Raw genomic sequence first — 919,376 nt, 5'->3', positions numbered from 1 at the left:
GCTGCGCGCGGATTTCCACCAGCACCACCGAGCCGTCGGGCATCACCACCGGGCCTTCGGGAAACGCCAGGTCGGTGGCGAGCACGCGGATGTCGGACATGGTTCCTCCCGATGGTTGTTATTATCGCAGGGCGGACGAGGTCGCGCACGCGCTGCTGATTGACGGGGATGTTAGGTCATGTCGGCGCGCATTGCCAACCCGCGCGGCACTTCGTAATTCCGCAGAATGGAAACGCGCGCACGTTGCGCACTACTTCGCATCGGGCTTCGGCGCGGCGTTCTTGGCCGGGGCCGAGTCCTTGGCCGCCGCGGCTGCGGGCTCGGGCTGCTTCGGCGCGGCCCGTAACGCGGTCAGCGTCGTCTGCATCTCGGCCAGCGCCGATTTTAGCGCCTCGATCTGACGATTGGCGGCGTCGAGCCTCTGCTGCTGATCGCGCCGCGTCTTGTCGAGGGATCTGTGCAGGAACTCGACGTTGCTCTGCAGACAACTGGTGCGGCGCTCCATGGTCTTCTCGGCGGTGCAGATCTCGATGCCGGGCACGTCCTGCGCCGCCGCCACGCCGCCGCAACCGAGCGTCATCAGCATCGCCATCGTCATCGTTCGGCGGGTCATCCTGATCTCCATCCTTGATCGAACCAGCAAGCGGGTTCGGCACGCGGCTGTCAACGCGCCGAGGCCGCGGCGGATTGCCGGACTCACCGCTGCGTGCAAGTTTCGCCCGATGCAGGACCCAGGCGTCGAAGAGTGCTTCGTCTATGTGCTCGGCTGTGCCGGCCCGAACCGCTATCTGACCTATGTCGGCTGGACGCTCGATCTCGACCGCCGATTGTCGCAGCACAACGCCGGCACAGGCGCGCGATCGACCCGCGGCCGACGTTGGGTGCTGATCCACAGCGAGCGCTTCACCAGCCGCCGCGAGGCGATGAGCCGCGAATGGCATCTGAAGCGCGACCGCGCCTTCCGCCGCAGCCTGGCCGCCAAGGCGCGAGGCCTGAAAGGCTGAAGCCCAGGCGCCGGACGGACGCGCTGTGCCGGTTTGCGACAGGATTACTGACCCGTCTTAACGTTTGGAACGCGGCCGGAACGGATCATGGCCGAATCACTGCGAGTCGCCCGTTCCGACCGTTCACGCCCCAGATCTGGGCACGCTTCGCTCGTCGGCCCACAACATCCCACGGCCGACGCGCGCGCCCGACGCGGCCGGCTCTCCAAATCGTTAACAGCAGTGCGGCCATGGGAACTCTTCGCTGCGTTTCGCAGCCGCCGCGGTCTCCGACGGCCGCGCAGGATAATTGTCCCGTGTTGAGACAGTTTCCCTGACTGATCTTAAGATCTGGAACAGTGACGGAACGAAACGCCGACGAATCACTGCGAATCGGGGGATCAGCGCGTTCACGCCCCAGATCTCGGCGAGGCTGCGTGCAGGGGCACGACATCTATGGCGACCTCCCTACCTTACCACCGCTGCAAGCGCCCAAACGTTAACATTTGCCGGACCACGTTCACTGTGAAACCGCGAGTTCTTCGATCTCGGCCGGCTCCTGCTGCGCGGCCGCGATCCATTCGCGCATCTCCGGCATCTCCATGATCGTCCCCGCGTAAGCCCCAAGCGCCGGCTCGAGTGCGACGTCGTAGGTGACGAACCGCGTCACCACCGGCGCGTACATCGCGTCCGCCATTGTCCGCGCGCCGAACAGGAACGGTCCACCGGATCGGCTCAGGCAGCCGCGCCAGATGGTGCAGACCCGGTCGATATCGGCCTGCGCGCGCGGCCAAATCTTGAAACCGGGAAAATGTCCCTTCAGATTGACCGGCAGCGAGGCGCGCAGCGTGGTGAAGCCGGAATGAATCTCGCCGCAGATCGAGCGGCAATGCGCCCGCGCGATCCGCTCCGCCGGCAGCAATCCGGCATCGGGCCTGACCTCATTGAGATACTCCGCAATCGCCAGCGTATCCCAGATCTCCGCGCCGTCGTGGCGCAGGCAAGGCACCAGCATCGAGGACGACAACAGCAGGATCTCGGCCCGCGCCGCGGCGTCATCCGGCGGAACGACGATCTCGTCGAAATCGAGCCCTGCGAATTTGGTGAGAAGCCAGCCTCGCAGTGACCAGGATGAGTAGTTCCTGCTGCTGATCGTCAGCGTGGCGTTCGCCATCATTTGCTCCAGAATACCCGTCGCAGCTCGGGCCGCAGGCATCAGGCCGAGCCGAAACGAGCCCGTGCTTAACGATCGATTGTTTCAGGGTGATTTCGTCGCACAGGGGGACGTGGCAGATCAGCGCGCGTTCTGGACATGGCCGGGAATGCGCTGCGCCGCTCGCCGCCGTCGCACCGCGATCGTGAATTAGGGCCAGACGCTTGGCTGCGGGCGCAGCCCACGGTCCGCGCTACGCCGCGCCGCGGGTCAGGCTCAGCACCTTGTTCCGGTGCGCCACCGCCTGTTTTGCAGCGGTGGTTTGGGTGAACATCTCGAGTTCGGTCTCGTCGTCGTCCGATACCGGCGTCAGCGCCGCATCGGTGTAGTCATGACGCATCGGGTCGCGCGCCACCCGGTAGGCGACCTTGCTCAGCCCGAACGCGGTCGACAGGACCACGCCGCTCTTGCGCGCCAGTTCGAGCGCGAGCCGCGGCCAGAACAATAGCCCATGTTCGGCCGGCAGGCCGGGCCGCCGTTCCGACGGATGCCGCAGTCGGAAGATACCGCTCTGCAACGGATGAACATTCTCCAGCGACACCGCCAGCGAGAAGATCAGCAGCAGCTTGACCATGCTGCCGAGCTTGATCCCGCTCTTTGCGGCGCGGCGCAGCAGCGTCTCGATATGTGCAGGTTCGTAATAGTGCCGCCAGGCCTGCTGATAGATATCTTCCCACGCCTGCCGCGACATCTTCGGATGGGCGGTGCAGACGTGTTCGATATCGTATTTGTTGAGGTCGGCATCCATCGCGATCCCGGCCTTCCACAGCGTCTGATGATCTTCCGAGCCCGGCAGCGGCGTCAGGCAGAAGAACTCCAGAATGTCGATCGGCAATTCGCGCTTGATGATATCGAGATCGGCGAGGATGCTCTGCGGCGTGTCGGCCGGAAAGCCGAGGATGTAGCCCGCCAGCGTGATCACGCCCTGGGCCCGCCAGGCCAGCAGCATCGCGCGATATTCGGTGATCTTGTTCTGCCGCTTCTTGGCCTGCAGCAGATTCTCCGGGTTGATGCTTTCGAGGCCGAGAAAGACGCGGGTGACGCCGGCGCGCTTGGATTTCTCGACGAAGTTCGGGATCTTGTGGCACAGCGTGTCGACCTGGATCATCAGGCCGAGCGGGATGCCTTGCTCTTCCTTCAGCCAGATCAGCCGGTCGAGGATCGCCTCCCAATCCTTGTTGCGGGCGAAATTGTCGTCGGTGATGAAGAACTTGGAGACGCCCTGCTGCCAGTTGGCGCGCACCAGCGCCTCGACATCGTCGGCCGATCGGTAGCGCGACTTGCGTCCCTGCACATTGATGATCGTACAGAACGAACATTGATACGGGCAGCCGCGGCCGGCATCGAACGAGGTCGACAGGCCGAGCGTACGCTTGACGTTGGCGATCGGCAGAAACGGCACCGGCGTGCCTTCGATGCCGGGCAGATCGTCGAGGTAGTTGTACAGCGGCTGCAATCGGCCCTTCGCCGCATCCTGCAGCAGCAGATCGATCCGGCCCTCCGCCTCCCCGGCGAAGATCGACACGCCGAGGTCGCGGCAGGCGTCGAGATCGACCGCCTTGCCGTCCAGCATCGACAAACAACCCGAGACGTGAAAACCGCCGATCGCGACCGGAATGCCGGCGTCCCGGAACGGCTTCGCGATGTCGAGCGCGCGTGGATACTGGTTCGACTGCACGCCGATCAGGCCGACCATGCCGAAATTGCCGTGCGCGGCGAGCCGTTTCAACAGCTTCGGAATATCGATCCTGGTGTTGAACTCGTCCATTGCCTCGATGTCGATCTCGACATCAGGGCCGAGCACCTGGCGCGCAGCGCTTTCCTGGGCGATGCCGTAGACGCTGGCCAGCGAATTCGAGGGGATCGTGGCGCGCCACCAGCGGATCACGTAGCCGTCCTCGCCATAGTGCGACGGCTTGATCAGCAGCAGTTGAAAACGCCGCTTCGGCCGGCTCTCGGCGATCGACACCAGCTATCCTCCTGCAAATGCAGTCGTGACACGAAGTCTGACGGGCGGAGAACAAACGAATTCGGCCGGATGCTGCCGGGAACGACGCGCGGCCGCAAGCCCAATCGGCAGGCTCCGGCCCGAACCTTCAATTGACCATCGCAAAGTTGCGCAAATGCCGCAGCTTTGCGGCCAAAACAGCACAAGATTGTCGCAGCACAGTCATCAAGACGCGATCAGTAACAAATCTCACCGGCGCGTCACGCGTTCAGTGCGTCAGCTACGCGGACGGATATAGGGCTCGACCGGGCCGTGCACCTTGATCGCGAGCTGATTGCCGAAGCGGTCCTTCGCCGTTCCGGCCGCGACGCGGACCCAACCCTCGCTGATGCAATATTCGATGACGTTGGTCTTTTCCTGCCCCTTGAAGCGGATACCAACGTCGAGTTCGAGGATCGCTTCATTGTAGTACGGGCTGTTCGGCTCGATCGAGAGACGGTCCGGGAATTCGATAGCAGGCGCAGCGGTCGTGGTTTTATCGGTCATAGCAAGGTCTCGATATCCTTTGCGAGCGACTCCGGCGTGGTCGTCGGCGCGTGCCGCGATATCACATGGCCGGACCGATCGACCAGAAATTTGGTGAAATTCCATTTGATCGCCGAGCCGAGCAACCCGCCCTTCTCGTCCTTGAGAAATGTGTACAGCGGATGCGCCTGCGCGCCATTGACGTCGATCTTGGCGAACATCGGGAAACTGACGCCGTAATGGGTCGAGCAGAATTGCGCGATCTGCGCCTCGCTGCCGGATTCCTGCGCGCCGAACTGGTTGCAGGGGAAGCCGAGCACCGAAAATCCGCGCGCGCCGTATTTCTGCTGTAGTGCTTCGAGGCCCTTGTATTGCGGCGTGAATCCGCAGGCACTGGCGGTGTTGACGATCAGCAGCACCTGCCCCTCGAACCGCTTCAGCGGCAGCTCTTCGCCCGCAAGCGTCCTGGCCGAAAAATCATAAATCGACGCCATCGTCGCCGCCCTACCGCACCGGATCGATCGGCGACGCCGGCGTGCCGCCGGCCTCGATCGCCTCGCCGGCGAGCAGGCACAGATCTTCGCGATAGCGGCCGGCGACCAGTTGCACGCCGACCGGTACCCGGCCGACCAGCCCGGTCGCAACCGTCAGTCCGGGCAGACCCATGAACGGGATGCCGACCTGGGGCATCTGCGCCGCCCACACCCGCTTGAACGAGGCTTCGTCCTTCAGATCCAGCCGCTGCGGAAACGGCAATTCGCCCGACACCGGCATCAGCAGCACCGCGTAGCGCTCGAAGAAAAGCTGCCAGTCGCGCGTCAGCGTCGCCCTGCGCACCAGGAGTTTGGAGAATGCCGCAGCATCGGGAATTTCCCGGTCGCGATTGCCGTTGAGGCAGGCCAGCGCGCCCTCGTCGCCCTCGCGCTCGGCGGCCGCGAGCATCGCCTGATAGCCGTCGCCGAGCCACAGCCGCGCCTGCAGATCGGCAGCCTCACGCAGCGGCGGCGTGTTCGGCAATTCCTCGACGCTCCAGCCGGCCTGCTCCAGCCGGCGCGCGGCGTCGACCACCGCGTCGCGCACCTCGGGGACGACCTCGAGTCCATCGGGCGCGATGCACAGCGCGGCGCGCTTCGGCATCGGCGGGCCGTCCAGCGGCGCCGGCACCCACCACGGATCGCGCGCGTCCGGCTGCGACATCACCGCGAGCGCGATCCGCAGATCGCCGATCGTCCGCGCCAAGGGGCCCGACACCGCGCTGATCTGCGGACAGATCGGACGCTCCGGCGACGAGGCATTGTAGGCGGCGATCCGCCCGAGCGTCGGCCGCAGGCCGTGAACGCCGCAGGCATAGGCGGGATAGCGGACCGAGCCCGCGATATCGGTGCCGTGCGCGATATGGCCGATGCCGGCCGCGACCGCCGCGCCGGCGCCGCCCGACGAGCCGCCCGGCGTGATCGAGGAATCGCGCGGGTTCAGCGTTTCGCCGTGGAGTTTGTTCGACGTGAACCAGCGATAGGAGAACGCCGGCGTATTGGTGCGACCGACGATCACGGCGCCGGCCTTGCGCAGATTGTCGACCACCGGATTGTTGGACGCAGCGATCAGGTCGCGTTGCTGCGTCAGACCGTTGGTCGTGGCGAAGCCTTGCTGATCGACATTGACCTTGACCGTGACCGGCACGCCGGCCAGCAGACCAGCGTCGTCGCCGCGCTGAAGCGCGGCGTCGACCGCGTCGGCTTGCGCCAGCGTCACGTCGGGGCGATGGTCGATCACCGCATTGATCGCCGGATTGACGGAATCGAGCCGATCCAGCGCCGCCTGTGCTGCTTCGCGCGCAGACACCTTGCGGGCACGGATCAATGCGGCCAGGTCGGCCGCGGACAATCGCCAGATTTCCTGCATGTTCCCCTCGGTTGACAATGACGTGATAGCGCGGCCCCCGATGCGGCGCTACCGTGAATCCACCCGCATCAATGCCTGTTCCGCGGCAAGGGCGGCATATCGATCAGCGCTTCGCTGAACGGAAAATCCAGCACGACGTCGCCGTCCTCGTCGGTGACTTCGAGGCTGGCGCGGATCAGATCGACCTGAGCGGCCTCGGTCTTGACGATTTCCTTGATCGTCGCGCGCGCGACTTGCCAGGCGTGATCCGCATCGCGCAGATCCTCGCCTTCCGGGTCTGGGATCAGTTCCTCACCGATCCGTGTATTGAAGAAATATCTCGGCATCCATGGCTTCCGTCTTGTCCTCCGCAAAGGTGAGGGCAAGTTGCGCGATGCGCAACCCTGTCTCCCGCATGACGCTTCATCGGCTGCTCGCATCGGTGAAGGTTTCCCTGTAACGAAACGTGATGGCACCCGACGCAAAATCCGAGATCCGGTCCGACGACAGCACCAAGGCCGCAGCGCCGCTCAGCTCTCGAATGCTCGCGGTCGGCGACGGCCATGAAATCTATGTCGAAACCAACGGTAACGCCGACGGTCTTCCCGCGGTCTATCTGCATGGCGGCCCGGGAAGCGGTTGTCAGCCGGACCACCGGAGGCTGTTCGATCCGCGGCGGTTTCACGCCGTGCTGTTCGATCAGCGCGGCGCCGGCCGCAGCCGGCCGAAAGGCGGGCGTGAGGCGAACACACTGCCGCATCTGATCGCCGATATGGAGTCGATCCGCACCACGCTCGGGATCGAACGTTGGCTTGTGGTCGGCGGCTCGTGGGGGGCGACGCTGGCGCTGGCCTATACGCAGGCACATCCGCAACGCGTCAGCGGCATCGTGCTGCGCGCGACCTTCCTCGGTACCCGCGCCGAGCTCGAGGAGGCGTTTCTGTCCACCCTGCCGCGTTTCTATCCGGAACTGTCTGCTGATTTTCTGGGCATGCTGCCGGAGGCCGAGCGCGCGGCGCCGCTCGACGCCTATTGGCGCCGAATCCTCGATCCAGACCCGGCGGTGCATGGCCCCGCGGCGCGGGCCTGGGGCGAAACCGAATCGATCATGTCGCAGATCGCACCGAAGCGACATCGCCTCGAGGTCTTCGACAAGAACAACAGCCGGCCGATGCCGTCGACACCGTTCATGGAAGCGCACTACTTCGCGCATGACTGCTTCATGCGCCCCGATCAGTTGCTGCAGGGAGCGCGCGCGCTCGCCGGCATTCCCGGCATCATTGTGCAGGGTCGTTACGATCTGCTGTGCCCGCCCGCCACCGCGCATCGGCTGATCGCGGCGTGGCCGGACGCCGAGCTCCGCATCGTCGATGCCGCCGGGCATCTTCTGTACGACCCGGGGATTCGCGACGCGGTGATCGCCGCGATCGACGACGTCGCAGGCAGGATAACAACGTAAAGGACATTGGCGGATGCCGCTCGCCGGACAGGGAATGCTGCTGACCTCAATGGACGTCGATCCGGCCGACGAGGCCGACTTCAATCGCTGGTACGACCGCGAACACATCGCCGAGCGCGTCGCGATCGACGGCTTTCTCGAAGCCCGGCGCTACGTCGCGCACGACGCCTCGCCGAAATATCTCGGCCTGTATTCGACCCGGACGTTCGACGTGCTGAGCAGCCCGGCCTATCGCGCGGCGCTCGCCAATCAGACCGAATGGTCGAACCGCAATATCGCCAAATTCCAGAACATGATCCGCGGCGTGGCGCGGATCACCGCGAGCCGCGGCCAGGGTCGCGGCGCCGTGCTCGGCCTGGTCCGGATCAGGCCCGCTCTCGGCAGCGAGGCGACGTTGCGCGCGGCCATCGCCGAGCGACTCGATCCGCTGCCGTTCGACGGCCTCATTTCGATGCATCTTCTGGAAAACGATCCGGCCTTGTCGAGGCCGCTGACCGACCCGCCCGGCGTGGTCAGTCCCGGGGCGTTGGACTGGTTCGTCCTGATCGACGGCACCGGCGTCGACGCCGTGCGAACTGCAACGGCCGGTTTCGAGCGGAGCATCGTGGAAAACGGATCGGCGGTGGTCAGCGCCGGAATCTACAAACTGCTGTGGGACCTGTCGAAAAGCGATCTCGGCGACTGACCCGGACGGTGCTGTAATTCCAGCATCACATGATTGCGATAGACATCGGCCCGGAACCGTTTGGCATTTCAAACGTATTTTACCCTCAGCGGGATCGGCTGACACACTGGCAGGCGCACGCAAGCCGGCACCGAGCAAGCTGACACTGAGGATGAGTTGACAAGCCTCCGCTCCCGGACGGAAATGCCCGCGAGGCCTCATCCGCACAGAATGAACAGACCAGGCACATGAACCCCGTCAAAGCGCTCGAACAACACGGCCAGGCAATCTGGCTGGATTTCTTGGCCCGCGGCTTTATCGCCAAGGGCGACCTGACGAAGCTGATCGACGCCGACGGCGTGAAGGGTGTCACCTCCAACCCATCGATCTTCGAAAAGGCGATCGGCTCCTCGGACGAATATGACGGCGCGATCGGCGCCGCTCTCGCGCAGGGCGACCGTTCGGTCGGCGAATTGTACGAGGCGGTCGCGGTCGAGGACATTCAGCACGCAGCCGATGTGCTGCGCCCGACCTACGACAAGCTCGAAGGCCGCGACGGCTTCGTCAGCCTCGAGGTCTCGCCCTATCTGGCGCTCGACACCAAGGCGACGATCGTCGAAGCCGAGCGACTGTGGGCCGCGGTGAAGCGCGAGAATTTGATGGTCAAGGTCCCTGCCACACGGCAGGGCCTGCCCGCGATCAAGCAGCTGATTTCCAAGGGCATCAGCGTCAACGTCACGCTGCTGTTCTCGCAGAAGGTCTATGTCGAGGTCGCGGAGGCCTATCTCTCCGGGCTCGAAGCGCTGATCGCGAACGGCGGCGACCCGTCACACGTCGCCAGCGTCGCCAGCTTCTTCGTCAGCCGGATCGACAGCGCGGTCGACAAGGAACTCGACGACAAGATCGCCACCGCCAACGATCCGGCCGAGAAGGCCCGGCTGGAGAAGCTGAAGGGCAAGATCGCGATCGCCAACGCCAAGATCGCTTATCAGGACTACAAGCGGCTGTTCTCCGGCGACCGCTGGAAGAAGCTGCAGGTTTGTGGCGCCAAGCCGCAGCGACTGCTGTGGGCATCGACCGGCACCAAGAACAAAGCCTACAGCGACGTCGTCTATATCGAGGAGCTGATCGGCCCCGACACCGTCAATACCGTGCCGCCGGCGACGCTCGACGCCTTCCGCGATCACGGCAAGCCGCGCGCCAGCCTGGAAGAACACGTCGACGACGCCCGCGCGGCGCTGAAGGATCTCGCCAATGTCGGCGTCTCGCTCGATGCGATCACCGACAGGCTGGTCACCGAAGCAGTGCAGTTGTTCGCGGATTCGTTCGACAAGCTGCTCGGCGCGGTGGCGTTCAAGCGCGAAACCGTGCTTGCCGGCGGCATCGACACCCAGAAGCTCGCACTCGCCGACGATCTCGCCAAATCCGTCAAGGAGCATGGCGAGGACTGGCGCAACACCGGCAAGATCCGTCGGCTGTGGGATCGTGATAAATCGGTGTGGACCGGCACCGACGAAGACAAATGGCTCGGCTGGCTGACTTCGGCCGCGGCGGAGAAGGCGAAGCTCGCCGACTACACCGAATTCGCCAAATGGGTGAAGGCGCGCGGCTTCACCGACGCCGTCGTGCTCGGCATGGGCGGATCGAGCCTCGGTCCCGAAGTGCTCGCCCACACCTTCGCGCAGCAGCCGGGCTTCCCGAAGCTGCATGTGCTCGACTCCACCGATCCGGCGCAGGTGCGCACGCTGGAGCACAGCGTCACGCTCGGAACGACGCTGTTCATCGTGTCGTCGAAATCCGGCGGCACCACCGAGCCCAACGTGATGAAGGATTACTTCTTCGCCCGCGTCGGCGAGACCGTCGGCGCCGACAAGGCCGGACAGCATTTCGTCGCCGTCACCGATCCCGGCTCGTCGATGGAAAAGGTCGCGACCGAAGCGAAGTTCGCCCGCATCTTCCATGGCGATCCGACCATCGGCGGTCGCTATTCGGTGCTGTCACCGTTCGGCATGGTGCCGGCCGCCGCGGCCGGCATCGATCTCGGCCAACTGCTCGACCTGACAATGGCGATGGTCCGCTCCTGCGGGCCTGACGTGCCGCCGCAGGAAAACCCGGGCGTGCAGCTCGGCCTCGCGATGGGCTGCGCCGGGCTGGAAGGCCGCGACAAGGTGACCATCACGTCGTCGAAGGCGATCGCCGATTTCGGCGCCTGGGCCGAGCAACTGATCGCGGAATCGACCGGCAAGGACGGCAAGGGCCTGATTCCGATCGACGGCGAGCCGCTGGCCGCGCCGTCGACTTACGGCAACGACCGGCTGTTCATCGATCTGCGCACCGACGGCGAGAGCGACGCCGCGCACGACGCCAAGCTCGCAGCACTGGAGGACGCCGGCCATCCGGTGGTGCGGATCGTGCTGAAATCAGCCGACGCGATCGGCCAGGAGTTCTTCCGCTTCGAACTCGCCACCGCGGTGGCCGGTGCGATCCTCGGCATCAATCCGTTCAACCAGCCGGACGTCGAATCCGCCAAGATCAAGACCCGCGAACTGACCGCGGCGTTCGAGACCTCCGGCGTCCTTCCGCCCGAGAAGCCGGCTCTGACGACGGCGGACGCCGATCTCTACACCGACGAGTCCAACGTCGCGGCGCTACGCAAGGCCGGGGCCGACGGCACGCTGGATTCGTGGATCAAGGCGCATCTCGCCCGCACGCAGAGCGGCGACTATGTGGCGCTGCTGGCCTATATCGAACGCAATGCGGCGCATATCGACACGCTGCAGTCGATGCGCCTCGCGGTGCGCGACGCCAGGCATCTGGCGACCTGCGCCGAATTCGGCCCGCGCTTCCTGCACTCCACCGGCCAGGCCTACAAGGGCGGGCCGGACAGCGGCGTGTTCCTGCAGATCACCGCCGACGATGCGAACGATCTCGCCGTCCCGGGCCAGAGCGCGAGCTTCGGCGTGATCAAGGCTGCGCAGGCCCGCGGCGATTTCGACGTGCTCACGGAACGTGGCCGTCGCGCGCTCCGCGTCCATCTCAAGGGCGACCTCGGGGCCGGACTGAAGTCGCTGGATAAGGCGATCCGCGACGCACTGAACTAACGACTGAACGACGACAACGAGGCTCCGCATTCAAGCGGAGCCCGGACACATAGGAGATCCTTCATGCAGCTCGGCATGGTCGGCCTCGGACGAATGGGCGGCAACATCGTTCGCCGCCTGATGAAAGATGGCCACCACGCCGTGGTGTATGATCGGGACCCCCAAGCGGTCGACGCCCTGACGCGCGAAGGCGCGACGGGCGCCCAGGGCCTGGAAGATCTGGTCCGCAAGCTCGACGCGCCGCGCGCGGTGTGGGTGATGCTGCCGGCCGGCCACATCACCGAGACCACCATCGAAGCGCTGGGCAAGCTGCTGGCGCCGGGTGATGTGATCATCGATGGCGGCAACACCTTCTGGCAGGACGACATCCGCCGCGCCAAAACGCTCGAGGAAAACAGCATCAGCTACGTCGACGTCGGCACCTCCGGCGGCATCTGGGGCTATGAGCGCGGCTATTGCATGATGATCGGCGGCGACAAACCGGTCTTCGACCGGCTCGATCCGATCTTCGCCACGCTCGCCCCGGGGATCGGCGACATCCCGCGCACGCCGGGCCGCGACGACCGCGACCCGCGCGTCGAGCAGGGCTACATCCATGCCGGCCCGGTCGGCGCCGGGCACTTCGTCAAAATGGTGCACAACGGCATCGAATACGGCCTGATGCAGGCCTATGCCGAAGGCTTCGACATTCTCAAGAACGCCAATATCGACGCGCTGCCGAGCGAGCACCGGTTCGATCTCGACATCGCCGACATCGCCGAAGTGTGGCGGCGCGGCAGCGTGATCCCGTCCTGGCTGCTCGACCTCACCGCCTCCGCGCTCGCGCGCAACGGCGAGCTCGACACTTACTCCGGCTTCGTCGAGGATTCCGGCGAGGGCCGCTGGACCATCAACGCGGCAATCGAGGAAGCCGTGCCCGCCGAAGTGCTGACCTCGGCGCTGTATGCGCGCTTCCGCTCGCGCAAGCAGCACACCTTCGCGGAGAAGATCCTGTCGGCGATGCGCGCGGGATTCGGCGGGCACAAGGAGCCGCAACAGCACCCGGACGCCGCGCATCAGGCCGCGCCGGAAATCCTCAAGCCGAAAGCGGAGCGCGCGTGACCACTCAGGCGAATCCACAGGTTCCGGACGGCTGCGCCTTCGTCATCTTCGGCGTCACCGGCGACCTCACTCACCGCCTGGTGGTTCCGGCGTTGTACAATCTCGCCGAAGCCGATCTGCTGCCGGAGAAATTCTGCGTGGTCGGCATCACTCGCTCGGAGATGTCGAGCGAGGACCTGCGCGCCAGCCTGATGCACGGCCTGCGTAAATTCGCGACGCGGCCGGTGAACGAGGATGTCGCCGACAAGCTGCTGTACTGCGTGACGGCGGTCAGCGCCGATCCGTCCGACCCGCCCTCGTTCGACCGGCTGCGCGAGCGGCTGGAAAAGCTCGAGGCCAATCGCAACACCGGCGGCAACCGGCTGTTCTATCTGGCGACACCGCCCGATGCCTTCGCGCCGATCGCGACCGAACTCGGTCGTGCCGGCCTGCTGCAGGGCAATGATCAGGCGTGGCGCCGGTTGATCGTCGAGAAGCCGTTCGGCACCGACCTCGCCTCCGCCAAAGCGCTGAACGACCATCTGCTCGGCATCGTCGCCGAACACGATCTGTACCGGATCGATCATTATCTCGGCAAAGAGACGGTGCAGAACATCCTGGTGCTACGTTTTTCCAACGGCATGTTCGAGCCGATCTGGAACAGGGATCATATCGACCACATCCAGATCACCGTCGACGAAAAGCTTGGCGTCGGCCATCGCGGCAGCTTCTACGACAAGACCGGCGCGCTACGCGACATGGTGCCGAACCATCTGTTCCAGTTGCTGTCGCTGGTGGCGATGGAGCCGCCGGCGCATTTCAACGCGCATTCGGTGCGCTCGGCCAAGGCCGAAGTGCTCACCGCGATTCAGGTGCAGAACGAAGAGGAAGCGCTGCGCAATTCGGTCCGCGCACAATACATCGCCGGCAAGGTCGGCGACACCGAGATCCCTGATTATCGCAGCGTCAAGGATGTCGCGCCAGGCAGCACCACCGAAACCTATGCGGCGCTGAAGCTGACGATCGACAACTGGCGCTGGGCCGGCGTGCCGTTCTATCTGCGCACCGGCAAGGCGCTCGGCGCCAAGCGTACCGAGGTCGCGATCAAGTTCAAGCAGGCGCCGTTCGCGATGTTCCGCTGCACGCCGGTGGAGCAATTGTCGCAGAACTATCTGGTGATCGGGATCGAGCCGGTCGAAGGCATTTCACTGCAGTTCAACACCAAGATTCCCGGCCCGACGATCGCGATCGACGGCGTCGAGATGAGCTTCCGCTACAAGGATTACTTCAAGGTCGCGCCGAGCAACGGCTACGAGACGCTGCTGCACGACTGCATGATCGGCGACAACATCCTGTTCCAGCGCGCCGACGGCGTCGAGGCCGGCTGGCGCGCGGTGCAGCCGTTCCTCGATGCCTGGGAGAGGGCGGGCGCCAACGGGCTTCAGACCTACGAAGCCGGCAGCGAAGGCCCGCAGGACGCCGAAACCCTGCTCGCCCGCGACGGCCGCAACTGGCGCGGCTCGGCCAGATGAAGGTCGGCGATCATCGCCAGATCGTCACCGCTGCCGATGCCGAAGCGCTGGCGCGGGTCGCGGCGCAGCGGCTGATCGCCCGCATCGCGCTGCATCACGAGCGCCCGGCGATCTGCCTGACCGGCGGCTCCGGGCCGCAGCGGATGTTCGAACTGCTCGCGGGCGAATTCGCCGATCGGATTCCATGGCCGCGCGTGCACTGGTTCATCAGCGACGAACGCTTCGTGCCGTTCGATAGCCCGCTAAGCAACATGGGCGCGATCAAGCGCGTGCTGCTCGACGGCCGCGCGCCGCCGCAGAACATCCACGCCATTCCGGCGCACGACAGCGCCACCCCGGACGAGGCCGCGCAGCGCTACGCGCGCGACTTGCAGGCGTTCTACGGCGCGGCAACGCTGGATCCCAAGCGGCCGCTGTTCGATCTGGTGCTCGGCGGCGTCGGCCCGGACGGCCACACCGCGTCGCTGTTTCCCGGCTGGCCGCAGCTCGAGGTGACCGATCGCTGGGCCGCTGGGGTCGACACGGCGCATGTCGCGCCGTTCGTGCCGCGCGTCACCCTCACCTTTCCGGCGCTGGCGTCGTGTAGCGAGATGCTGTTCCTCGTCCACGGCGCGGCCAAGCGGGAGATCGTCGGCCGCATCTTCGCGGGCGCCGATCTGCCGGCCAGCCGCGCCCGATCCAACGGCGAGACGGTGTGGCTGATCACCGAGGACGCGCTGCCGGAGACCGTTCGTGAGCGCTGACGATCCCCGAGCCCGCGTCCTGATCGTGATGGGCGTGTCCGGCTCCGGCAAGAGCACCATCGGCGAACGGCTCGCCGAGCGGCTCGGCTGGGCCTATCAGGACGGCGACGACTTCCATCCTCCGGGCAATGTCGCGAAGATGAGCGCCGGCCAGCCGCTGACCGACGACGATCGATGGCCGTGGCTGCGCGCGATCGCGGCGGACATCGATCGGATCGCCGACAGCGGCGACCATGCCGTGTTCGGCTGCTCGGCGCTGAAGCGGGCGTATCGCGATATCCTCGTGCACGGCCGCAACGACGTCCGCATCGTCTATCTCGACGGCAGCCGCGAGCTAATCGCGCAGCGGATGGCGGCACGCAAGGATCATTTCATGCCGGCGGGGCTGCTCGACAGCCAGTTCGCGACGCTCGAGAAGCCCACCCCCGACGAGCGCGCCATCACGGTGACCATCGACGCGTCGGTCGCGCAAATCGTCGACGCCATCGTCGTCCAACTCCCTCAGCAACAGGCCTTGAACCGATGAGCCGCATCGCACTGGTGATCTCCGATGTCGACGGCACGCTGCTGACATCCGACAAGCGCCTCACCGACCAGACCCGCGCCGCGGTGGCGAAGCTGCGGCAGGCCGGCCTCGGCTTCACGCTGACGTCGAGCCGGCCGCCGGTCGGGATGCGGATGTTCAGCGATCCGCTCGGCATCACGCTGCCGCTCGGGCCGTTCAACGGCAGTTCGATCGTTGAGCCGTCGCTCGCGGTGATCGAGCAGCACCTCATTCCCGCGGCGGCGGTGAAGACCAGCCTCGATCTGCTCGAGCGCTACGGCATCGACGCCTGGCTCTTCACCAACGACAATTGGTACATCCGCCGCGACGACGGCAAATACGTGCCGCACGAGCAGCGCACCATCCGGTTCGATCCGACCCGGCTCGACGACTTCGCGCCGCTGGCCGACAAGGCCTGCAAGATCGTCGGCGCCAGTCCGGATTTCGCGCTGGTGGCGCGCTGCGAACAGGAATTGCAGGCGGCGCTCGGCGACGCCGCGCTGGCGATCCGCTCGCAGGACTACTACCTCGACGTCACCCCACCCGGTCAGAGCAAGGGCACCTTCGTGCAGGCGATGGCGAGGCGGCTCGGGATCGCGACGGACGCGATCGCCACGCTCGGCGACATGCAGAACGATCTGGCGATGTTTCGCGTGTCGGGCCTTCCGATCGCGATGGGCAACGCCACCGACGACGTCAAGCGGCTCGCGTCGCACGTCACCGCCACGAACGACGACGCCGGCTTCGCGGCGGCGATCGACTTCATCCTCGCCCGCAACGCGCAGATGTGAGGGCGGGCGCCTATTTCGAGCGCTGCACCGCCGGCTTGCCGGTTGCGGCCTTCGCCGCGCTGAGATTATTGGCGGTGATGATCAGCGCGATGTGAGTGAGCGCCTGCGGGAAATTGCCCGTCTGCCGGCCGGCAACGGAATCATATTCCTCGGCGAGAAGGCCGACGTCGTTGGCGATGCCGACGACGCGATCGAACAGCACCTTGGCTTGGTCGATCCTGCCGTCGAACACATAGGCGTCGGCCAGCCACAGGCTGCAGGCGAGGAACGCGCCTTCGACCGGAAGCGGTTCGTCGGGGGTTTCGCGCGGATCGTGGCGCAGCACGAATCCATCATGAATCATGTGGGCCTCGATCGCCGCGACCGTGCCGCGCACGCGCGGGTCGTCCGGCGGCAGGAAGCCGACCGCGGGGATCAACAGCACGCTGGCGTCCAGCACGTCGGCGCCGTAGTGATCGACGAAGGCATTCTGTTTCGCATCGAAGCCCTTGGCGCAGACGTCGCGATGAATCTCGTCGCGCAGCGCGCGCCATGCCGCCAGCGGCGCCTTGAGGCCGAATTTTTCCGCGCTTTTGATGCCGCGATCGAAAGCGACCCAGGTCATCACCTTCGAGAAGACGTAATGTTTGGCCGGGCCGCGGCGCTCCCAGATGCCGCTGTCCGGCTGACTCCAGATCGTCGACAGATGCTTGAGTACGGCGCATTCCATCGCCCAGGAATCGCCGTCGAGTTCGATCCCAGCCATCCGCCATTGGTGGAAGGCGTCGATCAGCTCGCCGTAGACGTCGAGCTGCAGTTGCGCGTGGGCCGCATTGCCGATCCGCACCGGCTGCGCCCCCTCGTAGCCGGGGAGCCAGTCGGCCTGCCATTCCAGCAGCCGGCGATGGCCGTCGATCGAGTACATGATCTGCAATTTGGCCGGCGCGCCGGCGGCTGCGCGCAGCAGCCAGCCGTGCCAGGCCGCAGCCTCCGCGGTGTAGCCGTTGTTCATCAGCGCGAACAGCGTGAAGGTCGCATCGCGCAGCCAGCAGAACCGATAGTCCCAATTGCGCGCGCCGCCCAGTTGCTCCGGCAGCGACGTCGTCGGCGCCGCGACGATGCCGCCGGTGGGCGCGAAGGTCAGCGCCTTCAGCGTGATCAGCGACCGCATCACCAAATCGCGATACTCGCCGGTGTACGTGCATTGGCCGGTCCAGTCCGACCAGAACTCCTCGGTGTCGCGCAGTGCGGCGATCGGATCGATCGTGCCGGGCAACGGCAGGTGCGACGCGCCGTAGGTCATCACGAACGGCACCGTGTCGCCTTCGCTCACCACGAATTCAGCGACCGTCGTCAGGCCTTCGCCGTGGGTGCGCACGGGCGAGCGCAGCACCGTCATGTCCGGACCGCAGATCGCCAGCAATTCACCCGGCTTCTCGCCGCGCTTGACCCACGGAATGTTGACGCCGAAGCCGAAGCGCAGCACCAGATGCATGCGCATCTCGACTTTTCCGGCGTCGCCGCGGACCAGGCGCACGATGTCCGACGCCTTGCCGCGGATCGGCATGAAATCGATCAGCGTGACGGTTCCGGTGTCGGTCTCGAATTGCGTCTCGAGGATCAGACTGTCGCCGCGATAGCGCCGCGTCGTCGTCCTGAGCTCCTGCGACGGGCCGATCTGCCAGTGGCCGTGATTTTCATCGCCCAATAAAGCTGCGAAGCAGGCGTCGGAATCGAACGACGGCCAGCACAGCCAGTCGATCGATCCATTGCGACCGACCAGTGCCGAGGTTTCGCAATCGCCGATCAGCGCATAGTCTTCGATCCTACCCGGCAACGGATGTCACCGCGGACCGGCGCTCCCGCGTCGCGGCGGACAGCGCCTGCTGATTGATCGCCGACGCGATCTCGTCCAGCGCGCGCGGCAGGCGACGGCGCCAGTTCGGATGCTGGAACACGGTGCCGGGCACGTTGGGCTGATCGATCACGCCGAGCAGATCTTCGAGCGAGATCGCCAGCAGTCGCGACCGGGTTCGCGCCAGGAAGGTGAGCACCGCATAGATATCCTCCTGTTCGATGCCCTGCTGCCGCAGCACGTCGCCGAGCATCGCGAAGGCGTATCGCCTGGCATCGTCGCTCTCGCCGGGATCGATCCCCACCGAATGCTTGAACTGCAGGTCTGTCGAGGCGCGCCAGCCCGAATAGGTCGCGAGGTCGTGGGTGTTGAAGGTCACCAGCGCCTCCGGCAGATAATGATCGACGCCGAAGAACCACCCCTGATGGAAGTCGCGCTCGAACATCATCACGCGATACGACCACACGCCCCACGCCGCCAGGCGCTCGCGGAAGCCTTCCGGCACCGTGCCGAGATCCTCGCCGATCACCACGCAGCGATTGGCGACACTCTCCTGCGCGGTGACCGCCAGCAGCGCTTCGAACGGCATCTGCACATACACGCCGCTGTCGGCGGCGTAGCCGTGCGGCACCAGATACAGCCGGTTCAAGCCGAGAACATGATCGAGCCGGATCGCGCCGGCATAGCGCATCGAGGCGCGCAGCATCTCGCGGAACGACGCAAAGCCGGTGAGTTCGAGCCCCGCGGCGTTGAAGCCCGCGAGGCCCCAGTTTTGCCCGGCCGAGTTCAACTGGTCCGGCGGCGCGCCGACCGACAGATGCCGGGAGATCGCGACCTGCTCGTTCCAGGCGTCGAAGCCGTCGCTCTGCACGCCGACCGCAACGTCGAGATAAAGCCCGACATCCATGCCGCGCGCGGCAGCGAGGTCGTGGCAGGCGCGCAACTGATCGTCGGCGCACCATTGGACGTATTCGATGAATTCGATCTCGGCGCCGTCGGCACCGTCACGCAAGCGGGCGCAACGGACATCGTCGGGATGCTGCCATTCATCCGGCCATTCCCACCACGGCTTGGCGAACCGATGCCTCAGCGCCTCGAAGCAGGCGAACCGGGTCAGCAGCGGAGCGCGCTCGCGGCGAAAGGCCTCGAACGCGGCGCGTCGATCCGGCGCCGGCGCGGCGCGAAACGCCGCGTGAGCCATCCGTAGCGCACGCCATTTGAGATCGGCCGATTTCGGATAGTCGATCAGTTCCGCGTCGCGCAGCGGCGCGAGCGCGTCCGCGGCGCCCGGCAGATCGGCGAGTTTGAATTCGGGCAGTCGCTCGACATCGATATACAGCGGGTTGAGAAACATGCGGCTGTTGGGCGAATACGGACTGCAGTCGCCCGGCCGATCGTCGAACAGCGCATGCAACGGATTGAGGCCGATGCCGCCTGCGCCCCATCCGGCCGCAATCTCGATCAATCGCGCCAGATCGGTGAAGTCGCCGATGCCCCAATTGCGCGCGGAGCGCAGTCCGTAGAGTTGCACCGCGATGATCCAGGAGCGATCGAACTCGCCGCGAAAGGCGGTGGGCGGCGTCACCAGGAGCGGCGCCTCCTCAGTGTGACCGCCCGCGTCTGAAAGATGCAGACGATAGCTGCCGACCGGCAAATGCGACGGCCAGGTGACGCGGCGCTGCTGGGTCGTCCCTTCCGCCACGCAGGCGTCGCCTGCGACAATTTTCCACGCCACCGGCAAGACCGCTGCATCGCTCAGATCTGCAGCAGCCTCTTCCCCGGCCCGAACAACGGCGATCCGGTCGAGCAATCGATGCGTCGACCGCACCGGCATCGCATCGAGAACGATCTTGAGGGCGTCGGGCGGAGTGACGTGGCGCTGCCCCTGCCCATCGAAGAATTCGGTTTGAATTCCGAGTTCTGCAGCTTTGGTCAATAAATCCATCAGGCACGCTGTCTGCGTCGCCGCGCGGGGTGCGCGGCGAATCCGCCAATTCCGAAGAGGATAGTCGTCTGCAACGCGATTGCGTAGAGTGAGTTCCGGGAACTTTGCCGTTCCTGAGGCTTTGTTACGAGACGACCGGGCGTTGTTCGACTTCCAGGGAAATAGGGCTACGGTCCTATCGCATCACGTGAACAGATCGACTCAAGCATTCCAGACCGTCTCGGCTGGCGGCGCTTTCCAAATTGAAGATATCTTCCCGATCATCGACAGCGGCCGATTTCCCGTCAAGCGGGTTGTCGGCGAGCCCATCGAGATCTGGGCGGACGTGTATCGCGACGGTCACGAGGTGATCGCTGCGGCGCTGGTCTGGCGGCGCGAGCAGGATCAGGATTGGCAGCGCGTCCCGATGCGTCACGTCGTCAACGATCGCTGGACCGCCTCCTTCGTGCCCGATCATATTGGACGATATGTCTATGCGATCGAAGCGTGGACCGACGAATTCGCGACCTGGCGGCACGGCATCGAGCTGAAGCAGAAGGCGGGGCAAGACGTCGCACTCGACGCGCTGGAAGGCGCCGGGATGCTGACCAAAGCTCTGAACGGCGGGCACGAAGCGCTGACCGTTATTCAGCGGCAATGCGAGGACTATCTGCAGACCGGCGACGTGGCGCCTTTGCTCACCCCCGAATTGCGCGACGCGATGGCCGAAAGCCAGGCGCGGCCGGACGTCACCCGCTCCGCGCTGCTGCCGCTGATGATCGACCGCGAACGCGCCCGCTGCGGAGCGTGGTACGAGATGGTGCCGCGCAGCCAGAGCACGGTGCCCGGCCAGCACGGCACCTTCCGCGACTGCATCGCAAGGTTGCCGGACATCGCGGCGATGGGCTTCGATGTGCTGTATTTCACGCCGATCCACCCGATCGGCCGCGTCAATCGCAAAGGCCGCAACAACTCGCTGAAGGCCGACCCCGGCGATCCGGGCAGCCCCTATGCGATCGGTGCTGAGGAAGGCGGCCACGACGCGGTGCATCCCGAGCTCGGCACGCTCGACGATTTCCACGCGCTGGTCGAAGCCTGCAAGCTGGTGAACGTCGAGATCGCGCTCGACATCGCGGTGCAATGCTCGCCGGATCACCCGTGGCTGAAGCAGCATCCGGACTGGTTCAAGCGCCGTCCCGACGGCTCGATGAAATACGCCGAGAACCCGCCGAAGAAATACGAGGACATCGTCAATCCGGATTTCACCTGCGAGGACGCCGGCTCGCTGTGGAATGCGCTGCGCGACGTGATCCTGTTCTGGGTCGACCACGGCGTGAAGATCTTTCGGGTGGACAACCCGCACACCAAGCCGCTGCGGTTCTGGGAATGGCTGATCCACGAGGTTCAGCTCGCTCACCCCGACGTGCTGTTTCTCGCCGAGGCCTTCACCCGGCCGAAGCTGATGAAGGGGCTCGCCAAACTCGGCTTCAGCCAGTCCTACACCTACTTCACCTGGCGGACGCAGAAGTGGGAGATCGAGGAATACTTGCGCGAACTGACAGGCTATCCGGAGCGTGATTTCTACCGCCCGAATTTCTTCGTCAATACCCCGGACATCCTCCCCTACCATCTGCAGGGCGGCGAGCCGTGGATGTTCAAATCCCGCCTTGCGCTCGCCGCGATGCTGTCATCGACCTATGGCATCTATAACGGCTTCGAGCTGATCGAACACGCGCCGATCCCCGGCAAGGAGGAGTATCTCGATTCCGAAAAATACGAGATCAAGGTCCGCGACTGGGACAGACCGGGCAATATCAAGCCTTATATCCGCGAGATCAATCAGGCCCGCCGCAACAATCCGGCGCTTCAGCAGACGAGCAATCTTCGCTTCGTGGATATCCAGGATCCCAACGTGACCGGCTTCGTCAAATACTCAACGGACCTGACCAACGTCGTGGCCGTCGCGATCGCGCTGTCGCGCGATTTCCATGAATTCTGGTTTCCGCTCGGCGACACCCAGGTCGAGGTCGGCGGCGAGCGCCGCCCGGTCGTGGCGGTCGAGAATCTGCTCACCGGCGAGCGGCACGCCGTGGAATGGGGCGGCCTCACGCTACGGATCGATCCGCAACGCGATCCTGCGCTGCTTTTCCGCTGCCTGGCGTGAGGAGCGCAACCATGAACGTGATGTCGCCGATCGACTCGACCGATTCCCGCGCCCAAGCCGACGCCACCAACGAGCTTTGGTACAAGGACGCGATCATCTACCAGCTCCACGTCAAGGCCTTCGCCGACAGCAACAATGACGGCATCGGCGACTTCGCCGGCCTCACCGAGAAGCTGGATTACCTCCAGGACCTCGGCGTCACCGCGCTGTGGCTGCTGCCGTTCTACCCCTCGCCGCAGCGCGACGACGGCTACGACATCGCCGACTACGGCTCGATCAATCCGGACTTCGGCACGATGAAGGACTTCCGCCGCTTCATCGTCGAGGCCAAGAAGCGCAATCTGCGCGTCATCACCGAACTCGTCATCAATCACACCTCCGACCAGCACGACTGGTTCAAGCGGGCGCGACGCAGCGGCAAGGGCTCCAGCGCACGCGACTGGTACGTCTGGAGCGACAGCGACCAGAAATATCAGGGCACCCGGATCATCTTCACCGACACCGAGAAGTCGAACTGGACCTGGGATCCGGAAGCCGGCCAGTACTACTGGCACCGCTTTTTCTCGCACCAGCCCGACCTCAACTTCGACAATCCGCACGTCGTCGGCGCGGTCGTCAAGGTGATGAAGCGCTGGCTCGATACCGGCGTCGACGGCTTCCGACTCGATGCGATTCCCTATCTGTGCGAGCGCGACGGCACCAACAACGAAAATCTCCCCGAGACCCACGCCGTCATCAAGACGCTGCGCGCGGAGCTCGACGCCTACGCCAAGGGCAAGGTGCTGCTGGCCGAGGCCAATCAGTGGCCGGAGGACGTGCAGGAATATTTCGGCGACAGTGACGAGTGCCACATGGCCTATCACTTCCCGCTGATGCCGCGGATCTACATGGCGATCGCCCAGGAGGATCGCTTCCCGATCACCGACATCATGCGGCAGACCCCGGAAATTCCCGCGAACTGCCAGTGGGCGATGTTCCTGCGCAACCACGACGAGCTGACGCTTGAAATGGTCACCGACGTCGAGCGCGACTATCTGTGGACCACCTACGCGGCCGATCCGCGCGCGCGCATCAACGTCGGCATTCGCCGCAGGCTCGCGCCGCTGATGGACAACGACCGCCGCAAGATCGAGCTGATGAATTCGCTGCTGCTGTCGTTTCCCGGCACGCCGATCATCTACTACGGCGACGAAATCGGGATGGGCGACAACATCTATCTCGGCGACCGCAACGGCGTGCGCACGCCGATGCAATGGTCGTCGGATCGCAACGGCGGCTTCTCGCGAGCCGATCCGGCGCGGCTCTACGCCCCGCCGATCATGGACCCGGTCTACGGCTATGCTTCGGTCAACGTCGAGGCCCAGGCGCGCAGCCTGTCGTCGCTGTTGAGCGCCACCAAGCGGCTGATCTCGGTCCGCAAATCCACCCTCGCCTTCGGGCGTGGCACGATGACCTTCATCAGGCCGGTGAACCGTTCGGTGCTGTCCTATGTCCGGCAGTACGAGGACGAGGTGATCCTCTGCGTCGCCAATCTGTCGCGCTCGGCGCAGGCCACCGAGCTCGACCTGTCGCCGTGGAAGGATCGCGTGCCGCAGGAGATGCTCGGCCGCACCAAATTTCCGGCGATCGGCGAACTGCCCTATATGATCACGCTCGCGCCCTACGGCTTCTATTGGTTCAAGCTCGAGGAGCGCGACACATCTGAGCACGTCGCGCCCGCCGCGACGGTGCCTGAGTTCGAGACCCTGGTGGTGCCGCTGGGCTCGACCTGGATGACACTGGCGCGGACCCGCGGCGTGTTCGAGCGCGACGTGCTGCCGGCCTATCTGTCGCGAACCCGATGGTTTCCGGAACGTTCGCCGCGCGCGATCCAGCCGCATTTGACCTCGGCGATCCCCTTCTCGATCACGCATGACAACCGGCCCTGGCTGACGTTCTTCGAAGCCACCGTGCGCGGCGTAAACACCCGCTACGTGCTGCCGATGCAGATCGACTGGGTCCGCTTCGATCGCGAGCGCTACAATCCGCGCGCCTTCGCGGCGGTCCGCCAGGGCGCGCGCGAAGGAACGCTGCTCGACGTCGCCGCCGACACCGAATTCACCACGCTGCTGCTCGACAATCTGCGTGAATCGCTCGTCGTCGAGAACGACGGCGACCGGCTGGAATTCAGGCCCGGCTCCCGACTCGCCGACAAGCCGGCCGGTCCCTACAACCACATTCGCGCGGTGGACACCGAGCAGTCGAACTCGACGGCGCTGGTCGACGAGAGTTACGTCGTCAAGCTGTATCGCCGGCTCGAGAGCGGCATCAATCCCGAGATCGAGATGGGCCGCTTCCTCTCCGAGGTCGCCGGCTATTCCAACACCCCGTCGTTGCTCGGCAGTGTCGAACTGGTCGAGGGCGACAAGGTCAGCGCGATCGCGGTGGTGCACGATTTCGTCGCCAATCAGGGCGACGGCTGGACCGTGACGTCCGGCTATCTCGACCGCTATGTCGACGACCAGCGACTGCTGATCAATACCGAGGAAGATAGCGCCAGCGACGAACTCGCGCCGTATCTGCGCTACATGCAGCAGACCGGCAAGCGCGTCGCCGAGATGCACATCGCCCTCGCCGGCCATCCCGAGGTCGACGATTTCGCGCCGGTCCCGATTGCGGACGACGATGCGCGGAGTTGGACCGAGGCCGTGACGGCCAACGCCGGACGCGTGCTCGACGAACTGGCGCGGAAGCGCGACGGTCTCAGGGACGCCGACAGGGCCCTGATCGACGATCTGCTGGCGCAGCGCAACGGCCTGTCGGAGGGGCTCCGTGGCCTTTTCGGCAGTGCCGGCGGCCTGAAGATCCGGCATCATGGCGACTTCCACCTCGGCCAGATGCTGATCGTCAAGGACGACATCTTCATCATCGACTTCGAAGGAGAACCGCGGCGGTCCCAGGCCGAGCGGCGGGCCAAGGCGCCGGCTGCGCGCGATGTCGCCGGACTGATCCGCTCGATCGACTATTCCACGACCGCGGCGCTGGAGCGCGCGCAGAAGGCGCTGGTGGACGAGTCCGGCAAGATCGCGGCCGCGCTCGATGTCTGGCGGACGCGCTCGACGGAGGCGTTCCTGGCTGCCTATCGCGAGACGATGGCCGACAGCCCGGTGTGGCCCGTGGATCGTGCGGCAGCCGATCAGATCCTGGACTTCTTCCTGATCGAAAAGGCGCTATACGAGATCGAATACGAACTCGCCTATCGTCCCGATTGGCTCCGCGTGCCGCTGGCTGGCATTCTTCGCATCCTGACTCGGCAGCCCGAGGAGAATTCATGACCGTCCAATTGACCGATGACGCCTATGCGGTGCTCGAAGGCCGCCACGCGGACCCGTTTCGCTATCTCGGCCCGCATCCCGAGGACGACCGCGTCGTCGTCCGGGCGCTGTTGCCGGATGCGACCGCGGTCGAGGCGGTCGGCGAGCATGGCGAGACGGCCATCCTCGAGCGGGTTCACGATGCCGGTCTGTTCGCCGGGCCGCTGCCGAACGGCTCACATCGCTATCAGCTCCGCGCCCGGTTCGGCGACACTACCGTGGATCTCGAAGATCCGTATCGCTTTCCCCCGATCCTGACCGAGTTCGATCTGTATCTGCTGGGCGAAGGCACCGATCAGCGGCTGTACGACAAGCTCGGCGCGCACCCGATGGTGCTGGAAGGCGTCAGAGGCGTCGGCTTCGTGGTGCTGGCGCCCAATGCCCGCCGCGTCAGCGTGGTCGGCGACTTCAACTTCTGGAATCCGCGCCGGCACCAGATGCGGGTGCGCGGCAACGGCTATTGGGAGCTGTTCATCCCCGGCGCCACCGCCGGCGATCACTACAAATTCGACATGACCGGGCCGAACGGCGAGACGCTGCCGCAAAAGTCCGATCCGATGGCGTTCGCCGCCGAGATGCGGCCGAAGACGGCCTCGATCGTGGTGGATCAGACCCGGCTGCCGCTGCCACGCCCGGCGCCGGACAACATCAACGCGCTCGGCGCGCCGATGTCGATCTACGAGGTGCATCTGGGCTCGTGGCGCCGCAAGGACGGCGAGCAGTGGCTGACCTATCGCGAGCTCGCCGAGCAATTGCCGGCCTATGTCCGCGACATGGGCTTCACCCATGTCGAATTTTTGCCGGTCAGCGAGCATCCGTTCGACGGCTCCTGGGGCTATCAGCCGACCGGGCTGTTTGCGCCGACCAGCCGGTTCGGCACGCCGGAGGATTTCTGCGCGCTGATCGACGCCTGCCATGAGCACGGCATCGGCGTGCTGCTCGACTGGGTCCCCGGCCACTTCCCCGACGATCCGCACGGGCTCGGCAATTTCGACGGCACCGCGCTGTACGAGCACGCCAACCCGCTGCAGGGCCGGCATCTGGACTGGGGCACGCTGATCTACAATTACGGCCGCACCGAAGTGGTGAACTTCCTGGTGTCGAACGCGCTGTTCTGGCTGGAACGCTACCGCATCGACGGGTTGCGGGTCGATGCGGTGGCCTCGATGCTGTATCTCGACTACAGCCGGCCGGCGGGCGGCTGGATCCCGAACAAGTTCGGCGGCCGCGAGAACATCGAGGCGATCGACTTCCTGCGCCGCTTCAACGCCGAGGTCTACGCCAAATTCCCGCAGGCCACCACGGCAGCCGAGGAATCCACCGCCTGGCCGCAGGTGTCGCGCCCGGTCGAGTTCGGCGGGCTCGGCTTCGGCTACAAGTGGAACATGGGCTGGATGCACGACACGCTGAACTACATCAGCAAGGATCCGATCCACCGCAAATATCACCACGGCCAGATCCTGTTCGGGCTGCACTACGCATTCTCGGAGAACTTCATCCTGCCGCTGTCGCACGACGAGGTCGTGCACGGCAAACGCTCGATCCTCGGCCGGATGCCGGGCGACGAATGGCAGCGCTTCGCCAATCTGCGCGCCTACTACGCCTTCATGTTCGCGCATCCGGGCAAGAAGCTGATGTTCATGGGCAGCGAATTCGGCCAGGAGCGGGAGTGGAATCACGATCGCTCACTCGACTGGCACCTGCTCGACACCCCGAAATACGCCGGCATCCAGGCGCTGGTCCGCGACCTCAACAGACTGTACCGGGACTTGCCGGCGCTGCATCAGCTCGATTGCGATCCGTTCGGCTTCGAATGGATCATCACCGAAGACGCCGCGCGCAACGTGTTCGCCTGGATGCGGAAGGGCAACGACACCCGGGCGCGCTGCCTGGTGATCGTGAATTTCTCCCCGAACGTCTATCAGGACTACCGCGTCCGTGTGCCCTTCCCCGGCCGCTGGCGCGAGGTGCTGAATTCCGACGCCGCGATTTACGGCGGCAGCAATGTCGGCAACGCCGGCGAGGTTCGGACTCTCGAGGGATTGGTGCCCGAGCTCAGTCTGAACATTCCGCCGCTGGCCGCGATCTTTCTGAAGCCGGAAGATTGAGCATGCGCCTTACCGCCGGAAGCTGCTCCCGTCTCGGCGCCACCTGGGACGGCCGCGGCACCAATTTCGCGCTGTTCTCGGCCAATGCCCACAAGGTCGAATTGTGCCTGTTCGACAGCCAGGGCCGCCGCGAGCTGGAGCGGATCGAGCTGCCGGAGCGCACCGAGGACGTTTGGCACGGCTATCTCAACGACGTGTCGCCCGGCCAGCTCTACGGCTACCGGGTGCACGGCCCCTACGATCCCGAGCGAGGCCATCGCTTCAACGCCCACAAGCTGCTGCTCGATCCCTATGCCAAGCGGCTGTCCGGCCGGCTGGTGTGGAGCGATGCGCACTTCGCCTATCGCGCCGGCAGCCCTCGCGAGGATCTGTCGTTCGATCGCCGCGACAACGCCCGCGGCATGCCGAAGGCGGTGGTGGTCGACGAGACCGGCGGCTTCTCGCGCCACGAGAGCCGGCCGAACATTCCCTGGGAAGACACCATCATCTACGAAGCCCACGTCAAGGGCCTGACGCAGCTGCGCGAAGACGTGCCGCCCGGCCTGCGCGGCACCTTCGGCGGGCTCGCCGCGCCGGCGATGATCGATCATTTCAAGCGTCTCGGCGTCACCGCGATCGAACTTCTTCCCGTCCACGCGCTTATCGATGATCGCGTGCTGGTCGAGAAGAAGCTGGTGAACTACTGGGGCTACAATACGATTTCGTTTTTCGCGCCGGAACCGCGCTACGCGCCGGACAATCCGCTCGACGCATTCCGCACAACCGTGGCGCGGCTGCACGACGCCGGCATCGAGGTGATCCTCGATGTCGTCTACAACCACACCGCCGAGGGCAATCATCTCGGCCCGACGCTGTCCTTCCGCGGCATCGACAACGCCTCGTATTACTGGCTGATGCCGGACAATCCGCGGTTCTACGATGATTTCACCGGCTGCGGCAGCTCGGTCAATCTCAATCATCCGCGTGTCCTGCAGATGGTGATGGACAGTCTGCGCTACTGGGTCGAGGTCTGCCACGTCGACGGCTTCCGCTTCGACCTCGCCACCACGCTGGCGCGTGGACCGAACGGTTACGAGCGCAATTCCGGGTTCTTCACCGCGCTGCGTCAGGACCCGGTGCTGGCCTCGGTGAAGCTGATCGCCGAGCCGTGGGACCTCGGCATGGGCGGCTATCAGGTCGGCGCGTTCCCGTCGCAATGGTCGGAATGGAACGACCGCTATCGCAGCGCGATGCGACGCTACTGGAGCGGCGAAGGCAGCCTGATCGGCGAAGTGTCGCGACGGATGACCGGCTCGTCCGACATCTTCAACCACGACAGCCGGATGCCGCGCGCCAGCATCAACCACGTCACCGTGCACGACGGTTTCACGCTCGCGGATCTGTTCAGCTACAACGACAAGCACAACCTCGCCAACGGCGAGGACAACCGCGACGGCTCCAACGACAATCACAGCAACAATTGCGGCCACGAGGGCCCGACCGACGATCCGACGATCGTCGCGCTGCGCCGCCAGCTCCGCAAGAACCAGTTGGCCTGTCTGTTTCTGGCCCAGGGCGTTCCGCTGATGCTCGCCGGCGACGAAGTCGGCAACTCGCAGAACGGCAACAACAACGCCTATTGCCAGGACAACGACATCGGGTGGGTCAATTGGGACGGCCTCAATCGCGAAGACGACATGGTCGATTTCGTCGGCCTGATGAGCGAGATCCGCCGCCGCTTTCCGCAGATCCGCTCGCGTCGATGGCTCGACGGCCGGCGCGCCGACGGGTCCTATGGGGTACTGTGGCTGACGCCATCGGCCACCGAGATGACGGAGCAGGATTGGGCGTTTCCGGACGGACGGTTTCTCGCCTACGTGCTGAGCCCCTCCGAGCCGGGTGCCGAAGCGATCTTCATCGTGCTCAATTCGGGCGCCGAGAAGATCCGGTTTCAGCTGCCGAAATTGCCTGAATATCAGGACTGGCACCAATTGTTCGATACGACCAAGGACAGCGTCCAGGTCGCGCCGCTACCGGCAGGCAGCGAAACGTCGGCACCGCCGCGCTCGGTGCTGGCGTTTTCCGGAGCGGGCGCATGAAGGGGCGGAGCTTCGGCCCGCGGCTGACCGAGAACGGCGCCGAATTCCGGCTGTGGGCTCCCAACGCAACGCGCGTCGACGTCGTGCTCGATCGTCCGCATGCGATGCAACGCGACAAGGACGGCTGGTTCAAGGTCGAGATCGACGGGGCGCGCGGCGGCACGCGCTATCGCTTCCGCATCGACGATACGACCGACGTTCCTGATCCCGCATCCGGCTTCCAGCCCGAGGATATTCAGGGCCCGAGCGAAGTGATCGATCATGCGGCCTATCCGTGGCGCGCCGGCGAATGGCGTGGTCGGCCGTGGCACGAGACGGTGCTGCTGGAAGCGCATGTCGGCAGCTTCACGCCGCAGGGGACGTTCCGCGCGATGATCGACCGGCTCGATCATCTGGTCGACACCGGCGTGACCGCGCTGGAGCTGATGCCGCTGGCGGATTTTCCCGGGCGCCGCAATTGGGGTTATGACGGCGTGCTGTGGTACGCACCCGACAGCGCCTATGGGCGGCCGGAGGATCTCAAGGCGCTGATCGACGCGGCGCACGAGCGCGGCCTGATGATGTTCCTCGACGTCGTCTACAATCATTTCGGCCCCGAAGGAAACTACATCGGCCAATACGCGCCGCCGTTCTTCTCGGATTCGCACACGCCGTGGGGCAACGGGATCAATTACGACGTCGAACAGGTCCGGGCCTTCGCGATCGAGAATGCCGTGTACTGGCTACGCGAATATCATTTCGACGGGTTGCGCCTCGATGCCGTGCACGCCATCCCGGATCAGGGCGAAATCCCGATGCTGCACGAACTGAGCCGGGAAGTCGGCAAGCTCGCCGCAGAGACCGGCCGCCACATCCACCTGGTGCTCGAAAACGACGACAACATCGCCGCCGTCCTCGATCCTGTCGTCGATCCCCCGCGCGGACAGTATCGCGCGCAATGGAACGACGACTATCACCACGCCTGGCACGTCGCCCTGACCGGCGAGAAGCAGGGGTACTATTCCGACTATGCAGACGCGCCGCTGAACGCCATCGCCCGCGCGCTGGGCTCGGGCTTCGTCTATCAGGGCGAGCCGTCCGGGCATCGCGGCGGTCAGCCGCGCGGCGAGCCCAGCGGCAAGCTGCCGCCGCTCGCTTTCGTCAATTTCCTGCAGAACCACGATCAGATCGGCAATCGCGCGCTCGGCGACAGGCTGGAAAGCCTGGCGAAGCCGAAGGCGGTCGAAGCCGCGCTCGCGATCACGCTGCTGGCGCCGACGATCCCGATGTTGTTCATGGGCGAGGAATGGGGATCGCAGGCGCCGTTTCCGTTCTTCTGCGATTTCCACGGCGAACTCGCCGATGCCGTCCGCCGGGGTCGACGCAAGGAATTCGCCGGCGCCTACGAGACATACGGCGACGAGGTCCCCGACCCGCTCGACGAATCGACCTTCAAGAGCGCGGTCATCGACTGGAGCGAGCGCGACGACGGCCGCGGCGCAGCGCGGCTGGCGCTCGTGAAGCGGCTGCTCGACATCCGGCGCAACACTCTCGTGCCGCGCCTGCCAGGCGCCCGCTTCGGCAATGCCGAGATCGCCGAGGACGGCCTGCTCCGCGCCCGCTGGCGGCTCGGAGACGGCGCCACGCTCAAGCTCGTCGCCAATCTGTCGGACCACGACGTCGCCTTCAAGGCACCGCCCGATGGAACTAATGTGTGGGGCGACGATTGGAACGGGATGATTCCGCCGTGGGCGGTGACCTGGCGCCTCGAAGAGTCCTGATGCCTCCCGCGATCCCGACTGCGACTTACCGTATCCAGCTCACCGCCGCTTTCGGCTTCGACGATGCGGCCGCGATCGTGCCGTATCTCAAGGCGCTCGGGATTTCGCATCTCTACGCGTCGCCCTTCACCAAGGCGCGCCGCGGATCGACCCACGGCTACGACATCGTCGATCACACCACGCTCAACCCCGAACTCGGCGGCGAAGAGGCGTTCGCGCGACTGTCCGCGGCGCTGAAGAGCCACGATATCGGCCTGATCCTCGACTTCGTCCCCAACCATGTCGGCGTTCACTTCGCCGACAATCCATGGTGGCTGGACGTTCTGGAATGGGGCCCGGCATCGCCGCATGCCGCCTCGTTCGACATCGACTGGGAGATGCTGCCGTTCCGCAACCGCGGCGGGGTGTTGCTGCCGATCATCGGAACCTCCTACGGCAAGGCGCTGGAGAGCGGCGAGATCGGGCTACGCTACGACGCCGGCGACGGCAGTTTCTCGGCTTGGTACTTCGAACACCGGTTGCCGATCGCGCCGCAGCGCTACAGCGAGATCCTGCGTACGATCGTACGCGAGGCCGATGCCACCGATCATCCCGCCGGCAAGGCGATCCTCGCGCTCGCCGCGCGCTATCGCGGATTGCGCCACCCGGATCGCAAGGAAGCGCCGGACTTCAAGGCGGCGCTGAAGGCTGTTCCGGGCAGCGCCGACCTGATCGACAAGGGCCTCGCCGCCTATCGGGCCGGCGAAGGCCGCAATACGCAGATTCAGGCGCTGCACAATCTGCTCGAACGCCAGCACTACAAGCTCGGCCATTGGCAACTCGCCGCGAGCGAGATCAACTATCGCCGCTTCTTCGACGTCAACACCCTCGCCGGCTTGCGCGTCGAGGACGCCGGCACGTTCGAGGGGATCCACACGCTGGTGAAGCGGCTGATCGCCAACGGTCAGCTACAGGGCCTGCGGCTCGACCACATCGACGGCCTGCGCGACCCTGCGCAATATTTCCAGCGCCTGCGCCGGCTCACCCGCGAGGCGCAGGGGCCTGCCGCGCCGCCGCTCTACATGGTGATCGAGAAGATCCTCGGCGACGGCGAGCCGTTGCGGCGCTTCGCCGGTGTCCACGGCACCACCGGCTACGAATGGCTGAATGTCATCACCCAGGCGCTGGTCGACGGCGCAGGCCTGCAGCCGCTCGACGAGGTCTGGCGGCAGGTGAGCAACACCTCGCCGGATTTTCCGCCGGTGCTGATGCGCGCCAAGCGCCGCGTGCTGGAGACGCTGCTGCTCAGCGAATTCACCGTGCTGACGCGGCTGCTGGCCCGGATCGCCAGCGGGCACTATTCGACGCGCGATTTCTCCGCCGACAATCTGCGGCAGGTGTTCGAACTCTACGTGCTGCACTTCCCGGTGTATCGCACCTATATCAGCGGGTCCGGCCCGAACGGACCCGATCGCGAACTGATCGCCCAGACCATCGAGAAGGCGCGCGCCGACTGGTTCGGCGCGGACGACGGCATTTTCGACTTCCTGCAGGACGCGCTGACGATGGACCTGCTGAAGGGCCGGGCCGCGCACAGCAAGCCGCGGGTGCGCCGCTTCGCGCTCAAGGTCCAGCAATTCACCGGGCCGACCATGGCGAAGTCGCTAGAGGACACCGCCTTCTATCGCTACCATCGCCTGCTCGCGCTCAACGAGGTCGGCGGCGAACCCGCCGCGCACGCGCTGGCGCCGGATGCCTTCCATCAGCTGATGACGCAGCGGGCGCAGGACTGGCCGCACGGCATGACCGCGACCATGACCCACGACGCCAAGCGCGGCGAAGACGCGCGGACGCGGCTGCTGGCGCTGGCGGAGATGCCGGGCGAATGGGCCAGCCTGGTCGCCAAATGGAAGCTGCTGAACGCGGCCCATCTGGTGACGGACGGCGCGATGCGGGCCCCGTCGGCGACGTTCGAATACATGCTGTATCAGGGCCTGCTCGGCGCCTGGCCGCTCGAACCCGACGCCGACTTCACCGACCGGATTCAGGGCTACGCGCTGAAGGCCGCGCGCGAAGGCAAAGAAGAGACCAACTGGATCAACCCGAACCTCGCTTATGAGGAAGGCATCCGCATCTTCGTCGACCGCATTCTCGACCCCGCCCAGTCCGGCGCGTTCCTCGACTCGCTGCAGCGCGCGTCCGAGCGCGTCTCCGTGATCGGCGCGCTGAATTCGCTGAGCCAGGTCACGCTGAAGACGATGATGCCCGGCGTCCCTGATTTGTATCAGGGCACGGAGTTCTGGGACTTCTCTCTGGTCGATCCCGACAATCGCCGCCCGGTCGATTTTGCCGCCCGCGAAAAGGCGCTCGCAGCGCTTGCCGAGCCGGACTGGGACGCGCTGCTGCGCAACTGGAGCGACGGCCGCGTCAAGCTGGCCTGGACCCGGCAGTTGCTCGCGATCCGCAACGAACTCCGCAGCGTGTTCACCGACGGGGATTATCGGCCGCTCGCGATCTCGGGTCCGCATCGCGACCATGCGATCGCTTTCGCCCGCACCCGCGGCGCTCAGGCCGTGATCGTGGTAGTTGGAAAGAACTTCGCACCGCTGTCGGACAACGGCCGGCGATGGCCGCGCGGCGACGCGTTCGACGCCACAGTGGATGTTTCCGGATTCACCGTCGAAGGCACGACCGGAAGCGACGTGAAGCTCTCCGAGCTGTTTCGCAATCTGCCGGTCGCGGTCCGTCAGGCGCGCCTGAGCAATCTCGCCGGCCCGGCTCGGCCACGCCGAAAGACAAGCGCCTGAATCGCGGTCGCGGGGAGACTACAGAGCAAAGCCGTCCGGGATCTCGCGCCGGACGGCTTGGCGGATCTCGTGCCGATTGGTCATCGGTTCCCTCCTCCGCTTCGCGATGATTTCAGCCAGCGGTTACGCGAGCCTTAAGACGCAGATGCAAAAGATTCGATGACTTGCTTGTTGCGTAGCAACACGCATCCCTGTCGCGATGCGGCGATACGCGTTACTTCTTCTCAAGCAGCAAGTGTCCGCGCTTGCGGATCGTCTGCTGGGCGACGTCGGCGAATTTCTGCAGCAGCCATGGTAATCGCACTTCCAGCAGAACGTGATCGTCGGCGATATCGACGTGGCCGGCCGCGACCTGGCCCAGCGCGCGCACTCTGAAAATCATACGGTCGCCCTGCCAGATCTCCTCGTCGAGCTTCAGCATAGGCACGCTGACCGCCGCCTGGCCCAACCCGCTCTTCAGACGGCGCGCGGCTTCGTCACGTCCCAGCCGATGAGGTATCGATACGACAAGCGGAGCTGACATCCGTACTTCCTTCCGTCATCGGGGTGTTGCGTCGATCGGTATTTAGGGCGCTCCACCGGAAATAACAGGGCATGCGGCCGGTTCAATCTATGGAACCTTCACTCTCGCCGCGTGTTTCCGCTCTGACAGAGGCGGAGCATTCGGGCGACCCGTCGCGACAAGGAGAGCGAGATGTCTATCGGCACAATCATACTGATTATTCTGATCATTGCCCTGCTGGGCGGTTTCAGCGGCATCGGCGGCGGACCGTTCTACGGCACCGGCTATTATGGCGGCGGCGGCCTCGGCCTGATCATCATCATTCTGGTGATCCTGCTCCTGCTCGGCAAGATCTGATCCCTCTGCGACGCCTTCAAGCCCCGCTGGATGCGAGCGCCTCGAGCGCCGCCCTCAGCGGGGCCGCTGATTCGTCGTAGTCCGCCCACGCCTTGGTCTTGCGAAGCAGGGCCGGCACCGTACCCAGCGTGAACCGCTTCGGATCGAGGCCCGCTTTGACCTGACTCCAGGTCACCGGCATCGATACAGTGGCTCCCTCGCGCGCCCGGGGGGACAGCGCCGCGACCGCCGTCGACATCCGGTCGTTGCGCAGGTAGTCGAGGAAGATCTTTCCCTTGCGCTGCTGCTTCGACATGTTGAGCAGATAACGCTCAGGACTGTCGTCGGCCATCTGCGCGCACACCGTCTGCGCGAATATCTTGGCCTGCTTCCAGTCGACGTCGTCCTTCGGCTGCAGCGGCACCACGACGTGCAGTCCCTTACCGCCGGTGGTCTTGCAGAACGTCGACAGTCCGATCGTCTCCAGTCGGTCTTTCATTTCGCGTGCCGCGGCGACCACGTCGTCGAAGCCGACATCCGGGGCGGGATCGAGATCGAACACGAGCCGCCCTGGTACGTCGTAGGCGCCGGGCGCGCAGTTCCACGGATGCAGTTCGAGGCCGCCGATCTGCGCCACCGCGATCAGCCCTTCGACACGATCGATCTGGACATAGGGCTTGCGGTCACCGGAGACCTTCGCGAGGTCGATCAGGTTCGACATCCCGGGCATCGCATGGCGCTGGAAGAAATGCTCGCCGTCGATGCCGTCGGGCGCCCGCACGATCGAGCACGGCCGCCCTTTGATGTGCGCGATCAGCCAGTCGCCGACCGCTTCGTAGTAATGTGCGAGGTCGAGCTTGGTGATCGCCTCGCTGATCTCGCTCGCCGGCCACAGCACCTTGTCCGGCTTGGAGATCGAGATTCCCATCACCTCGGCGCGGCTGGCGGCGGACGCGACTTTCCGCACAGCCGGGGCTGCTTTCGTCCCGCGCTTCGGCTTCGGCCGCGCGATCCCGACCTGGGCAGGCTTCTCCGCCACGACTTCGTCCGCCGGCTTGTCGGCGCGCAGCCCCTTGAACGCCGCCTGCCGCACCATGCCGGCGCCGGTGAAGCCGGCGAATTCGATCTCGGCGACCAGGTCCGGTGTCACCCAATTCACGTCGCTGGTCTTGCGCGGCGCGTTTTCGCCCGCGAACGGATTGTCCTTTGATGCGCGCGCCTTCAACTCGGGCAGGATGCGCTTCACCACGTCCTGGCCGAATCCGGTGCCGACCAGGCCGACGTAAGCCAAATGATGATTCCCCGCGCGATCGTCGCTCTGCACGCCGACCATCAGCGACCGGAATTTGCCGGCCGTCGTTTTCCAGCCGCCGATCACCACCTCGTGCCCGGCACGGCACTTCGCCTTGGTCCAGTTGTCGCTGCGGCCGGAGCGATACGGCGCGTCCAGCTTCTTGGAGACGATGCCTTCGAGCGACAGCTTGCAGGCCGATTGCAGGATGGCATCGCCGCCGGTCTCGAAGTGCTCGACATAGCGGATCAGGCCTTCCTTGCGACGTCCGCGCGCGGCTTTGAGCAGATCTTGCAGGCGCTGCTTGCGCTCGGACAGCGGCAAAGACCGTAGATCCTCACCGTCGGCATAGAGCAGATCGAACGCAAAGCAGATCAGCTTGTCGCTGTCGCCGTCCGACAGCGCCGCCTGCAACGCCGCGAAGTCGGGATGGCCGTGATGATCGAGCGCGACGATCTCGGTGTCGATGATCGCATCCGGCAGGCCCGCAGCCTCGTCGGCGATCGCCCGAAATTTCGCGGTCCAGTCGAGCCCCTTGCGGGTCCTGAGCGCAGCCTCGCCGTGCGCGATGCGCAACTGCATCCGATAGCCGTCGAACTTGATCTCGTGGCGCCAGCCGTCGCTGCCGGGCGGACGCTCGACCGAAGTGCAGAGCTGCGGCGGGATGAAGTCCGGCATTGCGGCGACCTTCACCGGCTTGCGCGTGGCCCTCGACGTCGTCTTCGTTGTGCGGGACTTCGCTGCGGCCTTCTTCGGCGCCTTCTTCGCCGCGGCGCGCTTGGGTCTCGCCGCCTTTCCGGCGTCGTCGGCCGCGCGCGCGTCCGCGGCCAGCCCCTTGTTCGAGTCCCACACCGCGTCGGCCTTCACCCGCGCCACCTTGCCTGTCATGAACGGCTTCGGCGCCCGCCCCTTGCCTTCGGCGATCTGCTTCATGGTCCGGCCCGACGCCACCGAGCGATCCTCGTCGAGAATGTCGTTGGCCTTGCCCTCGCGGGCGTCGTCGTCGCGATGCTTGATCAGCAGCCAGTTGGTCCGCTTGCCGCCGTTGCGGTCGTGGCGCATCCGCACCAGCACCCAGCTGCCGTGCACCTTCTCGCCGTCGAGCGTGAATTTCAGATCGCCGGTCTTGAACCCCCGCTCGGGATCATCGCAGTCCCAATAGCCGCGGTCCCAGAGTTGCACCGTGCCGCCGCCGTACTGGCCCTTGGGAATGGTGCCTTCGAAGTCGCCGTAGTCGAGCGGGTGGTCCTCGACCTCGACCGCGAGCCGCTTGTCGCGTGGATCGAGCGATGGGCCGCGCGTCACCGCCCAGGACTTGAACACGCCGTCATATTCGAGCCGCAGGTCGTAGTGCAGCCGCGTCGCGTCGTGCTTCTGAATTACGAAGCGCCGCCGCTTCGACGGCACGACCTCGGCATCGCCGCGCGGCTCGGCGGTCTGTTCGAAGTCGCGCTTGTTGCGATACAGGGTGAGGGTCTTGCTGGCCGCCATGGTCGTCTCCGCCTCGCAGCGCTCGTGCGCATGTCGCCGAGCACCGGAACCAAAACCCCACCGCTGGGTTGAAGTTCCCGATCGGACGCCGCCGTCCGGTCGCCCCGCATCCCCCGTCATCGGAGAGCATCATGGCCCCGCGCCGCGCCTACTGGAAGGGCTCGCTGAAACTGTCCTTGGTCAGTTGTCCCGTGGCGCTGTATCCGGCCTCGACCAGCGTCGAGAAGACCCGCTTTCACATGATCAACACCGAGACCGGCAACCGGCTGAAGCAGCAGATGATCGACGAGGAAACCGGCGACGTGGTCGAAAAGCAGCAGAAGGGCCGCGGCTACGAAGTCCGCAAGGGCAAGTATGTCGCGATCGAGAAGGACGAGCTCGAAGCGGTGCAGATCGAGAGTACCCACACCATCGAGATCGACAGCTTCGTGCCCGCCGACGAGATCGACAAGCGCTACCTCGACCATCCGTACTACATCGCACCGGAGGGCAAGGCCGGGGTAGACGCCTTCGCCGTGATCCGCGACGCGATGAAGGACAAGGGCCGCGTCGCGCTGGGGCGGATCGTGCTGACCAACCGCGAGCATGTGATCGCGATCGAGCCGCTCGGCAAGGGCCTGCTCGGCACCACGTTGCGTTATCCCTACGAACTGCGCGACGCCGAGGATTATTTCGACGGCATCAAGAGCCCGAAAATCTCCAAGGACATGGTCGAACTCGCCGGGCACATCCTCGACACCAAGGCGGCGCATTTCGATCCGTCGACCTTCAAGGACGACTACGAGACCGCGCTGAAGGCGCTGGTCAAGCGCAAGGCCGCCGGCAAGTCGATCAAGATCCCCGAGCCGCGCGAGACGTCCGACAACGTCGTCAGCCTGATGGATGCGCTCAAGCAGAGCCTCGGCGGCAAGAAGGGCAGCAAGCCTGCGCCGCGGCGCGCGGCGTCACGCGGCGGTAGCCGCGCGGCGAAGAAGGCCCACCGCTCGGCGGCGCGTTCACGCAAGGCGAGCTGAGGCGCCTTTACCAATCGATCCATCGTTCGTCATTCCGGGGCGCGCGTAGCGCGAGCCCGGAATCCATAACCCCGGTGCTCGGATTTGAGCGAGGAAGGCGATCGAGTACGTCTTGCCAGTTGGCGTAGGTGTTATGGATTCCGGGTTCGCTCGCTTGCGCGAGCGCCCCGGAATGACGAACGCTAGAGCAGCTCTGGTTTTGATGGAATCACCGCCGTCATCCTGAGGTGCCCGCTGGGCCGCGCCATGCGCGGCGCTGCGGGCCTCGAAGGATGAGCCGCAAACGCCTTGGCCGCATCCTTCGAGGCTCGCTGCGCTCGCACCTCAGGATGACGACACCGCACGCGAGAATGCCGCGTTGCTTCAATCATTCGATGAAGGGCTCTAGGACGTTTGTAGCGAGGGCGTTTGTCGACGGAGCTCAACCCTTCTTCGACGGCGTGCGCTTGCGGCCCGTCGCCGACTTGCGGGCCGCCGTCTTCTTCGTCTTCTCTTTCGACGACTTCTTGGTCGCCTTCTTCGCCGCCGTCTTCTTTGTGGTCGTCTTCGCCGACTTCTTGGTCGTCTTCTTCGTGGCCTTGGTGCCGGTCTTCTTCGCGCCCTTCTTGCTCGGCACTTTCTTGCCTTCGGCGCGCGCTTCCGACAGGCCGATCGCGATCGCCTGCTTGCGGCTCTTCACCGTCTTGCCGGAGCCGCCGCTCTTCAGCGTGCCGGACTTGCGCTTCTTCATCGCGCGCGCGACCTTGGCCGACGCTTTCTTCGCATATTTTCTGGCCATCAATTCCTCCCATGGAAACAAAGATCAATCGTCCGAGATGATCATTGGTTCCCGACCGCGCCGCTTCAGTCGTCGGCGCGATCGGCGGTAGCGGCCTTGGTGATGACGAACACGATCGCCGCTTCGGATCGTGTCGCGCTGTCGACCTGATCCCCGGTCTGCCGGATCAGCACCGGAATATCGATCAGCGACATCGGATCGGTGCAATGCACTTCCAGCCGGTCACCGCCGCGCAGCGCGGTCAGCGCCTTGCGCGTCTTCAGCACCGGCAGCGGACATTTCAGTCCGGTCAGGTCGAGCTTGATCGTTGTCATCGCCGCGGACGATGGCGAAGCGCGTGGCCTGCGTCAATCACTCCGCCGTTCGCCTTATTGCGGACGAGCGCCTCCGCCTGTACCACCATGAGGTGCCCCGAAATGTTCGGAAGACGCTCGATGGCCGACCCCCCCGCCCCACCTGCAATCATCCTCGCCGGAGGCCTGGCGCAGCGCATGGGCGGCGGCGACAAAGCGCTGCGCATGGTCGGCGGCCGAACTCTGCTGGCGCTGGTGATCGACCGCCTGGCATCGCAATGCGACATCCTGGCGCTGAGCGCCAACGGCGACCCGGCGCGGTTCGCGGACTACGACCTGCCGGTCATCGCCGATCCGGTCGATGGTTTTCGCGGTCCGCTCGCCGGCGTGCTCGCCGGGCTGGACTGGGTCGCCGAGCACCGGCCCGCCGCCCGATGGATGCTGAGCACGCCGGCGGATTGTCCGTTTCTGCCGCGCGATCTGGTCGCGCGGCTGCATCAGGCGCGGATCGATCAGCAGGCCGACATCGCCGTCGCCGCATCGGCCGGCCGCTCGCATCCGGTGATCGCGCTGTGGCCCGTCGGCCTGCGCATCGACCTGCGCCGCGCCTTGCTCGCCGACGACATCCGCAAGGTCGACCGCTTCACCGCGCGCTATCCGCGCGCGATGGCCGAATGGCCGGTCGAGCCGGCCGATCCGTTCTTCAACGCCAACACGCCGCAGGACCTCGCCGAGGCGGAGGGGCTCGCCATGCGCGAGCCGGACTGACGACGGCGATCACGGCGTCAGCACCGCGCGGCCGACCAACCGCCCCTTCTGCAGATCCATCAGCGCCTCGTTGGCCTTGGGCAGCGGCAGCGGCGTCACCGGAATCGGCGCGATCTTGTTGGCGCGCACCAGATCGAGCAGTTCCTGGGTCTCGCGCAGATTGCCGACATACGAGCCCTGAATCGTGATCGCGCGCATCGGGATGAACGGCAGCGCCCATGGCGCGCCGCCGCCGAACAGGCCGACGATCACCAGCTTGCCGCCTTTGGTGAGACAGTCGAAGCCGAGTTGCGCGGTCTGCGAATTGCCGACGAGGTCGAGCGCGCCACGCACCGGCGCGCCGGCCTTCTTGGCGATTTGCTCCAGCGCGTCGGGCGCCGCGCCGTCGACCGTCGCCATCGCGCCGGCCTGCTCCGCCGCCTCGCGCTTCCTGGCGTCGATATCGACCATGATCGCGCCCTTGCCGCCCATCGCCTTCAGCAGCGACAGCGCCATCAGCCCGAGCCCGCCGGCGCCGAACATCACGATCGGACCGTCGAAGGCGAATTCCAGCTTCTTCAGCGCGCTGTAGGTGGTGACGCCCGAACACGCATACGGCGCCGCGGTCACCGGATCGAGCCCGTCGAGGCTGAGCAGATAGCGCGGATGCGGCACGATCAGTTCGTCGGAATAGCCGCCGTCGCAATACACGCCGAGGAACCGCGGCTTGAGGCACATGTTCTCGTCGCCTTCGCGACACACCGCGCATTGGCCGCAGCCGATCCACGGATACACCAGCGCGACATCGCCGATCTTCGCATCCTTGGCGTCGGGTCCTGCGGCGACGATCTCGCCGACGGTCTCGTGCCCCATCGTCAGCGGCAATGCCACGCCGCGATCGGCCAGCGACAGCTTCTTGCGGCCGTGGCCGAGTTCGTAGCCGCCCTCCCAGATGTGCAGATCGCTGTGGCAGATGCCGGCGGCCTTGACGCGCAGCAGCACCTGCGTGCCGGTCAATTCCGGCGTCGGCCGGTTGTCTTCGCTAAGCGGCTGGCCGAAGCCCGAGACGCGAAAGCTCTTCATGGCGTGGTCTCCCCGATTTTTCTTATCGTCTAGATATGACATGGCGCAGCACAGCCGTCGACTGGCGCGACAATGCGCTCATCCTGCAGTGCGGAATTCCTGCGCGGTTTGCGAGACCAGCTCCGCGACCGGCACGATGCCGCCGACGCCCGAGGTCGAATGTCCCGCGCTCCAGATATCGCGCCAGCGTTGCGGCCGGTTCTCGCGCGCGCCGACGTCGATGTCCTTGCCGATGTCGATCGCGCCGCGTACCGGCAGATCGTCCGGGTCGAGTCCGGCAGCCACGATCGACGGCCGCAGCATGTTGGTCTGCAGGCCGGTGAACGCCGTCGTCAGCAGGATATCGTCGGCAGAGGACTCGACCAGCATCGCCTTGTTGCGTGGGTCGGCGGCGCTCTCTTGCGTCGCAATAAACTTGGTGCCCATGTAGCCGAGATCGCAGCCGAGCGTCATCGCCGCACGCAGCGCGACGCCGTCGCCGATTCCGCCGGCCAGCACGATCACGCCGTCGAAGAACCGACGCACGGCACGGACGAACGCGAACGGATTGAGCCAGCCGGTCTGCCCGCCGGCGCCGGCGGTCAGCAGCACCAGCCCGTCGGCGCCCGCCGCCGCCGCGCGTTCCGCGTGGCGAATGCTGGCGACGTCCGCCAGCACCATCGCGCCGACATCGTGCAGCGGCTGGATCACGGCCTCCGGCGAGCCGACGCTGGTGATCACCATCTCGGGCCTGTGCATCAGCAGCACCGCGAGGTCGTCGGCGAGCCGCGCATTGGAGCGATGCACGATCAGGTTCGGGCACCACGGCGCCGCGCGACGGCCGCTCCGTTGCTCGTGGTCCGCCAACCGCTGCGCGATCGTGCCGATCCAGCTTTCGAGTTGTTCCGTATTACGGCAATTCACCGTCGGAAATGATCCGATCACGCCGTTGCTACATGCGGAGGCGACCAGATCGACGCCGGATACCAGAAACATCGGCGCCGCGATCAACGGAAGCTCGAGCCGGCCGCGAAACCGGGCGAGACGATCGGACATTTCCACGGCAGTTCCTCCTGCTCTGTTTGCATCTTCCGCGCAGCGGCGTGCTAGGTTCGTCGCCTAACATTGGCACGCGCAATGGCCGATGACAAAGATCCGGGAGAACGCCCATGACCGACGCCCTCTACGCCTTCCCCACCGCCTGCACGCAGACGCTGCGTGCGCTGTCGCGCTATCCGTCGCGCAATGCCTTCGCGTGGCCGGGCGGCAGCATGAGCTATCGCGGCGCGATCGACATGATCGGCAGCATCCAGAAGGTGTTCATGGGGCTCGGCATGGAGCCCGGCACGCGCGTCGCGCTGCTCACCGCCAATCGCGCCGAGAGCTGGTGCGCGGGCGTCGCGGCGCAGCTGTCGCGGTTTGCGATCACCTGGCTGCATCCGCTCGGCTCGCTGCAGGACCAGCTCGACCAGATCGACGATTCCGAGGCGGCGATCCTGCTGATCGACGCCGCGGCGTTCCTGCAGCGCGGCGGCGAGCTTGCCGGGCAAGCGAGCAAGCTGCGGCACGTCTTCACGCTCGGGCGCGCCGACTACGGCGTCGACCTGCTGGTCGCGATCGACAAGGCGGGCTCCGCAACGCCGCGCGACTTCGCCCGGATCGACGACGTCGCGGTGCTGAACTACACCGGCGGCACCACCGGAAAATCCAAGGGCGCACTGCGTCGGCATCGCGAGAACGCCGGCTTCGCGGCAGCGATCCTCGCCGATTTCGAGATCCCAATGGACCCGCGCTATCTGACGGTGGCGCCGATCAGCCATGTCGCCGGGACCAAGGTGCTGCCGGCGCTGATGCGCGGCGGCACCGTGCACATGCTGAAGGGCTTCGATCCGGAGGCGGTCCTCGCCACGATCGAACGCGAGCGCATCAACTTCACGCTGTTCGTGCCGACCATGGTCTATGTGCTGCTCGATCATCCGAAGCTGGCGAGCACCGATCTCTCCTCGCTTGAGCTGGTGCTGTACGGCGCCTCGCCGATGTCGCCGACGCGCCTCGTCGAAGGCATCGAACGAATCGGCCCGGTGTTCTCGCAGCTCTACGGCCAGACCGAGTGTTACCCGGTGTCGGTGCTGCGCAAGGCCGATCACGATCCGAAGCAGCCCGAGCTGTTCCTGTCCTGCGGCTTTCCGATCGCCGCCTGCGACGCGCGGATCCTCGACGAGAACGATCAGGAGGTCGCGACCGGCGAGTCCGGCGAAATCTGCGTGCGCGCGCCGCATGTGATGGCGGAATACTGGAAGCGTCCCGAGCAGACCGCCGAGACGCTGAAGAACGGCTGGCTGCACACCGGCGACATCGCGCGGCGCGACGATCGCGGCTACATGTACATTCTCGACCGCAAGAAGGACATGATCGTGTCCGGCGGCTTCAACATCTTCCCGCGCGAGGTCGAGGACGTGCTGTCGACGCATCGCGACGTCGCGATGGTCGCCGTCGTCGGCGTTCCCGACGACAAATGGGGCGAAGCCGTCACCGCGATCGTCGTCGCCCGCGCAGGTAGCAAGCCGGACGAGCAGGAATTGATCGAACTGGTGAAGAGCCGCAAGGGCTCCGCGCACGCGCCGAAGCAGATCAAATTCGTCAGCGAACTGCCGATGACCGGCGTCGGCAAGATCGACAAGAAGGTGCTGCGCGCCGATTTCTGGAAGGGCCGCGACCGGATGGTGGGTTAGGCCACGATCCCCTCATTCGTCATTCCGGGGCGCGCCGTAAGGCGCGAACCCGGAATCGGACACGCAAACAATTCGAGATTCCGGGTTCGCTTGCTTCGCAAGCGCCCCGGAATGACGGGCGTAAGGCACATCGAAGCCGCTACGACCTGAACAGCCGCGTGTACTGCGTCTCGTGGCGCAGACTGGCGAGGTCGGCGCGGAAGGTGGCGCCACCGAGATCGTCGAGCGAGGCGCGCAACGCGCGGTCGCCGGTGGCGATCACGGCGGGTTCGAGCGCGGCCAGCAGGCGCTGGCTGTCGGTCTGGCCGAGCGGCACCAGCCGCGCGCCGGCGGAAATCCAGTTCGAGACCACCGCATGCAGAAACGCGTGCAGCGTCGCGGCCAACGGCACGCGATGCGTCGCGCTGACGAGGCCGACCGCGACCGGATAGGCCAGCGCGCCGTTGCAGGCGCCCACCGCGCGGGCGAGGCCGTCGCTGGCCCAGGCGTGACGCACGATCTCGATGAAAGCCTTGCCCTGCGCCGTGGTTTCGAGATGGCGCTCGGCCGAGGGCACCATCGCGGCCGCAAGTTCGGCGACGTCGCGCAGCGCCGCGTCGTCGCCGGCCTCGACCGCACGATAGGCCTGCGCGAGGAAGACACCGTCGCAAAAGCCGGCGCCGTGTTCGAGCATCGCGCCGAGCCAGTCGCGCAAGGACGCCGCGTCGGCGACGTCGCCGGCCTCGACCGCCCATTCGAGGCCGCTGGAATAGGAAAACGCACCGACCGGAAACGCCGGCGACAGCCAGGTCATCAGCCGATACAGCGACGCGCCCTGCTCCGCCGACAGCGGCCCGGCGGTCGCCTCCGGCATGTTACTTGTGGTCATGCTTGTGGGAATGGCCGTGCCCGTGATCGTGGCCGCAATGCTCGTCATGGACGTGGTGATCGTGGGCGTGATCATGCCCGGCATGATCGTGTTTGCCGTGATCGTGCTTGTGATCGTGCTCATGATCGGCGTGGTCATGATGACCATGGTCATGGTGCCGATGCTCATGGCCGCCATGATCATGATGCGCGGCGCCCTCGTGCGCCGGCGCATAGGCGCCGCCTTCGGGATCGAACGGCGCCTCGATCTCGACCGCCTTGCCGCCGAGCCCCCTGACCATGTCGGCGATGACGTGATCGCGGCGGATGCGCAGCGCCTTGGCCATGATCTGGGTCGGCAGATGGCGGTTGCCGAGGTGCCAGGCGAGCCGCACCAGGTGTTGCGGATCGCGGCCGCGGATTTCCAGCAACGGCTCCGGCGCCGCGACCACTTCGATCAGCCGGCCGTCGTCGAGCACCAGCGCGTCGCCGCCGCGCAACGCCGTGGCGTGTTCGAGATCGAGCAGGAACGACAATCCGCGGGTGCCGGTCATCGCCATGCGGCGGCGATGCCGGTCGTCGAAATCGAGCACCACGGTGTCGGCCGCCGGCTCCTTCCAGTGATATTGCCCGTGGACCTTGCTCGCTCGGATCATGACGATACTCTTCGGCTTTCGGCGCGGGACGACGCGCCTAGAATGTCTCGACCTTGCCGTCGCTGATGATCTCGATCACCGTCGGCGCGGCCTTCAGCGGATTGGACAGTTCGCGCCACGCTTTCATATGCGGGGCGCGGGCGTGGGCGTTGAGGTCGTCGCGGCTCTCCCAGCGCTCGACCACGACGAAAATGTTCGGATCGTTGATGCTGGTGTGGCTGTCATAGGCGATGCAGCCCTTCTCCTTGCGGGTCTCGGCAATGCAGGCCTTGGCGCCTTCGATGAAGGCCTCGCGGGATTCCGGTTTCACCTGCGTGGTGGCGACGACGTAGATCATGGCGTTTCCCTTTTCTTGTTGTTGTTACTTCACGTCGACCTTCTCGGGCGTGATGATCTCGATCTTCGGTGGCGCCGACAGGCACTTCGCGGCGATCCGGCCGAACGCCTTGAAATGCTCGGCCTTGCCGTGCGGTCCCAGCGCCTCGGCGTTCTCCCACTGCTCGACGAACACCATCTTGGTCGGATCGCTGACGCTCTCGTGCATGTCGTAGGCGATGTTGCCCGGTTCCTTGCGGGTCTCGGCGATGCAGTCTTTCGCTCCGGCAATCAGTTCGGCACGCATTTCAGGCTTCACGGTCAAAGTGGCGACGACATAGATCACGAATATTCCTCCCGGTGGTTTTTATCGGCGACAACGCCGGGCGGACATTAGGCGTTGGGCGGGCGCGTGCAAAGCCCGTCGCGAGACGCCGCTCGATGCGCCTAGCCTGCCGTGAAGAAATCGAGCAGCGCCTGCGCCGTCTGCTCCGGCGCCTCCTCGGTGAGGAAATGGCCGGAATCGACTGGGCCGCCTTGCACGTCCTTCGCCCAGTTCCGCCAGGTGTCGAGCGGCGTCGCCGCGGACTGGGCGATGCCGGCATCGCCCCACAGCGCCAGCATCGGCACCGGGATTTTCTTGCCGGCATCATGGTCGGCCTTGTCGTGCGCGAAGTCGGCGTTGGCACCGGCGCGATAATCCTCGCACATCGCGTGCAGCCGCATCGGATCGCGGAACGGCGCGAGATAGTGCTCCATCGCGCGCGGATCGAAGCAGGACAGATCCTTCTTCTTGGCCCAGCTCGCGAGCTTGTTCTTCAGATAGAAATCCGAACTGGCGCCGATCAGCGTTTCCGGCAGCGGTGCGGGCTGCGCGAGGAAGCTCCAGTGATAGATCTTCAGCGCATAGGCGCGGTCCATCCGCATCCAGTACTCGTAGGTCGGCAGGATATCGAGCACCGCCAGCTTCGACAGCCGGCCGGGATGATCGAGCGCCAGCCGATAGCTGACGCGGCCGCCGCGGTCGTGGCCGGCGAGCGCGAAGTGCACATGGCCGAGTTGCTCCATCGCCTCGATCAGTTGCGCGGCCATCGCCCGCTTGGTGTAGGGCGTGTGCTCGGCATCGCTCTCCGGCATGTCGGACCAGCCATAGCCGGGCAGATCGGCGATGATCAGCTTGAAGCGCTCGGCGAGAAGCGGCGCGACGCGGTGCCACATCACATGGGTTTCGGAAAAGCCGTGCAGCAGCAGCAGCGGCGGCCCGTCACCGCCGGTGCGCGCGAAGATGCGGCCGGACGAGGTGTTGATCCATTCCGAGCCGAAGCCCGGAAACAAGTCGGCGAGATCGGGCATCGGGAGCTCCTCCAATTCTTACTCGTGCATCCCAAATACTTTTCGCATGCCAGGGCCGGCTGGCACGGCGCAACCTCTCCCGCTTGCGGGGGAGGTCGGATCGCGCCAGCGATCCGGGTGGGGGAAGCTGAGTCTCCGAACTACGCGGGCTCGGTGCTCGGCTCGCCCTCACCCCAACCCTCTCCCGCAAGCGGGAGAGGGAGCAGTCCAGCGCCTGGGCGAATGTCGAACAACTGAACTACTTCTTTCGGCGTTCCCGCGCCACCGCCTGCCAGCCGATGTCGCGGCGGCAGAAGCCTTCGGGCCAGTTGATGACGCCGATCGCCTCGTAGGCGCGGCGCTGCGCCTCGGCCACCGTCTTGGCCGAGGCGGTGACGGCCAGCACGCGGCCGCCATTGGCGAGCACCCAGTCGCCCGACGCGACCGTGCCGGCGTGGAAGATCTGCACGCCGGGGATCTGCTCGGCGCGGTCGAGGCCGGCGATCCGCGTGCCTTTTTCGTAACCGCCCGGATAGCCCTTCGCCGCCATCACCACGGTCAGCGCCGGCTCGTCGAACCAGCGCAGCGTGAGGTGGGCGAGTTGGCCATCGACGCAGGCGAGCAGCGCCGGCACGATGTCGGACATCATCCGCATCATCAGCACCTGGCATTCCGGATCGCCGAAGCGGACATTGTATTCGATCAGTTGCGGACCGTCCTCGGTGATCATCAGCCCGGCGAACAGCACGCCCTTGAACGGCGCGCCCATCGCCTTCATCGCCTTCAGCGTCGGGCCGATGATACGCTCCATCGCCTGCTTGCAGATCGCGTCCGTCATCACCGGCGCCGGCGAATACGCCCCCATGCCGCCGGTGTTCGGCCCCTTGTCGCCGTCGAAGGCGCGCTTGTGGTCCTGCGCGGTGGCGAGCGGCAGCGCGTGCTCGCCGTCGCACAGCACGAAGAACGAGGCCTCCTCGCCGATCATGAAATCCTCGACCACGACCTCGATGCCGGCGTCGCCGAGCGCGCCGCCGAACATCATGTCGACCGCGTCTTCGGCCTCGGCCAGCGTCATCGCCACCACGACGCCCTTGCCGGCCGCGAGCCCATCGGCCTTGACCACGATCGGTGCGCCCTGCACGCGGATATAGGCCTTGGCGTCGGCGGGATCGCTGAAGCGCTCATAGGCGGCGGTGGGAATGTCGTGCGCCTTGCACAGATCCTTGGTGAAGCCCTTGGAGCCTTCGAGCTGCGCGGCCTTCTGCGTCGGGCCGAACGCCTTGATGCCGGCGCCGGCGAGATCGTCGACGATGCCGGCGGCGAGCGGCGCCTCCGGCCCGACCACCACCAGTTCGATGGCATTCGCCTTGCAGAAATCGATCACCGCGGCATGGTCGGTGACGTCGAGCGCAACGCAGGTCGCCTCGCGCGCGATCCCGGCATTGCCCGGCGCGCAAAACAGCTTGGTCACCAGCGGGGAGGCGGCGATCTTCCAGGCCAGCGCGTGTTCGCGCCCGCCGGAGCCGAGCAACAGAATATTCATCGCAAGCCTGACCGTACCCCGAGGATGGTGCGCGAGGTGTAACACGGCCGGGGCTCCGGGCAACGCGGGCGTCGCCGCGGATGTGGATATGTCGTCAGCCGCCGCCCGGCACGGCCCCGGCGATAATTTCCCGCAGCGTGGCCACATGACGGGCGAAGGCAGCGCGCCCCGCGGCGGACGCGGTCACGGTGGTCTGGGGCTTCTTGCCGACGAAGGTCTTGTCGACCGCGACATAGCCCGCCTTGGACAGGGTTTCGATATGCGCCCCGAGATTGCCGTCGGTGGCGCCGGTGAGCTTCTTCAACCGGGCGAATTCCATGCCCTGCGCATCCGGCAGCGCATTCAGCGCCGCCATGATCTTCAGCCGCAGCGGCTGGTGGATGATGTCGTCGAACGCGGCCATCGTCAGTCCCGACGCATCCAGAGGCCGCCCAGGATCAAACCGCCGCCATTGACCACCGCCATCCACGGCTCGAACCACACGCCGACAAAGAAGTAGCCGAGCAGCGTCAACGCCGCGATGCCGAGCCCGATCGCCACGAAGGCGCGGCCGACCCACAAGCCGGCGATGGTGTAGACCAGCATGAAATACAGCGCCCAGAACGCGCCCAGTTCACGCGGGCCGAAATGGCCGAGCACGCAAGTGAAATAGCCGAAGGCGAAGAACAGCAACAGCGCCAGCAGCACCCGCAGATCGAAGCCGCCGGCGCCGGTTCGCCGCCGGACGAAGGCGCCGATCGAAAACGAGCCGGCAATGCCGACGACATTGACCGCGACCCACAACCAGCCGGCCGCACGCGGCCAGACATAGGAGCCGAGATAGCCGGCAACCACCAGCGCGCCCCATTGCATCAGCATCAGGCTGGCGATGTCGTAGATCCGCGATTGGCGGACCCGGCGCACCACGCCGTCGATCTCCGACAGCGCCTGCGCGGCCTGCCTGGCGTCGATACCGGTCATGTGCCGGCGCCCACGCCGGCGACATCGTCCGCAATCGTCGACACGGCGGCCGGATTGCCGACGATGCCCATGTGGTTGATGCCGGGCAGGATCTTGACCCGGACGCGGTCGCCCATCGTCGCCTGATACTTGTCCGACGCCATCAGTTCGTCGGTCTCGCCGCTGAACACGGTGACCGGGCTGGTCGCGGCAGCAAGGTCGGTGCGGAAGTCGCGGCTGGCCGCGAAGTCCATCAGCAGCCGGAACGAATAGGTCGCGACGACGTATTTTTCGGAGTGCGGCTGCACCGCGAAGCCGATCACCGGCAGATGGTCGCAGCAGGCCACGCCGAGCGCCTGCAAGGCCGACAGGCCGATGATGCGCGGGATGTCCGGCGACGCCCAGCCGCCCCCCTTGTCGCGGTTGGTCGGCTCGCGATAGCCGAGGAACGGCGCCAGCAGAATGGTGCGGCTGAACTCCTTGCCGGTCGCCGATCCCGCCATCCGCAGCGCGAAGCCGCCACCGGCGGAATGGCCGATCAGCACCAACGGCGCTGCCGGGCGCGCGGCTTTCACCATCGCGACCATATCGGCAAAGTCATCGCCGAGCTGGCCACGATAGCCGATATCGCCGCGGGTGCCCGAGCCGCCATGGCCGCGGATATCCGGCGCGAACGTCTCCACGCCGCGGGCGGCGAGCGCCTGCGCCAGTGCATGGACCGCGATGCTGGAGCCCGACGAGCCGTGGACCAGGATAGCGACCTGCCGGACGCCGCCCTGCTGCGCCGGGTAGCGCCGGTAGGCCAGCTCGGTGCCGTCGCGCCCGTGGAACCGCGCCAGCGCCGGCATGGTGCTGCGATCGACCGCGCTGGCCGTCTCGGCGATAGAGGCCAGCGCCGGCGGTTTGCTCACCGGCACCGCGATCAGGGCCGCGAAGACCAGGACGACGACCCCGGCGACACTCACGGCCCAGCCCACCAAGCGCGCCGCTCTTCGCATCAATGCCATGCCAGCCTCCTGCTGATGAATTCACAGAGAACTCTGTAATACAGAGTATTTCGCTCAGCAAGGGTTGATTGGCGAGCGGGACGCAAATCCCTAATTTGCCGGCGAACCAGGATACCGAATCGCATGGCCCGACTGCTCGCCCCCGAAACCCTCGCCAATGTCGGTGAATTCACCGTCTCCGAGCTGTCGCAGGCGCTGAAGCGGACGGTGGAGGACAGCTATGGGCACGTCCGGGTGCGCGGCGAGATTTCCGGATTCCGCGGCGCGCATTCATCCGGGCACTGCTATTTCGCCCTGAAGGACGAGAGCGCCAAGATCGAGGCGGTGATCTGGAAGGGCGTCGCGGGGCGGATGCGGTTCAAGCCGCAGGAAGGCCTCGAGGTCATCGCCACCGGCAAGCTCACCACCTATCCCGGTTCGTCGAAATATCAGATCGTGATCGAGGCGCTGGAGCCCGCCGGCGTCGGCGCGCTGATGGCGCTGATGGAAGAGCGCAAGCGCAAGCTCGGCGCCGAAGGGCTGTTCGACGAAGCGCGCAAGCAATTGTTGCCGTATCTGCCCGAGGTGATCGGCGTCGTCACCTCCCCCACCGGCGCGGTGATCCGCGACATCCTGCATCGGCTCGAAGACCGCTTCCCGCGCCGCGTGCTGGTGTGGCCGGTGAAGGTGCAGGGCGAAGGCTCGGCCGAACAGGTCGCCGCCGCGATCCACGGCTTCAACGCGCTGCCCGAAGGCGGCCCGATCCCGCGCCCCGACCTGCTGATCGTCGCGCGCGGCGGCGGTTCGCTGGAGGATCTGTGGTCGTTCAACGAGGAGATCGTTGTCCGCGCCGCGGCCGAAAGCATGATCCCGCTGATCTCTGCGGTCGGCCACGAAACCGACGTGACGCTGATCGATTTCGCCGCAGACAAGCGCGCGCCGACGCCGACCGCCGCTGCCGAAATGGCGGTGCCGGTCCGCGCCGAATTGTTCGTCGAGGTGCAGAGCTACGCGCGGCGGATGATGCTGTGCTGGTCGCGTGGCCAGGATTCACGCCGCAACGAACTACGCGCTGCCGCCCGCGCGCTGCCCGCTGCGGGCGAACTGCTCGCGATCCCGCGGCAGCGGCTCGACGGCGCGGCGTCGTCCCTGCCCCGCGCGCTGCGCGCCAACACCCACGCCCATCACCGCCGCTACGCCAAGGCCGCGTCGGGCATCACGCTGAATGTGCTGCGCGCCCAGGTCAGCCACAGCGCGCAGCGGCTCGGCAGCACCGGCGAGCGGCTGAAGCATTGCACCCGCGCCACGCTGCGCCATCGTCGCGACCGCTTCGAGAGTCTGGCGATCCGGCTGCAGGCCTCGAAGCTCGCCAACGAGCAGGCGCAGCGGATGCGGATCGCGCGCGAGCGCGAGCGGATGCTGCGGCTCGCCGAGCGCGCCCGGCGGGCGTGGGCGACGCTGCGCGATCGCCAGCAGGCGCGCCTTGTTCAATCCGGCAAGCTGCTCACCGCCCTGTCGTATCGCGGCGTGCTGGCACGCGGCTTCGCGCTGGTGCGCGACGCCGACGGCCATGCGCTCCATGCGGCGGCGGCGGTCAGTGCGGGGGCGCGGCTCAGCGTCGAATTCGCCGACGGCCGCGTCGGCGTCACCGCCGATGGCGGCGGCGCGACGCGACCGGACATTGCCAAGCCCGCCACGCCAGCAGCGAAGCCGGCGCCGAAGCGGGTGTCGAAGCCGATCGATCAGGGCTCGCTGTTTTAGAACTCCGGCCGGCCTGCGCTCTACCGTCCCAGCCAGTGCATCACCCGCCGCTCGGCGTCATTGCGTGCGCCCGCATCGAAGCCGAGATGGCCTTGCGCCGGCTCCTCAGGGTCGTCGCCTCTGGTGAGATGCAGCGCCACGCCGGCGGCGTCGAAATCGTGCACCGCGCCCGGATAGACCACGATCCGGGCCAGCGCGCTGCGGCCGCGCGCGCCGTCGATCATCGCGCGGCAGGCCGAGGCCGAACTGATGTCGTCGTCGCCGCCGATCAACACCAGCGTCGGTACCCGCGCGCTCCATCCGAGCCGCGCCGAAACCCGGCAATCCGGATAGAACGCAATCGCCGAGCGGAACTCGGGATCGCCTTTGGCGAGCGCGGTTTGCGGGCGCACCGCCCACAGCAGCGCGCTCGCGCCACTGTCCCAGCCGATCAGGCCAATGCGATGGCGCGCGACGAACGGTTGCTCCGCCAGCCAGTGCCGCGCGGCGCCGATGTCGGCCAGGCGTTCGCGCCGCGCCAATGCGCGGCGGTTCCGGGCGTGGCACTGCGGTCCGAGATCGCGCGAGCCGAAACTGTCCGGCAGCAGCACGGCGTGGCCCGATGCCAGCAACCTGTCCACCCAATCGGCATAGCGGGGCCTGATCGTCCCGGCCGCGCCGACCAGCCCGCCGCAGCCGTGCAGGCCGATCACGACCGGAAACGGACCATCGCCGCGCGGTCTGAACAGGAGCGCGCTGAGCCTGCTCCCCGCCCCCGATAGATCGACCATTTCGGGCGCGGGCGCCGCGGTGGCCGCCCGTCCCGCGGCGAGCAGAATGGCAATCGACAGAAACAAAGGCAGGCGCATTGCTAAGGTCCAGGCGATGATCCCGGTCGGCCGGCCAGCGCCTCCCACTATTCAGGATATCATGCGCCGGAACGGCGATTTCATCACAAGTCGGTGGTTTGCAACGTGGCTCATCCGTTCTATCTGTGGGAGATATCGACCGCATGCGGCCGGGGCAACAGCCATCGCATACGGGTATTTCAGGAGATCAGCCGTGCTGAACAAATTTGGCCCCTCGGGCTCGGGCGAGGCGCAGGTGCAGTATCTGGATGGAGATTTCCGTGTGATCTCTCCGGGCACCTATGTGCGCTGCGCGGTCACCGGGGTGCAGATTCCGCTCGACGAGCTGAAATATTGGAGCGTCGATCTCAAGGAAGCCTACGCCACGCCGATCGCGGTGCTGCAGCGGCATTTTCCAGCGGCGGCAAAGCCGCTGGGCTGATACGCGCGCTATCCGGCGCGCGGCTTGGTGCGCGCGCGATTGATCTGCTCCAGCAGAAACAACCGCAAGCTGGGTTCGTCCTCGACCGCCAATGTCACCGCGAACGGAACGATGGCGCTGCCGAGCGTTGCCGCGGCGGCCCCGATGCGCGCCAGATCCTTCTCGGTCGTCACCAGCGTCAGGCCTTCGCGGCGCGCGGTTTCGGCGAGACTCTCGAGCTCGGCCACCGTGAACGGATGATGATCGGCGAACGCGCGCTGATCCGCGACGTCGATGCCGCTGGCGCGCAGCGTCGCGAAGTACCGCGCCGGGTCGCCGATGCCGGCGAAGGCCAGCACGCGCTGGCCTTTCAGCCGCTCCACCGACGCCGCGTCGGGCCGCAGCCGCGCCCGCAGAACGACGCCGCCTCGCGTGGCGATCGCAGCGGCGACTTCATCGGCCGCGGTGCCGTCGCCGATGATGATCAGCGCGTCGGTGCGTTCGATCTGCAGCGGCAGCGGCGCGCGCAACGGGCCGGCCGGGAACACGCAGCCATTGCCGACGCCGCGCCGGCTGTCGATCACGATCAGCGAGAGGTGTTTGACCAGCGCCGGATTCTGGAAACCGTCGTCCATCACGAGGAGGCTCGCGCCCTGCGATCGCGCCAGCGCGGCGCCGTCGACGCGGTCGCGCGCCACCACCACCGGCACGCGGCGCGCCATCATCAGCGGCTCGTCACCGACATCCGCCGCGTCGTGACGTTGCGGATCGACCAGGATTGGCCCTTTCAGCCGGCCGCCATAGCCGCGGCTGAGCACGATCGGCTGTTCATCGAGGTCACGAAGCAGCCGGACCAGCGCCAGCGTCGTCGGCGTCTTGCCGGCGCCGCCGAGATGATAATTGCCGACGCAGATCACCGGCGCGCCGGCCTCGACGCCGGTCTTGCGCATTCGCCAGGAGGTGATTTCGCCATACACGGCGCCGAGCGGCAGCAGCAGACGCGACAGCCAAGAAGGCGGCCTGTGCCAGAAGCCCGGCTCACGCACCGGCGGCGCCCTGCTCGATGCGCAATTGCAGCAGATAGGGTTCCAGCGCCGCGACGGTGCGGTCCAGCGCGCCGCCGAGCCGATCGACCACGCGGGTGGCGGCATCGATCGAGGTCTGGCGCGCATTGCTGTCGGACAGCAACTGGCCGAACCGCCGCACCAGCGCGTCGGCGTCGGCCGCCGTGAAGGCACCGCCCTCGTCGTCGAGCGCGCGATAGACGTCGGTGAAATTGGAGACGTGCGGTCCGTGCACGATCGAGGCGCCGAGCTTGACCGCCTCGATCGGATTCTGGCCGCCGTGCTCGATCAGCGAGCCGCCCATGAACACGATCGGCGCCAGCCGGTAGAATAGGCCGAGCTCGCCCATGGTGTCGGCGACGTAGATCGCCGTCGCCGCGGTCGGCAGTTGCTCGCGCGAGCGCAACGCCGCGTGCAGGCCGGAGGCCTCAATCAGGCCAGCGATCTGCTCGCCGCGATGCGGATGCCGCGGCACGATCACGGTGAGCAGCGCCGGGAACGCCCCGGCAAGCCTGCGGTGGACGTCGAGCAGGATCTCCTCTTCGCCCGGATGGGTCGAGGCGGCGACGATCACCTGCCGGCCGCGCGTCACCGCCATCAGCCGTTCCAGCCGCGCCGGATCGCCCGGCGGGGGGTCGACGTCCATCTTGAGATTGCCGGTGGTGATGACGTTGCGGCTGCCCAGCGCCGCGAACCGCTCGGCGTCCATCCGCGATTGCGCGAGGCAGATGTCGAACTTGCCGAGCAGCGTGCCGATCGTCGCTGCGGCGCGCCGCCAGCGCGGGAACGAGCGCTGCGACATCCGGCCGTTGATCAGCACCATCGGCAACCGCCGCGCCGCGGAGGCGAGGATCAGATTCGGCCACAGGTCGGATTCGACGAACAGCGCCAATGACGGCTGCCAGTGATCGAGGAAGCGCGCGACGAAGCGCGGCGCGTCATAGGGGATGAACTGATGGATGATGTCGGGCGGAAACCGTTTCGCCACCACGGCTGCCGAGGTCACGGTGCCGGACGTCAGCAGGATGCGCAGGTTGAGCGCGCGCAGCCGCTCGATCAGTCCGGCCGCGGCCAGCACCTCGCCGACGCTGGCGCCGTGGATCCACACCAGCGGTCCGTGTGGCCGCACATGCGCGGCGACACCGCGGCGCTCGTCGACCCGCGCCGGCTCTTCCTTGCCCTGCTTGAGCCGCCGCTGGATCAGCAGCGGGGCGAGCGGGGAGATACCAGCGGTGAGCTGCTGATAGACGCGCAGCGTCATCGGCAACGGTTCGGCCAGCAAAGGCCCCGTCTGCCACCGCGGAGGTGACGCGCTCGTCATCGCACTGCAAGCCTGGTCAACTTACCAGCTTTGCGTCCTGGCCGGGATCCAGCAGGCGATGGAGATGAACGATGAAGTAGCGCATATGGGCGTTGTCGACGGTCTGGTGCGCCTTGGCCTTCCACGCCGCGAAGGCCGACGCGTAGCTCGGATACACCCCGACGATGTCCACCTTGTCGAGGTCGCGGAAGGTGACGTTCTCGAGATCTTCGAGCTCGCCGCCGATGACGAGATGAAGCAATTGCTGCGCAGTGTCGGGCATCAAGGTTCCTCAGCGGCAAACGGGCGGACGCAGGCTCAATTCACAGGACGATTGCGAAAATGCTCGACGATGCGAGCATGACGATCGCGCCCCGCGGCCAACAGCACGCCGTGCGTGACCTCGGGACGGTTGTAGACGATGGGCTCGCCCGCGAGGGTTGTTAGTGTACCATCCGCTTCGTGCACGATCAAATCGGCCGCTGCAAGGTCCCAGTCGCGGCTTTGCCCACCTGCGAACGCAATGTCGATCCGGCGATCGGCGACGCCACATAATCGCAATGCCAGCGAGCCGATCCGCGGAAGAATGTGAGCGCCTGCCGGCAGCGACAGCCGCTCGATCAGCGGCTTGGGTCCCGCGACTTTGACGCAATCCAGTTCCACGCCGCGGCTCGCGCGAATCGGCACGCCGTTCAGGGTTGCGCCGCCGCCGCGGGCCGCGAAGAAGAATTCGTTGCTGACCGGCGCGAAAACCGCCGCGAGAATCGGCTGGGCATCCTCGACCAATGCGGCGGAGACGCACCAGTCCTCGCGTCCGGCCAGATAGGCGCGGGTGCCGTCGATCGGGTCGATGATCCACACCCGCCGCCTGTCCAGCCGTGCGGGATCGTCGGCGCTCTCCTCCGACAGCCAGCCGTAATCGGGAACGGCGGTTTGCAGTCGATCCCGGATCAGATCGTTGACGGCGATATCGGCCTCGGACACCGGCGACGAAGCGCCCTTGGTCCACTCGCGCAGCTCGGTGCGGAACATCGACAGCGCCAAGCCACCGGCGTCCCGGACCGTCTCGGCCAGCAGCATCGCGTCGCGCGACCCGGCCCCGCTGTGTCGCGTATCGGGACTAGCGTCCGGCAATCGTCAGCCCCTCGATCCGCAGCGTCGGCGCGTTGACGCCATACCGGAAGGTCAGATCATTGGCCGGCGTCAGCGTCTTGTACATCTCGATCAGATGGCCGGCGATGGTGACCTCGCTGACCGCGTAGGTGCACTCGCCGTTCTCGATCCAGAACCCGGCGGCGCCGCGGCTGTAGTCGCCGGTGACGCCGTTGACGCCGGAGCCGATCAGGTCGGTGACGTAGAAACCCTGCTTGATGTCGCTCATCAGCTCGGCCCGGCTCATCGTGCCGCCTTCGAGATGCAGATTGTAGGGCCCGGGCGACGGCGACGACGACACGCCGCGATGCGCGTGGCCGGTGGTGGTGAGCCCGAGTTCGCGCGCGGTGGCGCAGTCGAGCAGCCAGCTGGTCAGCACGCCGTCATCGACGATCGCAAGCTCTTTCACCGCGACGCCCTCGGCGTCGAACGCCTGCGAGCGCAGCCCGCGCTTGCGCAGCGGATCGTCGACGATGCGGATGCCGTCGCGAAACAGCTTGTCGCCGAGCCGATCCTTCAGGAACGAGGTCTTGCGCGCGATCGCGGCGCCATTGACCGCGCCGACCAGATGCCCGACCAGCGAGCCGGCGACGCGCGGATCGAAGATCACCGGCACCTTGCAGGTCTCGACCTTGCGCGGGCCGACGCGCGCCGCGGTGCGCTCGCCGGCGACGCGGCCGACGGTCTCCGGCGACATCAGATCCGCGGCGTGCGGCGCCGTGGTGTATTCGTAGTCGCGCTCCATGCCGGTGCCGTCGCCGGCGATCGCGGTCATCGAGACGCTCTGGCTGGAGCGCAAGAAGGCGCCGTGGAAGCCGGTCGAGGTCACCAGCACCATGCCGCCGATGCCCGCCGATGCCGAGGCGCCGCCCGATTTGGTGACACCCTTCACCACCAGCGCCGCGGCTTCGGCTTCGCGCGCGCGACGCTCCAGCTCGGCGGTCGAGGGCGTCTGCGGATCGAGCATGTCGAGATCGGGAAAATCGCGGGCGAGCAGCGCGGGATCGGCGAGGCCGACATATTTGTCGTCGGGCGCGACCCGGGCCATCGCCACCGCGCGCTCGGCCAGTTTCGAGACGCCGTCGCCGGTGATATCGTTGGTCGAGACCACCGCCTGGCGGCGGCCGACCAGCACGCGCAGGCCGACATCGTCGCCCTCGGAGCGCTCGGATTCCTGCATCCGTCCATCGCGTAGTTCGACGCCGTGCGAGACGCCGCGCACCGCGACCGCGTCGGCCTGATCGGCGCCGGCGCGCAACGCCGCCTCGACCAGCCGCTGCGCCAGTTCGCTCAACGCCGACTGATCGAACAGGTCCTGATCCTTGGAAGGCGACGACGGCGATCGAATGCTTGGTGAAGAGTTCACAAACAAAAATCCTGAGGCTGAAAGCAATGACGGCGAGCCCGGAAACGCATCCCGAGATTTCACAGATGTGCCTGCTCGGCGCGGACTGCAAGCACTTTGCGCGGCGCGGGAACAAATCATTGTCGGCTTTGCCGCAAGCTTCCGTCAATCATGCCGGCCAAGCTTCTGTCAATCATGCGGATCGAAGCAAGCCGCGCAAGCTTCGATTAACCAGCCTTTTTAAGCGATTCCGGACGCCGCTCTGGCAAGCTTCACCCATCGACCGGACAGATAAATCCGGCGGGGAGAACAAAGCCGTGAGGCGTCAAACAGCAACAGGCGGGAGCAATCCCGTCGGGTCGAGCCGCGCTCTGCGGCTCGACCCCCTCTCACTGCCGATCCGCTTCGACGCGCACGACGTGCGTGCCGACGGCGGCATCCGGCAAATCGAATTGCATCGCGAACGCGTGATCCTGCACCGCGCCGTGGCCGGCATGCGGATGGCGATCAAGGTGCGCGTCAGCGACTTCCGCGGCATCGCCTGCCGCGGTCTCGACGACGGCCGGATGCTGATGCTGGTGCATCGCGATCCGTCGCTGTCGGTGCCGCTGTGTATCAGCGACGACAACGACGAGATCGAACGCGCCCGCGCGCTGTGGAGCGAGATCTTCGCGCTGCCGCAACTACCCGACGACACGCCGCGCGACCCCGCGCAGCGTCGCCGCCGCCACAGCGTGATCAGCCGTCGCCGGCCGCGCTTCCTGATGCGCCGGCGCACCGGGGCGCTGCTCGACGCGCCGCGCAACTACGCCGGCGAGCGCGAAATCATCGCCCGCAACTGAACAGCCCTTCCGCTGCCGCGAGCGATGGCTGGCCGGTCAGTGGTGATGAACGTTCCCGGCGATTCCGCCACCGAGCACGGCGGGGTCCATCATGCCGAAGATCATCGCGATGTGGCCGACGATCAGGAAGATCGCGACGAAGCTCGCATGGATCCCCATCTTGCCGTGGGCGTCGCGGTTCTTGCCGATGATGTTGAGATCGACCAGCGCCAGCCCGACCAGCGGCACGACGCCGAGCAGGTAGAACCCGACCGCGACGATGTCGGCGATGCCGCGCCAGGCGTTGTCCGCGGTGATCGGCACCACGGCGGTGGTCAGCAGATAGACGAACACGCCGGCGAAATAGAACCCGACCAGGATGCTGCAGACCCGGTTCAAGGCCCGCGCCGGACCGTGATAGTTACGGGTGTAGAGCAGATACAGCTCGGTGACCGCGATCGTCTCGGCGAGCACGATCGGGATCGCCATGAACAGCAGCAGGTTCCACGGCTGGTTGTTCGCCAGCAATTCCATGTAGTGCGTCATGTTCATGTTGGTCGGCCCTTGCTGCGCGAGCATCGAGGCCCGATCTGGCCGGTGCCCGACTGGTCGGAATTGATCAAAATCAAACCGCTGGCGCAGGCTTGCGCCAGCCGGCCGTCAGGTCATCGTCCGGGCGACGGCATCGCATGCCAGGCCGATGAACAGCAACAGGCCGGCGTCGCGATTGGACTTGAACAGCTTCAGGCACAGCGGGCTGTCGTGGATGTCGAGCCGGACGATCTGCGACACCAGATGCACCGTGAAGGCGGCGAGCCCGATCCAGCCGAACCAGCCGGAGTCCGCCAGCAGCAAGGCGGTGCCGAGCAGCGTCACCGCGAGGCCGTAGAGAACCAGCAGCGCGGCGTGGGTCCGGTCGCCGAACAGCAGCGCGGTGGACTTGATGCCGATCATCAGATCGTCCTCGGCGTCCTGATGCGCGTAGATCGTGTCGTAGCCGACCACCCAGGCGATCGAGCCGGCATAGAGCACGAACGCCACCAGATCGAGCCGCGCGAACGTGCCGGCGAAGCCCATCAGCGCGCCCCACGAGAACGCGAGCCCGAGCACGATCTGCGGCCAGTAGGTGATCCGCTTCATGAACGGATAGGCGGCGACGATGATCAACGAGGCGATGCCGGTCGCGATGGTGAAATTGTTGAACTGCAGAAGAACCGCAAGGCCGATGAAGGACAGCGTCACCATGAAGGCGGCGGCCTGCTTGGCGGTGACCTGGCCGGCCGGGATCGGCCGCGACCGGGTGCGCTCGACCTTGCCGTCGAGATCGCGGTCGGTGATGTCGTTCCAGGTGCAGCCGGCGCCGCGCATCACGAAGGCGCCGACGAAGAACAGCGCGCAGAACAGCGGCAGTTGGCCGAGCTCCTTGGCCATGCCGGCCGCCAGCGCCGCCGACCACCAGCATGGCATCAGCAGCAGCCAGGAACCGATCGGACGATCGAACCGGGCGAGGCGGAGATAAGGCCGCGACCATTCCGGCGCGTGGCGGTCGACCCAGTTGCCGGTCGAGTCGGCAACCGGCGCCGTCGCGCCGCTGATCGGGACGCCGGTCATCTCTGCAGCACGTTGCCGTTCAGCGTGTCGAAGGTGGTGCCACCGTATTTCTTGGCCGACGTATTCACCTCGGGCGCCGCTGTGGACGAGCCGAGCACGTCGGCGAGGCTCGGGCCGGCCGGGCCACGCTGTTGCTGCTGGGATGCGATATCACAGACCTTCTTCTGCATGCCCGTGGTGTTCTGGTGGCCCTTCCTGAGCTGGTCGGCGATCTCGCCCGGAATGCCGCATTTCTTCGAGTTGGTGACCACATAGTTGATCATCTTGGTTTCGGATGCCGCGAAAGCCATGATCAGCTTGCAGGCCTCCGATGCCGGAGCCTTGCGCTTGCCGGCGGCCTGAATCGCGGCGCCGCGCTTCTCGGCCTCCTCGCGCAGCTTGAGGAAATCGTTCATGCAGGCCTCTCCGCCGGCCTGCTGTCCCACCGGCGCGGCCTGGGGGGGCGGAGCGAAGCCGCCGCCACCACCGGCCAGCGGTGCTGCGCCGGCGCCGAATGCGCCGCCGCTCACGGGCGGGAACGGTGACGGCTGAGCCGCGGCCGCGCCCGACTGGTTCGGCAGCGGCGCCGGAAAGGCCGACGTCGAGGACGTCGACTGGGCGGGCGTGGACGCCTGGTTCGGCAATGGCGCGGGAAACGCGCTTTGCGCATTCGCCTGCATGGCGTGCAAAGTGAAGACGGCGGCGACCGTCGGCACAATCAAACGTCGGATGATCAAGGCTGCTCCTCCGGCAAAGGTTCGATGGTCCCAAGAATCCCCAAACGCCCTTCAACTGCGACGATGCTGTCGTCGCCTCGGCCTTTTACGATTCCCGAATGCCCTTAACAACCCGTGGAATAGGGCGGCAGCGCGGCGGTTCGCCACGTTTACCTGCTGATTTTGCTGGACCTTTGGACTAAAAGCCGGTCACTGGAAGCGATCCCATGTCCCGATACGAATTCCGAAGTCCCCGCCTCTTTCTCGACGCTGCGCTCGTCGCCGGTGCGCGGGTACCGCTGAACCGCGACCAGAGCAATTATCTCGGCAATGTGCTGCGGCTCAGTTCCGGTGCGCCGGTGCTGGCCTTCAACGGCCGCGACGGCGAGTGGCGCGCCGTGCTCGCCGGCCGTAAGCGGCCGGAGGAACTCGAGGTCGCCGAACAAACCCGGCCGCAGGACCGCCTGCCCGACCTGACCTATGCGTTTGCGCCGCTGAAACACGCCCGGCTGGATTATATGGCCCAGAAAGCCGTCGAAATGGGCGCCGGGCGGCTGCAGCCGGTGCTGACGCGGCACACCCAGGTGCACCGGCTGAATACCGAGCGGATGCGCGCCAATGTGATCGAGGCGGCCGAGCAGTGCGGCATCCTCAGCCTCGCCGGTGTCGAGGAACCGGTCGCGCTGGAGCGCTGGCTCGAGACCCGGGCCGAAAGCGGTCGCCTGCTGGTGTTCTGCGACGAGGACGCCGAGGTCGCCGATCCGGTGGCCGCGCTGCAGGGCGCCCGCCCCGCGGCGGCGCAGGGAATCGACCTTCTGGTCGGCCCGGAAGGCGGCTTTGCCGCCGACGAGCGCGACGTTTTGCTGCGCCAGCCGAACATCCTGCGGCTGGCGCTCGGCCCCCGCATCATGCGCGCCGACACCGCCGCGGTCGCGGCCCTGGCGCTGGTGCAGGCGGTGGCGGGGGACTGGACCGGCCAATAGGCCGTTCGCGGATCGGCCGGATGGCCTTGACGCATCTCTTGAATGACGGTCGAAACTGTCATTCGGCCGTGTTAAGGGCTGCGCCGACAACCCTTTGCCCCTTCCCTGCCCGGGACTGCTGGAAATTCGACCATGACCAAGACCGCCGCCGCTCGCGCGACCGGATCCGCCGAGTGGGCGGAGGCGCTGCTGCAATCCTTCGGCCAGGCCGGCTATGTCCGGGCCGAGCCGGCGATCCTGCAGCCGGCCGACCCGTTCCTCGACCTCTCCGGCGAGGACATCCGCAAGAGCCTCTATCTCACCACCGATTCCAGCGGCGAAGAGCTGTGCCTGCGCCCCGACCTGACGATTCCCGTCGCGCGCGACTATCTCGCCTCGGCTATCGCCGGCGAGCCGGCCGGGTTCTGCTATCTCGGCCCGGTGTTCCGCCAGCGCGGCGGCAAGCCGAGCGAATTCCTGCAGGCCGGCATCGAATCCTTCGGCCGCCAGGACCGCGCCGCCGCGGATGCCGAAATGTTGGCGCTCGGGCTGGAAGCCACCAGCGCGTTCGGCCTCGGTGAGGTCGACATCCGCACCGGCGACGTCGCGCTGTTCTCGGCGCTGATCGATGCGCTCGGGCTGTATCCGGTGTGGCGGCGGCGGCTGATGAAGGATTTCAACCGCCAGGCCAGCCTGGCGCAGGACATCGAACGGCTGACGCTCGCGACCTCCAGCGCCAACGAATACGAAGGCGTGCTGGCGGCGCTGGCCGGCTCCGACCGCAAGGCGGCGCTGGCGCTGGTCACCGACCTGATGTCGATCGCCGGCGCCACGACGCTCGGCGGTCGCGCGGTCTCCGAGATCGCCGACCGCTTCCTCGAACAGTCGACGCTGAAGAGCGGCGCCCTGCCGCGCGACGCGCTGCAGAAGATCAAGCGCTTTCTCGCCATCAGTGGCGCTCCGCAGGACGCGCTGACGCAGCTTCGCGCGCTCGCCGCCGACGCTCAGCTCGCGATCGATGCGGCGATCGATCAGTTCGAGAGCCGGATCGGCTTCATGGCGGCGCGCGGCATCGACCTGACGAAGACCCGGTTCTCGACCTCGTTCGGCCGCGGCGTCGATTACTACACCGGCTTCGAATTCGAGCTGCACCGCGCCGGCAATGGCGACGATCCGCTGGTCGCCGGCGGCCGCTATGACGGGCTGATGAGCCAGCTCGGCGCGAGCGCCCCGATCCCCGCGGTCGGGTTCTCGATCTGGATCGAGGCGATGACGCAGTCCGGCCCCGCCAACATTGGGAGCGCGTCATGACCGCACCGTTCGTTCTTGCGGTCCCCTCCAAGGGCCGCCTGCAGGAAAACGCCGAAGCCTTCTTCGCCCGCGCCGGCCTGGCGCTGTCGAAGCCCGGCGGCGCCCGCGACTATCGCGGCACCATCGCGGGCCTCGACAATGTCGAGGTCGCCTATCTGTCGGCCAGCGAGATCGCCGCCAATCTGGCGCGCGGCTCGGTGCATTTCGGCGTCACCGGCGAGGATCTGCTGCGCGAGAGCATTGCCGACGCCGACCGCCGCGTGCTGCTGATCGACGGGCTCGGCTTCGGCTACGCCAATGTGGTGGTCGCGGTGCCGCAGGCCTGGATCGACGTCCGCACCATGGCGGATCTCGACGACGTCACCACCGGCTTTCGCGCCCAGCACAATCGAAGGATGCGGGTCGCGACCAAATACATCAACCTGACGCGCGGCTTCTTCGCCCAGCACAATGTCGTCGACTACCGCATCGTCGAGAGCGCCGGCGCCACCGAGGGCGCGCCCGCAGTCGGCACCGCCGAGATGATCGTCGACATCACCACCACCGGCGCGACGCTCGCCGCCAACGGCCTCAAGGTGCTCGACGACGGAATCATGCTGCGCAGCCAGGCCAATCTGGTCGCCTCGCGCGACGCCGATTGGTCGGACGAGGTGCGGGAGACAGCGCGCGTCATCCTCGACCAGATTGCCTCGCGTGCCCGCGCCAGCAAGTACAAGGAAGTCCGCACCCGCTTCGCGGGCTGCAACGAGGCGCTGCTCGCCGAGGCGCACAAGCGGTTCGGCGTGGTGTCGCCGTTCGGCGGCCCGACCTCCTCGGGGATGCTGACGCTGCACTGCCCGCCAGCGCAGATCTACGGGCTCGGCAGCTTCCTGCGCGAGCACGGCGCCGACACGGTGTCGGTCGCCTCGCTCGACTACGTGTTCGACAAGGACAATCCGCTGTTCAGCAAACTTGCAGCATTCCTGCGGCAATAATACTTGGTTATGGTTCCGCCCGGCATCGCGACAGTGCCGACGCCGCATCTGATCGCGGGCACGGTGCGGAACTAACAACGCAGCAAGCGAAGCCGGGACCGACCGATGAGACTGGGGAACGACCTGTCAGGCCTGAATGCCGGTGCGAGTTCCGTCGCGCTGGGACTGTCGATCGTCGTTCCGGCGTTCAACGAGGCCGCCGGATTGCCGGCGCTGCACGACCGGCTCACGACGCTCGCGGCCACGCTGCGGCAGCGCTATGGGCTCGCCTGCGAGGTCGTCTATGTCGACGACGGCAGCGCCGATGCGACGTTGAGCATCGCCCGCGATCTTCCCGCCGTCGGCATCGACGTGCAGGTGGTGTCGCTGTCGCGCAATTTCGGCAAGGAAGCCGCCCTGCTCGCCGGCCTCGATCATGCCCGCCGCGGCGCCGTGCTGTTCATGGACGGCGACGGCCAGCACGCGCCGGAGCTGGTCGAGACGCTGGTGTCGCACTGGATCGACGACGGCTACGACGTCGTCTACACCGCCAAGGCGCATCGCGACAACGAGCCGGCGCTGCGCCGCGCCGCGGTACGCGGCTTCTACGCGATGATCAATTGGGGCGCGCGGCAGAAGATCCCGGAAGACGCCGGCGATTTCCGCCTGCTGTCGCCGCGCGCGGCGACCGCATTGAAGCTGCTCCCCGAGCGCAACCGCTTCTTCAAGGGGCTGGCGAGCTGGATCGGCTTCAAGCAGTTCCGGGTCGACTACGAGCCGGCGCCGCGCACCCACGGCTTCACCAGCTTCAGCGCCGGCCGGCTGATCGGCCTGTCGATCGAAGGCCTGACCTCGTTCTCGGTGGCGCCGCTGCGGATCGCCAGTCTGCTCGGCGCGGCATTGGCGTTCGGCGCCTTCCTGTTCGGACTGTCGATCCTGTGGGAGACCTGGGTCGGCGGCAAGTCGGTGCCCGGCTATCCATCGCTGATGGTCGGCATGATGACGATCGGCGGCGTGCAATTACTGATGATCGGCATCGTCGGCGAATACATCGGCAAGATCCTGTCCGAGCTGAAGGCGCGGCCGATCTACTTCGTCGCCGAGCACAGCGTCCGGCAATCCGACCCGAGCGCCGACGCCGGCCCGGCCAAGCAGACCGCCGCCGAATGAGCGCCGTGGCGCCGCGGCGGATCTGGCTGTGCGCCGACGATTACGGCCTCAGCCCCGGCGTCAACCGCGCCATCCTCGACCTGATCGAGCGCCGCCGCATCAACGCCACCTCGGTGATGATGGTGGGGCCCGCGATCGGCCGCGCCGACGTCCGCGCGCTGCTGGATGCGACCACGGCCAATCCCGATTGCGCCATCGGCCTGCATGCGACGCTGACCGCGCCGTTCTCGCCGCTGACGATGCACTACCACCCGCTGCATGGCGGCATCTTCCTGCCGCTCGGCCGCAAGCTGCGCGGCACCTTGTTGCGCCGGCACGACCGGCACGTCATCGCCGCCGAATTGACGGCGCAGCTCGAAGCCTTCGCCGAACGCTTCGGGCGGATGCCGGACTACGTCGACGGCCACCAGCACGTGCAGCTGTTTCCGCAGGTCCGCGACGCCTTCGTCGGCGTGGTTCAGGCGCTGGCGCCGCACGCCTGGGTCCGGCAATGCGGCCGGGCGCAGCCGCTGGCGCAGCGGCTCGGCGCGCCGAAACCATTGCTGCTCGATGTGCTGAGCGCCCCGTTCCGCAAACGCGCGGCGCAAGCCGGCCTCGCCTTCAATCCGGGTTTTGCCGGCGCCTATGATTTCTCCCGCGAGACCGACTTCGAGAAACTCCTGACCTCGTTTCTCGACGGCCTGCCGGACGGCGGGCTGGTGATGTGTCACCCCGGCTTCGTCGATGATGTGCTGATCAGCCTCGATCCGTTCACCGATCAGCGCGAGCGCGAACACGCCTTTCTCGCCGGCGACCGCTTCCTGCCGCTGCTGGCGGAGCACAATGTGACGCTGGCGCGACCGGCCGCCTCGCCCTCTCCTACCGAAAATTAATCCGCCCGGGACTTATTGCGGCCCGGCCCGCTCCCTACATTTTTCAGCACTCGCGCGCGTCGCGCCGCATCCGGCGGGCTGCGTCGCGCGGAGCAACGATGATCCTGAGGGAGACCATCATGACACCGCAAGAGCGCCAGCTTGTGGACGATCTGTTCGAAAGGCTCGCCCGCCTCGAATCCGCGCCGCGCGATCCGGACGCAGCCGCGGCGATCGCCCAGGGCCAGCGGATTGCGCCCAACGCGATCTATGGGCTGGTGCAGACCGTGCTGGTGCAGGACGAGGCGCTGAAGCGCGCTCACGACCGCATCCAGGAACTGGAAGGCCAGAACGAAACCGAGGCCCATCGCGGCGGCGGCTTCCTCGACACGATGCGGGATACGATCTTCGGCCAAAGCCAGCCGCAGCAGCGCAGTTCGGTCCCGAACGTGCCGCCTCCCGGCACTGGCGGCGGCCGGCCGGCCTGGAATACCGGGCAGGTGCTGGGTCAGCAGCAGATGGGGCAACCTTCCCCCGGCCAATACGCGCCGCAGCAGGGCGGCGGATTCGGTGGTCCGTTCGGTGGCGGCGCGCCTTCTCCGGCCGGCGGTGGCGGTGGATCGTTCCTCGGCACCGCGGCGGCGGCGGCAGCGGGCGTGGTCGGCGGCTCGCTGCTGCTGTCGAGCATCCGCGGCATGATGGGCGGCGGCAGCGGCCAGCAGAGCATGGCCGATCAGTCCGGCCTCGGCGGCGGCACCCAGAGCCCGTGGGGCGGCGAGTCCTCGGGCGGCAACCTCGCGCAACAGGCCGGCCTGGGCGACATCGGCTCACAGCGCGGCGGCGTCGACGACGGCGGTTCGTCGCGCCAGAGCGCGATGGATCCGGGATCGAACGGCGATCGCGATCAGGTCGCGGACGCCGGCTACGACCAGGACGACATGGATCTGGATTCGGATTTCGACGGCGGCGGCGACAGCGACTTCGCCTGAGCCGCCCGGGTTCGCCACAGCCCGACCTGAAACGGCCGCCCACGGGCGGCCGTTGTCGTGAGTGGCGCAGCGGCTCAGATCACCACCACCCGCGCGCCGACATTGACGCGACCGTAGAGGTCGATGACGTCCTCGTTGCGCATCCGGATGCAGCCGGACGAGACGTTGGTGCCGATCGTCCACGGCTCGTTGGAGCCGTGGATGCGATACAGCGACGAGCCAAGATACATCGCGCGGGCGCCGAGCGGATTCTCGGGGCCGCCCTCCATGAAGCGCGGCAGGTCGGGGCGCCGTGCCAGCATTTCCTTCGGCGGCGTCCAGGACGGCCACTCGCGCTTGGCGGAGATGGTCTTGACGCCCGACCAGGTGAAGCCCGGCCGGCCGACGCCGATGCCGTAGCGCAGCGCGCGGCCGTCGCCCTGCACCAGATAGAGAAACTTGTTCGGCGTATCGACCACGATGGTACCCGGCTTCTCGTTGCCCTGGTAATCGACGATCTGCTTTTCGTAACGCGGATCGAACGCCGGCCGCGCCGGATCGATCGCCTCCTGCTGGCGCATCTGCATCGGCGCCTGCGGATCCATCGGCGGCAGATAGCGCCGCTGCTGATCGTCGGACGGCTGCTCGTAGTAACCCGAGTTGGGCCGCTCGCCGCCGTCGCTGAACAGGAACTCGATGAAGCCGCCGCCCATGTTGGAGCGCTGGGCCGAAACGGTGCGGACCGGCACGGGCTGCGGCGCCTGGCGGGCTCCGTAGATCACCGCGGGCTCGGGGGCGGGCGGGGTCTCGTAGGCCGCCGCCTGCGGCAGTCCGGCGGCAACACAGGACACACTTGTCAGCAAAGCGAGGGTGGTTTTCCTGAACATCGACGTACTCTGAACTGTTTCGTCGGGGACGCGCCCGAAGGCGCCGGTGAACGCAACGGATCAGAAACCAAAACCGGATCGGTTTGGTAAACGCCGACGCGTTTTGGATTCACCACGTCGACAATCGCGGCGCTTCTTGCGCACAGCGTTTATTTTGGATGAATCCGCGACGCGATGGTTAATCGGAAGTATCCGCGCCGAGCAGACTAATCGTCTGCAGGTTCCGCACTGGCAACGCACCGTTAAACAGATGGTACTACAAAGACGCAATGGCCTGTAAACAGGATGAGCCGATGTCACTTCCACGCAAGCGCTTCCGGATCGAAGAACTCACGCTCGGCAGCGCGCCCCCGCTCGCACCGATCGACTGTGAAGCGGGGCCGACTCACCACGACATCATGGCGGAGCTGCGCGCGATCCGCTCGCAGATCGTCGGCGGCGGAGGCGGAGCCGTCGCCACCGGCAGCGGCACGCAGCAGATCAACGCGGCCGCGGCCGCAGAGGCCGCGGAAGCCAAGGCACTGCTCGCGACCTACCGCGCTCAGATCGAACAGTTCGAGAAGCTCAGGGTCGAACTCGACCTGATCCACAACGCGATCGACCAGACCAAGCGCGAGATCGCGGTGCTGCACACCAAGAGCTTCAACGGCGAGGAGATGGCCAAGGTCAACGGCGAACTCGGCGCCGTCGTCGGCGGCACCGAGGAAGCCACCCAGCAGATCCTCGAGGCCGCCGAAGCGATCGATCAGGCGGCCACCGCGCTCGGCAAGGTCACCTCTGTCGATCAGCAGAAGGCGCTGAGCGAAGAGATCCAGGAACGCGTCATCGCGATCTTCGAGGCTTGCAACTTCCAGGACCTCACCGGCCAGCGCATCAGCAAGGTGATGACCACGATGAAGTTCATCGAACATCACATCATCACGATGATGGACATCTGGGGCGGCGTCGACGCGATCAAGGCGCACGCGCCGCCGATCGTCGACACCCGCGAAGGCGACGACCGGCTGCTCAACGGGCCGAAGCTCGACGACGAGGGACACGCCTCGCAGGACGACATCGACGCGATGTTCAACTGATCGCACGCTTCGCTCGCCACGGCTTTCAAGCGCCCCGGTTCAGATCAGGACCGGGGCGTTTTGTTTCGGCCGCCGCGGTGAGCCTCAGCGCCGCGACGCCGGCTGCGGCGGCCGGATCAGCAGGAAGCAGCCGAGCCCGGCCAGCGCCGCCAGCATCCCGACCTCGATCACCGCGGCGTCTGAGAACCGCTCCACCGCGGCCGCGACCACGAACGGCGCCGACGCCTGGATGAACAGCGCCGGTCGCGCGATCCGCCCGATCACCCGGCCATAGCCGGCGTGCCCGAACATCAGCAGCGGCAGGCTGCCTCGCGCGATCGTCATCACCCCGTTGGCGGCGCCGAAAGCGATGCAGAACAGCCCCGCCACCGGGACGGACACGCCGACGAAGGCCAGCACCGCGAACGACAGCGCCATCAGGGCAATCGCGCCGCGCGCGATCCACAAGGGATGGGTGCGGCCCGCCAGCAGAAAATCGATCAGCCGTGCCGCCACCTGAGCCGGGCCGAACAGCGCGCCCAGCGTCACCACCGTGGCGGCGCTGAGTCCGCCGCGCTCGAACATCGACAGCAGGTTCGAGGTGACGCCCGACAGGATCAGCGCATGCAGCGCGAACGCCATCGCCAGCAACAGGAACGGCCGCCCTTCCGGCCGCAGCGGCTCCTCCGGCACCGGATGCGGTCCGGACACCACCGCGCCGTGAGAGGGCGACGGCGTCCTCGGCAACGCGAAGCCGTGCAGCGGCGCGACGACGAACGCCATCACGGCGGCGAACACCAGATAGGTGCCGCGCCAGCCGACATGCTCGAGCAACAGATGAGTCGCGGGCCAGCCCACGGTCGAGGCGAAGCCGCCGGCGAAGGTGACGAAGGTGATCTGCCGCCGCGCCGAGCTGCCGAACAGCCGGGCCAGCGTCGCGAAGGCGGGATCGTACAGGCTCGACGACATCGATAGGCCGATCAGCGCCCAGCTGACGAAGTACATCGGCCGCGCATCGGTGGTGGCGAGCAGCGCCAGCCCGAGCGCGCCGGCGAGTGCGCCCGGCGCCATCACCACATTGCCGCCGTGCCGGTCGATCAGGCCGCCGACGATCGGCGACATGATCCCGGAGATCACCAGCGCCAGCGAGAATCCCGCCATGCCGAAGGTCAGCGACCAGCCGCGATCCGCGGTCAGATGCGGCATCGTCAGCACGGGGGGATAGATCAGGATTCCCCAGCACAGGATCTGGGTGAACGCCAGAACGACGACCGCGCGTCCGGGGCCGAACCCGAGATTACGCAGCGCGGTCATGAAGGCATGGCGTCAGCTCGACTCGATGGTCTCAAACGTCAGGCGCGCGGGGAACAGCGCACATAGACCATATTTCCATACCGATTGGCGGCATCCTTGTCGAGGAACCGGGTCACCAGCGTGCGTCCGTCGAACGACAGAATTTCGCGATCCTGCTCGCCGATCGGGCCGGCCGGGCCGATATAGTTCTTGCCGCCCGGCGATCCCTTCAGCCGCAGTTCCTGCGGCGTGGCCTGATCGGCCAGATGCATGATGACGCCGCCGCTCGCGCCGGCGCCGATCACGTAGGGATTCTTGCACTGCGACAACGCCGCCTTTTCGGTGCGGGCGCGGTCCGCCGGATTCTGGAACGACGCCAGCCCCCAGCGGCCGACGATCTCGTCGGCGCGAATCGTCGCCGGAACTTCCGGCGGCGGCGCAGGCTCTGCGACCTGGGCCGGCTGCGAGCCGCCGAACCCACCGAAGCTGCCGCACGCACCCAGGCCCAGCGCCATCACGGACGCCATCACCAGGTTCATCGGCGCGCGTGCGTTGCTTGTACTGATCATAACGTCTCCCCGAGAGAACATCCCCATGCGCCCCTTGAGGTCACACAAGCGCAAAACGCCGCCGCAGGCAATGCAGCGGGCGAAGATGCCGGTGCCCCGATCTGTTTGCCGAGAATCCTACAACAGCTTCACCAAGCTATTAAGCCCTCAACTTGACAGGACCAGCGTCAAGCCATATTCCGGAACCAACAATTAGCACTCTCGCAGCGCGATTGCCAGCAGCGCGGGCGACAACCGCATCCGCGAACAGCGCCCGGCATTCGACGCCGATCTCCTCCAGCAACAGCACAGGACCAGCCATGGCTAAGCTCAATTTTCGTCCACTCCATGACCGGGTCGTGGTGAAGCGCATCGACGCGGAAACCAAGACCAAAGGCGGCATCATCATTCCGGACTCCGCCAAGGAGAAGCCGCAGGAAGGCGAAGTGGTCGCCGTCGGTCCGGGTGGCCGCGACGAAGCCGGCAAGCTGATCCCGATCGACGTCAAGGCCGGCGACCGCGTGCTGTTCGGCAAATGGTCGGGCACCGAGATCAAGCTCGACGGCCAGGAGCTCCTGATCATGAAGGAGTCGGACATCATGGGCGTGGTCGGCTGATCACCTCGCAACAGACATCAGGAGCAAATTGAATGTCAGCCAAGGACGTCAAATTCGGTGGAGACGCGCGCGATCGGATGCTGCGCGGCGTCGACATCCTCGCCAATGCGGTCAAGGTCACGCTCGGCCCGAAGGGCCGGAACGTGCTGATCGAGAAGAGCTTCGGCGCTCCCCGCATCACCAAGGACGGCGTCACCGTCGCCAAGGAGATCGAGCTCGACGACAAGTTCGAGAACATGGGCGCGCAGATGCTGCGCGAAGTCGCCTCCAAGACCAACGACCTCGCCGGTGACGGCACCACCACAGCGACCGTGCTGGCCCAGGCGATCGTCCGCGAAGGCGCCAAGTCGGTGGCCGCCGGCATGAACCCGATGGATCTGCGCCGCGGCATCGAGATCGCGGTCCAGGCCGTGGTCAAGGACATCCAGAAGCGCGCCCGTCCGGTCGCCTCCTCGGCCGAGATCGCCCAGGTCGGTACCATCTCGGCCAATGGCGACGCGCCGATCGGCAAGATGATCGCCCAGGCGATGCAGAAGGTCGGCAACGAGGGCGTCATCACCGTCGAAGAGAACAAGTCGCTCGAGACCGAAGTCGACATCGTCGAGGGCATGAAGTTCGATCGCGGCTACCTGTCGCCCTATTTCGTCACCAACGCCGAGAAGATGACCGTCGAGCTCGACGACGTCTACATCCTGCTGCACGAGAAGAAGGTGTCGGGCCTGCAGTCGATGCTGCCGGTGCTCGAAGCCGTGGTGCAGTCTGGCAAGCCGCTGCTGATCATCGCCGAGGATGTCGAAGGCGAAGCGCTGGCGACGCTGGTGGTCAACCGGCTGCGCGGCGGCCTCAAGGTCTCGGCCGTCAAGGCGCCGGGCTTCGGCGATCGCCGCAAGGCGATGCTGGAAGACATCGCGATCCTGACCGGCGGTCAGCTGATCTCGGAAGAAATCGGCATCAAGCTCGAGAGCGTCACGCTGAAGATGCTCGGCCGCGCCAAGAAGGTGGTGATCGACAAGGAGAACACCACCATCGTCGGCGGCGCCGGCAAGAAGCCGGACATCGAGGCCCGCGTCCAGCAGATCAAGGCGCAGATCGAGGAGACCTCCTCGGACTACGACCGTGAGAAGCTGCAGGAGCGTCTGGCCAAGCTCGCCGGCGGCGTCGCGGTGATCCGCGTCGGCGGCGCCACCGAGGTCGAGGTCAAGGAGAAGAAGGACCGTGTCGAGGACGCGCTGAACGCGACCCGCGCCGCGGTGCAGGAAGGCATCGTCCCGGGCGGCGGCGTCGCGCTGCTGCGCGCCAAGAAGGCGGTCGGCCGCATCCACAACGACAATGCCGACGTCCAGGCCGGCATCAACATCGTGCTGAAGGCGCTGGAAGCTCCGATCCGCCAGATCGCCGAGAACGCCGGCGTCGAAGGCTCGATCGTGGTCGGCAAGATCCTCGAGAACAAGTCGGAGACGTTCGGCTTCGACGCCCAGACCGAGGACTATGTCGACATGCTCGCCAAGGGCATCGTCGATCCGGCCAAGGTGGTCCGCACCGCGCTGCAGGACGCCTCGTCGGTCGCGGCGCTGCTGGTGACCACCGAAGCCATGGTCGCCGAACTGCCGAAGGAAGCCGCGCCGGCGATGCCGGGTGGCGGCGGCATGGGCGGAATGGGGGGCATGGGCGGCATGGGCTTCTGAGCCCTCGCGCCTCGCCTCTCCCACCGATATCGATCACGCAAGGCCGCCTCCGGGCGGCCTTGTTTTTTGGCGCCCGCCCGGCGGATTTGCTAGTCAGGCCTTGGTTCGGATTCAATTCGAATCGACAAGGCTGCGAAAATTGCAAATCCTGCGAGGAAATCCCCGATGCGCCCGCTCCTGTTCAGCCTGCTGATGCTGCTGCCCGCGATCGAACCGGCATGGGCCCAGAGCAAGCTCGCGCCGAAGGCGGCCTCGCCGACGAGCGAGACGCGCTACTTCACCGCCGTCGACGGCTTCCTCGACGGTGCCGACGTCATCCTGAAGGAAACCCGGCAGGGCAAGACCGTGACCGGCGCCGTGCTCGACGTCTGCTACTCGCCGGCCAAGGGGTCCGACCACAAGGAGCGGTTCGTCGCCAATCTGCAGGTCAGCGGCCAGAATCTGACCGGAACCACGCAGACGACCGGCGACAAGGCGCCGGTGACGGTGAAGCTGACGCGCAAGCCGAACGGCGAAACCGTCGACTTCAAGGGCGAAATCAGCGTCGGCACCACGATGTACGAGATCACCTCGAGCGACAATTCGGACCTCAGCGAGAAGGAATATCTGGAGAACCAGAGCGCCGACGACAGCATCGCGACGGCGCCGAAGGATTTCACCGAAGTGTCGCCCGAAGCGATCGGCGTGCGGGTCAATCTCGAAGCCGCGGCGGACTTTCTGAAGACGTTGAAGGGGCAGAATCTGCAAGTGTCGCTGTCGAGCCTGAGCGTCGGCTGCGATGCGCTGCGCGCCGGCACGCTGCTGATCAACCTCACCACCGACCCGGCGCGGGCCGCTGCGGTGATCGCCCGTGCGAAGACGTTTCCGGGCGTGCTCGCAGCGGGCTGGACCAACGGCATCATCGAGATGGACCGCACCATCCTGTTCCCCGCCGCCGGCTGGCGCGACGGCGACAGGCTGAACCGCGACAAGCTCGCCTCCACCGTCGCCGGCGTGCTGTCGCAGACGCTCGGCGCGACGCTGGCCGCGTCGGCCTGGAACGACGACACCGGCAAGCTGAAGCTCAGCTTCAAGCGGCCGAGCGATCTGGTGCCTTCGCTGCAGCTCACCCAAACCATCGACATCGAGGCGATGGTCAGCGCCGACAAACCGGGCGCAACCGACAGACTGATGCTGTGGCTCGGCAATCCCTCGGATACCACCTCCGACGACAGCGCCGGCCCGAAGCTGAACATCAACGACGACGCCACCGGCGAAGAGGGCGCCGAGCCGCGCAGCGACGGCGGCGCGGTCGCGGCGCTGGCGAAGGAACTCAAGGGCCAGCGCTGGGATTCCGAGAGCGCGACCTGGCAGTAATACCGTCCCGCTCCTCACGCCAAGAATACAGTCACAGCAAGGCCACGGCCAAGTCTGGCGCTTCGTGACCACCTCTCGACGGCCGCAGCCTGCTCCCTCGCCCCGCTCTTCGCGGGGAGAGGGCTGGGGTGAGGGGCTGCGGCCTCCCCGCAGATACCGACGCTGCTGGATCGGCACTGCCTCGCCCCTCACCCGACCGGCTTCGCCGGTCGACCTCTCCCCGCGCGGTGCGGGGAGAGGTGAGAGGCCACCGTTGCCGCAGGAGCGCGATTTGACATGCCGCTGCATTGCGGCAATGAAGCGCTTCCCTCCGGCGGCAGGATGTTCGGTTGAATGACGCGCTTTGACGTAGTGGTGATCGGCGCCGGCCTCGGCGGCCTGACCGCGGGCGCGATCCTCGCGCACGAGGGCCGCAAGGTGCTGGTGCTGGAGCGCGGCAATTCGGTCGGCGGCGCGGCGTCGAGCTACAAGGTCGGCGATCTGTTCGTCGAGGGCTCGCTGCATATCACCGGCGATCCGCTGCATCCGCGCGATCCCAAGCACGCCGCGCTCGGCCGCGCCGGCGTGCGCGACGCGGTGGCATTCGTTCCCGCCGGCGCGCTGTACGAGATCCGCGGCGGGCCGCTGGCGCAGCCCTTCGTGCTGCCGGATGATTTCGCCGGCGCCCGCATGGCGCTGCTGGCGCGGTTTCCCGACGCTCGCCGCGGCATCGAACAATTCCTCGGCGAGATGCAGCGGCTGGCTTCGGCCGCCGGCGACGGCGGGCTCGACGCCGTGTTCGCGCTGGCGCCGGAATTTCCCGACTGGTCGTCGTCGCTGGCCGACAAGCTGCAGGCGCTGTTCGGCGACGACGAAGCGCTGAAATGCGCGATCGCCGGCAACCTCTCCTACTTCCACGACGACCCCGCCACGCTGTGGTGGGTTCCGTTCGCGCTGATGCAGGGCAGCTTCCTGTTGACCGGCGCGCGCTACGTCCAGGGCGGCTCGCAGCGGCTGTCGAGCGCCCTCGCCCGCGCGATACGCAAGGGCGGCGGCGATGTGATGCTGCGCCGCGCCGTCAGCGGCATCGCGATGGGTGAGCCCGGCGCGATCCATCGCATCGCCCACACCGCGCGCGACGGCAGCGATCCGCAATCGGTCGAAGCGCTGACGGTGATCGGCAACGCCGCGCCGGGCGCGCTCGCGGCACTGATGCCCGATGCGCAGGGCCAGCGGCTCACCGAGAGCTATGCCGGCCGGACGCTGTCGCTGTCGCTGTTCGCGCTGACGCTGGGCCTGTCCCAGCCGCCGCGCGACTTCGGCGTCACCAGCTACTCGACGCAGTTGCTGCCGGACTGGATGGAGACGCTCGCCTGCTACGCCGACGGCAAGGCGCTGATGGCCGGCGAGCCCGCCGAGCGGATGCCGCCGCTGGCGATCGCCGACTACGCCGCGATCGACTCCGGCGTGCCGTCGCCGCCTTTTGTGCTGTCGGTGGTCGGGCCCGACCAGATCGCGAACTGGAGCGGCCTCGATCAGGACGACTACCGCGCCAAGCGCGGCCGCTGGCAGCAGGCGATCGTCGCCCATCTCGACCGAAACTATCCGGGATTGGCCGGCGCGGTGACCGCGGCCTCGTTCAACGTCGCGCTGTCGGTGCAGCAATATCTCAACGTGCCGCAGGGCTCGGTCTACGGCTTCGCGCCGCTGCCGCCGAACGACAGCGGCGCGCCGTATCGGTCGCCGCGCACGGTTCTGCCGGGGCTGTATCTGTCGTCCGCCTATGCGGGCCTCGGCGGCTACAGCGGCGTGGTGCAGGCGGCGGCGGCATGTGCCGACGCCATCCTGCGCGACGGCCCGACGAGTTAGTTGCTGTTGAGCCGGAACCGCAGCGTCTCGCCGCCCGAGAACGTCACATAGTCGCCCTGCCGGCTCCAGCCGGTGGCCGCCGTCAGCGCTGCGACCAGCGCGTCGTCGGCCTGGGCGCGATCCGGCGGGCAGTTGCGATCCTCCAGCGCGCCGGGCACGAAGATCACGGTGTTGCCCGCGACCGAGAACTGGCCGCTGCCGCCCTTGCACCACAATTCGAGGCGGACCTCGCCCTTGTCGCCGATCTCGAGATTCGGAATCCGCTTCGAGCCCGGCTTCGGCGCAGCTTCCAGCGTCATCTCGAGACCGAACGGAAATTCGCCGGTCGCTTGCGCCTTGGCCGGTCCAATCGTGGCGGCGACGACGGCTACCGCCAGCGCGGCGCCTGTCAGCAGAGAAGAGCGCATCTTGCCTCGTCTGTTGTTGGAGATGATGGCGCTGTCTATCGCGGATGCGGCCGGCTTGGCCAGCGATCGCCCGACCGAACGCGCCGCCGGTCTCACCGGTTCCCCCGCGAGCAATTGAACCAAAGCCTGCGGATGCTCACAAACTCGCGAAACGGCTCGGATGCGGTTCCGCGCCGTGGCCGTCATGCTAGGGTGCGACACGTGGGCGCGCGCCGTAGGTCGTACACCTACAATTCTGTCGAACGGCCCTCGCCCGAGGGCTTCGCACCCGGAGACGTTCATCCGTGACCAACATCCGATCCACCCTGGCGACCGTCTGGCGCATCGCGGTGCCGTATTTCAAATCCGAAGACCGCCGGATGGGCCGCATCCTGCTGGCGACGGTGGTCGTCATCGAACTCGCCGTGGTCGGCCTCGCGGTGCTGTTCAATCGCTGGAACAACGTTTTCTACAACGCGCTGCAGGAGCGCGACTACAACGTGTTCGCCTATCAGCTCGGCTATTTCTGCGTGCTCGCGGCGATCTTCATCGCGCTCAAGGTCTATCAGCTCTATCTCAACCAGTGGCTGCAGATCCGCTGGCGGCGCTGGATGACCGAGCGTTATCTCGGCGAATGGCTGCACGATTCCAACCACTACCAGATGCAGCTCCAGGGCGACGCCGCCGACAACCCGGATCAGCGCATCGCCGAAGACACCCAGATGTTCGTCGAGCGCACGCTGCTGCTGGGTATCGGCCTGCTGAATTCGGTGGTGACGCTGGCCTCGTTCGTCGTCATCCTCTGGGGCCTTTCCAATGAAGCGCCGCTGCACGTGTTCGGCCAGGATGTTCCGATCCCGGGCTATCTGGTGTGGGGGGCGCTGATCTACGCGACCATCGGCACCGCGCTGACGCACTGGATCGGCTCGCCGCTGGCGGATTTGAACTTCCGCCAACAGCGCTTCGAGGCCGATTTCCGCTTCAACCTGGTGCGGGCGCGCGAAAACTCCGAGCAGATCGCACTGCTGCGCGGCGAGACCGCCGAGCGCGGCAAGCTGTCGTCGCGGTTCGGGCTGGTCGCCGATAATTTCATGCGGATCATGTCCCGGACCAAGAAGTTGACCGCGTTCACGGCGAGCTACTCGCAGGCCTCGATCATCTTTCCCTACATCCTGGTGGCCCCGGCTTATTTCGCCCAGAGGGTTCAGCTCGGCGGCCTGATGCAGACCGCATCGGCCTTCAACAGCGTCCAGGATTCGCTGTCGTTCTTCGTCACCGCCTACCGCACCCTGGCGGAGTGGCAATCGGTGGTCGCCCGGCTCGACGGCTTCGAGGCCTCGATCCGGAACGCAACCGCGCAGCGCGCCAATCCCGGCATCAGCCGCGTGGTCGCGCAGTCCGGTGATGCGATCGGTCTCGACGATCTCGAGCTGACTTTGCCCGCCGGGCAGCCGCTGATGCGTGCGGACGATTTCCGGATCAGCGGCAAACAGCGCACGCTGATCGCCGGGCCGTCCGGCTCCGGCAAGTCGACGCTGTTCCGCGCCATCGCGGGGATCTGGCCGTTCGGCTCGGGCGCGATCGCGATCCCCGCCGGGGCGACGATCATGATGCTGCCGCAGCGGCCCTACTTTCCGGTCGGCGAACTCCATGCCGCGATCGTCTATCCGTCGGAGACCGCGGCGTTCAGCGCCGCGCAGGTGGCCGAGGTGGTGAAAGACGTCGGGCTGCCGGCGCTGGCGGACCGGCTCGGCGAGCACGGCCATTGGAACCGGACGCTGTCGCTCGGCGAACAGCAGCGGCTCGGCGTCGCGCGCGCACTGCTGCACGCGCCGAACTACCTGTTTCTGGACGAGGCCACCGCCTCGCTGGACGAGCCATCGGAAGCGGCGCTGTACCGCCTGCTCGATCAGAAGCTGCCCGACACCACCATCGTCTCGATCGGCCACCGCTCGACGCTCAACGCCTTCCACGACCGCGACGCCGTGCTGGGCCGCTCCGGCGACAGTTTCACGTTGCAGGACAAGGTGCGCACCGTCGCGCCGGCACAGAGCTGACGGGAAGTTCGGCGCGAAACGCGCTCAGTCTCGACCCTCATGGAGAGGAACATCGCGCAGCGTAGCGAAGCCGGGCGCTCCGCCTCTTCAGGCCCGTGTCCCGCACGCGGTGCAGCGCGCAGCGCTGCGCCGCTGATGCGGGACCCCGATTCTTCTCGAGAGCCAGCAAGTGTTGTGAGCCCGCGAACCGGGGTCCCGGCTCTGCGCAGCGGCACTCCGTGCAGCAGCGCGTCCGGGACGCGAGACATAACACTTCTTGATAATAATCCTATTATGATTATAGTCCGCCCTGTCCTGTCCGTGAGGGGCGCTTCGCGAGGCGTCGTACAAGCGGGACAGATCGGCGGGCTGGGCAACCAGCCTGGAACGATGGTTCGGCCGAGCTGACGCTGGTCAGCAAAGCCGGATGGACGCGGCGTCCTGCGCGTCGTGCCTCGCAAGCACGCGTCCGGGAGGCTTCGGGGACCCGTCCGGGCCTACTACGAGGCTCTGCGACTTGTTAGTTCGCTGCACGGGGGCAGGCGAAGGCGGCGAAATCCGCCGGACCGTGGGGTTTCATTACCCTTGCCTGTCAACGGAAGCACGGGCCCGAAGACAGAAAGCGCCGCGGTGGGCGCGCCGGAAGGCGTTACGCGATCCTTCGCAAGAAGTGATCGCGAGAACCACCACCAACCCGCGCCGACCGGCGCGCCCCCACCCCTCGCTGTGACAGCGACGGGTGCAAACCTCGGGCTCAGCGGAGCCGCGAGGTCAATTCGTCGTGGCTGTTTGACATCGCAATCAACGCGCACAGCGTCATCCTGAGGTGCGAGCGCAGCGAGCCTCGAAGGATGGGCCGCACGCACGGCCCACGTCTCCGCATCCTTCGAGGCTCGCCCTGCGGGCGAGCACCTCAGGATGACGGCGCCGAGATGGTCCCAGCGCTCGTCTCATTGTCAGCCGTCATCGTCCGGCTCGACCGGACGACCCAGTATTCCAGAGCATTCGTTGCTGTGCAGTGGGCTCACCACGCACGCTCTGCAATACCGGATCCTCCGCTTTCGCGGAGGATGACGTCGGTGCGGGTTGCGCCTGCAGCGCAAGGAGGCTCGGCGGACGAGAGGCGTGTCGGCAGACAATCGACCCTTCCGCAAAACAAAACGGGCGGCAGATCGCTCTGCCGCCCGTCGTATCCCAGAAGGGATCGCTTACTTGATGTTGCTCATCAGCGTCAGGTCAGCCGACAGCTTGGCGATGAAGGTGGCACCGCACCACTTCGAACCGACGCCCGACGGATTGATCGGGGAGAAGTCGCCGCTCGGAGTGGCGGTGTAGTCGCTGGTGAAGGCGTTGCAGTTCGCCTTGGACAGGTCGGTGTCCGAGTAGCGCAGGTCGAGCGTGAACACCTTGTAGTTGAAGCCGATGCCGACGTTCCAGGTGTTGTAGTCGGCGTACTTGATGCCGAACGGCGAAGCCGGAACGCCGTAGAACGAGTCGGACGTGCCGAACCACTGATGGCCGTATTCACCCGAGATGTACATGCCGACGCCACCGCCGAAATACGTGGCCGGCGCGGTGTACTTGGCGGTCACCGATGCGTAGTTGCCCCAGGCGCCGGTGTTCAAGAAGTTCGGCGAGTAGTATTCGTTGGCGCCGAACGAGAACATCTCGTTCGCGGTCCACATCACCTTGGCGTAGCCCTCGAAGAAGCTCGCGTCCTTCTTCATCACGTTGCCGTTGAAGATCGCGTTGGTCGCGCAGTCGGAGCCCCAGAAGCGGCCGGTGTTGTCCGTGCCGGTGCCGCCGAACTGGCAGGTTCCGCCCGGATACAGATAGCCGAACACACCGAAGTCGAAGGCGAAGGCGCCGAAGGTCGGCCGGATACCGCCGTAGATATCGACTTCAGCAGCGGCGCGGTTCGGGAAAGAGATGCTGGAGAACGAGGTGCCGACGTAGAGCTGCAGGTCCTTGGTGACGTTGTAGCGCGGCTCGAAATAGGCGTTCACCGACGGCTTGTGGTTCGACTGGGTGATGCCGCGGAACACGTAGTCGCTCATGATCGCGCTGCCGAACGCGATGTCCCAGGGGTCGAACGCCACGATCGGCGGAGCCTTGGTGTAGACCTTGGCGGGCAGGTCGGCGGCGGAGGCGGAGGTAACGCCGACAGCGAGCACAGCCGCGACCGACAGAATTGTTTTCTTCATGATGATCCCCATCGATTTGAAACCAGCCCGACCCGAAGTCCAGAGACGCGATATCGACCTGTGAAGTAACTCCCGCACAATCTGCGGCTGAGACGAGGAACCGTGAAGCAAAAAACACATGCACCTGCCGCTTTTTTGAGCAATTACGACCATCCTGCGTTGAGTAGTTCGCGAGTGTTGCAGTTCGACCACTATTTTGGGACTCACTCCGAATACCAGTCGCTGAATCTGGCTCCGCCAGCAACACTTTCGACCAATACGACAGAACCGTGACGAGGCAGGGCGCCCGATCGGATGGCGCGATTCGGCTGCGCTGCGGCCGGACCGACAGGCGCGATCGGCGCGCGACCCTCGCCAAAAGGCGAAGGCCGCGGCGGTTGCCGCGGCCTTCGGATGATCTCGCGCCGCAATCCGGGCGACCGTAGTCACATCGAATCGGGCGTCCGGTGATGGGGATGATCGCGATCGCCTTCGATATCGGCGTCGTCCTCCGCGGAAGGCGGCGGGGATTCGACCGGGACATTCTCCTCGGGGCTGGACTCGGCCGCTGCGGGAAACGGCTCGGCCGGGGCGTCGGCGTCCTCGAAGGACGGCTCCGGAGCCGGCGATCGGGACAGATCCGCTTCCGGCGTTTCAGCCTCGACGGATTCAGGCTCGGAGAATTCGGCCTCGGCGGGGACAGACTCGCCTTCGGAAGATAGCGACGCGGAACTCGGCTCGTCCATCTCGGGTGCAGCAACGGCTGCGGGCTTCGGGGCGCGCGGCTTGCGCGGTTTGACGGGCTTCGGCGGCGGAGCGGCTTCGACAGCAGCAGGCGCTTCGGCGGGCGCGGCCGCATCGACCTGCGCGAGAAGCTCGGCCGGCGGGCTCGCCTTCGGCGTGGCCCGGCGCGGAGAAGCCTTCTTGGGCGACGATCTCCCGGGCGACGGCTTGGCCGACGAAACCTTGGTCGACGCCTTCGGCGCCGCCTTTTTCGGCGCGGCGGCCTTGCCGGCTGTCCTGGCCGGCGTCTTGGCAGCACGCGGCTTGCTGGCAACCGCCTTGTTCGAAGTCTTGGCTTTGGAAGTCTTGGCTTTGGAAGTCTTGGCTTTGGAAGTTTTGGGCTTTGAAGCCTTGGCCTTGGAGGCCTTGGCCTTGGAGGCCTTGGCCTTGGAGGTCTTGGCTGAGGACGTCTTGGCTGAGGACGTCTTGGCGGCCTTCCCGGCCTTCTTGGGAGCCTTCTTGGCGGAAGTCTTCTTCGCGCCGGCCTTCACCGTCTTCTTGGCAGCCGCCTTTGCGGATTTTGTCGAAGCCGACTTGGCGCCCTTCTTGGACGTCTTCGCCGTCACCGGAAGCTTGGCCTTTTTCGACTTGTCGCTCTTTGATTTGGCCTTCTTGTCTGCCTTGTTCTTTTTGGACTTCTTGTCCTTCGCCATCGTCGTCCTCCTGTTGTGCGGATCGCCTGTGGGCAATCACGCTCTCCGCCAGCAGGCCTGCAGCGCAGTCAGGTACTCGCAGGCCGGGGACCGCCTGTCGCCCAATCGAGAAGTTCAATCGTGTGCACCACAGGGACTTCCGTTCCGCTGGCGATCTGCACCATGCAGCCGATGTTCCCAGCGGCGATCATGTCCGGCTTGACGGCAGCGATGTTGGCGACCTTGCGGTCGCGCAATCGGGTCGCGATGTCAGGCTGGAGAATGTTGTACGTGCCCGCCGAACCACAACACAAATGACTCTCCGGGATATCTTTCACCACGAATCCGGTCTTGGAAAGCAATTCTTTGGGCAGCCGCGTGACTTTTTGACCGTGCTGCAGCGAACAGGCGGAGTGATAAGCGACCACGACATCGCGCTGCGGCCGCGGCACCGACAGCTCCAGATCGCCGACATATTCGCTGATATCCTTGGCGAGCGCCGAGACCCTCGCGGCCGATGCGGCGAACGCCGGGTCTTCGCGCAGCATGTAGCCGTAGTCCTTGATCACCGTGCCGCAGCCCGACGTCGTCACCAGAATCGCGTCGAGGCCGCCGCGCTCGATCTCGGCGAGCCACGCCTTGATGTTGGTGCGGGCATATTCGAGCGTGCGGGTATCGCGGCCGAGGTGATGGATCAGGGCACCGCAACAGGCCTCGTCGGCCGCGAGGACGACCTCGATGCCGTGGCGGGTCAGCAGATTGATCGCGGCCCGGTTGATTCGCGGCGCCAGCACCTGCTGGGCGCAGCCGTGCAGCAGCGCGACGCGCCCGCGCTTTGTCCCGATCGCCGGGAACGTGGTTCCGGAGTCCGGTCCGCGCTCCGGCAGATGCTTCGGCGCCAGCGCCAACATCGCCTTGACCCGGCTCAGGAACGTCGGATGGGCGAGATCGTGCGAGCCGGGCAGCAGCCCCGCAATCGGGCGCACGATCCGCGCCGCCCACATGCCGAGCCGGAACATGCCGGGATGCGGCATCATCCACGACAGCGCTTCGCGGATGAGCCGATCCCAGAACGGCCGCGTGTAGTCCTTCTCGATCCGCGCCCTCGCCTGATCGACCAGATGCATGTAGTTCACGCCGGAGGGACACGTGGTCATGCAGGCGAGGCACGACAGGCAGCGGTCGATGTGCTTGACCACGTCCGCGGTCGGCGGCTTGTTGCTCTCCAGCATCTCCTTGATCAGGTAGATTCGACCGCGCGGTGAGTCGAGTTCGTCGCCGAGCAGCACATAGGTCGGGCACGTCGCCGTGCAGAATCCGCAGTGCACGCAGGCCCGCAGGATCTTGTCGGCCTCGGCGATGTCCGGATCGGCGAGCTGGGCGAGGCTGAATTCGGTTTTCATGCTGGCTGTCCTCGCGACAACCGGCCGCGATTGAGAACGTTCCTCGGATCGAAGCTGTTCTTGACCCGCTGCCCGAGCGCGGCGAGGCCGCGCGGTTGCGGATGGAACACGTCGATGCCCGCGCGAACCTCGTCGCTGCCTCGGATCAGCGAGGCGTGGCCGTCGATCGCGGCGACGCGCTGGCGCAGCGCCTTGGCCTGTGCATCTGCCGCCGGCGGCAGCGCGGCCCAGATCAAGCCGCCGCCCCAATCGTAGATCACCTCGCCGCCGCTCTCGCGTTGCAGCGCCTGCCCGAACGCGCCGCCCGACGCCGGCGGACAGACGATCCGCCAAACCGGCCACAACGCACGCGGACCCGACGCCGCGAACGGCTCGACGTCGCGCACAGCGCGCCACAGCGCGGCCGAGGCTTCGTCCTCGATCAACTCGGTCGCGCCAAAACTCTTCAGCGCCTCGCGCAGCGACTGGGCGCGATGACTCGCCGACGAGGTGATGCCCTCCAGCCGCAGCAGCGTCAGCGCCTGATCCGGCTGCGCAAGTTCGGCCAGCGCACCGCCGGTGGTGCGCAGCGCCGAGCCGGGCAGATGCGCCGCGCCGCTGACGTCATAGGGCGAGCCGACCGCCTGCGTCATCGCCTTGTTGGCGGTGACGTCGTCGAGCCCGCGCAGCAGCAGCGTGCGCTCGCTCTCCGGCCGCGGCGTCACCTTCAGCGTCACTTCGGTCATCACCGCCAACGTGCCCCAGGAGCCCGCCAGCAACTTGCAGAGATCGTAGCCGGTGACGTTCTTCACCACCTTGCCGCCGGCCTTGAAGCTCTCGCCGAAACCCGACACTGCATGCGCGCCGAGCAGATGGTCGCGCGCGCCGCCGGACTTGATCCGGCGCGGGCCTGCGAGCCCGGCGGCGATCATGCCGCCGATCGTGCCTTCGGTCTCGACCGTGCCGAGCAGCAGCGATGTGTTCATCGGCTCGAAGGCGAACTGCTGATTCTTGGAGTCGATCAGCGACAGCACGTCGGCGACCGGCGCGCCGGCCTGCACGGTGATGATCAGTTCGTTCGGCTCGTAGGCCGTGACCGCGTTGAGCGCCGACAACTCCAGCACCGCATTGGTCGCCATCGGCTGGCCGACCCGCCGCTTGGTGCCGTGCCCGATGATCTCGAGCGGCTGCTCACCCGCGATCGCGGCGCGCACCGCGTCCTCGACCTCCTGCGCGTCGCGTACTTTCAACGTATCCACGGTCGACATGCGTCCTTCATTGGATTTCAGATAGCCAACGCCACGTCATTGCGAGGAGCGAAGCGACGAAGCAATCCAGCCGGTGCACGACGCTGGATTGCTTCGCTTCGCTCGCAATGACGTTGAAAGGTTGTGCTTCGTCCATCGACCATCAAACTACCAGGTTCAAAACCGCGGAATATCCGGGAATGGCAATTTGCCGCCGTGGACGTGCATGCGGCCGAGCTCGGCACAGCGGTGCAGCGTCGGAAACACCTTGCCGGGATTGAGCAGGCCCTCGGAATCGAACGCGCATTTCAATCGCTGCTGCTGATTGAGATCGATATCGGAGAACATCTCCGGCATCAGGTCGCGTTTCTCGATGCCGACCCCATGCTCGCCGGTCAGCACGCCGCCGACCTCGACGCACAGCCGCAGGATGTCGGCGCCGAACGCCTCCGCCCTGTCCTGCTCGCCGGGCTTGTTGGCGTCGTACAGGATGAGAGGGTGAAGATTGCCGTCACCGGCGTGAAACACATTGGCGACGCGCAGCCCGTATTTTTCCGACATCTGCGTCATCCGCCGCAGCACCAGCGGCAGTTGCGCGCGCGGAATGGTGCCGTCCATGCACAGATAGTCCGGCGAGATCCGGCCGACTGCCGGAAACGCGGCCTTGCGGCCGGACCAGAACAGCAGCCGCTCCTGTTCCGACGTCGAGATCTGGCAGGTGGTCGAGCCGCAGCCGAGCGCGATCGCCTCTACGCGGGTGATCAGTTCGTCGACCTCGACTTGCGGGCCGTCGAGCTCGATGATCAGCAGCGCCTCGACGTCGAGCGGATAGCCGGCGTGGACGAAGGCTTCGGCGGCGTGGATCGCGGGGCGGTCCATCATCTCCATGCCGCCGGGAATGATGCCGGCGCTGATCACGTCGGCGACGCATCGGCCGGCGGCCTCGACGTCGGTGAAGCCGACCATCAGCGCCCGCGCCGTCTCCGGCTTGCGCAGGATGCGGACGGTGACTTCGGTGATGACGCCGAGCAGGCCTTCGGAGCCGGTGATCACGCCCATCAGGTCGTAACCCGCGCATTCGGCGGCCTTGCCGCCGATGCGCAGGATCTCGCCGGTCATCAGCACGATCTCGCAGCCGAGCACGTTGTTGGTGGTCATGCCGTATTTCAGGCAATGCACGCCGCCGGAATTCTCGGCGATGTTGCCGCCGATCGAGCAGGCGATCTGCGACGACGGGTCGGGCGCGTAGTAAAAGCCGGCATGATCGACCGCCTGACTGATCGCCAGATTGGTGACGCCGGGCTCGACCACGACGGCGCGGTTGTCGAAGTCGATCTCGCGGATCCGCTTGAACTTGCCGAGGCCGAGCAGCACGCCGTCGGCGAGCGGCAGCGCGCCGCCGGACAGCGACGTGCCGGAGCCGCGCGGCACCACCTTGATGCCGTTCTTGTGGCAATAGCGCAGTACTTCGGAAACCTGCTTGGTGGTGTCGGGCAGCACGACCACCATCGGCGGCTGCCGATACGCCATCAGCCCGTCGGACTCATAGGGCTTCATTTCGGCGGCGCTGGAGATCACGCCCTCGCCCGGCACGATCTTGCGCAGGCTCGCGACGATCTCGTCGCGGCGCGCCAGCACGGCCTGGTCCGGCTCGGGCATCAGAATCGTCATGCGAGATACTCCTGCGCGGCCCGCTGATTCGTCGAGCGTGGCTGGCGCGTCTGCCGCAACAGCGCAACAGGCCGGGATCGGGGTACGCCCTCAACCCTTACTGAGAGCAATTCCATTCGGCAAACGGATTCGGCCGTCAGAAAGTCTCAGGCGCCGACCAGAATGCGGGACGGCACCACGGCCTGCACCACAAGCCCGCGGGCCCGCGCGTCCATCACGCCGACGGCGCGCAGCGCCAGCAGCGTCACGGTTTGCACCGCATCGCGCAATTTGGCCGGGTCGTCGAGATTGTCGGGGGCCAGCGGCCCGACCAGGGATTCATGCACCGCACCAAGCAACGCGGTCGCTGCGAGCGCCGTGTCCTGCGCGGGCAAATGGCCGGCGCGCACCGCGGCGTCGATCCGCGATTCCATCTCGCCGGCGATATCCCGGCGGCTGGCGAGCCGCGACGCTGAGACGTCGACATCGACCGGCTCGGCGAGAATGCCCCAGGCGAGCTTGCGATGCGACAGCACATGCACCGCGACCGTGGTCACCGCAGCGGCGAGCGCGGAGGACGGGCCCGGCGCAGCATCTGCGGCGCGGCGAATCGCGGCGAGTTCGTCGCGCGACACGTCTGCGATCAGTTCGGAAATCAGGTCGGCCTTGGACGGGAAGTAACGGTACACGGTTCCCGCAGCGACGTTCGCGCGGCTCGCCACGGGGGCAATCTGCACCGCAGCCATGCCACCTTCGACCGCGGTCTCGCGCGCCGCAGCAAGGATGGCGCTGCGGCGTGCAGCCAGCCGCTTTACGACCTGATTGGTCCGCCGATACACCATGATGCACTCGTCTCGGGATCGAGCGTTCCGACTCCGGACGGGATCGGAAAGTGGCCGCTCATCAAGATCTTGGGACATCGGCGTAGCGAAACGCCGTGCCCAAATCAGTGAAAAAAGTGAACACCTATTCAGAGACGAAGGCAAGCCCTTACAGCCTGGCACTTACCGCAATGAAGTGAACAGCAAACTGCAACTAGCCGCCCAACCCGAGCGCCCGCGCTAAAGCCGCTACGGTCATACCGGTGATCACCGCGATGAAGTCGTTGCGGCGGACAATGCTGACCGCCATCGCAGCGGCGAGCGCGAACATCACGATCGGCCCACCATTGACCGCGACCGGCAGCGCGGCCGCGACGATGATCGAACCGGGCAGCGCGTCGAGCATCCGCCGCACCCGCGGCGTGACGTCGACATAGCGCATCAGCCAGAAGCCACCGAGCCGGGAAGCGACCGTGACCGCCGTCATCACGGCGAACGCCATCATCACGTCGCTGCGCAAGACCTCGCTCATGCCGCGCGCTCGGGCCGTGGCGGCGGCTCGTCCATTAGCGCGGCGCTCAGCGCGCCGCAAAGTGCGCCGGCGATGATAAACCAGTAGCCTGGAACCAGCCAATGCACGGTCAGCGCGACCGCGCCGGAGACCGCCCACGGGATCGCGCGGCGCGGTCCCTTCCAGGCCGGCACCAGCATCGCGGCGAAGAACGCCGGCATCGCCAGATCGACGCCGAACTTCCTCGGATCGGACAATTGCTCGGCGAGCAGATAGCCGGGTATCGCGGACAGCAGCCAGACGAAATACAGCACGATGCCCCCGGCGACATAGAACCAGGCATTGGCGCCGCCGTGCTCGCGATAGCGCATCGCGGCGAGCCAGCCGCCGTCGGTGACCAGCAGCATCGCCGGATAGGCCTGCCAAGGCGGCAGCGTGCCGAACCACGGCCGCATCGACGCGGTCATCAGGAAGAAGCGGATGTTGACCGTCGTCGTCAGCAGCGCCAGCGTCGCGATCGTCGACGGCGTCAGCGTCGCCGGCCACGACTGCACGGCGACGAATTGCGACAGCCCGCCATACACCGTGGCCATCATCACTTCGACTTCCGCCAGCGTGAAACCCTTCTGCGCACACAGTGCGCCGAACGCCATGCCGAACGCCAGCGTGCCCGGCAGCATCGGCCCGATCGCGATAATGCCGGGGAAGATCGCATCACGCGACCAATAGGCCGGGGCCTTGGGGATGTGAGTGGTCATGGCAGGGTCCGGATTACGGACCCTGCGTGCAAGTTGCGCGCGGTTACGTCAAGCAAGTGAAAACTCCGCATTCTCTTCTCTTCGTCTCGCATTTGGGAGCCCCACGTCGCGATTTACAGCCCTTGCGTGCGCGCGCTAAGGTTGTGGTCGGACGGGGGATGGAATGCGAGCGTCATCGGTCGGGGCGGTTTCAGAGTTGCTCAAGACGTTACTGCCGAAAGATGGAACTCCGGTGCTGAACCGGGTGTTGCGGGTGATGTTGGCTCGCGAACTCGGCCGATCGATCGACGATGAAATCTACGAGCAGGCGCGCGACCAACTGTTCGCGGCCGGGCAGATCGGGCGGGTTCGCGGCCAAGGCGGACAGATATTTCTCGCCAAGAGCGAACTCGGTCGCCCCCAGGAAAAGCCCGACACCCGTTCCGCCCGCACCGAGGCCGAGTTGATGGCGCCGCTCGGGCGCTATCTTAGGGGAGCGTTCGTGCGGGAACTCGACATCCCCGACCATGGCGCATCACTGATCAAGGATACGTCTCGACTCGGCCCGCCGCTGGCGCGCTGGGCCCGCCCGGATTTCATCCTGGTGACGGCGATGCGTTTCCGGTTCATGCCGGGCGCGCAGCTCGATGTCTATTCGTTCGAATTGAAGGCCGAGCACGGCGCCACCGATCTGGCGGTCTACGAGGCCCTCGCGCAAACCCGCTTTACCCATTTCGGTTATCTGGTCTGGCACTTGCCTGAGACATCGAAGGCCGAAGCCAGGCTGCCGGAGATCACCGCGCAATGCAGCCAGCATGGCGTTGGCCTGATCCGCATCCACGACCCGGACAGCGACGAGGCATTTGAGACGCTGCTCGATCCGGTGCGCAAAGCGACGCCTCCAGCAGAAGTCGACGGCTTCCTGGAGCAACGGCTCGATGAGCACGAACGCATGACCTTGCTGAGAGCGCTCGACGGAGATCGGCCATGAGCGCGAAAATCATCGCGGTCGCCAACATGAAGGGCGGCGTGGGGAAAACCACGACGGTGGTATCGCTCGGTGAAGCGCTGGCGGCGAGCGGTCATCGCGTGCTGGTCATCGACCTCGATGCTCAGGCGAATGCATCGATTTGCATCGCGGGCGACTCGATGCTCGCGACGCTGATGTCGCGCGGCGCAACGATCGAGGGATTTCTCGCCGACAACCTGCTCGGCAAACAGTCGATGGCTTTCACGGATGCGATCCGCAACAACATCAGCAACGTTACCCATCTAGGTGAGCAGCTGAACATCTCGCTGCTGCCTTCAAGCCCTGAGTTGCGCAATTTCGAGCAACGGATCATCTACGAACTTACCGGCAAAAAATGGAGCTGGGAGCAGATTGTCGATGGCCTGTTCGCCGTGATGAAGAGACAACTCGACCGAACGCGGAAGGATTTCGATTACATCCTGATCGATTGCGCGCCAGGAATTTCGGTGCTGACCGAAGTGAGCATTCGGTTGGCCGATTTAGTGATGGTGCCTACGATCGCCGACTTCCTATCGACGTTCGGCCTGCAGAACTTTTGTATCACGCTGTCGGATCGCGGACTTTCGTCCGGCGCCAAGAAAGCGGCGAAGTACAAGCAGCCTCATGTGCTGATCACGCGGCGCCGCAAGGTCAAAGTCCACGACGAAACCGCGAATAAACTTCGCAACGAGGAGACCGCGGCGAAACCCGCGTTCCGGATGTTCGAGACCGAGATTCCAGAGGCGGTGGCGGTTTCTGAAGCGCTCGGCAAGATCACGCAGTTCCCGAGTTTTTCGCAGAAATGGGGTCAGGTCGTTACCCCGCTTCTCGCCGATCTCGTCAAAGAAGTAGAAGAGGTGCTGCATGGCCATCGCCGCTGACGGCTTCCAGGTTCTCAAGCGCATCGGCAAGAATGCCGAGATCTTCCGGCCGATTCGCGCCGAGGTCGACAAGGTCGCGCTGAGCCTCGTAATCAAGGCGCTCAAGACAAAGTCGCTCGATGTGACGGCGTTGCGCGACATTTCCGGATCGCTCGGCGAGGATTTCTCGCTGATCGTCGAGGGACTGAAAGACGCCGACGTCAAGTCGATCGTCACCAAGCTCGACAAGCACCATCCGGACGCGAAATCCGGGACTGCGGCTTGGCGGCGTCAGCATCTGGCGGCGCTCGCCGATGGGTCCGCCGAGCCGTCTTCGCCTCCGGCGAAGCCTGCCAAGAAGGCCAAAGCCGCCAAGGCTTCTTCGAAGACCAAGAAAGCCGAGCCGGAGCGTCTGTCGAGCGAAGTGATGGATCTGTTCCGCGCGGGCGGCAAATCGAAATCGTGACCCACACGCGATGCGAAGGCCGGGACCTTTCGGCCCCGGTCCAACCGACCTAGTCGCGTCACACCGCTCCAACGTAAACGCCGGGCCGTCGCTGCTTCCAGGGCATTGATTGCTCGAGCTGCGCCGCGAGCCGGATCAGCAGGTCCTCAGCGCCGAAACGCGCGACGAACTGCATGCCGAGCGGACGCCCTTCGCGATCGGAACAGAGTGGCAGGCTGATCGCGGGCTGGCCAGTCATGTTGTAGAGCGCGGTGAACGGCGCGTGGCGGAACAGACGATCGTACCAGCCCTGTGCGCCCAGCGAGGCGTCGTCGCCATTGGCGAAGCCGAGCGGGAGCGCCGCAGCCGCCATCGTCGGCGTCAGCAGGACGTCGTATTGGCGGAAGAACGGAGCGACGCTGCGGCACACCATGTTGGTGAAGGCGTCGGCGATTTCGCCGTCGACCAACGTCAGAGCGAGGCCGCGCTCGTAGCAAGCCAGCGTCGTCGCTTCGAGCAGCTCCGACGACGGCGTCCGGCCGTTGAACTGACCCACGCCAAGGATGCCAGCGGCAAGGAAGCCGCACCAATAGGTCAGGTTGGCGGTGTGGAACTGCGCCTCGTCGAACACCGGCGAAGCTTCTTCGACGTGATGGCCGAGCTGCTCGAGATGCTTGGCCACCTGAAGCAACGCGTCGCGCATCTCCGGGTCGATCTTGGCCTGCATCACGCCGGCGAGCGAGAAGGCGATCCGCAGCCGGCCCGGCTCGACGCCGACCTCCTGCAGATAGGGACGCGCCGGCGGCGGAATTTCGAACGGATCGCCGACGCCGGGCCCCTGCACCGCATCGAGCAGCGCGGCGCAATCGCGCACCGTGCGGGTGACCACATGCTCGATGCCCATGCCTTTCAGCGGTTGGCCGAATTCGGGCCCGGTGGGCGTCCGGCCGCGCGTCGGCTTGAGGCCGACCACGCCGCAACAGGCTGCCGGGATACGGATCGACCCGCCGCCGTCATTGGCATGCGCCACTGGGACGAGACCGGCGGCCACTGCTGCGGCCGATCCTCCGCTGGAGCCTCCGGCCGAGCGGGTCAGGTCCCACGGATTGCGGGTCGGGCCATACAGCACCGGCTCAGTCGAAATGCTGAAGCCCATCTCGGGCGTGTTGGTGCGGCCGAGCGTCATCAGCCCGGCGGCCTTGAAGCGCCGCATCAGTTCGGTGTCGTGCGGGGAGACGAAACTGCCGTGCACGAAGCGGCTCCCCATATCGCAGGCGACGCCTTCGGCGTGCATCACCAGATCCTTGATCAGGAACGGAACGCCGTGAAAAGAAGCGGCCTCGGTTTCGGCAGCCGGCGCATGCAACGCTGCGGGCACCTCGCCGATGACGGCATTGATGGTGGGATTGAGCGCCGCGATCGCCCGCTGCGCCGTGGCGGCCAATTCGGCGGCGCTGACGTCGCCGCTGCGAACCAGCGCGGCGAGCCCGAGGCCGTCCTGCGCCGCATATTCGTCCAATGTCAGAGCCATTCCCTCGCCTCCGCAAATCGCCGCCGCCTTGGCAGCTTCTTGCGAATGCTAGGCAGAAGGACCCGCGGGACTATCGGTCAGATGTTCCACCCGCCGAGGGCTGCGCCGCGATCTGCCCGGCGAGGCGGGCGAGCGCCGCCTTGTTGGAGACGCCGAGCTTGTCGTAGATGCCGCGCAGATGATGACGCACAGTATAGGGCGAGCACGCCAGGCGGGCGGCGATTTCCTTGTAGGATAGTCCGAGCCCGTAGCACGCCGCGATCTCGGCCTCTCGCGTGGACAGGAGGTCGAGTGGCGTCCGCGGCCGGGCGTGGAACACGATCAGATCACCCTCACGCGAACTGCCGACGCGGAGCCCGCGCCCTTGATACGCAGCCTCGCCTCCGGCACTGGCGAGCACGGCTGGCGGCAATGCGGGCCCGTTCCAGCCCGCCCATTCGCAGCGCATCAGTTCGGCGAAGCTGGCGTCGGCGATATGCAGAATGCCGCGACGATCAGCCAGCGCCAAGCCGGCACCGCGATGCTCGTCGATGCTTCGCAGCCCGTCGAAATGCTGTAGCCAATTGGCGTGCCACGCCGCGGTCAGATGCGGCATCAGCAACTCCTTGAAGTCGCGCTCGGCCTCGCCGAAGCCAGGCGCCGTCACCCGCCGATACAGCGACAGAAAAGTAGCGACGCCGAGCCGGCGATCAAAGATGACCGTCGAGAGAATGCTGCCGATATCGTACCGCTCCGACATCTGCGCCAAACCGCGGGTGCGGCCGAGATCATCCCGCGAAAATCGCCCTGTCGCGCCTGGCCTCGCCGCGACCGTGCGCGCCACGTCGTCGTCCAGCGCAACCTTCTCCCAACTCGCAACGAAATGTTCCGGGAGCGCGTAGCGAAACGAACTGTGCAGGGCAAAACCGCCACCGGGCTGGGCCTGCGCCATGCCCCACCATGCAGAATGGAAAGGAAGGTCTTCGGCCACGCGCTGCAAAGCGGCCTGCTGAAACCGGCCGACTTCGGTGCCGCGCGAGAGCGCATAGATGTTCAGCAATGCCGACCCCAGCAGCGGGGCCAAGCTCGGGTCACAACGATCGCGGGGCATGGCGGTCTCCGGAGCGCGGCCAGAAATCCTCGCACAAGCTCAGGCAAAATTCAGGCCGCCAGGCGATCGATGCTTCCGGCGCAGACCTGTCCACACACGACAAAACGCGGCGTCTCCGCCGCGTTTTGCAGTTTCTCGGATCGGCCGGCGGTTACGCCTGGGGCTGCGGCTCCAGGCCAGTATCGGGACGCGGCCGCGGCTTGCCGGCCGGCGGGACAGCCGAGGTGCGCGGGCCCGAGGGCTCCAGCACCGACTCGCGGTTCGGCTTCTTGCCGTTCATGAGATCGGTGATCTCGTCGCCGGTCAGCGTCTCGAACTCGAGCAGACCCTTGGCGAGGGCTTCGAGGTCCGCGCGCTTCTCGGTGAGAATACGCTCGGCTTCCTTGTAGCCCTCTTCGACCAACCGCTTGATCTCGGCGTCGATCTTCTGAACCGTCGCTTCCGACGCGTTCTGGGTGCGCGACACCGACATGCCGAGGAATACTTCGTCCTGGTTCTCGCCATACGACACGGTGCCGAGCTCTTCCGACAGACCCCAGCGCGTGACCATCATGCGGGCCAATCGGGTCGCCTGCTCGATGTCGGACGAAGCGCCCGACGTCACCTTCTGGCGGCCGAAGATCATTTCTTCGGCGACGCGGCCGCCCATCATGATGGCGAGGCGCGAGGTCATCTGCTCCAGCGACATCGACAGCTTGTCGCGCTCGGGAAGCTGCATCACCATGCCGAGCGCGCGGCCGCGCGGGATGATGGTGGCCTTGTGGATCGGGTCGGTGGCCGGAACATTGAGGCCGACGATCGCGTGGCCGCCCTCGTGATAGGCGGTGAGAAGCTTCTCCTCCTCCGTCATCACCAGCGACTTGCGCTCGGCGCCCATCATCACCTTGTCCTTGGCGTCTTCGAATTCGGCCTGGGTGACCATGCGCTTGTTACGCCGGGCCGCCATCAGCGCCGCTTCGTTGACGAGGTTCATCAGGTCGGCGCCGGAGAATCCCGGCGTGCCGCGCGCGATGGTCTTGAGGTTGATATCCGGCGCCAGCGGCACCTTGCGGACATGCACCTTGAGGATCTGCTCGCGGCCGACGACGTCCGGGTTCGGCACCACGACCTGACGGTCGAAACGGCCGGGACGCAGCAGCGCGGGATCGAGCACGTCGGGCCGGTTGGTGGCCGCGATCAGGATCACGCCCTCATTGGCCTCGAACCCGTCCATCTCGACCAGCAACTGGTTGAGGGTCTGCTCGCGCTCGTCATTGCCGCCGCCGAGACCGGCGCCACGATGACGACCGACCGCGTCGATTTCGTCGATGAAGATGATGCAGGGGGCATTCTTCTTGGCCTGCTCGAACATGTCGCGCACCCGAGAGGCGCCGACGCCGACGAACATTTCGACGAAGTCCGAACCGGAGATGGTGAAGAACGGCACGTTGGCTTCGCCGGCGACCGCACGCGCGATCAGCGTCTTACCCGTGCCAGGCGGACCGACCAGCAGCACGCCGCGCGGAATCCGTCCGCCGAGCCGCTGGAACTTGCCCGGGTCGCGCAGGAACTCGACGATCTCCTGCAGGTCCTGCTTGGCCTCGTCGACGCCGGCGACGTCCTCGAAGGTGACGCGGCCGTGCGCCTCGGTCAGCATCTTGGCGCGCGATTTGCCGAAGCCCATCGCCTTGCCGGCGCCGCCCTGCATCTGCCGCGACAGGAAGATCCAGACGCCAATCAGCGCGATGAACGGCAGCCACGACACCAGCAGCGACACGAACCACGGCACATTGTCGCCCGGCGGCTTCGCGGTGATCGCGACCTTACCGTTGTACAGGCGGGTAACGAGCGACGGATCGTTCGGCGCGTAGGTCTGGAAGCTCGAGCCGTTGGTGAAGGTGCCGTGAATTTCCTGGCCCTGGATCACCACGTCGCGAACGTGATTCTGATCGACCTCGCTGAGCAGCTGCGAGAACGAGATGTCCTGCGATGCGGCGCGCTGGCCGGGATTCTGGAAGAGCGTAAACAGCGCCAAAAGCAGCAAGACGATAATGACCCAGAGGGCGAAATTCCGCAGATTGGCGTTCATCGATCTTCCTTATCGGTCGCGCGGATCGCGATCCTTTGGCCCGGGTGCCGCGAGACTGTCCTCGGACCGGCCAATGCACAATCTAGGTGTCACACGGTCGCCTGCCAAGAGAACCGTTCAGGACTATTTAGCGCATTTCGGCGCTCCCGCGGCTCAAATCACAGAGAGTTCGGCCGATGAGACAGCCGCCGGAACGCAAATGCGATCGGGATCAGCCCGTCTTCCGCCGCCGCATCGGCGCTGCGGCAAACTTCAGGCAAACTGGTGTCAAAGTGATGATGGCCCCGGCAAGCGTTTGTTTCAGCTTGATTTGCCCCGGTTTGGCGGCCGGCTTGGCGGCGGCCGATTGAAGCGCGGCGGCCAATGCCTCGACCTTGCCGAGTTCAGGCCGGCCTTCCCGGCCGACGCGGCCGATCGCACGTAGCAACAACCGAATCCGGATTTCCGCGTTTAACGCGTAGAATACCGAGGCATCGAAGCTCTGTGGCGGATGGCCCGCGCTGCGCACCGCCAGAAATCGCTCCGCGCCATCGACCAGCAGCTCCAGCGCGGCTTCGGCGCGGGCGGCGCGGGCGGCGAGCCGCGCCAAATTGCGCGAATCGCATCCCTCGGCGGCCAGCAGCGGCATCAATTCGCGCAGACGGGGGCGGGTGAACCGGGGATCGGCATTGCTCGGGTCGACCGCGAATCCGATCTTCGCCCTGTCGAGCGTCGCCACCAGGCGCTGTTTCGACACGTCGAGCAACGGACGGACCAGCACGGCGCCGTCGCGTGCCGTCTCGCGCGGCATCGCGGCCAGGCCGGCGATGCCGCTGCCGCGGGACAGCCGCATCAGCACGGTCTCGGCCTGATCGTCGCGGGTGTGCGCGGTCATGATATGCGCCGCGCCGACCGCTTTCGCCGCCTTGGCCAGCAGCCGATAGCGCGCCGCGCGCGCCGCCGCCGGCAGGCCCGTCGCGGGCTTGTCGCCGGTCCAGCGCAGCGTCCGGTGCGGCAGACCGAGCGTGCGCGCGAACTGCTTGACCGACCGCGCCTCGCGGGCCGCTTCCGGCCGCAGGCCGTGGTCGATGGTGACGACGAACAGCGCGGGCCCGCGCTTGCGCGCCTTGCGCCAGCGCGCGGCGAGCCACATCAGCGCCAGCGAGTCCGGCCCGCCGGAGACCGCGAGCACGATCGCAGGCACCGCCTTCCAATCGGCGAACAGGCTCGAAGCCTCGCGCGCCGAAATCGGCGCTTCGTCAGTCCCGGACATCGGCAGCGCAAGCCTCGAATCGAGCCCGGCGCGGCCGGGGCTCTCGTCAGCCTAGCACTTAAGCTTCTTCTGCTCGGTGTCGACCGCCTTCTTCACGCCGGCCGATGCCTTCGGATATTTGCGGCCGATCTCGCCCAGCGCGGCGCAGGCGGCTTCCTTTTCCTTCAGCGCCGACAGCGACTGGCCGAGCCGCAGCAGCGCATCGGGCGCCTTCGCCGACTTGTCGTATTTGCTGGTGACCGCGAGGAAGGCTTCCGCCGCGTCGCGATACATCTGGCGCTGGAAGAAGCTCTCGCCGAGCCAGTATTGCGAGTCCGGCGTCAGGGCGTCGTTGGGATATTTGCTGGCGAAGTTGCGCATCGTCTCCTCGGCGAGCGCGTAGTCGCGGCGCTGCATGTAGCCGATGCCGAGATCGAACTCGTCGCGCGGGCTGGCCGATGGCGGCAGCGTCGTCAGCCCGCCCCCGGCCGCAGCGCTCGGCGCCGGTTGCGGCGGCGCGCCGGCGTCGGGATAGCGACCGCCCGAATTGTTCGACAGGTCGAGCGGCGCGCCCGCCACCCCGCTTTGCTCGGCCGGGACCGGCAATTGTCCGCCGCCGAGCGCCCGCGGCACGCCGGGCGCGTTCGGGTTCTGGCTCGGATCGAACGCATCGCCCCGGCGGCGGCCGGTCGCCGGCGGCGCCACCGGCTGATCCTGCACGATCGGTGCCTGCGGCGGCTGGCCGTAGACAGAAGGTTGCTGCGCAGCGGCAGCCGGCGGCGGCGCGGCGTTGCCGGGTGCGGCCGGCTGAACCCCTGCACCGCTTTGCAATTGCCGGACCTGATCTTCCAGCCGGCGGTTGCGATACTGCAGCTCCTCGTTCTGCCCGGTCAGCGTGCGCAACCGCTCTTCGAGCTGCTGGATGCGGATTTCGGGATCGACCTCGCCGCCATATTGCTGGGCCAGCGCGGGAGCGGCGAAAGCGAGCATCGCGAACACCGCGAGGCTGCGCGCAGAAAGGGCATGAATGGGTGACATCGGGGCCCGACGGTTGGGGATGGCGCGCCAGATTAGTAGCGCCGGATTGACCGCTGGACTACGCCAAAAATGTGACTGGCGGAACGGCGGACGGTCGCAGGCATCTCGCAATCACAAGCAAAAACGGCGCCCGAAGGCGCCGTTGCATCTGTTCGAACGCGGTCGCGCTCAGGCGCCGGCGTTGAGGACCGTCACCGCGCGGCGGTTCTGCGACCAGCACGAGATGTCGTTGCAGACCGCGACCGGACGTTCCTTGCCGTAGGAAATCGTCCGCATCCGCGACGGGTCGATCCCGCGCGAGGCGAGATAGTTGCGGACCGACTGCGCACGACGCGCGCCCAGCGCGATGTTGTACTCGCGGGTGCCGCGCTCGTCGGCATGGCCCTCGATCGTGAACGAGTACCGGTTGTAGCTCTGCAGCCACTGGGCCTGCTTGTCGAGCGTCGCGATCGCCTGCGGCGACAGATCGGTCTGATCGCTTTCGAAGAACACGCGATCGCCGACATTGACCACGAAATCCTGCTGGCTTCCCGGGCTCGCCGCGCTGGCCATCGCGCCGTCGGCACCGAGACCCGTCTTGTTATTGGCGCAAGCCCCCATCGACAGGGCCACCGCGAGCACCGCGGCCAGCTTCAATCCCTGGAGGATTCGCTTCTGATGTGTCATTCCGGAGCCTCCACGCTCGCGATATTCGGACTGTCATCCGGTCTACAGGGCGATGGTTAAGCGAACGTTCCGTCAACCTTGACGAGACCTTGCCGGCTCCGATCAAAAGCCCCCGATCGGCGAAAAGCAATCGCAATGGTTAATGGGGTGTAAATGTGGCGCGACGGTGAAGGCCGGGCGCGCGGTCCGATGACACTTCGGGGATCGGGTACGCCCGAATGACCATTGGGCGGCCTTCCGCCCCGCCTGGCAATGGCCGCAGCCATCGTCGAGTCGCACCTGCGCAAGCGACGATGCACCGGCCGCCACAGCTCCGAAGCTGCGCGGCGCGGGATCAACGTTCGCAAGACAGGCCGTCTAGAGCACTTCATCGCTTGATTGAAGCAACGCGGCATTCTCGCGTGCGGAGTCGTCATCCTGAGGTGCGAGCGCAGCGAGCCTCGAAGGATGCGGCCAAGGCACCTGCGGCTCATCCTTCGAGGCCGCTGGACCGCGCATGGCGCGGCCCAGCGGGCACCTCAGGATGACGGCGGTGATTCCATCAAAAGCAGAACTGCTCTAGATGTGCTGGTGGTCGATCGTGGCGAAGGGAACCTCGGCGAGCCGGGGCGACGCGGATCGCGCCGTCGTCCGCGTGAACAGCTTGTGTCGTTCGAAGGCCGTCGAGCGCAAGAACGGATAGCGCGCAAACACCTTCATATGCGTGACGGGGAAATCGATCTCCATCAGCCCGATCGGCTTCTTCAGGCCAGGATACACCCGCGGCGGGCAGACCGCGCTCATGAACACGCGGCGATAGAAAGCCTGGTGCTCGGCGCGCACCGAGGCCAGCCCGATGTCGGCACGAAAGTGCTCGCAAGCCACATAGGCCAGCCGCAAGGTCAGATAAGCGAGCTCGGGCACCCGATTGGTGCGATCGGGATCGGAGACGAACCGGGTCGGATCGACGATCACCTTGCCGTCCGAAAGCCAAGGCTCGAGCAGATCGGGAAACACGTCCATCGACGGACAAGCCTGATTGTCCGGCGACGCCACCGTGATTCTGAGCGAGCTGGTCAGCTCCCCCTCGAAGAAGATCCCGAAGATCCAGGAGTTCGGCAGGTTGTCATAGCGATCGGACACGATGCCCTGGGGGTTCGGATCGATCGCGCCCTCTTTCAGATAGGCGCGGTACCGCAGTCGGTAGATCGCGGCGCGCTCGGCGTCCGTCTCGGCCAGCCGATACTCGACCTTGTCGAGCAACTCACGTCGGCGGACGGCAACGCGGCCCTCCTGCTGTCCCTGCCGGGCGGCATCCATGTCGATTCCCCTAACCCAAAACCGTACCTGAAATCGTATTAACGAACGTTAACGGCCCCTTAATGACGAAGCAAAGCATTTGAAACGTTAGGGTTAATCAGACCTGCGAAATCTCCGCGCGGCTCAGGCGATCGATGGTCGGATCAGGCGATGGAGCGGAGCGGAATCGACAGCACCTTGCCGTCCTTCTGACGCTCGCCGTGCGAGGCGGTCAGCAGCTTCCGGACGCGGGCAGCGGGAACCGGGCGGCTGAACAAATAGCCCTGCGCTTCGGTGACGGTGCCGTCGGCACTGATCAGCTCGAGCTGCTCGTTGGTCTCGATGCCCTCGACCACCACGGACATGCCGAGATCGGCGCTCAACCGCGCCACGCCACGCAGCAGCGTGAGCGGCCGGTCGCTGTCGATGCCCTCGAGGAAGGAGCGATCGATCTTGACCTTCTGCAGCGGGAACGTGTGCAGATAGCTCAGGCTCGAATAGCCGGTGCCGAAATCATCGAGCGCGATCCGCACGCCCTCGCCATGCAATTGCGCGAGCGCGTCGTGGGTGAACTGGGTGTTGCGCAGCAGCGAGGACTCGGTGATCTCGATTTCGAGCCGGCTGGCCGGCAGGCCCGACACCTCGAGCGCGTAGCGCACCTCGTTGAGGATATCGCGCTGATGGAATTGCTGCGAGGAGAAGTTGACCGCAACGCTGACCTGCTTCGGCCACATCATACATTCCATGCACGCCTTGCGCAGGATCCAGCGACCGAGATCGACGATCAGGCCCATTTCTTCGGCGACCGGGATGATGTCGACCGGCGACACGGTGCCGCGCACCGGATGATTCCAGCGCAGCAGCGCCTCGCAGGTCGTGATCCGTCCGGTCTTGAGATTGACCAGCGGCTGGTAGTAGAGCTCGAACTCCTCGTTGGCGAGCGCCTTGCGCAGATCGAGTTCGAGAATGCGGCGCGCCTCGACGGTGTGCGCCATCTCCTCGCGGAAAAAGCAGAAGGTGCCGCGGCCGTCGGCCTTGGCGCGATACAGCGCCATGTCGGCGTTTTTCAGCAGGATGTCGGCGCGAATGCCGGGCGAGGTCATCGCGATGCCGATCGAGGCGCCGATCTCGACGACGTGATGCTCGATCAGATAGCGGTCGCTGAGCCGCTCGACGATCCGCCGCGCCAGCACGGCCGCGTCCTCGTCGGAGCGGACGTTCTGCTGGAAAACGACGAACTCGTCGCCGCCGAACCGCGCCACGAAGTCCTCCGGCCGCAGCATGTCGCGCAACCGGTCCGCGACCGCGCACAGCAGCCGGTCGCCCAAGGGATGGCCGAGCGTGTCGTTGACCTGTTTGAACTGATCGAGATCGATGAACAGCAGTGCCGACAGCCGCGTCTTGCCGTGGCCGTGCTCGAGCGAGAGGATCCGTTCGATTTCGTCACGGAACTGCACCCGGTTCGGCAACGTGGTGAGTTCGTCGTAACGCGCCAGATGCACGATGCGCGCTTCGGCGTTGCGGCGTTCGGTGATGTCCTCGACCAGCACCACCGTGCCGCCGCCGGGCATCGGCTGGAATGTCCAGGACAAAGAGCGCGGCGCCGGCTCGTCGCCGACGGTGACGATCTCACCGGCCAGGGAATTGTCGATCTCGGACAGAATCAGGCGGCCGCTCGACGCCGAAATGGCGCCCACCGTCACGCAGGTCGCGACGATCTCGGTCGCGCTCGGGGAGCCTTCGGCCAGCGCACCGCCGAGCTTCATCATTTCAGCGAAGCGATTGTTCATCACCGCCAGCCGCCCGTCGGCGCGAAACATGCACAGGCCGTGCGGCATGTTGTTCAGCGCCGTATCGAACTGGTGTGCCAGCGCCGCCTCCCGCTCCCGACCGATCCAGGCGTCGAGATAGATCCGCTGCAAGCTCGACGTCACCTGCCGGATGGCGATGAAGAACACCGTGCTGAGCAGAGCCAGCGCCAGATAGTAGATGCCACCGACCATGATCAACGCGATGATCAAAGGTCCGCAGCTCAACAGCACCTGGAGATGAAAGATCTTGGGCCGTCCGAAGGTGCGGCCGACGCCCGCCGATGTGTAGGCCACGACGGTGGTGATGCAGAGCATGTGCGCGCCGGTGTCCTGCGTATCCAGCAGGACCACCAACGACCAGATGCCGAGCGAAATGCCGTGCGTGATCGCGCCAAGCCGGTAGCGCTTTTCCCAGACATCGGCATCGTGCTGCGAAAGCGGCGCGTTCCGCTCGCGGTAGCGGCGCATCTGCATCGCGCGCGCGATACCGACCAGGACAAACAGGGGAACGCAGAGCCAATTCCAGACATTGCCGGTGACGAACCCGATCACCGATCCGGCGATCGCGGGCCCGAACGCGCCGACGATCATCGGCGCCGGATTCATGAATAGCGACTCGACCAGCCCGGCGTGGATAGCCGGCGACATCTCAGGATCGGCGTCGTGTTTTTGGCTGGCAAGCTGCATCAGGCGCAAGCGGTCCTTTCAGCCCCGTTATATCCCGAGCAGATGAACTCTTTCTGAGTGAAGATGATTAGCGAGACGTTACGCGACTCCGCGAAACCCCAAAATACTTCGGCTTTTTAGGGCGTTACGATCGCGCTCCCGAACACCGAAACGGCCGGCGTGAAGACGTCAAGAAAACCTTAACGTTTACGACAGCAGCGGCGACCAGGCCGGGTCCGAGGCGTAGCCGGGCGTCGGAACGCGCAGTTCGTTGCGCCCGGAGACGTCGACGGTGAACAGCGACGGGCCGGCATTGCCGCCGGGATCGCGGAAGAACATCAGCACCCGACCGTTGGGGGCGAAGGTCGGCCCTTCGTTGTGGAAGCCCGAGGTCAGGATGCGCTCGCCGGAGCCGTCCGGCTTCATGATGCCGATCGCGAACTGACCGCCGCCCTGCTTGGTGAAGGCGATGTAGTCGCCGCGCGGCGACCACACCGGGGTCGAGTAGCTGCCGTCGCCGAACGAGATGCGCTGCGCCTGCCCGCCGCTGGCCGGCATCACATAGATCTGCGGCTTGCCGCCGCGATCGGACTCGAAGCAGATCCGCGCGGCGTCGGGCGAGTAGGACGGCGAGGTGTCGATCGCCGGCGTGTCGGTCAGCCGCGTCGTCGATTTGGAGCGGAGATCCATCACGAACAGGTTCGAATTGCCGCCCTGCTGCAGGCTCATGATGATGCGCTGGCCGTCCGGCGAGAAGCGCGGCGCAAACGACATGCCGGGGAAATTGCCGACGATCTCGCGCTGCCCGGTCTCGATGTTGAACAGATAGACCTTCGGGTCGCCCTGGCCGAACTCCATATAGGTGATTTCCTGGGTCGACGGCGAGAACCGCGGCGTCAGCACCAGGTCGCTGCCGCGCGTGAGGTAGCGGACATTGGCGCCGTCCTGATCCATCAGCGCCAGCCGCTTGACGCGGCGGTCCGCCGGGCCGCTCTCGTCGATGAACACCACGCGGCTGTCGAAGTAACCCTTCTCGCCGGTCAGCCGCTCGTAGATCTGATCGGAAATGATGTGGGCGATGCGGCGCCAATATTCCGGCGAGGTGAAGTATTGCTGGCCGGCGAGCTGCTGGCCGGTGGCGACGTCCCACAGCCGGAATTCGGCCTTCAGCCGCCCGTCCGACTGCCGCGTCATCCGGCCGGTCACCAGCGCCTGGGCGTTGATGCTGGTCCAGCTCTTGAATTGCGGCGGCACGTCGATGTTGGTGATCTTCTCGACATAGGCGGCCTGGTCGATCGGCGCGAACAGGCCGCTGCGCTTGAGATTGTTGGTGATGACCTGGGCGACGCCGCCGCCGACTTCATTGTCCGACGGCGTGCCGGCGACGAAATTCGGGATCGCGATCGGCAGCGGCGCGACGTTGCCCTCGGTGATCTGCACGCGGGCCTGGCCGAACGCGTCGCGCGCCGGTCCGAGCGCCAGCGCGCCCGCGGCAGTCGCGGCGGAGAGGAGCATTTGTCTACGATTGATGTGGAGCGGCATGTTCGGGCAATCCATCGGTCAGTCGGATGTCGCACGCGGCGGAGCGCCGGCGATCGTCAGCAAGCTTCGCATCAGGTCCGCCGGTCGGTGAACACGGGCGCGAAGTATTTCCATTCCTCGAAGAACGCCGGCGGCAGCTTGTAGGGCTGGCACTCGATGATCGCCCGCAGCGCGCTCTCCTGATACACGCGCAAATAGGGCGTCGCCGGATGGCCCTCGGGCTGCGGCATCGACTCCAGCGTGCCGTCGCGCTTCAGCCGGATCACGAAGGCGGCTTCGGCGCGCTGCGCCTCGATGCCGCCATACGGCTTTTTCCAGCAGCGCTCGACCTGCGACTGGAACATCGCGCCCCAGGTTGCGGCATTGTTCGCCGCGCTGCCCTTCGATAGCCCCAGCGCCGCGTTCGAATTCAGCGCGTCGCCGGCGACCGCCTGCCGCGTCGGATCGCGCTTGTCGAGCAAGGCAGCGATCTTCGACTGGTCGAACACCCGCTCGGCCTTCGGCTTGACCGGCTCCGGTGGCTTGGCGGCGGCCTCGGCCGGCTTCGGCGGCGGTTTTTTCTTCTCTTCCTTCTTCAGCGCTTCGGCGATCGGATCGACCTTGGGCTCCGGCTTCTTCTCGGCTTCCTTGGCTTCTTCCTTCGCCGGCTCCGGCTTCTTCTCGGCCTTCTTCGGCTCTTCTTTCTTCGGCTCTTCCTTGACCACCGGCTTCGGCGGATCGGGCTTTTTCTCGACCGGCTTTTCTTCGGTCTTGGGCTGCGGCGGCGGCGAGGTATCGGTGACCACCGGCGGCTTTTTGTCGTTGATCTTGCCGACGGTGTCCTCGACCGGCTTGGCCTCGGCGACCTTCTCGACCAGCGGCTTGGGGTTTTCCTTCTTGCCGGAGCGCATCCCGGCCATCACCTTGGCGAGCTGATCCTCCGAGATGGTATCGACCGCGACGGAATCCTGCGGCTCGAGCTCGAAGGCCTTCGACGAGAAAGACAGCATGGCCCAGCCGAGCACGAGAACGTGCAACGCCACGGACGCCGCCAATGTCTTGTCGATCTTCAGCTTCAGGATACCTGCTCCATCCTCACCGGCGGCGGATGCCTCGCCTCATCCTCGGGTTACGAGCCCTGCTCCGGCACGATCACGATATTCGCCTTGAAGCCCGCGGTGCGGATCTGGCCCAGCAGCTTCATCATGTCGGTATAGCAGACGTCCTTGTCGCCCCGAAGATAGACCACGTTGTCGGTCTCCGACCGCGTCGTCCGGATCGCCTTGATCTTCGCCTCGATCTCCGCCGGCGCGACCGGGCTGTCGCCGACATAGAGTTCGACCTGCGAATTGCAGCCGCCGCCGGTGCGCTTCACCGACAGCGTCAGCGGCGGCGTGTTCGACTGGATCTGCGCGCCGCCGCGCGCGACCGGCAGGTCGATGTCGATCGACGTGGTGAGCAGCGGCGCCGCGACCATGAAGATGATCAGCAGCACCAGCATCACGTCGACCATCGGCGTGACGTTGATCTCCGCCATCACCGGGCGCTTGCCCCGGCGACGTCTGCCGCCGCCTCCGCCGCCTGCCGCTAGGTTCATCGACATGGTCTGGGACTCACCTTGCGCTCACCTTCATCCGGCTCATGCGCGCTCGTCGATCTGCCGCGACAGGATGGCCGAGAACTCGTCCGCGAAACCCTCCAGCCGCTGGGTCTGGCGGTTCACCTCGGACGTGAACTTGTTATAGAAAATTGTCGCCGGAATTGCGGCGATCAGGCCGATGGCAGTGGCGAACAGCGCCTCGGCGATGCCGGGGGCGACCACCGCCAGGGAGGTGTTCTTGGACGCGGCGATCGACTGGAAGCTCGACATGATGCCCCAGACGGTGCCGAACAGGCCGACGAACGGACCGGCGGAGCCGACCGTCGCCAGCACCAGCAGCCGTCGCTCCAGCCGTTCGACTTCGCGCGCGATCGAGACGTTCATCACCTTCTCGATCCGCATCTGCAGGCCGGCGAAGGAGCGCGAATGGCTTTCGAACGACCGCTTCCACTCGCGCATCGCCGCGACGAAGCAGGCCGCCATCGAATGCGTCGGCTTGGCCGACAGGGTGCGGTACAAATCGTCGATCGACTCGCCGGACCAGAACGCCTGCTCGAAGCGGTCCATCGCGCGCTTGGTGCGGGAATAGAGGATCAGCTTGTCGATCGCGATCGCCCAGACCCAGACCGAGCAGCCGATCAGTCCCAGCATCACCGATTTGACGATCCAGTGGGCCTGCCAGAACAGTCCGATCAGCGACATGTCGGCGGACACCAGCGGCATGGCTGACTGAGTCACGTCGGCCGGGTTCATGTCGATTATCCTCTCACGCAAGGGGTGCGGCGGGAGCCGATCTGGCGCCGGCCCCGGTTCCCCGCAGCCATGCGCCGTTCTGGCAAGAAGCGCTGCCGCCAGAGTTTCGCGTTGTCAGTTGGGATGGCCCGTCCAAAGCCGGGCCCTCAATCCCCTGCCAACGTGTCAAAACGAGGGCTGACAGCGCATCTTGACGCCCCTAACCAAACGCTAATCAGGGTTAAGAAGCGGTTACGATCGGCGGGAAAATACCCGTGATCACCCGAGCAGGGCGGCGCTGCGGGGTCGCCCGCTCACCGCTCAGGGCCGCGCGGGGACGGCCGAGAGCGCCAGCAGATGGCGCAGCTTGTCCGGATTGCGCACCACATAGATCGCGACGATGCGGTCGTGTTCGATGGCGAGCGCGGTGGTCTGGATCAGCCCGTCGGGCTCGGTGGTGACGAAGCCGGGCAGCCCGTCGATGCGCCCGGTCGAGACCACGACCGACGCACCGGGGGCATGCTTGCGCGCGAGGCCTTCGAACAGCCGGGCCACTTTGGCGAGGCCGAAGATCGGGTTCAGCGTCGCCGGGCGCTTGCCGCCGCCGTCGCCGTAGAACACCACGTCGTCGGCGAGCAGCGCGGTCAGCGCCTTCAGATCGCCGCTGCGCGACGCCTCGAAGAACGCCCCGGCGATCGCCTGGCCGCGCTCCTCCGACACCGGAAAGCGCGGCCGCTCGGCCCGGACATGGCCGCGGGCGCGCGCGGCGAGCTGGCGGCAGGCGGCGGCGTCGCGGTCGAGGGTGCGGGCGATCTCGTCGAAGCCGAGGCCGAACACGTCGTGCAGCAGGAACGCCGCGCGCTCGAGCGGCGACAGCCGCTCCAGCGCCAGCATCAAGGTGAGCGTGATGTCGTCGCCCTCGTCCTCGCACGGATCGGCGATCAGCGGCTCGGGCAGCCATGGTCCGATATAGGTCTCGCGCCTGAGCCGCGCCGATTTCAGCACGTCGAGGCACAGCCGGGTCACGGTCCGGGTCAGAAACCCCGCGGGATCGCGCACCTCGGCGCGATCGGTCCGGTGCCAGCGCAAGTAAGCGTCCTGCACCACGTCTTCGGCCTCGGCGACCGAGCCGAGCATGCGATAGGCGACGCGGACCAGCCGCGCGCGCAGCGTTGCGAAGCTCGCTGCGGCGTCGTCGCTGATCGTGGGCTCAGGAGGCTTTGGCATGGAGGGCGGGTGCGACCGGATGGATCAGGCGGAAGCCGATCGCGATCCGATTCCAGGTGTTGATCGCGCCGATCAGGATGGTGAGATTGGCCTGCTCGGCCGCGCTGAAATGCTGCGTGAGCAGTTCGTAGTCCGCATCCGGCGCGTGGGTCTGCGCGACCAGCGTCAGCGCTTCGGCCCAGGCCAGCGCGGCGCGCTCGCGATCCGTATACGCCGGCGACTCGCGCCAGGCGTTCAGCAGATACAGCCGCTGCTCGGTCTCGCCATGGGCGCGGGCGTCCTTGCTGTGCATATCGAGGCAGAACGCGCAGCCGTTGATCTGCGAGGCGCGCATCTTCACCAGTTCGATCAGGCTCGGTTCGAGGCCGCTGGCCTTGATGGTGGTCTCGAGCGCGATCATCGCCTTGTAGGCGTCGGGCGCGGCGGCGGCGGGGTTCAGGCGGGGCTTCATCGGTCTCTCCTGCGGTTCACTGAGGACAGGACGAGACGGCACCGGGCGCTGTGACATGGCCGCGAGACTATTTCGGAAACGCCGCAAAACAAAGCCGCCCGCCTGGGTCACAGGCGGGCGGCGATGGCGATGGAAGTCACTGCTTCGACGAGACGATCAGCCCTGCTGCGGCGCGTCGGGCGACGCCGCCGGCTTGGTGCGGTGCTGCGCCATGAAGGCGTCGAACTCTTCCTTGTCCTTGGCGTGGCGCAGGCGCTCGAGGAAGTCCTTGAACTGGACCTGCTCTTCCTCGAGCCGGCGCAGCGTCTCGCTGCGATATTCGTCGAAGGCGCGGTTGCCGCTCGACGGCGGGCCGAAGCCGAAGCCGCCGCGGTCCATGCGCTCGCGCATCCGCTCCATCTTGTACTGCATCCGCTCCATCTTGTTGGAGAAGCGATCACCGCGATCCCAGCAACCCATGTTTCTGCTCCAGAGTGTGTAGAAGAGAAGTGCCAATCCGATCGGCCACCAGACGATGAAGCCGGCCACCGTCAGCAGGATCCAACCCGGGCTCCAGGACGACCGCGGCGCGGGCTGATAGCGCTGTTGGGTCGGGCCCCATCGATTGTAGTCAGCGGCGTTCGCCATTTGCCTCTCCATGACCGGCAACCGCCGGTGTGAATGTAAATAACATTTACATAGCTAAGCCAATCTACGGTTTTGTCAAGCCAGAGCGGGTTCCGGTCGGGGCGACAATTTCGCGCGGCGCTCACATCGTGGTGAGCGCGACTATTGCGGGGCCGCGCCCCACGGTCCGGAACGCTTTGGTTCTGCAGGCTTTTCCGGCTGTGACCGAAGGTCGGCCGGGAATCCCAGGCCGCGCAGATAGATCAGCACGCCGGCTTCCAGCAGCTCTTCCGCGGCCATCGGCAGCTTGCGCCGCGCGGCATCGCCACGGGCAAACAGCGAGGCGATGCCGTGCGACATCGACCAGATGTGCAGCGCCATCATCAGCGCCGGCGGCCTCGCGACTCCCGGCGGCGTGAGCGCGGCGAGCCGTTCGGCGGCGGCGCGAATCACATTGAAGGCGCGTTCCGACGCCGTCATCAGCAGCGGATTGGCGTCGACCGGAACGCCGGATTCGAACATCGCCGAGTAGTAGGCCGGCTCGCTGCGGGCGAAGGCGAGATAGGCCGAGCCGACCCGCTTGAACGCCGTGAGCGTGTCGGGACGGCCGTCGTCCCAGGCCTTGGCGAGCACCTGCTCGAACAGTTCGAAGCCGCGGTAGGCGATGTTCGAGAGCAATTCCTCGCGATCGCGGAAGTGCCTATACGGCGCGGCCGGGCTGACGCCGGCCATCCGCGCGGCATCGGCGAAGGTGAAGCCGGCAGGCCCCTTCTCCGCGATCAGCCCGAGCGCCGCCTGCAGCAGCGCCTCCTTCAGATTGCCGTGATGATAGCCGCGCTCGGCGCGGCGCTCTTCCTTGCGCCAGCTCATGTGAAGGGCTTTTACATCAGCGGGATGCAAAGGTCACGGCTTTCGACGGCGGGCCGGCGCCGGCGTCGACGCGCAACGAGCACCGGAACTGCTTGCGGCGAAATTCCGGCGCGGTGCGGCACGCAGTGCCCCGCTCCGCTGCAAGGCCCCCGGTCGAGCGCCGACGTCACCGGGCCCCCGGATCAGACGCGCACCACGCCGCAAAGAGGCGGCGCGCTGCGCGGCATCCGGGGCACGGCGCCATCGAAATTTCGACCGAGAGATGCTCAGGCGCGGCCCTGCATGGTCTCGAATCCTCTCGCCGCCGCCTGCACATCGGCCGGGAAATCCTCCATCTCCTGGACCTGACGGATCTCGATGATCTCGTTCGGACCGGCCGGGCAGCGGCTGGCCCAGGCGATCGCCTCGTCGCGCGAGGCGACGTCGATCATCCAGTAGCCGCCGAGCACTTCCTTGACCTCGGCGAACGGCCCGTCGGTGACCAGCGGCTTGCCGCCGGCGAAGCTGACGCGCGCGCCCATCGACGGCGGATGCAGGCCATCGCAGGTGATCAGCACGCCGGCCTGCTGCAGCGCCTCGTTGTATTTCATCATCGCCGCGACCGCATCGGCCTCGGGCATCTCGCCCGGCGCCGCGGTCTCGTAGCCCTTCGGAATCATCAGCATCATAAATCGCATGGTCGGTTCTCCTTGAACACTTCATCGAATGATTGAAGCAGCGCGGCATTCTCGAGTGCGGAGTCGTCATCCTGAGAGCTTGCCCCGGACTTGATCCGGGGTGCGCGCTCTTGCGCGCCTCGAAGGATGCGACCAAGGTGCTTGCGGCTCATCCTTCGAGGCCCGCTGGGCCGCGCATGCGCGGTCCAGCGGGCACCTCAGGATGACGGCGGGGATTCCCTCAAAACCAGAGCTGCTCCAGCGGTTCGTCTGCTTCAATGACGAAGCGTGGACCGCCGGGCCGACAACTGCTTTCCGGATTTTTTCGCCGGGCCGCCCGCGCGGGCGGCGCTGCGGCAGTTCGGACGCCGCCGTCAGTACATGAAGTAGCGCTGCGCCATCGGCAGCACTTCGGCGGGGGCGCAGGTCAGGAGTTCGCCGTCGGCGCGGACTTCGTAGGTTTCGGGATCGACCTCGATGGTCGGCGTGGCGTCGTTGTGGATCATGCTCTTCTTCGAGATGCCGCCACGGACATTGCTGACCGGATACAGCGCCTTGGCGATGCCGAGGTCGCGCGCGAGAGGGCCGGCCGCGGCGGCCTGCGAGGTGAACACCACCGACGACGCGGTGAGCGCGCGGCCATAGGCGCCGAACATCGGCTGGTAGTGCACCGGCTGCGGCGTCGGGATCGAGGCGTTGGGATCGCCCATCGGCGCCGCCACGATCATGCCCGCCTTGATGATGCAATCCGGCTTGACGCCGAAGAACGCCGGCGACCACAGCACCAGATCCGCCATCTTGCCGGTCTCGACCGAACCGATCAGCTTCGACACGCCATGCGCGATCGACGGATTGATGGTGTACTTGGCGATGTAGCGCTTGACCCGGAAATTATCATTGCGCGACGAGTCCTGCGGCAGGCTTCCGCGCTGCTTCTTCATCTTGTCGGCGGTCTGCCAGGTGCGGATGATGACTTCGCCGAGCCGGCCCATCGCCTGACTGTCCGACGACATCATCGACAGCGCGCCGAGGTCGTGAAGAATATCCTCCGCCGCGATCGTCTCCTTGCGGATGCGACTCTCGGCGAAGGCCAGATCTTCGGCGATCGACGGATCGAGATGGTGGCACACCATCAGCATGTCGAGATGCTCGTCGATGGTGTTGCGGGTGAACGGCCGGGTCGGATTGGTCGACGACGGCAGCACGTTCGCCAGGCCGGCGACCTTGATGATGTCCGGCGCGTGACCGCCGCCGGCGCCTTCGGTGTGGAAGGCGTGGATGGTGCGGCCCTTGAACGCCTTGATGGTGTCCTCGACGAAGCCCGACTCGTTCAGCGTGTCGGAATGGATCATCACCTGCACGTCGTGATCGTCGGCGACGGTGAGGCAGTTGTCGATCGCCGCCGGCGTCGTGCCCCAGTCCTCGTGCAGCTTCAGCGCGCAGGCGCCGCCCTCGACCATCTCGATCAGCGCGCCGGGCAGCGCCGCGTTGCCCTTGCCGGAAATGCCGAGATTGACCGGAAAGGCATCGAACGACTGAATCATCCGGCCGATGTGCCACGGCCCCGGCGTGCACGTCGTCGCGAAGGTGCCGTGCGACGGGCCGGTGCCGCCGCCGAGCATCGTGGTGACGCCGCTCATCAGCGCGTGCTCGATCTGCTGCGGGCAGATGAAATGGATGTGGCTGTCGAAGCCGCCGGCGGTGAGGATCTTGCCCTCGCCGGCGATGATATCGGTGCCCGGCCCGATGATGATATCGACATTGGGCTGGATGTCCGGATTGCCGGCCTTGCCGATCGCATGAATCATGCCGGCCTTGATCGCGACGTCGGCCTTGACGATGCCCCAGTGATCGACGACCACCGCGTTGGTGATGACCGTGTCGGCGGCGCCGTCCTTGTTGGTGACCTGGCTCTGCCCCATGCCGTCGCGGATCACCTTGCCGCCGCCGAACTTCACCTCCTCGCCATAGGTCGTGTAGTCCTTCTCGACCTCGATGATCAGATCGGTGTCGGCGAGCCGGACGCGGTCGCCGGTGGTCGGACCGAACATGTCGGCATAGACGGAACGCGAGATTCTGGTGCTCACAACACGGCCCTCCCGGACGAGGCGGTTTCGTCGTAGATGCGTTCGAGATAACCGTTGACGCCGCGGCAGCCGGCGACGACCCGGTCGGCCCAATCGAGATAGTCGATCAGCCGCTCGCGCTCCCAATCGTCGGGCGGCGAGAAGATCAGCGAACGCAGATTGCTGATCTTGTCGGCGAGCTTGACCATCCGCGCCCGGCCGCTCAGATGCGGCGCGTGCTCGATCTGCAGCCGCTTGCGCTCGGCCTTCGGCAACGTCTTGTCGTCGGTGCATTCGATCACCAGCGCGGCGACGTCGTCGCCGAACTGCTCGATCAATTCGTCGCGGGTCGTGCCGGAATCCTCGACGGTGTCGTGCAGCCAGCCGGCCGCGACCAGCGCTGCGTCGGAGCCGTCGGTCGCCACCGCCAGCAGCTCGGCGACTTCGGCGAGATGATTGACGTAGGGCTCCTTCGCCGCGCCCTTGCGGCGCTGCCCGGCATGGCACCGCGCGGCGAAATCGGCGGCGCGGGAGACGAGAACGAGGTCGGTCATCTACAGCTTGCCCATCACGTCGCCGCGGAAGCCGTAGACGACGCGCTTGCCCGCGAGCGCCACGAGTTGCACGTCGCGGGTCTGGCCGGGCTCGAAGCGGACCGCGGTGCCGGCGGCGATGTCGAGCCGCATGCCGCGGGCTTTGTCGCGGTCGAAGCGGAGCGCCGGGTTGGTTTCGAAGAAATGATAATGCGAGCCGACCTGGATCGGCCGGTCGCCGGTGTTGGCGACGCTCAGCGTCACCGTGGCGCGGCCGGCATTGAGTTCGATCTCGCCGTCTTCGATCAACAGTTCACCGGGGATCATCGCGACCTCATTGATTTGCTATTCGTCATGGCCGGGCTTGTCCCGCCCATCCACGTCTTCAGTGCCAGGCGGCGCGTGGATGCCCGGGTCGAGCCCGGGCATGACGAGTTGATATGTCGTACCCGACTCACCTGATCGGCTGGTGCACGGTGACGAGCTTGGTGCCGTCCGGGAACGTCGCCTCGACCTGGATGTCGTGGATCATCTCGGCGATGCCGTCCATGCACTGCTCGCGGGTGATGACTTCCGCGCCGGCCTGCATCAATTCGGCGACGGTGCGGCCGTCGCGGGCGCCCTCGACGATGAAATCGGAGATCAGCGCGATCGCCTCGGGATGGTTGAGCTTGACGCCGCGCTCCAGCCTGCGGCGCGCCACCATCGCCGCCATCGACACCAGCAGCTTGTCCTTTTCGCGGGGGGAGAGATTCATGCAGGCACTCGATCGATTGCAGAGGTCGTTGGGCGGAGCGAACTAACCGAGCCACAGCCGCGGCAGCGCGCGGCCGGCGGCGCGGCGCAGCACCGCCATCATGTCGGCGCGCAGCTTGGCCGCATCTTGAGCGCAGAACCGCGCCATTGCAATTCCATTCCAGGCGGTGATGCCGACCTCTGCACCGAAGCCGTCCGCATCCTCGCGCAGCCGCGCGACCAGCGCGGCATCGCCGGGCGCGATCAGCGCGGTGCCGATGGCGACGCCGCCCTTCGCCACCGCCGGCCGGCCCAGCAATGCGCCGATGTCGCCGTCGAGCCGAACGGTTTCGGCGAACACCAGTTTGCCGCCGATCCGCAGCCGCCAGCGATCGGTGAAACGGCCGCTGCGCATCGTCTCGCCCATCGCCGAGCGGCCGAAGATCACGGATTCGCACAGCAGCAGCGAGGCGCCGGCGGCGAGATCGATGTCGATGCGGCGCTCGACCCGGGCCTGGTCGAACAGGATGGTTTCCTGCGGCAGCCACGCCAGATGACCGCCCTCGGCGACCTGCAACGCGATGTCGAGCTGCGCCGCCGGGCCGTGCGAGCGGTAGATCTTCTCGGCGGCGGCGGTGGTCAACGTCAGCCGCGCGCTTTCGCCGACCGCGATGTCGACGCCGAAGCGATCACCGCCGGCGATGCCGCCCGCGGTATTGACCAGCACGGCCGAGAGGCCCTGCTGCTCGGGTGACGGAAAGCGGACGCGCAGCGAGCCGGATTCGTGCAACTGCCCGCGCCGCGTGACGCCGTCGACGGCGCGGACGTCGAACCGCACCGCGCCCTGCGCGCGGTTGCCGGCGAACACCGCGGAGTCGGCCGCACTGGTTTCGGCCTGGATCATGCGTTGTCGCCGCAGAATAGCGCCAACGGCAGCGCGCTCCCTTTCCCGCTCTTGCGGGGGAGGGTTGGGGTGGGGGCGACGCGCGTCGCTGACTCTCGGCTCGATCGCATCCGGGCGGCGCAGATCTTCGAGGCTCGGCCGCGGGGAGACGCCCCCTCACCCGGATCGTCGCTGCGCGACGATCCGACCTCTCCCCGCGCGCGGGGAGAGGTGAACGCGGCGCTTCCGATCGATCGATGAGTTCGCCACACGCACAGCGCGCTCCCTCGCCCCGCTCTTGCGGGGAGAGGGGTGGGGTGAGGGGCGACGCGCGTCACGGACTCTCGGCTATGCGGAGACGCCCCCTCACCCGATCGGCATCGCTGCGCGACGCCGATCGACCTCTCCCCGCGCGCGGGGAGAGGTGAAGAGGGGCGCGCGTGGTTATGCCGGAGCTGATGAGTCAAAGTCGTCCTACAACGCCATCTGCCGGCTGATCTCGGCGGGGTCGAGGGTGGCGCGGTCGCAGGTGTATTTCACTGCGCCGCGATCCATCACCGCAAAGCTGTCGCCGAGTTCGCAGGCGAAATCGAGATATTGCTCGACCAGCACAATGGCGATGTTGCCGAGGCTGCGCAAATAGGAAATCGCCCGACCGATGTCCTTGATGATCGAGGGCTGGATGCCCTCGGTCGGCTCGTCGAGCAACAGCAGCTTCGGCCGCATCACCAGCGCGCGGCCGATCGCCAATTGCTGTTGTTGCCCGCCGGAGAGGTCGCCGCCGCGCCGGCCCAGCATCGAATTCAGCACGGGAAACAGCGAGAACACGTCGTCGGGGATCGACTTGTCGGCGCGCTTCAGCGGCGCGTATCCGGTCTTGAGATTTTCCTCGACGGTGAGCAGCGGAAAGATCTCGCGCCCCTGCGGCACCAGCGAGATGCCGCGCCGCGCCCGCTCATAAGGCTTCAGCTGCGAGATGTCGGCGCCGTCGAAGGTGATCGACCCGGACGCGATCGGCTGCTGGCCGACCATCGCGCGCAACAGGCTGGTCTTGCCGACACCGTTGCGGCCGAGCACGCAGGTGACCTTGCCGGGTTCGGCGGCGATCGACACCCCGCGGAGTGCCTGCGCCGCGCCGTAATACAGGCTGATGTTGTCCACGTTCAGCATCGGGCTGCCTCAGACTGTGTTCGGCGGACGGCGGCAATCCCATCACCGTTGTCATCCCCCGCGAAAGCGGGGGATCCAGTACGCCGCAGCGTCTCGGTGAGCATGGAACGCTCTGGAATACTGGGTCGCCCGCCTGCGCGGGCGATGACGGGGAGCGCGTGTGGCAGCGTCGCGTAAAACATCCTAGGAATACTCATCCTTCACCGCCCCAGATACACTTCGACGACACGCTCGTTCGCCGAGACGTCGTCGATGCTTCCTTCCGCCAGCACGGTGCCTTCGTGCAGGCACGTCACCTTGACGCCGAGTTCGCGCACGAAGGTCATGTCGTGCTCGACCACCACGACGGTCTTGTCGTGGCTGTTGATCTCTTTCAGGAGTTCGGCGGTCTGATGGGTCTCGACGTCGGTCATGCCGGCCACCGGCTCGTCGACCAGTAACAGTTTCGGGTCCTGCGCCAGCAGCATGCCGATTTCGAGCCATTGCTTCTGGCCGTGCGACAGCGAGCCGGCGAGCCGGTCGCGCGCGTCGCCGAGCTTGATGATCTCCAGCACGCGGTCGATCCGCTTGCTCTCGGGCTCGCTGCGCCGCCAGAACAGCGTGCCGCGGACGCGGTGATCGACATTGAGCGCCAGCAGCAGATTGTCCTCGATGGTCTGGCTTTCGAACACCGTCGGCTTCTGGAATTTGCGGCCGATGCCGAGCGTGGCGATCCGGGTCTCGTCGAGCTTGGTCAGATCCACCGTGCCGTCGAACACCACCTCGCCTTTGTCCGGCTTGGTCTTGCCGGTGATGATGTCCATCATCGTGGTCTTGCCGGCGCCGTTCGGGCCGATGATGGCGCGCATCTCGCCGGGCTCGAGCGTCAGCGACAGATTGTTGATGGCGTGGAAGCCGTCGAACGAGACGTGGACGCCGTCGAGATACAGCATCGCCGAGGTGGTGCGGGTTTCCAGCAGGCTCATCGCTTCACCATGGTCGGTTCGATCACGCCGTCCTCGCGCGCAGCACTGTCGGCTGCGGCGGCGATCCCGCTGTCGCGCTGCGCCTTGTCTCTCTCCGCGCCCTCCTCCTTGCGGCCTTCCCACCAGGCGTTGAAGGTGCCGATGATCCCCTTGGGCAGCAGCAGCGTCACCAGCACGAACAGCGCGCCGAGCATGAACAGCCAGTACGGCGCCAAGGGGCCGGAGGTGAACACCGTCTTGGCGTAGTTGACCACGATGGCGCCGAGCGCCGCGCCGACCAGCGTGCCGCGGCCGCCGACCGCGACCCAGATCACCGCCTCGATCGAGTTCGCCGGAGCGAATTCACCCGGATTGATGATCCCCACTTGAGGCACATACAGCGCGCCGGCGACGCCGGCCATGCAGGCCGACAGCGTGAACACGAACAACTTGTAGGATTCGACGCGGTAGCCGAGGAACCGCGTGCGCGATTCCGCGTCGCGGATCGCGATCAGCACCTTGCCGAGCTTGGAGGTCACCACCGCGCGGCAGATCAGGAAGCCGATGCCGAGCGCGAGACAACTCAGCACGAACAGCGCGGCGCGGGTGCCGTCGGCCTGAACGTTGAAGCCGAGGATGTCCTTGAAGTCGGTCAGGCCGTTGTTGCCGCCGAAACCGAAATCGTTGCGGAAGAACGCGAGCAGCAGCGCGTAGGTCATCGCCTGGGTGATGATCGACAGATACACGCCGGTGACGCGCGAGCGGAACGCCAGCCAGCCGAAGCAGAACGCCAAGAGGCCCGGCACCACCAGCACCATCAGCGCGGCGAACCAGAACATGTCGAAGCCGTGCCAGTACCACGGCAGTTCCTTGTAGTTCAGGAACACCATGAAGTCCGGCAGCACCGGATTGGCATAGACGCCGCGATCGCCGATCTGGCGCATCAGATACATCCCCATGGCGTAGCCGCCGAGCGCGAAGAACGCGCCGTGGCCGAGCGAGAGGATGCCGCAATAGCCCCAGATCAGGTCGATCGATAGCGCTAGCAGCGCGTAGCAGACATATTTGCCGAACAGCGAGATCAGATAGGTCGGCACGTGCAGCAGCGAGCCTTCCGGCAGCAGCAGATTCGACAGCGGCAGCAGCACGCCGACCACGGCGAGCACCAGCAGGAAAATCGTCGCGCTGCGATTGAGCGAGCGGGTGAGGATGTGCGGGGTCATGACAGGCCCCCGCGGCTGTCATCCTTCGAGGCCCGCGCGCCGCGCGGGCACCTCAGGATGACGGCTGTGCCGTGAAGCAACGTGGAGTCCCGCCGAGCACGGCGCGCTCCCCTCCCCCTTGCGGGGAGGGGTCGGGGGTGGGGGTCCGCGGGCACGGAGCTCGTGGCAAGTGCCCTCACCCCAGCCCTCTCCCGCAAGCGGGAGAGGGAGTTCGGCTGCGACTCGCAGATTCTCAATGGCACCGAACTAACCATCCTCATGCCTCCACCGCCCTGCCCTTGAGCGCGAACAGGCCGCGGGGGCGTTTCTGGATGAACAGGATGATCAGCACCAGGATCGCGATCTTGGCCAGCACCGCGCCGGCGACCGGCTCCAGGAATTTATTGGCGATGCCGAGCGTGAAGGCACCGACCAGCGTGCCCCACAGATTGCCGACGCCGCCGAACACCACGACCATGAAAGAGTCGATGATGTAGCTCTGGCCGAGATTGGGGCTGACGTTATCGATCTGCGACAGCGCCACCCCGGCGATGCCGGCGATGCCGGAACCCAATCCGAAGGTCAGCGCATCGACCCGTGAGGTGGCGATGCCCATCGACGCCGCCATCCGGCGGTTCTGTGTCACCGCGCGCATTTCGAGGCCAAGCGCGGTGTAGCGCAGCATCGCCAAGAGAATGACGAACACGGCGAGCGTGAAGCACAGAATCCACAGCCGGTTATAGGTGATGGTAATCTGGCCGAGCTCGAACGCGCCGCTCATCCAGGACGGATTGCCGACCTCGCGATTGGTCGGGCCGAACAGCGTGCGCACCGCCTGCTGCAGAATCAGCGACAGGCCCCAGGTCGCCAGCAGCGTCTCCAGCGGGCGACCGTAGAGGAAGCGGATCACGCTGCGCTCGATCAGCACGCCGATCGCGCCCGCAACCAGGAAGGCCAGCGGCACCGCGATCAGCAGCGAATAGTCGAACAGCGCCGGATAGGAGGTGCGGATGGTCTCCTGCACCACGAAGGTGGTGTAGGCGCCGAGCATCACCATCTCGCCATGCGCCATATTGATCACGCCCATCACCCCGAAGGTGATGGCGAGGCCGATCGCGGCCAGCAGCAGCACCGAGCCGAGCGACAGCCCGTACCAGGCGTTCTGCACCATCGACCACAGCGCCAGATTGCGCTCGATCGCGGCCTTGGCGGATGCGATGCCGCTCGCCACCGCCGCGCTCTGCCCGCCCGGCACACCGGTCAGGAGCGCCATCGCCTCCTGATCGCCGCGCGCCTTGAGGGTGGCGATGGCGTCGAGCTTGTCGACGTCGGAGGCGTCCGTTTTGAACAGCAGGATCGACGCGCGCGCCTCGGCGAAGGCCTGTCGGGCGGCGGCGTTTTTCTCGGCCTGCAGCGCGGTCTCGACCGTCGGCAGCATGGTCTCGTCGTGGGTCTTGAACACCGACTGCGCCGCCTGGATGCGCTTGGTCAGATCCGGCGACAGCAGCGTCAGCCCGGCCATCGCGCCGGACACCGCGCGACGCAGCTTGTTGTTGAGGCGAACCGCCTCGGCCTTCGCCGGCAGCGCGGCAACGGCCTCGCCGGTCACCGCATTGCTGATCGCGCCGTCCCCGGCCTTGATGAACACGGTCTTGGCGTCGGGGTCGGCGAACAATCGACCGTCCTGCAGCGCGACGATGATGGTGGCGGCGCGCGGATGTGCCGACGCGACCAGTCTGCCGATCGCTTCCTCGGTGTCGGAGAACGAACCCGCGGCGAACTGCGCGACGGCATCCTCATAGGGACCGGCCAGCGCCGGCTGGGTCGCGACATGAAGCACAACGAGCGCGACGGCGGCGAATAACAGGCGCGACAGCAAGGGGCGCAGCAAATGGATCAACGGCACTGAAATGTCCCGGCAAGGATGAAGGTGCGGTGCGTCGGAGAAACGAGGCGTAGCGTCGAAGGGCGAGAGGGCGGCGCGGAACCGGCGTCGCCGCCCTCTCCTCTTGGTGAGTCTGTCAGCGGACGATCAGGTGCCTGATCAGGTCCCCTGGCCGCCGCACTTCTTGGTCACGGTGTTGTAGTTGCCGCACTTCAGCGTCACCCAGTCGCCGATCAGGTCCTTGGAGCCGTCGAGCTCCTTCGACCAGGCGTCGCCGGGGACCAGGCCCGGGGTCTTCCAGACCACGTCGAACTGGCCGTCACCCTTGATCTCGCCGATGAACACCGGCTTGGTGATGTGGTGGTTCGGCAGCATTTCCGAGGTGCCGCCGGTCAGGTTCGGCGCCTTGGTGCCCGGCAGCGTGTCGATCACCTTGTCGGCGTCGACGGTGCCGGCCTTCTCGACCGCCTTCACCCACATGTTGAAGCCGATCACGGTGGCTTCCATCGGGTCGTTGGTCACGCGCTTCGGGTTCTTGGTGTAGGCCTGCCAGGCCTTGATGAACTTCTCGTTCTCGGGGTCCTTGATCGACTGGAAGTAGTTCCAGGCGGCGAGATGGCCGAGCAGCGGCTTGGTGTCGATGCCGGCGAGTTCTTCTTCGCCGACCGAGAACGCCACCACCGGAATGTCGGTGGCCTTGATGCCCTGGTTGCCGAGTTCCTTGTAGAACGGCACGTTGGCGTCGCCGTTGATGGTCGAGACCACGGCGGTCTTCTTGCCGGCCGAGCCGAACTTCTTGATGTCGGCGACGATGGTCTGCCAGTCGGAATGACCGAACGGCGTGTAATTGATCATGATGTCTTCCTGCTTGACGCCTTTCGACTTCAAGTAGGCTTCCAGAATCTTATTCGTGGTGCGCGGATAGACGTAGTCGGTGCCGGCCAGCACCCAGCGCTGCACCTTTTCTTCCTTGGCGAGATAATCGACCGCCGGGATCGCCTGCTGGTTCGGCGCGGCGCCGGTGTAGAACACGTTGCGCTCGCTCTCCTCGCCTTCGTACTGCACCGGATAGAACAGGATCGAATTCAGCTCCTTGAACACCGGCAGCACCGATTTGCGCGACACCGAGGTCCAGCAGCCGAACACCACCGAGACCTTGTCCTTGGTGATCAGCTCGCGGGCCTTCTCGGCGAACAGCGGCCAGTTCGACGCCGGATCGACCACGACCGCCTCGAGCTTCTTGCCGAGCACGCCGCCCTTCTTGTTCTGCTCGTCGATCAGGAACAGCACCGTGTCCTTCAGCGTGGTTTCGCTGATCGCCATGGTGCCGGACAGAGAGTGCAGCACGCCGACCTTGATGGTGTCGTCGGCAGCCTTGGCGGGCGCGAAGGTCGACAGGCCGATGGCCAGACCGGCGGCGGCCGCCAGCCATTTGCGCCGGCTGACCGGCGTCGCCTGATGATGCTTTGATCCAATACGCATGCGGTATTATCTCCCTGACGCAGAATGTTTTGCCCCGGCCCCACGGCCGTCTGCATCAGAAGGAATCGCAAGAAGCGTGCCATGCCCGGAGTGGCAGTTAACTAGTTGATAATCATCCGGAAAACGACGTGATGAAAAAGCCGCATGAGTCAGAATGATCAAAAAATGAGCATAATTTTTGCCGCGCCATTAAACAATCCGCCCATCTTGCGTGCACGAAATGGAACCTGACTAAATTCTGCTCGGCAGCGAACGCCACCTTTGTGCGATTTGACCTTGAAAGCGCCGCTTTGATGTTCCATATGTGTTCCAAGACCTTGAGAATCATCAGGTCGCCGCGAGCCGCGTGTTCTGATCCCCGTGTTTTCGATATCGATGATCTCGATATCGAAGTTCGGCTTCTGGCTCGTCTTTCAGCCGATTAGAGCCGACGCTCCAAACACGCGAGCGTCCCGGTTTGCGCAGCACCCGACCAAAGCCGTCGGGCGGCTGCTTTCACCATGGAAAGAACCAATCTTTTGACCTCGTTTCAGGATTTCGGCCTCGCCGATCCCATCTCCCGTGCGCTTCAGGAAGAAAATTACACCGTCCCGACGCCGATCCAGGCGCAGACCATTCCCCTCGCCCTCGCCGGTCGCGACGTCGTCGGCATCGCCCAGACCGGCACCGGCAAGACCGCGTCCTTCGCGCTGCCGATCCTGCACCGCATCCTTGAAAACCGCATCAAGCCGCAGCCGAAGACCTGCCGCGTCCTGGTGCTGAGCCCGACCCGCGAACTCTCCGGGCAGATCCTCGACAGCTTCAACGCCTATGGCCGCCACATCCGCCTCAGCGCGACGCTGGCGATCGGCGGCGTGCCGATGGGCCGCCAGGTCCGCTCGCTGATGCAGGGCGTGGAAGTGCTGGTCGCCACCCCGGGCCGCCTGCTCGACCTCGTGCAGAGCAACGCGCTGCGCCTCGGCCAGGTCGAGTTCCTGGTGCTCGACGAAGCCGACCGCATGCTCGACATGGGCTTCATCAACGACATCCGGAAGATCGTCGCGAAACTCCCGATCAAGCGCCAGACGCTGTTCTTCTCGGCCACCATGCCGAAGGACATCGCCGACCTCGCCGAGCAGATGCTGCGCGATCCGGCCCGCGTCGCGGTGACGCCGGTGGCCTCCACCGTCGAGCGCATCAACCAGCGCGTGATCCATCTCGATCACTCCGCCAAGCCGGCGATGCTCGCCACCATCCTGCAGCAGGACGGCGTCAACCAGGCGCTGGTGTTCACGCGCACCAAGCACGGCGCCGACAAGGTGGTGAAGGGCCTGCAGCGCGCCGGCATCACCGCCGACGCCATCCACGGCAACAAATCGCAGAACTATCGCGAGCGCGTGCTCGCGGCGTTCCGTACCGGCGAACTGCGCACGCTGGTCGCCACCGATATCGCCGCCCGCGGCATCGATGTCGACGGCGTCTCCCACGTCGTCAATTTCGACCTGCCGAACATTCCCGAGACCTACGTCCACCGGATCGGCCGCACCGCGCGCGCCGGCGCCGAGGGCACCGCGATCTCGCTGTGCGCCGGCGGCGAAGAGACCGGCTATCTGCGCGACATCGAGAAGCTGATCCGGATCGCGCTGCCGAAGGAAGACCATCGCACCCCGGGCGCGAAGCCCGCGCCGTCCACCGCGCCGCAGCGTGGCGGCCAGCGCAACGGCCAGCAGCGCAATGGCCAGCAGCGCAGCGGCGGCCAGCGCAACGGCGCCGCACCGCACGCGGCCCGCGGCGACGCTGCTCCCGGATCGAACGACCCGCGCCGCCCGCGACGCGCCGGCGGCCCGAATGCCGGACGCAACCCGGACGCGGCCCGGCACGAACCGGCGGTACGGCCCCAGCACGGCGGACAGGCCGAAGGCCTGCAGGGCGTCGCATTTTTGCAGCGCAAGAATGATCGCCCCGCAAAGACCACCAATCAACGCCCGCAACGCTGATCAAGACCGATCTGGAGATCACGATGGCTAAAGAAGAGCTGATCCAGTTCGAAGGACTGGTGACCGAAATCCTTCCCGACGCGCGGTATCGTGTCCAGCTGGACGCCGGACACGAGATCGTTGCCTATACCGCAGGCAAAATGAAGAAGAACCGCATCAAGACGCTGGCCGGCGACCGGGTCACGATCGAGATGTCGCCCTACGATCTGGAGAAGGGCCGGCTTATCTTCCGCCACAAGGACGAGCGTCCGGGCGGGACCGGCGCACCGCGCAGCGGCCCGCCGCGGGGTCAGTTCCGGCGCCGATAGGCCGCCGGTCGATTCCTCATCAATGCGCGCTTTGCCGACCCCGGCAAAGCGCTTCACGTCCACCGATGCGAAACGCCGCACCAAAAAATCGCGCATGTCAGGATTGTTTTGAGCGCAGGGTTCGCATAATATCGGTTAATCGATTTTCGGCCGGACGACATTAGCTACTACCGGTACAGCCGGTTCAGAACGCTGACGACCCTTCCAAAATTCGATCTCACCAGCCCGCCTGGTCATCAGATGGGCTCCGACTGTCTATATTGAGAAGGGACTACCCCCGTGAGCATGGGAACCGTGAAGTGGTTCAACGCGACCAAGGGCTACGGCTTCATCCAGCCGGATGATGGCGGCAACGACGTGTTCGTTCACATCAGCGCCGTCGAGCGCGCGGGCCTCGGCACGCTGCGTGAAGGCCAGAAGATCAGCTACGAAATCGTCGCCGATCGCCGCTCTGGCAAGTCGTCTGCCGATAATCTGCGCGCTGCCAGCTAAGCAGACCGTCTGGACGAAGACCCCGAGGCCGCGCCACAGCGCGGCCTTTTTAATTTGAACAGAGCCGCACCCTTTGCGGCCTTTCCAATTTCAGCAGCACCGCAGCCCTGCGGCCTTTCAGTTTCACCGGGTTCGGTTTCGGCGACGCAACTCCGACGGCGCGGTCGTATCGGCGCGTCAGTAGGTCGGGCAGCTCGCGGTGCCGTACAGCACGCAGGTCGATTGCCGCGGCCGGGTGTAGGTCTGGTCGGTGAGGTTGATGCCGGCCTTCGCGACGAAGTAACCGACGGCCGGCTCGTATTTGTATTTCACTTCGCTGAAGATCAGATAGGTCTTGGCGACCTTGAGACCGTCGGGGATGGTGATCGTGTCGCCCTGCTTGCGGCTCGACGTGGCGAGCGTCGCGGTGGCGGTGCTGCCGCTCTGCGCCACGGTCGCGGCCTTGCTCCACTGCACCTTGGCGACGCCGGCATCGTTGACGTAGATCTCGGAAATCGTCGCATCCGCGGTGCTGGTCGGGTACGGCGCCAGCACGCCGTAGCTCGCGGCGAACACGTTCTTCAGGTCGCTGTCGGTCACCGTCGTCGCCTGCGACACCAGATCCGACAGCGTGCGCGACACCAGCGTCACCTTGCGGTCGACTGCGATGCCCGCCGACAATTCGACGGTGGCGAAGAACATCAGCAGCATCAGCGGAACGATGAAGGCGAATTCCGTCGCCGCGAGCCCGCTGCGGTCCTTCGCCAGCCGCATGCTGCAACGGCGCGCATCGACCCAGATCTGCACCAGCGCTTTCATCGGTCGATCCTAGTTGCTGTAAGGCTCGTTGCGGAACGCCGCGGTCGCGCTCAACAGCCGCTTGCTGTCGGCGAGATTAGCGATGTTCCAGCCGAGCCCGGTGACGAACAGCGGCCATTGATAGAACGCCCGCACCACCACGATGTCGCCGGCGGCGCCGGGGCTGTATTTCATGGTGTTGACGAAATTCTTGCTGGAGTCGATCGGCGTGGTGATGCTCACCGTCGAGAAATCGCTGCCGTAGCTCTGCACGTCGACATAGACGCCGTCGCAGCTGAACAGCGCCTTGAGCCGGTTGCACAGATCGGTCTTGAACTGGGATTGCGTATAGGACGCCGCCTGCGCCTGTCCGGTGAGGATCAACCGCGCCGAATCCTGCACCGCGGTCTCGAGCACCTGACTGGCGAGAAACACGAAGGCGGTCTCGATGATCGCGAACAGCAATGCGATGAAGATCGGCGCGATCATCGCGAATTCGATCGCAGCCGACCCGCGGCGATTGCGACTGAACCGCCGCGCCAAGAGCACAGCGCGCGAAAGCAACAACGACATCATCGACGGACTCTCGACATCAACCGAACCGGACTGCGACGAAGGCTAGTCGAAACTGATTGTGGAAGTGTTTCGCCCGATCTGAACAAAATCGACCGCGGCGTTAGGGCGTGATTAACCACGACGCACGCGACGCTGCCCGACCGCCCTTCGCGGCCGCCGCCGGCTGGTCACTCTCTATATAATAGCGGCCTACTCGATCGGATCACGAATAGCGCTGCGACCGGACCCGATTGCCCGGCCCGCCTCAGTTGCCTCTGGGGCCCATCGCGGCGCCGGTCGCCTGGGTGTTGAGATTGCCGGCCTGATCGATGGTGGATTTGAAATAGCCCTCGGCGTCGCCGAGCGTGATCCGGCGCTGGCACAGCGGCGTGCAGCTGTAGGATTCGCGATCGACCCCGCGATACACCGTCACCACCTTGTCCATCGGGCCCTCGACCTGGATCAGGCGGTCGGCGATCACCGCGCCCTTGCGATCCATCGCGATCACGTTGGTGGCGCCGTAGCCCTTGCCGGTGACCACGACCATGCCGCCGGGCTGCATCGCGACGTCGGCGATCAGCGGATTGCCGACCACCAGCGTCGAGATGTTCTGCGGAAGCCTGATCAGCTTGGCCTGATCGACGCTGACGGAAATGGTGTCTTCGGTGCCCGCCGATGCGACCGACAGGGACGTCAGACCGAACACGAATGAAGACATCACGAGCGCTGCGCGCATCCGGCGCGGGAAGCTGGTCGACATATTTTACTCCGGGGCATCAACAAGCCGGCAAAAGCAGATACGCAGCGGAGCCGGCGCCCGACATGGCGAAGGTGCCGTTAATTGATGAACGAACCGCAAACGCCATCCGTCGAATTTGCGACAGTCTGTCCGAATACGAGGCAACGGCTGCGCGAATGCAATCAGGATGGGTAGTCCGTTGCCGTGATCGATCGACTTTTCATCAGTTTAATCCGGCATTTACTGTACCCAAGAAGTGGCCGAGAACCGCATGTTTCAGCAATCGAATTAACTGCGCTGCAATTTCCCGATCCTAGGGTGACGCCATGGTCGCGGTGCCGAGAACGCCGGAAAGACCACAGTTAGTTCGACAGCCACGTGTACATGGAGCACTCCGATGAAGACCATTTTCGCTCGTTTCGTTAAGGACGAATCCGGCGCCACCGCCATCGAATACGGCCTGATCGCCGCCGGCATCGCGCTGGCCATCATCGCCGTCATCAACGGCATGGGCACCAAGCTGAACACCGCCTTCACGAGCATCAACACCGCGCTCAAGTAAGCGGTCGCGGCCTCTTCAAGAAAGGCTCCGGCATGCCGGGGCCTTTTTTATTTCCCGACGTTTCCGCCGCTCGCCGGCGATCGAGTTTGCGTGACATGAACCGGTTCGATCCTGCAGCGGCCGACCAGGCCCGCCACGCGATCCGCGACATCGCGGCCCGTCAAGCCGTCTGCGCGGCGCTCGCGCTCGGCATCCTCGCGATCGCGGTGCGGATCGCCGCGATCTGGTGAGCCGCCTTCGGCGTTGTCCGATCGTTCACTTCTGCGGGCTAACCTGCCCCGCCGGTGCCGCGGCGGTCGCGGTCGCCTCTTCCTCGCGCTTCGGCGAGACCCGATCATGATCGCTGACATCCTCCGCCTGCTGCTGTTTCCCGCGCTGATGGCGTTCGCCGCGGCGAGCGACCTGTTCACGATGACGATTTCCAACCGCGTGTCGCTGCTGCTGGTGGCGGGCTTCCTGGCGCTCGCGCCGATGTCGGGAATGAGCCTCGCCGATTTCGGCCTGCATCTCGGCGCCGGAATGACGGTGCTGGCGATCGCGTTCGGATGTTTCGCGATGGGCTGGATCGGCGGCGGCGACGCCAAGGTCGCGGCGGCGGCGGCGCTGTGGTTCGGCTTCGCCCATCTGATGGATTTTCTGCTCTACGCCTCGCTGTTCGGCGGCGCGCTGACGCTGCTGCTGCTCGGCTTCCGGCAATGGCCGCTGCCTTATCCGCTCGCCGGCCAGAGCTGGCTGCTGCGGCTCCACGCCAAGGAGACCGGCATCCCCTACGGCATCGCGCTCGCGATCGGCGCACTCGCGGTGTATCCGCAAACGGAGTGGATCAAAGCGGTGGACCTCGGCCGGTTCGCGCTGTGACGGTACGGGAAGTTCTCGTTAACGCGATTTAGATACGCCTCATTAACCATGCTTTGACGATTAGCTGGTCAACTCCCGGTACTGCGACGCGGCTCGTCGCGAGTGACCCGGAAAGTAAAGCGTATGAATACCGCGCGCATCGTCGTTCTTGTGATTGCCGTCGGCGCCGGCGCCGTCGCCGCCTATCTGGCGAGCGGCATCGGCGGACAGGAGACGGCCGGCCCGACCGCGCCCGTCGCCCAACTGGCGACGGTCGAAGTGCTGGTCGCGAAGTCCGACATCCCGCTCGGCCAGCCGGTCGGGCCCTCGGACGTGCAGTGGCAGACCTGGCCGGCCGCCACCGCCAGCTCGAATTTCATCCTTCGCAGCGAGCGCCCCGACGCCAGCGTCCAGCTCGCCGGCTCGATCGCGCGGTCGCCCTTCATCGCCGGCGAACCGATCCGCGAACAGAAACTGGTGAAGTCCAACGGCTCCGGCTTCATGGCCGCGATCCTGCCGACCGGGATGCGCGCGATCTCGACCGAGATCTCGCCGGAAACCGGCGCCGGCGGCTTCATCCTGCCGAACGATCGCGTCGACGTCATCCTGTCGAAGCGCGACCAGAATCCCGATCGCGTCAAGGGCGGCGACGTCGTCAACTCCGAGATCATCCTCAGCAATATCCGCATTCTGGCGATCGACCAGACCGTCGAGGAGAAGAACGGCCAGAAGGTCGTGGTCGGCAAGACCGCGACGCTCGAACTGAAACCCGATCAGGCGGAATTCCTGGCGCGTGCGCGGCAGAGCGGCACCCTGTCGCTGGCGCTGCGCAGCCTCGCGGACGCCAACGCACCGGCCCGCACCGAGGAGATCGGCGGCAAGCGCGACAGCATCAACGTGATTCGCTTCGGCGTTTCCACGCAAACGACGACGCCGAAGTGATCAGGGGATCGATATGAGCTGCGGCACCAACCACCGATTCATCCGGACGCTGACGGGCACGGCGATGGCGGTCTCCGCCGTCGTCGCGCTGACGATGCTGCCGCCCTGGACGCCGGTGAAGGCCAGCGACTATCGCGCCACCACGACGCAGACCGGCGGCGGGATGAACGCGCGGCCGCTCGCGCTCGGCATCGGCAAATCGGTGGTGATCGACCTGCCGCGCGACATCAAGGACGTCCTCGTCGCCGATCCGAAGATCGCCAACGCCGTGGTGCGTTCGTCACAGCGCGCCTACATCATCGGCGCCGCCGTCGGCCAGACCAACATCGTGTTCTTCGACTCCACCGGCCAGCAGATCGCCGCCTACGACATCGCGGTGACCCGCGATCTCAACGGCATCCGCGCCGCGCTGCAGCAGTCGATCCCGAATGCCGACATTCGCGTCGAGGGCCTCGGCGACGGCGTGATCCTGATGGGTTCGGTGGCGACGCCGATCGAGGCGCAGCAGGCGGCCGATCTCGCCGCGCGGCTGGCCGGCGATGCCAGCAAGGTGGTCAACAACATCGCGATCCGCGGCCGCGACCAGGTGATGCTGAAGATCACCGTCGCCGAAGTGCAACGCGACATCGTCAAGCAGCTCGGCGTCGATCTCACCGCCAATCTGAGCTACGGCACCTCGGTGGTGAGTTTCACCAACACCAATCCGTTCACGCAATCCGGCCAGGCGCTGGTCTCGGGCAACGCCCTGACGACCTCGTTCGGCAACGGGCCGTCGATCACCGCGACGCTGAAGGCGATGGAAAGCGCCGGCGTGGTGCGGACGCTGGCCGAACCGAACCTCACGGCGATTTCCGGCGAACCGGCGAGCTTCCTCGCCGGCGGCGAATTTCCGGTGCCGAGCGGCGTGACCTGTACCAACGCCGTCTGCACGCCGTCGGTGAGCTACAAGAAATTCGGCGTCCTGCTCAACTTCACACCGGTGGTGCTGTCCGAAGGCCGCATCAGCCTGAAAGTCGCGACCGAAGTGTCCGAGGTCTCGAGCGACAATTCGGTCACTATCAGCGGGACGACGGTGCCGTCGATCAAGACCCGCCGCGTCGACAGCACGGTGGAAATCCCCTCCGGCGGCTCGCTGGCGATGGCCGGCCTGATCCAGGAACAGACCAAGCAGGCGATCAACGGCATGCCGGGCATGACGCAGATTCCCATTCTCGGCACGCTGTTCCGCAGCCGCGACTACATCAACCGCCAGAGCGAGCTGATGGTGCTGGTGACGCCCTATGTGGTGCGCGCCGTGGCGCCGAAGGATCTGTCGCGGCCCGACGACGGCTTCGCCGACGCCTCCGATCCGCAATCGGATCTGCTCGGCAGCATCAACCGAATCTATGGCGTCCCCGGCCGCACCGGCCAGAGCCAGACCTACCGGGGCCGGTTCGGCTTCATCACCGACTGAGCGGGACGAGGACAGGACGATGACATCCAGCACACCCGCCCGCGCCATTCGCGGCCTCACCTGTGGGGCCGCTTTGGTCGCCGTCTCGCTGTCGATGGGCGCATGCACCCACACCAGCGCCAATGACGAGGTCACCGCGAGCGTTCCCAACGACTACCGTCAGCGCCACCCGATCGCGATCCAGGAAGCGGATCGCAGCGTCGTGGTGTTCGTCGGCAACGGCCGCGGCGGCCTGACCGCGACGCAACGCGCCGACGTCGCCGCTTTCGGCAAGGAGTGGCTGCGCGAAGGCACCGGCTCGATCATCGCCGAAGTGCCGTCCGGCACGCCGAACGCCCGCGCCGCGAGCGACACGATGCGCGAGATCCAGTCGCTGCTGACCTCCGGCGGTGTGCCGGCGCGCGGCGTCATCGTGAAGCCCTATCAGCCCGCCGATCCGCGCAGCTTCGCCGCGATCCGCCTGCTCTATCCGAAGGTCGCCGCGGTCGCCGGTCCGTGCGGGTTGTGGCCCGAGGACATCGGGCCGTCGATCAAGAACAAGGGCTATCTGGACAACAAGCCCTATTGGAATTTCGGCTGCGCCAATCAGCGCAACCTCGCCGCCATGGTGGAGAATCCGTCGGATCTGGTGCAACCGCGGCCGGAGACGCCGGCCTATACGGCGCGCCGCGGCGTCACCTTCGAGACCTATCGGACCACCAAGCCCGAAGCCACCGCCAAGGCCCAAGTGAGCAACGTCGGACCATGATCAGCTACGGACGCCAGAACCAGGACGAGCCCGCGGACGGCGCGCCGATCGGCGCCGCCACGCCGGACGAGCACATCGCGCCGGCGCCCCGGGTCTCGGTCCAGGCCTTCTGCGAGTCGGTCGACACCGCCGCGGCGGTGCAGTCCGCCGGCGAGGACCGCCGCCTCGCCAAGGCGCATCTGAAGATCCAGATGGGCGGCATGGTCGCGGCGATCGAGGCGTATCGCTCGGCCCCGACCCCCAACGTCATCATCCTGGAGACCGACCCGCGCAGCGACATTCTCGCCGGCCTCGACCAACTCGCCACCGTGTGCGATCCCGGCACCCGCGTCATCGTGATCGGCAAGGTCAACGACGTCACGCTGTATCGCGAACTGGTGCGCCGCGGCGTCAGCGACTACGCGATCGCGCCGGTGTCGCCGATCGACATCGTGCGCTCGATCTGCAACCTGTTTTCCGCGCCGGAAGCCAAGGCGGTCGGCCGCATCATCGCGGTGGTCGGCGCCAAGGGCGGCGTCGGCGCCTCGACCATCGCGCACAACATCGCCTGGGCGATCGCGCGCGATCTGGCGCTGGATTCGGTGGTGGCCGATCTCGATCTCGCGTTCGGCACCGCCGGCCTCGACTACAACCAGGACCCGCCGCAGGGCATCGCCGAGGCGGTGTTCTCGCCGGACCGCGTCGACACCGCCTTCGTCGACCGCCTGCTGTCGAAATGCACCGACCATCTCAGCCTGCTGGCGGCGCCGGCGACGCTCGACCGGGTCTATGATTTCGGCACCGAAGCGTTCGATACGATCTTCGATACGCTGCGCTCGACGATGCCCTGCATCGTGCTCGACGTGCCGCATCAATGGACCGGCTGGACCAAGCGGGCGCTGATCAACGCCGACGACATCCTGATCGTCGCGACGCCGGACCTCGCCAACCTGCGCAACACCAAGAACCTGTACGATCTGCTGAAGGCGGCGCGCCCGAACGACCGGCCGCCGCTGTACTGCCTGAACCAGGTCGGCGTGCCGAAGCGGCCGGAGATCAATTCCGGCGAATTCGCCAAGGCGATCGAGAGCCCGCCGATCGTCAGCATCCCGTTCGACCCGCAGATGTTCGGCGCCGCCGCCAACAACGGCCAGATGATCGCCGAGATCGCGGCGAGCCACAAGACCACGGAGATGTTCCTGCAGATCGCCCAGCGGCTGACGGGACGCGGCGAAGCCAAGAAGCCGAAAGGCGGATTCCTGTCGCCGATCCTGGAGAAGCTGCGGGCGAAATAAGTCGCCCATCGGAGTATCGTCGTGTTCGGTAAGCGTAGCGGTTCAGATCAAGAGGTGCGTTCGAAGCCGGTGAGCCCGGCTCCGGAGCCGATGTCACGCGCGCCCGAGGCGCCGTCCGCGGTCGCCTCGCCGCCGCTCGCACCGAACCGCGCGCCGCCGCCGCCGCCCCAGGCCGAAGCCCGCCGCTCCGACAATTACTACCAGGTCAAGGCGACGATCTTCGGCGCGCTGATCGAGGCGATCGACCTGGCGCAGCTCGCCAAGCTCGACGCCGAATCCGCGCGCGAAGAAATCCGCGACATCGTCAACGAGATCATCGCGATCAAGAACATCGTGATGTCGATCTCCGAGCAGGAGGAACTGCTCGACGACATCTGCAACGACGTGCTCGGCTACGGCCCGCTGGAGCCGCTGCTGTCGCGCGACGACATCTCCGACATCATGGTCAACGGCGCCGGCACGGTGTTCATCGAAGTCGCCGGCCGGATCCAGCGCACCGGCATCCGCTTCCGCGACAATCAGCAGCTCCTCAACATCTGCCAGCGCATCGTCAGCCAGGTCGGCCGGCGCGTCGACGAATCCTCGCCGATCTGCGACGCCCGCCTCGCCGACGGCAGCCGCGTCAACGCCATCGTGCCGCCGCTGGCGATCGACGGCCCCGCGCTCACCATCCGCAAATTCAAGAAGGACAAGCTGACGCTCGACCAGCTCGTCAAATTCGGCGCGATCACGCCGGAGGGCGCGCAGATCCTGCAGATCATCGGCCGCACCCGCTGCAACGTGCTGATCTCCGGCGGCACCGGCTCCGGCAAGACCACGCTGCTGAACTGCCTGACCAACTACATCGACGACGACGAGCGCATCATCACCTGCGAAGACGCCGCCGAACTGCAGCTGCAGCAGCCGCACGTGGTGCGCCTCGAAACCCGGCCGCCGAACATCGAGGGCGAAGGCCAGGTGACGATGCGCGAACTGGTGCGCAACTGCCTGCGTATGCGGCCGGAACGGATCATCGTCGGCGAAGTCCGCGGACCGGAGGCGTTCGACCTGTTGCAGGCGATGAACACCGGCCACGACGGTTCGATGGGCACGCTGCACGCCAACAACCCGCGCGAGGCGCTGTCGCGCTGCGAGTCCATGATCACCATGGGCGGCTTCTCGCTGCCCTCGCGCACCATCCGCGAGATGATCTGCGCCTCGATCGACGTCATCATCCAGGCCGCACGGCTGCGCGACGGCTCGCGCCGGATCACCCACATCACCGAGGTGATGGGGATGGAAGGCGACACCATCATCACCCAGGATCTGTTCATCTACGACATCATCGGCGAGGACGCCAACGGCCACATCGTCGGCCGGCATCGCTCGACCGGGATCGGCAGGCCGCGGTTCTGGGAACGCGCGCGCTATTACGGCGAGGAAAAGCGGCTCGCCGCGGCGCTCGACGCCGCCGAAGTCGCAGCCGTCACCTGAGGGAGCGATCCATGGAGATGCAATCGCTAGCCCTCGGTTTCCTCGCCGCCGTCTCCGTCGGCGGGCTGGCCTGGGTCTTCATCTATCCGCTGCTGTCCGGCGAGAAGCAGGCCGAACAACGCCGCACCTCGGTCGCGCGGACGACGCCGGCGGTGCGACAGATCGAGAAATCGCAACGGTCGCGCCGCGAGCAGGTCGAAGGATCGCTGCGCGAGATCGAGGCGCGCAGCCAGAAGCAGAAGAACGTCTCGCTCGGCACCAAACTGACCCAGGCCGGGCTCGACTGGACGCCGAACAAGTTCATCGGCGTGTCGGCGGGGCTCGGCACCGTCGCGTTCGCCACCACCATGATCCTCGGCGGCGGATTGCTCGCGGCGGTCGGACTGGCCTTCGCGGCCGGCTTCGGCTTGCCGCGCTGGGTGCTGGGCTTTTTGAAGAAGCGCCGTGAAAAGAAATTCATCAATGCGCTGCCGGACGCCGTCGACGTCATCGTGCGCGGCATCAAGGCCGGCCTGCCGCTGTTCGACTCGCTCAAGGTGGTCGCGGCGGATTCGCCGGAGCCGCTGAAGAGCGAATTCAACGCCATCATCGAAACCCAGGCGATCGGCATGCCGCTCGGCGAGGCCTGCGCCCGGCTGTACGACCGGATGCCGCTGCCGGAAGCCAACTTCTTCGGCATCGTGATCTCGATTCAGCAGAAGTCCGGCGGCAATCTGTCGGAAGCGCTCGGCAACCTCTCCAAGGTGCTGCGCGACCGCAAGAAGATGGCCGAGAAGATCCAGGCGATGTCGATGGAGGCTAAGGCCTCGGCCGCGATCATCGGCTCGCTGCCGCCGATCGTGATGCTGCTCGTCTACCTGTCGACGCCGGACTACATCGCGCTGCTGTGGACCCACCCGACCGGCCGGCTGATGCTGGCCGGCTGCGTGGTGTGGATGTCGGCGGGCATCCTGGTGATGAAGAAGATGATCAATTTCGACTTCTGAAGGCGGCTGCGATGATCGACCTGCTGATCGAAAAATTTCACGACGCCCGCTTCATGACGATGCTGCTGGCGGCGATCGCCGTCAGCGCCACAGTGTATACGCTGGTGATGCCGCTGCTCGTCGGCGAGACCTTGGCCAAGCGGATGAAAGCGGTCGGCAGCGAGCGCGAGCGGCTTCGCCAGCGCGAGCGCGACCGGCTCGCCAAGGCCGAACGGGTGTCGCTGCGGCAGGCACCCAAGCAGTTTGTCGCCAAGATCGTCGACGACCTCAACCTCGGCAAGTGGGTGGCGCAGGAAAGCGCGCGCGACAAGCTGGTGATGGCCGGCTATCGCGGCCAGGCGCCCTACATCACCTTCCTGTTCTTCCGCATGGTGATGCCGATCGCGTTCGGCCTCGCGGCGGCGCTCTACGTGTTCGTGCTGTCGAACATGGATCAGTCGACGCCGATCAAGGTCGCTATCTGCATCGGCTGCGTGTTCCTCGGCATGCAGGCGCCGATGCTGTTCCTGAAGAACGCCATCACCAAGCGCCAGCTCTCGATCCGGCGTGCGTTTCCGGACGCGCTCGACCTGCTGCTGATCTGCATCGAATCCGGCATGTCGATCGAGGCGGCGTTCCGCAAGGTCGCGGTCGAGATCGGCACCCAGTCGATCCCGCTGGCGGAGGAATTCACGCTGACGACGGCGGAGCTGTCCTATCTGCCCGACCGCAAACAGGCCTATGAGAACCTGGCGAAGCGCACCGGGCTGGACGGCGTCAAATCGGTCTGCCTGGCGCTGCAGCAGTCGGAACGCTACGGCACGCCGCTCAGCCAGAGCATCCGGGTGATGGCGCAGGAAAACCGCGACATGCGGATGAACGAGGCCGAGAAGAAGGCCGCGGCCTTGCCGCCGAAGCTGACGGTGCCGATGATCCTGTTCTTCCTGCCGGTGCTGTTCGTGGTGATCCTCGGGCCGACCGGGATCAGGGTCGCAGCGATGCAGTGAACGCTGCGTCGCACGACGACACGAGCGTGATGGTCGTGCTGGCGGTGGGGAATGATCAGTCGCCGGAGGCCAGCACGCCGCGGCCGCGGCCGCGCGGGTCGCCCTTGCCGTCCAGCATCTGCTTCAGATAAGCGACGTTGGCGGCGGCCTCGTCGGGCGGCAGATCGGATCGCACGATTCCTTCGGCTTCGGCGAAGCGGCCCTGCAACCCGACGACGAGCGCCAGATTCTGTCGCACCCGCGCATCGGCCCGGCCGCTGGCATAGGCCTGGCGCAGCGTCGCCTCCGCTTTCGGCAGGTCCTTGGTCAACATGTAGGACAGGCCGAGATTGGACAGCACCGACGGCTCGCCGGGCGCGAGCCGGAGCGCGCTGGCGTAATAGCGCCGCGCCTCGTCGCTGCGGCCCATCTGATCGAGCACGGCGCCCTGCACCGACAGGATCCGCCAATCCGGATTGTCCGGGCTGTGCGCGTTCGACAGCGCCTCGAACGCTGCGCTGAAATTGCCGTTGTCGGCGAGCGCGCGGCCATAGCCGGCGAGCACCGCCTTGTTGCCGGGATTGGCGAGCGTCGCCTTCTCCAGCATCGCCACCGCCTGGGCGCGCTGACCGATCGCGCGCAAGGCCTGGCCATAGGCAAGCGCCGCGCCGGGATCCTTCGGATTGGACCGGTAGCGCTCGCCCGCGATCTCGGCGGCGCGGCCGGGATCGGCCGGTGCCTCGGCGCGGGCGCCGAGCGAGCCGGTGATGCCGGACATGCCGGCGGTCTGGCAGCCGGCGAGCGCCGTCGCCATCGCCACGGTCACGGCCGCGGAGGCGAGAAACCGGGCGAGACAAGACAGCTGGCGCATGGCAACTTTACTCACGAAGCCGACCGGACAAATTCCAACAGGAGCCCAGCAATAGAGCGTTAACCCTAATGTCCGGTTAATCACCGCGATCCCTCCCCTCGCCTCGAATCGACTCGAAAGACCCCGCATGTCCTCCTTGTTCGCCACCGCCCCGGAACCGACCGCCATTCCGATTTCCTTCGTCACCCGCGCCGGCTGGGAGGTGCTGTGCGCGACGCTGCCGGAGGCCGCGCAGCGATTCGCGCGCGCGCACGGCTACAGCGGCAAGCCGGGGCAGTTCCTCGCTCTGCCGACGCCGGAGGGCGACATCGGTCATGTCCTGTTCGGCCTCGACGAGCCCGACGCGCGCGGGCACGATCCGTTTCGCGCCGGGCAATTGCCGGGCCTGCTGCCGCCCGGCGTGTATCGCCTCGCCAACGCGCCGCACGACACACGGCTCGCAGTGCTGGCGTTCGCGCTCGGCGTCTACAAATTCGGCCGCTATCGCACCGCCGAGCCGCCGGCCGTCAAACTGGTGCCGCCGGACGGCATCGACGTCGCCGCGATCGCGCGCGCGGTCGAGGCTGCGACGCTGGCGCGCGACCTGATCAACACGCCGTCGAACGACATGGGGCCGGCCGAACTCGCCGACGCCGCGCAGGCGCTGGCGCAACGCTTCGGCGCGGATTTCACCTGCGTCGTCGGCGAACAGCTGACGACACGCAACTTCCCGCTGATCCACGCCGTCGGCATGGCGGCGACGCGCGCGCCGCGGCTGATCGATTTCACCTGGGGCGATCCGGCACATCCGAAGGTGACGCTGGTCGGCAAGGGCGTCTGCTTCGACACCGGCGGCCTCGACCTCAAGCCGTCGAGCGCGATGCTGATCATGAAGAAGGACATGGGCGGCGCGGCCAATGTGCTGGCGCTGGCCGCGATGATCATGGACGCGAAGTTGAAACTGCGGCTGCGCGTGCTGATCCCCGCGGTCGAGAACGCGGTCGCCGGCAACGCGATGCGGCCGCTCGATATCTTCCCGTCGCGCAAGGGCCCGACGGTGGAGATCGGCAACACCGACGCCGAGGGCCGGCTGGTGCTGGCCGACGCGCTCGCTTACGCCGACGAGGAGGCGCCCGATCTGCTGATCGATCTCGGCACGCTGACCGGCGCCGCGCGCGTCGCGCTCGGTCCGGATCTGCCGCCCTACTACACGGATGACGAGACGCTGGCGCTCGACCTGGCGCGCTGCGCCAAGGCCGAGAACGATCCGCTGTGGCGGCTGCCGCTGTGGGGAGCCTACGATTCCTGGCTGGACTCGAAGGTCGCCAACATCAACAACGCGCCCTCCGGCGGCTTTGCCGGCTCGATCACCTGTGCGCTGTTCCTGCAGCGCTTCGTCGAGTCCGCCAAGAGCTGGCTGCATGTCGACATCTACGGCTGGACGCCGAAGGCCAAGCCGGCGCGGCCCGAAGGCGGCGAGTGCCAGGCCGCGCGCGCGATCTTCGCATTGCTGAGCGAACGCTATGGCTGATCTGAAGCTCGATCCGCGGCTGACGCCGGCGCGGCCGGATCTCGCGGCGAAACATCTCGAAGGCCGGGTGAGCGCGGACCGTTTCGTCGACGGCGAAATCTTCGAGATCAGCTACGGCGTGGCGCCGGTGCGGTGCGAGCCGTTTTCCGGGGCGATGCTGCAGACCGAAGCGCTTAAGGGCGAGCGCGTCACCGTCTACGACCGCGACGAGGAAGGCTGGGCCTGGGGCCAGCTCATGACCGACGGCTATGTCGGCTGGCTGCCTGACCTCGCGCTGTACCGGCCCGGCGCGGAGCCGACCCACAGAGTGACGGCGCTGCGCAGCTTTGCCTTTCCAGGCCCGTCGATCAAACTGCCGCCGGCGGAGACGCTGCCGCTCGGCGCGCGGCTGGCGGTGGTGCGCGACGACGCGAGCTTCGCGGTGACGCAAGAGGGCTGGTACGTGCCGCGCCGACATGTCGAGCCGATCGATCGGTTCGAGAGCGATTTCGTCGCGGTCGCCGAGCGCTTCGTCGGCACGCCGTATCTGTGGGGCGGCCGCTCGAGCCTCGGCATCGACTGCTCCGGCCTGGTGCAGACCGCCCTCGCTGCCTGCAGCATCCAAGCGCCGCGCGACAGCGACATGCAGGAGGCGGCGCTGGGCGAACCGCTGGTGCTGTCGGAGCAGACCAGGCTGCAGCGCGGCGATCTGCTGTTCTGGAAGGGCCACGTCGCGATCGTGCGCGACCAGGGCAGCATTGTCCACGCCAATGCGTATGCGATGGCGACCGCAATCGAGCCTGTGCACGCGGCGATCGCGCGGATCGCAGCAAGCGGCAGCGAGCTCACCGCGATCAGGCGGCTCGGTCGAACAGCTCCCGCAGCCGGGATCGGTTGAGCGCCAGCCATTGCAGCGCGCCGACCAGCAGCGCATTGGCGACCTGCCCGCGCTCGAGCGCAGCCAGCGCCTCGTCGATCGACACCACGAAGGGCTGGGTGTCCTCGTCCTCGTCGGCGAGGCCGCCGCGCTGCAGCGCCGCGCTGGAATCCACGAACCCGGCGAAATACACGATCTGCTCGTCGGTGAAGCCCGGCGTCGCCAGCACGCTGTAGAGTTCGACGAGCCGTTCCGGCGCCACGCCGATCTCTTCGATGCACTCACGCCGCGCCGCGGCGGCCGGCGCCTCGCCGGACTCGACGCGGCCGGCGACGATCTCCACCATGTCGCCGCGGCCGGTGGCGAAATGCGCGGGCAACCTGAACTGCCGGATCAGCACCAGCGCGTCGCGCGCCAGATCGATCGGCACCACCGCCGCGACGCGGGCGGCGCGCAGCACGTCGCGCCGCTGCAGCAGCGGCGGCTCGCCGTCGCGCCGCAGCGAGACCTCGTAGCGCTCGTAGCTCATGAAGCCGCGGCCGATCAGCTCGGCCTCGGACACGGTGACATCGGCCTCGCGATCCGCGAGCAGCCCGGTCCCGTCGATCAAACCCATCCAACACCTATGGCGCGGCGCCGCCGCCCGGAGCGGTCTCGAGCCGGAACGCGGCGGCAAACAGCGCACGCGTATAGTCGGTCTTCGGGTGTTTGAACAGCTCCGCCGCAGGACCTTCCTCGACCACCTTGCCCTGCTTCATGACGATCAGATGACTGGCGAGTGACGCCACCACGCGCAGATCGTGCGAGATGAACATGTAGGTCAGATCGCGCTTGCGCTGCAGCTCGCGCAACAGATCGACCATCTGCGCCTGGAACAGCATGTCGAGCGCGCTGGTCGGCTCGTCGAGCACCACGAAATTCGGCTCCAGTACCACCGCACGCGCGATGCTGATGCGCTGGCGCTGGCCGCCGGAGAATTCGTGCGGATAGCGGAAGCGCGTCGCCGGATCCAGGCCGACGTCGGTCAGCGCCTTGATCACCCGCGCCTCGCGCTCGTCTTCCGACAGATGCGGCTGATGCACGCTGAGGCCCTCGGCGACGATATCACCGATCGCCATGCGCGGGCTGAGCGCGCCGAACGGATCCTGAAACACGATTTGCATGTCGCGGCGGAACGGCAGCATCTCCTTGAACTTCAGGCCCTGGATATCGCTGCTGAGAAAAACGATTGGACCTTCGGACGAGATCAGCCGCAGCAGCGCCAGACCGAGGGTGGTCTTGCCGGAGCCGGACTCGCCGACCACGCCGAGCGTCTCGCCCTTGCGCACTTCGAGCGTGACGCCGTCGACCGCCTTGATGTGGCCGACGGTCTTGCGCATCAGCCCGCGCTTGATCGGAAACCAGACCTTGAGATTGTCGGTCGAGATCACCACCGGCTGCTCGGGCCGCGGCGGCGCGGGATCGGGCTTCGGCTCGGCGGCGAGCAGCGCGCGGGTGTAGGCGTGCTGTGGTGCGGTGAACACCTGCTCGACCGGGCCCTGTTCGACGATCTTGCCGTTGTTCATCACGCAGACGACGTCGGCGATGCGCCGCACGATGCCGAGATCATGGGTAATGAACAACAGGCTCATGCCGAGCCGGGCACGGATGTCGGCGAGCAGCGCCAGGATCTGTGCCTGCACGGTGACGTCGAGCGCGGTGGTCGGCTCGTCGGCGATCAGGAGGTCCGGCTCGTTGGCGAGCGCCATCGCGATCATCACGCGCTGGCGCTGGCCGCCCGAGAGTTGATGCGGGTAGCTGGCGAGCCGCGTTTCCGGCTCGGGGATGCCGACCTGCGTCAGCAATTCCAGAATGCGCGCCCGCGCCTTGGCGCCGCGCGGGCCGCCGTGCAGTTGCAGGATCTCGCCGATCTGCGCCTCGATCGTGTGCAGCGGATTGAGCGAGGTCATCGGCTCCTGGAAGATGATCGAAATCTCGTTGCCGCGGATGGCGCGGATGTCGTTCTCCGACATGCCGAGCAGCTCGCGGCCCTTGAACCGGATCTGCCCGGTCGGATGCGACGCCGTCGGATATGGCAGCAGCTTCAGGATCGACAGCGCGCTGACCGATTTGCCCGACCCGGACTCGCCGACCAATGCCACGCACTCGCCGCGCCTGATCTGATACGAGATGCGATCGACCGCGGTGGTGGTGCCGCTCTGCTGATGGAACGCCACCGAGAGATCGTCGACGGAGAGCAGAGGCTGGTTGAGGGCGTCCATTCAATCTTTGTCCGCGTTGTCGTATTCGAACCAGTCGGGAAGCTCTTCTTCGTGCTCGATAACTACCGTCACGGTAGCGGTCGGATCGAGACCTTCCCGTAGATCAGGCGGTAACCGGGAAACTGGATAGTTCGTCGTCGTGATCCTGATGAGTTTCGTTCTCATGGCACGTCTCCAGCGCGACTTGGAACCCTACCACATCCTCACCTGAACGTCTTGCGCGGGTCGAACGCGTCTCTCACGGCTTCGCCGATGAAGATCAGCAGCGACAGCATGATCGCCACCGCGAAGAAGCCGGTGAAGCCGAGCCACGGCGCCTGGACGTTGGCTTTGCCCTGCGCCAACAATTCGCCGAGCGAGGGCGAGCCGGGCGGCAGGCCGAAGCCGAGGAAGTCGAGCGCCGTCAGCGTCATCACCGAGGACGACACGATGAACGGCAGGAACGTCATGGTCGCGACCATCGCGTTCGGCAGCAGATGCCGCACCATGATTTTGGCATTCGAGACGCCGAGCGCGCGCGCCGCCATGATGTACTCGAAATTGCGCCCGCGCAGAAATTCGGCGCGCACCAGCCCGACCAGCGACACCCAAGAGAACAGCAACAGGATCCCGAGCAGCACGAAGAAGCCCGGCACCAGCACCGACGACAGGATCAAGAGCAGATACAGCGACGGGATCGCGGTCCAGACCTCGATGAAGCGCTGGAAGCCGAGATCGACCCAGCCGCCGAAATAGCCCTGGATGCCGCCGGCGGCGACGCCGATCACCGACGAGATGATCGTCAGGCTGAGGCCGAACAGCACCGAGATGCGGAAGCCGTAGATCAGCCTTGCTACGACGTCGCGGCCCTGATCGTCGGTGCCGAGCCAGTTGTATTCGAGATCGCTGCAGCTCTTCAGGCCCTTCTTCTCGACCACCGTCCTGCATTCCGCCTCGGTCAGCAGCCAGGTCGGTTTCGACGGCGCCGGCGTCGGCAGATCGAGATTGTGGGTGCCGTAGGAATAGCGGATCGGCGCCCAGATCACGGTGCCGCCCTTGTCGGCGATCAGCTTCTGCAAGTAAGGATCGCGATAATCGGCGGCGGTTTCGAAATCGCCGCCGAAGGTGGTCTCGGCATAGCTCACCACCGCCGGGACGTAATAATGGCCGTCGAACTTGATCAGCAGCGGCCGGTCGTTGGCGATGAATTCGGCGAACAGCGACACGCCGAACAGCACCAGGAAGATCCACAACGACCAGTAGCCGCGGCGGTTGGCCTTGAAATTCTGCCAGCGCCGCTTGTTCAGCGGCGAGATCGAGAGACGATGGCGGGTCGGCGGCACCGCCTCGCCGAGCGGGGCCTGCGTCGTGCTTTCGATCGGCTCGCGTGCGATCAACGTCATCAGACTTCCCGCGCCTCGAAGTCGATCCGCGGATCGATCCACATATAGGCCAGATCCGAGATCAGGTTCACCACCAGCCCGACCAGCGAAAAGATGAACAGCGTGCCGAACACCACCGGATAGTCGCGGTTCAGCACGCTCTCGAAGCCGAGCAGGCCGAGCCCGTCCAGCGAGAAGATGGTCTCGATCAGGAGCGAGCCGGAGAAGAACGCGCCGATGAAGGCGCCAGGGAAGCCGGCAATCACGATCAGCATGGCGTTACGGAAGATGTGGCCGTAAAGCACCTGGGTTTCGCTGCAACCCTTGGCGCGCGCCGTCATGACGTATTGCTTGCGGATCTCGTCGAGGAACGAGTTCTTGGTCAGCAGCGTCATGGTGGCGAAGGCGCCGAGCACCATCGAGATCAGCGGCAGCGTCAGGTGCCAGAAATAATCCAGGATCTTCCAGTACCAGGGAAACGCGCTCCAGCCGTCGGAGGTCAGGCCGCGCAGCGGAAACCAGCTGAAGAACGAGCCGCCGGCGAACACGATGATCAGCAGGATCGCGAACAGGAAACCCGGGATCGCGAAGCCGATGATGATCACCGCCGAGGTCCAGGTGTCGAATTTCGATCCGTCCTTCACCGCCTTGCGGATGCCGAGCGGAATCGAGATCAGATAGGTGAGGAGCGTCATCCAGATGCCGAGCGACATCGAGACCGGCAGCTTCTCCTTGATCAGTTGCAGCACGCTGACGTCGCGGAAATAACTCTTGCCGAAATCGAACCGCGCGAAATTCCACAGCATGATGGCGAAGCGCTCGGGCGCCGGCTTGTCGAAGCCGAACTGTTTCTCCAGGCTCTTGACGAAATCCGGATCGAGCCCCTGCGCGCCGCGATATTTCGAATTGACCGCGTCGGCCGAGGCGCCCGCCTGCGGCCGCCCGCCGAAATCGCCGCCGGACGAGCCGGAGACGCGCGAGGCGGCGCCGGTGTCCGCGCCGGACAGCTGCGCGATCACCCGTTCGACCGGCCCGCCGGGCGCGAACTGCACCACGACGAAGGACACGAACAGGATGCCGAGCAGCGTCGGAATCATCAGCAGGACGCGGCGGAGAATATAGGAGGACATCTACTTCCCCTCGCCCTTCGGGTCGCTTCGCTCGGCGGCGGGATTGCTTTTCGCCCACCACAGGTCCGGGGCGCTGACGCCGGTGTATTTCGGCAGGTTCGGCGGATGGCCGAACACGTCCCAATAGGCCAGCCGATGCGACGACGAAAACCACTGCGGCACCCAATAGCGGCCGGCGCGCACGAGCCGGTCGAGCGCGCGCGCGGCGACGACGAGGTCGGCACGGCTGTCGGCGGCGATCACCCGATCGATCATCGCGTCGATCGCCGGATCGGCGATGCCGGCGAGATTGTTCGAGCCCTTGATGGCGGCCGATTGCGACGAGAAGAAATTGCGCAGTGCCTCGCCCGGCACGGTCGAAAAGCTGAAACGCTCGATCGCCATGTCGAAGTCGAAATCGTCGCGGCGCGCCCGCGACTGAACCGGGTCGACCAGCCGCACCGTCGCCTCGATGCCGAGCGTGGCGAGGTTCTTGACGAACGGCATGTGGTGGGCCTGGAACGCCGGCTCGTCGAGCAGAAACTCGACGCGCATCGGCTCGCCGTTCGGCATCAGGCGCTTGCGGTCCTTGACGACGAATCCGGCCTCTGTCAGCAACTGACCGCCGCGGCGCAGCAGCGCGCGGTCCTGCCCCGAGCCGTCGGAGGCCGGCGGCACGAACGGCGCGCCGAACACCTCGTCGGGCACCTTGCCGCGGAACGGCTCGAGCAGCGCCAGTTCGTCGGCCGACGGCGGCCCGACCGCCATCATGTCGGAATTCTGGAACGGCGACACCGTGCGCGCATAGGCGCCGTACATGATGGTCTTGTTGGTCCATTCGAAGTCGAACGCGCAGCCCAGCGCCTCGCGCACCCGCGGATCCTTGAACTTGTCGCGCCGCGTGTTGATGAACCAGCCCTGCGCGCCGGACGGCGTCTCGTCGGGCAGCGTCTCGCGCTTGACCCGGCCCTCATGGATCGCCGGAAAGTCGTAGCGCGTGTTCCAGATCCGCGAGGTGAATTCCTCGCGATACAGATAGTTGCGGCCGGTGAAGCCCTCGAAGGCGACGTCGCGATCGCGATAGAACTCGAACCGGACGGTGTCGAAATTAAACGCCCCGACATTGACCGGCAGCGCCGCGCCCCACCAGTCCTTGACGCGCTCGAAAGCGATGAAGCGGCCGGATTCGAAAGGGCCGACCTTGTAGGGCCCGCTGCCGAGCGGGATCTCCATGGTCGATTCGTCGAACGGCCGCTTGGCGTAGTACGCCTCGGAGAACAACGGCAGCGCGGCCACGAACAGCGGCACGTCGCGGCCGCGCTTCGGCTTGAACGTCACCAACAGCGTCGAATCGTCGACTGCCTTCGCCTCGATGAAATCGCGCATCTGCTGGGTGATAAGCGGATGCCCCTTGGCCTTGAGGATGTTCAGCGAGAACGCCGCGTCGCGCGCGGTGAGCTTGCTGCCGTCGTGGAAGCGCGCCTCTGGACGCATGGTGAAGCGATAGCTCAACCCGTCGGCGGAGATCGCGACCCTCGCGGCCGCGAGGCCGTACATCGCGTCGGGCTCGTCGCCGGCCCGGGCCATCAAGGACGCGAAGGTGAGACCCATGCCCTGCGCGCCGTCGCCCTTGAGGATGTAGGCGTTGAGCGAGTTGAAGGTCTGGAACGATTGATTGAAGGCGCGGCTGGACGGGATGGTCGAGAACAGCCCGCCTTTGGGGGCCTGCGGATCGACGTAGTCGAAATGCGGAAAGTCCGCCTTGTATTTCAGGTCGCCGAACGCCGACATGCCGTGGGCTGTGGTCTCGCCGTCGGCCGCGGATGCGGGGCTGATCCGGGCCGCCGCCAGGGCGCCGACGCCGAGGACGAGAACTTCGCGGCGGTTGAGCTGCGCCATACGCGAGCCTGTCCTCAAGAGCGTCGGCCGATCTTGGCGGCCTTGGCTTCGTCGTACCACCACAGCGCCGGCAGGCCGGAGCGGGCGTATTTCGGCAACTCGGCGCGGCTGAAACGGTCCCAGCGCGCGTAGCGCGAGAAGCCGTAGGTGAATTGCGGCACGACGTAGAAATTCCACAGCAGCACGCGGTCGAGCGCGCGTGTCGCCGCCACCAGCGTGGCGCGGTCCTTGGCGAAGATCACCTTGTCGATCAGCGCGTCGACCGCGGGATTCTTGATGCCGATGGTGTTGCGCGAGCCTTGCTGATCGGCCGCCGCCGAGCCCCAATAATCGCGCTGCTCGTTGCCGGGCGACAGCGACTGGCCCCACAGATCGGTGATGACGTCGAAGTCGAAGGCGCGGATGCGGTTCTGATACTGCGCATCGTCGACGACGCGGATCGACACGGTGACGCCGAGCCGCTCCAGCGACGGCCTGTAGAACAGCGAGATCCGCTCCGACGAGGGGTCCTGCACCAATATCTCGACCGTCACCGGCTTGCCGGAGGGATCGACCAGCTTGCGGTCCTTGAAGTCGAAGCCGGCTTCCTTCACCAGCTTCATCGCCTCGCGCAGATTGGCGCGAACCGCTTCCGGATTGCCGCCGACCGGATTGGTGTAGGCCTTCGTGAACAATTCGGCAGGCACCTTGTCGCGCACGGTGTCGAGGATCGCGAGTTCGTCGCCCTGCGGCAGCCCGCTGGAGGCGAGCTCGGTGCCTTCGAAGTAGCTGTTGATCCGCTTGTACTGACCGTAGAACAGCTGCTTGTTCATTTCCTCGAAGTCGAACGCGTAGTTGAAGGCGCGCCGGATCCGGGCGTCCTTGAACATGTCGCGGCGCAGATTGAGCACGAAGGCCTGCATCCGGCCGGAATCGTTGATCGGAAACTCCTCCCGGACCACCCGCTTGTCGGTGACCGCGGGGAAATCGTAGGCCGTCGCCCATTGCTTGGCGGAGTTCTCGGCGATCCAGTCGGCCTGATCGGCCTTGAACGCTTCGAGGGCCACGGTGTTGTCGCGGAAGAATTCGAAACGCAGTTCGTCGAAATTGTACTGGCCGACGCGCACCGGCAGCTTCGCGCCCCAGTAATCCTTGACGCGCTCCAGCACGATCGAGCGGCCGGCGACGAAGTCCTTGATCCGGTAGGGGCCGGAGCCGAGCGGCTTCTCCAGCGTGGTGGCGGAGATGTCGCGCTTGCGGCCCTGCTCGTCGGTGCCTTCCCACCAGTGTTTCGGCAGGATCATCAGTTCGCCGACGATGGTCGGCAATTCGCGGTTGCCGGGCCCATCGAACGTGAAGCGGATCTCGCGCTCGCCGGCCTTCTCGGCCTTGGTGACGTGGCTGTAATACGAGGCGTAGCGCGGGCTGAACTTCTTCAGGGAGTCGAACGAGAACACCACGTCGTCGGCGGTCACCGGTCTGCCGTCGTGCCAGCGCGAATCGGCGCGCAGCCGATACACCACCCAGGAATAGTCCTCGGGATGCGCCGCGCTCTCGGCGAGCAGGCCGTAGGAGGTGCCGACCTCGTCCTGCGACTGGGTCATCAGCGTCTCGTACAGATAGCCCACCGCCGGAGCGATGTTGCCCTTCACGCCGGCGACCGCGAGATTGAAACTGTCGAAGGTGCCGAGCGAGATCTGCCGCGCCGCGCCGCCCTTCGGCGCATCCGGGTTGACGTAGTCGAACCGCTTGAAGCCGGCCGGGTATTTGACCTCGCCGAACAGCGACAGGCCGTGCCGCCAAGTCAGTCCGGATGTCGGCTTGTCGACCGCGCCCTCGGCCAACGCCGGCGCGCCGGTCAGGAGGCCGGAGCCTAAACCGAAAGCCGGGGTGGCCGCGGCCGCTACGCCGGCTTGCAGAAGGTGTCGTCGGGTCAGCTTCACGGTCTGGAATTCCTGTTGGCGTCGGACTGGGACGATGGTGCTGGTCTCAGGGCCTGATTTCAGCACATGTTTTCAGGACTTGGTTCTTAAGATTTGGACATCAAGTCTGGCACTCAAACCGCAATATGAGGCGAGGATTCGACCGATTATGCCGGATTTCCGGCAGGATAGCATCAAGCGGCCGGGACCGTTGCGGCGAAACGTCCCGATCAGCACAGCGTGATGGCGAATGATCGGCGCACGCAAAAACGGCCGGGAAGACCCGGCCGTTCGAGATCGTCGATGGCGCTGGCGCCGGACCGCTATTTGGCGGCGGTCGGGATCGCCTCGGGCGTGTCGGAATTCTTGTTGAGATAGGCGATCAGATCCGCCCGTTCCTTGTCGTTCGAAATCCCGGCAAAGCCCATCGCGGTGCCCGGGATGTAGCCCTTCGGGCTGGCGAGGAACTTGTTGAGGTCGTCGAACGTCCATTCGCCGCCCTTGGCCTTCATCGCCGCCGAGAAATTGAAGCCGCGCCCCTCGCCCTTCTTCTCGCCGACGATGCCGTAAAGATTGGGGCCGACGCGGTTCGGACCGTCCTTCTCGAAGGTATGGCAGGCGGCGCATTTCTTGGCGGCGGAGACGCCCTTCTCGACCGAGGCGGTCTGCAGCAGATTTTCGATCGGCTCGGGGGCGGCGGCGGGCGCGGCATCCTTGCCAGGGGCCGGCTCGGCTTCCTTCACGGCGATGGCCCAGCCCTGCTTTTCCACCTTGTCCGGCGCAAAGATCGCCTGCGCGGCGAAATTCGACAGCAGCAGCACGAGACAGGTCGCAAGGACCGCGCCGAGAATCTTGTTGAGCTCGAAAGAATCCATGGTTCGCTCGCGTTTCCTGTCAGACCGAGTCTGGATTGTTTATTGTTGTCATTCTCAAATAGACTTTAGTTGTGATGAGATAACGGTTTGCCCATGCTCTGGCAACCCGTATAAGTGCTTTACACCCCGACGTACCAACAGCCTGATACCGTCCCGATCGAGGCGCGATGGGCCCATTTTCCACCGCACGGGCCCGACCCCGCATCCCGATGACCGCACCCCGCACACTCGTCCTGATCCCCGCGCGCATGGCCGCGACCAGGCTGCCCGGCAAGCCGCTGCTGGACATCGGCGGCGTGCCGATGGTCGTGCATGTGCTGCGACGCGCGCTGGCCGCGAACATCGGCCGGGTCGCAGTGGCGACCGATACGCCGGCGATCGCCGACGCCGTCAGAGCCCATGGCGGCGAGGTGGTGATGACAAGGGCGGATCATCCGTCCGGCTCCGACCGCATTCACGAGGCGCTGCAGACGCTCGATCCGCAGCGCACGATCGAGACGGTGATCAATCTGCAGGGCGACTTCCCGACCATCCGGCCGGAGCAGATCGGCGCGGTGCTGGCGCCACTCGACGATCCGGCGGTCGATATCGCGACGCTGGCCGCCGAGATCCATACCGAGGAAGAAAGCACCAACCCCAACGTGGTGAAGGTGGTCGGCTCGCACATCGGCACCACCCGGCTGCGCGCGCTGTATTTCACCCGCGCGACCGCGCCGTGGGGCGACGGGCCGCGCTATCATCATATCGGTCTCTACGCCTATCGCCGCGCCGCGCTGGAGCGCTTCGTGGCGCTGCCGCCCTCGCCGCTCGAACAGCGCGAGAAACTGGAACAGCTCCGCGCGCTGGAAGCCGGGATGCGGATCGACGTCGGCATCGTCGACAGCGTACCGCGCGGCGTCGACACCCCGGCCGATCTGGAGACCGCACGCCGGGTGCTGGCCGGGTGAGCCTGCCCACTGGCGAAAAATGCTGCGGCTGCTAGAACGCGCGGCAACACGCAGGAACCCATGACCAAGACCATGAAAATCGCATTCCAGGGCGAGCCGGGCGCGAATTCGCATATCGCGATCGGCGACGCCTATCCCACCGCCGAGGCGCTGCCCTGCGCCACCTTCGAGGACGCGCTCGCCGCGATCACCTCGGGCGAGGCCGATCTCGGCATGATCCCGATCGAGAATTCGGTCGCCGGCCGCGTCGCCGACATCCATCATCTGCTGCCGCAATCCGGCCTGTTCATCGTCGGCGAATGGTTTCTGCCGATCCGGCATCAGCTCGTCGCGGTGCCCGGCGCCAAGCTCGAAGACATCAAGACGGTCGAGAGCCACGTCCATGCGCTCGGCCAGTGCCGGCGCATCATCCGCAAATTCGGCATCCGGCCGATCGTCGCCGGCGACACCGCGGGCTCGGCGCGGATCGTCGCCGAGCGCGGCGACAAGAGCTGTGCGGCGATCTCGTCGCGGCTGGCAGCGAAGATCTACGGCCTCGACATCCTCGCCGAGGACATCGAGGACGAAACCCACAACACCACCCGCTTCGTGATGCTGGCGCGCGAGCCGCGCTGGGCAGCGCAGGGCTCGGGACCGCTGGTGACGACGTTCGTGTTCCGGGTGCGCAATCTGCCGGCCGCTTTGTACAAGGCGATGGGCGGCTTCGCCACCAACGGCGTCAACATGACCAAGCTGGAAAGCTACATGGTCGACGGCAATTTCTTCGCGACGCAGTTCTACGCCGACGTCGACGGCCACCCCGAAGACCGCAACCTCGCCTTCGCGCTCGACGAGCTGAAGTTCTTCTCCCGCGAATTCAGGATCGTGGGCGTCTATCCGGGCCACCCGTTCCGGGCGACGTTTACGGAGCGGTAGTCGGTCCTAAACGATCCGAAGCCGAGTTCATGACCGAGTTGGCGCAAGACCCCGTCGCAGCGCGACGCGAAGAGAGCTTGCGGATTTCACAACTTTAGATTTAGTATCGACGATTGCTCAATTAATGATTTCAGGAGACGATGATGCGGAAAGCACTCGGCTTATCAGCCGCGATCACCGCCACTTTGATTGTGGCATTCCAGCCGGCCAAAGCCGACCAATTGGTCACGGCAACGGTAGAAGCCAGCGGCCTGCCCACCGGCATCACGGCGCGGGGAATGGTAGCCGTGACACGCACCTCTGATCTGGGAGCGGAATATATCTACTGCGAAATCCAAGGTAGCAACTCGTCGTGCACCGCGTCTAACAGTAACACGACCACTCCCAAGAATATCGGCAACGTCGTCTGCATTCCCAAGAACTTCAATCCACCTGTGCTGACAACGACGTGTTCTGACATGATCAACGATGGTCAAGGCGAGTGCCAGACAAACTCCGCGGCGGGCATCTGCAACTCGAACATCGAGCACGAGATCAAGCCGGTCTGCAATTATCGGACGGAAAATAACTCGGGCACGTCGGCGAGCTGGACTTGGCAGCTAACCGCTCCGGCGAGTCAGAGCACCGCTTTCACCCTCGATTGCAAGAAAAGCGGCTATCAGGGATACACGCAAAACTAGAGCATGGTCCCGAAAAGCGGATACCGGCTTTCGGACAAGATCATGCCCAAACAAGCAATGAGTCGCGCTTCGGCGTCCGGGGAAGGCGGCTTCTACGCCGCTGCCTTGTGTCGCTCGAACGCATCCGCGAGCAGCGTGTAGCTGCGCTTGCGCGCGTCGTGATCGTAGGTGGCGGTGATCACCATCAGTTCGTCGGCCTGACTGGCGCGGATCAGCGGCTGCAGCGCCTGCAGCACCGTCGACGGGCTGCCGACGAACAGCCGCGAGCGATTGCGCGCGATCGAGGCGCGGTCGGCGTCGGTCAAGGGATAGGCCTGCGCCTCCTCGACGCTCGGCAGCGGCACGTATTGGCCGCGGTCGCGGCGCAGCCGGTTGATGTCCATCGAGATCGCCAGACGCTCGGCTTCCTCGTCGGTCTCGGCGATCACCGCCGCCACCGCGAGGATGCCGTGCGGCGTGCTGCGCCAGCGTGTCGGCCGAAAAGCGGCGCGATAATGCGTCAGCGCCTCGGCCGCGTCGTAGGACGCGAAATGATGCGCGAACGCGAAGCCCATGCCGACCTGGGCCGACAGTTCCGAACTGTAGTCGCTGGAGCCGAGCAGCCAGACCGGCGGCAGCGGCGCGTCGTTCGGCATCGCCATGACGTTGTTGTAGGGATGGCCGGGCGGAAAGCCGCGGGTCTCCCACAGCATCAGTTCCTGCAGCCGCTCGAGGAAATCGTCGCCCTCGCGGACATCGAGCCTGCGGCGCAGCGCATGCATCGTCGCCTGATCGGTGCCGGGCGCGCGGCCGATGCCGAGATCGATGCGGCCGGGGAACAGCGCCTCCAGCATCTTGAAGCGCTCGGCGACCATCAGCGGCGCGTGGTTCGGCAGCATCACGCCGCCGGAGCCGACACGGATGCGCTCGGTCACCGCCGCGATCTGGCCGATCATGATTTCGGGCGCGGGACTGGCGACGGACGGCAGATTGTGATGTTCGGCCAGCCAGTAGCGGACATAGCCGAGCTTGTCGGCATGCCGGGCGAGGTCGATCGAATTGCGCAACGCCGCCGCCGGCGGGGTGCCGGTGGTGACAACGGACAGGTCGAGGATCGAGAGCGGTAACATCCGGTTAAGGTAATGCTCAACCACGAGTGGCGCAAAGGTAAGCGGCTAGGAAATTCGCCTTAGACGACGATCGTAAAGCCGAGTGGGCAGAACGTGAAAGGCACCACAGCCACTTTCCAGCAACGTGGCGCCGATTCGCGCCGCCCCCGGCCGAAGCAGCTGAAATTTGCGAATTTTCACGAGTTTTTCCGTTCTCCTCTGAGGCTGGCTTCCCACTTGCAGATTCTGCTCGTCCAAAATTCCGACGTTCAGACGATATAGTGGGCAATTTCCCATATACGCATTGCGGAAAGTGGGCTGGTTGAGCGCGGCCGATCAGCCTAATTTAAGCGGATGGGCGCAGCCTTTCAGCGAATGGCACAGCCTTGCGCGCGGCCGACGATCCGCGGCGCGCCCGTGCGCGAGACCCTCAGTCTGGATGACCCGACATGACCGACGTGCTGCAGCACATTCCGGCGATCTCCTTCGAGTTCTTCCCGCCGAAGACCGACGAGATGGAGCGCAATCTGTGGCAGGCGATCAGCCGGCTGGCGCCGCTGCATCCGCGCTTCGTCTCGGTGACTTACGGCGCCGGCGGCTCGACCCGCGAGCGCACCCATTCGACCATCGCCCGCATCCTGCGCGAGACCAGCCTGACGCCGGCCGCCCACCTCACCTGCGTCGATGCGCCCTGCGCCGATGTCGACGACGTGGTCGAGCGCTATCACGAGATCGGCGTCCGCCATATCGTGGCGCTGCGCGGCGATCCCACCAGCGGCCTCGGCGGCGCCTACACCCCGCATCCGCAGGGTTATCGCAGTTCGGCCGATCTGGTCGCATCGATCAAGCGCAAGCATCCGGACATCGACGTCACCGTGTCGGCCTATCCGGAGAAACATCCGGAGAGCGCGAGCTTCGACGCCGATCTCGACATGCTGCAGGCCAAGGTCGATGCCGGGGCGACCCGCGCCATCACCCAGTTCTTCTTCGACAATGATCTGTACTTCCGCTACCTCGACCGCGTCCGCGCCCGCGGCATCGACATTCCGATCGTGCCCGGCATCCTGCCGGTGCAGAACTTCAAGCAGGCGTCGAGCTTCGCCACGCGCGCCGGCGCCACCGTGCCGGACTGGCTGGCGAAGCAGTTCGAAGGCCTCGACGACGATCCCGACACCCGCAAGCTGGTGGCGGCGACGATGGCGGCAGGCCAGGTGCACAAGCTCGCCAAGCACGGCGTCGACACCTTCCACTTCTACACCATGAACCGCGCGGACCTGGTGTTCGCGATCAGCCACCTGCTCGGCCTTCGGCCGCAGGCGGCGCAGAAAGCCGCATGAACTCCATGACCAAGCCGACATCCCCGAAGCGGACCGAACTGCTGGCGCTGACCCGCGAGCGCATCCTCGTGCTCGACGGCGCGATGGGCACGATGATCCAGGCGCTGCAGTTCGACGAGGCTGCGTTCCGCGGCGAGCGCTTCAAGGATTTCCATCGCGACCTGCGCGGCAACAACGACCTGTTGATCCTGACCCAGCCGCAGGCGATCGAGGACATCCACGCGCAATATCTGCGCGCCGGCGCCGACATCGTCGCCACCAACACCTTCTCCTCGACCTCGATCGCGCAGGCGGACTACGACCTGTCCGAGATCGCCTATGAAATGAGCCGTGACGGCGCCCGCCTCGCCCGCAACGCCGCCGACACGGTGCAGGCCGAGGACGGCAAGCCGCGCTTCGTCGCCGGCGCGATCGGCCCGACCAACCGCACCGCCTCGATCTCGCCCGATGTCGCCAATCCGGGCTATCGCGCGGTGACCTTCGACGATCTGCGCATCGCCTATGGCGAGCAGATCAACGGGCTGCTCGACGGCGGCGCCGACCTGCTGCTGGTCGAGACTATTTTCGACACGCTCAATGCCAAGGCGGCGCTCTACGCGATCGCCGAGATCAGCGAGGCGCGCGGCATCGACGTGCCGGTGATGATCTCCGGCACCATCACCGACAAATCCGGACGGCTCTTGTCCGGGCAATTGCCGGAAGCGTTCTGGAATTCGGTGCGACATGCCAAGCCGATCACCATCGGCTTCAACTGCGCGCTCGGCGCCAAGGATCTGCGCGCGCACATCGCCGATATCGGCCGCGTCGCCGATACGCTGGTCTGCGCCTATCCCAACGCCGGCCTGCCCAACGAATTCGGCCAGTACGACGAGAGCCCGGACTACATGGCATCGCTGGTCGGCGAATTCGCAGAGGCCGGCCTCGTCAACATCGTCGGCGGCTGCTGCGGCACCACGCCGGCGCATATCGCGGCGATCGCCAAGGCCGTGGCGCCGCACAAGCCGCGCGTCGTGCCCGTGATCGAACCGCGGCTGCGATTGAGCGGGCTCGAGCCGTTCGAACTCACCCAAGCTATTCCGTTCGTCAATGTCGGCGAGCGCACCAACGTCACGGGCTCTGCGAAATTCCGCAAGCTGATCACCGCCGGCGACTACGCCGCGGCGCTACAGGTGGCGCGCGACCAGGTCGAGAACGGCGCGCAGATCATCGACGTCAACATGGACGAAGGGCTTCTGGATTCCGAAGCCGCGATGGTGACCTTCCTCAACCTGGTCGCCGCCGAGCCGGACATCGCCAAGGTGCCGGTGATGGTCGATAGTTCGAAGTTCGCCGTGATCGAGGCCGGCCTGAAATGCGTTCAGGGCAAGCCGGTGGTGAACTCGATCTCGCTGAAGGAAGGCGAGGACAAGTTCCTGCACGAGGCCAGGATCGCGCGCCGCCACGGCGCCGCGGTCGTCGTCATGGCGTTCGACGAACAGGGCCAAGCCGACACTTACGCGCGCAAGACCGAGATCTGCAAACGCGCCTACGACATTCTGGTCGAGCGGATCGGCTTCCCGCCGGAAGACATCATCTTCGATCCGAATATCTTCGCGATCGCGACCGGGCTGGAAGAACACAACAATTACGGCGTCGACTTCATCGAGGCGACGCGCTGGATCCGCCAGAACCTGCCGCACGCGCATATCTCCGGCGGCGTCTCGAATCTCTCGTTCTCGTTCCGCGGCAACGAGCCGGTGCGCGAGGCGATGCACTCGGTGTTCCTGTATCACGCCATCAAGGCCGGCATGGACATGGGCATCGTCAATGCCGGGCAGATGATCGTGTATGACGACATCGATCCCGAACTGCGCCAAACTTGCGAGGACGTCATCCTCAATCGCGACCCGGGCGCCTCCGAGCGGCTGCTGGCGCTCGCCGAAAAGTATCGCGGCCAGGGCAAGGCGGTGAAGGAGCAGGACCTCGCCTGGCGTTCGTGGCCGGTCGAGCAGCGGCTCAGCCACGCGCTGGTGCACGGCATCACCGAATATATCGAGACCGATACCGAGGAAGCCCGCGCCAAAGCAGAACGACCGCTGCACGTGATCGAAGGCCCGCTGATGGCCGGCATGAACGTCGTCGGCGATCTGTTCGGCGACGGCAAGATGTTCCTGCCGCAGGTGGTGAAATCCGCTCGCGTGATGAAGCAGGCGGTCGCCTATCTGATGCCGTTCATGGAAGCCGAGAAGGCCGCCCAGCTTGCCGCCGGCACCCACACCGGCGAGCGCGCCACCGCCGGCAAGATCGTGCTCGCCACCGTCAAGGGCGACGTCCACGACATCGGCAAGAACATCGTCGGCATCGTGCTCCAGTGCAACAATTTCGAGGTGATCGACCTCGGCGTGATGGTGCCCGCCGCGAAGATCATCGAGACCGCGATCGCCGAGCAGGCGGACATCATCGGCCTGTCCGGCCTGATCACGCCGTCGCTCGATGAAATGAGCTTCCTCGCCTCCGAGATGCAGCGCAACGGCCTCGACATGCCGCTGCTGATCGGCGGCGCCACCACCAGCCGGGTCCACACCGCGGTGAAGATCGACCCGTCCTATCCGGCCGGCAGCGTCGTGCACGTCAATGACGCCAGCCGCGCGGTCGGCGTCGCATCGTCGCTGCTGTCGCGCGAGCGCGGCCCGGCCTACGCCGCCGAGATCCGCGCCGACTACGCCCGGATCACCGCGGCGCATCTGCGCGCGCAGGCCGACAAGAAGCGCGTCGCGCTGAAAGACGCCCGCGCCAATGCGACGAAGATCGACTGGTCGGCGGCGAAGCCGGTGAAGCCGTCGTTCCTCGGCGTCCGCAGCTTCATCAACTATCCACTCGCCGAACTGGCCGAGACCATCGACTGGACGCCGTTCTTCCAGAGCTGGGAGCTCGCCGGGCGCTTCCCCGCGATCCTCGACGACAAGGTGGTCGGCGAGGCCGCGCGCTCGCTCTATGCCGACGCCCGCAAGATGCTTGAGCGGATCGTCGCCGAGAACTGGTTCACCGCCAAGGCGGTGATCGGATTCTGGCCGGCGAATGCGGTCGGCGACGACATCATCCTGTATGCCGACGACGACCGCGACGCCTCGATCGGCGCGCTGCACACGCTGCGCCAGCAGTTGGTCAAGCGCGAGGGCCGCGCCAATGCGGCGCTGTCGGATTTCATCGCGCCGCGCGGCGTGCAGGACTATATCGGCGCCTTCGTCGTCACCGCCGGGATCGGCGAGGACGTGATCGCCGACAAATTCAAGGCCGACAATGACGACTATTCGTCGATCATGGTCAAGGCGCTGGCCGATCGTCTGGCGGAGGCCTTCGCCGAGCGGATGCACGCCCGCGTTCGCCGCGAATTCTGGGGCTACGCGCCGGACGAGAGCCTGTCGGTGGATGAGCTGATCCTCGAGAAGTATCAGGGCATCCGCCCGGCGCCGGGCTATCCGGCGCAGCCCGACCACACCGAGAAGGCGACGCTGTTCAAGCTGCTCGAAGCCGAGGTCAATGCCGGCGTGACGCTGACCGAGTCATATGCGATGTGGCCCGGCTCGTCGGTGTCGGGGCTGTATTTCAGCCATCCGCAGAGCGCCTATTTCGGCGTCGGCAAGATCGAGCGCGACCAGGTCGAGGACTACGCGCTGCGCAAGGGCTGGAGCGTCACCGAGGCCGAGCGCTGGCTCGCCCCGGTGCTGAACTACATCCCCGAGCCGCAGCCCGCCGGTGCCCGCGCCCAGGAGCCGATGCCGCCGCTGGCGCCGTCCGGCGACCTGCTGCCGACCGAGCCGCCCGCCGATGCGGCGTTCACCGCGAACGACGCCGCCCTCGCCGCCCACCCCGCCGGCTGCAACTGCGCGGTGCATCTGATGTGGCGGAAGACGGCGGTCGGGGCGAAGTAGGCGCTGTCGCTTTCGCCGGCGTTCTGAACAAGCTCGTGGGCAAAGCGAAGCGTGCCCACGGCGTCTGCCGCCACGCAACAGCCTGCCGCAACACGTACAGCCGTCATCCTGAGGCGCGCGCCTTGGCGCGCCTCGAAGGATGACAGCGACGGGTGCCCGCGGCCCATCCTTCGAGGCCACCGCTGCGCGGCGGCACCTCAGGATGACGGAGCACGCGTTGCTGGTTCGACACGGCCTCCATCCCTCTCGTCATTCCGGGGCGCGGAGCGGAGCTACGCGAACCCGGAATCCATACTCCCTGAACCCGGTGGTCGTATCACGGCCTGGCAGCGCTATGCCTCAACGCGAGGCCAGGGGATATGGATTCCGGGTTCGCGCTTTCGCGCGCCCCGGAATGACGAACGACGGGAGGGTATCGGGGCGCGACTCATAAGGCGGTCTCTCTCCAGAGAGAGAGCGATCGTTGCCTACCCCTCCCCCTCATCACTCGCCAGCAGCCCCTTCACCGCCCTGCCCCATCCCGCCAGCTTCCTCTCGCGCGTCGCCTGGCTCATCGCCGGCCTGAAGCGGTGGTCGAGGCGCCAGTTGTCGGCGAATTTCTGCGGCTCGGGGAAGACGCCGGCTGAGAGGCCGGCGAGATACGCGGCGCCGAGCGCGGTGGTTTCCTGGATCACGGGGCGGTCTACCGGGGCGTCGAGGAGATCGGCGAGGCGCTGCATGGTCCAGTCCGACGCCGCCATGCCGCCGTCGACGCGCAGCACCGGCGGCGCGGCGTCGGCGCCCGACCAGTCGGCGCGCATCGCCGCCCATAGATCGTAGGTCTGATAGCAGACGCTCTCCAGCGCGGCGTGCGCCAGCTCGGCCGGGCCGGTGTTGCGCGTCATGCCGAACAGCGCGCCGCGCACTCGCGGATTCCAGTACGGCGCGCCGAGGCCGACGAAGGCCGGCACCAGATAAACGCTCTGCATCGAATCGGATTTGTCGGCGAGGGGGCCGGTCTCGCTGGCGTGCTTGATGATGCCGAGGCCGTCGCGCAGCCATTGCACCGCCGAGCCCGCGACGAAGATCGAGCCCTCCAGCGCGTAGGTACGCTTACCGCCGAGCTGATAGGCGATGGTGGTGAGCAGCTTGTTGTGCGACTTCACCGGCGTCGCGCCGGTGATGAGCAGGGCGAAGCAGCCGGTGCCGTAAGTCGATTTGATCATGCCCGGCGAGAAACAGGCCTGCCCGATGGTGGCGGCCTGCTGGTCGCCGGCGATGCCGCGAATGGCGATCGGGGCACCGAACAGTTCGTAGGCGCTGTCGCCGAAATGCGCGGAGGAATCCTTGACCTCCGGCAACATCGAGCGCGGCACGCGCAGCAGCTGCAGCAGCTCGTCGTCCCAATCGCCGGTGTGGATGTTGAACAGCAGCGTGCGCGAGGCGTTGGTGGCGTCGGTGGCGTGGACGCGGCCGCCGGTCAGCCGCCACAGCAGCCAGCAATCGATGGTGCCGAATTTGAGTTCGCCGCGCTCGGCGCGGGCGCGCGCGCCGGGCACGTTGTCGAGTAGCCAGGCGACCTTGGTGCCGGAGAAATACGGATCGATGATCAGCCCGGTCTTGTCGGTGATCATCGGCTCATAGCCGTCCGCCTTCATGCGGGTGCAGACCTCCGCGGTGCGGCGATCCTGCCAGACGATGGCGCGGTGGATCGCCTTGCCGGACGCCGCGTCCCACACCACCACGGTCTCCCGCTGGTTGGTGATGCCGATCGCGGCGATATCGGCGGCGGTGGCCCCTGCCTTCTCCATCGCGGCCCGGCAGGTCGCCAGCGTCGAGGCCCAGATGTCCTCGGGCTCGTGCTCGACCCAGCCGGAGGCGGGGAAATGCTGCGGGAATTCCTGCTGCGCCGAGGCCGCGATCGAAATATCGCCACGGAACAGGATCGCGCGCGACGAAGTGGTGCCCTGATCGATGGCCATCACGAAAGGCATGAGCGTTCATCCCGGCTTGCAGAGTGTGAAAGGGTTTCGCCGCACACCACCCGATCACGCCTGCGGCGTCAATATCGGCAGCCCGGCTTGCGCGCCGCCCACCGAATCTCCTTCAATTGGCCGCCGGACTGTGGTTTGTCGACCAGGTGCGACCGACCGAGACACCGCTGCCCCGAATGGACCCGCTGCTGAAAATCGTGATCGTCGACGAGAACCCGGTGCGTGCCGGGATTCTCACCGAGGGGCTGCGCGAGGCCGGGATGTCGCAGATCACCTATCTGGCCGCGACCACCAACCTGCTGGCGCGGATCTACGAGATCGACCCCGACGTCATCCTGATCGATCTGGAGAACCCAAGCCGCGACATGCTGGAGCAGATGTTCCAGGTCAGCCGCATCGTGAAGCGGCCGATCGCGATGTTCGTCGACCAGAGCGACACCGCCTCGATCCAGGCCTCGGTCGACGCCGGCGTCTCGGCCTATATCGTCGACGGGCTGAAAAAGGAGCGAATGAAGCACATCCTCGACCTGTGCATCTCGCGCTTCAACGCCTTCGCCCATCTCGAGACTGAACTGCACCGCGCCCGCAGCGCGCTGGACGATCGCAAGGTGATCGACCGCGCCAAGGGCATTCTGATGAAGGCCAAGGGCCTGACCGAAGAGCAGGCCTATGTGCTGCTGCGGACGACGGCCATGAACGAGAAGAAGAAAATCGCCGAGATCGCCCAGTCGGTGGTCACCGCGTCGGAGATGCTGAAATGAGCGAGCGCCTGCGCATCGGATTCATCCCGCTGGCCGACGCCGCGGCGCTGATCGTCGCCGTCGACAAGGGGTTCTGCGCCACCGAGGGGCTCGACGTCGAGCTGGTGCGCGAAATCTCCTGGGCCAATGTCCGCGACAAATTCAACATCGGCCTATTCGACGCCGCGCATCTGTTGGCGCCGATGGCGGTCGCCTCCAGCCTCGGCATCGGCCACATCAAGGTGCCGGTGATTTCCGGCTTCGGCCTCGGCGTCAACGGCAACGCCATCACGGTGTCGCCGGATCTGCAGGCTGCGATCGCGGCGATGGCCGAGGGCGACGTCGCCGATCCGCTGGTGTCGGCGCGGGCGCTGGCGCGCGTCGTCGCCGAGCGCAAGGCGCTGGGGCTGGAGCCGCTGATCTTCGGCATGACCTTCCCGTTCTCCAGCCACAATTACGATCTGCGGTTCTGGATGGGCGCTGGCGGGGTCGATCCCGACGAAGACGTCCGCCTCGTGGTGCTGCCGCCGCCCTACATGGTCGAGAGCCTCGCCAACAAACATCTCGACGGCTTCTGCGTCGGCGCGCCGTGGAATTCGGTGGCGATCGATCTCGGCATCGGCCACATCCTGCATTTCTCCTGCGAGCTGTTCCAGCGCGCCGCGGAGAAGATGCTGGCGGTGCGCGCCTCATGGGCCGAAGGACATCCGGAGACGCTGGCGCGGCTGATCCGGGCGCACGATCGCGCCGCGCAATTCATCGAGCACGAACCCAATCGCGACGAGGTCTGCGCGATTCTCACCGCGCCGGGCCGGATCGAAGTGACGCCGGAGCTGATCCGCCGCACCCTGGACGGCCGCCTCAAAGTCTCGCCCGAAGGCCGCATCCGCGAGACCGGCCGCTATCTGCTGGTCGGCCGCGAAGCCGCGGCACGGCCCGATCCGGTGCAGGGCGCGTGGAACTACGCGCAGATGGTGCGCTGGGGCCAGGCGCCGCTGTCGGCCGAACTGCTCGCCGCCGCCAAGGCTGTGTTCCGGCCCGACCTCTACGACGCCGCCGTCGGCACGCCGCCGATCCTGCCGATCGCGCCCGCCGACGGCATCGGCGAATGCACCGGCACGCATTTCGATCCGGACGACATCGCCGGCTATCTGTCGGCGCTGACGATCCGGCGCTGAGGCGTGGTCACCTCTCTGTTCACCCTCCCCTGGAGGGGGAGGGTCGGCGCGCAGCCCGCATCGCGGGATGCGGGACGGGGTGGGGTGAGCCGCAGGCACGGCGGATGAACTCTTCGCCACCCCACCCCGCTCGCTACGCGAGCGACCCTCCCCCTCCAGGGGCGGGTGACTTGAGGCGCCCCCTCATTCCAGCCTTCTCCCCGCGCGCGGGGAGAAGGAGCTGGTCGTGCTCGCGGCACCTGCGGTGCCCTGCTGCGCTGCACATTTCCTCGCCAATGTGCACAAGCCCGCTGCGCTGCCGGCGGCCGCGCGCCGCCTCGGACACTCCCCGGCGCAAACGTCAACTAATTGCAAAGACTGACGTAACGCCCACCGCGATCAGTTGGCACGGTTTTCGCAATGCTTAGTACGGGTCACCGATGGGTGCCCCGGCGTCCATCGAAAACTCCGACAGCAATGCCGCTGTCCTGGCTCGTGCAAGCGAGGCCAGGCGGCGGCTTTTTTTTGCCGATTTTTCGAAGGCGTCCGCATCACCGACAAACAGGGTCGCGCGACCCCAGCAGGGAACATGGCAACGATGATCAGCAAGGACCGCACCGGAAGCAGAGTGAGCCGCCGCCAACTCCTGAAGGCCGGTGGCAGCGCAGCCGCATTGCTCGCTGCAGCGAAGCTGAACTTGCCCGGCGGCGCCTTCGCGCAGGAGGGCGGCCCCGAGGTGAAGGGCGCCAAGCTCGGCTTCATCGCGCTGACCGACGCCTCGCCGCTGTTCGTCGCCAAGGAGAAGGGCATCTTCGCCAAATACGGCATGCCCGACGTCGAAGTGCTGAAGCAGGCGTCGTGGGGCACCACGCGCGACAACCTCGTGCTCGGCTCCGAAGGCAACGGCATCGACGGCGCGCACATCCTCACGCCGATGCCCTATCTGATCAGCGCCGGCAAGGTGACGCAGAACAACGTGCCGACGCCGATGTACATACTGGCGCGGCTCAATCTGAACGGCCAGTGCATCTCGGTCGCCAAGGAATATGCCGACATCAAGGTCGGTCTCGACACCGCGCCGTTCAAAGTCGCGCTGGAGAAGAAGAAGGCCTCCGGCAAGGCGATCAAGGCGGCGATGACCTTCCCCGGCGGCACCCACGATCTGTGGATCCGCTACTGGCTCGCGGCCGGCGGCATCGATCCCGACAAGGACATCGAAACCATCGTGGTGCCGCCGCCGCAGATGGTGGCCAACATGAAGGTCGGCACGATGGACTGCTTCTGCGTCTGCGAGCCGTGGAATCTGCAGCTGATCCACCAGAACATCGGCTACACCGCGATCACCACCGGCGAACTCTGGAACAAGCATCCGGAAAAATCCTTCGGCATGCGCGCCGCCTGGGTCGACAAGTACCCGAAGGCCGCCAAGGCGCTGCTGATGGCGGTGCTGGAAGCGCAGCAATGGTGCGACAGGCCGGAGAACCGCGACGAGGTCGCGGCGATCTGCGCCAAGCGGCAGTGGATCAACTGCCCGGTCGACGATGTCACCGACCGGGTCAAGGGCAAGTTCGACTACGGCACCGGCAAGGTGGTCGAGAACTCGCCGCACATCATGAAGTTCTGGGACGACTTCGCCTCCTACCCGTATCAGAGCCACGATCTGTGGTTCATGACCGAGGACATCCGCTGGGGCAAGTACGAACCGGGCTTCGACAGCAAGGCGCTGATCGCCAAGGTCAACCGCGAGGATTTGTGGAAGGACGCCGCCAAGGCGCTGGGCGTCAGCGCGCTGCCGGCCTCGACCTCGCGCGGCCAGGAGACGTTCTTCGACGGCAAGGTGTTCGACCCGGCAGATCCCGCCGCGTACCTGAAGTCGCTGTCGATCAAGCGCGTCGATGCGTAACCGCCACCATGGGCCGCGCGCAGGCGCGGCCCTCCCCTTCTGACGACGGAGAGCCACGCCGATGTCGATGACCGCCATCAAATCCGAGACCGAGACCATCACCGTGCTCGCGCCGCCACCTTCCGCGGTGGTGGCGATGCGACCGAAGCTGCAGCCGCGCGCGGACAAATACATCAAGGCGGCGCGCGAGACCGCGGCCCGGGTGATCCCGCCGCTGATCGTGTTCACGCTGCTGATGGTGTTCTGGGAGCTGGTCTGCCGCCAGGCGGGTTCGGCGTTGCCGCCGCCGTCCAAGGTCTACAGCGACACCAAGGAGTTGATCTTCGATCCGTTCTTCGATCGCGGCGGCCTCGACAAGGGGCTGTTCTGGCATCTGAGCGCCAGCCTGCAGCGTGTCGCGCTGGGCTACTCGCTGGCGGCGATCGTCGGCATCGCGCTCGGCGTGCTGGTCGGCCAGTCGGTGTGGGCGATGCGCGGACTCGATCCGATCTTCCAGGTGTTGCGCACGATTCCGCCGCTGGCCTGGCTGCCGCTGGCGCTCGCCGCCTTCCGCGACGGCCAGCCCTCGGCGATCTTCGTGATCTTCATCACCTCGATCTGGCCGATCATCATCAACACCGCTGTCGGCATCCGCAACATTCCGCAGGACTATCGCAACGTCGCCGCCGTGGTGCAGCTCAATCCGTTGGAGTTTTTCACCAAGGTGATGCTGCCCTCGGCGGCGCCCTACATCTTCACCGGCCTGCGTATCGGCATCGGCCTGTCGTGGCTGGCGATCATTGCCGCCGAGATGCTGATCGGCGGCGTCGGCATCGGCTTCTTCATCTGGGACGCCTGGAATTCTTCGCATATCAGCGAGATCATTCTGGCGCTGTTCTATGTCGGCATCATCGGCTTCGTGCTCGACCGCATGATCGCGGGGCTCGGCCGGATCGTCACCCACGGCACCTCTGCAGGTTAAGGGAGCGCGCGACATGACCGCTTATCTCAAGCTCGATCACATCGACAAGACCTTCACCCGCGGCGCCGCCACCACCGAAGTGTTGAAGGATATCAGCCTGACGATCGACCGCGGCGAATACGTCTCGATCATCGGCCACTCCGGCTGCGGCAAGTCCACGCTGCTCAACATCGTCGCCGGGCTGACGCGGGCGACGATCGGCGGCGTGCTGCTGGAGGACCGCGAGGTGAATTCGCCGGGGCCGGACCGCGCCGTCGTGTTTCAGAACCACAGCCTGCTGCCCTGGCTGACCGTGTATCAGAACGTCCGGCTCGGCGTCGACAAGGTGTTCGCCAAGAGCAAGTCGCGAACCGAGCGCCACGACTGGACGCTGCACAATCTCAATCTGGTGCAGATGGCGCACGCCGCCGACAAGCGGCCGTCGGAAATCTCCGGCGGCATGAAGCAGCGCGTCGGCATCGCCCGCGCGCTGGCGATGGAGCCGAAAGTGCTGCTGCTCGACGAGCCGTTCGGCGCGCTCGACGCGCTGACCCGCGCGCATCTGCAGGACTCGGTGATGGCGCTGCACCAGAAGCTGAACAACACCATCCTGATGATCACCCACGACGTCGACGAGGCGGTGCTGCTCAGCGACCGCATCGTGATGATGACCAACGGGCCGTCGGCGCGGATCGGCGAAGTGCTCGACGTGCCGCTGCCGCACCCGCGCAAGCGGCTCGAGCTCGCCACCAACGCGACCTATCTCAAGTGCCGTCAGCGCGTGCTCGAATTCCTCTACGAGCGTCATCGCTACATCGAGGCCGCTTAGCACGCTCGATGACAAATCGATGACACTTGACATTCGAGGGCAAATCGCATGAATGCGTCCCCGCATTTCCGGATTACTGCGCGCCATGTCTCGCTCACACGGTCTTTCGCCGGCGGAAGTCGCCGAGATTCAGAACTCGTTCGACCGGATGTGGCCGCGGTCGAACGTGATGGTCGACCTGTTCTACGACCGGTTGTTCGAACTGGTGCCGGACTCGCGGCCGCTGTTTCGCGACGACATGGCGAACCTCAAGCGCAAGTTCATCTCGACCCTCGCGGTGATCGTCGGCAGTCTCGACAATCTCTCCGGGCTGTTGTCGGTCGCCGACAAGCTCGCCAGGGATCACGTGCACTACGGCGTGACAGCGTCGCATTATGCGCCGGTCGGCGAGGCGCTGCTGTGGAGCATGCGCGAAGGTCTCGGCACGCACTGGACGCCGGCCGTCGAGGACGCCTGGACCAAGCTGTACGTGTTTCTGTCCGGCCGGATGATCGCTGCCGCCTACGCCTGACGTGCCTCGCGCACGTCGCGGGACGTGAACCGATCGCGGCCCGCAAAGACATACGACCTCCCCTCACGCAGCAAGGAGAGGTCCGATGACCCCCGCACAGATCGCCCTGGTTCAGCAGAGCTTCGCCAAGGTCGCACCGATTTCCGAACAGGCGGCGAGCCTGTTCTATGGCCGGCTGTTCGAGATCGCGCCCGAGGTGCAGCCGCTGTTCGCCAAGGCGGACATCCGCGACCAGGGTAAGAAGCTGATGGGCACGCTCGCGGTGGTGGTCGGCGGGCTGACCGATCTGCCGGCGATCCTGCCGGCGGCGAGCCGGCTCGCCAAACTGCATGTCAGTTACGGCGTGCAGCCCACGCACTACGCGCCGGTCGGCGCCGCGCTGCTGTGGACGCTCGAACAGGGGCTGGGCGGAGCCTGGACGCCCGACCTCGCCGAGGCGTGGACCGCGGCCTACGCAACGCTGTCGAACTACATGATCGCGGAAGCCTATGGCGTGGCGGCGTGATGAGGAAGTCAGCGCGCGATACGGCACGCACCCCTTCCCTCTCCCCTTGTGGGAGAGGGTGCCTGAGACGCGCAGCGTCGAAGGCGGGTGAGGGGTCGCGCGGACGCCGGCGCCTTGCGCGTGGCACCCCTCATCCGGCGCGGACGGTGTCCGCGCCACCTTCTCCCACAAGGGGAGAAGGAAGGATTGGCGAGGCCCGCCGATGAGCGAGCCGCTCGTCATCATCGGCAACGGCATGGCGGCGGTGCGGCTGGTCGAGGAACTCGCCAAGACCGCGCTCGGCCGCTACGCCATCGCGGTGATCGGCGACGAGCCGCGGCTCGCCTACAACCGCGTGCTGTTGTCGTCGGTGCTGGCGCGCGAAATCCCGGCCACCGAGATCGAGCTGCGGCCGGCGCAATGGTGGCGCGACCGCGGCGTCACGCTGCTGTACGGCGAGAGCGCCGCAGCGAAGGCGATCGATCCCGCGATCCGCCGGGTGCGGCTCGCCACCGGCGCGACGCTACCGTTCTCCCGACTGGTGATCGCCACCGGCTCGAAGCCGATCCGGCTGAACGTGCCCGGCATGGAGCTGCCGGGCGTGCTCACCTTCCGCGATCTCGCCGACGTCGCGGCGATCGAACAGGCCGCCTCCGGTGGCCGCAGCGCCGTGGTGATCGGCGGCGGATTGCTCGGGCTCGAGGCCGCCTACGGCCTCGCCAAATCCGGCACAAAGGTCACCGTGGTACACCTGATGGACCGGCTGATGGAGCGCCAGCTCGATCCGACCGCCGCCGCGATGCTCAAGCGCGCGGTCGAGCGCAAGGGCATCACTGTCGAACTCTCCGCCGACACCGCGGCGATCATCGGCGACGGCCGCGTCGAGGCGGTGCAGCTCGCCGACGGCCGCACCCTCGCCGCCGATCTCGTCGTGGTCGCCGCCGGCATCCGCCCCAATGTCGAACTGGCGCGCGCCGCCGGCCTCGACATCGGCCGCGGCATTCTGGTCGACGATCATCTGCAAACCAGCAAGCGCGACATCTACGCGATCGGCGAATGCGCCGAACATCGCGGCGCTTGCTACGGCCTGGTCGAGCCGGCTTACGAGCAGGCGCGCGCACTGGCCTCGCATCTCGCGGGCCGCGACGGCGCCTATCGCGGCAGCGTGCTGGCGACCAATCTCAAAGTGTCGGGCGTCGATCTGTTCTCGGCCGGCGATTTCCTCGGCAGCCCGGGCACCGAGGAGATCGTGCTCACCGACCCGGGCCTCGGCAGCTACAAGAAGCTGGTGATCAAGGGAGACAGGCTGACCGGCTGCGTGCTGTTCGGCGATACGGCCGACGGGCTCTGGTATCTCGACCTGATCCGCTCCGGCCAATCGATCGACGCCATTCGCCACGACATGATGTTCGGCCGTGCGCTCGCTGCGCGCGCCGGCAAATCCGTTGCCGCTTGAGGACCTGATGGGAAGCGAATTCACGATCGACCAGAAGCGATACCTGGAAGGCTTCGCCACCGGCATCAACGCCGCGCGGGTGCAGCGCGGCGCCCTGCCCGCCGCCGGCAGCGCGCAGCCCTCCGGCCCCGACGCGATCCACATCGCCGCGCAGGATCGCTACACTGCCGCGGGCAAGAAACTCGCCGAAGCGGAGAAGTGGAAGCGCGAGGAGCATCCGTTCGACGCCTATGCGCGGCTGAAGCAGCAGGCCAAGACAAATACGCCGCCGAAGCCGGCCGACAATTTCCGCTGGCGCTTTTACGGGCTGTTCTACGTCGCCCCGACCCAGAGCTCCTATATGTGCCGGTTGCGGATTCCCAATGGCGTGCTGACGTCGTGGCAGATGCAGGGCCTCGCCGACATCGCCGACAATTGTGCCGGCGGCTATTCCCACGTGACGACGCGCGCCAATCTGCAGATGCGCGAGATCGCGCCGAAGAACGCCGTGACTCTGATCGAAGGCATCGAGTCGCTCGGCCTGTGGGCGCGCGGCGCCGGCGCCGACAACATCCGCAACGTCACCGGTTCGGCCACCGCCGGCATCGATCCGCAGGAATTGCTCGACACCCGCGCTTACGCGCGCGAGTGGCACTTCCACATCCTCAACGAGCGCGCGCTGTACGGCCTGCCGCGCAAATTCAACGTCGCCTTCGACGGTGGCGGGCTGATCCCGACGCTGGAGGACACCAACGACATCGCGTTCCAGGCGGTGACGATCGGCGACGGCCACGGCGTCGAACCGGGCGTGTGGTTCCGGCTCTCGCTCGGCGGCATCACCGGCCACAAGGATTTTGCCCGCGACACCGGCGTGATCGTGCCGCCGGATGAAGCGACCGAAGTCTCGGACGCGATCGTGCGGGTGTTCATCGAGCACGGCGACCGCACCGACCGGGCCAGGTCGCGGCTGAAATACGTGCTCGACCGTTTCGGCTTCGATGAGTTTCTCAGGCGGGTCGAGGGGCGGCTCGGACGCAAGCTGGTGCGCGTGCCCGCGGAGGCCGCGCAGCCACGGCCGGCGCAGGATCGCGCCGCGCATATCGGCGTCCATCGCCAGAAGCAGGCCGGGCTGAACTGGATCGGCGTGCGGCTGCCGCTCGGCAAGCTGACGAGCGCGCAGATGCGCGGCCTCGCCGAGATTGCGCACAATTTCGGCGACGGCGATATCCGGCTGACCGTGTGGCAGAACCTGTTGATCTCCGGCGTTCCGGACGCGCGTGTCGCGGACGCAAGTGCGGCGATCGTCGCGCTCGGCCTCGCGATCGACGCCAGTCCGATCCGCGCCGGACTGATCGCCTGCACTGGCGCCACCGGCTGCCGGTTCGGCGCCGCCAAGACCAAGGAAACCGCCGAAGCCATCGCGGGCTATTGCGAGCCGCGGGTGCCACTCGACACGCCGGTGAACATCCACCTCACCGGCTGCCATCATTCCTGCGCGCAACATTACATCAGCGACATCGGCCTGATCGGCGCCAAGGTGGCGATCTCCGACGAAGACACCGTCGAGGGCTTCCACATCCATGTCGGCGGTGCGTTCGGCGAAGGCGCCGCGATCGGCGCCGAAGTGCTGCGCGACGTCAGACAGGACGACGCGCCGCGTGTCATCGCGCAAATGCTGAGCACGTATCTCGCGCAACGCGCTTCGCCGGACGAAACCTTCCTCGCCTTCGCGCGCCGCCACGACACCCCGACGCTGCAACGTCTGTTCGCTCTGGAGACCGGTGCATGAGCCAGAATATGCCGCCGCCGATCCCCATGCTGGTCCCGGAGACCGCGCCGTTCTCCGACGAGCAGCGCGCCTGGCTGAACGGTTTCTTCGCCGGCCTCGTCTCGCTCGATGACGCGGGCGTCACCGCGCTATCGAGCGAACAGGCCGCCGCATTGCTGGCCGGCGGCCCGGCGCCCACCGCGGAGGACGACGATGGCGGCGCGCCGTGGCACGACCAGACGCTGCCGATCGGGGAGCGGATGCAGCTCGCCGACGGCAAGCCGTTACGCTGGAAGCTGATGGCCGCGATGGCGCAGCAGGATTGCGGCCAATGCGGCTACGATTGCCGCAACTACTCGGCGGCGATCTTCGAAGGGAAAGAGACGCGGCTGAATCTATGCGCCCCTGGCGGCAAGGACACCGCCCGCATGGTCAAGACGCTGGCCGAGCAGATCGGCAGCGCACCGAAGGCCGACAACGCGCGATCGCTCGCGACCGATGCGGCGCCCGCCGTGGCGCTGCCGCCGCGCGGCACCTCGCGCGACAATCCGGCCACGGCCAAAGTGCTGTCGCGCCGCAAGCTGAACAAGGACGGCTCCGAGAAGGAAACCTGGCACATCGAGTTCGACCTCGAAGACGGCCTCGCCTACGAGGTCGGCGATTCCTTCGGGCTGTTTCCGGGCAACGATCCCAGGCTGGTCGAGCTGGTACTGAAGGCGCTCGGCGCCCCCGCGACGTTCCCGATCGGCGACCGCACGCTGCGCGAGGCGCTGATCGACAGCGTGTCGCTGGCGCCCGCGCCCGACATGCTGTTCCAGCTGATCAGCTACATCACCGGTGGCGACAAGCGGAAGAGAGCCCGCGCGCTCGCCAATGGCGAGGATCCGGACGGCGACGCCGCGACGCTCGACGTGCTGGCGGCGCTGGAGAAGTTTCCCGGCATCCGCCCCGATCCGGAAGCCTTCGTCGAGGCGCTCGATCCGCTGCAGCCGCGGCTGTATTCGATCTCGTCGTCGCCGAAGACGACTCCCGGCCGCTTGTCGCTGACGGTGGATTGCGTGCGCTACACCATCGGCAAGCGGCAACGGCTCGGCGTCTGCTCGACCGGCCTCGCCGAACGCGTGACGCCCGGCGACACCGTGCGCGTCTATGTGCAGAAGGCGCACAATTTCGCGCTGCCGGCCGATCCGAACCAGCCGATCATCATGATCGGCCCCGGCACCGGCGTCGCACCCTTCCGCGCCTTCCTGCACGAGCGGCAGGCGGTGGCCGCGCCCGGCAAGAACTGGTTGTTCTTCGGCCATCAGCGCTCGGCCTGTGATTTCTTCTACGACGACGAACTCAACGCGATGAAGCGCAGCGGTCTCCTCACGCGACTGTCGTTGGCATGGTCGCGCGACAGCGGCGAAAAGATCTACGTGCAGGACCGGATGCGCGAGGTCGGCCGCGATCTGTGGAGCTGGCTCACCGAAGGCGCGAACATCTATGTCTGCGGCGACGCCAAGCGGATGGCCAAGGACGTCGAGCTAGCGCTGGTCGACATCGTCGCGCAGCACGGCGCGCGCACGCCGGCGGAGGCCACCGCCTTCGTCTCCGAGCTGAAGAAGCAGGGCCGCTACCAGCAGGACGTGTATTGATGAACGCACCGACGCAACACCCGCCCGCGGTGCGCACCACCTGCGCCTATTGCGGCGTCGGCTGCGGCGTGCTCGCCAAGCCCGATGGACGAGGCGGCGCAGCAATCACCGGCGATCCGGAGCATCCGGCGAATTTCGGCCGGCTGTGCTCGAAGGGCTCGGCGCTCGGCGAAACGCTGGCGCTCGACACAAGGCTGCTGCATCCGATGCGACGCGGCGCCGACAGCGCAATGGCACGCACGTCCTGGGATGATGCGCTGGACACGGTTGCGAACGGCTTTGCGGATGTCATCGCCAAGCACGGCCCGGACTCGGTCGCGTTCTATCTGTCGGGCCAATTGCTCACCGAGGATTACTACGTCGCAAACAAGCTGATGAAGGGTTTTGTCGGCTCGGCCAATGTCGACACCAATTCGCGACTGTGCATGGCCTCCTCGGTCGCCGGCCATCGCCGCGCTTTCGGCAGCGACACCGTGCCGGGGACCTACGCCGATCTCGATCAGGCCGACCTGATCGTGCTGGTCGGCTCCAACGCCGCCTGGTGCCATCCGGTGCTGTATCAGCGCATCATCGCCAACAAGCGCGCGCGCGGTGCGACAATCGTGGTGATTGATCCGCGCCGCACCGCGAGCGTCGAGGACGACGATTTGCACCTGCCGGTCGCGCCCGGCATGGACACCGTGCTGTTCAGCGGCTTGCTCGTACATCTCGCCGATACGCTGGCGCTCGACGACGCCTATCTCGAGGCCCACACCACCGGCCTCACCGAGGCGCTGGTGCGCGCTCGGGAGATCGCGCCGGACATCGCCGCGACGGCGGCTATGACGGGCGTCGACGCGGCCGACATCGCGCGCTTCTTCGCGCTGTTCCGCGCCACAGAGCGCGTCGTGACCTGTTATTCGCAAGGCGTCAATCAGTCGGCGCAAGGCACCGACAAGGTCAACGCCATCATCAACTGCCATCTCTCCACCGGGCGGATCGGCCGGCCCGGCATGGGGCCGTTCTCGCTCACCGGGCAGCCCAACGCGATGGGCGGTCGCGAGGTCGGCGGCCTCGCCAATCAGCTCGCCGCGCATATGGGCTTCGACGCCGAGGCGATCGATCGCGTCGGCCGGTTCTGGCGCGCGCCGAACATGGCGCGGCGCGAAGGGCTGAAGGCGGTGCAATTGTTCGAGGCGATCGACCGCGGCGAGATCAAGGCGCTGTGGATCATGGCCACCAACCCGGCAGTGTCGCTGCCCCGCGCCGACGTCGTGCAGGAGGCGCTGCGGAAGCTAGACCTCTTGGTGATCTCCGAGAACGTGATCAGCAACGACACCGTCGCCGCCGGCGCGCATGTGCTGCTGCCGGCGGCCGCTTGGGGCGAGAAGGACGGCACCGTCACCAATTCGGAACGCCGGATCTCGCGGCAACGGGCGTTCCTGCCGCTGCCGGGCGAGGCGAAGCCGGATTGGTGGAGCGTCGCGCAGGTCGCGCAGCGCATGGGATTCGGCGACGCTTTCGCTTATCACTCGGCCGCGCAGGTGTTTCGCGAGCACGCCGCACTCTCGGCTTTCGAGAACGACGGCCGCCGCGATTTCGACATCGGCGCGTTGGCCGACCTCAGTGACGAGGCCTTCAACGCGCTCGATCCGGTGCAATGGCCGGCGCGCGCGGGCAAGCCTGCGACCGACACGCGATTCTTCGCCGACGGGCATTTCTTCACGCCCGATGGTCGCGCGCGGCTGATCGCGCCGGCGATGCCAGCCTTGCACGAAGCGCCCTCGCCCGCGTTCCCGCTGCTGCTCAACACCGGCCGCGTTCGCGACCAGTGGCACACCATGACTCGCAGCGGCCTCAGCCCGCGGCTCGGCGCGCATCTGCCGGAGCCGTTCGTCGAGCTGCATCCGGACGATGCGGCAGCGGCCGGCTTGAAGGACGGCGGCTTCGCGCGCATCACGACGACGCACGGCGCTTGCATCCTCAAGGTGATCGTCAGTGCCGGTCAACGCCGCGGCTCGCTGTTCGCGCCGATCCATTGGAGCGGCGAGACCGCGGCGACGGCGCGCGTCGGCGCGCTGGTGGCGCCGGTCACCGATCCGTTCTCGGGTCAGCCGGAAGCCAAGGCGACGCCGGCCGCGATCGCGCGAGTCGACTACGCGCTGCGCGGCTTCGTGCTGTCGCGGCAACCGCTGACGCTGTCCGGGGACGATTGGTGGGCACGCGTCGCGGTGCGCAACGGCGCGGGCCTGCTGATCGCGAGCGACGAACCCGCCTCCGCGTGGCGCGGTCGCGCCGCGACGCTGTTCGGCGACGGCGTCGAGCTCGCCGAGTATCTCGACGCACCGCGCCAGAGTTTTCGCGCGGCGGCGTTCGAGAACGGTCGGCTGATCGGCTGCCTGTTCGTCGGCCCGGCCGAGGCGACGCCGACATGGGACGCGGTGAAGACGCTGTTCGAGGCTGACGCGCTGCCCGATCGGCAGCGCCGCGCCGTGCTGTCCGGCCGCTCCACCGACGGCGTCGCCGACACCGGACCGATCGTCTGCGCCTGCTTCGGCGTCGGCCTCACCAGCATCCGCGACGCGATCGAGAGCGCCGCCGCGATCAGCGTCGACGACATCGGCAGGCACCTGCGCGCCGGCACCAATTGCGGCTCGTGCCTGCCGGAGCTGCGCAAGATCGTGGCGGGGGCGAAGGTGGGCGAGACGGTCTGATGAACTAACAACTTGCGCCGGCCTGCTCCCTCGCCCCGCTCTTCGCGGGGAGAGGGGTGGGGTGAGGGGCGACGCGCACACGGAGGCTCGGCTGCGCGGAGGCGCCCCCTCACCCGGATTGCTGCGCAATCCGACCTCTCCCCGCGCGCGGGGAGAGGTCCGCATGGGGCGACCGCCTCGACCTTCTCGTGCGTTGCGTATCGCGAAAGCGGACTACACCGACGCCGTCGTCACGCCGCCGTCGATGACGATGGTCTGGCCGGTCATGAAGGTCGCGGCGTCCGACCCCAGATAAGCGACCGCGCCGGCGATCTCGTGCGGTTCGCCGATCCGGCGCAGTGGGGTCGAGGCGGTGCGGCGCTTCAGATTGGCTTCGTCTTCCCACAGCGCGCGGGCGAAGTCGGTCTTGACCAGGCCCGGCGCGATGCAATTGACGCGCACGCCTCTCGGCCCCCACTCGCCGGCGAGGCTGCGGCACAGCGCGAAGTCGGCGGCCTTCGAAATCCCGTAGGCGCCGATCACGGTCGAGCCGCGCAGGCCGCCGATCGAGGAGACGATCACCACCGAGCCGCCGCCGCGCTCGGCCATCTGCGGAATCGCGCGGGCGCACAGCCAGATGTTACTCTTGACGTTGGACGCCATGATCTTGTCGAACGCCTCGTCGGCGATGTCGAGCAGCGGGCCGTAATACGGATTCACCGCGGCGTTGCAGACCAGGATGTCGATCTTGCCGTACTTCGCATTGGCGCCGTCGATCAGCGCCTCGACCTCGGCCTTGCGCGAGATGTTGCAGGCGATCACATGCGAGTCGCCGCCGTCCTTGCGGATCGATTGCGCCACCTCTTCACAGGCGTCGGCCTTGCGGCTCGACACCACCACCTTGGCGCCGAGCTTCGCCAGCAGCTCCGCCGACGCCCGCCCGATGCCGCGCGACGATCCGGTGATGACGGCGACCTTGCCGGTGAGATCGAACGGGTTGGCGGTCATGGTAGCGCGCTCCCTAAGGTTGTTGTTTGCGGTTATTCCGCATTCTGGCCGTCATGCGCGGGCTTGACCCGCGCATCCATCTCTTCCGAAGAAGATGGATTGCCGGGTCAAGCCCGGCAATGACGTTTATACAAGTCATTCCGGGATGCGCGCCGCAGGCGCGCTCCCCGGAATCTCGCGGTTCTTGGAAACAGAGATTCCGGGTTCGCTCACTGCGTGAGCGCCCCGGAATGACTCGTTGAGAGGCTCAGATCAGCCCGCCGGCTTCGCTGACGCGCGCCAAGTGGTGGTCGGTGTCGCCGAAGGTCTGTTCGATCATGGTCAGCCGCTTGAAGTAGTGGCCGATCTTGGCTTCCATCGTCATGCCGATGCCGCCGTGCAGCTGGATCGACTGCTGGCCGACGAACTTGGCCGACTTGCCGATCTGCACCTTGGCCGCCGCGATGGCGTTGGCACGCTCTTTCGCGTCGTCGAAATCCGCCGCCATGGTGGCGAACATCGCCATCGAGCGGGCCTGTTCGGCGGCGACGAACATGTCGGCGGCGCGATGCTGCAGCACCTGGAAGCTGCCGATCGGCACGCCGAACTGCTTGCGGGTCTTGATGTACTCGACCGTGGTGGTGAGCGATTCATCCATCGCGCCGACCGCCTCCGCGCACAGCGCCGAGCGGGCGTCGTCGACCACCTGCTCGATCAGCGGCAGGCCGTTGGCCGGATCGCCGATCACTGCATCCGCGCCGATCTCGACGCCGGTGAAGGTGATGTCGGCGGCGCGCTGGCCGTCCTGGGTCGGGTAGCCCTTGCGCGACACGCCCTTGGCGTCGGCCGGCACCAGAAACACGCCGACGCCGTTGCGGTCACGCTGGCCGCCCGCGGTGCGCGCGGTGACCACCAGCGTGTCGGCGGCCTCGCCGTTCAGCACCACGAACTTCTCGCCGTCGAGGATCCAGCCGTCGCCCTTCTTCTTGGCAGTGGTGGAGACGTCGCCGAGATCCCAGCGCGAATTCTTCTCGAGCTGGGCGAACGCGAAGGTCTTGCTGCCGTCGATGATGCCCGGCAGATGCGCGGCCTTCTGCGCGGCCGAGCCGGCGCGGCGCAGGAAGCCGCCGGCGATGATCACGGTCGGCAGATACGGCTCGAGCACCAGCGAATGGCCGAGCGCTTCCATCACGATCATGGTCTCGACCGCGCCGGCGCCGAAGCCGCCGTCTTCTTCCGAGAACGGCAGGCCGAGCAGGCCCTGCTCGGCAAACTTGCCCCAGACGTCGCGGCTCCAGCCGTCTTTTTCCTTGGCGTATTTCTTGCGGCTGTCGAAATCGTACGAGGATTTCAACAGACCCTCGACGCTTTCCTTGAGCAGCCGCTGCTCTTCCGACAAATCAAAATCCATGGTGATGGCTTTCCTTCAGAAATTCGGTTGGCGTGCTCCCTCGCCCCGCTCTTGCGGGGAGAGGGTTGGGGTGAGGGGCGACACGCGTCGCTGACTCTCGGCTGCGCTGATACGCCCCCTCACCCGCCCGGCTTCGCCGGGCGACCTCTCCCCGCACACGGGGAGAGGTGAAGGAGCGCGCGTCGCGCTTACAGCCCGAGCACCGCCTTGGTGATGATGTTGCGCTGGATCTCGTTCGAGCCGCCGTAGATCGACACCTTGCGGTTGTTGAAGTAGCTCGGCGCGATCTGCGCGGTCCAGTCCATCGTCTCGTTGCTGTCGTCGTCGCCGTGCACATCGTAGGGCGCGGCGAACGGGCCGATCACTTCCATCAACAGCTCGGTGGTCGCCTGCTGGATCTCGGAGCCCTTGATCTTCAGCACCGACGACGCCGGGTTCGGCTTGCCCTTGCCGTGCTTGCCTTCATCGGCGACGACGCGGAGCTGCGTCAGTTCGAGCGCCTTCAGCTCGATCTCGACCGCGGCGAGCTTGTCGCGGAACTTGGGGTTCTCGATCACCGGCTTGCCGCCGGATTCGACCGAGGCGGCCAGTTCCTTGATGCGGCGGATGCGCTCCTTCGACATGCCGACCCGGGCAATGCCGGTGCGCTCGTTGCCGAGCAGGAATTTGGCGTAGTCCCAGCCCTTGTTCTCCTCGCCGACCAGATTTTCGAGCGGCACCTCGACGTCGTCGAAGAACACTTCGTTGACTTCCTTGCCGCCGTCGATGGTCTGGATCGGGCGCACCGTGATGCCCTTGGTCTTCATGTCGACCAGGATGAAGGAAATGCCCGACTGCTTCTTGGCGGCGGGGTCGGTGCGGCACAGGCAGAAGATCCAGTCGGCGTATTGCGCCAGCGTGGTCCAGGTCTTCTGGCCGTTGATGATCCACTTGTCGCCGCGCTTCTCGGCCTTGGTCTTGAGCGAGGCGAGATCGGAGCCGGAGCCGGGCTCGGAGAAGCCCTGGCACCACCAATCCTCGACGCTGGCGATGCGCGGCAGGAAGCGCTTCTTCTGCTCTTCACTGCCGAAAGTGTAGATCACAGGTCCCACCATCGACACGCCGAAAGCGAGCGGCTGCGGCGCGGGGGCGGCCTGCAGCTCCTCGTTGAAGATGTAGTGCTGCACGCTGCTCCAACCGGTGCCGCCATATTCCTTCGGCCAGTGGGTGACGCCCCAGCCCTTCTTGTGGAGGATGCGATACCACTCCACCATGTCGTCCTTCGACGGATGCCGGCCCTCGACCAGCTTCTGCCGCGTCTTCGCCGGCACGTTGTCCTTGAAGAACTGCCGCACCTCGTCGCGAAACGCGATTTCTTCCTTGCTGAAGTTCAGATCCATCGGATCCTCCTTGGGTCAATCAAATCAGTTTCAACTCGTCGCCCGCGACACCGGCAGCATCCTCCCTCGCCCCGCTCTTGCGGGGAGAGGGTTGGGGTGAGGGGCGAGCCGAGCACGGTCGCTCGGCCTTGTTGAAACGCCCCCTCACCCGACCGGCTTCGCCGGTCGACCTCTCCCCGCACGCGGGGAGAGGTTTAGTCGGTGCCCGTTGTTACTTCCTCAGTGCACGATCTCGAACAGGCCGGCCGAGCCCATGCCGCCGCCGACGCACATCGTCACCACCGCGTACTTCGCCTTGCGGCGACGGCCTTCGATCAGGGCGTGGCCGGCGAGGCGGGCGCCCGACATGCCGTAGGGGTGGCCGACCGAGATCGCGCCGCCATTGACGTTGAGCTTCTCCGGATCGATGCCGAGCTTGTCGCGGCAGTACAGCACCTGCACGGCGAAGGCTTCGTTGAGCTCCCAGACGCCGATGTCGTCGACGGTCAGGCCGTGGCGCTTCAACAGACGCGGCACCGCGAACACCGGGCCGATGCCCATCTCGTCCGGCTCGCAGCCGTGCGAGACCATGCCGCGGAAGATGCCGAGCGGCTTCAGGCCCTTCGCCGCCGCGGTCTTGTCGCTCATGATCACCGTGGCGGAGGCGCCGTCGGAGAGCTGGCTGGCGTTGCCGGCGGTGATGGTGAAGCCCTCGCCGCGCACCGCCTTCAGGCTGGCGAGACCTTCAGCGGAGGTCTCGGGCCGCGGGCCCTCGTCTTGCGACAGCGTGATGTCCTTGAACGATACCTCGCCGGTGGCCTTGTCGACGACGCCCATCTTGGTCGCGATCGGCGCGATCTCGTCGGCGAACTTGCCGCCCTGCTGCGCCGCAGCGGTGCGGCGCTGGCTCTCCAGCGAATACTCGTCCTGGCGCTCGCGCGAGATGCCGTAGCGCTTCGCCACCGTTTCGGCGGTGTCGAGCATCGCCATGTAGACGTCGCCCTTGATCGCCTGCAGCGCCGGATCGACGGCGTGGAAGCCGTTCATCTTGTCGTTCTGCACCAAGCTGATCGACTCGCCGCCGCCGCCGACCGCGATCTCGACGCCATCGAACAGCACCGAGCGCGCGGCGAGCGCGATCGCCTGCAGGCCGGAGGCGCATTGCCGGTCGATCGTGGTACCGGCGGTGGAGACCGGCAGGCCGGCGCGCAGCAGCGCCTTGCGGGCGATGTTGCCGCCGGTGGCGCCCTGCTGCATCGCGGCGCCCATCACCACGTCCTCGACCTCCTTCGGGTCGATGCCGGCACGCTTGACGGCGTGCTCGATCGCATGGCCCAGCAAGGTCGCGCCCTCGGTGGCGTTGAGGGCGCCGCGATAGGCCTTGCCGATCGGCGTGCGCGCGGTGGAAACGATTACGGCGTCGGTCATGGGCGGACTCCCTGTGCGGTTTGCTGTTGGCTCTGGTTGGTGGATTTGGGTAGCTGATTGCGCAGTTCGTGGCGCGAGAGTTTGCCGACCGGGGTGCGCGGCAATTCGTCGACGAACTCGACCGCGGCGGGCAGCTCGTGCTTGCCGAGTTTGCCCTTGAGGAAATCGCGCAGCTCCTCGACGCTGAAAGGCTTCGCGCCGTCGCGCAGCTTGACGAACGCCTTCGCCGCCTCGCCGCGATAATCGTCGGGGATGCCAATCACGATCACTTCCTGCACCGCCGGATGTTCATAGATCGCTTGTTCGATCATCTGCGGGTAGACGTTGAATCCTCCCGAAATGATCATGTCCTTCTTGCGGTCGACCAGGAAGAAATAGCCGTCGGAGTCCATATAGCCGATATCGCCGGTGAGAAAACGGTCACCGACGAACGACTCCGCGGTTTCCTGCGCCCGGTTCCAGTAGCCCTGGGTGACATTGGGACCGCGGACCCGGATCTCGCCGACTTCGCCGGGCGGCAGAACCTTCTTCGGATCGTCGAGCGCGACGACGTCGAGTTCGATCCCCGGCAGCATCAGCCCGATCGAGCCCGGCTTGTCGGGCCCGTCCGGCGGATGGCCGGTGCCGGGCGAGCAGGTCTCGGTCATGCCCCAGCCGCTCTTGAGTTTGAGATTGGTCTTGCGCTCGAACAATCGCGCGACCTCGACCGGCAGCGGCGCGCCGCCGGAGCCGGCCATCGTCAGCGACGACAGATCGCGGCTCTCCAGCGACGGATCGTTGGCGAGCGCGATCCACATCGTCGGCACGCCGGGGAACACCGTGGCGCGCTTCTCCTCGATGTCGCGGAACACCGCGGCGACGTCGAAGCGCTGATGCAGCGAGATCAGGTCGCCCTGCTTCAGACAGCGCAGCAGGATCACGGTCAGCGCGTAGATGTGAAACAGCGGCAGCACGCAGATCACGCGATGCGCGCCGCCCTCGCCCGCGCGCACCAGGCCCCAGACGTCGTAGATCGACACCGCCGAGGTGAGATTGGCGTGAGTCAGCATCGCGCCCTTGGGCAGGCCGGTGGTGCCGCCGGTGTATTGCAGGAGCGCGATGTCGTCGGGCGAGATCTGCGGCCATGCGGCGGGCTTCGCAGGGCCTTCGATGAAGTCGGCGTAGCGGATCACGCGCGGATCGTCCGGCAATGGGGCGAGCGGCGTGGCCGATGCGCCCCAATCTGAGTCGGCGCAGACGATCAGGCGATCGAGCAGACCCTTGTCGAGGAACCTCAGCGCCATCGGCAGCAATGCTGCGGAATCGGTGGTGATCAGCACGCGCGCGCCGGAATCGCTGAGCTTGTGCGACAGCGCCCGCTCGCCGTCGAGCGGCGACAGATGCACAACGCGGGCGCCGGCCTTCAGCGCGCCGAAGAAGTTGATCGGGTGATCCGGCGTGTTGCCGAGAAACAGAGCGACCGAAGCGCCGGGGCCGTAGCCGGCGCGCAGCAGGGCTGCGGCGGCGATGTCGGCGCGTTCCTGCAGCCCGGCGTAATTTATCTGGCCGTCGCGGAATTCCAGCGCCGGCCGCGCCGCGTAGTCGGTCGCCGCCTTCGCCAGGAGATCGGGCAACGTGCCCTTCGCGATCTCCGCATCCCAGCGAACGCCGGGCGGATAGTACTGCTCACCGGGGTGGGTCATGGGTTCACAATCGTAATGACAGCAGAACTAACAGCTCGTCATTCCGGGGCGTGCGCAGCACGAACCCGGATTCCATAGCCCCTGGCTTTGCGCCTCACAAAGAACGCTGCAGCGCAGTGCCCAATATAGAGCTCAGGGGTTATGGATTCCGGGTCTGCGCCAAGAGGCGCATCCCGGAATGACTCGTGGAGAGGTCTGGGGTGGCGGCTCACGCCGCCGCCTTGTTGGGCTGGCCGAGCGAGGCGAAGGTCTTGCCTTCGGCGGCGAGCTTCTTCAGCAGCGGCGAGGGCTCCAGCGACGGGTCGTTGGTGGCCTTGGCGTAGTAGCTGAGCCGCTCGGCGATGTGCTTGAGGCCGACGCCGTCGGCGTAGTGCATCGGGCCGCCGCGATAGATCGGCCAGCCGTAGCCGTACAGCCAGACCACGTCGATGTCGCTCGGCCGCGCCGCGATGTTCTCCTCGAGGATACGCGCGCCCTCGTTGATCATCGGATACATCATCCGCTCGAGGATCTCCTCGTCGCTGACCTCGCGGCGCTTGAGGCCGAGCTTGGTCAGCGTGTCGTTGATCAGCGTTTCGACTTCGGGATCAGGCAGCGGCGAACGCGAACCGGCTTCGTACTTGTAGTAGCCCTTGCCGGTCTTCTGGCCGAAGCGGCCGGCCTCGCACAGCGCGTCGGCGATCTCCGACTTGATGCCGCGGTCCTTGCGGGAGCGCCAGCCGATGTCCAGGCCGGCGAGATCGCCCATCGCGAACGGGCCCATCGGCATGCCGAATTTGGTGACGACGGCGTCGACCTGCTGCGGTGGCGCGCCTTCGAACAGCAGCTTCTCGGACTGCTTGGAGCGGGCCGCGAGCATGCGGTTGCCGACGAAGCCGTCGCAGACACCGACGACGACCGGCACCTTGGCGATCTTCTTGGCGATCGACACCGCGGTGAGCAGCGCGTCCGGCGCGGTCTTGGCGCCGCGCACGATCTCGCACAGCTTCATCACGTTCGCCGGCGAGAAGAAGTGCATGCCGAGCACGTCCTGCGGCCGCTTGGTGGTCGCCGCGATGTCGTCGACGTTGAGATACGACGTATTCGACGCCAGCACCGCGCCGGGCTTGGCGTAGGCGTCGAGTGCGGTGAAGACTTCCTTCTTCACCGCCATGGTCTCGAACACCGCCTCGATGATCAGATCGGCGTCCTTGACGTTGTCGAGGCCGACCATGCCGGTGATCAGGCCCATCCGCTTGGCCGGCGCATCCGCCGGGATGCCGCCGCGCGCCGCGGTGGCTTCGTAGTTCTTCTGCATGATGCCCATGCCGCGATCGAGCTGCTCCTTGCCGGTCTCGATCAGCGTCACCGGAATGCCGGCGTTCGCAAACGACATCGCGATGCCGCCGCCCATGGTGCCGGCGCCGATGATCGCGACGCGCGACACCGGGCGCGGCTTGGTGCCGTCCGGCACGCCGTCGACCTTGGCGGCCTCGCGCTCGGCGAAGAAGGCGTAGCGCTGCGCTTTGGACTGGTCGCTGACCACGAGCTTCATGAAGCCCTCGCGCTCCTTCTTCAGACCTTCCTCGAACGGCAGGTCGATCGCGGCGCCGATCGCGTCGGCGCAGGCGAACGGCGCCTCGAGGCCGCGCGCCTTCTTGGTCATCGCCGCCACCGCGTTGGTGAAGATCGAGCGATCGGCGCGGGCGGCGGCGAGCTTGGAGTCGTCGTCGCGCAGCCGGCGCGCGGGCAACTTCTCGGCCAGCACCTTGCGGGCGAACGCCTCGCCGCCGGAGGCCGGACCTTCGACGATCTCGGAGATCAGACCGTGCTTCAGCGCTTCCGCGGCACCAATCGGATTGCCGCCGACGATCATCTGCACCGCGAGTTCGGGGCCGACCGCGCGCGGCAGCCGCTGCGTGCCGCCGGCGCCCGGCAGCAGACCGAGCTTGACTTCGGGCAGGCCGAGCTTGGCCTCCTTCACCGCGACGCGGAAATGGCAGCCGAGCGCGACTTCGAGGCCGCCGCCGAGCGCGGTGCCGTGAATCGCCGCGATGGTCGGCTTCGGCGAGTTCTCCAGCGCGGCGATGACGTCGTTGAGCGCCGGCGGCTGCGGCGGCTTGCCGAACTCGGTGATGTCGGCGCCGGCGATGAAGGTGCGCCCCGCACAGGTCAACACGATCGCCTGCACTTCGGGATCGGCGACCGCCGCGTTGACGTTTTCCAGAATGCCGCGGCGAACAGCCGCACTGAGCGCGTTGACCGGCGGGCTGTCGACGGTGACGATCGCGATACCATCGTGCCGTTCGCGCGTGACGACTTCGCTCATTGCATTCTCCTCGGGCTACGTTTCTTGATTGATCTAAATCTATTTCGCAGTGCGAAATTTAGTTTCACATCTTGACAGCGAGGGATATTTTGAAGAGCGTCGCTTGTCAACGACGACCATAATCAATCAAACGTGCCGGGAATGAAACGTCCGCCGAAAAAAGCCGCGACCGATCGCAGTTTCGTCGTCGCGCTGTCGCGCGGCCTCGAAGTCCTGCGTGCGTTCGGCCCTAATGACGGCCTGCTCGGCAATCAGGAAATCGCGGCGCGGACCAAACTGCCGAAGCCGACGATCTCGCGGCTGACCTACACGCTGACCAAGCTCGGCTATCTCACCCAGGTGCCGCGATTCGAGAAGTATCAGCTCGCGCCGGCAGCGATGTCGCTGGGTTATGCGGCGCTCGCCAATCTCGGCGTCCGTCACCTGTCGCAGCCGTTCCGCGACGAATTGATGCAGCAGACCGGCGGCGCGGTCGCGGTCGGCGCGCGCGACCGGATCAGCATGATCTATGTCGGCCAGGCGCGCTCCAGCCTCACCGTGGGCGTGCAACTCGACGTCGGCTCGCGGATTCCGATCGCGACCACCGCGATGGGCCGCGCTTACTTGTGTGCACTGCAAGGCGACGAACGTGCGTCCTTGCTGCGCGACATGCGCGAGCACTACGGCAGCCGCTGGCCGCGCATCAAGGAAGGAATCGAACGCTCCGAAGAGATGGTCGCCAAGCACGGCTTTGCTATTTCGGTCGGCGAATGGCAGGACGACGTGCACGCTGCGGGAGTCGCGCTGACGTTGAACGATGGCACCGGCCCCTACGCATTCAACTGCGGCGCGCCCGCATTCCGCTTCACGGAAGATCGTCTTCTCAACGACATTGGACCTCGTCTCGTGGCGATGGTAAGGAAAATCGAAGCGGCGCTCGGTGGGACAGCGGCGCCGCAATCAAGAAGACCAGACAAATCCGACAACAAGAAAACTAAGTCAGGAGGGAAAGTTGCGCGTGTCGTCGAGGGGATCAGGTAGCATCCATCGTCGCGAAGCGTCGCCGATGATCATGCTCAGCAGCCCGGTTCAGGGCAGCAGCAAATGATGCAGGCACATTCGGGACAAACCGCGTCACCGCTGCTCGCGGTGCGCGACGTCAGCGTCGTGTTCGGCGGCATCGTCGCCTTGAACGGCATTTCATTCGACATGAAGAAGGGCCAGATCCTCGGACTGATCGGCCCGAACGGCGCCGGCAAGACCACGCTGTTCAACTGCCTGTCGCGGCTGTATCAGCCGAGCAAGGGTGACATCCTGCTCGAAGGCGACAGCATCCTCACCCGTCCGCCGCACCGCATCGCGGAAGTCGGCATCGGCCGCACGTTCCAGAACGTCGCGCTGTTCCCGAATCTGACTGTGCTGGACAACGTCCGCGTCGGCACGCATTCGCGTACCAACAGCGACATCGTCTCGGACTCGCTGCGCCTGCCCTGGATCCGCAACGGTGAAAAGGCGATGAACAAGCGCGTCCACGCCATCCTCGACTATCTCGAGCTGGGCAGCGTCGCGCACACCGTGGTGTCGGGCCTGCCGTTCGGCACGCAGAAGCGCGTCGAGTTGGCGCGCGCGCTCGCCGCCGAGCCGAAGATCCTGCTGCTCGACGAGCCGGCCGGTGGCCTCAATCACGAGGAGGTCTACATCCTCGGCGACCTGATCCGGAAGATCCGCGACGACCGCGGCATCACCGTGCTGCTGGTCGAACACCACATGGGTCTGGTGATGTCGATCGCCGACCACGTCGTCGCGCTGAATTTCGGCCGCAAGCTCGCAGAGGGAACGCCCACGCAGGTGCAGAACGACCCGGATGTGATCAAGGCCTATCTGGGGAGCAAGGACCAATGACGGCGATGCTCAACGTTCGCGACCTGCGCGCTTATTACGGCCAGGTCCAGGCGCTGCACGGTCTCGAATTCGACCTGCAGGAAGGCAGCCTCACCACCCTGCTCGGCGCCAACGGCGCCGGCAAAACCACGACGCTGCGCGCGATCTGCAACATGGTGCGTTCGACCGGCTCGATCGAATTCCAGGGCACCAAGCTGTCCAGCCGCTCGACCGAATCGATCGTCCGGCTCGGCATCGCCCACGTGCCGCAGGGCCGCGGCACCTTCACGACGCTCACCGTGCACGAGAACCTCGAGCTCGGTGCGATCAGCCGCAAGGACCGCAAGGCGATCCCCGGCGACATCGAGCGGATGTATGCGCACTTCCCGGTGCTGAAGCAGCGTCACACCCAGCAGGCCGGCACGCTGTCCGGCGGCGAACAGCAGATGCTCGCGGTCGCCCGCGCGCTGATGCTTCGGCCGCGGCTGATGCTGCTCGACGAGCCGTCGTTCGGTCTCGCGCCGCTGGTGGTGCGCGATCTGTTCAAGATCCTCGGCAAGATCAATCGCGAGGACAAGGTCACCATCCTGGTGGTCGAGCAGAACGCGCAGCTCGCGCTGGAGCTCGCCGACAAGGCTTACGTGATCGAAACAGGACGCATCGTGATGTCGGGCAAGGCCGACGACATCGCCAACAATGAAGACGTCCGCAAATCGTATCTCGGATACTGAGGAGACTTGCCATGGAACTTCTGCTGAATCAGGTCCTGGCAGGTATCGCCACCGGCGCCATCTACGCATGTATGGCGCTGGCCGTGGTGATGATCTATCAGGCGATCGACCACCTCAACTTCGCCCAGGGCGAAATGGCGATGTTCTCCACGTTCATCGCCTGGCAGATGCTGCAATGGGGCGTGCCGTATTGGGGCGCTTTCGTGCTGACGCTGGCGCTCTCCTTCGCGGGCGGCATCGTCATCGAGCGGGCGTTGTTCAAGCCGCTCGGCAACGCGCCGGTGCTGACCCACGTCGCGGGTTTCATCGCGCTGTTCGCGATCGTCAACTCGGTCGCGGGCCTGACCTGGGACTTCACCATCAAGCAGTTCCCGTCGCCGTTCGGCTCGTCGCCCTTCCTCGGCAGCCAGCTGATCTCGACGCACCAGGCCGGCATGATCGGCGTCACGCTGGTGCTGCTGCTGCTGCTGTACTTCTTCTTCCAGTTCACCCGCATCGGCTTGGCGATGCGCGCGGCCGCGGCTCAGCCGGAGTCCGCGCGTCTCGTCGGCATCAACACCTCGTGGATGGTGGCGCTGGGCTGGGGCATGGCGGCGGCGATCGGCTCGATTGCCGGCATGCTGATCGCCCCGGTGGTGTTCCTCGAACCCAACATGATGGGCGGCGTGCTGATCTACGGGTTCGCCGCGGCGGTTCTCGGCGGGCTGTCCAGCCCGCTCGGCGCGGTGATCGGCGGGTTCCTGGTCGGCGTGTTCGAGAACCTGGCCGGGACCTACATCCCCGGCGTCGGGAACGAATTGAAACTCCCGATCGCGCTGGCGCTGATCGTCACCGTCCTGGTCGTCAAACCCACCGGCCTGTTCGGCCGTGCCATCGTCAAGCGAGTCTGATCATGAGCGCCTTGCAGGAAATCGTCGAAACCCCGCCGATCGAGACCACGCCGAAGAAGTACATGGCGCTGGGCACCTACGCCTCGGTCGTGGTGGTGGTCTTGCTGTGCGCGGCACCGCTGATCGCCAAGAACTTCGTCATCTTCCAGATGACGATGGTCCTGATCTACGCCATCGCCGTTCTGGCGCTGAACATCCTGACCGGTGGCAGCGGCCAGTTCTCGCTCGGCCAGAGCGCGTTCTATGCGCTCGGCGCCTACACCTCCGCGATCCTGATGGAGGTCTTCGGCGTCAACTACGCCCTGACGCTGCCGGTCGCCGGCGGGATCTGCTTCATCGCGGGCTATCTGTTCGGCCTGCCGGCGTTGCGGCTCTCCGGCATCTATCTGGCGCTCGCGACCTTCGCGCTCGCCACCGCGATGCCGCAACTGCTGAAGCTGCACTACTTCGAGGCATGGACTGGCGGTGTGCAGGGCCTGGTGATCACCAAGCCGGACGCGCCGTTCGGACTGCCGCTCTCGCAGGACATGTGGCTTTACTACTTCGTGCTCGTGGTCTCGATGGCGATCTACGTCGCCTCGGTCAACCTGCTGAAGTCGCGCTCCGGCCGCGCCATGATGGCGATCCGCGACAACGAGATCGCGGCGTCGGCGATGGGCGTGGACGTGGCGCTGTACAAGACGCTGGCGTTCGGCGTCTCGGCCGGCATCACCGGCGTCGCCGGCGGTCTCGGCGCCATCGCGGTGCAGTTCGTGGCGCCGGACAGCTACACCATCCAGCTCGCCATCGCGCTGTTCCTCGGCATGGTGGTCGGCGGTGTCGGCTGGCTGCCGGGCTCGATCGTCGGCGCGGCCTTCATCGTGTTCGTGCCGAACATCGCCGAGCACTTCTCCAAGGGCCTGTCCGGCGCGGTGTTCGGCCTCATCCTGGTGCTGATCATCTTCGTGCTGCCGCACGGCTCGCGCCAGATCGCCTACACGGTTCAGGGCTGGTTCCACAAACTGAGAAAATGATCCGTCCCGCTTGACGGACGCGACAGCCTGGCCCCCTGCGAGACCTTCGCAGGGGGCTTTTTCTTGCGACCGCATCATCTGTCTCGGCGTTCGCGTCGGCAGCTGCCGGCCCACGCCGACCACGCGGCCCCACGATCGGAAGATGGGCCTCGGCGCGCGATCCGGCATATACAGGGCGGATTCCGCCGCGCCACGCGGCCCGATGCGAGACCCGATCATGCTTTCCGATGCCTTCCGGTGCACGCGATGGACCGCGTTGCTCACCGTTCTCTTCGCCGTCGTCGCTGCGTCGCCGGCGCTTTCCCAGAAGCGCTACGATCCCGGCGCCAGCGACACCGCGATCCGGATCGGCAATCTGATGCCCTATTCCGGCCCGGCCTCGGCCTATGCCATCGTCGGCCGCATCGAGCAGGCCTATTTCCGGATGATCAACGACCAGGGCGGCATCAACGGCCGCCGGATCGAGTTCATTTCCTATGACGACGCCTACAGCCCGGCCAAGGCGGTGGAGCAGACGCGCAGACTGGTCGAAAGCGACGAGGTGCTGCTGGTGTTCAGCGCGATGGGCACGCCCTCGAACACCGCGATCCAGAAATATCTCAACGCCAAGGGCGTCCCGCAACTGTTCGCCGCGAGCGGCGCGACGCGGTTCGGCGACCCGAAGGGCTTTCCCTGGACGATGGGCTGGCAGCCGCCCTACCAGGTCGAGGGCCGCGTCTACGCCAAATACATCCTCGCCAGCAGGCCCGAGGCCCGGATCGCGGTGCTGTATCAGAACGACGACCTCGGACGCGACCTGCTGAAGGGGCTGAAGGACGGGCTCGGCGACCACGCGACGCAGATCGTCGCCGAGGAGAGCTACGAAGTCGCCGAGCCTTCCGCCGATAACCACATCGCCCGGCTGAAGGCGTCGGGCGCCGACGCGTTCGTCAGCATCACCACGCCGAAATTCGCGGCGCAGAGCATCCGCACGGCCGCCGAGATGCAATGGCGTCCGCTGTATCTGCAGGCGCTGGTGTCGGCCTCGATCGGCGCGGTGCTGCGGCCGGCCGGGCTCGACCACGCGCAGGGACTCATTTCCGCGGCCTACAACAAGGACGCCGCCGATCCGCAATGGACCGACGACCCCGGCATGAAGCGGTTCCATGCCTTCCTCGATACCTACGCGCCGGACGTCAACCGCGGCGACAATTCGGTGATCTACGGCTACGGTGCGGCGCAATGCCTCGTCGAGGTCCTGCGCCGTGCCGGCGACACGCTGACGCGCGCCAATGTGATGCGCGAAGCGGCCAGTCTCGAAGGCTACGCGCCCGACACGCTGCTGCCGGGCATCACCATCACCACCGCGGCGAACGACTTTCATCCGATCGAACAGCTGCGCTTGATGCGTTTCGAGGGCGACCACTGGCGCTTGTTCAGACCGGTGATCGACGCCGACCTGCGCAACTGATCGACCGCATAATCCGCGACGCGGGATATCGACCAGCGAACCCCGGCGCCGATGTCGTCGGGCGACTCTTGCTGCACGCGCGAGAAACGTGTTCAATTCGTTTCGAACTCAACGAAGTTCGAACAAGAAAAAACCCACGACCAAGGAGCCTTCTGCAATGCCAACTTCGCCTTCGCGCGCGCTCGTCTTTTCAGCAGCCGTCGCGGTCAGCCTCGCAGCGTTCAACGGCGCTGCCTTCGCTCAAAAAAAATACGACACCGGCGCCTCCGATACCGAGATCAAGATCGGCAACATCATGCCCTATTCGGGCCCGGCCTCGGCCTACGGCACGATCGGCAAGACCGAAGAAGCCTACTTCCGGATGGTGAACGAGAACGGCGGCATCAACGGCCGCAAGGTCAACTTCATCAGCTATGACGACGCCTATTCGCCGCCGAAGGCGGTCGAACAGGTCCGCAAGCTGGTCGAGAGCGACGAAGTGCTGGCGGTGTTCAACCCGCTCGGCACGCCGTCCAACACCGCGGTCCAGAAATATCTCAACGCCAAGAAAGTGCCGCAACTGTTCGTCGCCACCGGCGCCACCAAGTGGAACGATTCGAAGAACTTCCCCTGGACGATCGGCTGGCAGCCGTCCTACCAGAGCGAAGCGCAGATCTACGCCAAGTACCTGCTGAAAGAGAAGCCGGACGCCAAAATCGGCATCCTCTATCAGAACGACGATTTCGGCAAAGACTATCTGAAGGGCACCAAGGACGGCCTCGGCGCCAAGGCCGCCTCGATGATCATCGCCGAAGAGAGCTACGAGATCTCGGCGCCGACCATCGACAGCAACGTCGTCAAGCTGAAGTCGGCCAATCCCGACGTCGTGCTGGTCTACACCACGCCGAAATTCGCCGCGCAGACCATCAAGAAGATCGCCGAACTGAGCTGGAAGCCGCTGGTGATCCTCACCAACGTCTCGGCCTCGGTCGGCAGCGTGATGCAGCCCGCCGGCTTCGAAAACGCCCAGGGCGTGCTGTCGGCGAACTACGCGAAGGACCCGACCGACCAGCAGTGGGACAGCGATCCGAAGTTCAAAAAGTGGCACGCCTTCGTCGAGAAATACATGCCGGGCTCCAACAAGAACGACAGCAACATGGTCTACGGCTACGGCGCCGCCCAGACGCTGCACAAGGTGCTGGAGATGTGCGGCGACGACCTGACCCGCGCCAATTTGATGAAGCAGGCCGCCAGCCTCAAGGACTTCGAGCCGGACACCCTGTTGCCCGGCGTCAAGATCAATACCTCGGCGACCGACTTCGCGCCGATCAGCCAACTCCAGATGATGCGCTTCAAGGGCGACAGGTGGGAGCTGTTCGGCGAGATCATCTCCGGCGACATCACCCAGTAAGGCATCGGCGTCCGGCCCCGATCCGGACGCCTTCCGATCCGAACGATCACCCCGGCAACCTGGTTGCCGGGGTTTTTGTTTGCCGGTTTGCGCCAGGCCGCCCCAATCCGGGCTGCGGCCTCGCCTCACAGGCCGCCCCGGCCGGCTGGCGAACGCGGCACTCCGGAAACCGCACTTCGCACCGCAGCACACACGAACAGCAATTACTTCGCACCGCAGCAAGCGCCTGCGGCTTTCACGCATGGGCTTTTCCTTGCTGCTAACCGCCGAAAGGTGTTGAATATCCACAGGGGCCACCAAGAGTCCCGCGATCAAACACAACAATCACACATCAAGAAAAGGGAGTCCGAAATGCCTTCACTCCGTTCGCACGCGGCTGCCATCTCGGCTGCGCTCGCGGTGACACTCGCAGCCTCGAGCGGCGCGCTCGCGCAGAAGAAATACGATTCCGGCGCAAGCGACACCGAGATCAAGATCGGCAACATCATGCCCTACAGCGGACCCGCCTCCGCTTACGGCGTGATCGGCAGAACCGAAGCCGCGTACTTCAAGATGATCAACGACAAGGGCGGCATCAACGGCCGCAAGATCAACTTCATCACCTACGACGACGCCTATTCGCCGCCGAAGACCGTGGAGCAGGCACGCAAGCTGGTCGAGAGCGACGAGGTGCTGCTGATCTTCAACTCGCTCGGCACGCCGCCGAACTCGGCGATCCACAAATACATGAACAGCAAGAAGGTGCCGCAGCTGTTCGTCGCCACCGGCGCGACCAAGTGGAACGATCCCAAGGACTTCCCCTGGACGATGGGCTGGCAGCCCAACTACCAGAGCGAGACCCAGATCTACGCCAAGTACATCATGAAGGAGATGCCGACCGCCAAGATCGCGGTGCTGTATCAGAACGACGATTACGGCAAGGACTATCTGAAGGGCCTGGAGGACGGGCTCGGCGCCAAGGGCGCGTCGATGATCGTCATGAAGGAGAGCTACGAGATCTCCTCGCCGACGATCGACAACCAGATCGTCAAGCTGAAGTCGAGCGGCGCCGACGTCTTCATCAACATCACCACGCCGAAATTCGCCGCCCAGGCGATCAAGAAGTTGAATGAAGTCGGTTGGAAGCCGACCCACTTCCTGAACAACGTCTCGGCCTCGGTCGGCAGCGTGATCAAGCCCGCCGGCTACGAGAACGCGCAGGGCATCATCTCCGCCGCCTACATGAAGGACGTCTCCGACACGCAGTGGAAGGACGACCCGGGCATGAAGGAGTTCCTGGCCTTCATGGACAAGGAATTTCCGGAAGGCAACAAGCTCGATGGCGGCACCATCGTCGGCTACGGCGTGGCGCAGACGCTCGTCGAAGTGCTGAAGAAGAGCGGCGACGATCTGACCCGCGCCAACGTGATGAAGCAGGCCGCGAGCCTGAAGGACTTCCGCACCGAGGTGCTGCTTCCCGGGATCAAGATCAACACCTCGGCGACCGACTTCGCGCCGATCAGCCAGTTGCAGCTGATGCGCTTCAAGGGCGAGAAGTGGGAGCTGTTCGGCGACGTGATCAGCGCCGACGTCGGCGGCTGAGCCCGCCTCGCCGAGCGTCGACAAAACGAAGCCCCGGACGCGCCGCGCCCGGGGCTTTTGTTCGTCCGTCTCTTCGTCCGTCGATGGACGGGGCAAGCCCGGCCACGACGGAGAATGTGGGGAGCCGCGACGATCAGGCCGCCGCGGCGAGGTTGACGGCGCTCTCGGCGAGCTTGGTCAGGGTCACGTCGGTGGTCTTTTCCTGCTGCAGCGTCTGGTCGAGCAGCTTGGCGGCGTCCTTCATGCCGAGCTGGGTCGCCCACTGCTTCAGCGTGCCGTAGCGTGAGATCTCGTAGTGCTCGACGGCCTGCGCCGCGGCAAGCAGCCCGGCGTCGAGCGCCTCGGTGCCCTTGTAGTCGTCCATGATCTCCTTGCCCTCGTCGAGGATGCCCATGATCGCGTCGCAGGTCTTGCCGCGCGCGGGCTTGTCCAGCAGTTCGAAGATCTGCTCCAGCCGTTCGATCTGGCCTTCGGTTTCGCCCTGATGCTTCTCGAACGCGGCGCGCAGCTTGTCCGAGGTGGCGGCCTTCGCCATCTTCGGCAGCGCCTTCAGGATCTGCTTTTCGGCGTAGTAGATGTCCTTGAGGGTGTCGAGGAAGAGATCGTTGAGATTCTTGTCTTTGGCAACAGCCATGGCGGTCTCCGGTTGGTGTGCGTGGTCTCGGACCTGCGCCCAACGCGGCCTTCGAACGATTGTTCCTGACGATCGCCTGGTGTCATCCAGTTTTCAAATCGATCCGGCAGGGTCGTCATTGATCACTCGAATGCCGGGATGACCGCCCTGACACAGCGAACGACGATACGAAGTGCACCCAGGCGCGCGCCCACGAGCGCGATCGGCGTCGCGCAAACGCCAGTGTCGGCCGTCGGGTCGGGGCCGGCCGGTGCGTGCTGACGAGCGCGCGATCCGGCGCCGATTTCCATGACCGATGCCCCTCGCTGCGATCCCGCGATCCCCGGACTGGTCTGGGGATTCAGCTTCGGTCCTGACGGAACCCCGCAATCGCTGCCGGACGACGCACCGCTCGGCTTCGAGCGCCACGGTCGTTACTGGCTGCATTTCAACCTCGCCGATTCCCGTGCGCACCAATCGCTCGCCGAAATCGAGCTGCCCGCGCCGGTGCGGACGCTGCTGCAATCCAGGGACACCTATCAGCAGATGCACAGCCTCGACGGCTGCGTCTACGGCGTGATCGCCGATCTGATGCGCGACATCGCCGACGTCACCGAGGACACCGGCTTCCTGCGCTTCGTGATGACCGAGCAGCTGCTGATTACGGCCCGCTATCAGGCTCTGTGCGCGGTCGACACCGCCCGGCGTGCGCTCGAACGCGGGCATCGGGTCGAAAGCTGTGCGGCGCTGTTCGAAATGATCGTCCACAACGTCGCCGACGCGATGGAGAAGATCGCCGACGACGTCTTCGAGACCCTCGACAAGATCGAGGAGAAGCTGCTGTCGGACGACACCGACGATTTGCGCCAGGGGCTCGGGCGGGTGCGGCGGACCTGCGTCCGGCTGCACCGCCACCTGTCCGGCCTGCGCATCGTGCTGCACCGATTCGACCGCAACGACAGCGCCGACCTCGCGCCGGCGCTGCGGCCGCGCGCCGGCAAGCTGGCGCAACGGCTCGACGGGCTCGACCATTCGGTGGTCGAGATGCGCGAGCGCAGCCGGCTGCTGCAGGAGGAGCTGCATCTGAAGATCGAGGAACAGGGCAATGGCAACCTGCGGGTGCTGTCGATGCTCACCGCGCTGCTGATGCCGCCGACGCTGGTCAGCGGCATGTTCGGCATGAACCTGCGCGGGCTGCCGTTCGCCGAAGGCGACGGCGGGTTCGTCCTGGCGTTGCTGGCGATGGCGATGTCGTCGTTCGGGGCCTGGCTGTTGATGAAGCGTATCGGCCTGATCAGGTAGCCAGGGCATGCTTCCGATCATCACGAAAACGCCGCGGATAGCGGCCTGCGTGATCGCATTGCTGGGGCTGGGGCTGCACGCCACCAGCAGCGTGGCGGAACCGGCCGGCGCGCCGGCCGCGGATCCACCCCGGGCGCTGGCCGATTGGGGTGTCCAGTTCAGCGCCACCTACATCGGCGAAACGCTGGCCGACGTGTCCGGTGGCATGAGACGCGGGACGATCTATGCGGGTCGTCTCGATCTCGGCACCACCGTCGATCTCGACCGGCTGTTCGGCTGGCACGGCGCGACCTTTCACGCCAACCTGTTTCAGATCCACGGCAACAATTTGTCGCGCAACTATGTCGGCAATCTGCTGCTGGTGAGCGGCATCGAATCGCTGCCGGCGACCCGGCTCTACGAGGCCTGGATCGAACAATCGATGCTCGGCGGCGCGCTGTCCATCAAGGTCGGGCAGCAATCCGCCGACACCGAATTCGTCGACAGCCGCTATCTCGACATGTTCGTCAACGCCGCCCTGGGCTGGCCCGGTCTCACCGGCGTCGTGCTGCCGAGCGGAGGGCCGTCGCCGCCACTGGCGGTGCCGGGTGTCCGCATCAAGGCGCGGTTCGGCGACAAGCTCACCGCCTCGGTCGCGGTGTTCGACGGCGATGCCGCGCCGCCCGGTCCCGGCGATCCGCAGAGCAGGAATCCGAACGGGTTGCTGTTTCGCGTGCACGACCCGGCCTGGCTGATCGGACAAGTGAAATACGGTTTCGGCAATGGCAACGGAATGCCTTCCGGCATCACCGCCGGTGCCTGGTATCATTTCGGCACGTTCGACAGCCAGCGCTTCACCGCGCAGGGCTCCTCGGTCGCAGATCCCGCGGGCTCCGGGCTGCCGGCCAGGCTGCGCGGCGATCAGGGCGTGTTCGCAGTCTACGAGCAGCCGCTGTCCCACAGCGCCGCCGATCCGGCCAAAGGCACCGGCTTGGTCGCGCGCGTGCTGGCGAGCCCGTCGGACCGCAACCTGATCAGCTTCTATGTCGATGCGGCATTGCTGTTCACCGGCTTCAGCCCGTCGCGCCCGGACGACAAGTTCGGCGTGGCGATCAGTTACGCCCGGATCTCGGATGCGGCACGCGCGCTCGATCGCGACGTGCGGCGCTGGAGCGGCATCGCGTCGCCGGTCCGCGACTTCGAGGCCGTGATCGAGCTGACCTATCTGGCGCAAATCACCGGCAATTTCGCTGTCCAGCCGGTGATCGAATACGTGATGCATCCAGCCGGCGGCGCGACCGATCCGTTCGATCCCGCCGGGACCAGGCGGATCAGGGACGCGGTGGTGCTCGGCATCCGCACCACGCTGAGCTACTGACCGGCCGCAGCCGATCCGGGCGACGGCGTCACGCCGCGAGTTGGTTCTCGACCAGTTTGATCCAGTACGAGGTGCCGTAGACGATGGCGTCGTCGTTGAAGTTGTAGGCCGGGTGATGCAGCCCGGCGCTGTCGCCATTGCCGAGGAAGATGAACGCGCCCGGCCGCGCTTCCAGCATATAGGCGAAATCCTCGGCGCCCATCAGCGGCGGCATCGACGTCACGTTGGACTCGCCGGCGATGTCGCGGGCGATCCGCTGCGCCACCTCGGTCTGCTCGGCATGGTTGACCACCACCGGGTAGCCGCGCTCGTAGACGATGTCGATCCTGGCGCCGGTCGACTGCGCAACGCCGGCCGCGACCTCGTGGATGCGCTTCTCGACCAGGTCGCGAACTTCGGCCTTCAGGGTGCGGACCGTGCCTTTCAGTTCGGCGATCTGCGGGATGACGTTGCGGGCGTTGCCGGCGTGGAATTCGCAGATCGAGATCACCGCCGATTCCAGCGGATCGACCGTGCGCGACACGATCGACTGCAGCGCGGTGACGAGCTGGGCGCCCACCAGCACCGAGTCGACGCACATATGCGGCCGCGCGGCGTGGCCGCCGACGCCCTCGATGCGGATGTCGACCGAATCGGTCGAGGCCATGATCGCGCCCGGGCTGATGGCGAAGGAGCCGACCGGGATGCCGGGGCCGTTGTGCATGCCGTAGACCTGCTCGATGCCGAAGCGGTCCATCAGCCCGTCCTTGATCATCGCCGCGGCCCCCGCGCCGCCCTCCTCGGCCGGCTGGAAGATCACCACTACACTGCCTGCGAAATTGCGGGTCTCGGCGAGATAGCGCGCGGCGCCGAGCAGCATCGCGGTGTGGCCGTCATGGCCGCAGGCGTGCATCTTGCCGGGCACCTTGGAGGCATAGGGTAGACCGGTCGCCTCCTCGATCGGCAGCGCGTCCATGTCGGCGCGCAGCCCGATCACCTTGAGGTCGCCGCTCGCCGGCTTGCGGCCGCGGATCACACCGACCACGCCGGTGCGGCCGAGTCCCGTCACCACCTCGTCGCAGCCGAATTCGCGCAGGCGCTGGGCGACGAAATCGGCGGTGCGGTCGACGTCGTACATCAGTTCGGGGTGCTGATGGAGGTCGTGACGCCAGGCCATGATATCGGGTTGCAGGTCGGCGACGCGGTTGATCAAGGGCATGTGGCTGACGAGGCTCCGGAAGTTGGTTTCGTATTCTGATCGGGCAGGCTAGCCGGCCTGCCGCCCGGCGGCAACTGTACACCGCCCCGCCGCGGGGCTAAGCGTCTGCGCAACCGCGATGTCGTGGCAAACCACACGTGGAACGGGACGGATGACGCAGATCGAGGGCGAATTCGACTATATCGTGGTGGGCGCCGGCACTGCCGGCTGCATCGTCGCCAACCGGCTGTCGGCCGATCCGAATTGTCGGGTGCTGCTGCTGGAAGCCGGCGGCCGCGACAACTGGATCTGGTTTCACATCCCGGTCGGCTATCTGTTCGCGATCGGCAATCCGCGCTCGGACTGGATGTTCAGGACCGAGCCGGAGCCCGGCCTCAATGGTCGGTCATTGGCCTATCCGCGCGGCAAGGTGATCGGCGGCTCCTCGGCCATCAACGCGATGATCTCGATGCGCGGCCAGGCCGCCGATTACGACCACTGGCGCCAGCTCGGCCTGTCCGGTTGGGGCTGGGACGACGTTCGCCAGGTGTTCCGGCGGCTGGAGGATCACTTCCTCGGCGACAGCGAGCATCACGGTAAAGGCGGCGGCTGGCGGATCGAGGCGGCGCGGCTGTCCTGGCCGATCCTCGACGCGGTGGCCGACGCCGCCGGCGAGATGGGCATCCCGCGCAGCGCCGATTTCAACACCGGCGACAACGAGGGCGTCGGCTATTTCCACGTCAACCAGAAGCGCGGCCGGCGCTGGTCGTCGGCGCGCGGTTTCCTCAAGCCGGCGCTGCACCGGCCGAATCTGAGGCTGGAAACCGGTGTCGTCACCGACCGCGTGATAGTCGAGAACGGCCGAGCCGTCGGCGTGCGGTTCCAGCAAGGCGGCGGCGTGGTCGAGGCGCGGGCGCGGCGCGAGGTGGTGCTGTGCGCGGGATCGATCGGCTCGGTGCAAGTGCTGCAGCGTTCAGGCATCGGGCCGGCGGAATGGCTCACCCCGCTCGGCATCGATCCGGTGCTCGATCGCCCGGGCGTCGGCCGCAATCTGCAGGACCATCTGCAGCAGCGCGCGATCTATCGCGTCAGCGGCGGCCGCACCCTGAACGAGATCTATCACTCGCTGCCGCGGCGCGCCTGGATGGGCATGGACTACGCGCTGCGTCGGCGCGGCCCGCTGACGATGGCGCCATCGCAGCTCGGCATCTTCACCCGCTCCGATCCGCATCAGGAGCGCGCCAACATCCAGTTTCACGTCCAGCCATTGTCTCTGGATAAATTCGGCGACCCGCTGCACCGCTTCCCGGCGATCACCGTCAGCGCCTGCAACCTGCGGCCGACCTCGCGCGGCGAGATCAAGCTGAAATCCACCGCGCTCGACGCCGCCCCCTCGATTGCGCCGCATTATCTGACGACCGCCGACGACCGCCGCGTCGCCGCCGACGCGATCCGCTGTACGCGCCGGCTGATGCAACAGCAGGCGCTGGCGAAGTATCAACCCGAGGAGTATCTGCCCGGCCGCGCGGTGGGCGACGACGACGCCTCGTTGGCGAAAGCCGCCGGCGACATCGGCACCACGATCTTCCATCCGGTCGGCACCGCCAAGATGGGCCTCGCCAGCGATCCGATGGCGGTGGTCGACGAACGCTTGCGCCTGCACGGCCTCGACGGCCTGCGCGTCGTCGACGCCTCGGTGATGCCGACGATCACCTCCGGCAACACCAATACGCCGACCGCGATGATCGCCGAGAAAGGCGCGACGATGATGCTGGAGGATGGGAAGTAAGCGGTGAATTCGATATGCGAATAGCGCCGAGGCAGGTGCACTCGCCGCAATGACGCCGTCATCCTGAGGTGCGCGCTGTTGCGCGCCTCGAAGGATCGCCGCTTTCACCCGTGCCCGCATCCTTCGAGGCCCGCCGAAGACGGCGGGCACCTCAGGATGACGATACCGGTTAGTCTCTCACATCAATGCGCGATCAGCGTCGGGATCGTCACCGCACTCAGCAGCGAGCGCGTTACGCCGCCGAACAACAACTCGCGTTTCGGGGAGTGGCTGTAGGCGCCGAGCACCATCAGATCGGACTGATCTTCGGCGGCGAAGCGGCGGATCACGTCGGCGACCGGCGCGCCCTTGGATTGCAACTGTTCGACGCGAACCTTCACGCCGTGGCGGCTGAGGAAATGCGCAATGCCGGCGCCGGGTTCGTGGCCATGCAGCGGGTTCTTCTCGGCATCGACGACGACGACCGCCACCGAAGCCGCCGCCGACAGGATCGGCAGCGCGTCGGTGATCGCGCGCCGCGCTTCGCGGCTGGCATTCCAGGCCAGCAGCACGTTGTTCGCGACCGGTCCATCGCGCCAGCCCTGCGGGATGATGAGATGCGGAACGCCGGACGACAGCAGCATCCGCTCCGGCGACCATGCCGAAGGCAGTCCTCCCGGCGCGGGGTGGCCGACCACGACGAGATCGGTGTGCAGACAATGCAGCTGCGCGAGATCGGCGACTTCGTCGTCGCGAATGACGCGAAACTCGAATGACGAATGGTCGCGTCCGGCCAGCGTCTCGAAGCGCTGGCTCGCGTCGGACAGCGCCTTGCGTTCGGCGAGGCCGTGACGTTCCAGCATCTCGCGAATTGCGCCGCCACCCTGGATGAACGAACTCGAACGGTCGTTCTGCCACGCGTTCGGCATGACGAACGCGCCGATCAGATGCGCGCCGTGCTGCACGGCCAGGCGCGCGGCATAGCGAATCCGCGCTTCGCAGACATCCGTCGGATCGACGAAGACGACCAATGATCTGAGTGACATTCCGCTCGCCATTGTTGGAGCCCGGCCGTCGCGCGACGCCCGAGCGAAGATAGGCAGAACAGATCGCGACAGACTTGCTTCAGGTCAAGCTGCGCAGGCCGCATGCGGCGCCCTGACGCGCCCGCGTGGGCGGGTTTCAGATCACGCCGACTTGCGCACCGCGTTGTCGACCAAGGTCTTGCCGAGCGACCAGATCGCGCCGGGGACCTTGTGGCTGGCGGCGATCGCTTCGTCGAAGCCGCGCACGATCCACTTGCAGTCGTCCTCGGTGATCGTCAGCGGCGGCAGCAGCTTGATGGTGTGCAAACCGTGGCCCGCGACCTGCGTCAGGATCTTGTGATCCTTGAACAGCGGCACGGTGATCAGCTGAACGAACAGACCCTTGTTGGCGGTCTCCAGCATGGCCCACGACGCCTTCAGCCGCATTGATTTCGGCGGGCCGAATTCGACGCCGATCATCAGCCCCTTGCCGCGGACGTCTTTGAGAAGTTCGTAGCCCGGGATCATGCCGCTGAGCGCCAGCCGCAGCTCGGCGCCGCGCTTGGCGGCGGCCTCGATCAGCTTCTCGTGCTTCATCACGTCGAGCGTAGCGATGCCGGCGGCCATCGCCAGATCGTTCTTGGCGAAGGTCGAGCCGTGCACCACGGCGCGATCCATCCGGTTGAAGATCTTGTCGAAGATCGCCCTGCGCGTCAGCACCGCGCCGACCGGGACATGGCCGCCGCTCAGTGCCTTCGACAACAGCACCATGTCGGGCTCAACGTTCCAGTGCTCGACCGCGAGGAAGCGGCCGGTGCGGCCCATGCCGGTCTGGATCTCGTCGGCGACGAACAGCGTGCCGTAGCGCTTGCACAGCGCCGCCGCACCCGGCAGGAACTCGTCGCTGGGCATGTTGACGCCCTTGCCCTGGATCGGCTCGACGATGAAGGCCGCGACCTCGCGGGTCGACAGCGCCTTCTCCAGTGCTTCGAGATCGTTGAACGGGATCGTGGTAACGCCGGGCAACAGCGGCCCGAAGCCGCCCTGAAAATTCTGGTCGTCGGTCAGCGACAGCGCGCCATAGGTCAGGCCGTGATAGCTGTGGTCGCAGTTGACGATGCCCTGGCGCCCGGTGGCGTTGCGGGCGAATTTGATCGCAGCCTCGACGCTCTCGGCTCCGGAATTGGCGAAGAAGACCTTGTCGAGATAGGGCACGAGCTCCAACAGGCGCTCGGCGAGCACGCCGGCCAAGGTCGAGACGTCGAGCTGCACCAGGTTCGGCAGTTCGCCGTCGAGCACGCTCTTCAGCGCGTCGCGCAGCGCCGGATGATTGCGGCCGAGCGCGAAAACGCCGAAGCCACTGAGCAGATCGAGATAACGGGCACCGTCCCGATCGTAAAGATACTGCCCGCTTCCCTTCTGGAACCCGACATCGTAGCCGATCGTCTTGAGCACGCGCACGAGCTGCTCGTTGAGGTTGCGCGTATGCATTGCGCTCCGCTCGGACTCGCGGTCGGCGAAGAGCGCGGCGACGTCGATATGGGGATATGGCATTGGCTACTTACGTCGGTTGTTGGGCGCGTCGTCAACCCAAAACGCGGGTTGCGGCGCTTTGACCCGTGCGTCGAGACGGAGGCTACGGCCGCCGCGCGAAACCTGTGGCAGTGCCGAGATGAACGCCGGCGCAACGCCCTGCCCGCAGGCGGTATAAGCCGATCTGCCGCTTCGGCGCCAGTGCTGCCCGCGTGAGGCAGCCAGAACTGACGCGGTGTGGCCTCCGCGTCGAGCGCGGCCGCACGCCAGCCTCGGGTGGCAGGCGGCCTCGCTGGTCTCAGAGGTCGGTATCGCCGGTCTCGTCGATATGGCGCGGCTTGCCCATCAGCGCCGGCTGGAACAGCAGCACCGCGCCCAGCGTGGTCAGCAGCGACAGCGCCAGCAGCTTGCCCATGCTGGCGGTGCCGGGGTGGCTCGACAGCCAAAGGCTGCCGAACGCCGTCGCGGTCGTCAGCGCGCTGAAGAAGATCGCCCGCGTCAGCGCCGATTGCAGCAGATTGGTGCGTCCCGCGCGCCACGCCACCACATAGTAGATCTTGAATGCGACGCCGATGCCGAGCAGCAGCGGCAGCGCGACGATATTGGCGAAATTGAGCGGCAAGCCGATCAGCACGCAGATTTCCAGGGTCACGGCGCCGGCGACCAGCAGCGGAACCAGCGTCAGCAGCACGTCCGAGATCCGCCGCAGCGTGAGCCACAGCAGCAACGAGATCGACAGCAGCGCCCACAGGCCGGCCTGGATGAAGGAGGCAACGATGGTGTCGCCGGACTTCAGGATCGACACCGGCCCGCCGAGGGCATTCGGCTCGGCCTGCAGCACCGACGCTGCGAATTTGCGCAGCGTCTCGTTGTCGTTCGGATCGCCGTTCGGCAGCACTTCGATGCGGATCTGACCGTCCTTGGCCTTCCAGGAGGACACGATGTCCTGGGGCAGGTTGTCCAGCGTCACCGGCTCCGCCTGCAACATGCTGCGGAGCTGATTGAAGGCGAGCTTCAGCGGCGTCACGAATACCGCCTGAGCCTGGTCGCGGGTCGCCTGGTCGACCTTGGCGAGCGCCCCCAGCGCCGTGGCGAGGCGGCGAGCAGCCTCGGCGCCGGGACCGGTGGCGTCGCCGGCGGTCTTGCGCAGCGCCGCCACCGAGCTGTTCAGCGCCTCGATGTTTTCCTGATCGGTCGGCGGAGGGTCGATCTGCTCCGGGTTCAGCGCCGGCTCCAGCACCTTGGCGCCGGCCTGGATCAGCTTCAGCTTCGCTGGCTGATCCGCCGGCACGAAGGTGTCGAGCGACAGCGTCCGCGACACTTCGGGCACCTTCGCCAGCTTGGCCTGGATGTCCTTGGCGGCCTGTTCGGATGGCGCCAGCACGTTGATGGCGTTGGCGCCGGTGTTCGGATCCTTGCGCAGGTCGAGGAAGGTCGCGATCGACTCCACCTTCGGGCTGCGCAGATTGATCGGGTTGAAGTCGAAATGCATGTAGTAGAGCAGCGGCAGACCAGCCAATGCGACACCGATCGTGCCGGCGATCACGCCGACGCGATGAACCTCCAGGAAGCGATCGAGCGGCGCCAGAAACGCGTAGCCCAGCGGCTCTTTCTCGCCGGCCGGGTTCAGCAGTTTGATCAGCGCCGGCAGCACCGTGATGCTGGAGATGAACGCGATCGCCATGCCGGCGCCGGCGATCTCGCCGAGTTCGGAAATGCCTTTGTAGGAGGTCGGCAGAAACGACAGGAAACCGGCGGTGGTCGACATCGCCGCCAGCGACAGCGGCACCGCGGAATACTCCGCCGCCTGGATCAGCGCCTTGTTGAGGTCGTTGGTCTTGTGGCGTTCGGATCTGTAGCGAACGCTGAACTGGATGCCGAAATCGACGCCGAGACCGACGAACAGAACCGCGAAGGCGATCGACAGCAGATTGAGCGTGTCGACCAGCATCAGCCCGACCGCCGTGGTGATCGCCAGACCGATGAACAGGTTGGCGGCGACGGCGAAGATGATCTTCGAGGAGTGCAGCGCCATCCACAGGATGATCAGCACCACCACCACGGTGCCGATGCCGTTGACGATGGCGCCTTCCTTGACCGTGGAGAATTCCTCGTTGGCAATCGGCACCGGGCCCGTCAGCCGGACCCGGGCGCCGAATTGCTGCTCCAGATTGAGCTCGGTCGCCGCTGCACGGATCGCGTCGGTAGCGGCCCGGCCCGGCTCGAGTTCGGTGAAATCGAGGATCGGCTTGACCTCGATGAACGCCCGCTTGTCACCGTCGGTCAGCGGCTCGGGGCTGCTCAGACCGCGCCAGGAGAAGAACGCCGCGCGCTTGGCGAGGACGTCCTCGACGGTCTGACTGATGGTGTTGAACGGTGCCGCGGCACCGTCGAGCGTAATCTGCCCGCGGGTCACGCCGAGCAGGCCGGTCTCCAGCGCGGCCGTGAGGCCCCGAATGCTGGGGTCGCCGGCCATAATCTCGATCAGCGGAACTGCCGACTGGAACTGGCCGGTCACCTTGGCGACCTCGTCGGTCGGCAGGAACAGCAACCCGTGCCGGTCGAAAAATTCGCCCCCGCCGAGTCGTTTAACCGAGTCGAAGTTCTTGTGATTGCTTGATAATTTCTCTGTCAGCGCGGCCGTCGCAGCGTTGGCAAATTCCGGCGTCGGAGCCTCGACCACCGCCAGGATCAATCTTTCCTGATCGAACGCCTTCTCGAAGGCGATATCGCGCTTGCGCCAATCCAGGTCGGACGAGATCAAATGATTGATATCGGTGTTGATCCCGAAGTTCTGGTAAGTATAGAAGCCGCTGGCGATCGCGAGCAATACCCCGATCAGCACAGTAAAAGACGCAAAACGGGTGCTGGCTTTCACAATGGAAACGATGGCACTTTTCAGCACATTTGCTCTTTCTATTGCTATCGGCTTGCCTAGAATGCGTCGGCTCCGACGGGTATCGAGTCGATCGAACTGGTTTCTACCTTCCAGCGACCAAAGACTGCGAAATAACCCATGAGGCCCGCGGGGTGTCGTGGCCGGAAGTAATCTCACTAGGCTGGATTGCCAAGGGCGTTTTGCACGCCGCCCATGGGAACCCTGCGACCCTTGCTCTTGCGGGTGTCCTCATACCAGCTAGATCATGGTACGGGAATTGCCCATAATACGTCAGGAGACGGAACAATCATGAGTGTGGTGCCCTTTGTCTGACGTTCGCCCTCTCGAAGTCTTTCTTGCCCAGCCCCGTGGTTTCTGTGCCGGCGTCGTCCGCGCGATCGAGATCGTCGAGCGCGCGCTGGAGAAATACGGCCCGCCGGTCTATGTGCGGCACGAAATCGTGCACAACAAATATGTGGTCGAGAGCCTGAAGGCGAAGGGCGCGATCTTCGTCGAGGAGCTTTCCGAGGTGCCGCCGAAGGCGGTGACCGTGTTCAGCGCCCACGGCGTCGCCCGCAGCATCGAGGAAGAGGCCGCTTCTCGCGGCCTGCCGGTGCTCAACGCCACCTGCCCGCTGGTCACCAAGGTGCACAACCAGGGCAAGCGCTACACCGCCAAGGGCCGCACCCTGATCCTGATCGGCCATGCCGGCCACCCCGAGGTCGAGGGAACGATGGGACAGGTTCCCGGCCCGGTGCTGCTGGTGCAAAATCTCGACGATGTCGCCGCGCTGACGCTGCCGTCGGATACCCCGGTCGCCTACATCACCCAGACCACGCTCAGCGTCGACGACACGCGGGACATCATCGCGGCGCTTTCAAAGCGATTCTCGGATATCCAGGGCCCCGACACCCGCGATATCTGCTATGCAACGCAGAACAGACAGTCTGCAGTTCGGGCCATGAGCAAGCTGGTCGATCTGATCCTGGTGGTCGGCGCCAACAACAGTTCCAACTCCAACCGGCTCCGGGAAATCGGCACCGAAGCCGGCATTCCGAGTTATCTGATCTCGGACGGCAGCGAGCTCAACCCGGATTGGCTCGAAGGCAAGAAGGCCGTCGGCATCACCGCCGGCGCGTCCGCCCCGGAAGTCCTGGTCGACGACGTCATCGAGGCGCTGCGCCGGATCGTTCCGGTCAGCGTGTCGGTGCTGCCGGGCCGCGAGGAGAACATCGAATTCGTCCTGCCCGCGGAGCTGGTCACCGCCTGATCGCCGACGTCCGATCCGCATCGTGATGATTTGTACGAAAGAGAAGAACCCGTAATGGCAATACCGTTTCACAAAGAGCTGGTGATCGGCGGCTATCTGCTCAAGCAGAAGCTGCTGGGCCGCAAGCGCTACCCGCTGGTGCTGATGCTCGAGCCGCTGTTCCGCTGCAACCTCGCCTGCGTCGGCTGCGGTAAGATCGACTATCCCGACGCGATCCTGGATCGCCGCATGAGCGCACAGGAGTGCTGGGACGCGGCCGAGGAATGCGGCGCACCGATGGTGGCGATCCCGGGCGGCGAGCCGCTGATCCATCGCGAGATCGGTGAGATCGTGCGTGGCCTGGTGGCGCGCAAGAAGTTCGTGTCGCTGTGCACCAACGCATTGCTGCTCGAAAAGAAGCTGCATCTGTTCGAGCCGTCGCCCTATCTGTTTTTCTCGGTGCATCTCGACGGCCTCAAGGAGCACCACGACAAGGCGGTGTCGCAGCCGGGCACGTTCGACCGCGCGCTGAAGGCGATCAAGGCGGCCAAGGCCAAGGGCTTCACCGTCAACGTCAATGCCACGATCTTCGACAACCATCCGGCCGAAGAGATCGCCAAGTTCCTCGACCTCACCGCGGAGCTGGGCGTCGGCGTCTCGATGTCACCGGGCTACGCCTATGAGCGGGCGCCGGATCAGGAGCACTTCCTGAACCGCACCAACACCAAGAACCTGTTCCGCAAGGTGTTCGAACTCGGCAAGGGCAAGAAGTGGAACTTCATGCATTCCGGCCTGTTCCTGGACTTCCTGGCCGGCAACCAGTCGTTCGAATGCACGCCGTGGGGAATGCCCGCGCGCAACATCTTCGGCTGGCAGAAGCCCTGCTATCTGCTCGGCGAAGGTTATACCAAGACCTTCAAGGAGCTGATGGAGACCACCGACTGGGATTCCTACGGCACCGGCAAATACGAGAAGTGCGCCGACTGCATGGCGCATTGCGGCTATGAGCCGACCGCGGCGACGGCGTCGCTGAACAATCCGCTGAAGGCGGCCTGGGTCGCGCTGCGCGGCATCCGGACCTCGGGGCCGATGGCGCCCGAGATCGATCTGTCGAACCAACGTCCGGCTCAGTACATCTTCACCGAGCAGGTTCAGAAGACGCTGTCAGAGATCCGCCGCGACGAGGCCGCTGCTGCTGCCGCCAAACGTCAGCCGCAACCGCAGGCCTCCACCGCGGCCTAAGCTGCGGGCTCACCGCGTCACCAACGAAAAAGCGCGGCCGATGAGCCGCGCTTTTTGTTTTGGAATGGTGACCGAATAATCGACAGGTAGACGCTCAGCTCAGATCCGCCGCCAAAGCGGGGATCCAGTATCGCAGAGCCTTGCGGATGATCGCCAACGATCTGGAATACTGGGTCGCCCGGTCGGGCCGGGCGATCACGAGTTGTGTCTGAGGGCGACGTCGGTTGCGGCCGTTCAGCCGCGACACATGTCCCTCAGATCGCCCTCAAGCCTCGGCGACCACACCACCACCGCCGCCAATCACGGCGTCAAGCACGAAGCTTCGACAGCCGCGTAGGCTGCGGAGCGCCCGATTGAAATCGATTCCGGTCGAGACCAGCGACCGGATCGACGTCGGGTGACGCGCCAGTCCACGCAGAACTCTGCGCAGATCGACATCGCCGTTCGGCTTGATCGCGGTCGACACCATCTGCGGAAGGCTGCGGCTGGCCGGATCGCTGATCACGCGCAGCGCCGCGAACGGCAGCCTGGCTGCCGCGGCGTAATCGGCGGCGATGTGGCTTTCCATGTCGACGGCCGCCGCGCCGGTCTGCGAATGCAGCGCCGCCTTCGCGGCACGGGCCGCGACCACTTGCTCGACGCCGACCAGGCCGCCACGCACCACGCGCTGCCGGAGCAGACCCGCGCTGCGCAGCAATTCGTCGCTGAGGGCGGTTTCGGACTGCCAACGGCGATCGCCCGCCGTCACGTTGGTCGCGATCACGATGTCGCCGGATCGCAGCGACGGGTCGAGCCCGCCGGCGACGCCGAAGCTGATCACGCCGCGAATCGACGACGCATCGAAGCTCGCCATCATCCGGCGCAACTGCTTCGGATCGCTACTGCTGCAGATGACCGTAAGACCCGGCCCTTCGGCGATTTTCGCTTCCTGGATCAGCCCCGTTACAATCAGAACCGGTCGCGGATCTCGCTCCGCGGCCGCGTCGCCCCTAGCCCCCAGAATCACATTCCGACCCCTACGACCTTGCTGTTCGTGGCTCTCAAATTTCGATACCGCGCCAGCGCCCAGAGCGGAAAGAACTTTGAATAGCCATGGTACCGCAGATAAAACACCCGCGGAAAGCCTGTAGCGGTGTAGCGCTGCTCGTCCCACACGCCTTTTTCGGTCTGTGTGCCTTTTAGGTACTCAACCCCGCGCGCCACCGCCGGATGATCGACTTCCCCGGCAGCCATCAAGGCAAGCAAGGCCCATGCCGTTTGGGACGCCGTGGACGGTGCACTTTCGTAGCCCCGATAGTCCAGGCGATAGCTGACCGCATCCTCGCCCCAGCCGCCATCGGCATTCTGGATCGATGCCAGCCAGGCCACCGCCTTGCGCATCGCCGGATCCTGATGGGCGACCCCGGCCGCATTCAGCGCGCACAGCACCGACCAGGTTCCGTAGATGTAATTCAGGCCCCAGCGGCCGTACCACGAGCCTTCGGCGAGTTGGGTCTTGCGCAGATAGGCGACGCCGCGGGCCAGCGCCGAGCTGGTCTCCGCGGTCTCGCCGAGCTGCGCCAGCATCGAGACGCAGCGCGCAGTGACGTCCTCGGTCGGCGGGTCGAGCAGCGCGCCGTGATCCGAGAACGGGATGTTGTTCAAATAATACTCGGTGTTGTTCACGTCGAAGGCAGCCCAGCCGCCATCGTCGCTCTGCATCCCCTCGATCCACTCGCGCCCGCGCGCGATCGCATTGTCGTAGGCCGCACTCGGCTGATCGCGGCGGGCGCGGTCGAGCGCCATAACCACCACGGCGGTGTCGTCCAGATCGGGGTAATGGGCATTGTTGTACTGGAACGCCCAGCCCCCGGGGCGGACGTTGGGCGCCTTCACCGCCCAGTCGCCCTTGAGGTCGAGCACCTGCTTCGGAATCAGCCAGTCCAGCCCCTTGCGCACCGGCAGCGCGGCCTCGGCGCCGCCCGCCTCCAGCAGCGCGTGGCAGGTCAGCGAGGTGTCCCAGATCGGCGAGACGCAGGGCTGGCAGTAGGCCTCCTCCTCGCCGACCACCAGCAGCAGGTCGATGCCGCGTCGGGTGATGGCGCGCGGCGGATGGTCCTCACCATAGCCCAGCACCTTGTACATCATCACCGTGTTGGCCATCGGCGGATAGATCGCACCGAGCCCGTCCTCGCCGTTCAGCCGCTCCTCGATGAAGGCGACCGCGCGGCCGATCGCATAACTGCGCAGCTTTTTCGGGATCAGCGGCTCGATCACCCGCAGCACCGCGTCGATCGAACCGAACAGCGTGAACAGGCCCCAGCTCTGATGCGGCGCCTTGGCCGGCATGCCGATCGATTGCGGGTCCTGCAGGAACAATTCATCGAGGCCGATGTCGAGCTTGTTGACCGCGCGCGGCTTCAGCGCCGCCAGCACCATCAGCGGCACGATCGTGGTGCGCGCCCAATAGGAGATCTTGTTGAGGTGGAACGGCGCCCACATCGGCAGCAGCATGATCTCGACCGGCAGCACCGGCACGCTGCGCCAGGTCAGAATGCCGAACATCGACAGAAGGAAGCGGGTGAACACGTTGACGTGGATCGCGCCGCCGCGCGCCAGGATCGCCTCGCGGGCCTTGGCCATATGCGGCGCGTCGATGCTGTCGCCGATCATCTTGAGGGCGAAGTAGGCCTTTACCGTCGCGCTGACATCGAACTCGCCGTCGTGCACCAGCGGCCAGCCGCCATGCGCGCCCTGGGTCCGGCGCAGGTAGACCGCGATCTTGGCCTCCAGCGCGGCATCGACCGGCTCGCCGAGATAGTGCCGCAGCAGCACGTATTCGGCCGGAATGGTACAATCGGCCTCAAGCTCGAACACCCAATGGCCGTCGTCGCGGCGATAACCGAGCAGCGCGGCACGCGCCGCATCGATCGAGGCGTCGAGCGTCCTGCCGCGCTCTGCGCCCAGAATGGTCGTACCGGAAGTCATTGAATTGCTAGTCTCCGTGCTTGTCGGCCGGCGCTCGCGCTCAGGCCTGACCCAGCGCCAGCACCAGGTCGGCGGCCCGGTTCCCGGACCGCACCGACCCCTCGATGGTGGCCGGCAACCCCGTATCAGTCCAATCGCCTGCGAGGAACAGGTTTTTCCACAGAGTGACCGGCCCCGGACGCAGGGCATGTTGTGCCGGCGTAGCCTCGAAGGTCGCCCGGCGCTCGCGGACAATTTGCCACGGCGGTAAATTCGCCGAAATACCGGCCACCTGACAGATCTCGCCCCAGATCGCGGCCGCGAGCTGGTCGCGCGGGGCGTCGACCAGCCGGTCGGCATTGCTGATGGTCACCGACAGCCGGTTCGGGAAGGCGAACAGCCACTCCACCACCCCGCCGATCACCCCAGTCAGCGCCGGCATCCCCGCCGGCGGCGCGTAATTGAAATGGGCGTTGACGATCGCCCGATAATTCTGCGGCGTCTTCAGCCCCGGCAGCAGCGAAGCCGCCGGCCGTGGCGGCACCGCCAGCACCACCGCGTCCTCCGGCCCGACCGTGACGACGTCTTCGCCGCCGAAGTTCAGACCAGCGACCCGGTCGCCGGATGGCGTCAGCGTCCGCAATTCGTGACCGAACCGCACCCCCGGACCGCTGCGCGCCAGCAATTCGACGGCCGGCTCGACCAGCACCGCGCTGAGACCGTCGCGGGCGATCAGCGGACGGCAGGCCTTGCCACCGGCGAGCAGCGTCTCGCGCACGATCGCGCCGGCGAGACCGGCCGATCCTTCGGGCGGGTCGACATTGAGCGCCGCCAGCAGCAGCGGCTGCACCAAACGGTCATACAGCGGGCCGCGGCAGGGGATGGTATCGCCGATCAGCTTGCTGGTCGGCGCCCACAGCAGCGGCGCCAGCGCCAGATAATCCCGGATCGCGGTGTCGGGCACCCGGCGACCGGCATCGAACAGCCAGAACGGCAGCCGGCCGCTGCCAAGGTCGAGCTTCCAGCGCGCGTTGGATCTCACATCCATGAAGTCGAACTCGGCGCGTTCTGGCCCGACCAGCCCGGCCTCGGTGCCGATCGACCGCGCATAGTCGCGCGCGGCGTGGTTGCCCGACAGCAGCAGATGATTGCCGTTGTCGATGACCAGATCGGTCTGGGCGTCGAAATACGAGCGGCAACGGCCGCCGGCCTGCTGCATCGCTTCGTGGACGTGGACGGTCAGCCCGGCGCGCGCGAGCTTCGTCGCGGCCGCGAGACCGGAGATTCCAGCACCGATGATGTGAACGGTTTTCGGCATCAGACGATCGCGTATTGTAGCAGGATGGCGATCTTCGCCGCCTTGCCGAGCTTGACCGGCGTCCGCGGCGGCGCGAAGCCGCGCGCGATCAGCAGTTGAAGGATCGAATAGTAATACTTGCCCATGATCCGCGGCGCCTTGACCACGCGGCGCGGATTGCGGCTCATCACCTCGTCGGCGGCGTCGAAGTGCTTCAGCGCGCGCGCCACCAGCGGCGCGCAGACATTTGGAACCGCCGGATCGGCGGCGACAGTCGCCGGATCGACGCTGGTGATGCCGGCGGCGAGCAGGCCTTCGCGCGGCAGATACAGCCGGCCGAGGCCGGCGTCCTCGTCGATGTCGCGCAGGATGTTGGTGAGCTGCAGCGCGCGGCCGAGATGGTGCGCGAGCAGGATGCCATCCTGCTCGGGCAGGCCGAAGATCCGCACCGACAGCCGCCCGACCGCGCTGGCGACGCGATCGCAGTAAAGATCGAGGGTGGCGTCTTCCGGCGCGCGGATGTCGGCGGTGACGTCCATCTCCATGCCGTCGATGATCGCGAGGAAATCCTCGCGCTTCAGACCGAAGGCTTGCACAGAGCCCTGATAATCCGCGAGCCGCGGCGGCGGCGCGCCGCGATACAGCGCGTCGATGTCGTCGCGCCAGCGCTGCAGACCGGCAGCCCGCAGGTCGCGTGGCTCGTCGGAATCGGCGATATCGTCGACGTAGCGGCAGAAGCTGTAGACCTGAAACATCGCCTCGCGCTGCGGACGCGGCAGGATGCGCATCGCGGCGTAGAACGAGCTGCCGACCGCGGCGCCCTGATGCTCGGCGGGTTCGGAGGTGGATTGCAGGGTCATGCGCGCGGCGCCGGCTTCGAGACCGGCCCCTTTCCAAAGGTGCGACGGGCGATTTCCGATCCGACCGCGCCGATCGTGGACAGCAGGAATTCGATCGGCTTCGGGTGCACCCGCTCGCTCAGCGGGTCGCGCACCTTGAGCATCGCCACGATTCGATCGGCGAAGGCCTGGATCACCGAGACTTCGAGGCCGAGCCGGAAATCCTTGATCTCGGCGGCGAGCGGGCGGCCCTCGCCGAGCAGCACATCGGTGCGCACGGCGAGCCCCTGCAGGCAGCGCAGCAGCGCCGGCGAGGACGTCAGATGGCCGAGGTCCTCGACCTTGGCGCCAGCCGCATCCAGCGCGTCGCGCGGCAGGTAGACCCGGTTGAGGTTGCGATAATCCTTGCCGCAATCCTGCAGGTGATTGTTGATCTGCAGCCCGGCGCAGAGCGCGTCCGACGCCGGCCAGGTCGAGGTGCTCTCGCCGTGGACGTCGAGCATGAAACGGCCGACCGGCATTGCCGAATAGCGGCAATAATGGATTACCTCGTCCCAATCCTCGTAGCGCAGCTTGGTGACGTCCATTCGAAACGCAATCAGCACATCCAGCGCGTGGCGCGGCGGCATGCCCCGCTCGGCCAGCGCGCGCCGCAGTTCGACCGCCTCCGGCTGGGTCGCCCCGTGGCCGAGCAGTTCGGCCTCGAGCAGATCGAGGTAGTCGAGCTTGGTCGCGGCGTCGAGCATCGCGTGGTCGGCGATGTCGTCGGCGGTGCGGACGAAATTGTAGAACGCCAGAATCAGCTCGCGATGCCGCGGATGGATGATCCACGACGCGACCGGAAAATTCTCGTCCCGGTGGGTCTTGCCGGATCGCAGTTCACTCGCAGACGTCATCGGCACCGGCCAACGCTTGTTTCGGACATGGACATTTCCGATCGGGATTTCAGGCATGGAAACGTCGCGAACGGACCCGCCCGGCATCCCGGGCAGGTCCGTTCGCGACGCCATATAAGGGAAAATCGCCGGTTAAACCAACGATATTGACGCCGATCGTCCAGAGCCGCGACGGCCCCGGATCACGGCATCACCGGCGCGGCGGATGGCGGAACACCCTCCCCCGGCCGGCGCGGTCGATCACTGACCGTGGCTGAGCAGCACCTGGTTGCAGGCACGGCTGATCTTCGGCCGATTCTCCTTCAGGCAGGCCAGGATCGCGAAGTCGCCCTGATCCATCAACGCGCGGCAGTGACGCGACACGTCGCGCGAGCAGGCGGCCTGCTCCTCGGGCGTCCCGCTGCGCTGCTGCTGCTGGGCAAAGGCGCCGGTCGACATCGGGACGAGCAGCAGCGTGAGCGCAACCAAAGTCTTCTGCATTTTCTTCCTTCGAGATGTTGGGGAATTCGGTCTCCGTCCGATCAACGTCAAAGCGACGCCTGGACAGGCCGTCAAGCCTCGATCGACACGGATGTGCAAGCCGCCATCTGGCCGCTCAAATGCGGCCAAATTCGCGCCGATACTGCGACGGTTGCGACGATGTTTCAAATATGGCCGAAACCGTGACACATTTCTTCGCGAAGCGTTGCGAATTTGAGACAATTGGGCAAGGGTTTCGTCGTTGCGAAAGTGTCCATCGGGGCACAACCGACGGCTCTCCGCGCGCGTCCGGGTTTGCGGAGAACAAACCGAGATACTATTTGATTTGAACCTGTCGTTGCTCGACGACACTAACAGGCTGATGCGGCGGAGCGTCGTTTCGGCACGAATTTTCAGGGGTCAACAAGAATGAAACTGCTTCGGTCATCATCTTCGCTTCATGCCTTGAAGGCCGCCGGCGTCGCGGCGGCGATGCTGCTGTCGGCCTCGGCCAGCTACGCAGAAGGACCGTTCGCCGGATTTGAAGGTGCATGGTCGGGCACTGGCACGGTCGCCTTGTCCGACGGCTCCAAGGAGCGCATCCGTTGCAAGGCGACCTACAAGGTCGGCGGCGGCGGCAACCAGCTCGCGCAGACGCTGCGCTGCGCAAGCGACAGCTACAAATTCGACCTGACCGCCGACGTCGCCAGCAACGGCGACCGGATCTCCGGCAACTGGAGCGAGGCCAGCCGCAACATCAACGGCAATCTGCAGGGCAAGGCCGGCGGCGGCAATATCGAAGTCTTCGTCGAGGCCGCCGGTTTCGCCGCCAGCATCTCGCTGACGACGCGCGGCAACAAGCAGTCGGTCGCGATCAGCTCCAAGGGCGACATCCGCGGCGTCAACATCAGCATGACCAAGGGCTGATCCTCGATCGTCGATCAAAAACCCCTCGGACCGGCCGGTCCGAGGGGTTTTTTCATTTGAACCGCGTCGCGACGAACGATCTGCAGACGCGTCCCTTCCAACTTCCACTCCGCCCGTAATGCTCTACACCACCGGCCCCGGCTTGCGGTTGCGGCGCAGCCGCTCGGCCATGCTGATCAACCACATCGCAGTCGGCCGCAGGATGAACAGGTCGGCGATCAAGGCTGCGACCATCGCGAACGCGCTGAGCCAGCCGAACAGCCGCAGCGACGGCAGGTCGGAGAACACCGTGACGCCGAGCCCGCAGGCCAGCACCACGGTGGTGAGAATCAGCGCCGGACCGACCAGCACAGTGGCGCGCTCGACCGCGGCCGCGGCGCTGGTCCCCGGCGAGCTCTCCAGCCGCAGCCGGTTGAGAAAGTGGATCGTCGCACTGAGGCCGAGGCCGAACGACACGATCAGCGCGACCGCGCTGGCGAACTGCAGCCCCTCGCCGAGCCCCCACAGCAACGTGCCCGACAGCACCACCGGGAAGATTCCCGGCAGGATGCAAGCGAGCATCACCACCACCGAACGGAACGCCAGCCCGATGAACATCGCCACCAAGGCGAATTCGATGGTCAGGGCGTGGTTGAGTTTCGAGATCATGTCCGCGCTGTTGCGCGCCGCAATCGCCGACAGGCCGGTGACCGCGACTTCGTAGCCCGGGTGCTTCGCGCGTACCGCATCGAGCGCGTGGTCGAGCTTCTGCACCACCGGCAGAATCTCGCTGGAATCGAGATCCGGCACGCGGCCGGACACCACCACCGCGGTCTGGTCCGCGGAGATGAACCGGCGCACCAGATGCTCGGGGATGACGTCGACATATTCCTTCAGCGTTGCGACGTCGTCGGTATGCGCCTTCTCGGCGAGCCAGCGACGCAGCGTCTCCAGCGACCAGACGTTGCCGACGCCGGCCTGCTTCTCGACCATGGCGTGGACATCGGCGATGGTCTGCAGCGTCTGTGGCGAATACAGCGTCTGCCCTTTGGGGAATTCGACCAGCACGTCGATCGGATTGGCGCCGGTGAGCTTGGCGTCGAGCCGATCGCTGGCCTGCACCGCCTGCTGCTTGTCGGGCACCTGATCGGCGAGTCGGTAGCGGGGCTCGAGATTGGCGTAGATCACGCCGAGCCCGCCGACCAGCAGCAGCGCGAGCAGGCTGAACAGCCCGGGGCGGCCGACCATCCGCACCGCGATGAAGGCGCAGAACCGGCGCAGCGCATTGACCCCGAGATCGGCGCTCTGGAACTTGGCGGCGAACGCCTGCTCGTTGCGCACCAGCAGCACGCCGAACACCGGCACCAGCGACAGCACCGCGATCAGCGCGATCACCGTGGCGACGAGGCCCGCCTCACCGAACGCGCGGATCAAGTCGGAGTCGGAAAACTGCAGCGCGATGAAGGAAATGCCGGCGGTCGCGTGGGTCAGCACGCAGGCCGGGCCGACCACCAGCACGGCGTTCCTGAAGGCGGTGTATTTGTCCTCGCCGGCGATCAACCGATCGCGCGCCGCAAAAGTGAGCTGCATCGAGTCGGCGAAGCTGATCACCATGATCAGCGGCGTCATCACGTTGAGGAACATGTTGAGGCTGAAGCCGGTCCAGCCGAGCACGCCGAGCGACAGCAGGATCGCCAGCAGCGGCGGAAACGCCGCCACGATCATGAACGAGATCTTGCGGAAGAACAGGATCGCGATGATGCAGCCGGCGAGGATGCCGGCGATGTTGTAGATCAGGCCGTCGCGCTCGACCGCGTTGCGGATCTCGAGCTGCATCACCGGAACGCCGGACAATTGCCGCGACAGGCCGGTGCCTTCGAGGTCCTCGGCCATCACCTTGCGGATTTCGGCGATCGTCTCCGACAGCTTGTTGTTGCCGACGATCTCCGGCTCCAGCGACAGCACGATCAGCGCCAGCGTGCCGTCCTCCGAGATCAGCTTGCCGCGGATGATCTCGTTGCTCTTCACAGTCTCGATGAACTTGTCGTAGGCCTCGCCTTCCGGCAGTTCGTTGGGAAACAAGGCCGCCGGCAGCTTTCCGGGCTCAGGCGCCTGCCGCGCCGAAAACAGCGAGATCAGACCGCGGGTGCCGTCGACGAGTTGCAAATCTGTGACCAGATCGCGCAGTTTCTCGAGATTGTCGCGCGCGAGCAGGTTCTTGCCTTCGACCACCACCAGCACGTCGAATTCGGACGAGGGAAAGCGCTTGGTGACCTGCTCGTATTGGTGGAATTCCTTGGTGTCGGACCGGAACAGCTGGCTCAGCGAATCGTCGATCTTGATGCGCTGGATGCCGAAGATCGCCGCCACGATCAGCACGGCCAGGACGATGCAGGACAGGATCGGTGCGCGGATCGCGATCAGCCCCATCCGCTCCAGCCCGAAGGCGATGCTGACCCGGCGCCGATTCAGTTCGTCGACTTCGGCATCTTTGACGTTCTTATCCAGCATGCGCTGTTCCGTTCTGGCGGTCACGCGATGAACCGAGATATCCGGCACGATTGCGACACCGCCGCGCCCGGGAAAGGTTCATCCGTGCCGAAATGTGATGGAGTTCATCGTTTGCTTGATTTACCGGCCCGGTGGCTCCGCAGCTGGAGCGCCGGGGGCACAGTTCACCAGATTCGCAGCACCGACGCGAACCGCGCCAGCGTGATCATCCTGGCCCGGGCAGCTCCGCCGGTGTGGAGCCACCCTCGCCGCTTTCATCCTTCAAGGCAACGCCGGAGGCACCGCGCGCCATCGATTCACGTACCAGCCACGCAATCTTGAACGCCGCCTCGTCGGGGCTGATGCCGGCAGCATGGATGTTGGACACGCAATTCCGGTCGGCATCGGTGCGGCCGGGTCTCGGACCGAGAGTGACATAAGCGCCGAGGCTGGCCGGCGCCGACAAGCCCGGCCGCTCCCCGATCAGCACCAGCACGATCCGCGCGCCGAGCAGCGCACCGATCTCGTCGCCGAGCGCCACCCGGGCGCCGGTGACGACGGCGGCCGGCCCGACGCCGATCCCCGACGCTGCAAGCCGAGGTAGCAGCCGGCGCACCACCTCGCCCGCCTGGGCCGCCACCGCCACCGGCGACAGCCCGTCGCCGATCACCAGAGCGAGATCAGCGGTGGACGGATGAGCTTCGAGCATTGCCCGCGACGCCGGGTCGAGCTGGCGACCGAGATCGGGCCGCGCGAGATAATCCCGGCGCGACTGTGCCCGGCTCGACACCTGCAACGGCGTCAGGCCGAGCGCGCCGAGTTCTGCGGCGACCGCGGCGGCGTCGAACGCGGCATGCACCGCGTCCCGGGCACGGGCATGAGCCAGCGTGAAATCCAGCAGCGCATCGGTGGTCAGGCTGACGCCGGCCCGGCCGAGCGCGACCCTGGCCGGGGTCAGGCGGCGCAGATCGCTGAGCGCGGGCGGAGCAGTCGGAGACGAAGTCATAGTTCACCCTTTTGGGCCGCACAGGGGACGCGAGGGACGTCGAGCGACAAATCCTATTCCGCAGGCACCGAGGCCTCACGCAGCCGGATCGAATAGTTCGACGCATTGGCCTGACCGCGCGACGCCTCGCGTGCATAGACGATCAGATGGTGTGCGACCACCATCACCAGAAGCAGATTCTCGATGTCGCCGCGAATCAGCCGGGGCAGCGCAAACTTCCAGAACGCCAACCTATAGTCGCCGCGAATGCCGATACGCCAGATGATGTTGCGCAGCATGATCAGGCCGCGCTTGACGTTGGCTTTCGAAGCCCGCTGCGGCGTATTCGGATGGAGTCGCGTCGCGTAAGCGTGGCGGACCTGATATTCGTAGCGGCTCAGCAGCGCTTCAGGCTCATAGGCGCGCGCCATGCAGTCCTTCCACATCGCCACCACTTGATCGTGCGGCAACAGGAAGTCGACATTGGATTCGCGGCCGTCGTCGTGAATCAACCGACCTTCACGCTCCAGTCGATCCCACAGCGGGGTCTTCGGCAGCGCCTGCAGGAGATTGATCGTCAGCAGCGGAATCTGCGACTGCTCGATGAACTGCATCAGGAATTCACCGGTCTCCGGCGTATCGGTGTCGAGGCCGAGGATGATGCCGGACACCACTTCGATACCGTAACTCGAGATCGTCTGCACCCCCTCGAGAATCGGGACCATCATGTTGTGGTCCTTTTGCATCGCTTTCAGCGCCGTCGGATCCGGCGTCTCGATGCCGCAGAAGATCGTGGTGAAGTATGCGTCCCGCATCAGCGTCAGGATTTCCGGACGCTTGGCGATGTTCAGCGTCGCCTCGCAGGCGAGTTGCAGCGCGAAGCCGGTACGCTTCTGCCACTCGACGAGATGCGGCAGCAGATCGAGCGCGGCCTTGCGGTTGCCGATGAAATTGTCGTCGACGAAATACACCGAGCCGCGAATGCCGCATTCGACCATGCGGTCGAGTTCGATGATGATCTGCTCCGGGGTCTTCAGCCGCGGATTGCGGCCGTAGAGCGCGGGGATATCGCAGAACTCGCACTGGTACGGGCAGCCGCTGGAATACTGGATGCTCCCCAGCATGTATTTGCTGCATTCCGCCAGCTCGTAGGCCGGAATCGGAAACAGCGTCATGTCGAGGCGATCTTCGGTGGTGAAGACGATCTGTCGATCTGGCCGCGCCACGTCGTGCGCAAGCCGGGCGATCAGCTGATCGGTGGCATCGCCGAGTTCGCCGACGTGCAGATAGTCGAAGCTCGGGTAGTGGTCCGGGCAGGCGCTGACCGACGGACCGCCGATCGCGGCCGGCAGATCGTAAGCGTGCGCGCGCCGGCAGATGTCGATCATCTGCTGCCGCTGGATGTGCATGCCGCTGACGAATACCGCATCGGCCCAATCGAAATCGTCATCGGTGGCAGGCCGGATATTCTCGTCGATGAAACGCACCGACCAGTCTTCCGGCAGATAGGCGGCGATCACGAGCAGGCCCTGCGGCGGCATGAAGGCCGCGACCCCGTCCATCAGCGGATAGGAGTTCTGGAAGGTGCCGAAGGACTTCGTGTAGCGCGGAAAAACGCACAGAATGCGACGGCTGCTCTGGCCGGATTCAGCTCTCATCAGACTCCCTCGGGGAACTATTCTTGGAAACCGTCTTTGGTTATGTGAACCGGATGCCCGGAACGGTTCGAACGACGGGCATGATTCAAGCCGTCTGGCATAACTTCCAAACCGCAGACCTGGTTCCAAATTGGCGCGAGCAATCCCGTTTGCGAGGCGTCAAGGCGATCTAATCACGGCAAAATCCGCCCGGCCACCGAATTCTTCGGTGGTGATCTGGGCATGCGAGCGGCGGCTCAGGCGATCAGCCGGGCGGCGAAGTCCGGCAGCCGCCCATCGGCGGCCGTCAGACGGAGGTCGGCCTGGGAGAGCCCGGTGCGAACGAGCCAGTCGTCGAACTCCGGGGCTCGCTTCAGACCGAGAAGTTCGCGGACGTAGAGCGCGTCGTGAAACGAGGTCGACTGGTAGTTCAGCATGACGTCGTCGGCGCCGGGCACGCCCATGATGAAGCTGACGCCGGCGGTGGCCAGCAGCGTCAGCAGCGTGTCCATGTCGTCCTGGTCGGCTTCGGCGTGGTTGGTATAGCAGATGTCGACGCCGAGCGGCAGGCCTAGCAGCTTGCCGCAAAAATGGTCCTCCAGCCCGGCGCGGATGATCTCCTTGCCGTCGTAGAGATATTCGGGGCCGATGAATCCGACGACGCTGTTGACCAGCAGCGGCGCATAGGCCCGCGCCACCGCATAGGCTCGCGCCTCGCAGGTCTGCTGATCGACGCCGTGATGGGCGTCGGCCGACAGCGCGGAGCCCTGCCCGGTCTCGAAATACATCACATTTTCGCCGACGGTGCCCCGCTTCAACGAGAGCCCGGCGTCGTGCGCCTCCTTCAGGATCGACAGGTCGATGCCGAAGCTGCGGTTGGCGGCTTCGGTGCCGGCAATCGACTGGAACACCAGATCGACGGGCACTCCCTCCTCCATCAATCGCAGCGAGGTGGTGACGTGGGTCAGCACGCAACTCTGGGTGGGGATCGCCAGCCGCGTGATGACGTCGTCGAGCAGCCGCACCAATTGCCCAAGCACCGCCGGATCGTCGCTCGCCGGGTTGATGCCGATACAGGCATCGCCGGCGCCGAGCAGCAGGCCGTCCAGCGTCGAGGCGGTGATGCCGCGAACATCGTCGAACGGGTGATTGGGCTGCAACCGCACGCTCATCCGGCCCGGCAGGCCGATCGTGTTGCGGAAACGGGTGACGACGCTGCACTTCTTGGCGACCAGGATCAGATCCTGGTTGCGCATCAGCTTGCTGACCGCGGCGGCCATTTCGGGAGTGACGCCGCGCGCGATCGCGGCGAGCGTCGCGGGCGTCGCCGCATCCGACAGCAGCCAGTCGCGGAAACCTCCGACGGTGAGCGCGGCAATCGGAGCAAAGCTTTGCGCGTCGTGGCTGTCGACGATCAGCCTTGTGACCTCGTCGTCTTCATAGGGGATGACGGTCTCATTGAGAAATTGCCGCAGCGGCACCTCGGCGAGCGCCATCCGCGCCGCGACCATCTGCTCGGCACTGTCGGCGGCGACGCCGGCGAGCCGGTCACCGGATCGAGGGGGCGTGGCTCTGGCGAGCAGGTCGCGCAGATTGTCGAAGACGTAAGCGACGTTACCGATAGCGTGACGATAGAGCATGGCATTCCCGTCGAGGCCCGCAGGATTTGCGGGCACCCACGAGATGCAAGCTAGCATCGACCAGGACGCTAAGCGACCCGGACGGTTGCGAGAAATTTTTGCACTTCGACGCGCAATCGGCCGTTTTCGTTGGACAATAATTGCGCAGACGTGAGGACGCGCGACGACGCCGCCCCGGCGTCCGCAGCACCGCGATTGACGTCGGCGATGCTGGACGCGACCTGGTTGGTTCCGACCGCGGCCTGGCTGACGCTGCGCGAAATCTCCTGCGTGGCAGTGCCCTGCTCGTCGACCGAGGCGGCGACGGCCGAAGCGATATGGGCGACCCGCCCGATGGTGCCGCCGATCTCCTTGATCGCGACCACCGACTCCCGCGTCGCGGACTGGATCTCGGCGATCTGTGCGCTGATTTCGCCGGTGGCCTTCGAGGTCTGTTCGGCCAGTGCCTTGACCTCCTGCGCGACCACGGCGAAGCCGCGGCCCGCCTCGCCCGCGCGCGCGGCCTCGATGGTCGCGTTGAGCGCCAGCAGATTGGTCTGCGCCGCAATGGTGGTGATGAGCTGGGTGACGTCGCCGATCCGGGTGGCCGCCTGTGCCAGCTTGGCGATCCGCGCATCGGTCTGCTCGGCCTGCGTCACCGCTTCGGCGGCGATGCTGCGCGATTCGCGGACCTGGCGTCCGACTTCTCCGACCGACGCGTTCATCTGTTCGGCAGCCGAGGCCACCGACTGCACGTTGTTGGACGTCTCCGTGGACGCCGTCGCGACGACATTGGAGAGCTGCAGCGTCACGGCGCTGCCCTTGGCCAAGGCGTCGGCCGATTCCTCCAGCTCGCGCGAAGCGGCACCGACCGCTTCAATGATCTGGCCGACCGCGGTCTCGAAACCGTCGGCGAGCTGATGCAGTTCGGCGCGGCGGGCGGCCGCCGCCGTGCGTTCCAGCGCCTCGCGCTCGGCGTGTTCGCGCTCCGCCTTGCTGGCCGCCTGAACCTTGAAGGCTTCGACGGCCCGCGCCATCCGGCCGACCTCGTCGCCACGTTCCAGCCCGGGCAGTCGCACGTCGAAATTGCCGCTCGCCAGTTCATGCATTGCGCCCGACATCGCCACCACCGGACGAGCGATGCCTCTGCCGATCAGGAACGACACGGCGATGCCGATCAGCGAAATCACCGCCAGGACGGCGCCGAGCATCCACTGCTGGCGATCCAGCGCGATTCCGGCCTGCGCGATCTGCCGGTCACGCGCGTCGTTGCTGGACACGATCAGGTCGCTGATGAGGGCATCGATTTCGGTGAAGCTCTTCTCCGCGCTCTTGATGAACAGCAGCGCCGAGCCGGCGTCGCCGTCGGCCATCTCGATCGCGTTCTTCGCCTGCTTCTGGTAGCCCGCGACCGCCGCTTTCAGCTTTTGGATCGCCGAGTCGCCGCCGAGCGATTTTTCGACGTCTGCCAGGGCTTGCGGAATTCGGGCGATAGCCGCGATCGCCTCTTTGGAGACCTGGGCGAGCTTGGCTTCGTCGGTCTCGTTGGCGGCGGTGGCGGCGAGCCGATAGAGCTTCGCGTGGGCGGTCCACGCGGCGTTGTTGAGGTCGGCGGCGAGTTCCGACGACCGAACGGGACCCGATACCAGCGCGTCGACGCTTTGCTGATTGGTGCGCAACGCCTGCAACGCGTAGACCCCGATACCTATCAGCGCAATCGCGAGCAGTGCCGGAGCGAGCTGGACCTTCCATGAAAGGCCGATATTAGCGATCCCACGTCCCATCAGGAAAGTCCCCGAGTGTCGGATCGTCGCCGGTTCTCGCCGGCGACGACGCAATGCCGCGCTCTAGAGTTTGTAGACGCCCGCGCAGACCGCGGTGTTGTCGACCCGTTCGCAATACATTTCCTTGGGTTCGACTTTCTTGCTGACCGGATTGACGAACTTGTAGTCCTGCCAGAACGACGGCTGCTTGCCGGCGAGTTCGACGCGCTCCTTGACGTAGAGCTTGCCGTCGACGTCCTGCGCGTCGATCATGTCCTTGCCGACGAACTTGGCATTGGCGCCATGGGCGAGCACCTTGCCGTCGAGCTGATAGACCACGACGTAGAGATCGTCCTTCACGAACGGTCCCGCCTTGTCGCTGATCAGCGGATAGGTCTTGTCGGCGCCGTCGGACTTGATCGCACTGACGGCTTTCTTCACCATCGCGATCGCATCGTCCTTGCTGGCGCCGGCGGCGGCCGGAACGATAGTGAGCGCCGTCGCTGCGGCGGCGACGGCCAATATGAATTTTGTGCGCACGTGCGGATCTCCTCCTGGATGATCAGAAGCCCGAGGTGGGCGGCGGCACCACCCTCTCAGCCAATCGCGAACGTGTCGTTAAAGAACGACCCTGGGACAAATCCGAGGTCGCAACAGGTACGACGATACTAATTAGTTGGCCGTCGATGGATGCAGTCCTCGGGAACCTACCGGACTACTCGATCGGAATGACGTCGACCGCGACCGACAATTTCTGCTTGCGCGAGCCGACGATCACGCCGTCGACCGGCGAGACGTCGGAGAAATCGCGGCCGACCGCGAGCACGATATGGTCGTTGCCGATCAGCAGATCATTGGTCGGATCGAACCCGACCCAGCCGGTCTCGTTGCCGCACCACACTGTGACCCAGGCGTGGGTGGCGTCGGCGCCTTGCAGCCGCGGCTGGCCTTCCGGCGGATAGGTCCGCAGATAACCACTGACATAGGCGGCCGGCACGCCGAGCCCGCGCAGGCCAGCGATCATCACGTGTGCGAAATCCTGGCAGACGCCGTGGCGCTTCTCGAAAACTTCCGCGAGCGGCGTCGAGATCACCGTCGCCTTCGGGTCGTATTTGAAGTCGCTGTGAATGCGGCGCATCAGATCGGCAGTTGCGGCCAGAATGCCGCGCGCCGGCGCAAAACTCTTCGCCGCGTAGCGGGTGACGGCGTGCTGGATCGGAACCAGCGAGCTCGGAAACACGTAGCCGACCGGCGCGTCCGCATCGAGGCTGGCGCAATCCAGCGCCGCCTCGCGCACGCTTTCCCACGCCGCGCTGCCGCTGTCGCGTGCCGGGGGCTTGCGATCGACTTCGACGCGGGAGCGGCTGTCGATCCGCAACACCTTGTGCGGCGTCTCGATCACGATGCTGTCGGTCGGAATGCCGAAGAAATCGACCCGTGTCGTGCGCGTCGCCGGCTTCGGCTTGATCTCGATACTGTGCGAGATCAGTTTCTGGCTGGCGTCGCTCATCGGCTTCAGCCGCAGGGAACAGCGCGCGTAGCTGACCGGACTGCCGTAGCTGTAGGACGTGACGTGGCGGATGTCGTAGATCAAGCCAACCCCGTCAGCTTTTCCGGGCGCGTCGCGCTGGCGCCGTGCGGGAAGTAGTGCGCCCCGATCGCATCGGCCAGCGACAGCAGATCCTGCTCCACCGCGAACAGCCACCGCGCGTCGAGCGCGGACGCCTCGGCCGTGGTCAGCGTCGCCTGCAGCGCCACCGCGAGACGCTGCGGCCGCTCGATCAGCCCGCCCTCCTTCAGCGACGGCAGGCTGGCGATGTGCTCGTTCAGTTCCTCGACCTGAAACGCCACCGAGCGCGGATTGTACGGATCCAATACCGCGAGATCGCGCACCGGTGCCAGCAACGGCGCCAGCAGATAGCGCGAGCGGTAGGTGATCTGGCAATCGACCAACGTCAGCAACACGTCGAGGTCTTCGGCGCTGGCGTCGTCGGGGGCGAACTGCCGCGCGAACCGTGCCGTATTGACGGCCCGCTCGATCCGGCGACCCATCCGAAGGAACCGCCAGCCGGCGGCGCGGTTCATGTTTTCCTGCGACAGGCCGGAGAAGCTCGCCAGTTCCTGCAAGGTGATTTCCGCCAGCCCCGTCACCGCATCCTCGTCCTCGGCCGGCTTCGCCAGCCGCGCCTCGGTCTGCGTGATCACCTGCCAGGCATCGGGCGACAGCCGCTCGCGCAACGACGATGCGTTGCGTTGCGCGGCGCGGATCAGGGACAGCGCCGAACCGAACTGCTCCTCGCTCTGCAGCGCGTCGGCGGCGATCTTCGCGGTCTGCGCGCGCGCACCGAGCGAGGTCGCGCCCCAACTGATCAGCAGCCGCTGAATGCGTTCGATGGCGTGATGCAGCGGCCCCTTGCCGGGGTCGCGCTGCGGCGCGCTGAGCGCGCGCACCAACCGCAGCGTCGCTTCCGCGCGCTCGAGATAGCGACCGAGCCAGAACAGATTGTCGGCGGCGCGGCTCGGCAGCAGGCCGGTGATCCGCCGGATCCGGACGTTGTCGACAGCGGGCAGCAGCGACGCCGTCGACACCGCATGATCGGACACCACCCACACGTCGGCGGCCCGGGCGCCCTCGCCCATCGACACCGCACGCGAGTCGAGCCGCTCGGCAATCCGGCAGAAGCCGCCGGGCATGACCGTCCAGCCGTGTTCGGTCGCCGCGGCGAACACCCGCAGCACGAACGGCCGCGGCGCCAGCTTGCCGTCGTCCCATACCGGCGTGGTCGACAGCCGCACCTGTTCCTGCGCCACGTAGTCGATGCCGCGGGTGGCGATCGCATCGCGGAGCCGGTCGCGCACCGCCGGCGGCAATTCCGCGGGCAGCACGGCGCCGCTGTGGGAGAAGCCCGGCACGGTCGGACCATAGGCCCCTTCGATGACGAAGTCGTCGAGCCGCGACAGCACCTCGTCCCGGGCCCGCGCCTGACCGCACCACCAGGTGGCGATGTGCGGCATCGCCAGATCTTGGTCGAGCAGGCGGCGGCTCAGACTCGGCAGAAATCCGAGCAGCGACCGCGCCTCGATCACGCCGGCGCCGGGCATGTTGGCGACGACGACGCCGCTCTTGCGCAGCACGTCGATCAGTCCCGGCACGCCGAGTTGCGACGAGGCGTCGAGTTCGAGCGGATCGAGCGAATTGGAATCGACCCGGCGCAGCAGCACGTCGAGCCGCTTCAACCCGGCCACGGTGCGGATGTGGACACGATCGCCGGAGACCGCGAGGTCGTCGCCTTCGACCAGCAGGAAGCCGAGATAGCGCGCCAGCGTGGCGTGCTCGAAATAGGTCTCGCTGAACGGCCCCGGCGTCAGCACGCCGATCCGCGGCTCGTCGCGGTCCGCACTGGCGCGCAGGCTGTCGCGGAACGCCTCGAAGAACGGCGCGACGCGTTCGACATTCATCGACTTGTAGAGATCGGTGAAGGCGCGCGACAGCACCAGCCGGTTTTCCAGCGCGTAACCGGTGCCCGACGGCGCTTGCGTGCGATCGCCGAGCACCCACCAGCGGCCGTCCGGACCGCGGCCGATATCGGCCGCGTAGAGATTCAGATAGCGGCCGCCCGGCGGCTTCACACCGCAGATCGCGCGCACATATTCCGGGCTGCCGGCAATCGCCGCAGCCGGCACCGCCCCCTCCGCGATCAATCGCCCGTCGCCGTAGAGATCCTGCAACACGTGTTCGAGCAGCGTCGCACGCTGCGCGATCCCGGCCGCGATCTGCTGCCATTCGGCATCGTCGATCAGCAGCGGAACGTGACTCAGCGGCCAGGCGCGCTCGGTGGCGTCGCCCGGCGCGCGATAGGTGACGCCGGCGTCGCGCAGATGGCGGTCTGCAGCGCGGAATCGACGCTCGATCTCGTCGGGCGCAAGGCCCGCGAAGGCGTCGAAGTAACGGCTCCACACCGCGCGGGGCGCGCCGTCGTCGCCGATGAATTCGTCGGGAATGCCGGGCAGTCGCGCATAGTCGCGAGTCCATTGCGCGACCTTCCGGTCACGCGGACGGACGCGTTTCGACTGACTGCTCTGCTCCGCCAATATCTCGACTCCCCTGCACGCTCATCAATGCAGCAGCGGCGTGCGCAAGTCGAGGGTCAGGGGGAATTCAAATGAACGTTCTTCCTGCGGCGGATCGATCCGCCCGGGGGTGTGACCGTGATCCTGGAAGCGCGCGAGCCGCCGCGCCTCGGCCTCGTAGGAGTTGACCGGCTTGGTCTCGTAGGACCGCCCGCCGGGGTGAGCGACGTGATAGACGCAGCCGCCGAGCGAGCGGCCGTTCCAGGTATCGACGATGTCGAACACCAGCGGGGAATGCACCGGTATCGTGGGGTGCAGCCCCGACGCCGGCTGCCAGGCCTTGAACCGCACCGCCGCCACCGCCTCGCCGGAGCGCGCGGTCGGCGTCATCGGCAGCCGACGGCCGTTGCAGGTGATGACGTGGCGGCCCTCGACGAAGCCCTCGGCCTTGACCTGCAGCCGCTCCACCGAACTGTCGACATATCGCACGGTGCCGCCGGCGCTGCCTTCTTCGCCGAGCACGTGCCACGGCTCCAGCGCCTGGCGCAGCTCCAGCGTGACGCCGCCGTGATAGACGCTGCCGAAGACGGGAAAGCGGAATTCGAGCTGCGCGGTGAACCATTCCGGCTCGAAGGCGTAGCCGGCACGGCCGAGCTCGGCCAGCACGTCGCGAAAATCCTCCCACAGGAAATGCGGCAGCATGAAGCGGTCGTGCAACGTGGTGCCCCAGCGCACGAATTTTCCGTCGAGCGGCTGCTTCCACAGCATCGCGATCAGGGCGCGGATCAAAAGCTGCTGCGCCAGGCTCATTCGCGGATCGGGCGGCATCTCCAGCGCGCGAAACTCGACCAGACCGAGGCGCCCGGTCGGGCTGTCGGGCGAATACAGCTTGTCGATGCACAATTCGGCGCGATGGGTGTTGCCGGTGATGTCGACCAGAATGTGCCGGAACAGCCGGTCGACCAGCCACAGCGGGCCTTTGACGCCGGGCGGCGGCACATGCGCCAACGCGATCTCCAGCTCGTAGAGCGAATCGTGCCGCGCCTCGTCGATCCGCGGCGCCTGGCTGGTCGGGCCGATGAACATGCCGGAGAATAGATAGGACAACGACGGATGCCGCTGCCAGAACAGCACCAGGCTCTTCAGCAGATCCGGCCGTCGCAGGAACGGCGAGTCCGCGGGCTTGGCGCCGCCGATCACGACATGATTGCCGCCGCCGGTGCCGGTGTGGCGGCCGTCGATCAGGAAGCGGTTGGCGCCGAGACGCACCCGGGCCGCCTCTTCATACAGGCCGAATGTGGTCTGCACCGCCTCGCGCCAGTTCCGGGCGGGGTGGATGTTGACTTCGATCACGCCGGGATCGGGCGTCACCTTGATGACCTCGATACGCGGATCGAACGGCGGCGGATAGCCTTCGACGTGGACCTGGAGCTGCATCTCCTCGGCGGTCGCTTCCACCGCCGCGACCAATTCGAGATAGTCCTCGATGGTCTCGGTGGGCGGCATGAAGGCGCACAGCACGCCCTCGCGGATTTCGATCGACATCGCGGTGCGGACGCCGCCCTTGCGCAGCTTCTGCTCCTCGACATTTTGATGTGGGGCCGTGGGCGATGCGGCCGCCTGCTCGTAGACCGGAAGCTGGTCGAGTTCCGCGGCGGGCGGCGGCGCATAGGCCGGCGCCACATAGCTCGGCAGCGCGTCGCGTTCGTCCAGCGGATCGCGCTCGACGACGAACGGATAGTCCTCCTCGGGGATGTGCGGCAGCGACGCGATCGGCAGCCGCAGGCCCATCGGTGAATCGCCGGGGACCAAAAACAGATTGCCGCGACGCAGCTTCCAGCGCTCGCTGCGCCAGCGCTTCTTCGGCGTCGGCACTTCGGCGTTCCAGGCCTGAATCGGCAGCACGAATCCCTTCGGCGTGGTCAGGCCGGAATCGAAGATCCGCGCCATCCGCGCGCGCTCTTCGGGGTCCGCGAGCTTGTTGTCGAGCGGATCGACGTTGGGCGGCAGGGTCGCTTCCTTCTGCAGCCAATGGCTCGGGTCCTCGAACGCAGGCAACACGTAATCGGTGTCGATGCCGAGCCGCTTGGCGGTGCCGAGCGCGAATTGCTCCGCTTCTTCCACGCGCGCCGGACGCTGGCCGAACACCGGCGCGATCAGATCGGCGTTCTTCCAGATCGGCAATCCGTCCTTGCGCCAGTACAGGCCGAACGCCCAGCGCGGCAGGCTTTCGCCCGGATACCATTTGCCCTGGCCGAAATGCAGCAGGCCGCCCGGCGCGAACCGCGTCCGCAGCCGGCGGATCAGATCGTCGGCGAGCATGCGCTTGGCGCCGCCGACCGCGGCGACGTTCCACTCCGGCGATTCCATGTCGTCAATGGAGACGAAGGTCGGCTCGCCGCCCATTGTCAGCCGGACGTCGCCGGCGACGAGATCGGCGTCGACCTTGTCGCCCAGCGCATCGAGCCGCGCCCAGGATTCGTCCGAGAACGGCCTGGTGATCCGCGGCGCCTCGCGGATGCGTTTGACGCTCATCTCGAAATTGAAATCGACATTGGCGAAGCCGACCACGCCCGAGATCGGCGCCGCGGTCCGGTAATGCGGCGTGGCGGCGACCGGGATGTGGCCCTCGCCGGCGAGCATTCCCGAGGTGACGTCGAAGCCGATCCAGCCGGCGCCCGGCAGATACACCTCGCACCAGGCGTGCAGATCGGTGAAGTCGGTCTCGACCTCGCGCGGCCCTTCGACCGGATCGATGTCGGGGCGCAACTGCACGAGATAGCCGGAGACGAAGCGTGCGGCGAGACCGATATGACGTAGCGTCTGGATCAGCAGCCACGCCGAATCGCGGCACGAGCCCGCGCCCGCGGCGAGCGTTTCCTCCGGCGTCTGCACGCCGGGCTCCATCCGGATGATGTAGCGGATGCGCTCGCGCAGCTTCGCGTTCAGATCGACCAGGAAATTGACCGTGCTCTCCGCCTCGCGCGGGATGCTCGCGAGATAGTCCTTGAACAGCGGCCCCGGCTCCGTCGTCGCCAGATACGGCGCGAGTTCGGTCATGAGGTCATTGCTGTAGTCGAACGGAAAGGTCTCGGCGTAGCTTTCGACGAAAAAATCGAACGGATTGATCACCGTCATCGCCGCGGTGAAATCGACCTCGATCTTGAGCTCGTTGGCCTTCTCCGGAAACACGAATCGCGCCAGCCAATTGCCCTGCGGGTCCTGTTGCCAATTGATGAAGTGGTTCGCCGGCGTCACCTTCAGCGAATACGACAGAATCGGCGTTCGGGTGTGCGGCGCAGGCCGGAGCCGAATGGTCTGGGGGCCGATGTCGACCGGGCGATCATATTTATAGTGGGTGACGTGATGTAGGGCGACGAAGATCGACACAGGGCAACTCCAGCATTCATTTTGAGCAGAACACCGGAATCGAGGGGGATCAAGCGCTAACAAAGGGCAAGGGATGCCCAGCGATGGGGCGATGTAAGGGCTGATTTGGCGCGGAAGCGCGACCTTCGGCAAACCGTTGTCGGGCAAAGCCGCGCCCCTGCCCCATCCGTCATCGTCCGGCTCGACCGGACGACCCAGTATCCACAGCGCCGGTGTTCGGGCTATCCGGTCGCGCTGTGGATACTGGAACCTCCGCTTTCGCGGAGGATGACCACTGTTGCGAAGCAGCTACGCCTTGCCGCCCGAATTCTGCCGCGTCTCGCCGACCCATTGCTTCGCGGCGGTCGCCATGATGCCGCTGTCGTTGAGCAGCGTGACCAGCTTGAAGCCCATCGCGATGTTCTTGGCGGCGCCGGCCGGGCCCGAACAATGGATGCCCGGGTAGATGCCGCGCTTGTCGCATTCCTTCAGCAATTTGTCGTAGATCTTCAGGATCTCCGGCTCCTCGCGGTCGAGCTTCGGCACCAGCCCGTAGGAATAGCCGAGGTCGCTCGGCCCGACATAGACGCCGGCGATGCCTTCGACGTCGAGGATCGCCTCCATGTTCTCGACCGCAGTGCGGGTCTCGATCATCGGGATGCACAGCGTCTCGACGTTGGCCGTGTCCTGATAGCTGCCACCGGCGCCATACATCCCGGCGCGGATCGGCCCGTTACTACGGGTGCCGCGCGGCGGATATTTGCAAGATTGCACGAATGCCTCGGCCTCCTCCTTGGTATTCACCATCGGGCAGATGACCCCATAGGCGCCGCCGTCCAGCACCTTGCCGATGATGCCCGGCTCGTTCCAAGGCACCCGCACCATCGGCGTCACCGGATGGCCGTTCATCGCCTGAAAACAGGCCACCATCGATTGATAGTCCTGCACGCCGTGCTGGATGTCGACGGTCACGCTGTCGAAGCCGCATTGCGCCATCACCTCGGCCGAGAAGCCGGACGGGATCGCCAGCCACGCATTCACCACCGCCTTGCCGGAGGCCCAGAGCTGTTTCACCTTGTTTGCCATTGCCAGTTCTTTCCTGCCGCAGTCAGTTATGAGTTATCGAGATCCTCTCTCCGTCATTGCGAGAAGCACCCGGATCGGCGCTTTGCGCCGTCCGGGCACTTCTCGCAATGACGGAAAATCACGCCACGGCCGCCTGAATCGCAGCCTCGGCGACGCCGACTTCGCGCGCGGTGGCGACGATGGCGGCCCAGGTGTCGTCGGACAAGGGCACGCCGTTGGCGGTGCGCTCGGCACGGGTGCGCAATTCCGGATCGCCGGGGATCAACACCGCTTCGGTGCCGGCTGTGGTCTTCGCACTCCTGAAGTAATCGATGTAGCGCGTGACCTCGGCGTCGAACACGTGCTCGGGATCGATCCGCTGCGGATCGACATAGATCGAGAACATGCCGTTGGCGAACGGCCGGTCCGGCCCTGTGGCGCCGTTGCCGCTCAAAGCGCCGCCGAGCAATTCGCAGATCAGCGCCAGCCCCGAGCCCTTGTGCTCGCCGAACGCACGGATCGCTCCGGCGCCGTTGACGTGATTGATTGGACCGTCCTTCTCGAACGGGCCATACAGCGTCGCGGGGTCTTCGCTGAAGGTGCCGTCGGGATTGATCAGCGCGCCCTTCGGCAGTTGCTTGCCGCCGCGCGCCGCGACCAGCACCTTGCCCTCGGCGACGATCGAGGTCGCAAAATCGAGCACCACCGGCGGAGCGCCCGGCCGCGGCACGCCGACGCAATAAGGCGCGGTCGACAGTCGTCGCTCGACGCCGCCATAGGGCGCGACCAGGATCGAACCAGCCGCAGTGACGAAATGGATCGACACCAGCCCCTCGGCCGCCGCCATCTCCGCCCAGTCGCCGATCCGGCCGATATGGCCGGCGTTCTTCAGGCCGACCGCCGAAAGCCCCTGCGCCTTGCACTTGTCGATGCCGATCCGCACCGCCTGCGGCCCGACGGTCTGGCCGTAGCCGTACTTGCCGTCGACCACGGCCAGCGAGGGCAGGTCGACCGGCACGCCGACGACCTGATCCGGATGCACAGCGCCGGCATTGCGCCAGCGGATATAGACAGGCACGCGGATCACGCCGTGGCTGTCGTGGCCGGTGAGATTGGCGGTGGTGAGATAGCTGCCGATCCGGCGCGCCTCCTCTTTCGAGGAGCCGGCGCGCTCGAACACTTCGGCGACGAAACCGATCAGTCGGTCGACCTTGATTGTCACCATGTTGGTGCACGCTCGCGGAGAGTGACCTTGCGGCCGCGGCCCTGCCGCGCTGCCCGGCGCTGCCCGATCATCGTCGCCCTCCCTTTGCGGCCGTGCTTTTCGCCGGCCGTCGTTTGCTCCGTACAGTTGACCGAAAATCCGGTCCGCTGTCCACCGCATCGGCCGCATGCCGCACCGGCATCCTCGTCAAATCGGCTTCCAGCGCGCCCAACATGTCCTGCAGCGCAGCGAGCTTCGCATCACCGAAATGACGAGCGATGTCCGCATAGATCTGCTCGGAAAACGGTGCGACGGTCTCGATCAGTTTCAGCCCCTTGGGCGTGATCGACACCCGGCTGCGCCGCTGATCGTCCTTTGCCGGCTTCCGCGCGATCCACTTGCGCGCCTCCAAATCGCGCAGCATCCGCGACAGACTTGGCCCGAGCAGGAAAGCGCGGTCGGCCAATTCGGTGACCTCGATCGCCTCGACCTCGGTGAGCGCCCGCAGGATCCGCCATTGTTGCTCGCTGAGGCCATGAGCCCGCAGTAGCGGCCGGAAATGCCGCATCACCGCCTCGCGTCCGCGCAGCAGCGCCATCGGCAGGGAGCGCGAGAACCTGCGCATCGGCGCCTTGTTTTCAGCCGATTTCTCCTCGCCATTGCGAGGCGGTTCGCGCCCAAGCAATCCAGCCTCGGGTCGCGGCGCTGGATCGCTTCGCTTCGCTCGCAATGACGAGGGACGAGATTTTTGCATCGCAACAAGCACGGTTTCGGTTTGAGCCCGATCATTTAACATGTTAATCAATTCTCGCGCGAGCGTTTTCGTGGACGCCGGCTCAGGGACGGAAATCGAGGCGGAAGCCGAACATGGCGTTGTCGACGAACGAGATTCGCGCCGCAGCCGAACGGCTGCACCAGGCCGAAAAGACCAGAATTCAGATCCGGCAGCTCTCGCTCGACCATCCGGCGATCGACATCGGCGACGCCTACGCCATCCAGCACGCCTGGATTGATCTCAAGCGCGCCGAGGGTCGCACAATTCGCGGCCACAAGATCGGGCTGACCTCGAAAGCGATGCAGAGCCAGCTTTCGATCGACGAGCCGGATTCCGGCGTGCTGCTCGACGACATGTTCTTCGCCGACGGCGGCACCGTACCCACCGACCATTTCATCGCCACGCGGATCGAGGCCGAGCTCGCCTTCGTCATCAGGCATCGCCTCGAAGGCCCGAATTGCACGATCTTCGACGTCCTCAACGCCACCGACTTCGTCGTTCCCGCACTGGAAATTCTCGATACCCGCGTGCAGCGCGTCGATCCGGACACCAAGGCGACGCGCAAGATCTACGACACCATCGCCGACAATGCGGCGAATGCCGGCATCGTGCTCGGTGGCCGGCCGATCCGACCGCTCGACACGGATCTGCGTTGGATCGGCGCGCTGGTGAGCAGGAACGGCCAACTCGAAGAGACCGGGCTCGCCGCCGGCGTGCTCAACCATCCGGCCACCGCGGTGGCATGGCTCGCCAACAAGATCGCAGCCTCGGGGCTGGCGCTGGAACCGGGGCAGACCGTGCTGGCAGGATCGTTCATCCGCGCTATCGAATGCCGCAAGGGCGACACGATTCAGGCCGACTACGGTCCCTACGGCACCGTGAGTTGCTACTTCGGCTGACCATCTGAGCGAGAGCGACCATGCCGCATTTCACCATCGAATATTCCGCCAATCTGGAGGACCGCGTCGAGATGGCGGCCGTCGTCGAACTGGTCCGCGGCACCGCGATCGAGACCGGGATCTTTCCGGTCGGCGGCGTGCGTGTCCGCGCGATCCGCTGCGAGCACTACGCCATCGCCGATGGCCGCGCCGGCTTCGCCTTCCTCGCGATGCTGCTGCGGCTCGGCGAAGGCCGCGACCTCGCCGCACGCAAGCGCGCCGGCGAGCACATCTTTTCCGAGCTGTCGCGCTATCTCGACCCGCTGTTCGCCGATGAAGGTTTCGCGCTGTCGTTCGACATGCAGATCAACGACAAAGAGACCTCCTGGAAGCGAAACTCGATCCACGATCTTCTGATTGCCGAGGCGCGCCATGGCTGATGCCGCTCCACCGAAGACCAAAGCCGATCCGGCCGCGGCATTTCAGGCCAATCTCGACCGCACCGCGCCGCTGCTGAAGACGCTGAAAGCCGACGGCATCGGCCACCTGATCGACGGCGCGATCGTGCCATCGTCGTCCGGCGAGGTTTTCGAGACGACCTCGCCGATCGACAATTGCGTGCTGGCGCAAGTGGCGCGCGGCACCTCTGACGACATCGACCGCGCGGCGCAGGCAGCCAAGCGCGCGTTTCCGGCGTGGCGCGACATGGCGGCATCGGCGCGGCGCAAATTGCTGCACAAGGTGGCGGACGCGATAGAAGCACGCGCCGACGACATCGCCGTGCTGGAATGCATCGACACCGGGCAAGCACATCGCTTCATGGCCAAGGCCGCGATCCGCGCCGCCGAGAATTTCCGGTTCTTCGCCGACAAATGCGCCGAGGCGCGCGACGGGCTGAACACGCCGAGCGACGAGCACTGGAACGTTTCGACCCGGGTGCCGATCGGCCCGGTCGGCGTGATCACGCCGTGGAATACGCCGTTCATGCTGTCGACCTGGAAGATCGCGCCGGCGCTGGCCGCCGGCTGCACCGTCGTGCACAAGCCCGCCGAGTGGTCGCCGGTGACCGCGGATCTGCTGTCGCGAATCTGCAAGGACGCCGGCCTGCCCGACGGCGTGCTCAACACCGTGCAGGGCTTCGGCGAAGAAGCAGGCAAGGCGCTGACCGAACATCCGGCGATCAAGGCGATCGCCTTCGTCGGCGAGACCGCCACGGGTGCGGCGATCATGGCGCAGGGCGCGCCGACGCTGAAGCGGGTGCATTTCGAACTCGGCGGCAAGAACCCGGTGATCGTGTTCGACGACGCCGATCTCGACCGCGCGCTCGACGCCGTGGTGTTCATGATCTACTCGCTCAACGGCGAGCGCTGCACCTCGTCCAGCCGGCTGCTGATCCAGCAATCGATCGCCGACGCCTTCATCGACAAGCTCGCGGCCCGCGTCCGGGCGCTCAAGGTCGGCCATCCGCTCGATCCGGCCACCGAAGTCGGCCCGCTGATCCATCAGCGCCATCTCGACAAGGTGTGCTCCTATTTCGACATTGCGAAGAACGAAGGTGCGACCGTCGCCGTCGGTGGCGCGCGCCACGATGGCCCCGGCGGCGGCAACTACGTTCAGCCAACGCTGGTGACCGGCGCGCGCAGTAACATGCGGGTCGCGCAAGACGAAGTGTTCGGCCCGTTTCTCACGGTGATCCCGTTCAAGGACGAGGCCGACGCGATCGCGATCGCCAACGACATCCGCTACGGCCTCACCGGCTATATCTGGACCGGCGATATGGGCCGCGCGCTGCGCGTCGCCGACGCGCTCGAGGCCGGCATGATCTGGCTGAACTCCGAAAACGTTCGGCATCTGCCGACCCCGTTCGGCGGCATGAAGCAATCCGGCATCGGCCGCGACGGCGGCGACTATTCGTTCGAGTTCTACATGGAAACCAAGCACGTCTCGCTGGCCCGCGGCACGCACAAGATTCAGAGACTGGGGGTTATGTAGTGCCAAGCCTTCCCACGAGTCATTCCGGGGCGCTCGCGCCAGCGAGCGAACCCGGAATCTGGCCGCGCGCACCGCTCGTGTCCATCATCTCGGGATTCCGGGTTCGGGCCGCTCGCGCCCCGGAATGACGTTGCTGAATTTACACCAAGATCACTGGGGACCTCGCCAATGCCTGTGCCGCAGCACGTATTCGACCCGCCGTTCAACATCATCCGTTGCAGTCACGTCGTGCTCGACGTCACCGACCTTTCCGCCAGCGTCGATTTCTATGCCGACATCATCGGCCTGCATGTCGAGGATCGCGACGACGCCACCGCCTATCTACGCGGCAGCGAGGAGCATCAGCATCACTCGGTGGTACTGCGCCAGGCGGACAAGCCGGCCGCGGCGCGGCTCGGCTTTCGCGTCGGCACCGAAGCCGATCTCGACAAGGCCGGCAGCTTCTTCGCCGAGAATGGGCTGATCTACAGCTTCGTCGATCGCCCATTCCAGGGCCGCACGCTGCACGTCACCGACCCGTTCGGCTTCCGGCTCGAGTTCTGCGCCAGCATGGAGAAGCGGCCGCATCTTCTGCGCCGCTACGAATTGTACAAAGGCTGTCACCCGCAGCGGCTCGACCATTTCAACGTCTTCGCGGCCGAGACTCAGGAGACCATCGACTTCTACGCCCGGCTCGGCTTTCGCCTCACCGAATACGCCGAAGAGGACGGCGACAACGGCCGCATCGCCGCGGCCTGGATGCATCGCAAAGGCAACGTCCACGACTTCGCCGTCACCAACGGCCGCGGCCCGCGGCTGCATCATTTCGCCTATTGGGTGCCCGGTCCGCTCAACATCATCCATCTCTGCGACGTGATGGCGTCGCGGGGGCTCGGCCTCGAGCGCGGCCCGGGCCGCCACGGCATCTCGAACGCCTTCTTTCTCTACGTCCGCGATCCCGACGGCCATCGTATCGAGCTGTATTGCAGCGACTATCAGACCATGGACCACGACCACGCCCCGCTGCGCTGGTCGCTACGCGACCCGCGCCGGCAGACGCTGTGGGGCGCGCCGGCGCCGCGCTCCTGGTTCGAGCAGGGCTCGGATTTCCTCGGCGAGACGGTTCGCGAGCCGGCATTCGTGGCCGATGTGATGATTGCGGATTGACCGCCGTCATCGCCCGGCCTGTCCGGGCGAGCCAGTATGGCAGAGCGCTGGTTCGAACCATGACCGCTCTGGAATACTGGGTCACCCGCTGTCGCGGGTGATGACGCCTCGATCAAAAGGAAAGCCGCTATGACCACTCCTCGCCTCGCCACCTTCACCGTCAACGGCCTCACCCGCTATGGCGCGGTGTGCGATCATGGGGTGGTCGATCTGTCGGCCCGCCATGCCAACGATTATCCGACGCTGCGCGAGGTGATCGCCGCCGGTGCGCTCCAGCGGATCGTCGACGAGGCCGACCACACCGCGCCCGATTTCGCCCGCGACAAGGTCGTGTTTCAGCCGCCGATTCCGCAGCCCGAAAAGATCATCTGCGTCGGCGTCAACTATCCCGAGCGCAACGCCGAATACAAAGACAACACCGAGGCGCCGAAATTCCCGAGCATGTTCATGCGCACGGCCCGCTCTTTCGTCGGCCACGGCGCCTCGCTGGTGCGGCCGAAAGCGTCGAAGCTGCTCGACTATGAGGGCGAGCTGACGCTGGTGATCGGCAAGCCCGGCCGCCACATCGCGGAAGCCGATGCGCTCGACCATGTCGCCGCGATCACGCTGTGCAACGAAGGCACGATCCGCGACTGGGTGCGTCATGCCAAGTTCAACGTCACGCAGGGCAAGAATTTCGATCACACCGGCGGCCTCGGCCCGTGGATCCTGCCGTTCACGGACGAAGCGCAAATCGCCGACATCCGTCTCACCACCCGCGTCAACGGCGATATCCGGCAGGACGACCGCACCTCCCGGATGATCTTCGGCTTCCGCTATCTGATTCACTACATCTCGACCTTCACCACGCTGGTGCCGGGCGATCTGATCATCACCGGCACGCCGGCCGGCGCCGGCGCACGCTCCGACCCGCCGGTGTACTTGAAGCCCGGCGATATCATCGAGGTCGAGGCCGACGGCATCGGCGTGCTCCGCAATGGCGTCGTCGACGAAGCCGACTAGCTCCAATCCAACAACGAGACCCAAAATGAGCATCATGACCGGCGGCGAAGCGATCGTGCAGACCCTCGTCGCGCACGGCGTCGACACCGTGTTCGGCCTGCCCGGCGCGCAGATCTACGGGTTGTTCGACGGCTTCGCAAAGGCGCAACTCCGCGTCGTCGGTGCGCGCCATGAGCAGGCCTGCGGCTACATGGCGTTCGGCTATGCCCGCGCCTCGGGCCGCCCCGGCGTGTTCAGCGTCGTGCCCGGCCCCGGCGTGCTGAATGCCGGCGCGGCGCTGCTCACCGCCTTCGGCTGCAACGAGCCGGTGCTGTGCCTCACCGGTCAGGTGCCGAGCGCCTATCTCGGCAAGGGCCGTGGTCACCTGCATGAGATGCCGGATCAGCTCGCGACGTTGCGCAGCTTCATCAAATGGGCCGAGCGCATGGAGTATCCCGGCAACGCGCCGGCGCTGGTCGCGCGCGCGTTCCAGGAGATGATGAGCGGCCGGCGCGGCCCGGTGGCGCTGGAAATGCCCTGGGAGGTGTTCACCCAGCGCGCCGAGACCGCAGCGGCGATCAAGCTCGATCCGGTCGTACCGCCGCAGCCCGACCCGGACCGCGTCGCCGCCGCCGCGAAGCTGATCGCCGCGAGCAAGACGCCGATGATCTTCGTCGGCTCCGGTGCGCTCGACGCTGGCGACGAGATCCTCGAACTGGCCGAAGCGATCGACGCGCCGGTCGTCGCATTTCGCAGCGGCCGCGGCATTGTCAGTAACCGGCACGACCTCGGCCTGACCTTCGCCGCCGCCTATCGGCTGTGGCCGCAGACCGATCTGATCATCGGCATCGGCTCGCGGATGGAACTGCCGACGACGTTCCGCTGGCCGTTCCGGCCGGACGGCCAGAAGTCGGTGCGGATCGACATCGATCCCGCCGAGATGCGCCGCTTTTCGCCGGACGCTTCGATCGTCGCCGATGCCAAGGCCGGCACTCGTGCGCTGGTCGACGCGGTGAGCAAGCGTGGCTACAACAAGACCCAAGGGCGGCGCGCGACCATTCGCGAGGCGACCGCGCTCACGCTGGAAGCGATCCAGTCGGTGCAGCCGCAGATGGCCTATTTGAAGATCCTGCGCGAGGTGCTGCCGGACGACGCCATCGTCACCGACGAGCTGTCGCAGGTTGGATTCGCCTCGTGGTACGGCTTCCCGATCTACCAGCCCCGCACCTTTCTCACATCGGGCTATCAGGGCACGCTCGGCTCCGGCTTCCCGACCGCGCTCGGCGCCAAGGTCGCCTGCCCCGACAAGCCGGTCGTCGCCATCACCGGCGACGGCGGTTTCATGTTCGCTGTGCAGGAGCTCGCCACCGCGGTGCAGTTCAACATCGGCGTGGTGACGCTGGTGTTCGACAATTCGGCCTATGGCAACGTCCGGCGCGACCAGGTCACCCAGTTCGAAGGCCGCGTGGTGGCGTCCGATCTGGTCAATCCGGATTTCGTCAAGCTCGCGGAATCCTTCGGCGTCGCGGCGTCGCGGGTCGGCTCGCCCGATCACTTCCGCGCCGCGCTGGAGAAGGCGCTGGCGCATGGCGGGCCGTATCTGATCGCGATCGACGTTCCGCGCGACAGCGAAGCCAGCCCCTGGCCGTTCATCCATCCGGCGAAGCCGTGAGCACGGCCCATCATGGTGTGAGGCCCCGGGAGAATTCCGAGGTCGCCGCTGCGCGGCGCTCCGGAATGACGAGCTCTCCAATCAGCTCGTCGCTGTGACTGTTTCCGCTCTGCGCAGCCGCGATGCGGCCAGCGCCAGCAATCCGGCGCCCGCGACCGACCAGCACGCGACCGGTGCCCAGTACAGCAGCGGCGCGTAGTCCGGCAGCTTCTGCAGCCCGCCGGCCACCGCCGCCATCCGGGCAAAGGTGGCGAGCGCCAGCGCCGAGAACACCAGCCCGGTGAGCCGGCCCTCGGCGCCGGTCTGTCCGATCGCCAGCGCCGCCGAGACAGCGCTCATGAGCATGCAGCCCCACGCTGCGCCCGCGAGGAATTGCGCCGCGATCAGCATGTTCAAGTTTCCGGCGTATTCCGCACCGGCCACCGCCAGCGCCCCGAGCAGGCCGGCGGCGCCCATCACGATCAGTCCGCCGCGATGCTTGACCACGACGCTCGCCGGAAACAACGCGATGTTGAAGCCGATCCAGAACACCGGCATCAGCCATTGCAGATCGTCGGGCTTGGCGAAGCGCAAGAACATCGGCGCGCTGTTCAGGGCAAAATGCATCTGATAGCCGAGCGCGAGCAGCACCATCGCCGCGATGAACAGGGCCGGCAGGGGTCCAAGCGCCTTGCCGGGGTCGCGTGGCTTCGGCTTGGGCTGCGCTCCCGACAGTCCGCGCTCGACCCGCGACAGCGCCAGCGTGGTGATCAGCAACACGACGCTGGAGATCACGAACGGCAGCCGCGCGTCGATGTTCTTCATCACCACGCCCAGATAGGGCGATGCCGCGCCGGCGAGTCCGTAGCCGAGCATGGTGAGCGCCGACAGCCACGGCAGCGACGGCCGCGCGCCGTATTTGCCGAACAGCGTCAGCGGCGGCGCGCGCAGCGCCGACGACGTCGCCGCCCACACCACGATCAGGCCGATGAACGCCACCTGCGCGGACGGCCCACCGGACGTCACAAAGGGCAGCGCAACGAACGCCGCGCAGGACACGGCGGTGGCGATGCCGACGAACAGGCCGATCCGGCTGGTGAGCGCCCCGACTTTGTCGGCGGCGATGCCCATTGCGGTGTCGGCGATGGTGAAGATCGCCTGGTCGAGCATCAGGATCAGGATCACCGCGCCCGGCGCGATGCCCACCTCGGCGGCAAGCTTCGGCAGGAAGACGACATAGATGGTCCAGCACAGCGCAAACAGCAATTGCAGCAGCGCGACGTAAACGCCGGCGCGATTGATGCGGGCGCCGCTGGCGGAATTGTCATCGTCGATTGCAAGCTCGGTCATCAGCCCTCTCCCGCCGTCAGGATAGAGGAGATTGCGGTGCGGTCAAAGTGATCTGCCGCACTTACAGCGCCTTGCGAAACGTCAGGTTGATGCGCTGTCGGCCGAGCAGCGGGTGCTCGCCGTCCTTCAGCGCCAGCACGCCGTGATACACCAGCCGGGTCTCGCCGCCCCACACCAGCACGTCGCCGTGGCGCAATTCGAAACGGCGAGGCTTGTCGCTGCGCGCCATCCCGCCGAATTGGAAGACCGCCGGCAGGCCGAGCGACACCGAGACGATCGGGGCGGCGAAATCCTGCTCGTCCTTGTCCTGATGCAGCGCCATCTTGGCACCCGGCGCATAGCGATTGATCAGGCAGGCATCGGGCGTGAAGGCCGCGAACCCCGCTTCCGCCGCCGCGCTGACCGCCAGTTCGCGCAACACGTCCGGCATCTCCGGCCATGGCAGCTCGCTCGCCGGATCGTGGGTGGCATAGCGATATCCGCGACGATCGGTGACCCAGCCGGCACGGCCGCAACTGGTCATCGCCACGCTCATCGTATGGCCACCCGGCGTCATCATGTGGCGGAACGGGGCGCGCGCGACGACGGCCTCGATCACCGCCATCAATTCGAGCTCCTGCGCCCGCGCGAAGCCGTGCAGCAGCGCTGCGCCCGGAGCGATGTCCTCGCGCCTCGGGCCATCGAACAGATTCTCGAATAGATCGGCCGCCAAAGGCGCACTCCCTTTCCTCACGATGCTATCCCGCGCCGAACCGCCAGTCGCAAATCTCCGCCGCGAGATCGACGAACGTGCGGACCTTGGCCGACAATAATCGCGATGTCGGATACACGATCGTGATCGGCAATGGCGGCGCTTCGTAGTCTGCCAACACGACCTGAAGCCGCCCGGTGCGGATCGCCTCGGCGGCCTGGTAGGCGAGCACGCGCGTGAGACCACCGCCGCGCTCGGCATACAGGATCGCTGCGTCGGCAGCATTGGTGGCGAAACGAGGTGTGCAGGCCACCCGGACGTCGCGTCCATCCACGACGAAACGCCACGTCACCGTGGACGTAATGGCGCCGAAATGGACGGTGTCGTGCGCAGCAACCTCGGCAGGAACCATCGGCACGCCGCGTGCGCCGAGATAGTCCGGCGATGCCACGACGATCCGTCGCATCGTCCCGAGCTGTCGCGCCACCAGGCTCGAATCGGCGAGCGGCCCGATGCGGACGGCGCAATCGACTCCATCCTCGACCAGATTGATGATCCGGTCCGACAGCCGCAGCTCCCCGGCGACATCGGGATATCGCAGCAGATAGTCCGACATCAGAGGGGCGACATGCAGCCGGCCGAACCCGACCGGGGCAGACACGACCAGGCGTCCCGAAGGATCGATACGTTCGGCGGAGGCCGAAGCTTCCGCCTCCTCGACGTCGGACAGGATCCGCTTCACGCGCTCGAGATAGCGCGCGCCGATATCGGTCAGCGCGACGGAGCGCGTCGTCCGCTGCAGCAGACGCGCGCCGACACGCTGCTCCAGCGCAGCGACCAGCCGCGTCACCGCCGAAGGCGATAGCCCCAGCTTGCGTGCGGCAGGCGCAAAGCCATTGAGGTCTGCGACCGCAACAAAGGCGGCCATGGCATCGAGACGGTCCATGGCATTATTTCACCATACGCAACAATATAGTGTCAATTCATATCATTGTCGCAAAACAGGAAGCAGCGCATCTTTGCCTGGCATTCAGACAATGGGAGGCCAAAGCGATGACCGACACCCTGCAGTTTTCGAGCGACATCGCCTTCACCCCGCAGGTCAAGGCTATCCAGGCCCGCAAGGGCTCACGCGTCGCGTATGCCCGGGTTGAACAGGGCGGCGGATGGCGCAGCAGAATCGACGAGAACCTGGCGGAGTTTCTCGGCGCGCAGACGAGCGTCCTGCTCGCCACTGCCAGCGCCGACGGCCAGCCCTACATCCAGCATCGCGGCGGGCCAGCGGGCTTTTTGCACGTCCTCGACGACCAGACGATCGGATTCGCCGACTTCACCGGCAACAAGCAGTACATCACTCAGGGTAATCTCGCCGAGAACCCGAAGGCGTATATCTTCGTGATCGACTACGCGCATCGCCGCCGGATCAAGATTTGGGGCCGCGCCCAGGTGATCGAAGACGACCCGGCGCTGATCGCATCGCTGATGCCGAAGGGCTACAAGGCGCGGCCGGAGCAGGCGATCCTGTTCAAGGTCGAGGCATGGGACACCAACTGTCCGCAGCATATTCCGCAGAAATTCGACGCCGCCGATGTCGCCGAGGCGCTCGCCAAGCGTGACGCGCGGATCGCGGAACTCGAAGCCGAACTGGCGGCGGTCCGCGCGCCGGGCTGAGGCTGCATGGATCGCCGGAAGGTGGTTTCGCGAACGACCACATCGCGGTAAAGGGGGGACCATGCCCCTCCCCTCTCCGATGGAACCGGAAAGTCCGTGCCAGGGTTGCGGCGCGTGCTGTGCCTATTCGGCGAACTGGCCGCGCTTCACCGTGGAGGACGACGCCGCTCTGGACGCGATTCCGGCGGAACTCGTCAATGCGCGGCTGAGCGGGATGCGCTGTGAGGGCGAGCGCTGCTGCGCGCTGAGCGGGGCGATCGGGCAAGCCACCGCCTGCACGATCTATGAACTGCGCCCGGAGGTCTGCCGCGAGTGCCAGCCGGGTGATCCGGAATGCATCATGGCGCGGCGGAGGCACCGGCTTCCGCCGCTGTTAGACGGCGGCCACCGACAAGTCGGATTGGTCGCGAGTCCGACGGGCTCGAAGTCCGACTAGACTACTAGTTGGACACCGGCACGGTCTCATCGTCATCGATATCGCCCTGATCGAGCGGCGCGATGCTCGATAGCGGCTTGGTCGACAGCGTGATCGCCTTGCGATGACTGCAGTTGACCGCCGCAGGCCGGTGGCGAGGTCCCGCCGTTTCGCGCGACAGCGCGACTAGCACGGAACCGACCCGCCCGCCGTGCCGGACCAGATCGCGCTCGTCACAGCTCGCGGCAATCGTCAGCGCAAGCGCGTGAAGATGGGCGCGGCGGTAACAGAACAGCGCGAGCTGAGCACGAACGTCGGACGATACACTTTCCACCAGGGCCGGCAGACCGTTCTCGTTGGCACGATACATCGCACCGAGGAGATCGTCCCGGACCGGGCAGAGGTCATTTTCGAAGGCTTCACGGCTCGACAACATCGGCGTTACTCCGAGGCGATTTCGATGATGAGGATGCGGCCGAACTCATTAATGAGCACTTAACTATGCCTTCTGATACCTCTCCGACGCATTGCACGATTCGCATGGAACGAAAACGCGAGCACAAATTTTTCGTTCATCGGGTTGTGATCACTCCCGTGCCGCAATCGGCGTTTATTGCTCCAAGTGCGACTTAGCGATTTGATTTCACCGGTCACCACGGAGATTTCAGATGAGCGATCCTGTGACGTTATTCCCCAACCTGTTGCCCGCAGCTCGAACTTACGGCCCCGTCGGAGTGAAGTTCTGGGAGGGCGAGGAAGCCATTCTGGCGGGCATGAAGGAGTTCGCGGACGGCTGGTTCGAGCGTCGGCGGATTGGAACCCACGCCGCACTGGAAACCGCGCGTCGGATGAGCGAAGCGGCAACGCCACTCGATGCGGTGCGCGAGTATCAGGACTGGCTGAGCGGCGCGGCCGCACGGGTGCTCGAAGACGGCATCGCCTGTCAGCAACAATTCCTCAAAGCCAATGCCCGGCTGGCGCCGCATCTGCCGCACACCTCAAAGGCCGAGGCGCCGCCTCCGGAAGCGGATGATCGCCTGAGCGCCTGACTGCCGCGCATCGTAAATAACAGCGCCCATGACCAGTCATGCGCGCGTCGGCTTTTTATGGTCGGAGCGTTGCTGTGGCTCGTCGCCCGACTCCGCTGGTGAAAGCGCGACAGTCTCCTCGATGACCGGCGCATCGATTTCCACCCGATTGCGGCCGTTGGATTTGGCGCGGTACAGCGCGGCGTCGGCACGTTCCAGCAGACTATCGGCGGACTCATCCGGGCGGCATTCGGCGACGCCGAAACTCGCCGTGACGGAGCCGATCTGATCGAACGGGGTTCGGGCGACCAGCCGCCGCAGGTTTTCTGCGACTTCGACGGCCGCGTGGAGGTCGGCGTCGACCAGCAGGATCGCGAATTCCTCGCCGCCCCAGCGGGCCAACAGGTCGGTCTGGCGCAGCTGGGCGGCCGCCGTCTGGGATAGCCGGATCAGCACCTGATCTCCGGTCGGATGACCGTAGCGATCATTGACCTCCTTGAAGTGATCCACATCGAACATGACCAGCGAAAGCGGCTGGCCGGTGCGGCGCACGCGTGCCAGTTCCTGAGCCAGACCTTCGTTGAATCGGAGCCGGTTGTGGAGGCCGGTCAGCGGATCCGTGGTCGCCTGACGCGCTAACGCCGCAGCGCGTTCCTGCAACTCGGACCGAAGCAATTGCTGCACGCGGTCGCGCACGCCGCGCTCACGGCCGAAGAAATAGAACAACGCCGTGAGGGCCAGTTGCAATGTGATGATGATCCCGAGCAGGCGGCTGGCCGTGATCCCGGCGACCGGCAGTGTCAGCACCACCGACCACGGCGTTCCCTCCACGACGCTGCGCAGAACATAAGAGCGGCGGCCGCCGAAGCGGGTCCATTCGCCGCCGGTGACGGCATGACGGAGCGGTTCGGAGTGAGGTGTCGAAGACGGCTGCTCCGGCGCCGCCGGCACCATGTCAGGCCGAGGCCACAGAGTACGCGAAAGCTGGGCGGGACGACTGGTCAGGACCACGACGTCACGCGCATCGAGCAGAAAGAACGCCTGCTCGAAACCGCGCAGCCTGGCATCCAGCTTCTCGAGCAAGACCTCGAGTGCGACTACGCCGATGATTGATCCGGCCGGGTCGTGAAGCGGAAGACTGCTCACATAGGATTGCCTGCCGCTGAACGGATCGATCTGGAGATTGCGCCCCGTCCGACCGCCGATCGAGCTTTGGAACCAGACCGTGGTCTTGTGGGAGGCAGCACCCAGCACGTCGAAATCGTGCCGGTCGGTGGTCTCGACGATGTGGCCATTGCGATCGAGGATGAAACCACGTGACGCACCGGCGGTCTCGACATGGAGATCGATGACGGCGCGGGCGAGGTCGCGGTTGGCTCGCTCCGGGCTCACCAACAGTGGCGCGATCACGGGCGAGGCGGCCAGCACCCTGACCACTGCGTCGGCCGTACCGACCGCGTCGGCAATGCTGTTGACGAGCAAGCTGGCAGTGCTCGCCGCCTCCCGCTCGACTTCGGTGCGAAAAATGCCGCCGAGGATATTCGTCAAGACCCAGCCGAAGATCAGGATCGCGGCCATCGCGGCGAGGACGCTGTAGAACTGTCGCTGCAGATAGGCGGTGTAGCGCGGGCAATCGAAGGCATGGATCAACCGCCGACCCCAGGCCCCCCAGATCAGAGCCGCCAGCACCAGAGCTATCAGACCGCGGACGAGTTGGATCGGGACGCCTGTCGCTCCCACGAACCACGCCTGGTTGACGATCGTGGCCGGCCAGAACGGGGCGGGCTCGACGACGACGCCGGCAGCCAAACCATACAGCGAGAACGCAATTGCGAGCCCAACCGCAATCGACCAGCCCGCCTCGCGCACTTTGTGCCGCCGCGCCAGCATCACGAGACCCGTGCCGAGCGCGCCCGGCGCACACAGAGCGTAGCGCGCCAGAGCCCTGGCGGCGTCGAGTCCGTCGACATGGCCGACGACTCCGAGCACCCCCAGGACGGGCAGATAGATCCAGGCCCCAGGCATCCAGACGCCGAGTTTCACCGCGCCCCTGCGCGCGAATTCGGCGAGCGGAATGAAAGACAGAGTCATCATCGCTGAACGGAAGATCGCGAACTCGTTCGAATCCCCGAAGATCAGCGTGGTCATGTCCATCCATTCGGTCACTCCGTGCGAGCAACCAAACAGACCGATCAGGCGGGCGTCGCGAAGATTGGGCCGCACCCGGGCGATGACGAAACTCATCGCGCCCAGCAGGATGAATGCCAGACCGTAGAAGAAATAGATGAAATCGAGCTGGGTTTCGAGATAGCTGGCCATCGGTCCCTGAGCTCGGCCTGACGCTCGGACACCTATGAGCATTGACGGCCGCCGTCGGTAACAAGCTACGCGTGGCAGCTCATCCGACGGTTAATTTTGCTCCTGGTACAGTTACCTGGGCGTCGATTGCGGCACTCTGCCGCAAGGCCTCCGACCGCTGCCCATTACGCATTGGCAGCCAGCAACACCGACAGGCCGAAGCCGGTGAGGTGATGCAACGCCTGATCGGTTCCGATCAGCCACCAGAACCATCGACTTTCCGGTGTGATCTCGAACGTCGCAACGGTGAAGCCCTTGGCGCGGTCGATCGCGAGGTGGATGACGAAATCGATCAGCCCGATGAACCAGTAGCGCGGGGCGAGGATCAGCATCACCGCGGTGGTGAGGACCAGATGCACGGCGCAATGCGCGAGCAGCGGGAGCGCCCATCCCGTCTTCTTGTCCTTGCCGAGCGCCATCCAGGCGTTCTGCAGATAGAAATCCGCGAAGACATGCTTGACGGTGAGTATCAGCATCCATCCGGTGAGCGCACCAACGGCGACCGTCGACGACAATTGGGGAAGGATCAAGCTCACGCCCTTTGCCTGGGCCCGACGGGGGCATCACGACATCGACCGGCGGCGCGCCGGTCGATGTCGTGGATTTCCCGTGCGAGCGCTGAGCATCGCAACCGGCCAGGACCGGCCAGTGTTCCATTATGACATTCCTGACTTCGGAATGCACGTGGCCGGACTACCGGCGGGAATGACCGATCAATTGCGCGGTAACCGAGTAGCCTGAAATCCCTCAGGGCATCGCCGACGCCGGCACCGTGCCGGCACTGGCCTGGGTGCGGATCGCGGTTATGGTGCGTTTCAACGCCGTCTGTCGGCGGTCAGGCAACGCCGCCGCGCGGGCTTCCGCGATCGCAGCCGAAAGATCGTCCAGCACCAGCGTGCCGGCGAACACCGGCTTGACCAGGCTGTCGATGATCAAGGTCCAGTTCGCCATGCCGTAGCGATAGGTGTCGCCGTAGCCGCGGATCATGGTGGCGCTCTCCACGATCGTCCACACCGCCTCGGGCCGCTTGGCGAGGCAGCGATCGATCATATGCAGCCAGCGCTCGACCCAGATCCGCTCTCCCGGGTAGCGGATCGATAGCATCCGCCAGCGCCGCAGCCACGCCTCCATCTTCAGCCGGCGAATGCCGAGCCACCATGTGGCGTTGAAGCGCATTTTCACGTGCATATGCTGCCAGCCGAAGGCGCCCAGCACCCTGAGCATCGGATTGGCCACCACGATCGGCAGCGCCGACACCATCTCGTCGACTCGAAACCGGCACTTGCGGTCGACGCGGACGGTAGCGACGCCGCTCGGATCGATCGCCGCTTCGATCAGCGCGAGTTGCGCAATCCGGATCGGATCCTCATAGGCCATCCGCTCAGCCATCAATTGCGCGATCCGGATCGACAGATCGTCGCCGACGTCGCGGCGCCCGGCGAAGCGGCGGACGCGATCGAGATACAGCCGCGCATAGCGACGGCCCTGATACACGATCAACCGTTCGACCGCATCGCTCACCACAGCCGAGAGCGTTGGTGACAGCCCGTCCGGCAGATCGAGCGGGACCACGCGATCACGCTCGCCGATGATTTCGGCGAGCGTCGAGCGCATCGCATCGATATAGCCTGCCACCGCCCCGTCCTCGCCGCTAGGCCGTATCGCTGACGACCTGGGCCGGCACCGGCAGATGAGCCTGCGCCAGCCGCGCTTCCAGCGTCTCGATGTTCTGAAACAGCCGCGCGCTCGCGAGACGCAGGAAGTAGAAGCCGAATTCCGGATTCTGCACGTAGAGTTCCTCGACCTGGCGATAACTGACGCCCAGCACGACGCCGGCTTCGATGCATTCCAGCGTCTGCGTCCTGGTATTCGACGGCGACAGCATGCCGAGCTCGCCGACGATCGCACCGACCGGCAGTTCGATGCCGGACTCGACCAGGCGGAAGCGGCCGCTGACGATGTAGTACATGTGCTCGGCCTTCTCGTCCTTGTAGAACAGCTCCTCGCCGGCCGCGCATTTTCGCTCGGTCATGAACGGCTTCAGCCACTCCATCGACAGATCGCCGTTGACCGACTTCTTCACGTCACGGACGAGTTGCAGCATCTGGTGCAGACGCCAGACGTTGAGCGGCAGCAGCACCGCATGCAGCGCCATGGTCGGATAGTTGTGGGTCGGGATCGACACCGCGATCAGCAGGACATTGGCCAGGATGCCGAACACGCGCAGCGGGATCATCGTCCGCATCGTGGCGGTCGCGACCACGAAGATCGTCGCGAACAGGCTGCCCGCAGTGCCGGCGTGCTGAGCGATGTGGGACATGTCCATGAGGATCAACCTGCCTTCGAGATGCGAACGTCGACACCGACAAGATGCGGCAACGGCGATCGGTGATCGCCGTCACGGACTGCACGCCATACACGTTTAAGCCGACGGGATTATAAACAATCCGAGGCCCGGAACACCACCGGCCTGGGCCGGCCGGCCCGAACGGTCTCCGGTGTGGTTGGCGGCCACATTGACGGCCGCAACCGACACGGGCAGTTTGCAGGGGTCGTCATGCCCGACGACACACCCCTCAGCCGGACTGTTTCCGGGAGCTTCCGTGTTCCCGACGCCGTCACCACGCGAGCCCCTCGGAGACCACCCATGTCGGACACGGAGAGCGCCACCACGCCGGTGCTCGGCATCGACGGCCCGCGCGCCACCATCCGGCTGAACCGGCCGAACCATCTCAACCGGCTGCAGCCGGACGACCTGGCGACGCTACTGGCACAATTCGCGCTGATCGACAGCGACCTCTCCATCCGCGTGCTGGTCCTGACCGGCACCGGCCGGGCATTCTCGGCGGGATTCGACCTCGGCAAGGTCGCTGAACGCGCCGCAAGCGAGGTTGAAAGCGAGTCGTCCGGTTCCGCGTTCGAAGTCGTCGCCAACCGGCTGGAGGATCTGCGGGTGCCGACGATCTGCCGGCTCAACGGCGGCGTCTATGGCGGCTCGACCGACCTGGCGCTGGCCTGCGATTTCCGCATCGGCGTCGACACTGCCGAGATGTTCATGCCGGCGGCCCGGCTCGGGCTGCACTACTACCCATCCGGGATCAAACGCTATGTCACCCGACTCGGCGTCGACAATGCCAAGCGGCTGTTTCTCACCGCCCAGCGGATCGATGCCGCCGAAATGCTGCGGATCGGCTATCTGACGCAGATGGTGGCGATGGACCGGCTCGACCGCGAGGTCGACGCCCTCGCGGCAACCCTGGCCGGCAATGCGCCGAATGCGGTCGCCGGCATGAAGCGCGCGCTCAACGAATTCGCGCGACAGGCGCTCGACGAGCAAGCGGCCGACGCCCGCGCCCGCGCCTCGATGCGCGGCGACGAGATCAAAGAAGGCATCGCCGCGTACAAGGAGAAACGCGCAGCGCGGTTCTGAGGGGGGTGCGGATCACAATCTCTCAATTTGTCATTCCGGGTTCGCGCGGAGCCCATGATCGGGCCGGCCAAAGGCCGAGCCGATGGCGCGCAACCGAATGACGGGCAGAGGTCGAGCCACGCCCCTCGCCGGAACACGTCGCGGCTCCCTTCACTCCACGAACGTCGCCACGTCGCCGATCGGCGCGCGGTTGGTGCGGTAGCTGTTCGCCTTGTGCTCGCGATCGGCGAAGCCGAACGAGATGCCGCACACCACGCGACGGCCGTCGCCGAGACCGAAATGCTCGCGCACCACGCCGGAGTGAAACGCCAGCGCCGCCTGCGGCACGGTGGCGAGGCCGAGCGCCTGCGCCGCAAGCATGAACGAGGTGACGTAACCGCCGCAGTCGATCGCGCCGTAGACGCCGAGCGCCTCGTCGGTGGTGATGATCGCGACATGCGGCGCGCCGAAGAAATTGAAGTTCTCCAGCGCCTGCTTGGCGTAAGCCGTCTTGTCGCCCTTGGCGATGCCGAGCGTGTTGTAGAGCTGGAAACCGCTCTCGCGCCGGCGGTCGAGATACACGCCGCGGTACTCCCGCGGAAATTCGAAATCGCCGCTCGACGGCGCGCCGCTGGCCGCAACGCCGTAGATGACGTCGCGAAATCTCTTCGTCGCCTCGCCCGACGTGATCAGCACCTGCCAGGGCTGGCTGTTGCACCATGACGCGGTCTTCTGCGCCGCGGCCAATACCCGCTCGATGGTGTCGCGCGGGACCGGATCTGGCTTGAATGCCCGGCACGAATAGCGCGCCGCCATCAACTCTTCGAGCACATTGATCGGGGCGGATTGATTACTTTCGGTCATCGGCAACGCCATCTTTCTGGAGAAGGTCGGACTGATTGTGTCCCGGATGCGGTGCAGCGGCCAGCTTTGCGGCGTAGTGCGCTGCCGATCCGGGGCCCGGTGATGTTGCCGGCGCCCCAACCGGGGTCCCGGATCTGCGGAGCGGCATGAAGAATGCCGCGCCGCGTCCGGGACGCAGGGTCCTTAACCGCGCCCCCGTGTCGGGATCTGGTTGAACGGCACGTCCTTGTCGACGCGGATGTCGCCGGGCAAGCCAAGCACGCGCTCGGCGATGATGTTGCGCAGGATTTCGTCGGTGCCGCCGGCGATCCGCATCGACGGCGACGACAGCAGCATCGCCTGGAAGCTGCCGCCGGCCTCGGCCTCCTGGGGATCGGTGAACATTCCGGCCGCGCCTTCGAGGTCCATCGCGAACGCGGCGATGTCCTGCAGCATCGGCCCCGCGACCAGCTTGCCGATCGAGTTCTCGGGGCCCGGCCGTTCGCCCTTCGACAGCGCCGAGATCGAGCGATACGACGTGTACTTCAGCCCGCTCGCCTTGACCGCCCAGTTCGCGAGTTTGCTCCGCACGGCGGAATCGTCGATCGCAAGGCCGTCGGCGGTGACGAGGTTCGAGCAGAGATCGAAGATCTCCGGAAAGCCGGTGGCGAGCCGCGCGCCGATCGACATCCGCTCGTTCATCAGCGTGGTCAGCGACACGTTCCAGCCGTCGCCGACGGCGCCGAGCCGCTGGCTGTCCGGAATCCGCACATTGGTGAAGAACACCTCGTTGAATTCCTGCATGCCATTGGCCTGCTTGATCGGCTTGACCTCGACGCCTTCGCTCTTCATGTCGAGGAAGAACATGGTGAGGCCCTTGTGTTTGGGCACATTGGGGTCGGTGCGGGTAATCAGCAGGCCGTAGTCGGAGTAGTGCGCGCCCGAGGTCCAGATCTTCTGGCCGTTGATCACCCAGTCGTCACCATCCTTCTCGGCGCGGGTGCGCAGCCCGGCGACGTCCGAGCCACCGGCCGGCTCGGAAAACAACTGGCACCAGATGTTCTCGCCCGAGGCGAGCTTCGGCAGATAGTTGCGCTTGTCGTCCTCGCTGGCATAGGCCATCACCGTCGGGCCGCACATGCCCTCGCCGATCTGGAACGGCTGCGTCAGCTTGCCGTACACGCCCTCTTCCTGCTGCCAGATCACCTTCTCGATCGGCGTGGCGCCGCGACCGCCATACTCCTTCGGCCAGGTCAGGCAGGCCCAGCCGCCCTCGGCCTTCTTCTTCTGCCACGCCTTGCCGACCTCGACGATGTCGGCGTTCTTCAGGCTGATGCGGCCGAGGCCGGACTTGGTCAGTTCCGCTTCGTACTGCTTCGGCGCGTTGGCGTCGATCCACGCGCGAGCCTTGGCGCGGAATTCGGCTTCCTGCGGGGTATCGTCGAAATTCATGGTGGCTCACTCCTGTTCTGTATTCGGCGGCGCTTCCACGGAAGGCCGCCACCTATTCCCACGTCATCCTGAGGCGCTCGCCCGGCAGCGCCCGGCGCGGGCCGGCGAGCCTCGAAGGATGCTGTTCAGCGACACTCTGCCTGCGACGCCGTCGCCCTTCGAGGCTCGCCGAAGACGGCGAGCACCTCAGGGTGACGGTCCGCGACGGCGAAACTCGTAGGATGTGTTGAGTTCCGGCGATACCCATCAACTACTCAGACTGTTCCTACGTTGTTAGGCCCGCCCCCGCGTCGGGATCTGGTTGAACGGCACGTCCTTGTCGACGCGGATGTCGCCGGGCAGACCGAGCACGCGCTCGGCGATGATGTTGCGCAGGATCTCGTCGGTGCCGCCTTCCACACGCGTCGCCGGCGAACGCAGCAGCATCGCCTGGAACTTGCCGGCGGCTTCCGCATCCTCGGGGCCGCTCAGCACGCCGCCGGCGCCCTGCAGGTCGAGCGCATACATTGCGACGTCCTGAATCATCGAACCCGCGACGAGCTTGCCGATCGAATTCTCCGGCCCCGGGCGTTCGCCCTTCGACAGCGCCGAGATCGCGCGGAAGCTGGTGTATTTCAACCCGCTGGCGCGCACCGCCCAGTTGGCGAGCTTACTGCGCACCGCTCGGTCCTCGATCGCGGGGCCGCCGTCGAGCATCAGCGAATTGCAGTACTCGAACAACTCCGGAAACCCAGTCGCCACATTGGCGCCGATCGACATCCGCTCGTTCATCAGCGTCGTCAGCGACACGTTCCAGCCGTCGCCGACGGCGCCCAACCGCTGACTGTCCGGAATCCGCACGTCGGTGAAGTACACTTCATTGAAGTCGGAATTGCCGTTGGCCTGCTTGATCGGCTTGATCTCGACGCCCTTGCTCCTCATGTCGAGGAAGAACATCGTCAGGCCCTTGTGCTTGGGCACGGTCGGGTCGGTGCGGGTGATCAGGATGCCGTAGTCCGAATAATGCGCGCCGGAGGTCCAGATCTTCTGGCCGTTGATGATCCAGTCGTCGCCGTCCTTCTCCGCGCGCGTGCGCAGGCCGGCGACGTCCGAACCGCCGGCGGGCTCCGAGAACAACTGACACCAGATGTTCTCGCCCGACGCCAGCGGCGGCAAATAGTATCGCTTCTGGTCCTCCGAGGCGAACGCCATCATGGTCGGCCCGCACATGCCCTGGCCGATGATGAACAGCGCGCCGAGCTTGCCGTAGACGCCCTCTTCCTGCTGCCAGATCACCCGCTCGATCGGCGTCGCGCCGCGGCCGCCGTAATCCTTCGGCCAATGCGGCACGGCCCAGCCGGCGTCGGCCTTCTTCTTCTGCCAAGCCTTGGCGACCTCGAGAATGTTGGCGCCCTTGAGCTGAACGCGGCCGAGCGAGGCCTTGCGCAGTTCCTCTTCATATTGCTTCGGCGCGTTGGCGTCGATCCAGGCACGCGCCTTGGCGCGGAATTCGGCTTCCTGCGGGGTGTCGTCGAAATTCATCTGTTCGAGCCTTTCTAAGCGAGGCAAATTCAGAACCGCATGGTGAGGAGCGCGCCCTTGCGCGCGTCTCGAACCATGAGGATGGACAGCCTCATCCTTCGAGACGTCCGGCTTCGCTCTGCGAGCTACGCTGGGCTCCTGAGGATGAGGGGCTTCCTCACGCCGCGTTCTTCTTCCGCATGCGGTCGATCAGTTGGTCTTCCCAGTACGACTGGCTGCCCAGCGCCAGCGCCAGCGCGTTGGAGCGGCGATAGTACAGGTGGCAGTCGAACTCCCAGGTGAAGCCCATGCCGCCGTGGACCTGGATGTTCTGCTTCGAACAATGCTGGAACGCCTGCGTCGCGCTGATCCGCGCGGCTGCGGCTGCCTCCGGCAGTTCACCGGCATCAGTCGAGAGCGCCCAGGCGCCGTAGTAGCAATTCGAGCGCGCCAGCGTCGCCGAGACGTACATGTCGGCGAGGATGTGCTTGACCGCCTGGAACGAGCCGATCGGCCGGCCGAAGGCGATGCGATCGAGAGCGTAGTCGCGGCCCATCTCGAGCGCGCGGTCGGCGCCGCCGACCTGCTCGAAGGCGATCAGCACCGCGGCGCGGTCCATCACGCGCGACAGGATGCTCCAGCCTTCGTTCGCCGCGCCGAGCGGCTCGGCCTTGGCGCCGGCGAAGGTCAGTTCGGCCTGCTGCCGCGACGGATCGACATTCTGCAGCGGCTTGGCGTCGACGCCGCCGGCCTTGAGATCGACCAGGAACAGCGAGATATCGGTCTCACGCCCGCTGTTGCCGCTACGCGCCGCGACGATCGCGAAGTCGGCGATCGCGCCGTCGGCGACCGGCTTCTTGGTGCCGGTGAGGGTGCCGTTCGCAGCCGCAACCTTGATCGCCTGCGGCGACGGATTGCCGGTGCCTTCGAACAGCGCCAGCGTGCCGATCGCCTCGCCCGACGAGATCTTCGGCAGCCATTTCTGCTTCTGCTCTTCCGAGCCGGCCAGCAGCAGCACCTCGGCGGCGAGGTACACGGTCGACGAGAACGGCACCGGCGCCAGCGCGCGGCCGAGCTCCTCGGCGATCACGCAGAGCTCGAGATGGCCCGCGCCGGTCCCGCCGTATTCCTCCGGAATCGCGACGCCGAGGAAGCCCATCTCGGCGAGTCCCTTCCAAAGGTCGCGGTCGTAATCCGCCTTGCCTTCGAGCACGGCACGCACCGCCTTCGGCGGGCACTTCTCGGCAAGAAACCGCCGCGCCTGATCGCGCAGTTGCTTCTGGTCGTCGGAGAAATCGAAATTCATGGGCGTGTCTCGTTGGTTGTTAGGTGTTGGTCTTCGGCACCGTCATTCCGGGGCTCGCCGACAGGCGAGAGCCCGGAATCTCGAGATTCCGGGTTCGCGCTGCGCGTGCCCCGGAATGACGGAAGGTGATGGAAACGCCGCCGAGCGCGGCGCGCTCCCTCGCCCCGCTCTTGCGGGGAGAGGGTCGGGGTGAGGGGCTGGGGCGCGCCCGCGCATGCCGAGTTAGTGACGGAGTCCGTGCCAGGCCCCTCACCCGACCGGCGCGATGCGCCGGTCGACCTCTCCCCGCGCAGGGCGGGGAGAGGTTGCGCTGTGCAGATTGGGCCGTCAGTTGATTCACTGCAGCACCATCACGTCCGGGTCGGGATGCTCGGCGTACAGCCGCTCGACCAGCGCGGCGCGGCGCTCGAGGCCTGCGCGCTGGTTGATGTAGCCCTTGTCGGTGAGTTCGTTGCCGTCGATCGACGGCGGCTCGACCATCAGCATCGCGCGCGCGATCCGCATCGAGCTGGCGCCTTCAACCTCGCGGTTTTGCTTCTCCAGGCCGGCTTTCAGCGCGGCGAGCACCGCCGGATGCCTGACCACGTCCTCGAAGGTCGCGCCCGGATCGCCGATCATCACCCGGCAGGCATTGAGGTTGGGCCACGCCAGCAGGCCGATATAAGCGCGGTCCTGCCCCGCCACCAGCGCGTCCTGGATCACCGGGCTCGCCGCGGCGATCGCGTCGGTGCGCACCGTGCTGACGTGGACGAAGGTGCCGGTCATCAGCTTGAAGTCCTCGGCGACCCGGCCGGCGAAGATGATACCCTTCACCGGATCGTTCGGATCGACGAACACGCCGGCATCGCCGATCTTGTAGAAGCCCTCTTCGTCGAACGCCTTCTCGGTGAGATCCGGCTGGCCGTGATAGCCCGGCATCACGTTGACGCCGCGCAGCCGCAATTCGTATTTGTCGCCGACCGGCAGCATCTTCAGTTCGACGCCGGGGAACGGCAGCCCGATCAGGCCGACGCGCTCGGTGTCCCAATAAGTGCCGGTCGAAGTCGGCGAAGTCTCGGTCGAGCCCCAGCCGGTGTAGAACACCAGCCGATGCCCGGTGGCGCGCACCGCCAGCGCCTGCATCCGTTCGTACAGATCGTCGGGCAGCCGGGCGCCGCCATAGGCCATCAGCTGCATGTCCTTGAAGAACGACCGGCACAGCGCGTCGTCCTTCTCCATCGCGCTCGCCAGCGCGGCGTAGCCGGCCGGTACGTTGGCGTAGTAGGTCGGCGAGATTTCGCGCAAGTTGCGCAGCGTCTCTTCGATCTGGCCGGGCACCGGGCGGCCGTCGTCGATGTACAGCGTGCCGCCTTCGATCAGCAGCGGATTGAACGCGGCGTTGCCCCCCATGGTGTGATTCCACGGCATCCAGTCGAGCTGCACCGGCGGCGGACCGTTCGGATCGCGCGGCCGCACCTGCATCATCATCGCCGCGTTGGCGCACATCATGCGCTGGGTATTGATCACCGCCTTCGGCATCCCGGTCGAGCCGGAGGTGAACAGGAACTTGGCGACGGTGTCGGGCGTGATCTTCGCGATCGAGGCCTCGACGTCGGCGGTCACCTTGGTGGCCGCCATGTCGGCGAACGACAGGCTGGGGATGCCGTCGGCCGTCCCGTCGACATGAATCACGGACACGCCGGTCAGATCCAGCGCGTGCAGCGCCTTGGTGAACGGCGCACCGTTCTGCACCATCACCACCGACGGCTTCACCAGGTCGAACAGGTACTTCAGCTTGACGTGGTCGTGGCTCATCAGCGAATAGGCCGGCGACACCGGCGCGGTCGGAATCCGCGCCTGCATCGCCGCCATCATCATCAGCGCGAATTCGATCGAGTTGCCGGACAGCACGGTGAGCGGCCGGCCTTCCGGCAGCCTCAGGTCGAGCAGCGCCTGGGTGAGCGAATCAACGATGCGCTTGGCCTCGGCGTAGCTGACCTTGTGCCACTGCCGCGCCTCGCCCTTGCGCTGCGCCAGCCAGATGTCGTCGGGGCGCTGCTTGGCCCATTTCGCCAGCGCCATTGGCAGATGCGGATCGTGGTCCATCAGCGGAAAGCGCGATTTCATCACCACGACGCCGTCGGCACGGCGCTCGACCTCGATCTCGCGGGGCAGCCAGTTGACCTTGCGGAAGGCCGGCTTGGTCATCACGGCGGCGGCGCTTGAAGTCATCGTTGATTCTCCCGTTTTCCTGGCCTCTTCCCGGGCCGTGATGTTCTTGCCGCGCTAGCGTCGACGATAAACCGGCTTGCGCTTCTGCAGAAAGGCGCTGATGCCTTCGCCGAAATCCTCCGAACGCGAGCACAGCACCTGATTGCGATCTTCCATCGCGATCACCTGCTCGATCGAACCGGCATCGACCGCCATGTTGAGGCATTCCTTCGACAGCCGCAGACCGATCGGCGACGCCGCCAGCATGGCGTCGACATAAGGCTGCGCCGCCGTTGCGAGCTGGTCGTCCTCGACCAGTTCGGACACCAGTCCGGTCATCAGCGCGCGCTCGGATTCGATGAAGCGGCCGGTGAGAATCAGTTCGGATGCGACCGAGACGCCGACCAGGCGCGGCAAGAAGTAGCTGGTGCCGATGTCGCAGCCGCCGAGCCCGAGCTTGATGAAGGCGCAGTTCATCCGCGCGCTGCGGCCGGCGATGCGGATATCGCTCGCCAGCGCCAGCGCGAAGCCGCCACCGGCAGCGGCGCCGTGGACCAGCGCGATGATCGGCTGCGGACAACGCCGCATCAGCATGACGATGTCGGCGATGCGGCGCTGCGAGTCGAGAGATTCGGTTACCCCCGGCGGCTCCTGTTGGGTGCCCCGGCGCTCCATCGCGTCTTTGAGATCGAGCCCGGCGCAAAACGCGCGGCCGGCGCCCTTCAACACCACCACGCGCGTGTCGCGGTTGCGCTGAAGCTGGCCGAAATAGACGTTCAATGCGTCGATCAGTTCGGGGTTGAGCGCGTTCAGGCTGTCCGGGCGATTGAGCGTCACCCAATCAACGCCGTCCGTGTGCTCGATCAGCAGCGCCTGGGGCACGCAATCACTCCCGTATCTTGTTTTGTCCGCGGATCGCAGCGGTCGTTATTGTGCCCTCTCCCCTTGTGGGAGAGGGCATGCCTTGCGTCGACGTCGCGTGCTGCAGGGAGAGGGGGCGGAACTCGCCGCGCGCCTCACCCGGCAGCCTTCGGCCGCCACCCTCCCCCACGAGGGGAGAGGGTTGAAGTGACTACCGCGGCGCCATGCGGATCGCGCCGTCGAGACGGATGGTCTCGCCGTTCAGCATCGGGTTCTCGACGATCTGCACCGCGAGCGACGCGTACTCCGACGGATCGCCGAGGCGGGCCGGATGCGGCACCTGCGAGCCGAGGCTCTTGCGGGCTTCTTCCGACAGGCCCATCAGCAGCGGCGTCAGGAACAGGCCGGGCGCGATCGTCATGACGCGGATGTTCATCGAGGCGAGGTCGCGCGCCACCGGCAAGGTCATGCCGACGATGCCGCCCTTCGACGCCGAATAAGCCGCCTGGCCGATCTGGCCGTCGAACGCCGCCACAGAGGCGGTGTTGATGCAGACGCCGCGCTCTTCGCCGATGGTCGGCGCGTTCTGCATCCGCTCGGCGACGAGCCGGATGCAGTTGAAGCTGCCGATCAGATTGACGTTGATGATGCGCGAGAAATGATCGAGCGGATAGGCGCCGTTCTTGCCGACGGTCTTCACTGCGCCGCCGATGCCGGCGCAGTTCACCAGCACGCGGACGATGCCGTGCGCGGCTTCGGCCTTGGCGATCGCTTCCTTGACCGGCGCTTCCTGCGACACGTCACCGACACAGGCGACGCCGCCGATCTCGGCCGCGACCTTCTCGGCATTGTCCTTGTTCATGTCGAGCACCGCGACCTTGGCGCCCTTGGCGGCCATCGCTTGCGCCGTCGCGGCGCCGAGCCCCGACCCTCCGCCGGTGATGAGAACGGAGACGTCTTTCAACTGCATCGTAAATCCTTTCCTTGGGCGCTTCTTGAAGCTTGTCTTTGGGCCCGTCCCTGGGCGTTTCCTGAACTGTTCAACGAACCTCGGACGGGTCCTTCGGCGTGATCTTCTTGCGCTTTCGAGCCGGAATGTTCAACGGCCCTCGGGCCGTTTCCCTGTCGCTTTTCTCCAGCGACTTTCTCCAGCGACCGCAACCGACGACGGCCTGGCGATCCGGCCGAAGCGTCTCGTTCGGCAATGGCAGCGCACTCAGTCCTTCGTCCGCTGCCGCATCGCAATCCCGAAAACAGGAGCTTGGGCGTTTCCTGATGATTTTCTTGTTTTGGTCGAATTCTTCAAACGATGTCCCGGGGTGCCTGATGTTCCGTTCCGCCTGCCTCTTCCGGGCAGATTCCGTGAACTGATCCTTGGGCGTTGTTTTTGTTGTTCGGATTCTCTTTGGCGTGTCCCGGGCTTGTTTGAAGGTCTCTCAGTTGCTTGGGGGTCGTTTCTTCTTGTTGTTAGCTCGTTGTCCGGCTCTTCTTGTTGTTGTCCGGCTATCCGGCGGCGGTCTGCTTGGGCTTCGCTCCGCCCTTGGGTAACAGCAGCCCGCCGAGGATGATCAGTTCGATATGGCCGACATAGGCGCGGCACACCTCGTCGGTGACAGGGCCGACACCGGCCGCGCGCATCATTGTCTGCCGTCCGAAAAACAGGTGATCGCAGGCGCCGATCAGCGTGGTGTAGAACAGCACCGGATCGACATTGCGGAATTCGCCCGCGGCGACGCCTTCGGCGATCAGCCGGCGATGGAAATCGAGCAGAGGTCCGACGAAGAACTTGGTGACCTCGTCGGCGGCTTCGCGATTGCTGCCGTGCAGCAAATAGTGGATCAGCCGGTTCAAATACGGAAACTGGTGATACGCCTTGATGATGCCTGCGATGTGCAGCTTCATCTTGGTGGTCGCCGACAGCGGCTGTTCCAGCAAATAATCGAGATTGGTCATCTCGGTGGCGGCATCGCGCTCCAGCAGCGCCAGCAGCAAGCCGTCCTTGTTGCCGAAATGATATTTCACCAGCGCGGCGTTGACCCCGGACTTCTGCGCGATGTCCGACAGCGAGATCTCGACCGAGTTGCGCTCGATCATCAATTCGCCGGCGGCGACCAACAGCTTGTCGGCGGTGGAATTCTTCACCGCCGGGAGTCGGGTCGCCAGAACTGGGTTCGGTTGCGCTGCCATCGCCGTCGCAATTAGCCCATCCCGAAGCCGGGCTCAAGCGTTAATTGATTGATTGACTAAATCGCTCCCCACCCCTTAAATCCGCGCCCATCAGCCCCGCCAAACAAACACGAAACAGGGAGAAAACGCATGGCCGAGGCCTATATCGTCGCCGCCGCACGCACCGCCGGTGGCCGCAAGGGAGGCCGTCTCGCCGGCTGGCATCCGGCCGATCTGGCCGCGTCCGTGCTGAACGCGCTGGTCGATCGCTCCGGCGCTGCGCCGGACCAGATCGAGGACGTGATCATGGGCTGCGTCGGCCAGGGCGGCGAGCAGGCCGTCAATATCGGCCGCAACGCGGTGCTGGCCTCGAAACTGCCGGAAAGCGTGCCCGGCACCTCGATCGACCGGCAGTGCGGCTCGTCGCAGCAGGCGCTGCATTTTGCCGCACAGGCGGTGATGGCCGGCTCGATGGACATCGTGATCGCGGCTGGCGTCGAGAGCATGACGCGGGTGCCGATGGGCTCGCCGAGCATCCTCGCCGCCAAGGCCGGGATGGGCACCTACAAGAGCCCGCAGATGGAACAGCGCTACCCGAACATCCAGTTCAACCAGTTTACCGGCGCCGAAATGGTTGCCCACAAATACGATCTGTCGAAGGACCAGCTCGACGAATACGCCTACCAGAGCCACCAGCGGGCGATCGCCGCGACCCAGGCCGGCAAGTTCAAGGACGAGATCATCCCGCTGCCGATCACCCGCGCCGACGGCTCGACCGATACGCACGCGATCGACGAGGGCATCCGCTTCGACGTCACGCTCGACGGCATCAAGGGCGTCAAGCTGATCAACGAAAAAGGAGGCCGGCTGACCGCCGCGACCGCGAGCCAGATCTGCGACGGCGCCTCCGGCGTGATGGTGGTGAACGAAAAAGGCTTGCGGCAACTCGGTGTCAAACCGATGGCACGCATTCACCACATGACGATGATCGGCGGCGACCCGGTGATCATGCTGGAAGCGCCGCTGCCGGCGACCGAGCGGGCGCTGAAGAAGGCCGGCATGACCATCGACGACATCGACCTGTTCGAGGTCAACGAAGCCTTCGCCTCGATCCCGACCGCGTGGCTGAAGGCGACCGGCGCCGATCCGGAACGGCTCAACGTCAACGGCGGCGCGATCGCGCTCGGGCATCCGTTGGGAGGCTCCGGCACCAAGCTGATGACCACGCTGGTGCACGCCTTGCAGCAGTCCGGCAAGCGCTACGGCCTGCAGACGATGTGCGAAGGCGGCGGCATGGCCAACGTCACCATCGTCGAGCGGCTGTAAGCGACAAGCGTCGGCCCTCATCCTGAGGAGCGGTGCTTTCGCCGCGTCTCGAAGGATGAGTTGATCATCCTCATGGTTCGAGACGCGCGCCAACAGGCGCGCTCCTCACCATGAGGCGTCGCACCAAGTCAAAATGAGCGGAAAAATCCGCCGCATCACCACCGAGGACACGCCATGACCCATCCGTCGATTCACGCCCGCACCCAGCCCGACAAGATCGCCTATCAGATGGCCTCGACCGGCAAGGCGATTACGTATCGCGAGCTCGACGAGCTCTCGAACCAGGGCGCGCAACTGTTCCGCACGCTCGGCCTGAAGGCCGGCGATCACGTCGCGCTGCTGATGGAGAATCGCCTCGCCTTCATGGAGATCTGCTGGGCGGCGCAGCGCGCGGGCCTCTACTACACGGCGATCAGCCGCTACCTGAAGCAGGACGAGATCGCCTATATCGTGCAGGATTGCGGCGCCCGTGTCGTGATTACCTCGCCGCAGGGCGCGGACGCGATCGCGCCGCTGGTGAGCACCCTGCCCGGCGTCGCCTTCTTCATGGTCGATGAACCCGCTCCGGGTTTCCGCTCCTGGGACAAGGAGGCCGGCGCGCAGCCGACGACGCCGATCGCCGACGAAGTCGCCGGCTACGACATGCTGTATTCGTCCGGCACCACCGGCCGCCCCAAGGGCATCAAGCGCGAATTCGAAGGCAACGCCATCGACGTGCCGAGCCCGTTTCTGCGTCTGCTGTGCGAGCGGATGTGCGGCATGAACCAGGACAGCATCTATCTGTCGCCGGCGCCGCTGTATCACGCCGCTCCGCTGCGCTTCAACATGATGGCGACCACGCTCGGCGGCACCTCGGTGATCATGGAGCATTTCGACGCCGAGCAGTTCCTGGCGCTGGTCGAGAAGTACAAGGTGACCCAGTCGCAACTCGTTCCGACGATGTTCGTGCGGATGCTGAAGCTGCCGGACGAGGTCCGCACCCGCTACGACGTCTCGTCGTTGAAGGGCGCGATCCATGCGGCCGCTCCCTGCCCGGTCGACGTCAAGGCGAAGATGATCGAGTGGTGGGGACCGATCCTGATCGAGTACTACGCCGGCTCCGAGGGCAACGGCGTCACGGTGTCGACCTCGCAGCAATGGCTCAGCCATCGCGGCACGGTCGGCAAGGCCGTGGTCGGAGTGATCAAGATCCTCGACGAGGCCGGCGAGGAGCTGCCGACCGGCGAGATCGGCACCGTGTATTTCGCCGACGCGCCGGCGTTCAGCTATCACAACGATCCCGACAAGACAAAGAACGCTTACAACGACAAGGGCTGGTCCACGCTCGGCGACGTCGGCTATCTCGACGCCGAGGGCTTCCTCTATCTCACCGACCGCAAGAGCTACATGATCATCTCCGGCGGCGTGAACATCTATCCGCAGGAGACCGAGGACGTGCTGTTGACGCATCCCGACGTCGCCGACGTCGCGGTGTTCGGCGTGCCGAACGAGGAGATGGGCGAGGAGGTCAAGGCCGTAGTGCAGACCCGCGACGGCGTCACGCCGAGCAAGGAGCTCGAGGCCAAACTGATCGGCTTCTGCCGCGACCGGCTCTCCGCGATCAAATGTCCGCGCTCCATCGACTTCGAAGCAGAGCTGCCGCGCACGCCGACCGGCAAGCTGGTCAAGCGCCATCTGAAGGATCGCTACTGGCCGAAGAAGCAGGCCGCGATGGCCTAATCGGCGCGCTCCCTCGATGAATCGTCGCGGGAACGGCGCTGCCGCACCGGACCGCGCAAGGTCGGGGCTGCGACCAAGATAACGAGTCCCGCGGGCGCGCGGGGCGCGCTATGCTGCGGCTCCCTTGGTCGCTCCGGTTCCCATGACGTTGCGTTTTCCGATCCGTGCCGGCGTCGCCGCGTCCGTTCTGGCTCATCTCGGGCTGGTCGGTGCGGTGCTGTTGTTCGCGGAGGTTCGGCCGTTCGCGGAGGTGCCTGAGCAGCGCATCGAAGTCGACGTCGTCACCGCCGACGAGGCGCCCCCGGCTCCGGAGCCGGTGGCAAAGACCAAGCCGGCGCTGGAACTGCCCGAATTCAAACCGACCGCGGAATCCGAACCGGCTGCGCAACAACCGCCGGCGAAGTCCGAACCCGCGCAGAAGCAGGAACCCGCCAAACCAGAACCCGCAAAGCCGGAGCCTGTCCAGAAGCAGGCCACCGCACCCAAGCCGGAGCCGCCAAAAGCCGAGCCGCCGCCGCCGCCAGCGCCGACACCGCAAGCGCAGCAGCAGGCCCAACCGCCCACGCCTGCGCCGTTCCCCCCCGCGATCGCTCAGGAGCCGGACCTCACGGTGAAATACTCCGTGGCGCTTGGCCTGCCGACCGATCCCGCCTTCGACGGGCCGGCGGAGATCGCCGCCGATATCAGCGCTGACGCGGTTGCGGCGTTGCGGCAGCGCATCAAATCCTGCGCGGCATTGCCGGCCTCGGTCGGGCCGTCCGACAATGTGCGGATCGTGCTGCGGGTCGCGCTGTTGCCGGACGGACGATTGGCCCAGGAGCCGATCCTGATCGAGGCCAGCGCCTCGACGAAGGGCCCGGCGCTGATGCAGGGCGCGATCGACGCGCTGGTCAAATGCCAGCCCTACGCCATGCTGCCCAACGACAAGTACAAGGACTGGAAATTGCTCGACATCGGCTTCACGCCGCAGGATTTCCGCGGCGGCTAGGACATCGCGTCTGGAAATCACGACCGCATCGGCTGACGCACCGGCGGCAACGCCGGGCGCGCAGGCCCTCATACAGCCCCTCATAAAGAAAGCTCCGGAACCGCCGGAGCTTTAAGTCAAGGGAGACACGAACCGACCGATCCATCCGGTCGGAATCCGAAACTCGCGCAATCAGAGCATCCGGCGCGGAATGCATCCTTGATGCACGTCAACAATATCCCGTCTCGCGGGATTCGCTATCAAAATGTCGCCGGCCGCTTCTCGCTTTGCACCGCTCGTGCCCCGCCGAATTGCAATTCGTACCGCCGTCGTCATGATGCGCCGCCGCAACAAAGGGAGTCCGGCTTTGACCGCATCACAATGGAGCTTCGCGACCGCCACCGAACTCAGCGCCGCGCTGAAGGCGAAGAAGGTCTCTTCCGTCGAACTGACGCAGGACGCCATCGCCCGCATCGAGCGGCACGACGGTCAGATCAACGCGATCTGCGTGCGCGACTTCGACCGGGCCCTGCAGACCGCCCGCGCCGCCGACCTCGCGCTGTCGCGCGGCGGCCGCGGATCGCTGCTCGGGATTCCGATGACGGTGAAGGAGAGCTTCAATGTCGCGGGCCTGCCGACGACGTGGGGCTTCGTCCCGCACAAGGATTTCGTGGCGCAGGACGACGCACTGGCGATCGAGCGCGTCAAGGCCGCCGGCGGCGTGATCCTCGGCAAGACCAACGTGCCGGTCGCGCTCGGCGACTGGCAGAGCACCAACGAGATCTACGGCACGACCAACAATCCGTTCGACCTCGGCCGCACCCCGGGCGGATCTTCCGGTGGATCGTCGGCCGCGCTCGCGGCCGGCTACGGCGCGCTGTCGCTCGGCTCCGACATCGGCGGCTCGCTGCGGGTGCCGGCGCATTATTGCGGCGTCTACGCGCACAAGCCGACCTTCGGGCTGTGCCCGGCGCGCGGCCACACGCCGCCGCCGCTGCCGCCGCTGCCCTCCAACCGCGACCTGTCGGTGATCGGGCCGATGGCACGCTCGGCCACCGACCTCGCGCTGCTGCTCGAGGTGATGGCGGGACCCGATCCGCTCTTCGACGGCATCGGCTACAAGCTCGATTTGCCCGCGCCGCGCCATGCCGCGCTGAAGGATTTTCGCGTGCTGCTGCTCGACAGCCATCCGCTGCTGCCGACCGGCGCGAGCGTGCGCGGCGCGATCGCGGCGCTCGAATCCGGACTCACCAAGGCCGGCGTCCGCGTCACGCGCACAACGCCGCTGCTGCCCGATCTCGCCGAGACTTCGCGCGTCTATATGCGGATGCTGCTGTCGTTCCTCGCGGCGGGCTTCCCGCCTGAGATTCTCGCCGAAGTCCAGGGCGCCGTGACCGGGCTCGATGCCGCAGACGACAGCCTCCCCGCCGAGCGGCTGCGCGGCATGGTGCTGAGCCATCGCGACTGGGTGATCGCAGATGGCCGCCGCACCGGCCTGCGCGCGCAATGGCACGAGCTGTTCAAGCAGTTCGACGCGGTGATCTGTCCGCTGATGCCGACGCCGGCCTATCCGCACGACCATCACGAGCCGCAGGAAGAGCGCCGGATCCAGATCGACGGCAAGCCCTACCCTTACGTCGATCAGCTGGTCTGGCCAGGCATCGCCACGCTGCCCGGCCTGCCGGCGACGGCGCTGCCGATCGCCATGTCCGCTGAAGGTCTGCCGATCGGCGTGCAGATCGTCGGCCCGTGGCTGGAAGATCGCACGCCGCTGAAACTCGCCGAACTGATCGAGCGCGAATTCGGCGGCTTCAAAGCCCCACCGGCGTTCGTGAGTTAGATCGCGCTCGCAGCACGCGCCGCCATGGTCATCATGGCGGCGCGGCGATCGACCAACACCCGCGGCTGCTGTGGCGAGGGCACAGCTGGAGACAAACGATGATGCAGGATCTCGTTCCCCTCGCCGAGAAGGTCGCGCTGCGACTGATCGCGCAGAAGCAGACCATCGCGGTGGCGGAATCGTCGACCGGCGGGCTGATCGCCGCGGCGCTGCTCGCAGTGCCGGGGGCGTCGGCCTATTTCCTCGGCTCCGCGGTGGTCTATACCCGCGAGGCCCGGCGCATCCTGATGGACATTCCCGATCCGCAGATGAAGGGGCTGCGCTCGTCGTCGGAGCCCTATGCTGAGCTGCTGGCGCGGCAGATGCGCGCGCGCCTGTCCTCCGACTGGGCGCTGTCGGAGACCGGCGCGGCCGGCCCCGGCGGCAACCGCTACGGCGACGCCGCCGGCCACACCTGCATCGCGGTCGCAGGCCCCACGCAGGCGGTGATGACGCTGGAGACGGCGAGCAGCAACCGGCTCGACAACATGCACGTGTTCGCAAACACCGCGCTGACGTTCCTGCTGCACACGATGGCGCAGCGGGATTGAGCCGGGTCAGGCGCGCGGATCGGCGCGGGGCCGGCGAACAGCGCTGCGATCGCCATCGCAGACGAAAAAGGCGGCCGCTGGCCGGCCGCCCTTCGATTTCCGGATCGTGAACCCGAGAGCCTGATCAGCCCCCGATCAGACCGCCTTGGAATACAACTCCTCGACGTATTCCCAGTTGATGAGATTGTCGACGAAGGCCTTGAGATAGTCGGGCCGGCGGTTGCGGTAGTCGATGTAGTAGGAGTGCTCCCAGACGTCGACGCCGAGGATCGGCGTGGCGCCGTGCACCAGCGGATTCTCGCCGTTGGCGGTCTTGGAGATTTCGAGCTTGCCGTCCTTGACCGACAGCCAAGCCCAGCCCGAGCCGAACTGGCCGGCGCCGGCGGCGGCGAAATCGGCCTTGAACTTGTCGAGCCCGCCGAGGTCCTCGTTGATCTTCTTTTCCAGCGCGCCCGGCAGCTTGGTGCCGCCGCCATTCGGCTTCATCCACTTCCAGAAATGGATGTGGTTGAAGTGCTGGCCGGCATTGTTGAACAGCGGAGCGTTCTTGCCGAACGAGCCCTTGACGATCTCCTCGAGCGACTTGCCCTCGAATTCGGTGCCCTTCAGCAGGTTGTTGCCGTTGGTGACATAGGCCTGATGATGCTTGTCGTGGTGATATTCGAGCGTCTCCTTCGACATGTACGGCTGGAGCGCGTCGTAGGCATAGGGCAATTCAGGAAGCGTGAAGGTCATGGGTCATCATTTCCACAATGGTGGGGGACTTCGACTTAACGAGCCCCCTTATAGAAGGTTCCGACTACGGACCCAATATCTATTCTGAATTGCAACAGTGTGTCACGGCCGCGCCCCGTGTGCCGATACCGTCGACGCCTGAACGGCTTAGCGGCTGCCGGCTCACGCCGTGGCCGGCACCGCGAGGCCCTCCCGCCGCTGCGGCGGGCGAACGTTCATCAGCATCTGCGCGGTGCCTGCGATCAGCCCGATCAGAACCGCCGCCTGCCAGGCGCGATCATAATTGCCGAGATGATCGTAGATCACGCCGCCGCCCCAGGCGCCGATGAACGAGCCGACCTGATGGCTGAGGAAGGCGATGCCGGTCAGCGTCGCCATGTAGCGCAGCCCGAACAGTTGCGCGACCAGGCCGTTGACCAGCGGAATCACCCCGAGCCACAGCGTGCCCATCACCGCGGCGAACACCAGCGTGGTGGTCGCCGACGCCGGGAAGTAGAAATACGCCGCGATCGCCAGCGAGCGCACGATGTAGATGCCGCCGAGCAGATATTGTTTGGGATAGCGCCCGCCGAGCCAGCCGAAGGCGTAGGAGCCGATCACGTTGAACAATCCGATCACCGCCAGCGCGCTGGCGCCGAGCGACGGATCGAGGCCGCAGATCGCCAGATAGTTCGGCAGATGCGTGGTGATGAAGACGAGCTGCAGCCCGCAGACGAAGAACGCGATCGCCATCACCATGAAGCCGGAATGGCCGAGGGCGCTCTGCACCACTTCGCCGGCCGACTGCTGCAGATCGTCGGCCTTCTCGATCTCGATCTTGTCGGCGCGGCCGGCGAACAGCGCCGACGGCAGCATCACCGCGACGAGGCCGAGAAAGCCGATCAGCGCCATCTGCCAGCCCGCGGTGGTGATCAGCGTCTGCGCCAGCGGCGAGGCGATCACCAGGCCGAGCGATCCGGCCGCCGACACCGCGCCCATCGCGACGCTGCGCTTGGCCGCCGACACCGTGCGCGACGTGACGGTCATGGTCATGCTGGAGGCGGTGCAGGACAGCGCGATGCCGACGCAGACGCCGGCGCCGAGCGTGAACACCAGCGCCGATTCGGCAACCATCATCAGCACCAGACCGGCGGCATAGACCACGACGCCGCCGAGCATCACCCAGCGGGTGCCGTAGCGGTCGGCGAGCAGCCCGACCATCGGCTGCGTCACGCCCCAGATGATGTTCTGCAGGGCCGTCGCCAGCGAGAAGTCGGCGCTGGTGATGCCGATATCGCGAATCACGGACGGCTGAAACAGCCCGAAGCTCTGCCGCATGCCCATTGCGAGGCTGAGCAGCACGGACGCGCCGATCAGAATCGACCAGCGCTGAAACGAGCTGAGCTGGGCTGCCTTCATGGGATCGTTTCCTCTCGCATCGCGATTTTGAGAATACTCATGCCCTGAAATGCGGCGTTTGACCATCCTTGCGGCCGGTATCGGGGTTCTGCACGGAACGCAGGGGTGGGGTCGACCGCGACGGTCTGTGATCGCGCATCCGGGCACGCGCCGGCCCGACCGGGACCTCTGCGGTTTGCCGCGGTGACGGCTGCGCGAGACGCAGACCCTCCGCCTTGCGCACTGATCATATGTTGATCATAATTCAATCATCGACCGCCGCCCGTGAGCGGTCCGCACGGGCAGGAAATCGCATGACCATCGACGCGCCGGCGGACCGGCCGCTCCCCGCCGCTTCCGCCGAGCGACTGCTCGCCGCGCCGATCCTGCCGACTCTGATCCGGCTGGCGATTCCGAACGTGATCGCGATGGTCGGCACCGCGGTGGTGGCGATCGCCGAAACCTCCTATATCGGCCGTCTCGGCACCGAGCCGCTGGCGGCGATCGCGCTGGTGTTCCCGTTCGCGATGCTGACGCAGATGATGTCGGCGGGCGCGATGGGCGGCGGGGTGTCCTCCGCCGTCAGCCGCGCACTCGGCGCCGGAGACCGCACACGCGCCGAAGTGCTGGCGCTGCACGCGATCATCATCGGCATCGCCGCCGGGCTGGTCTTCACGCTGCTGATGCTGCTGTTCGGGCGGTCGCTCTACGCGCTGCTCGGCGGGCGCGGCGAAGTCCTCGAACAGGCCTGCAGCTATTCGGTGGTGCTGTTCTCGGGCGCGGTGTCGATCTGGCTGGTCAACACGCTGGCGTCGGTGCTGCGCGGCACCGGCGACATGGTGCTGCCGTCGGCGACGCTGCTCGGCGTCGCGGCGCTGCAGATCGTGATCGGCGGCGGACTCGGGCTCGGCCTGTTCGGCCTGCCGCGGCTCGGCATGGCGGGCGTCGCGTCGGGCCAGTTGATCGCGTTTTCGCTCGGCGCGCTGTTCCTGCTGGTCTACATGGCGAGCGGCCACGGACGGTTGACGCTGCGGGTCAAGTCGTTCGTGTTTCAGCGGCCGATGTTCGTCGACATTCTCAAGTTCGGCGCGATGGCCTGCCTCTCGCCGCTGCAATCGGTGCTGACGATCCTGATCTTCACCAAAATCATCGCGAGCTACGGGGTCGCGACGCTCGCCGGCTACGGCATCGGCTCGCGTCTGGAATTCCTGCTGATCCCGATCGCCTTCGCCTTCGGCGTCGCCTCGATCCCGATGGTCGGCATGGCGATCGGCGCCGGTCAGGTGGCGCGGGCGCGACGCGTGGCCTGGATCGCCGGGGCGGTCTCGGCGCTGATCCTCGGGCTGGTCGGGCTCGTGCTGGCGATCTGGCCGTCGCTGTGGGTCGCGCTGTTCACCAGCGATCCCGCGGTGGCCGCGGCGGCGAGTTCCTATTTCAACTGGGCCGGTCCCGGCTTCGCTTTCTTCGGCCTCGGCGTGACGCTGTATTTCGCCTCGCAGGGCGCGGCGAAGGTCGGCGGCCCGGTGCTCGCGGCGACGGCGCGACTGCTGCTGGTCGCGATCGGCGGCACCGCGCTGATCACGTCCGGCGCCCCGGCCTCGGCGCTGTTCGCACTGGTGCTGGTGGCGATGGTGGTCTACGGACTCGGAACCGCCGCCGCGATCCACCTGACACGCTGGGTCAAGTGAATCGCAATCCCGCCGCACCGCCGCGGCGGCCATACCTTTGGCGCGAATCTCGTGCTCTGCTATTCAACGCGTTGCGACGCAGCAGATTTGGCGCGGCGCCGAACGATCTTTCTGGAGGACGTATGACGACCCGAACCGCTCTCGTTGCCGCTGTGCTGTTCGCTGCGCTGGCGCCCGCCGCAGCCAATGCGCAATCGGCATCCGGTCCACAAGGTACCTGGCTGACGCAGGCCGGCGACGCCAGGGTGCGGATCAAGAGCTGCGGCGCGGCGCTGTGCGGCAGCATCGTCTGGCTGAAGCAGCCGATCGATCCGAACACCGGCAATCCGCAAGTCGACGACAAGAACCCCGACCCCGCCCGCGCCGCGCGGCCGGTGCTCGGGCTGCAGATCTTCGGCGACATGCGACCGGTGTCCCAGGGCAAATGGTCGGGCCACATCTACAACGCCGACGACGGCAAGACCTATCAGAGCAGCATCTCGCACACCGGGCCGACGACGCTGTACGTCGAGGGCTGCGTCGGCACGCTGTGCGGCGGCGAGACCTGGACGCTCGCCGGCCGCTGAGCGGCCCCCCTGCCGTCAGGCCTGCATGGCTTTCAGCGTGATCGCCGCGGAGGCATAGCCGCCGCCGGCGCCGTCGATGAAATGCACATGATCGCTGCGCGTCAGCGACGGCGTGAAGCAGGTCATCATCGCGGCCTCCTGCCGGAACAAGCCGTAGCGCGCCACGCCGGCGGACGCTGCGGCGGCGAGGAGCTGCTCCAACGCATCGGCGAGTTCGGGCGTGCAATCCAGGATCATGCGCAGGCCGTCATCGTATTTGCGGAAATCGGAATTCTCCACGACCTCCGCGATATAGGTTCGCGGCACGAAGCCGCCGACGCTGATGCGCAAGCGCATGACCACATACACGAACAGCGTGTACAGCAACACGACGATGCGGCGCTTGATCAGCGGACCGCCGCGCGCCGCGCGCGCCTCGAGGTCGAACCCCGCGGGCGGCCATCGCAAGGCGGGGCCGTGCGATGGCACCGGCCGGCCCGCATCGGGGCTACGCTCGGTGCGCGCGACCGCTTCCTCGATCAGGCGGCGAAACGCGGCCGGATCGGCACCGGCGGCGGGCACGATCAGCACCGACAGGATCACGCCCTGCACCGAGGGAATCTCCTCGAACCGGCAGGACAGGCCGGTGAGGTCCGGCGTCGTTCCGGGCGGCGCCGGGGGGACGGCGAATTCGCCGCGCTTCATCGCCGCCTCCGCCCAGGCGAGCCCGCCGCCCGAGAACATCGCGTAGGACACGTTCGCCGACGGCGCGAACCGGGCGACGCGGACATCGAGCCCCTTCTCCCGGACAGCGGCGACCGGCACCAGCGCGATGCGCATCGTCAATTCGAGTTCGTCCCTGACCCAGGCAGCGGAGGCCGCCATCGCTTCGCGCACACCGGCAAGATCGCCGGGCGCGACCGCGAAGCTCGCGCCGTCGCCGCCGAACACGAACGGAAAGTCGCGGCCCCCGAGCGCGTTGGTGACCGCGGCGATCACCGACGCGCCGGCCATGTTGACGGCCTTGTAGCGCTGCGCCGCGATCGCCTTGGTCGACTCGACGATGTCGGCGGTGCCGATGAACCAGTCGTCGGGCAGCGCCGAATACAGCGCCGGGTCCATCACGCTGCGAAAACCGCGGAAAACCGTCACGCCGTCATAGAACGCGCCGCTGTCGCTTCCGTCCATCGTCGCAGACCTCTCCCGGTCGATCGCCAGAGCAGATACGGCGGTCATCGCCCGAGGTTGCAGGCGCGGCAGTATCAGTCGCCCTTGGCGCACAGGCCCAGCATCGCCGTGACCGTGCCGCGGACGCAGCGCGTCATCGTGATGTCCGTGTACAAGCCATAGGCGAACACGGCCAGCGCAAACAGAACGATGATGCCGAGCGATTTCAAGCGATGCACTCCAACGACGTTCGGTCCCGCGCCCCGGTCAGCAGGCCTGCCACGGCCCGGCCGGTCTCGGCCACCGGCCCGGACTTAGAGCAGAAACACCGCCGAACGATCAACTCCGCCCGCCGTCGCGCCGCGGCGATGCGGAAGCGGCGCGTCAGGCCTTGACGATGCTCGGCAGTCGCGTCGCCGGCGGGGTGTTGCGGGAGCGTTCGCTGCGCACGATGCCGTCGATGATGGTCATGCCGATGCCCGGCAGATCGCCGAGGCGGACGCTTTCCAGCAGCGACGAACTGGCCGAGTGCTGGGCCGCGTCCATGATCACGAAATCGGCGACGCGGCCGACCTCGATCAGGCCGCAGTCGAGATCGCGCATCCGCGCGGTGTTGCCGGTGGCGAGGCAGAACGCCTGTTCGGCGGGAAGATCGCCGAGCGACGACAACAGCGAAATCATCCGCAGGATGCCGAGCGGCTGGACACCGGAGCCGGCCGGGCCGTCGGTGCCGAGAATGACGCGATGGAGATCGCCCATCTCGCGCGCGATCCGCAGCGTGTACAGCGCCGAGCGCTCGTTGCCGTTATGGACCAGCTCGAGCCCGGCCTTGCAGCCCTCGCAGATGCAGCGGATCTGCCCGTCGGGCAGCGCGGTGTGGCCGCCGTTGATGTGGCCGATCACGTCGGTGCCGGCTTCCAGCACCACGTCCTTGTCGATCAGCCCGGAGCCCGCGATGGACGGGCCGCCGGTGTGGATGGTGGACTGGATGCCGTATTTGCGCGCCCACGCCACCATCTTCTTCGCGGTCGGTCCGTCCTTGACGCCGCCGAGCCCAATCTCGCCGAGCAGCTTGACGCCGGCCGCGGCGAGTTCCTTGAAGTCGTTCTCTTCCATCTCGTGCTCGATCACCGGAGCGCCGGCATGGACCTTCACGCCGCTGGCGCGGAAGGCGGAGAAGCTGCGCTGCGCGGTGATCGCCAGCGCCTTGATGCCGATGACGTCGCGCGGCCGGCCGGGATAGTGCACCTCGCCGGCCGAGATCATGGTGGTGACGCCGCCGTGCAGCGAGGAGTCGATCCAGTTGAGTTGGCTCTGCCGCGGCGTCCAGTCGCCCGCCACCGGATGGACGTGGCTGTCGATCAGGCCCGGGGTGACCGCAGCGCCACCCGCATCGACGGTGGTGGTCGCGCCTTCGGTGTCGACGTCCTTCAGCCGACCGATCGCGGAGATCTTGCCGTTCTCCGCAACGATGGTGTCGGCATCGAGGATCGGCTTGTCGAGGTCACCGCTGATCAAGAGGCCGATGTTGCGAATGACGAGCTTGGTCGGTCCCGTGGGCGCGGCGGCGTCGTGAGCCATGTCTGACTTCTCCGAATAAGGTGGGCTCGTTCGTTTGCAAGCTAACGAATTGTAGGCGGCTGCACGGCGCTTGAAAACAGCTTTGACGTCGTGTCGCCGAAATCACTCAGCGTTCGGCGAAGGATTTCTCGAGCACGAAGTCGCCGGCCTCGCCGTGGTTGCCTTCCTCGAAGCCGAGCTCGGCCAGACGGCTCTTCAAATCCCCCATCATCAGCGTGGAGCCGCACAGCATCACGCGATCGCGCGACTTGTCGAGCGGCGGCAGGCCGATGTCGCTGTAGAGCTGACCGCTGTCCATCAGTTTCGAGATCCGTCCCTGATGACGGAACGGCTCGCGGGTGACGGTCGGGTAGTAGATCAGCTTGGCCTTGACGTCGTCGCCGAGGAACTCGTGGTCCTGCAGCGCAGCCACCATCGACTCGCCGTAGGCCAGCTCGGCCACCTGCCGGCAGCCGTGCACCAGCACGATCTTCTCGAACCGCTCGTAGGTCTCGGGATCGCGGATGATCGACAGGAACGGAGCGAGCCCGGTGCCGGTCGCGAGCAGATACAGCGTCGCGCCCGGACGCAGATTGTCGATCACCAGGGTCCCGGTCGCCTTGCGTCCGACGATGATGGTGTCGCCTTCCTTGAGATGCTGCAGGCGCGAGGTCAGCGGCCCGTTCGGCACCTTGATCGAATAGAACTCCAGCGTCTCTTCGTAGTTCGGGCTCGCCACCGAATAGGCGCGCAGCAGCGGGCGGCCGTCGACCCTGATGCCGGCCATGGTGAATTCACCGTTCCTGAACCGGAAGCCGGCCTCGCGGGTGGTGGTGAAGCTGAACAGACGATCGGTCCAGTGGCGAACGGAGAGAACGCGCTCTTCCATCAGATTGCTCACGGGAGAACTCCGGAGTTGGTGTTTGATCGGCCGAACGCGGACGCGCGAGAAACGAGACGGGGCGCCAGCGGGCGGCAGATTGTTTGTACACGAATGAAAATAGGATCGCAGCCCGCCCCCTGTCAACGCGGCGAGCGCCCGTGCCGCGCGGACATTTCAGGCACATCGCGCCGATTTATCGGGCAACCTGAAGGGAAAGACGACGATCAGTGGGAGCCTCGGTGGGCGCGCAGGCGCGCCACCGTTTGTTCCACGCCGCCCCAGGCGGGCGCCTGGGGGGCGAAGGAGGCGCGGAGATAAGTCACCAGCGCCGCGATCTGGTTATCGTCGAAACTGTGGCGGAACCCGGGCATATCCCCCAGTTCGGCCGCCGCCGGACTAGGTATTCCGTCTAGAATGACCCTAATCAGATTGTCGGGGTCCGCGGCGTGAACGTTGGTGTTGAGCGCCAGCGCCGGGCGCACGCCGAACAGGGTCGGCCCGTCGTCGCTGTGGCAGGAGGCGCAGGCGCCCTCGTAGAGCCTGCCGCCGAGCGAATCCAGCGGCCGCAGCGTCGCCGTCGCCGCGGCCTGCAGCGCGGCGGCGCGGGCGGCGGGCGCCTCGTCGGCCGGCGGCGCGAACGACGCCAGATAGGTCGCCATGGCGCGGATGTCGGCATCCGGCAGCGCGGCGAGTTGCTCCACCACCGGCGCCATCGGCCCGGCCGCCGTGCCGTGGAACTGCGAGAACCCGGTGCGCAGATAAGAGAACAGCTCGGCCTCCGTCCACGGAATCGGCGCACTGGAGAGCGCGTTCAGCGCCGGGGCGTGCCAGCCGTCGACGACGCCGCCACTGAGATACGCGGTCCGCGCCTGTTCGGCACCGAGTGCATTGCGCGGCGTGTGGCAGGCGCCGCAATGGCCGAGGCTCTCGACCAGATACGCGCCGCGATTCCATTGCGGCGCTTTGACGGGGTCGGCCTGCATCTGGCCGGTGCGCAGAAACAGCGCATTCCAGCCGGCCATCAGCGGCCGGAGATTGAACGGAAACGCCATCCGCGCCTCGGGCGTCGGCGCCTTCACCGGCGTCTGCGTCATCAGATAGGCGTACAGCGCCTGCAGATCGATATCGCTCGTGCGTGTGAACGAGGCGTAGGGAAACGCCGGATAGAGATGGCGCCCGTCGCGGGCGATGCCCTCGCGCATCGCGCGCTCGAACGCCGCGTAGGACCAGCGGCCGATGCCGGTTTCCGGATCTGGCGTGAGGTTGGTGGAGTACACCGTGCCGAACGGAGTCTCGACCGGGCGGCCGCCCGCATTGGTCGCGCCGCCGATCTCGGTGTGGCACACCGCGCAGCCGCCGAGCGCGGCGAGCTGCCGTCCGCGCGAGATCATCTCGGCGGAGAAGCTCGCCGGATCGGGCGGCGCGATCGGCGCAATGGCACCGCGGATCGGCAGCGCCACCGTCGCCATGCCGAGCGCGCCGACCAGCGCCGCGCCGGCCAGCGCCAACCACGACCGCTTCTTCGGCGCAGGCGCGGGCGGCGGCGGCAGCATCGGATGGCCCAGCGCGGCCCGCACCCGCTCCGGCGTGAATGGCGGCTCGCGCAGCCGCACCCCGGTGGCATCGAAGATCGCATTGGCGATCGCCGCCGCCGACGGTACCGAGGCGGATTCGCCGCTGCCGAGCGGCGGATCGTTCGGGCGCGGCATCAGCACGACGTTGATGACCGGCACGTCCGGGAAGGTGAGGATCGGGTACGCGCCCCATTCCTTGTCGGCCACCGCGGTGCCGGTGAAGCTCACCTGTTCCTTCAGCACGCGGCTGGTCGATTGAATGACGTTGCCGTGGATCTGATGCTCGATCCCGGCGGGATTGATCATCAGCCCGGAATCCTGACCGACCACGACGCGCTTCACCGCGACGTCGCCGGTCGCCTTGTTGACCTCGACATCGGCGACCCACGCCGACCACGCCGCGCCGTAGCCGGGGAATTTGGAGTGGACGTACAGCGCATAGGCGATGCCCTGCCCGCGCACGACGTCGCCATCGACGACTTCCTGGCGCGGGCCGGTGCGATGCGCCCAGCCGGCGCGCGCGGCGACTTCCTTGACCAGATCGACCGCGCGCGGGTCGTGCAGATAGCGCAGCCGATACTCAACCGGATCGACCCCGGCCGCGGCGGCGAGTTCGTCGATATAGCTCTCATGCGCGAACGAATTCGGCAGCGCCGAGACGCCACGCAGCCACGCCGCGCGCACGATCGGCGCCATGTCGTGCACCTTAACGCGGATGTTGTCGTAGGCGTAAGGCGGGATCGCGGTGCGATCGCCCATCTCGAACACCGGATTGTTCGCCGGCACGCGCCCGGTCAGCAGCAGCGCCAGCGTCGTCGCCGCATTCGACGGATAGCGCGTGGCGAAATCATACGCGGCCGGGCTGCCGTCGGCGTTCAGCCCGCCGGAAATCTCCATCAGTTGCGCCGCGCCCTTCGGCTCCCAGGCGTGCTCCTGCTCGCGGGTCAGTTGGACGCGGACAGGCCGCCCCACCGCGCGCGACAGCAGCGCCGCATCCGCAGAAACGTCGTCGGCGCAGTTGCGGCCGTAGCAGCCGGCAGCTTCAAACCGCAGCACCTCGATATCGGACTCGGGGATGCCGAGCAGCACCGAGAGATCGAGCCGCAGCGGATAGGGATTCTGCGTGCCGGACCAGATCGTGGCGGCGCCGTCGCGGACGTCCGCCACCGCGCAGGACGGGCCGATCGAGCCGTGCATCTGATACGGCCAGACATAGCTGCGGTCCATCGGCACCGCGGCGTCGGCGCGGGCGCGATCGACGTCGCCTTTGTCGTGCAGCGTCCGCGTGGTCGCCGGGTTGGCGCGCAGCGCCGTGGCAAGATCATCGAGATCCGGCAGCGGCGGCGGCGGCTTCCATTCCACCTTCAACACGCGCGCGGCTTCGGCCGCCTGCTCCTCGCGCTCGGCGACGACGCCGACGAAGTCGCCCATGCTGATGACCGCGACCACACCCGGAATATGCGCGACGGAGGTTTCGTCGACGCCGATCAGGCTGGCGCCGATGAAGTCGCCGGCATCGATTCCGGCATAAGGCGGCCGCACCACGCGGCCGTGCAACATGCCGGGGACGCGCACGTCGTGCACATAGACGAAGTCGCCGGTCGCCTTGGCCGGAATATCCGAGCGCGCGATGCGCTGACCGACGATGCGATGCTCGGCCACCGGCTTCACCGCCACACCCTCGGCGAGCAACAGCCGGTCGGTGCGGCCCTGCAGCAACGACGCATAGGACACGCCGATATTGGCGCCGCCGCGCGGATGCACGACGCCGTCGGTGACGGCCAGATCGTTCGGCGGCAGTTCGAGTTCTGCCGCGGCCAGGGCGATCAGATGATGCCGCGCCTGCGCCGCAGCGTTGCGCAGCGGCAGCGCCGAGACCTGGATGCTGTCGCTGGCGATGGTTGCGCCCTGGTTCGGCGTGCCGGAGGTGTGGCCGAGCACCATGGTGACGGCGGCGAACGACACGTCGAGTTCTTCCGCCACGATCTGCGCCAGCGCGGTGCGGATGCCGGTGCCGAGATCGACATGGCCGTTGAAGGCGAGCACCCGACCCGAATCGTCGAGAAACAGGAACAGGTCGAGCGCGCCTTCCGGCGGCGGCGCCGTCGGCACCAGGCCCTTGACGTGCTGCGACGGCCGCAACACGGCAAGCGTGCCCGTGCGAGCAAGCAGGTCCTTCGGCGCCGGCGTCGGTTCACTCATCGCGGAGCGCTCATCGCGACATCATCTGCGCCGACGCCGTCCTCGATCGCGCGCACGCCGGCGGCGGCCATGACGGCGCGCATGATTTCCACATGGGTGCCGCAGCGGCACAGATTGTAGCGCAACGCCTCGCGCACCTGCTCGAGCGTCGGCGCCGGGTTGCGCGCGAGAAACGCCACCGTGGTCATGATCATGCCGTTGAGGCAGTAACCGCACTGCGCCGCCTGCGCGGCGATGAACGCGGCCTGCACCGGGTGCAATGCAGTGAGTTCGCCCAAGCCCTCCAGCGTCGTGACGGAGCGCCCCTCGACGGTTCTGAGCGTCACCACGCAGGAGCGCGCCGCAACGCCGTCGATCAGCACCGTGCACGCACCACATTCGCCGAGCCCGCAGCCGAACTTCGGACCGTTGAGACCGAGATCATTGCGCAGCACATAAATCAGCTTGGTGTCGCGGGGCAGATCGACACTGCACGTCGTGCCGTTGACGGTCAGCACCACGGGTTCGCCGGTAAGAGCCGAAGACGCCATGTCAATTGTGCCTTGCAGCAAACGGCACGTGACCGGTTCGGACAGTGTGCACTGCAAACTCAGTTCGTCCCGGCACGTCCGATACCTGCATTCGTGGCAACCTCGCTGTCGTGATTGTTTCTACACCAATAAAATACGTCAAGCGCCGTTTTGCAGTGCGATGATGGTTTGGGCAGACGCTGCCCATTCCTTATGCTTGACTTGGATCGGGTCCCGCTTTTCATTAGTATACATACAAACTGCGACGGTCGACGCAATGTCGGACCGGCGAGCGGAGCGAAGAGCAGAGCCACATGGCCGACGAAACCATTCCCGGGACGGACAAAGCGAGCGACGCCAAGATTCGCTGCGATGCCTGTCCGGTGATGTGCTACATCAAGCCCGGCATGAGCGGCGCCTGCGATCGCTACGCCAATCACGACGGCGACCTGGTTCGCGTCGATCCGCACATCGTGCTCGATCGCGCGCTGGCGCACGGCGGTACCGTCGTTCCGTTTCACCGCGACGGCTCCTGGGACGGCCAACTGATCGCGCCGCCCGAGACCTTCGTCACCGCGATCGGCGCCGGCACGACCTATCCGGACTACAAGCCCGCGCCGTTCATCGTCTCCTCTGAAGTCGACGGCGTCGACATGGTCACGGTCGTCACCGAGGGCATCTTCAGTTATTGCGGCGTCAAGGTGAAGATCGACACCGACCGCTTCCTCGGCCCCGAGCAATCCACGGTGCGCGCGTCGGGCGAAGCGGTAGGCCACGTCACCACCTCCGAATACGGCTCGCAGATGCTGTCGCTCGGCGGCGTGCATCACCTCACCGGCGGCAGCAAGAAGGAAGGCCGCGTCACCTGCGAGGCCCTGCTCGATCTGTGCAACGGCAAGCCGGTCGAACTCACCATCGACGGCGGCTCGACCGTCGTCGTGCAGGCCGGGCAGCCTCCGATCGTCAACGGCGTCAAGGAAGAGCGGATGCGGGTCGGCTGCGGCTCCGCCACGATCGGCATGTTCGCCAAGCAATGGCTCGGCCTCGTCGACGACGTGGTGGTGGTCGACGATCACATCACCGGCGTGCTGTCGGAACACCAGGCCGGCAAGGTGCTCGGCGTGCCCGACACCGGCATCAAGATCAAGGGCCGGCGTTCGACGCCCGGCCGCTACTTCCAGGTCGCCGAGCCCGGCACCGGCTGGGGCGGCACCAACATTTCCGATCCACTGTCGATCCTCGGCCCGTTCGACCGCAAGGTCGCCTGGCCCGGGCTGCGGCTGTACTTCATCTCGACCACCGGCGAACACGCGGCCTACTACGAACTCGACGAAACGCTCTCTCCCCGCCAGAAGGAGATGCCTGCGGAGCTCGCGGCCCTGTCGCAGCGCGTGAAGGACAATTGCGAGCCGGCGCTCTCCACCGTGCTGTTCATGGCCGGCGCCGGCGGCTCGCTGCGCGCGGGCGTCACGGAAAATCCGGTGCGACTGACGCATTCGGTGAAGGACGCGCTGACCTATGTCACCTGCGGCGGCGCGCCGGTCTATGTCTATCCCGGCGGCGGCATCACCCTGATGGTCGACGTCACCAAGATGCCGGAGAACGCCTTCGGCTATGTGCCGACGCCCGCTCTCGTGGCGCCGATCGAGTTCACGCTGCGGCTGTCGGACTACGAAGAGCTCGGCGGTCACATGGCCGAGGTTCGGCCGGTGTCGTCGATCGCTCTGAACGACGGCCTGCAGACCGTGGGGCCTCATTCCGACAACCCGTGGCCGCTCGCTCCGAATGCGGCCAAGCGTTTCTTCGGCTGATCGATGGCCGCCCCGCACCTCCTCACCCCGACCCGAGGACGCGCAGCGCAGGCGGCGATGCTGGCGGACGGCCGGCGCTTGCACTTACAGGACGGCCCGATCGACCTGATCATCGAGGCGACCGGCGACCCGCGCGCCGTCCGGCACGCTTATGCCGCCGCCGCGCAGCGCTTCGCCGGCCTGCTGGATGCGCTGTGCGCCGAACTGCCTGCGCTGCGAAAGCCCGCCGGACGCGACGCGCTGCCACTGGCCCACCCGGTCGCACAGCGCATGGCCGATGCGGTGGCACCGTTCGCCGATGAAGTTTTCATCACGCCGATGGCGGCGGTGGCGGGCGCGGTCGCGGACGAGATCCTGAAAGCGCTGGTCTGCCCCGGCATCACCCGCGCCTATGTCAACAATGGCGGCGATATCGCGGTGCATCTGGCGCAGGATGCAAGCTTCACCGTCGGGTTGATCGACCGCCCGGACCAGCCGCGCCTGATCGGCCGCGCCGAGATCGATGCCAGCAGCCCGGTGCGCGGCGTGGCGACCAGCGGCTGGCACGGGCGCAGCTTCTCGCTCGGCATCGCCGACGCGGTGACCATCCTCGCGCCCACCGCCGCGATGGCTGACGCTGCCGCGACCGTGGTCGCCAACGCGGTCGACCTGCCCGGCCATCGCGGTATTGTTCGTGAAGCCGCCAACGAGCTTCAACCGGACAGCGATCTGGGTACACTGCAGGTCACCCGGCATGTGCCACGCCTCGGCCCGGCCGAGCGCGACGCAGCGCTGGTTGCAGGCGTGACGGTGGCACGCGCGCTGCTGTCGCGCGGACTGATCTGTGCCGCGGCCCTGCATTTGCAGGGCGAGACCGCCAGCGTCGGCGACACAGCGGCGTTCCTTTCCTTCGAACCACAACAAGAGCAACCCGATGCCTGAGGTCAAAATCCGCAAGAAGCTCCTGATCACCGAGGAGATCTTCCACGAGGGCGGCCCGGTGGCGGCCACCCCGCGCAAGCGCGGCGCGATCATCGCGGTGATCGAGAACCCGTTCGCCGGCCGCTATGTGCAGGACATCGCCGGGTTCATGGATGATCTGACCCCGCTCGGCGTGGCGCTCGCAGGCGAGTTGCTGCAGGCGCTCGGCGGCGACGCGAAATCCATCGACGGCTACGGCAAAGGCGCCATCGTCGGCGCCGCCGGCGAACTGGAGCACGGCGCGCTCTGGCACGTCCCGGGCGGCTACGCGATGCGCGAGATCCTCGGCGACGCCAAGGCGATCGTGCCATCGACCAAGAAGGTCGGCGGACCGGGCACACGGCTCGACGTGCCGGTGACCCATGTCAACGCCTCCTACGTGCGCAGCCATTTCGACGCGATGGAAGTCGGCGTGCCGGACGGCCCCAAGGCCGACGAGATCGCGCTGGTGCTGGTGATGAGCTCCGGTCCGCGGGTCCACGCCCGCGTCGGCGGACTCGCCGCGGCGGAGATCAAGGGCGAGGACGGGCTGCGATGAGCGCGAAAATCCGCAAGATCGTCGTCGTCGTGGAAGAGACGCTGACGGAGATGGGACGTTCCGTGACGCCGCCGACGCGGCGCGCGGCGGCGGTCGCGGTGATCGAAAATCCGTTCGCCGGCCGTTATGTCGAGGACCTCTCGGAGCTGATCGCGATCGGGGAAGAACTCGGCGAGTTGCTCGCGCAGAAGGCGGTGGACGCGCTCGGCATCGACGGCGGCAAGGCCGAAAGCTACGGCAAGGCCGCGCTGGTCGGCGAGAACGGCGAGCTCGAACACGCCGCAGCCTTGCTGCACCCGAAAATGGGCGCGCCGGTCCGCAAGGTGCTGGGCAAGGGCGCGGCGCTGATCCCCTCGTCGAAGCGACGCGGCGGCCTCGGCGCCGAGCTGGACATTCCGCTCGGGCACAAGGACGCGGCCTTCGTCCGCAGCCATTTCGACGGCATGCAGGTGAGCGTGGCGGATGCGCCGCGCGCCAACGAGATCGTGGTGGCGGTGGCCATCACGGATTCCGGCCGACCGCTGCCGCGCGTCGGCGGACTGACGACCGCCGAGATCAAGGGCGAAGACGGATTGCGCTGAAAGAAACTGCGTTTTCGAGCGAAGTGGCGACCGCTTCGCGTGAAGACGACGGATCTAGACGACGAGTGGCTGAGGTTGGTTCAAACAGAGGGCATGAGCGTATGAAACACGTCGCACGACTGGCTTTGACGGCACTGCTTTTCGCCTCCGGCGCTGCCTATGCGCAGCAAGGCGAGATCAAGGTGGGAGAGATCAACTCCTATTCGGCACTCCCCGGCTTCACCGAGCCATACCGCAAGGGCATGGAACTGGCGCTGAAGCAGATCAACGATGCCGGCGGCATCAAGGGCAAGAAGCTCGTCGTCATCACCAAGGACGACGGCGGCAAGCCGGGCGACGCGCTGACCGCCGCCAACGAGCTGGTGTCGCGCGACGGCGTGGTGATGATCGCCGGCGGCTTCCTGTCGAATATCGGCCTGGCGCTGTCCGACTTCGCCAAGCAGAAGAAGGTGCTCTACGTCGCCGCCGAGCCGCTGACCGACGCCATCGTCTGGTCGAAGGGCAACGACTATACTTTCCGGCTGCGCACATCGAACTATATGCAGGCCTCGATGCTGGCGGAGGAAGCCGCCAAGCTGCCGGCCAAGAAGTGGGCGACGATTGCGCCCAACTACGAATTCGGCCAGTCGTTCGTCGCCGCGTTCAAGGAGATTCTCAGCAAGAAGCGTCCCGACGTCGAGTTCGTCGCCGAGCAATGGCCGCCGCTGAACAAGATCGACGCCGGCCCGGTGCTGCAGGCGATCGACGCCGCCAAGCCCGACGCCATCCTCAACGCCACCTTCGCCGGCGACCTGGTCAAGCTGGTGCGCGAGGGCAATACCCGCGGCGTGTTCAAGGATCGCGCGGTGGTGAGCTATCTCACCGGCGAGCCGGAATATCTCGACCCGCTGAAGACCGAAACGCCGGAGGGCTGGATCGTCACCGGCTATCCCTGGTACGCGATCAGCACGCCGGAGCATCAGGCTTTCCTCGACGCTTACCAACAGCTCAACAAGGACTATCCGCGGCTCGGCTCGGTGGTCGGCTACGCCACCGTGAAGACCATCGCCGCCGTGCTGACCGCCACCGACGATCACTCCACCGACGGCCTGGTCAAGGCGATGAAGAACCTGAAGGTCGACACCCCGTTCGGCGCGGTCGTCTACCGCGCCGGCGATCATCAGTCGACGATGGGCGCCTATGTCGGCAAGACCACGCAGAAGGACGGCAAGGGCATCATGACCGACATCAAGTTCAAGAAGGGCGCCGACTATCTACCGCCCGAGGCCGAGGCCGCCAAGCTGCGTCCGGCGAACTGAGGCCCGGGGCGGCATGAGGCCGCCCGCACGGCTGCTTCCTCTCTTGCGAACGTCCGCCGCTGACATCAGCGGCGGACACCAGACCCAACCCGCTCCTCCTCCAGCACGAAAGGCGTCGCCGTGGAACTGATATTGGTCCAGGCCCTCAGCGGTCTCGCCAGCGCCGCGTCGCTGTTCCTGGTCGCATCCGGGCTCTCGATCATCTTCGGCGTCACGCGCATCGTGAACTTCGCGCACGGCGCGTTCTACATGCTCGGCGCCTATGTCGCCTTCACGCTGACCGACCGCTTTTCCGGCCCGCTCGGCTTCTGGGGCGGACTGCTCGCCGCCAGCCTGATCGTGGCGGTGCTCGGCGCGCTGATGGAGATGGTGCTGCTGCGCCGCATCTATCACGCGCCCGAGCTGTTCCAATTGCTCGCCACCTTCGGCGTGACGCTGATGGTACAGGACATCGTGGTGCTGATCTGGGGCGCCGACGATCTGATGGGGCCGCGCGCGCCCGGCTTCGCCGGCGCCTTCAGCCTGTTCGGACGCCTGGTGCCGACCTACGACATCCTGCTGATCGTGCTCGGTCCGGTCGTACTCGGCGCATTGTGGCTGTTGTTCCACCGCACCCGCTGGGGCGTGCTGGTGCGCGCCGCGACACAGGACCGCGACATGGTCGCCTGCCTCGGCGTCAATCAGAAGTGGCTGTTCACCAGCGTGTTCGCACTCGGCTGCTTCCTCGCCGCGCTCGGCGGCGCGCTGCAGATCCCGCGCACCACCGTGACCCACTACATGGACCTGTCGATCATCGTCGAGGTGTTCGTGGTGGTGGTGATCGGCGGGCTCGGCTCGGTCACCGGCGCCTTCATCGCCGCGGTTCTGGTGTCGGAATTGAACGCGCTCGGCATTCTGGTGCTGCCGAAGATCTCGCTGATCGCCGTGTTCCTGGTGATGGCGGTGGTGCTGGTGGTGCGGCCCTACGGACTGCTCGGCAAGGCCGAACGCGGCGCCCGCGCCAGCGCCGGGATCTCGTTCCGGCCCTGGAAGCCGCTGTCGCAATGGGAGCGCATCGGCGCCGCGGTCGTCGTCGTCATCGCGGCCTGCCTGCCCTTGGTCGCCGGCAACTATCTGTTGAGCGTCGGCGCGGAGATCCTGGTGTTCGTGCTGTTCGCCGCCAGCCTGCACTTCATGATGACAGTGGGCGGGTTGGCATCGTTCGGCCACGCGGCGTTTTTCGGCCTCGGCGCCTATGGCGCGGCGTTCGCCGTCAAGTTTCTCGGCGCCCCGATGGAGGTCGCGCTGCTCGTCGGCCCGTTGTTCGGCCTGCTCGGCGCGGTGGTGTCGGGCTGGTTCTGCGTGCGGCTGTCGGGTGTGTATTTCGCCATGCTGACGCTGGCCTTCGCCCAGATCATCTGGTCGATCGCGTTCCAGTGGGTCGAGGTGACCGGCGGCGACAACGGCATTCTCGGGATCTGGCCCTCGGCCTGGGCGTCGACCCCGCAAGGCTTCTTCTGGCTCACGCTCGGCGTGGTCGTCGCGGGCGTCGCACTGCTGCGGATGCTGGTGTTCTCGCCGTTCGGCTTCGGTCTGCGGGCGACGCGCGACAATACGCTGCGCTCGGAGGCGATCGGCATCGACCGCAAGTCGGTGCAGTGGGCCGCGCTGATCGTCGCCGGCACCTTCGCCGGCGTCGCCGGCGCGCTGTTCGCCTTCCTCAAGGGCTCGGTGTTTCCGGAATCGCTGGCGATCCCGATCTCGGTCGACGGATTGGTGATGGTGCTGCTCGGCGGCATCGAAACGGTGTCGGGCGCGGTGGTCGGCGCGATCGTCTACAAGGCGCTGGCGATCTGGCTGATGAGCCAGACCGACCTCTCCAAGCTCGTGCTCGGCGCGATCATCGTGCTGCTGGTGGTGGCTGCGCCCAAGGGCATCGTCGGTTTCATCGAGGATTGGCGGCATCGCCGGCCGCCGGCGCCGAACGGCGCCGGGCCGAAGCCGGCCGGCAAATCCGACGCGCTCGGGATCGCCAAGATGGAGGCCGCCGAATGACCGCGTTGCTCGAAGTCAAAGGACTGGTGAAGTCCTACGCCGGAGTTCATGCCGTGCGCGACGTCAGCTTCGCCGTGCGCCCCGGCGAAATCCTGGCGCTGATCGGCCCCAACGGCGCCGGCAAGAGCACCTGCTTCAACATGCTCAACGGCCAGATCCGGCCCGATGTGGGCTCGATCAAGCTCGCCGGCGAGGAGATCGTCGGCCTGCCGCCCCGCACGGTGTGGCGGCGCGGCGTCGGCCGCACCTTCCAGATCACTGCGACCTTCTCGTCGATGACGGTGCGCGAGAATATTCAGGTCGCGCTGCTGTCGTTTCACCGCCGGCTGTGGTCGATGGTCGGCTATGCGGGTGCGAGCCATCGCGACGAAGCGAACGAACTCCTCGCCCTCGTCGGAATGCAGGAGCAGGCCGAGCGGCCGTGCGGCGAACTCGCATACGGCGATCTGAAGCGGCTCGAGCTGGCCGTGGCGCTCGCCAACCAGCCGCGGCTGCTGCTGATGGACGAACCGACCGCCGGCATGGCGCCGAAAGAGCGCGTCGAGCTGATGCGCCTCACCGCCGGCATCGCCCGCGACAAGGACATCGGCGTGTTGTTCACCGAGCACGACATGGATGTGGTGTTCGAGCACGCCGACGAGGTGATGGTGCTGAACCGTGGGCAATTGGTCGCGCGCGGCACGCCGCAGCAGGTCCGCAACGATCCGCACGTGCAGGCGATCTATCTCGGCGACGGCCTGCTCTACGATCCCAAGCATCGCAAGGAGGCCGTGCAATGAAGCTCGAAGTCTCTGAGCTGAACAGTTTCTACGGGCCCGCCCACATCCTGTTCGACGTCGGCTTCGCGGTCGGCGAGGGCGAGGTCGTCGCCATGCTCGGGCGCAACGGCGCCGGCAAGAGCACGACCTTCCGATCAGTGGTGGGGCTGGTGTCCCGTCGTGAGGGAAAAGTGACGTTCGAAGGTGAGGACGTCTCGCGGCTGCCGTCCTACGAGATCGTGCGGCGCGGGCTCGGCTATGTGCCGGAAGACCGGCGGATCTTCACCGAACTGAGCGTCGAGGAGAATTTCGAAGTCGGCCGCCAGAAAGCCCGCCCCGGCGTCGCCGCCTGGACGCCGGAGCGGATCTACACGCTGTTTCCCAATCTCGGCGAAATGCGCAAGCGGCTCGGCGGCGACATGAGCGGCGGCGAACAGCAGATGCTCAGTATCGGCCGCACGCTGATGGGAAACCCCTCGCTCGTGCTGCTGGACGAACCCTCCGAAGGGCTCGCGCCCAAGATCGTCGAGCAGATGGCCGACGCCATTCTGGCGATGAAGCGCGAAGGGCTCAGCATCGTCATTTCCGAGCAGAATCTGCATTTTGCCAAGCTGATCTGCGATCGCGCCTATATTATCGAGAAGGGACGAATTCGATTCTCCGGCACCATCGACGAACTCGAGGCGCACCCCGAAATCCGGGATGCTTATCTCGCGGTGTGACCAGGACGGGCAGCGGGGCCATGAGTTGAGTAAGAAGAAAGTAACGGACAAGCGGCGCGGCAAGAGCAAGTCCACATCGCACTATCTGCTCGACGCCCAGGTCGGTTTCGTGCTGCGTCAGGTGCTGCAGCGTCATGCCACCATCTTCGTGGGGCGCATGGGCGAGGATCTGACGATGACTCAGTGGGCCGCCTTGTCGAAGCTGCTCGAACTCGGGCCGTGCTCGCAGAACCTGCTCGGCCGGCACACGGCGATGGATGCCGCCACCATCAAGGGCGTGGTCGAGCGCCTGGTGAAGCGCGGATTGCTGGAGACCAGCCCGGATCCGGAAGACGGACGCCGCCTGCTCGTGGCGTTGACGCCCGAAGGTGCGGCCCTGGCCGAGCGATCGATTCCAGTGGCGCACGAGATCACCAAGGCCACGCTGTCACCATTGGCGAAGGAGGAGCGCACGCTGTTCCTCAGCCTGCTCGAACGATTGAAATAGCCATGGCTCACCCAAACGCACCTTCGGCGAACCGACCTGCCGATCCGAGAGATGACTGGGCACGGCTCTCCCGGAGCGAGCGCGACGCCGCCTACGACAACAACACCGCGGTCGCCGACAGCCCGGCCTTGATCGCCGAACGGAACGTGGCCTCTGCGCAGGCGCGCGCGACGCTGCGGTCAGTGCTCGACCTGCCTTATGGTCCTCGCACGAACAACAAGATCGACCTCTATCCGGCGGCCGACCCGGATGCGCCCTGCCTGCTGTTCCTGCACGGCGGCTACTGGCAGAAGAATTCGCGCGAACTGTTCGCCATGATGGTCGAAGGCGTCGCGGCGCATGGCTGGTCGATGGCGATCCCCGGCTATTCGCTGGCGCCCGAAGTATCGCTCACCGAAATCGTCGACGAGGTGCGGCAGGCGCTGGACTGGCTCGCCGCGCATGCGCCGGACCATGGCGTCGCCGGTCCGATGATCACCTCGGGCTGGTCGGCCGGCGGCCATCTCGTGGCGATGACGCTCGACCATCCGCTGGTCGCGGCCGGGCTTTCGATCTCCGGCGTGTTCGATCTGGCGCCGCTCCGCGACACCGGCCTGAACGATGCGCTCAAACTGACCGATGCCGAGATCGAAACGCTGTCGCCGCTGCGACTGCCGGTGATCGACAAGCGTCTCGACCTCGCCTATGGCGATCATGAACTGCCGACGCTGGTGCTGGATTCCATCAACTTCTACGAGCGTCGCTGCGCCGCGGGCGCGCCGGGGCGGCTGCTGCCGATCGCGGGGCACAATCACTTCTCGATTTTGGCAGAGCTGCGCCGAGCCGACGGCGCGCTGGTACGCGCCGCGCGCGATCTGGCAGGCGAGACCGGAGATGATCGCACTTCAGCATTGCGATCGGGCGCGGCCTTTCCCGAGTAGTGCTCCGGCGGCCGAAAACCGGATCATGCCGATGTATCCGAAGCGTGGGCGCAGCATCGCGGCGTCAGCTTCCACGGCTTCAGGCCCGCCAGCGTCACCGCACGGATACCGACCCGCGAGGTCGACCTCAGCGGCTGAACCGGATCGGGACCGACAGTGAAATCGACGAGCCGCCGACATTGGCTGGCGGCGGCGGAACCGGACTGGCGCGGCGAACCAGGCTGACGGCTTCGGCATCGAGCGCGGCGTCGCCGGACGATCCGACCAGTCGCGCCGAGCGCACCTGGCCTGACCGATCGATGGAGAACGCAACCGACGCGGTGCCCATGCCGCCGCCGGGTGGAAACCGCTTGTGACGGTTGAGATGCGCCATCAGGCTGCCGCGCCACGAGGCGACCGAAGCCGCCGACGGCATCGCAGCGCCCGCCCGCGGCGCAGCCATCTGATCGGATCGTTCCAGCTGTGCACTCGGCGGCGCCGAAGTCTGCGTCATTTTCGGCTGGTCCGGGTTGATCGGCTTGGTCCGATCGGCGGCCCGCTTCTTCTTCGGTTGCGGCTTCTTCTCCGGTTTCGGTTTCGGCGGCGGCGGCAGCACGGCGGCGGAGGGCATCACGGGCGCCGGCGGCGGTTCGATCGAGGTTTCTTCCGGCTTCGGCTCGATCTCCTGCACCTTCTCCTCGACCGGGGTTTCAGGCTCCGGTTCGGCTTCGGGTTGCGCCTCGGCGAGGAGCGGACCCGGCGGCAGATCCTGCTGCGGCACGTCGGGCGCGACGGCGAGCGGCGCAAGCTCCAGCATCAGCGCCGCCGGCGGCTCGCCCGCCGCCTCGGCGGGCTTCCGGTTCAGCCCAATCACGATCGCGGCCGCATGAAGTCCGGTGACCGTCGCCGCCGCAAGCAGCCAGCGCGCACGGGACCCTCGCGGCGAACCGGCAGGCCGCGCGTCCGGATCGTGCCAGCCGAATCTCATGGCCGCGGCGTCGCCGCGATCGCACTGCCCTGCCCGGTGTCCTCGAGGCCGACCAGCGCCACTTTGAGATAGCCCGCCCCGCGCAGCAGATTCATCACCGCCATCAGGTCACGATACGGCACCACGCCGTCGGCGCGCAGGAACACCCGCTGCTCGCGATCGCCGGAGGTCTGTCCATCCAGCGCGGCCTGCAACGCCTCACGCGCCACATCCTCATTGCCGAGCGCCAGTGACAGGTCCGGCTTGACGGTGAGATAGAGCGGCTTGTCGGGCCTGGGCTGCGGCTGCGCATTGGAGGTCGGCAGATCGACGCCGACATCCACCGTCGACAGCGGCGCCGCCACCATGAAGATGATCAGCAGCACCAGCATCACGTCGATGAACGGCGTCACGTTGATTTCGGACAGTTCGGCGAGGTCGCCGTCGTGCGGATCCTTCAGCGTCACCGCCATGGTCGGCTACTCCGCCATCCAGCGCGAGCGCGCAGGCGCGGCGCGGCTGACGACAGGCTTCTGCTGCCGTTCCAGATCGCGCGACAGGTGCTGCAGCACTTCGCCGGACGCATCCGACAACAGCGCGCGATAGCCGGCGATGGCACGCGCGAACACGTTGTAGATGATCACCGCCGGAATCGCCGCGACCAGGCCGATCGCGGTGGCGAGCAGCGCTTCGGCGATGCCCGGGGCCACGACCGCCAGATTGGTGGTCTTCGACTGCGCGATGCCGATGAACGAATTCATGATACCCCACACCGTGCCGAACAGGCCGATGAACGGCGCGGTCGCCCCGATGGTCGCGAGCAGCCCGGTCGATCGTGCCATGTCGCGGCCGGCCCTGGCCTCGATCCGCGACAGCGCGATGGCGAGCCGCTCCTTCACGCCGTCGGCCGCGAGATCGACCGACCGCTCGGTCTCGCGCAGTGCTGCCTGAACCAGATCGGCGACGGGACCGTCCTTGGTCCACTCGGCCTCGATCTCGCGCGTTGCGTCGGCCAGATTGTCTGCGCGCTGCAGCTTGCGCAGCGCGCTACGCGCCTTGCGCAGCGCGCTCGTCAGTTCGATGACCTTGACCAGCCACACCGTCCAGGTTGCCAGCGAGGCGAGCGCCAGCCCGATGATCACCGCCTTGACGATATTGTCGGCGGCAACAAACATCGCCCAGGGTGACAGATCGTGCGGCAAGTTGGTGGGCACCGCGATCGCCGGCGGAGACAGCGGCACCGGCGCCTCGACGGCCGGGGTCGCCTCCTGCGCTGCGGCCGGCAGATGGACCAGCACGAATATCGCCCCCAAAGCGAACCGCCGCATCACAACATTCATTCCGAAACGCCTCTTTCGTTCGACCCGCCCCGTCAAAAAGCGCGGCCGATCATGGCAAAAATTGATGCGCAGTCACTGGCATTCCTGCATCGCAAGCTCCGCCGAGCCGCCACGCCCCCACAATCTTTGTCGCGACGGCCGATCGGCTCGAGTCGCAGACATGTGTAGTTCACCGCCGGCACGACATGCAGACGACGCAAGACCTGGCCTCTGCCGCGCCACGCGGCATCGGCGAGCCGCCAGGACGAGCGGTCCCCGGCTGATGTATCAAGATACGATTAGAGTTCTTCGCGCGGCTCTGCAATCTGACGGAGTTACAATCCATCTAAGCTATCGGCTCCGCAGTTTGCGCGAAGTTGCCGACGTTCGCGTGGCGCGACGACGCCGCCATCGCAGCGTGCCTTCGGCGCAGGACTGCGGGTCCGCACCACCGCGGCGATCGATCCGCCCGATAGCAAAAAACCCCGGTCGCGGACCGGGGTTCTCGAGGTCACGTCGATGTCGGAAGCCCGCTACCTAGCGAACCTGCTCGAAGCCGGCGAGCGCCGACGTCAGGTTGGGTCCGAGAATCTCCGACAGATATCCGCCTTCCTGAACGAACACGGTGGGCAGCCCCAACCGCGCGATGGCGCCACCGATGCGATGGAATCCATCGGTCGTGACGGCCAGCCCCGCAAGCGGGTCATGCTCGGATGCATCGAGGCCGAGCGCGACGACCAGAGCGCCGGGCGCAAAAGCGCGAATCGTCTTTTCCGCGACACCGAGCGCCTCGATATAGCCGTCATCGTCGGTGCCCTTCGCCAGCGGGATGTTCAGATTGGCGCCGAGCCCCGGACCCGCGCCGCGTTCGTGCGCGTAGCCCCAGACAAAGGGGTTGAAGAAGGTCGGGTCGGCGTGAATCGAAACGGTGAGCACGTCGGGCCGCTCGTAGAAGATGCCCTGCGTGCCGTTGCCATGATGAACGTCGACGTCGAGGATCGCGACGCGCTCGTGCTTCAGCCGCAGATGGGCGGCCGCGATCGCGCTGTTGTTGAGAAAGCAGAAGCCGCTGGCGAGATCGCGATAGGCGTGGTGCCCCGGCGGACGACACAGCGCGTAGGCGGCGTCTTCCCCGTCCATCACGAGTTGGGCTGCCGAGGTCGCGACATCGGTCGCGGCGCAGACCGCGGCCCAGGTGCCGGGTCCGATCGGGCAGGACGTATCGATCGTGTGCCAGCCGAGGCGGCCGACGATGTGCGTCGGATACGTCGCCTCGTTGCGGACGGGATGGATGTTGGCGATCATCTCGGGGCCGGAATTGCCCAGCGCCGCCCAGGCGTCCCAGGCCTCGGCGAGAAAGCCGAGATACTCCGGACTATGCACCCTGGCGCGCGGGCCCTGTCCGAACGCCGTCGGCTCGACGAGCGAATGACCGCCGGCCTTCAGTCCCGCCAGCAGCCGGTCGGCACGTTCGGGTTGTTCGGTAGTGCGCTGGACGATCCCGCGAACCAGAAAGAATTGCGGGTCGTGGCTTCGATGCAGTTCGCTGTAGACGGCCTTCACGCAGAGACTCCCATGGCTTGATGATCAATCGTCGGGCGTTCGTCGGCATCACACGGATCGTATTTTGCCGCCGGCAGTCGCGGGAGGAATCTCCCGCACCAGTTTCGCGACCTCGCGCCAGGCATGACCGATGTGATAATCGATATGCGCCACGATCCTTTCGGGGTGGCCTTGCTCGATCGCAGCGAGAACCGGTTCGTGCGTCCGCGCGATTTCGTGCGGGTCGTCGTACAGTCGGCCGATCAGACCGATGACCATGCGTAGTTCGGACGCCAGATCGTCGAACAGGCGCAACAGCCGTCGGTTGCCGGCGATCTCGCAGATCAGCCGATGAAACCGGTAGTCCTCTTCGACCTGCCGGGCCGGGTCGTCGAGATTTGCGGTCTGGTGAAGGACGTCGATCTGCCGCCGCAACGCATCGCGTGTCGCAGGGGTGAGTTTGCGCGCGGCGAGCACGCCGGCGTGCCGCTCCACGCACAGGCGCAGATCGAAGATGTCGTCGATGTCATCGGCCGCAAATTGCCGCACGAAGAAGCCGCGACGCGGGCTCGCCACCAGCAGGCCCTGACTTTCCAGCAGCCGCGCGGCTTCGCGCACCGGCGCCCTGCTGACACCCAGCTCCCGGGCGATCCCGGCCTCGACAACTTTGGAGCCGGGCGGCAGCCGCCCCTGCAGAATGGCGAGCGTCAGCGCACGCGCGACCTGGCCGACGAGGTCCGTCGCAGCGAGAGCGGGCAATCCGACCGGAGGGGACATTGTGCGCATGAAACGGTCCGTTTCGGCGTGGTGGACAATATTTAAGCGCCGATTGTCGACAGTTTAGCCTTGCGGTTGCGTCTTTGTCGCATCAAAAATTGATCCAGATCAAAATTGGAACTGCAACGATGACAGCTCACGTACCGCCGGCGGCCATACTCGATCAGACCCGCCAGGCCCGGATCGATCTCGCGGCTGCCTACCGGCTGATCCACCGGCTCGGGCTCGACGACAGCATCTACACCCACATCTCGGTCAGGCTGCCCGGCCGGCACGACCGTTTCCTGATCAACCCCTACGGGATGCGGTTCGAAGAGGTGACGGCGTCGAACCTGGTGGAAGTCGATATCGACGGCAACATCGTCGACGATCCGCTCGGCCTCGGCATCAATCCCGCCGGCTTCACCATTCACAGCGCGGTTCACGCCGCGCGGACGGATGCGATGTGCGTGCTGCACACCCACACCGTCGCCGGCGTCGCGGTGTCCTGCCAACGCCAGGGGCTGCTGCCTCTCAACCAATGGGCGCTGCAGTTCACCGATCGCCTCGCCTATCACGACTACGAGGGGATCGCGCTCGATCTCGACGAGCGCGCGCGTCTCGTCGCCGATCTCGGCGACAAGTTCGTCATGGTTCTGCGCAATCACGGCATGCTGACTTGCGGACGATCCGTCGCCGAGGCTTTCAAGCTGATGCACAATCTGGAGCGGTCCTGCCGCGCCCAGCTCGCGGTGCAGGCGTCCGGCGCCGAGATCAGCCCGCTGTCCGCCGCCGTCGCCCGCAAGACCGCGGGCCAATACGCGAATTTCTACGACAGCATCGAACTCAGGGGACAGCCCGACAGCGAATGGGCCGCCTTCAAGCGGATGCTGGGCCGCACCGATCCCGACTTCATCAACTAGACCGCGCCCATGTCCATTCCAACGCGCGGATCAGGACATCGAGAAAGAGAGATGCCATGCTGAAGCGCACTTTGATTGGGCTTGCCCTGGTCTGCGGTCTGAACGCCGTGGCCGTGGCGGAGGAGCCGAAAGTAGGCGGCGTCGTGAATGCCGTGATTCAGCCCGAGCCTCCGGGCCTGATGCTGGGTCTGGTCCAGAACGGCCCGACCCAGATGATCTCCGGCAACATCTATGATGGCCTGCTACGCTATGGTCCGAAACTCGAGCCGCAGCCCGGCCTCGCCGAGAGCTGGACGGTGAGCGAGGACGGCAAGGTCTACACCTTCAAGCTCAGGAGCGGCGTGACCTGGCACGACGGCAAACCGTTCACGTCCGCCGACGTGCTGTTCTCGATCGAATTCCTCAAGCAGACCCACGCCCGCGCCCGTGGCAACCTCGCCACGCTCGACAAGGTGGAGGCGCCCGACGCCTCGACCGTCGTGTTCACGCTGAAGGAGCCGTTCGGGCCGTTCCTCGGCATCTTCGAAGTCGGCTCGATGCCGATGATTCCGAAGCACATCTACGAGGGAACGGATTTCAAGGCCAATCCCGCCAACAACACGCCGATCGGCACCGGCCCCTACATGTTCAAGGAATGGCAGAAGGGCTCGTTCATCCGGCTGGTGAAGAATCCGAACTACTACATCAAGGGCAAGCCCCACATCGACGAGATCTACTGGCACGTCATTCCCGACGCGGCGGCGCGGTCGGTGGCGTTCGAGACCGGCAAGATCGACGTGCTGCCCGGCGGCTCGGTGGAAAACTTCGACGTACCGCGCCTGAGCAAACTGAAGAACGTCTGCGTCACCGGCGCCGGCTGGGAATTCTTCAGCCCGCATTCCTGGCTGTGGCTCAACAACCGCTCCGGGCCGACGGCGAACACGAAATTCCGTCAGGCGCTGATGTTCGCCATCGACCGCAATTTTGCGCGGGACGTGATCTGGAACGGCCTCGGCAAGGTCGCGACGGGCCCCTCCGGCTCCGCGATCAAATACTATACCAGCGCCGTGCCGAAATACGATCTCGCCCCCGCGAAGGCCAAGGCCCTGCTCAAGGAAGCCGGCTACAAAGGCGAGAAAGTCCGGATGCTGCCGCTGCCCTACGGCGAAACCTGGCAGCGCTGGGCCGAAGCGGTGAAGCAGAATCTGCAGGACGTCGGCATCAATGTCGAAATGATCGCCACCGACGTCCCCGGTTGGAACCAGAAAGTCTCCGACTGGGACTACGACATCGCCTTCACCTATCTGTATCAGTACGGCGACCCCGCGCTCGGCGTCGGCCGCAATTACGTCAGCAGCCAGATCGCCAAGGGCTCGCCGTTCAACAACGTCGAAGGTTACTCGAATCCGGAGGTCGACAAGCTGTTCGCCGAGGGCGCGGTCGCCTTCCCGGATACCAAGCGCGACGAGATCTATGCCAAAGCGCAAAAGATCCTGGTCGAAGACGTGCCGGTCGCATGGCTGCTCGAGCTGCAATTTCCGACCATCACCCGCTGCAATGTCAAGAACCTCGTCACCACCGCGATCGGCGTCAACGACGGTTTCCGCGACGCCTGGCTCGACAAGTAACTTCCCCGACAAGCCGGCGGCGGCGCTCCGTGCCGCCGCCGGTTGACTTCCGAAGCCTAATCTCGAACGCAATGGAAACCGACGATGCTTGCATTCATTGCCCAGAGAATCGGCAAGGCCGTGGTCGTCTTGCTCGCGATCGTCGTGCTCAACTTCTTCCTGATCCGCCTTGCGCCCGGCGATCCGGCATTGGTGATGGCCGGCGAAGCCGGCGCGGGCGATCAGCTCTTCATCTCCCAGCTCCGCGAGAAATTCGGCCTCGACAAGCCGATGCCGGTGCAGCTCTTTCTATACGTCAAGGGAATCCTCAGTTTCGATCTCGGCTATTCCTTCCGCCAGCAGATGCCGGTGTCAAAGCTGATCCTCGACCGGCTGCCGGCGACGATGCTGCTGACCGGCACGGCTTTTGCGATCTCGCTGGCGTTCGGCATCATGTTCGGCGCGCTGGCGGCGCGGCGGGCCGGCACCTGGGCGGACACGGCGATCACCGTGCTGGCGCTGATCTTCTACGCCACGCCGCTGTTCTGGATCGCGCTGATGGCGATCCTGCTGTTTTCGGTCACGATGGAATGGCTGCCGAGCTTCGGCTACAAGACGGTCGGCGCCAACTACACCGGTCTCGCCCACGTCCTCGACGTCGGAGCCCACCTGATCTTGCCGGCGACGACGATCGGCCTGTTCTTCATGGCCACTTATGCCCGCATGACGCGCGCCTCGATGCTCGAGGTCAAGCGGCTCGATTTCGTCAAGACGGCGCGCGCCAAGGGCCTGCGCGACGCCGTGATCCAGCGTCGCCACGTGCTGCGCAACGCGCTGCTGCCGGTGGTGACGCTCGCCGGCCTGCAGGCCGGCACATTGGTCGGCGGCGCCGTGCTCACCGAAACCGTGTTCGCCTGGCCGGGCATCGGCCGGCTGATGTACGAGGCTCTGTTGCAACGCGACTACAACCTGTTGCTCGGCGTCTTCGTGGTGTGTTCGGCGATGGTGCTGGTGTTCAACCTGATCACCGACCTGATCTACCGCTCGGTCGATCCCCGTATCGAGTACGCGGCATGAAACAATTCTGGCGATTGCTGGTACGCAACCCCGGCGGGCTGATCGGGCTGATCATCCTGCTGGTCGTGATCACGGTCGCCGTGATCGGCCCGCTGCTGTTCCCGACCTCGCCCTGGCGCATGGTGCAGCGGCCGTTTCTGCCGCCCTTCACGATGGCCGGCCTGCCGCTGGGGACCGACGCGCTCGGTCGCGACGTGATGGCCGGGATCATCTACGGCACCCGCGTGTCGCTGCTGGTCGGACTCGTCTCCACGCTGGTGGCGCTTGCGGTCGGCATTCCGGTCGGCGCAATGGCCGGGTATTTCGGCGGCCGTATCGGCGATGCCCTGATGCGCTTCACCGAATTCTTCCAGACCGTTCCGAGCTTCGCGCTTGCGATCGTGCTGGTGGCCGTGCTGCAGCCCTCGATCGTGTCGATCATCATCGCGATCGCGATCGTCAGTTGGCCGCCGGTGGCGCGGTTGGTGCGCGGCGAGGTGCTGTCGCTGCGGACCCGTGAATACGTTCAGGCAGCGGTCGTGACCGGGCAGACCAACAGCTGGATCATCTGGCGCGAGATTCTCCCCAACGCGCTGTCCCCGGTCATCGTGCTGGCGTCGCTGATGGTCGCGACCGCCATCCTGCTCGAATCGTCATTGTCGTTTCTCGGCCTCGGCGATCCCAACCTGATGTCGTGGGGCTACATGGTCGGCGCCGGCCGCACCGTGATCCGTCAGGCCTGGTGGATCACGGTGTTTCCGGGCATCGCCATTCTGGTCTCGGTGCTGGCGCTGAACCTGATCGGCGAAGGTCTCAACGATGCGCTCAATCCGCGCCTCAGCAAGGATGGACGCTGAGCATGTCCGCAGCCGCCGTATCGATCAGGAACCTGAAGCTGGCGCTGCCAGCAGGCGGCGATCGCGCGCACGCCGTCGATGGCGTGTCGTTCGATCTCACCGCCGGCAAGATCCTCTGCGTCGTCGGTGAATCCGGCTCCGGCAAGTCGATGTGCGCGCACGCGCTGATGGGGCTGCTACCCGACAGCGTGATCGCCGAGGCCGGCGAGATCGTGTTCGAGGGACAGAACCTCCTGACGCTCGGCGACAGCGCCTGGCTCGCTTTGCGCGGCCGTCACATCGCCATGGTGTTCCAGGAGCCGATGACGGCGCTCAATCCCCTGATGCGGATCGGCGACCAGATCGCCGAGATGTTCGAGGCGCACAATCTGCTGACGCCGAAACAGCGACGGCAGAAGGCCGTCGAGCTGCTGCGCGAAGTCGGCCTGCCTAACCCCGAGCAGGCGACGCGCGCCTATCCTCACCAACTGTCCGGCGGCCAGCGCCAGCGCGCGATGATCGCGATGGCGCTCGCGCTTGAGCCGGCCGTGCTGGTCGCCGACGAGCCGACGACGGCGCTCGACGTCACCACGCAAGCGCAGATCCTCAAGCTGATCCGCGACCTGCAGCGCCGCCGCAACATGGCGGTGATGTTCATCACCCACGATTTCGGCGTCGTCGCCGACATCGCCGATCGCGTCGTCGTGCTTCAGCACGGCAAGGTGGTCGAGCAAGGCGCGGCGGACGACGTGCTGCTGCGCCCGCAGCATCCCTATACGCAGGCCCTGCTCGCCGCGGTGCCGACGATGCATCCGCCGCCGCGGGCCGCCCTGCTTGACCGTCGCAAGGCGGTCGAGGTCGTCGGCCTCGACAAGACGTATATCAGCGGAGGAGGCTGGTTCCGCCCGGTGCGCAGCGTTCAGGCCGCGAACGGGGTGAGTTTCGATATCCTTCAGGGCGAGACACTCGGTCTCGTCGGCGAATCCGGCTCGGGCAAGTCGTCGATCGCGCGTCTCGTCATGCGCCTGATCGAGCCTGACCGCGGCACGGTCCGTCTCGGCGACACCGATCTCACGCTGGCCGGCGGAAAGGAGCTGCGCGAGCAGCGCCGGCGAATCCAGATGATCTTTCAGGACCCGTTCGCCTCGCTCAATCCGCGCCGCAAGGTCGGCCATATCATCACCGACGGGCCGATTGCGCACGGCGCGGATCCGGCCGCCGCGCGGCTGCGCGCCGGCGAACTGCTCGGCCTGGTCGGCCTCAACGCGAGCGCGATGGAGCGGTTTCCGCACGAATTCTCCGGCGGCCAGCGCCAACGCATCGGAATCGCCAGGGCACTGGCGCTCGATCCCGAAGTTCTGGTCGCAGACGAGGCGGTGTCCGCGCTCGACGTGTCGGTGCAAGCGCAGGTGCTGGATTTGCTCGAGGATCTCAAGACACGGCTCGGCCTTTCGATGCTGTTCATCACCCACGACCTCCGGGTCGCCGCGCAGATCTGCGATCGCATCGCAGTGATGCAGCGCGGCAGCATCGTTGAAATGCGGCCGACCGCCGCGCTGTTTTCCGCTCCGGAGCATCCCTATACGCGCGAGCTGCTCGCCGCGGTGCCCGGCCAGACAGCCGCTTCCAAGGCCGCCTGACCGATGCGTTGCGCCCTCGTCAGCGACCGTCTCGATCTGCGCGGCTTTCTCGGGACGGATTTCGCGCGCATCGCCGATCGCATCGAATTCGTCGATCATCGCACCGACGGCGCGAACGCGGATATCCGCCTGGCAGTCGCCTGGTATCCGCCGGACGACGCCTTCGCGCACTATCCCAACCTCCGGGCTGTCTGCTCGATCGGCGCCGGCGTGGATAATATCACCGCCTGCCCGAGCCTGCGGGCGGACATCGACGTCGTTCGAATCGTCGATTCGGCGCAGGCCCAGATGATGTCGGGATTCGTGCTCTGGCATGTGATCTGGCATCAGCGGCGGTTCGCCACCTATCTGGCGCAGCAGCGCGATGCGGTCTGGCAACGCATTCGTCAACGCAATCCGCGCGAGGTGCCGGTCGCCATTCTCGGCTACGGCGAGATCGGCCAGAAGGTCGCCGCGGATCTCGCTGCGCTCGGTTTCCCGGTGATGGTGTGGAGCCGGTCGCCAAAGTCGACGCCGGCCGCGATCAGGGGATTCCATGGGCGCGAGGGCCTCGCCGCCATGCTCGGCGAAACCGAGGTGCTGGTGAATCTGCTGCCGCTGACGCAGGAGACCCAGGGCATTCTCGACGGTGAGCTATTCGACCGGATGCGCCGCGGCGGCTACCTCATTCATGTCGGACGCGGCGAACATCTGGTGGACCAAGACCTGCTGGCGGCGCTGGACAGCGGCCAGCTCGCAGGCGCCGCACTCGACGTGTTCGCCGCGGAGCCGCTGCCGCCCACGCATCCGTTCTGGCGTCATCCGAACATCGTCGTCACGCCGCACGACGCCAGCGACGTCAGCGTCGACTCCGTTGCGGCGACGCTGGTCGCAACCGCCAACGCGATCCGAGCCGGGCGAAGGCCACCGCACGCGATCGACCGCGCACGCGGCTACTGATCTGACGCCCCGGATTGGCGGCGCCGCACGTTCACGCCAGCCAATGCGCGATGTCTTCGGCTTTCGGCAGCCCGCCGGCGTGGACGACCTTGCCGTCGATCACGATCCCCGGCGTCGACACGATGCCGTAACCGGCGATCGCCGCGTAGTCGGTGACCTTCTCGATCGTGACCGCGACGCCGAGCCTGTCGGCCTCCCCCTGCACCATCTCGGCGGTCGTGACGCAACGTTTGCAGCCGGGACCGAGTACCTTGACGTCCTTCATGACGACGCGCTCCTACGTGAACAATGCGTTGAACAGGAACCCCACCGCCAGGATGCCGGCCGCCACGACAGCGACGAACACGGCGATCAGTCGGGGGGTCAGCACCTTGTGCAGGATGATCAGTTCCGGCGCCGACAGCGCGATGACGCTAATCATGAAGGCCAGCACGGTGCCGAGTGCGGCGCCCTTGCCGATCAGCGCCTCGACCACCGGAATGATACCCGCGGCATTGGAATACATCGGAATGCCGAGCAAGACCGCCGCGGGCACGGACCACCACGCGTCGCGCCCCATGATCGAGGCCAGCAGGTCGGCGGGCACATAGCCATGAATGAAGGCGCCGACAGCGATGCCGGCGATGACCCAGATCCAGACCCTGCCGACGATGTCGACCACGGCCTCGATCCCCGCCCGGAGACGATCGACCAACGTCACGGTCGACGACGGGATCTCGGCGGCACTTGAACGGACGTTGCGGACCCAGTCCTGCAGCCAGCCTTCGAGGTGGAAGCGCCCGATCACCCAGCCCGCGACGATCGCAATGCCGAGCCCGAAGCCCAGATAGGCGAGCGCCACTTTCCAGCCCAGCAGAACGAACAGCAATCCGAGCGCGACTTCGTTAATCATCGGCGCGGCGATCAGGAACGAGAAGGTCACCCCGAGCGGCACGCCGGCACTGACAAAGCCGATGAACAGCGGCACCGCCGAGCAGGAGCAGAACGGCGTGAGGATGCCCAGCCCGGCGGCGGCGACGTTGCCGACACCTTCACGCCGGCCGGCGAGCAGCGCGCGGGTCCGCTCCGGCGAAAACCAGCTCCGCAGCACGCCCATACCGAACACCACGAGGGTCAGCAGCATCAACACCTTCGGAGTGTCGTAGACGAAGAATTCGATAGCCTCCGCCGCATGACTGCCGGATTCGAGCGGAAGCAGGCCGACCGCCCATTTGGAGAACGGCTGCAGTTGCGCGTAGATCAGGCCCCAGGCCACCAGAAATGCCGCCGTTCCGGCCAGCCAGACGGCGGTCCGTGGCTCCTGCCCGACTTTGCTCTCTAAAGTCGTCATGCGGCCGCCCTCCTGTCGCGCGCCGGAAGCGCCAGCACGGCCTCGACCACGGCGATAATTTTCGGATCCAGATTTGGATTGCGCCGGTAGCGAACCCACTGCGCGTCGCGGCGATCGATCACCAGACCGGCGACCTTCAGCACCCCCATATGCCGCGACATCCGCGATTGGGAGGCACCGAGCCTCTTCATCAGTTCACAGACACAGTGTTCCTGCCCGTCCCACAGGAGCCGCAAGGCCTCGAGCCGCGTTTCCTCGGCCAGCGCCGACAAGATATCGATCGGATCCATCCTCGCCCCGCTGCGCGCCGTTCAAGACTCCGCCGAAAAAATGCGTATATGCGCATATACGCATAATGTATTGATCCATCTCAATCTCATACGGCTTTCTGAGACGGCCGCTCGGGCCGGATGTGTTTGGACAACGGTCGAGGGGATTCAGATCGGCTGCTGTCGGATCGGAGTTGGACTAGCCGTCACCGGCAACACCAGCGTGATCAGCCAGCACAGCAGCAGCATGACCGCAGATCCCATGAGACAGCCGGTGATGCCCGCGAGCTGGTACAGCGCGCCCGACAGAATGATCCCGAGCAGCCGCCCAGCCGCATTCGCCGCGTAGTAGAAGCCGACATCCTCGGCGGCCTTTTCCGATCCGGCATAGGCCAGGATCAGATAGGAATGCAGCGACGAATTCACCGCGAACGGCACGCCGAACAGCGCCAGACCGATCACCAGCACCAGATCCGGGCGCACCATCGGGACTGCGACCATCGCCACGGCCAACACGATCGGCACCGCGGCGAGGAGCAAGGCCCATAGTCGCGCCGCTGGGATTTCGCGGCTGAGGCCGTCGTCGCTCCGCGTCACCAGGCTCGGCGCGATTGCCTGGATGCCGCCATAAGCGATCGTCCACGCCGCCAGAAATCCGCCGACCTCGAGAAAGCGCCAACCGTTGGCATACAGGAACACAGGAAGGCCGACGACGAACCAGACGTCCCTCGCCCCGAACATGAAGATGCGGGCGGCGGCCAGCAGGTTCACGCCGCGCGACTTGCCGAACAGTTCGCGTATCGTTTTCGACGACTTGGCCTTGCCGAGCTGGCGCGGCAGCAGAGCCAGACCAGCGACAAAGATCACCCCGAGCAGCGCAGCCATCAGCCAGAGCGCGGGCCGAAAGCCGACGAGGTCGAGCAACAGGCCACCGAGGAAGAAGCCGATGCCCTTCATCGCGTTCTTCGATCCGGTGAACCAGGCCACCCAGCGGAACAACTGCCCGCTGCCCTCCGCCGAGGTCGCCTTGATGGCGGATTTCGAAGCGGTCTTGGTCAGGTCCTTGGCGACGCCGGCGATGCCCTGCGCCGCCACCACCCAGGCCACCGAGGCCGCCACGGTCCATGCCGGATCGAGCGCCGACAGCATCAACAGGCCGGCGATCTGCAGCGCCTGACCAATGGCCAGCATCCGCGGAATGCCGAATCGAGAGGCGAAGTAGCCACCCGCCAGATTCGCCGCGATGCCGGCTGCCTCATACAGCAGAAACAGAAACGCCAGCGTGAACGGGGTGTAGCCCAGTCGGAAGAAGTGAAATAGCACCAGCATCCGCAACGCGCCGTCGACCAGCGTGAAGCCCCAATAGGAGGCCGTGACGATGACGTAGTTGCGGACCATGGTCAGACGCCCGCGCGTTGCACGATGGCGGCGAGGTCGACCATCCGGCAGGCATAGCCGACCTCGTTGTCGTACCAGGCATAGACCTTCAGCAACGTCTCGTCGGTCACCATGGTGCTCAGCGCATCGACGATCGAACTGCGGGAATCATTGGTGTAGTCGGCCGACACCAGCGGTCGTGTCTCATAGCCGAGAATGCCCGCCAGCACGCCCTCCGACGCCGATTTGAACAGGGCGTTGACCTCCTCGACCGAGGTCGGCCGGTTCAGTTCGAACACACAATCGGTCAGGCTGGCATTCAGAACGGGCGCGCGGACCGCGTGGCCGTTCAGCTTCCCTTTCAACTCGGGATAGATCAATGCGATCGCGGTGGCACTGCCCGTCGTGGTCGGCTGCAGCGACAGCATCGCAGAGCGTGCGCGACGCAGATCCTTGTGCGGCGCATCGACCACCACGTTGGTGTTGGTCGGGTCATGAATGGTCGTGATCTGGCCGTGCCGGATTCCGATCGATTCGTGGATCACCTTCACCACCGGCGCGAGGCAATTGGTGGTGCAGGAGGCCGCTGTCAGCAGCCGGTGCCGCTGCGGCTCGTAGAGCTTGTCGTTGACGCCGACCACGATGTTGAGGGCGGCCTCGTCCTTGACCGGTGCGGCGACGATCACCCGTTTCACACCGCGGTCGAAATAGCCTTGCAACTGAGCGGGCGTGAGGAACTTCCCGGTGCATTCCAACACCACATCGCATCCGAGATCGCCCCATGCGACGTCAGCGGGCGCAGCGTGCTCGCTGAAACCGATCCGCTGGGTGCCGAGCGCTATCACGCGGTCGGATTCCACCGCGATCGGCTGGTGCCAGCGCCCGTGCACGCTATCGAATTCGAGCAGATGAGCGGTGGCGGCGATGCCACCCTTGAGTTCGTTGACATGGACGACGTCCAGGCGGTTGTCCCCGCGCGGATCGTTGTCAGGTCGCCGAATTCCGCCGAGTGCCGCGCGCAGCGCCAATCGTCCGATCCGGCCCATGCCGTTGATGCCGACCTTCATGGGAGTTCCTTCAGGGCTTGACGAGGTTGGTGTCGCCGATTTCATCGAGGCGGGCCTTCACCGCCATTCGGTCGAGCGACTCGAACGGCAGGCTGGTGAAGATTTCGAGACGCCTGCGGATCATCGCGTAAAGCTCGTTGAGCAGCGTTGTGCGTTCGACCTCCGAGCCCGAAAACTGCGCCGGATCGGGCAGCGGCCACGCGGCGGTGACATATTGTCCACCGAAATCCGGGCAGATCTGACCGCTCGGCGTATCGCAAAGCGCGATGATGAAATCCATCCGCGGCGCATCCGGCCGCTTGAATTCGTCCCAGGATTTCGAATGGAGCCGCGTCACATCGTGACCCAGCGCCTGCAGGCGCTCGATCACTTGCGGCAGCGGTTGCTGCGCCGGCGCGGAGCCTGCCGAGTAACCGCGGAAGCGGCCTTGCCCGACTTTCTCCAGCAGGGCTTCGGCGATGATCGAGCGCGCGGAATTCTGCGTGCAAAGGAACAGGACGTTGAAGGCGGGAGTCATGAACGTCTCCATCGGCAGGGGAGGTGCGGGCTTGGTAACATCGAAGATGTCGGCGCAGATGTCGGGGCGGCCGCTGCAGCAGTCGCGGGCCAGGAACGCGATCAGGCTGCGGAAGCCGGCGGGGTCGGCGCGGTAGTTCATCGAGCGGCCGGTCTTTTCGACGCCGATCAACCCGGCGCGCTGCAGGATGCCGAGATGCGTCGACATCGTGTTGTGCGGCACGTCGCATCGCCGGGCGATCTCTCCAGCCGACAACGATGCTGGATACGCCGACAACAGGAGCCGGACCGCGGCGAGCCGGGTCGGCTGCGCCAGAGATCCGAAGCCTTCGACGGCGTCCGTTTCGCGTGTTGTGTTGCTCGACGCCAGCATGACCCCATCCAATCTGTCGATTATTCTCGACGAATTAGATGACGACGTCATGACAATCAAATGAATATTGGCCTCAGTAGGCCGTCATATGGAATAAATGCCCGTTTATTCGTCCATGATTATCGACATAATGCCTTACAGGAGCGCCGGGACGGCGGGCAGGCCATCGGAACGAGGCAATGCGCACCGTCGCGCTATGGCGCTGGGGGCATCGTCACGGCCAGTCGAACCAACTCATGAGGAACTCAATTGTAGTCCTCGCGGAATGCCCTTCGGAACGACGTGAGGATCGGCGCAGTCAGGTATTCGAACAAAGTCCGCGTTCCGGTCATGATGAACGCTTCCGCGGGCATGCCGGGCACCAGCGTGATGTGCTTGTACTGATCGATCTGCTTCCGGTCGATTTGCACCTTTACCTGGTAGTAGCGCTGCTGCAGCGCGTTCGCTGCCGCCTGATCGACGATGGCGTCCGAGCTCACGTGATTGACGACACCTTCGAACATCGGCGTCCGACGCGAGACATAGGCATCAAAGTGAACCTGAGCCGGCATGCCCACCCGCACCACATCGATGTCCGTGGGTGAGAGTTTCGCATCGATCACCAGCACATCGTCATCGGGCACGATGTCGAGAATCTGGTCGCCGGCCTTGACGACACCGCCTACGGTCTTGAAGCGCAACTGCAAGACCGTTCCGGACACCGGCGCTATCAGGTCGGTCCGGCTGAGAATGTCGCCGGTATTCGTCAGCGATCCTTCTATCTGGGCAATGTCGCGGGTCACCTTCATCAACTGTTCCGAATTCTCGTCGCGGAACTTGGTTTGAACGGCGCGCATGGCGAGCAGCACCTCTTTGATCTTCTGCTCCGCACGCCCGATGTCGGACAGATTGACCCCGATCTTGGAGGTCAGTTCCGCCTCGGTGCGTTGCAGCGCCAAGACCTCTGGCTTGCGCACCAGGTTCTGCAACAGCAGCCCGCTCTTGTCGCCGATCTCCTCATTGATGAAGCCTCGCATCTTGTCGAGGCCTTCCCGCTCGAGATGCTTCCCGTTGATTTCGGCTTCGATCTGCTTGATCTGCTGATTGTAGATGTCCTCTCGCGCGATCACTTCCAGCCGGCGGCCTTCGAACAGCTTCTTTTCGTTCTCGATGAAGGCCGTGAATTCTTCGCTCTTGTCGTCGAGAAGCACCTGCGGGATTCGCATCTCTTCGAGATTGAGCCCGTGCGATTCGTAGCGGGCCCTGATCGCCTGCAGCCGGAGCCATTCGTCGCGCTTTGCGGTGAAATTCGCCCTCGCCTGCGTCAGGTCCAGACGCATCAGGACTTGCCCGGCCTGAACGTGATCGCCCTCGCGCACCAGCAATTCGCGGACAATGCCGCCTTCGAGATGCTGGAGCGTCTTGCGGCTACCATCGGGGCTCACGACCCCCGACGCGATCGCGGCGCTCGACATCGGCGCGCCGACGCTCCAGGCGGTCATCGCGAACAGAAACACCCCGATCACGACGGTCGCGCCCCACACCACAGGCCGCAACTGAGACTTCAATTGGACGGCGAGATCTTCCGATTGAGCGGATTGCATGGCAGTCGTTCCCGTCACTGGTGAGCCGGCGCGGCACCCGACGCGCGGGCCGGCACCGGCATGGTTTGATCGTTTCCGCTGCGCGCGGCGCGGCTGGAGAGTTCGCGCAACACCTCTTCCCGCTCGCCGGCCATTTCGATGGTGCCGTCCCGCATCACCGCGATGAAATCGACCGGTGACAGGATCGACAGGCGATGACTGACGAGGATGACCGTCGCTCCCTGCTTCTTCAGCGCGACGACCGCGGCGACCAGAGCCGCCTCGCCCTCGGAATCGAGATTTGAATTCGGCTCGTCGAGGACCACGAGTTTGGGATTGCCGAACACCGCGCGCGCCAGCGCGATCCGCTGCTTCTGCCCCCCGCTCAGATTGCCGGCGCTCTCGCCGAGCTCGCTGGCGTAGCCGTCGGGAAGCCGCAGGATCAGTTCATGGCAGCCGGCGAGGTTGGCGGCAGCGACCACGGCGTCATCGCCGGCCTCCTTGAACCGGGCGATGTTGTCGTGCACCGAGCCGTTGAACAGTTCGATCGATTGCGGGAGATAGCCGATCCATTCCGAAACCTGGTTGCGATCGATGTGCTGAATCTGCGCACCATCGAGCCGCACCGAACCGCCACCCGGCAACCACGACCCCACGATCATCTTGCACAGGGTGCTCTTGCCGCTGGCGGAAGGACCGACCAGCGCCAGCACCGATCCCGCCGGCACGGTCAGATTGACGTTCTTCAGCACCGGACGGTCGGTGCCGCCGAACTTGAACGATAGGTTCTCGATGCTCACGACGCCCTTCGGCTCCGGCAATCTTGCGGTCGCAACCGAGCGCGCCTCGGCCTTGGTGATCAGGTCGTTGATCCGCCGATAGGATTCTCGCGCGGCGATGAACGAGCGCCACGACGCCATCGACTGCTCCACAGGCGCCAGCGCCCGCCCCAAGATGATCGAGGCTGCGATCATCGCGCCGCTGGTCATCTCGCTGTTGATGACGAGCAACGCGCCGACGCACAGCACCGCGACCTGCACGGTGATCCGCACGAACTTCGACAGACCGCCGAGTTTGGCGCCGAAATCGTTCGCCGCCTGGGATTTCTCCGCGATCTCGACCGCGTCGGTCTTGTAGCGCTTCATCACGGCGTCGAACATGCCCATGCCGTGGATCACGTCGGCGCTGCGCAAAGCGGTCGACGAAAATGCCGACAATTTGGCCTGCGCGGCGGACAGACCGGCCAGCCGATGCCGCATGCCGATATCATTCCACACCGCCAGCCCGAACAGCAGCACCGCGGAAAACAAACCGATCACCCCCAGCCAGGGATGCAGGACGAACATCAGCAACAGGAACATCGGCATCCACACCGCGTCGAAGAACGGCACGATCTGCTGGCCGCCGGCAAACCCCCTCAGCGTAGCGAGATCGCCGATCACCTGGCTGTTGAGGCGGCCCTCGGTGCGGGCGTGGTGGAGCGCCGTGTACATCACCTCGGACCGCAGCGAGTCGTCGATCCAGCGGCCGAGCCGCGACAGCCCGATGCCGCGCAGCGCATCCAGCGCCCCCATCACCGCCAGCGCGAAAACCGAAATCAGCGTCAGATAGACCAGTGTGGCGTAGTGCTGGGTCTGCACCACGCGGTCGAACACCTGCTGCATGTAGAGCGGCGAGGTCAGCACCAGCACGTTGATGAACAGGCTGGTGATGAAAACATACTTTGCGCCATATCCGCACTGGCGGAGCAATGTTCGCGCGGTCACAACGGCCGGGGATTGCATACTCAAATACTCCACGCGTAACGATTTATTAACCTATCGTTTTATACCGCATTCACCAACGCACCGCGACCATTTCGATAGGATTGCGTTAATGGCGGCCGGGCGAATGCAGGCTCGAAACGGGCGATTTGAGGGCTAACGGCAATTTGAGGGCTCAAGCTGCGCGAACGGCTCGCAACTCGCGTGTGATTGTTATCCACTTGCCGGCTCGGCTTAACGGCCACAACGTGAAGAAGGCGGGCTACGGGGAGCCCGCCTTCTGTTATTGCCTCCGCTGCTGGACGATCAGACCAACAGAATGTCGCTGTGGGTCAACGCTGCATGATTGGTCAGCGTGGCGACCTTGGCGATGTCGGTCACGCCAACATTGGTATCACCGTCACGATCGTACCAGAGCTCGCCACTATCCTGGAAGTACTTGAGCTGCGCGCCGTCGGCTTGAGAACCGGCGATCACGTTGTTCGCCAACACGTCGTCCGCGGTACCCGCTAAGCCATCGCCGCCCTTGCCGGCGTAGATCACCAGTTTGCTCGCCGACAGCTGGCCCACCCCGCCGAGGCCGAATGAGTGTTCGCTGGTGCCGGCCGTGAAGGCGATCTTGTCCGACCCGTCCGTGAAGTCGATGATCGTGTCCGCGTAGTTGGTGACATTGGCTCCGGCGATCCCCGATGTCGGAGCGGTTTGCGTGAAGACGTCGTTCCTCAGCAGGCCGCTGGACGAGGTCCAATTGTACTGGATCACGTCGTGGTCGTGTTCGACCTCCGGCGACGATGCATCGACGATATCGACAGCGTCGCCCGTGGTGATCGTATCATTGCCAGTCCCGCCGACGAACCAGTCGTCGCCGGTGCCAGCGGTGAGAACGTCATTGCCGATGCCACCGTCGAGCTGATTGACGCCGTTGCCGGCATTGAGTGTGTCGTCACCGCTGCCGCCGACCAGCACGTCGTTGCCGCTGCCCGTCGTCAATATGTCGTTGCGCGCACCGCCATCGACGAAATTGTCGGCCGCGGCAAACGCACCGCCAGCGAACGAAGTCGGTCCACTGGTCGCCGTCAGATCGAACTCGTTGTCCAACCCGTTGAGTTGGGCCAGCACGGTCGAGCCGTCGAACTTGGTCTGTTCGGCGACGGTGACGTATTGCTCCACCACCACGCTCGCCCCGACGCTGTCCGTGACCTTGACGAAGAACGAGTAGCCGAGCACGCCCGGGAACACTTCGGTGATCGGGCTGTCCGGATCGTAGCCGGATGCGGCGACGCTGAGCTTCGTCGGATCCAGAAGCTTGACCAGGCCGGCGCTGTCGACCGTGATCACGCCATCCGTATTTGCCGTGAGGCCGGTGGCGTCGCCCACCAATTGGAACGACACTGTCTGCGACGGCTCGGCAAGGTCTTCCGCCCGCAATTGGCCGATCGCATAGCCGACGCGGGAGAATTCGGCGACCACGGGTGCGCCCACGTTGGGGTTCACGCCGCCCATCGTTTCCGACCACACGATATCGTTCGGCACGTCGTTGACGCCGTTGATGGTGATCGTCAACGGCTTCATCGTCGTCGCAATCCCGTCACTCACCGTGACGTCGAACGTCTCCGACGCGGGTCCCGTCAGGGCATTGATCGCGATTGCATTGGGCGCGTACGAATACGTGCCGTTCGCATTGACGGTCAGGGTTCCATAGGTGCCCATGAGCGAGTTGACGGTCCCGCTGCCGGTGTTGATGCCGTAGCTCAGAGTCGAATTGGCATCGGCGTCCGTCGCGACGATCGCTCCCTCGATTGCGTCGAAGTAGTCGTAGTCCGCCGTTTCGTTGATCGAAATGGGCGTCAGATCCGCCATGGTGGGGGCGTCGTTGGTGCCGGTCACCTTGATGGTCAGAGTCGCGTGCGATTCCGCATTGAACTGGTCTTTCACAGTGTAGTTCGCGACCACATTGATCTGGGCGCCGGCCGCGAGAGACTGATACGTCGCGTGCGTGGGATCGAAGCTGTAGCTGCCATCGGCGTTCAGCGTCAGTCCGTCGACCGGCTCATTGAGCGTGTAGGTCAAAACGTGACCCTGGTCGGCGTCGGTGTCGTTGCTGGCGACGGTCGCCATGACCACCGCGCCGTCTTCCGTTGCAGTCGCCGTATCGGCGGCCGCGACCGGCGCGTCGTTGACGCCCGTGACCGTGAAGGTCGCGGTCGTCGGCGTGGTGGTGATGCCGTCGGAGACACCATAGTTGACAGTGACGATCTGCGTCTGGTCCTGGGCGAGATGCTGATAGTCCGCATGGGTCGGGTCGAGCTGGAAGCCCGCCGTGCTGCTCGCCGCCTGCGTCGAGATATCGTCGATGTAGAAGCCCTGGCGGTTGCCGCCAGAACCGTCGGCAGCGAACGGGTTGCCTGCCGGCTCTCCCGCCCGGAACAACACCTTGTTAACGGCGTACACGGACGCATCGTGGCTGTTGCCACGCGCGTATTCGAAGTAGTTCTCGAACGAACCACCCGAGCCGATATAGACACCATCGAGGTAGTATTGCAGCACATCGTTGTTGCTGCCGTCGTTGAACTTCGCGACAACCTTCACAGTGTGCCAAGCGTTGGGATCGATATTCGCGGCCAGCGTCACGTTGCCTGTCGCGAAATCGAACGAGTTGTTGCTCCATTCATTAGCGTTCGCGAGCGGCGAGTTGATCGCCAGCCGCAAGCCGACACCGGGTTCGCCGGTGTATTCCAGCACCATGAAGTTGTTGCGGTCGTTGCTCGCGGTGTTCGCCAGACCGATCTCGATCCGCGAGCCGTCCGCCATGTTCTGCACTGCCTTGAAGTTGAACGACAGCACGAACTGGTCGACCGCAGCACCCGAGGCCGACTCGCCCGCCGCAACAGCGAGCGCGGGTGTGTACGGTCCGCCGAAATCGCCCGACGACGGGTCGTTGGCCAACCGGAGCACTTGGTTGTGGGTGCCGCCGACATCGACGATCGCGTTGGCCGGCGAGTTCGGCGAGGCGTCGGTCCAGCCGTTCTGGCCGACCACCGATCCGAGCGCATAGCTCTCGAAATCGATCGTCTGCGCCGCGCCCGGAGCGATGAAGGTGACGCCGGCCGGCAGGACTGCCGGTGGCACCACCAGCAGCGCCGAACCCGCGTCCGCGTCGCTGGCATTCGCCAGCGCGTTGACCGTGACGGGCAACCCATCCTCGGTCGCGCTGGTGGTGACACCGCCCGTCACCACCGGCGCGTCGTTGGTGCCGGTGATGGTGACGATGATCAGCTGATTCGTGCCGTCGTCCGTGGCCACCGTGATGCTGTCGGTGTAGGTCTGGCCGGCGACGAACGCGTCGTTCGCCGAGTTTGTCGTGTAGGTCCAGGCGCCCGAGGCGTCGATCGAGAACAAGCCGTAGCCGTTCGAGCCGGCGACGTCGCTCTGCTCCGTGAAGCTCCCCGCGCCGTCGACGTCGGTAGCGTCGAGGTTTCCGGCCGCGGTCAGCACCGCGTTGGTCTCGGTCAGGCTCGCCGTCGAGGTACCGGTAATCGCCGCGGCGTCGTTGGCACCCTTCACCGTGATGGTCACGGTCTCGGTGTCGAAGCCGCCATGGTTGTCCGACACCTTGACGATGAACGTCTCGGTCGCGGTGTCGTCTTCGGAAAGCGCCTGCGTCACGGTCCGGCTGTCGTCGAGTGTGTAGGACCACTTGCCCGTGCCATCGAGCGTGAGCGTGCCGTAGGTGCCGTTGGCGCCTGTGACGCCGTTGGCGCTGTCGATCGTCCAGGTCAGCGTGTCGCCGTTGTCGACGTCGGTCGCCGTGAACTGGCCGGACGCCACCGGCAGCAGGCCGTGGGCCTGGTCGAAGGCGACGGCCAGGGGCTTGTTCGCGGCATTGCTCTCTCTGCCGCTGTGCACTTCCGAGACCTGTCGCGTCAGCAGATCGAGATTTGGATCAATCGTCTTGATCAGGTTTTCCAGGTCGATCTTCAACTGACCACTGAACCGGCTGTCGAAGTCGGTGTGATTGAGATTGCCCAGCAGATTGTCGTGCATCGACTGAACACGATCCGGGACGCCGTTTCCACTGACGTCCGGCTCGTATTTGGCGACGACGTCGACCAGCGGATGACCGCCGGCCTCGAGATACTTCACGTACTCGACACCGAGCCGGATGAACTGCTCGTTGACACTGGTGTTGTAGTAGTTCGTCGCCGTGTAGTGGTCGTCGAGATTGTCCCAGACCTGAGCGATCGCGTCAGCCAGCGTCGCGGACGGATTGGTCACCTGAAGCGCCGTCAAGACGCCCTGCAGCACCACATTCATCGCGGTCGGGTGAGTGTTGATCAGGGTCTGGATCGTGTCGTCGAGCACCACGACGGGCTCGAACTTGTGATCCGCCGCCACATCGGCTTCGATCATGTTGTGGAGGTCGCCCGCCTCGAATGCCTTGCCGCTCTGCGGGCCGCCCGCGATCACCGGCGCATCGTTGGTGCCGGTGATGGTCACAGTCGCCGTCTGCGCCACCGTTCCGCCGTGGCCGTCGGTGACGTCGTAGGTGACGGTGATCACCTTCGATTGGCCGACCGCCAGGCTATTGAACACCGCATCGCTCGGATCGACCGACAAGGTCGCGTCCGTCAGGACGAGGCCCGTCGGCACCGTGGTCGAGGCCGTACCGTTGTCCACCGCATACTGCACGTTGGTCACGCTCAGCGTGTCGCCGCTGTCCGGATCGCTGGCACCCTGCAGCAGGTTCAGGGTGAAGGCCGAGGTACCCTCAGCCCTTTCACCCGAGATCGTGCCGGCGACCTCCGGCGCGTCGTTCGACCCGGTGATGGTGATGGTCAGCGTGGACGTCGAGGTCGCGCCGTCGAGGTCGGTCATCGTGTAGGTGAAGACCTCGGTCGCGGTCGCGCCGTCGACCAGGGCCTGGGTGTCGGACTTGTTCGGGTCGAGAGTATAGGTCCAGCCGCCGTCTCGATTGAGCACTACGTTGCCGTAAGTGCCGTACGCGACGGTGCCGGTTGCTCCCACAGCCACGCCGTTCAGCAGCGTCGCCGTCTTGGTGTCGCCGATGTCGGGCTCGACGTCGTTGGTGAGCACGTTGCCGGTGGCAGTGATATCGCTGGCCTGGCTGACGCCGCCTTCGATCACCTGATCATGCGCGTTGCTGTCCGCCACCGCGACCGGCGTCGTATTCGACTCGATCACGTCGACCGCGATGTGGTTGGTGGCCAGCAGCGTCGCGCCCGAATAGGCCTGCAACTGGATGTCGAACCGCGCATCGCCGTCGAAGTTGTTGGCCGGGCCATAGACATTGGCCAGGTAGGCTTGCGCAAGCGAGAACGCGTAGTTCTCGGAGTTTTGCGCCACATTGGCGTTGCCGCCGTCATCCGAAATGATGGAGTGGCCTTGCTCGTCCAGCCATTCGTAACCGCCGCCGACCTTTGAGACCATCGTCAAGGTCTTGTAGTTGGCACTCTCGGTCGGGTCGACGTCGTACAGCAGCTTGAAGGTGAAGGCGCCGAGATTGCTGCTTTCGCCATTCAGCCCGGTCGCGATCGAGTAGTTGAAGCTCCAGGCCGCGCGGGCGGCGTTGTCGCTGCCCGAACCGTTGGCGGTCTCCTGCGCGCCGTCATTGACGGTGAAGTGCAGGACGCCGTCGCCGTAGCCATCGACGTCGGTGGGCGCGACGGTCGGACCCTGCCGGTAGATCACCTGCAAACCAAGCTCGATGCCGAAATCGGTCTGGTTGACCAGCCCAAACCCGCTGGCCGGGATGCCCGTACCGACGATCAGTTCGTTTCCACTACCGCCCTTGGTCGCCGTGTTATCGACACTGCCGCTCACCGTGCTGGTGATGTCGTTGGCGCCGTTGATGGTGATCGTCACGGTCTGCAGCGTGCCGTCGATCGTCCTGGCCGTGAAGCTGTCGGTGAGGCTTTCGCCGGCCGCCAGGCTCTGCACGGCCGCGTGGCCGTTGGCGAGCGTATAGACCCACTCACCATTGGCGGCGAGCGTGTACGAGCCGTAGGCGGTGTTCGCCGCCGCTTCCTGGTAGAAGCTCTCGCCGGCATCCTTGTCGTCGACGGTGAGAGTGCCGCCGGTGGTCTGGAACGCGGCGAGACCGTCGCCGTCTTCGGTGACGCTGCCGACCACGGTGCCGCCGACCACGGCGCCGTCATTGGCGCCGGTCAGGGTCACCGAGACCACCTGCGAGGCGGTGCCACCGTTGCCGTCGTCCACGGTGACGGTGTAGGACTGCGTCCTCACCTCGCCGGCCTTGAGCGCGTCGAGCGCGCTGTCGGCAACCTGGAAGGTCCAGGTCACCTTGCCCTCGCCGTCGAAGGTGCTGTCGGCGGTCGCCAGCGAGAAGCTGCCGAGATAGCCGTCCGCCTGCGACAGGAACGTCACGGTATGGCTGTCGCCGAGATCGACGTCGCGCAGCGGGATGATGCCGCTGTCTCTGTGGATGGTGGCGGAGTCGTCCTTGGTGCCCGCCAGCTCGCTCACCTTGCCGGTGAAATCGCCCAGCGTGAAGCTGTCGACCGCGATGCCCTCGGTCACGTCGATATTGGTGAACCAGCCGTAGCGGTTGCCGCCAACGTCCGTGATGAGATCGGACGGGCTCGAGAGCGTTTGCGTGAACACGACCGCACCGGCGCTGTCGAGCACGGAGAGTTCGACCGCCAGCACGCCGCCATTGTCGCGGAACACGTACTGCAGCGTGTACCAGCCCGAACTGGTGATCGTGCCGTGGTTGGCCAGCGTGTCGAGGTCTTCACGCGGGTTGAAGTTGGTGTTGTTGGAGGCGCCGACCAGCAATTGGCCGGTCGAGCTGTCCTTGGTGACATGGAAGATGTAGTCGCGAAGGTGATTTCCATTGGTGCGGTTGGCCGCGACGGAATAGTCGAAGCCCTCGCCCGACGCCAGGTTGGTGTCCAGATAGACCTTCACGCTGGTGGTGAGACCGTCGACGAACTCCGAGCGGTAGCCGTCGAACCGGGTGAACGGGCCGGACTCGTCATTGAGCGGTCCTGCCTGGGTGAACACGGCGAAGTCGCCGCCGTCGGCCGCGGAGACCGTTCCGCTTGCGGATTGGAAAGTGTTGACGATCGCCAGATGTCCGTAAGTCGTGCCGTTGCTGGCGAGACCGTCGATGATGCCCGCGCTATCGTCCTCGAAGCCCTGACGGAATCCGAGCGTGGGGGCGTCGTTGACCGGCGTGATGTCGAGGGTGGCCGAGCCGGCAACCGAGCCGGTGTGGCCGTCCACGATGGTGTAGCTGAACGACACCACGGTGTCGTCGTTGGCGGCCGGGGTATAGCTCCAGGTGCCGTCGGTGTTGTTGACCAGCGTCCCCTTGCCGGACGCGATGGTGAGGCCGGTCGCGGTCAGGATGTCGCCGTCGATGTCGACGGCATTGTCCAGCAGCTCGGCCTGCGTGATTAGACGCGCGCCGCTGTCTTCGGCGACCGACGTCAGCGTCACCGCCGAAGTGGTCGGCGCGTCGTTGGTGCCGGTGACGGTGAAGCTCACCGAGCCGGCATTGCTGACGGCGCTGCCGTCGGTGGCGGTGAACGACACCACCACCTCCGCGCTATCGCCGACCCCAAGCGACTGATAGGCCGCGACGGCGCCGTTGAAGTGGAACACACCGCTGCCCGGCGTGTAGTCGATGCCGGCGGCGGCGAGGTCGCTGACGTTGATGACCGTTGCTCCGATCGTGATCGTCGCACCGGTGAAGGTCAGCGAAGACGGATTCAGGGCGTTGTCGACGTCGGAGGCGAACAGCGCCACCGGCAAGTTCAGGCCGACCGTGCCCGAGAACGAAGCGTCCTCGGCGATCGACGGGAACGCCGGCACGACATACGCCACCGGCGCGTCGTTGCTGCCGTCGATCGACAGCGTCAGGGTCGCGGTGTCGGTGACGCCGAAGCGATCGGCGACGGTGTAGGTGAAGGTCTCGGTGCCATTGAGGCCCACCTGCAGCGCCTGGGTGGTCGGGAGCGCGTCGTCGAGCGCGTAGCTCCAGGCGCCGTTGGCCGCGATGGTCAGGGTGCCGTAGGTGCCGTCGATCGTGGTGCCGGTCGAGGCCACCGCCGTGACGCCGACCTGGGTGACGACCAGCAGGGGCTTGTCCGGCGTCGGCAGCGTGTCCGGATCGGCGTCGTTGGTCAGCACATTGCCGGTCGCCGCCGCATCGCCGGCAGCGACGCCCGCCTCCTTCAGCGTTTCGAGTCCATTGACGTCATCTTGCGCATCAGGAGCGGAATTGACGCGGACCTTGATGTAGTCGCTGACCAGCGTCGAGCCGTCCTTCGAGGCCACCAGGTCGATCTGGTAGTAGCCGGGCAGGTTCGGATCGAACGGATGGTTTGGATCCGAGCCGAGAATGTGCGCCCATTCAAGGTTGATCGTGTCCTGATAGATGCTTTGGTTCAGGAAGGCCGCCCCTGCTCCTGGTCCATACAGCAAGTCATATGCTTCCGCGATCTGGGCAACGGTGTAGGACAGGAGCTCGGTGAGCGCTCCGCTTTCACCGATGCTGCTGATCGTGAAGCGATAGTCGAGGTCGCCGATGGTTTCGTTGCCGCTCATATCGGCATCGGCGCCGATCGAGAAGCTGAAGTTCCAGCGCGCCCAGTTGTCGTCGGCGGACCCCGCACCGTCCTGCGGCGTACCGCCGGCCGTGCCGGCCGGGACCACATAGGTGTGGCCGGTCGGGTCGAGCGTCAGGTCGATCGGAGCGGTGCCGCTGTAGCGCAGCACCGCGCTGAGGCCGAGTTCGACGCCGGGTGCGTCGACGGCGTCGGTCGCCACGGCGAAGCCGGTGCCGGCATTGCCGCTGCCGAAGTGCAGATTGCCGTTGGCGTCGAGCACGTCGGGATCGAGCGCCGCATTGGTCAGGACCGTGTCGAGGTCGGGGGCCGCAGCCAGCGCAAAGGTCTGCGTCGCCGCGGTCACACCGGTCTGGCCGTCGACGACATTGTAGCTCAGGGTCACCGGACCATTGTAGTTCGACGTCGGCGCGATCGTGTAAGTGCCGTCGCCGTTGTCGGTCACGACGCCATGGTTCGCCGACAGATCCGCAACGCTCAGCGTATCGCCATCGACGTCCGTGAAGCCCGCCAGCAAGTCCGCGGCGGACACCGTGTAAGTGGTGTCCTCGACACCCGCAGCCAGCGTCGCCGCCGAACCGGTCAGAACCGGCGCGTCGTTGACCGGGGTCACCACCAGGTCGAAGCCGGCGTGGGTGGTGGCCGTTCCGTCGAACGCCGCTAGGTCGACCTGGATCGTGCCGTTGAAGTTCGTCGGCGGAGTCCAGGTGAAGTCGACCGCCGGATTGACGAGGATCTGCTGCGAAGCAATGCCGCTGCCCGCCGGATAGGTCAGCGTCAGCGTCAGCGTCACGGCTTCGCCGTCGACGTCGCTGATGCCGCCGGCGATCAGCTGCTGCACGCGCGCGGCCAGCGCCGCCACGGTGCCGTCCTCGGCCACGGTCTGGGTCGGAATCGGCTGCACGCCGGTCACATCCGGATCACCGTCGATCACCGGCGCGTCGTTGGTGCCGGTGATGGTGATGCTCACCACCTGTGACGTGCCGTCCGCCGACAGGACCGTGAAGCTGTCGCTCAGCGTGCCGAGATCGTTCAGCGCATTGACCGCCGGGTCGGTGTTGTCGAGCGTGTAGGTCCAGGTGCCCGTCCCATCGACCACGTAGCTGCCATGGGTCGTCGATCCAGCATTCGCCTGGAAGGCGTTCGTCGCGTTGTCGACGTCCGACGCCAGCAGCGTCCCGGTCGCCGTCGCAACCGTATCCTCGTCAACCGCGCCCGCCACGTCGCCGCTGATGATCGCAGCGTCGTTGGTGCCGGTGATGGTGATGCTCACCACCTGCGACGTGCCGTCCGCCGACAGGACCGTGAAGCTGTCGCTCAGCGTGTCCAGATTGTTCAGCGCATCGACCGCCGTGTCGGCGTTGTTGAGCGTGTACGTCCACACGCCCGTCCCATCGACCACGTAGCTGCCATGGGTCGTCGATCCAGCATTCGCCTGGAAGGCGTTCGCCGCGTTGTCGACGTCCGACGCCGTCAACGTACCGGTCGCCGTCGCAACCGTATCCTCGTCAACCGCGCCCGTCGCAGTGCCGCTGATGATCGCAGCGTCGTTGGTGCCGGTGATGGTGATGCTCACCACCTGCGACGTGCCGTCCGCCGACAGGACCGTGAAGCTGTCGCTCAGCGTGCCGAGATCGTTCAGCGCATTGACCGCCGGGTCGGTGTTGTCGAGCGTGTAGGTCCAGGTGCCCGTCCCATCGACCACGTAGCTGCCATGGGTCGTCGATCCAGCATTCGCCTGGAAGGCGTTCGCCGCGTTGTCGACGTCCGACGCCAGCAGCGTCCCGGTCGCCGTCGCAACCGTATCCTCGTCAACCGCGCCCGTCGCAGTGCCGCTGATGATCGCAGCATCGTTGGTGCCGGTGATGGTGATGCTCACCACCTGCGACGTGCCGTCCGCCGACAGGACCGTGAAGCTGTCGCTCAGCGTGCCGAGATCGTTCAGCGCATTGACCGCCGGGTCGGTGTTGTCGAGCGTGTAGGTCCACACGCCAGCCGCGGTGACGGCGTAGCTGCCATGGGTCGTCGATCCGGCATTCGCCTGGAAGACGTTCGCCGCGTTGTCGACGTCAGACGCCGTCAACGTACCGGTCGCCGTCGCAACCGTATCCTCGTCAACCGCGCCCGTCGCAGTGCCGCTGATGATCGCAGCGTCGTTGGTGCCGGTGATGGTGATGCTCACCACCTGCGACGTGCCGTCCGCCGACAGGACCGTGAAGCTGTCGCTCAGCGTGCCGAGATCGTTCAGCGCATTGACCGCCGGGTCGGTGTTGTCGAGCGTGTAGGTCCACACGCCAGCCGCGTTGACCACGTAGCTGCCATGGGTCGTCGATCCAGCATTCGCCTGGAAGGCGTTCGCCGCGTTGTCGACGTCCGACGCCAGCAGCGTCCCGGTCGCCGTCGCAACCGTATCCTCGTCAACCGCGCCCGTCGCAGTGCCGCTGATGATCGCAGCGTCGTTGGTGCCGGTGATGGTGATGCTCACCACCTGCGACGTGCCGTCCGCCGACAGGACCGTGAAGCTGTCGCTCAGCGTGCCGAGATCGTTCAGCGCATTGACCGCCGGGTCGGCGTTGTTGAGCGTGTAGGTCCAGGTGCCCGTCCCATCGACCACGTAGCTGCCATGGGTCGTCGATCCAGCATTCGCCTGGAAGGCGTTCGTCGCGTTGTCGACGTCCGACGCCAGCAGCGTCCCGGTCGCCGTCGCAACCGTATCCTCGTCAACCGCGCCCGCCACGTCGCCGCTGATGATCGCAGCGTCGTTGGTGCCGGTGATGGTGATGCTCACCACCTGCGACGTGCCGTCCGCCGACAGGACCGTGAAGCTGTCGCTCAGCGTGTCCAGATTGTTCAGCGCATCGACCGCCGTGTCGGCGTTGTTGAGCGTGTATGTCCACACGCCAGCCGCGTTGACCACGTAGCTGCCATGGGTCGTCGATCCAGCATTCGCCTGGAAGGCGTTCGCCGCGTTGTCGACGTCCGACGCCAGCAGCGTCCCGGTCGCCGTCGCAACCGTATCCTCGTCAACCGCGCCCGTCGCAGTGCCGCTGATGATCGCAGCGTCGTTGGTGCCGGTGATGGTGATGCTCACCACCTGCGACGTGCCGTCCGCCGACAGGACCGTGAAGCTGTCGCTCAGCGTGTCCAGATTGTTCAGCGCATCGACCGCCGTGTCGGCGTTGTCGAGCGTGTATGTCCACACGCCAGCCGCGTTGACCACGTAGCTGCCATGGGTCGTCGATCCAGCATTCGCCTGGAAGGCGTTCGCCGCGTTGTCGACGTCCGACGCCAGCAGCGTCCCGGTCGCCGTCGCAACCGTATCCTCGTCAACCGCGCCCGTCGCAGTGCCGCTGATGATCGCAGCGTCGTTGGTGCCGGTGATGGTGATGCTCACCACCTGCGACGTGCCGTCCGCCGACAGGACCGTGAAGCTGTCGCTCAGCGTGTCCAGATTGTTCAGCGCATCGACCGCCGTGTCGGCGTTGTCGAGCGTGTATGTCCACACGCCAGCCGCGTTGACCACGTAGCTGCCATGGGTCGTCGATCCAGCATTCGCCTGGAAGGCGTTCGCCGCGTTGTCGACGTCCGACGCCAGCAGCGTCCCGGTCGCCGTCGCAACCGTATCCTCGTCAACCGCGCCCGTCGCAGTGCCGCTGATGATCGCAGCGTCGTTGGTGCCGGTGATGGTGATGCTCACCACCTGCGACGTGCCGTCCGCCGACAGGACCGTGAAGCTGTCGCTCAGCGTGTCCAGATTGTTCAGCGCATCGACCGCCGTATCGGCGTTGTCGAGCGTGTAGGTCCACACGCCAGCCGCGTTGACCACGTAGCTGCCATGGGTCGTCGATCCAGCATTCGCCTGGAAGGCGTTCGTCGCGTTGTCGACGTCCGACGCCAGCAGCGTCCCGGTCGCCGTCGCAACCGTATCCTCGTCAACCGCGCCCGCCACGTCGCCGCTGATGATCGCAGCGTCGTTGGTGCCGGTGATGGTGATGCTCACCACCTGCGACGTGCCGTCCGCCGACAGGACCGTGAAGCTGTCGCTCAGCGTGTCCAGATTGTTCAGCGCATTGACCGCCGGGTCGGTGTTGTCGAGCGTGTAGGTCCACACGCCAGCCGCGTTGACCACGTAGCTGCCATGGGTCGTCGATCCAGCATTCGCCTGGAAGGCGTTCGCCGCGTTGTCGACGTCCGACGCCAGCAGCGTCCCGGTCGCCGTCGCAACCGTATCCTCGTCAACCGCGCCCGTCGCAGTGCCGCTGATGATCGCAGCGTCGTTGGTGCCGGTGATGGTGATGCTCACCACCTGCGACGTGCCGTCCGCCGACAGGACCGTGAAGCTGTCGCTCAGCGTGTCCAGATTGTTCAGCGCATTGACCGCCGGGTCGGTGTTGTCGAGCGTGTAGGTCCACACGCCAGCCGCGTTGACCACGTAGCTGCCATGGGTCGTCGATCCAGCATTCGCCTGGAAGGCGTTCGTCGCGTTGTCGACGTCCGACGCCAGCAGCGTCCCGGTCGCCGTCGCAACCGTATCCTCGTCAACCGCGCCCGCCACGTCGCCGCTGATGATCGCAGCGTCGTTGGTGCCGGTGATGGTGATGCTCACCACCTGCGACGTGCCGTCCGCCGACAGGACCGTGAAGCTGTCGCTCAGCGTGTCCAGATTGTTCAGCGCATCGACCGCCGTGTCGGCGTTGTTGAGCGTGTATGTCCACACGCCAGCCGCGTTGACCACGTAGCTGCCATGGGTCGTCGATCCAGCATTCGCCTGGAAGGCGTTCGCCGCGTTGTCGACGTCCGACGCCAGCAGCGTCCCGGTCGCCGTCGCAACCGTATCCTCGTCAACCGCGCCCGTCGCAGTGCCGCTGATGATCGCGGCGTCGTTGGTGCCGGTGATGGTGATGCTCACCACCTGCGACGTGCCGTCCGCCGACAGGACCGTGAAGCTGTCGCTCAGCGTGTCCAGATTGTTCAGCGCATCGACCGCCGTGTCGGCGTTGTTGAGCGTGTACGTCCACACGCCAGCCGCGTTGACCACGTAGCTGCCATGGGTCGTCGATCCAGCATTCGCCTGGAAGGCGTTCGTCGCGTTGTCGACGTCCGACGCCAGCAGCGTCCCGGTCGCCGTCGCAACCGTATCCTCGTCAACCGCGCCCGCCACGTCGCCGCTGATGATCGCAGCGTCGTTCATAGGCGTGATCGTCAACTCGAATATGTCCGACACCGACAACGTCCCATCCGACGCCGTCACCTTCAGCGAGAACGTGCCGTTGTAATCCTGGGGCGGGGAGCCCGAGAACGTCCGCGTCGAGGCATCGAAAACGAGTGTCCCAGGCAATGGGTCGCCATTGCCCAGCGTCGCCGAATAATTCAGCGACGGACTGTCGATATCGCTAAAGGCATCGGCCGGAACCTGGAAGGTCCACTGCTGGTCCTCGGGCGAGGACTGGTTTGCGATCGGGTTCGCGGCCACCGGTCCGTCGTTCACCGGCGTGACGTTGAAGGTGAAACTGTTAGCCGTCGTATCCGTGTCGACGCCGCCATTGGCGGTGCCGCCGCTGTCGCGGACCTGGAAGGTGAACGAGGCGTAGCCGGCGCCATTGGCATCGGGCGCCGGGGTAAACACCAGACCCGGGATGCTGGTGGCCGCGATCACCTGGCCGGCCGTCACGGGCGTGCCGTTCAGCGTCAGGCTGCCGGCGGCCGGCAACGACGTGATGATCACGGCGTTCAAGGTTTGGGCCGGCAGGTCGGCATCACTGAAGGCGAAATCGGAGACCTGGAAGGTGTGCGCGCCATCTTCCGAAATGGTGACCACGGCGTCCTCACCCTGCGGGGCGTGGTTCGGCGAAGTCACCGAGAACGACACGTGGCCGGTGCTGGTCAGCGGATTCGGGACGCCGTTGGTCGTGCCATTGTCGGTGATGGTGTAGTCGAACGAGGCGGTGCCGTTGAAGCCGGCGTCGGGCGTGAACTGGATGAAATCGTCGCTGGTGTCGCCGGCGGTGCCGTTGTTATTGATCGTGACGGTGCCGCCCGAGGCGTTGCTCACGCCGGTGACCGTAAAGGTCTGATCCGCCTCGTTGGCCGGGCCGGCGGAATCGTTCGCCGTCAATTCGCTGAACGCGATGGTGCGCGCCGCGCCGTTGGTGACGAAGCTCGACAGCGTATCCGCCTGCGCCACCGGCGCGTCGTTGGTGCCGGTGATGGTGATGGTCAGCGTCGCGGTCTGGGTGAGGCCGCCGGCATCGCTCAGTGTGTAGGTGAACTGGTCGGTCAGGGTGGTGCCCGGCGCGGGCGCGTCGGCCGCGTCGACCGCCGCTTCGTTCACCACATAGGTGTAGCTGCCGTCGGCATTGAGGGTGATCTTGCCGAAGCTGCCGGCGAATTCCGAGCCGATGGTGCCGCCCGCGATCGCCGACACCGAGAGCACGTCATAGGGCGCGTTCGGATCGCTGTCGTTGCCGAGCACGTTGCCCAAGACGCTGTTGCCGCTCGTTGGCGTTCCGGCGCTCTCGGCGACGGTGCCGACGTCGGCCCCCGCGACCGGCGGCGCGTTCAGAAGATCAGCCAGCAGAAAGTCGACGGTGCCGTTGCCGTCCGGCGCGGCAAAGCGGAACGCTTCGACGCCGCTGACCGTATCCGTGCCGTCCGGACTGCCCGCGCGCCTGTCAACGACCGTGTAGTTGCCGGCTGCGTTGACGGTGATCGTATAGTCGGACCATTTGCCCGAATAGGCCGCAATGTCCAGCCCGCCCAGATTGCTTCCGCCCAGCAGAGCGTCGTTGCCGGCGCCTCCGGTCAAGACATCGAAGCCGGTGCCGCCGTCGAGGATATCGTCACCGGCATCACCGAACACGGTATCGTTGCCGTTGCCGGCTCGGATGAGATCATCGCCATCCAGACCATGAATGGTATCCGCCCCGGTCGAGCCGACCAGGGGATTGTCGTTGCCGTTGGTTCCGTTGATGATGGCCATGACTAAGCACTCCTACGCATTAAAATGAAAAATGGTTGAATGATCGATGCTAGACGGTGATTGTTTCGACGTGCTGCCACACCAGCTGCATCATGTCCTGATTGATGGTACTACCCACCATATTGAACTCTGCGACGACGACGTTGCTGCCGCCGCTGGCGTCGAGCACCTGGACGGTGCCGGACAAATTGGTCGTACTGCCTCCCAGTAGATCGCCGAGACTGATCTCGTTACTTCCGTCGTCGAAGATGATGTCGTCAGCATCGACGCCCGCGGCGCGGAGCTGTGAAAGATCGAGCAGATCGTTGGGCGTTGCGCCGACGCCGAAATCGGTGATCTTGATCAACGGATTCGCCGAACCGAGGATGAATTCGTCCCTGCCGTCACCGCCGGTCAGCTCGACCGAGGTGAGCCCCGACGCCGCCGTCAGCTTGGACAGATCGAACATGTCGTCGCCACCGCGACCGTCCATCACCAGGTAATCGTAGTCACTTCCCTGCACCTGCTCGAGACTCTCGGCGAACCCGATGGTGAAGCGGCTCAGGCCGTCGTCAGCGACCTCGATTCGTTCGTCGCCTGGCTGTCCTGGATCGGGATCGAAATCGTCGGCCAGGACCGTCAGGGTCGATCCCGCGCCGGTGCCGGAGATCTCGATACGCTCGATCTCCGTCGCGGTGATCTGGCGCGAACCGCCCCAGCTGACGTCGAATGCATTGTAGTTGCCGCTCAGCATGCCGGTCTTGTCGACGATGGCGTCGCCGACATGTTGAGCGACGACGGTGTCGCCACCGAACCGCAGCAGATCGGTTTCGACGCCGCCGATCACCGTCGCGGCGACGCTGTCGACGCCGAACACGAACCGATCCTCGCCCTCACCGCCGCGCAATTCGACGGCGTCGATGCTGTCGTTGAGGCGATTGAGGCCGCCGGCTTTCAGCCCGGTGAGATCGATGCTGTCGTCACCACGGCGTCCGTCGATCACCAGCCGGCCGTAGCCGCTGCCCTGCACCTGCTCCAGGCTCTCGGCGAACTCCACGGTGAAGCCGTTGACGCTCTGGTCGGTGACCTCGATTCGTTCGTCCTGCGGCTGTGCGGGATCGGGATCGAAATCATCGGCCAGCACCGTCAGGGTCGAGCCCGCGCCGGTGCCGGAGATTTCGACACGCTCGATCTCCGTTGCGGTCACATGACGCGAGCCGTTCCAACTGACGTCGAACGCGTTGTAGTTGCCGCTCAATGTGCCGGTCTTGTCGACGACGGCGTCGCCGACCTGCTTGGCGATCACCGTATCGCCACCGAACCGCAACAGATCCGATTCGAGACCGCCGACCACCGTCGCGGCGACGCTGTCGACGCCGAACACGAACTGGTCCTCGCCCTCCCCGCCGCGCACTTCGAGGGCGCTGATGTCGTCATTGAGACCATTGGTGCCGCCGGCTTTCAGCCCGGTGAAATCAATGCTGTCGTCGCCACGGCGGCCGTCGATCAGCAGCCGGCCGTAACCGCTGCCCCGCACCTGTTCCAGGCTCTCGGCGAACTCCACGGTAAAGCCGTCGACGCTCTGGTCGGTGACCGCGATTCGTTCGTCATGCGGCTGTACGGGATCGGGATCGAAATCATCGGCCAACACCGTCAGGGTCGAACCCGCGCCGGTGCCGGAGATTTCGATATGCTCGATCTCCGTCGCGACCACATGACGCGAACCGTTCCAACCGACATCGAATGCATTGTAGTTGCCGCTCAGTGTGCCGGTCTTGTCGACGATCGCGTCGGCAATCGCGTCGACTTGCAAGACATCGGTCGATTCGTCGCCCCCGCCCGCAAAGGCAAGATCGGTGGTCTCGGCCGAAGCGATCGTACGATCCGCACCGTCGCCGCCGAGAATGGTCATGCCGATGGTCGCGCTCGCGTCTGCGGTATCGTCGCCTGCCCCCAAATGGAACGTCTGGTTTTGGTACACGGGAGCGAGCGGATCTGGACCCGGCGGACCCGCCATGCGCGGCAGCACGATGTTATCGTCACCCTCCCCTGCATCGAAGAAGTTCTGGTCTTCGAACCAGACAGCGTCGACCGCCGGATCATTCGACAGACCCGTCAGGTCGACCGTATCGTCTCCGTTCGTGAAGACACGATCCAGCGTTCCGGTGACAACCAGCGATGCCGTCTCGGCCGTGGCGCTATAGGCCGAGGTCCCGCCGAAGCCCACAACCAGCGCGGTGATTCCTGCGGCGATACCATTGGACATATCCCAGGCACGGAAGGTGAGGCCGGGGGGCTCGGCAACAAAAGAGGGGTTGGTCGACCCCAGGACCGGGTTGCCCGACGCATCGAACAGCGTGGCATCGGTTGTCTGGACGTTCCGCGAAGGGATAAAGCGAAGAGCATCAGTCTGCGCCAGATGAAGCCCCTCGCCCGGGGCGAGATCAACATCGGTCCACGTGCCGCCGCCGGATTGAAACTGCCAGACTCCGTGGGAGTCATCGACCGCCGTGATGACGATGCCGAGAGACGCGGCATCGACATCGATGGCATGGTCGTTCGCCGGATTGACGTCGTCGAGGCCGAGAAGGTGCGCCACCGTCGTGGCAGCACCAGCAGCGCCGCTGTCTTCTGCAATCGCGCTCGGATTTTCGTGACCCGACAGCACCGGCGCATCGTTGACCGGTGTGACGTTGATGGTCAGCGTATTGGCTAACGGATCGAGGTCAACGCCGCCATTGGCGGTTCCGCCATCGTCCTGCACCTGGAACGTGAAGCTCGCATAGTTGCTGCCGTTGGCATTCGCCGCCGGCACGAATTGCAGCTTACCGGCCAAGATATCCGCAGCCGACGCCGTTGCTCCCGCCGTCACCGGATGGCCGTCGAGCGCCAGCGTTCCGGCGCCCGGCAGCGTGGTGATCTTCACGCCCAGCAGAGTATTCGCCGGATCGTCGTTCGCGTCGGTGTACCCGAAATCCGCAAGCGTGAGGGTGTAGGCGATGTCTTCCAGCGTCGTCACCGCACCGTTGGTGCCCGCCGGCGCATCGTTAACCGGCGTGATATTCAGCGTGAAGTACGCCTCGGCCGAAAACTCGCCGTCCCACGCCACAACCTTCAGATCTGGCGAATGGGTCTCGTTCAGCGGAGGCGTGCCGGTGAACGTCAAAGTCGCCGGATCGAAATGCATGCCATCGGGCAGCGGATCACCATTCGCGAGGAACGCCGAATATTCCAGCGGCGGACCGTCGACGTCGGCAAAAGTGTCTGCCGGAACCTGGAACGTCCAGGCGTGATCCTCCAGCAGCGTCTGATTGGTGATGGCATGCGCGACTATCGGCGCGTCGTTATTGCCGGTGACCGTGATGGTCACGGTCTCCGTGTCAATCGCGCCGTGCTCGTCCATCACCTTGAAGGTGAAGGTCTCTGTCTGAACCTCGCCTTCCTTCAGGGCCTGCGTCGCACTCCGCGTATTGTCGAGCGTGTAGACCCAGCCGTCCTGGGTGTCACCATTGCCGTCCACCCAGGTGTCCCGGGCGAGCGTGCCGTAAGTGCCGTTCGGATTATCGATGACGGCAGTCAGACCATGGCCGTTATCGGCATCGAAAACATTGACGATGCCGCGGACCTGATTGGCCGCCGCATCTTCGGTGACCGCCCCGGTCATTTGCGAAGCCGGTTCGCTGTAGCCAGGACCCGTGATCAAAACCGGCGTGTCATTAGTGCCCGCAACGGTTACGGTCACAGTCTGCGTGTCGGAGCCGCCAGCGCCGTCCTGCACTCCGACCGTATAGGTCAGGCTCAGGGTCTCACCCTGCGCAAGGAAGTCAAACGCCTGCGGCGCCGAGTTGAACGTCCAGGCCAGATTATGCGCGTCGGTCGGGTCCGCCGCGATCGCGGCGCCCGGCACTGCCAGCATCGCCAGCAGAGCCGCACTGCTAAGGCCACCGCTTGGGCCGGCCACCACGACGCTCTGCACCGAGGCGGTGACGGTGTTGCTGACGTCGACGTCCGTCACTGTCAGTGTGCCTGAGGCAGTTAATGCAGCGTCGCTTTCCGTCAGCGATGCGGACGAGCTGTCGGGACTCGCAACCGTGATCACCGGCGCGTCGTTGGTCCCGGTGATCGTCACCTGCACCGACGTCAGCGTGCCGTCCGCTGCCGACACCGAGAAGGTGTCGCTCACGCTCTGCCCGACACTCAGGCTCTCGAACGCGTCGTTCGCCACGTAGGTCCAGGCGCCATTCGTCCCGATCGAGAAAATGCCGTGCACTCCGGGCGTGCCGGACTGTTCCACGAAGGTCGCCGCGCTGTCGACGTCACTGATCGTCAGCGTGCCACCGGTCGAAATCGGAGCATTGTCCTCCGCAACCGACACATCGGCTGACGACACGAACGCCAGGTCGTTGGTCCCGGTGATCGTCACCTGCACCGACGTCAGCGTGCCGTCCGCTGCCGACACCGAGAAGGTGTCACTCACGCTCTGCCCAACATTCAGGCCGTCGAACGCGTCGTTCGCCACGTAGGTCCAGGCGCCATTCGTCCCGATCGAGAAAATGCCGTGCGCTCCGGGCGTGCCGGGCTGCGCCACGAAGGTCACCGCGCTGTCGACGTCGCTGATCGTGAGCGTGCCGCCGGTCGAAATCGGCGCATTGCCCTCAGCAACCGACACATCGGCCGACGACACGACCGTCGCGTCGTCGGTACCGGTGATGGTCACCGTGACGAGCTGCGTGGTCCCGTCGACCGTCGTAACCGTGATGCTGTCGGTGTAGTCGACGCCCTCCACAAACTCGTCGTGGGCGGTGGTCATGCTGTAGGTCCACGCGCCCGAAGCGTCGATGCTGAAGGTGCCGTAGCCATTGCTGCCGGCCACCCCGGTCTGCACCACGAATGCGTTCAAGTTGTCGATATCGCTCGCGACCAGGGTGCCGCCAGTAGTCAGCACGGCGTCGGCCTCGACCAGCGAAGCCGTGCTGGTCCCCGTGATCACCGCCGCGTCGTTGGTGCCGGTGATGGTCACCGTGACGAGCTGCGTGGTGCCATCCACCGTCGCAACCGTCATGCTGTCGGTGTAGTCGAAGCCGCCCACGAACTCGTCATGGGCGGTGGTCAGGCTGTAGGTCCACACCCCGGCGGCGTCGATGCTGAAGCTGCCGTAACCGTTGCTACCGGCGACCCCGGCCTGCGGCACGAAGGCGTTCGAACTGTCGGGATCGCTGGCGACCAGCGTGCCACCGGTGCTCAGCACCACGTCGGCCTCGGTCAGCGTCGCCGTGCTGAACCCCGCGATCACCGTCGCGTCGTCGGTGCCGGTGATGGTCACGGTGAGGAGCTGGGTGGTGCCGTCGACGGTCGCCACCGTCACGCTGTCGGTGTAGTCGACGCCACCCACAAATTCATTGTGAGGGGTGGTCATGGCGTAGGTCCACACCCCCGCAGCGTCGATACTGAAGTTGCCGTAACCGTTGCTGCCGGCCACCGCGGCCTGCGGCACGAAGGCGTTCGAACTGTCGGGATCGCTGGCCACCAGCGTGCCGCCGGTGCTCAGCACCACGTCGGCCTCGATCAGCGTCGCCGTGCTCGCTCCCGTGATCACCGTCGCGTCGTCGGTGCCGGTGATGGTCACCGTGACGACCTGGGTGGTGCCGTCGACTGTCGCCACCGTCACGCTGTCGGTGTAATCGACGCCGCCTACGAACTCGTTGTGAGGGGTGGTCATGGCGTAGGTCCACACCCCCGCAGCGTCGATACTGAAGTTGCCGTAACCGTTGCTACCGGCCACCGCGGCCTGCGGCACGAAGGCGTTCGAACTGTCGGGATCGCTCGCCACCAGCGTGCCGCCGGTGCCCAGCACCACGTCGGCCTCGAGCAGCGACGCCGTGCTGGTTCCGGTGATGACAGCTGCGTCGTTGGTATCACCTAACGGAGATCCACTGCCTGGCTCAAAGACGTCACGGATCGTGGTTGTCACCACTCCGGTCTCGACCGGAGCGCGCGAACCAATTCCATTTCCTGACGGGTTGAGCTGATCGATAGTGATGTCAGAGAAGCTTGCACTCGACGCCACCGGCGCGGGACCACCAGCTCCCGCGGCCGGCAGAATGGACTGGTCCGTCGAGATCGGGAACGAAGCCACAAATTCGGCGCCGCTGATCGGCTGCCCCTGCGACACCTGAAGCGAGACATCAGCGATCGGTCGGCCGAGCGCGTCATAAAATGGATTGATCGTGACGGTCGACTGGTTGTCGAACAGGATGACCAGCCGATTGCCCAGCCGCACAAGCGTGATCTTCTCGTCGGCGAAGCTCGTCAGATCGACGACGGATTTTCCATCGAGTTGAATCGCGAGAGCTTGCCCCGTTTCGGGCTTGGAGACCTTGAACGTCTTCAGACCAACCGCGCTGGTCGTCGCTTCCGACAATTGCAGTTGGGCCATCTTGATCAGCGCGTTCATCGGCCTCGCCCCCGTTAGAAAATGTGTTAATTTCTGATTGATTTGATATTTTGGCGATAACCTATTGTAAAGGATTTGAGGGGTCAATCTCAAAGCCGGGCGTTAAAAAATGTCGCATCGTTATGGTATATGTTAATAATTCGACGGCGCTTCTGTCATAAACACTGCGGTTGCGCCGTCGATACGACTGCACAACATTGATTCGATCGCTGAATCGGCAATCGTCTGCGCCGGCTCGATTCGCAGAGCAGCGCTCAGAGATGACGAGGGAGACATCGAAGCGCGTCAGGCCATCGACGAAAGTCGATGCATGGGAGCGGCGGTGGCGCCAAGGCGAAAGGGGAGAGCTTTGGGACTCGCAATCGTCGCGCGACGGAAGCCCGCACAATTGCGGGGCGCGGCAATGATCACGCGTGCAGGATGAAATCCAAACCCGCCACGCGGTTAACTCTGTCGGAAGGTTCGAGGCCGCTACGTCGGCGTCAGTTGCGCTTGCGACCGAGGGATTGGGCTTCGATCAATTCCTCGAGCTTCATCTTGTCCAGCAACAGGTCAGTGATGATCCGCTTGAGGCGACGATTTTCATCCAAGAGCTCATCCTCGGTCTTGGTACTGCTGCGCTCGGAGGCATCCAGCACAGGCGCCGTCGGCGTCTCGGGAGTCGCAGCGGACGGCTCGGGCACCATCTTCCTCCACCGGTGAAATGTCATCACGCTGATGCCCAATTCTTTGCAAATCTCAGCCTGAGTCTTGCCCCGCGCGGCGAGCTCGCGCGCAAGACGCAGCTTCGACGCAATCTGGATGGTTCCGTGCCGCTTCATTCTCTCGACTGACCTACCTCGTGCAAATACTAGTATAGGCACCCATTCCAAGTCACACAACATGCATGGAGTATATGCACATACCGGCAGCATTTGTGAATGTCACTTGAATTCGATAATTGCTCGCAATACGCTCATCAATCGTGTTTTTAGCCATGAAATTGAAATCGTATTTATGTCTAATTGTTAGCAAGATCGCGCCAACCCATTTTAGCAGCCGCATTCGTTGACTTAACATTTGGCGAGAAATTCACACAACAACCGCGCCAACGATCCGACGGGGACTCGGTCCATGCCAGATCTTTTCAAACGCGCGCCGCCTGAATTGGCATCGCCTTCTCGCGACAGCAAACAGGCGTTACTCACGGAGAATGATCGGCTGCGAGAAACGGTTGCAGAGATCGTTCTGCAACTCGATGCGCTATGGGAAAAATTGGATCCCGCAGACCTTCAATGCCGGCAGGAATTCGAGTTCCGCATCACGACGTTTCACCGCGACAACTAGGCTAGTCGCAGCTAGCGGGCGCGCATCACTCGCTTCGCCGACAGGGGTCACCCTTGTCGGCGGTATCATGATGGCGACGCCCGACAAAATTCACACGGCGAAGGTGAAGGTAATGCGTGGCCTCCCAGTGCCGCGCGGCGCATGCAACATCCGGATAGTCCCGTCGACCGTTTGAAACCCGTCGACCTCTTCTCGACCGCTGGTCGTCGCCTGCGCCAATCGCAGGCGGACATTGCGGGAGTGGAGAAATGCTAGATCCGCCCCACCAGGCAAGCGGTCGGATTGTACTTGTTCAAGTACAACAACGCATGGTCTCGAATGCCGTCGAGCCACACGCCGCGGCCCGCATAGCGATAGCCGTCGCCCATCGGGATCAGGCGAACTGGAACAACGTGTCGGGGGCTGAGATGCAAACTCGCGACGACGATCTGACCGGGTGCAAGAACCGGGCCCGACCGTAGAGTGTAATTGCCGCCATTTTCGCAAGAGATTGAAAAGTCGGCACCCGGAACAACGGTCTGAGCGTCAGCGCGTCCGCCTGCCGCAACAAAGCCCGCGAGAATCAGAAGCCCGCCAAGTATTGCTTTCTTGATGTTCACCGTAGCCCCCAGTGCCAATCCGTTTCCTGCACTATTAAGACCCCAAAAACACGGCCCACACAAGTATTTGAACGGCCGGGAAGACGCTTTCTCTCGTCCCTGCAGCGTGCCAGCGTCAGGGTCAAAGTCTGACTGTCAGTCGCAGAATCGCGTCGGCAGCGGCCGACAGCGCTGGATCACGGTCGCCCTCATGGGCGTGCGCCCGGTTTGGCGACCAGTTTGCTTTCCGAAGGGCGCGGCAACCGTCGTCGCGCCGAACCACGTCGAACGTCAGGAGGAACTGGACGTCCCAATTCGCCGTTGAACGGTGCCAAGGTGAAATATTGCCGGGCAACGCGAATGGCAGCATCCGCGCAGCCTTCGGCCTCCGCGGTTCGATCGCTGCGCGTAACTCCTTGGAGACTGCGAAATAGGAGAACGCCCTGGCCCAGCACTATCTTCGCGCCGCGGACGACGACGGTGGACGCAACTTGGTCAAGATCTGCTGGGTCGGACCGTCGGCGATCAATTTGCCGGAGTCGAACACCAGGATCCGATCGACCAGCAACAGCAACGAGGGACGATGGGTGGACACGATGATGGTCATCTCCTCCTTGGCCAGCGCCTTCAGCCGGTCCAGGAACTCGCCCTCGCTACGGACATCGAAATGCGCGGTCGGTTCGTCGAGAAACAGCACGCGAGGCTTACGGATCAGCACCCGCGCGAGCCCAATCGCCTGCTTCTGGCCACCGGACAGGCTGCGGCCGCCCTCGGCGATCATCATCTCGTAGCCTTGCGGATGGCCGGCGATGAAGCTCTCGACGCCGGCAAGCCTCGCGGCCTCCAGCACCTCTTCGTCGGTCGCGGCCGGACGGCCGAGCGCGATGTTGTCGCGCAATTTGCCGTAGAACAGATCCGTGTCCTGCAGCACGAAGCCGATCCCGGCCCGCAGATCGGCAGGGTCGTATTGTCGGATGTCGATGCCGTCGATCAGGATGGTGCCTTCGCTCGGCGGATAGAATGCGGTCGCCAGCCGTCCGACAGTGGTTTTGCCCGATCCCACCCTGCCGATGATGCCGACCTTCTCTCCCGGCTTGATCTCGAACGAGACGTTGTCGAGTGCCTTGGCCTGGCTGCCTGGATACGAGAAACTGACGTCCTTGAACTGGATGCGGCCGTCCTTGATTTCGCGCGCCACATAGATCTTTTCCGGCGGTCGCTCGCGCTCCAATCCCATCAGGCGATCGATCGACCGCAAAGCCGAGGTGGTCTGGGTCGCCCGGGTCATCACCGCAGCGATTCCTGCGATCGGTCCGAGGATCCGCGCCGACAGCATGTTGGCGGCGATGAGAGCGCCGACCGACAGCTTGCCGTCGAGGATCAAGAACACGCCCGCGACCACCAACAGCAAGCTACACAGCTGGCTGGCCGCGCTTGCGGTCGTGAGCGCCAGCGAGGCCCAGAACTGCACCTCCTCGCTCGAGCGCGCCGTCGCCGCAACAGAGCGCTCCCACACCGTCTGCACGCGCCCCTCACCTCCCACGGCACGCACGGTTTCGATGCCGTTCAACGCCTCCACCAGAATGCCGTGCCGGGCCGCGGATTCCGCCTGCATGCGCCGCATCGCGCGGTCGAGCGGCCGCTGAATGAGAAGCCCGACACCGATCATGATCGGCAGCATCAGAAGCGGAATCCAGGCTATCGGTCCCGCGATGATGAACAGCACCGCGATGAACAGGATCGCGAACAGCATGTCGGTGGCCGAGACCACGGTGCCCGAGGTGAAAAACTCCCGGACGGAGTCGAAGTCGCGCATCTGGTTGGCCAGGATGCCGACCGAAGGCGGACGCTTGTCCATCTTCAGCGCCATAATGTGCTCGAAGATGTCGGCGGCCAGCACCACGTCGATCTGCTTGCCGGTCATATCGATGATGCGACTGCGCACCACCTTGAGCAAGAAATCGAAGCCGATCGCGAGCGCAAGCCCGCCCCCCAGCGCGACCAGGGACGGGATCGCACCGTTCGGAATGACGCGATCGTACACGCTCATAATGAACAGCGGCGCCGCAAGGGCGAGGATATTGACGATGAAGGCCGCAATCGCAACGAGGCCGTAATTGGCGCCGAACCGGCTCACCACCGACCAGAACCAGTGCGTCTTCGGAAGATCGCCAGCGGCCCCCGTCCGGGCATCCGCCATCCCGGCCGGTCGAATGAGATAGGCGAAGCCGACATACCGCGCGGCAACGGCTTCGATCGGCGCAGTCGCGGGTCCGTTGCCGCGGGAGGGGTCGACGATGCTGACGCGACCGGCCGCCTCATCCATGGCGAGCATGACGCGCGTGGAGCCGTCGTGGAACAGCAACACGCAGGGCAGCACCAGCGATGGGATTTCGTGCAACGGCCGCTCGACCAATTGCGCTTCGAGCCCTGCCCGCTGCGCCGCCCGCTCGTACAGGCTGAGGCCGAGGCCGTAGCGCTCGAGCGGCAGTCCCGACAGCAGGGCGCTGCGGCTCAATGCGCGACCATGATGTGCTGCGAGGTACAGCAGACTGTCGCTGAGCGAATCGGCCGGCGGCACATCGGCGCTGACTTGCTCGACGGGCAACGCCTCTTCCGGGCCAACCTTGACGGAACGAACGTTCAACTACGCCTCGGACTGCAGTCGGCTGCTATGGACCGACACCAGAGCCGCTCACGAGCGTCCATCAACTCGTCAATCCAGTCGCACTTGAACTCGGTCGATGGCGCCCGGCGTATGCCCTTAGCAGATCCAAATCCGCGCCTTGACGTCGTTCGGGCGGCGCTGTCGCACCGATCGAGCTTCAATACCTCGCTCCTGCGGCCGCATAGGGTCCGGGGAATATCGCAGAAGCGTTGGCATTGGTGGCATGCCCCGATGCCCAGCGGTCATCGAATGAGATCACCCGAGGCAGCTTGGCGGTTTCAAAGGGTGATTCGAAATATCTCACCGGTCCCGCCGCATTCACGGGCTCCGGACCAGGGCCGGGCGGACGAAGACGCACCGGCGCCAGAGCGAAACCGATAAATCCGCTCGGGTGAACGTCGACCAGTTGGATCTCCGGCGGATGACCAGTCTTGAGATATTCAAGCAGCTGCCCCATCGTCGCCAGCAATTGATAGTCCGCAAAAACCGCAACGCCGCGCGCGGAGACCAGCGAAACACTGGCGTTGAAGTACTGGTTCTGCGAATTCAGCAGATCGACCAGCGTGCGCTGACCGAGTTCATACTCCTTGGTATAGGCCGCGAAGGTCCGGCGGGCGGCCTCGACATCGCGGACCAGGGCCGCAGCTCGGTCGTTCGTGATGGTTCGCGCCGCCCAGGCCTTATCCAGCGATTCGAGAGCGTCGCGCTGTAACCTCGCGAGCTTCTGCTGTTCCTGGATCATCCGCTCGGCGGCTTCGTTGCGCCTCCAGCTGCTCTGGCCACCGTTGAAGATGTCCCAGGACATCACCAGCTTGCCGCTGACTTCGTCGTACTGGTTGTTGTACAGGATCGTTTCCTTGCCACGCGTGGCGCGACCTTCCAGCGCGAGCGTCGGAAGGAATGCGCCCGTGGTGGCGTCAAAAGCGCGGTTGGCGGCTACCACGTCGGCACCAGCGGCTCGAATGGTCGGATTGAACTTGTAGGCGACCTCGAGCGATTCCTCTTTGGTCTGCGGCAGATCCGACAGTCGGCCCGGGAAGCGCAGATTGTAGGGCTCGAGCCCGACGACCTTGCGATACTTCGCGCGTGCAGAGTCCAGGCTGAGGCGAAACTCCGCAGCGACGGCTTCCGCAGCTGCAACCCGCTCTTCTGCCTGCTGGGTGTCACCCTCCCCGGCTCGACCGCCTTGGAAGCGGGCAAGGACGTTCTTACGCAATTCGAGATGTACTTTGAGGTTCTGCTGAGCGAGCGCCACCAATTTGGTGTAGCGCACCATATCGATGTAGGCCTCTGCGGCGTCGAGACCGATCAGCTCGGTGCGCTCCAGCACCCGGAAAGCCGCTGCGTCGACGCGGGCCGCCTGCCGCCAAACCTCGTTGATCGATGCGAAGCCATCGAACAGCAACTGACGAACCACGACGGATCCTTGGCGCCCGCGTAGGTACTCGTCGTTGTTCGGAGTTGCCACATCGTATTGCCGCAGCTTCTCAGGTCCCGCGCTGGCCTGCAGGCGAACCTGGGGGAGCAACGTGCCTTGCGTCTGGCGCAGTTCGGCCTCGGTCGCGCGCCGGTTGGCAGCGGCTTCCCCCACCCCGGGATTGGTCTTAACCGCCTGATTGATCGCATCTAAAATCGTGAATGGCTCGGCAGCCCCGGCAGGGTCGGCTCCGAGGGCGATCAATGCTACGGCAGCAAAAGTGCGAACATTCCAAGGCATATCTAACAATTAACAAACCAACAGTTGACTCGCAATGAAGTTACTACCGCCGGCGATGAAAGTTATCCTGTGTGGCAAAACCGCGACTGAATCCGACAAGCCACTGAAAAGATGCGCTTTTCTATATAACATAGAATATCATTCAAGGCGAGTGACGCGCAGCCCCCGCTCATTGGGACTTGTCGCCGGTAAAATATGAAGGAGTACCAGTACTTTGCCGCCGGATGACGGCTATCTATCCGAATCGCCGTCTGAATTTCGTGAGACAGGATAATTTGCAGGCTCCGCGATGGACAAAGGCGACGATTCAGCGCGCGAACAGCCGCGACTGTAGAGTGAGACGAATGTTATATTCGCGGCAACGTTATCGTTCCGATCGCCGGCGCGCAGTCGAGCGGACCTCGGCGTCCTTCAGCGACCTTCACATTGCACGCGGTGAGCCGAGATCGGGCGACGCCGAGACCCACAATTCCTAGATCCGTAGCCTTCGATCGCACAATCAGAGCGTCCCGGCTTCGTCGTGCGGCTCCGTCCTGGCGCGATTAACTGTGCGGAACGTTTGCCGAACTGGCGCCTTCTGGCTGCGGCGAGAGACTGATAGGTTTCATCAGTTACGTATTGTTAACCACGACACCGACTTCGCGGAGTGATCATGTTCCAGCGTGTCCTGAACTCCATTGCGGGCGTCGATCACGAGACACTGGCGAGTTGTCCGCCGACGGATCGGATCTGGGCCGCGCATCTCGGCGCAATGCTGTGCATCTCGTTCATCGTGGTGTTCGGCATCAGCTTCCACGCGATGGGATACATGATCGCCGATGTCGGGTTGCAGGTCGCGACCTCGCTGGTGATCGCCACAGTCGTGTTCATGTTCGACCGCGCGCTGTACCAGTCGGATTGGTTCTATCAAGGTCTGCTGCGAAGGAGTGAAGACGGCATCGAGACCGAGCGCAGTTGGGGGCAGACGCTGTGGCGGTTGCTGCGCGTCTCGGCGCGGTTGACGATTTCCTTCGGCCTCGCCTGGGTCATTGCAACGTTCTTGGAACTGGCGATCTTCTCCGATTCGATCAGCGAACGGATCGAACAAAATCGCGTCGCCGCCAATGTACCGATTGTGCAGAAGGTCGAACTGTTCGAGGCCCAGCTCGCCGCTGAAATCGAGCGCCGCAGGACCAGTATCGAAGCGATGGAAACGGCGCTGCGCAACGACTTTGTGACGGCTCCTGCGGTCGACCAGTCCGTCAGCGTCCGCTCGGACGAGTTCGAGCAGCGCATCAAAGCCTTGGATGCCGAAGAACAGGGATTGCGCGCCGAATTGAAAGAAATCGACAAGGGCATCCTGAGATACGCGGCAGAAGAGAACGCGGAAGAGACCGGTCAAAAGATCAGCGAGACCAACAGCGGGAAATCAGGAATCGGTCCGCGGTACCAGTTCGCTCGGCGTCAGCGTGAAAGTCTCGAACGACAGCGCGATTCGCGGCTGAGCGAGGTCGCGCAGTTGAACGCCAAGCGCGACGAATTGCGATCCGCGCAAGCGCGCATCACGTCGGAAGCTGCCGTCATTCGCGAACAGCAAATCGCCGGAGCCAAATCAAAACGCGAATCGCTGCAGCGGCAGATCGACGAAGCGCGGGCGGATCTGCGGCAGGTCGAGGCCCGCAAGGAGGCGAGGATCGATGCGTTCCGGCGAGAGGTGATGACGAATTCTCACTTTCAGGCACGAACAAAGAACGATCCGCTGTCGCGCATGACCGCGTATCAGGAGATGAAGAAGGATGCCGACGACGGCTCCACAATCGTACTGTTTTCATGGATGACGAAGCTGTTCGTGATTTTTCTCGAGGTGGTCCCGGTGCTTGCGAAGATGTTCTTTGCACCGCCCAGCGGCTACGCGGCGCGGGTTCAGGCCCGGGTGAGCAGCGATCGTCTGAGTTCTCAGCTTCCGAAGGCGCCTCCCGTTGAGGCGCGCCGGCCGCCGGTCGCGCCGCGCCTGACCGTCACTCCTGCGGTGGCGGCACGGCCGGTGGGCACCGTCGGCGTGGCCCGGGCACAATCTGGTCCAACCGCAGCGGGTGCTGCCGTTCAACCCTTGCGGTCGCCCCCGCCGCCACGGCCGGCGCAGCCGGCAGAGACCACCATTCCCCCGATCGCAGCGGCCAAACCGGCCCCCAGCGCCGCGCCGGCCCGGCAACTCAGCGTGCCCGTACAATCGATCGCCGCGCAAGAGGAGGCCTTGGGTGCGGACATGGAGCGGTTGGTTCGCGAAGCGCAGGAACGACAGGCCGGAGCAATCGGAAGCCGTGTCGCGGTGACATGAAGCGACGCACGCCCGGCAAGGTCGTCCGTCCAATCGGCCGGGACTTGGCTTCGCGCGGAACATGCTGGCGGTGGGCCGAGGCCTAGAATCGGCCGTCCAGACGATCTTTCGCCGTTTCCGACGATGGAGCGGGAGAACCACGAGCGCCGGCAGGCCAAGGAGATCCTGCGCAAGGCCAGCGCCTATTTTGCGACGGCGGAGCTCGACCGCCGCTCCAAGCCATGATCGCTTTCATTGGTCCCGGACTTGATCCGGGATCATCGTGGGGCGCATGGGGTCGAGCCGCTGCCGATCGCCCCCTCGACCTACCATGCTCACGTCGCCAAACGGCGCATTCCCGCCAAGCTGTCGGCGCGCACCAGACAGGATGCCGCGCCGACGAGCGAAGTTCGGCGCATGTTCGAGGAGAACTTCCAAGTCTACGGCTTGCGCAAGGTGTAGCGGCAGCTGAAGCGCGAAGGCTTCGATGTCGCGCGTTGCACGGTGTCGCGATTGATATAGATCCCGTCATCGCGTCTTGCGCTGCGCAGCGTCCGGGGCACGTGAGGCGGCTGCGTTCGACGCCTACTGCGTCCGTCGCCGCGGCGGGCGCGGCGGTTCGGCGGGCGGTGGCGGCGGCGCCTGCTGCGCGGTGTTGCTCGGGCCGAACAGCACGCGGGTCGGATTGCGGTCGAAATTGTTGATCGCCCGGCTGATGTCGGCCAGCGTGCGGCGGCCGTCGATGATCAGCGCGCTGGAGCGCTTGTCGAGATTGTCGGCGAGTTCGCGGAACGACTTGACCGCCTGGAACAGTTCGCCGCCGTCCTTGCCGCCGGCGAGCGCGTCGATGCCCTGCATCACGCTGTCGGTCTTGCCGATTACGCCGTCGACCTTGGCCATGATGCTGTCGATCTTGTCCGAGCTGCGCGCCAGGCTCGAGGTGAACACCTGCAGATTGGACAGCGATTCCTTCACCGTCTCGGCGTTCTCGGCCACCACCTTGTTGACGTTGCGCAGCGTCGCCTTCACCGACTCGGAGATGTCCATCAGCAGGTCGGGATCGGCGGTCAGCACCGGCACGCCGTCCTCGTCGAGCGGCACCGGCGGCGCCGTCTCCATGCCGCCCTTCAGCGAGATCGCGGCGACGCCGGTGAGGCCCTGGAATTCCAGGCCGACCAGCGTGTCCTTGCGGATCGGCGCGGTGTTCTCGACCATCGCCAGCGCCACCACGCGCTTCGGATTGTCGAGCTTGACCGAAATCACCTCGCCGACCCGGACGCCGTTGAAATTGACGCTGCCGCCGTTGCGCAGGCCGGTCGCGGAGCCCTCGAACACCACCCGCAGCGGGCTGCGCGCCTTGGTGGAGTGCAGGCTCTGGAACCAGAGCACGAACCCGAACGCCGCCGCGATCACCGCGAGGGTGAACACGCCGATCAGGAAGTAATTCGCCCGCGTTTCCATTCAACCAACTCCAACCCAGTCCGGCGCCGTCCGCCCGCACGCTTTGCGCGCGAATTGCGGACTCAAAGCGGCGCACACCCCTGAAATACTCCGAAACAGATCCGGACTGATCATTTAACCGACCACCGCACGGGCGCGCTTGCCGTGGAAATAGGACCGCAGCCACGGATGCTGCGACGCCTGCATCTCGGCCATCGAGCCGGCCGCGATCACCTTGCCGTCGCCGAGCACGGCGATCCGGTCGCACGCGGTGTGCAGGCTGTCGAGGTCGTGAGTTACCATGAAAACGGTGAGACCCAAAGTGCGCTGCAGGGTGCGGACCAGCTCGTCGAACTCGCCGGCGCCGATCGGGTCGAGGCCGGAGGTCGGCTCGTCGAGGAACACCAGTTCCGGATCGAGCGCCAGCGCCCGGGCCAGCGCCACGCGCTTGATCATGCCGCCCGACAGCTCTGACGGGTAGCGGTCGGCCACCTCCGGCTTGAGACCGACCATCACCAGCTTGGCGATGGCGATCTCGTCGAGCAGCCGCTGCGACAGCTTGAGATATTCCCGCACCGGAAACTGGATGTTCTGCCGCACCGTCAGCGACGAGAACAGCGCGCCCTGCTGGAACAGCACGCCCCAGCGCCGTTCGATGCCGCGTCGCTCGGCCTTGCCGGCGGCGTCGAGGTCGATGCCGAACACCTCGATCCGCCCGCTCAGCTTCGGCACCAGCCCGATGATGGTCCGAGTCAGCACCGATTTGCCGGCGCCGGACGGGCCGACGAAGCCGAGGATCTCGCCGCGGCGGACGTCGAGATCGAGATTGTCCAGCACCTTGGTGGCACCGAACTGCACCGAGACGTCGCGGACCCGGATGATCGGATCGCTGCCTTGCTCCGCCATCGTCAGATTCCGATCGAGGCGAAGAAGATCGCGAACACGCCGTCCATCACGATCACGAAGAAGATCCCCTTCACCACCGAGGCCGTGGTGTGCTGGCCGAGCGACTCGGCGCTGCCGCGCACCGCCAGCCCCTCGACGCAGGCGACGATGCCGATCACCAGCGCCATCACCGGCGCCTTGATCATGCCGACGGTGAAATGATTGATCGAGATCGCGTCGCGCAGCCGCAGCAGGAACGCCTCCGGATCGACGCCGCCGTACAGCCACGCCACCAGCCCGCCGCCATACAGCGCGGCCATCGCGCCGAGAAACGTCAGGATCGGCATCGCCAGCAGCAGCGCGAGCAGCCGCGGCACGATCAGCACGTCGATCGGATCGAACCCCATGGTGCGCAGAGCGTCGATCTCCTCGCGCATCTTCATCGAGCCGAGTTCCGCGGTGTAGGCGCTGCCGGAGCGGCCCGCGACCATGATCGCCACCAGCAGCACGCCGATCTCGCGCAGCACCAGCACGCCGAGCATGTCGACCACGAACACGTCGGCGCCGAACCTTCGGAAATGGAAGATGCCCTGCTGCGCGATGATGCAGCCGATCAGGAAGGTGATCAGCACCACGATCGGCACCGCACGCCAGCACACCTGCTCGAGATGATGCACCGTCGACGCCAGCCGGAAGGTCGAGGGATGCAGGATCGCCCGCAGCACCCCGGCCAGCACCGCGCCGAGCATGCTGATCAGCGCCACGATATCGTCGCCGAACGCGAACATGGTGCGGCCGAGCTTCTCGATCGGCGCCCGCAGCCCGCCTCCCCGCGACGTATCCGCTGGGACCGGCTCGACCTGGCGGACCTCGTCGACCAGGCTCGCATAGTTCGCCGACAGACCGGCGATCTTCGCCTCGATGCCGTCCTGGGCGAGGTTGCGGCGCAGCCGCTCGATCAGCCAGGCGCCGAACGTGTCCAGCCGGACAACTTCGGAAACATCGATGAAGATGTTCGGCCGCGTGCCGGTCAGTTGCTCGGCGTCTGCGACGATGCGCTCCAGCACGGGGGCGAACTTCGCCGTCCAGGAACCGGCGGCGCACAGCGCCAGCCCGTCACCCCGCGCGATCCGTTCGAGCGTCGGACCACCGTCCAATGCCAGTTGCTGTGCCATTTTGAGCCAATCCGGAGTTCAATACGACTTGTGAGGAAGGTGCACTACCAGCCATACTTAGTTGCGCCGGGCAACCCTCGGTTTGAGTTTGCCAGAAATCCCAATGACGTCCATCAATCCGACCCAATTGACTGCACGCATCGAGCATTGGCCGATCGCCGGAGCCTTCACCATCAGCCGCGGCGCCAAGACCGAAGCGGTGGTCGTGACGGCCGAGATCAGGCGTAACGGACAAGCCGGCCGCGGCGAATGCGTTCCTTACGCCCGCTACGGCGAGACGCCGGAGACCACCGTCGCCGCGATCGAGGCGATGCGCGCGCCGCTGCGTCAGGGGCTCGACCGCGCCGGCCTGCAATCGGCGATGCCGCCGGGCGCGGCGCGCAATGCGCTGGATTGCGCGCTGCTCGACCTCGAGGCCGGGCTGAGCGGACGCCGCGCCTGGGAGCTGCTCGGCAGCGCCGCGCCGCAACCGGCGACCACCGCCTACACCATTTCGCTGGGCACGCCGGAGGCGATGGCGGAGGCGACCGCGAAAGCCGCCGCCCGCCCGCTGCTGAAGATCAAGCTCGGCGGCGACGGCGACGATGCCCGGATCGCCGCGGTCCGCCGCGCCGCGCCGCGAGCCGAACTGATCGTCGACGCCAACGAGGCCTGGACGCCGGACAATCTCGCCCGCAACCTCGCCGCCTGCGCCGGCGCCGGCGTGACGCTGGTGGAGCAGCCGCTGCCGGCCGGGCGCGACGAGGCGCTGGCGCAAATCCGCCGGCCGATCGCGGTCTGCGCCGACGAGAGCGTCCACGCCCGCGCCTCGCTGGATGCCCTGCGCGGCCGCTACGACGCCGTCAACATCAAGCTCGACAAGACCGGCGGCGTCACCGAGGCGATGGCGATGGCGGAGGCGGCGCGCGCGCTCGGCCTCGACATCATGGTCGGCTGCATGGTCGCGACCTCGCTGTCGATGGCGCCGGCGATGCTGCTGACGCCGCACGCCCGCTTCGTCGATCTCGACGGCCCGCTGCTGCTGGCGAAGGATCGCGACGACGGCCTGCGCTACGACGGCAGCATCGTCTATCCGCCGGAGCCCTCGTTGTGGGGCTGATCGTGCGTGTCGAGGCGGCGACGCATCGCAACGACCACCACCGCGCCGATCAGCGCCACCGCCGCCATCAGATCGTAGACGGCGAGGCCCCAGCGCGCGAACAGCAGGCCGGAGAGCATCGCGGCGCTGCTCATCGCCAGACCTGAACAGGCCGCGTAGTAGCCCTGCGCCCGGGCGATGAGATGACCCGGGGCGTGGCGCACCAGCAGCCCCATGGTGCCGAGTTGCGTCAGCCCGAAGCTCAACCCGTGCAGCAACTGCACCGGGAGGAGAACGGCGAGCGGCGGATCCTGCGCGGTGATCAGCCAGCGCAGCACGGCACCGAGCGCGCCGCCCAGCATCATCAGCGCCGGCGACAGCGTGATGCGCGGCGACAGCGCGAACACCACGATCTCGGCGAGCACGCCGAGGATCCACAGGCTCGCGATCGTCATGCCGCTGTAGCCCGCCCCCTGCCAGACGATCGAGCCGAACGCGTAGTACGCCGCATGGCTGCCCTGGATCAGCCCGCCGGCAATGATGATCGCCAGAAAGGCCGGGTTGCGCAGCAACGCCACCCGGCGCGCGGGCGGCGCCGGGTGCGCGCCCGGGGCGTCGAGCGGCTGCAATCCGAAGGCGGCGATCACGCCGAGTCCGGCGGAGGCCGCGATCACCCAGATCAGATGCTCGGGTGCGATGATGTCGGCCAGCACGCCGCTCACCACCGCCCCGACGACGAAGGCGGCGGAGCCCCACAATCGCAGCGGCCCGTAGTTCAGGCCGAACCGCCTCACCGCCTTCAGCGCGTAGCCGTCGGTCAGCGGCACCATCGGCGTCCAGGCACAGGCGGTGACCACGAACACCGCGAGAATCGCCAGCGGGCCTCGTAGCACCCCGAGGCAGACAAAGCCGAGCGTGGTGACGATGGCTGTGATAACAAGTGCCGGTCGCAGCGCGTGGCGCCGCTCCGCCTCCGCGGTGATGAACGGCAGCACCGTGAAGCGGGTGATCGCCGGCATCGCCACGATCACGCCGATCCAGAAGGGCTCGATCCCGATCGCTTTCAGCCATACGGTGAAGAAGGGCAGATAGGTCCCGACGACGCCGAACACCGTCGCATAGAATACCGCGAGCCCGATCGCGAATCGCTTCGGAGCCCTTGTTCTGGTGGGGATTTGTGATTCGGGAGACATCAATTCAATTGCGATTCAGCACGGTTCGTGGTGATCGTTATCGTGACGCGCAGCGATTTGCGCAATGAGTCCCTGATGGCCGAAGAAGCATTCGCACTGTCGCCGATCTCCGCACGCCCGGCGATGCCGAACGACGCGGACTACGATGCGATCCGCGAAGCCTTCATGGAAACCTCGCGGGGACGCTGGTTTCTCAGCGAATACGCCAAGCGCAACCGCAACGCCGACACCCGCATGGTGCTGGATGCGGTGGCGCGGATCGAGCAGAATCTCGCCGCGCAGAAGCAGGCCGGCGGCCCGTCCTTCGGCGAATCACTCGTCGCGATCCGGGCGATCGTCGGCGAGGCGCGCGCCGGCGTCGCCCGGGCGATCGCCGGACTGGAGAACGAGGCGGTGCTGGCAGCGGCGCGTGACGGCGCGCGCATCATCCGCGAGGTGTCGTGGACGCTGCGCGAATGCGGCGCCGATATCCGGATCTGCAATCTGATCGACACCCAGGTGACGGCGATCGACGCCGGCCACCGGCTGGTCGAGGACATCGACACAGCGGCGGTGACGGCGGCGTTCGACGGCCTGCTCGACCGCCTGCACGACCTCGCAGGGGTCGCGCGCGAGGCCCGTGACGATGCTCGGCCCGCCGACCGGGACGAGATGGTGGCCCCCAGCGCCGACGGCGACATGGCGGAAGCCGCAGCGCCGCCACAGACCGAAGCGGTCGTGACCGAGCCGGCGTTGGAGACCCATCCGCAGCTGGTCGCGACCGAGCCGGCCGCGCCGGAGGCGGAGGCCGAGGCCGGCGTGACGATCGTGGCTGCGGCGGAGACCGACGGAGTCGAATTCGTAGAGCCATGGGACCAGCCGCCGGCGGACGACGTCGAGGCGGCGGTTGCGGTCGATCAGACTCCGGACGATCAGGCCTCGTTTCATCAGTCCCCGGTCGCTGTGCCCCCCGTCGCCCTTAATTCGACCGATCAGCCTCAGGCTGCCGAGCCGGCCGATGAACCGGCCGCCGATGTCGACGCGATGCTGGATCTGGTCGCGATGGAGATGTCGGCGCCGCAGCCGCCCGAGCCCGGCGAACTCGAAGCCGCGATCGCCGCCGCGCAGGCCGAGGCCGAACAGACGGTGGACGCCAGCCCGGCAGCCGGCGAACACTCCGAGCTCGAGACGATCGCTGCCGCGGTGGCGCTGCCGCACGCGGCCCCCGACGCCGATCTGCCCGCGGCAGCCGAAGCGCCGTCGAGCGACACCGCCCCGATCGAAGCCCCGTCGATCGACCTGTCGAGCCTCGAGATCGGCGAGCGCGGCGAGCTCCTCGATACGCCGCGGCAGATGACAGAAGCGATGATGGCGGCGCCCGCAACGACTCACGCGGTCGCGCCCGCGCCAATGATGGCTGCGAGCGCCGGGCCCGCGGCTGCAGCGGCATCGCCGTCGCTCGGCGCTGCTCTGCTTGCGAGCGGCGTTGTCGGCCAGCCTGTGCAGTCCCACAGCGATGCGCTGGCGCCGCTGCGACGGATGAGCCAGGCCGAGAAGATCGCCTTCTTCTCCTGAGCCGCGCCTCGCCGGGGGTGGGATGACGCTTTCGAATCGTTTCCCGCTGCGAACGAGACTCGCGCGCCTCGTCGACTGATTGAAGCAATGCGGCCAGCTCGAGTGCAGAGTCGTCATCCTGAGGTGCGCGCGTAGCGCGCCTCGAAGGATGCGGCCCGAGGTGCCTGCGGCCCATCCTTCGAGGCCCGCCGCGCCGCGCACAGCGCGGCCCAGCGGGCACCTCAGGATGACGGCGGCAATCGGATCGCGAGCTCAGATTCCATCAAAAGCAGGACTGCACTAAGCGATCAGCTTCGCGAACAGATCGGCGTCGACATTGCCGCCCGACAGTACGATCGCGATGGTCTTGCCGCGCGCATCGATGCGGCCTGCCAGCAGTGCCGCCAGCGCCACCGCGCCGCCGGGCTCGACCACCAGCTTCAGCTCGCGAAACACCAAGGCCACCGCCTTGGTCACCTCGGCATCGGAGGCGGTGACGCCGCGCGTCAGAAGCTGCTGATTGATCGCGAAGGTGAGTTCGCCTGGGATCGACGCCATCAGCGCGTCGCAGATGGTGCGGCCTTCGGCCTTGTGCGGCTCACGGCGGCCGGCGGCGATGGAGCGGGCATGGTCGTCGAACGCCTCCGGCTCCGCCGACATCACCGCCGCTTCCGGGAAGCGCGTCGTCACCGCGACGGCAATGCCGGCGACCAGCCCGCCGCCGGAGGCCGGCGCGACGACGATATCCGGCGTGACGCCGAGCGCGGCGAGATCGGCGGCAATCTCGCGGCCGACGGTGCCCTGCCCCGCGATCACCTTGGCATCGTCATAAGGCGGCACCAGCGTCGCGCCGCGGGGGCCGGCGATGCCGCGCGCGATCGCCTCGCGATCCTCGCGGTCGCGATCGTACAGCACCACCTCGGCGCCGTAGCCCTTGGTGCGCTCACGCTTCGAGGCCGGCGCATCGGCCGGCATCACGATGGTGGCGCGCATGCCGAGGATCTGCGCCGCCGCGGCGACGCCCTGGGCGTGATTGCCGGACGAGAACGCCACCACGCCGCCGCCGCGCGCCGCTTGCGGGATCGACGACAGCTTGTTGAAGGCGCCGCGAAATTTGAACGAGCCGGTCCGCTGCAGCATCTCCGGCTTCAGAAAGACGCGCGCCCCGGTGGCGGCGTCGAGCGCCGGCGAGGTCAGCAGCGGCGTGCGCACCGCATAGGGCGCGAGCACATCGGCCGCCGCGTCGATATCTGCGGCGGTGATCGGGAACGAGACTGAATCCATCATGGGGCGACAATACCGCAGCCCCGCGCGGCCCGGCAATGCACGTTGCCTTGAGGCACGGCGACTCGCCTGCTCAGGCGACCAGCCGGCGCGCCTTCGCGTCGGATTCGGCCAGCGCCGCACCGGGATCCATCATCCAGACCCGGGTGACGTTGTCGATGAAGGCCCGCGCCGAAGCGGCCCAGGTGTGGTCCGCGGCGAAATCCAGACAGGCATCGCGCGAGATATTCAGCGCCCCGAGGCAGGCCTGCCGCAGATCGTCGCTGAGCACGCCGACCGGGGCATCGCCGATCACGTCGCGCGGGCCGGTCACCGGAAACGCCGCGACCGGCACGCCGCTCGCCAGCGCCTCGAGCAGCACCAGCCCGTAGGTGTCGGTCTGGCTCGGAAACACGAACACGTCGGCGGCGGCATAGACCTGCGCCAGCGCCTCGCCCTGCTTGGCGCCCAGGAACACCGCCTGCGGGAAGTCGCGCTGCAGCGCCGCCCGCGCCGGTCCGTCGCCGACCACGACCTTGGTGCCGGGCAGATCGAGCGCCAGAAATGCCTCGAGGTTCTTTTCGACCGCGACCCGGCCGACCGACAGGAACACCGGCCGCGTCAGCCCGAGATCGGCGCCGTCGCGCGGATGGAACAGCCCGGCATCGACGCCGCGCGGCCACAGCACCACATTGCGGAAGCGCCGCCCGCGCAGTTCTTCGGCCAGCGCCGGCGTTGCCGCCATCACCGCATGGCTGGCACCGTGAAACCAGCGCAGCAGCGACCACACCCAGGACTCCGGGATCGGCGCCCGCGCCGAGACGTATTCGGGGAACCGGGTGTGAAAGCTGGTGGTGAAGCGCAGGCCGCGCTTGCGGCAATAGCGCCGCGCCGCCAGGCCGATCGGCCCTTCGGTCGCGATATGGATGCAGTCGGCCTGCGCGGCGGTGATCATCCGCGCGACTTTCGCCGGGCTCGGAATGGCGATCCGCAGATCCGGGTAGCTCGGCAGCCGCACCGTCGGGAAGGTCTCCGGCGTCAGGAACGTGACCTCGGCGCCGAGCGACTTCGCCGCCTCGGCCATCATGGTCAGCGTTCGCACCACGCCGTTGACCTGGGGATGCCAGGCGTCAGTCGCGATCAGGATGCGCATCAGGCGGCACGCGCCGCGACCGTCGGCACCGGCAGATTGCGCTTGAGCGGATCGGTCCAGGTGATGATCTCGAACCGGCCATCCTCGTTCTCGGCGAGCGCCGTGCAGCTCTCGACCCAGTCGCCGCAATTCATGTAGCGGATGCCGTGATCGTCGCGGATCGCCGCGGTGTGGATGTGGCCGCAGATCACACCCTCGGTGCCGTGGCGGCGCGCTTCCTGCGCCAGCGTCTGCTCGAACGCGCCGATGTAGTTGACGGCGTTCTTGACCTTGTGCTTGGCCCATTGCGACAGCGACCAATACGGCACGCCGAACCAGCGCCGTAACGCATTGACGATGCGGTTCAGCCGGATCGCGAGATCATAGGCCTTGTCGCCGACATGGGCGAGCCAGCGCGCGTTCTGCACGACGAGATCGAACATGTCGCCGTGGATGACCAGGTAGCGGCGGCCGTCGACGCCGGTATGGATCGCGCTTTCCGCAACTTCGATGCCGCCGAAATGCGTGCCGTAATAGGAGCGCAGAAACTCGTCGTGATTGCCGGGAATGTAGATCACGCGCGCGCCCTTGCGCGCCTTGCGCAGCAGCTTCTGGGCGAAGTCGTTGTGCGACTGCGGCCAGTACCAGCTCGATTTGAGCGCCCAACCATCGATGATGTCACCGACCAGATAGATCGTATCGGCATCATGAACGCGGAGGAAATCCAGCAGCAGATGCGTCTGCGAGCCGCGCGCGCCGAGATGGACGTCTGAAATGAAAAGTGTACGGAAACGCCGTTCCGGACCGTCGTCGCTCATCGGTCTATGTCCCATGCCAGGCTGCCCGCGGCAGCGAATGACAATGTGGTGGCTTCACGCCGCCAGCGAGGGGCCGGCTCGTTCGAAGCACACCAGCGTGTAGATACCGAACGGCTTGATCTTGCGCCGCTCGACCAGGATCGCGTCGCTGTTGGCCTGCGCCCAGGCCTGCAGCCGCGCGAATGGAAACTCGGGGCGCAGCCCCAATCCGCGCGTCTTCTGCGCCGCCCAGCGCTCGACCGCGGCGGCGACGCCAACTTCCGAATACAAATGATTGACCAGGATGATACGGCCGCCCGGCTTGACCACGCGGTGGCACTCCGACAGCACCTGTTCGGGGTTTTCGACCAGCGTGATCACGAACTGCGCCACGACGCAGTCGAAGGTCGCGTCGGCGAACTCCATGGCGTGCGCGTCCATCCGGCGCACGTCCTTGACCCACGGATAGCGACCGGTCGCCATCTTGGCGCGGGCCTTTTCCAGCATCGGCGTGCTGAGATCGATCCCGGTAATCTCGGTCGAGGCGTCGTAATCGTCGAACGACAGCCCGGTGCCGACGCCGACTTCGAGGATCTTGCCGCCCTGCGCGCGCGCCTCGGCGGCCGCCGCCCGACGCCCCTTGACCATCACCGGCCCGCATACCGCGTCGTAGATCGGCGCCCAGCGGGCGTAGGCGGTTTCAACCAGGGATTTGTCGAGATCAGGCGTCATCTTGGTCCGTCGCGAATCTGGAATTCTTCAGTGAATCCCGATTAGCAGCGGAGTGCGACGGTGCTGCGACAATGCGCCCGGCAGCCCCCGGCCGTTAGTCGAAGGCGTGGAAATGTGGCGTGTTCCACCAGGCGATTCGTCTGCCGCCGCGGTTCGGATTCGCACTGACACGAAAGGGCCGGTTCCGGAGGGCCGGTTCCGGAGGGCCGGATCCGGAGCGGGACAGCTCAACAACTTGCGCGCCTGAATCATCACCCTGCCCGATCGACCCGATAGTCGATCGGTTTGAAGGCGTAGTTGTTGGACTGCAGCGCCGAGCAAGCCGTCAGGCCGATGATCAGGTCCATCTCCGCCCGAAACTTGACGAAGTCACCGGCGCGGCTGAGCGGCGCCTCGACGGTGAAGGCGCCGGTCGCTGGTGCGATCACCACGTTCATGAAACAATTGAAGGCGACCGGGATCGAATCCGGACCGATCCCGAACGGCGCCAACGCGATTTCGAGATTGCCGAAACATCCGTGATGCGGATTCTCGTCGTTGTAGATGATCTTGAAGGTCTCCTTCGAGCACGGCGTCAGCAGGAAATCGTGGCGTCCGACCGTGTCCTCGACGATGCGCAGCATCACGTTGCTGCGGTTGGAATAGATCGGATCCCCGGCGGTCAGATACAGTTTGCTGGCGTAGTCGAGACTTCGGCCGGAAGAGATGGCCTCGCCGAGGTCGTGCGCATTGAACGCGACGAGATCGGACACCTGCTCACCCTGCGGATCGATCACCGTGAGGACTTGTCCCTCGGCGAGCCGGAACGCAGTGCCCGACCGCGGCGGGATCGTCGTCGGAGCGGTCATACGCGGTCCACCGGATTGAACGGACACACCCACTCTTGCTCGGCCACGGCGCGACCGCTGTACTGACGGGCTTCCGAAGTCTCGCCGTGTCGCGCGAGCATCGGGTTCGGCGAGCCGGCCAAAGCCACGTCGCGCTCGATGATCTTCGCGCGCAACCGTTCGTATCGCCCCATCTCGCGCAACTGCTCGAACTGATCGTGAAGGTTGAACACCAGCACCGGCCGCTCGAACCGACGCGCGGGGCGGCTGGCATTCGGGTGCAGACCGACGATGAAGAACGCTTCCTCGCCGAACGAGAGCGAGAAATGCGGGTCGCCCGGATCGCTGCTGACACGCTCGTCGTGAGGCCTGCCGAGCCAGGTATCCTTGTTGGTGAGACTTTCCGCCCGGGCCCACAGAAATTTTTCGAACGCTTGTTCGTCGATATCGGTAGGTCCCTCGAAGATCACGGCAAAGCTCTGGAACAGCGCGCGATTCTCCCGATAATCGCGTACGACGCGGGTGATGCCGTCGTAGATGCGTCGATCGTCCCAATTGGACCGGATGTCCCGCGCGACCAGAACATGCAGCGTTCCCTTCGAAAGCGCAGATTTCGCCCCGACGCATGGAAAGTCGGCGGCGTGAATGAAATTGCGAAACTCGTCTTCTAAACTCGGCGGCGTCATCGTGGCTCCCTGGATGCCACCAACGCGCTCGCCTTTGATTGGTGCCCGAATTTTCTTGCCTGCGGGCGAGAGGTGCCATGCGCTCTGCGGGCCGCAGGTCGGCGACGGCCTCAGTGGAACGCGTAGAAATGATGGATCGGGCCGTGGCCTTTGCCGACGTCGAGCCGATCGGCCGCGGCAATCGCTTCGCTGACCCAGGCCTTCGCGTGCCCCACCGCCGTGTCGAGTTCCTCGCCCTTGGCCAGATTCGCCGCGATGGCGGACGACAGCGAGCAGCCGGTGCCGTGGGTGTTCCTGGTGTCGACGCGCGGCGCCGCCAGCGTCAGCATGCCGGCCGCGCTGAACAGATAGTCGGTGCTGGTCGGCCCGACGCCGTGGCCTCCTTTGATCAGCACCGCGCCGCATCCCAGCGCCAGCAGCCGCCTTCCCTGGCTTTCGATCGCCGCCTGATCGGCCGCCACCGCCTCGCCCAGCAGCGCCGCCGCCTCCGGCAGGTTCGGGGTGATGATCCGGGCCCGCGGGATCAGCGCGCCGCGCAAGGCCTCGACGCAGTCGTCCGCGATCAGCCGGTCGCCGGAGGTCGCCACCATCACCGGGTCGAGCACGACATTGCGCGCCGCCCAACGGTCGAGACCAGCGACGATCGCATCGATCACCGGCCGCTGCGACACCATGCCGATCTTCACAGCCGCGATCGCGAGATCGCCGAACACAGCATCGATCTGCGCGGTGACGAACGCGGCCGGCACGTCGTGGATGGCGCTCACGCCCAGCGTGTTCTGCGCGGTCAGCGCGGTGATCACCGAGGCGCCGTAGACGCCATTGGCGGCGAAGGATTTGAGATCGGCCTGGATCCCCGCGCCGCCACCGGAGTCGGATCCGGCGATCGTCAGTGCGATCGGAATTGCCATGCTCGTACTCGTCGTCATTCCAGAGCCAGCCGGCGCTGCGCCGGCCCGTTCCGGACCGGTCGTAGCCTGCCGCCGGAGTTGCCGCAAGTTTGCCACCGGCTTGCCACAACAGCCGTTTTGGGCTTGATGGACCCGCCAAGTCCTTGGAGAGACAAGCAATGGTCCCGTTTTTCGTTCAGTTCAAATGCGAGCTCGGCCAATCCTATGCGGTCGCCAACGCGATCGCCGAGGCCGAGATCGCATCGGAGATTTATTCGACTGCCGGCGACTACGATCTGCTGGTGAAGTTCTATGTCGACCGTGCCACCGACATCGGCCATTTCGTCAATGAGAAGGTTCAGGTGATCCCGGGCATCAAGGACACCCACACCATCATCACCTTCAAGGCCTTCGGCCCGAAATAGCGTCGACGCCTCACTTCGTCCGCGGCGGCCGTGACGGCCCGTCGACCGGCGGCAGCGACTTCACATAGACGGCCATCGCACGGCGATCTTCGGAGCTCATTTGCGAGGTGTTGCGGATCACCCGCGCCATCGAGCCGCCGGCGCTGTCGCCCTCGGGCGTCATGCCGCTTTCGAGGAAGTAGGCGATGTCGCTCTCGCTCCAGTCCAGGCCCTTCCGGGTGATGTTCGGCACCCAGCCCTTGCCTTCCGGATCGGGCCCGCCGGCGAAGCGCTGCGACGTCACGAGGCCGCCGAGGAAATTGCGCGGGCTGTGGCATTCGGCGCAATGGCCGAACCCGTTGACGAGATAGGCACCGCGATTCCATTGCGCGGTCTGCGAAGGGTCCGGCGTGAATGGCGTATCGTCGAAGAACAGCAGCTTCCACAGCCCGACGGCACGGCGCAGGCTGAACGGAAACGGCAGGTCGTGCGGCTGCGCCTGCCCGGACACCGCCGGCAGGGTCTTGATATAGCCGAACAGGTCACGGACGTCGTCGAGCCGCGCTATCGCGTAAGACGGGTATGGGAAAGCCGGATACAGATGCGCCCCGTCGGGTGACGTGCCCTTCATCACCGCGGTGACGAAATCCGCCTCGCGCCATTGCCCGATCCCGTCCTTCGCATCGGGCGAAATATTCGGGACGTGGAAGGTGCCGAACGGCGACGGCATCGCCAGTCCGCCGCCGAGTCGGGTGCGATCGTCCTGATTCGGCGTGGCATGGCAGGAGGCGCAGCCTGCGGCATCGAACACGGTCTTGCCGTTCGCGAGATCCGGTGTCCGCGATGGCAATGCGCTGGCGGCGATCGTTTCCGGTGCGGTCAGGAACCACAATGCCGCGGCAACGATGATCGCGATCACAACGACGGCTGGACCAAATCGTCGAACCACTGCGGCTCCTTTATGCGAAGGCGAACCGGTGAAGCCGGACTCGTGCAGGCTGGCGGATCAAAAGAGTATCGAACCGGCCGTCGCTGCAACGGCCGGTTCGCAGGGTCAGGCGGGCAGGCGCTGCGCCGCCCGATGCGACGACTAGCCGTCCTTGAGGCGGAAGGATTCGTGGCAGCTTCCGCAGGATTTGCCGATCGCCGGGAACGAGGCCTTCAAGGTCGAGGCGTCCTTGACGCTGCTCTTCGCGTCGCTCACCGCCTTGGCGAAGGTCGCGATTTCGGCATCGAACTTGGCGCGCTCCTGCCAGATCTTCGGCGACGAACTGTACTGGCTGTCGAACGCCTTGAGGCCCTTCACGCTCTCCGGGAACAGCTTCGGCATCTCCTTCGCGGTTTCATCGAACTGCTTCAGCGCCGCATCCACCGTGGCCTGATCGTAGGGCTTGTCGCCCTTCACCATCGCGCTGAGCGCCATGACGTTCCGGCCGTTGTCCTTCATCAGCTTCTGCGTTCTGTCGACGAGGTCCTGCTGTGCCACCACGGCATTCACGCTCAGCAACAACGCTCCGGCCACAACCACTGCTCGCAACATGCACCATCTCCCCACGGGCTCTAGTCGAAAAACGAGGCCGATCCGGCCGACGGCCGGACCCGATTCCTGCAAACACCGACTGGATAGAATTATTCCATATCACGCGAGAGATGACAGCACGTCGGGTGCGATCTCTCACCGCAGACCCACGGAATCCCGCACGATCGTACCATGGCGCTTCTCCGATCACGCAATCGTCAACAAGCACGCGTCGTCGATCGAAGTGAATACCGGCTCGACTGGTCCGATCCAACTGCGGCTCTAGAGACTGTGCTGCCGATGGTGCTCGCGGATTGCCATCCAAACCCGCTCCGGCGTGGCCGGCATGTCGATGTGGTCGATCTTGTACTCGCGCCACAGGGCATCGATGATCGCATTGACCACGGCCGGGCACGAGCCGATCGCGCCGGCCTCGCCGGCCCCCTTCACACCCATCGGGTTGGTGGTGCACGGCACGTTGTGAGTCTCGAAGATGATCGGCGCGGCATCCTCCGCGCGCGGCATCGCGTAATCCATGAAGGTGCCGGTGACGAGCTGGCCGTCCTGATCGTACACCGCCCGCTCCATCAGCGCCTGCCCGATGCCCTGGATGGTGCCGCCATGAACCTGGCCGGCGAGCAGCAGCGGGTTCAGCGTCACGCCGAAATCGTCGACGATGACGTAGTTGACGATCCGGATTTTGCCGGTCGCCGGATCGATCTCGACTTCGACCAAATGCGTGCCGTTTGGGAACGTGCCGTCGGCGCTGGAGAACGTCGCGCTGGCATTCAGCTTGGCCGGATCGAGGCCGGGGCGCTTGGCGAGATCGGCGAACGAGATCGAGCGGTCGGTGCCGGCGATGCGGACGATGCCGTCGCTGATTTCGAGATCCGCAGCGCCGGCTTCCAGCGCGTCCGCGGCCAACTCGCGAATCTGCTCGCCGATTTGGTGCGTCGCGCGTTGAACGCTGACGCCGCCCGAGGGGATCGATGCCGAGCCGCCGGTGCCGAGCCCGGTCGCAATCCTGTCGGTGTCGCCCTGAACCACGCGGACGCGCTCCGGCGGCACGCCGAACTGTTCGGCGACGATCTGCGCATAGGCGGTCTGATGGCCCTGCCCGCTCGACTGGGTGCCGATCAGAACGGTGATGTCGCCGTCGGGATCGAGCACGACCTTGGCGGTCTCCTCGCCCATCGTGCCGCAGACTTCGACATAGGAGGCCAGGCCGATGCCGCGCACCAGCCCGAGTTTCGTCGCTGCCTTGGCGCGCTTCGGAAATTCCTTCCACTCGCCGATGTCCATCGCGCGTTTCAGATGCGCGGCGAAATCACCGGAGTCGTAGACCTTGCCGGTCGCAGTCTTGTAGGGCATCGCGCGCGGCGCGATGAAATTCTTGCGCCGGATCGCATCCGGCGACATCCCGAGCTTGCGCGCGCAGGCATCGACCAGACGTTCGATGACATAGGCCGCTTCGGGCCGACCGGCGCCGCGATAGGCATCGACTGGAACAGTGTGGGTGAACACCGTCCGGATGCGGCAGTAAAACGCCTGAATGTCGTAGAGCCCCGGCAACATTCCGGCGCCGCCATACGGGATGTAAGGCCCGAAGGTCGACAGATAGGCGCCGAGATCGCCGATCAGGTCGACGTCCATGCCGAGAAACTTGCCATCCGCCGCGAGCGCCATCCGCGCCGTGGTGATGTTGTCGCGGCCCTGCGAGTCGCCGACGAAATGATCGGAGCGGTCGGCCGCCCAGCGGATGGTCTTGCCGAGCTTCTTAGCCGCGACCGCCAGCAGCGCGTATTCGCGATACGGAAACAGCTTGGTGCCGAAGCCGCCGCCGACATCGGGGCAGATCACCCGCATCTTCTCGACCGGAATTTTCAGCACGTTCTGGCACAGGATATCACGCAGCCGGTGGCTGCCCTGGCTGCCGATCGTCAGCGTGAAATGATCGCGCTTGGCGTCATATTCGCAGACCGCGGCGCGGGTCTCCATGTAGTTGGTGATGATCCGCGGATTGACGATGGCGATCTCGGCGACGGCATGAGCCTTCGCGAACGCGGCCTCTGTTGCGGCCTTGTCGCCGATCGCGGTGTCGAACAGCAGATTGCCGGCGTGGTCCGGCCACACCTGCGGCGCGCCGGGCTTGATCGCATTGGCCGCGCCGATCGCCGCCGGCAGCGGCGTCCATTCGACCGCGATCGCCTCCAGCGCGTCGCGCGCATGCGCCACCGTATCCGCGACCACGAAGGCCACTGCGTCGCCGACATGACGCACCTCGCCGCCGGCGAGGATCGCGTAGTCCGGCCCCTTGAACGGATTGTCGGGTAGGTTGAACAGGCACGGCAGCCCGCCGAGATCGCTGACGTCTTCGGCGGTGAGGATCGCGAGCACGCCGTGCAGGCCGCGCGCCGCCGTCGCGTCGAGCCTGAATTTCGCATGCGCATGCGGTGATCGCAGCACCAGCGCGTGCGCCGAGGATTGCGGCGCGTAGTCGTCGGTATAGCGGCCCTTGCCGCGGATCAGGGGATCATCCTCCTTGCGCATCACGCTTTGGCCGACGCCGAATTTGGTAGGAGCCATCGATCACCTCATTGGATGCGGTGGTGCATCTTGCAGCGGATCGCGGATCGGTGCAAACGCCATTGCTCAGTGGCGGCACTAACCAAGCCAAAAGCGTACACCGCACCACACGAGCAGAATGGGGTGCGGCCATAATCCCATTCCGCATCGACTCGAGACAACAGAAATTCCGATACGAAAAAGGTGCACCGGTTGTCCGATGCACCTTCGTTGATCTTGGTTATTCTCCAAGCGCAGACCGACCGAGCCCGACTTTCTCCAGTCGTCCTGCCGTCCGGTTTGGACCTGATCGCAGCGTTAGTAGCAGATCACCCGGCCGTAGATCGGGTTGAACGCACAGCCGCGGCCATAATATCCGCGCCCACGGCCACGGTAGAACCCACCGCCACGACCACGGCCGCGTGCGACGCCACGGCCACGCCCGCGACCACCGCCACGACCACGTCCGCGCTGCGCATCGGCGTTGGTGGTGCTGGCCGTGAGGAACACAGCCGAGGTACCAACCAGACTGAAGCAATAGATGCTGGTCAACGCCACCGCCGCGAGAACCCGCGCCAGCATGCCCTTCCGGGCTTTCGAAATTTCTTGAGCCATCTACGTTTTTCTCCCGGTCGTTGAGCTATTTGAACACGACTTCACCCGCATTGGTGCGTGGGTCGGGCGTGCGGGTTCAAATGCGCGTGGATAAACCGATATTTGCGGCCTCAGGAATGCAAGCTTAGGAGCAAGCAACTGTTTCGGTCAAGCCGCGTTCAACAGTTCCGCTTCATCGAACAAGGACTTGACCGCGGATGCGAAACGGTTTCAACCGCAACAAGTTCATTGGTGCACTGCGGCAATTCGATGTCAGGATTCCATGCCGAGTCCTTTTCGGTCAGCGCAGTCTAAGACGTGTTCAAGGACAAGCCAAACGCTATATTGACGACCGGTTGCGCCGCCCCTGAACCGCGACCCTGTCCGGATCGACTTCAACATGAGATGCACGTCGCGATGTCCGCGGCGGGCCCGACCTCCAGAAAAACGGTCAATGGCAAATCAGCACACCTACATCCTCGGCCTCAACACCTACGATCACGATGTCAGCGCCGTGCTGCTGCGCGATGGCGAGATCGCCTTCGGAATCCTGAAGGAGCGCATCACCCGCGAGAAGCACGCCAGCGGCTTTTACAAGGAGGTGATCGACTATGTTCTGACGGCCGAAGGCATCACCATGGCCGACGTCGATCTGGTGGTGCGCAATTGCTACATCCTGCCGGTCCAGGAAATGGAAGACCGGCTGATGTATCAGGACATGCCGGCGTTCCTGCCGGAATACGAGCGCGGCGACGCCGGCCAGCATACGCTGTTCCGCAGCAATTCGAACAAGGTGATGACGATCTCGCATCATCTCGCGCACGCCTACAGCGCGTTCGCGGTGTGCCCGTTCGAAGAGGGCGTGGTCATGATCGTGGACGGCGTCGGCAGCTATCGCTCCGATGTCGACGAGGAATTTCCCGGCGACAGCGCCTCGCCGCTCGCCCGCGAATCCGAGAGCTACTACAAATTCAGCGGCAGCAAGCTGGAGTGCCTGAAGAAGGTCTGGATGGAGCCCGAGCGCGGCTTCCTCAGCGACGAATTCTACAACATGCCCGGCCTCGGCGCGTATTACAGCCGCGCTTCGACCTATGTGTTCGGCGACTGGAACAAATGCGGCGAACTGATGGGGTTGGCGCCTTACGGCCGCCCCGGCGCAATTCCGCCGATGCTGCAGATCGAGAACAATGTGCTCACGGTGCCGCATTGGACCCCCGAGCTCAACCAGCCCTACATCATGGACTCGCCCGGCAAGTGGGAGAGCCATCCGTCGATGAAGCATTGGGAAGACCTCGCCTGGCGGGTGCAGGACGACACCGAGCGCGTGCTGCTGGAGCGGGCGCGCTGGTTGCGCGAGACCACCGGGGCGAAGAATCTCTGCATCGCCGGCGGCGTTGCGCTGAACTGCGTCGCCAACGGCCGGATCGCACGCGAGGCGGGCTTCGAGAACGTCTGGATCCAGCCCGCCGCCGGCGACGACGGCATCGCGATCGGCTGCGCTTACTACGGTCACCTCGCGGTGCAACAGAAGCCTCGCAGCTTCGAGATGAAGCACGCTTTCATCGGCCGGACCTATAGCGACGGCGAAGTCGAGGAGGCGACCAAGCGGTTCTTCGTCAAGCCGCAGGTCAACGTGATCCGCAGCAACAGCGTCTACAAGGAAACAGCCAAACTGCTCGCCGATCAGAAGGTGATCGGCTGGTTTCAGGGCTCCTCGGAATTCGGCCCCCGCGCGCTCGGCCATCGCAGCCTGCTCGCCGACCCGCGTCGGGCCGAGATGAAGGACATCCTCAACAGCCGCGTGAAACATCGCCAGCCGTTCCGGCCGTTTGCACCGATCGTGCTGAAAGAGCGCGCCGACGAAATCTTCGAGGGCAAAGGCGACTCGCCGTTCATGCTGTTGGCGAAGCCGGTGGCCGCGGCCTGGCGCGACAAGATCCCCGCGGTGGTCCATGTCGACGGCACCGCGCGGGTGCAGACGGTGGACGAAGAGACCGCCCCGGACCTCTACTATATCCTGAAGGAATTCGAGGCCCTGACCGGCGTGCCGGTGCTGGTCAACACCTCGTTCAACATCAAGGGCGAGCCGATCGTCGAGACGCCGCGCGACGCGATGGCCTGCTTTCTCACCACCGGCATCGACCATCTGGTGATGCACGACACCATCGTGTCGAAGAACAAGGCGCACCGTTTCATCAACCCGATGCTTGAAGTCTATTCCGACGTCGCCAATCTGGTGCGCTCGACGACGCGGGTGGGTTGAGGTTTGATCAACCCCGCAGCAGCGCCTTGATCCAGCGCGGCCCGAACAACACGAGAATCGCGGCGCCGTAAACCACGGCGCCGACGCCGATCAGCAGCAGCAGCGCGGCCTCGTCGCGCAGCGACGGCAATTGCGCGAGATACGGCGCGGCGAACCATGCGGTCGCCCACAGTGCCGCGCCGAGCAGCAGGCCGGTCGCGAGAAACTTGACGATCGCCGAAGAGAGCGCGCGGTCGAATTCGAGATAGCCGGCGCGCACCGAGAAGAAGATCACCAGCAGCAGGTTGATCCAGGCGCCGGCGGCGGTGGCGAGCGCGAGCCCGACCTGCGCCAGCGGCCCCATCAGCAGCACCTTCAGCACCACATTGGCGGCGACGCCGGTGAGCGCCGCCTTCACCGGCGTCGCGGTGTCCTTGCGGGCGTAGAACGGCGCCACCGCGCTGCGGATCAGCACGAACGGAATCAGCGCGATCGCATAGGCCGCCAACGTCGCCCCGGCCGCGATCGCGTCCGCCCGGGTGAAGGCGCCGCGCGCGAACATCGCTCGCATGATCGCGTCCGGCACCGTGAGAAACGCGGCGACGAACGGCACCGAGAACAGCAGCGTGAACTCGAAGGCGCGCCGCTGCGAGGCCTTGGCGCCGGCATCGTCGCCGGCCGTGAGCTGCCGCGACATCTCCGGGAGCAGCACCGTGCCGATGGCGATGCCGATCACCCCGATTGGCAACTGGTTGAGGCGATCGGCGTAGTACAGCGCCGACAGCGCGCCGACCGGCAGGAAGGTGGCGATGATGGTGTCGGCGAACAGCGCGAGCTGCGTGCCCATCGAACCGACCGTCGCCGGTCCCAATGCGCGGAAGAAGGCGCGGACATCGACGTCGAGCTTCGGCCGGGCGAAGCGCGGCAGCCCGCCATGCAGCGAAAGATCGCCGGCGAGCAAGAAGTACTGCAGGAAGCCGGAGATCAGCACGCCCCAGGCGGCGGCGTGGCCGGCGGTCGGGAAGAAGGCGGCGAGCGCCAGCGTCGCCATCATCGAAATGTTCAGGAAGATCGACGCCGCCGCCGCGCTGGCGAAGCGCTGCATCACGTTGAGAATGCCGCCATACAGCGTCACCAGCGTGATCAGCAGCAGATAGGGGAAGGTGATGCGCGTCAGCTCGATCGCCAGCGCGCGCTGCGCCGGATCGTCGGTGAAGCCCGGCGCCAGGACGCTCATCAGTTGCGGCATGAACACCAGCGCCACCGCCAACAGCACGAGCTGCGACGCGAACAGCAGCGTGAAGATGCGGTCGGCGAACAGCTTCGCCGACGTCTCGCCCTTCTCGCCGTGGACGTGGGCATAGGCCGGCACGAAGGCGGCATTGAAGGCGCCCTCGGCGAATATCGCCCGGAAATGATTGGGCAGCCGCAGCGCCACGAAGAAGGCGTCGGCGATCGGGCCTGCGCCGAGAATCGCCGCGAGCAGGATGTCGCGGGCAAAGCCGGTCACACGCGACAGGAGGGTGAAGCCGCCGACGGTGAAAATGCGCCTGAGCATAGGCTCGCTTCTACAGGAAGTGGCGAGACCGCAAAACCGGGAATGAGTGCCGAGAGCCAGCTTCCCCGCAGTCATTCCGGGGCGCGCCGAAGGCGCGAACCCGGAATCCCGCGATTGTGCGGGTTTCAGATTCCGGGTTCGCTCGCTTTCGCGAGCGCCCCGGAATGACGGTGCTTTAGCTTGCCACCGCGCTTCGCACGGCCGCGATGACGCGATCCTGGGTGGCCTCGTCCAGATAGGCGTGAACCGGCAGGCTGATGACGTCCGCAGAGAGCGCCTCACACACCGGCAGGCCACCCTCGGCCACCGGGAACATGCCGTAAGCGGACTGCATGTGCACGGATTTGCCGTAGTAGACTGCGGTCGGCACGCCTTGCGCCTTCAGCGTTGCCGCGAAGGCGTCGCGGTCCGTGCCCCTGGGCAGCCGGATGGTGTAGCAGGCCCAGATCGACGTATTGCCATCGGCAACGCGCGGCACGGTCACGATGTTGCCGAGGCTTTGCGCATAGCGTTCCGCCACCTTGTTGCGGGCGACGATCTCGTCCTCGAAAATCTTCAGCTTCTCGAGCAGCACCGCGGCCTGGATGGTATCGAGCCGACCGGTCAGGCCGAGGCGGATATTGTCGTATTTATCGGAGCCCTGGCCGTGCACGCGGATGCTGCGCAGATCGGCGGCGAGCTGGTCGTCGTCCGTGAAGATCGCGCCGCCATCGCCATAGCAACCGAGCGGCTTCGCAGGAAAGAAGCTGGTCGTCGTCGCCGCGCCGAAAGTGCCGAGGCGCTTGCCTTTGTACCTGGCGCCCATGCTTTGCGCCGCATCGTCGAGCACGAACAGGCCCTCGGCCTCGGCGATCGCGGCGATCGCGGCGTGGTCCGCGGGTTGGCCGAACAGATCGACGGGGATGACCGCCTTCGGCCTGAGGCCGAGCTTTTTGGCTGTGACGATGGCACGCTTCAACGAGGCGATGTCGATGGTGAACGTGGCTTCGTCGACGTCGACCAGGATCGGCGTCGCGCCCGTGCGCGCTGCCGGCGAGACCGTGGCGCAGAAGGTGAAGGACGGGCAGAACACCGCATCGCCAGGGCCGACGCCCTTGGCCATCAACACCATCAGCAGCGCATCGGTGCCGTTGGCGCAGCCGATGACGTGCTTGGCGCCGGTATAGGCCGCGAGCTTGGCCTCGAACTCCGCGACTTCCGGTCCGCCGATGAACTGGCAGTGCGCCAGCACGCGACCGACGGCATCGTCGATGGACTGGCCGATCCGGCGGCGCTGGGCGCCGATGTCGACGAAAGGCACGGGATCGGTACGAAGATGCTGGTTCATGGCACTCGGCTTGATGAATCGGAACGACAATGCGCCTGGCGGCGCGCGATGAGTGGGCGGCGCCTAGCCGGCGGCGCGCAGCGGCTCTTTACGGCCGCCCGCGGCGACTTTCGGCGGCTGCTCCAGACACTGGATGGCGATCTCGAGGCTGGCGACCCCTTCCTCGCCGGTAACGGCCGGCACGCCATTGCTACGGACGGCGTTCAGGAAGGCGATCAATTCGGCGCGCAGCGGCTCGTCGTGCCCGACCGGCAGATGCCGCATCGAATAGCTGCCGTCGGCCTTGAAGCCGAAGCACTCGGTCACTTGCCGCGTGAGCAGATCGCCCATCACATACTTGCCGCGGGTCGCGACCGTCACGGTGCGCGCCTTGAAGGGCGTCAGCCAGTTGGTGTTGATGTGGGCGAGCACGCCCGAGGCGGTCCGAAACTGCAGCAGCGCGATGTCCTCGCGCTCGGCGATCGCGCTGGAGAGCTGCGGCTGAACCTCGGTGATCTCGGAATCGGTGAACCAGCGGATCAGGTCGATGTCGTGCACGGCGAGATCGATCACGACCCCGACATTGGACATTCGCGGCGGAAACGGCCCGACTCGGGTGATGCCGATCGACAGGATGTCCTCATTGCGGATCGCCTGCTTGATCGCCGCGACCGCCGGGTTGAAGCGCTCGACGTGCCCGACCATCAACGTGACGCCGGCTTTGCGGGCGGCGGCGACGATCTCGCGCCCCTCCGCGACGGTCGAGGCGATCGGTTTCTCCACGAGCGAATGAATGCCGCGGCCGAGACAGGTCAGCGCGATCTCGTGATGCAGATGCGTCGGCGCCGCGATCGTCACCGCGTCGACGCCCGCGAGCAACAGTTCGTCCACCGTTGCGAAAGTCTTGCAGCCGATCAACTCGACCGCCCGGTTGCGATGCTCGTCCAGCGGATCGACGATGCCGACCAGCGTCACCCCCGGTAATCCGGCCAGCACCCGCCCATGATTGGTTCCCATGACGCCGGCGCCAATGACGCCGACCCGGAGCGGGGATTTCGTGACCGAATCAGATGGGGACGTCATGGCGTGATGCCTCGGAAATTGCGGATGCGGCTTCCTAGCATGCCGCCACAGATGTGGCGATGAGCCCCGGAAATTGCCCAAACACGTTTTGATTCAGAGAATTACAACGAGATTGCGAGCCCCGCGGGACACATTAGACGTTTTGATGGGCGCGGTACCAGGCCACGAACGCCCTGATTCCGTCGTCAATCGCGGTTTCCTGCTTGAACCCGACGTCGCGGTTCAAGTCGCCGACACCGACGAACGTTTCAGGCACGTCGTCCGGCTGAATCAGCAACAAAACTCGTCGCGCGGCGCGGCAGAGCTGCTGCAGAAGCAGGATGACGACAGGCATCAGTTCGTCCGACCGACCTGCGGCTGGCGCGCCGAGTGCACTGCACTTGCAAGATTCCACCCGAAACCATACCAAGGCAGCGACCTCCACGCCGCGTTCACCGAGCTGTACGCCAGTCTTGCAACCCCCGACTCCACGGGCCCCCATGCGCCGGCTTCTACTCTCTGCGGCCAAGATCTTGGTTTCGGTGGCGCTGTTGTATTTCGCGCTGCGCGAGACCAACTTTGCCGATCTGACCGCGCGGCTCAACGCCGAAAGCGCCGGATGGCTCGCCATTGCGGTCACGGTCGCGGTCCTGCAGGTATTCGCCGGCGCGCTGCGCTGGCGCGCGGTCGGCGCCGACTGCGGCGCTCCGCTGAGCAAGATGCAGGCGATGCGCTACAACATGATCGGGTCGTTCTTCAACCAGACCCTGCCCTCGGCGATCGGCGGCGACGCGATGCGACTGTGGCTGGTCGCCCGGGCCGGCGCCGGCTGGCGCGCCGCGACCTATTCCGTGTTCGTCGACCGCGCCATCGGCCTGATCGCACTCGCGGCGCTGATCCTGTTCGCGCTGCCGTGGTCGCTCAACCTGATCGCCAATCCCGAAGGCCGGCTCGGACTGGTTCTGCTCGATGCAGCAGCACTCGCGGCAGGCCTGGTGTTCCTGCTACTGCACCTGCTGCCGTTCGAATTGCTGACGCGTGTCTGGGCGACACGGCATTTCTACAGCTGCTCGCAGATCGCGAGCCGGATCCTGTTCAAGCGACGCCAAGGGGCGATGGTCGCTGCGATCTCGCTGCTGATCCATGTGCTCGCCGTGGTGATCGCCTGGTGCGTCGCGCGCGCGATCGATGCGCCCGCGGACTTCGGTCAACTGCTCCAGTTGATTCCACCGGTGATGCTGATCACCATGATCCCGATCTCGATCGCCGGCTGGGGGCTCCGCGAAGCCAGTATGGGACTCGCCTTCTCCTATGCGGGCCTTGGCTCCAACGAAGGCGTCAACGTCTCGCTGCTTTTCGGCGCGGTGTACTTCGTGGTCGGCGCGATCGGTGGGCTGATCTGGGTGGTCAGCGCAGAGAAGGCCGCCAAGGGCGACGTCGCGATCGAGGTTCGGGAGTGAAGCCATGATCGCAGCGCTGCCATCGCCGGATCGCGCGACGAGCGCCGCGCCATGACTCTGTCGCCCGGGTTGCTCGCGCTCGTAGTGCTCACGACGGCTTCGTTGTGCTGCGCGGCGCTCATCGTGGCGACGATGCCCCTGCTTCGCCGATACGCACTGGCGCGTCCGAATGCACGCTCGTCCCACCGCACTCCGACTCCGCAGGGCGCCGGTATCGCAGTCGTTTGCGCGACCCTCGCGGTCGCCGGATCGGCGATTGCTGTCGGCACGCCGTCGACGCAGCTCCCGCTGTTGCTCTTCTTCTCCACTGTGGTCATCGCTGTGGTGGGAGCGATCGACGACATCAGGCCGTTGCCGGTGCTTCCAAGGCTGGTGCTTCAGGCGTTCTCCGTCGGCGCCGTCGTCTTCGCCCTTCCCGACCAGCTGCAACTGGTCCCGTTGCTGCCGGTCGTCGTGGAGCGCATCGTGCTTCTGGTCGCCGGCCTGTGGTTCGTCAATCTCGTCAATTTCATGGACGGCCTGGATCTGATCACGGTGGCCGAGATCGTTCCGGTCTCTCTGACGCTGGTGGCGATCGGCCTGCTGCTCGACTCACCTTCCACCGGGATTCTCGTCGCAGCTGCGCTCGCCGGCTCGATGCTGGGCTTTGCGCCGTTCAATCGGCCCGTGGCCAAGGTTTTCCTGGGCGATGTCGGAAGCCTACCGATCGGATTGTTGCTGGGCTGGTGCTTGCTGCAACTGGCGTTCGACGGACACATCGCGGCAGCGTTCCTGCTTCCGCTCTATTATCTCGCGGACAGTTCGATCACTTTGCTGAGGCGGCTGGTCCGGCGTGAAGCTTTCTGGCGCGCCCACCGCTCCCATTTCTATCAACGCGCCACCGACAACGGCTACTCGGTCATCGACGTCGTGGTTCGGGTTTTCCTGACCAACCTCGCGTTGGCGGCGCTGGCAATCGCCTCTGTCGTCCTGTCGTCGCCGGCCGCGGACGCTGTCGCGCTGGTCTGCGGAGTCGGTCTCGTGGCGGTTCTGCTCACTCGCTTTGCCCGGCCGCGGCGATCACAAAGCTAACTTGCCTGACGCACTGCTGTTCTGGTCCTGGGCGGCGTCGCCGGCCTGATACTCCGGAACCGCGTCCTTGAGAATGGCAACGACGCAGTCGTAGCGCCCTTCGGTTGTGGCCTTCTCAAGTTCGGTCAGCCATTGCCGCAGCGTCTTCAATGGCAATTCCTTCGGTCGTGCGGCGACCACACCGGGAAGCCCGATCTCGATGAAGGATTCGTGCTCGGCGAACAGGATCTCGTGCATCCGCTCGCCCGGCCTCACGCCGGTGAAGACGATGTCGATGTCGTAGCCCGGTTGCAGGCCGGACAGCCGGATCATCCGATCCGCGAGATCGACGATCTTCACCGGCTGCCCCATGCTCAGAACGAATACCGAAGCGTCGGCATGTTGCGGATTCAGCGCGTGGGTGGCGGCGGTAATCACCAGATCGCAGGCTTCGCGGATCGTCATGAAGTAACGCACCATGTCGGGATGCGTCACCGTCACCGGCCCGCCGGCTTCGATCTGCGCCTTGAACTTCGGTACCACCGAGCCGTTCGATGCCAGGACGTTTCCGAAGCGCACGGAGATCAGGCGCATCGCCGGCTCGTCGCCCGCGGCGCCGGAGAGTTCACGATCGATTCCCTGGCAGTACAATTCGGCGAATCGTTTGGTGAGACCCAGCATCGACACCGGCTCGATCGCCTTGTCGGTCGAGATCATCACCATCGCTTGGGCGTTGGCGGCGCGTGCCGCATCCGCGACATTCACCGAGCCGAAGATGTTGGTCTTGACGCCTTCACCCCAGTCGCGTTCGAGGATCGGGACGTGCTTCAGCGCCGCGGCGTGAAAGACCAGATCCGGCTGGAATTCGATGATGAGCTGAAAGATCCGCGCGCGATCGCGAATGTCGGCGATATGGCCGTCGATCTTGGTCTTGGTGATCTTGGTGGAGAGCGCCTCCATCGCCGCGTACAGGGCCGGCTCCGAGTTCTCGATCACGAGAAGGCGCGCGGCTCCGAAGGTGGTCACCCGATCGCACATCTCCAATCCGATCGAGCCGCCACCGCCGGTGACGACGATGGATTTGCCGTTGAGCAGATTCTCGAGCCGACCATAGTCGATATCGACGCTGGGCCGCAGCAGCAGATCCTCCACCGCCACCGGCGAGAGGCGGGGGGTGTCCCGACTTTCCCCCAGCGATGGAAGACGGCTGACGGCGAGCCCCAGCTTGCGTGCCCGCATCAGCACCGCTTCCGGCTTGGCGTCGGCCTCGAATGCCGACGGCGTCATCACCACGCGCTCGATCGGCCGCTTGCGATGAGCGAAGTCCTCGACCACGTTGGGCAGATCGTCGATCCCGCCCAGCACGGGGATTCCGCGGATGGTTTGCCCTCGATCCGATCTGGCGGGCGAAAGGATCCCGACCGGCCACAACCGCTTGACGGCGCCGCTTTCGATCCCGCGCAACAGCACCTCGGCGTCGGCAGCACGGCCGATCAGCACCGCCGGCGCGGCGTCCAACTGGTGGGCCTTGTTGCGCGTGCGCGTGTAGCGGAAATAGCGATACGCGATCCGCGAGCCGGACAGAAGGAAGACCTCGAGCACCCAATAGATGACGATGGTCGTCTTGCCCAGGAAGAAGGAACCGTAAACGTTCGGGGCGAGGAAGATGTAGTCCATCACGAGCAGCGCAAGCGTGAGAACGCTTGCCGCCCGTATGATGTTGAGCAGATCGGGAATCGAGATGAATCGCCATTTCGTCGTGGTCAGCTGAAAGGCGTAACAAACGAAAAAACTGAAGACGACGAAGTAAGGCAGTATCCAGAGCAGCAACGGCAGCCGGTCCAGCAGATTTTCGCCGTCGAAGCGCAGGAAAAAACTCAGCAGAACCGCAACCGCGGTCGCAACGGCGTCGTGAATTGCGATCATCCAGTTGCGATACGAAAATGAACGGATCCCAGTCAGCATCGACTATTCCCCGATTGGAACCTGAGATTGTTCACGACGTCCCCTCGCGTGCCTTCTCGACCAGCGAGGTCGTGCTGAAACCCGGCAGCACGTCGATCAGCAGCACCTCGCCGCCCCTGGCCGCGACGATCTCGTGGCCGACCACCTGCTCACGGGTGTAGTCGCCGCCCTTGACCAGCACGCTCGGTTCGATTCGGGTGATCAGCTTCAGCGGCGTGTCCTCCTCGAAGATCGCCACCAGATCGACCGCCTCGAGCGCCGCCAGCACTTCGGCACGGGCGCGCTCGTTCTGCACCGGACGGCTCTCGCCCTTGAGCCGGCGCACCGAGGCGTCGCTGTTGAGGCCGACGATCAGCCGGTCGCAGGCGCCGCGCGCCGCCGTCAGCACCTTGACGTGGCCCGGATGCAGAATGTCGAAGCAGCCGTTGGTGAAGCCGACCCGCAGCCCGTCGCGGCGCCACTCGGCGAGGCGAAGATCGAGTTCGGCGTCGCTGCCGATGATCTTGTCTTCGGCCGCGAGCGAGGCGTGCGGCAGGATCTTGCGTCGCAGCTCCGCCGGCGTCACCACCGCGGTGCCGTTCTTGCTGACAGCAACGGCAGCCGCAGCGCTCGCCGCCCGCATCGCGGTGCCCCAATCGGCCCCAGCCGCCAGCGCCACCGCCAGCACGGCGGCGACGGTGTCGCCGGCGCCGGAGACGTCGCGCACTTTCGCCGGCATCGCCGGCACGTGGATCGGCTCGCCGGCGCGCGGCACCAGCGTCATACCGTGCTCGCTCTGCGTCACCAGCATCGCCTCGCAATCGGCGAATGCGATCGCTTCCTGCGCCGCCGTGGCGATCTCGTCCATGGAGTCCGCCGCGCAGCGCGTCGCGGTGACGAATTCCTTGCGGTTGGGCGTCAGCAGCGTCGCGCCGCGATAGATCGCGAAATTGGCGCTCTTGGGGTCGACGATCACCCGCTTCCCGAGTTTTCGCGCGGCCTCGATCACGGTGGCGATCACGCGGACCGTCAGCACGCCCTTGGCGTAGTCGGACAGCAACACGATGTCGGCGCGCTCGAGTTGCGACAGGATAGCGTCGAGCAGGCGCTGTTCGATCTCGGCCGACGCGGCCGCCGCAGTCTCCCAATCGGCACGCAGCATGTGAGTGGAGAAATGCTCGGAGACGAAGCGCACCTTGCGCGTGGTCGGCCGCGCCGGGTCGCACACCAGCAGCGGCTCGATCCGGGCTTCGCTCGCGAGCTCCGCATTCAGCGTTCGGCCCGCCTCGTCGTCGCCGATCAGGCCGACGAAGATGCAGCGCGCACCGAGCGCAGCGATGTTGCGCGCGACGTTGCCGGCGCCGCCGACATTGATCTCGCTGCGCTGAACCGCGATCACCGGCGCCGGCGCCTCGGGCGAGATCCGTGACACCTCGCCATAGACGAACTCGTCGAGCATCAGGTCACCGACGCACACCACGGTCGTCCGGGCGATCGATTGCAGCAGGGTGTCGAAATTGTTCATCGAACTCGACGCGGTTGGAGCGGCATCAGCGGAAGCGATCACTGCCGTCAAGGTACCCCCTGACATAGCAAGCGACCGCATCTTCGAGCGGCGTGAAGCCGCCATTGTAGCCTGCGGCGCGCAACCGGTCGCCTTCGCTCTCGGTGAAATACTGATAGCTGCCGCGAATCTGTTCCGGCATGTCGATGTAGTCGATTTGCGGCGGGGTTCCGAGCGCCGAATAGGCGGCGAGGATCAGATCCCGGAAACTGCGGGCGTGGCTGGTGCCGACATTGAACAGGCCGCTCACCGACGGCGTCGCGAACAGCCACATCATCACCCGGACCACGTCGTCGACATAGATGAAATCGCGGCGCTGGTCGCCATCGGCGATGCCGTCGCGATGCGACTTGAACAGCTGCACCACGCGCCCGGCCCTGATGTCGTCGAAGCGCCGCGCCAGCACGCTCGCCATCGTCCCCTTGTGATACTCGTTGGGGCCGAACACGTTGAAGAACTTCAACCCGGCCCATTGCGGCGGCAGCCGCTCGCCGCGTGCGGCGCGCTCGGCCACCACGAGATCGAACAGGTGCTTGCTCCAGCCGTAGAGATTCATCGGCCGCAATTGCTTCAGCGCGGCGAGCGATGGATCATCGCTGAAGCCCTGCGCGCCGTCGCCATAGGTGGCGGCGGAGGAGGCATAGATGAACGGCACCCGGTTTTCAGTGCACCAGTCGAGCAGCCGCATCGACAACCGGAAGTTGGTGTCGATCACCAGATCGCCATCGGTCGCGGTCGTTTCCGAGATCGCGCCCATGTGAAACACCGCGTCGAGCCGGCGACCCCTCAGCCATTCCGAGAGTTCGGCGGGCGGCACGACATCGGCGAGCTGGCGCTTGGCGAGGTTCTTCCATTTGCCCTCGTGGCCGAGAAAGTCGCACACCGCCACATCACTGCGCCCCGCATCGTTCAGCGCCGCAGCGATGTTCGATCCGATAAAGCCGGCGCCTCCGGTTACCAGCAGCATAAGTCCCCCGCCCCAATTTGCGCGGTCACCTTTGCCCCAGTCCGCCCGGGCAGGCAACGGCTGACTTTCCGCACAACGGGAACCAGCGTCACGGCCGAAATCCCGGCTGGACGCCGGGCGGCGCAAGCGCTAACCGGCATCACTGCGTTCAACTCGGGGGTATCAGCCTCCGCCAGACAGCGTAATGAATTACGATTCACTCAAAATGAGCCTGGCCGTAGCGGCTGACCGCGCGGAAACCAGCCCGGTGCTGCTGATCCCTTATATGTGGATCGGCGATTTCGTGCGCTGCCATACGGTCGTGCGGGTCCTGAAAGACCGCTGGCCGGACCGGCCGGTGGATGTCCTGACCACGACGCTTTGCGCACCTTTGGTGGATTACATGCCCGGCGTGCGCCGGGGCGTCGTCTGGGACCTGCCGCGCAAGCGATTGGCGCTCGACCAGCAGCGGGCGCTGGCGGCGAAGCTCCGCGAGCAGCACTACGGCGCCTCGCTGGTGATGCCGCGGACGTTCAAATCCACGATTGCGCCGTTTCTCGCCGGTATCCCGAACCGCACCGGCTTCATCGGCGAGGTCCGGTTCGGCCTGCTCAACGACTGGCGGCGCGGCGAGAAGGCGCTGCCGCGGATGATCGACCGTTGTGCCGCACTGGCGCTGCCGGCCGGCATCGACCTGCCGATGGATTGGCCGGAGCCGCAACTCGTTGTGCCGCCAGCCGAGATCGCCGCCTGGCGGCGGGCCAACGGGCTGGAGGGCCGGACTGCCGTGGCGCTGGCGCCAGGCGCGGTCGGCCCGTCGAAGCGCTGGACCTATTATGCCGAGGCGGCCAAAGCGCTGACCGACCGCGGTCTGGACGTCTGGGTGATCGGCGGCCCCGGCGAGAGCGAGAAGGCCGCCGAAATCGTCGCCGCGGCCGGTCCACGCGCGCGAGACCTCACCGGCACGGACCTGCGCAACGGCATCATGGCGCTGGCGGCGGCCGATCTGGTGATCTCCAACGATTCCGGCCTGCTCCACGTCGCAGCAGCGATCGGCAGCCGCACCATCGGCATCTTCGGCCCGACCAGCGCCTGGCATTATGCGCCGCTCAACCCGATCGAGGCGGTGATCGAGACCAGGACCGACGTGCCCTGCCGCCCCTGCCACAAACCGGTGTGCCGGATGGTACATCACAAATGCATGCGCGACATTCCGGTCGAGGATGTGATGGCGGCGGCGCAGCAAGCGCTGGGCAAGGCCGGCCTCGCCCCGGCGCGATAGACCGCGCGACTTGCACCCGCCCCTGCGCTGCGCTTAACCAGTGCCGACCCATCAGCTTTCAGGTGTGAATTGAGCCAGGACCGGATCGCCGCCCATTTCCACAATTCGCTGGCCGCGATGACCGCGGCCGCGGGCGACCAGACGCTGCTGTCGGCGTCGCGCGCCATTGCGGCGGCGTCGATCAAGGCGCTGCGCGACGGCCGCAAGATCCTGATCGCAGGCAATGGCGGCAGCGCCGCCGATGCCCAGCACATCGCCGCCGAGATCATCGGGCGCTACAAGCAGGACCGCCCGGCGTGGCCGGCGATCGCGCTGACCACCGACACCTCGGCGCTGACCGCGATCGCCAATGATTACGGCTTCGAGCGCGTGTTCGCCCGACAGGTCGAAGGGCTCGGCCAGCGCGGCGACGTCTTCATCGGCATCACCACGTCGGGCCGCTCGCCGAACATTCTCGCAGCCTTGACGGTCGCCCGCGAGCGCGGCCTCGTCACCATCGGCATGACCGGCCCGAACGGCGCTGCGATGGGCGCGCTGTGCGATCATCTGCTGGTGGCGCCGGGCGCCGAAACCGCTCTGGTGCAACAGATCCATCTGGTGGCCGCGCACGCGATCTGCGACGAGATCGAAGGCGCGCTGGCAGCCGGGGCATGACGGCGAGCGCCACCACGCCGCTGCGTCCCGCCGCGTTTCTCGATCGCGACGGCGTCGTGAACTACAATGATCACTATATCGGCAGCCGCGACCGGTTTCGCTGGATGCCGGGGATCGCATCGGCGATCCGCCGTCTCAACCAAGCCGGCTACTACGTCTTCGTCATTACTAACCAGTCCGGCGTCGCCCGCGGCCTATTCAGCGAGGACGACGTCCAGGCGCTGCATCGCTGGATGCTGGACGAACTCCGCGAGCAGAACGCGCGGATCGACGACATCCGCTACTGCCCGCATCATCCCGACGGCATCGTCGAGGCGTATCGCCGGGCGAGCGACGACCGCAAGCCGAAGCCCGGCATGATCCTCGATCTCGCGCGCGCCTGGCCGGTGTCGCTGCAGGGCAGTTTCGTGATCGGCGACAGCGACAGCGATATCGAAGCCGCAACGGCGGCGGGTATTCAGGGCTTTCTGTTCGAGGGCGACGATATCGACGCGTTCGTCTCAAAGGTCCTCGACACGATGGCGCGCAGCGACGCAGCGCAGAACTAATCGAGCAGCCGTTCGGCGGCCTCGATCGCCTGCCGCGCAGAGGGCGCGCCGCTCTTGCCGCCCAATACGCGCATCGGACCGCTGCCGACCGGGCCGGTCAGCCCCGGATCGGTCGAGACATAGATGCCGACCAGTGGCACGCGATAGGCGGCGGCGAGATGCATCAGCCCGGTGTCGACGCCGACCACCAGCGCGGCATTGGCGATCACCTGTGCGGTGAGATCGAGCCGCTGCCGCGGCAGCACGCGGCTGCCGGCGATGGCGCTGCACAATTGTTCTGCGAGTTGCCGCTCGGCTTCGGTGCCCCACGGCAACACGACCTGCACGCCGCGGCTCTGCAGCCAGCGGCCGGTCTCGATCCAGTCCTCCGCACGCCACTCCTTCGAGACGCGCGACGTGCCGTGCAGCAGCACGGCGTACGCGCCGTCATCCGCGCGCGGCGGGCGGATCAGGCCATAGTCGATCTCGGCCGACGGCTGATAGCCGAGCGCGAAGCCGGTGAGTAAACGATTGCGCGTCACCGCATGCAGATCGCGACGCACGGTGTGTCGGACATTGTAGACCCGCGCGGCCAGCGGCTCGCGGATGCTGCCGGCATCGTAGCCGTGACGCTCGCCTTGCGCGAGGCGCGCGATCACCGCGGAGCGGATCAGACCCTGGGTGTCGATCACCTTGTCGAAATCCGGCTCGCGCAAGCGTGTGCCGAAATCGCCGATCTCGCGCCAGATCGCGCGCGACGCGAGTTGCGATCGCCACCGCCGCGTCGCCACCGGAATCACATCGGCGACCGCTGGGTGGAGACGGGCCAATGGCGCGAACGCCTCCTCGACCACCCAGGACAGTCGCAACCCTGGAACCGCGCGCGCGGCATCGGTCATCGCGGGCATCTGATGCACCACGTCGCCGAGCGAGGAAGTCTTGATGATGAGAATGTCCGACATCGCCGCCGATGGCCGCCACAACAACCGGCACTCGTTACAGTTCGGCAACCATATTGTCGATTCCCCCTGTGGAACGCTGGAAAACCGTGCGGTTTGGCTGCTTGGCTACACCGCAAGTCCATCGTTTGACGAAAGACTGAGGCCGACGGCGCGGGGACGGACCCGCAGCGCCCACCGAGGAGCCTTCCATGACCGTGCTCGTGACCGGCGGCGCCGGCTATATCGGAAGCCACACCGTGCTGGCGCTGGTCGAAGCCGGCGAGAGCGTGGTGGTGATCGACAATCTGAGCACCGGTTTTTCCAGCTTCGTGCCGGAAGGCATACCATTGTTCATCGGGGATGCCGGCGACGAGAATCTGGTCGAAGGCGTGATCAGAACCCACGGCGTCGATGCCATCATTCACTTCGCCGGCTCGGTGATCGTCTCGGAGTCGATGCGCGATCCGCTTGGCTACTATCGCAACAACACTATGACCTCGCGCAATCTGCTGAGCGCGGCAGTGACGTGCGGCGTGAACAATTTCATCTTCTCGTCGACCGCCGCGGTCTATGGCAATCCCGACCGCACCCCAGTCCCGGAAGAAGCGCCGACGCGGCCGCTGTCGCCCTATGGCTGCTCCAAGCTGATGACCGAGATCATGCTGCACGACACGGCGTCGGCCAACGGCATGAACTACGTGGCGCTGCGCTACTTCAACGTCGCCGGCGCCGATCCGCAGGCGCGGATCGGGCTCGCGACCATCGGCGCGACGCACCTGCTGAAGATCGCGGTGGAAGCCGCGACCGGCCAACGCGCGCAGATCGAGGTCTACGGCACCGACTATCCGACGCCGGACGGAAGCTGCATTCGCGATTTCATCCATGTCAGCGACCTCGCGCAGGCGCATGTCGCAGCCCTCGCCTATCTGCGCCGGGGCGGCGCGCCGGTGACGCTGAACTGCGGCTACGGCCGCGGCTATTCGGTGCTGGAAACCATCGAGGCGGTGCGCCGCGTCGCGGGGCGCAACTTCGCCGTGTCCACCGCCGCCCGCCGGCCCGGCGACATCGTGGCGATGGTTGCAGACACGCGCCGGATTCGCGCGACGCTGGACTGGACCCCGCGCCATGACGACCTCGAAACCATCGCCGCGGATGCGCTGCGCTGGGAGCGCAAGCTGCTCGCCCAGCGCCAAGGCTTTGATCGGCAAGCGATTCCAGCTTAAGTCGGCTCCGGCTCGCCAGCTTTTGGCTTGAAAACCCAGCCCATCGGGGGCAAGGAGGCGTCATTACGCACGCCGATCCAACGCGCGCGACCTGTTCGACGCCGTTGATGGAACGCGGATGACCGATACCCCACGCAAGATAACCGACGATCCCTATGGCGCGGCCCAACTCGTCCGCCGGCTGGTGATGGAACAGGCGTCGGTGTATTGGCGGCGCTATCTGCTGGCCTTCGGCCTGATGGCCATCGCCGCCGCCGCGACCGCACTGTCGGCCTATCTGCTCGGGCAGGTGATCAACCAGGCCTATGTCGATCGCAACCTGCAGGGCATCATGATCCTGTCGGTGGTGAGTCTGGCGATCTTCACCGTGAAGGGTGTCGCGACCTACGGCCAGTCGGTGATCCTGACCCAGATCAAGAACGCGATCCTCGCCAACAATCAGCGCCGTCTGTTCGACAAGCTGATGCGCGAGAACCTGGCGTTCTACTCGCAGCGGCATTCCTCGGAATTCCTCGCGCGCCTCACCGCGGGCGCCAACTCGGTCACCGAGGTGCTCAACCTACTGATCAACGCCGTCGGCCGCGATCTGCTGTCGCTGATCGCGCTGGTGATCGTGATGGTCTCGCAGGATCCGTTCATGGCGCTGTTCGGCCTGTTGATCGCGCCGCCGGCGGTGTTCGTGCTGCGCAAGCTGGTGCGCCGGGTGAAGGGACTCGCCTACACCCAGTTCGCCGGCAACGCCGAGATCCTCGAGACCATGCAGGAATCGCTGCAGGGCATCCGCACCGTGAAAGCGTTCTCGCTCGAACAGACGATGCGCGACCGCATCAATGCTAGCATCGAGGCGGTCCGCAAGAACGCCGACAAGATGGCGCGCGTCTCCAATCGCTCGAGCCCGCTGATGGAAACGCTCGGCGGCTTCGCGGTGGCGGCGTCGCTGATGTATGGCGGCTACCGCGTGGTCGCGACCGGGGCGACGCCGGGGCAGTTCTTCTCCTTCCTCACGGCCTTCCTGCTCGCTTACGAGCCGGCGAAACGGCTGGCGCGGCTCAACATCGAACTCAACAGCGGCCTGGTCGGGGCGCGGATGCTGCTGGAGATCGTCGACAGCCCGCAGAGCGAGCCCGACGACGGCGACAAGCCGGCGCTGGCGCTGACCGAAGCGCGTGTCGAATTCGACCATGTCGGCTTCGCCTATCGGCCCGACGAGCCTGTGCTCAACGCCATGAGCTTCACGGCCGAGCCCGGCAAGATGACCGCCCTGGTCGGCCCCTCCGGCGGCGGCAAGTCGACGGTGCTGGCGCTGCTGCTGCGGCTGTATGAACCCGGCTCCGGCGACATCCGGATCGACGGCCAGTCGATCGCGGGCGTCTCGCGTCGCTCGCTGCGGCAGCAGACCGCCTATGTCGGACAGGACGTCTATCTGTTCCGCGACACCGTCCGCGCCAACATCGCCTTCGGCAAGATCGGCGCCAGCGAGGACGAGATCGTCGCCGCCGCCAAGGCCGCGTACGCGCACGACTTCATCATGGGCTTCCCGCTCGGCTACGACACCCCCGTCGGCGAGCACGGCGCGCAACTCTCCGGCGGCCAGCGCCAGCGCATCGCCGTGGCGCGCGCGCTGCTGCGCAATGCGCCGATCGTGCTGCTGGACGAGGCCACCGCGGCGCTCGATTCCGAATCCGAGAAGCTGGTGCAGGAGGCGATCGAGCGGCTGTGCCTGAACCGCACCACCATCGTGATCGCGCACCGCCTGCACACCATCATGCACGCCGACGCCATCCTGGTGGTCGAAGGCGGCACCATCGTCGAGCAGGGCCGCCACGACGATCTGCTGCGGCGCAGCGGCCGCTACGCCTCGTTCTTCCGCCTGCAGCAGCGCCACGCCGCGCCGCTGGCCCCCGTCGACGCCGCCATCTAGCACTCCGCCGGCCGGGGCGGCGCGCCGCCGCAACGGCCTCCCGCCCCGCTGTCCAAGCCTTCGGAAGTCCGTCATGAGCCAAGCTACTTACGTGATCGCTCCGCTGCCGCAGCCCGCGCTCGCCGTGCAGGGCGACAGCAAGATGTTTCCGGTGCGCCGGATCTGGTGCGTCGGGCGCAACTATCTCGAGCACATCCGCGAGCTCGGCAATGACGAGCGCAACCCGCCGTTCTTCTTCGCCAAGCACGCCGACATGATCGCGCCGGACGGCGCCACGATCCCCTACCCGACGCTGACCAAGGACTTCCAGCACGAGGTCGAGCTCGTCGTCGCGCTGAAGAGCGGCGGGCTGAACATTTCGGCCGACACCGCGCTCGATCACGTGTTCGGCTACGGCGTCGGCGTCGATCTGACGCGGCGGGATCTGCAGACGATCTCGCGCAAGAAGGAGCAGCCCTGGGAGATCGGCAAATCGTTCGATGCTTCCGCGCCCTGCGGCGCGCTGCGGCCGGCGGCGGAGATCGGCCATCCGGCCAAGGGCAAGATCTGGCTGTCGGTCAACGGCGCGGAGCGGCAGAGCGGCGACCTGTCGGACATGATCTGGAACACTGCCGAGATCATCGCCAAACTTTCGCTGCAGGTCGAACTTTCCGCCGGCGACATCATCATGACAGGTACCCCTGCGGGCGTCGCGGCGCTCGTGCCGGGCGACGAGGTCGACTGCGGCATCGACGGCATCGGCACGCTCCGCGTGACGATCGGCGAGCCGACCTGACTACCCTGTTCTCGCGACCGGCCGATCTGGAATAGCTCGACAATGGTCTGAATCGACCTTTGGTCGGGTGGCGTTTGCGACGGGCGGGAGCTAATCGCAGGCGGTCAGTTGAGGTCTGTCGGGAGCCGTCTTCATGGTCTCGGGCATCGGGCGTTTCGTCCTTCTATCGGTCGCCATGGTGGCGTTTCTGGCTGCGGCGCAGGTCTCGGCCGGGCTGTCGTGGCGCGGCGGGGAGCCGGCTCCGAGCCGCGCCGACACGCTCGTTCGCTGACCGGCGCGATCCGGCGCGAACAAGTCGTCGGCGAACTACCGAGCCTTCGCACAGCCGAGCTTTCGCATAACCATGCCTTCGCGATCTCGCGGCGCGCAGCGCCCGAGTCTTGGCGGGTCCGTTCCGCCCTCTTCGAGAAGAGGGCGCGCGGAACGCCGGGTGCCCGATGCACCCGCGGCCTCGTGTGCAAAAGTAAAAAGCACACGAGTTCGAAACCACGGTCACACCGGAAACATCCGGCGTTCCGCGCGCGGCGGCTTTTGTCGGCTTGCTCCGCGAACGGGGCCCCCGGCGGCTAGACCCTTGCGTAGGGCCGCCGTTGTGGAGGACTGACGAACCCCGGAGCCATCCCCGCCAAGGGATGGACGTGGCCCTGCCTCCTGGCGCGAGGCCTCGCGCCGGGACCTCGCGGTTTGGACCGCATCGCCGCGGTGTGGTCGTCAGCCCGGTTCAGCACGCGTCGTTACCTTCGCGCAATCCCCGGACTCGAACACCGCGGCGTCGCCACCGCCACCCGCCCCACGATCGTGACGATCGCGAACGCCCCTCTCACCGGGGCGGGATGCGCGGACTATAATCCTTCTAGGAATTTTGTCAAGAGGCGCGCGCAGCCTTGCGCCCACGCCGCGTGCGAATTGCGTGGCGCCTGCGCCGCGAAGGGCGCACGGTGGCGCGATCGACGCCGGCGCCCCACGAGTCGCCGCGCGCGGCCGCTCCCGCCGGGATCGGCACCACGTCAGTTCCGCCAATCAATCGAACAGGAGACCACCATGGCCAAGGGCGAACAAAAGGGTAATCGCGAGACCAAGAAACCCAAGAAGGAAAAACCCAAGACCATCGCCGCCGCGCCGAGCCAGAAGACCGGCGGCTGGCAGCCGACGCAGGGCGGGACCGGCAAGAAGAAGTAACGGGGAGACGAGGCGCGCAGGTCGGCGGCCGGGCGCGCTCCCGACCTCTCGCTAGAGCAGGTCATCGCTTGATCGAAGCAACGCGTCATTCTCGTGCGGATTCGTCATCCTGAGGTGCGAGCGCAGCGAGCCGCGAAGGATGCGGCCAAGGCACTTGCGGCTCATCCTTCGAGGCCCGGTGGGCCGCGCGAGGCGCGGCCCACCGGGCACCTCAGGATGACGCCGGTGATCCATCAAAACCAGAACTGCTCTAGTCATTCACAGTTGGAGGCTGGCATGGCGGTGCTGACGATCCGGAACATCGACGACGCGATCGAGCAGCGGCTTCGCGTCCGCGCCGCCGTCAATGGGCGCTCGATGGAGGATGAGGCACGGGCGATCCTGCGCGCGGCGCTGTCGACCGACGCGCCGCGGGCACGCAATCTCGCGCAAGCCATCCATGAGCGGTTCGCGGCGCTCGGCGGAGTCCACCTCCCCGAAACGCGGCGCGAAGCGATCCTTCATGGTGGCATGGATCGCTGAGCGACCGATCGCCGGCTTTTTCACGACGAGTTTGACGCCGGCGGAGTTTGTAGGGTGGGCATAGCGCAGCGTGCCCACCATCGCCGATCCCCGCGCCGCGCGTGGGCACGGCGCGAGCGCCTTTGCCACCCTACGCTTGCTGTGGCGAGCGGATCGTCCCGTTCGATCTCCGCCGCGAGGCGCTGGGGCGCGGAGAGCGCCGCGCTCGGCAACGACAGCGCCGACCTGTTGATCGCCGCCACCGCGCTGGAGCACGGAATGACCGTCGTGACGCGGAATGTGTCGGATTTCGTGCCGACGGGGGTGGCGGTGGTCGATCCGTTTGGCAAGGCGTAGCAAGGGGATGCAATCCCCTCCCCGCGTTTGCAGCGTTGGAGCGTCAACATTCCGATTGAACGGTGATCGCCCTCAAACGCTCACGAAAGAACTCGCTGCGACCAATATCAATTGTTGCCATCTCTAGCCGACGGTCACAACCGGCGATTCGATGCGCTGAGTGCACACCCTCGCTGCTATTCATGGATGCGTGGTGCGGATAGAGAAGTGTGAGCCTGTCGCATCCGTAAAGCTGACCGTACGCCATCATCTGATAAATATCCCCTTGCGACACACCCTGCTTGGGATCGTCTATTCGCGCAGAGATCCGCTTCCACTTAGTATCAATGATCTTCACAACATCTCCGCCGCGCTTTACCAAGATGTCTGGACGGGTTTGGAAAAGACCACGACGATCTTCGGTTTGAAGACAATAGATCCTCCCTCCTTGGCTGATGATATGAAGGTCCGTATCAACTAGCGACGCCTTCAAAACCCGCGCGATGTACTCCTCAAACAATACGCTCATCTCGAACAAGAGAGAAAACCCGTTGCTGCTACCGGCGGAAGTTGCTTGGAACCGATCACCCAGTAATAGGCGCGCCAAGTTGAGCAATTCACGCCAACGGCTGTTCGTGCGATCAAGCATGACTTGATCCCAGCGAAGCATCGAGACCGGCACATCGGCTATATCAGCATATGCGAAAGCCAATTCGCGCAACCTACGCTGGTTGAAGTTCGCTCGCGTGACGCGAAGGAGCCGGGCGACAGCCGCCTTCATGATTTGATTCAATGCAATGTCCGGAGTCAGCACATCATAGCGGCAGGCAAGACGCGAGCCATCTGCGGCAAGACTCGTGAACTGTCGCTTCACGTCGATTCGGCCGCGCAATACAAATAGATCTTCATCATGCTCGACGTATCTTCGGGGCATACCCTGCCGGACACAATCAGCTAACTTGTCCGAAAACAAGCGAATCAGAATTTCAAGCAAAGTGTCACGCTGCCAATCGAGCGCAGTGATTTTCCCCGCATCGATCTTGAGGTCCAGCACAACAGCGAGCATGTGAATGAGGCGGCGGCGAATGCGACCAGCCTCCTCCTCGCGATCTACACCTGGGAAGTCAATCTTAGGCAGGATCTCCAGCGCACCCGACTCTGCAGCAACTACGCCGACGACCCCTCTCGCGCGTAGTCCCTTACGGCCATGTTCTAAGACACCGAGGCCACCGCGACCAGCAAGCGGGGATGCCGACGCCACCGCTGCAATCCGATCAGCGGCATCGGCAGGGATTTCATCAGCCGCATCACCGTAACGTATCGTCTCCCACTCAAGGATGGTTCGACGAATCATCCTGCCGAGAACTCGCTATATGAAAAGGCACGTCGGATGGTCCAGCGATAGCGCACCGCTCCATCTCCATCGCTGCTTATGCCCTTGGGTGGCTTCAAACGTTGGCGATCAATGAAATGTCCTTCGAGGTCGACCTCGCTGTCGTCACCGTCACCCAACGCGGCGGCAACCTTCGACCAATCCTCATAAAAATATTCGGCCAGCAATGGAATCACTTTGCAACGCATCACCTCATCTATATCGGCACGAGATTTGCAGCTGATAAAATAGGCGTGGCCTATCTGATGCTCCCGATCGAACAAATATTCAATTCGTTGATTGATCGTAGCGAGCAGTCGGGAAAGATCAACACCGTCCACGATACCGAGCAGCGAAGGATCGGGCATTAGTTCCCGAAATTCAAAACGGCGCCGGAGAGCTGTGTCAAGCAATGCGATCGAGCGATCTGCTGTGTTCATCGTACCGATGATGTGAAGGTTTGCCGGAACGCCGAACAAATCCCCAGAATAGGGAAGCCGCACTTTAAGAGCATTGGGCCGACCAATGCGCTTATCCGGTTCGAGCAATGTAATTAGTTCGCCGAACACTTTTGAGATATTTGCGCGATTGATTTCGTCGATGATAAGAACAAACGATTCTGGCGCACCACCGCCCGTGCCTTGCTGGCTTGCAATATAGCGCTCCAGCGCTGGGACATTCAGGTCGGCTTCAGTCAAGAGGTAGATTGACTTTTGCGTGAAATTTCGCGCATAGATCTCGCTAACTGGAACGCCTGTACGATCCACCCAAAGCCACCGAACCGCACGGCGGTGTGCGTAGTCGCCGCCTTCACGCGGAGCAAATTGATACTCGCCAGTGATCTCACCAATTGCGCGGAATGAGCTGTTGCCCTTCGACACGACGACAATATCACCAATCCTGACCCAGTTACGAAAGATAAAGGGCATCTGAACGCGTCCGCTCATCGCGCTCGGCTCGTCCTGATCCTTGCTTTGGATAGCCCTAACAGCCTGTATGATTGCGTCGCGAGTAGCGAAACGATCATCGCTCCAGTCAATATCTTCGAAGCCAAGCAGCGTGTAGGCACCGGCGACGGCCTCCTCGAACAGATGGGCATCATCTGGGTTAGCAGCCTCACCAATCGACATCTTGAAGACTTGCCGACCATTGATCGAGAAGGAGGCATCACCCGGGCCGGTGCTCGTCTCAGCGCGGCGCGCTATTCTGCGAAATACTCCTTGCTCGGGCTTCAGTCCGAACCCCGCCGCACCGTCCTCGCCTGACTGCGTTGGCCTCAGCCCTTCGACAAAGTCTTCGTAGGAGATTGATTGATGGAACGTGACGAATTCGATACGACCAGCATCCGACAGGCGACGATAGGCTTCCATTAGGTGCTCTCGACTGTCGGGAACAGGTTCACCGCAAAGCTTGAGCGCCTCTAATGCGGTCGTGAAGGTCTTTCCTGTGCCGGGAGGTCCGTAGAGAATTAAGTTTGTTGCGTGAGGCTGCTCCAAAAGCCCATCCTCTTTATCGCTTGGAAGTTGCGGGGCTTGATTGCTGCTGGGATCATTGCTCTGACCAATCTCGCCATTCGGAGGAACCCCTATTTCCAATGCAATGCTCGGATCAAGTTCGTAACGTACTATCTTTTCTTTTCCGTAGACGGCATAATTAGCAGCGCCGCCGCGAGTGGATTTGACACGTGCAGCAAGGTGGTCAACGAGCATTGCACGCGCAACCTGCTGGAGCGTATCGACTTCGACCGCATCGCGCGCCTCGTTGCCCGAGCCTCGCGGCTTGATGCGGTACGCTAGGCGATTTGTTTCGCGATTTCTGTTCTTAACCGGCTCGAACGCAGCTCCCTCGGCATCATATAAGACAAACAGTCGAGCATAGTTGAGATTGTCGTCAGCCCTGAAAGTTTCATCCAAGTGAAATCGGAAGATCGTCGCCGGGCTCTGGTCCGCACCGATTTGTTCAGGCGCCTCTAAGTCGGCCAGTTCCCGAAATTTCTTGCCTTGGAGGGCTTGGCAGATATTAGGCCATGCTTCATTTAGGCCTAGTACGTCATTGACCCTCCGAACTAGGACATCCACCGTTTCTTCATCGCGTTCCCTGGCCGGCTCGATGTAGTTCTCAAGTACGTGTCGGCGAATCCGATCAGCATCACGATGCTCACGTATTTCGCCGCTCAAGAAGCGGCCATATTGGCCGAGCCAAGCGCGCCAGCTTGATAGTCGTTTTTCAGGATTTTCCGACTGGGGCATTAGGACGTGATATTGCGTCCCGCCCGCCGCGAGTTCCTCGCGCAGTTCTTTCAGTCTGCGACGCAGATGCTCAAATCGATCGGAGTTCCATGCTTCTTCGAGATCAGCATTGGGCGACCCCAAGGCAGCGAGATTTCTCTCGATCGTGGCTACGGCATTAGCTCGCGTGTTGCGTCCACCTTCTGTAAGTGCGCCCCCAGCTTCAAGCCAAGCTTTGAAATCCTCTGCCCTCATATCGCCCCCGTCTTGCGAAATACGGACTGAATTTGCACCCAGACGCAATCACACTTGAAAATAGAGAAATGCTAGCAAAAAAAATGGCCGGGGAATCCCCCGGCCATTTCCGTATTACGATGAATCTCAATACCGGTAATGATCCGCCTTGAACGGCCCCTCGACCTTGACGCCGATGTAGTCGGCCTGGTCCTTGCGCAGTTCGGTGAGCTTGACGCCGATCTTGGCGAGGTGCAGGCGGGCGACCTTCTCATCCAGCGACTTCGGCAGGACGTAGACTTCCTTCTTGTACTTGCCGTCCTTGTTGTTGGCGAACAGTTCGATCTGCGCCAGCGTCTGGTTGGTGAAGGAGGCCGACATCACGAAGGACGGATGCCCCATCGCGTTGCCGAGGTTCACGAGGCGGCCTTCGGACAGCAGGATCATGCGCTTGCCGTCCGGGAAGGTGATCTCGTCGACCTGCGGCTTGATGTTGTCCCACTTCAGGTTCTTGAGATGCGCGATCTGGATCTCGTTGTCGAAATGGCCGATGTTGCAGACGATGGCGCGATCCTTCATCGCGCGCATGTGCTCGATGGTGATGATGTCCTTGTTGCCGGTGGCGGTGACGAAGATGTCGGCGAGCGGCGCCGCGTCTTCCATGGTCACGACCTGATAGCCTTCCATCGCCGCCTGCAGCGCGCAGATCGGATCGACTTCGGACACCATCACACGGCAGCCGGCCTGGCGCAGCGAGGCGGCCGAGCCCTTGCCGACGTCGCCGAAGCCCGCGACCATCGCCACCTTGCCGGACAGCATCACGTCGGTGCCGCGGCGGATGCCGTCGACCAGCGACTCACGGCAGCCATAGAGGTTGTCGAATTTCGACTTGGTGACCGAGTCGTTGACGTTGATGGCCGGCCACAGCAGCGTGCCGGCCTTCTGCATGTCGTAGAGCCGGTGCACGCCCGTGGTGGTCTCTTCGGAGACGCCCCGGATGTTCTTGGCGATCTCGGCGAAGTAGCCCTTCGGCTTCTCCTTGAGCTGCTTCTTCAAGAGCGCGAAGAAGATCACCTCCTCGTCGGAGCCGGGCTTGTCGAGGAAGGCGGTGTCGCCGTTCTCGGCGCGCAGGCCGAGATGGACGTACATGGTGGCGTCGCCGCCGTCATCGAGGATCATGTTCGGGGTGCCGCCGCCGTGCCAGTCGAACATCCGGGCGGTGTAGTCCCAATAGTCTTCCAGGCTCTCGCCCTTGATGGCGAACACCGGAATGCCGGCGGCGGCGATCGCCGCGGCGGCGTGGTCCTGGGTCGAATAGATGTTGCACGACACCCAGCGCACGTCGGCGCCGAGCGCGACCAGCGTCTCGATCAGCACCGCGGTCTGGATCGTCATGTGCAGCGAGCCGGCGATCCGCGCGCCCTTCAGGGGCTGCTTGGGGCCGTATTCCTCGCGCGTCGCCATCAGGCCGGGCATTTCGGTCTCGGCCAGCGAGATCTCCTTGCGGCCGAACTCGGCGAGGCCGATGTCCTTGACGATGTAATCGGTGAACTTGGCGGTCATGCGGATGGGTTTCCTGATGTCTGTGTCAGTCGAACTGAGCACTACAAACTGATTGGGGCATTTCGAGGCGGTCCTGCAGGCTCAGCGTCATCCTGAGGTGCGCGCACCCCTCGTGCGCGCCTCGAAGGATGGCTGCAGGCACTTCGTCGGGTCATCCTTCGAGGCTCGCCGAAGAGGCTCGCACCTCAGGATGACGGCGAGACCTCCCCCGGCAAGACCGGGAGAGGCTGTTCGGTCTAGTTAAACCGCGCGCTTGAGCGCGTCGGCAAGATCGGTCTTCTCCCAGGAGAAGCCGCCGTCGGCGTCCGGGGTGCGGCCGAAATGGCCGTAGGACGAGGTCCGGGCGTAGATCGGCTTGTTGAGGTCGAGATGGCTGCGGATGCCGCGCGGCGTCAGGTCCATCGCCTCGGCGACCGCCTTCTCCAGCTTGTCTTCCGAAACCTTCCCGGTGCCGTGGGTGTCGATGTAGATCGACAGCGGCCGCGCCACGCCGATGGCGTAAGCGAGCTGCAGGGTGCAGCGGTCGGCGAGGCCGGCCGCGACGATGTTCTTGGCGAGGTAGCGCGACGCATAGGCGGCCGAGCGGTCGACCTTGGTCGGGTCCTTGCCGGAGAACGCGCCGCCGCCATGCGGGGCCGCGCCACCATAGGTGTCGACGATGATCTTGCGGCCGGTCAGGCCGGTGTCGCCGTCCGGGCCGCCGATGTAGAACTTGCCGGTGGGATTGATGTGCCAGATCGTCTTGTCGGTGATCCAGCCGTCCGGCAGCGCCTGGCGGACATAGGGCTCGACCCGCTCGCGGACCTGGTTCGAGGTCATGTCCTCGACCAGATGCTGGTGCGACACCACGATCTCGCGGACGCCGACCGGCTTGCCGTTCTCGTACTGGATGGTGACCTGGCTCTTGCTGTCGGGGCCCAGCACCTTCTCCTTGCCGGAGTGGCGGGCTTCCGAGATCAGCCGCAGGATCTTGTGGGCGTAGAAGATCGGCGCCGGCATCAAATCGGGCGTCTCGTTGGTGGCGTAGCCGAACATGATGCCCTGGTCGCCGGCGCCCTCTTCCTTGTTGGTGCCGGGCTGCAGCGCGTCGACGCCCTGCGCGATGTCCGCCGATTGCGGATGCAGCAGGATCTCGATGTCGCAGGTGTCCCAGTGGAAGCCTTCCTGCTCGTAGCCGATGTCCTTGATGGCGGCGCGGACGACGCTCTCGATCTGGTCGTTGGTGACCGAGGCCGGACCGCGGGTCTCGCCGGCGATCACCACCTTGTTGGTGGTGGCGAGCGTCTCGCACGCCGCCCGAATCGCCCACGGATCGATGCCGGCTTTCGGCCCCTCGCGGAAGAACAGATCGACCACCTCGTCGGAAATCCGGTCGCAGACCTTGTCCGGATGACCTTCCGACACCGACTCACTCGTGAACAGATAAGACGCGCGCATCACCAACCCCTTGTCCGCCGGACCCCGGCGGCGTTTTCGTGAATGATATCCCTGAAGTGTCAGTCGCGCCGGCGCGAGATGACGTAGGATTCGTCGTAAAACCAGAGCCCGCTGTGCTTGCGCAGAACCTCTCTGGTGGCATCGAGATATTGGCCGCCCTGGGTCGTTTCCGTCAGTCGATCGTCCTCGATCTGGGCGACATACACCGCCGCATTCCAGGCTGCAAAGGCGGTCGAATTGCCGATCGACCCGGTGACCTCGTTTGGCAGCGCTTCCATATCATAACGAAAGATCGACCGGCTATCCGCATAAGCGTTAAAATTGAGATCTCTACCGGCTGATCCCAGCTCGTATTTGACCGCGCGCAACAACTCATGCCGGCTCACCGAAAAAGGATTTTCCTCCGGCCAGACCGACTGGATGATTTCCAGCCCCGGGTCGCCCCCATGGGAGTGGATTCCGATCAGCCGCCCGCCCGCCCGCAGCGCCCGCGCCAGCGGCGCAATGATGCGTTTGGCGCGGAAATTCACGCTGGATTTGGCCCGATAGGGCTGCGAGGCGATGATCAGGTCGAAATTCGCCTCGGTGCGGCCGGCCCGCGGGATCACCGAATCGAGCAGGAACCGGTGGTCCTCGCGATACAGCACGATCGCCGCCGGCCGCTCATAGACCGGCATCCCGGTGCGCGGCGAGACGCTGGCGCGCCAATTGTCCTGCAGAAACGGCGCCAGTTCGGCGATCTGGGTCTCGAATTCGCCCGACGAGGCGCCGCGCAGCGCCACCTCGTGCCAGATCATCCCGGCCGCCGCCGTGGGCGAGGCCGGCGTCAGCCAGGGCGCTTCGGCGAAGTACATATTGGTGAGAACAAACACGGTCGCCGGATGCTCGAACAGCCGGTCCGGAACCTTGTCCAGCGTCAGCCGGACGTCTTCGACGCTGAGTTCCTTGCCGGCGACGTAGAACGGCATGTGCGGGAACCGGCCGTGCATCGCCCGCAGCACCCGCGCCAGCACGGTGCCGTCGCCACAGCCGGCGTCGAACACCCGCAGCGCCGGCGGCCGCGGATGGATGCTGCCCAGTTCCAGCGCAACGCGATCGGCGACCACGCGCTTTTCGCTGCAGGTGTGGACGAACAGCAGATATTTCTGCCGATTCTCGAAAAACCGGAAATTGCTGCGCGGGTCGCGCCGCTCCGGCGGCACCACCAGCCCGCGTGGCGGCGGCGCGGTGCCGAGCCCCGCCGCGACGAAGGCCTCGATCCGCTCCAGCGTGTCGACGGTGATGCGCTTGCCCTCGCGCAGCCGCTGCACCAGCTTGCCGTCATTGACCGCGCGGCGGCCGAACGTGGTCTCGGCCATCCCCGCCTGGCGGCAATAGTCGGAAATCCGGCCGAGGAGCGGGTCGTTCTTCATGATCCGGCGGTGGGCAGATGGCTTTCAGGTCGGGGCCGCACCATGACCTGCCCACCGCCGGAATGCAATATCGGGACGGTTCGACGGAACCACCCGCTCAACCGGATTGACCTCCGTCGGCGAGGATCGTCGCGATACCGACCGGCCAGCCGCCTTCGACGCGGCCAGCCATCCATTCTATCTCGGCCCCGGCGAGATCGCTTCCTTCGGTTCGCCGCCCAGGCCGTAGTCGCTTGGCTCGGCGTCGTTGTTCTTGATTCCCTTGCCGATTTCCTCGGCGAGCAAACTGCGGAACTGATCGTCGTAGGTCGCCAGACTGGTGCGGATCGCGGCGACCCAATGATCACCGCGGTCCCAGGCCTCCATATAGGCGGCGGCCAGATCGTCTTGCTGCCGGTTGGCGATCATCGCCTCCATGATGGATTTGGCCTGCAGGCGATCCTTGGCCGCCTTGCTCGCGGTGTCCGGATCCTCCCTTCGGCAGGATCCGACGATAAGCTTGTGCACGGCATAGCGTTCGGGGGACGGAACGAGAACCGGCACGCCAGCTCCGTGCAGCAGCACGGCCCGAACCGGATGACGGATCAGGAAGTCGAGAAAGCGCAGCGGTGACGCTGCGACGCCCCCCAATGCCGGCATTCGGACCGGCTTGCCTGCGAAATCGTCCGGACCGCGGTTCGGCGTCAGAAATTCGACCTTGAAGTTGTTGCGCGAGACGAACTGCGTGGAGACGCGCCCATCCATCTGGCTGGGGATTTCGCGGAAGGTGTCGTCGACGCTGCGAAGAACGTCCAGGATCGGCGGAAGGCTGTCGCCGACCGCCACCGAGATCTCGTGAAACTGCGCGAAATCGGCGTCGCCCGTCTGCATCGCGGTAGCGTTGAGGCGGCGGCCGAGCACGCCGGAATAGCATTGGTACGCAACGGTCCCTATCAAGACCCCGCGGAGACGGAAGAAGCCGGCCTTCGCCAATGCCTCGACCACCTGGCCGCTCGTCATCAGCGGCCGGGGCAAATAGGCTTCGCGCGTCAGCGTGGCGACCAGACGCCGGCGCCCCTTCAGGTCCGCCTTGAGATCCTTGAACGCTTCGACGCGTTTAGTGATGTCCGGATCGTCGACGGGACCGATGTATCGCCGTTTCTGTGCGCCAGATTCAGGATTCGGGGTGTCAAAATACCAGTATTTCCTGTTCTTTACCTCGACGGCGACGAAGCGTCCGTGGGCAGAAAACTCGGACGTGAAGCTACCGTCCATGCAGCGCTGGACGAGTTCAGAGTAGAGGGTCTGGTATGAGATATCGAGCGCGGCGGATGCCGCCATGGGAACCTCGTTATACTATTTTCGCGAAAACAGTATAGCGCGAATGAAGCTCGCGGAAAGTCTGGTTATACTAAATCCGCGAAAATAGTATAACCCACTCATCTGGGCTCGTGTTATTTTTAAACCGGACTCGGTCTGCTAAGAGGCATCGACGCCGGCGTTCTGCCGGTTTGCAGCCAAAAGAGCGTGAAATGCGAATAGCGATGATCGGAACCGGCTATGTGGGGCTGGTGTCGGGGGCCTGCTTTGCCGATTTCGGCCATGATGTGGTGTGTGTCGACAAGGATGCCGGCAAGATCGCAGCGCTGCATCGCGGCGAGATTCCGATCTACGAGCCGGGACTCGACGAACTGGTGGCCGCGAACGTCAAGGCGGGCCGGCTGGGCTTCACCACCGATCTGACGGCGCCGGTGGGCGAGGCCGACGCGGTGTTCATCGCGGTGGGCACGCCGTCGCGGCGCGGCGACGGCCATGCCGATCTCAGCTATGTCTATGCGGCGGCGCGCGAGATCGCCGCGGCGCTGAAGGGGTTCACCGTGGTGGTGACCAAGTCGACGGTCCCGGTCGGCACCGGCGACGAGGTCGAACGGCTGATCCGCGAGACCAATCCGGACGCCGACGCCGCGGTCGCTTCCAATCCGGAATTCCTGCGCGAGGGCGCAGCGATCCGCGACTTCAAGTTCCCGGACCGGATCGTGATCGGCACTTCCGACGAGCGCGCGCGGAAAGTGCTCGGCGAAATCTATCGGCCGCTGTCGCTCAACCAGGGCCCGCTGATGTACACCGCGCGGCGCACCGCCGAACTGATCAAATACGCCGCCAACGCGTTCCTGGCGACCAAGATCACCTTCATCAACGAGATGGCCGATCTCGCCGAAAAGGTCGGCGCCGACGTTCAGGACGTCGCTCGCGGCATCGGCATGGACAACCGCATCGGCCCCAAATTCCTGCATGCCGGCCCGGGCTTCGGCGGCTCGTGCTTTCCCAAGGACACCCGCGCGCTGGTCAAGATCGGCGCCGACCACGAGGTGCCGCTGCGCATCGTCGAGGCGGTGCTGGCGGTCAACGACAACCGCAAGCGCGCGATGGCCCGCAAGGTCGCACACGCGCTCGGCGGCAGCCTGCGCGGCAAGACCGTCGCGGTGCTCGGCCTCACCTTCAAGCCGGACACCGACGACATGCGCGAGGCGCCGTCGATCCCGCTGGTGACCGGGCTGATGGACATGGGCGCCAAGGTCCGGGCGTTCGACCCGGTCGGCATGGCGCAGGCGAAGGCCGAGCTGCCGGATATCACCTATTGCGACGATGCTTATACGTGCGCCGCGGGCGCCGACGCGCTGGTGATCGTCACCGAATGGGTGCAGTTTCGTGCGCTCGACCTGCCGCGGCTGAAGGCCGCGATGCAGCAGCCGGTGATCGTCGACCTGCGCAACGTCTACCGCGCCGACCAGATGGCCGAGCACGGCTTCGTGTATCACAGCGTCGGGCGGCCGAGCTGAACGTCGGTCGGCTGAGCTGAACTGAGCGGCCAGTCGAGCGGAGCAATGGGGACCGCGCGATGCGCGGTCCTATCGTGCGCCTGAGAGTCCGACCGACAATACAGGCCGCAAAATCAACGCCCAATCGCCGTCATTGCGAGCGAAGCGAAGCAATCCAGTGCGCCGAGCGTAAGATCCTGGATTGCTTCGTCGCTGCGCACCTCGCAATGACGAGGGTGCGGCCTACTTGCCCCAGACCTCGCGCGACACTTCGACCGCAAGCTGCAGCTTGTCCCACTGCTCCTGCTCGCTGAGGATGTTGCCTTCCTCGGTCGAGGCGAAGCCGCATTGCGGCGACAGTGCGAGCTGCTCCAGCGGCGCGAATTTGGCGGCTTCCTCCAGACGACGCTTGATGTCGTCCTTGTTTTCCAGCTCGCCGAATTTCGAGGTGATGACGCCGACCACCACGACCTTGTTGCCCTTCGGCAAAAACCGCAGCGGCTCGAAGCCGCCGGCGCGTTCGGAATCGTATTCCAGGAAATAGCCGTCGTAATTGATGCCGGCGAGCAGCGTCTCGGCCACCGGCTCGTAGCCGCCGGAGGAGATCCAGGTCGAGCGGAAATTGCCGCGGCAGACGTGGGTAGTGATCACCATATCGGCCGGGCGTTCGGCGATCGCGTAGTTGATCACACGGGCGTAGATCTGCTGCAGATTGTCCGGATCGTCGCCGCGGGCGCGGGCCTTCTCCAGTTCGTCCGGCGAGCACAGATAAGCCCACACGGTGTCGTCGAACTGCAGATAGCGGCAGCCGGCGTCGTAGAACGCCTTCACCGCCTTGCGGTAGGTCTTGGCCAGATCCTCGAAGAAGCCGTCGAGATCGGGATAGACCTCCTTGGAGATCGCCTTGCGGCCGCCGCGGAAATGCAGCACCGCCGGCGACGGGATCGTCATCTTGGCGGTGACATGGGCGACGTCGGCGTGCTTCTTCAGGAAGCGGAAATGCTCGAGCATCGGATGGTCGTCGGGAAAGTCGAGCTTGCCGATCACCCGGATCGAATCATTGCGGGTCTGCACGCCGGCGAACTGGATGCCGGTGTCGGGATGGTAGAGTTCGCAGCCGGTCAGCTTGGCCAGGAAATCGAAGTGCCACCAGGAGCGGCGGAATTCGCCGTCAGTGGCGAGCTTGAGGCCGATCGCCGACTGCTTGTGGACGATCTTCTCGATCTCCATGTCCTCGATCTTCTTCAGATCGGCGGCGGAGATTTCGCCCTTCTCCAGCCTGGCGCGCGCCTCCTTGATGCTCTGCGGCCGCAACAGGCTGCCGACCTCGTCGGCTCGGAACGGGGCTTTGGTTCTTTGCATCGTTTCACTCCCTAACAAGTTCAGTGTTTGGTACCGGCGGCGCCAGAGACGCCGAGATAGCGTTCCAGCGTGGCGGGGTCGTCCTTCAGCGCCGCGCTGGTCGCCTGATGGACGATGGTTCCGCGCTCCAATATCACAACGCGATCGGCGAGCCCGAGGATTTTTCGCGCATTCTGCTCGACGATGATCGAGCAGATTCCGCCCGCCCGGGTGATCGCGCCGAGTGCGGTCATCAGCTCGTCGACGATGATCGGGGCGAGACCCTCGGTCGGCTCGTCGAGCAGCAGCAACTTCGGATTGAGCATCAGCGCCCGGCCGATCGCCAGCATCTGCTGTTCGCCGCCGGAGAGCTGGTTGCCGAAATTGCCGCGGCGCTCCTCGAGCCGCGGAAACATCTGGTAGATCCGCGCCACGGTCCAGGGGCCCGGCTGCGCCACCGCGGTGAGATTTTCCTCGATGGTGAGCGACTTGAAGATGTTGCGCTCCTGCGGCACCCAGCCGATCCCGGCGCGGGCGCGCTGATCGGGCCGCAGTGCGGTGATGTCGACGCCATCGAGCACGATCCGGCCGGAGAACCGCCGCGTGACGCCGACGATCGAGTTGATCAGCGTGGTCTTGCCGGTGCCGTTGCGGCCGAGCAGCGCCAGCGCCTGGCCTTCGTCGAGCTGCAGCGACAGCTCCGGCAGCACCACGGCCTCGCCATAGCCGGCGCGCAGCCTGTCGATCGCCAGCAGCTCAGACATTTGGAAGCTCAAGCATTGGAAGCTCAGGCATGGGCGTCCTCGCCGAGATACACCGCCTTGACCTGCGGATCGCGCGCGACCTCGGCGGGCGGGCCTTCGACCAGCAATGCGCCCGACACCAGCACCGAGATCCGGTCGGCGAAGGAGAACACCAGATCCATGTCGTGCTCGATCAACAGCACGGTGACGTCGCGCGGCAGGTTCGCCACCACGGCGAGAATGTCGTGGCGCTCGCTTTCGGGCACGCCGGCGGCGGGTTCGTCGAGCAGCAGCACGCGCGGCTTGGTGGCGATCGCGACCGCGATCTCCAGCAGCCGCTGCTTGCCATAAGGCAGCCGCCCGGTCGGCTCGTTCATGACGTCGAGCAGATGGAAGCGCGCCAGATTCTCGGCGATCTCGCCGTTGATGTCGGCGCGGGTGCCCATCCGCCGCCACCAATCGCCGCCATGGCCGGAGCGCTCCGACACCGCGAGGCCGATGGTCTCGAGCGGCGTCAGGTCCGCATACAGCTGATTGATCTGGAAGGTGCGCGACAGCCCGCTCAGCACGCGCCTGTGCACCGGCATCGTGCTGATGTCCTGCCCCTCCAGCAGGATGCGGCCGGCATCCGGCTTCAGCACGCCGGTGAGCAGGTTGATCACCGTGGTCTTGCCGGCGCCGTTGGGGCCGATCAGCGCGTGGCGCGCGCCGGCCTCGATGTTGAGCGACAGGCTGCGGGTGACGTGGAGCCCGCCGAAATGCTTGTCCAGCCCGATGGTCTGCAGCGCCAGCGTCATGTCGCGCCTCCGCTCGGGCCGGCGCGGCGCAGCGCGCGCATCACTTGGCGCGGCACGAACAGCACCCAGTTCTGCAGCCGCTCGCGACCGATCAGGACGATCGTCACCAGCACCAGGCCGATCCAGAACAGCCAGTATTGCGGCGTGAGCGTGGAGAAGAACTCCTGCAGGATCTTGAAGATCACGGCGCCGATCAGCCCGCCATAGAGATAGCCGGTGCCGCCGAGCACCAGCACCAGCACCAGATCGGCCGAGCGCTCGAACGAAAACACGTCGAGCGAGGCGAGTTGCGTGGTCTGGGTGAACAGCGCGCCGGCGATGCCGGCATAGAATGCGGCGAGCGTGTAGACCATCACCAGCCGCCGGTTCACCGGAATGCCGACCGCGGAGGCGCGCAGCGGATTGTTGCGGATCGCGCGCAGGCTGAGCCCGAACGGCGAATGCACGACGCGGCGCGCCAAGAGGAACAGCACGAACAGCACCGCGACGCTGTACCAGAACGCGACCTTGCCGAAGATGTCGAACTCGAACAGGCCGAGGATCGGCTGCATCACGATGCCCTGCAGGCCGTCGGAGCCGCCGGTGATGTCGGAGAACCGCTCCGCCAGCGCTTCCATCAAGAGCGCGATGCCGAGTGTCACCATCAGCCGGGTGAGATCGACGCCGCGGATCACCAGGAAGCTGGTGGCGAAGCCGAGCACGGCAGCCACCAGCCCGGCGACCAACAGCGCCAGCACCGGCTCGCCCACGATGCCGTGCAGCGCCATCAGGCCGGCCGCATAGGCGCCGACGCCGAAGAACGCGGCGTGGCCGAGCGAAACGATGCCGGCATAGCCGAGGATCAGGTCGAGCGACAGCGCGAACAGGCCGATCCGGAGGATCTCGGTCATGATCAGATAGCGCGACGGAAACAGCAGGCCGCAGCCGATCAGCGCGATCCAGAACACGAACTCGCCGGCATGCCAGCGAGCGGTGCGGCGGGCGTGAAAGCCGACATTATCTGCGGGCGCGGTCATGCCGTCACCGCGCCGCGGTGCGGCCGAACAGGCCGTTGGGGCGCCAGATCAGGATCACGATCATGATGGTGTAGATCACGAACGGGCCGAGCTTGGGAAAATAGTACTTGCCGGCGACGTCGCCGATGCCGAGCAGCAAGGAGGCGAGGAACGGCCCGGTGATCGACGACGAGCCGCCGACGGTGACGACGATCAGGAAGTAGATCATGAATTTCAGCGGGAAATACGGATCGAGCCCGAGGATCTCGGCGGAGAGCGCGCCGCCGAAGCCGGCCAGCCCGCACCCGAATGCAAATGTCAGCGCGAACACCTGCGGCACGTTGATGCCGAGGCCGGCTGCGACGCGCGGATCGTCGACCGCGGCGCGCAGCCGGCTGCCGAACCGGGTCTTGGCCAGCGTCAATTGCAGCGCCACCGTCAGCAGCCCGCAGATCACGATGATCATCAGCCGGTAGCGGCCGATGCCGATGCCGAACAGGTCGATCTGGCCCTGCAGCGCGTCGGGCAATTTGATGAAGATCCGCGACGATCCCATGATGAAATCGACCGCGGCGACCGACATGAAGACGAGACCGACGCTGAACAGCACCTGGTCGAGATGCGAGCGGTCGTAGAGGTGGCGGTACAGCAGCCGTTCGAACACCGCGCCGATCAGCGCGCTGGCGAGGAAGGCGATCGGCAGCGCCGCGAAGAACGGCCAGCCGCTGGTGTTGACCAGCACCGCACAGACATAGCCGCCGGCCATCGCGAAGGCGCCGTGGGCGAGGTTGACGAAATTCATCAGCCCCAGCGTCACCGCCAGCCCGCACGCCAGTACGAACAGCAACATGCCGTAGGCCACGCCGTCGAACAGGATGGTGAGGAAGGTCATGAGAGGCGCGCCGATCGGGGGGGCGCCGTCACCCTGAGGTGGCCGCGTCTTCGCGGCCCTCGAAGGGCGGCGGCGATGTTCTGCCGGAGCATGTCATCCTTCGAGGCTCGGGCTTCGCCCTCGCACCTCAGGATGACGGCCGCGATTTGTGGAGCCACCAACTCGCCGCCCGTCATGGCCGGGCTCGTCCCGGCCATCCACGAGCCCCATGCACCGCAGTTCGTGGATGCCCGGGACAAGCCCGGGCACGACGTCGATGGGGTGGCGGGGAGTATCGACCTCAGCACGCGGAGCTCCGCCTTACTTCTTCGTCTTGCCGGGGTCCTTCACGGCGTCGAATTTGGCGAATTCGATGTTGTAGAGTTCGCCGTCGACCTTTTCCACCTTGCGGATGTAGATATCCTGGACGATGTCGCGGGTTTCCGGGTCGATCGAGATCGGGCCGCGCGGGCTTTCCCAGCTCATCCCTTTCATCGCCGCGAGCAGCGAATCGCCGTCGGTCTTGCCGCCGGTCTTCTTCAGCGCCTCGTAGATCAGATGGATGCCGTCGTAGCCGCCGACCGCCATGAAGCCCGGCCGCTGGCCGAAATCCTTCTTGTAGGTGGCGACGAACTCCTTGTTCATCGCCGAGGGATGCGCCGCCGAATACATGTGCGCGGTGACCACGCCCAGCGCCGCATCGCCCATGCTGTTCAGGAGGTCGTCGTCCATCACGTCGCCGGGGCCGATCACCTTGATGCCGCTCTTGTCGAGGCCGCGCTCGGCGAACTGCTTCATGAAGCTGCCACCCTGCCCGGCCGGCACGAACACGAACATCGCGTCCGGCTTGGCGTCCTTCATGCGCTGCAGGAACGGCGCGAAGTCCGGATTGGCGAGCGGCACCTTGATCTCTTCGACGATCGCGCCGCCGCCGGCGGTGAAGTGCTGCTTGAACGCCGCCAGCGCGTCGTTGCCCGGCGCGTAGTCCGAGGTCAGCGTCGCGACCTTCTTGATGCCGTTCTTGGCGGCCCAGTCGCCGATGATGGTGGAGGACTGCGCCAGCGTGAACGAGGTGCGGACGATGTAGGGCGATCGCTCGGTGATGATCGAGGTGCCGGCGGCCATCACCACCTGCGGCACCTTGGCTTGCGTCGCCAGCGGCGCCGCGGCGAGCGCGGCCGGGGTGATGCCGAAGCCGGCGATCACATTGACCTTGTCGTTGACGATCAGCTCCTGCGCCATCCGCTTGGTGTTGTCCGGAATCGCGGCGTCGTCCTTGAGGATCACTTCGATCTTCTTGCCGGCGACGGTATCGCCGTGCTTTTTGATGTAGAGCTTGATCGCGTTGTCGATCTGCTTGCCGGTCGAGGCCTGGCCTCCGGTCATCGGCACGATCAGGCCGACCTTGAAGGTCTCCTGAGCCTGCGCCGCAGCGATCGGAGCCGCGGTTGCGAGCGCGATGCAGGCGGCCTGCAGCAGTGTTCGTCTGCCCATCAGCATGAGTGTTTCCTCTTGTCCCCTGTGCGTCTCGTCCCGAGGGCTTTGCCCCGGTCCGTATCCTAGCCGAGATGGCGCCGCTGTGTCTTGCAGGCTGGAGCGCTTCCATCCGGCGAGGATGTTCGACGCGTGGCGATCGCACCTCGCCGGTCACGGCGGCTCCCACGGCAACCAATTGCCAAGGGTCTCGTGCTACGGAAGGGTGCGAGGCCCCCAGTCTTCGACCTCTGAATCCACGGCTTTGATCGGCGGATCGGCCATATCATTGCCATGGAAGCCGGGATGATGGGAGCAATATCAGGTATGCCACAATCGGATAGCAGAAAGACCATTCGGCGCCATCGACAGGCTTTCGCGCCAGCGCGCCGGACCGCCAGACGCGGGGCGGCGATCAACCGGGACTTATAGGAATCCATGAGAGCGAGTTTGTTGCGTCTGACGGTCGCGTCCACCATGGGGGTCGTGCTGAGCGGTCTGGCGGGCTGCGGCACCATCAATGAACAACTGACCGTCGGGCTCGCCGACCACGTCCCGCAATGGGCCGGCGGCCTGCCGGCCAACGCGCCGCCGCGCCCCGGCACGGCCAAATACGACGCCTATATGCGCGAGCAGGAGCGGCTGCGGAACATGCCGGCGGCCGAGCGGCAGAAGATCGAGGCCGCCAAGGCGGCCGAGACCGGACAACAGCCCGCCGAGCCGTCGGCGGTGCGCTGAGCGCTCGCCACCCGCCGCGATCAGTCCACGAACACCACGGTCTTGCGGCCGTTGAGGATCACCCGGTCGTCGAGGTGATAGTGCATCGCGCGGGCCAGCACCCGGCGCTCGATGTCGCGCCCCTTGCGCACCAGATCGGCCGGGGTGTCGCGATGGCTGATGCGCTCGACGTCCTGATCGATGATCGGGCCCTCGTCGAGCGTGCTGGTGACGTAATGCGCGGTGGCGCCGATCAGCTTGACGCCGCGGTCGAACGCCTGGTGATAGGGCTTGGCGCCCTTGAAGCCGGGCAGGAACGAATGGTGGATGTTGATGCAGCGCCCGGCGAGGCGGCCCGCCATCTCGTCCGACAGGATCTGCATATAGCGCGCCAGCACCACGAGATCGGTCTTGGTCTGCGCGATCAGCGCGGTGATCGCTGCCTCCTGCTGCCGCCGCGTGTCCTTGGTCACCGGCAGATGGTAGAACGGGATCTCGCCGAAATCGAAGCCGCTGAAGGTGTCGCGCGGATGGTTGGAGACGATCGCGGTCGGGATCATCTGCAACTCGTCGATCCGCCAGCGATACAGGATATCGGCGAGGCAGTGATCGGACTGCGACACCAGCAGCATCACCCGCCGGCGGGTGCTGCGGTCGCGCATGTGCCAGCCCATCGTGAATTTGAGGGCGATGGCGGAAAAGCCGGTGCGCAGCTCCGCCAGCGGCACCACGCGGTCGGCGGCGTTGAACACCACGCGCATGAAGAAATGACCGCTCTCGGTGTCATTGTATTGTTGCGCGTCGAGCACGTTCTGGCCGTTCTCGAACAGGAACGTCGTCACCGCGGCCGTGATGCCGACGCGATCGGGGCAGGACAGGGTCAGCACGTATTGATGATGCGGCATGGGCGATCTTGATAGCAGCGGCGGCGCGCTCGGTTCGGGCCCCTGCTCTAGCATCGGCGCGAGGCTTGCGCCAATCCCGATCAAAGGCGCAAGATGATCAAACAAACGGCGATCGGCGGAGTTTTCATGGCTGGACGGCTCGACGGCACCCGCATCCTGATTCTGGAGACGCGCGAGGAAGCGCAGTTCTCCCGCCTGCTCGCCGATCAGGGCGCCGAGGTGCTGCAATGTCCGATGGTGGCGATCGTCGACGCCCCGGACCCCGCCCCGGTCGCGGCCTGGATCGACAGGCTGATCGCGGCCCCGTTCGACGATCTGGTGCTGACCACCGGCGAAGGCCTGCGCCGGCTCACCAGGCTGGCGCGCAGCCTCGATCGCGAGCGCGACTTCGTCGACGCGATCGGCAAGACGCGCCGGTTCGCGCGTGGCCCCAAGCCCGGCCGCGCACTGCGCGAGATCGGGCTCGACGCCGACGTCACCACCGAGACGCCGACCTCCGAGGGCATCGCCGCGACGCTGGCGAAGTCCGATTTGCGCGATCACCGCGTCGGCCTGCAGCTCTATCCCGACAAGGATCACGCCGCGCTGATCGGCGCGGTCGAGGCGCAGGGAGCGGTCGTCGATGCCGTGCTGCCCTACGCCTACGACGCCCGCGCCGCGGAAGAGAACGTCGTCACCGCGATCGAGGAAATGGCGCAGGGCCGCGTCGACGCGATCGCGCTGACCAGTTCCAACCAGCTCCGCCGACTGTTCGATGTCGCGACGGCGCGCGGCTACGAGGCGCGCCTGCGCGAGGGCCTCGACGCGACGCCGATCGCGTCGGTCGGCCCGGTGGTGTCGGACGAATTGCGGCACTATGGCCTCACGCCGGCGATCACGCCGCCGGAGGGCGCGTTCTTCATGAAGCCGCTGATCAGCGCGATGATCACCTCGCTGAACCGCCGAGCGTCGCGCACTGCACCATCATCGTGACTTGACGGTTTCGTTCGCGCCGCCAAGATGCGGGCAACGAAAAACAAGGTCGGGTGGACATGCAGGCGCTGCCGCTGTCGGAATTGCGCGTCGTGGAATTGGGATCCGGCGACGCGCTCGCATACTGCGGCAAGCTGTTCGCCGATTTCGGCGCGGAGGTCGTCAAGGTCGAGCCGCCGGGCGGCGATCCAGACCGGCAGGTCGCACCGCGGGTCGAGCGCGGCGGAGGGCGCGAGAGCGCCAGCTTCGCCTGGCTGAACAGCAACAAGCGCAGCGTCACCGCGAAGCTCGACGATCCGGCCGGTGTGGTGCGGATCGAACGCTTACTTGCGGACGCCGACCTGCTGCTCGACGCCCGGCATCCGGTCGAGATCGAGGCTTCGACGCTGTCGCATCGCCGTCTGCGTGAAACGCAGCCCGGCCTCGCTATCACCGCGCTGTCGTGGTTCGGCGAACACGGCCCGTATCGCGATTATCTGGCGACCGATGCGGTCTGCCGCAGCCTCGCCGGGCTGGTGAAACTGGTCGGCCCGGCGGAAGGCCCACCGGTGCTGCCGCGCGACGGCCAGACCGCGGTGATCGCCGGCCTCACCGCCTTCATCCCGACGCTCGCCGGATTGTTCGCCCGCGCCGATCAGGGCGCGCGCCGGTTCGCGGTCAACGCCTTCGAGGCGACGCTGCAGATCGCCGAATTCGACATCGCGCTGGCGCTGGAGGCCGGCTCGACGCGGCCGCGGATCGGGCTGAACCGGTTCGGCCGCGGCTTTCCGGTCGGCAACTACGCGACCAAGGACGGCTGGCTCGGCGTCACCGTGGTGACGCCGGCGCAATGGCTCGGCTTCTGCGCGATGATCGGCCTGCCGGAGCTGGGCCCCGATCCGCGCTATTCGGCGACCAATGATCGCTTCATCCATGCCGACGAACTCAACTCGATCATCCGGCCGGTGCTGATGCACAGGACCGCGATGGACTGGTTCGAGCGCGGCCTCGCGTTGCGGCTGCCGCTGGCGCTGGTGCCGGACATGGCGCAATTGCTGGCGCAGCCGGTGATGCGCGAACGCGGCGCCTTCGCCACCGTCGAGATCGGCACGGCGTCGTTCGAGGCGCCGGTGCTGCCGCAGCGGCTGACGGCATCGCCCGGCAAGCCCAATGGCCGCGCGCCGCTGTGCGGCGAGCACGATGGCGTGGAGCTGTCGCCGCATCGGCGGATCGCAGATCGCGCAGCAGGCGCGAGCGAGGCGTTGCCGCTGTCAGGCATTCGCATCGTCGATCTCACCATGGGCTGGGCCGGGCCATCGGCGGTGCGCCAGCTCGGCGATCTCGGCGCCGATATCGTCAAGGTGGAGTCGTGCCAGTATCCGGACTGGTTCCGCGGCACCGATCCGCGCGGGCCGTATCATCCCGAACGCACTTACGAGAAGACCTACTGGTTCCAGACGATGAACCGCAACAAGCGCGGCATCACGCTGGATCTGACCACCGCAGACGGCCGCGCGGCGCTGACGAAACTACTCGCCGGCGCCGATGCGGTGATCGACAATTACGCCGCCGACGTGCTGCCGCGGCTCGGCCTCGACGTCGCCGCGATGCAGGCGATCAATCCGCGGCTGGTGATCGTGACGATGCCGGCCTTCGGCCTGACCGGCCGCTGGAGCGCCGCCCGCGCCTATGGCTCGACGCTGGAACAGGCGTCCGGGCTGCCGTCGGTGACCGGCCGCGACGGCGATCCGCCGACGATGCAGCACGCCGCGCTCGGCGATCCGGTCGGCGGACTGAACGCCGCCGCCGCGCTGATGCTCGGCCTGACGTATCAACAGCGCACCGGCGACGGCCAGCACATCGATCTGTCGCAGGTCGAATGCATGTTGCCGATGCTGGCGTCCTCGATCATCGAACAATCGGTGACGGGACACACCGGCCCGCGGCTCGGCAACCGGCATCCGCGCTTCGTGCCGAGCGGTTGCTTCCCCTGCGCCGGCGAGGATCAGTGGGTGACGCTGGTGGTGCAGAGCGACGCGCAATGGGCGGCGCTGTGCCGGGTGATGCACCGGCCGGATCTCGCCCACGATCCCGCGCTCGCCACCGCCGATGGCCGCCGCGCCGACGAGGATCGCATCGAGGTCGCGGTCCGGCACTGGACCTCGACCGTCCGGCCGGAACTGGCGATGGTGACGCTGCAGGAGGCCGCCATCGCCGCCGGCGTCGCGCGGCTGCCGGTCGATCTGGTCGGCGATGCGCATCTGCTCGCGACCGGGCACTGGCAGCCGGTGGTGCGGCCGTTCATGGGGCCGCATCTGCTGCCGTCGGTGTCGTATCGCGAAGGCTTCGCCGAACGGCCCTACCCGATCGAACGGCTGGCTCCCACCCTCGGCCAGCATAATCATGAGGTGCTGCGGGAGATCGGACTCACCGAGGCCGAGATCGGTGACCTGCACGATCGCGGCGTGATCGGGCGAGTGGCGACTGCCAAAAAGAGCGGCGGCGCCCGCCAGGCGGCCGAATGAACCGCCCTCCATACCTCGATACGACGGCGACAGCCGCGTCCCGCCCGCCCGTGCAGGCACGACAAGGTGGAAACGCCGCGTCCGACATCCGGACAAGTCTCGTGCGACGAAGGCGATCTTGCTGGAATGCGGCGCCCCGACAGTATCATTTTTGCAGAAGCGCAATCGGCGGGTTGAAACTTCCGACCGATCTGCGCTAACACCCTTGCAAGATCAAGAAGCCCCTCAGGGGATTTAGGGAGAAACAGAATGAAAAGATTGATCGCTGCCATGGTGATTGCGCTGCCGATGTTCGGCTCCGCGGCGCTGGCCCAGGAAACCGTCAAGATCGGCTATATCGATCCGCTGTCCGGCGGCGGCGCCAGCGTCGGCGAAGGCGGCCTCAAGACCTTCCAGTATCTCGCCGACGAGCTCAACGCCAAGGGCGGCATTCTCGGCAAGAAGGTCGAGATCGTTCCGCTCGACAACAAGACCAACCCGCAGGAAAGCCTGATCCAGGCGCAGAAGGCGATCGATTCCGGCGTCCGCTACATCACCCAGGGCAACGGTTCCTCGGTCGCCGGCGCGCTGGCGGACTTCGTCACCAAATACAACGAGCGCAACCCCGGCAAGGAAGTGCTGTACTTCAATTACGCCGCGGTCGACCCGGTGCTGACCAACGAAAAGTGCAGCTTCTGGCACTTCCGCTGGGACGCGAATTCCGACATCAAGATGGAAGCGCTGACCAACTACATGAAGGATCAGCCTTCGATCAAGAAAGTCTATCTGATCAATCAGGACTATTCGTTCGGCCAGTCGGTCCGCACCACCGCCCGGGCGATGCTGTCCAAGAAGCGCTCGGACATCCAGATCGTCGGCGACGAACTGCATCCGCTGCTGAAGATCACCGACTTCGCCCCCTACATCGCCAAGATCAAGGCGTCCGGCGCCGACACCGTGGTGACCGGCAATTGGGGCCAGGACATCGCGCTGCTGCTCAAGGCCGCCGCCGATGCCGGCCTCAAGGTGAGCTGGTACACCTATTACGCCGGCGGCGCCGGCGGCCCGACTGCGATCAAGCAGACCGGCCTCAACCACCAGGTGTTCCAGATCACCGAAGGCTTCGCCAACGTCGCCCACAAGGAATCGCAGGACTTCGAAAAGGCGTTCCGCGCCAAGGTCGACCTGAGCCTGTGGTACCCGCGCGCCGTCAACGAAATGCGGATGTTCGCCGCCGCGGCCGATAAGGCCAAGTCGGTCGATCCGGTCAAGGTCGCTCAGGCGCTCGAGGGCATGAAGTTCGAAGTGTTCAACGGCGGCCAGGGTGAAATGCGGAAGGACGACCACCAGTTCTTCCAGCCGATCTACGTCTCGTCGTTCGGCGACATCCCGGCGGGCCAGTTCGACGAAGAGAAGACCGGCTGGGGCTGGAAGCAGGTCGCCAAGATCGACACCGCCCAGACCATGCTGCCGACCACCTGCAAGATGGACCGGCCGTAACAACGTTTGAAGCGCTGCTCCCCCCTCTCCCCGCTTGCGGGGAGAGGGCTGGGGTGACGGGTCGCCTCCACAAGACGCGGGCTCCGCGTTCTGTCGAGACGCCCCCTCACCCGGATCATCGCTTCGCGCTGATCCGACCTCTCCCCGCGCGCGGGGAGAGGTGATCGCAGGCCCTCCCCTCAGTTGCAGGCAGACACGTGCTCGAGCTGGTCGTCATTTCCACCCTCAACGGCGTCCTGTACGGGATGCTGCTGTTCCTGATGGCGAGTGGGCTCACCGTCATCTTCAGCATGCTCGGCGTGCTGAACTTCGCCCATGCCAGCTTCTACATGCTCGGCGCGTTCTTCGGCTTCCAGATCAGCCGCTGGTTCGGGTTCTGGCCGGCGCTGATCTTCGCGCCGCTGCTGGCGGGCGCGATCGGCGCCGCGGTCGAACGCTTCGGCCTGCGCCGCGTCCATCGCAACGGCCATGTCGCGGAGTTGCTGTTCACCTTCGGCCTGGCGTTCGCGATCGAGGAGATCGTATCGATCATCTGGGGCAAGGTCCCGGTCGATTTCCGCCCACCGGCCCTGCTCGACTTTCCGGCCTTCACGATCTTTTCGACCAACTACCCCGCCTACAAGATGTTCATGCTGGCGATCTCGATCGTGATCTTCATCGGCCTGTTGCTGGTGCTGAAGCGCACGCGGATCGGCCTGATCGTACAGGCGGCGCTGACGCATCCGCATATGGTCGGTCATCTCGGCCACAACGTCGAACGCATCTTCATGCTGGTGTTCGGCGTCGGCACCGCGCTCGCCGCCGTCGCCGGCGTGATCGCCGGCCCGTCGCTGGTGACGCAGTCTAACATGGCGGCGATGCTCGGCCCGATCCTGTTCGTCGTCGTCGTGGTCGGCGGCCTCGGCTCGCTGCCGGGCGCCTTCATCGCCTCGCTGCTGATCGGGCTGGTGCAGACCTTCGCCGTGTCGGTCAACGGCTCGCTCGCCTCGGTGTTCGGGCCGCTCGGACCCGACCTGGCGCAATCCTGGCTCAGCGACATCTGGAACGTGACGATCGCGCAGATCGCGCCGATCATGCCGTATCTGCTGCTCGTGCTGATCCTGATCTTCCGGCCGATGGGGCTGTTGGGAACCCGCGAAACATGACCGACCTCGCTTCCCGCGTCGCGCCGCCGCGACCGGCGCTGTCCGATCGCCTCAAATTCTACGGGGTCTGGATCGCCACAGCGCTGACGCTGCTGCTGCTGCCGCAGATCTTCTCATCCGGCGGATCGCTGACGACCTTCAGCCTGGTCGGCATCTCGATCATCTTCGCCTTGTCCTACAACATCCTGCTCGGCCAGACCGGCATGCTGTCGTTCGGCCACGCGGTGTATTACGGCCTCGGCGGCTTCCTGGCGATCCACGCCATCAATCTGCTCGGCGCCAACAAATGGGCGATCCCGCTGCCGCTGGTGCCGCTGATCGGCGGCATGGCGGGGCTGTTCCTCGCGGCCCTGATCGGCTGGGTGATGACGCAGCGCTCGGGCACCGCGTTCGCGATGATCTCGCTCGGCCTCGCCGAACTGGTCGCCTCCTCGGCGCTGATCCTGCGCACCTTCTTCGGCGGCGAGGCCGGCATCTCGGCCAACCGCACCAAGCTGTTCAAGGTGTTCGGGCTGTCCTTCGGGCCGCAGATCCAGATCTATTATCTGGTCGCCGCCTGGACGCTGATCGCGATCATCGCGATGTACGCGCTGACCCGGACGCCGCTCGGCCGGATGTGCAACGCGGTCCGCGACAATCCTGAGCGCGTGCAGTTCGTCGGCTACGACCCACACGTCGTGCGCTATCTGGCGTTCTGCTTTGCGGGGTTCTTCGCCGGCATCGCCGGCGCGCTCGCCGCGATCAATTTCGAGATCGCCAACTCGGCCTATCTCGGCGCGGTGCAGTCCGGCACCGTGCTGTTCGCGGCCTATATCGGCGGCATCGGCTTCTTCATCGGCCCGATCGTCGGGGCGATCTTCGTCACCATCCTGTCGCTAGGCCTGTCCGACCTCACCCAGGTCTGGCAATTGTATTTCGGCCTGTTCTTCATCGCCGTGGTGCTGTACGCGCCCGGCGGCATCACAGGCCTGTTGATGATGCACCGGCCGCTGATCCGTGCCGGCATGCTGTCGCGGATGCTGCCGAGCTATCTCATCGCCGCGCTGCCGACGCTGGCGCTGGTCACCGGGCTGATGCTGATGATCGAGACCATCGTGCACTACACCGTCAATCCCCACGAGGATCCCTACCGCAAGGCGTTCGGCATCCCGTTCGACGCGGCGAGCCCGCTGACCTGGGCGATCTCCGCGGCGCTGATCGTGGGCGGCTTCTGGCTGTGCCGGATGGCCTGGGCCCGCGTCGGCCAGACCTGGGACGAGACCCTCACCGCCGCCCGCGCCAAGGTGCATGCCCTATGAGCAACGCCATCGAACTGCACGGCGTCGAGAAGAGCTTCGGCATCACCAAGGTGATCCAGAACATCACGCTCAGCATCGCCCAGGGCGAACGCCACGCGCTGATCGGACCGAACGGCGCCGGCAAATCCACCACGTTCAACCTGATCAGCGGCTATATGAAGCCGACCTCCGGCCGCATCCTGCTGCGCGGCGAGGAAATCTCCGGCCTGCGCCCGTTCCAGATCAACCGCCGCGGACTGTCGCGCTCGTTCCAGGTCACCAACGTGTTCGCCAACATGACGGTGTGGGAAAATTTGCGCTGCGCCGTGCTGTGGGCGACCGGCCATCGCTATTCGTTCTGGAAGAACGTCGACAATCTGCCCGAGGTGCGCGAGCGCACCGCGCAGGTCCTCGAAGACATCCATCTGACCTCACGGCGCGACATCCCGGCGGGCCTTCTCACCTATGCCGAGCAGCGCGCGCTGGAGATCGGCATCACCATCGCCGGCGGCGCCAATGTGATCCTGCTGGACGAGCCGACCGCCGGCATGAGCCATGCCGAGACCGAGCGCGCGGTGGCGCTGATTCGCCGACTGACCGAGGGCCGCACGCTGCTGATCGTCGAACACGACATGAGCGTGGTGTTCGGCCTCGCCGATCGCATTTCGGTGCTGGTCTACGGCCAGGTGATCGCGTCGGGCACGCCGGAGGAAATCCGCGGCAACCCGAAAGTCAAGGAAGCCTATCTCGGTGAGGAGGCGGCCTGATGATGCTCGAGGTCAAGGATCTGCACGCTTACTACGGCAAGAGCCACATTCTGCAGGGCGTCGACATGCATATCGACGCCGGCGAAGTGGTCAGCCTGCTCGGCCGCAACGGCGTCGGCCGCTCCACCACCGTCAAGGCGATCATGGGCGAGGTGCCGCCGCACGGCACGATCAATTTCAAGGGCAAGAACATCGCCGGCCTGCCGAGCCACAAGATCGCGCATCTCGGCCTCGGCTACGTGCCCGAGCATCGCGATATCTTCCCGGGCCTGACGGTCCGGCAGAACCTGATGCTCGGCGTCAAGAATCCGCGCAACCCTGGCAAATGGCGGCTCGACGACATGCTCGACATGTTCTCGAACCTGAAGGAGCGCGCCGACACGCCAGCCGGTGTGCTGTCCGGCGGCGAGAAGCAGATGCTGACGATCTGCCGGACGCTGATGGGCGACCCCGAACTGGTGATGATCGACGAGCCGACCGAAGGGCTGGCGCCGATCATCGTCCAGCAGGTCGGCGATCTGATCGCCGAAATCGCCCGCCGCGGCGTCGCCATCCTGCTGGTCGAGCAGAAGCTGTCGATCGCCATGCGGATCTCGCACCGGGTCTACGTCATGGGCCACGGCCAGATCGTGTTCGAGGGCAGCCCCGCCGACCTCAAGGACAACGCCGCGGTGCGCAAGGAGTGGCTCGAGGTTTGAGCCGCCGGCCGGGGGCGCCCATCCTCTACCGTCCCGATTTGCGCTTGACTTCGAGCGCGCTCTAACCTGTAGCAACAGGGCGTCGTGACGGACAGAGCAGGCCATGAAGATCGGCGACCTCGCTAGGCGAACCGGGCTGACCGCCCATACGCTGCGCTATTACGAGCGGATCGGGCTGTTGCCCCGCGCCTCGCGCGATGCGTCGGGCCAGCGTGACTACGACGCCTCGATCCTGGTCTGGATCGCGTTTCTCGGTCGCCTCAAGACCACCGGGATGCCGATCCGGGACATGCTGCGCTACGCGAAACTACGCGCCCGCGGGGCTGCGACGGAGGACGCCCGACGCGTCCTGCTGCAGCAGCACCGCGACAAGGTGCAGGCGCATGTCGCCGAACTCAAAGCCTGCCTGACCGTCCTCGACACCAAGATCGCCGGCTATGCCGCCGGCGCCAGCAAGGTGGAGACGGACGATGACGCAACTCACAACCGACCAGCACGAAAGGTACGCGCGCGGGCTGCGCGCGCTCGCGGCGATTGACGGCGACGCCGGCCACAAGGTGATCGATTCGCTGGCCGAGATCGCGCCGGATTTCGCCCGCTATGTGATCGAGTTTCCGTTCGGCGACATCTACAGCCGCCCCGGCCTCGACCTGCGCGCCCGCGAGATCGCGACCATCGCCGCCCTGACCGCGATGGGCAACGCCACGCCGCAGCTCAAGGTCCATATCGAGGCCGGGCTGAATGTCGGCCTCAGCCGCGCCGAGATCATCGAGATCATCATGCAGATGGCGGTCTATGCCGGATTCCCGGCGGCGCTGAACGGCCTGTTCGCAGCCAGGGACGTGTTCGCCGCGCGCACGGCATCCGGTCAGGCGCCCGCGGCATGACAAGCGTTTTCGCCTTCCGGGATCGTCGACCGACGACCGGAAGGCGCGCGCCGCGCGTGCCCAGCGCGTCGTAGACGCCGACAGCGGCCGACGCTCCGGCACTTTCCTGAGCTGATCGTTCCGGACTAGAATTGCTGGCCGAGCCGATCCGCGTCTCCGATTCGTGAGCCTCGATGCTTTCTACCCTGAACCGAACGCGAACCTGGCTCGCCGACTACGCCGCCAATCCCGACCCGCTCGCGGCGACCGGCAATCTGGTCGCGCTGGTGCTGGCCGGCAATACGCCGTTCTATCCGATCTATGTCGCGGTCGTCGCGGGCACGGGCGGAATGCCGTGGCTGCTGCTGACGCTGCTGTCGTTTCCGTTGTTCGCGCTCGTTCCCGCCCTCGCCCGTACCCATTCGCTGCTCGGGCGGATTGCGCTGTCGCTGACCGCGACCGGCAATACCGTGTTCTGCACCTGGCTGCTCGGCGTGCCGTCGGGGATCGAACTGTTTCTGCTGCCCTGCGCGACGCTGTCCAGCCTGCTGTTCCGCCGCAGCGAGCGGCTGCTGATGCTGCCCTTGGCCGGCTTGCCGGTGGCCGCTTATTTCTTTCTGCACGATCGCTACGGCGCGCCGCCGCACGCCTACCAGCCCGACGCCTACGCCGCGCTGTTCTCGATGAACGCCATCAGCGCCGCGATGATCTCGATCTTCATCGGAATCGTGTTTTCGGGCCTGTTCACCGATCCGGCCGACAGCGGCAAACCTTGAACAGGGCGGCGGCGCGAGGCGAACCGAGATGCTGAGACCAGACCCGCATTCCGCCGGCCGCAGCGCGCTCGACCTGTTCGCCTTCCTCGTCGTGCTGGGCGCGGCGATCGCCATCGCGGGGGCGATGTTCGCCGACTATTATCGCGCGCCGGATCTGCTGTGGCGCTATTTCTACCACGACCGCAATTCGCACTACAGCTTCGGCCTCGACCTTGCGCTCGCGATGCGGCAGCTCGATCCCGCGTGGTTCTTCTCCGAGCTGGAAAAGGCCAAGGTCTGGCCGCCGTTCCACGGGCTGGTGCTGAGCGTCGTGCTGCTGATCGGCGGCATCGATGTTCGCCTCGGCATCGTGCCGAGCCTGATCGGCTGGGTGGCGACGATCGCCTTCACATGGCTGATCGCGCGCCGGCTGTTCGCCGGCCGGATGGAGGGCCTGTTCGCCGCGGCGGTCGCGAGCATCCTGACCATGGCCAGCCCGGCGTTCCGGCTGATCAGCGCCGACGTGATGCTGGAAGGTCTCGGCGCCGGCCTCTCGGCCGCGGCGCTGTGGGCCTATCTGCGCGCGTCCGCTGAACCCGAGAAAGCCGCGCGGTGGCGGCTGCTCGCCGTGCTGCTCACCGTGCTGTTCTTCCACAAGGGCAATTACTGGGGCCTGCTGCTGGCGCCGATCGCGATCGCCTTCGCGTCCGAACGCTGGCGCGCCACCCTGGCGGTCGCCCGCGCGATCGGCCGGATCAAGGTCGGCGCAGCGATCGCAGCCCCCTTCCGGCAACCGCTGCTGATCCTCGCCGCGCTGGTGGCGGCGCTGGTCGGCTTCATCTACGCGCGCGGCCCGACGGCGCTGGAGCTGTTCGGCAAATCCGTGTCGCTGTATCCGCCGGAGAACCTGACGACCCTCGCCTATGCGCTGGTCTTCCTGTGGTGGGCGCTGTTCTGGTGGCGCCACAAGGCCGCGATCGACGCCGCGCTCGGCGTGCCCGGCCGCGCGCTGCTGTACTGGCACGTCACGCCGATCGCGATCTCGTTCCTGCTGCCGCACCGGCTGTCGCGCTTCCTGTGGTTCGTCGGGCCAGCCAACAGTCCGCAGCCCAGCACCGATCTGGCGCACAGTGCTCAGTTCTACTGGCACGTCTTCGCGGACGGCTTCCATACCCAACCCGGGCTGGCGATCCCCGCTGTGGGCTTCGCGGTGATCGGGGCGCTCGGCATCCGGCGTCTCGCGCCCGGCGCGCGCGTGGTGTTTCTGTTCGCCCTGCTGGCGTGGATCGGGGTGCTGATCCATCCGCAATACCAGGGTCGCTTCCTGTCGACCTGGCTGTTCGCGGTGTGGATCTGCACCGGTGCCGGCGCCGGACTGGCGCTCTTCTGGTTGCGGAGACGGCTGTCGCCATGGGTGCGCGGCATCGTCGCCGTCGCCGCCACGGCGTCGCTGCTGGTCGTCAATGTCGGCCACGCCATTCCGGAGGTGGCCTACGCCTCCGCGATCCACCCCCGTCCGGACAGCGGCCCGACCGATCTCGGTCTGGTCCGTCCCTATCTCGCGGAGCTGGACGGCGCCCGCGAGGTGACGGTGTTGACCACCTTCGGCTCCAGCAAGCTGTTCGCCTGGGTGATCCGCGAGCACTGCCGCTGCCACCGGCTCGTGCCCGATCCGTTCATCGCGGACCTCGCCTCGCGCGAGGACGTTCGCCGGGTGACGGCCGACAGGATCGCGCGATCGACCGCCGACATCATCGTGACCATCGATGCGCCGACCGGCCGCTACGAACTGCCTGCCGTCGGCTGGACCTATCCGAAAATGGCGGGCATCCTGGACGCCATGAACGATCAGACCCGCTACGCCCGTGGACCGAGCTACGACCTGCCGGACCAACAGGCGCAGGCGACGATCTGGCGGCGGCGCTGAGGCGGCTGCGGGCGCGCTGCGGCTCAGCGTTGCGCGATAGCGAGCAAATAGCGGCCATAGCCGCTGTTCGCGATCGGCTTCGCCAAAGCTTCGAGCTGATCGGCGTCGATCCACTTCATATGGAAGGCGATCTCTTCGGGGCAGCAGATCTTGAGGCCCTGCCGCTTTTCCAGGATGCGCACGAACTCGGCCGCCTCCAGCAGACTGTCCGGCGTCCCAGTATCGAGCCAAGCGAAACCGCGCCCCATCTTTTCGACGCGGAGTTGACCGCGTTCGAGATAGGCCCGGTTGAGATCGGTGATCTCGAGTTCGCCGCGCGCCGACGGTTTCAGCCCGGCGGCGATTTCGACGGCCTGTGAATCGTAGAAGTACACGCCGGTCACCGCCCAGTTGGATCGCGGGGTCGCCGGCTTCTCCTCGATCGAGAGCGCGGTCTGGTTGTCGTCGAATTCGACGACGCCGTAGGCCTGCGGATCGCGCACCTGATAGGCGAACACGGTGGCGCCGTCGCACTGGCCCGCCGCCTTCCGCAGCAGCGGAATCAGATCGTGGCCGTAAAACAGATTGTCGCCGAGCACGAGCGCGGAGGGCCCGCCGGCGACGAAATCGGCGCCGATGATGTAGGCCTGCGCCAGCCCTTCGGGGCGCGGCTGCTCGGCGTAGCTGAACGACATCCCCCAGCGCGCGCCGTCGCCGAGCAATTGCTGGAATCGCGGCAGGTCCGCCGGGGTCGAGATCACCAGGATGTCGCGGATGCCCGCCATCATCAGCGTCGACAGCGGGTAGTAGATCAGCGGCTTGTCGTAGATCGGCAGCAGCTGCTTAGAGGCCGACACCGTCATCGGATACAGCCGCGTCCCACTGCCGCCTGCGAGAATGATGCCCTTGGAAACGGTGGTCATGGCGATGCCTGTCTCAATGGTGGACGCGCCGCGCCGCCAGCAGCCGGTCGACGCAGGAGGGCAGCGAGTCCCGCCAATCCGGCAGCCGCACGCCGTGGCGCGCGGCCAGCCGTGCGGTGTCGAGGCGGGAATTGGCGGGCCGGCGCGCCGCGGTCGGATAGTCGGAGGTCGCGATCCGCTTCACCCGCGCCGCGGGACCGCCGGCGTCGGCCGAGCAGGCAAAGATCGCCTCGGCGAAGCCGGCCCAGTCGGTGTCGCCACGGCCGGTCATGTGAAACACGCCGCGTAGCGCCGCGTCGTCCGGACGCGCCAGCAGATTGCGAACCACCGTGAAGATGCCGTCCGCGATGTCGAGCGCGTAGCTCGGCGCACCGCGCTGGTCGCAGACGATAGAGAGTTCGTCGCGGGTCTCGGCGAGTGTCAGCATGGTGCGAACGAAGTTCTTGCCGAACGGGCTGTAGACCCAGGCCGTGCGCAGGATCGCGTGATCGGGATTGCCGGCCGCCACCGCGCGTTCGCCGGCGAGCTTGCTGGCGCCATAGACGCCGAGCGGGCCGGTCTCATCGTCCTCCCGATAGGGACGCGACAGGCTGCCGTCGAACACGTAGTCGGTGGACAGATGCACCACCGGAATGCCCAGGCGCGCAGCCGCGGCGGCGACTGCACCGGCGCCGGCTTCGTTGATGCGGTGAGCCAGCTCGGCCTCGGTTTCGGCGAGATCGACCGCCGTGTAGGCCGCGGCGTTGACCACCGCATCGGGCCGCGCTGCGGCCATCGCCTCGGCGACGGCGCGGGGCTGCTGCAGGTCGACCTCGGGACGGGCGAGCGGGACGATGTCGATATCGGCCGGCGCGCGCTCCAGCAGGGATCGGGCGACCTGGCCGTGACGGCCTGTGACGGCAAGGCGCATGAGCTACTCGAAGTAAGCCGGGAGAGACCGGAACGACGGCAGTTGCATATCCTTCTCCGACAGCACCGCCTGGTCGGCGGAGACCGGCCAGTCGATCGCGAGATCCGGATCGTTCCAAGCCACCCCGAGATCGTGCGCCGGCGCATAGTACCCGGTCACCTTGTAGAGCACCAACGTCTCCGGCTCGAGCGTACAGAAGCCGTGCGCGAAACCGACCGGCACCAGCAATTGCTTGCCGTTGTCGGCGGAGAGTTCTTCGGCCACCCATCGGCCATAGGTCGGCGACGTGCGGCGCAGATCGACGGCGACGTCGAGAATCCGGCCGCGCAACACGCGCACCAGCTTGTCCTGCGCCGCCGGGTGACTCTGGAAATGCAGGCCGCGGATCGTGCCGGCCCGGGCCGAGCTCGACTGATTGTCCTGCACGAAATCGAACGAAACGCCGTACTCGACGAAGCGGCGATGATTGTAGGTTTCGCAGAACACCCCGCGCGAATCGGCGAAGCCCTTGGGAACGATGATCTTGACGGCTTCGATCGCGGTCGGCGTCACTGTCAGCACGAATGTTCTCCCGGGCCGTCGTCAGACCGCGAGCCCGAGGCGTTCGCCCCGGTACGCGCCGGAGCGGACCCGCTTCCACCAGTCGACATTGGCGACATACCATTGCACGGTCCGACGCAACCCCGTCTCGAAATCGTAGCGCGGCCGCCAGCCGAGGTCGCGACCGATCTTGCTCGCATCGATGGCGTAGCGCAGGTCGTGGCCCGGCCGGTCGACGACGAATGCGATCAGTTGCTCGCGCGGACCGATGGCGCTGTCCGGCGCGAGTTCGTCGACGATGCGGCAGATGTCGCGCACCACCGAAAGATTGGTGTGCTCGTTGTGCCCGCCGATGTTGTAGCTGTCGCCGACGGCGCCCTCGGCGGCGACCAGCAGCAGCGCTTCGGCGTGATCGTCGACATGCAGCCAGTCGCGCACATTGGTGCCGGCGCCGTAGACCGGGAGCGGCTTGCCTTCCAGCGCATTGATGATCGTCAGCGCGATCAGCTTTTCCGGAAACTGATACGGGCCGTAATTGTTCGAGCAATTGGTCATCAGCGTCGGCAGGCCGTAGGTGTGATGCCAGGCGCGCACCAGATGGTCGGACCCGGCCTTCGATGCCGAATAGGGTGAATTGGGCTGGTAGGCCGTCTGCTCGTCGAAATAGCCGGTCGGCCCGAGTGAGCCGAACACTTCGTCGGTCGAGATGTGGTGGAAGCGGAAACCGGCCTTCCGATCGGCCGGCAGCGCGCGCCAATGCGCCAGCGCCGCCTGCAGCAGAACGAAGGTGCCGACGACGTTGGTCTGAATGAACTCGGCCGGACCGTCGATCGAGCGGTCGACATGACTTTCCGCGGCGAGGTGCATCACCACATCCGGGGAGAAGTCGGCGACGATCCGCCGGATCGCGCCGGCATCGGCGATGTCGGCGCGTTCGAAACGAAAGCGCGGATCGGACGACACCGGGGCGAGCGATTCCAGATTGCCCGCATAGGTCAGCTTGTCGACGACGAGCACCTCGTGGCCGGTCGTCTCGATCAGACGACGGACCACCGCCGAGCCGATGAAGCCCGCGCCGCCTGTGATGATGAATCGTCTGGTCATCGGTTCGCCTGTTTCCGGACGGGCATCGTTGCTCGGGGCGACGGACGCCCGATGCAGCCGGCGGCGGCCGCGCCCCGGCACGCCGATCGGCGACGATTGCAATCCATTGAAAGTGGCATTTCAACTCTGCGGACGTGAAGGCGGCTGGCCGATCGGCTCTGCATGTGCAGCGCAATCGCACGTCACAGCGTGCGGTAACGCTCGTCGGGCTGCACGCCGAGCGAGATCAACCCGACATTCAAACGTGTTCGCGCTCTCCCGTCTTGCGCCCGAGGCTGTTTTTCAGATTAAAATAGTCGCATATCTTCGGCAACCCGCCTGTTATAGGGTTGGACTGCGAAAAAGCCGGCAAAGGCACGCAAGGGCATCCCGCCACCACACAGCAATGCTGGGGCGAAGGGTGACCGGGGGAGGAACGGGTTTGGAACACGCGTTGGAAGTGCGCAATGTGTCCTTGCGTTTCGGCGGCGTCCGCGCGCTGAGCGAGGTCAGCTTCGCCGTGAACGACGGCGAGCTGTTTTCCATCATCGGCCCCAACGGCGCCGGCAAGACCTCGATCGTCAACTGCATCTCCGGCCGTTACCGGCCGACCGAAGGCCAGCTGTTCTACCACGGCCGCGACATCACCGGCCTCAAGCCGAACGCCCGCGCCCCGCTCGGCATCGGCCGCACCTTCCAGAATCTCGCGCTGTTCCACCACATGAGCGTGCTCGACAACATCATGGTCGGGCGCCATCACCTTCTGAAAAACAACTTCTTCACCGGCGCGCTGTACTGGCTCGGCGCCCGGCGCGAGGAACTCGAACATCGCCACAAGGTCGAGGAGATCATCGACTTCCTCGACCTGCAGTCGGTGCGCAAGGCGACCGCCGGCACCCTCTCCTACGGCCTGCGCAAGCGCGTCGAGCTGGCGCGCGCGATGGCGCTGGAGCCGAAGCTGATCCTGCTCGACGAGCCGATGGCCGGCATGAACTTCGAAGAGAAGGAGGACATGGCCCGCTACATCGTCGACCTCAACGAAGAGTTCGGCATGACGGTGGTGATGATCGAGCACGACATGGGCGTGGTGATGGACATCTCCAATCGCGTGGTGGTGCTGGATTTCGGCCGCAAGATCGCCGAGGGCGAGCCGGCCGAGGTGCTGGCCGATCCGCACGTCAAGCGCGCTTATCTCGGCGAGGAGGACGAGGTGCTGGTCGATCCGGACGACATGCCCAGCCATCCGAGCACTGCGGAGCATGTCGCATGATGGACTATGCCGGCCGCGTCGCGGCAGCCGATACGTTTCCGAAGCTGCTGCGGCTGAATGCGCGAGAGTTCGGCGAACAGATCGCCTTGCGCGAAAAATCGCTCGGACTGTGGCGTGTCTTCACCTGGGCCGACTACCAGAGCCGGGTGCACGATTTCGCGCTCGGCATGATCGAGCTCGGGCTCGGTCGCGGCGACGTCATCGGCATCATCGGCGACAACCGGCCGGACTGGGTGTCCGCCGAGATCGCCACGCACGCCATCGGCGCGATGAGCCTCGGGCTGTATCGCGACGTGCTCGACGAGGAAGCCGCCTATCTCCTGACCTATGGCGAGGCCAAGCTGGTTTTCGCCGAGGACGAGGAGCAGGTCGACAAGCTGCTGCTGCTCGCCGAGCGGGTGCCGAACCTCAAGCACATCGTCTATTCGGATCCGCGCGGGATGCGCAAATACGACGACCCGCGGCTGCTGCCGGCCGACACGCTGGCGGCGATGGGCCGCGCCCGCGCGGCGCGCGAGCCGGGGATCTACGATCGCCTGGTCGATGCGACGGGCGGCGAGGACGTCGCGATCCTCTGCACCACTTCGGGCACCACCGCGCATCCCAAGCTGGCAATGCTGGCCGCGGGGCGCGTGCTGAAACATTGCGCGACGTATCTCAGCTTCGACCCGAAGGGGCCGGACGACGAATACGTCTCGGTGCTGCCGCTGCCGTGGATCATGGAGCAGGTCTACGCGCTCGGCAAAGGGCTGTTGTGCCGGATGAAAGTCAATTTCGTCGAAGAACCCGACACCATGATGAACGACTTCCGCGAGATCGCGCCGACCTTCGTGCTGTTCGCGCCGCGCGTCTGGGAAGGCATCGCCGCGGATGTGCGCGCGCGGGTGATGGACGCCTCGCCACTGAAACAGCGGCTGTACGAGACCGGCATGAAAGCGGGGCTCGCGGCGCTCGCCGAGGGCAAGCATTCGGCCTTCGCCGACGCCGTGCTGTTCCGCGCGCTGCGCGACCGGCTCGGCTTCACGCGGCTGCGCTCGGCGGCGACCGGCGGCGCGGCGCTCGGCCCGGATACTTTCAAGTTCTTCCGCGCGATGGGCGTGCCGCTGCGCACGCTGTACGGCCAGACCGAACTGCTCGGCGCCTACACGCTGCACAGAGCGGACGCGGTCGATCCCGACACCACCGGCGTGGCGATGGGCGCCGAGATCGAGATCAAGGTCGAGAACCCCGATGTCCAGGGCATCGGCGAGATCGTGGTGCGCCACCCCAACATGTATCTCGGCTACTACAAGAACGAGGAAGCATCCAAAGCCGACATGCAGGACGGCTGGATGCAATCCGGCGACGCCGGCTATTTCAACGCGGCCGGCCAGCTCGTGGTGATCGACCGCATCAAGGATCTCGCCGAGACCTCGCACGGCGAGAAATTCTCGCCGCAATATATCGAGAACAAGCTGAAATTCTCGCCCTATGTGGCCGAAGCCGTGGTGCTCGGCGCCGGCCGCGACCGGCTCGCGGCGATGATCTGCATCCGCTATTCGATCATCTCGAAATGGGCCGAGAAGAAGCGGATCGGCTTCACCACCTATTCGGACCTCGCGTCGCGGCCCGAGGTCTACGAGATGCTGCGCAGCGAGGTCGAATCGGTCAATGCGACGCTGCCGCCGGCGCAGCGGATCGCCCGCTTCCTGCTGCTCTACAAGGAGCTCGACGCCGACGACGGCGAACTCACCCGCACCCGCAAGGTCCGCCGCTCGGTGATCAATGAGAAATACGCCGACATCATCGACGGCATCTATGGCGGCCGGAGCGAGATCCCGGTCGACACCCAGATCCAGTTTCAGGACGGTACCACCCAACGCATCCGAACGACGCTGAAGGTGGTCGACCTCGCCAGCGGCCACGCGCATGCGGAGGCGGCGGAATGAGTTGTCGGCCTCGGAAAGATTGTCTGGCACGCCAGCTCGGCCGCGTTGAGACGCCCCCTCACCCGGATCACCGCTTCGCGATGATCCGACCTCTCCCCGCGCGCGGGGAGAGGTGCGCACTGCTCGGGGACATTTCTGAAGGCAGAGCGCCGGAGCTTAACCTCTCCCCGCTTGCGGGGAGAGGTCGGATCGCGTCAGCGATCCGGGTGAGGGGGCGCCTCCGCGAGCACAGCGGCGAGGCCTTCCAAAACGCCTTCGATGTTATGCAGGACATCGTTGTTCCAGAATCGCACGACGCGGTAATTGTGCTCGCGCAGCCAGTGGTCGCGCACCGCATCTCCCTTACTCTCCGCATGCTGCCCGCCATCGACCTCGACGATGAGGCGGAGCTCCCTGCACAGGAAATCCACCGTGTAGGGGCCGATCGGCTCTTGCCGCACAAATTTGAAGCCGAGCAGCGACCGGGATCGAAGCCGCTGCCACAGCGCATTCTCGGCATCCGTCGCGTTCCGGCGCAGGTTTCGAGCCCGGTTGGTTTGATGCTCTCTGGCTTCTCGCATGTCGAGGCGCCCCCTCACCCGGATCACCGCTTCGCGGTGACCCGACGTCTCCCCGCACGCGGGGAGAGGTGCAAACCTAGCGCGCTTTCAGGTTTCCGTCAGCATCGAGCCGCCGCATGAACACACAGCTTCTGTTCCAGCTTCTCGTCAACGGCCTCGTCGTCGGCACGCTGTACGGCGTGGTGGCGATGAGTTTCGTGCTGATCTACAAGGCCACGCAGGTCGTCAACTTCGCGCAGGGCGAATTGCTGCTGATCGGCGCCTGGGTGTGCTGGGCGCTGCTCGCCAAGTATCAGGTGCCGTTCTATGTCGGCATGCCGCTGACGCTGGTGTTCATGTTCGCGTTCGGCATCGCGATCCAGATCATCGTGTTGCGGCCGATGATCGGCGAACCAATCATCTCGGTGATCATGGTGACGATCGCGCTGTCGACGGTGTTCCAGGCGACGCTGAAATGGATCTTCGGCGTCAACCCGCAGCCGTTCCCGCAGATCTTCACCACCCAGTCGGTGTCGTTCGCAGGCTTCCAGCTGCAGACCGTCTATGTGATGAGTCTGGTGGTCTCGGTGGCGATGATGATCGGCATGGCGTGGTTCTTCAAAGTGTCGAAATACGGACTGGCGATGCGCGCCACCGCGTTCAACCAGCAGGTCGCGCAGTCGCTCGGCATCTCGGTGAAGAGCGTGTTCGCGATGGCCTGGGCGATCTCCGCCACCGTCTCGGCGGTCGCCGGCGTCGTCGTCGCGGTGGTCAACGGCGTGTCGTCGGGGCTGTCGGCCTACGGCATCAAGGTGTTTCCGGCGGCGATCCTCGGCGGTCTCGACTCGATCGGCGGCGCCGTGCTCGGCGGCATCATCATCGGCCTCTTGGAAAACCTCGCCCAATACATCGACAGCGAATATCTGCACTGGGGCAATCTCTACGAGATCGCGCCGTTCTACGTGCTGATCATCATCCTGATGATCAAGCCCTACGGCCTGTTCGGCACCAAGGACATCGAGCGCATCTGACATGGCAAGCCCGTCACTGATTCCCGCCGGCGATTTCCGCACCAGCTACGCCGCCGACACCACGATCTTCCCGACCAGGACCAGCCGCAACGCGGCGATCCTCGGCATCGTGCTGATCTCGTTCGCGCCGCTGGTGCTGTCGGGCTACTGGCTGAGCGTGCTGATCCAGATCGGCATTTTCGGCATCGCCGCGCTCGGCCTGAACATCCTGGTCGGCTTCACCGGGCAGATCTCGATCGGCCACGCCGCGTTCTTCCTGCTCGGCGCCTACACCTCGGCCTATCTCAACAACAATCTGCCGATCCCGGTATTCTTCACCATCCCGCTCGCCGGCGTGATCACCGCCCTGGTCGGCCTCGTGTTCGGGCTGCCGGCGGCGCGGCTGAAGGGGCTGTATCTCGTCATCGCGACGCTGGCGGCGCAATACATCCTGATCGACTTCTTCTCCCGCGCCGAATGGTTCTCCGGCGGCTCGGTGCCGGCCTCGGCCAATCCGTTCTCGCTGTTCGGCTACATGCTGCGCGGCGACAAGCAATATTTCTACGTCGTGCTGGTCTATCTCCTGGTCAGCTATCTGCTGGTGACCAATCTGATGCGGAGCCGCGACGGCCGGGCGCTGGTGGCGGTGCGCGACCATTATCTCTCCGCCGAGATCATGGGCATCAACCTCACCAAATATCGCACGCTGTCGTTCGGCCTCGCCGCGTTCTTTGCCGGCATCGCGGGCGCGCTGTACGCGCATTACCAGCTCGTGGTGTCGAACGAAGGCTTCGGCATCGAGCGCTCGATCCTGTTCCTGGCGATGATCATCATCGGCGGCATCGGCTCGATCTCGGGCACGCTGATGGGCACGGCTTTCGTCGTGCTGCTGCCGGAAGCGATGGAATGGATCAGCATGGAGCTGAAGGGCGGCGTCATCGACCGCGCGTTGCAGCTCAACAACAATCTGACCTTCCTGCGCGAGATCGCGATCGGCCTGATCATCATCGCCTTCCTGGTGTTCGAGCCGGACGGCCTGGCGCACCGCTGGCGGCAGATCAAGGCGTACTGGAAACTCTACCCGTTTTCGCATTGAGGCCGGAACGACACGACACCACCAAAAACTCGACAAGAACCACAGGAGGAGAACCAAGCATGACGATGAAATCACTGTTGAGCACGGCGTCGCTGGCGCTGCTGATCGCCGCGACGTCGGCCACCGCGCAGGCGCAGATCGCGATCGGCCATCTCGCCGATTATTCCGGCGGCACCTCGGACGTCGGCACGCCCTACGGCCAGGCCGTCGCCGACACCTTCGCTTGGGTCAACAAGAACGGCGGCGTCGGCGGCAAGCAGCTCAATGTCGACACCAACGACTACGGCTACCAGGTGCCGCGCGCGATCGCGCTGTACAAGAAATGGTCGGGCGGCGACAAGGTCGCGGCGATCATGGGCTGGGGCACCGCCGACACCGAGGCGCTGACCGGCTTCCTCGCCCAGGACAAGATCCCCGACATGTCGGGCTCCTACGCCGCGGCGCTGACCGACCCCGAAGGCACCAGCGGCAAGGCCAAGCCGGCGCCGTACAACTTCTTCTATGGCCCGTCCTATTCCGATGCGGTGCGCGCCGAACTGATGTGGGCCGCCGAGGACTGGAAGGCCAAGGGCAAGACCGGCGCGCCGAAATTCGTCCACATGGGCGCCAATCATCCCTACCCCAACGCGCCCAAGGCCGCCGGCGAAGCGCTCGCCAAGGAGCTCGGCTTCGAGGTGCTGCCGCCGCTGGTGTTCGCGCTGTCGCCGGGCGACTACAGCGCCCAGTGCCTCAGCCTGAAGAGCTCGGGCGCCAACTACGCCTATCTCGGCAACACCGCGGCCTCGAATATTTCGGTGATGAAGGCCTGCAAGGCCGCCGGCGTCGACGTGCAGTTCATGAGCAACGTCTGGGGCATGGACGAGAACGCCGCCAAGGCCGCGGGCGACGCCGCCGATGGCGTGATCTTCCCGCTGCGGACTGCGGTCGCCTGGGGCGGCAACGCGCCCGGCATGAAGACGGTGGAGACGATCTCCAAGATGTCGGACCCGTCCGGCAATGTGTATCGGCCGGTGCATTACGTCGCCGCGGTGTGCTCGGCGATGTACATGAAGGAAGCGCTCGACTGGGCCGCCAAGAACGGCGGCGCCACCGGCGAGAACGTCGCCAAGGGCTTCTACCAGAAGAAGGACTGGGTGCCGGCCGGGATGGAGGGCGTCTGCAACCCGTCGACCTGGACCGCCAAGGACCACCGCGGCACGATGAAGATCGACCTGTATCGCGCCAAGGTGTCGGGCGCGACCGATGGCGACCTCAAGGACCTGATCGCGAAGGGCACGATCAAGCTCGAAAAGGTCAAGACCGTCGACCTGCCGCGCAAGCCGGAATGGTTCGGCTGGTGAGCTGACGACACGCGCGCGATCACCCTCTCCCCGCGCGCGGGGAGAGGGTGACGCGACAAGCGAAGCTTGTCGCGTCGGGTGAGGGGGCGTCGGAGATTGACGCTGGCGCCCCCTCACCCGGATCCCTCGCTACGCTCAGGCTCCGACCTCTCCCCGCAAGCGGGGAGAGGTTAGCAAGAGCCGCGTTCGCAAGATTCAATTGGGAGCAAGGCTCGTGCAGACGAACACCGAAATTGCTAACCGCCCCGCCGCCGCCCCCGCAGTCGCCCCCCTCCTCAGCGTCAAGAACATCGAGGTGGTCTATGACGACGTCATCCTGGTGCTGCGCGGCCTCAGCCTCGACGTGCCGAAAGGCGCGATCGTGGCGCTGCTCGGCGCCAACGGCGCCGGCAAGTCGACGACGCTGAAGGCGATCTCCGGCCTGTTGAAGACCGAGGACGGCGAGGTCACCCGCGGCGAGATCCTGTTCGACGGCGAGCGGATCGACGGCACCGATCCGGACAAGATCGTGCGCCGCGGCATCTTTCAGGTGATGGAGGGCCGCCGCATCGTCTCCGACATGACCTCGCTGGAAAACCTGCGGCTCGGCGCCTTCACCCGCAGCGACCGTAACGTCGCCGCCGACATCGACATGGTCTACGACTACTTCCCGCGGCTGAAGGAGCGTACCGGGCTCGCCGGTTATCTGAGCGGCGGCGAGCAGCAGATGCTGGCGATCGGCCGCGCGCTGATGGCGCGGCCGAAGATGATCCTGATGGACGAGCCGTCGATGGGCCTGTCGCCGCTGCTGGTGAAGGAAGTGTTCTCGATCATCAAGCAGATCAACCGCGACCTCGGCGTCACCATCCTGCTGGTGGAGCAGAACGCCCGCGCCGCGCTGTCGGTGGCCAGCCACGGCTACATCATGGAACAGGGCAAGGTCGTGCTCGACGGCACCGCCGACGAGCTGCGCGACAACGAGGACGTCAAGGAGTTCTACCTCGGCGGCGCCGGCGACCAGAGGAAGAGCTTCAAGAATCTGAAGAGCTTCAAGCGACGCAAGCGCTGGCTCTAGGGGATCGGCGACGACCGCTCGATGCAAAGAGATCCGGCACGCGACATCGGCGCGTTCGATCGGTCGGCCGCGCCGGCCGATGCGGCCGTCGAGACAGGTTCGCCTCGACAGATCAGAGCTTGTGATACGCTCGATACCACGCCGCGAATGCGGCGACGCCACGCTCGATCGTCGTCGACGGGCGGAATCCGATGTCCCGCATCAGATCCTCGACGTCGGCGTAGGTTGCAGGCACGTCCCCGGGCTGCATCGGCAGCATCTCCTTCTGGGCCGGACGCCCAAATTCCTTCTCCAGCAGCGAAACCACGTGGAGCAGTTCTTCCGGGTTGTTGTTGCCGATATTGTAGATCTTCCACGGCGCGGTGCTGCTCGCCGGATCCGGATGATCGCCGGACCAAGCCGCATTGCCTTGTGGCGGCTTGTCCACCAGCCTGACGATGGCCTCGCTCACGTCGTCCACATAGGTGAAGTCGCGGCGCATCATGCCGCGGTTGAACAGCTTGATCGGGGCGCCTTCCGTAATGGCCTTGGCGAAGATGAACATCGCCATATCGGGCCGCCCCCACGGACCATAAACGGTGAAGAACCGCAGCCCGGTGGTCGGGATTCGATACAGATGGCTGTAGGCATGCGCCATCAGCTCATTGGCCTTCTTCGTGGCCGCGTACAGACTGATCGGGTGATCGACATTGTCCTGGACCGCAAACGGCAGCTTCGTATTGGCCCCATAGACCGACGAGGACGACGCATACAGCAGATGCCGGCATCCGTTGTGCCGACAGCCCTCGAGCACGTTGATGAAACCCTCGAGGTTGGAATCGATATAGGCATAGGGATTTTCGATCGAGTAGCGAACCCCGGCCTGCGCTGCGAGGTGAATCACCACGGCGAACCGGTACTCTGCGAAGAGCGCCTTGATCGCCCCGCGATCCGCGAGATCGAGCTTCACGAAGGTGAAATCCGGATTGCGCTGCAGGATGTCGAGCCGCGCCCGCTTCAGCGCCGGATCGTAGTAGTCGTTCAGAACGTCGAGGCCGACGACCTTGCTTCCCTTGGCCAGCAATTGCTGCGTGACGTGGAAGCCGATAAAGCCGGCAGCGCCGGTCACCAGAACGGGCGGAGTTCCCATGAATGACGCTTTCGTTAGAGCCGCAGCAGCTCGATATCGGCGGGCTTTGCGCTTCGATCCAATTTGGCCTTGACGTCGAACACGATGCCCTTGCCGCCGTGAAGCAATGTCTGGATCCGCGGCCACCCGAGTTGCAGAAAATCGTCGTGAGCAACAGCAACGATCACGGCGTCGGCCGGCTGCAGCTTGTCCAGATCGACCGGCTCGATCCCGTACTCCCGCGAAGCGTCGCCGGGGTTCGCCCAAGGATCGCAGATCTGAACTGCAACGCCGAACGATTCCAGCTCACGCACGATGTCCACCACTTTGGTGTTGCGGATGTCGGGAACGTTCTCCTTGAACGTCAGGCCGAGGATCGTCACGGTTTCGCTCCGATATCGGCACCGCATCATCCGGCGGATGCACTGACGGGCAATCTCCGCTCCCATGGCGTCGTTGATCCGGCGACCCGCCAGGATGACTTCAGGATGATAGCCTGCTTTTTCCGCCCGGAAGGTCAGATAGTAAGGGTCCACGCCGATGCAGTGTCCACCCACCAGTCCGGGCTGAAACGGCAGGAAATTCCATTTCGTTCTCGCCGCCGCAAGAACGTCATCGGTATCGATTTCCAGAGACTGGAAGATCAGAGCCAGCTCGTTCATGAAAGCGATGTTGAGGTCGCGCTGAGTATTCTCGATGACCTTGGCGGCTTCCGCGACCTTGATCGAGGGCGCCCGGTAGATGCCGGCGGTGACGACCGAACCATAGACGTCGGCGACGATGTCGAGAGATTCGGCGTCCTGGGCCGAGACGACTTTGGTGATGGTTTCGAACCTGTGGTTCTTGTCGCCGGGATTGATCCGCTCCGGCGAGTATCCGACCTTGAAGTCGACTCCCGCCAGGAGTCCCGACGCCTGCTCGAGAACGGGAAGACACTCTTCTTCGACTGCGCCCGGATAGACGGTCGACTCGTAGACGACGATATCGTTTTTCTTCAGGACCGACCCCACCGCGCGCGAGGCGGACAACATCGCACCGAGGTCGGGCCGACGCGCGTCATCGAGCGGCGTGGGGACCGCCACAATGTAGAAATCGCATCCCGACAATTCGGCGACGACACTGGTGAACTTGATCGAGGCGCCGCGCAGCGCGTCCGGCTCGACCTCGCGCGTTCGGTCGAAGCCTTCATTCAGCTCGGAGATCCGCACGCGATCGACATCGAAGCCGACCACCTGGTACGAACGGGCAAATCCAATAGCAACTGGCAAGCCCACATATCCGAGACCGACGACCGCAATCTTCCGCATATTCGATCAAACTCCGAGCCGCGGGGCCGTCGATGACGGCCAAAACGCTGCCATCGTTAGCCTTTGTGCCGCGGCGAGGGCAATAGCAATCTGCGCGCCGAAACCCGTGATGATCGATCAAATCGGGCGCATTTTCCGCGCCGGATCCGGCGAATTGCAACCGGCTCCGCGCCCCGCCGGGCGACCGGAACGCCCGTATTTTGCAGCGGGCGGCGCTTCCGGTACAGTCGCGCGCTGACATTCAGGATTCGAGTTCATGGCCAAGACCGCACTGATATTCGGGATCTCCGGACAGGATGGCGCCCTGCTTGCGCTGCATCTGCTGGAGCGCGGATACGAGGTCCATGGCACGTCGCGTGACAAGGAATTGTCGAGCTTCGCGAACCTCAGGCGTGTCGGAATTCAGGATCGGGTTCGGCTGTATTCCGCCAGCCTCACGGACTTCCGCAGCGTGCTGCAGGTCGTCGCCGACGCCGCCCCCAGCGAGATCTACAACCTGGCGGGGCAATCGTCGGTCAGCCTGTCGTTCGAACAGCCGGTCGAAACCCTGGATTCCACGATCTTCGGGCCCCTCAACATTCTCGAATCGATCCGGCTTCTGAAGCTCGATGCGCGGCTCTACAACGCCTGCTCGAGTGAGTGTTTCGGCAATACCGAGCTGGCGGCGACCGAACAGACCCCGTTCAATCCGCGAAGTCCCTACGGCGTCGGCAAGGCGGCCGCATTCTGGACCGTCGCCAATTATCGCGATGCTTACGGCTTGTTCGCCTGCTCCGGCATCCTGTTCAATCACGACTCGCCGTTGCGTCCCCGTCGGTTCGTCACGCGCAAGATCGTCGCCGGCGCGGCCGATATCGCCGAGAAGAAATCCGACCGTCTGATGCTCGGCAGCCTGCATGTCGCGCGCGACTTCGGCTGGGCGCCGGAATACGTCGAAGCAATGGCGATGATGCTGGGCGCGGACAGCCCCGGAGACTACGTCATCGCAACGGGACAAACGCACTCGCTCGAGAGCTTTGTCGACAAGGCGTTTGCATTTTTCGGTCTGGATTGGCGCCGCCATGTCGAGATCGACGATCGCCTGATGCGTCCGACGGAAATCGTGACCAGCGCGGGAAACCCCGAGAAGGCCAAGCGGGTGCTGGGCTGGGAAGCAACCGTGACCATGGAAGAGGTGGTGCGTAGACTTTCGGAAGCCGAGTTGAGTCTACGGCACGACGCTTCCGCCTGAGCGCTCCGACAGAAACGCCGCGGCCGTTCTGCGCAGCCCTTCGTCGACCGAGACCGGCGGCGTCCATTCCAGAAGCTGCCGGGCCTTGCCGATCTCCAGCGAGAGCGAGTTCTGGAGTCGGCTGATCGCGGCTCCCTGACCGGCGAGCCTGGCGAGCCTTTCCAGCAAAACCGGCGGAAACGGCAGCAGCCGCGCCCGGACTTCGAGCGCCGCGGCCAGCCGCGTCAGCAGTGCAGGCGTCGAAAGGTCCTCGCCGTCGCTCACCAGAAAGGTCTGATTGGCGGCCGCCGGGTGAACGAGGCTGGTCATGATGACGTCCACCAGATTGTCGACGCCGATCAGGCTTCTCCGGTTCTCGATGCTGCCCAGCGGCAACGGGACTCCGCGGTGCAGCCAGCGCATCATGGTCCGGAAATTCGCACGAACGCCCGGACCGTAGACCAGCGGAGGACGCAGGATGACGAGGCCCGGCTCTCGCCAAGCGAGCGTCCGCAATCCGATCTCGGCCTCGAGCTTGGAGATCCCGTACGGGTCGACGGGCGCAGGCCCGTCGGTTTCCGATATCGAACGGCCCGGTGCCGTTTCCTCGCCGTTCACCTTGACCGAACTGACGAACACGAAGCGGCGCACATGCGCGGCGGCGTGGCGTCCGAGGTTCATCGTGCCCTCGACATTCGTGAGCCGATACTCCGCGAGCGGATCCGCGCTGCCGTCATTCATGACGTGAACTCGCGCGCCGAGGTGGACCACGGCGTCGCACCCCTGCAATGCCGGCCCCCAATCGAAATCGCGATCGAGCCGCGTCCCACGCACGAGGTCGATTCCCGGCGGCAGCCCCTGCTCGTTGCGATGAACCGCGGCCCGGAATGATACGCCCTGCCGCACAAGGCGCTGCACCAGGTGCCGGCCGACAAATCCCGACGCTCCGACCAGCAGGACCTTCACGTCGGTTCCAGTCCGCGGTAGACGCTCAGGGTCTGGGCGACGACATGCTCCAGAGCGAATTCGGTTTCGACGCGCTTCCTGCCTCTCGATCCCATCGCCGCCCGCCGGTCGGGATCCTCCAGCAGGACCTTGATCGCCGCTGCCAGTTGGCCGATATCGCCGGCCGGAACCAGCTTGCCGTTGTCGCCATCGGTGACGATCTCGCGGCACCCCGCAACGTCATAGGCGACGATGGCGCAGCCACCCGCCGCGGCTTCAATCAGGATCTTCGGCACGCCCTCGCCGTACGTCGTCGGCAGGCAGACCAGTGCCGCGCCGGCGATGATCGCGGGCATGTCGCTGCGATGCCCCCACCACTCCACGATGCCTTCGTTGTTGAGCCCCTCCAGCACCGATTGAGGGATCGACCCGGGATTGCCCGGATCCGGCGCTCCGAGAACGACGAAGCGGGCGGCGACGCCGTCTGCTTTCAGCAGCGACGCCGCCTTCACAAAATCGCCGATTCCCTTGTCCCAGATCATCCTGGACGCCAGGATCACGATAGGCGGACTGGATTCGGCGCGCTGCTCTGCGAACAATTGCATATCCACGCCTGATCCCTTGATGAGGCGAATGCGGTCCGCGGGAATCCCGATATTGGTGGCGAGCACGTTCGCATCGTCGGAGTTCTGCACGATTGTCAGCGTGCCCCTTCGCTTCAGGGCAATCGCCAGCAATGCCCTGATCGCGGGACGCAGCAACGCCGCCTTTCGGGTCTTGGAGGAGAATACGAAACCAAGACCCGCCAGATTGTTGACCACGCCACGGACGCCGGCCATACGCGCGGCAATTGAACCGTACAGCACCGGCTTGATCGCGATGTGATGGACGATATCCGGTTTGTACTGTCGGTACAGCGCGGCCAGTTCGGCTATCGCCGCCAGTTCGCCGATCGGATTGCGCCCACCGCGCCGCATGCTCCGCAATCCGATGGGCGTGATACCTTCCCTTGCGATGAGTTCGGCATGATCTCCCAGCCGTGTCGCGACGAGCACGTCGTATCCGGCGTCGCGCGCCGCGCGGGCCAGTGGCAGCCGGTGCGAGACGAAATACCAGTCCTCCGTGACCACGAACATCAGCCGCTTCTTGACAGGCACAGCGGACCTCCGGCTAGAGCGGCCGTATCACGACGCGCAAATCGCAGACCAGGAAATCCTCCTCCGCAAACGCACGAAACTGCGGGGCCATCTTGGCGCGCGGCAGCGGAAGCGCGGGCCAACGCTGCTCCGACACCACCTCGACGGCGAATCCCGCGGCCTTCATCTGGTCGATCATTTCGCGCGGGCGCAGCCGGTTGGTGTAGAACCCGCTGCCGCTGAATGCCTTGGATTCCCAGATCGCGTCCGAGAAGCGGAGGTTGTTCAAGCCGCCTCCGAGATGATCGCGGAAATCGATGCTGTGGACGCCGATGGCGTCGGGCGCGGCCACCCGCCGAAGCTCCTGCATCAGCGCGGAAAAATCCGCCCGCGGGACGTGCTCGAGCACCACCTGAGACCAGAAGAAATCGACCGAGCCATCCGGAATCGCGGCCAGCGATCGGGTCCCCTCCGTGAGGTAGACCACGTTGGCCTGATCCATCGCCTCACGGATCGTTGCCCCGGTGATAGACGGCGCCGGCATGCCACGCGATGTCAGGATCGCCATCGCCTCGCGACAGTTCTGAACGTCTGTTTCGGCAAATGCGCCGGCATCGACCAGCCACGCACGACGGGCGCCGAAGGCCCGGGCGACAAAGCCGGAAAGCACGGAATCGCCGGGGCCGAGTTCGAGCGATTGAAACTGCGCCGGCATCTCGTGCCGAAGTTGCGCGTCCTTGAAGTGACTTTCGAACGCGGCGATCGCCCGTTCGGGCACCATCATCTCGCCGTGGCGGAAAATGCCGATACGTTTCCAGAATCCATAGGGGACGGGAAGGCGCGCCAGCCCGAGTTTCGCGCCCAGTTTCACCCACCAGGGCAACCGCGAGATCACACCCATTGGCGAATTCTCTGGTGCCAGATATCAAACATCAGGATTGTCCAAAGCTGTCCGCCGCGGTTGATCTTGCCGTTCAGATGCTCTTTCCACGTCGCCGCGATGACGCCGCGGTCGAGATAGTCATCGCCGTGACGAGCCGCGGCAAGATAGCTCGCCGCCCATTCCCTGAGAGGCCCCCTGAGCCAGTCGTCCACCGGAACGCCAAACCCCATCTTGGGACGGTCGAACATCGCGCGCGGAACGTAGCGACCGAGCAACCGCTTCAGGATGTGCTTGCCGGACCCGTCTCGGAACTTCATGTCCAGCGGAATCTCCCAGGCGAACTCGACCAGGCGGTGATCCAATAGCGGGACGCGAGCCTCGAGACCCACCCGCATGGTGGCACGATCGACCTTCGTCAGAATATCATCGACCAGATAGCTGCTGGTATCCCATGCCATCTGCTGCGCCGCGGCGGGAAGATCGGGAACTTGCGACGCCGGGGGCAGCATCAGCGCCGAGCCTGCACCAAAGCCCTGCGCCATGACGGCTTCTGGATGGGGCCATTGGGCGATCAGCCGCCCCTGCAACTCGGACAGGGAGGCCGCCGACAGCACCGAACCGATCTTCTGCATCTTTTGTCCAGGCAATGCGGGGCGCGCATTCCCAGGCAACATCGGTCCAAGCAGGTCGAATATCCTGTCCCAGCCGGCCGACGACGGCGCGGCGATGGCCGACGCCGCCACGCGTCGCAGCGGGAGCGGAATCTTGCTGAGCCGGCTCCAGTAGTTCGAAACGAACATGTAGCGATTGTAGCCGCCGAACAATTCGTCGCCGCCGTCGCCCGAGAGGCTCACAGTGACCTTTTGGCGCGCCAGCTCGGCGACGAGGAAGGTCGGAATTTGCGAGATGTCTGCGAAAGGCTCATCGTAGATGTCGGGAAGCGACGGCACCACCGCCAGCGCATCCGCTTCGGTGATGTAGAGTTCGGTGTGATCTGTGCCGAGATGCGCCGCAACCTCGGCGGCGTAGCCGGCCTCATTGTAAGCGGCACTGTCGAAACCGATCGAGAACGTCTTGACGGCCGACGAGCTTCTGGCCTGCATCAGCGCGGTCACGACGCTGGAATCGATGCCACCGGACAGGAAGGCGCCCAGCGGAACATCGGAAACCATATGCTGGGCGACGATATCCCCCAACCGGGTATCAAGCTGATCGAGAACCTCGGTCTCGTCCATCCTCAGATTGGCGAAACCGCGTGCAACCGTTGCATCGACCGACCAGTAAGGCTTCGGTTCGGACAGATGCCCACCGCTGAAGGTGGCGATCGTCGCCGGCGGAAGCTTGAAAACCCCCTCGAAAATGCTCAGTGGCGAGGGAACGTATCCGAGCCGCAGGAATTCCGAGAGGCCGCGACGGGAGATCTCCGGAAGGCTGCCTCGCCAAACAACGATCGGCCGCAGTTCGGATGCGAAAGCCAGCGCACCGTCGATCACTGAGTAGTACAGCGGCTTGATGCCGATGCGGTCGCGGACCAGCGACAAGGTCTTGTCGCGCCGGTCCCAGACCGCGATCACGAACATGCCCGCCAGCCTCGATATGGTGTTTTCGATTCCCCAATGGTCGAAACCCGCGACGATGACTTCGGTGTCCGACTGGCCGTGGAACGGATAGCCGGCGCGCAGCAGCTCGTCGCGCAGCTCCAGGTAGTTGTAGACTTCGCCGTTGTAGGACATCGCGAATCTGCCGGACGCCGACACCATGGGCTGAGCGCCGTGCGAGGACAGATCGATGATCGACAGCCGTCGGTGCCCGAGCGCGACCTCGCCGTCCTCGGACAGCCAGTGCCCCTCTCCATCCGGGCCGCGATGCGCGAGCGCATCGGTCATCCGCTTCAGGATCTCGAACTCGACCCGGACTCCCCGGGCACTCGCGACGCCGGCGACACCGCACATTATGTCGGTCCAGCCCGGCGGCGCGACGAGATCGTCTTCAATATCGGCGAAAACTGCGCGGCGATGGCGGACCACGCCAGCACCTCGGTCGCGTGCCTCTTGGCCCCCTCGGCGCAACGCGACCTCAGTTCGTCGTCGTCGATGAGGCGGCCGAGAGCCGCCGCGATCGCGGCGGGACTGGTGTCCGCGGCGACGATACCGGTCTGTTCGTGCAGCACCTGCTCGGCAAGACCGCCGACCGGCGTCACGACGGCGGGAATTCCCGCCGCTCCGGATGTCGCCAGCACACCGGACTGGCTGGCGCCGCGATAGGGCGCGACGACGATATCGATGTCCTCGAAGACCGCACCAACCTCCTCTTCCGGAATCCAGCGGTTGTCGATGCTGACGTCCGCCAGTCCGTCGAGCTGAGCGCGATACTGCACGATATCGCCGGGCCCGGCGATCCGCAGGGCGATGTTCTTGCCCTCGCCCTTCAGGAGCCGGTAGGCCTCGAGCAGCAGGTCGAGCCCCTTGTATGGCAGCAGCCGGCCGAAGAACAGCAGTTGCAGCGGTGCGTCTGTCCGGGCCTGCGCGGACACGCCCCGCACCGCATAGGGAAACACGCCGAGCGGGATCACCCAGACGCGGTCGCGGGGATAACCGCTCATTTCAGTGACCAGCTTCCGGGTGTTCTCGGTCAATGCAATGATGCCGTCGCTGGATGCGATTTCGCTGTCGAGCATCCGCTTGCGGATAGCGACATCGTCGCCCGCATGAGGCAGCGCGTCGTGCAGCACCAACAGATAGACGACATCCTTCGGCTTGCGCCACAACACCGGCACATCCCAAAGATGGCTCATCGTGCAGACCACGACCGAAATATCGTGCTCGCGGACGTATTTCCAGAATTGCGCTCGGATCAGTGGAAGCCGCGCGAGCGAGAGTAACGCCGTGGGGATGCTGTTGTACGTATCGATATGAAAGCCGGGCAGACCGAGGCCGTCGAGATCCGGGAAAATATCGCCCTGCTTCGACAACGACAGATGCAGTCGAAGCCCCGGATCCTTCTGCAATTCCCTCACCAGTTCGTAGGTGTAGCGCACGCCGCCGCCGCGGCGCCCCCAATGCCAGATCATCACGTTGCGGCGCGTTGTCCCCCGCGCCGCCGACACGCCTGCCGCGCCCTCGCTCGGTGACGACCCGGCGCTCATGCTTTCGTCCCGCGATACACGCAGTGAATGCAGACCGGAATCAAACCGGCCTCTATTCGCACGGATTCGAGCAGGTCCGCCGCTCCGACGATCCATCGATTGGAAGCCAACGCTGTCGGCACCAGTCTGAACAAGCGCGACGTCCCCTTGACGCCATGACGAGCAAAGCTGCGAACGATCGCGCCGCCCGTGACCAGTCGCTCGTTGCCGTAGACGAACCGCTCACCGGTGGCCTTGTCGGTCTTGTCGATGATGGTCCTGAAGCCGCGGATGCGAAACATCTTCCACTGGATCAGCGGATTCCAGGCATTCGGCTCGACGATGACCAGAGACCCGCCCGGCGCCAGCAGGCGGGCGATCTTTGCGACGATCTCGTCGCGTGGTTCGAGATGGTGAAAGGTGTCCTTCATGTAGATCAGGTCGTATTGCGCGTCGGGAAGGTCGAGCAGATTGATGCGCTGAATATCGACCTCGACGGGCGCTATCCGAGCGCTCACGTGTTTCGTGAGCAGCTTGGCCGCGGTGGTCCATTCGGACTTCACGTCGATGCCGGTGACCCTGGCGCCGTGCAGCGCGAGCCAATGCAGATCCGAACCGATTCCGCAGCCGATCTCCAACACCCGCAGACCGGGACGGACCAATCCGATCACGTCCGAAAGCCGCCGATCATAGGTGCGCCAAAGATAATCGCTCGAACCCGACGCCTGGAAATATTGAGGATAATTCGCGCGAAAGGGAATTTGATCCTGATCCACCGAATGCAGGCACCAGGCGAAAAATGCCGACGGCGACACCAGGGCAATATTCGCATCGGTCATTGCAGCGGCCTTGAGTGAGGTGATCGACATCAGCTTTGGCGCCGTTCCCGGAGGGGAATGCCAGGGTGCGAACCCTATAAGGTCCTATCCCTGAGAGAACAAGCTGGTCTGCAACCAGCTGACGGCATTGCGGAAACGAAGGCGCCGCGAACGAGGCGGCGGAACTTGCGCCATCGGGATTTGCACGGCGGCTGCCGACGGCCCGCGCGTCGGCGCGCACCCGCTCAGGTTGTCGGCGTCGGCCGGCGCTGAACGCCGAAAATCAGCCGGGTGAACTTCCGCTCGCCGGTCTTGCCGTTCGGCGCAACGGGTCCCGCGACCACGACACATATCAAGATGATCGTCGTCAGATAGAATCCCCATATCTGTGGCACGTAGGGAATATTGACGAGCAAGGCCGGGAAGAACGCCAGACCACACAGCCAATAGGTCAACGAATCGGCATCGGTGGCGGCGTACAGGGCCTTGAGCAGGAGCCGCACCGCCAACACCGCCAGGAACAGGCCGAGCAATACGAGCCCCAGAATTCCTGTATCGACCAGCGCGTTGAGAAACATGGTGTGCGGCGACGGAAAGCTGCTTTGCGAGTAGCCTCCGACACCCGCCCCGTAGCCGAACATCGAATTCAGCACCTTGGACAACGTCTGCAGCCACTGCGCCCACGGCACCCAATTGCCGGATTGCTCTCTCAGATCGTTCCCGATCGAGGACAGGAAAGGAGCGGCGCCCATGGTCTCGGCGATCAATCCGACACGGTCGTGCACGTCGAAGAAGTGGCCTTTGAAACTCAGCGTGGCGGCCTCCTGATCGCCGAAGAGGGCACGGATCGCCGCCGGAAACGAGTTGTAGAAGAACCCGGCATAGGAGGCGACGATCGTCGACGGAAGCAAGGCGACGGTCCGCCATCGCATCTCTCGTCGCAACAGCAGAGCCAGCAGCATCACCGCGCCCGCGATCCGCGCGGATCTGCTGCCGGACATCACCACCAGCCATGGCACCAATTGCAGATACAACATGACCAGCGTCGACCTGATCCTGTTTCGATGCATCCACAGCAGCGCCACAGGTACGCTGATCAGCAGGAACATCCCGAAATTCACCGGTCCGGGAAAAGTGGACTTGATGCGTTCGTAGAACGCCAGGCCGAAAACGGTGTCGTTGCCTTCGTGTGACTGAAACAGGAACAGAAGCGGGATCGTCACGAGGCAGATCAGGCCCTGGGCGAGAAAACCTCCGACCGCGCCTTCGAGCATATCCGCGAAGGCCTTCTCGCGCCGCTCTGCTGCGCCCGAAGTCGTCACGAGAACGACGGCGAAGGCGCCGAACAGGATCAGAAACGCCAGCCCGACCTTGAGTTGCCAGAGGTTCTGGAACAGGAACCAGTTCAGGGTGGTCGAAACGGCACACACGGCGAGATACGCGACGTAGATCTTGACCGCGCCGCAATCGCGAAAGCTTCTCGACCTGGGGCCGGTCACCACGAGCGAGATCGCGGTGAGCACGATCACCAGGTGGGCGTATTCCTGGATGAACGGCAGCAAGGGAAGCTTCGGAACGACCCCGATGGCTCCGGACACCCCCAAGAGCCAGTAGGTCCACTTTCCCTGCACCAGCAAGGCGACCGTCGGCAGCAGGAAAGCCGCGAAGATCGATGCTCTGACCCAGAGTGGAATATCGAGTTCGGAAAATTCACCGCTACCCCAATCGAGATAGCTCGAGCGGACCACCGCCCAGACGAACGAGACTGCCACCAGCCAAGATATCGTTGAATACTTGATCGAAATATCGGTGACGCGAAACCACCGAGGGAACGAAAGCCGAAACTCCGACGCGAAAAACTGTCCTGACCGCTGCAATGGAGTTCCCCAGACCGATCCCGAAGGGAAATCGAGGTCGCTAGCCCGCCTCGTTCAGATACGTCGACGAATTTCCATTGCGATGGACGATACGATGGCCCTACACCGCCCTGCAATCAAAAAGAGCAGTCGTCCCGAAAAGCTTTCCACGCCCCAGCAAGTAATCGATCGAGACAACCTCGAACCCGACGAGCTTCAGGAAGTAACCGACGAGCTCGTGGTTTGGCACAAAGATATGCTGATCATGCAAGGGATGGTTGGTGTTCCAATTTGGACCAAAGAACCCGCTGAACCGCCCGGCCACAGCATAGCCGATGATACTGCGCAAATTATGCACGTTCGGAAACGTCAAGATCAATCGGCCGCCCGGCTTTGTCAGCCGGCGCGCCTGAGTGAGGAATTCGTACGGATTGACCAAGTGTTCCAGTACCTCAGTCGCGGTCAGCACATCGAAGGTCGCGCCGCCCAGCCGATCCGCCCAACCGGCCTGGCTGAGGTCGATTTCTTCGACCCTGCTGACTTGCGGCGGCACCTGGACCTTCCAGCCGACGCCGGTCAAGGAATCGAAACCCAACTCCTTGAGACGAACCAGTAACTCACCTTCGCCACAACCGAGATCGGCGATGCGGGCATGCTTGTCGGGGAAGAGATCGACGATCCTCTTGCTGACACCATCGCGAATTGCCAAGCTGTTAGGATCGTTCATTGGATCTCAACCTCCACCAAATCCGTCGGATCGCCATGATGGCCGTGATCAGCGGTTCGGGAAGCCGGTGCTTCTGCAACACCATCCCGAACTCCCGCATGCTCAGATCCAGATTGGTCGCCGACACTCCGTCCTGACGCATCACGGTCATTTCGACCGGGATATGGTTGGCAGGAAAGCGGTCGACCAGTCGCAAAATCATATCGTGGTCGGCGGCGACCCGGAAGCCGACGTCGTAAGTTCCGACCGCCCCGTACTGAGCCGCCGAGACGACGAGAGACGGATGCGGCAAGTAAGCCGAAAAATACAGCGGCCATTTTCGGAACGGGAAGCGCTGGACGACTCGTCCACCATTTGCGTCGGCCCGAATGAGGTCACAATAGTTGACTGCATCCTCTTTCAGCTTCGGAACGATGCGGGCCAGCACATCGTCCGACGCGTAGTAATCGTCCGAATTGAGCAGATGAATCCAGCGGCCACGCGCCATCCCGATGCCCTTGTTCATCGCATCGTAGATGCCCTTGTCGGGTTCGGAAATCCAGCGCACCGAAGAGCCCGCGGCGTTCAGAATGTCGAGCGTCCCGTCCGTCGATCCGCCATCGACGACGATATGCTCGAAGTCTCGGAAGGTCTGGCTGCGAACACTGTTCAGAGTGTCGGACAGGGTGGCCGCGCTGTTGTACGTCACCGTCACGATCGAAAGGCTAGGCGCTTGACCAGGATCGCGCATCGATTCTTTTCGTGTCCACTGCTTGGCCCAAATTCCCTTGCAGCGCTATACTCGTTCTGTCGGGCAGCAGCAACATCCGATATGCTTCGGTCGCGGGCCTGCGAAACAGCGAAATCCGCGCGAGACCGCAGCGGGAGGGCCAGGACGACATGCACCATGCAGTTCACGGACAGAACTATTCCAGCCTTAGACCGAAGCCTCGCGCGAGACCCAGCTTGCCGCCTTTCTAGGACGACCGCATGAAAGACGCGCCATACCGAGCGCTGGGCGGCTTCCGCTTCGCTCTAGCAGCTGCCGTCGTGCTGAGTCACACTTGGTTTCTGAGCTTCACGGACAGACGCTTCGTTCAGGACCTCGGGATCGGCAACGTCGCGGTGATGGGCTTCTTCGTGCTGTCCGGGTTCATCATCTCCGAGGCGGTTGATTTCTTCTATCGAGATCGTCCGGCAGCGTTCCTGAGCAACAGGTTTCTCAGATTGGCGCCTCCCTATTGGGTCGCCGCCGCCCTCTCGATTGCCGTGCACTGGGCGTTGTTGAATGCCTGGACGCTGAGATTGCCGGACTATTCGTCGAACCCGAGCAACATGTTCGACATGCGCAATCTCGCAGTCCAGATCACCGGAATATTCCCGATCTTCAATGTCAACCAGTTTCTCCCGCGGGAGGAATGGTACTACTTCGTTCGCTTTGCCTGGGCCATTTTCGTCGAGTTCGTATTTTATTATTGCGTCGCAATCTGCATCGCCCTTTGGCCGATCGCGAGAAGAATCGTCGGCATGCGAGCCTATCTCGCTTCGATCGCGGCCGGGGCCATCGGCCTGCATGTTTTCAGCGAGTACGTTCGTCACCTTCACACGAGCTTCGCTTTTTTTCCCTACTTCGTTCTTGGCACGAGCATCTATCTGCGCAAGGTGTATCGCGATACGCTCGCCAGCGGGGTGATGGTCGTTTCTTATATTCTGATCGCCATCCACTTTCTTCGCTACACGCAGGGTCAGCTTTCGCTGCACGTCGACTGGTGGAGCGGCGCGGTTCGGCCCGTCGTGTTCATCCCCACCCTGGCAATGTTGGCTGTGCCGTTCCTGCTCGCATGGATATCGACAATTCGTCTTTCTGCGAACTGGATAAAGCTCGATCAATCGCTGGGCGATCTGACTTACCCGCTGTATCTGAATCACTATGCCGTCTTGGTTGCGGCCTATTCTTTGTTTCCGGAGCCCAACCCGATCGTTCAAATTCTCACGGTGGCGATATCAATCGTTGCATCATACGTCTTGCAGGTCTTGGTCGAGGGGCCGATGTCGAGACTGAGAGACCGGATCAGGGGGCGGCGTCTCGTCGTGCCGCGGTGATCTCGACTGGAATTCCATGCGATACTCTGCTGCGGAATTTTATCCAGCGATCTCCGAGCTGATCGATCCCCGATCGGACCGGTTGCCGTTTCGCCTGCCCGTCCATTTCAGAAAGACATAGCACGCCCACAGCAGCTGGGAATGATCGGCTCGCAATTCGCGGTGCTCGGTCGCAAATCGCTCGATGGCCCGCGAATCCAGCGTGGTCTGGCGGGCGGCCAGGTCCAGAAGCTCGTCGCGGATACGGCCATCCCTCATCCATTTGCGGATCGGCAGCAGGAATCCCTTCTTGCCCCGGGTCAGGATTTCGGGCGGCAGGTCGGAGCGGAAACTCTCGCGCAGTATGTGTTTGCGCACCCCGCCGTTGATCAGGAACTTGTCGGGAAGCCCCAGCGCAAACGCCACCAGCCGCGAGTCCAGAAAGGGCAAGCGCACTTCGAGTCCGTGCTGCATGCTCGCCAGATCGACCTTCTTCAGCATATCGGCCGGCAGATTGAAGCGGATGTCCGTCACCAGCATGTCGCGCAGCGTGTGGAGGTCGAGGTCGACGAGATCGCCCGGCAGCGCGCACGCATCGGCGTTCGAAAACCCGAGCGACTGCAACTGCTCCGGCGACGCGTAGGAGCGCCAGGATAAATATTCCTCGCCCGCGGTATCCCGCATATGCATGCGGAAGAAGGCCGCCGCCCGCAACTTCGAGTTGCCGATGCTGGCGGGATTGCCGTGTGTCGGCAGGCGGCGGAGCACCCGCTTGATCCAGCCCGGGATGCGCGCACTCACCTGCATGGCCGAATACACGCCGTATCCGGCGAACAGCTCATCGGCGCCATCGCCTCCCAGAATGACCTTCTCGCCGACATGCGAGCACAGAAAGGCCGTCGGAATCAGCGATGCATCGGCATAGGGTTCGCCCAGGAGCCCGAGGGTCCGGTCGGTGAAATCGGCGAGCCGTTCCTCGGTCACGTCGATCACCCGATGGTCGATCCGGGGATAGCGGGCGGCCAGCAATCGCGCATACGGACTTTCATCGAACGCGGGATCGTTGGGAAATCCGATCGAATAGGCCGTCATCCGGTCGCCGGCGATCCCGGCCGCAATGCTGGCGATGATCGAGGAATCAAGCCCGCCGCTGAGAAAGGTCGCGATCGGGACGTCCGAGGCCGCCAGGCGCTGTTCGACGGATTCGGTCAGCAGCCGCCGCAATTGCGTCTTCGCGGCGTCGAACGACGGCTCGGCCTTCCGGAGCGGGGCGCCGCCGGTGGTGAGCTGGTAGTAGGAGCCCTCGCGGATCGTCCAGTCGTCGACGGTCAGTTGCAGCCAGCAGCCGGGCTTGATCTGCTTCATCCGCTCGAACGGCGTGAACGGCGCCGGCAAATAGGAAAAGCGGAACAGCAGCGGCAAGGCGGCCCGATCGATCACGAGATCGCCGTCGCCCGCCAGCCGTTCGATCGCCGGAATCTCGGACGCGAACAGCAGCTTCTCGCCATCCTCGAACACAACCATCGGCTTTTCGCCGTAGCGATCGCGCGCCAGCGTCAGGCGCCGCGCGCTGCGGTCCCAGATCGCAAACGAGAACATCCCTTCCAGGGTCTGCAGGCAATCGAGTCCGTCGCGCGCGAAGGCCTGGAGCAGAACTTCCGTGTCGGATTCCGTGCGGAATACACAGCCGCCACGCTCGAGCTCCGCACGCAGCGCGCGGTAGTTGTAGATTTCCCCGTTGAAGACGATGCTCAGCGGCCCCAGATGCATCGGCTGCGTCGATCGGGGATCGAGATCGATGATGCTGAGCCGCCGGTGCCCCAGAAAGACGCCGGCTTCGCGGTGTTCTCCCTCGGCGTCGGGCCCGCGATGCGCCAGGGCGGCGAGCGCAGCGGCGCCGATCGATGGTGCCAGCAGTCTGTCGTCGCGCCAGATGCCGCCCGCCAATCCACACATCAGGCGCCCGCCAACAGTTCCGCATACATCGCGTGATATCGCTCGACATTCGCCGCGATCGAATACTGCTCCTCAACGCGCTGCCGCGCCCGGCGACCCATTCTGGCCCTCAATTCGGCATCGTCGATCAGCGCGATCAGCCTGGCGGCCATCGCATTCGGATTCCGCTCGACAATGAATCCGGTGTCGCCCTCGATGTGACATTCGGAGACGCCGGGCGCATCGACCACGACGCTCGGCAGCCCCAGCGTCATGGCTTCGAGGACGGCGTTGCTCATCCCCTCCACCTCGGAGGCATGAACGAAGATATCGCTGTTGACGATACGGCAATTGATGTCGGTGACGTGGCCGGGGAACCGGACCTTGTCGGCGATGCCCAGCCGCCCCGCCAGGGCGATCAGATTGTCCCGCTCCGGTCCGTCGCCGGCGACGATCAGTTCGACATTCGGCCGTTCGCGCACCAGCACGGCGAACGCCTGCAACAGAAACGCTTGGGCCTTGTGTGGAAGCAGCCGTGCCGACGAAATCAGGGTCACGATCCCGGGCGGATGATGCCTTTCGCAATCGGCCGCGGCGCTGACAAAGGCCTGCCAATCGATGCCGTTCTCGAGGGTCAGCACCCTCCCGCCGCGAACCAGCGACGTCAGCGACGCGGCGGTCGCCACGGATACGCCGGCGACGACGTCGAACGGCCTGTAGAGCAGCTTGAAGATCGGATGGGATCCGGCTTCCGACTTGGTGCCGCGGTGGACATAGACAAAGCGAATGCGCGGCATGAACCATGCCGCGAGCCAGCACGCGGCGGCGGCCTGAATGCCGTGCGCCACGCAGATTCGATGCCGACCCGCGGCCAGCAGATACAGCATTCGCACCTGAAGCACCGGAAGCACCAACAGCAGCAGCAGCATCTCGCTGCGCAGCGCAGGAAACACCGGCGCCTTCAATCCGAGCACGATCTTCTGCCGCAATCCCGGAATTCGCGCGAAGTAGTCCTCGCATTCGGGGTTGTTGTAGATGGAGAGGAAGGTGATCTTATAGCGGGCGGGATCCTCGGCCGCGAACAGCCGCGCCAGCTGACGCTCGCCGCCATGGACGCCATAGGTTCGCAGGACGTGCGCGACTGAAACTGGCATGGGGGGCTGCGCGGAATTTCTGGCCGGTCGAGTGGTTGGAGCGTCGTCCGTCACGGACGGCTTCGGATCAATTCCGTCGCCGGATCGGTGGCCCGGCCGATTTGCATCCATCAATGTCGTCGCCCGGCGGTCTTGTCAATTTGCGAACGAGACGCCTCGGCGAGTTCCTCGAACAGGGCGATGTAGCGTCGCGCACAGTCCAGCAGGTCGAATCGGGTCTCCGCAAGCCGGCGTGCGGCGCTCCGCACGTGTGCAGCATCGGGGCGATCGAGAAGGCTGGCCACCCCCCGCGCGAGCTCCGCATCGTCGCCCGTCGATGCCAGATAGCCGTTCACCTGATGGTCGATCGCATCCGGGATACCGCCCGCGGCAAATGCGGCGACCGGCGTCCCGCAGGCGACCGCCTCCAGCACCACGTTCGGCAGGTTGTCTTCCAGAAACGGCGCGATCAGCACGTCCGCGGCGGAATAGATCTCCGCCAGCCGTTCCTCGCTGCCGATGCTGCCGAGGTGATGGACGGGGTAACCGGCGATCGAGGTGGCGGCCCCCTGGGTGGCGCCGCCGAAAACGACCAGCGAGAGATCCCTGCGGCCGGCAGCCGCGAGGTTCTCGATCGTCCGCAGCAGATGCGCATAGCCCTTGCGCGGATCGTCCGTCGCGCTCAGAGCGCCGAACAGGACGATCGTACCGCTCTCCGGCAGTCCGATCGTGTGGCGCGCCGCCAGCCGGTCGCGCGGCCGAAACACCTGCAGATCGACACCGGTCGGAATATGTTCGATCCGCCGGCCGCCAAACAGGCTGGAACGGCCCGCCAGACCGGCGATCCAGCGGCTCGGGGCGACGATGGTCAGATCGAGGTCGCCATAGGCGGCTTCCCGCGCCCGCAGGCCCCTCCGCGACAGATCGTGCTCCTCGGTGCTGCCGAGCTGCGGACAGCCCCCACAGGCCCGCTCGAAGCCGGAGCAGCCCCCGGGATAATGGCACCCGCCGCTGAACGGCCAGATGTCCGAAAGCCTCCAGACCAAAGGTGCTGCTATGCCCTTCAACTGCCCGAAATTCAGAAAGGCGCCGGCGATCCAGTGCGCGCAGACGACGTCGGCGCCGGCGATCAGCCCACGGTCCAGGTGCCCATAGCGCAGGCACGACGGCGAAAACGGCGTTCCGAGCCGGTGCGGATAGCTCCTCAGCGTCCGCGCATTGAGATAGGCGACCACGTCGCTGCCAAGCCTGCCGACACCGGGCCAATGCGCCGGCACGACCGACGGATCATCGCGAAGCTTGCGACCGACATGGAACGTCGAGCGAAGCCCGAGCGTCTGCAAATTCTTGTGGATGCGATAGGCCGCCTTGTTCGCTCCGCCCTCGCTGTCGGACTGGGCCAGATGCACCACCGAGAGCGGCTTCATGACGAGGAACGATCCATGCTACTTGCGCGCGATGGAAATCAGCGATTGTGGCTTGCGAAAACGGTTGAGCAGGCCGGAGACACGGTAGCGCAGCATCGAAACGTCCGGCGACCGCGGCTGCGAAAATGTCCTGGCCTCGGTCTTCACCTCGCGGAAACCATGCGCCGACAGGCACTCGCTGAGCGAGGCCGACGACCAACTCCGCACATGCTGCCACCTGTGAAAGACGACATTCGACACGGGGCAATAGACCACACTGTCCTCGAGCACTTCCTCGTTCGGCGTCGTCACAATCAGCTGGCCGTTCTCTTTGAGGAGCTCCCGCGCCTGCTTCAACGTCAGGTCGAGCCAGCGGTCGTCCAGATGCTCGACGACCTCGAGCAAGAACACGGCGTCGAACCGGCGCGCTCCTTTGACGAGATCATCGATCGTCGCAAAGCCCAGGAAGTTCTGCCGCGATCCCAGCTCGACCGCCGAGCCCATCGTTTCGAGCGAAATATCGGCGCCCTGCACCACGAATCCCGCATCGAGCAAATGCGGGAGCAGATGACCCGGACCGCAGCCGTAGTCGAGCACGGTCGCCCCTGTCGGCAGTCCGCTGCTGACATATCCGACGACGTCGCGACCTTTTTGATAGCTGAAGTAGTTCTCGGGAAACTGCGAATGATAACCCCAAAAACGAGACAACGTCTCGTTGTCCCATTGCAGCGGAGTCGGACGTGGCGTGGCTGGCATGATCAATCCATGGCTTTCGCCGAGCACGAGACGGCGGGCTGCTCGAGCGGGGCGAGATAATCTATCGCAGCCGGCTGTTCCGCCCAAGCTGCAAAGTCGTCCAGATCGGCGTTCGCGGCGACTTCGCCGTCGGTCGCGACGGTGGGCACCAGATTCTGAAACAGCGGATCGACCGGGTCGGCGCCGATCACCGTCCTGAAACTTCGGTATATCCAGGGCCGGAGGGCGAACAGCGCGTGCGCATGAACCCTGGCGCGGCGGACCTGCGCCGGATCGAGCCGCTCGATGGTTTCGAGGTGCGCCAGTCTGTCCAGATATTGCGCGCGGCTGGTGCAATCTTCGGTGAATCCGAATCCCGAATAGCGCCCTGTTCCAGCAGTCACCACCGGCACCCCGAAGCACGGCAGCTCATAACCGATGCTGCCGCGGACCGTGATGCCGACGTCGACCATCCTGAACAGCGACATCGTGCTGATCTTGGTGTCCGCCGGCAGAATCTTGACATGGTCCGGCAATGCGCCGATGTGCTCGCGGATCAACCGCAATTCGCCGTATTCGTCGGTGGTGCCGGAGAGCTTGCGCTTCCAGATATTGGCCGGATGCAGCTTGACCAGCCAGTTCAGCCGCGGATTGGCGACCGCGGCCTTGACGGTTTCGATGAACCATTCGCCGTAGTTCTCGAATATGTCCTTGCCGTAAAACAGATTGGCGTCCCACAACACGTGCGAAAACAGCACCGCCGTGGGCTTGGACGGATCGAGACCGAGCTGTGCGGCGACCTCGTCCGCGGAGATATCGACCGTGCCCGGCTGATTGCGCGCCTGCACTTTCCAGGCGCCACCGTAGCGCTGCTCGAATTCCAGATCGAGCCTGCGATCCTGCTCGCTGCCCCACGGCTGCTGCATCAAACGATCCAGCGTCTCGGGCGTGATCGAATTCGGATGAATCCGACGCGTGATCGGCGTCAGTTTCTTCTGCACCAGGGCGTCCTCACGGGACGGCTGCGTGAAGTGAATCGTCGGGATGGCCCGCGCAATGGCGACATCCACGAACGGACCGAGCACGTGGTAGTTCGGCTCGTTGACCAGGATCAGCGCCGGCCTGGCCCGCGCAAGATAATCCTCGGCGGCGTGCACGAAGCACACCGACTGCGCCAGCAGTTTCAGCAACGCCTCACGAATCTCGGGATCGCGCGGATCGGGCGCCCCGTCGAACTGCCGGCGCGAGACCGACGACAGCAATTGCGGACCGATCCACGCTTCGCGATACGTCCAGGCCATCACCGACTGGAAATCCATCGGCGACGCCGCCCGACGTTCCGTCTCGGCAGCCATTGCGCTGCGCGCCCGCTGTCCCGCGACGAGGTCCTCGAAGGCCACGAAATCGGTGATCCCGTAAGCCCGGAAAATCCGTTTGGCATGCGAGTAGAGATTCGAGGTCAACACGCTCACGCGCCAGCCCCGCCGGCGCAGCGCCAGCGCCTGCATGCATTCCAGCTTCGTGGCGTAGGTGTTGTTCGACATGCTCAACACCAGCAACAGCGGAGCATCCGCCGCCGGCGCGGGCAAGTCACGCGCAAAGGCGGCGTTTCGATACGTCGTTCGCGCGTCCTGCCACAGCTTCAGCCCGCCATGGGGTGGTCTCACGACGCTGGCGATGTCCGCAACCGGACCGGCCAACGGCGTGCGGCGAAGCATCTCGAACAATCGCGACATCACGCATAGCCCGTTCGCAACAGATGATCCGCGAGCCTGAGGTCTTCCGGCGCATCGATGTCGATCGACGAAATTTCGTCCATTTCAAAGCCGATCGTCGGATGGCCGTAGAGACTGCCCGAGTCGAGAACGGATGCGCGCACGATCAGGATGGCCGGCCCGTTTCTACCGAACAGCACCTCCTTGTCCTGACGTCGCGTCTTTCCGATATCGCCGCCGAAATACGGGACCACCTCGCCACCCTGCTCGCGCATTTGACCTTCGGGCACGAAGCGATGGGGGACCCTCACGAGGCTGACCAGGGTCGCCGCCTGGCCGGCGCGAAATCTCTGGACTGCTTCCCGGACATGATGGGCGCGGCGGAATGGCGACGTCGGCTGCAGCAAGACGAGCGCCTCGACGTCCGTGCCGTCACGGCGCAGATGGGCGAGGCAGTGCTGCATCACCCCGAGCATCGGGGCCGCGTCCCCGGCCAACTCGGCCGGTCGCCTGAACGGCACGTCCAGCCCCAGCGCCCTGCCCGCGTCGGCGATCTCATCGTCATCCGTCGAGAGCATGGCGACGTCGATCACCTGCGACTCCAGCGCGGCCTGCGCGGTCCAGGCGAGCAGCGAACGGTCGCCGCACAGCGCGAGATTCTTACGCGGGATGCCCTTCGACCCGCCGCGTGCCGGGATGACAGCAGCGAGCGTCATCTCACCAGCGTCCGCGTCCGGAGGCCGTGACTCAATAGGTGATACACTTTTGGACGTCCACCCTCTCCGTGACGAGTATGTCGGCGATCTTCGTGCCCGCGGTTCCGTCTCCGTAAATCGGATCCATCGCGTAGCGGCCGTGCTCGACTTGCCTGGCGATCGCATCGGAAATCTGTTTCTTGTCGTAGCCGACGTCGATCACGTTGTCGCCGCGGTCACGCATGTGCTGCCGGGTGCCGATATTGACGACCGGAGTGCCGATATAGGCGCCCTCCCTGATGCCGCTGCTCGAATTGCCGACCAGGCACGCCGCGGAACGCATCAGATTGACGTAGGTCTCGATCGGCAAATTCTTGAAGAAGTGCATTCGGTCGTCCAGCTTGCGCTCGCGCCACTTCCGAATACCACGGGAGATATCGTCGGACCCCGCGTCGGCATTCGGCCACAGCACGATGGCCGCGAGGCCCTGTTCGCGAACCGCCTCGAGCGTCAGCGTGATCTGCGCCTCGCCGGTTCCGTATTCGGTGGTCACGGGATGCTGGGAAACCAGAGCGAAGGGCTCATCGACCGAAAACTGCTGGCCGACCCCCAGATCAAACAGACCGGCATCGAGTCCGCCGCTCGAACGCCCGAGGATTTCCGCAACCAGGTCGATGCGCGGACAGCCGACCATATGGACGTGCCGAGGCAGTTCGCCGAGCTTGATGATGCGTTCGGCCGCGCCCTGGCTCGCCGGGAAATGGATATGAGCGAACTTGGTGACGGCGTGCCTGATGCTCTCGTCGATGGTACCGCTGACTTCACCGCCCATGGTGTGAGCGACGGGAATATTCATGTAGGCGGCAGCCAACGTCGTGGCCATCGTTTCGAAACGATCGCCCACGGTGAGCACGACGTCCGGCCCGAGTTGCTCGAACAAAGTCGGAAGTTCGATGAGCCCGAGCCCGGTCGATTTCGCCATGGTCGCGGGGGTCTCGCCCTCGATCAGCATGGTGACCCGCGCGTGCGGCCGGAAGCCGTCCTTCTCGATCAGGTTCACCACCGATCCGTATCGATCGAGGACCGCGGAGGCGGCGACGATCAATTGCAGTTCGAGCGCAGGATGATCCTGGATCGCACGCATCGCCGATTTGATGGAACTGTAATTGGCACGCGACCCGACGACCACGCAGATTTTCCGTTTGGTCATTCGAAGTCCTCGTATGCGAACTTGTGGTCGCGCGGCAACGCCCGAACGATGCGTCGCCCGATCACGTCCTTGTACTTTGCCGCAGAGATCCCGTCGCCCGGCTTCTTGAAAGCCAGATGACGCATCTCGATTTCGGTTGCGGCCGGCAGATCGGTCGCCGAGACGATGCTCTTCTCGAAGATCAGCTTCATGTCGGACAGCGACGACAAATCGTCCTTGTCGACCGGGCTGGCGATGATCCGGGCGGTCTCCTTGAGCTCTCGGCAAAGCCGCCGAAACTCGTCCGGCTCCATGCTGTTCTTCGCATCGCTGCCGTACATCAGCTTGGAGAATGTGAAGTGCTTTTCGATCACCGTGGCGCCGAGGGCGACGGCGGCGATTGGCGCCGCAAATCCGAGCGTGTGGTCCGAATAGCCGACGGGGATGCCATAGCGCTCTCTCATGACGCACATCGCATTCAGTCCCACCTGCTCCGGCGGACAGGGATACTTGGAGGTGCATTGCAACAAGGTGAGCGCCGATCCGCGCAGGGCGCCGACCGCCGCATCGAGCTCTTCCCAATTGCTCATGCCCGACGACAGAAAGACCGGCTTTCCGGTCTGCGCGATGCGGCTGAGCAAGGGAATATTGCTGACTTCGCCGGAGGGAATCTTGTAGGCGGCGACACCGACGTCTTCGAGCAGATCCACCGCTTCGAGCGAGAACGGCGAGGACAAAAAGTCGACCTTCGTTGATTTCGCGAGCGCCGCGAGCGCGCGCCACTGCTCGGGCGAGAACCCGGTCCGCTTGAAATAGGCAGTGCGCGGCTCTGCCGAGAAGTAGGAGGGCGACGGCGCGTTCGGCAGCGTTTCCGCCTCTGCGATATGGGTCTGAAACTTGACCGCATCCGCCCCGCATTCTGCGGCGGTCTCGAGCAGACGGCAGGCATTGCCGAACGACCCGTCGTGAACCGAACCGATTTCCGCAATGATATACGGATTACTTGTTGCGGGCATGCTTTCAAGCTTTCTAGGCGGATGTACTCCTTGGAGCCCGATGTGGGCATACCGGAGTGCGAAGATTCAATCAAGGGCGGGCGGCGGTCCCGGAACGCGCGGCGCCGCCCCCTTGCTCAGCGCCCCAACAGGCGAAACGACAGCCCGTATAGTTTGGTACTCGCGACCGCCAAACCGAGGTTCCAGAGCGTTCTGACAGCGGCCGGTTGATGCAGGCCGAACTCCGGACGCCAGAGCCCCCGGAACATCCCCCTCCGATCCGCATCCAGAGACAGAACGCCGAGTGACGACACATCCAGCGATCGTTGTGCATCGGCTGCGCTGGCGAAGTTCATCTCGCGGTTTCGCAGTTCGGTCCAGCGCGGCCCGGGCGCTACGATCGCATGCTCGTAAAACGCCTGCTTGCCGCCAATCTGCTCGAACAGAGCGCGCTCGCCGCTACCGATCGTCAGATTATGCAACGCGACGACTCGAACGCGATCCGTGGTGGCCGCCGCCATCATCGAGATGGCCGGCCAACCTTTCGGGCCGTCAGCCAGGAAGCCGACCGGACCATCCGGCGTTCTCTTCGTCCAGCGCCCGAACTGCTCATACGCACTTCCCTTGATGAGCTCGATCGGCCAGGGCGACAGCCGCCGCCGGCACGCGGCCGCACGCGCCGCGTCATCCTCGAGATCGATCGAGATGATCCGACGGCCATCGCGGCTCGCCCAATCTCCGAGGATTTCCGTGGAGTAGCCGTCCTGACGACCCGACTCGACCACGGTCGTGACGCCTTCCACCATGCATTTTGCGAGGAAGAACGCCATCTCACTCGGAAAGATCGCTCCCTCGACCCATTTCTCGACATAGCCATTGAGCACGAGTTCTGCCGTCACTTCCGCCGCATCGCGAAGCGCCGATTCCGTATCTTTCTTCACATCGATCATGACGTCATTCTCGGAGCAAGATGGTCCCGCCGGACTCACGAATGGGCGGCTTTGTAGAGCCTGTGGAGCGCATTGAGCATTTCGGCAAGCCGCTTTCGCTCGACCGCGATCGTCGCAACCACGACAACGCCAAAGAATATCGCACGAACGGGCAACGAGGGTTGCAGCGCGGCTGACAGTAACCACGACAAGGCGATCAAGACAATTCCGCCGAACGCCCAACCATCCTGGAAAACCATCGGTCCGGCGAACTTGCCCGATTTCCAGCGCAGATAGCCGCGAAACAGCGCGGCTTCCAGGATCAGCGCGGCAACCGCGCCAGACAGTCCGAGTTGTAGACCGATACCGCCGAAACTGCCGATCACGAACGGCAGCGCGGCCAGAATTGCCAGCGAAAGGATGGCACGCGTACGGCTCACGAGCGGGGCCGCGCCGCGGGCATACAGCACCGCGGCTTGCGCGCGCCCCGATATGTGGACGAGAAGCACAATCACCAGCCAGGGTACATACAGCGCAGCCGGCGTCAGACGATCGTTCGTCAACATCGACACAAATTCCGTTCCGGCACACACGAAACCGACGCCGAACAGCGTGAAAGCCATGTGCACCGGCGTCCAGGCAGCCTCCGTCCTCGCGAAGGCGCGGCCGTCCTCGCGTGATTCCGCCAGCGAAACCGACCAGACGTTATGAGCAACGGCGTTCGACGCGCTGAGCAACATGCCGTAGTACAATCGCGCATGGCTGAGGATGCCGACCGCCGCCAGACCGAGATGGCTTCCGATCAGAGCATTCTCGCCGATCCCGCGCGCGCCGTCAGTCACACCGGCAAAGGCCGCGGTGGGCGCGTTGTGCCGGACGACCCGCAGCCAACGTTTCGTCGGCGAAGCCCACGGCTGTGCGCCGAGTGCTGCGACCGAAACCGACAGCGCGGCGAGTTGCCCGATCACGGCGCCGCCGAACAGCGAAACCACACCCAGATGCAGCCCGAACAGACAGACAAGCGTGCCGACAAACGTCCCGATCGCCTGCGCCACCATCTGCGCCGCGATCGCGTTGCCGCGACCGCTCACCGAAAACACCGTGGTTGCGAGCGCGGACGCGGCGCGCAACGGAATCAGCACGGCGGTCAACCCGACGATCGACCACGCGAAACCCTTGCCGTCGGCGTCGCCGAGGAAAGCGCCGAGCTGCGGCGCCGCGATGACGAAGACAATCGCCACCGCCGAGCTCAGGCAAAACGACACCACAAAGAAGCTCGCCAGCATCGCGCGACGCTCGTGGGCCGGCTCCACAGCGTAGTGCGCCGGCAACGCGAGACTGCCGCCGCCGTCGCCCAGCGCATTGGCGAAGGCGGCGACCGACATCAGCAGGGCGTATGTGCCGAAATCGGCCGCGGTGAGCACCACCGTGGTCAGCGGCAGCAGCGCTATCGCGAGAACGACCTGAACGCAGGTCGCGATCAGAAACACGATCATGCGGCCGGCCAAGCGGCCGCGGATCGCGGCGATCAGTCTCACCGCGCCGGATCGGCTGCGGCGTCGGACGTCCCGACGCAAACGAAAGACATCTGCATCCCCGTCTGAACGAAAGGCTCGAACCGGAACCGAGGATGAGCCTCGCGGAACTCCCGCCAGGCTCTCCGTTCACCGCGGTCCGGATCGGCGACGAAGCAATTCCAGTCGTCGAACACGATGATCGTGCCGACCTGCAGAAAATCGACCGCGAACGACAGAATCGGAACCGTCGACAGATAGAGGTCGCAGTCGACATAGATGACTGCGGCTTTTCTGGGTAGCAGCTCTTGGGCAAGGCGCGGCGTCAGGGATTCCGAATAGAACCCCTTGACCGTCCGCAACTGCTCGGCCGGGATTCCGTGGCGACGGCAGATCCGGACGAAGTTCTCCTCGGCGGTCGCCAGCTTCCCTTTCTGCCAGGCCTCCTGCCGATCGATCGCGGCGATCTCGGGCAGGCCCTCGAACGAGTCGAAGCCGATATATTGCCAATCGAAGAGATGATGGAAGCTGTCGTAAGCGAGCCGCATGGTCTTGGCCGAGAAGCAGCCGAATTCCATGTAGTAACCTTCGATCGGCCGATTGACGTTCGCGAAACGAGCGATGCACAGGAACAGGTACTCGCGTTCGGCGTCGATATGCCTCGCATAGGTCCGCAACCACCTTCCGCGCGCCGACAGCCGCGATATCTGCAGCATCCGAAACGTATCGCGCACGAGCGGTTTCCAGCTGTCGGGAAACAATCGGTAAGCCGGCAGCAATGCGGTTCTCAGACGGTCCAGCCAATTGATCGAGCCCATCGGATTCACTTCTCAGATTGCAGAACAGAGATTGGCGCTCGACATCACCGATCGGCTCACCCGACGCGCTGGATGTCTTCGATCCAGGCCTCGAGCAACGTCATTTCAGCGGCGGTCACGAGACCGAGACCGAGCATCGCTTCGTAGCACCGATGCAGATCGTGGGCGATATTGGCCACGCCACCCTGCAACGGTAACTGTTCCAGCATCAGCCGAATGCGATGATTGTTGAGATAGCCCGGGATCTCGTCCTCGAAATCCGCCATCAGGTCGTGTTCGTTGCGATCCTGCCACACGGTCGGGCCGTGAAACAGAATGTGCCAGCCGTTCTGCCACGCGATCCGCTGGGCGATCAGGCTGCGCCAGATGTCGGTCACCCGGAAGTTGCAGGTGGCGGGCAGATACATCAGCGGGAATGCGTCCGGCCACCAGCTGGTGTTCTGACTGTTGAACGGACACCAGGCCCCTTCGCCGAACGCCACGGTCCGATCGGTGCGAAAATTCTGCGGCAGCGTCAGGGCGAGCCGGTAGATCGCATCGACGTCGGGGTTCTCGTCGGCGAGCCCCTGCTGAATCGGACTGTCGACGTCGCCGACCGGCAACGCCTCCCATTCCGGAACGGCCCGTTGAATATGATCGAGCGGCAGACCTCGGGGCCAAATGTTGCTGTCTGAAAAATACCGATAGGCGTTGACCCATCCGGCGCCGGCAACCGTCGGCACGGTCTGACGACGACGGCGCTCCTCGAAGAATGCCGGCCGCGGAAAGTTGTCGTCGTCCGTTTCCGCGATCATTTGCGCGCCACGACTGATCGCCGACAGGTATCCGACATTCTTGCGCGCATAACTCGCCATCGGGGCGACCCTGGCGTACTTCAAGCCGGACGAAAGCTGCTCGTCGATGCTCAGAAATCGACATCCGTCGATCGCAAAGCCGTCGGGAGTCTTGGTGTCTCCGACCACGATGAAATCGAATCCCGCGGGGTTCGCATCCTTGGCGATCGCCTTCATCACCGGATTCGGCGCGTTGATCGACGTGACGATTATGGCTTGATTCATTTCGGCTGAACCGTGTAATAGTGGCTGGAAATGAAGGCTGCGCTGACTGTCGGGGCTGATTTCAGGCAGCTGTTCTTCGCAAACAATCCCTCGGATATCAAGCAAAATGCGCCGCGGAAGAGTGGCTCGGCGACAGCCCGGCATGTCCTGCGCGAGCGGAGGATTGTCGTTTGAGTCGACGTAAGCGCATCGTGCTGTGCACCTTCGGCGTTCCGGATGAGCGGGACGGCGCAAGCCTGGTTATCATCCACAATTTCATCGCACCAATTCGTCACGCCGACGTCGATGTACTGCACGTCGTCCTGCTCGACGCCGACCCGAAGAGCGAGGAGGCCTGCGACGCGTATCGTGCCGCAGCCGGCAACGATCACTTCCAGATAGTGGTCGCCCGGCCGGCGAAGCTGGTTACGCAAGGCGCCACCTCGCATCGGCTGAACCGCGCGGGAACCGAAGATGCACATGCCGCCGCCAACGCGTTCCAAGCGGATCTGGTGATCGCCTTCGATATCCTCCCGGCCTGGTTCGCGACGACCATCACAGCGCCACGCAAACTGGTGTGGCTCGGCGATCTCAACTTCGAGACGACCTACTACCATGGCCTCTACAATCTGCAGGAACATCCCTGGCAGATCGTGACCTTCGCGAAATATTGGCTCGCCGCTCGGAATTGGCGACGGGTCTATGCCGATGTGCTGGCGCAGTTCGATGAGGTCCTGGTATCAGCCGCATCGTCCGTCAAGCAGATCGCCGGCCTCGGGCTGAGCAACCACAGCTACCGCCCCTACCCTTGGCCGGTGAACGACGCGCCGGTTGCACCGCATGCCAAGCCGGCGGTGCCGACATTCATGTTCTTCGGCAACCTGGTGGGACTGGGATCGCGCTCCGCGTTGCATTTCATGATCGCCAAGGCCTATCCGAAATTGATCAGACATTGGGGACCGAACGGATTCCGCATTCTGATCGCCGGCCGAGGCAACATCCCTTCGTGGTTCGCTTCCGCGATCGCCGACAAGCCGGAGTTCGTGCAGGTCGGTTTCGTCGAAGACCTGCCCGCGACGCTGATGGCCTGCCACGGCGTGCTGGTCCCGATCGACGTACCTGTGGGCAACAGGACTCGTGTGCTCTACGCGATGAGTCAGGGCGCGCTGGTCATCGCGCATCGAAATGTCGCGCTCGGAAACCCGGCTCTGGTCGACGATCAAACGGCCGCGCTGGCCGGCGACGGCGACGCGTTCGTCGCGCGCATGCGACGCGCGTTCGAGGACGAGGCGTGGGCCCGGCGCATCGGCGAGGCAGGCCAGCGCGCATATCGCGAGAATTTTCACCCCGACCGCGCCGCCGGCGATTTCATGGCGAGAGTGACGTCCCACCTCGTCGCGCCGCGATGACGACAGCGACCATCGGCGAACCGCAATCCGTCAGCGCGTCCTGATCGTATCGACGTCTCGGCTGGTGTCCGCCGTCTCGTAGCCGCGCAGCACCGTTCCCGCCGAATGATTGTCCAGAAACCACTGATAGGTCCTGCTCAGGCCTTCCCGCAATTGCATCTGCGATTGCCAACCCAGCTCACCGAGCCGCTTCGTGCTGAGCAGGCGCCGGGGCGCTCCTTCCGGTTGCGACGTATCGAACGCGATGCGCCCCCGAAAGCCGGTCACATCCGCGACGAGGTGCGCGAGTTCGCTGATCGAGACATCGACTCCGCTTCCGATGTTGACGATCTCGCCGGACGAATAGGAGCGCAGAAGGAACACCAACGCGTCGGCGCACTCGTCGACGAAGACGAACTCTCGCCGCGCGGTGCCGCTGCCCCAGACCGCGACCTCGTCGGCTCCCGTGGTGACCGCATCGTGAAAGCGCCGGAGAAACGCGGGGATGACGTGGGAATTCTCCTTGTCGAAGTAATCGCCCGGCCCGTAGAGGTTTCCAGGCACGGCCGCGATGAAATCACAGCCGTATTGCTCGCGGTAGGCCGCGCATTGCATCATGCCGGCGATCTTGGCGACGCCGTACCACCGATTGGTGGGCTCCAGGGCTCCGGTCAGCAACGCATCTTCTTCGATCGGCTGGCTCGCCAGTCGCGGGTAGACGCAGGACGAACTGACGAACAGCAGTTTCTTCACTCCGGCCGCGGCGGCGGACTGAATGACGTTGTCCTGTATCGAGAGATTGTCGGAGAGAAAGCTGGCCGGATATTTGCTGTTCGCGAGGACGCCGCCGACCCGAGCTGCGGCGAGGATCACCACGTCCGGGCGTTCGGAGCTGAACCACTCCTGCACCTTGGTCTGGTGGCGCAGATCGAGTTCATCACGTCCGACGGTCAGAATCTCGCAATTCTCACGCGAAAGCCGTCGCACCAACGCGGATCCCAGCATGCCACGATGGCCCGCCACCCAGACGCGGCGGCCCGTCAGATCAAAGGCTAAACCTGCCATTGAGGATCAACTCCATTGCGCCTCTTCGACGGTTTCGACCGGCCGCGGGCGCTCGCAAGATCGATCTTATAGGCATCAACGACATGGGACACAAGTTGACGCCAGACGCTTGAAATTCCCGATTCACGACGTGGCGCCGACGTCCGGAACATCGACGGCGGAGCGGGAATTGACCTCGATCAGAACCTGCGAGCCGTCCTCGCTGGTCGCGATCACCCGCCAGTCGCGCAACTTGTACAACGCAACGAACTCGTACCACGCCTTGAACTCGTGATTGACCGAATAGAACTCGTCGAACAGGATCAGATAACGATGCCTCAACGATCCACAGAGCGTATCGAGAACCGGACGCGTCGAAATGTAGAGATCCGCGTCGAAGTGCACGAGACGCAGATCGTGCGGCCAGCCGGCGCTGAGGAAGCGGGGCAGCGATTCGCTGAACAGGCCCGACTCGATCGAGACGTTCGGCTGCGGCGGCGGCGGAAATCGAATGCCCGCGGCGGCATCGGCGATCACCTTGGCGCGCGCCGCTGGATCGTCCGCCCAAAGCTCCACCGGAGCGCCGAAACCCTTGATCGACCCCGCCGGCAGACCGTCCCATGCCTCCGGCAGTCCCTCGAAGCAATCGAAGCCCACCAGGTGAAACTTCTCCGGCAGGTGATCCGTGAAGTATTTCAGCCAGCCGCCATTATTGGTACCGAACTCGAGAATTGTACCGGACGTCGAATTCGCATTGATCCAATTCAGCGCGGCATTCCAGATTGGTTTCTTGCCGAGCTGCTTGTTGAAGGTCGGCACCACGACGACGCGATCGTCGTTTCTGACCTTCTCGGTCCAGAACCGTTCGAACCTCAGGACGTTCGCGACCTTCTGCAGTGCCGTCCCGAAATCGTGCAGCAGATCGACCACCACGGACGGAAGCCATGACACCCGAACGACCTGCCGACGCACCGTCCCGACATGGCGGGGACGATCGGCCCGCTCGACGGACATGACGTCGAGTTGCCGAGGGCCCGAAGAGTTTGAGCTATCCATCCTTGGAGAGTCCCTTCGGTTGTCTTGATCCATCCTCGTGAAACTGTCGACGCGCAGGGCGCGGCGCGGTTCGACGAATGCGCGTTCCCGATCCCGGATTAGGCCTTCGCAACGTCATGCTCACACCACCAGCCGATCGGGCGAACGATCCGGAGATCCGGTCATGCCCTGCTCGCAGGCCGATCGATGAACGCCTCGTAGGCCAGTCGAATTCCGTCTTGCAGTGACGTCCGCGCGCGCCAACCCAGGCCGGTGAGCCGGCTGACATCGAGCAACTTCCGTGGGGTGCCATCCGGACGAGAGGAATCGAAGCTGATCTCACCGGCATACCCGACCACCGATGCGATGACCTTCGCCAATTCGGCGATCGTCAGATCGGTTCCGGTTCCGACATTGATGAACTGTGGATCGGAGTAATTCCTCATGAGGTGCACACAGGCGTCCGCGAGATCGTCGACGTACAGGAACTCGCGACGCGGCGTTCCCGATCCCCAGACCAGCACGTTGGTGGCATCGGCCATCTTTGCTTCGTGAAAGCGTCGGATCAATGCAGCCACGACATGACTGTATTCGGGATGAAAATTATCCCCCGGACCGTACACGTTGGTCGGCATGACGTTGATGAAATCGGAGCCGAACTGACTTCGATAGGCCTCGACCAGCTTGATCGCGGCAATCTTGGCAATCGCATAGGGTTCGTTGGTCGGCTCCAGCAGTCCCGTCAGCAGCGCCTCCTCTCGAAGTGGCTGCGGCGCAAACTTCGGAAAGATGCAGGATGACCCGAGACACATCAGCTTCTCGACGCCGACGCGGTGCGCAGCGTGGATCACGTTGGCTGCGATCATGATGTTGTCGTAGATGAATTCGCCGCGCAGCGCGTCGTTGGCGGCAATGCCGCCGACTTTCGCCGCGGCCAGGAACACGACCTGGGGACGATGGCTCGCGAACCAGCCATTGACCGCCGCTTGATCCCGCAAATCCAGTTCGGCCCTCGCCGCGACGAGCGTTTCCACGTCTTCCTGCTCGAGACGACGCATCAAAGCGCCCCCGACCATGCCGGCGTGACCAGCGACGTAGATCCGCTTGCCCTTCAGCTCAAACGGCAGATTTGCCATTCTCGGCCTCTCGTCGGGCGATCGCCAGATCGCTCGCCACCATCTCCTTCACCAGCTCGGCGAAAGTCGTCTTCGGCGTCCAGCCGAGTTTCTCACGAGCCTTGGTGGCATCGCCGATCAGCAGCTCGACCTCGGTGGGCCGGAAATAATTCGCGTCGATCCGAACGACCACTTTGTTCGACGCCTTGTCGATGCCGATCTCGTCCAACCCCTGGCCCTGCCATTCGATGCTGCGGCCCAGTTCCGAGAACGCCACTTCGACGAATTCGCGCACCGACCGGGTCTCGCCCGTCGCCAGCACGAAATCGTCCGGCTCGCTCGCCTGGAGAATCTTGTGCATGCCCTCGATATAGTCTTTGGCATGTCCCCAATCGCGCTTCGCATCGAGGTTTCCGAGATACAGACAATTTTCGACACCCAGTTCGATGCGGGCGATCGACCGCGTGATCTTGCGCGTCACGAATGTTTCGCCCCGGATCGGGCTCTCGTGATTGAACAAGATGCCGTTCGAGGCGAACATTCCGTAGGCTTCTCGATAATTGACCGTGATCCAGTAGCCGTATAATTTCGCGACCGCATAGGGCGAGCGCGGATAAAACGGCGTCTTCTCCGTCTGAGGAATTTGCTGGACGAGCCCGTAGAGCTCGGACGTGGACGCCTGGTAGAAGCGCGTCTTCTTTTCCATCCCGAGAATCCGGATCGCCTCCAGCAAGCGCAGGACGCCGATTGCGTCGGAATTGGCGGTATACTCCGGGCTCTCGAAACTCACCGCAACATGACTCTGCGCCGCCAGGTTGTAGATTTCGTCTGGCTGAATTTCCTGAATCAGACGGATCAGATTGGTGGCGTCGGTCATGTCTCCGTAGTGGAGGAGGAACGGCACATTGGCCGCGTGACGGTCCTGGTAAAGATGATCGATCCGCCCGGTGTTGAAGGAGGATGATCGACGCTTGACCCCGTGGACGGTGTAACCGAGCCCCAGCAGGTATTCGGCAAGATATGCGCCGTCCTGCCCCGTGACCCCAGTGATGAGCGCAACTCGTTTCGAACTCGGATTAGCCAAATTAACTCCTCTTGCGCCGACGCGAGGGGCTGCAAGCCGCCCGCCAGAGACCACTCTCTGGAAAGAAGGCCGAAGACTTAGCATGCCCCCATTCGATCAATCAAATAGGGAGGACGCACCCGATTGAGTTTGCCTTGCCTATTCGCAGTTGCTATTCAGGGTCGCCTCAGGAATGGGACGATGACCAAGAAGATCACCCCCCTTATCATGTGTGGCGGGGCCGGAACACGATTGTGGCCGGCTTCCCGCGAGGTCCGCCCCAAGCAATTCCTACCGTTGTTCGGACCACGTTCGACCTTTCAGGATACCCTGCTCAGGGTAGCCGATTCGACCTTGTTCGGACGACCGATTGTGATCACCAGCGTGGCCTATCGGTTCATGGTTCGCGAGCAGCTCGCGGAGCTCGGCCTCGACGCCGATGTCCTGCTCGAACCTTCGCGGCGGGATTCCGGCCCGGCAATCGCCGCGGGCGCCGTGTTCGCGCAGCAGCAAGACACCGACGCGGTCGTCCTGGCGCTCGCCGCAGATCACGTCGTTCGCGACAACCCGGCATTCGTCGAGGCTTGCCGCAAGGGTCTTTCGGCGGCCAATTCCGGGCGGATTGTCACTTTCGGCGTGAACCCCGATCGTGCCGCGACGGAATACGGCTATATCAGCGCAGGCGACGCGATCGCCGACGATGTCCGCGCCGTGGAGAGATTCGTCGAAAAGCCGGACGCCGCGACGGCGGCCGACTATTTCCGGCTCGGCTATCTCTGGAACAGCGGAAACTTCATGTTTCGCGCGGACATCCTGCTCGACGAGTATCGCAACCTCGACGCCGAAAGCGTGCAGACGATTTCCGACGCAGTATCCTTGGCGGGACAGGATCTCGGCTTCGTCACGCTCGAACCGGATGCGTTCGGCAAGGCCAAATCGATCTCGATCGACTACGCCGTGATGGAGAAGACCAAGCTCGCTGCGGTCGTCCCGGTGTCGTGCGGCTGGTCCGACGTCGGCTCCTGGCACGCGGTGTGGGAACTGTCGCAGAAGGACGAGAGCGGTAACGCCGCGCAAGGCACGGCCGTGTTCGAGGACTGCCGCAACTGCAACGTTTCGACAGACGGCACGCTGGTGGCGCTCGAAGGCGTCGATGATCTGGTCGTCGTGGCGACGCAGGACGCCGTTCTGGTTTCTCGTCAAAAGGACGCGAACGGGCTCAAGCGGCTGGTCGCGAAGCTCAGGACGGTCGCCCCCGAAGTGACCGATCACCACCTCAAGGTCCACCGTCCTTGGGGATCGTACCAGTCGCTCGACAACGGCGATCGTCACCAGGTCAAACGCATCATCGTCAAGGCTGGAGAACGCTTGTCGTTGCAGAAGCACCACCATCGTTCCGAGCACTGGATCGTGGTGCGCGGCGCGGCGCTGGTGACGATCAACGACAGCTTCAAGACTATTCACGAAAACGAATCGATCTACATCCCGATCGGCGCAACCCACCGGCTGGAGAACCCCGGCAAGATTCCGCTGGAGCTGATCGAAGTCCAGACCGGCAGCTATCTCGGCGAGGACGACATCGTCAGAATCGAAGACGACTATCAACGCGCCTGATCCGAGAGCACCGGACGGGCGCAGGCGCCGACGATGGCGCCTCGCCGCGCTATCGCAGCCGGCGAGCCAAATCCGCGAAGCTCAGAGATCTTTCATGTTTCCTCCGCCGAAGCCACTACTCCTTCCCAATACCTACGCCTACGAATCCGAGCCGATGGTGAAGCCGACCGGATTCCGCGAATACGACGCGCGCTGGCTGTTCGGCAAGGAGATCAACCTGATGGGCGTGCAGGCGCTGGGCATGGGGCTCGGCACGCTGATCGCCGAACTCGGCCAGCCCAAGGAAATCGTCACCGGACACGATTTCCGCGGCTACTCCGCCTCGATCAAATACGCACTGATCGCGGGCTTGATGTCGTCGGGTTGCAAGGTCCACGACATCGGGCTGGCGGTGACGCCGATGGCCTATTTCGCTCAGTTCGATCTGGACGTGCCCTGCGTCGCCATGGTGACGGCTTCGCACAACGACAATGGCTGGACCGGCGTCAAGATGGGCGCCAACCGCCCCCTGACCTTCGGGCCGGACGAGATGGGCCGGCTCAAGGAGATCGTGCTGAACGCGCAGTTCGCCAGCGGCGCCGGCTCCTATGTGTTTCACGAGAACTATCCGGCGCGCTATATCGCCGACCTCACCAAGCACGCCAAACTCGCGCGCAAGCTCAAGGTCGTGGTCGCCTGCGGCAACGGTACCGCAGGCGCGTTCGCGCCCCAGGTGATGGAGGCGATCGGTTGCGAGGTGATCCCACTCGATACCGAACTCGATCACACCTTTCCGAAGTACAATCCCAATCCGGAAGACATGGAGATGCTGCACGCGATCCGCGACGCGGTGCTGCAGCACAAGGCCGATCTCGGCCTCGGCTTCGACGGCGACGGCGATCGCTGCGGTGTGGTCGACGACACCGGTGAGGAGATCTTCGCCGACAAGGTCGGGGTGATGCTGGCGCGCGACATGTCGGCGATCACGCCCGACGCGCAGTTCGTGGTCGACGTGAAGTCCACCGGGCTGTTCCACACCGATCCGGTGCTGCAGGCGCAGGGCGCGCGCACGGAATATTGGAAGACCGGCCATTCTTACATGAAGCGCCGCACCAACGAATTGAAGGCGCTGGCCGGTTTCGAGAAGTCCGGCCACTTTTTCTTCAACGTCCCGCCCGGCCGGGGCTATGACGACGGCCTGGTGTCGGCGATCGCGATCTGCGAGATGCTCGATCGCGCGCCCGGCAAGTCGATGTCGGACCTCAAGAACGCGCTGCCGAAGACCTGGTCGTCGCCGACGATGTCGCCGCATTGCGACGACGAGACCAAATACGGCGTGATCGACGCGGTGGTGAAGCATTTCGAAGCCGCGCAGGCGAATGGCGACAAGGTCGCCGCACAGCCGATCCGCGACCTCGTCACCGTCAACGGCGTCCGGGTCACCTGCGAGGACGGCAGCTGGGGGCTGGTCCGCGCCTCCTCGAACAAGCCCGAACTCGTCGTCGTCGTCGAAAGCCCGGTGTCGGAAGCGCGGATGCACGAGATGTTCGAGGCGGTGAACGTCGTGCTGCGCCGGCATCCGGAAGTCGGCGCCTACAACCAGACGATCTGAACGGCCGCGGCGCCGTGCGGCCCGACGGACCGCGCCGAGCGGCGGACTTCCAGAACCTCCCGCAACACGCGCGCGATTGCGCTCGACCTGAAGCAGGCGGAGGGCCTCGCTGTCTTTCGCCGGATGGTCAGTGGGCTTTCGGCAATTGCTTGGGGGCCTCGCGCGGCTCCCTGATTTCGATCCACCAAGACCGCGAGCGCTTCCCTCAAAGCGATTTGAACACCTGGGTCGCACACCAATGATCGTCCCCGACCCGCTCGCGTCGCCCGATCCGATCGCGATCGATGTTGACCAGGAAGAGTTGCACGCCGAGCGGCTTGCCGGTCACGCCGACGACGTCGCCCTGAACGCAAGTGTCCCAGCCGCCAAACTTGCCCGGCACCGGCGACGAATAGCTTATGGCCGTGGGGGACGCCCCTTGCGCAAACACCGCGGCGACATTGCCCTTGAGAATTTCGCCGACGTCCGGCGGAAGATTGACGGGCTGGCTCGGCACCGGCTGCTTCATGAAGTCCGGGACGTAGTTGATATGCGCGTCCACCGCGCAGCCGCCTAGAACGGCCGCCGAGAACAACAATGGGATGAGGCGGACGGCTCGCAGCATAGGGCAACGTTATCCTGATGCCGGCATCGTGAACACAGCGAGTGAGAACAGGCAGGATCGGGTTAGAAGTTGTCCGGCTCGTTTATTGATGTAGGCTGGCGGTCCAGGCTAGGCGCGCAGGGACGAGACGATCATTCACTTTCGAAACTCCAAATCGATGCACAGGCTCGCCTCCATTATTGTCGTTGTTCCGCTGACTGCGTGCTCGTCATTTCTGGAATCGCTTCCGGAGCCCCCTGGCCAAACCCCGACGATCGAGGCGGCAACCGCCGACCTCAAGAGGATCGCCGGCGAAGTGAAACTCATCGAACCTCTCGAAGTCGCCGGCCCGATCCAGGCAGAACCCGCCACGGTGGCGCCGTGGATCATCTGTCTACGCAGTACATCGCCAGATCAGTCGAGGCAGATCTACGCCCTATTCTATCGCGATACGAAACTGGTTTCGTCGCGCTTCGCAGCGATCGTCGATCGCTGCGAACTTCAGTCGTTCGTGCCGTTGCAGTCAGGCCGACGGGATTGATTCCTGCCATCGCGCCGAGAGCGTGTTCGAGCGAGCTGGATCGTGTTCGCGTCAAGAACCCGGCAACAGCATCCAGAGTCCGTTCTGATCGATCCGGACCGGAAAGACGCTAGGCGGCGTCTTCCTTGACGTGCTGCTCGGCCTCGGGCTCGGCGACCGGCAGCCGGCGCTCGAGCGGGAAGGTCTCGCTCTCGTACAGCGAGCGGATGCCCTTCTGGTCGAACCGGGCTTCGTCGACCTGCAGATAGGCGCCATTCAGCGAATCCGCCGGCAGTTCCTCAATGGCGAAACGCACGGCGTCCGCCGCATTGTCGAAGCGGCGATAGGTGAAGCCGGCACGCTTCTTCTTGCGGATCGCGGCGGGAAATAATTCGGCGGAAGTCTCGAAGCTGAATGCCATGGCGCGACTAACCTTCTGACAGAAAAGGGTGAATCGGACGCGTCAGCCGCGCCATTGCGGGCAGCCAGGCAGCGCCCAACGGATGCACCCTCTGATATAGGCACTCTGTGGCAAAATGCGACCCCATCGGGGGGCGCCTGACCTTCAGCCGAGGTCGATCCCGGAACGGGCCGGCGCCGGCGTTAGACCTTGCCGAGCAGCAGAAGCACTAGGAACACGATCAGAACGACGCCGATCAGCCCGGTCAGGCCGTGGCCCTGACCGTAGCCATAACCGCCGAAGCGCCGGCTGAGGCCACCGAGCAGCAGGATGATCAAAACGAGGATGAGAATGGTTGCGATCGACATATCGCCCTCCCCGGCCGGCACGCGGCGCGCAAGCGCCGCTCCGGCTCTGGAGGGATGATACGCCCGATCTCAGCAATTGCGACCCGCCCGGCTGGGGGCCCTGACCCAGGGCGAGCCTACCGCGGCTTCAGCTTCAGCGCCGCCGAATTGATGCAATAGCGCAGTCCCGTCGGCCCCGGACCATCGGGAAACACGTGGCCGAGATGCCCATTGCAGCGCGCGCACAGCACCTCGGTCCGGATCATGCCGTGGCTGACGTCGCGCTCTTCGTCGATGTGGCCGTCGGACGCCGGCGCGGTGAAGCTCGGCCAGCCGCAACCGGAATCGAACTTCGCATCGGACTCGAACAGGGTCTGGCCGCAGCCGGCGCAGACATAGGTGCCCGGCGTGGTCTCGTACTCATATTCGCCCGAGAACGGGCGCTCAGTCGCCTTCTCGCGCAGCACGGCGTATTGCATCGGGGTCAGTTCCTTGCGCCACTCGGCCTCGCTCTTGGCGACCTTGCCGGGTATCGTCTTGGTATCGGTCATGGCAACTCCTGAACGTGTGGGCGATCGCCGCTAGTTCGTGGCCCTGGCGCTGCTCACCAGCGTCGGCTTGGTGAGATAGTCCTTCGGGAACAGCTTCTTCAGGTTCTCGATCTTCGGGAGATCATTATAGACGATATAGGGCTGGGTCGGGTGCAGCGTCAGGTAGTCCTGATGATACGCCTCCGCGGCATAGAAGCCGTCCAGCGGGCCGACCTTGGTGACGATCGGCTTCTTGTAGACCCGCGCGGCGTCGAGCTGGGCGATATAGGCGTCCGCGACCTTCTTCTGCTCGTCGTTCACGGTGAAGATCGCCGAGCGATATTGCGTACCGACGTCGGGGCCCTGCCGGTTGAGCTGGGTCGGATCGTGCACCACCGAGAAGAAGATCTGCAGCAGCTGGCCGTAGCTGATCTGTTTCGGATTGTACTTGATCTCCACCGCCTCGGCGTGGCCGGTGGCGCCGGTCGAAATCGCCGTGTAGTTCGCGGTCGCCTGGCTGCCGCCCGAATAGCCCGACACCGCGTTGAGCACGCCCGCCGTGTGCTGGAACACGCCCTGCACGCCCCAGAAACAGCCGCCCGCGAACACCGCGGTCTGGGTGCCGTCCGCCGAACTGACGTCGAGCGCTGGCGGCGGGATCACCACCGCGTCCTCGGCGGCAAGGCTGGGCGTGAAACTCGCGGACAGGGCCAGCGCGCTCAGGGCGGCGGCGCTACGAGCAAGACGGCTGATGAAGCGCATGGGGGTTCCTCGCGGATTCGACGGACGGTGCGGGGGCAGGCAGCGGGCGGGCGGGCCCCTGCCGCTCCACCCGCGGCTGTCCAAGATACGCAGCTCCGTGCCGAATGTTACGAGCCGGCGCACACGAGTGCGTGAAGCCGCGGCAGCGACATGCGCGGGCTTGCGGCCACGGGCCCAGGCCCGATGATGCCTGCCAGCAGAAGGGGTTTGGGCTGCCTGCAGAAAGGGTAAGGTTAACCTTGAGTCGTGCTGGAATGTCGCACGCGAACGAGCCACAATGCACGCGGCCCGGTGGCGGAAGATCAACGCGGGGGCGGTGCAACGCTCTTTTTTCCTGGTTCAAGTCCAGGCTGGGCCTCCAGATTTCTCTCCGAAATGCCGGTTGACGGCGGCTTCTAAGCCCTTTCGCAGCCCGGGAAACTGGTCTAAGACACGGCCGCGCGCCTGGGAAGCCCGGCGCTTGTAGAACAAGGGACGCGCGGCTGCGCGCCCTTTTTTTGTGCCCGAAATTCCCGCCCGCGTCAGCGAGATTTGATGCCCAAACGAACAGACATCTCCACCATCCTCATCATCGGCGCCGGTCCCATCGTGATCGGCCAAGCCTGTGAATTCGACTATTCCGGCACCCAGGCGGTCAAGGCGCTGAAGCAGGAAGGCTACCGGGTCGTCCTGGTCAATTCCAATCCGGCCACGATCATGACCGATCCGGAACTGGCGGACGCGACCTATATCGAGCCGATCACACCCGAGATCGTCGCCAAGATCGTCGAGAAGGAACGCTACGTCATCCCCGGCGGCTTCGCGTTGCTGCCGACCATGGGCGGCCAGACCGCGCTGAATTGCGCCCTGTCGCTTCGCAAGCTCGGCACACTGGAGAAATTCGACGTCGAGATGATCGGCGCCACCGCCGACGCCATCGACAAGGCCGAGGACCGCGAGCGCTTCCGCGAGGCGATGACCAAGATCGGCCTCGAGACGCCGCGCTCGCGCCAGGTCAAAAATCTTCCCGACGCGCTGCGCGCGCTCGACGAGATCGGCTTCCCGGCGCTGATCCGGCCGTCCTTCACGATGGGCGGCACCGGCGGCGGCATCGCCTACACCAAGGCGGAATTCATCGAGATCGTCGAGAGCGGCATCGATGCGTCGCCGACCAGCGAAGTGCTGATCGAGGAATCCATCCTCGGCTGGAAAGAATACGAGATGGAGGTTGTCCGCGACAAGAAGGACAACTGCATCATCGTCTGCTCGATCGAAAATCTCGATCCGATGGGCGTGCACACCGGCGATTCGATCACGGTCGCGCCGGCGCTGACGCTCACCGACAAGGAATACCAGATCATGCGCGACGCCTCGCTGGCGGTGCTGCGCGAGATCGGCGTCGAGACCGGCGGCTCGAACGTGCAGTTCGCGGTCAATCCGGACGACGGCCGGCTGGTCGTGATCGAAATGAATCCGCGGGTGTCGCGCTCCTCGGCGCTGGCCTCGAAGGCGACCGGCTTCCCGATCGCCAAGGTCGCGGCCAAGCTCGCGGTCGGCTACACGCTCGACGAAATCGCCAACGACATCACCGGCGGCGCCACGCCGGCGGCATTCGAGCCGACCATCGACTACGTGGTCACCAAGATTCCGCGCTTCGCCTTCGAGAAATTCCCCGGCGCCTCGCACAATCTGACCACCTCGATGAAGTCGGTCGGCGAGGTGATGGCGATCGGCCGCACCTTCCAGGAAAGCCTGCAGAAGGCGCTGCGCGGCCTCGAAAGCGGCCTCACCGGACTCGACGAAATCGAGATCGACGGCCTCGGCCGCGGCGACGACAAGAACGCCATTCGCGCGGCCCTCGGCACCCCGACGCCGAGCCGGCTGCTGCAGGTCGCCCAGGCGATGCGGCTCGGCTGGACCGACGACGAGATCTTCAACTCCTGCAAGATCGATCCGTGGTTCCTGGCGCAATTGCGCGGCATCGTCGAGATGGAGAACAAGGTCCGCGCCAGCGGCCTGCCGGACCACGCGTTCGGGATGCGGACACTGAAGGCGATGGGCTTTTCCGACGCCCGCCTGTCGGTGCTGGCCGGCACTACCGAAGCCGAGGTGAAAGCCAAGCGCCGCGCGCTCGGCGTGCGGCCCGTGTTCAAGCGGATCGATACCTGTGCGGCGGAGTTCGCCTCGCCGACCGCCTACATGTATTCGACCTACGAATCGCCGTTCGCCGGTCCGGCGTCGGACGAAAGCCACCCCTCGGCCAAGGACAAGGTGATCATTCTCGGCGGCGGCCCGAACCGGATCGGCCAGGGTATCGAGTTCGATTATTGCTGCTGTCACGCCTGCTTCGCGCTGCACGACGCCGGCTATGAATCAATCATGGTCAACTGCAACCCGGAAACCGTGTCGACCGACTACGACACCGCGGACCGGCTGTATTTCGAGCCGCTGACTGCCGAGGACGTGCTGGAGATCATCGACACCGAACGCAGCAACGGTACGCTGAAAGGCGTCATCGTGCAGTTCGGCGGCCAGACCCCGCTCAAGCTGGCGCGGGCGCTGGAAGCTGCCGACGTGCCGATCCTCGGCACCTCGCCGGACGCGATCGACCTCGCCGAGGACCGCGACCGCTTCAAGCGCATCCTCGACAAACTTCGTCTCAAGCAGCCGAAGAACGGCATCGCCTATTCGGTCGAGCAGGCGCGCCTCGTCGCCGCCGAACTCCGCCTGCCGCTGGTGGTGCGCCCGTCCTACGTGCTGGGCGGCCGCGCGATGCAGATCATCCGCGAGGACAATCAGCTCAGCGACTATCTGCTCGGCACCTTGCCGGAGCTGGTGCCGGCCGACGTCAAGGCGCGTTATCCGAACGACAAGACCGGCCAGATCAACACCGTGCTCGGTACCAACCCGCTGCTGTTCGACCGCTATCTGTCGGACGCCATCGAGATCGATGTCGATTGCCTGTGCGACGGCAAGGATACTTTCATCGTCGGAATCATGGAGCACATCGAGGAAGCCGGCATCCACTCCGGCGACTCGGCCTGCTCGCTGCCGCCGCATTCGCTCGATGCGCCGATGATCGCCGAGCTCGAGCGACAGACCCGCGAGCTCGCGCTCGGGCTCGACGTGGTCGGGCTGATGAACGTGCAGTTCGCCATCAAGGACGGCGAGATCTACGTGCTCGAAGTCAATCCGCGCGCCTCGCGCACGGTGCCGTTCGTCGCCAAGGTGATCGGCATGCCGGTGGCCAAGCTCGCCGCCCGGATCATGGCCGGCGAGAAGATCGCCGACCTCGGTCTGAAGAAGCGCAAGCTCGACCATGTCGGCGTCAAGGAGTCGGTATTTCCGTTCGCGCGCTTCCCCGGCGTCGACACCGTGCTCGGCCCGGAGATGCGCTCGACCGGCGAGGTTATGGGGCTCGATCGCTCGTTCGAGATCGCCTTCGCCAAGAGCCAGCTCGGCGGCGGCACGCGGGTGCCGCGCAAGGGCACGGTTTTCGTGTCGGTCCGCGAAAGCGACAAGACCCGGATCGCCGTCGCGGTGAAGCTGCTGCACGAGGTCGGTTTCAAGGTGATCGCCACCTCGGGCACCCAGCGCTATCTCAGCGACCACGGCATCCCGGCGGAGAAGATCAACAAGGTGCTGGAAGGCCGACCGCACATCGTCGACGCCATCATGAATGGCGAGGTGCAACTGGTGTTCAACACCACCGAGGGGCCGCAGGCGCTGGCCGACAGCCGGTCGTTGCGACGCGCTGCCCTCTTGCATAAGGTTCCGTATTACACCACTCTTTCCGGGGCCGTAGCCGCCGCCAAAGGAATCCGGGCCTATCTTGGCGGAGACCTTGAGGTTCGGACCCTGCAGAGCTACTTTTCCGAATCCTGATCATCACCGGGCGCGTGGCGCGCCCGGCAAACTGATTGGCAACGACGCCGGCAGGCCGGGAACCCGCCAGCTTCTGGATTGTTTTATCCGGCGTTTCGCGGCGACCCAGGGTACGGCTGGAAGTATTCTCGGGGCACCGCTTTGGCGGATCGCTCCCCTTATGTAAGCTGACGACTTCGCGGATGCGCAGACCAAGGCGCCCGCGACGAATGCTGAAGGATAAAGGCAAGATGGTGGAAAAGGTACCGATGACGGCGGGCGGCTACGCCGCGCTTTCGGACGAATTGAAGAAGCGCCAGTCGGTGGATCGTCCGCGCATCATCGAGCATATCGCCGAGGCGCGCTCGCATGGCGACCTGTCCGAAAACGCGGAGTATCACGCCGCCAAGGAAGAGCAGTCGCACAACGAGGGCCGCATCGCCGAGCTCGAGGACAAGCTGGCGCGCGCCGACATCATCGACATCAGCAAGCTCAGCGGCGACACCATCAAGTTCGGCGCCACCGTGACGCTGATCGACGAGGACACCGAGAAGAAGGCGGTGTGGCAGATCGTCGGCGAAAACGAAGCGGACGCCAAGAAGGGCAAGATCTCGATCACCTCGCCGCTTGCCCGCGCGCTGATCGGCAAGACCAAGGGCACCTCGGTCGAGGTCGTCGCCCCCGGCGGCGCCAAGGCCTACGAGATCGCCAAGGTCGAGTGGCGCTGACCGCGCTGTACGGCAGCAACAGTCGTGCTGAAAGGCCGCCGCGGGCGGCCTTTTTGCTGTTCTGAGCAGGCTTCCGGCGCGGATCCGGACTGATCACGCGCGATGAGATCGGGATCACTTGTCCGTGTTGCTGTCCCGGGTGGATGGACAGCGGCGCGGGGCGCCAAGTATCAGCGATCGACATCGATCAGCGGAGCCTCACCGACCATGGACAACTTTGCCGCCAAAGCGCAGCCCTTCGTGCTGAGCCTGTTTCGCTTCATCACCGGATTGCTGCTGTTTCAGTACGGCGTGGCGAAGCTGTTCAAATATCCGGCCGTGCCCTACTTCGCCAAGGTCGAGTTGTTTTCGCTGATCGGGGCTGCCGGCACGCTCGAACTGATCCTCGGCGCGCTGCTGATGCTCGGGCTGTTCACCCGTCCGGTGGCGTTCATCCTGTCCGGCGAAATGGCGTTCGCCTATTTCCTCGGTCACATGTTCAAGGGCGACACGCCGGTCTGGCTGCCGCTGCTCAACGGCGGGACTTCCGCCATTCTGTTCTGCTTCGCCTGCCTGTATCTGGCGACGGCGGGCGGCGGGCCGATCAGCCTCGACAGGATCATCCGCTCGCGCTGACGGCGTTGCGGTGGCGTCCGCTCAGGTCGCCGCCGCCTTCAATTCCAGCGGCACCGCGGGAGCGTATTTCGAATTGCGCAGCACCAGCGAGGTCCGGACGTTGCGCACATGCGGCGCCGCGGTCAGATGCGCGACGAAATTCTGGAATGTCGCCATGTCCGGCGCCACGCATTTCAGGATGAAATCCACCTCGCCCGACAGCATCCAGCATTCCCGGACCAGCGGCTCGTTGCGCACGAATTCCTCGAAGCCGCGCAGATCCGCTTCGGCCTGGCTCGCCAGATGCACCGAGGCGAACACGGTGACGTCGAAGCCGAGCAGGGCCGGATCGAGCAGGCCGCGATAGCCCTGGATGTAGCCCTCCTCCTCCAGCGTCCGGACGCGGCGCAGACAGGGCGGCGGCGAGATGCCGACCCGTTTCGCCAATTCGACATTGGTGATTCGGCCGTCTTCCTGGATCTCCTGGAGGATCTTGAGATCGATCTGATCGAGGCTCTTGGACACGCGGCGAAATCCCGTGTTGCGGTCTGGGCGGCAAATCGTCCCCCTCATAACGCACTTGTCCAAACTTGCGCAATTTTATTTCGCGATGATCACACCTCGTTTGCCAAACACGGTGGGAAATCCTGCACATACGTGTTGCAAATCTTGCATAGCTTCCCAGATGACATAGACTTCCGAATGAATCGTCCGCGCAACGGCGATGTCCCTGCCAGGCAAATCCCTGCTTCGCGCCGCCCTAAATCTGGGGAGCTGAAACGTGCCCAGTCGAGTCCAGGCTAAAGTCGTGATCATCGGTTCCGGGCCGGCCGGTTACACCGCCGCGATCTATGCCGCGCGAGCCATGCTCGAGCCGATCCTGATCCAGGGCATCCAGCCCGGCGGGCAGCTCACCATCACCACCGATGTCGAGAACTATCCGGGCTTCGCCGACGTCATCCAGGGCCCCTGGCTGATGGAGCAGATGGAGCGGCAGGCCCGGCACGTCGGAACCAAGATCGTGACCGACCTCGTGGTCGATCTCGACCTCAACCAGCGGCCGTTCCGGCTGACCTGCGACAGCGGCGACGTCTACATCGCCGAGACCGTGATCCTGGCCACCGGCGCGCAGGCGCGCTGGCTCGGCATCCCGTCGGAGCAGACCTACAAGGGCTTCGGCGTCTCGGCCTGCGCGACCTGCGACGGCTTCTTCTATCGCGGCAAGGACGTCGTCGTGGTCGGCGGCGGCAACACCGCGGTCGAGGAAGCGCTGTTCCTGACCAACTTCGCCGCCAGCGTCACCATCGTGCATCGCCGCGATCATTTCCGCGCCGAGCGCATCCTGCAGGAGCGCCTGTTCAAGCACCCGAAGATCAAGGTGGTGTGGGACAGCGAGGTCGACGAGATCTGCGGCAGCGACAGCCCGACCAAGGTCACGCATGTCCGGCTGAAGAACGTCAAGACCGGTGCGCTCAGCGAGGTTCGCGCCGACGGCGTCTTCATCGCGATCGGTCACGCGCCGGCGACCGAACTGGTCAAGGACCAGCTCCGGCTGAAGCCGTCGGGCTACGTCGAAGTCGCCCCGAACTCCACCGCGACCTCGGTCCCCGGCGTGTTCGCCGCGGGCGATGTCGCCGATGAAATCTATCGCCAGGCCGTCACCGCCGCGGGCCTCGGCTGCATGGCCGCGCTGGAAGCCGAACGCTTCCTCGCCCTGCGCGCCAGCGAACGCCAGGCGGCGGAGTAGACATGGCTCGACACCGCGACGGGTTCACCGATATGGATTGGGATAAGCTCAAGGTCTTCCACGCCGCCGCCGAAGCCGGCAGCTTCACCCATGCGGGTGAGCAGCTCGGGCTGTCGCAATCGGCGGTGTCGCGGCAGGTGAGCGCGCTGGAGCAGGAGCTTTCGGTCTCGCTGTTCCACCGCCACGCCCGCGGCCTGATCCTGACCGAACAGGGCGACCTGCTGTTCCGCACCGCGCACGACGTGTTCATGCAGCTCCAGGCCGCGCGCGCCAAGCTGACAGACAGCCGCGAACGGCCGAGCGGAGATCTCAAGATCACCACCACCCCCGGCCTGGGCATTCACTGGTTGGTGCCGCGGCTCGGCGAATTCACCGCGCTGTATCCCGAGATCCGGATCTCGCTGATCGTCACCGACGAAGAACTCGACCTGTCGATGCGCGAGGCCGACGTCGCGATCCGGACCCGCAAGCCGACCCAGCCCGACCTGATCCAGCGCAAGCTGTTCTCGATCGGCTTCCACGCTTATTGCTCGCCGGAATACATCAAGCATTTCGGCACGCCGCGGACGCTCGAGGAACTCGACAATCACCGCCTGATCATGTTGAGCGACAGCCAGGTGCCGCCGCATCTGCAGAACCGGAGCTGGCTGGTCGACGCCGGCCGCAACGGCTCCGGCCCCCGCGAGCCGTATTTCAAGGTCAACAACATTCTCGGCCTGGTGCGCGCCTGCCAGCAGGGCCTCGGCATCGCCGCGCTGCCGGACTACCTGGTCGAAGATCCCAACCGGCTGGTGCAATTGTTCGGCGAGGAAGATTCAATCCAGCTCGACACCTATTTCGTCTATCCGGAAGAGTTGAAGACGGTGGCGCGCGTGCAGGTGTTCCGCGATTTCGTGGTCAACAAGGCGCAGCGCTGGCCGAGCTGAAGGCCCCGGTCCCCGCATGACTGACATGCGGGCGCCCTGCTTGCCGCGACTGGCGTTCGCAGATCAAATGGCTCCACGCTGAGGGTTCGCACTACGCATGTCCCCCTCCTCCAGTGGTGTGGAGTCTCAGTTATCCCTCTTGGAAGGTGATTGTGTCGGCCCTACTTGGCCACGACCTTAGCCGGGCTCCCTCGCGAGCCCGGTTTTTTTTGGGGGGAACGTGCCGCGGCTCGATGAGACCCGTTTCGTCGACGATGGCGGGATGCCTGTCCAGATCGACGACGGCGCGGACAGCACAGTGCTCGGCCGACCTGCAACGATGAACGCGCGGGATCCCGCGCGCGCCTTAGTCGAGTGAACTCACGCGGCCTGCTTGTGCATGGCACCGCCGGCCGAGCCGGCCCCACGGATCGCCTTCACCGAACGCTCGATCGCGGCCCAGAGACGGTTGATCTCGTAGGCGGCGCGGCCTTCTGCCGCATATTCGCGGGCGCCCTGCCCCTCGCCGAGCGCCATCAGCAGATCGGCGCGGTTGGTGATCTGGCCGCCCCAGACCGGCGCCTTGAACTTGGCCAGCGCATCGCGGGCGATCGTCACGATCCGGCTTTCACCCTCGCCGCGCAGAGCCGGTGCACCGTTGAGCACGATGGCGTAAGGCTTGCGGTTGGCACGACAGGTCTGAATCGTATCCTGCACCGCGTTGACGTCGAACACGCCCGGGCGCGCCGGAATGATCACCATCGTCGCGTTGCGGATCGCGTCCTCCACCACCGCGGACAGATTCGGCGGCGTGTCGATGAACACCCATTCGATGCCGTCGCGCTTGGCGGATGCGATGATCTCGCCGACCGACCGCGTCGCGGTGCGCAGCGGCGGCTCATTGGTACCACGCAGCTTGTGCCACAATGTCAGCGACCCCTGAGGATCGGCATCGATCAGCAGACACGGGCGCGACGCTTTGTTGACGTGAGCAGCCAGATGCGCGGTCAGGGTACTTTTCCCGGAGCCGCCCTTACGCGAAGCAAAAACGATGACATTCATACGATGGCCTCCCATTCACCAATAGTTGACAAAGGTGAATCAGGACGCTGATTCGTGAAAGACAAAATTGCATGCAGCGAGTCATACCTCGCCGAATTGTATCGGCAGGTTGGCTTTTGAGTCACACTAATCGCTTGCCATGCCGGCGTATCAAGCCTTAGCGCGCGATTCGCCGGCAGAGTCTGAAGCCGTCATGACGGAGTCCGGGTCCTGAGCAGCAGCGAACGGAGTGATATCGACGCCCTTCTTGCGTTGCCGCGCCACCCATTTTCGTTCGAGCCAGCCCAGCGTGCGCGCGGTCGGCTTCTCCAGCGCAGGCACATCCTGTGCGATCAGGACGAGACCCAGCGGCAACATCCACAATCCCAGCACCGGAAGGAAGCTGAACACGCCGCCTCCGACCAGCAACACCCCGACGGGCAGCCGGACATATTTCGACGACGGCTTGCGCAGCCACCCGACGAAGCCGGCGGGCTTGGGCGGCAGCTTCGACTCGAACCAGGCCATATGGCGATCGAGTTCAGCACGATGGTCGGTGTCGTTCAGGTTGTTGTTCATCCATAGCAGATAGGGCCCCGGCGGGACCGTTGCCAGAGCAGTTTTGGCGGGAAACCCGCATCCGCCCGGGCTCGTGCTGTCAGCGGAATTCGCGTTGAGCAGGCTTCTGCGCGCGTTTCGACCTGGCGACAGCTGGATTGGAACGAGGCGCTTTGGCCGCCCGGGCGCGCGGCGGCGGCCCAAAATGGGCGCGGCATGCGGGCGTGAGCCGTGTCTTGTTTTGGACCATGCAGACGGTGATCCGATCGACATCAGGCACGAACGCACCGCACAATCGCATCGCGTCTCCGGTGCAGGCCTGCTGCTGATCGGCGGTATAGGCCACAGCGCCTGTCGATGCGAACTGCAGGGCCGCCGCCACCAGCAGAGCCCCAATCCAGCCGTCCCGTCCAAATCCGATCATGCGCCCCCCGCTGTTCTCGAGCCGCGATCATTGTCGCGAACCGACAATGGTGCGGAAGTCTGAGGCAACCGCGCCGACAGCGCAAGCTGCGGCGCAGCGGAGGCTCTCCCGATGGGGATGGATGGGGCAAGTCACGCCTCGTTCGCGCCGACGCCTCGTCGATCGAGAAGGCGCTGCCCTTTGGCCGTCACCTGGTAGCTGCGATACGTCGACCCAGGCGAGACCACGGCGACCAGTCCCTGCGACACCAGATGGTCGAGTTCGAGACGCTGCCCCGCGTTCAAATCGCGGCCTGCGGTGCGCGCGATATCGGCCAGCACCGCGACCGCCTCGTCACTCGGCTCGCTTCCCACCATGAAGTGGCTCTCCCCAGTTGCGATACGCCGTCCCGCGGCCGGCCCGGTCTCAGCCTTTGACGATCCGCTGTGCGCCGGTCTTCTTCAGCGCGGCCTCGACTGACGGCTCTTCCGACTTGTTGCAGCTGATCGACACGTCGATCGCTCCGCTCAATTTCGGCGAGCTCTGCTTCTCGACGCCGGGATGGCCGCTTTCGGCATCGGCGCCGGCGACCTCGGACCCGGAGCTATTCGCCGCGCCCCGCGCCGTCACGGCGATCGCCGCGCGGTCGATGCCATATTCCTGTACGAGCTGCTCGACGGCGAGCTCGGCGCCGCGCCTCGTCGAAAATTCTCCGCTGATGGCCTGCTGCACGTCCTCGTCTCCTTTTCGTCACAAATCTCTCGCCCGCGGCGGCACGCGACAACGCGCGTTCAGATGAACGGTTTCCCGCCCGTCACCGCGACCGTCGTCCCGGATGTGTAGCTCGAGCGGGGATCGGCGAGCATGACATAGGCCGTCGCCAGTTCGGCCGGTTGGCCGGCGCGCTTCATCGGCACGTTCTTGCCGAAATTCTCGACGACCTCTTCCGGCATGGTGGAGGGGATCAACGGCGTCCAGATCGGCCCGGGCGCGACCGCATTCGCGCGGATGCCTTTCTCGGCGAGCAGCTGCGCCAGCCCGGCCGTGAAGTTCTGGATCGCCCCTTTTGTCGTCGCATAGGCGAGAAGCGAGGGGTTCGGCGCATCCGAATTGATGGATGCCGTATTGACGATGGCGCTACCGGGCTTCATGTGCGGCACCGCCGCCTTGGTGAGATAGAACATCGCGTGGATGTTGACCTTGAACGTCAACTCCCATTCCTCGTCGCTGATGTCGCCGATGTCCTTGAACGTCGCCTGGTGAGCCGCATTGTTGACCAGGATGTCGACACCACCGAGTTCATCGACCGCGCGCGTCACGACCGACCGGCAATGCGCCGGATCCTGCAGATCGCCGGCGACCAGAACGGCCTTGCGACCCTCCTTCTCGACCAGCGCTTTCAGCTCCGCTGCGTCTTCCGTTTCGTTCAGATACGAAATCAGGATGTCGGCCCCCTCTCGCGCATAGGCAATCGCCACGGCGCGACCGATGCCGCTGTCGCCGCCGGTGATGAGAGCTTTCATGCCCTCCAACCGGCCGGCCCCCTTGTAAGTCGTCTCGCCGTGATCGGGGCGCGGGTTCATCTCGCCGGTCGTTCCCGGCATCGATTGCTGCTGCTTCGGATAGGGCGGCTTCGGATAGGTCGACGGCATGGCGGGCTCCTCCAGGGTCGGGATCAATCGAACGGAGCGCGTGTCGTTCCGATCCGCCGGCGAAACCGCTCGACGGCGGATCGGCGGCCGCGGCTGCGCCATTGTGTCCGATGCAGCCGTCGCCTGCGCAGGAACCGTGCGTCTCGTCGTGGTTTGAAGCCGCACAATGCGGATTCGTCCGACGTTCAGCGTCCGATCAGTCCGCGCGATGCAGAAAGGAACACTCGATGAAACGCGCCGCCATCGCACTGAGCTGCCTCACGCTCGCTGCGCAGATATGCCTGCTCCCGACCCAGGTTTCCGCCCAGCCGGCGACCAATCAGACCGGCTCCGGCGCTGCCGTGAGGATCAGCGCGGACACGCAGAAATTCATTCAGCAGGTCACGATCTCGGATCTGTTCGAACTCGCGACCGCCCGGCTGGCTCTCGCGCGCGGCACCGACGCGCAGAAGGCCTTCGCCAACCGAATGATCGAGGACCACGGCAAGACGTCGGCCGAACTGAAGCGCTTCATCGTCGTCGGCAAAGTCGACATCGACGTGCCGAGCCAGCTCGACAGCGCGCATCAGGGCAAATACGACGCCCTGAACAACGCGCGCGGCGAGGAGTTCACGGCCTTGTACACTGCGCAGCAGGTCGAGGCGCACAATCAGGCGATCGCGTTGTTCGAACGCTATGCGGCCAATGGCGACAACGCCGAATTGAAGGAATGGGCGGCCAACACCGTGCCGGCGCTGAAGCACCATCTGCAGATGGCGCAGGCGCTCGATCGCCAGGGCGGGCAAGCGGCGGCTCCGGCATCCAAGTAAACAGCCTCGACCCGCTGCCGCCAGGATGTCGCGGTCGTCTTCGCACGATCCGATCATCCGCTTCGCGGGTGCTGCTGGAGCAGGACAACGGCTTCGAAGCCGTCACGCTGCTCCAGCTACTTGTTTCCGCATCATGCCTTTCGAGGCTCATGCGCCAAGTGATGCCGCTCCCGATTGGTAGCGGCTGAGCGACAGCGCCCGCGCGTCGATCTCGGGCTCGACGCTCCGAAGCTGATCCACCGCGACGCGCGCCGCGCCGCAGGCCATGGTCCAGCCCAGCGTGCCATGCCCGGTGTTCAGATGCAGGTTTGCGAGGCGGGTCGGCCCGATGATCGGCGGCCCGTCCGGCGTCATGGGCCGCAATCCGCTCCAGAACGTCGCCTGCGACAGGTCACCTGCGCCGGGAAACAGATCGGTCAATGACCGATCCAGCGTCACTCGGCGGTTCGGCCGCAGGCGCGGCTGGTAGTCGCCGATTTCCGCCGTCCCGCCGACGCGGATGCGATCGCCGAGCCGGGTGATCGCGACCTTGTAGCTCTCATCCATTACGGTGGATCGCGGCGACGCCGGTTCGTCGACGATCGGAACGGTGATCGAATAGCCCTTGACCGGATAGACCGGAATATCGATGCCGAGCGGCCGCAGCAGCAACGGCGAAAAACTGCCGAGCGCCATCACATAGCGGTCGGCGACGAACCTGCCCTTGTCGGTCGTCACCCCGGCGACCGCGCCGCCCTGCGCATCGATACTCCGGATCGTCGTTTCGTAGACGAAATTCACACCCAGCGCGGCCGCGGCCGCCTCCAGCCGCTGCGTGAACAGATGACAATCGCCGGTCTCGTCATCGACCAGTCGCAGGCCGCCGACGAACGAATTCTGCACCGCGGCCAGTCCGGGCTCCGCGCGAATGCAGCCGGCCCGATCCAAAACTTCGAACGGGACATTGTACTGACGCAGGATCTCGACGTCTCCGCCGATCGCATCGAGCTGCGACTGCTTGCGAAACAGCTGCAGCGTGCCCTGGCTGCGCTCGTCGTAGGTAATGCCGATATCAGCGCGCAGAGCGCGCAGACAGTCCCGGCTGTATTCGGCGATGCCGACCATCCGCGACTTGTTGAGCGCGTAGCGGCTGGCGGTGCAGTTGCGCAGCATCTGGACAACCCAGCGCCACATCGCCGGGTCGATCTGCGGCCGCACCACCAGCGGTCCGTGGCGATCGAGAATCCATTGAATCGCCTTGCGCGGCACGCCCGGGCCGGCCCATGGCGAAGAATATCCGGGCGAGACTTCGCCCGCATTGGCGAAGCTCGTCTCGAGGCCGGGGCCGGGCTGACGGTCGATCACGGTGACCTCGAAGCCGGCCTTGGCCAGATAATAAGCCGTCGTGACGCCGATCACGCCGGCTCCCATCACCAGAACTTTCATGGCATCAGCGCTTTCATGGCATCGTCTCTTTTTTGGAGGTCACTGTCCTGCGGCCGGTCGGCGGCATCGCGATAAATCCGTCGAAAGCGATCGCCGAGGCTGGTCAGGATTTCGTAGCCGATGGTGCCGCTCGCGGAGGCGAGTTCGTCGACCGACTGATGCGGACCGATCAGTTCGATCTCTGCGCCACGCCCGAGGCGCTCGGCCGGCAGATCACCGAGATCGACGGTGATGCTGTCCATCGACACCCGTCCGGCGATCGCAAGGGCGCGGCCCTCGAAGTACACCGCGCCGGCTCGCCCCAGCGCGCGATGCAGGCCGTCGGCATAACCGATCGACAGCGTCGCCAACCGCGACGGCCGTTCGACGCGGAAATCCCAGCCGTAGCCGACGTGATCGCCGGCTTCGATCTCGCGCGTCTGAACGATCGCGGCCGCGAGCCGAACCACCGGCCGCATCGGGTTGGGCCGGGACGACGTGGGATTGATGCCGTAGAGCGCCGCACCCGGCCGGGCGGCGTCGTAGTGAAAGTCGGGGCCGAGAAAGATTCCGGACGAATTCGCCAGCGACTTCGGAATCCCTCCGAAGCGATCGGCCAGCGCACAGAACCGCGCCCGCTGATACGCATTCGCCGCGTGATCGGCGACATCGGCGCAGGCCAGATGGCTCATCACCAGGCGAATATCGATGCCGCGCAGGCGCGCGTGCGAAAGCTCGTCAAGTTCTCGTGGCGAGAGCCCGAGCCGCGACATGCCGCTGTCGATCTGTACGATCGCCCCCAGCACGCGGCCCGCCTTGCGCGCGCAGGCCGACCAGTCATCGAGTTGCGCGAGCGAATTGAGGACGGGCACGATGCCTGCATCGGCGCAATCGTCTTCGCCGCCGCGCGGCAGCCCGTTCAGGACCACGATCGATGCGTCGGGCGGCAGATGCGGTCGCAGATCGAGCGCCTCATCGAGATGGGCGACATAGAAATCCCGGCATCCGGCGCCATAGAGCGCCGGAGCGACCTGGCGCGCACCCAACCCGTAGGCATCCGCCTTGACGACCCCGCCGCAGCGGACCTTCGGTCCTACCATCTCGGCCAGACGGCGATAATTCCACCGGATGGCCGCCAGATCGATCGTCAGCGTCGCCCCGGCATGACGATGCCCCAGCCTCATCTCGACGCTCACGTCCCCATCCTCTGCCAGTGTCGCCTGCAACAGGATGTCAGGAAGAGCGCGGTGGTTGTTGGCGAATTTTTATGGTAACCGTCCATTCAACGACGGAATTCTGCGCAATCCGCCGGATTTAGTCGATATTCCTGCAGAAGAGGCGATTTGGCGTCATGACGACCGAGACCGATCCGATCGACCGAAAGATCCTCCGCCATCTCGTCCAGGACGCGCGGATCAGTCAGGTCGTCCTCTCCGAACGGGTCGGGCTGTCGCCGACGGCTTGTACGCGACGGATGCTCCAACTCGAGAAGACCGGCGTCATCAGAGGATACTCGGCCGACGTCGACGCCGCCGAGCTCGGCTTCACGATGACGGTGCTGGTGCACATCACGCTGGACAAACAGAGCGAGGATGCGCTGTCGGCGTTCGAACGCGAGATCGTCAAATGCCCCGACGTGGTGTCCTGCTTTCTGATGTCGGGAAACGACGACTACCTCGTGCAGGTGCAGGCCCGCGACATGCAGGACTATGAGCGCATCCACAAACAGCATCTGTCCCGCATGCCTGGGGTGTCGCGCCTGCATTCGAGTTTCGTCATGCGCAGCGTCATCGAGCGCAGCATCTCGCCGGCCGCGCTCGGCGGTTAGCCCATCCCGGCGCCCATGCGATAAAGCCGCCCCCCCCCCCGGGACAGCCGCTCCGCACTGCTGCGATCTGACCGCCGCGGGCCTTGAGTTCATGATTCCGGCGCAAGCACCTGTCGCGACGCGGCTGTCGCAACGACGCTGCGCAGCAGCGCGATGAACCTTTGCTGGAGAGGATAGCTGACGGCGCCTTCGAGCTGAAGAATGCCCATCATGCGCGAACCAGCCTGCCCCCGCAGCGGCCTCGCGACGGTCGCGACGTTCTGCATGTTCCTGACTGCGCTGGCCGGCAGCAGCGCGACGCCGAGACCCTTCGCGGCAAATCCAAGGGCCGTCGCCATGTTCGTCACTTCATAGGCGGGCACGATGGCGATGCCCTCGTCCTCGAAGGCCTGGCTCGCCGCCAGACGCAGACTGGTCCCCCATTTCGTCAAGATGAGCGGCCGCTCGGCGAGAGCCGCGATTGGAATTTCGTCCAGCGAGGCCAGGGGGTGCGACGACAGCATGACGGCGAACAGGTCGTCGCTGAACAATCCCTCGAACGTCATGCCACGCTCGAGCATGCGCGCGCTGGTCAGGCCGAGATCACATCGCCCGACTTTGACGGCGGCGATCAATTCCTGCTCGACGGCTTCAAAGATCTCAAAGTGAACGCCGGGAAGCTCGCGGCTGAACTCGGCGATCACCTCGGGAAGCAAATGCTCGGCAATCGACGGAAGCACCCCGATCCTGAGTTGACCGGTTCGCCCGGCGGCCAATTGCGCACATTTGACGCGGACCTCGTCGGCCATGGCCGCGAGACGCTCGAAATCCGCGAGCAGTTCCGAGCCCGCCGGGGTCAGTTTCACCACCCGGGTCGTGCGGTCGAACAAAGCAAGCCCGACACGATCTTCCAACTGCTTGATCTGAATGGAAATACTCGACTGGGACGCCGAAACCCGGTCGCCCGCGACACGAAAACTGCGGTGCCTGGCCACAGCGAGAAACATACGAATCTGTTTCAGGGTCGGTTCAGCCATTAATTCGATTCTCGAAATCAACGATGCTACTAATTCATTTGTAATATATTTAGGCATGCCCAACAATAGGGCTCAGGTATTTGGAGGTTGGCCGCAAGGGCTGACGACAACGAGCTTGCGACACATCGCAAGGGGTGACGGGGAAGTTCATGAGCAGCTTGAGACTGAAATCGTGCGTAGCCGGCCTCCTTCTGGCGACCACCGCAACTTTCGCGCAGGCCGACACGCTTCGCGTCGTTCCGACCGCGCCGCTTCAGATCCTCGATCCGTTGTCCACGACGGCCTACATTACGCGGGACCATGGCTTCATGGTCTACGACACCCTGTTCGGGACCGACCTCGAGGGGAAGGTGCATCCCGAGATGGTGGAAAAATACGCCGTCGACGAGGCCGCCACGACCTGGACCTTCACGTTGCGCGAAGGGCTCGCCTTTCACGACGGCAGCCCGGTGACCTCTGCGGACGCCATCGCCTCGTTGCAGCGATGGCAGTCGAAGGACACCCTCGGCGGCAAGATGAAAGCCCGGACGACCGCCATGACCGCGGTCGATGACCGGACCTTCCAGATCAAACTGTCAGCGCCGTTCGGCCCTATGCTCACCGCCCTCGGCAAGCCCTCGGCGATCGTTCCGTTCATCATGCCGAAGGCCGTGATCGACGAGGCCGGCAGCGGGCCCATCACCAAGATCATCGGGTCGGGTCCTTTCAAGTTCGTCGCAAACGAATTCAAGCCCGGCGAGCGCGCGGTGTACGTCAAGAACGAAGCGTACAAGCCGCGCAGCGAGCCGGCGTCGGGAACATCCGGCGGCAAGGTGGTCAAGCTCGACAAGGTCGAATGGATCTTCCTCAAGGACGCCCAGACCGCGGTGAACGCGCTGCGCAACAAGGAGATCGACTACATCGACCAGCCTTCCTACGAGCAGGTCGCCGACCTGCAGAAGGACCCCAACATCGATATCGTCAACCGTCCGCTGTCGCTCTCCTTCGTGATGCGGTTCAATACCCTGACGCCGCCGTTCAACGATCTCAGGGTGCGACGTGCGGCAATGCTCGCCGTCAACCAGGACGCCGTCCTCAAGGTGCAGATCGGCGTACCCGGCGCTTATCAGAGCTGCGCCTCGGTCTATCCCTGCGGAACGATCTATTCGAGCACGCCGGACAACTACACCGGCAAACCGAATTTCGCCGAAGCCAGGAAGCTGCTGGCTGAGGCCAAATACGACGGGACGCCGATCGTTATCCTCGATGCGCCCGAGGTCCGCGTTCAAAGCAAGACCGCGCCGATGATGTCGGCCCTGCTCCAGCAGGCCGGCTTCAAGACCCAGCTGCTTCCGCTGGATTGGGCGAGCTGGCTGCAGAAGCGGACCAACACGGCGCCCGCCAAGGATGGCGGCTGGAATCTGTTCATAGCCGCCTGGTCCCCCTACGACCTTACGGTTCCGATCTCCTCGGCGCCGCTGACCGCGAACGGCAGGGCCGGATGGCCCGGCTGGTTCGAAGACGCTCAGGTCGAAGCGCTGCTGGGCCAGTTCATCAATGCCCCGGATCTGCCCGAGCAGAAGGCCATCGCGACCAAGATTCAGACTCGCATCCTGGAGCAAGGCGCGATCGCGCCGCTCGGCCAGGCGGATCAGTTCAGCGTGATGCGAAAGGGCTCGCTCGAGGGCCTGCTGCCGCGGATCGCCTCGACCGTGTTCTGGAACGTGTCGGTGACCGGCAAGTAACCGGACCGGCAAGTCACGCAGCTCCAACTTCGGCTGGGCAAGAATGGGTAGCTATCTTGTGCGACGGCTGGCGTCCACCATCCCCGTGGTGGTTGTCGTTGCCGCTCTCATCTTCTTTGTTCTGCGGCTCGCCCCCGGCGATCCGGCTTTGGCCATCGCCGGGGACGGCGCGACGCCGGCACAACTGGAAGCCCTTCGGGCCCAGCTCGGCCTCGACAAGAGCATTTTGCAGCAATTCCTCATCTGGGGGGAATCGCTGCTCCGATTGGATCTCGGCCAGTCCCTCTACTACCACATCCCCGTCACCACGCTCATCGGCCAGCGCCTGCCTCCGACGGCAAGCCTGGCGATCCTGACCATGCTCATCTCGGTCCCGATCGCCGTCTATCTCGGCGCACTGGCGGCGTCCCGGCAAGGAAGCTCGATCGATCGCATGGTGAATGCGAGCGCCGTCATCGCATTCTCCATACCCGTCTTCGTGCTGGGTTACGTCCTGATCTGGCTGTTTGCGCTGAAAATGGGTCTGCTTCCGGTGCAGGGCACCGGCCCTGCGGACGCCGGACTGTTGACGAAACTCAAATACTTCATCCTTCCGGCCGTCGGACTGGCGTTCGGCCAGATCGCGCTGCTGACACGCGTAACGCGCGCCTCGGTCATCGACGTCCTGCACGAGGATTTCATCAAGACCGCCTACGCGAAGGGCGCCTCCGCAAAGCGGGTTCTGTGGCGCCACGCCGTTCGCAACGCCGCGGTCCCCATCGTCACCATCATCGGGCTGTCCTTCGCGGTGCTGATCGGCGGCGTGGTCGTCTCCGAGACCGTTTACGCCATTCCCGGGCTCGGCAAACTGACCGTCGACTCGGTGCTGGCGCGGGACTTCCCGGTGGTCCAGGGCCTCGTGATCTTTTTCTCGTTCACCTATGTCGGCATCAACCTGCTGGTCGACGTCCTCTACGTCGCGCTCGACCCGCGCATTCGATATTGAGCGGAGCCGGCATGAATTCGATCGTCTCCCCCGAAGACGGATTGTCGCCCGACGCAGCCCCGGTGTCGGCCGAAGCGCCGTGGCGCGGGACGCTGCGCCGCCTGCTGCGGCACTCCGGAGTCCAGATCGGCGGCCTCCTGTTCCTGCTGATCGTGCTGATCGCCGTCTTCGCCCCCTATCTCTACACGATCGACCCCGCATCGATGGATCCGATGCTGGTCAGCATTCCGATCGGAACGAGTACGACCTTCACCGATCTGTCCGGCGACTCGTTCGCGCACTACTTCGTGTTCGGCACGGACAGTATGGGTCGCGACGTCTACAGCCGTGTCGTTTACGGCGCGCGGATCTCGCTGACCGTGGGGGCCTCTGTGGCCGCGGCGAGCATCGTCGTCGGCTGTTTGATCGGCCTGTTCGCAGGCTATGTCCGACGCCTCGACGGCCCGTTGATGCGCGTCATGGACGGTCTGATGGCGGTTCCTTCGATCCTGCTCGCCATCGCCCTCGTGTCGCTGTGGAACGTGTCGCTGACGACGCTGGTGATCGCCATCGCCATTCCCGACCTTCCCCGGGTGGCGCGCGTGGTGCGTGCGACGGTTTTGTCGGTCAAGACGATCGCCTTCGTGGAGGCCGCCCGGATGATGTGTACGCCGTGGTGGAAGATCATGTGGCGACACATCCTCCCTGCCGTGATGGCGCCGCTCGCGATCCAGGGAACGTTCATTTTCGGCTCGGCGATTCTGGTCGAAGCGGTTCTCTCTTTCCTCGGCGTCGGCTTCACCAGCGACGTGCCGACCTGGGGCAATGTGATGGCCGACGGCCGTGTCAATTTCAACCTGGCGCCGCATCTCGTCCTCATCCCCGGTGCGTTCCTGGCGGTGACCATCGTCGCCATCAACATGATCGGCGACGGCCTGAGAGACGTGCTCGATCCCAAATACGCACCGGTCGAAAGCTGATGAAGAGCCCCGTCCTCGAGATCGACAATCTGGTCGTCGACCTGCCCGCCAGCGGCGACCGGTCTCACGCCGTCAAGGGCATGAACCTGTCGATCGCCGCCGGCGAGATCGTCTGTCTGCTCGGCGAATCCGGCTCCGGAAAATCGGTGATCGCCCACGCCATCATGGGCCTGCTGCCCAAGGCCCTGACGATCTCGTCCGGCCGGATCTGCGTGCTGGGAGACGATGTCGCTTCAATGGCGTCCGACAAGCTCATGGAGCTGCGCGGCAAGCGGATGTCGATGATCTTCCAGGAGCCGATGACCGCGCTCAATCCGGTGGCGCGGTGCGGGGCTCAGATCGAGGAGCTGCTGCTGATTCACGGCGTGGCGCCTGCATCCGAAAGGCGCGCGCGCGTGCTCGACATGCTGAGGCAGGTCCACTTCGCCGAGCCCGAACGGGTCTATCGGTCGTTTCCCCATCAGCTCTCCGGCGGCCAGCGACAACGGGTGATGATCGCGCTGGCGCTCTGCATGAAGCCGGCATTGCTGATCTGCGACGAGCCGACGACCGCCCTCGACGTCACCACCCAGGCCGAAATCCTCAAGCTCATCGTGGAGCTCAAGAACCAGACCGGCACTGCGATCCTGTTCATCACGCACGACATCGGCGTCGCCGAGCAGATCGCCGACCGGGTGGTGGTGATGCGCCTTGGCGACATCGTCGAAAGCGGCAGCTGCGAGGAGACTCTGCAGACACCCAAGACGGACTACACGCGGATGCTCATCGCAGCGGTGCCGTCGATCGAACCGATGCGAACCGAGCCGAGCGCGTCCAGGAAGGTCGCACTCGAGGTGATCAAGCTGAACAACGCCTACCGTCAGGGCGGCTGGTTCGGCAAGCGCCGCGAAACGGTGGTGGCGGACAACATCAGCCTGCTCGTCCGCCCAGGCGAAACCGTCGGCGTCGTCGGCGAGTCCGGTTCGGGGAAATCCTCACTGGCACGCTGCATCGCCCGACTGAACGACTTCGACAGCGGCGAGATCTTCATCGACGGTCTGCCGCTCGTCGCCACGCGATCCCGGAAGGAAGAACTGGAGGTTCGCCGCCAGGTCCAGATGGTCTTCCAGGATCCGTACCGCTCCCTGAATCCGAGACTGAGCGTGCTGGAGTCGCTGATCGAAGGACCGATGAATTTCGGCGTGCCGCGCGCTGCGGCGGTCGACCGGGCCCGCGACCTGATGCACCGCGTGCGGCTGCCGGAAGCGGGGCTCAAACGATATCCGCACGAATTCTCGGGCGGTCAGCGCCAACGCATCTGTATCGCGCGCGCATTGGCCTGCGAACCGAAGCTGCTGATCGCCGACGAAGCCGTGTCCGCGCTCGACGTCTCGGTGCAGAAGCAGATTCTCGACCTGCTGGAAGAGATCCAGGCCCAATTTGGGCTGGCGATGTTGTTCATCACCCACGACCTGCGGGTCGCGGCCCGCCTGTGCGACCGCATCCTCGTGATGCAGTCCGGCCGGGTCGTCGAACAGGGAACCGCCCAGGACGTGCTGGGCGCTCCGACCCAGGCCTACACCAGACAATTGATCGCGGCGGTTCCAAAAAGAAACTAGATCGGGAAGGACGCATGAACACCAGGGAAACCGTGGAGCGCCGGGTCGTCAGACTCGGAGCGGGCGCAGGCTTTGCGCGCGACCACATCGAACCCGCACTCGATCTGGCGCGGGACGGCAAGCTCGACTACCTGATCTTCGAATGTCTCGCGGAGCGAACCATCGCGCTTGCCCAACAGCAGAAGCAGACCTCGCCCGAGCTCGGCTACGATCCGATGTTCGAGGCGCGAATGCGCGCGGTGCTGCCGATCCAGCGCGAGAAAGGTTTCCGCATCGTCACCAATATGGGCGCCGTCAACCCCGCGGCGGCCGGGCGCTTGGCGCAGGCGATCGCCGGAGAGTTGAACATCGCGGGCCTGAAGATCGCCGTGCTCGAAGGCGACGACGTGCTCGCGCAGGTGAAGGGCTCGTCCGCGCGCTTCCTGGAATCGGGCGAAGCGCTCGACGCCCGATCGCACGAGATCATCGCGGCGAACGCCTATCTCGGCGCATCCGGCATCTGCGCGGCGCTCGATGCGGGGGCGGATATCGTGATCTGCGGGCGCGTCTCGGATCCGGCGCTGTTTCTCGGCCCCCTCGTGCATGAATTCGGCTGGTCGATGACGGACTGGAACCTGATGGGGCGGGGAACGCTGATCGGCCACATGCTGGAATGCGCTGGTCAGGTCTCCGGCGGCTATTTCGCCGACCCGGGCTACAAGGACGTGGAGAATCTCGGCAATCTCGGCTTCCCGATCGGCGAGGTCGACGAGACCGGCGACCTGGTGATCTCCAAGCTTCCCGGCACCGGCGGATGCGTCACGGCGGCGACCTGCAAGGAGCAGTTGCTCTACGAAATCCACGATCCGCGTGCGTACTACCAGCCCGACGTCATCGCCGATTTCTCCGACGTTCGCATCGAAGTCCTCGGGCAAGACCGCGTTCGTCTGACCGGCGCCAAGGGATCGCCCCGGCCCGCGACCCTGAAAGTCTCGGTCGCCTACCGGGACGGCTATATCGGAGAGGGGCAGATCTCGTATGGCGGCAGTGGCGCGGTCACCAGGGCCCGGCTGGCCGGCGACATCGTGCGCCAGCGGCTGGCGCGCGCCGGCGTCGCCGTCGATGAACTGAAGGTCGATCTGATCGGCATCGACTCGCTGCACGGGCAACGCCTCGCTGGCGGCATAGGCGATCCCTACGAAGTACGGCTGCGGGTCGCCGCCAGGGTCGCGACCCGGACGCTGGCCGAGGCCGTCGCCCGTGAGGTCGAGTCGCTCTACACCAATGGTCCGGCCGGCGGCGGCGGCGTGGTTCAACTGGTCCGCGAGGTAATCGCGGTGCAATCGGTGCTGATCCCGCGCGACCAGACGAGTCCGGTCGTCACCATGTTGGAGGCGTAGATGAAGCTTCGGGAACTCGCGCATTCGCGCACCGGCGACAAAGGCAACAGGTCGAACATCTCCCTGATTCCCTACGATGCGTCGCACTATCAGCACCTGCGCGACATCGTCACCGCCGAACGCGTGAAGGAACATCTGCGCCACATCGTGTACGGCGCCGTCGAACGCTACGACTTGCCGAATGTCGGTGCCTTCAACTTCGTGCTCGACGACGCGCTGGGCGGCGGCGTCGCCAGATCGCTGTCGCTGGACAGCCACGGCAAGTCGCTGAGTTCGGCGCTGCTGGAGATGGACGTGCCCGCGCCGCCCGGCTACGCGGCGACGGCGCGGAACGGGTCGGGCACTCCGGCGACGCCGACCGCGCATCTGCCCAGGGCCGAGGATTTTCTGCTGTGGCCGCCGAACGTCCAGGCCTACGGCTATCGGATCGTCGACAAGCTGTTCAACTCCCGCGTCATCCGCAAGGGCCCCTCGCCGCGCCCACTCCGCTATGGGCAGCACGTCCAGATCGAGTACCGAAGCGACGGAGCGACGTTGTCGCTCGACGATTTCATCGATCGGAATTCGCTGAGCGGCCTCATCGTCCTGAAGAACGGAAAGGTCGTGATCGAGCAGTACGGGCTGGGGCTGTTGCCATCCGACCGCTGGAGCACGATGTCGACCGTCAAATCGATCACCGCGACCCTGGTGGGCGTCGCGCTGCAGGACGGCGCGATCCATTCGCTCGACGACGCGGTGACGAATTACGTGCCGTCGCTCGCAGGCTCCGCCTACGAAGACGTCGCCGTCAAGCACCTGCTGACGATGTCGTCCGGCATCCGATGGAACGAAGACTATACCGACAAGCAATCGGACGTGAACCGCTACAGCAAATCTCTCGCCGACGGCGTGCCCGGTGGCGTCTTTGCTCTGCTGAAGGCGCTGCCGCGTGAGCACGCAGCCGGCGCGCACTGGCACTACAACACGGGCGACACCTTCCTGCTCGGCGCGGTGTTGCGCAGCGCCGTCGGCATGCCGCTCGCCGACTACATGTCGCGCAAGATCTGGCAGCCCTGCGGCATGGAATTCGACGCGTTCTATACGCTGGAGTCGCCGGACGGACTGGAGATCGGCGGCAGCCGCGCAGGCATCGCGCTGCGCGATTTCGGCCGGTTCGCGCAATTCGTGCTCGACGACGGCGTCGTGGACGGCGCGCGCCTGCTGCCGGCGGGATGGAACGACGACGCCAACCGCCGGGCCTATAAGTTCTCCGATGCCGACCGGGCCCTGATGCCCCAGATCAGTTCGGGGGCGCTGGACGGCTACGGTTACAGTTGGTGGATCGCCGAGGACGACGCGATGACGGCGGTGGGCTTCGCCGGGCAGCGGATCTACATCAACCGCGCCGAGCAGCTCGCCATCGTCACGCTCGGCGCATTTCCGCAGCCGAGATACCGCGGCCCCGGCGAGCACGACAGGGTGGCGGAGGTCGTCGCCTTCACCCAAGCGGTGAAATCGGCGCTGCAGGACGACGACTAGTCCAGTCGCGCACGCCCTCGCTGCGGAACATCAGGGTCCGCAGTGAGGGCACGGCGCGCTACCCGCCGCTCCGGATCAGCTTGCTCACAGTCCGGGCGAACGCCACCGTGCCGGCTTCCACCAGTTGTCTCGGCATCGACGCGAAGTTGAGGCGCACCCAGGTCTCCTTCGGCGCCAGGGCAAAGTAGGGCTCGACCGGATCGATCAGAACTCCGGCATCGAAGCAGGCGGCGCGCAGCTTCGACGGGCTGCGGCATCCCGGGATCCGCATCCAGATCGCGGAGCCGCCGGTCGGCGCCTCGTACTCAGCGATCGGCAGTTCCCTGCGCAGCGTATCGACGATCAGCTTGGCCTTCGTCTCGAGTGAGCGCCGCATCTCGGTCATCAAGCGGTCGTAGTGCCCCTGCCGAATGAACTGCGCGGCGCTGGCCAGATTGTTGCCCGGCAACTGCCGCAGCATCAAGCGTCGCAGCGATTTGAGTTCGGCGATCAGCGTTTCTGGGCCGACCAGATAGCCGATCCGCAAGCCGGGGCAGACCAGCTTCGACAGGCTGCTGAGATAGATCACGCGCCCCGACCGATCCATCGCCTTCAGCGCCGCCGCGGCGGCGCCGTCATATTTCAGTTCGGGCTCGTAATCGTCCTCAATGATGATCTGATCTTGCACGATCGCCTGATTGAGCAGCGACAGACGCCGCTCCGTGCTCATCGTCACGCCGGTCGGCGCCTGATGGCTCGGCGTGCAATACAGGTAGTTGCAGTCGAGCGATCGCTTGTCGATCGTCATGCCGAATGCATCGATCGGGATGGAGAGGAGATCCGCCCCGCTGCGGAGAAAGATGAAGCGCGCGTCCATGTAGCCGGGCTCCTCGACCCCGACCTTGAGACCGGGGCCCAGCAGGGTCTGGGCGATCAGATACAGCCCGTGTTGCGTTCCGAGTGTGAGCATCACCTGGTCCGCCGCGGCGGCGATGCCTCGTCGCGGCAGGATCTTGTTGATGATCTGCTCGATCAGCGGCCGGCTGTCTTCGCCGCCGCTGTCCTGGCCCCAATGCTGGATGGCCGGACTGGTCAGCGCCGACCGGCTGGCGTCCCGCCAGTCCGTGAACGGAAACGTCTGGGCGTTCACCTCGCCGTAAACGAACCGATATTTGCAGCTTTCCCAGCCTCGCGGCCGCTCCTGCCAGGGATATCCGACCTCGGCGTGGACCAGCCGCGCGGCCCAGTCGGGCTGGTCGGCGTTGCCGACCGCGCGTCCGAAGGTGACCTGACGCCGCTTCAGCGCCGACGACACATAGAAGCCGTCTCGCGGGCGCGCCTCCAGGAAGCTGTCCGCGGCCAGTTTCTCCAGCACCAGCGAAGCTGTCGTCCGCGACACGCCTGCGAGCGCCGCCAGTTCGCGGCTCGACGGCACCCTGCGCCCCGCAGGCAGATTTCCATCGACGATGGCGTCGACGAAGGCGTTGCGCAATTGCGCCTGCAACTGGACGCCCTCTTTGGCACTGCGGCCGAGCAGTTCCTTCCACATCAGCCGGTCTTCGTCTGATTGCATCGGGTTTCCTGCTGGCCTTACCGAAAGGAGGTGCTGGCTTTATGAAACAGCAACATCCGTCCGCATGATAGGGCCACGTAGGTATCTCAGACGGATCCTGATGAATCACCCGAAGACGCTGACGGCGGCCCATTGGGGCCTTTATGAGATCCGCGACGCGATGACGGCCGAGGTTTCGATCCATCCTTTCGCGACGGATCCGAGCCCGTCGCCGATCGGCTTGCAGATGCTGGAGACGGCGCGGTCCGATTCGCGGGTTCGGCGCCCTGCCGTGCGCAAGGGCTGGCTGGAGAACGGCCCGGCATCCCGCGGCCAACGCGGCCTCGAGCCGTTCGTCGAAGTCGACTGGAGCGTCGCGCTCGACCTCGTGGCCCGCGAACTCGGCCGCGTGAAGCAGCAGCACGGCAATCAAGCGATCTTCGGCGGCTCCTACGGCTGGTCCAGCGCCGGCCGCTTTCATCATGCCCAGAGCCAGGTCCACCGCTTCCTCAACTGCATCGGCGGCTACGTCCGCCACCTCAATTCGTACAGCCTCGGCGTCGCTCACCCATTGCTGCCCTATCTGGTCGCGCCGATCGGCGAGCTGATGATGACGCACAACGACTGGGACTCGCTGATCGAGCACTGCGAATTGTTCGTGACGTTCGGTGGCGTGCCGGCCAAGAACGCCCAGATTTCGCAGGGCGGCACTGCCGAGCATCGTATTCCCGGAGCCCTCGCCCGGATGCAGCGCGCCGGCATCAAATTCGTGAACATCAGCCCGACCCGGAAAGATCTGGAGACCGGCGCCGACTTCGAATGGTGGCCGATCCGCCCGAACACCGACACGGCGCTGATGCTGGCGCTGGCCTACGTGCTGGTCGAGGAGGGTTTGCACGACACCACGTTCCTCGCGACATACTGCGTCGGCTTCGAGGTTTTCCGGAACTATCTGCTCGGCCAGAAGGACGGCGTGCGCAAGACACCGGACTGGGCCGGAGGCATCACCGGCATCGACCCGGAGCGGATTCGATCGCTGGCCCGGGAGATGGGCGCCAAGCGTTGCATGATCAACGCCGCGTGGTCGTTGCAGCGCGCCCATCACGGCGAGCAGCCGTATTGGGCGCTGATCTCGCTCGCCGCGCTGGTCGGTCAGATCGGCACGCCCGGCGGCGGCTTCGGTGTCGGCTATGGCGCCGAGAATCTATTGGGAAGTCCGCATGCGCGGATCAGCGGGCCCACCCTGCCCCAGGGCAGCAATGCGGTCGACAGTTTCATTCCGGTCGCGCGCATCGTCGACATGCTCGAGAGCCCGGGGCAGCCTTTCACCTATTCGGGCAAGATCCATCACTATCCCGACGTCAAGCTGGTCTACTGGGCCGGCGGCAATCCGTTTCATCACCATCAGGACCTGACCCGACTCGTCAACGCCTGGCGGCTGCCCGACTCGGTGTTCGTGAACGAGCAGTTCTGGACTCCGCTGGCGAAGATGGCCGACGTCGTCTTTCCCGCCACCACCGCGCTGGAGCGGGAGGACATCTTCTTCTCGCCCAAGGAGCACCTGATCGCCCCGATGAAGCAGGCGATTCCCCGCGTCGGAGAAGCCCGCGACGACTACGACATCTTCCGTGGCTTGTCCGACCGCCTCGGCGTCGACGCGGCGTTTTCCGAACACCGCGATGCGCGGCAATGGATCGAACATCTCTACATCGACTGGCGCGAGCGGATCGCGGGCGACGGCGTGGCACTGCCGGACTTCGAATCCTTCTGGCACGGCGAGACCGTCGCGCTGCCTAAGCCCTCGCGGCCGACCGTGATGCTGGAGGCCTTCCGCGACGATCCGCTGGCCCATCCGCTGGGAACGCCGTCCGGCAAGATCGAGATCTATTCGGCGACGGTCGACGGGTTCGGTTACGCGGATTGCCCGGGCGGACACGCGACGTGGCTCGAACCGGCCGAATGGCTCGGAAGTCCGCTGGCGACCACCTATCCGCTGCACCTGATATCGGATCAGCCCTCGACGCGGCTTCACAGCCAGCTCGATCATGGCCCGTTGAGCCGATCTCAGAAGATCCAGGGCCGCGAACCGGTCGACATCCATCCCGACGACGCCGACCGGCGGGGCATCCGGACCGGCGACATCGTGCGGCTGTTCAACGCCCGCGGCTCGTGCCTGAGCGGTGCGAACGTGACTGCCAATGTCGTAAGCGGGGTGGTACGCTTGTCGACGGGCGCATGGTTCGACCCACAGGATTGGAGCGGAAACCAGGTGCTGGAGAAGCACGGCAACCCCAACGCGCTCACGGCCGATCTCGCCGCATCATCGTTTTCGCAAGGCTGTGCGGCGCAGACCTGCCTCGTCGACATCGAGAAGTATCTCGACGCGGCACCGCCGGTCTCGGCCTTCGACACGCCGGACGGCGTGGCGAGCCTGGCGACATGACGAACTGGCGGGCCGCGCCGCCGGCTTCAACACCTTTCGACCTGAATGAAAGAACACCATGAACGAGACCATCCTCAGCAAAGAACTTCGCGAACTCGATATCCAGCATTTGTTCCACCCCTACACCAACCCTCGCCAGCACGAGCAGGTCGGGCCGGTCGTGATCGAGCGCGGCGAAGGCGTGTTCGTCTACGACACCAACGGACAACGCTATCTCGAAGCGCTGGCCGGCCTCTGGAGCGTGGCGGTTGGATTCGGCGAGCCGCGCCTGGTCGAAGCCGCGGCGAAGCAGATGTCGATGCTGCCGTTCTATCATCTGTTCGCGCACAAATCGCACTCGCCGGGGATCAGGCTCGCGGACAAGCTCTGCGCGATGGCGCCGGGCCAATTGAGCCACGTGCTGTTTTCGAATTCCGGCTCGGAAGCCAACGACTCCGTCGTGAAGCTGGTCTGGTTCTACAACAACAGCCTCGGACGCCCCGAGAAGAAGAAGTTCATCGCCCGCAAGAACGGATATCACGGCATCACCGTGGCGTCCGGAAGCCTGACCGGCCTGCCGGCGAACCACAACGCGTTCGACCTGCCGAAAATCCCGGTGATCCATCTCGAATGCCCGCATTATTATCGCTTCGGCCTTGAAGGCGAATCCGAGCAGCAGTTCACCGATCGGCTGATCAAGCAGCTCGAAGACACCATCGTCGCCGAAGGCCCCGACACGATCGCGGCGTTCATCGGCGAACCGGTGATGGGCGCCGGCGGCGTCATCGTTCCACCGGTCGGTTACTGGCCCCGGGTGCAGGAAGTCTGCCGCAAATACGACGTGTTGCTGGTCGTCGACGAGGTCATCACCGGCTTCGGCCGCCTGGGCACGATGTTCGCCTCCGAGCATTACGGGGTCGAGCCCGACATTTTGGTCGTGTCCAAGCAGATCACCTCGTCCTATCAGCCGCTCGGCGCGGTGATTTTTTCCGAGAAGCTGTATCAGGGCATCGCCGACAAGGCCGGCGCGTTGGGCACCTTCGCGCACGGCCTGACGGCCGGCGGCCATCCGGTCGCGACCGCGGTGGCGCTGGAGAACCTCGCCATCATCGAGGAGCGAGGCCTGGTGGCGAATGCCAAGGAGGTCGGCGCCTATATGCGTGAAGGCCTCGGCGCCTTCGCGTCCCATCCGATGGTCGGCGAGGTTCGCGGCGACGGAATGATCGCCGCCGTCGAACTGGTCGCCGACAAGGCTTCGAAGCGCAAATTCGATCCCGTCGGCAAGGTCGGCGCCTATCTGTCCGGGCGCAGCCACGAACACGGGCTGATCGCGCGCAATCTCGGCGACACCTTCGCGTTCTGTCCGCCGATGATCATCACCAAGAGCGAGATCGACCTGATGCTCTCGATGTTCTCGAAGGCGCTGGACGACACTTACACATGGGCGAAGAGCCAAGGTCTCGCAACGTGAGGCGATAGCGCTTCTCTTCCATCGGCGAATTCCACGCGCCTGCGCGGACGCTTCTTGCACCGCATCTCCGGGAGCACCGCAACGGCGGTCTCCCGGCATGCGCGGACGCCACACAGCTCTCTCAGACCAGACGGACCACAAGCCTGTGTCCTCGGCAATGTCGCCCTCCGAGCCTCTTCGCGTGACCACATCCCGGCGACGCCGACGCACTGCGATCGCGCTTCTCACTTTTGCCTTCGCGCTGAGCCAGTTCTATCGGACATGTCTCGCGGTCATGGCGCCCGAGTTGCAGCACGACCTCGGCCTCTCGCCAGAGGGATTCGGGGCGCTGTCGTCGTGCTTCTTTCTTTCCTTCGGCCTGGCGCAGATCCCCGTCGGCGTGCTGTTCGACCGGCTCGGCGTCGGCCGGCCGACGGCGGCCTTGCTGCTGGTCGGGACCCTGTCCGCAGTGCTGTTCACGTTCGCCTCGTCCGGCCCGCAAGCCATGATCGCTCAGGTCGGGCTCGGCCTCGCCTGCGCGCCGGTGTTCATGGGATTGCTGCACTACGCGGCCGAGATCCTCGACGAGGCCGACTATGCGAAGCTCGTCAGCCGCTCCAACGGCACCGGAATGCTCGGCGCCCTGATCGCGACCGCGCCGCTCGGATGGGCCTCGATGCAGTTCGGGTGGCGGGTCTCGATGGGCGTTGCCGCTTTGTGCATGGCGGCCGCCTGCATCGGCGTGTGGACCACGGTAAGGGATCAAGGCCATGCCGAAGCTCGAGGCCGCTCGCTGGGATCGATGTGCCTGACCAGCCTGCGGCTGCTCGAGATCCGCGCGCTGTGGACGTTGCTGCCGATGTGCGTCGCGATGGCGGCCGGCACCGCGTTTCGCAACGCCTGGGGCGGTCCATACCTGTCCCACGTCTTTCACATGAACGCGGAAGTCCGGGGACTCGGGCTCGCCTTTGTGAGCTTCAGCGCGTTCTGCACCGCGTTCGTGCTTCCGGGCCTGGTCCGCCGCTTCGACCTGAAGCCGACGATCGGCGCATGGTCGACGCTGTCGCTGCTGGCCGGCGCAGCACTGACCTTTTTCCCGTCGGCGAACCCTTATCTCGCGGTCGGGCTGATGGCCGCGCTCGCCAGCATCGGCATGCTGCACCCGATCCTGATGGCGCACGGCCGCAAACTGTTTCACCCGTCGATGCGGGGGCGCGGCCTCGGCGTGATGAACACGTTCGTGTTCCTGGGCGCCGCGGTAGCGAGTTGGGCGTTCGGCGCCATCGCGGGCTTCGGCACGGCCAGCGGCTGGAGCGCGTCGTCGACCTATAGCCTCATCTTCGCGGTGGCTTCGCTGACGATCGTGGCGGCGCTGATTCCGTATCGCGTCAGCCCGCGCTGAAGACAGCCGACTACGCGCTTTGCCTCGACGCAGGCGCCGACGGCACGATCGACCGTCGCGGGTGCGCGCCCTTCCGACAGCACTTTCGGCAGTCAAATCGGCCGCTGCAAAATTGCGCAGCTGCTGGTCAGGACCACACATGGCGGCATTCAAATGCAAAAATTTGCGGTCCGCCCGAAGCCGTTAGAGCATTGAAACGGCTGATACTATTCGCCCAACGCAGTTTTTCGGTGATTGGCACGCGGAGTGCAATGAGGAGTCGGTTCCTCATCCCGCGCCGATCGCGCTGCAACCGAATGAACTCGCATGAACATGATACTGCCTGCTGTCACCGCCGACATCGAAGCCGATGTGCTGTCGCGGATCACCGAGGAACGCTGGCTGACGCTGGCCAGTGAACTGATCACCACCGGCCAGCCGCGCGCCACCAACCCACTCGATCCCGATTTGCCGGCCGCCGAGGAGGAAGCGATCGCGATGCTGATCGCCGGCAAGCTCGAAGCGCTCGGCATGGCGGTGACCAAGCATGCGGCGCAGCCGCACCGACCGAACATTCTGGGCGTGCTGCCAGGCCGCAAGGATGCGCCGTCGCTGATCCTCAACGATCACCTCGACACCTATCCGGCGGTGGAGCCGGAGAAGTGGCACATGACCGGCTTCGATCCGTTCAAGCCGACCCGGCATGGCGACCTGCTCTATGCCCGCGGCACCTCCGACACCCGCGGCAACCTCGCCGCCTCACTGCTCGCCGTCCAGGCGCTGATCGAGGCCGGCGTCCGCTTCGATGGCACGCTGATGTGCTGCTACACGGTCGACGAGGAGCGCAACGGCACGGAGGGCTCGATCTATATGCTGCAGCAGGTCGGCCTCACCGCCGACTATTCGATCACCGCGGAGCCGACCGCCTGGGGCGATGTCTCCGGCGACTGGGGCATGAACCTGTCCGTCGCAAATTCGGGTCACTGCCTGATCGAAATCGTCGTTCAGGGCATCAAGTCGCATATCTGGCGGCCCGACATCAGCGTCAACGCCATCATGGCGGCCGGCAAATTGCTGCCGCAACTGCAGGCGATGGCGTTCACGCATGTGCCGGCGGCGTTCATGGGCCACACCCCGCCGTGCTGTTCGGTGGTGCGAATCCGCGGCGGGCTGCCCGGCGAGATGCAGTTTTCGCCGGACGCCTGCACCATCACGGTGGCGGCGGTCGGGCTGGTACCGGGCATGACGCTGGACAGTGTGATCGCCGACATCGAGCAGACCATTCGCCAGACCTTTGCCTCGGTGAACGACGTCACCGCAACCGTCCGGCAGGTGCCGGGCTCGCTGTTCGTCAACGGCACCGAGCCGGTGCCGGTCGATCAGGAGCCCTGCGTGTCGCTGCGCGCGGTGTATCGCGAGTTGATGGGCGCCGAGCCCGGCGTCAACCGCAAGAACGCCTTCAACGACACCATCCGGTTTCGCGAGGCCGGCATCAATGCGGTGACCTTCGGCCCGGGCGAGGACGGCTGGGCCGTCGACAACGAAAACATCTCGATCACCAAGGCGGTGATGGCGACGCGGATCTACGCGCTCTCCATCATGCGGATCCTGGGAGTGCGTGCATGAGCGCCGACAGCGGACTGATCGCAGCCCCGGCCGAGCCCGCCCGCGACAGCGGGCTGCGGCTGAGATGGCCGCGGCCGTCGCGATCCTTCCTGCTGTCGTCGCTGTCGGTCGCCACGCTGCTGGCGACCTGGGTGGTGGTCACCCATGCGGGCTGGGCCAACGAATTGTTCCTGCCGAAGCCGGAGGCGGTGTGGAACGCCTTCGTCAAGACCATGACCAAGGGCTATCAGGGCTCGACACTGCTGGAGCATGTCGGCACCAGCCTGTACCGGATTCTGGTGGCGTTCGCGCTGGCCTGCCTGGTGGGAATTCCGCTCGGCGTGCTGATGGGCGCCTCGCGCGACGCCCGTGCGCTACTCAATCCGATGATCGAGTTCTACCGGCCGTTGCCGCCGCTCGGGCTCTACACGCTGCTGGTGATGTGGCTCGGCATCGGCGAGACCTCGAAACTGTCGCTGCTGTTCCTGGCCGGGCTGCCCGGCATCGTGATCTCCACGATCCAGGCGGTCACCACCATCGATCGGATCTACATCCGCGCCGCGCAGTCGCTCGGCGCCTCGCGCCGCGATTTGTTATTCGAGGTGTATCTGCCGGCCGCCGGGCCGATGATCCTCGCCGGGATGCGGATCTCGCTCGGCTTCACCTACACCGTTCTGGTCGCCGCCGAGATCGTCGCCGCTTCCGCCGGGCTCGGCTGGATGATCTGGGACGCCGCCAAATTCCTGATGTCCGACATCGTGATCATGGGGCTGATCGTGCTGGGACTGACCGGCGTCGCGCTGGATTTCGCGATGCGGCTGGTCGGCCGGGTGCTGATGCCGTGGACCAACCGAAGCTGACACGGGCGCACGACGCGGGCGCGCGCCCCTTCCCTCACCGATTCCCGTCGCAGGAGAACCGACCATGAAGAGACTGATTGCTTCACTCGCCGTCGCCGGTTTGGCGCTGACCGCGGCGCAGGCCGCCGACAAGCCCGCCAAGATCACGGTCGGCTATCTCAATCTGGTCAACGCCCAGTTGGTGACCAAGAACCTCGGCCTGTTGGCCAAAGAGATGCCGGGTGTCGAGATCAAATACGTCAAATTCGGCGGCGGCGGCGACATGCTGCGCGGCATCGCCGGCAACGACGTCGATTTCGGCGGGCTCGGCAATCCGCCGACCGCGATCGGCATCACCCGCGGGCTGCCGATCAAGGGCATCCTGGTGCTCAACATGCTCGGCGACGTCGAGTCGATGGTGGTGCGCACCTCGAAGAACATCAAGTCGCTGAAGGATCTGAAGGGCAAGACGGTGGCGGCGCCGTTCGGCTCCACCACGCACTACTTGTTGCTGCAGGCGCTGGCCGACGAGGGCGTCGAGCCGTCGTCGATGAAGATCCTCGATCTGCCGCCCTCCGACATCGCAACCGCCTGGATCCGCGGTGATCTCGACGCCGCCTGGCTGTGGGAGCCCAATCTGGACAAGGCGGTGAAGAACGGCGGCCACATCTACATGTCGTCCGGGCTGATGGAGAAGCGCGGCTACCCGACCTGGGACATCGGCGTGGTGATGAACGGATTCGCGGAGAAGTACCCCGACTATGTCGAGAAATTCGTCAAGGCGGAATGCGCCGGCATCGACTTCTGGATCAAGAACCCGGACAAGACCGCGGCGATCATCGCCGAGGAGCTGTCGCTGCCGCCGGAAGACGCGATGCGGATGATGAACGGCACCGCCATGGTGCCTTGCGACAAGCAGCTGACCGCAACCTATCTCGGCACCACGGCCAAGAAAGGCCAGTTCGTCGACACGCTGCTGGCCACCGGCGACTTTCTGGTGAAGCAGGAGCGGCTCCCGAAACTGCTGCCGCGCAAGGATTTCGAAGCCTTCCTGGTGCCTGGCTATATCGAAAAAGTAGTCGGCAAGTAAGCAACGCGGCCGCATCGGGCTTGCAAGCTTCGTGTCCCGGACAAGGTGCGGCGCGCAGCGCTGCACCGCTGATCCGGGACCCCGCTCTGGATGGCGCGGCAAGAACCAGGGTCCCGGATCTGCAGCACGCCGCTACGCGGCGCGGTGCGCTTTGTCCGGGGCACGTGAGAGGCGCGATGCAGGCCGCCGCGACGTCCGCCTTTGCCGCATTGCCAATAGTGGCAACAGGCCGTAGCCTTTCAGGTGACGACCTGGAGGGCAGTGTTGGGACCAAGCATTGCAACCGAGGACATCGAGACGGTGGATGCCGCGCGGAGCGATGCGGGGACGCATCGCTTTTTGCTGCAGGCGCTACCGCCGCCCGACCTCGACCTGGTGATGCGCACCGGCCGGATCGTCTGGTTTCAGAACCGCGACTATCTGCTGCGGCAGGGCGAGCCGGGCGACGGCATCCACATCATCCTGAGCGGCGTTGTCGAAAGCACCTATGTTGGTCAGCAACAGCGCGAGCTGCTGCTGGCGACCTGGCATCAAGGAGACTTCGTCGGTGCTCCGCATGTGCTCGGTTATCATCTGCACAGCTGGTCGGCGCGGGCGCTGGGACGGGTCGAGGCGCTGCATCTCGACCAGCCGGCGATCCGCCGCCTGATCGCGCTGTCGCCGGCCTTCGCCGTTGCTCTGGTCGGCTGTCTCGGCTTCAAGGGCGAGGCCTATTCGGCGCTGGCGCAGACGCTGGGCGGCCAGAAGGTCGGCGAGCGGCTGGCGCTGCTGCTGCTGAAGCTGTGCGAGGCCGCAGCTCAGGACGGCGACGGCCCAATTCCGCTCGGCCGCATCACCCAGGCCAATCTGGCGCGGATGATCGGCGCCACGAGGCAGTCGATCAGCCTGGCGCTGACCCGGCTGCAGGACGACGGCGTGATTTCGGCGGGCGCCACCACGCTGGTCGTCAACGACCTCACCGCGCTGCGTCGGCACGCCGGCGAGTGAGCCGCGGCGCGACATCACGGACGCGACCGCCGCAGCGTCGAACTGACAATTAATTGCTCACAATGAATCCGGAAATGCCGGATTTTGTCGGCGTCAACTCGCCCACTCCGATCAACCACCAGTCCGCCGGCTTCGTGCATGTTCGAGTTTTCAGATCCGCAGCGGATCGCGGTCATCCTGATCGCGGGCCTGTTCGGCGGTTTCGTCCGCGGCTATTCCGGGTTCGGCTTCGCGCTGGCGGCGATGCCGATCCTGACGCTGGTGCTGTCGCCCGCCGCGGCGGTGCCGTCGGTGTTTCCGCTGGAATGCGCGATCGGCCTGCTGACATTGCCGTCGGAATGGCGGCACGTCGATCTGCGGGTGCTGAAATGGCTGGCGCTGGGCGCGGTGGTCGGCACGCCGGTCGGGCTGAGCGTGCTGACGCTGGTGCCCGCTGAAATCATGCGGCTGCTGCTCGGCCTCGCGGTCGCGGTGGCGGCGTTCCGGGCCTGGCGCGGCGAACGCGACGTGCTGGCGACGCGCGCGCCGAACCTCGCCGCGATCGGCTTCTTGTCCGGCTGCCTGAACGGCAGCACCGCGATGAGCGGCCCGCCGGTGATCGTGTCGCTGCTCGGCAGCAATATGCCGATGCTGAGCGCGCGGGCGACGCTGATTGCCTTCATCGCGATGAGCGCCGGTTTCGGTATCGCGCTGTCGGCCGCGCGCGGCGCTTATTCGGCCGAGATCTGGTGGGTCAGCCTGCTGATGGTGCCGGCGGCCGCGGTCGGCTGCGGATTGGGGTTGCTCACCTTCGCCAACTTGCCGCGCCGGATCTATCGCTCGGTATCGCTGGCACTGCTCACCATGGCGATGAGCATCGCCATCATCACGGCCAGCCTGGCCGTCTGGAAAAAAGCCGTCGCCTGAGACGGCGCCACCAAGAGGAAGACAGCGCATGACTCTGGCCGATTTGGACTTCAGCTTCGCCTCGATCCGCCGCGCCATGGCCGCCGGCGCCAAAGCTCCCGCGATCATCGCCGAAGCCTGCCGCCGCGCGCAGGCCGCCGCCGGCGAGGGCGTCTTCACGCTGCTGGTCGACCCCGCGGCGGCCATCGCGCGCGCCGAGGAGTTGCAGGCGCGCGCCGATGCCGGCGCCGTCTTGCCGCTGCTCGGGCTGCCGTTCTCGGTCAAGGACAGCATCCATGTCGCCGGACTGCCGACCACCTCCAATTGCCCGGCGATGCGGCTCGAGCCGAAAGACTCCGCGCATGCCGTGACACTGCTCGAACAGGCCGGCGCGGTGCTGATCGGCAAGAACACGCTGGATCAGTTCGCCACCGGGCTGAACGGCACCCGCAGCCCGGATCCGCTGTGCCGCAACGCCATCGACCCGGCCTACATCCCCGGCGGCTCCAGCTCCGGCTCCGCGGTCGCGGTGGCGCGCGACATCGTGGCGTTCTCGCTCGGCACCGACACCGGCGGCTCCGGCCGGGTGCCGGCGGCCTGCAACGGCATCGTCGGGCTGAAGCCGACCATCGGTTTGGTGAGCTCGCGTGGCCTCGTCTACAACAACCGCTCGTTCGACTGCATCCCGGTGTTCTGCAAATTCGCCGACGACGCCTACGAGATCCTCGAAAACATCGCCGGCTTCGACGTGCTGGATCCGATGAGCCGAACCGATGCCGGCGCAATCGAGCTGCGCCCGCGTGCGCCGCAACCGCTGACCATCGCGATTCCGCGCGCCGATCAGCTGACTTTCTTCGGCGACACCGAGGCGGCCCGCGCCTACGAGGCCGATCTGGCGGTGCTGCAAAGCCTCGGCCACCGGCTGAAGCCGGTCGACTTCACACTGTTCGAGACGGCGGGGCGGCTGGTGTTCCAAAGCGCGATGGTGGCGGAGCGGCTGATCGACTGCGCCGACGTGGTGCGCGATCATCCCGAAGCGATTCATCCGGCAGTGTGGAGCGCATTGCAGCCCGGCCTCAGCTACACCGCCCGCGACGCCTTCCAGGCGCTGTACGAGATCAAACAGGCGCAGCGCCAGGCCAGCCTGCTGCTGGCGGGTTGCGACGCCATGGTGGTCCCGACGGTGCCGACGATTTTCACCATCGCGCAGATGCTGGCCGATCCGATGGCGCTCAACAGCGCGATGGGCACCTACACTTATTTCGTCAATCCGCTCGACATGTGCGCGGTGGCGATCCCCGGCCGGACCCGCTCCGACGGCCTGCGCTCGTCGCTGTGCTTCGTCGGCCGCGCCGGCGACGACGCGTTGCTGCGCACGCTGGCGCGCGGCTTCGAACAGGCGATGGTGCCGGCGCTGGCTGTAGCCAGCTGACGCAGTCGGCACGACATGACTACACGACGGGCAGCGGCTGATGATTTTTCAGCCCTGCGGCAGGCGCGACGCGGTGGATTAATTGCTTGAGCGTTCCACGCCAGGAACCAGGATGCAGTCTCAAACCGAATACCAAGGAGGGGCTCCTATGTCGCATGCAAGAACGGCCGCAATCACCGTAGCGCTGGTACTGAGTTCGCTGCTGCGGCCGCAGATCGCCGAGGCCGAGATGCTGAAGGCGAGGCTGGCGCAGAATCTCGGGCCGATTTCCGGCATCGTCATCGTCGCCAAGGAAAAGGGCTTCTTCGAAAAGCACGGCCTCGACATCTCCGTGAGCAACTTCACCTCCGGCAAGCAATGCCTCGACACCGTTGTGGGCGGCGGCGCCGACATCGCCACCACCGCGGAAGCCCCGGTCACCGCCGCGGCGATGGCCGGGCAGCCGATCGCGTTCCTGGCGCGGATGGAATACTCGGACCTCAAAACCGTGGTCGCCACCAAGGCCGGCATCAAGGACAAGGCTGGACTGAAAGGCAAGAAGATCGCCTTCACCGCCGGCACCGGCAGCGAGGTCTATACGCTGGCGCTACTGAAGGCGGCCGGGCTGAAGAAGGACGACGTCACGCTGGTGAATTTGCGTCCGCAGGAAATGCTGCCGGCGCTGCTGTCCGGCAGCATCGACGCATTCGACACCTGGGAGCCGCACATCGCCAACGCCAAGAAGACGTTGGGCGCCGACGTCGCCGAGCTCGATACCAAGGGGATCTATTCGGAGACCTTCAACATCGTGGTGATGCGCGACTATCTGGAGAAGAACGGCCCGCTGATGGAGAAATTCATGGCGGCGATGATCGCCGCCGAGACCTGGATGAAGGCCAATCCGGAAGACGCGATCACGACGGTCGCCAAGGCCGTCGCCATCAAGCGCGAAGACCTGGCTCCGATCTGGAACGACTATGTCTATCAGGTGCGGCTCGACGACCGGCAGCTCGACGTGCTGAAGACCCATGCGGCCTGGCGACTGGAAAGCGGCAATCACCCGCCCGGCGCCACGATGCCGGATTTCACAAAGGTGTTCGCCCCGGCAATCCTGAAGAAACTCGATCCGTCGCGCGTCACCTACACCACTGCGGGCGGTTAGTGATCTCCCTCGCCCCGCTTGCGGGGAGAGGGTCGGCGTGAGGGGCGTTTCCGCGAGTTATGACTTGGTGAAAAGCCCCCTCATCGCCCGACTTCGCTGCGCTCAGCCGGTCGACCTCTCTCCGCAACCGGGGAGAGGTGAACGGCGTAATCAACCGAGACTGATCGAGCTGTCGATGAAACACGTGACTCCGACCTCCAGCACCCGAAGGCCGATCATGAGCAGCGGACGGCGGCAGCGGATCAATACGGCGATCTCGATTTTGTCGATCCCGCTGTTCCTGCTGGTCTGGGAGCTGGTGTCGCGCTCGCAGATCGTCAACATCATTCTGTTTCCGCCGCCGACCGTGGTGGCGGTGGCGATGGGCGAGTGGATCAAGAGCGGCGAGTTTGCGGTCGATCTGGCCTACAGCGTCGCGCGCGTCGTCAGCGGCTATCTGCTCGGCGCCAGCATCGGCGTGGTGTTCGGCGTGCTGACCGGTCAGTTCCAGATGATCTCGAGCCTGTTCTCGCCGGTGTTTCATATCTTGCGCCCGATCCCGCCAATCGCCTTCGTGCCGATCGTGATCCTGTGGTTCGGGCTGTCGGAGACCGGCAAGATCTTTCTGGTGTTCTGGGGCGTGTTCTTCACCGTGTGGCTGACCACCCACATCGGCGTGCAGAAGATCGATCGCGGACTGATCCGCGCCGCCTTGATGCTGGGCACGCCGCGCCGCCGCATGCTGACCGAGATCGTGCTGTTCGGCGCGCTGCCCTACATCGCGGTCGGGCTGCGCACTGCGGTCAGCATCTCGTTCTATACGCTGGTCGCCGCCGAACTGGCCGGTGCCTTCGCGGGCATCGTCTACCGGATCGAGATCGCGCAGCAGAATTTGCAGACCGGCCAGGTGATGGGCGGGCTGGTGGCGCTGGGGGCGATCTCGTTTCTGGCCGATCGCGGATTTTCCGCGCTGACGCAACGACTGGTGTGGTGGCGATGATGACGATGATGCAGCTCGCGGACAATCGCATGAGCCTCGCCGATGCGACGACGCAAGCCCCGATCGAGATCGACGTCGACGACGTCAGCATCGTGTTCGACACGCCGAAAGGCCAGGTGGTGGCCGCCGACCGTGTGTCGTTCCAGATCCGGCGCGGTGAATTCGTCTGCCTGCTCGGCCCTTCCGGCTGCGGCAAATCCACCGTGCTGAACACCATCGCGGGTTTCGAGACGCCGTTCGAAGGCAGTGTCCGTGTCGCCCGCAAGCCGGTCACCGGCCCGGGTCCGGACCGCGGCATGGTGTTTCAGCAGCCGCATCTGTTTCCCTGGAAATCGGTGCGCAGCAACATTTCGCACGGCCCCAGCATGGCCGGCAAATCGAGCAAGCAGGCCGGCGCGATCGCCGACGATCTGATCGCGATGGTCGGGCTCACTCGCTTCGCCGACGCCTATCCGCACACCCTGTCGGGCGGCATGCAGCAGCGGGTGGCGATCGCCCGCGCGCTGGCCAACCGCCCCGCGGTGCTGCTGATGGACGAGCCGTTCGGCGCGCTCGATGCGCAGACCAGGGCGGTGATGCAGGAAAGCCTGCTGGCGCTGTGGGCCCAGGTCGGCACCACCATCGTGTTCGTCACCCACGACATCGACGAGGCGATCTTCCTGGCCGACCGCGTGCTGTTGATGAGCGCCGGTCCCGGCCGCATCCTGCGCGACCTGCGCATCGATCTGCCGCGCCCGCGCAGCAGCGAGCTGGTGCTGTCGCCGGCCTATGCAGCCTACAAGAAAGACTGCCTCGATTTGATCCGCGCCGAAAGCCTGCGCGCCTTCGATCAGCAGGCAGTGAAGTAGTTACGTTGCAGCGTTCCGCCGAGGCATCGCGCCAGCACCCGTCATTGCGAGCCGAGGGCGACGCGAAGCGTCGCCCGGCAGCGAGGCAATCCAGGGCCGTCACATGCAGGCTGCACCTGCAGTTCTGGATTGCGTCGCCGCAATGACGAATCTCTCACGCGGTCATTCCGGGTCGTGAGCCGAAGGCGAGCGAGCCGGGACTCTCGCGACGAATCGTGACGTTGACGAAATCACCGCAGCGAGATTCCGGGTTCGCTCGCAGCTGTCGCTGTGCGCGCCCCGGAATGACGAAGACGCGAAGCTCACCCGCCGCTGGCGCTACGCTTGGCGTCGATGCGCTGCAGCGCCCAGCGGGCGTTTTTTCGCACTTCGGGATCGGCGTCGTCGATCACCGGCTCGAGATATTTCTGGCCGGCTGGATCGGCGATCTCGCCGAGCGCGGCGGCGGCTTCCTTGCGCAGATTGGCCTGCTGATGCGCGATGCACGCGCCGATCTGCGCCACCCCGCGCGCCACCTTCAGCTTGCCGAGGCTGCGCACCGCCTTCAGCCGCACCTGCCAGAACTCGTCGGCGACCGCTCCGATCAGCGCGTCGGCGGCCTGTGGGCCGTTGGCATTGGTGCCGAGCGTCTCGGCGGCGATCTCGCGCACCATCCAGTCGCCGTCGGACAGCGCCCGGGTGATGGAGTCGGCGGCCGGCTTGAGTTGCGAGAACGCCAGTGCGCTGACTGCGGCGCGCCGGACATGCGGATCCGGATCGGAAGTCGCCGCTGTCAGCGCCGGAATCGATTCTTCCAGCTTGAGAAAGCCGATCACGCCGATCGCCTGCACCCGCACCGAGGCGTCGATGTCGCGCAGCGCATCCAGCGCCGGCTTCAGCGAATCCTTGCGTCGCAATTCCTTGAGTGCGCGCAGCGCCGCCATCCGCACGAAAGCGTGCGAATGCTCGACCAGTGGCAGGATCGCATCGGCGCTGTCGGGATCTTTCAACTCCGCCATCGCGTCGGCCGCCGCCGTCGCCACCGCCTGTTCCGGATCGACCACCAGCTTGGCGAGCGCAGCCGCCGCCTCCGGGCCGTCGAATTCGGCGAGCGCCAGCCCGACCTGCTGCCGCACTCCGGGATCGGGATCGGCCGTCATGCGGTCGAGATGCGTCACCGCACCGGGATCGCCGGAATTGGCCAGCGCGATGATCGCCACCCGGCGTTCACCGGCATCGGCGGCATGCAGACGGTCGTCGATGTCGTCGAGATCGTCGTAGGCTTCGAACGGTTCGGCCATGAGTCACCTCAGCAGATAGGGGATGTTGACCTTCACGGCATCGGTCGGGCAATCGGCTTCGCACGGCATGCAGTACCAGCATTCGTCATAGGCCATGAAGGCCTTGCCGGTGAGATCGCTGATCCGCAGCACATCGAGCGGGCAGACGTCGACGCAGACGGTGCAGCCCTTGTCGGCGATGCATTTGGCTTCGTCGACCACGACGGGAACCGAGGTTTCGTAACTGGCGAGCGGCATTTTGAACTCCAGGCTGGAAAATTGGAAAGATCAGGCGGAGGCGCGCACGCGCTGCTTGTCGTAGAGGTCCTTCTCGTCGTCGGCGATCGGAACGATATAGGGCTCGACCGCACGCTTCTCGCTCGCCATTTTGCCGTCCTTCTTGCTGAGCAGCGTGTGGCAGAACCAATTGTCGTCGTCCTTCTCCGGATAGTCGGTGCGGAGATGATAGAGGCCCCAGCGGCTTTCGGTGCGATACAGCGAAGCGTGCGCCGCCATGTCGGCGCAATCCAGGATCGACTGAGTCTCCAGCGCGCGCAGCAATTCGTGCGCGTTGCGGGCGATCATCCGGTTCTCCATGTCGTCGCGGACTTCGGCAAGCCGACGCTGGCCGATCTCGAACTTGCGCGTCACCTTTGGTGGCTGCAGATAATCGTTCACCAGCCGCCGCGCCTTGTATTCGATCTGGTTCGGCGGAATGCCGTCGTCGCGCTTGGTCGGCGCCATCACCCGGTCTCGCTCGCGCGCGACGTCGGCGGCGTCGAATGCGGCGAAATCGGCATTGTCGGCGAACTCCATCGCGTGCTCGCCGGCCACCGCGCCGTTGGTGAAGGCGCCCAGCATGTAGTTGTGCGGCACGCTGGCCATGTCGCCGGCGGCGTACAGCCCGGGAATCGTGGTGCGGGCGAATTCGTCGACGAACACGCCGGAGGCGCTGTGGCCGGAGCAGAACCCGATCTCCGAGATGTGCATCTCGATCGGCTGCTGGCGATAATCAGTGCCGCGGCCTTCGTGGAACAGCCCGCGGGTCGGCCGCTCGACCTTGTGCAGCGTGGTCTCGATTTCGCTGATGGTGTCTTCGTGCAGATGGTTGAGCTTCAGGAATACCGGGCCCTTGCCGGACTGCAGCTCGTTGAAGAACTCCAACATCATCTGGCCGGACCAGTAATCGCATTCGATGAAGCGCGCGCCCTCGTTGTTGGCGGTGAAGGCGCCGTAAGGCCCGGCCACATAGGCGCAGGCCGGACCGTTGTAGTCCTTGATCAGCGGATTGATCTGGAAGCATTCGAGGTTCGCCAGCGCGGCGCCGGCGTGATACGCCATCGCATAGCCGTCGCCGGAATTCGCGGCGTTCTCGTAGGTGCCGAACATGTAGCCCGAGGTCGGCAGCCCGAGCCGGCCGGCAGCGCCCATGCACAGGATCACCGCCTTGGCCTTGATCACCAGAATCTCGGCCGTGCGGGTGTTGACGCTGACGGCGCCGGCGACCCGGCCGTCGCTGCCGGTCAGCAGCCGCGTCGCCATGTAGCGGTTGGAGATCAGGATGCGGGCGCGGCGCAACTGCCGGTACAACGCCTTCTTGACGGTCTCGCCGTTCGGCATCGGCAGCACATAGGTACCGATATGGTGCACCTTCTTGACCGCGAAGTCGCCGTTCTCGTTCTTCAGGAAGCGGATGCCGAAGGAGTCGAGCTCCTCGATGATCGAGTAGCAATTTTCTGCATATTTGTAGACCGCCTTCTGGTCGACGATGCCGTCGTTCGCGATGGTGATCTCCTTGGTGTACTGCTCCGGCGTGGCGTAGCCGGGGATCACCGCGTTGTTGAGCCCGTCCATGCCCATCGAGATCGCGCCGGAGCGCTTGACGTTGGCTTTCTCCAGGAGGACCACATTGGCCTTCGGGTTCTTCAGCTTGGCCTTCAGCGCCGCCATCGGCCCGGCGGTTCCGCCGCCGATCACCAGCACGTCGCAGGACACTTCGGACATGTCGTCGAGAATTTCGTCCATCGCCATCACCGATTCCTCATGGGTTCGCAGCAGTTCCATTCCACCGCGGAGAACTGGAATTTCTGTCAGAATAGACGGCGGGCCCGACCGCGATAGCAATTAGTTGTCAGGGCGCCACCATTGCCCCGGACGAGCGTCCCATCGGGAACGCGCGCCGCGCCTAGCGCTCGACGAAGGCCTTTTCGACGACGAAGTGCCCGGGCGCGCTGTGGCTGCCTTCGACGAAGCCGCCCCGTTCGAAATCATCGCGCAGCTCTTCGAGCATGCCCGGACTGCCGCACAGCATGATGCGGTCGGTTTCGAGATCGAGCGCCGGCAGGCCGATGTCGTCGAACAGTTGCGCCGATGCGATCAGATCGGTGATGCGGCCGCGGTTGCGGAACGGCTCGCGGGTCACCGTCGGGTAGTAGATGAACTGCTCGCGCATCAGCGGCCCGAAGAATTCGTCCGAGCCGAGCGAGGTCACCAAGCCTTCGCCATAGGCGAGCTCGGAAACCTGGCGGCAGCCGTGCACCAGAATGATGGTCTCGAAACGCTCATAGACCTCCGGGTCCTTGATCAGGCTGGCAAACGGCGCCAGTCCGGTGCCGGTCGACAGCAGCAACAGGCGCTTGCCGGGAATGAGATTGTCGGTGATGAGTGTACCGGTCGCCTTGCGTCCGACCAGGATGGTGTCGCCTTCCTTGATCTGCTGCAATCGCGAGGTGAGCGGCCCGTCCGGAACCTTGATGCTGAAGAATTCCAGCGCCTCTTCGTGGTTGGCGCTGGCCATGCTGTAAGCGCGCAGCAGTGGCCGGCCATCGACTTCGAGGCCGATCATCGCGAATTGCCCGTTGAGGAAGCGGAAGCCCGAGTTCCGGGTCGCCCTGAAGCTGAACAGCGTGTCGGTCCAGTGCCGGACCGACAGCACCCGCTCCCTGTTGAATGCACTCATCTGATCCTATCCGTTGATGACGCCGACGTTGCGCGATGGTGTGCGGGCCGCGATGCGACGCCAAGCAAGGAATTGCCAGACCGAACGCGACGGCACGCATCGATCGAGGCAACAAATTGCTGTCGATGCCAGCTGCCGCATGCTGAGATCGGGTCAGGAGAACACGCGGATGTCTGTTGCCCCGTCCAAACTCGCTCGGATCGACGTCGCACCCGCGCGGATCGGCGTCAGCGCCGATCTCGACGCGCTCGAACTCGTTCTCGATCATGGCGAACAGCTTCGGCTGCCGGCCGGAGCGTTGCGAGCGGCCTGCCGGTGCGCGTTCTGCGTCCGCGCGCGGATCGACGGCGTGTTCCCGGAACGCTTCGACGGCCTGGCGATCACCGGCGTTGCCCCGATCGGCGGCTATGCCGTCAACCTCGCCTTCTCCGACGGCCACAATCGCGGCATCTACCCCTGGAGCCTGCTCCGAGCTCTGGGCGACGAATAGCTCGGCGTCCGTTGCGCTGAGGCGTTCGCGGGGTCGCTTGGCCGCGTCCACGCGTGCGACCGGGAAGCGATCGACCACGCACGGCATAGTTGCGAGCGATTGGCACGAGGTTTGCTGCGTGTTTAGAACACGTCAAATCCGGAGTGCGCATGCAGGTTCTCGCCTCAGTCAAATCCGCAACGAATCCGGTGGCGTCCCGCCCGGCCGTCGCATCGCAGGCGGGACACTCCCTGCTGCTGACGGAAAGTGCCCGTTCGCTGGGCGGTCCGCCGTCTCTGCTGGCAGCGCTGACCGATCGCGAGCGTGAGATCGTGCTGCGGCACGGCCGGCGCAAGGTGCTGTATCGCGGCAAGACGCTGTTCAATCAGGGCGCCAAACACGACGGCATCTATCTGATCGAGACCGGACGAATCCGCGTGTTCTACACCGCCCCATCCGGCCGCGAGATCACACTCGCTTATTGGCATCCGGGCAATTTCGTCGGCGGACCGGAAGTCTTCGGCAGCGGCGTGCATCAGTGGTCCGGCGTCGCGACCAGCAACTCCAACATCGTGCAATTGCCCGGCAAGGATCTGCGCGCGCTGGTCGTCGAGGTTCCGGGTCTGGCGATCGGGCTGATCGAGGGGCTGACCTTCAAGGGCAAATGCTACTCGGCGCTGGCGCAGATGCTGGGCACCCGCTCGATCACCGAAAGGCTGGCGCATCTGCTGCTGCATCTCGCCCAGCTCTACGGCGTCGACGATGCCGACGGCGTCCTGATCGGTGCGGCTTTCACCCATGCCGATCTCGCCCACATGGTCGGCGCCACACGGCAATGGGTGACGATCAGCCTGAAACGGATGCAGGAGAAGGGCATCGTCGCCTCGCGGCGCTCACAGATCGTGATTCTGAGACCTGATCTGCTGCAGGAGATGCGCGGGCTCGGCGACTGACGTGCCTGCCTATGGTTGCGGCTACCGACGCTCAGACTGCTCAAGTGCTGAGCAGCCGTTCTATCGCGGCAACTAATCGACCACTCGACTGCCACGACGTTTGCCGTCTCGGCGAAACCGACGAAGGATGTTGACACCAACTGCCAACGTCCAAGTCGTAATCGCTCACCGAGAGGTCTTCCATGGTTCGTACTTCTGGACATCGTCTGATTTTCGCCGCCTTCACCGCCGCGATGATGGCGAGCACCCCGGTCGCCGCCCAGACCACCGTCACGGTCGGCATCGGCACCCAGGACACCACCACCAACACCGCGACCACCGGCGTCGTCATTCGGCAGCTGAAGCTGCTGGAGAAGTATCTTCCCAAGGACGGCAAATACGCGAACGTCAAATTCGAGTTCGATTGGCAGAATTTCACCTCCGGCCCACCCGTCACCAACGGCATGATGGCCAACAAGCTGCAATTCGGCGGCATGGGTGACTATCCGCTGGTGGTGAACGGCTTCACCTTCCAGAGCAACCCCGAGAGCAAGAGCCGCCTGATCGCGGTCGCGGCCTACAGCCTCGACGGCTCCGGCAACGGCCTGGTGGTTCACAAGGACTCCCCGTACTATCAGCTGTCCGATCTCAAGGGCAAATTGGTGAGCGTGCCGTTCGGCTCCGCCGCGCACGGCATGATCCTAAAGGCGATGCAGGATCGCGGCTGGCCCGCGGACTATTGGCAACTGGTGAGCCAGAGCCCGGAAGTCGGCTCGACCAATCTCCAGGAGAAGAAGATCGACGCCCACGCCGATTTCGTCCCGTTCGCCGAACTACTGCCGTTCCGCGGTTTCGCCCGCAAGATCTTCGACGGCGTCGAGACCAATCTGCCGACCTGGCACGGCGTGGTGGTGCGTACCGACTTCGCCGAGAAATATCCCGAAGTCGTGGTCGCCTATGTCAAGGCGATCATCGCGGCCAATGCCTGGCTGCGCGCCGATCCGAAGCTCGCCGCCGAAAAGATCCAGGAATGGACCGGCATCAACAAGGAAGTGGTCTACATCTTCCTGGGACCGGGCGGCAACATGACCACCGATCCGACGATCAAGCCGCAGCTGATCGAGGCCGCCGCGGTCGACGTCAAGGTGCTGCAGAATCTCGGCCGCATGAAGGAATTCGATCCGAAGAGCTGGGTCGACGACAGCTACATCCGCAAGGCCTATGCCGAACTGAAGCTCGACTACGACGCCGAGCTGAAGAGCACCAAGAACTACGAAATCAGCGGCGAGGACAAATTCTGCAAGAAGCCGATCACCGAGCCGCGCAAGGCCGGCGAGGTCTGGGTCGACGGCGACGGCATCGAGCCGTTCAGCAGCGCGGCCTGCACGCTCGCCGCTTATGCGGACATCAAGGCCAAGGGCAAGAAGATCAACATGGCCTATGTGTTCGACTCCGCCCGGGGCATCAAGCTGTTCGCCGACCAGGCCTACTACACGGTCGGCGCCGACAAGGCGCAGTTGTCGCCGTTCCTGCTCAAGAAGGACGCCGAAGCGCATGCCGCCAAGATCAACGGCAAGGTGCTGAATTTCGACGAAGCCCTCAAGTCAGCGGTCAGCGGAGGTTGACGATGGAAAGCTCCGCGGTGCGGCGCGACCAGCAGGGGCCGGACTCGCCGGCCGCTGCCTTCCGTGTGGGCTGGCTCCCGTCGGCCGCCACGGCCCCGACCGCGCCGCGCCGCGGCGCGGCTTCGCCGGGGACGTATATCAGGCGCTGGCTCAAGCTCAACCGCGGCGGCCTGCGCGCATTGCTGATCGGCGCGGTCGCGCTGGTGCTGTTCCTGTTCGCCTGGCACCTGCTCACCGCCAATCGCGTGGTGTTCTTCGTCCGCTTCACCAACGTGCCCTCGCCCGCCGCGGTCTACGACAGCCTGACCCGAGCGATGCACGATTCGAAGTTCTTCATGCACGTCCTGCTGAGCTGCCGCCGCATCCTGATCGGCTTCTCGCTGGCCGCATTGATCGCGGTGCCGCTCGGGATGGTGATGGGCCGCTTCAAGCTGATCCACGAGGCGCTGTTTCCGATCAGCGAGGTGCTGCGGCCGATCCCGGCGATCGCCTGGGTGCCGATGGCGATCATGTTGTGGCCGACCAACGAGCAGAGCATTGTCTTCATCACCTTCCTCGGCTCGTTCTTTCCGATCCTGGTCAACACTCTGCACGGCATGAAACTGGTCGATCCCGTGCTGGTGCGCGCCTCGCAATGCCTCGGCGCCCGCGAATTTGCGATCTTCCGAGAAGTGTATTTTCCCGCCTCGCTGCCGCACATCTTCACCGGCCTCACCGTCGGCATGGGCGTGGCCTGGGTGTCGCTGATCGCCGCCGAGATGATCTCCGGCCAGTTCGGCATCGGCTATTTCACCTGGGAAGCCTATTCACTCGTGCAGTATGCCGACATCGCGCTGGGGATGATCTGCATCGGCGTGCTGGGGCTCGGCTCCAGCATGTTGATCCGCGGGCTGGGCCGCCTCGTCATGCCATGGAGCAAATAATGAGCACGCAAGCGCCGAAACCGACACCGACCAAGGGCCGCGTCGACGTCCGTAATTTCGGGCTGAGCTATGAGACGCTCGACGGGCCGATGGAGGCGGTGACCGACGCCTCGATCCACGTCAATCCGGGCGAGTTCGTATCGATCGTCGGGCCGTCCGGTTGCGGCAAATCGACCTTGCTCAACGCCGTCGCCGGCTTTCTGAAGCCGACCACGGGCGACGTTCTGGTCGACGAGGTCGTGGTCGACGGCCCCAGTTCCGAGCGCGGCATGGTGTTTCAGCAATACTCGCTGTTTCCCTGGAAGACGGTGAAGGGAAACGTCGAGTTCGGCATGAAGATGAAACACCTCGACAAGTCGAGCCGCGACCGCGCTGCGCGCACGCTGCTCGGGATCACCGGGCTCACCGCGTTCGAGAACAAATATCCGGATAGTCTGTCGGGCGGCATGAAGCAACGCGTCGGCATCGTGCGCGCGCTGGCGACCGGTCCCAAGGTGCTGCTCTGCGACGAGCCGTTCGGCGCGCTCGATGCGCAGACGCGGGTGATCATGCAGCAGATCCTCACCAACATGTGGCAGCGCCTGAAGATCTCGGTGCTGTTCGTCACCCACGACATCGACGAGGCGATCTTTTTGTCCGATCGCGTCTATTGCATGACGACGCGCCCCGGCACGATCAAGGCCGAGATCGTGATTCCGCTCGAGCGTCCACGGCAGCAATCGATGATGATGTCGTCGGAATTCCTGGCACTCCGTCGCGGACTGATGGCGCTGATCCGCGAGGAAAGCATCAAGGCCATGGGAGGCGAAATCAACGACCTCGCGCTGGAAGGCCTCAGCATCGATATGAACGGGCAGAGTTTCGCCGACGTGGTGTGATGTCGGCCCCCGGAATGATCCGCTGCGGTGAATGTCGGCCAGGACCATCGCCGAGGCAGCCAACCGCTGGCCAGCGTTGCCGGCTTCCCGCATGCTGGCTAAAGTCTTGAATTGGCTGGTACAGTTGGGTGGGCTCGAACCACCGACCTCCTGTTCCACAGACAGGCGCTCTAACCAACTGAGCTACAACTGCATCCGGCGCAGCCGGGGCCGCGAACGGGCGGAAACTAGGTGCAACGCCTCGCTTTGGCAAGGCCGCGGAAGGCCCTCCGACGAATGTCGTGGGTCGGTTTCGACAAAAAAGCCCGGGACGATGCCCGGGCTTTCGAAATCGCGCGAACGGCGCTGGATCAGCCGGCGGGCGTGAACATCTTCGAGGCGCTGGCCTTGATCGGCTCGACGGTCTCGGCGGCGACCTTCTGGCTCAGCTCGGTGAGTTCCTTGGTCTGCGAGGTCAGCACCTCGACCTGCTTCTTGGCGTGCGAGGTCCACATTTCCATGATTTCCGGCAGCGTCTTGGCGCCGAACAGGCTGTGGGCGAAATCGAAATTGGCGCTGGTGTTGGTCTTCACGAAGTCGAACACCTTGGTCGAGTAGTCGGTCGCGCCCTTGCTGGCCGAGGAGAACACCGCCTCGATCGCGCCGTTGTTGGTTTCGGCGACGTCGCGCAGCTTGCTGTAGCTTTCGCGGGCCTGCGACACGCCCTTCTCGGCGAAGGCGCGAACCTGCTCGGGGAGTTGGAACGGCATGACGGTGGAGAACGGATCGTTCGAATCGGCCATGGGGACATCCTTCGGTGGTGGGGAGATCGAAGTGGCCCGCGCGATGACCCGACCAAAAATGGTCCGAAACGCCGAGCCTGAGTGAGCGAGCCTGAGTGAGAATGACCCGCGCTGGTCATTCTATCGTGTATAATAACACAAAATTTGTGCAATGCAACATAGATTTGCATTGCACTGCCATATCCTGCGCCATTGAAGGCGAAACAGGACGAAGGCTTCACATTGGCGAGGGACGGGGGCGGGCCTAGCTCTTCGGTTTGACGGCGTCCTGAGCGGCCTTGGTGACGACCTGCCCCAGCTCGGCGGCCTGCTCGGCCAGCGCCTTCATCTGTCCCTGGACATATTCGCTGTGCAGCCGAAGGACATCGCCGAGGTCCTTGGCGTGGACCAGTTGCTGGGCGTAATCGAGCGCCGCCGAGACGTTGCGTTCGGCAAAGCTGACGGCCTTCGTGGTGATTTCCTTGGCGTTGGCCCGGACGGTGGCGCCGCGGTCCTCGATGGTGGTGGCGGTCTGCTGGGCGTTGGCGATTATGTGCTCGAACGCCTTGCGGGTCTGGTCGAAACCGGCCTCGGCGACGGAGCGCATTTCCTTGGGAATTTCGAAACGGTCACGCCCATCCTGATCCATGATCCACTCCTGTTGCGCCAGGGCCTCGACGGCCCGTCTCCCCTATGCCGCCACCCTAGTGCGCTCTCGCATCGTTGGTGTGACCGGCTGATGGCAGCCAGTCACATCGTGACCGAACGACCAGTTTTTGCAACCTTACAACGCAAACGCGGCCGACAACGTTCTCCCCGATGGCCAAATTAAGGTTATCCGCGCTTAGCTTGGGACAGCGCGTCCGCAATCGTGGACCTGACCGTGGCCGAAAGCGATAATGAATCGTTAAGGTTCTTCACCGGCTGTCCAGCGACCGGCCGCCGAACCCGACGGGAACCGCCGCGAGCATCGATGACGAGTTTGGATTTTCAGTTGCGAGGGGTCGACGATCCGCGGCTTGCGGTTCATGCCACCGGCGCGCTTCCGGTCTGGCTGTGGTCGGTCGACGGCACCCGTGTGCTGTGGGCCAATCCGGTCGGCGCCCGGTTGCTCGGCGCGGAGCACGGCAAGGCCCTCGGCGCACGTATCTTCGGCCCGGCGGATCCGCATCGCCGGCTGGTGATGCAGCTGGCCGGCAAACTTCCGCCGAACGGCGCGACGCGGCTGGAGCGGCTGCGCGGCTTCGGCGCGCGTCTCGGCGGACTGGTGACCTGCGGCTGCGCCCGGCTGACATTCGCCGACGGCAGCTCCGGCGTACTGATTGCCGCTGTCGAACCCGTCGGCCAGCCGATGCCGCTGGTCGAGCGATTGCGCGGGCTGGTCGAAGGCAGCGACACCCCGATCGCCGCGTTCGGCCGCGACGGCCTGTTCATCGGCTCCAGCGCCGCCGCGCGCACCCTGCTCGGCTTCCGCAACCTGACCGAGGCCGGGCTCGATCAGGCCCGCGCCGAGGCGCTGCAGAACGGCCGCGCCGAGACGCCGATCGGGATCGGCCGGATGGTGCTGCAACGCGTCGGCAGCGGCGGCGATATCGGGCTGGTGGCGCTGCTCGAACCGGGCGAGCCGGTTGCAACGGACCGCACGCCGGAGGTCCCGATCAGCCAACCCGCCGCGGTTGCGTCCGATATCCCGATCGATGGGCCGAGCGAGACTGTGCCGCCGGAATCGGACGTTCCGGACGACGAGGCGATCGACACCATCAGCGAGGCGCCGGCCGAGTTCACGCGGCTCGGCGAGACGCTGGCGGAGGCGCAGACGGACATTCCGCCGACGCAAGACAATGCCACCGCCGACGAACCCTCGCCGCTGGTCGTGCCGGTTGCCGACGAGTCGCCGGCCGAGGCCGATGCTTCCACGCATGAATCCGCCGCAACTCCCGAATCTCTTCCTGAGGATAGCGTCGCGCCGCAGCCGCACGACGCTGAAGCGACCGATCAGCCCGCGCCCGCCGATGCCCCGTCACAGCAACAGTCTGAAGATGAAGAGCCGGCGACGATCCTCGCGGTCGAGCTGGAGCCGCGCGTCGCAGCGACGTCGGTCGCGCCTTCGCCGCCGCGCCAACATCCGCTGCGCTTCGTCTGGCAACTCGACGGCGACAGCCGCTTCTCGGTGAAGTCGGACGAACTGATCTGCCTGATCGGCCCGCGCACGGCCGCGCAGTTCGGCCGGTCCTGGGCCGAAATCCGCGCGGCGCTCGCGCTCGATCCCGACGACCGCTTTGCGCAGGCGATCGCGACGCGCCACACCTGGAGCGGCATCACGCTGCATTGGCCGGCCGATGGCAGCGGTGATCGTCTGCCGCTGGAGATGTCCGGCCTGCCGGTGCAGGACCGCGACGGCCATTTCACCGGCTATCGCGGCTTCGGCGTCTGCCGCGATCTCGACGGCCTCGATCGCCTCGCGATGCTGCGCCGGCACGACGGCGCGGACGAACCTCCGCCGCGCTCGCTGTCGGCGGATTTCACGCCGCGCGACGCGACGCCCGCCGCGGACGCGGAACACGCGCCCATGACCGACACCTCTGACCACCAAGCATCGGATATCATCGTGGACACCCCGAGAAACGTTCTGCCCTTCCGGCCGGTCCAGGACGCCCGTTCGCCGGCGCTGACGCCGGTCGAAAACAGCGCCTTCAACGAACTCGCCCGGCAACTGGCCGAACGGTTGGAGAGCGACGCCGCGGGCGCCGCCGAGCGGCTGTTCGCGCAGGCCGCCAACGATCAGGCACCGGACGCGCCGGCCGACGCGACGCCAGCCGAAGACACGGCGACGGCCGAAGCGGTCGCGTCGAACGACGAACCCGCTGCGCCCTCCGAACCCGCCGCGCCGAAGGCCGACTGGCTCGCGCCGCTCGCGACGCCGGCCAAGGGCGACAGCACGCGCGACCGCGTGCTGCTCGACCTGATGCCGGTCGGCGTGCTGATCTATCGGCTCGACCGTCTGCTCTACGCCAACGCCGCATTCCTGCAGCTGATGGGCCATGCCAGCCTGTCGGCGCTCGAGGAGGAAGGCGGCCTCGATGCGCTGTATGTCGAGGAAGGCGTCGGCGGCTCGAGCGGCACGTCGGAAGCCGGCACGCCGATCACCGTGGCGACGCCGTATTCGGCGCCGACCGCAGCCCGGCTGCACACCATCGAGTGGGACGGCGATCAGGCGCTGGCGCTGATCTTCGACGGCACCGCCGAGCGGCCTGCCGACGTCGTCGCCGCGGCCTCGATCGCGCCCGAGCCCAATGCGCCGTCGGATGTCGGCCACGCCAATGCCGAAGAGCTCGGCGCGATCCTCGACACCACCGCCGAGGGCATCCTGATGTTCGACGCAGGCGGCCGCATCAGCGCCTGCAACCGCAGCGCCGAAGCGCTGTTCGGCTACGACGGCGACGAGCTGGTCCAGCGCAGCATCGCCGAGCTGTTCGCGCCCGAGAGCAACGACGCGGTACGCGCCTATTTCGACAGCGTAAAGAGCGGCAGCGCCGAAAGCCTGCTCGACCACGGCCTCGAGGCGCTCGGCCGGGTCCGCGAAGGCGGGCTGTTTCCGCTGACGATGACGATCGGCCGGACCCAGCCCGACGGGCCGAACTACTTCGCGGTGTTCCGCGATCTGTCGCAGGCGCGCCGGATCGAGGTCGAACTCGACCAGGTGCGCAAGCTCGCCGATCGCGCGGCCGGCGCCAAAGCCGACGTGCTGGCGCGGCTCAGCCACGAGATCCGCATGCCGCTGAACGCCATCATCGGCTTCGCCGAGGTGATGATCGAGGAGCGTTTCGGCGCGCTCGGCAACGAGCGCTACGCCGACTATCTGAAGGACATCCGCGCGTCGGGCGAGCGCGTCATCGGCATCGTCGGCGACCTGCTCGATCTGTCGCGGATCGAAACCGGCAAGCTCGACCTCGCCTTCACCAGCCAGAACCTCAACGAACTGGTCGAGCAATGCGTCGCGGTGATGCAGCCGCGCGCCAATCGCGAGCGCATCATCATCCGCAGCTCGCTGGCGCACGCGCTGCCGAGCGTCACCGCCGACGCGCAGGCGCTGCGGCAGATCGTGCTGAACCTGATCGGCACCTCGATCCATCTCGCCAATGCCGGCGGCCAGGTGATCGTCTCGACCGCGCTGAGCGATTTCGGCGAGGTGGTGCTGCGCGTCCGCGACACCGGTCATCGCCTCAACGACAGCGAAATCGCCGCCGCGCTGCAGCCGTTCAGTACGCCGGCGCCGAGCGAACGTTCGGAAGCCTCCGGCGTCAGCCTGTCGCTGACCAAGGCGCTGGTCGAAGCCAACCGCGCCCAGTTCCACATCAAGAGTGCGCCGCAATCCGGCACGCTGATCGAAGTGGTGTTTTCGCACGCGACCGCCGCGGCGTGAACGTCACGCGGAAAGTGAAATAACAAGTAGCGCGATCGTGCGCGGGCACGCCGATGCGTTGCCCGCAAATCCGATTGCGTGAGCGGCCGGTTCCGGGGGCCTCCGCGGCGGCATCAAGCCGAGGGAGGCGGAGCGCCGAAAGGCGCGACTTCAGTAGTGGCCGCAGCATGTGGTCCGGATCGCCGAACCGCAGAGGCCGCGGAAACGCCTTTCGACGCTCCACCGTGGCGACTTTTGGCGTCGGACCGTTCTTCCGGGTGCAGGGAGCATCGGGGATTTCGCCCCGCCTCTGCTGCCCCCGTCCAGCCACGAAAGCGGCGGCCGCTCGTAGTAGCGGCGGACGGTAGCCCTCAGCCTCCCGGAGGCGCAGGGCAACGTCTGCCCCACGCCCGCAGGCGCCACACCCCGCCCCACATCTCCAAGCGTCCCAGGAAACGCCCCTCGATGGGATGAGGTGATGGGAATATAATCTTTACGCGCAAGAAATGTCAATCGCTATTTTGCGCGCCTCCCCGAGCCGCAGCAGTCAATGCGGCAGTGTCATTCGTCATGACCAAGGACTATGATCGACGCCGTTCGAGCCGCATGGTCGCCGCACCATGCTGGGGGAGTTTGTCGGCATCGTTGCAGAGGTCGCCATGGGCAGAAAGCGCGAGCAACACACGGATGACGCCGACGCGCTGAACGGCCCGGCGACCTCGCCGGCGTCGGCCGGTCGAGCACCATCCGAGATCGCCGCAAAGCTGCTGGAGATCGGCGCGCGCTACGCCGCACGACCGGACACCGGGCTGAGCCCCGACGATATTCTCGGCTATGACCGAAACGGATTGCCGACCTGAGCCAAGGCTATCTGACAATCGTGAAATCGGCTATAGTATCTAAATGACCAGACTTCTCGATCAGGCAATCGAATCCGTCCGAGAGCTGTCCGCCGACCGGCAGGATGAGTTGGCGCGGCTGTTGCTGCAATTCGCCGGGATCGAGCAGCCCACCCTGGACCTCACGCCGGAAGAAGCCGCTTCGTTCGATGAATCACTGGCACAGGCCGAGCATGGCGAATTCGCCAGCGACGAACAGGTCCGCGCGATCTGGGCGAAGCATGGGCTGTGAAGCTGCGCTTCACCATTCGCGCTGCTGCCGAACTCGACGAGATTCTGAGCTACATTGACGACCGATCACCGCAGGGTGCGTTGCACGTCAAGAAGCGCATCCACGCTGTCATCGGCCTGCTCCTTCAACACCCGGGCGCGGGTCGGCCAACCGTGAGGGGGATGCGCCGAGTGGTGGCGTATCCATATCCCTATTTGATCTTCTATCGGGCGACGGAGCAGGAGATCGTCATCCACGGTATCCGCCACAGCGCCCGCAAGCCCGCTCGACAGTGAGCAGAGCCGAAGCCGCTCACAGGGGGCAGCGCGCTGGTCCGCCCACGCCCCCTTGCCCTCCGCCGCAATCGCGATCTAGCTGGCTGCGCGCCCATCATCGAGAACCATCGCATGGCGACCATCGACACCTCTCTCGTTGCGAAACTGCCACTGTTCGCGGGCTGCAGTGCCGACGAGCTCGACGCCATCCTCAAGGAGGCCCGCTCGATCCGGGTTCCGAAGAACGGCAACGTGTTCGAGCAAGGCGAGGACGCGCATTCGTTCTTCGTGCTGCTGCACGGCCATGTCCGCGCCAGCAAGCTGACGCCGGCCGGCGAGCAGGTGGTGGTGCGCTATGTGGCGCCCGGCGAGACGCTGGGCGTCGCGATGGCGATCGGGCTGCCAAGCTATCCGGCGACGGCGACCGCGGTCGACGACAGCGTGGTGCTGGCATGGCCGACCGCGGCGTGGCCGCGCCTCGTCGAGCGCCATCCGGCGCTCGCCACCAACACGCTGCGGACCGTCGGGGCCCGGTTGCAGGAAACCCATTCGCGCGTCATTGAAATGTCGACCCAACAGGTCGAGCAGCGCGTCGCCCGGGCATTGCTGCGGCTCGCCAAGCAATCCGGCCGCCCGGTCGAGACCGGCGTCGAGATCGATTTTCCGATCAGCCGGCAGGATATCGCACAAATGACGGGAACCACACTGCACACCGTCAGCAGATTGCTGTCCGGCTGGGAGAGCCGCGGCCTGATCGAGGGCGGCCGACGGCGCATCGTGCTGCGCGCGCCGGATCAGCTCGTGGCGCTGGCGGAACAGACGCCCGACGACACCGCGTCGTGAAGGGACAGCAAATACCTTCGCTGCAGGGCACCGCACCGAAACGCGAATCGCTTGCAGCTATCGCATTTGCGTTTCGCCGCACGCCATGTGCTAGACTGTCTCGCAGGCGCGAGATGCGGGGGACGCCATGGTCGCGAACTATCACGTCGCCGTCGGCGATCAGAATGCGCTGGGGCAATATCTCGTCGACCGCACCGTCAGCGCCGACAAGCGTCCGCGGCTGCGGATCGCCTGCATTCATTGCGGCAAGGAATATCTCGTCGCCGACGTCAATTTCCACAATTGCAAATGCCCGTCCTGTCAGAGCGACGACGGCCAGACGCTGAGCTGACGACTGCGCCGACCGGCGCCGGCAAGGCCGCGCTCGGCGCAGGAAACGGCGACCTGGAATTTCTCTAATTGCGACATTCCGCCGCGGATCCCGGGCTATCGGCTGAGCTACTGACACCGGGTGTCAACCGTGATCGGAGCCTGCCGCATGAGCCGCCGCTTTCGCACCGCTGCCCTCGCCCTCGCCGCTGTCGTCTTGCCAGCGCAGGCGTTCGCAGCCGAACAGGTCAACGTCTACACCTATCGCGAGACCAAGCTGGTCCAGCCGCTGTTCGACGCTTTCACCAAGGACACCGGCATCGCCGTCAACGTGATTTCGGCGAGTTCGGGGCTGGAGCAGCGGATGAAGGCGGAAGGCGCCAACAGCCCGGCCGACGTGCTGCTGACGGTCGATATCGGGCGGATCGACGAGGCGGTGGCGGCCGGCGTCACCCAGCCGATCCAGTCGGCGGTGGTCGACGAGATCGTGCCGCCGCGCTATCGCGATCCCGACGGCCACTGGGCCGGCATCTCGATGCGGGCGCGGGTGATCTACGCCTCGAAGGACCGCGTCAAGCAAGACGCGATCACCTACGAGGAACTGGCCGATCCAAAATGGAAGGGCAAGATCTGCATCCGCTCTGGCCAGCACATCTACAACAACGCGCTGTTTGCCGCCTATATCGCCAAGCACGGCGAGGAGAAGGCCGAGGCCTGGCTGCGCGGCCTCAAGGCCAATCTGGCGCAGAAACCGTCGGGCGGCGACCGCGAGACGGCGCGCGACGTGGCGGCGGGCAAATGCGACATCGGCATCGGCAACACCTACTACTGGGCGCTGATGATGAACGGCGATCCCGACAAGAAGCCGTGGGCGGAAGCGACCCGCGTGATCCTGCCGACCTTCGAGGGCGGCGGCACCCACGTCAATCTGTCGGGCGTGCTGCTGGCCAAGAACGCGCCGAACAAGGCCAACGGCGTCAAGCTGATCGAATGGCTGCTCGGCGAGAAGGCGCAGCAGATCTACGCCAACGCCAACTACGAATATCCGATCCGCCCCGGCGTGCCGCTCAACCCGACCATTGCCGGCTACGGCAAGCTGACCGCCGACTCGCTGCCGATCGCCAAGATCGCCGCGCAGCGCAAGGCCGCCTCGACGCTGGTCGACAAGGTCGGGTTCGACAACTGATCAGCGCCCACCCTTCGCCGTCATGGCCGGGCTCGTCCCGGCCATCCACGGCCACACCCGATGCGTCGCCCGAAGACGTGGATGCCCGGGACGAGCCCGGGCATGACGGCGTGAGGGCGGCGTCTTCCGGTCGCATGCGCTTACGCGTCTCCTCGCCACCATGAGGAGTTCGCGTGGAGCATCGCGCCTCGAATTCGTCGCACTCGCCGTCGCCGTTCTCACGGCGCTGATCGTCGCCGCGCCGGTGATCAGCCTGGCGCTGACCGCACTGCAGCCGGCCGCCGACGTCTGGCCGCATCTGCTCGCTTACGTGCTGCCGCAATCGCTGCGCGACACCGCCTGGCTGCTGCTCGGCGTCGGCGGATTGACGCTGCTGATCGGCACCGCCACCGCGTGGCTGGTGTCGTCGCATGATTTCGTCGGGCGCACGCTGCTGGTGTGGCTGCTGCCGCTGCCGCTGGCGGTGCCGACCTATCTGTCGGCCTATGTCTATGTCGATCTGTTCGAGCCGCTCGGCCTCGCGCATCGCACGCTGACGCTGCTGCTGCCGGCGGCGCAGGCGGTGCAGTGGCTCCCGAATTTGCGCTCGCTGCCGGGCGCGGTGGGGCTGCTCGCGCTGGTGCTGTATCCGTACGTATATCTGTCGGCGCGCGCGGTGTTTCAGGCGCAGAGCGCGGACGCGATCGAGGCGGCGCGCTCGCTCGGCGCCGGGCGGCTCACCATCTGGCGCCGCGTGGTGCTGCCGATGGCGCGGCCGGCGCTGGCGGTCGGCGTCGCGCTCGCCGCGCTGGAGACGCTGAACGACATCGGCGCGTCCGAATATCTCGGCGTCCGCACGCTCACCGTGTCGGTGTTCACCACCTGGCTCAACCGCGGCAGCCTCGCCGGCGCGGCGCAGATCTCGCTGGTGCTGCTCGGCTTCGCCGCATTGCTGATCACCATCGAGCGGATCGGCCGGCGGCATGCCAACGTCGAATTCTCCGCCGAGAATCCGCGGCTGCGGCCGCGCACGCCGCTGCACGGCGCGAAGGGCGGCTTCGCGTTGCTCGCCTGCCTGCTGCCGGCGCTGCTCGGCTTCGTGGTGCCGGCGGCGTATCTGGTCGGCGAGAGCCTGCGCCGCGGGCGGATCGACCCGTCGCTGGCGCGCGACGCGCTGCACACGGTGGCGCTGGCCTCGGTCGCCACCGTGCTGGCGCTCGCGCTCGGGCTGATCGTGGTGCTCGCCGCGCGCTGGCGTGGCGGGCGGATCGCGCGATCGGCGGCCGCGATCGTGCAGCTCGGCTACGCACTGCCGGGACTGGTGCTGGCGCTCGGCCTGCTGATGCCGCTGCTGGCGCTCGACGGCGCGCTGGTGGCGCTGGCGCAGGCGATCGGCCTCGCCTCGCCCGGCCTGCTGCTGATGAGTTCCGGCGGCGCGGTGGTCGCCGCCTATGTGATCCGCTTCCTCGCGGTGCCGACCGGAATGCTGAAGGCCGGCTTCCAGCGCATCCCGCGCGACTACGACGACAGCGCCCGCGCCGCCGGCGCCGGACCGCTGGTGAGGCTTTCGAAGATCGACCTGCCGCTGCTGCGCCCGGCGCTGGTCGGCGCCGCGATCCTGGTGTTCGTCGACTGCCTGAAGGAACTGCCGGCGACACTGCTGCTGCGGCCGCTGAACGTCGAGACGCTGTCGACCTCGATCTACCAATACGCCAGCCGCGGCAGTTTCGAGGAAGGCGCCCTCGCCGCGCTGATCATCGTCGCCGCCAGCATCCCGCCGGTGATCTGGCTGACGCGGTTCTCCGATCTGCCGGAGTGAGCGCGCGCCGGCCCGGCCGGGCGGCTATTTCGGGCCCGCCAGCCACCAGATGATCAGGCCGACCACCGGCAGCACCAGGATCAGGATCACCCAGAGCACCTTGGCGCCGGTGCTGGCGCCGCTCTGGATCACACGAAAGATCGCCCAGATATCCAGAGCGAGAATGATCAGGCCGAGAAGGCCACCGAATTCGATACCCACCGGGCAATCTCCCTTTGCTTGACTGACGTTCGGAATTCGCCAGGGCAATGGGCCAGACGCGCGATAGTTCCATCCGGGAACCATCGCCTCCCGCCGCTGCGACAACCTGCGGGGATAGCCATCCCGGCCGCCGCGGCGTATAAGCTCGCAACATGCTGACGGTCCAACGAATCCCTGTTCCCGCAGGCCGCCGCACGCTCGCCTTAGCGGCGATCGTGCTGGGCCTCGGATCGGGCGCGGCCCATGCCCAGGCCGGGCCGGTGCGCTACTGGATCCCCGGCGGGCCGTTCGGGTTCGGCGGCGGCGTCACCGAGAGCTGGGGCACGGCGGGCTGGAGCGACGTGCCGGGCTTCGCGGCGCTGAGTAGCGTCGACGAGGACGGCTTCCGCACCGGCTTCGTCGCCCGCAGCTACAGCGCCCCGGTCAATGCCTTCGCCAGCGGCCTCGGCTGGCGCGGCTTCGGCGGGGTCGGCGGCGCCGGGGCATTCGGCAATTTCGGCGCGCTGGCGCTGGACAGCTCGCAATACGGCTACAATTTCAAGAGCGTCGGCGGCCTGCCGGTGACGCTGTTCGGCGGCGTCGACCAGTTGAAATATCAGCCCGACGTGTTCAGCGCGCTGACCTCGCCAGGCTTCTCGAGCAGCACCAACGCCGCCACCGCGGTCCACGCCGGCGTCGAAATCCGCCCGACCTCGAATCTCAGCCTGTCGTTCTCGGCCGGCTACGTCCAGCCGGGCGGCGCCGTCGACAGCGACATCCGCTCCAATTTGCTGCCGGGCGAGTCGCCGATGTTCTCGGGCGGACGAAGGTAAAAGCCTTCCCACAGGCCCGCCGTCATCCTGAGAGCCTGCCCCGGACTTGATCCGGGGTGCGCGCCGCCTTCGGCACCCTCCACAAGCACATCGTCATCCTGAGGTGCGCGCCCGCTTCGGCGCGCCTCGAAGGATGGGCCGCGAGCACGCGGGCATCGGCACGCGTCTCCGCATCCTTCGAGGCGCGCAAGAGCGCGCACCTCAGGATGACGGCGTTGGGGATGTTACCGGCAACGCGAACTCGCAGGGTGGTGCTGAGTGAAGCGAAGCCCGCGTCGGTCGAACCTCGGCGGTCGCGTGGGCACGGCGTTGCGCGCCTTTGCCCACCCTACACAGCGAGCTACGCGTTCTTCAGCGCGACGCGGAATTCGGCTTCGGTGTTGGCCTTGACCTGGTCGAGCGTGACGCCGTCGGCGAGTTCGATCAGCGCCATGCCATCGTTGCCGTGCTTGTCGATGGTGAACACCGCCAGATCGGTCACCACCATGTCGACGACGCGCTCGCCGGTCAGCGGCAGGTTGCAAGACTTCAGCAGCTTCGGGCCGTCCTTGGCGGAATGCTCCATTACCACCACGACGCGCTTGACGCCGGCGACGAGGTCCATCGCGCCGCCCATGCCCTTGACCATCTTGCCGGGGATCATCCAGTTGGCGAGATCGCCGTTCTGGGCGACCTGCATGGCGCCGAGGATCGACAGGTCGATGTGGCCGCCGCGCACCATCGCGAACGAGTCGGCGGACGAGAAGTAGCTGGTCGACGGCAGCTCGGTGACGGTCTGCTTGCCGGCGTTGATCAGGTCCGGATCTTCCTCGCCCTCGTAGGGAAACGGGCCCATGCCGAGCATGCCGTTCTCGCTCTGCAGCACGACGTCGACGCCGTCGGGGATGTAGTTCGACACCAGCGTCGGAATCCCGATACCGAGATTGACGTAGAAACCGTCGCGCAATTCCTTGGCGGCGCGCGCTGCCATCTGTTCGCGGGTCCAGGCCATCAGAACTCTCCTCAGGTTGCCGCGGCTTCGGGGCGCTTGCGGGTGGTGCGCTGCTCGATGTGCTTCTTGGCGGAGCCGACTTCGATGATGCGCTGGACGAAGATGCCGGGCGTGTGGATGTGATCGGGATCGATCTCGCCGGCCGGCACCAGATGCTCGACCTCGGCGATGGTGATCTTGGCCGCGGTCGCCATCATCGGATTGAAGTTGCGCGCGGTCTTGCGGTACACGAGATTGCCGGCGGTATCGCCCTTCCAGGCGTGGACGATGGCGAGATCGGCGAACAGGCCGCGCTCCATGACGTATTTCTCGCCGTCGAATTCGCGGATTTCCTTGCCTTCGGCCACCAGCGTGCCGACGCCGGTCTTGGTGAAGAACGCCGGGATGCCGGCGCCGCCGGCGCGGATGCGCTCGGCCAGCGTGCCCTGCGGGGCGAATTCGAGCTCGAGCTCGCCGGCCAGGAACTGCTGCGCGAACAGCTTGTTTTCGCCCACATAGGACGAGATCATCTTCTTGATCTGCCGGGTCTCCAGCAGCCTGGAGAGGCCGATGCCGTCGACACCGGCATTGTTCGAGACCACCGTGAGGTCCTTGACGCCGGAGTCGCGCAGCGCATCCGACAACGTTTCGGCGATACCGCACAGCCCGAAACCGCCGGACATGATCATCATGCCGTCCCGCAGGATTCCGGCGAGAGCCGATTGGGCGTCGGGATATACCTTGTTCATGATGCAGGGACCTGATGAGAGGGGCTGTTCTGCGAGTGGGTCTATTCAGCAAAATCGGCGCTGGCCGTCAATTGCGCCGACACGCTGCGGCCCGGAAGGCCTTGAAAGAGACAAGAAAACCGATCAAGTTGCGGCGAACAGGGGCCGGCTGGCCCCGCCCTCATCCCCCTCCTTCGATCCGGACATTCACTGGCGATGGCCCAAGGAATCAAGCGCCTCGGGATATCGGTTGCGGCGCTGATCGCGCTCGCCGTGATCGGCGCGCTGGCGCTGTCGCTGCTGATCGACCGCGGCGCGATGCGGCAGGCGGTCGAAACGCAATTGCGCGCCGCGACCGGGCTTGAACTCGCGGTCGACGGCGATATCGAGATCGCGATCTTTCCGCTCAGCTACGTCACCTTCAAGGCGGTAAGGCTGAAGGGCAGCGACGACGGCGACGCCGACAGCGCGCTCGGCGTCGAAACGCTCACCGCCAATCTGCGGCTGTTGCCGCTGCTGCTGCGGCGCTTCGAAATCGCCGACATCGCGCTGATCAGGCCGACCATTCGCGTCGTCCGCGACGCCGACGGCGGTAGCAATTGGACGCCGTTCATCAAGAGCCTGACGCGGACGATGAAGCCCGGGCTCGACGACCAGGTGTCGTTCTCCGAGATCCGGCTGCAGGACGGCGTGCTCAGCTATCGCGACGCCGCCGGCCAGATCAGCGAGACCCTCTCCGACATCGATCTGTCGCTGGCGTGGCCGTCGATCTCCCGCACCTTCGCCGCCGCCGGCCAGTTCGACTGGCGCGGCGAACGCCTCGACGGCAGCATCAGCGTCGGCGACTTCATCGCGGCGCTGGCGGGCGAGCGCTCCGGGCTGAAGCTGCGGCTCGCCGGCGCGCCGCTGAAGCTCGCCTTCGACGGCGCCATCGCCAACAAATCCAGCCTGGTGCTGGAAGGCACGCTCAGCGCCGACAGTGCCTCGCTGCGCAACGCACTGCGCTGGGCCGGCCAGGAGCCGCCCGGCGCCGGCGGCTTCGGCCGCTTCGCGATGAAGGCGCGCGCCAATCTGGTCGGGCCGGCGATCGCCCTGACCAATGTCAATATCGAACTGGACAAGAACGTCGCCGAAGGGGTGATGACCTACACCATCGCCGGCAATCATCGTGGCCTGCAGGCGACGCTCGCCGCCGGCATGATTGACGTCACGCCCTACCTGTCGACCATCCGGCTGCTGACCAGCGGCGCGCGCGACTGGAACCGGCAATTATTCGACCTCGGCGCCGCCAACCCGGTCGATCTCGACGTGCGGCTGTCCGCCGCCAAGGTCACGCTCGGCTCCTCGACGCTCGGCCGCACCGCGCTCAGCGCCAATCTGCGCGGCGGCGCGCTGGCGCTCAGCGTCGGCGAGGCGCAGGTCTATGGCGGCATCGTCCGCGGCACGCTCGGCGTCACCCGGCGCGACAGCATCGCCAACATCAAGACCCAGTTCCAGTTCAACGACGTCGACCTCGAAGCCTGTGCCGCCGACCTGCTCGGCGTGCGCAATCTGTCGGGCCGCGGCAATCTCTCGATCGCGCTGGAGGCGTCCGGATCGAGCCCGTTCGGGCTGGCGCAATCGCTCGACGGCTCGGCGCTGCTCACCGGCCATGACGGCGCCATCACCGGCTTCAACGTCGAGCAATTGCTGAAGCGGCTGGAGCGCCGGCCGCTGTCGGGTGGCGGCAATTTCCGCAACGGCAAGACGCCGTTCACGACGCTCAACATCGCGGTCCGCTTCAGCGACGGCGTCGCCACCGCCGACGACATCCGGATCGAAGGACCGACCGCGCGGATCTCGCTGACCGGCACCGCCTCGGTGCCGTCACGCGAATACGACCTCAAGGGCGTCGCCAGCCTGGCCAATACGCCCGGCGCGCCCGGCTTCAATCTGCCGTTCATCGTCGAAGGACCGTGGGACGATCCGTTGATCTTTCCCGATCCGGAAAGCCTGATCCGCCGTTCGCCGGCCTCGGCGCCGCTGCTCGATTCGGTGAAGGACAAGAAGACCCGCGACGCGGTCCGCTCGGTGCTGGAACGCATCACCGGCGGCGGCCGCAGGCCCGAGCCGGACGCCGCGGCGGAGTCGCCGGCGGCGCCCGCCGCAGCCGCGCCGGACGCGCAACCGAAGGCGAACTAATCAGTTCGCTGTTTGTGGAGTCGTCATCCTGAGGAACTCGCCGACTTCGGCGAGCCTGGAAGGATGCGGCTGCGCGCAAGGCGCCTTGCGGCCATCCTTCGAGGCGCGCAAGGGCGCGCACCTCAGGATGACGGTGTGCATCCTTGCAGCCCCATCGTTCGCGCGCGGACTGCCATTCTCCCGTCATTGCGAGCGCAGCGAAGCAATCCAGCGCTCCGTGCATGGCGCCTCTGGATTGCTTCGTCGGCTTCGCCTTCTCGCTATGACGGAGAGCAGGCGCGTCACATCGCGCCTCACATCGGCGCGGCGCTGTCGGCCTTGGCGCGCGACAGTTTCGACGCCAGCGAGGCGAGCACGATCGCCAGCGCGACGACCGCGATGATCAGGGTGCAGACCGCGTTGATCTGCGGCTTCACGCCGAGCCTGATCTCCGAATAGATCCGGATCGGCAACGTCGCCGAGCCCGGGCCGGTGGTGAAGCTGGCGATCACCAGATCGTCGAGCGACAGCGCGAAGGCCAGCATCCAGCCGGCCGCGATCGCCGGCCAGATCAGCGGCACCGTGGCCTGCAAGAACGCCTCGACCGGGCCGCAGCCGAGATCCATCGCCGCCTCCTCGACGCTGCGGTCGAGCGCGTGCAGGCGCGACTGCACCACCACCGCGACGAAGCACATCGTCAGCGTGGTATGCGCGATCGTTACCGTCCAGAAGCCGCGCTCGGCATTCAGCGCCACGAACAGCAGCAGCAGCGACAGGCCGGTGATCACTTCCGGCATCACCAGCGGCGCATACAGCATCCCGGAGAACAACGTCCAGCCGCGAAAGTGCCCGGCGCGCGACAGCGCCACCGCCGCCAGCGTGCCGAACACCGCCGCCGCGGTCGCCGACGCCAGCGCCACCTTCAGGCTCATCCACGCCGCCGCCAGCATCGCCTCGTCCTGCAACAATTCGCGATACCAGCGCAGCGACCAGCCGCCCCACACCGTGACCAGGCGCGAATCGTTGAACGAGTAGATCACCATGATGACGATCGGCAGATACAGGAACGCAAGTCCCAGCGTCAGCGACACGAGGTTGAAGCGGGACAGGCGGGCGGCGCGCGCGGCCATCACCGCTCTCCTTCGAGCTGCCGCCGCTGCAGCCGCTCGTAGATCAGGAGCGGCAGCAACAGCACGCCGAGCAGCACCACCGCGATCGCCGAGGCCACCGGCCAGTCGCGGTTGGTGAAGAACTCCAGCCACAGCGTCTGCCCGATCATCAGCGACGCGGAGCCGGCCAAGAGATCCGGAATCACGAACTCGCCGACGATCGGGATGAAGCACAGCAGCACGCCGGCGCCGATGCCGGGCAGCGACAGCGGAAACGTCACCAGCCAGAACGCCCGGCGCGGCGAACAGCCGAGGTCGGCGGCGGCCTCGTTCAGCGCCTGCGGCAGCTTCGCCAACGTCGCATACAACGGCAGCACCATGAACGGCAGGTAGGAATACACGATGCCGATATACATCGCGGTGTCGGTCGACAGCCACACCAGCGGCGCCGACACCAGATGCAGCGCCAGCAGCGTCTGATTGAGCAGGCCGTCGTGCTGCAGGATGTTGATCCAGGCGTAGATCCGGATCAGGAACGAGGTCCAGAACGGCACGATCACCAGCATCATCGCGAAGGGCTGCCAGCCGCGCGGCAGTCGCGCCATCGCATAGGCGATCGGATAGCCGATCAGCAACAGGATCGCGGTCGAGACCGCGGCGACGGTGAGGCTGCGCAGATAGGACAGCACATAGAGATTGTCGGAGATCAGCAGCCGGAAATTGTCCAGCGACAGCGCCGCGAACGCCGCGGCGAGCGCGTCCCAGCCGGCGGCGAGATCGAACACCGGAACGTAAGGCGGCTGCGCGATCGCGCTCTGCGACAGGCTGATCTTCACCACGAAGCCGAACGGCACCAGGAAGAACAGCACCAGCCACAGATACGGCGCGATCACCGCAAGCCGCGCCGGGCGCGTGAAGATCCGGCGTGCGCCGCTCATCGGTCGAGCACCACGCAATCGTCGGGCGAGAACCACGCCACCACGTGCTCGCCGGCGCGATAGGCGTCGACGTCGAGCCGCGTGGTATTGGCCATCTTCGCCAGCAGCGTGGCGCCGGTGTCGAGCCTGACCCGGTAGCTGGTCAACCCGCCATAGTAACCGACCTCGACGACCTCGCCGTCGAGCCGGTTGATCGCGTCGGCATGGCCGCTGTCGGCGGCGGGCCCGCGGCGCGACAGCTTGATCTTCTCCGGCCGGATCGCGAGGCTGATCGCGGTCGCCTCGACCGGCTGACGGGGCGCTGCGGCGGTGACGTTTCCCGCGCCGCCCGCCGCGACCGTGAGGCGGCCGTGGTCGCGCGACGTGATCGTGCCGTCGAGCATGTTGACGTCGCCGACGAATTCCGCGACCCAACGCGACGCCGGGGTCTCGTAGAGCTGCCGCGAGCCGGCGACCTGTTCGAGCTGGCCGGCGCGCATCACGCCGATCCGGTCGGCGACCGTCATCGCCTCGTCCTGATCGTGGGTGACGATGATGAAGGTGGTGCCGAGCCGCTTCTGCAGCGCGATCAGTTCGAGCTGGGTGCTTTCGCGCAGCTTCTTGTCGAGCGCCGCCATCGGCTCGTCGAGCAGCAACAGCCGCGGCCGCCGCGCCAATGCGCGCGCCAGCGCCACGCGCTGCTGTTGACCGCCGGAGAGCCGATCCGGCTTGCGCTTCTCCAGGCCATCGAGCTTCACCAGCGCCACCATCTCGGCGACGCGCGCCTTGATCTCCTTTCGCGGCAGGCCGGCGCGTTTCAGACCGAAGGCGATGTTGTCGGCCACCGACAGATGCGGGAACAACGCGTAGTTCTGGAACATCATGTTGACCGGCCGCCGATGCGGCAGCACCGCGGCGATGTCCTCGCCGTCGAGCAGGATGCGGCCGCTGTCGGGCGTCTCGAATCCCGCCAGCATGCGCAGCAGCGTGGTCTTGCCGCAGCCGCTCGGTCCGAGCAGCGCGAAGAACTCGCCGGCCGCAATCTCCAGCGACAGCCGATCGACCGCGGTGTAGCCGCCGAACCGCTTCGCGACCGCCTCGATCCGCAACAGCGGCGGATTGGTATCAGTTTGGGCGGTCGCCCGCGACAATGCTTCAATCATCCGTCGAACCTACACCGTAGACGCACCAACTACTCAATTCGCGCATGGTCGTCCGGCTACTATTCACCACGTTGTGCACAGGATTCCGATGTGCCAAAGCTAGGCCAGCATCCAAGATTCGAAACGCAGCCCGCAGCCGGCCGCAGATGAATTACCTTGATTGATCGCTCCTCCCATTACAGGTCTCATCGCCATCCGGCGATAGACAAACTGATGGAGCTCATCGGCTTCTGCTACGCGCAATCGCGATGGTGGCGGATCGGCCTGGCGCTGTGCATCGTGCTGGCCGGGATCGCCATCCGGGTCGCCCTGCACGATTCGCTCGGCGATGGCCTCACCTTCGTCACCCTGTACCCCGCCGTCGCCGCCGCCGCCATGCTCGGCGGCGCTGCGGCCGGAGTGACCGCGACGATCGTGGCGACGGCATCGACGCAACTCATGGTTGCTTCGCTCGGCCGCGCTGACAACCTGCTCGGGCTCGTCGTCTTTCTGTGCGGCTGCATCGTCATCGTCGCGATGGCCCAGGCGATGCGCGTGTTTCACGCCCGCCTGATCGAAGCCGCCGAGATCGGCGAAAGCGAGCGGCAGCTCCGCCGCTTCGTCGAGGGGGTGCCCGCCGCGATCGCCATGTTCGACTGCAACATGCGCTATCTCGCCGCCAGCACGCGCTGGCTGTCCGCCTTCCACCCGACCGAATCCGTCATCGGCCGATTGCACTACGACGTGTTTCCGAACATTCGCGAGGAGTGGCGGGAAGCGCATCGGCGTGGCCTCGCCGGCGAGGTGGTGCGCAACAACGAAGACTGCCACGATCGCGCCGACGGCGTGAAGCGATGGGTCAGATGGGAGGTGGCGCCGTGGCGCGACAGCCGCGGCGAGATCGGGGGAATCACCATCTATTTCGAAGACATCACCGAGAACAGGGCGATGACGGAGCGACTGGCGCAGGCGCAGCAGCTCGAGACCGTCGGCCGGTTGTCCGGCGCCATCGCCCACGACTTCAACAACCTGCTCACCGTGATCGTCGGCAACGCCGAGCTGCTCCGCGAGCAGCTCGAGCCGCACGAGGATTTGAGGCAACTGGCCGAGCATATCAGCAGCGCCGGTGACCGGGCGGCCGAACTGACCCAGCGTTTGCTGGCGTTCGGCCGACGCCAGATCCTCGCCCCGGTGGCGGTCGATCTGAACTGGCTGGTGCAGTCGGTCGCCCAGATCGGAGCGGCTTCCGCGCGTCGCGGCGTCAAGATCAGGACCGTGCTGGAGCCGGCGCGGCCCCTCGTCCGCGCCGACCGGCTGCAGCTCGAATCCGCCATCCTCAACATCCTGATCAACGCCCAGGAAGCGGTCGCGGACGACAGCGGCCGGATCGCGATCGTCACCGGCCTGGTCGTGTTCGGCGACCGGCAGGACCAGGTCCGGCCCGGCCGCTACGGCGTGGTCGAGATCACCGACAACGGCGTCGGCATGAGCGAACGGGTCCGCGGCCAGGCGTTCGAGCCGTTCTTCACCACCAAGGAATTCGGCACCGCGAGCGGACTGGGGTTGAGCATGGTGTATGGCTTCGTGAAACAGTCCGACGGGCACGTCACGATCGACAGCCAGCCCGGCGTCGGCACCACGATCCGGCTGTTTCTGCCCCTGGCGAACCCGACACCGTCCGACGGCGACGCGGCACCATCGGGCGCGTGAGCGGCGAAAGCGCCCCGATCAGCTGACCTGGCGGGCGCGCGCCGGCATCGGGTCCGGTGATGGCGCGAGGCCGACCAGAACCGGATATTGATCGATCGGCGCCGGCATCCCGATCAGATAGCCCTGCACGGCATCGCAGCCCTCGTCGACCAGAAAATCGAGCTGCTCCTGGGTCTCGACGCCCTCCGCGACCAGCGAGACGCCGAGGCCGTGGCCGAGGCCGATCACGGCCCGCACGATCGCCGCCGATTGGACGTTGCGGCCGAGATGCATGATGAAGGCGCGGTCGATCTTGATCTTGTCGAACGGGAACGCCTGCAGATAGGTCAGCGACGAATAGCCGCTGCCGAAATCGTCCATCGAGACGCGGACCCCGAGGGTCTTCAGCCGGCGCAGCAGCGCCAGGCCGCGATCGAAATCGTCGATCAGCACGCCTTCGGTGATTTCCAGCTCGAGCCGGCCCGGCTGCAACCCGGTCTCGACCAGCACCTGATGCACGGTCGCGACCAAATCGGTGTTGAGGAACTGCGCCGGAGACAGGTTGACCGCGATCTGCAAGGGCTTCGGCCACGACGCCGCTTCACGGCAGGCCTCGCGCAAGATCCACTCGCCGATCTCGACGATCAGCCCGCTTTCTTCCGCCAGCGGAATGAACTCGCCCGGCGGCACGAAACCGCGCGTCGGATGGCGCCACCGCGCCAGCGCTTCGAAGCCGACGATGTCGCCCTCGCCGATCTGTCTTTTGCTCGCCGCCTGCGGCTGGTAGTACAGCGACAACTCGCCGTTACGGATCGCGTTCGACAGATCCTGATGCAGCGCTCTGCGGTCGCGGATCTGCATATCCATTTCGGGGGCGAACAGGCCGATCGAGCCGCGCGCATGCGCCTTGGCGCGGAACAACGCCGCGCTGGCATTGGCGAGCAGCGAGGCCGCGTCCCTGCCGTCGCGCGGAAACAGCGCGATGCCGGTGGTGGCTCCGGTCCGCACCGTCTTGCCGTCGATCTCGAAGTCGCGGGCCAGCGCCTTGGAAACCCGCTCGGCGAGTCTGCGCGCCGCTTCCGGCTGCGGGCCGTCGATCAGCAGCCCGAATTCGTCGCCGCCGAGCCGGGCCACGACGCCGCCCTGCGACGCCTGCTCGATCCGGGACGCGACCTCGATCAGCAGCTGGTCGCCGATGGCGTGGCCGAACACATCGTTGATCTCGGACAGCCCGTCGAGATCGACCGACAGCACCGCGAACTCGTCCACCGCAGCGTCGCAGGCCTCGATCATCTGCGACAGCGACTTCAGGAAGGAGGTGCGGTTCGGCAGGTCGGTCAGGCCGTCGTGATACGCCATGTGCGCCATCCGCGCTTCGGTCTGGCGCCGATCGGTGACGTCGACATGGGTCTTGATCAGATAGCTCTCCGCCCCCGCCTCGTCGGCGACGGTGATGCGGCGGGTCACGAACAGGCGCAGGCCGTTCCGGGTGCTGATCGGATGCTCTTCGACCATCAGGTCGCCCTTGCGGACCGCGAGTTCGTCGCGCTCGCGGATCAGCCTGGCTTCCTTGGGGTTGAAGATATCGCCGCAGGTCAGGCCGATGGCGTCCTCGCGGCGACGATTGAGGATGATCTCGGCGCCGCGATTGGCGAGCAGATAGCGGCCGCTGCTGGTGCTCTGCACCGTGAGCCCGACCGGAATGTTGTCGACCACCAGTTCGAGGAACTTCCGCGTCTTGTCGAGCTCGCGCGCCAGCACCTGCCGGTCGGTGATGTCCTCGAACAGCGCGATGATGAATTCCGGTTCGTTGCGATCGTTGTAGGCGACGACGCGATCGGTCTCCAGCACCAGTTCGCGCCGGCCGAATTCGACGGTCAGCTCGGTGCGGAATCCCTTCTTGCCGGCATCCAGCGCCAGGCGATCGACATCCTGCACCGCGGTGGCGGTGCGCGGCGAGTAGATTTCCTCGGCGGTCGCGCCGATGATCCGGTCGCGCGGCATTCCCGACAATTTCTCGAACGCGCGATTGGCGAGGATGTAGCGGCCGTCTTCGATGTTCTTGGCCGCGACGCAGACCGGGATGTTATCGATCACCGATTCCAGGAACTGCTTGGTGGTCACGAGCTGCTTCGAGAGCAGACGAAGCTCGGTGCAATCGTCGTGGGTCGAAATCATGCCGCCGTTCGCGAGCGCCGAGAACTTCACCTGCACGAAGCGACCGTCCGGCAGTTCGCCGATATAGCCTTCGGGCATCCTGGCGTTACGCAGGAACTCCTCGTTGCTGACATCGAGCGTGCCGCGGGCGCGGCGGAGCGAAAGCAGATCGCCGCCGGGAATGCCGTACGGCGCATCGGAGCGCTGCAGCCCGTACATCTCGAGATAGCGATCGTTGCAGAACACCAACCGGTTCCTGGCGTCGACGATGACGACGCCCTGCTGCAGCTTGTTGAGCACCGAGTCGACCAGCATGTTCTTGCGGCGCTGGAGACGGCGCTGCTTGCGCAGCATCGCGGTCGCCCACAGTGCGATGGCGCTGGTGAACGACGCCAGCACGAAGCCGCCGATCAGCACTTCCCAGATCAGTTCGGGGTCGAATCCACCAATGTAACTGGTCGGCGCGAAGCTGGAGGAGGCCTGCGCAATCTCGCCGGACGCGAGAAGCAAAGCCGCCGCCACAACCTCCGCTGCCCCGGCCCCTTTCTTCACAATGCTCAAAGCCATGAAACACCAGAAAATTGCCGTTGGAGTCTCACGTGCGAGCTGTTCGAAACGCGTAAACGTGGCTGCCGCATTGCGTGGCTATTGACCTGAATTTCATCAATTGACCTGTGATGGTTAATGCCGCGATAACACGGCGCTTTCGGGCTCGCGCCCGTTCGGGGACCGAGGGACAATGGAACAGGTTGAATGCGTCGTGGTCGGCGCCGGCGTGGTCGGGCTCGCGATCGCGCGCCGGCTGGCGCAAGCGGGACGCGAAGTCATCGTGCTGGAAGCCGCCGAGGGGATCGGCACCGGCACCTCGTCGCGCAACAGCGAGGTGATCCACGCCGGGATCTATTATCGCGCCGGCAGCCTGATGGCGCGGCTCTGCGTCGACGGCCGGCGGGCGCTGTATGCGTTTTGTCGAGACCACGGTGTGCCGCATCGGCAATGCGGCAAGCTGATCGTGGCGACCACAGCGGCGGAAGCCGAGAAGCTGGCATCGATCCGCGCCCACGCCGCAGCCAACGGCGTCGACGATCTGCGCGCGCTCGACGGCGCCGAAGCCCGCGCGATGGAGCCGGCGCTCACTTGCGTCGCCGCGCTGCTGTCGCCCTCGACCGGCATCGTCGACAGCCACGCCTACATGCTGGCGCTGTGCGGCGACGCCGAAGCGGCCGGCGCGGCGTTCGCCTTCCACGCACCACTGCTGCGGGCCACGGCGGAGGCCGGCGGCTTCGCGCTCGAGGTCGGCGGCGAGGCGCCGATGACGCTCGGCTGCCGGCTGCTGATCAATGCCGCGGGGCTCGCGGCCCCCGCGGTGGCGCGCGCGATCACGCCGATGCCGGCTGCGCTGGTGCCGTCGGCGTATCTCGCCAAGGGCAATTACTTCACCTGCAATGCGCGGGCACCGTTCTCACACCTGATCTATCCGGTGCCCGAGCCCGGCGGGCTCGGCGTACATCTGACGCTGGATCTGGCGGGACAGGCCAAGTTCGGCCCGGACGTCGAATGGATCGACACCGTCGACTACGTGGTCGATCCGGCGCGGGCGGAGCGGTTCTATCCGGCGATTCGCCGATACTGGCCGGGCCTTCCGGACGGGGCGCTGGCGCCGGGCTATTCCGGGATCAGGCCGAAGATCGTGCCGCCTGCGGTCGCGGTGCAGGACTTCGTCATCCAGGGACCGGATGTCCACGGCGTCGCCGGGCTGATCAACCTGTTCGGCATCGAATCGCCGGGACTGACCGCGTCGCTGGCGATCGCCGAGGACGTCGCCCAGTTGTCCGACAATGTGTCGGCCGGTTTGTCGGCTGATGTGGCGGCAAGTGCGTAGGCACAATGCATCGGCCTGTGTGGCGGCCCGCACCTGAGCGATTCAACTCAGGCGCCCGACAATCTCTGCGCTCCCGGATACGTCCGAGGACTGCGCTGCGCGCTTCCACACCCACGAGGCGTTCGATCGGCCACACAACCTTCCGCCTCGACGTTCCGCCTCTCAGGTGGGGGGCCAGTCTTGGCGCCGACGCATATGCGTCCCGGATAGGCGGCGCCGACTGGATACCCGCAACCTGATCGCTATACCGTCACGTGCGAGAGGACGGCGGCGAGCTCCATTGCCTTGCGACAGGAGCTGTCAGTGCAGCGTGTTTCAGTGGAGTGTGCTGGAGACTTGTCGCAGCCGGTTGATTTCGTCTCGAACCATGAGTTTGCGGCGTTTCAGCTCGGCAATGCGCAGATCGTCCGTGGAGGGATGGACGAGCGCGTCGTGCAGTTCGGATTCCAGAACTTTGTGTTTTCGTTCCAGTTCAACGAGATGCGCCTGAAGTGCCATACGAAACCTCCTCTGTGAGTGAGACTAGATTCCATCCGGACGTACGAGTGTACATCTCTCATGACGGCTGTCGAGTAGCTTTGAAATACGTGCGTCACAATTACTCGATCCGCCGAAGCGATTCGTGTTCCTACCGGGTCGACATCGGCGCCATCGGTCTGCCGCGATGTCGCCTTTTTGCGTATTGCCGACCCTGCCCGCGCCGATCATTAACGCCTTCGAAATCATTCCCCGTCGAAGGTCGGGTTCGACGAACGGCCGAGCCGCACCGCTTGCTCGCAAGGCTGGCAGAGGCGATAATCCCGCTATCGATGCTTCATTCCCCGCGGCGGTTCGCGCTTCAGCGATCCGACTCAAGCTGTTTCTGGTCATGACCGACGAAGACGAAGGCGAGCTCGGGGCCGAGCTCGCGAAGCTGCAGCAGGAACACCGCGATCTCGATGCGGCGATCGAGGCTCTGCATCATTCACCGGCGCCCGATCTGCTGCGGTTGCAGCGGCTGAAAAAGCGCAAGCTGGCGCTGCGCGACCGCATCGCCTTCATCGAAGATCAGATCACGCCCGACATCATCGCCTGAGCGGCTCCGGCTGCCCCGACAGCGCGTGACGCTCGGCCTTGCGGGCGTACATCGCCCGGTCGGCGACGGCGAGCGCTTCCACCACATCCATGTCCGCCGTCAGCATTGCCACGCCGGCGGAGATTCCGGCGGTGACGGTGTGTGCGCCGTATTGAATCGCGAGTTGATCCACCGCCTGCTCCAGCGCCGCGGCCTTGAGCCGGGCGTCGGCCTCGCCGAGGTTCCACAGCAGCAGCGCGAACTCGTCGCCGCCGAGCCGGCCGATCAGATCGGACGAGCGGACATGGCGGAGCAGCGCGTCGACCACCGCTTTCAGCACGACGTCGCCGGCGGCGTGACCGTAAGTATCGTTGACCGGCTTCAGCCGGTCGACGTCGAGCATGATCAGCGCACCGCCGGCGCCGTAGCGCTTGATGTAAGCGAGGGCGCGGGCGAGTTCGCGCTCGAAGCCGCGGCGATTGGAGATGCCGAGCAGGAAATCGGTCTCGGCGGAGGCGCGCAATTCGTCGATCTGCGCCAGCGCCGCGGCGAGCTGCGCCTTCAGCCGCCGGATCTTCCCCTGGGCGTCCGCCGGCAGCCGGCCGGAACCGACGCGCGCGCGCGGCATGGCCTTGACCGGAAGCGCCTTCACCAGCAGCGCCTTGGTCGGACCGGACGCCGCCAGCGGGCGCTTCCCGGCAACGGGCCGTGCCGCGGGCCTGTGGCCGGTCCGGGATGCCTTTGGAGATCGGGGAGGCGTCTTTTTCATCAGAATCCGCGCGAGAAACACGACAACACACAGCACAACACTTGCCGGTCTTCACCAAGAAAGGATAGTGCATTCCCGACGCCTTGGCCGAGGCCGCGGCGATCCCTATATTCCCCCGCTTATGCTTCTGGATTCTCGAAAGAATCGCTCGAATGACAGCCCCCATTGCGATCATCATGGGCAGCCAGTCGGACTGGGACACGATGCGGCATGCCGCCGACACCCTGACCGCGCTCGGCATCGCCCATGATGCGCAGATCGTCTCCGCCCACCGCACCCCCGACCGCCTCTACGGCTTCGCCAGGGGCGCGAAAGCGGCCGGCTTCAAGGTCATCATCGCCGGCGCAGGCGGCGCGGCGCATCTGCCCGGCATGACCGCGGCGCTGACCGAGCTGCCGGTGTTCGGCGTCCCGGTCGAGTCGAAAGCGCTGTCGGGCGTGGATTCGCTGTATTCGATCGTGCAGATGCCGGCCGGCATTCCGGTCGGCACGCTGGCGATCGGCAAGGCCGGCGCGGTCAATGCGGCGCTGCTGGCGGCGAGCGTGCTGGCGCTGACCGACGAGGCGCTGGCGGCACGGCTGAGCGCCTGGCGCAAACAACAGACCGATGGAATTGCCGCCCGGCCGGAGGGCGCGGCGTGACCGGTCCCGCTCGGCAAGTGCTCAAACCCGGCGACACCATCGGCATTCTCGGCGGCGGCCAGCTCGGCCGGATGCTGGCGATGGCCGCAGCAAGGCTCGGCCTGCGCTGCAATGTGTTCTCGCCGGACCCGGATTCGCCGGCCTTCGACGTGGTGCAGAACGCCGTCTGCGCCGAATATGCCGATGTCGAGGCGCTGGAGATGTTCGCCGCCGACGTCGACGTCATCACCTATGAATTCGAGAACGTGCCGGCCTCGGCGGCGCTGGTGCTGGCGGCGCGCAAGCCGGTGCTGCCGGACTACAAGATCCTGGAGACCACCCAGGATCGCCTCGCCGAGAAGGATTTCGTCACCGGCCTCGGCATCGGCACCGCCGCCTATGCCGACGTCACCTCGGCGCAGACGCTACGCGCCGCGATCGCCAAGCTCGGCCTGCCCGCAGTGCTGAAGACGCGGCGGTTCGGCTATGACGGCAAGGGCCAGGTGATCATCCGCGAGGGCGACGATCCCGATGCGGCCTGGGAGAAGCTGGAGACCCGCGCGGCGATTCTCGAGGCCTTCGTGCCGTTCGAGCGCGAAGTCTCGGTGATCGCCGCGCGCGGCGCCGACGGCCAGGTGGTGTGCTACGATGTCACCGAGAACGAGCACCGCGACCACATCCTCAAAGTGTCGCGGGTGCCGGCGCCGGTGAGCGACTCCGTCGCCGGCGAGGCACGGCGGATCGCCACCAGCATCGCCGATGCGCTGAACTATGTCGGCGTGCTGGCGGTCGAGATGTTCGTGGTGCCGGGCGACGGCGGCGCGACCGTGCTGGTCAACGAGATCGCGCCCCGGGTGCACAATTCCGGGCACTGGACGCTCGACGGCGCCTCGGTGTCGCAGTTCGAGCAGCACATCCGGGCGATCGCCGGCTGGCCGCTGGCGGAACCGCTACGCCACGGCGCCGTCACCATGACCAACCTGATCGGCCACGATGTCGACGATTATGCCCGCTGGCTGACGGTTCCCGGCGCCACGGTGCATCTCTACGGCAAGCGGACGGCTTTGCCGGGCCGTAAGATGGGCCACGTCACCGTGATCGAGCCACGATGATCGAGCGCGATGATCGAACCGGCCGGAAACGCTGCGCCACGGCCGACCAATGTCGCAAAAACTTATCCTCAACCGAGGTGGACAGCGGCGGCCCGATCTGATACATCCGCGCCCTTAAGGCTGAGGGCCTGGCCGTTTTTCGGCCCCGCCTGCTTCAGAAATTCAAATCCGACAGACTTCAATCGGACCAGTCAAAGAGGATGCCGCGTGCAGGTTCTCGTTCGCGATAACAATGTCGATCAAGCTCTCAAGGCGCTCAAGAAGAAGATGCAGCGCGAGGGCATTTTCCGCGAGATGAAGCTCCGCGGTCATTACGAGAAGCCGTCCGAGAAGAAGGCCCGTGAAAAGGCCGAAGCCGTTCGCCGCGCCCGCAAGCTGGCCCGCAAGAAGCTGCAGCGCGAAGGCCTGCTGCCGATGAAGCCGAAGCCGGCGTTCGGCGCAGAGCGTGGCCGTCCGGGTGCCGGTGGCCCCGGCGCTGGCGGCCCCGGTGCAGGTCCGCGCGGTCCGCGCTGATCCATCGCGTTCAAGATCTGGTTTTCGAAACGCGGGCCTGGTGCCCGCGTTTTGTTTTTGTGCGGGGCGCGCCCCGGACGGGCTCGGATCGAACGGGCTCAGATCGCCGGCCGGCCGCTTCTGCGGATCACCGCGAGGACGGCGAGCGCGACCAGTCCGAGTAGCGCCGACAGCACCGCGGCGCGCGCGTAGTCGCCGTTGAAGACCGCGTTGTAGACTTCGAGCGAGACCGTGTTGGTCTTGCCGATGATATTGCCTCCCAGCATCAGCGTGATGCCGACCTCGCCGAGCGATCGGGCAGTCCCGAGCACGAGGCCCGCCACCAGCGTGCCGCGAATATTCGGCAGGATCACGAACAGGAAGGTGTCGATCTCGCCGCGGCCGAGCGTGCGCGAAGCTTCCCCGAGCGTTTTCGAGATGCCGGCGATCGCCGCCTCGGTCGGCTTCACCACTAGCGGCAGGCCGGCGACGAACGAGGCCAGCAGCACCCCTTCCACCGAGAACACGAAGCTGAGGCCGACGCTTTGATCCAGCCACTGCCCCAGCGGGCTGCGGCGGCCGAGCAGGATCAGCAGAAAGAAGCCGAGCGCGATCGGCGGCAGCACCAGCGGCACGGTCACCAGCGCATCGAGCAGGGTCCTGCCCGGCCAGGATGGCTGCGCCAGCGCCCAAGCGAGCAGCGTGCCGAACACGGCGTGCAGGCCGAGCGTGATCAGCGCGATCTGCAGCGACAGCTGCGCCGGATGCAGCAGAGCCGGGTCGGTCAGCGCGGTCCAGACGGCGTCGATCATCCAGCCTCAGAGGCCGTGACGCGTCAGAATCTCGCGCGCCGGTGCAGTGTCGAGGAAGGCGATGAATCCCGCCGTCGCTGCGGCGCCCGCCGGCGCCTTGCCGTCGGCGGCCGCGGGAATACCGCAGACGATTTCCGGCGCGTCGTACAATCCGGCGCCGACTTCGACGAAACCGCCGATCCGATCGCCGGCGCCGAGCGCGTCCGTGGCGTTGATGAAGCCGGCGTCGATCTCGCCGCTGGCGATGTAGCTCGTCACCTGTGGCACGGTGGCGACCGCGATCAGCCGCGGATCAATCTCGGCTTCGAGCTTGCTTCGCTGCAGAAACTGCCGGCCCGCCTTGCCGTAGACCGCATTCGCCTGATCCGGAATCCCGATCCGCCTGAATTGCGGTGCGGCGATGTCTTCGGCCTTGCCGAGCTCGAGCCCCTTGCGGACGGCGACCACCAGCCTGCCGGTCCCGAGCCGCACCATCCGCGTGAAGGCCATGCCGCCGGCTTTGTCCAGCACCGTGCGGTCGCCGCAGACCATCGCCACCCTGGCGCTCTCGCGAGCTTGCGCCAGGACCTGGCCCATATGTCCGTAGACTTGCAGGACCTTGTCTCCGGACTGCTTCTCATAGGCCGCAGCCAATTCGGCGACGGGCCTGCGATAGCCCGCCCCCGCAGCCAGCGTGATCTCGTCGGCGCTCGCCGCGACCAGCGGCACGACCAGCGCGACACCGGTCAGGAATGGACGGAGGAAAGCGGAGGGCATCGCGGCAGGCCTTGCATGGAGAGGTTGATCCCCTGTAACACCGGTTGGTTTCGTTGTATATCATACTATATAACGCTCGTGGACGATCGGAAGAAGCCGATGAGGAATGACGTGACGAAGGCACACGGCGGTACGCTGCGGGTGGCTGTCCGGATGCGGCTCGACGGGCCGGCCGGGCCGTTCGATCTCGACGTCGACCTGTCGATCGCGGCCGGATCGCTGGTCGCGATCGTCGGCCCGTCAGGCGCCGGCAAGACCACGCTGCTGCGCGTCGTCGCCGGGCTGGCACGCCCGCAGCATGCCCAAATCCATCTCGGATCGACGCCATGGTGTGACACCGAATCGCGCGTCGAACTACCGACCCGACGCCGCTCGATCGGCTTCGTGTTTCAGGACTTCGCCCTCTTTCCCAACATGACCGTGCGCGGCAATGTCGACTACGCGCTCGGCGCGCGGGGCGGCGCAGGCGACGCCGATCGGCTGCTCGATCTGGTCGGCCTATCCGGCCTTGCCGGGATGCCCCCCACCCGGCTGTCCGGCGGCCAGAAGCAGCGACTGGCGCTGATCCGCGCGCTGGCGCGGCGCCCGGCCGTGCTGATGCTGGACGAGCCGCTGTCGGCACTCGACCCGGCGATGCGCCGCAAACTGCAGGACGATCTGCGCGAACTCCACGCCCGGTTCGGCGCGACGACGCTGCTGGTCAGCCACGACGCCGCGGAAATCCTGCGGCTCGCCGATCGGGTGATCCGGCTCGACCATGGCAAGGTGGCCTTCGACGGAGCGCCGGCGGCCGCGTTCGGCGCGGCCGAGCCCGAGGACGGACTGACGATGATCGGCGAGTATCTCGGCGGTCGCGATGCGCACGGCACCTGCATGGTCCGGATCGACGGACGCGCCAGGCGGCTGCGCTTGAGCGGCGACGGCGTCACGTCGCTGCAGCCGGGCGACACGGTGATGCTATACGCCGATCGGGCGGCGATACGGCCGGCCGCAATCCGATCCGATGGCACCCCGCCCGACGCGAAACGGGCCAGCCTCCGCGGCTGAGCAGGTCAGCGCGGCAGGACGGCGTGGAACACCGATTTCGCTGCCAGCAGCACGTCCTCGGCGACCGAGGGGTTCTGCGCCGGCGCACCGCCCTCGCCCCGCGTCGCGGCGGCCGAGGGAATATCGGCCGGCGGGGCAATCCGCGAGCCGCCGAAGCTGGCATCTGCCGTTGCGGCGGGCGGCACCGAGCCGGTGAAACTCGTGCTGGTGGTCATCGTGGCGTTGGCAGCCGGCGTGGCGACATTGACCGGCGGCGGCAATGGCTGCAGCGCCACGGCGCCGCGCGGCGGCTCCTGGAGCCTGGGCGTCTCCTGGACCTTGGGCGTCTCCTGGACCTTGAAGGACTCCTGAACCTTCACCGACTCCGGCGTGCGCGCCATGATTTCGGTCGCCGCAGGCCGCGCCGGCTCCGCGGCGCGCAGCCGCTCGACGGCGGCGCGGAGCACGTCGTTGGGATCGCGGTTGGCGTCGCGGCGCTCGTCGCGACGATCATCCTGGGCCTTCGCGGGCTCGGGCACCGCCGTGGCGACGGCCGACTTCGCAGCGGCCTTGTCGGCGGCCGCCTTGTCGGCCGCCTTCTCACGCGGCGTCACAGAATGCCGGAGCGAGGGCTTCTCGGCAGCTTGCGTCTTGGGTTTGGCCTGGTCGGGTTTGGACGAATCGGCCTTGTCGGCGTCCGGCGGCGGCGCCGTCAGCGCCGCCTCGACGGGCTTCGCCGCGCCGGCGCCATCGTCGATCTTGGCGGCATGGTGGGACGCCGGGGTGGCCGGCTTGTTGATGTACTGGTTCACGACATAGGCGCCGATCACGGTGGCGACCACCGACGGCAAGATCTGCCCTATCAATTTCTCGGTGATGTATTTCAGCATTGCCTGCCTCTTCCCCGCACGCTTGATGCTCGATGTTTGAGGCTGATTGAGGGATCAACTGCGACGGATCGGTGGCATCGGATCATGCCAAAGGGCGCGCCGCGGCGCGCCCTCGGGGAAGCTGGTCCACAACGCTTAAGACGCGGTTAAGCTTTCAGCTCGACCTCCAGAAACACGATCTCGGTGGTGCTCTCGTTGAGCACGTCGTGCTCAACGCCGGCCTTGCGGAAGTACGATTGGCCGGTCTTGAGCTGCGCAATGGAGCGGGTGCCGTCCGGCGCCACGATCGTCATCTCGGCGTCCGCCACCGGGACGATGACATAGTCCATGCCGTGGCGATGCGGCCCCGTGGCGGCGCCGGGCGCGAGCCGCCATTCGGTGACACGCACCTCGTCATTGTCGATCTGGATTTCGGATTGGGCAGCAAGCGTCATGATTCTCATCCTCAGTGGCACGATCGGCGCGAACGCAAGCAAACCGCATACCACCATCGCCATCGCCCGGACACGGCCTGCCGCTCATGCGGCTGTGCAACCTCGTCGTGACCGAATTCCGCTCCGCGGACGGCCGCATCCGCCGTCTCGCCAAATCGCAAGCGACGCGTATAGTCGCCGCATCACCCTCGGGGTGAAATCAAAAACAACCTAAGGGAGCACCATGTTTTCTCACGTCATGATCGGCACCAACGACCTCGAGGCGGCGAAGTCGTTCTACGACAAGCTGCTCGGCACACTCGGCATCGCCCCGGGCGCGGTCGACCGCCACCGGGTCTTCTACCGCAGCAAGACCGGCACCTTCTCGGTGTCGAAGCCGATCGACGGCCAGCCGGCGACGCCGGCCAATGGTGGCACCATCGGCTTCCTCGCCAAATCCCCCGAAGAGGCCGACGCCTGGCACGCCGCCGGCGTCGCCAGCGGCGGCACGCCCTGCGAGGACCCGCCGGGGGTCCGCGAGATGGGCGGCACCAGGATGTATCTCGCCTATCTGCGCGACCCCGACGGCAACAAGATCTGCGCACTGCACCGGATGGGGTGAGTTCTGCGAGCACGCTGCGCCGCAGCGTTGCAAGCGGGAAGTCCGCCTGATCCACAGCCGGCGCCTACGCCGCCGGTGCTTCGCAAATGCTCAACGACGTCCGGTCCCGATCAGGACCGGACGTGTCATCGGGTTGACGTCATCCTGACATCAAGACGGTATTCAATTCGTTCGCGACCCTTAGTAATTTCAGCGCCATAATTTTATCACTGCGTAGTTTCACCGCAGATCCCACCATGGTTTTTGTTCTTTGATTTCAGCGAGGTCTCACTGTGCCCGCCAATCAACGCAACATCAGTTTCGCCACGTTCAATCTCTACAATCTGCAGCTTCCCGATCAGCCGATGTACCCGAAAAGCCGGCCGTACACGCAAGAACAATACGACGCCAAGATCGCCTGGATCGGGTCGATGGTCCAACGCCTGGATGCTGACGTGATCGCCTTCCAGGAACTGTGGGATCGCCGGGCCCTTGAGGCCGCCTTCCAGGCCGCAGAGCTGAGCGATCGCTACGCCTTCGCCTATATCAAGGAGGGAGCCTGGGACGGCATCGCGGTGGCCGCCGCGGTGCGCAAGCCCTGGGAGATCGCCGGCGTCAAACGGCACAAAGCCTTTCCGCAGGGCTTCCGGCTGAAGAAGCGCAAGCACACCATGACGGCGCTTAGGGCCAATCCGCCGCAGGCCGACGAGAGTATCGTGCCGGACGAGAACGACGAGTTCGGGCCCAGCCACGAAGACGAACGTATCGACGTTTCCATCAGCGAGTTTTCCCGCTCGCCGCTCCAGGTCACGGTGACGCACGGCACCGCGAGGAGCCCTTCCGTACCGCCCATTCAGGTGTTCTGCACTCACCTGAAGTCGAAACTGTCGACCCCTCTCGACGACGAAGAGTACAAAGACCCTGACATCCGTCCGCACAAGGATGCGCTGGGCGGCGCGTTGTCGGCGATCCGGCGCACCGCCGAGGCCGCAGCGCTGCGCATCATCCTGAACGACACTATGCGCGACACGGACGATCCGACGATCGTCCTCGGCGACGTCAACGATGGCCAGTTCTCGAATGTTCTGTCCATCCTGTCGGGCCAGCCGACGTTTCGTGTCGTCGCTGGCAGCAGGGCGGGCGCGCGCAGTGACGCCGGGCTCTATACCGGCGTGACGCTGCAGCAACTTCGTAGCCTTGGTGACGTGTACTACACCCATGAATTCAAGAACGTGCGCGAGGTAATCGACCACGCTCTGGTGTCGGAACAGTTCTACGACTATTCCGACAAGAGGCTATGGACGTTTCGCGAGATGCAATTCTTCAACGATCACGTCGCCCATGCCTCGCATGCCGAATCGGATCACGGGCAGGTTCGTATTTGGTTTCAATGGGTGCCCGCGGATCGACGCGACTAGACCGGCGTCGAGCTGGATTGCTTCGTCGTGGAGCCTATACTCGGACGACGCGAAGCGCCGATCCGGGTGCTCCTCGCAACGACGATGTCCCAAATGCAAAACGCCCGGCCTTGCGGCCGGGCGTTGTCGTTCGAGACGTCGAAGCGTCTTGATTCGTCGAATTAGTGATTCATCGCCTTGACGATGTTCTCGGTCATCTTCTTGGCGTCGCCGAGCAGCATCATCGTATTGTCGCGATAGAACAGCGGGTTGTCGATGCCGGCGTAACCCGACGCCAGCGACCGCTTGATGAACATCACGGTGCCGGCCTTCCACACCTGCAGCACCGGCATGCCGTAGATCGGCGAGGTCGGATCCTCTTCGGCGGCCGGGTTGGTGACGTCGTTGGCGCCGATCACGAAGGCCACGTCGGCCTGCGCGAATTCCGAGTTGATGTCCTCGAGTTCGAACACCTCGTCGTAGGGCACGTTGGCTTCGGCGAGCAGCACGTTCATGTGGCCCGGCATACGGCCGGCGACCGGATGAATCGCGTACTTCACCTCGACGCCTTCCTTCTTCAGCGTGTCGGCCATCTCGCGCAGCGCGTGCTGGGCCTGCGCCACCGCCATGCCGTAGCCCGGCACGATGATGACCTTCTGGGCGTTCTTCATGATGAAGGCGGCGTCGTCGGCCGAGCCGAGCTTGGCCGGACGCTGTTCGCCACCGCCACCGCCGGCAGCCGCGGTCTCGCCGCCGAAGCCGCCGAGGATCACCGAGATGAAGGAGCGGTTCATGCCCTTGCACATGATGTAGGACAGAATCGCGCCCGAGGAGCCGACCAGCGCGCCGGTGATGATCAGCGCCGAGTTGCCGAGCGTGAAGCCGATGCCGGCGGCGGCCCAGCCGGAATACGAGTTCAGCATCGAGATCACGACCGGCATGTCGGCGCCGCCGATCGGGATGATCATCAGGATGCCGAGCAGCAGCGCGACGGCGGTGATCACCCAGAAGGCGTATTCGTGGCCGGTGATCACCAGCACGATGATCGCAACCACCATGATGACACCGAGCGTGATGTTCACCACGTGACGCGCCGGCAAGATGATCGGCGCGCCGCTCATGCGGCCGGACAGCTTGAGGAATGCGATCACCGAGCCGGTGAAGGTCAGCGCACCGATGGCGACGCCGAGCGACATTTCGACCAGGCTCGCGCCGTGGATGTTGCCGGGCACGCCGATGTCGAAGGCTGCGGGCGCATAGAACGCGCCGGCGGCGACCAGCACCGCGGCCATGCCGACCAGCGAGTGGAAGGCCGCGACCAGTTCGGGCATCGAGGTCATCGGCACCCGCTTGGCGATCACCGCGCCGATGCCGCCGCCGATGGCGATGCCGAGGATGACGAGCACCCAGCCGAGGAAGTCGGCGGGCGGATGGCCGGCCAGCGTGGTGAGGATCGCGATCCCCATGCCGGTCATGCCCATCAGGTTGCCCTGACGGCTGGTGGCCGGCGACGACAGACCACGCAGCGACAGAATGAACAGGACGCCGGCGATCAGATACAGAAGTGCGGAAAGATTGGCGTTCATCGACGGCCCCTAATCACTTCTGCTTCTTCTTGTACATCGCCAGCATGCGCTGGGTGACAAGGAAACCGCCGAAGATGTTGATACACGCGAAGATCAGCGCGACGAAGCCGAAGCCACGCGCCCACAGCGGACCGTTGTCGCTGCCGACCAGCGACACGCCGACCGCCAGCAACGCGCCGACCACGATCACCGAGGAGATCGCGTTGGTCACCGACATCAGCGGGGTGTGCAGCGCGGGCGTCACCGCCCACACCACGAAATAGCCGACGAACACGGCCAGAACGAAAATCGACAGCCGAAACACGAACGGATCGACGGCCTGCACGACATGCTCCATGGCGGCTTTCCTTTATTTCGGCTGGAAGTTCGGGTGAACGACGGCGCCGTCGCGCGTCAGCGCGGTGGCCTTGACCAGATCGTCGTCCCAATTCACCGCCAGCGCCTTGCTGTCCTTGTTGATCAGCGTCTCGATGAAGCTGAACAGATTGCGCGCATACAGGGCGGACGCCGACGCCGCGACGCGGCCGGCGACATTGGTGTAACCGACGATCCTGACGCCGTCGGTCTCGACGACTTCGCCGGGCTTTGCACCTTCGACGTTGCCGCCGCGCTCGACCGCCAGATCGACCAGCACCGAACCCGGTTTCATCGAGCGCACCATCTCGGCGGTGACGAGGCGCGGCGCGGGCCGGCCCGGGATCAGCGCGGTGGTGATGACGATGTCCTGCTTCTTGATGTGTTCGGCGGTCAGAGCGGCCTGCTTGGCCTGATACTCTTTCGACATTTCCTTGGCGTAGCCGCCGGCGGTCTGGGCGTTCTTGAACTCTTCGTCCTCGACCGCGAGGAACTTGGCGCCCAACGATTCGACCTGCTCCTTGGTGGCGGGGCGGACGTCGGTCGCGGTGACGATGGCGCCGAGCCGGCGCGCGGTGGCGATCGCCTGCAGGCCGGCGACGCCGACGCCCATGATGAACACCTTGGCGGCGGGCACGGTGCCGGCCGCGGTCATCATCATCGGAAACACCCGGCCGAACTGCTCGGCGGCGTCGATCACCGCGCGATAGCCGGCGAGATTGGCCTGGCTCGACAGCACGTCCATCACCTGCGCGCGGGTGATGCGCGGCATCAGCTCCATCGCGAAGGCGGTGACGCCGGCGTCGGCCATCGCCTTCAGCGCGGCGTCGTTGCCGTAGGGGTCCATGATCGCCATCACCAGCGCGCCGCGCTTGTAGGCGGCGAGTTCGGAGGCTTCCGGACGCTTCACCTTGAGGATGATGTCGGCGTCCTTCAGCGCGTCGGCGCTGACGGTGGCGCCGGCGGCGGTGAAATCGGAATCCGGCAGACCCGACTTGATGCCGGCACCCGGCTCGACGACGATGTCGGCACCCAGCGCCTTCAGCTTCTTCACCGTGTCGGGCGTCGCCGCGACACGCGGTTCAGAAGCATCGAGTTCTTTGGCAACAGCAATTTTCATGGAGCCTCCTGCGGCGCCTGGCGCGCGCGTGAGCTGGCAGTCTCGACACCGCTTTCCGGCGATGCACTCAGGGTCGAAGTCAGGTCAGGAAGATCGCCATCAAGGCGACGATCGCGATCACCGCCGCCGAGCCGTACTTCACCAGCTTGATGAAACCTTCGTAGGTTTGCTCGTGGGCCGCGTAGTCGTTGCCCGAAGCGGTGGTGTAGGCAAGGTCGTGTTTCTCAGCCATCGTCTTCTCCGAGCGATTTTCTTGAAAGTGCTGTGCCATTAGCGCAATCCCTATGCGAGGGCAACGGCGCTGCACCGCACTCACCTAACCAGTTTGGATCATTCCAAATCAGCTCGGCTGCCGCCCCTGCGACGCCGCAGTGTGATCTGAACCGGGTCCCACGACAAGCTCTTCGGAGGCGCTTGCAATAACTGCGACGATTATTCCGCGATGCGGTTCGTTTCGCCGAATTTGCGCAGCGCACAGGGACGATCTGGCGCTGATGATGAGCCCCGCGCCGGCGATTTCCGCCGGCTTCTGTCTGCCGGGCGTCACGCCGGCTACGGCATCGCTGCGCTTGAAAAGCTCTAAGCCGGCCAGTTGTCCCTGATCCAGCGGGTCAGGCTCGCCTCGCTGACTTCGCCGGCGGCGAGGGAGAGAATGATCGAGGTCGAATGGGCCGCAGAAGGGTCGAACGCGACGCCGTTCTTGGTCAGAAACACCATCAACGCCATGAAGGCGATCCGCTTGTTGCCATCGACAAACGCATGATTCTTGGCGAGGCCGAAGGCGTAAGCGGCCGCCAGCTCTGCGAGATCCGACGACTCATAGCGCCATTTGTTGATCGGGCGTTCGAGCGCCGATCGGAGCATCCCCTCGTCCCGCAGGCCGGGTGCGCCACCGAAGCGGCGCAGCTGGCGGGCGTGCATCGCAATCGCCTGCTCGTAGGTGATCCACAGCGGTTCGACGGGGTCGCTCATCCGGACTTCCAATCATTTGGCGAGGGCGGCGAGCGTGTCCTTGTATTTTTCCATCACCTCGTCGGCGATCTCCATCGTCCGCTCGAAGTCGGGGTCGTAGGGCATCGCCTGGAAGCCGCCTCCGGCGAGCTCCGTGATGTGCAGTTCCTGGCCGCGCTTCAGATCGAGGCGCTGCATCAGTTCTTTCGGCAGCAACAGACCATCGGAATTGCCAATCTTCTTGATCTCGATTTTCATGATGAGCCTTTGAGGGGCGCGAAATTGCGCGGGTTGAAATTCAATCCTCATCTGAAAAATCAAAGGGGCATGTCATACATCTGTATAACACGCCCCAAAGCCTCGTTCAACAAATGTATTACGACGGCGACCCGCCCTAGCCCATCGCCTCCAGTTCGTCGATCATGCCGGCGATCACCGACAGGCCGCCGTCCCAGAAGCTGGGGTCCTTGGCGTCGAGGCCGAACGGGGCCAGCAGTTCGGAATAGTGCTTGGTGCCGCCGGCCGAGAGCATCGCGAGGTAGCGCTCGGCGAAGCCCTCCTGGGCGTGCTCGTAGACCGCGTAAAGCGAGTTCACCAGGCAGTCGCCGAACGCGTAGGCGTAGACGTAGAACGGCGAATGGATGAAGTGCGGGATGTACATCCAGAAGCTCTCGTAGCCCGGCTTGATCTCGATCGCCGGCCCCAGGCTCTCGCTCTGCACGCCGAGCCAGATCTCGCCGATCCGCTGCGCGGTGAGTTCGCCGCTGCGGCGCTCGGTGTGGATCGCGCGCTCGAACGAGTAGAACGCGATCTGCCGCACCACGGTGTTGATCATGTCCTCGACCTTGCCGGCGAGCAACGCCTGGCGCTGCTTGGCGCTCTTGGTCTGCGACAGCAGCCGGCGGAAGGTCAGCATCTCGCCGAACACGCTGGCGGTCTCGGCCAGCGTCAGCGGCGTCGGCGCCATCAGCGCGCCGTTGCCGGCGGCGAGCACCTGGTGCACGCCGTGGCCGAGTTCATGGGCGAGCGTCATCACGTCGCGCGGCTTGCCCTGGTAGTTCATCAGCACATAAGGATGCGCCGACGGCGTGGTCGGGTGCGAGAACGCGCCCGGCGCCTTGCCCGGACGCACCGGCGCATCGATCCAGCGATCGGTGAAGAACCGCTCGGCGATCCGCGCCATTTCCGGCGAGAACGCGCTGTAGGCGGTCAGCACCATCTCGCGCGCTTCCGGCCACGCGATGCTGCCGGTGGCCGCGAACGGCAGCGGCGCGTTGCGGTCCCAATGCGGCAGCTTCTTCTTGCCGAACCAGCCGGCCTTGAGCTTGTAGTAGCGATGCGACAGCCGCGGATAGGCGGCGCGCACCGAGGCGACCAGCGCATCGACCACCTCGCGCTCGACACGGTTGGCGAGATGCCGCGAATCCGCGACGTCCTCGAAGCCGCGCCAGCGGTCGGAAATCTCCTTGTCCTTGGCCAGCGTATTGGTGATCAGCGCGAAGGTGCGCTCGTTGGCCTTGAAGGTCTTGGCCAGCGCCTCGGCCGCCGCCTTGCGCTTGGCCGGTGTACGGTCCTGCAGCAGATTCAGCGTCGGCTCGATCGCCAGTTCCTTGCCGCCGAGCTTGAAGCGCAGGCCGGAGATGGTCTGGTCGAACAGCCGATTGAAGGCGCCGTAGCCGGTCTGCGACTTTTCGTGGAACAGCTGCTCGACACGGTCGTCGAGCTGATACGGCTTGTCCTTGCGCAGATCCTCGATCCACGGCCGGTAGTGACCGAGTTCGGGTGCCTGCATGGCCCGCTCCAGCACCGCGTCGTCGACGCGATTGAGTTCCAGCGAGAAGAACAACAGATGCACCGACGCCGCGGTCAGCCGCTCGGAAACGTCGCCGTAGAATTTCGACTTCACCGGGTCGACGCTGTCGCCGGCGTGGACGAGGCCCGCATAGGAGCCGAGCCGACCGGCCAGATCCTCGATCGCCTCGTAGCGCTTCACCGCGCCGGCCAACCATGCGCCGCCGCCGTCGGCGGCTGCCTGCTCCGCCAGCTTGCCCTTGAACTCGGCCTCGAACGCGGCGCATTCGGCGTCGAGCCGGTCGAGATCGGCGGCGACCTGCGGCGCATCGATCGCCGAATACAGATCGGCCAGATTCCATTCCGGCAGCTTGACCGGCTTCCGGCCCGCCGCGGCCGCCTGCTTTTTCGCGGGCTTCGCCGACTTGCTCGCCATTGGCTTACGCGACGCCTTGGTGACAGGCGAGACCTTGGTGACAGGCGAGGTCTTGGTGACAGGCGAGGTCTTGGCGACACGGGCAGTCTTGGCAGTTCGGGAGGTCTTGGCGGCTCGGGAGGTGGCTGATTTCGACATGGAAGCTTTCGACATGGCGTGAATTGTGTTGCGAACGCTACTCGTCGACACGTGGCCTCCGCAAGCGGCTGTTTCAAGGCGCCGCTTCGCCGCGGAACGGGCGCGGAACAGGGCCGCGCGCCAGCGAACGGCCTACGCCGCTTGATCGCAGGCCGCGTACCCGCTACGAACAAGCCCCATTCGACGAAGCTATGCCCCGCGCGGATTGCGTCAAGTTTCTGTCGCCGCCTGCCTGCTAAGTCACCTGAGTCAAGTCACCCCCGCAGATGCCGCCGGCGTCTGTCACAGCAATGACGTCCAAGGACCGGGCCCCTCTGGCAGTTCGCAGGAACTGTGATGTCGGACTGGACGTTCACGGAGAGGCCCGATGATGAACGAATTCCTCACGATCTTCACGCCCGAAGGCCTGACTGCGCTGGCGCAGGTCATCATGATCGACCTGGTGCTGGCCGGCGACAACGCCGTCGTCATCGGGCTGGCCGCCGCCGGCCTGCCGAAAGCGCAGCGCAACAAGGCGATCCTGATCGGCATCATCGCCGCCACCGTGTTGCGCATCGCCTTCGCCAGCGTCACCGTGCAGCTGCTGCAGATCATCGGCCTGCTGCTGGCCGGCGGCGTCCTGCTGCTGTGGGTGTGCTGGAAGATGTGGCGCGAACTGCGCACCAACCACGCCAGCGACGACGATACGGACGAGGATCGCAGCCTGAACGGCACCTCCGGGGCGCCGACCAAGACGCTGGGCCAGGCGGTCTGGCAGATCACGCTGGCCGACGTCTCGATGTCGCTCGACAACGTGCTGGCGGTCGCCGGCGCCGCGCGTGAACACCCGATCATTCTGGTGTTCGGCCTCGCCCTGTCGATCGCCCTGATGGGGCTCGCCGCGACCTTCATCGCCCGGCTGCTGCAGAACCACCGCTGGATCGCCTATGTCGGCCTCGCCATCATTCTCTATGTGGCGCTCGACATGATCTATCGCGGAGCCCTCGAAGTCTGGCCGCACGCATTCGCAATGCTCTGACGTCTTCACGGGTCGTTAACGCTTTCACGCCCATGGTGCACCAATTCGGGACACTGCGGGCTTGAGAGTGGTATGGTTGAGCGAATTCTGATCGCGGACGACGATCCGGTGCAGCGCCGGCTGGTCGAGAACATGGTGCAGAAGTGCGGCTACGAGGCCGTGCTGGCCGACAGCGGCGACGCTGCGATGGCGCTGCTGACGGCGCCGGACACGGCTGCATTCGACGCCGTGGTGCTCGATCTCGTGATGCCCGGCCTCGACGGCCTCGGCGTGCTCGGCAAGATCCGCGAGGCCGGCCTGAACGTGCCGGTGATCGTGCAGACCGCGCATGGCGGCATCGACAATGTGGTCTCGGCGATGCGCGCCGGCGCGCACGACTTCGTCGTCAAGCCGGTCGGTATCGAGCGGCTGCAGGTCAGCTTGCGCAACGCACTCAACGCCAGCGCCCTGAAGGGCGAGTTGCAGCGAATCCGTCACAGCCGCGAAGGCCGGCTGACGTTTTCCGACATCATCACCCGCAGCGACGCGATGGCCGCCGTGCTGCGCGCCGCGCAGAAGGCCGCGGGCTCGTCGATCCCGGTGCTGATCGAGGGCGAATCCGGTGTCGGCAAGGAGATGTTCGCGCGCGCCATCCACGGCTCGAGCGAGCGACAGAGCAAGCCGTTCGTCGCCGTGAATTGCGGCGCGATCCCGGACAATCTGGTCGAGTCGATCCTGTTCGGGCACGAGAAGGGCGCGTTCACCGGCGCCACCGATCGCCACATGGGCAAGTTCGTCGAAGCCAGCGGCGGCACGCTGTTTCTCGACGAGGTCAGCGAATTACCGTTGGCCGCCCAGGTCAAGCTGCTGCGCGCGCTGCAGGAAGGCGCCGTCGAGGCGGTCGGCGGACGCAAGCCGTTGAAGGTCGACGTCCGTATCATCTCGGCGACCAATCGCCGGCTGCTCGACCGGGTCAAGGCCGGCCAGTTCCGCGAGGATCTGTTCTACCGCCTGCACGTCCTGCCGCTGACGGTGCCGCCGCTGCGGACGCGGCGCGAGGACATCCCGCCGCTGCTGCGGCATTTTCTGGTGCGGTTCTGCGCCGAGGAGAACCGCAAGATCGGCGGCATCAGCGGCGAAGCGATGGCCCGCCTTGCCCAGCTCGACTGGCCCGGCAACATCCGCCAGCTCGAAAACGCGGTGTATCGCGCCGTGGTGATGAGCGAGGGCGATCAGCTCGGCATCGACGACTTCCCGCTGGCGAGCGCGCCCTCGACGGTGCCGACCGGCGAGGCCGACGGCGAGCCGCTAATCCTGGAGCCGCCGGGGTCGGCGCAATTCGTCGTGGCCAACGAGGCGCCGATCGCACCGCTGAGCACCCACGGCAGCCTGCAGATGCTGAACGCCAGCGGCGACGTCCGCGCACTGGACGAGTTGGAGAACGAGATCATCCGCTTTGCGATCTCGCATTATCGCGGCCAGATGTCGGAAGTGGCGAGGCGGCTGAAAATCGGCCGCTCGACCCTGTATCGCAAGCTCGACGAAATGGAAGCGGCGCGCGCAGCCAAGGCGTCGACGCCGGCGGACACACGCTGAGCGAATTGTGGCGGCGCCGCGGCAAAGGCGGCGCCCAAATACCCGCCGGGAACATTCGAACCGTTGCGGTGTGGTGACAGACAAAGCTGGCAACACATGGCAAAAGCAGCAGCATGCGGCTAACGCGTTGAAATCGGAGCCCGCGCGGTCAGTTTGTCGTGAATCCACCCGGCCGGCGCTGGCCGCTCGAACCGGGCATGTGTATCGTCCGACTGTCGTCCTGAGTTTGAGACGCAATGTCGCTCGTCGGGCGGGACCGCCGAGAGCACAACATCAAGAACACGAACTGCCCCACACGGGCAGCTTCTCCAAGGGGTAGATGAATGCGAGATCACTCGACTGGCCGCCGCGGATTCGAAGGCGTGCTGATGGCCGTTGCGGCGACGTTCCTGACCGTTTCGGCGAGCTCGGTGATCGCGCAATCGGCTCCGAAGACCCCCGCCGACCTCGCCATCGATGCCGCCGTCCCGGTGCCCCAGCCGGTCGATCTGCCGCCGCCTTCGATCGGCGATTTCAAGCTCGATTCCATCGCAGCCCCGGCGACCGCGCCGACGGCGTCGTCGACTGAACCCAGCCCCGAGCCCAAAGCCGAAGCCAAGGTCGAGCCCAAGGTCGAGCCCAAGGCCGACAGCGCCGCGGCGCCCGCGCCGACGCCCGCCGGGCCCCCGGCTGCCGCCGCCGCAACCGCGCCAGCCGCCGAAGCGGTCAAGGAGCAGGCCACCAAGGACCAGCCCGCCGAACCGCAGACGGCTGCGAGCACAGTGCCGGCCGCTGATCAGCCGGTTGCCGACAAGGTCCGCGAGACGCTGGCGACCAAGGCGTCGCGCTATTTCGAGCGCAAGGTCGAGCGGGCCGCCGTCGAGAAATTCTATGAAGCGCGCGACTACGCGCCGGTGTGGACGAAGGCCGGCGCGCTGACCGCGGCCGGCAAAGGCGTGATCGCGCGGCTGAAGGACGCCGCCGCCGACGGCCTCGACCCGGACGACTATCCGGTGCCGGATTTCGCCGCCGCGCCGTCGCCGACGACGCTTGCCGAGGCCGAGCTGCGGCTCACCGAGAGCATGATGGATTATGCGCGCCAGGCGCAGAGCGGCCGGATGCACTGGTCGCAGGCCGGTTCGGACATCCAATATCCGGAGCATCCGATCGATCCGGCCGACGTTCTCGCCAGCGTCACCACCGCCAAGGACGCCTCGGCGGCGCTCGGGAGCTACAACCCGCCGCACAGGCTCTACAAGGAGCTGAAGAAGAAGCTCGCCGAATTGCGCGGCGAAAGTGACGGCCCGGTGCTCAAGATCGCCGAAGGCGAGACGCTGAAATTCGTCCCGGCGCGCAAGAAACAGGCGGCGGTGACGATGGACGATCCGCGCGTGCCGCAGCTCCGCGCCAAGCTCGGCATCACCGAGGACGCCGACAGCACCACGTACGACGCCAAGGTCGCCGAGGCGGTGCGCAAATTCCAGCGCGGCGCCGATCTGAAGCCGACCGGCATCCTCGACGACCGCACCGTGAAGGCGCTGAACACGCCGAAGCGCGACCGCACCATCGACACCATCATGGTCAATATGGAGCGCTGGCGCTGGCTGCCGCGACAGCTCGGCGCGGCGTCGCTCGGCGACGCCTATGTGATCCTCAACGTGCCGGACTACACGCTGAAACTGATGCACAACGGCGCGCAGGTCTGGACCACCCGCGTGGTGATCGGCAAGCCGGGCAAGCACGCCACGCCACTGCTGACGGAGACGATGAAGTACATCACCGTCAATCCGACCTGGAACGTGCCGCCGTCGATCATCAACAACGAGTACCTGCCGGCGCTGGCGCAGGATCCGACCGTGCTGGACCGCATGGGCCTGAAGATGTCGCGCAACCGCGACGGCTCGATCCACATCTCGCAGCCGCCGGGCGAAGCCAACGCGCTCGGCCGCATCCGCTTCAACTTCCCGAACAAATTCCTGGTGTATCAGCACGACACGCCGGACAAGAACCTGTTCGCCCGTGAGGAGCGCGCCTTCAGCCACGGCTGCATGCGGGTGCAAAATCCGGATCAATACGCCGCGGCGCTGCTGAACATCGCCATGCCGGACAAGGACTACACCCCGGCGAAGATCCGCTCGATGTACGGCCGCAGCGAGGTCAATCTGAACTTCCCGACGCCGATCCCGGTCAACATCACCTACCAGACGGCCTTCGTGGACGACGACGGCAAGCTGCAGCTCCGCAAGGACGTCTACGGTCGCGATGCCAGGATGCTGGCGCTGCTGAAAAACGACAAAGGCAAGAATCTCGAAGCCGTGGTCGCCCATGCGCAGCCGAACTACAGCCGCCCGACCAACGTGCCGCCCGGCGTGAACATCGCCGGTGACTACACCGGCTCGTCGCAATCGTCCGGGCTGAACTTCTTCGAACGGCTGTTCGGCGGTCCTCCGGCACCGCAGCCGCAGCCGATGCGCCGCACCCAGCAGCGCTATACGCGCTGACCCGAGGTTCCCGCGTTAAGACGAAAAACTGAAATGGAACAACGGCTCGTTTCCCGATGAGCCGCTTCCATTAACCATTGTCCATCAGGATGCCGGCAGCGGGCTCGATTTCGCCATAGTCCGCAGGTTAAGGTTGACGATCGACTTGGGGAAACGGGCATCGTGGTCGCGGTCGGTAACGCTCCGTGAACGATGCAATCACCTGTCTCACGCATTCGGGGTTGAGACAGGCTCCCGTTCGGTCGTCCTTCTGGTGGGGCTTTTCGTGCTGGCTGGACTTGCGCGCCGTCTGAAATCACTGTCGCTGCCCAAACTCGGCTACGGCGCCGCGCTGACCTCGGCCATTTTGCTGGTCGGCGCAGGGACGGTACATGACGCCTCCGCCGTCGGCGACAGCCGCACGCTCTCGTTCCACCACACCCATTCCGGCGAAGACCTCACCGTCACCTTCAAGCGCAACGGCCGCTACGACGAAGAGGCGCTCGGCAAGCTCAATCATTTCCTGCGGGACTGGCGCAGCCAGGACAAGACCGCGATGGACAGGTCGCTGTTCGACATCCTCTGGGAAGTCTACCGCGACGTCGACGGCAAGCAGCCGATCCAGATCATCTCCGCCTACCGTTCCCCCGCCACCAACGCCATGCTCCGCCGCCGCTCCTCCGGCGTGGCCCGTCACAGCCAGCACACCATGGGCCAGGCGATGGACTTCTTCATCCCGGGCGTCGCCCTGGAAAAGATCCGCTTCGCCGGGCTCAGGCTGCAACGCGGCGGCGTCGGCTTCTATCCGACCTCCGGCTCGCCCTTCGTCCATCTCGATACCGGCCGTGTCCGCCACTGGCCGCGGATGTCCTCCGATCAGCTCGCCCGGGTGTTCCCGGATGGCCGCACCGTGCATCTGCCGACCGACGGCCGACCGCTGCCGGGCTATGAACTGGCGCTGGCCGACATTCGCAAGCGCGGCGACGGCCGCGACGCCGCGCCGTCCAAGAGCAATTTCCTGACCGCCCTATTCCGCGGCAAGTCTGCGGACGACGAAGACGAAAGCGCCGGCGCTGCCACGACGCCCGCAGCCGTCAGCGCCAGGCCGGCCGAAGCCAAACTCGTGAGCGCCGAGCCGGTCCCGATGCCGCGCGCCAAGCCAGCGCTGCCGATCCAGGTCGCATCCGCCGACACCAGCGTGCCGCTGGCCAAGCCGGCGAAACAGACCGCCAAATCCGACAGCAGGCCCGAGACCAAGTCCGAACCGAAGGCGCTGACACCGGCCGACATCATCAATGCCCGCGGTTTCTGGGACGACATCCCGGTGGCTCCGAAGCAGGCCACCCCGCAACAGGTCGCGGCGATCAGCGCTCGTCAGGCACTCGAAGCCGCCGACCCGCAATCGCCGATGAATGCAATGGCGTTCGCCGCCAGTTCGACCGAGAAGGTCTCCAAGCCGCAGCCGGCCCACCGGCATGTCGTGACCGCGAGCGCCCCGATCCCGACGGCCGCCCGGCCGTCGTCACTGGCGCGGCATCCGGTGGTCTCGGCCAAGGTCGACACGGTGGTCGGCAAGACAGCGCAGGCCAAGGGCGGCCTGGTCTCCAATTCCGCCCGCATTACCGCCGCCGGCAGCCGCGACAGCGACGTCTGGATGCGCGCGATGATCCTGATGCCGAGCGCCGTCACGACCGGCGCCACGGCGATCGGCGATGCCGACATGACGCTTCTCACCAAGCATTTCGTCAAGCCCGAGACCGCCGTGACGATGACGTTCTGCGACGATCCCCAGCCCGGCCTCTATGCGGATGCGTTCACCGGCCCGGCCGTGACCCAGGTGTCGACCACCAGCTTCACCACGGCCTCGCTGCGCTGAACGCACGGCGGGCGCTGTTGTTGTCGGCGTAGAACGAAGCGCATCGCGTCAGCCTCACCCTCCCCCGTCATCGCCCGCGCAGGCGGGCGACCCGGTATTCCAGAGCGCCAGCTTGTATCGCCTGCATCGATCCACGATCGACGCTCTGCGATACTGGATCACCCGCCTGCGCGGGTGACGACGCGTGGAGAGCGCGCCGGCTTGGTTTCCAGGCCGCCGCTCTGCAAGACCTTCGCGTTGCCGAAACCGATCGCCACGAGGCCTTCGCCTCACAGCATGCCGAGCGCCTGCATGTAGGTCTCGAGGATCGTCTCCTGCTCGGCGCGCTCATTGGCGTCCTGCTTGCGCATCCGGACGATGGTGCGCAGCGCCTTGACGTCGTAGCCGTTGCCCTTGGCTTCGGCATAGACGTCGCGGATGTCGTCGGAGATCGTCTTCTTCTCTTCTTCGAGCCGCTCGATGCGCTCGATGATGGCCTTGAGCTGGTCCTTGGCGAATTTGGTCGCGGGCTCGTCTTGGACGGCGGCAGCAGAGGTGGCCATCGTTCACTCCTGGGGATTTGATGATCGGAAAAGGCGGCGGGGATGAACGCCACGCGCCGCATCTTGGGGGGACAGTCCCCAGAGCGGCCCGCCCCGTCAAGGGGCATCGCGCCCATCCACAGCGACCGCACAAAGAAATCGCGCCGCGCGATTTGCGTGCTGGACTTTGGCGTCAGTGAGTGTGGCTCTTCTTGAACGCTTCGGTTTGCGCCGGCGTCGCCGCGCTCTGGTGCTTCGCCTTCCACGTGTCGTAAGGCATGCCGTAAACCGCTTCGCGGCTCTCGTCGCGGCTCATCGCGACGCCCTGCGCATCGGCGGCGTCTTTCAGCCAGTTCGACAGGCAATTGCGGCAGAACCCGGCGAGGTTCATCAGGTCGATGTTCTGAACGTCGGTGCGCTCGCGCAGATGCGCCACCAGCCGGCGAAACGCCGCGGCTTCGAGTTCGGTCCGGGTGCTGTCGTCCATTTCGCTCACCTTCTCGTGCACGCCATCGTCCCGCTGAAATGGGGGGCGTGACGGATTTTGCCACATCTTGCGGCTAATGCGACGGCAGAGATCGCGCTTGTCGGAGCCGCGTCGATCGCATCTGCCGCCCGCCCGGGCGCCGCGCCCGTTGACAGGCCCGTCATGTCACGCGAAATCATTCTCGTTTTGTTATAGCTTGGCGGCATGTTCAGCACAGATTCTCCCCCCCGCATCGCACAACCGCGCCCTGCCCCGATCGCCCTGACGGCGGCGCTGGCGGTTTGCGCCCTAATGCTCGCCAGCGTCCCGGCGGCGGCGGATTTCCGGCTGTGCAACAACACGTCGAGCCGGGTCGGCATCGCGCTCGGCTACAAGGACGCCGACGGATGGACCACCGAGGGTTGGTGGAACGTCTCGTCCCGGAGCTGCGAGACGCTGCTGCGCGGCACGCTGGTCGCGCGCTACTACTACATCTACGCGCTCGACTACGACCGCGGCGGCGAGTGGTCCGGTCAGGCCTTCATGTGCTCGCGCGACAAGGAGTTCACCATCAAAGGCACCGAAAACTGCCTCGCGCGCGGCTTCGACCGCACCGGGTTCTTCGAGGTCGACACCGGCGAGCAGCGCGCCTGGACCGTGCAACTGACCGAAAGCAGCGAGCAGAACCCGCAGAGGCTACCCGGCCTGCCGGGCGGCCCGCCGCCGGGCGCGGGCATCCCCGGCATGTCGCCGACGCCGGGCCGCACCGCGCCGGCCACGCCCACGGCACCACCCGGTGACGCCGGGACCAAGCCATGAGACGTCTGCGCCGGATCAAGATCTTCGCGACACTCGGCCCCGTGTCTTCAGACAGCGCGATGATCCGCAAGCTGTTCGAGGCGGGCGCCGATGTGTTTCGGATCAACATGAGCCACACCTCGCACGACAAGATGCGCGAGCTGATCAAGACCATCCGCAATGTCGAATCGAGCTACGGCCGGCCGATCGGCATTCTGGTCGATCTGCAGGGACCGAAGCTGCGGGTCGGCATGTTCGGCAATGGGCCGATCCAGCTCAACAACGGCGCCACCTTCGTGCTGGATTCCAGCAAGGAGCCCGGCGACGCCGATCGCGTCCACCTGCCGCATCCGGAAATTCTCTCGGCGCTGAAGGTCGGCGACGCGATGCTGCTCGACGACGGCAAGGTCCGGCTGATCTGCGAAGAAACCTCACCGGATCGCGCCGTCACCCGCGTGGTGATCGGCGGCAAGATGAGCGACCGCAAGGGCGTCAGCCTGCCCGACACCGATCTGCCGATGTCGGCGATGACCAACAAGGACCGCGCCGACCTCGAGGCGGCCTGCGAGGCCGGCATCGACTGGGTGGCGCTGTCCTTCGTGCAGCGCGCCGAGGATGTCGCCGAAGCCAAGCGGATGATCCGCGGGCGCGCGGCGGTGATGGCGAAGATCGAGAAGCCGCAGGCGATCGACCGGCTCGACGAGATCCTCGGCGTCTCCGACGCGCTGATGGTGGCGCGCGGCGACCTCGGCGTCGAGATGCCGCTGGAGCGCGTGCCAAGTCTGCAAAAGCAGATGACGCGGATGGCGCGCCGCGCCGGCAAGCCGGTGGTGATCGCGACCCAGATGCTGGAATCGATGATCTCCAGCCCGGTGCCGACCCGCGCCGAAGTCTCCGACGTCGCCACCGCGGTCTATGAGGGCGCCGACGCGATCATGTTGTCGGCGGAATCCGCCGCTGGCAAATATCCGGTCGAAGCCGTCTCGACGATGAACCGGATCGGCGAGGAGGTCGAACGCGATACGATCTACCGCACGGTGGTGACGGCGCAGCGGCCTGAGCCCGAAGCAACCGCCGGCGACGCGATCGCCGGCGCGGCGCGGCAGGTCGCCGAAACGCTCGACCTGTCGGCGATCATCTGCTGGACCAGTTCGGGCTCGACCGCGCTGCGCGTCGCGCGCGAGCGGCCGAAAGTGCCGGTGGTGGCGATCACGCCGAACGTCAACACCGGGCGCAAGCTGTCGGCGGTGTGGGGCGTGCATTGCGTCGTGGCGGAAGATGCCAAGGATCAGGACGACATGGTCGACCGCGCCGGCCGCATCGCGTTCCGCGACGGCTTCGCCAAATCCGGCCAGCGCGTCATCATCGTCGCCGGCGTCCCGCTCGGCACCCCCGGCGCCACCAACATGGTGCGGATCGCCTATGTGGGGCCGACCGATACGGATGTGTGAGGGCCGCAGCCCGATTCAGGCTGCTTCCTCGATCCCGACCACCAGGCGCTTGCCCAGCGCACGTAGCGCCTGGACCATCGCGGGTAGCTTGGTCGGGTGCTTGGGATCGAGGATTCGGCGAACCTCTTTCTCATCCTTGTTCATGCGGCGCGCGAATTCGCTCTTGCTGATGCCGGCGACCGCAAACGCCTCGAGCACAGCGAGCTTGGCAGCGACGTCCGCCGCAACCGCGATCATGGTCGCGCCCTTGCCCTTCGCCTTGACCTTCGGCAGTGGCAGTTCGCGCTGCGGATAGCTCAGCAGCGCCAGACCCAACGCCTCCTCCGCCTGCGCGCGGGCATCCGCGATATCGTCACCTTGGGTGATCGCTTCCGGAACGTCGGGAAAGCTCACGACGATCGTCCCCTTGCGATCTCCCGCTTCGAACTCCGCGGCGTAGGCGTATGTCTTCATCGTCAGCCCCTCTTCGGGCACGTCATTCGGCAAGACCGAGCTGCTTACGGATCTTGCGCGCTGTCTTCGGATCGATCTCGCGGCTCGGCAGGGTCGTGAGACGATCGCCCACATAGACCATGGCGTGGCCGCCCTTGCCCTTGCGGTAGTCGACACGAAATCCGAGACCCAGCGCGCGAGCCTCGGCACGTAGTTCGGCGATGAAGCGATCCCGCTTGTCCATGCCGATCCCTCGACAGAACCAATCTCGGACATTTTTGTCCGCATGTCAACGAGGGAACCGCGGCGCGGCTTCAGGTGCGCCGGATCGGCGAGCGCACCTGATGCCATCGCTTCGATCAGCCCGCCAGCTTGGCCTCCAGCGTGATCTTTGTATTCAGCAGCTTCGACACCGGGCAGCCGGCCTTGGCCTTGCCGGCGAGTTCCTGGAAGGTGCTGTCGTCGGCGCCGGGGATCTTGGCGGTCAGCGTCAGATGGACCGCGGTGATTTCGAAGCCGTCACCCTGCTTTTCCAGCGTGACGTCGGCCTTGGTTTCCATCTGCTCGGCGGTGAGCTTGGCTTCGCCGAGGATCAGCGACAGCGCCATGGTGAAGCAGGCGGCGTGGGCCGCGCCGATCAGCTCTTCGGGGTTGGAGCCGGGCTTGCCTTCGAACCGGCTGGCGAAGCCATAGGGATAGTCCGACAGCGCGCCGCTCTTGGTCGAGATCGCGCCCTTGCCGTCCTTGATGCCGCCCTGCCATTTGGCCGAACCGAATGTCGTGCTCATGTGCAGCTCCTGCTTTTGGTGAGTAGTCGGGGATGAAAGTCTAGTGCATCGCTGCGTGCGATTTCGTGACGGCCGTTGCAATCAGCGCCTCGACTTCGCGCTGGACCAGATCGGGGGCGGTATTCTGCACCATGTGCCCGACGTCCGGCAGCACGATCAGCTTCGCCTGCGGAACCGCGGCGGCGAAGGCGCGCGAATGGATGTCGACAGAGACGATCTCGTCGGCGTCGCCATGGATCAGCACGGTCGGCGCAGTGATCTGCGGGTAGCGCGGGGCCTGCTCGGCCACGGCCTCCTTCAGCGTGGTCAAGTCCCAGCTATTGGCAAGGAATGCGCGCGGTCGCAGCAGCAGCGGAGTCGCGCTGGCGTCGACGTAGTCCTCCGGCATGGTCTGCGGTGTGAATGCCGAACGCGCCCCGGGCTCGGTGAGTAGCGATCCGAGCGGTAGCGTGATGGTGTGGGCCAATAGCGGACCGAGCACCGGCGTGGTCATCACCCTGTTGTAGGTCCCGACGCCGCCGCGCCACGGATGCGTCACCGGCGCCAGCATGACCAGCCCCGCAACACGTTGCGGCTGATCCAGCGCCAGCCGCGCGCCGAGTGCGCCCGCCATCGAATGCACGACGACAATCGCGCGCGACACGCCGAGGGCGTCGAGCGCCTCGCCGATCGCTTCCGCCTGCATCGCGGGCGAGGAATTGGCGAGGTCTTCGCGGCTGCTCCAGCCATGGCCGGGCCGATCGATCAGCAGAACGCGGTGCCGCAGCGCGAGCGCATCGCCGAGCGGCACGCGCATCGCGCCGAGATTGGAGCTGGCGCCGTGGATCATCACGATCGGCAACGTGGCGAGGTTGCGGGGGCCGAGATCGACGACGTGCAGCTTGCCGCCGCTGACGGCAATCCGCTCGCCCTGCGGCGGAAATTTGCCCTGCAGCCACAGCACGCCGGCCTGCGTGAGCAGCGCCAGCGCGGCGAGCATGGCGACAGCGCCGATTGCGATCATGGACGGGACCCGGGAGATTTTTCGCACGGGTGAGTTACGCGGTGCGCGCGCGAATGTTTCGTCGTCCCGCTCAGATATCGCGGCCCTCGACCTTTTCCGTCAGCGTCTTCACGAGATCGGGCACCTTGTCGAGATGCGGGTTGATCGCCAGCGCCTTGCGAAACGCGTCGAGTGCACGCTTGTCGTCGCCGAGCTCCTGCATGATCATGCCGAGTCCGGCCAGCGCGCCGAAATGGCGCGGCTCGCGCGCCAGCACCTGCTCGATGTCGCCGAGCGAGCGGGCATATTCGTTCTGCAGGTAGAAGATGGTGGCGCGGCGATTCCAGCCCTCGATATAGTCGGGCCGGAGCTTGACCACGGCATCGAGCAGCTTCACCGCGACATCGAATTGCTTGGCCTCCATCGCGACCTTCGCCCGCGACATCAGCAGCGCCGTGGTGTCGCTGGAGGTCTGGCTCCACAGCGCCCAGATGCGGGCCTCGACGTGCTTGGCGCTGGCCTCGTCGGGCGCCGCCTTCAGCGCGCCGAACAGAAAATCCAGCCCCTTGACCTGATCGCCGCCGACGCGCGGCAGCTTCGCCGGCGGAGCCGGCGGCTGCTCCAGCGGCTTGTCGAGGTGGTGCTTCGGAGGCTGACTGTCCGGCGCAGGAGCCTGAGCGTGCGCGGCGAACGGAAGCAGCGCGGCAACAAGGGCCACGCGCGGCAGGAAACGGCGGACGGTCGATCCAGGGGCCATCCGCGGACTCTAGACGCAGGACAACGCGCTGCAAAGCAGCGCGCGCGTCACACAGGCGTGATGGAGCAACCAGCGGTGGCGGATAAAGCCCGCCCGCGCGCGATCAGCCCTGGCGGGCCTTGAAGCGGCGCTGCACCTTGTTGATCACATAGAGCCGGCCCTTGCGCCGCACGAGGCGGTTGTCGCGATGACGGGCACGCAGCGATTTCAGCGAGTTACGGACCTTCATGGGTCTATCCTGACTGTTTGAAAGGCCGTTTGGGACTGGCCGAAGGTGTAAAACATACCTTTCCCGCCGGCGGCACTCCGCCCGGGACGGTCGGTTTCTAACGAGGCCAGCCCGGCCTGTCAATCGAACCGGACGACGACAGTCCCTGTTTCCGCAAGGAAGTTCCGCAAGGAAAATGCCGGGCGCGCCGCACCGCGCAGCCCTCCCGCGCCTCCGCATCGCAAACCGCCGATCCGGCGGCTTCACAGCTTCGGAAAATGGTTATAGACCATAATCAATTCTCCCGCCCCGCCAAGAAGGCCAAGGAAACGCCCGATGCTCAATCCCGACGATCTCGTCGCCATCGACATCCATACCCATGCCGAAGAACCGTGCGGCTGCCACGGCGACGACGGCTACGACGATTTTCAGGCGCGGATGGCCGAGTATTTCGGCTCGCCCAACAAGCATCCGCCGACCGTGCCGGAGACCGCGGCCTATTATCGCGCCAAGAAGATCGCCGCGGTGATCTTCCCGGTCGATGCCGAGCGCGAGACCGGCTTCCGCCGCTACAACAACGACGAGATGATCGAAATCACGCGGGCGAATTCCGACGTGCTGATTCCGTTCGCCTCGATCGATCCGCACAAGGGCAAGCTCGGCGTGCGCGAAGCCAAGCGGCTGATCGCCGATTACGGCATCAAGGGCTTCAAGTTCCACCCGACGATGCAGGGCTTCTATCCGAACGATCGCCTGGCTTATCCGCTGTACGAGGCGATCCAGGAAGGCGGCGCGATCGCGCTGTTCCACACCGGCCAGACCGGCGTCGGCTCCGGCATGCCGGGCGGCATGGGGATGCGGCTGAAATACTCCAACCCGATGTATATGGACGATGTCGCGGTCGACTTCCCCGACATGAAGATCATCCTGGCGCATCCCTCCTTCCCCTGGCAGGAAGAAGCGCTGTCGGTCGCGACCCACAAGCCGAACGTCTATATCGATCTGTCGGGCTGGTCGCCGAAGTACTTCCCGCCGATCCTGGTGCGCTACATCAACGGCCTGTTGCAGGACAAGATGCTGTTCGGCTCGGACTGGCCGGTGATCACCCCGGATCGCTGGCTCGCCGATTTCGCCAAGCTCGAGATCCGCGACGAGGTCCGCCCCAAGGTGCTGAAGCAGAACGCGCGGAAGCTGCTGGGGATCTGATGCTGCCAACCTCTCCTCGCATGCGGGGAGAGGTCGCAGGCTATGCCGACACCGGGGTTTGCCCGATCTGCCGGTTGCGGCATAAATGCGCGCCTGCCGGGAGCGTCGCCGGCCAAGGAAGCCGCATGAGTCTCGAATCCGTCCGCGCCTGGTTCGCGCAATACGCCCCCGACATCACCGTCGAAGAATCAGACAAGAGTTCGGCCACCGTGCCGCTCGCTGCGGCGGCTTATGGCGTCCCGCCGGAGCAGATCGCCAAGACGCTGTCGCTGCGCGTCGGCGACCGCGTCGTGCTGGTGGTGACCAGCGGTACCGCACGGCTCGACAACAAGAAGGCCAGGGCGGCATTCGGCGCCAAGCCGAAGATGCTCGGCGTGCACGAGGTCGCCGATCTCACCGGCCATGAAGTCGGCGGCGTCTGTCCGTTCGGCCTGAAGGATCCGCTGCCGATCTATTGCGACGTCTCGCTGCAGGCATTCGACGTCGTGGTGCCGGCGGCGGGTTCGACCCACAGCGCGGTGCGGATCGCGCCGCGGCGGATGGCGGAACTGGTCGGCGCCGAATGGGTCGACGTCAGCGAAGTTCGCGCCGAACAGGCCGCGCCGCAACCGTAGGCGAGTCCGCACATGACAACGGGGCCCGAAGGCCCCGCGATCTGTGCAGTATCCCAAAGCTGTTACCAACGGCGGCCGCCGTGCCAGCCCGGACGGCCGTAGAAGCGCGGGCCGCCGTGGAAACGCGGAGGTCCGTAGTACCGCCGCGGGCCGTAATAGCCATAGGCGCCGTAATAGTTCGGGCGCCAGAAGCAACGGCCCCAAGGATCGCAGACGTAGCGCACCTGATCGATATTCGCGGACTGGCTGCCGACAGCATTGACCTGATTCGGAAGGCCGTTCGGCATCGCCGCGGATGCGACGCCTGGCGCCAGCGCAACAGCACCAAGGGTCGCAGCGGCCGCAATGGCAAGCTTGAGTGTCATCGGATCAACCTCCTTCAATCCAGCTCTAAACTGCTGACAGCATGGGAGGTTTCAGCTGAACGAGGGCTGACGGAGAGGTTCATCTTCGTGACATTTCGGTAAGCTGCAGGGCGGCCCCATCTCGCCCGCGCCTTCGCTCCTCGGCGATCCGTGGACCCATCAAGCGGCGCGGCGCGAGGCCTCGTCCCGGCGCAGCGATCGCAGGAAATCGCGCACCGCGTCGCCGAGCGTGGTGGCTTGCTGCGCCAGCGAGCCGGAAGCGGTCAAGGTGGTTCCGGCGTGCTCCTCGGTTTCAGCGACGTTGACGCTCACGCTCTGGATGTTGAACGAAATGTCGCGGATGCCGGCGAAGGCCTGCTCGATGTTGCGCGCCACCTCGCTGGTCGCCGCGGTCTGCGCTTCGACCGCGACCGCGACCTGACGGGTGATGGCGTCGACTTCGCCGATGCTCCGGCCGATGCCGGAGATGGCGTCGACCGCGGCGCGGGTGGTTTCCTGCACTTCGGCGATGCTGACGGAGATGTCGTGGGTCGCCTTGGCGGTCTGCGCGGCGAGCGATTTGACCTCCTGCGCCACCACCGAAAAGCCCCTGCCCGCTTCGCCGGCGCGCGCGGCCTCGATCGTGGCGTTCAGCGCCAGCAGATTGGTCTGCGAGGCGATCTCCTCGATCAGTTGAACGATGGTGCCGATCCGCTCGGTCGCGGTCGACAGGCTGCCGACCGTCTCGCGCGCATGGTCCGAGGCGCCGACCGCGGTTTTCGCGATCATGGCCGAGCGATTGACGCTGCCGAGAATCTCGTTGGCCGACGCGGTGAGTTCCGTCGTCGCCGCCGCCACCGTCTCCATATTGGTCGAGGCCTGTTCCGAGGCCGCCGACACGGCGAGCGTGCGTTCGCGCGTCGCGGCGACGCCGCGGTTGAGGCTGCCGGCGGTGGTGCCCATATTGTTCGACGCCGACGACACCGTGTCGATCACCGCGCCGATCGTGCCTTCGAATTCCGCGGTGTTGGCGTTGAAGGCGGCGACCCGCGTCTCGATCGCCTGCATCGCCTCATTGATCGTCCGGCTCGCGATCAACAGCGAGCCGCGCAAGCCCGCCGGCAGAATGTGGCGATAATATTTGTCGTCGCGGATGGCGCCCATCGCCGCGCTGGCCTCGCGCACGAAGGCGTCGCAGCGGTCGATCATATCGTTGAAGGCGTGATGCAGCGCACCGATCCGGCCGCCCTCGCGGCTGCCGATGACCCGCGCCTCGAAATCGCCATCGGCGATGCGCTGACAGATCGCGCCCAGATTCGCCAAGGTCCGGTCCAGCCGCAGCAGCATCAGGCCGAGCAGTCCGGCACATGCGAGCGTCGCGACGAGTCCGACCGCCAGCAACAGCGGCATATCGGCCAGCAAGCCCGCCGCCGCCGCCAGCGCGGAAACGACGACGCCGCCGAGACAAACGGCCGCGTTAGAGAGAGAAGACGAGTTGATCATAGGGCACATTCTTGGCTTTGACGAAATCGATCAGGTGCTGCGTGCCGGCGGCGAGCCCGTCCTTGCCGTTGCGATGACGCTTTTCCACCTCGCTCAACTCGGCGTAGACCGGCGCCAGCGCCGAAACGACCCGGCGATCCGGCACGCGGCGATTGGAGTGGTAGCCGATCACCCGTTTGGCCGAATCGAACGACGGCGTGACATGGGCGAACACCCAATAGAAGTCGCCGGTGCGCGTCATGTTCTTGACATAGGCGAAGATCTCACGGCCTTCCGCCAGCGTGTCCCACAGCAGCTTGAACACGCAGCGCGGCATATCCGGATGGCGCACGATCGAGTGCGGCTGGCCGATCAGCTCGGCTTCGCTGTACCCGCAGATGTCGGTGAACACCTTGTTGGCGTAGGTGATGCGGCCTTTGAGATCGGTCTTCGAGACGATGATATCGTCCGCGTCGAAAAAGACTTCGACATTGGTCGGCGAAGCTATCTGTTTCACGGTCACTATCCGGCTGCAAATCATCGGGCCGGACACGCAATGTCCCGGCCTCGAATAAATACGAGCCGGAGAATTAAGAGTTAGTTCGCTCGATGAATGCGCAACTTACCCGATCGCGACACATTTCTCTCAACTCGACACACCAAGTTACTACTCACGCGTGGTCGGCAACGAAAGTTGTCCGTGAAACGACGGACATCACTGTGATGATCCGGACTCGATTGCTCAGCGCTCGTCCTTCTGCCGACGGCCAATCCCGGCGACCAGCAGAAACGCGACGACGAGACTCGCGACATTGAGCGCAGCTTCGCGGACCGCGTTCGGCGAGAAACCGAACATCTTGTGCATGATCGCGTTCACGACACCGGCGACGATGATGGCAGCCAGGCCAGCCGCCGCGAACAACCCGACCGTCTTCGGAGTAAGCTTGGGCATCAGTCATATCCTGCTATGCGCGCTGGGTGATTGACGACGACGAAGCACAGGCGTCGTTGTCGGTCGCCAACCAACGAAACGGCCGGTTCCCGGTTCCAGTCTACACGCGCAGCTAGCGGATTTTGCGAATTATTCACGTTCGCGGCTGCGGGGCCACCCAACCCTATCTTAACATCTGGTTGCTAAAGGGATCAGACTACCGTGGCCGCCCGCGGCCCGGCCATTCGGGGGTCGCTTTGGCTGTCATGGATGCTCCACCGGCAACATCGCCGCTCGCCGGGCTAAAGGCGCGCCTCGCCGCCCTGTTCGGCAGTTCGAACGAACGTTCGCTGACCAATCGCCTCGCCGGCACGATTTTCCTGATCCGCGTCGTCAGCGCCGCGATGGCCTATGGGGCGCAGATCCTGCTGGCGCGCTGGATGGGCACCTCCGATTACGGCGTCTACGTCTATGTCTGGACCTGGGTGCTGCTGCTCGGCTCGATGCTCGACTTCGGCATCTCCGCCTCGGCGCAGAAGATCATTCCGGAATACCGCGCCAGCGGCGACCTCGACCGGCTGCGGGGTTTCCTGTCCGGCAGCCGTTGGGGAACGCTGGCGGCCTCCAGCCTGGTGTCGCTGGCGCTGGCGGCGTTGGTGTGGGCGCTGTCGTCGTCGATCGACCCCGCGACCATGCTGCCGCTGTATCTCGGCTGCCTGACGCTGCCGGCCTTCGTCGTCGCCAATACCCAGGACGGCATCGCCCGCTCGCACGACTGGATGAAGCTCGGGCTGATGCCGCAATTCATCATCCGCCAGGCGCTGATCATCGGCTTCACCGCGGGCCTGTTCGTGCTCGGCTTCCAGCTCGGCGCGGTCGCCGCGATGGCGGCGAGCTGCGCGGCGGTGTGGCTCGCGATGATCGGGCAGATGATCGCGCTGAACCGCCGGCTCGCCGGCCATGTCGCGAGCGGGCCCCGCGCCTACGACGTCCGCGGCTGGCTCGCCACCTCGCTGCCGATCCTGCTGGTCGAGAGCTTCTATCTGCTGCTGTCCTATACGGATGTGCTGGTGCTGCAGCAATTTCGCTCGGCGGAAGACGTCGGCGTGTACTACGCGGTGGTGAAGACGCTGGCGCTGGTGTCGTTCATCCACTACGCGATGTCGGCGACCACCGCGCACCGCTTCACCGAATATCACGCCGCCGGCGACAAGGATCGTCTCGCGGCCTATGTGAAACACGCCATCGCCTGGACGTTCTGGCCGTCGCTGGCGGCGACCTTGGTGCTGCTGGCGCTCGGCAAGCCGTTGCTGTGGCTGTTCGGCCCGCAATTCACGCAAGGCTACGGCATCATGTTCGTCGCTGCGATCGGCCTGATGGTCCGCGCCGCGATCGGCCCGGTCGAGCGATTGCTGAACATGCTCGGCCACCAGAACATGTGCGCGCTGGCCTATGCGCTGGCCTTCGCGGTCAACCTCATTCTGTGCCTCGTGCTGGTGCCGCGCTTCGGCGGCTACGGCGCCGCGGCCGCGACCTCGGCGGCGCTCACCTTCGAGACCGTGCTGCTGTTCTGGATCGTCCGCAAACGCCTCGGCCTGCATGTACTGGCGTTCGGGAAGAAGGGCTGAGGGAGAAGCTCCGGCTGGCTCGGAAGGGGTTTGCGTGCTAGTCTGCCCGCTATGAGTGCAGATCTCAAAGCCCTGATCGAACGTGCCGAGAACTGGCCCGAAGCGGCGCGGGACGAACTCGCCGCCATCGCCGAACAGATCGAAGGCGAATTGCAGGCGCACGAATATTCCGCGAGCGATGACGAACTGCGCGTGATCGACGCCGCAACGGCCTCACTCGATCGGGGTGAGCGGGCGAGCGACGACGAGGTCGCTGCGGCGTTCGCCAAATTTCGGCTGTGAAAATCGTCTACTCTCGACAGGCTATCGCCGATTTGCTTCGGGCCGCTGAATACTACACCTTGAATGCGAGCCCGACGGTGGCCCGATCGATCGGGCGACGGATCGAGGATGTCATTCAGCGGATCGCAACGGCACCCGAATCGGCACCTCGGGTTTCACAGCGATCCAAAGTCCGAACCGTCGTGGTGATCCGCTATCCGTTTCGAATTTTCTACCGGATCCAGCTGGGCCAGATCGAGATCCTGCACATCCGGCACACCTCACGTCGTCCGCCAGGTCCCGAAGAGTAGCGACGAGTTTCACTGCCTTCCCGCTTCCGCTCGGTGGTCGCCCGGCTTGACAGGGCGATCCAGTATCCCAGAGAGGCGATGCTCTGGGATACTGGATCCTCCGCTTTCGCGGAGGATGACGTCTTGTCGAGTTGTACGCGTGTGCCCCCTCGCACACGTCCATCGCTATCTGTTCGGCTTACGCCGCGGTCCAGCCGCCGTCCATCGACAGATTGGCGCCGGTGATCTGGCTGGCGTCGTCGCTGCACAGATAGACCGCGAGGGCGGCGACCTGCTCGGAGGTGACGAACTGCTTGGTCGGTTGAGCCAGCAGCAGCACGTCGTTGATCACCTGCTCCTTGGTGAGGCCGCGCGCCTTCATGGTGTCGGGGATCTGCTTCTCGACCAGCGGCGTCCAGACATAGCCCGGCGAAATGCAGTTGCAGGTGATCTTGTGGGTCGCGACTTCGAGCGCCACCGTCTTGGTCAGGCCGGCGATGCCGTGCTTGGCGGCGACATAGGCCGACTTGAACGGCGAGGCGACCAGCGAGTGGGCCGAGGCGGTGTTGATGATGCGGCCCCAGCCGCGCTTCTTCATGCCCGGCACCGCGGCGCGGATGCCGTGGAACGCCGACGACAAGTTGATGCCGATGATCGCGTCCCATTTCTCGATCGGAAAATCCTCGACCGGCGAGACGAACTGAATGCCGGCGTTGTTGACCAGGATGTCGACCGAGCCGAACGTCGTCTCGCCGAGCCCGACCATCTCGGCGATCTCGGCGGGCTTCAGCATGTCGGCCGGCGAATACACCGCCTTCACGCCGAAATCGGTCTCGATCGCCTTGCGCTCCTTTTCGATCGCGTCCGCCTCGCCCATGCCGTTCAACACCACATTGGCGCCGGCCTTGGCGAAGGCGCGCGCGTAAGCGAGGCCGATGCCCGAGGTCGAGCCGGTCACGACCGCGGTCTTGCCCGTGAGGTTCGTCATCATCTGCTCCTGTTCGATCGTCTGCAAAAACGGCTGCGCGCCGCTATTTGATCGCATCCCGGGTGAGGTCCCAGGTCACCATGGTCTCGCCGTCCTGCGGCCCGCTCTGCCACTCCTCGTGGCGCATCGAGACATAGACATCCTGTTCGCCGGATTTCCAGTGCTCGATCATGTTGAGACGGGAGAAATCATAGTCCTTGGACGACGCCTCGTGGTCGCGCTTGCGATAGATCAGGTGCACCAAGGTCACGGCGTTCTCCTTCGCCGCCTGGTGCAGGATCGCATAGGCCGGATCGTCGCGCAGTTCGTCCGGCAGCCGGCCCATCAGATGACGCAGCGTCTTGCGGATGTTGTGGATCTGCTTGTTCTTGTCGGTGTTGAGCCGGGTGCGGCTGGAGAAGCGAATGTCCTTTTCGCGCTCGGCCGCCTCCAGCAGGGTCTGCGGCAAGCGACCGTGCGCGCTGAACAGGTCGACCTGAAAGATCAGCAGGTCCTCGCGGTCCTCCGACTCCAGCACGTAGTCGAGCGGCGTGTTGGAGGCGACGCCGCCGTCCCAGTAGTAATGTCCGTCGATCTCGATCGCGGGAAACCCGGGGGGCAGCGCAGCGGAGGCCATGATGTGCTCGGGGCCGATGGTCTGCCTCGTATTGTCGAAATATTCGAAATTACCGGTGACGACATTGACTGCGCCGACGCTGAGCCGGATGCCGTTGGTGTTGAGCCGGTCGAAGTCGACCAGCCGCTCCAGCGTGCTGCGCAGCGGCGACGTGTCGTAATAGCTCAGCACCTCCGGATCCGCCGTCGGCATCAGATGCGACGGCGGAAACCGCGGCGTGAAGAACCCCGGCACGCCGAAGGCTGCGATCACCGCGGCGCTGGCTTCGTTGAACAGCGAATGCGCATGGTCGTTGTGCAGCATCGGCTGCCACGGCACCGGCGACGACGCCATTTCCCAGAACTGCTTGAGCTTGTCGACGCGCTGCTCGCGCGGATTGCCGGCGATGATCGCGGCGTTGATGGCGCCGATCGAGATGCCGGCGAGCCATTGCGGCTCGAAATCGTGATGGCACAGCGCCTGATAGGCGCCGGCCTGGTACGAGCCGAGCGCACCGCCGCCCTGCAGCACCAGCACGCGCCGCGCGTTACGCAAGGAGGAGTCGGGTCGATCGGGAGGAGATTGCATCAGCTTCGAACGCCGGGGGAAGGACGCCGGCACGGTGGCGTCCCGCGGCCGCCGCGTCAATCACGCCGCCGTCAATCCCGATCACGCCCGCTTTATCGCGGCGGCTCGGTGGAGGCCAGAATCAACGTCCAGAACACCTTGTATTTGGTGTTCGGTGCGTAGCTCGCGGCGATGCCGAGCTTGGTGACGCCGCTCTTCAGCATGTTGGCACGATGCGGCGGCGAGTCGCGCCAGCCGGAGAAGGCCTCCGCCAGCGTGTGATAGCCGGCCGAGACGTTCTCGACCGCGACGGACGCCGGATAGGCCGAGGCATTGAGCCGCTGCGCCAGCGGCGCCTTGGCGTCGTGGTCGAGCTTGTTGCGCCGTGCCATCGTGGCGGATTGTTCCTCGGCGAGCCTGGTGAGCGCCGGATCGACCGCAACCGGGCCGAGCCCGTTGTTCTGGCGATATTGCGAGATCATCGTCGCCGCCGCGACGGCATCGACACGGGCGCCCTCGCGCGCCATGCTGGCGTACATCGACGGCGCCTCGACGCTCGGACCGACCTCGCCGGCGCACCCGGCCAGCAGCAGCAGGCCGAGAACGGCCATCACCCCACGCAACATCCGAAGTTCCCCATGCGCGCATCGGCATGTCGGTCCCGTCACCGGCCGCCGCGCGCAGCTCCGTTGTTGCACATCAACAGTGGCTGAAAGGTGAAGACGGGGGGCGCGGCGGATCACCGGCCTTGCCCCGCACGCGGCGCGCTCCCTCGCCCCGCTCTTGCGGGGAGAGGGTCGGGGTGAGGGGCGACGCGGGCACGGCCTCTCGGCCTCGCGGAAGCGCCCCCTCACCCGGATCGCATCTGGCGATGCGATCCGACCTCTCCCCGCACGCGGGGAGAGGTCGCGCCGAACGCGCGGCAAGACGCCTGCTCCAAAAAACAACGGCCCGGACTTGCGTCCGGGCCGTGTGCTTGCGCCCTGGAGGAGGAGGCGCTCGCGGTGACGGGTGGATCAGGCCGCAGCGGCCTTCGAGGTGGGGACTTCCGAAATCGTCTTCAGGATCTGCGACGCGATCTGGTAGGGGTCGCCCATCGAGTTCGGGCGGCGGTCTTCCAGATAGCCCTTGTAGCCGTTGTTGACGAAGGAATGCGGCACGCGGATCGAGGCGCCGCGGTCCGCCACCCCGTAGGAGAACTTGTTCCACGGCGCGGTCTCGTGCTTGCCGGTCAGGCGCATGTGGTTGTCCGGACCGTACACGGCGATGTGGTCGTGCAGGTTCTTTTCGAACTGCCCCATCAGAGCTTCGAAATAGTCCTTGCCGCCGACTTCACGCATGTACTTGGTCGAGAAGTTGGCGTGCATGCCCGAGCCGTTCCAGTCGGTGTCGCCGAGCGGCTTGCAGTGCCATTCGATGTCGATGCCGTAGCTTTCGCACAGCCGCAGCATCAGGTAGCGCGCCATCCACATCTGGTCGGCGGCGGTCTTCGAGCCCTTGCCGAAGATCTGGAATTCCCACTGGCCCTTCGCCACTTCGGCGTTGATGCCTTCGTGGTTGATGCCGGCGGCGAGGCAGAGGTCGAGATGCTCCTCGACGATCTTGCGCGCGATGTTGCCGACGTTCTTGAAGCCGACGCCGGTGTAGTACGGGCCCTGCGGCGCCGGGTAACCGGCTTCCGGGAAACCGAGCGGGCGGCCGTCCTTGTAGAAGAAGTATTCCTGCTCGAAGCCGAACCAGGCGCCTTCATCGTCGAGGATGGTGGCGCGGGTGTTGGTCGCGTGCGGGGTGACGCCGTCGGGCATCATCACTTCGCACATCACCAGAATGCCGTTCTTGCGGGTGGCGTCGTGGAACATCGCGACCGGCTTCAGTACGCAATCCGAGCTGCGGCCCTCGGCCTGCATGGTGGAGGAGCCGTCGAAGCCCCACAGCGGCAGTTGCTCGAGCGTCGGATAGATTTCGAATTCCTTGATCTGCGTCTTGCCACGCAGGTTCGGCACCGGCGTGTAGCCGTCGAGCCAGATGTACTCGAGCTTGTACTTGGTCATGCGGTTCTCTCTGTTGAGTGCAAAGGGTGGGAACCCGAAGCGGACGGAACCGCGCCCGGCGGCCGACATCCGGCTGTCACGAAAGCATTTGTTATGCCAAATGCCGCCCGGCCTGCGACAATTCGCGCGGGCGTGATCGGCGCTGGGTTCTGCCGTCAATATGCGCGGCGGAAATCGGCCAAACCCCTGTTAGTCGGGCAATATTAACCACTGCGGCGCAGGCTTTGATCGCGCCCGCGCGGCTGTGTAGCAACCATGCGGCGACGCGGGAGTTGAGCAAGGACTGTCTGATCTTAAGGCAGTTGTACGATTGCCTCGTTTGTAAGCAATCGATGATATTTCCTTGAGCATATTGCACCATCGTTGGGCGCAACCGATATTCGCAGACCTATCGACGTTTGGACCAACGTCGGGTGCACAAAGGAGCCAAGGAGATCGCGTGTGACTACTCTGAACCAGCCATCCGCAAGAATCTATCAATTCCCATTGGGAGGTCGCGGCGGCCTAATCCGGCGCGACAACGCCGCCACTGAACCGGGCCATGCCGCCGTCGTCACCAGTTCGAGCTGGTACCACGAGGCCGCGATGCTCGAAGAGCAGACCAAAAAGCCGCAATGAGCGCACAGCCCGATGCGCCGCGCGGCGCGACAGTCCAGACCTGACGAAGGGCCGGCGTTCAGACGTTCGGCCCTTCGCTTTTGTCGGGCGACGCGCGCCTCGGCGCCGGAGTCCGTCAAACCCCGAAGATCGACCAGCCCAGCCGCCTGGTCAGCGCCTCGAGCGCGATCCGGCCGAGATGCGAATTGCCCGCCGCATCGAGCCCCGGCGACCACACCGCGATCGAGGCCTTGCCGGGCGCGACCGCCAGCACCCCTCCCCCGACTCCACTTTTGCCGGGTAGCCCCACCCGATAGGCGAATTCGCCCGAGCCGTCATAGTGCCCGCAAGTCAGCATCAGCGCATTGATGCGTCGCGCCCGCTGGGTCGACACCACGTTGTGGCCGGTCGACGGATTGCGGCCGTTGTGGGCGAGAAAGCGCCCCGCCAGCGCCAACTGGCGGCAGCTCATCGCAATCGCGCAATGATGGAAATAGACGCCGAGCGTGTACTCGACCGGATTGTCGAGCACGCCGAAGGACTTCATGTAGTTCGCCAGCGCCGCGTTGCGGAAGCCGGTGCGCTGCTCCGAGGCGGCCACGGCGTCGTCGATCACGATGCTGTCGTCGCCGGCCAGGAACTGCATGAAGCGCAGAATCTCGCCGAGCGCCTCGCGCGGCTGGTGGCCCGACAGGATCAGGTCGGTGACCGCGATCGCGCCGGCGTTGATGAAGGGATTGCGCGGGATGCCGCGCTCGCGCTCGAGTTGAACGATGGAATTGAAGGCCGAGCCCGACGGCTCGCGGCCGACCCGGCGCCACACCCGGTCGCCGGCCAGGCCGAGCGCCAGCGTCAGCGTGAACACCTTGGAGATGCTCTGGATCGAGAACGGCATATCGGCATCGCCACCGGCCGCGACATGGCCGTCGGCGTCGATCACGACGAGGCCGAAGCGCTGCGGATCGACGCCAGCCAGTTCGGGGATGTAGCTCGCGACCGCGCCGCGGTCGGGCCGCTGCGCCATCTCTGCGGCGATCTCGGCGACGGTGTGGTCGAGCAGGTCAGGGTTCATGGTGGCGGAAAGAACGGCAAGCCCCGCCGCAAAGCAAGGTAAAAGAGGATGCAGAGGGGGATGCAGGCCTTCATTACGAGTACGCCCCCCGCGCGTGGCAGGCAGTCGGAGAAGACGGCGGGGCAACGGCACGGCGCTTTCTTCACCCTCCCCTGGAGGGGGAGGGTGGTCCTCGCAGCGTCCGACGTGCTTTCCTGTGCGATAGCCCGTGCCGCACGCGGGGGGAAGTTGGGCTACCCGCGTAGCATAGGTTTGATCATCCGCTTTTTCCTTCGTCATTGCGAAGGGCAAAAGAACGAAGCAATCCAGCGCCGCATACGGGGCCTCTGGATTGCTTCGCTTCGCTCGCAATGACGGGATAAGCGTCTATGTCGCCACCGCCTTGTGCCGCTGCTTGCGCAGCTGCAGGGCGCTGAGGTGGCCGTCGCCGGTCGGCTGATAGAACTCCGTGTAGCGATGCGTTGCTTCGCCGAACGCCTGCGCATCGGACTCCTTGGTGACCGCGAAGGCGTCGAAGCCGTTGCGCAGCAGGAAGGTGAACTGGTCGCGCAGCACCTGCCCGGTAGCGCGCAGTTCGCCGCGATACCCATAGATTTCACGCAGCCGACGCCCCTGGCTGTGCGCCCGGCCGTCCTTGAAGGTGGGAAACACCAGCGCAATCAGCGACAGCTGGTCGAGCCAGGGCACCAGCCCGGCGACGTCGCGATTGTTGGGCCATGCCACGCCGACCGGAGTGTTGCGCATCGCCAGCGTCTCGGCCTCAGCGAACAAGCGCGCCGCCGAAACCAGCACCGCACCGCCCGCGGGAAGGTCGGCGTCGTCGGCGACCGCGACGTAGTCGTCGGCGACGATCGCGCCGTGCTTAACGAGTGGCATAGACCCGCTCCTTGAAAGGCTGCACGCCGAGCCGCTTGACGGTGTCGACGAACAGCTCCTCCGGCTTGTCGCGCAACGCCAGATAGGCCTCGACGATGTCTTCGATGACGTCGGGGACCTCGGCATAGGGCACCGCGGGCCCGATCAATTCGCCCAGCCTGGCGTGCTCGTCGGCGCGGCCGCCGATGGTGATCTGATAGACCTCCTGGTCGTTCTTCTCGACGCCGAGAATCCCGATATGGCCGACATGGTGATGGCCGCAGGCGTTGATGCAGCCGGAGATGTTGACGTGCAGCCGGCCGATCAGCTTGGCGGTCTCGTGATTGGAAAAGCGCCGCGTCAGCTCCTGTGCGATCGGGATCGAGCGGGCATTGGCGAGCGAGCAATAGTCGAGCCCCGGGCAGGCGATGATGTCGCTGACCAGATTGACGTTCGGCGTGGCAACGCCGAGCGCGTCGAGCGCGCTCCACAGCGCCGGCAGATCGCGCTGGGCGACATGCGGCAGCGCCAGATTCTGCTCGTGGCCGACGCGGATTTCGCCGAATGAGTATCTGTCGGCGAGATCGGCAATCGCGTCCATCTGATCGGCGGTGGCGTCGCCGGGCGGGCCACCGACCGGCTTCAGCGACAGCGTGACGATGGCGTAGCCGGGCTGGCGATGCGGCGCGACCGAATTGCTGCGCCACGCCTCGAATTTCGGATCGGCGGCGGCCCGCAACTCGGCCGGGTCGTCCGACAACCTCTCATAGGCCGGATAGACGAAGCGCGCGCGGATGTCCTCGATCATCTCGTCGTCGAGCGTCAGCGGACCTTCGGCGATCTGGCGCCACGTCTGCTCGACCTCGGCGGCGAATTTCTCGATGCCGAGTTCGTGGACCAGGATCTTGATGCGCGCCTTGTAGATGTTGTCGCGGCGGCCGTACTGATTGTAAACGCGCAGGATCGCCTCGACATAGCTGAGGATGTCGCGGCCGGCGACGAACGGCTTGATGGTCTTGGCGATGAACGGCGAACGGCCGAGCCCGCCGCCGACCAGCACCTCGAAACCGGTCTCGCCCTGCTCGTTCCTGATCAGCTTCAGGCCGATATCGTGCACCTTGATGGCCGCGCGGTCGTGATCGGCTGCGGTGATGGCGAATTTGAACTTGCGCGGCAGAAACGAGAATTCCGGATGCAGCGCGGTGTGCTGGCGCAGGATTTCGGCCCAGACGCGGGGATCCTCGACCTCGCCCGGCGCGACACCGGCCCATTGATCGGCAGTGACGTTGCGCGTGCAGTTGCCGGAGGTCTGCATCGCGTGGATGCCGACCTCGGCGAGATCGGCGAGCGCGTCGGGCAGATCCTTCAGCGCGATCCAATTGAACTGGATGTTCTGCCGGGTGGTGAAATGGCCGTAGCCGCGATCGTATTTGCGGGCGACGTGTGCGAGCTTGCGCAGCTGCGCCGACGACAGCGTGCCGTAAGGGATCGCGACGCGGAACATATAGGCGTGGAGCTGCAGATAGACGCCGTTCATCAGCCGCAACGGCTTGAACTCGTCCTCGGTCAGTTCACCGCTGAGGCGGCGCCGCACCTGGTCGCGAAATTCGGTGACCCGTTCATTGACCAGCGTCTGGTCGATCTCGTCATAAGCGTACATGAAACACAAGCCTCAGGCGTGAGCCGGCAGTTCGATGGTGACACCGCTGTTGCGGATCTGCTCGCGCAGATTGCCGGGAAGGATGGCGCCGGTGTCGTCGACCTTCACCGGCGCGATGTAGGCGCCGACCGCGCCGACATCGTCGGCCACCGATTCGGCGAGCAGCGCACGCGCCGGCTCCGCCTCGCGCACGATCGCGGCATCGGCGAGATCGATCGACCAGCCGCGATCGGCGGTGCGGTAGATCACCACGCCGTCGACCGTGCGGTTCGCCGTCACCACCGACGGACCGGTAATCTTGATCTTCTGTTGCAGTGGAGAGGTCATTCGGCGGCTACCTGATAGGTCGACACGAGTTGCTGGAGTTGTTGCCGGCGCCACGGTGCCGAATGCGCGACGACATCGCCGATCACCAGGATCGCCGGACCGACCTCGACCTGCTCGACCAGTGCCGGCAGATCGTCGAGCGTGCCCACCGCGGCCTTGGCGTCCGGCCGCGTTACCCGGGCGAACACGCCGACCGGCGTCTGCGGCGAACGGCCGGCCGTCAGCAGGCCCGCGCGCACCGTCGGCGCCGCGGCCATGCCCATGTACACCACCACCGTCATCTTCTGGTCGGTGAGCGCCGTCCAGTCGACGGCCTCGGCATCCTTGGCCTTGTGCGCGGTGAGGAATGTGATGCGCAGCGCCTCGTGGCGATAGGTCAGCGGCACCTCGAATTGCGCCGCCGCACCGAAGCCCGCGCTGATGCCCGGCACCACCGCATAGGACACGCCGGCGTCGCGCAACGCCTCGATTTCTTCACCGCCGCGGCCGAACACGAACGGATCGCCGCCCTTCAGCCGCACCGCGCGCTGGCCGGCTTGCGCCGCTTCGATCAGCAGCGCGTTGATCGCCTCCTGGCCGATCCCGGGCTTGCCGATGCGGCGGCCGACCGGCACGCGGGCGGCATCGCGGCGGATCCGGTCGAGAATTTCGGGCGACACCAGTTCGTCGTAGAACACCACGTCGGCGTCCTGCAGCGCGCGCAGCGCCTTGATGGTCAAGAGATCAGGATCGCCGGGGCCGGCGCCGACCAGGGTGACGTGGCCTTCGGTATGCGCTGAAACAGAATCGCGTGCATAGGCCGAGGGATCGGTGATTGCCTCGAGCAGATCCTCGGCCTCGGCGCCGCGCCCTTCGAGCACCGCCTTGCCGATCGGGCCGTCGACGACGCGCTCCCAGAACCGGCGGCGCAGCGGAAATTCCGCAATCCGCGCCTTGATCGGTTTGCGCCAACGCCCGATCAGCGCGGCGAGATCGCCGATCCGCGCCGGCAGCAATGTCTCGATCATCTCGCGCACGCGGCGCGCGACGACAGGCGACGAGCCGCCGGTGCCGATCGCGACCACCACATCGCCGCGATCGACGATCGCCGGAAAGATGAACGTGGAGTGCGACAGCTCATCCATCACATTGACCGGCACGCCGAGCGCACGGGCCCTCGCCGCCAGCAGGGCCGCGAGATCGCCGGCGCCGGCGCACATCAGCGCGATCGCGCCGGACAGATCGGCCTCGGCGGGTTCCCCCGTCGCCAACGTGATGCGCGCGCGGTCGGCCTCGCTGATACCGGCGAGATCATTGTCGCCGTCGGTGACATGCCAGCGGATCGCGGCGCCCGCCGACAGCAGCAGCCGCAGCTTGGCACGCGCCATCTCGCCGGCGCCCACCAGCACAACCGGCCCTGCCGCGAGATCGAGAAAGACCGGAAGAAAACGCATCGCTGCTCCGTTGACCCTTTCGGGTCCGCCAGAATTATTTTCTAGCTGGAATCCTTACAAGTCTGCCGGAAAGAAAACCAATCCTTTGCACCGCCGCGCGCCAATCTGGAATTTCCATCCCTCGAAGCGGTGCACGGGAGACGACCATTCTCCCTGGGTGCGGCCGATCGCCCGGCGCCCCTGTCGTGAGTCGATACCGAGCGCCGATCGGCGGCTTCACACCCGCGATTAGCTCGACTATCTGAGGCCGATCGATGCTGCCTCGCCGAGGCGTCGAAGGCCGAGACCGCGCGCGAAAATCATCGCGCCCGGCTGCTGCTCGAGATGATAGGCCAGCAATAAGGAGTTGTCGTGAACCGCTTTGCTTTCGCCCTCGCCGCCGGCCTCGCCGCATTCGCGACCGCCATGCCGGCGCAAGCGCAGACGCCACCCGCACCGCTGCTCAATGTCTCCTACGACATCGCGCGGGAACTCTATGCCGAGATCAACGCTGCATTCATCCCGCACTGGAAGCAGACGACCGGCCAGGACATCAGCATCAACCAGTCGCATGGCGGCTCGTCGCGGCAGGCGCGCTCGATCCTCGAAGGGCTCGAAGCCGACGTGGTGACCTTCAATCAGGTCACCGACGTCCAGGTGCTGCACGACAAGGGCAAGCTGATCCCGGCCGATTGGGCGAAGCGGCTGCCCAATAATTCATCGCCCTACTATTCGCTGCCGGCGTTCCTGGTGCGCGCCGGCAATCCGAAGGGCATCAAGGATTGGGACGATCTGGTGAAGCCGGGCGTCAAGGTGATCTTCCCCAACCCGAAGACCTCCGGCAATGCACGCTACACCTATCTCGCGGCCTACGCCTTCGCCAAGCATAAATACGGCAGCGAGGCCGAGGCCGACGCTTTTGTTAAAAAGCTGTTCGCCAACGTGCCGGTGTTCGACACCGGCGGCCGCGCCGCGACCACCACCTTCGTCGAGCGCCAGACCGGCGACGTGCTGATCACCTTCGAGGCCGAGACCAGCGCGATCCGCGACCTCGCCGGCGCCGACAAGTATCAAGTCGTGGTGCCGCCGACCAGTGTGCTGGCCGAATTCCCCGTCAGCGTCGTCGACAAATACGCCGACAAGCACGGCACCCGCGCGCTCGCGACCGCCTATCTCGAATATCTGTATTCACCCGAGGGCCAGACCATCCTCGCCAAGGCCTATAACCGCGTCCACGACAAGGCCGTGATCGCGCAATTCAAGGACAAGTTCCCCGAGGTCAAGCTGTATCGCGTCGAGGACGAATTCGGCGGCTGGGACAAGCTCAACGCCGAACACCTCGCCTCCGGCGCGAAGCTCGATCAGCTGTTCGGAGGACGATAAGTCACAGGCACAGCGCAACCTCTCCCCGCGCGCGGGGAGAGGGCGACCGGCGGAGCGCAGCGAAGCCGGTCGGGTGAGGGGGCGTCTCGACGCAGCCGAGCCTCTCGGCCTCGCGGAGACGCCCCCTCACCCCACCCCTCTCCCCGCACGCGGGGAGAGGGAGCATGCCGCACTCGCGGTTACTTCATCCATTCACAGGTAACTTCTTTGCGACGCAGTGTCATTCCCGGCTTCGGTCTCAGTCTCGGCATCACCGTGCTTTATCTCGGCGTGATCGTGCTGCTGCCGCTGTGCGCGCTGATCCTGAAGGCCTCCGACATCGGCGCGGCCCAGCTCTGGGCGATCCTGTCGTCGCCGCGGACGCTTGCCGCCATCAGGCTGACGGTGACGATGGCGCTCGCCGCCACGATCTTCAACGCGGTCTACGGCCTGCTGCTGGCGTGGGTACTGGCGCGCTATCAGTTCCCCGGCAAGCGGCTGCTCGATGCGCTGGTCGACGTGCCGTTCGCGCTGCCGACGGCGGTGGCAGGCCTGGCGCTGACGGCGTTGTTCTCGAAGACCGGCTGGTTTGGGTCCGTGCTGGAGCCGCTCGGCGTCAGCGTCGTCTACACCCCGCTCGGCATCGGCATCGCGATGGCGTTCACCAGCATTCCGTTCGTGGTGCGCACCGTGCAGCCGGTGATCGAGGATCTCGGCAGCGACGTCGAGGAGGCCAGCCGCTCGCTCGGCGCCAGCGATCTGCAGATCCTGTCGAAGATCATCTTTCCGTCGATCTTCCCGGCGCTGCTGGCCGGCGCGTCGCTGGCCTTCGCGCGCAGCCTCGGCGAATTCGGCGCCGTGATCTTCATCGCCGGCAATCAGCCGATGAAGACCGAGATCGTCGCGCTGCTCGCCTTCATCCGGCTCGAGGAATACGACTATCCGGCCGCCGCGACGATCGCGGTGGTGATGCTGGTGATGGCGTTCGCGATGCTGCTCGTGACCAATGCGGTGCAGGCCTGGCAATTGCGCTATCTCGGACGGGGTGACAGGTGATGGCGAAGCCGCAGCCCCCGATCAAGAGAGACTGGATGGTAACGCCGGTCGGCGCCGGGCCGGTCGCACGCTTCGTCGTGCTGAGCGTGGTCGCCGTGGTGACGCTGTTCATTCTGGTGGCGCCGCTGGCGGTGATCCTGAGTTCGGCCTTCGCGCAGGGCGTCGGCGTGTTCCTGCGCAATCTCGGCGATCCCGGCACGCTGCACGCGATGTGGCTGACCACGATCACCGCGCTGATCGCGGTACCGGTGAACATCCTGTTCGGGCTCGCTGCGGCCTGGACCGTGACCAAGTTCGAATTCCCCGGCCGCACACTGCTGATCGCGCTGATCGAGCTGCCCTATTCGATCTCGCCGATCGTCGCCGGCGTCGCCTATCTGTTCGTCTACGGCTCGCAGGGGCTGTTCGGGCCGCTGCTGGAACAGCTCGACATCAAGGTGATGTTCGCGCTGCCGGGCATCGTGCTCGCCAGCATGTTCGTCACCGCGCCCTATGTCGCCCGCGAGTTGATCCCGCTGATGCAGGTGCAGGGCACCGACGAGGAAGAGGCAGCGGTGACGCTCGGCGCCGGCGGCTTCGCCACCTTCCTGCGCGTCACGCTGCCGAATATCCGCTGGGCGGTGCTGTACGGCGCGATCCTATGCAACGCCCGGGTGCTGGGCGAATTCGGCGCGGTGTCGGTGGTGTCCGGCAACGTCCGCGGCCAGACCACGACGCTGCCGCTGCAGATCGAACTGCTGTACCAGGACTATAATGTCGCAGGCGCGTTCGCCGCCGCGACCACATTGACGGCGGTGGCGGTGGTCACCATCCTGCTGAAAATGCTGCTGGAGCGGCTGGCCGGCGACGAGCATCCTTCGGCTTAGGTCGCGGCTGGCGCGAGGGGCCTTCCAATGCGCTCCGCTTTGGCGCTAAAAGAGGCACCCCCGAGGCCGCCATCCGCGGTCGTCGGCTCATTTTGACCCCTGAAACGGCCGCTGCTTTGCGCCCTTTCTCGCGAGACATCCTCATATGAATCGTATCGATGCCCACGGCTTGAAAATTGCGCCCGTCCTGTTCGACTTCATCGCCAAGGAGGCCGCGCCGAAGACCGGCGTCGCACCGGACGCCTTCTGGGCCGGGCTCGCCGCGATCGTGCGCGATCTGACGCCGAAGACGGTCGCGCTGCTGCAGCATCGCGACGGCCTGCAGGCCAAGATCGATGCCTGGCATCTCGCCAACAAGGGCAAGAAGCAGGACATGGCGGCCTACACCGCCTTCCTGAAAGAGATCGGCTATCTGCTGCCGGAGCCGCCGACGGTCGCGGTCGAGACCGCCAATGTCGACGACGAGATCGGCAAGCTGTGCGGCCCGCAGCTCGTGGTGCCGCTGTCGAATGCGCGCTACGCACTCAACGCGGCGAACGCGCGTTGGGGCTCGCTGTATGACGCGTTCTATGGCACCGACGCGATCCCGCAGGAGGCCAGCCAGGCCAAGGGCTACGACAAGGCGCGCGGCGACAAGGTGATCGCCAAGGCCAAGGCGTTCCTCGACCAGGCCGCGCCGCTGGTGGCCGGCAGCCACAGCGACGTCACCGCCTACAGCGTGATCGCCGGCCAGCTTTCGGCAAAACTCAAGAGCGGCAACGCCACCGGCCTGAAGACCCCCCGGCAGTTCGCCGGCTATCTGGGCGACGCCGCGTCGCCGAGCGCGGTGCTGCTGGTCAATAACGGCCTGCATATCGAGATCAAGATCGACCGCGCCAATACCATCGGCAAGGACGATGCGGCCGGCGTCGCCGACCTCGTGATCGAATCCGCGGTGTCGACCATCCTCGACATGGAGGACTCGGTCGCAGCCGTCGACGCCGAAGACAAGGTGCTGATCTACCGCAACACGCTCGGCCTGATGGACGGCACGCTGTCGGCCGATTTCGACAAGGGTGGCAAGACCGTCACCCGCGCGCTGAACGGCGACCGCACTTATACCGGCCCGGACGGCAAGGACGTCACCCTGCACGGGCGCAGCCTGCTGCTGATGCGCAATGTCGGCCATCACATGTGGACCGATGCGGTGCTCGATTCGAACGGCGACGAGATCCCCGAGGGCTTCCTCGACGCCGCGGTGTCCGGCCTACTGGCGATCCACGACCTCAAGGCACTCGGCAAGACCCGCAACAGCCGCACCGGCTCGGTCTACATCGTCAAGCCGAAGATGCACGGCCCGGACGAAGTGGCGCTGACTTGCGAGCTGTTCGGCCGCGTCGAGCAGATGCTCGGCCTGAAGGAGAACACGCTGAAGGTCGGCATCATGGACGAGGAGCGCCGCACCACGGTGAACCTCAAGGCCTGCATCCAGAACGCGTCCAAGCGCATCGTGTTCATCAACACGGGTTTCCTGGACCGCACCGGCGACGAGATCCACACCTCGATGGAAGCGGGTCCGATGATCCGCAAGAACGAGATGAAGGCGCAGCCCTGGATCAAGGCGTACGAGGACTGGAACGTCGACACCGGCCTGATCGACGGCCTGCCCGGCCATGCCCAGATTGGTAAGGGCATGTGGGCGGCCCCCGACAAGATGGCCGACATGCTGACGCAGAAGATCGGCCACCCGCAGGCCGGCGCCACCACCGCCTGGGTGCCGTCGCCGACCGCCGCGACGCTGCACGCGCTGCACTATCACCAGGTCGACGTGCTGGCGCGTCAGCAGGAGCTGAAGACGGGCGGCCCGCGCGCCAAGCTCGAGGACATCCTCACCATCCCGGTGTCGCAATCGAATTGGGCGCCGGACGACGTCCGCCAGGAGATCGACAACAACTGCCAGGGTATCCTCGGCTACGTCGTGCGCTGGATCGATCAGGGCGTCGGCTGCTCCAAGGTGCCGGACATCCACGACGTCGGCCTGATGGAAGACCGCGCCACGCTGCGCATCTCCAGCCAGCATCTGGCGAACTGGCTGCATCACGGCGTCGTCACCAAGGAGCAGGTGCTGGAATCGCTGAAGCGGATGGCGGCGGTGGTCGACAAGCAGAACGCTGGTGATCCGCTGTACCGGCCGATGGCGCCGGACTTCGACGGCGTCGCCTTCGAGGCGGCGTGCGACCTGATCTTCAAGGGCCGCGAGCAGCCGAACGGCTACACCGAATTCATCCTGCATATCCGCCGCCGCGAAGCCAAGGCGGCGCATCTGCAGGACCTGACCTGATCAGGTCAAACTTATCGTCCGCCGACAAGCAAGGCCTCTCCCGCAAGGGAGGGGTCTTTTTTACGTCCGGTAACCTGTTACTTGGCGCCGAGATTCGGGCGACCGCTTGCCGCAGACAATCCGGGAACCTTCGACATAGCCGTCCGTTGATGAGCATCTACAACGGAGAATGATGATGAATTGGGACCGCGTTGAAGGCAACTGGAAGCAATTCAAGGGCAACGTCAAAGAGAAGTGGGGCGAGCTCACCGACGACGATCTCGACAAGATCGCCGGCCGCCGCGACCAGCTCGAAGGCAAGCTGCAGGAGCGCTACGGCTATGCCAAGGACAAGGTGAGCAGCGACGTCGACGACTGGTTCAAGACGCTGCGCTGATCGTTCGCGATCCGCGATGAGCAAAGCCCCGGCCTCGCCGGGGCTTTTTGCTGCGCTGAGCACTTGCCTCACTCTGATCGGCTGCCGCCGAAACCGCAAAGGGGCGCACGCATCGCGCACGCCCCCTCCAAGCCGGTCTGGACCGCACGCCCGCGTGCGGCTCCCCTGCTCGCTAGAACACCGCCAGATATTTCAGCAACGAAATGATGCCAATGATGATCACGACCACACGGGCGATCTGTTTGGCGCGCCCGTCCATCGGCAGCAGGTTGATGAGATACAGCACCAGAATGACGACGAGAAACGTGATAAGAATACCAACCAGCATCGCAAGATCCTTTCAGCCCGCGGCCCACCCGCACCGGATCAACGGCGTGGCAGCGTCTCGGTTCCATCGTCGGAACTGATTGCCGCGTGGAGTGGATCTCTGGGCAAATCGAGCCGCACCCGGACGACGGTGCCTCATCGGCTTGGAAAGAAGAGGTCAGGCGCCGAGGCGAAGGGATCAGTTCGCGGCGACGACCGGCACGCGGCTGTAGGCGGATCGGATCGATGCCGGCGCCGGCGAGTAATTCAGCGCCCCTTCGCGACGGTCCGGCCGGCCGGCGACTTTGAGGCCATCCTGGCTGGCGACGATATCGCCCTTGCGCACCGTCGGATCGTTCTCGATCTTGATCTTGGCAAGGCCGAACTGATCCTTGCCGTTGCAGGTGCAGCCCGCCACGATCTCGGTTCGGTATTTGAAGGCGTTAGGCAATTCCGAATAGGGTTTTCCGGCTGACGTCCGAGCGCCGTCGATGCTGGAGCCGTACACCACTTTGGTGTCGCTGGCCGGGCAGAAGCTGTTGCAGGTCGCGTCCTTGCTTTCGCCTCCGGTCGCGGAAATCGGGAAATAGCGGCCGTCACAGGTGCGGACGCAATAGGCTTGTCCCCCGCTCGAAGCAGGTCGCGCCGCGCGAGGCGCCCGTGGCGCGTAGTCGCCCTCGCTGGCGAACGGCAACGCCCGCTCCGGCGCGTAGCCGCGCGCGGGAGGTTGAAAGCCGTGAAACAGCGCCGAGAAGAAATCCTGCGCCTGCGCGCCGGACGCCATGCCAGCCAGCGCCAGCATGGCCACCGCGCCGATCCCGACGGCTTTTGACATTGAGCGACGCATCGCGGCCTCCTTCCTGATCAGTCGCGCGACGACACGGCAATGTTCATGGCCTGCCGCTCGGGTCGTGGCTTGCGGGTTTCCAGGCTCGGCGCCGACTTCGGCAGCACCACCACCCGTGTGCCGACGGTGGCGCGGCTGAACAGGTCGGCGACGTCCTCATTGGTCAACCGGATACATCCCGACGACACGAACTTGCCGATTGTCGACGGATCGTTGGTGCCGTGGATGCGGTATTCGGTCGAGCCGAGATACATTGCCCGCGCGCCCAGCGGATTGCCGGGTCCGCCGGCCATGAAGCGCGGCAGATAGGGCTGACGCGCGATCATCTGCGCCGGCGGATGCCAATCCGGCCACTCCGCCTTGCGGGTGATCGTCTGCGTCCCCGCCCAGGTGAAACCCTCGCGACCGACGCCGACGCCGTAGCGGATCGCCCGGCCGCCGCCCAGCAGGTAGTATAAATAGGTGTTGGCGGTATCGATCACGATGGTGCCGGCGGGCTGGTTGATATTGTAGGCCACCACCTGCCGCCGCAGCCGGTCGGACAATTGCGCGTCCTCATCGTCCGTCACCGTCGCATCCGGTGCGGTGTCCTGTTGCGGAGAGGACAGCACCTGGTCGCCGGCGCCGAACGGGCCGGCCTGAGGCGCGGCCGCGTAGCCGAGCCTCTGCGCCGACGCCGTCCCGGGTAGCGCGACCGTCAGAAGGAGCGCGGCAGCGAACGCCATCAGTGGACGCGCCACCGAATTGCGTTTCGAAGCGATACCCGAAATCATCATGGTGCAGTCCCCGCATGTCGTCGCATCGTCGCGATGCTGCTAACAAACGCGGCGTCGACCATCCGGTTCCGGCGCGTCGCAGGAAGGCTCTTGACAAGCCGCCCGGTGCAACTCAGTCGCGGCCGGAACTTTCCCGAACCGTTCATGTTGTGGGTCCGGGCTGCCGCGTCGTGAGGTTGAACGACAACTGTCACGCGGTGGGCTCTTTCTGTTCAGCGATGGCGAACGAAGCGGGGTGGATCTGGTGCGAACTCTTCCCGTCGAACCTGCCGGCACCCCGCTTCCCGACAGCAAGGACGAGCGGCCGCCTCTGATCCGACGGACCGAGATCGTCGCCTTCGCCCTGGTCGCCCTGCTGATCATCGTGGTCATCGGGCTCCTCTACGTCGCCAAGCCGTTCTTTCTGCCGATCGTCACCGCCTTCGTGGTGGGCACGATGCTGTCGCCGGCCGCGACCTATCTGGAGCGCTGGCGGATCCCGCGCGCGGTCTGCGCGGTGCTGATCGTGGCGCTGGCGCTGGCGGGAGTCGGCTTCATGGTGGCGCTGATCTCGGTGCCGCTGATCGACTGGACCAGCCGGCTTCCCGAACTCGGCGTGATCCTGCGCGACAAGCTGAGCTTCTTCGAGCGCCCCATGGGGCTGTGGCGGCAACTTCAATCGGCTCTGGGCGGCACCGAACCGGCGGTGCCTGCACCGTCCCAGATGCCGCAGATCGACTGGATGCAGCCGACCCTCGAATTCCTGTCGCCGACCCTGACCGAATTCCTGCTGTTTCTCGTCACCCTCGTGCTGTTCATCGCGAGCTGGAAGGATCTTCGCCGTGCGCTGGTGATGAATTTCGGCGGCCGCGACGCGCGGCTGCGCACCTTGCGCATTCTCAACGAGATCGAGCAGAGCCTCGGCGGCTATCTGCTGACCGTGACGATCATCAACCTGTGCTACGGCGCCGCGACCGGCGTCCTTTGCGCGCTTGCCGGGATGCCCAATCCGGCCGGGCTCGGCGCGCTCGCTGCGACCCTCAATTTCATTCCGGTCATCGGACCGATCGTGATGTTCGTCATCCTGACACTGGTCGGGATCATCAGCATGCCCACGATGGGCGAAGGCTTGCTGGCGCCGCTCGGCTTTGCCGTCCTGACCTTCGTGGAGGGACATTTCATTACGCCGACCATCATCGGGCGGAGGCTGGAGCTGAACGCCCTCGCGGTGTTCATCGCGCTGGCGTTCTGGACGTGGCTATGGGGACCGATGGGCGGGTTTCTGGCGTCGCCGTTGCTGATCGTCGGGCTGGTGCTGAAGGAGCATCTGACGGCCGAGGACACCCCGCAACTGCCGGGGCGCACCGACTGAAACCCGTGCTGCAGCGCGGCTTCACGCGGTGCAGCCGCAAAGGTACCGGGTATCGTGGACGAGCCGGCGACACGAAAACACCCGCCAATTTCTCACTGGCGGGTGCGTGCTGGATCGCGGATGGCTATCGGGCCGTCAGGTCACGCAGCGACCAGGCTCGAGACGCTTGGCGACCTCGGTCAAGACGCTGACGACGGGTTCGCATGCGACCATCGTCCGCCGCGGCGAGGTGGGTGCCGGCTGCTGAGCGCGAATGCGCGTCGCCTGTCCCACTTGCGCATCCGGCACCCGGACCAGCACCGACTGGTCGACAAGATTCACGCCGAAGGTCTGGCCCGGCTGAACCTTCTGCGCCGGCGCGGCACGATCGGTCTTGTTGCCGCGATTGATGTCCTGAGATACCGCGGCGTTTCGCTCCAGGCGCAACTCACCGAGGTCGCCGCCGACCGCCAGTTGGGCCACGCCGAGCGTGCCCGTGATCGCGATGGCGCCCAAAACTCCCCGCACAATCTGTGACATGGTATTTTGCCGCTCTTGTCTGCGCGGCAGGATCGCCGCTTCGTCCTTTCGGCGGCTTGTCAAGCCCGCCATACCAGTTAATCGCCTGGGCGCGGGCTCGGTTCGATGACGAACGATCAACTAAGTGTGTGAATATTTCCGAGGCCGTCGCGGAACTCGATCTCGGATCAGACATTGTGCCGGCGCCGGTTAGTCCCCTGCCCCATTGACCGGCGATACAGGGCGCAGCTGTGGTGATGCCAGCTGCGCCCTGTTCCTTGTCCGGAAGCCGCATCGATTTCGGCAGCAGTTCGATATGATGGGCGGAAACCAGCGCACGAACGAACAAAAGCCGCCCGCGCAGTGGCGCGAGCGGCTCCCTGTCGACCCATGGTGAGACGCGAGTAGCGCGTCAGGATGCGGCGGCGTTCGGGGTCCGGTTGCGCGAATTGCGCTGGAAGAACAGGGCCTGACTCGCAACGGCGGACACCATCGCGGGCTGGAACGGCTTCGAGATCAGGAACGCCGGCTCGGGGCGTTCGCCGGTCAGGAAACGCTCCGGATAGGCCGTGATGAACACCACCGGCACCTCGAACGTCTTCAGCAATTCGTTGACGGCATCCAGACCGGAACTGCCGTCGGCAAGCTGGATGTCTGCGAGGATCAGCCCCGGCTTCTTGGTGCGCGCCAGGGCGATCGCGTCAGCGTGAGTGCGTGCAACGCCAATGACATTGTGGCCGAGGTTCTTGACGAGGCTTTCGAGATCCATCGCAATGAAGGTCTCGTCCTCGATGATCAGAACGTCGGTGGCGATCTCCTCGGCCATCTCCCGGCCGGCCGTATCGGCGAGCTGACGGATTTCGCCGACATCGGTGTGAAGAACGAAGGCGACTTCTTCTTCAGAAAACCCTTCCAGCGAGAGCAGCAGGAAGGCCTGCCGCGGCAGCGGGGTGATCGCCGAGAGCCGACGCTCGGAGGGCATCGGCAGCGAGCGAACCTCGGAATCGTCGTTGAGCGCCACCGAGTTCCAGATCTGAGCGAACAGACGAAAAAGCCCCGCCCGCGGACCGTGCCTTTCGTCGAGCAACGCCGGATCCTGAAGCAGCGCTTCAAGCATTGCGCCGACATAGGCGTCACCCGACGCCTGGTTGCCGGTCAAAGCCCGCGCATAGCGGCGCAACAACGGTAAATGCTCAGCAACCAACTGCGATCTCGACATCCCCACTCCAATCTCGAATCTGGTCTCGGCCGGTATCGGCAGGGCGGCCGAGCTCCCTGAGCCTACCTACGCCGGAGCGGCGGAAAAGTTCCATTCGACCGGGAACTTTACCGCTGCGGCCGAATTAGCCTGTCAGTGACACTGGCAACACCTTCAAAATCAAGCAAAACCCCAGTGATTTCAGGGGACTTGACCACGGGGAAGACATTGGATCAGTCATGAAAGATTTCAAGGCTCAGACAACGAGGAAGTCGGCGCCTAGCAGCAAGGGTGGCCTGAATCAAGAGATTCAGGCTCGGATCGGCCATCAGCTGCGTGCCATGTATGATGACGTGGTCAGGCAAGGCGTACCGGATCGGTTCGCCGATCTGATCAAACGGCTGGACGACCCGCAGCAAGGCGGTCCGACAGCGGCGACCGACAGCGAGAGGAGGGACTAATGCCTCTCACCGATTCTCTTCGAGACGACATTCTGGCGGCAGTGCCGAGCTTGCGTGCGTTCGCGATTTCGCTCAGCGGAAACGGTGATCGCGCGGACGATCTCGTGCAGGAAACCCTGCTTCGCGCGCTGGCCAATATCGACTCATTCCAGCCGGGCTCGAATTTGCCGGCCTGGCTGTTCACGATTCTGCGCAATCTGTTCCGGTCCGACTATCGGAAGCGGCGGCGCGAGGTCGAGGACGCTGATGGCAGTTATGCCAAGACGCTGAAATCGCAGCCGGGCCAGAACGCGCATCTGGAGTTCGAAGAATTTCGAGCGGCGCTGGAAAAGCTTCCGCAGGATCAGCGCGAAGCGTTGATCCTGGTCGGTGCCTCGGGCTTCTCCTATGAAGACGCCGCCGCCATCTGCGGCTGCGCCGTGGGCACCATCAAGAGCCGCGTCAACCGCGCGCGGTCCAAGCTGAGTGCGTTGCTCTATGTCGACGGCGCCGAGGATTTCGGACCCGACGACACAGTGCGCGCCGTGATCGGCAGCAACGGCTGACCAGCTTCGTCTGCAACGCCCAGCGCGACACGACCAAAATACGACCCAAGATACGATCCAGACACGCAATGCGAAGTTGGCCCTCGGGCCTCTTCGTTATTGCGGCCTGACGTTGCGGGATCGAGGCCCTGCTGCGCGTGGGGCGGCTGGGCCGGCTCGCGTGATAATTCTAGCAGACCGGAAAAGCTCTAGCGGCGGAGCGGCGCCGAGATCTGGCCGGTGCGGTCTCTTTCGTTGATGTCGACGACGGTTTCCATCGGCGCGGTCAGCTCATAGACATAGCTGAGGTCGGTGAAATGGCGTTTGGACGTGCCACCGAGTGCTTCCGGAGCGACGCGATCGAGCAGAATGACCCCGAATTCGCTGTCGGGACGCCGCGTCGCCTCGCTGGTGTTGAACTCCTCCCAGCGGAAGCTGAACACCGAATCGGCCCCCTCGCCCTTCACTTCCCAGCTCGCAACGATGTGCGGGTGCTTGCCGACCAGCGACAATCCCTCGTCGGAGTGCGAAGCGAGCTCGAAGAACAGCAGAGACAGACTCTGCGCCGCACGCGCGCTCACCGCGATGTCCGGGCCGTTGACCGCGATGCGGTCTGCATGCGGGATTGCCCTCGCTTCGAAAAGCCCCTTCAGCATCACGCCCTGCCATTGGCTCTCGCTCAGCAGCGAGACGACGTTGGACATGGCATGGATGCGCCCGATCAGCAGTTCGCGGGCGACGTCGACGTCCGAACCGTGCCGCAGCGTCCGCGTCACGATCGACTGGATCACGGCCAGGATATTCTTGACCCGGTGGTTGAGCTCGTCGATCACCGCAGTCAGGCGTCGCTCGAAGCCGATCCGCATCTCGATTTCGCGCCGCAGCCTGACGTTGCTGTTGCTGACGTAACCGAACAGGCCGCAGATGATGAAGGTGAGCGCCAGGCCGATTGCAGCGACGATTGCCGCGACCTGCTGAGCGCGGACGAACGGACTGACACGCGCGTAGTAGGCCAGCGACCAGTCGCGATCACCGAAGGTCATGGTCCGGACCATCATCGGCCTCTCGCCGTTCGGGTGCGCCGGCCGTTCAGTCACCCGGCCGCGCTCGTCGGCAAGCAGTTCGACATCGGGTTTCCGCGGATCGGCGAGCACCACGGAAAACATCGACATATCGTCGTTCGTCAGCATCAGCGCCGAGAGATCGTAGGAAAAGGTGATGAATCCGACCGCCGCCGAGGCGTCTTCGGTCATCACCGGCGCCGCCAATACCACACCGATCGGCCCATCGGCGGCGCCCAGACGCAATGGGTCCGAGGCTTCCGGCTTCCCGGACTCGAGCGAGCGGGCGAACATTCGCCCCAGAACCGGATGGTCGTCGAGCGATCGCCCCGGCAGCGCAACGGTTTCGGCATTACGCGGCTCGATGTCCATCACCACGTCGACCGGATCGCGAAGCGTGGACGGATCAATCGGGGTCCCGTCGGAATGGCGGATTGTGGTGTCGGAAAAGCCGGCCTTGGCCAGTTCGGCCTGCGCGGCAGCGAACTCTTCGGGCTTCAGCCTGACGATCCAGCTCGCCAGCAGGAAGTCGGCCTTGAAGGCGTAAATCGACGAGCGCAGCGGCTGCAGCATGTCCGCCCTGATCACCGCAGGCGTGCGAAACAAGCCAGACGCAACCCTGCCGAGCAGTTCCCGCTCGGTCAGCCGATCCTGAACCTGGCTGGCATGCACGTCGATCGCCCGGCCCAGCGCGATCCGCTCGACCGCCGATTCCTGTTCATAGATCCGATATGCCGCGAAGCCGGACAGCAGCATCCCGACGACGGCGATCAGCGCGATGATGGAGACTAGGCGAATCAAGCTTCTACTCAATCAACGAGTGGAGGGCCGATGCCATCCATCATCATGCCAATGCCGACGAGATTGGCCAAGCAATGTCGTCGCACGTACCGTGGAGGACAACCATCCTTTGCAGCTTCCTGTGGGCCCGAAGCACATCAACGTCACCAGCTTCGGATCGTTCCCGTGACAACTCGCCTTCAGGCTTCGGAAGCCTTCGATACCAAACCGCCCTTGGCCTCGATGAATGCCAGAATGCGGTCGAGCCCTTCTTGTTTCTTCAGATTGGTCATGACGAATGGCCGCTCTCCGCGCATCCGCCGGGCGTCAACGTCCATTTTCTCGAGCGACGCGCCGACATGGGGTGCCAGGTCGATCTTGTTGATCACCAGCAGGTCCGACCTGGTGATGCCGGGCCCCCCCTTGGATGGAATCTTGTCACCGGCCGAAACGTCGATGACATAGATCGTCAGATCGGCGAGTTCGGGGGAAAACGTCGCGGCGAGATTGTCGCCACCGGATTCGATCAGCACCAGATCCAGATCGGGAAACTTGCTCCGCATCTCGGCCACGGCGGCCAGGTTCATCGATGCGTCTTCGCGGATCGCGGTGTGCGGACAGCCGCCGGTCTCGACGCCCGCAATGCGATCGGCCGTCAGCGACCCGGACCGCACCAGGAACTCGGCGTCCCACTTGGTGTAGATATCATTGGTGATCGCGGCAATGTCGTAGCGCTCGCGCATCGATTTGCACAACAGGTCCATCAGCGCAGTCTTTCCGGAACCGACCGGGCCACCGATGCCGACCCGCAGGGGACCGTGATGAGCTGTCATGGACGTTTTCCCAATGAGGCAAGCTGCTCGAGGATCGATGAAAGCAGCGCCCCAAAGGAGGATGCACCGCGCTGCGGTGCAAATAAGAACGATGCCGCCGAAGATTGCAAGTCGGCGGCCGGTCCGTGCCTCGGCCGGACCGAGAGCCGTATCATGCGGCCTTCGTTGCAGCCTCGCGGGTGCCGGGCTCCTTAACGACGCTCTCCTTGGTCTTTCCATCGCTCCGTGGATCAGCGCCGGCCTTCCTGGCCGGCTTGCCGTAGCGGGACAATGCTGCGAGTTCGGCTTCCAGTTCGGCCTGACGCGCAGCGACCTTTTCCGCAAGTTTCTGCGTCGCGTCATCGCGCAGCGCCGCCAACTCCTCGATGCTGAGTGCGTCGAGATCGATTTTCGCCATCGATAGGTGCTCCCGATTGAAACCGTTGGCTATCGGGTACCGCTTTTCGCCGCAAGCGAACCGCAGAATTATCCACCGGTTGCAGGACCGCATCAGCATTGCCGATTGACGCCCGGGCAGCAGTGCAATCAATGATGCAATCGGGGATTACAATGACTTCATCGACGCCACCAAATAACGAGCTCGTTGCGCGATCTGCAACGCCCGACGGCCGCTCGGCCGCCTCGGCGCCCCAGAACCGGCCCGGGCCGAGTCCGCGGTCGGTGGGGACGCAATCGGCCGCATCCTCCCCTGCGGCCGATACCAAGCACGGCACCCCAGCGCCGGCGAACAGTCCCGCGACGGTTCCGGAGTCCCGATCCCCGACCGTGAAGGCGGCGGCGCCGGATGCAACTCCCAATATCATGACAAGCACGGCCGACGAGCGAGCCGAGATACTGAAACGCATTGCTGCATTCCGAAATTTGCAGATCAAGCTGCGTCAGGACCGCGAAAAGTACTACGACCAGACGTTGGCGCGCACGCGATCGCTGCTGTCCCAACCGATGAAGCCGCGCCGCTGAGCGGCTGTTCGCGCCCCCGGTTAGTCTCACTACGTCTTTGGTTGCACGGATATCCCGCGATGCGGGCGTATCGCACCACTTTGCACGCAGCATCCGAACTCCGTCGTGGCGAATCAGCGCACCCTCGTGATCGCGCGTAGCGGCCTTCGCTCCGCGAAAACGGACGCGCAGGCTCGCGAATACCCGCACAAACCCTGCATTTACTACCTGGGCCGTGCTGATTTTCGCCAAAATCACAACTAACCACGCCTTAATCGAATGCTAACCGACACGCGCCCGATGAGTTAGAATTCGTGAAATTCAGAATTGTCGACACGAAACGAGTGTAGTAGAAGGGCGCTTCACTAAAGGAGCCTACGCGTGGCAAAGAAAGCTAAAGCAAAGACCGCGAAGACCGCGGCGAAGTCGAAGAAGGCGAAGACCGTAGCGAAAACCGCTACCAAGGCCGCCAAGAAGACGAAGATCACTCGGCGCGAGTACACCAAGGAAGACATCAAGGAGTTGCGCGCGCATTCGAAGGCGCGGACCCCGGTCGCGCAGATCGCCAAGATGACCAAGCGGACCGTCGGCTCGCTGCGTCAGAAGGCGCTCAAGCTCGGTATCGGCCTCGGCCACCAGCGCTGAGCCCGGCATAACCCGCCTCGCGAAGCGATCAACGACTGCCGATTCCCGGCTGCTGCCGGATTTTCGGAGCTCAGTCGCGCTTCGCGAGCGGCGGTAACGTCTTCTTCGCCCATACTTTATTGTCGTGAAACGCGGCACCGCCGTGCGGCGCGACCGAGTCTGCGCTGGTCAGTACGTTGATCCCGCGACCGCCGGCATGCGCGCTGTTGGGGAAGACCGACTCGGCGATCAGTACGCCGCGGCGCAATCCGCCGTCGAGCTTGGCGGTGAGTGTGGTCTCGCCCCTCGTATTGCCGAGCGTGACGGCATCCCCCTCCCCGACCCCGATCGTTTCAGCATCAGCCGGGTGTATCAGCACCGTCGGGGTGCCTTCGCGCGCACGTGACGACGGCGTCTCGTTGAACGTCGTATTGAGAAAGCTCCGCGCCGGGCTGGTCGCCAGCCGGAACGGATGGGCGTGATCAGTCTGCTCGGTCACCGGCCAGTGGTCGGGCAGACTCGGCATCGACTGCCACGGTCCAAGCTTGATCTGCCGCGGCACGTTGACGTGTCTCCAATCCGCGCGAAAATGGAACTTCCCGTCGGAATGCGCGAAGCCGTCGAGGAAGTGAGCGGTGCGGAAATCCGGCTGCAGGTCGCGCCACAGCTCCGCCTCGAGCGCCTCGATTCCTCCCCGACCGCTTTTCTTCAGGGTCGCGTCGATCACGTCCCGCGGTGTCATCTCGAATGCGGGATGGCGAACGCCGAGCCTCGTCGCCAGTCCCTGCAGGACTTCGTGATTGGACCGGCATTCCCCGGGCGGCGCGACCAGCCTGGCGCCGATCGAAATATGCTGGTGACCGCCTCCGTAGTACAGATCGTCGTGCTCGAGAAACATCGTCGCCGGCAGCACGATATCGGCCATGGCCGCCGTCTCGGTCATGAACTGCTCGTGTACGGCAACGAACAGATCCTCGCGGGCGAACCCCTCGCCGACCAACGTTTGCTCCGGCGCGACCGTCATCGGATTGGTGTTCTGAATCAGCATCGCCTTGACCGGCGCGCCGCCACCGAGCGCCTCGGCGTCGCCGGTGAGGATGCGACCGATCTTCGACTGATCGAGCACACGGGTCGTGGGGTCGAGCGTGTCGAGGCCCTCGATCAGCGTCTTGTCGAAGCCGAAAATGGCGCCGTTGTTGAAGAAAGCGCCGCCGCCTTCGTGCTGCCACGCGCCGGTGATCGCCGGAATGCACAGCGCCGCATGCATCTGAGCCGCCCCGTTGCGGCTGCGGGTGAAGCCGTAGCCGAGCCTGAAGAAACTACGCTTGGTCTCACCGATGGCATGGGCGAACGCCTCGATCTCGGCCACAGGCACATCGCAGATCGACGACGCCCATTCGGGAGTCCGGGTCGCCAGGTGCCTCTCCAGCTCATCGGGGCAATCCGTGTAGCGGGCGAGATAGTCGCGATCGGCGTAACCGTCGCGAAACAGAACGTGCATGACGCCACAGGCGAAGGCGCCGTCCGTGCCCGGACGCAGGATGATCCGGATATCGGCCTGCTTCATGGTGTCGTTGTCGTAGATATCGACCGCGGCAATCCGCGCGCCGCGCTCCTTGCGGGCACGCGCCGCATGGGTCATCACGTTGACCTGGGTGGAGACCACGTTGGTGCCCCAGATCACGATCAGGTCGGACTTCGCCATCTCGCGCGGATCGACGCCCGCCACCTTGCCGGTGCCGGCGGCATAGCCGGACCAGGCGATATTGGCGCAGATCGTCGAGTAGAACCGCGAGTATTTCCTGATATTGGCGAGCCGGTTGATGCCGTCGCGCATCACCAGGCCCATGGTGCCTGCGTAGTAGTACGGCCAGACCGACTCCGGGCCGAACTCCGTCTCGGCGGCCTCGAACCGCGCCGCGATCTCGTCCAGTGCCTCGTCCCAGGTGATGCGGGCGAACTGCCCCGACCCCTTCGGCCCGGACCGCCGCAGCGGATATGTCAGCCGGTCGGGATGGTGGATGCGCTCGGCGTAGCGCGCGACTTTGGCGCAGACGACGCCGGCCGTGTATGTCTGCAGCTTCGAACCGCGCACCCGAACGATGGTCGATCCGTCGATCACCTCGACGTCGAGCGCACAGGCCGACGGGCAATCATGCGGACAGGTCGAGTGGCGGATGTCGATCTCGGCGTGGCTCATCGAACAAAGGTAACATATTAGGCCATCATTGAGAATGGCTCCTCGGTATCCATGCTGTCGGGCGCAGCCGGATTCTCTTCCCGGCCGCGCAACTTCCTCCCCGCTCGACTGTTACTGACCTGAATACCAGACAGGGCAGGTCGTGCATCCGGCAAGAAGCTTCCAGTTTAAACGGCTTGCGCAAGAATTCAGCGCGTGGCGCGCCGTCCCTGACAACCAACGCGCACCTGCGGCCGCCTGGTGGTGGGGGACGGCGATCGAGTTGCGCTCCGAAACCGAGCCGATGCCGGCGGAGCTTCGTTCGGCATTCGGCCTGCCGCTAGGGGCGTCCTACGCCGAAGCCGCGACGCGCCTGATGGCTCGAATCGCCGAGCAGAAGTCGCTTGCCCCCTCCAACGAGTTCCCGCGCAACCGGAAATCACCCGCGGCAGCGACCGAGGGAGCCGCTCAGGCCGACATCATTCGGTAGCTCCAGACGATGTTCACGGGGGGCGTCCGTCTACAGCGCCACCTCATCCTGCCCCTCGACGTCGGCGATCTCGAGATTGAGATTGTCCCCGGTCCGGCCCGCGACGATCTCGTTGATCTTGCGCGCGATGCCCGGCTCGCGGCTGATCAGGGCGTGAAGATCCGCAGCATCCAGCACCAGCAGGCGCACCCATGAGACGGCTCTCACCGTCGCCGAGCGCTCGACGCGCTTCAGCACCGCGACCTCGCCGAAAAAATGCCCCGTGGCCAGCCGGACCCGCCGCCCCTTCGCGGCCGGGCCTAGCTCGATCTCGACCTCGCCTTCTGCGATGAAATACATCTCCGTCGCGGGCTCCCCGCGACGGAAAATCAGGTCGCCTCGATCGACCTGACGCGCCTTCAGCAATTGCATGATGTCGGCGATGTCGCCCGCGGTGAGGTGGGAGAACAACGGCACGCGCGCGACCATGCTCCAGTTGACGATGAAATCGCGGCGGTGAATCACCGCCGTGAAGGCGGTGGCGACGATCCCGACCGGCAGCGCGATCATGATCAAGCCTCCGACGATGGTGACCGAGGCGATCATCCGGCCGATATTGGTGGCTGGCACCACATCGCCGTATCCGACCGTCGTCAGCGTCACGATCGCCCACCACATTGCGTCGGGGATGGTGCCGAGTTTCTCCGGCTGGACCTGCCCTTCCGCGATATGCATGGCGGTCGCGGACAGCAGGGTCGCGCAGGCCAGGATGACCAGACAGGCGAGCAATGCGCGACGTTCGCTCGCCAGCACGTCGAGCAGCGACCGCATGCCGGACGAATAGCGGGCGAACTTCAGGACCCGCAGCACCCGCAGAACGATCAGCACCCGCAAATCGCCGAGACCGATCAAAGCCACCCATAGTGGCAATATCGCGAGGAAATCGATGATCCCCTGCGGGCTGACCATGTAGGACCAGCGTGCCTGCAACGAGCTCATCGGCCGGAACGGGAGATGCTCGGGCGCTATCCAGATCCGAATGGAATACTCGATCGAGAATACCACCAGGCAGAGCAGTTCCGTCGCCCTGAGCGGCAAGTCATAGCGGGCGCGCAGCTCAGGCACCGACTCCAGCACGGTGACGCTGATGCTGAGGACGAGAAAGAGGACAATGGCGCCGTTGATGATCGGTCCGGCGCGCGTGTTCCGCGCGTGCGACTCCAGGATCTCGTAGACAGACTGTCTGGCTTGGAGGTGGAGCGACCGGACGTCGGGCATCAATGGACCTTGAATAGCCCGGCGGCCACGCCTGCAGGTAGCCTCGTCAGGCCGCAGCGAGGGCGTCGAAGCGCTTCGGATCGAGGACGCGAACCCCGTCCGGCACGATCACGATGAGCTTTTCGCGCTCCAGCTTGGTGAAGGTGCGGCTCACGGTTTCGATCGTGAGGCCGAGGAAGTCGGCGATGTCCTGCCGGCCCATCGGCAGGCTGACGGTCTTTGTGACGCCTTCCAGTCGCGCCAGCCGATCCCGCCAGGCGACCAGGAAGGCTGCAACCTTCTCTTCGGCCGAACGCCGACCGAGCAGCAGCATCTGATCCTGCGCAAGGCTGAGCTCCCGGGTCGCGAATTCGTTCATTCGCATCAGCATGTGCGGCCTGTTTTCAATGAAGCGCAGAAACGGACCGCGGAAGAACTTGCAGACGGTCACGCCGCCGATCGAATCGGCCGAGAATGAGTACCGCGCGGACGGCGCCATGCCGAGAAAATCGCCCGGCAGCGCGAATCCGATGATCTGGCGTCGGCCGTCGGGCAGCAGCTTGTAGAGCCGGGCGATGCCTTCGACCAGACTGTAGACGGCGTCGGCGGTTTCGTCCTCGGAGAACAAGGCTTCCTTCGCGCCGTAGCGAACATGCTGCGCGAGGCGCTCGAACTCCTCGTGTTCGGCCTGCTCGAGCTCGCCGCAGATCGCCAGCGGGCGCACAGCGCAATGCGTCGCGCAACGAAACCCGTCGCAAGTCGAGTTCGGAAAAGCGAGGTGCGGCATCCATCACTCCATGCGGTCGTACAAATTCTTGCCGCGCATTGCCGTCGATTGATCGCCATGCGGCCGTAAAGCCAATATGTCGCCAAATCGTCAAGTTGGCTTGACACAGATCAAGGTTGTTCCGTCCTGCGCAATCAATGGTCGCATGCGCGGTTGCGCCTTCTCCAGACTGAGCGCCCGATGCGGTTGATTGCTGTTTGTCTTACGATTCTGCTTCCGATGATCACGACGGCTTCAGCCGCCACCAAGGCTGAGCGCCGCGGACTGGCTTTTGCCGAGTCCAATTGTGCACGCTGCCATGCGATCGGCCGCACCGGCGACAGCCGATTGAAGCAAGCCCCGCCATTCCGCTCGCTGCATGTCCGCTATCCGATCGAGAGTCTGGCGGAGGCATTCGCCGAAGGGATCTACACCGGACATTCCGATATGCCGGCGTTCGAGCTCGACCCTGATCAGATCAACGACCTTTTGGCATATCTGAAGAGCCTGGAATAGCGGGCTTGACCTCGACAGCACTGCCGCTCGACAGGCTGTCCACAGTCCATGGAATGAGCTCTTTGGCTGCCGCACCGAACGCCGTCTCGAAAGCCGTGACGGCGGCAGCCGGCTCCGGCCTGTCGAGCCTGGCCGACTGTCGAAACAGCCGCGCCGAGACCAGCCTACCGTTCTTGTCGATGATCTTGGCGCCGAACGACACGTCGGCGCTGGGCGCACCTTCGCCAGCGACCTGAAAGCTTCGAATGTCGATGAGCAACTGGTAGTCCGGTGTCACCGCATCGTTCGGCCGCAGTGGCGGTCGGGCGATGTCGTAGTTCTCGAAGCTCTGGATCAGCTTCTCCTGCAGCATTTTCGGGATGCTGTCGCTCCACTGCGCACCGGCAAAGGCCGGCAGGTCGAGGCCGGGCGCCACCAGCATCTTCTGACTGTCGTAGAGCACCACCGTGGTCGGCTCGGGGATCGTGAGCTGGCCCTTCATCGATCTGACCGGCGGCGAAAACCCCGAGGCGGGTTGCAGATCGTAGACGACCTTCTTCACGACCGGCTCGTCGGCGCCGGTCATGCGCTCGACCCCGCCGAGAATACCGTCCAGCTTGCCGGTCCGGCTCGACAGCCATTCGGAAAATGTCTTCAGATTGCCGATCGTCTCCTTGAGCGGCTGTGAATTCTCGCCGAGCACCGAATCGACCTTGCGCAAAGCCTCGCGCGCCGCCTGGGTCATGCTCATGCCCGCCCCCGGCTCGGCGATCAGCGTGGTGGCGATCGCGGAGCCGGTGAGGTCCTTGCCGCCTTCCAGCGCCACGACCGGGACGCCGGTCAGGCCCTGGAAGTCGAGACCGACCTTGGTGTCTGGCCGCACCGGCGTATTGGTCGCGACCGCGATCGTCGCATTGACCCGGCGCGGATCGTCGGATGCCAGGCCCAACTCGGTGACTTCGCCGACGCGGATGCCGTTGAACAACACGGCTGCCCCGACCAGCAGGCCCGGCACCGGATCGCGAAACTGGATGTGATAGCTGGTGCGTGCGCCGATGCCGCTGGTGTTGTGCAGCCAGAACACGAAGCCGAACACCGCGAGAATGGCTGCGAGCACGAACGCGCCGACGACGACGAAGGGAGCACGGGTTTCCATGGGCGTCCTAGTCCTGTTTGGGGCGCAGCATCTCCGAGCGCTTGCCGTGGAAATAGGCCCGCACCCAGGGATGTTCGGATTGCATCAGGTCGGCCATCGGCCCGATGGCCACGATCTTGCCGTCGGCCAACGCGGCGACGCGGTCGCAGACCACGTTGAGGCTGGCGAGATCGTGAGTCACCATGAACACGGTGAGTCCGAGCGTGGTCTGCAGCGTCTTGATGAGCTGGTCGAAATCGCCGGCAGCGATCGGATCGAGGCCGGAGGTCGGCTCGTCGAGAAACACGATGCCCGGATCGAGCGCCAGCGCGCGCGCCAGCGCCACGCGCTTGGTCATGCCGCCGGACAGCTGCGCCGGGAACTTGTCCCAATCGTCGGCCGCGATCCCGACCATTTCCAGCTTGGCGGTCGCGATCTCGTCCTGCAGCTTCTCGGAAATATCGAGCGTCTCACGCAACGGGAATTTCACGTTCTGCCGCGCCGTCAGCGACGAGAACAACGCGCCCTGCTGAAACAGGATGCCCCAGGTGGCGGCGACCGACGTGCCCCGGCCGAGCCCACGCTCGGTGTCGCGCCCCATCACTGTGATGTGGCCGCCCTGCTTCGGGATCAGGCCGATGATGGTCCGCATCAGCACCGACTTGCCGCCGCCGGACGCGCCGACCAGTCCGAGGATTTCGCCGCGGCGGACGTCGAGCGACAAATGATCGAGTACCGTCTGATGGCCGAAGCCGACCACGAGATCGGCGACGCGGATGGCGTAGAGATCGGCGAGCGCGTCCATGGCTACATCCCGATCGAAGCGAAGAACACGGCGAACAGCCCGTCGAGCACGATCACCAGAAAGATCGACTTCACCACCGAGGTGGTGGTCTGCAGGCCGAGCGATTCGGCGCTGCCTTTGACACGAAGCCCCTCGCTGCAGGCGACGATACCGATCACCAGCGCCATGAACGGCGCCTTCCAGATCCCGACCTCGAAACTGTTGAGCGACACCGCCTCGTGCAGCCGGGCGATATACACCGCCGGCTGCATGCCGCCGTAGAACCACGCGGTCAGCAATCCGCCGTACAGCGCCGCCATCGATCCGATGAAAGTCAGGATCGGCAGCGCGATCACCAGCGCGATGATGCGCGGCAGAATCAGCACCTCGACAGGATCCAGCCCCATCGTGGTCAGCGCGTCGATCTCCTCGCGCATCTTCATCGAGCCGAGTTCGGCCGTATAGGCACTGCCGGAGCGGCCGGCGACCATGATGGCGACGATCAGCACGCCGATCTCGCGCAGCACGAGGATGCCGACCATGTCGACGACGTAGGATTCCGCACCGAATTTGCGGAAGTGGAAGATGCCCTGCTGGGCGATGATCGCGCCGATCAGGAAAGTGATCAGCACGACGATCGGAATCGCCTGCCAGCCGACGCGATAGACCTGGTAAGTCAGGGATGTCAGTCGCAGCGAGCGGGGCCGCCGCAGCACGCCGAGCAGCGCGACACCCAGCGCACCGAGCATGGCGAGAAACACCGAGATGTCCTGCGTGGCGCTCCACGCCGAGCGGCCGATCTGGTCGAGCCGGGCGATGATCGGATTGACGCTGGGCCGTGGTTTTGGCCCGCGACGGTTGACCTGCCGAACTTCCTCGATCAGCCCGGCATAGCGATCGGCGACGCCGACGAACTGCGCGGTGCGGCCGGCCTGCGCGGCGTCGCGCGACACTTTCTCCAGCAGCCAGGCGCCGATCGTGTCGATCTCGACCACATCGGTCATGTCGATCTCGAGTGCCTTTGCGGCAGCGACTTGCGACGCGACGCCGTCGAACAGCCGCTCCAGCACGGCGGTGTGCATGGCGATCCAGGCGCCGCCGGGATGCAGCCGCAGCACGTCGCCCTGAGTGACCGCATTCAAGACCGGCACTGAACTCACGTCCGCTCCCAATCCGTCGTCAACGCCGTCATCGAAGTCCTCGTCCTATTCCATCGGCCGCCGCCGCTTCGCGCGCGCAGCTTGCGTCGCAACATGCGATTGATGCAAATCAATTGTTGCCCCCCGCCGCTGCGTAAGCTCGACCCCCGCAGCGACGACAGGATCGATCCGATGACCAAGGGCACTCCGTCCGCCATCCTCAACACTTCGTTGCCCGCGCGCTTCCGTCAGATCCGGCTCGAACTGGCGCGCGAACCGGGGCATCCCGACGGCGAATCGCAGATCGCTTATGTGATCATCGCGCCGCTCGACGAAAACGACCACATCGACGCCGAGACCTGGAAGAAGCACCGCGAGGCCTGCCGCGTGGCACGGCAGCGGCCGCAGCAGCCCGACAGCCTCGGGCATCTGATCCACCGGCCGGGCGGATCATGGGCGTTCCAGTACGACGCCACCGCCAATATCCCCGACGAGGCGGGTTATCACTTCGGCGACGAAAAGTTCGTCCAGGGCGAGTATGTCTCGATCCGTGAGGAAGGCGATATGCATACGTTCCGCGTCGTGTCGGTGAGCCGGCTGTAGACGCTTTCACCGATCGAACAGGTCGGTCCCGACCGACCGACAGGTGCGCTCACGCCTTCGCAGCGGCGCGGGCGGACTCGTCGCTCAGCGGCAGCGTCACGTTGAGGATGTCGGGCTCGGAGTGATCGGTCTTGGCCTCGAAGCCGAGCTGGCGGCACATCCGCAGCATCGCGGTGTTCTCCCGCAGCACCTGACCGCAGACGAATTTCAGCCCTTCGGCGCGTGCATACTCGATGATCAACTTCATCAACGCCCAGCCGAGGCCCTTGCCTTTCAGGTCGGAGCGCAACAGGATGGCGTATTCGCCGCTCTCGTAGATCGAGTCCGAGTGAATCCGCACCACGCCGAGGGTTTCGCCGGTCGCCTCGTCGAGCGCGATGAAGGCCATCGCCCGGGCGTAGTCGATCTGCGTCAGCCGCGCGATGAAGGCGTGGCTGAACTCCTTCATCGCCGCAAAGAACCGCAGCCGCAGATCTTCGGACGTGACGTGGGTGAGAAACTCATGAATCGCCGGCTCGTCGTCGGGCCGAAGCGGCCGGGCCAGCACGCGCCAGCCGTCCTTTACGACCAAATGGCGCTCCCACTCGGACGGATACGGCTTCACCGCGAAGGTGGCGTTGCCGAGACCCGCGAATTTGCGCATCGCCTTGCGCACAACGACGCGCGCGTCGATCACCACCACGCCATTCTCGTCGGCCAGTAGCGGATTGATGTCGAGCTCGTGGATCTCCGGCAGGTCCGCCGCCATCTGCGACAGCTTGACCAGCGTCAGCGCCACCGCGCCGTCCTTCACCGCCGGGACATCGCGATAGGCCTGCAACAGCTTCGAGACCCTCGTGCGCGCGATCAGCGAACAGGCGAGCGGCAGATCGAGCGGCGGCAGCGCCAGCGCGCGGTCGTCGATGATCTCGACGCCGGTGCCGCCGTGGCCGAAGACGATCACCGGCCCGAAGGTCGGATCGTCGGCGATGCCGACGGTCAATTCACGCGCCTTGCGGCGCATAATCATCGGCTGCACCATCACGCCGTCGAGCCGCGCCTTCGGCCGCAACTTCGCGGCACGGGCGAGAATCTCGCCGACGGCCGTGCGGACCGCTTCGGCGCTGGTGAGGTTGAGCACCACGCCGCCGACGTCGGATTTGTGGGTGATGTCGCGCGACATCACCTTGACCACCACGGTGACGCCCTGCGCCAGGAACGGCTCCGCCCACGCCACCGCGGCATCGGCATCGACCGCGGCCAGCGTCGGCACCATCGGGATCTGATAGGCGGCGAACAGCGCGCCGACCTCGATCGGATCGAGCCAGGAGCGACCCTCGGCCAGCGCCTTCTCGACCACCGCACGCGCCGCTTCGGTGTCCGGATCGAACTCCTTGGGCAGGCTCGGCGGCACCTCCGTCAAGAGTTGCGCGGCCTCGCGATAGCGCACCAGATTGATGATGCTGCGAACCGCGTCGTCCTCGGTCGGATAGTTGGGAATCGAGGCGGCGTCGAACGCCTTCGTCACCGCGTCGTCGGCGCCGACCCAGACCGCAAATACCGGCTTGAAGAAACTGCGGCGAACGCGCTCCTCGCCGACCACCCGGATCACCGCCTTGGCGATCTCCGCGGACGACGCCATCGCGGTTTGCACATTCATCACCAGGATCGCATCGTTCTCGGGGTCGGCCAGCAGGATCGACAGCGCCACGGCGTACCGCTCCGCGTCGGCGTCGCCGGTGATGTCGATCGGGTTCGAACCCGACCAGGTCGGCGGCAGCACGGCATCGAGCTTGTCGCACACGGCCTTCGACAGCGTCGCCGGGATGCCGCCGAGTTCGGCCAGCCGATCGACCGCCAGCACGCCGATGCCGCCGCCATTGGTGAGGATCGCAACCCGTTTGCCGCGCGGCGCGCTGACGCGCCCGAGCGTTTCGGCGCAATCGAACAATTCGCGCAGGTCGAACACTCGCAGCATGCCGGCACGACGGAACGCGGCGCCGTACACGGCATCGGCGCCGGCCAGTGCGCCGGTGTGGGTCGCGGCCGCCAAGGCGCCATGCGCCATGCGCCCCGACTTCACCACCACCACCGGCTTCACGCGTGCCGCTGCGCGCGCCGCAGACATGAACTTGCGGGCGTCGGTCACCGCTTCGATGTAGAGCAGGATGGCGCGGGTCTCGATATCGCCGGCGTAGTAGTCCAGCATGTCGGCGATGTCGACGTCGAGCTGATCTCCGATCGACACGATCCCGGAAAATCCGATGTTCTTGACGGCGGCCCAGTCGACCATGCCGGCCGCGATGGCGCCGGACTGCGAGATCAGCGCCAGATGGCCTCGACGTGGCATATGCGCCGCGAAGCTGGCGTTGAGATTGGAACCCGGCACCATGATGCCGAGGCAGTTCGGGCCGATCAGCCGAATCCCCGATTTGCGCGCGGCGCGATTGGCGGCGTCGGCATACGATCCCTGGCCGCGGCCCATCTCGGCGCTGATGATGATCGCCCCGGCGACGCCGCGCTCGCCGGCTTCGGTAATGATCTTCGCGACCGTTCGCGACGGCGCGGTGATGACGATGAGGTCGGGTACGAACGCCAACTCACCGAGCGAGCGGACGGTCTTGAAGCCGCCGATCTCGGGATAGCGCGGATTGACGACGCCGATTTCGCCCTTGAAGCCGGCGCTGCGCAGATTGTCGAGCACCGCCCGTCCGAGCGATGCCGGCCGCGGGCTGGCACCGATCACCGCCACCGCGGCAGGTGCCAGGAGATTGCTCAATCGATAAGTCGACATCTCACCTCGGCACCGGGCAACCAGCGGCCGATGTCCAACGCTGCATCGAACCGAGTCTGCACGCAGCCTTGTAGTACAAATGCAGCGGCGTTTCCAACCGAACGGCCGCGGCCCAGCGCCGCGCGGCCCGGCCTAGGGCTTCACCTTGGTGAAATTCGCCAGCGCCTTGATCACGTCCTCACGCGAAATGATGCCTTCCAGCCTGCGATCGGCATCCAGCACCGGGATGCTGCGGGTCTGGTGTTCGACCATCAATTGCAACACCCGCGTCAGCTTGGTGTCGGCATGAACGTAGATGAAGTCCGGCGTCATGATGTCGCCGACCGTGCGGTTCATCAGATCGTCGTAATGCGGCAGCATCTGGGTCGGGTGAAACGCGAAACAATTGAGAAAGTCGTATTTCGTGACCAGCCCGATCGCGCGTGAGCCTTCCAGAACCGGATAGGCATTGTAGTCGTCGCGTTCGAACTGGTCTTCCAGCTCGCGCATCGTCATTTCCCGCGTCACGGGCTTTACCGAACGCGTCATATGGTCGGCAACTGTTGCCTCGAGAAACTTGTACAAGACCAGATTCCAATCGGTCGGGCTTCCATCACAGGACCGATGGCAGAGTGCGTCGAGGCACCTGCTAATCGCCCTTTCCGGCAAATTGACCGCAGCTTTGTGGAATTGAATTGATCAAGGTCAATCCGACGCCGTTTTCCCGGACGCCTTGTTATCCCTGCAACAATGTCCATGATGACGGCCACTGGCGTTCGCGGTTCTGCTCCACTTCCAGACAGTTCGGAATTTCTCCAGGCAGTCATGATGGCAGAACCGATCCCCGCATCCGGCGCGGTCCGACAGGAGGACATCCTCCAATTCGTCGCCGACCCGGCGACGCATGGTGGCTTGCCGGTCAGACGTATCGACACCCATGGCGCCGCGGTGTTTCTGGTCGGCGACCGCGCGCTGAAGATCAAGCGGGCGGTGCGGTTCCCGTTCCTCGATTATTCGACGCCGGCGCGGCGCAAGATCGCCTGCGAGCAGGAACTCGTGGTCAATCGCCGGTTCGCGCCGCAGATCTATCGCCGGGTCCTGCCGATCACCCGCAAGGCCGACGGAACGCTCGAGCTCGGCGGGGACGGCGAAGCGATCGAATGGGCGGTCGACATGATGCGTTTCGACGAACGCCGCACGGTCGACCATCTCGCCGCCGCAGGCCCGCTCGCGCCGGATCTCGTCACCGCCATCGCCGACGTGATCGCTGCGTCGCATCGTTCCGCGCCGGAAGCCGCCACCGCGCCCTGGATTGCCTCGATCGAGCTGATCATCGCCGACAACACCGCCTCGTTCACATCCGGCGGCTTTCCGGCCGATCAGATCGCAGCGCTCGATCGCGCCAGCCGCGCTGCGTTCGAACGCCACCGCGGCCTGCTCGGCCAGCGCGGCGCGCAAGGGTTCGTGCGCCGGTGCCACGGCGACCTGCATCTGGCCAACATCGTGGTGATCGACAGCGCGCCGGTGCTGTTCGACGCGATCGAGTTCGATCCTTTGATCGCCTCGGTCGACGTGCTGTACGACCTCGCCTTCCCGCTGATGGACTTCGTCCATTACGGCCGCTGCGGCGCTGCCGCCGAACTGCTGAACCGCTATCTGGCGATCACCCCCTCACAGAACGACGACGCGTTCGGCCTGCTCCCGCTGATGCTGTCGATGCGCGCCGCGATCCGCGCCAAGGTGATGCTGTCGCGGCCGGCCGACGACGCCGGAACGATGCGCGGCAACCGGGAGACCGCCGGCGCCTATTTCGCCCTCGCCGCACGCCTGATCTCGCCGCCCCAGCCGCGGCTGCTCGCCGTCGGCGGACTGTCCGGAACCGGCAAGTCGGTGCTGGCCCGTGCGCTGGCTGGTCGTATCCCGCCGTTGCCCGGCGCTGTCGTGCTGCGGTCCGACGTCGCACGCAAGCGGCTGTTCGGCGTCGGCGACACCGAACGGCTGCCGCCGACCGCATATTCGCCCGAGGTGACGGCCGAGGTCTATCGCGGCCTCGGCGAGCGCGCCGCCCATATTCTGGCGCAAGGGCATTCGGTGATCGTCGATGCGGTGTTCGCCAAGGCCGAGGAGCGGCAGGCGATCGAAGCCATTGCGACGGACGCCGGGTGCGCGATGCTCGGGTTGTATCTCATCGCCGATCTGGCGACCCGGATCGATCGCGTCAGCCGCCGCGTCGGCGACGCCTCGGACGCAACGCCCGACATCGTCCGGCAGCAGCAAGCCTACGCGCAGGACGCTGTCGGCTGGACCGAGATCGACGCCGCCGGCACGCCAGACCAAACGCTGGCCAGCGCCAAGGCGGCGCTGGGGCGCGACGATCAGGCCTGCAGCACGTAGCGACCAGGCGCATCCGGCAACTCGTCCGGATTCACGCCCGGCAGCCCGGTCCGCGGCGGCGGCACCGGTTCGCCCGAACGGGCGCCGAGCCATTGCACCCATTCGGTCCACCACGAGCCTTCGGCGTGCGGAGCCTGCTCGATCCAATGGTCGGGCCCGACGTAGGGACCGTCGGCCTGCTTCGTCATCACCTGATAGCCACGCGCCTTCGGCGACGGCGGCGAGACGATGCCGGCATTGTGGCCCCCGCCGGTCAGGCAGAAGGTGATCTCGGCGTCCGCGAGCAGATGAATCTTGAAGGCCGAGCGCCACGGCGCGACGTGGTCACGCAAGGTGCCGACCACGAACATCGGTGTGTGAATGTCGGACAGCGCGATTGCCCGGCCGTCGACGACATAACGCCCTTCGGCGAGGTCGTCATCGAGGAACAGTTTGCGCAGATATTCCGAATGCATCCGGTACGGCATCCGGGTCGCGTCGGCGTTCCACGCCATCAGATCGTTGGGCTCGGAGCGCTCTCCCATCAGATAGTCACGCACCATCCGCGACCACACCAGATCGTTGGAGCGCAGCATCTGGAACGCGCCGGCCATCTGCGAGGCGTCGAGCACGCCGTGTTTCCACATCACGTCCTCCAGGAACGCAACCTGGCTTTCGTTGATGAACAGCGTCAGTTCGCCGGCCTCGGTGAAGTCGGTCTGCGCGGCGAACAGCGTGATCGACTTGAGGCGCGTATCGCCGTCGCGCGACATCGCCGCCGCCGCGATCGACAGCAGCGTGCCGCCGAGGCAATAGCCGACCGCGTGGATCGGCTGGTCCGGCACGATGGCGCCGACGGTCTCGATCGCAGCCAACACGCCGAGCCGGCGATAATCCTCCAGCGCGATATCGCGATCCTTCGCCGTCGGATTGCGCCACGAGATCATGAACACGGTGAAGCCCTGCGCGACGAGGAACCTGACCAGGGAATTGTGCGGCGACAGATCGAGAATATAATATTTCATGATCCAGGCCGGTACGATCAGGATCGGCTCCGGCCGCACCTCGGCAGTCGCAGGCGCGTACTGGATCAGCTCGATCAGATCGTTGCTGTACACCACCTTGCCGGGCGTCACCGCGACGTCGCGGCCGACTTCGAAATCCTGCTTCAGGTCGGTCTCGTGCGACATCGACTGCCGCAGATCTTCCCACCAATTGCCCAGGCCGGCGGCCAGATTGCCGCCCTCCGAATCCAGCGTTCGACGGATCACCTCGGGATTGGTCCCGGCAAAATTCGATGGCGCGAAGACGTCGAGCATCTGCCGCACCGAGAATTCGACGATCTTCTCGTTCTGGCGCGACACGCCGCGGATGCCGGTGGTGGCGTCATGCCACCATTCCTCGGTGAGCAAGAAGCCCTGCGCCATGAGGTTGAAAGGCGGCTGCAGCCACTCCGGGCCAGCAAAGCGACGATCCTGCGGCTGCGGCGCAATCAGCGCCCAGGGCGGCCCGGGTTTGACTGCGGCTTCCGCAAGTTGCGAGGCGCGGCGCAACGCATCGTGGGCAAGATCGAGCCGGCGCGCCGGCGCCCAGAACAAATGAGCCAGCCAGTCGGCATAAGCGAGCGACAGTGCCGTCGGCGACAGGCCGCCGGTCAGCGGCGCCAGCGTCGCATGCAACGCGCGATCGCTGTCGTTCGGGGCGGAATGCTTCGCCGGTGCCTGTGCCGGGTGCGACTCGACGGGGAGCGCGTGGGCCTGTGTCTGCGGCATCATTACCTCGATTGCATGCGCGTCGGCTGGGTCTACTGCGGACTGCCGGTTCGCGGCAGACCCGCGCAGTCCACATATAGGATGACGCAACTGTCATCGCGCGGTCACGCGCCGGTGGAAGCCGGTGTGTCTCCCGAATGGTTAAAGAGACGTAGCATCCCGTCCAGGCGACAAACATCGCATCCGACGACGGCGGGCCGTTGACGGCGATCAAGGCGGACTTTCACGAGCTGCTGCCGAGACCCCGCCAGTGGACTTTCAGCGCGCGAGGAAGGCGCAGCGGCTGGTCTGCTCGAGCAGATACTGCGTGACGCCGCCGAGGACCCATTCACGGAAGCGCGAATGGCCGTAAGCGCCGGCGATCACGATGCCGGCGCCGTTGCGCGCCGCGATCGCGTCGATCTGCTGGGCGACGTCGCCGGCCGCCACCGGCACCTCGCCGATGGCGTGGATATGGTGCCGCGACAACCAGTCGACCACATCGTGCACTCCCGCCAGCGCTTCGGCGCGATCACCATCCTCCTCGACGATCTCGACCACGGCGACGTGACTCGCCTGACGCAGCAGCGGCAGCGCGTCGACGATGGCGCGCCGTGCCTCCGGATTGTCCTTCCAGGCCACCACCACGCTCGAAAAATCGATCCGGCAGACGTCGGCCGGCACAACCAGCAACGGCCGCCCGATCTGCATCACCAAATCGCCCGGATCCGCGACCGCGAACGGATCCGTGAGGGGGCTTCCGGTCGCCGCACCGATCACCACGATGTCGGCAGCGCGCGCCTGCTGCACGATGTACTTGGCCGGCGGCTGGGTCGCCGAGCGCCACAGCAGCTCGCGAGCGCGCCCATGCATCGCCTTGCGGAATTCGGCCTCCAACTCGCCGAGCCGTTGCCGGATATCGGCCAGCCCTTGCTCCAACAGCCGCTCCGCGCTCCCCCCCGCAGTATAGTACAATGGAGGGGAGAGGTCGGATGCCGCAATACCGATCAGCCGGGCTTCGAACCGCTCCGCCAATTCGGCGGCGATCCCGAGCGGACACGCATTCGGCCGATCGCACGACAGAGCGACCATGAGTGTCGAATACGTCATCGATGCCTCCCGATTCCCGCCACCCTGAACTAATCGGGTGATCCAGGCACTTTTCATTTCTGCAACCTAGCCCTGTTTCTGCCGCAGAGGTCGCGCGGCACGATGAGCTAGATCAAAGTATGGCACCCCCAGGCCGGTATATTCCGCCGCAGATCGTCACGGGCCTCACGCGGAGCATCGCCATGCTGAATGATATTGTCGTCCATGTTCCGGCCGACCGGCCGGCCGATGGCCTGGTCGATTGCGCGGTCTCCGTCGCGAAGGCTTTCGATGCGCATCTCGATGGAATCGTCTGCACCTATCAGCCGATCAACCCCGCGGTCGTGGTCGGCGCGTCGGCGGCCTACTACGCCGCCGTCAATCAGTACAACACCGACAACGACGAGGCGGCGGCGCGTCTCGATCAGTTCGAGATCGCTGCGCGCGCCGCGGGCATCACACATGGCGCACGCAGCATCTGCGACACGCCGGTGCTCGCCAACGAGTCGCTCTCCGAGATCTCCCGGCTGTACGATCTCTGCGTCGTGCCGCAACCCGACCGGACCAAACCCGGCCACCAGGATCCACTGCCGGAAAGCATCCTGTTCAATTCCGGCAAACCGTTGCTGATGGTGCCCTACATCCACTCCGGGCCGATGCGGCTCGACAGGATGCTGATCTGCTGGGACGGCGGTCGCCAGGCCGCCCGCGCGGTCCACGACGCCATGCCGTTCCTGCGCCGGGCCAAGACCATCGACGTGCTGGCCGTCAACGAAGACGAAGAGGAAGTCGGACAGGCGACGACCGACGCCCTGCTGGCGCATCTGTTGCGCCACGACTTGGCTGCCACCGCGCACCACTTCACCTCGCCCCCGACCAATATTCACAACACCATCCTGTCGCTGGCGGCCGATATCGGCGCCGACATGCTGGTGATGGGGGGCTACGGTCATTCGCGGCTGCGCGAATTCATCCTCGGCGGCGTCACCCGGGGCATCTTCAAGACGCTGACGCTGCCGGCGCTGATCTCGCACTAAGCCGCCGATCGGCCGCCGCCGACCGGCGACAAGACAAGGGACAGGCACCGCGTGCCGAAGGGATTCAGAACATGCGTGCGAATCAGATCATGACGGCCAATTTGGTGACGATCGGCCCCGAGGCCTCGATCGTCGACGCCGCCAATGCCATGCTCGAGCACCACGTCAGCGGCCTGCCGGTGGTCGACGGTGGCGGCCGGCTGATCGGAATCATCTCGGAGGGCGACTTCATCCGCCGCGCCGAGCTCGGCACACAGCGCAAGCGCAGCCGCTGGTTGAGGCTTCTGCTCGGCCCCGGCACCTGCGCCGCCGACTTCGTCCACGAGCACGGCCGCAAGGTCGGCGAAGTGATGACGCATCATCCGCACACGATCAGCGAGGACACCTCGATCGAGGCCATCGTCAGAACGATGGAGAAGCACCACGTGAAGAGGTTGCCGGTGATGCGCGGCGACCAGCTGGTCGGCATCGTGACCCGCAAAAACCTGCTGCGCGCGGTCGCCAACCTCGCCCGCGAGGTGCCGGATCCCACCACGGCGGACGACAAGATACGCGAGAAAATCGTCGCCGAAATCGATCGCAACGACTGGCGGCCGTTCGGGCTGAGCGTGCTGGTTCGCGACGGTGTCGTGCACCTCAACGGCGTGATCACCGAGGAGCGTTCGCGCCAGGCCGCGATCGTCGCAGCGGAGAACGTTTGCGGAGTTCGGGAGGTTCACGACCATCTGTGCTGGGTCGACACGATGTCCGGCTTCTACCTCAATTCGCCCGAGGACGACCGCTCCGCCAAGACGGCGACCTGACCACACTCCGCCTGCCGGCGCGCAAGGACTTGACAGATCCGATCGAAGCGGCAAACGGACGGTTTGCTGCTTCGAATTGCGTTTGTGCACTGCGTCCGTTGCGGACCAGAGCACCGATATGATAAGAGCAATTCAATGAGTTGCGAAGGTATCGCGTGACGGATCAAGCCCCATCGTCATCGGAAGCCCTGGCGCGCGATCGGCGGCTGCAGCAGGGAATTGATCAATACGGCGTGGGAAGTTGGGAACTCAATCTCGCCACGCGGGAATTGGCGTGGTCTCCGACGACCCGGCGGCTGTACGGCGTCACCACCGATACGCCGATCGATTTCGATGCCTTCATCGCGCTGGTCGATCTGGAAGACCGCGAGCGCGTCGCGCAGGCGCTGCAACGGTCGATCGATCGCGGCGAGCATCTCGACATCATGTACCGGGTCGCAGATCGTGGTCAGCCCAGGCACTGGTTGCGCGCCCGTGGCGGCCTGATCAAAGTCGAAGGCACGGCCGGGTATCTCTGTGGCATCGTTCTCGACATCGATCAGCAGAAGGTGCTCGAGCAGGAACTCCGACTGCAGCAAAGCCAGTTGCGCTCGATTCTGGACACCGTGCCCGACGCGATGATCCTCATCGACGGCCGGGGTATCATGCGGTTCTTCTCCAGCGCGGCCGAAAGGATGTTCGGGCTGTCCGAGAAAGAGGCGATCGGCCAGAACATCAGCGTTCTGATGCCCCGCCCGGACGCATCCCGGCACGACAACTACATTTCCCGCTACAACTCCACCGGAGAGCGCCACATCATCGGCATCGGCCGCATCGTCACCGGTCAGCGGAAGGACGGAACCACCTTCCCGATCCATCTGTCGATCGGCGAAATGGAATCCGGCGGTGAGCGATATTTCACCGGCTTCATCCGCGATCTCACCGAGTACCAGCAGACTCAGGCGCGCCTCCACGAATTGCAGGCCGAACTGGTCCACGTCTCGCGGCTCACCGCGATGGGCGAAATGGCGTCGGCTCTGGCGCACGAGCTGAACCAGCCGCTGTCCGCGATCAGCAATTACATGAAAGGTTCGCGCCGGCTGCTCGCCGACAGCAGCGATCCGAACGTGCCCAAGATCGAACACGCGATGGAACGGGCGGCCGAGCAGGCGCTGCGCGCCGGACAGATCATCCGCCGATTGCGTGATTTCGTCGCCCGCGGCGAATCCGAAAAACGGGTCGAAAGCCTCGCCAAGCTGGTCGAGGAGGCCGGTGCCTTGGGCCTGACCGGCGCCCGCGAACAGGGCGTGGTGCTGCGCTTCAAGCTCGATCCGGCGAGCGACATGGCGCTGGTCGACCGGGTTCAGATCCAGCAAGTGCTCGTCAATTTGTTTCGCAACGCTCTTGAAGCGATGGCCAATTCGGAGAAAAAGGAACTGGTCGTCTCCAACGCCCGCGTTGCCGATCAAATGATTGAGATTTCCGTCGCCGATACCGGCAGCGGGTTCCACGAGGACGTGAAATCAAGTCTGTTTCAGACCTTCTTCACCACCAAAGAAACCGGAATGGGTGTTGGATTGTCGATAAGCCGCTCGATCATCGAGGCACATGGCGGCCGGATGTGGGCCGAATCAAACCCCTCGGGGGGCGCGACCTTCCGCTTCACGTTGCCTGCCGCGGCCCAAGAGGACCTCGCCGATGCCACGTAGGGGGAACGTGTACGTCATCGACGACGATCAGGCGATGCGGGACTCGCTCGACTTCCTGCTCGGATCTGCCGATTTCGAGGTGAGGCTGTTCGAGTCCGCGCTGGATTTCCTCAACGAGGTGACGATGCTGCCGTTCGGCTGCATCGTCTCCGACGTGCGGATGCCCGGCATGAACGGCATGGACCTGCTGAAGCAGCTCAAGAACGACCGCACGCGGCTTCCGGTGGTGATCATGACCGGGCATGGCGACGTTCCGCTGGCGGTCGAGGCGATGAAGCTCGGCGCGATCGACTTCATCGAGAAGCCGTTCGAGGACGACCGGCTGATCGGAATGATCGAAACCGCGCTGAAGCAGGCCGGCGACGAAGCCAAAAGCGAGGCGGTGTCGCAGGATATCGTCGCGCGGATCCAGTCGCTGAGCCCGCGCGAACGCCAAGTGATGGACGGTCTGATCGCCGGCATGTCGAACAAGGTGATCGCCCGTGAGTTCGATATCAGCCCGCGGACGATCGAGGTCTATCGCGCCAACGTCATGACCAAGATGCAGGCCGGCAGCTTGTCGGAGCTGGTTCGGATGGCGATGCGTGGCGGCGTGATCAGGGATTGAGGCAGATCAACCTGCCTCGCACGCCAGCAACTATTCTCCCCTGCATGAAAGAATTGCAGTCAGGTCGGGTGCGTGGGACGAACTGATGACCACCGCATCCCCAAAATCTGTTGTCTATGTCGTTGACGACGATCAGGGCGTGCTCGGATCGCTGCGGTTTCTGCTGGAAACCGACGGGTTCGAAGTATGCACGTTTCGCAGTGGTCCGGCGCTGCTCGATGCGCTCGACGACGGCCGTGCCGATTGCATCGTGGTTGACTACAAGATGCCCGGGATGAACGGCATCGACCTCGCCCAGAGGCTGCGTGACCGCAAGATCACGACCCCGGTGGTCATGATCACCGGCTACCCGGACGAGAGCATTTCGAGCCGCGCCGCCGCCGTCGGCGTCCGCCATGTGGTGCTGAAGCCGCATCTGGAAGAGAGTCTGGTCTTCCACATCCGTGGTGCCTTGCAGGGAAGCGGCGCCCCCGCCTGACCCGCCTGTGCAGCGGTCTGCGCCGCCCCCTTGATTTCACTGGATTTTCTCTGATCTGCCACGGAGAGCGGCGCCGCCCTCCGTAAATCTACTTAGGTAAACCCCCTTAAGATATGGGGCGAAATACCAGGTCTGTACGATCTTCATTACAACCACGCCATCCGATCCAGATACCCCGATAGGAGATGGCAAGATGCTGAACCAGTCGCTCAGGGCCCCGACCGTCGCCAAAACTCCGGTCGACCCTTCCTGCTCTCCGGCTGATCAGTTCTTTGCAAGTACCGGCCACGCCGGCCTGATCGCCTCCGAGTTTTCCTACAAGAAGGAAGAGGAAATCTACGGCGAGGACGAGCCCTCGGAATACGTCTACCAGGTCGTATCCGGCGCGGTCCGCAGCTACAAGCTGCTCTCCGACGGCCGCCGCCAGATCGGCGCCTTCTATCTCCCCGGTGACGTGTTCGGGCTGGAATCGGGACCGACCCATCGCCTCACCGCGGAAGCCATCGTCGACACCACCGTTCGCCTGCTGAAGCGTCGCAGCCTCGAACAGGCCGCCGCCACCGACGTTCACGTCGCCCGCGGATTGTGGTCGATGACCGCCGGCGAGCTGCGCCACGCCGAAGACCACATGCTGCTGCTCGGCCGCAAGAATGCGATGGAGCGGGTCGCGAACTTCCTGCTGGAAATGGATCGCCGCCTCGCCGTTGCCGGCATGATGGCGTTGCCGATGTGCCGCCGCGACATCGGCGACTATCTCGGCCTCACCCTCGAGACCGTGTCGCGCGCGCTGTCGCAATTGCAGAGCCAGGGCATCCTCGGCTTCTCCGGCGCCCGCCAGATCGAGCTGCGCAACCGCCAGCAGCTCCGCAACCTCGACGCCTGATCGCTTCAACGCAGAAGCGGTGGCGGCCCTCGCCATCGTTTCCGGCGTCATGCAACTCTCCGGAATTGGCCGCCAGAAATGGCGGCCTTTTTGTTGCGACGAGACGCGACGCGCATGAGCGCGCGCCCCGTATCACGAAAGAATTTTCTCTTAAAGATCCATCGAACTAAAGAACGAACGCGTCATAAGCCGCCATTCTTCCAATTCATAGATTTTTATTTCACGCGACGAATTGACTTGGGACGACGCCCCCGACCTGATGGACGTCCCGGCGAACCTCAGCGTCGACCCGATGCAGACCCGACGCCACGACGGTTTCGCCTTTCAAATTTGTCGAAGGATTCCGTCATGACCGAAAAGCTTCACCCTGAAACCCTCGCGCTGCACGCGGGCTGGCGCGCCGATCCTTCGACCGGCTCGGTCGCAGTGCCGATCTTTCAAACGACGTCCTATCAATTCAACAACACAGAGCACGCGGCCAACCTGTTCGCACTGAAGGAACTCGGCAACATCTACACCCGGATCGGCAACCCAACGACCGACGTGCTGGAAAAGCGCGTCGCGGCGCTGGAAGGCGGCGTCGCGGCGCTCGCAGTGGCGTCGGGCCAGGCGGCTTCGGCCTTTGCGATCCAGAACCTCGCTCGCGTCGGCGACAACGTCGTCAGTTCGACCGATCTCTATGGCGGCACCTGGAATCTGTTCGCCAACACGCTGAAGGACCAGGGCATCGAAGTCCGCTTCGTCGATCCGGCCGATCCGCAAGCCTTCGAGCGCGCCACCGACGACCGCACCCGCGCCTATTACGCCGAGACGCTGCCGAACCCGAAACTCGCGGTGTTTCCGATCGCCGAAGTGGCCGCGATCGGCCGCAAATTCGGCATTCCGCTGATCGTCGACAACACCGCCGCGCCGTTGCTGGTGAAGCCGCTCGAACACGGCGCCGCGATCGTGGTGTATTCAGCGACCAAATATCTCGGCGGCCACGGCACCTCGATCGGCGGCTTGATCGTCGACGGCGGCAATTTCGACTGGGAGACATTCCCGCAGCGTCAGCCGGCGCTGAACACCCCGGATCCGAGCTATCACGGCGCCGTCTGGGTCGAGGCGGTGAAGCCGATCGGCCCGGTCGCCTACATCATCAAGGCGCGCACCACGCTGCTGCGCGACATCGGCTCGGCGCTGTCGCCGTTCAACGCCTTCCAGATCCTGCAGGGCCTGGAAACGCTGCCGCTGCGAATCGAACGTCACGTGCAGAACGCCCAGGCGGTCGCCGACTATCTCGAAAAGCGGCCCGAGGTCGTCAAGGTGATCCATCCGTCGAAGCTGAGCGGCGTCGCGCGAGAGCGCGCCGACAAATACCTCAAGGGCAAGTTCGGCGGCCTGGTCGGCTTCGAGCTCGCGGGCGGCCTCGAGGCCGGGCGCAAATTCATCGACGCGCTGCAACTGTTGTATCACGTCGCCAATATCGGCGACGCGCGCAGCCTCGCGATCCATCCGGCGACGACCACGCACTCGCAGCTTTCCGCCGAGGACCAGCTCGCGACCGGCGTGTCGGACGGCTATGTCCGGCTGTCGGTCGGCCTCGAACACATCGACGACATCATCGTCGATCTGGAGCGCGGCCTCGCCGCGGGACGCCTCGCCAAGGCGGCGTAAGTTTGGACTAATATACGCTCCCTCTCCCCAAGCACAGCGCGCTCCCTCTCCCGCTTGCGGGAGAGGGTTGGGGTGAGGGCGATACAAGCACTGACTCAGCAAGCATGGAGCGGAGTGCCCTCACCCGGATCGCTGCGCGATCCGACCTCTCCCGCAAGCGGGAGAGGTTAAGGCAGGGCGAGCCTCACCACATCGATCAGCACCGCCGGCGCGACGCCGAACAGGATGATCAGCACCACGCACACAGCGATCAGCCCCTGATCGAGCCGCGGCAACGGCTCGGCCTCTTCGTGCAGATGGCCGAAGAACGGCGCGGTGAAGAACCGTGCGTAGTAATAGAAGCCGAGCGACGCGCCGGCGACGGTGATCGCCAGCAGCGTCCATAGGCCGCGATCGACCAGTACGTGCAGCAGATATAATTTGCCGATGAAGCCGCCCGCGGCCGGCAATCCCGCCAGCGACAGCAACGACAGCGACAGCGCGATCGCCTCCAGCGGGCGGCGCTTGATCAGCCCGTGCAGATCGTACAACGTCGGCGCGCGGCCGAGCGCGGCCGAGACGCACAGCACGCCGAGCATCGCCGGCGCGTAGACGGCGAGATAGAACAGCACCGCCTCCGCGACGCGCGGGGCGCCCGAGGCCAGGATCAGCGCGATGTAGCCGGAATGCGCGATGGTCGAATAGCCGAGCATCCGCGGCAATTGCGGTTGGCGCAGAGCCAGCAGATTGCCGACCACCACCGAGGCGACGCCGAGCGCGGCGAGGCCCGAGCTCCACACCGGCTCCGGCAGGTGCGCAGTGAGAAACAGCCGCAGCAACACGAGCGCCACAGCGGCTTTCGACACCACGCCGGCCAGCGCCGCGGCGCTCGCGGGCGCGGCTTCGAACGCATCGGGCGTCCACATGTGGAACGGCGCCAGCGAGAACTTGAACGCAAGACCCGCGAGCAGCAGCGCGGTGCCGAGCGCGGCCAGCGCGCCGTGCCCGGTCCAGCCGGTGAAATCGAGCGCGCCGGTCTCGGCATAGATCAGGGCTGTGCCGAGCAGCAGCGCCGCCGAGGCCAGCCCGCTCATCACCAGAAACTTGTAGGCGGCTTCCAGCCCCTGCCGCGTCAACCGGTAGGCGAACAATGCGATCAGCGACAGGCTGATGATCTCGATGCCGAGAAACAGCGTCGCCGCATGGCCGGCTCCCGCCAGCGTCGCTGCGCCGAGCGCAACCAGCACCAGCAGCGACGGCGCCTCCTTGGCGGGGTGGCCGGTGCGCAGGAAGATCAACGCGCCCAGCGAGGCGAGACAGACATAGGCCACGCCGAACCGGGCGATGCCGTCGTCGGTGAACAGCGCACCCAGCGGCGCCGACGGCGCGCCGATCCGCAGCAGCACCAGCGTCACAGCCGCAACCAGGCCCGCGGCAGCCGCCGCCTGCGCGGCTTCGATGCGCGCCAGCGGCACCAGCATCATCGCTGCGACAGCGGCGATGGCCAGCGCGATGAGCGGCGAAAGCGCGGCGAACTGGGCTGCGGTCATGGCTGCGGCAGCACCAGAGCGGCCTTGATCGCGGGCTCCAGCAGCGCCAGCAGGCTCTGCGGATACAGGCCGATTACCAGCGTGGCGAGGCCCATCGCCAGCACCGGCCCATATTCACGCCAGGTCAGGTCGGCGACCGGCGCGCCGAGCCGCGGCTGACCGAACACCAGCCCCTTCAACAGCCGCGTCGCGTAGATCACCGAGACCACCAGCGTCGACAGCGCCAGCAGTGCGAACACCCAATTGACCTGGAAGATGCCGACGACCACCAGCGCCTCGCCGACGAAATTCGCCGTGCCGGGCAGCGCCAGCAGCGCCGAGCAGAACAGCGCGAAGGCCGCAGCGAAGCGCGGCGCGATCTGCTGCAGGCCACCGAGCTGGCGCAGATCGCGGGTGTGGGTGCGCTCGTACAGCGCCCCAATCAGCAGGAACAGCGCCGAGGCCGAGAACGAATGCGCGATCATCTCCACGGCGGCGCCGGCGACCGCGTAGTGCACGCCCGCGGCGATGCCCATCAGCACGATCGACATATGGGCGATCGAGGTATAGGCGACCAGCCGCTTGGCGTCGTTCTGGCCGCAGGCGACCAGGCCGCCATACAGCGCGCCAGCAGCGCCGAGCGCAATGCCGTAGGGCGCGACCGCTTCGAGCCCCTGCGGAAACAGCATCGGCGCGAAGCGGAACAGGCCGTAGGCGCCGGTCTTCAGCAGGATGCCGGCGAGCAGGATCGAGCCCGCGGTCGGCGCCAGCGTATGCGCCTCAGGCAGCCAGGCGTGGAACGGCGGCACCGACAGCTTGACCAGAAACGCCAGCGAGAAGCCGAGCAGCATCCAGACCTGCACCGACGTACTGAGCTTCATCTCCGCGAGTTCGAACGCGCTGAAGGTCATGTGATCGGCCATCGACGCCAGCGCAAACGCCGCCGCCAGCAGGCCGAAGCCCGCGACCGCATTGAAGATCAGGAATTTCAGCGCCGCGCCTTCCCGATCGCCATGGCCCCAGACCGCGATCAGCGTGAACGCCGGCACCAGCATCGCTTCCCAGAAGAACGCGAAGATCAGCAGATCGAACGAGAGGAAGACGCCGATCGTCGCCGCCACGGTCCAGCACAGGCAGGCATGGAACAGCCCGGACTGGGTGCGGATCTCCGACCACGACGCCATCACCGAGATGATGCCGAGCCCGGCCGATATCGCGATCAGCGCCGCCGACAACCCGTCCATCGCGAAATCGAGCGAGATACCGAACGACGGCACCCACGGATAGGAGACCTTGGCGTACCAGCGGCCTTCCGGCGCGCCGGCGACGATCGCCATCAGCAGCACCAGCATCAGCGCGAAGGTCGCGATCGTGACCCAGCGCTCGCGCTCACCGCGCCCCGCGATGAAGAATGCGACGAAGCCGCCGATGGCCGGCAGCAGAATGAGCGCGATCAGCGCCATGACGTCCCCCAAGCATAAAGTAGAAGCGCCGCGCAGCCGAGCGCGATCCAGAGCGAATGATCGCGGACGCGGCCGGTCTGCAGCCGCCGTGCCTGCGCCCAGGCGTGACTAAAGCCGCCTGCGAATCCCATCCACGCCCGATCGATCTGATCGGGATTGAACCGTGCGACGAAACTGCCGACAAATACCCGCGCGACGATGATCAGAATCCGGCCGACCGGATCTCCGGCGACGAGACGCACCACAGGGGTCTGCCCGTCGGTCGCACGCGATATGAAATCAGGCTGGGCCGCCTCTTTCCCGAACGCGCGACCGAGCGGATCGTCCGCCATCAGTCCCGGCGCGTCAACGCCTTCCCGGCGCAGCGCCGCCGCCTGCGCCACCGCTTCGGTGCCTTCGGCGTTACCGAGCACCGTGGCGAGATGCCGGAAGCGCCGGACGATGTAGTAGTAATACAGGATCTCGATGCGGAGGGCGCGGACATGGCGCAGCCGCTTCGCGAAATGCTCCAACTCCCGCGGATGCCGGACGAGCTGCCGCGCCAGCACCACGCCGAGCAGCGGCGCGGCGGCGCCGAGCAGCGTCGGCAGCAGCGGGAGATGGTCCTCCGTGCCACCGGCGAAGCCGATCAACGCACCCACCGACAGCCCACCGACCACGGCAACCGCCGTGAGCACGACCAGCGGGATCATCACCGCGGCCCCGCCCCAGGGCGGCGCGGCGAGATCGGCGGACTGGCTGCCGGCGACGAACACCACACGGAACGCATAGGCGGCGGTCAGCATCGCGGCCGCGGCAGCCAGCAGCCACAGCGGCACGCCCCACGGCCCGCTGCTCCACACCGCGGCGAGCACCGCTTCCTTCGAATACCAGCCCGCCGTGATCACCGGCAGGCCGGCGAGCGAGGCGGCGCCGATCGCAAAGCTCCAGAACGCCCAGGGCTGGCGATAGCGCGCGCCGCGCAACGCCTCGATCGCGGTCGAGCCGCCGGAGGCGTGGCTCATCACGCCGGCGCTGAGGAACAGCAGCGACTTGAACGCGGCATGGATCGCGAAGTGCGCCAGCGCCACCGCCGGCGCGCCGAGCCCGAGCGCCAGCACCATGAAGCCGATCTGACTCATGGTCGAGAACGCCAGCAGCTTCTTGATATCGGTCTGGATCACCGCGATCAGCGCGCCGCCGGCCGCGGTGAGGATGCCCAGCATCGCCACCATCGCGGAGATTTCCGGTGCGGCGGCGAACAGCGGCGCGAGCCGCGCCAGCAGGATCACGCCGGCGGCCACCATCGTGGCGGAATGCAGCAGCGCCGACACCGGCGTCGGGCCGGCCATCGCGCTCGGCAACCAGGTGTGAAACGGAAATTGCGCCGATTTGCCAAGCGCGCCGAGCGCGATCAGGCCGGCAATCGGCGCCAGCCGCCAGGGGTCCATTCCGGGCACCACGGCCAGCATGCCGTCGAGCCGCGTGGTGCCGGCGGACAGGAACAGCATCATCAGGCCGGCGAGCAGCAGGCTGTCGGCGATCCGGGTGGTGATCAGCGCCTTGCGCCCGGCCGACACCGCCTTCGGCAGCTTGTCGTAGAACGCGATCAGCATGAAGCTGCACAGGCCGATGGTCTCCCAGCCGAGGAACAGCAGGATGACGTCGGCGGCGAACACCACCGCCAGCATGCCGGCGAGAAACAGATTCATCAGCGCGAAATAGCGGCGCAGATCCGGCAACGGCTCGGAGGCCATATACGCGCCGGAATAGATCAGCACCAAGGCGGCCACCACGCTGACCGTGCCGCCGGTGACCATGCTGAGCGGATCGAGCGACATCGCGATCTGGGCGACGAACATGCCGGCGTCGATCGTCAGGATCGGCACCACCGCGCCGGCGACGCAGGCGCCGTCGAGGCAGGACAGCGCGACCGGCGCGAACAGGATTGCCGGCAGCACCGCGGCGCCGACGCCGATCGCGATCACCACCGCGCGCGACAGCGCCAGCGGGATCAGCGACAGCACCACGAAGCCGATCAGCGCCGGGACCGGAACGAAGGGGAGCAGCGAGGCCATGCTCATCCCTTCATGCCGCTGATGACGTCGCTGTCGTCGCTGCCGGCGGTGCGGCGGATGCGCAGCAACAGCGCCAGCCCGACCGCGACCTCGGCTGCGGCCAGCGTCAGCACGAGAATGAGCATTCCCTGCCCCTGCGGGTCGGCATGATAGGCGCCGGCGGCGACGAAGGCGAGCGCCGGGCCGCTCAAGGCGACCTCAAGGGCGACGAGCTGAAACAGGATGCCGCGCCGCGCCAGCACGCCGAACAGCCCGATCGCGAACAGGCCGGCGGCGAGGATCATCATGCCGATCAGATCGGAGCCGGTCATGGGCGCCCCCCCGGCGAGCGATCGCTGCGGCCGATATGGCGGACGCCTACCAGGCCGGCGAGCAGCAGCAGCGAGGCGAGCTCGACCGCCAGCGCCCATGGCCCGAACAGCAGCCGGCCGACCTGCTGCGCCGACACCGGGGCGGCGGCGGTGTTGCCCGCGATGCCGAACTCCCCGAACAGGAACGGCGCGAGGATCAGCACCGACAGCAGCAGCGGCAGCGGCCAGGCGCCGCGCAGCCCGGCCCGCTCGCGCGTGATCGATTCCGGGGAGATCGGCAGCGTCATCACCACGAACACGAACAGCACCACGATCGCACCGGCATAGATCAGGATCAGCAGCACGGCGGCGAACGCCGCCCCCAGGGCGAAGAACGCCACCGCCAGCGCCAGCAGCATCACCACCAGATACAGCAGCGCGTGCACGGCATTCGGCCGCGTCACCGCGATCGCCGCGGACACCAGCGCGAAGCCGCCGGCATAGATCGCCAGCCACAGGCTCATGGCAGCAGCCCCTTCAGATCGACCGGCGGGGATTCGTTCTCGGCGCAGCCCTTGTCCTTGCCGTCGATCGCCTTGCCGGCGACCGACCAGTAGCGATAGCCGCGCACCTTGCCCTCGCCTGCAATCAGCAGATCGTGCTTCTCGTAGACCAGCGCGTCGCGGCGCCATTCGCCGAGTTCGAAATCCGGCGTGAGCTGGATCGCCGCGGTCGGACACGCCTCCTCGCAGAAGCCGCAGAAGATGCAGCGCGCGAAATTGATGCGGAAATGCTCCGGATACCAGCGGCCGTCGTCGGCGACCGCCTTGGAAAGATCGATGCAGCCGACCGGGCACACCGCCGCGCACAGGTTGCAGGCGACGCAGCGCTCCTGGCCGTCCGGATCGCGCGTCAGCACGATGCGGCCGCGGCTGCGCGGAAACAGCTTCGGCTTCTCTTCCGGATAAAGCTGCGTCTCCGCCTTGACGAACAGCTTGCGGCCGACCCGCAACATCGCTTCCAGCCAGCCGATCATGGCGCGCTCCTCGCCACCACGACGATGCCGGTCAGCAGCAGGTTGAGCAGCGACAGCGGCAGCGCGATCTTCCAGGCGAAGCCGAGCAACTGATCGTAACGTGGCCGCGGCAGCGTCGCGCGCAGCCAGACGAACACCACGGCGATCACCGCGGTCTTGAGGCCGAACCAGATCGGCCCCGGCAACCATGGCCCGAGCCAACCGCCGAAGAACAGCGTGACCGCCAGCGCCGAGACCAGCAGCACCGCCAGATATTCGCCGAGGAAGAACAGGCCGAACGACATGCCGGTGTATTCGGTGATGAAGCCGGCGACGAGATCGTTCTCGGATTCCGGCAGGTCGAACGGCAGACGATGCGCGGCCGCGACGCCGGCGATGCAGAACAGCGCCGCGCCGAGCGGCTGCAGCACCACGAACCAGACGTCGCGCTGTGCTTCGACGATCGCGTGCATCGACAGCGAGCCTGCGAGCATCACCGCGCCCATCAGCGACAGGCCGAGAAACACCTCGTAGGCCAGCATCTGTGCCGCCGCACGCATGCCGCCCATCATCGAGAACCGGTTGTTCGACGCCCAGGCACCGAGCATCGCGGCGTAGGCGGTGAGCCCCATCATGCCGAGCAGAAACAGTACGCCGACATCGACGGGAGCGAGCACCAGCCCGTCGCCGAAGGCGACGACGCCGAAGCCGGCGAGCACCGGCGTCGCGGCGATGGCTGGCGCGAGGATGTAAGTGAGCTTGTCGGCGCCGGGCGGCGGCCGGTCTTCCTTGGTCAGAATCTTGACGGTGTCGGCGACCCATTGCAGCGAGCCGAACGGGCCGACGCGGTTGGGGCCGTAGCGCTCCTGCACGAAGCCGAGCAGCCGCCGCTCAACCCATGTAAACGTGCCGGCGACCACCAGCAGCGCCATGATCAGCACGGCCGAAATGATCGCGGTGATGATGAGGCCGATCATCGCGCAGCCTCCAGCCGCACCCGGCGCAGCGGCCCGCGCGGCGCGTCGATGCCGGCGCTGATCGCCACACAGCCGCGCGGCAGCGAGGCGTCGAGCGAAATCGTCGCAGCGCAGGCTCGGCCGTCGATCAGCACCGCGGCGCCTGGCGCGAGGCCATGCAGCGCGGCGTCGTCGGGATGCAGCAGCAGCCGCGGCGCCGGCGCGCGGGCGGCGAGCAGCGCACTGGCGCGGCTGAGTTCGAAACCCGAGAACGCATCGTGCAGCGGCACCATCAACAGGCCTTCGCCTGCGACGGGTTCAGAGGGCGGCGGATCGATCAGCGCAGCCGCATTCGGCTTCAGCAGCATGGCGCCCGGATCGCCGCCGCGCAGCGGGCCGCCGATCTCTTCCATGAAGCGCGTGACGTTGTTGGCAGAGTGCAGGCCGGCGGTCTTATAGCTGGTGATCAGCGGCGGCGGCACCGCGGTGCCGCGTGCGCCCTTGATGCCGAACGTCATCGGCCCGTCGGGATCGATCGGAATCACAGCGTCGGCGAATTGTCCGGCACGGTCGTCGGCGGTGCGGGCGGAATACGGCCGCGGCGCGCGCGTGACCTGGCCGTCGGCCATCATGAAATCCGCATTCGGCGCGGCATCGGCGACGCCGACCAGATCCGGCCACTCGACGATCAGATCGCCGATCAGCGCGTCGAGGCTGTGCCAATCGCCGGCGCCGAACGCATCGAGTCTGCGCCACGCCGACGGCGCGCTGTCCTGAGGCGGCACCGCGGCGAAGAAGCGCTGCGCGCGGCCCTCGTAGTTGACGAAAGTGCCGGCGCAGCCGGTGAACGGCGCGACCGGCAGCGCGACCGATGCCCGCGCGGTGGTTTCGCTGGCCATCGAATCCAGCGCCACCACCGACTTCGCCGCAGCGAACAGCCGTTCGACGCTGGCGCGCGGCGCGCGTTCGAACAGCTCGTTCTCCAGCACGATCGCTGTCTTGGCCGCGCCGCGCTCCAGCAATGCCGCGGCGCTGTCGAGACCGTCGCCGCCGAGCAAGGCCAGGCCGATGCTGTTGGCCTCCGGCGGCAGCAGCACGATCCGGGCCTTGGCGCCGAGCGCCGAGGCGATCGCCGCTGCGGCCTCGATGATGTCGGCGACGCCGAGCGAGCAACCGGCGACGATCAGCGGACGCTGCGCGACTGCGAGGATCTCGGCGACGCGCGTGGTATCGGCATCGCCCTGCGCCTCGCCACGCAGCGCGGCTGCGACGCCGGCGCCTAACGCAGCGATCGCCTGCGGGTCGCGCCGGAGAGAAAGCGCCGCGATGTGATCGAGCGGATCGGCGACCGGCGTCACCAGCGCGATCGGCGAGCGGCGGCCTTCGCCGGCGGTTCGCACCGCCGGATCGAGCCAGCGCGGCACGCCCTTCTGTTCCGCGAGGTCGCGCTCGGCGCCGCGCGCGGTCTGCCGCAGCGCCAGCGCCAGCCGCGGCGATGCGTTGGTGAGATCGTCGCCCAGCACCAGCACGGCGTCGGCCCGCTCCACATCCGCAAGCGACGCCACGGTCGCGGGTCCCGCGCGCACAATCGCGACGATGCGGCGGACCATCGTCGCCTCGGCGTCGGAGACGCCGGCGAAGAACCGCTCCGGCCCGACCAGCCGCTGCAACGCGTAGTTCGCCTCCAGCGAGGCGCGCGGCGAGCCGATGCCGATCGCGCCTTCGGCAACGACGGCGTGCGCCGCCGCGCAGGCGTCGGCTTCACTGGCGGCCTCGCCTTGCATCAAGGGCGTCAGGAGACGCTTGTCGGAGACGACGTGGAGCGGGCCGTAGCGGCCACGATCGCAGATGAAATAGCCGTTCAGCGCGCCGTGATAGCGGTTCTGCACCCGCTTGACCCGGCCGTCGCGCTGATCGACCAGAATGTTGCAGCCGAGCGAGCAATGCGGGCAGATCGACGGCGTCGCCCGCATGTCCCATTTGCGCGCGTAGTCCTGAGACCAGCCCTTGTCGTTGAACACGCCGGTCGGACACACTTCGGCGAGATTGCCGGCGAACGGGCTGTCCAGCGGGCCGTCCTCGGCGCGGCCGAAATACACGTCGTCGTGCGCGCCGAAGGCATCGAGATCGCGCCCGCCGGCATAGTCGCGATAGAACCGGGTGCAGCGATAGCAGGCGATGCAGCGGTTCATCTCGTGCGTCAGCAGCGGCCCGAGATCCTGATTGCGATGGGTGCGCTTGTCGAAGCGATAGCGGCGAATGGCGTGGCCGGTGGCGATTGTCATGTCCTGCAGATGGCAGGAGCCGGCCTCCTCGCACACCGGGCAATCGTGCGGATGGTTGACCATCAGCCACTCGATCACCTGCGCGCGAAACGCCACCGCCTCGGGATCGCTGACCGAGACGCGCTCGACATCCGCGACCGGCGTCATGCAACTCATCACGATCCGGCCTTCGGTATCGTTCGGGCCGGCATACACCTTCACGGCGCATTGCCGGCAGGCCCCGACCGAGCCGAGCGCGCCATGCCAGCAGAAATACGGCACATCGACCCCGTGCGTCAGGCATGCCGACAACAGGTCCTCGTCGTCCTTGGCCTCGATGATGCGGCCGTCGATCTCGATCTTCTTGGTCATGCGCGGCCCACCGGACAGGAGCCCTGCAGATGGGCAGCGAAGATATCGCCGAAGCGTTCGAGGCCGCTGCGCAGCGGCGTCAGCGCGCCGGTGTTGAGGTCGCAATAGGAGCGGCCGGACGGGCCGGACAGCGCGACGTGCTGGTGCAGCAGGTCGATATCGCCGCGCGTGCCCTTGCCGGCCTCGATCGTGTCGAGCAGCTTCGCCACCCACGGCAGCCCGTCGCGACAGGGCGTGCACAGCCCGCAGCTCTCGCGCGCATAGAACCGCATGTGGCGGCCGATCGCCGCCACCGGACAGGCGTGGTCGTCCAGCACGATCAGCGCGCCGGTGCCGAGCGAAGAGCCGGCCCTCTTGGTGTGCGCGAAGTCGAGCGGCACGTCGAGCTCGGCCGTCTCCAGAAACGCCGTGGCGCCACCGCCGGGCTGGAAGGCGAACAGCGCGCGGCCTTGACGAATGCCGCCGCACAGATCGAACAATTCGCGTGCGGTGGTGCCCATCGGCGCCTCGATCAGTTGCGGACGCGCGACGCAGCCGGAGACGCCGTACAGCTTGGTGCCGCCTTCGTTGGTGTGCGACAAACCCTGATACCACTCGGCGCCGTGCTCGACGATCGAGGGCACCGCCGACAGCGTCTCGACATTGTTGACCGTGGTCGGCCGACCCCACAGCCCGCTGACGGCGGGATAAGGCGGGCGATGCCGCGGCACGGGACGTTCGCCTTCCAGCGCGGCGATCAGCGCGGTCTCCTCGCCGACGATATAGCGGCCGGCCGAGGCGTGCACCCGCATCGTCAGATCGAAGCCCGAGCCGAGAATGTCGCGGCCGAGCAGGCCGGTCTGTTCGGCCTCGACGATGGCGCGGGAGAGCGCGGCGGCGGCGGCGCGATATTCGTCGCGCACCAGGATGATCACTTCGGTTGCGCCCATCGCATAGGCGGCGATCGTGGCGCCCTCGATCAGTTGTTGTGGCAACGCCTCCATCAGCAGGCGGTCCTTGAACGATCCGGGCTCGGTCTCGTCGCCGTTGACGCAGAGATAGCACGCGCCCGGCCCGGCCTTCTCGGCACCGGCGCGCATGAAGCGCCATTTGTTGGCGGTCGGGAATCCCGCGCCGCCGCGACCACGCAAACCCGCGGCTTCGATCAGCGCGATGATCGCCTCGGGGCTGTGGCGCTTCAAGGCCAGCGCCAACCCAGCGCCGCCGCCGAGCCGGCGCCATGCGGCGAGGCTGTGCGGCTGACGATCGGCCGTGGCGCGGCCGGTGAGCGGCTTGTCGCTCATCGCGCACCTCCGATCAGCGCGTCGAGATCGTCCGCCGTCAACGGCCCGACCAGCTTGCGCTCCGGCCCGACCAGCGCCACCGGGGCAAGGTCGCAGCCGCCGACGCAGCAGATGTTGATCAGCGTGAACTTGCCGTCCGGCGTGGTCTCGCCGAAGCCGATGCCGAGCCGGCTCATCACCGCGTCGCGCACGGCGTCGCCACCGCACAGAAAGCAGCTCAGCCCGTCGCACAGCAGGATCACGGTATCGCCGACCGGGCTCCGGAAGATCTGGCTGTAGAAAGTGGCGAGGCTGTCGATCTCGGCGGTGGTCACGCCGAGCGCCTCTGCTGCTTCCTTCAGATGCGCGTCGGAGACCCAGCCTTCGGCCTCCTGCACCAACTTCAGCGCTTCCAGCATCGCGGCCTTCGGCCCGCCGTGATGGGCGGCGGCCTGCGCGATCGCGGTCCTGATGGCGGGGCTGAGGCTCATCGGTCGACGTCCGACATCACGTAGTCGATACTGCCCAGATAGGCGACGAGATCGGCCACCATCATGCCGGGCGCCACCGCCGAAATCATCTGCAGATGCGGGAACGACGGCGTGCGAATCCGCGTGCGATAGCTCGACGGTTCGCCGTCGGAAATCAGCGCGAATTGCGTGAGCCCGCGCACGGTCTCGACCTGCCCGGTGGTCTCACCCGGCGGCAGCACCGGCCCCCAGCTGGCGCCGACGAAATGATGGATCATGGTCTCGATGTCGTGCAGCATCCGCTCGCGCGGCGGCGGCGTGGTCAGCGGATGGTCGGCCTTGATCGGGCCGGACGGCATGTTGTCGACGCACTGCCGGATGATTTTCAGCGATTGGCGGATCTCCTCGACCCGCACCACGGTGCGGTCGTAGCAATCGCCGTTATGGCCGACCGGAATTTCGAACTCGAAATTCTCGAAGCCCGAATAGGGCCGCGCCTTGCGGACGTCCCATGCGGAGCCGGTCGCGCGCAGCCCGGGCCCGGTGACGCCCCAGTCCAGCGCCATCGCGGTGTCGTAGGCAGCAACTCCCTTGGTCCGCGCCTGGAAGATCTCATTGCGCAACACCATGCCTTCGTAGTCGGCAAGCCGCGCCGGCATCCAGTCGAGGAATTCGCGCACCAGCCTGTCCCAGCCCTGCGGCAGGTCCATCGACAGCCCGCCGATGCGGAAATAGCCGGGATGCATCCGCGCGCCGGTGATCGCCTCGATCACCCGGTAGCCGCGCTCGCGATCGACGAACATGTAGAACACCGGCGACATCGCGCCGGTGTCCTGCGCCATGGTGCCGTAGAACAGCAGGTGATTCATGATGCGGAACATTTCCGACAGCATCACCCGCACCGTCAGCGCGCGATCCGGTACGGTGATGCCGCAGGCTTTCTCGACCGCCTGCAGATACGGCATCTCGCCCATCACGCCGCCGAGATAGTCGACGCGGTCGGTGTAGGGCAGGAAATTGTGCCAGGTCTGGCGCTCCGCCATTTTCTCGGCGCCGCGATGATGGAAACCGATGTCCGGCCGCGCCGCGACGATCTCCTCGCCATCGAGCGCCAGCACGATGCGAAACACGCCATGGGTCGCCATGCTGTGCGGCCCGTAGTTCAGGATCATCAGTTCGACGCCGTCGCGATGCGTCGGCAGGCCGAATTTCTCCGGATCGGCGGCGAGCGCGTGCTCCTTGGCGTCGAACAGCGCCGCGGTCATGTTGAACAGCGGCCGCTCGGTGGCGCGGCCGGGCTGGGTCTTGCGCATCGGATGGCCTTCCCATCCGGGCGGCAGCAGAATGCGCAGCGAATGCGGCTGGGCTTCGAATTCGACGCCGAACATGTCATAGGCTTCGCGCTCGTACCACGCCGCGTTGGGGTACACGCCCGCGATCGACTTCGCGCTCGGATACTCGGCGTCGAGCCCGACCTTCAGCCGGATGTCGGCGTTGCGCTCGTGCGACATCAGATGGCTGGCGATGGTGATGCCGGACGGCGGCTGCCCCTCGCGATGTTTGCGCGCGGTCTCGTCGATCGCCCACAGATCGACCAGCATCCTGAACGGGCGCTCGACCTCGTGCTTCAGATAGCGATGCACGGCAGCCGACGCCTCCGGACGGATCCACACCGTCGGAAACCGCTCACGCGTGGTCTGCTCGCCCAGCACCGCGTCTCCGAATCGCGCGCCGAGTTCGCTGACGAGGTCGGTTGCGCTCACAATGTCTCCGGCGGATCGAGAAGGGTCTGCGCCATACGTTGGTCGTGACGCTCGTCGCGCCGGCGCGGCGCATCGAAGCCGAGGCCCGCACTGTTGCCGACGGTGACGCCGAGCGGCCGGCGTTCGCTGCCGACCTGCTGCTGCAGCATGATCAGCGCATCGAGCATCGCTTCCGGGCGTGGCGGGCAGCCGGGGATATAGACATCGACCGGAATGAAGCGGTCGACGCCCTGCACCACCGAGTAGATGTCGTACATGCCGCCCGAACAGGCGCAGGCACCCATCGCGATCACCCAGCGCGGCGCCCGCATCTGCTCGTACAGCCGCAGCAGCGGCGCGGCCATCTTGTGAAACACCGTGCCGGAGACGACCAGCAGATCGGCCTGCCGCGGCGAGGCGCGGATCACTTCGGCGCCGAACCGCGCCTGGTCGTAGACCGGCGTCAGCGCGGTGACCTGTTCGACGTAGCAGCACGACAGACCGAAATTGAACGGCCACAGGCTGTGCTTGCGCGACCATGCGGTCAGGTCCTCGAGCGTGGTGAACAGGCTCGACAGCGCCATGTGTTGTTCGACGGAGACCGGCTCGGCCGGCTGAAGCGCATGGGGCGGCAGGTCAGTCATCGCTTGCGCTCCTTGTGCCAGTCGAGCGCGCCGTCGGCCCACAGATAGACCAGCGCCAGCAGCAGCACGCCGATGAATACCGCCGCCTCGATCAGCCCGAACCAGCCGGTGTCGCGCGCCGCGACCGCCCAGGCGAACAGAATCGCGACTTCCATGTCGAAGATGACGAACAGCGCAGCGATCAGGAAATATGGTGCGTTGATCGGCCCCTGCTGCGGCGCGGCCGGCAGCACGCCGCCCTCATACGGCACGTCGGGGCGCGCGCCGGCGCGCTTCTCGCGCAACAAGGCGGCAACGACGATGATCGCCGCCACGATGCCCGCGGAGAGCGCGACATGGATCGCCAGCGCGGCATCCGGATTGATCGGGAAGATCGAGTCACTCACCGACGAGGCTCCTGGCGAACGGCAAACAGCAACGCGCGCGATTCGAACCCGTCTGGAATCCGGACCGCCCGTGCGTCATGGTGACCATGTCATCCAGGTCGTCAAGGACCGTTGACGCCGATCAAGCTCCGCACCGGCGCCTATCCGAATCCGGATTTGATATCCGCGACTTGGAACCGGGTTGCGAACTTGCAAAGCGTTCTCCGGCGGGGCTTTCCGCGGCGCGGCGGCGGCGCGCATCACGTGATTCGAACAGCTGCATTGCGCTGCGGCACGATGCCGCCCCGCTTCTTGATCATGCGCATGGATGGCAGTCAGTGACATCGTCACCGGGCCCGACCGCCGCTCGCCATCCACCGAGACTGTCAGCGGCCGCATTTCGCTGCGCGACAAAATGATCTATCGCTAGCGGGTTCCATCGCTGCGGGGCGCCGATGTCGCTGTTTCGTGTTTATACGCGCGTGCTCGAGCTGCTCGGCAAAGAGCGGCGGCTCGGCTGGACGCTGGCCGTCGCCAATCTGTTGCTCGCCACCGCGCAATTCGCCGAACCGGTGCTGTTCGGCCGGATCGTCGATGTGATGTCCGGCAATCTCGCCACCGGCGCGCTGGCGCCGGAGGCGCGCTCGCCGTGGCCGCTGCTCGCCGCCTGGGTCGGCTTCGGCCTGTTCACGATTTTCTGCTCGGCCGCCGTCTCGCTGCACGCCGACCGTCTTGCGCATCGCCAAAGGCAGGCGGTGCTGACCAGCTATTTCGAACACATCCTGCAGCTGCCGACGACGTTCCATACCGGCACGCATTCGGGTCGGCTGATCAAAGTGATGCTGCAGGGCACCGATGCGCTGTGGCGGGTGTGGCTCGGTTTCTTCCGCGAACACTTCGCCGCGCTGCTCTCTTTGCTCGTGCTGTTGCCGCTGTCGCTGTACATTAACTGGCGGCTGGCGATGCTGCTGTTCGCATTGTGCGGCGTGTTCACGGTGCTGACCACGCTGGTGGTCCGCAAGACCTACGGCCTGCAGAGCGAGGTCGAGGCGCAATACAGCGACCTGTCCGCCCGCGCCTCCGATGCGCTCGGCAACGTCGCGCTGGTGCAGAGCTACGTGCGAATCGACGCCGAGGTCCAGGGCCTGCGCTTCGTCGCCGACAAGCTGCTGGCGGCGCAGATGCCGGTGCTGTCGTGGTGGGCGCTGGTGACGGTCATCACCCGCGCCTCGACCACGATCACCGTGCTGGCGATCTTCGCGCTCGGCATCGTCCTCAATCAGCAGGGTCTCACCAGCATCGGCGAGATCGTGATGTTTGTGTCGTTCGCGACCCTGCTGATCCAGCGGCTCGAGCAGGTGGTGAGCTTCGTCAACAGCCTGATGATGGAAGCGCCGCGGCTGCAGGAATTCATCGACGTGCTCGACGAGGTGCCGGCGGTCCGCGACCGGCCCAATGCGATCGATCCGGGGCGGCTGTCGGGGCTCGTCGAATTCCAGGACGTGTCGTTTTCCTATGACGGCAAGCGGCCGGCGGTCGAGGATCTGTCGTTCACCGCGCTCCCCGGGCAAACCATCGCGCTGGTCGGCGCCACCGGCGCCGGCAAGTCGACCGCGATCGCGCTGCTGCACCGCGCGTTCGATCCGCAGTCCGGCACGGTCAAGATCGACGGCATGGATATCCGCGGCCTGACGCTGGCGGGGCTGCGACGCAACATCGGCGTGGTGTTTCAGGAAGCGCTGCTGTTCGACCGCTCGATCGCCGACAATCTGCGCGTCGGCAAACCCGATGCCACCGACGCCGAATTGCGGCTGGCGGCCGAGCGCGCGCAGGCGCTGGATTTCATCGAGCGCAGCGGTCTCGGCTTCAATACCGCCGCGGGCGAGCGCGGCCGCATGTTGTCCGGCGGCGAACGGCAGCGGCTGTCGATCGCCCGCGCGCTGCTGAAGGATCCGCCGATCCTGATCCTCGACGAGGCGACCTCGGCGCTCGACGCGGTGACCGAAGCCAAGGTCAATCTCGCGCTCGACGAGGTGATGAGAGGCCGCACCACCTTCGTGATCGCGCACCGGCTCTCGACCATCCGCCACGCCACCCGAATCCTGGTGTTCGAGAACGGACGCGTGATCGAAAGCGGAACATTCGATGACTTGGTGGCGCAGCGCGGACACTTCGCGGAACTGGCGCGGGCGCAATTCATGGTTCAGGAGGACGCCCGGGCCAGCGTTGCCGCAGCCGCCGATCACGCGTCCGTCAGGCCGTGAGCACCGTCGAATTTCGGCCCCTTTCCTCACGGAATACCCCGGCGAGCTCTATTCGACGAGCACAAGCCGGTATAGGGTCGGGTCTGCTGGGCCAACGCCTGAACCCGAACGTCAACCCGTAAAGACCTCGTCCGCAACGGACGGATCTCAAAGGACCGGAATCGGATCGTGCAATTTTTCACCGCGCAGCCTCGCAGCCCTTCGCTGTTCTGGATCACCCTCACCGCCCTGCTGATGCTGACGGCTCTGCCGCGGATCGCCTCGGCGGAAGCTCTGCTGCTGGTCGAGGCCGATACCGGCAAGGTGCTGCAGGCGGAGAACGCCACCTATCCATGGTATCCCGCTTCGGTCACTAAGATCATGACCGCCTATGTGACGCTGAAGGCGGTGAAGGAAGGCCGGCTGACGCTCGACTCGCTGTTGACCGTGTCGCCGGTCGCCGCGGCGCAATCGCCGTCGAAGATGGGCTTCGCCCCCGGCACGCTGATCACCGTCGACAATGCGCTGAAGATGATGATGGTGAAGTCGGCCAACGACATCGCCGTGGTGCTGGCCGAAGGCGTCGGCGGCTCGGTCGACGGCTTCTCGGACATGATGAACACGACCGCGCAGCGGCTCGGCATGACCCAGACTCACTACGTCAATCCGAACGGACTGCCGGCCGAAGGCCAGGTCACCTCGGCGCGCGATCTGGCGATCCTGGCGCGCGCGGTGTTGCGCGACCTGCCGGAATACGAGCACTTCATGCACATCCCGGCGATCCGTTTCGGCAAGCGTGTCACCCACAATTTCAACAAGCTGATCGGCCGCTATCCCGGCGCCGACGGCTTCAAGACCGGCTTCATCTGCGCCTCTGGCTACAATCTGGTCGCCAGCGCCACCCGCAATGGCCGACGCCTGATCGCGGTGGTGCTCGGCGCCAATTCCGGGCAGGACCGCGCGGTCAAGGCGGCTCAACTGCTCGAACGCGGCTTCTCGGCCAACACGCTGGCATGGCTGACGCCGTCGCTCGGCACCGTCGACAACCTCGCGCCGATCGACGCCACCCCGCCCAACCTGCGCGACGAGATGTGCGGCCCCAAGCGCAAGCGCCCGGCCAGCGACGAGGACGAGCAGGTCGCCAGCGTCATCGCCAATGGCGACACGATGCTGTCGATGTTCTCGCCGCCGGCGCTGCGCCCGGTCGACATGATCGCCGCCGCGCCCGCCCCGACCGAACCGGTCCAGGTCTACACCGGGCCGACCCGGACCGGCGCAGCCTTGATCGCGGCCGCCGCCAGCGACGCCGAGCGCCAGGCCGCCGCCGGCAAGAAGAAGCTCGCCAAAAAGAAGAATGCGAAGCCGAAAGACGACGTCAAGGATGCCGCCCTCGGCGAAAAGCACAACGGCCGTACGACGGTCACGATCGATACCAGCAAGCCCAAACCCGCCGCTGCCAAACCTGACGTAGCCAGGCCCGCGGCTGCCAAGCCCGCCGCTACCAAGCCCGCCACCGCCAAGCCTGCCAATGCCAAGCCTGCCGGCGCCAAAGCAGCCAACGCAAAGCCAGCCGCCAAGCCCGAGACGCCGGCCGCGGCCGACAAGCAGGCGCCCCCGGCCAAACCCAAGGCGGCGGCCGCCAAGCCGGGACCGAAAGCCGCGACCGGCGAGACCAGGCCCGGCACCTGAGGGACATCCGGCTCGTCGGGCCGACTACCTGTATTAACCCCGAGTGTGGAGCGACCGCGTGCGGCGGCCGGTCAGCTTGCGTTCGGCCACGGCTTCGCTCAATACTCGACCGGCAATCAACAGGATTGAATTGCCGCGCCTTTCGGCCAATTCGTGGGGCCGGGGCGATGTGCGACAATCAATAACGCGGAGCGATGCGCTCCCGGCGATGTGAGGAAAAGACCATGGAGCGGATCTGGCTCAAGCACTACCCGCCGGGCGTGCCGGCGGACATCGACGTGACGCAATACGCATCGCTGGTCCAACTGCTCGAGGAGAGCTTCAGGGATTTCGGCGATCGCAAGGCCTTCATCTGCATGGACAAGGCGATCACCTATCGCGAGCTCGACGAGATGTCGGCCGCGCTCGGCGCCTATCTGCAGGGCAAGGGCCTGCAGAAGGGCGCGCGCGTCGCGCTGATGATGCCCAACGTCCTGCAATATCCGGTGGCGATCGCGGCGGTGCTGCGCGCCGGATTCGCCGTCGTCAACGTCAACCCGCTCTATACGCCCCGCGAACTCGAGCATCAGCTCAAGGACTCCGGCGCGGAAGCGATCATCGTGCTGGAAAACTTCGCCAGCACCGTCGAACAGGTGCTCGCCAAAACCGCCGTCAAGCACGTGGTCCTCGCCACCATGGGCGACATGCTCGGTTTCAAGGGCGTGATCGTCAATCTGGTGGTGCGCAAGATCAAGAAGATGGTGCCGGCCTATTCGCTGCCCAGCGCGGTGCCCTACAACGAAGCAGTCGCCGCGGGCCGCGGCCTCAAGCTCACCAAGCCGACACTCGGCCCCGACGACGTCGCCTTCCTGCAATATACCGGCGGCACGACCGGCGTGTCCAAGGGCGCGACGCTGCTCCATCGCAACATCGTCGCCAACGTCCTGCAGAACGACGCCTGGCTGCAGCCGGCGCTGGCGAAGCCGCCGCATGTCGATCAGCTGTTCATCGTCTGCGCGCTGCCGCTGTACCACATCTTCGCGCTGACCGCCTGCTACCTGCTCGGCGTGCGTGCCGGCGGCGTCAATCTGCTGATTCCGAACCCGCGCGACATGCCGGGCTTCATCAAGGAACTGATGAAGTATCAGGTCAACAGCTTCCCGGCGGTCAACACGCTGTACAACGGCCTGCTGCATTCGCCAGGCTTCGACAAGGTCGACTTCTCCAAGCTCAAGATCTCCAACGGCGGCGGCATGGCTGTGCAGCGCCCTGTCGCTGAAGCCTGGCTGAAGATGACCGGCTGTCCGATCGCCGAAGGCTACGGCCTGTCGGAGACCGCGCCGGTGCTGACCTGCAACCCCGCCACCGTCACCGAATTCAACGGCACGATCGGCGTGCCGGTGCCGTCGACCTATCTGTCGATCCGCGACGACGAGGGCAAGGAAGTGCCGTTCGGCACCCCCGGCGAAATCTGCGCCATGGGTCCGCAGGTGATGAGCGGCTACTGGAACCGACCGGACGAGACCGCGCTGGTGATGACCGCCGACGGCTATTTCCGCACCGGCGACGTCGGCGTGATGACGGAGGACGGCTTCACCAAGATCGTCGACCGCAAGAAGGACATGATCCTGGTCTCCGGCTTCAACGTCTATCCGAACGAAGTCGAGGAAGTGATCGCCACCCATCCGGGCGTGCTGGAATGCGCCGTGATCGGCGTGCCCGACAAGCGCACCAGCGAGGCGGTCAAGGCGTTCATCGTCAAGAAGGACCCCGACCTCACCGCCGAGGACGTCATCAAGTTCTGTCACACCCAGCTCACCAACTACAAGGTGCCGCGGCAGATCGAATTCCGCACCACGCTGCCGAAGACCAATGTCGGCAAGATCCTCCGCCGCGAACTGCGCGACGAGAAGAAGAACCAGGCGGCGGCTTAATTCGCTGGCGCTCAGCCGTGATCCTGAGGTGCGCGCCCTTGCGCGCCTCGAAGGATGACATCCGCGTGTGCGTGCGGCCCATCCTTCGAGGCCGCCGCTCTGCGGCGACGCCTCAGGATGACGCGGACACGTTTCTTCGATAACGCACGTCTTCGATAACGCACGCGTGAGGCGAACATCGACTCGCTCGCCGCCGCGCCAGATTGTCAGTTCGCCGATCGCGAGCTAGAACCGGGCCGAGCTTTTCAGGGAGAGACTGCAGATGACCATCAAGGTTGGCGACCGTTTGCCCGAGGCCACGTTCCGCGTCATGACCGCGGACGGCGTTCAGAGCAAAACCACCGACGACATCTTCAAGGGCAAGAAGGTCGCGCTGTTCGCTGTGCCCGGCGCTTACACCGGCACCTGCCACAAGATGCATCTGCCGAGCATCTTCCTCAACGCCTACGCGATCAAGGACAAGGGCGTCGACACCATCGCGATCGTTTCGGTCAACGATGCTTTCGTGATGAGCGCCTGGAAGCGCGACACCGACCAGCGCGACGAGGCGATCTTCCTCGCCGACGGCAATTCCGACTTCACCAAGGCGATCGGCATGGAGATGGACGGCTCCGGATTCGGATTGGGCACCCGCTCGCTGCGCTATTCGATGCTGGTCGACGACGGCGTGGTGACCAAGCTCAACCTCGAGCCGAATCCCGGCAAAGTCGAAGTCTCCGGCGGCGACACGCTGCTGGGGCAGCTGTAACCGGACTAACGACACAACGCTCGTCATCCTGAGGTGCGCGCGCTGTTGCGCGCGCCTCGAAGGATGGGCCGCTTGCACGCGTTTCCGCATCCTACGAGGCTCGCCCTTCGGGCTCGCTCCTCAGGATGACGGCACGACGACGTATACCGCCTCAACCAATCCGCGATTTCATCCGATTCTCGGTGAGCCCGTCCCGGGCCAACTGATCGGCGCGTTCGTTTTCGTCGTGGCCGGCGTGGCCCTTGACCCAGTGCCAGCGCACCTGATGGCTCTTCAGTGCGGCGTCGAGGCGCTGCCACAGATCGACGTTCTTCACCGGCTTCTTGTCGGCGGTCTTCCAGCCGTTGCGCTTCCAGTTGTGGATCCAGCTGCCGATGCCGTTCTTGACGTACTGGCTGTCGGTGTAGAGATCGACCGTGCACGGCCGCGTCAGCGCTTCCAGCGCCGAGATCGCCGCGAGCAATTCCATCCGATTGTTCGTGGTATGGGCTTCGCCGCCTTTGAGTTCTTTTTCGGTGTCGCCGAATTTGAGGATGGCCCCCCACCCCCCGGGGCCGGGGTTGCCCGAACAGGCACCGTCGGTGTGGATCACCACCGGGCGGGGGCCGGCCCCGGCTTCGCTCAGAGCCCCGCTCACGCCACCGCTCCCGCAGCTTCGACACCATAATCGCGAATGCTGGCGACATTTTGCTGGAAGCGCAGCTTGCGGAAATATTCCAGCGGATCCTTCGGCTTGACCAGCGCGCCTTCCGGCACGTCGAGAACATCGACCAGCCGGGTCAGCAGGAAGCGCATCGCCGCGCCGCGCGCCAGCAGCGGCAGCGCCGTCTGCTCGGCCTCGCTCAAGGCGCGGCCGCGTTGATACGCATTCAGCAGCGCCCGCGCCTTGGTGACGTTGAAGGCGTGGTCCGGCTCGAAGCACCAGGCATTCAGGCAGATCGCCACGTCGTAGGCGAGGATGTCGTTGCAGGAGAACGGGAAGTCGATCAGTCCCGACAGCGTGTCGCCGATGAAGAAAACGTTGTCCGGAAACAGATCGGCATGGATCACGCCAGTCGGCAGATGCCGCGGCCAGCGGCCTTCGAGGTGATCGAGCTCGGCGGCGATGAAATCGCGCAAGCCTGGCTGGATCTCGTCGGCGCGCGCGGCGGCGAGGTCGAACAGCGGCCGCCAGCCCGACACCGACAGCGGATTGGCGCGATGCTGCGGAAAATCCAGGCCGGCGAGGTGCATCTTGGCCAGCGCCTCGCCGACGCCGGCGCAATGCACCGCGTTGGGACGGCGCGGCCAGACGCCTTCGAGGAAATTGATGATCACCGCCGGGCGGCCGGACAACGCGCCGCAGATCTCGCCGTCGCGGGTCTTTTCGGGCTGCGGGCAACTGACGCCGCGCGCGGCCAGATGCGCCATCAGCGCCAGGAAATACGGCAGATCCTCGGAGGCGACGCGCTTCTCGTACAGCGTGAGAATGAAGCTGCCGCGCGTGGTGTGCAGCAGGAAATTGGTATTCTCGACGCCCTCGGCGATGCCCTTGTAGGACAACAGATCGCCGATCTCATAGGATTTGAGGAAATCCGCGAGGTCGTCGGCGGCGACGTCGGTGTAGACCGCCATGGGGGGCGTCCCGGGTGGTGAGGAGTGATGGCGGTGTCCTAGACCAGCGCGCCCGGCAATGAAAGGGCGGGCCCCCGGGGCCGGCCCCTTCCCCACCGCTATTCGGCGGCGGCGTCCGGGCGCAGCACGCGCGGCAGCGGGAAGAACTCGTTCTCCTCCGCCGCGGACACCGTCTCGACGCTGAGCTCGAAGCGCTCGGCGAAGGCGCCCATGATCTCCTCGACGATCACCTCCGGGGCGGAGGCGCCGGCGGTGAGGCCGAGGCTGGTGATGCCCTCGAATTGCGCCCAGTCGATATCGGCGGCGCGCTGCGCCAGCACCGAGACCCGGCAGCCCTCGCGCTCGGCGACCTCGCGCAGCCGCTGCGAATTCGACGAATTCGGCGCACCGACCACGATCATCGCATCGACCACCGGCGCCACCTTCTTCACCGCCGCCTGGCGGTTGGTGGTGGCGTAGCAGATGTCTTCCTTGTGCGGCCCGGAGATGTTCGGGAAGCGCTGGCGCAGGATCGCCACGATGCCGGCGGTGTCGTCGATCGACAGCGTGGTCTGGGTCACGAAAGCGAGATTGTCCGGGTTCTTCGGGGTGAAGCTCTGGGCGTCGGCGGCGGTCTCGATCAGTGTCACCGCGCCGGGGGGAAGCTGGCCCAGCGTGCCGACCACTTCCGGGTGATGCGAATGCCCGATCAGCAGGATCTCGCGGCCGCGCTTGAAATGGATCGCCGCCTCGCGATGCACCTTGGTGACCAGCGGACAGGTGGCGTCGACCGAGAAAAAATTCCGCTGCAGCGCATCTTCCGGAACCGATTTCGGCACGCCATGGGCGGAGAACACTACCGGGGCCCGGGTGTCCGGAATCTCGCCCAGTTCCTCGACGAAAATCGCGCCCTTGGCGCGCAGGCTGTCGACCACGTATTTGTTGTGGACGATCTCGTGGCGGACGTAGACCGGGGCGCCGTACAGCGCCAGCGCACGCTCCACGGTGTCGATCGCCCGCACCACGCCGGCGCAGAAGCCGCGCGGCGAGCAAAGGACGATCTTCAGAGGCGGTTTGGCCAGCATTTTTGCGCGTTCCGGGGAGGCTGCCCGCACGCCGCGAACGGCGGTAGCGGCCAACGCCCTGCGGGCGTTGCGATGGTTCGTCTTGACCAAGGAATTGGGACGGCTTTGAGGCCCTGTCAAGGCGTCAAGCTGCTGCACTTTAGCAGGACCATTGCGCGGCAAGCCCCGAACGGCATATATAGGCGGCAATTCCCCGTCATCGCCGATGACCCGCCTTGCCTCCGAAACCAGAGGGGCAAGGGACAAAGGAGATTTGCCATGAGCAACGCACCGCTGATGCCGAAGGCCACCGCCGTCTGGCTGCTCGACAACACGGCGTTGTCGTTCGACCAGGTCGCCGATTTCACCAAGATGCACCCGCTGGAGATCCAGGCGATCGCCGATGGCGACGCCGCCCAGGGCATCAAGGGGATGGACCCGATCTCGACCGGCCAGCTCACCCGCGACGAGATCGAGAAGGGCGAGAAGGACCCGGAGCACCGCCTCAAGCTCGCCGAGAGCAAGGTCGTGCTGCCGCAGGCCGGCAAGAAGAAGGGCCCGCGCTACACCCCGGTGTCGCGCCGCCACGAGCGCCCGAGCGCGATCCTGTGGCTGGTGCGCAATCATCCGGAACTCAAGGACGCCCAGATCATGCGGCTGGTCGGCACCACCAAGACCACCATCGCCAGCGTGCGCGACCGCACCCATTGGAACGCCTCGACGCTGACGCCGATGGACCCGGTGACGCTCGGCCTGTGCTCGCAGATCGAACTCGACTTCGAGGTGCAGCGCGCCGCCAAGGAGAAGCCGACCGACCAGGAATACGGCGGCGCGACGCTGCTGCCGGCCTCCGAGACCACCCGCAAGGACGCCGAATTCGAGCCCGCCGGCTCCGGCCGCAGCGAGGACGACCTCAACCTCGACGCCGTGTTCGCCAAGCTCAAGACCATCGGCGGCAAGAAAGCCGAGGACGAAGACGAGGAGTAAGCGGGGCGCGGCGCACGCGCGCGTCGCGCGATCGCGACCCCACAACCGCCGACGCCCGCGACACCCACCACCGTCATCGCCCGCGAAAGCGGGCGACCCAGTATCCCAGAGCGCGCGTTGTTGAACGCGAAGGCTCTGGAAGACTGGATCCTCCGCCTACGCGGAGGATGACGACGGAGTGTTCGGCCGCGGCCGCGTGTGCTCATCGCTGTTGCAGGCCCGCGTCCTCCGCTTCCGCCAGCTCCAGGCGCTCGAGCTGCAGCGCCGCGTAGGTGTCGTCGATCGCCGCCACTTCGTCGGCGAGCGGCCAGGCGTTGTGACGCGCGCCGACGCAGAGCGTCGCGTCGGTGCGGCAGCGCCGCGCGCGGCGGCAGATCTTCAGCCTGCAGAGGCGCCAGCCGCACAGCGCATCGGCCATCCGGCGGCGCACCGCGCGCTTGCTGCGCCCGCGATCCTCGGCGCGCAGCGCGTCCAGGGCTTTGGCCTCCGCCGCCACGCGCGCCTTCGCCGCCTCGAAATCGCGCTGCTCCAGAAATTCGGCGTCGCAGATCACTTCGACCTCATCGACATCAACGGCCATCGGCCTCTCCTCAATGGTTTGACGATGTGCTGAATTGGGATGTGCCGGGATGTGCTGAGTTGCGGGCACGGCGATGCGTTGTCGGCTGCGCGCCGGCTTGGCCGTCCCCGAACCTGGCCTCCCAAGCGAGGGAGGCGGAGCGCCGAAAGGCGCGACTTCGAGTAGTGCCGCAGCATGGTCGCCGGATCGCCGGCGATCAGAGGCCGCGGAAACGCCTTTCGACGCTCCACCGTGGCGACTTTTCACTTCGGGGCCGTGCTTCCGGGCACAGGTCCGGGTAATTAAACCCTGTTTATCCGGCGGGATTTCTCCCGCCTTCGCCTGTGCCGCGTCCAGCCAACTAACAAGTGGCAGACCCCCGTAGTGGGGCCGGACGGCGACCCGAAGCGTCCCGAGTGCGCGAGGCAACGTCTGCCCCGCGCCCGCAGGCGCCACACCCCGCCCCGCGACGACCAGCGTCCCGGCAACGCGCCCCTCGATGGGGCGGGATGAAGCTAGGCATATTACCCTATAGGAATTTTGTCAACACAAATTGTTTGACTTCTGGACGGCGGCGGCGTTTTGCCTTCCGGGCCAACGCCCGTCCAACACGAGACAGCAAGCGAATCGACTCTTAGCAAAATCCGTGGCCGCGATCACTCTCCGCATGCCGCCTACCCCATTAGCTCCGCCAACCATTATTTATTCGCTCACTTGGTAATAATTCTTTTCATTGCGTGGACAATTCTCCCGAAGCAGAAATGCACATCGCTTCAAAGAGGCATCGCCGGTGCCGAAGCTCTCCTCAGAGCGCCCGCACCGATCACAGGTCACTTCGACACCTTCGACTGAACCGTAGTCGCCATCGAGATCAACATATGCGGTTGTCGTGGTCACTTTCATCGGCAGTTACCCAGCGATGGCCTGAACCTAAATAAGAAGAAAACGGATCGCCCTCCGACAAACGTTGCAAATTTCAATCGATTTCGGCCCGTGATGTATTTGCACGGGGTCACTGCAATCACTTAGCGCGCTGCGCCGTTGGCTTACCGCATCATGCGGTCCTACATGTCGTCCCCACGCAGTCAAAACTCTATACACCGCAACAGGCGTAGCCGGGACGAGCGAAGCGACACCTTGGGCTTTCCCCACATGTGGCTTCGTGATCGAGCTATGTGGCCGTACCGAGACGCTGCGCCTTTCGTTGCGTCCTCACATAGCTCCGCACTTCGCTATCGGATCGAAATCTCCTCCCATCCACGTAGAAATTGCGATCGCTGTCCACGTAAACAGAAGCTCCTTCGACCTTGGAATTATACGCGAGCTTGGCCAGCGCCATACAATCTTCAAACGACGCGTTTTGGATTCTGGAAACGATGTTCGGGATGGCGGACTTGTCGCCCACGTCTTGATAGATTGTTCTAAACGCAAGAATGGCGGCGTCCCCGTTAGGTCTGAGAGCTTCGATCGCTGCAATAATGTCGGGATCAAAATTCACGAGATTATTCCAACGATCATCATCCTTCTCTATCGAAACCAGTTGCGTTGATTCCCTAGAGGGGCCCAAAAGGATCAGAAGGATCGCGGCGATCAAGGGCGACAACAAGAATGCAAGAAAGAACCAACCGAATCCACTCCGGCCGCGGTTACTGGCGGCAGCGCCGATAACGAAGCACAAAATCAGCCATACAAAAATACCAACTATAATCACGAGATGCTCCTCTGCGCATAACCTATTGTAACTTCATCCTCGCATCAAATATCTTGCCGCTACAGGCTGCAACGACAATCTTGCGCGTGTCTCACGACACTCACTATGTTGCGATCGGGCCTGCAAGGCGATTGTTCAAAAGTAGCAAGCGTAGCGTGGGCAAAGGCGCGGCGCGCCGTGCCCACGTCGAGCGAAAGAGATTCTCAGCAAGCGTAGCCCGGGTGAGCGCAGCGACACCCGGGATCTTGACGCTTCCCCGCCTGTCGCTTCGCTCATGCGGGCTACCGCTCTGTCGACGCTGACATTCCCTGCGGCGGTCGGCCTGAGATCACCTCCTACGGCGCTAACGGAGCTTCGATCTACCGAAAGCCCTCGACGCCGACCGCACCTTGTGCTTGTTATTCTGTGCATTCGACAAAAGGAGTTTTTATGAAGGGCATTATTCTGGTTGGCGCAATCATCCTTGGCCTCACGTCGGCTGCGCAAGCGCAATACGGGTACGGATCGAGTTCCCGAAGCCATTCCGTTTCGCCCTACGTCAACAGCCATGGCACCTACGTGCCAGGGTCCCACGCGACAAATCCCAACAACACCCAGACGGACAACTACACCACCCGTGGCAACGTAAACCCGTACACGGGAGAGGTCGGAACGCGCAGGCCACGCTACTGAGCAACCCCATAGGCGTATGAGCGTAGGGTGGGCAAAGGCGCGGCGCGCCGTGCCCACGTCGAGCGAAAGCACTACGCAGGGCGCGCGTGGGCACGCTGCGCTTTGCCCACCCTACGGACTGCGGCTGGGGCGGCGTCCGCGTTCTCATTCAGCGTCGCGGGCGGAGGGTGAGCGGAGACGCGGGACTGTGAGCCGCGCAGCGCCTCGTCCCCCTCACCGCTGCGTCACCCAGAGATGCGTGGCCCACAGGCCGCCGTGGCGGGGCGGGGAGCCTTTGTGGTGCAGCGCCGGCATCGCGTCGAACAGGTGCCGCTCGCGGGCGTTCTTGTAGATGATCGCGTAGTCCGGGCGGCGCAGCCTCGAGAGATTGTCGCGGACCCGCGCCATGATCTCGGCCGAGAACGGGTTGAACATGTAGAGCACGAACGGCGCGTCCGGAAACGCGTAAGCGCCGGCGTCGCCGTGGACGATGCGGATCTGGCGGAAGCCGGAGGCGGCGGCGTTGCGCTGCGCCGCGCGCGCCAGCTCGGCGGCGAATTCGACGCCGGTGCAGGAGGCGAAGCCGAGCTCGGCCGCGGCGATCAGCATCCGGCCCTTGCCGCAGCCGAGATCGACGAAGCCGCGGCCGCGCGGATCGAGCCCGAGATATTTCAGCGAATCGGCCAGCACGCGCGGATCGCTGGCCTGGTAGGGCTCGCCGAAGCGGCGGCTGTCCGACCGGATGGTGAGCTGGTCGAGCTCGACACTGGCACCGGTCTCGATGCCGTAGCGCGCGTCGAGCTCGGCGCCGCCGGGACCGGCAGGCGCGCCGCCGGTGAGAAAGTCGCTCCACATCCGCCACACCGACATCGCGCGCCTCGCCGAGCCCCGGTTCGCCGTCTTCGAGGCCACGAACCTAGCCCGCGCGGCGCGGCGCTGTCGCCCGGCCAGGACAAATCCCAGCGCGCCCCCGCGGCCATGCGGCGGATTGACAGCGCGGCGCGGTGGCCCCGACACTTCGGCGATGATGCTCTGGCTTCTCATCGCGATCCTGCTGATCGGCGGCGGCGCGGCGATCGTCAACGACGCCGCCTATGACGGCCGGCTGTTCGACTCCGGAATGGTGGTGAGCGTCGCCGCGCTCTCCGCGCTCACGGTGTATCTCGGGCGCGGGCTGCTGGGCGGCGCCGGCAGGGGCGCGTGGCTGCAGCATGCGCTGATCTGGGCCGCCATCGCGCTCACCGTCGCGCTGGCCTATCGGCTGCTGCCGCTGATCACAGGGCGGTAATCCCGCAGGGAGGTGAAATGCCTGCCACTGTCCGGCATGAACCGGACAGTCGGATGTGTCATGTCAAGTTGACAAGCCTGTGTCTCACGATAATGTGACCAAGCGAGAGAACGCCGTGATCGGCACCCGACCAGCCGCGCTGGAGGAGGGTCCGGAGGCGGAGGTCTCAACCGGGACAGGTGCTCGGTCGACGACGCGGCGAGGCCCCAGCGGGCAGCCGGCGTCGGGTCGACCGGTGAACTCGAACCCGGTCGCTGTGAGCGGCACTCGCGTGCGGGTTCAGCACGAAGTTTATGAAGTCTCTGAGGAGGTTACCTATGGCAGACGATCCCAACAAGGTCTGGCCGACCGGTCTGACGATCGCGGAGTCGGAAGAGATCCACAAGCACGTCATCGACGGCACGCGCATCTTCGGCGCGATCGCGATCGTGGCCCATTTCCTGGCGTATGTTTACTCGCCCTGGCTGCACTAAGGAGTATCGAACATGAATCAAGGTCGTATTTGGACCGTCGTTAATCCGACCGTCGGCCTGCCGCTCCTGCTCGGCAGCGTCACCGTGATCGCGATCCTGGTGCACTTCGCCGTGCTCAGCAACACCGCCTGGTTCCCGAAGTACTGGCAGGGTGGCACCGTCGCCGCCGCGCCGGCCGCTCCGGCCCCGGCCGCTGCTCCGGCCGCCAAGAAGTAAGCTCACTTACTTCCACCGACTAGCCGACGCCCGTCGAGGACCCTGGGGGGACCTCGGCGGGCGTTGTGCGTTGTGGCAAACTCACGACGGCGCGACCATGTGTGCCCCGCGCGACGCAGGCCGCGCCCGGCCGATCGGCTGATGATCGGCGGCGGGACTCGGGGGACGCGCACCGTGTCCGCCGCACGCGCACGACACGCCCGCGGCGGCGATGGCGTGCAGCCGGGACACACCGCGAGTCCGATTCCTCGTCATCGCGACGATCGCTGTCACCACACGGTCATCGCCACGGCCGCATCCGCGCGATCTGGAATTTCTCCAGCAGCACGATCCGTGATCCATCGATTCCGATTCACGAATCACCCTGTGCCGCAGCCACTTCTCCGATACATGAAGAAACCGTCACGATCGCCATCACCGAAATATCACGACGCGTCACCGCAACTTCATCCAGGCGACCCACTTGAGCCGCATTGCATCGGCAAACGATGCGGACTGCAAAGAAGGAGACCCTCGATGACCGCCACCGACCAGCCGAAATTCGATCCCGCTTACGTCGCCACACTGCGCGAGGTGCTCGATATCGCGGTCGCGCAGATCGCGACGGAGCATCGCACGCCGGCCACCAAGGCGATGATGGCGCAGATCATCGTGCAGAACGCCGCGCGCGGCGTCACCGATGCGCGCACGCTGGTGCACGACGCCGTGCTCGCCGGCGCCGACGGCGCGCCGTAGCGCCGCCGCATTCTGCTTTCGGACATTCTCTCCACGCGCCGCGATTTTCGCGGCGCGTTTTGATTCGGGGGGCAAGCCGGGGTAAGGGGGCGTTTCGACAAGGCCGAGCTTCAGCGACTCGCGTCGCCCCTCACCCCAACCCTCTCCCCGCAAGAGCGGGGCGAGGGAGCTCGCCGTGCGCGGGGCGGACTCATCGTTCCGGCTTCGGCTCCGACGTTCCGCTGTCAGCTCCGAAGGGCTCAGCATCAGTCACGACGCCCGCCCTCACCTCTCCCCGCATGCGGGGAGAGGTCGGCTTGCATCGCCAGATGCAAGCCGGGTGAGGGGGCGTTTCGACAAGGCCAAGCTTCAGCCTCGCTCGACAAGTCCGAGCCTCAGCGAGCCCCAGTCCTACTCGCCCCAAGCGGCGAAGGCCTCGCCGAAGGCGCGCTCGCCGGGCGGGCCCTTTTCGATGGCGATGATGGCGCGGCGCTGGTTGGTGTAGACGATCGGCACGTCGAACCAGGAGCGCTCTTTCAGGAGCTGCAGGTTGCGGGCGCGGTCGGCCTCGACATTGCTCAGCCCGACCAGGAAGAAGCCGTCGGTGACCTTGACGGCGAGCCCGGCCAGCGGCGTGCCGCGCGCCTGCTCGTTCGACTTCATCAGGATGCCGGGAACGTTGCTCACGCCGCCACCGCTGAAATCCTGCGGCAGGATGAAGGTCAGCTCCGCCGTATGGCTCGCCGGCAGCGAGGTGTCGGTGTTGCGGCGGAACGACATCGTCATCTTGAACTTGCGCTCGGGCACCTCGATGTCGGCGCGCACCGCCAGATCGGCGCCGCCCTTGGCGCTGGCGCCCTTGATCTGCTCGGTGCGCCACACCACCGTGCCGACATATTGCTTGCCCTTCGGATCCGACGGATCCTCGTCGTACAGCACGACGCGCTGCGCCACCGGGGCGATCGCCTCCGAACTCGACGGCTGGCCGACGCGATCGGTGATTTTCGGCCGCTCGGTCGAGCTCGGCGGCGCGGACGGCGTTGCGGTCTCGGTCGACGGCGCCGAGCTCATCATCGCGCGCAGCGACGTATACAGCGACGGTCCCCACAAAATGCCGGCACCGGCCAGCACCAGCACCAGGCCGATCACCAGCGCGCTCTTCAGCGGAAAACGCGACGGCGGGCGGGTCGGCTTTCGCGGCGGCCCCTTGCGGTCCGGCTCGACGCGCGTCCGCGCCGCGGCCGGCGGCGGCTGGTAGCGCGCCGCCTCGTCGACCGATTCGTCGTAGGAATATGGCGCGTCCGGATCGGTGCGGTTCTCCATCGACGGTTCGAGCCGGTCGAACTCCGTCGAGGGCGCCACATTGGCGTAGGTCTTGCGCGCCGAACGGTTGGCCTGCGCGGCGGCCTGGCCGAGATCGGCCAGATCGGCGGTGACGTCGCGGAAGCCGCGCAGCCCCGCATTGTCGGCGCCCTGATTCGCGGCCGGACCCTGATCGGGCCGGCGCGGCGCCGGGCGCTCGCGGCCGGGCAGCGGCGGCTCCGGCGGAATCGGCGGCGGCTCGACGCGAAGATTGCGCTGCGCCCGCTCGTCGCGCGGCGGCGCGGGCGGCGCCGGCGGTTGCGATCGCGGACGGATCGGCGGCGGCTCGGCGTCGGCCTGAGCCGCGGTCGGCGGCAGCGGCGCGCGCGAGACCTGCGGCGGCGGATCGCCCGGACGCGGCGCCGGGCGGCTCGACGCCCGCAGCGAATCGCCGGGACGCGCGGGGTCGCCGGCGGGGCGGCGGTTCTTCAACTCGGCGCGGGCGGCGTCGCGGGACCGCTGCGCGGCCTCGGACTCGACCTTGCGCACGGCCTCCTCGAGCGCCAGACGCTCGCGGGTGATTTCGGATTCGGTCAGCGGCGGCTGGACGCCGCGCAGCTGCGTGATCAAGGCCGAGCGCGCCCGCTCGTAGATCGCACGGCGCTGCTCGCCCGGAGCACTGGGGTCCAGGCCGGATATGGCGCGTGCGATCAGCGGATAGTAATCAGCCATCTTGACTCAAGCTTCGATGCCTTTCGGTAACATCTTATTAAGCCTCGAAGGGATTCTGCACCAGAATTGTATCCTCGCGCTCCGGACTGGTGGACAACAGCGCCACCGGACAGCCGACCAGCTCCTCGATGCGGCGAACATATTTGATCGCCTGCGCCGGCAGCTCGGCCCAGGACCGCGCATTGGCGGTCGGTTCCTTCCAGCCCTCGATGGTCTCGTAGATCGGCTCGACGCGCGCCTGCGCGCCCTCGCCGGCCGGCAGATGGTCGATCTCCTTGCCGTCGAGTCGATAGCCGACGCAGACCTCGATCTGTTCGAAGCCGTCGAGAATGTCGAGCTTGGTCAGCGCCAGGCCGTGGATGCCGCAGGTCCGCACCGTCTGGCGCACCAGCACCGCGTCGAACCAGCCGCAGCGGCGCGGCCGCCCGGTGTTGGTGCCGAATTCGCGGCCGCGCTCGCCGATCTTGCGGCCGATCTCGTTGTCCAGTTCGGTCGGGAACGGCCCCTGGCCGACGCGCGTGGTGTAGGCCTTGCAGATGCCGAGCACATAGCCGACCGAGCCCGGCCCCATGCCGGTGCCGGTCGCGGCCTGCGCCGCCACCGTGTTCGACGAGGTGACGTAGGGATAGGTGCCGTGATCCACATCCAGCAGCGCGCCCTGCGCGCCCTCGAACAGGATGCGCTTGCCTTCGCGGCGCTTGATGTCGAGCAGCCGCCACACCGTCTCGGCATAGGGCAAGAGCTTCGGCGCCAGCGCGGTCAGCTCCTTCAGGATCGCGCCGGCCTCGAATTCGGCGAGGCCCAGACCGCGGCGCAGCGCATTGTGATGCGTCAGCAGCCGCTCGATCTTGTGCGGCAGCGTGTCGATGTCGGCGAGATCCATCAGCCGGATCGCGCGGCGGCCGACCTTGTCTTCATAGGCCGGGCCGATGCCGCGCTGGGTGGTGCCGATCGCGGTCGCCTTGCTGGCGTTCTCGCGCAGCGCGTCGAGTTCGCGATGCAGCGGCAGGATCAGCGTGACGTTCTCGGCGACGCGCAGATTCTCCGGCGAGATCGCGACGCCCTGTTTGGTCAGCCGCTCGACCTCATCGAGAAACGCCTGCGGATCGAACACCACGCCGTTGCCGATCACCGCCAGCTTCGACGGCCGCAGCACGCCCGACGGCAGCAGCGCCAGCTTGTAGGTCTCGCCGTTGATCACCAGCGTGTGGCCGGCATTGTGCCCGCCCTGGAAGCGGGCGACGATGTCGGCCTGCTCCGACAGCCAATCGACGATCTTGCCCTTCCCCTCGTCGCCCCATTGGGCGCCGACTACGACGACATTGGCCATTTTCGAGCAGTTCCCCTGCAACTCAACCGGATGAAGCACGATCGTCGAGCGCCTGTCGGCGGCTGGCCGGATCGTCCTGAGCGCCAAGCCAAAACACGGCCGTGGCCGCTCGCATGCGAGGCGATCCATCGGATAACGGATGCGGGCCTGCGACGCAAGCGATACGGGCCGTTTTCATCCCCCGGACGCGCAGCTCAACACATTGATTTCCCCTGAAAATCCGGCGGCCTCGCGCAACCCTTGACGGCGACTTTCGTTACCGCTTGGCTGACTTGATGCGCAGCAGAGCCGCCACCCGGCGCTCACAGGGAGACGGCGATCGCCATGGAATCACTGACCACGCAGGGCCTGAATGTGCCCCGACTCGGACTGGGCACCTTCAAGCTGCAGGGCAAGGATTGCCACGAAGCGGTGCTGAGCGCGCTGGCGATGGGCTATCGCCATATCGACACCGCCGAGATGTACGCCAACGAGGATGCGGTCGGCGACGCGCTCGAGGACACCGCGGTGCCGCGCGAGCAGATCCACCTCACCACCAAAGTGTGGTGGACCAATCTCGCCCCCGACGCGATCCGCAAGGCGTTCGACCAGAGCTTGGCCAAGCTGAAGACCGACTATGTCGACTTCTATCTGATCCATTGGCCGGCGCCCGACATGAATCTCGCAAGCGCGCTGGAGACGCTGATGCGGATCAGGGACGACGGCGGCGCCCGCGCCATCGGCGTCTGCAATTTTCCAATCGCGCTGCTGAAACAGGCGATCGAGGACATCAATGCGCCGATCGCCTGCAACCAGGTCGAGTATCACGCGCTGCTCGGCCAATCGAAGCTGCTGCCCTATATGCAGAGCAAGGGCATGCCGCTGACCGCCTATGCGCCGCTGGCGCAGGGCCGGCTCGCCTCGTTTCCGGAGTTGAAGGCGATCGCCGACAAGCACGACGCCACCGCGGCGCAGATCGCGCTGGCCTGGCTGCTCGAGCAGGACGGCGTGATGGCGATCCCGAAGGCGCGCAGCGAGGCCAGCCAGAAGAGCAATCTCGGCGCGCTCGACATCAAACTCGACCAGGACGATCGCGCGCTGATCGCCAAGCTGCCGAAGAACCAGCGCTTCGTCACGCCGGCGTTCTCGCCGGAATGGGACGAGGAGTAGAGCCCTCCGCGCTGAGAGCCTGACGAAAACTGCAGGCAGCAAAATCAGCCGCGTCTGAAAGTCGTTCACTTCGCAATTCGCGCCGCCATGGCCGGGCTCGTCCCGGCCATCCACGCCCTTCTGGGGCTTTGGCTGCAAGACGTGGATGCCCGGCACAAGGCCGGGCATGACGAGTTGAAACGAAAGGCCGATTTCATCGGCAGCATTTTCGGCCCGGCTCTCGGGATGACGCTGCTGTCTCGTCGAGCGCCATTGGTGTCACGCCGACTTGCGCGCTACGATGGATCCGTGACCGTTGCGGCCCCACGCGACGGGTGCACGTCGTCAACGTCGTCCGAGCCCCGCCATGTCCAAATCCACCCGCGCGACGCAGACGCTCGACAAGCTCGGCGTCGCCTACACGCTGCACAGCTACGACTACGACCCCGACGCTGAGTCGATCGGGCTCGCGGCCGCCGCCGCGCTCGGCGTTCCGCCGCGGCGGATGCTGAAATCGCTGATGGCCGAGCTCGACGGCAAGCCGGTCTGCGCGGTGATCGCCTCCGATCGCGAGGTCAGCATGAAGAAACTCGCGACCGCGCTCGGCGGCAAGAGCGCCAGGATGATGAAGCCGGCCGACGCCGAGCGGCTGACCGGCTATCATGTCGGCGGCATCTCGCCGTTCGGCCAGAAGAAGCGCGTGCCGGTGGCGATCGACGAGGCGGCGCTCAGCGAAGCGACCGTCTATCTCAACGGCGGCCAGCGCGGGCTGCAAATCGAGATCGATCCGCGCGCAGCGGTGACCGCGCTCGGCGCGGTGACGAAGCCGATCGCGGCGGATTGACGAGGCGGGAGCGCACCGGCCGGTAAATCGTTACTCGCCGCATCGCGCCGTTTTCGGCGGCGTTTGCGCCGGCCGGTTTGCATCGCGCCGCCCGGGGTCTATGATTCGCGCTGCTTCGCCAGAGGACGTCATCATGACCGCATCGGTCGCCCCCCGCGGACAGGTCCGCGCGCTCGGACCTGCCGACACCGACCGCTACTGCAATCATCTGGCGCGGCTCGATCCGGCGGCGCGGCGGATGCGGTTCTTCGCGGACGTCTCCGACTTCCACGTGCTGTTCCACGCCGGCGCGGCGTTGTCCGACGGCCGCGCCGTGGTCGGCTATGTCGAGGACGACGAGATCCGCGGCGCCTGCGAGTTGCTCGAAACCGACCGCGCGGATCACGGCGCCGAAGCCGCCTTCAGCGTCGAGAGCGACTGGCGCTGCCAGGGCATCGGCGGGCTGCTGATGGCGGCGATGATCGCCGATGCGCGCCGCCGCGGCGTGCTGCGGATCGAGATGCAGTGCCTGAAGTCCAACGCGCCGATGCAGGCGCTGGCGGCGCGCTTCACCAGCGACCTGCGCCAGATCGGCGACACCACCCTCGCGGTGCTCGACAACAGCCCCGCAATCCCCGCGGCATAGCGCCCGTCCCCGCCACATCCGACCCGGTCGCCGCGCATCCGCGGACAGCCGATGCTGCGCCGCACGCCCGCCCCGCCGGGAAATAGATGTTGCGGTCCACGCAATATATGCCATATTTCGAATATACGAATGTATGAAGATATTGCACGATCCTGCATCAGCGGATCGCGATCACGACAAGCATCGGCGGCGACACGCCGGACCAGAGGAAACCACAGCGGCGCGGCATCTCGGCTGCCGCGGCCGCAAGGAGACGGCTTCGATGGCACATGTTCTGATTCTGGGCGCCGGCCTCGGCGGCGTCGTGATGGCCTACGAGATGAAGGATCTGCTCGGACGCGACGACCGCATCACCGTCGTCACCAAGGATCCGATCTATCACTTCGTGCCGTCGAACCCGTGGGTCGCGGTGAAATGGCGGACGCGCGACGCGATCGAGGTCGATCTCGCGCCGGTGTTCCAGCGCCGCGGCATCGATTTCAAGACGGTGCCGGCGACCAAAGTCGATCCCGACAACAACCGCGTCGAGCTCGCCGACGGCAGCGTCGTCGACTACGATTTTCTGGTGATCGCCACCGGGCCCGAACTCGCCTTCGACGAGATCGAAGGGCTCGGCCCCGACGGCTACACGTCGTCGGTCTGCCACGTCGAGCACGCGCTCGCGGCGTCGGAGACGTTCGAGGAGTTCTGCAAGAACCCGGGCCCGATCGTCACCGGCGCGGTGCAGGGCGCGTCCTGCTTCGGCCCGGCCTACGAATACACCTTCATCCTCGACACCGAGCTGCGCCGCCGCAAGATCCGCGACCGCGTGCCGATGACCTTCGTCACCCCGGAGCCCTATATCGGCCATCTCGGCCTCGATGGCGTCGGTGACACCAAGACGCTGCTCGAAAGCGAGATGCGCCAGCACCACATCAAGTTCATGACCAACACCCGGATCGCCAGGGTCGAGCCGGGCAAGATCGTCGCCGAGGAAATCGCCGACGACGGCGCGGTGAAGAAGACCGCGGAGCTGCCGTTCGGCTATGCGATGCTGATCCCGGGCTTTCGCGGCATCGCGCCATTGCGCGGCATCGAGGGGCTGGTCAATCCGCGCGGCTTCGTGCTGATCGACGACCACCAGCGCAATCCGAAATATCGCAACGTGTTCGCGATCGGGGTCTGCGTCGCGATCCCGCCGATGGGGCCGACGCCGGTGGCGTGCGGCGTGCCGAAGACCGGCTTCATGATCGAATCCATGGTGACGGCGACCGCGCACAACATCCGCCAATTGCTCGACGGCCAGGAGCCGACCCATCAGGCGACCTGGAACGCGGTGTGCCTCGCCGATTTCGGCGATTCCGGCGTCGCCTTCGTGGCGCAACCGCAACTGCCGCCGCGCAACGTCAACTGGTCGTCGTCCGGCGCCTGGGTGCACAACGCCAAGATCGCGTTCGAGAAGTACTTCCTGCGCAAGATGAGCCGCGGCGAGAGTGACACCTTCTACGAGAAGGCGATGCTCGACATCCTCGGCATCGGCAAGCTGAAGAAGACCGAGGAGACCTGATCCCCGCCGGCGCGGAACACGGCGCCCGCATGGCATCCATCCGGCGGGCGGACTTGCGGCAGGGGAAAATTTAGGCACAAGTCGCCTCCCCTTTATGCAAAGCAGACGATCGTGACCGCCGCGCCCCGCTCCTTCTCACGCCTCGCCGACCAGCCCTATCTCCTGCTCAGCCTGACCTCGCTGTTCTGGGCCGGCAACGCCATCGTCGGCCGCGCCGCCGCCGGGCATTTTCCGCCGGTGACGCTGTCGTTCCTGCGCTGGGCCTGCGCCTTCGCGATCGTGCTGCCGTTCGCCGCGCGGCACCTGATCGCCGACTGGGGCGTGATCCGCCGGCATCTCGGGCTGATGATCGTGCTGTCGATCGCCGGGATCTCGATCTTCAACACGCTGCAATACACCGCGCTGCAATACACCACCGCGATCAACATCCTGCTGCTGCAATCGACCGCGCCGCTGTTCGTGGCGATCTGGGCGCTGATCGTGCTCGGCGTCCGGCTGACGCTGACGCAGGCGCTCGGCATCATGACGTCGATGCTCGGCGTGGTGGTGATCATCCTGCACGGCGACATCGCCCAACTGGCGGCGATCGATCTCAACCGCGGCGACCTGATGTTCTTCGGCGCGCTGGCGGTGTTCGGGCTGTACACCGCGCTGACACAGCGGCGGCCGCCGATGCACGCGCTGTCGTTCCTCGCCTTCAGCTTCGGCTGCGGCGCGCTGTTCCTGATCCCGCTGCTGGTCTGGGAACTGACGACGCGGCCGGCGCCGGCGATCGACCTCGCCAATGTGGCGTCGCTGGCCTATGTGGTGATCTTCCCGTCGATCCTCGCTTATCTCTGCTACAACCGCGGCGTCAGGCTGATCGGCGCCAACCGCTCGGCGCCGTTCTTCCATCTGATCCCGGTGTTCGGCTCGGCGATGGCGATCCTGTTCCTCGGCGAACGGCCGCATCTCTACCACGCCGTCGGCTACGCGCTGGTGCTGACCGGCGTCATCGTCGCGGCGCGGACGCCGAAGCCGACGGCGGCGTGAGCCGCGCGGCGACGATCACAGATTTTCCTGCCGCGGCGCGGCGATGCCGAACTTGCTGTAGGCTTCGCGGGTGCAGATGATCAGATGATCGGCGCAGGCGGCCCGGCGGTGCGGATCGCATTGTGACTGATATTCCGGCGACGACATCATCTCGAGGAACGCATCGATCGACGGGTAGTACACCAGCGCCAGATAGTCCCAATGCCGGCCGTCGTCGCGGCCGAACGCGACCGCCTTGGCGTTGCCGGTCCACAGCAGCGTGCCGCCGCGCGCCTTGATCATCGGCACGGTCAGGACGCTGTAGCGCAGATAGGCGTCCCAGCCGGAGCCGCTGCCGTCCGGCGCGCTCTCGTTGAACCGCATCAGATTGACCATCACCACCGGCCCGCGGTCCTCGCGATCCAGCTCCTTCAGACCCTCGATGTTCAATTGCTCGATGCCCATTGTCGCTCCCTTCGGCGTCGATCGGCCGTTGTTGCCGACAACCATGCCGCGATCGGCGGCGACGCGGTAGCGATTTCTGACGCCGCACCGGCGTGACTGCGGCACCGGCGTGACTGCGGCATCGCCACGATTGCCGCGCCGGCGCGATCGTGGAACACTGCGCGCCTTACAGCGGACGACCGATATGATCACGATTCCGGCACTGGCGGCCGATGCGCTCGGCGGCTTTCTCGGCGACTACATGCGCAGGCGCTACGGCGCGTCCGAGGCGCATCTCGCCGAGGTCGTGCCCTCGGTGGCGCGGATGACGCTGGAGTGCATCGGCAACAGCGATGCGCTGTATCACAATGTCGAGCACACCATGCTGGTGACGCTGGCCGGCCACCACATCCTGCGCGGCCGGGCGCTGTATACGCATGTGCCGGCCGAGGACTACGCGCACCTCATCATCGGCTGCCTCACCCACGACATCGGCTATGTCCGCGGCCTGTTCGAGGCGGACGGCGAGGACGGCTATGTGATCGACGCCGGCGGCCGCAAAAAGACGCTGCCGCGCGGCGCCTCGGACGCCTCGATGCTGCCGTGGCACGTCGACCGCTCGAAGCTGTTCGTAACGCAGCGGATCGGCGCCATTGCCGGGCTGGACGCGGCGCGGATCGCCTGCGCCATCGAAGGCACGCGGTTTCCGCCGCAGGTCCCGGCCGACGGCGAACAATGCGGAGAGGATGCGGCGCTGCTGCGCGCCGCCGATCTGATCGGCCAGCTCGGCGACCCGGCCTATATCCGCAAGGCCAACGCGCTGTACTACGAGTTCGAGGAATCCGGCCTCAACCGCCGGCTCGGCTACGGCTCGCCGGCCGACCTGATCAACCTGTACCCGCAGTTCTACTGGAACAGCGTCGCGCCGCATGTGCAGACCGCGATCCGCTACCTCAACGCCACCGCCGGTGGCCAGCAATGGATCGCCAGCCTGTACAGCAACGTGTTCCGCGCCGAACGCGACATCCGGCTGTCGGGCCCGCAGAAGTGACGATGTTCTGAGTGACCTGAAAATAGTGCCCCCGCCTCCGTCATTCCGGGGCACGCGCATCGGCGCGTGAACCCGGAATCCCGAGGTGATCTGCGGTGCCGGAGGATGAACAGCTCGGGATTCCGGGTTCGCGCTGCGCGCGCCCCGGAATGACGGGGTGGGGCGAGAGCGGCTCGCGCGCGCGCCTCCCTGCATGCCCTGCATTCCGCCGCGGCTCTTTGCCGGGCTCGGTTTTTCGGGCATGGCTGCGCCTCACTCGAACTGATCGCTCCCCTTGATCTCCCTGTTCCGCACGGCCTTCGGCTGGCTCGCCAACCAGCCTTATCTGCTGCTCAGCCTGACCTCGCTGTTCTGGGCGGGCAACATCGTGCTGGCGCGCGCTGTCGCCGGGCACGTGCCGCCGGTGACGCTGTCCTGCGTGCGCTGGGTCGGCGCCATGCTGCTGCTGCTGCCGTTCGCCTGGCCGCATCTGCGGCGCGACTGGCGCCGGCTGCGCGCGCATTGGGGGCTGATGTTCGTGCTGTCGGCGACCGGCTTTGCGATCAACAACGCGCTGGCCTATTGGGGCCTGCAGTTCACCCAGGCGCTGAACGCGCTGCTGATGCAATCGTCAGGGCCGCTGTTCGTGGCGCTGTGGTCGCTGCTGCTGTTCGGGGTGCGGCTGACCTGGATGCAGACGATCGGCATCGCGCTGTCGCTGATCGGCGTGCTCACCATCATCCTGCGCGGCAACCTGCTGGCTTTGGCCGGAATCGACCTCAACCGCGGCGACCTGATGGTCGCGGGCGCGCTGTGCGCGTTCGGGCTGTATTCGGCAATGATGCCGAAACGACCGGTGACGCATCCGCTGTCGCTGCTGGTGGTCACCACCGGCGGCGGCGCATTGTTGCTGCTGCCGTTCGCGGTGGCGGAATTCGCCGCCGGGGTGCGGCCGAGCGCCGACTGGATCACCGCGTCGTCGCTGGCCTATGTGGTGATCTTTCCGTCGGCATTGGCCTATCTGTGCTTCAACCGCGGCGTCGCGCTGATCGGCCCGAACCGCTCGGCGCCGTTCCTGCACCTGATGCCGGTGTTCGGCTCGGTGATGGCGATCGTGCTGCTCGGCGAGAAGCCCGAACTGTTCCACCTCGCCGGCTACGCCATGGTGGTCGCCGGCGTGTTCATCGCCGCAAGGCGGTGACGGCGCGGCCGTCACCGCCCCACATGCGGGAGAGAAAGTCGGCTTCGCTCGGAGCGAGGTCCGTCTCTCGAACCGGAGACTAAGCCGCGCGGACCGAATTCAGGAACTGCCCGACTTCGTGCTTGAGCCGACTGCTTTCGCCGGACAGCGACTTCGCTGCCTCCAGGACCTGTGACGAGGCGGTGCCGGTCTCGCTGGCACCGCGCTGCACATTGACGACATTCGCCGTGACTTCGGCGGTGCCGCGCGAGGCCTCCTGCACATTGCGGGAAATCTCCTGCGTGGCGGCGCCCTGCTCTTCGACGGCAGATGCGATCGTTGCAGCGATCTCGGAGATCCGCGCGATGGTGTCGCCGATTTCCCTGATCGCCACCACCGATTCGTCGGTCGCGGTCTGAATGCCACCGATCTGGGCGCTGATTTCGCCGGTCGCCTTGGCGGTCTGTTCGGCCAGAGCCTTGACCTCGGAGGCCACCACGGCGAAGCCGCGGCCGGCCTCGCCGGCGCGCGCCGCCTCGATCGTGGCATTGAGCGCGAGCAGATTGGTCTGGCCCGCGATCGTATTGATCAATTCGACGACGTCGCCGATTCGCGCAGCGGCCTTCGCCAGTTCTCCGACGCGATCGTTGGTCCGCTGCGCTTGCGCAACGGCCTCGGTGGCAATCCGGGAGGAATCCTGCACTTGCCGGCTGATCTCGTTGACGGATGAGGCCATTTCCTCGGTCGCGGAGGCGACCGACTGGACGTTGGTCGAGGCTTCCTCCGACGCTGCCGCAACCACCGAGGTGAGTTGCTGTGAGCGCTCCGCCGTCGAGGCCAGCGTGCCTGCGGACAATTCGAGTTCGCTCGAGGCCGCGGACACCGTTTCGACGATCCGACCGACAGCAGTTTCGAAATTGTCGGCCATCTCGTTCATCGCGCGCTTGCGGGTGACATCGGCATTTGCCTGGTCCTCGGCACGCTGCGCAATGCTGCGCTTCAATTCGCCCTGCATGGTGCGCAGCGAGTTCGCCAGGATGCCGACTTCATCAGCCTGCTCGATGGCGAGTTTCTGCTCGAGATCGCCGCGGGCGATGCCGTCCGCAAACTCCGCGCAGCTGCCGATCGGCCGGGCAATGCGGCGCGCCGCGAGCGCGATCACGACGATGCCGAGGACGACGACCAGAAGTCCGGCGCCGATCTGCCAGAACATGCTCGACGCCGCCTTGTCGTTGAGCGAATTGTCCAGCTTCTTCGCGGACGCCAGAACCACGTCCCGCGGCACCGAGATCAACACCGACCAGGGCGTTCCGGTGCTGCCGACATTGATCGGCGAATACACTTCGACGTCCTTCGATTTCGGATCGTCGAGCACCTTGCCCTTGCCGGATTGCACGATGGCGAGGCTACCGGCCCAGCGCGGATCGGCCTCCTCCGCGCGCTTGCCGATCGTCGCATCATTGGCGCTGTTGGCGACGATCAGGCCGGTGTTGTTGATGATCGCCACCTTGCCCTTGCCGTCATACAGCGATGCGTTGACCTGCTTGGCGAGCTTCTGCACGAAATCCAGATTGTAGTCGGCGCCCGCGACACCGACGAACTTGCCGCCGATCATGATCGGCACCGACATCGTCGCGAGAAATACCTGCTTGCCTTGAACAATGTAGGGCAGCGGCCCCAGGATGTTTTCCTTGCCGGTGGTTTGCGGATTGATGAACCACGCCCCCTTCACCAGACCATTGGGGTGGCGTTCGCTGCTGTCGTATTCGACGAGAGGCTGAACCGCGATCGCGCCACTGGCGCCCCGGGTCCAGTACGGCAGGAAGCGACCCGTGGTATCGGATCCCATGTCCTGACGGCCTTTGAAGGCCGCGTCGTTGCCGTCCAGGGCATTCGGCTCCCATGCCGAATAGGTGCCGTTGAAGGCGGGGTTCTGTTTCAAGGTGTTGTTCAGCACCGCATTGAGCTGGGCCCGGCGATTGCTGTCCGGCGTGCCGCTGTTCTTGGCGTCGGCGAGCACGGCGAACGCATGGGCCATGGTGCGGGCGGCATCGAGGCCGACGTCGAGCTCCGATTTGATCGAACCGGCTTCGGTTGAGCCGCGGTTCAGCAGGCTCTCTTTGGTCTGACTGTCGACCAGTTGCATGACTTCCGTGGTGACGTAGCTGTTGGTGCTCTGTGCCGAAACGATGCTGTAGACGATCAGCATCAAGCTGGCGCCGGTCAGGCACAGGCCCGATACGAGAGCGATCTTGAGCTGCACGGTCTTGATGGCACGGAAAGAGAAATTCATCACGTCCTCCTGGTCGGGGCGTTCTTAACCTCCCTGACTGAAGCAGTTATAAATTTCACGGCTGGTACGACTACCAGTGCGCCTGCGACTTTAGGCAAGGCCGCGACAGAGCGGATTTGATCGCCACCTCTTCCCGCCGCGAATGGAGCGAGCGCGCTACTCGTGTGATGAGATCGGGGACTTGCTGCGGATCCGCGAACTAAGCCCCGCCGATCAATATCCCCACCGCCAGCACGATGACGCCGCCGAGCACGATCTGGAACACCGCCTGCAGGAACGGCGTGTCCATGTATCTGGCGCGGATATAGGCGATCGCCCACAATTCGACGAACACCACGACGCCGGCGATCGCGGTGGCGATCCAGAACGCATTGGCCCAGGAGTCGGGCACCAGATAAGGCAGCGTGTGGCCGAGGCCGCCGATCGTCGTCATCAGGCCGCAGATGCCGCCGCGCAGCCAGGGCGAGCCGCGGCCGGTCATCGAGCCGTCGTCGGACAAGGCCTCGGCGAAGCCCATCGAGATGCCGGCGCCGATCGAGGCGGCGAGGCCGACCAGGAAGGTCGGCCAGTTCTGATGCGTCGCGAAGGCGGCGGCGAACAGCGGCGCCAGCGTCGACACCGAGCCGTCCATCAGCCCGGCGAGACCGGGCTGGACGTATTGCAGCACGAACATCCGCCGCGCGGTGTGATCCTCGGCGCTGCGGGCGTCGGGCGTGAGGATCTTGTCGCTGAGCTGCGCCGCGCGCTGCTCGTGGCGCTGCTCGAACTCGGCGAGATCGGTCAGCAGCTTGCGGATGCCGACATCGGTGGCGCGCTCGGCGGCGCGTTCGTAGAAGCGCTGCGCCTCGAACTCCATGGTCTCGGCTTCCTTGCGGATGCGCTCGAGCGGCAGGTTGCGCGTCAGCCAGATCGGACGACGCTTGATGAAGCCCTTGACGTCGGCGCGCCGGATCGGCGGCAGATCGGGGCCGAAGCGCTCCTCGTAGATCCGCAGCAGCATGTGGCGATGGCCCTTCTCCTGCTGCGCCATCTCGGTGAACACCTGCGCCGAGTCGGGATAACGCTCGGCGAGGTCCTCTGCGAACGCCAGATAGATCCGGCTGTCCTCCTCCTCGCCGGCGATCGCCACCGCCAGGATTTCGCGCTCCGTCAGATCGGCAAACGCCTTCATCTGCTGTATTCCATTACAATTTAGAATGATTCTAATATCTCTAGACCCGGCTCGCCCGGCTGTCAAAGCGGCCTCGCGATGCGCGCTTCGCCGCAGGGATCGTCGTCGGCGCTTAACCAAACCGTCAGCCGCCTGTGATCCTGCGCCGCCACAAAGCAGCGATCATTCACAGGAGACTCTCATGCGAAAACTGCTGCTCGGCTCGGCCGCAATTCTGGCACTGGCGTCATCCGCCGCGGTTGCGCAATCCGAAGGCGAATTTCCCGCGACCCTGGCGGGTCACGCGGTGATGCCCGCGGCGTCGTTCATCGACGCGCCGGCGGATGCGCCCGCCGACCTCAAGAACGCCGGCAAATACACCACCGGCAAGCGCGTCGAAGCGACCGGCACCGTGATGGGCAAATCCAAGGAACGGCCGACCGGCCTGTCGCTGCCGTTCAGCGGCCAGCCGCTGCAGGGCAACTCCGGCATCAAGAAGATGGACGACGGCAGCTTTTGGGTGCTGACCGACAACGGCTTCGGCTCGCGCTACAATTCGGCCGACGCCATGCTGTTTCTCAGCCACCTGAAGATCGACTGGGCCGGCAGCAAGGTCGACCGCGTCGCCACCGTGTTCCTGCACGATCCCGACAAGAAGGTGCCGTTCCGCATCGTTCACGAGAACACCGACAAGCGCTATCTGACCGGCGCCGATTTCGACACCGAAGGCTTCCAGATCATCGGCGACCGCATCTGGATCGGCGAAGAGTTCGGCCCGTATCTGATCGAGACCGACATGAGCGGCAAGGTGCTGGGCGTGTACGAGACCACCGCCGACGACAAGCCGGTGAAGTCGCCGGATCATTGGTCGGTGCAGTCGCCCGGCGCGCCCGGCGCGAGCTACAACGCCACCGTCAACCTGAAGCGCTCCAAGGGCTACGAAGGCTTCGCTGCCTCCAAGGACGGCAAGTTCCTGTACGGCCTGCTCGAAGGCCCGCTGTGGGACGCCGGGAAGAAGGACTGGGAGAAGGTCGACGGCAAGGAAGCCGCGCGCATCCTGGAATTCGACGTCGCGCAGAAGAAGTTCACCGGCCGCTTCTGGACCTACGTGTTCGAGCAGAACGGCAATGCGATCGGCGACTTCAACATGATCGACGCCAGCCATGGCCTGATCATCGAGCGCGACGACGGCGAAGGCACGCCCGACAAGGCCTGCGCCGCCGGCACCCGCGGCACCGACTGCTTCCCGGACCTGCCGAAATTCAAGCGGGTGGTGAAGGTCGAACTCAGCGACGCCAATGTCGGCAAGCCGGTGCGCAAGATCGGCTATATCGACCTGCTGAAGATCCGCGATCCGGACAAGAAGGCGAAGAAGCCGCTGACCGACGGCGCGCTGGCGTTCCCGTTCTTCACCATCGAGAACGTCGACAAGGTCGACGACCGCCACATCATCGTCGGCAACGACAACAACCTGCCGTTCTCGTCGAGCCGCGATCCCAACAAGGCCGACGACAATGAATTCGTGCTGCTCGAAGTCGCCGACTTCCTGAAGGCGAATTAAGCCGCCGTGACGTCGGGTGAGGAGCTGCGACTCCTGGTCCACAGCCCCTCACCCGCCTTTCGCCGAACGGGTCCGGCGAAAGGCCCCCTCTCTTTCGAGAGAGCCGAATTCGCGCCACGCGGCGACGCGCGGCTTCTCAGGCTTGCGGCGACATCCAGCGCGTCAGCCGCGAGAACACGCCGTCAGCAGCCAGCGGCGGCGCAGTGTCGGCATCGCTGTCCGTATCGCCGATGTATTGCAGAAACGCGCCGAGGAAGCACGTATCATCGGCTTCCGTGACGGTGAACTGGGTCTCGCCGGTGTCGACCGCATAGTCGTAGGCGATGGTCCCGACGAACGGCAGCGTCGGCGCAGCGGCAATGTCCTTGGTAATCACATAGCAATCGGGATCGAGCCCGCGCGCGATCATCGTGCGGGTGAGCATGGTCAGATTGCCGACGAACTCCGGTTCGAAGGCGACGGTGCCTTGCAGTCGAATGGGCATGCGGTCGCCTCTGGTCTCGCCTCGCTGGCGCACGCCCCCAGCAGGAGGTAAGTCGCAGCTTCAGGGCGACAGGTTCAAGGAGCGGCGCTGCGCCGCCCGGCCGATCAGAATGCGCGCCGTCGCTGCAGTGCGCGTTCTCGCATCGTTGGAAGGGGCCGACCGTGACGGCGGCGCCTCGCGCCGTCGCGTCAGGCGGCGCGGACCTTCTGCAGGAAGTCATCGACCGCCGATTGCAGCGCATCGGACTGGCCGTCCAGTTCGCCCGCATGCGCGAGCACCTGCGCCGCGGCTTCGCCGGTCGCGGCCGCCGCGTCGCTGACGCCGCTGATATGGCCGCTGATCTCGCTCGACCCGGCCGCAACCGACTGGATATTGCGGGCGATGTCGCGCGTCGCCGCGCCCTGCTGCTCGACGGCGCTGGAGATCGCCATGGTGATCTCGCTCATCTGCCCGATGGTGGAGGTGATTCCACTGATCGAATCCACCGCGTTCGCGGTCGACGCCTGCATCGCCGACACCTGCGCCGAAATCTCCTCGGTCGCCTTCGCGGTCTGGCCCGCCAGCGCCTTCACTTCGGAGGCGACCACCGCGAAGCCGCGGCCGGATTCGCCGGCGCGCGCCGCCTCGATGGTGGCGTTCAGCGCCAGCAGGTTGGTCTGCGACGCGATCGAATGGATCAGTTGCACCACTTCGCCGATCTTCTCGGCGCTGACCGAGAGCTGCATCACCGTCTCGTTGGTGTGCTCGGCGTCGCTGACGGCCTTGCCGGCGATCTCGCGCGACTGCTGCACCTGCCGGGAAATCTCATGGACCGACGCGGATAGTTGTTCGGACGCCGAGGCGACGGTGCCGACCATCCCGGCGGACGCTTCCGACGCGGCACCGACAGCCCCGGCGCGCAAACTCGCATCCGAGGCGGTCGCGGTCATCGATTGTGCGGTCGCCTGCATTTCCTTGGTCGCATCGGCCACGCTGCGCACCACGCCGTTGACGCTGCGCTCGAAATCGTCGGCGATGTTCTCCATCAGCGCCCGCCGCTCGGCGCCCGCGCGCTGCTGCGCTTCCTGCTCCTGCTGCTCGAGGCCGCGGATGCGGATGGCATTGTCCTGGAACACCTGCACCGTCTTCGCCATCTCGCCGACCTCGTCGCCGCGGTCGACACCCGGGATCGGCGCATCGATCTGGCCGCCGGCGAGCGACTTCATCCGTGCACCGAGACGGCCGAGCGGCTTGGTGATGCTGCGGCTGATCAGCCAGGCGACCAGCGAGCAGACGGCGCCGATGCCGAGAATGGCGAGCCCGAGCCACATCATGATCGGCTTCAGCTTGGCGTCGATGTCCTGCAGATAGACGCCGGTGCCGACGAAGACGTTCCAGCCGGGGATCGCGGCCGCATACGATACCTTGCTGAGCAGTTCGTCGCCGCCCGGCTTCTTGAATTCGTAGAACAGCGTGACGTTGCCCTTGGCGGCGACGCCATCACGCAATTCGCGGACGATCTTGCGGCCGGCCGTCTCGACGTCGAGCCGGTTCGTGCCGGGCTTCACCCCCGGCAGCAGCACGACCTCTCCGTCCATCTTGTAGGCGAAGAAATAGCCGTTGGCGCCGTCATAGGTCATCGCCTGGGCGCGCTGCTGGAAGTCGGAGATCGCCTGATCCTTGGTCAGCTTGCCGGCATCGACCTGCTTCTGCAGCCCGATCGCCATGTTCAGCGCGGTCTCGACCATCGCCTTGGTCTGCTCGAAGCGACCGGCACGCATCTCGCGATGCAGAATGGATGCGGCGAACACACCGGCGGCAATCAGGCCGAGCATCGCCACAGCGACGAGAATGCTCAATTTCGGCGTGATGCGAAGATTGCTGAAGTGCACGGGGACGACTCCGAAGCCGGCGCGGTGATCGCGCAGCCATCAACGCGTAGCGGCATCGGGTATCCAACCCGTTTAAATGCCTCCCCGTAGAAGCACGAGGTGTGGCGCGCCGGTTGCTCTCTCCCCGGGTCGCCAAGATCGCTGGTGATCGTCGCTCCGGGCCGATGGCATTCGGCTCGGAGCGACGGAGGGATCGGACCGGCGGACTACGCCGCACGGACCTTGTGCAGGAAGTCGTCGACGGCGGATTGCAACGCGCCGGACTGGCCGTCGAGACCGCGGGCATGCGTCAGCACCTGCGCGGCGGCATCGCCGGTCGCCGACGCCGCGGCGCTGACGCCGCCGATGTGGCTGCTGATTTCGCTCGACCCGGCCGCGACCGACTGGATGTTGCGGGCGATCTCGCGGGTCGCCGAGCCCTGCTGCTCCACGGCGGAAGAAATCGCCATGGTGATGTTGTTCATTTCGCCGATCGTCGAGGTGATGTGGTTAATCGACTCCACCGCGGTCGCGGTCGAGGATTGCATCGCCGACACTTGCGAGGAGATTTCCTCGGTGGCCTTCGCGGTCTGGCTCGCCAGCGCCTTCACTTCGGAGGCGACCACCGCGAAGCCGCGGCCGGATTCGCCGGCGCGGGCCGCCTCGATGGTGGCGTTGAGCGCCAAGAGGTTGGTCTGCGACGCGATCGAATGGATCAGTTGCACCACCTCGCCAATCTTCTCGGCGCCGATCGACAACAGCTTGACGGTCTCGTTGGTGCGTTCGGCGTCGCCGACCGCCTTGCTGGCGATTTCGCGCGACTGATGCACCTGGCGGGAAATTTCCGCGACCGACGCCGACAGCTCTTCCGACGCCGACGCGACGGTGCCGACCATGCTCGACGCCGTATCCGATGCGGAGCCGACCGCGGCGGCGCGCGAGCTGGCGTCCGACGCGGTCGAGGTCATCGACTGCGCCGTCGTCTGCAGCTCGGCGGTCGCGCCCGCCACGCTGCGCACCACGCCGTTGACGCTGCGCTCGAAATCGTCGGCGATCTGCTGCATCAGCGCGGCGCGTTCGGCAGCGGCGCGCTGCTTGACCTCGGCCTCCTGCTGTTCGAGCCCGCGGATCCGCAGCGCATTGTCCTTGAACACCTGAACGGTGGTCGCCATCTCGCCGACCTCGTCGCCGCGCGCGATCCCGGGGATCGGCGCCTCGAGTTCACCGGAGGCGAGCGATTTCATCCGCGCGCCGAGTTCGCCGAGCGGCTTGGTGATGCTGCGACCGATCAGCCAGGCGATCAGCGACGAGATCGCGCCGATGACCAGGATGCCGACTCCGAGCATCCACACCACCGGTTTCACCGTGGCATCGATGTCGTCCACATAGGCGCCGGTGCCGACGAAAGCGTTCCAGCCGGGAATTGCGACGCCGTAGGACATCTTGCGGATCAACTCTTCCGAGCCGGGCTTGCGGAATTCATAGTTGAGCAGCACGTAGCCCTTGGCCAGCACGCCGTCGCGCAGTTCGCGAACCAGAAAGCGGTCGCCGGTCGGCGTGTTGATGCGGTTGGTGCCGAGCGCCTTCTTGTCCGGCGACGCCAGGGTCACTCCGTCATTGGTGTAGGCGAACAAATAACCATTGCCGTTGTCGTAGGTGAGGCTATTGGCCCGGCGGGTGAATTCGGCGAGCGCGGCGTCCTTGGTCAGTTCGCCGGCATCGACCTGCTTCTGTAGGCCGATCGCCATGCTGCGCGCCGACTCGGCGATCGACTTGGCCTGTTCGATTCGGGCGTTCAGCAATTCCTGACGCATCATGATGCCGGCATAGGCCCCGGCGGCGCACAGGCCGAGCAAGGCAACGCCGACCAGGATTCCGATCTTGGGGGTGATACGAAGGCTGCTGAACTTCACTGACCGTCTCCACGCCGAACTCACCGCGCGGGCGCGCGGCTCAGGTTGCAGGACGGTAGCAACAGATGCTTTTAATAGTGTTACTTTGCACAGCTTGTGTCTTTTGCCGCACAGCGGAACGCAAAATCCCTCCCGCGAGGGAGGGATTTCATCGTCTGTCGCCGATTTGCTAAGGCGAAAGTCTCAGAACGCCAGCGCTTTGGCCTGCTTCACCTGCGGCAGCGCCTGCACCTTGGCGATGACGTCGGCGGGCGCCGGGCCGTCGATCTCGACCAGCGCGATGGCGTCGCCGCCCTGGCTGTGGCGGCCGAGATTGAAGGTGGCGATGTTGACCTTGGCGTCACCCAGCAGGCTCGCGAACTTGCCGATGAAGCCCGGCTTGTCCTCGTTGGTGACGTAGATCATCGATTGGCCGAATTCGGCGTCGACGCGAATGCCCTTGATGTCGACCAGGCGCGGCTTGCCGTCGGCATAGACGGTGCCGGACACCGAGCGTTCCTGCTTCTCGGTGGCGACCGTCAGGGTGATCAGGCTCTCGTAGTCGCTCTCGGCGGCGCGGACGATCTCGTCCACCACCATGCCGCGCTCCTTGGCGATCACCGGCGCGGAGACGACGTTGATGTCGCCCAGCATCGGCCGCAGCAGACCCGACAGCACCGCGGAGGTCAGCGCCTTGATCTTCATCTCGGCGACTTCACCCTCGTAGGTGATGGTGACCTTGGTGATGCCCGTTTCGGTCAATTGGCCGGCGAACGAGCCGAGCTTTTCGGCCAGCTCGATGAACGGCTTCAGCTTCGGCGCTTCTTCGGCGGTGATCGACGGGAAGTTGACGGCGTTGGTGATGGCGCCGTTGAGCAGATAGTCGCTCATCTGTTCGGCGACCTGCAGCGCGACGTTCTCCTGCGCTTCGGTGGTCGAGGCGCCGAGATGCGGGGTGCAGATCACGTTGGGCAGGCCGAACAGCACGTTGCTGGTCGCCGGCTCTTCGGAGAACACGTCGAACGCCGCGCCGGCGACCTGGCCGGACTTCAGCGCCTCGGCGAGCGCCTGCTCGTCGACCAGACCGCCGCGGGCACAATTGATGATGCGGACGCCCTTCTTCATCTTGGCGATGGCGGCGGCGTCGATGATGTTCTTGGTCTTGTCGGTGAGCGGGGTGTGCAGCGTGATGAAATCGGCGCGCTTGAACAGGTCTTCGAGCTCGACCTTCTCGACGCCGAGATCGCGCGCGCGCTCCGGCGACAGGAACGGATCGAACGCGATCACCTTCATCTTCAGGCCGAGCGCGCGGTCGGCGGCGATCGAGCCGATATTGCCGCAGCCGATCACGCCGAGCGTCTTGGCGGTGATCTCGACGCCCATGAAGCGGTTCTTCTCCCACTTGCCGGCCTGGGTCGAGGCGTCGGCCGCCGGGATCTCGCGGGCCAGCGCCAGCATCATGGTGATGGCGTGCTCGGCGGTGGTGATCGAATTGCCGAACGGCGTGTTCATCACGATCACGCCCTTGGCGGTCGCGGCGGGGATTTCGACGTTGTCGACGCCGATGCCGGCGCGGCCGATCACCTTCAGCCGGGTGGCCTTTTCGAGAATCTTCGCGGTCGCCTTGGTGGCCGAGCGAATCGCCAGGCCGTCGTAATTGCCGATGATCTCGGCGAGCTTCTCTTTGTCTTTACCGAGCGCCGGCTGGAAATCGACGTCGATGCCGCGATCCTTGAAGATCTGCACGGCGGCTTCCGACAGGGCGTCGGAAATGAGGACTTTGGGTGCGGTCATGGGATGTGATCCTGCTGAAATGAATTGGGAGGCGCTCTTCCCCTCTCCCCTTGTGGGAGAGGGTGGCGCGGACGCAGTCCGCGACGGGTGAGGGGTGGCGACATAACGAGGGTCATCACCCCCTCACCCGCCTTCGCTTCGCGAAGGCACCCTCTCCCACAAGGGGAGAGGGTAAGTGGCATCAGGCGGCTTTGGCGAGGCCGGCCTTGGTGGTCTCGAACGCGTAGTCGAGCCACTGCGTCAGCGTGGCGACGTCGGCGGCTTCCACCGTGGCGCCGCACCAGATCCGCAGGCCGGGGGGCGCGTCGCGGTAAGCGCCGAGGTCGTAACCCGCGCCTTCCTTCTCCACCACCGCGACCAGCTTCTTGGCGAAGTCGGCCTGCGCCTCGGGCGACAGAGCGGTGATCGCCGGATCCACCACCTTGAGGCAGACCGAGGTGTTGGAGCGGATCGCCGGATCGGCGGCGAGGAAGTCGACCCACGGGGTCTTCGCCTGCCAGTCGGTGATCGCCTTGGTGTTGGCGTCGGCGCGGGCGATCAGGCCCTTGAGGCCGCCCACCGACTTCGCCCAGTTCAGCGCGTCGATGTAGTCCTCGACGCACAGCATCGACGGGGTGTTGATGGTCTCGCCTTCGAAGATGCCTTCGTTGAGCTTGCCGCCCTTGGTGAGGCGGAAGATCTTCGGCAGCGGCCACGCGGGCGTGTAGCTCTCCAGACGCGCCACGGCGCGCGGCGAGAGGATCAGCATGCCGTGCGCGGCTTCGCCGCCGAGCGCCTTCTGCCAGGAGAAGGTGACGACGTCGAGCTTGGGCCAATCCAGCGGCTGCGCGAAGGCGGCCGAGGTGGCGTCGCAGATGGTCAGGCCTTCACGGTCGGCGGCGATCCAGTCGGCGTTCGGGACGCGGACGCCGGAGGTGGTGCCGTTCCAGGTGAAGACGACGTCGGTGTTGCAATCGACCTTGGAGAGGTCGGGAATCTCGCCGTAGCCCGCCTTGAGCTTGGTGACGTCCTTGAGCTTGAGCTCCTTGGTGACGTCGGAGACCCAGCCGTCGCCGAACGATTCCCAGGCGATGGTGGTGACGGGACGCGGCCCGAGCAGCGACCACAGCGCCATCTCGACGGCGCCGGTGTCGGAGGCCGGGACGATGCCGATCTTGTAGTCGGCGGGGACCTCGAGCACGTCGCGCGTCAGATCGATCGCGAGCTTGAGCTTGGCCTTGCCGACCTTCGCGCGATGCGAGCGGCCGAGCGGGGCGTCCTTGAGATTTTCGGGGGTCCATCCGGGGCGCTTGGCGCAGGGGCCGGAGGAGAAATTGGGCGTGGTGGGCCGCAATGCGGGCTTCGTAGCAGTCATCATCTATCCTTCCAGATAGCTGCCTCTCGGTGGGGAGAGGTTTCCCGCCGCTGGGGATAGTCGTTTGCCGGCCAAAGTCAAGGAGGTCCCGGCTCCGGGAGATTACGGACAAACATCCCGCCGACGACAGCCGGCCGGGATGAGTGAAGCCGAATTCCGCGATCACGCGACCTTGGTGAGGAACCGCTTCACCTCGCTGCGCAGCTTGTCGACCTGGCCGGCGATCTCGCCCGAGACGCTGCTGACGCGCACCGCGATCTCGCCGGTGTCGGAAGCCGCGTGGCTGATGCCGATGACATTCGACGAGACCGACGCGGCGCCGGCCGACGCCTGTTGCACATTGCCGGCGATCTCGCGCGTGGCGGCGCCCTGCTGCTCCACCGCGGCGGAGATGGTGCCGGCGATCGCGTTGATCTCGCCGATCCGCCGGCTGATGGCATCCACCGCCTCGACCGATTGATCTGTGATCGCCTGCATCTCGGCGATGCTGGCGGTGATCTCCTCGGTGGCTTTCGCCGTCTGGCTGGCGAGCGCCTTCACTTCGGAGGCGACGACGGCGAAACCCTTGCCGGATTCGCCGGCGCGCGCGGCCTCGATCGTCGCGTTCAGCGCCAGCAGATTAGTCTGCGCCGCAACCGCATTGATCAGCTTGACCACGTCGCCGATCCGCTGCGCTGCTTCCGCCAAATTCTTGATCTTGAGGGTGGTCTGTGCCGATTCTTCGACGGCATGGTTCGTGCTGTCACTCGACATCTGAATCTGCCGTGAAATCTCGGCGATCGACGCCGTCAGTTGCTCCGCCGCGCTGGCCACCGCCTGCACGTTGGCGGATGCCTCCTCCGCGCCGGATGCGACGCCGATCGACTGCCGGCTGGTCTCTTCCGACGCGGTCGACATCGAGCCGGCATCGACTTTCAGGCCGTCGGAGGCGGTCGCCAGCATTTCGGCGACGTTGTCCATGCCGGCCGCGAAGCATTGCGCTTCGCGCGCGACTTCCTGGACCTTCTTATCCAGCAGGTCCGAGGCGTTGTTGATGGTGATCGACGCGGTCTTGAACGAGCCCGGCAAACCGCGGGTCAGCACCTTTCGGAAGGTCTTGCCGTGGCTGACATAGTCCATCGACGCCGAGGCTTCGCGGACGAACGCGTCGATGATGTCGAGCGCATCGTTGATGCCGGCCTGCGCCCGCCCGATTTCGCCGCCGTCGCGGCGGCCCATCACGCGGACTTCGAGGTCGCCGCGCTTGGCGCTCTCGCACACCGATGCGACCTCGCGGACCGCGGACGTCGCGCGGCTGGTCAGCCACAGGGCGATGCCGATCGCGCCGACGCCGAGCGCGGCGCCGAGCGCTTCCCACAGCGGCCCGAGCGGGCCGTAGGCGACCCGCAGGCCGCCGAGCGCGGCCGTCAGGACGATCGCGCCGATCAGAACGAGCGTCGCCTTAGACAGCGAAGATGAATTCGTCATATCCCACACCCTGCTTCTTCAGCATGTCCGTCAGCATTGCATAACCGCTCATCATGCCGTCCTTGGCATTGCGGTGGCGATTTTCCTCCTCGCGCAATTGCGCGTAGAGCGGCTCGATCTTGGCGAGCTGGGCGCGGTCCGGCTTGCGGCGGTTGGAGTGAAAGCCGATGACGTTGTTCTGGGCGTCCAGCGTCGGCGTGACATGCGCGAACACCCAGTAGTGGTCGCCGTCGCGCGCCATGTTCACCACATAGGCGAAGATCTCCTTCTTCTCCTGGATGGTGTCCCACAGCAGCTTGAAGATCGTGCGCGGCATGTCGGGGTGGCGGATCATGCTGTGCGGCGCGCCGATCACCTCGTTGCGTGGGTACTTCGACAACCGCATGAAGACGTCGTTGGCGTAGGTGATGTGACCCTTGAGGTTGGTTTTCGAGACGATCAGTTCGTTCTCGTCGAACGGGCATTCGATGCCTGTCGGCTTGATCGGCGGCCTGGCCATTGCTTGCGTCCTCCCGGCGGACGGGACGATACGAAGTGATCGTCGCGCCGCAATCCGAACAATCGGAGCTTCCTAATTCATCGGCGGTAAACAATGGATGGCAGTCGCTTACCCTCCGGTTAAACCGCAGATTGGTATCACTACGAGGGATACAACCGGAGTTCCGGTCTAGGCCGGATCAGACCGCCGCCGGCAGGCCGAGCGCACGTTCGCTCGCGGCGATCCATCGCTGCACCGCGGGATAGCCGCCGAGCGCGAAACCGCCCTCGGGCGCGACCCGCGTATAGGCCAGCAGCGCCACATCGGCGAGCGAGCAGCGATCGTCGACCAGAAACGGCGAGACCGCGAGGTGGCGGTCCATCAGCGCGAGCGCGGCATGGCCACGCTCGACACGGACCGGATCGCGCGCCGAGGCCGGCTTGCCGAGATACAGCATCTGATAGCGGCACACCGCGATGTAGGGCTCGTGACTGTACTGCTCCCAGAACAACCACGCGTCCATCCTGGCGGCGAGATAGGGATCGCGCGGCACGAGATCGCTGTCGCGGCCGAGATAGCGGATGATGGCATTGGACTGCGCCAGCGGCCGACCGTCGTCGAGCACCACCACCGGGACCTGCCCGGCCGGATTGAGCGCGAGGAATTCCGGCGTCCGGCTCTCGCCCTTCATCGTATCGACGGCGACCCATTGGTACGGCAACGACAGCGCGTCGCACAGCCATTTCACCTTCAGGCAATTGCCCGAAGCGAGATCCCCGTAGATTCTCATCGTCCGCCGCGCTCCTGTTGCGGGCGCAGTCGATCAGCGGCGAGCCGCCTCGTCAACACGCGGCGCGATCAGAACTTGTAGCCGACGCCGGCGCGCACCGTCGACACCGCGGTGTTGATCGGCGCGGCGAATTTCTGGTACTCCCACTCGGCGCGCACGAACAGGCCGCGATACAGCATCATGTCGACGCCGAGACCGCCGGAATAGCCGTAGATGAAGTGACTGTTCTGGACCAGGTTGGAGACCAGCGGCGTGAATGCCGTGCCGCCCTGGGTGCCGGAGATCCGCGCCGTGCGGACGATGTCCGCCTGTCCGAGTGCCACGCCGCCGAATGCATAAGGCAGGAAGCTGCCGATGGCCCAGCCGGCGCGCAACCGCGCCGAGCCGACGTCGTTGACCTTGATCGAGGCGGCGGCGTTGTAGTCGACGTCGTAGGTGACCCCACCGGTCGAGAAGATGCGTCCCATATAGCCGCTGGTGGAGCCGCCGAAACTGCCGTGCATATAGTTGGCTTCGATGCCGAGCACGACGTCGTCCCATTGCGCGTTGTAGCCGACGAAGCCGCCCCATCCCTGGCCGCGCGACGACGACTTGCCGAGCACCGGCCAGTCCGACACCGCCATGGTGTTCTGGATCACGGTGTTGGTCAGCAAGGTCGCCACCGCGCCCTGTGTCGCATTGGTGAAATCCATGTCGGAGGCGCCGGTGCCGGCCTGGCCGCCGACATAGAAGCCCTGCCAGTTGACGACGCCGCGCGGCGTATCCACCATCGCTCCACGCAACGGACCGAACTCCGGCATGTCCGCGGCTCGCGCGCCCTGCATCGCCGCCGTCATCGCAATCGCCGCAATCAGAACTCGACGCATCACCACGCTCCTTGAACTCTCGATCACGAGAGCGATCATCCGCTGTTAACCTTAATCAATCGTTGTCGCCGCCGGCTCGGCGCAAAACAAAACGGCGCGGGAAACTCCCGCGCCGTTAAGACATCTTAAGACGGGTACTTCGTTCAACCCTTGCGCATCAGCGGCGGCGGGTAGTAGGCCGGGGCGCTGTCGAGATTCCAGCGCACGCCCACCTTCACGTCGTGCGAGGTGATGTCCTTGAACTTGAAGCTGTTGTTCGTGGTCGCGCCGGTGAAGGCCGAGAGCGCACCGGTATAGCCGTCGCCGAGATTGAGATAGCTGTAGGCGAGTTCGAGCGTCAGGTTCGGATTGACCTTGTAGGCCAGACCGGTGTGGACCGCCCAGGCCAGGTTCCACTTCGACGCCGTCGGCGCGCTGGCGAAGCTGGTGGTCGAGAACGGCAGATTGTTGATGCCGGTGTCGGTGAAGTTCGCCATCGTCACCCGCGCGGCGCCGACGCCGGCGCCGATGAACGGCGTCACGCACCACCAGGTGCCGAGATCGACATAGCCGTTGGCCATCACCAGCCATTCGGATTTGCTGGCGCCGTAATTGTCGATGCCGTTGTACGCGACGCCGCCGGCGGTGCCGGTGAAGCGATCGGTGCCCTTGAAGTTCGAGTTGCCGCGATACTGGCCGACCACGTCGGCGCGGAACCAGTTGTTGAACTGATAACCGACACCGACGCCGAAGATGCCGGCCGCGTCGAACGAGGTCTGCTGGTCGAACGAGGTCAGCTGCGAATAGGCCGACTCGCGGCCGTAGCGCAGATCCTTGACCTGCTGGTTGCTGAAGCCGATATCGCCGCGCAGATACCAGCCGCCGAAATCCTCGACCGGCGGCGGCGCGTAGGCCGGCGGCGGGGCAATCGGCATATCCGCGGCCACGGCCGCCGAACAAACCATCGAAGCCGCTCCGGCGGCCAGAATCATTTTCACGCTACGCATTGGCTTCGTCCTCTGGTCCAATGATGAGTTACGGAGGCCCCACACCCGGAAACCTATGGTTGAACGATGCCAGCAATTCCTTAAGCACGACTTAACCCTAATTCTTAAGGTTGATATTTGGTGACGACGATCGCTTTTGGTACTACGCACCCGCCGCGCAAGTCGGCCGCGCGTTCATAGTCACTAACAAATTGTTGACGATGATCAGTGGCCGCAAAGGCCGGTCAGCGGGAGAGCAAAGGCGGAACTTGCTCTGGAGGGTTCGGGCCGGAGGCAGCGCGGCGAAACGAGGCGGGCTCCCTCGCCCCGCTCTTCCCGGGGAGAGGGTTGGGGTGAGGGGCAAGCGACGAGTCGCTGAGGCTCGGCTGCGCGGAAGCGCCCCCTCACCCGCCGCGCATCTTGCGATGCGCGGCGACCTCTCCCCGCGCGCGGGGAGAGGTCATCCGGCGCCTCGGTGCCGCCTCAATGGGCGTGGCGCGGCATCTTCGGCAGCAGCACGGCGAGCAGGCCCAGCGCCGGCAGGAACGAGCAGACCTGATAGACGAAATCGATGCCGCGGTGATCGGCGACCTCGCCCAGCGCCGCGGCGCCGAGGCCGCCGATGCCGAAGGCGAAGCCGAAGAACAGCCCCGAGATCATGCCGAAGCGGTGCGGCATCAGTTCCTGCGCGAACACGATGATCGCCGGCGTCGCCGACGCCAGGATGAAACCGATGAACACGGTCAGCACCGCGCTGCCGGTGAGCCCGACATAGGGCAGCGCCAGCGTGAACGGCAGCGTGCCGAGGATCGAGAACCAGATCACGTAGCGGCGGCCGAAGCGGTCGCCGAGCGGGCCGCCGAAGAACACCCCGGCCGCGGTGGCGGCGAGGAACAGGAACAGGAACATCTGCGCGGTCTGGGTCGAGACCTGGAACTTCTCGATCAGATAGAAGGTGTAGTAGCTCGACAGGCTCGACATATAGAGCTGCTTGGAGAACAGCAGCGCCACCAGCACGACGAGCGCGACCATCACCCGCCGCCGGCCGGGCGCGTCGGGATGCGGCTTGACCACCATCTTCTTCTTGGCGGCGACCTGCGGCTTGTACCACAGGCCGATGCGCCACAGCACGATGATGGCGACGAAGGCGATCGACGAGAACCAGCCGATCGAACCCTGCCCGAACGGCACCACGATCAGCGCCGCCAGCACCGGGCCGAGCGCGGTGCCGACATTGCCGCCGACCTGGAACACCGATTGCGCCATACCGTAGCGCCCGCCGGAGGCGAGCCGCGCGATCCGCGCCGATTCCGGGTGAAACACCGCCGAGCCGAGCCCGATCATCGCCGCGGCGATCAGGATCACGGTGTAGGAATGGGCGACGCTGAGCAGCAGCAGGCCGAAGAAGGTCGAGCCCATGCCGATCGCCAGCGAGAACGGCTGCGCCTTCTTGTCGGTCATGTGGCCGACCACCGGCTGCAGCAGCGAGGCGGTGAACTGGAACGCCAGCGTGATCAGTCCGATCTGGCCGAAATCGAGCGCGTAGTTCGCCTTCAGGATCGGATACACCGACGGAATCAGCGACTGCATGGTGTCGTTGAGGAAATGCGAAAAGCTGATGCCGCCGAGCACCACATAGGCCGGCCCGGCGGGCGGCGGCGCAGGCGCGGTGGTCTTGGGCAACGCCAGATCCGGCGTCGTGACCGGCGCGGCCACATCCACATCGACGGCGACAGGCTTGTTCACGGAGGCGTTTCCCGGGATATTCGCGGCGCCCGGGACGAGCCGGGCGGCCGACAACGAAAGACGGCCGGCAATCGTGCCGGCCGCGATGAAACTAGAACGCTGGGGACGCCGGCGGAAGCCGCAATTCGCGATGGCTGCGTTGCGGCCGGATGCGCCGGACTACGCGTCCCGCACTGCAATCACTACGCGGCTGCGGCCGAGGCATTGCCGAGCGCGTCGACGATGGTGTCGACCACTTCCTCGACCATGATGCGGTCCTCGCCCTCGCCCATCACCCGGATCACCGGCTCGGTGCCGGAGGGACGGATCAGCAGCCGGCCATGGCCGTTGAGGCGCTTCTCGGCATCGCTGATCGCCGATTGCACGCCGGCATCGTCGAGCGGCCGGCCGGCGCGATAACGCACGTTCTTGAGGATCTGCGGCAGCGGATCGAAACGATGGCAGACCTCCGACACCGGGCGGCCCAGCTTCTGCACGACGGCGAGTATCTGCAGTGCGGCAACGAAGCCGTCGCCCGTGGTCGCGTAGTCGGACAGGATGATGTGGCCCGAGGCCTCGCCGCCGACATTGTAGCCGTCCCGCAACATCGCCTCGAGCACGTAGCGGTCGCCGACCGAGGTGCGCACCAGCTCGATGCCCTCGGAGGCGAGGAAGCGCTCCAGCCCGAGATTCGACATCACGGTGGCGACGATGCCGGGCCGTGCCAGCCGACCGTCTTCCTTCCAGCTCTGCGCGATCACCGCCAGCAACTGATCGCCGTCGATGACGTGGCCGCGCTCGTCGACCATGATGACGCGATCGGCGTCGCCGTCGAGCGCGATGCCGATATCGGCACGCATCTCGCGGACCTTGCGGCACAGCGCTTCCGGCGAGGTCGAGCCGCATTCCTTGTTGATGTTGAAGCCGTCCGGCTCGACCCCGATCGAAATCACGTCGGCGCCGAGTTCCCACAGCGCCTCGGGCACCACCTTGTAGGCGGCGCCGTTGGCGCAATCGACCACCACGCGCAGCCCGTCGAGCGACAGATCGCGCGGCAGCGTGCGCTTGGCGAATTCGATGTAGCGGTCGTGGACGCCGTCGATGCGGCGGGCGCGGCCGAGGCTGGCGCTCTCCGACAGCTTCTTGTCCATCGGCTCGTCGAGCAGCTGCTCGATCTGCTTCTCGACGTCGTCCGAGAGCTTGAAGCCGAGCGGGCCGAACAGCTTGATGCCGTTGTCCTCGAACATATTGTGCGACGCGGAAATCATCACGCCGAGGTCGGCGCGCATCGATTTGGTCAGCATCGCCACCGCCGGCGTCGGCATCGGGCCGACCAGCAGCACGTCCATGCCGACCGAGGTGAAGCCGGCCACCATCGCGTTCTCGATCATGTAGCCGGACAGCCGCGTATCCTTGCCGATCACCACCCGGTGGCGATGGTCGCCGCGCTGAAACACCAGACCCGCCGCCTGCCCGACCTTCAACGCCAGCTCCGGCGTGATCAGACCGTTGGCGCGGCCGCGAATGCCGTCCGTCCCGAAATATCTGCGGCTCATGAAATTTTCCCCCGCCTCGCCACGGCCCATGCGTTCGGCCGATCGGAATCCAGCCCACGCCGCCATGGCCAGACCGCTTATAGGACCATTTTAATGGCGGGCCCTTCAAAAAATATAAAGAAAGATTACGTGCCGCGGGCCTCGACCCGCGGCATAAACTGTTGAAAACGTGAGATAAAGCGCGACAACGGGATTTCTCCGCCGGGTCGTCAGGCCTTCCGCTTGCTGTCTCCGTCCGGCTCGGACGGCGCCGGCTGGGTCACGCTGAGCGGGTCGGAGCCCGGAAACGACTCCTCGAGCGCCTCGTTGAGCTCGGCGTCGCGCTCGGCCTTCTCGTCCCGGGTGTGCTCGACGGGGGTGCCGGCGGACTTGTCGATTGTCTTCTCGACGGTTTTTTCAACGGTCTTGGTGGCGGCCATGACGGGCTCCTGCTCCATGGGGGTGTCTGCAGCAGAACGCACGGGAACCCGCGCCGTTCCCCGGCAAGGCATCGGCCGTGTTCCGCACCATGTTGCAGGCCGCGCCGGCGTGCTAGAGGACGCGACGCGCTGACAATGCACCAGGGGCGGCACCGTTCATGAAATACATCACCTGCATCGAGGACCTTCGCCAGATTCACAAGCGGCGGGTGCCGAAGATGTTCTTCGACTATGTCGACCACGGCTCCTATGCCGAGGAGACGCTCCGCGCCAATGTCGACGACCTGAAGCGGATCAAGTTCCGCCAGCGCATCCTGGTCGACATCTCCAAGCGCGATCTGTCCACCACCATCATCGGCGAGAAGTCGGCGATGCCGCTGATCCTGGCGCCGGTCGGCTCCACCGGGATGCAATATGGCGACGGCGAGATCCACGCCTGCCGCGCCGCCCAGGCCGCCGGCATCCCCTACACGTTGTCGACGATGTCGATCTGCTCGATCGAGGACGTCGCGGCGAATGTCGACAAGCCGTTCTGGTTTCAGCTCTACGTCATGAAGGACCGCGGCTTCGTCAAGGCGCTGATCGAGCGCGCGATCGCGGCCAAATGCAGCGCGCTGGTGCTGACCGTCGACCTGCAGGTGATCGGCCAGCGCCATCAGGACATCAAGAACGGCATGACGGTGCCGCCGGAGATCTTCCGGCCGAAGAACCTGCTCGACATCGCCACCAAGCCCGGCTGGGTGAAGGGCATCCTCGGCGCCAAGCAGCGCAATTTCGGCAACATCGCCGGGCACCTGCCCGGCTCCAAGGATCTGGAATCGGTGTCGGCCTGGGTGGCGTCGCAATTCGACGCCTCGCTGAACTGGAAGGACATCGACTGGATCCGCTCGATCTGGCCGGGCAAGCTGATCATCAAGGGCATCCTCGACGTCGAGGATGCCCGCGAGGCGGTGAAGGTCGGCGCCGAGGCGCTGGTGGTGTCGAACCATGGCGGCCGCCAGCTCGACGGCGCGCCGTCGTCGATCGAGGTGCTGCCGGAGATCGTCCACACCGTCGGCTCACATATCGAGGTGATGTTCGACGGCGGCATCCGCTCCGGCCAGGACGTGATGCGAGCGCTGGCGCTCGGCGCGCGCAGCTGCATGATCGGCCGCGCCTACATCTACGGCCTCGGCGCCTATGGCGGCCCCGGCGTCGCCAAGGCGATCGACATCATCGGCAAGGAGCTGTCGACCACCATGGGCCTGTGCGGCGTCAATGCGATCAACCAGATCGACGAGAAGGTGCTGGCGGAGTAAGCACCAGCAACAATTCCTTCGTCATTGCGAGCGCAGCGAAGCAATCCAGAGCGCAGTGCACGGCGCCCCTGGATTGCTTCGTCGGCTTCGCCTCCTCGCAATGACGAGGAGGCGACGAACGACAACATGACAAACAACAACAATCAGGAGGAAACCGATGACCGACACGCAACGCGCCGTACAGACTGCTTCGAGCGAAGTGCTCTATGCCGTCGAAGACCACATCGCCACCATCACACTGAACGCGCCGGAGCGGATGAACACCATCTCCGGGCCGATGCTGAACGAGCTGGCGGCGCTGCTGCTCAGGGCCAATGAAGACGCCGACGTGCGCTGCGTGATCCTCACCGGCAATGGCCGCGCGTTCTGCGCCGGGCTCGATTTGCGCAAGGAGCGCGGCGACGAAGGGCTCAGCGCGGCGTCGTCGCCGACCACGCTGGATCTGCGCAGCACCCCGCCGACCGTGCTGCAGGCGATGGACAAGCCGACGATCTGCGCGGTGAACGGCGGCGCCGCCGGCTACGGCATGGACACCGCGCTCGGCTGCGACATCCGCATCATGGCGGAATCCGCCAAGCTCGCCGCGGCCTTCGTCAAGCGCGGCGTGGTGCCGGAATCCGGCGGCACCTGGTTTCTGCCGCGGATGATCGGCTGGGCGAAGGCCGCCGAGTTGATCTTCACCGGCCGCACGCTGAGCGCGCGCGAGAGTCTCGACTGGGGGCTCGCCAACGAAGTGGTGCCCGATTCCGAGCTGATGGGCCGCGCCCGCGCGGTGGCGAAGGAGATCGCCGGCAACGCGCCGCTGGCGGTGCAGGCCGCCAAGCGAATGATGCGGATCGGCCTCAACGAGACCTTCCCCGATCACGTCCATCACGTCTATCTGCAACTGCTGCCGCTGTTCAAGACGCAGGACATGGCCGAAGGCATCAAGGCCTTCATGGAAAAACGCGAGCCGAAATTCGTCGGTCGCTGATACGCGGCAGCGGAGGCGCCACCATGTTCGAGACCGTCACCACGATACTCGACTGGATCGGCGTCGTCGCGTTCACCGTCTCGGGCGCGTTGGTGGCGTCGCGCAAGCAGATGGACATCGTCGGCTTCGCGCTGCTGGGCACGGCGACCGGCATCGGCGGCGGCACGCTGCGCGACGTCCTGCTCGGTCTGCCGGTGTTCTGGGTGCACGAGCCGGCCTATCTCGCGACCTGCGTCGCGGTCTCCGCCGTGGTGTTCTTCACCGCGCATATTCCGCATTCCCGCTACAAGGCGCTGTTGTGGCTGGATGCGATCGGGCTCGCGCTGTTCGCCGTCACCGGCGCGGAGACGGCGGCGCTGGCGGGCGCCAACGGAATCGTGGCCGTCGCCATGGGCGTGGTCACCGCGACCTTCGGCGGCATCATCCGCGATCTGCTCGGCGGCGAGATCCCGGTGATCCTGCGGCGCGAGATCTACGTCACGGCGGCGCTGGTCGGCGCGGCGGCCTTCGTTCTCCTGACGATGGTCGGCGCCCCGCGCGAAATCAGCACGGGCATCGGCTTTGCGCTCGGCTTGGCCGTGCGCGCCGCAGCGCTGCAGCGCGGCTGGTCGCTGCCGCGCTACCGGCCGCGACCGGGGCGCGGAGACAACTGATCGCGCCACGCGACCTTTGCGGCGGCGAACTACTTCGCCGCCAGATCCGCTTCGACCAAAGCGCGCAGTTCGGCGGTGACGTGCGGCCGCGCGCCGAACCACAATTCGAAGCCGCGCACCGCCTGATGCAGCAGCATGCCGAGGCCGTCGGCGGTGCGCAGGCCGCGGCCGCGCGCCTCGGCGAGCAGTTCGGTCTCGAGCGGCACATAGACCAGATCGGCGACGGTGGCGTCGCTCGGCAGCGGCTCGAGATCGAGATCGAGCGACGGCTGCCCCTTCATGCCGAGCGAGGTGGTGTTGACCAGCAGGCCGGCGCCCGGCAGCGCCGCCGGCGCGTCGGTCCAGGCGATCGGCACAACGCGTTCGCCGAACAGATCGGCCAGCGCCTGCGCGCGCTCGAGCGAGCGGTTGGCGAGCGCGATGCGTTCGATGCCGCGCTCCAGCAGGCCGAACAGCACCGCGCGCGCAGAGCCGCCGGCGCCGAGCACCACGGCATGCGGGGTACGATCCCAGCCCGGCGCGCTGGCGTCGAGATTGGCGATGAAGCCCTCGACGTCGGTATTGGTCGAGCGCAGCACATCGCCGTCGTAATACAGCGTATTGGCGGCGCCGACCGCGCGGGCGCGGTCGTCCGGCTGCGTCAGTTGCAGCGCGCGCTCCTTGTGCGGGATGGTGACGTTGGCGCCGCTGTAGCCGTGCGCCCGCAGGTTCAGGACGAATTCGGCGAAGCCTTCCGGCGGCACCGATTCGATCGAATAGCCGCCGGGGATGCCGAGCGTCCGCAGCCAGTAATGATGGATCAGCGGCGAGCGCGAATGCGCCGCGGGCCAGCCGATCAGGCAGGCGGCGGTGTGACCGTCGCCGGGATGCATCGCCCGCGTCACGCGTCGTCCCTCCCTGCCGGCGGCGACGCCTGCCTCAACCGCACGCCGCGGCCGCCGTCCTCGCTGCGGGCGCGCTCGCCGATCAGTTCGACTCCGGCGCGGTTGAGCGCGTCGACCACCCGCGTCAACGATTCGACGATGCCGCGGACGTTGCCGTCGCTCGCTTCCATCCGTTGAATCGTCGGCACCGAGACGCCGGCGAGCTTCGCCAACGCGCGTTGGTCGATCCCGAGCAGCGCGCGTGCGGCGCGCATTTGAGACGAGGTGATCAAGCGAGCATCCGATTTCGAGGTCCGCCCTATCGGCTAGCGCAAATATAAAACGGCTTCAATGATGCTTGAAACATCATTGAAGCCGTTTTCGACTCTGCGTCTGCGACCCCGCCGGTCAGCTCACGCCGCGACCTGCCGGCGCGCGGCGACGATCTGATCCGCGGTGCGGCCGTTGACTTCGGCCATATGGTCGAAGCTGCGGGTGAAACTGCCGGCGCCGGCGGTGGCGGAGCGCAGTTCGACGATCAGATCGCCGATCTCCGCCTCCGGCAGGGTGGCGCGGACCACGTCCCAGCCCGGCCAGCCCTCGCGGGTATCGAAGCCGAGGATCTGGCCGCGTCGTCCCGACAGGATGGCGTTGACCTTGGCGGTGGCGTCGTTCGGGCAGACGATCTCGACATTGTGGATCGGCTCCAGCAGCACCGGCTGGCACTGCGGCAGCGCCTCGGTGATGCCGATCCGCGCCGCGGTGCGGAACGCCTGATCCGAGGAATCGACGCTGTGATACGAGCCGTCGGTCAGCGTGACGTGGACGTCGACCACCGGGAAGCCGAGCGGCCCCGCGCGCAGGCCATCGACCGCGCCTTCTTCGACCGCGCCGATGTAGTTGCGCGGCACCGCGCCGCCGACCACCGTCTCGGCGAAGACGAAGCCCTCGCCACGCGGCAACGGCTTCACCTCCAGCACCACGTCGCCGAACTGGCCGTGGCCGCCGGACTGCTTCTTGTGCCGGCCGCGCTGCGTCGCCGATTTGCGGATGGTCTCGCGATAGCCGATCGTCGGTGGATGCGACTTCACCGAAACGCCGTAGCGCTCCTTGAGCCGCTCCAGCGCGACGCGCAGGTGCATTTCGCCCTGCCCCCACAGCACGATGTCGTGGGTCTGCGGATCGTGAATCACGGTCAGCGACGGGTCTTCCTCGGAAAGCCGCTGCAGCGACTGGCCGAGCTTGACGTCGTCCTTGCGGTCGGCGGCGGCCAGCGCCATCGCCAGCACCGGCGGTGCGGGCGCGATCTCGACCAGCGCCGAGGGCGCGGTCTTGCCGTTGCCGAACGTATCGCCGGTCTTGATCGCGTCGAGCTTGCCGAGTGCGACCACCTCACCGGCCACCGCCGACGAGCGCTTGCTGTCGGCGCCGCCATTCGCGGTGTGGATGCCCGACACCCGCGCGGCTTCGCCGGACGGTGCGTGCACGGTGTCGCCGTCGGCCAACGTGCCGGCGAACACCCGCGCCAGCGACAGCTTGCCGCCGTGCTGCAGATGGGTGGTCTTCAGCACGTAGCCGACCGCGTCCTTGGACGCCGCGACGCCGAGCCGCGACGCGGTCTCTTCGACGTCGGGGGCTTCGTGGCGCAGCGCCTTCAACAGCCGCATCACGCCGTTCTCGCGCAGCGCCGAGCCCAGCAGCACCGGGCAGATCACGCCTTCGCGCAGTTCGCGCGCGAGATCGTCGAACACCGTGTCGCGCGGCGGCGGAATGTCTTCGAGCAATTGCTCCATCAGCGCGTCGTCGTGATCGGCGAGCTTCTCCAGCATCGAGAAGCGGGCTTCCTTCTCGCGGTCGAGATCGCCGCCTTCCAGCGCGATCACTTCGGAGGGTTTGTGCTCGCGATAGACGAAGGCGCGCTCCAGCGCGAGATCGACATAGCCAGCGATCAGGTCGCCGTTCCAGATCGGGATCTGGCGCAGCACCAGCGGGATTCGCGAGGCCGGCTGCAGGCTGTCGAGCACTTCGCGGATGCGTTTGGTGGCGCGATCGATCTTGTTGAGAAACAGGAAGCGCGGAATCCCGAGATCTTCGAGCTCGCGCAGGATGATCTGCAATTGCGGCAGCTTGCGCTCGTCGGCCTCGCACACCACGACGGCGGCATCGACCGCGGGCAGCGCGGCGCGCATGTCGTGCGCGAATTCGACCGAGCCCGGACAATCGAGGAAGGTGTAGGTCTCGCCCATGAACTGCGTGGTCGCCGCGGTGAGGCCGAGCCCCATCTTGTGCTGGCGCGCTTCCGGGCTGGAGTCGCCATACGAGGTACCAGCATCGACCGAGCCGGCGCGCGGCACGGCGCCGGTACGCGCGAGGATCGCTTCGAGCAGTGTGGTTTTTCCGCTTTGGAATGGGCCCACCAATGCAATGCACCGGGGACCCGATTCTTTAGTATTTGGGGGACTTCTGAGGTCTTGTCCCATCGCCGCCTCCTTGTCTGGAGCTCGGCCCTTGATTGGGTCGGCGAGGCAATGCTTTCAGCAGCCTCGCCGCTTGGCAAGCGCGAAAAATTACGAAGCTTGCAGACTGCCCTTGAGCAGGATCAAGGACAGCGGCAAATCATCGCTGCGACGCGCGCATTGCGCCGCAACGCGGTTAGTTAGCGGCCCGGACGCAGTTCCAGCTCCTGCAGGCCGACCGCGACGTTGAGGCCGGTCTGGCCCTGCAGGCTGAGCGGCTGCAGCGCGATGGAATTGGCCGAGCCGCCGACCAGCACGTTGGCGCCGAGGCCGACGCCGACCGACGCAGAACCCTGCGCGCCGGCGTAGTTACCGGCGAGATCGCCCGGGCCGAAGCGCTCGACCGGCGCGAACACGCCCCAGGCCAGCGCGGTCTCCTGGGTGATACCAAGGTCGAGGCCGACCTTGCGGATGGTGGCGACATAAGGTGTGTCGGGACGGCCTTCGGCGCGCAACACGCAGCCGAGATTGGTGACCGAGCCGACGATGAAGCCCGTGCTCGCCCCGCCGCGGCATTCGAGCACGCCGATCCGCACGCGCCCCTCTTGCGCATGGGCAGCGCTGGCGACCAGCGAAGCGGCGATAGCGAGCAGAAGCGAAAAGCGGCGCATGAGAATTCTCCGGTTCAAGACATGTGATGCAGGTCGGTCGATCCCGACCATTTGATTCAGATGGTGGCGATGCGGCCGACGCGGATCAGCCAAGCGCGCAGCGCAACCGAGCGCCCGCCCATCTAGTCACAGCATCGGCGAATCTTCAATGACAGCCGGATTTTCAATGCGCCGGCGGCGATCGCGACACGCGTCGTCGAACCGGACGCTCGTCGCCAAAAAAAAGGGCCCGCAATGCGGGCCCTTCCGTCGAAGCGATGGCGCGTCGGCGCGATCAGCGGTGATGGCGATGCTTGCGCTTGTGCTTGCGGTACTTGCGCTGCGGCAGATCGGCCGGGCGGAGCTGCACGTCGACGATGCCGGCGGTGGCGTTCAGGCCGGTCTGGCCCTGCAGGCTGAGCGGCTGCAACGCGTAGGCGTTCGACGAACCGCCGACCAGCAGATTGCCGCCGACGCCGACGCCGAACGACGCGTTGGCCCCGACGCCGCCATAGCTGCCGGACAGGTCGCCGCGGCCGAGCCGACGGGTCGGCGCATAGACCGCCCAGGCGATGCCCGTGTTCTGGGTGAAGCCGAGATCGAGCCCGATGCGCTGCAGGCGCGCGACATACGGCTCCGGCCGGCGGCCGGCGGTGTTGAACACGCATTCGAGTTCGGTGGTGGAGCCGACGACGTAGCCGACGTTCGGGCCACCGGCGCATTCGAGCACGCCGACCTGCAGTCGCTCTTGCGCACTCGCGCTCGCGAACGACGCGACCAGCGCGACAGCCGTGACACCGAACAGTCTGGTGATGGACATTGAAAGAAACTCCGCATTTCAGGATTTGGATTGCGGAGGCGACAAGAAGGAAGCGTCTTGTCCAAAACAAGGCGCTTCCACGATGCCGGAATAAATCTAACCAACCTTGCCGATCTTTAATGAACGGCCGGTTGAACCTTCAGCGCAGGTTCCCGCAAAAGCGCTGGATGCGCTTGCAGGCTTCTTCGAGATCCGAGGTTTTCGTCGCGTAGGAAATCCGGAACGCCGGGCCGAGGCCGAACGCCGAGCCCTGCACCACCGCGACGCCCTCGGCTTCGAGCAGCTCGGTGACGAAGTCCTGATCGGTCTCGATGACCTTGCCGGACGGCGCGGTCTTGCCGATCGTGCCGGCGCAGGACGGATAGACGTAGAACGCCCCTTCCGGCCGCGGGCAATCGATCCCCGACGCCTGGTTCAGCATCGACACCACGAGGTCGCGGCGCTCCTTGAACACCTTGTTGTGGGCGGCGATGAAGTCCTGCGGGCCGTTGAGCGCTTCCACCGCCGCCCATTGGGCGATCGAGGACGGGTTCGAGGTCGACTGCGACTGGATCGTCGCCATCGCCTTGATCAATTGCGCCGGGCCGCCCGCATAGCCGATCCGCCAGCCGGTCATACAATAGGATTTCGACACGCCGTTCACGGTCAGCGTGCGATCGAACAGACGCGGCTCGATCTGCGCCGGGGTGGTGAAGTCGAAATCGTCGTAGACGAGATGCTCGTACATGTCGTCGGTCATCACCCAGACGTGCGGATGCTTGACCAGCACGTCGGTGAGCGCCTTCAACTCTTCGCGCGAATAGGCGGCGCCGGTCGGGTTCGACGGCGAATTGAGAATGATCCACTTGGTCTTCGGCGTAATCGCTGCCTCCAGCGCCGCCGGCTGCAGCTTGAAGCCGGATTCCGCCGGGCACACCACCGGCACCGACTCGCCGCCGGCGAGCGCCACCATTTCCGGATAGCTGACCCAATACGGCGCCGGGATGATCACCTCGTCGCCGGGATTGATGGTGGCGATCAGCGCGTTGTACAGCACCTGCTTGCCGCCGGTGCCGACGATGATCTGGTTGGGCTTGTAGGTCAGGCCGTTCTCGCGCTGAAACTTGTCGATGATCGCCTGCTTCAGCTCCGGAATGCCGTCGACCGCGGTGTACTTGGTCTTGCCGGCCTCGATGGCGTGGATCGCCGCCAGCTTGATGTTGGCGGGCGTGTCGAAATCCGGCTCGCCGGAGCCGAGCCCGATGACGTTGCGGCCCGCCGCTTTCAGCTCACGTGCCTTGTCCGTGACCGCGATGGTCGCGGACGGCTTCACACGATCGAGCGCGGTGGACAGGAACGACATCGTCTTCTCCTTGCAGCCGTCATGAGCCGGCGGAGGGCGCGACTCTTCGATTTCTGACGGGGATGCCCCACACTAAGCGCCGGCACGCTGCATCGCAAGATCATTGCAGGGAGCGGCGCGGTTTTTCGGGCCTCCGGCAGCGGCGGGCTCGCCGGGGCGGCCGCGCCGCCGCGAAGACGGACAATCCAGGCCGAAAACAGCGCTGCGAGGACTGGCTTCTCGCCGGCTGTGTTGCGAGTCATGCGCGCAACAGCCGCGCGCGTGCCGATTTCGCATGGCGCTGCAGAGGTGCTCGACAGTCGCGATCACGCGAGATGAATTCAATTGTAGATCATCTTTCCGCGCGGTTGCACTGCGGCAAATGATTTCGACCCTTTCCATTGCTTGGGGCTTGCGACGCCTGCCGGTCGGCATCATTGTTTAGCCGCGTTCGGGTCGGCAGATGCCCGGACCACAGGCGAGCGAAACGACCGCGATGTACAAGCTCTATTCGATGCAGCGATCCGGCAACAGCTACAAGGCGCGGCTTGCGCTGGCGTTTCTGGGTGCGCCCTATCGCGCGATCGAAGTCGATATCCTGCGCGGCGAGAGTCGCACGCCGGAATTCCTCGCCAAGAATCCGAGCGGTCAGGTGCCGCTGCTGGAAGTCGCGCAAGGCCGCTATCTGGCCGAATCCAACGCGATTCTGTGGTACCTCGCCGTCGGCACTTCGCTGGCGCCGGATACGCGGATGGATCGCGCCGAAGCGCTGCAATGGATGTTCTTCGAGCAGCATGCGCTGGAGCCGAATATCGGATCGGCTTACTTCTGGCTGTGCCTGGTGAAGGGCGGTCGCGACTTGCAGACCCACGCACTCGAGGACTGGCTGGAGCGGGGCTACGCCGCGCTGCAGGTGATGGAAAATCACCTCAGGACTCACGATTTCGTGGCGGCCGGCCAGCTCACCATCGCCGACATCGCGCTGTACGGCTACACCCACGTCGCCGACCAGTGCGACTTCGACCTGTCGACCTTCCCGGCGGTCAACGCGTGGCTGCGGCGGGTCGAGCAGACGCCGGGCTTCATCACCATGGACTGGACGCCGGATTCGGCGCCGCACGACCACGTCGATTTCGCCGCCGAGGCCTGAACGACTGGTATTTTCGCGCCGATTCCGCCGTCATTTTGCCACGATCGGCCCCGTGCTGCCCCATAAACGCCTGCGATTGCAAGGATATTTGAGTGCTCGGCGATTCGCCGACGCCTGCGAGGGCTTCGTCATGACTCGGTTGCCTGGCCATGAGGCCGGCTTCATCCAACGCTACACCCCGGATGGGACAACCCGGCTGATCCGCGGTGTGGCGGCATCGCTGACGGTTGCGGTGGTCTTGCTCAGCGTCATCCTGACGCTCGCGGTCGTTTCGACCCAATCGAGCATGGCGATGCCGTTTGCGAACTGAACTCCCGTCTCGATCGAACGCTCCGCCTACGCAGCCGCGCTGGCGCTGATGGCATTTTGCTCCGGCAGAAGCTTGGAGGCCTTGCGATGAAGACGCTCCTGGTCTGGGTTTCCGGCACGCTGACGGTGGCGACGGTGATCATCGCCTCGTTCCTGATCGCGACCAAGAGCAGCGGCGAGCCGGCCTCGTTCAAGTCCTCCGCGGGCCCGCTGGCGGTGAAGACCTTCGCACAGAATCTCGACAGCCCCTGGGCGCTGGCGTTCCTGCCCGAGGGGCGCGTGCTGGTCACCGAGAAGCCGGGGCGGATGCGGGTGGTGTCGGCGCAGGGTGCGCTGTCGCCGCCGGTCCGGGGCGTTCCCGAGGTCTGGGCCACCGGCCAGGGCGGGCTGCTCGACGTCGTCACCGACACGAACTTCGCCGCCAACCGGACGATCTATTTCTGCTACGCTGAACGCACCAGCCAGGGCGGCCGCAGCGGCGGACGCACCGCCGTCGCCCGCGCGGCGCTCGTCGAGAGCGACGCGCCACGGCTCGACGACGTGAACGTGATCTTCCGTCAGGACGGCCCGCTGTCCTCGGGCAATCACTATGGCTGCCGGATCGCGCAAGGCGCCGACGGACACCTGTTCGTCACGCTCGGCGATCATTTCAGCTTCCGCGATCAGGCGCAGAATCTCGGCAACCATCTCGGCAAGATCATCCGCATCGCGCCGGACGGCAGCGTGCCGGCCGGCAATCCGTTCGTCGGGCGCGCCGACGCCAGGCCGGAGATCTGGAGCTACGGCCACCGCAACCCGCAATCGCTCGCCCTCAATCCGGCGAGCGGCGGGTTGTGGGAGATCGAGCACGGCCCGCGCGGCGGCGACGAGGTCAACATCATTCGGCCCGGCAACAATTATGGCTGGCCGGTGATCGGCTACGGAATCGACTACAGCGGCGCCACCATCCACGAGGCGGCCGCGAAGTCCGGTATGGAGCAGCCGGTCAAATATTGGGTGCCGTCGATCGCGCCGTCTGGGATGGCGTTCTACACCGCCAAGCTGTTTCCGACATGGGCCGGCAGCCTGTTCACCGGCGCGCTCGCCGGCAAGATGCTGGTGCGGCTGTCGCTCGCCGGCGACAAGGTGACCGGCGAAGAACGCCTGCTGGAGGCGCTGAACGAACGCATCCGCGACGTCCGCCAGGGCCCCGACGGCGCGCTGTGGCTGCTGACCGACAACGCCGCCGGACGCATCCTGCGCGTGACGCCGGCCGCGGACTGAGCCGGCGGCCCCGGCGCTAGCGTGCAACGCCGAAGAACAGATTCGGGAAGAACAGCGCGATCTGCGGGAAGATGATCAGGATCAGCACGCCCAGCAGCGTCACCAGCACATACGGCACGACCGACCAGTAGATGTCGCTCATGCTGACCTCGGGCGGCGCCACCGCCTTGAGGTAGAACAGGTTGAAGCCGAACGGCGGCGTCATGTAGCCGATCTCCATCATGATGATGAAGACGACGCCGAACCAGACCGGGTCCCAGCCGTAGAGCTGCACCACGGGGATGAACACCGGGAGCGTGATCAGCATGATGCCGACCGGATCCAGCACCATGCCGAGCAGCAGCAGCACGAGCAGGATGAAGGCCAGCGCGCCCCACTCGCCGCCGGGAATCAGCGTCATCAGATGGTTCATCAGTTCGTTGGCGCCGAGCGTGGTGTAGGCCGTCGAGAACGCGTGCGCGGCGAACAGGATCCACATGATCAGCGCGGTGAGGCGCAGCGTCTGCATCGCGGCGTCGGTCAGCACCTCCAGCGTCAGCTTGCGATGCACCGCGGAGGCGACCAGCGCGCCGAACACGCCGAGCGCCGCGGCTTCGGTCGGCGTCGCGAAGCCGCCGAAGATCGCGCCGAGCACCATCACCACGATCAGCAGCGGCAGCACGACGGCCTTCAGCGACGCGAATTTCAGCCCCCAGTCGCCGCGCTCCTCGACCGGCAGCGCCGGCGCCAGCGACGGCTGCAGCCAGGCGCGGACGGTGATGTAGATCGTCACCAGCACGACGAGCAGAATGCCGGGACCGATGCCGGAGGCGAACAGGCGGCCGACCGACACTTCGGTCAGCAGCGCGTAGAGCACCATCAGGATCGACGGCGGGATCAGCACGCCCCAGCCGCCGCCGGCATTGATCGCGCCGAGCGCGAGCCGCTTGTCGTAACCGCGCTCGAGCATCCGCGGCAACGCGATGGCGCCCATGGTGACCACGGCGGCGCCGCTGATGCCGCTCATCGCCGCGAAGATCGCGCAGATCAGCACCGTGCCGATCGCCAGCCCGCCGCGCATCGCGCCGAACCAGACGTGCATCATCCGGTACAGGTCCTGCGCCACGCCCGATTTCTCGAGCAACATCGCCATGTACACGTACATCGGGATCGCGATCAGCGTGAAGCTGGTCATCGAGTCCCAGAATTTCGACGCGACGATGTAGAAGCCGACCGGCCCCATGGTGAAATACAGAAACACCACGGAAATGCCGCCGAGCGTGAACGCCAGCGGCGTGCCGATGAACAGGAAGAACAGCAGCGAACCGAAGAACAGCAGGGTCAGGAGTTCGACAGACACGAGACCGTCCGTTCAGTGAGAGGGATCGTCGCCGGCCTGCTTGCCGAACGTTTCGGGGTCGTTCTCGTATCCGGCCACGGTGCGGATGTCGGAGGCGACACGCACCAGCCCCTGCAGCAGCAGCAGCACGCCCGCGATGGGGATAGCGAGCTTGACCGGCCAGATGTACGGATTCCAGATGCTATAGCTGGACTCCATCTTTGCCATGGACTCCCACGCCATGTCGGCGCTCTGCCAGATCAGCACGCCGACGAACAGGAAGAACAGAACAGAGGTCGCGAGATCGACCTTCGCTTTCCGCACGCGGGAGAATTTGCCGTAGAAGATGTCGACGCTGACATGCGCCCGCTCCGACAGCAGATAGCCGCCGGCGACCACCGCGTAGACGCCGAAAATCAGTTGCGCGAACTCGGCGGTCCAGATCGCGGCGCTGCCGACGAGGTAGCGCATGATCACGTCGGCCATCAGCAGCAGAAAGATCGGGACGATCAACCACGCGGCAATTCTGGCGACCCAGGCGTTGAGGCGGGTGATCGCCGCGGCGAGTTTCAGCATTCCTTCACTTCCTGTCTCGACGCTGCCGACCGGGCCGGCCTTCGGAGACGACCCGCCGCGGCGAACCGAACGCAAGGAGGTCGGACCACGGCGTCGACGCGGGCGTTTCGGCGATTCGGTTCGCGGGCCTCATCGGCGCGACGACAGTGCCGCTCAGCCGTAACCGAGATCGGACATCAGCTTCGTCAGGGCCTCGCCGCCCTTCGTCGCGATGGCGCCCTTGGCGGTTTCCTTCTGCAGGATCGTCTTCGAGGCCGCGGTGAATCTGCCGAGCACGTCGTCGGAAAACCGCACGACCTCGACGTTCATCTTGGTCTTGCCGGTACTCAACGCGACGGCCTCCTGATGCAGATATTCCACCGAGCGGAGAAAATAGCGTTCCTCGATCAGCGACAGCAATTGTATCCGCAGGTCGGCCGGCAGCTTGTCCAGCGCGGCCGTATTGATGATGTAGGCGTCGTTGGTGAAGCCGAGCGCCGGCTTCATGTGGAACGGCGCGACCTCCCAGAATTTCATCGACAGCGCGCCGACCGCAGCGCCCCAATGCGCGCCGTCCACTACGCCGGTCGAGATCGCCTGATAGATCTCAGGGCCGGCGATCTGCTGCGGCGATGCGCCGGCGGCGGCGAGATATTCCAGCATCGAGCCGGCGGAGCGGATCTTCAGCGAGCCGAGATCGGCGGCCGATCCGATCTTGCGTTTGAGCACCACTTCGGTCGGGTAAGCCTTCTCGGCGAAGATGACGACGCCCTTGGGGCGCAGTTCCTCGTTGACCATCTTCTCGATGCCGAGATTCTTGGTCAGATGCATCATCTCCCAGGTCTCGCGCAGCGTGCCGGGCACGCCGTAGAGCAGCCCCATCGCCTGCGCTTCGCCGAGAATATACGCCGGAGAAATCGTCCCCATCGGTACGACACCGCGCCGAACGACGTTGTAGATCTCACGATCCTTGGCGATCTCGCCGGCGCCGAACAGTTCCAGGTTGAAGCGGCCGTCGGTGCGCGCCGCGAGCTGCTTGGCGAGCACGGCGAGACTGTCGTTGAACGAGCCCGACGCTTTCGGCCAATGCGCCTGAACCTTCCAGGTGACTTTCTCCTGCGCCAGCGCTTGCCCGATCACCGCCGGAGCCGCCGCGACGGCGAGCGCGCCCTTCAGAATGCTGCGTCGATTCGACGTGTTGCTCGAGCTCGGCACGCGCTTCTCCCTCAGTCTGTTGTTTTGCCGGTATCAGAACACGTCGCAAACCGGCTCGTCAACGACCAAAGCCTCGCGCGCGCGGAGATAATGTCGCAGAGCGCACCCGCCGCATCGCCGCAAGTACGGGACAACAGCGTGTTGCAAAGCGGCGAGTCGCAGGACGAGCGGAGGCCGAGGGCGAACTACTTCAATGCCATTTGTGGAAGATGAAGTACGCGCCGAGGGCGATGAAGGCGAAGCCGAGCGCGTGATTCCACCCCAGCGGCTCCTTCAGATACAGCGCCGAAAAGCCGGCGAACACCACCAGCGTGATCACCTCCTGCATGGTCTTGAGCTGCGCCGCCGAATACACCGCGCTGCCCCAGCGATTAGCCGGAACCGCCAGCCAGTATTCGAACAGCGCGATGCCCCAGCTCACCATGATCACCACGGGCAGCGCGACGGCCTTGTGCTTGAGGTGCCCGTACCAGGCGAAGGTCATGAAGATATTGGAGCCGATCAGCAGCAGGATCGGCAGCACATAAGGCGAGATGAAGCTGGGGGGCATTGGAGGCCTTTCGAAAAACCAGGAGGTAACTACGTGAACGCGATGCGGTTCCGGCGGCTTCACGCAAACGCGATGACGCGGGGCCGCAAAAGCGGATGCATGGGCGATGCCGAGGGCGAACCACGCCCAGCGGAAGAAACGGGATTGTCCCTGATACGTCACCGCTATGTAACAATGTACCGATAATTTGTCCCTGCGTTTGATCGAGGCCCCCCGTCGCCGATCAGCGTCCCAGCGGTCCCTGTCAGTCGCCGCGTCTGACCGGGGCCGCACCTTTTTGAGCGGGTGCTATTGCGATGATCCGATTTGCCGTTGTCATTGCCTGCGTGGTGCCGTTGACGCTGGCGCTGCTGCCGCTGCAGCTCCTGGCGCTCCGCAACGAGTGGCGCATCCAGCGCACCATCCCTCGGTTGTATCACCGAATTTTGTGCAGGCTGATCGGCGTCCGGATCCGCGAGGTCGGCTGCCGCGACGGCCATGGCCCGGTGCTGATTCTCGCCAATCACGTCTCCTGGCTCGACATCTGCGTGATCTCGGCGCTGGCGCCGGTGGCCTTCGTCGCGAAGAGCGAAGTCGCGGGCTGGCCGCTGTTCGGCTTTCTGGCGAAGCTTCAGCGCACCATCTTCATCGACCGCCAGGCACGGCATCGCACCGGCGACGCCACCGTCGAGATCGGCGGACGGCTGCGCGACGGCGACGCCGTGGTGCTGTTCGCCGAGGGCACGTCGAGCGACGGCAGCCGCGTGCTGCCGTTCCGCTCCGCGCTGATCGGCGCGGTGCATCACGCGCTCGGCGACGACGCACAGGCCGCGATCGGCGTGCAGCCGATGGCGGTGACCTACACCGGATTCGGCGGCCTGCCGATCGGCCGCGAACTGCGCGAGCGCGTGGCGTGGTACGGCGACGCCGATCTGATTCCGCATTTCGTCGGTCTGCTGTCGTCCGGCGCCATCGACGTCACCGTGAGCTGGGGCGAGCCGATCGCGGCCTCGGCGACCGATCGCAAGGCGATCGCACGCGACGCCGAGCAATCGGTGCGGCGGATGTGCGAGGCCGCGCGGCGCGCCGGCATCCGCGATCCCATCGCGCCGCGTCCGAATGCTGCGCCTGTCGCGCGGCCGGACGCGCAGCTCGAGCCGGCCTGACGCCGCATCGCTGATGTGAACGCGGCCGCCTTGCCGCCGCGCGGCGCGCGCGGCACAATGCGGGCTTCGGCGTTTCGCACAGGACCCTTCATGCAACTTCGTAATCTCGGCGGCAGCGGGCTGCGCGTCTCCGTCGTCGGCCTCGGCTGCAACAATTTCGGCCAGCGCACCGACCCCGACACTTCGCGCAAGGTCATCCACAAGGCGATCGATCTCGGCGTCACGCTGTTCGACACCGCCGACATCTATGCGGGCCAGGGCGGCTCCGAGACGGTGCTCGGCGACGTGCTCGGCGATCGCCGCAAGGACATCGTGCTGGCAACCAAATTCAGCAAGCCGATGGCCGCCGACGGCACCAAGCAGGGCGCGTCGCGGCGCTACATCGTCGCCGCCGTCGAGGCCAGCCTCAAGCGGCTGAAGACCGACTGGATCGACCTGTACCAGCAGCACGATTACGACGAGCTGACGCCGATCGACGAGACGCTGCGCGCGCTCGACGACCTGATCCGCGCCGGCAAGGTGCGCTACATCGGCAATTCGAATTTCCCGGCGTGGCGCATTGCCGAGGCCGAATACGTCGCCCGCGCGCTCGGCACGCATCGCTTCGTGTCGTGCCAGGACGAATACAGCCTCGTCGTCCGCGACATCGAGAAGGATCTGCTGCCGGCGGCGCAGGAATACAAGCTCGGCCTGCTGCCGTTCTTCCCGCTGGCCAGCGGCCTGCTGACCGGCAAGTATCAGCGCGGCGCCGAGGCGCCGGCGCACACCCGCTTCGCCAAGATGCCGGCGATCCGCGACCGCTACTTCACCGAGGTCAATCTCGTCGTCGTCGACCGGCTCAAGGCGTTCGCGGAGTCGCACGGCAAGTCGCTGCTCGACCTCGCCTTCTCCTGGCTCGCCTGCCGCCCGCAAGTCTCCAGCGTGATCGCCGGCGCCACCTCGCCGGAGCAGATCGAGCAGAACGTCAAGGCGGCGAGCTGGCAGCTCGGCGCCGAGGAGATGGCGGAGATCGATACGATTACGAAGGGGTAGCAATCGGGCGGAAGCACCGCGGATTGCGCTTACGTTGCCCCTGCCTCCGCGCTAAACTCTCGCGATGGAACCGCAGCCGAACACGCTCCCTCCCCAAGCCCGCCGGCTGATCTGCGCCGGATGCGGCACGGAGTTCGCGTGCACGATGGACGGCGATTGCTGGTGTGCGGCGGAGCCGGTGAGCTTGCCGATGCCGTCGGATGCGGTGGATTGTCTGTGCCCCGACTGCCTGCGCGAACTTGCCAAGGCGGACCGGCCGGCCGGGGACAGGGCGTGAGCGCGTGACCGACTGGCTGATCGAGGCGGTGCTGCTCGACATGGACGGCACGCTGGTCGACACCGAGCGCGTCTATATCGAGAGCCTGACCGAGGTGCTGGCCGAACTGGGCCTGCCCGACGCGCTCGCCACCTGCCACAGCATGATCGGCCTGCCCGGCCCGCAATGCCAGGCGCTGCTGGTGGCGCGCTACGGCGATGCGCTGCCGCTCACCGCCATCAATCGCGCCTTCGCCGCCAAGCGCGACGCCCGGTTCGCACGTGGGCTGCCGGTGAAGGCCGGCACGCTGGAGCTGCTCGATACGCTGCGCGAGGCGCGCTGCAAGGTGGCGGTGGTGACGTCGTCGTCGCGCAAAACCGCCGACCTGCATCTGACGCTGGCCGGCATCCGCGCGCGGTTCGACACCATCTTCACCCGCGACGACGTCGATCGCGGCAAGCCGGCGCCCGACCTGTATCTGCTCGCGGCGCAGCGGATCGGCAGTGCGCCGCGGAACTGCGTCGCGGTGGAGGATTCCAGCGTCGGCGTCGCCGCAGCCTTCACCGCCGGCGCGATCACCCTGATGGTGCCCGATCTGCTGCAGCCGGACCACGGCACGCGCGAAAAATGCGCCGCGGTGCTGCCCGATCTGCACGCGGTGCTGGCGACGCTGCGCCAGCGCGGACGCTTCGTGCCGTCGCCGTCGCCCGGCTGAGGCGCGACACCTCTTCGCGCCGCCTGCGGCGACATCACAACCACCTTCGGCCTCCGCCCCCTCTGGCATCCCGCGCGCGACTTTGGTATGATAATCATCATATCAAAGGGAGAGCGGCATGGATGCGCGGACCGAAAATCAGATCGACTACGGCGTGACGCCGGTCGAAACCATGGCGTCGATGGCGGGGCTGGACTTCGTCCGCGCGATCTTCGACGGCCGGCTGCCGCAGCCGCCGATCATGCAGACCATCGAGCCGTTCGACTGCACCGCCGAACCGGGCCTGATCGTGATGCACTCGCTGCCGGCGCTGCGGCACTACAATCCGATCGGCTCGGTGCACGGCGGCTACGCGGCGACACTGCTGGATTCGGCGATGGGGCTCGCGGTGCAGAGCATGCTGCAGCCGGGCCAGGGCTACACCACGCTGGAATTCAAGATCAGCTTCGTCCGCGGCATGAGCGCCGACACCGGCATGATCCGCACCGAAGGCCGCATCTTCAATGTCGGCCGCCGCGCCGCGACCGCGGAGGCGAAGATCACCGATTCCAACGGCCGGTTGCTGTCGCACGCCACCACCACCTGCCTGGTGTTCGATTTGCCGACCGGAACCCGCCCGGCCGTGTAGCGTTGTTTCCGGCGTACCAACAAAGCCGGAGACCGCATGTCGCTCGCCAGCGACCAGATCAAGCCGCAGTCCTATCATTTCGACGACGACGGGCTGATCCCGAACAATCCGATGCCGCTGCTGATCTACAAGCGCGCCGTCGAGGTTGGGCGCGACGGCCCCGCGGAGGCGATCGAGGCGCTGTTCGGCCGCAACGGCTGGGGCCAGATGTGGCGCAACGGCATTTTCGACTACGCGCATTATCACGCCACGGTGCACGAGGCGCTCGGCGTCGCGCGCGGCCATGCGCTGGTGCTGTTCGGCGGCGACCAGGGCGAGGCGATCGAGCTGACGCCCGGCGATGTCGCAGTGCTGCCGGCCGGCACCGGCCACAAGCGACTGTTCGCCTCGCATGATTTCCAGGTGGTCGGCGCCTATCCGCCCGGCCCCGAGATGCAGATCATGCGGCCGACGCCGGACAATTATCGCCGGGCGCTGAAGACCATCCCGCAGGTGCCGCTGCCGCAGACCGATCCGGTCGCCGGCGAGGACGGGCCGCTGATGCGGCTGTGGGGCAAGTCATCGCATTGACGTCAGCAGGCCGCTAACTCACCGGAGCTTCCGCCCGGTGTGATGAGCGATCCGGGTTCTGCCTATCCGCATGTCGTCCCCGCGCAGGCGGGGACCCATACTCCGCAACACCTCGATTGAAGCGCTGTGGCAGAGGCCTTCCTTCACTAGAAAAGCCAGGGGCTATGGGTCCCCGCCTGCGCGGGGACGACTGTTGCGTGGGCAGCGGCTGAACATTTCTTCGATGCCCTCCGATCCCTCTCCCCGCAACAGCGGGGCGAGGGAGTTCTCTGCGCCTCGGGGCGGACTCACCACCTCATGATGCTCACTCTTCGTTGGCGCCTTCCTGGCGGCTGGCTTCGAACAGGAACCAGGTGCGCTTTTCGGTCTCGTCGATGAAATTCTCGAGCAGGCCGGCGCTGGCGGCGTCGTCGCATTCGTCGACGATCTTGTGCGCCTTGCGCATCGCCGCCGCCATTTTCTTGTTGTCGTTCATCAGCTCGCGCAGCATCTCGCGCGGCGGGACGTAGTCCTCGTTGTTGTCCTGGATGGTCTGCAGCTTGGCGATGTGGCCGATCGAGCGCAGGGTGACGCCGCCGACCTTGCGGACCCGCTCGGCCAGCGCGTCGGTGGTGGCGAAGATCTGGTCGGACTGCTCGTCCAGCATCAGATGATAATCGCGGAAATGCCGGCCGCTGATGTGCCAGTGGAAGTTCTTGGTCTTCAGATACAGCGCGAACGCATCGGCCAGCAACGTGTTCAGCGCGGCGGAAATCTTGTCGACGGACTGCTGCGGCAGGTCGGTCGGGGTGTCGAGGTCGGGAGCGATGGAAGCGGATTTGGCTTTGGTCACGGCGGGTTGTCCTGTCGAGAGGGATGTGCCCGAAGGCGAAAGATCGGTCGGCTGGGGCGATCGTTCAATCCGGACGATCCAAGCAGGTCGCAACCGCGAATTCTTGGATGTTTGGATTGAATTCGTTGGTCGGCCCCGCGAAACACGATAGACCTCGCGACAACGCGCCAAATTCCGCCGTGTTCCAATGATGGAACGAATTCAGCGCGTGTGTCCGCCCGCCGGTTGGCTTCGCAGCCGCGAGCCATATTCAAGCCCTGCCAATTTTCGAGGCATCGATGGACGACTGGATCGACTACTACGACTCGACCCACACGATCTATGTCAGCAAGCTCCATCGCGACGTGCATTTCGACGAGATTGCGAAGGATATCGCCGGCTATATCGCGGCGCCGGACGCGACCGTGCTCGACTATTCCTGCGGCGAGGCGCTGTCGGCGGCCACGGTCGCCGAAAAATGCGGCACGCTGATCCTCGCCGAGCCGGCGCCCGGGGTCCGCGGCCGGCTGAGCGTCCGGTTCGCGCACCATCCCAATATCAAGGTGCGCTCGCTCGACGACCTGCAGGCGATGCCGAACGGCTCGGTCGATCTGGTGGTGATGAATTCGGTGGCGCAATACATGACGCCGGCCGCACTCGATCAGGCTCTGTCGCTGATCCGCCGGCTGCTGCGGCGTTCGGGCAAACTGGTGCTCGGCGACATCCTGCGGCCCGAAGTCGGCATGGGTCGCGACGTGGCCGCGCTGCTGAAATTCGCGGCCCGGCACGGCTTTCTGAAGGATGCGCTGGTCGGCCTGGCGCGGACCGCGCTATCCGACTACCGCCAACTCCGCACCAAGATCGGCCTGCAGCGCTACAGCGAAGCCGATATGCTGGCCAAGCTCACCGCAGCGGGCTTCTCGGCCATCCGCGCCGACACCAATATCGGCCACAATCCGTGGCGAATGACCTTCGTGGCGCGGCCGGCGGCCTGAAGCGCAGGGTGGCACGCTGGCTCAGGGCCCTCGTCACCACATCACACCACCACGCTCAGCCGCTTCGCGGCTCGCGTGATGCCGGTGTAGAGCCAGCGGGCGCGGCTGTCCTGGAAGGCGAAGCTTTCGTCGAACAGCACGACGTCGTCCCATTGCGAGCCCTGGCTCTTGTGCACGGTGAGCACATAGCCGTAGTCGAACTCGTCATAGGGCTTGCGCTGATCCCACGAGATGTCCTCGATGCCCCCGGCGAAGCACTCGTTGCGGACCGACACCTTGGTGAGCCGGCCGCCGAAATCCTCGTCCGGCGTCACCCGCAGGGTGATGATCTTCGACTTGGTCGGCGCCCGCGACTTCACCCGCCACAGGCCGCCGTTGAACAGCGCCTTCTTGCGGTTGTTGCGCAGGCACACCAGCTTGTCGCCGCCGACCGGCAGCGGGTCCTCGATGTTCAGGCGCTGGCGGAAGCGGGCGTTGTAGGCGCGCCTTGTGTTGTTGCGGCCGACCAGCACCTGGTCGGCGTCCATCACCCGCTGCGGATCGAGGCTGTCGCGCGTCACCACTTCGGTCTCGCCGTAGCGGCCGAGTTCGAGACGGCGGCCTTCGCGCACGTCCATCGACAGCCGCACGATCGGATCGTCCTGCGCCTGGCGATGCACCTCGGTGAGCATCACGTCGGGCTCGCAATCGGTGAAATAGCCGCCGCCCTGGATCGGCGGCAACTGCGCCGGATCGCCGAGCACCAGCAGCGGGCAATCGAACGACATCAGGTCGCGGCCGAGTTCCTCGTCGACCATCGAGCATTCGTCGATCACGATCAGCTTGGCCTTCGACGCCGGGGCGTCGTCCCACAATTCGAAGCTCGGCTGCTCGACGCCCGACTCCTTGGTGCGATAGATCAGCGAATGAATCGTCGAGGCGTCGTCGCAGCCCTTGTTGCGCATCACCAGCGCGGCCTTGCCGGTGAAGGCGGCGAACTTCACCTCGCCCGACACGCCCTCGGCGATCTCGCGCGCCAGCGTGGTCTTGCCGGTGCCGGCATAGCCGAACAGCCGGAACACCAGCGGCGTGCCGCCTCGGCCGGGCTTGGCTTTCAGCCAGGCAGCGACGGCTTTCAGCGCGTCGTCCTGGATCGGGGTGAAGGTGGTCATGCGGTCTCATGGCAGCAGGCGCGCAGGCATGGCCCGCGGCGACTCGATGCCGGCAAGCTAGCGCTTCGTGGCCTCAGCGCAAGCCGGCGACGCCGTTGGCGGTCTCGACGATCTCGTCGGTCCAGACCTTGAAGCTGACCAGCGTGTTGGGGCCGAAGGTCTGGGTGATCGGCACGTCGGCCGCGTCGCGCCCCTGCGCGATCAGGACCCGCCCGAGCCGCGGCTCGTTGTTGCGCGGATCGAAGGTATGCCAATGGCCGCCGAGATAGGCCTCGAACCAGCCGGCGAAATCGCCGGCGGCCCAGGGCTTGGGCGTGCCCATGTCGCCGAGATAGCCGGTGCAGTAGCGCGCCGGGATATTCATGCAGCGGCACAGCGCGATCGCCAGATGCGCATAGTCGCGGCAGACGCCGCGGCCTTCCTCGAACGCCTCGTGCGCGGTGCGGGTGGCGCGGGCGTGCTGATAATCGAATTTGATGTGGTTGTGGACGAAATCGCAAATCGCCTGCACCCGCGGCCAGCCCGGCGGCGTGGTCTCGAACATCTTCCAGGCTGTATCGGACAGCAGGTCGGTCTCACAATAGCGGCTGCCGAGCAGATAGACGATGGTGTCGGCGGGCAGATCCTCGACGGCATGCTGGATCGCCGACGGCACCACCGGGTCCGGCACACCGAGATCACGGACGATACCGTCCGCCGCGAACCGCACCCGGCCCGCGGGCGCCACCAGCCGGCTGCACCAATTCCCGAACATGTCGCGATAGGGCGTGATCGCGACCGGCGGGTCGACGGTGAGATAGTCGGGCACGATGACGTCGGAGGCGCGCGTGAAATGAGTTCCCAGCACGATCAGCATCGGCGTCGGCTGCGGGAAATCGTAGAGCATTTCATAGCCGACACGCAGTTTCATGACAGTCGTCTCCGCAATCGCACCTTGGGGCTTGATCGGAAGTGATCGCCGGCTGCTTGGTGAGAGATGGCGATCGCAACCCCGGAAAACAAGATGTCGTGAGGAGGCGATGACGCCGCGGTCGATTTGGGTGGCAATCGCAAGCGAAAAGGCGCAGCATCCGCGATGATCGCGCCGCAAGCACGGTGACGCAGGTCAGGAGGAACTCATCCATGACCACGCGCACGCGCCGCGAGACCATCATCTTTCAACAGCCCTTCCGGCTCCGCGGTATCGAGCGCGAACTGCCGGCAGGTTCCTACGACATCGTCACCGACGAAGAACTGATCGAAGGTCTGTCGTTCCCGGTGTTTCGCCGGCTCGCGACCCTGATCACCCTGCCCTGCGCGCCGCCGCACCAGACCGCCATCGAAATGGTCGCAATCGACCCCGAAGCGGTGCGCAACGCCCAAGATGCCGAGGCCGGCGCCAGCCTGCCGTAATCCACGGCGCAGCGCGGCCGTACCCAAGGATCAATCGCAATGACGTTCACCAGCGGCGAATATCGCGGCTACGACACCGACCGATCGGTGGTGCTGTTCTCGATGATCGATGGCTACAAGGAAGTGCCCTGCGCGATCAGTGCGGACGCGATGGACTTCCTCGACGGCGCCAAACGGACCTCGCCCGCGCAGCGCGAACAGCAATTCTTGCGGTTGCGCACGTCGATCGAGCAACGCGCCGAGCGCAAATTCGCGGCCGCCGAACTCGAAGGCAACCCCGCCGGCATCATCCTGCGCAGCATCGATTTTCGCTGACGCTCGATTTCCGCTATGACGGCGCCATCTGTCGCGGATGGAGGATCGGCGGAATGCGGCGCCTGGCGACCTGGCTGTTCTACGCGACCGGCGCGCTCGCCTGCGCGTATCTGGCGCTGTACGCTTATACGGTGCTGACCGCGCCGAAGCTCACCCCCGGTGAGCCGATCAAGATCTTCCGCAATCCGGACGCGCCGAAATATTCTTGAAATAGGCGTTTGTCATTCCGGGGCGCGCGAAGCGCGAACCCAGAATCTATAGCCCCTGACCTTGATGTGAAGCGAGACGACCACCGTGCTTCGATAGCGAAGCTGCGGCGTATGGATTCCGGGTTCGCTCACTTCGTGAGCGCCCCGGAATGACAGTGTGCTTGTTGGCGGCGCCCTCACGCCGTCTGCACGAAGGCGCGGTGTTCGCCGCCGCCGGCGGCCGGAATCGGCAGGCCGCCGTCGGCATATTCGTTGAGCTTGTTGCGCAGCGTGCGGATCGAGATGCCCAGAATATTCGCCGCGTGGGTGCGGTTGCCGAGGCAGTGCTTCAGCGTTTCCAGGATCAGGTCGCGCTCGACGTCGGCGACGGTTCGGCCGACCAGCGCGCGGGTCACCTGCTCGGCCGCGAAGGTGGCGTGCGCCACCGCCGGCGGCGTCTTGGCCTGATCGAGCCGGTCGCCGTCCGGCGTCAGGATCGCACCGGCGCCGATCTCGTCGCCCTGCGCCATCAGCACCGCGCGGTGAATCGTGTTCTCCAACTCACGGACGTTGCCCTGCCAGCGGTTGGTGGTGAGCACGCGCCGCGCGTCGGCCGAAATCGGCCGCACCGGCACGCCGTTGGCGTCGGCGTATTTGCGGGCGAAATGCTGCGCCAGTTCGAGAATATCCGCCGGCCGTTCACGCAGCGGCGGAATCTTCAGGTTGACGACGTTGAGCCGGAACAGCAGATCCTCGCGGAAAGTGCCGGCGCGCACCGCGTCCTGCAGGTTGCGGTTCGAGGTGGCGAGAATGCGGATGTCGACCGGCACCGGGCGGCTGCCGCCGACGCGGTCGATCACCCGCTCCTGGATCGCGCGCAGCAGCTTCGACTGCAGCCGCACGTCCATCTCGGAAATTTCGTCGAGCAGCAGCGTGCCGCCGGTCGCTTCCTCGAACTTGCCGATGCGGCGCGCCACCGCGCCGGTGAAGGCGCCCTTCTCGTGGCCGAACAATTCGGATTCGAGCAGGTGTTCCGGAATCGCCGCGCAATTGATGCTGATGAACGGCTTCTTCGCCCGGTGCGAGCGGGTGTGGACGTAGCGCGCCAGCACTTCCTTGCCGGTGCCGCTCTCGCCGGTGATCATCACCGAGGCGTCCGAACCGGCGATCTGCTGCGCCAGCTTCACCACCTTGGCCATCGCCTCGTCTCGATACACCAGTTCGCGGGAATCATTGGCGACCGCGGCCAGCACCGCCGCGATCAGTTCCGGATCCGGCGGCAGCGGGATGTACTCCTTGGCGCCGGCGTGGATCGCGGCGACCGCGGCGCGGGCGTCGTTGGCGATGCCGCAGGCGACGATCGGCACGTGGATGTGTTCGGCCTCCAGCCGCATCACCAGATCGCGGATGTCGATCGCGACGTCGACCAGCAGCAGATCGGCGCCCTTGCCGCCGCGCAGCACCCGCAACGCCTGTTCGTTGTCGTCGGCGTGGGTGACGGACGCGCCGTTGTCGATCGCGATCTTGGTCGCGGTTGTGAGTTGGCCCTTCAGGGTGCCGACGATGAGAAGCCGCATGGTTCGCTCCTGTGATCCTGTGTCCTGCCGCGCCGACGCGGGCTTCCGAATTAGCTGCGTTCCGCCTTGATGATTTCGGTCATGGTGACGCCGAGCTTGTCCTCGACCAGCACCACTTCGCCGCGCGCCACCAGGCGATTGTTCACGTAGATGTCGATCGCTTCGCCGACCCGGCGATCGAGCTCCAGCACCGCGCCGGGCCCGAGCTTGAGCAATTCGCCGACGTCCATCTTGGAGCGGCCGAGCACGGCCGAGACCTGCACCGGAACGTCGAACACCGCTTCGAGATCGGCGGCGACGCGCGAGGTCTGTTCTTCCTCGTGGTAACCGACATCCGCCAGCGGCGGCGCGTCGGCGCCGTTCAGATCGGGAAGCGGCACCTGGCCGTCATTGTCGCCCATGTTCAGTCCTCGAACTCGTTAGCGGCGCGACGCCATGTAGCGCCCGACCAATTCACCGATCTTGGCTTCGATCGCGGCGCGGTCCAGCACCACGCCGCCGTCGGCCCATTCAATTCTGCAGTCGCCGCCGGCGATCTCCGGATCCGACAACAGCACCAGCCGTCCTGCGAAGCCGCTCTGCTTGGCGAGCAGCTCGATGCGCTCGCGCGCGGCCTCGTAGAGCGAGTCGCTGATGCGCACCGCCAGATGCGGCGTCGAGACCAGTTGATGGAAGCATTCGCCGACCAGCGACGTGATTTCCGCCAGCGGCTCGGCGGCGACCAGTTCGCCACAGAGTTTGCGCGCGACCGCCACCGCGACTTCGACCGCCTCGGTTTCCATCCGCGTTTCGACGGCGCCGATGCCGTCGGCGATGCTTCGGATCGCCTGGGCGATCTGCTCCAGCGCCGCGGCGCTGCGGCGTTCGGCTTCGGCCTGGATCTCGCGCTGGGCCTGGGCGAATCCTGTCTGATAGCCGCGCTGTTCGGCGGCGGCGACCTCGCGCGCCAGCTCGTCGGCGGCCGCGGCCTTTTCGCGGGCCTTGTCGGGCGCCCCGAAATCGTTGTCGAACAGGAATTTCTGCGCGGGAGCGGCCATCAATACACCAGTTCGTCGTCGGCGCGGTTCTTGGTGAGGACGATCTCGCCCTTGGCGGCGAGGTCCTTGGCGAGATTCACGAGCAGCGCCTGGGCCTCGTCGACATCGCGCAGCCGCACCGGGCCGAGCGCGGCCATGTCGTCGAGCAGCATCTTGCCGGCGCGCGACGACATGTTGCCCATGAAGAAGCCGCGGACATCCTCGTTGGCGCTCTTCAGCGCGATCGCGAGCTTGTCGCGGTCGATATTGCGCATCAGCGTCTGCGCCGAGCCGGCGTCGAGCTTGACTAGATCGTCGAAGGTGAACATCAGCGACTTGATGCGCTCCGCCGCCTCGCGATTGTCCTCTTCCAACGAGGTGATGAACCGGGTCTCGGTCTGGCGGTCGAAATTGTTGAAGATTTCCGCCATCACCTCGTGGGCGTCGCGGCGGCGGGTCTGCGACAGATTGGACATGAATTCGGAGCGCAGCGTCCGCTCGAGGCTTTCCACCACTTCCTTCTGCACCGATTCCATCCGCAACATCCGATTGATGACGTCGAGCGCCATGTCTTCGGGCAGGATCGCCAGCACTTTGGCGGCGTGTTCGGGCTTGAGCTTCGACAGCACCACCGCCGTGGTCTGCGGATATTCGTTCTTGAGATAGTTGGCGAGAACCTCCTCCTGGACGTTGGAGAGCTTCTCCCACATGTTGCGGCCGGCGGGGCCGCGTATTTCCTCCATGATGCCGGTGACGCGATCGGCCGGCAGATAGCGCTGCAGCAGCCGCTCGGTGGCGTCGTAATTGCCCATCAGCGCGCCGGACGCCGACATCCGCGACACGAATTCGAGCAGCAGGTCCTCGACCGTCTCCGGCTCGATGGTGCCGAGCGTCGACATCACCGACGACAGCTCCCGCACCTCGTCGTCGTCGAGCAGGCTCCAGATCTTGCCGCCATATTGCTCACCGAGCGCGAGCATCAGGATCGCCGCGCGCTTCGGGCCGGGCAGCGGCTTCGAGGCGGGGCGGCCGTTCTGACGCTGCGCGAGCGTCGCGACGACGCTGGCGATGTCTTCGGTGCCGGGTGTTGTTGCGGGCGTCTCGGCCATGTCGGTTTATGCCGGCTCGGCCAGCCATTGACGGACAATGGCTGCGGTTTCGTTGGGATTGCGCTCGGCGAGTTCGCCGACGCGGTGGACCGACTGGGCGTGAACCTGGCCCTGCACCTGGGCGATGTCGATCATGCTGGTGCCGGCCTGCCCGTCGGAGCCGATTTGCGGCAGGCTGCCGTCGGCCAGCGCCGGCAGGCCGCTGGCTTCGGACGCCGGGTCGGAGGCGAGCACGCGCTTGACCAGCGGGCGGATCACCATGAACAGCACCACCAGGCCGAGCACGAACATCACGCCGAGCTGAATCATGTTCATGATGTCGTCCTTGGTGAATTGCAGCATGCCGAGCAGGCCGGCGGGCTCCGGCAGTTTCTCGACCTGCGGCGCCTCCGCGAATCTCAGATTGACGACCTCGATCTGGTCGCCGCGCTTCTGGTCGAAGCCGATCGCCGAGCGCACCAGCGCGGCGATGCGGTCGAGCTGCTCCTTCGGCCGCTCGGCGTAGACCAGCTCGCCCTTCTCGTCTTTGGTGTAACTGCCGTCGACCAGCACCGCGACCGACAGCCGGTTGACCCGGCCGGCCTCGGTCACCTCGGTCTTGGTGACGCGGGAGATTTCGTAATTGTTGGTCTCCTCGGACTTCTTGCTCTGGTCCCGCGCGCCGGCGCCGCCCGGGGCCTGATTGCCCGGCAGTTCGTTGTTGACGGTGACCTGGCCGTCGGCCGCGGAGGTCTGCGCCTGCTCTTCGCGGGTCTGGCTGGAGCGCAGCACCCGGCCTTCGGGGTCGAACTTGTCCGAAGTCTGGGTGATCTTGTTGTAATCGAAATCGGCGGTGACCTGGACCCGGGCGCGGCCGGAGCCGACGACCGAGGACACGATGCCCTCGATCTCGTTGCGCATCCGCTTCTCGAAGCTGGTGCGGCGTTCGTCGCCGGCGGCGCCGTCGGCGGCATTGGCGCTGGCCGAGCCGTCGGCGAGCAACTGGCCGCCCTCGTCGACGATCGAGACCCGCTGCGGCTTCAGGCCGTTGACCGCGGAGGCGACCAGATGGCGGATGGCGCGGACCTGCTGCGGCTCCAGCGCGCCGCGCACCCTCAGCACGATCGACGCCGACGGCTCCGGCGTCTCGCGCGAGAACAACGGCCGCTCCGGCAGCACCAGATGCACCCGCGCCGCCTGAACCCGGTCGATCGCCCGGATGGTGCGGGACAATTCGCCTTCCAGCGCGCGGAGATGGTTGATGTTCTGGACGAAGCTGGTGGTGCCGAGCGCGTCGGATTTGTCGAAGATCTCGTAGCCGACGCCGCCGCCCTTCGGCAGTCCGCCCTCGGCCAGCTTCATCCGCAGCCGGGTCACCTTGTCTTTCGGCACCATCAGAATGGCGCCGTCATTGCGCATTTCGAACGGGATCGCCTGGCGCTCCAGCTCCTTGATGATGCTGGAGGAGTCCTCGACGCTGAGGTCGGTATAGAGGGTCGTCATCTGCGGCTGCGACACGCGCATGATGACGAAGGCGAAAAAGCCGAGCAGCGCCATGGTGACGGCGATCATGGCCATCACCCGGGCGGCGCCCAAGCCTTTCAGGAAACCCAGCAAACTCTGCAAGACCAGCCCCTCGGATTCGGCACGACAAAGCCGACTAGGCAAATCTTGCCTATGGGATGGTTTCCATAAGGTTAACGAATCTTAACCGGACGCGGAATTGCTGCAGATGTGCTGAAAGCCGGCTTCCCGAAACGGGGCCGGCTTTCGCGAATTCGTTAAGATTTCGGTAAGGAATATTACTGGCGATATTGCTGGATTCGGGTGGTCCGAAGCCCCGCCAGCCCGTGCTGGTCGATCGAGAACTGCCAGGACAGGAATTCGTCCACGGTCAGGGTGTAGCGGCTGCAGGCCTCTTCCAGCGAGAGCAGGCCGCCGCGGACCGCCGCGACCACCTCGGCCTTGCGTCGGATCACCCAGCGCTTGGTCCCCGGGGCGGGCAGGTCCGCAATCGTTAACGGACTTCCGTCGGGCCCGATGACGTATTTGACCCGCGGACGGTGGGGCTCTGTCATGGCGTACTCACAACTCTCAAGCACTCAACATACTGTGTGATGTGAACGTAGGCCGGCCGGCTTAAAATTTGACTAAGCCAAGCGAGGCAATGTGATGGACGAAATTAGTAAAGTCGTAAGATTGATGACCGGGATCCTGCGCGACCTCCGATGGCCGCTGAAAGCGACTGTGACGCAGGGATTTATGCGCTTCGCGCAGACGCCCGCCGCGCGCGCCCGGCGGGCGCGGCCCGCGCTGGTGAATGGAATTGATCGCGCGTGATCACGGGGCCGCTTCAAGGACTATTGAAGCACTGCCGCCTTCTCGAGTGCAGAGTCGTCATCCTGAGGTGCGCGCGTAGCGCGCCTCGAAGGATGCGGACCCGAGGCGCCTGCGGCCCATCCTTCGAGGCCCGTTGGGCCGCGCACAGCGCGGCCCAATGGGCACCTCAGGATGACGGCGGCAGCCGGATCGGGAGCTTCGATTCCATCAAAAGCAGAACCGCTCTACGGATCGATCAACACGCCCGGATTGAGCATCGCCTGCGGATCGAGTTCGCGCTTGGCGGCGCGTAGCGCGGCGGCGAACAATTCGGGGCGCTGGCGGTCGTACCACTTCCGGTGATCCCGGCCGACCGCGTGGTGATGCGTGATGGTGCCGCCGGCGTCGATCAGCGCGTCGCTCGCGGCGTCCTTGATCGCCTGCCATTGTTCGAGCAGCGCGCCGTGGCGGCCGAGCGCATGAAACGAGAAATACGGCGCCGGCCCGTCCGGGTAGACGTGGGTGAAACGGCAGGTGACTTCACCCTTGATACCAGTCGCCTCGAGGATCGCGCGTTCGGTCGCGGCCTTCACGCTGTCGTGGAACGATTCGAAGCGATCCCAGGTGATCGCGGTCTCGAAGGTGTCGTTGATCAGCGCCGCCGGCGTGAGAAATTCGCGCGCATAGGGCATGCGGATGAAAGCGTTGCGCCACAGGCCGGCGGCGCCCTCGAGATGCGCCGCGGCGGCATCGGCCTTCTCCGGCGTGCCGCCATGGTCGGCGCAGCATTCGAGCGCGCGCGCCATCCACGCCTCGACCGGATGGTCACCGGATTCGAAGCCGAGCACCATGATCGCGACGCTGCCGTCGGCGGCGCCGGTGTTGAACGCTTCCTGCGGATCGAGGATGCGGCAGTTCGACGGATACAGGCCGGCCTGCGCCACCGCGCGCACGGCGCGGGCCGCGGCGAAGAAATCCGCAAAGCGCACCGATGCGCCGGCACGGAACGTCGGCCGCGCCTGCAGCCGCATCCAGGCCTGCGAGATCACGCCGAGAATGCCCTCGGAGCCGATGAACATCCGGTCCGGGCTCGGCCCCGCCCCCGATCCCGGCAACCGTCGCGTTTCCACGACGCCGCGCGGCGTCACCACGCGGATGCTTTCGACGAAATCGTCGATGTGGGTATAGAGGCTGGCGAAGTGACCGCCGGAGCGGGTCGCGATCCAGCCGCCGAGCGTGGAATATTCGAAGCTCTGCGGAAAATGCCGCAGCGTCATGCCGTGCGGCTTGAGCTGCGCCTCCAGCGCCGGACCATAGGCGCCGCCTTCGATCAGCGCGGCGCGCGAGGTCTTGTCGACCTCGACCACCCGACCGAGATGGCGCATGTCGAGCGCCACCGCGGCCTTGTAACGACTGCCGTCGACGCGACACTCGACGCCGCCGCACACCGACGAACCGCCGCCGAACGGCGTCAGCGCCGCGCCGGCACCGCCGGCCCAGTCCATCACCGCGGCGATCTCCGCTTCATTGCGCGGATAGGCGACGATATCGGGCGCGGCGTCATAATCGCCGATCATGCCGCGGACGTAGTCGGGATAGGATTTGCCATAGGCGTGGGCGGCGCGATTGTAGACGTCGATCGAACAGATCTCCGCCAGCGCGCGCGGCGGCACGATTCGCGGCTCGCGCAGCTTCAGATCGTCGAGCTTCGGCACCGCGATGGTGTCGAAGCTGTCGCGACCGAATTTCTGCCGGTAGCGGCCGAGCACGAAGGCCTGCTCGGCCCCGCTCATGCCCTCGCCTTCCCGTCCCCAGCCGTAATGCTTCAGCCGCGCGCTGCCCATCATGACCTCCCGTTCGGTTCGGCGACGATTGACGGCGCGCCGATTGCAACGCTCAGTCTGAAACGGGACGGCGACACCCGCAAGCGCGTTTGCGTGCTGCAGTGCAGCTCGCTATGCGTCGCGCACCGGAACGACCAGGATGTCCTGACGCAGTCGCCGCAACACCTCTTCGGTGACGCTGCCGAGCAGCATCCTGATCGCGCCCTGCCGACCGTGGGTGCCGATCACCACCAGATCGGGCCGCATCTCGGTCGCGACGTCGACGATCGTGGAGGGCGCGATGCCCTCCCTGACCAGGGTGGTGTAGTCGACCTCACCGAGATCGAGCGGCTCCAGGAAACGCACCAGATCCCGTACCGCTTCGACGCGCGACTGGGCCAGATAGTCGTCGACCTTGCCCTTGTGGACGCCCGCATAGCTCAGCATCCCGGCCGCTGCGGCGTCGTAGACGTGCAGGATCGCGACGCGCGTGCGGGGCAACAGGCCGAGGCTGCGGGCGACGGTGAGAGCGCGCGCCGAGCAGGCCGACAATTCGACCGGCGCCAGGCACGATGTGTGAGGCAGTGCCGCGTCGATATTGGCCATCAGCACCGGGATCGACGAATTGCGGATCACGCGTTCGGCCGTGGTGCCGACGAAAATGTCTCTCAGAAACGCCCGGCGATGACTGCCGATCACGCACAGATCCGCGGCCATCTGCTGCGCGGCCCTGACGATGCCGTCGAACGGCGTGCCGCGTACCACCAGCGGGCTGCAGTTCAGGTCCGTGAGATAGGCGTGCTCGCGGATCGCGTCGGCGAGCGCCGTCTCGGCAAGATCGCATTCCGCGGCAACGATGCGTTCCGGCTGGTCGTCGTCGACGACATGGACGATCACCAGGCGCGCGCCGGCCTTCCTGGCGATCAGCGCGGCACGACGCACCGCACGATCGGAACGCGCCGAAAAGTCGGTGGCGGCGACCACGAGCTTCAAGGCGGACTTCGTCGTCTGACGCGGCATCTGATCCATGGTCACCCTCTGCATTCTGACAGGCGTTCCGACTGGGCTGCATCGGCTCGGCGCAGCGGCCGGAAAGGCCGCCGCGCTCGCTGCATCGGCTAGCGGTCGAGACTGTGCAGCGCGCCGATGCGGCGCATCAGCAGCTTTTCCAGCTCGAGCACGACCATCAGCACGACGCCTGCGCCGAGGATCACCAGGCCGTCGCTCACCCCGATCGGCGTGGTCTCGAACAGCGTGTGCATCACCGGTGCGTAGGTGAAGGCGAGCTGCGCCGCGATGACCACGATCAACGCCAGCAGCACCGCCGGGGTGCCGAGCGCACCACGGAAAGAGAACGACGACATGTGCAGATAGCGGACGTTGAACAGATAGAAGATCTCGAACACCACCACCGCATTGACCACCATCGTGCGCGCCGTCTCCAGCGGCAGCCCCTTGCCCAGCGCGTAGAAGAAGATCCCCAGCGCGCCCGCGGTGAACAGCACCGACACGAAGACGATGCGCCACACCAGGAACGGCGACAGCAGCGGCGCGTGCGCCGGGCGCGGCGGCCGCTTCATCACCCCGGGCTCCGGCGGCTCGAACGCCAGCACCAGACCGAGCGTGACGGTGAGAATCAGATTGATCCACAGGATCTGCACCGGATTCATCGGCAAGGTGAAGCCGAAAAGAATGGCGAGGATGACGGCGAGCACCTCGCCGCCATTCGTCGGGATCGTCCAGGCGATCACCTTGCGGATGTTGTCGTAGACCGTGCGTCCTTCCTGCACCGCGGCCACGATCGAGACGAAATTGTCGTCGAGCAGCACGACCTCGGAGGCCTCCTTCGCGGTCTCCGTGCCCTTGTGCCCCATCGCGATGCCGACATCGGCCTGTTTCAGCGCCGGCGCGTCGTTGACGCCGTCGCCGGTCATCGCCACCACCGCGCCGGTCGATTGCAGCGCCCGGACGATGCGCAGCTTGTGCTCGGGATTGGTGCGCGCGAACACGTCGGACTGTGTGACGACGCCGATGAAACCCGCATCCGGGGTCCGGTCGAGATCGGCGCCGCTGACGACGTCGGGACTGTCGGTCAGCTTCAATTGCCGCGCGATCGCGTCGGCGGTGGCAGTGTGGTCGCCGGTGATCATCTTGACGACGATGCCGGCCGAGCGGCATTCGGCGATCGCCTGGATCACCTCGGCGCGCGGCGGATCGATGAAGCCGACCAGCCCCATGAAGGCCAGGCCTTCGTCGAGATCGGCGAACACCAGCTGATCGCTGGCGCGCGCCGGCGATCGCACCGCAACGCCGAGCACCCGTTCGCCCTCCGCCGCAGCCAGCGAAATCCGATCGGTCCAGAAAGCCGTGTCGAGCGGCTGCAGGCCGTCGCGGCCCAGTTGCGTCTGGCACATTGCCAGCAGCCGCTCGGGCGCGCCCTTGACGAAGATCACCTGCCCACCCGAGGCGGCCGCGTGGCGCGTCGCCATGAAGCGATGTTGAGCGTCGAACGGAATTTCATCCGAGCGCTTCCATTCCGATCGTTCCCGGACGGGGTCGAGGCCGGCCTTGATCGCCAGCGCGACCAGCGCGCCCTCCATCGGATCGCCGTCGACGACGTAGTGTCCCTTGACCTCGCGCAATTGCGCGTCGTTGCACAGCAACGCCGCGCGGATCAGTCTGATCGCCGAAGCGTCGGCCTCGGCGTCCTTGCGGCCGTCGACCGTCAGTTCGCCCTGCGGGATGTAGCCCGAGCCGCTGACCAGAACGGTGTGCTCGGCGGTGACGATGCGGCGCGCGGTCATCTCGTTGCGGGTCAGCGTGCCGGTCTTGTCGGAGCAGATCACCGAGGTGGCGCCGAGCGTCTCGACCGCGGGCAGGCTGCGGATGATGGCGTTGCGCTTGGCCATGCGCTGCACGCCGATCGCCAGCGTGATGGTGATCACCGCGGGCAGGCCTTCCGGCACGACGCCGACCGCCATCGCCACCACCACGATCAGCGCGTCCGGCCATTCGTAGCCGCGCACGAGGGTGGCGAATGCGAAGATCGCAACCGCGGCCGACAGCGCCACCCAGGTGAAACGCTGACCGAACCGGTTGATCTGGCCGAGCAGTGGCGTGGTCAATTGTTCGACGCCCTCGATCAGCGTGCTGATGTGGCCGATCTCGGTGCGTTCACCGGTCGCGACGACGACGCCGAAGCCTTGGCCGGCCGACACCAGCGTCCCGGAAAACGCCATGCACAGGCGATCACCGAGGGGCGCATCCGCCGCGGCGGGCTGATCGTGCTTTTCCGAGGCGACAGACTCACCGGTCAGCATCGCCTCGTCGATCAACAGGCCACGGGCGCGGGTGAGCCGCAGATCGGCGGGAACGCGATCGCCGGCCTCGATCATCACCACGTCGCCGGGCACCAGGTCGGCGGCGGGGATGCTGATGCGGTGGCCATCGCGCCAGGCATGGGCGCGCGGCGAGATCATCTTGCGGATCGCGTTCAGCGCCTTCTCCGCCTTGTCCTCCTGGATGAAGCCGACGATGGCATTGATCATCACCACGGCCACGATCACCGCGGCATCGATGCGATGGCCAAGGATGGCGGCCGCGACCGCCGCAGCCAGCAGGAAGTAGATCAGCGTGTTGTTGAACTGCGCGAGAAAGCGCAGCAGCGGGTGGCGGCGCGAGGCTTCGGGAAGCGCGTTCGGCCCATAGGTTGCCAGCCGCCGCGCGGCTTCGTCACTGCTCAAGCCGCCGCGATCGGTCGACAGGCCGGCGAGCACGCAATCGGCATCGACCGCATGCCACATCTCCTCCGAGGCCTGGTCGTTCGGCCCTGTGATGTCGACTTGCAGCAGTTCGGTCATGGTGTGTCTCGACGGTTGGGTTCGGGAACGGCGCCGCTGCACGGAGCCCGGCGCCGGCCGGCCAATGGCCCCGACTCCGCCGATCCGGATGGATCGGTCGCTGCAGCGATGGATGACGGAAAGAGCCGGCGCGCCTCGACCGCGGCATGCGTTCACGCGCAACGAGACACGAAGTCTCGCGCCGTCACGCGACGGCTGAAGCGCTGGTGATCAGGACGATGCGGCGGCGCGCGGCGCGGGCTAGGCGATCGGCGGCCGGAGCTGCGGAGGCTCGCTGCGATCGAGCATCGCCTCGGACAGCGGCAGGCGCACGCGGGTCGATTGATCGCAGGCAAAGCTGCGACCCGGCGCCGGAGTCAGCGCCTGAGCGCTGTCGGTCGTGGTTATTTCCGGCTCGTCGCTGACGCTCGGTGTGGGAACGGGGGGCGGCGTCTTGACGAATTCGAGCTGATCGCGGGGCATCTCCGGCGCCGCAGAGGCGACCGACGCGGTGCCGAGAACGATCATCGCCAGCGCGCACAGACAGATGGCCGATTTGAGCCAGAGACGCAAAGCGGGCCATATCAGATCAGAGCTGGTTCGATCGCGCTGCATCTCGCTCCGGGTGTGTGTGCCGAGCTCATCGAAGCTAAACGGCGCCCCGATCGTATCATTGACCTCGCGCAACATCGGCGGGCGAACAACTGCGGCCGGTCGTCGCAATGCGCGATGACGTGCACGGCAGAGGAATGCCCGAACACGGCAGCAGCAGACCTTGGAACCGCTCGAAACCCGCGATCGTCGATCGCGCCGAGCGATTCCGCGTTGGCCGCTACGACGCGTTTCGCACCATCAGAACGCGAGCTTGACGCCGCCGGTGACGCCGGCGTCGTCGCCGCCCTTGCGGGCGAAGCTGGTGGTGCCGGTCAGCGTCGCGGTGACGTTGGTGGCGACCAGGGCCGAGACGCCGGCCGCAACCCGGCCATAGGTGCCGCCATCGGCGGACACCGGCGTCAGGATCGGCAGCAGCGGCGCCGACACCAGCGTGGTGGTGACAGTGTGGCCGGAGCGCAGGAAGTCGTGCGCGGCGGTGAGGTTCAGGAACGGCGCGTAGAGGCCGTTGCCGAATTGCAGCGGATAGCGGAGCTGCACGCCGGCATCGCCGGTGAGGGTGTCGAGGGTCTGGCGATCCACCATCATGGTGAGCAGCACGTCGCCGGTTTCGGTGTAGCCCCGGATCGTGGCGTTGGTGTAGTTCAGCCCGGCGATCGGCCCGACGCGGAGCCGGCCGGCATCGAACAGATAGCCCCCACGCGCGGCGACCGTGACCACGTCGGCGCTGGTGCTGGCGCGGATGATGTCGATGATGCCGCGACGCTCCAGCGTGAAGTCCTGGCGGCCATAGGCGACCAGGCCGTCGGCGAACCAGTGCGCATCGGTGTAGGAGCTGTAGCCGGCGAACTGAAACGCATCGATGCGGTTGCGCGCATCCTGCACCGCGAGCTTCACGTCGGGCTGCGAATAGCCGAACACGCCGCCGACGCGCCAATTGGCATTGAGCCGATATTCCAGCCCGAGATAGCCGCCCGCCGCATCGTAGTCATAGCCGGTGGCGTAGAACTGCCGGTCACGGCTGCCGCCCGCATAGCTCGCCGCACCATAGACCGACCAACGGTCCGCCGGCTCGGTCAGCGCAACGGCCTTGCTCGGCATCGCCGCCATTGCGGCATTGACACCGGACGGCTGGAAGCGCCGGCCGGCCTCGAGGCGATCGAACACCGAATTCGAGAAACTGCCGAGCAGGCCGGTCGCGATGGCGGCCTGCGGCGTCACCGTGGTCGGCGCGTCGATCTGGTTGGCCATGTAGTTGGCGATCAGCGCCATCGCCGCGCCGGTCGGATGCACCGAGTTTTCATAGAAACAGCCGGCGACATTCACCGCGACCGTCCCCGGCGTCGCGCCGGTGCCCGGTCCGGCCTCGCAGCCGGTGAAGCCCGCCGGCACGCCGGCGAAGCCGTACATCGCCGGGTTCTCGGCGACGCGCTGCTGCAGGATGCCGAAATTGAACAGGAAGATGCGCACGCCGGCCTGCGCCATCGGCGCCAGCATCAGCTGCGTCTGCTGGTAATAGGTGTCGGCCCAGGCGTCGCGCTGCGACGCGCTGAAGTTGAAGGTCCCGATGGCCCCTCCCTGCGAGCCGAGCGTCGCCTCCGGAAACCACTTCGAGCTACCGGTGCCGAGCCAGGCGATGTTGCGCGCGCCGGCCGCCACCAATTGCTGCACGCCGCCCACCGCGGCGGCGGCCGACTGCAGCGCGCCCGCGACGATGATCGCATTCTGCGAGGCGACATCGCCGGTGCCGACATTGATGCCGGACAGATCGTTGCCACCGATCGACAGCGCGATCAGGTCGCGTTCGGTGAAGCGCGTCCCGCTGGCGGCGAATTGCTGCAATTCATACGGCAGCCCGTAGCCGCTCGACAGAAACGGCATGGTGTTGGTGTTGCCGGTGCGCGCGCCGCCGATCGAGTAGTTCGTCAGGCCCGACAGCCCATAGATCGATTGCAGCGAATCGACGAAATTGGTGCTGCCGGTGAAGCGGCAGCTCGTATAGGTCGGGCTTGGACAAGGCCAGAAGTCGGATGGGGTCAGCGTGAACGGAAAGTATGGGATCGTGACCGTGCCGGTCCCGTTCGCGCCGATCAGCCGGTACGCGCCGCCGGGTGCGGCGCCGGTATCGGCATAGCTGTCGCCGAAGCCATACAGCCTCGCGAACTGCGCCTGTGCGGGCGCCAGCGATGCGCCCAAGACCGTCGTCACGACAGCGCTCGTCAGGAGTCCAGTGCGAATGCGGGAAACGAATATCGGCGCGCAATTCCGCGCATGACCCCTTGAGATACTGGACATCACGAATCACCCCTTCCCGCCAATGACTATCGGTGAGGTGATCGAGGGGCAGCAGCAACTGATAGAAATACTGAACACACCAGTCATTAGTCGCGCGGCTGATGACATCGCGATGAAAAACGAGAACTCGCGGTATCGGCTTATGTCAACGCGACGTCTCGCGCTCGGAGACGCTATCGAGAAGCGCCAGCAGGCCGCGCAGGATTTGCATAGGTGATGGCGGGCAGCCGGGGATGTGCAGATCGACCGGGATCACCGCGGAGACGCCGCCGGCGACCGCGTAGCTGCCGGCGAAGCAACCGCCGTCTTTGGCGCAATCGCCGACCGCGACCACCCATTTCGGTCCGGGCACCGCGTCGTAAGTGAGCCGCAGCGCCTCGCGCATGTTGTGCGTCACCGGCCCGGTGACCATCAGCACGTCGGCATGGCGCGGCGAGGCGACGAAGCGCAGGCCGAACCGTTCGACGTCGTAATACGCATTGTTGAGCGCGTGGATCTCGAGTTCGCAACCATTGCAGGAGCCGGCGTCGACCTCGCGGATCGACAGGCTGCGGCCGAGCATCCGCCGCGCGGTCGCGTCGAGCCGCGCGGCGAGTTCGGCGACGGCGGCATCGTCCGGCGCCGGCGGGCTTTCCGTCAACGGCTTGGCGAACAGGCTTTCGAACAGCAGCTTGCGCATCGCTACAGATCCACGCCCGAATAAGAGCAGTTGAACGATTTGTTGCACAGCGGGAAGTCGGCGATGATGTTGCCCTCGATCACGGCTTCCAGCAGCGGCCATTGAAACCACGACGGATCGCGCAAGTGACAGCGCGCGACGACGCCGTCCTGCAACCGCAGCCAGACCAGAATATCGCCGCGAAACCCTTCGATCAGCGCCAGGCCTTCGCAGGCCTGGTCCGGCAATTCCGGCGCGACGCGGATCTCGCCGCGCGGCAGCCGGTCGAGAATCTGGTCGACCAGCGACAGGCTCTGCTCGACCTCGCGAATCCGGATCCAGATGCGGGCGTCGACGTCGCCCTCGGTCAGCACCGGTACGTCGAAGCGCAGTTGATGATAGGGCGCGTAAGCCAGCGTGCGGCGCGCATCGAAGCCGCGGCCGGAGGCACGGCCGACAAAGCCGCCGGCGGCGTATTGATCGGCGAGCGCGGGCCTGAGGATGCCCGTCGACACGGTGCGGTCCTGCAGCGAGGCGGTGCTGTCGTAGAGTTCAATCAGCGCCGGCAGCTTGGCGCGCACGGCGGCGAGCGCATCGCGGAACGCGGCCTTGCCATTGTCGTCGAGATCGCGCGCGACGCCGCCGGGCATCACCACGTCACGCATCAGGCGATGGCCGAACGCAGCGTCAGCGGCGCGCAGCACGTGTTCGCGCAGCACGCCGAACTGCGCCAGCATGATCGCAAAAGCGGCGTCGTTGCAGACCGCGCCGATGTCGCCGAGGTGATTGGCGAGACGCTCGAGCTCGGCGACGAGCGCCCGCAGCCACACCGCGCGGGCCGGAACCACGATCTCGGCGGCAGCTTCCACCGCGCGCGAAAACGCCAGCGCATAAGCCACCGTCGAATCGCCGGAGACGCGGCCGGCGAGACGTGCAGCGCTTGCCAAATCCGCGCCGGCGATCAGGCCGTCGATGCCCTTGTGGACATAGCCGAGCCGCTGCTCCAGCCGCACCACGGTTTCGCCGCTGACGGTGAACCGGAAGTGCCCCGGCTCGATGATGCCGGCATGCACCGGGCCGACCGCAACCTGATGCGCGCCCTCGCCATGCACCGGCAGGAAGCGATAGGCCGGCGGCGGCGTCTCAGCTTGGACGCGCGCGCCGAGCGGCGCGTGGACGCCCCATTGGCCGTGATCGAGCCACGGCCGATCATCGATCGCACCGTCGGGCTTCAGGCCGAACAGATCGGTGATCGTGCGCTCCAGCCGCAGCGCCGGCAGATGCTTGGCGGCGACCGATGGAAATGAACCATGCGGACAATCCAGGCTGATGAGTCCGATCTCGGCGGTGCGCGGATCGAACAGCGCCATGTGCACGGCCGCCGGCTCGCCCCACAGCGACAGCAATTGCCACTGCCGCTCGCTCAGCATTTTGACCGCGAAGCTCCACACCGCGCTGTCGACCACCGTGCGGCTCCACGGCCGATGCCGGGCCACTTGCCGGCCTTCGAGGTTGAGATCGATCAGCGACGGCATCGGATCTGTTGCTCCCTAGCCCAGCAGTTTCGCGACGTGCTGGAACCACGCCACCACCGGCGCCGGCAGATACACGCCGGCGATCAGCACCAGCGCCAGATGCGCGAACATCGGCACATAGGACGCCTGCACCGGCTGCCGGCTGCCGCGCGGCCGGCCGAAGGCGATGCCGGTCAGCCGCAGCATCAGCGCGCCGAACGCCACCAGAATGCCGAACACCAGCAGCAGCGCCAGCCAAGGCGCCCGCGCGAAGGTCGAGGACACCAGCAGAAACTCGCTCATGAAGATGCCGAGCGGCGGCAACCCGGCAATCGCCGCCACGCCGACGACGAGGCCCCAGCCGAGCACCGGATGGGTCTCGGTGATGCCGCGGATCTTCGCCAGCGACTGCGTGCCCTTGACCTGGGTGATGTGGCCGACCGCGAAGAAGATCGCCGATTTGGTCAGGCTGTGCATCACCATGTGCAGGAGCCCGGCGAAATTCGCCAGCGGTCCGCCCATGCCGAAGGCGAACACGATGATGCCCATGTGCTCGATCGACGAATAGGCGAACAGCCGTTTGATGTCGCGCCGCCGATACAGCATGAAGGCGGCGAACAAGAGCGACGCCAGCCCCATCACGATCATCAGCACGCCGGGCGGCATCGCGTCGCCATTGGCGGCGAGCAGCATTTTGAAGCGCAGCAGCGCGTACAGCGCCACGTTGAGCAACAGGCCCGACAGCACCGCCGAGATCGGCGTCGGGCCCTCGGCGTGGGCGTCCGGCAGCCAGGCGTGCAGCGGCGCCAGCCCGACCTTGGTGCCGTAGCCGAGGAACAGGAACACGAAGGCGACGTTCAACAGCGGCGCATCGAAGCCCGCGGCGCGCGCCACCAGCACGGTCCAGATCATGCCGTCCTGGCCCTCGCCGACCACCGGCCGCGCCGCCATGTAGACCAGGATGGTGCCGAACAGCGCCAGCGCGATGCCGACGCTGCCGAGGATAAAGTACTTCCAGGCCGCCTCCAGCGCCGCCGGCGAGCGATAGATCCCCACCATCAGCACCGTGGTCAGCGTCGCCAGTTCGACCGCGACCCACATCAGCCCGATATTGTTCGACATGAACGCCAGATTCATGCCGAACATCATGATCTGGTACATCGCGTGGTAGAATCGCAGATAGGTCGGCGTCAGCTTGCCGGTTTCGAGTTCGTGGGCGATGTAGCTGGCGCTGAACAGGCTGGTGGTGAAGCCGACGAAGGTGTTGAGCACGATGAAGACGATGTTGAGATCGTCGACCAGGATGTACGGGCCCGGTAGCGGCCGCGGCAGCACCAGCAGCGAGGCGGCGCAGAGAAAGCTCCCCAGACTCGCGACGACGTTGAGCCGCGCGGTCAGCCTGTAGCCCGGCAGCAGCGCCAGCACGATGGCGGCGCAGACCGGGATCAGCAGCACCCCCACCACCGGATCGAGGCCGGACAAATTCATCGCTGCTCTCCGCGCGAGACGTCGAGCTGGGCCACGTCGACCGAGTCGAAGCGTTCGCGGATCCGGAACAGCACGATGCCGATCACGATGAAGGCGATCAGCACCGAAAACGCGACGCTGATCTCGACCACCAGCGGCATGCCCTTGGCGCCGGCGGCGGCGAGGATCAGCCCGTTCTCCAGCGACATGAAGCCGATCACCTGGCTGACCGCGTTGCGCCGCGTCACCATGAACAACAGCCCGAGCAGCACGACGGAGAGCGCAAACGCGAGATCCTCCCGCGCCAGCGCGTCGGCGTCGGCGGTGACGCGCAGCATCAGCGCCAGCGACAGCGCCACCAGCCCCATCCCGGCCAGCATGGTCGGGCCGATCCCGACCACGGTCTCGATGTCGCGGTGGATGCCGAGCTTGTAGACGATCCGGCGCAGCGCCACCGGAATGATGATCGCCTTGAACAGCAGCGCGATCAGCGCGGTGACGTAGAGATGCGGCGCGTCCTGGATCAGCGCCTGCCACCCCACCGCCAGCGACAGCATGATCGCGTGCAACGCGAACACATTGAGCAGCGAGGTCAACCGGTCCTGATACAGCATCATGAACGACACCAGCACCAGGCCGCCGGCCAGCGAATGTGAAATGTCGAAAGCGAGCCCGTGCATCGCTTACAATCCCTTCGACACGAACAGGAGAAGCGTGCCGAGCAGGCCGAGCATCAAGGCCGCACCGAGGAATTGCGGCACCCGGAACACCCGCATCTTGGCGGTGGCGGTCTCGAACACCGCCAGCAAAAAGCCCGCAATGGTGATCTTGAACAGATACAGCGCCGCGCCGGCCAGATAGGCCGCGGGACCAGCGCCGAACACGCCGATGCCCCAGGGATAGAACAGGCAGACGATCAGCGAGACATAGAGCAGCAGCTTGAGCTGCGCGCCATACTCGATCATCGCCAGATGCCGGCCGGAATATTCCAGGATCATCGCCTCGTGCACCATGGTGAGTTCGAGATGGGTCGAGGGATTGTCGATCGGGATGCGGGCGTTCTCGGCGAGCGCCACCATCACCAGCGCGATCATCGCCAGCCCGAGCGAAACCCGCAGGCCGACCGCGGTCGACGCGATGTAATTGGCGACGGTCGACAGATGCGTGGTGCCCGCGACCAGCGCGACGCAGAACACGATCATCAGCATCGCCGGCTCGGCAAGGGCTGCGATCATCACCTCGCGCGACGAGCCGATGCCGCCGAACGAGGTGCCGACGTCCATGCCGGCGAGCGCGAGGAAGAACCGCGCGGTGCCGAGCAGTGCGACGATGACGATCAGATCCGCTGTCCAGTTGAACAACAGCCCGGTGGCGAAGGTCGGCACCAAAGCGGCGGCGACCCAGATCGCCGCGAAAGTGACGTAGGGCGTGGCGCGGAACAGCCAGGAGGCGTTGTCGGCGAGCACGACCTCCTTGCGCAACAGCCGGATCAGGTCGCGATAGGGCTGCAGCAGCGACGGGCCGCGGCGGCGCTGCAGCCGCGCCTTGACCTTGCGGATGAAGCCGGTGAGCAGCGGCGCCAGCAGGAACACCAGCAGCATCTGCACGCCCTGCACGGCGATGTCGGTGATCACGTCCATATCGCGAGCACCAGCAGCAGCGTGACGAGGGTGGCGAACACCAGGCTGAGATAGCCGCGGATGGTGAGGAGCTGCATCCGGTTGAGGCGCACCGAGGCGGCCATGACGCCGCCGGCGAGCGGCGCGTAGATCCGCTCCCAGATCTGGTCGTGCAGTTCGATCCGCAGCCGCGCCGGCGCCGTGTCGCCCGGCGGCGGCATCGTGACGTGATCGCGGGCGCGGAAGATCAGCGTGCCGAACACCCGGCGGATCGGCTGCGCGAAGCCGGCCGCGGAATATTGCGCGAGCGGCGCAGGCTCGGTGAAGCCGCAGCCCCAGGCCGGGCCGCGGCGGACCGCGCCCGACGAGAACAGCCGGATCGCGACGAACAGCAACGACGCCGACACCGCGATGAACAATGCGACCAGCAGGCCATTATAGGAGCTGTGGCTTTGCGCGATCGGCACGATCGACAGCCAGGCGAGCGGCGTTTGTGGCGCCAGCCGGCTGCCGAGAATCTCGGTCGCGATCGGCGCCAGCGTGTCCATCACCAGTCCGGGCAGCACGCCGGCGGCGAGACACAGCGCGGCGAGGATCGCCATCGCGGCGAGCGAGAAGCGATCGACCTCTTTGGCAGCCAGCGTCGCGGCGCCGCGCGGCCGGCCGAGGAACGTCACGCCATAGGCCTTGACGAAACACGCCGCCGCCAACGCCGCCGCGAGCGCCATCAAGCCGCCGACCGCCGGCACCAGAATTTTCAATCCCCATTGCGGCAGTTGCGGGCTCTGCAGCACCGCCTGGAAGATCAGCCATTCCGAGACGAAGCCGTTGAACGGCGGCAGCGCCGAGATCGCGACGCTGCCGATCAGGAACACCACGCTGGTCACCGGCATGCGATGGATCAGTCCGCCGAGCTTGTCCATGTCGCGCTCGCCGGTGGCGCTCAGCACCGCGCCGGCGCCGAAGAACAGCAGGCTCTTGAACAGCGAATGGTTGAGCACGTGGAACAGCGCCGCGGTGAAGGCCAGCGCCGCCGGCAGCGGCTGATGATTGGCCTGGAACGCCAGCGCGAGGCCGAGGCTGACGAAGATGATGCCGACATTCTCGATCGTCGAATAGGCCAGCAGCCGCTTCAGGTCCTTCTCCATCAGCGCATAAAGAATGCCGAGCGCCGCCGTGATGCCGCCGAGCGCCAGCACGATCCCGGAGGTCGACCAGTCCGGCGTGCCGAGCAGATCGAACACCACGCGGATGAAGCCGTAGACCGCGACCTTGGTCATCACGCCGCTCATCAGCGCCGAGACGTGGCTCGGCGCCGCCGGATGCGCCAGCGGCAACCAGACATGCAAGGGGACAAGCCCGGCCTTGGAGCCGGCGCCGAGCAGCAGCAGGATCAGCACCAGCGTCGCGATCCACGGCGCGTGCTGCGCGGCGCGGATCGCGGCGAAATCGTAATTTCCGGCGGCGCCCGCGAGCAGGCCGAACGCCAAGAGCAGCGCCAGCGTGCCGAAACTCGCCATCAGCAGATAGACATAGCCGGCGCGGCGATTGGATCCGTCGCGGTGATGCGCCATCACCAGCGCCCACGACGCCAGCGACATGAATTCCCAGCTCAGCAGATAAGAAAACGCGTCGGCGGCGAGCACCACCATGTTCATGCCGGCCAGAAACGCCGGATAGAACGGCAGCACGCGATGCGGCGCGTGCTCGTGCCGGCCATAGCCGAGCGCATACAGGCTCGCCAGCGTGCCGCCGAGATTGACCACGACGAGGAAGAACGCCGCGAGCGCATCGAGCCGCAGATGCGCGCCGAGCCAGGGCAGCCCGATCGGCAGCGTGCGCTGGGCGGCGGCGTCCGCATGCAGCAGCAGCCAGGTCAGTGCGCTGGCGGTGGCGACCGCGCAGGTGACCAGCGTCGCGGAATAGATGGTTGCGGTGGCGAGGCCCGGCCTCCGGCTCAGCGGAACCGCGATGACCGCGATCGCGAGCAGCACCGCCACGCACCAGAGCTGAACCGCAAGTTCAGTCATCGGGCGTGCACCCTCGCCGCGCCAGCGATATGGCGCCCGAGGAGAGCCTGCGTGCCATCCCGCGCCGGAACCTTCATCCGCGATCGTGCCCCCATTCGCATCGGGTTCGACCTCATTCCATCAGTGTCGCTGCGCCCGCCCCTTGGGCGACGAACCATCGGCAAACGGCAACGCCGCCTCGCCATGACGGCAAGACGTGGATTCGCCGAGAGCTTCGCATGGAACGCAGCGTTCGACGACCTAGTTACCCGAAACGAAGGCAGTCTATCAATCATCTATTTTGTGCCAGCAAAAATGATGTTTCACATATCATCGATACGGAATTTTGGGTGCCGTCCGACCTCAGCACGGAGGTCCCACCCCGAGTTGTCCTGTCGCAAGGCCTCCACCGCCGGGCTGCGGATCGCGCAATCACGCCGGCCGGCCATGGCCAAGGTCGCAGTTGACCGCGGCGTGCCGAGGCGCGCAGTAGAGCCTCCCCGCAGAGGACCCGCATGTCGATCGATTCCCGGCCCCCGCGGCCTTCGCCGACGCTCGCGCAACTGCTCGATGCGATTCGCTTCCTGACCATCCTGCCGGTGCCGGATTCCGACCGCGCGCCGGAGCCGGACTGGCTGACCCGGGCGTTGGCGTTCTTTCCGATCGTCGGCGTCGGCATCGGTGTGATCGCAGCGACCGTGCTGCTGATCGGCAATTCGCTGTTCGGCCCCGGGCTCGCCGCGCTGCTGGCGGTCGCCGCCTCGGTCGTCGTCACCGGGGCGATGCACGAGGACGGCCTCGCCGACACGTTCGACAGTTTCGGCGGCGGCTGGTCGGTGGCCAAGCGGCTGGAGATCATGAAGGACTCGCGGCTCGGCACCTATGGCGGCCTGGCGCTCGGCCTCGATGTGGCGCTGCGCGCCATGGCGCTGGCGCAATTGCCGCTGTGGGCCGCGCTCGCCACGCTGGTCGCCTGCCATGCCGCCGCGCGCGCGACGCCCGGTTTCGTCAAGCGCAAGCTGTCCTACGCCGGCGACGTCAGCGGCATGAAGGTGAGCTACGCCGAAGAGCCGATGCGCAAGGATGAATGGGCGCTGGTGTTGATCACCGTCGCGCTGGCGGCGCTGCCGCTGCTGCTGGTGTCGCCGCTGGCGCTGATCGCCGGCCTCGGCTTCGGCGCGGCGCTGGCCGCCCTGATAGCCTCATGGGCGAAGCGTCTGCTCGGCGGCTACACCGGCGACGTGCTCGGCGCCACCGAGCAGATGTTCGAGATCGGGTATCTGCTGGGTGTGGCCGCGGTGCTGGCGGGGAGTTAGTCCGACAACCTCCCGTCATTGCGAGGAGCGAAGCGACGAAGCAATCCAGCGCCGCATGCGGGGCGTGGATTGCTTCGCTTCGCTCGCAATGACGGAGAGGAAACCTCAGTGGCTGATCATCCACGGCCGCGCCGTCGGAAAGCCCTTGGCGCCGCTCTTGGTGCGGGTCTGCAACCGCGCCGGCTTCTTCAGGCCGGAGCAGCAGCCGCAGCCCGGCGCGTGCTTGGCCTTGTATTCGCCGACGCTCATCGGCGCGTGCTTGCTCTTCTCGTTGGTGGCGTGCGCATTGCGCTGCGACGCCGGCATGCAGGAGAAGTTCGGCGCGGTGAGCAGCACCCGCGGCGACGAGGTTTCGCACACCGGGCACGGCTGCGGCGCCTCGTATTCGGCCATCGGCCGCAGATCGGTGAACGGCCCGCAGGCGTCGCACATGTATTCATAGACTGGCATCGTCGTTTCCCTTGCGCTGACGATTTGGTCCCGGCGATGGGAGCGGGGCGGATGAACCGCACCGTCCCGCTCCCTTCGCGCAGGGAAGAATGAGAGCCCGAGCGAACCACCTATCGACGTCATTGCGAGCGAAGCGAAGCAATCCAGCGCGGTGCACTGAGCCTCTGGATTGCTTCGTCGCTTCGCTCCTCGCAATGACGGGGAAAGGTGGTCACCCCGACTCGAACGCAATTACTTGTCCTGCGAGATCGGCATCTGGATGTCGCCCTTGATGTGTTTGACCGGGCCGGCCGAGGACGGCATCATGTCGAAATCGAAGATCTCGGTCGGCAGCCACAGCGTGGCGCAGGCGTTGGGGACGTCGACGACGCCGGAGATGTGGCCCTGCACCGGGGCGGTGCCGAGGATCGAATAGGCCTGGGCGCCGGAGTAGCCGAACTTCTTCAGATACTCGATGGCGTTCAGGCAGGCCTGGCGATACGCGACGGTGACGTCGAGATAATGCTGCTGGCCCTGCTCGTCGACCGAGATGCCTTCGAAGATCAGATAGTCCTTGTAGTTCGGCGTCACCGGCGACGGCTTGAAGATCGGATTCTTGATGCCGTATTTCGAGACGCCGTCCTTGATGATGTCGACCTTGATGTGCAGCCAGCCGGCCATCTCGATGGCGCCGCAGAAGGTGATCTCGCCGTCGCCCTGGCTGAAATGCAGGTCGCCCATCGACAGGCCGCCGCCCGGCACATAGACCGGGAAGAAGATCTTGGAGCCGCGCGACAGGTCCTTGATGTCGCAATTGCCGCCGTGCTCGCGCGGCGGCACGGTGCGGGCGCCTTCCGCTCCGGCTTTCGCCTTGGCGTCGCCGGTGAGCTTGCCCATATGCGCGGTCGGGCCGAACGGCGGATTGGCGAGGCCGGGCACGCGGGTCGGGTTGGTGGCGATCAGGCCGGTCTCGCGCTCGTTCCAGGTTGCGAGCAGCTTCGGATCCGGCAGACAGCCGATCAGGCCGGGATGGATCAGGCCGGCGAAGTTCACGCCCGGGATGTGGCGCGACGAGGTGTACATGCCCTTGAAGTCCCAGATCGACTTCTGCGCCAGCGGGAAGTGATCGGTCAGGAAGCCGCCGCCGTTCTGCTTGGAGAAGAAGCCGTTGAAGCCCCACAGGCTCTCCTTCATCGGGCCGACGTCGAGCAGGTCGACCACCAGCAGGTCGCCCGGCTCGGCGCCCTTGACGCCGATCGGCCCCGACAGGAAGTGCACGATCGACAGGTCGATATCGCGGACGTCGTCGGCGCTGTCGTTGTTCTTGATGAAGCCGCCGGTCCAGTCGTAGGTCTCGACGATGAAGTCGTCGCCGGGATTGACCCACGCCGCCATCGGAATGTCCGGGTGCCAGCGGTTGTGGACCATCTCGTTGTCGTAGGCGGACTGCGTGAGATCGACCTTGATCAGTGTCTCTGGCATCGGAAGCTCCCCTTGTTACCAGTTGACTCGGTTAGATAGACAGACTCAGACGGACAGATATTTGGCGACCTGCGCCTCGTCGACGCTGGCGCGCGGCTCGTCGCGGACGATCTCGCCGTTCTCGATCACCAGCACGCGGTCGGCGACGTCGAGCGCGAAGCTCAGCACCTGCTCGGAGACGATGATCGACAGGCCCTTGGTGTCGCGGATGCGCTTCAGCGTCCGCCCCATCTCCTTGATGATGGACGGCTGGATGCCCTCGGTCGGCTCGTCCAGCAGCAGCACTTTCGGCCTGGTGGCGAGCGCGCGGGCGATCGCGAGTTGCTGTTGCTGACCGCCGGACAAATTGCCGCCGCGGCGGCTCTTCATCTCCAGCAGCACCGGAAACAGCTCGTAGAGATCGCCCGGCACATCCTTTTCGCCGGAGACGACGAGGCCGGTCTCGATGTTCTCCTTCACCGTCATGGTCGAGAAGATCATCCGGCCCTGCGGCACGTAAGCCAGCCCCTTGGCGACGCGCTCGTAGCTCTTGAGGCCGCCGAGCTCGGCGCCTTCCATCGAGATCGAACCCTTGCGCTGCGGGATGATGCCCATCAGCGACTTCATCAGCGTGGTCTTGCCCATGCCGTTGCGGCCCATGATCGCGACGATCTCGTTCGGCGCGACGTCGATATTGAGCCCGTGCAGCACCTCGCTCTGGCCGTAGGCGACGTGCAGATCGTTGATAGCGAGCATCGGGATCTCCTCTAGCCGTAACGTTGAGCTCCCTCCCCCCGCGTGCGGGGAGAGGGTCGGGGTGAGGGGGCGCCTCCGCGAGTCGCAGAGGCTCGGCCGTGACGAGACGCCCCCTCACCCGACCGGCCGCGCTGCGCGCCGCCGGTCGACCTCTCCCCGCGCGCGGGGAGAGGTGAAGGAAGAGGCGTCATTGCGAGGAGCGAAGCGACGAAGCAATCCACAGGCTCCGTGCTCGGAGCTGGATTGCTTCGCTTCGCTCGCAATGACGGGGGAGAGGCTGTTCGCATGTCAGATCGCTCAATGCCCCAGATACACTTCGATCACCTTGGGATCGTTCTTCACCACATCCATCGTGCCCTCGGACAGGATCTGGCCCTGGTGCAGCACGGTGACTTTGTGGGCGATGTCCTCGACGAATTTCATGTCGTGCTCGATCACCAGCACCGAGCGGTCCTTGATGATGGTGTGCAGCAGCTCGGCGGTCTTGACGCGTTCGGACACGCTCATGCCGGCGACCGGCTCGTCGAGCATCAAGAGGTCGGGGTCCTGGATCAGCAGCATGCCGATCTCGAGCCATTGCTTCTGGCCGTGGCTGAGCAGATCGGCGCTCTGGCCGAGCTTGTCTTTCAGGAAGATCGCCTCGGCGACTTCCTCGACACGCTCGCGCACCGCCGGCGTGCGCTGGAACGCCAGCGCGCCGAACACCGAGCGGCCATGCGGATAGGAGATCTCCAGATTCTCGAACACCGTGAGGTCCTCGTAGATCGACGGCGTCTGGAACTTGCGGCCGACGCCGGCCTGAACGATCTGGTTCTCCTTCATCTTGGTGAGATCCTTGCCGCGAAAGTGGATCGCGCCGGACGTCGCCTTGGTCTTGCCGCAGATCAGATCGAGCACCGTGGTCTTGCCGGCGCCGTTGGGGCCGATGATCACCCGGATCTCGTTTTCCTCGACGTAGAACGACAGGTCGTTGACCGCCTTGAAGCCGTCGAACGACACGGTGAGCCCTTCCACCGCCAGCAGGAAGTCGGGTTGTTGATGGCCGATCAGCATGGTTGCCTCCCCTATTCCGCCGGAGCGCCGCCGGCGACCGGGCCGAGCGTCTTGCCGCTGGTGTGATCCGAGCCGGATTTGCGCCTGTTGAGGACCTTGTCGATCAGCGGCTGGACGTGGTCGCGCCAGATCCCGGCGAGTCCGTTCGGGAAGATCAGCACCACCGCGATGAACAGCGCGCCGAGCCCGAACAACCAGAGCTGCGGGAAGGATTCCGACAGGCTGGTCTTGGCGAAATTGACCAGCAGCGTCCCGTAGATCGCGCCGAAGATCGACAGCCGGCCGCCGACCGCGGTGTAAATCACCATCTCGATCGACGGCACGATGCCGACGAAGGACGGCGACATGAACCCGACATTGAGCGTGAACATCGCGCCGCCGATCGCCGCGAACATCGCCGCCAGGCAGAACGCGAAGATCTTGAAATTGGCGACGCTGTAGCCGGAGAACCGCACCCGGTCCTCCTTCTCGCGCATCGCCACCAGGATGCGGCCGAGCTTGGAGTGGCGCACGAACAGCGCCAGCAGGATGCAGCCGAACAGGAACGCCACCTCGACGAAGTAAAGCACCACCTTGGCGTGGTCGGGACGGATGTCCCAGCCCTTCAGCGTGCGCAGATCGGTGATGCCGTTGATGCCGCCGGTGTAGCCCTGCTGGCCGATGATCAGGATGGTGAGGATCGCGGCGATCGCCTGGGTGATGATGGCGAAATACACGCCGCCGACGCGCCGCTTGAACATCGCCGCGCCGATCAGATAGGCGAACAGCGTCGGCACGATCAGGATCGCGAGGATCGTCAGCGTCAGGCTGTGGAACGGCTGCCAGAACAGCGGCAATTGCGTGATCTGGTTCCAGTCCATGAAATCCGGGATGCCGGGCGTGGACTGGATCTTGGTGTTGGCGACGCTGGAGGCTTCCAGCTTCAGATACATCGCCATGCCGTAGCCGCCGAGGCCGAAGAACACCCCCTGCCCGAGGCTCAAGATGCCGCCGAAGCCCCAGCACAGCACCAGACCGAGCGCCACGAAGGCGTAGGTCAGATACTTCGCCACCAGGTTGAGGCGGAACACATCCAGCGACAGCGGCAGGATCACGACCAGGAGCAGAGCGAGCGCGGCGAGACCGATCAGGTCGGAGCGGCTGAGAAAGCGCGGGCTTTCCATGTCGATGACTCCTATTTGCGAACCTTGAGGGCGAACAGGCCTTGCGGGCGAACCATCAGGATCGCGACGATGGCGAGCAATGTGAGCACCTTGGCCATCGAGCCGGACATGAAGAACTCCATGGTCGACTGCGCCTGCGAGATGCTGAAGGCCGATGCGATGGTGCCGAACAGGCTCGCCGCGCCGCCGAACACCACGACCAGGAAGGTGTCGACGATGTAGAGCTGGCCGGAGGTCGGCCCGGTCGAGCCGATCATGGTGAAGGCCGAACCCGCGATTCCGGCGATGCCGCAGCCCAGCCCGAAAGTGTAGCGATCGACCTTCTCGGTGTTGATGCCGACGGCGCCGGCCATCACCCGGTTCTGCACCACGGCGCGAACCTGGCGGCCCCAGCGCGATTTGTACATCACATAGGCGACGGCGGCGGTGATCAGGAAGGTCAGGCACATCACGAAGATGCCGTTGATCGGCACCTCGATGGTGTCGGTGATCTGCTTGGAGCCGAGCATCCATTGCGGCAGCTCGACGCCGACTTCACGCGCGCCGAAGATCGACCGATAGGCCTGCTGCAGGATCAGCGACAGGCCCCAGGTCGCCAGCAGCGTATCGAGCGGGCGCTTGTAGAGATGGCGTATCAGCCCCCATTCGACCAGCATGCCGAGCGCGCCCGCGGCGATGAAGGCCAGGATCATGGCGACGAAGAAGTAGCCGGGGAACAGCGACGGCAGATAGGCCTGAAAGGCGCTCGACGTCATCCAGGTGACGTAGGCGCCGAGAATCATGAACTCGCCATGCGCCATGTTGATGACGCCCATCTGGCCGAAGATGATCGCCAGCCCGAGCGCCATCAGCACATAGACCGAGAACAGGATCAGACCCGCGAAGCCCTGCATCGCGAAGATCGCGCCGAGATCGCCAATGGAATAATCGCCGAACATGGAGGCTGGCCCCTGCTAATTGAAATGATCCGGACGCGGTGTTTGCCGGCGCCGCCGCCACACATTCCGGCCGTCATCGCCGGGCTCGACCCGGCGATCCATCTTCTGCGAAGAGAGATGGATGCGCGGGTCGAGCCCGCGCATGACGCGGAGTGTGTGTGGAAGCGTCTGCCGACGCTTACTGATAGCCCTTCGGGAACGGATCGGGCTCGACCAGGTCGGCGGTCTCGTAGACCAGTTCGTACTGGCCATCGAGCTTTGCCTTGCCGACGCGGGTCTTCGACCAGAGGTGGTGGTTTTCGTGGACCCGGACGTAGCCTTCCGGCGCGCCCTTGAATTCCACGCCCGGCGACGCCGCCGCCACCTTGTCGATGTCGAACGAGCCGGCCTTCTCGACGGTCAATTTCCACAGCCACGGGCCGAGATAGGCAGCCTGGGTGACGTCTCCGATCACCGTCTTCTCGCCCCACATCTTCTTGAACGCGGCGACGAATGCCTTGTTGTTCGGATTGTCGAGCGACTGAAAGTACTTCATGCAGGCGAAGGCGCCGGCGATGTTCTCGCCGCCGATGCCGTCGATCTCGTCCTCGGTGACCGAGATGGTGAGCAGGGTCTGCTTCGACAGATCGATGCCGGCCGCCTTGAGCTGCTTGTAGAACGCGACGTTGGAGCCGCCGACGATGATCGCGTAGATCACGTCCGGCTTGGTCAGCTTGATCTTGTTGATCACCGAGTTGAACTGGGTGTGGCCGAGCGGGAAGTACTCCTCGCCGACGACCTTGCAGCCCTGCAGGTGATTCTCGATGTGCTTGCGGGCGATCTTGTTGGAGGTGCGCGGCCAGATGTAGTCGGAGCCGAGCAGATAGAAGCTCTTGGCGTTCTTGGTCTTGTTGACCCAATCGAGGCCGGCGATGATCTGCTGGGTGGCTTCCTGGCCGGTGTAGATGACGTTTTTGGACTGCTCGAGGCCTTCGTAGAAGGTCGGGTAGTACAGCATGCCGTTGTACTGCTCGAACACCGGCAGCACCGCCTTGCGCGAGGCCGAGGTCCAGCAGCCCATCACCGCGGCGCATTTGTCGTTGACGAGAAGCTTCTTGGCCTTCTCGGCGAAGTTCGGCCAGTCGGACGCGCCGTCCTCCTGGATGTACTTGATCTTGCGGCCGAGCACGCCGCCGGCGGCGTTGATCTGCTCGATCGCGAGCTTCTCGGCCTGCACCGAGCCGGTCTCGGAGATCGCCATCGTGCCCGTGACGGAGTGCAGGATGCCGACGGTGACCTCGGTGTCGGTCACGGCGAGGCCGGTGGTGTTGACGACGGAGGTCGCCGGCGCCTGGGCGAACGACGTGCGCGGCAGCATCGTCATCGCCGGGATGGCCGCCATCCCCATCAGAAGCTTGCGCCGGAACGGCGAGTGAAGGCCCTGGTCTTTGTCGTCTGCCATGAACTACCCCTTCGTGTTGTTTGGACGCGTGTGCAGTCGGGGCAAACGATCGGCGAAATTTTCGGCTGTACCGATACGCAAGATCACGTATGTTGCATCGCAAGATCGCGACGTAGATTTTTCACGCAGCAGAGCGAGACGAAAAACAAGGAGAAGCGCGTGGTTGGGCGGCAGCGCATAGACCGCGTTCGGCGCCAGTACAATCAATGGGTCGCCAACCAGACGCTCGAAGACTATGCGCTGCGCTTCACCGCCAAGAGCGCGCGCCGCTGGTCGGCGCTGCGGGTCGCCAACACCGCGCTCGGCGCGATTTCGTTCCTGGCGCTGGAGGCGATCGGCGGCACCATCACGCTGAATTACGGCGTCACCAACGCCACCGCGGCGATCCTCGTGGTCAGCGTCATCATCTTCTGCTGCGGCCTGCCGATTGCCTATCATGCAGCCAGATGTGGCGTCGATATAGACTTGCTCACGCGCGGCGCCGGATTCGGCTATATCGGATCGACGATCACCTCGCTGATCTATGCCTCATTTACGTTCATCTTCTTCGCCATCGAGGCTGTTATCCTCGCCAAGGCGCTGGAGATGTGTTTCGGGCTGCCGCTGGCGCTGGGCTATCTGTTCAGCGCCGTGGTGATCATTCCGCTGGTGACGCACGGCATCACGCTGATCAGCCGGTTTCAACTGTGGACCCAGCCGTTCTGGATTCTGCTGCACATCCTCCCGTTCGCGGCGATCGCGATCAAGAGTCCGGAATCGTTCGAAGAGTGGACCAGATTCGCCGGCGCGCAGGGCGATCCGGCGGGCCATCTCGACCTGCTGCTGTTCGGCACCGCGGCGTCGGTGGTGTTCGCGCTGGTGGCGCAGATCGGCGAGCAGGTCGACTTTCTCCGCTTCCTGCCGCGCGACCGCCGCACCTCGAAGGCGGCGTGGTGGGCGGCGATGATCAGCGCCGGGCCGGGCTGGATCGTGCCGGGCGCGATCAAGCTGCTGGCCGGCTCGTTCCTCGCCTATTTCGCCCTGAGCCATGGCCTCGACATGGAGGACGCGGCGGAGCCGTCGCACATGTATCGCGAGGCGTTCCGTTACGTGCTGGCGCAGCCCGAACTGGCGCTTGCGCTGACCGGCGCCTTCGTGATGCTGTCCCAGATCAAGATCAACGTCACCAACGCCTATGCGGGCTCGATCGCCTGGTCGAACTTCTTCTCGCGGCTGACCCATTCGCATCCCGGCCGCGTGGTCTGGCTGGTGTTCAACGTGCTGGTGGCGCTGCTGCTGATGGAGATCGGCGTCTACAGGGCGTTGGAGCAGACGCTGGCGCTGTATTCCAACGTGGCGATCGCCTGGGTCGGCGCCCTAGTGGCGGATCTGGTCATCAACCGGCCGCTGGGCCTGCGGCCGCGGCAGATGGAGTTCAAGCGCGCGCATCTCTACGACATCAATCCGGTCGGCGTCGGCTCGATGGCGATCGCCACGGTGATGTCGATCACCGCGTTCTACGGCGTGTTCGGGCCGACCGCCAAGGCGCTGGCGCCGTTCGTCGCGTTGCTGGTGGCGTTCGTCACCGCGCCGGCGATCGCGCTGCTCACCCGCGGCCGGTTCTATATCGCGCGCAAGCCGAAGCGCTCCTGGCAGAACCTGCCGGCGATCAAGTGCTGCATCTGCGAGCATTCGTTCGAGCCCGAGGACATGGCGCATTGCCCGGCCTATGCCGGGCCGATCTGCTCGCTGTGCTGCTCGCTCGACGCCCGCTGCCACGATCTGTGCAAGCCGCACGCGCGGTTCGACGCGCAATTCACCGACGCGCTCGGCAAGGTGCTGCCGCAGCGCGTCCATGCGCTGCTGAATTCGCAGGTCGGGCACTATCTCAGCGTGTTCATGGTGTCGGCCGGGCTGGTCGGCCTGACGCTGATGATGATCTATCTGCAGGCCGCACCCGCCACCGACGCGCAGCAGATCCTGCTGTCGGAAATTCTCTGGAAGCTGTTCTTCGCGCTGTCGATCATCATCGGCGTGGTGACCTGGCTGTTCGTGCTGGCGCGGCAGAGCCGGCAGGCCGCCGAGGCCGAGACCCGGCGCCAGACCACGCTGCTGATGCAGGAGATCGACGCGCACCGCCAGACCGACGCCGAGCTGCAGCGCGCCAAGGAGGTCGCCGAATCGGCCAATCTCGCCAAGAGCCGCTACGTCGTCGGCCTCAGCCACGAGCTGCGCTCGCCGCTCAACGCCATCAGCGGCTACGCGCAATTGCTCGAACAGGACGCCAGCCTGCCGCCGCGCCCGCGCGACCAGATTCGCCTGATGCGACGCAGCGCCGATCATCTCTCCGGGCTGATCGACGGATTGCTGGATATTTCCAAGATCGAGGCCGGCCGGCTGTATCTGTCGCGCGACGAGGTGCGGTTCGGCGAATTTCTCGACCAGCTCGTCGGCATGTTCCGGCTGCAGGCGACCGCCAAGGACGTCGACTTCGTGTTCAAGCGCCCGCAATATCTGCCGCCGGTGGTCTACGCCGACGAGAAGCGGCTGCGCCAGGTGCTGATCAATCTGCTCTCCAACGCGATCAAGTTCACGCAAGAAGGCAGCGTGCATTTCATCGTGCATTATCGCAACCCGGTGGCCGAGCTCGAAGTGCGCGACACCGGCCCGGGCATCCATGCCGACGATCTGGAGCGGATCTTCGCGCCGTTCGAACGCGGCGCGCTCGGCGTATCGCAGCCGCACACCGGCACCGGGCTCGGGCTGACGATCAGCAAGCTGCTCGCCGGCGTGATGGGCGGCGATCTCAGCGTCACCAGCACGCTCGGCCAGGGCTCGACCTTCCGCGTCAAGCTGCTGCTGTCGGAAGTCACCAATCCGACCCGCACCCGCGCGATCCGCGCGCCGATCCTCGGCTATCACGGCCCGCGCAAGACCATCCTGATCACCGACGACGATCCGGCGCAGCGTAATCTGCTGCAGGAATTGCTGGCGCCGCTCGGCTTCATCGTGCTGAGCGCGCCGGACGGCTACACCTGCGTCGGCCTCGCCGAACACTGCCAGCCCGACCTGTTCCTGCTCGACATCTCGATGGCCGGCATGGACGGCTGGACCGTGGCCGAGACGCTGCGCACCAACGGCCACCACCACGCCCGCATCCTGATGGTGTCGGCGAGCGCGATCGAGGCGCACGGCGCGCCGCTGGCGCAGCCGTTCCACGACGGCTACCTGATGAAGCCGGTCGACATTCCGCGGCTGCTCGAACAGATCGGGCAGCTGCTCAAGATAGAATGGATCTACAAAGGCGAAACGCCCGAGACGCCGGCGGCCACGGGCGATATGCAAAGCCCGCCGATGCAGCACGTCGAGGAATTGATCGAGCTCGGCAAGATCGGCTACATCCGCGGCATCGAATCCAAGCTCGATCAGATCGACAACGACTATCCGGAATCGGGGACGTTCGTGTCGCAGATGCGCGCGCTGGTCGAGCAGTTCGATCTCGACCAGTACATGAAGACCCTGAACACGCTGTATCGCCATGACCAATGATCTGAAGAAGCGCGATATCGTGCTCGTCGTCGACGACTCGCCGGAGACGCTGCGGATGCTGACCGACGCGCTCGACGGCGCCGGCATGACCGTGATGGTCGCGCTCGACGGCGCCGCGGCGATGCGGATCGTCGAGCAGATCACGCCGGACATCGTCCTGCTCGACGCCATCATGCCGGGCCTCGACGGCTTCGAGACCTGCCGGCGGCTGAAGCGCAATCCCGCCGTCTCCGACGTGCCGGTGATCTTCATGACCGGCCTCGCCGAGAGCGAGCACATCGTCCGCGGCCTGGAGGCCGGCGGCGTCGACTACGTCACCAAGCCGATCGTGATCGTCGAAATGCTGGCGCGGATCCGGGTGCATCTCGGCAATGCGCGGCTGAGCCAGAGCGCGCGCGCCGCACTCGACGTGTCCGGCCGCTTCCTGCTCGCGGTCGATCGCGTCGGCAAGGTGCTGTGGGCGACGCCGCAGGCGCAGAAGCTGCTCGCCGCCGACGGCGCCTCGGCCGAAGGCTTCCGGCTCGATCTGCCGAAGCCCTGGCTCGACTGGCTGGAGCAGGTGCACAGCGGCCTCGCCCAGCCGAAGACGCCGATGAAGGCGTCGCTGCTGCGCAACGACGAATTGCGGCTGCAATATATGGGCAAGCTCGGGCCGAACGAATTCCTGCTGCGGCTGGCGCGCGACACCTCCGGCGAATCGCCGAAGGAATTCACCACCGAGTTCGGTCTCACCAGCCGCGAGAGCGAAGTGCTGGCGTGGCTCAGCAAGGGCAAGACCAATCGCGACATCGCGCAGATTCTGGGGCTCAGCCCGCGCACGGTCGACAAGCACCTCGAGCAGATCTACGCCAAGCTCGGCGTCGAAAACCGCACCGCGGCGGCGGCGATCGCCACCAGCGCCAGCCGGCGGGATTCGTAAGCCGCCGCGCGTCGCCGCGGCGCGATCAGCAGGGTTTCGTGGAACTGCTCAGCGTGCGGACGAACGCTGTCTGCGGCCGCCCTTGGCCTGCATCTCGATCTCGGCGTTGAGTTCGCCGCCGACCAGCACCACGATCGCCGTCATCCACATCCAGATCATCAGGCCGATGGCGGCGCCGAGCGAGCCATAGGTGGCGTCGTAATTGGCAAAATTGCCCAGGTAATAGGACAGCAGCGCCGAACCGACGATCCAGGCGAGGGTGGCGAACACGCAACCCGGCAACACCCAGCGCCAGTGCGGCGTGTCGCGATCGGGCGCGTGGCGATACAGCACCGCGAGCCCGGCGAAGGTGAGCAGCGCCAGCAGCGGCCAGCGGCCGTAGCCGATCAGCACCGCGCCCTGGCCCTCCATCCCGATCATCGACAGCGCGATCGGGGTCGCGATCACGAGGCCGATCGCCGACAGCACCGCCGCGAGGGCGCCGATGGTGAAGCCCAGCGACAGCGCGTTGAGCTTGATGAAGCCGCGGCTCTCCTGCTTGTCGTAGACGACGTTCGATGCATCGATCACCGCCTTGACGCCGCCATTGACGCTCCACAGCGCCAGCGCGAGGCTGGAGAGGAACGCCAGTCCCAGCCGGGTCTCGCCATTGGCGAGCACGCGGCCGACCTGATCCTCGATCACCGAATAGGTCCCCTCCGGCACGATGGCGGCAAGTTGCTGCAGATGGCCATTGATGGTGCCGCCGTCGGTGAACAGCGCGTAGGACGACACCAGCGCGGAGATGCCCGGAAACAACGCCAGCAGGCCGTAGAACACCACGCCCGCGGCGACCAGCATCAGCCGGTCGTCGTTGATGCGCGCGTAGGTGCCGCGGAGCACGGCTTTCCATTGCCGGCGCAGGACGGGAAGCGGTTGATGGAAGCGCGCAGCAGGCGGATCGGTATCGTCTTGCGTCCGCCCCGCCGGTACGGCGGGGGCGGCAGGCATCGTCGTCGCGGCCTCGCGTGGCCTGCCGCCGGCACGCTCAGGGGCACCGCGCCCCGCGATCCAGCCAGCTGCACTCGCACCGGCGACGATGGCCAGCGATGCCAGAAATCCGGAGCTCGTTCGTGCCATCCTCAATTCCCTTCAGCACGACCTCTACAGACGCCGATGCCCGGCGCATGGCCGGGCATCGCTGCGTTTGGGACACGATCGGACGCCGCGTCAGTGCGTGTTGCTGTCCTGCCACCGCTCCAGGTCCGGCTTGTCGGGCGGCGGCTGCGAATTGGTCTGCGAACTCTGGTTCGGCTTCTTCCAGGGCTCACGGGTGCCGCTCTTCATCGCATCGTCCGGCCGGTCGCTCGGGGCCTTGTCGTCGATGTCCGCCATGCTCATTCCAGACGCAGATTTTCTTCGGCCGCATCGGCGACACGCCTGGCTTTTTCGCCGATCTCGCCTGCAGCCGACATCACGCCCTCGGGCGTCAGCCCCTGGCGGCGCGCTTCCTCGGTCGCGGCATCGACCGCATCCCGCGCGGCCGCGCCGACTCGCTCCTGGGCCTGTTCGACGAAGCCGCGCGCCTGCGCCTTGAACTCGTCGCTGGTTTCGCCGAACAGCTCGGCCTCGACGGTTGTGCGCGGCAGCGAGGCTGCGATGCCCGCACCGATCGCCACCCCGAGCGCGCCGAGCATCAGCGGCTGCTCGTTGAACAGCTCGGTCAGGCGCGAGCGCGCCGCGCCGAGCAGTTCGGCGCCGGTTTCCGGAATCTGCCTTCCGAATTCGCTGGCGCGATCGAGCGCAGCGGCGCCGCTGTCCTGGACGCTATGCATCGCACTGGCGGCGCGATCCCCGACCCCGGCGACCGTTTCGCTGACCCGATCCCTGACGTCGTGCATCGCCGCGCGTCCGGCATCGATCGCGCCCGATGCGGCGTCGGGGACGCGATCGAGCCCGGTGCTGTGCGCCAAACTCGCGGCACGCTCTTTGGCCTTGCCGCCGGTGAACAGCCACAGCACGCCCATGCCGATCAGCGCGGTCGACACCGGATTGCGACGCATCGCATCGCCGAGATCGTGAATGAAAGGCATCACTTTGCCCTGGTCGGATCGATCGTTCACTGCACCATCTCCTTTGCCGCGACCTTGTCGCGCTGCAATTGCTCGATCGTCATGTTCGGCTTCAATGAGTCGGGCGACAGCCGGCTGATGCCGATGCCGATCAGCGCAGCGGCGACGACGATCGTGCCGCCGCCGGTGATCAGATAGGCGACCGAGGCGGAGAACCCGTTCTCGATCAGCAAGGCCGCGAGCGCGAACAGCAACACCACCAGGCCGGGGATCAGGATCACCGCGCCCGCGCCCATCATCGCCACCGCGCGACCGACCTGGCCGATCTTGTCGGCCATCTCGGCGCGGGCGAGATCGAACTCGTTGCTGATCAGCTTGGCGAACTGATTGAACGCATCGCCGAACAGCTCGGGAATCGACCGATTATTTGGAGTCATCGCGATATCCCCGGTTGTCGTCTCCACCACCGTCGTGCGACGCCGTGCGATAGGACGGCTCCGCGGACGACGACGAACTCTTCAGGAAGCGCACCGCGCCGAAGCCGGCCAGCACCGCGAGGCCGAGAAACGCGGTCGGCTGGCGGCGGGCGAAATCCTGCACGCCCTTGACCAGATCCGAGATATCGCCGCGCTGCACGGTGTCGGAGATCTCCTCCACCTTGTTGGCCGCCTTGCGCATGTAGACGCCGGCGATCGGGACGTCGTTGTCGAACTCGTGCGACGCGCGCCGGATCGCGTCGGCGATGCCGCCGATGTAGTCGGCGCCGGCCTCGCGTTGCGCGTTGGCGCGTTGCTTGATCGTCTCGCCGGCTTCCGAGGCGAACTCGCGGGCGGCGCCGGCCAGATCGTCTGCCTTGGCGCGCGCGGCGTCGACCGTCTCTTCAGCGAGGCCGACCACCCGGTCCTTGATGTCGCGACCCGCATTCGCCGCCTGACCCGCCATCGTTTCGGCTTCCTTCTTCACCGACTTCAACGGCTGCGACCGCGTTCCGCCGGCGCCGTTCCCTGTCTTCTCGATCTGTTCAGCCATGATGATCTCCGTCCCTGTGTCTCAATGCTTGTTCTGCGACGGCGACTCGAATGTCGAGACCGCTGCTTCGGCGACCTTGCGGGCGCGATCGCCGAGATCGCGAACCTGACCGCCCATGCTCTCACGCGTCAGTCCCTCGTCCTCCGCGGCACCGGCCGCGCTGTCCAGGACATCGCGGCCCTTCTGTTTCACCGCCTCGACGCCGCGCGTCACCGTTTCCTCGGCGCGTTCACGCACCCGGCGGCTGGCGTCGCCGAACACCTGCTTTTCGGCGCGCAGCCGCGGGATCGCGCTGGCGATCAGGCCGCCGATCAGGAGGCCGGCGCCGGCGACGAGCAGCGGATGGGCACTGACCGTCTCGGTGAAGTTCTTTCCGGCGCGCTGGCTGATATCGGCGGCGCGATCGCGCGCGCGGGCGGCGGCGTGCAATCCCGCATCGGCCGTCTCGCCGACTTTGTCGCGGAGTCGAACGGCGGCATCCGCCGCGCTCTCGCGCATCGAGGTGGCGGTGTCGCGGACCGAGGCCGCGGTGTCGCGGAGCGTATCCGTCACCGCGCTGGCGATACCGACGCCGCGATCGGCGACGTCGTCGACTTCGCCGGCAAAGGCCCCGCCGGCTGCCGCCGCGGTGCGACCGAGTTCGTCGGCCTGCGCCGAAACGGCGCGGCCGAATTCCTCGCCCTTGTGCTTCAACTCTGCGGCCGTGGTCGACGCGGCTCGCCGGAACTCATTGGCCCGGCTGCTGGCCGCATCGCCCGCGGCCTGCAGCGCGCCGGTCGCGTATTCTCTGGCGGCCTCCGCGGTATCGGCCGCATCGGCGCCGAAGGCCCGGGCGCGGCGCTCGACATCGCCGGCCAAATCGACCGCGGCGTCGGATGCGCGCTGCGTCAGTTGCTGGCCCGACTTGGTGCCGGCGAGATACAGGCCCGCGCCGACCATCAGCACCGGAGCCGGAATCGCGCGGACGATTTTCCACAGCGGATAGGCCAGCGTCGCGCCGACCGCCACCGCCTGCACCGGATTGTTGCGGATACTGTCGCTGACCTTGTCGGCCAACTCTTCGCCACGAGTCTTGATGTAACTGGTCACGTCGTCCTTGATCGCCTGCGGCGAGTAGCGCTCGCGCAGATCGGTCGCGGTGTCGGCCACGGTTGCCCGCAGCTCGCCGACGGTTTCCGTCAATCCGGCCCGGGCGCGTTCGGTATCGCGTCGGATCTCGTCCAGGGTTCGAGCGTCGTGCGCCATCGGTTCCTCCAGAAGTTGTGATCGTCCAACTCGATAGAGCTGACGATGTTCCTCAGTCACAGGACATTCATGACATCAGATGGTCGCTCCCCTCCCGAACCGGAAGACGCCGCGATCCTCCGGTGGCGCGAATTGTCACACGATCCGGCCGCCCACGCGTCGGGTGACCACTCGCAGCGGATACCGCTAGCGGCCGGTGCCAAGTTTCATTCTCCCTCTTGGGCGAATTTCGCTAAAAGGCTGACGGCCCGCCCGCCGACCCGGCGCAGGGGCAAAGCAATCGGGCCGGCCGGACGCGGCTGAAGCCTTGAAAGACGGGGGAAATGCATGGCGCTTCACGACTTCACCCTGGGCGATGTCTATCGCCGCAATGCATCGCTGTTTCCGGACCGCACGGCTTTCGTGATCGATGGCGTCCGCGTCACCCACCGCGACTATCTCGCCCGGATCGAGCGGCTGGCCGCCGGCCTGCTGCGCGACAACGTCCGGCCCGGCGACCGTGTTGCGATCCTGTCGCAGAACTGTCCGGAAATGGTCGAGCTGATCGGCGCGGTAGCGTTGATCGGCGCCATCCTGCTGCCGGTGAACTATCGGCTCAACGCCGAGGAGATCGGCTTCGTGCTCGGCGACGGCGCGCCGACCGTGCTGATCGCGGGCAGTGATTACCGCGACATCATCGCCGGGCTGCAGCCGTCGCTGGCGAGCGTGCGAAAGACCTATGCGATCGGCGCCGATCCCGGCCCGTTCGCGCCGTTCGCCGAGCTCGAGTCCGACGATGCCTTCGTGCCACCGGAGGTCGCCGCCGCCGACGGCTTCGTCATCATCCACACCGCCGCCGTCGGCGGCAAACCGCGCGGCGCGCTGATCTCGCAGGGCAATCTGTTGATCGCGCAGAGTTCGCTGATCGAGGCATGGCGGCTGACCGAGCGCGACGTCAATCTCGGCATGCTGCCGTTGTTTCACGTCACCGGCCTCGGCCTGATGCTGACGCTGCAGCAGGCCGGCGGCGCCAGCGTGATTTCGGCGAAGTTCGATCCGGCGCAGGCGGCGCGCGACATCGAGGCGCACCGCGTCACGGTGCTGGCCGAGTTCGCGCCGACGCTCGGCAATATTCTCGATCAGGCTCAGTCGGCGCAATTGCAGAGCCTGCGCGCCGTCACCGGCCTCGATACGCCGGAGACGATCGAGCGGTTCGAGAAAGAGTGTCCGCAGGCGACGTTCTGGGCGACCTTCGGCCAGTCCGAGACTTCGGGGCTGGCGACGTTTGCGCCGTATCGCGACCGGCCGAAATCCGCCGGGCGACCGTTGCCCTGGCGCACGATCGCGGTGGTCGATGCCGACGATCGCCCGCTGCCCGCGGGTGAGGTCGGCGAGATCGTGCTGCGCGGCCCGACCGTGTTCAAAGGCTACTGGAACAACGAGGCGGCGACCCAGCACGCCTTCCGCAACGGCTGGCACCACACCGGCGACATGGGGAAGTTCGACGCCGACGGCTATCTGTTCTACGCCGGCCGCGCGCCGGAAAAGGAACTGATCAAGACCGGCGGCGAGAACGTCTATCCGGCCGAGGTCGAAGGCGCGCTGAAGCAGCATCCGGCGATCGCCGAGGCCGTGGTGATCGGCGTGCCCGATCCGCAATGGAGCGAGGCCATCAAGGCGGTGTGCGTCTGCAAGCCCGGTCAAAACGTCGACGCCGTGACGCTGGCCGACTTTGTCGGCTCGCTGATCGCGCGCTACAAGAAGCCGAAGCACGTGGTGTTCGTCGACGCCTTGCCCAAGGACGCCAAGGGCGCGGTCGACCGCGCCGCGGTGAAGGCCGCGCACGGAGGGGCGTAACGTCAACGCAGCGAGAAAATCACCGGCACGGTGAAGCTGGCCGAGGACTGCGTCATCTCCGGCGGGAATGCCGGTAGCGGCTGGGCGCGGCGGATCATCGCCATCGTTTCGGCGTCGAGCGCGGCATGGCCGGCCGAGCGTGCGAGCCGGCTGCCCAGCACTTGGCCGTGGCGGCCGACGGTGAAGCTCAGCATCGCGGTGCCAGTCTCGCCGGCGGCCTTCGACGACGACGGATATTGCTTGAAGCGCGCCAGATGCGCGGCGAGGCGCTCGCGATACGACGGCAGCGCGGCCGCCGCCGCGGCCCGGCCGGCATTCGGAGACGATTGCAACGCGGCCTGACGTTCGGCACGCGGCGCGGCGGTGGTGCGCGGCGCCGGCGGCTCGCGCGAGGCCCGCTTCGGCTCGGCGCGCTCCGGCTTGCGCTTGGGCTGATCGCGGGTCACCGGCGCGACCTTCGGCCGCTCGACCTCGGCTGCGTCCGGCTTCGCCGGCTGCCTCGCCGGTACCGGCAGCGCGACCTCGGGCGTCGGCGCCACCGGGATCGGTTCGGCCTGCTGCGCGGCCACCCGTGTCACCGGTTCCGACTTCACCGGGTCGGGCTCCGGTTCGTCCTGCCTCACCGGCTCAGGCGCAGCCTGCGACTGCTGCATCTGCGGACCCGGCGCGAGGTCCTGCGGCTGCACGGCGGGCGCAGACGGCGCCGGCGCCATGTCGACCAGGATCGCCGGCATCTCGACGCCGGGCGGTAGCGCCTGCTGATACCAGGCGACCGCGGCAGCGATCAGGCCCAGATGCGCGGCGACGATCGCCGCCGCCGACAGCAGCCATTGCGAGGCGCGGCCTTTGCCGGGCGGCTCGTGCAGCGCGAACGCGTTCATGGTGCGTCCCGGCCGTCGAGGCCGACGAGCGCGACCTTGAGATAGCCGGCGTTGCGCAGCAGGTTCATCACCGCCATCAGGTCGCCATAGCTGACCGCCTTGTCGGCGCGCAGGAAGATGCGTTCGTCCCTGTTGCCGCCGGTCGCGCTCTGCAGCGCGCCGTCGAGCGCGTCGCGGGTGACGGGAGACTCACCGATCGCCAGCGTGAGATCGGATTGCAGCGTGAGATACACCGGCTTGTCCGGCCGCGGCTGCGGCACCGCGGTCGAGGCCGGCAGGTCGACGCCGAGATCGACGGTGGCGAGCGGCGCTGCGACCATGAAGATGATCAGCAGCACCAGCATCACGTCGATGAACGGCGTGACGTTGATCTCGTGCGCGACGGCGAGATCGTCCTCGGCGCCCTGCCGCCGCCTCGCCCCGAGTCGCACGCCCATCGCCTACTCCGCGGCTCGCGCCATCAGCCGCGCCGAGCGGCCGCGGTCGCGGCTGACCAGCAGCAGCACCTGCGCCGAGGCGTCGCCGAGCAGCGCGCGATAATTGGCGATCCCGCGGACCAGATAGTTGTAGATCACCACCGCCGGCACCGCGGCGACGAGGCCGAGCGCGGTGGCGAGCAGCGCCTCGGCAATGCCCGGCGCGACCACCGCCAAATTGGTGGTGTGCGCTTCGGAAATCCCGATGAACGCATTCATGATGCCCCACACCGTGCCGAACAGGCCGACGAACGGCGCCACCGCGCCGATGGTCGCCAGAATGCCGGTGCCGCGCGCGATCCGCCGCGACATCGCCGCCTCGACCCGCTCCAGCCGCAGCGCGACGCGCTCCTTGAACTCGTCGTCGAAGCTCCAGCCGGACAGGCTGGCTTCGCGCGCCGCGGTCTGCACCAATTGCGCCACCGCGTCCTGCGCCTCGTCGGCGCTGCGCAGTTCGGCCAGCGTGACGTCCGCTTCGAGCCTGGCCAATCCGTCCCGGGCGCGCGCGGTCTCGCGGCGCAGCTCGAGCGTCTTCGACAGCCACACCGTCCAGGTCGCGAGCGACGCGACCACGAGGCCGGCCATCACCACCTGCACGACGATGTCGGCGCTCGTGAACATGCCCCAGGGCGACAGGTCGCGCGGCAACGACGCGACGTCGGTGGCGGCGACGCCGGGACTGCACGGCAGCAGCGATGCCGCGGCGGCCAGCACGCCCGCGGCAGCAGCATTCCTGAACGTCGAGACCATCGAAATCAGCGGCATGATCCACTTTCAGCGGCTGAGGAAGACGCGGAAGGGCTCGACCTATCGCACGGAACGCCACGCCCGAAAAATCAATTCCAGCCGGGTTTCGCCCAGGTCCACCCACGCCCATCGCATAAACGCGCGGATCGCGGATTGTTCTGCCTCAAAGCCGACGGAACCGGCTGGTCGACGACGGAGAGCATAAATTGCGAGGCCGGCGCCGCATATGCGCCGCAAGGCGGAATATCGCGCGCGGCGCCGCTGCAGATGACGTTTGCGGTCGCCGCAGCGACCTGCCAGACTACGCGCAACCACAACGGCGCGCATAAGCCGAAACAACAAGAAAAGGGAGGATGCATGGGCGGCTTCGAGACCCTCGTGGTCGAACGTCCCGATCCGGCGATCGCGCGGATCGTGATGAACCGGCCGGAAGCGCGCAACGCGCAGAACCTGCAGATGACCTACGACCTCAACGCCGCGTTCGACGACGCGGTGCAGGACGATGCCGTGAAGGTCATCATTCTCGCCGGCTCCGGCCCGCATTTCTCCGCCGGTCACGACCTGCGCGCCACCACCAAGAACGAAGCCGGCATCGACTTCCCGCCGGTCGGCCATTGGGGCGGCTTCCGCGAGCCCGGCGCTCACGGACGGATGGCGCGCGAGCAGGAAATTTATCTGCAGATCACGCGGCGCTGGCGCAATCTCGCCAAGCCGACCATCGCCGAAGTGCACGGCAAGTGCATCGCCGGCGGGCTGATGCTGGCCTGGGCCTGCGACCTGATCGTCGCCGCCGACAATGCCGAGTTCTGCGACCCGGTGGTGACGATGGGCGTCTGCGGCGTCGAGTGGTTCGTGCATCCATGGGAGCTCGGCCCGCGCAAGGCCAAGGAACTGCTGTTCACCGCCGATAGCTGGAGTGCGCAAGACGCGCACCGGCTCGGCATGGTCAATCATGTGGTGGCCGCCGCCGAGCTATCCGCCTTCACCTTGAATCTGGCGCAGCGCATCGCCGCCAAGCCGAGCTTCGCGCTGAAGATGACCAAGGAAGCGGTCAACCGCTCGGTGGACATTCAGGGTCAGCCGGCCGCGATCGATCAGGCGTTCGCGCTGCATCAGCTTTGTCACGCACACAATCTGCAGGAGTTTGGAATGATCGTCGATCCGTCGGGACTGCATCCGTCGGTGCGCAAGCAAGTGAAGGTGTAAGGCGATGGATCTCACGCCCAGTGACGAACAGCGGCTGCTGCGCGAAAGCGCCGACCGCTTCATCAACGAGACCTACACCAGCAAGCTGCGCGAGCAGAACGCCAAAGAACCGCTCGGCTTCAGCCAGGCGATCTGGAAACAGTTCGCCGAGCTCGGCTGGCTGGCGCTGCCGATCGCCGAGGAGCACGGCGGCATCGGCGGCGGCGCGATCGAGGTCGGCATCCTGATGGAAGCGTTCGGTCGCGGTCTCGTCAGCGAGCCTTATCTGTCGACCGTGGTGCTCGGCGCAGGCCTCGTTGCCGCGCACGGCCGTGACGACCAGAAGGCGGCGCTGCTGCCGCAGGTCGCCGAGGGCACACTGCGGCTCGCCTTCGCGCATGCCGAACGCGCCGCGCGCGCAAACCTGTCGCGCGTTGACACCACGGCGCGCAAGGACGGCGACAACTACGTCCTCGATGGCGCCAAGGTCGCGGTGCTGGACGGCGCGGCGGCCGATCAGCTGATCGTTTCGGCGCGGCTGGCGAACAACGGCAGCGGTTCGCTGCGTTTGTTCATGGTGCCGCGCGACGCGCCGGGACTGGCGCTCGCCGACTATCCGCGACTCGGCGGCGGCCGGGCGTGCAATCTGACGCTGCAAGGCGTGCGGGTGCCGGCGGACGCGCTACTCGGCGACGACGGCGATGCGTATCCGGCGATCGAGGCCGTGGTCGATCGCGCCCTCGCCGCGATGTCCGCCGAAGCCGTCGGCATGATGCAGACACTGACCGACAAGACGCTCGACTACACCAAAGTTCGAAAACAGTTCGGCAAGCCGCTCGCGGCCAATCAGGTGATCCGGCATCGCCTCACCGACATGTCGGTGCAGGTGGATGAAGCTCGCTCGATGGCGCTGCGCGCGGCGCTGAAGGCCGATGCGGACGCCGCCGAACGCGGCCGCGCCGCCTCCGGCGCCAAGGCCAAGATCGGCAAGGGCGCGCGCTTCGTCGCCGAGCAATCCGTGCAGCTGCATGGCGGCATGGGCGTCACCGAGGAGCTCGACGTCGGCGCGTACTTCAAACGCCTGCTGGCGTTCGAGACGCTGTTCGGCGGCAGCACCCATCATTATCGCCGCCACGCCGCGCTCAGCGGCCGGCCTGTTTAAGCAAAGCGAGGCATCGACATGGACATGACCTTCGGCGATTCCGAGCTCGCCTTTCAGCAGGAGGTCCGCGATTTCATCGCGGCCAATCTCACGCCCGACATGAAGCGCGCGGAGTCGCTCAACGCCTCGGTGTTCTCCGAGCCGGAGACCGGCGTGCCGTGGCAACGCGCCCTCAACGCGAAGGGCTGGGGCGCCCCCGGCTGGCCGGTCGAATATGGCGGCACCGGCTGGACACCGGCGCAGCGCTGGATTTTCGAGACCGAATGCGCGCATGCGGGCGTGCCGTCGCCGACGCCGATGGGCGTCAAGATGGTCGGCCCCGTCATCATCGGCTTCGGCTCGCCGGAGCAGAAGAACTACTTCCTGCCGCGGATTCTGTCCTGCGAGGATTATTGGTGTCAGGGCTATTCGGAGCCCGGTTCGGGCTCGGACCTGTCGTCGCTGAAGACCCGCGCGGTCCGCGACGGCGACGAGTACGTCATCAACGGCACCAAGATCTGGACCACCCACGCCCACAACGCCAACATGATGTTCGCGCTGGTGCGCACCAGCGACGAGCCGCGGCAGCAGGACGGCATCAGCTTCGTGCTGATCGACATGAAGAGCCCCGGCATTACCATCCGCCCGATCCTGACGATCGGCGGCGATCACGAGGTCAACCAGGTGTTCTTCGACGACGTCCGGATTCCGGCATCGAACCTGGTCGGCGAGGAAGGCAAGGGCTGGACCTACGGCAAGTACCTACTCGAATTCGAACGCGGTTCCGGCATCGCCTCGGCGAAGCTCCGCAAGGCGCTGCACAGGACGGCGGCGTTCGCCGAGTCGGAGGCGACCGGACGGGCGATCGAGGATCCGGACATCGCGATCCGGATGTCGGAGGCCGAGGTCGATATCGACGCGCTGGAAATGACCGAGCTGCGGGTGCTCTCCGCGCTGCAGAACGGCCAGAACCCCGGCGCGGTGTCGTCGATCCTCAAGCTGCGCACCAGCGAGATCTACCAGGCGGTGAGCCGCCTCGGCGTCGACGTGATCGGCACCGACGGCCTCTATGTCGAACCGACCCGCCCGCTGCACCGGCTCAACGCCCCGCCGGCGATTCCCGAGGACGAACTCGCCGTGATGCCGACACACCTCAACGGCCGCGCCTACACCATCTTCGGCGGCACCTCCGAGATCCAGCGCGACATCATCAGCAAGCTGGTGCTGGGGTTGTAGGCCGCTCGTCAACGACGAGTCGAAGCGTCATCCTGAGGTGCGTGTCGGCCGCGCGTCGCGCGGTCGACGCGCCTCGAAGGATGGCCGCACGCGCCGGTCTCCATCCTTCGAGGCTCGCCCTTCGGGCGAGCACCTCAGGATGACGGATCGCGTGCGGATAGTTCGGGAGAACGGAACGAGCGAAGTCGCCGTCCGTCAAATATTCCGCTGATCCTTCACCCGCACCGCCTTGCCCTGCGAGCGCGGGACGTCGCCCGGCGACTTCACTACGACCTTGCAGGTCACGCCGATCAGCGACTTGATGTGGTGGGTGACCTCGGCCGCCTTCTTCACCAGCGCCGCCTCGTCGCGCGGGGCGTCGGGGGCGATCTCGACTTCGACCGTCATGGCGTCGAGCGCCTTCTCCCGCGTCAGCACGATCTGGTAGTGCGGCGCGATGCCGGGGAAGCCGACCAGCACCGACTCCACCTGCGACGGATAGACGTTGACGCCGCGGATGATCAGCATGTCGTCGTCACGGCCGGTGACGCGCATGATCCGCAGATGGGTGCGGCCGCAGGCGCAGGGTTCGGTCGACAGGCTGGTGATGTCGCGGGTGCGATACCGGATCATCGGCAGCGCTTCCTTGGTCAGCGTGGTGATCACCAATTCGCCGACCGACCCCATCGGCAGCACCTGCAGGGTTTCCGGATCGATGGTCTCGAACAGGAAGTGATCTTCCCAGCCGTGCAGACCGTTCTGCGCCACGGCGCATTCGCAGGCGACGCCGGGGCCCATGATCTCCGACAGGCCGTAGACGTCGATCGCCTTGATGCCGAGCCGCGCCTCAAGGTCGCGGCGCATCGCATCCGACCACGGCTCGGCGCCGAACACGCCGATCCGCAGCGGCGCGGCGCGCAGGTTCACGCCCATCTGCTCGGCGACTTCGGCGATGTTGAGCGCGTAGGACGGCGTGCAGCACAGCACGTTGGCGCCGAAATCGGTCATCAGCGTCACCTGCCGCTCGGTGCCGCCGCCGGAGATCGGCACCACGGTGCAGCCCAGCCGCTCGGCGCCGTAATGCGCGCCGAGCCCACCAGTGAACAGGCCGTAGCCATAGGCGTTGTGGACGATGTCGTCGGGCGACACGCCCGCCCCGACCATCGACCGCGCCATCAGGGCGGCCCAGTTGTCGAGATCGGTCTTGGTATAACCGACCACGGTCGGCTTGCCGGTGGTGCCCGACGAGGCGTGAATCCGCGGTAGCTGATTGCGCGGCACCGCGAACATGCCGAACGGATAGTTGTCGCGCAGATCGTTTTTCTTGGTGAACGGAAACTTCGCGATGTCCGCGAGCGTCTGCAGATCGGCCGGCTTGACGCCGGCTTCGTCGAACGTCCGGCGATAATGCGGGACGTCGCGATAGGCCCGCTCGACGATTCGGCGCAGCCGCTCGAACTGCAGCGCCGCGAGCTGCGGCCGCGGCATCATCTCGATGGCGCGATCGTGCATATAGACGGGCTGTTCACGCAATGCGGGCTGGGCGCTCATCGAAACAATCCTTTGTCAGTATCCGACTATGCAGAACGATGCGGTCGCGCCGCGCACGGCGAGCTCCCTCGCCCCGCTCTTCGCGGGGAGAGGGTTGGGGTGAGGGGCGACGCGGGCACGGAGGCTCGGCCTTGTCGAGAGGCCCCCTCACCCGCCCGGCTTCGCTGCGCTACGCAGGGCGACCTCTCCCCGCGCGCGGGGAGAGGTTTCCGCAGTGCTTGGTGAGAAGTCGATCTCACGACGCAGCCGCGGCGACGGGCGCTTTGGCCAGCGCGTAGCCGGCGGCGAGCGCGTCCAGGTTGAGATCGAGGAAGCCGCGCGGCGAACTCGCGCGCACCACCTGCTCGATGGATTTGGGCTTGCAGATCCCTGTCAGTTCGATCAGCGCGCCGAGCGCAACGATGTTGGTGACGCGTTCGCTGCCGAGCTCGATCGCGGTGCGGCTGAGCGGCAAGCGATGCGGCACGACGTCGCCGTCGGGCAAATCCGGGCACAGCCGGGTGTCGGCGATCACCAGCGCACCGGCCTTCAGCCGCGGCCAGGACGGCTTGACGGCGATGCTGTCGAGCAGCACCAGATGGTCGAATGCGATCGGCAGCGGATAATCGACCTCGCCGCTGGCGACGACGAGGTCGGCGTTGCAGAAGCCGCCGCGCGAGGTCGGCTCGTAGGTCTGCGACTGCGCGACATGGCGGCCTTCCAGCGCCAGCGCATCGGCCAAGAGCTTGGCGCTGAGCACCAGCCCCTGCCCGCCGGTGCCGCCGAAGCGCAGTTCGATCCGGGATTTCGGCATCGTCTCGCTCCTGTTACTTGGCGGCGCGCAGCGCTGCGCCGTACTCCGGGCGGGTGTTGCGAGCCAAAATGCCGGTCGGCAGGTCCGTCGAGCGGAACGGCTCGTCGACGCTGTCGCGATAGGCGCTTGGGCGCATCTCGCTCTTCTGCCGCAGCACCATTTCGGACGACGAGCCCATGTCGTTCTTGCGGCCGTAGACTTCGGTGCAATCCGACAGCACTTCGATGAAGGCGAAGCCCGGATGCTGCAGCCCGTCCTTGATCAGTTCCTTCAGCTTCGGCACGTGGCGCGTCATTTCGCGGCCGACGAAGCCGGCGCCGGCGGCGGTCGCCAGCGCGCAGGCGTCGAAATTCGGCTCGGCGTTGCCGTGCGGCGTCGTGGTGGTCAGCCTTGTCTCCGACGTCGTCGGCGACACCTGGCCGCCGGTCATGCCGTAGATCTCGTTGTTGAGCATCAGGCAGGTGAGCTTGAGATTGCGCCGGCAGGCGTGGATCAGATGGTTGCCGCCGATCGCCAGGCAATCGCCGTCGCCGGTGATCACCACGACTTGCAGGTCCGGCCGCGCCAGCGCCAGCCCGGTCGCATAGGCCAGCGGCCGGCCGTGGGTGGTGTGGAAGGTGTTGGCGTCGATATAGGCCGACAGCCGCCCGGCGCAGCCGATGCCCGAGACGACGGCGAGCTTGTCGCGGTCGACCTTGAGTTCGTGCAGCGCCCAGAGCAGCGCGCGCAACGCCATGCCGTGGCCGCAGCCGGGGCACAGGAAATGCGGCATCATCTCCTGGCGGAGATAATCGCGGACGTCGAAATGCGGCGCATCGCGGAACATCTCAGACCTCCGAAGCGAGCTTGGTGGCGGCGGCGGCGATCTCAGCCGGCGTAATCGGCTCACCGCTGATCAAATGCAGGCCCTCGACGCGGCGATCGCGGAGAAGGCGCTCGATCTCCAGCCGGAGCTGGCCGATGTTGAGCTCGGGCACCAGAACGGCGCGAGCGTGCTTGGTCGCTTCGCGCAGCGCGATCTCCGGGAACGGCCACAGTGTGATCGGGCGGAACAGCCCGACCTTCTTGCCCTCGGCGCGGCAGGTATCGACCGCGCGGCGCGCCGCACGGGCGCTGATGCCGATCGCGACGATCACGACGTCCGCGTCCTCGCAGCGCACCGCCTCGAAGCTGTCGATCAGGTCGCGATGCTTCTCAAGCTTGGCATACAGCCGGCCGAGATTGCGGGTGACCGTTTCCGGGTCCTGACTCGGGAAGCCGGTCTCGCTGTGCGTCAGGCCGGTGGTGTGGGTGCGATAGCCGTCGCCGGGCCGCGGCATCGGCGGCACCAGGTCGTCGCCGGCCGCATAGGGCTTGTAGCCCTCGCGCGATCCGCTCGCCCATTTGCGCGTGGCGTGCACCGGCGGACGGCCGCCGAGCGATACGGTTTCGGACGACTGCGCGATCACCTGATCGTACAGCAGCACGACCGGGGTGCGGCAGATCTCGGCGAGGTCGAAGGCGCGGATGGTCTCGTCGTAGATCTCGCGCGCCGAGGCCGGCGCCAGCACGATGATCGGATAATCGCCGTGGCTGCCGTAGCGGGTCTGAAAGATATCGGCCTGCGACGGCCGCGTCGGCATCCCGGTCGAGGGACCGCCGCGCATTACATTGACGATGACGCAGGGAATCTCCGCCCCGGCGGCGTAGCCGATGTTCTCCTGCTTCAGCGAGAAGCCGGGGCCCGAGGTCGCGGTCAGCGCCTTGACGCCGCCCATCGAGGCGCCGATCACCGCGGCCATCGCGGCGATCTCGTCTTCCATCTGCACAAACACGCCGCCGGCCTTCGGCAGCAGCGTCGACAGCCGCTCGGCGATTTCGGATGACGGCGTGATCGGATAGCCGGCGAAGAAGGTGCAGCCTGCGTCGATCGCGCCCTGCGCGCAGGCGGCGTTGCCGGACAGCAGCTTGGCGGCGGGCTTAGCGTGCGAACGGTCGATCGCATTCATCGCGCGGCCTCCATCACGGCAGCATCGGTGTCGAGATGGACGCGGATGGCAAAATCCGGGCACAGCCATTCGCACAGCCGGCAGCCGGTGCATTTCTCCGGCGCGGTCATTTCGACGATGCGGTCGGCGTTCAGCGTGAGACAGCGCTCGGGGCAGAGCTTGACGCAGATTTCGCAGCTCTTGCACCAGGCGTCGGTGATCTCGAGCCGCGCCGCATAATGCGCGTGCACCGGTGCAGGCCTCGCCGCGGCGTCGTCCGCCGGAGGCGCGGTCTTGGCCTCGGCGATCCAGTTGCGGCCGAGTTCGAACGCGGCGCTGTTCACCGCGATGGTCTTCTTCGGCACGAAGCTGGTGACCGTCTTCTCCCACTCGGGCAGCGCGAATTCGAGCACGGTCGACAGCGCGCCGAGCAGCACGACGTTGGCGGCGCGGTCGTTGCCGAGTTCTTCCGCCATCCGCGTCGCGTCGATCGCATAGGCCTCGGAAACATAGGCGGAGACCTGCTCGGCGGTCTCGGTGGAGTAACGCAGCGGCGCGCCGAGCCGGCGGTTGAGGCAGGCGAAGGGCGGCACGATGCGCTTGGTGTCGCAGATGAACACGCCGGTCTCGCGCTTCAGATGCGGCAGCCAGCGCAGGCCCTCGGCCCATTCCAGCGCGATCAGCACGTCGGCCTCGCCCTTGGGAATTGTCGGCGACCACACCCGCTGGCCGAAGCGGACGTGGCTGAACACGGCGCCGCCGCGCTTGGCCATGCCGTGCACTTCGCTCTGCTTGACCTCGAAGCCGTGCGCCTGCGCCAGCGCCGCCAGCACCTTCGACACCATGATCACGCCCTGCCCGCCGACGCCGACGATCAGCACGTTGAACGGCTCGGCCAGCGCCGCGTTGAACGCGACCGGCTCGCTGTCCGCATTGAGGGCGGCGACTTTGCTCTGCTCGTTCATGGCGTCACCGGAGGCGTTGCGATCTTGATGCAGTCGATGGTGCAGACCTGGGCGCACAGCGTGCAGCCGATGCACAGCGCCGGATCGATCTTGACCCGGTGGCGGCCCTCGAACCATTCGTCGCTCCAGGTCAGCGCCGGGCAGCCGAGATTCATGCAGGACTGGCAGGCGGTGCACTGGCTGGTCACGACTTCGAGCGGCGGCCCCTTGATCTTGATCGGATCGAGCACGCAGGGCCGGTTCGAAATCAGCACCGCGACGCCGCGAAAATTGATGGCCTCGCGCAGCGCCTGATGGGTGGCGGCGAGATCGTAGCTGTCGACCGTCTTCACCCACTGCACGCCGCAGGCGCGGATCAGCGCCTCGTAGTTGATCTGCGGCGCTGGGTCGCCGCGCAGCGTCTTGCCCGTGCCGGGATGCTCCTGGCCGCCGGTCATCGCCGTGATGTGGTTGTCGAGCAGCATGACCGCAATATTGGCCTGGTTGTAGACCGCGTCGATCAGCGCCGGGATGCCGGCATGCAGGAAGGTCGAGTCGCCGATGGTGGCGACGACCGGCTTGGTCTCGCCGGCCTTGGCCATGCCGACGGCGTTGCCGATCGACGAGCCCATCGACACGCAGGTGTCGATGCCGCGCAAGGGATCGAGCACCGCCAGCGTGTAGCAGCCGATGTCACCGGCGACGCGGGCGCCGGAGGCGCGCACCGCCATGAAGCTCGATGTGTGCGGACAGCCGGCGCACAGCACCGGCGGCCGCACCACCGGCTCCGGCACCCAGGCATTCAGCGACGGCGGCGCCGGCAGGATGCCGGCCTGCACCAGCCCGCCCCGCACTACTTCCGGCGAGAACTCGCCGGCGCGCGGGAAGAAGCGCTTGCCCTCGACCTTGATACCGAGTGCCGCGATCTCTTTTTCGATGATCGGCTCCAGCTCCTCGACCACGAAGACGCGGTCGACCGAGGCGCAGAAATCGCGCAGCAATTGTTCCGGCAGCGGCCACGACGCGCCGAGCTTCAGCACGGTGGCGTTGGGCAGCACCTCGCGGACATAGGGATAGCAGGTGCCGGCGGTGACGATACCGAAGCTGCTGTCGCCGGTCTCCCATCGGGTGATCGCCGAGGCCGCGAAATAGTCCTTCAGCTTCGCCTCGCGCTCCAGCACCACGAGGTGGCGGGCGCGGGCGTGGGCCGGGATCATCACGTTCTTCGACGGCCTCTCGACGAAGCCGCGCGAGGCGATGTCGGCGCGCGCGCCGACCGTGACCGTGCTGCGGGTATGCGACAACCGGGTGGTGCTGCGGACGATCACCGGCGTGTCGAATTCCTCGGAGAGGTCGAACGCCAATCTGGTGAGGTCGTAGGCCTCCTGCGCATCGCTCGGCTCCAGGACCGGAACGCTGGCGAGCTGACCATAGATCCGGCTGTCCTGCTCGTTCTGCGACGAATGAATGCCGGGATCGTCGCAGACGACCAGCACCAGCCCGCCGTTGACGCCGATATAGGTCGACGTCATGAACGCATCGGCGGCGACGTTGAGACCGACATGCTTCATCGCGCACAGCGCGCGGCTGCCCGCGAACGACGCGCCGAGCGCGACGTCGAGCGCGACCTTCTCGTTGGTCGACCACTGGGCGTGCAAATCCTCGGCAGGATAGGTCGCGAGACTTTCGAGAATTTCGGTGCTCGGCGTGCCGGGATAGGCGGCGGCGACCCGGACGCCCGCCTCCCAGGCGGCGCGCGCGATCGCCTCGTTGCCGGTCAGCGGGCGCAGCTCCCTCGCGGAATTCTTCTGCGCCGCCGCGGCCTGCCAAGGTGTATGCATGAAGAGCTCCCCCCAAGCGCACGCCGCTGCGGCGATTAGATTAGCTTTAAAGAGGCTCTCTTTCCCAAATTTACCTTCCTTCGTATTTGCGCTAAGTCAACGGGCGCGACGATCACGATCGCCACTACGACCATGAACTAATCACGGCGTCGCGAAATTTTGTGCTGCGTCAATTCGGTGCGATGCAGCGAGACTTACAGCTACGCGAGAACAGATCGCAACGCGGCTGCTAATCGGTTGCAGTCTTGACTACAGTGAGGACGGAATGACGACGGTCCCGGACAAGCATGTCGAAGCGCGGATGGCCCGGATCGAGGCCGCGGTGCAGCGCATGCAGCTTTTCATCGTGATGGTGATCGGCGTCGTCGCCATCCTGTGGTGTCTCGACTTCGCGGTGCGGATCAATCCCGATCCGGAGTCGGCCGCGTGGTTCTACGGCGGACAGGCGGTCGCGGCGCTGATCGGCATGGCCATCGCGTTCGCCGCGGCGAAGCTGATCGGCTATCCGCTGGAAGTTCTGAAGCGCGCGTGAGGGTTGCTCGCCGTCACGCCGCGCGACGTTTTTTCACGCCAGCGCAGCCTTGGCCGCATGGCCCATTTCGGCCTGAATGCTGCTACAATGTCCGCGGCGGATAGGCGCCGCTGCGGGACAATATGCGTCGAATTCTCAAGAAAGTTGTGGTCGCCCCGCGCGTTGCGGGGCGCAAGGCGGCTGCGTCCGGGGTTGTCGTGAGCGCGCGCGCCGCCGCCCCGTCGGGTGAAATCGCGTTGCAACCCGGCAGCAGCACCACCGACGCCTTCAGGGCGATCGCCGGCCGCCTGGTCGGGTTGATCGCGGCGCAGCAGGCCGCGGTCCTGAACCGCGATCCCACCGGCGTGCATCAGATGCGGATCGCGTTGCGGCGAACCCGCGTCACGATCACGATTTTCTCGGACCTGATTCACGGGCCGGAAGCCGAACGCCTCAAGCGCGAGTTGAAATGGCTCACCGGCCGGCTCGGGCCGGCGCGCGACCTGCATTTGATGGATCTGCGGCTGAAGGACGCCGGCGCCGTCGGCTCGGCCGCGTTTCGCAAGAAGGTCGCGGCCGATCGCGCCAGCGCCTTCGACAGCGCCAGCCGCGCGGTCGCCACCAAGCACTTCGTCAAGCTGCTCGGCGACCTGCAATCCTGGATCGACGCCGGCGACTGGGCGCAAACCGCGAAGCATGTGCCGGAGCCCGCGAAGAAATTCGCCAAACGGGTGCTGACGCGTCGCGCCGATAGACTGATCAAGAAGCTCGACGCGCTCGAGCAACTGGACGACGAACAACGCCACCGGGTCCGGATCGCCGCCAAGAAGCTGTACTACGCGACCGGCTTTTTCGAGAGCCTGTTCGACGGCCCCAGGACCGGCAAACGGCTGGCGCGGTTCCACAAGCGGCTGAAGAAGCTGCTCGATGCGCTGGGCGCCCTCAACGACGCGGCGGTGCAGCGCGAGCTGGCGAACCGCCCCGCGAAACGCTCGCAGCGCACGCCGGCTGCCGGCGCTGCGGCGGCCGCGGAACTGGCCGCGGCGAACGAGGCGATCACCCGGCAGCAGATGAAAGCCGCGGTCAAGGCCGCGGCCAAGCTTGCGGACTCGCCGCTTTTCGGTGATTGACGCTCCGGCGACCCGCTGATGGACCCGATGCAGCCAGACCCGCACCCGCTCGTCGACGTCGTCCCGACGTCGCGCTTCGCCGTGACGCGGCGCTGGTTGGCGCGGATCTCCGGCTGGTCGGCCAAGGCGACGTTCCGGATCAAGCGCGGGCCGCCGGCGCTGACGATCGACGAACTCGGCAAGAGCTGGGAGCTGACGGCGGAGCAGCGCGCCGCTCTGCTGCTGCTCGGCGCCACCAAGCCGGGCGCCGCCTTCATCGACGAGAAGGTCGCCAATATCAACCGCGCGGCGTTTCACCGCTCCGCCTTCGTGCTCAACGCCGCCACGCATCTGTTGTTCGTCGATCTCGCCGCGCAGCTGCTGCTGTCGCTGCCCGAATTGAAGCTGGCCCTGGTCGCGCTCAATTTGCTGCTGGCGCTGGTGGCGCATCTGCAGATGCGCGAGAATTTTCGCAGCCTGCTCGCCGGCCCGCGCGCGCTGCCGAAGAAGCGGCGGCTGTGGGGGCTGCTGTCGAACCCGCGCTACAACAAGGCGGTGAAGAAGAGTTCGAAGCCCTATGCGCGCAGCGCCTGGAAAGAAATGACGCTGTATCGCTCGGCGTATTTCTTCAACGCCGCGGCGATCTTCCTCGGCTCTCAATTCATCCTGCCGCCGGAGCGGCTGATCTTTCCGTTCGGCTTTCTGGTCGGCAAGATCACCGGATTGATCACCACGCTGGTGGTATTCTTCGACGGCTGGCGCGGCATCCGCGCCGGCGACGACGCCCGGCTGGCGCGCGAGCGCGAAGTCTCGGTGTATCGCAATCTGAAGATCTGAGCGCTCGCCGCGCGATGCGGCGACGTCAATGCGCGAGGTCAGTGCGCGACGTCGTCGTGCTTGCCCCAGCTCAGATACAGGCCGATATCGCCGGGAATACCGTCGGGGAAATCCACCACGCGGGCGGCCAGCGTGAAGCCGTGCGGCCGCAGCTCCGCCTTCCAGCGCAGATAGATGTCGGCGGCCATGCCGCGCAGCGTCGCCGGCCATTCCGGGTCGGGCGCGTTGACGGCACGGCCGTGATCGCTGCACAGCTCCGCCGGAAAGCGCAGCAGCAGATGTTCCTCGTCGCCCTTCTTGGCGGTGGCGCGGGCGTTGTGCATCATGCGCTCCCACGCCTCGTCGGTGAGATGCGACGCCAGCATCTGCCCGGCCTGGCGGTGATGCTTTTCGTCGGCGATGCGTTTCGCCTCGCGGCGCAGTTGCTCTTCATGCTTCTCGTGTTCGAGGCGCAGCGCCTGAAACGCCGACGCCGAGAATTCATCGGCGGCGGGTTCGTGCGGCGGCGCCGCCGCGCCGTTGTGGCGATGGGCCAGCGCTTCGAGCTTGTCGGAGGCGATCGGAAGCGCGGTGCCGTCGTCGTGGACCGGATCGCGCGCGGCGGCGGGGCGGGGGCGGGCGAGGGTCTTGAGCAGGTCGGCGCGGCTGACGATGCCGACGATCCGCCCCTCCCGCAGCACCGGAACGCGCTTGATCTTGTTCTCGAACAGAATGTCGGCGATCTCGGCGAGCGGCACATTTTCATCGACCGTGACGACGGGCGATACCATGATCTGCGCCGCCGTGCGGTGATCGGACCTCATGAACTGCAGATAGTCCGGATGCACCTCGCCGCCGTTGGACAGGATCTGCAGCCACCAGTCGCGGCGCGCCTCCCGGGCGGTCTCGTTGCGCGGCATCAGGTCGCCCTCGCTGATGATGCCGAGCGGCGCGCCGTGGTGGTCGACCACCGGCACCGCGCTGATGCCGTATTTCAGCAGGGTCTCCGCGACCGCGCGCACCGGGGCATCCGGCGGCACGGTTACGATCCCGGTAGTCATCACGTCCCGCGCTTTCATGGTCATGTCCCTGTCCGGCCGCGATTCGTGCCGTACCTTACCTATGGTTTCGATCGGATTGACGAAGTCGGGACGACAGACGTCCACGACGGTGCCGCCGGCCCGCCCGGGCGGCCGAGCGCGAGGTCGGCGATGCGATGCTGGTCGGTTTGCTCGGTAACGGACCACGACAGCCACGGCCAGCGACGAGATCGGATCAGGCTCATGGATGTCATCGGGGGCGGCACGCGCAATGCCGTTGGGGCTGAGCGGAGATGGTATCGCCCGCGACAACAACGGCGTTTGATCTGGATCATACTACCGGAACACATTCCGACCGGCGGCATTGAAAACAGGAGACTGCGTCGAAACTGCCGGCCGAGCAACGAGGACCGACTATAAACCATACCCGATCATGCAGCCTGGCGGTGCGATGACGCGGCCGGCTCGACTATGCTACACATCGCTGGTCGGTCGGGAGAGGTTTGATTTGCCTCAACGCTGGCAGGCGGGTGCGTGTTCTTTTTGATTTTCGACAATGCGGTCCGCAGCGAACGCTTCCAATACACGCGCGCCGCGCATGGCACGGATGGAAAGACATTGACATGGAGTATCTCTCCGCGATCGGACCGCTTCTGATACTCATGGTGTTCGGCGGCGGCCTCGTCATAGTGGCATATCTGGCGATCGACGATATGCGCACGCGCGGCATGTCCTGGAAGGCCGGATCATTCTCCGCGACAATGGCGTCGGTCACCACCGGAATGCGGGCAGTGCCGCCCGGACCGGCGATCGTCGCCGTGGCCGTCCTTGCCGGCGCCGTCATCGTATATATGGCGGCGGGCAATTTCGGGCCTGCTCCGGGCACGCCGTCGGCCGCGATCTCGGACAGCGCCACGCCGGACAGCGCGCCGGCAGCCGAAGCGTCGGCGCCCGCACCGGCTCCCGCTGCAGCGCCGGCCGTCACGACGGCAGCCGCAACCCCGCCCGTTGCGAAGCCCGCCCCGGCGGCCCCGAAGGCTTCCGCCGATCCGGGGACCAATTCGATGGCGAGCATGTCGGCCAATGGCGCGGTGCGGATGCTGACGTCGTCGAGCTGCGCGTCGAACGGTTGCCCGCTGTCGTGCGAGGCCGACGAGATCCTCGCCTCGGCGTACTGCATCGGCAGCGGCACGGCACGGCTGGCGGACCAGCTTCAGGTCAAGGACGGCATCGTGACGGCGAAATGCAGCCCGAGCGCCAGCAGCATCACGCTCGCCTGCGCCCGCAAGTAACAGATCAGCGACACATTCGTGACGACGAGACAGCCCGGCGCCCGCGCCGGGCTTTCCGTTTGTCGGGCCGGGGCGTTTGACAAAGCCCTCCGGTGACAAAGCCCTCCGGCTCTTCTCGGCAATTCGCCGCCCCGCGGGAGCGGGACGGCGAAGCTGGTGTCGACAAAACGATGCAAGAACCGCGGCTGCGGCCGCGCCTACTCCTTCTTGTCGATGTTCCAGAACACCGGGGTCGCCGGGCCGGTGAGCACGCCGGTCAGATCCTTCCGCCACACGCTCGGCGACTTGTATTGCCCGAGCGGGATGTAGATCACCTTGTCGTAGACCTCCTTCTGGATCTCCGCGGCGAGCTTCTTCTGCTCCTCCGGCGAGGTCGAGCGGGCGAACTTGTCGCGCAGCTCTTCGATCTTGGCGTCCTCCGGCCAGCCGAACCAGCCGCCGTTCTTGCCCCGGCCGCCGGTCGAGACGTTGGCGATCGGGTTGAGAATGTCCGGGCCGGCCCAATTGGTGAAGAACATGTTCCAGCCGCCTTCCGCGGGCGGCTTCTGGCTGGCGCGCCGCGTCACCACTGTCTGCCAGTCGGTGGCCTGAACGTCGACCTTGAAGCCGGCCTCGCGCAGGAGTTGCGCCGCAACGATCGGCTGGGCCTTGAGCGAGACCACGTCGCCCGGCGCCATCAGCGCGATCGGGGTGCCGTCATAGCCGGACTCGGCGAGCAGCTTCTTGGCCTCGGCCATGCCGTTGCCCTTCACCAGGGACTCGGAGCCGACGTCGGAGGCCAAGGGTGTGCCGCAACCGAACACGGCACCGCAGACGATGTAGTAATCGGGATTGCCGACCAGCGCGTCGAGCACCGGCTTCTGGCTCAACGCCAGGAACGCGGCGCGGCGGACCTTGAGGTTGTCGAACGGCGGATACAGGAAGTTCATCCGGCCGAGCGTCTGGAAGCCGAGCGGACTGAGCGTCTGAATCGTCAGCTCCTTGTCGGCCTTCAGCACCGGCAGCATGTCGAAGGACGGGGCCTCGATGAAATCGATGTCGCCGGACTGCAGCGCGTTCACCGCGGTCTGCGCATCCGGCATGGTGATCCATTCGACACGGTCGACCTTCACGACCTTGCCGCCCGAGGTCCAGCTCGGCGCCTCCTTGCGCGGCACGTAGTCGGTGTTCTTGACGTACACCGCCTTGACGCCCGGCTGGAATTCGGCCGCGACGAACTTGAACGGACCGGACCCGATCTGCTCGGGGATCGCCTTGTCGGGCGAGGTTTCGGCCAGACGCTTCGGCATCATGAACGGCACCAGCGAAGACGGCTTGCCGATCGATTCGAGCACCAGGCCGTAGGGCTCCTTCAGCTTCAGCGTGATGGTCTTGGCATCGGTAGCCTCAAGGCTGGCCGTGAAGTCCATCAGCTTCTGGCCCATGCCGTCCTTCTGGCCCCAGCGCTTCAGCGACGCGACGCAATCCTCGGCGGTGACCGGCTTGCCGTCGTGCCATTTCAGGCCGTCGCGCAACGTGAACGTGTAGGTCAGCTTGTCGTCGGAGACCTTCCACTCCGCCATCTGCGGCTGGACTTTGAAGTTGGAGTCCATCGCCAGCAACGTGTCGTAAACCATGTAGCCATGGTCACGCGTGATGTAGGCGGTCGTCAGACCGGGATCGGTGACGCGCAGATCGGAATGCATCACCGCTTGAATGGTCTTGGCATCGGCAAACGCGGGCAGTGTCAGCGAAGCTGCGAGCGCCAGCGCCGGCAGCGCGAATTTCGACGCAGCTACTGAACGCAGCCAATGCGACGTTTCGATCATCCTGATTTCTCCTGGCGTGAAACTGACCAAACGCAGATGATTGCTTGGGCAGTGTGAGAGACGATAGGGCATCAGGGCTCACGCATTGCGCGCCGCAACACCCTGATCGCCGAGACTTGCACCAAGTGTGCCAAGCGTCAATCTGCTCCCGCAGAGCAGCATGCAGCCGGTCGGGATGGCCGTTCGCGCATCTTTCACTTTACAAACTCGCGCGCAGTCAGTCTCGTAGCTGTGCCCCGAACCGTGAGTGTACGAATGAACCCAGCAAATCTGCCGTTTGATTCCGAAGCCATGCTGCAAGGCCTGCGCGCCTGGGTCGAGTGCGAAAGCCCGACCTGGGACAAAGCCGCCGTCGAGCGCATGCTCGACCTCGCCGCGCGCGACATGGCGGTGATGGGTGCGTCGATCGAACGCATCGCCGGACGGCAGGGCTTCGCCGGCTGTGTTCGCGCACGCTTTCCGCACCCGCGGCAGGGCGAGCCCGGCATCCTGATCGCCGGCCATCTCGACACCGTGCATCCGGTCGGCACGATCGAGAAACTGCAATGGCGCCGCGACGGCAACAAATGCTACGGCCCGGGCATCTTCGACATGAAGGGCGGCAACTATCTGACGCTCGAAGCCATCCGCCAGCTCGCGCGCGCGTCGTTCACGACGCCGCTGCCGGTCACCGTGCTGTTCACGCCGGACGAGGAAGTCGGCACGCCCTCGACCCGGGACATCATCGAGGCGGAGGCCGCCCGCAACAAATACGTGCTGGTGCCGGAGCCCGGCCGCCCCGACAACGGCGTCGTCACCGGCCGCTACGCGATCGCGCGATTCAATCTGACGGCGACCGGCAAGCCCAGCCACGCCGGCGCGACGCTGTCCTCGGGACGTTCCGCGATCCGGGAAATGGCGCGGCAGATATTGGCGATCGACGCGATGACGACGGAGGACTGCACGTTCAGCGTCGGCATCGTGCACGGCGGACAATGGGTCAATTGCGTCGCCACCACCTGCACCGGCGAGGCGCTCAGCATGGCGAAGCGGCAGGCCGATCTCGACCGCGGCGTCGAACGGATGCTGGCGCTGTCCGGCACCAGCAACGACGTCGGCTTCGAAGTGACGCGCGGCGTGACGCGGCCGGTCTGGGAGCCCGACGCCGGCACCATGGCGCTGTACCAGAAGGCGGCCGCGATCGCCGACCAGCTCGGGCTGAAGCTGCCGCACGGCAGCGCCGGCGGCGGTTCCGACGGCAACTTCACCGGCGCGATGGGGATCCCGACTCTCGACGGCCTCGGCGTGCGTGGCGCCGACGCCCACACGCTGAACGAGCATATCGAAGTCGATAGTCTGGCGGAACGCGGGCGCCTGATGGCCGGGCTGCTCGCGACTCTCGCATGAGGTTGCGGACGACAGGGCCTTCATCCCATGCCACACTCCGTGGCATGGGAATTGCTGACCACTCTGCCGTAAAGATCACCGAACTTCGGTCACCGCAGGTCCAACGATAATGACGCACACCAGACTCCGAATAAATTCTGCTAATCGGCACTCTGCATCAGCGATGGAGCTCCGATGCTCGGCTATCTGATCCGCCGCATTCTCGCAGCGATTCCGGTGATGGGCGTGGTTGCGCTCGTCGTCTTCCTGCTGCTGCGGCTGACGCCGGGCGATCCGGCCGCGATCCTCGCCGGCGACAACGCCTCGCCCGAACAACTCGCGCGCATCCGCGCGTCGCTCGGCCTCAACGAACCGCTGTACATCCAGTTCGTCACCTGGGTCGGCAAGCTGCTGCACGGCGATCTCGGCGTCTCGCTGATTTCGCAGGTGCCGGTGCTGAAGATGATCGGCCAGCGGATCGAGCCGACGCTGAGCGTCGCGATCGCCACCATCATCCTGTCGATCGTGGTCGCGGTGCCGCTCGGCGTCGTCGCCGCGTGGAAGCATGGCACCTGGGTCGACCGCTTCGTGATGGGACTGTCGGTGATCGGCTTCTCGGTGCCGGTGTTCGTGATCGGCTATGTGCTGATCCAGATCTTCGCCATCGAGCTGCGCTGGTTTCCGGTGCAGGGCTTCCGCACCATGGCGCGCGGCTTCGGGCCGTATTTCGAGCGGCTGGTGCTGCCGACGCTGACGCTGTCGTTCATCTATATCGCGCTGATCGCGCGGATGACCCGCGCGGCGATGCTCGACGTGCTCGGCGAGGACTATGTCCGCACCGCGCGCGCCAAGGGCATCACCGAAAGCCGCGTGCTGCTGCGCCACGCATTGCGCAACGCCGCGGTGCCGGTGATCACCGTGATCGGCACCGGCTTCGCGCTGCTGATTTCCGGCGTCGTCGTCACCGAGAGCGTGTTCAACCTGCCCGGCATCGGCCGCCTCACCGTGGACGCGGTGCTGGCGCGCGACTATCCCGTCATTCAAGGCATGATCCTGCTGACCTCGGGCATCTATGTCGCCGTCAACCTGCTGATCGACGTGGCCTACACGCTGCTCGACCCGCGGATCAGATATTAGAGGCGCGCGCGATGGCCATCGATAGTCTCCCCGAATCCTCGATTCCGATCACCCGACCGTTCGGGCAGAGGTTCGAATTTCTGTACTCCAGCCCGATCATCGCCGCGGCCTCGATCTGCCTGGCGCTGGTCGTCGCCTCGGCGGTGTTCGCGCCGTTGCTGGCGCCGCACGATCCGATGCTGCTGGCGCCGGCGCAGCGGCTGAAGCCGGCGAGCGCCGAATTCCTGCTCGGCACCGACGCCTACGGCCGCGACGTGCTGTCGCGCATTCTCTACGGCGGCCGGATCTCGCTGATGATCGGCGTCGGCGCCGCGATCGTCAGTATCGCGATCGGCCTCGTCATCGGCCTGGTCTCCGGCTTCTTCAAATGGATCGACGCCGTGATGATGCGGCTGATGGACGGCCTGATGGCGATCCCGAGCATCCTGCTGGCGATCGCCGTGGTGTCGCTGTCGGGCGCTAGTCTGGCCACGGTGCTGATCGCGATCACCATCCCGGAAATCCCGCGCGTCGCCCGGCTGGTGCGCTCGGTGGTGCTGTCGGCGCGCGAGGAGCCTTATGTCGAGGCGGCGATTTCGCTCGGCTCCAGCCTGCCCAAGATCATGGTGAGGCATCTGTTGCCGAACACCATCGCGCCCCTGATCGTGCAGGGCACCTATATCTGCGCCTCCGCGATCCTGACCGAAGCGATCCTGTCGTTCCTCGGCGCCGGCATCAGCCCGGAGACGCCGACCTGGGGCAACATCATGGCCGAGGGCCGCGCGCTGTTCCAGATCAAGCCGTCGCTGATCTTCTGGCCCGGCGTGCTGCTGTCGATCGCGATCCTCAGCGTCAACCTGATCGGCGACGCCGCCCGCGACGCGCTCGATCCGCGGATGAAACAGCGGGAGGGCGCGCGATGACAACGAGCGACGCACGATCAGATTCTGCACATGCCCTGCTGAGCGCACCGCCCTCACCTCTCCCCGCGCGCGGGGAGAGGTCGACAGGCTTCGCTGTGCGAAGCCTGTCGGGTGAGGGGGCGCATCGACGCAGCCGAGCCTCTCGGCCTCGCGGAAACGCCCCCTCACCCCGACCCTCTCCCCGCACGCGGGGAGAGGGAGCGCACGCGCTCACTTGCGGATGTCCGACATGACCGACAACGTTCTCGAAATCGACAATCTGGTCGTCCGGCTCGGCAAGAGCGGCGACGGTGACAAGGTGATCGACGGCATCTCGCTGGCGGTGCGGCCCGGCGAGACGATGTGCCTGGTCGGCGAAAGCGGCTCCGGCAAATCGGTGACGTCGCTGGCCACCATGGGGCTACTGCCGAAGGGCGTGCTGCACGCCACCGGCGGCGAGATCCGGCTCGCCGGCGAGAACGTGCTCGCCGCCAGCGAGCGGCGGCTGCGCCAGTTGCGCGCCTCCAGGATGGCGATGATCTTTCAGGAGCCGATGACCGCGCTCAATCCGGTTGTGCCGGTCGGCAAGCAGATCGACGAGGTGCTGCGCTTCCACACCGATCTCGGCGCCCGCGCGCGCCGGCAGCGCATCCTCGACATGATGCAGCAGGTCCGCCTGCCGGAGGTCGAGCGGATCTTCGCGTCCTATCCGCACCGCCTCTCCGGCGGCCAGCGCCAGCGCATCATGATCGCGATGGCGCTGGTGCTCGAACCCAAATTGCTGATCGCCGACGAGCCGACCACCGCACTCGACGTCACCACCCAGAAGCAGATCCTGACGCTGATCCGCGAATTGCAGCAGGCGCACGGCACCGCGGTGCTGTTCATCACCCACGACATGGGCGTAGTCGCCGAGATCGCCGACCGCGTCGCGGTGATGCGCCACGGCCGGCTGGTCGAGACCGGCAAGCTCGACGCCGTGCTGCGGACGCCGACCATGGACTACACCCGCAATTTGCTGTCGGCGGTGCCGAGCCTGGTGCCGCGGGCGCCGCGCGAGGCCACAAGGCTGCCGGTGGTGCTCGAAGCCAATGAACTCGGCAAGGTGTATCGCGAGCGTTCCTTCCTCGGCGGTCGGCGCGAAGTCGTCGCGGCCAAGGACGTGACGCTGACGCTGCACAAGGGCCGCACGCTCGGCATCGTCGGCGAAAGCGGCTCCGGCAAATCCACCGTGGCGCGCTGCATCGTTCGGCTGATCGATCCGACCTCGGGGGGCATCCGCCTCGCCGGCCGCGAGATCTCCGATCTGTCGCGCCGGCTGCTGCGGCCGCACCGCAAGAAGATCCAGATCATCTTCCAGGACCCGTATCGCTCGCTCAATCCGCGCGTCAGCGTCGGCGAGAGCATAGCCGAGGGGCCGATCAATTACGGCGTGTCGCGCGCCGACGCGATGGCCAAGGCGCGGCAATTGCTCGAACTGGTGCATCTGCCGGCCGACGCGATCTCGCGCTATCCGCACCAGTTCTCCGGCGGCCAACGCCAGCGCATCGCGATCGCCCGCGCGCTGGCGCTCGATCCCGACGTGCTGGTGGCCGACGAGGCGGTGTCGGCGCTCGACGTCTCGGTGCAGGCCCAGGTGCTCGACCTGCTCGACGAGATCCAGACCCGGCTCGGCATTGCGCTGCTGTTCATCACCCACGATCTGCGCGTCGCCGCCCAAATCTGCGACGACGTCGCGGTGATGGAGAAGGGCGTCGTCGTCGAGCAGGGCCCGGCCGCCGAGGTGCTGACCAATCCGAAGCAGGCCTATACGCGGCAATTGCTCGAAGCCGCGCCCGGCCGCGGCTGGGATTTCGCCAATTTCCGCCCCGTGAGCGAGGCGCCGCAGGCGGTGGTGAACTAAGCAACCACCCCTCACCGAGTCATTCCGGGGCGCGCGTCGCGCGAGCCCGGAATCCATAACCACCGTCAGGGGATATGGATTCCGGGCCTGCGCCCCAAGGGGCGCATCCCGGAATGACAGCAACCAAGTCATCATCAGAGAAACAAGACATGACCCGTATCGCCGTCGGCGGCTTTCTGCACGAGACCAATACTTTTGCGCCCACCAAGGCCACCTGGGAGGCGTTCGTGCACGGCGGCGGCTGGCCGGCGATGACGATGGGCGCCGACGTGCTCAAGGTGATGCGCGGCATCAATGTCGGGCTCGCCGGCTTCGTCGAGGACGCCGAGCGCAAAGGCTGGGAGTTGGTCCCGACCATCGCCTGCGGGGCGAGCCCGTCGGCCCACGTCACCGAAGACGCCTTCGAACGCGTCGTGAAGGCGATGATCGACGGCATCCAGGCCGCCGGCAAACTCGACGCGGTGTATCTCGATCTGCACGGCGCCATGGTCACCGAACATCTCGACGACGGCGAAGGCGAGATCCTCTCGCGCGTCCGCGAGGTGATCGGCCCCGATTTGCCGCTGGTGGTCAGCATCGATCTGCACGCCAACGTCACGCCAGCGATGATCGACCATGCCGACGCGCTGATCGCCTACCGCACCTATCCGCATGTCGACATGGCCGACACCGGCCGCGCCGCGGCGAAGCACCTCGATCTGCTGCTGCAGAGCGGCGCGAAATACGCGAAGGCGTTCCGGCAATTGCCGTTCCTGATCCCGATCTCGTGGCAATGCACCTTCGACGAGCCGACCAAGGGCATCTACGCCAAGCTCGCCGCGCTGGAGAGCGACGCGGTGCCGACGCTGTCGTTCGCGCCGGGCTTCCCGGCCGCCGATTTTCCGGATTGCGGCCCCAGCGTGTTCGCCTATGGCCGCACCCAGGCGGATGCCGACGCCGCGGCCGACAAAGTCGCCGCTTTGGTGATCGGCCACGAGAATGATTTCGACGGCACCATCCATTCGCCCGACGACGGCGTGCGGCTGGCGATGCAGATCGCACGCGGCGCGGCAAAGCCGGTGATCATCGCCGACACCCAGGACAATCCCGGGGCCGGCGGCGATTCCGACACCACCGGCATGTTGCGCGCACTGGTGCGCAACGACGCGCAGCGCGCCGCGATCGGCGTGATCTACGATCCCGTGTCGGCGCAAGCCGCACACGCCGCGGGCGTCGGCGCCACCGTCAGGCTGGCGCTCGGTGGCAAGTCGGGCATCGCCGGCGACGCGCCCTACGAAGAGAGTTTCGTCGTCGAGCATCTGTCCGACGGCCGCTTCGTCGCACCCGGTCCTTACTATGGCGGGCGCGAGATGGAGATGGGGCCGTCGGCGTGCCTGCGCATCGGCGACGTGCGCGTCGTCGTCAGCTCGCACAAGGCGCAGCTCGCCGATCAGGCGATGTATCGCTATGTCGGCATCGAGCCGACCGAACAGGCGATCCTCGTCGTGAAGAGTTCGGTGCATTTTCGCGCCGACTTCCAGCCGATCGCCGAGCGCCTGCTGATCTGCGCCGCGCCCGGCGCGATGCCGGCGGATACCGCGTCGTTGCAGTGGACACGCCTGCGCCCGGGCGTGCGTGTCAAGCCGAATGGACAACCGTTTCTCGGCCGCAACGCCAACTAATCGGTTGACGTCAAGCGCGCGTGACGCGCGGATTGTTTCAAATGGTACGTGCGGAGTCGCGTCGTGACGCCGCACTCACTCCGCCTCATATACGCAGATACCAATTTTCACTGATTAGTTTCATTTCACGCTTTCAGCACTGGAACTGAACGAGTTCCACGCCATTTTCTCCCTCAGATTCATTCTCCAAGGGGGACGCAAATGTCAGTCGTCGGCGGCGAAACATTCGAGACGCAAACGGCCACGCAAAACTACGCACGGTCGAATCTTGCCAATCCGGTCGGAGGCATTCGGGCCGATATCGTCACCAAGGTCGGTCGACTCGCGACCTACTCGATCGGATTCCCGTCGAGCGACGATACGACGCGGCCGCTGCTCTTGGTGCACAGCGTCAACGCCGCCGGTTCGGCGTTCGAGATGAAGACGCTGTACGACCACTACGCCAAGCACCGCCCTGTTCACGCGGTCGACCTCCCCGGCTTCGGCCAGTCCGATCGCGACGATCGCGAATACACCGCCCGGGTGATGACCGATGCCGTGCACGCAGCGATCGCGCGCGTGCAGGAGGTGCACGGACCGCAGCCGATCGACGTGCTCGGATTGTCACTGTCGTGCGAATTCGTCGCTCGCGCAGCGGCCGAGAAGCCCGAGGCATTCGCCACCCTCGGCCTGATCAGCCCGACCGGCTTCGAAGGCAAGGCGCGCGACGAGCGGGTGCCGTCGACACGTGGGCAGTCCTGGCTGCTGAGCACGCTGCGGTTCCGGCTCTGGGACGACGGCTTCTTCAAGCTGCTGACGGCCAAGCCGGTGATTCGCAAATTCCTCGAGAAGGCGTGGGGCTCGAAGAACATCGACGAGTCGATGCTCGAATACGACTACCATACTACCCATCAGCCCGGCGCGCGCTATGCGCCCTACTACTTCGTCGCGGGCTATATGTTCAGCAAGGACATTCTGAGCGTCTACAAATCGCTGCGCCTGCCGGTCTGGATGGCCTACGGCGTGCGCGGCGATTTCGTCGATTATCGCCACAAGAGCCGCGTCGCCGGACGCTCGAACTGGACCATCGTCCAGTTCGACGCGGGTGCAATGATGCACTTCGAAATTCTCGATCAGGTGGTGCGTTCATACGACCAGTTTCTGGCTGTGTCAGCGAAGACTGACGCACCTGTTATGAGCGCATGACACTGTCGGAGCGCCGCACGTAGATGTGATGCGGCGCTCCCTGCGATCATTACATGGCTCCGGATTTCGGGTTGCAATCGGCAGCGCGAGCGCTGTTAATTGCCAATGCAAGTCATGTGGTGAAGCACCGATACGGAGGTGTTGAACGATAATGAACTACGCAAGCCTTCTGACCGCCTCGGCCGGTCACGACGATTCATCGGCACATCCACTGACGCACCACGAAATCCTCGGACTGGTGCAGCCGTTCACACGCCGCGACTTCCACGTCGATCTCGCCGCCAGCGATCGAATCAACCGGCGGCTGATGTTCAAGCCGGTGACGCACGCGCATGACGAGGCTGATGCCGATCACGCCGGCAACGACGTCCGCGAAATCCTGCAGCTCGACAATCCGCGCCCCGGCTTCAGTGTTCTCACGCGCACTCTGACGCTGGACAACGGCCTGACGGCCACGCTGGAAACCCAGGGTGAAGACCTCGGAGTGCTATTGGCGCGGATCGAGAGCGTGCCGCCGCAGCAGCAATTCCCCTCGATCGATGGCACGACCGTGGCGTTGAGCTATCGCCTGGTGCCGCGCAGCGATGCCAGGACGCCCGACCCGGCCGGTGCCGATCGCGAATTCCAGCGTGGCGTGGCCGAGATCTCGAACTTCACCCTGGTGATGCGCGCGCCGCTGGTGAAGGGGTATCCGGCCGAGATCGACCTCACGCCCAGGACGGCCGGCGTCGCAGTCCCGGAGGATCTGCTCGCGGTGATCGGCTGGGCGTGGTCGCCGCTGCGCAAGAGCAAGGCCGGCTGGAGCGGCAAGGTCAAGGTGCGCGGCTCGGGCCCGGAATTGAGCCGCCTGATCGAACAGCGGCTTGAGAGGACCGTATCGCATCTGACGCGCACGCTGTCGCAGCCGCCGGCCGCCTTCCACGAGGCGCTGGTGCGGGCGCGCTGGGGTGTCGCGCTGCGTCGCGCGCTGCCGCTGTTGTTCTTCGCGAGCATGATTCTCGGCGCGGCCAGCCTGACGCTGGTCGAGATCCCGCAGGACTCCATCGTCAATTTGCTGCTGATGGGCGCGCCGCCGCTGCTGATGATCGGCGCATTCGGCATGCGCGATATTCCATCGATGGAAATCCCGCCGTTCCCGCGCCGCATGACGCACGCTTCCTGGCATCCGAAGATCGAAACGGCCGCACCGCAGACTCTCGACGTTCAGCAGACCTAAGCGAGGAACCGATCGATGCACGGCAACCCGATGAACATCCCCCCGGTCTCGATCGCTGCTGCGAAGGCGGCGCTGATCGAACAATACGGCGAGCCGACGCTGCGCAAGCGCGCCTCGATGCTGTGGGGGACGCGCGGCGTCGGCAAGTCGTCGGTCGTCCACCAGGTCGCCGAGCACTACAAGGTGCCGCTGGTCGATCTGCGCCTCACCACGATCGAGCCGGTCGATATCCGCGGCGCGATCTACGCCGACGAAAATCTGGCCAAGACGGTGTGGTTTCCGCCGGAATTCCTGCCTTCGCCCGACCAGCCCGAGGGGCTGTTGTTCCTCGATGAACTGACCGCGGCCGATCAGCGGCTGCAAATCTCGGCCTATTCGCTGATCCTCGATCGCCGCGTCGGCAACTACCAACTGCCCGACGGCTGGCTGGTGGTCGCCGCCGGCAATGCCAGCTTCCACGGCGCGATCAGCCACGACATGGGCACCGCACTCGCCGACCGCATGTTCCACTTCAATGTGCAGACCGCGATCGACGCCTTCCTGAGCCACGCCATGGCACGTGATTTCGCGCCCGAGGTGATGGCCTATCTGAAGATCCGTCCGGACAAGCTCGACGATACGCAAGCGCAGCTCGCCGGCGATCATCTGATCGGCGCCAGCCCGCGCGGCTGGGAAGATATCTCCAACGTGCTGAAGTCCGGCCTGTCCGATCCCGCCAAGCGGCTGTTCGTGCAGGGCCGGATCGGCGCCGCCAATGCGGCGGAGTTCTTCGGCGTGCTGCGCGAGATCAAGGCCGGCACCGATGTGGTGAAGTTGCTGGCCGCGCGGCCGGGCCCGGAGACCGCCGCGCTGCTGCCGAAGACGCTCGATGCGCTCTACGGCATGCTGTACGGCCTGCTGGCGGCCTGCACCGATCAGCCGACACTGGCCCGCGCGCTGGAGATCATCGAGCAACTGCCCGATATTCGCGGCAACGTCCCGCTGCCGATTCGCGAGGCGCAGACGCTGGCGATGGAACTGTTGATGCAGCGCGCGCTGGAGAACGGCCTCGAGGCCGCGATCTTCGACAGTCCGGCCTATGCGCGCTACGGCGAACGCCGGCAGATGGATCTGCAGGATGCCTGAGACCATCGCGCTGTATTGCCATCGCGGAACGCGCGCGATCCAGCGCATGGTCGAGTTCGCGCCCTCCACCGGCGGGCTGGCATTATGGGTGCGGCATCAGGACCTGACCGCGGACAGCGATACGGCGGCCGTGGTCGTACTCACCGACGGCACCACCGTGTATTACGGCGCCGCCTTCGACAAGCTGCCGCTGCCCGAACAAGTCGGCCTCGTCGCCCACGAGGTGCTGCACATCGCGCTGCGCCATCCGCAGCGCTTCGTCGAACTGCAGCGCGTGATCGGCGACGTCGACCTCGAATTGTTCAACATCTGCGCCGACGCCATCGTCAATTCGACGCTGGCGCATCTGAGCTGGCTGACGCTGCCGGAAAAGTCCGTGATGCTGGAGCAGATCCTCGCCAAGGCGCTGAGGCGCGAGCAGGACGCCGAGGCGGCGCTGCTAGAATGGGACGTCGAGAAGCTGTATCGCGCGATCGACGATCGCGACAGCGACAGCAACAACGGCAAGTCGAAGACCGGCAACAAATCGCAAGCGGGCTCGCAGTCCGACGCCTCGGGCGCCGGCGGCGGCGACCCGTCGCAGTCGCAATCCGAATCCGCGCAGGAGAGCGCCGAACAGCGCGCCGACGGCGCCCGCGCGTCCAAGGTGCGCGAGCTCGGCGCAGGCGGCGTCCGCGATCTGGTGCCGAATCCGGAATCACAATCGGCGCCGGAACACGAAGCCGAGCACGCCCGCGAATGGAGCGAGCGGATCCTGCGCGGCCACGCCGGCGACGGCGCGTTTTCGATGCTGCGGGCGCTGATCGCAGACTTGCCGCGCAGCCGCACACCGTGGGCGCAGGTGCTGCGCGTGCAGCTTGCGCGCGGGCTGGCGCGAAAACCGTCGCTGACCTGGTCGCGGCCGGCGCGCTCCTACATCGCCAATCAGGGCCGCGCCGGCCAACACCGGATGCCGTTCGAGCCGGGATTCTCCGCGACCAAGAACGAGCCGCGGCTGGCGCTGATCATCGACGTCTCCGGCTCGATCGACGACCAATTGATGGAGCGCTTCGCGCGCGAGATCGAGACCATCACCCGGCGGCAGGAGGCCGGGCTGGTGCTGATCATCGGCGACGAGCGCGTGCGGCAGGTCGAATTCTTCGAGCCGGGCCGGCGTTTCGTGCTAAGCGAGATCGAATTCACCGGCGGCGGCGGCACCGATTTCACCCCACTCCTCGCGGAGGCGGACCGGCACAGGCCGGATATCGCGGTGGTGCTGACCGATCTCGAAGGTCCGGCGGATTTCAAGCCGCGCTGGCCGGTGATCTGGGCGGTTCCGGAGAACTACTCACATGCGGTGCAGCCGTTCGGCCGGCTGCTGACGTTGAACTAATCGCGGCCGCCGCGACGCCGACGACAGGAGCACGACCATGTTGCAGGTCACCGGAGTTCCGGATGCGTGCGATAATCTGGCGCCGATCCCGATGGAGTGCGACGCCGCGTTTCTGTCGATCAAGGGCGAGCTGCCGCGCGAATTGAACGGCACGCTGTATCGCAACGGCGCCAATCCGCAATTCGCATCAAAGAACGCGCATTGGTTCTTCGGCGACGGCATGCTGCATGCCTTCCGGCTGGAGAACGGCCGCGCCAGCTATCGCAACCGCTGGGTCCGCACCCCGAAATGGCTGGCCGAGCACGAAGCCGGCCGGCCGCTTTACGGCGAGTTCAATCTCAAGCGGCCCGATGCGCCGCGTTCGGCGCCCGACGACGGCAACGTCGCCAACACCAACATCGTGTTCCACGCCGGCCGGCTGCTGGCGCTGGAAGAGGCGCATCTGCCGATCGAAATCGAGCGCGACACGCTGGCGACGCGCGGCTATTGCGACTATGGCGGGGCGCTGAAAGGGCCGTTCACCGCGCATCCGAAGATCGACCCGGTCACCGGCGAGATGCTGTTCTTCGGCTACAATGCCGACGGCCCGTTGAAACGGACGATGTCGTTCGGCGCGATCGACGCGTCCGGCCACGTCACCCGGTTCGAGCGCTTCAAGGCGCCCTATGCAGCGATGGTGCACGATTTCATCGTCACCGAGAACTATGTGCTGTTTCCGATCCTGCCGCTCACCGGCAGCATCTGGCGGGCGATGCGCGGCCGCCCGCCTTATGCCTGGGACCCCGCTAAGGGCTCTTACGTCGGCGTGATGAAGCGCACCGGCTCGACCCGCGACATCCGCTGGTTCCGCGGTGACGCCTGCTTCGTGTTCCACGTCATGAACGCGTGGGAGGACGGCACCAAGATCGTCGCCGACGTGATGCAATCCGAGGAAGCGCCGCTGTTCACCCATCCGGACGGCCGCCGCACCGATCCGGAGAAGGGCCGCGCCCGGCTGTGCCGCTGGAGCTTCGACCTCGCCGGCAACACCAACGCCTTCACGCGCAGCTATCTCGACGACATCAGCGGCGAATTCCCGCGGATCGACGAGCGCCGCGCCGGCCTGCGCAGCGGCCATGGCTGGTACGCCTGCGCCAGCCCGGAGACGCCGACGCTCGGGATGCTGACGGGGCTGGTGCATGTCGACGGCAACGGCGATCGCCGCGCCCGCTATCTGCTGCCGACCGGCGACAGCATCGGCGAGCCGGTGTTCGTGCCGCGCACGCCGGATGCGGCGGAAGCCGATGGCTGGATCCTCACGGTGATCTGGCGCGGCTGCGAGAACCGCAGCGACCTCGCGGTGTTCGACGCCGCCGACATCGCGGGCGGCCCGATCGCGCTGGTCCAACTCGGCCACCGCGTCCCGGACGGCTTCCACGGCAATTGGGTGGCGGCGGGGTGACCAACGACACCCGTCCAATTTTGACTCCGTCATTCCGGGGCGCGAGCGAAGCTCGCGAACCCGGAATCTCGAGGTTCAGGGCATTCCGAGCACGCCGCGCGCATCGACGACGCAATCCCGCATCCGCGTTGCAGAACATCGCGGGATTCCGGGTTCGCCGCTACGCGGCGCCCCGGAATGACAAGCGAGAGGCTGGGCGCTCCGCGCGCCCCGGAATGACGTGGAGAGGGGGTACTGACTAACGCCCCCAGCGATCCTGCCAGATCTTCTCGCCGGCCAGGCACGACACCCGCGGGGTCTGCTCCTTGTCGGCCGCCGGCACGATGCGCGCGGGTGGCGGCAGGCCGGCGACTTCCATCACCAGTTTGGTGTGGATCGCCTCCTTGAACTTGGCGCGGTCCTTGATCGTCACCACGAACGCGCCCGGCCCGCCGATCACGCAATCCTCGTAGTAATAATCCAGATTCTCGATATCCATGGTCGAGTAGGACGGCTCCTTGACCATGATCGGCAGGCCGTTGATGACGATGCCCTTCCCGACCGCGGCGTCGCGCGCCAGCGTCACCGGTTCGCCGTTGTTGTTGGGGCCGTCGCCGGAGATGTCGATGACGCGGCGCAGGCCGTGATACGGGTTCTGATCGAACAGCGGCACCGCGAAAGCGATCGCCCCGGAGATCGAGGTGCGCGACGCCCGCCGCAGCGGCGCTTTCATGATCTCGGCCGCGACCGCGTCGGCGGATTCCGGGCCGTCGATCAACTGCCAGGCGAGGATGATCTTCTGATCGCCGGCGGCGGCCCATTCGAAATAGGTCACGGCGATGCGGCCGTTCGGCCCGGTCTTCAGCGTCTTGAGAAAATCCGGGGAGCGCAGCGCCTCGGCATAGCCCTCGCGCTGCACCGCGAGTTCGTCGACATCCATCGAGTAGGAGACGTCGACGGCGAGTATCAACTCGACGTCGACCTCTTTGGCGCCGTCGGACCGGTCGGCAATCGGCGCCGTCCGGTTCGGCGCCGCCAGGCCCGCGACCATGCCGGCCGCAGTAACGACGGCAACAGCCGCTCCGATCGAGACCCACCAGCGCATCGCGTGCCCTCCGGTCGAGGTGACGTAATCGTGACACGCAATCATCCGGGCGAAAAGCGGCAAAGCCGGTTCCTCCACGATCACGTTTCAGTCACTGATAGTATCGGCCGGGTCACCGGACATGCCGCGCTGCACTGAAATCGCGCAGCCGACCGGTCGGCCGGCGGTTTCGCGATTGCGCGCGGGGTTGTAAACTGCGCCGGCACCAACCGGTCGAACCGCATGAGCAACGTCGTCACCAAGCCGACAGCCAAGGCCAAGCCGAAGCTGGAACGGCCGAAACTGTACAAGGTGATTCTCGTCAACGACGACTTCACGCCGCGCGATTTCGTGGTGATGATCCTCAAGTCCGAGTTCCGCATGACCGAGGAACAGGCGTACAAAGTCATGCTGACCGCGCATCAGCGCGGCGTCTGCGTGGTGGCGGTGTTCACCAAGGACATCGCCGAGACCAAGGCCACCCGCGCCACCGACGCCGGCCGCGCCAAGGGCTATCCGCTGCTGTTCACCACCGAGCCGGAGGAGTAGCGGCAGTCGTCACCTCTCCCCGCGCGCGGGGAGAGGTCGGATCAGCGCGCAGCGATGATCCGGGTGAGGGGGCGTCTCCGCGAGGCCGAGAGTCAGAGACTCGCGTCGCCCCTCACCCCAACCCTCTCCCCGCAAGAGCGGGGCGAGGGAGCGCCGATCTACAATCCCTCCGCCGCCTGCAGCGTCTCGACTTCGAGACCGTAGACCCGCTCGGTGTGCGACAGTCCGTCGATCGGGAACTCGCCGAGTTCGACGAAGCCCTCGCCGCACAGGCCGATGAAATCCGACGAGGCGACGACGGTGCGGCCGAGCCGTCCGGCGATCCGCTCCAGCCGGGCGGCGAGATTGACGGCGGGCCCGATGCAGGTGAAGTCGAGCCGGTTGCCGCCGCCGATATTGCCGTAGAGCACCGAGCCGACATGCAGCGCGACGCCGAAACGGAAGCCCTCGATGATGTGGTTGCCCTCGATGTAGTTCATCGCCGCGACGGTGCCGCGGCATTCATGCGCGGCGGCGAGCATCCGGGCGCAGACGTCGGCTTCGTCGCCGCCGTCGGCGGCGATCGGAAACACCGCCAGCAGGCCGTCGCCCATGAATTTCAGCACCTCGCCGCCATTGCGCAGGATCGGTCCGACCTGGCAATCGAAGTAAGCGTTGAGCAGCTTGACCACGACCTCCGGCGGCAGCCGGTCCGACAGCGCGGTGAAACCACGCAGGTCCGACAGCCAGATCGCCGTGCGCATGGTGTCGGTGTGGCCGCGCCGGATCTGGCCGGCGAGGATGCGTGCGCCGGCACGGTTGCCGACATAAGTGTCGAGCAGCGTCGTGGCGATCGCGCGCAGGCTGATCACCTCGATCAGCCGTGCCAGCGGCCCGGTGAGCCGCCGCAACGCGACCAGTTCGTCGTCGCTGAAACCGCCCGGCCGTCGCGTGCTGAAGCTGGCGCCGTTGATACTGCGGTCCATGAAAGTCAGCGGCAGCGCCAGATAGTCGGTGACGCCTTCGCCGCGCATATCGTCGAAAAACGGGTACGCCCTGCTGGCGGGGTCGTCGAGACGAAACCGGACTTCGCCGCCGCTGTCGTACATCAGCTTCAGCGGACTGCGCTGATATTCTTCCAGGCTCTCGACGTCCACCGTGGTTTCGCTGGTGACGATCCCCTGCCCGTCGCGCCAGACGAAGCCGTAGCCATAGATGTCCGGATGCAGCGTTTCGACGAAGACGCCGACACGGTGCAGCGGCAGCCCGGCCGCGACCAGCCGCTCGCAGGTGCGCGTCATCATGGCGACCGGCTCGGCCTCGGAGCGCGCGCCGTCGATCAGCCAGTCGATCAGGTCGTGAAATGGTTGTGACTGCATCGGGCCATCCTAGCGGAACGCATCGGCTTTGGGACCGGGGTACCGTTCATGGCAGATCCCCAGCCATGCCGCTGCCGGCGCACACGCCGCGGCGCCTCCGAGGCGATCTAGCCGACCTGCCCGCGGTGGCGCAGCAGATGATCGGCCAGCACGCAGGCGACCATCGCCTCGCCGACCGGGACCGCGCGGATGCCGACGCAGGGGTCGTGGCGGCCCTTGGTCAGGATATCGGTGTCGTGGCCGGCGCGATCGATGGTCTTGCGCGGCGACAGGATCGACGAGGTCGGCTTCACCGCGAACCGCGCCACCACCGGCTGCCCCGTGGAGATGCCGCCCAAAATGCCGCCCGCATGGTTCGACAGAAATTGCGGGCCGGCATTGCCCATCCGCATCTCGTCAGCGTTCTCCTCGCCGGTCAGCGCCGCGGTGGCGAAGCCGTCGCCGATCTCGACGCCCTTGACCGCGTTGATGCTCATCAGCGCCGCGGCGAGGTCGGTGTCGAGCTTGGCGTAGATCGGCGCGCCGAGGCCCGCGGGCACGCCTTCGGCGACCACTTCGATCACCGCGCCGATCGACGAGCCGCTCTTGCGGATGCCGTCGAGATAATCGGCGAAGAACGCCGCCTTGTCCTTGTCGGGGCAGAAGAACGGGTTGTTGCCGATCTCGGCCCAGTCCCATTTGTCGCGGTCGATCTGGTGCGGGCCGATCTGCACCAGCGCGCCGCGCACGGTCATGCCGGCGATCACCTTGCGCGCCACCGCGCCGGCGGCGACGCGGGTCGCGGTCTCGCGCGCCGAGGAGCGGCCGCCGCCGCGATAGTCGCGGATGCCGTATTTCGCCTCATAGGTGAAGTCGGCATGGCCGGGCCGAAACTTGTTCTGGATCTCGGAATAATCCTTGGAGCGCTGGTCGGTGTTCTCGATCAAGAGCGCGATCGGCGTCCCGGTGGTGACCTGCACGCCGGTCTCCGGATGCGCCATCACGCCGGACAGGATCTTCACCTGGTCGGCTTCCTGGCGCTGCGTGGTGAAGCGCGACTGCCCCGGCCGGCGGCGGTCGAGGTCGCCCTGGATGTCGGCCTCGGTCAGCGGGATCAGCGGCGGACAGCCGTCGACCACGCAGCCGATCGCCACCCCGTGGCTTTCGCCGAACGTGGTGACACGAAACATGTGGCCGAAGGTATTGAACGACATGGCGGACCCGCCTCTCGAGACATGCGCCGGTGTGGTAACGCGCCGGCCGGACAGGGTCAAACCGACCCTCTCCCCTTGTGGGAGAGGGTGGCGAGCGAAGCTCGCCGGGTGAGGGGGTGCCACGTGCAGTGCATAGGAGATTGGCGCGGCCGCCCCCTCATCCGACGCGGACTGCGTCCGCGCCACCTTCTCCCACGAGGGGAGAAGGAAGACGCCGCTCACCTCTTGACAATAATCCTATTATGATTATAGTCCGCATCGTCCTGTCCGTGAGGGGCGCTTCTCGAGGGCGCTTTTGAAGCGGGACAGATCGGCGGGCCGGGCAACCGGTCCGGAACGATGGTTCGATGAAGCCGGCGCTGTGCCGGTGGGATCGGATGGACGCGGCGTCCTGCGCGCTGTGCCTCGCAAGCACGCGTCCGGGAGGCTTCGGGGACCCGTCCGGGCCTACAACGAGGCTCTGCGACTTGTTAGTTCGCTGCACGGGGGCAGGCGAAGGCGGCGTAATCCGCCGGACCGTGGGGTTTCATTACCCTTGCCTGTCAACGGAAGCACGGGCCCGAAGACAGAAAGCGCCGCGGTGGGCGCGCCGGAAGGCGATGCGCGATCCTTCGCAAGAAGTGATCGCGAGAACCACCACCAAACCCCGCGCCGACCGGCGCGCCCCCACCCCTCGCTGTGAAGCGACGGGTGCACACCTCGGACGCTTAGGCGCCGCGAGAACAAATTGGCGTGGCTGTTTGATAAGTGAAAACGCCAGCGGGTGCAGGTCCTCGACTTGCGCTCCGTCATCCTGAGAGCCTGCCCCGGACTTGATCCGGGGTGCGAGCACAGCGAGCCTCGAAGGATGGGCCGCAAGGCACCGGCTGTGCGCGTGTCCGCATCCTTCGAGGCTCGCCCTTGCGGGCGAGCACCTCAGGATGATGGCTCGGAGATGGTCGCCGCGCTCAGTCCTTCGCCAGCGAAATGTCCGGCGCGTCGGGGCGCTTCATGCCGACGACGTGGTAGCCGGAATCGACGTGGTGGATTTCGCCGGTGACGCCGCGCGACAGGCCGGACAGGAAATACAGCGCGCTGTCGCCGACCTCCTCGATCGTCACCGTGCGCCGCATCGGCGAATTGTATTCGTTCCATTTCAGGATGTAGCGGAAGTCGCCGATGCCCGACGCCGCCAGCGTCTTGATCGGGCCGGCCGAGATCGCGTTGACGCGGATGTTCTTCTCGCCGAGATCGGCCGCGAGGTAACGCACGCTGGCTTCGAGCGCGGCCTTGGCGACGCCCATCACGTTGTAATGCGGCATCCACTTCTCGGCGCCGTAATAGGTCAGCGTCAGGATCGAGCCGCCGTCCGGCATCAGCTTCTCGGCGCGCTGCGCGATCGCGGTCAGCGAATAGCACGAGATCAGCATCGTCTTGGAGAAGTTGTCGGCGGTGGTCTCGACATAACGGCCGTCGAGCTGGTCCTTGTCGGAGAACGCGATGGCATGGACGACGAAGTCGATCTTGCCCCATTTCGCCTTCAGTTCGTCGAACACCGCATCGATGGTGGCCGGATCGGTGACGTCGCAATGCCCGACCAAAATGCCGTCGAGTTCGGCCGCCAGCGGCATCACCCGCTTCTTCAGCGCGTCGCCCTGCCAGGTCAGCGCGATCTCCGCGCCATGGGCGCGGCAGGCCTTGGCGATGCCCCAGGCGATCGAGCGGTTGTTGGCCACGCCCAGAATCACCCCACGCTTGCCTTGCATCAGACCCGAACCGGTCACCATGTCGTATCCTATCGCCTTGATTGGGCTCTGGACCTACACCAGCGGCCGGGCCGGGTACAGCCCCCATTTTCGCAGCAAATTCAGCCGTTTTGGCGCATTCTTGGGGCGATGGAATAGCTGCCCTGCGCTGGTGTTATGATTCCCGGCGCCGCCGACATCGTCGGGACACGGCCGCATGGAAAGCCAGGTCGGGGCGATCGGAGCGATGAACGAGTTTCGGGACGGGGTCGAGGCGATGATTCCGGCGTTGCGGCGATACGCCCGCGCGCTGGCGCGCGACACCGATATTGCCGACGATCTGGTGCAGGACACGCTGGTGCGGGCGCTGCGCTCGGAAAAGCTGTTTCTCGGCGGCGATTTGCGGAGCTGGCTGTACACCATTCTGACCAATCTCAACCGCAACCGCCGTCGCGCGCTGGCGCGTCGACCGACCTTGATGCCGTGGACCGATACCGGCGCCGACGCCAGCGGAACCGAGGCCGAGGGCGGCGATATCGCCCGTGCCTTGGCGACCCTGGTCGAGGAGCAGCGGGCGGCGCTGCTGCTGGTGGCGCTGGAAGGTCTGAGCTACCGCGAGGTCGCGGACATTCAGGGGGTGCCGATCGGCACCGTGATGTCCCGTCTCGCCCGCGCCCGCGCCCATATCCGCGCCAGCCTGGATGGCGAGAAGCCGATGCTGAGGCGGGTGAAATGATGATGCATCGTCAGCCGCAGATCGGGGCCGTCCTCCTGAGAGCCTGCCCCGGACTTGATCCGGGGTGCTCGCCGCTTGCGGCGAGCCTCGAAGGATGCGCCGCAACACACGGGCCCATCCTTCGAGGCCGTCGCTGCGCGACGGCTCCTCAGGATGACGCCGATCATGTTTTGACGCTGAAGAGTTGTGCCCATGACTGACCCCGAGATCCCCGTGACCGAAGACGAACTGCACGCCTATGTCGACGGCGAACTGCCGGCCGAGCGGCGCGGCGACGTCGAGGCTTGGCTGGCGACGCATCCGGCGGACGCCGAACGCGTCGCGTCGTGGCGCGCGATGGCCGAGGCGCTGCACGCCCGCTACGACCGGGTGCTCGACGAGCCGGTGCCGCCGCGGCTGCAACTCGCCCGGCTGGAGAGCCCACCGCGACGCTGGATCGCCGGCGCCATCGCGGCGACGCTGGCGGCGTTCATCGCCGGCGGCGGCGCGGGCTGGTTCGCACACGGCGCGGCGGCAACGCCGAACGCCTTCCGCAGCTTCACCGTCGATGCGCTCGATGCGCACCGGCTCTACGTCGTCGAGGTTCGCCACCCCGTCGAGGTCGAGGGCTCCGAACGCGCACATCTGCAGCAATGGCTGTCGAAGCGCGTCGGTTATCCGGTCAAGGCGCCCGAACTCGAAGGCAGTGGGCTGAAGCTGATCGGCGGGCGGCTGCTGCCCGGGCCCGACGCCCCGGCGGCGTTCCTGATGTACGAGAGCGCCAACGGCGAGCGCTTCACGCTGTACACCTCCCGTGCCGATACCGACACGACGCAGATGCGCTACGCCAGCGATCACCGCGACGGCGCGATGTTCTGGGCCGATCGCGGCGTCGGCTACGTGCTGTCGGGTCCGATCGACAAAGAGCGACTGCGCCAGGTGGCGCAGCAGGTCTACGCGCAGACCGACAGCAACGGCGGTTAGCATGATGCCGAAAAGTGGGTGCCGGTTTTCGGAAGAGATCCTGATCCGGTCAGCAATATCCGGTCAGCAATTAGTTCGAGCCGGCAACCGTTATTGACCCGGAATTGGCCTCGGTCCCAATTTCGACATTGATAATCGCCGATTCCACCATCGCTGCGCCTCACTATCGTCTGACGAACTCATGATCTTTGGGTCGCGTCTGATCCGCCGATCGGCGCACTGCGGCCTTGGCCGGGGTCGCGCTGATCCCCCGCGCCGAGGCCGCACCCCTTCCAGGCCGAAGACCTGCCGCAGCCGCGGCGCGGCCTTCCCAAATCCGGTACGCTGGTATTGTATCCCCACCGCAAGTGCGAAGGGACACCATCCATGCAGACCCAGACGATCGAGACGTCCATTGGACGGATCGCCTACCGCCAGTCCGCCGGCAGCGGACCGACCATCGTCCTCATTCACGGCAATTCGGCCTCCTCACGCGCCTTCGCGCCGCAGCTCGACAGCCCGCTCGGCGCCAAATATCGCATCCTGGTGCCCGATCTGCCCGGCCACGGCGAGTCGGACGATGCGGCCGATCCGGCCGGCACCTACAACCTGCCCGGCTATGCCGCCGTTTTGCGCCAGGTCGTGGCCAGGCTCGACGCCGCAGATGCGATTTTCGTCGGCTGGAGCCTCGGCGGGCACATCGTGCTGGAGGCCGCGCCCGACCTCGCACAGGCCCGCGGCTTTGCGATCTTCGGCGCCCCGCCGATCAGCTTTCCGCCGGCGATGGACCGGGCGTTCCTGCCGACGCCGGCGATGGCCTACACCTTCCAGCCCGAACTCGACGAAGACCAGGCGCGCGCCTATGTCGCCGCCGCGTTCCGGCCGGGCGTCGGCGAACTGCCGGCGGAGATGGTGGCCGACGTGCTGCGCACCGACGGCCGCGCCCGCGGCCAGCTCGCCGCCAGCATCCGGCCCGGCGGCTATCGCGACGAGGTGGCTGTCGCCGCCGACCTGAAGCAGCCGCTCGCCGTGCTGCACGGCGCCGAGGAACAGCTCGTCAACGGCGCCTATTTCGACACGCTGACGATGCCGACCTTGTGGCGTGGCCGGGTGCAGGTGATCGACGACGCCGGCCATCTGCCGCAATGGGAACAGGCGAAGCGCTTCAACGCGCTGCTCGATGCGTTCGTGACGGAGGCGAACGCTTAGATAAAGCCGCCGCACCAGCCGTCATTGCGAGCGAAGCGAAGCAATCCAGCTCAGTGCACCGGGCCGGATTGCGTCGTCGCTTCGCTCCTCGCAATGACGAGTAGGCTCAGGCCAAGTCGCTCCGCGGGTGATACGGGTGACCGTCGCGCCACTTCTGCATCAGCGCTTCCAGCTCGGCGTCATGACCGTCCGGCAGCACGATCCGCGTGGTGACGAACAGGTCGCCCGCCGCGCCGTTCTTGGGCAGCCCCTTGCCCTTGAGCCGGAAGGTCCGCCCGCTCGAGGTGTTCTTCGGGATCGACAGTTCGATCGCGCCGGTGAGCGTCGGCACCCGTACCTTGGCGCCGAGCACCGCCTCGTACAGCGTAATCGGCAGTTCGAGCCGCAGATCGTTGCCGTCGACCTTGAAGTGGGGATGCGCGGCGTAGTTAACGGTGATCAGCAGATCGCCGGGACGGTGGCCGGGCGCACTTTCGCCCTGACCTTTCAGCCGGATCTGCTGGCCGGAGCTGACGCCCGCCGGAATCTTGACGTTGAGCTCCTTGCCGGTCGGCAGCCGGACGCGCTTTTCGGTGCCCTTGGCCGCCTCTTCCAGCGTCACGGTCATCGCGACAGTCTGGTCGAGGTCCGGGGCGAAGCCGCCGGTGTCGAAATCGAATCCCTGCGCGCCGCCGCGCGGACCACCGCGCATGCCGGCCGCGCCGCCGAACATCGAGTTCAGGATATCTTCGAAGCCGGCCCCGCCGCCACCCGCGAAGCCGCCGCCAGCGTTACGGAAGTTGTGTTGCTCGAAACCGCCGCCGCCAGCGCGACCGCCGCGCGCGCCACCGCCACCGGGGAAGCCCTGGAATCGCGGCTTGCCCTCGGCGTCGATCTCGCCGCGGTCGTATTGCTTGCGTTTGGCCTCGTCGCCGATGATCTCATTGGCCGAATTGACTTCGGCGAAGCGGGCGGCGGCCTTCGGGTCGTTGGCGTTGGCGTCGGGGTGATGCTTCTTGGCCAGCTTGCGGTAGGCGCTCTTGATCGCCGAAGCGCTGGCGTCCCGCTGCACCCCCAGGACCTCATAGGGGTCGCGCATCCGTCTCGTCTCCTTGAAGGAATTCACATGATGGGCAGACCGCCCAATGGCGCTTCATCTGGGATGTTTGTGTCGCTTTTGCAACCGCTATCGGCCGCATTCGCCGTGCGTCAGCTGCGTCGCCATGGTTTCAGCGAGCGGATTTCCCAATGCCCCTGCGCCGAGCGGCAGGCCGCGCCCTGCATCCAGCTTTCCGATCTGTCCTTGACGTAGCTGGCGAGAAAATCGCGGCAGGAGCGACCGTCGGCCGTATAGGCCGCCGCGAGCGGCGTGACAGAGCCGCGCGCGCCGGTCGCAGGATTCTCCCACGGCTGACTGGAATCCTTGTCGCCCTTGGTCAACACATCGGACGCCGCCATGCGCGCCAGTGCCAGGTCGGCCTCGGTCGGGCCGTTCTCGGCAGGCGGCGTCAAGGCGCGGATCGAGCCTGTGAAGTCGCTGCTGTCCATTTGGGCAAACGCCGCATCCTTGCCTCCGACGCTGCAGCCGCCCAAGCCCGAGGCCGTTAGAATCGCTATCGTCGATAGGCCAACGCAATTGCGTGCCCTATATAGGTCTGGCCTATACAGAGCTGCCAGCGCGTTCCGGATGGCGGCGAAGCACAAGTCGGATTCCCTCGCATGAGCGATACCTCCATCAAACAACAGAGTCAGTTAACGTCGGGTGATTTCACCGCGGCGGAGAATCCGTTTGAGTTGTTTGCTGAATGGCTTGCAGAGGCGGATCGGTCCGAGCCCAACGACCCGAACGCGATGGCGCTCGCGACGGTGGATTCCGACGGCCTGCCCGACGTCCGGATGGTGCTGATGAAGGGCTACGACGCCGACGGCTTCGTCTTCTACAGCCACATCGCCAGCCAGAAGGGCCGCGAACTCACCGCCAACCCCAAGGCGGCGCTGCTGTTTCACTGGAAGTCGCTGCGTCGGCAGGTGCGGATCCGGGGCACGGTGACGCCGGTGAGCGACGCCGAGGCGGATGCCTATTTCGCCACGAGGCCGAAGCAGGCCCAGATCGGCGCCTGGGCCAGCAAACAGTCACAACCGCTCGAAAGCCGTTTCGCGTTCGAGCAGGCGATCGCCAAGGTCGCCGCGCGCTATCTGATCGGCGAGGTTCCCCGCCCGCCGGGCTGGAGCGGATGGCGGATCACGCCGTCGCGGGTCGAATTCTGGCACGATCGCCCGTTCCGGCTGCACGACCGCATCGAATTCAACCGGGACACCCCGGCCCAACCCTGGACCAAGACAAGGCTGTATCCATGAGCCCCGACACCCCGAAGCCACGCGCGCAGGATAGCAATGCGCAGCGCCGGACCATGATTCTGACCGGCGCGAGCCGTGGAATCGGCCATGCCACCGTGATCCGCTTCTCCAGCGCCGGGTGGCGGGTGATCACCTGTTCGCGCCATCCGTTCCCGGAGGAATGCCCGTGGGGCGCCGGCCCCGAGGATCACATCCAGATCAATCTGGGCGACCGCGCCGACACGCTGCGCGGAATCGACGAGATCCGTGAGCGGCTCGACGGCGATCAGCTCCACGCGCTGGTCAACAACGCCGCGATCTCACCGAAGGCAGCCGGCGGCGGCCGGCTCGGCTCGATCGACACCGAAATGGACACCTGGGAGCACGTCTTCCACGTCAACTTCTTCGCGCCGATCATGATGGCGCGGGGGCTGATCGAGGAACTCAAGGCCGCGAAGGGCTCGGTCGTCAACGTCACCTCGATCGCGGGCTCGCGGGTGCATCCGTTCGCCGGCGCCGCCTACGCGACGTCGAAGGCCGCTCTCGCCGCGCTGACGCGCGAAATGGCGTCGGATTTCGGCCGCATCGGGGTGCGGGTGAATTCGATCGCCCCGGGTGAGATCGACACCTCGATCCTGTCGCCCGGCACCGAGAAGATCGTCGAGGAAGACATCCCGATGCGCCGCCTCGGCACGCCGGACGAAGTGGCCAAGATCATCTACGTGCTGTGCACGGAGACGTCGTCCTATGTGAACGGCGCCGAGATCCACATCAACGGCGGCCAGCACGTGTAGCGACGTCGACTCTGTCCTGATAGTGGCGGCGGGGCGAGCGATCGCCCCGCCGTTTTTGTCGATGGTCAGTCGGCGCGAAAGCGGCGCGGCGATCGCGCGCGGCCGGGACTCTGCAGGGCGATGCCTGCGCTCGAGCAGTCGTCCTCGGAATCGCCCTCGAACAGCGGTGCGCCGCAGTGGCGGCAGAAGCGGCCGCTCATCGCTGTTGTCTGACTCGGTCGCTGCGCTCGCTGATAGTCCGCGAGGTCGATGACGTTGCGACGTGGTGTTACAACTTTCTCAACCATTGCTGTCCTCGTAGATGTGACAGGCTTATGGCAGCAAACTCTTCTTCCAACCCTTCAGACGAATGCTCAAATTTTAGCGGCAGCGGCCAATCAGCCGAGATGCTTTCCAAAGAATGCCGTGGCGCGCGACCACGCGAGTTCCGCGGCCTCTCGATCGTGCACTGCGGCGCGCTGTTCGTTGACGAAGGCGTGATCGGCATCGTAACGGAAGAATTCCGCGCTCTTTCCCGCCTCTTTCAGCCCTTTCTCGAACGCGTCGACCACTTGCGGCGTGCACCAATCGTCGCGATTGGCGAAGTGGCCCTGCATCGGCACGCGGACGTCGGACGGTTTCGCCGCCTGTTCCGGGGGGATGCCGTAGAACACAACCGCTGCACTCAGTTCGGGGATTTTGCACGCGCCGATCACCGTGACGGCGCCGCCGAGACAGAATCCGGTGAGACCTACCTTGGCGCCGTTGCGTGCCAGATAGCCGGCCGCGCCGCGCACGGTCTGTGTGGTCGCGTCCATGAAATCGAGTGAGCTCATCTCTTTGTTAGCGGCGTCCGTGTCGTGATAGGGCACCACCTTGCCGTTGTAGAGATCCGGCGCCAGCGCATCGAAGCCGGCGAGCGCGAAACGATCAGTCAGTCCCTTGATCTGTTCGGACAGGCCCCACCATTCCTGAATCACGACGACGCCCGGGGCGTTGCCGCGCGCGGCATTGGCGAGATAGCCGCTGGCATCCTGACCGTCGGGACGCTTGAAGGTGATGATCGTGCCCATGTTTCCTCCACGTGAGTTGCACTTCGTTGAGCACATTGTGTCCGCGGGGATTGAAAGATGCAATCGCCGGAGTCGCCACGGCAGATCGCGGACTCCGCATAACAAAAAAGCCCCCGAAGGGGCTTTCTGTCACGCGTTCGTCGTCTGCACTCTCGTCGACCGAGTTCAGTGCACGTTCGACCAGATCTTGCGCTTGGTGAAGTACAGCAGGCCGCTGAGGATGATCAGGAAGATCATGACCTGCAGACCGAGGCGCTTGCGGGCTTCGAGATGCGGCTCGGCAGCCCACATCAGGAAAGCCGTGACGTCCTTGGCATATTGCGGCACGGTCTCCGGGCTGCCGTCGTCGAAGCTCACCTGACCGTCCGAAATCGGCGGCGGCATTTTGATCGAATGGCCCGGATACCACTTGTTGTAGTAAGCCCCGTCCGGCAGCGTGAAGCCCTCCGGCGGCGTGTCCTGATAACCCTGAAGCAGCGCATCGATGTAGTTCGGGCCCTGCTCCTGGAACTGGGTGAAGAAGTCGAACACGAACTGCGGGAAGCCACGCGGATAGGAACGCGCCTTGGCGAGCAGCGACATGTCCGGCGGAACCGCACCGCCATTGGCCGAGCGCGCCGCCTGCTCGTTCGGGAACGGCGAATGGAAGGTGTCGGCGAGCCGGCCGGGGCGTTCGAACATTTCGCCGGCGTCGTTCGGGCCGTCCTTGATCGAGGCTTCGGCGGCGATCGCCTTGGCCTGTTCGATCGTGAAGCCCGGTCCACCCGGCTCGGCGAGGTTGCGATACTGCAGCAACTTCAGCGAGTGACAGGCGGAGCACACCTCCTTGTAGATCTTGAAGCCGCGCTGCAATTGGGGGCGATCGTAGGTGCCGAACGGGCCGGCAAAGCTCCACTCCAGCGACGGCGGACTCTCGCCGCCTTCCGCCGCCTTGGCGCTCTGCACCCCGCCGAACATCAGCGTCCCGGCCATCACCAGGGCGAGCAGGCTCGCCGCGGTTGCTCCCGCCGTCTTGCCCTTGCTCAGCACGTCCTCCGAGATCGAGTTCGGCAGCGGCAGCGTCTTCTCGACCCTGGACAGTAGCGGCAACACGATCAGGAAGTAGGCGAAATAGGCGAAGGTGAAGACGCGGGCGAGGACCGTGTAGATGCCCTCCGCCGGCTTCGAGCCGAGCCATCCGAGCATGATGCAGACCACCACGAAGCCCCAGAAGAACCGCTTCGCCAGCGGCCGGTAGCGCGACGAGCGCACCTTGGCGCTGTCGAGCCAGGGCAGGAACAGCAGCACGATGATGGCGCCGAACATCGCCACGACGCCCATCAGCTTGTTCGGGATCGACCGCAGGATCGCGTAGAACGGCAGGTAGTACCATTCCGGAACGATATGCGGCGGCGTCACGCCCGGATTCGCCGGAATGTAGTTGTCGGCCTCACCGAGATAGTTCGGCATGTAGAAAATGAACCAGGAAAAGAACAGCAGGAAGCAGGACATGCCGAACACGTCCTTCATCGTCGCGTAGGGCGTGAACGCGACCGTGTCCTTCTCGGTCTTCGGCTCGACGCCGGTCGGGTTGTTCTGACCGGTGACGTGCAACGCCCAGACGTGCAGCACGACCACGCCGGCAATCACGAAGGGCAGCAGATAGTGCAGCGAGAAGAACCGGTTCAGGGTCGGGTTGCCGACCGAATAGCCGCCCCACAGCAAGGTCACGATGCTGTCGCCGACGAACGGGACCGCCGAGAACAGGTTGGTGATCACGGTGGCGCCCCAGAAGCTCATCTGGCCCCAGGGAAGCACATAGCCCATGAAGCCGGTCGCCATCATAAGCAGGTAGATGATCACGCCGAGGATCCAGAGCACTTCACGCGGCGCCTTGTACGACCCGTAATACAGGCCGCGGAACATGTGGATGTAGACCGCGATGAAGAACATCGACGCGCCGGCCGCGTGGGTGTTGCGCAGCAGCCAGCCGTAGTTGACGTCGCGAACGATCCGCTCGACCGAGTCGAAGGCGAAGTCGACGTGCGGCGTGTAGTGCATCGCCAGCACGATGCCGGTGATGATCTGCACCGCCAGCATCATCGAGAGAATGGCGCCGAACGTCCACCAGTAGTTCAGGTTGCGCGGCGTGGGGTAGGCAATGAACGACGAATGAACCAGCCCGGCGATCGGCAGGCGTTGCTCGAGCCACTTCATGAAGGGGCTCTGCGGCTGATAGGTCGATGGTCCGCTCATGATGCGATCCTAAGCAAGGGATATAGCGACGCTGGTCGGGAGGCGTCAGCCGATCTGGATTTTGGTGTCGGAGACGAATTGGTAGGGCGGAACCGGCAGGTTCAGAGGCGCGGGCCCCTGACGGATACGACCGGAGCTGTCGTATTGCGAGCCGTGGCAGGGGCAGAAGAATCCGTCGAACAGACCTTCATGGGCGATCGGAATGCAGCCCAGATGGGTGCAGATGCCGACGACCACCAGCCACTTCTCGTGGCCTGCCTTGGTGCGCTCTTCATCGGTCTGCGGGTCGGGCAGCGCCGACAGTTTCACCGCACGCGCTTCGTCGACCTGCTTCTGCGTGCGGTTCATGACGAAGATCGGCTGGCCGCGCCAGAACACCTTGATGTCCTGCCCTTCGGCGATCGGAGTCAGATCGACTTCGATCGGTGCACCGGCGGCGATGGTCGATGCGTCCGGGTTCATCTGGGCGATGAACGGCCACACGGCCGCTGCTGCGCCGACTGCGGCCACAGCGCCGGTTGCGATGTAGAGAAAATCACGGCGTGTCGGTTCCGCCGAAGTCTCTGTCGTCACGATCCAAAGCCCTTTCATATCTGCGGCCGGCGTCGCGGTCTCGGCAAGATGCGAAACGATCGTCCGAGGGAGAGCCGCCGAAGTCCGCAGCCCACGCATCCCTTGGCCGCTATCACAGCCGGTCAGGTAGAAACAGACAGTTCAGAATCGATCTATTGGCACCCTTGCCGGTAGAGCGCAAGCCCGCGAAGGGCTAATCAGCACGGCCCGAACGGTTCGGACGCAATGTCGTGCACACTGCGAGTTATGATTCAGTTGCTTGGGAGCATTACGGAATGCGGATCGCCCTGTACCAGCCCGACATTCCGCAGAATACCGGGACTCTGCTTCGGTTTTGCGCCTGTTTGAACGTCGAAGCTCACATCATCGAGCCCGCCGGTTTCCCGACATCGGATCGGCATTTCCGTCGTGCGGGAATGGACTATCTGGATCAGATCACCATCGTCCGGCACGATTCCTGGTCAAAATTCGAGCAATGGAGGAAAGACGCGGACTGCCGCGTGATTTTGCTTACAACGAAAGGCGTAACGCCCTATCTCGAACAGCGTTATCAATCTACTGACGTGCTGCTACTGGGCCGGGAAAGCGCTGGCGTGCCGGACGAAGTCGCCGCCGCGGCCGACGCTCGCATCGTGATTCCAATGCAGCCGGGGTTTCGCTCGCTCAACGTCGCGATGGCCGCGGCGCTGGTTGTCGGCGAAGCGCTTCGCCAGACCCGACAAGGTTAGAGGATACGACGCGGTGAGTTATGCGGTCAAAGAGATCTTCCTCACCCTGCAGGGCGAAGGCGCGCATGCCGGTCGCGCATCGGTGTTTTGCAGGTTCGCGGGATGCAATCTGTGGACAGGCCGCGAGCAGGATCGCCATGACGCGGTCTGCCAGTTCTGCGATACCGACTTCGTCGGCACCGACGGCACGCTCGGCGGGCGCTACGGTGACGCCGGGAAACTCGCCGATACCATCGCCGCGCAATGGGTCGGCGCCGACACCGATCGCTACGTTGTGATTACCGGCGGCGAACCGTTGCTGCAGCTGGACGCAGAACTAATTGATGCACTGCACAAGCAGGGCTTCGAGGTCGGAGTCGAAACCAATGGCACGATCGAGCCGCCTGCCGGGATCGACTGGCTTTGTGTGAGCCCAAAAGCCGGTACCCAGATACGCGTGCAGTGCGGCAATGAACTCAAGCTAGTCTATCCGCAGCCGGACGCCATGCCGGAACAGTTCACGAGCCTGGATTTCGAGCGGTTTTCGCTGCAGCCGATGGACGGCCCCGACCGGGACGACAATACCCGCCGCGCGATCGACTATTGCCTGCGCCACCCACAATGGCGGCTCAGCGTGCAGACCCACAAGGTGATCGGGATCAGGTAGGCCGCCGCCTGGCCGTGATTGGCGTGTCATGACGAACCGCTAGGGTCATGGCGTGGTCAACACTCAACCGGGAGCCGAACATGGTCTTTAAGGCGGGCGACATCGTGATCCTGAAATCCGGCGGCCAGGCAATGACGGTGGCGGAAGCCCGTCCAGAAGAAGTCGTGTGCGTGTGGATGGGTGAGGAAGGCGATCTGTTTCGCGAGAGCCTGCCAGTCGCCGTGCTCGAAGCGATCGAAATCGACGACGAAGAGGAAGACGAAGAAGACGAGGACGACGCGGAGGACGCGGAGGACGCGGAGGACGCGGAGGACGACACCGAGGCGAACAAGGTCGCCTGAGCGCCATCCGTCCAATTTCGTCACGTCTACCCCCTGAGTCTCGCGGCCGAGGACATCGTCCAGGGGCCGCATCTCTCGGACGCGACTACAGCAAATGATCGCGTGCGAACCTCGCCGCGGTCTGGTCGGCGATTGCCTGCAGCCGCCCCTCCTCGACCGGAAAATCCGCGGCGAGCCAGGCGTCTTCGGCCAGCGTCAGCACATGGCCGAGCGCCGGCCCGGCAGCAAAGCCGCGCGCGATGAAATCGGCGGCTTTCAATGGGAAACCCGGCGGCCGCCAGCGTTGCGGCAGGGCGACCAGGTTCCGCCACGGCGCCGGATCGGCCTGGCGCCCGGCCCGCGCCCAGGCCAGCATCATGCGATCGTGAAAGCGCGGCTCGCCGAGCCGGTACAGCCGGCGGCGCGCGGTCGCCTCGTCCATGCCGGCGAGCCGCCACCAGCGGTGCCCCATGGAGTCGAGCCGCTTCGCTTCGGCGTTCGACAGCCGCAGCCGCTGCGACAGCCGCTTGGCGTCCTCGGTGACCGCGACCGCGAGTGCGCCGAGCCGCCGCACCGGATCCGGATCGAGGCCGAGCGCCTGTTCCGCCCCGATCATCGCCGCGAAGGGGCCGGGATAGGTCACGCCGCCGAGCACCGCGAGCAGAAGACCGCCGTCCGCCATGGCCTCGACCGAAGCGAGCGCGCCGTCCGCCACCATCAGTTTCAGCATCTCCATCCGCATCCGCTCGGCCGAGAGCGTCGCGAGCCCAGCGCGACCGCGGATGCAGGCGAGCGTGCCGGCACGCTGCGGCGGGCCGACGCCGTAGGCTGCATGAATGCGGAAGAAGCGCAGGATGCGCAGGTAGTCTTCTGCGATGCGCTGATCCGGATCGCCGATGAACCGCACCCGCCGCGCGGCGATGTCGTCGAGTCCGCCGACATAGTCGTGCACCACGCCGTCGGGCGACACCGACAGTCCATTGATGGTGAAGTCGCGGCGCTGCGCGTCGCGCAGCCAGTCGCGGCCGAACGCGACCTTGGCCTTGCGGCCGAAGGTTTCGACATCCTCGCGCAGCGTGGTGACTTCGAAGCCGTGACCGTCCAGCACCAGCGTGACCGTGCCGTGCTCGACCCCGGTCGGCACCGCCTTGATGCCGGCGGCCCGGGCGCGGCGGACGACTTCGTCCGGCAGAGCGGTGGTTGCGATGTCGACGTCGCCGATCGGCAGTTTCAGCAGCGCGTTTCGGACCGCGCCGCCGACCACGCGGGCTTCTTCGCCATCGTGGTTGAGCAGCGCGAGAACCTGAGCGGCCGGGCCGGCATGCAGCCACGGCGCATCGGCGCGCACCGCCCCCCCGGTCATTTTTCGGCTCCGGGGACGAGGCGGCCGTCCTCGATTCGCGCCGGCATATAGGTCGCACCGGGCGGCGCGCCGGAATAATGCACCAGCAGCAGCAGGCTGAGGATGACCAGCGCCAGCGCCGAAATCAGCAGCCAGGCGACGATGCGGAAGGGCCAGGACGAACGATGCGTCAGCGCCGCACGCGTGACGACCAGGTAGATCGCGTAGGCAATGAAGGGGATGAGAAAGATCGCGACTTCAGTCAAGATGGCACGGATCATGGCAGGCAGATCCGTTCGTACATGAGCCGCAGGATCCCCGCTGTCGCGCCCCAGATGTAACGTTCGGCGAACGGCATCGCATAATACGAGCGCAGCGCGCCGCGGAATTCCTTGCTGTGCAATTGGTGATTGCCCGGATTCATCAGAAACGACAGCGGCACCTCGAAAGCGTCGTCGACTTCCGATTTGTTGATGGTCAGTTCGAAGCCGGGCCGCACCCGCGCCACCGTTGGCAGGATGCGAAAGCCGAAGCCGGTGCCGTAGACGTCGAGATAGCCGATCGGCTCGACATAGGAGCGGTCGAGACCGATCTCTTCCTCCGCCTCGCGCAGAGCCGCGTCGAGTGGCGAATTGTCGGCGGCGTCGATCTTGCCGCCAGGAAACGCGATCTGCCCGGCATGATCGTTGAGATGCGCAGCGCGCATCGTCAGCAGCACGGTCGGTTCGGCGTGCTCGATCACCGGGATCAGCACCGCAGCCGGACGGATCGGCCGTTCCTGCGCGATCAGACGCAGCATCCGGTCGGTGCCGTGATCGCCGCTCTCGGGAATGACGCTGGCGTCCGTCAGCGCCGGCGGCACGTCGAACCGCAATCGTCGCAGGGCGCGATCGAAGAAGTCGGCCGAACTGATGCTGCCCGGGGCAGACTCAATCCCCATCATCGGCTCGTTCAAAGTGGTTCCGGCCCGTTCAAAGTGCTTCCCTCATCTGCTCCGCGTCGGCCATCGCGAAGAATGCGCCGCCGGAAGCAATTCCAAACTTCGGACGACCATCGACCACCCGCTCCTCGCCGATGTCAACCAGATCGTAATACAACGCCCGCGTCACCTTGGCCCAGAGGTCGGCGCGAACGTGGAGATAGGGCATCGTCCCGCCGTCATCCGCGACTTCGAACCGCAGCCGATGATCGGCGTCGCAATCGACCCAGTCGTCGACATTGGTGCGGAAGCGCAGCAAGGGGCCGCGCGAATCTTGGTCGTTCACCATCTCGACCGCGAGGAACGGTGCGTCGTCGACCTTGATTCCGACCTTCTCGACCGGCGTCACCAGGAAGTGCTTGCCGTCCTCCCGCTTCAGGATGGTGGAGAACAGCCGCACAAGCGCCGGCCGCCCGATCGGCGTGCCGAGATAGAACCAGGTTCCATCGCCGGCGATGCGCATGTCGAGATCGCCGCAGAACGGCGGGTTCCACAGATGCACCGGCGGCAGCCCCTTGCCCGCTGCGGCTTTGCCGGCCGCATCGCGCGCGGCTTCCGTCAATCCGTCGAGGCTGCGGTTCAAGCTCTGCCCTTGCTTCGCCATGGTTTACCCTGACCCTCAACTCCTGAAGTGGCACGATAGCTGCACATTTTCGATAACGTGCGGCGCGGTTCAACTCTCCACATCGTGATGCGCGCCGATCCGCGATGCTCATAATGTGGGGATAGATTTGGCCAATAAAACCATAGCCTTCGCTTCGCCGCTGCGGGCGGCCTAGCATACGCAGCCTAGCATACATGGCCGTGACGGGACGATCGCCGGCGAGCCGGATTGGACTGGTCGGACGGCCAGCGTGAACAGGAGAGACCGGATGGCGGACAGTGTCGAGAAGCTCGAAGACGTTATCGTGCGCTCAGCCGAGCAGGTCGCGAGCGACGTCCGCGCCGCCAAGGAGGCGATCGCCACGGTCATTTTCGGTCAGGAGCGCGTCGTCGAAAACACGCTGGTCACCATTCTCGCCGGCGGCCACGCACTGCTGATCGGCGTGCCGGGCCTCGCCAAGACCAAGCTGGTGGAGACGCTGGGCGTCACGCTCGGCCTCGACGCCAAGCGCATCCAGTTCACGCCCGATTTGATGCCCTCGGATATTCTCGGCGCCGAAGTGCTCGATGAGACCGCCGCCGGCAAGCGGTCGTTCCGCTTCATCGCCGGTCCGGTGTTCGCGCAACTGCTGATGGCCGACGAAATCAACCGCGCCAGCCCCCGCACGCAATCGGCGCTGCTGCAGGCGATGCAGGAGCAGCACATCACGGTGGCCGGGGCGCGGCACGATCTGCCGAAGCCGTTCCATGTGCTGGCGACGCAGAACCCGCTGGAGCAGGAAGGCACCTACCCGCTGCCCGAAGCGCAGCTCGATCGCTTCCTGATGGAAATCGACGTCGACTATCCGGACCGCGACGCCGAGCGCCGCATCCTGTTCGATACCACCGGCGCCGACCACGCGATTCCGAAGACGACGATGAACGCCGAACTCCTCGTCTCGGCGCAGCGCCTGGTGCGCCGTCTGCCGGTCGGCGATTCGGTCGTCGAGGCGATCCTGTCGCTGGTGCGCTCGGCACGTCCCGGGCCCGAGGCCGGCGATCTCGGCAAGCTGATCGCCTGGGGCCCCGGCCCGCGCGCCAGCCAGTCGCTGATGCTGGCGGTGCGCGCCCGCGCGCTGCTCGACGGCCGGCTGGCGCCGTCGATCGACGACGTCCTCGACCTCGCCGAGCCCGTGCTGAAACACCGCATGGCGCTGACCTTCTCGGCGCGCGCCGAAGGTCGCACGATCCCGGACGTGATCCGGCAGCTCAAGAGCCGGATCGGCTGATGGCGCAGGCGCCCGAGCAGCCGAACAAGGAGACGCTGGCGGTTCGACGTGCTGATGGCGAGAGCCGGACGCTCGCCGCATCGCTGCCGCGCCTGATGCTCGAAGCCCGCCGCATCGCCAACAACGTCACCCACGGCCTGCACGGCCGCCGCCGCGCCGGCGCCGGCGAAAACTTCTGGCAATATCGCCGCTTCGTCTCCGGCGAACCGGCCACCCGCGTCGACTGGCGCCGTTCGGCGCGCGACGATCATCTCTACGTCCGCGAGCTGGAATGGGAGGCCGCGCACACCGTGTGGCTGTGGCCGGACCGTTCCGCCTCGATGGCCTACGCCTCGAAGGGCGTGCGCGACAGCAAGCTCGAGCGCGCCCTGATCGTGACTTTCGCGCTGGCCGAATTGCTGGTCGCGGGCGGCGAACGCGTCGGCATTCCCGGGCTGATGAACCCGACCTCGAACAACAATGTGATCGACCGGATGGCGCAGGCGATCCTGCACGACACAACCTCGCGTGACAGCCTGCCGCCGTCCTTCGTGCCGTCGTCGCTGGCCGAGATCGTGGTGCTGTCCGACTTCTGGTCACCGCTCGGCGAGATCCGGCAGATGCTTTCGGGCCTGTCCTCGTCCGGCGCGCACGGCTCGCTGGTGCAGGTCGTCGATCCTGCGGAAGAGAGCTTTCCGTTCTCCGGACGCATCGAATTCGTCGAGCCGGAAGGCGGCGGTGCGATCACCGCGGGCCGCGCCGAGACCTGGGCGGCGGACTACGTCGCGCTGGTCGCGGCGCATCGCGATCAGATCCGAGTCGAGACCGGCACGCTCGACTGGCTGTTTTCGACGCACACCACCAGCCGTTCGGCTGCCGAGCTGTTGTTGTTCCTGCACGCCGGGATGACCACGGCCAAGGGCGCCGAGCGCGGCACCAAAACGGGACTCGGCGCATGATCGGCGGTTTGCCCCTGTCCTTCGCCCAACCGCTGCTGCTGCTCGGCCTGCTCGCGCTGCCGGCGCTGTGGTGGCTGCTGCGGGTGACGCCGCCGCGGCCACGCCGGATCGACTTCCCGCCGACCCGGCTGCTGTTCGAGATCGCGCCGAAGGAAGAAACCCCGTCGCGGACGCCGTGGTGGCTCACCGCGCTGCGGATGCTGGCCGCGGCGCTGGTGATCATCGCGCTGGCCGGGCCGATCTGGAATCCGCAGACGGCCGCCGGCAACAGCCGCGGACCGCTGCTGATTCTACTCGACGACGGCTGGAGTTCGGCGTCGAGCTGGGAAATGCGAATCAACGCCGCCGACCAAATGATCGCCGAGGCGGATAGTTCAAACCGCGCGGTCGCGCTGGCGCCGCTGTCGGAAGCGACCCGCGATCCGACGCTGATGCCGGCCGGCACTGCCCGGGTGTCGCTGCGGCAGCTCGCGCCGAAGCCCTATGCGGTCGAACGAATCGAGTCGCTGCCGCCGATCGAGCGCTTCCTGAAAGCCGCCGGCGACGCCGAAATCGTCTGGCTGACCGACGGTGTCGACACCGGCCGCGGCGGCGAGTTCGTCGAGGGCCTGAACAAGCTGCTGCAGAACCGCAACGTCACCATCGTCCAAGGCGGCGCTCCGCCGGCGCATGCGCTCGCCGCTGCGGAGAATGCCGCGGCCAGGATGACGGTGAAGGTGCTGCGCGCGCAGGCCGGCGGCATCGACACCGGCACGGTACGCGCGCTCGACGCCAAGGGCGCACCGATCGGCGAAGCACGATTCAACTTTCCACCGCTCGATCGCGAGACCGACGCGGCCTTCGAGCTGCCGGTCGAATTGCGCAACGACATCGCGCGCCTCGAAATCGCCGGCGAACGCTCCGCCGGCGCCGTGCAGTTGCTCGACAAGCGCTGGCGCCGTCGCGCCATCGGCATCGTCTCGGGTGCGAGCACCGACACCGCGCAGCCGCTGCTGGCGCCGACCTTCTACCTCGCCCGCGCGCTGTCGCCGTTCGCCGACGTCCGGCTCGGCGACCGCGCGGCGCCGCAGCAGGTGATTACCCAGTTTCTCGATCAGAAGCTGCCGATGCTGGTGATGGCCGACGTCGGCGCGCTGTCGCCGGAGCTGCGTCAGCGTCTCGACGCCTGGATCGACCAGGGCGGCGTGCTGGTACGTTTCGCCGGGCCCCGCCTCGCGCGCCAGGCCGAGGACGATCTGGTGCCGGTGAAGCTGCGTAACGGTGGCCGCAGCCTCGGCGGCAGCCTGACCTGGGAAAAGCCGCAACACCTCGCATCTTTCGCCGCCGACGGCCCGTTCGCCGGAATCGCTGTGCCCGCCGACGTCACCGTCAACCGCCAGGTGCTGGCCGAGCCCGACGCGGTGCTGGCGACCAAGAGCTGGGCCTCGCTCGCCGACGGCACGCCGCTGGTCACCGGCGAACATCGCGGCAAGGGACTGGTCACCCTGTTTCACGTCAGCGCCGACATGCGCTGGTCGGATCTGCCGATGTCCGGCACCTTCGTCGAAATGCTGCGCAGGCTAGTGGATATGTCCGGCTACACCGCGACGCCGGGCGCGGGTGTCGCCGCCGACGCCAAGGCGGCCGAGACCGTGGCGCCACTGCGCACGCTCGACGGGTTCGGCGCCTTCGGTCCGCCGCCGGCCTCCGCCAAGCCGATCCCGGCCGACTATCGCGACCGCGGCAGCGCCGACCACCCGCCCGGTTTCTACGGCCCGGCCGACGGCCCGCTGGCGGTCAATGCGCTCGCGGCCGCCGACCGCATCGTGGCGCTCGACACCGCGGCGATCGCTGCGCGGCGCGCCAACTACACCAACGCCGAACCGCGCGACCTGCGCGGCATGCTGCTCGCTTCCGCGCTCGGCCTGTTCGGACTCGACGCGCTGATCGTGGCGCTGCTCGGCGGAGGCCTCGCCGCGCTGATGATGCGCCGCCGCCGCACCGCCACCGCGGCGCTGGCACTGCTGCTCGCGCTGCCGCTCGCGACCATGCCGGGACGATCCTATGCCGACGGCCCCAAGGATGATTTCGCCATCAAGGCGACGGCGCAGACGCATCTCGCCTATGTGGTCACCGGCAATGCCGACGTCGATTCGATCGTCAAAGCCGGGATGAACGGGCTGACGCTGTTTCTGGCGCAGCGCACCGCGCTGGAAGCCGGCGAGCCGATGGGCATCGATCCGGCGCGCGACGAATTGTCGTTCTTCCCGCTGATCTATTGGCCGGTGATTGCGGGCGCGCCGAAGCCGCCGCAAGACGCGCTCGACAAGATCGGCGCCTACATGAAGCAGGGCGGCACGGTGATCTTCGACACCCGCGACGCGATCGAGGCGCCCGCCGGCCCGAACGGCGCGTCGCAGACGCCCGGCATGCTGACGCTGCGCAACGTGCTGTCGTCGCTCGACGTTCCCGAACTCGAACCGGTGCCGCGCGAGCACGTGCTGACCAAGACGTTCTACCTGCTGCGCGACTTCCCCGGCCGCTTCACTGCGGGCGAGACCTGGGTCGAAACCCTGCCGCGCGAGAACGACGACGAGGACACCACCCGGCCAGCGCGCGGCGGCGACGGCGTGTCGCCGATCATCATCACCTCCAACGATCTGGCCGGCGCCTGGGCGATGCGTCCGGACGGCCAGCCGATGCTGCCGCTGACGCCGGGCGAACCACGCCAGCGCGAATTCGCCTTCCGCGCCGGCGTCAACATCGTGATGTACACGCTGACCGGCAACTACAAAGCCGACCAGGTCCATGCCCCGGCGCTGATCGAACGGTTAGGGCAATGATGCGAGTTTATCCCGCCCTCACCACGTCATTCCGGGGCGCGAGCGCAGCTCGCGAACCCGGAATCCCGAGATGCCCTGAAGCTCTGGATTCCGGGTTCGCGCCTGTCGGCGCGCCCCGGAATGACTTCGCTGGGAATACAACAGCCGTCATCCTGAGGTGCGAGCAACGCGAGCCTCGAAGGATGGAGACGCGTACCGTGCGGCCATCCTTCGAGGCGCGTCGCAAGGGCGACGCGCACCTCAGGATGACGCTGTCGATGTCGAGAGGTTAGTTCATTGCAATACGGCATCGCCTTCGCGCCTCTCGTTCCGACGCTCGTGCTGTGGGGCGCGCTCGCCGCCATTGCGGTGATCGCGATCGTGCTGCTGCTCGGCCGCTCGCGCGGCGCGTGGGTGCGGATCGCCGCGCTGGCGCTGATTTTGCTGGCGCTGTCGAACCCGTCCTTCACCCGCGAGGAACGCGAGCCGCTGTCATCGGTCGCCGCCGTCGTCGTCGACAAGAGCCCGAGCCAGAATTTCGGCACCCGCGCCGCCGAGGCCGATCAGGCCAAGGAGCAACTCGTCGACCGGCTGAAGCAGCTCAAGGGCGTCGAGGTCCGCGTCGTGGAAGCTGGTCAGGCCGACGGCGAGACCGACGGAACCAAACTGTTCGGCGCTCTCACCTCCGCGCTGTCCGACGTGCCGACCGACCGCGTCGCCGGGGCGTTCCTGATCACCGACGGCCGGGTTCACGACGTCCCGGCCAACGCCGCCGCCCTCGGCTTCCAGGCCCCGGTGCACGCGCTGATCACCGGCCGCAGCAACGAGCGCGACCGCCGCATCGCCATCGTGGCCGCGCCGCGCTTCGGCATCGTCGGCCAGAATCAGACCATCACCTACCGGCTCGACGATCAGGGCATCATCGGCGAGCGCGCCCGCGTCGTCGTCCGCCGCGACGGCGAAGTGCTGAACGAGCGCAGCGTCGCCAGCGGCCAGACCGTCAAGGTCGACGTCGACATCAAGCACGCCGGCGCCAACATCGTCGAGATCGAAGCCTCGCCGGTCGACAACGAATTGACCACGGTGAACAACCGCGCCGTGGTCTCGATCGACGGCGTCCGCGACAAGCTGCGGGTGCTGCTGGTGTCGGGCGAGCCGCATTCCGGCGAGCGCACCTGGCGCAATTTGCTGAAATCCGACGCCAGCGTCGATCTGGTGCACTTCACCATCCTGCGGCCGCCGGAGAAGCAGGACGGCACGCCGATCAACGAGCTGTCGCTGATCGCGTTTCCGACCCGCGAGCTGTTCCAGCAGAAGATCAACGAGTTTCAGCTGATCATCTTCGACCGTTACGCCCGCCAGGGCGTGCTGCCGATCGCGTATTTCGACAATATCGCGCGTTATGTGCGCAATGGCGGCGCGGTGCTGGTGTCGGCCGGCCCGGACTACGCCTCGACCACCTCGATCTGGCGCACACCGCTCGACAGCCTGCTGCCGGCCGAGCCGGTCGGCGTCACCGAGAAGCCGTACACGGCGCAGCTCAGCGATGCCGGCAAACGCCACCCGGTGACGCGCGCGCTGGAGGGCTCGAATTCCGAGCCACCGAAATGGAGCCGCTTCTTCCGCACCATCGACACCCGCAACGCCACCACGCCGCCGCTGATGACCGGCGCCGACAACATGCCGCTGTTGCTGCTGTCACACTACGGCGAGGGCCGCGTCGCGCTGCTGCTCTCCGACCACATCTGGCTGTGGGCGCGCGGCTATGAGGGCGGCGGCCCGCATCTCGATCTGTTGCGGCGGATGTCGCACTGGCTGATGAAGCAGCCCGACCTCGACGAGGAGGCGCTGCGGCTCAGGGTCGAGGGCAAGGATCTGCAGGTGATCCGCCAGACCATGGCCGACAATGTGCCGCCGGTCACCGTCACCTCGCCGTCCGGCCAGACCCGGCAGCTCACCCTCGCCCCGAGCGATCCCGGCATCTGGCGCACGACGCTGCCGGCCGACGAACTCGGCCTTTGGGCCGCGAGCGACGGCACGCTGAAGGCGCTGATCAATGTCGGGCCGGTCAACCCGAAGGAATTCTCCGAAGTCACGTCGACCGCGGAGACGCTGAAGCCGCTGGCGCTGGCGACCGGCGGCGATGCGCGGCGGATCGCCGACGGCGGTAGCGTCGAGCTGCCGCGGATCGTCCCGGTGCAATCCGCGACGCTGTTCCGCGGCGACGGCTGGCTCGGCGTCCGGATGCGCGACGCCAGCGTGGTCCGCGGCGTCGGCGTGTTGCCGGTGTTCACCGGGCTGATCGGTCTGTTGCTGCTGCTCGGCGCGTTCGCGGCGACCTGGCTGCGCGAGGGGCGCTAGCAGCAGCCCGTCGCTGTGAAGCATCGAACCGCTGATGGCCCCTCGGCTTGACGACTGCCCAAAACCGAAGTCTCCTCGCGAGGCGTTTTCGACCTATCGACGATCAGGACGGGGACATTGCGATGTGCCTGCCCAATGATAATTGTCTGTTCGGGGAGGCCAATGTTCAAACTCATGGTGATCTGCTGCGCTCTGCTCGCAGCCCCGTCCGCGCTTTCGGCAACCGAGTTCACCCGCCAGGTGTCATCCGGTAAAAAGGCGCTGATGCGCGCTTACTCGAACTTCAACCTGTCCGATTGCAGCGCGTACAAGGGAACCGTTACGGTCGTCGAGAAACCAAGATACGGGACCCTGTCGACGACGACCGGGCCTTACAAGATCGATATCAATCGATTTACGGGGCAGCGCTCGAAGTGCGCAGGCAAGACGATTTCCGGCCTGAACGTGCTCTACGTCTCCCAGCGCGGCTTCCGAGGCACCGATACCTTCACCCTACGTGCCACCTATCGGGAGGGGATGCTCAGCGCCACTGATCGATACACGGTCGAGGTCAGGTGACGGCTACCAATCCTTGAAGCGGCTGGTGAAAGCTTCGACGTCGATCAGGCCACGGATGTGTTTGCCGTCGCCGATCTTGCGCGCGCCGACCCAGCAGGCGACCGCGAAGCTCACCGTGCGCTGTTCGACCGCCGTGACTTTCGACACCGTCCGCACCGCATGGCCGACCAGCGCCGGCGTCAGATGGCGGATGTCGACGCCGGTGCCGACCGTCACCCAGCCCTGCGGCAACGCCGGATGCACGGCCTCGCCCGAGGCCATTTCCATCTCCAGGATCATCAGCGGAGTGGCGAACACCGCCGGCATATACGGCACGAAATGCTGCACCGTCTGCTCCGGCGTCACAACGATCTGCCGCTCGGCGGTCATGCCGACAGAGATTACATCGCGTGCGTCCATGGGGCTCTTTCAAGAGTTGGCGACGACATCGGGTCCGTCATTGCGAGGAGGCGAAGCCGACGAAGCAATCCAGCTGCGTATTCGGAGCCTCTGGATTGCTTCGCTTCGCTCGCAATGACGGATAGGCTTACTTCGCCTGCGCGGCCTTGCGCTCGACGAAGGTCTTGCCGCCCTTCATCTTGTTGGTGAGCGGCGCCTCGTTGATCTGGATCACCACGTCTTCGGCGGCGACGCCGAGATGCGTCACCAGCGCCTGCGAGATATCGCGCATCATCGCCGCCTTCTGCTCGTCGGTGCGGCCTGCGGCCATGTTGACGGTGATCTCGGGCATCGTGGTGTCTCCCTGTGGTCGCGCGATGAGCGCTGTTGGTTTGTCCTTCTCCCCTTGTGGGAGAAGGTGGCGCGGACGAAGTCCGCGACGGATGAGGGGGACCTGTGATCTCGGTAAAGGCCCTCGACCCCTCACCCCGCTTCGCTTCGCGAAGCGACCCTCTCCCACAAGGGGAGAGGGTTCGACAGCGCGCCGTCCGCCGTCAATTCCAGTCGATGTCGTGCCGCGCCAGAATCCGCCGCACTTCGTCGATCATCCCGAGCTGCGGCACTTTGCGCTGGGCGTCGGCCTGACGCTGCAGATAATCGTCGCGATCCTTGTCCAGAGCGGCGAGTTCGGCGCCGAGGATCAGGTCCTTGACGATCACCTGCGGGCCGTCCGGATCGTTCTTCTCATCGGAGCCCTGGATGATCACGCAAGGCGAGTTGCGCTTGTCGGCGTATTTGAGCTGGTTGCCCATGTTCTTCGGATTGCCGAGATAGAGCTCGGCGCGGATGTCCTCGGCGCGGAGCTGCGACACCATCTTCTGGTAGTCGGCGAGCCGCTCGCGGTCGAACACCGTCACCACCACCGGGCCGGTCGCGGGCCGGGTCCCAAGCTTGCCGATCATCGTCAGCGCCGCCTGCAGCCGCGACACACCGATCGAGAACCCGGTCGCCGGCACCGGCTCGCCGCGGAAGCGCGACACCAGACCATCGTAACGACCGCCGCCGCCGACCGAGCCGAACCGCACCGGGCGCCCCTTTTCGTCCTTGGTCTCGAGCAGCAGTTCGACCTCGTAGACCGGGCCGGTGTAGTATTCGAGGCCTCGGACGACGGAGGGATCGATGACAACGCGCACATTAGGATTTGTGGACGTTGCACCATAGCCGCCAGAATCCAGCAGATCCGAGATTACCGACAGTTCATCGCATCCTTGCTTTAAAGTCTCGTTGTCCGCCGTCGAGCGAAGGAGTTCGACTGTATCAGCATTGCTAACGCCGCCGCTTCCATCGGCATTGAAGCGGCCTGCTATGAAGCTTGGCGAAGTTGCTCTGAGAATCAGCTCAATCTGATCATCACCAAGCATCGCGCCTTTTGTGAAATCGCCTTTGCCTTCTTCGCCACCATCCCAACGTCCCGGCCCCAGAAGCTTCTTGATCTCCTCGGGCGGAAATTTATCCGACTTATCGATAGCCCTCAGCACCGTGAGCCGGCGCCCCGCATTCTCATCCCCGCCAAGGCCAATGGCCTCCAGCACCCCATCCAGCACCTTGCGGTTGTTCACCTTCACCACGTAGCTGCCGCGCGGGATGCCCAACGCTTCCATCGTGTCCGCCGCCATCATGCACATCTCGGCATCGGCGGCCGGCGAGCCGGAGCCCACGGTGTCGGCGTCGAACTGCATGAACTGGCGGAAGCGGCCGGGGCCGGGCTTTTCGTTGCGGAACACCCAGCCGAAACGGTAGCTGCGATAGGGCTTCGGCAGTGCGTCGAAATTTTCGGCGACGTAGCGGGCGAGCGGCGCGGTCAGGTCGTAGCGCAGGCTGATCCATTGCTCGTCGTCGTCCTGCAGCGAGAACACGCCCTCGTTGGGGCGATCCTGGTCGGGCAGGAACTTGCCGAGCGCGTCGGTGTATTCGAACGCCGGGGTCTCGACCGGCTCGAAGCCGTAGCGCTCATAGACCTCGCGGATGGTTTCCACCATCGCGCGCGTCGCCGCGATCTCGGCGGGGCCGCGATCGGTCAGGCCGCGCGGCAGACGGGCGCGCAACTTCTGTGGTTTCTTGGGTTTCTCAGCCATGGTCGCCTTTCCGCTCAGGGCCGGGTTGGTACCAGCCGCCCTGCCGTGCAGCAAGGCTGGGCTGCATGATCCAGCGCAAATCGCGGGCCGGCTGCCTCCGAAAGGGCAGGCCTGGTGCCTCCGGAATGAGCGCGTGCCACCCGCTGCGGATGGAAGCCCCACGCAAATGTGCGGGCTCGCGGCATTTCCGGGGCAACCCGAAGCTGCTAGCCTGCCGCGCCGTTCGAAGTCCACGCCCGCGCATGCACGAGGAGCCTATGTTAGACAAGAGCAAGCCCAATTCCGCCGTCAACGTCCCGAACGACCTCGATGCGTTCTGGATGCCGTTCACGGCGAACCGGGCCTTCAAGCGCGCGCCGAAGATGATCGCGGGCGCCAAGGACATGCACTATTTCACCACGGACGGGCGCAAGATCATCGACGCGGCAGCCGGCATGTGGTGCAGCAACGCCGGGCACGGCCGCCCCCAGATTTCCGCGGCGATTGCCGCCCAGGCCGAGGCGCTGGACTTCTCGCCGCCGTTCCAGTTCGGCCAGCCGAAGGCGTTCGAACTCGCCAGCCGGATCGCGGACCTCGCCCCCGAAGGCCTCGACCACGTGTTCTTCTGCAATTCCGGCTCGGAAGCCGCCGACACCGCGCTGAAGATCGCGATGGCCTGGCAGCAGATCCGCGGCCAGGGCGGCCGCACCCGCTTCATCGGCCGCGAGCGCGGCTATCACGGCGTCGGCTTCGGCGGCACCGCGGTCGGCGGCATCGGCAACAACCGCAAGATGTTCGGCACGCTCTTGAACGGCGTCGACCATCTGCCCGCGACCTATGACCGCGACAAGCAGGCGTTCAGCAAGGGCGAGCCGGAGTACGGCGCGCACTTCGCCGACGCGCTCGAAGGCCTCGTCAATCTGCACGGCGCCAACACCATCGCGGCGGTGATCGTCGAGCCGATGGCCGGCTCCACCGGCGTGCTGCCGCCGCCGAAGGGCTATCTCCAGAAGCTGCGCGAGATCACCAGGAAGCACGGCATCCTGCTGATCTTCGACGAGGTCATCACCGGCTTCGGCCGTCTCGGCCACAGCTTCGCCGCCGAGCGCTACGGCGTCACCCCGGACATGATCACCTTCGCCAAGGGCGTCACCAACGGCGCGGTGCCGATGGGCGGCGTGATCGCCAGCTCCGAGATCCACGACGCCTTCATGAGCGGGCCCGATTACGCGATCGAGCTGTTCCACGGCTACACCTATTCGGCGCATCCCTTGGCCTGCGCGGCCGGCCTCGCCACGCTCGACCTGTATCGCGACGAGAAGCTGTTCGAGAACGCCAAGGCGCTCGAGCCGGTGTTCGCCGACGCGGTGATGTCGCTGAAGTCCGAGCCGAACGTGGTCGATATCCGCACCCTCGGCCTGACCGCCGGCATCGACCTGGCGCCGATGGCGGACGGACCCGGCAAGCGCGGCTTCGAGGCGATGAACTCGGCCTTCCACGACCACGATCTGATGCTGCGGATCGCCGGCGACACCCTGGCCCTGACCCCGCCGCTGATCCTCAACGCGGACCAGATCGGCGAAATCGTCGACAAGGTCGGCCGGGTGATCCGCGCCATCGCCTGACGCTGCCGCCTGGTTCCCCGGTTGCGGCGGACGAATCCTTTGGACTCGTCCGCCGAATCACCAATGATGGCGGGATCGTCAGGAACAGCGGCGCTGGATGATCCGAATCTCGACCATTTTCATCGCCATCTGCATGGCGCTGATCTCCGCGTCGCTGGGCGCGGTGGTGTATGCGCTCGCCGGCTTCAATGCGGTCGAATCCGCGATCGTGGCGCTGGCGACGCTGAGCCTGTTCATTCTGTACAATGCCGTCTCGATCCGGCTGCGCGACCGCTCCGACGCCGGTCACCAGATCGCCGATCTGTCGCGCGGCACCGCGGATCTCGCCCGCCAGATCGCCGAATTCGGCCGCCGGCTCGCTGCGGTCGAAGGCAAAGTGATGGCCGCCAATGCGGCCAGCCAGGACCGCACCCAGGTCGCCATGAACGAGATCGGCGAACTCGGGCTGCTGGTCAAGCAGCTCGCCGCCTCGGTCGCCACCCACGAAGACATGCTGAATTCCGCCGCGACGGGCGCCGCACCGCGCCGGCCGCCGATGCTCGATCCGGAAGCCCGCGTCGAGGATCAGCAGACGGCCCAGCCCGCCGCCGAGCCGCTCGCCCTGACCGAACTGGTCTCGGCCACCGTCACCGCCCTGCCGGCAACGCCGAAGCCGGCGCGTGATCCGGCGCAGGTTCTGGTCGCGGTGAAAACCGCGATCGAGACCGGCCGGCTCGACATCTATCTGCAACCGCTGGTGAGCCTACCGCAACGCAAGGTGCGGTTCTACGAGATCGTGACGCGGCTGCGCGACGGCAACGACCAGATCCTCGCCGCCGGCGAATTTCTCACCGTCGCCGAGACCGCCGGGCTGATGGGCCGGATCGACCATGCGGTGATGCTGCGCGCCGTCCAGGTGCTGCGGCGGCTGATGGTGCGCAACAAGGACGTCGGCGTGTTCGTCAATATCGCCGCCGCGACCCTGTCGGATGCCGAATCGTTCGCCCAGTGCCTCGATTTTCTCGAGGCCAACAAGGCGCTGGCGCCGTCCTTCGTGCTGGAGTTCAAGCAGAGCACGCTGCGCAACCTCGGGCCGCTCGAAACCGAGCACCTCGCGGCGCTGGCGCAACGCGGCTTCCGGTTCTCGATCGACCACGTCACCGATCTGCGGTTCGAGCCGCGCGACCTCGCCGACCGCGGCGTCCGCTTCATCAAGGTTCCGGCGGCGCTGCTGCTCGACCAGCGCGAGCATCCGGTCGCCGACATCCACCCCGCCGATCTGTCCGACCTGCTCGGCCGGTTCGGCATCGATCTGATCGCCGAGCGGATCGAGGGCGAGCGCGCGGTGGTCGACCTGCTTGACTACGATGTGCGGTTTGGGCAGGGGTTCTTGTTCGCAGCGCCCCGTCCGCTGCGCCCCGAGACCGCCCCATCGCCTGCGCCCCCTACTCCCGGCGACAAGGCCAAGCAGGACATCGCCCCTCCGTATGATCCAGGCTCCTCCCCGAAGGGCGAACCCGCCCGGATCGATCCGCCGCGCGCCGCGACCGGCCTCGCGGCGCTCGCGCGCCGTGCCGTCGGCCCGGCCTGACCGCTTTTTCGCATGACCACGCTGCGTTTCGTCGAGCACCTGCGCGAGCTGGTGGGATCGGTCGATGTCGTGCTGAGCGACATCTGGGGCGTCGTGCATAACGGCATGGAATCGTTCCCCGAGGCTTGCGACGCGCTGCGCACCGCGCGCCGGGAAGGCCGTACCGTGGTGCTGATCACCAACGCGCCGCGCCCGGCGGATTCGGTGCAGCGGCAGCTGCGCAAGCTGGACGTGCCCGACGATTGCTACGACGCCATCGTGTCGTCCGGCGACCTCACCCGCGGCTACGTCGCCGAGCATCCCGGCCAGTCGGTGTTCTGGCTCGGCCCGGATCGCGACAATGCGATCTATCGCGGCCTCGACGCGATGCTGACGCCGCTGGACAAGGCCGACTACATCATCTGCACCGGCCCGTTCGACGACGAGACCGAATCCGCCGAGGACTATCGCGCGATGATGGGCGAGGCGCTGGCGCGCAAGCTGACGCTGGTCTGCGCCAATCCCGACATCGTGGTCGAGCGTGGCGACCGGCTGATCTACTGCGCCGGCGCGATCGCCGAACTGTATCGCGAGCTCGGTGGCGAGGTGATCTTCTACGGCAAGCCGCACCGGCCGATCTACGACCGCGCGATGGCGCTCGCGCGCGGACTCCGCGGCGCCGAGACGCCGCTTCCGCGCGTGCTGGCGATCGGCGATTCCGTCCGCACCGACCTCGCCGGCGCGCAGGCCTACGGCATCGATCTGTTGTTCGTCACCCGCGGCATCCATGCCGATGCCTTCGAGGGCATCGACCGGCTCGATGCTGCCGCCGTCGACGAATTGTTCGGCCACCCGCCGCTGGCGCTGACCCGCGAGCTGCGGTGGTAGCAGAAGCTCTCCGCCGTCATTGCCGGGCTTGACCCGGCAATCCATCCGCTTCGGATGAATGGACAATTTCGTGCGTCCGCTTTCGCGGACGATGGATGCGCGGGTCAAGCCCGCGCATGACGCCGTCGCAAACAAAAACGCGCCCCTTGCGGAGCGCGCTCTCGAAACTCGCCGGCTGATGCGTCGCGCTTACGCCGCGACGTGATCCGGGAACACCGCGTCGATCTTGGTCTTCAGCGTCGCCGCGTTGAACGGCTTGACGATGTAATTGTTCACGCCCGCCCGCTTGGCGGCGATCACGTTCTCGGTCTTGGACTCCGCCGTGATCATGATGAACGGCGTCTGCGACAGATTGGGATCGGCGCGGACTTCCTTCAAGAGGTCGTAGCCGGTCATCGGCTCCATGTTCCAGTCCGAGATCACCAGGCCGTACTTCTTGACCCGCATCTTCTCGAGCGCAGCCGAGCCGTCGCTGGCGTCGTCGATATGCTCGAAGCCGAGCTGCTTCAGAAGATTACGAATGATCCGGATCATGGTGCTGTAGTCGTCCACCACCAGGACCGACATTGACAAATCAACCGCCATCTTCAACTCCCAGGGGCACCGCATCGGTGCGCCGAAACGCCCCAACGGTGGGCTAAATTGTGGTTCTCCGAAGGACCCGGCGTTGGACACGCCCGGCCTCATCCGCAGACCAGAACTAGCACCGCTGATTAAACAGCCCGTTAACCGGGGGCGCCGGAGCGAACCCGCCATCGCCGCAGAAACCTCCGAAAAATGCCGACTTTCCCTGCATTTTGGGCATCCGGCACGTCCCCCGTAGTCTTACGGACGCGGCGTAACGGCATCCCGGGATGCAGCCCACGACGCCATGGCGGGTCGGGGCGCCGACTGCTAGGAAAGGCCGATGAATTATCGCCACGCCTTTCACGCCGGCAATTTCGCCGATGTCATCAAGCACATCGTGCTGGCCCGGATCCTCACTTATCTGCAGGAGAAGCCGGCGCCGTTTCGGGTGGTCGACAGCCATGCCGGCGCCGGGCTCTACGACCTCACCAGCGACGAGGCCCGCCGCGGCGGCGAATGGGTCACCGGGATCGCCCGGGTGATGCAGGCGCGGTTCAGCGACGAGGCCGGCGAACTGATCAGGCCCTATCTCGACATCATCCGCGCCTTCAACCCGCAACGCGACCTGACCGCCTATCCCGGATCGCCGCTGATCGCCCGCGCCCTGCTGCGCCCGCAGGACAGTATGGTCGCCAGCGAATTGGAGCCGCTGGCGCGCAAACAGCTGATCAATGCGCTGCGCCGCGACACCCAGGCGCGGGTGGTCGATCTCGACGGCTGGCAGGCGCTGACCGCGTTCGTGCCGCCGAAAGAACGCCGCGGCCTGGTGCTGATCGATCCGTCCTTCGAAAAGAAGGACGAATTCGAGCGATTGGCGCAGGGTTTCAGCACCGCTTACGGGAAATGGCCGACGGGCATCTATCAGTTGTGGTATCCGGTGAAGAACCGACGCGCCACCGACGCGCTGGCCGACCGCGTTGCAACCGTTGCCGCAGCCGGCGGCGACGGCAAGTGTCTGCGGCTGGAATTCAGCGTCGCACCGCAACAGCCGGACGGCGCGCTGACCTCGACCGGACTGCTGGTGGTGAATCCGCCATGGACGCTGGTGTCGGATTTGAGAGTCATCCTTCCTGAGCTGGAAAGACCTCTCGGCCAAGGGGGCGTCAGCCGTTATCGGCTCGAGCTACCTAAGCCCTGACGACTCACGCGCTGATTGGCGCGAAAAGTCGCATTTGGGGCGTAGTCAATCCGCGCAAATCCGTACTATGCTGAGTCATTGGACTGGCTTTACGTTCTGCTTCCGCGAATGGGGGCGGCGGAGTGACAAGGCCGTACTACCTCGGACCTGCGACGATCAGCAGGCCCAGCCTCGGCCGAGCTTTCCGGCAGCGCAACGCCAGGTCGCACCGACGCGCCGGCGCGCGACGGAAAGCATGCGGGAGGAGTTTCCGGAATGCCTAATACGGGAACGGTGAAGTTCTTCAATGGAGAACGCGGCTACGGGTTCATCAAGCCTGATGACGGTGGCCGCGACGTATTTGTTCATATCACTGCGGTCGAGCGTGCCGGCTTGAAGGATCTGACCGAAGGTCAGCGCATTTCATTCGAGGTCGAACCGGACAAAAAGGGCAAAGGCCCCAAGGCGGTCAATCTGGTGATTTCGTAGTTGTTGTCATGGGCTGTGCAAAACTGAACGCAGCCACGACGAACGCGACGGGCTTTGAAGTGACGGCGTAGCGAATACGACGCCGCGGCGCTCGCATGTGCGCGGCCCGACTACGCGGCGCTCCGCCCGACAACCCAGTCCAAAAAAAATCCCGGCCACGAGGGCCGGGAATGTTGATCGCCGAGTTTCTTGCTCGCGAAGGTTTCGTCGCGACGTTTAGAAATGATAGTTGATGCCGGCGCGGATGAGGCCGAAATTGTAGCCGTTCGGGGCGCCGGTGATGAAGAAGTTGTTGGTCGACAGGCTGCCGTAAAGATACTCGACCTTGGCGCTGAGCTTCGGCGCAAAGGCGAATTCGGCGCCGGCGCCGACCGTCCAGCCGGCCGAGGTGTGGCTCTCCGAGGACAGCAGATATTCGCCCTTCAGCTGACCGAAAGCGAGACCGCCGGTTGCGTAGAGCAGAATGTCGTTCATCGCATAGCCGACGCGGCCGCGTGCCGTCCCGAACCAGGGGTTCGAGAATTTGTAGGACGCGAAGGTGTCGTTGGCGGTCGAGAACTGAATATCGCCTTCGAGGCCGAAGACGATGTTGCCGCTCTGCCAATTGTAGCCGCCCTGAACGCCACCGCTGAATCCGGACGGCTTGGTGATGTTGTTGGTGACGTTGCCGAACGCGTAGCCGAGATTGCCGCCCAGATACGGGCCGGCCCAGCTGAAGGCGTTGAGGGGCTGATTCACGGTGTAGGGCGTCCGTGAGCCGTAATAGCCCATATCCGCCGCCTGTGCCGTGGACCCCGTTGCGGCGATTACGGTCGCCGCGGCCATCGCAAGTTTACGCATCTTACTCTCCTCGACGGCAGGGACGCTGCTTGCGCGCGCCGTCCGTCCAGCCCTCGGCCACAAATGGCCGACGAAAAAGCGATCCGGATGGTTACGGATTTCCGCTCTTTTCCGGTAAGATTTATCGAGAGTTTTAAGTTAAGCGGTTGTAAATCGGCTGGCGGTTCCTGATCGCATTCTTAACGAGAGCTTAATTCACGGGGGGTGGCGAAAGATCGTCGCCCCGTGGGATGGCAACGCGATGTGGGTTCCGGCCGCGTGCCGCTGGCACCGACCACGCCGAACGCCTAATTTAGGACCATGAATCACGACCCCGCCGAGACCCGCGACACGGCGGCCGCGCCGCTTGCGGACACCGAATCCCCATCGCCGGTCTCGCCCGAACTAACGCCGCACCCCGCGCCCGCCGCGCAGGACATCGACACCGCGACCGCCGAACTGACGGTGGACGAGGACGACGAGGCACGCCTGCCGGAGATCGAGGACGACAGCGCCGAGGTCGCCGACGGCCCGTTGGCGGTCGGCCGCGCCGCGATCGAGCAGGCGGTCCGGCTGGCGCCGACCTCACCCGGCGTCTACCGCATGCTGAACGCCGCGCACGACGTGCTCTATGTCGGCAAGGCCAAGAACGTGAAGAAGCGGTTGTCGTCCTATGCGCGGCCGACCGGCCACGTGATGCGGATCGCGCGGATGATCGCCGCCACCGTCACCGTCGAGATCATTTCGACGTCGACCGAGACCGAGGCGCTGCTGCTCGAAGCCAATCTGATCAAGCAGCTCCGGCCGCGCTTCAACGTGCTGCTGCGCGACGACAAGTCGTTTCCCTATATCCTGATCACCGGCGACCATTGGGCGCCGCAGATTCTCAAGCATCGCGGCGCGCAGAGCCGCCCAGGGCGCTATTTCGGCCCGTTCGCCTCGGTCGGCGCGGTCAACCGAACCATCACGGCGCTGCAGCGCGCGTTTCTGGTGCGCTCCTGCACCGATTCGTTCTTCGAGAGCCGCACCCGCCCCTGCCTGCTGTATCAAATCCGGCGCTGCTCCGGCCCTTGCACCGGCGAGGTCGATTTTCCCGGCTACACCGAACTGGTGCGCGAGGCGAAAGACTTCCTGTCCGGCCGCAGCCGGGCGGTGAAGCAGGAGCTCGCGGTCGAGATGGAGAAGGCCTCGAACGAGCTCGAATTCGAGACCGCGGCGCTGTATCGCGACCGCCTGGCGGCGCTGTCGGCGATCCAGTCCCAGCAGGGCATCAACCCGCGCACCGTCGAGGAAGCCGACGTGTTCGCGATCTATCAGGAGGGCGGCTATTCCTGCGTCGAAGTGTTCTTCTTCCGCACCGGGCAGAACTGGGGCAACCGCGCCTACTTCCCCCGCGCCGAGAAGTCGTTCACCCCGGAGGAAGTGCTGGCGTCGTTCCTGGCTCAATTCTACGACGACAAGCCGCCACCGAAGCTGATCCTGCTGTCGCACGACATCGAGGACTGCGCGCTGCTGGCCGATGCGCTTTGCATCAAGGCGGACCGCAAGGTCGAGATCTCGACGCCGAAGCGCGGCGAGAAGAAGGAGCTGGTCGCGCACGCGCTGACCAATGCGCGCGAGGCGCTCGGCCGCAAGCTCGCCGACACCGCGACCCAGACGAGACTGCTGCAGGGCCTCGCCACCACGCTGGGACTGCCGAAGCCGCCGCAGCGGATCGAGGTCTACGACAACAGCCACATCCAGGGCACCAACGCGGTCGGCGCGATGATCGTCGCCGGCCCGGACGGCTTCATCAAGAACCAGTACCGCAAGTTCAACATCCGCTCCGAAGGCCTCACCCCGGGCGACGACTACGCGATGATGCGCGAGGTGCTGGAGCGGCGGTTCAAGCGGCTGGCCGCCGCGAAGGCCGAAGGCGAGGCGGCGAAGCCGAACGACGACGAGACTCCGCAATGGCCCGATCTCGTGATCATCGACGGCGGCCGCGGCCAGCTCAACGCCGCGCGCGGCGTGCTGACCGAGCTCGGGCTCGACGCCGAGGTGACGCTGCTCGGCGTCGCCAAGGGGCCGGATCGCGACGCCGGCCGCGAAACGCTGTTCATGCCGGAGCGCGAGGCGATCAAGCTCGAGCCCCGCGACCCGGTGCTGTATTTCATCCAGCGGCTGCGCGACGAGGCGCATCGCTTCGTGATCGGCTCGCACCGCAAGCTGCGCAAGAAGGACATCCGCGAGGCCGGGCTGCAGGAGATTCCCGGCATCGGTCCGTCGCGCAAGCGCGCGCTGTTGCACCATTTCGGCACCCTGAAGGAGATCGAGCGCGCCTCGCTCGGCGACCTCGGCAAGGTTCCTGGGATCAGCGCCGAAAGCGCCCGCCGGATCTTCGATTTCTTTCATCCGGGGCCGGGCTGAAGCCCGACCAAAGTCGTCTGCGGACCGGGCCGATCTGAACCATGCGGATTTCACCTTTTCCTGATACGGATCGGAGGGCGCCTTCGTGGGAGTTGACCTTCCGGCGCGGGCAGTATTGGTAAGTTTGATGAACGATGTTTCGACCAGAGCGCCGGCGCGGGGAGCGAAGTCGCTGACGCTTCCGAATATCCTGACCTACGCCCGCATCGCGGCGATTCCGGTCGTGGTCGGCTGCATCTATGCGCAGTCGATCATGGGCGGCCCGCTCGCGCTGCGCTGGGTCGCTCTGGCGGTGTTCATCGCGGCCGCGATCACCGACTTCCTCGACGGCTATTACGCCCGGATCTGGGACCAGCACTCGGCGTTCGGCCGGATGCTCGACCCGATCGCCGACAAGCTGCTGGTAGCATCCTGCCTGCTGATGCTCGCCGCCGACGGTATCATCCATGGCTGGACGCTGTGGGCCGCGATCGTGATCCTGTGCCGCGAGATCCTGGTCTCCGGCCTGCGGGAATATCTCGCCGCATTGCGGGTCAGCGTGCCGGTCACCAAGCTGGCGAAATGGAAGACCACGGTGCAATTGGTGGCGATCGGCTTCCTGCTCGCCGGCGACGCCGGCGACGAGGTGCTGCCCTACACCACCCAGATCGGCCTGGCCCTGCTGTGGATATCCGCGCTGGTGACGATGTACACCGGCTACGACTATTTCCGCGCCGGCATCCATCACCTGATCGAAGAGGATTCGCGATGAAGGTGAAATACTTCGCCTGGGTCCGCGAGCGGATCGGCCTCGACGAGGAGACCATCGAGCCGCCGGCCGAGGTCGCGACCGTGTCCGATCTGATCGGCTGGCTGTCGGCGCGCGGCGAAGGCTATGCCTTCGCGTTCGAAAAGCCGGGCGTGATCCGCACCGCGCTCGACCGCACCCATGTGCGCCCCGACACGCCGATCGCTGGCGCCCGCGAGGTCGCCTTTTTCCCGCCGATGACCGGCGGCTGAGCGCGCCGCGCACGGGATGATCCGATGACCGTTCCGGTGACGATCCGCATTCAGGACGCCGATTTCGACATCGCCGCAGAGATCGCGGCTATGTCGAAAGGGCGCACCGATATCGGCGCGGTGGTGAGTTTCAGCGGCATCTGCCGCGGCGCCGAAGGCGATGATGCGGTCGCAGCACTGACGCTCGAGCATTATCCCGGCATGGCGGAAGACGAGATCGGCCGCCACGCCGCCGAAGCCGTGAAGCGCTGGCCGGTGACCGCACTGACCATAGTCCACCGCGTCGGCCGGATGCTGCCGGGCGACAACATCGTGCTGGTGCTGGCCGCGTCGTCGCACCGGCAAGCCGCATTCGCAGCGGCCGAATTCCTGATGGATTATCTGAAGGCCAACGCGCCGTTCTGGAAGCGCGAGGAGCGCGCCGACGGCACGCGCTGGGTCGAGGCGCACGACCGCGACGACGCGGCCGCCGCGCGATGGAGCAAGGATTGATGGCGAAACAAGCGAAGGCGAAAGCCGCGAAGAAGAAGACGCCGGCGAAGCGGCCTGCCAAGCCCCGCGCCGCGGCAAAAGTCACCCCGGCCTCCGGGCACGAGCGACCGGCGAAGCGCCGCGTCGCCGTGGCGATGCCGCTGGATCTCGAACTCGATCCCTACGAAATGTTTCCGGGCGAACTGGTCAGCCTGCTCGACTTCGTCCGCTTCGCCGTGAGCCGCTTCGCCGAGGCCGGCGTGGTGTTCGCACACGGTACCACCGATCCGATCGCCGAAGCCGTGTTCCTGATCGGCGAAGCGCTGCATCTGCATCCCGACCAGTTCGAGATGTTCGCGACCGCACGCGTCACCGATCACGAGGCCGTTGGGATTCTCCATCTCATCGAGCAACGCATCACGACGCGGCTGCCCGCCGCCTATCTCGTCAACAAGATCTACATGCGCGGCGTGCCGTTCTACGTCGACGAACGCGTGATCGTGCCGCGCTCCTATATCGGCGAACTGCTCGACTCGCATTTCGACGGCGGCGAGACCTCGCTGATCGGCGATCCGGAAGCAGTCGCGCGCGTGCTCGATCTGTGCACTGGCTCGGGTTGCCTCGCAATTCTCGCGGCGCGCAGCTTTCCCAATGCGGCCGTCGACGCCGTCGATCTGTCGGAGGATGCGCTCGCGGTCGCAACCCGCAACGTCGCCGACCACCATCTTGGGGATCGCCTCTCGCTGCATCACGGCGACCTGTTCGCGCCGCTGCTGCAGGATGCCCGCTACGATCTGATCATCACCAACCCGCCTTACGTCGACGCCGACGGCATGGCGAATCTGCCGGCCGAATGCCGCGCCGAACCGGCGATGGCGTTCGACGGCGGCGACGATGGACTCGATATCATCCGCCGGATTCTGGCCGAGGCGAAGGATCATCTCACGCCGGACGGCGGCCTGCTGTGCGAAGTCGGCCGCTGCCGCCCCGCGATCGAACAGGACTTCCCGCATCTGCCGCTGCTGTGGCTCGACAGCGAGGATTCCGAAGGCGAAGTGTTCTGGATCGCCGCGGCGGATTTGTAGACGATTAGAGCAGCTCTGGTTTTGATGGAATCACCGCCGTCATCCTGAGGTGCCCGCTGGGCCGCGCATGCGCGGCGCTGCGGGCCTCGAAGGATGAGCCGCGAGCGGCTTGGCCGCATCCTTCGAGGCTCGCTGCGCTCGCACCTCAGGATGACGACTCAGCACGCGAGAATGACGCGTTGCTTCAATCATTCGATGAAGTGCTCTAGTTCGAGCGACCATCTCTCGCCGTCATTCCGGGTTCGCGCTGCGCGCGCCCCGGAATGACGTTGATAGGAGGTCCCCCACAACGAGCTGCTACTAGCCAGAAAGGCTACTACTCGCTCGTTCCGAACCGCAACATCGCAAATTCCGTATCGTCATAAGCGCGCCGCTCCAGCTCGACGAAACCGTCCGGCGCGGCGAAGCCGGCGTCCTTGGCTTCCTCGACGATCACCAGCGCGTCGGGCGTGAGCCAGCCGCCGTCGCGCAGCGAGGCCAATGCTTTCTCGGCGAATCCCATGCGATAGGGCGGATCGAGGAACACCAGTGAAAACGGCTCGACCGGATGCGCCGGGCCGAGATTGGTGGCGTCGCGGCGATACACTTTGCTGACGCCGCCGAGGCCGAGCGCCTCGACATTGGCGCGGAGCAGCGCGCGAGCTTCCGCGCCATTGTCGACGAACAGCGTGAACTTGGCGCCGCGCGACGCCGCCTCGATGCCGAGCGCGCCGGTGCCGGCGAACAGATCGAGCACGCGCGCGTCACCGATCGGGTCGCCGTAGGCGTGCATCAGGATATTGAACAGCGACTCGCGCAGCCGATCCGCCGTCGGGCGGATGTCGCGCGACGACGGCGCCACCAGATTGCGGCCCCGCAGCCGCCCGCCGATCACGCGCATCGGTTAGTCCTCGCGAGGTGCCGGTTCGCGCTTGCCGTGATAGCGCCGGGCGGGGCCGCGGGTGAGGCCCCGGTCGCCGCCGCTGCCGGTGCGCTCGACCTTGACCTTGCGGCCCTTGCGGTCCTCGACCGCGCCGCGCTTGGTCGGGGCTTTCTTCTTCGGCGCCGGCGCCGCCTCGGCAGCAGCGACGGGCCTGCCCGGACGCGGCTTCGGCCGCGCCTCGCTCGGCGACGGCCCGCCGAAATCGGCGCCCGCGAGCTGGATGATCTTGTCGCCGAGCTGCTCGCGCAGCACCCGCGTCTTGACCTCCTCGACCTCGCCTTCCTCGATCTCCAGCAACTGGAACGGGCCGTAGGAGACCCGGATCAGCCGGTTCACCTCGAGGCCGAGATGCGCCAGCACGTTGCGGACTTCGCGGTTCTTGCCTTCGCGGATCGCGAACACCAGCCAGACATTGGCGCCCTGGTCGCGTTCGAGCTTGGCTTCGATCTCGCCGTATTTGACGCCGTCGACCTCGATGCCGTTCTTCAACTCGTCGAGCTGCGCCTGGGTGACTTCGCCATGGGCGCGGACGCGGTAGCGCCGCAGCCAGCCGGTCTCCGGCAGTTCGAGCGCGCGCGCCAGCCCGCCGTCATTGGTCAGCAGCAGCAGGCCCTCGGTGTTGAAGTCGAGCCGGCCGATCGAGATCAGGCGCGGCAGGTCTTCGGGCAGATTGTCGAACACCGTCGGCCGCCCCTCGGGATCGGCATGGGTGGTCATCAGCCCGCGCGGCTTGTGATACAGGAACAGCCGCGTGCGCTCGCGCTCCGGCAACGGCTTGCCGTCGACGGTGATGACGTCGGAGGGCATCACGTCGAGCGCCGGACTGTCGATCACCAGGCCGTTGACCGCGACGCGGCCCTCGGTGACCCAGGTCTCGGCGTCGCGGCGCGAACACAGGCCGGCGCGGGCGACCACCTTGGCGATGCGATCGCCGGTCTTGTCGTCGGCTCTCGCCGCCGGCGGCGCGCGACGTTCCTTCTTCGGCTCGGTCTTCGGCCGCTCGCGATAGGCGCCGCGGCCGCCGAAGGCCGGGCGCTTGGCGAAAATCTTGGTGTCGTCCTCGTTGGCGCGGCGCGGCCGGTCGAAACCGCGTTCGCCGGCGTCGCGGCTGCGCGGACGATCGGCCGAACGGGTCTCGCTGCGCGGATGTTCGTGCCAGTCGCCCGACCGTTCGCGGCGTTCGAACTTGGGACGATCGCCACCGCGATCCTCGCGCGGCTTGTCGAACCGCGGCTTGTCGAAGCTGCGCGGGCCGCGCTCGCTGCGCTCGGCGGAGGCGCCGTCGCGCTTCTGCCAAGGCTTGGATTCGCCGCGATCGGCCCCGCGATCCGGACGGCTGCCGAACTCCTTGCGCGGGCCACGATCCGGGGCGCCGCGGCCGAATTTCCGATCGCCGCCCTCGCGCGGCTTGAACGGGCGCTTGTCGCCGCCTTCGCGCGGCGTATAGGGACGCTTCTCGCCGTCCCCGCGCTGTGCGTAAGCGCGCTTCTCGCCGCCGCCGTCGCGGGCCGCGTAAGGCCGCTTGTCGCCACCTGCGCGGGGCGTATAGGGCCGCTTCTCACCATCCCCGCGCGGCGCATAAGAGCGCTTCTCGCCGCCGGCGCGGGCGGCGTAAGGACGCTTCTCGCCACCGCCTTCGCGCGGCGTATAGGGCCGCTTGTCGCCACCCTCGCGGGGCGTATACGGGCGTTTTTCGCCGCCTTCCCGCGAGGCATAGGGCTTGCGGTCGCCGAATTTCTTGTCGCCGAACCGGCCTGCCGGACGGGCGCCGTCACCGCGGTCGGCGCGCGGCGTATAGGGCCGTTTGTCGCCGCCCTCGCGCGGCGCGAACGAGCGCTTGTCGCCGAACTCCTTGCGCGGACCGCGCTCGGGACGGTCGCCGCCGCTGCGCGCGGGGCGCTCGTCGCGGTTGAAACGCGGACGCGGCGCGTCGCCGTCGTCGCGGCGCGGCCGAGCCTCGAAATCGCGGCGCGGCGCAGCACCCTCGCGCTTCACGTAGGGCCGCTTGCCCTCGCCGCCGAAGCTGCGCTTGGCGTCGCCGCCGGGCGCTTTTTTGGCAAAAGGCTTGTCGCCGCGGGGCTCATAAGCCTCGCCGCGCTTGGCGAATTTCTTCTCCGGGCCGCGCGCCGCGCCGGACCGGCCCTTGCCGCCGGAGGCACTCTTGCCGCCGCCCGGCCCCTTGCCGCCCGCGCCTTTGCCGCCGAAGCCGCCCTTCCCGCCGGAAGCGCCTTTGCCGCCGGAAGCGCCCTTGCCGGCGCCGGGCCGATCGCGGCGACCCCGCGCGGAAGCGTTGTTTTTGTCGGTGTCGCGGGGCATGACTGGTCTTTCTGCAGGATCCGTCCGGGATCGGAAATGGGACTCAGGCGGTCGGGAACGGGCTCACACGACGTTGACGGGCGCTCTCGACGAAGGCGCATGGTCGACGCAAAACCGGCATCCACGTTTGCTGAATGGCGTCTCCTAGCAGAGTTTTCGGGACGATACGAGCCATATGACGACACCCTCCTTCATGGATCTGGCGCTGGCCGCCGCGCAAACCGCCGGGCAAGCCGGCGAAGTGCCGATCGGCTGCGTCATCGTCCGCGCCGGCGCGGTGATCGCCAGCGCCGGCAACCGCACCCTGACCGACCGCGACCCCACCGCCCATGCCGAGCTCCTGGCAATCCGCGAAGCCGCGCGAAAACTCGGCAGCGAGCGGCTGGTCGATTGCGATCTCTACGTCACGCTGGAGCCGTGCACGATGTGCGCCGGCGCGATCTCGTTCGCGCGCATCCGCCGGCTGTATTTCGGCGCGTTCGATCCGAAGGGCGGCGCGGTCGAGTCGGGCGTCCGCTTCTTCGGCCAGCCGACCTGCCACCACGCCCCGGAGATCTATTCCGGCGTCGGCGAACGCGAGGCCGCCGCGCTGCTGCGGGAGTTTTTCCGGGCGCGGCGGTGAAGGTGACGGCGACGTTTCGGCCCGATGGCGCCCCCGCGAGCGTCATCCTGAGGTGCTCGCCGTCTTCGGCGAGCCTCGAAGGATGGCGCGTCACCGGCACTGAGGCTGTCATGCCTGCGGCCGATCCTTCGAGGCTCGCTGCGCTCGCACCCCGGATCAAGTCCGGGGCTGGCTCTCAGGATGACGGAGCGCGTTGCGAAAGCGCGCGCACCGAACAATGAACTATCAAACAGCCACGCTGAATTCTTCTCGCGGCTCGCTGAGCCCGAGGTGTGCACCCGTCGCTTCACAGCGAGGGGTGGGGGCGCGCCGCGTGGCGCAAGGTTGGTGAGGTTCGCGAGGGCTTGCGATCCCTCGCGCAACGCCTCGTCGGCGCGCCCACCGCGGCGGTTTTGGGCATCGGGACCGTTCTTCCGGGAGCACAGCGGAGCGGGATCTCCCCGGCCTTGCTGCGCCCGTCCAGCCACGAAAGCGGCAGCCGCTCGTAGTAGCGGCGGACGGTGACCTTCTGCCTCCCGGACGCGTGCTTGCGAGGCACGACGCGCAGGACGCCGCGTCCATCCGGCTTTGCTGACCAGCGCCAGCTCCGCCGAACCATCGTTCCGGACCGGTTCCCCGGCCTTCGCGATCTGTCCCGCTTGTACGACGCCTCGCGAAGCGCCCCTCACGGACAGGACGGTGCGGACTATAATCATAATAGGATTATTGTCAAGTAATGTTTTGTCTCGTGTCCCGGACGCGCTGCGGCACGAAGTGCCGCTGCGCAGATCCGGGACCCCGGTTAGCGCCCTCACGACGGTCATTGCCTCGTAGTCAGAAACCGGGGTCCCGCATCTGCGGCGCAGCGCTGCGCGCTGCACCGCGTGCGGGACACGCTGATCATCGTGGAACTGCTGCGAATTGATCGAAGATGGCCGGGTCGCCCGACCAACGCTGAAACCCTCACGTCTCCGTCATTCCGGGGCGAGCCGACGCGCGGTCACGCGCGTCGGCGCGAACCAGGAATCCATAACCACCGCGCTCGGCGGTGAGGCATGAGGGTTGCGGCACTGTGCCTTGCCGCGAGTCCAGGGGATATGGATTCCGGGCTCGCGAGCTGCGCTCGCGCCCCGGAATGACAATGGAGAGGCATTGCCCAAACAATCGTCTCGAAGCATCCTTGCGCCGATGCAAGAGCGGACTACGCTGCGCGATCTACTCCGTGCGACTCGGTGAGGAGAGCCATGACTGCGAACAAGCGCGCTTTGGGCAGCGACTTGAAGACAATTGACGCCCACATCATCACCGCCGAGGAATATGACGAGATTCCGGAACTGACGGACGAGGATTTTGCCCGCGCCGATCTGTATCGCGGCGGCAAGCTGATCAGCCGCGGCCGGCCGAAATCCGACGACCCGAAGCAGGCGGTGTCACTGCGGCTCGACGCCGAAGTGCTGCGCTGGTTCAAGAGCACCGGCCCCGGCTATCAGGCGCGAATGGGCGAGGTGTTGAAGCAGCACATGACGAGGAAGAAGGCGGAGGGGAAGATCAAGCCGTAGCGTTTAGCGCCGCGACACCCAAGGCGGCGGGGAAGGGCGATGGTTTCACTGCGCTCAACCTATCCTCCGCGCTGCCGTCGGATATCGAGGTGCAGTACCAACTTGAAGCCCAGCTCGGCAACACCCGCCTCTACCTATAGTTGAAGTTGGAAGCCCTTCAAAACCATGGCAAACATGTGGCGCCCTACTTTGACCGCGGTGACAGATGACGAAAAGCGACGGAACCAAACCTGACGGGCAACACGACGAAGAAATTGAGCAAATCAAGCACCATTCACTCGTCTATCTATATAAGATTGTTCATATTTTCGCATTTACAGCACACGCACTAGCTCAGATTGCCTGCGATTTTGCCATTATCTACGCGATATTGCGGTCCATTCAGTGGATGGAAGGTCACGTAAGTCATGACTATGAATTTTTGACCCTGAACGTGCATAAGATCATTTTTCACGTTGACGTATTGGTACTGCTGAGTTTCGTCTTATTTCTCGCTGGTAAGGTGGGATTCAATCTATGGGCCTCGATAAGGCATAACAAAAAATGACTATGCTGGATCTCAGTCTAAGGGCTCTTCCGCGCGAACTTTTTCGCGAAGCACGGCTTGCGGGGACCATAGGCTTGACCGCGGCGACCGTCGGCGTGGCTCTTGGAATTATTTCTCAACTATCAGGATACGAGATTGTAAGCCTTCCCGTTCAGAAGGGAATTGAACAATCACCATCGCTTACTCCCACTCCAAACGAGGATAACGACATTGAAAAAGCCAATTTGTTGGTTGCTACAAAAGAGACTTTGACAAACCAAGCGGTCATTCACGCCCTGGGTCTACCAATGCTGCTCGCCGCTGAGGCCGGCTCAGAAATAAGCTTCAGTACACTCGCTTCCCCTAGGCCAAATTTCAAACTTGAGAAGAAGGAGTCCCTCGCCCTATATACCGCACGAATTTGGCTAGCTGACCCTGGCTATTCGCGTGCGAATACTGCCCACGGACAACTAATCCTCGGCGACCAAATAGATGGCAACCGGACCAATCTGGTTACAACTTCTGGCAGATTATTTTCTTATGGTTACTCTGCTGACCCAGGACACCATTTCGGCTATTCAGTGAACTCGAAGGAAATTACCTTCGAACTCTTACAGAATTTTAGAATGAGTAACGAGGCCAAATTATCACCTACAATCGAGAGCAGCTCGCTTTACAGGATGTATCGCATGGACACGACAGCATTCTCGGAAATTACTGCTGTGAGCGGCTCATCGCTGCGCAGCAGCGGCATGAAATTCTGACGCCGGATATGCGAACTGCTGAGAAATATGAGAAGTTCGTGAGTCGAAGCGCTACTCTGGTCAAGTGACCTGAGGCTCGAAAGTCAATACGTTAGCCGACGCACTCTGGAACGACGAAGCTTGACGGAGGCGCTTGCGCCGCGCACTTGATGGCGAGCGGGCATCTCTCAATCCGCTACTCGCACTGGCAGAGACGAACCGAGGCACGGCAGATCAGGACAATTTGATCGCTTGAGCGCTCCTTGATCCATCAAAGAATACCCTGCGCCCTACAACCACTTCTTCCACTTGAAGAACATATACGGCAGCACCGCGGCCATCAGCATCATGCCGAGCGCCATGGTGTAGCCGTGGGCCCATTGCAGTTCGGGCATGAATTTGAAGTTCATGCCGTAGACCGAGGCGATCAGGGTCGGCGGCATCAGGACGACGGCCATCACCGAGAACAGCTTGATGATGTTGTTCTGCTCGAGATTGACGACGCCCAGCATGGCGTCGAGCACGAAGGTGATCTTGTTCGACAGGTAGCTGGCGTGGTCGGTCAGCGAGATCACATCGCGCTGCATGGTCTTGAGCTGGGTGCGGCTGTCCTTCGGCCATTTCAGGCCCTCGCCCTCGACGGTGAGGAAGGCGACCAGGCGGCCGATCGAGACCAGGCTCTCGCGCACCTTGGAGACGAGGTCGCCCTTGCGGCCGATCGCGATCAGGATCTCGGAATAGCGCTTCTGGTGGCCGGTGCGGGCCGAGCCCTCGGGCTCGAAGATCTCGCGGCTGACGTCGTCGACGTCGGCGCCGGCGCGCTCCAGAATGTCGGCGCAGCGGTCGATCACGGCGTCGAGCAGTTCGAGCAGCACGGTCTCGCCGGTGGCGGCGAAGGACGGGGTGCGGGCGAGCCGGTTCTCGATCACCGCGAACGGCCGCGGCTCGTCATAGCGCACCGTCACCAGGCGCTTGCCGGCCAGGATGAAGGTGACCGGCGACAGCCGCGGCGAGGTGGTGTCGGCGCCGCACATCAAGCTGGCGGTCATATAGCGGGCGCCGTTCTCGATATACAGACGGCTGGAGATCTCGATCTCCTGCATGTCCTCGCGCGTCGGCACCGCGATCCCGGCCAGCTTTTCCACCGCGTGGTCCTCGTCCGGCGTCGGCCGCTCGAGGTCGATCCACACCGTGTCCTCGGGCAGCGCGGCGAAATCGACCGAGGCGGCCCGCTTCAGCGCGGAATCGACGGGGGAAAAAAGCGCAAGCATGGCAACTCCGGACAGGACGGACGACGATCCGCGGGGGTGGCTCGGCCCGTCACTGCGCAACCGGGCCGGATTTGGCAAGGCCCAATCCACGGAGGTGGCGAACCTTGCCGATGTCGATGACGCGACTGTGACGGCGCCGCGGCGCGGCCGGCGCCGACTGCACAGGGATTGATCAGCTCGCGAGCCGTCTGAGGCATAAATATCACAGCCCGACTTCCGTCGTACGAAACCGTCATCAGCACGCTGGAAACCGACCGCCATTCAGCGATAATCAAGATTGTGGAATCATGATTTCGCTGAAGTCGTGAAGCCGCTGGTCGGTGTTGATTACCGTCCGGCGCAGAAGGTCGATTGGAACGATAGAATGGCGTCGATGGCATCGAGACTGGGACTGCTGGCGGTAGGTTTGCTGCTGTCGGGCTGCATGCAGACCACCTACCAGGCGGCGCCGGAAGCGACGCTGAAGCCGAACGACAAGGCGCAGCTCGCCAAAGCGCGCTACGCCAAGGTGTCGGTGCCGGAACAGTTCCGCCGCGCCATCGTCGACTATCACCGCAAGGAAACGCCCGGCACCATCGTGGTCGATTCCGACAATCATTATCTCTACCTGGTGCAGGACGGCGGCAAGGCGATCCGCTACGGCGTCACCGTCGGCGAGGAAGCGCTGGCCTTCTCCGGCATCGCCCGGGTCGGCAACATGGCGGAATGGCCGAAGTGGACGCCGACCGCGGACATCCACAAGCGGATCGAAGGCCTGCCGGCCTCGGTGCCCGGCGGCGTCGACAACCCGCTCGGCGCCCGCGCGTTGTATCTCTATCAGGGCAACCGCGACACCCTGTTCCGGATCCACGGCACCAACCAGCCGGAATATATCGGCGCCTCGATTTCCTCGGGCTGCATCCGCATGACCAATGAGGACGTCATCGACCTGTACACCCGGGTCAAGAACGGCACCATCGTGGTGGTGCTGGAGCCCAAGCACGGCGACTCGCCGTACAATTCGAAGATGGCGCAGGGCAGCGGCACCGCGACGCAGTAACGCGACGCGGCGGGCGCCCGGCGGATCCCTCCGCAGAATTCGAAAAGCGCCGGTTTTCCGGCGCTTTTTTATTGCGGAAGCGCACCCCAAGCACGGCGCGCCCCCTCTCCCGCTTGCGGGAGAGGGTTGGGGTGAGGGCGAGCCAGGCACTGACTCAGCAAGCTCGGAGCGAAGTGCCCTCACCCGTCCCGGCTTCGCTGCGCTACGCCGGGCCGACCTCTCCCGCAAGCGGGAGAGGTTGCGCTGTGCCGGCTGCGAGCTCTGATCGAAAACGTCACGCCAGCGGACTCGGCTCGCATCGCGCAGAAAGCTGACGCTACCGCAGTTCCGACTGCCGCTCACCCCGCGACTTCTTCGGCTTTCTCTTCGCCTTGCTGCTCGCCGGCGGCGGCTCTGGCTTGGCGGCTTGCTCGCCCTGCTCCGGCTCAACCTGCTGCGGCGGCGCGTTCTCAGGCTGAGCCTGCTGCGGCGAGCGGTTGGGGTCGCGGTCCTGTGGCTCGCCGGCCGCCACCTCGCGCGGCGGCGCTTCGGCCGGGCGCTCCGCCGGCAGCAGCGGCGCGATGACGGGCAGCGGCTCCCACACCTCCCATTGACACATCTTGTAGCCGCCGCGACGCTCGGCGAGATCGAGGTGGACGTGCTCCTCGTGATAGCCGTCCGAGCCCGGGCCGAGCACGGTGGCGAAGCGGTCGCACACCGACTGCCGCACGCTCTCGCGCACCGCGCGCGGCGCGGCGCGGTCGGTCAGCGACAGCATGCGGCCATCGGCCAGCTTGAAGCCGCGCAGATCGATCGCATTGGCGCGGCCGTGCTCCGACAGCTTGGCCCCGCGCACCCGGTTGCGACCGCGGCAATCGTAGGAGTCGTAATTGTCGAGCGCGGCGAGACGCGTGGCCAACGACGCGGCGAGCGGCGCGAGGTCGCTGCGAACCCAGTCGACGAGCGCGCTGGCCATCGGGCAGCGCAACGTCGCCGCCGGCGTCAGCGGCACGCGGCTGCCGTCCGGCAACACCACCGCTTCGAGCTTCACCAGATCGGTTCCGCCACAACTGCCGGGGCCGGCAATGTCGGCAAGGCTCGGCGCGATCGCGATCGCGTCGGTCAGCGCCAGCCGGCATGCCGAGGGCGGCTTCGGCTCCGGCTTCGGCTCCGGCTTCGGCGGCGGCGCCGCTTCCGCCTGCGGCGCATCGGCCTCGGGCCGGTCCGCCGCGCGTTCGCCCTGCAGTTGCGGCGCCTCGGCCGGGCGCGGCTTCGGCAACGGTATCTCACCCTGCGCCCACGCGGACGACGCGCCGAGCACAACCAGCGCGATCAGCACCGCGCGCGTCGACGCTTTGCCGCGGAACAATTTGCGACAAGACCGTTTTCGCCCGGCCGTCTCCGCGCTAAGGTCGCGCCCAATCCATGAAGGATAACAATCAGGAGGAACGATTTGATGCTTGGACTGATGCAAGACTGGCCTTTGCTGTGTCACCGGATCATCGAGCATGCGGCGCAGGTCCATGGCAACCAGGAGGTGGTCACCCGTTCGGTGGAGGGGCCGATCGTCCGCACCACCTATGCGCAGATCCATCGTCGGGCGCTGAAGGTGAGCCAGATGCTGGACCGCGCCGGCATCAAGCTCGGCGACCGCGTCGCGACGATCGCCTGGAACACCGCCCGGCATCTGGAATGCTGGTACGGCATCATGGGAATCGGCGCGATCTGCCATACGGTCAATCCGCGGCTTTTTCCGGACCAGATCGTCTGGATCGTCAATCATGCCCAGGACCGGGTGATGATCACCGATCTCACCTTTATCCCGATCCTCGAAAAGATCGCCGACAAGATGCCGAGCGTGGAGCGCTACATCGTGCTCACCGATGCGGAACACATGCCGCAGACCACGCTGAAGAACGCGGTCGCCTACGAGGAATGGCTGAAGGAGGCCGACGGCGACTTCGCATGGAAGAGCTTCGACGAGAACACCGCGGCGGCGATGTGCTACACCTCGGGCACCACCGGCGATCCCAAGGGCGTGCTGTATTCGCACCGCTCCAACGTGCTGCACGCGCTGATGGCCAACAACGGCGACTCGCTCGGCACCCGCGCGTCCGACACCATGCTGCCGGTGGTGCCGCTGTTCCACGCCAATTCCTGGGGTATCGCGTTCTCGGCGCCGTCGATGGGCACCAAGCTGGTGATGCCCGGCGCCAAGCTCGACGGCGCCTCGGTCTATGAACTGCTGTCGACCGAGAAGGTGACGCACACGGCCGGTGTTCCCACGGTGTGGCTGATGCTGCTGCAATACATGGCCAAGGAAAAGCTGACGCTGCCGGATCTGAGGATGGTGGTGTGCGGCGGCTCGGCGATGCCGCGCTCGATGATCAAGGCGTTCGTCGACATGGGCTGCGAGGCGCGCCACGCCTGGGGCATGACCGAGATGAGCCCGATCGGCACGCTGGCGGCGCTGAAGCCGCCCTTCGACAAGCTCGAAGGCGACGAGCGGCTCGACCGGCTGTCGACCCAGGGCTATCCGCCGTTCGGCGTGCAGATGAAGATCACCGACGATGCCGGCACGGACGTGCCGTGGGACGGCAAGACCTTCGGCCGGCTCAAAGTGTCGGGCCCGGCGGTCGCGAAAGCGTACTACCGCGTCGACACCGAGATCCTCGACGATCAGGGCTTCTTCGACACCGGCGACGTCGCCACCGTCGACGCCGACGCCTATATGCGGATCACCGACCGCTCCAAGGACGTGATCAAGTCCGGCGGCGAGTGGATCTCGTCGATCGACCTGGAGAATCTCGCGGTCGGCCACCCCAAGGTGGCGGAAGCCGCGGTGATCGGCGTGTATCACCCGAAATGGGACGAGCGGCCGCTCTTGATCTGCCAGCTCAAGCCGGACGTCACCTGCACCCGCGACGAGATCCTGCAATACATGGACGGCAAGATCGCCAAATGGTGGATGCCCGACGACATCGTGTTCGTCGAAGCGATCCCGCATACGGCGACCGGCAAGATCCTGAAGACCGCCTTGCGCGATCAGTTCAAGACCTACAGCCTGCCGAACGCGGCGGCGTGAGGACGGCTGTTTTCGCAAGGCGTCGCCACCGGCACGGTGCAACCTCTCCCGCTTGCGGGGGAGGTCGGATCGCGCAGCGATCCGGGTGGGGGAAGCGGCAGTTCGACGAATCGCAGCCTCCCTGCCCGCGTCGCCCTCACCCCAGCCCTCTCCCGCAAGCGGGAGAGGGAGCAGACGGTGACCGCGGCGACGAACACCTCCGCACGCTGAGGTGGATTGTCGAATAGCGCTGCGCAGCGATTGGGCCGACGCCAATCCGGCCTTGAAATTCGCCGCCCGCCATGGTCTCAACGGCGAGGTTGCGGCGCGGCACGATTGCGGCCGGCGTTGCCCTCGAACCTTTCGAAACGGACCCGATGGCGCGTAGATTCAACGCTCCCTATCACATGGAGCCCGTCTCGCGCCTCGCCGTCTGGGCGCGCTACGTCGCGGTGTTCGCCGCGATCACCGCGGTGGTCTCGACGCTGCTGGTGCGGTTCGACTTCCTCGAAGTGCGGCCGGCGATGGCGACGTTCTTCGGCGCGCTGGCACTCGCCGGGCTGTCGATCCTGCTGGCGCTGGCCGGCTTCGCGGCGATCTGGCAGAACGGCTCGCGCGGCATGGCGCGGATCCTGCTGGCGCTGCTGATCGATGTGCTGATCCTCGCCTATCCGTCCTATCTCGGCTGGCAGTATCGCACGCTGCCGGCGATCCACGACATCACCACCGACCCGATCGACCCGCCGAAATTCGAGACGCTGGCCCGGCTGCGCACCAGCGACGGCGCCAACTCCGCGGTCTATGCCGGCCTCTACTCCGCCGAGCTGCAGCGCGACGCCTATCCGGGGATCGAGACCGTGCAGATCGACCTGCCGGTGAACCGCGCCTACGAGCTGACGCTCAACCTGGTCAACAGGCGCAAATGGCGCGTGGTCGACGCGCGCCCGCCGCAACTGCCGCGCCGCGAGGGCCATATCGAAGCGGTGGCGCGCACCGCGGTGATGGGCCTGCCCGAAGACGTCGCGATCCGCATCCTGCCGGACGGCGACGGCGCCCGCATCGACATCCGCTCCGCCTCGCGCTTCTTCAAGAGCGACCTCGGCAGCAACGCCGCGCGCATCGCCAAGCTCAGCGAAGCCATCACCAGCGCCGCCGAGAACGCGCCCACACCGAAGCCCGAACCGGCGCCGAAGCAGCCGGCGAAGGGCAAGGGGCAACCGAAGAAGTAGGCGGGTGGCGAGTAGTGGTTTTGTCACCGCCCTGCCCCCGAACACAGCGCGCTCCCTCTCCCGCCTGCGGGAGAGGGTTGGGGTGAGGGCGACGCAGGCAGTGACTCAGCGACTCGCGGAGCGGAGTGCCCTCACCCGGATCGCTGCGCGATCCGACCTCTCCCGCAAGCGGGAGAGGTGGCGTGCGCCGGCTGCACGGCAGTCCATGACAAACCGCCGCCGTGCAGGCCAAGTTCTATTACTTCGCCAGCCGATAGCGCCCGCCGATCAGCGGATCGCCGTCGGTGGTGACGACGCCGCGGATCACCAAATCTTCGAGATGCGCCAGCACCGAATAGCCGGCGGCGCCGATCAGGCGCGGGTCGATGCCGATATAGATGGCGCGGACCATGGTCGGGATGTCGGTCTCGCCCTTGGCGAGGCGATGCAGGATCGAGGCTTCGCGGGCCTGGCGGTGGCGCTTGAGGAAGCGCGAATAGCGCGGGCCCTCGAGGATCTCGGCGCCATGCCCCGACAGATACAGTTGCTCGTCGCGCGCCATCAGCCGGTCGAGCGACTCCATGTAGTCGACCATCGAGCCATCGGGCGGCGCCACGATCGAGGTCGACCAGCCCATGATGTGATCGCCGACGAAGATCGCGTCGCGCTCCTTCCAGGCGAACGCCATGTGGTTGGCGGTGTGGCCGGGCGTCGCCACCGCTTCCACCGCCCAGCCGTCGCCCTCGATCACGTCGCCGTCGCGGATCGTCACGTCGGGCCGGAACGCGCGGTCGGCGCCGGATTCGGTCGACACCGTCTCGCTCTCGAAATACGGCCGCGAGGCGCGGTGCGGGCCTTCGGCATAGACGGTGGCGCCGGTCAGGGCCTTCAGCCGCGGCGTGCCGGGCGAATGGTCCTTATGCGTGTGGGTGACGAGAATGTGGGTGACGGTCTCGCCCTTCACTGCGTCGATCAGCGCCTGCGCGTGGGCCTCGCTGTCCGGGCCGGGATCGACGATCGCGACCTTGCCGGTGCCGATGATGTAGCTGACCGTGCCGGTGAAGGTGAACGGCGACGGGTTGTTGCAGAGCACGCGGCGCAGCCCGGGGCGAACCTCCTCGACCACGCCGGCCTGCAGCGGGAAGTCGCGATTGAACGGGACGTCGTCGGAGGCAGCGCTGGCGTCGTTCATGGCGTTTCCGGTGATGTTGTTGTTTGTTATCTGTTGTCACCCATCCGACCAGCGTGTCCCGGGCGCGGTGCAGCACGAGCGAAGCGAAGTGATGCGCCGCAGAACCGGGACCGTCGCGACGGAATAGCCTGTTGCGGTCCCGGCTCTGCGAAGCAGCGCAAGCGCGCTGCATCGCGTCCGGGACACAGAGCTTACGAAAACGCCTGCAGCCCGGTGATGGCGCGGCCGATGATCAAAGCGTGGACGTCGTGGGTGCCCTCGTAGGTGTTGACCGTCTCGAGGTTCTGGGCGTGGCGCATCACGTGGTACTCGATCTGGATGCCGTTGCCGCCGTGCATGTCGCGGGCGACGCGGGCGATGTCGAGCGCCTTGCCGCAATTGTTGCGCTTGACGATCGAGATCATTTCCGGCGCGACCCGGCCTTCGTCCATCAGCCGGCCGACGCGCAACGACGCCTGCAGGCCGAGCGTGATCTCGGTCTCCATGTCGGCGAGCTTCTTCTGCACCAGCTGGGTGGCGGCGAGCGGCCGGTTGAACTGCTTGCGGTCGAGCGTGTACTGCCGGGCGCGCTGGAAGCAATCCTCGGCGGCGCCGAGCACGCCCCAGGAGATGCCGTAGCGGGCGCGGTTGAGACAGCCGAACGGACCCTTGAGGCCCGACACGTTGGGCAGCAGCGCCTCTTCGGGCACCACGACGCCGTCCATCACGATCTCGCCGGTGATCGAGGCGCGCAACGAGAGCTTGCCGCCGATCTTCGGCGCCGACAGGCCCTTCATGCCCTTCTCGAGGATGAAGCCGCGGATCTGGTTGTCGTGCGCGGCCGACTTCGCCCACACCACGAACACGTCGGCGATCGGCGCGTTGGAGATCCACATCTTGGTGCCGGTGAGGCGATAGCCGTCGGCGACCTTCTCGGCGCGGGTCTTCATGCCGCCGGGATCGGAGCCGGCGTCGGGCTCGGTCAGGCCGAAGCAGCCGACCCATTCGCCGGAGGCGAGCTTGGGCAGATATTTCTTACGCTGGGTCTCGTCGCCATAGGCGTAGATCGGATACATCACCAGCGACGACTGCACCGAATTCATCGAGCGATAGCCGCTATCGACGCGCTCGATCTCGCGCGCCACGAGGCCGTAGGCGACGTAGCTGGCATTGGCGCAGCCGTAATCCTCGGGCAGCGTGATGCCGATCAGGCCGAGCGAGCCCATCTCGTTGAAGATCTCGCGATCGGTCTTCTCTTCGAGATAGGCCTGGCTGACACGCGGCAGCAGCTTGTCCTGCGCGTAGGCGCGCGCGGTGTCGCGGATCATCCGCTCGTCTTCGGTGAGCTGATCTTCCAGGAGCAGCGGGTCGTCCCACTTGAAACTCGCGGGAGCCGGCTTGTCCTTGGTTTGCGCGCGAACGCTCATCGATCATCCTTTCGGGACGCTGCCGCATGGTGCGACAGCAGCAAGGTAAAACGTTGGTCAGGTGCCTTCAAGGTGCTCGTTGCCGACGATCTCGATGCCGAAACCGGACAGGCCCTTGTAGTCGAGCTGCGACGAGGTGAGATGCCGGATCGACGAGACGCCGAGGTCGCGCAGGATCTGCGCGCCGACACCGATCTCGCGCCATTGCCGGTGACGATCGGCTTCCGCCGATTTCGGCTCGTCGATCGGCGCGACCGGAACGCCGGCGGCGCCGTCGCGCAGATAGATCAGCACGCCGGAACCGTTCTTCTTGAAGTGATCGAGCACCGCTTCCATCCGGCGGGCGCCGGTGAAGATCTCCTTCACGATGTTCGGCTTGTGGAACCTCGTCAGCACGTTCCTGCCGTCGCCGATGCCGTTGTAGACGCAAGCGACGTGCGCGATCTCGTCGAACGGCGAGCGATAGGCGTAGCCCTGCATCGGCCCGATCGGGCTTTCCAGCGGGAACGTCGCGACGCGCTCGATCAGCTTCTCGCGGGCCTGGCGATGCGCGATCAGGTCGGCGATCGTGACCAGTTTGAGGTTGTGCTTCCTGGCGAATTCAACGACCTGCGCGCCCTTGGTGACAGTGCCGTCGTCGTTCATCAATTCGCTGATGACGCCGACCGGCGGCAGACCCGCCAAACGACAAAGATCGACCGCGGCCTCGGTGTGGCCGGAGCGCAGCAGCACGCCGCCGTCGCGCGCGATCAGCGGGAAGATGTGGCCGGGCCGCGCGAAATCATTGGCGCCGGCGTTCGGATTGGCGAGCGCCCGGCAGCACGAGGCGCGCTCGTCGGCGGAGATGCCGGTGCCGTTGTCGGGCTTGTAGTCGATCGAGACCGTGAAGGCGGTGGTGTGGTTGCTGTCGTTGTGCGCGACCATCGGATCGAGCCGCAACCGGCGGGCGTCGTCCATGGTGATCGGCGCGCAGACGATGCCGGAGGTGTGGCGGATGATGAACGCCATCTTCTCGGCGGTGCACAGCGAGGCCGCGACCACGAGGTCGCCTTCGCCCTCGCGATCGTCGTCGTCGGTGACGACGACGATTTCGCCGGCAGCGAAGGCTTGCAGAACGTCCTGGATCGGATGCGCCATGGTCCACTCTCTGGAAACAAGAGCCGACCATATGACGCAGCGCGCGCGGCGACGCAACCCGCGCCGCTGCGGGGCTGGTTGCGGCTACCGCACAGCGGAATTGGCGGTTTCCGCGGCGGCCTTCTTCTGCACGAACTGATCGTAGGCCTCGACCGCCTGGGCGGCGTACATCACGCTGGGGCCGGCGCCCATATAGATCGCCATGCCCATCGTTTCCATGATCTCGTCGCGGGTGGCGCCCTGCCTCACCGCGGCCTCGGCGTGAAAGCCGATGCAGCCGTCACAGCGAGTCGCCACCGAGATCGCCAGCGCGATCAGTTCCTTGGTCTTGGTGTCGAGCGCGTTGGCCTTCAGCGCCGCCTGCGCGATCGCCGAGAAGCCTTTCATCACGTCCGGCGCGCCGCCGCGCACTTCGCGCAACGCCGTCGACAATTCGCCGGTCAAATCGATCCAGTTCTTGTGCATGGTCTCACCTGAAAGAGAACAACTCCCGGGATCGGGCCGTAGCCGATTCCGGGAGCTTCAACAAACCGCGGTCGATCAGGACTGCTTGGCGGGGCAGGTGCGGATGCCGAACAGCGTGTAGGCCGGGCAGAAGCCGACCGCCGCGGTCAGCAGCGGCACCACGCCGATCCACGCCCACCACGCGTCGGCGTTGGTCAGCGCCCAATAGATCAGGCCGGCGCCGACGATGGCGCGCAGCAGGCGGTCGATCATTCCCATGTTGACGGTCATCTTGAATTCCCCTCGCTTGGTTGAGTGACACTCGACGTGTAAGGGACGCTGGGCACACGGTCTGTGACGAAGTCACCGCCCGCGACCGGCGGGCGGCTCAGCGGCCGGCCTGGGCCGCGGCGCGCAACGGCGCGGCGTTGCGCAGTTCGACCCGGCCGCGGCCGAGGCTGACCCAGCCGCGGCGCTCGAAGGTCTTGAGATGTCGGCTGACGACTTCGCGCGCGGTGCCGATCTCGGCGGCGAGCTGCTGATGCGTGATCGACAGCCCGCGGCTGTCGTCGGCGAGTGCGAGCAGCCGCGCCGCGAGGCGGGAGTCGATCGAGGCGAAGGCGACGTTCTGGATCACCGCCATCAGGTCGGCCATCCGCGCCGCCTGGGCGTTGAACACGAAGCTGCGGAACTGCGCCGAGCGCGCCATCAGCTCGTTGAAGGTGGCCGCCGGCAGGCCGACCGCCTCGACCGGCGTCTCGGTGACGGCGAAGGCGCTGTAGCTGTCGCAGGCGAGCAGCGCCAGCGTGGTGAGAATGCAGATGCTGCCGGGACCGAGCCGGTACAGCACGATCTCGTTGCCCTCGGCGTCGAGCTGAAACACCCGCACCGTGCCGACGGTGACGAGGATGAACATGCTGCAGGGCTGATCCGGCGCGAACACCGTGGTGCCGGCGGGAAGGCTCATCGCCATGGCGCCGCCGGTCAGCGGCGCGCGCTCGGCCTCGGGCATTCCAGCCAGAGCCGGGAAGCGCTGCAACCAGCCGAGATCTGGCAAGCTCATCACGACCGCCGTTCACCACACCCTGCTACTCGTATGCCGTATAGCATTCGGCGGGCGTTTGATCCTTGTCAACGGGCGGCGGCGGCGAACCGCCGCGGCTCAGCGCCCGGCCGTGGCCTGTCGCGGCCGCCAGAAGCGCGCGCGCAGCCGCGGCGCGATCAGCCACGCCAGCGGCGCGGCGAGCACGAAACTGGCGACCACCACCACGGGGATCAGGTCGAAGGCGTGGCGCGCGAGCGACGGGAGCGTCATGACGGTCACGAGGCCGACGCCGAATACGACCGCATTGATCATCATGTAAACCAGCGCCGCGATTTGAAAGCGGATCGACATTGCAAACCTCCTGTTCATAGGTCAAATCCGGACGCAGCGGCTGGTTCCGGGGGAAGCGAGCGGCGTTGCCGCAGGCGAAGGTCGGAACCTTTCGCCGCACGCGAATTGGCGCGCGCCGGCCGGCAAAGTGCTAGATCAGCGGCCCGGCCGCAGAATCCCTCGCCGGCCGAGCCGCAGGACAAGTGAGCGATCGATGGGTTTGGGACTGGAACGGAAGCTGCAGCGCTGGCTCGACGAGCACAGCCTGCCGCAGATCATCATCGCGGTGCTCGGCGTGATCATTGTGCTGGCGCTGATCCTGGTGGTCGGCGGCTATTGGCTGGTGACGCCTTGACGGCAGACGCGGCGACGGCGCTGCGGATTCACGGCGGCCGGATCGACATCGCGGCGACATGCTATCCCGACGCGCCGCGGCCCTGGATCGATCTGTCGACCGGGATCAATCCGATCGCTTATCCGGTGCCGCCGCTGGCGCCGTCATGGTTCGCGCGGCTGCCGCTGACGAGCGAGCTCGACGATCTGTGCGCCGCTGCCGCACAGGCCTACGGCCTACCGGACGGCGCCGCGATGCTGCCGGTGCCGGGCAGCGAGATCGCGATCCGGCTGGCACCGCTTGCGCGGACTGCGTCCGGTTCGATCGCGCAAGTCGGCATCCTCGGGCCGACCTACGGCTCGCACGCGGCGGCGTGGTGCGCGGCGGGCGCCGAGGTGCATGAGATCGACACCCTGCCCGATCCGCAGGCGGCGTTCGACGTCGTGGTCGTGGTGAACCCGAACAATCCGGACGGCCGGCTGATCGCGCGCGAGCCTCTGACCGAATTCGCACAGCACTGGAGCGCGGCCGGGCGCCGCCTCGTGGTCGACGAAGCCTTCGGCGATCTCAGGCCGGAGGCGTCGCTGCTGCGCGGCGCGGCGTTGCCGCGTGGCGTGGTGGTGCTGCGCTCGCTTGGAAAATTCTTCGGCCTCGCCGGGCTGCGGCTGGGCTTCGTCGCGGTGAATGCCGACGAGGCGCAGCGCTGGCGCGATCTGCTCGGCGACTGGGCGGCGTCCGGACCGGCCTGCACGATCGCGACGGCCGCGCTGCGCGACACCGCGTGGATCGACGCGACGCGGGGGCGGCTGCGTGAGGATCGCCGCCGGCTCGACGCGACGCTGGCCGCTGCCGAACTCACGCCGTGCGGCGGCACCGATCTGTACGGGCTGTATGAGAACGCAGACGATCGCGATCTGGTCGATCGCTTCGCGCGCGCGGGCATTCTGATCCGCGCCTTCGCGCACAGCCCGCGCCGATATCGCTTCGGACTGCCGGCGGACGAGCCCGCCTGGCAGCGGCTGGCGCAGAGCTGCGCGCAGCGGGCGGGCTGATCGCAGCCAGCCCGGAGCGCGGTTGCGGCCGGGGGCTCAGGCCGCCCGGCGCATCGAGGGTTTGCGGACCGGCGGGGCCGGGGCGCGGGCCACGGCGTCGGAGGCGCGGCTGTCGAACGCGTCGCCGCAGGTCAGCAGCACCAGACCGGACAGGCCGGCGGCGGATCCGATCAGCCCGAGCGTGATCAGCAGCGGATAGCCGATGAAATAGATCCCGGCGATCAGCAGCACCACGAGGTTGAAGGCGAAGAAATACTTGGCTTCGGGCGTGCCGTGGACGGCATCCTTCACCAGCCAGCCGATCACCGGCACATTATAGAACATCCGAACCACGGCACTCATCTCCATGCTCCTGCGGTTACGCATCGATCCGGCCGGGTCAGTGGCAACCGCAGCGGGACACCACCCACTCGCTTTCGCCTTTCAATCCCAACTTCGGCTCATCACTTGAGCGCAGTGCAGCAAATGTCAATCTGCCAAGCTGTCCCTGCGTATCCGCACGCAGTCAAAACGAACGAAAAATATACCTAAATACCTCCGGACGACCGCCTCCCCCTGCGCCTCAACTGTGCATTAACCACTGACATTGCCCGGTTGGGGCTCACCCCCGCTCGCCGGCCGCGCGGCGCTTTGCGGCGATCTGCTGGGCTTCCTCGGTCAAGAGCCGCCGGTCCGGCTTGTTGGTCGCCGATAACGCGATGGCGGCGCGGAATTCGACGAAGCGCGGGTGGGCGAAGGCCGGGCCGTTGGCGATGGTGAAGGTCTTCACCGCCGCCTCGTCGATCGCGGCGCCGTCCTGCTTCACCACGAAGGCGAACGGCAGCGTGCCCTTGATGTCGTCCGGCACCGGCACCACCGCGGCCTGGTGCACGCCGGGCATCCGCTCGATCAGTTTCTCGACCTCGCCGGGCCAGACGTTCTCGCCCCCGACCACGAACATGTCGTCGGCGCGCCCGAGGAAATGGAAGAAGCCGTGCGCGTCGCGGCGCATGATGTCGCCGGAGCGATACCAGCCGTCGCGCATCACCTCGGCGGTCTTCTCCGGCCGGTTGTTGTAGCCCTCCATCAGCATCGGGTTCTTCATGTAGAGCACGCCCTCGTCCGGCGAGGGGCCCTCGCGCAATTCGGCGAGCGCGCCCTCGGTCGGATAGCCGACCGCCGTGTCCGGCCGCGGCAGGCCGTCCGGATGCGGACCGAACACGCCGGGGCCGGCCTCGGTGGTGCCATAGGCGTTGCTGATCGCCGCCCCCGGGAAGATGCCCTGCACCTTCTCGACCAGCGCCTTGGTGAGCGGCGCCGAGCCCATCATCACATGGCTGACCGAGGAGAAATCGAGCGTGGCGATCAGGTCGCGCTCGCGCGCCATCATCGCCAGCATGGTCGGCACCGAGGTCAGCCAGGTGACGCGATATTTGGCGATCGCCTGCGCATAGAGCCGCGCGTCGAACGACGGCAGCAGCACCATCGAGGCGCCCGCATGGAGCGCGGTCTTGGCGCTGATCGTCGCGTTCATGTGGAACATCGGCGCGGCGACGATATAGCGATGCTGCGAGCGGTCGCCGGCGCGCGCCGCGGTGTCGAGCGCCCACATCTGCGATTCGTGCGACAGCAGCACGCCTTTCGGCATGCCGGTCGACCCCGAGGTGTAGAGAATGGTGGCGACCTCGCGGGCCTGCGGCTCGATCGCGGTGAACGGGCCATGGTCGAGCAGCGCCGCGTAGCCGTCCGGCGCGTCGAAATCGATGCCGAGCACGCCGTCCGGCACCGTCGCGGCACGCTCGTGATCGTGGAACACGGCGCGCAGATCGGCGTCCTTGACGATGTAATCGACGGTGTCGCGCGCCAGCTTGAACGAGATCGGCACCGCGACGAGGCCGGCCCGCATGATGCCCAGATAGGCCGCGATCATCGGCGCCGAATTCAGCGACAGGATGCCGACGCGGTCGCCGCGCGTCAGGCCGCGGCCGAGCAGCCCGCGCGCCACCGCGTCGCAGGCGGCGTCGAGCGCGGCGTAGGTGATCTCCTGCGGCTGCTCCGGGCGGCGCAGATCGATGATCGCGACCTTGTCGGGTTGCGCCGACGGATCGAAACAGCAGCCGAGATTGCGGGACGGCCAGGACATGAAGGCACTCCAGAGGGGACGTGATCGTAATTGGACTGAAACGGCTACGGAGGTCTCGGTCCAGTCCGTGTACTCAGAGTTCGTCATGCCCGGGCTCGTCCCGGGCATCCACGCCTTCGAGCTCGCCGACGTGGCAAGACGTGGATGGCCGGGTCAAGCCCGGCCATGACGGGTTGAGGAATCCGGGAGCGAACTTGAAGCCCGGACTTGCTGTAGCCGTAGCGTTGCTCCGGCGACCGCTTACTTCTTCACCAGCGGGCAGGCGCTTTCCGACAGCGGGCGGAAGGCCTGGTCGCCGGGGATGGTTTCGAGGATGGTGTAGAAGTCCCACGGCCCCTTGGAGTCCGCCGGCTTCTTCACTTCGGCCAGATACATGTCGTGCACCATGCGGCCGTCGATCCGGATCTTGCCGCCCTTGGCGAAGAAATCGTCGATCGGCATCTCGCGCATCTTGGCCATCACGGTCTGCGCATCCAGCGTGCCGGCGGCGGCGACCGCTTTCAGGTAATGCATGGTCGAGGAGTAGTCGCCGGCCTGGGTCGAGGTCGGCATCTTGCCGAACTTCTCCTGGAACCGCTTGGCGAAGGCGCGGGTCTCGTCGTTGAGGTCCCAGTACCACGCCTCGGTCAGCAGCAGCCCTTGCGCGTTGGCGAGGCCGAGCGCGCGGGTGTCGTTGAGGTTGATGGCGAGGCCGACCACCTGCTGCTTGCCGTCGCGGCCGATGCCGAATTCGGCCGCCGACTTGATGGCGTTGATGGTGTCGGCGCCGCCATTGGCGAGCGCGATCACGTCCGCGCCCGAGCTCTGCGCCTGCAGCAGGAAGGACGAGAAGTCGCTGGTGTTGATCGGGTGCTTGATGTCCGACACCACCTTGCCGCCGGCCGCCTCGACGAAGCGGCGGCTGTCATTGGCGAGCTGGTGGCCGTAGGCGAAATCGGCCTGCAGGATCGCCCACTTTTTCTTGCCGCGCTTGACCACCGCATTGGCGGTGCCGCGCGCCAGCGCATAGGTGTCCCAAGTGTAGTGAATGCTGTTCGGCGTGCATTTCTCGTTGGTAATCACCGAGGTCGACGCGCCGTTGACGATGGCGATGCGGTCCTTGGCCTTGGTCAGTTCCATGACGCCGAGCGCGACCGACGAGTTCATCAGATCGGCGAGCATCGCCACGTTCTTCTCGTCGATCCATTCGCGCGCCAGCGAGACGCCGACATCGGCCTTGTTCTGGTGATCGGCGGACAGCACCTCGATCGGCCGGCCGAGCACCTTGCCGCCGAAATCGTCGACCGCCATCTTCACCGCCGTGACCGCGCCCGGACCGGAGATGTCGGCGAACAGGCCCGACATGTCGGTGAGCACGCCGATCCGCACCGGCGAATTGTCGGCCTGTTGCGCCGTCGCTGCACCGATGCCGAGACCCGAAATGCCGAGGCCCGCACAGAGCGCGAGCGCCGCCAGCCGCCTGGTCGCATTCGTCCGATAGATGGCCATGATGTTCTCTCCAATCCGCCGATCGTTGCCGTGGTTCAACTGTTCACCTCTTTTGCCCGTTGCGCCGCTTCCGGACTCACACCTTCGCGTAGTTGAGCGGCAGCGCGGTGGAATATTTGATCGTCTCCATCGCGAAGCTCGAACTGACGTCGAACAATTCGGCGGCGCTGATCAGCCGCTTGTAGACGTTGTCGTAGGCCGCCACGTCGGGCACCACGATGCGCAGCAGATAGTCGACCTCGCCGCTCATCCGGTAGAATTCGGTGACTTCCGGAATCTTGGCGATCTCGCGTGCGAAGGTCGTCATCCATTTGCTGTGATGCTTGTTGGTCTTCAGCGTGACGAACACCGTCACCGGCACGTTGACCAGATTGGCGTCGAGCAGCGCGACGCGGCGGCGGATGATCTTCTTCTCGATCAGCGCCTGGATCCTGCGCCAGCACGGCGAGGTCGACAGCCCCGCCTTCTCCGCCACCGCCGCGACCGGCATCATCGCGTCGTCCTGCAGGCAGCCGAGTATCTTCAGATCGATCCGGTCCATCAGCGCACCATCCTTGCCGCGCTATGCGCGCAGCGTTGCGGATGAATTGCACAAAGCACGCGCCATGCCAAACGCGCCGCGCGCGCAGCATCGATGTGCATCAAATCGTGGAGAGAGAGTGAAATCGTCCGGCGCGAACCCGGTTTCGGAGAAACACATTCGCGACCGAATCGATAGCTCATAGGCGCTGACCGCCGCTGGCTTCGATGGTCTCGCCGGTGATCCAGCCGCCGTCCTTCGAGGCGAGGAAGGCGACGATCGGCGCGATGTCCTCTGGCCCCGCGATGCGGCCGAGCGCGATGCTGTCGCGGAGCGCGGCGGCGCGCTGCGGATCGGACGCGGCAGGGTTGAGATCGGTCGCCGTCGCACCCGGCAGCACCGCATTCACCGTGATGCCGCGCGGGCCGAGATGCGCGGCGAGGATGCGGCTCAGCGTCGACAGCGCCGCCTTGGTCGGCGCGTAGACCGGCATGGTCGGAAACGACAGCCGCGCCGCCATCGACGAGATGTTGATGATGCGGCCGCCATCGGCCAGCACCGGCAAGAGCTTCTGGATCAGGAAGAACGGCGACTTGAAATTGACCTGCCACATCCGGTCGAACTCGGCTTCGGTGACCTGCTCGATGGTCTTGCGGTCGTCGATGCCGGCGTTGTTGACGAGGATGTCGAGCAGCGGCGGATCGCGCCGGCGGCGCAGTTCGGCGATCAGCGCTTCGGCGAGTTGCACGGCGCCGGCGGGGTCGGCGAGATCGGCTGCGATCAGGAAGCCGTCGCCGCCATCGCTGCGGATCTGCGCGAGCAACTCGGCGGCCTTGTCGCGCTCGGCGCGATAGTGGATCCCGACGACCGCGCCGTCCTGCGCCAGCCGGACAGCGATCGCGCGCCCGATGCCGCGGCTGGCGCCGGTGACGAGAGCGATCCTGTCGGCGAGCGGCTTCATCGCGGCTCCGGCGCTGATCTCGTGATATCAGATCGCATAGGTCGCGCGCCCGATCGCGATCAGCGCGCCCTTCTCGTCGTGGACGTCGACATCGGCGACGCCGACGGTGCGGCCGAGCCGGCGCACCCGGCCGGTCGAGATCAGCGCGGTGTCGATCGCGGGGCGGAAATAATCGACGCGAAAATTGATCGTGGGCAAGCCGCGGCCGACGAACATCACCAGCGCGTAGTCGCCGACAGTGTCGATGATCGAGGCGATCGGGCCGCCGTGCCACTGCTTGGTGCCGGGCTCGCGCTCGAATTCCGGGCGCATCGGCGATCGCATCACGATCTCCTGATTGGCGGCGTCGAGCGAACTCACCGTCAGGCCGAGAAACGAAATGAACGGCGAGGCCTGCAGCATCGCCTCGATCTGCGCGGGCGCCAGCGGCTCGCTCATGGCGTCACCACGACTTTTCCGAACACGGTGCGGTCTTCCAGCATCGCCAGTGCATCCGCGGCCTGCTGCAGCGGAAACGCCTTGTCGACCTTGGCGGTGAGCCGTCCCGACGACAGCAGCCCGAACAGCTTCTCGATGTCGTCGCGCTCCCAGCCGTTGGAGCCGCGGACCTGCAACTCGAACGTCCAGATCACGCGCAGATCCTCGGCCGGATCGTAGCCCGCGGTGGCGCCGCAGGTCAGGATGCGACCGCCGAGCTTGAGCGTGCGCAGCGACTTCACCCAGGTGTCGCCGCCCGTGAAATTCACCACGACGTCGACGCCGCCGTTCTCCGAGCCTGTGCCGCCGACCCGCGCCGGCCGGCCATGGCGTTGCCGCACCACCTGCATGAAGTCTTCCTGCGTGTAGAGGATGACCTCGTCGGCGCCGAGCTGCTTCAGGCGCTCGCCTTTCTCGGCGGAGCCGGCGCAGGCGATCACGTAAGCGCCGGCGATCTTGGCGAGCTGCACGCAGCACACGCCGACGCCGCCGGAGGCGCCGAGGATCAGCACCTTCTCGCCCGCCTTGACCTGCCCGTTGGTGGTCATCATGCGGTGCGCGGTGCCGTAGGCGACCGGCAGCGCCGCGGCCTGTTCGAAGCTCACATTATCGGGGATACGCACGAGCTGATGCGCGCGCGCCTTGCACAATTCGGCGAGGCCGCCATTCATGGTCTCGCCCATCAGCCCGCCTTCGACGCGGTTGAGCGGATCGACCAGCACGCGGTCGCCGGCCTTCCAGCCCTCGACGCCGTCGCCGACCACGACGATCTCGCCTGCGACATCGAGCCCCATGATCACCGGCAACGGGATCTTGATGCCCGGCATGCCGCGACGGGTGAAGATGTCGTGATAGTTCAGCGAGGTCGCGCGCACGCGCAACAGCACGTCGCCGGGTCCGATGTCGGGATCGGGGAAATTCGGATCGAAGGTGAGCTTGTCGAGCCCCCCGTGTTCCCGCAGGACCATCGCGCGCATGTTTTCTTGTTCTCCTTAGGCTGCGTCGGCGCGGCCGAGCGGGCCGCTGCCGAGTGCGAAGTCGACCGCCGCATCGGCGTGCAGCAGCGTCGAGTCGTAAGCCGGTAGATCAATGTTCTCCGGCTGGATCAAGAGGCCGATCTCGGTGCAGCCGAGAATCACGCTGTCGGCACCCGCGGCGCGGCCCTTCGCGATGATCTCCATGTAGCGCTGCCGCGAGGCGTCGCGGATGATTCCGCAGCACAGTTCCGTGAAGATGACGTCGTGAACCGCGCTGCGATCGTCGGCCTCGGGCACGAGGGTCTCGATGCCGTGGCGGCGGCGCATCCGCTCGCGATAGAAATCGTGTTCCATGGTGTAGCGCGTCGCCAGCAGCAGCGGCTTGCGGGCGCCGGCCTGCTTCAATTCCTGCGCGCAGATGTCGATGATGTTCAAAAGCGGGATGTCGATCGCGCTTTGCACCGCGTCGGCGAGCTTGTGCATCGTATTGGTGCAGATCAGCACGCAATCGGCGCCGGCGGCCTGCAATTCGCGGGCGATCTTCTGCAGCACGCGCGTGGCGCCGTCCCAATCGCCGGCGGTCTGCAGCGCGACGATGGTGTCGAAATCGACCGAGCGCAGCAGGATCTCGGCGGAATGCAGCCCGCCGCGCGCCTTGCGCACCTGTTCGTTGAGCCGGCGATAATACACCGCCGTGCTCTCCCAGCTCATGCCGCCAATCAGGCCGATCGTCTTCATCATCCGTCTCCGCAGTCCGATGCCGCCGGCGCGGCACGTGGTCGCGATGATCGCCCGGCGGAATATCAGCGTGGCGTGCCGCGGGTCGTGTCATCGTCGCTGCGCAAAACCTAGCATCGGGCGGCGGTGAACGGTTTTCGTTGTCGACGGGCGCGTGAGGTTGTGGTGGAACTGGATTCTATTTGCACCAAATTTCTGAAATGAAATTCCAATTCAAGCCATCATTCACATTGTGATTCTCCCGCTGCCCGCCGATTTGAAATCGGCCGCCGCCGGGCCTCCACGTGCATCCGGCCTGCCGCCGCGCCGGCACACCTTCGACAAGCGCACGCGTTCATGTCTATAAAGGACCCGCAACCATCCACTCAGGATGGGGAAACGCGATGATCACATCGGGAGGAACCACGATGGAATTGGCCTATGTGCCCCGCCACACCCCCTACACGCTCGCTCCGGAAGACGAACTGAACGACCTGCGGATGTCCGAGAAGGTCCGGCCGCTGTACGACCACGTCAAGAAGTTCATCGCCGAGACCGTCGAGCCGATGTCGCACGAATTCGAGGCGGCCGGCGAAGGCAACCCGAACCGCTGGTCGTTCACCGACAAGCAGCTCGAGATTCTCGGCAAGGCCAAGAACAAGGCCAAGGACGTCGGCCTGTGGAACTTCTTCCTGCCCGACGCCGAGACCGGCGAGGGCCTGAACAATCTCGACTACGCCTATATCGCCGCCGAGCTCGGCAAGGCGCCGCTCGCCTCCGAGGTGATGAACTGCTCGGCGCCCGACACCGGCAACATGGAAGTGCTGGAGCGGGTCGGCACCGCCGCGCAGAAGGAGAAGTGGCTGAAGCCGCTGCTCAACGGCGAGATCCGCTCGGCCTATGTGATGACCGAGCCGAACGTCGCCTCCTCCGACGCCAAGAACGTCTCGACCTCGGCCAAGCTCGACGGCGACGAGTGGGTGATCAACGGCGAGAAGTACTACATCTCCGGCCTCGGCGACCCGCGCTGCAAGATCATGATCGTGATGGTCAAGACCGACCCGACCGCGGCGCCCAGCAAGCAGCAATCGCAGATCCTCGTGCCGGTCGACACCCCCGGCGTCGAGGTGATCGGCCCGATGCACGTGTTCGGCCACGACCACGCGCCGCGCGGCCACATGCACATGCGCTTCAACAATGTGCGGGTGCCGAAGGAGAACATCCTGCTCGGCGAGGGCCGCGGCTTCGAGATTTCGCAGCTCCGGCTCGGCCCCGGCCGCATTCATCATTGCATGCGCACCATCGGCAAGGCCGAGAAGGCGCTCGACATGATGGTGGTGCGCGGCCTGACCCGGGTGGCTTTCGGCCAGAAGATCGCGCATCTCGGCGGCAACATGCAGATCATCGCGCAGGCCCGCTGCGAGATCGAGGCGATGCGGCTGATGGTGCTGAAGGCCGCCAAGGCGATGGACGTGCTCGGCAACAAGGAAGCCCGCGTCTGGGTCAGCATGGTCAAGGCCATGGTGCCCGAGCGCGCCTGCAAGATCATCGACCAGGCGATCCAGATGCACGGCGCCACCGGCATCTCGCAATGGACCCCGCTGGCCGAGATGTACACCGACGTCCGCCACCTGCGCTTCGCCGACGGCCCGGACGAGGTGCACTGGATGGTGGTGGGGCGGCATGAGTTGACGCTGTAAGGCGCTTCTTACTGATAGACGCGGTCTCTCCGCTGTTTCCGCCGTCATCCTGAGGTGCCCGTCGTATCGCGCAACGCGCGATGCGACGGGCCTCGAAGGATGGGCCGCAGGCACGGATGCCGCTACTCGTCGCCGAATCCTTCGAGGCTCGCTACGCTCGCACCTCAGGATGACGATTCAGAAGCGCGCAAGGGCGCGCACCTCAGGATGACGAGTCCGAGTTTCCTCAATCCTTGAACACCACCGTCTTCGTGCCGTTGACGATCACCCGGCCGTCGATGTGCCAGGTGATGGCGCGGGCGAGCACGCGGCGTTCGATCTCGCGGCCCTTGCGCACCAGATCCTCGACGCAATTGTGATGGCTGATGCGCTCGACGTCCTGCTCGATGATCGGGCCTTCGTCGAGATCGGGCGTGACGTAATGCGCGGTGGCGCCGATCAGCTTGACGCCGCGTTCGAACGCCTGGTGATACGGCCGCGCGCCCTTGAAGCCCGGCAGGAACGAGTGGTGGATGTTGATGCAGCGGCCGGCGAGCTTCGCGCACAGCCCGTCCGACAGCACCTGCATGTAGCGCGCCAGCACGACGAGGTCGGTATTGGCGGCGCGGATCAGCTCCCAGACCTGCGCCTCCTGCTCCATCTTGGTCGGCTTGGTGACCGGCAGATAGTGGAACGGGATGCCGTCGAGATCGAGATGCGCGTAGGTCTCGCGCGGATGGTTGGCGATGATGCCGGCGACATCCATCGCAAGTTCGCCGGTGCGCCAGCGATACAGCAGGTCGGCGAGGCAATGGTCGAACTTCGACACCAGGATCATCACCCGCTGCTTCTCGCTGAGGCTGCGCATTGTCCAGGTGATGCCGAATTCGTTCGCGACCGGCTCGAAGGCGGCCTCGAGCGCCGCAATGCTGGCGTCCGGCTTCAGCATCGCGAAGCGCATCCGCATGAAGAACAGATGGGTCTCGGCATCGTTGAACTGATGCGCCTCGACGACATTGCAGCCGGCGTCGAACAGCAGCTTGGAGACCGCTGCGACGATTCCCGGCTGGTCGCGGCAGGACAGCGACAGCACGACATTGGTGTGAGGCATCGAAAGACTCCATGCGAAAGCGCGCGGAAAATCCGCGTGAAAGTCAGTACCGGGCGAGAGGCTTCAACCTCGATCGGGCGCCACCGCGAGGCCGCCGGCGGCCGCCGACGTTTCGAGCCAGTGCAAAAATCCGCCGACCAGGCTGCGCGCCACCGCGACCGCAAAGCCGCCGTCGCCGGTCGCCCAGATCGTCGCGCCGATGTGATGCACGCTGGTCACTGCGCAACCATCCGGCGCGAGCGCCGCGCAATCGATCTGAAAACCCTTTTCGAGCACCGATTGCAGCGCCGGGCCGGACAGCTGCAGCAGCGCGAGGCCATCGGACTGATCGACCACGGACGCCAATCCGTCGAGCTGCGCCGCGAGCACCGCGACGAAGCCGAGCTCCGGTCGCTGCGAGATCGCCAGCCATCTGCCCGGGCCGATGCCGAGAAACGTCACGCTGGCGGCGCTGACGCGCTTGGGCCGATCGCACAGCGCGATGCCGTATGCACGTTGCACGGCCGCGCCCAGCTCGGCGATCCTGCCCTTGCGGGCCATCACCGTCGCGATGCCGCGGCGTTCGATCGGCGCGGCGGTGACGCCGGCGCCGCTGCCGCGCGGAGCGAGCGCCCGCCAGGGGCTCTGATACATCAGCTCAGCCACGCAGCCGCTCTCCTTCCGGATCGACAAACACCGGCGACACGATCTCGGCCTCGAAATCATGCGCGCGGATCGGATCGTAGACGCGAATACGTTCGCCGATCCGATCCGGACCGCGCGACAGCAGCGCCAGCGCGATCCAGTGGCCGAGCGACGGGCTGAACGCCGACGACGTGACGAAGCCCTGATCGGTCTCCGGCGACGGCGCTGCGCCGGGCGCGAACAGATGCGCGCCGTTGCGCAGGCGGTCGTTGCGATCGACCGGACGCAGGCCGACCAGCGTCGGCCGCGCCGGATCGATCAGCGCGGGCCGGCCCGCCATCACCCGGCCGATGAAGTCTTTCTTCGTCGACATCATCCGGCCGAGGCCGAGATCGCGCGCCACCGTCTGGCCGTTGAGTTCATTGCCGGCGGCGTGGCCCTTCTCGATCCGCATCACGCCGAGCGCCTCGGTGCCGTAGGGCACGACGCCGAGGCCTTCACCCGCCGCCATCAGCGCGCGCATCAGCGCATCGCCATAGCCGGCCGGCACTGCGATCTCGTAGGCGCGCTCGCCGGAGAACGAGATCCGGAACAGCCGCGCCGGCACCTCGCCGAGGCGGAATTCGCCGCACGCCATATAGGGAAACGCCGCATCCGACAGATCGACACCCGGCCCGAACAGATTCTGCAGAAGCGTGCGGGACCGAGGCCCGGCGACCGCGACCTGCGCCCATTGCTCGGTGACCGAGACCATCTGCACGTCGAGCTCGGGCCACAGCACCTGATGGCAGAATTCGAGATGCTGCATCACCTTCACCGCGTTCGCGGTGGTGGTCGACATCACGTAGTGATCCTCGGCGAGCCGCGCGGTTGTGCCGTCGTCCATGACGAAGCCGTCCTCGCGCAGCATCACGCCATAGCGCACCTTGCCGACCGCCAGCGTCGAGAAGGTGTTGATGTAGACTCGGTCGAGAAACACGCCGACGTCGGCGCCGCACAGCGCGATCTTGCCGAGGGTGGAGACGTCGCAAATCCCGACCGCGCTCCGCACGGCATCGACTTCGCGCGACACGCTTTGCAGCCAGTCGGTCTCGCCCGGCCGTGCGAACCATTGCGCGCGCAACCACTGCCCGGTCTCGACGAAACTCGCGCCCTGCTGGGCGGACCAGTCGTGAGTCGCGGTGAGACGCGTCGGCTTGAAATGCTTGCCGGTGCTGAGGCCGCCGAATGCGCCGATCGCGACCGGCACCTGCGGCGGCCGGGCCCGCGTGGTGCCTGCGGCGGCGATGCTGCGCTCGGTGAGCGCCGCCATCATCGCCAGGCCGTTGACGTTGGAGGTCTTGCCTTGGTCGGTCGCCATGCCGAGCGTGGTGTAGCGCTTCAGGTGCTCGACCGAGCGAAAGCCCTCGCGCGCCGAGAGCGCGATATCGGCGGCGGTGACGTCGTTCTGCAGATCGACGAAGGCCTTGCTGCGGGCGCCTGCGACCTGCCACAGCGGCGTCACGGCGAAAGCTTCGTCGCTGGCGCGATAGGCCGGCTGCGCGGCGCCGGCATGGCCGCAACGCGATGCGGCCTCCGCGCCCCAGCGCGCGCCGTCCTCCAACGCCTGCGCCAGCGTGAAACGGCCGGCCGCGGCACCCGCGATGGTCATCGCCTTCGGCGCGCCGGCCGCGAGAAACGCCGATGTCTCGGGATTCCATTCGCCCTTGCCGCCGAGATGGGTGGCGAGCGCGATGTTCGGATTCCAGCCGCCGGACACAGCGAGCAGATCGGCGGCGAGTTTTTGCCGTTTGCCGGCGGCATCGACGATCTCGACCGCACGCAGCGATTGCCCGCCGATGGCGTCGGTGACCGACGCGCCAAGATGCACCGGCGCGTTGCCGGCCAACGCGCGGATGGAAGCGGCGACCTCGCGGCGCGGATCGACTACGGCAGCGACTACAATTCCGGCGCGCGACAGATCAGCCGCGCTGCGCCAGCCGTCGTCGCTGGTCGTGAACACCACCGCGCGCTGTCCCGGCGCTGCGGCGAAGCGGTTGACGTAGCTCCGCACAGCGGAGGCCAGCATCACGCCGGGCCGGTCGTTGCCGCCGAACACGATCGGCCGCTCGGTCGCGCCGGTCGCCAGCAACGACTCCCGCGCCACGATCTTCCACAGCCGCTGCCGCGGCGTAAACGCCGGCGGCACCGGCAGATGATCGGCGACGCGCTCGATCACGCCGAACTCATCATCATAGACGCCGAACACGCTGGACCGGCGCAGGATCCGGACATTACTCAGGGTTGCGAGTTCGGCTTCCGCCAGTTGTGCCCACCCGGCCCCCGACAGTCCGTCGATCTCGCAAAGCTCGGACAGCAGCCGGCCGCCGAGCGCAAAGTCTTCTTCGACCAGGATCACGCGCGCGCCGGCACGCCCCGCCGCCAGCGCCGCGGCAAGGCCCGCGGGGCCGCCGCCGATGATCAGCAGGTCGCAGAACGCGGTGGCTTTCTCATATGTGTCCGGATCGGGCTCGCCACTGAGGCGGCCGAGCCCGGCGGAGCGGCGGATCAGCGGCTCGTAGAGCTTTTCCCAAAACGCGGCCGGCCACATGAAGGTCTTGTAGTAGAAGCCGGCGACGATCAGCGGCGACGCGAGCTGATGCACCGCGCGCCAATCGAACGCCAGCGACGGCCAGCGGTTCTGGCTGTGCGCCTCGAGGCCGTCATAGAGCTCGACCGTGGTCGCCTTGGTGTTGGGCTCACGCCGCGCACCGCTGCGCAATTCGACCAGCGCGTTCGGCTCTTCGGAGCCGGCGGAGAAAATGCCGCGCGGCCGATGATATTTGAACGAGCGGCCGACCAGGCGGGTGCCGTTGGCCACCAGCGCCGAGGCCAGCGTGTCGCCGGCGAAGCCGGTCATCGCCGTGCCGTCGAAGGAAAATCGCAGCGGCTTGTCGCGATCAATCAGGCCGCCGCTGATGCGTGAAGCCGCGCTCATGCCGCCGGCTCCTTCGCCGCAAGCGCGACCTCGAGGATTTCATGCGTGGACGGATTGCGCCTCACCACCAGCCAGTTCCGGCAGCCGGCGCCGTGATACCAGAGCCCGCGATGCGGGCCGGCGGGGTTGTCGCGCAGATAGACGTAGTCGAAGAACGCCGCTTCGACGCTGCTTGCGTCGCCTGACGGATCAGGCCTTTGCGGCGCCGCGTCGCCGAGATAGGAGAACTCGGAGACATCGCGCGATCCACAATACGGGCAGGGAATTCTCATCGCGCCCTCAATGCAGATTCGGTTGGGCGCCCTGGCCCTTTTCGTCGATCACCGCACCGCGCGCGAACCGATCGAGCCGCAACTCGACGGCGGCGGGATGCGGCTCGTCGCGGGCGAGCAGATGCGCGAACACGAGGCCGGAGCCCGGCGTGGCTTTGAAGCCGCCGTAGTTCCAGCCGGCATTGAGATAGAGATTCTGCGTCGGCGTGCGATCGATGATCGGCGAGCCGTCCATCGACATGTCGCAAAGGCCGGCCCAGGTGCGCAGGATGCGGGCGCGGCCGATCGCCGGCATCAGCGCCATGCCGCCCTCGCAGATGTCTTCCACGGTCGGCAGATTGCCGCGCTGCGCGTAGGAATTGTAGCCGTCGAGATCGCCGCCGAACACGAGGCCACCTTTGTCGGACTGGCTGATATAGAAATGTCCGGCCCCGAAGGTGATGACGCCGGGGATGATCGGCTTCAGCCCTTCCGACACCATCGCCTGCAGCACGAAGGACTCGATCGGCAGCCGCATCCCGGCCATCGCGGCGACGCGCGAGCTCGAGCCGGCGACGGCGATGCCGACCTTGCCCGCAGCGATCGGGCCGCGCGTGGTCTCGACCCCGGTGACCCGGCCGTTCACAATGGTGATGCCGGTGACTTCGCAATTCTGCACGATGTCGACGCCGCGATCGCTGGCGCCGCGGGCGAAGCCCCAGGCCACCGCGTCGTGCCGCGCGGTGCCGCCGCGGGCCTGCAGCAGGCCGCCCTGGATCGGAAACCGCGCGTCGTCGAAATTCAGGAACGGATAGAGTTTGCGCACGCCGTCGCGGTCGAGCAGTTCGGCATCGACGCCGTGCAGCCGCATCGCGTTGCCGCGCCGCGCATAGGCGTCGCGCTGGGCGTCGGAATGATACAGGTTCAGCACGCCGCGCTGGCTGACCATGGCGTTGTAGTTGAAGTCCTGCTCCAGCCCCTCCCACAGCTTCATCGACAGCTCGTAAAGCGGGATGTTGCCGGGCAACAGATAGTTGGAGCGGATGATGGTGGTGTTGCGGCCCATATTGCCGCCGCCGATCCAGCCCTTTTCCAGCACCGCGACGTTGCGCACGCCGTAGCGGCTGGCGAGATAATAGGCTGTCGCGAGGCCGTGGCCGCCGCCGCCGATGATCACCACATCGTAGGCAGGCTTCGGCGCGGCGTCGCGCCAGGTCGGCTTCCAGCCCTTGTGGCCGCCGAGTGTGTTGCCGAGAAGCGAGAACAGCGAATAGCGCATGCTTGATCCTTCGGCCTGCACTGTCGCGCATCGGCGAAACCCGCTATAGACTGAAAACGACATCCCCTTGCCCAGGAGCGCCATTGCCAAAGACGTTGCCTGCGCCGGCCTCGCGCCCGTCCCGGGTCGGCTTCCTGCTGATCGACGGCTTCGCGCTGATGTCGTTCGCTTCTGCCGTCGAGCCGCTGCGCGCCGCCAACGCCATCGCCGGGCGCACGCTGTATCAATGGTTTCACGTCTCGATCGACGGCCGTCCGATCGGCGCCTCCAGCGGGCTGTCGATCCAGCCGGACTGCGCGATCGACGGCGCGCAGGAGTTCGACATCGTGCTGGTCTGTGCCGGCGGCAATCCGACCAAATTCTCCGATCGGCGGACGATGAGCTGGCTGCGCGCGCAGGCGCGGCGCGGCGTGGCGATCGGCGGCATCTCCGGCGGTCCTTATCTTCTCGCCCGCGCCAAGGTGCTCGACGGCTATCGCTGCACGATCCATTGGGAGCACGCGCCGGCCTTCGCCGAGGCGTTTCCGCATCTCGACCTGACGCGCAATTTGTTCGAGATCGACCGCGAGCGCCTGACCTGCGGCGGCGGCGTCGCCGGGCTCGACATGATGCAGGCGCTGATCCGCCGCGACCACGGCCCGGAGCTGGCCGCCAAGGTCAGCGACTGGTTTCTGCAGACCAATGTCCGGCTCGGCGATTCCAGCCAGCGGCCGAATGCGCGCGAGCGCGGGCGGCTCGGTCATCCCGCGCTGCAGGCCGCGATCGAGCTGATGGAGCGCCGGCTGCGCGAGCCGGCGAGCCGGACCGAGATCGCCCGCGCCGCCGGCGTCTCGCTGCGCCAGCTCGAGCGATTATTCACGACGCATCTCAAGACGACGATCGAGCGACGCTACCTGATGATCCGGCTGCAGCGCGCGCGGACTCTGCTGCGGCAGACGTCGCTCCCCGTCACCCAGATCGGCGCGGATTGCGGCTTCGTCAGCCTCGCGCATTTCTCGCGCGTCTATAGGCAGCGCTTCGCGCGCACGCCCTCGGCCGACCGCAGGCTCTGACGAGAGTGGTGCACGGCCCGGGAATATGCGCTTTATGACCACGCACGACACTGTCGAAGGCCGGAAGCAGCAGATGAAGAAGCCGAAACCAGATCCATCGTCCGCCGATCCGCAGCGCGGCGCCGCCGAATATCGCACCGGCTCCAACGCGCCGCAGGACACCGAGCGCAGCCTCGAACGTGCGCTCGGCGCCAAGATCCGCGCCATCCGCCGGGAGCGGGATCTGTCGGTCTCGGATCTCTCCAGCGCCTCGAACATCTCCGCCGGGATGATGTCGAAGATCGAGAACGGTCAGATTTCGCCGTCGCTGTCGACGCTGCAGTCGATCGCGGGCGCGCTCAACGTGCCGCTCAGCCTGTTGTTCGCCGCCTCCGAGCAGCGGCGGGATTGCTCCTTCGTCCGCGCCAAGCAGGGCGTCGCGATCGAGCGGCGCGGCTCCAAGGCCGGCCATCTGTATCAGTTGCTCGGCCATGTGATCGGCGGCGAGGTGGTGGTCGAGCCCTATCTGATCTCGCTGCAGGAGGGCGCCAGCACCCACACCGCGTTCCAGCACGCCGGCATGGAGTTCATCTACATGCTGACCGGCGAAGTGATCTATCGCCACGGCGACAATTCCTACCGGCTGCGGCCCGGCGATTCGATGCTGTTCGATTCCGGTGCGCTGCACGGACCGGAAACGCTGGTGAAACTGCCGATGACCTATCTGTCGATCATCGTCTATCCGCGAAGCTGAGACGTCGCGCCGGCGGATGACAGGGGCAGACGCGCGCGGCACGGCAGACGGCGGATCGCCCGCCGACGGTCCGCACGGGTGCTGTGCCGCAAATTCGGGCCGTCCGGCTATTTTCTTATCAGGAAACTTCTGTTCTCCCCAGTTGACCCGCCGGACGGTTCCCGCCTATGGTCGCTCCAGCAAGGAGCAATCGGATGTGCGGAATCGTCGGACTATTCCTGAAGAACAAGGCGCTGGAGCCGGCGCTCGGCGACATGCTGTCGAAGATGCTGGTGACGATGACGGCGCGCGGCCCGGACAGCGCCGGCGTCGCCGTCTACGGCGCCGGTAACAATGATCGCGTCAAGCTGACGCTGCGCGCCGAGGATGCCGGCGCGGCCGCCGCGCTGGCGAATGAATTGCCGGCGGCGCTCGGCGTGCCGGTCGATGTCAGCATCCGCGCCAATCATATCGTGGCGTCGCTGCCGCGCGACGCCGAAGCGGCAGCGCTGCAATGGGTGAAGGCGCGCGCGGGTCAGATTCAGCTCGTCAGCGTCGGCACCCATATGGAGATCTACAAGGACGTCGGCCTGCCCGAGCACGTCGTCAGCGAATTCGCGCTGGCCGGGATGGCGGGCAGCCACGGCATCGGCCACACCCGCATGGCCACCGAATCGGCGGTGACGATCAACGGCGCGCATCCGTTCTCGACCGGCGAGGACCAGTGCCTGGTGCACAACGGCTCGCTGTCGAACCACAACAGCATCCGCCGCACGCTGGTGCGCGAGGGCATGAGCTTCGCGACGCAGAACGACTCGGAAGTGGCTGCCGGCTATCTGACCTGGCGGATGAGCAAGGGCGACAGCCTGAAGCAGTCGCTGACCTCCAGCCTGGAAGATCTCGACGGCTTCTTCACCTTCGTGGTCGGCACCCGCAATGGCTTTGCCGTGCTGCGCGACCCGATCGCCTGCAAGCCGGCGATCATGGCCGAATCCGACGACTACGTCGCCTTCGGCTCGGAATATCGCGCTTTGTCGGTGCTACCCGCGATCGAGAAGGCGCGGGTGTTCGAGCCCGAACCCGCCACCGTCTATGCCTGGGAACGTTCGTAATGCCTGTCTGTGACCTCGCCGTCAGCTCCGTGCGCGAGCTGAACCAAGCCCTCCACCGGCTCACGCCGGACACCAACGAGACCGCGTGGGAGATCGACAACCCGCAAGGCAAGCACGCCATCGGCGTCGGCATCAACGTGCCGGTCGAGATCGATATCAAGGGCCACGTCGGCTATTACTGCGCCGGCATGAACAAATTCGCCAGCGTGCGAATTCACGGCAATGCCGGCACCGGCGTCGCCGAGAACATGATGTCCGGCACCGTGCATGTGATGGGCGACGCCAGCCAGTCGGCCGGCGCCACCGGCTGCGGTGGCCTGCTGATCATCGACGGCGACGCCTCGGCGCGCTGCGGCATTTCGATGAAGGGCATCGACATTCTGGTGAAGGGCTCGATCGGCTCGATGAGCGCCTTCATGGCGCAGGCCGGCAACCTCGTGGTGCTCGGCAACGCCGGCGAAGCGCTCGGCGATTCGATCTACGAGGCGACCATCTTCGTCCGCGGCGAGGTCAAAAGCCTCGGCGCCGACTGCATCGAGAAGCCGATGACGGAGGCCGACCGCGAGCGCCTCGCCGGCCTGCTCGGCCGCGCCGGCCTCGACGGCGCAGCCAAGGTCGACGACTTCCGGATGTATGGCTCGGCGCGCGAGCTCTACCACTTCCACGTCGACAACGCCGCCTCCTACTGACGGGTAAGCCCATGTCTGCAAATTCTCCACGCACCACCCCGCGGGTCTCGGCGACGTTCGATCCCTACACCATCTCCGAAATCCAGCGCGCCGCGGCGACCGGCATCTACGACATACGCGGCGGCGGCTCGAAGCGGCGGTTGCCGCATTTCGACGACCTGCTGTTTCTCGGCGCCTCGATGTCGCGCTATCCGCTCGAAGGCTATCGCGAGAAATGCGGCACGGGCGTCGTGCTCGGCTCGCGCTTCGCCAAGAAGCCGATCGAGCTGAAGATTCCAGTCACCATCGCCGGCATGAGTTTCGGCTCGCTGTCGGGTGCGGCCAAGGAAGCGCTGGGGCGCGGCGCCACGCTGGCCGGCACCAGCACCACCACCGGCGACGGCGGCATGACCGAGGAGGAGCGCGGCCATTCGCAGACGCTGATCTATCAGTACCTGCCGTCGCGCTACGGCATGAATCCGGACGATCTGCGCCGCGCCGACGCGATCGAAATCGTGATCGGCCAGGGCGCCAAGCCGGGTGGCGGCGGCATGCTGCTCGGCCAGAAAATTTCCGAGCGCGTCGGCAAGATGCGCACGCTCCCGGCCGGCATCGACCAGCGCTCGGCGTCGCGGCATCCGGACTGGACCGGGCCGGACGATCTGGAGATCAAGATCGAGGAGCTGCGCGAGATCACCGATTGGGAGAAACCGATCTATGTGAAGATCGGCGCCTCCAGGCCGTATTACGACACGGCACTGGCGGTGAAGGCCGGTGCCGATGTGATCGTGATCGACGGCATGCAGGGCGGCACCGCGGCGACGCAGGAAGTGTTCATCGAACACGTCGGCATCCCGACGCTGGCGGCGATCCGACCCGCGGTCGAGGCGCTGCAGGAACTCGGCATGCACCGCAAGGTGCAGCTGATCGTCTCCGGCGGCATCCGCAACGGCGCCGACATCGCGAAAGCGCTGGCGCTCGGCGCCGACGCGGTGGCGATCGGCACCGCGGCGCTGATCGCACTCGGTGACAACAGCCCGAGCCTGGAGAAGGACTACGAGGCGCTCGGCACCCATGCGGGCGCCTATGACGACTGGCACGAGGGCCGCGACCCCGCGGGCATCACCACGCAGGACCCCGAGCTGGCGCGCCGGCTCGACCCGATCCTCGCCGGCCGCCGGCTCGCCAACTATCTGTCGGTGCTGACGCTCGAAACCCAGACGATCGCGCGGGCCTGCGGCAAGAGCCACATCCACAATCTCGAGCCGGAAGATCTGGTCGCATTGACGGTCGAGGCGGCCGCGATCGCCCGCGTGCCGCTGGTCGGCACCGACTGGATTCCCGGACAGCGTTACTGACGAAGCCTCAACCCAGTCATCAAGAGGACTCCATGACCGTCGACCTCGTAGCGGCCGCCAAAGAGAAGAACATCAAGTACTTCCTGATCTCCTTTACGGACCTGCTCGGCACCCAGCGCTCCAAGCTGGTGCCGGCAGAAGCGATCGCCACGATGGCCAAGAACGGCGCGGGCTTCGCCGGTTTCGCGACCTGGCTCGACATGACCCCGGCGGACCCGGATCTGTTCGCCATTCCCGATCCCGACAGCCTGATGCAACTGCCGTGGAAACCGGAGGTCGGCTGGCTCGCCGCCGATCTGTGGATGAACGGCAAGCCGGTCGAGCAGGCGCCGCGCAACATGCTGAAGCGGCTCAAGGCGAAAGCCGCCGAGAAAGGCCTTCAGCTCAAGAGCGGCGTCGAATGTGAGTTCTTCCTGATCGCTCCCGATGGCGCCGACATCACGGACAAAGCCGACCGCCAGACCAAGCCGTGTTACGACCAGGCGGCGCTGATGCGACGCTTCGACGTAGTCCGGGAAATCAGCGACGGCATGCTGGCGCTGGGCTGGAAGCCGTACCAGACCGACCACGAGGACGCCAACGGCCAGTTCGAAATGAACTGGGACTATGACGACGCGCTGGTGACCGCCGACCGCCACGCCTTCTTCAAATACATGGTGAAGTCGATCGCCGAGAAGCACGGGATGCGGGCGACCTTCATGCCGAAGCCGTTCTCCAACCTCACCGGCAACGGCTGCCACGTCCACGTCTCGTTGTGGAAGGACGGCATCAACGCCTTCGAGGACGACAGCGGCGAACTCGGCGTCTCCTCGCTCGGCTACAATTTCATCGGCGGCATCATTCACTCGGCCGACGCGCTCGCCGCGATCCTCAATCCCACCGTCAATTCCTACAAGCGCATCAACGCGCCGCGCACCACCTCCGGCGCGACCTGGTCGCCCTCTTCGGTGACCTATTCGGGCAACAACCGCACCCACATGATCCGGATTCCCGAGCCCGGCCGGTTCGAACTGCGGCTCGCCGACGGCGCCACCAACCCTTACGCAATGCAGGCCGCGGTCCTCGCCGCCGGTCTCGACGGCATCGAGCGCCAGCGCGACCCCGGCAAGCGACTCGACATCAACATGTATCAGGACGGCCATCTGGTGCAGGACGCCAAGCGGCTGCCGCTGAACCTGCTCGATGCGCTGCGCGCGCTGGAGGCCTCCGAACTGCTCAAGGGCAGCCTCGGCGAATTCGTCCCGGCCTATCTCAAGCTCAAACACCAGGAATGGAACGAGTTCTCGCGGCATTTGACCGACTGGGAACGCGACATGACGCTGGACTGCTGAAGGCGTTCTCGGCGCTTGAGATCAACTGATACTCGTGATGGCCGGGCTCGTCCCGGCCATCCACGTAATTCGGACGTCATCCTGAGGTGCGAGCGCAGCGAGCCTCGAAGGATGAGAGACGAGTGCCTGCGGCTCATCCTTCGAGGCCCGCCATGCCGCGCCAAAGCGCGGCCCGGCGTGCGCCTCAGGATGACGCTGTGGCAAGTTGAGGCCTCTGCTCACAGCAATTCTGGTCGCTCGGCATTCGACGCTCCGCGTTCACGCCGCAGCGGCCGCGGCAGGGTCAATACCACGCCGACGCTTGCGAAACTCGACCGGGGTCTCGCCTACCTGGCTCTTGAACCCGCGCGAGAACGCGCTGGTCTCGCTGTAGCCGAGTTGCAGCGCGATCGACGTCACGGGAGCGCCGGTCTCGGCCAGCATGCATTTGGCGATATGCGAGCGGACCCGGTTGCGGATGTCGAGATAGTTGACGCCGTGGTCGGCGAGCCTGCGCTGGAACGACCGCGTGCTCATGCCGAAATCACAGGCGACGACCTCGATATCGGTCGCGACCGACCGGCACAGCGAGGCCGCGATCCACGCCTCGATGCCGCGGACCAGATCGAGCCGCGTCGCCCGCCGCTGGATCACCTCCGCGAGATCGGCGCGGAGCCGCGCGTGCAGGTTGCGGTCCGCCTGCTGCAGCGGCACGTCGAGGCACCGCGCCTGGAACAGCAACGCGTTTTCGCGCCGTCCGAACCGCAGTGGGCAGTCGAAATGCTGCTGATAGAACGGCAGATCATCCCCGGCCGCGTGCTCGAATTCGACGCCGCTCGCCCGCCACGCCGGACCGAGAAATCCGGCCAGCATCGAATATTCGATCGCCAGCGAGAAGCCGGCGTCCTGCTCGCGAAACCGGATCGCCGGATCCTCGATCGCATAGGACAGCCGCGCAATGCCGTCGCTGACCGACAGCGTCGTCCGCGTGCTGGTCTGGATGCTGGCGAAGAAGCCACTGAAGCTCTCCAGCGCGTCGCCCACGGTCTGGGCAGTCCGCATCAGATCGCTGATCGGCCCCAGCGCCGCGAGCTTGAAGTCGCGGCCGAGCTCGATCCCAAGGGTGCGATTGCCGCTTTCATGCGCAGCCGCCTCGAGCATCGACGTGAACGCCGCCAGCGGCAGCATCCCGGACGGATCGTCGAGTGTCGCGCGTGAAATCCCCACGCGGGCATTGATTCCCGCGGATTCCGGCCTCGACCGAGCGAGCGCTACCAGAAGTTGCTGCACAGGGCCGCAGGCGATGGTTCCCGAAGCAGACATGTCCACCGATCCAAAGGAAACACCGGGATCACGAAGCAAAAACCGCACCACCCGCCGAAGGCGCATGCCCTGTGCCACCAGCAGCGCATCGATCAGCAGCACTACACAAGCCGGCGGCGCTTCATTTCAACAGTAACGCGAATCCGCGCTCACCGGAGGCTCGTGGTCGCGCGAGGACCCGTCGGCGGCCGCAATTGGCGCCTAATGTCAATCCTGCGGCGTTCGCCTTGAAGCAGCATGCCGCGCACCAGTGCGATCGACGAACCGCCGCAACCAATCAGGGAGACGACATCATGAGCCTCGCGGAAGACACCAGTTGCTGTCACGCGGCCGCAGCGGCTGAGGCCCCGGCCGTGCAGCATCCGCTGCAGCCTCTCACCCCGGCCGAAATCACCAGGGTCGCCGCCATCGTCAGCGCCGACCCGCCCTACGGCACCGATACCAGGTTCGAGACCATCGAACTGCTGGAGCCGGAGAAGGCCGTCGTCCGTGCCTTCAAGCCGGGCATGCCGATCGCGCGCAACGCCCGCGTCAGCGTGTTCAGCACCATCCGCATCGGCGTGACGCGGCTGTTCGTCTCGCTCGACGCCGGCACGATCATGTCGCGCAAGGAATTCCCGACCGCGCGGCCGATGATCCAGCTCGAGCAGTTTCTCGCCATCGAAGACTTCGTCCGCGCCCATCCCGAATTCATCGCCGGCTGCGCGCGCCGCGGCATCACCGACATGACCACGGTGTGCGTCGACCCGTGGTCGGCGGGCAATTTCGGCATCCCCGGCGAGGACGGCCGGCATCTGTGCCACGTCTTCGCCTGGCAGCGGCTGCGCGAGAACGAGAATTTCTACGCCCATCCGATCGAAGGTCTCAACGCGGTGATCGACCTCAAGACCTGGGAAGTGATCCGCGTCGACGATTACGGCGTGGTCCCGATCCCGAAGATCGAAGCCAACTATGAGCGCGAGTTCATCGAGAGCAAGCGCGCGCCGCTGAAGCCGATCAACGTGACGCAGCCGCAGGGCGTCAGCTTCAAGATCGAAGGCCGGGCTCTCACCTGGGACAAATGGTCGTTCGTGATCGGCTTCAACGCCCGCGAGGCGCTGACGCTGCACGACATCAAATATGACGGCCGCCCGGTCGCGCATCGCGCCTCGCTGGTCGAGATGGTGGTGCCCTATGGGAGCCCCGACAACGGCCATTTCCGCAAGAACGTGTTCGACATCGGCGAGTACGGCATCGGCAAGCTCGCCAATTCGCTGAAGCTCGGCTGCGACTGCCTCGGCGCCATCGAATATCTCGACGTTCATCTCAATACCATGAACGGCGACGTGATGACGATCGAGAAGGCGATCTGCATCCACGAGGAGGATTCCGGCCTGCTGTGGAAGCACTGGGACTTCCGCACCGACCGCGCCGAGGTGCGGCGCGCGCGCAAGCTGGTGGTGTCGTCGATCTGCACTGTCGGCAATTACGAATACGCGCTGTATTGGTACTTCCACATCGACGGCGCGATCGAATTCGAGATGAAGGCGACCGGCATCATCAACACCGCGGCGTGTATTCCGGGCCAGCCCGGCAAATACGCCCGCGAAGTGCTGCCCGGCGTCGTCGGCCACATCCATCAGCATATCTTCTGCGCCCGTCTCGACATGGCGGTCGACGGCGACGCCAACAGCATCGTCGAGTGCAACACCTATGCGGAAGAGGAAGGCCCGCACAATCCGCACGGCAACGCCTTCTACGAGGCCGAAACGCTGCTCGGCAGCGAACTCTCGGCGGCGCGGCGCGCGAACCCGGCCTCGCATCGCTACTGGAAGGTGATCAATCCGAACAAACTGAACTACGCCGGCACGCCGGTCGGCTACAAGCTCGAGGCGATGAACTGTGTGACGCCGTTCGTCGGTGCGAACTCGCCCTCGGGCAAGCGGGCGGGCTTCGTTCAGAACCACGTCTGGGTGACGGCATTCGATCCCGACGAACGCTATCCAGCCGGCGAATACATGAATCACTCGGACGGCAGCGGCGGGCTGCCCGACTTCATCAAGCAGGATCGTCCGCTGGAGAACGCCGACATCGTGCTGTGGCACGTGTTCGGCCTGCATCACCCGGTGCGGCTGGAGGATTTTCCGGTGCAGCCCTGCATCTCGACCGGCTTCAAGCTGGTGCCGCACGGCTTCTTCAACGGCAATCCCGGCATCGACCTGCCGCCGGAGGTCAACGCGGCGAGCTGCTGCGCCAACGCCACCACCGCCTGACTCGACGCCCCCGGCCGCCGGCGAAGCCCGGCGGCCGCACGGCGCGGTTCAGGCCGCGCCGCCCACGGCACGGCTGCGGCCGATCCAGTTTAACTTTTGATATTTCTGATGAAATCAGGCCGGCGCCTGACGAAATCTTGGTCGGAGTGGCAGGATTCGAACCTGCGACCCCTGCGTCCCGAACGCAGTGCTCTACCGGGCTGAGCCACACTCCGACAAGAGGCCGGCTTATAGCGTCGACCTTCGCCCTTCGCAAGCGGGCGAATTGCGATATGAACGGCGGATGACCCTCGATTTGCACACCAGGACCCTGCCCGCCGGGGACGCCGCCGCTTTGGCGGCCGCAGACGTCTTGCGCGGCGGCGGATTGATCGGATTCCCGACCGAAACCGTCTATGGGCTCGGCGCCGACGCCGCCGCTCCGGCGGCGGTGGCCCGGCTCTACGCCGCCAAGGGCCGGCCGTCGTTCAATCCGCTGATCGCCCACGTCGCGAATCTCGACGCCGCGCGAAAAATCGCCCGATTCGATTCGCGTGCGTCGGCGCTGGCGGCGGCATTCTGGCCGGGGCCGCTGACGCTGGTGCTGCCGAAGGCGGAGGAGTGCACGGTGTGCGACCTCGCGACCGCCGGGCTCGACAGCGTCGCGGTGCGGATTCCGGCGCATCCGGTGGCGCAGGCGATCCTGCGCGCATTCGGCGGCGCGGTGGTGGCGCCGTCCGCCAATCGCTCCGGCCATGTCTCGCCGACCACGGCCGCGCATGTCCGCGCCGATCTCGACGGCCGGATCGATCTGATCGTCGATGGCGGCGCCGTCGACGTGGGGGTCGAATCGACCATCGTGAGCTGCCTCGGCGCGCCGGCGCTGCTGCGCCCCGGCGGCGTGCCGCGCGAGGCGATCGAGCGCCTGCTCGGCTGCGCGCTGGCGGACCCGTCGCCCGCTGCGGCCGGCGAGCACGCCCCGCTGGCGCCGGGGATGCTGGCGTCGCATTACGCCCCGCGCGCCCAGGTGCGGCTGGACGCAGGCGAGGTCCGCCCCGGCGAAGCGCTGCTGGCCTTCGGGCCCGCCGCGCTCCCCGGCGCCGAGACGGCCTGCGCGACTCGGAACCTGTCGCCGGCCGCAGATCTGACCGAGGCGGCGGCGAACCTGTTCGGGTTTTTGCGCGAGCTCGACGCCGGTGGCGCGCGCGTGATCGCGGTGATGCCGATCCCGCCGCACGGCCTCGGCGAGGCGATCAACGACCGGCTGCGCCGCGCCGCGGCGCCGCGGGATTGATCGCGCCGCCATTGTGGTGAAGTGTCGGCCCGCAGCTCCCGCCGCGACGGGAGGAGCTCAAACACCAGGCTCGACGGACAACGCCCATGACCATCGCCAATCCGCCGCCGGCCACAGCGCTGTCGCCCGACTTGCTCGGGCGCTTCGCCGCGATCGTCGGCGACCGACACGCGCTGACCGACCCGGCCGAACTCGAAGCCTATGTCACTGAGGAGCGCAATCTGTATCGCGGCCACTCGCCGCTGGTGCTGCGCCCGGGCTCTACCGCGGAAGTCGCAGCGATCTGCAGGCTGGCGCACGAGGCGCGCGTCGCGCTGGTGCCGCAAGGCGGCAACACCGGGCTGGTCGGCGGGCAGACGCCGCACCACGGCGAGGTGGTGGTCTCGCTGAAGCGGATGGACAAGATCCGCGACATCGACCTCGCATCGAACACCATGACGGTGGAGGCCGGCGTGATCCTGCAGCATGCGCAGGAGCGCGCCGCCGACGTCGACCGGCTGTTCCCGCTGTCGCTCGGCGCGCAGGGCAGTTGCACCATCGGCGGCAATCTGTCGACCAATGCCGGCGGCACCGCCGCACTGGCCTATGGACTGGCGCGCGACATGGCGCTCGGCATCGAGGTCGTGCTCGCCGACGGCCGCATCCTCGATCTGTTGTCGAAGCTGAAGAAGGACAACACCGGCTACGATCTGCGCGACCTGTTCATCGGCGCCGAGGGCACGCTCGGCATCATCACCGCGGCGACGCTGAAGCTGTTTCCAAAGCCGCGCGCGGTCGCGACCGCCTTCGTCGGGCTGCCGTCGCCGGCGGACGCGCTGAAGCTGCTCGGCATCGCGCAAGCCGAAGCCGCGGGCCATCTCACCAGCTTCGAACTGATCGCCGAGATCGCGCTGGATTTCTCGGTGCGCCACGCTGCCAACCGCGATCCGCTGGAGAGCCGGCATCCATGGTACGTGCTGATCGAATTGTCGTCGATGCGCGACGACGCAAGCGGCGCGCTGGAGGCGATCCTCGAACAGGGCTTCGAGGCCGGCATCGTCACCGACGCGGCGATCGCCGCCTCGCTCGCCCAGCAGCAGGCGTTCTGGAAACTGCGCGAGGAGATCTCGCCGGCGCAGAAGCCGGAGGGCGGCTCGATCAAGCACGACGTCTCGGTGCCGATCGCCGCAGTGCCTGAGTTCATCGAACAAGCCAATGCGGCGGTGGTGAAGCTGATCCCCGGCGCGCGGCCGGTGCCGTTCGGCCATCTCGGCGACGGCAACATCCACTACAACGTCACCCAGCCGCTCGGCGCCGACAAGGCCGCGTATCTGGCGCGTTGGCACGAGGTCAACAAAGTCGTGTTCGACGTGGTGCTGCGGCTCGGCGGCTCGATCTCGGCCGAGCACGGCATCGGCGTGCTGAAGCGCGACGACCTGCCCGCCGTGAAGGACAAGACCGCGATCGACCTGATGCGCGCCATCAAGGCGACGCTCGATCCGCTCGGCATCATGAATCCGGGGAAGGTGGTGTAGAGCGACCTAGATCAGCTCTGCTTTTGATGGAATCGGAGCTGGCCATCTGAGGTCGCCGTCATCCTGAGGCGCCCTCCGGGCCGCGCTGTGCGCGGCGCGGAGGGCCTCGAAGGATGGGCCACGGGCGTCCTCTGCAGCATCCTTCGAGGCGCGCTACGCGCGCACCTCAGGATGACGACTCTGCCCTCGACAAGAGGGTACCGTTTCAATCAGTCGACGAAGCGCTCTAAAACAGCGACCCCTGCCCGCCATCATCGGAGGCCGCGGCCTTGGGCTTCGCGGCCGGCCTGGTCCGAGCGCTTTTCTGCGCTCCAACCGGCGCCTCGGAGAGTATCTCCTCGTCCGAAATCGGCAGGATCAATTGCGGATTGTCGTTGGCGACGCGGTTGACGGCAGTCGACACCGGATACCAGACGAAGGTGCCGGCCAGGGGGGCGCGCAGCAGCGCGGCGGCGCTCTCCGCGTCGACCTCGGCGCAATCGAGCCAGGCCGCGTAGTCCTGCGGCGCGATCGTCACCGGGACGCGGTCGTGAAGCTCAGTCATGCCCTCGCGCGCGGCCGTTGTGACGATCGCGATGGTGTCGAGCTCTTCGCCGTTCGGCCCGACCCAGGTCTCCCACAAGCCGGCGAAGCCGATCGGCCCGCCACCGGCGGGATGGATGAAATACGGCTGCTTGCGTGTGCCCACCGTTTTCCACTCATAGTAGCCGTCGCTGGGGACCAGGCAGCGCCGCCGCCTGACCGCGTTCCGGAACGCGGGCTTCTCCAGCAGCGTCTCGGCGCGGGCATTGATCAGCAGCGTGAATTTTCGCGGATCCTTCGCCCAGGACGGCAAAAAACCCCAGCGCATCAGGCGGAAGCGGCGCGCCCCCGCGTCGACGATCACCACCGGAACCGGCTGGGTGGGCGCGATATTGTGGCGCGCTGGAAAGTTCGGCTGATCGGCATAGCCGAACGCATCGCGGATCGCGGCAGGTGCCGAAGTCATGACAAAGCGGCCGCACATTGCGCATTGTTCCGAGGTCGCGTCTTCAGAGCCTATTAACTTGGTTAATCCAAGAATACCATCGATGTCGTCGATGCAACCAATCCCGTCAGCGAGCGCCAGCACTCCGTTCGGCGCAGATGGAGCTGCGCGCGCTGCGCAGCTCGCAGCGGCCAACATCAATCCCCGCACCGGCCTCGCCACCGACTATCTGAATCACTTCAACGAAGCGGTCATGCTGCTCGAAATGATTCCCGATATGCCGGAATGCGCGGAAGATTTCCTCGCCTGGCAACCGCTGTCCTATGCCGAGCATTTCAAAGCCTCGAACTTCAAGGCACGCGACCTCGCGATCGAAGCCTATGAAACCGCCGACCCCGGCATCCGCTCGGATTTCGACGACATCATCGACAACATGACCCGGATCCTCACCGCGGTCGGCGATGCGATGCGCGGAGCCCAGCAGGACGCCACGCGCGCGCGACTCGCCGAGGAGGCGGTCGGCTGGATCAAGCCGATGATCGGCCGCGCCGGCGGCGTCATCAACGGCCAGGGCAGCGAGGCCGACGTCGACTACATCATGGCGCACTGATCGCCGTGACGCCGCCCACGCCGCCGCACCATCCCCAGATCGCCGTCAGCGCTTCGATTTTCCGTGATGGAAAGCTGTTGCTGGTCCGCCGCGCGCGCTCGCCGGCCAAGGGGTTCTACTCGTTGCCGGGTGGTCGGGTCGAATATGGCGAGACCCTGCACGAGGCGCTGACGCGCGAGGTCGCCGAGGAGACCGCGCTGACGATCGCGATCGACGGCCTGGCCGGCTGGCGCGACGTGGTGCCCGGGCCCGCCAATGCGGGGCACTATGTGATCCTGTCGTTTGCGGCGCGCTGGATCGCCGGCGAGCCGGTGCTGAACGACGAACTCGACGACGCCGTCTGGGTCGCCCCGGAGGCGGTCGGCACGTTCCGGACCACCGAGGGGCTGGCCACGATCGTCGCCAGCGCCCGCCGTCTGCTCGGAACCTGACCGGCGCCTGCGCTTGCCGCTATGGCCGAAACAGCCTATCAGGCCGCGTCGGGATCCCCTCATGCTCCAGCGCCTGCTCGCCATCGTTCTCGTACTCGCGACCTTCGGCCTCGCGTCGCCGACCGTGCCGTCGCGTGCGCAGGAGGGGGCCGCGCCGTTCGACGCCGAACTGCAGCGCTTCGCCGAGATCCTCGGCACGCTGCACTATCTGCGCGGCATCTGCGGCAGCAACGAAGGCGCCAAATGGCGCAACGAGATGCAGGCGCTGATCGATGCCGAAACCCCCTCCGGCGAACGCCGCACCCGGCTGATCGCCGGCTTCAACCGCGGCTATAACGGGTTCCAGCAGACCTACCGCACCTGCACCCCGGCCGCGCAGGTGGCGATCCGGCGCTATCTCGAGGAAGGCTCGCGGATTTCCCGCGACCTGACCGCCCGCTATGCGAACTGATCGCACAGCCCCGGTATTTATCCCAGGCCGTTAACCTTTCCTAAAGAACTGCCTAGCCCATCGCGGTGTGCGTGGTAACACTTGGATATCGCCGATCCGCCGTGGATCGCGCCCTACCTTGTCGAGTTTCATGAGCGCCACGACCTATCCGACCGACAGCGACATGCAGGCTGACCGCGACCAGAAGCAGACGGCGCTCAGCTATCTCAGCGAAGCTTGGGCCGAAGCCCTGCACGACGGCGTCGACGGCGATTGCCTCGCGCAGGCCAGCCTGTTCACGGCTTTCGCCGAACTGGTCGGTACCTATGGCGAGGATGCGGTGGCGAAATTCGTCGAGGGCCTGCCCGGCCGGGTGCGCAACGGCGAGTTTTCGATCGCGCTGGCCAAGCAGTAGCGCTGCGGACGGCGACGGGGGCGAGCCCGGCTCAGTTGCGCGCGAACGCCTGCAGCCCCTTGAAGGTCAGCCGCTTCGGGTCCTTGACGCCGGCGAGATAGAACCGGCGAATGAACTCGGTGACGGCGGCACGATCACATCCGGTCAAGGCGACGATGGCATCGACCGCGGTCTTCTGAGCTTCCATCTGGAATCCCCCTCAAGCGTATCGGTCACTCGACGACCCGGCGATCGTTGCGACGTTGGAAGGCTGCGCCCCATTCGTTGATATGCTGTTAACCAACCAATCCGGCCGATCCGGCGACGCAGACCGAATCGTGCGGCGATCATCGCCGAAGATGCTCGCGGCAGGGATACGCAAAATCCCCCACCGGAGTTCCCCGGAGGCTCGGACAAAGCGACGCAGGGCGGAGTTGGACCGCGCCGTCGCCGGAGGCGGATCAGCCGGCTGGGCCGATCTGCATCGCGACGAGCTCCGCCGTGGCCGCCGACAACGTCCAACCGAGGTGACCATGCCCGGTGTTGTAGAACACGCCCTTGCGCCGGCCACGCCCGACGCGCGGCATCATGTCGGGCATCATCGGCCGTAGCCCGCTCCAGGGCACGACCCGGCGCGTGCTCACGCCTGGAAAGACGCGCTCCACCCAGTCGACCAGCGGCCTGATCCGATCCGACCTGATATCGCGGTTGAACCCGTTGATCTCGGCGGTGCCGGCGACCCGGAAGCGGTCGCTGCCGAGCCGGCTGGTGACGATCTTCGCGCGCTCGTCGAGCAGGCTCACGTGCGGTGCTGCGGCCCGGTCGGACTCGCTGTCGAGCTGCACGGTGATCGAATAGCCTTTCACGGGGTAGACGTTGACCCGGTCTCCCAGCGCCATCGCCAGCAGCCGGCTTTCGACGCCCGCGCAGACCACCACGGCGTCGAAGCTCTCCTTTAACGCGAACCCGCCAGGCGAACCGATCGGCTCCGACGACCAGTCGACGCGGATTCCGCCGTGCCTTTCGGCGCTCACCTCCGCGTTCTTGCCGAGCCGGAACTCGACGCCGTTGTGCGCGCAATACGCCGTCAACCCGGTGACGAATTTGTGGATGTCGCCGCTGAAATCCGACGGCGTGTAGAACCCGCCGTGAAACTTGCCGGTCAATGCGGGCTCGATCGCGCGGATTTCCTGGCGGGTGACCGGCCTGCGCTCGAGGCCGCCCGCCTGCAGCATCTTGTTGGACTTCGCCGCCTGGGCGAAATCCTGCGCGTCGTGATAGACGTGCAGGATGCCGCGGGTCTCGATGTCGAAATCGACCGACGCCGTCTTCGCCATGCGCAACAAATGCCGGCGGGCTTCGATCGCGAGCTTGGTGGTCTCGATCGAGTTCTTCTCGTACTTCCGGATGCCGACCAGGAATTCCGTCAGCCAGGAGTATTTATGCCAGCTCGGCGTCAGATCGAGCAGCAACGGCGCGTCTTTCCGGAACAGCCAGCCGAGCCCCTTCCGCACGGTCGCCCAGTTGTTCCAGACCTCGGCGTTGCTCGCGGAGAGTTGGCCGCCATTGGCATAGGAGGTCTCCATCGCGGCGTAGCGATGCCGGTCGAACACGGTCACGCGATGGCCGCGTTCGAGGAGCGTGAAAGCTGTTGTGACGCCGGTGATCCCGGCTCCGATGATAGCGATCTTCGACATAGGGGGACTCGCATTGTTCGATCTGACCGAGAACCTCGGTCGCGTCCCCATCTGTTCGCTTTACCTGAGAGCTTAGCCGAATTGCCCGGCCTTCCCCTTCGGTGGACGCATTCCAGCGCCTCTCTCCAGATCATGTCGCGAGACGGTCCATTTGCCTGAGAGTTTCCGGGGTGTTGCTCCTTCGGCGTCGGCCGCAGCCGAACTCTCCCGCATCGCATTTAGCTGTCGACGACGTCCGGCCTCCTTTCACGCGGCACTGCGACGAGGCCGCGGTTTCCACTGGCGGGTCCGGTACACCGACAGGCGCGCCGGATGTATTTTTCCAAGCGAAGCGCTACGCGTCGCGTAGGATGTAGATCGGGCTCGACCACGCCTGGTGGCCGTCCGCGAAGGTCGCGCGGAGCCAGATCGGATTGTCGCCCGCGCGCATCGCGATCGAGCGCCGAAGGCGGAGCGAACGTTCGCTGTCGTGATCCGGCTCCCGCGACAGTCGCAGCTCGCGATCGAGCTTGCCGAGCCGATGCACGGTCGGCTGATGCGTCAGCTCGGCGAGCGCATGCTTGAACGTCCCCAGCGGGGTGGTGATCTCGAGCACCGCATCGGCCGACGACAGCGACAGATCGACGCCGGCGAAATTGCCGGTGGTGATCGACTGCCACGCCAGTTCATGCTCGGAGAGCTGCCGCAGCGGCCGGTCCGGATTGAAGAAGTTGATCGGCTCGAACGCCGTGATGGTCGCCCCGGTGAGCTTCAACGAACCGTCCCACACCGTCTGCCGGGCGCGGCCGCGATATTCGGCGCCGCTCCATTCGATGCGGCAGCGCGTTCCGAGCGGCGCGGCGGCATGCGGACGTATGGTCTCCAGCACCTCGGTGCCGCGGCGAATCTCGACGTCGAGGATCGGCGACGCCGACTCGATGCAGAACTCGAACGCGACCTCGTCGGGCGCGCCGGTGACGATGTCGCCCATCATCACCGAGGTCGCGCTTTGATGCCTTGCGCCGGCGACGCGGGGGTCGTCGGTCCACACCGTCACAGGCTCCGCGAAGTTGCTTTGCACCGTCATGTGCACGCGCGATCCGGTGGTGGCGTAGTGATGCCGCGCCTGCAGCGCGTCGAACATCGCGTCGCGGGTCAGTTCCGGCAGCCAGTAACAGGTCAGGCCTCCCAGCGCGCCGAACAGCGAGGCGCCGGGCGGCTCGTAGCCCGGCCGCCCCTTGTGACCGTCGCTGTTGGCGACGATGCCGACGCGGTAGCCGCTGTCGAAGGCGTCAGCGGCCAGCCATTCGAACGTCCCCCAGCTCGAATGCACCTCGACGGCGCGCTCCAGACCATGGTGATGGGCGTATTTGATATCGGCATAGCGGCCGCCGCAATGCGCCCACACCACGGTGTCGGCCTGCTTCGGCTCCAGCGCCTCGAACAGACTGCGCGCGTCCCAGCAGTCGGTGTCGGCGTCGCTCCGCTCCGGCACCAGCGCGTGCGACGAGCGGTGAATGACGCGGTCCTCGCTGCGATAGAACACGTTGCGGTCGCCGCCCAGCGAGGTGTTGCCCGACCATTCGTAGCCGGGGATGGTGACGAAGCGCCCGGGCTCGTTCCAGTCGCGCATCAGGCCGTTGAGGAGGTGCCAGAACTGCCCGGTGATCTGGAAATCGTTGCCCTGGTGGCCGATCGCATCGAGGAAGGCGCAATCACGCGCGTACGTCATGTAGTCCTGCGCGGTGCCCGAGCCGATGGTCTCGCCGGATTGCGCGTGCAGGTCGCCCCAATACGGGCGCAACGCCAGCTCGGATTCGACGACGAGTACATTGGAGCGCGTCAGAGTGCGTCCTTCGGCAACCAGATCGACGAACACGCTGCCCGGCTGAACGGCGCGCAATCCGCCGATTTCGGTCGCTGGCAACGCCGGATCGAACGCCACCGTCTCCGGCAGCCCCTCGATCCGGCCGCTGCAGACGAGTTGAACCCGCGCGCCGCCACGGACGCTGGTCGGATTGCCCCACATGTCGTCGGCACGAATGCCAAGCGCGAATGTATCGCCGACCGCCCGGCAGGTCGGCAGCACCGCGTGCCAGCGCGCCGCCGGACCGGCGATGATCGGCATCACCGGCACGCCCGGCACTTCCACGAAGGTGTAGGTCGCGATCGGGTCGACCAGTATGCGGAAACAGAATTCCGGATCGACGAAGGTCTGCATCCGGATGCCCGGCCCGCGTTCGTCGGCGCCGAAATCGATCCGAATGGTGTCGCCTTGCTTCATGAAGCCGGCGACGACCTTGATGTAGATGGTGCGATCCCACGGCCGCGTGTTCTGCTTGTAGTCGAACCGCACGTCCAGCGTGGCGCCGTTCGAAGCGACGACTTCGACGAAGTTCGGCGCGGTCGGATCGGTGAATTGCGGCCGCCCCATGTCGGAGGCGAAGCGGTAGCAGATCTTCAGGCAGCCGGAATCGTCGATGCCGTAGCGGCCCGCCGCATAAGTCATGGAGAAGCGCTGATAGCTGCCGGCGACGAACGGGCCGGTGTTGTCGATCGTGACCGAACCGGCATCCGCGGCCGCCACCGGCGTGACCTCCGGCATCCAATTTTCCAGCACGGAGCGGCTGGCGCGGGCGGTGTTGGTTACTCGAATCGTCATGTCTGAGCCTGAAGTCTGCGAAGCGTTGAAGTGGACGGGGCGGTGCAGGTTCATCGCTGCATTCCCCAGCGCCGCACGGTGCGGCGTTCGATGGCGCGGAAGATCAGGCCGTCGACCAGCAGGCCGATGACGATCACCGTCAAAAGGCCGGCGAACACGTTGGCGGTTTCCAGCGAGTTGCGGTTCTCGAAGATGAACCAGCCGATGCCGCCGGAGCGCGAGGTCGCGCCGAACACCAGCTCGGCGGCGATCAGCGTGCGCCATGCGAAGGCCCAGCCGATCTTCAGGCCGTTGAGGATCGACGGAAACGCCGCCGGAACCAGGATGCCGAAGATGTAGCGCATGTTGCGCAGGCCGAAATTGTGCCCGGCCATGCGCAGCGTTTCGCTCACCGACTGGAAGCCGGTCTGCGCGTTGAGCGCCACCGCCCACAGCACCGAATGCACGATGACGAACACCATGCTCGACATGCCGAGGCCGAACCATAACAGCGCTAGCGGCAGCAGCGCGATCGCCGGCAGCGGATTGAGCATCGCGGTCAGCGTCGCGAGCAGATCGCTGCCCCATTGGGTCGAGACCGCCAGCGACACCAGCACGCCGGCGAGCACGGCGCCGATGACGTAGCCGGTGAGCAGCACCTGGATCGAATACAGCATCCGCCACAGCAGCGGCCCGTGCACGAAGGCGTCGTACAACGCGGTCAGGGAAGCCCAGAAGCTCGGCAGCAGCAGATCGTTCTGCAGGACCATCGCGTAGCCCTGCCAGGCAGCCGCGAGCAGAACCAGGATGGACCCGCGCCGAAACAGGGTGTTGCTGCGCAGCCGCTCGAACAACGGCAATTGCTTGGTGATCTCGCCGGTCTTGGCGTCGTTCGCGTCCGGCTGGCGATACACATTCGGCCGGGGCGCGAGCGCTGTTCTGGACATCTCAGTCATCGGCGCGATCTCCGGTGCGGTTGAACAGCATGTCTTCGATCTCGCGCTGCAGATCCTGGAATTTCCGCGTGGACACGGCGTCCGGGCCGAGACCGCTGGCATCCAGTTCGGCGCGGACCTGGCCGGGGTGCGGCGTGAGGACGAGAATGCGCGAGCCGACGATCAGCGCCTCCTCGATCGAATGCGTCACGAACAGCATGGTGAACGCGGTCTCGTCCCACAGCCGCAGCACTTCGAGCTGCATCGCCCGCCGCGTCAGCGCATCCAGCGACGCGAACGGCTCGTCCATCAGCAGCATCGCCGGCTCCATCGCCAGCGCGCGGGCGATGGCGACGCGCTGCTTCATGCCACCCGACAGCATGTGCGGAAACGCGTCGGTGAACTTCGACAGGCTGATCTTCTCGATGCACTGCAGGGCGCGGCTGCGGATTTCCGATTTCGGGAAACGCCGGCTGACCTGCATCGGATACATCACGTTCTCGAGCACGGTCTTCCACGGCAGCAGCTGATCGAACTCCTGAAACACCATCATCCGGTCCGGCCCCGGCGCAGTGATTTCCTTGTTGTTCAGCCAGACGCGGCCTTCCGCCGGCGGCAGGAAACCGCCGACGCATTTCAGCAAGGTGGATTTGCCGCAGCCCGAAGGGCCGAGCAGCACGAAGCGATCGCCGACATGGACGTCGAACGACACCCGCCACGTGGCGGTCACGAGATGATCGGGGGTCTTGTATTGCAGCGTGACATCGCGCGCCGACAGCAGCACTTCGGACGGGGCGGGGTCAGGGCCGACGGGGCGAGATTGAGCGTTCATCAGCATGTCCGAGGTGTCCGTGAGCTGGTGACTGGACCGAGAGAGAGCCGCGGCCGGCATCAGCTTCCCTTCTCGTTCTTCATGGTGTCGAAGAAGTAGTCGCGCCACGACGCGGGCGCCGACTTCAGAATGCCGGTGCGCTGCATGAAGCCCGCCATCGGCATCGTCGCCTTCGGCGCGATGTCGAAATCATATTCGGGGGAAGCGAGGATGGTCTCGATCAGCTTGCGGTCGGTTTTGTCGCCGGTGACCGCGAGGTAGCCGTCGATCGCCTTGGCCCGGTCGGTGACGATCAACTTGACGGCTTCGCGCTGCGCTTCGATGAACGCCTCGACCAGCTTCGGATTGCCGTTGACGAAGTCCGATTTGGCGTAGGCGACGCTGAAGGTCGACGGCCCGCCGAGAATGCCAAACGAATCGGCGACCTTGTGAATGCCGGGCTGCGTCAGCGCCCGCTCCTGAAACGGCGAGGTCGCCATGTAGCCGGTGATGCCGCCGGCGCGCGTGGTCAGCGCCGCATAGGCTTCGGGATGCGCCATCGCGACCTGAATGTCGTCGAGCGCGTTGGCCTTGCCGGCGCCGAAGGCCTGCTCGACGCCCATGTTGAGCACGATGGCGTTGATCGAGATCTTGACGCTCGCCACCGCAATGCGGTCCGCCGGGGTGAAGTCCTTGATGGTTTTGACGTTGGGGTTGTTGGACAGCAGATACATCGGCGCCGTGGCGACGGCCGACAGAGCCTTGACCTTGTAGTTGGGCTTGGTGCGGTCCCACAGCGTCAGCAGCGGCGCGAGACCGGCCGAGGCGACTTGCACCGAGTCCGACAGCAGCGCGTCGTTGAGGGGCGAGCCGCCGCCGAGCCGGAGGTATTCGACCTTGACCGAAACGCCCTTCTCCGCCGCCTTCTTCTCCCAGAGCTTGTCGTGCTCCATGACGATCAGCGGCAGATAGGCGAGGCCGATCTGGGTGGCGACGCGCACCTGACCGAGTTCCGCCCGCGATGGGCTCGCCAGCAGCGCTGCGACCAGCGTCAGCCCCAGTTTTCCGAGGGTCGTAGTTTTCATGTCCGCGCTCCCGTGTTAGTCGATGACGACGGACAAAGACTAGTGTGCTGGTTGACCAGCACACAAGATCAATTTTCAGGCGGATGAGTTCCGCTTTTTGGGCGGCGGCACGCCGGCTTTGCTCGGGTGTGCGGAAAAATGAGGCGGCCGGTGACTGACGCGACAGCAGAAACTGAGGACATCCGGCGGCGGCTGAACGAGACGCAGCAGCCGCTCTACGTGTCTCTGTCCAACCTGCTGGAGACCGACATCTACGAGGGCCGCTGGCCGGCCGGCGCTCAGTTGCCGACGATCGCCGAGCTGTCGGAGCGCTACGACGTCGCCCGCGTGACCATCCGTCAAGCGCTCGGCGTGCTCTCCGCCAAGGGCCTGATCATCCCGATCCAGGGCAAGGGCACGTTCGTCGCCGACCAGGTCAAGCCGCGGAAGACGATCTCGCTGGATTCCGACTGGAACTATCTGCTCGCGACGCTGGACGGCAACAGCGCGGAATCGCTCGACGTGATCAAGAGCTGCGCGCTGCCGTCCACCGTCGACGGCCCGGAGAAGCATTTCAAGGACTACCGCTACATGAAGCGGATCCATCGCGCCTATGACGAGCCCTATTGCGTCAACGACGTGTATCTGGCCAACGACTACTACAATCGCGATCCCGAGACCTTCGATCGCCAGATGATCATCCCGCATTTGACCAGGGTCTCGCGGGCCAAGCTGAAGCGCATGAAGCAATCGGTCCGCATCACCTCGGCGGATCTGGCCGTCGCCAAATACATGAACATTCCGGTCAACGCCCCGGTCGCGGAAGTACGCCGGCTGATCACCAACCGCAAAGACGAGATCGTGTTCTTCTCGACCGGCCTCTACCGCGGCGACCTCGTGGTGTTCAACACCACGATCGACGTGCCAGGCTGAAGCCGCTTACGGCTTCAGCGTCTCCAGAAACCGCACCGGCTCGCCGGTCGCGGGCGTTGCGAGTTCGCCCTGCCACATCACCCTGGCGCCGCGCACGAAGGTGCCGACCGGCCAGCCGGTGACGCGGACGCCGTCATAGGGCGTCCAGCCGGCGCGCGAGGCGACCCAGTCGTTGGTGATGGTCTCGCTGCGCTTCAGATCGACCACCGTGAAGTCGGCGTCGTAGCCGGCGGCGATGCGGCCCTTGCAGGCGATGCCAAACAGCCGCGCCGGCCCCGCGCTGGTGAGATCGACGAAGCGCGCCAGCGACAATTTTCCGGCGTTGACGTGGTCGAGCATGGTCGGCACCAGCGTCTGCACCCCGGTCATGCCGGACGGCGAGGCCGGATAGGTCTTGGCCTTTTCCTCCAGCGTGTGCGGCGCATGATCCGAGCCGAGCACGTCGACGACGCCCTGCGCCAGGCCGTGCCAGATGCCGTCGCGATGCCACGCATCGCGCACCGGCGGATTCATCTGCGCCTTGGTGCCGAGCCGCTCGTAGCACTCCGGTCCGACCAGCGTCAGATGATGCGGCGTCACCTCGACCGACGCGACGTCCTTGTGCTCGCGCAGAAACTCCATCTCCTGACGGGTCGAGACGTGCAGCACGTGGATGCGCTTGCCGGTCTCACGCGCGATCGCCACCAGCCGCTGCGTCGCCGTCAATGCGGCGATGTCGTCGCGCCACACCGGATGCGAGCGCGGATCGCCCTCGATGCGCTCGCCCTTGCGGTCCTCGAGCCGGTACTCGTCCTCGGCGTGGAACGCGGCGCGGCGCTGGATCACGTTGAGGATGCGGCGCAGGCTCGGATCGTCCTCGACCAAGAGGCTGCCGGTCGAGGAGCCGATGAACACCTTGACGCCGGCGCAGCCGCGGGCGCGCTCGAGCTTCGGCAGCTCATCGACATTGTCGCGGGTGCCGCCGATGAAGAACGCGAAGTCGCAATGCATCCGGTGCTCGGCGCGTTTCACCTTGTCGGTGAAGGTCTCTTCGGTGACGGTCAGCGGGTTGGTGTTCGGCATTTCGAACACCGCGGTGACGCCGCCCATCACCGCGCTGCGCGAGCCGGTTTCGAGGTCTTCCTTGTGGGTGAGGCCCGGTTCGCGGAAATGCACCTGGGTGTCGATCACGCCCGGCAGCACATGCAGGCCGCCGCAATCGATCGTCTCGCCGGCCTTTTCGGCGCCGAGCGAGCCCAGCGCCGCGATCCGGCCGCCGCTGATTCCGATGTCGCCGATGCCCTCGCCGTCGTGGTTGACGATCGTGGCGCCTTTCAGAATGGTATCGAATGTGGCGGTCATGCTGGTCGAATACCCCTCGGATGGTCCGGCGCGAGTCTTGCAACTCTTGTTGGCCGGAGCCCGGCCGCTTACCTTGAAATGTCTTATCCAGCCGGCCGGTTTCCGCAAGGAAGTTCCTGACCGGCGCCACGAGAGAATGCAATGAAGGCAGCCCTGCTCCCCGACCGCGGCGTGATCAAGATCAGCGGAGCCGACGCGCGGCATCTGCTGAACGGGCTGGTCACCACGGATCTGACGCTGCTCGAACCCGGGCTCGGCCGGTTCGGCGCGCTGCTGACGCCGCAGGGCAAGATCGTCGCCGATTTCTTCATCACCGAGATCGCCGCGGAGGACGATGGCGGTTTCCTGCTGGATTGCCCGAAAACGCTGGCGGAACCGCTCACCACCAAGCTGAAATTCTATAAACTGCGCGCCAAGGTGCTGATCGAGAACCTGTCCGACCGGCTCGGCGTGCTCGCCGTGTGGGACGGTGCGCCGGCCGCGACGTCGGCACCGGCCTTTACCGATCCGCGCAACGACCAGCTCGGCTGGCGAATCATCGTGCCCGAACTGCTGGCGCACAAGACCGCCGAGGCGATCGGCGCGGAGCTGGTGGATGCCGCCGCCTATGAGGCGCATCGCATCGCCTGCGGTGCGCCGGCCGGCGGCGTCGACTTCGCCTATGGCGATGCGTTTCCGCACGAAGCCAACATGGACCGGCTGCACGGCGTCGATTTCGGTAAGGGGTGCTACATCGGCCAGGAAGTGGTGTCGCGAATGCACCATCGCGGCACTGCGCGCACCCGGATCGTGCGTGTGCTGATCGACGGCGCGGCGCCTCAGCCGGGTAGCGAGATCACCGCCGGCGACAAGAGCGTCGGCACCATGGGGTCGTCGGCCGACGGCTGCGGTCTGGCGCTGCTGCGGATCGACCGCGTGGCGGACGCCCGCGAAGCTTCATTGCCGCTCGGCGCCGCCGGCATCGCGCTGCGCCTGGTCGATCCGGACGAGTTGAAGCCGGCTGTGCGAAAGACCGTGGCATGAGCGGCGCACGCATGCACGCCGACGGCCTCGCGCGCTGCCCGTGGCCGGGCGACGATCCGCTCTACGTCGCCTATCACGACACCGAATGGGGCGTGCCGGAATACGACGACCGCGCGCTGTTCGAGAAGCTGATCCTCGACGGCTTCCAGGCCGGGCTGTCGTGGATCACGATCCTGCGCAAGCGTGACAATTTCCGCCGCGCCTTCGACGATTTCGATCCGGCCAGGATCGCGCGCTACGACGCGGCGAAGGTGCAGGCGCTGATGAACGACGTCGGCATCGTCCGCAACCGCGCCAAGATCGACGGCGCGATCGGCAGCGCCAAGGCCTGGCTGACGATCCAGGAGGAAGGCCCGGGCTTTTCGAAACTGCTGTGGGACCATGTCGGCGGCGCGCCGAAGGTCAACGCGTTCAAGACCACCTTGAGCGTGCCGGCCTCGACGCCGCTGTCGGTGAAAATCTCGAAGGATCTGTCGGCGCGCGGCTTCAAATTCGTCGGCCCGACCATCGTCTACGCCTTCATGCAGGCGGTGGGCATGGTCAACGACCATCTGGTGGATTGCCATTGCCACGATCGTTGCGGCGCAGCAAAAAGGCCGGCGCGACGTTCGGCGGCGCCGGCGCGGACGATCGCCCAGCGTCAGCGCTGATCGGCGACCCGCTTGATCACCAGCTCGGACAGGCTGACGACCAGCTCTTTCAGTGCTTCGTTTTGCTGCTGCAATTCCTGCAGCGACGATTCGGCGGCGACCTGACGGTATCCGTCTTCGGCCTGCGATCGGTCCGCCTCGCGGCGATCGGTCGTCCCCATGGCATTCCCCCTTCGCGCACTAAGCCACCAGCACCAGAGCACGAGGGTAGTCACGAGATCGTGCAGAACTGAGCCGAGACGGTGGCTTAGTTCGGGCAAGGCGGCCTATATGGCGCGAGTTGTTTCGCCGCGCCCGCCCGCCTGAACTTTGCCTCGGCTTTGCCATGACCTCTGCCGCCAAAACCTCCAGCACCGCTCCCAGGACATCGCAAGCCTCCGCCCGGGTCTGGCAGCGGATGCTGTCCGGCCGCCGGCTTGATTTGCTCGATCCGTCGCCGCTGGATGTCGAAATCGCCGATATTGCCCACGGTCTGGCGCGGGTCGCGCGCTGGAACGGCCAGACCAGCGGTGCGCACATCTTCTCGGTGGCGCAGCATACGCTGCTGGTCGAGGCGGTGATGCGCGAGAAGAGCCCCCGGGTCGACGCCCGGTTGCGGCTCGCAGCCCTGCTGCACGACGCCCCCGAATACGTGATCGGCGACATGATCTCGCCGTTCAAGGCGGTGATCGGCGAATCCTACAAGGCGGTCGAGCGACGGCTGCTGGCCGCGATCCACATCCGGTTCGGGCTGCCGGCGGCGCTCGACGAGGCGATCGAACGCCAGATCAAGGCCGCCGACCGCGGCGCCGCCTTTCTCGAGGCGACCCACCTCGCCGGCTTCACCAAGTCCGAAGCCAAGCGGCTGTTCGGCAGCGATCCCGGGCTGCCGCCGGCGATGATCGACGATTATCTGACGCCCTGGTCGGCCGGAAAGGCGGAGAAGCGGTTGCTGGCCCGCTTTCAGGCGCTGTACGGCTAGCACCGCCGGCCGGCGCCGGCGTTCCAGAAGACCGACGCCGTCATCGCGCTTTCACCTCCTGCGGCGCAGGATTAAGATCGCGCAACTCCGGAAGGCCTCATGATTCACGTCTGCTCTCTCGCAGCCTTGCACCCGACCGTCGCGGCGACCGGCGCCAGCCATATCCTGTCGGTGATGGCCAATGTCGGCCAGGTGCAGCGGCCCCCTACGGTGCCGGAAGCCAACCATCTGCGCATCTCGATGGACGACATCACCGAGGACATCGACGGCTTCGTCGCGCCCAACGAACAGCACATCACCCAGGTGCTGGATTTCGTCCGGGCCTGGGACCGCGCCGCGCCGCTGGTGGTGCATTGCTACGCCGGCATCAGCCGCTCCACCGCCAGCGCCTTCGCCGCCGCCTGCGCGCTCAACCCGCATCGCGACGAGGCGGTCATCGCGCAGCAGATCCGCGACGCCTCGCCGAGCGCCTTCCCGAACCGGCTGATCGTGACGCTGGCCGATCGCGCGCTCGGGCGCGACGGGCGGATGCTGCGCGCGCTGGACAAGATCGGCCCCGGCAATCTCGGCATCGAGGGACAGCCGTTCCGCATCGATCTCGAATAACGAGCGGACGCCGCATGAGCCACGCGCGATGACCGACAAGGCTTTGAGTGGCAACAAGGCTTGGAGCGGCGACAAGCCCCCGATTCCAATCGAGATCGGACTGACCGCGGCGATCGTCGCGATCGAGAACAACGAGCCGCTGATCCTGACGTCGTCGGGCGGCAACGACCTGATCGGCCTGCCCTACGGGCCATTCGACGCGATCTCGCATCGCACGCTCGACATCGGGCTGCGCGCCTGGGTGGAAGAGCAGACCGGACTGCGTCTCGGCTATGTCGAACAGCTCTACACGTTCGGCGATCGCGGCCGCCATGCGCGGGTCGGCGACACCGACGTCCACGTCGCCTCGATCGGCTATCTGGCGCTGACCCGCGCGGTCGACAACGCCGCCCGTGCGGCCGGCGCGACGTTCGAGCCCTGGTATCGCTTCTTCCCGTGGGAGGACTGGCGCCAGCAGCGCCCCGAGATCATCGCGCGCGACATCATCCCCGAACTCACCGCCTGGGCCAGCCAGGCCGAACAGCCCGACACGACGCGCGCCCTCGCCCGCAAGGATCGCGTCCGGCTGTATTTCGGCATCGACGGCGCGCAATGGGACGAGGAGCGCGTGCTCGACCGCTACGAACTGCTGTACGAAGCCGGCCTGATCGAAGAGGCGCGGCGCGACGGGCGGCCCGCTGCGCTCGCGCGCGCCAAGGTGCCGCCGCTCGGCGTGGCGATGCGGTTCGATCACCGCCGGATTCTCGCCACAGCGATCGCGCGGCTGCGCGCCAAGCTGAAATACCGGCCGGTGGTGTTTGAACTTCTGCCGCCGGAGTTCACACTCACCGAGTTGCAGCATACCGTGGAAGCGATCTCGGGCCGGCATCTGCACAAGCAGAATTTCCGGCGGCTGGTCGAAGCCGGCGCGCTGGTCGAACCGACCGGCGAGATGTCGACACGAACAGGCGGACGTCCCGCCGCGTTGTTTCGCTTCCGCCGCGAGGTGCTGCAGGAGCGCCCCGCGCCCGGCCTGCGCGTGCGCGGTCGGCGCTGAATTTGTCCTAGGAAGCGAAGCGCCCTCGATCCGGGCCGGTCGCCTGGAGCTGTGATGTTCGAACTGCTGACGCTCGTGATCGCCCTCGTCGCGCTGGTGCTGGCGCGCAAGGCGAACAACCGCTCCCAGGAATTGCAGGCGAGGCTCGCCGCGCTCGAAGCGGGACAGCCGCTGACGGCGCGTGCGCAGCCCGCGGCGACCGCGGCGAGTGGTAGCGCCGTCGCGGAGGCATCGCTCGCACCCGAGCTTCAGCCGGAAGTCGCCGAGGCGGGGGCGGCCGAGGCGGCGACGGAATCGGCATCCGCCGGGAGCGCCGCGTCGGCAGACGCATCGATCGATACGTCCGCGCCGGCCGAACCGCCGGCTGCACCATCAGCCAAGCCCGGCTTCGAAGAGCGCATCGGCACCCGCTGGGTGGTGTGGGTCGGCGGGCTGACGCTGGCGCTCGGCGGCTTCTTCATGGTGCGTTACTCGATCGAACAGGGTCTGCTCGGCCCCGGCGTGCGCGTGTTGCTCGGCGGCCTGTTCGCACTGGCGCTGCTCGGCGCCGGTGAATGGACGCGACGCAAGGAGGACATCTCGAACCTGCGCGCGCTGCCGATCGCCAACATCCCCGCGATCCTCACCGCGGCTGGCACCGCCGTGGCATTCGCGACCGTCTACGCATCCTATGCCCTGTACGACTTTCTCGCTCCCGCCAGCGCCTTCATATTGCTCGGGCTGGTCGCGCTCGGCACGCTGGCTGCGGCGTTGCTGCACGGCCCGGCGCTGGCAGGGCTCGGCGTCGTCGCCGGCTTCGTCACGCCGCTGCTGGTGTCGTCGGAGACGCCCGACTATTGGGCGCTGTACATCTATCTCGCGGTGGTGACCGCGGCGTCGTACGGCCTCGCGCGAATCCGGCTGTGGCGCTGGCTCGCCATGACCACGATCGCGCTGGCGTTCCTCTGGGCGGTGGCCGGACTCGCAGGAGCGTCGCTGGGGCCGCTCGCGTTCCACGTCATCGCCGGCTTCGTGCTCGCCGCACTGCTCGTTGTCTGCAACTTGCTGTTCGGCCCGTCGCTCGAGGACGGCCGAATCGAGACGATCTCGTCCGCCTCGCTCGCCGCGCCCGTGCTCGCGGCCGCGCTGATCGTCGTCGGCGAGGGCCATACCGACTCGGCGATGATCGTGTTCGCGCTGCTGGTCGCGGCGACGCTCGGCGTGGCGTGGCGCGCAGCGGCGGCGACTGCGGCCGTCGGCGCCGCCGCGGTGCTGGTCGCGCTGGTGTTTCTCTCGTGGGTGATCCGCAGCGCGCCCGAATTACTTGCGTTGCCCGGCGGACCGCTGCCCGGAATCGGCACCGATCCGCTTGCCGGCTCGGTGACGACACACCTGATCACGGCTGCGATCTTTGCGCTCGGCTTCGGCGTCGCCGGGCTGCTGGCACAGGGGCGATCGACCAGTGCGATCGTCCCGGTGATCTGGTCGGCTGCGGGGGTGTTCACGCCGCTGGCGTTGCTGATCGCGCTGTATGCGCGGATCGCCCATCTCGATCGCTCGATCCCGTTTGCCATTGTCGCGGTACTCCTCGCCGCGGCTTACGGCGCCGCCACCGAATGGCTGAGCAAGCGCGAGACCCGGCCCGGGCTCGCGATCTCGGCGGCGCTGTACGCCACCGGCACGCTCGGCGCGCTGGCGCTGGCGCTGACCTTCGCGTTGGAGAAGGGCTGGCTGACGATCGCGCTGGCGCTGATGGCGGCCGGCACGGCCTGGATCTCGCTGCAGCGGCCGATTCCGTTCCTGCGCTGGCTCGCCGCGATCCTCGCTGGCATCGTCGTGCTGCGAGCCGGCTGGGAGCCGCGCATCGTCGGAGACGCGATCGGCACCACGCCGATCTTCAACTGGCTGCTGTGGGGCTATGGCGTGCCGGCGGCATCGTTCTGGCTCGCCAGCTTCTGGCTTCGCAAGCGCGGCGACGACGTGCCGCTGCGCATGATGGAGTCCGCAGCGATCCTGTTCACCGTGCTGCTGGCATTCCTGCAGATCCGCCACGCCGTCAACAACGGCGATGTCTATCGCGACAGCGCCGGGCTGGTCGAGGTCGCCCTGCAGGTCTGCGTCGCGCTGGCGATGGCGATCGGCCTCGAACGGCTGCGGCGACGCAGCCGCAGCGTCGTTCACAACGTCGCGGCGATCCTGCTCGCGGTGTTCGCCGCACTCGCCAGCATCGGCGGCCTGCTGCTGTTCGAAAATCCTCTGTTGTGGTGGTCCGGCGAAATCGGCGGCCTGCTGCTGAACGAGCTGCTGCTCGGCTATGCGGCTCCGGCGCTGCTGGCGCTGCTGCTGTCCTACGCGGTCGCGGGGCTGCGCCGACCGTCCTATGCCAACAGCTTCGCGGCGCTCGCGCTGATGATGGGGCTGGCCTATGTGACGCTGGAAATCCGTCGGCTGTATCACGGCCCCGTGCTGTGGCGCGGCCTCACCACCGATGCCGAGCAGTACACCTATTCGCTGGCCTGGCTCGGCTGCGGCGTGCTGCTGCTCGGCGCCGGCATCCTGTTCAACTCGCAGCGCGCCCGGCTCGCCTCCGCGGTGGTGATCGGCCTCACCATCGTCAAAGCCTTCCTGATCGACATGTCGACGCTGACCGGCGTGTACCGGGCGCTGTCGTTCATGGGGCTCGGCCTGGTGCTGGTCGCGATCGGCTGGCTGTATCAGCGCGTCTTGTTTCGGCCGCGTGCTCTGCCATCCGGTGCAGCGGCCAGCGACGCGAAGGATTAGTCCGCATCCTCGACGGCGGCGGGCGCTCGCGAACGCCGCGGCGACGCTCGACGAATACGCGAAAGTGTTCGCGACTTCGCGTACACCGATTCTAATCCGGTGCTATTGCTCCTGATCCGCAAGTTTCTTAGTCACGGATTTGACTAATTTTGCGGGGCATCGCGTGAACATCGTCAGAACTAACAAGAACCGGCTGTTCGCCGGCGTCGCGACAGCCGTCATGTCACTGTATTTCACCGGCATCGCAGTTTCTCCAAGCCGAGCACAAAGCGCCGAGCCGCACGTGCTCCCGCCCGTCTCTGTCGAGAAGCCTCAACAGAGAGCACGGGCGGCGTCTCCGACCCGGTCGCGCAATCCGCAGCGACGCTCCGCCCGGATCGCGCCCCGGCCCTCGGCCGAACCCCCGACCAGCGCGCCAGCCGCCACAGCCGCCGCCATCCACACCATCGGAACGCTGCCGGTTCCCTATGCGGGCGGCCAGGTGGCGCAGGGGGCCCGCATCGGCATGCTGGGCAATCGCAGCTTCATGGATACGCCGTTCGCGGTGACGGCCTACACTTCGCAGCGAATCCGGGATCAGGGCGCGCAGACCGTCGCCGACGTTCTCGAAGCCGACCCTTCGGTGAGAAGTACGCATTCGGCGGGCGGATTGCTGGATTCGTTCTACATCCGGGGCTTTCCGATCGGAGAGGGCAATCTCGGCGAAATCGCCTTCGACGGAATTTTCGGAATCGCGCCGACCTATCGGGTGTTCACCGACTACGCCGAGCGCGTCGAAGTCCTGAAGGGGCCGACCGCGTTCCTCTACGGCATATCGCCCAACAGCGCCGTCGGCGGCACCATCAACATCGTCCCGAAGCGCGCCGGCGACACCGACCTGACGCGACTGACGACCGACTACGCATCCAACGCGCAGGGCGGCGGCGCCGTGGACGTGTCGCGGCGGTTCGGCGAGCACAAGGAATTCGGCATCCGCTTCAACGGCAGCGCCCGCGGCGGCGATCTGCCGATCGACAATCTGGAGCGCGGCGCCTTCGTCGGTTCGCTGGCGCTGGACTATCGCGGCGAACGGTTGCGCGCCACGCTCGACATCATCGGTCAGCGGGAAAATCTGACGGCCCCGCAGCGGCCGTTCTATCCGTCGTCCGGCAATTTCGCGATACCCAGCGCGCCGAACGGCTCGCGGAACGTCCAGGCGCCGTGGGAATGGTCGAAGAGCGAGGACAAGTCGGTTCTCGGCAAAGTCGAATACGATCTGACCGACAACGTCACCTGGTTCGGTGCGGTCGGCGGCGGCAACTCGCGGGTTCATCGGCTGTTCGGCCTGCCGACGATGCTCAATTCCGCCGGCGACGTCAGTATCCGCCCGGAGAACGCGATCTTCGACGTCGATCGGCTGAGTGCGGAAACCGGCGTCCGCTCCCGTTTCGAGACCGGCGCGATCGCGCATACGATGACGCTGCAGTCGAGCTATCTCAACCAGACTCTCGATCGCGGGCTCGTCTCGGGGACGACGCAGTTCAGCAACATGTACAATCCGGCGTACCGCCCCGAGCAATACGTCGCCGACCCAACCCGCGTGGCCAAGGCATCCGAGAGCACGCTGTCGGGCGTCGCGTTGTCGGATACGTTATCGGTGCTGAACGAGCGCCTGCAACTCACCGTCGGCGGCCGGTTCCAGCAGATCGACTCCAAGAACTACAATATCAGCACCGGCGCGCTCACCTCGTCGTCCGACGAGACCGCCGTAACGCCTCTGGTCGGTCTCGTGGTTCGACCCTGGAGCATGGTGTCGTTCTATGCGAACTACGCGGAAGGCCTGAGCATCGGTGAAACAGCGCCGACCAATGCGATCAATGCCGGCGAGACCCTGGCGCCCTACAAGACCACGCAATACGAGGTCGGCACCAAGTTCGACCTCGGCCGTTTCGGCCTGACGCTCAGCGCGTTCCAGATCGAAAAGCCGTTCGGCCAGCTCGAGACCATCGGCAGCAATCTGGTGTTCAGCGAAGGCGGCGAGCAACGCAACCGCGGCCTCGAGCTCAACGTGTTCGGAGAAGTCACGCCGGGCGTGCGGCTGCTCGGCGGCGCGTCGCTGATCGACGGTGAACTGACCAAGACCACGAGCGCCGCGACCCTCGGCAACAGGCCGGTCGGCGTGCCGACGGTGCAGGCGAATCTCGGCGGCGAATGGGACACGCCGTTCGTGTCGGGCCTGACGTTGACCGCCAATGTCATCTACACCGGCGAGCAATATGTGAACACGGCGAATACGCAGATGATCCCGTCGTGGACCCGGATGGATCTCGGCGCCCGCTACAAGACCCTGATCGACAAGCGGCCGGTCACCTTCCGTGCCTCGGTGCAGAACGTGTTCGACAAGGACTACTGGTCCGGCGTCGCCAGCTACAGCACCATCGCGCAGGGCCTTCCCCTGACGGTCCGGCTGTCGATGACCACGGACTTCTAGGATCGTCGGATCTCGGCCGTCGCCGACGGGACGCGCTCAGTCGGTCGAGCGGCGCAGTTCGGAGGCGGCCTCGACCTTCGAGGCGTCGATCTTCGGCGGATCGAGCCGCATCGCCTCGACCCGCGGGGTCGGCACCCGGCCGGTGACGTCGGTATGGCGCGACGCATCGGCCTGGCGAGTGCCGGGGACATGCAGTGATCGCGGCTGCGAGCGCGAGATCGCCCGCACCATCATCATTTGGCCGGCGCCCTGATGGCGGAAGTCGCAATAGGCGAAGCCCATGCCGGAGACCGAACCACGGAAGCTGCGCTCGCCGGTCTTGTCGAGATTGAAGCAGGGGTCGAACGGGATGCCCTTGATCGATGCGCAGATCGACTGGCCGCGCACCTGCAGCGTATTGCCGGGCAGCCGCATGAAGCGATTGGGACCCGAGCCGGAGAACTGCACCGCGCCGGCCGCGCCGCCATCGTCGAACACCCGGCCTGCGCCGCGGGTACCATCGAAGCAGGTGAAGGCGAACACTTTGTTGGCGACGAATTTGCGCGCTTCGTCTGCGGTCATCGACCCGGCCATCGCCGGCAGGACGGTGGCGCCGGCCATCAAGGCTCCGGCTACGAAACGCGCAAACATGCCTGAACTCCTACTGGCGCGGGTCGGACTCGTTAACCCGCTCCTTACCATACAAACTGCGGCAACATTGGCGCAGCTTGGTTGGTAAAGTCTGAACAGCTACGCAATTTTCACCACGATTCGACCGCGGACCTGGCCGGCCAGCACTTTGGCGCCGGCGCCGATCACCTCGTCGAGGGGAATTTCCCGGGTGATTTCCGCCAATTTGGCCCGGTCGAGGTCGCCGGCGAGCCGCGACCAGGCCTGTTTGCGGTCCGGCAGCGGGCACATCACCGAATCGATGCCATAAAGACACACCCCGCGCAAAATAAACGGGGCCACTGAACCGGGAAGGTCCATGCCGGCGGCGAGTCCGCAGGCGGCGATCGCGCCGCGGTACTTGGTCATCGACAGGAGGTTCGCCAGCGTGGTCGAGCCGACGCTGTCGATGCCGCCGGCCCAGCGCTCCTTGGCGAGCGGCTTGGCGGGGCCGGACAGTTCATTGCGGTCGATGATCTCGGCGGCGCCGAGGTCGCGCAGATAGGCCTCTTCCGAGGTGCGGCCGGTCGAGGCGATGACGTGATAGCCGAGCTTCGACAACAGCGCGATCGCCACCGAGCCGACGCCGCCGGCGGCGCCGGTAACGACCACCGGGCCGTCCTTCGGCGTCAGACCGTGCTTCTCCAGCGCCAGCACGCTGAGCATCGCGGTGTAGCCCGCTGTGCCGATCGCCATCGCGTCGCGCGCGGACAGCCCGTCCGGCAGCCGCACCAGCCAGTCGCCCTTGACGCGGGCTTTTTCCGCATAGGCGCCGAGATGGGTTTCGCCCATGCCCCAGCCGTTGCAGACGACCTTGTCGCCGGGCTTCCAGTCCGGATGCGTGGAGTCGAGAACGGTGCCGGCGAAATCGATGCCGGCGATCATCGGAAACCGCCGCACCACCGGCGCCTTGCCGGTCAGCGCCAGGCCGTCCTTGTAGTTCAGCGTCGACCATTCGACCGCGACCGTCACGTCGCCATCCATCAGTTCGGACTCGTCGAACTGGGTCAGCGCCGCAGTGGTGCCCTTGTCGGCCTTGTCGATCCTGATCGCCCTGAACGTCGCCATTCCGCTCCCCTTGTTTTGTGCTTTCGAACGCCGACGTGAGTTAGAGAAAATGCGGCCCCGCTGTAAAGATCACGCTGCGCTGCAGCGATGCAAATCCGATGTGCCGCCGTGACGATTTGATCCTTTGGACCACTGGCAGAACCTTAACCCACGTGTTATATTAGATTTGCTCGTTTTGAGGATAAGTTTTTTCCTCATGAGTTTCCGGGACGGGCGCGGCGACGCGCACAGACTCGGAAAGCACTTCAACCAGCGTTGGAAACTGCCGGCCCGTCTTGGCCGGTTTTCTCAAAGCCAACATATGCTCAAAATGAGTACATGCTGGTTGCGTACCAGGGAGGCCGCGATGCCGCTTGCTGATCTCTATGGCCCGGAAAATTTCGGCCTGCCACCGCACGCGCGTCAGTCGGCGCTCGCCCGCGCTCCGCTGAGCGCCGTGGAGAAGGCGCGTGCCTTGCCGATGCCGGCGCTCGAATGGACGCCCGAGGTCGAGCGCGCGACCGCGCACCTCTATGCGCGCGTGCAGAACGTGATCCCGCCGGTCGAGTGGCCGTTCATGGCGCCCTACATCAAGGCGATCAACGAGCTGAAGCGCGAGCGCGACGCCGTGATCCTGGCGCACAACTACCAGACCCCGGACATCTTCCATTGCGTCTCCGACATCGTCGGCGACTCGCTGCAACTCGCCATCGAGGCCACCAAGGTCAAGGCGTCGACGATCGTCCAGTGCGGCGTGCACTTCATGGCGGAGACCTCGAAGATCCTCAATCCGGACAAGCGCGTGCTGATCCCGGATTCGCGCGCCGGCTGTTCGCTGGCGTCCAGCATCACCGGCGACGATGTCCGGCTGCTGCGCGAAAAATTTCCCGGCGTGCCGGTGGTGGCTTACGTCAACACCTCGGCCGACGTGAAGGCGGAGGTCGACATCTGCTGCACCTCGTCGAATGCCGTGAAGGTGGTGGAGAGCCTCGGCGTCGATCGCGTGATCATGGTTCCTGATCAGTATCTGGCGAAATACGTCGCCTCGCAGACCAAGGTGAAGATCATCGCCTGGAAGGGCGCCTGCGAAGTGCACGAGCGCTTCACCGGCGACGAGCTGCGCAGCTATCGCGAGGCTGACCCGAGCGTGCAGATCATCGCGCATCCGGAATGCCCGCCGGACGTGCTGGCCGAAGCCGACTTCACCGGCTCGACTGCGCACATGATCGACTGGGTCAGGACCAGGCATCCGAAGCGGGTGGTGATGATCACCGAGTGCTCGATGGCCGACAACGTCCAGGCCGAGCTGCCGGACGTCGAAATGGTACGGCCGTGCAACCTGTGCCCGCACATGAAGCGCATCACGCTGGCGAAGATTCTCGACAGCCTGGTGTATCTGCGCGAGGAAGTCACGGTCGACCCCGCCATCATCGCGCCGGCGCGGCGCTCGGTGGAGCGGATGATCAACCTGAACAACTGAGCCGCTTGCTGCGGCGTCTTGGACGGCGGCCTTTCCTCCTGGCGGCCGCCGTCTCCACCTCGCAATCCGCGCACGACGCTCCGCGGACGCAGGCTGAGGATCGGACCACCCCGATGGGTCTCTCAACCGAAATCGAATCGCTCGGCGCCCATGGTGACATCGTGATCGTCGGCGGTGGCCTCGCCGGCCTGTTCTGCGCGCTGAAGCTGGCACCGCGGCCGGTGACGGTGATCACCGCGGCGGCGCTCGGCGAAGGCGCCTCGACCGCCTGGGCGCAAGGCGGCATCGCGGCTGCGGTCGGCGAAGGCGACAGCGCCGAATCCCACGCGGCCGACACGATCGCGGTCGGCGCCGGCCTCGTGGACGAGGCGGTGGCGCTCGGCCTCGCGCAGGAAGCCTCCGCCCGCATCCACGATCTGCTCGCCTATGGCGTGCCGTTCGATCGCGACCTCGAAGGCAGGCTCGCGGTGGCGCGCGAGGCAGCGCATTCGGCACGGCGGATCGTGCACGTTCGCGGCGACATGGCCGGCAAGGCGATCATCACCGCGCTGACCGAAGCGGTGCGCGCGACGCCGTCGATCCGCGTACGCGAAGGCTGGTTCGCCGAGGCGCTGCTGACCGACGGCGACGCCGTCGCCGGGCTGCAATTGCGCCGCGCCGGCAGCGTCCTCACCGCACCGGTGGCGATCGCGGCGCGGGCCGTGGTGCTGGCGACCGGCGGCATCGGGCATCTCTACGCGGTTACGACCAATCCGCCGGAAGCCTCCGGTCAGGGGCTGGCGATCGCCGCACGCGCCGGCGCCGTCATTGCCGATCCGGAATTCGTGCAGTTTCATCCGACCGCCATCATGGTCGGCCGCGATCCGGCGCCGCTCGCCACCGAGGCGCTGCGTGGCGAGGGCGCGACGCTGATCAACGGCCGCGGCGAGCGCTTCATGCTGGCGTTGAATCCGCTCGCCGAGCTGGCGCCGCGCGATATCGTCGCCCGCGGCGTGTTCGCCGAAGTCGCGGCGGGGCGCGGCGCGTTTCTCGACGCCACGCAGGCGCTCGGCGCGAAATTCGCGCACGAATTCCCGACGGTGTACGAGAGCTGCATCTCGGCCGGCGTCGACCCCGCGACCCAGCCGATCCCGATCGCGCCGGCGGCGCACTACCACATGGGCGGCGTCGCGGCGGACGCACGCGGCCGCTCGTCGCTGAACGGGCTGTGGGCCGCCGGCGAAGTGTCCTGCACCGGCGCGCATGGCGCCAACCGGCTGGCCTCGAACTCGCTGCTGGAGGCGGTGGTGTATGCGGCGCGGATCGCCGAGGACATCGCCGGCGCCGAATTGCGCGCGGCCACCGGCCGGTTCGATCCGACGACGCTTACGCGCGACGCAGCGCTCGACCCGGTGCAGGAGCAGAGCCTGCGCGCCATCATGTCGGCCAAAGTCGGCGTGATCCGCGACCGCGATGGCCTGACCGACGCGGTGCGGACGATCGCGGCGCTGGAAGCCGAGGCGGGCTCGACCGCGCTGACGAACATGGCGACGACCGCACTCCTGGTCGCGACCGCGGCGCTGGCGCGGACCGAGAGCCGCGGCGCGCATTATCGCTCCGACTTTCCGGCGGAAGATCCGGCGCTGGCGGAGCGTAGCATGACCACGCTCGCGCAGGCCCGCGAGCGCGCCGCGGCACTGAGCAAAGGCGCCAACATTCTGCGGTTTCCGACCCGGGCCCGCACCGCGTCGGCCTGATCCCTCCCCGTCTGCCTGCTCAGGAGCAGTTCCCATGATTGCAACGACTTTGCTGCATCCCGACGCCTTCCTGTCGCCGCTGGCGATCGAGGAGGCCGTCGGCCGCGCGCTCGACGAAGATCTCGGCCGCGCCGGAGATGTGACTTCGATCGCCACGATCCCGGAGGCGACCCAGGCGCACGCGGTCATGGTCGCGCGCCAGGCCGGCGTGATCGCCGGGCTGCCGCTGGCGGTCGCGGCGTTTCAGAGGCTGTCGCCCGACATCGCCATCACCGCCCATGTCCGCGACGGCGACGCGGTCGCGGCGGGCGTCAACGTGCTGACGCTGTCGGGGCCGGCACGGGCGATCTTGTCCGGCGAGCGCACCGCGCTGAACTTCGTCGGCCGGCTGTCGGGCATCGCGACGCTGACCGCGGACTATGTCCGCCACACCTCCGGCACCAAGATGCGGATCTGCTGCACCCGCAAGACGACGCCGGGGCTGCGCGCGCTGGAGAAATACGCGGTGCGCTGCGGTGGCGGCTTCAACCATCGCTTCGGGCTCGACGACGCGGTGCTGATCAAGGACAATCACATCGCGGTCGCCGGCGGCATCCGCCCGGTGCTCGACAGCGCGCGGGCGAAGATCGGCCATCTGGTGAAGATTGAGATCGAGGTCGACACGCTCGATCAGTTGCAAGAGGTGCTCGACACCGGCATGGCCGACGTCGTGCTGCTCGACAACATGGACATCGACGCGCTGAAACGCGCCGTGGCGATGGCGCAGGGTCGCGTCGTGCTGGAGGCTTCCGGCGGCGTCACCCGCGAGTCGATCAGCAGCATCGCCGCCACCGGCGTCGACTACGCATCCGCCGGCGCGCTGACTCACTCCGCGCCGAATTTCGACGTCGCGCTGGATATCGACGCGTAGTTCATTGCGCAACCTCTCCCGCTTGCGGGAGAGGTCGGATCGCGCAGCGATCCGGGTGAGGGCTCTCCTCTCCGCGCAACGTGGCCTCACTGCTGGGGGCGCCCTCACCCCAGCCCTCTCCCGCAGGCGGGAGAGGGAGCGCGCCGCCGGTGGCACGCGCGCAGTGCTCCCCGGCGTCATTCCGGGGCGCGAGCGTAGCTCGCGAACCCGGAATCTGAAACTTGCGCAGGGCGTTGTCGGGGAGGCTCATTGCGCTACACTTCGAGATTCCGGTTTCGCGCTACGCGCGCCCCGGAATGACGGAGTGAGCCAAGCCGTCAGTTCTTCGCGCTGATCTCGGCCGAGCTCCTGGCGGCTTCGGAGAGTTGGGCGGAAATGGCGGCGGTTTGGGCGGCGTCGCCCCAGCTCGGGGCATCGCTGCCGTCGCCCCATTTGCGCGGGCGATAGAAGGTGTGGACGCCGGTCTTGTACATCTTCTTCATCTCGTGGACCCAGGACGGTCGCACCCAATAGGCGTGGTAGTGCGTCGACTTGTCGACCTCGGGCAGCCACAATTTGCCGTCGAGCATCGCTGCGGCGATGCGCCGGGCGCGATCCCACATCTCCGGTTCGCGCACGATATCGGCGACGCGATCGCACGCGAAGGTGAACTGACAGGCCAGCCGCCGGTGCTTGTTCTGATACACCACGCCGCAGACATTGGTCGGATAGAAACCGGAGAAGGCGCGGTTCAGCACCACCTGCGCCACCGCGATCTGGCCGCGCACCTTTTCGCCGCGCGATTCGAAATACACCGCCTCGGCGAGGCACTTCTCGTGCCTGGCGCGCAGCTTCGGATCGGACAGGCCGAGCCGTTCGGCCGGCGTCCTCGCATGGCGGTCGATATTGACCTCACCCTTGCCGGCGATGGTCTCGCCGGGCACGTCCGGCGCCACGGCCGTCGCCGACAGCAGCGGCGACTTCATGTCCGGATCGGCCCCGTGCGGCGTGACGATGATCGGCTCTTCGCCGGGCTGCCACTGCTCCAGCGATTCATCCGGTCCGCCGAGCGAGCCGGTGCCGAAAAACAGGCTCGCGGTCTTGAAGGTGAAAGGGTCGCGCGGCGGTGCCCCGGCCGCATCGGCCGGGCCGGCGGCGTGCAGCGGATCGGACTCCAGCGCATGCGCGACATCGTACGGCGTCAACGGCTCGGACTGCAGCGCTTCGGCGAGTTCGGGATCGAGCGGCGAAGTCTCGGTCGGTTCGTGCGCGGTAGGCTTGGCAGCAATCTTGGCACCGGCGACGTTCGGTGCGTTCGAATCGTCGGTCGCAGACGGCGCAGCGTCGTCGGGCGACGCGGGCTCCGGCTTGAAGATCGCAAGGCGATCGCCCTTCAGCGTGCGATCGACCGCCGGGAAATCGGAGGCCTGATAGGGCTGCGGCGGCTGCGCCAGCCGATTGCGGGTCATCGCCCCGCTCAGGCCGAATCTGCCGTCGAGGCTGGCGAGCCGGGAGTTGGCGACCTGCGGCGTCCAGGTGCCGATCGGGCGTCCGAACGAGAATGTGGCGACCTGGATCGAACCGAACGACGACGCGAACATCCGCTTCTGCCAACGCTCGGTGACGCCCGGCTGGCGGACCAGCAGCGAAGCAATATCCTGATAGCCGATTTCGTTCGGAAACACTGCGAAGACGCAGAGCCCGAGACCGAAGGACGCGATCCGTGCGCCCTTCGGCCGGTTACGCATGACTGACATCGGTACGCTCACGCAACGCTTACTGGGATCCGCCTGCCGTTTCCGACAAGTCGATCGTTTCTGTTGTTATCTGATTAAAGTTGCCTGCGGGTTAATCGGCGATGCGCGTGGGACACACGCAAGTGCTCCTCGCGATTTCCCCGATGCGATCGAAAGCGTTGGTAAACAGGGGCTTCTTGAAAGTCGTGAACAGGACGTCAACAGAAATACCTAATTTCCCGTTGTGAGCGGGACGCATCGGGATCGAATCCAGCCGTCCCCCACCGGACGGCTGCACACTCAGCCGGCGTCATCGGTCGGAAGCGGCGCGGCGACCGCACTCGATCCGCGCAGGTTGAAACCCTTGACCAGCGCGTAGATCGCGGGGATCACAACCAGCGTCAGCAGCGTCGACGAGATCATCCCACCGATCATCGGCACCGCGATGCGCTGCATGATCTCCGAACCGGTTCCCGTGCTCCATAGGATCGGCAACAGGCCGGCCATGATCGCCACCACCGTCATCATCTTCGGCCGCACCCTCTCGACCGCGCCGTGGATGATCGCCTCGGCAATATCGCCGTGGTCGAGCGACGCACCGGCGGCGGCGCGACGCGATGCGACCTCAGCCATCGCGTGATCGAGATAGATCAGCATCACCACGCCGGTCTCTGCCGCAACGCCGGCGAGCGCGATGAAGCCGACCACCACGGCGACCGACAGGTTGAAGCCGAGCGCCCACATCAGCCAGATGCCGCCGACCAGCGCGAAGGGCAGCGACAGCATCACGATCATGGTTTCGGTGATCGAGCGGAAATTCAGATACAGCAGCAGGAAGATGATCAGCAACGTCACCGGTACCACGACCTTCAAGCGCGCCGCGGCGCGTTCGAGATATTCGTACTGCCCGCTCCAGACCACATAGGACCCGGTCGGAAAAGCGATGCCGGCCGTCACCGCCCGCTGAGCGTCGGAGACGTAGCCGCCGAGATCGCGGTCGCGGATATCGACATAGATGTAGACCGCGAGCTGGCCGTTCTCGGTGCGAATCGAGGTCGGGCCGCGCGTCGGCGTAACGGTGGCGATTTCACCGAGCGGCACAGCGCCGCCGGTCGGCATCGACACCAGCACGTCGCTCGCAATCGCCTGCGCCGAGCTGCGCAGATCGCGCGGATAGCGCATGTTGACGCCGAAGCGCTGGCGACCTTCCACCGTCGTCGTCACGGTCTGGCCGCCGAGCGCGGTGGCAATCACATCCTGGACATCCTGGATGCTGATGCCGTAGCGCGCCAGCGCCGCACGATCGGGGGTGATATCGAGATAGTAGCCACCGAGCGCGCGCTCCGCATAGGCCGACGACGTGCCGGGCACCGTCTTCAACACCTGTTCGATCTGCTTCGCCAAGCTTTCGATCTCGCCGAGATCGTGCCCGATCACCTTGACGCCCACCGGGGTGCGGATGCCGGTCGACAGCATGTCGATCCGCGACTTGATCGGCATCGTCCAGGCATTGGAGACGCCGGGGAACTGCAATGCACGATCCATCTCGGCCGTAAGGCTCTCGATCGTCACACCGGCACGCCATCGCTGCTTCGGCTTCAGGTTGATGATGGTCTCGAACATTTCAGACGGTGCCGGATCGGTCGCGGTCGCGGAGCGGCCGGCCTTGCCATACACCGACGCGACTTCGGGGAAGGAATGGATGATCCGGTCCTGCGTCTGCAGCAGTTCGGCGGCCTTGGTCACCGAGATGCCGGGCAACGTCGTCGGCATAAAGAGTAGCGTGCCTTCGTTGAGGCTCGGCATGAATTCGGTTCCGAGCTGCCGCGCCGGCCAGACTGTGACGGCGAGAATCGCCACCGCGGCGAGGATCACGATCAGCTTGGCGCTCAGCACCGCTTTGATCACCGGGCGATAGATCCAGATCAACAGCCGGCTGATCGGGTTTTTGCGTTCCGGAACGATTCTGCCGCGGACGAAGACCACCATCAGCGCCGGCACCAGCGTGACCGACAGCAGCGCTGCGGCGGCCATCGCGAACGTCTTGGTGAAAGCCAGTGGACTGAACAGCCGGCCCTCCTGCGATTCCAGCGTGAAGATCGGCATGAACGACACGGTGATGATCAGCAAACTGAAGAACAGCGCCGGACCGACTTCGGCGGCAGCTTCGATCAACACCTCGACCCGCGCGCGGCCAGGAGCGGCGCGCTCCAGATGTTTGTGAGCGTTCTCGATCATCACGATCGCCGCATCGATCATCGCACCGATCGCGATCGCGATTCCCCCCAGACTCATGATGTTGGCGCCGATGCCGAGCAGCTTCATCGCAACGAACGCCATCAGGATGCCGACAGGCAGCATGATGATCGCGACCAGCGCGCTGCGCACATGGAACAAGAACACGATGCAGACCAGCGCCACCACGATGCTCTCCTCGACCAGCGTGCGCTTCAGCGTGGCGATGGCGGCGTCGATCAGATTGGAGCGGTCGTAAACCGCGACGATTTCGACGCCGGCGGGCAGGCTGGAGGCGATTTCGCGGAAGCGCTTCTTGACGTTGTCGATCACGCTCAGCGCGTTGACGCCGAAACGCTGCAGCACGATGCCGCCGGCGACCTCGCCCTCGCCGTTGAGTTCGGTGATGCCGCGCCGCTCGTCGGGGCCGAGTTCGACGCGGGCGACATCGCGCAGCAGTACCGGCGTGCCGCCCGCGCTCTTCAGTACGATGTCGCCGAGATCGTTGATGCCCTTGAGATAGCCCTTGCCGCGAACGACGTATTCGAACTCCGACAATTCGACGGTGCGCCCGCCGACGTCGGCATTACTGGCGCGGATCGCATCGCGGATCTTGGGCATGGTGATGCCGAGGTCACGCATCCGTTGCGGATCGAGCACGACATTGTACTGCCGGACGAAGCCGCCGACGCTGGCGACCTCGGCGACGCCTTCGGCCTTGGCCAGCGCGAATTTCAGATTCCAATCCTGGATCGCGCGGGTGTCGCCGAGATTCAGCTCCTTCGACATCACCGCATATTGGTAGACCCAGCCGACCCCGGTGGCGTCGGGGCCGATGGTCGGCGTCACACCCGCCGGCAGCCGGGACGACGCGCCGTTGAGAAATTCCAGCACGCGCGAGCGCGCCCAGTAGATGTCGGTGCCGTCCTCGAAGATGACGTAGACGAACGACACGCCGAAGAACGAAAAGCCGCGCACCACTTTCGAGCGCGGCACCGTCAGCATCGCGGTGGTCAGCGGATAGGTGACCTGATCCTCGATCACTTGCGGCGCCTGACCGGGAACTTCGGTGTAGACGATCACCTGCGTGTCGGAGAGATCCGGAATCGCATCGAGCGGCAGGTGTTTCAGCGCATAGACTCCGGCCGCGGCGGCGAAGCCGGCGCCGAACAGCACCAGCAGCAGATTGCGTGCCGACCAGGCGATCAGACGGGCGATCATGGCTTGGCTCCGGCGTCCGAGAAGCTCTTCAGCGCGGCATTCAAATTGCTCTCCGCGTCGATCAGGAAGTTGGCCGACACCACGACCCGCTCGCCTTCGGCCAGACCTTCGCGGATTTCGACGTCATCCCCTCCGCGACGGCCGGGTTTGACGCTCCGCGGCTGGTAGCGCCCTTCGCCCTGGTCGACGAACACCACCTGCTTGCTGCCGGAATCCAGTATGGAGCTGTCCGGCACCGCCAGCACCGGCTGAGAGCCGCCGGTGTCGATCTCGGCATCGACATACATGTCGGGTAGCAAAACCAGATCGGCATTGGCCAGTTCGACCCGGACGCGCGCCGTGCGCGTCTCCTTGCCGATCTGCGGATAGATCAGTTTCACCTCGCCGGTGAAGTCGCGCCCTGGATAGCTGCGGGCGCGAACGACCACGGGCTGGCCCGGCGCCAGCGCGCCGAGATCGCGCTCGGACACGTCGAGCGTCGCCCACACCACGGATGTATCGGCGATCCGGAACAACACATCGCCGGGCTGCGCCCGCATGCCCTCGATGGCGTTGCGTTCCAGCACGACGCCGTCGCGCGGCGCCGTCCATTCCAGCGCGATCGGCACCGTGCCGGCCTTTTCCATCGAGGCAATCGCAGCGTCCGGCACATCGAGATTCATCAGCCGCTGCCGCGAGCCACGCCCATAGGCAGCGACGCCGCCGGTGGTCTTCGAATTGATGGTGGCGATATAGTCGGCCGCCGCAGCCGAGATCGCGGAGCTGTAGACCTCCATCAAGGCCTGGTCCTTGGTGACGCGGCTGCCGGTGGTGACGTCGGCGATCTTCTGCACGAAGCTTTCCGAGCGCATCGCGATCACCGAGACTCGGCGTTCGTCGAGCTGGATCACGCCCGGCGCGCGGATCGTGGTGCGGATCACGCGCCGGCCGGCGGCTTCCGATTTGACACCGGTGCGCTGAATCTTCCCTGGCGACAATTTCACCGATCCATCGTCGCTGCCGTCGACCTCGTAGACCGGGATGTAGTCCATCCCCATCGAATCCTTCTTCGGCACCGGCGAGGTGTCGGCGAGGCCCATCGGATTGCGATAGAATTTGATCTTGCGATCCGTCGCAACCACCATCGGCGGCGCGACGGGCGCGTCGTCGCCGAAATTCAGATCGGCGCCGGCCGGCACGGCGCGATAGTCGCGCCCGTCGGCGGTCTTGCGCGGTGTCAGCGAATAGGACGGCTTGCCGTCCGGATCCTGATAGTAGATCGGCTCGTCATTGCTTTGCGCCTGCGCCGGAGCAAACAACGCGATGCCCTGCGCGGTGCTCGCATGAAGGTGCTCGCGGACACCGTACAGGCCGCCTCCCGCAGCCGCCAAAGCGGCGACGGCCAGGCTCGCGAGAGCAGTGCGCGTCACTTGTTCGCCGTGATGACGAGCTTGCCTTCGACCGAACCGGTCTCGCCCTGCACCTTGGCGCCGAGCGACAACAGCCAGCGGCCTTCCATGCCGAACGCCGCCTTGAAGCGGTAGTTGCCTGGATCTCCGCCCGGCTCGCGGACGATCTTGGTCGACATTTCCGGCATGCCGTCCGGCGCCATGTCGAGACGCATAGCGAAAATCACCGCTTCCGGCTCCGGCTTGCCGGTGGTTTTATTGATCAATTGAACGGTGACGATCTTGTCGCGTCCGACTTTGACAGTCGGCTCGGCGAGACGGAATTCATAGTCCTTGATGTCGGCGCGGACGATGCTGGTCGAGCCGAGCATGGCAACGGCGACGAGCGCGGCCCGGAGGGCGCGCGAAAGCTGAGTCTTCATTTTTCAATACCTCGAAAGCGTTGGTCAGACCGCAAGGCGGCATGGATCGCGTCGCGCGAAACGTCACGCGACGGCAGACGGCGCGTCAGCGCCGCTCAGACCAGCGATCGAGGCGGATATTCGGGTGGCGGGTGGCCGAGGCCGTCGGGCCGGAAATCGTTCGTCGGCATTTGCGCGCCGATCGTGGCGGCGGGCAGCGGCAATGCGACCGTGCCCGGCATCCCGGTCAGGAAATTGGAGGAACAGCCCGCCATCGACAGGCACTTACCGCAATCGACAGCGGTCGGCGGCGCCTCGGATGGACAGCACGGCATCTCGGCCATCTCGTCGACGACCGCAGCGGACATCGCGCCCACCGACGGCACGGCCGCCAAATGGCCTGCCATCGCGTGATCCGCGCCCTCATGCGCCATCGGGCCTTGCGTCGGCATCGCCTGCATCGGCATAGCCGAAGGCGCAGCGGCCATCGCAGGCCGGGCCAGCGGCGCCAGCACGAGGCCTGTAACCATTACGGCCGCGAGCAGCCGGCGTATGGCAAGGAGGAACTTCACTGCCGCACCTTCGCATATTTCGCGGGGGTGCGGAAGATCCAGGGCGGACCGGAGGAATGCGCCTCGCCAGACACTGCGACCGAGCAGGACCTCTCCCCGTCATTGCGACGCCGGAGGCGAAGCAATGACGGGAACCTTGGCGACGCGTCTTGCAATGAAGGATGGTCTGCGCGTCGGGCGAAACGACAACGGCCGGGGCGAGATCCCGGCCGTGATGTCGACAACCACCCACGTCATCGCCCGGCTTGACCGGGCGACCCAGTATTCCAGGGCGCAAGCGACTTACAAAGAACGCTCTGCGATACTGGGTCACCCGCTTTCGCGGGTGATGACGTCTGAGTGCGTGTGTGACTGTCGAGCGTTACGGCTCGAGCACTCCGCCTGAGTGTTACGCCAGCCTGTTACGCCTGGCTGCTGATCGCCTTGCCGAGCGCGGCCTGCGCCGCCGCGAGCCGCGCGATCGGCACGCGATAGGGCGAGCACGACACGTAGTCCAGACCGATCTCGTGGCAGAATGCGACCGAGGCGGGATCGCCGCCGTGCTCGCCGCAGATCCCGACCTTGAGAGTCGGCCGGGTCTTGCGGCCGCGTTCGACACCGATCTTCACCAGTTCGCCGACGCCGTCGCGGTCCACCGAGACGAACGGATCGACCGCGAAGATGCCCTTCTCGATATAGGTGCCGAGGAAGCTCGCGGCGTCGTCGCGGCTGATGCCGAAGGTGGTCTGGGTCAGATCGTTGGTGCCGAACGAGAAGAACTCGGCCGTCTCGGCGACGTCGCCGGCCATCAGGCAGGCGCGCGGCAGCTCGATCATGGTGCCGACCTGATAGGTCAGCTTGGCGCCGGTTTCGCGCAACACCGCATGCGCGGTGGCGTCGATCCGCGCCTTGACCAGGTCGAACTCGGCGCGGGTGGCGATCAGCGGCACCATCACTTCCAGACCGACCGCTTTGCCGGTGCGCTTCTCGGTTTCGACCGCGGCCTCGAAGATGGCGCGGGCCTGCATCTCGGCGATCTCCGGATAGGCGATCGCCAGCCGGCAGCCGCGGAAGCCGAGCATCGGGTTGAACTCGGACAGATCGCGGGCGCGATCGGCCAGCCGGCGCGGATCGGCGTTCATCGCGCGGGCGACTTCCTCGATCTCGGCATGGCTGTGCGGCAGGAATTCGTGCAGCGGCGGATCGAGCAGCCGGATCGTCACCGGCAGGCCCTCCATGATCTCGAACAGCTCCACGAAATCGGCGCGCTGCATCGGCAGCAGCTTGGCCAGCGCGGCGCGGCGCGCCTGCTCGTCCTCGGCGAGGATCATCTCGCGCACGGTGCGGATGCGGGTCTCTTCGAAGAACATGTGCTCGGTGCGGCAAAGGCCGATGCCTTCGGCGCCGAACTTGATCGCGGTGCGCGCATCGACCGGCGTATCGGCGTTGACGCGGACCTTGAGCTTGCGGACCTGGTCGGCCCAGCCCATCAGCGTGGTGAAGTCGCCCGACAATTCGGGCTCGATCATCGGCATCCGTCCCGCCAGCACCTGGCCGATCGAACCGTCGATGGTGATGATGTCGCCGGTCTTGAAGGTGCGCGAACCGACCGTCATCGTGCCGCGGCCGTAATCGACGCGGATCGAGCCGCAGCCCGACACGCAGGGCTTGCCCATGCCGCGCGCCACCACGGCGGCGTGCGAGGTCATGCCGCCGCGGGTGGTGAGGATGCCTTCCGAGGCGTGCATGCCGTGGATGTCTTCGGGGCTGGTCTCGATTCGGACCAGAATGACTTTACGTCCGTCGGCCTGCAGCTTGGCGGCCTCGTCCGACGAGAACACGATCTCGCCCGAGGCGGCGCCCGGCGACGCCGGCAGGCCGGTGGCGATCACGTCGCGCTTGGCATGCGGATCGATCGTCGGGTGCAGCAACTGATCGAGCGAGCCGGGCTCGATCCGGCTGATCGCATCCTGCTTGTTGATCAGGCCTTCATTGGCGAGCTCGACGGCGATGCGCAGCGCCGCCTTGGCGGTGCGCTTGCCGCCGCGGGTCTGCAGCATCCACAGCTTGCCCTGCTCGACCGTGAACTCCATGTCCTGCATGTCGCGGTAGTGCTTTTCGAGCAGCGTGTAGATCCGCGTCAGCTCCTGGAAGGCCTCTGGCATTGCGGCTTCCATCGACGCCTTGTCGGAGCCGGATTCCAGCCGCGCGTGCTCGGTGATGTCCTGCGGCGTGCGGATGCCGGCGACGACGTCCTCGCCCTGCGCGTTGATCAGGAACTCGCCGTACAGCCGGCTTTCGCCGGTCGAGGGATTGCGCGTGAAGGCGACGCCGGTGGCCGAGGTCTCGCCCATATTGCCGAACACCATCGCCTGGATGTTGACGGCGGTGCCCCACGACTCGGGAATGTCGTGCAGGCGGCGATAGGTCACCGCGCGGGCGTTCATCCACGACGAGAACACCGCGCCGATCGCGCCCCAGAGCTGGGCATGCGGATCCTGCGGGAAGTCCTGACCGATTTCTCGGGCGACCGCTTCCTTGTACTGGCCGACCAGCGCAACCCAGTCGTCGGCGTCGAGGTCGGTGTCGAGCGTGTAGCCCTTGCTGTCCTTGTAGCCGTCGAGAATTTCCTCGAAATGATGATGCTCGAGGCCGAGCACCACATCGGAATACATCGTGATGAAGCGGCGATAGCTGTCATAGGCGAAGCGGCGGTCGCCGGATTTCAGCGCCAGCGCTTCGACGGTCTCGTCGTTCAGGCCGAGATTGAGCACGGTGTCCATCATGCCCGGCATCGAGGCGCGGGCGCCGGAGCGAACCGATACCAGCAGCGGATTCTCGCCGTCGCCAAAGCTCTTGCCGGTCAGCTTGCCGACATGATCGAGCGCGCGCTCGACCTGTGCCTGCAGCTCCTTCGGATAGGTTTTGCCGTTGGCGTAGAAATAGGTGCAGACCGAGGTCGGAATGGTGAAGCCGGGCGGAACTGGGAGGCCGAGATTGGCCATCTCGGCGAGATTGGCGCCCTTGCCGCCGAGCAAATCGCGCATGCTCGATTTGCCGTCGGCCTTGCCGTCACCGAAGGTGTAGACCCACTTGCCGGATTTCGGCGCGCTGGCCGGTTTCGCTGCGGCCTTGGCCGGCTTCGCGGCCGGCTTGATCACCGCGTTCACAACCGCCTTTGCGACGGCCCGGGCGACCGACGCCGCCTTGGAAACGGGCTTGGTCTTGGAAACGGGTTTCGCCGCCGGCTTGCTAACCGCCTTCTTGGCGGCTTTCGGCGCCGGCTTCGGCGACGTCTTGGCCACGGCCTTCCGGGCGGGCGCGACTACAGGCTTGCGGCGCGACTTGGCTACGGAAGATTTAGCTGCAGAAGACTTGCCTGCAGAAGACTTCGATTTTGAAGCGGTCTTCTTGGTCTTAGAAGCGGCTTTGGCCATGGCTGTCAACGGTCCGCGAGAGGGGAAGAGATTGGGCCGCTATACACCACGTTTTGGCGGTTGCAAGCAAGCTGGCCGCTCTCCCGCCGACTAAAGGTGCAGGAAGCGAAGCGCCCCCAGACCGATCAGTCCGACGCAGATCAGGTAGATCGCCACGACGATGTTGAGCAACCGCGGCATCACCAGAATCAGGATACCGGCGATCAGCGCGACGATGGCGGGAATGTGGGCAGCGGTGATTGTCATGGCAGTTGTCTCCGGATGAGAGAATCGCGACCGAATCGCAAGCGGGTTTGTAGCCGGCGGGTGCATCGAGCGATACAGGCGCCTGATGACGCCGAAGCCACGCCATGGGTTCCATCGCGCTAAAAAACTGACGTCCGACGCAGATTTGCAGGAACGCCACGCCGCGGCAGGCATTGCCTCGATGACGACGGCCATCTCCGGATGTCCGACGAAGCACCGGAATAGGTTCGTTCAGGTGGACGACACTTGAACGAGATTCGGGCGCGTATCATGCGACCGGATCAGAGAACCCCGCCCCGTCCCCCGCCCGGGCGGGGTTCTTCTGTTGCGGCTGGGTGATTGCGGAGAGTGCCGACGCAAACGGTCCGGCACGCCTTCTCCAGTCCCGCATGTGCTGCTACAGTGCTGGATCGCCGAGCCGATCCCTGGTTCGGCAGCCGTTGATCGCGCTGGCCTCGCCACCGCATCGGCCGGGCCCCCATGATTGCGACGCCGTCTGTTCATAGTCTCGGCCTGCTGCTGCTGTTGAGTTTTTTTCTCGGCTTCGCGTTCGAGGATTTCTTCGCGAAGACCAGCTCCGCACGGCCGGGCGGCATCCGCACCTTCCCGCTGCTCTCGCTCGGCGGCGGCATCCTTTATCTGTTCGATCCGACACACCTGATCGCCTTCACTGGCGGACTGCTCGTGCTCGGCGCCTGGCTGGCGATGTTCTACGGCGTCCATCTGCGCGAGCGCGACGAGAAAGGCGAGCGCAATGCCGGGCTGGTGGTGCTGCTGCTGAACGTGCACGCCTATCTGCTCGGCGCGGTCGCGCTGGCGCTGCCGCATTGGATCGCGGTCGGCGTCACCGTGGTCGCGGTGCTGCTGCTGACCGGGCGCGACCGGCTGCACACGCTGGCGCGCCGCATCGACATGAAGGAAATCACCACGGCCGGTCAGTTCCTGATTCTGACCGGTGTGGTGCTGCCGCTGCTGCCGGCCGAGCCGGTGACGACCCTCACCAGCATCACGCCGCGGCAGGCCTGGCTGGCGCTGACGCTGGTCTGCACCCTGTCCTATGCGAGCTATCTGGCGCAGCGCTACTGGCCGCGGGCGGCGCGCGGGCTGTGGATGCCGGCGCTGGGCGGGCTGTATTCGTCGACGGCCACCACCGTGGTGCTGGCGCGGCAGGCGAATGCCGACCCGGCCTCGCGACGGCAGGCGCTGGCCGGGATCACGCTCGCCACCGGCATCATGTATCTGCGCATTCTGGCGATCATCGCGGTGTTCAATCTGGCGCTGGCGCGCCAGCTCGTGGTGCCGATGGCCGGCCTCGCCGCCTTGGCGCTGTCGATCGCCGCGCTGCAATACTGGCTGATCAAGGCGCCGGCCGCCGAAGCGCATGACGCAGCGGGGCGCGGCAACCCGCTCGAACTCGGCACCGCCGCGGCGTTCGCGGCGATGTTCGTGCTGATCTCGCTGGCCTCGACCTGGGTGAAGACGGAATTCGGCACCGAAGGCATCTATTGGCTGGCGGCGATCGTCGGCTTTGCCGACATCGATCCCTTCGTCCTCAATCTGGCGCAGGGCGGCACCGCCGGGATCGGCGACCACGCGGTCGCGATCGCGGTGCTGATCGCGGCGTCGTCCAACAACATCCTGAAGGCGACCTACGCGCTGTCGTTCGGCGGCCGCGCGACGCTGCAGAGCGCGCTGATGCTGGTGATACTGGCCGGGATCGGCGTCGTGCTCGCTGTGCTGCTCGCGCGCGGGACGCTCTGAGCCCCGCTCAACCGCCCTTCAGCATCGACAGCAGCGACGTGGTCGCCTTGTAGCTCTGCACCGCATTGTCGCGGAACGTCGTCGTCCAGTTCGTCGCGGTGCGTTCCTCGGCACTCATCGCCGAATAGGTGTTGAGCAGGCCGAGGCTGAAATCGGCGGGGTTGCCCGAGCTCTGGCTCTGCTTCAGCGCCGTGAGAATGCTGGCGCGATTGCGGCCGTCGAGTTCTCGCTTGGCGGCGAAGCTCTCTTCCTTGGAGAACAACTGATCCTGATTGAGCGAGATCGCCGACAGCGCGCGATTGTCGAGCCCCGACAGATCCGCCATCTGCCCGACCTTGCGGCCGGGATCGTAGACCAGCTCCTTGCCGGCAGCGGCGGCCGACTTGGCCTGCTCGTCGAGCGCGGCGCGCGTCGATTTGGCGACGCTGGAGAAGCTCTGGGTCGTCGTCGGGCTGCCCGAGGGATATTGCGCGAGATAGGACGCGACTGGATCGTTGCTGATCCCCGAGGGGACCTTGGTCGGATCGCTCTGCGTCGCGGTCAGCCCCTTGGCGACGGCGGCGCGCTCGGCCTTCCAGGTCGCCGTCGCCTTCTCTTCATTGCTGGCGCCGTCGAGATAGTCCGCAGCGGCCTTGTAGACGGTGGAGTAATCGCCGGTGAGTTGCGCGGTCTGGGTGGCGGGTGACAGCGCCGCATTGAAGCCCGCGACCCGCGTCACTGCGGCGAGCGTCTGCTCGGCCTCGGTGAATTTGCCGCCGCTGTTGGCGGCGATCGCGTACACCGCGCGGCGATCCAGCGAGGACAGATCGATCGTCGGCTTGCCGCTGGCGTCGTAGGGCGCGCTCACGCCGGCCGCGGTGTAGAGCTTGTCGAGCGCGGCGCGGCTGTCGCTGATGACGGTGGTGAAATCCTTCGCCGCCGACGCATTGGCGAGCTGCGCCCGCGCCGCCGCCGACAGCGTGAGGTTGGTGGCGGAATTGGCGGCGCTCGACGTGCCGTCCTCGGCCGCGTTCAGCACGTTCGCCAGCGAGGTCTGCGTCACCGCCGAACGGGCATAGGCCGCGCCGTATTGCGCGTAGGAATTGAGGCCGGTGGTGACCGTGGTCATGGGCGAAACGTCCCGCTGCGCGGAGAGGCGGTTAAGAAACCGTTACCGGCCGCCACCCTCTCAGGACATGGTTAACGAGACATTAATGTTTCGCGATGTTGCGGGATTTTTCGGGG

817 protein-coding genes, 3 tRNA genes, 1 riboswitch and 1 other annotated feature (1 of these 822 cut by a window edge) are annotated in these 919,376 nt (G+C 65.8%); of the genes, 355 read left to right on the top strand and 465 right to left on the bottom strand.

What is annotated here, in order from left to right:
* Both RPB_RS09575 and RPB_RS09570 read right to left on the bottom strand, forming a co-directional pair.
* A protein-coding gene (locus RPB_RS09575) for an SMP-30/gluconolactonase/LRE family protein (protein WP_011440799.1) crosses the window boundary here: on the bottom strand, window positions 1-100 show its 5' end (the start). Its footprint begins 830 nt before the window's first position; only the first 100 of its 930 coding nucleotides appear in the window; its start codon is at window positions 98-100; the stop codon falls past the left edge of the window.
* A 150-nt stretch (window positions 101-250) separates the two neighbouring features.
* Window positions 251-613: a hypothetical protein gene (locus tag RPB_RS09570; protein WP_011440798.1), complete on the bottom strand. Its 363-nt coding sequence runs from the start codon at window positions 611-613 to the stop codon at window positions 251-253.
* A gap of 109 nt (window positions 614-722) precedes the next feature.
* On the opposite strand from RPB_RS09570, the gene RPB_RS09565 reads away from it, so the two are divergent.
* Window positions 723-1,004: a GIY-YIG nuclease family protein gene (locus tag RPB_RS09565; protein ID WP_011440797.1), complete on the top strand. Its 282-nt coding sequence runs from the start codon at window positions 723-725 to the stop codon at window positions 1,002-1,004.
* 499 nt (window positions 1,005-1,503) lie between these two features.
* Here RPB_RS09565 and RPB_RS09560 read toward each other — a convergent pair whose 3' ends face one another.
* From RPB_RS09560 to RPB_RS09535, 6 genes are all read right to left on the bottom strand, one after another.
* The gene (locus RPB_RS09560; RefSeq protein ID WP_041798652.1) at window positions 1,504-2,157 is read right to left on the bottom strand and encodes a glutathione S-transferase family protein; all 654 of its coding nucleotides are present in this window, start codon (window positions 2,155-2,157) and stop codon (window positions 1,504-1,506) included.
* A gap of 232 nt (window positions 2,158-2,389) precedes the next feature.
* A complete protein-coding gene (locus tag RPB_RS09555) occupies window positions 2,390-4,165 on the bottom strand; it encodes a B12-binding domain-containing radical SAM protein (protein WP_011440795.1) in 1,776 nt (591 codons plus the stop codon).
* Window positions 4,166-4,420: 255 nt separating this feature from the next.
* Entirely contained in the window at window positions 4,421-4,690 is a 270-nt protein-coding gene (locus RPB_RS09550) for a DUF3297 family protein (protein WP_011440794.1), read from the bottom strand.
* Window positions 4,687-5,163 (bottom strand): glutathione peroxidase, encoded by a 477-nt coding sequence (locus tag RPB_RS09545; protein ID WP_011440793.1) that lies wholly within the window; start codon window positions 5,161-5,163, stop codon window positions 4,687-4,689. Before RPB_RS09545 ends, RPB_RS09550 begins: the two co-directional genes overlap by 4 nt.
* Window positions 5,164-5,173: 10 nt before the next feature.
* Window positions 5,174-6,571, bottom strand: coding sequence for an amidase family protein (locus RPB_RS09540; protein ID WP_011440792.1), 1,398 nt, complete (start codon window positions 6,569-6,571; stop codon window positions 5,174-5,176).
* Between the two features lie 68 nt (window positions 6,572-6,639).
* On the bottom strand, window positions 6,640-6,897 hold the full coding sequence (locus RPB_RS09535; RefSeq protein ID WP_011440791.1) for a DUF6894 family protein: 258 nt from the start codon (window positions 6,895-6,897) through the stop codon (window positions 6,640-6,642).
* Window positions 6,898-7,019: 122 nt separating this feature from the next.
* Between RPB_RS09535 and pip the strand changes: the two genes are divergently transcribed.
* The 8 genes from pip to RPB_RS09495 all read left to right on the top strand — a co-directional run bounded on the left by pip (window position 7,020) and on the right by RPB_RS09495 (window position 16,464).
* Complete coding sequence (gene pip, locus RPB_RS09530) at window positions 7,020-8,009, top strand: prolyl aminopeptidase (RefSeq protein ID WP_011440790.1); 990 nt, start codon at window positions 7,020-7,022, stop codon at window positions 8,007-8,009.
* 13 nt (window positions 8,010-8,022) lie between these two features.
* Window positions 8,023-8,694, top strand: coding sequence for a DUF4286 family protein (locus RPB_RS09525; RefSeq protein ID WP_011440789.1), 672 nt, complete (start codon window positions 8,023-8,025; stop codon window positions 8,692-8,694).
* Between the two features lie 227 nt (window positions 8,695-8,921).
* Entirely contained in the window at window positions 8,922-11,774 is a 2,853-nt protein-coding gene (locus RPB_RS09520; RefSeq protein WP_011440788.1) for a bifunctional transaldolase/phosoglucose isomerase, read from the top strand.
* A 63-nt stretch (window positions 11,775-11,837) separates the two neighbouring features.
* Window positions 11,838-12,875 carry a phosphogluconate dehydrogenase (NAD(+)-dependent, decarboxylating) gene (gene gnd / locus RPB_RS09515; RefSeq protein ID WP_011440787.1) on the top strand — a complete coding sequence of 346 codons (1,038 nt, stop codon included), beginning with the start codon at window positions 11,838-11,840 and terminating at the stop codon, window positions 12,873-12,875.
* Window positions 12,872-14,386, top strand: coding sequence for a glucose-6-phosphate dehydrogenase (zwf, locus tag RPB_RS09510; RefSeq protein ID WP_011440786.1), 1,515 nt, complete (start codon window positions 12,872-12,874; stop codon window positions 14,384-14,386). The genes gnd and zwf overlap by 4 nt, the downstream gene beginning before the upstream one ends.
* On the top strand, window positions 14,383-15,129 hold the full coding sequence (gene pgl, locus RPB_RS09505) for a 6-phosphogluconolactonase (RefSeq protein WP_011440785.1): 747 nt from the start codon (window positions 14,383-14,385) through the stop codon (window positions 15,127-15,129). Before zwf ends, pgl begins: the two co-directional genes overlap by 4 nt.
* A gap of 28 nt (window positions 15,130-15,157) precedes the next feature.
* Window positions 15,158-15,655, top strand: coding sequence for a gluconokinase (locus RPB_RS09500; protein ID WP_049824669.1), 498 nt, complete (start codon window positions 15,158-15,160; stop codon window positions 15,653-15,655).
* Window positions 15,652-16,464 carry a Cof-type HAD-IIB family hydrolase gene (locus RPB_RS09495; RefSeq protein ID WP_011440783.1) on the top strand — a complete coding sequence of 271 codons (813 nt, stop codon included), beginning with the start codon at window positions 15,652-15,654 and terminating at the stop codon, window positions 16,462-16,464. Before RPB_RS09500 ends, RPB_RS09495 begins: the two co-directional genes overlap by 4 nt.
* A gap of 10 nt (window positions 16,465-16,474) precedes the next feature.
* Here the strand turns inward: RPB_RS09495 and RPB_RS09490 are convergent, their stop codons facing one another.
* On the bottom strand, window positions 16,475-18,280 hold the full coding sequence (locus tag RPB_RS09490; protein ID WP_011440782.1) for a glycoside hydrolase family 15 protein: 1,806 nt from the start codon (window positions 18,278-18,280) through the stop codon (window positions 16,475-16,477).
* Window positions 18,270-20,243, bottom strand: coding sequence for a 4-alpha-glucanotransferase (malQ, locus tag RPB_RS09485; protein ID WP_011440781.1), 1,974 nt, complete (start codon window positions 20,241-20,243; stop codon window positions 18,270-18,272). The genes RPB_RS09490 and malQ overlap by 11 nt, the downstream gene beginning before the upstream one ends.
* A 187-nt stretch (window positions 20,244-20,430) precedes the next feature.
* On the opposite strand from malQ, the gene RPB_RS09480 reads away from it, so the two are divergent.
* The 6 genes from RPB_RS09480 to treY are packed head-to-tail and all read left to right on the top strand — an operon-like array spanning window position 20,431 to window position 34,471.
* Window positions 20,431-22,386: an alpha-1,4-glucan--maltose-1-phosphate maltosyltransferase gene (locus RPB_RS09480; RefSeq protein ID WP_041798144.1), complete on the top strand. Its 1,956-nt coding sequence runs from the start codon at window positions 20,431-20,433 to the stop codon at window positions 22,384-22,386.
* An 11-nt stretch (window positions 22,387-22,397) separates the two neighbouring features.
* Window positions 22,398-25,700, top strand: coding sequence for a maltose alpha-D-glucosyltransferase (treS, locus tag RPB_RS09475; RefSeq protein ID WP_011440779.1), 3,303 nt, complete (start codon window positions 22,398-22,400; stop codon window positions 25,698-25,700).
* A complete protein-coding gene (gene glgB / locus RPB_RS09470; RefSeq protein ID WP_011440778.1) occupies window positions 25,697-27,847 on the top strand; it encodes a 1,4-alpha-glucan branching protein GlgB in 2,151 nt (716 codons plus the stop codon). The genes treS and glgB overlap by 4 nt, the downstream gene beginning before the upstream one ends.
* A gap of 2 nt (window positions 27,848-27,849) precedes the next feature.
* Entirely contained in the window at window positions 27,850-29,925 is a 2,076-nt protein-coding gene (glgX, locus tag RPB_RS09465) for a glycogen debranching protein GlgX (protein ID WP_011440777.1), read from the top strand.
* Entirely contained in the window at window positions 29,922-31,685 is a 1,764-nt protein-coding gene (treZ, locus tag RPB_RS09460) for a malto-oligosyltrehalose trehalohydrolase (RefSeq protein WP_011440776.1), read from the top strand. Before glgX ends, treZ begins: the two co-directional genes overlap by 4 nt.
* Window positions 31,685-34,471 carry a malto-oligosyltrehalose synthase gene (gene treY / locus RPB_RS09455; RefSeq protein ID WP_011440775.1) on the top strand — a complete coding sequence of 929 codons (2,787 nt, stop codon included), beginning with the start codon at window positions 31,685-31,687 and terminating at the stop codon, window positions 34,469-34,471. The genes treZ and treY overlap by 1 nt, the downstream gene beginning before the upstream one ends.
* A gap of 214 nt (window positions 34,472-34,685) precedes the next feature.
* Here treY and RPB_RS09450 read toward each other — a convergent pair whose 3' ends face one another.
* A complete protein-coding gene (locus RPB_RS09450) occupies window positions 34,686-34,994 on the bottom strand; it encodes a polyhydroxyalkanoic acid system family protein (protein WP_011440774.1) in 309 nt (102 codons plus the stop codon).
* 171 nt (window positions 34,995-35,165) lie between these two features.
* On the opposite strand from RPB_RS09450, the gene RPB_RS24080 reads away from it, so the two are divergent.
* Window positions 35,166-35,330: a DUF3309 family protein gene (locus tag RPB_RS24080; RefSeq protein ID WP_011440773.1), complete on the top strand. Its 165-nt coding sequence runs from the start codon at window positions 35,166-35,168 to the stop codon at window positions 35,328-35,330.
* A 16-nt stretch (window positions 35,331-35,346) separates the two neighbouring features.
* Here the strand turns inward: RPB_RS24080 and ligD are convergent, their stop codons facing one another.
* A complete protein-coding gene (gene ligD, locus RPB_RS09445; protein WP_011440772.1) occupies window positions 35,347-38,091 on the bottom strand; it encodes a DNA ligase D in 2,745 nt (914 codons plus the stop codon).
* 131 nt (window positions 38,092-38,222) lie between these two features.
* Here ligD and RPB_RS09440 point away from each other — a divergent pair, with 131 nt between their 5' ends.
* Entirely contained in the window at window positions 38,223-39,104 is an 882-nt protein-coding gene (locus RPB_RS09440) for a Ku protein (RefSeq protein ID WP_011440771.1), read from the top strand.
* A gap of 421 nt (window positions 39,105-39,525) precedes the next feature.
* On the opposite strand, the gene RPB_RS09435 is transcribed toward RPB_RS09440, so the two are convergent.
* On the bottom strand, window positions 39,526-39,882 hold the full coding sequence (locus tag RPB_RS09435; RefSeq protein WP_011440770.1) for a DUF6496 domain-containing protein: 357 nt from the start codon (window positions 39,880-39,882) through the stop codon (window positions 39,526-39,528).
* 65 nt (window positions 39,883-39,947) lie between these two features.
* Window positions 39,948-40,196 carry a sulfurtransferase TusA family protein gene (locus tag RPB_RS09430; RefSeq protein ID WP_011440769.1) on the bottom strand — a complete coding sequence of 83 codons (249 nt, stop codon included), beginning with the start codon at window positions 40,194-40,196 and terminating at the stop codon, window positions 39,948-39,950.
* 102 nt (window positions 40,197-40,298) lie between these two features.
* Between RPB_RS09430 and mobA the strand changes: the two genes are divergently transcribed.
* Window positions 40,299-40,943 (top strand): molybdenum cofactor guanylyltransferase MobA, encoded by a 645-nt coding sequence (mobA, locus tag RPB_RS09425; RefSeq protein WP_011440768.1) that lies wholly within the window; start codon window positions 40,299-40,301, stop codon window positions 40,941-40,943.
* 9 nt (window positions 40,944-40,952) lie between these two features.
* Here mobA and RPB_RS09420 read toward each other — a convergent pair whose 3' ends face one another.
* Both RPB_RS09420 and RPB_RS09415 read right to left on the bottom strand, forming a co-directional pair.
* Window positions 40,953-42,005, bottom strand: a complete 1,053-nt coding sequence (locus RPB_RS09420) for an alcohol dehydrogenase (protein ID WP_011440767.1) — start codon at window positions 42,003-42,005, stop codon at window positions 40,953-40,955.
* Between the two features lie 78 nt (window positions 42,006-42,083).
* The gene (locus RPB_RS09415; RefSeq protein WP_011440766.1) at window positions 42,084-43,040 is read right to left on the bottom strand and encodes an NAD(P)H-dependent flavin oxidoreductase; all 957 of its coding nucleotides are present in this window, start codon (window positions 43,038-43,040) and stop codon (window positions 42,084-42,086) included.
* 113 nt (window positions 43,041-43,153) lie between these two features.
* Between RPB_RS09415 and RPB_RS09410 the strand changes: the two genes are divergently transcribed.
* Entirely contained in the window at window positions 43,154-44,716 is a 1,563-nt protein-coding gene (locus tag RPB_RS09410) for an AMP-binding protein (RefSeq protein WP_011440765.1), read from the top strand.
* A gap of 139 nt (window positions 44,717-44,855) precedes the next feature.
* Here the strand turns inward: RPB_RS09410 and RPB_RS09405 are convergent, their stop codons facing one another.
* From RPB_RS09405 to RPB_RS09365, 9 genes are all read right to left on the bottom strand, one after another.
* Window positions 44,856-45,569: an urease accessory protein UreF gene (locus tag RPB_RS09405; protein ID WP_011440764.1), complete on the bottom strand. Its 714-nt coding sequence runs from the start codon at window positions 45,567-45,569 to the stop codon at window positions 44,856-44,858.
* Between the two features lies 1 nt (window position 45,570).
* Window positions 45,571-46,218 (bottom strand): urease accessory protein UreE, encoded by a 648-nt coding sequence (locus RPB_RS09400; RefSeq protein WP_011440763.1) that lies wholly within the window; start codon window positions 46,216-46,218, stop codon window positions 45,571-45,573.
* A gap of 37 nt (window positions 46,219-46,255) precedes the next feature.
* Window positions 46,256-46,555 (bottom strand): putative quinol monooxygenase, encoded by a 300-nt coding sequence (locus RPB_RS09395; RefSeq protein WP_011440762.1) that lies wholly within the window; start codon window positions 46,553-46,555, stop codon window positions 46,256-46,258.
* A gap of 24 nt (window positions 46,556-46,579) precedes the next feature.
* Window positions 46,580-46,879 carry a putative quinol monooxygenase gene (locus RPB_RS09390; RefSeq protein ID WP_011440761.1) on the bottom strand — a complete coding sequence of 100 codons (300 nt, stop codon included), beginning with the start codon at window positions 46,877-46,879 and terminating at the stop codon, window positions 46,580-46,582.
* 101 nt (window positions 46,880-46,980) lie between these two features.
* On the bottom strand, window positions 46,981-47,886 hold the full coding sequence (locus RPB_RS09385) for an alpha/beta fold hydrolase (protein ID WP_011440760.1): 906 nt from the start codon (window positions 47,884-47,886) through the stop codon (window positions 46,981-46,983).
* Window positions 47,887-48,124: 238 nt separating this feature from the next.
* Window positions 48,125-49,408 carry a phosphoribosylamine--glycine ligase gene (gene purD, locus RPB_RS09380; protein WP_041798136.1) on the bottom strand — a complete coding sequence of 428 codons (1,284 nt, stop codon included), beginning with the start codon at window positions 49,406-49,408 and terminating at the stop codon, window positions 48,125-48,127.
* Window positions 49,409-49,502: 94 nt separating this feature from the next.
* Window positions 49,503-49,811, bottom strand: a complete 309-nt coding sequence (locus RPB_RS09375) for a transcriptional regulator (protein WP_011440758.1) — start codon at window positions 49,809-49,811, stop codon at window positions 49,503-49,505.
* 2 nt (window positions 49,812-49,813) lie between these two features.
* Window positions 49,814-50,368: a hypothetical protein gene (locus tag RPB_RS09370; RefSeq protein WP_011440757.1), complete on the bottom strand. Its 555-nt coding sequence runs from the start codon at window positions 50,366-50,368 to the stop codon at window positions 49,814-49,816.
* Window positions 50,365-51,354, bottom strand: a complete 990-nt coding sequence (locus RPB_RS09365; protein WP_011440756.1) for an alpha/beta hydrolase — start codon at window positions 51,352-51,354, stop codon at window positions 50,365-50,367. The genes RPB_RS09370 and RPB_RS09365 overlap by 4 nt, the downstream gene beginning before the upstream one ends.
* Window positions 51,355-51,477: 123 nt before the next feature.
* Between RPB_RS09365 and xseA the strand changes: the two genes are divergently transcribed.
* Complete coding sequence (gene xseA, locus RPB_RS09360; RefSeq protein ID WP_011440755.1) at window positions 51,478-53,094, top strand: exodeoxyribonuclease VII large subunit; 1,617 nt, start codon at window positions 51,478-51,480, stop codon at window positions 53,092-53,094.
* A gap of 20 nt (window positions 53,095-53,114) precedes the next feature.
* Here the strand turns inward: xseA and RPB_RS09355 are convergent, their stop codons facing one another.
* A complete protein-coding gene (locus RPB_RS09355) occupies window positions 53,115-53,942 on the bottom strand; it encodes a dienelactone hydrolase family protein (RefSeq protein WP_011440754.1) in 828 nt (275 codons plus the stop codon).
* A 193-nt stretch (window positions 53,943-54,135) separates the two neighbouring features.
* Between RPB_RS09355 and RPB_RS09350 the strand changes: the two genes are divergently transcribed.
* Window positions 54,136-54,363: a DUF2093 domain-containing protein gene (locus tag RPB_RS09350; protein WP_011440753.1), complete on the top strand. Its 228-nt coding sequence runs from the start codon at window positions 54,136-54,138 to the stop codon at window positions 54,361-54,363.
* Between the two features lie 8 nt (window positions 54,364-54,371).
* Here the strand turns inward: RPB_RS09350 and lpxK are convergent, their stop codons facing one another.
* From lpxK to RPB_RS09325, 5 genes are read right to left on the bottom strand one after another with little or no spacing between them, the layout of a single operon-like run.
* Window positions 54,372-55,388, bottom strand: a complete 1,017-nt coding sequence (lpxK, locus tag RPB_RS09345) for a tetraacyldisaccharide 4'-kinase (RefSeq protein ID WP_011440752.1) — start codon at window positions 55,386-55,388, stop codon at window positions 54,372-54,374.
* A complete protein-coding gene (locus RPB_RS09340) occupies window positions 55,381-56,727 on the bottom strand; it encodes a 3-deoxy-D-manno-octulosonic acid transferase (protein ID WP_011440751.1) in 1,347 nt (448 codons plus the stop codon). Before RPB_RS09340 ends, lpxK begins: the two co-directional genes overlap by 8 nt.
* Before the next feature lie 16 nt (window positions 56,728-56,743).
* The gene (locus tag RPB_RS09335; protein WP_011440750.1) at window positions 56,744-56,989 is read right to left on the bottom strand and encodes a DUF4170 domain-containing protein; all 246 of its coding nucleotides are present in this window, start codon (window positions 56,987-56,989) and stop codon (window positions 56,744-56,746) included.
* A gap of 35 nt (window positions 56,990-57,024) precedes the next feature.
* Entirely contained in the window at window positions 57,025-57,786 is a 762-nt protein-coding gene (locus tag RPB_RS09330; RefSeq protein ID WP_011440749.1) for a 3'(2'),5'-bisphosphate nucleotidase CysQ, read from the bottom strand.
* 40 nt (window positions 57,787-57,826) lie between these two features.
* Window positions 57,827-59,224 carry a TldD/PmbA family protein gene (locus RPB_RS09325; RefSeq protein WP_011440748.1) on the bottom strand — a complete coding sequence of 466 codons (1,398 nt, stop codon included), beginning with the start codon at window positions 59,222-59,224 and terminating at the stop codon, window positions 57,827-57,829.
* 296 nt (window positions 59,225-59,520) lie between these two features.
* Here RPB_RS09325 and RPB_RS09320 point away from each other — a divergent pair, with 296 nt between their 5' ends.
* Window positions 59,521-60,045 (top strand): DUF6101 family protein, encoded by a 525-nt coding sequence (locus tag RPB_RS09320; RefSeq protein ID WP_011440747.1) that lies wholly within the window; start codon window positions 59,521-59,523, stop codon window positions 60,043-60,045.
* Window positions 60,046-60,081: 36 nt separating this feature from the next.
* Here the strand turns inward: RPB_RS09320 and RPB_RS09315 are convergent, their stop codons facing one another.
* The 3 genes from RPB_RS09315 to RPB_RS09305 all read right to left on the bottom strand — a co-directional run bounded on the left by RPB_RS09315 (window position 60,082) and on the right by RPB_RS09305 (window position 62,351).
* Window positions 60,082-60,603: a DUF6803 family protein gene (locus RPB_RS09315; RefSeq protein WP_011440746.1), complete on the bottom strand. Its 522-nt coding sequence runs from the start codon at window positions 60,601-60,603 to the stop codon at window positions 60,082-60,084.
* 81 nt (window positions 60,604-60,684) lie between these two features.
* Entirely contained in the window at window positions 60,685-61,635 is a 951-nt protein-coding gene (gene ubiA, locus RPB_RS09310; protein WP_011440745.1) for a 4-hydroxybenzoate octaprenyltransferase, read from the bottom strand.
* Window positions 61,632-62,351 carry a hypothetical protein gene (locus RPB_RS09305; protein WP_011440744.1) on the bottom strand — a complete coding sequence of 240 codons (720 nt, stop codon included), beginning with the start codon at window positions 62,349-62,351 and terminating at the stop codon, window positions 61,632-61,634. The genes ubiA and RPB_RS09305 overlap by 4 nt, the downstream gene beginning before the upstream one ends.
* Before the next feature lie 206 nt (window positions 62,352-62,557).
* Here RPB_RS09305 and RPB_RS09300 point away from each other — a divergent pair, with 206 nt between their 5' ends.
* The 6 genes from RPB_RS09300 to RPB_RS09275 all read left to right on the top strand — a co-directional run bounded on the left by RPB_RS09300 (window position 62,558) and on the right by RPB_RS09275 (window position 68,566).
* Window positions 62,558-63,313 carry a 16S rRNA (uracil(1498)-N(3))-methyltransferase gene (locus RPB_RS09300; RefSeq protein ID WP_011440743.1) on the top strand — a complete coding sequence of 252 codons (756 nt, stop codon included), beginning with the start codon at window positions 62,558-62,560 and terminating at the stop codon, window positions 63,311-63,313.
* Between the two features lie 132 nt (window positions 63,314-63,445).
* Window positions 63,446-64,603, top strand: coding sequence for an ATP phosphoribosyltransferase regulatory subunit (locus RPB_RS09295; RefSeq protein ID WP_011440742.1), 1,158 nt, complete (start codon window positions 63,446-63,448; stop codon window positions 64,601-64,603).
* Window positions 64,600-65,577, top strand: coding sequence for an ATP phosphoribosyltransferase (gene hisG, locus RPB_RS09290; RefSeq protein ID WP_011440741.1), 978 nt, complete (start codon window positions 64,600-64,602; stop codon window positions 65,575-65,577). The genes RPB_RS09295 and hisG overlap by 4 nt, the downstream gene beginning before the upstream one ends.
* Window positions 65,578-65,682: 105 nt before the next feature.
* Complete coding sequence (locus RPB_RS09285) at window positions 65,683-66,726, top strand: glycosyltransferase family 2 protein (protein ID WP_011440740.1); 1,044 nt, start codon at window positions 65,683-65,685, stop codon at window positions 66,724-66,726.
* Window positions 66,723-67,598 carry a ChbG/HpnK family deacetylase gene (locus RPB_RS09280; protein WP_011440739.1) on the top strand — a complete coding sequence of 292 codons (876 nt, stop codon included), beginning with the start codon at window positions 66,723-66,725 and terminating at the stop codon, window positions 67,596-67,598. The genes RPB_RS09285 and RPB_RS09280 overlap by 4 nt, the downstream gene beginning before the upstream one ends.
* Before the next feature lie 119 nt (window positions 67,599-67,717).
* Window positions 67,718-68,566, top strand: a complete 849-nt coding sequence (locus tag RPB_RS09275; protein WP_041798648.1) for a DUF2076 domain-containing protein — start codon at window positions 67,718-67,720, stop codon at window positions 68,564-68,566.
* A gap of 74 nt (window positions 68,567-68,640) precedes the next feature.
* Here RPB_RS09275 and RPB_RS09270 read toward each other — a convergent pair whose 3' ends face one another.
* Window positions 68,641-69,432 carry a L,D-transpeptidase gene (locus RPB_RS09270; RefSeq protein ID WP_011440737.1) on the bottom strand — a complete coding sequence of 264 codons (792 nt, stop codon included), beginning with the start codon at window positions 69,430-69,432 and terminating at the stop codon, window positions 68,641-68,643.
* A 293-nt stretch (window positions 69,433-69,725) separates the two neighbouring features.
* Here RPB_RS09270 and RPB_RS09265 point away from each other — a divergent pair, with 293 nt between their 5' ends.
* Window positions 69,726-70,508 carry a protein phosphatase CheZ gene (locus RPB_RS09265; RefSeq protein WP_011440736.1) on the top strand — a complete coding sequence of 261 codons (783 nt, stop codon included), beginning with the start codon at window positions 69,726-69,728 and terminating at the stop codon, window positions 70,506-70,508.
* A gap of 84 nt (window positions 70,509-70,592) precedes the next feature.
* Here the strand turns inward: RPB_RS09265 and RPB_RS09260 are convergent, their stop codons facing one another.
* Together RPB_RS09260 and RPB_RS09255 are read right to left on the bottom strand one after the other, a co-directional pair.
* Window positions 70,593-71,801 (bottom strand): MFS transporter, encoded by a 1,209-nt coding sequence (locus RPB_RS09260; RefSeq protein ID WP_011440735.1) that lies wholly within the window; start codon window positions 71,799-71,801, stop codon window positions 70,593-70,595.
* Window positions 71,802-71,839: 38 nt separating this feature from the next.
* Entirely contained in the window at window positions 71,840-72,349 is a 510-nt protein-coding gene (locus tag RPB_RS09255) for a hypothetical protein (RefSeq protein ID WP_011440734.1), read from the bottom strand.
* 299 nt (window positions 72,350-72,648) lie between these two features.
* On the opposite strand from RPB_RS09255, the gene groES reads away from it, so the two are divergent.
* From groES to RPB_RS09235, 4 genes are all read left to right on the top strand, one after another.
* Window positions 72,649-72,945 carry a co-chaperone GroES gene (gene groES / locus RPB_RS09250; protein ID WP_011440733.1) on the top strand — a complete coding sequence of 99 codons (297 nt, stop codon included), beginning with the start codon at window positions 72,649-72,651 and terminating at the stop codon, window positions 72,943-72,945.
* 32 nt (window positions 72,946-72,977) lie between these two features.
* Entirely contained in the window at window positions 72,978-74,630 is a 1,653-nt protein-coding gene (gene groL, locus RPB_RS09245; protein WP_011440732.1) for a chaperonin GroEL, read from the top strand.
* A 165-nt stretch (window positions 74,631-74,795) separates the two neighbouring features.
* Window positions 74,796-75,986 (top strand): hypothetical protein, encoded by a 1,191-nt coding sequence (locus RPB_RS09240; protein ID WP_011440731.1) that lies wholly within the window; start codon window positions 74,796-74,798, stop codon window positions 75,984-75,986.
* Window positions 75,987-76,319: 333 nt separating this feature from the next.
* A complete protein-coding gene (locus tag RPB_RS09235; RefSeq protein WP_011440730.1) occupies window positions 76,320-77,834 on the top strand; it encodes a phytoene desaturase family protein in 1,515 nt (504 codons plus the stop codon).
* On the opposite strand, the gene RPB_RS09230 is transcribed toward RPB_RS09235, so the two are convergent.
* Window positions 77,831-78,241 (bottom strand): META domain-containing protein, encoded by a 411-nt coding sequence (locus RPB_RS09230; RefSeq protein WP_011440729.1) that lies wholly within the window; start codon window positions 78,239-78,241, stop codon window positions 77,831-77,833. The genes RPB_RS09235 and RPB_RS09230 overlap by 4 nt on opposite strands.
* Before the next feature lie 284 nt (window positions 78,242-78,525).
* Between RPB_RS09230 and RPB_RS09225 the strand changes: the two genes are divergently transcribed.
* A complete protein-coding gene (locus RPB_RS09225) occupies window positions 78,526-80,277 on the top strand; it encodes an ABC transporter ATP-binding protein/permease (RefSeq protein ID WP_011440728.1) in 1,752 nt (583 codons plus the stop codon).
* Between the two features lie 1,187 nt (window positions 80,278-81,464).
* Here the strand turns inward: RPB_RS09225 and RPB_RS09220 are convergent.
* The 8 genes from RPB_RS09220 to RPB_RS09185 form a co-directional block, all read right to left on the bottom strand.
* Window positions 81,465-82,460 (bottom strand): TorF family putative porin, encoded by a 996-nt coding sequence (locus RPB_RS09220; protein WP_011440727.1) that lies wholly within the window; start codon window positions 82,458-82,460, stop codon window positions 81,465-81,467.
* A 425-nt stretch (window positions 82,461-82,885) separates the two neighbouring features.
* Window positions 82,886-83,713, bottom strand: a complete 828-nt coding sequence (locus RPB_RS09215) for a hypothetical protein (RefSeq protein ID WP_198135166.1) — start codon at window positions 83,711-83,713, stop codon at window positions 82,886-82,888.
* A gap of 230 nt (window positions 83,714-83,943) precedes the next feature.
* Window positions 83,944-85,257: a glycolate oxidase subunit GlcF gene (gene glcF, locus RPB_RS09210; protein ID WP_011440725.1), complete on the bottom strand. Its 1,314-nt coding sequence runs from the start codon at window positions 85,255-85,257 to the stop codon at window positions 83,944-83,946.
* A complete protein-coding gene (locus tag RPB_RS09205) occupies window positions 85,254-86,495 on the bottom strand; it encodes an FAD-binding protein (RefSeq protein WP_041798647.1) in 1,242 nt (413 codons plus the stop codon). Before RPB_RS09205 ends, glcF begins: the two co-directional genes overlap by 4 nt.
* Window positions 86,496-86,660: 165 nt before the next feature.
* Window positions 86,661-88,154: an FAD-linked oxidase C-terminal domain-containing protein gene (locus RPB_RS09200; RefSeq protein ID WP_011440723.1), complete on the bottom strand. Its 1,494-nt coding sequence runs from the start codon at window positions 88,152-88,154 to the stop codon at window positions 86,661-86,663.
* A gap of 146 nt (window positions 88,155-88,300) precedes the next feature.
* Window positions 88,301-88,975, bottom strand: a complete 675-nt coding sequence (locus RPB_RS09195) for a TetR/AcrR family transcriptional regulator (protein WP_041798131.1) — start codon at window positions 88,973-88,975, stop codon at window positions 88,301-88,303.
* Window positions 88,976-89,168: 193 nt separating this feature from the next.
* Window positions 89,169-89,486, bottom strand: coding sequence for an AzlD family protein (locus RPB_RS09190; protein ID WP_011440721.1), 318 nt, complete (start codon window positions 89,484-89,486; stop codon window positions 89,169-89,171).
* Window positions 89,483-90,223 (bottom strand): AzlC family ABC transporter permease, encoded by a 741-nt coding sequence (locus RPB_RS09185; protein ID WP_011440720.1) that lies wholly within the window; start codon window positions 90,221-90,223, stop codon window positions 89,483-89,485. The genes RPB_RS09190 and RPB_RS09185 overlap by 4 nt, the downstream gene beginning before the upstream one ends.
* A 232-nt stretch (window positions 90,224-90,455) precedes the next feature.
* Between RPB_RS09185 and RPB_RS09180 the strand changes: the two genes are divergently transcribed.
* Genes RPB_RS09180 through RPB_RS09170 form a run of 3 tightly spaced genes read left to right on the top strand, consistent with a single transcriptional unit; the run spans window position 90,456 to window position 92,537 of the window.
* On the top strand, window positions 90,456-91,193 hold the full coding sequence (locus tag RPB_RS09180; protein WP_245258332.1) for a hypothetical protein: 738 nt from the start codon (window positions 90,456-90,458) through the stop codon (window positions 91,191-91,193).
* Window positions 91,190-92,092, top strand: coding sequence for a ParA family protein (locus RPB_RS09175; protein ID WP_011440718.1), 903 nt, complete (start codon window positions 91,190-91,192; stop codon window positions 92,090-92,092). Before RPB_RS09180 ends, RPB_RS09175 begins: the two co-directional genes overlap by 4 nt.
* Window positions 92,076-92,537: a hypothetical protein gene (locus RPB_RS09170; protein WP_011440717.1), complete on the top strand. Its 462-nt coding sequence runs from the start codon at window positions 92,076-92,078 to the stop codon at window positions 92,535-92,537. Before RPB_RS09175 ends, RPB_RS09170 begins: the two co-directional genes overlap by 17 nt.
* Before the next feature lie 58 nt (window positions 92,538-92,595).
* On the opposite strand, the gene RPB_RS09165 is transcribed toward RPB_RS09170, so the two are convergent.
* The 28 genes from RPB_RS09165 to RPB_RS24545 form a co-directional block, all read right to left on the bottom strand.
* Window positions 92,596-94,047: an amidase gene (locus RPB_RS09165; protein WP_011440716.1), complete on the bottom strand. Its 1,452-nt coding sequence runs from the start codon at window positions 94,045-94,047 to the stop codon at window positions 92,596-92,598.
* Between the two features lie 70 nt (window positions 94,048-94,117).
* The gene (locus RPB_RS09160) at window positions 94,118-95,137 is read right to left on the bottom strand and encodes a helix-turn-helix transcriptional regulator (RefSeq protein WP_011440715.1); all 1,020 of its coding nucleotides are present in this window, start codon (window positions 95,135-95,137) and stop codon (window positions 94,118-94,120) included.
* Between the two features lie 151 nt (window positions 95,138-95,288).
* Window positions 95,289-97,205, bottom strand: a complete 1,917-nt coding sequence (gene ftsH, locus RPB_RS09155; protein ID WP_011440714.1) for an ATP-dependent zinc metalloprotease FtsH — start codon at window positions 97,203-97,205, stop codon at window positions 95,289-95,291.
* Window positions 97,206-97,416: 211 nt separating this feature from the next.
* Complete coding sequence (gene tilS / locus RPB_RS09150) at window positions 97,417-98,457, bottom strand: tRNA lysidine(34) synthetase TilS (protein WP_011440713.1); 1,041 nt, start codon at window positions 98,455-98,457, stop codon at window positions 97,417-97,419.
* 51 nt (window positions 98,458-98,508) lie between these two features.
* Window positions 98,509-99,474 (bottom strand): tol-pal system protein YbgF, encoded by a 966-nt coding sequence (gene ybgF / locus RPB_RS09145; protein ID WP_011440712.1) that lies wholly within the window; start codon window positions 99,472-99,474, stop codon window positions 98,509-98,511.
* Window positions 99,475-99,642: 168 nt separating this feature from the next.
* Window positions 99,643-100,140: a peptidoglycan-associated lipoprotein Pal gene (gene pal / locus RPB_RS09140; protein WP_011440711.1), complete on the bottom strand. Its 498-nt coding sequence runs from the start codon at window positions 100,138-100,140 to the stop codon at window positions 99,643-99,645.
* Window positions 100,141-100,698: 558 nt separating this feature from the next.
* On the bottom strand, window positions 100,699-101,439 hold the full coding sequence (locus RPB_RS09135) for an N-acyl amino acid synthase FeeM domain-containing protein (RefSeq protein WP_011440710.1): 741 nt from the start codon (window positions 101,437-101,439) through the stop codon (window positions 100,699-100,701).
* Between the two features lie 143 nt (window positions 101,440-101,582).
* Window positions 101,583-103,916 carry a putative bifunctional diguanylate cyclase/phosphodiesterase gene (locus RPB_RS09130; protein ID WP_011440709.1) on the bottom strand — a complete coding sequence of 778 codons (2,334 nt, stop codon included), beginning with the start codon at window positions 103,914-103,916 and terminating at the stop codon, window positions 101,583-101,585.
* 186 nt (window positions 103,917-104,102) lie between these two features.
* Window positions 104,103-105,452, bottom strand: a complete 1,350-nt coding sequence (gene tolB, locus RPB_RS09125) for a Tol-Pal system beta propeller repeat protein TolB (protein WP_011440708.1) — start codon at window positions 105,450-105,452, stop codon at window positions 104,103-104,105.
* Between the two features lie 56 nt (window positions 105,453-105,508).
* Window positions 105,509-106,489 carry a hypothetical protein gene (locus tag RPB_RS09120; protein WP_041798127.1) on the bottom strand — a complete coding sequence of 327 codons (981 nt, stop codon included), beginning with the start codon at window positions 106,487-106,489 and terminating at the stop codon, window positions 105,509-105,511.
* A 56-nt stretch (window positions 106,490-106,545) separates the two neighbouring features.
* Window positions 106,546-107,019 carry an ExbD/TolR family protein gene (locus tag RPB_RS09115; protein WP_011440706.1) on the bottom strand — a complete coding sequence of 158 codons (474 nt, stop codon included), beginning with the start codon at window positions 107,017-107,019 and terminating at the stop codon, window positions 106,546-106,548.
* Between the two features lie 36 nt (window positions 107,020-107,055).
* Window positions 107,056-107,769 (bottom strand): protein TolQ, encoded by a 714-nt coding sequence (gene tolQ / locus RPB_RS09110; protein ID WP_011440705.1) that lies wholly within the window; start codon window positions 107,767-107,769, stop codon window positions 107,056-107,058.
* Between the two features lie 300 nt (window positions 107,770-108,069).
* On the bottom strand, window positions 108,070-108,975 hold the full coding sequence (locus RPB_RS09105) for a sigma-70 family RNA polymerase sigma factor (RefSeq protein ID WP_011440704.1): 906 nt from the start codon (window positions 108,973-108,975) through the stop codon (window positions 108,070-108,072).
* Window positions 108,959-109,426, bottom strand: coding sequence for a carboxymuconolactone decarboxylase family protein (locus RPB_RS09100; RefSeq protein WP_011440703.1), 468 nt, complete (start codon window positions 109,424-109,426; stop codon window positions 108,959-108,961). The genes RPB_RS09105 and RPB_RS09100 overlap by 17 nt, the downstream gene beginning before the upstream one ends.
* Window positions 109,427-109,582: 156 nt before the next feature.
* Window positions 109,583-110,053 carry a DUF2852 domain-containing protein gene (locus RPB_RS09095; protein WP_011440702.1) on the bottom strand — a complete coding sequence of 157 codons (471 nt, stop codon included), beginning with the start codon at window positions 110,051-110,053 and terminating at the stop codon, window positions 109,583-109,585.
* Between the two features lie 141 nt (window positions 110,054-110,194).
* Window positions 110,195-110,902 (bottom strand): TetR/AcrR family transcriptional regulator, encoded by a 708-nt coding sequence (locus tag RPB_RS09090; RefSeq protein WP_011440701.1) that lies wholly within the window; start codon window positions 110,900-110,902, stop codon window positions 110,195-110,197.
* Between the two features lie 266 nt (window positions 110,903-111,168).
* Window positions 111,169-111,579, bottom strand: coding sequence for a YciI family protein (locus tag RPB_RS09085; RefSeq protein WP_011440700.1), 411 nt, complete (start codon window positions 111,577-111,579; stop codon window positions 111,169-111,171).
* Between the two features lie 353 nt (window positions 111,580-111,932).
* On the bottom strand, window positions 111,933-113,645 hold the full coding sequence (gene ureC / locus RPB_RS09080) for an urease subunit alpha (RefSeq protein WP_011440699.1): 1,713 nt from the start codon (window positions 113,643-113,645) through the stop codon (window positions 111,933-111,935).
* Window positions 113,642-114,178, bottom strand: a complete 537-nt coding sequence (locus tag RPB_RS09075) for an HD domain-containing protein (protein WP_011440698.1) — start codon at window positions 114,176-114,178, stop codon at window positions 113,642-113,644. The genes ureC and RPB_RS09075 overlap by 4 nt, the downstream gene beginning before the upstream one ends.
* On the bottom strand, window positions 114,179-114,484 hold the full coding sequence (locus RPB_RS09070) for an urease subunit beta (protein WP_011440697.1): 306 nt from the start codon (window positions 114,482-114,484) through the stop codon (window positions 114,179-114,181).
* 127 nt (window positions 114,485-114,611) lie between these two features.
* Window positions 114,612-114,914, bottom strand: coding sequence for an urease subunit gamma (locus RPB_RS09065; RefSeq protein WP_011440696.1), 303 nt, complete (start codon window positions 114,912-114,914; stop codon window positions 114,612-114,614).
* A gap of 42 nt (window positions 114,915-114,956) precedes the next feature.
* A complete protein-coding gene (locus RPB_RS09060) occupies window positions 114,957-115,796 on the bottom strand; it encodes an urease accessory protein UreD (protein ID WP_011440695.1) in 840 nt (279 codons plus the stop codon).
* A gap of 453 nt (window positions 115,797-116,249) precedes the next feature.
* A complete protein-coding gene (urtE, locus tag RPB_RS09055; RefSeq protein WP_011440694.1) occupies window positions 116,250-116,945 on the bottom strand; it encodes an urea ABC transporter ATP-binding subunit UrtE in 696 nt (231 codons plus the stop codon).
* 200 nt (window positions 116,946-117,145) lie between these two features.
* Entirely contained in the window at window positions 117,146-117,910 is a 765-nt protein-coding gene (gene urtD, locus RPB_RS09050; RefSeq protein WP_011440693.1) for an urea ABC transporter ATP-binding protein UrtD, read from the bottom strand.
* Window positions 117,907-119,112: an urea ABC transporter permease subunit UrtC gene (urtC, locus tag RPB_RS09045; RefSeq protein WP_011440692.1), complete on the bottom strand. Its 1,206-nt coding sequence runs from the start codon at window positions 119,110-119,112 to the stop codon at window positions 117,907-117,909. The genes urtD (RPB_RS09050) and urtC (RPB_RS09045) overlap by 4 nt, the downstream gene beginning before the upstream one ends.
* A 256-nt stretch (window positions 119,113-119,368) precedes the next feature.
* Window positions 119,369-120,970 carry an urea ABC transporter permease subunit UrtB gene (gene urtB, locus RPB_RS09040; protein WP_245258359.1) on the bottom strand — a complete coding sequence of 534 codons (1,602 nt, stop codon included), beginning with the start codon at window positions 120,968-120,970 and terminating at the stop codon, window positions 119,369-119,371.
* A 165-nt stretch (window positions 120,971-121,135) separates the two neighbouring features.
* Complete coding sequence (urtA, locus tag RPB_RS09035; RefSeq protein ID WP_011440690.1) at window positions 121,136-122,458, bottom strand: urea ABC transporter substrate-binding protein; 1,323 nt, start codon at window positions 122,456-122,458, stop codon at window positions 121,136-121,138.
* Window positions 122,459-122,616: 158 nt separating this feature from the next.
* Window positions 122,617-122,760 (bottom strand): hypothetical protein, encoded by a 144-nt coding sequence (locus RPB_RS24545; RefSeq protein ID WP_157038795.1) that lies wholly within the window; start codon window positions 122,758-122,760, stop codon window positions 122,617-122,619.
* 198 nt (window positions 122,761-122,958) lie between these two features.
* Between RPB_RS24545 and RPB_RS09030 the strand changes: the two genes are divergently transcribed.
* The 3 genes from RPB_RS09030 to RPB_RS09020 all read left to right on the top strand — a co-directional run bounded on the left by RPB_RS09030 (window position 122,959) and on the right by RPB_RS09020 (window position 125,234).
* Entirely contained in the window at window positions 122,959-124,434 is a 1,476-nt protein-coding gene (locus tag RPB_RS09030; protein WP_011440689.1) for a DEAD/DEAH box helicase, read from the top strand.
* A gap of 23 nt (window positions 124,435-124,457) precedes the next feature.
* Complete coding sequence (infA, locus tag RPB_RS09025; protein WP_011440688.1) at window positions 124,458-124,742, top strand: translation initiation factor IF-1; 285 nt, start codon at window positions 124,458-124,460, stop codon at window positions 124,740-124,742.
* Between the two features lie 279 nt (window positions 124,743-125,021).
* Entirely contained in the window at window positions 125,022-125,234 is a 213-nt protein-coding gene (locus RPB_RS09020; RefSeq protein ID WP_011440687.1) for a cold-shock protein, read from the top strand.
* A 177-nt stretch (window positions 125,235-125,411) separates the two neighbouring features.
* On the opposite strand, the gene RPB_RS09015 is transcribed toward RPB_RS09020, so the two are convergent.
* Both RPB_RS09015 and RPB_RS09010 read right to left on the bottom strand, forming a co-directional pair.
* Window positions 125,412-126,032 (bottom strand): TadE/TadG family type IV pilus assembly protein, encoded by a 621-nt coding sequence (locus tag RPB_RS09015; RefSeq protein WP_011440686.1) that lies wholly within the window; start codon window positions 126,030-126,032, stop codon window positions 125,412-125,414.
* Between the two features lie 9 nt (window positions 126,033-126,041).
* Entirely contained in the window at window positions 126,042-126,500 is a 459-nt protein-coding gene (locus RPB_RS09010; protein WP_245258331.1) for a TadE family protein, read from the bottom strand.
* Here RPB_RS09010 and RPB_RS25040 point away from each other — a divergent pair.
* Window positions 126,481-126,633, top strand: a complete 153-nt coding sequence (locus RPB_RS25040) for a hypothetical protein (RefSeq protein ID WP_245258330.1) — start codon at window positions 126,481-126,483, stop codon at window positions 126,631-126,633. The genes RPB_RS09010 and RPB_RS25040 overlap by 20 nt on opposite strands.
* A 198-nt stretch (window positions 126,634-126,831) precedes the next feature.
* On the opposite strand, the gene RPB_RS09005 is transcribed toward RPB_RS25040, so the two are convergent.
* Window positions 126,832-127,326 (bottom strand): pilus assembly protein N-terminal domain-containing protein, encoded by a 495-nt coding sequence (locus tag RPB_RS09005; protein ID WP_011440684.1) that lies wholly within the window; start codon window positions 127,324-127,326, stop codon window positions 126,832-126,834.
* Between the two features lie 376 nt (window positions 127,327-127,702).
* Here RPB_RS09005 and RPB_RS09000 point away from each other — a divergent pair, with 376 nt between their 5' ends.
* The 10 genes from RPB_RS09000 (at window position 127,703) to RPB_RS08960 (ending at window position 136,566) form a co-directional block, all read left to right on the top strand.
* Entirely contained in the window at window positions 127,703-127,867 is a 165-nt protein-coding gene (locus RPB_RS09000; protein WP_011440683.1) for a Flp family type IVb pilin, read from the top strand.
* A 95-nt stretch (window positions 127,868-127,962) separates the two neighbouring features.
* Window positions 127,963-128,097: a hypothetical protein gene (locus RPB_RS25150; RefSeq protein WP_283804838.1), complete on the top strand. Its 135-nt coding sequence runs from the start codon at window positions 127,963-127,965 to the stop codon at window positions 128,095-128,097.
* A 106-nt stretch (window positions 128,098-128,203) separates the two neighbouring features.
* Entirely contained in the window at window positions 128,204-128,725 is a 522-nt protein-coding gene (locus tag RPB_RS08995) for an A24 family peptidase (protein ID WP_011440682.1), read from the top strand.
* A 123-nt stretch (window positions 128,726-128,848) separates the two neighbouring features.
* Window positions 128,849-129,646: a Flp pilus assembly protein CpaB gene (cpaB, locus tag RPB_RS08990; RefSeq protein ID WP_011440681.1), complete on the top strand. Its 798-nt coding sequence runs from the start codon at window positions 128,849-128,851 to the stop codon at window positions 129,644-129,646.
* Window positions 129,647-129,659: 13 nt separating this feature from the next.
* Window positions 129,660-131,099: a type II and III secretion system protein family protein gene (locus tag RPB_RS08985; protein ID WP_011440680.1), complete on the top strand. Its 1,440-nt coding sequence runs from the start codon at window positions 129,660-129,662 to the stop codon at window positions 131,097-131,099.
* 19 nt (window positions 131,100-131,118) lie between these two features.
* Complete coding sequence (locus RPB_RS08980; protein ID WP_011440679.1) at window positions 131,119-131,847, top strand: CpaD family pilus assembly protein; 729 nt, start codon at window positions 131,119-131,121, stop codon at window positions 131,845-131,847.
* Window positions 131,844-133,121, top strand: coding sequence for an AAA family ATPase (locus RPB_RS08975; protein WP_011440678.1), 1,278 nt, complete (start codon window positions 131,844-131,846; stop codon window positions 133,119-133,121). Before RPB_RS08980 ends, RPB_RS08975 begins: the two co-directional genes overlap by 4 nt.
* 21 nt (window positions 133,122-133,142) lie before the next feature.
* On the top strand, window positions 133,143-134,594 hold the full coding sequence (locus tag RPB_RS08970) for a CpaF family protein (protein WP_041798125.1): 1,452 nt from the start codon (window positions 133,143-133,145) through the stop codon (window positions 134,592-134,594).
* Between the two features lie 11 nt (window positions 134,595-134,605).
* Complete coding sequence (locus RPB_RS08965; protein ID WP_011440676.1) at window positions 134,606-135,580, top strand: type II secretion system F family protein; 975 nt, start codon at window positions 134,606-134,608, stop codon at window positions 135,578-135,580.
* A gap of 11 nt (window positions 135,581-135,591) precedes the next feature.
* Window positions 135,592-136,566: a type II secretion system F family protein gene (locus tag RPB_RS08960; RefSeq protein WP_011440675.1), complete on the top strand. Its 975-nt coding sequence runs from the start codon at window positions 135,592-135,594 to the stop codon at window positions 136,564-136,566.
* Between the two features lie 55 nt (window positions 136,567-136,621).
* Here RPB_RS08960 and RPB_RS08955 read toward each other — a convergent pair whose 3' ends face one another.
* Window positions 136,622-137,416: a tetratricopeptide repeat protein gene (locus RPB_RS08955; protein ID WP_041798123.1), complete on the bottom strand. Its 795-nt coding sequence runs from the start codon at window positions 137,414-137,416 to the stop codon at window positions 136,622-136,624.
* A 127-nt stretch (window positions 137,417-137,543) separates the two neighbouring features.
* On the opposite strand from RPB_RS08955, the gene RPB_RS08950 reads away from it, so the two are divergent.
* Together RPB_RS08950 and RPB_RS08945 are read left to right on the top strand one after the other, a co-directional pair.
* The gene (locus RPB_RS08950) at window positions 137,544-138,926 is read left to right on the top strand and encodes a leucyl aminopeptidase family protein (protein ID WP_011440673.1); all 1,383 of its coding nucleotides are present in this window, start codon (window positions 137,544-137,546) and stop codon (window positions 138,924-138,926) included.
* The gene (locus RPB_RS08945) at window positions 138,919-139,803 is read left to right on the top strand and encodes a C40 family peptidase (protein WP_011440672.1); all 885 of its coding nucleotides are present in this window, start codon (window positions 138,919-138,921) and stop codon (window positions 139,801-139,803) included. Before RPB_RS08950 ends, RPB_RS08945 begins: the two co-directional genes overlap by 8 nt.
* Here RPB_RS08945 and RPB_RS08940 read toward each other — a convergent pair.
* From RPB_RS08940 to RPB_RS08910, 8 genes are all read right to left on the bottom strand, one after another.
* Window positions 139,760-140,398, bottom strand: a complete 639-nt coding sequence (locus RPB_RS08940; protein WP_011440671.1) for an NUDIX domain-containing protein — start codon at window positions 140,396-140,398, stop codon at window positions 139,760-139,762. The genes RPB_RS08945 and RPB_RS08940 overlap by 44 nt on opposite strands.
* Window positions 140,399-140,405: 7 nt before the next feature.
* Window positions 140,406-142,043: an ABC transporter ATP-binding protein gene (locus RPB_RS08935; RefSeq protein WP_011440670.1), complete on the bottom strand. Its 1,638-nt coding sequence runs from the start codon at window positions 142,041-142,043 to the stop codon at window positions 140,406-140,408.
* Window positions 142,044-142,208 carry a hypothetical protein gene (locus RPB_RS24540; protein ID WP_157038794.1) on the bottom strand — a complete coding sequence of 55 codons (165 nt, stop codon included), beginning with the start codon at window positions 142,206-142,208 and terminating at the stop codon, window positions 142,044-142,046.
* A 38-nt stretch (window positions 142,209-142,246) separates the two neighbouring features.
* A complete protein-coding gene (locus tag RPB_RS08930; protein WP_011440669.1) occupies window positions 142,247-143,425 on the bottom strand; it encodes an ABC transporter permease in 1,179 nt (392 codons plus the stop codon).
* Entirely contained in the window at window positions 143,425-144,534 is a 1,110-nt protein-coding gene (locus RPB_RS08925) for a microcin C ABC transporter permease YejB (RefSeq protein WP_011440668.1), read from the bottom strand. The genes RPB_RS08930 and RPB_RS08925 overlap by 1 nt, the downstream gene beginning before the upstream one ends.
* Window positions 144,535-146,412: an extracellular solute-binding protein gene (locus RPB_RS08920; RefSeq protein ID WP_011440667.1), complete on the bottom strand. Its 1,878-nt coding sequence runs from the start codon at window positions 146,410-146,412 to the stop codon at window positions 144,535-144,537.
* A 14-nt stretch (window positions 146,413-146,426) separates the two neighbouring features.
* Window positions 146,427-148,334, bottom strand: a complete 1,908-nt coding sequence (locus tag RPB_RS08915) for an extracellular solute-binding protein (protein WP_011440666.1) — start codon at window positions 148,332-148,334, stop codon at window positions 146,427-146,429.
* 302 nt (window positions 148,335-148,636) lie between these two features.
* Window positions 148,637-149,188 (bottom strand): c-type cytochrome, encoded by a 552-nt coding sequence (locus RPB_RS08910; RefSeq protein ID WP_011440665.1) that lies wholly within the window; start codon window positions 149,186-149,188, stop codon window positions 148,637-148,639.
* Window positions 149,189-149,397: 209 nt separating this feature from the next.
* On the opposite strand from RPB_RS08910, the gene RPB_RS08905 reads away from it, so the two are divergent.
* The 3 genes from RPB_RS08905 (at window position 149,398) to RPB_RS24535 (ending at window position 151,730) form a co-directional block, all read left to right on the top strand.
* Window positions 149,398-150,135: a 3-deoxy-manno-octulosonate cytidylyltransferase gene (locus tag RPB_RS08905; protein WP_041798121.1), complete on the top strand. Its 738-nt coding sequence runs from the start codon at window positions 149,398-149,400 to the stop codon at window positions 150,133-150,135.
* A gap of 60 nt (window positions 150,136-150,195) precedes the next feature.
* A complete protein-coding gene (locus tag RPB_RS08900) occupies window positions 150,196-151,050 on the top strand; it encodes a prephenate dehydratase (protein WP_011440663.1) in 855 nt (284 codons plus the stop codon).
* A gap of 143 nt (window positions 151,051-151,193) precedes the next feature.
* Window positions 151,194-151,730, top strand: coding sequence for a hypothetical protein (locus RPB_RS24535; RefSeq protein WP_157038793.1), 537 nt, complete (start codon window positions 151,194-151,196; stop codon window positions 151,728-151,730).
* A gap of 92 nt (window positions 151,731-151,822) precedes the next feature.
* On the opposite strand, the gene RPB_RS08890 is transcribed toward RPB_RS24535, so the two are convergent.
* The gene (locus RPB_RS08890) at window positions 151,823-152,839 is read right to left on the bottom strand and encodes an LLM class flavin-dependent oxidoreductase (protein ID WP_011440662.1); all 1,017 of its coding nucleotides are present in this window, start codon (window positions 152,837-152,839) and stop codon (window positions 151,823-151,825) included.
* Between the two features lie 428 nt (window positions 152,840-153,267).
* Here RPB_RS08890 and metF point away from each other — a divergent pair, with 428 nt between their 5' ends.
* Both metF and metH read left to right on the top strand, forming a co-directional pair.
* Complete coding sequence (gene metF, locus RPB_RS08885) at window positions 153,268-154,155, top strand: methylenetetrahydrofolate reductase [NAD(P)H] (RefSeq protein WP_011440661.1); 888 nt, start codon at window positions 153,268-153,270, stop codon at window positions 154,153-154,155.
* A 5-nt stretch (window positions 154,156-154,160) separates the two neighbouring features.
* Window positions 154,161-158,066: a methionine synthase gene (metH, locus tag RPB_RS08880; protein ID WP_041798645.1), complete on the top strand. Its 3,906-nt coding sequence runs from the start codon at window positions 154,161-154,163 to the stop codon at window positions 158,064-158,066.
* 467 nt (window positions 158,067-158,533) lie between these two features.
* Here the strand turns inward: metH and glpK are convergent, their stop codons facing one another.
* Window positions 158,534-160,039 (bottom strand): glycerol kinase GlpK, encoded by a 1,506-nt coding sequence (gene glpK, locus RPB_RS08875; protein WP_011440659.1) that lies wholly within the window; start codon window positions 160,037-160,039, stop codon window positions 158,534-158,536.
* Window positions 160,040-160,215: 176 nt separating this feature from the next.
* Here glpK and RPB_RS08870 point away from each other — a divergent pair, with 176 nt between their 5' ends.
* From RPB_RS08870 to RPB_RS08820, 11 genes are all read left to right on the top strand, one after another.
* Window positions 160,216-160,800, top strand: a complete 585-nt coding sequence (locus tag RPB_RS08870) for an ANTAR domain-containing response regulator (protein ID WP_011440658.1) — start codon at window positions 160,216-160,218, stop codon at window positions 160,798-160,800.
* Window positions 160,797-161,957, top strand: a complete 1,161-nt coding sequence (locus RPB_RS08865) for a CmpA/NrtA family ABC transporter substrate-binding protein (protein ID WP_011440657.1) — start codon at window positions 160,797-160,799, stop codon at window positions 161,955-161,957. The genes RPB_RS08870 and RPB_RS08865 overlap by 4 nt, the downstream gene beginning before the upstream one ends.
* Window positions 161,958-162,534: 577 nt before the next feature.
* Window positions 162,535-163,839, top strand: a complete 1,305-nt coding sequence (locus tag RPB_RS08860; protein ID WP_011440656.1) for a CmpA/NrtA family ABC transporter substrate-binding protein — start codon at window positions 162,535-162,537, stop codon at window positions 163,837-163,839.
* Between the two features lie 61 nt (window positions 163,840-163,900).
* The gene (gene ntrB, locus RPB_RS08855; RefSeq protein WP_011440655.1) at window positions 163,901-164,800 is read left to right on the top strand and encodes a nitrate ABC transporter permease; all 900 of its coding nucleotides are present in this window, start codon (window positions 163,901-163,903) and stop codon (window positions 164,798-164,800) included.
* A 13-nt stretch (window positions 164,801-164,813) separates the two neighbouring features.
* On the top strand, window positions 164,814-165,608 hold the full coding sequence (locus RPB_RS08850; protein ID WP_011440654.1) for an ABC transporter ATP-binding protein: 795 nt from the start codon (window positions 164,814-164,816) through the stop codon (window positions 165,606-165,608).
* 85 nt (window positions 165,609-165,693) lie between these two features.
* The gene (locus RPB_RS08845; protein ID WP_041798116.1) at window positions 165,694-166,119 is read left to right on the top strand and encodes a globin family protein; all 426 of its coding nucleotides are present in this window, start codon (window positions 165,694-165,696) and stop codon (window positions 166,117-166,119) included.
* Between the two features lie 85 nt (window positions 166,120-166,204).
* On the top strand, window positions 166,205-166,624 hold the full coding sequence (locus RPB_RS08840) for a globin family protein (protein WP_011440652.1): 420 nt from the start codon (window positions 166,205-166,207) through the stop codon (window positions 166,622-166,624).
* A gap of 202 nt (window positions 166,625-166,826) precedes the next feature.
* On the top strand, window positions 166,827-168,059 hold the full coding sequence (locus tag RPB_RS08835; protein ID WP_011440651.1) for an NAD(P)/FAD-dependent oxidoreductase: 1,233 nt from the start codon (window positions 166,827-166,829) through the stop codon (window positions 168,057-168,059).
* Between the two features lie 7 nt (window positions 168,060-168,066).
* Window positions 168,067-169,827, top strand: a complete 1,761-nt coding sequence (locus tag RPB_RS08830) for a NirA family protein (RefSeq protein ID WP_011440650.1) — start codon at window positions 168,067-168,069, stop codon at window positions 169,825-169,827.
* Window positions 169,824-171,443: a sulfite reductase subunit alpha gene (locus RPB_RS08825; protein WP_011440649.1), complete on the top strand. Its 1,620-nt coding sequence runs from the start codon at window positions 169,824-169,826 to the stop codon at window positions 171,441-171,443. The genes RPB_RS08830 and RPB_RS08825 overlap by 4 nt, the downstream gene beginning before the upstream one ends.
* The gene (locus RPB_RS08820) at window positions 171,443-174,136 is read left to right on the top strand and encodes a nitrate reductase (protein WP_011440648.1); all 2,694 of its coding nucleotides are present in this window, start codon (window positions 171,443-171,445) and stop codon (window positions 174,134-174,136) included. The genes RPB_RS08825 and RPB_RS08820 overlap by 1 nt, the downstream gene beginning before the upstream one ends.
* Window positions 174,137-174,349: 213 nt before the next feature.
* Here RPB_RS08820 and RPB_RS08815 read toward each other — a convergent pair whose 3' ends face one another.
* The 6 genes from RPB_RS08815 to RPB_RS08790 all read right to left on the bottom strand — a co-directional run bounded on the left by RPB_RS08815 (window position 174,350) and on the right by RPB_RS08790 (window position 183,289).
* Complete coding sequence (locus tag RPB_RS08815) at window positions 174,350-175,123, bottom strand: SDR family NAD(P)-dependent oxidoreductase (protein ID WP_011440647.1); 774 nt, start codon at window positions 175,121-175,123, stop codon at window positions 174,350-174,352.
* Between the two features lie 247 nt (window positions 175,124-175,370).
* On the bottom strand, window positions 175,371-176,513 hold the full coding sequence (gene pimD / locus RPB_RS08810; RefSeq protein WP_011440646.1) for a pimeloyl-CoA dehydrogenase small subunit: 1,143 nt from the start codon (window positions 176,511-176,513) through the stop codon (window positions 175,371-175,373).
* 188 nt (window positions 176,514-176,701) lie between these two features.
* The gene (pimC, locus tag RPB_RS08805) at window positions 176,702-177,892 is read right to left on the bottom strand and encodes a pimeloyl-CoA dehydrogenase large subunit (RefSeq protein WP_011440645.1); all 1,191 of its coding nucleotides are present in this window, start codon (window positions 177,890-177,892) and stop codon (window positions 176,702-176,704) included.
* A gap of 219 nt (window positions 177,893-178,111) precedes the next feature.
* Entirely contained in the window at window positions 178,112-179,299 is a 1,188-nt protein-coding gene (locus RPB_RS08800; protein ID WP_011440644.1) for an acetyl-CoA C-acyltransferase, read from the bottom strand.
* On the bottom strand, window positions 179,296-180,981 hold the full coding sequence (gene pimA / locus RPB_RS08795) for a dicarboxylate--CoA ligase PimA (protein WP_011440643.1): 1,686 nt from the start codon (window positions 180,979-180,981) through the stop codon (window positions 179,296-179,298). The genes RPB_RS08800 and pimA overlap by 4 nt, the downstream gene beginning before the upstream one ends.
* Before the next feature lie 208 nt (window positions 180,982-181,189).
* Window positions 181,190-183,289 carry a 3-hydroxyacyl-CoA dehydrogenase NAD-binding domain-containing protein gene (locus tag RPB_RS08790; protein WP_011440642.1) on the bottom strand — a complete coding sequence of 700 codons (2,100 nt, stop codon included), beginning with the start codon at window positions 183,287-183,289 and terminating at the stop codon, window positions 181,190-181,192.
* A 141-nt stretch (window positions 183,290-183,430) separates the two neighbouring features.
* Between RPB_RS08790 and RPB_RS08785 the strand changes: the two genes are divergently transcribed.
* The 8 genes from RPB_RS08785 (at window position 183,431) to RPB_RS08750 (ending at window position 192,204) form a co-directional block, all read left to right on the top strand.
* Complete coding sequence (locus tag RPB_RS08785; RefSeq protein WP_011440641.1) at window positions 183,431-184,309, top strand: IclR family transcriptional regulator; 879 nt, start codon at window positions 183,431-183,433, stop codon at window positions 184,307-184,309.
* A gap of 63 nt (window positions 184,310-184,372) precedes the next feature.
* A complete protein-coding gene (locus RPB_RS08780; RefSeq protein ID WP_011440640.1) occupies window positions 184,373-185,170 on the top strand; it encodes an ABC transporter ATP-binding protein in 798 nt (265 codons plus the stop codon).
* Complete coding sequence (locus tag RPB_RS08775; protein ID WP_011440639.1) at window positions 185,167-185,880, top strand: ABC transporter ATP-binding protein; 714 nt, start codon at window positions 185,167-185,169, stop codon at window positions 185,878-185,880. Before RPB_RS08780 ends, RPB_RS08775 begins: the two co-directional genes overlap by 4 nt.
* A gap of 11 nt (window positions 185,881-185,891) precedes the next feature.
* A complete protein-coding gene (locus RPB_RS08770; protein WP_011440638.1) occupies window positions 185,892-186,770 on the top strand; it encodes a branched-chain amino acid ABC transporter permease in 879 nt (292 codons plus the stop codon).
* 2 nt (window positions 186,771-186,772) lie between these two features.
* Entirely contained in the window at window positions 186,773-187,783 is a 1,011-nt protein-coding gene (locus RPB_RS08765) for a branched-chain amino acid ABC transporter permease (protein WP_011440637.1), read from the top strand.
* A 202-nt stretch (window positions 187,784-187,985) separates the two neighbouring features.
* Window positions 187,986-189,233, top strand: coding sequence for an ABC transporter substrate-binding protein (locus RPB_RS08760; RefSeq protein WP_433993728.1), 1,248 nt, complete (start codon window positions 187,986-187,988; stop codon window positions 189,231-189,233).
* A gap of 157 nt (window positions 189,234-189,390) precedes the next feature.
* The gene (locus RPB_RS08755) at window positions 189,391-190,623 is read left to right on the top strand and encodes an ABC transporter substrate-binding protein (protein WP_011440635.1); all 1,233 of its coding nucleotides are present in this window, start codon (window positions 189,391-189,393) and stop codon (window positions 190,621-190,623) included.
* 351 nt (window positions 190,624-190,974) lie between these two features.
* A complete protein-coding gene (locus tag RPB_RS08750; protein ID WP_011440634.1) occupies window positions 190,975-192,204 on the top strand; it encodes an ABC transporter substrate-binding protein in 1,230 nt (409 codons plus the stop codon).
* 133 nt (window positions 192,205-192,337) lie between these two features.
* Here RPB_RS08750 and RPB_RS08745 read toward each other — a convergent pair whose 3' ends face one another.
* Window positions 192,338-192,838 carry a ferritin-like domain-containing protein gene (locus RPB_RS08745; protein WP_011440633.1) on the bottom strand — a complete coding sequence of 167 codons (501 nt, stop codon included), beginning with the start codon at window positions 192,836-192,838 and terminating at the stop codon, window positions 192,338-192,340.
* Between the two features lie 288 nt (window positions 192,839-193,126).
* Between RPB_RS08745 and RPB_RS08740 the strand changes: the two genes are divergently transcribed.
* Both RPB_RS08740 and RPB_RS08735 read left to right on the top strand, forming a co-directional pair.
* A complete protein-coding gene (locus RPB_RS08740; protein ID WP_011440632.1) occupies window positions 193,127-194,119 on the top strand; it encodes a transporter in 993 nt (330 codons plus the stop codon).
* Window positions 194,120-194,168: 49 nt separating this feature from the next.
* Window positions 194,169-195,476, top strand: coding sequence for a carbohydrate porin (locus RPB_RS08735; RefSeq protein WP_245258329.1), 1,308 nt, complete (start codon window positions 194,169-194,171; stop codon window positions 195,474-195,476).
* Window positions 195,477-195,504: 28 nt separating this feature from the next.
* Here RPB_RS08735 and RPB_RS08730 read toward each other — a convergent pair whose 3' ends face one another.
* A complete protein-coding gene (locus RPB_RS08730; RefSeq protein WP_011440630.1) occupies window positions 195,505-196,674 on the bottom strand; it encodes a M20 aminoacylase family protein in 1,170 nt (389 codons plus the stop codon).
* 151 nt (window positions 196,675-196,825) lie between these two features.
* Between RPB_RS08730 and RPB_RS08725 the strand changes: the two genes are divergently transcribed.
* A complete protein-coding gene (locus RPB_RS08725; protein ID WP_041798113.1) occupies window positions 196,826-198,442 on the top strand; it encodes a GMC family oxidoreductase in 1,617 nt (538 codons plus the stop codon).
* A 182-nt stretch (window positions 198,443-198,624) separates the two neighbouring features.
* Here the strand turns inward: RPB_RS08725 and RPB_RS08720 are convergent, their stop codons facing one another.
* From RPB_RS08720 to RPB_RS08710, 3 genes are all read right to left on the bottom strand, one after another.
* On the bottom strand, window positions 198,625-199,467 hold the full coding sequence (locus tag RPB_RS08720) for a universal stress protein (protein WP_041798111.1): 843 nt from the start codon (window positions 199,465-199,467) through the stop codon (window positions 198,625-198,627).
* 141 nt (window positions 199,468-199,608) lie between these two features.
* A complete protein-coding gene (hpnO, locus tag RPB_RS08715) occupies window positions 199,609-201,000 on the bottom strand; it encodes an aminobacteriohopanetriol synthase HpnO (protein WP_011440627.1) in 1,392 nt (463 codons plus the stop codon).
* A 277-nt stretch (window positions 201,001-201,277) separates the two neighbouring features.
* Window positions 201,278-203,884, bottom strand: a complete 2,607-nt coding sequence (locus RPB_RS08710; protein ID WP_011440626.1) for an MMPL family transporter — start codon at window positions 203,882-203,884, stop codon at window positions 201,278-201,280.
* 298 nt (window positions 203,885-204,182) lie between these two features.
* Between RPB_RS08710 and ispH (RPB_RS08705) the strand changes: the two genes are divergently transcribed.
* Both ispH (RPB_RS08705) and hpnH read left to right on the top strand, forming a co-directional pair.
* Complete coding sequence (gene ispH, locus RPB_RS08705) at window positions 204,183-205,127, top strand: 4-hydroxy-3-methylbut-2-enyl diphosphate reductase (RefSeq protein ID WP_011440625.1); 945 nt, start codon at window positions 204,183-204,185, stop codon at window positions 205,125-205,127.
* 54 nt (window positions 205,128-205,181) lie between these two features.
* Window positions 205,182-206,348 (top strand): adenosyl-hopene transferase HpnH, encoded by a 1,167-nt coding sequence (hpnH, locus tag RPB_RS08700; RefSeq protein ID WP_011440624.1) that lies wholly within the window; start codon window positions 205,182-205,184, stop codon window positions 206,346-206,348.
* 265 nt (window positions 206,349-206,613) lie between these two features.
* Here hpnH and RPB_RS08695 read toward each other — a convergent pair whose 3' ends face one another.
* The 6 genes from RPB_RS08695 to RPB_RS08670 all read right to left on the bottom strand — a co-directional run bounded on the left by RPB_RS08695 (window position 206,614) and on the right by RPB_RS08670 (window position 212,806).
* Entirely contained in the window at window positions 206,614-207,354 is a 741-nt protein-coding gene (locus RPB_RS08695; RefSeq protein WP_011440623.1) for a phosphorylase, read from the bottom strand.
* Window positions 207,351-209,315: a squalene--hopene cyclase gene (gene shc / locus RPB_RS08690; protein WP_011440622.1), complete on the bottom strand. Its 1,965-nt coding sequence runs from the start codon at window positions 209,313-209,315 to the stop codon at window positions 207,351-207,353. Before shc ends, RPB_RS08695 begins: the two co-directional genes overlap by 4 nt.
* 40 nt (window positions 209,316-209,355) lie before the next feature.
* Complete coding sequence (gene hpnE, locus RPB_RS08685; RefSeq protein WP_011440621.1) at window positions 209,356-210,612, bottom strand: hydroxysqualene dehydroxylase HpnE; 1,257 nt, start codon at window positions 210,610-210,612, stop codon at window positions 209,356-209,358.
* Window positions 210,612-211,451, bottom strand: a complete 840-nt coding sequence (gene hpnD, locus RPB_RS08680) for a presqualene diphosphate synthase HpnD (protein ID WP_011440620.1) — start codon at window positions 211,449-211,451, stop codon at window positions 210,612-210,614. The genes hpnE and hpnD overlap by 1 nt, the downstream gene beginning before the upstream one ends.
* A complete protein-coding gene (gene hpnC / locus RPB_RS08675; RefSeq protein WP_011440619.1) occupies window positions 211,448-212,326 on the bottom strand; it encodes a squalene synthase HpnC in 879 nt (292 codons plus the stop codon). Before hpnC ends, hpnD begins: the two co-directional genes overlap by 4 nt.
* 240 nt (window positions 212,327-212,566) lie before the next feature.
* On the bottom strand, window positions 212,567-212,806 hold the full coding sequence (locus tag RPB_RS08670; protein ID WP_011440618.1) for a hypothetical protein: 240 nt from the start codon (window positions 212,804-212,806) through the stop codon (window positions 212,567-212,569).
* Window positions 212,807-213,214: 408 nt separating this feature from the next.
* Between RPB_RS08670 and RPB_RS08665 the strand changes: the two genes are divergently transcribed.
* Window positions 213,215-213,712, top strand: coding sequence for a hypothetical protein (locus tag RPB_RS08665; protein ID WP_011440617.1), 498 nt, complete (start codon window positions 213,215-213,217; stop codon window positions 213,710-213,712).
* 123 nt (window positions 213,713-213,835) lie between these two features.
* On the opposite strand, the gene RPB_RS08660 is transcribed toward RPB_RS08665, so the two are convergent.
* The 12 genes from RPB_RS08660 to hpaR all read right to left on the bottom strand — a co-directional run bounded on the left by RPB_RS08660 (window position 213,836) and on the right by hpaR (window position 232,519).
* Window positions 213,836-216,202, bottom strand: a complete 2,367-nt coding sequence (locus RPB_RS08660) for an efflux RND transporter permease subunit (RefSeq protein WP_011440616.1) — start codon at window positions 216,200-216,202, stop codon at window positions 213,836-213,838.
* A gap of 205 nt (window positions 216,203-216,407) precedes the next feature.
* The gene (gene eutC, locus RPB_RS08655; RefSeq protein WP_011440615.1) at window positions 216,408-217,187 is read right to left on the bottom strand and encodes an ethanolamine ammonia-lyase subunit EutC; all 780 of its coding nucleotides are present in this window, start codon (window positions 217,185-217,187) and stop codon (window positions 216,408-216,410) included.
* 53 nt (window positions 217,188-217,240) lie between these two features.
* Window positions 217,241-218,824 (bottom strand): hopanoid C-2 methylase, encoded by a 1,584-nt coding sequence (gene hpnP, locus RPB_RS08650; RefSeq protein WP_011440614.1) that lies wholly within the window; start codon window positions 218,822-218,824, stop codon window positions 217,241-217,243.
* Between the two features lie 236 nt (window positions 218,825-219,060).
* A complete protein-coding gene (locus tag RPB_RS08645; protein ID WP_011440613.1) occupies window positions 219,061-220,443 on the bottom strand; it encodes an ethanolamine ammonia-lyase subunit EutB in 1,383 nt (460 codons plus the stop codon).
* A gap of 68 nt (window positions 220,444-220,511) precedes the next feature.
* Window positions 220,512-222,206 (bottom strand): methyl-accepting chemotaxis protein, encoded by a 1,695-nt coding sequence (locus RPB_RS08640; RefSeq protein WP_011440612.1) that lies wholly within the window; start codon window positions 222,204-222,206, stop codon window positions 220,512-220,514.
* A 63-nt stretch (window positions 222,207-222,269) separates the two neighbouring features.
* Complete coding sequence (locus RPB_RS08635; RefSeq protein WP_011440611.1) at window positions 222,270-222,725, bottom strand: cache domain-containing protein; 456 nt, start codon at window positions 222,723-222,725, stop codon at window positions 222,270-222,272.
* 175 nt (window positions 222,726-222,900) lie between these two features.
* Complete coding sequence (locus tag RPB_RS08630; protein WP_011440610.1) at window positions 222,901-223,779, bottom strand: transglutaminase family protein; 879 nt, start codon at window positions 223,777-223,779, stop codon at window positions 222,901-222,903.
* On the bottom strand, window positions 223,776-226,277 hold the full coding sequence (locus RPB_RS08625) for a circularly permuted type 2 ATP-grasp protein (protein ID WP_011440609.1): 2,502 nt from the start codon (window positions 226,275-226,277) through the stop codon (window positions 223,776-223,778). Before RPB_RS08625 ends, RPB_RS08630 begins: the two co-directional genes overlap by 4 nt.
* 24 nt (window positions 226,278-226,301) lie before the next feature.
* The gene (locus tag RPB_RS08620; protein ID WP_011440608.1) at window positions 226,302-229,646 is read right to left on the bottom strand and encodes a DUF2126 domain-containing protein; all 3,345 of its coding nucleotides are present in this window, start codon (window positions 229,644-229,646) and stop codon (window positions 226,302-226,304) included.
* Window positions 229,647-229,934: 288 nt separating this feature from the next.
* A complete protein-coding gene (locus RPB_RS08615; protein ID WP_011440607.1) occupies window positions 229,935-230,711 on the bottom strand; it encodes an HpcH/HpaI aldolase family protein in 777 nt (258 codons plus the stop codon).
* Window positions 230,712-230,829: 118 nt separating this feature from the next.
* The gene (locus RPB_RS08610) at window positions 230,830-231,915 is read right to left on the bottom strand and encodes a malate/lactate/ureidoglycolate dehydrogenase (protein ID WP_011440606.1); all 1,086 of its coding nucleotides are present in this window, start codon (window positions 231,913-231,915) and stop codon (window positions 230,830-230,832) included.
* 67 nt (window positions 231,916-231,982) lie between these two features.
* Window positions 231,983-232,519 carry a homoprotocatechuate degradation operon regulator HpaR gene (gene hpaR / locus RPB_RS08605; protein WP_011440605.1) on the bottom strand — a complete coding sequence of 179 codons (537 nt, stop codon included), beginning with the start codon at window positions 232,517-232,519 and terminating at the stop codon, window positions 231,983-231,985.
* A 242-nt stretch (window positions 232,520-232,761) separates the two neighbouring features.
* Between hpaR and hpaH the strand changes: the two genes are divergently transcribed.
* The 6 genes from hpaH to RPB_RS08575 all read left to right on the top strand — a co-directional run bounded on the left by hpaH (window position 232,762) and on the right by RPB_RS08575 (window position 239,338).
* Window positions 232,762-233,568, top strand: a complete 807-nt coding sequence (gene hpaH / locus RPB_RS08600; RefSeq protein ID WP_011440604.1) for a 2-oxo-hept-4-ene-1,7-dioate hydratase — start codon at window positions 232,762-232,764, stop codon at window positions 233,566-233,568.
* A gap of 20 nt (window positions 233,569-233,588) precedes the next feature.
* Window positions 233,589-233,987 carry a 5-carboxymethyl-2-hydroxymuconate Delta-isomerase gene (locus RPB_RS08595; protein ID WP_011440603.1) on the top strand — a complete coding sequence of 133 codons (399 nt, stop codon included), beginning with the start codon at window positions 233,589-233,591 and terminating at the stop codon, window positions 233,985-233,987.
* Window positions 233,980-235,539 (top strand): 5-carboxymethyl-2-hydroxymuconate semialdehyde dehydrogenase, encoded by a 1,560-nt coding sequence (gene hpaE / locus RPB_RS08590; protein WP_011440602.1) that lies wholly within the window; start codon window positions 233,980-233,982, stop codon window positions 235,537-235,539. The genes RPB_RS08595 and hpaE overlap by 8 nt, the downstream gene beginning before the upstream one ends.
* 168 nt (window positions 235,540-235,707) lie before the next feature.
* Entirely contained in the window at window positions 235,708-236,685 is a 978-nt protein-coding gene (gene hpaD, locus RPB_RS08585; protein WP_011440601.1) for a 3,4-dihydroxyphenylacetate 2,3-dioxygenase, read from the top strand.
* Window positions 236,686-236,814: 129 nt separating this feature from the next.
* Window positions 236,815-237,687: a fumarylacetoacetate hydrolase family protein gene (locus tag RPB_RS08580; protein ID WP_011440600.1), complete on the top strand. Its 873-nt coding sequence runs from the start codon at window positions 236,815-236,817 to the stop codon at window positions 237,685-237,687.
* Between the two features lie 25 nt (window positions 237,688-237,712).
* Complete coding sequence (locus tag RPB_RS08575) at window positions 237,713-239,338, top strand: thiamine pyrophosphate-dependent enzyme (RefSeq protein WP_041798106.1); 1,626 nt, start codon at window positions 237,713-237,715, stop codon at window positions 239,336-239,338.
* Between the two features lie 81 nt (window positions 239,339-239,419).
* Here the strand turns inward: RPB_RS08575 and RPB_RS08570 are convergent, their stop codons facing one another.
* From RPB_RS08570 to RPB_RS08560, 3 genes are all read right to left on the bottom strand, one after another.
* Window positions 239,420-240,667, bottom strand: a complete 1,248-nt coding sequence (locus RPB_RS08570) for a hypothetical protein (RefSeq protein WP_011440598.1) — start codon at window positions 240,665-240,667, stop codon at window positions 239,420-239,422.
* Between the two features lie 61 nt (window positions 240,668-240,728).
* Window positions 240,729-241,379 carry a DNA oxidative demethylase AlkB gene (alkB, locus tag RPB_RS08565; protein ID WP_041798104.1) on the bottom strand — a complete coding sequence of 217 codons (651 nt, stop codon included), beginning with the start codon at window positions 241,377-241,379 and terminating at the stop codon, window positions 240,729-240,731.
* 25 nt (window positions 241,380-241,404) lie between these two features.
* Window positions 241,405-242,304 (bottom strand): LysR family transcriptional regulator, encoded by a 900-nt coding sequence (locus tag RPB_RS08560; RefSeq protein WP_011440596.1) that lies wholly within the window; start codon window positions 242,302-242,304, stop codon window positions 241,405-241,407.
* A gap of 107 nt (window positions 242,305-242,411) precedes the next feature.
* On the opposite strand from RPB_RS08560, the gene RPB_RS08555 reads away from it, so the two are divergent.
* Together RPB_RS08555 and RPB_RS08550 are read left to right on the top strand one after the other, a co-directional pair.
* Window positions 242,412-243,029: a pyridoxamine 5'-phosphate oxidase family protein gene (locus tag RPB_RS08555; RefSeq protein WP_041798102.1), complete on the top strand. Its 618-nt coding sequence runs from the start codon at window positions 242,412-242,414 to the stop codon at window positions 243,027-243,029.
* A 61-nt stretch (window positions 243,030-243,090) separates the two neighbouring features.
* Window positions 243,091-243,465, top strand: coding sequence for a YkgJ family cysteine cluster protein (locus tag RPB_RS08550; protein ID WP_080507757.1), 375 nt, complete (start codon window positions 243,091-243,093; stop codon window positions 243,463-243,465).
* A gap of 4 nt (window positions 243,466-243,469) precedes the next feature.
* Here the strand turns inward: RPB_RS08550 and RPB_RS08545 are convergent, their stop codons facing one another.
* A complete protein-coding gene (locus RPB_RS08545) occupies window positions 243,470-243,880 on the bottom strand; it encodes a hypothetical protein (protein WP_011440593.1) in 411 nt (136 codons plus the stop codon).
* Window positions 243,881-244,112: 232 nt separating this feature from the next.
* On the opposite strand from RPB_RS08545, the gene RPB_RS08540 reads away from it, so the two are divergent.
* Complete coding sequence (locus RPB_RS08540) at window positions 244,113-244,493, top strand: hypothetical protein (protein ID WP_011440592.1); 381 nt, start codon at window positions 244,113-244,115, stop codon at window positions 244,491-244,493.
* A 36-nt stretch (window positions 244,494-244,529) separates the two neighbouring features.
* Here the strand turns inward: RPB_RS08540 and RPB_RS08535 are convergent, their stop codons facing one another.
* The 4 genes from RPB_RS08535 to RPB_RS08520 form a co-directional block, all read right to left on the bottom strand.
* Window positions 244,530-246,791, bottom strand: coding sequence for a sensor domain-containing diguanylate cyclase (locus tag RPB_RS08535; protein ID WP_011440591.1), 2,262 nt, complete (start codon window positions 246,789-246,791; stop codon window positions 244,530-244,532).
* Between the two features lie 164 nt (window positions 246,792-246,955).
* Window positions 246,956-247,360: a DUF3307 domain-containing protein gene (locus RPB_RS08530; RefSeq protein ID WP_011440590.1), complete on the bottom strand. Its 405-nt coding sequence runs from the start codon at window positions 247,358-247,360 to the stop codon at window positions 246,956-246,958.
* Window positions 247,361-247,577: 217 nt separating this feature from the next.
* The gene (locus tag RPB_RS08525; protein ID WP_011440589.1) at window positions 247,578-248,465 is read right to left on the bottom strand and encodes a DUF6537 domain-containing protein; all 888 of its coding nucleotides are present in this window, start codon (window positions 248,463-248,465) and stop codon (window positions 247,578-247,580) included.
* Window positions 248,466-248,481: 16 nt separating this feature from the next.
* Entirely contained in the window at window positions 248,482-249,156 is a 675-nt protein-coding gene (locus tag RPB_RS08520) for a Crp/Fnr family transcriptional regulator (RefSeq protein WP_011440588.1), read from the bottom strand.
* 321 nt (window positions 249,157-249,477) lie between these two features.
* On the opposite strand from RPB_RS08520, the gene RPB_RS08515 reads away from it, so the two are divergent.
* Window positions 249,478-250,260 (top strand): enoyl-CoA hydratase/isomerase family protein, encoded by a 783-nt coding sequence (locus RPB_RS08515; RefSeq protein WP_011440587.1) that lies wholly within the window; start codon window positions 249,478-249,480, stop codon window positions 250,258-250,260.
* A gap of 150 nt (window positions 250,261-250,410) precedes the next feature.
* Here the strand turns inward: RPB_RS08515 and RPB_RS08510 are convergent, their stop codons facing one another.
* From RPB_RS08510 to RPB_RS08475, 8 genes are all read right to left on the bottom strand, one after another.
* Window positions 250,411-251,103, bottom strand: coding sequence for a nitroreductase (locus tag RPB_RS08510; RefSeq protein WP_011440586.1), 693 nt, complete (start codon window positions 251,101-251,103; stop codon window positions 250,411-250,413).
* Between the two features lie 183 nt (window positions 251,104-251,286).
* Window positions 251,287-252,534: an acyl-CoA dehydrogenase gene (locus RPB_RS08505; RefSeq protein ID WP_011440585.1), complete on the bottom strand. Its 1,248-nt coding sequence runs from the start codon at window positions 252,532-252,534 to the stop codon at window positions 251,287-251,289.
* A 273-nt stretch (window positions 252,535-252,807) separates the two neighbouring features.
* Window positions 252,808-254,055, bottom strand: a complete 1,248-nt coding sequence (locus RPB_RS08500) for an acyl-CoA dehydrogenase (RefSeq protein WP_011440584.1) — start codon at window positions 254,053-254,055, stop codon at window positions 252,808-252,810.
* 157 nt (window positions 254,056-254,212) lie between these two features.
* Complete coding sequence (locus RPB_RS08495; protein WP_011440583.1) at window positions 254,213-255,340, bottom strand: acyl-CoA dehydrogenase family protein; 1,128 nt, start codon at window positions 255,338-255,340, stop codon at window positions 254,213-254,215.
* Window positions 255,341-255,676: 336 nt separating this feature from the next.
* A complete protein-coding gene (locus RPB_RS08490; RefSeq protein ID WP_011440582.1) occupies window positions 255,677-257,551 on the bottom strand; it encodes an AMP-binding protein in 1,875 nt (624 codons plus the stop codon).
* Between the two features lie 54 nt (window positions 257,552-257,605).
* Window positions 257,606-258,412 carry an enoyl-CoA hydratase/isomerase family protein gene (locus tag RPB_RS08485; RefSeq protein WP_011440581.1) on the bottom strand — a complete coding sequence of 269 codons (807 nt, stop codon included), beginning with the start codon at window positions 258,410-258,412 and terminating at the stop codon, window positions 257,606-257,608.
* Between the two features lie 190 nt (window positions 258,413-258,602).
* Window positions 258,603-259,361, bottom strand: coding sequence for an SDR family NAD(P)-dependent oxidoreductase (locus tag RPB_RS08480; protein ID WP_011440580.1), 759 nt, complete (start codon window positions 259,359-259,361; stop codon window positions 258,603-258,605).
* 533 nt (window positions 259,362-259,894) lie between these two features.
* On the bottom strand, window positions 259,895-260,578 hold the full coding sequence (locus tag RPB_RS08475) for a TetR family transcriptional regulator (protein WP_011440579.1): 684 nt from the start codon (window positions 260,576-260,578) through the stop codon (window positions 259,895-259,897).
* Window positions 260,579-260,707: 129 nt separating this feature from the next.
* On the opposite strand from RPB_RS08475, the gene RPB_RS08470 reads away from it, so the two are divergent.
* The 5 genes from RPB_RS08470 to RPB_RS08450 all read left to right on the top strand — a co-directional run bounded on the left by RPB_RS08470 (window position 260,708) and on the right by RPB_RS08450 (window position 266,999).
* Entirely contained in the window at window positions 260,708-261,883 is a 1,176-nt protein-coding gene (locus RPB_RS08470; RefSeq protein WP_011440578.1) for an acetyl-CoA C-acetyltransferase, read from the top strand.
* A 174-nt stretch (window positions 261,884-262,057) separates the two neighbouring features.
* On the top strand, window positions 262,058-263,602 hold the full coding sequence (locus RPB_RS08465; protein ID WP_011440577.1) for an acyl-CoA synthetase: 1,545 nt from the start codon (window positions 262,058-262,060) through the stop codon (window positions 263,600-263,602).
* Between the two features lie 142 nt (window positions 263,603-263,744).
* Complete coding sequence (locus RPB_RS08460; RefSeq protein WP_011440576.1) at window positions 263,745-264,590, top strand: hypothetical protein; 846 nt, start codon at window positions 263,745-263,747, stop codon at window positions 264,588-264,590.
* A gap of 346 nt (window positions 264,591-264,936) precedes the next feature.
* Window positions 264,937-266,409 carry an amidase gene (locus RPB_RS08455; protein WP_041798641.1) on the top strand — a complete coding sequence of 491 codons (1,473 nt, stop codon included), beginning with the start codon at window positions 264,937-264,939 and terminating at the stop codon, window positions 266,407-266,409.
* A gap of 101 nt (window positions 266,410-266,510) precedes the next feature.
* Window positions 266,511-266,999 (top strand): CinA family protein, encoded by a 489-nt coding sequence (locus RPB_RS08450; RefSeq protein ID WP_041798640.1) that lies wholly within the window; start codon window positions 266,511-266,513, stop codon window positions 266,997-266,999.
* Window positions 267,000-267,134: 135 nt separating this feature from the next.
* On the opposite strand, the gene RPB_RS08445 is transcribed toward RPB_RS08450, so the two are convergent.
* Window positions 267,135-267,734, bottom strand: coding sequence for a superoxide dismutase (locus RPB_RS08445; RefSeq protein ID WP_011440573.1), 600 nt, complete (start codon window positions 267,732-267,734; stop codon window positions 267,135-267,137).
* Between the two features lie 162 nt (window positions 267,735-267,896).
* Window positions 267,897-269,132 carry an MFS transporter gene (locus RPB_RS08440; RefSeq protein WP_011440572.1) on the bottom strand — a complete coding sequence of 412 codons (1,236 nt, stop codon included), beginning with the start codon at window positions 269,130-269,132 and terminating at the stop codon, window positions 267,897-267,899.
* A gap of 293 nt (window positions 269,133-269,425) precedes the next feature.
* Here RPB_RS08440 and RPB_RS08435 point away from each other — a divergent pair, with 293 nt between their 5' ends.
* A complete protein-coding gene (locus RPB_RS08435; RefSeq protein WP_011440571.1) occupies window positions 269,426-270,799 on the top strand; it encodes an MATE family efflux transporter in 1,374 nt (457 codons plus the stop codon).
* Between the two features lie 122 nt (window positions 270,800-270,921).
* Window positions 270,922-271,365: a DUF2147 domain-containing protein gene (locus RPB_RS08430; RefSeq protein WP_011440570.1), complete on the top strand. Its 444-nt coding sequence runs from the start codon at window positions 270,922-270,924 to the stop codon at window positions 271,363-271,365.
* A gap of 15 nt (window positions 271,366-271,380) precedes the next feature.
* On the opposite strand, the gene RPB_RS08425 is transcribed toward RPB_RS08430, so the two are convergent.
* The 6 genes from RPB_RS08425 to RPB_RS08405 all read right to left on the bottom strand — a co-directional run bounded on the left by RPB_RS08425 (window position 271,381) and on the right by RPB_RS08405 (window position 279,260).
* Complete coding sequence (locus tag RPB_RS08425) at window positions 271,381-272,532, bottom strand: DUF3095 domain-containing protein (RefSeq protein WP_011440569.1); 1,152 nt, start codon at window positions 272,530-272,532, stop codon at window positions 271,381-271,383.
* A 74-nt stretch (window positions 272,533-272,606) separates the two neighbouring features.
* A complete protein-coding gene (locus RPB_RS25145; protein WP_011440568.1) occupies window positions 272,607-272,741 on the bottom strand; it encodes a hypothetical protein in 135 nt (44 codons plus the stop codon).
* A 154-nt stretch (window positions 272,742-272,895) separates the two neighbouring features.
* On the bottom strand, window positions 272,896-274,092 hold the full coding sequence (locus RPB_RS08420; protein ID WP_011440567.1) for an amidohydrolase family protein: 1,197 nt from the start codon (window positions 274,090-274,092) through the stop codon (window positions 272,896-272,898).
* A 106-nt stretch (window positions 274,093-274,198) separates the two neighbouring features.
* Window positions 274,199-274,972, bottom strand: coding sequence for a ferredoxin--NADP reductase (locus RPB_RS08415; protein ID WP_011440566.1), 774 nt, complete (start codon window positions 274,970-274,972; stop codon window positions 274,199-274,201).
* Window positions 274,973-275,178: 206 nt separating this feature from the next.
* The gene (locus RPB_RS08410) at window positions 275,179-278,730 is read right to left on the bottom strand and encodes a molybdopterin cofactor-binding domain-containing protein (protein WP_011440565.1); all 3,552 of its coding nucleotides are present in this window, start codon (window positions 278,728-278,730) and stop codon (window positions 275,179-275,181) included.
* Window positions 278,727-279,260, bottom strand: a complete 534-nt coding sequence (locus RPB_RS08405; RefSeq protein WP_049824668.1) for a (2Fe-2S)-binding protein — start codon at window positions 279,258-279,260, stop codon at window positions 278,727-278,729. Before RPB_RS08405 ends, RPB_RS08410 begins: the two co-directional genes overlap by 4 nt.
* A gap of 293 nt (window positions 279,261-279,553) precedes the next feature.
* Here RPB_RS08405 and RPB_RS08400 point away from each other — a divergent pair, with 293 nt between their 5' ends.
* From RPB_RS08400 to RPB_RS08355, 10 genes are all read left to right on the top strand, one after another.
* The gene (locus tag RPB_RS08400) at window positions 279,554-281,050 is read left to right on the top strand and encodes a hypothetical protein (RefSeq protein ID WP_011440563.1); all 1,497 of its coding nucleotides are present in this window, start codon (window positions 279,554-279,556) and stop codon (window positions 281,048-281,050) included.
* 3 nt (window positions 281,051-281,053) lie between these two features.
* Window positions 281,054-281,971, top strand: coding sequence for a UPF0280 family protein (locus tag RPB_RS08395; RefSeq protein WP_011440562.1), 918 nt, complete (start codon window positions 281,054-281,056; stop codon window positions 281,969-281,971).
* Entirely contained in the window at window positions 281,964-282,548 is a 585-nt protein-coding gene (locus RPB_RS08390) for an amino acid synthesis family protein (RefSeq protein ID WP_011440561.1), read from the top strand. The genes RPB_RS08395 and RPB_RS08390 overlap by 8 nt, the downstream gene beginning before the upstream one ends.
* Complete coding sequence (locus tag RPB_RS08385) at window positions 282,545-283,129, top strand: amino acid synthesis family protein (RefSeq protein ID WP_011440560.1); 585 nt, start codon at window positions 282,545-282,547, stop codon at window positions 283,127-283,129. Before RPB_RS08390 ends, RPB_RS08385 begins: the two co-directional genes overlap by 4 nt.
* A gap of 101 nt (window positions 283,130-283,230) precedes the next feature.
* Window positions 283,231-284,427, top strand: coding sequence for an ABC transporter substrate-binding protein (locus RPB_RS08380; RefSeq protein WP_011440559.1), 1,197 nt, complete (start codon window positions 283,231-283,233; stop codon window positions 284,425-284,427).
* Between the two features lie 120 nt (window positions 284,428-284,547).
* Window positions 284,548-286,461: an ABC transporter permease gene (locus RPB_RS08375; RefSeq protein ID WP_011440558.1), complete on the top strand. Its 1,914-nt coding sequence runs from the start codon at window positions 284,548-284,550 to the stop codon at window positions 286,459-286,461.
* Window positions 286,458-287,240, top strand: coding sequence for an ABC transporter ATP-binding protein (locus RPB_RS08370; protein ID WP_011440557.1), 783 nt, complete (start codon window positions 286,458-286,460; stop codon window positions 287,238-287,240). The genes RPB_RS08375 and RPB_RS08370 overlap by 4 nt, the downstream gene beginning before the upstream one ends.
* Entirely contained in the window at window positions 287,237-287,941 is a 705-nt protein-coding gene (locus RPB_RS08365; protein ID WP_011440556.1) for an ABC transporter ATP-binding protein, read from the top strand. The genes RPB_RS08370 and RPB_RS08365 overlap by 4 nt, the downstream gene beginning before the upstream one ends.
* Window positions 287,922-288,428: a MarR family winged helix-turn-helix transcriptional regulator gene (locus RPB_RS08360; RefSeq protein ID WP_049824667.1), complete on the top strand. Its 507-nt coding sequence runs from the start codon at window positions 287,922-287,924 to the stop codon at window positions 288,426-288,428. Before RPB_RS08365 ends, RPB_RS08360 begins: the two co-directional genes overlap by 20 nt.
* A gap of 2 nt (window positions 288,429-288,430) precedes the next feature.
* Window positions 288,431-289,348 (top strand): alpha/beta hydrolase, encoded by a 918-nt coding sequence (locus RPB_RS08355; RefSeq protein ID WP_011440554.1) that lies wholly within the window; start codon window positions 288,431-288,433, stop codon window positions 289,346-289,348.
* A gap of 127 nt (window positions 289,349-289,475) precedes the next feature.
* On the opposite strand, the gene RPB_RS08350 is transcribed toward RPB_RS08355, so the two are convergent.
* From RPB_RS08350 to RPB_RS08330, 5 genes are all read right to left on the bottom strand, one after another.
* On the bottom strand, window positions 289,476-290,315 hold the full coding sequence (locus RPB_RS08350) for an energy transducer TonB family protein (RefSeq protein ID WP_011440553.1): 840 nt from the start codon (window positions 290,313-290,315) through the stop codon (window positions 289,476-289,478).
* Window positions 290,312-290,767, bottom strand: coding sequence for a TonB system transport protein ExbD (exbD, locus tag RPB_RS08345; protein ID WP_011440552.1), 456 nt, complete (start codon window positions 290,765-290,767; stop codon window positions 290,312-290,314). Before exbD (RPB_RS08345) ends, RPB_RS08350 begins: the two co-directional genes overlap by 4 nt.
* A 6-nt stretch (window positions 290,768-290,773) precedes the next feature.
* Window positions 290,774-291,634, bottom strand: a complete 861-nt coding sequence (gene exbB / locus RPB_RS08340) for a tonB-system energizer ExbB (protein ID WP_011440551.1) — start codon at window positions 291,632-291,634, stop codon at window positions 290,774-290,776.
* Window positions 291,635-292,150: 516 nt separating this feature from the next.
* The gene (locus RPB_RS08335) at window positions 292,151-293,176 is read right to left on the bottom strand and encodes a histone deacetylase family protein (protein ID WP_011440550.1); all 1,026 of its coding nucleotides are present in this window, start codon (window positions 293,174-293,176) and stop codon (window positions 292,151-292,153) included.
* 48 nt (window positions 293,177-293,224) lie between these two features.
* Entirely contained in the window at window positions 293,225-293,932 is a 708-nt protein-coding gene (locus RPB_RS08330) for a GntR family transcriptional regulator (RefSeq protein ID WP_245258358.1), read from the bottom strand.
* Window positions 293,933-294,060: 128 nt separating this feature from the next.
* Here RPB_RS08330 and RPB_RS08325 point away from each other — a divergent pair, with 128 nt between their 5' ends.
* The 6 genes from RPB_RS08325 to RPB_RS08300 all read left to right on the top strand — a co-directional run bounded on the left by RPB_RS08325 (window position 294,061) and on the right by RPB_RS08300 (window position 300,891).
* Window positions 294,061-294,834: a class II aldolase/adducin family protein gene (locus RPB_RS08325; RefSeq protein WP_011440548.1), complete on the top strand. Its 774-nt coding sequence runs from the start codon at window positions 294,061-294,063 to the stop codon at window positions 294,832-294,834.
* A 56-nt stretch (window positions 294,835-294,890) separates the two neighbouring features.
* Window positions 294,891-296,441 carry an ABC transporter substrate-binding protein gene (locus tag RPB_RS08320; RefSeq protein WP_011440547.1) on the top strand — a complete coding sequence of 517 codons (1,551 nt, stop codon included), beginning with the start codon at window positions 294,891-294,893 and terminating at the stop codon, window positions 296,439-296,441.
* A gap of 84 nt (window positions 296,442-296,525) precedes the next feature.
* Entirely contained in the window at window positions 296,526-297,497 is a 972-nt protein-coding gene (locus RPB_RS08315; protein ID WP_011440546.1) for an ABC transporter permease, read from the top strand.
* Window positions 297,494-298,333 carry an ABC transporter permease gene (locus RPB_RS08310; protein ID WP_011440545.1) on the top strand — a complete coding sequence of 280 codons (840 nt, stop codon included), beginning with the start codon at window positions 297,494-297,496 and terminating at the stop codon, window positions 298,331-298,333. Before RPB_RS08315 ends, RPB_RS08310 begins: the two co-directional genes overlap by 4 nt.
* A 2-nt stretch (window positions 298,334-298,335) precedes the next feature.
* Window positions 298,336-299,952, top strand: a complete 1,617-nt coding sequence (locus tag RPB_RS08305; RefSeq protein ID WP_011440544.1) for an ABC transporter ATP-binding protein — start codon at window positions 298,336-298,338, stop codon at window positions 299,950-299,952.
* Window positions 299,953-299,955: 3 nt separating this feature from the next.
* On the top strand, window positions 299,956-300,891 hold the full coding sequence (locus tag RPB_RS08300) for a 2-hydroxyacid dehydrogenase (RefSeq protein WP_011440543.1): 936 nt from the start codon (window positions 299,956-299,958) through the stop codon (window positions 300,889-300,891).
* Between the two features lie 31 nt (window positions 300,892-300,922).
* Here RPB_RS08300 and RPB_RS08295 read toward each other — a convergent pair whose 3' ends face one another.
* The 11 genes from RPB_RS08295 to RPB_RS08245 all read right to left on the bottom strand — a co-directional run bounded on the left by RPB_RS08295 (window position 300,923) and on the right by RPB_RS08245 (window position 331,993).
* Window positions 300,923-301,156, bottom strand: a complete 234-nt coding sequence (locus RPB_RS08295) for a thioredoxin family protein (protein WP_011440542.1) — start codon at window positions 301,154-301,156, stop codon at window positions 300,923-300,925.
* Window positions 301,157-301,168: 12 nt separating this feature from the next.
* Window positions 301,169-302,221, bottom strand: coding sequence for a permease (locus tag RPB_RS08290; protein WP_011440541.1), 1,053 nt, complete (start codon window positions 302,219-302,221; stop codon window positions 301,169-301,171).
* Window positions 302,218-302,511 (bottom strand): ArsR/SmtB family transcription factor, encoded by a 294-nt coding sequence (locus RPB_RS08285; protein ID WP_011440540.1) that lies wholly within the window; start codon window positions 302,509-302,511, stop codon window positions 302,218-302,220. The genes RPB_RS08290 and RPB_RS08285 overlap by 4 nt, the downstream gene beginning before the upstream one ends.
* 147 nt (window positions 302,512-302,658) lie before the next feature.
* On the bottom strand, window positions 302,659-303,888 hold the full coding sequence (gene arsJ / locus RPB_RS08280; RefSeq protein WP_011440539.1) for an organoarsenical effux MFS transporter ArsJ: 1,230 nt from the start codon (window positions 303,886-303,888) through the stop codon (window positions 302,659-302,661).
* Between the two features lie 2 nt (window positions 303,889-303,890).
* On the bottom strand, window positions 303,891-304,934 hold the full coding sequence (locus RPB_RS08275; RefSeq protein ID WP_011440538.1) for an ArsJ-associated glyceraldehyde-3-phosphate dehydrogenase: 1,044 nt from the start codon (window positions 304,932-304,934) through the stop codon (window positions 303,891-303,893).
* A gap of 10 nt (window positions 304,935-304,944) precedes the next feature.
* Window positions 304,945-305,874 (bottom strand): helix-turn-helix domain-containing protein, encoded by a 930-nt coding sequence (locus RPB_RS08270; protein WP_011440537.1) that lies wholly within the window; start codon window positions 305,872-305,874, stop codon window positions 304,945-304,947.
* Between the two features lie 194 nt (window positions 305,875-306,068).
* The gene (locus tag RPB_RS08265; RefSeq protein WP_157038792.1) at window positions 306,069-307,424 is read right to left on the bottom strand and encodes an HlyD family type I secretion periplasmic adaptor subunit; all 1,356 of its coding nucleotides are present in this window, start codon (window positions 307,422-307,424) and stop codon (window positions 306,069-306,071) included.
* The gene (locus tag RPB_RS08260; protein ID WP_011440535.1) at window positions 307,421-309,169 is read right to left on the bottom strand and encodes a type I secretion system permease/ATPase; all 1,749 of its coding nucleotides are present in this window, start codon (window positions 309,167-309,169) and stop codon (window positions 307,421-307,423) included. Before RPB_RS08260 ends, RPB_RS08265 begins: the two co-directional genes overlap by 4 nt.
* Window positions 309,170-309,454: 285 nt before the next feature.
* Window positions 309,455-324,739 carry a VCBS domain-containing protein gene (locus tag RPB_RS24530; RefSeq protein WP_011440534.1) on the bottom strand — a complete coding sequence of 5,095 codons (15,285 nt, stop codon included), beginning with the start codon at window positions 324,737-324,739 and terminating at the stop codon, window positions 309,455-309,457.
* A 49-nt stretch (window positions 324,740-324,788) separates the two neighbouring features.
* Window positions 324,789-331,172, bottom strand: coding sequence for a beta strand repeat-containing protein (locus RPB_RS23775; protein WP_011440533.1), 6,384 nt, complete (start codon window positions 331,170-331,172; stop codon window positions 324,789-324,791).
* 482 nt (window positions 331,173-331,654) lie between these two features.
* Window positions 331,655-331,993 carry a helix-turn-helix domain-containing protein gene (locus tag RPB_RS08245; protein ID WP_011440532.1) on the bottom strand — a complete coding sequence of 113 codons (339 nt, stop codon included), beginning with the start codon at window positions 331,991-331,993 and terminating at the stop codon, window positions 331,655-331,657.
* Window positions 331,994-332,285: 292 nt separating this feature from the next.
* Here RPB_RS08245 and RPB_RS08240 point away from each other — a divergent pair, with 292 nt between their 5' ends.
* The gene (locus tag RPB_RS08240) at window positions 332,286-332,498 is read left to right on the top strand and encodes a hypothetical protein (protein ID WP_041798096.1); all 213 of its coding nucleotides are present in this window, start codon (window positions 332,286-332,288) and stop codon (window positions 332,496-332,498) included.
* 251 nt (window positions 332,499-332,749) lie between these two features.
* Here RPB_RS08240 and RPB_RS08235 read toward each other — a convergent pair whose 3' ends face one another.
* The 3 genes from RPB_RS08235 to RPB_RS08225 form a co-directional block, all read right to left on the bottom strand.
* Window positions 332,750-333,097 (bottom strand): hypothetical protein, encoded by a 348-nt coding sequence (locus RPB_RS08235; protein ID WP_041798631.1) that lies wholly within the window; start codon window positions 333,095-333,097, stop codon window positions 332,750-332,752.
* A 433-nt stretch (window positions 333,098-333,530) separates the two neighbouring features.
* Window positions 333,531-335,723: a type I secretion system permease/ATPase gene (locus RPB_RS08230; RefSeq protein ID WP_011440530.1), complete on the bottom strand. Its 2,193-nt coding sequence runs from the start codon at window positions 335,721-335,723 to the stop codon at window positions 333,531-333,533.
* Between the two features lie 178 nt (window positions 335,724-335,901).
* Entirely contained in the window at window positions 335,902-337,461 is a 1,560-nt protein-coding gene (locus RPB_RS08225; RefSeq protein ID WP_011440529.1) for a TolC family outer membrane protein, read from the bottom strand.
* A gap of 652 nt (window positions 337,462-338,113) precedes the next feature.
* Between RPB_RS08225 and RPB_RS08220 the strand changes: the two genes are divergently transcribed.
* Together RPB_RS08220 and RPB_RS25260 are read left to right on the top strand one after the other, a co-directional pair.
* Window positions 338,114-339,778: a DUF4407 domain-containing protein gene (locus RPB_RS08220; RefSeq protein WP_011440528.1), complete on the top strand. Its 1,665-nt coding sequence runs from the start codon at window positions 338,114-338,116 to the stop codon at window positions 339,776-339,778.
* A 179-nt stretch (window positions 339,779-339,957) separates the two neighbouring features.
* Window positions 339,958-340,078, top strand: a sequence feature (AL1L pseudoknot).
* Entirely contained in the window at window positions 340,025-340,219 is a 195-nt protein-coding gene (locus RPB_RS25260) for a hypothetical protein (RefSeq protein ID WP_085978154.1), read from the top strand. Its footprint overlaps the feature before it by 54 nt.
* 123 nt (window positions 340,220-340,342) lie before the next feature.
* Here the strand turns inward: RPB_RS25260 and RPB_RS08205 are convergent, their stop codons facing one another.
* From RPB_RS08205 to RPB_RS08195, 3 genes are all read right to left on the bottom strand, one after another.
* Entirely contained in the window at window positions 340,343-341,218 is an 876-nt protein-coding gene (locus RPB_RS08205; protein WP_011440526.1) for an MlaD family protein, read from the bottom strand.
* A 114-nt stretch (window positions 341,219-341,332) separates the two neighbouring features.
* Window positions 341,333-342,103 (bottom strand): ABC transporter ATP-binding protein, encoded by a 771-nt coding sequence (locus RPB_RS08200; protein ID WP_011440525.1) that lies wholly within the window; start codon window positions 342,101-342,103, stop codon window positions 341,333-341,335.
* 2 nt (window positions 342,104-342,105) lie between these two features.
* Window positions 342,106-343,257, bottom strand: a complete 1,152-nt coding sequence (locus tag RPB_RS08195; RefSeq protein WP_011440524.1) for an ABC transporter permease — start codon at window positions 343,255-343,257, stop codon at window positions 342,106-342,108.
* A 103-nt stretch (window positions 343,258-343,360) separates the two neighbouring features.
* On the opposite strand from RPB_RS08195, the gene dgcA reads away from it, so the two are divergent.
* Window positions 343,361-344,356, top strand: coding sequence for an N-acetyl-D-Glu racemase DgcA (dgcA, locus tag RPB_RS08190; protein ID WP_011440523.1), 996 nt, complete (start codon window positions 343,361-343,363; stop codon window positions 344,354-344,356).
* Here the strand turns inward: dgcA and RPB_RS08185 are convergent.
* Window positions 344,326-345,528, bottom strand: coding sequence for an MFS transporter (locus RPB_RS08185; protein WP_011440522.1), 1,203 nt, complete (start codon window positions 345,526-345,528; stop codon window positions 344,326-344,328). The two genes, dgcA and RPB_RS08185, sit on opposite strands and share 31 nt — an antisense overlap.
* 75 nt (window positions 345,529-345,603) lie before the next feature.
* Here RPB_RS08185 and RPB_RS08180 point away from each other — a divergent pair, with 75 nt between their 5' ends.
* On the top strand, window positions 345,604-347,082 hold the full coding sequence (locus tag RPB_RS08180; protein WP_041798629.1) for a hypothetical protein: 1,479 nt from the start codon (window positions 345,604-345,606) through the stop codon (window positions 347,080-347,082).
* Window positions 347,083-347,361: 279 nt separating this feature from the next.
* On the opposite strand, the gene RPB_RS08175 is transcribed toward RPB_RS08180, so the two are convergent.
* From RPB_RS08175 to thiD, 7 genes are all read right to left on the bottom strand, one after another.
* A complete protein-coding gene (locus RPB_RS08175; RefSeq protein ID WP_011440520.1) occupies window positions 347,362-348,348 on the bottom strand; it encodes a threonine/serine dehydratase in 987 nt (328 codons plus the stop codon).
* Between the two features lie 70 nt (window positions 348,349-348,418).
* The gene (locus tag RPB_RS08170) at window positions 348,419-349,477 is read right to left on the bottom strand and encodes a glycosyltransferase family 4 protein (protein ID WP_011440519.1); all 1,059 of its coding nucleotides are present in this window, start codon (window positions 349,475-349,477) and stop codon (window positions 348,419-348,421) included.
* Window positions 349,477-350,274: a UDP-2,3-diacylglucosamine diphosphatase gene (locus RPB_RS08165; RefSeq protein ID WP_041798093.1), complete on the bottom strand. Its 798-nt coding sequence runs from the start codon at window positions 350,272-350,274 to the stop codon at window positions 349,477-349,479. The genes RPB_RS08170 and RPB_RS08165 overlap by 1 nt, the downstream gene beginning before the upstream one ends.
* A gap of 54 nt (window positions 350,275-350,328) precedes the next feature.
* A complete protein-coding gene (locus RPB_RS08160; RefSeq protein ID WP_011440517.1) occupies window positions 350,329-350,985 on the bottom strand; it encodes a class I SAM-dependent methyltransferase in 657 nt (218 codons plus the stop codon).
* A gap of 251 nt (window positions 350,986-351,236) precedes the next feature.
* Window positions 351,237-351,833, bottom strand: a complete 597-nt coding sequence (locus RPB_RS08155) for a DUF1989 domain-containing protein (RefSeq protein ID WP_011440516.1) — start codon at window positions 351,831-351,833, stop codon at window positions 351,237-351,239.
* Window positions 351,830-352,498: a guanitoxin biosynthesis heme-dependent pre-guanitoxin N-hydroxylase GntA gene (gene gntA / locus RPB_RS08150; RefSeq protein ID WP_011440515.1), complete on the bottom strand. Its 669-nt coding sequence runs from the start codon at window positions 352,496-352,498 to the stop codon at window positions 351,830-351,832. The genes RPB_RS08155 and gntA overlap by 4 nt, the downstream gene beginning before the upstream one ends.
* A gap of 110 nt (window positions 352,499-352,608) precedes the next feature.
* On the bottom strand, window positions 352,609-353,409 hold the full coding sequence (gene thiD, locus RPB_RS08145; RefSeq protein WP_041798091.1) for a bifunctional hydroxymethylpyrimidine kinase/phosphomethylpyrimidine kinase: 801 nt from the start codon (window positions 353,407-353,409) through the stop codon (window positions 352,609-352,611).
* Between the two features lie 158 nt (window positions 353,410-353,567).
* Here thiD and RPB_RS08140 point away from each other — a divergent pair, with 158 nt between their 5' ends.
* Window positions 353,568-353,813 carry an Lrp/AsnC ligand binding domain-containing protein gene (locus RPB_RS08140; RefSeq protein WP_011440513.1) on the top strand — a complete coding sequence of 82 codons (246 nt, stop codon included), beginning with the start codon at window positions 353,568-353,570 and terminating at the stop codon, window positions 353,811-353,813.
* 10 nt (window positions 353,814-353,823) lie between these two features.
* On the opposite strand, the gene RPB_RS08135 is transcribed toward RPB_RS08140, so the two are convergent.
* From RPB_RS08135 to RPB_RS24000, 4 genes are all read right to left on the bottom strand, one after another.
* Window positions 353,824-354,741 carry a cytochrome c gene (locus RPB_RS08135; protein WP_011440512.1) on the bottom strand — a complete coding sequence of 306 codons (918 nt, stop codon included), beginning with the start codon at window positions 354,739-354,741 and terminating at the stop codon, window positions 353,824-353,826.
* Window positions 354,742-354,882: 141 nt separating this feature from the next.
* Window positions 354,883-355,332 (bottom strand): c-type cytochrome, encoded by a 450-nt coding sequence (locus tag RPB_RS08130; RefSeq protein ID WP_011440511.1) that lies wholly within the window; start codon window positions 355,330-355,332, stop codon window positions 354,883-354,885.
* A 261-nt stretch (window positions 355,333-355,593) separates the two neighbouring features.
* Window positions 355,594-357,897 (bottom strand): xanthine dehydrogenase family protein molybdopterin-binding subunit, encoded by a 2,304-nt coding sequence (locus RPB_RS08125; protein ID WP_011440510.1) that lies wholly within the window; start codon window positions 357,895-357,897, stop codon window positions 355,594-355,596.
* A 297-nt stretch (window positions 357,898-358,194) separates the two neighbouring features.
* Window positions 358,195-358,491 (bottom strand): hypothetical protein, encoded by a 297-nt coding sequence (locus RPB_RS24000; protein WP_011440509.1) that lies wholly within the window; start codon window positions 358,489-358,491, stop codon window positions 358,195-358,197.
* 433 nt (window positions 358,492-358,924) lie between these two features.
* Here RPB_RS24000 and RPB_RS08120 point away from each other — a divergent pair, with 433 nt between their 5' ends.
* A complete protein-coding gene (locus RPB_RS08120; protein WP_041798090.1) occupies window positions 358,925-360,733 on the top strand; it encodes a carbamoyltransferase family protein in 1,809 nt (602 codons plus the stop codon).
* Window positions 360,734-360,740: 7 nt separating this feature from the next.
* Here the strand turns inward: RPB_RS08120 and murJ are convergent, their stop codons facing one another.
* The 4 genes from murJ to RPB_RS24525 all read right to left on the bottom strand — a co-directional run bounded on the left by murJ (window position 360,741) and on the right by RPB_RS24525 (window position 364,993).
* Window positions 360,741-362,270 (bottom strand): murein biosynthesis integral membrane protein MurJ, encoded by a 1,530-nt coding sequence (gene murJ, locus RPB_RS08115; protein WP_041798088.1) that lies wholly within the window; start codon window positions 362,268-362,270, stop codon window positions 360,741-360,743.
* Between the two features lie 175 nt (window positions 362,271-362,445).
* The gene (locus RPB_RS08110; protein ID WP_011440506.1) at window positions 362,446-363,597 is read right to left on the bottom strand and encodes a DegT/DnrJ/EryC1/StrS family aminotransferase; all 1,152 of its coding nucleotides are present in this window, start codon (window positions 363,595-363,597) and stop codon (window positions 362,446-362,448) included.
* A gap of 63 nt (window positions 363,598-363,660) precedes the next feature.
* Entirely contained in the window at window positions 363,661-364,659 is a 999-nt protein-coding gene (locus tag RPB_RS08105) for a Gfo/Idh/MocA family protein (RefSeq protein WP_011440505.1), read from the bottom strand.
* Between the two features lie 133 nt (window positions 364,660-364,792).
* On the bottom strand, window positions 364,793-364,993 hold the full coding sequence (locus tag RPB_RS24525) for a hypothetical protein (protein WP_157038791.1): 201 nt from the start codon (window positions 364,991-364,993) through the stop codon (window positions 364,793-364,795).
* A 145-nt stretch (window positions 364,994-365,138) separates the two neighbouring features.
* Between RPB_RS24525 and RPB_RS08095 the strand changes: the two genes are divergently transcribed.
* A complete protein-coding gene (locus RPB_RS08095; protein WP_011440504.1) occupies window positions 365,139-366,098 on the top strand; it encodes a lysylphosphatidylglycerol synthase transmembrane domain-containing protein in 960 nt (319 codons plus the stop codon).
* A 51-nt stretch (window positions 366,099-366,149) separates the two neighbouring features.
* Complete coding sequence (locus RPB_RS08090; RefSeq protein ID WP_011440503.1) at window positions 366,150-367,169, top strand: MraY family glycosyltransferase; 1,020 nt, start codon at window positions 366,150-366,152, stop codon at window positions 367,167-367,169.
* Here RPB_RS08090 and RPB_RS08085 read toward each other — a convergent pair.
* The 3 genes from RPB_RS08085 to rfaD are packed head-to-tail and all read right to left on the bottom strand — an operon-like array spanning window position 367,158 to window position 371,623.
* Window positions 367,158-369,113, bottom strand: a complete 1,956-nt coding sequence (locus RPB_RS08085) for a nucleoside-diphosphate sugar epimerase/dehydratase (protein WP_011440502.1) — start codon at window positions 369,111-369,113, stop codon at window positions 367,158-367,160. The two genes, RPB_RS08090 and RPB_RS08085, sit on opposite strands and share 12 nt — an antisense overlap.
* Before the next feature lie 31 nt (window positions 369,114-369,144).
* Window positions 369,145-370,617: a D-glycero-beta-D-manno-heptose-7-phosphate kinase gene (gene rfaE1 / locus RPB_RS08080; protein WP_011440501.1), complete on the bottom strand. Its 1,473-nt coding sequence runs from the start codon at window positions 370,615-370,617 to the stop codon at window positions 369,145-369,147.
* A gap of 25 nt (window positions 370,618-370,642) precedes the next feature.
* Complete coding sequence (gene rfaD / locus RPB_RS08075) at window positions 370,643-371,623, bottom strand: ADP-glyceromanno-heptose 6-epimerase (protein WP_011440500.1); 981 nt, start codon at window positions 371,621-371,623, stop codon at window positions 370,643-370,645.
* A gap of 184 nt (window positions 371,624-371,807) precedes the next feature.
* Between rfaD and waaF the strand changes: the two genes are divergently transcribed.
* The 3 genes from waaF to RPB_RS08060 all read left to right on the top strand — a co-directional run bounded on the left by waaF (window position 371,808) and on the right by RPB_RS08060 (window position 374,086).
* Window positions 371,808-372,884, top strand: coding sequence for a lipopolysaccharide heptosyltransferase II (gene waaF, locus RPB_RS08070; protein ID WP_011440499.1), 1,077 nt, complete (start codon window positions 371,808-371,810; stop codon window positions 372,882-372,884).
* 69 nt (window positions 372,885-372,953) lie between these two features.
* Window positions 372,954-373,538 (top strand): D-sedoheptulose 7-phosphate isomerase, encoded by a 585-nt coding sequence (locus RPB_RS08065; RefSeq protein ID WP_011440498.1) that lies wholly within the window; start codon window positions 372,954-372,956, stop codon window positions 373,536-373,538.
* Complete coding sequence (locus RPB_RS08060) at window positions 373,535-374,086, top strand: D-glycero-alpha-D-manno-heptose-1,7-bisphosphate 7-phosphatase (protein ID WP_011440497.1); 552 nt, start codon at window positions 373,535-373,537, stop codon at window positions 374,084-374,086. Before RPB_RS08065 ends, RPB_RS08060 begins: the two co-directional genes overlap by 4 nt.
* On the opposite strand, the gene waaC is transcribed toward RPB_RS08060, so the two are convergent.
* On the bottom strand, window positions 374,083-375,027 hold the full coding sequence (gene waaC / locus RPB_RS08055) for a lipopolysaccharide heptosyltransferase I (RefSeq protein WP_011440496.1): 945 nt from the start codon (window positions 375,025-375,027) through the stop codon (window positions 374,083-374,085). The two genes, RPB_RS08060 and waaC, sit on opposite strands and share 4 nt — an antisense overlap.
* Before the next feature lie 188 nt (window positions 375,028-375,215).
* Here waaC and galE point away from each other — a divergent pair, with 188 nt between their 5' ends.
* The 7 genes from galE to RPB_RS25210 all read left to right on the top strand — a co-directional run bounded on the left by galE (window position 375,216) and on the right by RPB_RS25210 (window position 380,962).
* Complete coding sequence (galE, locus tag RPB_RS08050) at window positions 375,216-376,229, top strand: UDP-glucose 4-epimerase GalE (protein ID WP_011440495.1); 1,014 nt, start codon at window positions 375,216-375,218, stop codon at window positions 376,227-376,229.
* 118 nt (window positions 376,230-376,347) lie between these two features.
* Window positions 376,348-378,150, top strand: a complete 1,803-nt coding sequence (locus RPB_RS08045; RefSeq protein ID WP_011440494.1) for an ABC transporter ATP-binding protein — start codon at window positions 376,348-376,350, stop codon at window positions 378,148-378,150.
* 73 nt (window positions 378,151-378,223) lie between these two features.
* Window positions 378,224-378,925, top strand: coding sequence for a fumarylacetoacetate hydrolase family protein (locus tag RPB_RS08040; RefSeq protein WP_011440493.1), 702 nt, complete (start codon window positions 378,224-378,226; stop codon window positions 378,923-378,925).
* A 133-nt stretch (window positions 378,926-379,058) separates the two neighbouring features.
* The gene (locus RPB_RS24520; RefSeq protein ID WP_157038790.1) at window positions 379,059-379,196 is read left to right on the top strand and encodes a hypothetical protein; all 138 of its coding nucleotides are present in this window, start codon (window positions 379,059-379,061) and stop codon (window positions 379,194-379,196) included.
* 770 nt (window positions 379,197-379,966) lie between these two features.
* Window positions 379,967-380,104: a hypothetical protein gene (locus tag RPB_RS24860; RefSeq protein WP_011440492.1), complete on the top strand. Its 138-nt coding sequence runs from the start codon at window positions 379,967-379,969 to the stop codon at window positions 380,102-380,104.
* Between the two features lie 276 nt (window positions 380,105-380,380).
* Window positions 380,381-380,626, top strand: coding sequence for a FitA-like ribbon-helix-helix domain-containing protein (locus RPB_RS08035; RefSeq protein WP_011440491.1), 246 nt, complete (start codon window positions 380,381-380,383; stop codon window positions 380,624-380,626).
* A gap of 141 nt (window positions 380,627-380,767) precedes the next feature.
* Window positions 380,768-380,962 (top strand): hypothetical protein, encoded by a 195-nt coding sequence (locus RPB_RS25210; protein WP_433993727.1) that lies wholly within the window; start codon window positions 380,768-380,770, stop codon window positions 380,960-380,962.
* A gap of 43 nt (window positions 380,963-381,005) precedes the next feature.
* Here RPB_RS25210 and RPB_RS08025 read toward each other — a convergent pair whose 3' ends face one another.
* The 6 genes from RPB_RS08025 to RPB_RS07990 all read right to left on the bottom strand — a co-directional run bounded on the left by RPB_RS08025 (window position 381,006) and on the right by RPB_RS07990 (window position 390,507).
* Window positions 381,006-382,295 (bottom strand): McrC family protein, encoded by a 1,290-nt coding sequence (locus RPB_RS08025; RefSeq protein ID WP_011440489.1) that lies wholly within the window; start codon window positions 382,293-382,295, stop codon window positions 381,006-381,008.
* The gene (locus RPB_RS23770) at window positions 382,292-384,796 is read right to left on the bottom strand and encodes an AAA family ATPase (RefSeq protein WP_011440488.1); all 2,505 of its coding nucleotides are present in this window, start codon (window positions 384,794-384,796) and stop codon (window positions 382,292-382,294) included. Before RPB_RS23770 ends, RPB_RS08025 begins: the two co-directional genes overlap by 4 nt.
* A gap of 126 nt (window positions 384,797-384,922) precedes the next feature.
* The gene (gene ahcY, locus RPB_RS08005; protein WP_011440487.1) at window positions 384,923-386,338 is read right to left on the bottom strand and encodes an adenosylhomocysteinase; all 1,416 of its coding nucleotides are present in this window, start codon (window positions 386,336-386,338) and stop codon (window positions 384,923-384,925) included.
* Between the two features lie 240 nt (window positions 386,339-386,578).
* Window positions 386,579-387,775 carry a methionine adenosyltransferase gene (gene metK, locus RPB_RS08000; RefSeq protein WP_011440486.1) on the bottom strand — a complete coding sequence of 399 codons (1,197 nt, stop codon included), beginning with the start codon at window positions 387,773-387,775 and terminating at the stop codon, window positions 386,579-386,581.
* A 59-nt stretch (window positions 387,776-387,834) separates the two neighbouring features.
* On the bottom strand, window positions 387,835-389,187 hold the full coding sequence (locus tag RPB_RS07995; RefSeq protein WP_011440485.1) for a hypothetical protein: 1,353 nt from the start codon (window positions 389,185-389,187) through the stop codon (window positions 387,835-387,837).
* A 177-nt stretch (window positions 389,188-389,364) separates the two neighbouring features.
* The gene (locus RPB_RS07990) at window positions 389,365-390,507 is read right to left on the bottom strand and encodes a nucleotidyltransferase family protein (protein ID WP_011440484.1); all 1,143 of its coding nucleotides are present in this window, start codon (window positions 390,505-390,507) and stop codon (window positions 389,365-389,367) included.
* Window positions 390,508-390,698: 191 nt separating this feature from the next.
* On the opposite strand from RPB_RS07990, the gene RPB_RS07985 reads away from it, so the two are divergent.
* Window positions 390,699-392,006, top strand: a complete 1,308-nt coding sequence (locus RPB_RS07985; protein WP_011440483.1) for a UDP-glucose dehydrogenase family protein — start codon at window positions 390,699-390,701, stop codon at window positions 392,004-392,006.
* Window positions 392,007-392,228: 222 nt separating this feature from the next.
* Here the strand turns inward: RPB_RS07985 and RPB_RS07980 are convergent, their stop codons facing one another.
* From RPB_RS07980 to RPB_RS07950, 6 genes are all read right to left on the bottom strand, one after another.
* Window positions 392,229-393,347, bottom strand: coding sequence for a cobalamin-independent methionine synthase II family protein (locus RPB_RS07980; protein WP_011440482.1), 1,119 nt, complete (start codon window positions 393,345-393,347; stop codon window positions 392,229-392,231).
* A 20-nt stretch (window positions 393,348-393,367) separates the two neighbouring features.
* Window positions 393,368-394,090 carry an ABC transporter ATP-binding protein gene (locus RPB_RS07975; protein ID WP_011440481.1) on the bottom strand — a complete coding sequence of 241 codons (723 nt, stop codon included), beginning with the start codon at window positions 394,088-394,090 and terminating at the stop codon, window positions 393,368-393,370.
* Window positions 394,091-394,113: 23 nt separating this feature from the next.
* Complete coding sequence (locus RPB_RS07970) at window positions 394,114-394,866, bottom strand: ABC transporter ATP-binding protein (protein WP_011440480.1); 753 nt, start codon at window positions 394,864-394,866, stop codon at window positions 394,114-394,116.
* Complete coding sequence (locus tag RPB_RS07965) at window positions 394,863-395,882, bottom strand: branched-chain amino acid ABC transporter permease (RefSeq protein ID WP_011440479.1); 1,020 nt, start codon at window positions 395,880-395,882, stop codon at window positions 394,863-394,865. Before RPB_RS07965 ends, RPB_RS07970 begins: the two co-directional genes overlap by 4 nt.
* A gap of 4 nt (window positions 395,883-395,886) precedes the next feature.
* Window positions 395,887-396,753 carry a branched-chain amino acid ABC transporter permease gene (locus tag RPB_RS07960; protein WP_011440478.1) on the bottom strand — a complete coding sequence of 289 codons (867 nt, stop codon included), beginning with the start codon at window positions 396,751-396,753 and terminating at the stop codon, window positions 395,887-395,889.
* A gap of 300 nt (window positions 396,754-397,053) precedes the next feature.
* Window positions 397,054-398,232: an ABC transporter substrate-binding protein gene (locus RPB_RS07950; protein ID WP_011440477.1), complete on the bottom strand. Its 1,179-nt coding sequence runs from the start codon at window positions 398,230-398,232 to the stop codon at window positions 397,054-397,056.
* Between the two features lie 411 nt (window positions 398,233-398,643).
* On the opposite strand from RPB_RS07950, the gene RPB_RS07945 reads away from it, so the two are divergent.
* A complete protein-coding gene (locus tag RPB_RS07945; protein WP_011440476.1) occupies window positions 398,644-398,943 on the top strand; it encodes a hypothetical protein in 300 nt (99 codons plus the stop codon).
* Window positions 398,944-398,963: 20 nt separating this feature from the next.
* Here RPB_RS07945 and purU (RPB_RS07940) read toward each other — a convergent pair whose 3' ends face one another.
* The gene (gene purU / locus RPB_RS07940; protein WP_011440475.1) at window positions 398,964-399,827 is read right to left on the bottom strand and encodes a formyltetrahydrofolate deformylase; all 864 of its coding nucleotides are present in this window, start codon (window positions 399,825-399,827) and stop codon (window positions 398,964-398,966) included.
* A gap of 126 nt (window positions 399,828-399,953) precedes the next feature.
* Between purU (RPB_RS07940) and RPB_RS07935 the strand changes: the two genes are divergently transcribed.
* The 11 genes from RPB_RS07935 to RPB_RS07885 all read left to right on the top strand — a co-directional run bounded on the left by RPB_RS07935 (window position 399,954) and on the right by RPB_RS07885 (window position 412,217).
* The gene (locus RPB_RS07935; RefSeq protein WP_011440474.1) at window positions 399,954-400,799 is read left to right on the top strand and encodes a uroporphyrinogen-III synthase; all 846 of its coding nucleotides are present in this window, start codon (window positions 399,954-399,956) and stop codon (window positions 400,797-400,799) included.
* Between the two features lie 59 nt (window positions 400,800-400,858).
* Window positions 400,859-403,303: a CaiB/BaiF CoA transferase family protein gene (locus tag RPB_RS07930; RefSeq protein WP_011440473.1), complete on the top strand. Its 2,445-nt coding sequence runs from the start codon at window positions 400,859-400,861 to the stop codon at window positions 403,301-403,303.
* Between the two features lie 249 nt (window positions 403,304-403,552).
* Window positions 403,553-404,782 carry a branched-chain amino acid ABC transporter substrate-binding protein gene (locus RPB_RS07925; protein ID WP_011440472.1) on the top strand — a complete coding sequence of 410 codons (1,230 nt, stop codon included), beginning with the start codon at window positions 403,553-403,555 and terminating at the stop codon, window positions 404,780-404,782.
* 197 nt (window positions 404,783-404,979) lie between these two features.
* A complete protein-coding gene (locus tag RPB_RS07920; protein WP_011440471.1) occupies window positions 404,980-405,927 on the top strand; it encodes a branched-chain amino acid ABC transporter permease in 948 nt (315 codons plus the stop codon).
* Entirely contained in the window at window positions 405,924-407,225 is a 1,302-nt protein-coding gene (locus RPB_RS07915) for a branched-chain amino acid ABC transporter permease (RefSeq protein ID WP_011440470.1), read from the top strand. The genes RPB_RS07920 and RPB_RS07915 overlap by 4 nt, the downstream gene beginning before the upstream one ends.
* Window positions 407,222-407,971, top strand: a complete 750-nt coding sequence (locus tag RPB_RS07910) for an ABC transporter ATP-binding protein (protein ID WP_011440469.1) — start codon at window positions 407,222-407,224, stop codon at window positions 407,969-407,971. The genes RPB_RS07915 and RPB_RS07910 overlap by 4 nt, the downstream gene beginning before the upstream one ends.
* Before the next feature lie 2 nt (window positions 407,972-407,973).
* The gene (locus tag RPB_RS07905; RefSeq protein ID WP_041798624.1) at window positions 407,974-408,669 is read left to right on the top strand and encodes an ABC transporter ATP-binding protein; all 696 of its coding nucleotides are present in this window, start codon (window positions 407,974-407,976) and stop codon (window positions 408,667-408,669) included.
* Window positions 408,670-408,772: 103 nt separating this feature from the next.
* The gene (locus RPB_RS07900) at window positions 408,773-409,207 is read left to right on the top strand and encodes a MerR family transcriptional regulator (protein WP_011440467.1); all 435 of its coding nucleotides are present in this window, start codon (window positions 408,773-408,775) and stop codon (window positions 409,205-409,207) included.
* A complete protein-coding gene (locus tag RPB_RS07895) occupies window positions 409,140-409,556 on the top strand; it encodes a carboxymuconolactone decarboxylase family protein (protein WP_041798080.1) in 417 nt (138 codons plus the stop codon). Before RPB_RS07900 ends, RPB_RS07895 begins: the two co-directional genes overlap by 68 nt.
* Before the next feature lie 173 nt (window positions 409,557-409,729).
* Window positions 409,730-410,311, top strand: a complete 582-nt coding sequence (locus RPB_RS07890) for a hypothetical protein (RefSeq protein WP_011440465.1) — start codon at window positions 409,730-409,732, stop codon at window positions 410,309-410,311.
* Window positions 410,312-410,339: 28 nt separating this feature from the next.
* Window positions 410,340-412,217 (top strand): glycosyltransferase family 39 protein, encoded by a 1,878-nt coding sequence (locus RPB_RS07885; RefSeq protein WP_011440464.1) that lies wholly within the window; start codon window positions 410,340-410,342, stop codon window positions 412,215-412,217.
* 23 nt (window positions 412,218-412,240) lie between these two features.
* Here the strand turns inward: RPB_RS07885 and rfbA are convergent, their stop codons facing one another.
* From rfbA to rfbB, 4 genes are read right to left on the bottom strand one after another with little or no spacing between them, the layout of a single operon-like run.
* Complete coding sequence (gene rfbA, locus RPB_RS07880; protein ID WP_011440463.1) at window positions 412,241-413,119, bottom strand: glucose-1-phosphate thymidylyltransferase RfbA; 879 nt, start codon at window positions 413,117-413,119, stop codon at window positions 412,241-412,243.
* A 13-nt stretch (window positions 413,120-413,132) separates the two neighbouring features.
* Window positions 413,133-414,029, bottom strand: coding sequence for a dTDP-4-dehydrorhamnose reductase (gene rfbD, locus RPB_RS07875; protein WP_011440462.1), 897 nt, complete (start codon window positions 414,027-414,029; stop codon window positions 413,133-413,135).
* A gap of 3 nt (window positions 414,030-414,032) precedes the next feature.
* Window positions 414,033-414,590 carry a dTDP-4-dehydrorhamnose 3,5-epimerase gene (gene rfbC, locus RPB_RS07870; RefSeq protein ID WP_011440461.1) on the bottom strand — a complete coding sequence of 186 codons (558 nt, stop codon included), beginning with the start codon at window positions 414,588-414,590 and terminating at the stop codon, window positions 414,033-414,035.
* A 21-nt stretch (window positions 414,591-414,611) separates the two neighbouring features.
* Window positions 414,612-415,673 carry a dTDP-glucose 4,6-dehydratase gene (gene rfbB, locus RPB_RS07865; RefSeq protein ID WP_011440460.1) on the bottom strand — a complete coding sequence of 354 codons (1,062 nt, stop codon included), beginning with the start codon at window positions 415,671-415,673 and terminating at the stop codon, window positions 414,612-414,614.
* Window positions 415,674-416,094: 421 nt separating this feature from the next.
* Here rfbB and RPB_RS07860 point away from each other — a divergent pair, with 421 nt between their 5' ends.
* Both RPB_RS07860 and RPB_RS07855 read left to right on the top strand, forming a co-directional pair.
* Window positions 416,095-416,922: an ABC transporter ATP-binding protein gene (locus RPB_RS07860; protein ID WP_041798078.1), complete on the top strand. Its 828-nt coding sequence runs from the start codon at window positions 416,095-416,097 to the stop codon at window positions 416,920-416,922.
* Entirely contained in the window at window positions 416,919-418,850 is a 1,932-nt protein-coding gene (locus RPB_RS07855) for a long-chain fatty acid--CoA ligase (protein ID WP_011440458.1), read from the top strand. Before RPB_RS07860 ends, RPB_RS07855 begins: the two co-directional genes overlap by 4 nt.
* 194 nt (window positions 418,851-419,044) lie before the next feature.
* Here RPB_RS07855 and RPB_RS07850 read toward each other — a convergent pair whose 3' ends face one another.
* The gene (locus RPB_RS07850; protein WP_011440457.1) at window positions 419,045-419,410 is read right to left on the bottom strand and encodes an endonuclease domain-containing protein; all 366 of its coding nucleotides are present in this window, start codon (window positions 419,408-419,410) and stop codon (window positions 419,045-419,047) included.
* A gap of 116 nt (window positions 419,411-419,526) precedes the next feature.
* On the opposite strand from RPB_RS07850, the gene RPB_RS07845 reads away from it, so the two are divergent.
* The 4 genes from RPB_RS07845 to RPB_RS07830 all read left to right on the top strand — a co-directional run bounded on the left by RPB_RS07845 (window position 419,527) and on the right by RPB_RS07830 (window position 423,889).
* Window positions 419,527-420,420 (top strand): branched-chain amino acid ABC transporter permease, encoded by an 894-nt coding sequence (locus RPB_RS07845; protein ID WP_011440456.1) that lies wholly within the window; start codon window positions 419,527-419,529, stop codon window positions 420,418-420,420.
* 1 nt (window position 420,421) lies between these two features.
* Complete coding sequence (locus RPB_RS07840) at window positions 420,422-421,495, top strand: branched-chain amino acid ABC transporter permease (RefSeq protein ID WP_011440455.1); 1,074 nt, start codon at window positions 420,422-420,424, stop codon at window positions 421,493-421,495.
* Between the two features lie 59 nt (window positions 421,496-421,554).
* Complete coding sequence (locus RPB_RS07835; protein ID WP_011440454.1) at window positions 421,555-422,835, top strand: ABC transporter substrate-binding protein; 1,281 nt, start codon at window positions 421,555-421,557, stop codon at window positions 422,833-422,835.
* Window positions 422,836-423,049: 214 nt separating this feature from the next.
* Window positions 423,050-423,889 carry an ABC transporter ATP-binding protein gene (locus RPB_RS07830; protein ID WP_011440453.1) on the top strand — a complete coding sequence of 280 codons (840 nt, stop codon included), beginning with the start codon at window positions 423,050-423,052 and terminating at the stop codon, window positions 423,887-423,889.
* A 112-nt stretch (window positions 423,890-424,001) separates the two neighbouring features.
* Here RPB_RS07830 and RPB_RS07825 read toward each other — a convergent pair whose 3' ends face one another.
* Together RPB_RS07825 and RPB_RS07820 are read right to left on the bottom strand one after the other, a co-directional pair.
* Window positions 424,002-425,018, bottom strand: a complete 1,017-nt coding sequence (locus RPB_RS07825; protein ID WP_011440452.1) for an NAD-dependent epimerase — start codon at window positions 425,016-425,018, stop codon at window positions 424,002-424,004.
* A 14-nt stretch (window positions 425,019-425,032) separates the two neighbouring features.
* Window positions 425,033-426,304, bottom strand: a complete 1,272-nt coding sequence (locus tag RPB_RS07820; protein ID WP_011440451.1) for a nucleotide sugar dehydrogenase — start codon at window positions 426,302-426,304, stop codon at window positions 425,033-425,035.
* Between the two features lie 256 nt (window positions 426,305-426,560).
* On the opposite strand from RPB_RS07820, the gene RPB_RS07815 reads away from it, so the two are divergent.
* Window positions 426,561-427,535: a GDP-mannose 4,6-dehydratase gene (locus RPB_RS07815; protein WP_011440450.1), complete on the top strand. Its 975-nt coding sequence runs from the start codon at window positions 426,561-426,563 to the stop codon at window positions 427,533-427,535.
* On the opposite strand, the gene RPB_RS07810 is transcribed toward RPB_RS07815, so the two are convergent.
* The 9 genes from RPB_RS07810 to RPB_RS07770 all read right to left on the bottom strand — a co-directional run bounded on the left by RPB_RS07810 (window position 427,512) and on the right by RPB_RS07770 (window position 437,733).
* Window positions 427,512-428,480 (bottom strand): NAD-dependent epimerase/dehydratase family protein, encoded by a 969-nt coding sequence (locus tag RPB_RS07810; RefSeq protein ID WP_041798076.1) that lies wholly within the window; start codon window positions 428,478-428,480, stop codon window positions 427,512-427,514. The genes RPB_RS07815 and RPB_RS07810 overlap by 24 nt on opposite strands.
* Window positions 428,477-429,616, bottom strand: coding sequence for a glycosyltransferase family 4 protein (locus RPB_RS07805; protein WP_011440448.1), 1,140 nt, complete (start codon window positions 429,614-429,616; stop codon window positions 428,477-428,479). Before RPB_RS07805 ends, RPB_RS07810 begins: the two co-directional genes overlap by 4 nt.
* Before the next feature lie 13 nt (window positions 429,617-429,629).
* Window positions 429,630-430,496, bottom strand: coding sequence for a class I SAM-dependent methyltransferase (locus RPB_RS07800; RefSeq protein ID WP_041798073.1), 867 nt, complete (start codon window positions 430,494-430,496; stop codon window positions 429,630-429,632).
* Entirely contained in the window at window positions 430,487-432,505 is a 2,019-nt protein-coding gene (gene asnB / locus RPB_RS07795; RefSeq protein ID WP_198135165.1) for an asparagine synthase (glutamine-hydrolyzing), read from the bottom strand. The genes RPB_RS07800 and asnB (RPB_RS07795) overlap by 10 nt, the downstream gene beginning before the upstream one ends.
* A complete protein-coding gene (locus RPB_RS23765) occupies window positions 432,430-433,515 on the bottom strand; it encodes a glycosyltransferase family 4 protein (protein WP_198135164.1) in 1,086 nt (361 codons plus the stop codon). The genes asnB (RPB_RS07795) and RPB_RS23765 overlap by 76 nt, the downstream gene beginning before the upstream one ends.
* A 104-nt stretch (window positions 433,516-433,619) precedes the next feature.
* On the bottom strand, window positions 433,620-434,471 hold the full coding sequence (locus tag RPB_RS07785; RefSeq protein WP_011440444.1) for a class I SAM-dependent methyltransferase: 852 nt from the start codon (window positions 434,469-434,471) through the stop codon (window positions 433,620-433,622).
* A 194-nt stretch (window positions 434,472-434,665) separates the two neighbouring features.
* Complete coding sequence (locus tag RPB_RS07780; RefSeq protein WP_011440443.1) at window positions 434,666-436,297, bottom strand: O-antigen ligase family protein; 1,632 nt, start codon at window positions 436,295-436,297, stop codon at window positions 434,666-434,668.
* Window positions 436,298-436,397: 100 nt separating this feature from the next.
* Window positions 436,398-437,003, bottom strand: a complete 606-nt coding sequence (locus RPB_RS07775) for a class I SAM-dependent methyltransferase (protein ID WP_011440442.1) — start codon at window positions 437,001-437,003, stop codon at window positions 436,398-436,400.
* Complete coding sequence (locus RPB_RS07770) at window positions 436,990-437,733, bottom strand: glycosyltransferase family 2 protein (RefSeq protein WP_011440441.1); 744 nt, start codon at window positions 437,731-437,733, stop codon at window positions 436,990-436,992. The genes RPB_RS07775 and RPB_RS07770 overlap by 14 nt, the downstream gene beginning before the upstream one ends.
* 239 nt (window positions 437,734-437,972) lie before the next feature.
* Here RPB_RS07770 and RPB_RS07765 point away from each other — a divergent pair, with 239 nt between their 5' ends.
* Window positions 437,973-439,085 (top strand): acyltransferase family protein, encoded by a 1,113-nt coding sequence (locus tag RPB_RS07765; protein WP_011440440.1) that lies wholly within the window; start codon window positions 437,973-437,975, stop codon window positions 439,083-439,085.
* A gap of 39 nt (window positions 439,086-439,124) precedes the next feature.
* Here RPB_RS07765 and asnB (RPB_RS07760) read toward each other — a convergent pair whose 3' ends face one another.
* The 12 genes from asnB (RPB_RS07760) to RPB_RS07705 all read right to left on the bottom strand — a co-directional run bounded on the left by asnB (RPB_RS07760) (window position 439,125) and on the right by RPB_RS07705 (window position 453,291).
* Entirely contained in the window at window positions 439,125-441,011 is a 1,887-nt protein-coding gene (gene asnB, locus RPB_RS07760) for an asparagine synthase (glutamine-hydrolyzing) (protein WP_041798070.1), read from the bottom strand.
* A gap of 8 nt (window positions 441,012-441,019) precedes the next feature.
* Window positions 441,020-442,207, bottom strand: a complete 1,188-nt coding sequence (locus tag RPB_RS23760) for a glycosyltransferase (protein ID WP_198135163.1) — start codon at window positions 442,205-442,207, stop codon at window positions 441,020-441,022.
* 56 nt (window positions 442,208-442,263) lie between these two features.
* Window positions 442,264-443,559 carry a glycosyltransferase gene (locus RPB_RS07750; protein WP_011440437.1) on the bottom strand — a complete coding sequence of 432 codons (1,296 nt, stop codon included), beginning with the start codon at window positions 443,557-443,559 and terminating at the stop codon, window positions 442,264-442,266.
* An 18-nt stretch (window positions 443,560-443,577) separates the two neighbouring features.
* Window positions 443,578-444,294 carry a class I SAM-dependent methyltransferase gene (locus tag RPB_RS07745; RefSeq protein WP_011440436.1) on the bottom strand — a complete coding sequence of 239 codons (717 nt, stop codon included), beginning with the start codon at window positions 444,292-444,294 and terminating at the stop codon, window positions 443,578-443,580.
* Between the two features lie 2 nt (window positions 444,295-444,296).
* Window positions 444,297-446,009 (bottom strand): hypothetical protein, encoded by a 1,713-nt coding sequence (locus RPB_RS07740; RefSeq protein WP_011440435.1) that lies wholly within the window; start codon window positions 446,007-446,009, stop codon window positions 444,297-444,299.
* Window positions 446,009-446,704 carry an acylneuraminate cytidylyltransferase family protein gene (locus RPB_RS07735; RefSeq protein WP_011440434.1) on the bottom strand — a complete coding sequence of 232 codons (696 nt, stop codon included), beginning with the start codon at window positions 446,702-446,704 and terminating at the stop codon, window positions 446,009-446,011. Before RPB_RS07735 ends, RPB_RS07740 begins: the two co-directional genes overlap by 1 nt.
* Before the next feature lie 31 nt (window positions 446,705-446,735).
* Entirely contained in the window at window positions 446,736-447,893 is a 1,158-nt protein-coding gene (gene neuC, locus RPB_RS07730) for a UDP-N-acetylglucosamine 2-epimerase (protein ID WP_011440433.1), read from the bottom strand.
* On the bottom strand, window positions 447,890-448,888 hold the full coding sequence (locus RPB_RS07725; protein WP_011440432.1) for an N-acetylneuraminate synthase family protein: 999 nt from the start codon (window positions 448,886-448,888) through the stop codon (window positions 447,890-447,892). The genes neuC and RPB_RS07725 overlap by 4 nt, the downstream gene beginning before the upstream one ends.
* A 116-nt stretch (window positions 448,889-449,004) precedes the next feature.
* The gene (locus tag RPB_RS07720) at window positions 449,005-449,817 is read right to left on the bottom strand and encodes a hypothetical protein (RefSeq protein WP_011440431.1); all 813 of its coding nucleotides are present in this window, start codon (window positions 449,815-449,817) and stop codon (window positions 449,005-449,007) included.
* Window positions 449,818-449,852: 35 nt separating this feature from the next.
* Window positions 449,853-451,334 carry a lipopolysaccharide biosynthesis protein gene (locus RPB_RS07715; RefSeq protein WP_011440430.1) on the bottom strand — a complete coding sequence of 494 codons (1,482 nt, stop codon included), beginning with the start codon at window positions 451,332-451,334 and terminating at the stop codon, window positions 449,853-449,855.
* Window positions 451,331-452,044, bottom strand: a complete 714-nt coding sequence (locus tag RPB_RS23755) for a TylF/MycF/NovP-related O-methyltransferase (protein ID WP_198135162.1) — start codon at window positions 452,042-452,044, stop codon at window positions 451,331-451,333. Before RPB_RS23755 ends, RPB_RS07715 begins: the two co-directional genes overlap by 4 nt.
* A gap of 140 nt (window positions 452,045-452,184) precedes the next feature.
* Window positions 452,185-453,291, bottom strand: a complete 1,107-nt coding sequence (locus tag RPB_RS07705) for an STELLO glycosyltransferase family protein (RefSeq protein ID WP_198135161.1) — start codon at window positions 453,289-453,291, stop codon at window positions 452,185-452,187.
* Window positions 453,292-453,356: 65 nt separating this feature from the next.
* On the opposite strand from RPB_RS07705, the gene RPB_RS07700 reads away from it, so the two are divergent.
* Window positions 453,357-454,574: a glycosyltransferase gene (locus RPB_RS07700; protein ID WP_011440427.1), complete on the top strand. Its 1,218-nt coding sequence runs from the start codon at window positions 453,357-453,359 to the stop codon at window positions 454,572-454,574.
* Between the two features lie 30 nt (window positions 454,575-454,604).
* Here the strand turns inward: RPB_RS07700 and RPB_RS07695 are convergent, their stop codons facing one another.
* The 4 genes from RPB_RS07695 to gmd form a co-directional block, all read right to left on the bottom strand.
* Window positions 454,605-455,618 carry a GDP-L-fucose synthase family protein gene (locus RPB_RS07695; RefSeq protein ID WP_011440426.1) on the bottom strand — a complete coding sequence of 338 codons (1,014 nt, stop codon included), beginning with the start codon at window positions 455,616-455,618 and terminating at the stop codon, window positions 454,605-454,607.
* Window positions 455,619-455,741: 123 nt separating this feature from the next.
* The gene (locus RPB_RS07690) at window positions 455,742-456,548 is read right to left on the bottom strand and encodes a hypothetical protein (protein WP_198135160.1); all 807 of its coding nucleotides are present in this window, start codon (window positions 456,546-456,548) and stop codon (window positions 455,742-455,744) included.
* 266 nt (window positions 456,549-456,814) lie between these two features.
* Window positions 456,815-457,768, bottom strand: a complete 954-nt coding sequence (locus tag RPB_RS07685; RefSeq protein WP_011440424.1) for a GDP-L-fucose synthase family protein — start codon at window positions 457,766-457,768, stop codon at window positions 456,815-456,817.
* Window positions 457,749-458,831, bottom strand: a complete 1,083-nt coding sequence (gene gmd / locus RPB_RS07680) for a GDP-mannose 4,6-dehydratase (RefSeq protein ID WP_011440423.1) — start codon at window positions 458,829-458,831, stop codon at window positions 457,749-457,751. Before gmd ends, RPB_RS07685 begins: the two co-directional genes overlap by 20 nt.
* A gap of 180 nt (window positions 458,832-459,011) precedes the next feature.
* Here gmd and RPB_RS07675 point away from each other — a divergent pair, with 180 nt between their 5' ends.
* The gene (locus tag RPB_RS07675; protein ID WP_011440422.1) at window positions 459,012-460,424 is read left to right on the top strand and encodes a mannose-1-phosphate guanylyltransferase/mannose-6-phosphate isomerase; all 1,413 of its coding nucleotides are present in this window, start codon (window positions 459,012-459,014) and stop codon (window positions 460,422-460,424) included.
* Window positions 460,425-460,518: 94 nt separating this feature from the next.
* Entirely contained in the window at window positions 460,519-462,015 is a 1,497-nt protein-coding gene (locus RPB_RS07670) for a phosphomannomutase/phosphoglucomutase (protein ID WP_011440421.1), read from the top strand.
* Between the two features lie 205 nt (window positions 462,016-462,220).
* Here RPB_RS07670 and RPB_RS07665 read toward each other — a convergent pair whose 3' ends face one another.
* Window positions 462,221-462,589 (bottom strand): hypothetical protein, encoded by a 369-nt coding sequence (locus tag RPB_RS07665; RefSeq protein ID WP_245258328.1) that lies wholly within the window; start codon window positions 462,587-462,589, stop codon window positions 462,221-462,223.
* Between the two features lie 187 nt (window positions 462,590-462,776).
* Between RPB_RS07665 and RPB_RS07660 the strand changes: the two genes are divergently transcribed.
* Window positions 462,777-463,139: a hypothetical protein gene (locus RPB_RS07660; protein WP_011440419.1), complete on the top strand. Its 363-nt coding sequence runs from the start codon at window positions 462,777-462,779 to the stop codon at window positions 463,137-463,139.
* A gap of 109 nt (window positions 463,140-463,248) precedes the next feature.
* Here the strand turns inward: RPB_RS07660 and RPB_RS07655 are convergent, their stop codons facing one another.
* From RPB_RS07655 to msrA, 4 genes are all read right to left on the bottom strand, one after another.
* Window positions 463,249-463,539, bottom strand: a complete 291-nt coding sequence (locus tag RPB_RS07655; protein WP_011440418.1) for a hypothetical protein — start codon at window positions 463,537-463,539, stop codon at window positions 463,249-463,251.
* Between the two features lie 182 nt (window positions 463,540-463,721).
* Window positions 463,722-463,886, bottom strand: coding sequence for a DUF3309 family protein (locus RPB_RS07650; RefSeq protein WP_011440417.1), 165 nt, complete (start codon window positions 463,884-463,886; stop codon window positions 463,722-463,724).
* A gap of 116 nt (window positions 463,887-464,002) precedes the next feature.
* On the bottom strand, window positions 464,003-464,416 hold the full coding sequence (msrB, locus tag RPB_RS07645) for a peptide-methionine (R)-S-oxide reductase MsrB (protein WP_011440416.1): 414 nt from the start codon (window positions 464,414-464,416) through the stop codon (window positions 464,003-464,005).
* A gap of 30 nt (window positions 464,417-464,446) precedes the next feature.
* Window positions 464,447-465,157 (bottom strand): peptide-methionine (S)-S-oxide reductase MsrA, encoded by a 711-nt coding sequence (gene msrA / locus RPB_RS07640; RefSeq protein ID WP_011440415.1) that lies wholly within the window; start codon window positions 465,155-465,157, stop codon window positions 464,447-464,449.
* Between the two features lie 285 nt (window positions 465,158-465,442).
* Here msrA and RPB_RS07635 point away from each other — a divergent pair.
* The 4 genes from RPB_RS07635 (at window position 465,443) to RPB_RS07620 (ending at window position 470,343) form a co-directional block, all read left to right on the top strand.
* A tRNA-OTHER gene (locus tag RPB_RS07635) sits at window positions 465,443-465,518 on the top strand.
* A gap of 173 nt (window positions 465,519-465,691) precedes the next feature.
* Window positions 465,692-469,021 carry a carbamoyl-phosphate synthase large subunit gene (gene carB, locus RPB_RS07630; protein ID WP_011440414.1) on the top strand — a complete coding sequence of 1,110 codons (3,330 nt, stop codon included), beginning with the start codon at window positions 465,692-465,694 and terminating at the stop codon, window positions 469,019-469,021.
* A 230-nt stretch (window positions 469,022-469,251) separates the two neighbouring features.
* Entirely contained in the window at window positions 469,252-469,728 is a 477-nt protein-coding gene (greA, locus tag RPB_RS07625) for a transcription elongation factor GreA (RefSeq protein WP_041798617.1), read from the top strand.
* Window positions 469,729-469,935: 207 nt separating this feature from the next.
* Window positions 469,936-470,343: a DoxX family protein gene (locus RPB_RS07620; protein ID WP_011440412.1), complete on the top strand. Its 408-nt coding sequence runs from the start codon at window positions 469,936-469,938 to the stop codon at window positions 470,341-470,343.
* Window positions 470,344-470,364: 21 nt separating this feature from the next.
* Here RPB_RS07620 and RPB_RS07615 read toward each other — a convergent pair whose 3' ends face one another.
* The gene (locus RPB_RS07615) at window positions 470,365-470,847 is read right to left on the bottom strand and encodes an Lrp/AsnC family transcriptional regulator (RefSeq protein ID WP_041798064.1); all 483 of its coding nucleotides are present in this window, start codon (window positions 470,845-470,847) and stop codon (window positions 470,365-470,367) included.
* Window positions 470,848-471,103: 256 nt separating this feature from the next.
* Here RPB_RS07615 and trxB point away from each other — a divergent pair, with 256 nt between their 5' ends.
* Both trxB and RPB_RS07605 read left to right on the top strand, forming a co-directional pair.
* Window positions 471,104-472,069, top strand: a complete 966-nt coding sequence (gene trxB / locus RPB_RS07610; RefSeq protein ID WP_011440410.1) for a thioredoxin-disulfide reductase — start codon at window positions 471,104-471,106, stop codon at window positions 472,067-472,069.
* A gap of 2 nt (window positions 472,070-472,071) precedes the next feature.
* Entirely contained in the window at window positions 472,072-472,995 is a 924-nt protein-coding gene (locus RPB_RS07605; RefSeq protein ID WP_011440409.1) for a LysR family transcriptional regulator, read from the top strand.
* A 360-nt stretch (window positions 472,996-473,355) separates the two neighbouring features.
* On the opposite strand, the gene RPB_RS07600 is transcribed toward RPB_RS07605, so the two are convergent.
* The 6 genes from RPB_RS07600 to RPB_RS07580 form a co-directional block, all read right to left on the bottom strand.
* Window positions 473,356-474,036, bottom strand: coding sequence for a ParA family protein (locus RPB_RS07600; RefSeq protein WP_011440408.1), 681 nt, complete (start codon window positions 474,034-474,036; stop codon window positions 473,356-473,358).
* A gap of 150 nt (window positions 474,037-474,186) precedes the next feature.
* Window positions 474,187-474,594 carry a hypothetical protein gene (locus RPB_RS07595; RefSeq protein WP_011440407.1) on the bottom strand — a complete coding sequence of 136 codons (408 nt, stop codon included), beginning with the start codon at window positions 474,592-474,594 and terminating at the stop codon, window positions 474,187-474,189.
* A 79-nt stretch (window positions 474,595-474,673) separates the two neighbouring features.
* Window positions 474,674-474,997: a hypothetical protein gene (locus tag RPB_RS23995; protein WP_011440406.1), complete on the bottom strand. Its 324-nt coding sequence runs from the start codon at window positions 474,995-474,997 to the stop codon at window positions 474,674-474,676.
* A 131-nt stretch (window positions 474,998-475,128) separates the two neighbouring features.
* The gene (locus RPB_RS07590) at window positions 475,129-475,353 is read right to left on the bottom strand and encodes a hypothetical protein (protein ID WP_011440405.1); all 225 of its coding nucleotides are present in this window, start codon (window positions 475,351-475,353) and stop codon (window positions 475,129-475,131) included.
* Between the two features lie 49 nt (window positions 475,354-475,402).
* Window positions 475,403-475,708: a hypothetical protein gene (locus RPB_RS07585; protein ID WP_011440404.1), complete on the bottom strand. Its 306-nt coding sequence runs from the start codon at window positions 475,706-475,708 to the stop codon at window positions 475,403-475,405.
* A 59-nt stretch (window positions 475,709-475,767) separates the two neighbouring features.
* Complete coding sequence (locus tag RPB_RS07580) at window positions 475,768-476,628, bottom strand: SDR family oxidoreductase (RefSeq protein ID WP_011440403.1); 861 nt, start codon at window positions 476,626-476,628, stop codon at window positions 475,768-475,770.
* Window positions 476,629-476,855: 227 nt separating this feature from the next.
* Between RPB_RS07580 and RPB_RS07575 the strand changes: the two genes are divergently transcribed.
* Window positions 476,856-477,437 carry a DUF4142 domain-containing protein gene (locus RPB_RS07575; protein WP_011440402.1) on the top strand — a complete coding sequence of 194 codons (582 nt, stop codon included), beginning with the start codon at window positions 476,856-476,858 and terminating at the stop codon, window positions 477,435-477,437.
* Window positions 477,438-477,584: 147 nt separating this feature from the next.
* Here RPB_RS07575 and RPB_RS07570 read toward each other — a convergent pair whose 3' ends face one another.
* The gene (locus tag RPB_RS07570) at window positions 477,585-478,862 is read right to left on the bottom strand and encodes a D-amino acid dehydrogenase (protein WP_011440401.1); all 1,278 of its coding nucleotides are present in this window, start codon (window positions 478,860-478,862) and stop codon (window positions 477,585-477,587) included.
* Window positions 478,859-480,025: an alanine racemase gene (gene alr / locus RPB_RS07565; RefSeq protein ID WP_011440400.1), complete on the bottom strand. Its 1,167-nt coding sequence runs from the start codon at window positions 480,023-480,025 to the stop codon at window positions 478,859-478,861. Before alr ends, RPB_RS07570 begins: the two co-directional genes overlap by 4 nt.
* Before the next feature lie 167 nt (window positions 480,026-480,192).
* Here alr and RPB_RS07560 point away from each other — a divergent pair, with 167 nt between their 5' ends.
* On the top strand, window positions 480,193-480,669 hold the full coding sequence (locus tag RPB_RS07560; protein WP_011440399.1) for an Lrp/AsnC family transcriptional regulator: 477 nt from the start codon (window positions 480,193-480,195) through the stop codon (window positions 480,667-480,669).
* An 89-nt stretch (window positions 480,670-480,758) separates the two neighbouring features.
* Here RPB_RS07560 and RPB_RS07555 read toward each other — a convergent pair whose 3' ends face one another.
* Complete coding sequence (locus tag RPB_RS07555) at window positions 480,759-481,685, bottom strand: LysR family transcriptional regulator (protein ID WP_041798062.1); 927 nt, start codon at window positions 481,683-481,685, stop codon at window positions 480,759-480,761.
* A 149-nt stretch (window positions 481,686-481,834) separates the two neighbouring features.
* On the opposite strand from RPB_RS07555, the gene RPB_RS07550 reads away from it, so the two are divergent.
* Genes RPB_RS07550 through RPB_RS07525 form a run of 6 tightly spaced genes read left to right on the top strand, consistent with a single transcriptional unit; the run spans window position 481,835 to window position 489,848 of the window.
* Entirely contained in the window at window positions 481,835-483,409 is a 1,575-nt protein-coding gene (locus tag RPB_RS07550; protein WP_011440397.1) for an ABC transporter substrate-binding protein, read from the top strand.
* A 43-nt stretch (window positions 483,410-483,452) separates the two neighbouring features.
* Entirely contained in the window at window positions 483,453-484,394 is a 942-nt protein-coding gene (locus RPB_RS07545; RefSeq protein ID WP_041798061.1) for an ABC transporter permease, read from the top strand.
* A gap of 11 nt (window positions 484,395-484,405) precedes the next feature.
* Entirely contained in the window at window positions 484,406-485,353 is a 948-nt protein-coding gene (locus RPB_RS07540) for an ABC transporter permease (protein WP_041798060.1), read from the top strand.
* Window positions 485,353-486,951 carry a dipeptide ABC transporter ATP-binding protein gene (locus RPB_RS07535; RefSeq protein WP_011440394.1) on the top strand — a complete coding sequence of 533 codons (1,599 nt, stop codon included), beginning with the start codon at window positions 485,353-485,355 and terminating at the stop codon, window positions 486,949-486,951. Before RPB_RS07540 ends, RPB_RS07535 begins: the two co-directional genes overlap by 1 nt.
* Before the next feature lie 14 nt (window positions 486,952-486,965).
* On the top strand, window positions 486,966-488,330 hold the full coding sequence (locus RPB_RS07530) for an acyclic terpene utilization AtuA family protein (RefSeq protein ID WP_011440393.1): 1,365 nt from the start codon (window positions 486,966-486,968) through the stop codon (window positions 488,328-488,330).
* Window positions 488,331-489,848 (top strand): serine hydrolase domain-containing protein, encoded by a 1,518-nt coding sequence (locus RPB_RS07525; RefSeq protein ID WP_011440392.1) that lies wholly within the window; start codon window positions 488,331-488,333, stop codon window positions 489,846-489,848. It begins immediately after the preceding gene.
* A 58-nt stretch (window positions 489,849-489,906) separates the two neighbouring features.
* On the opposite strand, the gene RPB_RS07520 is transcribed toward RPB_RS07525, so the two are convergent.
* Window positions 489,907-491,400 (bottom strand): PLP-dependent aminotransferase family protein, encoded by a 1,494-nt coding sequence (locus tag RPB_RS07520; protein ID WP_011440391.1) that lies wholly within the window; start codon window positions 491,398-491,400, stop codon window positions 489,907-489,909.
* Here RPB_RS07520 and RPB_RS07515 point away from each other — a divergent pair.
* The 12 genes from RPB_RS07515 to RPB_RS07460 all read left to right on the top strand — a co-directional run bounded on the left by RPB_RS07515 (window position 491,345) and on the right by RPB_RS07460 (window position 506,438).
* The gene (locus RPB_RS07515; protein ID WP_245258326.1) at window positions 491,345-493,822 is read left to right on the top strand and encodes a molybdopterin-dependent oxidoreductase; all 2,478 of its coding nucleotides are present in this window, start codon (window positions 491,345-491,347) and stop codon (window positions 493,820-493,822) included. The genes RPB_RS07520 and RPB_RS07515 overlap by 56 nt on opposite strands.
* A gap of 58 nt (window positions 493,823-493,880) precedes the next feature.
* Window positions 493,881-495,272 carry an aspartate aminotransferase family protein gene (locus tag RPB_RS07510; RefSeq protein WP_011440389.1) on the top strand — a complete coding sequence of 464 codons (1,392 nt, stop codon included), beginning with the start codon at window positions 493,881-493,883 and terminating at the stop codon, window positions 495,270-495,272.
* Between the two features lie 97 nt (window positions 495,273-495,369).
* The gene (locus tag RPB_RS07505; RefSeq protein WP_011440388.1) at window positions 495,370-496,653 is read left to right on the top strand and encodes an MFS transporter; all 1,284 of its coding nucleotides are present in this window, start codon (window positions 495,370-495,372) and stop codon (window positions 496,651-496,653) included.
* Window positions 496,654-496,959: 306 nt separating this feature from the next.
* Window positions 496,960-498,258, top strand: coding sequence for a M20 family metallopeptidase (locus tag RPB_RS07500; protein ID WP_011440387.1), 1,299 nt, complete (start codon window positions 496,960-496,962; stop codon window positions 498,256-498,258).
* Window positions 498,255-499,097: an ABC transporter permease gene (locus RPB_RS07495; protein WP_011440386.1), complete on the top strand. Its 843-nt coding sequence runs from the start codon at window positions 498,255-498,257 to the stop codon at window positions 499,095-499,097. The genes RPB_RS07500 and RPB_RS07495 overlap by 4 nt, the downstream gene beginning before the upstream one ends.
* Window positions 499,098-499,161: 64 nt before the next feature.
* Window positions 499,162-500,166: an ABC transporter substrate-binding protein gene (locus tag RPB_RS07490; protein ID WP_011440385.1), complete on the top strand. Its 1,005-nt coding sequence runs from the start codon at window positions 499,162-499,164 to the stop codon at window positions 500,164-500,166.
* A 264-nt stretch (window positions 500,167-500,430) separates the two neighbouring features.
* The gene (locus RPB_RS07485; protein WP_011440384.1) at window positions 500,431-501,153 is read left to right on the top strand and encodes a Crp/Fnr family transcriptional regulator; all 723 of its coding nucleotides are present in this window, start codon (window positions 500,431-500,433) and stop codon (window positions 501,151-501,153) included.
* A gap of 138 nt (window positions 501,154-501,291) precedes the next feature.
* On the top strand, window positions 501,292-502,059 hold the full coding sequence (locus RPB_RS07480) for a sulfite exporter TauE/SafE family protein (RefSeq protein ID WP_011440383.1): 768 nt from the start codon (window positions 501,292-501,294) through the stop codon (window positions 502,057-502,059).
* A 28-nt stretch (window positions 502,060-502,087) separates the two neighbouring features.
* A complete protein-coding gene (locus RPB_RS07475; RefSeq protein ID WP_011440382.1) occupies window positions 502,088-503,470 on the top strand; it encodes an amidase family protein in 1,383 nt (460 codons plus the stop codon).
* A 148-nt stretch (window positions 503,471-503,618) separates the two neighbouring features.
* Entirely contained in the window at window positions 503,619-504,611 is a 993-nt protein-coding gene (locus tag RPB_RS07470) for an NrtA/SsuA/CpmA family ABC transporter substrate-binding protein (RefSeq protein ID WP_011440381.1), read from the top strand.
* Between the two features lie 175 nt (window positions 504,612-504,786).
* Entirely contained in the window at window positions 504,787-505,590 is an 804-nt protein-coding gene (locus RPB_RS07465; protein ID WP_049824662.1) for an ABC transporter permease, read from the top strand.
* A 29-nt stretch (window positions 505,591-505,619) separates the two neighbouring features.
* Window positions 505,620-506,438 (top strand): ABC transporter ATP-binding protein, encoded by an 819-nt coding sequence (locus tag RPB_RS07460; RefSeq protein ID WP_157038785.1) that lies wholly within the window; start codon window positions 505,620-505,622, stop codon window positions 506,436-506,438.
* Between the two features lie 302 nt (window positions 506,439-506,740).
* Here RPB_RS07460 and RPB_RS07455 read toward each other — a convergent pair whose 3' ends face one another.
* The 4 genes from RPB_RS07455 to RPB_RS07440 form a co-directional block, all read right to left on the bottom strand.
* Complete coding sequence (locus RPB_RS07455) at window positions 506,741-507,718, bottom strand: HEAT repeat domain-containing protein (RefSeq protein WP_011440378.1); 978 nt, start codon at window positions 507,716-507,718, stop codon at window positions 506,741-506,743.
* Window positions 507,719-507,721: 3 nt separating this feature from the next.
* On the bottom strand, window positions 507,722-507,955 hold the full coding sequence (locus RPB_RS07450) for a 4Fe-4S dicluster domain-containing protein (RefSeq protein ID WP_011440377.1): 234 nt from the start codon (window positions 507,953-507,955) through the stop codon (window positions 507,722-507,724).
* 30 nt (window positions 507,956-507,985) lie between these two features.
* Window positions 507,986-509,728, bottom strand: coding sequence for a fumarate reductase/succinate dehydrogenase flavoprotein subunit (locus RPB_RS07445; RefSeq protein WP_041798611.1), 1,743 nt, complete (start codon window positions 509,726-509,728; stop codon window positions 507,986-507,988).
* A 154-nt stretch (window positions 509,729-509,882) separates the two neighbouring features.
* The gene (locus RPB_RS07440; RefSeq protein ID WP_011440375.1) at window positions 509,883-510,656 is read right to left on the bottom strand and encodes a ferredoxin--NADP reductase; all 774 of its coding nucleotides are present in this window, start codon (window positions 510,654-510,656) and stop codon (window positions 509,883-509,885) included.
* Window positions 510,657-510,672: 16 nt separating this feature from the next.
* Here RPB_RS07440 and RPB_RS07435 point away from each other — a divergent pair, with 16 nt between their 5' ends.
* From RPB_RS07435 to RPB_RS07415, 5 genes are all read left to right on the top strand, one after another.
* Window positions 510,673-511,146 carry a gamma-butyrobetaine hydroxylase-like domain-containing protein gene (locus RPB_RS07435; protein ID WP_245258324.1) on the top strand — a complete coding sequence of 158 codons (474 nt, stop codon included), beginning with the start codon at window positions 510,673-510,675 and terminating at the stop codon, window positions 511,144-511,146.
* A gap of 149 nt (window positions 511,147-511,295) precedes the next feature.
* Window positions 511,296-512,078, top strand: a complete 783-nt coding sequence (locus RPB_RS07430) for a Crp/Fnr family transcriptional regulator (RefSeq protein WP_011440373.1) — start codon at window positions 511,296-511,298, stop codon at window positions 512,076-512,078.
* A gap of 233 nt (window positions 512,079-512,311) precedes the next feature.
* Window positions 512,312-513,682 carry an ABC transporter substrate-binding protein gene (locus RPB_RS07425; protein ID WP_245258357.1) on the top strand — a complete coding sequence of 457 codons (1,371 nt, stop codon included), beginning with the start codon at window positions 512,312-512,314 and terminating at the stop codon, window positions 513,680-513,682.
* A 2-nt stretch (window positions 513,683-513,684) separates the two neighbouring features.
* Window positions 513,685-514,605 carry an ABC transporter permease gene (locus RPB_RS07420; protein WP_011440371.1) on the top strand — a complete coding sequence of 307 codons (921 nt, stop codon included), beginning with the start codon at window positions 513,685-513,687 and terminating at the stop codon, window positions 514,603-514,605.
* Window positions 514,593-515,483, top strand: coding sequence for an ABC transporter ATP-binding protein (locus RPB_RS07415; RefSeq protein ID WP_041798056.1), 891 nt, complete (start codon window positions 514,593-514,595; stop codon window positions 515,481-515,483). The genes RPB_RS07420 and RPB_RS07415 overlap by 13 nt, the downstream gene beginning before the upstream one ends.
* Before the next feature lie 116 nt (window positions 515,484-515,599).
* Here the strand turns inward: RPB_RS07415 and RPB_RS07410 are convergent.
* From RPB_RS07410 to RPB_RS07400, 3 genes are all read right to left on the bottom strand, one after another.
* Window positions 515,600-515,676: transfer RNA gene (locus tag RPB_RS07410), tRNA-His, on the bottom strand.
* Between the two features lie 157 nt (window positions 515,677-515,833).
* Complete coding sequence (locus RPB_RS07405; protein ID WP_011440369.1) at window positions 515,834-516,265, bottom strand: phasin; 432 nt, start codon at window positions 516,263-516,265, stop codon at window positions 515,834-515,836.
* Between the two features lie 244 nt (window positions 516,266-516,509).
* Entirely contained in the window at window positions 516,510-516,893 is a 384-nt protein-coding gene (locus tag RPB_RS07400; protein ID WP_011440368.1) for a phasin, read from the bottom strand.
* Between the two features lie 324 nt (window positions 516,894-517,217).
* Between RPB_RS07400 and RPB_RS07395 the strand changes: the two genes are divergently transcribed.
* From RPB_RS07395 to RPB_RS07360, 8 genes are all read left to right on the top strand, one after another.
* Window positions 517,218-520,667, top strand: coding sequence for a PAS domain-containing protein (locus RPB_RS07395; protein WP_011440367.1), 3,450 nt, complete (start codon window positions 517,218-517,220; stop codon window positions 520,665-520,667).
* Window positions 520,668-521,266: 599 nt separating this feature from the next.
* Window positions 521,267-521,506, top strand: a complete 240-nt coding sequence (locus RPB_RS25025; RefSeq protein WP_245258323.1) for a type II toxin-antitoxin system VapB family antitoxin — start codon at window positions 521,267-521,269, stop codon at window positions 521,504-521,506.
* Window positions 521,507-521,549: 43 nt separating this feature from the next.
* Window positions 521,550-521,777, top strand: a complete 228-nt coding sequence (locus RPB_RS07385) for a hypothetical protein (protein WP_011440365.1) — start codon at window positions 521,550-521,552, stop codon at window positions 521,775-521,777.
* Complete coding sequence (locus RPB_RS07380; protein WP_011440364.1) at window positions 521,774-522,052, top strand: type II toxin-antitoxin system RelE/ParE family toxin; 279 nt, start codon at window positions 521,774-521,776, stop codon at window positions 522,050-522,052. The genes RPB_RS07385 and RPB_RS07380 overlap by 4 nt, the downstream gene beginning before the upstream one ends.
* 111 nt (window positions 522,053-522,163) lie before the next feature.
* A complete protein-coding gene (locus RPB_RS07375) occupies window positions 522,164-522,874 on the top strand; it encodes a Crp/Fnr family transcriptional regulator (RefSeq protein ID WP_011440363.1) in 711 nt (236 codons plus the stop codon).
* A 127-nt stretch (window positions 522,875-523,001) separates the two neighbouring features.
* Window positions 523,002-523,205, top strand: a complete 204-nt coding sequence (locus tag RPB_RS07370; RefSeq protein WP_011440362.1) for a hypothetical protein — start codon at window positions 523,002-523,004, stop codon at window positions 523,203-523,205.
* A 147-nt stretch (window positions 523,206-523,352) separates the two neighbouring features.
* Complete coding sequence (locus RPB_RS07365) at window positions 523,353-524,369, top strand: Fe(3+) ABC transporter substrate-binding protein (protein WP_011440361.1); 1,017 nt, start codon at window positions 523,353-523,355, stop codon at window positions 524,367-524,369.
* Between the two features lie 160 nt (window positions 524,370-524,529).
* Window positions 524,530-526,167, top strand: coding sequence for an ABC transporter permease (locus tag RPB_RS07360; RefSeq protein WP_011440360.1), 1,638 nt, complete (start codon window positions 524,530-524,532; stop codon window positions 526,165-526,167).
* A gap of 24 nt (window positions 526,168-526,191) precedes the next feature.
* Here the strand turns inward: RPB_RS07360 and RPB_RS23990 are convergent, their stop codons facing one another.
* Entirely contained in the window at window positions 526,192-526,368 is a 177-nt protein-coding gene (locus RPB_RS23990; RefSeq protein ID WP_011440359.1) for a PLDc N-terminal domain-containing protein, read from the bottom strand.
* Window positions 526,369-526,520: 152 nt separating this feature from the next.
* On the opposite strand from RPB_RS23990, the gene RPB_RS07355 reads away from it, so the two are divergent.
* Window positions 526,521-527,180 (top strand): hypothetical protein, encoded by a 660-nt coding sequence (locus RPB_RS07355; protein ID WP_011440358.1) that lies wholly within the window; start codon window positions 526,521-526,523, stop codon window positions 527,178-527,180.
* Window positions 527,181-527,520: 340 nt separating this feature from the next.
* On the opposite strand, the gene RPB_RS07350 is transcribed toward RPB_RS07355, so the two are convergent.
* Together RPB_RS07350 and RPB_RS07345 are read right to left on the bottom strand one after the other, a co-directional pair.
* Window positions 527,521-528,171: a 3-oxoacid CoA-transferase subunit B gene (locus tag RPB_RS07350; RefSeq protein WP_011440357.1), complete on the bottom strand. Its 651-nt coding sequence runs from the start codon at window positions 528,169-528,171 to the stop codon at window positions 527,521-527,523.
* Window positions 528,172-528,182: 11 nt separating this feature from the next.
* Window positions 528,183-528,899 (bottom strand): CoA transferase subunit A, encoded by a 717-nt coding sequence (locus RPB_RS07345; RefSeq protein ID WP_011440356.1) that lies wholly within the window; start codon window positions 528,897-528,899, stop codon window positions 528,183-528,185.
* 195 nt (window positions 528,900-529,094) lie between these two features.
* Between RPB_RS07345 and RPB_RS07340 the strand changes: the two genes are divergently transcribed.
* Window positions 529,095-531,059, top strand: a complete 1,965-nt coding sequence (locus RPB_RS07340; protein ID WP_011440355.1) for an AsmA family protein — start codon at window positions 529,095-529,097, stop codon at window positions 531,057-531,059.
* A gap of 293 nt (window positions 531,060-531,352) precedes the next feature.
* Here RPB_RS07340 and RPB_RS07335 read toward each other — a convergent pair whose 3' ends face one another.
* Genes RPB_RS07335 through RPB_RS07325 form a run of 3 tightly spaced genes read right to left on the bottom strand, consistent with a single transcriptional unit; the run spans window position 531,353 to window position 534,227 of the window.
* Window positions 531,353-532,168, bottom strand: coding sequence for an ABC transporter permease (locus RPB_RS07335; RefSeq protein ID WP_011440354.1), 816 nt, complete (start codon window positions 532,166-532,168; stop codon window positions 531,353-531,355).
* A complete protein-coding gene (locus RPB_RS07330) occupies window positions 532,168-533,085 on the bottom strand; it encodes an ABC transporter permease (protein ID WP_011440353.1) in 918 nt (305 codons plus the stop codon). Before RPB_RS07330 ends, RPB_RS07335 begins: the two co-directional genes overlap by 1 nt.
* Window positions 533,082-534,227 carry an ABC transporter ATP-binding protein gene (locus RPB_RS07325; RefSeq protein ID WP_011440352.1) on the bottom strand — a complete coding sequence of 382 codons (1,146 nt, stop codon included), beginning with the start codon at window positions 534,225-534,227 and terminating at the stop codon, window positions 533,082-533,084. Before RPB_RS07325 ends, RPB_RS07330 begins: the two co-directional genes overlap by 4 nt.
* Before the next feature lie 213 nt (window positions 534,228-534,440).
* Here RPB_RS07325 and RPB_RS07320 point away from each other — a divergent pair, with 213 nt between their 5' ends.
* The gene (locus RPB_RS07320) at window positions 534,441-535,916 is read left to right on the top strand and encodes a two-component system sensor histidine kinase NtrB (RefSeq protein WP_011440351.1); all 1,476 of its coding nucleotides are present in this window, start codon (window positions 534,441-534,443) and stop codon (window positions 535,914-535,916) included.
* Between the two features lie 18 nt (window positions 535,917-535,934).
* Here the strand turns inward: RPB_RS07320 and RPB_RS07315 are convergent, their stop codons facing one another.
* Window positions 535,935-538,619, bottom strand: a complete 2,685-nt coding sequence (locus RPB_RS07315) for a sensor domain-containing protein (protein ID WP_011440350.1) — start codon at window positions 538,617-538,619, stop codon at window positions 535,935-535,937.
* A gap of 172 nt (window positions 538,620-538,791) precedes the next feature.
* Here RPB_RS07315 and RPB_RS07310 point away from each other — a divergent pair, with 172 nt between their 5' ends.
* Window positions 538,792-539,934, top strand: coding sequence for an NAD(P)/FAD-dependent oxidoreductase (locus RPB_RS07310; RefSeq protein WP_011440349.1), 1,143 nt, complete (start codon window positions 538,792-538,794; stop codon window positions 539,932-539,934).
* 315 nt (window positions 539,935-540,249) lie between these two features.
* Here RPB_RS07310 and RPB_RS23985 read toward each other — a convergent pair whose 3' ends face one another.
* A complete protein-coding gene (locus tag RPB_RS23985; RefSeq protein WP_011440348.1) occupies window positions 540,250-540,432 on the bottom strand; it encodes a YdcH family protein in 183 nt (60 codons plus the stop codon).
* A gap of 370 nt (window positions 540,433-540,802) precedes the next feature.
* On the opposite strand from RPB_RS23985, the gene RPB_RS07300 reads away from it, so the two are divergent.
* Complete coding sequence (locus RPB_RS07300; RefSeq protein ID WP_011440347.1) at window positions 540,803-541,009, top strand: YdcH family protein; 207 nt, start codon at window positions 540,803-540,805, stop codon at window positions 541,007-541,009.
* On the opposite strand, the gene RPB_RS07295 is transcribed toward RPB_RS07300, so the two are convergent.
* Window positions 540,999-541,757, bottom strand: a complete 759-nt coding sequence (locus tag RPB_RS07295) for a GGDEF domain-containing protein (RefSeq protein WP_011440346.1) — start codon at window positions 541,755-541,757, stop codon at window positions 540,999-541,001. The two genes, RPB_RS07300 and RPB_RS07295, sit on opposite strands and share 11 nt — an antisense overlap.
* Before the next feature lie 152 nt (window positions 541,758-541,909).
* On the opposite strand from RPB_RS07295, the gene purE reads away from it, so the two are divergent.
* From purE to rpsU, 3 genes are all read left to right on the top strand, one after another.
* Window positions 541,910-542,398: a 5-(carboxyamino)imidazole ribonucleotide mutase gene (gene purE, locus RPB_RS07290; protein WP_011440345.1), complete on the top strand. Its 489-nt coding sequence runs from the start codon at window positions 541,910-541,912 to the stop codon at window positions 542,396-542,398.
* Window positions 542,395-543,489 carry a 5-(carboxyamino)imidazole ribonucleotide synthase gene (locus RPB_RS07285; protein WP_011440344.1) on the top strand — a complete coding sequence of 365 codons (1,095 nt, stop codon included), beginning with the start codon at window positions 542,395-542,397 and terminating at the stop codon, window positions 543,487-543,489. Before purE ends, RPB_RS07285 begins: the two co-directional genes overlap by 4 nt.
* Before the next feature lie 207 nt (window positions 543,490-543,696).
* Window positions 543,697-544,002, top strand: a complete 306-nt coding sequence (gene rpsU, locus RPB_RS07280; RefSeq protein WP_011440343.1) for a 30S ribosomal protein S21 — start codon at window positions 543,697-543,699, stop codon at window positions 544,000-544,002.
* A 98-nt stretch (window positions 544,003-544,100) separates the two neighbouring features.
* Here the strand turns inward: rpsU and modB are convergent, their stop codons facing one another.
* Both modB and modA read right to left on the bottom strand, forming a co-directional pair.
* Window positions 544,101-544,793, bottom strand: coding sequence for a molybdate ABC transporter permease subunit (gene modB / locus RPB_RS07275; RefSeq protein ID WP_011440342.1), 693 nt, complete (start codon window positions 544,791-544,793; stop codon window positions 544,101-544,103).
* Between the two features lie 6 nt (window positions 544,794-544,799).
* A complete protein-coding gene (modA, locus tag RPB_RS07270) occupies window positions 544,800-545,549 on the bottom strand; it encodes a molybdate ABC transporter substrate-binding protein (protein WP_011440341.1) in 750 nt (249 codons plus the stop codon).
* Window positions 545,550-545,564: 15 nt separating this feature from the next.
* Here modA and RPB_RS07265 point away from each other — a divergent pair, with 15 nt between their 5' ends.
* Window positions 545,565-546,596, top strand: a complete 1,032-nt coding sequence (locus RPB_RS07265; protein WP_245258322.1) for an ABC transporter ATP-binding protein — start codon at window positions 545,565-545,567, stop codon at window positions 546,594-546,596.
* 5 nt (window positions 546,597-546,601) lie between these two features.
* Here the strand turns inward: RPB_RS07265 and RPB_RS07260 are convergent, their stop codons facing one another.
* Complete coding sequence (locus tag RPB_RS07260) at window positions 546,602-547,465, bottom strand: hypothetical protein (RefSeq protein WP_011440339.1); 864 nt, start codon at window positions 547,463-547,465, stop codon at window positions 546,602-546,604.
* Window positions 547,466-547,611: 146 nt separating this feature from the next.
* Complete coding sequence (locus RPB_RS07255) at window positions 547,612-547,899, bottom strand: cupin domain-containing protein (protein ID WP_011440338.1); 288 nt, start codon at window positions 547,897-547,899, stop codon at window positions 547,612-547,614.
* Between the two features lie 223 nt (window positions 547,900-548,122).
* On the opposite strand from RPB_RS07255, the gene RPB_RS07250 reads away from it, so the two are divergent.
* Together RPB_RS07250 and RPB_RS07245 are read left to right on the top strand one after the other, a co-directional pair.
* A complete protein-coding gene (locus RPB_RS07250) occupies window positions 548,123-548,500 on the top strand; it encodes a VOC family protein (protein WP_011440337.1) in 378 nt (125 codons plus the stop codon).
* Window positions 548,501-548,772: 272 nt separating this feature from the next.
* Window positions 548,773-549,897, top strand: a complete 1,125-nt coding sequence (locus RPB_RS07245; protein WP_011440336.1) for an endonuclease/exonuclease/phosphatase family protein — start codon at window positions 548,773-548,775, stop codon at window positions 549,895-549,897.
* A 161-nt stretch (window positions 549,898-550,058) separates the two neighbouring features.
* Here the strand turns inward: RPB_RS07245 and RPB_RS07240 are convergent, their stop codons facing one another.
* The 7 genes from RPB_RS07240 to RPB_RS07210 all read right to left on the bottom strand — a co-directional run bounded on the left by RPB_RS07240 (window position 550,059) and on the right by RPB_RS07210 (window position 556,252).
* A complete protein-coding gene (locus RPB_RS07240; RefSeq protein WP_011440335.1) occupies window positions 550,059-551,462 on the bottom strand; it encodes an NAD(P)(+) transhydrogenase (Re/Si-specific) subunit beta in 1,404 nt (467 codons plus the stop codon).
* 13 nt (window positions 551,463-551,475) lie between these two features.
* Entirely contained in the window at window positions 551,476-551,799 is a 324-nt protein-coding gene (locus RPB_RS07235) for a proton-translocating transhydrogenase family protein (protein ID WP_011440334.1), read from the bottom strand.
* 12 nt (window positions 551,800-551,811) lie between these two features.
* The gene (locus RPB_RS07230) at window positions 551,812-552,936 is read right to left on the bottom strand and encodes a Re/Si-specific NAD(P)(+) transhydrogenase subunit alpha (RefSeq protein ID WP_011440333.1); all 1,125 of its coding nucleotides are present in this window, start codon (window positions 552,934-552,936) and stop codon (window positions 551,812-551,814) included.
* A gap of 79 nt (window positions 552,937-553,015) precedes the next feature.
* On the bottom strand, window positions 553,016-553,168 hold the full coding sequence (locus RPB_RS07225; protein ID WP_041798604.1) for an aa3-type cytochrome c oxidase subunit IV: 153 nt from the start codon (window positions 553,166-553,168) through the stop codon (window positions 553,016-553,018).
* Window positions 553,169-553,515: 347 nt separating this feature from the next.
* Window positions 553,516-553,908, bottom strand: a complete 393-nt coding sequence (locus RPB_RS07220; protein WP_011440331.1) for a type II toxin-antitoxin system death-on-curing family toxin — start codon at window positions 553,906-553,908, stop codon at window positions 553,516-553,518.
* Window positions 553,909-553,920: 12 nt separating this feature from the next.
* Window positions 553,921-554,145, bottom strand: coding sequence for an AbrB/MazE/SpoVT family DNA-binding domain-containing protein (locus RPB_RS07215; protein WP_041798053.1), 225 nt, complete (start codon window positions 554,143-554,145; stop codon window positions 553,921-553,923).
* Between the two features lie 136 nt (window positions 554,146-554,281).
* Window positions 554,282-556,252 (bottom strand): M3 family oligoendopeptidase, encoded by a 1,971-nt coding sequence (locus RPB_RS07210; protein WP_041798602.1) that lies wholly within the window; start codon window positions 556,250-556,252, stop codon window positions 554,282-554,284.
* Between the two features lie 370 nt (window positions 556,253-556,622).
* Between RPB_RS07210 and RPB_RS07205 the strand changes: the two genes are divergently transcribed.
* From RPB_RS07205 to RPB_RS07190, 4 genes are all read left to right on the top strand, one after another.
* Window positions 556,623-557,270: a TerC family protein gene (locus RPB_RS07205; RefSeq protein WP_041798601.1), complete on the top strand. Its 648-nt coding sequence runs from the start codon at window positions 556,623-556,625 to the stop codon at window positions 557,268-557,270.
* 72 nt (window positions 557,271-557,342) lie between these two features.
* Complete coding sequence (locus RPB_RS07200; RefSeq protein ID WP_011440327.1) at window positions 557,343-558,845, top strand: sigma-54-dependent transcriptional regulator; 1,503 nt, start codon at window positions 557,343-557,345, stop codon at window positions 558,843-558,845.
* A 323-nt stretch (window positions 558,846-559,168) separates the two neighbouring features.
* Complete coding sequence (locus RPB_RS07195) at window positions 559,169-561,325, top strand: L,D-transpeptidase family protein (RefSeq protein ID WP_011440326.1); 2,157 nt, start codon at window positions 559,169-559,171, stop codon at window positions 561,323-561,325.
* Window positions 561,326-561,590: 265 nt separating this feature from the next.
* Complete coding sequence (locus RPB_RS07190; protein ID WP_011440325.1) at window positions 561,591-563,180, top strand: DUF882 domain-containing protein; 1,590 nt, start codon at window positions 561,591-561,593, stop codon at window positions 563,178-563,180.
* A 269-nt stretch (window positions 563,181-563,449) separates the two neighbouring features.
* On the opposite strand, the gene RPB_RS07185 is transcribed toward RPB_RS07190, so the two are convergent.
* Window positions 563,450-563,722, bottom strand: coding sequence for a DUF2312 domain-containing protein (locus tag RPB_RS07185; RefSeq protein WP_011440324.1), 273 nt, complete (start codon window positions 563,720-563,722; stop codon window positions 563,450-563,452).
* Window positions 563,723-563,894: 172 nt separating this feature from the next.
* Window positions 563,895-564,188: a DUF1244 domain-containing protein gene (locus tag RPB_RS07180; RefSeq protein WP_011440323.1), complete on the bottom strand. Its 294-nt coding sequence runs from the start codon at window positions 564,186-564,188 to the stop codon at window positions 563,895-563,897.
* Window positions 564,189-564,392: 204 nt separating this feature from the next.
* Here RPB_RS07180 and RPB_RS07175 point away from each other — a divergent pair, with 204 nt between their 5' ends.
* Together RPB_RS07175 and pyk are read left to right on the top strand one after the other, a co-directional pair.
* Window positions 564,393-564,986 (top strand): DUF1036 domain-containing protein, encoded by a 594-nt coding sequence (locus RPB_RS07175; RefSeq protein WP_011440322.1) that lies wholly within the window; start codon window positions 564,393-564,395, stop codon window positions 564,984-564,986.
* A complete protein-coding gene (gene pyk / locus RPB_RS07170) occupies window positions 564,983-566,416 on the top strand; it encodes a pyruvate kinase (protein WP_011440321.1) in 1,434 nt (477 codons plus the stop codon). Before RPB_RS07175 ends, pyk begins: the two co-directional genes overlap by 4 nt.
* 15 nt (window positions 566,417-566,431) lie before the next feature.
* On the opposite strand, the gene RPB_RS07165 is transcribed toward pyk, so the two are convergent.
* The 6 genes from RPB_RS07165 to ykgO form a co-directional block, all read right to left on the bottom strand.
* On the bottom strand, window positions 566,432-566,869 hold the full coding sequence (locus RPB_RS07165) for a type II toxin-antitoxin system HicB family antitoxin (protein ID WP_041798600.1): 438 nt from the start codon (window positions 566,867-566,869) through the stop codon (window positions 566,432-566,434).
* 22 nt (window positions 566,870-566,891) lie between these two features.
* The gene (locus tag RPB_RS07160; RefSeq protein ID WP_041798051.1) at window positions 566,892-567,092 is read right to left on the bottom strand and encodes a type II toxin-antitoxin system HicA family toxin; all 201 of its coding nucleotides are present in this window, start codon (window positions 567,090-567,092) and stop codon (window positions 566,892-566,894) included.
* A 115-nt stretch (window positions 567,093-567,207) separates the two neighbouring features.
* The gene (locus RPB_RS07155) at window positions 567,208-567,636 is read right to left on the bottom strand and encodes an OsmC family protein (protein WP_011440319.1); all 429 of its coding nucleotides are present in this window, start codon (window positions 567,634-567,636) and stop codon (window positions 567,208-567,210) included.
* A 40-nt stretch (window positions 567,637-567,676) separates the two neighbouring features.
* Window positions 567,677-568,639 (bottom strand): alpha/beta fold hydrolase, encoded by a 963-nt coding sequence (locus tag RPB_RS07150; RefSeq protein WP_011440318.1) that lies wholly within the window; start codon window positions 568,637-568,639, stop codon window positions 567,677-567,679.
* A gap of 70 nt (window positions 568,640-568,709) precedes the next feature.
* Complete coding sequence (locus tag RPB_RS07145; protein ID WP_011440317.1) at window positions 568,710-569,375, bottom strand: tetratricopeptide repeat protein; 666 nt, start codon at window positions 569,373-569,375, stop codon at window positions 568,710-568,712.
* A 103-nt stretch (window positions 569,376-569,478) separates the two neighbouring features.
* The gene (ykgO, locus tag RPB_RS07140; protein ID WP_011440316.1) at window positions 569,479-569,604 is read right to left on the bottom strand and encodes a type B 50S ribosomal protein L36; all 126 of its coding nucleotides are present in this window, start codon (window positions 569,602-569,604) and stop codon (window positions 569,479-569,481) included.
* Window positions 569,605-569,919: 315 nt separating this feature from the next.
* Between ykgO and RPB_RS07135 the strand changes: the two genes are divergently transcribed.
* Both RPB_RS07135 and RPB_RS07130 read left to right on the top strand, forming a co-directional pair.
* Window positions 569,920-570,789, top strand: coding sequence for a 4-hydroxyphenyl-beta-ketoacyl-CoA hydrolase (locus RPB_RS07135; protein ID WP_011440315.1), 870 nt, complete (start codon window positions 569,920-569,922; stop codon window positions 570,787-570,789).
* 125 nt (window positions 570,790-570,914) lie between these two features.
* Window positions 570,915-571,403 (top strand): YbaK/EbsC family protein, encoded by a 489-nt coding sequence (locus RPB_RS07130; protein WP_011440314.1) that lies wholly within the window; start codon window positions 570,915-570,917, stop codon window positions 571,401-571,403.
* Between the two features lie 62 nt (window positions 571,404-571,465).
* On the opposite strand, the gene RPB_RS07125 is transcribed toward RPB_RS07130, so the two are convergent.
* The 4 genes from RPB_RS07125 to RPB_RS07110 form a co-directional block, all read right to left on the bottom strand.
* Window positions 571,466-571,768, bottom strand: coding sequence for a hypothetical protein (locus tag RPB_RS07125; protein WP_011440313.1), 303 nt, complete (start codon window positions 571,766-571,768; stop codon window positions 571,466-571,468).
* Between the two features lie 159 nt (window positions 571,769-571,927).
* Window positions 571,928-573,250, bottom strand: a complete 1,323-nt coding sequence (locus RPB_RS07120; RefSeq protein ID WP_011440312.1) for a methyl-accepting chemotaxis protein — start codon at window positions 573,248-573,250, stop codon at window positions 571,928-571,930.
* The gene (locus RPB_RS07115) at window positions 573,225-573,770 is read right to left on the bottom strand and encodes a PAS domain-containing protein (RefSeq protein WP_049824661.1); all 546 of its coding nucleotides are present in this window, start codon (window positions 573,768-573,770) and stop codon (window positions 573,225-573,227) included. The genes RPB_RS07120 and RPB_RS07115 overlap by 26 nt, the downstream gene beginning before the upstream one ends.
* A 201-nt stretch (window positions 573,771-573,971) precedes the next feature.
* A complete protein-coding gene (locus RPB_RS07110) occupies window positions 573,972-574,181 on the bottom strand; it encodes a hypothetical protein (protein WP_011440310.1) in 210 nt (69 codons plus the stop codon).
* A 245-nt stretch (window positions 574,182-574,426) separates the two neighbouring features.
* Between RPB_RS07110 and RPB_RS07105 the strand changes: the two genes are divergently transcribed.
* The 3 genes from RPB_RS07105 to RPB_RS07095 are packed head-to-tail and all read left to right on the top strand — an operon-like array spanning window position 574,427 to window position 576,360.
* Window positions 574,427-575,788, top strand: a complete 1,362-nt coding sequence (locus RPB_RS07105) for a lipopolysaccharide biosynthesis protein (protein ID WP_041798048.1) — start codon at window positions 574,427-574,429, stop codon at window positions 575,786-575,788.
* Between the two features lie 51 nt (window positions 575,789-575,839).
* Window positions 575,840-576,070, top strand: a complete 231-nt coding sequence (locus RPB_RS07100; protein WP_011440308.1) for a hypothetical protein — start codon at window positions 575,840-575,842, stop codon at window positions 576,068-576,070.
* Entirely contained in the window at window positions 576,067-576,360 is a 294-nt protein-coding gene (locus RPB_RS07095; protein WP_011440307.1) for a type II toxin-antitoxin system RelE/ParE family toxin, read from the top strand. Before RPB_RS07100 ends, RPB_RS07095 begins: the two co-directional genes overlap by 4 nt.
* A gap of 178 nt (window positions 576,361-576,538) precedes the next feature.
* Here the strand turns inward: RPB_RS07095 and RPB_RS07090 are convergent, their stop codons facing one another.
* The 4 genes from RPB_RS07090 to RPB_RS07075 all read right to left on the bottom strand — a co-directional run bounded on the left by RPB_RS07090 (window position 576,539) and on the right by RPB_RS07075 (window position 580,540).
* A complete protein-coding gene (locus tag RPB_RS07090; RefSeq protein WP_041798598.1) occupies window positions 576,539-577,327 on the bottom strand; it encodes a 3-hydroxybutyrate dehydrogenase in 789 nt (262 codons plus the stop codon).
* A 43-nt stretch (window positions 577,328-577,370) separates the two neighbouring features.
* Window positions 577,371-578,510, bottom strand: coding sequence for a patatin-like phospholipase family protein (locus RPB_RS07085; protein ID WP_041798597.1), 1,140 nt, complete (start codon window positions 578,508-578,510; stop codon window positions 577,371-577,373).
* Window positions 578,511-578,602: 92 nt separating this feature from the next.
* Window positions 578,603-579,115, bottom strand: a complete 513-nt coding sequence (locus RPB_RS07080; protein WP_011440304.1) for a CAP domain-containing protein — start codon at window positions 579,113-579,115, stop codon at window positions 578,603-578,605.
* Window positions 579,116-579,505: 390 nt separating this feature from the next.
* Window positions 579,506-580,540, bottom strand: a complete 1,035-nt coding sequence (locus tag RPB_RS07075; protein ID WP_041798047.1) for a glutamine synthetase beta-grasp domain-containing protein — start codon at window positions 580,538-580,540, stop codon at window positions 579,506-579,508.
* Between the two features lie 441 nt (window positions 580,541-580,981).
* Between RPB_RS07075 and RPB_RS23980 the strand changes: the two genes are divergently transcribed.
* Entirely contained in the window at window positions 580,982-581,158 is a 177-nt protein-coding gene (locus RPB_RS23980) for a DUF2735 domain-containing protein (protein ID WP_080507750.1), read from the top strand.
* Between the two features lie 115 nt (window positions 581,159-581,273).
* Here RPB_RS23980 and RPB_RS07070 read toward each other — a convergent pair whose 3' ends face one another.
* The 5 genes from RPB_RS07070 to cysG form a co-directional block, all read right to left on the bottom strand.
* Entirely contained in the window at window positions 581,274-582,209 is a 936-nt protein-coding gene (locus RPB_RS07070; protein ID WP_011440301.1) for a glutaminase, read from the bottom strand.
* Window positions 582,210-582,575: 366 nt separating this feature from the next.
* Window positions 582,576-583,085 (bottom strand): DUF934 domain-containing protein, encoded by a 510-nt coding sequence (locus RPB_RS07060; protein ID WP_011440300.1) that lies wholly within the window; start codon window positions 583,083-583,085, stop codon window positions 582,576-582,578.
* Window positions 583,072-584,724 carry a nitrite/sulfite reductase gene (locus RPB_RS07055; protein WP_011440299.1) on the bottom strand — a complete coding sequence of 551 codons (1,653 nt, stop codon included), beginning with the start codon at window positions 584,722-584,724 and terminating at the stop codon, window positions 583,072-583,074. Before RPB_RS07055 ends, RPB_RS07060 begins: the two co-directional genes overlap by 14 nt.
* Before the next feature lie 12 nt (window positions 584,725-584,736).
* On the bottom strand, window positions 584,737-585,051 hold the full coding sequence (locus RPB_RS07050) for a DUF2849 domain-containing protein (protein ID WP_011440298.1): 315 nt from the start codon (window positions 585,049-585,051) through the stop codon (window positions 584,737-584,739).
* Entirely contained in the window at window positions 585,048-586,484 is a 1,437-nt protein-coding gene (gene cysG / locus RPB_RS07045; RefSeq protein WP_011440297.1) for a siroheme synthase CysG, read from the bottom strand. Before cysG ends, RPB_RS07050 begins: the two co-directional genes overlap by 4 nt.
* Window positions 586,485-586,835: 351 nt before the next feature.
* Here cysG and cysP point away from each other — a divergent pair, with 351 nt between their 5' ends.
* The 5 genes from cysP (at window position 586,836) to RPB_RS07020 (ending at window position 592,443) form a co-directional block, all read left to right on the top strand.
* On the top strand, window positions 586,836-587,846 hold the full coding sequence (gene cysP, locus RPB_RS07040) for a thiosulfate ABC transporter substrate-binding protein CysP (protein WP_011440296.1): 1,011 nt from the start codon (window positions 586,836-586,838) through the stop codon (window positions 587,844-587,846).
* A 207-nt stretch (window positions 587,847-588,053) separates the two neighbouring features.
* Entirely contained in the window at window positions 588,054-588,881 is an 828-nt protein-coding gene (gene cysT / locus RPB_RS07035; protein ID WP_011440295.1) for a sulfate ABC transporter permease subunit CysT, read from the top strand.
* A complete protein-coding gene (gene cysW / locus RPB_RS07030; protein ID WP_011440294.1) occupies window positions 588,881-589,747 on the top strand; it encodes a sulfate ABC transporter permease subunit CysW in 867 nt (288 codons plus the stop codon). Before cysT ends, cysW begins: the two co-directional genes overlap by 1 nt.
* Window positions 589,748-589,892: 145 nt before the next feature.
* Window positions 589,893-592,067: a malate synthase G gene (locus tag RPB_RS07025; RefSeq protein WP_011440293.1), complete on the top strand. Its 2,175-nt coding sequence runs from the start codon at window positions 589,893-589,895 to the stop codon at window positions 592,065-592,067.
* Between the two features lie 175 nt (window positions 592,068-592,242).
* Window positions 592,243-592,443 carry a CsbD family protein gene (locus RPB_RS07020; RefSeq protein ID WP_041798596.1) on the top strand — a complete coding sequence of 67 codons (201 nt, stop codon included), beginning with the start codon at window positions 592,243-592,245 and terminating at the stop codon, window positions 592,441-592,443.
* Window positions 592,444-592,615: 172 nt separating this feature from the next.
* Here RPB_RS07020 and RPB_RS24410 read toward each other — a convergent pair whose 3' ends face one another.
* The 3 genes from RPB_RS24410 to RPB_RS07010 all read right to left on the bottom strand — a co-directional run bounded on the left by RPB_RS24410 (window position 592,616) and on the right by RPB_RS07010 (window position 594,372).
* Window positions 592,616-592,771, bottom strand: coding sequence for a Thivi_2564 family membrane protein (locus RPB_RS24410; protein WP_011440291.1), 156 nt, complete (start codon window positions 592,769-592,771; stop codon window positions 592,616-592,618).
* 177 nt (window positions 592,772-592,948) lie between these two features.
* Window positions 592,949-593,596 (bottom strand): DUF2865 domain-containing protein, encoded by a 648-nt coding sequence (locus tag RPB_RS07015; protein WP_011440290.1) that lies wholly within the window; start codon window positions 593,594-593,596, stop codon window positions 592,949-592,951.
* Window positions 593,597-593,613: 17 nt separating this feature from the next.
* Window positions 593,614-594,372, bottom strand: a complete 759-nt coding sequence (locus tag RPB_RS07010; RefSeq protein ID WP_011440289.1) for a L,D-transpeptidase — start codon at window positions 594,370-594,372, stop codon at window positions 593,614-593,616.
* Window positions 594,373-594,616: 244 nt separating this feature from the next.
* Here RPB_RS07010 and RPB_RS07005 point away from each other — a divergent pair, with 244 nt between their 5' ends.
* Window positions 594,617-595,723 (top strand): AI-2E family transporter, encoded by a 1,107-nt coding sequence (locus RPB_RS07005; RefSeq protein ID WP_011440288.1) that lies wholly within the window; start codon window positions 594,617-594,619, stop codon window positions 595,721-595,723.
* A gap of 135 nt (window positions 595,724-595,858) precedes the next feature.
* Here RPB_RS07005 and RPB_RS07000 read toward each other — a convergent pair whose 3' ends face one another.
* Window positions 595,859-596,314, bottom strand: coding sequence for a hypothetical protein (locus RPB_RS07000; RefSeq protein WP_011440287.1), 456 nt, complete (start codon window positions 596,312-596,314; stop codon window positions 595,859-595,861).
* Between the two features lie 319 nt (window positions 596,315-596,633).
* Window positions 596,634-597,440 (bottom strand): response regulator, encoded by an 807-nt coding sequence (locus RPB_RS06995; protein WP_011440286.1) that lies wholly within the window; start codon window positions 597,438-597,440, stop codon window positions 596,634-596,636.
* 218 nt (window positions 597,441-597,658) lie between these two features.
* Between RPB_RS06995 and RPB_RS06990 the strand changes: the two genes are divergently transcribed.
* Both RPB_RS06990 and RPB_RS06985 read left to right on the top strand, forming a co-directional pair.
* The gene (locus tag RPB_RS06990; RefSeq protein WP_011440285.1) at window positions 597,659-597,880 is read left to right on the top strand and encodes a NepR family anti-sigma factor; all 222 of its coding nucleotides are present in this window, start codon (window positions 597,659-597,661) and stop codon (window positions 597,878-597,880) included.
* A complete protein-coding gene (locus RPB_RS06985; RefSeq protein WP_011440284.1) occupies window positions 597,880-598,425 on the top strand; it encodes a sigma-70 family RNA polymerase sigma factor in 546 nt (181 codons plus the stop codon). Before RPB_RS06990 ends, RPB_RS06985 begins: the two co-directional genes overlap by 1 nt.
* Before the next feature lie 188 nt (window positions 598,426-598,613).
* Here RPB_RS06985 and RPB_RS06980 read toward each other — a convergent pair whose 3' ends face one another.
* The 3 genes from RPB_RS06980 to RPB_RS06970 all read right to left on the bottom strand — a co-directional run bounded on the left by RPB_RS06980 (window position 598,614) and on the right by RPB_RS06970 (window position 601,475).
* Window positions 598,614-600,266 (bottom strand): HWE histidine kinase domain-containing protein, encoded by a 1,653-nt coding sequence (locus tag RPB_RS06980; protein ID WP_041798042.1) that lies wholly within the window; start codon window positions 600,264-600,266, stop codon window positions 598,614-598,616.
* A gap of 179 nt (window positions 600,267-600,445) precedes the next feature.
* Window positions 600,446-601,078, bottom strand: coding sequence for an urease accessory protein UreG (gene ureG / locus RPB_RS06975; RefSeq protein ID WP_011440282.1), 633 nt, complete (start codon window positions 601,076-601,078; stop codon window positions 600,446-600,448).
* Between the two features lie 151 nt (window positions 601,079-601,229).
* Window positions 601,230-601,475 carry a hypothetical protein gene (locus RPB_RS06970; protein WP_011440281.1) on the bottom strand — a complete coding sequence of 82 codons (246 nt, stop codon included), beginning with the start codon at window positions 601,473-601,475 and terminating at the stop codon, window positions 601,230-601,232.
* Between the two features lie 368 nt (window positions 601,476-601,843).
* Here RPB_RS06970 and RPB_RS24515 point away from each other — a divergent pair, with 368 nt between their 5' ends.
* Both RPB_RS24515 and RPB_RS06965 read left to right on the top strand, forming a co-directional pair.
* Window positions 601,844-602,038 (top strand): hypothetical protein, encoded by a 195-nt coding sequence (locus RPB_RS24515; protein ID WP_157038784.1) that lies wholly within the window; start codon window positions 601,844-601,846, stop codon window positions 602,036-602,038.
* Window positions 602,039-602,398: 360 nt separating this feature from the next.
* A complete protein-coding gene (locus tag RPB_RS06965; RefSeq protein ID WP_011440279.1) occupies window positions 602,399-602,662 on the top strand; it encodes a hypothetical protein in 264 nt (87 codons plus the stop codon).
* Between the two features lie 70 nt (window positions 602,663-602,732).
* On the opposite strand, the gene RPB_RS06960 is transcribed toward RPB_RS06965, so the two are convergent.
* Window positions 602,733-604,841 carry a molybdopterin oxidoreductase family protein gene (locus tag RPB_RS06960; protein WP_011440278.1) on the bottom strand — a complete coding sequence of 703 codons (2,109 nt, stop codon included), beginning with the start codon at window positions 604,839-604,841 and terminating at the stop codon, window positions 602,733-602,735.
* 142 nt (window positions 604,842-604,983) lie between these two features.
* On the opposite strand from RPB_RS06960, the gene RPB_RS06955 reads away from it, so the two are divergent.
* Window positions 604,984-605,310 (top strand): hypothetical protein, encoded by a 327-nt coding sequence (locus tag RPB_RS06955; RefSeq protein ID WP_011440277.1) that lies wholly within the window; start codon window positions 604,984-604,986, stop codon window positions 605,308-605,310.
* Between the two features lie 30 nt (window positions 605,311-605,340).
* On the opposite strand, the gene RPB_RS06950 is transcribed toward RPB_RS06955, so the two are convergent.
* Window positions 605,341-606,567 carry a cyclic nucleotide-gated ion channel gene (locus RPB_RS06950; protein WP_011440276.1) on the bottom strand — a complete coding sequence of 409 codons (1,227 nt, stop codon included), beginning with the start codon at window positions 606,565-606,567 and terminating at the stop codon, window positions 605,341-605,343.
* 46 nt (window positions 606,568-606,613) lie between these two features.
* Window positions 606,614-607,333, bottom strand: a complete 720-nt coding sequence (gene aadR, locus RPB_RS06945; protein WP_011440275.1) for a transcriptional activatory protein AadR — start codon at window positions 607,331-607,333, stop codon at window positions 606,614-606,616.
* A 219-nt stretch (window positions 607,334-607,552) separates the two neighbouring features.
* On the opposite strand from aadR, the gene RPB_RS06940 reads away from it, so the two are divergent.
* On the top strand, window positions 607,553-607,828 hold the full coding sequence (locus tag RPB_RS06940; RefSeq protein ID WP_349644121.1) for a c-type cytochrome: 276 nt from the start codon (window positions 607,553-607,555) through the stop codon (window positions 607,826-607,828).
* On the opposite strand, the gene RPB_RS06935 is transcribed toward RPB_RS06940, so the two are convergent.
* Genes RPB_RS06935 through RPB_RS06925 form a run of 3 tightly spaced genes read right to left on the bottom strand, consistent with a single transcriptional unit; the run spans window position 607,791 to window position 610,886 of the window.
* Complete coding sequence (locus tag RPB_RS06935) at window positions 607,791-608,963, bottom strand: ABC-type transport auxiliary lipoprotein family protein (RefSeq protein ID WP_011440273.1); 1,173 nt, start codon at window positions 608,961-608,963, stop codon at window positions 607,791-607,793. The two genes, RPB_RS06940 and RPB_RS06935, sit on opposite strands and share 38 nt — an antisense overlap.
* 7 nt (window positions 608,964-608,970) lie before the next feature.
* The gene (locus RPB_RS06930; protein WP_011440272.1) at window positions 608,971-609,747 is read right to left on the bottom strand and encodes an ABC transporter ATP-binding protein; all 777 of its coding nucleotides are present in this window, start codon (window positions 609,745-609,747) and stop codon (window positions 608,971-608,973) included.
* 2 nt (window positions 609,748-609,749) lie between these two features.
* Complete coding sequence (locus RPB_RS06925; RefSeq protein WP_011440271.1) at window positions 609,750-610,886, bottom strand: ABC transporter permease; 1,137 nt, start codon at window positions 610,884-610,886, stop codon at window positions 609,750-609,752.
* A gap of 171 nt (window positions 610,887-611,057) precedes the next feature.
* On the opposite strand from RPB_RS06925, the gene RPB_RS06920 reads away from it, so the two are divergent.
* Complete coding sequence (locus tag RPB_RS06920; protein WP_011440270.1) at window positions 611,058-611,468, top strand: hypothetical protein; 411 nt, start codon at window positions 611,058-611,060, stop codon at window positions 611,466-611,468.
* 49 nt (window positions 611,469-611,517) lie between these two features.
* On the opposite strand, the gene RPB_RS06915 is transcribed toward RPB_RS06920, so the two are convergent.
* Both RPB_RS06915 and RPB_RS06910 read right to left on the bottom strand, forming a co-directional pair.
* Window positions 611,518-614,241, bottom strand: coding sequence for a bifunctional acetate--CoA ligase family protein/GNAT family N-acetyltransferase (locus tag RPB_RS06915; protein ID WP_011440269.1), 2,724 nt, complete (start codon window positions 614,239-614,241; stop codon window positions 611,518-611,520).
* 132 nt (window positions 614,242-614,373) lie between these two features.
* On the bottom strand, window positions 614,374-614,805 hold the full coding sequence (locus RPB_RS06910) for a CBS domain-containing protein (RefSeq protein ID WP_041798039.1): 432 nt from the start codon (window positions 614,803-614,805) through the stop codon (window positions 614,374-614,376).
* A gap of 243 nt (window positions 614,806-615,048) precedes the next feature.
* On the opposite strand from RPB_RS06910, the gene RPB_RS06905 reads away from it, so the two are divergent.
* Window positions 615,049-616,614 (top strand): AAA family ATPase, encoded by a 1,566-nt coding sequence (locus RPB_RS06905; protein WP_041798593.1) that lies wholly within the window; start codon window positions 615,049-615,051, stop codon window positions 616,612-616,614.
* Here RPB_RS06905 and RPB_RS06900 read toward each other — a convergent pair.
* Together RPB_RS06900 and RPB_RS06895 are read right to left on the bottom strand one after the other, a co-directional pair.
* Window positions 616,596-618,365 carry a PHA/PHB synthase family protein gene (locus RPB_RS06900; RefSeq protein WP_011440266.1) on the bottom strand — a complete coding sequence of 590 codons (1,770 nt, stop codon included), beginning with the start codon at window positions 618,363-618,365 and terminating at the stop codon, window positions 616,596-616,598. The genes RPB_RS06905 and RPB_RS06900 overlap by 19 nt on opposite strands.
* 258 nt (window positions 618,366-618,623) lie before the next feature.
* The gene (locus tag RPB_RS06895) at window positions 618,624-619,454 is read right to left on the bottom strand and encodes a universal stress protein (RefSeq protein WP_011440265.1); all 831 of its coding nucleotides are present in this window, start codon (window positions 619,452-619,454) and stop codon (window positions 618,624-618,626) included.
* A 182-nt stretch (window positions 619,455-619,636) separates the two neighbouring features.
* Here RPB_RS06895 and RPB_RS06890 point away from each other — a divergent pair, with 182 nt between their 5' ends.
* From RPB_RS06890 to RPB_RS06860, 7 genes are all read left to right on the top strand, one after another.
* Entirely contained in the window at window positions 619,637-620,470 is an 834-nt protein-coding gene (locus RPB_RS06890) for a universal stress protein (RefSeq protein ID WP_011440264.1), read from the top strand.
* A 71-nt stretch (window positions 620,471-620,541) separates the two neighbouring features.
* Window positions 620,542-621,273 (top strand): CBS domain-containing protein, encoded by a 732-nt coding sequence (locus tag RPB_RS06885; protein ID WP_011440263.1) that lies wholly within the window; start codon window positions 620,542-620,544, stop codon window positions 621,271-621,273.
* 155 nt (window positions 621,274-621,428) lie between these two features.
* A complete protein-coding gene (fixL, locus tag RPB_RS06880) occupies window positions 621,429-622,961 on the top strand; it encodes a sensor protein FixL (protein ID WP_011440262.1) in 1,533 nt (510 codons plus the stop codon).
* A complete protein-coding gene (gene fixJ, locus RPB_RS06875; RefSeq protein WP_011440261.1) occupies window positions 622,951-623,568 on the top strand; it encodes a response regulator FixJ in 618 nt (205 codons plus the stop codon). The genes fixL and fixJ overlap by 11 nt, the downstream gene beginning before the upstream one ends.
* 85 nt (window positions 623,569-623,653) lie before the next feature.
* Complete coding sequence (locus RPB_RS06870; RefSeq protein WP_011440260.1) at window positions 623,654-624,046, top strand: response regulator transcription factor; 393 nt, start codon at window positions 623,654-623,656, stop codon at window positions 624,044-624,046.
* Window positions 624,047-624,239: 193 nt separating this feature from the next.
* Window positions 624,240-624,929: a helix-turn-helix domain-containing protein gene (locus RPB_RS06865; protein ID WP_011440259.1), complete on the top strand. Its 690-nt coding sequence runs from the start codon at window positions 624,240-624,242 to the stop codon at window positions 624,927-624,929.
* A 348-nt stretch (window positions 624,930-625,277) separates the two neighbouring features.
* The gene (locus RPB_RS06860; RefSeq protein WP_011440258.1) at window positions 625,278-626,585 is read left to right on the top strand and encodes an O-acetylhomoserine aminocarboxypropyltransferase/cysteine synthase family protein; all 1,308 of its coding nucleotides are present in this window, start codon (window positions 625,278-625,280) and stop codon (window positions 626,583-626,585) included.
* A 167-nt stretch (window positions 626,586-626,752) separates the two neighbouring features.
* Here the strand turns inward: RPB_RS06860 and RPB_RS06855 are convergent, their stop codons facing one another.
* From RPB_RS06855 to RPB_RS06795, 13 genes are read right to left on the bottom strand one after another with little or no spacing between them, the layout of a single operon-like run.
* Window positions 626,753-628,114, bottom strand: coding sequence for an NADH-quinone oxidoreductase subunit N (locus tag RPB_RS06855; RefSeq protein ID WP_011440257.1), 1,362 nt, complete (start codon window positions 628,112-628,114; stop codon window positions 626,753-626,755).
* On the bottom strand, window positions 628,111-629,556 hold the full coding sequence (locus RPB_RS06850) for a complex I subunit 4 family protein (protein ID WP_011440256.1): 1,446 nt from the start codon (window positions 629,554-629,556) through the stop codon (window positions 628,111-628,113). The genes RPB_RS06855 and RPB_RS06850 overlap by 4 nt, the downstream gene beginning before the upstream one ends.
* Window positions 629,547-631,613 (bottom strand): NADH-quinone oxidoreductase subunit 5 family protein, encoded by a 2,067-nt coding sequence (locus tag RPB_RS06845; RefSeq protein WP_011440255.1) that lies wholly within the window; start codon window positions 631,611-631,613, stop codon window positions 629,547-629,549. The genes RPB_RS06850 and RPB_RS06845 overlap by 10 nt, the downstream gene beginning before the upstream one ends.
* Before the next feature lie 2 nt (window positions 631,614-631,615).
* Entirely contained in the window at window positions 631,616-631,924 is a 309-nt protein-coding gene (gene nuoK / locus RPB_RS06840; protein WP_011440254.1) for an NADH-quinone oxidoreductase subunit NuoK, read from the bottom strand.
* Complete coding sequence (locus RPB_RS06835) at window positions 631,921-632,427, bottom strand: NADH-quinone oxidoreductase subunit J family protein (RefSeq protein ID WP_011440253.1); 507 nt, start codon at window positions 632,425-632,427, stop codon at window positions 631,921-631,923. The genes nuoK and RPB_RS06835 overlap by 4 nt, the downstream gene beginning before the upstream one ends.
* On the bottom strand, window positions 632,424-632,939 hold the full coding sequence (gene nuoI, locus RPB_RS06830; protein WP_011440252.1) for an NADH-quinone oxidoreductase subunit NuoI: 516 nt from the start codon (window positions 632,937-632,939) through the stop codon (window positions 632,424-632,426). Before nuoI ends, RPB_RS06835 begins: the two co-directional genes overlap by 4 nt.
* A complete protein-coding gene (gene nuoH, locus RPB_RS06825; protein WP_011440251.1) occupies window positions 632,936-633,895 on the bottom strand; it encodes an NADH-quinone oxidoreductase subunit NuoH in 960 nt (319 codons plus the stop codon). The genes nuoI and nuoH overlap by 4 nt, the downstream gene beginning before the upstream one ends.
* Entirely contained in the window at window positions 633,892-636,510 is a 2,619-nt protein-coding gene (nuoG, locus tag RPB_RS06820; protein ID WP_011440250.1) for an NADH-quinone oxidoreductase subunit NuoG, read from the bottom strand. The genes nuoH and nuoG overlap by 4 nt, the downstream gene beginning before the upstream one ends.
* A complete protein-coding gene (locus tag RPB_RS06815; protein WP_011440249.1) occupies window positions 636,507-637,793 on the bottom strand; it encodes a complex I 51 kDa subunit family protein in 1,287 nt (428 codons plus the stop codon). The genes nuoG and RPB_RS06815 overlap by 4 nt, the downstream gene beginning before the upstream one ends.
* Window positions 637,790-638,263 carry an NADH-quinone oxidoreductase subunit NuoE gene (gene nuoE / locus RPB_RS06810; RefSeq protein ID WP_011440248.1) on the bottom strand — a complete coding sequence of 158 codons (474 nt, stop codon included), beginning with the start codon at window positions 638,261-638,263 and terminating at the stop codon, window positions 637,790-637,792. Before nuoE ends, RPB_RS06815 begins: the two co-directional genes overlap by 4 nt.
* The gene (gene nuoC, locus RPB_RS06805) at window positions 638,260-640,005 is read right to left on the bottom strand and encodes an NADH-quinone oxidoreductase subunit C/D (protein WP_011440247.1); all 1,746 of its coding nucleotides are present in this window, start codon (window positions 640,003-640,005) and stop codon (window positions 638,260-638,262) included. The genes nuoE and nuoC overlap by 4 nt, the downstream gene beginning before the upstream one ends.
* On the bottom strand, window positions 640,002-640,628 hold the full coding sequence (locus RPB_RS06800) for a NuoB/complex I 20 kDa subunit family protein (RefSeq protein ID WP_011440246.1): 627 nt from the start codon (window positions 640,626-640,628) through the stop codon (window positions 640,002-640,004). Before RPB_RS06800 ends, nuoC begins: the two co-directional genes overlap by 4 nt.
* A complete protein-coding gene (locus RPB_RS06795) occupies window positions 640,625-641,014 on the bottom strand; it encodes an NADH-quinone oxidoreductase subunit A (protein ID WP_011440245.1) in 390 nt (129 codons plus the stop codon). The genes RPB_RS06800 and RPB_RS06795 overlap by 4 nt, the downstream gene beginning before the upstream one ends.
* A 434-nt stretch (window positions 641,015-641,448) precedes the next feature.
* Between RPB_RS06795 and RPB_RS06790 the strand changes: the two genes are divergently transcribed.
* The 4 genes from RPB_RS06790 (at window position 641,449) to RPB_RS06775 (ending at window position 647,586) form a co-directional block, all read left to right on the top strand.
* Window positions 641,449-643,257: a glucan ABC transporter ATP-binding protein/ permease gene (locus RPB_RS06790; RefSeq protein WP_011440244.1), complete on the top strand. Its 1,809-nt coding sequence runs from the start codon at window positions 641,449-641,451 to the stop codon at window positions 643,255-643,257.
* Between the two features lie 168 nt (window positions 643,258-643,425).
* Window positions 643,426-644,925 carry a D-alanyl-D-alanine carboxypeptidase family protein gene (locus tag RPB_RS06785; protein WP_011440243.1) on the top strand — a complete coding sequence of 500 codons (1,500 nt, stop codon included), beginning with the start codon at window positions 643,426-643,428 and terminating at the stop codon, window positions 644,923-644,925.
* A gap of 224 nt (window positions 644,926-645,149) precedes the next feature.
* Window positions 645,150-646,838, top strand: coding sequence for a long-chain fatty acid--CoA ligase (locus RPB_RS06780; protein WP_041798036.1), 1,689 nt, complete (start codon window positions 645,150-645,152; stop codon window positions 646,836-646,838).
* Between the two features lie 262 nt (window positions 646,839-647,100).
* Window positions 647,101-647,586: a peroxiredoxin gene (locus tag RPB_RS06775; RefSeq protein ID WP_011440241.1), complete on the top strand. Its 486-nt coding sequence runs from the start codon at window positions 647,101-647,103 to the stop codon at window positions 647,584-647,586.
* Window positions 647,587-647,737: 151 nt separating this feature from the next.
* Here the strand turns inward: RPB_RS06775 and rnhA are convergent, their stop codons facing one another.
* From rnhA to ispH (RPB_RS06760), 3 genes are all read right to left on the bottom strand, one after another.
* Window positions 647,738-648,223: a ribonuclease HI gene (gene rnhA, locus RPB_RS06770; protein WP_011440240.1), complete on the bottom strand. Its 486-nt coding sequence runs from the start codon at window positions 648,221-648,223 to the stop codon at window positions 647,738-647,740.
* On the bottom strand, window positions 648,220-649,200 hold the full coding sequence (locus RPB_RS06765; protein ID WP_011440239.1) for a homoserine kinase: 981 nt from the start codon (window positions 649,198-649,200) through the stop codon (window positions 648,220-648,222). Before RPB_RS06765 ends, rnhA begins: the two co-directional genes overlap by 4 nt.
* 98 nt (window positions 649,201-649,298) lie before the next feature.
* Complete coding sequence (gene ispH, locus RPB_RS06760; protein ID WP_011440238.1) at window positions 649,299-650,264, bottom strand: 4-hydroxy-3-methylbut-2-enyl diphosphate reductase; 966 nt, start codon at window positions 650,262-650,264, stop codon at window positions 649,299-649,301.
* A gap of 258 nt (window positions 650,265-650,522) precedes the next feature.
* Here ispH (RPB_RS06760) and RPB_RS06755 point away from each other — a divergent pair, with 258 nt between their 5' ends.
* Window positions 650,523-651,230, top strand: coding sequence for a DUF1013 domain-containing protein (locus tag RPB_RS06755; RefSeq protein WP_011440237.1), 708 nt, complete (start codon window positions 650,523-650,525; stop codon window positions 651,228-651,230).
* Between the two features lie 202 nt (window positions 651,231-651,432).
* Here the strand turns inward: RPB_RS06755 and RPB_RS06750 are convergent, their stop codons facing one another.
* The 4 genes from RPB_RS06750 to RPB_RS06740 all read right to left on the bottom strand — a co-directional run bounded on the left by RPB_RS06750 (window position 651,433) and on the right by RPB_RS06740 (window position 655,021).
* Window positions 651,433-651,810: a hypothetical protein gene (locus RPB_RS06750; protein WP_011440236.1), complete on the bottom strand. Its 378-nt coding sequence runs from the start codon at window positions 651,808-651,810 to the stop codon at window positions 651,433-651,435.
* A 681-nt stretch (window positions 651,811-652,491) separates the two neighbouring features.
* The gene (locus tag RPB_RS24850; RefSeq protein WP_198135158.1) at window positions 652,492-652,692 is read right to left on the bottom strand and encodes a hypothetical protein; all 201 of its coding nucleotides are present in this window, start codon (window positions 652,690-652,692) and stop codon (window positions 652,492-652,494) included.
* Window positions 652,693-652,960: 268 nt separating this feature from the next.
* Window positions 652,961-653,500, bottom strand: a complete 540-nt coding sequence (locus tag RPB_RS06745) for a hypothetical protein (protein WP_041798034.1) — start codon at window positions 653,498-653,500, stop codon at window positions 652,961-652,963.
* A gap of 885 nt (window positions 653,501-654,385) precedes the next feature.
* Window positions 654,386-655,021 carry a class I SAM-dependent methyltransferase gene (locus RPB_RS06740; protein WP_041798032.1) on the bottom strand — a complete coding sequence of 212 codons (636 nt, stop codon included), beginning with the start codon at window positions 655,019-655,021 and terminating at the stop codon, window positions 654,386-654,388.
* Window positions 655,022-655,175: 154 nt separating this feature from the next.
* On the opposite strand from RPB_RS06740, the gene RPB_RS06735 reads away from it, so the two are divergent.
* From RPB_RS06735 to RPB_RS06720, 4 genes are all read left to right on the top strand, one after another.
* Complete coding sequence (locus RPB_RS06735) at window positions 655,176-655,439, top strand: hypothetical protein (RefSeq protein WP_011440234.1); 264 nt, start codon at window positions 655,176-655,178, stop codon at window positions 655,437-655,439.
* Window positions 655,440-655,756: 317 nt separating this feature from the next.
* Window positions 655,757-655,912: a light-harvesting antenna LH1, beta subunit gene (gene pufB / locus RPB_RS06730; RefSeq protein WP_011440233.1), complete on the top strand. Its 156-nt coding sequence runs from the start codon at window positions 655,757-655,759 to the stop codon at window positions 655,910-655,912.
* 12 nt (window positions 655,913-655,924) lie between these two features.
* Entirely contained in the window at window positions 655,925-656,128 is a 204-nt protein-coding gene (pufA, locus tag RPB_RS06725; RefSeq protein WP_011440232.1) for a light-harvesting protein, read from the top strand.
* Between the two features lie 516 nt (window positions 656,129-656,644).
* On the top strand, window positions 656,645-656,863 hold the full coding sequence (locus RPB_RS06720) for a hypothetical protein (protein ID WP_011440230.1): 219 nt from the start codon (window positions 656,645-656,647) through the stop codon (window positions 656,861-656,863).
* Window positions 656,864-657,253: 390 nt separating this feature from the next.
* Here the strand turns inward: RPB_RS06720 and RPB_RS06715 are convergent, their stop codons facing one another.
* Complete coding sequence (locus tag RPB_RS06715) at window positions 657,254-658,876, bottom strand: hypothetical protein (protein ID WP_011440229.1); 1,623 nt, start codon at window positions 658,874-658,876, stop codon at window positions 657,254-657,256.
* 37 nt (window positions 658,877-658,913) lie between these two features.
* Window positions 658,914-660,206 (bottom strand): adenylosuccinate synthase, encoded by a 1,293-nt coding sequence (locus RPB_RS06710; RefSeq protein WP_011440228.1) that lies wholly within the window; start codon window positions 660,204-660,206, stop codon window positions 658,914-658,916.
* Between the two features lie 324 nt (window positions 660,207-660,530).
* On the opposite strand from RPB_RS06710, the gene RPB_RS06705 reads away from it, so the two are divergent.
* From RPB_RS06705 to RPB_RS06685, 5 genes are all read left to right on the top strand, one after another.
* Window positions 660,531-661,355 (top strand): aldo/keto reductase, encoded by an 825-nt coding sequence (locus RPB_RS06705; protein ID WP_011440227.1) that lies wholly within the window; start codon window positions 660,531-660,533, stop codon window positions 661,353-661,355.
* Between the two features lie 346 nt (window positions 661,356-661,701).
* Window positions 661,702-662,178, top strand: coding sequence for a Cys-tRNA(Pro) deacylase (ybaK, locus tag RPB_RS06700; protein ID WP_011440226.1), 477 nt, complete (start codon window positions 661,702-661,704; stop codon window positions 662,176-662,178).
* Between the two features lie 133 nt (window positions 662,179-662,311).
* On the top strand, window positions 662,312-662,803 hold the full coding sequence (locus RPB_RS06695) for a GNAT family N-acetyltransferase (RefSeq protein ID WP_011440225.1): 492 nt from the start codon (window positions 662,312-662,314) through the stop codon (window positions 662,801-662,803).
* 262 nt (window positions 662,804-663,065) lie between these two features.
* Complete coding sequence (locus tag RPB_RS06690; protein WP_011440224.1) at window positions 663,066-664,349, top strand: NAD(P)/FAD-dependent oxidoreductase; 1,284 nt, start codon at window positions 663,066-663,068, stop codon at window positions 664,347-664,349.
* Between the two features lie 111 nt (window positions 664,350-664,460).
* Window positions 664,461-665,381, top strand: a complete 921-nt coding sequence (locus RPB_RS06685; protein WP_011440223.1) for a DMT family transporter — start codon at window positions 664,461-664,463, stop codon at window positions 665,379-665,381.
* Window positions 665,382-665,396: 15 nt separating this feature from the next.
* Here RPB_RS06685 and RPB_RS06680 read toward each other — a convergent pair whose 3' ends face one another.
* Window positions 665,397-665,825, bottom strand: coding sequence for a DUF1330 domain-containing protein (locus RPB_RS06680; protein ID WP_011440222.1), 429 nt, complete (start codon window positions 665,823-665,825; stop codon window positions 665,397-665,399).
* A 184-nt stretch (window positions 665,826-666,009) separates the two neighbouring features.
* Between RPB_RS06680 and RPB_RS06675 the strand changes: the two genes are divergently transcribed.
* Entirely contained in the window at window positions 666,010-666,855 is an 846-nt protein-coding gene (locus RPB_RS06675) for a hypothetical protein (RefSeq protein ID WP_011440221.1), read from the top strand.
* A 274-nt stretch (window positions 666,856-667,129) separates the two neighbouring features.
* Window positions 667,130-668,035: a DMT family transporter gene (locus RPB_RS06670; RefSeq protein WP_011440220.1), complete on the top strand. Its 906-nt coding sequence runs from the start codon at window positions 667,130-667,132 to the stop codon at window positions 668,033-668,035.
* 79 nt (window positions 668,036-668,114) lie between these two features.
* Here the strand turns inward: RPB_RS06670 and RPB_RS06665 are convergent, their stop codons facing one another.
* On the bottom strand, window positions 668,115-670,307 hold the full coding sequence (locus RPB_RS06665; RefSeq protein ID WP_011440219.1) for a methyl-accepting chemotaxis protein: 2,193 nt from the start codon (window positions 670,305-670,307) through the stop codon (window positions 668,115-668,117).
* A 199-nt stretch (window positions 670,308-670,506) separates the two neighbouring features.
* The gene (mbfA, locus tag RPB_RS06660; protein ID WP_041798024.1) at window positions 670,507-671,478 is read right to left on the bottom strand and encodes an iron exporter MbfA; all 972 of its coding nucleotides are present in this window, start codon (window positions 671,476-671,478) and stop codon (window positions 670,507-670,509) included.
* Between the two features lie 181 nt (window positions 671,479-671,659).
* Between mbfA and RPB_RS06655 the strand changes: the two genes are divergently transcribed.
* Window positions 671,660-673,018: an esterase-like activity of phytase family protein gene (locus RPB_RS06655; RefSeq protein WP_011440217.1), complete on the top strand. Its 1,359-nt coding sequence runs from the start codon at window positions 671,660-671,662 to the stop codon at window positions 673,016-673,018.
* A gap of 136 nt (window positions 673,019-673,154) precedes the next feature.
* Here the strand turns inward: RPB_RS06655 and RPB_RS06650 are convergent, their stop codons facing one another.
* The 13 genes from RPB_RS06650 to RPB_RS06590 all read right to left on the bottom strand — a co-directional run bounded on the left by RPB_RS06650 (window position 673,155) and on the right by RPB_RS06590 (window position 688,658).
* On the bottom strand, window positions 673,155-673,502 hold the full coding sequence (locus tag RPB_RS06650) for a hypothetical protein (RefSeq protein ID WP_011440216.1): 348 nt from the start codon (window positions 673,500-673,502) through the stop codon (window positions 673,155-673,157).
* Between the two features lie 188 nt (window positions 673,503-673,690).
* Window positions 673,691-675,373, bottom strand: a complete 1,683-nt coding sequence (locus RPB_RS06645) for a methyl-accepting chemotaxis protein (protein ID WP_011440215.1) — start codon at window positions 675,371-675,373, stop codon at window positions 673,691-673,693.
* A 206-nt stretch (window positions 675,374-675,579) separates the two neighbouring features.
* A complete protein-coding gene (locus RPB_RS06640; RefSeq protein ID WP_011440214.1) occupies window positions 675,580-677,265 on the bottom strand; it encodes a methyl-accepting chemotaxis protein in 1,686 nt (561 codons plus the stop codon).
* A gap of 183 nt (window positions 677,266-677,448) precedes the next feature.
* Window positions 677,449-679,038, bottom strand: a complete 1,590-nt coding sequence (serA, locus tag RPB_RS06635) for a phosphoglycerate dehydrogenase (RefSeq protein ID WP_011440213.1) — start codon at window positions 679,036-679,038, stop codon at window positions 677,449-677,451.
* Window positions 679,039-679,219: 181 nt separating this feature from the next.
* On the bottom strand, window positions 679,220-680,392 hold the full coding sequence (locus RPB_RS06630) for a phosphoserine transaminase (RefSeq protein ID WP_011440212.1): 1,173 nt from the start codon (window positions 680,390-680,392) through the stop codon (window positions 679,220-679,222).
* A 162-nt stretch (window positions 680,393-680,554) separates the two neighbouring features.
* Complete coding sequence (locus tag RPB_RS06625; RefSeq protein ID WP_011440211.1) at window positions 680,555-681,859, bottom strand: methyl-accepting chemotaxis protein; 1,305 nt, start codon at window positions 681,857-681,859, stop codon at window positions 680,555-680,557.
* Window positions 681,834-682,358, bottom strand: a complete 525-nt coding sequence (locus RPB_RS06620; RefSeq protein WP_011440210.1) for a PAS domain-containing protein — start codon at window positions 682,356-682,358, stop codon at window positions 681,834-681,836. Before RPB_RS06620 ends, RPB_RS06625 begins: the two co-directional genes overlap by 26 nt.
* A 178-nt stretch (window positions 682,359-682,536) precedes the next feature.
* Entirely contained in the window at window positions 682,537-683,127 is a 591-nt protein-coding gene (locus RPB_RS06615; protein WP_011440209.1) for a glutathione S-transferase family protein, read from the bottom strand.
* 68 nt (window positions 683,128-683,195) lie between these two features.
* On the bottom strand, window positions 683,196-683,993 hold the full coding sequence (locus RPB_RS06610) for an outer membrane protein (RefSeq protein ID WP_011440208.1): 798 nt from the start codon (window positions 683,991-683,993) through the stop codon (window positions 683,196-683,198).
* A 143-nt stretch (window positions 683,994-684,136) separates the two neighbouring features.
* Window positions 684,137-684,979 (bottom strand): outer membrane protein, encoded by an 843-nt coding sequence (locus tag RPB_RS06605; protein WP_080507744.1) that lies wholly within the window; start codon window positions 684,977-684,979, stop codon window positions 684,137-684,139.
* A 462-nt stretch (window positions 684,980-685,441) separates the two neighbouring features.
* Entirely contained in the window at window positions 685,442-686,704 is a 1,263-nt protein-coding gene (locus tag RPB_RS06600) for an MFS transporter (protein ID WP_011440206.1), read from the bottom strand.
* 182 nt (window positions 686,705-686,886) lie between these two features.
* On the bottom strand, window positions 686,887-688,239 hold the full coding sequence (gene glmM / locus RPB_RS06595) for a phosphoglucosamine mutase (RefSeq protein ID WP_011440205.1): 1,353 nt from the start codon (window positions 688,237-688,239) through the stop codon (window positions 686,887-686,889).
* Window positions 688,240-688,448: 209 nt separating this feature from the next.
* Window positions 688,449-688,658, bottom strand: coding sequence for a hypothetical protein (locus tag RPB_RS06590; RefSeq protein WP_011440204.1), 210 nt, complete (start codon window positions 688,656-688,658; stop codon window positions 688,449-688,451).
* A 158-nt stretch (window positions 688,659-688,816) separates the two neighbouring features.
* Here RPB_RS06590 and RPB_RS06585 point away from each other — a divergent pair, with 158 nt between their 5' ends.
* The 3 genes from RPB_RS06585 (at window position 688,817) to RPB_RS06575 (ending at window position 691,582) form a co-directional block, all read left to right on the top strand.
* Window positions 688,817-689,956: an alpha-hydroxy acid oxidase gene (locus RPB_RS06585; protein ID WP_011440203.1), complete on the top strand. Its 1,140-nt coding sequence runs from the start codon at window positions 688,817-688,819 to the stop codon at window positions 689,954-689,956.
* A 157-nt stretch (window positions 689,957-690,113) separates the two neighbouring features.
* Window positions 690,114-690,929, top strand: coding sequence for an enoyl-CoA hydratase/isomerase family protein (locus tag RPB_RS06580; RefSeq protein WP_011440202.1), 816 nt, complete (start codon window positions 690,114-690,116; stop codon window positions 690,927-690,929).
* Window positions 690,930-690,952: 23 nt separating this feature from the next.
* Window positions 690,953-691,582: a trimeric intracellular cation channel family protein gene (locus RPB_RS06575; protein ID WP_011440201.1), complete on the top strand. Its 630-nt coding sequence runs from the start codon at window positions 690,953-690,955 to the stop codon at window positions 691,580-691,582.
* 29 nt (window positions 691,583-691,611) lie between these two features.
* Here RPB_RS06575 and RPB_RS06570 read toward each other — a convergent pair whose 3' ends face one another.
* The 6 genes from RPB_RS06570 to RPB_RS06545 all read right to left on the bottom strand — a co-directional run bounded on the left by RPB_RS06570 (window position 691,612) and on the right by RPB_RS06545 (window position 697,713).
* Complete coding sequence (locus RPB_RS06570; RefSeq protein ID WP_011440200.1) at window positions 691,612-692,454, bottom strand: shikimate dehydrogenase; 843 nt, start codon at window positions 692,452-692,454, stop codon at window positions 691,612-691,614.
* An 8-nt stretch (window positions 692,455-692,462) separates the two neighbouring features.
* Window positions 692,463-692,738 carry a helix-turn-helix domain-containing protein gene (locus RPB_RS06565; RefSeq protein ID WP_041798021.1) on the bottom strand — a complete coding sequence of 92 codons (276 nt, stop codon included), beginning with the start codon at window positions 692,736-692,738 and terminating at the stop codon, window positions 692,463-692,465.
* A 120-nt stretch (window positions 692,739-692,858) separates the two neighbouring features.
* Window positions 692,859-694,925: an elongation factor G gene (locus RPB_RS06560; protein WP_011440198.1), complete on the bottom strand. Its 2,067-nt coding sequence runs from the start codon at window positions 694,923-694,925 to the stop codon at window positions 692,859-692,861.
* Window positions 694,926-695,101: 176 nt separating this feature from the next.
* The gene (locus tag RPB_RS06555; RefSeq protein WP_011440197.1) at window positions 695,102-695,572 is read right to left on the bottom strand and encodes a DUF992 domain-containing protein; all 471 of its coding nucleotides are present in this window, start codon (window positions 695,570-695,572) and stop codon (window positions 695,102-695,104) included.
* Between the two features lie 274 nt (window positions 695,573-695,846).
* On the bottom strand, window positions 695,847-696,371 hold the full coding sequence (locus tag RPB_RS06550) for a DUF992 domain-containing protein (RefSeq protein ID WP_011440196.1): 525 nt from the start codon (window positions 696,369-696,371) through the stop codon (window positions 695,847-695,849).
* A 139-nt stretch (window positions 696,372-696,510) separates the two neighbouring features.
* A complete protein-coding gene (locus RPB_RS06545; protein WP_011440195.1) occupies window positions 696,511-697,713 on the bottom strand; it encodes a pyridoxal phosphate-dependent aminotransferase in 1,203 nt (400 codons plus the stop codon).
* A gap of 475 nt (window positions 697,714-698,188) precedes the next feature.
* Here RPB_RS06545 and RPB_RS06540 point away from each other — a divergent pair, with 475 nt between their 5' ends.
* From RPB_RS06540 to RPB_RS06530, 3 genes are all read left to right on the top strand, one after another.
* Entirely contained in the window at window positions 698,189-698,842 is a 654-nt protein-coding gene (locus RPB_RS06540; RefSeq protein WP_041798020.1) for a glutathione S-transferase family protein, read from the top strand.
* A gap of 52 nt (window positions 698,843-698,894) precedes the next feature.
* Entirely contained in the window at window positions 698,895-699,152 is a 258-nt protein-coding gene (locus tag RPB_RS06535; RefSeq protein ID WP_011440193.1) for a hypothetical protein, read from the top strand.
* Window positions 699,153-699,238: 86 nt separating this feature from the next.
* Complete coding sequence (locus tag RPB_RS06530; RefSeq protein WP_011440192.1) at window positions 699,239-700,414, top strand: PQQ-dependent sugar dehydrogenase; 1,176 nt, start codon at window positions 699,239-699,241, stop codon at window positions 700,412-700,414.
* Between the two features lie 16 nt (window positions 700,415-700,430).
* On the opposite strand, the gene RPB_RS06525 is transcribed toward RPB_RS06530, so the two are convergent.
* The 4 genes from RPB_RS06525 to RPB_RS06510 form a co-directional block, all read right to left on the bottom strand.
* Entirely contained in the window at window positions 700,431-701,753 is a 1,323-nt protein-coding gene (locus RPB_RS06525) for a TRAP transporter large permease (protein ID WP_011440191.1), read from the bottom strand.
* Between the two features lie 12 nt (window positions 701,754-701,765).
* Window positions 701,766-702,308: a TRAP transporter small permease subunit gene (locus tag RPB_RS06520; protein WP_011440190.1), complete on the bottom strand. Its 543-nt coding sequence runs from the start codon at window positions 702,306-702,308 to the stop codon at window positions 701,766-701,768.
* Between the two features lie 153 nt (window positions 702,309-702,461).
* A complete protein-coding gene (gene dctP, locus RPB_RS06515) occupies window positions 702,462-703,502 on the bottom strand; it encodes a TRAP transporter substrate-binding protein DctP (protein ID WP_011440189.1) in 1,041 nt (346 codons plus the stop codon).
* A 190-nt stretch (window positions 703,503-703,692) separates the two neighbouring features.
* A complete protein-coding gene (locus RPB_RS06510; RefSeq protein ID WP_011440188.1) occupies window positions 703,693-704,052 on the bottom strand; it encodes a DMT family protein in 360 nt (119 codons plus the stop codon).
* A 296-nt stretch (window positions 704,053-704,348) separates the two neighbouring features.
* Here RPB_RS06510 and RPB_RS06505 point away from each other — a divergent pair, with 296 nt between their 5' ends.
* From RPB_RS06505 to RPB_RS06480, 5 genes are all read left to right on the top strand, one after another.
* Window positions 704,349-705,197 (top strand): lysophospholipid acyltransferase family protein, encoded by an 849-nt coding sequence (locus RPB_RS06505; protein WP_011440187.1) that lies wholly within the window; start codon window positions 704,349-704,351, stop codon window positions 705,195-705,197.
* Window positions 705,198-705,287: 90 nt separating this feature from the next.
* Window positions 705,288-706,229, top strand: coding sequence for an aldo/keto reductase (locus RPB_RS06500; protein ID WP_011440186.1), 942 nt, complete (start codon window positions 705,288-705,290; stop codon window positions 706,227-706,229).
* A 281-nt stretch (window positions 706,230-706,510) separates the two neighbouring features.
* The gene (locus tag RPB_RS06490; protein ID WP_011440184.1) at window positions 706,511-707,200 is read left to right on the top strand and encodes an HAD family hydrolase; all 690 of its coding nucleotides are present in this window, start codon (window positions 706,511-706,513) and stop codon (window positions 707,198-707,200) included.
* Between the two features lie 118 nt (window positions 707,201-707,318).
* Window positions 707,319-707,828, top strand: a complete 510-nt coding sequence (locus tag RPB_RS06485; protein ID WP_011440183.1) for a PaaI family thioesterase — start codon at window positions 707,319-707,321, stop codon at window positions 707,826-707,828.
* 36 nt (window positions 707,829-707,864) lie between these two features.
* Window positions 707,865-708,398 (top strand): hypothetical protein, encoded by a 534-nt coding sequence (locus RPB_RS06480; protein ID WP_011440182.1) that lies wholly within the window; start codon window positions 707,865-707,867, stop codon window positions 708,396-708,398.
* 304 nt (window positions 708,399-708,702) lie between these two features.
* On the opposite strand, the gene RPB_RS06475 is transcribed toward RPB_RS06480, so the two are convergent.
* Complete coding sequence (locus RPB_RS06475; protein WP_011440181.1) at window positions 708,703-709,230, bottom strand: Dps family protein; 528 nt, start codon at window positions 709,228-709,230, stop codon at window positions 708,703-708,705.
* A 278-nt stretch (window positions 709,231-709,508) separates the two neighbouring features.
* On the opposite strand from RPB_RS06475, the gene RPB_RS06470 reads away from it, so the two are divergent.
* Complete coding sequence (locus RPB_RS06470) at window positions 709,509-710,204, top strand: methyltransferase domain-containing protein (RefSeq protein WP_011440180.1); 696 nt, start codon at window positions 709,509-709,511, stop codon at window positions 710,202-710,204.
* Between the two features lie 41 nt (window positions 710,205-710,245).
* Here RPB_RS06470 and RPB_RS06465 read toward each other — a convergent pair whose 3' ends face one another.
* Both RPB_RS06465 and RPB_RS06460 read right to left on the bottom strand, forming a co-directional pair.
* Window positions 710,246-711,355: an ATP-dependent DNA helicase gene (locus tag RPB_RS06465; RefSeq protein WP_011440179.1), complete on the bottom strand. Its 1,110-nt coding sequence runs from the start codon at window positions 711,353-711,355 to the stop codon at window positions 710,246-710,248.
* 73 nt (window positions 711,356-711,428) lie between these two features.
* Complete coding sequence (locus tag RPB_RS06460; protein WP_011440178.1) at window positions 711,429-712,265, bottom strand: transglutaminase domain-containing protein; 837 nt, start codon at window positions 712,263-712,265, stop codon at window positions 711,429-711,431.
* A gap of 212 nt (window positions 712,266-712,477) precedes the next feature.
* Between RPB_RS06460 and RPB_RS06455 the strand changes: the two genes are divergently transcribed.
* The 3 genes from RPB_RS06455 to RPB_RS24845 are packed head-to-tail and all read left to right on the top strand — an operon-like array spanning window position 712,478 to window position 713,271.
* Window positions 712,478-712,747: a hypothetical protein gene (locus tag RPB_RS06455; RefSeq protein WP_011440177.1), complete on the top strand. Its 270-nt coding sequence runs from the start codon at window positions 712,478-712,480 to the stop codon at window positions 712,745-712,747.
* Between the two features lie 39 nt (window positions 712,748-712,786).
* Window positions 712,787-713,062 (top strand): DUF1488 domain-containing protein, encoded by a 276-nt coding sequence (locus RPB_RS06450; RefSeq protein ID WP_011440176.1) that lies wholly within the window; start codon window positions 712,787-712,789, stop codon window positions 713,060-713,062.
* A 53-nt stretch (window positions 713,063-713,115) separates the two neighbouring features.
* Entirely contained in the window at window positions 713,116-713,271 is a 156-nt protein-coding gene (locus RPB_RS24845) for a hypothetical protein (RefSeq protein WP_011440175.1), read from the top strand.
* A gap of 176 nt (window positions 713,272-713,447) precedes the next feature.
* Here the strand turns inward: RPB_RS24845 and flbD are convergent, their stop codons facing one another.
* From flbD to hyfB, 17 genes are all read right to left on the bottom strand, one after another.
* A complete protein-coding gene (gene flbD, locus RPB_RS06440) occupies window positions 713,448-714,827 on the bottom strand; it encodes a sigma-54-dependent transcriptional regulator FlbD (protein ID WP_011440174.1) in 1,380 nt (459 codons plus the stop codon).
* 50 nt (window positions 714,828-714,877) lie between these two features.
* On the bottom strand, window positions 714,878-715,228 hold the full coding sequence (gene fliN / locus RPB_RS06435) for a flagellar motor switch protein FliN (protein WP_011440173.1): 351 nt from the start codon (window positions 715,226-715,228) through the stop codon (window positions 714,878-714,880).
* Window positions 715,229-715,246: 18 nt separating this feature from the next.
* Window positions 715,247-715,864: a FliH/SctL family protein gene (locus RPB_RS06430; RefSeq protein WP_011440172.1), complete on the bottom strand. Its 618-nt coding sequence runs from the start codon at window positions 715,862-715,864 to the stop codon at window positions 715,247-715,249.
* Window positions 715,864-716,952, bottom strand: coding sequence for a flagellar motor switch protein FliG (gene fliG, locus RPB_RS06425; RefSeq protein ID WP_011440171.1), 1,089 nt, complete (start codon window positions 716,950-716,952; stop codon window positions 715,864-715,866). The genes RPB_RS06430 and fliG overlap by 1 nt, the downstream gene beginning before the upstream one ends.
* Window positions 716,953-716,958: 6 nt before the next feature.
* Complete coding sequence (fliF, locus tag RPB_RS06420; RefSeq protein WP_011440170.1) at window positions 716,959-718,557, bottom strand: flagellar basal-body MS-ring/collar protein FliF; 1,599 nt, start codon at window positions 718,555-718,557, stop codon at window positions 716,959-716,961.
* Between the two features lie 176 nt (window positions 718,558-718,733).
* Window positions 718,734-719,009 carry a DUF1153 domain-containing protein gene (locus RPB_RS06415; RefSeq protein ID WP_002714638.1) on the bottom strand — a complete coding sequence of 92 codons (276 nt, stop codon included), beginning with the start codon at window positions 719,007-719,009 and terminating at the stop codon, window positions 718,734-718,736.
* A 486-nt stretch (window positions 719,010-719,495) separates the two neighbouring features.
* Window positions 719,496-721,094 (bottom strand): FAD-binding oxidoreductase, encoded by a 1,599-nt coding sequence (locus tag RPB_RS06410; protein ID WP_011440169.1) that lies wholly within the window; start codon window positions 721,092-721,094, stop codon window positions 719,496-719,498.
* A gap of 111 nt (window positions 721,095-721,205) precedes the next feature.
* The gene (locus RPB_RS06405) at window positions 721,206-722,102 is read right to left on the bottom strand and encodes a universal stress protein (protein WP_041798016.1); all 897 of its coding nucleotides are present in this window, start codon (window positions 722,100-722,102) and stop codon (window positions 721,206-721,208) included.
* Between the two features lie 89 nt (window positions 722,103-722,191).
* Window positions 722,192-724,933 (bottom strand): cation-transporting P-type ATPase, encoded by a 2,742-nt coding sequence (locus tag RPB_RS06400; RefSeq protein WP_011440167.1) that lies wholly within the window; start codon window positions 724,931-724,933, stop codon window positions 722,192-722,194.
* Between the two features lie 240 nt (window positions 724,934-725,173).
* Window positions 725,174-725,602: a hypothetical protein gene (locus RPB_RS06395; RefSeq protein ID WP_245258317.1), complete on the bottom strand. Its 429-nt coding sequence runs from the start codon at window positions 725,600-725,602 to the stop codon at window positions 725,174-725,176.
* Between the two features lie 162 nt (window positions 725,603-725,764).
* A complete protein-coding gene (locus RPB_RS06390; protein WP_011440165.1) occupies window positions 725,765-727,819 on the bottom strand; it encodes an autotransporter outer membrane beta-barrel domain-containing protein in 2,055 nt (684 codons plus the stop codon).
* A gap of 145 nt (window positions 727,820-727,964) precedes the next feature.
* Window positions 727,965-728,498: an NADH-quinone oxidoreductase subunit B family protein gene (locus RPB_RS06385; protein WP_011440164.1), complete on the bottom strand. Its 534-nt coding sequence runs from the start codon at window positions 728,496-728,498 to the stop codon at window positions 727,965-727,967.
* A gap of 2 nt (window positions 728,499-728,500) precedes the next feature.
* Window positions 728,501-730,012, bottom strand: coding sequence for a hydrogenase expression protein HypE (locus tag RPB_RS06380; protein ID WP_011440163.1), 1,512 nt, complete (start codon window positions 730,010-730,012; stop codon window positions 728,501-728,503).
* Window positions 730,013-730,027: 15 nt separating this feature from the next.
* Window positions 730,028-731,479 (bottom strand): hydrogenase 4 subunit F, encoded by a 1,452-nt coding sequence (locus RPB_RS06375; protein ID WP_011440162.1) that lies wholly within the window; start codon window positions 731,477-731,479, stop codon window positions 730,028-730,030.
* Window positions 731,476-732,138, bottom strand: coding sequence for a hydrogenase-4 component E (locus RPB_RS06370; RefSeq protein WP_011440161.1), 663 nt, complete (start codon window positions 732,136-732,138; stop codon window positions 731,476-731,478). The genes RPB_RS06375 and RPB_RS06370 overlap by 4 nt, the downstream gene beginning before the upstream one ends.
* Window positions 732,139-732,141: 3 nt before the next feature.
* Entirely contained in the window at window positions 732,142-733,098 is a 957-nt protein-coding gene (locus tag RPB_RS06365) for a respiratory chain complex I subunit 1 family protein (protein ID WP_041798014.1), read from the bottom strand.
* Window positions 733,089-735,107, bottom strand: a complete 2,019-nt coding sequence (hyfB, locus tag RPB_RS06360) for a hydrogenase 4 subunit B (protein WP_011440159.1) — start codon at window positions 735,105-735,107, stop codon at window positions 733,089-733,091. The genes RPB_RS06365 and hyfB overlap by 10 nt, the downstream gene beginning before the upstream one ends.
* Window positions 735,108-735,601: 494 nt before the next feature.
* Between hyfB and cobS the strand changes: the two genes are divergently transcribed.
* Window positions 735,602-736,402, top strand: coding sequence for an adenosylcobinamide-GDP ribazoletransferase (gene cobS, locus RPB_RS06355; protein ID WP_011440158.1), 801 nt, complete (start codon window positions 735,602-735,604; stop codon window positions 736,400-736,402).
* A gap of 105 nt (window positions 736,403-736,507) precedes the next feature.
* Here the strand turns inward: cobS and RPB_RS06350 are convergent, their stop codons facing one another.
* The 7 genes from RPB_RS06350 to urtA (RPB_RS06320) form a co-directional block, all read right to left on the bottom strand.
* Window positions 736,508-736,852 carry an FmdB family zinc ribbon protein gene (locus tag RPB_RS06350; protein WP_011440157.1) on the bottom strand — a complete coding sequence of 115 codons (345 nt, stop codon included), beginning with the start codon at window positions 736,850-736,852 and terminating at the stop codon, window positions 736,508-736,510.
* Window positions 736,853-737,083: 231 nt separating this feature from the next.
* Window positions 737,084-738,313, bottom strand: a complete 1,230-nt coding sequence (gene fmdA, locus RPB_RS06345; RefSeq protein WP_011440156.1) for a formamidase — start codon at window positions 738,311-738,313, stop codon at window positions 737,084-737,086.
* Window positions 738,314-738,358: 45 nt separating this feature from the next.
* Window positions 738,359-739,048, bottom strand: a complete 690-nt coding sequence (urtE, locus tag RPB_RS06340) for an urea ABC transporter ATP-binding subunit UrtE (RefSeq protein WP_011440155.1) — start codon at window positions 739,046-739,048, stop codon at window positions 738,359-738,361.
* A gap of 297 nt (window positions 739,049-739,345) precedes the next feature.
* A complete protein-coding gene (urtD, locus tag RPB_RS06335; RefSeq protein ID WP_011440154.1) occupies window positions 739,346-740,101 on the bottom strand; it encodes an urea ABC transporter ATP-binding protein UrtD in 756 nt (251 codons plus the stop codon).
* An 11-nt stretch (window positions 740,102-740,112) separates the two neighbouring features.
* Window positions 740,113-741,264, bottom strand: a complete 1,152-nt coding sequence (gene urtC, locus RPB_RS06330) for an urea ABC transporter permease subunit UrtC (RefSeq protein ID WP_011440153.1) — start codon at window positions 741,262-741,264, stop codon at window positions 740,113-740,115.
* An 11-nt stretch (window positions 741,265-741,275) separates the two neighbouring features.
* Window positions 741,276-742,202: an urea ABC transporter permease subunit UrtB gene (urtB, locus tag RPB_RS06325; RefSeq protein ID WP_011440152.1), complete on the bottom strand. Its 927-nt coding sequence runs from the start codon at window positions 742,200-742,202 to the stop codon at window positions 741,276-741,278.
* A 178-nt stretch (window positions 742,203-742,380) separates the two neighbouring features.
* Window positions 742,381-743,643 (bottom strand): urea ABC transporter substrate-binding protein, encoded by a 1,263-nt coding sequence (gene urtA, locus RPB_RS06320; protein ID WP_041798011.1) that lies wholly within the window; start codon window positions 743,641-743,643, stop codon window positions 742,381-742,383.
* 159 nt (window positions 743,644-743,802) lie between these two features.
* Between urtA (RPB_RS06320) and RPB_RS06315 the strand changes: the two genes are divergently transcribed.
* Window positions 743,803-747,171, top strand: a complete 3,369-nt coding sequence (locus RPB_RS06315; protein ID WP_011440150.1) for a hybrid sensor histidine kinase/response regulator — start codon at window positions 743,803-743,805, stop codon at window positions 747,169-747,171.
* Complete coding sequence (locus RPB_RS06310) at window positions 747,161-748,090, top strand: response regulator (RefSeq protein WP_011440149.1); 930 nt, start codon at window positions 747,161-747,163, stop codon at window positions 748,088-748,090. The genes RPB_RS06315 and RPB_RS06310 overlap by 11 nt, the downstream gene beginning before the upstream one ends.
* Window positions 748,091-748,138: 48 nt before the next feature.
* On the opposite strand, the gene RPB_RS06305 is transcribed toward RPB_RS06310, so the two are convergent.
* The 6 genes from RPB_RS06305 to RPB_RS06285 all read right to left on the bottom strand — a co-directional run bounded on the left by RPB_RS06305 (window position 748,139) and on the right by RPB_RS06285 (window position 752,415).
* Window positions 748,139-748,972, bottom strand: a complete 834-nt coding sequence (locus tag RPB_RS06305) for a YihY/virulence factor BrkB family protein (RefSeq protein WP_245258315.1) — start codon at window positions 748,970-748,972, stop codon at window positions 748,139-748,141.
* 327 nt (window positions 748,973-749,299) lie between these two features.
* A complete protein-coding gene (locus tag RPB_RS24510) occupies window positions 749,300-749,464 on the bottom strand; it encodes a hypothetical protein (RefSeq protein ID WP_157038781.1) in 165 nt (54 codons plus the stop codon).
* Between the two features lie 2 nt (window positions 749,465-749,466).
* Window positions 749,467-750,192 carry a hypothetical protein gene (locus RPB_RS06300; RefSeq protein WP_011440147.1) on the bottom strand — a complete coding sequence of 242 codons (726 nt, stop codon included), beginning with the start codon at window positions 750,190-750,192 and terminating at the stop codon, window positions 749,467-749,469.
* Window positions 750,189-750,578, bottom strand: a complete 390-nt coding sequence (locus RPB_RS06295) for a phage holin family protein (RefSeq protein ID WP_011440146.1) — start codon at window positions 750,576-750,578, stop codon at window positions 750,189-750,191. Before RPB_RS06295 ends, RPB_RS06300 begins: the two co-directional genes overlap by 4 nt.
* Complete coding sequence (locus RPB_RS06290; protein WP_011440145.1) at window positions 750,565-751,170, bottom strand: hypothetical protein; 606 nt, start codon at window positions 751,168-751,170, stop codon at window positions 750,565-750,567. Before RPB_RS06290 ends, RPB_RS06295 begins: the two co-directional genes overlap by 14 nt.
* 21 nt (window positions 751,171-751,191) lie before the next feature.
* Window positions 751,192-752,415, bottom strand: coding sequence for a hypothetical protein (locus tag RPB_RS06285; protein ID WP_011440144.1), 1,224 nt, complete (start codon window positions 752,413-752,415; stop codon window positions 751,192-751,194).
* Window positions 752,416-752,742: 327 nt separating this feature from the next.
* On the opposite strand from RPB_RS06285, the gene RPB_RS06280 reads away from it, so the two are divergent.
* Window positions 752,743-754,251: an AMP-binding protein gene (locus RPB_RS06280; protein ID WP_011440143.1), complete on the top strand. Its 1,509-nt coding sequence runs from the start codon at window positions 752,743-752,745 to the stop codon at window positions 754,249-754,251.
* Window positions 754,252-754,253: 2 nt separating this feature from the next.
* Here the strand turns inward: RPB_RS06280 and RPB_RS06275 are convergent, their stop codons facing one another.
* From RPB_RS06275 to exbB (RPB_RS06265), 3 genes are read right to left on the bottom strand one after another with little or no spacing between them, the layout of a single operon-like run.
* Entirely contained in the window at window positions 754,254-755,132 is an 879-nt protein-coding gene (locus RPB_RS06275; protein WP_011440142.1) for an energy transducer TonB, read from the bottom strand.
* Window positions 755,129-755,569 (bottom strand): TonB system transport protein ExbD, encoded by a 441-nt coding sequence (gene exbD / locus RPB_RS06270; protein ID WP_011440141.1) that lies wholly within the window; start codon window positions 755,567-755,569, stop codon window positions 755,129-755,131. Before exbD (RPB_RS06270) ends, RPB_RS06275 begins: the two co-directional genes overlap by 4 nt.
* Before the next feature lie 3 nt (window positions 755,570-755,572).
* Complete coding sequence (gene exbB / locus RPB_RS06265) at window positions 755,573-756,373, bottom strand: tonB-system energizer ExbB (RefSeq protein ID WP_011440140.1); 801 nt, start codon at window positions 756,371-756,373, stop codon at window positions 755,573-755,575.
* 339 nt (window positions 756,374-756,712) lie between these two features.
* Here exbB (RPB_RS06265) and RPB_RS06260 point away from each other — a divergent pair, with 339 nt between their 5' ends.
* Genes RPB_RS06260 through RPB_RS06250 form a run of 3 tightly spaced genes read left to right on the top strand, consistent with a single transcriptional unit; the run spans window position 756,713 to window position 759,917 of the window.
* The gene (locus tag RPB_RS06260) at window positions 756,713-757,561 is read left to right on the top strand and encodes an enoyl-CoA hydratase (protein ID WP_011440139.1); all 849 of its coding nucleotides are present in this window, start codon (window positions 756,713-756,715) and stop codon (window positions 757,559-757,561) included.
* A 4-nt stretch (window positions 757,562-757,565) separates the two neighbouring features.
* Window positions 757,566-758,702, top strand: coding sequence for an acyl-CoA dehydrogenase family protein (locus RPB_RS06255; RefSeq protein ID WP_011440138.1), 1,137 nt, complete (start codon window positions 757,566-757,568; stop codon window positions 758,700-758,702).
* Window positions 758,703-758,720: 18 nt separating this feature from the next.
* A complete protein-coding gene (locus RPB_RS06250; protein ID WP_011440137.1) occupies window positions 758,721-759,917 on the top strand; it encodes an acyl-CoA dehydrogenase family protein in 1,197 nt (398 codons plus the stop codon).
* Between the two features lie 195 nt (window positions 759,918-760,112).
* Here RPB_RS06250 and RPB_RS06245 read toward each other — a convergent pair whose 3' ends face one another.
* The 6 genes from RPB_RS06245 to iorA all read right to left on the bottom strand — a co-directional run bounded on the left by RPB_RS06245 (window position 760,113) and on the right by iorA (window position 766,992).
* Complete coding sequence (locus RPB_RS06245) at window positions 760,113-761,447, bottom strand: phenylacetate--CoA ligase family protein (protein ID WP_011440136.1); 1,335 nt, start codon at window positions 761,445-761,447, stop codon at window positions 760,113-760,115.
* A gap of 235 nt (window positions 761,448-761,682) precedes the next feature.
* A complete protein-coding gene (locus RPB_RS06240; RefSeq protein WP_011440135.1) occupies window positions 761,683-762,240 on the bottom strand; it encodes a 2-oxoacid:acceptor oxidoreductase family protein in 558 nt (185 codons plus the stop codon).
* 13 nt (window positions 762,241-762,253) lie between these two features.
* Window positions 762,254-763,066, bottom strand: a complete 813-nt coding sequence (locus tag RPB_RS06235; protein ID WP_011440134.1) for a 2-oxoacid:ferredoxin oxidoreductase subunit beta — start codon at window positions 763,064-763,066, stop codon at window positions 762,254-762,256.
* A 1-nt stretch (window position 763,067) separates the two neighbouring features.
* Window positions 763,068-764,228, bottom strand: coding sequence for a 2-oxoacid:acceptor oxidoreductase subunit alpha (locus RPB_RS06230; protein ID WP_011440133.1), 1,161 nt, complete (start codon window positions 764,226-764,228; stop codon window positions 763,068-763,070).
* Window positions 764,225-765,172 (bottom strand): 2-oxoacid:acceptor oxidoreductase family protein, encoded by a 948-nt coding sequence (locus RPB_RS06225; protein WP_011440132.1) that lies wholly within the window; start codon window positions 765,170-765,172, stop codon window positions 764,225-764,227. Before RPB_RS06225 ends, RPB_RS06230 begins: the two co-directional genes overlap by 4 nt.
* The gene (gene iorA / locus RPB_RS06220; protein ID WP_011440131.1) at window positions 765,169-766,992 is read right to left on the bottom strand and encodes an indolepyruvate ferredoxin oxidoreductase subunit alpha; all 1,824 of its coding nucleotides are present in this window, start codon (window positions 766,990-766,992) and stop codon (window positions 765,169-765,171) included. Before iorA ends, RPB_RS06225 begins: the two co-directional genes overlap by 4 nt.
* A gap of 265 nt (window positions 766,993-767,257) precedes the next feature.
* On the opposite strand from iorA, the gene RPB_RS06215 reads away from it, so the two are divergent.
* The 3 genes from RPB_RS06215 to RPB_RS06205 all read left to right on the top strand — a co-directional run bounded on the left by RPB_RS06215 (window position 767,258) and on the right by RPB_RS06205 (window position 769,449).
* The gene (locus RPB_RS06215; RefSeq protein WP_011440130.1) at window positions 767,258-767,524 is read left to right on the top strand and encodes a hypothetical protein; all 267 of its coding nucleotides are present in this window, start codon (window positions 767,258-767,260) and stop codon (window positions 767,522-767,524) included.
* A 197-nt stretch (window positions 767,525-767,721) separates the two neighbouring features.
* Window positions 767,722-768,633, top strand: coding sequence for a CHAD domain-containing protein (locus RPB_RS06210; protein WP_245258314.1), 912 nt, complete (start codon window positions 767,722-767,724; stop codon window positions 768,631-768,633).
* 27 nt (window positions 768,634-768,660) lie between these two features.
* Entirely contained in the window at window positions 768,661-769,449 is a 789-nt protein-coding gene (locus RPB_RS06205) for a hypothetical protein (RefSeq protein WP_041798586.1), read from the top strand.
* A gap of 38 nt (window positions 769,450-769,487) precedes the next feature.
* Here RPB_RS06205 and RPB_RS06200 read toward each other — a convergent pair whose 3' ends face one another.
* A complete protein-coding gene (locus RPB_RS06200) occupies window positions 769,488-770,513 on the bottom strand; it encodes a CBS domain-containing protein (protein ID WP_245258313.1) in 1,026 nt (341 codons plus the stop codon).
* A 458-nt stretch (window positions 770,514-770,971) separates the two neighbouring features.
* Here RPB_RS06200 and RPB_RS06195 point away from each other — a divergent pair, with 458 nt between their 5' ends.
* Window positions 770,972-771,760, top strand: a complete 789-nt coding sequence (locus RPB_RS06195) for a hypothetical protein (RefSeq protein ID WP_245258312.1) — start codon at window positions 770,972-770,974, stop codon at window positions 771,758-771,760.
* Between the two features lie 197 nt (window positions 771,761-771,957).
* On the opposite strand, the gene RPB_RS06190 is transcribed toward RPB_RS06195, so the two are convergent.
* The gene (locus RPB_RS06190) at window positions 771,958-773,568 is read right to left on the bottom strand and encodes an ABC transporter substrate-binding protein (protein WP_011440125.1); all 1,611 of its coding nucleotides are present in this window, start codon (window positions 773,566-773,568) and stop codon (window positions 771,958-771,960) included.
* Window positions 773,569-773,823: 255 nt separating this feature from the next.
* Between RPB_RS06190 and RPB_RS06185 the strand changes: the two genes are divergently transcribed.
* The 10 genes from RPB_RS06185 to RPB_RS06140 all read left to right on the top strand — a co-directional run bounded on the left by RPB_RS06185 (window position 773,824) and on the right by RPB_RS06140 (window position 786,854).
* On the top strand, window positions 773,824-774,954 hold the full coding sequence (locus RPB_RS06185; RefSeq protein WP_011440124.1) for a M20/M25/M40 family metallo-hydrolase: 1,131 nt from the start codon (window positions 773,824-773,826) through the stop codon (window positions 774,952-774,954).
* A 174-nt stretch (window positions 774,955-775,128) separates the two neighbouring features.
* Complete coding sequence (locus tag RPB_RS06180; RefSeq protein WP_011440123.1) at window positions 775,129-776,070, top strand: ABC transporter permease; 942 nt, start codon at window positions 775,129-775,131, stop codon at window positions 776,068-776,070.
* A gap of 11 nt (window positions 776,071-776,081) precedes the next feature.
* A complete protein-coding gene (locus tag RPB_RS06175; protein ID WP_011440122.1) occupies window positions 776,082-776,972 on the top strand; it encodes an ABC transporter permease in 891 nt (296 codons plus the stop codon).
* 229 nt (window positions 776,973-777,201) lie between these two features.
* Window positions 777,202-778,854: an ABC transporter ATP-binding protein gene (locus RPB_RS06170; protein ID WP_041798010.1), complete on the top strand. Its 1,653-nt coding sequence runs from the start codon at window positions 777,202-777,204 to the stop codon at window positions 778,852-778,854.
* 149 nt (window positions 778,855-779,003) lie between these two features.
* On the top strand, window positions 779,004-780,515 hold the full coding sequence (locus RPB_RS06165; RefSeq protein WP_041798007.1) for a M81 family metallopeptidase: 1,512 nt from the start codon (window positions 779,004-779,006) through the stop codon (window positions 780,513-780,515).
* Between the two features lie 201 nt (window positions 780,516-780,716).
* Entirely contained in the window at window positions 780,717-781,700 is a 984-nt protein-coding gene (locus RPB_RS06160; protein ID WP_011440119.1) for an alpha/beta fold hydrolase, read from the top strand.
* 151 nt (window positions 781,701-781,851) lie between these two features.
* Entirely contained in the window at window positions 781,852-782,916 is a 1,065-nt protein-coding gene (locus RPB_RS06155) for a hypothetical protein (RefSeq protein ID WP_011440118.1), read from the top strand.
* Between the two features lie 15 nt (window positions 782,917-782,931).
* Window positions 782,932-784,041, top strand: a complete 1,110-nt coding sequence (locus RPB_RS06150) for a hypothetical protein (RefSeq protein ID WP_011440117.1) — start codon at window positions 782,932-782,934, stop codon at window positions 784,039-784,041.
* The gene (locus RPB_RS06145; RefSeq protein WP_011440116.1) at window positions 784,034-785,413 is read left to right on the top strand and encodes a vWA domain-containing protein; all 1,380 of its coding nucleotides are present in this window, start codon (window positions 784,034-784,036) and stop codon (window positions 785,411-785,413) included. Before RPB_RS06150 ends, RPB_RS06145 begins: the two co-directional genes overlap by 8 nt.
* 37 nt (window positions 785,414-785,450) lie before the next feature.
* Window positions 785,451-786,854: a carotenoid oxygenase family protein gene (locus RPB_RS06140; protein WP_011440115.1), complete on the top strand. Its 1,404-nt coding sequence runs from the start codon at window positions 785,451-785,453 to the stop codon at window positions 786,852-786,854.
* Between the two features lie 238 nt (window positions 786,855-787,092).
* On the opposite strand, the gene RPB_RS06135 is transcribed toward RPB_RS06140, so the two are convergent.
* Window positions 787,093-787,938 carry a DUF1194 domain-containing protein gene (locus RPB_RS06135; RefSeq protein WP_011440114.1) on the bottom strand — a complete coding sequence of 282 codons (846 nt, stop codon included), beginning with the start codon at window positions 787,936-787,938 and terminating at the stop codon, window positions 787,093-787,095.
* A 222-nt stretch (window positions 787,939-788,160) separates the two neighbouring features.
* Between RPB_RS06135 and clpS the strand changes: the two genes are divergently transcribed.
* On the top strand, window positions 788,161-788,466 hold the full coding sequence (gene clpS, locus RPB_RS06130; protein WP_011440113.1) for an ATP-dependent Clp protease adapter ClpS: 306 nt from the start codon (window positions 788,161-788,163) through the stop codon (window positions 788,464-788,466).
* Between the two features lie 158 nt (window positions 788,467-788,624).
* Here the strand turns inward: clpS and RPB_RS06125 are convergent, their stop codons facing one another.
* The 3 genes from RPB_RS06125 to fabI all read right to left on the bottom strand — a co-directional run bounded on the left by RPB_RS06125 (window position 788,625) and on the right by fabI (window position 792,783).
* Complete coding sequence (locus RPB_RS06125; RefSeq protein ID WP_011440112.1) at window positions 788,625-789,824, bottom strand: adenylate/guanylate cyclase domain-containing protein; 1,200 nt, start codon at window positions 789,822-789,824, stop codon at window positions 788,625-788,627.
* Between the two features lie 107 nt (window positions 789,825-789,931).
* Complete coding sequence (gene aroC, locus RPB_RS06120; protein WP_011440111.1) at window positions 789,932-791,017, bottom strand: chorismate synthase; 1,086 nt, start codon at window positions 791,015-791,017, stop codon at window positions 789,932-789,934.
* A 947-nt stretch (window positions 791,018-791,964) separates the two neighbouring features.
* Window positions 791,965-792,783, bottom strand: a complete 819-nt coding sequence (gene fabI, locus RPB_RS06115) for an enoyl-ACP reductase FabI (protein WP_011440110.1) — start codon at window positions 792,781-792,783, stop codon at window positions 791,965-791,967.
* 205 nt (window positions 792,784-792,988) lie between these two features.
* Between fabI and RPB_RS06110 the strand changes: the two genes are divergently transcribed.
* The 3 genes from RPB_RS06110 (at window position 792,989) to RPB_RS06100 (ending at window position 795,628) form a co-directional block, all read left to right on the top strand.
* Window positions 792,989-793,477, top strand: coding sequence for a sigma-70 family RNA polymerase sigma factor (locus tag RPB_RS06110; RefSeq protein ID WP_041798585.1), 489 nt, complete (start codon window positions 792,989-792,991; stop codon window positions 793,475-793,477).
* Window positions 793,478-793,669: 192 nt separating this feature from the next.
* Window positions 793,670-794,440 (top strand): anti-sigma factor family protein, encoded by a 771-nt coding sequence (locus RPB_RS06105; protein WP_011440108.1) that lies wholly within the window; start codon window positions 793,670-793,672, stop codon window positions 794,438-794,440.
* Between the two features lie 366 nt (window positions 794,441-794,806).
* Complete coding sequence (locus tag RPB_RS06100; protein WP_011440107.1) at window positions 794,807-795,628, top strand: alpha/beta fold hydrolase; 822 nt, start codon at window positions 794,807-794,809, stop codon at window positions 795,626-795,628.
* 106 nt (window positions 795,629-795,734) lie between these two features.
* Here RPB_RS06100 and RPB_RS06095 read toward each other — a convergent pair whose 3' ends face one another.
* Both RPB_RS06095 and RPB_RS06090 read right to left on the bottom strand, forming a co-directional pair.
* On the bottom strand, window positions 795,735-796,706 hold the full coding sequence (locus RPB_RS06095; RefSeq protein ID WP_011440106.1) for a DnaJ C-terminal domain-containing protein: 972 nt from the start codon (window positions 796,704-796,706) through the stop codon (window positions 795,735-795,737).
* A 110-nt stretch (window positions 796,707-796,816) separates the two neighbouring features.
* Entirely contained in the window at window positions 796,817-797,311 is a 495-nt protein-coding gene (locus tag RPB_RS06090) for an RT0821/Lpp0805 family surface protein (RefSeq protein WP_011440105.1), read from the bottom strand.
* A 15-nt stretch (window positions 797,312-797,326) separates the two neighbouring features.
* On the opposite strand from RPB_RS06090, the gene pdxH reads away from it, so the two are divergent.
* Both pdxH and RPB_RS06080 read left to right on the top strand, forming a co-directional pair.
* Window positions 797,327-797,965, top strand: a complete 639-nt coding sequence (gene pdxH, locus RPB_RS06085) for a pyridoxamine 5'-phosphate oxidase (RefSeq protein WP_011440104.1) — start codon at window positions 797,327-797,329, stop codon at window positions 797,963-797,965.
* Window positions 797,962-798,738, top strand: coding sequence for an SDR family NAD(P)-dependent oxidoreductase (locus RPB_RS06080; RefSeq protein ID WP_011440103.1), 777 nt, complete (start codon window positions 797,962-797,964; stop codon window positions 798,736-798,738). Before pdxH ends, RPB_RS06080 begins: the two co-directional genes overlap by 4 nt.
* Before the next feature lie 377 nt (window positions 798,739-799,115).
* Here the strand turns inward: RPB_RS06080 and RPB_RS06070 are convergent, their stop codons facing one another.
* From RPB_RS06070 to petA, 3 genes are all read right to left on the bottom strand, one after another.
* Window positions 799,116-799,790, bottom strand: a complete 675-nt coding sequence (locus RPB_RS06070; protein WP_011440101.1) for a dienelactone hydrolase family protein — start codon at window positions 799,788-799,790, stop codon at window positions 799,116-799,118.
* A 165-nt stretch (window positions 799,791-799,955) separates the two neighbouring features.
* Window positions 799,956-802,025 (bottom strand): cytochrome c1, encoded by a 2,070-nt coding sequence (locus RPB_RS06065; protein ID WP_011440100.1) that lies wholly within the window; start codon window positions 802,023-802,025, stop codon window positions 799,956-799,958.
* Between the two features lie 45 nt (window positions 802,026-802,070).
* Window positions 802,071-802,598 (bottom strand): ubiquinol-cytochrome c reductase iron-sulfur subunit, encoded by a 528-nt coding sequence (petA, locus tag RPB_RS06060; RefSeq protein ID WP_011440099.1) that lies wholly within the window; start codon window positions 802,596-802,598, stop codon window positions 802,071-802,073.
* A gap of 275 nt (window positions 802,599-802,873) precedes the next feature.
* On the opposite strand from petA, the gene RPB_RS06055 reads away from it, so the two are divergent.
* The 3 genes from RPB_RS06055 (at window position 802,874) to RPB_RS06045 (ending at window position 804,313) form a co-directional block, all read left to right on the top strand.
* Window positions 802,874-803,326, top strand: coding sequence for a tRNA (cytidine(34)-2'-O)-methyltransferase (locus tag RPB_RS06055; RefSeq protein WP_011440098.1), 453 nt, complete (start codon window positions 802,874-802,876; stop codon window positions 803,324-803,326).
* Window positions 803,327-803,339: 13 nt separating this feature from the next.
* Window positions 803,340-803,972, top strand: coding sequence for a 7-carboxy-7-deazaguanine synthase (gene queE, locus RPB_RS06050; RefSeq protein WP_011440097.1), 633 nt, complete (start codon window positions 803,340-803,342; stop codon window positions 803,970-803,972).
* A gap of 80 nt (window positions 803,973-804,052) precedes the next feature.
* The gene (locus tag RPB_RS06045) at window positions 804,053-804,313 is read left to right on the top strand and encodes a YodC family protein (protein ID WP_041798004.1); all 261 of its coding nucleotides are present in this window, start codon (window positions 804,053-804,055) and stop codon (window positions 804,311-804,313) included.
* 85 nt (window positions 804,314-804,398) lie between these two features.
* Here the strand turns inward: RPB_RS06045 and RPB_RS06040 are convergent, their stop codons facing one another.
* From RPB_RS06040 to RPB_RS06025, 4 genes are read right to left on the bottom strand one after another with little or no spacing between them, the layout of a single operon-like run.
* Window positions 804,399-805,655, bottom strand: a complete 1,257-nt coding sequence (locus RPB_RS06040; RefSeq protein ID WP_011440095.1) for a CCA tRNA nucleotidyltransferase — start codon at window positions 805,653-805,655, stop codon at window positions 804,399-804,401.
* Window positions 805,652-805,915, bottom strand: coding sequence for a DUF6111 family protein (locus tag RPB_RS06035; RefSeq protein WP_011440094.1), 264 nt, complete (start codon window positions 805,913-805,915; stop codon window positions 805,652-805,654). The genes RPB_RS06040 and RPB_RS06035 overlap by 4 nt, the downstream gene beginning before the upstream one ends.
* A complete protein-coding gene (locus tag RPB_RS06030) occupies window positions 805,912-806,577 on the bottom strand; it encodes a CoA pyrophosphatase (RefSeq protein WP_011440093.1) in 666 nt (221 codons plus the stop codon). Before RPB_RS06030 ends, RPB_RS06035 begins: the two co-directional genes overlap by 4 nt.
* Before the next feature lie 28 nt (window positions 806,578-806,605).
* Window positions 806,606-807,217 carry a DUF1285 domain-containing protein gene (locus RPB_RS06025; RefSeq protein ID WP_011440092.1) on the bottom strand — a complete coding sequence of 204 codons (612 nt, stop codon included), beginning with the start codon at window positions 807,215-807,217 and terminating at the stop codon, window positions 806,606-806,608.
* Between the two features lie 268 nt (window positions 807,218-807,485).
* Between RPB_RS06025 and RPB_RS06020 the strand changes: the two genes are divergently transcribed.
* The 5 genes from RPB_RS06020 (at window position 807,486) to RPB_RS06000 (ending at window position 815,142) form a co-directional block, all read left to right on the top strand.
* Window positions 807,486-808,484 (top strand): AAA family ATPase, encoded by a 999-nt coding sequence (locus RPB_RS06020; RefSeq protein WP_011440091.1) that lies wholly within the window; start codon window positions 807,486-807,488, stop codon window positions 808,482-808,484.
* Window positions 808,484-809,422, top strand: a complete 939-nt coding sequence (locus tag RPB_RS06015) for a DUF58 domain-containing protein (protein ID WP_011440090.1) — start codon at window positions 808,484-808,486, stop codon at window positions 809,420-809,422. Before RPB_RS06020 ends, RPB_RS06015 begins: the two co-directional genes overlap by 1 nt.
* Complete coding sequence (locus RPB_RS06010) at window positions 809,419-812,244, top strand: DUF4159 domain-containing protein (protein WP_011440089.1); 2,826 nt, start codon at window positions 809,419-809,421, stop codon at window positions 812,242-812,244. Before RPB_RS06015 ends, RPB_RS06010 begins: the two co-directional genes overlap by 4 nt.
* Before the next feature lie 276 nt (window positions 812,245-812,520).
* Window positions 812,521-814,584, top strand: a complete 2,064-nt coding sequence (locus tag RPB_RS06005) for a membrane protein (RefSeq protein ID WP_011440088.1) — start codon at window positions 812,521-812,523, stop codon at window positions 814,582-814,584.
* A 162-nt stretch (window positions 814,585-814,746) separates the two neighbouring features.
* Window positions 814,747-815,142 carry a hypothetical protein gene (locus RPB_RS06000; protein WP_011440087.1) on the top strand — a complete coding sequence of 132 codons (396 nt, stop codon included), beginning with the start codon at window positions 814,747-814,749 and terminating at the stop codon, window positions 815,140-815,142.
* 3 nt (window positions 815,143-815,145) lie between these two features.
* Here the strand turns inward: RPB_RS06000 and RPB_RS05995 are convergent, their stop codons facing one another.
* From RPB_RS05995 to hisS, 3 genes are all read right to left on the bottom strand, one after another.
* A complete protein-coding gene (locus RPB_RS05995) occupies window positions 815,146-815,541 on the bottom strand; it encodes a thioesterase family protein (protein WP_011440086.1) in 396 nt (131 codons plus the stop codon).
* Between the two features lie 127 nt (window positions 815,542-815,668).
* Window positions 815,669-815,872, bottom strand: coding sequence for a tautomerase family protein (locus RPB_RS05990; protein WP_011440085.1), 204 nt, complete (start codon window positions 815,870-815,872; stop codon window positions 815,669-815,671).
* A 202-nt stretch (window positions 815,873-816,074) separates the two neighbouring features.
* On the bottom strand, window positions 816,075-817,655 hold the full coding sequence (hisS, locus tag RPB_RS05985) for a histidine--tRNA ligase (protein WP_011440084.1): 1,581 nt from the start codon (window positions 817,653-817,655) through the stop codon (window positions 816,075-816,077).
* Between the two features lie 257 nt (window positions 817,656-817,912).
* On the opposite strand from hisS, the gene RPB_RS05980 reads away from it, so the two are divergent.
* The 3 genes from RPB_RS05980 to RPB_RS05970 all read left to right on the top strand — a co-directional run bounded on the left by RPB_RS05980 (window position 817,913) and on the right by RPB_RS05970 (window position 821,696).
* On the top strand, window positions 817,913-819,259 hold the full coding sequence (locus RPB_RS05980; RefSeq protein WP_011440083.1) for an aspartate aminotransferase family protein: 1,347 nt from the start codon (window positions 817,913-817,915) through the stop codon (window positions 819,257-819,259).
* Between the two features lie 97 nt (window positions 819,260-819,356).
* On the top strand, window positions 819,357-820,829 hold the full coding sequence (locus tag RPB_RS05975) for an EAL domain-containing protein (RefSeq protein ID WP_011440082.1): 1,473 nt from the start codon (window positions 819,357-819,359) through the stop codon (window positions 820,827-820,829).
* A 12-nt stretch (window positions 820,830-820,841) separates the two neighbouring features.
* A complete protein-coding gene (locus tag RPB_RS05970) occupies window positions 820,842-821,696 on the top strand; it encodes a TIGR01459 family HAD-type hydrolase (RefSeq protein ID WP_011440081.1) in 855 nt (284 codons plus the stop codon).
* A 189-nt stretch (window positions 821,697-821,885) separates the two neighbouring features.
* Here RPB_RS05970 and RPB_RS05965 read toward each other — a convergent pair whose 3' ends face one another.
* Complete coding sequence (locus tag RPB_RS05965) at window positions 821,886-822,281, bottom strand: response regulator (protein WP_011440080.1); 396 nt, start codon at window positions 822,279-822,281, stop codon at window positions 821,886-821,888.
* A 322-nt stretch (window positions 822,282-822,603) separates the two neighbouring features.
* On the opposite strand from RPB_RS05965, the gene RPB_RS05960 reads away from it, so the two are divergent.
* Window positions 822,604-823,461 (top strand): 23S rRNA (adenine(2030)-N(6))-methyltransferase RlmJ, encoded by an 858-nt coding sequence (locus RPB_RS05960; protein ID WP_011440079.1) that lies wholly within the window; start codon window positions 822,604-822,606, stop codon window positions 823,459-823,461.
* Between the two features lie 255 nt (window positions 823,462-823,716).
* Window positions 823,717-823,929: a cold-shock protein gene (locus RPB_RS05955; RefSeq protein ID WP_011440078.1), complete on the top strand. Its 213-nt coding sequence runs from the start codon at window positions 823,717-823,719 to the stop codon at window positions 823,927-823,929.
* Window positions 823,930-824,145: 216 nt separating this feature from the next.
* Here the strand turns inward: RPB_RS05955 and RPB_RS05950 are convergent, their stop codons facing one another.
* The gene (locus RPB_RS05950; RefSeq protein WP_011440077.1) at window positions 824,146-824,769 is read right to left on the bottom strand and encodes an outer membrane protein; all 624 of its coding nucleotides are present in this window, start codon (window positions 824,767-824,769) and stop codon (window positions 824,146-824,148) included.
* 300 nt (window positions 824,770-825,069) lie between these two features.
* Here RPB_RS05950 and uvrC point away from each other — a divergent pair, with 300 nt between their 5' ends.
* From uvrC to prmB, 5 genes are all read left to right on the top strand, one after another.
* Window positions 825,070-827,157: an excinuclease ABC subunit UvrC gene (gene uvrC / locus RPB_RS05945; protein ID WP_011440076.1), complete on the top strand. Its 2,088-nt coding sequence runs from the start codon at window positions 825,070-825,072 to the stop codon at window positions 827,155-827,157.
* A 127-nt stretch (window positions 827,158-827,284) separates the two neighbouring features.
* A complete protein-coding gene (gene pgsA, locus RPB_RS05940; RefSeq protein WP_041798000.1) occupies window positions 827,285-827,908 on the top strand; it encodes a CDP-diacylglycerol--glycerol-3-phosphate 3-phosphatidyltransferase in 624 nt (207 codons plus the stop codon).
* Window positions 827,905-828,156, top strand: coding sequence for a molybdopterin converting factor subunit 1 (gene moaD, locus RPB_RS05935; protein WP_011440074.1), 252 nt, complete (start codon window positions 827,905-827,907; stop codon window positions 828,154-828,156). The genes pgsA and moaD overlap by 4 nt, the downstream gene beginning before the upstream one ends.
* A 24-nt stretch (window positions 828,157-828,180) precedes the next feature.
* Window positions 828,181-828,648, top strand: a complete 468-nt coding sequence (locus RPB_RS05930) for a molybdenum cofactor biosynthesis protein MoaE (RefSeq protein WP_011440073.1) — start codon at window positions 828,181-828,183, stop codon at window positions 828,646-828,648.
* Window positions 828,648-829,712, top strand: a complete 1,065-nt coding sequence (gene prmB / locus RPB_RS05925; protein WP_011440072.1) for a 50S ribosomal protein L3 N(5)-glutamine methyltransferase — start codon at window positions 828,648-828,650, stop codon at window positions 829,710-829,712. Before RPB_RS05930 ends, prmB begins: the two co-directional genes overlap by 1 nt.
* A 316-nt stretch (window positions 829,713-830,028) precedes the next feature.
* Here the strand turns inward: prmB and rsmD are convergent, their stop codons facing one another.
* The gene (gene rsmD, locus RPB_RS05920; protein WP_011440071.1) at window positions 830,029-830,592 is read right to left on the bottom strand and encodes a 16S rRNA (guanine(966)-N(2))-methyltransferase RsmD; all 564 of its coding nucleotides are present in this window, start codon (window positions 830,590-830,592) and stop codon (window positions 830,029-830,031) included.
* Between the two features lie 3 nt (window positions 830,593-830,595).
* Window positions 830,596-832,950, bottom strand: a complete 2,355-nt coding sequence (locus RPB_RS05915) for a pseudouridine synthase (protein ID WP_011440070.1) — start codon at window positions 832,948-832,950, stop codon at window positions 830,596-830,598.
* A 175-nt stretch (window positions 832,951-833,125) separates the two neighbouring features.
* On the opposite strand from RPB_RS05915, the gene RPB_RS05910 reads away from it, so the two are divergent.
* From RPB_RS05910 to RPB_RS24505, 4 genes are all read left to right on the top strand, one after another.
* On the top strand, window positions 833,126-833,572 hold the full coding sequence (locus tag RPB_RS05910) for a nucleoside deaminase (RefSeq protein ID WP_011440069.1): 447 nt from the start codon (window positions 833,126-833,128) through the stop codon (window positions 833,570-833,572).
* Between the two features lie 1,223 nt (window positions 833,573-834,795).
* A complete protein-coding gene (locus RPB_RS05905) occupies window positions 834,796-835,110 on the top strand; it encodes a BrnA antitoxin family protein (protein WP_011440068.1) in 315 nt (104 codons plus the stop codon).
* Window positions 835,111-835,315: 205 nt separating this feature from the next.
* Window positions 835,316-835,657, top strand: a complete 342-nt coding sequence (locus RPB_RS05900; RefSeq protein WP_041797998.1) for a hypothetical protein — start codon at window positions 835,316-835,318, stop codon at window positions 835,655-835,657.
* Complete coding sequence (locus tag RPB_RS24505; RefSeq protein WP_157038780.1) at window positions 835,654-836,400, top strand: hypothetical protein; 747 nt, start codon at window positions 835,654-835,656, stop codon at window positions 836,398-836,400. Before RPB_RS05900 ends, RPB_RS24505 begins: the two co-directional genes overlap by 4 nt.
* Before the next feature lie 269 nt (window positions 836,401-836,669).
* Here RPB_RS24505 and RPB_RS05895 read toward each other — a convergent pair whose 3' ends face one another.
* Window positions 836,670-837,650 (bottom strand): magnesium transporter CorA family protein, encoded by a 981-nt coding sequence (locus RPB_RS05895; RefSeq protein WP_011440067.1) that lies wholly within the window; start codon window positions 837,648-837,650, stop codon window positions 836,670-836,672.
* A gap of 364 nt (window positions 837,651-838,014) precedes the next feature.
* Between RPB_RS05895 and RPB_RS05890 the strand changes: the two genes are divergently transcribed.
* Entirely contained in the window at window positions 838,015-838,689 is a 675-nt protein-coding gene (locus RPB_RS05890; protein WP_011440066.1) for a L,D-transpeptidase, read from the top strand.
* Between the two features lie 316 nt (window positions 838,690-839,005).
* Here the strand turns inward: RPB_RS05890 and RPB_RS05885 are convergent, their stop codons facing one another.
* Window positions 839,006-840,007 carry an extensin family protein gene (locus RPB_RS05885; RefSeq protein ID WP_041798583.1) on the bottom strand — a complete coding sequence of 334 codons (1,002 nt, stop codon included), beginning with the start codon at window positions 840,005-840,007 and terminating at the stop codon, window positions 839,006-839,008.
* 117 nt (window positions 840,008-840,124) lie between these two features.
* Here RPB_RS05885 and RPB_RS05880 point away from each other — a divergent pair, with 117 nt between their 5' ends.
* Window positions 840,125-841,753 (top strand): fatty-acid--CoA ligase, encoded by a 1,629-nt coding sequence (locus RPB_RS05880; RefSeq protein WP_011440064.1) that lies wholly within the window; start codon window positions 840,125-840,127, stop codon window positions 841,751-841,753.
* A gap of 356 nt (window positions 841,754-842,109) precedes the next feature.
* Window positions 842,110-842,961 (top strand): DUF1499 domain-containing protein, encoded by an 852-nt coding sequence (locus RPB_RS05875; protein WP_041798582.1) that lies wholly within the window; start codon window positions 842,110-842,112, stop codon window positions 842,959-842,961.
* A 238-nt stretch (window positions 842,962-843,199) separates the two neighbouring features.
* Here RPB_RS05875 and RPB_RS05870 read toward each other — a convergent pair whose 3' ends face one another.
* The 7 genes from RPB_RS05870 to RPB_RS05840 all read right to left on the bottom strand — a co-directional run bounded on the left by RPB_RS05870 (window position 843,200) and on the right by RPB_RS05840 (window position 848,515).
* A complete protein-coding gene (locus RPB_RS05870; protein ID WP_011440062.1) occupies window positions 843,200-844,132 on the bottom strand; it encodes an MBL fold metallo-hydrolase in 933 nt (310 codons plus the stop codon).
* Window positions 844,133-844,323: 191 nt separating this feature from the next.
* On the bottom strand, window positions 844,324-845,538 hold the full coding sequence (locus tag RPB_RS05865; RefSeq protein WP_011440061.1) for an acyl-CoA dehydrogenase: 1,215 nt from the start codon (window positions 845,536-845,538) through the stop codon (window positions 844,324-844,326).
* 57 nt (window positions 845,539-845,595) lie between these two features.
* Window positions 845,596-846,675, bottom strand: a complete 1,080-nt coding sequence (gene ribB, locus RPB_RS05860; protein ID WP_011440060.1) for a 3,4-dihydroxy-2-butanone-4-phosphate synthase — start codon at window positions 846,673-846,675, stop codon at window positions 845,596-845,598.
* Window positions 846,676-846,759: 84 nt separating this feature from the next.
* Window positions 846,760-847,140 (bottom strand): carboxymuconolactone decarboxylase family protein, encoded by a 381-nt coding sequence (locus tag RPB_RS05855; protein ID WP_011440059.1) that lies wholly within the window; start codon window positions 847,138-847,140, stop codon window positions 846,760-846,762.
* A 75-nt stretch (window positions 847,141-847,215) separates the two neighbouring features.
* Window positions 847,216-847,410, bottom strand: a complete 195-nt coding sequence (locus RPB_RS05850; RefSeq protein ID WP_011440058.1) for a YgaP family membrane protein — start codon at window positions 847,408-847,410, stop codon at window positions 847,216-847,218.
* 97 nt (window positions 847,411-847,507) lie between these two features.
* The gene (locus RPB_RS05845) at window positions 847,508-848,182 is read right to left on the bottom strand and encodes a Crp/Fnr family transcriptional regulator (protein WP_011440057.1); all 675 of its coding nucleotides are present in this window, start codon (window positions 848,180-848,182) and stop codon (window positions 847,508-847,510) included.
* A gap of 99 nt (window positions 848,183-848,281) precedes the next feature.
* On the bottom strand, window positions 848,282-848,515 hold the full coding sequence (locus RPB_RS05840) for a hypothetical protein (RefSeq protein ID WP_011440056.1): 234 nt from the start codon (window positions 848,513-848,515) through the stop codon (window positions 848,282-848,284).
* 193 nt (window positions 848,516-848,708) lie between these two features.
* Between RPB_RS05840 and RPB_RS24840 the strand changes: the two genes are divergently transcribed.
* Both RPB_RS24840 and cobD read left to right on the top strand, forming a co-directional pair.
* Window positions 848,709-848,849 (top strand): hypothetical protein, encoded by a 141-nt coding sequence (locus RPB_RS24840; RefSeq protein ID WP_011440055.1) that lies wholly within the window; start codon window positions 848,709-848,711, stop codon window positions 848,847-848,849.
* Window positions 848,846-849,880, top strand: coding sequence for a threonine-phosphate decarboxylase CobD (cobD, locus tag RPB_RS05835; protein ID WP_011440054.1), 1,035 nt, complete (start codon window positions 848,846-848,848; stop codon window positions 849,878-849,880). The genes RPB_RS24840 and cobD overlap by 4 nt, the downstream gene beginning before the upstream one ends.
* Window positions 849,881-849,916: 36 nt before the next feature.
* Here the strand turns inward: cobD and RPB_RS05830 are convergent, their stop codons facing one another.
* From RPB_RS05830 to RPB_RS05795, 8 genes are all read right to left on the bottom strand, one after another.
* The gene (locus RPB_RS05830; protein WP_011440053.1) at window positions 849,917-850,222 is read right to left on the bottom strand and encodes a hypothetical protein; all 306 of its coding nucleotides are present in this window, start codon (window positions 850,220-850,222) and stop codon (window positions 849,917-849,919) included.
* Window positions 850,223-850,481: 259 nt separating this feature from the next.
* The gene (locus RPB_RS05825) at window positions 850,482-852,002 is read right to left on the bottom strand and encodes a class I adenylate-forming enzyme family protein (protein ID WP_041797996.1); all 1,521 of its coding nucleotides are present in this window, start codon (window positions 852,000-852,002) and stop codon (window positions 850,482-850,484) included.
* A 240-nt stretch (window positions 852,003-852,242) separates the two neighbouring features.
* On the bottom strand, window positions 852,243-853,490 hold the full coding sequence (locus tag RPB_RS05820) for an ABC transporter substrate-binding protein (RefSeq protein ID WP_011440051.1): 1,248 nt from the start codon (window positions 853,488-853,490) through the stop codon (window positions 852,243-852,245).
* 76 nt (window positions 853,491-853,566) lie between these two features.
* On the bottom strand, window positions 853,567-854,031 hold the full coding sequence (locus tag RPB_RS05815) for an Lrp/AsnC family transcriptional regulator (protein ID WP_011440050.1): 465 nt from the start codon (window positions 854,029-854,031) through the stop codon (window positions 853,567-853,569).
* A gap of 178 nt (window positions 854,032-854,209) precedes the next feature.
* Complete coding sequence (locus tag RPB_RS05810) at window positions 854,210-854,971, bottom strand: SDR family NAD(P)-dependent oxidoreductase (protein ID WP_011440049.1); 762 nt, start codon at window positions 854,969-854,971, stop codon at window positions 854,210-854,212.
* Between the two features lie 27 nt (window positions 854,972-854,998).
* Window positions 854,999-855,409 carry a PaaI family thioesterase gene (locus RPB_RS05805; RefSeq protein WP_011440048.1) on the bottom strand — a complete coding sequence of 137 codons (411 nt, stop codon included), beginning with the start codon at window positions 855,407-855,409 and terminating at the stop codon, window positions 854,999-855,001.
* Window positions 855,406-856,425: a quinone oxidoreductase family protein gene (locus RPB_RS05800; RefSeq protein WP_011440047.1), complete on the bottom strand. Its 1,020-nt coding sequence runs from the start codon at window positions 856,423-856,425 to the stop codon at window positions 855,406-855,408. Before RPB_RS05800 ends, RPB_RS05805 begins: the two co-directional genes overlap by 4 nt.
* Window positions 856,426-856,440: 15 nt before the next feature.
* Window positions 856,441-857,166: an aspartate/glutamate racemase family protein gene (locus tag RPB_RS05795; protein ID WP_011440046.1), complete on the bottom strand. Its 726-nt coding sequence runs from the start codon at window positions 857,164-857,166 to the stop codon at window positions 856,441-856,443.
* Window positions 857,167-857,570: 404 nt separating this feature from the next.
* Between RPB_RS05795 and RPB_RS05790 the strand changes: the two genes are divergently transcribed.
* A complete protein-coding gene (locus RPB_RS05790; RefSeq protein WP_041797995.1) occupies window positions 857,571-858,842 on the top strand; it encodes an acyl-CoA dehydrogenase family protein in 1,272 nt (423 codons plus the stop codon).
* Between the two features lie 226 nt (window positions 858,843-859,068).
* On the opposite strand, the gene purU (RPB_RS05785) is transcribed toward RPB_RS05790, so the two are convergent.
* The 5 genes from purU (RPB_RS05785) to RPB_RS05765 all read right to left on the bottom strand — a co-directional run bounded on the left by purU (RPB_RS05785) (window position 859,069) and on the right by RPB_RS05765 (window position 865,063).
* The gene (purU, locus tag RPB_RS05785) at window positions 859,069-859,932 is read right to left on the bottom strand and encodes a formyltetrahydrofolate deformylase (RefSeq protein ID WP_011440044.1); all 864 of its coding nucleotides are present in this window, start codon (window positions 859,930-859,932) and stop codon (window positions 859,069-859,071) included.
* A gap of 63 nt (window positions 859,933-859,995) precedes the next feature.
* Window positions 859,996-860,577, bottom strand: coding sequence for a sarcosine oxidase subunit gamma (locus RPB_RS05780; protein ID WP_011440043.1), 582 nt, complete (start codon window positions 860,575-860,577; stop codon window positions 859,996-859,998).
* Window positions 860,570-863,533, bottom strand: a complete 2,964-nt coding sequence (locus tag RPB_RS05775) for a sarcosine oxidase subunit alpha family protein (protein ID WP_011440042.1) — start codon at window positions 863,531-863,533, stop codon at window positions 860,570-860,572. The genes RPB_RS05780 and RPB_RS05775 overlap by 8 nt, the downstream gene beginning before the upstream one ends.
* Window positions 863,530-863,805: a sarcosine oxidase subunit delta gene (locus RPB_RS05770; protein ID WP_011440041.1), complete on the bottom strand. Its 276-nt coding sequence runs from the start codon at window positions 863,803-863,805 to the stop codon at window positions 863,530-863,532. The genes RPB_RS05775 and RPB_RS05770 overlap by 4 nt, the downstream gene beginning before the upstream one ends.
* 7 nt (window positions 863,806-863,812) lie before the next feature.
* A complete protein-coding gene (locus RPB_RS05765) occupies window positions 863,813-865,063 on the bottom strand; it encodes a sarcosine oxidase subunit beta family protein (RefSeq protein ID WP_011440040.1) in 1,251 nt (416 codons plus the stop codon).
* An 83-nt stretch (window positions 865,064-865,146) separates the two neighbouring features.
* Between RPB_RS05765 and RPB_RS05760 the strand changes: the two genes are divergently transcribed.
* The 6 genes from RPB_RS05760 to glnT all read left to right on the top strand — a co-directional run bounded on the left by RPB_RS05760 (window position 865,147) and on the right by glnT (window position 871,296).
* The gene (locus tag RPB_RS05760; RefSeq protein WP_011440039.1) at window positions 865,147-866,115 is read left to right on the top strand and encodes a GlxA family transcriptional regulator; all 969 of its coding nucleotides are present in this window, start codon (window positions 865,147-865,149) and stop codon (window positions 866,113-866,115) included.
* Window positions 866,116-866,149: 34 nt separating this feature from the next.
* Window positions 866,150-866,848, top strand: a complete 699-nt coding sequence (locus tag RPB_RS05755) for a helix-turn-helix domain-containing protein (RefSeq protein WP_011440038.1) — start codon at window positions 866,150-866,152, stop codon at window positions 866,846-866,848.
* Window positions 866,849-867,042: 194 nt separating this feature from the next.
* Window positions 867,043-867,939 carry a class II glutamine amidotransferase gene (locus RPB_RS05750; protein ID WP_011440037.1) on the top strand — a complete coding sequence of 299 codons (897 nt, stop codon included), beginning with the start codon at window positions 867,043-867,045 and terminating at the stop codon, window positions 867,937-867,939.
* Window positions 867,939-868,628 (top strand): protein glxC, encoded by a 690-nt coding sequence (locus RPB_RS05745; RefSeq protein WP_011440036.1) that lies wholly within the window; start codon window positions 867,939-867,941, stop codon window positions 868,626-868,628. The genes RPB_RS05750 and RPB_RS05745 overlap by 1 nt, the downstream gene beginning before the upstream one ends.
* Before the next feature lie 11 nt (window positions 868,629-868,639).
* Window positions 868,640-869,965, top strand: coding sequence for an FMN-binding glutamate synthase family protein (locus RPB_RS05740; RefSeq protein WP_011440035.1), 1,326 nt, complete (start codon window positions 868,640-868,642; stop codon window positions 869,963-869,965).
* A gap of 32 nt (window positions 869,966-869,997) precedes the next feature.
* Window positions 869,998-871,296, top strand: coding sequence for a type III glutamate--ammonia ligase (glnT, locus tag RPB_RS05735; protein WP_011440034.1), 1,299 nt, complete (start codon window positions 869,998-870,000; stop codon window positions 871,294-871,296).
* 258 nt (window positions 871,297-871,554) lie between these two features.
* Here glnT and qhpR read toward each other — a convergent pair whose 3' ends face one another.
* Window positions 871,555-872,598: an AraC-like transcriptional regulator QhpR gene (gene qhpR / locus RPB_RS05730; RefSeq protein WP_245258311.1), complete on the bottom strand. Its 1,044-nt coding sequence runs from the start codon at window positions 872,596-872,598 to the stop codon at window positions 871,555-871,557.
* Between the two features lie 293 nt (window positions 872,599-872,891).
* On the opposite strand from qhpR, the gene RPB_RS05725 reads away from it, so the two are divergent.
* Window positions 872,892-874,850: a primary-amine oxidase gene (locus RPB_RS05725; RefSeq protein ID WP_011440032.1), complete on the top strand. Its 1,959-nt coding sequence runs from the start codon at window positions 872,892-872,894 to the stop codon at window positions 874,848-874,850.
* A gap of 138 nt (window positions 874,851-874,988) precedes the next feature.
* On the opposite strand, the gene RPB_RS05720 is transcribed toward RPB_RS05725, so the two are convergent.
* Window positions 874,989-875,065 (bottom strand) — tRNA-Pro (locus RPB_RS05720).
* Window positions 875,066-875,133: 68 nt separating this feature from the next.
* On the opposite strand from RPB_RS05720, the gene RPB_RS05715 reads away from it, so the two are divergent.
* On the top strand, window positions 875,134-876,123 hold the full coding sequence (locus tag RPB_RS05715; protein WP_011440031.1) for an L-threonylcarbamoyladenylate synthase: 990 nt from the start codon (window positions 875,134-875,136) through the stop codon (window positions 876,121-876,123).
* An 86-nt stretch (window positions 876,124-876,209) separates the two neighbouring features.
* Window positions 876,210-877,637: an FAD-binding oxidoreductase gene (locus RPB_RS05710; RefSeq protein WP_011440030.1), complete on the top strand. Its 1,428-nt coding sequence runs from the start codon at window positions 876,210-876,212 to the stop codon at window positions 877,635-877,637.
* Between the two features lie 226 nt (window positions 877,638-877,863).
* On the opposite strand, the gene RPB_RS05705 is transcribed toward RPB_RS05710, so the two are convergent.
* Window positions 877,864-878,643: an SOS response-associated peptidase gene (locus RPB_RS05705; protein ID WP_011440029.1), complete on the bottom strand. Its 780-nt coding sequence runs from the start codon at window positions 878,641-878,643 to the stop codon at window positions 877,864-877,866.
* 64 nt (window positions 878,644-878,707) lie between these two features.
* Between RPB_RS05705 and RPB_RS05700 the strand changes: the two genes are divergently transcribed.
* The 4 genes from RPB_RS05700 to RPB_RS05685 all read left to right on the top strand — a co-directional run bounded on the left by RPB_RS05700 (window position 878,708) and on the right by RPB_RS05685 (window position 880,490).
* A complete protein-coding gene (locus RPB_RS05700; RefSeq protein WP_011440028.1) occupies window positions 878,708-879,214 on the top strand; it encodes a hypothetical protein in 507 nt (168 codons plus the stop codon).
* A gap of 5 nt (window positions 879,215-879,219) precedes the next feature.
* Window positions 879,220-879,645, top strand: a complete 426-nt coding sequence (locus tag RPB_RS05695) for an NUDIX hydrolase (protein ID WP_011440027.1) — start codon at window positions 879,220-879,222, stop codon at window positions 879,643-879,645.
* 61 nt (window positions 879,646-879,706) lie between these two features.
* Window positions 879,707-880,096 carry a TIGR02301 family protein gene (locus RPB_RS05690; protein ID WP_011440026.1) on the top strand — a complete coding sequence of 130 codons (390 nt, stop codon included), beginning with the start codon at window positions 879,707-879,709 and terminating at the stop codon, window positions 880,094-880,096.
* Window positions 880,097-880,226: 130 nt separating this feature from the next.
* The gene (locus tag RPB_RS05685) at window positions 880,227-880,490 is read left to right on the top strand and encodes a hypothetical protein (RefSeq protein WP_011440025.1); all 264 of its coding nucleotides are present in this window, start codon (window positions 880,227-880,229) and stop codon (window positions 880,488-880,490) included.
* A gap of 31 nt (window positions 880,491-880,521) precedes the next feature.
* On the opposite strand, the gene RPB_RS24835 is transcribed toward RPB_RS05685, so the two are convergent.
* From RPB_RS24835 to RPB_RS05660, 6 genes are all read right to left on the bottom strand, one after another.
* Window positions 880,522-880,677 carry a hypothetical protein gene (locus tag RPB_RS24835; RefSeq protein WP_011440024.1) on the bottom strand — a complete coding sequence of 52 codons (156 nt, stop codon included), beginning with the start codon at window positions 880,675-880,677 and terminating at the stop codon, window positions 880,522-880,524.
* 253 nt (window positions 880,678-880,930) lie between these two features.
* Window positions 880,931-882,166: a D-amino acid dehydrogenase gene (locus RPB_RS05680; protein WP_011440023.1), complete on the bottom strand. Its 1,236-nt coding sequence runs from the start codon at window positions 882,164-882,166 to the stop codon at window positions 880,931-880,933.
* A gap of 133 nt (window positions 882,167-882,299) precedes the next feature.
* A riboswitch (glycine riboswitch) is annotated at window positions 882,300-882,386 on the bottom strand.
* Between the two features lie 114 nt (window positions 882,387-882,500).
* Window positions 882,501-884,807: a DUF3604 domain-containing protein gene (locus RPB_RS05675; protein ID WP_198135157.1), complete on the bottom strand. Its 2,307-nt coding sequence runs from the start codon at window positions 884,805-884,807 to the stop codon at window positions 882,501-882,503.
* A gap of 50 nt (window positions 884,808-884,857) precedes the next feature.
* Window positions 884,858-885,742 (bottom strand): ABC transporter permease, encoded by an 885-nt coding sequence (locus tag RPB_RS05670; RefSeq protein ID WP_011440021.1) that lies wholly within the window; start codon window positions 885,740-885,742, stop codon window positions 884,858-884,860.
* Window positions 885,735-886,553: an ABC transporter ATP-binding protein gene (locus RPB_RS05665; RefSeq protein WP_049824736.1), complete on the bottom strand. Its 819-nt coding sequence runs from the start codon at window positions 886,551-886,553 to the stop codon at window positions 885,735-885,737. The genes RPB_RS05670 and RPB_RS05665 overlap by 8 nt, the downstream gene beginning before the upstream one ends.
* Before the next feature lie 59 nt (window positions 886,554-886,612).
* Window positions 886,613-887,617, bottom strand: a complete 1,005-nt coding sequence (locus RPB_RS05660; RefSeq protein ID WP_011440019.1) for an ABC transporter substrate-binding protein — start codon at window positions 887,615-887,617, stop codon at window positions 886,613-886,615.
* A gap of 150 nt (window positions 887,618-887,767) precedes the next feature.
* On the opposite strand from RPB_RS05660, the gene RPB_RS05655 reads away from it, so the two are divergent.
* Window positions 887,768-888,529 carry a GntR family transcriptional regulator gene (locus tag RPB_RS05655; protein ID WP_198135156.1) on the top strand — a complete coding sequence of 254 codons (762 nt, stop codon included), beginning with the start codon at window positions 887,768-887,770 and terminating at the stop codon, window positions 888,527-888,529.
* A gap of 6 nt (window positions 888,530-888,535) precedes the next feature.
* Here the strand turns inward: RPB_RS05655 and RPB_RS05650 are convergent, their stop codons facing one another.
* Window positions 888,536-889,870 (bottom strand): dihydroorotase, encoded by a 1,335-nt coding sequence (locus RPB_RS05650; protein ID WP_011440017.1) that lies wholly within the window; start codon window positions 889,868-889,870, stop codon window positions 888,536-888,538.
* 141 nt (window positions 889,871-890,011) lie between these two features.
* Here RPB_RS05650 and RPB_RS05645 point away from each other — a divergent pair, with 141 nt between their 5' ends.
* Window positions 890,012-890,893, top strand: a complete 882-nt coding sequence (locus RPB_RS05645) for a YgfZ/GcvT domain-containing protein (RefSeq protein ID WP_011440016.1) — start codon at window positions 890,012-890,014, stop codon at window positions 890,891-890,893.
* A complete protein-coding gene (locus tag RPB_RS05640) occupies window positions 890,890-891,543 on the top strand; it encodes a DNA-3-methyladenine glycosylase I (protein ID WP_011440015.1) in 654 nt (217 codons plus the stop codon). Before RPB_RS05645 ends, RPB_RS05640 begins: the two co-directional genes overlap by 4 nt.
* Here RPB_RS05640 and RPB_RS24830 read toward each other — a convergent pair.
* Complete coding sequence (locus RPB_RS24830; RefSeq protein WP_011440014.1) at window positions 891,534-891,704, bottom strand: hypothetical protein; 171 nt, start codon at window positions 891,702-891,704, stop codon at window positions 891,534-891,536. The two genes, RPB_RS05640 and RPB_RS24830, sit on opposite strands and share 10 nt — an antisense overlap.
* Window positions 891,705-891,868: 164 nt before the next feature.
* Here RPB_RS24830 and RPB_RS05635 point away from each other — a divergent pair, with 164 nt between their 5' ends.
* The 5 genes from RPB_RS05635 (at window position 891,869) to RPB_RS05615 (ending at window position 899,376) form a co-directional block, all read left to right on the top strand.
* Window positions 891,869-892,504, top strand: coding sequence for a YfbR-like 5'-deoxynucleotidase (locus tag RPB_RS05635; protein ID WP_011440013.1), 636 nt, complete (start codon window positions 891,869-891,871; stop codon window positions 892,502-892,504).
* Window positions 892,505-892,603: 99 nt separating this feature from the next.
* Window positions 892,604-893,110, top strand: a complete 507-nt coding sequence (locus RPB_RS05630) for a tyrosine phosphatase family protein (RefSeq protein WP_011440012.1) — start codon at window positions 892,604-892,606, stop codon at window positions 893,108-893,110.
* A gap of 28 nt (window positions 893,111-893,138) precedes the next feature.
* Window positions 893,139-894,146, top strand: a complete 1,008-nt coding sequence (locus RPB_RS05625; RefSeq protein ID WP_011440011.1) for an NUDIX hydrolase — start codon at window positions 893,139-893,141, stop codon at window positions 894,144-894,146.
* Between the two features lie 54 nt (window positions 894,147-894,200).
* On the top strand, window positions 894,201-896,906 hold the full coding sequence (locus RPB_RS05620; protein WP_011440010.1) for a DUF2339 domain-containing protein: 2,706 nt from the start codon (window positions 894,201-894,203) through the stop codon (window positions 896,904-896,906).
* 220 nt (window positions 896,907-897,126) lie between these two features.
* Window positions 897,127-899,376 (top strand): TonB-dependent siderophore receptor, encoded by a 2,250-nt coding sequence (locus RPB_RS05615; RefSeq protein ID WP_080507842.1) that lies wholly within the window; start codon window positions 897,127-897,129, stop codon window positions 899,374-899,376.
* Window positions 899,377-899,412: 36 nt separating this feature from the next.
* Here the strand turns inward: RPB_RS05615 and RPB_RS05610 are convergent, their stop codons facing one another.
* Entirely contained in the window at window positions 899,413-900,006 is a 594-nt protein-coding gene (locus tag RPB_RS05610) for a hypothetical protein (protein ID WP_011440008.1), read from the bottom strand.
* 99 nt (window positions 900,007-900,105) lie between these two features.
* Window positions 900,106-901,092, bottom strand: coding sequence for an acrylyl-CoA reductase (NADPH) (acuI, locus tag RPB_RS05605; RefSeq protein ID WP_011440007.1), 987 nt, complete (start codon window positions 901,090-901,092; stop codon window positions 900,106-900,108).
* A 346-nt stretch (window positions 901,093-901,438) separates the two neighbouring features.
* Here acuI and nadA point away from each other — a divergent pair, with 346 nt between their 5' ends.
* From nadA to nadC, 3 genes are all read left to right on the top strand, one after another.
* The gene (gene nadA, locus RPB_RS05600; protein WP_011440006.1) at window positions 901,439-902,551 is read left to right on the top strand and encodes a quinolinate synthase NadA; all 1,113 of its coding nucleotides are present in this window, start codon (window positions 901,439-901,441) and stop codon (window positions 902,549-902,551) included.
* A gap of 113 nt (window positions 902,552-902,664) precedes the next feature.
* Window positions 902,665-904,287: an L-aspartate oxidase gene (locus RPB_RS05595; RefSeq protein ID WP_011440005.1), complete on the top strand. Its 1,623-nt coding sequence runs from the start codon at window positions 902,665-902,667 to the stop codon at window positions 904,285-904,287.
* A 34-nt stretch (window positions 904,288-904,321) separates the two neighbouring features.
* Complete coding sequence (gene nadC / locus RPB_RS05590; protein WP_011440004.1) at window positions 904,322-905,197, top strand: carboxylating nicotinate-nucleotide diphosphorylase; 876 nt, start codon at window positions 904,322-904,324, stop codon at window positions 905,195-905,197.
* Between the two features lie 317 nt (window positions 905,198-905,514).
* Here nadC and RPB_RS05585 read toward each other — a convergent pair whose 3' ends face one another.
* The 7 genes from RPB_RS05585 to RPB_RS23960 all read right to left on the bottom strand — a co-directional run bounded on the left by RPB_RS05585 (window position 905,515) and on the right by RPB_RS23960 (window position 916,391).
* Complete coding sequence (locus tag RPB_RS05585; RefSeq protein WP_011440003.1) at window positions 905,515-906,933, bottom strand: cell wall hydrolase; 1,419 nt, start codon at window positions 906,931-906,933, stop codon at window positions 905,515-905,517.
* Between the two features lie 279 nt (window positions 906,934-907,212).
* Window positions 907,213-910,368: an efflux RND transporter permease subunit gene (locus tag RPB_RS05580; protein WP_011440002.1), complete on the bottom strand. Its 3,156-nt coding sequence runs from the start codon at window positions 910,366-910,368 to the stop codon at window positions 907,213-907,215.
* Complete coding sequence (locus RPB_RS05575) at window positions 910,365-911,777, bottom strand: efflux RND transporter periplasmic adaptor subunit (RefSeq protein WP_011440001.1); 1,413 nt, start codon at window positions 911,775-911,777, stop codon at window positions 910,365-910,367. Before RPB_RS05575 ends, RPB_RS05580 begins: the two co-directional genes overlap by 4 nt.
* Window positions 911,774-912,178 carry a FixH family protein gene (locus RPB_RS05570; RefSeq protein ID WP_011440000.1) on the bottom strand — a complete coding sequence of 135 codons (405 nt, stop codon included), beginning with the start codon at window positions 912,176-912,178 and terminating at the stop codon, window positions 911,774-911,776. Before RPB_RS05570 ends, RPB_RS05575 begins: the two co-directional genes overlap by 4 nt.
* Window positions 912,179-912,273: 95 nt before the next feature.
* The gene (locus RPB_RS05565; protein WP_011439999.1) at window positions 912,274-912,729 is read right to left on the bottom strand and encodes a hypothetical protein; all 456 of its coding nucleotides are present in this window, start codon (window positions 912,727-912,729) and stop codon (window positions 912,274-912,276) included.
* 401 nt (window positions 912,730-913,130) lie between these two features.
* Entirely contained in the window at window positions 913,131-916,145 is a 3,015-nt protein-coding gene (gene ppdK, locus RPB_RS05555) for a pyruvate, phosphate dikinase (protein ID WP_011439998.1), read from the bottom strand.
* Between the two features lie 90 nt (window positions 916,146-916,235).
* A complete protein-coding gene (locus tag RPB_RS23960; protein WP_011439997.1) occupies window positions 916,236-916,391 on the bottom strand; it encodes a DUF3096 domain-containing protein in 156 nt (51 codons plus the stop codon).
* Window positions 916,392-916,871: 480 nt separating this feature from the next.
* On the opposite strand from RPB_RS23960, the gene RPB_RS05550 reads away from it, so the two are divergent.
* The gene (locus tag RPB_RS05550) at window positions 916,872-918,152 is read left to right on the top strand and encodes an MgtC/SapB family protein (protein WP_011439996.1); all 1,281 of its coding nucleotides are present in this window, start codon (window positions 916,872-916,874) and stop codon (window positions 918,150-918,152) included.
* Between the two features lie 7 nt (window positions 918,153-918,159).
* Here the strand turns inward: RPB_RS05550 and RPB_RS05545 are convergent, their stop codons facing one another.
* A complete protein-coding gene (locus RPB_RS05545) occupies window positions 918,160-919,260 on the bottom strand; it encodes a hypothetical protein (RefSeq protein ID WP_011439995.1) in 1,101 nt (366 codons plus the stop codon).
* Window positions 919,261-919,376: the final 116 nt, after the last annotated feature.

The organism is Rhodopseudomonas palustris HaA2 (assembly GCF_000013365.1).
Classification (GTDB): Bacteria; Pseudomonadota; Alphaproteobacteria; order Rhizobiales; family Xanthobacteraceae; genus Rhodopseudomonas; species Rhodopseudomonas palustris_J.
The sequence above is the reverse complement of the archived record's forward strand: the minus strand, read 5'-3'. Positions and strand labels throughout refer to the sequence as shown.

Bases quoted from the DNA above. Each gene is read 5' to 3' on its own strand.
- RPB_RS09570 (WP_011440798.1), bottom strand. From the start codon at position 613: ATGACCCGCCGAACGATGACGATGGCGATGCTGATGACGCTCGGTTGC.
- RPB_RS09565 (WP_011440797.1), top strand. From the start codon at position 723: ATGCAGGACCCAGGCGTCGAAGAGTGCTTCGTCTATGTGCTCGGCTGT.
- RPB_RS09560 (WP_041798652.1), bottom strand. From the start codon at position 2,157: ATGGCGAACGCCACGCTGACGATCAGCAGCAGGAACTACTCATCCTGG.
- RPB_RS09550 (WP_011440794.1), bottom strand. From the start codon at position 4,690: ATGACCGATAAAACCACGACCGCTGCGCCTGCTATCGAATTCCCGGAC.
- RPB_RS09545 (WP_011440793.1), bottom strand. From the start codon at position 5,163: ATGGCGTCGATTTATGATTTTTCGGCCAGGACGCTTGCGGGCGAAGAG.
- RPB_RS09540 (WP_011440792.1), bottom strand. From the start codon at position 6,571: ATGCAGGAAATCTGGCGATTGTCCGCGGCCGACCTGGCCGCATTGATC.
- RPB_RS09535 (WP_011440791.1), bottom strand. From the start codon at position 6,897: ATGCCGAGATATTTCTTCAATACACGGATCGGTGAGGAACTGATCCCA.
- pip (WP_011440790.1), top strand. From the start codon at position 7,020: ATGGCACCCGACGCAAAATCCGAGATCCGGTCCGACGACAGCACCAAG.
- RPB_RS09525 (WP_011440789.1), top strand. From the start codon at position 8,023: ATGCCGCTCGCCGGACAGGGAATGCTGCTGACCTCAATGGACGTCGAT.
- RPB_RS09520 (WP_011440788.1), top strand. From the start codon at position 8,922: ATGAACCCCGTCAAAGCGCTCGAACAACACGGCCAGGCAATCTGGCTG.
- gnd (WP_011440787.1), top strand. From the start codon at position 11,838: ATGCAGCTCGGCATGGTCGGCCTCGGACGAATGGGCGGCAACATCGTT.
- pgl (WP_011440785.1), top strand. From the start codon at position 14,383: ATGAAGGTCGGCGATCATCGCCAGATCGTCACCGCTGCCGATGCCGAA.
- RPB_RS09500 (WP_049824669.1), top strand. From the start codon at position 15,158: ATGGGCGTGTCCGGCTCCGGCAAGAGCACCATCGGCGAACGGCTCGCC.
- RPB_RS09495 (WP_011440783.1), top strand. From the start codon at position 15,652: ATGAGCCGCATCGCACTGGTGATCTCCGATGTCGACGGCACGCTGCTG.
- malQ (WP_011440781.1), bottom strand. From the start codon at position 20,243: ATGGATTTATTGACCAAAGCTGCAGAACTCGGAATTCAAACCGAATTC.
- treS (WP_011440779.1), top strand. From the start codon at position 22,398: ATGAACGTGATGTCGCCGATCGACTCGACCGATTCCCGCGCCCAAGCC.
- glgB (WP_011440778.1), top strand. From the start codon at position 25,697: ATGACCGTCCAATTGACCGATGACGCCTATGCGGTGCTCGAAGGCCGC.
- glgX (WP_011440777.1), top strand. From the start codon at position 27,850: ATGCGCCTTACCGCCGGAAGCTGCTCCCGTCTCGGCGCCACCTGGGAC.
- treZ (WP_011440776.1), top strand. From the start codon at position 29,922: ATGAAGGGGCGGAGCTTCGGCCCGCGGCTGACCGAGAACGGCGCCGAA.
- treY (WP_011440775.1), top strand. From the start codon at position 31,685: ATGCCTCCCGCGATCCCGACTGCGACTTACCGTATCCAGCTCACCGCC.
- RPB_RS09450 (WP_011440774.1), bottom strand. From the start codon at position 34,994: ATGTCAGCTCCGCTTGTCGTATCGATACCTCATCGGCTGGGACGTGAC.
- RPB_RS24080 (WP_011440773.1), top strand. From the start codon at position 35,166: ATGTCTATCGGCACAATCATACTGATTATTCTGATCATTGCCCTGCTG.
- ligD (WP_011440772.1), bottom strand. From the start codon at position 38,091: ATGGCGGCCAGCAAGACCCTCACCCTGTATCGCAACAAGCGCGACTTC.
- RPB_RS09440 (WP_011440771.1), top strand. From the start codon at position 38,223: ATGGCCCCGCGCCGCGCCTACTGGAAGGGCTCGCTGAAACTGTCCTTG.
- RPB_RS09435 (WP_011440770.1), bottom strand. From the start codon at position 39,882: ATGGCCAGAAAATATGCGAAGAAAGCGTCGGCCAAGGTCGCGCGCGCG.
- RPB_RS09430 (WP_011440769.1), bottom strand. From the start codon at position 40,196: ATGACAACGATCAAGCTCGACCTGACCGGACTGAAATGTCCGCTGCCG.
- mobA (WP_011440768.1), top strand. From the start codon at position 40,299: ATGTTCGGAAGACGCTCGATGGCCGACCCCCCCGCCCCACCTGCAATC.
- RPB_RS09420 (WP_011440767.1), bottom strand. From the start codon at position 42,005: ATGAAGAGCTTTCGCGTCTCGGGCTTCGGCCAGCCGCTTAGCGAAGAC.
- RPB_RS09415 (WP_011440766.1), bottom strand. From the start codon at position 43,040: ATGTCCGATCGTCTCGCCCGGTTTCGCGGCCGGCTCGAGCTTCCGTTG.
- RPB_RS09410 (WP_011440765.1), top strand. From the start codon at position 43,154: ATGACCGACGCCCTCTACGCCTTCCCCACCGCCTGCACGCAGACGCTG.
- RPB_RS09405 (WP_011440764.1), bottom strand. From the start codon at position 45,569: ATGCCGGAGGCGACCGCCGGGCCGCTGTCGGCGGAGCAGGGCGCGTCG.
- RPB_RS09400 (WP_011440763.1), bottom strand. From the start codon at position 46,218: ATGATCCGAGCGAGCAAGGTCCACGGGCAATATCACTGGAAGGAGCCG.
- RPB_RS09395 (WP_011440762.1), bottom strand. From the start codon at position 46,555: ATGATCTACGTCGTCGCCACCACGCAGGTGAAACCGGAATCCCGCGAG.
- RPB_RS09385 (WP_011440760.1), bottom strand. From the start codon at position 47,886: ATGCCCGATCTCGCCGACTTGTTTCCGGGCTTCGGCTCGGAATGGATC.
- purD (WP_041798136.1), bottom strand. From the start codon at position 49,408: ATGAATATTCTGTTGCTCGGCTCCGGCGGGCGCGAACACGCGCTGGCC.
- RPB_RS09375 (WP_011440758.1), bottom strand. From the start codon at position 49,811: ATGGCCGCGTTCGACGACATCATCCACCAGCCGCTGCGGCTGAAGATC.
- RPB_RS09370 (WP_011440757.1), bottom strand. From the start codon at position 50,368: ATGACCGGTATCGACGCCAGGCAGGCCGCGCAGGCGCTGTCGGAGATC.
- RPB_RS09365 (WP_011440756.1), bottom strand. From the start codon at position 51,354: ATGGCATTGATGCGAAGAGCGGCGCGCTTGGTGGGCTGGGCCGTGAGT.
- xseA (WP_011440755.1), top strand. From the start codon at position 51,478: ATGGCCCGACTGCTCGCCCCCGAAACCCTCGCCAATGTCGGTGAATTC.
- RPB_RS09355 (WP_011440754.1), bottom strand. From the start codon at position 53,942: ATGCGCCTGCCTTTGTTTCTGTCGATTGCCATTCTGCTCGCCGCGGGA.
- RPB_RS09340 (WP_011440751.1), bottom strand. From the start codon at position 56,727: ATGACGAGCGCGTCACCTCCGCGGTGGCAGACGGGGCCTTTGCTGGCC.
- RPB_RS09335 (WP_011440750.1), bottom strand. From the start codon at position 56,989: ATGCCCGACACTGCGCAGCAATTGCTTCATCTCGTCATCGGCGGCGAG.
- RPB_RS09330 (WP_011440749.1), bottom strand. From the start codon at position 57,786: ATGCTGCTGGCCGAGACGGTCCGGGACGCCGGTGGCTTGGCGCTGTCG.
- RPB_RS09315 (WP_011440746.1), bottom strand. From the start codon at position 60,603: ATGCTCGCGCAGCAAGGGCCGACCAACATGAACATGACGCACTACATG.
- ubiA (WP_011440745.1), bottom strand. From the start codon at position 61,635: ATGACCGGCGTCCCGATCAGCGGCGCGACGGCGCCGGTTGCCGACTCG.
- RPB_RS09300 (WP_011440743.1), top strand. From the start codon at position 62,558: ATGTCCCGATACGAATTCCGAAGTCCCCGCCTCTTTCTCGACGCTGCG.
- RPB_RS09295 (WP_011440742.1), top strand. From the start codon at position 63,446: ATGACCAAGACCGCCGCCGCTCGCGCGACCGGATCCGCCGAGTGGGCG.
- hisG (WP_011440741.1), top strand. From the start codon at position 64,600: ATGACCGCACCGTTCGTTCTTGCGGTCCCCTCCAAGGGCCGCCTGCAG.
- RPB_RS09285 (WP_011440740.1), top strand. From the start codon at position 65,683: ATGAGACTGGGGAACGACCTGTCAGGCCTGAATGCCGGTGCGAGTTCC.
- RPB_RS09280 (WP_011440739.1), top strand. From the start codon at position 66,723: ATGAGCGCCGTGGCGCCGCGGCGGATCTGGCTGTGCGCCGACGATTAC.
- RPB_RS09275 (WP_041798648.1), top strand. From the start codon at position 67,718: ATGACACCGCAAGAGCGCCAGCTTGTGGACGATCTGTTCGAAAGGCTC.
- RPB_RS09270 (WP_011440737.1), bottom strand. From the start codon at position 69,432: ATGTTCAGGAAAACCACCCTCGCTTTGCTGACAAGTGTGTCCTGTGTT.
- RPB_RS09265 (WP_011440736.1), top strand. From the start codon at position 69,726: ATGTCACTTCCACGCAAGCGCTTCCGGATCGAAGAACTCACGCTCGGC.
- RPB_RS09260 (WP_011440735.1), bottom strand. From the start codon at position 71,801: ATGACCGCGCTGCGTAATCTCGGGTTCGGCCCCGGACGCGCGGTCGTC.
- RPB_RS09255 (WP_011440734.1), bottom strand. From the start codon at position 72,349: ATGATCAGTACAAGCAACGCACGCGCGCCGATGAACCTGGTGATGGCG.
- groES (WP_011440733.1), top strand. From the start codon at position 72,649: ATGGCTAAGCTCAATTTTCGTCCACTCCATGACCGGGTCGTGGTGAAG.
- groL (WP_011440732.1), top strand. From the start codon at position 72,978: ATGTCAGCCAAGGACGTCAAATTCGGTGGAGACGCGCGCGATCGGATG.
- RPB_RS09240 (WP_011440731.1), top strand. From the start codon at position 74,796: ATGCGCCCGCTCCTGTTCAGCCTGCTGATGCTGCTGCCCGCGATCGAA.
- RPB_RS09235 (WP_011440730.1), top strand. From the start codon at position 76,320: ATGACGCGCTTTGACGTAGTGGTGATCGGCGCCGGCCTCGGCGGCCTG.
- RPB_RS09230 (WP_011440729.1), bottom strand. From the start codon at position 78,241: ATGCGCTCTTCTCTGCTGACAGGCGCCGCGCTGGCGGTAGCCGTCGTC.
- RPB_RS09220 (WP_011440727.1), bottom strand. From the start codon at position 82,460: ATGAAGAAAACAATTCTGTCGGTCGCGGCTGTGCTCGCTGTCGGCGTT.
- glcF (WP_011440725.1), bottom strand. From the start codon at position 85,257: ATGAAAACCGAATTCAGCCTCGCCCAGCTCGCCGATCCGGACATCGCC.
- RPB_RS09200 (WP_011440723.1), bottom strand. From the start codon at position 88,154: ATGACGATTCTGATGCCCGAGCCGGACCAGGCCGTGCTGGCGCGCCGC.
- RPB_RS09195 (WP_041798131.1), bottom strand. From the start codon at position 88,975: ATGGTGTATCGGCGGACCAATCAGGTCGTAAAGCGGCTGGCTGCACGC.
- RPB_RS09190 (WP_011440721.1), bottom strand. From the start codon at position 89,486: ATGAGCGAGGTCTTGCGCAGCGACGTGATGATGGCGTTCGCCGTGATG.
- RPB_RS09185 (WP_011440720.1), bottom strand. From the start codon at position 90,223: ATGACCACTCACATCCCCAAGGCCCCGGCCTATTGGTCGCGTGATGCG.
- RPB_RS09175 (WP_011440718.1), top strand. From the start codon at position 91,190: ATGAGCGCGAAAATCATCGCGGTCGCCAACATGAAGGGCGGCGTGGGG.
- RPB_RS09170 (WP_011440717.1), top strand. From the start codon at position 92,076: ATGGCCATCGCCGCTGACGGCTTCCAGGTTCTCAAGCGCATCGGCAAG.
- RPB_RS09165 (WP_011440716.1), bottom strand. From the start codon at position 94,047: ATGGCTCTGACATTGGACGAATATGCGGCGCAGGACGGCCTCGGGCTC.
- RPB_RS09160 (WP_011440715.1), bottom strand. From the start codon at position 95,137: ATGCCCCGCGATCGTTGTGACCCGAGCTTGGCCCCGCTGCTGGGGTCG.
- ftsH (WP_011440714.1), bottom strand. From the start codon at position 97,205: ATGAACGCCAATCTGCGGAATTTCGCCCTCTGGGTCATTATCGTCTTG.
- tilS (WP_011440713.1), bottom strand. From the start codon at position 98,457: ATGTCCGGGACTGACGAAGCGCCGATTTCGGCGCGCGAGGCTTCGAGC.
- ybgF (WP_011440712.1), bottom strand. From the start codon at position 99,474: ATGTCACCCATTCATGCCCTTTCTGCGCGCAGCCTCGCGGTGTTCGCG.
- pal (WP_011440711.1), bottom strand. From the start codon at position 100,140: ATGACACATCAGAAGCGAATCCTCCAGGGATTGAAGCTGGCCGCGGTG.
- RPB_RS09135 (WP_011440710.1), bottom strand. From the start codon at position 101,439: ATGGATGCCGCCCGGCAGGGACAGCAGGAGGGCCGCGTTGCCGTCCGC.
- RPB_RS09130 (WP_011440709.1), bottom strand. From the start codon at position 103,916: ATGCAGCTTGCCAGCCAAAAACACGACGCCGATCCTGAGATGTCGCCG.
- tolB (WP_011440708.1), bottom strand. From the start codon at position 105,452: ATGGATTGCCCGAACATGCCGCTCCACATCAATCGTAGACAAATGCTC.
- RPB_RS09115 (WP_011440706.1), bottom strand. From the start codon at position 107,019: ATGTCGATGAACCTAGCGGCAGGCGGCGGAGGCGGCGGCAGACGTCGC.
- tolQ (WP_011440705.1), bottom strand. From the start codon at position 107,769: ATGAACCCGGCCGACGTGACTCAGTCAGCCATGCCGCTGGTGTCCGCC.
- RPB_RS09105 (WP_011440704.1), bottom strand. From the start codon at position 108,975: ATGCCAAAGCCTCCTGAGCCCACGATCAGCGACGACGCCGCAGCGAGC.
- RPB_RS09100 (WP_011440703.1), bottom strand. From the start codon at position 109,426: ATGAAGCCCCGCCTGAACCCCGCCGCCGCCGCGCCCGACGCCTACAAG.
- RPB_RS09095 (WP_011440702.1), bottom strand. From the start codon at position 110,053: ATGGCGAACGCCGCTGACTACAATCGATGGGGCCCGACCCAACAGCGC.
- RPB_RS09090 (WP_011440701.1), bottom strand. From the start codon at position 110,902: ATGAGCTGGCGCAAGGAAGAGCGCCGCGCCGAGCGCGGCTATCATCAC.
- RPB_RS09085 (WP_011440700.1), bottom strand. From the start codon at position 111,579: ATGCGATTTATGATGCTGATGATTCCGAAGGGCTACGAGACCGCGGCG.
- RPB_RS09075 (WP_011440698.1), bottom strand. From the start codon at position 114,178: ATGACCGACCTCGTTCTCGTCTCCCGCGCCGCCGATTTCGCCGCGCGG.
- RPB_RS09070 (WP_011440697.1), bottom strand. From the start codon at position 114,484: ATGATCCCCGGTGAACTGTTGATCGAAGACGGCGAGATCGAACTCAAT.
- RPB_RS09065 (WP_011440696.1), bottom strand. From the start codon at position 114,914: ATGAATCTCTCCCCCCGCGAAAAGGACAAGCTGCTGGTGTCGATGGCG.
- RPB_RS09060 (WP_011440695.1), bottom strand. From the start codon at position 115,796: ATGATCCAGGCCGAAACCAGTGCGGCCGACTCCGCGGTGTTCGCCGGC.
- urtE (WP_011440694.1), bottom strand. From the start codon at position 116,945: ATGCTGAACGTGGACAACATCAGCCTGTATTACGGCGCGGCGCAGGCA.
- urtD (WP_011440693.1), bottom strand. From the start codon at position 117,910: ATGAGCCTGCTGGAAACCCGCACCACCTCGGCGATGCTGTATCTCGAC.
- urtC (WP_011440692.1), bottom strand. From the start codon at position 119,112: ATGACCCCGCACATCCTCACCCGCTCGCTCAATCGCAGCGCGACGATT.
- urtA (WP_011440690.1), bottom strand. From the start codon at position 122,458: ATGCGTATTGGATCAAAGCATCATCAGGCGACGCCGGTCAGCCGGCGC.
- RPB_RS24545 (WP_157038795.1), bottom strand. From the start codon at position 122,760: ATGGAACATCAAAGCGGCGCTTTCAAGGTCAAATCGCACAAAGGTGGC.
- RPB_RS09030 (WP_011440689.1), top strand. From the start codon at position 122,959: ATGGAAAGAACCAATCTTTTGACCTCGTTTCAGGATTTCGGCCTCGCC.
- infA (WP_011440688.1), top strand. From the start codon at position 124,458: ATGGCTAAAGAAGAGCTGATCCAGTTCGAAGGACTGGTGACCGAAATC.
- RPB_RS09015 (WP_011440686.1), bottom strand. From the start codon at position 126,032: ATGAAAGCGCTGGTGCAGATCTGGGTCGATGCGCGCCGTTGCAGCATG.
- RPB_RS25040 (WP_245258330.1), top strand. From the start codon at position 126,481: ATGAAGATCGGCGCGATCATCGCGAATTCGATCGCAGCCGACCCGCGG.
- RPB_RS09010 (WP_245258331.1), bottom strand. From the start codon at position 126,500: ATGATCGCGCCGATCTTCATCGCATTGCTGTTCGCGATCATCGAGACC.
- RPB_RS09005 (WP_011440684.1), bottom strand. From the start codon at position 127,326: ATGTCGACCAGCTTCCCGCGCCGGATGCGCGCAGCGCTCGTGATGTCT.
- RPB_RS09000 (WP_011440683.1), top strand. From the start codon at position 127,703: ATGAAGACCATTTTCGCTCGTTTCGTTAAGGACGAATCCGGCGCCACC.
- RPB_RS25150 (WP_283804838.1), top strand. From the start codon at position 127,963: ATGAACCGGTTCGATCCTGCAGCGGCCGACCAGGCCCGCCACGCGATC.
- RPB_RS08995 (WP_011440682.1), top strand. From the start codon at position 128,204: ATGATCGCTGACATCCTCCGCCTGCTGCTGTTTCCCGCGCTGATGGCG.
- cpaB (WP_011440681.1), top strand. From the start codon at position 128,849: ATGAATACCGCGCGCATCGTCGTTCTTGTGATTGCCGTCGGCGCCGGC.
- RPB_RS08985 (WP_011440680.1), top strand. From the start codon at position 129,660: ATGAGCTGCGGCACCAACCACCGATTCATCCGGACGCTGACGGGCACG.
- RPB_RS08980 (WP_011440679.1), top strand. From the start codon at position 131,119: ATGACATCCAGCACACCCGCCCGCGCCATTCGCGGCCTCACCTGTGGG.
- RPB_RS08975 (WP_011440678.1), top strand. From the start codon at position 131,844: ATGATCAGCTACGGACGCCAGAACCAGGACGAGCCCGCGGACGGCGCG.
- RPB_RS08965 (WP_011440676.1), top strand. From the start codon at position 134,606: ATGGAGATGCAATCGCTAGCCCTCGGTTTCCTCGCCGCCGTCTCCGTC.
- RPB_RS08960 (WP_011440675.1), top strand. From the start codon at position 135,592: ATGATCGACCTGCTGATCGAAAAATTTCACGACGCCCGCTTCATGACG.
- RPB_RS08955 (WP_041798123.1), bottom strand. From the start codon at position 137,416: ATGCGCCAGCTGTCTTGTCTCGCCCGGTTTCTCGCCTCCGCGGCCGTG.
- RPB_RS08950 (WP_011440673.1), top strand. From the start codon at position 137,544: ATGTCCTCCTTGTTCGCCACCGCCCCGGAACCGACCGCCATTCCGATT.
- RPB_RS08945 (WP_011440672.1), top strand. From the start codon at position 138,919: ATGGCTGATCTGAAGCTCGATCCGCGGCTGACGCCGGCGCGGCCGGAT.
- RPB_RS08940 (WP_011440671.1), bottom strand. From the start codon at position 140,398: ATGGGTTTGATCGACGGGACCGGGCTGCTCGCGGATCGCGAGGCCGAT.
- RPB_RS08935 (WP_011440670.1), bottom strand. From the start codon at position 142,043: ATGGACGCCCTCAACCAGCCTCTGCTCTCCGTCGACGATCTCTCGGTG.
- RPB_RS24540 (WP_157038794.1), bottom strand. From the start codon at position 142,208: ATGAGAACGAAACTCATCAGGATCACGACGACGAACTATCCAGTTTCC.
- RPB_RS08930 (WP_011440669.1), bottom strand. From the start codon at position 143,425: ATGACGTTGATCGCACGCGAGCCGATCGAAAGCACGACGCAGGCCCCG.
- RPB_RS08925 (WP_011440668.1), bottom strand. From the start codon at position 144,534: ATGTCCTCCTATATTCTCCGCCGCGTCCTGCTGATGATTCCGACGCTG.
- RPB_RS08920 (WP_011440667.1), bottom strand. From the start codon at position 146,412: ATGGCGCAGCTCAACCGCCGCGAAGTTCTCGTCCTCGGCGTCGGCGCC.
- RPB_RS08910 (WP_011440665.1), bottom strand. From the start codon at position 149,188: ATGGATTCTTTCGAGCTCAACAAGATTCTCGGCGCGGTCCTTGCGACC.
- RPB_RS08905 (WP_041798121.1), top strand. From the start codon at position 149,398: ATGACCGCACCCCGCACACTCGTCCTGATCCCCGCGCGCATGGCCGCG.
- RPB_RS08900 (WP_011440663.1), top strand. From the start codon at position 150,196: ATGACCAAGACCATGAAAATCGCATTCCAGGGCGAGCCGGGCGCGAAT.
- RPB_RS24535 (WP_157038793.1), top strand. From the start codon at position 151,194: ATGCGGAAAGCACTCGGCTTATCAGCCGCGATCACCGCCACTTTGATT.
- RPB_RS08890 (WP_011440662.1), bottom strand. From the start codon at position 152,839: ATGTTACCGCTCTCGATCCTCGACCTGTCCGTTGTCACCACCGGCACC.
- metF (WP_011440661.1), top strand. From the start codon at position 153,268: ATGACCGACGTGCTGCAGCACATTCCGGCGATCTCCTTCGAGTTCTTC.
- metH (WP_041798645.1), top strand. From the start codon at position 154,161: ATGACCAAGCCGACATCCCCGAAGCGGACCGAACTGCTGGCGCTGACC.
- glpK (WP_011440659.1), bottom strand. From the start codon at position 160,039: ATGCCTTTCGTGATGGCCATCGATCAGGGCACCACTTCGTCGCGCGCG.
- RPB_RS08870 (WP_011440658.1), top strand. From the start codon at position 160,216: ATGGACCCGCTGCTGAAAATCGTGATCGTCGACGAGAACCCGGTGCGT.
- RPB_RS08865 (WP_011440657.1), top strand. From the start codon at position 160,797: ATGAGCGAGCGCCTGCGCATCGGATTCATCCCGCTGGCCGACGCCGCG.
- RPB_RS08860 (WP_011440656.1), top strand. From the start codon at position 162,535: ATGATCAGCAAGGACCGCACCGGAAGCAGAGTGAGCCGCCGCCAACTC.
- ntrB (WP_011440655.1), top strand. From the start codon at position 163,901: ATGTCGATGACCGCCATCAAATCCGAGACCGAGACCATCACCGTGCTC.
- RPB_RS08850 (WP_011440654.1), top strand. From the start codon at position 164,814: ATGACCGCTTATCTCAAGCTCGATCACATCGACAAGACCTTCACCCGC.
- RPB_RS08845 (WP_041798116.1), top strand. From the start codon at position 165,694: ATGTCTCGCTCACACGGTCTTTCGCCGGCGGAAGTCGCCGAGATTCAG.
- RPB_RS08840 (WP_011440652.1), top strand. From the start codon at position 166,205: ATGACCCCCGCACAGATCGCCCTGGTTCAGCAGAGCTTCGCCAAGGTC.
- RPB_RS08835 (WP_011440651.1), top strand. From the start codon at position 166,827: ATGAGCGAGCCGCTCGTCATCATCGGCAACGGCATGGCGGCGGTGCGG.
- RPB_RS08830 (WP_011440650.1), top strand. From the start codon at position 168,067: ATGGGAAGCGAATTCACGATCGACCAGAAGCGATACCTGGAAGGCTTC.
- RPB_RS08825 (WP_011440649.1), top strand. From the start codon at position 169,824: ATGAGCCAGAATATGCCGCCGCCGATCCCCATGCTGGTCCCGGAGACC.
- RPB_RS08820 (WP_011440648.1), top strand. From the start codon at position 171,443: ATGAACGCACCGACGCAACACCCGCCCGCGGTGCGCACCACCTGCGCC.
- RPB_RS08815 (WP_011440647.1), bottom strand. From the start codon at position 175,123: ATGACCGCCAACCCGTTCGATCTCACCGGCAAGGTCGCCGTCATCACC.
- pimD (WP_011440646.1), bottom strand. From the start codon at position 176,513: ATGGATTTTGATTTGTCGGAAGAGCAGCGGCTGCTCAAGGAAAGCGTC.
- pimC (WP_011440645.1), bottom strand. From the start codon at position 177,892: ATGGATCTGAACTTCAGCAAGGAAGAAATCGCGTTTCGCGACGAGGTG.
- RPB_RS08800 (WP_011440644.1), bottom strand. From the start codon at position 179,299: ATGACCGACGCCGTAATCGTTTCCACCGCGCGCACGCCGATCGGCAAG.
- pimA (WP_011440643.1), bottom strand. From the start codon at position 180,981: ATGACCCACCCCGGTGAGCAGTACTATCCGCCCGGCGTTCGCTGGGAT.
- RPB_RS08790 (WP_011440642.1), bottom strand. From the start codon at position 183,289: ATGAGCGAAGTCGTCACGCGCGAACGGCACGATGGTATCGCGATCGTC.
- RPB_RS08785 (WP_011440641.1), top strand. From the start codon at position 183,431: ATGAAACGTCCGCCGAAAAAAGCCGCGACCGATCGCAGTTTCGTCGTC.
- RPB_RS08780 (WP_011440640.1), top strand. From the start codon at position 184,373: ATGATGCAGGCACATTCGGGACAAACCGCGTCACCGCTGCTCGCGGTG.
- RPB_RS08775 (WP_011440639.1), top strand. From the start codon at position 185,167: ATGACGGCGATGCTCAACGTTCGCGACCTGCGCGCTTATTACGGCCAG.
- RPB_RS08770 (WP_011440638.1), top strand. From the start codon at position 185,892: ATGGAACTTCTGCTGAATCAGGTCCTGGCAGGTATCGCCACCGGCGCC.
- RPB_RS08765 (WP_011440637.1), top strand. From the start codon at position 186,773: ATGAGCGCCTTGCAGGAAATCGTCGAAACCCCGCCGATCGAGACCACG.
- RPB_RS08760 (WP_433993728.1), top strand. From the start codon at position 187,986: ATGCGAGACCCGATCATGCTTTCCGATGCCTTCCGGTGCACGCGATGG.
- RPB_RS08755 (WP_011440635.1), top strand. From the start codon at position 189,391: ATGCCAACTTCGCCTTCGCGCGCGCTCGTCTTTTCAGCAGCCGTCGCG.
- RPB_RS08750 (WP_011440634.1), top strand. From the start codon at position 190,975: ATGCCTTCACTCCGTTCGCACGCGGCTGCCATCTCGGCTGCGCTCGCG.
- RPB_RS08745 (WP_011440633.1), bottom strand. From the start codon at position 192,838: ATGGCTGTTGCCAAAGACAAGAATCTCAACGATCTCTTCCTCGACACC.
- RPB_RS08740 (WP_011440632.1), top strand. From the start codon at position 193,127: ATGACCGATGCCCCTCGCTGCGATCCCGCGATCCCCGGACTGGTCTGG.
- RPB_RS08730 (WP_011440630.1), bottom strand. From the start codon at position 196,674: ATGCCCTTGATCAACCGCGTCGCCGACCTGCAACCCGATATCATGGCC.
- RPB_RS08725 (WP_041798113.1), top strand. From the start codon at position 196,826: ATGACGCAGATCGAGGGCGAATTCGACTATATCGTGGTGGGCGCCGGC.
- RPB_RS08720 (WP_041798111.1), bottom strand. From the start codon at position 199,467: ATGTCACTCAGATCATTGGTCGTCTTCGTCGATCCGACGGATGTCTGC.
- hpnO (WP_011440627.1), bottom strand. From the start codon at position 201,000: ATGCCATATCCCCATATCGACGTCGCCGCGCTCTTCGCCGACCGCGAG.
- hpnH (WP_011440624.1), top strand. From the start codon at position 205,182: ATGGCAATACCGTTTCACAAAGAGCTGGTGATCGGCGGCTATCTGCTC.
- shc (WP_011440622.1), bottom strand. From the start codon at position 209,315: ATGACTTCCGGTACGACCATTCTGGGCGCAGAGCGCGGCAGGACGCTC.
- hpnE (WP_011440621.1), bottom strand. From the start codon at position 210,612: ATGCCGAAAACCGTTCACATCATCGGTGCTGGAATCTCCGGTCTCGCG.
- hpnD (WP_011440620.1), bottom strand. From the start codon at position 211,451: ATGACCCTGCAATCCACCTCCGAACCCGCCGAGCATCAGGGCGCCGCG.
- hpnC (WP_011440619.1), bottom strand. From the start codon at position 212,326: ATGACGTCTGCGAGTGAACTGCGATCCGGCAAGACCCACCGGGACGAG.
- RPB_RS08670 (WP_011440618.1), bottom strand. From the start codon at position 212,806: ATGCAGAAGACTTTGGTTGCGCTCACGCTGCTGCTCGTCCCGATGTCG.
- RPB_RS08665 (WP_011440617.1), top strand. From the start codon at position 213,215: ATGAAACTGCTTCGGTCATCATCTTCGCTTCATGCCTTGAAGGCCGCC.
- RPB_RS08660 (WP_011440616.1), bottom strand. From the start codon at position 216,202: ATGCTGGATAAGAACGTCAAAGATGCCGAAGTCGACGAACTGAATCGG.
- eutC (WP_011440615.1), bottom strand. From the start codon at position 217,187: ATGACTTCGTCTCCGACTGCTCCGCCCGCGCTCAGCGATCTGCGCCGC.
- hpnP (WP_011440614.1), bottom strand. From the start codon at position 218,824: ATGAGAGCTGAATCCGGCCAGAGCAGCCGTCGCATTCTGTGCGTTTTT.
- RPB_RS08645 (WP_011440613.1), bottom strand. From the start codon at position 220,443: ATGCTCTATCGTCACGCTATCGGTAACGTCGCTTACGTCTTCGACAAT.
- RPB_RS08640 (WP_011440612.1), bottom strand. From the start codon at position 222,206: ATGGGACGTGGGATCGCTAATATCGGCCTTTCATGGAAGGTCCAGCTC.
- RPB_RS08615 (WP_011440607.1), bottom strand. From the start codon at position 230,711: ATGGCAAACAAGGTGAAACAGCTCTGGGCCTCCGGCAAGGCGGTGGTG.
- RPB_RS08610 (WP_011440606.1), bottom strand. From the start codon at position 231,915: ATGGTGACAATCAAGGTCGACCGACTGATCGGTTTCGTCGCCGAAGTG.
- hpaR (WP_011440605.1), bottom strand. From the start codon at position 232,519: ATGCGCAGGTTCTCGCGCTCCCTGCCGATGGCGCTGCTGCGCGGACGC.
- hpaH (WP_011440604.1), top strand. From the start codon at position 232,762: ATGGCGTTGTCGACGAACGAGATTCGCGCCGCAGCCGAACGGCTGCAC.
- RPB_RS08595 (WP_011440603.1), top strand. From the start codon at position 233,589: ATGCCGCATTTCACCATCGAATATTCCGCCAATCTGGAGGACCGCGTC.
- hpaE (WP_011440602.1), top strand. From the start codon at position 233,980: ATGGCTGATGCCGCTCCACCGAAGACCAAAGCCGATCCGGCCGCGGCA.
- hpaD (WP_011440601.1), top strand. From the start codon at position 235,708: ATGCCTGTGCCGCAGCACGTATTCGACCCGCCGTTCAACATCATCCGT.
- RPB_RS08580 (WP_011440600.1), top strand. From the start codon at position 236,815: ATGACCACTCCTCGCCTCGCCACCTTCACCGTCAACGGCCTCACCCGC.
- RPB_RS08575 (WP_041798106.1), top strand. From the start codon at position 237,713: ATGAGCATCATGACCGGCGGCGAAGCGATCGTGCAGACCCTCGTCGCG.
- RPB_RS08570 (WP_011440598.1), bottom strand. From the start codon at position 240,667: ATGACCGAGCTTGCAATCGACGATGACAATTCCGCCAGCGGCGCCCGC.
- RPB_RS08560 (WP_011440596.1), bottom strand. From the start codon at position 242,304: ATGGACCGTCTCGATGCCATGGCCGCCTTTGTTGCGGTCGCAGACCTC.
- RPB_RS08555 (WP_041798102.1), top strand. From the start codon at position 242,412: ATGACCGACACCCTGCAGTTTTCGAGCGACATCGCCTTCACCCCGCAG.
- RPB_RS08550 (WP_080507757.1), top strand. From the start codon at position 243,091: ATGCCCCTCCCCTCTCCGATGGAACCGGAAAGTCCGTGCCAGGGTTGC.
- RPB_RS08545 (WP_011440593.1), bottom strand. From the start codon at position 243,880: ATGTTGTCGAGCCGTGAAGCCTTCGAAAATGACCTCTGCCCGGTCCGG.
- RPB_RS08540 (WP_011440592.1), top strand. From the start codon at position 244,113: ATGAGCGATCCTGTGACGTTATTCCCCAACCTGTTGCCCGCAGCTCGA.
- RPB_RS08535 (WP_011440591.1), bottom strand. From the start codon at position 246,791: ATGGCCAGCTATCTCGAAACCCAGCTCGATTTCATCTATTTCTTCTAC.
- RPB_RS08520 (WP_011440588.1), bottom strand. From the start codon at position 249,156: ATGGACATGTCCCACATCGCTCAGCACGCCGGCACTGCGGGCAGCCTG.
- RPB_RS08515 (WP_011440587.1), top strand. From the start codon at position 249,478: ATGTCGGACACGGAGAGCGCCACCACGCCGGTGCTCGGCATCGACGGC.
- RPB_RS08510 (WP_011440586.1), bottom strand. From the start codon at position 251,103: ATGACCGAAAGTAATCAATCCGCCCCGATCAATGTGCTCGAAGAGTTG.
- RPB_RS08505 (WP_011440585.1), bottom strand. From the start codon at position 252,534: ATGAATTTCGACGATACCCCGCAGGAAGCCGAATTCCGCGCCAAGGCT.
- RPB_RS08500 (WP_011440584.1), bottom strand. From the start codon at position 254,055: ATGAATTTCGACGACACCCCGCAGGAAGCCGAATTCCGCGCCAAGGCG.
- RPB_RS08495 (WP_011440583.1), bottom strand. From the start codon at position 255,340: ATGAATTTCGATTTCTCCGACGACCAGAAGCAACTGCGCGATCAGGCG.
- RPB_RS08490 (WP_011440582.1), bottom strand. From the start codon at position 257,551: ATGACTTCAAGCGCCGCCGCCGTGATGACCAAGCCGGCCTTCCGCAAG.
- RPB_RS08480 (WP_011440580.1), bottom strand. From the start codon at position 259,361: ATGCAGTTGAAAGACGTCTCCGTTCTCATCACCGGCGGAGGGTCGGGG.
- RPB_RS08475 (WP_011440579.1), bottom strand. From the start codon at position 260,578: ATGGCAGCGCAACCGAACCCAGTTCTGGCGACCCGACTCCCGGCGGTG.
- RPB_RS08470 (WP_011440578.1), top strand. From the start codon at position 260,708: ATGGCCGAGGCCTATATCGTCGCCGCCGCACGCACCGCCGGTGGCCGC.
- RPB_RS08465 (WP_011440577.1), top strand. From the start codon at position 262,058: ATGACCCATCCGTCGATTCACGCCCGCACCCAGCCCGACAAGATCGCC.
- RPB_RS08460 (WP_011440576.1), top strand. From the start codon at position 263,745: ATGACGTTGCGTTTTCCGATCCGTGCCGGCGTCGCCGCGTCCGTTCTG.
- RPB_RS08450 (WP_041798640.1), top strand. From the start codon at position 266,511: ATGCAGGATCTCGTTCCCCTCGCCGAGAAGGTCGCGCTGCGACTGATC.
- RPB_RS08445 (WP_011440573.1), bottom strand. From the start codon at position 267,734: ATGACCTTCACGCTTCCTGAATTGCCCTATGCCTACGACGCGCTCCAG.
- RPB_RS08440 (WP_011440572.1), bottom strand. From the start codon at position 269,132: ATGAAGGCAGCCCAGCTCAGCTCGTTTCAGCGCTGGTCGATTCTGATC.
- RPB_RS08435 (WP_011440571.1), top strand. From the start codon at position 269,426: ATGACCATCGACGCGCCGGCGGACCGGCCGCTCCCCGCCGCTTCCGCC.
- RPB_RS08430 (WP_011440570.1), top strand. From the start codon at position 270,922: ATGACGACCCGAACCGCTCTCGTTGCCGCTGTGCTGTTCGCTGCGCTG.
- RPB_RS08425 (WP_011440569.1), bottom strand. From the start codon at position 272,532: ATGGACGGAAGCGACAGCGGCGCGTTCTATGACGGCGTGACGGTTTTC.
- RPB_RS08420 (WP_011440567.1), bottom strand. From the start codon at position 274,092: ATGGCTCACGACGCCGCCGCGCCCACGGGACCGACCAAGCTCGTCATT.
- RPB_RS08410 (WP_011440565.1), bottom strand. From the start codon at position 278,730: ATGAGTGAACCGACGCCGGCGCCGAAGGACCTGCTTGCTCGCACGGGC.
- RPB_RS08405 (WP_049824668.1), bottom strand. From the start codon at position 279,260: ATGGCGTCTTCGGCTCTTACCGGCGAACCCGTGGTGCTGACCGTCAAC.
- RPB_RS08400 (WP_011440563.1), top strand. From the start codon at position 279,554: ATGGCCGACGAAACCATTCCCGGGACGGACAAAGCGAGCGACGCCAAG.
- RPB_RS08395 (WP_011440562.1), top strand. From the start codon at position 281,054: ATGGCCGCCCCGCACCTCCTCACCCCGACCCGAGGACGCGCAGCGCAG.
- RPB_RS08390 (WP_011440561.1), top strand. From the start codon at position 281,964: ATGCCTGAGGTCAAAATCCGCAAGAAGCTCCTGATCACCGAGGAGATC.
- RPB_RS08385 (WP_011440560.1), top strand. From the start codon at position 282,545: ATGAGCGCGAAAATCCGCAAGATCGTCGTCGTCGTGGAAGAGACGCTG.
- RPB_RS08380 (WP_011440559.1), top strand. From the start codon at position 283,231: ATGAAACACGTCGCACGACTGGCTTTGACGGCACTGCTTTTCGCCTCC.
- RPB_RS08370 (WP_011440557.1), top strand. From the start codon at position 286,458: ATGACCGCGTTGCTCGAAGTCAAAGGACTGGTGAAGTCCTACGCCGGA.
- RPB_RS08365 (WP_011440556.1), top strand. From the start codon at position 287,237: ATGAAGCTCGAAGTCTCTGAGCTGAACAGTTTCTACGGGCCCGCCCAC.
- RPB_RS08360 (WP_049824667.1), top strand. From the start codon at position 287,922: ATGCTTATCTCGCGGTGTGACCAGGACGGGCAGCGGGGCCATGAGTTG.
- RPB_RS08355 (WP_011440554.1), top strand. From the start codon at position 288,431: ATGGCTCACCCAAACGCACCTTCGGCGAACCGACCTGCCGATCCGAGA.
- RPB_RS08350 (WP_011440553.1), bottom strand. From the start codon at position 290,315: ATGAGATTCGGCTGGCACGATCCGGACGCGCGGCCTGCCGGTTCGCCG.
- exbD (WP_011440552.1), bottom strand. From the start codon at position 290,767: ATGGCGGTGACGCTGAAGGATCCGCACGACGGCGACCTCGCCGAACTG.
- exbB (WP_011440551.1), bottom strand. From the start codon at position 291,634: ATGAATGTTGTGATGCGGCGGTTCGCTTTGGGGGCGATATTCGTGCTG.
- RPB_RS08330 (WP_245258358.1), bottom strand. From the start codon at position 293,932: ATGTCCCCTCCGGTCGGATTGCCCGCTCTCGCTGCGACGGACCTCGTC.
- RPB_RS08325 (WP_011440548.1), top strand. From the start codon at position 294,061: ATGACAGCTCACGTACCGCCGGCGGCCATACTCGATCAGACCCGCCAG.
- RPB_RS08320 (WP_011440547.1), top strand. From the start codon at position 294,891: ATGCTGAAGCGCACTTTGATTGGGCTTGCCCTGGTCTGCGGTCTGAAC.
- RPB_RS08315 (WP_011440546.1), top strand. From the start codon at position 296,526: ATGCTTGCATTCATTGCCCAGAGAATCGGCAAGGCCGTGGTCGTCTTG.
- RPB_RS08310 (WP_011440545.1), top strand. From the start codon at position 297,494: ATGAAACAATTCTGGCGATTGCTGGTACGCAACCCCGGCGGGCTGATC.
- RPB_RS08305 (WP_011440544.1), top strand. From the start codon at position 298,336: ATGTCCGCAGCCGCCGTATCGATCAGGAACCTGAAGCTGGCGCTGCCA.
- RPB_RS08300 (WP_011440543.1), top strand. From the start codon at position 299,956: ATGCGTTGCGCCCTCGTCAGCGACCGTCTCGATCTGCGCGGCTTTCTC.
- RPB_RS08295 (WP_011440542.1), bottom strand. From the start codon at position 301,156: ATGAAGGACGTCAAGGTACTCGGTCCCGGCTGCAAACGTTGCGTCACG.
- RPB_RS08290 (WP_011440541.1), bottom strand. From the start codon at position 302,221: ATGACGACTTTAGAGAGCAAAGTCGGGCAGGAGCCACGGACCGCCGTC.
- RPB_RS08285 (WP_011440540.1), bottom strand. From the start codon at position 302,511: ATGGATCCGATCGATATCTTGTCGGCGCTGGCCGAGGAAACGCGGCTC.
- arsJ (WP_011440539.1), bottom strand. From the start codon at position 303,888: ATGGTCCGCAACTACGTCATCGTCACGGCCTCCTATTGGGGCTTCACG.
- RPB_RS08275 (WP_011440538.1), bottom strand. From the start codon at position 304,934: ATGAAGGTCGGCATCAACGGCATGGGCCGGATCGGACGATTGGCGCTG.
- RPB_RS08270 (WP_011440537.1), bottom strand. From the start codon at position 305,874: ATGACGTCGTCATCTAATTCGTCGAGAATAATCGACAGATTGGATGGG.
- RPB_RS08260 (WP_011440535.1), bottom strand. From the start codon at position 309,169: ATGCAATCCCCGGCCGTTGTGACCGCGCGAACATTGCTCCGCCAGTGC.
- RPB_RS24530 (WP_011440534.1), bottom strand. From the start codon at position 324,739: ATGGCCATCATCAACGGAACCAACGGCAACGACAATCCCCTGGTCGGC.
- RPB_RS23775 (WP_011440533.1), bottom strand. From the start codon at position 331,172: ATGAACGCGCTGATCAAGATGGCCCAACTGCAATTGTCGGAAGCGACG.
- RPB_RS08245 (WP_011440532.1), bottom strand. From the start codon at position 331,993: ATGAAGCGGCACGGAACCATCCAGATTGCGTCGAAGCTGCGTCTTGCG.
- RPB_RS08240 (WP_041798096.1), top strand. From the start codon at position 332,286: ATGCCAGATCTTTTCAAACGCGCGCCGCCTGAATTGGCATCGCCTTCT.
- RPB_RS08225 (WP_011440529.1), bottom strand. From the start codon at position 337,461: ATGCCTTGGAATGTTCGCACTTTTGCTGCCGTAGCATTGATCGCCCTC.
- RPB_RS08220 (WP_011440528.1), top strand. From the start codon at position 338,114: ATGTTCCAGCGTGTCCTGAACTCCATTGCGGGCGTCGATCACGAGACA.
- RPB_RS08205 (WP_011440526.1), bottom strand. From the start codon at position 341,218: ATGGAAACGCGGGCGAATTACTTCCTGATCGGCGTGTTCACCCTCGCG.
- RPB_RS08200 (WP_011440525.1), bottom strand. From the start codon at position 342,103: ATGGCGGAGCAAGGCAGCGATCCGATCATCCGGGTCCGCGACGTCTCG.
- RPB_RS08195 (WP_011440524.1), bottom strand. From the start codon at position 343,257: ATGGCACAGCAACTGGCATTGGACGGTGGTCCGACGCTCGAACGGATC.
- dgcA (WP_011440523.1), top strand. From the start codon at position 343,361: ATGACGTCCATCAATCCGACCCAATTGACTGCACGCATCGAGCATTGG.
- RPB_RS08185 (WP_011440522.1), bottom strand. From the start codon at position 345,528: ATGTCTCCCGAATCACAAATCCCCACCAGAACAAGGGCTCCGAAGCGA.
- RPB_RS08180 (WP_041798629.1), top strand. From the start codon at position 345,604: ATGGCCGAAGAAGCATTCGCACTGTCGCCGATCTCCGCACGCCCGGCG.
- RPB_RS08175 (WP_011440520.1), bottom strand. From the start codon at position 348,348: ATGATGGATTCAGTCTCGTTCCCGATCACCGCCGCAGATATCGACGCG.
- RPB_RS08170 (WP_011440519.1), bottom strand. From the start codon at position 349,477: ATGCGCATCCTGATCGCGACTGACGCCTGGCATCCCCAGGTCAACGGC.
- RPB_RS08165 (WP_041798093.1), bottom strand. From the start codon at position 350,274: ATGAGCGACGACGGTCCGGAACGGCGTTTCCGTACACTTTTCATTTCA.
- RPB_RS08160 (WP_011440517.1), bottom strand. From the start codon at position 350,985: ATGACGCCTGATCTCGACAAATCCCTGGTTGAAACCGCCTACGCCCGC.
- RPB_RS08155 (WP_011440516.1), bottom strand. From the start codon at position 351,833: ATGACCGCTCCGACGACGATCCCGCCGCGGTCGGGCACTGCGTTCCGG.
- gntA (WP_011440515.1), bottom strand. From the start codon at position 352,498: ATGACGCCGCCGAGTTTAGAAGACGAGTTTCGCAATTTCATTCACGCC.
- thiD (WP_041798091.1), bottom strand. From the start codon at position 353,409: ATGGCAATTCCGATCGCACTGACGATCGCCGGATCCGACTCCGGTGGC.
- RPB_RS08140 (WP_011440513.1), top strand. From the start codon at position 353,568: ATGGTCCCGTTTTTCGTTCAGTTCAAATGCGAGCTCGGCCAATCCTAT.
- RPB_RS08130 (WP_011440511.1), bottom strand. From the start codon at position 355,332: ATGTTGCGAGCAGTGGTTGTGGCCGGAGCGTTGTTGCTGAGCGTGAAT.
- RPB_RS08125 (WP_011440510.1), bottom strand. From the start codon at position 357,897: ATGGCTCCTACCAAATTCGGCGTCGGCCAAAGCGTGATGCGCAAGGAG.
- RPB_RS24000 (WP_011440509.1), bottom strand. From the start codon at position 358,491: ATGGCTCAAGAAATTTCGAAAGCCCGGAAGGGCATGCTGGCGCGGGTT.
- RPB_RS08120 (WP_041798090.1), top strand. From the start codon at position 358,925: ATGGCAAATCAGCACACCTACATCCTCGGCCTCAACACCTACGATCAC.
- murJ (WP_041798088.1), bottom strand. From the start codon at position 362,270: ATGCTCAGGCGCATTTTCACCGTCGGCGGCTTCACCCTCCTGTCGCGT.
- RPB_RS08110 (WP_011440506.1), bottom strand. From the start codon at position 363,597: ATGAACCAGCATCTTCGTACCGATCCCGTGCCTTTCGTCGACATCGGC.
- RPB_RS08105 (WP_011440505.1), bottom strand. From the start codon at position 364,659: ATGACGTCCCCATCTGATTCGGTCACGAAATCCCCGCTCCGGGTCGGC.
- RPB_RS24525 (WP_157038791.1), bottom strand. From the start codon at position 364,993: ATGCCTGTCGTCATCCTGCTTCTGCAGCAGCTCTGCCGCGCCGCGCGA.
- RPB_RS08095 (WP_011440504.1), top strand. From the start codon at position 365,139: ATGCGCCGGCTTCTACTCTCTGCGGCCAAGATCTTGGTTTCGGTGGCG.
- RPB_RS08090 (WP_011440503.1), top strand. From the start codon at position 366,150: ATGACTCTGTCGCCCGGGTTGCTCGCGCTCGTAGTGCTCACGACGGCT.
- RPB_RS08085 (WP_011440502.1), bottom strand. From the start codon at position 369,113: ATGCTGACTGGGATCCGTTCATTTTCGTATCGCAACTGGATGATCGCA.
- rfaE1 (WP_011440501.1), bottom strand. From the start codon at position 370,617: ATGAACAATTTCGACACCCTGCTGCAATCGATCGCCCGGACGACCGTG.
- rfaD (WP_011440500.1), bottom strand. From the start codon at position 371,623: ATGCTGCTGGTAACCGGAGGCGCCGGCTTTATCGGATCGAACATCGCT.
- waaF (WP_011440499.1), top strand. From the start codon at position 371,808: ATGAATTACGATTCACTCAAAATGAGCCTGGCCGTAGCGGCTGACCGC.
- RPB_RS08060 (WP_011440497.1), top strand. From the start codon at position 373,535: ATGACGGCGAGCGCCACCACGCCGCTGCGTCCCGCCGCGTTTCTCGAT.
- waaC (WP_011440496.1), bottom strand. From the start codon at position 375,027: ATGTCGGACATTCTCATCATCAAGACTTCCTCGCTCGGCGACGTGGTG.
- galE (WP_011440495.1), top strand. From the start codon at position 375,216: ATGACCGTGCTCGTGACCGGCGGCGCCGGCTATATCGGAAGCCACACC.
- RPB_RS08045 (WP_011440494.1), top strand. From the start codon at position 376,348: ATGACCGATACCCCACGCAAGATAACCGACGATCCCTATGGCGCGGCC.
- RPB_RS08040 (WP_011440493.1), top strand. From the start codon at position 378,224: ATGAGCCAAGCTACTTACGTGATCGCTCCGCTGCCGCAGCCCGCGCTC.
- RPB_RS24520 (WP_157038790.1), top strand. From the start codon at position 379,059: ATGGTCTCGGGCATCGGGCGTTTCGTCCTTCTATCGGTCGCCATGGTG.
- RPB_RS24860 (WP_011440492.1), top strand. From the start codon at position 379,967: ATGGCCAAGGGCGAACAAAAGGGTAATCGCGAGACCAAGAAACCCAAG.
- RPB_RS08035 (WP_011440491.1), top strand. From the start codon at position 380,381: ATGGCGGTGCTGACGATCCGGAACATCGACGACGCGATCGAGCAGCGG.
- RPB_RS08025 (WP_011440489.1), bottom strand. From the start codon at position 382,295: ATGATTCGTCGAACCATCCTTGAGTGGGAGACGATACGTTACGGTGAT.
- RPB_RS23770 (WP_011440488.1), bottom strand. From the start codon at position 384,796: ATGAGGGCAGAGGATTTCAAAGCTTGGCTTGAAGCTGGGGGCGCACTT.
- ahcY (WP_011440487.1), bottom strand. From the start codon at position 386,338: ATGACCGCCAAGTTCACCGATTACATCGTCAAGGACATCGGCCTCGCC.
- metK (WP_011440486.1), bottom strand. From the start codon at position 387,775: ATGCGCGCGTCTTATCTGTTCACGAGTGAGTCGGTGTCGGAAGGTCAT.
- RPB_RS07995 (WP_011440485.1), bottom strand. From the start codon at position 389,187: ATGAAGAACGACCCGCTCCTCGGCCGGATTTCCGACTATTGCCGCCAG.
- RPB_RS07990 (WP_011440484.1), bottom strand. From the start codon at position 390,507: ATGGCGGCATCCGCCGCGCTCGATATCTCATACCAGACCCTCTACTCT.
- RPB_RS07985 (WP_011440483.1), top strand. From the start codon at position 390,699: ATGCGAATAGCGATGATCGGAACCGGCTATGTGGGGCTGGTGTCGGGG.
- RPB_RS07980 (WP_011440482.1), bottom strand. From the start codon at position 393,347: ATGCAAAGAACCAAAGCCCCGTTCCGAGCCGACGAGGTCGGCAGCCTG.
- RPB_RS07975 (WP_011440481.1), bottom strand. From the start codon at position 394,090: ATGTCTGAGCTGCTGGCGATCGACAGGCTGCGCGCCGGCTATGGCGAG.
- RPB_RS07970 (WP_011440480.1), bottom strand. From the start codon at position 394,866: ATGACGCTGGCGCTGCAGACCATCGGGCTGGACAAGCATTTCGGCGGG.
- RPB_RS07965 (WP_011440479.1), bottom strand. From the start codon at position 395,882: ATGACCGCGCCCGCAGATAATGTCGGCTTTCACGCCCGCCGCACCGCT.
- RPB_RS07960 (WP_011440478.1), bottom strand. From the start codon at position 396,753: ATGACCTTCCTCACCATCCTGTTCGACGGCGTGGCCTACGGCATGTTG.
- RPB_RS07950 (WP_011440477.1), bottom strand. From the start codon at position 398,232: ATGCTGATGGGCAGACGAACACTGCTGCAGGCCGCCTGCATCGCGCTC.
- RPB_RS07945 (WP_011440476.1), top strand. From the start codon at position 398,644: ATGAGAGCGAGTTTGTTGCGTCTGACGGTCGCGTCCACCATGGGGGTC.
- purU (WP_011440475.1), bottom strand. From the start codon at position 399,827: ATGCCGCATCATCAATACGTGCTGACCCTGTCCTGCCCCGATCGCGTC.
- RPB_RS07935 (WP_011440474.1), top strand. From the start codon at position 399,954: ATGGCTGGACGGCTCGACGGCACCCGCATCCTGATTCTGGAGACGCGC.
- RPB_RS07930 (WP_011440473.1), top strand. From the start codon at position 400,859: ATGCAGGCGCTGCCGCTGTCGGAATTGCGCGTCGTGGAATTGGGATCC.
- RPB_RS07925 (WP_011440472.1), top strand. From the start codon at position 403,553: ATGAAAAGATTGATCGCTGCCATGGTGATTGCGCTGCCGATGTTCGGC.
- RPB_RS07915 (WP_011440470.1), top strand. From the start codon at position 405,924: ATGACCGACCTCGCTTCCCGCGTCGCGCCGCCGCGACCGGCGCTGTCC.
- RPB_RS07910 (WP_011440469.1), top strand. From the start codon at position 407,222: ATGAGCAACGCCATCGAACTGCACGGCGTCGAGAAGAGCTTCGGCATC.
- RPB_RS07905 (WP_041798624.1), top strand. From the start codon at position 407,974: ATGCTCGAGGTCAAGGATCTGCACGCTTACTACGGCAAGAGCCACATT.
- RPB_RS07900 (WP_011440467.1), top strand. From the start codon at position 408,773: ATGAAGATCGGCGACCTCGCTAGGCGAACCGGGCTGACCGCCCATACG.
- RPB_RS07895 (WP_041798080.1), top strand. From the start codon at position 409,140: ATGACGCAACTCACAACCGACCAGCACGAAAGGTACGCGCGCGGGCTG.
- RPB_RS07890 (WP_011440465.1), top strand. From the start codon at position 409,730: ATGCTTTCTACCCTGAACCGAACGCGAACCTGGCTCGCCGACTACGCC.
- RPB_RS07885 (WP_011440464.1), top strand. From the start codon at position 410,340: ATGCTGAGACCAGACCCGCATTCCGCCGGCCGCAGCGCGCTCGACCTG.
- rfbA (WP_011440463.1), bottom strand. From the start codon at position 413,119: ATGACCACCGTTTCCAAGGGCATCATTCTCGCAGGCGGCAGTGGGACG.
- rfbD (WP_011440462.1), bottom strand. From the start codon at position 414,029: ATGCGCCTTGCCGTCACAGGCCGTCACGGCCAGGTCGCCCGATCCCTG.
- rfbB (WP_011440460.1), bottom strand. From the start codon at position 415,673: ATGACCAGACGATTCATCATCACAGGCGGCGCGGGCTTCATCGGCTCG.
- RPB_RS07855 (WP_011440458.1), top strand. From the start codon at position 416,919: ATGATGGACTATGCCGGCCGCGTCGCGGCAGCCGATACGTTTCCGAAG.
- RPB_RS07850 (WP_011440457.1), bottom strand. From the start codon at position 419,410: ATGCGAGAAGCCAGAGAGCATCAAACCAACCGGGCTCGAAACCTGCGC.
- RPB_RS07845 (WP_011440456.1), top strand. From the start codon at position 419,527: ATGAACACACAGCTTCTGTTCCAGCTTCTCGTCAACGGCCTCGTCGTC.
- RPB_RS07840 (WP_011440455.1), top strand. From the start codon at position 420,422: ATGGCAAGCCCGTCACTGATTCCCGCCGGCGATTTCCGCACCAGCTAC.
- RPB_RS07835 (WP_011440454.1), top strand. From the start codon at position 421,555: ATGACGATGAAATCACTGTTGAGCACGGCGTCGCTGGCGCTGCTGATC.
- RPB_RS07825 (WP_011440452.1), bottom strand. From the start codon at position 425,018: ATGGGAACTCCGCCCGTTCTGGTGACCGGCGCTGCCGGCTTTATCGGC.
- RPB_RS07820 (WP_011440451.1), bottom strand. From the start codon at position 426,304: ATGCGGAAGATTGCGGTCGTCGGTCTCGGATATGTGGGCTTGCCAGTT.
- RPB_RS07815 (WP_011440450.1), top strand. From the start codon at position 426,561: ATGGCCAAGACCGCACTGATATTCGGGATCTCCGGACAGGATGGCGCC.
- RPB_RS07800 (WP_041798073.1), bottom strand. From the start codon at position 430,496: ATGGGTGTGATCTCGCGGTTGCCCTGGTGGGTGAAACTGGGCGCGAAA.
- RPB_RS07785 (WP_011440444.1), bottom strand. From the start codon at position 434,471: ATGTCGATCACCTCACTCAAGGCCGCTGCAATGACCGATGCGAATATT.
- RPB_RS07775 (WP_011440442.1), bottom strand. From the start codon at position 437,003: ATGAACGATCCTAACAGCTTGGCAATTCGCGATGGTGTCAGCAAGAGG.
- RPB_RS07770 (WP_011440441.1), bottom strand. From the start codon at position 437,733: ATGCGCGATCCTGGTCAAGCGCCTAGCCTTTCGATCGTGACGGTGACG.
- RPB_RS07765 (WP_011440440.1), top strand. From the start codon at position 437,973: ATGAAAGACGCGCCATACCGAGCGCTGGGCGGCTTCCGCTTCGCTCTA.
- RPB_RS07750 (WP_011440437.1), bottom strand. From the start codon at position 443,559: ATGAAGCCGCTCTCGGTGGTGCATCTGGCCCAGTCCGACAGCGAGGGC.
- RPB_RS07745 (WP_011440436.1), bottom strand. From the start codon at position 444,294: ATGCCAGCCACGCCACGTCCGACTCCGCTGCAATGGGACAACGAGACG.
- RPB_RS07740 (WP_011440435.1), bottom strand. From the start codon at position 446,009: ATGTCGCGATTGTTCGAGATGCTTCGCCGCACGCCGTTGGCCGGTCCG.
- RPB_RS07735 (WP_011440434.1), bottom strand. From the start codon at position 446,704: ATGACGCTCGCTGCTGTCATCCCGGCACGCGGCGGGTCGAAGGGCATC.
- neuC (WP_011440433.1), bottom strand. From the start codon at position 447,893: ATGACCAAACGGAAAATCTGCGTGGTCGTCGGGTCGCGTGCCAATTAC.
- RPB_RS07725 (WP_011440432.1), bottom strand. From the start codon at position 448,888: ATGCCCGCAACAAGTAATCCGTATATCATTGCGGAAATCGGTTCGGTT.
- RPB_RS07720 (WP_011440431.1), bottom strand. From the start codon at position 449,817: ATGATCGATGTGAAGAAAGATACGGAATCGGCGCTTCGCGATGCGGCG.
- RPB_RS07695 (WP_011440426.1), bottom strand. From the start codon at position 455,618: ATGGCAGGTTTAGCCTTTGATCTGACGGGCCGCCGCGTCTGGGTGGCG.
- RPB_RS07685 (WP_011440424.1), bottom strand. From the start codon at position 457,768: ATGGCAAATCTGCCGTTTGAGCTGAAGGGCAAGCGGATCTACGTCGCT.
- RPB_RS07675 (WP_011440422.1), top strand. From the start codon at position 459,012: ATGACCAAGAAGATCACCCCCCTTATCATGTGTGGCGGGGCCGGAACA.
- RPB_RS07670 (WP_011440421.1), top strand. From the start codon at position 460,519: ATGTTTCCTCCGCCGAAGCCACTACTCCTTCCCAATACCTACGCCTAC.
- RPB_RS07660 (WP_011440419.1), top strand. From the start codon at position 462,777: ATGCACAGGCTCGCCTCCATTATTGTCGTTGTTCCGCTGACTGCGTGC.
- RPB_RS07655 (WP_011440418.1), bottom strand. From the start codon at position 463,539: ATGGCATTCAGCTTCGAGACTTCCGCCGAATTATTTCCCGCCGCGATC.
- RPB_RS07650 (WP_011440417.1), bottom strand. From the start codon at position 463,886: ATGTCGATCGCAACCATTCTCATCCTCGTTTTGATCATCCTGCTGCTC.
- msrB (WP_011440416.1), bottom strand. From the start codon at position 464,416: ATGACCGATACCAAGACGATACCCGGCAAGGTCGCCAAGAGCGAGGCC.
- msrA (WP_011440415.1), bottom strand. From the start codon at position 465,157: ATGCGCTTCATCAGCCGTCTTGCTCGTAGCGCCGCCGCCCTGAGCGCG.
- carB (WP_011440414.1), top strand. From the start codon at position 465,692: ATGCCCAAACGAACAGACATCTCCACCATCCTCATCATCGGCGCCGGT.
- greA (WP_041798617.1), top strand. From the start codon at position 469,252: ATGGTGGAAAAGGTACCGATGACGGCGGGCGGCTACGCCGCGCTTTCG.
- RPB_RS07620 (WP_011440412.1), top strand. From the start codon at position 469,936: ATGGACAACTTTGCCGCCAAAGCGCAGCCCTTCGTGCTGAGCCTGTTT.
- RPB_RS07605 (WP_011440409.1), top strand. From the start codon at position 472,072: ATGGCTCGACACCGCGACGGGTTCACCGATATGGATTGGGATAAGCTC.
- RPB_RS07600 (WP_011440408.1), bottom strand. From the start codon at position 474,036: ATGAATGTCATCGTTTTTGCTTCGCGTAAGGGCGGCTCCGGGAAAAGT.
- RPB_RS07595 (WP_011440407.1), bottom strand. From the start codon at position 474,594: ATGAACAACAACCTGAACGACACCGACCATCGTGCTGAACTCGATCGC.
- RPB_RS23995 (WP_011440406.1), bottom strand. From the start codon at position 474,997: ATGATCGGATTTGGACGGGACGGCTGGATTGGGGCTCTGCTGGTGGCG.
- RPB_RS07590 (WP_011440405.1), bottom strand. From the start codon at position 475,353: ATGGTGGGAAGCGAGCCGAGTGACGAGGCGGTCGCGGTGCTGGCCGAT.
- RPB_RS07580 (WP_011440403.1), bottom strand. From the start codon at position 476,628: ATGCCGTCGACCTATCCGAAGCCGCCCTATCCGAAGCAGCAGCAATCG.
- RPB_RS07575 (WP_011440402.1), top strand. From the start codon at position 476,856: ATGAAACGCGCCGCCATCGCACTGAGCTGCCTCACGCTCGCTGCGCAG.
- RPB_RS07570 (WP_011440401.1), bottom strand. From the start codon at position 478,862: ATGAAAGTTCTGGTGATGGGAGCCGGCGTGATCGGCGTCACGACGGCT.
- alr (WP_011440400.1), bottom strand. From the start codon at position 480,025: ATGAGGCTGGGGCATCGTCATGCCGGGGCGACGCTGACGATCGATCTG.
- RPB_RS07560 (WP_011440399.1), top strand. From the start codon at position 480,193: ATGACGACCGAGACCGATCCGATCGACCGAAAGATCCTCCGCCATCTC.
- RPB_RS07555 (WP_041798062.1), bottom strand. From the start codon at position 481,685: ATGGCTGAACCGACCCTGAAACAGATTCGTATGTTTCTCGCTGTGGCC.
- RPB_RS07550 (WP_011440397.1), top strand. From the start codon at position 481,835: ATGAGCAGCTTGAGACTGAAATCGTGCGTAGCCGGCCTCCTTCTGGCG.
- RPB_RS07545 (WP_041798061.1), top strand. From the start codon at position 483,453: ATGGGTAGCTATCTTGTGCGACGGCTGGCGTCCACCATCCCCGTGGTG.
- RPB_RS07540 (WP_041798060.1), top strand. From the start codon at position 484,406: ATGAATTCGATCGTCTCCCCCGAAGACGGATTGTCGCCCGACGCAGCC.
- RPB_RS07535 (WP_011440394.1), top strand. From the start codon at position 485,353: ATGAAGAGCCCCGTCCTCGAGATCGACAATCTGGTCGTCGACCTGCCC.
- RPB_RS07530 (WP_011440393.1), top strand. From the start codon at position 486,966: ATGAACACCAGGGAAACCGTGGAGCGCCGGGTCGTCAGACTCGGAGCG.
- RPB_RS07525 (WP_011440392.1), top strand. From the start codon at position 488,331: ATGAAGCTTCGGGAACTCGCGCATTCGCGCACCGGCGACAAAGGCAAC.
- RPB_RS07520 (WP_011440391.1), bottom strand. From the start codon at position 491,400: ATGCAATCAGACGAAGACCGGCTGATGTGGAAGGAACTGCTCGGCCGC.
- RPB_RS07510 (WP_011440389.1), top strand. From the start codon at position 493,881: ATGAACGAGACCATCCTCAGCAAAGAACTTCGCGAACTCGATATCCAG.
- RPB_RS07505 (WP_011440388.1), top strand. From the start codon at position 495,370: ATGCGCGGACGCCACACAGCTCTCTCAGACCAGACGGACCACAAGCCT.
- RPB_RS07500 (WP_011440387.1), top strand. From the start codon at position 496,960: ATGAACATGATACTGCCTGCTGTCACCGCCGACATCGAAGCCGATGTG.
- RPB_RS07495 (WP_011440386.1), top strand. From the start codon at position 498,255: ATGAGCGCCGACAGCGGACTGATCGCAGCCCCGGCCGAGCCCGCCCGC.
- RPB_RS07490 (WP_011440385.1), top strand. From the start codon at position 499,162: ATGAAGAGACTGATTGCTTCACTCGCCGTCGCCGGTTTGGCGCTGACC.
- RPB_RS07480 (WP_011440383.1), top strand. From the start codon at position 501,292: ATGTTCGAGTTTTCAGATCCGCAGCGGATCGCGGTCATCCTGATCGCG.
- RPB_RS07475 (WP_011440382.1), top strand. From the start codon at position 502,088: ATGACTCTGGCCGATTTGGACTTCAGCTTCGCCTCGATCCGCCGCGCC.
- RPB_RS07470 (WP_011440381.1), top strand. From the start codon at position 503,619: ATGTCGCATGCAAGAACGGCCGCAATCACCGTAGCGCTGGTACTGAGT.
- RPB_RS07465 (WP_049824662.1), top strand. From the start codon at position 504,787: ATGAAACACGTGACTCCGACCTCCAGCACCCGAAGGCCGATCATGAGC.
- RPB_RS07460 (WP_157038785.1), top strand. From the start codon at position 505,620: ATGAGCCTCGCCGATGCGACGACGCAAGCCCCGATCGAGATCGACGTC.
- RPB_RS07455 (WP_011440378.1), bottom strand. From the start codon at position 507,718: ATGGCCGAACCGTTCGAAGCCTACGACGATCTCGACGACATCGACGAC.
- RPB_RS07450 (WP_011440377.1), bottom strand. From the start codon at position 507,955: ATGCCGCTCGCCAGTTACGAAACCTCGGTTCCCGTCGTGGTCGACGAA.
- RPB_RS07445 (WP_041798611.1), bottom strand. From the start codon at position 509,728: ATGGCGATGGACGAAATTCTCGACGACATGTCCGAAGTGTCCTGCGAC.
- RPB_RS07440 (WP_011440375.1), bottom strand. From the start codon at position 510,656: ATGAGTGCATTCAACAGGGAGCGGGTGCTGTCGGTCCGGCACTGGACC.
- RPB_RS07435 (WP_245258324.1), top strand. From the start codon at position 510,673: ATGACGCCGACGTTGCGCGATGGTGTGCGGGCCGCGATGCGACGCCAA.
- RPB_RS07430 (WP_011440373.1), top strand. From the start codon at position 511,296: ATGCAGGTTCTCGCCTCAGTCAAATCCGCAACGAATCCGGTGGCGTCC.
- RPB_RS07425 (WP_245258357.1), top strand. From the start codon at position 512,312: ATGATGGCGAGCACCCCGGTCGCCGCCCAGACCACCGTCACGGTCGGC.
- RPB_RS07420 (WP_011440371.1), top strand. From the start codon at position 513,685: ATGGAAAGCTCCGCGGTGCGGCGCGACCAGCAGGGGCCGGACTCGCCG.
- RPB_RS07415 (WP_041798056.1), top strand. From the start codon at position 514,593: ATGGAGCAAATAATGAGCACGCAAGCGCCGAAACCGACACCGACCAAG.
- RPB_RS07405 (WP_011440369.1), bottom strand. From the start codon at position 516,265: ATGGCCGATTCGAACGATCCGTTCTCCACCGTCATGCCGTTCCAACTC.
- RPB_RS07400 (WP_011440368.1), bottom strand. From the start codon at position 516,893: ATGGATCAGGATGGGCGTGACCGTTTCGAAATTCCCAAGGAAATGCGC.
- RPB_RS07395 (WP_011440367.1), top strand. From the start codon at position 517,218: ATGACGAGTTTGGATTTTCAGTTGCGAGGGGTCGACGATCCGCGGCTT.
- RPB_RS25025 (WP_245258323.1), top strand. From the start codon at position 521,267: ATGCTGGGGGAGTTTGTCGGCATCGTTGCAGAGGTCGCCATGGGCAGA.
- RPB_RS07385 (WP_011440365.1), top strand. From the start codon at position 521,550: ATGACCAGACTTCTCGATCAGGCAATCGAATCCGTCCGAGAGCTGTCC.
- RPB_RS07375 (WP_011440363.1), top strand. From the start codon at position 522,164: ATGGCGACCATCGACACCTCTCTCGTTGCGAAACTGCCACTGTTCGCG.
- RPB_RS07370 (WP_011440362.1), top strand. From the start codon at position 523,002: ATGGTCGCGAACTATCACGTCGCCGTCGGCGATCAGAATGCGCTGGGG.
- RPB_RS07365 (WP_011440361.1), top strand. From the start codon at position 523,353: ATGAGCCGCCGCTTTCGCACCGCTGCCCTCGCCCTCGCCGCTGTCGTC.
- RPB_RS07360 (WP_011440360.1), top strand. From the start codon at position 524,530: ATGAGGAGTTCGCGTGGAGCATCGCGCCTCGAATTCGTCGCACTCGCC.
- RPB_RS07355 (WP_011440358.1), top strand. From the start codon at position 526,521: ATGCTGACGGTCCAACGAATCCCTGTTCCCGCAGGCCGCCGCACGCTC.
- RPB_RS07350 (WP_011440357.1), bottom strand. From the start codon at position 528,171: ATGGCCTGGACCCGCGAACAGATGGCAGCGCGCGCCGCCAAGGAATTG.
- RPB_RS07345 (WP_011440356.1), bottom strand. From the start codon at position 528,899: ATGAACAAGGTATATCCCGACGCCCAATCGGCTCTCGCCGGAATCCTG.
- RPB_RS07340 (WP_011440355.1), top strand. From the start codon at position 529,095: ATGGCCCAAGGAATCAAGCGCCTCGGGATATCGGTTGCGGCGCTGATC.
- RPB_RS07335 (WP_011440354.1), bottom strand. From the start codon at position 532,168: ATGGCCGCGCGCGCCGCCCGCCTGTCCCGCTTCAACCTCGTGTCGCTG.
- RPB_RS07330 (WP_011440353.1), bottom strand. From the start codon at position 533,085: ATGAGCGGCGCACGCCGGATCTTCACGCGCCCGGCGCGGCTTGCGGTG.
- RPB_RS07325 (WP_011440352.1), bottom strand. From the start codon at position 534,227: ATGATTGAAGCATTGTCGCGGGCGACCGCCCAAACTGATACCAATCCG.
- RPB_RS07320 (WP_011440351.1), top strand. From the start codon at position 534,441: ATGGAGCTCATCGGCTTCTGCTACGCGCAATCGCGATGGTGGCGGATC.
- RPB_RS07315 (WP_011440350.1), bottom strand. From the start codon at position 538,619: ATGGCTTTGAGCATTGTGAAGAAAGGGGCCGGGGCAGCGGAGGTTGTG.
- RPB_RS07310 (WP_011440349.1), top strand. From the start codon at position 538,792: ATGGAACAGGTTGAATGCGTCGTGGTCGGCGCCGGCGTGGTCGGGCTC.
- RPB_RS23985 (WP_011440348.1), bottom strand. From the start codon at position 540,432: ATGGCACTTCAGGCGCATCTCGTTGAACTGGAACGAAAACACAAAGTT.
- RPB_RS07300 (WP_011440347.1), top strand. From the start codon at position 540,803: ATGACCGACGAAGACGAAGGCGAGCTCGGGGCCGAGCTCGCGAAGCTG.
- RPB_RS07295 (WP_011440346.1), bottom strand. From the start codon at position 541,757: ATGAAAAAGACGCCTCCCCGATCTCCAAAGGCATCCCGGACCGGCCAC.
- purE (WP_011440345.1), top strand. From the start codon at position 541,910: ATGACAGCCCCCATTGCGATCATCATGGGCAGCCAGTCGGACTGGGAC.
- modB (WP_011440342.1), bottom strand. From the start codon at position 544,793: ATGATCGACGCCGTCTGGACCGCGCTGACCGACCCGGCTCTGCTGCAT.
- modA (WP_011440341.1), bottom strand. From the start codon at position 545,549: ATGCCCTCCGCTTTCCTCCGTCCATTCCTGACCGGTGTCGCGCTGGTC.
- RPB_RS07265 (WP_245258322.1), top strand. From the start codon at position 545,565: ATGGAGAGGTTGATCCCCTGTAACACCGGTTGGTTTCGTTGTATATCA.
- RPB_RS07260 (WP_011440339.1), bottom strand. From the start codon at position 547,465: ATGCTGAAATACATCACCGAGAAATTGATAGGGCAGATCTTGCCGTCG.
- RPB_RS07255 (WP_011440338.1), bottom strand. From the start codon at position 547,899: ATGACGCTTGCTGCCCAATCCGAAATCCAGATCGACAATGACGAGGTG.
- RPB_RS07250 (WP_011440337.1), top strand. From the start codon at position 548,123: ATGTTTTCTCACGTCATGATCGGCACCAACGACCTCGAGGCGGCGAAG.
- RPB_RS07240 (WP_011440335.1), bottom strand. From the start codon at position 551,462: ATGAACGCCAATCTTTCCGCACTTCTGTATCTGATCGCCGGCGTCCTG.
- RPB_RS07235 (WP_011440334.1), bottom strand. From the start codon at position 551,799: ATGGAGCATGTCGTGCAGGCCGTCGATCCGTTCGTGTTTCGGCTGTCG.
- RPB_RS07230 (WP_011440333.1), bottom strand. From the start codon at position 552,936: ATGAAAATTGCTGTTGCCAAAGAACTCGATGCTTCTGAACCGCGTGTC.
- RPB_RS07225 (WP_041798604.1), bottom strand. From the start codon at position 553,168: ATGGCTGAGAAACACGACCTTGCCTACACCACCGCTTCGGGCAACGAC.
- RPB_RS07220 (WP_011440331.1), bottom strand. From the start codon at position 553,908: ATGAGCGACCCCGTCGAACCGCTGTGGATCACCTACGAGCAGGCGATT.
- RPB_RS07215 (WP_041798053.1), bottom strand. From the start codon at position 554,145: ATGAAAATCGAGATCAAGAAGATTGGCAATTCCGATGGTCTGTTGCTG.
- RPB_RS07210 (WP_041798602.1), bottom strand. From the start codon at position 556,252: ATGTCGAAATCAGCCACCTCCCGAGCCGCCAAGACCTCCCGAACTGCC.
- RPB_RS07205 (WP_041798601.1), top strand. From the start codon at position 556,623: ATGAACGAATTCCTCACGATCTTCACGCCCGAAGGCCTGACTGCGCTG.
- RPB_RS07200 (WP_011440327.1), top strand. From the start codon at position 557,343: ATGGTTGAGCGAATTCTGATCGCGGACGACGATCCGGTGCAGCGCCGG.
- RPB_RS07195 (WP_011440326.1), top strand. From the start codon at position 559,169: ATGCGAGATCACTCGACTGGCCGCCGCGGATTCGAAGGCGTGCTGATG.
- RPB_RS07185 (WP_011440324.1), bottom strand. From the start codon at position 563,722: ATGGCCACCTCTGCTGCCGCCGTCCAAGACGAGCCCGCGACCAAATTC.
- RPB_RS07180 (WP_011440323.1), bottom strand. From the start codon at position 564,188: ATGGACGACAGCACCCGGACCGAACTCGAAGCCGCGGCGTTTCGCCGG.
- RPB_RS07175 (WP_011440322.1), top strand. From the start codon at position 564,393: ATGTTCAGCACAGATTCTCCCCCCCGCATCGCACAACCGCGCCCTGCC.
- pyk (WP_011440321.1), top strand. From the start codon at position 564,983: ATGAGACGTCTGCGCCGGATCAAGATCTTCGCGACACTCGGCCCCGTG.
- RPB_RS07165 (WP_041798600.1), bottom strand. From the start codon at position 566,869: ATGAAGACATACGCCTACGCCGCGGAGTTCGAAGCGGGAGATCGCAAG.
- RPB_RS07160 (WP_041798051.1), bottom strand. From the start codon at position 567,092: ATGGACAAGCGGGATCGCTTCATCGCCGAACTACGTGCCGAGGCTCGC.
- RPB_RS07155 (WP_011440319.1), bottom strand. From the start codon at position 567,636: ATGAGCACGACATTCGGTTCGGCCAAATGGCAGGGCGGCATCAAGGAC.
- RPB_RS07150 (WP_011440318.1), bottom strand. From the start codon at position 568,639: ATGATCGCAATCGGCGCTGTCGCCATGCTCGCCGCGCTGGCGCTGCTC.
- RPB_RS07145 (WP_011440317.1), bottom strand. From the start codon at position 569,375: ATGGCCCCTGGATCGACCGTCCGCCGTTTCCTGCCGCGCGTGGCCCTT.
- ykgO (WP_011440316.1), bottom strand. From the start codon at position 569,604: ATGAAGGTCCGTAACTCGCTGAAATCGCTGCGTGCCCGTCATCGCGAC.
- RPB_RS07135 (WP_011440315.1), top strand. From the start codon at position 569,920: ATGCTCAATCCCGACGATCTCGTCGCCATCGACATCCATACCCATGCC.
- RPB_RS07130 (WP_011440314.1), top strand. From the start codon at position 570,915: ATGAGTCTCGAATCCGTCCGCGCCTGGTTCGCGCAATACGCCCCCGAC.
- RPB_RS07125 (WP_011440313.1), bottom strand. From the start codon at position 571,768: ATGACACTCAAGCTTGCCATTGCGGCCGCTGCGACCCTTGGTGCTGTT.
- RPB_RS07120 (WP_011440312.1), bottom strand. From the start codon at position 573,250: ATGATCAACTCGTCTTCTCTCTCTAACGCGGCCGTTTGTCTCGGCGGC.
- RPB_RS07115 (WP_049824661.1), bottom strand. From the start codon at position 573,770: ATGATTTGCAGCCGGATAGTGACCGTGAAACAGATAGCTTCGCCGACC.
- RPB_RS07110 (WP_011440310.1), bottom strand. From the start codon at position 574,181: ATGCCCAAGCTTACTCCGAAGACGGTCGGGTTGTTCGCGGCGGCTGGC.
- RPB_RS07105 (WP_041798048.1), top strand. From the start codon at position 574,427: ATGGATGCTCCACCGGCAACATCGCCGCTCGCCGGGCTAAAGGCGCGC.
- RPB_RS07100 (WP_011440308.1), top strand. From the start codon at position 575,840: ATGAGTGCAGATCTCAAAGCCCTGATCGAACGTGCCGAGAACTGGCCC.
- RPB_RS07090 (WP_041798598.1), bottom strand. From the start codon at position 577,327: ATGACGAACCTCACGGGCAAGACCGCGGTCGTGACCGGCTCGACCTCG.
- RPB_RS07085 (WP_041798597.1), bottom strand. From the start codon at position 578,510: ATGCAATCTCCTCCCGATCGACCCGACTCCTCCTTGCGTAACGCGCGG.
- RPB_RS07080 (WP_011440304.1), bottom strand. From the start codon at position 579,115: ATGTTGCGTGGGGTGATGGCCGTTCTCGGCCTGCTGCTGCTGGCCGGG.
- RPB_RS07075 (WP_041798047.1), bottom strand. From the start codon at position 580,540: ATGACCAAGTACAAGCTCGAGTACATCTGGCTCGACGGCTACACGCCG.
- RPB_RS07070 (WP_011440301.1), bottom strand. From the start codon at position 582,209: ATGAACCCTGACCTGCTCGACCACACCGTCGCCGAGATCGCCGCAGAG.
- RPB_RS07060 (WP_011440300.1), bottom strand. From the start codon at position 583,085: ATGCCACTCGTTAAGCACGGCGCGATCGTCGCCGACGACTACGTCGCG.
- RPB_RS07055 (WP_011440299.1), bottom strand. From the start codon at position 584,724: ATGTACGCTTATGACGAGATCGACCAGACGCTGGTCAATGAACGGGTC.
- RPB_RS07050 (WP_011440298.1), bottom strand. From the start codon at position 585,051: ATGACCTCTCCACTGCAACAGAAGATCAAGATTACCGGTCCGTCGGTG.
- cysG (WP_011440297.1), bottom strand. From the start codon at position 586,484: ATGCGTTTTCTTCCGGTCTTTCTCGATCTCGCGGCAGGGCCGGTTGTG.
- cysW (WP_011440294.1), top strand. From the start codon at position 588,881: ATGGCGAAGCCGCAGCCCCCGATCAAGAGAGACTGGATGGTAACGCCG.
- RPB_RS07025 (WP_011440293.1), top strand. From the start codon at position 589,893: ATGAATCGTATCGATGCCCACGGCTTGAAAATTGCGCCCGTCCTGTTC.
- RPB_RS07020 (WP_041798596.1), top strand. From the start codon at position 592,243: ATGAATTGGGACCGCGTTGAAGGCAACTGGAAGCAATTCAAGGGCAAC.
- RPB_RS24410 (WP_011440291.1), bottom strand. From the start codon at position 592,771: ATGCTGGTTGGTATTCTTATCACGTTTCTCGTCGTCATTCTGGTGCTG.
- RPB_RS07015 (WP_011440290.1), bottom strand. From the start codon at position 593,596: ATGCGTCGCTCAATGTCAAAAGCCGTCGGGATCGGCGCGGTGGCCATG.
- RPB_RS07010 (WP_011440289.1), bottom strand. From the start codon at position 594,372: ATGATGATTTCGGGTATCGCTTCGAAACGCAATTCGGTGGCGCGTCCA.
- RPB_RS07000 (WP_011440287.1), bottom strand. From the start codon at position 596,314: ATGGCGGGCTTGACAAGCCGCCGAAAGGACGAAGCGGCGATCCTGCCG.
- RPB_RS06995 (WP_011440286.1), bottom strand. From the start codon at position 597,440: ATGTCGAGATCGCAGTTGGTTGCTGAGCATTTACCGTTGTTGCGCCGC.
- RPB_RS06990 (WP_011440285.1), top strand. From the start codon at position 597,659: ATGAAAGATTTCAAGGCTCAGACAACGAGGAAGTCGGCGCCTAGCAGC.
- RPB_RS06985 (WP_011440284.1), top strand. From the start codon at position 597,880: ATGCCTCTCACCGATTCTCTTCGAGACGACATTCTGGCGGCAGTGCCG.
- ureG (WP_011440282.1), bottom strand. From the start codon at position 601,078: ATGACAGCTCATCACGGTCCCCTGCGGGTCGGCATCGGTGGCCCGGTC.
- RPB_RS06970 (WP_011440281.1), bottom strand. From the start codon at position 601,475: ATGGCGAAAATCGATCTCGACGCACTCAGCATCGAGGAGTTGGCGGCG.
- RPB_RS06960 (WP_011440278.1), bottom strand. From the start codon at position 604,841: ATGAGCCACGCCGAGATCGACATCCGCCACTCGACCTGTCCGCATGAT.
- RPB_RS06950 (WP_011440276.1), bottom strand. From the start codon at position 606,567: ATGCCCGACGTCCGGTCGCTCCACCTCCAAGCCAGACAGTCTGTCTAC.
- aadR (WP_011440275.1), bottom strand. From the start codon at position 607,333: ATGCCGCACCTCGCTTTTCCGAACTCGACTTGCGACGGGTTTCGTTGC.
- RPB_RS06940 (WP_349644121.1), top strand. From the start codon at position 607,553: ATGATCACGACGGCTTCAGCCGCCACCAAGGCTGAGCGCCGCGGACTG.
- RPB_RS06935 (WP_011440273.1), bottom strand. From the start codon at position 608,963: ATGGAAACCCGTGCTCCCTTCGTCGTCGTCGGCGCGTTCGTGCTCGCA.
- RPB_RS06930 (WP_011440272.1), bottom strand. From the start codon at position 609,747: ATGGACGCGCTCGCCGATCTCTACGCCATCCGCGTCGCCGATCTCGTG.
- RPB_RS06920 (WP_011440270.1), top strand. From the start codon at position 611,058: ATGACCAAGGGCACTCCGTCCGCCATCCTCAACACTTCGTTGCCCGCG.
- RPB_RS06915 (WP_011440269.1), bottom strand. From the start codon at position 614,241: ATGTCGACTTATCGATTGAGCAATCTCCTGGCACCTGCCGCGGTGGCG.
- RPB_RS06905 (WP_041798593.1), top strand. From the start codon at position 615,049: ATGGCAGAACCGATCCCCGCATCCGGCGCGGTCCGACAGGAGGACATC.
- RPB_RS06900 (WP_011440266.1), bottom strand. From the start codon at position 618,365: ATGCCGCAGACACAGGCCCACGCGCTCCCCGTCGAGTCGCACCCGGCA.
- RPB_RS06895 (WP_011440265.1), bottom strand. From the start codon at position 619,454: ATGACGTATTCGACACTCATGGTCGCTCTGTCGTGCGATCGGCCGAAT.
- RPB_RS06890 (WP_011440264.1), top strand. From the start codon at position 619,637: ATGCTGAATGATATTGTCGTCCATGTTCCGGCCGACCGGCCGGCCGAT.
- RPB_RS06885 (WP_011440263.1), top strand. From the start codon at position 620,542: ATGCGTGCGAATCAGATCATGACGGCCAATTTGGTGACGATCGGCCCC.
- fixJ (WP_011440261.1), top strand. From the start codon at position 622,951: ATGCCACGTAGGGGGAACGTGTACGTCATCGACGACGATCAGGCGATG.
- RPB_RS06870 (WP_011440260.1), top strand. From the start codon at position 623,654: ATGACCACCGCATCCCCAAAATCTGTTGTCTATGTCGTTGACGACGAT.
- RPB_RS06865 (WP_011440259.1), top strand. From the start codon at position 624,240: ATGCTGAACCAGTCGCTCAGGGCCCCGACCGTCGCCAAAACTCCGGTC.
- RPB_RS06860 (WP_011440258.1), top strand. From the start codon at position 625,278: ATGACCGAAAAGCTTCACCCTGAAACCCTCGCGCTGCACGCGGGCTGG.
- RPB_RS06855 (WP_011440257.1), bottom strand. From the start codon at position 628,114: ATGACCGCAGCCCAGTTCGCCGCGCTTTCGCCGCTCATCGCGCTGGCC.
- RPB_RS06850 (WP_011440256.1), bottom strand. From the start codon at position 629,556: ATGGCGCTGATCGCGCTCATTCTGCTGCCGGCCATCGGCGGCTTCGTC.
- RPB_RS06845 (WP_011440255.1), bottom strand. From the start codon at position 631,613: ATGGCCTCGCTGCTCCCCTTCGTTCCGGTCCCGGCGCTGATCGGCTTC.
- nuoK (WP_011440254.1), bottom strand. From the start codon at position 631,924: ATGACCGGCTCCGATCTGATCGGCATGATGATCCTCGCCGCCGGCCTG.
- RPB_RS06835 (WP_011440253.1), bottom strand. From the start codon at position 632,427: ATGAGCCTGTGGCTGGCGATCTATGCCGGCGGCTTCGCGCTGGTGTCC.
- nuoI (WP_011440252.1), bottom strand. From the start codon at position 632,939: ATGATCGGCTGGCTGGAAGCGATGTTGCGGGTCGGCCGCAAGCTGTTC.
- nuoH (WP_011440251.1), bottom strand. From the start codon at position 633,895: ATGATCGGCCTCATCATCACCGCGATCATTTCGGCCGTGCTGATCATG.
- nuoG (WP_011440250.1), bottom strand. From the start codon at position 636,510: ATGACCAAGAAGATCGAGATCGACGGCCGCATCATCGAGGCCAAGGAC.
- RPB_RS06815 (WP_011440249.1), bottom strand. From the start codon at position 637,793: ATGAGCGACAAGCCGCTCACCGGCCGCGCCACGGCCGATCGTCAGCCG.
- nuoE (WP_011440248.1), bottom strand. From the start codon at position 638,263: ATGAGCCTCAGCCCCGCCATCAGGACCGCGATCGCGCAGGCCGCCGCC.
- RPB_RS06800 (WP_011440246.1), bottom strand. From the start codon at position 640,628: ATGACTGACCTGCCGCCCCATGCGCTTCAGCCGGCCGAGCCGGTCTCC.
- RPB_RS06790 (WP_011440244.1), top strand. From the start codon at position 641,449: ATGTCGCTGTTTCGTGTTTATACGCGCGTGCTCGAGCTGCTCGGCAAA.
- RPB_RS06780 (WP_041798036.1), top strand. From the start codon at position 645,150: ATGGAGCGGATCTGGCTCAAGCACTACCCGCCGGGCGTGCCGGCGGAC.
- RPB_RS06775 (WP_011440241.1), top strand. From the start codon at position 647,101: ATGACCATCAAGGTTGGCGACCGTTTGCCCGAGGCCACGTTCCGCGTC.
- RPB_RS06765 (WP_011440239.1), bottom strand. From the start codon at position 649,200: ATGGCGGTCTACACCGACGTCGCCGCCGACGACCTCGCGGATTTCCTC.
- ispH (WP_011440238.1), bottom strand. From the start codon at position 650,264: ATGCTGGCCAAACCGCCTCTGAAGATCGTCCTTTGCTCGCCGCGCGGC.
- RPB_RS06755 (WP_011440237.1), top strand. From the start codon at position 650,523: ATGAGCAACGCACCGCTGATGCCGAAGGCCACCGCCGTCTGGCTGCTC.
- RPB_RS06750 (WP_011440236.1), bottom strand. From the start codon at position 651,810: ATGGCCGTTGATGTCGATGAGGTCGAAGTGATCTGCGACGCCGAATTT.
- RPB_RS24850 (WP_198135158.1), bottom strand. From the start codon at position 652,692: ATGAAAGTGACCACGACAACCGCATATGTTGATCTCGATGGCGACTAC.
- RPB_RS06740 (WP_041798032.1), bottom strand. From the start codon at position 655,021: ATGTCGGTGTGGCGGATGTGGAGCGACTTTCTCACCGGCGGCGCGCCT.
- RPB_RS06735 (WP_011440234.1), top strand. From the start codon at position 655,176: ATGATGCTCTGGCTTCTCATCGCGATCCTGCTGATCGGCGGCGGCGCG.
- pufB (WP_011440233.1), top strand. From the start codon at position 655,757: ATGGCAGACGATCCCAACAAGGTCTGGCCGACCGGTCTGACGATCGCG.
- pufA (WP_011440232.1), top strand. From the start codon at position 655,925: ATGAATCAAGGTCGTATTTGGACCGTCGTTAATCCGACCGTCGGCCTG.
- RPB_RS06720 (WP_011440230.1), top strand. From the start codon at position 656,645: ATGACCGCCACCGACCAGCCGAAATTCGATCCCGCTTACGTCGCCACA.
- RPB_RS06715 (WP_011440229.1), bottom strand. From the start codon at position 658,876: ATGGCTGATTACTATCCGCTGATCGCACGCGCCATATCCGGCCTGGAC.
- RPB_RS06710 (WP_011440228.1), bottom strand. From the start codon at position 660,206: ATGGCCAATGTCGTCGTAGTCGGCGCCCAATGGGGCGACGAGGGGAAG.
- RPB_RS06705 (WP_011440227.1), top strand. From the start codon at position 660,531: ATGGAATCACTGACCACGCAGGGCCTGAATGTGCCCCGACTCGGACTG.
- ybaK (WP_011440226.1), top strand. From the start codon at position 661,702: ATGTCCAAATCCACCCGCGCGACGCAGACGCTCGACAAGCTCGGCGTC.
- RPB_RS06695 (WP_011440225.1), top strand. From the start codon at position 662,312: ATGACCGCATCGGTCGCCCCCCGCGGACAGGTCCGCGCGCTCGGACCT.
- RPB_RS06690 (WP_011440224.1), top strand. From the start codon at position 663,066: ATGGCACATGTTCTGATTCTGGGCGCCGGCCTCGGCGGCGTCGTGATG.
- RPB_RS06680 (WP_011440222.1), bottom strand. From the start codon at position 665,825: ATGGGCATCGAGCAATTGAACATCGAGGGTCTGAAGGAGCTGGATCGC.
- RPB_RS06675 (WP_011440221.1), top strand. From the start codon at position 666,010: ATGATCACGATTCCGGCACTGGCGGCCGATGCGCTCGGCGGCTTTCTC.
- RPB_RS06665 (WP_011440219.1), bottom strand. From the start codon at position 670,307: ATGAATTTCTCTTTCCGTGCCATCAAGACCGTGCAGCTCAAGATCGCT.
- mbfA (WP_041798024.1), bottom strand. From the start codon at position 671,478: ATGAAGGCGTTTGCCGATCTGACGGAGCGCGAAATCCTGGCGGTGGCG.
- RPB_RS06655 (WP_011440217.1), top strand. From the start codon at position 671,660: ATGCGAAAACTGCTGCTCGGCTCGGCCGCAATTCTGGCACTGGCGTCA.
- RPB_RS06650 (WP_011440216.1), bottom strand. From the start codon at position 673,502: ATGCCCATTCGACTGCAAGGCACCGTCGCCTTCGAACCGGAGTTCGTC.
- serA (WP_011440213.1), bottom strand. From the start codon at position 679,038: ATGACCGCACCCAAAGTCCTCATTTCCGACGCCCTGTCGGAAGCCGCC.
- RPB_RS06630 (WP_011440212.1), bottom strand. From the start codon at position 680,392: ATGACTGCTACGAAGCCCGCATTGCGGCCCACCACGCCCAATTTCTCC.
- RPB_RS06625 (WP_011440211.1), bottom strand. From the start codon at position 681,859: ATGACGAATTCATCTTCGCTGTCTAAGGCGACGCTCGTTCTGATCGGC.
- RPB_RS06620 (WP_011440210.1), bottom strand. From the start codon at position 682,358: ATGGCCAGGCCGCCGATCAAGCCGACAGGCATCGAATGCCCGTTCGAC.
- RPB_RS06615 (WP_011440209.1), bottom strand. From the start codon at position 683,127: ATGAGAATCTACGGGGATCTCGCTTCGGGCAATTGCCTGAAGGTGAAA.
- RPB_RS06610 (WP_011440208.1), bottom strand. From the start codon at position 683,993: ATGCGTCGAGTTCTGATTGCGGCGATTGCGATGACGGCGGCGATGCAG.
- RPB_RS06605 (WP_080507744.1), bottom strand. From the start codon at position 684,979: ATGCGTAGCGTGAAAATGATTCTGGCCGCCGGAGCGGCTTCGATGGTT.
- glmM (WP_011440205.1), bottom strand. From the start codon at position 688,239: ATGAGCCGCAGATATTTCGGGACGGACGGCATTCGCGGCCGCGCCAAC.
- RPB_RS06590 (WP_011440204.1), bottom strand. From the start codon at position 688,658: ATGGCCGCCACCAAGACCGTTGAAAAAACCGTCGAGAAGACAATCGAC.
- RPB_RS06585 (WP_011440203.1), top strand. From the start codon at position 688,817: ATGAAATACATCACCTGCATCGAGGACCTTCGCCAGATTCACAAGCGG.
- RPB_RS06580 (WP_011440202.1), top strand. From the start codon at position 690,114: ATGACCGACACGCAACGCGCCGTACAGACTGCTTCGAGCGAAGTGCTC.
- RPB_RS06575 (WP_011440201.1), top strand. From the start codon at position 690,953: ATGTTCGAGACCGTCACCACGATACTCGACTGGATCGGCGTCGTCGCG.
- RPB_RS06570 (WP_011440200.1), bottom strand. From the start codon at position 692,454: ATGCATCCCGGCGACGGTCACACCGCCGCCTGCCTGATCGGCTGGCCC.
- RPB_RS06560 (WP_011440198.1), bottom strand. From the start codon at position 694,925: ATGGGACAAGACCTCAGAAGTCCCCCAAATACTAAAGAATCGGGTCCC.
- RPB_RS06555 (WP_011440197.1), bottom strand. From the start codon at position 695,572: ATGCGCCGCTTTTCGCTTCTGCTCGCTATCGCCGCTTCGCTGGTCGCC.
- RPB_RS06550 (WP_011440196.1), bottom strand. From the start codon at position 696,371: ATGTCCATCACCAGACTGTTCGGTGTCACGGCTGTCGCGCTGGTCGCG.
- RPB_RS06545 (WP_011440195.1), bottom strand. From the start codon at position 697,713: ATGTCGTTCCTGTCCACCGCGCTCGATCGTGTGAAGCCGTCCGCGACC.
- RPB_RS06540 (WP_041798020.1), top strand. From the start codon at position 698,189: ATGTACAAGCTCTATTCGATGCAGCGATCCGGCAACAGCTACAAGGCG.
- RPB_RS06530 (WP_011440192.1), top strand. From the start codon at position 699,239: ATGAAGACGCTCCTGGTCTGGGTTTCCGGCACGCTGACGGTGGCGACG.
- RPB_RS06520 (WP_011440190.1), bottom strand. From the start codon at position 702,308: ATGCTGAAACTCGCCGCGGCGATCACCCGCCTCAACGCCTGGGTCGCC.
- RPB_RS06510 (WP_011440188.1), bottom strand. From the start codon at position 704,052: ATGCCCCCCAGCTTCATCTCGCCTTATGTGCTGCCGATCCTGCTGCTG.
- RPB_RS06505 (WP_011440187.1), top strand. From the start codon at position 704,349: ATGATCCGATTTGCCGTTGTCATTGCCTGCGTGGTGCCGTTGACGCTG.
- RPB_RS06500 (WP_011440186.1), top strand. From the start codon at position 705,288: ATGCAACTTCGTAATCTCGGCGGCAGCGGGCTGCGCGTCTCCGTCGTC.
- RPB_RS06485 (WP_011440183.1), top strand. From the start codon at position 707,319: ATGGATGCGCGGACCGAAAATCAGATCGACTACGGCGTGACGCCGGTC.
- RPB_RS06480 (WP_011440182.1), top strand. From the start codon at position 707,865: ATGTCGCTCGCCAGCGACCAGATCAAGCCGCAGTCCTATCATTTCGAC.
- RPB_RS06470 (WP_011440180.1), top strand. From the start codon at position 709,509: ATGGACGACTGGATCGACTACTACGACTCGACCCACACGATCTATGTC.
- RPB_RS06465 (WP_011440179.1), bottom strand. From the start codon at position 711,355: ATGACCACCTTCACCCCGATCCAGGACGACGCGCTGAAAGCCGTCGCT.
- RPB_RS06460 (WP_011440178.1), bottom strand. From the start codon at position 712,265: ATGAAACTGCGTGTCGGCTATGAAATGCTCTACGATTTCCCGCAGCCG.
- RPB_RS06455 (WP_011440177.1), top strand. From the start codon at position 712,478: ATGACCACGCGCACGCGCCGCGAGACCATCATCTTTCAACAGCCCTTC.
- RPB_RS06450 (WP_011440176.1), top strand. From the start codon at position 712,787: ATGACGTTCACCAGCGGCGAATATCGCGGCTACGACACCGACCGATCG.
- RPB_RS24845 (WP_011440175.1), top strand. From the start codon at position 713,116: ATGCGGCGCCTGGCGACCTGGCTGTTCTACGCGACCGGCGCGCTCGCC.
- flbD (WP_011440174.1), bottom strand. From the start codon at position 714,827: ATGCGGCTTCTCATCGTCGGCACCCTGAAGGGCCAACTCACAACCGCG.
- fliN (WP_011440173.1), bottom strand. From the start codon at position 715,228: ATGGGCGACAATGACGGCCAGGTGCCGCTTCCCGATCTGAACGGCGCC.
- RPB_RS06430 (WP_011440172.1), bottom strand. From the start codon at position 715,864: ATGGCCGCTCCCGCGCAGAAATTCCTGTTCGACAACGATTTCGGGGCG.
- fliG (WP_011440171.1), bottom strand. From the start codon at position 716,952: ATGGCCGAGACGCCCGCAACAACACCCGGCACCGAAGACATCGCCAGC.
- RPB_RS06415 (WP_002714638.1), bottom strand. From the start codon at position 719,009: ATGACAGAGCCCCACCGTCCGCGGGTCAAATACGTCATCGGGCCCGAC.
- RPB_RS06410 (WP_011440169.1), bottom strand. From the start codon at position 721,094: ATGGGCAGCGCGCGGCTGAAGCATTACGGCTGGGGACGGGAAGGCGAG.
- RPB_RS06405 (WP_041798016.1), bottom strand. From the start codon at position 722,102: ATGGATCAGATGCCGCGTCAGACGACGAAGTCCGCCTTGAAGCTCGTG.
- RPB_RS06400 (WP_011440167.1), bottom strand. From the start codon at position 724,933: ATGACCGAACTGCTGCAAGTCGACATCACAGGGCCGAACGACCAGGCC.
- RPB_RS06395 (WP_245258317.1), bottom strand. From the start codon at position 725,602: ATGTTGCGCGAGGTCAATGATACGATCGGGGCGCCGTTTAGCTTCGAT.
- RPB_RS06390 (WP_011440165.1), bottom strand. From the start codon at position 727,819: ATGTCCAGTATCTCAAGGGGTCATGCGCGGAATTGCGCGCCGATATTC.
- RPB_RS06385 (WP_011440164.1), bottom strand. From the start codon at position 728,498: ATGCGCAAGCTGCTGTTCGAAAGCCTGTTCGCCAAGCCGTTGACGGAA.
- RPB_RS06380 (WP_011440163.1), bottom strand. From the start codon at position 730,012: ATGCCGTCGCTGATCGATCTCAACCTCGAAGGCCGGCAAGTGGCCCGG.
- RPB_RS06375 (WP_011440162.1), bottom strand. From the start codon at position 731,479: ATGAATTTGTCCGGCCTCGATCCGGTGGTGGGGGTGCTGCTGATCCCG.
- RPB_RS06370 (WP_011440161.1), bottom strand. From the start codon at position 732,138: ATGCACGGGCTCGCTTTCGACATTTCACATTCGCTGGCCGGCGGCCTG.
- RPB_RS06365 (WP_041798014.1), bottom strand. From the start codon at position 733,098: ATGGACGTGATCACCGACATCGCCGTGCAGGGCGTGCAGATGCTGCTG.
- hyfB (WP_011440159.1), bottom strand. From the start codon at position 735,107: ATGACTGAACTTGCGGTTCAGCTCTGGTGCGTGGCGGTGCTGCTCGCG.
- cobS (WP_011440158.1), top strand. From the start codon at position 735,602: ATGTCGATCGATTCCCGGCCCCCGCGGCCTTCGCCGACGCTCGCGCAA.
- RPB_RS06350 (WP_011440157.1), bottom strand. From the start codon at position 736,852: ATGCCAGTCTATGAATACATGTGCGACGCCTGCGGGCCGTTCACCGAT.
- fmdA (WP_011440156.1), bottom strand. From the start codon at position 738,313: ATGCCAGAGACACTGATCAAGGTCGATCTCACGCAGTCCGCCTACGAC.
- urtE (WP_011440155.1), bottom strand. From the start codon at position 739,048: ATGCTCGCTATCAACGATCTGCACGTCGCCTACGGCCAGAGCGAGGTG.
- urtD (WP_011440154.1), bottom strand. From the start codon at position 740,101: ATGCTGATCGGCCATCAACAACCCGACTTCCTGCTGGCGGTGGAAGGG.
- urtC (WP_011440153.1), bottom strand. From the start codon at position 741,264: ATGGAAAGCCCGCGCTTTCTCAGCCGCTCCGACCTGATCGGTCTCGCC.
- urtB (WP_011440152.1), bottom strand. From the start codon at position 742,202: ATGTTCGGCGATTATTCCATTGGCGATCTCGGCGCGATCTTCGCGATG.
- urtA (WP_041798011.1), bottom strand. From the start codon at position 743,643: ATGGCAGACGACAAAGACCAGGGCCTTCACTCGCCGTTCCGGCGCAAG.
- RPB_RS06310 (WP_011440149.1), top strand. From the start codon at position 747,161: ATGACCAATGATCTGAAGAAGCGCGATATCGTGCTCGTCGTCGACGAC.
- RPB_RS24510 (WP_157038781.1), bottom strand. From the start codon at position 749,464: ATGGCGGACATCGACGACAAGGCCCCGAGCGACCGGCCGGACGATGCG.
- RPB_RS06295 (WP_011440146.1), bottom strand. From the start codon at position 750,578: ATGACTCCAAATAATCGGTCGATTCCCGAGCTGTTCGGCGATGCGTTC.
- RPB_RS06290 (WP_011440145.1), bottom strand. From the start codon at position 751,170: ATGGCTGAACAGATCGAGAAGACAGGGAACGGCGCCGGCGGAACGCGG.
- RPB_RS06285 (WP_011440144.1), bottom strand. From the start codon at position 752,415: ATGGCGCACGACGCTCGAACCCTGGACGAGATCCGACGCGATACCGAA.
- RPB_RS06280 (WP_011440143.1), top strand. From the start codon at position 752,743: ATGGCGCTTCACGACTTCACCCTGGGCGATGTCTATCGCCGCAATGCA.
- RPB_RS06275 (WP_011440142.1), bottom strand. From the start codon at position 755,132: ATGAACGCGTTCGCGCTGCACGAGCCGCCCGGCAAAGGCCGCGCCTCG.
- exbD (WP_011440141.1), bottom strand. From the start codon at position 755,569: ATGGGCGTGCGACTCGGGGCGAGGCGGCGGCAGGGCGCCGAGGACGAT.
- exbB (WP_011440140.1), bottom strand. From the start codon at position 756,373: ATGCCGCTGATTTCGATGGTCTCGACGTTCAGGAATGCTGCTGCCGCG.
- RPB_RS06260 (WP_011440139.1), top strand. From the start codon at position 756,713: ATGGGCGGCTTCGAGACCCTCGTGGTCGAACGTCCCGATCCGGCGATC.
- RPB_RS06255 (WP_011440138.1), top strand. From the start codon at position 757,566: ATGGATCTCACGCCCAGTGACGAACAGCGGCTGCTGCGCGAAAGCGCC.
- RPB_RS06250 (WP_011440137.1), top strand. From the start codon at position 758,721: ATGGACATGACCTTCGGCGATTCCGAGCTCGCCTTTCAGCAGGAGGTC.
- RPB_RS06245 (WP_011440136.1), bottom strand. From the start codon at position 761,447: ATGAGCGCCCAGCCCGCATTGCGTGAACAGCCCGTCTATATGCACGAT.
- RPB_RS06240 (WP_011440135.1), bottom strand. From the start codon at position 762,240: ATGCCGAAATCCCGGATCGAACTGCGCTTCGGCGGCACCGGCGGGCAG.
- RPB_RS06235 (WP_011440134.1), bottom strand. From the start codon at position 763,066: ATGTTCCGCGATGCGCCGCATTTCGACGTCCGCGATTATCTCCGCCAG.
- RPB_RS06230 (WP_011440133.1), bottom strand. From the start codon at position 764,228: ATGAATGCGATCGACCGTTCGCACGCTAAGCCCGCCGCCAAGCTGCTG.
- RPB_RS06225 (WP_011440132.1), bottom strand. From the start codon at position 765,172: ATGAACGAGCAGAGCAAAGTCGCCGCCCTCAATGCGGACAGCGAGCCG.
- iorA (WP_011440131.1), bottom strand. From the start codon at position 766,992: ATGCATACACCTTGGCAGGCCGCGGCGGCGCAGAAGAATTCCGCGAGG.
- RPB_RS06215 (WP_011440130.1), top strand. From the start codon at position 767,258: ATGACGACGGTCCCGGACAAGCATGTCGAAGCGCGGATGGCCCGGATC.
- RPB_RS06205 (WP_041798586.1), top strand. From the start codon at position 768,661: ATGCAGCCAGACCCGCACCCGCTCGTCGACGTCGTCCCGACGTCGCGC.
- RPB_RS06200 (WP_245258313.1), bottom strand. From the start codon at position 770,513: ATGACCATGAAAGCGCGGGACGTGATGACTACCGGGATCGTAACCGTG.
- RPB_RS06190 (WP_011440125.1), bottom strand. From the start codon at position 773,568: ATGATCGAAACGTCGCATTGGCTGCGTTCAGTAGCTGCGTCGAAATTC.
- RPB_RS06185 (WP_011440124.1), top strand. From the start codon at position 773,824: ATGAACCCAGCAAATCTGCCGTTTGATTCCGAAGCCATGCTGCAAGGC.
- RPB_RS06180 (WP_011440123.1), top strand. From the start codon at position 775,129: ATGCTCGGCTATCTGATCCGCCGCATTCTCGCAGCGATTCCGGTGATG.
- RPB_RS06175 (WP_011440122.1), top strand. From the start codon at position 776,082: ATGGCCATCGATAGTCTCCCCGAATCCTCGATTCCGATCACCCGACCG.
- RPB_RS06170 (WP_041798010.1), top strand. From the start codon at position 777,202: ATGACCGACAACGTTCTCGAAATCGACAATCTGGTCGTCCGGCTCGGC.
- RPB_RS06165 (WP_041798007.1), top strand. From the start codon at position 779,004: ATGACCCGTATCGCCGTCGGCGGCTTTCTGCACGAGACCAATACTTTT.
- RPB_RS06160 (WP_011440119.1), top strand. From the start codon at position 780,717: ATGTCAGTCGTCGGCGGCGAAACATTCGAGACGCAAACGGCCACGCAA.
- RPB_RS06155 (WP_011440118.1), top strand. From the start codon at position 781,852: ATGAACTACGCAAGCCTTCTGACCGCCTCGGCCGGTCACGACGATTCA.
- RPB_RS06150 (WP_011440117.1), top strand. From the start codon at position 782,932: ATGCACGGCAACCCGATGAACATCCCCCCGGTCTCGATCGCTGCTGCG.
- RPB_RS06145 (WP_011440116.1), top strand. From the start codon at position 784,034: ATGCCTGAGACCATCGCGCTGTATTGCCATCGCGGAACGCGCGCGATC.
- RPB_RS06140 (WP_011440115.1), top strand. From the start codon at position 785,451: ATGTTGCAGGTCACCGGAGTTCCGGATGCGTGCGATAATCTGGCGCCG.
- RPB_RS06135 (WP_011440114.1), bottom strand. From the start codon at position 787,938: ATGCGCTGGTGGGTCTCGATCGGAGCGGCTGTTGCCGTCGTTACTGCG.
- clpS (WP_011440113.1), top strand. From the start codon at position 788,161: ATGAGCAACGTCGTCACCAAGCCGACAGCCAAGGCCAAGCCGAAGCTG.
- RPB_RS06125 (WP_011440112.1), bottom strand. From the start codon at position 789,824: ATGCAGTCACAACCATTTCACGACCTGATCGACTGGCTGATCGACGGC.
- aroC (WP_011440111.1), bottom strand. From the start codon at position 791,017: ATGTCGTTCAATACCTTCGGCCACATGTTTCGTGTCACCACGTTCGGC.
- fabI (WP_011440110.1), bottom strand. From the start codon at position 792,783: ATGGTGACCGGTTCGGGTCTGATGCAAGGCAAGCGTGGGGTGATTCTG.
- RPB_RS06110 (WP_041798585.1), top strand. From the start codon at position 792,989: ATGAACGAGTTTCGGGACGGGGTCGAGGCGATGATTCCGGCGTTGCGG.
- RPB_RS06105 (WP_011440108.1), top strand. From the start codon at position 793,670: ATGACTGACCCCGAGATCCCCGTGACCGAAGACGAACTGCACGCCTAT.
- RPB_RS06100 (WP_011440107.1), top strand. From the start codon at position 794,807: ATGCAGACCCAGACGATCGAGACGTCCATTGGACGGATCGCCTACCGC.
- RPB_RS06095 (WP_011440106.1), bottom strand. From the start codon at position 796,706: ATGCGCGACCCCTATGAGGTCCTGGGGGTGCAGCGGGACGCCAGCGCT.
- pdxH (WP_011440104.1), top strand. From the start codon at position 797,327: ATGAGCGATACCTCCATCAAACAACAGAGTCAGTTAACGTCGGGTGAT.
- RPB_RS06080 (WP_011440103.1), top strand. From the start codon at position 797,962: ATGAGCCCCGACACCCCGAAGCCACGCGCGCAGGATAGCAATGCGCAG.
- RPB_RS06070 (WP_011440101.1), bottom strand. From the start codon at position 799,790: ATGGGCACGATCATCACCTTCAAGCGTCCCGACGGTCAGGATGCCAGC.
- RPB_RS06065 (WP_011440100.1), bottom strand. From the start codon at position 802,025: ATGAGCGGACCATCGACCTATCAGCCGCAGAGCCCCTTCATGAAGTGG.
- RPB_RS06055 (WP_011440098.1), top strand. From the start codon at position 802,874: ATGCGGATCGCCCTGTACCAGCCCGACATTCCGCAGAATACCGGGACT.
- RPB_RS06045 (WP_041798004.1), top strand. From the start codon at position 804,053: ATGGTCTTTAAGGCGGGCGACATCGTGATCCTGAAATCCGGCGGCCAG.
- RPB_RS06040 (WP_011440095.1), bottom strand. From the start codon at position 805,655: ATGACCGGGGGGGCGGTGCGCGCCGATGCGCCGTGGCTGCATGCCGGC.
- RPB_RS06035 (WP_011440094.1), bottom strand. From the start codon at position 805,915: ATGATCCGTGCCATCTTGACTGAAGTCGCGATCTTTCTCATCCCCTTC.
- RPB_RS06030 (WP_011440093.1), bottom strand. From the start codon at position 806,577: ATGATGGGGATTGAGTCTGCCCCGGGCAGCATCAGTTCGGCCGACTTC.
- RPB_RS06025 (WP_011440092.1), bottom strand. From the start codon at position 807,217: ATGGCGAAGCAAGGGCAGAGCTTGAACCGCAGCCTCGACGGATTGACG.
- RPB_RS06020 (WP_011440091.1), top strand. From the start codon at position 807,486: ATGGCGGACAGTGTCGAGAAGCTCGAAGACGTTATCGTGCGCTCAGCC.
- RPB_RS06015 (WP_011440090.1), top strand. From the start codon at position 808,484: ATGGCGCAGGCGCCCGAGCAGCCGAACAAGGAGACGCTGGCGGTTCGA.
- RPB_RS06010 (WP_011440089.1), top strand. From the start codon at position 809,419: ATGATCGGCGGTTTGCCCCTGTCCTTCGCCCAACCGCTGCTGCTGCTC.
- RPB_RS06000 (WP_011440087.1), top strand. From the start codon at position 814,747: ATGTTCAAACTCATGGTGATCTGCTGCGCTCTGCTCGCAGCCCCGTCC.
- RPB_RS05995 (WP_011440086.1), bottom strand. From the start codon at position 815,541: ATGGACGCACGCGATGTAATCTCTGTCGGCATGACCGCCGAGCGGCAG.
- RPB_RS05990 (WP_011440085.1), bottom strand. From the start codon at position 815,872: ATGCCCGAGATCACCGTCAACATGGCCGCAGGCCGCACCGACGAGCAG.
- hisS (WP_011440084.1), bottom strand. From the start codon at position 817,655: ATGGCTGAGAAACCCAAGAAACCACAGAAGTTGCGCGCCCGTCTGCCG.
- RPB_RS05980 (WP_011440083.1), top strand. From the start codon at position 817,913: ATGTTAGACAAGAGCAAGCCCAATTCCGCCGTCAACGTCCCGAACGAC.
- RPB_RS05975 (WP_011440082.1), top strand. From the start codon at position 819,357: ATGATCCGAATCTCGACCATTTTCATCGCCATCTGCATGGCGCTGATC.
- RPB_RS05970 (WP_011440081.1), top strand. From the start codon at position 820,842: ATGACCACGCTGCGTTTCGTCGAGCACCTGCGCGAGCTGGTGGGATCG.
- RPB_RS05965 (WP_011440080.1), bottom strand. From the start codon at position 822,281: ATGGCGGTTGATTTGTCAATGTCGGTCCTGGTGGTGGACGACTACAGC.
- RPB_RS05960 (WP_011440079.1), top strand. From the start codon at position 822,604: ATGAATTATCGCCACGCCTTTCACGCCGGCAATTTCGCCGATGTCATC.
- RPB_RS05955 (WP_011440078.1), top strand. From the start codon at position 823,717: ATGCCTAATACGGGAACGGTGAAGTTCTTCAATGGAGAACGCGGCTAC.
- RPB_RS05950 (WP_011440077.1), bottom strand. From the start codon at position 824,769: ATGCGTAAACTTGCGATGGCCGCGGCGACCGTAATCGCCGCAACGGGG.
- uvrC (WP_011440076.1), top strand. From the start codon at position 825,070: ATGAATCACGACCCCGCCGAGACCCGCGACACGGCGGCCGCGCCGCTT.
- pgsA (WP_041798000.1), top strand. From the start codon at position 827,285: ATGAACGATGTTTCGACCAGAGCGCCGGCGCGGGGAGCGAAGTCGCTG.
- moaD (WP_011440074.1), top strand. From the start codon at position 827,905: ATGAAGGTGAAATACTTCGCCTGGGTCCGCGAGCGGATCGGCCTCGAC.
- RPB_RS05930 (WP_011440073.1), top strand. From the start codon at position 828,181: ATGACCGTTCCGGTGACGATCCGCATTCAGGACGCCGATTTCGACATC.
- prmB (WP_011440072.1), top strand. From the start codon at position 828,648: ATGGCGAAACAAGCGAAGGCGAAAGCCGCGAAGAAGAAGACGCCGGCG.
- rsmD (WP_011440071.1), bottom strand. From the start codon at position 830,592: ATGCGCGTGATCGGCGGGCGGCTGCGGGGCCGCAATCTGGTGGCGCCG.
- RPB_RS05915 (WP_011440070.1), bottom strand. From the start codon at position 832,950: ATGCCCCGCGACACCGACAAAAACAACGCTTCCGCGCGGGGTCGCCGC.
- RPB_RS05910 (WP_011440069.1), top strand. From the start codon at position 833,126: ATGACGACACCCTCCTTCATGGATCTGGCGCTGGCCGCCGCGCAAACC.
- RPB_RS05905 (WP_011440068.1), top strand. From the start codon at position 834,796: ATGACTGCGAACAAGCGCGCTTTGGGCAGCGACTTGAAGACAATTGAC.
- RPB_RS05900 (WP_041797998.1), top strand. From the start codon at position 835,316: ATGACGAAAAGCGACGGAACCAAACCTGACGGGCAACACGACGAAGAA.
- RPB_RS24505 (WP_157038780.1), top strand. From the start codon at position 835,654: ATGACTATGCTGGATCTCAGTCTAAGGGCTCTTCCGCGCGAACTTTTT.
- RPB_RS05895 (WP_011440067.1), bottom strand. From the start codon at position 837,650: ATGCTTGCGCTTTTTTCCCCCGTCGATTCCGCGCTGAAGCGGGCCGCC.
- RPB_RS05890 (WP_011440066.1), top strand. From the start codon at position 838,015: ATGGCGTCGATGGCATCGAGACTGGGACTGCTGGCGGTAGGTTTGCTG.
- RPB_RS05880 (WP_011440064.1), top strand. From the start codon at position 840,125: ATGCTTGGACTGATGCAAGACTGGCCTTTGCTGTGTCACCGGATCATC.
- RPB_RS05875 (WP_041798582.1), top strand. From the start codon at position 842,110: ATGGCGCGTAGATTCAACGCTCCCTATCACATGGAGCCCGTCTCGCGC.
- RPB_RS05870 (WP_011440062.1), bottom strand. From the start codon at position 844,132: ATGAACGACGCCAGCGCTGCCTCCGACGACGTCCCGTTCAATCGCGAC.
- RPB_RS05865 (WP_011440061.1), bottom strand. From the start codon at position 845,538: ATGAGCGTTCGCGCGCAAACCAAGGACAAGCCGGCTCCCGCGAGTTTC.
- ribB (WP_011440060.1), bottom strand. From the start codon at position 846,675: ATGGCGCATCCGATCCAGGACGTTCTGCAAGCCTTCGCTGCCGGCGAA.
- RPB_RS05855 (WP_011440059.1), bottom strand. From the start codon at position 847,140: ATGCACAAGAACTGGATCGATTTGACCGGCGAATTGTCGACGGCGTTG.
- RPB_RS05850 (WP_011440058.1), bottom strand. From the start codon at position 847,410: ATGACCGTCAACATGGGAATGATCGACCGCCTGCTGCGCGCCATCGTC.
- RPB_RS05845 (WP_011440057.1), bottom strand. From the start codon at position 848,182: ATGAGCTTGCCAGATCTCGGCTGGTTGCAGCGCTTCCCGGCTCTGGCT.
- RPB_RS05840 (WP_011440056.1), bottom strand. From the start codon at position 848,515: ATGTCGATCCGCTTTCAAATCGCGGCGCTGGTTTACATGATGATCAAT.
- RPB_RS24840 (WP_011440055.1), top strand. From the start codon at position 848,709: ATGGGTTTGGGACTGGAACGGAAGCTGCAGCGCTGGCTCGACGAGCAC.
- RPB_RS05830 (WP_011440053.1), bottom strand. From the start codon at position 850,222: ATGAGTGCCGTGGTTCGGATGTTCTATAATGTGCCGGTGATCGGCTGG.
- RPB_RS05825 (WP_041797996.1), bottom strand. From the start codon at position 852,002: ATGTCCTGGCCGTCCCGCAATCTCGGCTGCTGTTTCGATCCGTCGGCG.
- RPB_RS05820 (WP_011440051.1), bottom strand. From the start codon at position 853,490: ATGGCCATCTATCGGACGAATGCGACCAGGCGGCTGGCGGCGCTCGCG.
- RPB_RS05815 (WP_011440050.1), bottom strand. From the start codon at position 854,031: ATGGACCGGATCGATCTGAAGATACTCGGCTGCCTGCAGGACGACGCG.
- RPB_RS05810 (WP_011440049.1), bottom strand. From the start codon at position 854,971: ATGAAGCCGCTCGCCGACAGGATCGCTCTCGTCACCGGCGCCAGCCGC.
- RPB_RS05805 (WP_011440048.1), bottom strand. From the start codon at position 855,409: ATGAGCGAGCCGCTGGCGCCCGCGCAGATCGAGGCGATGCTGCAGGCC.
- RPB_RS05800 (WP_011440047.1), bottom strand. From the start codon at position 856,425: ATGCGCGCGATGGTCCTGCGGGAACACGGGGGGCTCGACAAGCTCACC.
- RPB_RS05795 (WP_011440046.1), bottom strand. From the start codon at position 857,166: ATGATGAAGACGATCGGCCTGATTGGCGGCATGAGCTGGGAGAGCACG.
- RPB_RS05790 (WP_041797995.1), top strand. From the start codon at position 857,571: ATGGAATTGGCCTATGTGCCCCGCCACACCCCCTACACGCTCGCTCCG.
- purU (WP_011440044.1), bottom strand. From the start codon at position 859,932: ATGCCTCACACCAATGTCGTGCTGTCGCTGTCCTGCCGCGACCAGCCG.
- RPB_RS05775 (WP_011440042.1), bottom strand. From the start codon at position 863,533: ATGAGCGCGGCTTCACGCATCAGCGGCGGCCTGATTGATCGCGACAAG.
- RPB_RS05770 (WP_011440041.1), bottom strand. From the start codon at position 863,805: ATGAGAATTCCCTGCCCGTATTGTGGATCGCGCGATGTCTCCGAGTTC.
- RPB_RS05765 (WP_011440040.1), bottom strand. From the start codon at position 865,063: ATGCGCTATTCGCTGTTCTCGCTTCTCGGCAACACACTCGGCGGCCAC.
- RPB_RS05755 (WP_011440038.1), top strand. From the start codon at position 866,150: ATGACCACGCACGACACTGTCGAAGGCCGGAAGCAGCAGATGAAGAAG.
- RPB_RS05750 (WP_011440037.1), top strand. From the start codon at position 867,043: ATGTGCGGAATCGTCGGACTATTCCTGAAGAACAAGGCGCTGGAGCCG.
- RPB_RS05745 (WP_011440036.1), top strand. From the start codon at position 867,939: ATGCCTGTCTGTGACCTCGCCGTCAGCTCCGTGCGCGAGCTGAACCAA.
- RPB_RS05740 (WP_011440035.1), top strand. From the start codon at position 868,640: ATGTCTGCAAATTCTCCACGCACCACCCCGCGGGTCTCGGCGACGTTC.
- glnT (WP_011440034.1), top strand. From the start codon at position 869,998: ATGACCGTCGACCTCGTAGCGGCCGCCAAAGAGAAGAACATCAAGTAC.
- qhpR (WP_245258311.1), bottom strand. From the start codon at position 872,598: ATGTCTGCTTCGGGAACCATCGCCTGCGGCCCTGTGCAGCAACTTCTG.
- RPB_RS05725 (WP_011440032.1), top strand. From the start codon at position 872,892: ATGAGCCTCGCGGAAGACACCAGTTGCTGTCACGCGGCCGCAGCGGCT.
- RPB_RS05715 (WP_011440031.1), top strand. From the start codon at position 875,134: ATGACCCTCGATTTGCACACCAGGACCCTGCCCGCCGGGGACGCCGCC.
- RPB_RS05710 (WP_011440030.1), top strand. From the start codon at position 876,210: ATGACCATCGCCAATCCGCCGCCGGCCACAGCGCTGTCGCCCGACTTG.
- RPB_RS05705 (WP_011440029.1), bottom strand. From the start codon at position 878,643: ATGTGCGGCCGCTTTGTCATGACTTCGGCACCTGCCGCGATCCGCGAT.
- RPB_RS05700 (WP_011440028.1), top strand. From the start codon at position 878,708: ATGTCGTCGATGCAACCAATCCCGTCAGCGAGCGCCAGCACTCCGTTC.
- RPB_RS05690 (WP_011440026.1), top strand. From the start codon at position 879,707: ATGCTCCAGCGCCTGCTCGCCATCGTTCTCGTACTCGCGACCTTCGGC.
- RPB_RS05685 (WP_011440025.1), top strand. From the start codon at position 880,227: ATGAGCGCCACGACCTATCCGACCGACAGCGACATGCAGGCTGACCGC.
- RPB_RS24835 (WP_011440024.1), bottom strand. From the start codon at position 880,677: ATGGAAGCTCAGAAGACCGCGGTCGATGCCATCGTCGCCTTGACCGGA.
- RPB_RS05680 (WP_011440023.1), bottom strand. From the start codon at position 882,166: ATGTCGAAGATCGCTATCATCGGAGCCGGGATCACCGGCGTCACAACA.
- RPB_RS05675 (WP_198135157.1), bottom strand. From the start codon at position 884,807: ATGACGATTCGAGTAACCAACACCGCCCGCGCCAGCCGCTCCGTGCTG.
- RPB_RS05670 (WP_011440021.1), bottom strand. From the start codon at position 885,742: ATGACTGAGATGTCCAGAACAGCGCTCGCGCCCCGGCCGAATGTGTAT.
- RPB_RS05665 (WP_049824736.1), bottom strand. From the start codon at position 886,553: ATGAACGCTCAATCTCGCCCCGTCGGCCCTGACCCCGCCCCGTCCGAA.
- RPB_RS05660 (WP_011440019.1), bottom strand. From the start codon at position 887,617: ATGAAAACTACGACCCTCGGAAAACTGGGGCTGACGCTGGTCGCAGCG.
- RPB_RS05650 (WP_011440017.1), bottom strand. From the start codon at position 889,870: ATGACCGCCACATTCGATACCATTCTGAAAGGCGCCACGATCGTCAAC.
- RPB_RS05645 (WP_011440016.1), top strand. From the start codon at position 890,012: ATGAAGGCAGCCCTGCTCCCCGACCGCGGCGTGATCAAGATCAGCGGA.
- RPB_RS05640 (WP_011440015.1), top strand. From the start codon at position 890,890: ATGAGCGGCGCACGCATGCACGCCGACGGCCTCGCGCGCTGCCCGTGG.
- RPB_RS24830 (WP_011440014.1), bottom strand. From the start codon at position 891,704: ATGGGGACGACCGATCGCCGCGAGGCGGACCGATCGCAGGCCGAAGAC.
- RPB_RS05635 (WP_011440013.1), top strand. From the start codon at position 891,869: ATGACCTCTGCCGCCAAAACCTCCAGCACCGCTCCCAGGACATCGCAA.
- RPB_RS05630 (WP_011440012.1), top strand. From the start codon at position 892,604: ATGATTCACGTCTGCTCTCTCGCAGCCTTGCACCCGACCGTCGCGGCG.
- RPB_RS05625 (WP_011440011.1), top strand. From the start codon at position 893,139: ATGACCGACAAGGCTTTGAGTGGCAACAAGGCTTGGAGCGGCGACAAG.
- RPB_RS05620 (WP_011440010.1), top strand. From the start codon at position 894,201: ATGTTCGAACTGCTGACGCTCGTGATCGCCCTCGTCGCGCTGGTGCTG.
- RPB_RS05615 (WP_080507842.1), top strand. From the start codon at position 897,127: ATGTCACTGTATTTCACCGGCATCGCAGTTTCTCCAAGCCGAGCACAA.
- RPB_RS05610 (WP_011440008.1), bottom strand. From the start codon at position 900,006: ATGTTTGCGCGTTTCGTAGCCGGAGCCTTGATGGCCGGCGCCACCGTC.
- acuI (WP_011440007.1), bottom strand. From the start codon at position 901,092: ATGGCGACGTTCAGGGCGATCAGGATCGACAAGGCCGACAAGGGCACC.
- nadA (WP_011440006.1), top strand. From the start codon at position 901,439: ATGCCGCTTGCTGATCTCTATGGCCCGGAAAATTTCGGCCTGCCACCG.
- RPB_RS05595 (WP_011440005.1), top strand. From the start codon at position 902,665: ATGGGTCTCTCAACCGAAATCGAATCGCTCGGCGCCCATGGTGACATC.
- nadC (WP_011440004.1), top strand. From the start codon at position 904,322: ATGATTGCAACGACTTTGCTGCATCCCGACGCCTTCCTGTCGCCGCTG.
- RPB_RS05585 (WP_011440003.1), bottom strand. From the start codon at position 906,933: ATGTCAGTCATGCGTAACCGGCCGAAGGGCGCACGGATCGCGTCCTTC.
- RPB_RS05580 (WP_011440002.1), bottom strand. From the start codon at position 910,368: ATGATCGCCCGTCTGATCGCCTGGTCGGCACGCAATCTGCTGCTGGTG.
- RPB_RS05570 (WP_011440000.1), bottom strand. From the start codon at position 912,178: ATGAAGACTCAGCTTTCGCGCGCCCTCCGGGCCGCGCTCGTCGCCGTT.
- ppdK (WP_011439998.1), bottom strand. From the start codon at position 916,145: ATGGCCAAAGCCGCTTCTAAGACCAAGAAGACCGCTTCAAAATCGAAG.
- RPB_RS23960 (WP_011439997.1), bottom strand. From the start codon at position 916,391: ATGACAATCACCGCTGCCCACATTCCCGCCATCGTCGCGCTGATCGCC.
- RPB_RS05550 (WP_011439996.1), top strand. From the start codon at position 916,872: ATGATTGCGACGCCGTCTGTTCATAGTCTCGGCCTGCTGCTGCTGTTG.
- RPB_RS05545 (WP_011439995.1), bottom strand. From the start codon at position 919,260: ATGACCACGGTCACCACCGGCCTCAATTCCTACGCGCAATACGGCGCG.